The organism is Mesorhizobium opportunistum WSM2075 (assembly GCF_000176035.2).
In the GTDB taxonomy this organism is placed as follows: domain Bacteria; phylum Pseudomonadota; class Alphaproteobacteria; order Rhizobiales; family Rhizobiaceae; genus Mesorhizobium; species Mesorhizobium opportunistum.
Genome location: NC_015675.1, coordinates 1963869 through 2877104, shown reverse-complemented (window position 1 = coordinate 2877104; position 913236 = coordinate 1963869). Strand labels below are relative to the sequence as shown.

General features: G+C 62.6%; 862 protein-coding genes, 6 tRNA genes and 16 pseudogenes (2 of these 884 running past the window's edge). 461 read left to right on the top strand and 423 right to left on the bottom strand.

Annotated elements, in window-relative coordinates; translation table 11 throughout:
* From MESOP_RS13760 to MESOP_RS13740, 5 genes are all read right to left on the bottom strand, one after another.
* On the bottom strand, positions 1-744 hold the 5' portion of the coding sequence (locus MESOP_RS13760) for an IS110 family RNA-guided transposase (RefSeq protein ID WP_013891550.1). It extends 288 nt beyond the left edge of the window; the window shows 744 of its 1032 coding nt (coding positions 1-744); the start codon lies at positions 742-744; the stop codon falls past the left edge of the window.
* 247 nt (positions 745-991) lie between these two features.
* Positions 992-3601 (bottom strand): TRAP transporter permease, encoded by a 2610-nt coding sequence (locus tag MESOP_RS13755; RefSeq protein WP_013893922.1) that lies wholly within the window; start codon positions 3599-3601, stop codon positions 992-994.
* A gap of 72 nt (positions 3602-3673) precedes the next feature.
* Entirely contained in the window at positions 3674-4627 is a 954-nt protein-coding gene (locus tag MESOP_RS13750; protein WP_049802361.1) for a TAXI family TRAP transporter solute-binding subunit, read from the bottom strand.
* 94 nt (positions 4628-4721) lie between these two features.
* The gene (locus tag MESOP_RS13745; RefSeq protein WP_013893920.1) at positions 4722-6053 is read right to left on the bottom strand and encodes an aspartate aminotransferase family protein; all 1332 of its coding nucleotides are present in this window, start codon (positions 6051-6053) and stop codon (positions 4722-4724) included.
* Positions 6050-6955 (bottom strand): MurR/RpiR family transcriptional regulator, encoded by a 906-nt coding sequence (locus MESOP_RS13740; RefSeq protein WP_013893919.1) that lies wholly within the window; start codon positions 6953-6955, stop codon positions 6050-6052. Before MESOP_RS13740 ends, MESOP_RS13745 begins: the two co-directional genes overlap by 4 nt.
* A 101-nt stretch (positions 6956-7056) precedes the next feature.
* Here MESOP_RS13740 and MESOP_RS13735 point away from each other — a divergent pair, with 101 nt between their 5' ends.
* Positions 7057-7899: a beta-keto acid cleavage family enzyme gene (locus MESOP_RS13735; protein WP_041164660.1), complete on the top strand. Its 843-nt coding sequence runs from the start codon at positions 7057-7059 to the stop codon at positions 7897-7899.
* 7 nt (positions 7900-7906) lie between these two features.
* Here the strand turns inward: MESOP_RS13735 and MESOP_RS13730 are convergent, their stop codons facing one another.
* The 6 genes from MESOP_RS13730 to MESOP_RS13705 all read right to left on the bottom strand — a co-directional run bounded on the left by MESOP_RS13730 (position 7907) and on the right by MESOP_RS13705 (position 13378).
* On the bottom strand, positions 7907-8839 hold the full coding sequence (locus tag MESOP_RS13730) for a dihydrodipicolinate synthase family protein (protein ID WP_013893917.1): 933 nt from the start codon (positions 8837-8839) through the stop codon (positions 7907-7909).
* Between the two features lie 14 nt (positions 8840-8853).
* Positions 8854-9729 (bottom strand): shikimate dehydrogenase family protein, encoded by an 876-nt coding sequence (locus MESOP_RS13725; protein ID WP_049802360.1) that lies wholly within the window; start codon positions 9727-9729, stop codon positions 8854-8856.
* A 2-nt stretch (positions 9730-9731) separates the two neighbouring features.
* Positions 9732-11027 (bottom strand): TRAP transporter large permease, encoded by a 1296-nt coding sequence (locus MESOP_RS13720; protein WP_013893915.1) that lies wholly within the window; start codon positions 11025-11027, stop codon positions 9732-9734.
* Complete coding sequence (locus MESOP_RS13715; protein WP_013893914.1) at positions 11024-11521, bottom strand: TRAP transporter small permease; 498 nt, start codon at positions 11519-11521, stop codon at positions 11024-11026. The genes MESOP_RS13720 and MESOP_RS13715 overlap by 4 nt, the downstream gene beginning before the upstream one ends.
* 14 nt (positions 11522-11535) lie before the next feature.
* Positions 11536-12534, bottom strand: a complete 999-nt coding sequence (locus tag MESOP_RS13710; RefSeq protein WP_013893913.1) for a sialic acid TRAP transporter substrate-binding protein SiaP — start codon at positions 12532-12534, stop codon at positions 11536-11538.
* Positions 12535-12676: 142 nt separating this feature from the next.
* Positions 12677-13378, bottom strand: a complete 702-nt coding sequence (locus tag MESOP_RS13705; RefSeq protein ID WP_013893912.1) for a GntR family transcriptional regulator — start codon at positions 13376-13378, stop codon at positions 12677-12679.
* Positions 13379-13737: 359 nt separating this feature from the next.
* Here MESOP_RS13705 and MESOP_RS36170 point away from each other — a divergent pair.
* Positions 13738-14247 (top strand): annotated as a pseudogene (locus tag MESOP_RS36170) (OB-fold nucleic acid binding domain-containing protein); the annotation flags it as partial.
* A 395-nt stretch (positions 14248-14642) separates the two neighbouring features.
* On the opposite strand, the gene MESOP_RS35595 reads toward MESOP_RS36170, so the two are convergent.
* The gene (locus MESOP_RS35595) at positions 14643-14915 is read right to left on the bottom strand and encodes a hypothetical protein (protein ID WP_167313554.1); all 273 of its coding nucleotides are present in this window, start codon (positions 14913-14915) and stop codon (positions 14643-14645) included.
* An 826-nt stretch (positions 14916-15741) separates the two neighbouring features.
* Here MESOP_RS35595 and MESOP_RS13685 point away from each other — a divergent pair.
* From MESOP_RS13685 to MESOP_RS13665, 6 genes and pseudogenes are all read left to right on the top strand, one after another.
* Positions 15742-15990 carry a hypothetical protein gene (locus tag MESOP_RS13685; protein WP_013893909.1) on the top strand — a complete coding sequence of 83 codons (249 nt, stop codon included), beginning with the start codon at positions 15742-15744 and terminating at the stop codon, positions 15988-15990.
* 12 nt (positions 15991-16002) lie between these two features.
* A complete protein-coding gene (locus MESOP_RS13680; RefSeq protein WP_013893908.1) occupies positions 16003-17301 on the top strand; it encodes a tyrosine-type recombinase/integrase in 1299 nt (432 codons plus the stop codon).
* Positions 17302-17485: 184 nt separating this feature from the next.
* Positions 17486-18440 (top strand): annotated as a pseudogene (locus tag MESOP_RS13675) (tyrosine-type recombinase/integrase).
* Positions 18362-19555, top strand: a complete 1194-nt coding sequence (locus tag MESOP_RS13670) for an IS91 family transposase (RefSeq protein WP_013893907.1) — start codon at positions 18362-18364, stop codon at positions 19553-19555. Before MESOP_RS13675 ends, MESOP_RS13670 begins: the two are co-directional and overlap by 79 nt.
* Positions 19552-19779: a hypothetical protein gene (locus tag MESOP_RS33620; protein ID WP_013530388.1), complete on the top strand. Its 228-nt coding sequence runs from the start codon at positions 19552-19554 to the stop codon at positions 19777-19779. Before MESOP_RS13670 ends, MESOP_RS33620 begins: the two co-directional genes overlap by 4 nt.
* 229 nt (positions 19780-20008) lie before the next feature.
* Positions 20009-22333, top strand: coding sequence for an alpha/beta hydrolase (locus tag MESOP_RS13665; protein WP_013530387.1), 2325 nt, complete (start codon positions 20009-20011; stop codon positions 22331-22333).
* A gap of 64 nt (positions 22334-22397) precedes the next feature.
* On the opposite strand, the pseudogene MESOP_RS13660 reads toward MESOP_RS13665, so the two are convergent.
* From MESOP_RS13660 to MESOP_RS13650, 3 genes and pseudogenes are all read right to left on the bottom strand, one after another.
* Positions 22398-23283 (bottom strand): annotated as a pseudogene (locus MESOP_RS13660) (IS91 family transposase); the annotation flags it as partial.
* Positions 23284-23287: 4 nt separating this feature from the next.
* Positions 23288-24090, bottom strand: a pseudogene (locus MESOP_RS13655) (tyrosine-type recombinase/integrase).
* Positions 24091-24348: 258 nt separating this feature from the next.
* Positions 24349-24774, bottom strand: a complete 426-nt coding sequence (locus MESOP_RS13650; protein WP_013530386.1) for a hypothetical protein — start codon at positions 24772-24774, stop codon at positions 24349-24351.
* A 154-nt stretch (positions 24775-24928) separates the two neighbouring features.
* On the opposite strand from MESOP_RS13650, the gene MESOP_RS13645 reads away from it, so the two are divergent.
* Positions 24929-26146: a hypothetical protein gene (locus tag MESOP_RS13645; RefSeq protein WP_013530385.1), complete on the top strand. Its 1218-nt coding sequence runs from the start codon at positions 24929-24931 to the stop codon at positions 26144-26146.
* Positions 26147-26607: 461 nt separating this feature from the next.
* Here MESOP_RS13645 and MESOP_RS13640 read toward each other — a convergent pair whose 3' ends face one another.
* The 9 genes and pseudogenes from MESOP_RS13640 to MESOP_RS13600 form a co-directional block, all read right to left on the bottom strand.
* Positions 26608-26982, bottom strand: a complete 375-nt coding sequence (locus MESOP_RS13640; protein WP_013530384.1) for a cupredoxin domain-containing protein — start codon at positions 26980-26982, stop codon at positions 26608-26610.
* Between the two features lie 29 nt (positions 26983-27011).
* On the bottom strand, positions 27012-29117 hold the full coding sequence (locus MESOP_RS13635) for a multicopper oxidase family protein (protein WP_013530383.1): 2106 nt from the start codon (positions 29115-29117) through the stop codon (positions 27012-27014).
* A 501-nt stretch (positions 29118-29618) separates the two neighbouring features.
* The gene (locus MESOP_RS13630) at positions 29619-30290 is read right to left on the bottom strand and encodes an acyl-homoserine-lactone synthase (RefSeq protein ID WP_013530381.1); all 672 of its coding nucleotides are present in this window, start codon (positions 30288-30290) and stop codon (positions 29619-29621) included.
* A 209-nt stretch (positions 30291-30499) separates the two neighbouring features.
* Positions 30500-30862, bottom strand: a complete 363-nt coding sequence (locus MESOP_RS13625; protein ID WP_013530380.1) for a hypothetical protein — start codon at positions 30860-30862, stop codon at positions 30500-30502.
* Between the two features lie 252 nt (positions 30863-31114).
* The gene (locus MESOP_RS13620; protein ID WP_245262964.1) at positions 31115-31621 is read right to left on the bottom strand and encodes a hypothetical protein; all 507 of its coding nucleotides are present in this window, start codon (positions 31619-31621) and stop codon (positions 31115-31117) included.
* 95 nt (positions 31622-31716) lie between these two features.
* Positions 31717-33069 (bottom strand): tyrosinase family protein, encoded by a 1353-nt coding sequence (locus MESOP_RS13615; RefSeq protein ID WP_245262963.1) that lies wholly within the window; start codon positions 33067-33069, stop codon positions 31717-31719.
* A gap of 175 nt (positions 33070-33244) precedes the next feature.
* Positions 33245-33796, bottom strand: coding sequence for a hypothetical protein (locus MESOP_RS13610; RefSeq protein ID WP_013530377.1), 552 nt, complete (start codon positions 33794-33796; stop codon positions 33245-33247).
* A 95-nt stretch (positions 33797-33891) separates the two neighbouring features.
* The gene (locus tag MESOP_RS13605; protein ID WP_013530376.1) at positions 33892-34614 is read right to left on the bottom strand and encodes a helix-turn-helix transcriptional regulator; all 723 of its coding nucleotides are present in this window, start codon (positions 34612-34614) and stop codon (positions 33892-33894) included.
* 465 nt (positions 34615-35079) lie between these two features.
* A pseudogene (locus tag MESOP_RS13600) lies at positions 35080-35295 on the bottom strand (transposase); the annotation flags it as partial.
* A 242-nt stretch (positions 35296-35537) separates the two neighbouring features.
* Here MESOP_RS13600 and MESOP_RS13595 point away from each other — a divergent pair.
* Positions 35538-36773, top strand: a pseudogene (locus tag MESOP_RS13595) (IS110 family RNA-guided transposase).
* A 303-nt stretch (positions 36774-37076) separates the two neighbouring features.
* On the opposite strand, the pseudogene MESOP_RS35960 reads toward MESOP_RS13595, so the two are convergent.
* Both MESOP_RS35960 and MESOP_RS34660 read right to left on the bottom strand, forming a co-directional pair.
* Positions 37077-37190 (bottom strand): annotated as a pseudogene (locus MESOP_RS35960) (transposase); the annotation flags it as partial.
* 1 nt (position 37191) lies between these two features.
* Positions 37192-37398, bottom strand: a pseudogene (locus MESOP_RS34660) (substrate-binding domain-containing protein); the annotation flags it as partial.
* Between MESOP_RS34660 and MESOP_RS36750 the strand changes: the two are divergent.
* Together MESOP_RS36750 and MESOP_RS33610 are read left to right on the top strand one after the other, a co-directional pair.
* Positions 37382-37732: pseudogene (locus tag MESOP_RS36750) on the top strand (alanine racemase); the annotation flags it as partial. The pseudogenes MESOP_RS34660 and MESOP_RS36750 overlap by 17 nt on opposite strands.
* A gap of 507 nt (positions 37733-38239) precedes the next feature.
* Complete coding sequence (locus MESOP_RS33610; protein WP_263496090.1) at positions 38240-38602, top strand: helix-turn-helix transcriptional regulator; 363 nt, start codon at positions 38240-38242, stop codon at positions 38600-38602.
* On the opposite strand, the gene MESOP_RS13585 is transcribed toward MESOP_RS33610, so the two are convergent.
* The 6 genes from MESOP_RS13585 to MESOP_RS13565 all read right to left on the bottom strand — a co-directional run bounded on the left by MESOP_RS13585 (position 38583) and on the right by MESOP_RS13565 (position 44325).
* Complete coding sequence (locus MESOP_RS13585) at positions 38583-39836, bottom strand: tyrosine-type recombinase/integrase (RefSeq protein ID WP_013530374.1); 1254 nt, start codon at positions 39834-39836, stop codon at positions 38583-38585. The two genes, MESOP_RS33610 and MESOP_RS13585, sit on opposite strands and share 20 nt — an antisense overlap.
* Positions 39837-40153: 317 nt before the next feature.
* Positions 40154-41716 carry a glutamine-hydrolyzing GMP synthase gene (guaA, locus tag MESOP_RS13580; RefSeq protein WP_013893905.1) on the bottom strand — a complete coding sequence of 521 codons (1563 nt, stop codon included), beginning with the start codon at positions 41714-41716 and terminating at the stop codon, positions 40154-40156.
* Between the two features lie 55 nt (positions 41717-41771).
* Positions 41772-42437 carry a 5'-methylthioadenosine/S-adenosylhomocysteine nucleosidase gene (locus MESOP_RS13575; protein ID WP_013893904.1) on the bottom strand — a complete coding sequence of 222 codons (666 nt, stop codon included), beginning with the start codon at positions 42435-42437 and terminating at the stop codon, positions 41772-41774.
* On the bottom strand, positions 42437-42895 hold the full coding sequence (locus tag MESOP_RS13570; RefSeq protein ID WP_013893903.1) for a PaaI family thioesterase: 459 nt from the start codon (positions 42893-42895) through the stop codon (positions 42437-42439). Before MESOP_RS13570 ends, MESOP_RS13575 begins: the two co-directional genes overlap by 1 nt.
* Entirely contained in the window at positions 42861-43016 is a 156-nt protein-coding gene (locus MESOP_RS35590) for a hypothetical protein (RefSeq protein ID WP_167313553.1), read from the bottom strand. Before MESOP_RS35590 ends, MESOP_RS13570 begins: the two co-directional genes overlap by 35 nt.
* 19 nt (positions 43017-43035) lie before the next feature.
* A complete protein-coding gene (locus MESOP_RS13565; protein ID WP_013893902.1) occupies positions 43036-44325 on the bottom strand; it encodes an RsmB/NOP family class I SAM-dependent RNA methyltransferase in 1290 nt (429 codons plus the stop codon).
* Positions 44326-44644: 319 nt separating this feature from the next.
* Here MESOP_RS13565 and MESOP_RS13560 point away from each other — a divergent pair, with 319 nt between their 5' ends.
* Complete coding sequence (locus tag MESOP_RS13560) at positions 44645-45322, top strand: MIP family channel protein (RefSeq protein WP_013893901.1); 678 nt, start codon at positions 44645-44647, stop codon at positions 45320-45322.
* Between the two features lie 70 nt (positions 45323-45392).
* On the opposite strand, the gene katG is transcribed toward MESOP_RS13560, so the two are convergent.
* The gene (gene katG, locus MESOP_RS13555; RefSeq protein ID WP_013893900.1) at positions 45393-47603 is read right to left on the bottom strand and encodes a catalase/peroxidase HPI; all 2211 of its coding nucleotides are present in this window, start codon (positions 47601-47603) and stop codon (positions 45393-45395) included.
* Positions 47604-47766: 163 nt separating this feature from the next.
* Here katG and MESOP_RS13550 point away from each other — a divergent pair, with 163 nt between their 5' ends.
* On the top strand, positions 47767-48675 hold the full coding sequence (locus MESOP_RS13550) for a hydrogen peroxide-inducible genes activator (RefSeq protein ID WP_041164118.1): 909 nt from the start codon (positions 47767-47769) through the stop codon (positions 48673-48675).
* Between the two features lie 37 nt (positions 48676-48712).
* Here MESOP_RS13550 and MESOP_RS13545 read toward each other — a convergent pair whose 3' ends face one another.
* The 4 genes from MESOP_RS13545 to MESOP_RS13530 form a co-directional block, all read right to left on the bottom strand.
* On the bottom strand, positions 48713-49465 hold the full coding sequence (locus MESOP_RS13545; protein ID WP_167313596.1) for an amino acid ABC transporter ATP-binding protein: 753 nt from the start codon (positions 49463-49465) through the stop codon (positions 48713-48715).
* A 50-nt stretch (positions 49466-49515) separates the two neighbouring features.
* A complete protein-coding gene (locus MESOP_RS13540) occupies positions 49516-50460 on the bottom strand; it encodes an amino acid ABC transporter permease (RefSeq protein WP_013893897.1) in 945 nt (314 codons plus the stop codon).
* Positions 50461-50516: 56 nt separating this feature from the next.
* Positions 50517-51374, bottom strand: coding sequence for an ABC transporter substrate-binding protein (locus MESOP_RS13535; RefSeq protein WP_013893896.1), 858 nt, complete (start codon positions 51372-51374; stop codon positions 50517-50519).
* 121 nt (positions 51375-51495) lie between these two features.
* Complete coding sequence (locus MESOP_RS13530) at positions 51496-52509, bottom strand: isopenicillin N synthase family dioxygenase (RefSeq protein ID WP_013893895.1); 1014 nt, start codon at positions 52507-52509, stop codon at positions 51496-51498.
* Between the two features lie 103 nt (positions 52510-52612).
* Here MESOP_RS13530 and MESOP_RS13525 point away from each other — a divergent pair, with 103 nt between their 5' ends.
* Both MESOP_RS13525 and MESOP_RS13520 read left to right on the top strand, forming a co-directional pair.
* The gene (locus MESOP_RS13525) at positions 52613-53557 is read left to right on the top strand and encodes a nucleoside hydrolase (protein WP_013893894.1); all 945 of its coding nucleotides are present in this window, start codon (positions 52613-52615) and stop codon (positions 53555-53557) included.
* A gap of 125 nt (positions 53558-53682) precedes the next feature.
* Positions 53683-54357 carry a TetR/AcrR family transcriptional regulator gene (locus tag MESOP_RS13520; protein ID WP_013893893.1) on the top strand — a complete coding sequence of 225 codons (675 nt, stop codon included), beginning with the start codon at positions 53683-53685 and terminating at the stop codon, positions 54355-54357.
* Between the two features lie 58 nt (positions 54358-54415).
* On the opposite strand, the gene MESOP_RS13515 is transcribed toward MESOP_RS13520, so the two are convergent.
* On the bottom strand, positions 54416-54940 hold the full coding sequence (locus MESOP_RS13515; protein ID WP_013893892.1) for a hypothetical protein: 525 nt from the start codon (positions 54938-54940) through the stop codon (positions 54416-54418).
* A 12-nt stretch (positions 54941-54952) separates the two neighbouring features.
* Entirely contained in the window at positions 54953-55762 is an 810-nt protein-coding gene (locus MESOP_RS13510; protein ID WP_245265088.1) for a class I SAM-dependent methyltransferase, read from the bottom strand.
* A 100-nt stretch (positions 55763-55862) separates the two neighbouring features.
* Here MESOP_RS13510 and MESOP_RS13505 point away from each other — a divergent pair, with 100 nt between their 5' ends.
* A complete protein-coding gene (locus tag MESOP_RS13505) occupies positions 55863-56771 on the top strand; it encodes a LysR family transcriptional regulator (protein ID WP_013893890.1) in 909 nt (302 codons plus the stop codon).
* A gap of 47 nt (positions 56772-56818) precedes the next feature.
* On the opposite strand, the gene MESOP_RS13500 is transcribed toward MESOP_RS13505, so the two are convergent.
* The 5 genes from MESOP_RS13500 to hisS form a co-directional block, all read right to left on the bottom strand.
* Complete coding sequence (locus MESOP_RS13500; RefSeq protein WP_013893889.1) at positions 56819-57922, bottom strand: calcium:cation antiporter; 1104 nt, start codon at positions 57920-57922, stop codon at positions 56819-56821.
* A gap of 96 nt (positions 57923-58018) precedes the next feature.
* The gene (locus MESOP_RS13495; RefSeq protein WP_013893888.1) at positions 58019-59791 is read right to left on the bottom strand and encodes an AMP-binding protein; all 1773 of its coding nucleotides are present in this window, start codon (positions 59789-59791) and stop codon (positions 58019-58021) included.
* Positions 59792-59942: 151 nt separating this feature from the next.
* The gene (gene hisG, locus MESOP_RS13490; RefSeq protein WP_013893887.1) at positions 59943-60647 is read right to left on the bottom strand and encodes an ATP phosphoribosyltransferase; all 705 of its coding nucleotides are present in this window, start codon (positions 60645-60647) and stop codon (positions 59943-59945) included.
* Entirely contained in the window at positions 60644-61765 is a 1122-nt protein-coding gene (locus MESOP_RS13485) for an ATP phosphoribosyltransferase regulatory subunit (protein WP_013893886.1), read from the bottom strand. The genes hisG and MESOP_RS13485 overlap by 4 nt, the downstream gene beginning before the upstream one ends.
* A 178-nt stretch (positions 61766-61943) precedes the next feature.
* Positions 61944-63446: a histidine--tRNA ligase gene (hisS, locus tag MESOP_RS13480; RefSeq protein ID WP_013893885.1), complete on the bottom strand. Its 1503-nt coding sequence runs from the start codon at positions 63444-63446 to the stop codon at positions 61944-61946.
* Between the two features lie 229 nt (positions 63447-63675).
* On the opposite strand from hisS, the gene MESOP_RS13475 reads away from it, so the two are divergent.
* Entirely contained in the window at positions 63676-63927 is a 252-nt protein-coding gene (locus tag MESOP_RS13475) for a hypothetical protein (protein WP_013893884.1), read from the top strand.
* Between the two features lie 3 nt (positions 63928-63930).
* Here MESOP_RS13475 and MESOP_RS13470 read toward each other — a convergent pair whose 3' ends face one another.
* A complete protein-coding gene (locus MESOP_RS13470) occupies positions 63931-64569 on the bottom strand; it encodes a DNA-3-methyladenine glycosylase I (RefSeq protein WP_013893883.1) in 639 nt (212 codons plus the stop codon).
* Positions 64570-64783: 214 nt separating this feature from the next.
* Here MESOP_RS13470 and MESOP_RS13465 point away from each other — a divergent pair, with 214 nt between their 5' ends.
* Positions 64784-65527 (top strand): L,D-transpeptidase, encoded by a 744-nt coding sequence (locus tag MESOP_RS13465; RefSeq protein ID WP_013893882.1) that lies wholly within the window; start codon positions 64784-64786, stop codon positions 65525-65527.
* A 271-nt stretch (positions 65528-65798) separates the two neighbouring features.
* Positions 65799-66719 carry a bifunctional 5,10-methylenetetrahydrofolate dehydrogenase/5,10-methenyltetrahydrofolate cyclohydrolase gene (locus tag MESOP_RS13460; protein WP_013893880.1) on the top strand — a complete coding sequence of 307 codons (921 nt, stop codon included), beginning with the start codon at positions 65799-65801 and terminating at the stop codon, positions 66717-66719.
* A 15-nt stretch (positions 66720-66734) separates the two neighbouring features.
* On the opposite strand, the gene glcF is transcribed toward MESOP_RS13460, so the two are convergent.
* From glcF to MESOP_RS13440, 4 genes are all read right to left on the bottom strand, one after another.
* Positions 66735-68060 carry a glycolate oxidase subunit GlcF gene (glcF, locus tag MESOP_RS13455; protein WP_013893879.1) on the bottom strand — a complete coding sequence of 442 codons (1326 nt, stop codon included), beginning with the start codon at positions 68058-68060 and terminating at the stop codon, positions 66735-66737.
* A 4-nt stretch (positions 68061-68064) separates the two neighbouring features.
* A complete protein-coding gene (locus MESOP_RS13450; RefSeq protein WP_013893878.1) occupies positions 68065-69276 on the bottom strand; it encodes an FAD-binding protein in 1212 nt (403 codons plus the stop codon).
* A 221-nt stretch (positions 69277-69497) separates the two neighbouring features.
* A complete protein-coding gene (locus MESOP_RS13445) occupies positions 69498-70994 on the bottom strand; it encodes an FAD-linked oxidase C-terminal domain-containing protein (protein WP_013893877.1) in 1497 nt (498 codons plus the stop codon).
* 278 nt (positions 70995-71272) lie between these two features.
* Positions 71273-72595, bottom strand: coding sequence for a DUF3422 family protein (locus tag MESOP_RS13440; protein WP_013893876.1), 1323 nt, complete (start codon positions 72593-72595; stop codon positions 71273-71275).
* Positions 72596-72818: 223 nt separating this feature from the next.
* On the opposite strand from MESOP_RS13440, the gene MESOP_RS13435 reads away from it, so the two are divergent.
* From MESOP_RS13435 to MESOP_RS13425, 3 genes are read left to right on the top strand one after another with little or no spacing between them, the layout of a single operon-like run.
* Positions 72819-73601 (top strand): FadR/GntR family transcriptional regulator, encoded by a 783-nt coding sequence (locus MESOP_RS13435; protein ID WP_013893875.1) that lies wholly within the window; start codon positions 72819-72821, stop codon positions 73599-73601.
* Between the two features lie 51 nt (positions 73602-73652).
* Entirely contained in the window at positions 73653-74789 is a 1137-nt protein-coding gene (locus MESOP_RS13430) for an alpha-hydroxy acid oxidase (protein WP_013893874.1), read from the top strand.
* Between the two features lie 37 nt (positions 74790-74826).
* Positions 74827-75594 carry a metallophosphoesterase gene (locus MESOP_RS13425; RefSeq protein ID WP_013893873.1) on the top strand — a complete coding sequence of 256 codons (768 nt, stop codon included), beginning with the start codon at positions 74827-74829 and terminating at the stop codon, positions 75592-75594.
* 161 nt (positions 75595-75755) lie between these two features.
* Here MESOP_RS13425 and MESOP_RS36545 read toward each other — a convergent pair whose 3' ends face one another.
* Both MESOP_RS36545 and MESOP_RS13420 read right to left on the bottom strand, forming a co-directional pair.
* Positions 75756-75887 (bottom strand): hypothetical protein, encoded by a 132-nt coding sequence (locus MESOP_RS36545; RefSeq protein ID WP_013893872.1) that lies wholly within the window; start codon positions 75885-75887, stop codon positions 75756-75758.
* A gap of 294 nt (positions 75888-76181) precedes the next feature.
* Complete coding sequence (locus tag MESOP_RS13420) at positions 76182-76880, bottom strand: type 1 glutamine amidotransferase (protein ID WP_013893871.1); 699 nt, start codon at positions 76878-76880, stop codon at positions 76182-76184.
* Between the two features lie 88 nt (positions 76881-76968).
* Between MESOP_RS13420 and MESOP_RS13415 the strand changes: the two genes are divergently transcribed.
* From MESOP_RS13415 to MESOP_RS13395, 5 genes are all read left to right on the top strand, one after another.
* Positions 76969-77631, top strand: coding sequence for a hypothetical protein (locus tag MESOP_RS13415; RefSeq protein WP_013893870.1), 663 nt, complete (start codon positions 76969-76971; stop codon positions 77629-77631).
* A gap of 31 nt (positions 77632-77662) precedes the next feature.
* On the top strand, positions 77663-78397 hold the full coding sequence (locus MESOP_RS13410) for a 16S rRNA (uracil(1498)-N(3))-methyltransferase (protein WP_041164117.1): 735 nt from the start codon (positions 77663-77665) through the stop codon (positions 78395-78397).
* 248 nt (positions 78398-78645) lie between these two features.
* Entirely contained in the window at positions 78646-80019 is a 1374-nt protein-coding gene (locus MESOP_RS13405; protein WP_013893868.1) for a glutamate--cysteine ligase, read from the top strand.
* A 90-nt stretch (positions 80020-80109) separates the two neighbouring features.
* The gene (locus MESOP_RS13400; protein ID WP_013893867.1) at positions 80110-81147 is read left to right on the top strand and encodes a DUF937 domain-containing protein; all 1038 of its coding nucleotides are present in this window, start codon (positions 80110-80112) and stop codon (positions 81145-81147) included.
* Between the two features lie 29 nt (positions 81148-81176).
* The gene (locus tag MESOP_RS13395; RefSeq protein WP_140780420.1) at positions 81177-81434 is read left to right on the top strand and encodes a hypothetical protein; all 258 of its coding nucleotides are present in this window, start codon (positions 81177-81179) and stop codon (positions 81432-81434) included.
* 141 nt (positions 81435-81575) lie between these two features.
* Here the strand turns inward: MESOP_RS13395 and MESOP_RS13390 are convergent, their stop codons facing one another.
* Positions 81576-81866, bottom strand: a complete 291-nt coding sequence (locus tag MESOP_RS13390) for a DUF1127 domain-containing protein (RefSeq protein ID WP_013893865.1) — start codon at positions 81864-81866, stop codon at positions 81576-81578.
* Positions 81867-82043: 177 nt separating this feature from the next.
* Between MESOP_RS13390 and MESOP_RS13385 the strand changes: the two genes are divergently transcribed.
* The 3 genes from MESOP_RS13385 (at position 82044) to MESOP_RS13375 (ending at position 85855) form a co-directional block, all read left to right on the top strand.
* Positions 82044-83000, top strand: a complete 957-nt coding sequence (locus MESOP_RS13385; RefSeq protein ID WP_013893864.1) for a LysR substrate-binding domain-containing protein — start codon at positions 82044-82046, stop codon at positions 82998-83000.
* Between the two features lie 85 nt (positions 83001-83085).
* Positions 83086-84732 (top strand): exodeoxyribonuclease VII large subunit, encoded by a 1647-nt coding sequence (gene xseA, locus MESOP_RS13380; protein ID WP_013893863.1) that lies wholly within the window; start codon positions 83086-83088, stop codon positions 84730-84732.
* A gap of 4 nt (positions 84733-84736) precedes the next feature.
* On the top strand, positions 84737-85855 hold the full coding sequence (locus tag MESOP_RS13375; RefSeq protein ID WP_013893862.1) for a DmpA family aminopeptidase: 1119 nt from the start codon (positions 84737-84739) through the stop codon (positions 85853-85855).
* Between the two features lie 55 nt (positions 85856-85910).
* Here the strand turns inward: MESOP_RS13375 and MESOP_RS13370 are convergent, their stop codons facing one another.
* The 9 genes from MESOP_RS13370 to MESOP_RS13325 all read right to left on the bottom strand — a co-directional run bounded on the left by MESOP_RS13370 (position 85911) and on the right by MESOP_RS13325 (position 95350).
* On the bottom strand, positions 85911-86162 hold the full coding sequence (locus MESOP_RS13370; RefSeq protein WP_013893861.1) for a DUF768 domain-containing protein: 252 nt from the start codon (positions 86160-86162) through the stop codon (positions 85911-85913).
* A gap of 431 nt (positions 86163-86593) precedes the next feature.
* Complete coding sequence (locus tag MESOP_RS13360) at positions 86594-87283, bottom strand: SDR family NAD(P)-dependent oxidoreductase (RefSeq protein ID WP_013893860.1); 690 nt, start codon at positions 87281-87283, stop codon at positions 86594-86596.
* A gap of 294 nt (positions 87284-87577) precedes the next feature.
* Positions 87578-88597, bottom strand: a complete 1020-nt coding sequence (locus MESOP_RS13355) for an isopenicillin N synthase family dioxygenase (protein WP_013893859.1) — start codon at positions 88595-88597, stop codon at positions 87578-87580.
* A gap of 279 nt (positions 88598-88876) precedes the next feature.
* On the bottom strand, positions 88877-89506 hold the full coding sequence (locus MESOP_RS13350) for an FMN-binding negative transcriptional regulator (protein ID WP_013893858.1): 630 nt from the start codon (positions 89504-89506) through the stop codon (positions 88877-88879).
* A gap of 4 nt (positions 89507-89510) precedes the next feature.
* Positions 89511-90392 carry a branched-chain amino acid ABC transporter permease gene (locus tag MESOP_RS13345; RefSeq protein ID WP_013893857.1) on the bottom strand — a complete coding sequence of 294 codons (882 nt, stop codon included), beginning with the start codon at positions 90390-90392 and terminating at the stop codon, positions 89511-89513.
* Positions 90393-90397: 5 nt separating this feature from the next.
* The gene (locus tag MESOP_RS13340; RefSeq protein WP_013893856.1) at positions 90398-91102 is read right to left on the bottom strand and encodes an ABC transporter ATP-binding protein; all 705 of its coding nucleotides are present in this window, start codon (positions 91100-91102) and stop codon (positions 90398-90400) included.
* A gap of 4 nt (positions 91103-91106) precedes the next feature.
* Positions 91107-92273: an ABC transporter substrate-binding protein gene (locus tag MESOP_RS13335; protein WP_013893855.1), complete on the bottom strand. Its 1167-nt coding sequence runs from the start codon at positions 92271-92273 to the stop codon at positions 91107-91109.
* A gap of 48 nt (positions 92274-92321) precedes the next feature.
* Positions 92322-94184, bottom strand: a complete 1863-nt coding sequence (locus MESOP_RS13330) for a branched-chain amino acid ABC transporter ATP-binding protein/permease (protein WP_013893854.1) — start codon at positions 94182-94184, stop codon at positions 92322-92324.
* Positions 94184-95350 (bottom strand): NAD(P)/FAD-dependent oxidoreductase, encoded by a 1167-nt coding sequence (locus MESOP_RS13325; protein ID WP_013893853.1) that lies wholly within the window; start codon positions 95348-95350, stop codon positions 94184-94186. The genes MESOP_RS13330 and MESOP_RS13325 overlap by 1 nt, the downstream gene beginning before the upstream one ends.
* 145 nt (positions 95351-95495) lie before the next feature.
* Here MESOP_RS13325 and MESOP_RS13320 point away from each other — a divergent pair, with 145 nt between their 5' ends.
* Genes MESOP_RS13320 through MESOP_RS13300 form a run of 5 tightly spaced genes read left to right on the top strand, consistent with a single transcriptional unit; the run spans position 95496 to position 100489 of the window.
* Entirely contained in the window at positions 95496-96431 is a 936-nt protein-coding gene (locus MESOP_RS13320) for a MurR/RpiR family transcriptional regulator (protein WP_013893852.1), read from the top strand.
* Positions 96428-97075 (top strand): cysteine hydrolase family protein, encoded by a 648-nt coding sequence (locus MESOP_RS13315; protein WP_013893851.1) that lies wholly within the window; start codon positions 96428-96430, stop codon positions 97073-97075. Before MESOP_RS13320 ends, MESOP_RS13315 begins: the two co-directional genes overlap by 4 nt.
* The gene (locus MESOP_RS13310) at positions 97072-98394 is read left to right on the top strand and encodes a type I glutamate--ammonia ligase (protein ID WP_013893850.1); all 1323 of its coding nucleotides are present in this window, start codon (positions 97072-97074) and stop codon (positions 98392-98394) included. Before MESOP_RS13315 ends, MESOP_RS13310 begins: the two co-directional genes overlap by 4 nt.
* Positions 98394-99176, top strand: a complete 783-nt coding sequence (locus MESOP_RS13305) for an N-formylglutamate amidohydrolase (RefSeq protein WP_013893849.1) — start codon at positions 98394-98396, stop codon at positions 99174-99176. Before MESOP_RS13310 ends, MESOP_RS13305 begins: the two co-directional genes overlap by 1 nt.
* Positions 99173-100489 carry an aspartate aminotransferase family protein gene (locus MESOP_RS13300; RefSeq protein ID WP_013893848.1) on the top strand — a complete coding sequence of 439 codons (1317 nt, stop codon included), beginning with the start codon at positions 99173-99175 and terminating at the stop codon, positions 100487-100489. The genes MESOP_RS13305 and MESOP_RS13300 overlap by 4 nt, the downstream gene beginning before the upstream one ends.
* 121 nt (positions 100490-100610) lie before the next feature.
* On the opposite strand, the gene MESOP_RS13295 is transcribed toward MESOP_RS13300, so the two are convergent.
* The 13 genes from MESOP_RS13295 to uxuA form a co-directional block, all read right to left on the bottom strand.
* Positions 100611-101465: an SMP-30/gluconolactonase/LRE family protein gene (locus MESOP_RS13295; RefSeq protein ID WP_013893847.1), complete on the bottom strand. Its 855-nt coding sequence runs from the start codon at positions 101463-101465 to the stop codon at positions 100611-100613.
* A gap of 7 nt (positions 101466-101472) precedes the next feature.
* Complete coding sequence (locus tag MESOP_RS13290) at positions 101473-103260, bottom strand: CoA-transferase (protein ID WP_013893846.1); 1788 nt, start codon at positions 103258-103260, stop codon at positions 101473-101475.
* Positions 103257-104273, bottom strand: coding sequence for an aldose epimerase family protein (locus MESOP_RS13285; protein WP_013893845.1), 1017 nt, complete (start codon positions 104271-104273; stop codon positions 103257-103259). Before MESOP_RS13285 ends, MESOP_RS13290 begins: the two co-directional genes overlap by 4 nt.
* On the bottom strand, positions 104260-105057 hold the full coding sequence (locus MESOP_RS13280; protein WP_013893844.1) for an enoyl-CoA hydratase/isomerase family protein: 798 nt from the start codon (positions 105055-105057) through the stop codon (positions 104260-104262). The genes MESOP_RS13285 and MESOP_RS13280 overlap by 14 nt, the downstream gene beginning before the upstream one ends.
* Before the next feature lie 2 nt (positions 105058-105059).
* Entirely contained in the window at positions 105060-106265 is a 1206-nt protein-coding gene (locus MESOP_RS13275; RefSeq protein WP_013893843.1) for a CaiB/BaiF CoA transferase family protein, read from the bottom strand.
* 22 nt (positions 106266-106287) lie between these two features.
* Complete coding sequence (locus tag MESOP_RS13270; protein WP_013893842.1) at positions 106288-107073, bottom strand: SDR family NAD(P)-dependent oxidoreductase; 786 nt, start codon at positions 107071-107073, stop codon at positions 106288-106290.
* A 1-nt stretch (position 107074) separates the two neighbouring features.
* On the bottom strand, positions 107075-108070 hold the full coding sequence (locus tag MESOP_RS13265; RefSeq protein ID WP_013893841.1) for an ABC transporter permease: 996 nt from the start codon (positions 108068-108070) through the stop codon (positions 107075-107077).
* Between the two features lie 54 nt (positions 108071-108124).
* Positions 108125-109657 (bottom strand): sugar ABC transporter ATP-binding protein, encoded by a 1533-nt coding sequence (locus tag MESOP_RS13260; RefSeq protein ID WP_013893840.1) that lies wholly within the window; start codon positions 109655-109657, stop codon positions 108125-108127.
* Positions 109647-110630 (bottom strand): ABC transporter permease, encoded by a 984-nt coding sequence (locus MESOP_RS13255; RefSeq protein WP_013893839.1) that lies wholly within the window; start codon positions 110628-110630, stop codon positions 109647-109649. The genes MESOP_RS13260 and MESOP_RS13255 overlap by 11 nt, the downstream gene beginning before the upstream one ends.
* A 169-nt stretch (positions 110631-110799) precedes the next feature.
* Positions 110800-111831, bottom strand: coding sequence for a sugar ABC transporter substrate-binding protein (locus MESOP_RS13250; RefSeq protein ID WP_013893838.1), 1032 nt, complete (start codon positions 111829-111831; stop codon positions 110800-110802).
* 28 nt (positions 111832-111859) lie between these two features.
* Entirely contained in the window at positions 111860-112708 is an 849-nt protein-coding gene (locus MESOP_RS13245; protein ID WP_013893837.1) for an IclR family transcriptional regulator, read from the bottom strand.
* A complete protein-coding gene (locus MESOP_RS13240) occupies positions 112708-113856 on the bottom strand; it encodes an ABC transporter substrate-binding protein (RefSeq protein WP_013893836.1) in 1149 nt (382 codons plus the stop codon). The genes MESOP_RS13245 and MESOP_RS13240 overlap by 1 nt, the downstream gene beginning before the upstream one ends.
* Positions 113857-113978: 122 nt before the next feature.
* A complete protein-coding gene (gene uxuA, locus MESOP_RS13235; RefSeq protein WP_013893835.1) occupies positions 113979-115163 on the bottom strand; it encodes a mannonate dehydratase in 1185 nt (394 codons plus the stop codon).
* Positions 115164-115329: 166 nt separating this feature from the next.
* On the opposite strand from uxuA, the gene MESOP_RS13230 reads away from it, so the two are divergent.
* The 4 genes from MESOP_RS13230 to MESOP_RS36165 all read left to right on the top strand — a co-directional run bounded on the left by MESOP_RS13230 (position 115330) and on the right by MESOP_RS36165 (position 118486).
* Entirely contained in the window at positions 115330-116112 is a 783-nt protein-coding gene (locus MESOP_RS13230; protein ID WP_013893834.1) for a FadR/GntR family transcriptional regulator, read from the top strand.
* Positions 116105-116890, top strand: a complete 786-nt coding sequence (locus MESOP_RS13225; protein WP_013893833.1) for an SDR family NAD(P)-dependent oxidoreductase — start codon at positions 116105-116107, stop codon at positions 116888-116890. The genes MESOP_RS13230 and MESOP_RS13225 overlap by 8 nt, the downstream gene beginning before the upstream one ends.
* A gap of 3 nt (positions 116891-116893) precedes the next feature.
* Complete coding sequence (locus MESOP_RS13220) at positions 116894-118006, top strand: mannonate dehydratase (protein ID WP_013893832.1); 1113 nt, start codon at positions 116894-116896, stop codon at positions 118004-118006.
* A gap of 99 nt (positions 118007-118105) precedes the next feature.
* Positions 118106-118486: a KTSC domain-containing protein gene (locus tag MESOP_RS36165; protein WP_013893831.1), complete on the top strand. Its 381-nt coding sequence runs from the start codon at positions 118106-118108 to the stop codon at positions 118484-118486.
* A gap of 460 nt (positions 118487-118946) precedes the next feature.
* On the opposite strand, the gene MESOP_RS13210 is transcribed toward MESOP_RS36165, so the two are convergent.
* The 8 genes from MESOP_RS13210 to MESOP_RS13175 all read right to left on the bottom strand — a co-directional run bounded on the left by MESOP_RS13210 (position 118947) and on the right by MESOP_RS13175 (position 126254).
* The gene (locus MESOP_RS13210; protein ID WP_041164114.1) at positions 118947-119822 is read right to left on the bottom strand and encodes an acyltransferase family protein; all 876 of its coding nucleotides are present in this window, start codon (positions 119820-119822) and stop codon (positions 118947-118949) included.
* Positions 119823-119956: 134 nt separating this feature from the next.
* Positions 119957-120625, bottom strand: a complete 669-nt coding sequence (locus tag MESOP_RS13205) for a methyltransferase family protein (protein WP_013893829.1) — start codon at positions 120623-120625, stop codon at positions 119957-119959.
* A gap of 155 nt (positions 120626-120780) precedes the next feature.
* Positions 120781-121305: a prepilin peptidase gene (locus MESOP_RS13200; RefSeq protein WP_013893828.1), complete on the bottom strand. Its 525-nt coding sequence runs from the start codon at positions 121303-121305 to the stop codon at positions 120781-120783.
* 1 nt (position 121306) lies between these two features.
* Positions 121307-121855 (bottom strand): tetratricopeptide repeat protein, encoded by a 549-nt coding sequence (locus tag MESOP_RS13195; RefSeq protein WP_013893827.1) that lies wholly within the window; start codon positions 121853-121855, stop codon positions 121307-121309.
* A gap of 53 nt (positions 121856-121908) precedes the next feature.
* Complete coding sequence (locus MESOP_RS13190; RefSeq protein WP_013893826.1) at positions 121909-122874, bottom strand: type II secretion system F family protein; 966 nt, start codon at positions 122872-122874, stop codon at positions 121909-121911.
* 1 nt (position 122875) lies between these two features.
* The gene (locus MESOP_RS13185; RefSeq protein ID WP_013893825.1) at positions 122876-123850 is read right to left on the bottom strand and encodes a type II secretion system F family protein; all 975 of its coding nucleotides are present in this window, start codon (positions 123848-123850) and stop codon (positions 122876-122878) included.
* A complete protein-coding gene (locus MESOP_RS13180) occupies positions 123847-125220 on the bottom strand; it encodes a TadA family conjugal transfer-associated ATPase (RefSeq protein ID WP_013893824.1) in 1374 nt (457 codons plus the stop codon). Before MESOP_RS13180 ends, MESOP_RS13185 begins: the two co-directional genes overlap by 4 nt.
* Complete coding sequence (locus tag MESOP_RS13175) at positions 125214-126254, bottom strand: phosphatase PAP2 family protein (protein WP_083833244.1); 1041 nt, start codon at positions 126252-126254, stop codon at positions 125214-125216. The genes MESOP_RS13180 and MESOP_RS13175 overlap by 7 nt, the downstream gene beginning before the upstream one ends.
* Positions 126255-126849: 595 nt before the next feature.
* On the opposite strand from MESOP_RS13175, the gene MESOP_RS13170 reads away from it, so the two are divergent.
* The 10 genes from MESOP_RS13170 to MESOP_RS13125 all read left to right on the top strand — a co-directional run bounded on the left by MESOP_RS13170 (position 126850) and on the right by MESOP_RS13125 (position 135014).
* On the top strand, positions 126850-127044 hold the full coding sequence (locus MESOP_RS13170; protein WP_013893822.1) for a Flp family type IVb pilin: 195 nt from the start codon (positions 126850-126852) through the stop codon (positions 127042-127044).
* 100 nt (positions 127045-127144) lie between these two features.
* A complete protein-coding gene (gene cpaB / locus MESOP_RS13165) occupies positions 127145-128200 on the top strand; it encodes a Flp pilus assembly protein CpaB (protein WP_013893821.1) in 1056 nt (351 codons plus the stop codon).
* 55 nt (positions 128201-128255) lie between these two features.
* Positions 128256-129692, top strand: coding sequence for a type II and III secretion system protein family protein (locus tag MESOP_RS13160; RefSeq protein ID WP_013893820.1), 1437 nt, complete (start codon positions 128256-128258; stop codon positions 129690-129692).
* 4 nt (positions 129693-129696) lie between these two features.
* A complete protein-coding gene (locus tag MESOP_RS13155) occupies positions 129697-129969 on the top strand; it encodes a hypothetical protein (RefSeq protein ID WP_245265087.1) in 273 nt (90 codons plus the stop codon).
* Positions 129970-130040: 71 nt separating this feature from the next.
* Complete coding sequence (locus MESOP_RS13150) at positions 130041-131528, top strand: TadE/TadG family type IV pilus assembly protein (protein ID WP_013893818.1); 1488 nt, start codon at positions 130041-130043, stop codon at positions 131526-131528.
* A 5-nt stretch (positions 131529-131533) separates the two neighbouring features.
* Complete coding sequence (locus MESOP_RS13145) at positions 131534-132073, top strand: TadE/TadG family type IV pilus assembly protein (protein ID WP_150111269.1); 540 nt, start codon at positions 131534-131536, stop codon at positions 132071-132073.
* A 2-nt stretch (positions 132074-132075) separates the two neighbouring features.
* The gene (locus tag MESOP_RS13140) at positions 132076-132714 is read left to right on the top strand and encodes a TadE/TadG family type IV pilus assembly protein (protein WP_013893816.1); all 639 of its coding nucleotides are present in this window, start codon (positions 132076-132078) and stop codon (positions 132712-132714) included.
* A complete protein-coding gene (locus MESOP_RS13135) occupies positions 132711-133874 on the top strand; it encodes a CpaE/TadZ family protein (protein WP_013893815.1) in 1164 nt (387 codons plus the stop codon). Before MESOP_RS13140 ends, MESOP_RS13135 begins: the two co-directional genes overlap by 4 nt.
* Entirely contained in the window at positions 133858-134436 is a 579-nt protein-coding gene (locus MESOP_RS13130) for a L,D-transpeptidase (RefSeq protein WP_013893814.1), read from the top strand. The genes MESOP_RS13135 and MESOP_RS13130 overlap by 17 nt, the downstream gene beginning before the upstream one ends.
* Complete coding sequence (locus MESOP_RS13125; RefSeq protein ID WP_013893813.1) at positions 134433-135014, top strand: hypothetical protein; 582 nt, start codon at positions 134433-134435, stop codon at positions 135012-135014. Before MESOP_RS13130 ends, MESOP_RS13125 begins: the two co-directional genes overlap by 4 nt.
* Before the next feature lie 24 nt (positions 135015-135038).
* Here the strand turns inward: MESOP_RS13125 and MESOP_RS13120 are convergent, their stop codons facing one another.
* Positions 135039-135575: a hypothetical protein gene (locus MESOP_RS13120; RefSeq protein WP_013893812.1), complete on the bottom strand. Its 537-nt coding sequence runs from the start codon at positions 135573-135575 to the stop codon at positions 135039-135041.
* Positions 135576-135908: 333 nt separating this feature from the next.
* Between MESOP_RS13120 and MESOP_RS13115 the strand changes: the two genes are divergently transcribed.
* The 4 genes from MESOP_RS13115 to MESOP_RS13100 are packed head-to-tail and all read left to right on the top strand — an operon-like array spanning position 135909 to position 141490.
* Positions 135909-137357 (top strand): TolC family protein, encoded by a 1449-nt coding sequence (locus tag MESOP_RS13115; protein ID WP_013893811.1) that lies wholly within the window; start codon positions 135909-135911, stop codon positions 137355-137357.
* A gap of 42 nt (positions 137358-137399) precedes the next feature.
* Complete coding sequence (locus MESOP_RS13110) at positions 137400-139532, top strand: type I secretion system permease/ATPase (RefSeq protein WP_013893810.1); 2133 nt, start codon at positions 137400-137402, stop codon at positions 139530-139532.
* A gap of 43 nt (positions 139533-139575) precedes the next feature.
* Entirely contained in the window at positions 139576-140865 is a 1290-nt protein-coding gene (locus tag MESOP_RS13105) for an HlyD family type I secretion periplasmic adaptor subunit (protein WP_013893809.1), read from the top strand.
* Positions 140855-141490 carry a ribbon-helix-helix domain-containing protein gene (locus MESOP_RS13100; RefSeq protein ID WP_013893808.1) on the top strand — a complete coding sequence of 212 codons (636 nt, stop codon included), beginning with the start codon at positions 140855-140857 and terminating at the stop codon, positions 141488-141490. Before MESOP_RS13105 ends, MESOP_RS13100 begins: the two co-directional genes overlap by 11 nt.
* Positions 141491-141569: 79 nt before the next feature.
* Here MESOP_RS13100 and MESOP_RS13095 read toward each other — a convergent pair whose 3' ends face one another.
* Positions 141570-142553 carry a transglutaminase-like cysteine peptidase gene (locus MESOP_RS13095; RefSeq protein WP_013893807.1) on the bottom strand — a complete coding sequence of 328 codons (984 nt, stop codon included), beginning with the start codon at positions 142551-142553 and terminating at the stop codon, positions 141570-141572.
* 276 nt (positions 142554-142829) lie between these two features.
* On the opposite strand from MESOP_RS13095, the gene MESOP_RS13090 reads away from it, so the two are divergent.
* The 3 genes from MESOP_RS13090 (at position 142830) to MESOP_RS13080 (ending at position 148048) form a co-directional block, all read left to right on the top strand.
* Positions 142830-146816, top strand: coding sequence for a beta strand repeat-containing protein (locus MESOP_RS13090; protein WP_167313552.1), 3987 nt, complete (start codon positions 142830-142832; stop codon positions 146814-146816).
* Positions 146817-146888: 72 nt separating this feature from the next.
* Positions 146889-147257, top strand: coding sequence for a hypothetical protein (locus MESOP_RS13085; RefSeq protein ID WP_013893805.1), 369 nt, complete (start codon positions 146889-146891; stop codon positions 147255-147257).
* Between the two features lie 53 nt (positions 147258-147310).
* Positions 147311-148048, top strand: a complete 738-nt coding sequence (locus MESOP_RS13080; protein WP_245265086.1) for a lytic transglycosylase domain-containing protein — start codon at positions 147311-147313, stop codon at positions 148046-148048.
* A gap of 110 nt (positions 148049-148158) precedes the next feature.
* Here the strand turns inward: MESOP_RS13080 and MESOP_RS36160 are convergent, their stop codons facing one another.
* On the bottom strand, positions 148159-148359 hold the full coding sequence (locus tag MESOP_RS36160) for a hypothetical protein (RefSeq protein WP_245265085.1): 201 nt from the start codon (positions 148357-148359) through the stop codon (positions 148159-148161).
* A 52-nt stretch (positions 148360-148411) separates the two neighbouring features.
* Between MESOP_RS36160 and MESOP_RS13075 the strand changes: the two genes are divergently transcribed.
* From MESOP_RS13075 to MESOP_RS13065, 3 genes are all read left to right on the top strand, one after another.
* Complete coding sequence (locus MESOP_RS13075; RefSeq protein WP_245265084.1) at positions 148412-149347, top strand: ABC transporter substrate-binding protein; 936 nt, start codon at positions 148412-148414, stop codon at positions 149345-149347.
* A gap of 18 nt (positions 149348-149365) precedes the next feature.
* Complete coding sequence (locus MESOP_RS13070) at positions 149366-150091, top strand: thermonuclease family protein (RefSeq protein ID WP_245265083.1); 726 nt, start codon at positions 149366-149368, stop codon at positions 150089-150091.
* A 106-nt stretch (positions 150092-150197) separates the two neighbouring features.
* Positions 150198-150929 carry a GGDEF domain-containing protein gene (locus MESOP_RS13065; protein ID WP_013893801.1) on the top strand — a complete coding sequence of 244 codons (732 nt, stop codon included), beginning with the start codon at positions 150198-150200 and terminating at the stop codon, positions 150927-150929.
* Positions 150930-151220: 291 nt separating this feature from the next.
* Here MESOP_RS13065 and MESOP_RS13060 read toward each other — a convergent pair whose 3' ends face one another.
* Positions 151221-152003 (bottom strand): Crp/Fnr family transcriptional regulator, encoded by a 783-nt coding sequence (locus tag MESOP_RS13060; RefSeq protein WP_013893800.1) that lies wholly within the window; start codon positions 152001-152003, stop codon positions 151221-151223.
* 134 nt (positions 152004-152137) lie between these two features.
* Positions 152138-152302 carry a hypothetical protein gene (locus tag MESOP_RS35585; protein ID WP_013893799.1) on the bottom strand — a complete coding sequence of 55 codons (165 nt, stop codon included), beginning with the start codon at positions 152300-152302 and terminating at the stop codon, positions 152138-152140.
* Positions 152303-152519: 217 nt separating this feature from the next.
* Here MESOP_RS35585 and MESOP_RS13055 point away from each other — a divergent pair, with 217 nt between their 5' ends.
* The 10 genes from MESOP_RS13055 (at position 152520) to MESOP_RS13010 (ending at position 165238) form a co-directional block, all read left to right on the top strand.
* On the top strand, positions 152520-152819 hold the full coding sequence (locus MESOP_RS13055) for a PRC-barrel domain-containing protein (RefSeq protein ID WP_013893798.1): 300 nt from the start codon (positions 152520-152522) through the stop codon (positions 152817-152819).
* Positions 152820-152910: 91 nt separating this feature from the next.
* Positions 152911-153348 (top strand): GFA family protein, encoded by a 438-nt coding sequence (locus tag MESOP_RS13050; RefSeq protein ID WP_013893797.1) that lies wholly within the window; start codon positions 152911-152913, stop codon positions 153346-153348.
* A gap of 385 nt (positions 153349-153733) precedes the next feature.
* The gene (gmd, locus tag MESOP_RS13045) at positions 153734-154723 is read left to right on the top strand and encodes a GDP-mannose 4,6-dehydratase (protein ID WP_013893796.1); all 990 of its coding nucleotides are present in this window, start codon (positions 153734-153736) and stop codon (positions 154721-154723) included.
* Between the two features lie 33 nt (positions 154724-154756).
* Positions 154757-155701, top strand: a complete 945-nt coding sequence (locus tag MESOP_RS13040; protein WP_245265082.1) for a GDP-mannose 4,6-dehydratase — start codon at positions 154757-154759, stop codon at positions 155699-155701.
* Between the two features lie 33 nt (positions 155702-155734).
* Positions 155735-156520, top strand: coding sequence for an ABC transporter permease (locus MESOP_RS13035; RefSeq protein WP_013893794.1), 786 nt, complete (start codon positions 155735-155737; stop codon positions 156518-156520).
* 2 nt (positions 156521-156522) lie between these two features.
* Positions 156523-157749 carry an ABC transporter ATP-binding protein gene (locus tag MESOP_RS13030; protein ID WP_013893793.1) on the top strand — a complete coding sequence of 409 codons (1227 nt, stop codon included), beginning with the start codon at positions 156523-156525 and terminating at the stop codon, positions 157747-157749.
* Positions 157746-159167, top strand: coding sequence for a methyltransferase domain-containing protein (locus MESOP_RS32965; protein ID WP_013893792.1), 1422 nt, complete (start codon positions 157746-157748; stop codon positions 159165-159167). Before MESOP_RS13030 ends, MESOP_RS32965 begins: the two co-directional genes overlap by 4 nt.
* Positions 159164-162034, top strand: coding sequence for a glycosyltransferase family 4 protein (locus MESOP_RS13020; protein ID WP_013893791.1), 2871 nt, complete (start codon positions 159164-159166; stop codon positions 162032-162034). The genes MESOP_RS32965 and MESOP_RS13020 overlap by 4 nt, the downstream gene beginning before the upstream one ends.
* 66 nt (positions 162035-162100) lie before the next feature.
* Positions 162101-163174 carry a class I SAM-dependent methyltransferase gene (locus MESOP_RS13015; RefSeq protein WP_013893790.1) on the top strand — a complete coding sequence of 358 codons (1074 nt, stop codon included), beginning with the start codon at positions 162101-162103 and terminating at the stop codon, positions 163172-163174.
* A gap of 327 nt (positions 163175-163501) precedes the next feature.
* Positions 163502-165238: a hypothetical protein gene (locus MESOP_RS13010; protein ID WP_150111193.1), complete on the top strand. Its 1737-nt coding sequence runs from the start codon at positions 163502-163504 to the stop codon at positions 165236-165238.
* Positions 165239-165504: 266 nt separating this feature from the next.
* On the opposite strand, the gene MESOP_RS13005 is transcribed toward MESOP_RS13010, so the two are convergent.
* From MESOP_RS13005 to MESOP_RS12995, 3 genes are all read right to left on the bottom strand, one after another.
* On the bottom strand, positions 165505-166395 hold the full coding sequence (locus MESOP_RS13005) for a hypothetical protein (RefSeq protein ID WP_245265081.1): 891 nt from the start codon (positions 166393-166395) through the stop codon (positions 165505-165507).
* Positions 166371-166922, bottom strand: a complete 552-nt coding sequence (locus MESOP_RS13000) for a class I SAM-dependent methyltransferase (protein ID WP_245265080.1) — start codon at positions 166920-166922, stop codon at positions 166371-166373. Before MESOP_RS13000 ends, MESOP_RS13005 begins: the two co-directional genes overlap by 25 nt.
* A gap of 86 nt (positions 166923-167008) precedes the next feature.
* Complete coding sequence (locus MESOP_RS12995) at positions 167009-167926, bottom strand: glycosyltransferase family 2 protein (RefSeq protein ID WP_245265079.1); 918 nt, start codon at positions 167924-167926, stop codon at positions 167009-167011.
* An 804-nt stretch (positions 167927-168730) separates the two neighbouring features.
* Here MESOP_RS12995 and MESOP_RS12990 point away from each other — a divergent pair.
* Positions 168731-170407 (top strand): DUF7024 domain-containing protein, encoded by a 1677-nt coding sequence (locus MESOP_RS12990; protein ID WP_041164110.1) that lies wholly within the window; start codon positions 168731-168733, stop codon positions 170405-170407.
* Between the two features lie 63 nt (positions 170408-170470).
* Here MESOP_RS12990 and MESOP_RS12985 read toward each other — a convergent pair whose 3' ends face one another.
* From MESOP_RS12985 to MESOP_RS12975, 3 genes are read right to left on the bottom strand one after another with little or no spacing between them, the layout of a single operon-like run.
* Positions 170471-170839, bottom strand: coding sequence for an EamA family transporter (locus MESOP_RS12985; RefSeq protein WP_013893784.1), 369 nt, complete (start codon positions 170837-170839; stop codon positions 170471-170473).
* Complete coding sequence (locus tag MESOP_RS12980; protein WP_013893783.1) at positions 170832-171518, bottom strand: class I SAM-dependent methyltransferase; 687 nt, start codon at positions 171516-171518, stop codon at positions 170832-170834. The genes MESOP_RS12985 and MESOP_RS12980 overlap by 8 nt, the downstream gene beginning before the upstream one ends.
* On the bottom strand, positions 171515-172585 hold the full coding sequence (locus MESOP_RS12975) for a glycosyltransferase family 2 protein (RefSeq protein WP_013893782.1): 1071 nt from the start codon (positions 172583-172585) through the stop codon (positions 171515-171517). The genes MESOP_RS12980 and MESOP_RS12975 overlap by 4 nt, the downstream gene beginning before the upstream one ends.
* A gap of 337 nt (positions 172586-172922) precedes the next feature.
* On the opposite strand from MESOP_RS12975, the gene MESOP_RS12970 reads away from it, so the two are divergent.
* The 7 genes from MESOP_RS12970 (at position 172923) to MESOP_RS12940 (ending at position 181762) form a co-directional block, all read left to right on the top strand.
* Positions 172923-174047, top strand: a complete 1125-nt coding sequence (locus MESOP_RS12970) for a glycosyltransferase family 4 protein (protein ID WP_013893781.1) — start codon at positions 172923-172925, stop codon at positions 174045-174047.
* Positions 174044-175162, top strand: a complete 1119-nt coding sequence (locus MESOP_RS12965) for a glycosyltransferase (RefSeq protein WP_013893780.1) — start codon at positions 174044-174046, stop codon at positions 175160-175162. The genes MESOP_RS12970 and MESOP_RS12965 overlap by 4 nt, the downstream gene beginning before the upstream one ends.
* A gap of 206 nt (positions 175163-175368) precedes the next feature.
* Positions 175369-177081, top strand: coding sequence for an HAD family hydrolase (locus MESOP_RS12960; RefSeq protein ID WP_013893779.1), 1713 nt, complete (start codon positions 175369-175371; stop codon positions 177079-177081).
* 104 nt (positions 177082-177185) lie between these two features.
* Positions 177186-178379, top strand: a complete 1194-nt coding sequence (locus tag MESOP_RS12955; protein ID WP_041164109.1) for an HlyD family secretion protein — start codon at positions 177186-177188, stop codon at positions 178377-178379.
* An 8-nt stretch (positions 178380-178387) separates the two neighbouring features.
* A complete protein-coding gene (locus tag MESOP_RS12950) occupies positions 178388-179974 on the top strand; it encodes a DHA2 family efflux MFS transporter permease subunit (protein WP_013893777.1) in 1587 nt (528 codons plus the stop codon).
* A gap of 124 nt (positions 179975-180098) precedes the next feature.
* Positions 180099-180497 carry a hypothetical protein gene (locus MESOP_RS12945; protein ID WP_013893776.1) on the top strand — a complete coding sequence of 133 codons (399 nt, stop codon included), beginning with the start codon at positions 180099-180101 and terminating at the stop codon, positions 180495-180497.
* 74 nt (positions 180498-180571) lie between these two features.
* Complete coding sequence (locus MESOP_RS12940; protein WP_013893775.1) at positions 180572-181762, top strand: NADH-quinone oxidoreductase subunit D; 1191 nt, start codon at positions 180572-180574, stop codon at positions 181760-181762.
* A 26-nt stretch (positions 181763-181788) separates the two neighbouring features.
* On the opposite strand, the gene MESOP_RS12935 is transcribed toward MESOP_RS12940, so the two are convergent.
* Genes MESOP_RS12935 through ehuB form a run of 5 tightly spaced genes read right to left on the bottom strand, consistent with a single transcriptional unit; the run spans position 181789 to position 185590 of the window.
* Positions 181789-182511, bottom strand: coding sequence for a GntR family transcriptional regulator (locus MESOP_RS12935; protein WP_013893774.1), 723 nt, complete (start codon positions 182509-182511; stop codon positions 181789-181791).
* Positions 182508-183287, bottom strand: coding sequence for an ectoine/hydroxyectoine ABC transporter ATP-binding protein EhuA (gene ehuA / locus MESOP_RS12930; protein ID WP_013893773.1), 780 nt, complete (start codon positions 183285-183287; stop codon positions 182508-182510). Before ehuA ends, MESOP_RS12935 begins: the two co-directional genes overlap by 4 nt.
* The gene (gene ehuD, locus MESOP_RS12925; RefSeq protein WP_013893772.1) at positions 183284-183943 is read right to left on the bottom strand and encodes an ectoine/hydroxyectoine ABC transporter permease subunit EhuD; all 660 of its coding nucleotides are present in this window, start codon (positions 183941-183943) and stop codon (positions 183284-183286) included. The genes ehuA and ehuD overlap by 4 nt, the downstream gene beginning before the upstream one ends.
* Positions 183940-184668: an ectoine/hydroxyectoine ABC transporter permease subunit EhuC gene (gene ehuC / locus MESOP_RS12920; protein ID WP_013893771.1), complete on the bottom strand. Its 729-nt coding sequence runs from the start codon at positions 184666-184668 to the stop codon at positions 183940-183942. Before ehuC ends, ehuD begins: the two co-directional genes overlap by 4 nt.
* A 52-nt stretch (positions 184669-184720) precedes the next feature.
* On the bottom strand, positions 184721-185590 hold the full coding sequence (gene ehuB, locus MESOP_RS12915) for an ectoine/hydroxyectoine ABC transporter substrate-binding protein EhuB (protein ID WP_013893770.1): 870 nt from the start codon (positions 185588-185590) through the stop codon (positions 184721-184723).
* A gap of 345 nt (positions 185591-185935) precedes the next feature.
* Here ehuB and MESOP_RS12910 point away from each other — a divergent pair, with 345 nt between their 5' ends.
* The 5 genes from MESOP_RS12910 to MESOP_RS12890 are packed head-to-tail and all read left to right on the top strand — an operon-like array spanning position 185936 to position 192108.
* Entirely contained in the window at positions 185936-187084 is a 1149-nt protein-coding gene (locus MESOP_RS12910; RefSeq protein ID WP_013893769.1) for a M24 family metallopeptidase, read from the top strand.
* Between the two features lie 11 nt (positions 187085-187095).
* Positions 187096-188352 (top strand): sarcosine oxidase subunit beta family protein, encoded by a 1257-nt coding sequence (locus MESOP_RS12905; protein WP_013893768.1) that lies wholly within the window; start codon positions 187096-187098, stop codon positions 188350-188352.
* Between the two features lie 15 nt (positions 188353-188367).
* Positions 188368-188634, top strand: coding sequence for a sarcosine oxidase subunit delta (locus MESOP_RS12900; RefSeq protein ID WP_013893767.1), 267 nt, complete (start codon positions 188368-188370; stop codon positions 188632-188634).
* A complete protein-coding gene (locus tag MESOP_RS12895) occupies positions 188631-191579 on the top strand; it encodes a sarcosine oxidase subunit alpha family protein (protein ID WP_013893766.1) in 2949 nt (982 codons plus the stop codon). Before MESOP_RS12900 ends, MESOP_RS12895 begins: the two co-directional genes overlap by 4 nt.
* The gene (locus MESOP_RS12890; RefSeq protein WP_013893765.1) at positions 191572-192108 is read left to right on the top strand and encodes a sarcosine oxidase subunit gamma; all 537 of its coding nucleotides are present in this window, start codon (positions 191572-191574) and stop codon (positions 192106-192108) included. The genes MESOP_RS12895 and MESOP_RS12890 overlap by 8 nt, the downstream gene beginning before the upstream one ends.
* Here the strand turns inward: MESOP_RS12890 and MESOP_RS12885 are convergent.
* From MESOP_RS12885 to MESOP_RS12840, 11 genes are all read right to left on the bottom strand, one after another.
* Positions 192074-192538 carry a cupin domain-containing protein gene (locus MESOP_RS12885; protein WP_013893764.1) on the bottom strand — a complete coding sequence of 155 codons (465 nt, stop codon included), beginning with the start codon at positions 192536-192538 and terminating at the stop codon, positions 192074-192076. The two genes, MESOP_RS12890 and MESOP_RS12885, sit on opposite strands and share 35 nt — an antisense overlap.
* Before the next feature lie 103 nt (positions 192539-192641).
* Positions 192642-194882, bottom strand: a complete 2241-nt coding sequence (locus MESOP_RS12880; RefSeq protein ID WP_013893763.1) for a xanthine dehydrogenase family protein molybdopterin-binding subunit — start codon at positions 194880-194882, stop codon at positions 192642-192644.
* Entirely contained in the window at positions 194879-195376 is a 498-nt protein-coding gene (locus MESOP_RS12875; RefSeq protein WP_013893762.1) for a (2Fe-2S)-binding protein, read from the bottom strand. The genes MESOP_RS12880 and MESOP_RS12875 overlap by 4 nt, the downstream gene beginning before the upstream one ends.
* On the bottom strand, positions 195373-195744 hold the full coding sequence (locus MESOP_RS36665; protein ID WP_342447460.1) for a c-type cytochrome: 372 nt from the start codon (positions 195742-195744) through the stop codon (positions 195373-195375). The genes MESOP_RS12875 and MESOP_RS36665 overlap by 4 nt, the downstream gene beginning before the upstream one ends.
* Complete coding sequence (locus tag MESOP_RS12870) at positions 195710-196738, bottom strand: c-type cytochrome (protein ID WP_342447459.1); 1029 nt, start codon at positions 196736-196738, stop codon at positions 195710-195712. The genes MESOP_RS36665 and MESOP_RS12870 overlap by 35 nt, the downstream gene beginning before the upstream one ends.
* Before the next feature lie 184 nt (positions 196739-196922).
* Positions 196923-197666, bottom strand: a complete 744-nt coding sequence (locus MESOP_RS12865) for a ribonuclease activity regulator RraA (protein ID WP_013893761.1) — start codon at positions 197664-197666, stop codon at positions 196923-196925.
* Positions 197667-197689: 23 nt separating this feature from the next.
* Complete coding sequence (locus tag MESOP_RS12860) at positions 197690-198853, bottom strand: mandelate racemase/muconate lactonizing enzyme family protein (RefSeq protein WP_013893760.1); 1164 nt, start codon at positions 198851-198853, stop codon at positions 197690-197692.
* A gap of 44 nt (positions 198854-198897) precedes the next feature.
* Positions 198898-199995 carry an ABC transporter ATP-binding protein gene (locus tag MESOP_RS12855; protein ID WP_013893759.1) on the bottom strand — a complete coding sequence of 366 codons (1098 nt, stop codon included), beginning with the start codon at positions 199993-199995 and terminating at the stop codon, positions 198898-198900.
* A gap of 10 nt (positions 199996-200005) precedes the next feature.
* Positions 200006-200896: a carbohydrate ABC transporter permease gene (locus MESOP_RS12850; protein ID WP_013893758.1), complete on the bottom strand. Its 891-nt coding sequence runs from the start codon at positions 200894-200896 to the stop codon at positions 200006-200008.
* On the bottom strand, positions 200893-201840 hold the full coding sequence (locus tag MESOP_RS12845; protein WP_013893757.1) for a carbohydrate ABC transporter permease: 948 nt from the start codon (positions 201838-201840) through the stop codon (positions 200893-200895). Before MESOP_RS12845 ends, MESOP_RS12850 begins: the two co-directional genes overlap by 4 nt.
* Positions 201841-201916: 76 nt before the next feature.
* Positions 201917-203398, bottom strand: a complete 1482-nt coding sequence (locus MESOP_RS12840; RefSeq protein ID WP_013893756.1) for an ABC transporter substrate-binding protein — start codon at positions 203396-203398, stop codon at positions 201917-201919.
* Between the two features lie 185 nt (positions 203399-203583).
* On the opposite strand from MESOP_RS12840, the gene MESOP_RS12835 reads away from it, so the two are divergent.
* From MESOP_RS12835 to MESOP_RS33585, 7 genes and pseudogenes are all read left to right on the top strand, one after another.
* Positions 203584-204294 (top strand): GntR family transcriptional regulator, encoded by a 711-nt coding sequence (locus tag MESOP_RS12835; RefSeq protein WP_013893755.1) that lies wholly within the window; start codon positions 203584-203586, stop codon positions 204292-204294.
* Positions 204295-204351: 57 nt separating this feature from the next.
* Positions 204352-205518 (top strand): mandelate racemase/muconate lactonizing enzyme family protein, encoded by a 1167-nt coding sequence (locus MESOP_RS12830; protein ID WP_013893754.1) that lies wholly within the window; start codon positions 204352-204354, stop codon positions 205516-205518.
* Between the two features lie 60 nt (positions 205519-205578).
* A complete protein-coding gene (locus tag MESOP_RS12825; RefSeq protein WP_013893753.1) occupies positions 205579-206937 on the top strand; it encodes a mandelate racemase/muconate lactonizing enzyme family protein in 1359 nt (452 codons plus the stop codon).
* A gap of 45 nt (positions 206938-206982) precedes the next feature.
* Positions 206983-207309 (top strand): NIPSNAP family protein, encoded by a 327-nt coding sequence (locus tag MESOP_RS12820; protein WP_013893752.1) that lies wholly within the window; start codon positions 206983-206985, stop codon positions 207307-207309.
* A gap of 8 nt (positions 207310-207317) precedes the next feature.
* Positions 207318-208514: a mandelate racemase/muconate lactonizing enzyme family protein gene (locus MESOP_RS12815; RefSeq protein WP_013893751.1), complete on the top strand. Its 1197-nt coding sequence runs from the start codon at positions 207318-207320 to the stop codon at positions 208512-208514.
* A 335-nt stretch (positions 208515-208849) separates the two neighbouring features.
* Positions 208850-209524, top strand: a complete 675-nt coding sequence (locus tag MESOP_RS12810; protein WP_013893750.1) for a GntR family transcriptional regulator — start codon at positions 208850-208852, stop codon at positions 209522-209524.
* A gap of 46 nt (positions 209525-209570) precedes the next feature.
* Positions 209571-209831, top strand: a pseudogene (locus MESOP_RS33585) (SDR family NAD(P)-dependent oxidoreductase); the annotation flags it as partial.
* Between the two features lie 311 nt (positions 209832-210142).
* On the opposite strand, the gene MESOP_RS33580 reads toward MESOP_RS33585, so the two are convergent.
* Positions 210143-210754, bottom strand: coding sequence for a hypothetical protein (locus MESOP_RS33580; RefSeq protein WP_013893749.1), 612 nt, complete (start codon positions 210752-210754; stop codon positions 210143-210145).
* Positions 210755-210908: 154 nt separating this feature from the next.
* Between MESOP_RS33580 and MESOP_RS36155 the strand changes: the two genes are divergently transcribed.
* Entirely contained in the window at positions 210909-211139 is a 231-nt protein-coding gene (locus MESOP_RS36155; protein ID WP_245265078.1) for a helix-turn-helix domain-containing protein, read from the top strand.
* Here MESOP_RS36155 and MESOP_RS12795 read toward each other — a convergent pair.
* Both MESOP_RS12795 and MESOP_RS36745 read right to left on the bottom strand, forming a co-directional pair.
* Entirely contained in the window at positions 211136-211333 is a 198-nt protein-coding gene (locus MESOP_RS12795) for a helix-turn-helix transcriptional regulator (RefSeq protein WP_013893747.1), read from the bottom strand. The genes MESOP_RS36155 and MESOP_RS12795 overlap by 4 nt on opposite strands.
* A gap of 126 nt (positions 211334-211459) precedes the next feature.
* Positions 211460-211726: pseudogene (locus MESOP_RS36745) on the bottom strand (hypothetical protein); the annotation flags it as partial.
* A 133-nt stretch (positions 211727-211859) separates the two neighbouring features.
* On the opposite strand from MESOP_RS36745, the gene MESOP_RS12790 reads away from it, so the two are divergent.
* On the top strand, positions 211860-212252 hold the full coding sequence (locus tag MESOP_RS12790; RefSeq protein WP_013893746.1) for a hypothetical protein: 393 nt from the start codon (positions 211860-211862) through the stop codon (positions 212250-212252).
* A 35-nt stretch (positions 212253-212287) separates the two neighbouring features.
* The gene (locus MESOP_RS12785) at positions 212288-212590 is read left to right on the top strand and encodes a hypothetical protein (protein WP_167313551.1); all 303 of its coding nucleotides are present in this window, start codon (positions 212288-212290) and stop codon (positions 212588-212590) included.
* Positions 212591-212646: 56 nt separating this feature from the next.
* Here the strand turns inward: MESOP_RS12785 and MESOP_RS35580 are convergent, their stop codons facing one another.
* The 3 genes from MESOP_RS35580 to MESOP_RS12770 all read right to left on the bottom strand — a co-directional run bounded on the left by MESOP_RS35580 (position 212647) and on the right by MESOP_RS12770 (position 213907).
* Positions 212647-212871, bottom strand: a complete 225-nt coding sequence (locus MESOP_RS35580; RefSeq protein WP_167313550.1) for a hypothetical protein — start codon at positions 212869-212871, stop codon at positions 212647-212649.
* 149 nt (positions 212872-213020) lie between these two features.
* Positions 213021-213097 (bottom strand) — tRNA-His (locus tag MESOP_RS12775).
* 351 nt (positions 213098-213448) lie between these two features.
* Positions 213449-213907 (bottom strand): phasin, encoded by a 459-nt coding sequence (locus tag MESOP_RS12770; RefSeq protein ID WP_013893743.1) that lies wholly within the window; start codon positions 213905-213907, stop codon positions 213449-213451.
* 250 nt (positions 213908-214157) lie between these two features.
* Here MESOP_RS12770 and MESOP_RS12765 point away from each other — a divergent pair, with 250 nt between their 5' ends.
* On the top strand, positions 214158-218081 hold the full coding sequence (locus tag MESOP_RS12765; protein WP_013893742.1) for a PAS domain S-box protein: 3924 nt from the start codon (positions 214158-214160) through the stop codon (positions 218079-218081).
* Between the two features lie 290 nt (positions 218082-218371).
* On the opposite strand, the gene MESOP_RS35030 is transcribed toward MESOP_RS12765, so the two are convergent.
* Together MESOP_RS35030 and MESOP_RS12760 are read right to left on the bottom strand one after the other, a co-directional pair.
* Complete coding sequence (locus MESOP_RS35030; RefSeq protein WP_013893741.1) at positions 218372-219724, bottom strand: hypothetical protein; 1353 nt, start codon at positions 219722-219724, stop codon at positions 218372-218374.
* A gap of 346 nt (positions 219725-220070) precedes the next feature.
* A complete protein-coding gene (locus MESOP_RS12760) occupies positions 220071-222029 on the bottom strand; it encodes an acetoacetate--CoA ligase (protein WP_013893740.1) in 1959 nt (652 codons plus the stop codon).
* A 186-nt stretch (positions 222030-222215) separates the two neighbouring features.
* Between MESOP_RS12760 and MESOP_RS12755 the strand changes: the two genes are divergently transcribed.
* Complete coding sequence (locus MESOP_RS12755; RefSeq protein WP_013893739.1) at positions 222216-224069, top strand: AsmA family protein; 1854 nt, start codon at positions 222216-222218, stop codon at positions 224067-224069.
* A gap of 27 nt (positions 224070-224096) precedes the next feature.
* On the opposite strand, the gene MESOP_RS12750 is transcribed toward MESOP_RS12755, so the two are convergent.
* From MESOP_RS12750 to MESOP_RS12725, 6 genes are all read right to left on the bottom strand, one after another.
* On the bottom strand, positions 224097-224915 hold the full coding sequence (locus tag MESOP_RS12750; RefSeq protein ID WP_013893738.1) for an ABC transporter permease: 819 nt from the start codon (positions 224913-224915) through the stop codon (positions 224097-224099).
* Positions 224912-225880, bottom strand: a complete 969-nt coding sequence (locus MESOP_RS12745; protein ID WP_013893737.1) for an ABC transporter permease subunit — start codon at positions 225878-225880, stop codon at positions 224912-224914. The genes MESOP_RS12750 and MESOP_RS12745 overlap by 4 nt, the downstream gene beginning before the upstream one ends.
* Positions 225881-225889: 9 nt before the next feature.
* Positions 225890-227032 (bottom strand): ABC transporter ATP-binding protein, encoded by a 1143-nt coding sequence (locus tag MESOP_RS12740; RefSeq protein ID WP_013893736.1) that lies wholly within the window; start codon positions 227030-227032, stop codon positions 225890-225892.
* A gap of 76 nt (positions 227033-227108) precedes the next feature.
* Positions 227109-228206, bottom strand: coding sequence for a polyamine ABC transporter substrate-binding protein (locus tag MESOP_RS12735; protein WP_013893735.1), 1098 nt, complete (start codon positions 228204-228206; stop codon positions 227109-227111).
* Positions 228207-228530: 324 nt separating this feature from the next.
* Positions 228531-229484 (bottom strand): DMT family transporter, encoded by a 954-nt coding sequence (locus MESOP_RS12730; RefSeq protein WP_013893734.1) that lies wholly within the window; start codon positions 229482-229484, stop codon positions 228531-228533.
* 136 nt (positions 229485-229620) lie between these two features.
* Complete coding sequence (locus MESOP_RS12725) at positions 229621-231069, bottom strand: helix-turn-helix domain-containing protein (protein WP_013893733.1); 1449 nt, start codon at positions 231067-231069, stop codon at positions 229621-229623.
* A gap of 236 nt (positions 231070-231305) precedes the next feature.
* Between MESOP_RS12725 and aceA the strand changes: the two genes are divergently transcribed.
* The 3 genes from aceA (at position 231306) to MESOP_RS12710 (ending at position 233616) form a co-directional block, all read left to right on the top strand.
* Entirely contained in the window at positions 231306-232595 is a 1290-nt protein-coding gene (gene aceA / locus MESOP_RS12720; protein ID WP_013893732.1) for an isocitrate lyase, read from the top strand.
* A 63-nt stretch (positions 232596-232658) separates the two neighbouring features.
* Entirely contained in the window at positions 232659-232901 is a 243-nt protein-coding gene (locus MESOP_RS12715) for an SMc00767 family acetate metabolism repressor (protein ID WP_006202762.1), read from the top strand.
* 271 nt (positions 232902-233172) lie between these two features.
* A complete protein-coding gene (locus MESOP_RS12710) occupies positions 233173-233616 on the top strand; it encodes a response regulator (RefSeq protein WP_041164106.1) in 444 nt (147 codons plus the stop codon).
* Positions 233617-233679: 63 nt separating this feature from the next.
* Here the strand turns inward: MESOP_RS12710 and MESOP_RS12705 are convergent, their stop codons facing one another.
* Entirely contained in the window at positions 233680-234396 is a 717-nt protein-coding gene (locus MESOP_RS12705) for an HAD family hydrolase (protein WP_013893730.1), read from the bottom strand.
* Between the two features lie 146 nt (positions 234397-234542).
* Here MESOP_RS12705 and MESOP_RS12700 point away from each other — a divergent pair, with 146 nt between their 5' ends.
* The 3 genes from MESOP_RS12700 (at position 234543) to MESOP_RS12690 (ending at position 238626) form a co-directional block, all read left to right on the top strand.
* Positions 234543-235979 carry a glutamine synthetase family protein gene (locus MESOP_RS12700; RefSeq protein ID WP_041164105.1) on the top strand — a complete coding sequence of 479 codons (1437 nt, stop codon included), beginning with the start codon at positions 234543-234545 and terminating at the stop codon, positions 235977-235979.
* 134 nt (positions 235980-236113) lie between these two features.
* Positions 236114-237400, top strand: coding sequence for an NAD(P)/FAD-dependent oxidoreductase (locus MESOP_RS12695; RefSeq protein ID WP_013893728.1), 1287 nt, complete (start codon positions 236114-236116; stop codon positions 237398-237400).
* 368 nt (positions 237401-237768) lie between these two features.
* On the top strand, positions 237769-238626 hold the full coding sequence (locus MESOP_RS12690; protein ID WP_013893727.1) for an SH3 domain-containing protein: 858 nt from the start codon (positions 237769-237771) through the stop codon (positions 238624-238626).
* Positions 238627-238665: 39 nt separating this feature from the next.
* Here MESOP_RS12690 and MESOP_RS12685 read toward each other — a convergent pair whose 3' ends face one another.
* Entirely contained in the window at positions 238666-239970 is a 1305-nt protein-coding gene (locus MESOP_RS12685) for a Mur ligase family protein (RefSeq protein WP_013893726.1), read from the bottom strand.
* Positions 239971-240079: 109 nt separating this feature from the next.
* On the bottom strand, positions 240080-240826 hold the full coding sequence (locus MESOP_RS12680) for an SDR family oxidoreductase (protein WP_013893725.1): 747 nt from the start codon (positions 240824-240826) through the stop codon (positions 240080-240082).
* A 279-nt stretch (positions 240827-241105) separates the two neighbouring features.
* Here MESOP_RS12680 and zwf point away from each other — a divergent pair, with 279 nt between their 5' ends.
* From zwf to edd, 3 genes are all read left to right on the top strand, one after another.
* Positions 241106-242575 carry a glucose-6-phosphate dehydrogenase gene (zwf, locus tag MESOP_RS12675; RefSeq protein WP_013893724.1) on the top strand — a complete coding sequence of 490 codons (1470 nt, stop codon included), beginning with the start codon at positions 241106-241108 and terminating at the stop codon, positions 242573-242575.
* A complete protein-coding gene (gene pgl / locus MESOP_RS12670; protein ID WP_013893723.1) occupies positions 242557-243273 on the top strand; it encodes a 6-phosphogluconolactonase in 717 nt (238 codons plus the stop codon). The genes zwf and pgl overlap by 19 nt, the downstream gene beginning before the upstream one ends.
* A 64-nt stretch (positions 243274-243337) precedes the next feature.
* Positions 243338-245161 carry a phosphogluconate dehydratase gene (gene edd / locus MESOP_RS12665; protein WP_013893722.1) on the top strand — a complete coding sequence of 608 codons (1824 nt, stop codon included), beginning with the start codon at positions 243338-243340 and terminating at the stop codon, positions 245159-245161.
* Between the two features lie 67 nt (positions 245162-245228).
* Here the strand turns inward: edd and MESOP_RS12660 are convergent, their stop codons facing one another.
* From MESOP_RS12660 to MESOP_RS12645, 4 genes are all read right to left on the bottom strand, one after another.
* The gene (locus tag MESOP_RS12660) at positions 245229-246887 is read right to left on the bottom strand and encodes a vWA domain-containing protein (RefSeq protein WP_013893721.1); all 1659 of its coding nucleotides are present in this window, start codon (positions 246885-246887) and stop codon (positions 245229-245231) included.
* A 170-nt stretch (positions 246888-247057) separates the two neighbouring features.
* Positions 247058-248056: a GlxA family transcriptional regulator gene (locus MESOP_RS12655; RefSeq protein ID WP_041164104.1), complete on the bottom strand. Its 999-nt coding sequence runs from the start codon at positions 248054-248056 to the stop codon at positions 247058-247060.
* 28 nt (positions 248057-248084) lie between these two features.
* Complete coding sequence (gene folD, locus MESOP_RS12650; RefSeq protein ID WP_013893719.1) at positions 248085-248984, bottom strand: bifunctional methylenetetrahydrofolate dehydrogenase/methenyltetrahydrofolate cyclohydrolase FolD; 900 nt, start codon at positions 248982-248984, stop codon at positions 248085-248087.
* 185 nt (positions 248985-249169) lie between these two features.
* Entirely contained in the window at positions 249170-251746 is a 2577-nt protein-coding gene (locus MESOP_RS12645; protein ID WP_013893718.1) for a GumC family protein, read from the bottom strand.
* A 200-nt stretch (positions 251747-251946) separates the two neighbouring features.
* Between MESOP_RS12645 and MESOP_RS12640 the strand changes: the two genes are divergently transcribed.
* The gene (locus MESOP_RS12640; RefSeq protein WP_013893717.1) at positions 251947-253242 is read left to right on the top strand and encodes a lipopolysaccharide biosynthesis protein; all 1296 of its coding nucleotides are present in this window, start codon (positions 251947-251949) and stop codon (positions 253240-253242) included.
* A gap of 55 nt (positions 253243-253297) precedes the next feature.
* On the opposite strand, the gene MESOP_RS12635 is transcribed toward MESOP_RS12640, so the two are convergent.
* From MESOP_RS12635 to MESOP_RS12625, 3 genes are read right to left on the bottom strand one after another with little or no spacing between them, the layout of a single operon-like run.
* Positions 253298-254242 (bottom strand): DUF6492 family protein, encoded by a 945-nt coding sequence (locus MESOP_RS12635; protein WP_013893716.1) that lies wholly within the window; start codon positions 254240-254242, stop codon positions 253298-253300.
* Positions 254239-255042, bottom strand: a complete 804-nt coding sequence (locus tag MESOP_RS12630) for a WecB/TagA/CpsF family glycosyltransferase (RefSeq protein WP_013893715.1) — start codon at positions 255040-255042, stop codon at positions 254239-254241. Before MESOP_RS12630 ends, MESOP_RS12635 begins: the two co-directional genes overlap by 4 nt.
* On the bottom strand, positions 255039-256205 hold the full coding sequence (locus MESOP_RS12625) for a glycosyltransferase family 4 protein (RefSeq protein WP_013893714.1): 1167 nt from the start codon (positions 256203-256205) through the stop codon (positions 255039-255041). Before MESOP_RS12625 ends, MESOP_RS12630 begins: the two co-directional genes overlap by 4 nt.
* 171 nt (positions 256206-256376) lie before the next feature.
* Between MESOP_RS12625 and MESOP_RS12620 the strand changes: the two genes are divergently transcribed.
* From MESOP_RS12620 to proC, 3 genes are all read left to right on the top strand, one after another.
* Positions 256377-257375, top strand: coding sequence for a glycosyltransferase family 2 protein (locus MESOP_RS12620; RefSeq protein ID WP_013893713.1), 999 nt, complete (start codon positions 256377-256379; stop codon positions 257373-257375).
* Complete coding sequence (locus MESOP_RS12615; protein WP_013893712.1) at positions 257344-258672, top strand: O-antigen ligase family protein; 1329 nt, start codon at positions 257344-257346, stop codon at positions 258670-258672. Before MESOP_RS12620 ends, MESOP_RS12615 begins: the two co-directional genes overlap by 32 nt.
* A 61-nt stretch (positions 258673-258733) precedes the next feature.
* Positions 258734-259549: a pyrroline-5-carboxylate reductase gene (gene proC, locus MESOP_RS12610; protein WP_013893711.1), complete on the top strand. Its 816-nt coding sequence runs from the start codon at positions 258734-258736 to the stop codon at positions 259547-259549.
* Between the two features lie 69 nt (positions 259550-259618).
* Here the strand turns inward: proC and MESOP_RS12605 are convergent, their stop codons facing one another.
* The 3 genes from MESOP_RS12605 to MESOP_RS12595 form a co-directional block, all read right to left on the bottom strand.
* Entirely contained in the window at positions 259619-261031 is a 1413-nt protein-coding gene (locus MESOP_RS12605) for an NAD(P)H-dependent oxidoreductase (protein WP_013893710.1), read from the bottom strand.
* Between the two features lie 84 nt (positions 261032-261115).
* Positions 261116-262510 (bottom strand): multicopper oxidase family protein, encoded by a 1395-nt coding sequence (locus tag MESOP_RS12600; protein ID WP_013893709.1) that lies wholly within the window; start codon positions 262508-262510, stop codon positions 261116-261118.
* Between the two features lie 200 nt (positions 262511-262710).
* The gene (locus MESOP_RS12595; RefSeq protein ID WP_013893708.1) at positions 262711-263529 is read right to left on the bottom strand and encodes an alpha/beta fold hydrolase; all 819 of its coding nucleotides are present in this window, start codon (positions 263527-263529) and stop codon (positions 262711-262713) included.
* Between the two features lie 179 nt (positions 263530-263708).
* Between MESOP_RS12595 and MESOP_RS12590 the strand changes: the two genes are divergently transcribed.
* Genes MESOP_RS12590 through MESOP_RS12570 form a run of 6 tightly spaced genes read left to right on the top strand, consistent with a single transcriptional unit; the run spans position 263709 to position 268328 of the window.
* Entirely contained in the window at positions 263709-264962 is a 1254-nt protein-coding gene (locus MESOP_RS12590; protein ID WP_013893707.1) for an ABC transporter substrate-binding protein, read from the top strand.
* Between the two features lie 3 nt (positions 264963-264965).
* Positions 264966-265703 (top strand): ABC transporter ATP-binding protein, encoded by a 738-nt coding sequence (locus MESOP_RS12585; RefSeq protein WP_013893706.1) that lies wholly within the window; start codon positions 264966-264968, stop codon positions 265701-265703.
* The gene (locus MESOP_RS12580; RefSeq protein ID WP_013893705.1) at positions 265700-266413 is read left to right on the top strand and encodes an ABC transporter ATP-binding protein; all 714 of its coding nucleotides are present in this window, start codon (positions 265700-265702) and stop codon (positions 266411-266413) included. Before MESOP_RS12585 ends, MESOP_RS12580 begins: the two co-directional genes overlap by 4 nt.
* A 9-nt stretch (positions 266414-266422) precedes the next feature.
* Positions 266423-267298 carry a branched-chain amino acid ABC transporter permease gene (locus tag MESOP_RS12575; RefSeq protein WP_013893704.1) on the top strand — a complete coding sequence of 292 codons (876 nt, stop codon included), beginning with the start codon at positions 266423-266425 and terminating at the stop codon, positions 267296-267298.
* Positions 267295-267663, top strand: a complete 369-nt coding sequence (locus tag MESOP_RS36145; RefSeq protein WP_245265077.1) for an ABC transporter permease subunit — start codon at positions 267295-267297, stop codon at positions 267661-267663. The genes MESOP_RS12575 and MESOP_RS36145 overlap by 4 nt, the downstream gene beginning before the upstream one ends.
* Positions 267609-268328: a branched-chain amino acid ABC transporter permease gene (locus MESOP_RS12570; RefSeq protein ID WP_245265076.1), complete on the top strand. Its 720-nt coding sequence runs from the start codon at positions 267609-267611 to the stop codon at positions 268326-268328. Before MESOP_RS36145 ends, MESOP_RS12570 begins: the two co-directional genes overlap by 55 nt.
* A gap of 24 nt (positions 268329-268352) precedes the next feature.
* Here MESOP_RS12570 and MESOP_RS12565 read toward each other — a convergent pair whose 3' ends face one another.
* From MESOP_RS12565 to MESOP_RS12545, 5 genes are all read right to left on the bottom strand, one after another.
* On the bottom strand, positions 268353-269669 hold the full coding sequence (locus tag MESOP_RS12565; RefSeq protein ID WP_013893703.1) for a M20 family metallopeptidase: 1317 nt from the start codon (positions 269667-269669) through the stop codon (positions 268353-268355).
* A 54-nt stretch (positions 269670-269723) separates the two neighbouring features.
* The gene (locus MESOP_RS12560; protein WP_013893702.1) at positions 269724-270647 is read right to left on the bottom strand and encodes a MurR/RpiR family transcriptional regulator; all 924 of its coding nucleotides are present in this window, start codon (positions 270645-270647) and stop codon (positions 269724-269726) included.
* 152 nt (positions 270648-270799) lie between these two features.
* Complete coding sequence (locus tag MESOP_RS12555) at positions 270800-272356, bottom strand: peptidoglycan L,D-endopeptidase MepK (protein ID WP_013893701.1); 1557 nt, start codon at positions 272354-272356, stop codon at positions 270800-270802.
* Between the two features lie 213 nt (positions 272357-272569).
* Complete coding sequence (locus MESOP_RS12550; RefSeq protein ID WP_013893700.1) at positions 272570-273712, bottom strand: hypothetical protein; 1143 nt, start codon at positions 273710-273712, stop codon at positions 272570-272572.
* A gap of 134 nt (positions 273713-273846) precedes the next feature.
* A tRNA-Thr gene (locus MESOP_RS12545) sits at positions 273847-273921 on the bottom strand.
* A gap of 164 nt (positions 273922-274085) precedes the next feature.
* On the opposite strand from MESOP_RS12545, the gene MESOP_RS12540 reads away from it, so the two are divergent.
* From MESOP_RS12540 to yacG, 9 genes are all read left to right on the top strand, one after another.
* Positions 274086-274262, top strand: a complete 177-nt coding sequence (locus tag MESOP_RS12540) for a hypothetical protein (protein WP_083833364.1) — start codon at positions 274086-274088, stop codon at positions 274260-274262.
* Between the two features lie 128 nt (positions 274263-274390).
* The gene (gene murA, locus MESOP_RS12535; RefSeq protein ID WP_013893698.1) at positions 274391-275683 is read left to right on the top strand and encodes a UDP-N-acetylglucosamine 1-carboxyvinyltransferase; all 1293 of its coding nucleotides are present in this window, start codon (positions 274391-274393) and stop codon (positions 275681-275683) included.
* A gap of 175 nt (positions 275684-275858) precedes the next feature.
* A complete protein-coding gene (locus tag MESOP_RS12530) occupies positions 275859-276293 on the top strand; it encodes a DUF2948 family protein (RefSeq protein WP_013893697.1) in 435 nt (144 codons plus the stop codon).
* Positions 276294-276300: 7 nt separating this feature from the next.
* Positions 276301-277593 carry a histidinol dehydrogenase gene (gene hisD / locus MESOP_RS12525; protein WP_013893696.1) on the top strand — a complete coding sequence of 431 codons (1293 nt, stop codon included), beginning with the start codon at positions 276301-276303 and terminating at the stop codon, positions 277591-277593.
* A gap of 6 nt (positions 277594-277599) precedes the next feature.
* Entirely contained in the window at positions 277600-278085 is a 486-nt protein-coding gene (locus MESOP_RS12520; protein ID WP_013893695.1) for a UPF0262 family protein, read from the top strand.
* Positions 278073-278528: an arsenate-mycothiol transferase ArsC gene (locus MESOP_RS12515; RefSeq protein WP_083833242.1), complete on the top strand. Its 456-nt coding sequence runs from the start codon at positions 278073-278075 to the stop codon at positions 278526-278528. The genes MESOP_RS12520 and MESOP_RS12515 overlap by 13 nt, the downstream gene beginning before the upstream one ends.
* An 87-nt stretch (positions 278529-278615) precedes the next feature.
* Positions 278616-278834 (top strand): translation initiation factor IF-1, encoded by a 219-nt coding sequence (gene infA, locus MESOP_RS12510; protein WP_006200926.1) that lies wholly within the window; start codon positions 278616-278618, stop codon positions 278832-278834.
* Positions 278835-278857: 23 nt separating this feature from the next.
* Positions 278858-279484 (top strand): Maf-like protein, encoded by a 627-nt coding sequence (locus MESOP_RS12505; protein WP_013893693.1) that lies wholly within the window; start codon positions 278858-278860, stop codon positions 279482-279484.
* Positions 279481-279678: a DNA gyrase inhibitor YacG gene (yacG, locus tag MESOP_RS12500; RefSeq protein ID WP_013893692.1), complete on the top strand. Its 198-nt coding sequence runs from the start codon at positions 279481-279483 to the stop codon at positions 279676-279678. The genes MESOP_RS12505 and yacG overlap by 4 nt, the downstream gene beginning before the upstream one ends.
* A gap of 26 nt (positions 279679-279704) precedes the next feature.
* On the opposite strand, the gene melA (MESOP_RS12495) is transcribed toward yacG, so the two are convergent.
* The 6 genes from melA (MESOP_RS12495) to melA (MESOP_RS12470) all read right to left on the bottom strand — a co-directional run bounded on the left by melA (MESOP_RS12495) (position 279705) and on the right by melA (MESOP_RS12470) (position 288683).
* Complete coding sequence (gene melA, locus MESOP_RS12495; RefSeq protein ID WP_013893691.1) at positions 279705-281075, bottom strand: alpha-glucosidase/alpha-galactosidase; 1371 nt, start codon at positions 281073-281075, stop codon at positions 279705-279707.
* Between the two features lie 18 nt (positions 281076-281093).
* Entirely contained in the window at positions 281094-282761 is a 1668-nt protein-coding gene (locus MESOP_RS12490) for an ABC transporter ATP-binding protein (protein ID WP_013893690.1), read from the bottom strand.
* Positions 282762-282771: 10 nt separating this feature from the next.
* The gene (locus MESOP_RS12485; RefSeq protein WP_013893689.1) at positions 282772-283911 is read right to left on the bottom strand and encodes an ABC transporter permease; all 1140 of its coding nucleotides are present in this window, start codon (positions 283909-283911) and stop codon (positions 282772-282774) included.
* Positions 283912-284919 (bottom strand): ABC transporter permease, encoded by a 1008-nt coding sequence (locus MESOP_RS12480; RefSeq protein WP_013893688.1) that lies wholly within the window; start codon positions 284917-284919, stop codon positions 283912-283914.
* A gap of 113 nt (positions 284920-285032) precedes the next feature.
* Positions 285033-287114 carry an ABC transporter substrate-binding protein gene (locus MESOP_RS12475; RefSeq protein ID WP_013893687.1) on the bottom strand — a complete coding sequence of 694 codons (2082 nt, stop codon included), beginning with the start codon at positions 287112-287114 and terminating at the stop codon, positions 285033-285035.
* Between the two features lie 102 nt (positions 287115-287216).
* Entirely contained in the window at positions 287217-288683 is a 1467-nt protein-coding gene (gene melA, locus MESOP_RS12470) for an alpha-glucosidase/alpha-galactosidase (RefSeq protein ID WP_013893686.1), read from the bottom strand.
* Between the two features lie 244 nt (positions 288684-288927).
* On the opposite strand from melA (MESOP_RS12470), the gene MESOP_RS12465 reads away from it, so the two are divergent.
* On the top strand, positions 288928-289803 hold the full coding sequence (locus MESOP_RS12465) for an AraC family transcriptional regulator (RefSeq protein ID WP_083833363.1): 876 nt from the start codon (positions 288928-288930) through the stop codon (positions 289801-289803).
* Between the two features lie 29 nt (positions 289804-289832).
* Here the strand turns inward: MESOP_RS12465 and MESOP_RS12460 are convergent, their stop codons facing one another.
* The 5 genes from MESOP_RS12460 to MESOP_RS12440 form a co-directional block, all read right to left on the bottom strand.
* Positions 289833-291860 carry an aldo/keto reductase gene (locus MESOP_RS12460; RefSeq protein WP_013893684.1) on the bottom strand — a complete coding sequence of 676 codons (2028 nt, stop codon included), beginning with the start codon at positions 291858-291860 and terminating at the stop codon, positions 289833-289835.
* A gap of 35 nt (positions 291861-291895) precedes the next feature.
* Entirely contained in the window at positions 291896-292975 is a 1080-nt protein-coding gene (locus MESOP_RS12455; protein ID WP_013893683.1) for an ABC transporter ATP-binding protein, read from the bottom strand.
* Between the two features lie 8 nt (positions 292976-292983).
* A complete protein-coding gene (locus MESOP_RS12450; protein WP_013893682.1) occupies positions 292984-293820 on the bottom strand; it encodes a carbohydrate ABC transporter permease in 837 nt (278 codons plus the stop codon).
* Positions 293817-294677 carry a carbohydrate ABC transporter permease gene (locus MESOP_RS12445; RefSeq protein WP_013893681.1) on the bottom strand — a complete coding sequence of 287 codons (861 nt, stop codon included), beginning with the start codon at positions 294675-294677 and terminating at the stop codon, positions 293817-293819. The genes MESOP_RS12450 and MESOP_RS12445 overlap by 4 nt, the downstream gene beginning before the upstream one ends.
* Before the next feature lie 206 nt (positions 294678-294883).
* Positions 294884-296155, bottom strand: coding sequence for an extracellular solute-binding protein (locus MESOP_RS12440; protein ID WP_013893680.1), 1272 nt, complete (start codon positions 296153-296155; stop codon positions 294884-294886).
* 104 nt (positions 296156-296259) lie between these two features.
* Between MESOP_RS12440 and MESOP_RS12435 the strand changes: the two genes are divergently transcribed.
* From MESOP_RS12435 to MESOP_RS12400, 9 genes are all read left to right on the top strand, one after another.
* On the top strand, positions 296260-297132 hold the full coding sequence (locus MESOP_RS12435; RefSeq protein WP_013893679.1) for a helix-turn-helix domain-containing protein: 873 nt from the start codon (positions 296260-296262) through the stop codon (positions 297130-297132).
* A 346-nt stretch (positions 297133-297478) separates the two neighbouring features.
* Positions 297479-297554, top strand: a tRNA-Phe gene (locus tag MESOP_RS12430).
* Positions 297555-297765: 211 nt separating this feature from the next.
* On the top strand, positions 297766-299031 hold the full coding sequence (locus MESOP_RS12425) for a tyrosine-type recombinase/integrase (RefSeq protein WP_013530181.1): 1266 nt from the start codon (positions 297766-297768) through the stop codon (positions 299029-299031).
* Between the two features lie 460 nt (positions 299032-299491).
* Positions 299492-300706 (top strand): hypothetical protein, encoded by a 1215-nt coding sequence (locus tag MESOP_RS12420; RefSeq protein WP_013530180.1) that lies wholly within the window; start codon positions 299492-299494, stop codon positions 300704-300706.
* Entirely contained in the window at positions 300703-301149 is a 447-nt protein-coding gene (locus MESOP_RS12415; RefSeq protein ID WP_013530179.1) for a three component ABC system middle component, read from the top strand. Before MESOP_RS12420 ends, MESOP_RS12415 begins: the two co-directional genes overlap by 4 nt.
* Entirely contained in the window at positions 301146-303005 is a 1860-nt protein-coding gene (locus MESOP_RS12410; RefSeq protein WP_013530178.1) for a DUF3732 domain-containing protein, read from the top strand. Before MESOP_RS12415 ends, MESOP_RS12410 begins: the two co-directional genes overlap by 4 nt.
* Positions 303006-303452: 447 nt before the next feature.
* On the top strand, positions 303453-303704 hold the full coding sequence (locus MESOP_RS12405) for a helix-turn-helix transcriptional regulator (protein ID WP_013530177.1): 252 nt from the start codon (positions 303453-303455) through the stop codon (positions 303702-303704).
* Between the two features lie 61 nt (positions 303705-303765).
* Positions 303766-304023, top strand: a complete 258-nt coding sequence (locus MESOP_RS33565) for a helix-turn-helix domain-containing protein (RefSeq protein WP_081285649.1) — start codon at positions 303766-303768, stop codon at positions 304021-304023.
* Positions 304016-305206 carry a site-specific integrase gene (locus tag MESOP_RS12400; protein ID WP_013530176.1) on the top strand — a complete coding sequence of 397 codons (1191 nt, stop codon included), beginning with the start codon at positions 304016-304018 and terminating at the stop codon, positions 305204-305206. Before MESOP_RS33565 ends, MESOP_RS12400 begins: the two co-directional genes overlap by 8 nt.
* A gap of 107 nt (positions 305207-305313) precedes the next feature.
* Here MESOP_RS12400 and MESOP_RS12395 read toward each other — a convergent pair.
* A tRNA-Ile gene (locus MESOP_RS12395) sits at positions 305314-305389 on the bottom strand.
* Positions 305390-305523: 134 nt separating this feature from the next.
* Here MESOP_RS12395 and MESOP_RS12390 point away from each other — a divergent pair.
* Complete coding sequence (locus tag MESOP_RS12390) at positions 305524-306234, top strand: SIMPL domain-containing protein (RefSeq protein ID WP_013893678.1); 711 nt, start codon at positions 305524-305526, stop codon at positions 306232-306234.
* Between the two features lie 215 nt (positions 306235-306449).
* Here the strand turns inward: MESOP_RS12390 and MESOP_RS12385 are convergent, their stop codons facing one another.
* The gene (locus MESOP_RS12385; protein WP_013893677.1) at positions 306450-306821 is read right to left on the bottom strand and encodes a hypothetical protein; all 372 of its coding nucleotides are present in this window, start codon (positions 306819-306821) and stop codon (positions 306450-306452) included.
* Between the two features lie 209 nt (positions 306822-307030).
* Positions 307031-307477, bottom strand: coding sequence for a YcgN family cysteine cluster protein (locus MESOP_RS12380; protein WP_041164638.1), 447 nt, complete (start codon positions 307475-307477; stop codon positions 307031-307033).
* 197 nt (positions 307478-307674) lie between these two features.
* Between MESOP_RS12380 and MESOP_RS12375 the strand changes: the two genes are divergently transcribed.
* The 3 genes from MESOP_RS12375 (at position 307675) to MESOP_RS12365 (ending at position 310908) form a co-directional block, all read left to right on the top strand.
* On the top strand, positions 307675-309921 hold the full coding sequence (locus MESOP_RS12375) for an OmpA family protein (protein ID WP_013893675.1): 2247 nt from the start codon (positions 307675-307677) through the stop codon (positions 309919-309921).
* Between the two features lie 460 nt (positions 309922-310381).
* Positions 310382-310618 (top strand): type II toxin-antitoxin system ParD family antitoxin, encoded by a 237-nt coding sequence (locus MESOP_RS12370; RefSeq protein ID WP_013893674.1) that lies wholly within the window; start codon positions 310382-310384, stop codon positions 310616-310618.
* On the top strand, positions 310615-310908 hold the full coding sequence (locus tag MESOP_RS12365; protein WP_013893673.1) for a type II toxin-antitoxin system RelE/ParE family toxin: 294 nt from the start codon (positions 310615-310617) through the stop codon (positions 310906-310908). The genes MESOP_RS12370 and MESOP_RS12365 overlap by 4 nt, the downstream gene beginning before the upstream one ends.
* Here the strand turns inward: MESOP_RS12365 and MESOP_RS12360 are convergent.
* Positions 310905-311771, bottom strand: coding sequence for an SDR family oxidoreductase (locus tag MESOP_RS12360; protein WP_013893672.1), 867 nt, complete (start codon positions 311769-311771; stop codon positions 310905-310907). The two genes, MESOP_RS12365 and MESOP_RS12360, sit on opposite strands and share 4 nt — an antisense overlap.
* Positions 311772-311937: 166 nt before the next feature.
* Here MESOP_RS12360 and MESOP_RS12355 point away from each other — a divergent pair, with 166 nt between their 5' ends.
* The gene (locus tag MESOP_RS12355) at positions 311938-312204 is read left to right on the top strand and encodes a type II toxin-antitoxin system VapB family antitoxin (protein WP_013893671.1); all 267 of its coding nucleotides are present in this window, start codon (positions 311938-311940) and stop codon (positions 312202-312204) included.
* Complete coding sequence (locus MESOP_RS12350) at positions 312201-312590, top strand: type II toxin-antitoxin system VapC family toxin (protein ID WP_013893670.1); 390 nt, start codon at positions 312201-312203, stop codon at positions 312588-312590. Before MESOP_RS12355 ends, MESOP_RS12350 begins: the two co-directional genes overlap by 4 nt.
* A 6-nt stretch (positions 312591-312596) precedes the next feature.
* Here MESOP_RS12350 and MESOP_RS32960 read toward each other — a convergent pair whose 3' ends face one another.
* Positions 312597-313229: a helix-turn-helix transcriptional regulator gene (locus MESOP_RS32960; RefSeq protein WP_013893669.1), complete on the bottom strand. Its 633-nt coding sequence runs from the start codon at positions 313227-313229 to the stop codon at positions 312597-312599.
* A gap of 8 nt (positions 313230-313237) precedes the next feature.
* On the bottom strand, positions 313238-314110 hold the full coding sequence (locus MESOP_RS12340) for a S1C family serine protease (RefSeq protein WP_013893668.1): 873 nt from the start codon (positions 314108-314110) through the stop codon (positions 313238-313240).
* A 225-nt stretch (positions 314111-314335) separates the two neighbouring features.
* Here MESOP_RS12340 and MESOP_RS12335 point away from each other — a divergent pair, with 225 nt between their 5' ends.
* Positions 314336-315286: a S1C family serine protease gene (locus tag MESOP_RS12335; protein WP_013893667.1), complete on the top strand. Its 951-nt coding sequence runs from the start codon at positions 314336-314338 to the stop codon at positions 315284-315286.
* Between the two features lie 5 nt (positions 315287-315291).
* Here the strand turns inward: MESOP_RS12335 and MESOP_RS12330 are convergent, their stop codons facing one another.
* Positions 315292-315717, bottom strand: a complete 426-nt coding sequence (locus tag MESOP_RS12330) for a VOC family protein (RefSeq protein WP_013893666.1) — start codon at positions 315715-315717, stop codon at positions 315292-315294.
* Between the two features lie 65 nt (positions 315718-315782).
* Here MESOP_RS12330 and MESOP_RS12325 point away from each other — a divergent pair, with 65 nt between their 5' ends.
* Positions 315783-316376 carry a TetR/AcrR family transcriptional regulator gene (locus MESOP_RS12325; RefSeq protein WP_013893665.1) on the top strand — a complete coding sequence of 198 codons (594 nt, stop codon included), beginning with the start codon at positions 315783-315785 and terminating at the stop codon, positions 316374-316376.
* 46 nt (positions 316377-316422) lie between these two features.
* Here MESOP_RS12325 and MESOP_RS12320 read toward each other — a convergent pair whose 3' ends face one another.
* From MESOP_RS12320 to MESOP_RS12305, 4 genes are all read right to left on the bottom strand, one after another.
* Positions 316423-317238: an oxidoreductase gene (locus MESOP_RS12320; RefSeq protein WP_013893664.1), complete on the bottom strand. Its 816-nt coding sequence runs from the start codon at positions 317236-317238 to the stop codon at positions 316423-316425.
* Between the two features lie 74 nt (positions 317239-317312).
* Positions 317313-318617, bottom strand: coding sequence for a beta-ketoacyl-ACP synthase II (fabF, locus tag MESOP_RS12315; protein WP_013893663.1), 1305 nt, complete (start codon positions 318615-318617; stop codon positions 317313-317315).
* Between the two features lie 139 nt (positions 318618-318756).
* Positions 318757-319338, bottom strand: coding sequence for a TetR/AcrR family transcriptional regulator (locus MESOP_RS12310; protein ID WP_013893662.1), 582 nt, complete (start codon positions 319336-319338; stop codon positions 318757-318759).
* Between the two features lie 152 nt (positions 319339-319490).
* Positions 319491-320444: a LysR family transcriptional regulator gene (locus tag MESOP_RS12305; RefSeq protein ID WP_013893661.1), complete on the bottom strand. Its 954-nt coding sequence runs from the start codon at positions 320442-320444 to the stop codon at positions 319491-319493.
* Positions 320445-320552: 108 nt separating this feature from the next.
* Between MESOP_RS12305 and MESOP_RS12300 the strand changes: the two genes are divergently transcribed.
* Positions 320553-321188 (top strand): FMN-dependent NADH-azoreductase, encoded by a 636-nt coding sequence (locus tag MESOP_RS12300; protein ID WP_013893660.1) that lies wholly within the window; start codon positions 320553-320555, stop codon positions 321186-321188.
* A gap of 77 nt (positions 321189-321265) precedes the next feature.
* Here MESOP_RS12300 and MESOP_RS12295 read toward each other — a convergent pair whose 3' ends face one another.
* Both MESOP_RS12295 and MESOP_RS12290 read right to left on the bottom strand, forming a co-directional pair.
* Positions 321266-321565: an AzlD family protein gene (locus tag MESOP_RS12295; protein ID WP_013893659.1), complete on the bottom strand. Its 300-nt coding sequence runs from the start codon at positions 321563-321565 to the stop codon at positions 321266-321268.
* Positions 321562-322296 carry an AzlC family ABC transporter permease gene (locus MESOP_RS12290; protein ID WP_013893658.1) on the bottom strand — a complete coding sequence of 245 codons (735 nt, stop codon included), beginning with the start codon at positions 322294-322296 and terminating at the stop codon, positions 321562-321564. Before MESOP_RS12290 ends, MESOP_RS12295 begins: the two co-directional genes overlap by 4 nt.
* Positions 322297-322483: 187 nt before the next feature.
* On the opposite strand from MESOP_RS12290, the gene MESOP_RS12285 reads away from it, so the two are divergent.
* The gene (locus MESOP_RS12285) at positions 322484-322942 is read left to right on the top strand and encodes an Lrp/AsnC family transcriptional regulator (RefSeq protein ID WP_013893657.1); all 459 of its coding nucleotides are present in this window, start codon (positions 322484-322486) and stop codon (positions 322940-322942) included.
* A gap of 30 nt (positions 322943-322972) precedes the next feature.
* Here MESOP_RS12285 and MESOP_RS12280 read toward each other — a convergent pair whose 3' ends face one another.
* A complete protein-coding gene (locus MESOP_RS12280) occupies positions 322973-323896 on the bottom strand; it encodes a LysR family transcriptional regulator (protein ID WP_013893656.1) in 924 nt (307 codons plus the stop codon).
* Positions 323897-324023: 127 nt separating this feature from the next.
* Between MESOP_RS12280 and MESOP_RS12275 the strand changes: the two genes are divergently transcribed.
* The 3 genes from MESOP_RS12275 (at position 324024) to MESOP_RS12265 (ending at position 326824) form a co-directional block, all read left to right on the top strand.
* Positions 324024-324542: a cupin domain-containing protein gene (locus MESOP_RS12275; RefSeq protein ID WP_013893655.1), complete on the top strand. Its 519-nt coding sequence runs from the start codon at positions 324024-324026 to the stop codon at positions 324540-324542.
* Positions 324543-324558: 16 nt separating this feature from the next.
* On the top strand, positions 324559-325476 hold the full coding sequence (locus tag MESOP_RS12270) for an alpha/beta hydrolase (protein WP_013893654.1): 918 nt from the start codon (positions 324559-324561) through the stop codon (positions 325474-325476).
* 145 nt (positions 325477-325621) lie between these two features.
* Positions 325622-326824: an MFS transporter gene (locus MESOP_RS12265; RefSeq protein ID WP_013893653.1), complete on the top strand. Its 1203-nt coding sequence runs from the start codon at positions 325622-325624 to the stop codon at positions 326822-326824.
* A 67-nt stretch (positions 326825-326891) separates the two neighbouring features.
* Here the strand turns inward: MESOP_RS12265 and MESOP_RS12260 are convergent, their stop codons facing one another.
* On the bottom strand, positions 326892-328958 hold the full coding sequence (locus tag MESOP_RS12260) for a putative bifunctional diguanylate cyclase/phosphodiesterase (RefSeq protein WP_013893652.1): 2067 nt from the start codon (positions 328956-328958) through the stop codon (positions 326892-326894).
* 228 nt (positions 328959-329186) lie between these two features.
* On the opposite strand from MESOP_RS12260, the gene MESOP_RS12255 reads away from it, so the two are divergent.
* Entirely contained in the window at positions 329187-330221 is a 1035-nt protein-coding gene (locus MESOP_RS12255; RefSeq protein WP_013893651.1) for a class I SAM-dependent methyltransferase, read from the top strand.
* Positions 330222-330374: 153 nt separating this feature from the next.
* On the opposite strand, the gene MESOP_RS12250 is transcribed toward MESOP_RS12255, so the two are convergent.
* The 3 genes from MESOP_RS12250 to MESOP_RS12240 all read right to left on the bottom strand — a co-directional run bounded on the left by MESOP_RS12250 (position 330375) and on the right by MESOP_RS12240 (position 331727).
* Entirely contained in the window at positions 330375-330605 is a 231-nt protein-coding gene (locus tag MESOP_RS12250) for a hypothetical protein (protein ID WP_013893650.1), read from the bottom strand.
* 142 nt (positions 330606-330747) lie between these two features.
* Complete coding sequence (locus MESOP_RS12245; RefSeq protein ID WP_013893649.1) at positions 330748-331038, bottom strand: HlyU family transcriptional regulator; 291 nt, start codon at positions 331036-331038, stop codon at positions 330748-330750.
* Between the two features lie 47 nt (positions 331039-331085).
* Complete coding sequence (locus MESOP_RS12240; RefSeq protein WP_013893648.1) at positions 331086-331727, bottom strand: TetR/AcrR family transcriptional regulator; 642 nt, start codon at positions 331725-331727, stop codon at positions 331086-331088.
* 177 nt (positions 331728-331904) lie between these two features.
* On the opposite strand from MESOP_RS12240, the gene MESOP_RS12235 reads away from it, so the two are divergent.
* Together MESOP_RS12235 and MESOP_RS12230 are read left to right on the top strand one after the other, a co-directional pair.
* On the top strand, positions 331905-332582 hold the full coding sequence (locus tag MESOP_RS12235; protein ID WP_013893647.1) for a PspA/IM30 family protein: 678 nt from the start codon (positions 331905-331907) through the stop codon (positions 332580-332582).
* A gap of 55 nt (positions 332583-332637) precedes the next feature.
* A complete protein-coding gene (locus MESOP_RS12230; RefSeq protein ID WP_013893646.1) occupies positions 332638-332898 on the top strand; it encodes a YiaA/YiaB family inner membrane protein in 261 nt (86 codons plus the stop codon).
* Positions 332899-333167: 269 nt separating this feature from the next.
* On the opposite strand, the gene MESOP_RS12225 is transcribed toward MESOP_RS12230, so the two are convergent.
* From MESOP_RS12225 to MESOP_RS12195, 7 genes are all read right to left on the bottom strand, one after another.
* Entirely contained in the window at positions 333168-333857 is a 690-nt protein-coding gene (locus tag MESOP_RS12225) for a PadR family transcriptional regulator (RefSeq protein ID WP_013893645.1), read from the bottom strand.
* A 152-nt stretch (positions 333858-334009) separates the two neighbouring features.
* Positions 334010-334378, bottom strand: a complete 369-nt coding sequence (locus MESOP_RS12220) for a thiol-disulfide oxidoreductase DCC family protein (RefSeq protein ID WP_013893644.1) — start codon at positions 334376-334378, stop codon at positions 334010-334012.
* A 19-nt stretch (positions 334379-334397) separates the two neighbouring features.
* Complete coding sequence (locus MESOP_RS12215) at positions 334398-334667, bottom strand: putative hemolysin (RefSeq protein ID WP_013893643.1); 270 nt, start codon at positions 334665-334667, stop codon at positions 334398-334400.
* A gap of 107 nt (positions 334668-334774) precedes the next feature.
* Positions 334775-335068, bottom strand: coding sequence for a GYD domain-containing protein (locus tag MESOP_RS12210; protein WP_013893642.1), 294 nt, complete (start codon positions 335066-335068; stop codon positions 334775-334777).
* Between the two features lie 352 nt (positions 335069-335420).
* Positions 335421-337445: an RNA polymerase sigma factor RpoD gene (gene rpoD, locus MESOP_RS12205; protein WP_013893641.1), complete on the bottom strand. Its 2025-nt coding sequence runs from the start codon at positions 337443-337445 to the stop codon at positions 335421-335423.
* Positions 337446-337884: 439 nt separating this feature from the next.
* A complete protein-coding gene (gene dnaG, locus MESOP_RS12200) occupies positions 337885-339831 on the bottom strand; it encodes a DNA primase (RefSeq protein ID WP_013893640.1) in 1947 nt (648 codons plus the stop codon).
* A gap of 140 nt (positions 339832-339971) precedes the next feature.
* The gene (locus tag MESOP_RS12195) at positions 339972-340352 is read right to left on the bottom strand and encodes an RcnB family protein (protein WP_013893639.1); all 381 of its coding nucleotides are present in this window, start codon (positions 340350-340352) and stop codon (positions 339972-339974) included.
* Positions 340353-340756: 404 nt separating this feature from the next.
* Between MESOP_RS12195 and MESOP_RS12190 the strand changes: the two genes are divergently transcribed.
* Positions 340757-342421 (top strand): Na/Pi cotransporter family protein, encoded by a 1665-nt coding sequence (locus MESOP_RS12190; RefSeq protein ID WP_013893638.1) that lies wholly within the window; start codon positions 340757-340759, stop codon positions 342419-342421.
* A 92-nt stretch (positions 342422-342513) separates the two neighbouring features.
* Here MESOP_RS12190 and MESOP_RS12185 read toward each other — a convergent pair whose 3' ends face one another.
* Positions 342514-342822, bottom strand: coding sequence for a hypothetical protein (locus MESOP_RS12185; RefSeq protein WP_140780172.1), 309 nt, complete (start codon positions 342820-342822; stop codon positions 342514-342516).
* Between the two features lie 294 nt (positions 342823-343116).
* Between MESOP_RS12185 and MESOP_RS12180 the strand changes: the two genes are divergently transcribed.
* Positions 343117-344301 (top strand): MFS transporter, encoded by a 1185-nt coding sequence (locus MESOP_RS12180; protein ID WP_013893637.1) that lies wholly within the window; start codon positions 343117-343119, stop codon positions 344299-344301.
* Between the two features lie 81 nt (positions 344302-344382).
* Here the strand turns inward: MESOP_RS12180 and MESOP_RS12175 are convergent, their stop codons facing one another.
* Together MESOP_RS12175 and MESOP_RS12170 are read right to left on the bottom strand one after the other, a co-directional pair.
* Positions 344383-344940, bottom strand: coding sequence for a GNAT family N-acetyltransferase (locus tag MESOP_RS12175; protein ID WP_013893636.1), 558 nt, complete (start codon positions 344938-344940; stop codon positions 344383-344385).
* Positions 344941-344974: 34 nt separating this feature from the next.
* Positions 344975-345679, bottom strand: coding sequence for a DNA helicase (locus MESOP_RS12170; protein WP_013893635.1), 705 nt, complete (start codon positions 345677-345679; stop codon positions 344975-344977).
* A gap of 367 nt (positions 345680-346046) precedes the next feature.
* Between MESOP_RS12170 and MESOP_RS12165 the strand changes: the two genes are divergently transcribed.
* Positions 346047-347039, top strand: a complete 993-nt coding sequence (locus MESOP_RS12165) for a hypothetical protein (protein WP_013893634.1) — start codon at positions 346047-346049, stop codon at positions 347037-347039.
* A gap of 46 nt (positions 347040-347085) precedes the next feature.
* Here the strand turns inward: MESOP_RS12165 and MESOP_RS12160 are convergent, their stop codons facing one another.
* Complete coding sequence (locus MESOP_RS12160) at positions 347086-347877, bottom strand: alpha/beta fold hydrolase (protein ID WP_013893633.1); 792 nt, start codon at positions 347875-347877, stop codon at positions 347086-347088.
* 100 nt (positions 347878-347977) lie between these two features.
* Between MESOP_RS12160 and MESOP_RS12155 the strand changes: the two genes are divergently transcribed.
* From MESOP_RS12155 to MESOP_RS12130, 6 genes are all read left to right on the top strand, one after another.
* The gene (locus tag MESOP_RS12155) at positions 347978-348952 is read left to right on the top strand and encodes a LysR family transcriptional regulator (protein ID WP_013893632.1); all 975 of its coding nucleotides are present in this window, start codon (positions 347978-347980) and stop codon (positions 348950-348952) included.
* 47 nt (positions 348953-348999) lie between these two features.
* The gene (locus MESOP_RS12150; RefSeq protein WP_013893631.1) at positions 349000-349371 is read left to right on the top strand and encodes a hypothetical protein; all 372 of its coding nucleotides are present in this window, start codon (positions 349000-349002) and stop codon (positions 349369-349371) included.
* 192 nt (positions 349372-349563) lie between these two features.
* Positions 349564-350109 carry a DUF6496 domain-containing protein gene (locus tag MESOP_RS12145; RefSeq protein WP_013893630.1) on the top strand — a complete coding sequence of 182 codons (546 nt, stop codon included), beginning with the start codon at positions 349564-349566 and terminating at the stop codon, positions 350107-350109.
* Between the two features lie 244 nt (positions 350110-350353).
* The gene (locus tag MESOP_RS12140; protein ID WP_013893629.1) at positions 350354-350710 is read left to right on the top strand and encodes an SPW repeat protein; all 357 of its coding nucleotides are present in this window, start codon (positions 350354-350356) and stop codon (positions 350708-350710) included.
* Between the two features lie 132 nt (positions 350711-350842).
* Positions 350843-351784, top strand: coding sequence for an NADP-dependent oxidoreductase (locus MESOP_RS12135; RefSeq protein WP_245265075.1), 942 nt, complete (start codon positions 350843-350845; stop codon positions 351782-351784).
* A 102-nt stretch (positions 351785-351886) separates the two neighbouring features.
* Positions 351887-352327: a DUF2267 domain-containing protein gene (locus tag MESOP_RS12130; protein ID WP_013893627.1), complete on the top strand. Its 441-nt coding sequence runs from the start codon at positions 351887-351889 to the stop codon at positions 352325-352327.
* 62 nt (positions 352328-352389) lie between these two features.
* On the opposite strand, the gene MESOP_RS12125 is transcribed toward MESOP_RS12130, so the two are convergent.
* The 3 genes from MESOP_RS12125 to MESOP_RS12110 all read right to left on the bottom strand — a co-directional run bounded on the left by MESOP_RS12125 (position 352390) and on the right by MESOP_RS12110 (position 353594).
* Positions 352390-352605, bottom strand: a complete 216-nt coding sequence (locus MESOP_RS12125; protein ID WP_013893626.1) for a hypothetical protein — start codon at positions 352603-352605, stop codon at positions 352390-352392.
* Between the two features lie 42 nt (positions 352606-352647).
* Complete coding sequence (locus tag MESOP_RS12120; protein ID WP_013893625.1) at positions 352648-352887, bottom strand: hypothetical protein; 240 nt, start codon at positions 352885-352887, stop codon at positions 352648-352650.
* Positions 352888-353141: 254 nt separating this feature from the next.
* The gene (locus MESOP_RS12110) at positions 353142-353594 is read right to left on the bottom strand and encodes a GatB/YqeY domain-containing protein (RefSeq protein ID WP_013893624.1); all 453 of its coding nucleotides are present in this window, start codon (positions 353592-353594) and stop codon (positions 353142-353144) included.
* Between the two features lie 275 nt (positions 353595-353869).
* Between MESOP_RS12110 and carA the strand changes: the two genes are divergently transcribed.
* A complete protein-coding gene (gene carA / locus MESOP_RS12105; RefSeq protein WP_013893623.1) occupies positions 353870-355075 on the top strand; it encodes a glutamine-hydrolyzing carbamoyl-phosphate synthase small subunit in 1206 nt (401 codons plus the stop codon).
* 226 nt (positions 355076-355301) lie between these two features.
* On the opposite strand, the gene MESOP_RS12100 is transcribed toward carA, so the two are convergent.
* The 3 genes from MESOP_RS12100 to ypfJ form a co-directional block, all read right to left on the bottom strand.
* On the bottom strand, positions 355302-356219 hold the full coding sequence (locus MESOP_RS12100; protein WP_013893622.1) for an aldo/keto reductase: 918 nt from the start codon (positions 356217-356219) through the stop codon (positions 355302-355304).
* On the bottom strand, positions 356216-357481 hold the full coding sequence (locus tag MESOP_RS12095; protein WP_013893621.1) for a TCR/Tet family MFS transporter: 1266 nt from the start codon (positions 357479-357481) through the stop codon (positions 356216-356218). The genes MESOP_RS12100 and MESOP_RS12095 overlap by 4 nt, the downstream gene beginning before the upstream one ends.
* Before the next feature lie 156 nt (positions 357482-357637).
* Positions 357638-358561 (bottom strand): KPN_02809 family neutral zinc metallopeptidase, encoded by a 924-nt coding sequence (gene ypfJ / locus MESOP_RS12090; protein WP_013893620.1) that lies wholly within the window; start codon positions 358559-358561, stop codon positions 357638-357640.
* 187 nt (positions 358562-358748) lie between these two features.
* Between ypfJ and MESOP_RS12085 the strand changes: the two genes are divergently transcribed.
* Positions 358749-360839 carry a hypothetical protein gene (locus MESOP_RS12085; RefSeq protein ID WP_013893619.1) on the top strand — a complete coding sequence of 697 codons (2091 nt, stop codon included), beginning with the start codon at positions 358749-358751 and terminating at the stop codon, positions 360837-360839.
* Positions 360840-360864: 25 nt separating this feature from the next.
* Here MESOP_RS12085 and MESOP_RS12080 read toward each other — a convergent pair whose 3' ends face one another.
* Positions 360865-361053, bottom strand: coding sequence for a hypothetical protein (locus MESOP_RS12080; RefSeq protein WP_013893618.1), 189 nt, complete (start codon positions 361051-361053; stop codon positions 360865-360867).
* 94 nt (positions 361054-361147) lie between these two features.
* On the bottom strand, positions 361148-361597 hold the full coding sequence (mntR, locus tag MESOP_RS12075) for a manganese-binding transcriptional regulator MntR (protein ID WP_013893617.1): 450 nt from the start codon (positions 361595-361597) through the stop codon (positions 361148-361150).
* Between the two features lie 232 nt (positions 361598-361829).
* On the opposite strand from mntR, the gene MESOP_RS12070 reads away from it, so the two are divergent.
* From MESOP_RS12070 to MESOP_RS12060, 3 genes are all read left to right on the top strand, one after another.
* Complete coding sequence (locus tag MESOP_RS12070; RefSeq protein WP_013893616.1) at positions 361830-363194, top strand: Nramp family divalent metal transporter; 1365 nt, start codon at positions 361830-361832, stop codon at positions 363192-363194.
* Between the two features lie 77 nt (positions 363195-363271).
* Complete coding sequence (locus MESOP_RS12065) at positions 363272-364126, top strand: protein-L-isoaspartate O-methyltransferase family protein (protein WP_013893615.1); 855 nt, start codon at positions 363272-363274, stop codon at positions 364124-364126.
* A 111-nt stretch (positions 364127-364237) separates the two neighbouring features.
* Entirely contained in the window at positions 364238-364888 is a 651-nt protein-coding gene (locus tag MESOP_RS12060; RefSeq protein WP_013893614.1) for a dihydrofolate reductase family protein, read from the top strand.
* 243 nt (positions 364889-365131) lie between these two features.
* On the opposite strand, the gene MESOP_RS12055 is transcribed toward MESOP_RS12060, so the two are convergent.
* Positions 365132-366040: a LysR family transcriptional regulator gene (locus MESOP_RS12055; protein ID WP_013893613.1), complete on the bottom strand. Its 909-nt coding sequence runs from the start codon at positions 366038-366040 to the stop codon at positions 365132-365134.
* Between the two features lie 56 nt (positions 366041-366096).
* Between MESOP_RS12055 and MESOP_RS12050 the strand changes: the two genes are divergently transcribed.
* A complete protein-coding gene (locus MESOP_RS12050) occupies positions 366097-366696 on the top strand; it encodes a LysE family translocator (protein ID WP_013893612.1) in 600 nt (199 codons plus the stop codon).
* 290 nt (positions 366697-366986) lie between these two features.
* On the opposite strand, the gene MESOP_RS12045 is transcribed toward MESOP_RS12050, so the two are convergent.
* Positions 366987-367781: an SDR family NAD(P)-dependent oxidoreductase gene (locus tag MESOP_RS12045; RefSeq protein ID WP_013893611.1), complete on the bottom strand. Its 795-nt coding sequence runs from the start codon at positions 367779-367781 to the stop codon at positions 366987-366989.
* Positions 367782-367996: 215 nt separating this feature from the next.
* On the opposite strand from MESOP_RS12045, the gene MESOP_RS12040 reads away from it, so the two are divergent.
* Positions 367997-368452, top strand: a complete 456-nt coding sequence (locus MESOP_RS12040) for a MarR family winged helix-turn-helix transcriptional regulator (RefSeq protein ID WP_013893610.1) — start codon at positions 367997-367999, stop codon at positions 368450-368452.
* 25 nt (positions 368453-368477) lie between these two features.
* Here the strand turns inward: MESOP_RS12040 and MESOP_RS12035 are convergent, their stop codons facing one another.
* A complete protein-coding gene (locus tag MESOP_RS12035) occupies positions 368478-369656 on the bottom strand; it encodes an MFS transporter (protein WP_013893609.1) in 1179 nt (392 codons plus the stop codon).
* Positions 369657-369864: 208 nt separating this feature from the next.
* Between MESOP_RS12035 and MESOP_RS12030 the strand changes: the two genes are divergently transcribed.
* Positions 369865-370218, top strand: a complete 354-nt coding sequence (locus tag MESOP_RS12030) for an ArsR/SmtB family transcription factor (protein WP_013893608.1) — start codon at positions 369865-369867, stop codon at positions 370216-370218.
* 467 nt (positions 370219-370685) lie between these two features.
* Here the strand turns inward: MESOP_RS12030 and MESOP_RS12025 are convergent, their stop codons facing one another.
* Positions 370686-371156 carry a nucleoside deaminase gene (locus tag MESOP_RS12025; protein WP_013893606.1) on the bottom strand — a complete coding sequence of 157 codons (471 nt, stop codon included), beginning with the start codon at positions 371154-371156 and terminating at the stop codon, positions 370686-370688.
* A 236-nt stretch (positions 371157-371392) separates the two neighbouring features.
* Between MESOP_RS12025 and MESOP_RS12020 the strand changes: the two genes are divergently transcribed.
* The 3 genes from MESOP_RS12020 (at position 371393) to carB (ending at position 376917) form a co-directional block, all read left to right on the top strand.
* On the top strand, positions 371393-372148 hold the full coding sequence (locus tag MESOP_RS12020; RefSeq protein ID WP_041164632.1) for a metallophosphoesterase family protein: 756 nt from the start codon (positions 371393-371395) through the stop codon (positions 372146-372148).
* A 149-nt stretch (positions 372149-372297) separates the two neighbouring features.
* A complete protein-coding gene (locus MESOP_RS12015) occupies positions 372298-373191 on the top strand; it encodes an SH3 domain-containing protein (protein WP_013893604.1) in 894 nt (297 codons plus the stop codon).
* Positions 373192-373413: 222 nt separating this feature from the next.
* Positions 373414-376917: a carbamoyl-phosphate synthase large subunit gene (carB, locus tag MESOP_RS12010; protein ID WP_013893603.1), complete on the top strand. Its 3504-nt coding sequence runs from the start codon at positions 373414-373416 to the stop codon at positions 376915-376917.
* Between the two features lie 3 nt (positions 376918-376920).
* Here the strand turns inward: carB and MESOP_RS35015 are convergent, their stop codons facing one another.
* From MESOP_RS35015 to MESOP_RS11980, 5 genes are all read right to left on the bottom strand, one after another.
* The gene (locus tag MESOP_RS35015) at positions 376921-378927 is read right to left on the bottom strand and encodes an SIR2 family protein (protein ID WP_013893602.1); all 2007 of its coding nucleotides are present in this window, start codon (positions 378925-378927) and stop codon (positions 376921-376923) included.
* Positions 378928-379144: 217 nt separating this feature from the next.
* A complete protein-coding gene (locus MESOP_RS11995) occupies positions 379145-379537 on the bottom strand; it encodes a RidA family protein (RefSeq protein ID WP_013893601.1) in 393 nt (130 codons plus the stop codon).
* A gap of 273 nt (positions 379538-379810) precedes the next feature.
* Complete coding sequence (locus MESOP_RS11990; protein ID WP_013893600.1) at positions 379811-380275, bottom strand: cupin domain-containing protein; 465 nt, start codon at positions 380273-380275, stop codon at positions 379811-379813.
* 301 nt (positions 380276-380576) lie between these two features.
* On the bottom strand, positions 380577-381125 hold the full coding sequence (locus MESOP_RS11985; protein WP_013893599.1) for a DUF4142 domain-containing protein: 549 nt from the start codon (positions 381123-381125) through the stop codon (positions 380577-380579).
* A 73-nt stretch (positions 381126-381198) separates the two neighbouring features.
* Positions 381199-381942 carry a DUF899 family protein gene (locus MESOP_RS11980; RefSeq protein WP_013893598.1) on the bottom strand — a complete coding sequence of 248 codons (744 nt, stop codon included), beginning with the start codon at positions 381940-381942 and terminating at the stop codon, positions 381199-381201.
* Between the two features lie 139 nt (positions 381943-382081).
* Between MESOP_RS11980 and MESOP_RS11975 the strand changes: the two genes are divergently transcribed.
* Positions 382082-382420 (top strand): hypothetical protein, encoded by a 339-nt coding sequence (locus MESOP_RS11975; protein ID WP_013893597.1) that lies wholly within the window; start codon positions 382082-382084, stop codon positions 382418-382420.
* 12 nt (positions 382421-382432) lie between these two features.
* Here MESOP_RS11975 and MESOP_RS11970 read toward each other — a convergent pair whose 3' ends face one another.
* The 6 genes from MESOP_RS11970 to MESOP_RS11945 form a co-directional block, all read right to left on the bottom strand.
* On the bottom strand, positions 382433-382996 hold the full coding sequence (locus tag MESOP_RS11970; RefSeq protein WP_013893596.1) for a DUF4142 domain-containing protein: 564 nt from the start codon (positions 382994-382996) through the stop codon (positions 382433-382435).
* A 105-nt stretch (positions 382997-383101) separates the two neighbouring features.
* Positions 383102-383926 (bottom strand): carbohydrate ABC transporter permease, encoded by an 825-nt coding sequence (locus MESOP_RS11965; RefSeq protein WP_013893595.1) that lies wholly within the window; start codon positions 383924-383926, stop codon positions 383102-383104.
* A gap of 1 nt (position 383927) precedes the next feature.
* Entirely contained in the window at positions 383928-384842 is a 915-nt protein-coding gene (locus MESOP_RS11960) for a carbohydrate ABC transporter permease (RefSeq protein ID WP_049802450.1), read from the bottom strand.
* A gap of 50 nt (positions 384843-384892) precedes the next feature.
* The gene (locus MESOP_RS11955; protein WP_013893593.1) at positions 384893-386161 is read right to left on the bottom strand and encodes an ABC transporter substrate-binding protein; all 1269 of its coding nucleotides are present in this window, start codon (positions 386159-386161) and stop codon (positions 384893-384895) included.
* 158 nt (positions 386162-386319) lie between these two features.
* A complete protein-coding gene (locus MESOP_RS11950) occupies positions 386320-386808 on the bottom strand; it encodes a GNAT family N-acetyltransferase (RefSeq protein ID WP_013893592.1) in 489 nt (162 codons plus the stop codon).
* Positions 386809-386813: 5 nt separating this feature from the next.
* On the bottom strand, positions 386814-387761 hold the full coding sequence (locus tag MESOP_RS11945) for a lytic transglycosylase domain-containing protein (RefSeq protein WP_013893591.1): 948 nt from the start codon (positions 387759-387761) through the stop codon (positions 386814-386816).
* A gap of 180 nt (positions 387762-387941) precedes the next feature.
* Between MESOP_RS11945 and MESOP_RS11940 the strand changes: the two genes are divergently transcribed.
* Positions 387942-388511 (top strand): methylated-DNA--[protein]-cysteine S-methyltransferase, encoded by a 570-nt coding sequence (locus tag MESOP_RS11940; RefSeq protein WP_013893590.1) that lies wholly within the window; start codon positions 387942-387944, stop codon positions 388509-388511.
* A gap of 33 nt (positions 388512-388544) precedes the next feature.
* Here MESOP_RS11940 and MESOP_RS11935 read toward each other — a convergent pair whose 3' ends face one another.
* Both MESOP_RS11935 and MESOP_RS11930 read right to left on the bottom strand, forming a co-directional pair.
* The gene (locus MESOP_RS11935) at positions 388545-389279 is read right to left on the bottom strand and encodes a nuclear transport factor 2 family protein (RefSeq protein WP_224728908.1); all 735 of its coding nucleotides are present in this window, start codon (positions 389277-389279) and stop codon (positions 388545-388547) included.
* Between the two features lies 1 nt (position 389280).
* A complete protein-coding gene (locus tag MESOP_RS11930) occupies positions 389281-390183 on the bottom strand; it encodes an MBL fold metallo-hydrolase (protein ID WP_013893588.1) in 903 nt (300 codons plus the stop codon).
* Between the two features lie 164 nt (positions 390184-390347).
* Here MESOP_RS11930 and MESOP_RS11925 point away from each other — a divergent pair, with 164 nt between their 5' ends.
* Positions 390348-391238, top strand: coding sequence for a LysR family transcriptional regulator (locus MESOP_RS11925; protein ID WP_013893587.1), 891 nt, complete (start codon positions 390348-390350; stop codon positions 391236-391238).
* Positions 391239-391305: 67 nt separating this feature from the next.
* On the opposite strand, the gene MESOP_RS11920 is transcribed toward MESOP_RS11925, so the two are convergent.
* Positions 391306-391635 carry a hypothetical protein gene (locus tag MESOP_RS11920; protein ID WP_041164629.1) on the bottom strand — a complete coding sequence of 110 codons (330 nt, stop codon included), beginning with the start codon at positions 391633-391635 and terminating at the stop codon, positions 391306-391308.
* 274 nt (positions 391636-391909) lie between these two features.
* Here MESOP_RS11920 and MESOP_RS11915 point away from each other — a divergent pair, with 274 nt between their 5' ends.
* From MESOP_RS11915 to MESOP_RS11905, 3 genes are all read left to right on the top strand, one after another.
* Positions 391910-392122: a cold-shock protein gene (locus MESOP_RS11915; protein ID WP_010910991.1), complete on the top strand. Its 213-nt coding sequence runs from the start codon at positions 391910-391912 to the stop codon at positions 392120-392122.
* Between the two features lie 270 nt (positions 392123-392392).
* Positions 392393-392593: a hypothetical protein gene (locus MESOP_RS11910; protein WP_013530089.1), complete on the top strand. Its 201-nt coding sequence runs from the start codon at positions 392393-392395 to the stop codon at positions 392591-392593.
* Positions 392590-392844 carry a type II toxin-antitoxin system RelE family toxin gene (locus MESOP_RS11905; protein WP_013893585.1) on the top strand — a complete coding sequence of 85 codons (255 nt, stop codon included), beginning with the start codon at positions 392590-392592 and terminating at the stop codon, positions 392842-392844. The genes MESOP_RS11910 and MESOP_RS11905 overlap by 4 nt, the downstream gene beginning before the upstream one ends.
* A 22-nt stretch (positions 392845-392866) precedes the next feature.
* Here MESOP_RS11905 and MESOP_RS11900 read toward each other — a convergent pair whose 3' ends face one another.
* The 3 genes from MESOP_RS11900 to MESOP_RS11890 form a co-directional block, all read right to left on the bottom strand.
* On the bottom strand, positions 392867-393475 hold the full coding sequence (locus MESOP_RS11900) for a glutathione S-transferase family protein (RefSeq protein WP_013893584.1): 609 nt from the start codon (positions 393473-393475) through the stop codon (positions 392867-392869).
* An 82-nt stretch (positions 393476-393557) separates the two neighbouring features.
* On the bottom strand, positions 393558-394427 hold the full coding sequence (locus MESOP_RS11895; protein WP_013893583.1) for an EAL domain-containing protein: 870 nt from the start codon (positions 394425-394427) through the stop codon (positions 393558-393560).
* The gene (locus MESOP_RS11890) at positions 394424-395317 is read right to left on the bottom strand and encodes an EAL domain-containing protein (RefSeq protein WP_013893582.1); all 894 of its coding nucleotides are present in this window, start codon (positions 395315-395317) and stop codon (positions 394424-394426) included. The genes MESOP_RS11895 and MESOP_RS11890 overlap by 4 nt, the downstream gene beginning before the upstream one ends.
* A 232-nt stretch (positions 395318-395549) precedes the next feature.
* On the opposite strand from MESOP_RS11890, the gene MESOP_RS11885 reads away from it, so the two are divergent.
* Positions 395550-396752 carry a pyridoxal phosphate-dependent aminotransferase gene (locus tag MESOP_RS11885; protein ID WP_013893581.1) on the top strand — a complete coding sequence of 401 codons (1203 nt, stop codon included), beginning with the start codon at positions 395550-395552 and terminating at the stop codon, positions 396750-396752.
* A gap of 69 nt (positions 396753-396821) precedes the next feature.
* On the opposite strand, the gene MESOP_RS11880 is transcribed toward MESOP_RS11885, so the two are convergent.
* The gene (locus tag MESOP_RS11880) at positions 396822-397217 is read right to left on the bottom strand and encodes a (R)-mandelonitrile lyase (protein WP_013893580.1); all 396 of its coding nucleotides are present in this window, start codon (positions 397215-397217) and stop codon (positions 396822-396824) included.
* Positions 397218-397540: 323 nt separating this feature from the next.
* Between MESOP_RS11880 and MESOP_RS11875 the strand changes: the two genes are divergently transcribed.
* Positions 397541-399592, top strand: a complete 2052-nt coding sequence (locus tag MESOP_RS11875) for an elongation factor G (RefSeq protein ID WP_013893579.1) — start codon at positions 397541-397543, stop codon at positions 399590-399592.
* 724 nt (positions 399593-400316) lie between these two features.
* Positions 400317-400777: pseudogene (locus MESOP_RS36740) on the top strand (methyltransferase family protein).
* Between the two features lie 168 nt (positions 400778-400945).
* On the opposite strand, the gene MESOP_RS11865 reads toward MESOP_RS36740, so the two are convergent.
* Positions 400946-401842, bottom strand: a complete 897-nt coding sequence (locus tag MESOP_RS11865; RefSeq protein ID WP_013893578.1) for a LysR family transcriptional regulator — start codon at positions 401840-401842, stop codon at positions 400946-400948.
* 91 nt (positions 401843-401933) lie between these two features.
* Positions 401934-402908: a thioredoxin-disulfide reductase gene (trxB, locus tag MESOP_RS11860; RefSeq protein WP_013893577.1), complete on the bottom strand. Its 975-nt coding sequence runs from the start codon at positions 402906-402908 to the stop codon at positions 401934-401936.
* Positions 402909-403173: 265 nt separating this feature from the next.
* Between trxB and MESOP_RS11855 the strand changes: the two genes are divergently transcribed.
* Both MESOP_RS11855 and MESOP_RS11850 read left to right on the top strand, forming a co-directional pair.
* The gene (locus tag MESOP_RS11855; protein ID WP_013893576.1) at positions 403174-403653 is read left to right on the top strand and encodes an Lrp/AsnC family transcriptional regulator; all 480 of its coding nucleotides are present in this window, start codon (positions 403174-403176) and stop codon (positions 403651-403653) included.
* Between the two features lie 181 nt (positions 403654-403834).
* The gene (locus MESOP_RS11850; protein WP_013893575.1) at positions 403835-404629 is read left to right on the top strand and encodes a glycosyltransferase family 2 protein; all 795 of its coding nucleotides are present in this window, start codon (positions 403835-403837) and stop codon (positions 404627-404629) included.
* Positions 404630-404644: 15 nt separating this feature from the next.
* On the opposite strand, the gene gmhB is transcribed toward MESOP_RS11850, so the two are convergent.
* The 4 genes from gmhB to MESOP_RS11830 form a co-directional block, all read right to left on the bottom strand.
* The gene (gene gmhB, locus MESOP_RS11845; protein WP_013893574.1) at positions 404645-405292 is read right to left on the bottom strand and encodes a D-glycero-beta-D-manno-heptose 1,7-bisphosphate 7-phosphatase; all 648 of its coding nucleotides are present in this window, start codon (positions 405290-405292) and stop codon (positions 404645-404647) included.
* The gene (locus tag MESOP_RS11840; RefSeq protein WP_013893573.1) at positions 405285-405857 is read right to left on the bottom strand and encodes a D-sedoheptulose-7-phosphate isomerase; all 573 of its coding nucleotides are present in this window, start codon (positions 405855-405857) and stop codon (positions 405285-405287) included. Before MESOP_RS11840 ends, gmhB begins: the two co-directional genes overlap by 8 nt.
* Before the next feature lie 7 nt (positions 405858-405864).
* Complete coding sequence (gene rfaE1, locus MESOP_RS11835) at positions 405865-407358, bottom strand: D-glycero-beta-D-manno-heptose-7-phosphate kinase (RefSeq protein WP_013893572.1); 1494 nt, start codon at positions 407356-407358, stop codon at positions 405865-405867.
* Between the two features lie 129 nt (positions 407359-407487).
* Complete coding sequence (locus tag MESOP_RS11830; protein WP_013893571.1) at positions 407488-408120, bottom strand: LysE family translocator; 633 nt, start codon at positions 408118-408120, stop codon at positions 407488-407490.
* Between the two features lie 171 nt (positions 408121-408291).
* Here MESOP_RS11830 and rfaD point away from each other — a divergent pair, with 171 nt between their 5' ends.
* Genes rfaD through waaC form a run of 3 tightly spaced genes read left to right on the top strand, consistent with a single transcriptional unit; the run spans position 408292 to position 411202 of the window.
* A complete protein-coding gene (gene rfaD / locus MESOP_RS11825; RefSeq protein ID WP_013893570.1) occupies positions 408292-409242 on the top strand; it encodes an ADP-glyceromanno-heptose 6-epimerase in 951 nt (316 codons plus the stop codon).
* Positions 409215-410222 (top strand): lipopolysaccharide heptosyltransferase II, encoded by a 1008-nt coding sequence (gene waaF, locus MESOP_RS11820; RefSeq protein WP_013893569.1) that lies wholly within the window; start codon positions 409215-409217, stop codon positions 410220-410222. Before rfaD ends, waaF begins: the two co-directional genes overlap by 28 nt.
* On the top strand, positions 410219-411202 hold the full coding sequence (waaC, locus tag MESOP_RS11815) for a lipopolysaccharide heptosyltransferase I (protein ID WP_013893568.1): 984 nt from the start codon (positions 410219-410221) through the stop codon (positions 411200-411202). The genes waaF and waaC overlap by 4 nt, the downstream gene beginning before the upstream one ends.
* 245 nt (positions 411203-411447) lie before the next feature.
* Here waaC and greA read toward each other — a convergent pair whose 3' ends face one another.
* Complete coding sequence (greA, locus tag MESOP_RS11810) at positions 411448-411921, bottom strand: transcription elongation factor GreA (protein WP_023767588.1); 474 nt, start codon at positions 411919-411921, stop codon at positions 411448-411450.
* 296 nt (positions 411922-412217) lie between these two features.
* Entirely contained in the window at positions 412218-412754 is a 537-nt protein-coding gene (locus MESOP_RS11805) for a tetratricopeptide repeat protein (protein ID WP_013893566.1), read from the bottom strand.
* 143 nt (positions 412755-412897) lie between these two features.
* Between MESOP_RS11805 and MESOP_RS11800 the strand changes: the two genes are divergently transcribed.
* The 3 genes from MESOP_RS11800 (at position 412898) to MESOP_RS11790 (ending at position 415500) form a co-directional block, all read left to right on the top strand.
* Positions 412898-413323 carry a DUF3775 domain-containing protein gene (locus MESOP_RS11800; protein WP_013893565.1) on the top strand — a complete coding sequence of 142 codons (426 nt, stop codon included), beginning with the start codon at positions 412898-412900 and terminating at the stop codon, positions 413321-413323.
* A 198-nt stretch (positions 413324-413521) separates the two neighbouring features.
* Positions 413522-414577 carry an extensin-like domain-containing protein gene (locus MESOP_RS11795; protein WP_013893564.1) on the top strand — a complete coding sequence of 352 codons (1056 nt, stop codon included), beginning with the start codon at positions 413522-413524 and terminating at the stop codon, positions 414575-414577.
* A 116-nt stretch (positions 414578-414693) separates the two neighbouring features.
* Entirely contained in the window at positions 414694-415500 is an 807-nt protein-coding gene (locus tag MESOP_RS11790) for an extensin-like domain-containing protein (protein WP_013893563.1), read from the top strand.
* 7 nt (positions 415501-415507) lie between these two features.
* On the opposite strand, the gene MESOP_RS11785 is transcribed toward MESOP_RS11790, so the two are convergent.
* Positions 415508-416218 carry a gamma-glutamylcyclotransferase gene (locus tag MESOP_RS11785; protein WP_013893562.1) on the bottom strand — a complete coding sequence of 237 codons (711 nt, stop codon included), beginning with the start codon at positions 416216-416218 and terminating at the stop codon, positions 415508-415510.
* Between the two features lie 110 nt (positions 416219-416328).
* Here MESOP_RS11785 and MESOP_RS11780 point away from each other — a divergent pair, with 110 nt between their 5' ends.
* Positions 416329-417036: an LssY C-terminal domain-containing protein gene (locus MESOP_RS11780; RefSeq protein ID WP_013893561.1), complete on the top strand. Its 708-nt coding sequence runs from the start codon at positions 416329-416331 to the stop codon at positions 417034-417036.
* Between the two features lie 160 nt (positions 417037-417196).
* Positions 417197-418507, top strand: coding sequence for a hemolysin family protein (locus tag MESOP_RS11775; protein ID WP_013893560.1), 1311 nt, complete (start codon positions 417197-417199; stop codon positions 418505-418507).
* Between the two features lie 3 nt (positions 418508-418510).
* Here the strand turns inward: MESOP_RS11775 and MESOP_RS11770 are convergent, their stop codons facing one another.
* From MESOP_RS11770 to eglC, 3 genes are read right to left on the bottom strand one after another with little or no spacing between them, the layout of a single operon-like run.
* Positions 418511-419830: an HlyD family type I secretion periplasmic adaptor subunit gene (locus MESOP_RS11770; protein WP_013893559.1), complete on the bottom strand. Its 1320-nt coding sequence runs from the start codon at positions 419828-419830 to the stop codon at positions 418511-418513.
* A 3-nt stretch (positions 419831-419833) separates the two neighbouring features.
* The gene (locus tag MESOP_RS11765) at positions 419834-421588 is read right to left on the bottom strand and encodes a type I secretion system permease/ATPase (RefSeq protein WP_013893558.1); all 1755 of its coding nucleotides are present in this window, start codon (positions 421586-421588) and stop codon (positions 419834-419836) included.
* A 35-nt stretch (positions 421589-421623) separates the two neighbouring features.
* Positions 421624-423099 carry an endo-1,3-1,4-beta-glycanase EglC gene (eglC, locus tag MESOP_RS11760; RefSeq protein ID WP_013893557.1) on the bottom strand — a complete coding sequence of 492 codons (1476 nt, stop codon included), beginning with the start codon at positions 423097-423099 and terminating at the stop codon, positions 421624-421626.
* A gap of 460 nt (positions 423100-423559) precedes the next feature.
* On the opposite strand from eglC, the gene MESOP_RS11755 reads away from it, so the two are divergent.
* The 3 genes from MESOP_RS11755 (at position 423560) to MESOP_RS11745 (ending at position 425982) form a co-directional block, all read left to right on the top strand.
* On the top strand, positions 423560-424462 hold the full coding sequence (locus MESOP_RS11755) for a helix-turn-helix domain-containing protein (RefSeq protein ID WP_013893556.1): 903 nt from the start codon (positions 423560-423562) through the stop codon (positions 424460-424462).
* Positions 424463-424831: 369 nt separating this feature from the next.
* Positions 424832-425611 carry an alpha/beta hydrolase gene (locus MESOP_RS11750; protein ID WP_013893555.1) on the top strand — a complete coding sequence of 260 codons (780 nt, stop codon included), beginning with the start codon at positions 424832-424834 and terminating at the stop codon, positions 425609-425611.
* Positions 425612-425709: 98 nt separating this feature from the next.
* Positions 425710-425982 (top strand): hypothetical protein, encoded by a 273-nt coding sequence (locus MESOP_RS11745; RefSeq protein WP_013893554.1) that lies wholly within the window; start codon positions 425710-425712, stop codon positions 425980-425982.
* A gap of 520 nt (positions 425983-426502) precedes the next feature.
* Here MESOP_RS11745 and MESOP_RS11740 read toward each other — a convergent pair.
* From MESOP_RS11740 to MESOP_RS11735, 3 genes are all read right to left on the bottom strand, one after another.
* Complete coding sequence (locus MESOP_RS11740) at positions 426503-427429, bottom strand: DMT family transporter (protein WP_013893553.1); 927 nt, start codon at positions 427427-427429, stop codon at positions 426503-426505.
* Between the two features lie 97 nt (positions 427430-427526).
* On the bottom strand, positions 427527-427682 hold the full coding sequence (locus MESOP_RS35005) for a hypothetical protein (RefSeq protein WP_245265071.1): 156 nt from the start codon (positions 427680-427682) through the stop codon (positions 427527-427529).
* Between the two features lie 144 nt (positions 427683-427826).
* The gene (locus MESOP_RS11735) at positions 427827-428303 is read right to left on the bottom strand and encodes a RidA family protein (protein ID WP_041164098.1); all 477 of its coding nucleotides are present in this window, start codon (positions 428301-428303) and stop codon (positions 427827-427829) included.
* A gap of 193 nt (positions 428304-428496) precedes the next feature.
* Here MESOP_RS11735 and MESOP_RS11730 point away from each other — a divergent pair, with 193 nt between their 5' ends.
* Positions 428497-429195, top strand: coding sequence for a TetR/AcrR family transcriptional regulator C-terminal domain-containing protein (locus MESOP_RS11730; protein WP_013893551.1), 699 nt, complete (start codon positions 428497-428499; stop codon positions 429193-429195).
* A 40-nt stretch (positions 429196-429235) separates the two neighbouring features.
* Here the strand turns inward: MESOP_RS11730 and MESOP_RS11725 are convergent, their stop codons facing one another.
* Entirely contained in the window at positions 429236-430216 is a 981-nt protein-coding gene (locus MESOP_RS11725; RefSeq protein ID WP_013893550.1) for a quinone oxidoreductase family protein, read from the bottom strand.
* 97 nt (positions 430217-430313) lie between these two features.
* On the opposite strand from MESOP_RS11725, the gene MESOP_RS11720 reads away from it, so the two are divergent.
* Together MESOP_RS11720 and MESOP_RS11715 are read left to right on the top strand one after the other, a co-directional pair.
* Positions 430314-430721 (top strand): winged helix-turn-helix transcriptional regulator, encoded by a 408-nt coding sequence (locus MESOP_RS11720; protein ID WP_013893549.1) that lies wholly within the window; start codon positions 430314-430316, stop codon positions 430719-430721.
* 79 nt (positions 430722-430800) lie between these two features.
* Entirely contained in the window at positions 430801-431610 is an 810-nt protein-coding gene (locus MESOP_RS11715) for an MBL fold metallo-hydrolase (protein ID WP_013893548.1), read from the top strand.
* A 58-nt stretch (positions 431611-431668) separates the two neighbouring features.
* Here the strand turns inward: MESOP_RS11715 and MESOP_RS11710 are convergent, their stop codons facing one another.
* Positions 431669-432274 carry an NADPH-dependent FMN reductase gene (locus MESOP_RS11710; RefSeq protein ID WP_013893547.1) on the bottom strand — a complete coding sequence of 202 codons (606 nt, stop codon included), beginning with the start codon at positions 432272-432274 and terminating at the stop codon, positions 431669-431671.
* A gap of 90 nt (positions 432275-432364) precedes the next feature.
* Between MESOP_RS11710 and MESOP_RS11705 the strand changes: the two genes are divergently transcribed.
* A complete protein-coding gene (locus MESOP_RS11705; RefSeq protein ID WP_013893546.1) occupies positions 432365-432733 on the top strand; it encodes a winged helix-turn-helix transcriptional regulator in 369 nt (122 codons plus the stop codon).
* Positions 432734-432901: 168 nt separating this feature from the next.
* Here the strand turns inward: MESOP_RS11705 and MESOP_RS35000 are convergent, their stop codons facing one another.
* Positions 432902-433105, bottom strand: coding sequence for a hypothetical protein (locus tag MESOP_RS35000; protein ID WP_013893545.1), 204 nt, complete (start codon positions 433103-433105; stop codon positions 432902-432904).
* 115 nt (positions 433106-433220) lie between these two features.
* Positions 433221-433616, bottom strand: coding sequence for an acyl-CoA thioesterase (locus MESOP_RS11695; RefSeq protein WP_013893544.1), 396 nt, complete (start codon positions 433614-433616; stop codon positions 433221-433223).
* Between the two features lie 532 nt (positions 433617-434148).
* Here MESOP_RS11695 and MESOP_RS11690 point away from each other — a divergent pair.
* Complete coding sequence (locus tag MESOP_RS11690) at positions 434149-435087, top strand: IS110 family RNA-guided transposase (RefSeq protein WP_013892107.1); 939 nt, start codon at positions 434149-434151, stop codon at positions 435085-435087.
* 356 nt (positions 435088-435443) lie between these two features.
* On the opposite strand, the gene MESOP_RS11685 is transcribed toward MESOP_RS11690, so the two are convergent.
* Positions 435444-436385 (bottom strand): phosphoribosylaminoimidazolesuccinocarboxamide synthase, encoded by a 942-nt coding sequence (locus MESOP_RS11685; RefSeq protein WP_013893543.1) that lies wholly within the window; start codon positions 436383-436385, stop codon positions 435444-435446.
* A gap of 204 nt (positions 436386-436589) precedes the next feature.
* Between MESOP_RS11685 and MESOP_RS11680 the strand changes: the two genes are divergently transcribed.
* From MESOP_RS11680 to MESOP_RS11670, 3 genes are read left to right on the top strand one after another with little or no spacing between them, the layout of a single operon-like run.
* The gene (locus tag MESOP_RS11680) at positions 436590-438206 is read left to right on the top strand and encodes a GMC family oxidoreductase (protein ID WP_013893542.1); all 1617 of its coding nucleotides are present in this window, start codon (positions 436590-436592) and stop codon (positions 438204-438206) included.
* Positions 438203-439417, top strand: coding sequence for a mandelate racemase/muconate lactonizing enzyme family protein (locus MESOP_RS11675; protein WP_013893541.1), 1215 nt, complete (start codon positions 438203-438205; stop codon positions 439415-439417). Before MESOP_RS11680 ends, MESOP_RS11675 begins: the two co-directional genes overlap by 4 nt.
* Positions 439414-440331 (top strand): NAD(P)-dependent oxidoreductase, encoded by a 918-nt coding sequence (locus MESOP_RS11670; RefSeq protein WP_013893540.1) that lies wholly within the window; start codon positions 439414-439416, stop codon positions 440329-440331. The genes MESOP_RS11675 and MESOP_RS11670 overlap by 4 nt, the downstream gene beginning before the upstream one ends.
* A gap of 93 nt (positions 440332-440424) precedes the next feature.
* Here MESOP_RS11670 and MESOP_RS11665 read toward each other — a convergent pair whose 3' ends face one another.
* Positions 440425-441363: a diacylglycerol/lipid kinase family protein gene (locus MESOP_RS11665; protein WP_013893539.1), complete on the bottom strand. Its 939-nt coding sequence runs from the start codon at positions 441361-441363 to the stop codon at positions 440425-440427.
* A gap of 740 nt (positions 441364-442103) precedes the next feature.
* Between MESOP_RS11665 and MESOP_RS11660 the strand changes: the two genes are divergently transcribed.
* The 3 genes from MESOP_RS11660 (at position 442104) to MESOP_RS11650 (ending at position 444419) form a co-directional block, all read left to right on the top strand.
* Complete coding sequence (locus MESOP_RS11660; protein ID WP_041164627.1) at positions 442104-442538, top strand: DUF4383 domain-containing protein; 435 nt, start codon at positions 442104-442106, stop codon at positions 442536-442538.
* 6 nt (positions 442539-442544) lie between these two features.
* Entirely contained in the window at positions 442545-443675 is a 1131-nt protein-coding gene (locus MESOP_RS11655) for a hypothetical protein (protein WP_013893537.1), read from the top strand.
* 222 nt (positions 443676-443897) lie between these two features.
* Positions 443898-444419 (top strand): hypothetical protein, encoded by a 522-nt coding sequence (locus tag MESOP_RS11650; RefSeq protein WP_013893536.1) that lies wholly within the window; start codon positions 443898-443900, stop codon positions 444417-444419.
* A gap of 37 nt (positions 444420-444456) precedes the next feature.
* Here MESOP_RS11650 and MESOP_RS11645 read toward each other — a convergent pair whose 3' ends face one another.
* Positions 444457-446079, bottom strand: a complete 1623-nt coding sequence (locus MESOP_RS11645) for an FAD-binding oxidoreductase (protein ID WP_013893535.1) — start codon at positions 446077-446079, stop codon at positions 444457-444459.
* Positions 446080-446215: 136 nt separating this feature from the next.
* Here MESOP_RS11645 and MESOP_RS11640 point away from each other — a divergent pair, with 136 nt between their 5' ends.
* Positions 446216-446710, top strand: a complete 495-nt coding sequence (locus MESOP_RS11640) for a YegJ family protein (RefSeq protein ID WP_013893534.1) — start codon at positions 446216-446218, stop codon at positions 446708-446710.
* 13 nt (positions 446711-446723) lie between these two features.
* On the opposite strand, the gene MESOP_RS11635 is transcribed toward MESOP_RS11640, so the two are convergent.
* Positions 446724-447692, bottom strand: a complete 969-nt coding sequence (locus MESOP_RS11635; RefSeq protein ID WP_013893533.1) for a DUF3137 domain-containing protein — start codon at positions 447690-447692, stop codon at positions 446724-446726.
* A 172-nt stretch (positions 447693-447864) separates the two neighbouring features.
* A complete protein-coding gene (locus MESOP_RS11630; RefSeq protein WP_041164096.1) occupies positions 447865-448932 on the bottom strand; it encodes a CapA family protein in 1068 nt (355 codons plus the stop codon).
* A 106-nt stretch (positions 448933-449038) separates the two neighbouring features.
* On the opposite strand from MESOP_RS11630, the gene MESOP_RS11625 reads away from it, so the two are divergent.
* Positions 449039-450310 (top strand): hypothetical protein, encoded by a 1272-nt coding sequence (locus tag MESOP_RS11625; RefSeq protein WP_013893531.1) that lies wholly within the window; start codon positions 449039-449041, stop codon positions 450308-450310.
* Here the strand turns inward: MESOP_RS11625 and MESOP_RS11620 are convergent.
* The 3 genes from MESOP_RS11620 to MESOP_RS11610 are packed head-to-tail and all read right to left on the bottom strand — an operon-like array spanning position 450307 to position 454880.
* A complete protein-coding gene (locus tag MESOP_RS11620; RefSeq protein ID WP_013893530.1) occupies positions 450307-451239 on the bottom strand; it encodes a hypothetical protein in 933 nt (310 codons plus the stop codon). The two genes, MESOP_RS11625 and MESOP_RS11620, sit on opposite strands and share 4 nt — an antisense overlap.
* Entirely contained in the window at positions 451239-453962 is a 2724-nt protein-coding gene (locus MESOP_RS11615) for a spermidine synthase family protein (protein ID WP_013893529.1), read from the bottom strand. The genes MESOP_RS11620 and MESOP_RS11615 overlap by 1 nt, the downstream gene beginning before the upstream one ends.
* A gap of 24 nt (positions 453963-453986) precedes the next feature.
* Positions 453987-454880 carry a protein-L-isoaspartate O-methyltransferase family protein gene (locus MESOP_RS11610; RefSeq protein ID WP_013893528.1) on the bottom strand — a complete coding sequence of 298 codons (894 nt, stop codon included), beginning with the start codon at positions 454878-454880 and terminating at the stop codon, positions 453987-453989.
* 514 nt (positions 454881-455394) lie between these two features.
* Between MESOP_RS11610 and MESOP_RS11605 the strand changes: the two genes are divergently transcribed.
* From MESOP_RS11605 to MESOP_RS11565, 9 genes are all read left to right on the top strand, one after another.
* The gene (locus MESOP_RS11605) at positions 455395-456996 is read left to right on the top strand and encodes a DUF2778 domain-containing protein (RefSeq protein WP_041164626.1); all 1602 of its coding nucleotides are present in this window, start codon (positions 455395-455397) and stop codon (positions 456994-456996) included.
* A 128-nt stretch (positions 456997-457124) separates the two neighbouring features.
* Positions 457125-460295, top strand: a complete 3171-nt coding sequence (gene uvrB, locus MESOP_RS11600; RefSeq protein ID WP_013893526.1) for an excinuclease ABC subunit UvrB — start codon at positions 457125-457127, stop codon at positions 460293-460295.
* 173 nt (positions 460296-460468) lie between these two features.
* A complete protein-coding gene (locus tag MESOP_RS11595) occupies positions 460469-461374 on the top strand; it encodes a DMT family transporter (RefSeq protein WP_013893525.1) in 906 nt (301 codons plus the stop codon).
* 321 nt (positions 461375-461695) lie between these two features.
* Positions 461696-463222: an ABC-F family ATP-binding cassette domain-containing protein gene (locus tag MESOP_RS11590; protein ID WP_013893524.1), complete on the top strand. Its 1527-nt coding sequence runs from the start codon at positions 461696-461698 to the stop codon at positions 463220-463222.
* A gap of 73 nt (positions 463223-463295) precedes the next feature.
* Complete coding sequence (locus MESOP_RS11585) at positions 463296-463574, top strand: type II toxin-antitoxin system RelE/ParE family toxin (protein ID WP_013893523.1); 279 nt, start codon at positions 463296-463298, stop codon at positions 463572-463574.
* Positions 463575-463601: 27 nt separating this feature from the next.
* Positions 463602-463910: a HigA family addiction module antitoxin gene (locus MESOP_RS11580; RefSeq protein ID WP_013893522.1), complete on the top strand. Its 309-nt coding sequence runs from the start codon at positions 463602-463604 to the stop codon at positions 463908-463910.
* Positions 463911-464035: 125 nt separating this feature from the next.
* A complete protein-coding gene (locus MESOP_RS11575) occupies positions 464036-464218 on the top strand; it encodes a hypothetical protein (protein WP_013893521.1) in 183 nt (60 codons plus the stop codon).
* Between the two features lie 160 nt (positions 464219-464378).
* Positions 464379-464801, top strand: a complete 423-nt coding sequence (locus tag MESOP_RS11570; protein WP_013893520.1) for a VOC family protein — start codon at positions 464379-464381, stop codon at positions 464799-464801.
* A 198-nt stretch (positions 464802-464999) separates the two neighbouring features.
* Positions 465000-465353: a DUF1428 domain-containing protein gene (locus MESOP_RS11565; RefSeq protein ID WP_013893519.1), complete on the top strand. Its 354-nt coding sequence runs from the start codon at positions 465000-465002 to the stop codon at positions 465351-465353.
* 35 nt (positions 465354-465388) lie between these two features.
* Here the strand turns inward: MESOP_RS11565 and MESOP_RS11560 are convergent, their stop codons facing one another.
* Positions 465389-467026: a tetratricopeptide repeat-containing sulfotransferase family protein gene (locus MESOP_RS11560; RefSeq protein ID WP_041164095.1), complete on the bottom strand. Its 1638-nt coding sequence runs from the start codon at positions 467024-467026 to the stop codon at positions 465389-465391.
* A gap of 184 nt (positions 467027-467210) precedes the next feature.
* Positions 467211-467435, bottom strand: coding sequence for a hypothetical protein (locus MESOP_RS11555; protein WP_013893517.1), 225 nt, complete (start codon positions 467433-467435; stop codon positions 467211-467213).
* A gap of 325 nt (positions 467436-467760) precedes the next feature.
* Here MESOP_RS11555 and MESOP_RS11550 point away from each other — a divergent pair, with 325 nt between their 5' ends.
* From MESOP_RS11550 to MESOP_RS11530, 6 genes are all read left to right on the top strand, one after another.
* Complete coding sequence (locus MESOP_RS11550; RefSeq protein WP_013893516.1) at positions 467761-467967, top strand: cold-shock protein; 207 nt, start codon at positions 467761-467763, stop codon at positions 467965-467967.
* 182 nt (positions 467968-468149) lie between these two features.
* Positions 468150-468419, top strand: a complete 270-nt coding sequence (locus MESOP_RS11545; protein ID WP_013893515.1) for a hypothetical protein — start codon at positions 468150-468152, stop codon at positions 468417-468419.
* Positions 468416-468682 carry a hypothetical protein gene (locus MESOP_RS11540; protein ID WP_013893514.1) on the top strand — a complete coding sequence of 89 codons (267 nt, stop codon included), beginning with the start codon at positions 468416-468418 and terminating at the stop codon, positions 468680-468682. Before MESOP_RS11545 ends, MESOP_RS11540 begins: the two co-directional genes overlap by 4 nt.
* Positions 468683-468726: 44 nt before the next feature.
* Entirely contained in the window at positions 468727-468864 is a 138-nt protein-coding gene (locus MESOP_RS35575; RefSeq protein WP_013893513.1) for a hypothetical protein, read from the top strand.
* 96 nt (positions 468865-468960) lie between these two features.
* Positions 468961-469179, top strand: coding sequence for a hypothetical protein (locus MESOP_RS11535; RefSeq protein ID WP_013893512.1), 219 nt, complete (start codon positions 468961-468963; stop codon positions 469177-469179).
* Between the two features lie 139 nt (positions 469180-469318).
* Positions 469319-470884 (top strand): EAL domain-containing protein, encoded by a 1566-nt coding sequence (locus tag MESOP_RS11530; protein ID WP_013893511.1) that lies wholly within the window; start codon positions 469319-469321, stop codon positions 470882-470884.
* Between the two features lie 49 nt (positions 470885-470933).
* Here the strand turns inward: MESOP_RS11530 and MESOP_RS11525 are convergent, their stop codons facing one another.
* A complete protein-coding gene (locus MESOP_RS11525; RefSeq protein ID WP_013893510.1) occupies positions 470934-471437 on the bottom strand; it encodes a Kazal-type serine protease inhibitor family protein in 504 nt (167 codons plus the stop codon).
* Between the two features lie 457 nt (positions 471438-471894).
* Here MESOP_RS11525 and MESOP_RS11520 point away from each other — a divergent pair, with 457 nt between their 5' ends.
* The 3 genes from MESOP_RS11520 to MESOP_RS11510 all read left to right on the top strand — a co-directional run bounded on the left by MESOP_RS11520 (position 471895) and on the right by MESOP_RS11510 (position 473226).
* Positions 471895-472107, top strand: a complete 213-nt coding sequence (locus tag MESOP_RS11520) for a cold-shock protein (RefSeq protein WP_006202520.1) — start codon at positions 471895-471897, stop codon at positions 472105-472107.
* 299 nt (positions 472108-472406) lie between these two features.
* Positions 472407-472619 (top strand): cold-shock protein, encoded by a 213-nt coding sequence (locus tag MESOP_RS11515; protein WP_008877668.1) that lies wholly within the window; start codon positions 472407-472409, stop codon positions 472617-472619.
* A gap of 178 nt (positions 472620-472797) precedes the next feature.
* The gene (locus MESOP_RS11510; RefSeq protein WP_013893509.1) at positions 472798-473226 is read left to right on the top strand and encodes a BA14K family protein; all 429 of its coding nucleotides are present in this window, start codon (positions 472798-472800) and stop codon (positions 473224-473226) included.
* Between the two features lie 188 nt (positions 473227-473414).
* Here the strand turns inward: MESOP_RS11510 and MESOP_RS11505 are convergent, their stop codons facing one another.
* The 3 genes from MESOP_RS11505 to MESOP_RS11495 form a co-directional block, all read right to left on the bottom strand.
* Positions 473415-474053 carry an MBL fold metallo-hydrolase gene (locus tag MESOP_RS11505; protein WP_013893508.1) on the bottom strand — a complete coding sequence of 213 codons (639 nt, stop codon included), beginning with the start codon at positions 474051-474053 and terminating at the stop codon, positions 473415-473417.
* 180 nt (positions 474054-474233) lie between these two features.
* Complete coding sequence (locus MESOP_RS11500; protein ID WP_013893507.1) at positions 474234-474548, bottom strand: hypothetical protein; 315 nt, start codon at positions 474546-474548, stop codon at positions 474234-474236.
* A gap of 145 nt (positions 474549-474693) precedes the next feature.
* Positions 474694-475587 carry a branched-chain amino acid aminotransferase gene (locus MESOP_RS11495; RefSeq protein WP_013893506.1) on the bottom strand — a complete coding sequence of 298 codons (894 nt, stop codon included), beginning with the start codon at positions 475585-475587 and terminating at the stop codon, positions 474694-474696.
* A 261-nt stretch (positions 475588-475848) separates the two neighbouring features.
* Here MESOP_RS11495 and MESOP_RS11490 point away from each other — a divergent pair, with 261 nt between their 5' ends.
* The 5 genes from MESOP_RS11490 (at position 475849) to MESOP_RS11470 (ending at position 480861) form a co-directional block, all read left to right on the top strand.
* Positions 475849-476379 carry a MarR family winged helix-turn-helix transcriptional regulator gene (locus tag MESOP_RS11490; protein WP_013893505.1) on the top strand — a complete coding sequence of 177 codons (531 nt, stop codon included), beginning with the start codon at positions 475849-475851 and terminating at the stop codon, positions 476377-476379.
* Positions 476366-477085 (top strand): response regulator, encoded by a 720-nt coding sequence (locus tag MESOP_RS11485; protein ID WP_013893504.1) that lies wholly within the window; start codon positions 476366-476368, stop codon positions 477083-477085. Before MESOP_RS11490 ends, MESOP_RS11485 begins: the two co-directional genes overlap by 14 nt.
* A gap of 27 nt (positions 477086-477112) precedes the next feature.
* A complete protein-coding gene (locus tag MESOP_RS11480; protein ID WP_013893503.1) occupies positions 477113-478528 on the top strand; it encodes an ATP-binding protein in 1416 nt (471 codons plus the stop codon).
* Positions 478529-478794: 266 nt separating this feature from the next.
* A complete protein-coding gene (locus MESOP_RS11475; protein WP_013893502.1) occupies positions 478795-479817 on the top strand; it encodes a glycosyltransferase family 4 protein in 1023 nt (340 codons plus the stop codon).
* Positions 479818-479940: 123 nt separating this feature from the next.
* Entirely contained in the window at positions 479941-480861 is a 921-nt protein-coding gene (locus MESOP_RS11470) for a hypothetical protein (RefSeq protein WP_013893501.1), read from the top strand.
* A 1-nt stretch (position 480862) separates the two neighbouring features.
* On the opposite strand, the gene MESOP_RS11465 is transcribed toward MESOP_RS11470, so the two are convergent.
* The 3 genes from MESOP_RS11465 to MESOP_RS11455 all read right to left on the bottom strand — a co-directional run bounded on the left by MESOP_RS11465 (position 480863) and on the right by MESOP_RS11455 (position 482395).
* Complete coding sequence (locus tag MESOP_RS11465; protein WP_013893500.1) at positions 480863-481222, bottom strand: tRNA-binding protein; 360 nt, start codon at positions 481220-481222, stop codon at positions 480863-480865.
* Between the two features lie 25 nt (positions 481223-481247).
* The gene (locus MESOP_RS11460; protein WP_013893499.1) at positions 481248-481748 is read right to left on the bottom strand and encodes a type III secretion system chaperone family protein; all 501 of its coding nucleotides are present in this window, start codon (positions 481746-481748) and stop codon (positions 481248-481250) included.
* A gap of 344 nt (positions 481749-482092) precedes the next feature.
* Complete coding sequence (locus MESOP_RS11455) at positions 482093-482395, bottom strand: accessory factor UbiK family protein (protein ID WP_013893498.1); 303 nt, start codon at positions 482393-482395, stop codon at positions 482093-482095.
* A gap of 216 nt (positions 482396-482611) precedes the next feature.
* On the opposite strand from MESOP_RS11455, the gene MESOP_RS11450 reads away from it, so the two are divergent.
* From MESOP_RS11450 to MESOP_RS11420, 7 genes are all read left to right on the top strand, one after another.
* A complete protein-coding gene (locus MESOP_RS11450) occupies positions 482612-482851 on the top strand; it encodes a BrnA antitoxin family protein (protein WP_013893497.1) in 240 nt (79 codons plus the stop codon).
* A gap of 137 nt (positions 482852-482988) precedes the next feature.
* Positions 482989-483849 carry a prolipoprotein diacylglyceryl transferase gene (lgt, locus tag MESOP_RS11445; protein WP_013893496.1) on the top strand — a complete coding sequence of 287 codons (861 nt, stop codon included), beginning with the start codon at positions 482989-482991 and terminating at the stop codon, positions 483847-483849.
* The gene (locus tag MESOP_RS11440; protein ID WP_013893495.1) at positions 483846-484934 is read left to right on the top strand and encodes a class I SAM-dependent methyltransferase; all 1089 of its coding nucleotides are present in this window, start codon (positions 483846-483848) and stop codon (positions 484932-484934) included. Before lgt ends, MESOP_RS11440 begins: the two co-directional genes overlap by 4 nt.
* Before the next feature lie 103 nt (positions 484935-485037).
* A complete protein-coding gene (gene pgeF, locus MESOP_RS11435) occupies positions 485038-485832 on the top strand; it encodes a peptidoglycan editing factor PgeF (RefSeq protein ID WP_013893494.1) in 795 nt (264 codons plus the stop codon).
* Positions 485832-486983 (top strand): M24 family metallopeptidase, encoded by a 1152-nt coding sequence (locus MESOP_RS11430; RefSeq protein ID WP_013893493.1) that lies wholly within the window; start codon positions 485832-485834, stop codon positions 486981-486983. The genes pgeF and MESOP_RS11430 overlap by 1 nt, the downstream gene beginning before the upstream one ends.
* A 43-nt stretch (positions 486984-487026) precedes the next feature.
* Entirely contained in the window at positions 487027-487641 is a 615-nt protein-coding gene (locus MESOP_RS11425; RefSeq protein WP_013893492.1) for a hypothetical protein, read from the top strand.
* 156 nt (positions 487642-487797) lie between these two features.
* Complete coding sequence (locus tag MESOP_RS11420) at positions 487798-488733, top strand: ribose-phosphate pyrophosphokinase (protein WP_013893491.1); 936 nt, start codon at positions 487798-487800, stop codon at positions 488731-488733.
* A gap of 112 nt (positions 488734-488845) precedes the next feature.
* On the opposite strand, the gene MESOP_RS11415 is transcribed toward MESOP_RS11420, so the two are convergent.
* Positions 488846-489730, bottom strand: coding sequence for an AraC family transcriptional regulator (locus MESOP_RS11415; RefSeq protein ID WP_013893490.1), 885 nt, complete (start codon positions 489728-489730; stop codon positions 488846-488848).
* A gap of 151 nt (positions 489731-489881) precedes the next feature.
* Here MESOP_RS11415 and MESOP_RS11410 point away from each other — a divergent pair, with 151 nt between their 5' ends.
* Positions 489882-491117, top strand: a complete 1236-nt coding sequence (locus MESOP_RS11410) for an MFS transporter (protein ID WP_031250357.1) — start codon at positions 489882-489884, stop codon at positions 491115-491117.
* Between the two features lie 70 nt (positions 491118-491187).
* Here MESOP_RS11410 and MESOP_RS11405 read toward each other — a convergent pair whose 3' ends face one another.
* Positions 491188-492045, bottom strand: coding sequence for an alpha/beta fold hydrolase (locus MESOP_RS11405; protein ID WP_013893488.1), 858 nt, complete (start codon positions 492043-492045; stop codon positions 491188-491190).
* Positions 492046-492193: 148 nt separating this feature from the next.
* On the opposite strand from MESOP_RS11405, the gene MESOP_RS11400 reads away from it, so the two are divergent.
* From MESOP_RS11400 to MESOP_RS11365, 8 genes are all read left to right on the top strand, one after another.
* Positions 492194-492619, top strand: a complete 426-nt coding sequence (locus tag MESOP_RS11400) for a MarR family winged helix-turn-helix transcriptional regulator (protein WP_013893487.1) — start codon at positions 492194-492196, stop codon at positions 492617-492619.
* Positions 492620-492829: 210 nt separating this feature from the next.
* On the top strand, positions 492830-493858 hold the full coding sequence (locus MESOP_RS11395) for a hypothetical protein (RefSeq protein WP_245265069.1): 1029 nt from the start codon (positions 492830-492832) through the stop codon (positions 493856-493858).
* A 354-nt stretch (positions 493859-494212) separates the two neighbouring features.
* A complete protein-coding gene (locus MESOP_RS11390; RefSeq protein WP_013893485.1) occupies positions 494213-494851 on the top strand; it encodes a 50S ribosomal protein L25/general stress protein Ctc in 639 nt (212 codons plus the stop codon).
* A gap of 38 nt (positions 494852-494889) precedes the next feature.
* Positions 494890-495633: an aminoacyl-tRNA hydrolase gene (pth, locus tag MESOP_RS11385; RefSeq protein ID WP_041164623.1), complete on the top strand. Its 744-nt coding sequence runs from the start codon at positions 494890-494892 to the stop codon at positions 495631-495633.
* Positions 495634-496047: 414 nt separating this feature from the next.
* Positions 496048-497829: a DUF8189 domain-containing protein gene (locus tag MESOP_RS33545; protein WP_167313547.1), complete on the top strand. Its 1782-nt coding sequence runs from the start codon at positions 496048-496050 to the stop codon at positions 497827-497829.
* Positions 497830-497852: 23 nt separating this feature from the next.
* Positions 497853-498194 carry a protease inhibitor I42 family protein gene (locus MESOP_RS11375; protein WP_041164092.1) on the top strand — a complete coding sequence of 114 codons (342 nt, stop codon included), beginning with the start codon at positions 497853-497855 and terminating at the stop codon, positions 498192-498194.
* A 156-nt stretch (positions 498195-498350) separates the two neighbouring features.
* A complete protein-coding gene (gene ychF / locus MESOP_RS11370; protein ID WP_013893481.1) occupies positions 498351-499454 on the top strand; it encodes a redox-regulated ATPase YchF in 1104 nt (367 codons plus the stop codon).
* Positions 499455-499584: 130 nt separating this feature from the next.
* Positions 499585-500337 carry a DUF5131 family protein gene (locus MESOP_RS11365; protein WP_013893480.1) on the top strand — a complete coding sequence of 251 codons (753 nt, stop codon included), beginning with the start codon at positions 499585-499587 and terminating at the stop codon, positions 500335-500337.
* Here the strand turns inward: MESOP_RS11365 and MESOP_RS33540 are convergent.
* A complete protein-coding gene (locus MESOP_RS33540) occupies positions 500292-501218 on the bottom strand; it encodes a three-Cys-motif partner protein TcmP (protein WP_013893479.1) in 927 nt (308 codons plus the stop codon). The two genes, MESOP_RS11365 and MESOP_RS33540, sit on opposite strands and share 46 nt — an antisense overlap.
* A 164-nt stretch (positions 501219-501382) precedes the next feature.
* Between MESOP_RS33540 and MESOP_RS33535 the strand changes: the two are divergent.
* The 4 genes and pseudogenes from MESOP_RS33535 to MESOP_RS11340 all read left to right on the top strand — a co-directional run.
* Positions 501383-501508: pseudogene (locus tag MESOP_RS33535) on the top strand (DUF933 domain-containing protein); the annotation flags it as partial.
* A gap of 218 nt (positions 501509-501726) precedes the next feature.
* Entirely contained in the window at positions 501727-502701 is a 975-nt protein-coding gene (gene corA / locus MESOP_RS11350; protein ID WP_013893477.1) for a magnesium/cobalt transporter CorA, read from the top strand.
* Between the two features lie 126 nt (positions 502702-502827).
* A complete protein-coding gene (locus tag MESOP_RS11345) occupies positions 502828-503298 on the top strand; it encodes a MaoC family dehydratase (RefSeq protein ID WP_013893476.1) in 471 nt (156 codons plus the stop codon).
* Entirely contained in the window at positions 503295-503765 is a 471-nt protein-coding gene (locus MESOP_RS11340; RefSeq protein ID WP_013893475.1) for a MaoC family dehydratase, read from the top strand. The genes MESOP_RS11345 and MESOP_RS11340 overlap by 4 nt, the downstream gene beginning before the upstream one ends.
* A 54-nt stretch (positions 503766-503819) precedes the next feature.
* Here MESOP_RS11340 and MESOP_RS11335 read toward each other — a convergent pair whose 3' ends face one another.
* The 6 genes from MESOP_RS11335 to petA all read right to left on the bottom strand — a co-directional run bounded on the left by MESOP_RS11335 (position 503820) and on the right by petA (position 509548).
* Positions 503820-504365, bottom strand: a complete 546-nt coding sequence (locus MESOP_RS11335; RefSeq protein ID WP_013893474.1) for an adenine phosphoribosyltransferase — start codon at positions 504363-504365, stop codon at positions 503820-503822.
* A 187-nt stretch (positions 504366-504552) separates the two neighbouring features.
* A complete protein-coding gene (locus MESOP_RS11330) occupies positions 504553-505698 on the bottom strand; it encodes an alpha-hydroxy acid oxidase (RefSeq protein WP_041164621.1) in 1146 nt (381 codons plus the stop codon).
* Positions 505699-505863: 165 nt separating this feature from the next.
* Positions 505864-506559 carry an acid phosphatase gene (locus tag MESOP_RS11325; protein ID WP_013893472.1) on the bottom strand — a complete coding sequence of 232 codons (696 nt, stop codon included), beginning with the start codon at positions 506557-506559 and terminating at the stop codon, positions 505864-505866.
* 126 nt (positions 506560-506685) lie between these two features.
* The gene (locus MESOP_RS11320) at positions 506686-507558 is read right to left on the bottom strand and encodes a cytochrome c1 (RefSeq protein WP_041164091.1); all 873 of its coding nucleotides are present in this window, start codon (positions 507556-507558) and stop codon (positions 506686-506688) included.
* A 111-nt stretch (positions 507559-507669) separates the two neighbouring features.
* A complete protein-coding gene (locus MESOP_RS11315; protein ID WP_013893470.1) occupies positions 507670-508971 on the bottom strand; it encodes a cytochrome b in 1302 nt (433 codons plus the stop codon).
* A 16-nt stretch (positions 508972-508987) separates the two neighbouring features.
* On the bottom strand, positions 508988-509548 hold the full coding sequence (gene petA / locus MESOP_RS11310) for a ubiquinol-cytochrome c reductase iron-sulfur subunit (RefSeq protein WP_013893469.1): 561 nt from the start codon (positions 509546-509548) through the stop codon (positions 508988-508990).
* A gap of 313 nt (positions 509549-509861) precedes the next feature.
* Between petA and MESOP_RS11305 the strand changes: the two genes are divergently transcribed.
* Together MESOP_RS11305 and MESOP_RS11300 are read left to right on the top strand one after the other, a co-directional pair.
* Positions 509862-510206 (top strand): cupin domain-containing protein, encoded by a 345-nt coding sequence (locus MESOP_RS11305; protein ID WP_013893468.1) that lies wholly within the window; start codon positions 509862-509864, stop codon positions 510204-510206.
* Between the two features lie 75 nt (positions 510207-510281).
* Complete coding sequence (locus MESOP_RS11300) at positions 510282-511166, top strand: alpha/beta fold hydrolase (protein WP_013893467.1); 885 nt, start codon at positions 510282-510284, stop codon at positions 511164-511166.
* Here the strand turns inward: MESOP_RS11300 and MESOP_RS11295 are convergent.
* The 5 genes from MESOP_RS11295 to MESOP_RS11275 are packed head-to-tail and all read right to left on the bottom strand — an operon-like array spanning position 511147 to position 516025.
* Positions 511147-511458, bottom strand: a complete 312-nt coding sequence (locus tag MESOP_RS11295; RefSeq protein WP_013893466.1) for a DUF6665 family protein — start codon at positions 511456-511458, stop codon at positions 511147-511149. The genes MESOP_RS11300 and MESOP_RS11295 overlap by 20 nt on opposite strands.
* Positions 511458-511799 carry a DUF6984 family protein gene (locus tag MESOP_RS11290; RefSeq protein ID WP_013893465.1) on the bottom strand — a complete coding sequence of 114 codons (342 nt, stop codon included), beginning with the start codon at positions 511797-511799 and terminating at the stop codon, positions 511458-511460. The genes MESOP_RS11295 and MESOP_RS11290 overlap by 1 nt, the downstream gene beginning before the upstream one ends.
* Positions 511800-511804: 5 nt before the next feature.
* Positions 511805-513688: an ABC transporter ATP-binding protein gene (locus tag MESOP_RS11285; RefSeq protein WP_013893464.1), complete on the bottom strand. Its 1884-nt coding sequence runs from the start codon at positions 513686-513688 to the stop codon at positions 511805-511807.
* 10 nt (positions 513689-513698) lie between these two features.
* Entirely contained in the window at positions 513699-515600 is a 1902-nt protein-coding gene (locus MESOP_RS11280; RefSeq protein ID WP_013893463.1) for an ABC transporter ATP-binding protein, read from the bottom strand.
* A gap of 29 nt (positions 515601-515629) precedes the next feature.
* Positions 515630-516025, bottom strand: coding sequence for a hypothetical protein (locus MESOP_RS11275; protein WP_013893462.1), 396 nt, complete (start codon positions 516023-516025; stop codon positions 515630-515632).
* Positions 516026-516492: 467 nt separating this feature from the next.
* On the opposite strand from MESOP_RS11275, the gene MESOP_RS11270 reads away from it, so the two are divergent.
* From MESOP_RS11270 to MESOP_RS11260, 3 genes are all read left to right on the top strand, one after another.
* Positions 516493-516951, top strand: a complete 459-nt coding sequence (locus MESOP_RS11270) for a tRNA (cytidine(34)-2'-O)-methyltransferase (protein ID WP_013893461.1) — start codon at positions 516493-516495, stop codon at positions 516949-516951.
* A gap of 128 nt (positions 516952-517079) precedes the next feature.
* Positions 517080-517529 carry a redox-sensitive transcriptional activator SoxR gene (gene soxR / locus MESOP_RS11265; protein ID WP_013893460.1) on the top strand — a complete coding sequence of 150 codons (450 nt, stop codon included), beginning with the start codon at positions 517080-517082 and terminating at the stop codon, positions 517527-517529.
* Positions 517530-517691: 162 nt separating this feature from the next.
* On the top strand, positions 517692-518798 hold the full coding sequence (locus MESOP_RS11260; protein WP_041164088.1) for a hypothetical protein: 1107 nt from the start codon (positions 517692-517694) through the stop codon (positions 518796-518798).
* 2 nt (positions 518799-518800) lie between these two features.
* Here MESOP_RS11260 and MESOP_RS11255 read toward each other — a convergent pair whose 3' ends face one another.
* The gene (locus MESOP_RS11255; protein WP_013893458.1) at positions 518801-519058 is read right to left on the bottom strand and encodes a hypothetical protein; all 258 of its coding nucleotides are present in this window, start codon (positions 519056-519058) and stop codon (positions 518801-518803) included.
* Positions 519059-519220: 162 nt separating this feature from the next.
* On the opposite strand from MESOP_RS11255, the gene hemF reads away from it, so the two are divergent.
* From hemF to MESOP_RS35955, 5 genes are all read left to right on the top strand, one after another.
* Positions 519221-520135 (top strand): oxygen-dependent coproporphyrinogen oxidase, encoded by a 915-nt coding sequence (gene hemF, locus MESOP_RS11250; RefSeq protein WP_041164087.1) that lies wholly within the window; start codon positions 519221-519223, stop codon positions 520133-520135.
* A 310-nt stretch (positions 520136-520445) separates the two neighbouring features.
* Positions 520446-520706 carry a DUF1344 domain-containing protein gene (locus MESOP_RS11245; RefSeq protein ID WP_013893456.1) on the top strand — a complete coding sequence of 87 codons (261 nt, stop codon included), beginning with the start codon at positions 520446-520448 and terminating at the stop codon, positions 520704-520706.
* Positions 520707-520942: 236 nt separating this feature from the next.
* Positions 520943-521128, top strand: coding sequence for a DUF1059 domain-containing protein (locus MESOP_RS11240; protein ID WP_013893455.1), 186 nt, complete (start codon positions 520943-520945; stop codon positions 521126-521128).
* A 291-nt stretch (positions 521129-521419) separates the two neighbouring features.
* Positions 521420-521998: a hypothetical protein gene (locus MESOP_RS11235; protein WP_013893454.1), complete on the top strand. Its 579-nt coding sequence runs from the start codon at positions 521420-521422 to the stop codon at positions 521996-521998.
* Between the two features lie 109 nt (positions 521999-522107).
* Positions 522108-523058 (top strand): S8 family serine peptidase, encoded by a 951-nt coding sequence (locus tag MESOP_RS35955; RefSeq protein WP_224731126.1) that lies wholly within the window; start codon positions 522108-522110, stop codon positions 523056-523058.
* Positions 523059-523095: 37 nt separating this feature from the next.
* Here the strand turns inward: MESOP_RS35955 and MESOP_RS11225 are convergent, their stop codons facing one another.
* From MESOP_RS11225 to MESOP_RS11215, 3 genes are read right to left on the bottom strand one after another with little or no spacing between them, the layout of a single operon-like run.
* Positions 523096-524358 (bottom strand): CCA tRNA nucleotidyltransferase, encoded by a 1263-nt coding sequence (locus MESOP_RS11225; RefSeq protein WP_013893452.1) that lies wholly within the window; start codon positions 524356-524358, stop codon positions 523096-523098.
* Complete coding sequence (locus MESOP_RS11220; protein WP_013893451.1) at positions 524355-524987, bottom strand: CoA pyrophosphatase; 633 nt, start codon at positions 524985-524987, stop codon at positions 524355-524357. Before MESOP_RS11220 ends, MESOP_RS11225 begins: the two co-directional genes overlap by 4 nt.
* The gene (locus MESOP_RS11215; RefSeq protein ID WP_013893450.1) at positions 524987-525616 is read right to left on the bottom strand and encodes a DUF1285 domain-containing protein; all 630 of its coding nucleotides are present in this window, start codon (positions 525614-525616) and stop codon (positions 524987-524989) included. Before MESOP_RS11215 ends, MESOP_RS11220 begins: the two co-directional genes overlap by 1 nt.
* A gap of 156 nt (positions 525617-525772) precedes the next feature.
* On the opposite strand from MESOP_RS11215, the gene MESOP_RS11210 reads away from it, so the two are divergent.
* From MESOP_RS11210 to MESOP_RS11195, 4 genes are all read left to right on the top strand, one after another.
* Positions 525773-526777, top strand: a complete 1005-nt coding sequence (locus tag MESOP_RS11210) for an AAA family ATPase (RefSeq protein ID WP_013893449.1) — start codon at positions 525773-525775, stop codon at positions 526775-526777.
* Positions 526777-527706, top strand: coding sequence for a DUF58 domain-containing protein (locus MESOP_RS11205; protein WP_013893448.1), 930 nt, complete (start codon positions 526777-526779; stop codon positions 527704-527706). The genes MESOP_RS11210 and MESOP_RS11205 overlap by 1 nt, the downstream gene beginning before the upstream one ends.
* Positions 527703-530525: a DUF4159 domain-containing protein gene (locus MESOP_RS11200; RefSeq protein ID WP_013893447.1), complete on the top strand. Its 2823-nt coding sequence runs from the start codon at positions 527703-527705 to the stop codon at positions 530523-530525. The genes MESOP_RS11205 and MESOP_RS11200 overlap by 4 nt, the downstream gene beginning before the upstream one ends.
* Positions 530526-530588: 63 nt before the next feature.
* A complete protein-coding gene (locus tag MESOP_RS11195) occupies positions 530589-532670 on the top strand; it encodes a membrane protein (RefSeq protein WP_013893446.1) in 2082 nt (693 codons plus the stop codon).
* A gap of 47 nt (positions 532671-532717) precedes the next feature.
* Here the strand turns inward: MESOP_RS11195 and clpS are convergent, their stop codons facing one another.
* From clpS to MESOP_RS11175, 4 genes are all read right to left on the bottom strand, one after another.
* Positions 532718-533023 (bottom strand): ATP-dependent Clp protease adapter ClpS, encoded by a 306-nt coding sequence (gene clpS / locus MESOP_RS11190; RefSeq protein ID WP_013893445.1) that lies wholly within the window; start codon positions 533021-533023, stop codon positions 532718-532720.
* 238 nt (positions 533024-533261) lie between these two features.
* Positions 533262-533591, bottom strand: a complete 330-nt coding sequence (locus tag MESOP_RS11185) for a hypothetical protein (RefSeq protein ID WP_013893444.1) — start codon at positions 533589-533591, stop codon at positions 533262-533264.
* A gap of 158 nt (positions 533592-533749) precedes the next feature.
* Positions 533750-534052: a hypothetical protein gene (locus MESOP_RS11180; protein ID WP_013893443.1), complete on the bottom strand. Its 303-nt coding sequence runs from the start codon at positions 534050-534052 to the stop codon at positions 533750-533752.
* A gap of 38 nt (positions 534053-534090) precedes the next feature.
* Complete coding sequence (locus MESOP_RS11175) at positions 534091-534390, bottom strand: hypothetical protein (RefSeq protein WP_013893442.1); 300 nt, start codon at positions 534388-534390, stop codon at positions 534091-534093.
* 317 nt (positions 534391-534707) lie between these two features.
* On the opposite strand from MESOP_RS11175, the gene MESOP_RS11170 reads away from it, so the two are divergent.
* Positions 534708-535427, top strand: a complete 720-nt coding sequence (locus tag MESOP_RS11170) for a response regulator (protein ID WP_013893441.1) — start codon at positions 534708-534710, stop codon at positions 535425-535427.
* Positions 535424-536833 (top strand): ATP-binding protein, encoded by a 1410-nt coding sequence (locus tag MESOP_RS11165; protein ID WP_013893440.1) that lies wholly within the window; start codon positions 535424-535426, stop codon positions 536831-536833. Before MESOP_RS11170 ends, MESOP_RS11165 begins: the two co-directional genes overlap by 4 nt.
* Positions 536834-536902: 69 nt before the next feature.
* Here the strand turns inward: MESOP_RS11165 and MESOP_RS11160 are convergent, their stop codons facing one another.
* The 4 genes from MESOP_RS11160 to MESOP_RS11145 all read right to left on the bottom strand — a co-directional run bounded on the left by MESOP_RS11160 (position 536903) and on the right by MESOP_RS11145 (position 540422).
* A complete protein-coding gene (locus tag MESOP_RS11160) occupies positions 536903-537136 on the bottom strand; it encodes a hypothetical protein (RefSeq protein ID WP_013893439.1) in 234 nt (77 codons plus the stop codon).
* An 87-nt stretch (positions 537137-537223) separates the two neighbouring features.
* Complete coding sequence (choV, locus tag MESOP_RS11155) at positions 537224-538405, bottom strand: choline ABC transporter ATP-binding protein (RefSeq protein ID WP_013893438.1); 1182 nt, start codon at positions 538403-538405, stop codon at positions 537224-537226.
* Positions 538402-539256: a choline ABC transporter permease subunit gene (gene choW / locus MESOP_RS11150; protein WP_013893437.1), complete on the bottom strand. Its 855-nt coding sequence runs from the start codon at positions 539254-539256 to the stop codon at positions 538402-538404. Before choW ends, choV begins: the two co-directional genes overlap by 4 nt.
* Positions 539257-539486: 230 nt before the next feature.
* Positions 539487-540422: a choline ABC transporter substrate-binding protein gene (locus tag MESOP_RS11145; RefSeq protein ID WP_013893436.1), complete on the bottom strand. Its 936-nt coding sequence runs from the start codon at positions 540420-540422 to the stop codon at positions 539487-539489.
* Positions 540423-540827: 405 nt separating this feature from the next.
* Here MESOP_RS11145 and MESOP_RS11140 point away from each other — a divergent pair, with 405 nt between their 5' ends.
* The 8 genes from MESOP_RS11140 (at position 540828) to MESOP_RS11105 (ending at position 551214) form a co-directional block, all read left to right on the top strand.
* Positions 540828-541439 (top strand): thymidine kinase, encoded by a 612-nt coding sequence (locus MESOP_RS11140; protein ID WP_013893435.1) that lies wholly within the window; start codon positions 540828-540830, stop codon positions 541437-541439.
* 127 nt (positions 541440-541566) lie between these two features.
* Positions 541567-541956, top strand: coding sequence for a c-type cytochrome (locus MESOP_RS11135; RefSeq protein ID WP_013893434.1), 390 nt, complete (start codon positions 541567-541569; stop codon positions 541954-541956).
* Between the two features lie 312 nt (positions 541957-542268).
* Positions 542269-543357: a hypothetical protein gene (locus tag MESOP_RS11130; RefSeq protein ID WP_013893433.1), complete on the top strand. Its 1089-nt coding sequence runs from the start codon at positions 542269-542271 to the stop codon at positions 543355-543357.
* Between the two features lie 44 nt (positions 543358-543401).
* Positions 543402-544547, top strand: a complete 1146-nt coding sequence (locus MESOP_RS11125; protein WP_013893432.1) for a hypothetical protein — start codon at positions 543402-543404, stop codon at positions 544545-544547.
* A 24-nt stretch (positions 544548-544571) separates the two neighbouring features.
* The gene (locus MESOP_RS11120) at positions 544572-546482 is read left to right on the top strand and encodes an AAA family ATPase (RefSeq protein WP_013893431.1); all 1911 of its coding nucleotides are present in this window, start codon (positions 544572-544574) and stop codon (positions 546480-546482) included.
* Positions 546483-546695: 213 nt separating this feature from the next.
* Entirely contained in the window at positions 546696-547997 is a 1302-nt protein-coding gene (locus tag MESOP_RS11115) for a DUF6638 family protein (RefSeq protein WP_013893430.1), read from the top strand.
* A gap of 104 nt (positions 547998-548101) precedes the next feature.
* On the top strand, positions 548102-549220 hold the full coding sequence (locus MESOP_RS11110; RefSeq protein WP_013893429.1) for a DUF2333 family protein: 1119 nt from the start codon (positions 548102-548104) through the stop codon (positions 549218-549220).
* Positions 549221-549534: 314 nt separating this feature from the next.
* Positions 549535-551214: a formate--tetrahydrofolate ligase gene (locus MESOP_RS11105; RefSeq protein ID WP_013893428.1), complete on the top strand. Its 1680-nt coding sequence runs from the start codon at positions 549535-549537 to the stop codon at positions 551212-551214.
* A gap of 67 nt (positions 551215-551281) precedes the next feature.
* On the opposite strand, the gene MESOP_RS11100 is transcribed toward MESOP_RS11105, so the two are convergent.
* Positions 551282-551926, bottom strand: coding sequence for a cysteine hydrolase family protein (locus MESOP_RS11100; protein ID WP_013893427.1), 645 nt, complete (start codon positions 551924-551926; stop codon positions 551282-551284).
* A gap of 129 nt (positions 551927-552055) precedes the next feature.
* Here MESOP_RS11100 and MESOP_RS11095 point away from each other — a divergent pair, with 129 nt between their 5' ends.
* The gene (locus tag MESOP_RS11095; protein ID WP_013893426.1) at positions 552056-553048 is read left to right on the top strand and encodes a GlxA family transcriptional regulator; all 993 of its coding nucleotides are present in this window, start codon (positions 552056-552058) and stop codon (positions 553046-553048) included.
* Positions 553049-553120: 72 nt separating this feature from the next.
* On the opposite strand, the gene MESOP_RS11090 is transcribed toward MESOP_RS11095, so the two are convergent.
* Together MESOP_RS11090 and MESOP_RS11085 are read right to left on the bottom strand one after the other, a co-directional pair.
* Positions 553121-553681: a cytochrome b/b6 domain-containing protein gene (locus tag MESOP_RS11090; RefSeq protein WP_013893425.1), complete on the bottom strand. Its 561-nt coding sequence runs from the start codon at positions 553679-553681 to the stop codon at positions 553121-553123.
* A gap of 5 nt (positions 553682-553686) precedes the next feature.
* A complete protein-coding gene (locus tag MESOP_RS11085; protein WP_013893424.1) occupies positions 553687-553953 on the bottom strand; it encodes a PepSY domain-containing protein in 267 nt (88 codons plus the stop codon).
* Positions 553954-554152: 199 nt separating this feature from the next.
* Between MESOP_RS11085 and MESOP_RS11080 the strand changes: the two genes are divergently transcribed.
* Both MESOP_RS11080 and MESOP_RS11075 read left to right on the top strand, forming a co-directional pair.
* Positions 554153-554812 carry a response regulator gene (locus MESOP_RS11080; protein WP_013893423.1) on the top strand — a complete coding sequence of 220 codons (660 nt, stop codon included), beginning with the start codon at positions 554153-554155 and terminating at the stop codon, positions 554810-554812.
* On the top strand, positions 554809-556158 hold the full coding sequence (locus MESOP_RS11075; RefSeq protein WP_013893422.1) for an ATP-binding protein: 1350 nt from the start codon (positions 554809-554811) through the stop codon (positions 556156-556158). The genes MESOP_RS11080 and MESOP_RS11075 overlap by 4 nt, the downstream gene beginning before the upstream one ends.
* Here MESOP_RS11075 and MESOP_RS11070 read toward each other — a convergent pair.
* Positions 556145-556702 (bottom strand): sugar O-acetyltransferase, encoded by a 558-nt coding sequence (locus MESOP_RS11070; protein ID WP_013893421.1) that lies wholly within the window; start codon positions 556700-556702, stop codon positions 556145-556147. The two genes, MESOP_RS11075 and MESOP_RS11070, sit on opposite strands and share 14 nt — an antisense overlap.
* Before the next feature lie 140 nt (positions 556703-556842).
* On the opposite strand from MESOP_RS11070, the gene MESOP_RS11065 reads away from it, so the two are divergent.
* From MESOP_RS11065 to MESOP_RS11050, 4 genes are all read left to right on the top strand, one after another.
* A complete protein-coding gene (locus tag MESOP_RS11065; protein ID WP_013893420.1) occupies positions 556843-557304 on the top strand; it encodes a membrane protein in 462 nt (153 codons plus the stop codon).
* The gene (locus MESOP_RS11060) at positions 557301-558677 is read left to right on the top strand and encodes an FAD-containing oxidoreductase (protein ID WP_013893419.1); all 1377 of its coding nucleotides are present in this window, start codon (positions 557301-557303) and stop codon (positions 558675-558677) included. The genes MESOP_RS11065 and MESOP_RS11060 overlap by 4 nt, the downstream gene beginning before the upstream one ends.
* 148 nt (positions 558678-558825) lie before the next feature.
* Entirely contained in the window at positions 558826-559995 is a 1170-nt protein-coding gene (locus MESOP_RS11055) for an MFS transporter (RefSeq protein ID WP_013893418.1), read from the top strand.
* Positions 559996-560078: 83 nt separating this feature from the next.
* Positions 560079-561134, top strand: a complete 1056-nt coding sequence (locus MESOP_RS11050) for a M14 family metallopeptidase (RefSeq protein ID WP_041164619.1) — start codon at positions 560079-560081, stop codon at positions 561132-561134.
* A 1-nt stretch (position 561135) separates the two neighbouring features.
* Here MESOP_RS11050 and MESOP_RS11045 read toward each other — a convergent pair whose 3' ends face one another.
* On the bottom strand, positions 561136-561906 hold the full coding sequence (locus MESOP_RS11045; protein WP_013893416.1) for an isocitrate lyase/PEP mutase family protein: 771 nt from the start codon (positions 561904-561906) through the stop codon (positions 561136-561138).
* 320 nt (positions 561907-562226) lie between these two features.
* Between MESOP_RS11045 and MESOP_RS11035 the strand changes: the two genes are divergently transcribed.
* Positions 562227-564416, top strand: coding sequence for an anthranilate synthase (locus MESOP_RS11035; RefSeq protein WP_013893415.1), 2190 nt, complete (start codon positions 562227-562229; stop codon positions 564414-564416).
* 5 nt (positions 564417-564421) lie between these two features.
* Positions 564422-565369 carry a cation diffusion facilitator family transporter gene (locus MESOP_RS11030; RefSeq protein WP_013893414.1) on the top strand — a complete coding sequence of 316 codons (948 nt, stop codon included), beginning with the start codon at positions 564422-564424 and terminating at the stop codon, positions 565367-565369.
* A 153-nt stretch (positions 565370-565522) separates the two neighbouring features.
* Here the strand turns inward: MESOP_RS11030 and MESOP_RS11025 are convergent, their stop codons facing one another.
* Entirely contained in the window at positions 565523-566626 is a 1104-nt protein-coding gene (locus MESOP_RS11025) for a hypothetical protein (protein WP_013893413.1), read from the bottom strand.
* Between the two features lie 96 nt (positions 566627-566722).
* On the opposite strand from MESOP_RS11025, the gene MESOP_RS11020 reads away from it, so the two are divergent.
* The 6 genes from MESOP_RS11020 (at position 566723) to MESOP_RS10995 (ending at position 572106) form a co-directional block, all read left to right on the top strand.
* Positions 566723-567160, top strand: coding sequence for a DsrE family protein (locus MESOP_RS11020; protein WP_013893412.1), 438 nt, complete (start codon positions 566723-566725; stop codon positions 567158-567160).
* A gap of 64 nt (positions 567161-567224) precedes the next feature.
* Positions 567225-568007 carry an SDR family NAD(P)-dependent oxidoreductase gene (locus MESOP_RS11015; RefSeq protein ID WP_013893411.1) on the top strand — a complete coding sequence of 261 codons (783 nt, stop codon included), beginning with the start codon at positions 567225-567227 and terminating at the stop codon, positions 568005-568007.
* A 64-nt stretch (positions 568008-568071) separates the two neighbouring features.
* Positions 568072-568380, top strand: a complete 309-nt coding sequence (locus tag MESOP_RS11010; protein WP_013893410.1) for a putative quinol monooxygenase — start codon at positions 568072-568074, stop codon at positions 568378-568380.
* A gap of 38 nt (positions 568381-568418) precedes the next feature.
* A complete protein-coding gene (locus MESOP_RS11005) occupies positions 568419-568664 on the top strand; it encodes a type II toxin-antitoxin system Phd/YefM family antitoxin (protein WP_013893409.1) in 246 nt (81 codons plus the stop codon).
* Between the two features lie 57 nt (positions 568665-568721).
* Positions 568722-569822 carry an AbrB family transcriptional regulator gene (locus MESOP_RS11000; protein WP_013893408.1) on the top strand — a complete coding sequence of 367 codons (1101 nt, stop codon included), beginning with the start codon at positions 568722-568724 and terminating at the stop codon, positions 569820-569822.
* A gap of 172 nt (positions 569823-569994) precedes the next feature.
* Complete coding sequence (locus tag MESOP_RS10995; protein WP_013893407.1) at positions 569995-572106, top strand: TonB-dependent siderophore receptor; 2112 nt, start codon at positions 569995-569997, stop codon at positions 572104-572106.
* Between the two features lie 26 nt (positions 572107-572132).
* Here the strand turns inward: MESOP_RS10995 and MESOP_RS10990 are convergent, their stop codons facing one another.
* Both MESOP_RS10990 and MESOP_RS10985 read right to left on the bottom strand, forming a co-directional pair.
* Positions 572133-573209 (bottom strand): siderophore-interacting protein, encoded by a 1077-nt coding sequence (locus tag MESOP_RS10990; RefSeq protein ID WP_013893406.1) that lies wholly within the window; start codon positions 573207-573209, stop codon positions 572133-572135.
* Between the two features lie 159 nt (positions 573210-573368).
* Positions 573369-574256 (bottom strand): LysR family transcriptional regulator, encoded by an 888-nt coding sequence (locus MESOP_RS10985; RefSeq protein ID WP_041164616.1) that lies wholly within the window; start codon positions 574254-574256, stop codon positions 573369-573371.
* 147 nt (positions 574257-574403) lie between these two features.
* Here MESOP_RS10985 and MESOP_RS10980 point away from each other — a divergent pair, with 147 nt between their 5' ends.
* Positions 574404-575933 (top strand): MFS transporter, encoded by a 1530-nt coding sequence (locus tag MESOP_RS10980; RefSeq protein ID WP_013893404.1) that lies wholly within the window; start codon positions 574404-574406, stop codon positions 575931-575933.
* A gap of 10 nt (positions 575934-575943) precedes the next feature.
* On the opposite strand, the gene MESOP_RS10975 is transcribed toward MESOP_RS10980, so the two are convergent.
* Genes MESOP_RS10975 through MESOP_RS10965 form a run of 3 tightly spaced genes read right to left on the bottom strand, consistent with a single transcriptional unit; the run spans position 575944 to position 578234 of the window.
* On the bottom strand, positions 575944-576261 hold the full coding sequence (locus MESOP_RS10975; protein WP_013893403.1) for a nuclear transport factor 2 family protein: 318 nt from the start codon (positions 576259-576261) through the stop codon (positions 575944-575946).
* A 26-nt stretch (positions 576262-576287) separates the two neighbouring features.
* Positions 576288-577064: an esterase family protein gene (locus MESOP_RS10970; RefSeq protein WP_013893402.1), complete on the bottom strand. Its 777-nt coding sequence runs from the start codon at positions 577062-577064 to the stop codon at positions 576288-576290.
* A gap of 3 nt (positions 577065-577067) precedes the next feature.
* On the bottom strand, positions 577068-578234 hold the full coding sequence (locus MESOP_RS10965; protein WP_013893401.1) for an ATP-grasp domain-containing protein: 1167 nt from the start codon (positions 578232-578234) through the stop codon (positions 577068-577070).
* Positions 578235-578758: 524 nt separating this feature from the next.
* Here MESOP_RS10965 and leuA point away from each other — a divergent pair.
* The 4 genes from leuA (at position 578759) to MESOP_RS10945 (ending at position 584202) form a co-directional block, all read left to right on the top strand.
* A complete protein-coding gene (leuA, locus tag MESOP_RS10960) occupies positions 578759-580435 on the top strand; it encodes a 2-isopropylmalate synthase (RefSeq protein ID WP_041164083.1) in 1677 nt (558 codons plus the stop codon).
* Between the two features lie 259 nt (positions 580436-580694).
* Entirely contained in the window at positions 580695-582464 is a 1770-nt protein-coding gene (locus tag MESOP_RS10955) for a tetratricopeptide repeat protein (RefSeq protein WP_013893398.1), read from the top strand.
* Positions 582465-582662: 198 nt separating this feature from the next.
* The gene (locus MESOP_RS10950; protein ID WP_013893397.1) at positions 582663-583466 is read left to right on the top strand and encodes an alpha/beta fold hydrolase; all 804 of its coding nucleotides are present in this window, start codon (positions 582663-582665) and stop codon (positions 583464-583466) included.
* Between the two features lie 121 nt (positions 583467-583587).
* Positions 583588-584202, top strand: a complete 615-nt coding sequence (locus MESOP_RS10945) for a hypothetical protein (RefSeq protein ID WP_013893396.1) — start codon at positions 583588-583590, stop codon at positions 584200-584202.
* Here the strand turns inward: MESOP_RS10945 and MESOP_RS10940 are convergent.
* A complete protein-coding gene (locus tag MESOP_RS10940) occupies positions 584186-585115 on the bottom strand; it encodes a metallophosphoesterase family protein (RefSeq protein WP_013893395.1) in 930 nt (309 codons plus the stop codon). The two genes, MESOP_RS10945 and MESOP_RS10940, sit on opposite strands and share 17 nt — an antisense overlap.
* Before the next feature lie 53 nt (positions 585116-585168).
* On the opposite strand from MESOP_RS10940, the gene MESOP_RS10935 reads away from it, so the two are divergent.
* From MESOP_RS10935 to MESOP_RS36125, 3 genes are all read left to right on the top strand, one after another.
* Positions 585169-585663, top strand: a complete 495-nt coding sequence (locus MESOP_RS10935; protein ID WP_013893394.1) for an NUDIX domain-containing protein — start codon at positions 585169-585171, stop codon at positions 585661-585663.
* 75 nt (positions 585664-585738) lie between these two features.
* A complete protein-coding gene (locus tag MESOP_RS36130) occupies positions 585739-585891 on the top strand; it encodes a hypothetical protein (protein ID WP_013893393.1) in 153 nt (50 codons plus the stop codon).
* On the top strand, positions 585888-586220 hold the full coding sequence (locus MESOP_RS36125; RefSeq protein WP_041164081.1) for an ABZJ_00895 family protein: 333 nt from the start codon (positions 585888-585890) through the stop codon (positions 586218-586220). Before MESOP_RS36130 ends, MESOP_RS36125 begins: the two co-directional genes overlap by 4 nt.
* Before the next feature lie 15 nt (positions 586221-586235).
* Here MESOP_RS36125 and MESOP_RS10925 read toward each other — a convergent pair whose 3' ends face one another.
* Positions 586236-587225, bottom strand: a complete 990-nt coding sequence (locus tag MESOP_RS10925; protein WP_013893391.1) for a glutathione S-transferase family protein — start codon at positions 587223-587225, stop codon at positions 586236-586238.
* 267 nt (positions 587226-587492) lie between these two features.
* Between MESOP_RS10925 and MESOP_RS10920 the strand changes: the two genes are divergently transcribed.
* The 5 genes from MESOP_RS10920 to MESOP_RS10900 all read left to right on the top strand — a co-directional run bounded on the left by MESOP_RS10920 (position 587493) and on the right by MESOP_RS10900 (position 591156).
* The gene (locus MESOP_RS10920; RefSeq protein ID WP_041164080.1) at positions 587493-588029 is read left to right on the top strand and encodes a GNAT family N-acetyltransferase; all 537 of its coding nucleotides are present in this window, start codon (positions 587493-587495) and stop codon (positions 588027-588029) included.
* A 58-nt stretch (positions 588030-588087) separates the two neighbouring features.
* Positions 588088-588849, top strand: coding sequence for a 3-hydroxyacyl-CoA dehydrogenase (locus tag MESOP_RS10915; protein WP_013893389.1), 762 nt, complete (start codon positions 588088-588090; stop codon positions 588847-588849).
* A gap of 126 nt (positions 588850-588975) precedes the next feature.
* Positions 588976-589755, top strand: a complete 780-nt coding sequence (locus tag MESOP_RS10910; protein ID WP_013893388.1) for a HugZ family pyridoxamine 5'-phosphate oxidase — start codon at positions 588976-588978, stop codon at positions 589753-589755.
* Positions 589756-589910: 155 nt separating this feature from the next.
* Positions 589911-590255, top strand: a complete 345-nt coding sequence (locus MESOP_RS10905) for an ArsR/SmtB family transcription factor (protein WP_013893387.1) — start codon at positions 589911-589913, stop codon at positions 590253-590255.
* Positions 590256-590358: 103 nt separating this feature from the next.
* A complete protein-coding gene (locus MESOP_RS10900) occupies positions 590359-591156 on the top strand; it encodes a TrmH family RNA methyltransferase (RefSeq protein WP_013893386.1) in 798 nt (265 codons plus the stop codon).
* A 51-nt stretch (positions 591157-591207) separates the two neighbouring features.
* Here MESOP_RS10900 and MESOP_RS10895 read toward each other — a convergent pair whose 3' ends face one another.
* Both MESOP_RS10895 and MESOP_RS10890 read right to left on the bottom strand, forming a co-directional pair.
* On the bottom strand, positions 591208-592407 hold the full coding sequence (locus MESOP_RS10895) for a coiled-coil domain-containing protein (protein ID WP_013893385.1): 1200 nt from the start codon (positions 592405-592407) through the stop codon (positions 591208-591210).
* Between the two features lie 157 nt (positions 592408-592564).
* The gene (locus tag MESOP_RS10890) at positions 592565-593101 is read right to left on the bottom strand and encodes a DUF1134 domain-containing protein (protein WP_083833235.1); all 537 of its coding nucleotides are present in this window, start codon (positions 593099-593101) and stop codon (positions 592565-592567) included.
* 439 nt (positions 593102-593540) lie between these two features.
* On the opposite strand from MESOP_RS10890, the gene chpT reads away from it, so the two are divergent.
* Together chpT and MESOP_RS10880 are read left to right on the top strand one after the other, a co-directional pair.
* A complete protein-coding gene (chpT, locus tag MESOP_RS10885) occupies positions 593541-594170 on the top strand; it encodes a histidine phosphotransferase ChpT (protein ID WP_013893383.1) in 630 nt (209 codons plus the stop codon).
* 248 nt (positions 594171-594418) lie between these two features.
* The gene (locus tag MESOP_RS10880) at positions 594419-594787 is read left to right on the top strand and encodes a response regulator (protein ID WP_013893382.1); all 369 of its coding nucleotides are present in this window, start codon (positions 594419-594421) and stop codon (positions 594785-594787) included.
* A 149-nt stretch (positions 594788-594936) separates the two neighbouring features.
* On the opposite strand, the gene ctrA is transcribed toward MESOP_RS10880, so the two are convergent.
* Positions 594937-595632 (bottom strand): response regulator transcription factor CtrA, encoded by a 696-nt coding sequence (gene ctrA, locus MESOP_RS10875; RefSeq protein WP_006203583.1) that lies wholly within the window; start codon positions 595630-595632, stop codon positions 594937-594939.
* Between the two features lie 451 nt (positions 595633-596083).
* Between ctrA and MESOP_RS10870 the strand changes: the two genes are divergently transcribed.
* Positions 596084-596461, top strand: a complete 378-nt coding sequence (locus tag MESOP_RS10870; protein WP_013893381.1) for a flagellar export protein FliJ — start codon at positions 596084-596086, stop codon at positions 596459-596461.
* A 73-nt stretch (positions 596462-596534) separates the two neighbouring features.
* Here MESOP_RS10870 and MESOP_RS10865 read toward each other — a convergent pair whose 3' ends face one another.
* The gene (locus MESOP_RS10865) at positions 596535-596933 is read right to left on the bottom strand and encodes a winged helix-turn-helix transcriptional regulator (protein WP_013893380.1); all 399 of its coding nucleotides are present in this window, start codon (positions 596931-596933) and stop codon (positions 596535-596537) included.
* 89 nt (positions 596934-597022) lie between these two features.
* Here MESOP_RS10865 and MESOP_RS10860 point away from each other — a divergent pair, with 89 nt between their 5' ends.
* Complete coding sequence (locus MESOP_RS10860; RefSeq protein WP_013893379.1) at positions 597023-597949, top strand: NADP-dependent oxidoreductase; 927 nt, start codon at positions 597023-597025, stop codon at positions 597947-597949.
* Positions 597950-598018: 69 nt separating this feature from the next.
* On the opposite strand, the gene sciP is transcribed toward MESOP_RS10860, so the two are convergent.
* Entirely contained in the window at positions 598019-598294 is a 276-nt protein-coding gene (gene sciP, locus MESOP_RS10855; RefSeq protein ID WP_006203587.1) for a CtrA inhibitor SciP, read from the bottom strand.
* Positions 598295-598592: 298 nt separating this feature from the next.
* On the opposite strand from sciP, the gene mnmA reads away from it, so the two are divergent.
* The gene (gene mnmA, locus MESOP_RS10850) at positions 598593-599783 is read left to right on the top strand and encodes a tRNA 2-thiouridine(34) synthase MnmA (protein ID WP_013893378.1); all 1191 of its coding nucleotides are present in this window, start codon (positions 598593-598595) and stop codon (positions 599781-599783) included.
* Between the two features lie 155 nt (positions 599784-599938).
* Here mnmA and MESOP_RS10845 read toward each other — a convergent pair whose 3' ends face one another.
* On the bottom strand, positions 599939-600898 hold the full coding sequence (locus MESOP_RS10845; protein ID WP_013893377.1) for a Gfo/Idh/MocA family protein: 960 nt from the start codon (positions 600896-600898) through the stop codon (positions 599939-599941).
* A gap of 240 nt (positions 600899-601138) precedes the next feature.
* On the opposite strand from MESOP_RS10845, the gene MESOP_RS10840 reads away from it, so the two are divergent.
* Positions 601139-601215 (top strand) — tRNA-Met (locus MESOP_RS10840).
* Here MESOP_RS10840 and MESOP_RS33520 read toward each other — a convergent pair.
* The 3 genes from MESOP_RS33520 to MESOP_RS10820 all read right to left on the bottom strand — a co-directional run bounded on the left by MESOP_RS33520 (position 601172) and on the right by MESOP_RS10820 (position 603884).
* Positions 601172-602797, bottom strand: coding sequence for a recombinase family protein (locus MESOP_RS33520; RefSeq protein WP_013893376.1), 1626 nt, complete (start codon positions 602795-602797; stop codon positions 601172-601174). The genes MESOP_RS10840 and MESOP_RS33520 overlap by 44 nt on opposite strands.
* Positions 602794-603066, bottom strand: a complete 273-nt coding sequence (locus MESOP_RS34650; RefSeq protein WP_013893375.1) for a hypothetical protein — start codon at positions 603064-603066, stop codon at positions 602794-602796. Before MESOP_RS34650 ends, MESOP_RS33520 begins: the two co-directional genes overlap by 4 nt.
* 227 nt (positions 603067-603293) lie before the next feature.
* Positions 603294-603884, bottom strand: a complete 591-nt coding sequence (locus MESOP_RS10820; protein ID WP_245265068.1) for a hypothetical protein — start codon at positions 603882-603884, stop codon at positions 603294-603296.
* Between the two features lie 312 nt (positions 603885-604196).
* Between MESOP_RS10820 and MESOP_RS34645 the strand changes: the two genes are divergently transcribed.
* Entirely contained in the window at positions 604197-604361 is a 165-nt protein-coding gene (locus MESOP_RS34645; RefSeq protein WP_013893373.1) for a helix-turn-helix domain-containing protein, read from the top strand.
* 180 nt (positions 604362-604541) lie between these two features.
* Here the strand turns inward: MESOP_RS34645 and MESOP_RS10815 are convergent, their stop codons facing one another.
* From MESOP_RS10815 to MESOP_RS10795, 5 genes are all read right to left on the bottom strand, one after another.
* On the bottom strand, positions 604542-605774 hold the full coding sequence (locus MESOP_RS10815; protein ID WP_013893372.1) for an arabinose transporter: 1233 nt from the start codon (positions 605772-605774) through the stop codon (positions 604542-604544).
* Positions 605775-605820: 46 nt separating this feature from the next.
* Positions 605821-606564: an SDR family oxidoreductase gene (locus MESOP_RS10810; protein ID WP_013893371.1), complete on the bottom strand. Its 744-nt coding sequence runs from the start codon at positions 606562-606564 to the stop codon at positions 605821-605823.
* A 31-nt stretch (positions 606565-606595) separates the two neighbouring features.
* A complete protein-coding gene (locus tag MESOP_RS10805; protein WP_013893370.1) occupies positions 606596-606991 on the bottom strand; it encodes a (R)-mandelonitrile lyase in 396 nt (131 codons plus the stop codon).
* Between the two features lie 16 nt (positions 606992-607007).
* The gene (locus tag MESOP_RS10800; RefSeq protein WP_041164076.1) at positions 607008-607475 is read right to left on the bottom strand and encodes a cyclophilin-like fold protein; all 468 of its coding nucleotides are present in this window, start codon (positions 607473-607475) and stop codon (positions 607008-607010) included.
* A gap of 73 nt (positions 607476-607548) precedes the next feature.
* The gene (locus tag MESOP_RS10795; RefSeq protein WP_013893368.1) at positions 607549-608643 is read right to left on the bottom strand and encodes an alpha/beta hydrolase; all 1095 of its coding nucleotides are present in this window, start codon (positions 608641-608643) and stop codon (positions 607549-607551) included.
* Between the two features lie 246 nt (positions 608644-608889).
* Here MESOP_RS10795 and MESOP_RS10790 point away from each other — a divergent pair, with 246 nt between their 5' ends.
* Complete coding sequence (locus MESOP_RS10790; protein WP_013893367.1) at positions 608890-609783, top strand: LysR family transcriptional regulator; 894 nt, start codon at positions 608890-608892, stop codon at positions 609781-609783.
* An 853-nt stretch (positions 609784-610636) separates the two neighbouring features.
* Here MESOP_RS10790 and MESOP_RS10785 read toward each other — a convergent pair.
* Both MESOP_RS10785 and MESOP_RS10775 read right to left on the bottom strand, forming a co-directional pair.
* Positions 610637-611597, bottom strand: a pseudogene (locus MESOP_RS10785) (IS110 family RNA-guided transposase); the annotation flags it as partial.
* Between the two features lie 537 nt (positions 611598-612134).
* Positions 612135-612650 (bottom strand): hypothetical protein, encoded by a 516-nt coding sequence (locus MESOP_RS10775; protein ID WP_150111189.1) that lies wholly within the window; start codon positions 612648-612650, stop codon positions 612135-612137.
* 348 nt (positions 612651-612998) lie between these two features.
* Here MESOP_RS10775 and MESOP_RS10770 point away from each other — a divergent pair, with 348 nt between their 5' ends.
* Positions 612999-613838, top strand: coding sequence for a hypothetical protein (locus MESOP_RS10770; RefSeq protein WP_150111188.1), 840 nt, complete (start codon positions 612999-613001; stop codon positions 613836-613838).
* 115 nt (positions 613839-613953) lie between these two features.
* Here MESOP_RS10770 and MESOP_RS10765 read toward each other — a convergent pair whose 3' ends face one another.
* The 5 genes from MESOP_RS10765 to MESOP_RS10745 all read right to left on the bottom strand — a co-directional run bounded on the left by MESOP_RS10765 (position 613954) and on the right by MESOP_RS10745 (position 618267).
* Entirely contained in the window at positions 613954-614892 is a 939-nt protein-coding gene (locus MESOP_RS10765; protein WP_210160830.1) for a DUF2971 domain-containing protein, read from the bottom strand.
* A gap of 127 nt (positions 614893-615019) precedes the next feature.
* Complete coding sequence (locus MESOP_RS10760) at positions 615020-615445, bottom strand: hypothetical protein (protein WP_013893362.1); 426 nt, start codon at positions 615443-615445, stop codon at positions 615020-615022.
* Positions 615446-615490: 45 nt separating this feature from the next.
* Positions 615491-616114, bottom strand: a complete 624-nt coding sequence (locus tag MESOP_RS10755; protein WP_013893361.1) for a hypothetical protein — start codon at positions 616112-616114, stop codon at positions 615491-615493.
* A 140-nt stretch (positions 616115-616254) separates the two neighbouring features.
* Entirely contained in the window at positions 616255-617418 is a 1164-nt protein-coding gene (locus MESOP_RS10750) for a hypothetical protein (protein ID WP_013893360.1), read from the bottom strand.
* 318 nt (positions 617419-617736) lie between these two features.
* Positions 617737-618267, bottom strand: a complete 531-nt coding sequence (locus tag MESOP_RS10745; RefSeq protein ID WP_013893359.1) for a hypothetical protein — start codon at positions 618265-618267, stop codon at positions 617737-617739.
* A gap of 51 nt (positions 618268-618318) precedes the next feature.
* On the opposite strand from MESOP_RS10745, the gene MESOP_RS10740 reads away from it, so the two are divergent.
* Positions 618319-619032 (top strand): SOS response-associated peptidase, encoded by a 714-nt coding sequence (locus tag MESOP_RS10740; RefSeq protein ID WP_013893358.1) that lies wholly within the window; start codon positions 618319-618321, stop codon positions 619030-619032.
* Between the two features lie 40 nt (positions 619033-619072).
* Here MESOP_RS10740 and MESOP_RS10735 read toward each other — a convergent pair whose 3' ends face one another.
* Together MESOP_RS10735 and MESOP_RS10730 are read right to left on the bottom strand one after the other, a co-directional pair.
* Positions 619073-620032, bottom strand: coding sequence for a trypsin-like peptidase domain-containing protein (locus tag MESOP_RS10735; RefSeq protein WP_013893357.1), 960 nt, complete (start codon positions 620030-620032; stop codon positions 619073-619075).
* Between the two features lie 188 nt (positions 620033-620220).
* Positions 620221-620538, bottom strand: coding sequence for a hypothetical protein (locus tag MESOP_RS10730; protein ID WP_013893356.1), 318 nt, complete (start codon positions 620536-620538; stop codon positions 620221-620223).
* A gap of 292 nt (positions 620539-620830) precedes the next feature.
* Between MESOP_RS10730 and MESOP_RS10720 the strand changes: the two genes are divergently transcribed.
* From MESOP_RS10720 to MESOP_RS10700, 5 genes are all read left to right on the top strand, one after another.
* Positions 620831-621040, top strand: a complete 210-nt coding sequence (locus MESOP_RS10720) for a hypothetical protein (RefSeq protein ID WP_013893355.1) — start codon at positions 620831-620833, stop codon at positions 621038-621040.
* Positions 621041-621045: 5 nt separating this feature from the next.
* Positions 621046-621348 (top strand): hypothetical protein, encoded by a 303-nt coding sequence (locus MESOP_RS10715; RefSeq protein WP_150111187.1) that lies wholly within the window; start codon positions 621046-621048, stop codon positions 621346-621348.
* A gap of 249 nt (positions 621349-621597) precedes the next feature.
* Positions 621598-621861, top strand: a complete 264-nt coding sequence (locus MESOP_RS10710; protein WP_013893352.1) for a hypothetical protein — start codon at positions 621598-621600, stop codon at positions 621859-621861.
* 123 nt (positions 621862-621984) lie between these two features.
* Complete coding sequence (locus MESOP_RS10705) at positions 621985-623172, top strand: hypothetical protein (RefSeq protein WP_013893351.1); 1188 nt, start codon at positions 621985-621987, stop codon at positions 623170-623172.
* A 39-nt stretch (positions 623173-623211) separates the two neighbouring features.
* Entirely contained in the window at positions 623212-623826 is a 615-nt protein-coding gene (locus MESOP_RS10700; protein ID WP_041164073.1) for a hypothetical protein, read from the top strand.
* 347 nt (positions 623827-624173) lie between these two features.
* Here the strand turns inward: MESOP_RS10700 and MESOP_RS34985 are convergent.
* The 10 genes and pseudogenes from MESOP_RS34985 to MESOP_RS10655 form a co-directional block, all read right to left on the bottom strand.
* Positions 624174-624336 (bottom strand): annotated as a pseudogene (locus MESOP_RS34985) (IS5/IS1182 family transposase); the annotation flags it as partial.
* Complete coding sequence (locus MESOP_RS10695; RefSeq protein ID WP_013893349.1) at positions 624333-625685, bottom strand: RWP-RK domain-containing protein; 1353 nt, start codon at positions 625683-625685, stop codon at positions 624333-624335. The gene MESOP_RS10695 and the pseudogene MESOP_RS34985, both read right to left, overlap by 4 nt.
* A gap of 607 nt (positions 625686-626292) precedes the next feature.
* Complete coding sequence (atzF, locus tag MESOP_RS10690; protein ID WP_013893348.1) at positions 626293-628137, bottom strand: allophanate hydrolase; 1845 nt, start codon at positions 628135-628137, stop codon at positions 626293-626295.
* Positions 628134-628484, bottom strand: a complete 351-nt coding sequence (locus MESOP_RS10685) for a cupin domain-containing protein (protein WP_013893347.1) — start codon at positions 628482-628484, stop codon at positions 628134-628136. The genes atzF and MESOP_RS10685 overlap by 4 nt, the downstream gene beginning before the upstream one ends.
* Complete coding sequence (locus MESOP_RS10680; RefSeq protein ID WP_013893346.1) at positions 628477-629145, bottom strand: cysteine hydrolase family protein; 669 nt, start codon at positions 629143-629145, stop codon at positions 628477-628479. The genes MESOP_RS10685 and MESOP_RS10680 overlap by 8 nt, the downstream gene beginning before the upstream one ends.
* Positions 629145-630671, bottom strand: a complete 1527-nt coding sequence (locus tag MESOP_RS10675) for an ABC transporter ATP-binding protein (RefSeq protein ID WP_013893345.1) — start codon at positions 630669-630671, stop codon at positions 629145-629147. Before MESOP_RS10675 ends, MESOP_RS10680 begins: the two co-directional genes overlap by 1 nt.
* A gap of 10 nt (positions 630672-630681) precedes the next feature.
* Complete coding sequence (biuH, locus tag MESOP_RS10670; protein WP_013893344.1) at positions 630682-631377, bottom strand: biuret amidohydrolase; 696 nt, start codon at positions 631375-631377, stop codon at positions 630682-630684.
* Positions 631378-631393: 16 nt separating this feature from the next.
* Positions 631394-632320 (bottom strand): ABC transporter permease, encoded by a 927-nt coding sequence (locus MESOP_RS10665; protein WP_013893343.1) that lies wholly within the window; start codon positions 632318-632320, stop codon positions 631394-631396.
* Positions 632320-633438 carry an ABC transporter permease gene (locus MESOP_RS10660; protein ID WP_013893342.1) on the bottom strand — a complete coding sequence of 373 codons (1119 nt, stop codon included), beginning with the start codon at positions 633436-633438 and terminating at the stop codon, positions 632320-632322. The genes MESOP_RS10665 and MESOP_RS10660 overlap by 1 nt, the downstream gene beginning before the upstream one ends.
* A 19-nt stretch (positions 633439-633457) precedes the next feature.
* Positions 633458-634585, bottom strand: a complete 1128-nt coding sequence (locus MESOP_RS10655) for a BMP family ABC transporter substrate-binding protein (protein ID WP_013893341.1) — start codon at positions 634583-634585, stop codon at positions 633458-633460.
* A gap of 292 nt (positions 634586-634877) precedes the next feature.
* On the opposite strand from MESOP_RS10655, the gene MESOP_RS10650 reads away from it, so the two are divergent.
* Positions 634878-635552 (top strand): GntR family transcriptional regulator, encoded by a 675-nt coding sequence (locus MESOP_RS10650; protein WP_041164072.1) that lies wholly within the window; start codon positions 634878-634880, stop codon positions 635550-635552.
* A gap of 84 nt (positions 635553-635636) precedes the next feature.
* Here the strand turns inward: MESOP_RS10650 and MESOP_RS10645 are convergent, their stop codons facing one another.
* Both MESOP_RS10645 and MESOP_RS10640 read right to left on the bottom strand, forming a co-directional pair.
* Complete coding sequence (locus MESOP_RS10645) at positions 635637-635849, bottom strand: alkylphosphonate utilization protein (RefSeq protein WP_013893339.1); 213 nt, start codon at positions 635847-635849, stop codon at positions 635637-635639.
* Positions 635846-636058, bottom strand: a complete 213-nt coding sequence (locus MESOP_RS10640; RefSeq protein WP_013893338.1) for a hypothetical protein — start codon at positions 636056-636058, stop codon at positions 635846-635848. Before MESOP_RS10640 ends, MESOP_RS10645 begins: the two co-directional genes overlap by 4 nt.
* Before the next feature lie 126 nt (positions 636059-636184).
* Between MESOP_RS10640 and MESOP_RS10635 the strand changes: the two are divergent.
* From MESOP_RS10635 to MESOP_RS10595, 10 genes and pseudogenes are all read left to right on the top strand, one after another.
* Positions 636185-636931, top strand: a pseudogene (locus MESOP_RS10635) (YoaK family protein); the annotation flags it as partial.
* A 201-nt stretch (positions 636932-637132) separates the two neighbouring features.
* Positions 637133-637447, top strand: coding sequence for a helix-turn-helix domain-containing protein (locus MESOP_RS10630; protein WP_013893336.1), 315 nt, complete (start codon positions 637133-637135; stop codon positions 637445-637447).
* Positions 637444-639465, top strand: a complete 2022-nt coding sequence (gene hyfB / locus MESOP_RS10625; protein ID WP_013893335.1) for a hydrogenase 4 subunit B — start codon at positions 637444-637446, stop codon at positions 639463-639465. Before MESOP_RS10630 ends, hyfB begins: the two co-directional genes overlap by 4 nt.
* Complete coding sequence (locus MESOP_RS10620; RefSeq protein WP_041164071.1) at positions 639456-640412, top strand: respiratory chain complex I subunit 1 family protein; 957 nt, start codon at positions 639456-639458, stop codon at positions 640410-640412. The genes hyfB and MESOP_RS10620 overlap by 10 nt, the downstream gene beginning before the upstream one ends.
* Positions 640412-641074 (top strand): hydrogenase-4 component E, encoded by a 663-nt coding sequence (locus MESOP_RS10615; RefSeq protein ID WP_013893333.1) that lies wholly within the window; start codon positions 640412-640414, stop codon positions 641072-641074. The genes MESOP_RS10620 and MESOP_RS10615 overlap by 1 nt, the downstream gene beginning before the upstream one ends.
* Positions 641071-642522: a hydrogenase 4 subunit F gene (locus MESOP_RS10610; RefSeq protein ID WP_013893332.1), complete on the top strand. Its 1452-nt coding sequence runs from the start codon at positions 641071-641073 to the stop codon at positions 642520-642522. Before MESOP_RS10615 ends, MESOP_RS10610 begins: the two co-directional genes overlap by 4 nt.
* A gap of 18 nt (positions 642523-642540) precedes the next feature.
* The gene (locus tag MESOP_RS10605) at positions 642541-644058 is read left to right on the top strand and encodes a hydrogenase large subunit (RefSeq protein ID WP_013893331.1); all 1518 of its coding nucleotides are present in this window, start codon (positions 642541-642543) and stop codon (positions 644056-644058) included.
* Positions 644059-644070: 12 nt separating this feature from the next.
* Entirely contained in the window at positions 644071-644610 is a 540-nt protein-coding gene (locus MESOP_RS10600; RefSeq protein ID WP_013893330.1) for an NADH-quinone oxidoreductase subunit B family protein, read from the top strand.
* 111 nt (positions 644611-644721) lie between these two features.
* Positions 644722-645138, top strand: a complete 417-nt coding sequence (locus MESOP_RS34980; protein ID WP_150111186.1) for a hypothetical protein — start codon at positions 644722-644724, stop codon at positions 645136-645138.
* A 300-nt stretch (positions 645139-645438) separates the two neighbouring features.
* Entirely contained in the window at positions 645439-646125 is a 687-nt protein-coding gene (locus MESOP_RS10595) for a Crp/Fnr family transcriptional regulator (RefSeq protein ID WP_013893329.1), read from the top strand.
* Positions 646126-646153: 28 nt separating this feature from the next.
* Here MESOP_RS10595 and MESOP_RS10590 read toward each other — a convergent pair whose 3' ends face one another.
* The 4 genes from MESOP_RS10590 to MESOP_RS35560 form a co-directional block, all read right to left on the bottom strand.
* On the bottom strand, positions 646154-650389 hold the full coding sequence (locus tag MESOP_RS10590; RefSeq protein ID WP_013893328.1) for a cytochrome P450: 4236 nt from the start codon (positions 650387-650389) through the stop codon (positions 646154-646156).
* A gap of 117 nt (positions 650390-650506) precedes the next feature.
* Positions 650507-652288 (bottom strand): adenylate/guanylate cyclase domain-containing protein, encoded by a 1782-nt coding sequence (locus MESOP_RS10585; protein WP_013893327.1) that lies wholly within the window; start codon positions 652286-652288, stop codon positions 650507-650509.
* Between the two features lie 339 nt (positions 652289-652627).
* On the bottom strand, positions 652628-652960 hold the full coding sequence (locus tag MESOP_RS36120; RefSeq protein ID WP_425339705.1) for an ArsR/SmtB family transcription factor: 333 nt from the start codon (positions 652958-652960) through the stop codon (positions 652628-652630).
* Positions 652961-653205: 245 nt separating this feature from the next.
* Positions 653206-653823, bottom strand: a complete 618-nt coding sequence (locus MESOP_RS35560) for a hypothetical protein (RefSeq protein ID WP_167313546.1) — start codon at positions 653821-653823, stop codon at positions 653206-653208.
* 148 nt (positions 653824-653971) lie between these two features.
* Here MESOP_RS35560 and MESOP_RS10570 point away from each other — a divergent pair, with 148 nt between their 5' ends.
* The 3 genes from MESOP_RS10570 (at position 653972) to MESOP_RS10560 (ending at position 656513) form a co-directional block, all read left to right on the top strand.
* The gene (locus MESOP_RS10570) at positions 653972-654526 is read left to right on the top strand and encodes a transglutaminase-like cysteine peptidase (protein WP_013893324.1); all 555 of its coding nucleotides are present in this window, start codon (positions 653972-653974) and stop codon (positions 654524-654526) included.
* Positions 654527-655071: 545 nt separating this feature from the next.
* Positions 655072-656097, top strand: coding sequence for a sulfate ABC transporter substrate-binding protein (locus tag MESOP_RS10565; RefSeq protein ID WP_013893323.1), 1026 nt, complete (start codon positions 655072-655074; stop codon positions 656095-656097).
* A 179-nt stretch (positions 656098-656276) separates the two neighbouring features.
* A complete protein-coding gene (locus MESOP_RS10560) occupies positions 656277-656513 on the top strand; it encodes a hypothetical protein (RefSeq protein ID WP_013893322.1) in 237 nt (78 codons plus the stop codon).
* Positions 656514-656537: 24 nt separating this feature from the next.
* Here MESOP_RS10560 and MESOP_RS10555 read toward each other — a convergent pair whose 3' ends face one another.
* The 3 genes from MESOP_RS10555 to cysT all read right to left on the bottom strand — a co-directional run bounded on the left by MESOP_RS10555 (position 656538) and on the right by cysT (position 659601).
* The gene (locus tag MESOP_RS10555) at positions 656538-657671 is read right to left on the bottom strand and encodes a sulfate/molybdate ABC transporter ATP-binding protein (RefSeq protein ID WP_013893321.1); all 1134 of its coding nucleotides are present in this window, start codon (positions 657669-657671) and stop codon (positions 656538-656540) included.
* A 186-nt stretch (positions 657672-657857) separates the two neighbouring features.
* Positions 657858-658742 carry a sulfate ABC transporter permease subunit CysW gene (cysW, locus tag MESOP_RS10550; protein ID WP_013893320.1) on the bottom strand — a complete coding sequence of 295 codons (885 nt, stop codon included), beginning with the start codon at positions 658740-658742 and terminating at the stop codon, positions 657858-657860.
* Entirely contained in the window at positions 658735-659601 is an 867-nt protein-coding gene (gene cysT, locus MESOP_RS10545) for a sulfate ABC transporter permease subunit CysT (protein ID WP_013893319.1), read from the bottom strand. The genes cysW and cysT overlap by 8 nt, the downstream gene beginning before the upstream one ends.
* Positions 659602-660119: 518 nt before the next feature.
* Between cysT and MESOP_RS10540 the strand changes: the two genes are divergently transcribed.
* The 4 genes from MESOP_RS10540 (at position 660120) to MESOP_RS10525 (ending at position 664154) form a co-directional block, all read left to right on the top strand.
* A complete protein-coding gene (locus MESOP_RS10540) occupies positions 660120-660797 on the top strand; it encodes a hypothetical protein (protein ID WP_013893318.1) in 678 nt (225 codons plus the stop codon).
* 94 nt (positions 660798-660891) lie between these two features.
* Positions 660892-661521 (top strand): peptidoglycan-binding domain-containing protein, encoded by a 630-nt coding sequence (locus MESOP_RS10535; protein WP_013893317.1) that lies wholly within the window; start codon positions 660892-660894, stop codon positions 661519-661521.
* Between the two features lie 258 nt (positions 661522-661779).
* Positions 661780-663129, top strand: a complete 1350-nt coding sequence (locus MESOP_RS10530) for a UDP-glucose dehydrogenase family protein (protein ID WP_013893316.1) — start codon at positions 661780-661782, stop codon at positions 663127-663129.
* Positions 663126-664154: an NAD-dependent epimerase/dehydratase family protein gene (locus tag MESOP_RS10525; RefSeq protein ID WP_013893315.1), complete on the top strand. Its 1029-nt coding sequence runs from the start codon at positions 663126-663128 to the stop codon at positions 664152-664154. The genes MESOP_RS10530 and MESOP_RS10525 overlap by 4 nt, the downstream gene beginning before the upstream one ends.
* Positions 664155-664193: 39 nt before the next feature.
* Here MESOP_RS10525 and MESOP_RS10520 read toward each other — a convergent pair whose 3' ends face one another.
* Positions 664194-665093 carry a formyltransferase family protein gene (locus MESOP_RS10520; protein WP_013893314.1) on the bottom strand — a complete coding sequence of 300 codons (900 nt, stop codon included), beginning with the start codon at positions 665091-665093 and terminating at the stop codon, positions 664194-664196.
* Positions 665094-665282: 189 nt separating this feature from the next.
* Between MESOP_RS10520 and MESOP_RS10515 the strand changes: the two genes are divergently transcribed.
* The 9 genes from MESOP_RS10515 (at position 665283) to MESOP_RS10475 (ending at position 678023) form a co-directional block, all read left to right on the top strand.
* Positions 665283-666476: a glycosyltransferase family 4 protein gene (locus MESOP_RS10515; RefSeq protein ID WP_013893313.1), complete on the top strand. Its 1194-nt coding sequence runs from the start codon at positions 665283-665285 to the stop codon at positions 666474-666476.
* On the top strand, positions 666470-667318 hold the full coding sequence (locus MESOP_RS10510; RefSeq protein WP_013893312.1) for a sulfotransferase domain-containing protein: 849 nt from the start codon (positions 666470-666472) through the stop codon (positions 667316-667318). The genes MESOP_RS10515 and MESOP_RS10510 overlap by 7 nt, the downstream gene beginning before the upstream one ends.
* 487 nt (positions 667319-667805) lie before the next feature.
* Entirely contained in the window at positions 667806-669179 is a 1374-nt protein-coding gene (locus MESOP_RS10505; RefSeq protein ID WP_150111262.1) for a lipopolysaccharide biosynthesis protein, read from the top strand.
* Positions 669180-670145 carry a sulfate adenylyltransferase subunit CysD gene (cysD, locus tag MESOP_RS10500; RefSeq protein WP_013893310.1) on the top strand — a complete coding sequence of 322 codons (966 nt, stop codon included), beginning with the start codon at positions 669180-669182 and terminating at the stop codon, positions 670143-670145.
* Positions 670145-672076 carry a sulfate adenylyltransferase subunit CysN gene (gene cysN, locus MESOP_RS10495; protein WP_013893309.1) on the top strand — a complete coding sequence of 644 codons (1932 nt, stop codon included), beginning with the start codon at positions 670145-670147 and terminating at the stop codon, positions 672074-672076. The genes cysD and cysN overlap by 1 nt, the downstream gene beginning before the upstream one ends.
* Before the next feature lie 6 nt (positions 672077-672082).
* A complete protein-coding gene (locus tag MESOP_RS10490; RefSeq protein ID WP_013893308.1) occupies positions 672083-673291 on the top strand; it encodes a glycosyltransferase family 4 protein in 1209 nt (402 codons plus the stop codon).
* Between the two features lie 17 nt (positions 673292-673308).
* Positions 673309-674157 (top strand): sulfotransferase family protein, encoded by an 849-nt coding sequence (locus tag MESOP_RS10485; RefSeq protein ID WP_013893307.1) that lies wholly within the window; start codon positions 673309-673311, stop codon positions 674155-674157.
* Between the two features lie 378 nt (positions 674158-674535).
* Positions 674536-676557, top strand: a complete 2022-nt coding sequence (locus MESOP_RS10480; protein ID WP_245265066.1) for a nucleoside-diphosphate sugar epimerase/dehydratase — start codon at positions 674536-674538, stop codon at positions 676555-676557.
* A gap of 17 nt (positions 676558-676574) precedes the next feature.
* Positions 676575-678023 (top strand): hypothetical protein, encoded by a 1449-nt coding sequence (locus tag MESOP_RS10475; RefSeq protein ID WP_167313545.1) that lies wholly within the window; start codon positions 676575-676577, stop codon positions 678021-678023.
* A 99-nt stretch (positions 678024-678122) separates the two neighbouring features.
* Here MESOP_RS10475 and MESOP_RS10470 read toward each other — a convergent pair whose 3' ends face one another.
* Complete coding sequence (locus MESOP_RS10470) at positions 678123-679463, bottom strand: O-antigen ligase family protein (RefSeq protein ID WP_013893304.1); 1341 nt, start codon at positions 679461-679463, stop codon at positions 678123-678125.
* A 241-nt stretch (positions 679464-679704) separates the two neighbouring features.
* Here MESOP_RS10470 and MESOP_RS10465 point away from each other — a divergent pair, with 241 nt between their 5' ends.
* Complete coding sequence (locus MESOP_RS10465; RefSeq protein ID WP_167313544.1) at positions 679705-682014, top strand: GumC family protein; 2310 nt, start codon at positions 679705-679707, stop codon at positions 682012-682014.
* A 26-nt stretch (positions 682015-682040) separates the two neighbouring features.
* Here the strand turns inward: MESOP_RS10465 and MESOP_RS10460 are convergent, their stop codons facing one another.
* Both MESOP_RS10460 and MESOP_RS10455 read right to left on the bottom strand, forming a co-directional pair.
* Entirely contained in the window at positions 682041-683171 is a 1131-nt protein-coding gene (locus tag MESOP_RS10460) for a glycosyltransferase family 4 protein (protein ID WP_013893302.1), read from the bottom strand.
* Positions 683172-683240: 69 nt separating this feature from the next.
* Positions 683241-684389, bottom strand: coding sequence for a glycosyltransferase (locus MESOP_RS10455; protein WP_013893301.1), 1149 nt, complete (start codon positions 684387-684389; stop codon positions 683241-683243).
* Positions 684390-684607: 218 nt separating this feature from the next.
* Here MESOP_RS10455 and MESOP_RS10450 point away from each other — a divergent pair, with 218 nt between their 5' ends.
* Genes MESOP_RS10450 through MESOP_RS10420 form a run of 7 tightly spaced genes read left to right on the top strand, consistent with a single transcriptional unit; the run spans position 684608 to position 691547 of the window.
* Positions 684608-685966, top strand: a complete 1359-nt coding sequence (locus MESOP_RS10450; RefSeq protein WP_013893300.1) for a polysaccharide biosynthesis/export family protein — start codon at positions 684608-684610, stop codon at positions 685964-685966.
* Positions 685963-686625: a sugar transferase gene (locus tag MESOP_RS10445; RefSeq protein WP_013893299.1), complete on the top strand. Its 663-nt coding sequence runs from the start codon at positions 685963-685965 to the stop codon at positions 686623-686625. The genes MESOP_RS10450 and MESOP_RS10445 overlap by 4 nt, the downstream gene beginning before the upstream one ends.
* Positions 686622-687299 (top strand): PIG-L deacetylase family protein, encoded by a 678-nt coding sequence (locus MESOP_RS10440; RefSeq protein ID WP_013893298.1) that lies wholly within the window; start codon positions 686622-686624, stop codon positions 687297-687299. Before MESOP_RS10445 ends, MESOP_RS10440 begins: the two co-directional genes overlap by 4 nt.
* A 22-nt stretch (positions 687300-687321) precedes the next feature.
* On the top strand, positions 687322-688497 hold the full coding sequence (locus MESOP_RS10435) for a DegT/DnrJ/EryC1/StrS family aminotransferase (RefSeq protein WP_013893297.1): 1176 nt from the start codon (positions 687322-687324) through the stop codon (positions 688495-688497).
* Positions 688497-689504: a thiamine pyrophosphate-dependent dehydrogenase E1 component subunit alpha gene (locus tag MESOP_RS10430; protein WP_013893296.1), complete on the top strand. Its 1008-nt coding sequence runs from the start codon at positions 688497-688499 to the stop codon at positions 689502-689504. Before MESOP_RS10435 ends, MESOP_RS10430 begins: the two co-directional genes overlap by 1 nt.
* Before the next feature lie 3 nt (positions 689505-689507).
* A complete protein-coding gene (locus tag MESOP_RS10425; RefSeq protein ID WP_013893295.1) occupies positions 689508-690440 on the top strand; it encodes an alpha-ketoacid dehydrogenase subunit beta in 933 nt (310 codons plus the stop codon).
* Between the two features lie 6 nt (positions 690441-690446).
* The gene (locus tag MESOP_RS10420) at positions 690447-691547 is read left to right on the top strand and encodes a NeuD/PglB/VioB family sugar acetyltransferase (protein WP_013893294.1); all 1101 of its coding nucleotides are present in this window, start codon (positions 690447-690449) and stop codon (positions 691545-691547) included.
* A gap of 75 nt (positions 691548-691622) precedes the next feature.
* Here MESOP_RS10420 and MESOP_RS10415 read toward each other — a convergent pair whose 3' ends face one another.
* Complete coding sequence (locus tag MESOP_RS10415; protein WP_083833228.1) at positions 691623-693698, bottom strand: acyltransferase family protein; 2076 nt, start codon at positions 693696-693698, stop codon at positions 691623-691625.
* Between the two features lie 450 nt (positions 693699-694148).
* Between MESOP_RS10415 and MESOP_RS10410 the strand changes: the two genes are divergently transcribed.
* Positions 694149-695333 carry an acyltransferase family protein gene (locus MESOP_RS10410; RefSeq protein ID WP_013893292.1) on the top strand — a complete coding sequence of 395 codons (1185 nt, stop codon included), beginning with the start codon at positions 694149-694151 and terminating at the stop codon, positions 695331-695333.
* Positions 695334-695391: 58 nt separating this feature from the next.
* On the opposite strand, the gene MESOP_RS10405 is transcribed toward MESOP_RS10410, so the two are convergent.
* The 4 genes from MESOP_RS10405 to MESOP_RS10390 form a co-directional block, all read right to left on the bottom strand.
* On the bottom strand, positions 695392-696066 hold the full coding sequence (locus MESOP_RS10405) for a Crp/Fnr family transcriptional regulator (RefSeq protein ID WP_041164064.1): 675 nt from the start codon (positions 696064-696066) through the stop codon (positions 695392-695394).
* A gap of 220 nt (positions 696067-696286) precedes the next feature.
* Positions 696287-697060: a LuxR C-terminal-related transcriptional regulator gene (locus tag MESOP_RS10400; protein WP_013893290.1), complete on the bottom strand. Its 774-nt coding sequence runs from the start codon at positions 697058-697060 to the stop codon at positions 696287-696289.
* Positions 697061-697545: 485 nt separating this feature from the next.
* Positions 697546-699060, bottom strand: a complete 1515-nt coding sequence (locus MESOP_RS10395; protein WP_167313543.1) for a GMC oxidoreductase — start codon at positions 699058-699060, stop codon at positions 697546-697548.
* Between the two features lie 137 nt (positions 699061-699197).
* Entirely contained in the window at positions 699198-699614 is a 417-nt protein-coding gene (locus tag MESOP_RS10390; protein WP_013893288.1) for a Ros/MucR family transcriptional regulator, read from the bottom strand.
* Positions 699615-700181: 567 nt separating this feature from the next.
* On the opposite strand from MESOP_RS10390, the gene MESOP_RS35555 reads away from it, so the two are divergent.
* Complete coding sequence (locus tag MESOP_RS35555; protein WP_013893287.1) at positions 700182-700802, top strand: protein-serine/threonine phosphatase; 621 nt, start codon at positions 700182-700184, stop codon at positions 700800-700802.
* An 890-nt stretch (positions 700803-701692) separates the two neighbouring features.
* On the top strand, positions 701693-703651 hold the full coding sequence (locus MESOP_RS32950) for a DUF4838 domain-containing protein (protein WP_049802350.1): 1959 nt from the start codon (positions 701693-701695) through the stop codon (positions 703649-703651).
* Positions 703652-703770: 119 nt separating this feature from the next.
* On the opposite strand, the gene MESOP_RS10370 is transcribed toward MESOP_RS32950, so the two are convergent.
* Both MESOP_RS10370 and MESOP_RS10365 read right to left on the bottom strand, forming a co-directional pair.
* Entirely contained in the window at positions 703771-704067 is a 297-nt protein-coding gene (locus MESOP_RS10370; protein WP_013893285.1) for a hypothetical protein, read from the bottom strand.
* Positions 704068-705495: 1428 nt separating this feature from the next.
* Positions 705496-705777, bottom strand: a complete 282-nt coding sequence (locus MESOP_RS10365; protein WP_013893284.1) for a hypothetical protein — start codon at positions 705775-705777, stop codon at positions 705496-705498.
* Between the two features lie 1050 nt (positions 705778-706827).
* Here MESOP_RS10365 and MESOP_RS10360 point away from each other — a divergent pair.
* Entirely contained in the window at positions 706828-707187 is a 360-nt protein-coding gene (locus tag MESOP_RS10360) for a hypothetical protein (RefSeq protein ID WP_013893283.1), read from the top strand.
* A gap of 69 nt (positions 707188-707256) precedes the next feature.
* Here the strand turns inward: MESOP_RS10360 and MESOP_RS10355 are convergent, their stop codons facing one another.
* The 7 genes from MESOP_RS10355 to MESOP_RS10320 form a co-directional block, all read right to left on the bottom strand.
* Positions 707257-707688: a hypothetical protein gene (locus MESOP_RS10355; RefSeq protein WP_013893282.1), complete on the bottom strand. Its 432-nt coding sequence runs from the start codon at positions 707686-707688 to the stop codon at positions 707257-707259.
* Between the two features lie 229 nt (positions 707689-707917).
* Positions 707918-708118: a hypothetical protein gene (locus MESOP_RS10345; RefSeq protein WP_041164058.1), complete on the bottom strand. Its 201-nt coding sequence runs from the start codon at positions 708116-708118 to the stop codon at positions 707918-707920.
* A 101-nt stretch (positions 708119-708219) separates the two neighbouring features.
* The gene (locus MESOP_RS10340; RefSeq protein WP_013893280.1) at positions 708220-708447 is read right to left on the bottom strand and encodes a hypothetical protein; all 228 of its coding nucleotides are present in this window, start codon (positions 708445-708447) and stop codon (positions 708220-708222) included.
* A 280-nt stretch (positions 708448-708727) separates the two neighbouring features.
* Positions 708728-709555 (bottom strand): SDR family NAD(P)-dependent oxidoreductase, encoded by an 828-nt coding sequence (locus MESOP_RS10335; protein ID WP_013893279.1) that lies wholly within the window; start codon positions 709553-709555, stop codon positions 708728-708730.
* 96 nt (positions 709556-709651) lie between these two features.
* Positions 709652-710143 carry an acetone carboxylase subunit gamma gene (locus tag MESOP_RS10330; RefSeq protein WP_013893278.1) on the bottom strand — a complete coding sequence of 164 codons (492 nt, stop codon included), beginning with the start codon at positions 710141-710143 and terminating at the stop codon, positions 709652-709654.
* The gene (locus MESOP_RS10325; RefSeq protein WP_013893277.1) at positions 710140-712344 is read right to left on the bottom strand and encodes a hydantoinase B/oxoprolinase family protein; all 2205 of its coding nucleotides are present in this window, start codon (positions 712342-712344) and stop codon (positions 710140-710142) included. Before MESOP_RS10325 ends, MESOP_RS10330 begins: the two co-directional genes overlap by 4 nt.
* Positions 712345-712358: 14 nt before the next feature.
* Complete coding sequence (locus MESOP_RS10320; RefSeq protein ID WP_041164591.1) at positions 712359-714488, bottom strand: hydantoinase/oxoprolinase family protein; 2130 nt, start codon at positions 714486-714488, stop codon at positions 712359-712361.
* Positions 714489-714648: 160 nt separating this feature from the next.
* Here MESOP_RS10320 and MESOP_RS10315 point away from each other — a divergent pair, with 160 nt between their 5' ends.
* Positions 714649-715440, top strand: coding sequence for a helix-turn-helix transcriptional regulator (locus MESOP_RS10315; RefSeq protein WP_013893275.1), 792 nt, complete (start codon positions 714649-714651; stop codon positions 715438-715440).
* A gap of 42 nt (positions 715441-715482) precedes the next feature.
* Here MESOP_RS10315 and MESOP_RS10310 read toward each other — a convergent pair whose 3' ends face one another.
* The 10 genes from MESOP_RS10310 to MESOP_RS10265 all read right to left on the bottom strand — a co-directional run bounded on the left by MESOP_RS10310 (position 715483) and on the right by MESOP_RS10265 (position 726160).
* A complete protein-coding gene (locus MESOP_RS10310) occupies positions 715483-716523 on the bottom strand; it encodes a proline racemase family protein (protein ID WP_013893274.1) in 1041 nt (346 codons plus the stop codon).
* Between the two features lie 15 nt (positions 716524-716538).
* Positions 716539-717243, bottom strand: coding sequence for an SDR family oxidoreductase (locus tag MESOP_RS10305; protein ID WP_013893273.1), 705 nt, complete (start codon positions 717241-717243; stop codon positions 716539-716541).
* 397 nt (positions 717244-717640) lie between these two features.
* Complete coding sequence (locus tag MESOP_RS10300) at positions 717641-718189, bottom strand: invasion associated locus B family protein (RefSeq protein WP_041164057.1); 549 nt, start codon at positions 718187-718189, stop codon at positions 717641-717643.
* Positions 718174-718635 carry a DUF4189 domain-containing protein gene (locus tag MESOP_RS10295; RefSeq protein ID WP_013893270.1) on the bottom strand — a complete coding sequence of 154 codons (462 nt, stop codon included), beginning with the start codon at positions 718633-718635 and terminating at the stop codon, positions 718174-718176. The genes MESOP_RS10300 and MESOP_RS10295 overlap by 16 nt, the downstream gene beginning before the upstream one ends.
* Positions 718636-718670: 35 nt before the next feature.
* Positions 718671-719339: a hypothetical protein gene (locus tag MESOP_RS10290; RefSeq protein ID WP_013893269.1), complete on the bottom strand. Its 669-nt coding sequence runs from the start codon at positions 719337-719339 to the stop codon at positions 718671-718673.
* 11 nt (positions 719340-719350) lie between these two features.
* The gene (locus MESOP_RS10285) at positions 719351-719908 is read right to left on the bottom strand and encodes an invasion associated locus B family protein (RefSeq protein ID WP_013893268.1); all 558 of its coding nucleotides are present in this window, start codon (positions 719906-719908) and stop codon (positions 719351-719353) included.
* 7 nt (positions 719909-719915) lie between these two features.
* Entirely contained in the window at positions 719916-724598 is a 4683-nt protein-coding gene (locus MESOP_RS10280; RefSeq protein ID WP_013893267.1) for a beta strand repeat-containing protein, read from the bottom strand.
* 196 nt (positions 724599-724794) lie between these two features.
* Positions 724795-725217, bottom strand: a complete 423-nt coding sequence (locus MESOP_RS10275) for an AraC family transcriptional regulator (protein WP_013893266.1) — start codon at positions 725215-725217, stop codon at positions 724795-724797.
* The gene (locus MESOP_RS10270; RefSeq protein ID WP_013893265.1) at positions 725204-725767 is read right to left on the bottom strand and encodes a hypothetical protein; all 564 of its coding nucleotides are present in this window, start codon (positions 725765-725767) and stop codon (positions 725204-725206) included. Before MESOP_RS10270 ends, MESOP_RS10275 begins: the two co-directional genes overlap by 14 nt.
* 198 nt (positions 725768-725965) lie before the next feature.
* Positions 725966-726160 (bottom strand): hypothetical protein, encoded by a 195-nt coding sequence (locus tag MESOP_RS10265; RefSeq protein WP_013893264.1) that lies wholly within the window; start codon positions 726158-726160, stop codon positions 725966-725968.
* Positions 726161-726676: 516 nt separating this feature from the next.
* Here MESOP_RS10265 and MESOP_RS10260 point away from each other — a divergent pair.
* The 13 genes from MESOP_RS10260 to MESOP_RS10200 all read left to right on the top strand — a co-directional run bounded on the left by MESOP_RS10260 (position 726677) and on the right by MESOP_RS10200 (position 742440).
* On the top strand, positions 726677-728140 hold the full coding sequence (locus tag MESOP_RS10260) for a phospholipase D-like domain-containing protein (protein WP_013893263.1): 1464 nt from the start codon (positions 726677-726679) through the stop codon (positions 728138-728140).
* 125 nt (positions 728141-728265) lie between these two features.
* A complete protein-coding gene (locus MESOP_RS10255; RefSeq protein WP_013893262.1) occupies positions 728266-729120 on the top strand; it encodes an endonuclease/exonuclease/phosphatase family protein in 855 nt (284 codons plus the stop codon).
* A gap of 62 nt (positions 729121-729182) precedes the next feature.
* The gene (locus tag MESOP_RS10250; protein WP_013893261.1) at positions 729183-729518 is read left to right on the top strand and encodes a hypothetical protein; all 336 of its coding nucleotides are present in this window, start codon (positions 729183-729185) and stop codon (positions 729516-729518) included.
* A gap of 100 nt (positions 729519-729618) precedes the next feature.
* Positions 729619-730221, top strand: coding sequence for an ANTAR domain-containing response regulator (locus tag MESOP_RS10245; RefSeq protein ID WP_013893260.1), 603 nt, complete (start codon positions 729619-729621; stop codon positions 730219-730221).
* 2 nt (positions 730222-730223) lie between these two features.
* Entirely contained in the window at positions 730224-731462 is a 1239-nt protein-coding gene (locus MESOP_RS10240) for a CmpA/NrtA family ABC transporter substrate-binding protein (protein WP_041164053.1), read from the top strand.
* A gap of 355 nt (positions 731463-731817) precedes the next feature.
* On the top strand, positions 731818-733134 hold the full coding sequence (locus tag MESOP_RS10235; RefSeq protein ID WP_041164589.1) for a CmpA/NrtA family ABC transporter substrate-binding protein: 1317 nt from the start codon (positions 731818-731820) through the stop codon (positions 733132-733134).
* Between the two features lie 103 nt (positions 733135-733237).
* Entirely contained in the window at positions 733238-734128 is an 891-nt protein-coding gene (gene ntrB / locus MESOP_RS10230; protein ID WP_013893257.1) for a nitrate ABC transporter permease, read from the top strand.
* A gap of 10 nt (positions 734129-734138) precedes the next feature.
* A complete protein-coding gene (locus MESOP_RS10225) occupies positions 734139-734936 on the top strand; it encodes an ABC transporter ATP-binding protein (protein ID WP_013893256.1) in 798 nt (265 codons plus the stop codon).
* Between the two features lie 4 nt (positions 734937-734940).
* Positions 734941-737391, top strand: a complete 2451-nt coding sequence (nirB, locus tag MESOP_RS10220) for a nitrite reductase large subunit NirB (RefSeq protein WP_013893255.1) — start codon at positions 734941-734943, stop codon at positions 737389-737391.
* Between the two features lie 217 nt (positions 737392-737608).
* On the top strand, positions 737609-737938 hold the full coding sequence (gene nirD, locus MESOP_RS10215; RefSeq protein WP_013893254.1) for a nitrite reductase small subunit NirD: 330 nt from the start codon (positions 737609-737611) through the stop codon (positions 737936-737938).
* 2 nt (positions 737939-737940) lie between these two features.
* Positions 737941-740781, top strand: a complete 2841-nt coding sequence (locus MESOP_RS10210; RefSeq protein WP_013893253.1) for a nitrate reductase — start codon at positions 737941-737943, stop codon at positions 740779-740781.
* A gap of 208 nt (positions 740782-740989) precedes the next feature.
* Complete coding sequence (locus tag MESOP_RS10205; protein ID WP_013893252.1) at positions 740990-741232, top strand: hypothetical protein; 243 nt, start codon at positions 740990-740992, stop codon at positions 741230-741232.
* A 296-nt stretch (positions 741233-741528) separates the two neighbouring features.
* A complete protein-coding gene (locus MESOP_RS10200) occupies positions 741529-742440 on the top strand; it encodes a hypothetical protein (protein WP_013893251.1) in 912 nt (303 codons plus the stop codon).
* A gap of 374 nt (positions 742441-742814) precedes the next feature.
* On the opposite strand, the gene amaB is transcribed toward MESOP_RS10200, so the two are convergent.
* The 9 genes from amaB to MESOP_RS10155 form a co-directional block, all read right to left on the bottom strand.
* Complete coding sequence (amaB, locus tag MESOP_RS10195; protein WP_013893250.1) at positions 742815-744329, bottom strand: L-piperidine-6-carboxylate dehydrogenase; 1515 nt, start codon at positions 744327-744329, stop codon at positions 742815-742817.
* 180 nt (positions 744330-744509) lie between these two features.
* Positions 744510-745784, bottom strand: a complete 1275-nt coding sequence (locus tag MESOP_RS10190) for an RNA polymerase sigma factor (RefSeq protein WP_013893249.1) — start codon at positions 745782-745784, stop codon at positions 744510-744512.
* On the bottom strand, positions 745781-746155 hold the full coding sequence (locus MESOP_RS10185) for a YciI family protein (RefSeq protein WP_013893248.1): 375 nt from the start codon (positions 746153-746155) through the stop codon (positions 745781-745783). Before MESOP_RS10185 ends, MESOP_RS10190 begins: the two co-directional genes overlap by 4 nt.
* 106 nt (positions 746156-746261) lie before the next feature.
* On the bottom strand, positions 746262-747353 hold the full coding sequence (locus MESOP_RS10180; protein WP_013893247.1) for a DNA topoisomerase IB: 1092 nt from the start codon (positions 747351-747353) through the stop codon (positions 746262-746264).
* A gap of 196 nt (positions 747354-747549) precedes the next feature.
* Entirely contained in the window at positions 747550-748488 is a 939-nt protein-coding gene (locus MESOP_RS10175; RefSeq protein ID WP_013893246.1) for a glycosyltransferase family 2 protein, read from the bottom strand.
* A gap of 146 nt (positions 748489-748634) precedes the next feature.
* On the bottom strand, positions 748635-749519 hold the full coding sequence (locus MESOP_RS10170) for a transglutaminase family protein (protein WP_013893245.1): 885 nt from the start codon (positions 749517-749519) through the stop codon (positions 748635-748637).
* Positions 749520-749580: 61 nt separating this feature from the next.
* Positions 749581-751992: a circularly permuted type 2 ATP-grasp protein gene (locus MESOP_RS10165; RefSeq protein ID WP_013893244.1), complete on the bottom strand. Its 2412-nt coding sequence runs from the start codon at positions 751990-751992 to the stop codon at positions 749581-749583.
* A gap of 6 nt (positions 751993-751998) precedes the next feature.
* Entirely contained in the window at positions 751999-755361 is a 3363-nt protein-coding gene (locus MESOP_RS10160) for a transglutaminase family protein (RefSeq protein WP_013893243.1), read from the bottom strand.
* 327 nt (positions 755362-755688) lie between these two features.
* Complete coding sequence (locus MESOP_RS10155) at positions 755689-756885, bottom strand: acyl-CoA dehydrogenase (protein ID WP_013893242.1); 1197 nt, start codon at positions 756883-756885, stop codon at positions 755689-755691.
* Between the two features lie 103 nt (positions 756886-756988).
* On the opposite strand from MESOP_RS10155, the gene MESOP_RS10150 reads away from it, so the two are divergent.
* Positions 756989-757900, top strand: coding sequence for a LysR family transcriptional regulator (locus MESOP_RS10150; protein ID WP_013893241.1), 912 nt, complete (start codon positions 756989-756991; stop codon positions 757898-757900).
* Here MESOP_RS10150 and MESOP_RS10145 read toward each other — a convergent pair whose 3' ends face one another.
* The 8 genes from MESOP_RS10145 to MESOP_RS10110 all read right to left on the bottom strand — a co-directional run bounded on the left by MESOP_RS10145 (position 757901) and on the right by MESOP_RS10110 (position 768507).
* Entirely contained in the window at positions 757901-760222 is a 2322-nt protein-coding gene (locus MESOP_RS10145) for a Tex family protein (protein WP_013893240.1), read from the bottom strand. It abuts the gene before it with no gap.
* 127 nt (positions 760223-760349) lie between these two features.
* The gene (locus MESOP_RS10140; RefSeq protein WP_013893239.1) at positions 760350-761528 is read right to left on the bottom strand and encodes a serine hydrolase domain-containing protein; all 1179 of its coding nucleotides are present in this window, start codon (positions 761526-761528) and stop codon (positions 760350-760352) included.
* 28 nt (positions 761529-761556) lie between these two features.
* Positions 761557-762753 (bottom strand): serine hydrolase domain-containing protein, encoded by a 1197-nt coding sequence (locus MESOP_RS10135; RefSeq protein ID WP_013893238.1) that lies wholly within the window; start codon positions 762751-762753, stop codon positions 761557-761559.
* 66 nt (positions 762754-762819) lie between these two features.
* A complete protein-coding gene (locus MESOP_RS10130) occupies positions 762820-763854 on the bottom strand; it encodes an ABC transporter substrate-binding protein (protein ID WP_013893237.1) in 1035 nt (344 codons plus the stop codon).
* A 23-nt stretch (positions 763855-763877) separates the two neighbouring features.
* Positions 763878-764678: an ABC transporter permease gene (locus MESOP_RS10125; RefSeq protein WP_013893236.1), complete on the bottom strand. Its 801-nt coding sequence runs from the start codon at positions 764676-764678 to the stop codon at positions 763878-763880.
* Positions 764671-765591: an ABC transporter permease gene (locus MESOP_RS10120; protein WP_013893235.1), complete on the bottom strand. Its 921-nt coding sequence runs from the start codon at positions 765589-765591 to the stop codon at positions 764671-764673. Before MESOP_RS10120 ends, MESOP_RS10125 begins: the two co-directional genes overlap by 8 nt.
* Positions 765591-766685, bottom strand: coding sequence for an ABC transporter ATP-binding protein (locus MESOP_RS10115; protein ID WP_013893234.1), 1095 nt, complete (start codon positions 766683-766685; stop codon positions 765591-765593). Before MESOP_RS10115 ends, MESOP_RS10120 begins: the two co-directional genes overlap by 1 nt.
* A 142-nt stretch (positions 766686-766827) precedes the next feature.
* Positions 766828-768507, bottom strand: coding sequence for an amidohydrolase (locus MESOP_RS10110; RefSeq protein WP_013893233.1), 1680 nt, complete (start codon positions 768505-768507; stop codon positions 766828-766830).
* A gap of 258 nt (positions 768508-768765) precedes the next feature.
* Here MESOP_RS10110 and MESOP_RS10105 point away from each other — a divergent pair, with 258 nt between their 5' ends.
* Positions 768766-769419 carry a TetR/AcrR family transcriptional regulator gene (locus tag MESOP_RS10105; protein WP_013893232.1) on the top strand — a complete coding sequence of 218 codons (654 nt, stop codon included), beginning with the start codon at positions 768766-768768 and terminating at the stop codon, positions 769417-769419.
* Between the two features lie 23 nt (positions 769420-769442).
* The gene (locus MESOP_RS10100; RefSeq protein WP_013893231.1) at positions 769443-770474 is read left to right on the top strand and encodes a histone deacetylase family protein; all 1032 of its coding nucleotides are present in this window, start codon (positions 769443-769445) and stop codon (positions 770472-770474) included.
* 64 nt (positions 770475-770538) lie between these two features.
* Here the strand turns inward: MESOP_RS10100 and MESOP_RS10095 are convergent, their stop codons facing one another.
* Positions 770539-771732, bottom strand: a complete 1194-nt coding sequence (locus MESOP_RS10095) for a TMEM43 family protein (RefSeq protein WP_013893230.1) — start codon at positions 771730-771732, stop codon at positions 770539-770541.
* Positions 771733-772229: 497 nt separating this feature from the next.
* Between MESOP_RS10095 and MESOP_RS10090 the strand changes: the two genes are divergently transcribed.
* Both MESOP_RS10090 and MESOP_RS10085 read left to right on the top strand, forming a co-directional pair.
* Positions 772230-772940 (top strand): helix-turn-helix transcriptional regulator, encoded by a 711-nt coding sequence (locus MESOP_RS10090; protein WP_013893229.1) that lies wholly within the window; start codon positions 772230-772232, stop codon positions 772938-772940.
* Positions 772937-773707 carry a helix-turn-helix transcriptional regulator gene (locus MESOP_RS10085; RefSeq protein ID WP_013893228.1) on the top strand — a complete coding sequence of 257 codons (771 nt, stop codon included), beginning with the start codon at positions 772937-772939 and terminating at the stop codon, positions 773705-773707. Before MESOP_RS10090 ends, MESOP_RS10085 begins: the two co-directional genes overlap by 4 nt.
* A 45-nt stretch (positions 773708-773752) precedes the next feature.
* On the opposite strand, the gene MESOP_RS10080 is transcribed toward MESOP_RS10085, so the two are convergent.
* From MESOP_RS10080 to motA, 6 genes are read right to left on the bottom strand one after another with little or no spacing between them, the layout of a single operon-like run.
* The gene (locus MESOP_RS10080) at positions 773753-774187 is read right to left on the bottom strand and encodes a hypothetical protein (RefSeq protein ID WP_013893227.1); all 435 of its coding nucleotides are present in this window, start codon (positions 774185-774187) and stop codon (positions 773753-773755) included.
* Positions 774184-775266 carry a flagellar biosynthesis protein FlhB gene (flhB, locus tag MESOP_RS10075; protein ID WP_013893226.1) on the bottom strand — a complete coding sequence of 361 codons (1083 nt, stop codon included), beginning with the start codon at positions 775264-775266 and terminating at the stop codon, positions 774184-774186. The genes MESOP_RS10080 and flhB overlap by 4 nt, the downstream gene beginning before the upstream one ends.
* 3 nt (positions 775267-775269) lie before the next feature.
* Positions 775270-776280, bottom strand: coding sequence for a flagellar motor switch protein FliG (locus MESOP_RS10070; protein WP_013893225.1), 1011 nt, complete (start codon positions 776278-776280; stop codon positions 775270-775272).
* A gap of 46 nt (positions 776281-776326) precedes the next feature.
* Entirely contained in the window at positions 776327-776713 is a 387-nt protein-coding gene (gene fliN, locus MESOP_RS10065; protein ID WP_013893224.1) for a flagellar motor switch protein FliN, read from the bottom strand.
* Positions 776714-776730: 17 nt separating this feature from the next.
* Positions 776731-777678 (bottom strand): FliM/FliN family flagellar motor switch protein, encoded by a 948-nt coding sequence (locus MESOP_RS10060; RefSeq protein WP_013893223.1) that lies wholly within the window; start codon positions 777676-777678, stop codon positions 776731-776733.
* 32 nt (positions 777679-777710) lie between these two features.
* Positions 777711-778586, bottom strand: coding sequence for a flagellar motor stator protein MotA (motA, locus tag MESOP_RS10055; protein WP_013893222.1), 876 nt, complete (start codon positions 778584-778586; stop codon positions 777711-777713).
* Between the two features lie 159 nt (positions 778587-778745).
* Here motA and MESOP_RS10050 point away from each other — a divergent pair, with 159 nt between their 5' ends.
* The 31 genes from MESOP_RS10050 to MESOP_RS09900 all read left to right on the top strand — a co-directional run bounded on the left by MESOP_RS10050 (position 778746) and on the right by MESOP_RS09900 (position 807242).
* Positions 778746-779867: a DUF1217 domain-containing protein gene (locus tag MESOP_RS10050; RefSeq protein ID WP_013893221.1), complete on the top strand. Its 1122-nt coding sequence runs from the start codon at positions 778746-778748 to the stop codon at positions 779865-779867.
* 2 nt (positions 779868-779869) lie between these two features.
* Positions 779870-780592, top strand: a complete 723-nt coding sequence (flgF, locus tag MESOP_RS10045) for a flagellar basal-body rod protein FlgF (protein WP_013893220.1) — start codon at positions 779870-779872, stop codon at positions 780590-780592.
* 1 nt (position 780593) lies between these two features.
* Positions 780594-781994: a flagellar protein export ATPase FliI gene (fliI, locus tag MESOP_RS10040; RefSeq protein ID WP_013893219.1), complete on the top strand. Its 1401-nt coding sequence runs from the start codon at positions 780594-780596 to the stop codon at positions 781992-781994.
* Positions 781975-782820: a hypothetical protein gene (locus MESOP_RS10035; protein ID WP_013893218.1), complete on the top strand. Its 846-nt coding sequence runs from the start codon at positions 781975-781977 to the stop codon at positions 782818-782820. The genes fliI and MESOP_RS10035 overlap by 20 nt, the downstream gene beginning before the upstream one ends.
* Positions 782821-782990: 170 nt before the next feature.
* Entirely contained in the window at positions 782991-783371 is a 381-nt protein-coding gene (gene flgB, locus MESOP_RS10030) for a flagellar basal body rod protein FlgB (protein WP_013893217.1), read from the top strand.
* A gap of 2 nt (positions 783372-783373) precedes the next feature.
* Positions 783374-783790, top strand: a complete 417-nt coding sequence (flgC, locus tag MESOP_RS10025) for a flagellar basal body rod protein FlgC (RefSeq protein WP_013893216.1) — start codon at positions 783374-783376, stop codon at positions 783788-783790.
* Positions 783787-784110 carry a flagellar hook-basal body complex protein FliE gene (fliE, locus tag MESOP_RS10020; protein ID WP_013893215.1) on the top strand — a complete coding sequence of 108 codons (324 nt, stop codon included), beginning with the start codon at positions 783787-783789 and terminating at the stop codon, positions 784108-784110. The genes flgC and fliE overlap by 4 nt, the downstream gene beginning before the upstream one ends.
* A 10-nt stretch (positions 784111-784120) precedes the next feature.
* A complete protein-coding gene (flgG, locus tag MESOP_RS10015; protein ID WP_013893214.1) occupies positions 784121-784909 on the top strand; it encodes a flagellar basal-body rod protein FlgG in 789 nt (262 codons plus the stop codon).
* A gap of 2 nt (positions 784910-784911) precedes the next feature.
* Positions 784912-785460 (top strand): flagellar basal body P-ring formation chaperone FlgA, encoded by a 549-nt coding sequence (flgA, locus tag MESOP_RS10010; RefSeq protein ID WP_013893213.1) that lies wholly within the window; start codon positions 784912-784914, stop codon positions 785458-785460.
* A complete protein-coding gene (locus MESOP_RS10005) occupies positions 785457-786698 on the top strand; it encodes a flagellar basal body P-ring protein FlgI (protein ID WP_013893212.1) in 1242 nt (413 codons plus the stop codon). Before flgA ends, MESOP_RS10005 begins: the two co-directional genes overlap by 4 nt.
* Before the next feature lie 3 nt (positions 786699-786701).
* Positions 786702-787286 carry a MotE family protein gene (locus tag MESOP_RS10000; RefSeq protein ID WP_041164050.1) on the top strand — a complete coding sequence of 195 codons (585 nt, stop codon included), beginning with the start codon at positions 786702-786704 and terminating at the stop codon, positions 787284-787286.
* Positions 787283-787993: a flagellar basal body L-ring protein FlgH gene (flgH, locus tag MESOP_RS09995; protein WP_013893210.1), complete on the top strand. Its 711-nt coding sequence runs from the start codon at positions 787283-787285 to the stop codon at positions 787991-787993. The genes MESOP_RS10000 and flgH overlap by 4 nt, the downstream gene beginning before the upstream one ends.
* A 16-nt stretch (positions 787994-788009) precedes the next feature.
* Entirely contained in the window at positions 788010-788504 is a 495-nt protein-coding gene (locus MESOP_RS09990; protein ID WP_041164049.1) for a flagellar basal body-associated FliL family protein, read from the top strand.
* Positions 788501-789232, top strand: a complete 732-nt coding sequence (gene fliP / locus MESOP_RS09985) for a flagellar type III secretion system pore protein FliP (RefSeq protein WP_013893208.1) — start codon at positions 788501-788503, stop codon at positions 789230-789232. The genes MESOP_RS09990 and fliP overlap by 4 nt, the downstream gene beginning before the upstream one ends.
* 353 nt (positions 789233-789585) lie before the next feature.
* On the top strand, positions 789586-790572 hold the full coding sequence (locus tag MESOP_RS09980) for a flagellin N-terminal helical domain-containing protein (protein WP_013893207.1): 987 nt from the start codon (positions 789586-789588) through the stop codon (positions 790570-790572).
* 282 nt (positions 790573-790854) lie between these two features.
* On the top strand, positions 790855-791928 hold the full coding sequence (locus MESOP_RS09975; RefSeq protein ID WP_013893206.1) for a flagellin N-terminal helical domain-containing protein: 1074 nt from the start codon (positions 790855-790857) through the stop codon (positions 791926-791928).
* 131 nt (positions 791929-792059) lie between these two features.
* Complete coding sequence (gene fliF / locus MESOP_RS09970; protein WP_013893205.1) at positions 792060-793709, top strand: flagellar basal-body MS-ring/collar protein FliF; 1650 nt, start codon at positions 792060-792062, stop codon at positions 793707-793709.
* A 3-nt stretch (positions 793710-793712) separates the two neighbouring features.
* Positions 793713-794339: a hypothetical protein gene (locus tag MESOP_RS09965; RefSeq protein WP_013893204.1), complete on the top strand. Its 627-nt coding sequence runs from the start codon at positions 793713-793715 to the stop codon at positions 794337-794339.
* Complete coding sequence (locus MESOP_RS09960) at positions 794336-795736, top strand: MotB family protein (RefSeq protein WP_013893203.1); 1401 nt, start codon at positions 794336-794338, stop codon at positions 795734-795736. The genes MESOP_RS09965 and MESOP_RS09960 overlap by 4 nt, the downstream gene beginning before the upstream one ends.
* Complete coding sequence (locus MESOP_RS09955) at positions 795733-797100, top strand: hypothetical protein (RefSeq protein ID WP_013893202.1); 1368 nt, start codon at positions 795733-795735, stop codon at positions 797098-797100. The genes MESOP_RS09960 and MESOP_RS09955 overlap by 4 nt, the downstream gene beginning before the upstream one ends.
* The gene (gene fliK / locus MESOP_RS09950; protein ID WP_013893201.1) at positions 797097-798488 is read left to right on the top strand and encodes a flagellar hook-length control protein FliK; all 1392 of its coding nucleotides are present in this window, start codon (positions 797097-797099) and stop codon (positions 798486-798488) included. The genes MESOP_RS09955 and fliK overlap by 4 nt, the downstream gene beginning before the upstream one ends.
* Positions 798418-799005, top strand: a complete 588-nt coding sequence (locus MESOP_RS09945) for a lytic transglycosylase domain-containing protein (RefSeq protein ID WP_049802348.1) — start codon at positions 798418-798420, stop codon at positions 799003-799005. The genes fliK and MESOP_RS09945 overlap by 71 nt, the downstream gene beginning before the upstream one ends.
* 221 nt (positions 799006-799226) lie before the next feature.
* A complete protein-coding gene (locus MESOP_RS09940) occupies positions 799227-799895 on the top strand; it encodes a response regulator transcription factor (protein ID WP_013893200.1) in 669 nt (222 codons plus the stop codon).
* A gap of 79 nt (positions 799896-799974) precedes the next feature.
* Positions 799975-801231, top strand: a complete 1257-nt coding sequence (locus MESOP_RS09935; RefSeq protein WP_013893199.1) for a flagellar hook protein FlgE — start codon at positions 799975-799977, stop codon at positions 801229-801231.
* A gap of 27 nt (positions 801232-801258) precedes the next feature.
* Positions 801259-802713, top strand: coding sequence for a flagellar hook-associated protein FlgK (flgK, locus tag MESOP_RS09930; protein WP_013893198.1), 1455 nt, complete (start codon positions 801259-801261; stop codon positions 802711-802713).
* Between the two features lie 4 nt (positions 802714-802717).
* The gene (locus MESOP_RS09925) at positions 802718-803761 is read left to right on the top strand and encodes a flagellar hook-associated family protein (protein ID WP_013893197.1); all 1044 of its coding nucleotides are present in this window, start codon (positions 802718-802720) and stop codon (positions 803759-803761) included.
* Positions 803762-803789: 28 nt separating this feature from the next.
* Complete coding sequence (gene flaF / locus MESOP_RS09920) at positions 803790-804137, top strand: flagellar biosynthesis regulator FlaF (protein ID WP_013893196.1); 348 nt, start codon at positions 803790-803792, stop codon at positions 804135-804137.
* Complete coding sequence (flbT, locus tag MESOP_RS09915; RefSeq protein WP_013893195.1) at positions 804134-804577, top strand: flagellar biosynthesis repressor FlbT; 444 nt, start codon at positions 804134-804136, stop codon at positions 804575-804577. The genes flaF and flbT overlap by 4 nt, the downstream gene beginning before the upstream one ends.
* Before the next feature lie 11 nt (positions 804578-804588).
* Positions 804589-804984, top strand: a complete 396-nt coding sequence (flgD, locus tag MESOP_RS09910; RefSeq protein ID WP_031250183.1) for a flagellar hook assembly protein FlgD — start codon at positions 804589-804591, stop codon at positions 804982-804984.
* A 12-nt stretch (positions 804985-804996) separates the two neighbouring features.
* On the top strand, positions 804997-805263 hold the full coding sequence (fliQ, locus tag MESOP_RS09905; RefSeq protein WP_013893193.1) for a flagellar biosynthesis protein FliQ: 267 nt from the start codon (positions 804997-804999) through the stop codon (positions 805261-805263).
* A gap of 335 nt (positions 805264-805598) precedes the next feature.
* A complete protein-coding gene (locus MESOP_RS09900) occupies positions 805599-807242 on the top strand; it encodes an MFS transporter (RefSeq protein ID WP_013893192.1) in 1644 nt (547 codons plus the stop codon).
* A 21-nt stretch (positions 807243-807263) separates the two neighbouring features.
* Here MESOP_RS09900 and MESOP_RS09895 read toward each other — a convergent pair whose 3' ends face one another.
* Both MESOP_RS09895 and MESOP_RS09890 read right to left on the bottom strand, forming a co-directional pair.
* Entirely contained in the window at positions 807264-809045 is a 1782-nt protein-coding gene (locus MESOP_RS09895) for a chloride channel protein (protein WP_013893191.1), read from the bottom strand.
* A gap of 130 nt (positions 809046-809175) precedes the next feature.
* Positions 809176-809475, bottom strand: a complete 300-nt coding sequence (locus tag MESOP_RS09890) for a putative quinol monooxygenase (protein ID WP_013893190.1) — start codon at positions 809473-809475, stop codon at positions 809176-809178.
* Between the two features lie 116 nt (positions 809476-809591).
* Between MESOP_RS09890 and flhA the strand changes: the two genes are divergently transcribed.
* The 3 genes from flhA to MESOP_RS09875 are packed head-to-tail and all read left to right on the top strand — an operon-like array spanning position 809592 to position 812813.
* The gene (gene flhA / locus MESOP_RS09885) at positions 809592-811679 is read left to right on the top strand and encodes a flagellar biosynthesis protein FlhA (protein WP_013893189.1); all 2088 of its coding nucleotides are present in this window, start codon (positions 809592-809594) and stop codon (positions 811677-811679) included.
* Complete coding sequence (gene fliR / locus MESOP_RS09880) at positions 811676-812428, top strand: flagellar biosynthetic protein FliR (RefSeq protein WP_013893188.1); 753 nt, start codon at positions 811676-811678, stop codon at positions 812426-812428. Before flhA ends, fliR begins: the two co-directional genes overlap by 4 nt.
* A gap of 1 nt (position 812429) precedes the next feature.
* Entirely contained in the window at positions 812430-812813 is a 384-nt protein-coding gene (locus MESOP_RS09875) for a hypothetical protein (protein WP_041164048.1), read from the top strand.
* 93 nt (positions 812814-812906) lie between these two features.
* On the opposite strand, the gene MESOP_RS09870 is transcribed toward MESOP_RS09875, so the two are convergent.
* From MESOP_RS09870 to MESOP_RS09860, 4 genes are read right to left on the bottom strand one after another with little or no spacing between them, the layout of a single operon-like run.
* On the bottom strand, positions 812907-813752 hold the full coding sequence (locus tag MESOP_RS09870) for a DUF1194 domain-containing protein (protein WP_013893186.1): 846 nt from the start codon (positions 813750-813752) through the stop codon (positions 812907-812909).
* 39 nt (positions 813753-813791) lie between these two features.
* Complete coding sequence (locus MESOP_RS09865; RefSeq protein ID WP_245265065.1) at positions 813792-814487, bottom strand: hypothetical protein; 696 nt, start codon at positions 814485-814487, stop codon at positions 813792-813794.
* On the bottom strand, positions 814484-814615 hold the full coding sequence (locus MESOP_RS36540) for a hypothetical protein (RefSeq protein WP_013893184.1): 132 nt from the start codon (positions 814613-814615) through the stop codon (positions 814484-814486). The genes MESOP_RS09865 and MESOP_RS36540 overlap by 4 nt, the downstream gene beginning before the upstream one ends.
* Complete coding sequence (locus MESOP_RS09860; protein ID WP_245265064.1) at positions 814599-815576, bottom strand: DMT family transporter; 978 nt, start codon at positions 815574-815576, stop codon at positions 814599-814601. The genes MESOP_RS36540 and MESOP_RS09860 overlap by 17 nt, the downstream gene beginning before the upstream one ends.
* 171 nt (positions 815577-815747) lie before the next feature.
* Here MESOP_RS09860 and MESOP_RS09855 point away from each other — a divergent pair, with 171 nt between their 5' ends.
* The 3 genes from MESOP_RS09855 (at position 815748) to MESOP_RS09840 (ending at position 819063) form a co-directional block, all read left to right on the top strand.
* Positions 815748-817733, top strand: coding sequence for a BTAD domain-containing putative transcriptional regulator (locus MESOP_RS09855; protein ID WP_013893182.1), 1986 nt, complete (start codon positions 815748-815750; stop codon positions 817731-817733).
* Positions 817734-817948: 215 nt separating this feature from the next.
* Positions 817949-818236 (top strand): hypothetical protein, encoded by a 288-nt coding sequence (locus tag MESOP_RS09850; RefSeq protein ID WP_013893181.1) that lies wholly within the window; start codon positions 817949-817951, stop codon positions 818234-818236.
* A 305-nt stretch (positions 818237-818541) separates the two neighbouring features.
* On the top strand, positions 818542-819063 hold the full coding sequence (locus tag MESOP_RS09840) for a hypothetical protein (RefSeq protein WP_013893180.1): 522 nt from the start codon (positions 818542-818544) through the stop codon (positions 819061-819063).
* Positions 819064-819152: 89 nt separating this feature from the next.
* Here MESOP_RS09840 and MESOP_RS09835 read toward each other — a convergent pair whose 3' ends face one another.
* The 4 genes from MESOP_RS09835 to MESOP_RS09820 form a co-directional block, all read right to left on the bottom strand.
* Positions 819153-819563, bottom strand: coding sequence for a hypothetical protein (locus MESOP_RS09835; protein ID WP_013893179.1), 411 nt, complete (start codon positions 819561-819563; stop codon positions 819153-819155).
* 337 nt (positions 819564-819900) lie between these two features.
* On the bottom strand, positions 819901-821034 hold the full coding sequence (locus tag MESOP_RS09830; protein ID WP_013893177.1) for a substrate-binding protein: 1134 nt from the start codon (positions 821032-821034) through the stop codon (positions 819901-819903).
* A gap of 74 nt (positions 821035-821108) precedes the next feature.
* Positions 821109-821381, bottom strand: coding sequence for a hypothetical protein (locus MESOP_RS09825; RefSeq protein ID WP_013893176.1), 273 nt, complete (start codon positions 821379-821381; stop codon positions 821109-821111).
* A gap of 90 nt (positions 821382-821471) precedes the next feature.
* Positions 821472-823049, bottom strand: a complete 1578-nt coding sequence (locus MESOP_RS09820; protein WP_013893175.1) for an HD domain-containing phosphohydrolase — start codon at positions 823047-823049, stop codon at positions 821472-821474.
* A 138-nt stretch (positions 823050-823187) separates the two neighbouring features.
* Here MESOP_RS09820 and MESOP_RS09815 point away from each other — a divergent pair, with 138 nt between their 5' ends.
* From MESOP_RS09815 to MESOP_RS09800, 4 genes are all read left to right on the top strand, one after another.
* Positions 823188-823799: a rod-binding protein gene (locus MESOP_RS09815; protein WP_041164045.1), complete on the top strand. Its 612-nt coding sequence runs from the start codon at positions 823188-823190 to the stop codon at positions 823797-823799.
* Positions 823800-823812: 13 nt separating this feature from the next.
* Positions 823813-824235 (top strand): hypothetical protein, encoded by a 423-nt coding sequence (locus MESOP_RS09810; protein ID WP_013893173.1) that lies wholly within the window; start codon positions 823813-823815, stop codon positions 824233-824235.
* A 29-nt stretch (positions 824236-824264) separates the two neighbouring features.
* Complete coding sequence (locus MESOP_RS09805) at positions 824265-824780, top strand: hypothetical protein (RefSeq protein WP_013893172.1); 516 nt, start codon at positions 824265-824267, stop codon at positions 824778-824780.
* 208 nt (positions 824781-824988) lie between these two features.
* Entirely contained in the window at positions 824989-825273 is a 285-nt protein-coding gene (locus MESOP_RS09800) for an SCP2 sterol-binding domain-containing protein (protein ID WP_013529756.1), read from the top strand.
* Positions 825274-825353: 80 nt separating this feature from the next.
* Here the strand turns inward: MESOP_RS09800 and MESOP_RS09795 are convergent, their stop codons facing one another.
* Both MESOP_RS09795 and odc2 read right to left on the bottom strand, forming a co-directional pair.
* Complete coding sequence (locus tag MESOP_RS09795; protein ID WP_013893171.1) at positions 825354-825923, bottom strand: GNAT family N-acetyltransferase; 570 nt, start codon at positions 825921-825923, stop codon at positions 825354-825356.
* A 153-nt stretch (positions 825924-826076) separates the two neighbouring features.
* A complete protein-coding gene (gene odc2, locus MESOP_RS09790; RefSeq protein WP_013893170.1) occupies positions 826077-827210 on the bottom strand; it encodes an ornithine/lysine decarboxylase in 1134 nt (377 codons plus the stop codon).
* Positions 827211-827749: 539 nt separating this feature from the next.
* Between odc2 and MESOP_RS09785 the strand changes: the two genes are divergently transcribed.
* The 4 genes from MESOP_RS09785 (at position 827750) to MESOP_RS09770 (ending at position 831810) form a co-directional block, all read left to right on the top strand.
* Positions 827750-828946 (top strand): amidase, encoded by a 1197-nt coding sequence (locus MESOP_RS09785; RefSeq protein ID WP_013893169.1) that lies wholly within the window; start codon positions 827750-827752, stop codon positions 828944-828946.
* A gap of 2 nt (positions 828947-828948) precedes the next feature.
* Complete coding sequence (locus MESOP_RS09780) at positions 828949-829848, top strand: LysR family transcriptional regulator (RefSeq protein WP_013893168.1); 900 nt, start codon at positions 828949-828951, stop codon at positions 829846-829848.
* A gap of 88 nt (positions 829849-829936) precedes the next feature.
* On the top strand, positions 829937-830605 hold the full coding sequence (locus MESOP_RS09775; RefSeq protein WP_013893167.1) for a DUF1007 family protein: 669 nt from the start codon (positions 829937-829939) through the stop codon (positions 830603-830605).
* A complete protein-coding gene (locus MESOP_RS09770) occupies positions 830602-831810 on the top strand; it encodes a nickel/cobalt transporter (RefSeq protein ID WP_013893166.1) in 1209 nt (402 codons plus the stop codon). The genes MESOP_RS09775 and MESOP_RS09770 overlap by 4 nt, the downstream gene beginning before the upstream one ends.
* A 31-nt stretch (positions 831811-831841) precedes the next feature.
* On the opposite strand, the gene denD is transcribed toward MESOP_RS09770, so the two are convergent.
* The 4 genes from denD to MESOP_RS09750 form a co-directional block, all read right to left on the bottom strand.
* Positions 831842-832819 (bottom strand): D-erythronate dehydrogenase, encoded by a 978-nt coding sequence (gene denD, locus MESOP_RS09765; RefSeq protein ID WP_013893165.1) that lies wholly within the window; start codon positions 832817-832819, stop codon positions 831842-831844.
* 11 nt (positions 832820-832830) lie between these two features.
* A complete protein-coding gene (locus MESOP_RS09760) occupies positions 832831-833043 on the bottom strand; it encodes a hypothetical protein (RefSeq protein ID WP_013893164.1) in 213 nt (70 codons plus the stop codon).
* 86 nt (positions 833044-833129) lie between these two features.
* Positions 833130-834101, bottom strand: a complete 972-nt coding sequence (locus MESOP_RS09755; protein WP_013893163.1) for a cation diffusion facilitator family transporter — start codon at positions 834099-834101, stop codon at positions 833130-833132.
* An 11-nt stretch (positions 834102-834112) separates the two neighbouring features.
* Positions 834113-834799 (bottom strand): GNAT family N-acetyltransferase, encoded by a 687-nt coding sequence (locus tag MESOP_RS09750; protein WP_013893162.1) that lies wholly within the window; start codon positions 834797-834799, stop codon positions 834113-834115.
* Positions 834800-834882: 83 nt separating this feature from the next.
* Between MESOP_RS09750 and MESOP_RS09745 the strand changes: the two genes are divergently transcribed.
* Positions 834883-836067, top strand: a complete 1185-nt coding sequence (locus MESOP_RS09745; protein WP_013893161.1) for a pyridoxal phosphate-dependent aminotransferase — start codon at positions 834883-834885, stop codon at positions 836065-836067.
* Between the two features lie 131 nt (positions 836068-836198).
* Complete coding sequence (locus MESOP_RS09740) at positions 836199-836573, top strand: YciI family protein (RefSeq protein ID WP_041164043.1); 375 nt, start codon at positions 836199-836201, stop codon at positions 836571-836573.
* 39 nt (positions 836574-836612) lie between these two features.
* Here MESOP_RS09740 and MESOP_RS09735 read toward each other — a convergent pair whose 3' ends face one another.
* The 4 genes from MESOP_RS09735 to trhO all read right to left on the bottom strand — a co-directional run bounded on the left by MESOP_RS09735 (position 836613) and on the right by trhO (position 839454).
* Complete coding sequence (locus tag MESOP_RS09735) at positions 836613-837365, bottom strand: SDR family oxidoreductase (protein ID WP_013893159.1); 753 nt, start codon at positions 837363-837365, stop codon at positions 836613-836615.
* On the bottom strand, positions 837362-837544 hold the full coding sequence (locus tag MESOP_RS34960; RefSeq protein ID WP_140570864.1) for a hypothetical protein: 183 nt from the start codon (positions 837542-837544) through the stop codon (positions 837362-837364). Before MESOP_RS34960 ends, MESOP_RS09735 begins: the two co-directional genes overlap by 4 nt.
* A 123-nt stretch (positions 837545-837667) precedes the next feature.
* On the bottom strand, positions 837668-838408 hold the full coding sequence (locus tag MESOP_RS09730) for a tellurite resistance TerB family protein (protein WP_013893158.1): 741 nt from the start codon (positions 838406-838408) through the stop codon (positions 837668-837670).
* A 116-nt stretch (positions 838409-838524) separates the two neighbouring features.
* Entirely contained in the window at positions 838525-839454 is a 930-nt protein-coding gene (trhO, locus tag MESOP_RS09725; protein ID WP_013893157.1) for an oxygen-dependent tRNA uridine(34) hydroxylase TrhO, read from the bottom strand.
* A gap of 202 nt (positions 839455-839656) precedes the next feature.
* Between trhO and MESOP_RS09720 the strand changes: the two genes are divergently transcribed.
* Entirely contained in the window at positions 839657-840295 is a 639-nt protein-coding gene (locus MESOP_RS09720) for a 2-dehydro-3-deoxy-phosphogluconate aldolase (protein ID WP_013893156.1), read from the top strand.
* 7 nt (positions 840296-840302) lie between these two features.
* On the opposite strand, the gene MESOP_RS09715 is transcribed toward MESOP_RS09720, so the two are convergent.
* Positions 840303-841052, bottom strand: coding sequence for an SDR family oxidoreductase (locus MESOP_RS09715; protein WP_013893155.1), 750 nt, complete (start codon positions 841050-841052; stop codon positions 840303-840305).
* 130 nt (positions 841053-841182) lie between these two features.
* On the opposite strand from MESOP_RS09715, the gene MESOP_RS09710 reads away from it, so the two are divergent.
* Complete coding sequence (locus tag MESOP_RS09710; protein ID WP_013893154.1) at positions 841183-842076, top strand: AraC family transcriptional regulator; 894 nt, start codon at positions 841183-841185, stop codon at positions 842074-842076.
* A gap of 162 nt (positions 842077-842238) precedes the next feature.
* Here MESOP_RS09710 and MESOP_RS33490 read toward each other — a convergent pair whose 3' ends face one another.
* From MESOP_RS33490 to MESOP_RS09700, 3 genes are all read right to left on the bottom strand, one after another.
* Positions 842239-842415, bottom strand: a complete 177-nt coding sequence (locus MESOP_RS33490) for a hypothetical protein (RefSeq protein ID WP_013893153.1) — start codon at positions 842413-842415, stop codon at positions 842239-842241.
* A gap of 196 nt (positions 842416-842611) precedes the next feature.
* Positions 842612-844513 carry a peptidoglycan L,D-endopeptidase MepK gene (gene mepK, locus MESOP_RS09705; protein ID WP_041164042.1) on the bottom strand — a complete coding sequence of 634 codons (1902 nt, stop codon included), beginning with the start codon at positions 844511-844513 and terminating at the stop codon, positions 842612-842614.
* A 381-nt stretch (positions 844514-844894) separates the two neighbouring features.
* Complete coding sequence (locus MESOP_RS09700) at positions 844895-846439, bottom strand: sigma-54-dependent transcriptional regulator (RefSeq protein ID WP_041164587.1); 1545 nt, start codon at positions 846437-846439, stop codon at positions 844895-844897.
* Between the two features lie 172 nt (positions 846440-846611).
* Here MESOP_RS09700 and MESOP_RS09695 point away from each other — a divergent pair, with 172 nt between their 5' ends.
* From MESOP_RS09695 to MESOP_RS34625, 5 genes are all read left to right on the top strand, one after another.
* Positions 846612-848450 (top strand): M3 family oligoendopeptidase, encoded by a 1839-nt coding sequence (locus MESOP_RS09695; protein WP_013893150.1) that lies wholly within the window; start codon positions 846612-846614, stop codon positions 848448-848450.
* A gap of 358 nt (positions 848451-848808) precedes the next feature.
* Positions 848809-849555: an NADH dehydrogenase gene (locus MESOP_RS09690; protein WP_013893149.1), complete on the top strand. Its 747-nt coding sequence runs from the start codon at positions 848809-848811 to the stop codon at positions 849553-849555.
* A gap of 196 nt (positions 849556-849751) precedes the next feature.
* Complete coding sequence (locus MESOP_RS09685) at positions 849752-850894, top strand: aminodeoxychorismate synthase component I (protein WP_013893148.1); 1143 nt, start codon at positions 849752-849754, stop codon at positions 850892-850894.
* Positions 850843-851505, top strand: a complete 663-nt coding sequence (locus MESOP_RS34630; RefSeq protein WP_013893147.1) for an aminotransferase class IV family protein — start codon at positions 850843-850845, stop codon at positions 851503-851505. Before MESOP_RS09685 ends, MESOP_RS34630 begins: the two co-directional genes overlap by 52 nt.
* 3 nt (positions 851506-851508) lie before the next feature.
* A complete protein-coding gene (locus MESOP_RS34625) occupies positions 851509-852432 on the top strand; it encodes a heme-dependent oxidative N-demethylase family protein (RefSeq protein WP_013893146.1) in 924 nt (307 codons plus the stop codon).
* A gap of 6 nt (positions 852433-852438) precedes the next feature.
* Here the strand turns inward: MESOP_RS34625 and MESOP_RS09670 are convergent, their stop codons facing one another.
* The gene (locus tag MESOP_RS09670) at positions 852439-853317 is read right to left on the bottom strand and encodes a LysR family transcriptional regulator (protein ID WP_013893145.1); all 879 of its coding nucleotides are present in this window, start codon (positions 853315-853317) and stop codon (positions 852439-852441) included.
* A 108-nt stretch (positions 853318-853425) separates the two neighbouring features.
* Here MESOP_RS09670 and MESOP_RS09665 point away from each other — a divergent pair, with 108 nt between their 5' ends.
* The 8 genes from MESOP_RS09665 to MESOP_RS09630 all read left to right on the top strand — a co-directional run bounded on the left by MESOP_RS09665 (position 853426) and on the right by MESOP_RS09630 (position 862683).
* Positions 853426-854172 carry an SDR family NAD(P)-dependent oxidoreductase gene (locus tag MESOP_RS09665; RefSeq protein ID WP_013893144.1) on the top strand — a complete coding sequence of 249 codons (747 nt, stop codon included), beginning with the start codon at positions 853426-853428 and terminating at the stop codon, positions 854170-854172.
* Between the two features lie 184 nt (positions 854173-854356).
* Complete coding sequence (locus MESOP_RS09660; protein ID WP_013893143.1) at positions 854357-855802, top strand: homospermidine synthase; 1446 nt, start codon at positions 854357-854359, stop codon at positions 855800-855802.
* Positions 855803-855977: 175 nt separating this feature from the next.
* Positions 855978-856355 (top strand): outer membrane lipoprotein Omp10, encoded by a 378-nt coding sequence (omp10, locus tag MESOP_RS09655; RefSeq protein WP_013893142.1) that lies wholly within the window; start codon positions 855978-855980, stop codon positions 856353-856355.
* Positions 856356-856604: 249 nt separating this feature from the next.
* Positions 856605-858668: a 5'-nucleotidase C-terminal domain-containing protein gene (locus MESOP_RS09650; protein ID WP_013893141.1), complete on the top strand. Its 2064-nt coding sequence runs from the start codon at positions 856605-856607 to the stop codon at positions 858666-858668.
* A gap of 135 nt (positions 858669-858803) precedes the next feature.
* Positions 858804-859859, top strand: coding sequence for a ferrochelatase (hemH, locus tag MESOP_RS09645; protein WP_013893140.1), 1056 nt, complete (start codon positions 858804-858806; stop codon positions 859857-859859).
* 53 nt (positions 859860-859912) lie between these two features.
* Positions 859913-861124, top strand: a complete 1212-nt coding sequence (locus tag MESOP_RS09640; protein WP_013893139.1) for an NAD(P)/FAD-dependent oxidoreductase — start codon at positions 859913-859915, stop codon at positions 861122-861124.
* A gap of 121 nt (positions 861125-861245) precedes the next feature.
* Entirely contained in the window at positions 861246-862196 is a 951-nt protein-coding gene (locus MESOP_RS09635; RefSeq protein ID WP_013893138.1) for an SPFH domain-containing protein, read from the top strand.
* Positions 862197-862218: 22 nt separating this feature from the next.
* Positions 862219-862683 (top strand): NfeD family protein, encoded by a 465-nt coding sequence (locus MESOP_RS09630; RefSeq protein ID WP_013893137.1) that lies wholly within the window; start codon positions 862219-862221, stop codon positions 862681-862683.
* A 62-nt stretch (positions 862684-862745) separates the two neighbouring features.
* Here MESOP_RS09630 and MESOP_RS09625 read toward each other — a convergent pair whose 3' ends face one another.
* Positions 862746-863747: a KpsF/GutQ family sugar-phosphate isomerase gene (locus MESOP_RS09625; protein WP_013893136.1), complete on the bottom strand. Its 1002-nt coding sequence runs from the start codon at positions 863745-863747 to the stop codon at positions 862746-862748.
* Positions 863748-863996: 249 nt separating this feature from the next.
* Between MESOP_RS09625 and MESOP_RS09620 the strand changes: the two genes are divergently transcribed.
* Positions 863997-865799, top strand: a complete 1803-nt coding sequence (locus tag MESOP_RS09620; protein ID WP_041164041.1) for an outer membrane beta-barrel protein — start codon at positions 863997-863999, stop codon at positions 865797-865799.
* A 160-nt stretch (positions 865800-865959) separates the two neighbouring features.
* On the opposite strand, the gene galU is transcribed toward MESOP_RS09620, so the two are convergent.
* Positions 865960-866865, bottom strand: coding sequence for a UTP--glucose-1-phosphate uridylyltransferase GalU (galU, locus tag MESOP_RS09615; RefSeq protein WP_013893134.1), 906 nt, complete (start codon positions 866863-866865; stop codon positions 865960-865962).
* A 210-nt stretch (positions 866866-867075) separates the two neighbouring features.
* Here galU and MESOP_RS09610 point away from each other — a divergent pair, with 210 nt between their 5' ends.
* Complete coding sequence (locus MESOP_RS09610; RefSeq protein ID WP_013893133.1) at positions 867076-868299, top strand: lytic murein transglycosylase; 1224 nt, start codon at positions 867076-867078, stop codon at positions 868297-868299.
* 121 nt (positions 868300-868420) lie between these two features.
* The gene (locus MESOP_RS09605; protein WP_013893132.1) at positions 868421-869647 is read left to right on the top strand and encodes an SGNH/GDSL hydrolase family protein; all 1227 of its coding nucleotides are present in this window, start codon (positions 868421-868423) and stop codon (positions 869645-869647) included.
* Here MESOP_RS09605 and MESOP_RS09600 read toward each other — a convergent pair.
* Together MESOP_RS09600 and gltB are read right to left on the bottom strand one after the other, a co-directional pair.
* On the bottom strand, positions 869644-871098 hold the full coding sequence (locus MESOP_RS09600) for a glutamate synthase subunit beta (protein WP_013893131.1): 1455 nt from the start codon (positions 871096-871098) through the stop codon (positions 869644-869646). The two genes, MESOP_RS09605 and MESOP_RS09600, sit on opposite strands and share 4 nt — an antisense overlap.
* Before the next feature lie 141 nt (positions 871099-871239).
* The gene (gene gltB, locus MESOP_RS09595) at positions 871240-875976 is read right to left on the bottom strand and encodes a glutamate synthase large subunit (RefSeq protein WP_013893130.1); all 4737 of its coding nucleotides are present in this window, start codon (positions 875974-875976) and stop codon (positions 871240-871242) included.
* 495 nt (positions 875977-876471) lie between these two features.
* On the opposite strand from gltB, the gene MESOP_RS09590 reads away from it, so the two are divergent.
* Positions 876472-877524, top strand: a complete 1053-nt coding sequence (locus MESOP_RS09590; protein WP_013893129.1) for a threonine aldolase family protein — start codon at positions 876472-876474, stop codon at positions 877522-877524.
* A gap of 9 nt (positions 877525-877533) precedes the next feature.
* The gene (locus MESOP_RS09585) at positions 877534-878604 is read left to right on the top strand and encodes a spore coat protein U domain-containing protein (RefSeq protein ID WP_083833227.1); all 1071 of its coding nucleotides are present in this window, start codon (positions 877534-877536) and stop codon (positions 878602-878604) included.
* A gap of 25 nt (positions 878605-878629) precedes the next feature.
* Here the strand turns inward: MESOP_RS09585 and MESOP_RS09580 are convergent, their stop codons facing one another.
* From MESOP_RS09580 to MESOP_RS09565, 4 genes are all read right to left on the bottom strand, one after another.
* Complete coding sequence (locus MESOP_RS09580) at positions 878630-880996, bottom strand: fimbria/pilus outer membrane usher protein (RefSeq protein ID WP_150111183.1); 2367 nt, start codon at positions 880994-880996, stop codon at positions 878630-878632.
* Positions 880997-881016: 20 nt separating this feature from the next.
* The gene (locus MESOP_RS09575; RefSeq protein WP_013893126.1) at positions 881017-881748 is read right to left on the bottom strand and encodes a fimbrial biogenesis chaperone; all 732 of its coding nucleotides are present in this window, start codon (positions 881746-881748) and stop codon (positions 881017-881019) included.
* A gap of 38 nt (positions 881749-881786) precedes the next feature.
* Positions 881787-882272, bottom strand: coding sequence for a Csu type fimbrial protein (locus MESOP_RS09570; protein ID WP_013893125.1), 486 nt, complete (start codon positions 882270-882272; stop codon positions 881787-881789).
* Positions 882273-882583: 311 nt separating this feature from the next.
* A complete protein-coding gene (locus MESOP_RS09565; protein ID WP_013893124.1) occupies positions 882584-883051 on the bottom strand; it encodes an Hsp20 family protein in 468 nt (155 codons plus the stop codon).
* 481 nt (positions 883052-883532) lie between these two features.
* Between MESOP_RS09565 and MESOP_RS09560 the strand changes: the two genes are divergently transcribed.
* The 4 genes from MESOP_RS09560 to MESOP_RS09550 all read left to right on the top strand — a co-directional run bounded on the left by MESOP_RS09560 (position 883533) and on the right by MESOP_RS09550 (position 886026).
* A complete protein-coding gene (locus MESOP_RS09560) occupies positions 883533-884510 on the top strand; it encodes an alpha/beta fold hydrolase (RefSeq protein ID WP_041164585.1) in 978 nt (325 codons plus the stop codon).
* A 169-nt stretch (positions 884511-884679) separates the two neighbouring features.
* A complete protein-coding gene (locus tag MESOP_RS35550) occupies positions 884680-884835 on the top strand; it encodes a hypothetical protein (protein WP_013893122.1) in 156 nt (51 codons plus the stop codon).
* 3 nt (positions 884836-884838) lie between these two features.
* Positions 884839-885090, top strand: coding sequence for a DUF1127 domain-containing protein (locus MESOP_RS09555; protein ID WP_013893121.1), 252 nt, complete (start codon positions 884839-884841; stop codon positions 885088-885090).
* Positions 885091-885195: 105 nt separating this feature from the next.
* Entirely contained in the window at positions 885196-886026 is an 831-nt protein-coding gene (locus tag MESOP_RS09550) for a helix-turn-helix transcriptional regulator (RefSeq protein ID WP_013893120.1), read from the top strand.
* A 30-nt stretch (positions 886027-886056) separates the two neighbouring features.
* Here MESOP_RS09550 and hisN read toward each other — a convergent pair whose 3' ends face one another.
* Together hisN and MESOP_RS09540 are read right to left on the bottom strand one after the other, a co-directional pair.
* Positions 886057-886830, bottom strand: a complete 774-nt coding sequence (gene hisN, locus MESOP_RS09545) for a histidinol-phosphatase (protein ID WP_013893119.1) — start codon at positions 886828-886830, stop codon at positions 886057-886059.
* A 327-nt stretch (positions 886831-887157) separates the two neighbouring features.
* A complete protein-coding gene (locus tag MESOP_RS09540; RefSeq protein WP_013893118.1) occupies positions 887158-888099 on the bottom strand; it encodes an N-formylglutamate amidohydrolase in 942 nt (313 codons plus the stop codon).
* 162 nt (positions 888100-888261) lie between these two features.
* Here MESOP_RS09540 and cpdR point away from each other — a divergent pair, with 162 nt between their 5' ends.
* Positions 888262-888624 (top strand): cell cycle two-component system response regulator CpdR, encoded by a 363-nt coding sequence (cpdR, locus tag MESOP_RS09535; protein WP_006199474.1) that lies wholly within the window; start codon positions 888262-888264, stop codon positions 888622-888624.
* A gap of 105 nt (positions 888625-888729) precedes the next feature.
* Positions 888730-888804 (top strand) — tRNA-Val (locus tag MESOP_RS09530).
* An 876-nt stretch (positions 888805-889680) separates the two neighbouring features.
* Here MESOP_RS09530 and MESOP_RS09520 read toward each other — a convergent pair.
* Together MESOP_RS09520 and MESOP_RS09515 are read right to left on the bottom strand one after the other, a co-directional pair.
* On the bottom strand, positions 889681-889881 hold the full coding sequence (locus MESOP_RS09520; RefSeq protein ID WP_013893117.1) for a hypothetical protein: 201 nt from the start codon (positions 889879-889881) through the stop codon (positions 889681-889683).
* A 79-nt stretch (positions 889882-889960) separates the two neighbouring features.
* Positions 889961-890260: a DUF1236 domain-containing protein gene (locus MESOP_RS09515; protein WP_013893116.1), complete on the bottom strand. Its 300-nt coding sequence runs from the start codon at positions 890258-890260 to the stop codon at positions 889961-889963.
* 407 nt (positions 890261-890667) lie between these two features.
* Here MESOP_RS09515 and MESOP_RS09510 point away from each other — a divergent pair, with 407 nt between their 5' ends.
* Both MESOP_RS09510 and MESOP_RS09505 read left to right on the top strand, forming a co-directional pair.
* Positions 890668-890889 (top strand): hypothetical protein, encoded by a 222-nt coding sequence (locus MESOP_RS09510; RefSeq protein WP_013893115.1) that lies wholly within the window; start codon positions 890668-890670, stop codon positions 890887-890889.
* 217 nt (positions 890890-891106) lie between these two features.
* The gene (locus tag MESOP_RS09505) at positions 891107-891316 is read left to right on the top strand and encodes a hypothetical protein (protein WP_013893114.1); all 210 of its coding nucleotides are present in this window, start codon (positions 891107-891109) and stop codon (positions 891314-891316) included.
* 383 nt (positions 891317-891699) lie between these two features.
* Here the strand turns inward: MESOP_RS09505 and MESOP_RS09500 are convergent, their stop codons facing one another.
* Both MESOP_RS09500 and MESOP_RS09495 read right to left on the bottom strand, forming a co-directional pair.
* Positions 891700-891921 (bottom strand): hypothetical protein, encoded by a 222-nt coding sequence (locus MESOP_RS09500; protein ID WP_013893113.1) that lies wholly within the window; start codon positions 891919-891921, stop codon positions 891700-891702.
* Between the two features lie 199 nt (positions 891922-892120).
* Complete coding sequence (locus MESOP_RS09495; RefSeq protein ID WP_013893112.1) at positions 892121-893275, bottom strand: dihydrodipicolinate synthase family protein; 1155 nt, start codon at positions 893273-893275, stop codon at positions 892121-892123.
* Between the two features lie 240 nt (positions 893276-893515).
* Between MESOP_RS09495 and MESOP_RS09490 the strand changes: the two genes are divergently transcribed.
* From MESOP_RS09490 to MESOP_RS09425, 14 genes are all read left to right on the top strand, one after another.
* Positions 893516-894574: a LacI family DNA-binding transcriptional regulator gene (locus tag MESOP_RS09490; protein WP_013893111.1), complete on the top strand. Its 1059-nt coding sequence runs from the start codon at positions 893516-893518 to the stop codon at positions 894572-894574.
* On the top strand, positions 894571-895587 hold the full coding sequence (locus MESOP_RS09485) for a Gfo/Idh/MocA family protein (protein ID WP_013893110.1): 1017 nt from the start codon (positions 894571-894573) through the stop codon (positions 895585-895587). Before MESOP_RS09490 ends, MESOP_RS09485 begins: the two co-directional genes overlap by 4 nt.
* Complete coding sequence (locus tag MESOP_RS09480) at positions 895584-897185, top strand: acyl CoA:acetate/3-ketoacid CoA transferase (protein WP_013893109.1); 1602 nt, start codon at positions 895584-895586, stop codon at positions 897183-897185. Before MESOP_RS09485 ends, MESOP_RS09480 begins: the two co-directional genes overlap by 4 nt.
* Entirely contained in the window at positions 897178-897954 is a 777-nt protein-coding gene (locus tag MESOP_RS09475; RefSeq protein ID WP_013893108.1) for an enoyl-CoA hydratase/isomerase family protein, read from the top strand. The genes MESOP_RS09480 and MESOP_RS09475 overlap by 8 nt, the downstream gene beginning before the upstream one ends.
* A 16-nt stretch (positions 897955-897970) precedes the next feature.
* The gene (locus tag MESOP_RS09470) at positions 897971-899482 is read left to right on the top strand and encodes an aldehyde dehydrogenase family protein (RefSeq protein WP_013893107.1); all 1512 of its coding nucleotides are present in this window, start codon (positions 897971-897973) and stop codon (positions 899480-899482) included.
* 58 nt (positions 899483-899540) lie between these two features.
* Positions 899541-900794 (top strand): ABC transporter substrate-binding protein, encoded by a 1254-nt coding sequence (locus MESOP_RS09465; RefSeq protein WP_013893106.1) that lies wholly within the window; start codon positions 899541-899543, stop codon positions 900792-900794.
* Between the two features lie 153 nt (positions 900795-900947).
* Positions 900948-901904 (top strand): carbohydrate ABC transporter permease, encoded by a 957-nt coding sequence (locus MESOP_RS09460; RefSeq protein ID WP_013893105.1) that lies wholly within the window; start codon positions 900948-900950, stop codon positions 901902-901904.
* Positions 901901-902845: a carbohydrate ABC transporter permease gene (locus MESOP_RS09455; protein WP_013893104.1), complete on the top strand. Its 945-nt coding sequence runs from the start codon at positions 901901-901903 to the stop codon at positions 902843-902845. Before MESOP_RS09460 ends, MESOP_RS09455 begins: the two co-directional genes overlap by 4 nt.
* 4 nt (positions 902846-902849) lie before the next feature.
* Positions 902850-903965 carry an ABC transporter ATP-binding protein gene (locus tag MESOP_RS09450; protein ID WP_013893103.1) on the top strand — a complete coding sequence of 372 codons (1116 nt, stop codon included), beginning with the start codon at positions 902850-902852 and terminating at the stop codon, positions 903963-903965.
* Between the two features lie 5 nt (positions 903966-903970).
* Positions 903971-905470 carry a GMC oxidoreductase gene (locus MESOP_RS09445; RefSeq protein WP_013893102.1) on the top strand — a complete coding sequence of 500 codons (1500 nt, stop codon included), beginning with the start codon at positions 903971-903973 and terminating at the stop codon, positions 905468-905470.
* Positions 905467-906228 (top strand): 3-ketoacyl-ACP reductase, encoded by a 762-nt coding sequence (locus tag MESOP_RS09440; protein ID WP_013893101.1) that lies wholly within the window; start codon positions 905467-905469, stop codon positions 906226-906228. Before MESOP_RS09445 ends, MESOP_RS09440 begins: the two co-directional genes overlap by 4 nt.
* A gap of 12 nt (positions 906229-906240) precedes the next feature.
* Positions 906241-907869: a GMC family oxidoreductase gene (locus MESOP_RS09435; RefSeq protein ID WP_013893100.1), complete on the top strand. Its 1629-nt coding sequence runs from the start codon at positions 906241-906243 to the stop codon at positions 907867-907869.
* 9 nt (positions 907870-907878) lie between these two features.
* Entirely contained in the window at positions 907879-908196 is a 318-nt protein-coding gene (locus MESOP_RS09430; protein WP_013893099.1) for a Dabb family protein, read from the top strand.
* A 91-nt stretch (positions 908197-908287) separates the two neighbouring features.
* Positions 908288-909523: an MFS transporter gene (locus MESOP_RS09425; RefSeq protein ID WP_013893098.1), complete on the top strand. Its 1236-nt coding sequence runs from the start codon at positions 908288-908290 to the stop codon at positions 909521-909523.
* Here the strand turns inward: MESOP_RS09425 and MESOP_RS09420 are convergent.
* The 4 genes from MESOP_RS09420 to MESOP_RS09405 all read right to left on the bottom strand — a co-directional run.
* Positions 909510-910355 carry an EamA family transporter gene (locus MESOP_RS09420; RefSeq protein WP_013893097.1) on the bottom strand — a complete coding sequence of 282 codons (846 nt, stop codon included), beginning with the start codon at positions 910353-910355 and terminating at the stop codon, positions 909510-909512. The genes MESOP_RS09425 and MESOP_RS09420 overlap by 14 nt on opposite strands.
* 7 nt (positions 910356-910362) lie before the next feature.
* A complete protein-coding gene (locus MESOP_RS09415) occupies positions 910363-911280 on the bottom strand; it encodes an endonuclease/exonuclease/phosphatase family protein (RefSeq protein ID WP_013893096.1) in 918 nt (305 codons plus the stop codon).
* A gap of 120 nt (positions 911281-911400) precedes the next feature.
* Positions 911401-912954 (bottom strand): cation:proton antiporter, encoded by a 1554-nt coding sequence (locus tag MESOP_RS09410; RefSeq protein WP_013893095.1) that lies wholly within the window; start codon positions 912952-912954, stop codon positions 911401-911403.
* An 85-nt stretch (positions 912955-913039) separates the two neighbouring features.
* Positions 913040-913236, bottom strand: partial view of an ABC transporter ATP-binding protein gene (locus tag MESOP_RS09405; RefSeq protein WP_013893094.1) — the end only. 868 nt of this gene lie beyond the right edge of the window; the window shows 197 of its 1065 coding nt (coding positions 869-1065); the start codon falls outside the window, past its right edge; it ends in the stop codon at positions 913040-913042.

Here is a 913236-nt window from a genome sequence, read left to right as displayed (position 1 = left end):
TACCCATGCGCCCACGGCGCGCGAGTTCCTGAAGTTGGCCGGATCCTCCACCGCTGCGGCAAAGGCAGTGGCTGTGACGGTGCCTACACCGGGCACTGACATGAGCAGACGGCAGTGCTGGTCCTCACGCGCCGTCGCGGCCAGCTGCTTGCTCAGCTCTGCGATTTGGTATCGGATACCACTCCATGCCTGAAGCATTGGCACAACAATGCGCGCCAGCTTTTCTTCACCCTGCAGAAGGTCGCGAACGTTGCGTTCGAACACGCTTCCGGCGCCCTTGGGCACGACAAGGCCGAACGTCTTCATCAACCCACGGATTTGATTGGATATCTGCAAACGCATCTTAAGAAGTTGGCGCCGTGCGGTGATCAGCGTGCGGATCAGCATGCTGTCGAAACCTTTGACCCGGACCTCTCGGTAGAAGCCGACCTCGGCCAGATGTGCCAGGCCATCGGCATCGTTCGCATCGGTCTTGTTCGCGGCCATGTCGAGCGCGGCTTTGGCATGCCGCGCGTCGATGCAGATCACCGGCAGGCCCTCTGCCGTCAACGCATGGTAGAACCACACCGACAGCGGCCCCGTTTCGAACACGACCCGCCGGACATGCGGTGCGCGCTTGCGGATCACCGCCGCAAGCAGTTGCGGATCGGACGCGCACTTGCCCCGCCAAATCCTCTTACCGTTCTGCCGGATCGATATTGCCGTCTCTTTCATGGATACGTCGAGACCGATATAGTGTTCCATGGCTGTCCTCCGTTCGGTGGCTGGGCCCGGTGTCGATCGAGAGCCCGTTCTTCATCCTATCGGAGGACAGCCAGCCGGCCAGATGTTCGAACATCGCCGCCACATCTCAGGTGGCCACCGCTTCCGCGATTACTTCATGTTCGTGCATGAGGCGCAAAGCCGCCATTCGCGAAAGCTTGGATTAGACTAGCATACAAAAGCAGTTTCTACCGCCATGAAGTGGAAAGACCTGCCGCGCGAAAAATTCTCACACGGCTTGCGGGCCAAGCGAGCGGCTACGTCGTCTTTGTATCCAGAAGATCAACCCGAACAGCAGAATGGCGGGAAGCGCGAACCAGTAACGCGACGGTCGCTCAGCGGGCACCAGAACCTGGTTGATCTCGTCACCGGGCTGCAGGCCGAATTTGGCCGCCTGGCTGCCCAGTCGCACGACGCCCACCGTCACGCTGTCGCCGAGCGCACTGACATCCAAGCCCGCAGCCTTCAGGCGTTCCGCGGATGAATTTCCAGGCCCGAGTTGTAGCCTCACTAGCTTCGATATCTCGTCGCCATTGATGTTCAACGTCGTCAGGCGCAGGCGAATAGCACCTCCGTCCGCTGTTTCGTCGACCACATGGCTAAGTTCAGAGGCTGGCATTGCCTTGTACGGCTCGCTCACCTGATCGAGGACGAAACCCGGCCTGAACAGTACGAAGCAGACCACAAGCAGCGCGACCGTCTCGTACCAACGATTGCGGGTCAGCATCCAGTTCTGCGTCGCCGCTACGAAGGAAACCATGGCCAATGTGGACGTCACCACCATGGCGATGACGTCGAACGGCCCTTCCAGGTCGATCATCAGCAGGCCGGTGTTGAAGATGAAGATGAACGGCAACAGGCCGGTACGGATTTCATACTTGAAGCCTTGCCAGCCGGTCTTGACCGGATCCGCCCCGGAAATCGCCGCCGCGGCATAGGCTGCCAAGCCCACCGGCGGCGTGACGTCCGCCATGAGCCCGAAATAGAACACGAACATGTGGACCGCGACCAGCGGCACGGCGAGGTCGTTCTGCGCCGCGAGACTGACGAGCACCGGTGCCATCAAAGTGGCGACGACGACATAGCTCGCGGTCGTCGGCATGCCCATGCCGAGAATGATGCAGATCACGGCGGTGAAGAGCAGCATGATGATGAAGCTGCCGCCCGAGATGAACTCGACGAGTTCCGTCATCACCAGCCCGATGCCGGTCAGCAGCACGGTGCCGACGATGATGCCGGCGGTTGCCGTCGCGATACCGACCGTCGTCATGTTGCGCGCGGCAGCGCTCAGCCCGCCGAAAAGGTCGTCAAAACCTTGAAACCAGTGCGGCCCAAGCGCCCTCTCCTTACGGAAAAATGCCGTCAGCGGCCGCTGCGTGACGATCAGCGCCATCAGGGCGACCGAGCCCCAGAATGCGGAAAGGCCGGGCGACAACTCCTCCACCATCAGACACCAGATCAGCAAGATCACCGGCAGCAGGAAATGCAGGCCGGTGCGCGCCGTCTCGCCGAAATGGGGAATCCGGACGATCTCGCCTTCCAGGTCTTCGAGCGGCAGATCGGGATGACGCGCGCGGTAGGCAACCAAGCCGATATACACGGCGACGAGCGCGGCTCCGATCATCCAGGTCGCGGCCGCGCCGAACACGATTTTCGTCCAGCCAATGCCGTAATAGACAAGACCTGCGAGGACGATGAAGCCACACACGCCCATCAGGCCGCGCAGCACGCCCTGAAATGCCGAATGCGTGCTTCTCGACGGCAGGCCCTTCAGCCCCATCTTCATCGCCTCGATATCGACGATGTAGAACAGCGAGCCATAGGTCAGCAGCGCGGGATAGAAGGCATGCTTGACCACCTCGGCATAGGAAATGCCGACATATTCCGCGATCAGGAACGCGGCCGCGCCCATCACCGGAGGCATCAACTGACCGTTGACGCCGGCCGCGCATTCGATGGCGCCGGCTTTCACCGCCGTATATCCGACCCTCCGCATCAGCGGGATGGTGAAGGTCCCGGTCGTCACTACGTTGGCAATCGATGATCCCGAGATCATCCCGGTCAGGCCGGATGCCACCACACCGGCCTTGGCCGGACCACCGCGATATTTGCCGAGTAGCGAGAAGGCGAGTTGGATGAAGAAGCCGCCGGCGCCGGCGCGCTCGAGCAAGGTGCCAAACAGCACGAACATGAAGACGACATTGGTCGAAACGCCAAGCGCGACGCCGAACACGCCTTCGGAGGTCAGCCACATCTGCGAGGCCGCTCTTGGCAAGGTGGCTCCCTTGTGGGCCAGCAATCCGGGAAGATAGGGACCGGCGAAGATATAGCCGAGCATGATCGCCGCGATGACGGTGATGGCCGGCCCGACGGCACGGCGCGCGGCTTCGAGAAGGATGAGCACGCCGACGATCGAGACGACAAGATCGGCCGTGGTCGGAAGACCCGGCCGTTGGGCGATATCCTTGTAGAAGACCACCAGATAGAGGGCGGCCGCCGCACCCGCTATGCCGAGCACCCAATCGGGCAGCGGCACACGGCTGCGTGACGAGGCCTTGAACGCCGGAAACGTCAGCATCGCCAGGAACAGCGCGAAGGCAAGATGGATTGAACGGGCAATGCCGTCGCTGACGACGCCGAAATTGAGCATGAAAGGAATGGGCGACGCATACCAGAGCTGGAACAGCGACCAGGCCAGTGAAACGCCGAGGATCAGCTTGGCGGTAAGGCCGGTCGGCTTGCGTCCGCCGGTGTCGGCCTCGGCGACGATCTCGTTGAGCTTGTCGATGTCGACGACGGGTTGGTCAGGCGTTTCCACCTGCTGGCTTTGATTGGTCATCGCTCCCCACGCTCATTTTTTCTCTTATGATAGCAATGCGAGGCGCCTGTCAGGCGCCTCGCATTGGTTGGCTTACATCCAGCCCTTTTCCTTGTAGTAGCGCTCGGCGCCCGGATGCAGCGGCGCGGACAGGCCGGCCTTGACCATCTCCTTCGGGTCGAGATTGGCGAAGGCCGGATGCAGCTTCTTGAAGTCGTCGAAGTTCTCGAACACCGCCTTGACCATTTCATAGACGACGTCATCGGGCGTGCTGGCGTTTGTCACCACCGTGGCGCGTACGCCAAACGTGGTCGTCGGATCGGGATTGTTGGCATACATGCCGCCGGGAATCGTGGCCACCGAGTAATAGGGATGCGCCGCGACCAGCGCGTCGACCGCTGGACCCGTCAGCGGAATGAGTTTGGCGCCGCATGCCGTGGTCGGGTCCTGGATCGCGGCGGACGGATGCCCGACGCCATAGAAGAAGCCGTCGATCTTGTTGTCGCAGAGCGCGCTGCCCTGCTCGTCGGCCTTCAGCTCGGCGGCCAGCGAAAAGTCGCCGAGCGCCCAGCCCATCTGTTTCAGCAGTTCCTCCATCGAGGAACGCGTGCCTGAACCAGGATTGCCGACATTGAAGCGCTTGCCCTTGAAATCCTCGAATTTCTTGACCCCGGCATCCGGTCGCGCCAGCACGGTGAAGGGTTCGGGGTGGACCGAGAATACGGCGCGTAGATCCTTGAACGGCTTGCCGTCGAAATTCCCGGTGCCGTTGTAGGCCTGATACTGGACGTCCGACTGGGTCAGGCCGAAGTCGAGATCGCCGGTCTGGATGGAGTTCACGTTGAAGACCGAACCGCCAGTCGATTCGGTCGAGCATCGGATACCGGTTTTCTGGCGATCTTTGTTCATCAGTCGGCAAATGGCACCACCGACGGCGTAGTAGACACCAGTGACTCCGCCGGTGCCGATGGTGACGAAGCGCTGCTCGGCCGCGTTCGACGGCAGCGCCAGAAGCGCGCAGGCCGCCGCTCCGATCAGTGTTTTCATAGTCCTGTACATGTTTGCTTTCCTCTCTGGTGGATGTCCCGGCCTTTTGCCGGTGACGGTCTTGGAGCTTGTCTGCCGCCTTCCGGCGGCGCCTTCAAAAGGCGCTGGCCACGGCGGCGTCCACAGCTTCGCCGAGCCGTTCGACGATGCGGTCCGTATCCCCGGCATCGACAATGAAGGGCGGCGCGAGCAGCACATGGTCGCCGCGCACGCCATCGATCGTTCCCCCCATCGGATAGACCATTAGGCCACGCGCCATCGCCTCGCGCTTGACGCGGGCGTTGAGTTTGAGGTTGGGATCGAATGGCTCCCTGGTCGCACGGTCGAGAACCAGTTCGACGCCACGAAACAGGCCACGGCCGCGAATGTCGCCGACATGATGATGATTGCCGAAGCGTTGGCGCAGACGTTGATCGAGAACCGCCCCCATCGCCCGGACATTCTCGAGCAGATTGTCGCCACGGATCACCTCTTGCACGGCCAGTCCGGCGGCCGCTGCCATCGGATGGCCCATATAGGTATGACCGTGTTGGAAGAAGCCGGAACCAATGGCGAAAGCGTCGAAGATTTGCCGACTGAGCAGCACGGCGCCGATTGGCTGGTAACCACCGCCAAGTCCCTTGGCGATCGTCAACAGGTCGGGAGCGATGCCATCCTGCTCGCAGGCGTGCAGCGTGCCGGTGCGGCCCATGCCGCACATCACTTCGTCGAGGATGAGGAGCACGCCATATCTGTCGCAAATGGCGCGGACATGCTTGAAATAGTCCGCTACCGGCGGCACGGCGCCGAGCGTCGCGCCGACCACCGGCTCGGCGACGAAGGCGATGACCTCGTCGGCGCCGAGTTCCAGGATTTTGTCCTCGAGCTGACGGGCAGCGCGCGCGGCGTAGGCTTCGTCCCCTTCGCCAGCGTCCTGGAAGCGGTAGGCGTAGCAAGGGTCGATGTGGTGGGTCTCGATCAGCAGCGGCTGGAACTGCGCGCGCCGCCATTCGTTGCCGCCGGTCGCAAGCGCGCCGAGCGTATTGCCATGGTAACTCTGCCGGCGCGCTATGATATGGCGCCGTCGCGGTTCGCCCTTCTCGACAAAATATTGTCTGGCCATTTTGAGCGCGGCCTCGATCGCTTCCGAGCCGCCGCTGACCAGATAGACGTGATCGAGCCCCAAGGGTGCATCCTCGACCAATCGATCCGCCAATTGCTCCGCCACGTCGGTGGTGAAGAAGCCGGTATGCGCATAGGCCATCCTGTCGAGTTGCGCATGAAGGGCCGCTATTACGTGGGGATGGCCATGGCCGAGACACGAGACGGCCGCGCCGCCCGATGCATCGATGTATGATTTGCCGGAGGCGTCGAACAATTCGATGCCTTGACCACGCACCGCTACCGGCGGCGTCCAATGAATGGCGCGGTGAAGTATATGTGTCATTGAATGTCTCGTTGGGGCCTTTTCCTTGGCGGCCGCTGGGTCAGGTGGGTCTTGAGGGCGATGCCCTGTTCGTCGAAGCGTCGAAGCGCCTCGATCGCCCCTTCCCCGGCCTGGCCGGCGACCAGGGCGCCGAGCACCTCCGAAACGATGAAGGCCTGCGTCATGGTGTGAAAGAAGGACGGGCTGGCCGTCGGAACGATGATGAGATGGTCGGCCAGTTGCGCCAGGGGCGCCACTTCGCTGTCGGTGACGGCAACGATCGGCACGCCGCGACCGGCCGCGTATTCGGCCAGTTCGATGGTGAGGCGCGTGTAGGGCAGCACGCTGGCGGCGATCAGCAGATCCTCGCCGGTCGCGCGCCCGAGCACGTCGCCATCGGTTCCGCCGGCGCCGTGCAGCATTACCGATTTCTCGCCTATCAAGGACAGGATGTAGTGGAGATGCCAGGCAACCGCATGGCTTGAACGCATGCCGAGACAATAGACGCGGCGCGCCGCGGTTAGCGCCTTTGCCGTCGTCACAAGTCGCTCGATCGTCGACGGTTCGGCAAGATGGGCGATCTGCCCGGCGAGCGACCGCAGCATATCGGCAACCAGCGCGTGATCGCCCTTGAGCCGTTGGCTGGCCACCTGGACGCCGGCCTTGCCGGCGAAGCCAACCCCTCTGCTGCGGACCGCGGCGGCATGGATGTCCCGCACCGCTTCATACCCGTCAAGGCCGAGATACTGGGCGAGCCGGGTCATCGTCGCCGGCTGCACGCCGGCTTGCCGGGCTTGTTCGCGCATCGACAAAAGCGCAACATCCTCCGGCCTGTCCAGGACATAACGAGCCGCCGATTGAAGTTGCGCCGACATGCCGTCGAAGGCGCTGACGATCTGTCCGGCAAGCTCTCCCTGGTCCATTGAACATGGCTAGCGCGCCGGGCGGGCGATTGCAACAAACGTTTCACTATGATCATGTTGGAAACAGATGAATCTCCAGCATCCCGTGAAAAATGCCGATGATGCAGCTAGGCCCGAGAACCGATCCCGTCACCATTGCGGTCGCGCCCAATGGCGGCCGCCGCACCAAGGCCGATCATCCGGCAATACCGCTGACGGCCGCGGAACTTGCCGTGACCGCGAGCGAATGCGCTGCGGCGGGAGCGGCGATGATCCACGTCCATGTCCGCGACAGACAGGGTCGCCACCTTCTCGATCCCGAGGCCTACCGCGAGGTCATCACGGCCATCCACGGCGCGGTCGGCGACCGGATGGTCGTGCAGATCACCAGCGAAGCGCTCGGCATCTATGCTCCGGAAGCGCAGATGCGGGTGGTCCGCGAGGTGAGACCGCAGGTGGTTTCGCTGGCGTTGCGCGAACTCGCCCCCGATGCGGGCTCGGAAGCCGCATTCGCGCATTTCCTCGAATGGCTGCGCACCGAGCGCGTGGCGCCGCAAATCATCCTCTATACACCGCAAGAGGCCGTCAGACTGGCGGATATGTCGCGTCGAGGCCTGATCCCCTGGACCAGCGTGCCGGTTCTCTACGTGCTCGGGCGCTACTCCGTCGGACAGACCTCCGTGCCGACCGATCTGCTGCCTTTTCTTGCGGCTGATATGCCGAGGTTCGACCATTGGAGCGTTTGCGCTTTTGGCCGCCACGAGGCGGCTTGTGTCGTCACGGCCGCCCTGCTCGGCGGTCACGTACGCATCGGTTTCGAAAACAATCTCTTTCTGCCGGATGGCGGCATTGCGACATCCAACGCCGACCTCGTCGCCGTCGTTGCGCACACGCTTGGCGACTGCGGCACGAGGATCGCGACTGCCTCCGATCTGGCGAAGCAATGGAACGTGCGATCCTGTTGATCTGTTTTCAGCCGGCGCGTTGCGTGGTCCGGCCGCTCGCCGACGCCAACCAATCTTGAACCAGCAAGGAAATCTCTTCGCACGGCCTCAGACCATCCGTGTCTTGGACCGGCACAAGCGGCGCGCGCACGCGTGACCAGGCAGGGTCGCCGGTCGTTGCGGCCAGAACGGCCTTGACCGCCGGCACGACCGGCAGCTTGAGTAATCTGTCGAGAATATTGTCGATCAGCAGCTCGTCCTCGCCGCGCACCAGCTTGGCGATCAGTTCGGGAGCGAAATTCGCCAGGCCGCTGATCGAACCGCTGGCGCCGGCCCGCGCCGCGCGCGCCAGATCGCCTTCGTGGCCGACGAGGATGGCAAGATCCCGGTGTTCCGCCAGCAAGGCGGCCGTCTGCTGCCAGTCCCCACTGGAGTCCTTGACGCCGGCGATGGCTTGCGGAAACGCAAGCCGCAGCCGGGTGACGAGGCCCGGGCCGATGCGCACGCCGGTCAAACCTGGAATGTTGTAGAGGATGACATCGCGGCTAGCCGATCCGGCGCGCTCCAATACTTCGGCGAACCAGCGGTAGACGCCTTCCTCCGTCGGCTGCTTGAAATAGAAGGGAGGTGTCAGAAGAATACCAGCGCAACCCGCATCGAGCGATCGCCGGGCATGGTCGCCCGCATCTTGCGACGACGGCCCGTAGACGCATTCGACCAGACTCCCAGCCTCGATTCCGGCACCGGCCGCGTGCTCGAACAGTGAAGCGCGGGCCGACGCCGATATGGAGACCCCCTCGCCGGTTGTCCCGAAAGCGGTCACGACCCTTATGTCGGTTTGAAGAAGCCGCTTGGCATGGGCAGTGAACCGCGGCCAGTCGATTGCGCCAGTGTCGTCGAACGGTGTCGTAAGCGCGGCACTGACGCCTATCTTTTCGCGCATGGGATGATCGTCGGACATTGGCGGCACCTCGTTCAATGGGTTGGGGTCTCGGCCAGAAGCCTGCGCAATTCGGAAAGGTCGGTTGGCGCCTGGCCGGTGAAAATACGGAAAGCATCCACGCCTTGATGGAAAAACAATTCGTAGCCGCTCAGAACTTTCAGCCCGGCGGCTTCCGCGGTCTTTTTGAACAGCGTGTCGACGGGCGTGTAGACGGCCTCGAACGCCCAGCGTTGCGGCCCAAGCAGGTCGGCCGGAACGGCGGAACCGGGTTGGCCAATCATGCCGAGTGGGGTGCAATTGACGATCCCGTCCGCGCCGGGCACGGTCGCGCGGACATCGTCGGAAATCATCGTGGCGATCGCATCCCCGTGAACTGCCGCGATCGAGCGCGCGAGCGCGCCGGCCTTCGCCTTGTCGACATCGACGATGGTCAGCGTTTCGGCACCGAGTGCGGCAAGCCCGAATGCCACGGCCTTGCCGACGCCGCCAGCGCCGATCAGGGCGACCTTGCCGGGCTGCATGGCGCCGAACAGATCCCGGTAGGCGGCAATGAAGCCGCTGTGGTCGGTGTTGTGGCCCAGAGGCCCCGCCGCTTCGAAGACGACGGTGTTGATCGCGCCGATGCGGCGCGTCGCGTCATCCCCGACAACCGCTTTCGCGACCGCTATTTCCTTATAAGGGTAGGTCACGTTGACGCCGTGCACGCCGCTATCGCGGCAGGCCTCGAACGCCGCGTCGAAACTCTTTCCCATGTCGCGCGGGACGAACAGGTCGTAGCTGACATCGAGGCCGCAGAGCCGGCCGGCCAGCCGATGCAGGTCCGGGGACCGCGACCGTTTGATGTTGTCGCCGATTAACCCGAGGCGAATGCGGCTGCCCGCGGTGGCGCGTCGATCTGTCGGGGCCATGCTCATCCCCGATATCCGAACTGTCTCGGCAGCCACAGCACGATTTCGGGAAATAGGATCATCAGCAGCAGCGCGGCTACCAAAACGGCGATGAACAGCCAGATCTCGGCGATGATCTCGCGCAAAGGGATGCGGGTGGTGGCGTTTATGACGAAAAGCACCACTCCATAGGGCGGCGTGATCAGTCCGATCATGGTGTTGACAACGATGACGACACCAAAATGCACCAAGTCGATTCCAAGAATCCTGCAGCTTGGAATGAAGAGAGGCACGATGACGAGAATGATTGTCGATGCGTCCAGCAAACATCCCAGCAGCAAGAGCAGGATGTTGACCATGAACATGAAGCTGAGCGGAGAGATGTTCAGCCCCTGCAGCGAGGCGGCCATCTGTGCCGGAATGTTTTCACTGGCGACGATGTAGTTGAAGATCAGCGCGCCACCGATCACCAGTCCGACCGCGGCCGAAGAACGCGCACTTTCCGAAAGGACGGCGTAGAGCCCTCGCCAGCTAAGGGCACGGTAAAAGATGCCAGCCAGGATGAGCGCGTAGGCTGCCGCTACCGCCGCCGCTTCGGTCGGCGTCGTCGCGCCGCCATAGATGCCATAGAGCAGGATGACCGGCATCAGCAGTGCCGGGAACGCGTTCAACGTCACCCTCGGCAGCTCGCGCAGCGGCACGGCGTCCTCGACGGCGAAGTTGCGCTTGCGGGCGAGCCAGGCGTTCAGGGCCATCAGCACGGCTCCCATCAAAAGGCCCGGCAGGATGCCACCTAGGAACAGGAATCCGATCGAGGCGTCCGAAACCAGCGCATACATCACCATCGGGATCGAGGGCGGTATGATCGGACCGATGGTCGAGGCGGCGGCGGTGATGGCGGCAGCGTAGCCGCGTGGATAGCGACCATTTTTCGTCATCATTTCGATGATGATCTTACCGAGGCCCGCCGCATCGGCTACCGCCGAACCCGACATGCCGGAAAAGATCAGATTGGCGACGACATTGACATGGCCGAGCCCGCCGCGCAGGCGTCCCACGATCGCCATGCAGAAGGCCAGCAGCCGCTCGCTGATGGTGCCGGCGTTCATGATATTGGCGGCGACGATGAACAGCGGCACCGCCAAGATGATGAATCCGTCGTAGAGGCCTTGGATAATCTGCTCGGCGGCAAGCCCGAGATCCTGCCCCTTGACAGCCAGATAGACGATCGCCGCCACGATCATCGAATAGGCGACAGGCGTTCCGATTCCGGCCAACAGGAACAGTGCCAGCAGGCAAAGCGCGAAGGCCGCGGTCACAACGGCGTCGCCTCGTCATGGGGCTCTGGCTCGGCGCCACGGAGAAGCTGCCATATGCGCAGCCCGTAGCGGATGATGACCGCCACCGCGAAGAGGCCGTAGACGCTGAAGACGATATCGAGCCTGATCCTCAGCGTGGCGCTCTTCTTGATCTTGTAGAAGGTGATGTAGTCGAAAGTCGCCGGCAACGCCGCCAGGAATCCGGCAACGATGGCCGCCGCCGAGATCAGGGCAAGAACGCGTTGCACGCGGCGACTGGCGATCAGATAGAACAGGTCGAATGTGACATGGTCGCGCTCGGTCAACACGAAGGCCGAACTCCAGAAAACCAGCCAGAGCCACGTCGTAAGGCATACCTCCAGCGTCCAGCCGAGCGGCTCGTTGATGACGTAGCGCGTGACTATCTGCAGGATAAAGGCGACGAACATGGCGGTGAGAAGTGCTACCGCCACATTGTCGGCCCTGGCCTGCAACCATCGAAAGGTTGCCGACATCGGTCAGACCCTGTTCAGAGTGCGTTGATCTTGTCGACCATGCCTTCGGGCCAGTCCTTGGCGAAATCGGAGCCCAGATAGGCCTTTTGAACGTGGCTGCGGAAGGCATCCAGATCCGGCGTGTAGACCTTCAGCCCCTTGTCCTTGAAGAACTGCTCGAGTTCGCTTTCCAGCGCCAGCTGTTTCTGGCGCCCGGACTCGGCGGCGTCGTCGGACGCCTTTTGAACCACGCCCTGCTGCTGCGGCGACAGCCCATCCCAGACCTTCTTGGAAAAGGCGAGATAGTTCAGGTCGACAAGATGGCTGGTCAGGCAAATCTGCTTGGTGACTTCGTAGAATTTGGAATCCTTGTCGGACGGCAATGGATTGTCCTGACCATCGATCGCACCGGTCTGCAGCGCCGTATAGATTTCGGTAAAGGCGACAGGCACCGGATTGGCGCCGAGCGCCTTGCCAAGGAACTGCCATGCGTCGGTTCCGGGCATTCTGAGCTTGACGCCGGACAGATCGTCGGGGGTCTTGATCTCCTTGTCGATGCGAAGGTTCAACTGGCGTCGACCGAGATACATCACCGATAGCAGCTTGACGCCGAGTTCGTCCTCGACCTTCTTCTTCATCGGCTCCATGAACTCGGCGGCGAAGACCCTTTTCTGATGCTCGGCGTCACGATGGAGGTAGCCGGCCGTGAAGATCGACCATTCGGGATAAAGCGAAGCCAGTTCCTGCGCCGAGGTGATCGACATTTCCAGGTTGCCGCGCGAGATCGCCTCGAGTTCCGTGCCCTGCTTGAAAAGTTCCGCATTCCAGTGCGGCTCGAAGGTGGCAAAATCCTTCACTGCGGGCGCGAAGACATCGGTCAGTGCCACGGCGCGCTGGTCGCCAGGCGTCGCCGGCGACGAAAGCCGGAGTGTGATCTTGTCCGCTGCCGCCGCGCCGGACGGCGTCATGGACAGGACGGCAATCGCCATTGCGGAGCCGCCGAGAAACCGGCGTCGATCGAGGGTAATGGTCATGCTTTCCTCCCTGAATTGCATGAGCGGCATGAAGCCGTCGCGGCAAACCATGCCATGTTCACAATGGGGCTTCAACCCATGAACAGCACCATCATCATAGATTTGCTGTTTTATCGGATATATACCTGCAACTAAATCGCCGCTAAGCCGAACCGGCCTCTTTCTTCAGCTTCTGGAATTCGGGGCCGCTGGCCAGCAACCCGCGCTCAACGCCTGCCTCGACATGCTTGCGCAGAACCGTCTGAGCTGTGGAGGCATCGCGCGCCAGGGCCGCGTCGAGCATCTGCCTATGCTCGTCCGCGGCGATCTGGCCGCGAAACGTCAATGAAACCATTTGATAGCGCAGATACTTATCGAAGACGGCGGCATGCGTATCCATCAGCACCTTGGAACCACAGGCCGAGATCAATGCCTGATGGAATTCCCAGTCGTAGCGCTTCCATTCCTTAGCGATCGAGTGGTCGCCAGAAATCATGCGGCGTTCCATCTGCTGAAGCTTGTGGTGGGCCGCGACCACGCGACCCTCCCAATCCATGTCACCGGCGGCGAATGACGACTCCATCGCGTAGCATTCGAGCAATTGCCTCAGGGCGGCAATTTCTTTCAAATCCTGCGGCGATACGGGCGCGACCTCGAATCCACGTTGTCCTTCTGCCTTCACCAGCCCGTCGGATGACAGACGATTGAGGATTTCGCGCAACGTCGAGACGCTCGCGCCATACAGATTTTTTAACCTGTCAAGCTTGAGCTTTTCGCCAGGCTCGAGCCGGCCGAAAATAATATCGGCGCGAATCTGCCGGTACGTCGTTTCGGAGATCGTTGTATTCTGAGCGCTTTCATGCATGTCGAAAAAATATCAGAAATTTTTCGAAATACCATAGATCACTGCGCTGGCTAGCCGATCACATCGCAAACCACACTTGGCCGGACCGCGCGTAACTGCACCTGCCACGACCTGTGTTCGGGCAAGGACCGTAGCGTGTTTCACGCCTGCATGTCGGGACGTTCTACCTTTCAGAAAATTGCCATTGGCCTGGAATAGTTTTCCCCGTCGACCTCGGTATATGGAGCATCACGGCGGATTTCGTCCGCACTCCTCATCTTGGAGAATTCTGGGTGCCAAGCACGGACGGGCTGGAACAGTTTCCGGCCGAGCCCGGTAATACGGGGTGACTGTAAAACTTCTACGCGGCAGGCCACCGCCATCCGATCGCCTTCCTGCGCGAAGACCTTCGACGCCGACGCATCGTCTCTTGCGCCGAGGCGATGGAGACGCGCGAGGGCCGATGGCTGGAAGCGGCCGGCATAGTGCTCGTCCGGCAGCGCCCTGGCTCGGCCAAGGGCGTGATGTTCATCACGCTTGAGGACGAGACCGGCATCGCGAACCTTGTTGTCTGGGCGAAGGTTCTTCGAGCAGCACCGGCGCACCCTTCTGTGGGCCGGCATGGCCGCAGTGCGGGGCCGCATTCAGCGTGAGGGCGAAGTGGTCCACCTCGTGGCTCGGAAGATCAGCGATCTATCAGCAGAGCTCGCCAGCGTCGGCGAACGTGAGGGGAGCTTTCACGTGCCGCATGGTCGCGGCGACCAGGTGCGCAATGGCGGCTCGGGGCCTGATCCGCGCGAGCTGCCGCCCAAGGAGCTGCGCAGCCGCGAATCTATATCCCGGACCTTCACATCGACAACATCAAGGTGAAGGCGCGGGATTTCAGATGACACGTTCTCTTGCCCGGATCAGGCGTCACCACGGCCTGAAGCGCTATGCTGCGACCAAGCCGAGCATCATTTTTTCAGGTAGCTCTTGCGGCCGCTGTCAGTGATGCAGTAGTGGCCGCCACGGGGTCCGGTGCAGAAGTGACCTCCCGGCAAACTGCACTCGTCCTCGCTTGCAGGCGCCATCTCGGCAGATCCGCCGCCGATAAGTCCAAGGGGTTGACCGGACGCCCCGCCAATCTCAGCCGAACAGTTCTTTTTGCTGGCGCTGACCGACCCGTCGTTGCAAATAAACGTGCAGTGTGAGATCCCACCCTTATGACCGCTGCATGGGGTGTTCGCAGCAAAAGCCGGCTGGGCGCCAATCATGGCCAACAGCGCGACAGAAACACACAGCCTCAACACCTCTCGGAAAGCCCTTTTATCCACCATGCAAAGCTGTAACATTGCCAGGCAACAGAATAGTGTGCGCCGGAGCAATCGTGCTGGCCATGGTTCTTATCGCTCAAGATGCGACGGCTCAGCCGCTTGTTGGCGTGCCGTTCGTTATCGACGGCGACACAATCGAAATCCACGGCACGCGTATCCGCCTCTATGGCATCGACGCGCCCGAAGGCGCCCAGAGTGCTTCGATGAGACCGGCAAGAAATATCGCTGCGGGCAGCGGTCATCCCTGGCCCTCGCTGACTTCCTCGACGCACACCGCCCCACGTCATGCATTGGGGTGGGGAGAGACCAGTTTCGACGCATGGCTGTCTGCACAGCCGGCGGCGTTGACATCGCAGAGTGGTTGGTCAGGTGCGGCTACGCCCTCGACTGGCCGAAATACAGCGATGGCTACTACGCGCGGGCCCAAGCTGACGCTCGAGCGGCGAAGTCTGGACTATGGATCGGATCGTTTGAGCAGCCTTGCCAGTGATCTCGTCGTAGAGGTTCGACCGGTCGGCGACGGGATGGGCTCGATTGGCTCGGACAGACATCGCGGTTCTCCGCGACGGGCGCCGAAGCCCTCTCCTTCCGCTTTCAACCCGTCGCGAAAAACCCGCCCCATCCTCTAACTCTCCGTCGGGAGAGCCCCTGCTATCCCGACCAAATGAAAAACGGCGTACAAAGCGGAAGCACCGAAATGTCCGTCAGCGGGAATAAGTCAGTTCGGTGCTGGAGCAGGTTCGTGGCCCAGAGACCGGTTCAACAGGGCGGCCGAAGGAGCATCAGCATAGCGCCGCCGTGAGGCGGGATGCGGGACCGACCGCCCCCGGCGAAGGGCGCCGGATCGAAAACGATCGGTGTCGGTGCCGGGCGTCGCTGCGCTTCCGACGCTCAATTTCCATTACGTCCACTCGGCGATCAATCAGCAAACCATCCCATTTATACGCCCTGACCGCAATTCACCGCACAGTTTGATCGGATCCCTTCCGGCTGTGGCAGATACGATCCAGATCTTGATCCATGAATGGAAGCCAGCGCACAAGGACGGGCGCATGCGGCGGCGAGATCATGAAAAGCGACACCCTTGCCTATCCTCCTCGAGGTCTCTCACGCGAAGAAGCGGCCCGATATGTTGGCGTGGGCATAACCAAATTCGACCAGATGGTTGCTGACCGCCGCATGCCGAAGCCCAAGAAAGTCGACGGCCGCGTGATTTGGGATCGCCTGAAACTCGAAGCGGCGTTTGCCGAACTACCTGGAGACGATGACGAGAATATCGTCGACTTCCTGTTGCAAGGGAATCACCGCAGGAAATAGATTCATTCCGCCATGACCGACAAATATCCCGGCCTGTCCTCCTACACCGATCGCCACGGAAAACTACGGTGGCGCTATCGGACGAAAGAGCGCGTTGTTAGTCTGCCCGCCCCCACCCAGCCGGGATTCAAGGACGCCTACCAGGCAGCGGTCGAGGGCCGGAAGGTTCCCAAGGCTCCCGTCGTCCGGATGCCTGGATCCGCCCTGCCCGGCACATTCGGAGCGGCCTTTCAACGGTTGAAGATCTCGGTCAAGTGGTTGGCGCTTGACGAAGCCAGCAAGCGCAAGAACAAGCGGCTGATCGAAGAATTTTTGGTACTGCGGGTGGTCCCAGATCACCCACTGATTTGGCGCGACGTCCCGGTTAAGAACCTTAGACGTATCCATATTGAAGAGCTTCTTGGTCGCTTCATCGCCACACCCCACAAGGCCAAGCACCTGCTGGTGGGCATACGCAAGCTGGTCTATGTCGCACTGCGGCAAGATTGGATTGAGATCGACCCCACTGCGGCAGTCGAGTGGCGGCCCGCCTATGCCGGCTGGAAAGCATGGTCGCGCGAGGCGATGGCGCAATTTGAAAACCGCTGGCAGCTCGGCACCGCGGCACGCACTTGTTACGGATTGGCGCTTTGGCTGGGCAACCGCCGCGGCGATGTCGCGGGCCTGCGCTGGGACCAGAGGGTCACCCGCCGTGTCTTCATCGATGGCGTCGAGCGTCACTTCGACGGGTTTGATATCGTTCAGGGCAAGAACAAGGGACGAACCGGCGGCAAACGGCTTTTCGTGCCGATCACCCCTATGCTGTCCGAGATCCTGGATGCGGCTGACAGGCGCGGCGAGACCGTTTTGGTCAACGCCTATGGTGAGCCCTTCTCTGCCAAGTCACTGACTGGAATGATGGCGCATTGGTGCAAGCTTGCCGGTCTTCCGAAGGGCCTTACCCTGCATGGTTTGAGGAAGTCGCTCGGTGTTTATCTGGCGGAGGCCGAGGCCTCCACCAGGCAGATGATGGACGTTCTCGGTCACGACGATATCGATCATGCGGAGCTCTATTCGCGCGAGGCATCGCAGGTACGGCTGGCGGTCCAGGGGATGGATCGAGTCGTGCGGCTGGTCACGCGTAAGCCGATGCTTGGCGAACCTGTTGGCGAACCTCGTGGCGAACCACCATCTAAAGCATTGATAAATAACGATAATGGTGGGCCCGGAGGGCCAACGAAAATCGTTGATTTTGTTGAATTTTTCCTGGGCCAACATCTGAGAGCTTTCCGTATCGTTCCGCATGCTCCCTTGGCAGTGAACTGTGGCTAACTTCGTTTTGCGGACGTTCGGAGACATGCTCCGGAATGACCGCATTTGGGCCGGAGAACGAACCCACTGCGCGGGAGGGGTGCCTGCGGTTGAGGTAGAGATCAAGACCCGGTCGTCGCGCTCGCGTTGAGCCTCGTTCGGCTGGAGCAGAGCATGGCGGGCTTCTTCAACAAGGAGCCTGACCATGCACCATCCAGTTCTCGAAGCTTCGATCAGCCCGCTGCGCCAGCGACTGATCGACGACATGAACATGCGGCGCTTCTCACGCGAGACGCAGCGCAACTATCTCCGCGACATTGGACGCCAGGCCACATTCCTCGGGGGATTCACCAGACACCGCGACCGCCGACGACCTGCGCAGGTTCCAGATCGAGCAGCAGGAGGACGGCGTTCCCGTGCCAACGATGAACAGCATCGTGTCGGCGCTGCGCTTCTTCTTCACCCAAACGCTCGACCGCCCGGACCTGGCGCGCAGGCTTGTCCGGCTGGCGCATCCGCGCAACCTGCCCGTGGTGCTCAGTCGCGACGAGGTCGCCCGGCTGCTCAACGCCACCACCTGCCTCAAGCACCAGGCCGCACTGTCGGTCGCCTATGGCGCGGGCCTGCGCGTCGCCGAGGTGTCGATGCTGAAGGTCACCGACCTCGACAGCGAGCGCATGCTGCTGCGCGTCGAACGCGGCAAAGGCGGGCGCTATCGCAACGCCATGCTCTCGGAGGACCTCCTCAGGCTTCTGCGTGAGTGGTGGAAGGTCGGACGTCAGCAGGGCGTGATGCACCGCGATGGCTGGCTGTTCCCCGGACAGCACGCGATGAAGCCGATCAGCACTCGGCAGCTCTATCGCATAGTCGTCGAGGCGGCGCAGGCCGCCGACATCGCCAAGCGGGTCGGGCCGCACACGCTGCGCCACAGCTTCGCCACCCACTTGCTGGAGGACGGCACCGACATCCGGATCATCCAGGTCCTGCTCGGGCATGCCAAGCTCAACAACACCGCACTCTACGCGAAGGTGGCGACCCGAACGGTGCGCACGGTTACGAGCCCGCTCGACAAGCTTGGCCTATTCAAGCCGGGAGAGATCTCGCCCGACAGTTCCTTGCTGCCGGCCCCGCTTACCGGGCTGCCCATGCAGGTCACCTGAGCCTCGCCCAGCTCAAGGTCATGTCGGCGATCGAGTATTGCCGAACCGCAGCCCTTGGCGGTCACGTGGAGGCTTGCGAGGACTGCGGCCAATGGCGGATCGCCTACAACTCCTGCCGCAACCGGCACTGCCCGAAGTGCCAGGGCGCGGCCGCACGGACGTGGTTGGCCGAGCGAGAGGCCGACCTGCTGCCGGTCGGCTACTTCCATGTCGTGTTCACGCTGCCCGCCGAGGTCGCCGACATCGCGTTCCAGAACAAGGCGCTCGTCTACGACCTGCTGTTCAAGGCGGCAGCGGAGACGATGCTGACGATCGCTACGGATCCGAAGCATCTCGGCGCGCGCATCGGCATCACCGCCGTCTTACACACATGGGGATCGGCGATGACGCACCATCCGCATGTCCACATGATCGTGCCGGGCGGCGGCATCGCGCCGGACGGAAGCCGGTGGGTCTCGTCGCGCCCGGCCTTCCTGCTCCCGGTGAGGGTTCTCGGCAAGCTGTTCCGTCGCCTGTTTCTCACCCGGCTGGTCGCGCTGCACGAGGCGGGCCGGCTCAGCTTCTTCGGATCGATCGCGCACCTGATCGAGCGGCGGGCATTCCTCCGCCGCCTTACTGCCGTGCGGAAGAAGCGCTGGGTGGTCTACGCCAAGGCCCCGTTCGCGGGGCCGGAGGCGGTGCTCGCCTACCTGTCGCGCTACACGCACCGGATCGCGATTTCGAATAGCCGGCTGATCGCCTTCGACAAGAGCGGCGTCACGTTCCGCTACAAGGATTACCGCCGTGACGGCCCCGATCGGCAGCAGGTCATGACACTCGCTACCGACGAGTTCATCCGCCGATTCCTGCTCCACATCCTGCCACGCGGCTTCCATCGCATCCGGCACTACGGCCTGTTCGCCGGTTCCGCGCGCAAGGCCAGCCTCGCGCTGGCGCGCGAACTGCTGAACGTTGCTCCACCGTCGGAGGAAGACAACTCGGTAGAACCGACTGACTTCCGTCCGCCATGCCGATGCTGCGGCGGACGCATGATCATCATCGAGACGTTCGAACGGTGGCGACAGCCGCGTGGACCGCCGGACTCCACGGCGACGAACCGGGAGAACTCTCCATGACCCGGCATGGCATGCTCCAGCGTTCAGCCGCAGGCGCCCAGCGTCTGGCAACGGACCCACGCGTGTCCGTGGTGATCATCGACGCCGAACGGGTCGCGTCCGGCCGCGCGACGAGCCGACAATACCACGTGGCTGAAAGGCGAAACCGTCCGTCCGCATCAAACCCGCTTGCCGGCGGCGGTCGCGCCATCGCCGACACCAGCCGCAAATCGAAATCCACATAGCCATCGACTGTGGCCCACGGGTTCCTTCCTCGGGGACTTTCGTACGCCTGCCGGCGCCCGAAACTCTGAGCGGACCGTCTAGTTTCGGGCGGGACAGCGCCAAAGCTGCCTTTGGCTCCTGACCTCAGCTTGCACCTTGCCACCTTTCAAGATCAATTTGGCGTGCACTCCCCTAGAACTCTCGGTATTGTGACAGCGTAAATGAGCTTAGCTTATATGGGAGGCGTCGATGCACGTCTTGAGGCTTGCGATCGTACTGACTTCGACCTTCATCTCTCTTGGCGCTTCAGCGCAAGTCAACACGACGGGAGCGTCTTCAGGAGCCCTAGCAAATTTCAACGGGCAGCCAACTGCACTTCCGCCGTCCGTCCTTGAGCAGCTTTCGACGGTCGATACAGCCGACACCACCGCTAATAAAAATCTCTACCCGCTGCCCGACGCCAACGACCGAAGCCCGCAAAGCATCGACGGTTTAATATTTGGAAACACGCCTTCAGATGTAAAGCAAAACGGTTTCACGATACTCAGGGCGGAGGCTGCGGGAGGAGATCCCGATGCCAAGCTGCGCCTAGGCGCGGCATTGGAATTCGGCCTCGGAACAGACAAAGATCCGTCTGCTGCGTTCATCAACTACCTTGAGGCAGCCAACAAAAACAATGCCGCATCACAATACGCCGTCGGGAGAGCCTATCTCTCAGGCGTTGGAACTGATCCGAACTTCGACCAGTCATTCAAGTGGCTCAACTCCGCATACAAAAATGGGCAGACTGGGGCGGCCTTTGACTTGGCAAAAGCATACCAGTTCGGCCTTGGAACCCCAGAGAATGTTGGCCAAAGCGAAGTATTCTGGGACCAAGCTATTAAGCTCGGCACGGCCGAATCCTACCTTGGATATGCAGATTTTCTGATCGACAAAAAAGCCAAGCCGCCTACGGATAGCACCGTTAAGGACCTCATTTGGAAGGCCGCTGACTTAGGCAACCCGCAGGCGCTATCCGCAGCATTTGGAATTGCGGTGAATGCCGGCGATGCCGAGCAGCAAGACAAATGGATTGGTCTATTGAAGCAGCAAGCCGGCGTTGGCAATCAAGTCGCGTCTCTCAGGCTGGCGGACGCCTATTTGACCCCGCAGAGTGCGAATTTCAGTCCATCTGCGGCTTTCGACCTCTATAAGGCTGCCGCAGCAAACGGGAATGCCTATGCGCAAGCCAAGTATGGCACCTTGCTGCTGCATCAGCCCGCGTTGGATAGTTCGGTTTCACGCAAAGATGCCATTGCTATTTTGAATGAGGCAGCAGCACGAGGCCAGCCGGACGCGCTGCTTGCGCTTGCCGACGTCGCGAAAGAAGCGCGTGACCTGAAATCCGCCTATGCATACGCGACAGCAGCCTCGGAACTGGGTGGGGAAAAATATGCGGAAAAGGCAAATAAATTACAATTGAGTGTATGCGCTGAAATGGTCGACGAAGTATGCCAGCCGGTTCCCGTGTTCTACATTACTAATCGGGCCATACGTACACCGATGCCATTAACCTTCGACAATCGGTTGGCACCAGAGCAATCCATTACCATGGGCCATTCGCTTGTTTCTATCCCGACACAGCGCTCCGTCGACACGGAGCAGCGCCCGATTTGGAAGGTCGTTGCCAGCTATCTTGGCTTTGGTTCTGGAGTAATCGGCAACGCGCAATCGGCGTCTCCAAGCGAGGTCTCCAACTTTCTTTTCGATGGATCGTTGGATAGCTTTCTCGATGCGGTTCAGCAGGCTGGCGTCGACAACGGTCGCAAGAAAGTGATTGTTTTCGTTCATGGCTTTGCGAACACATTTGATGATGCCACCCGAAGGATGGCAATCTTATCCGAGAACGAAAAATACCCTGGAATTCCGATCGTTCTGGATTGGGCGTCAGCGGGCGACGCTACTGTAAGGCTTTCAAGTGCGGACGGCTACAGCGGGTCGGGATATCTCAATGATCTCCAGACGGTTGGATCGAGTTGTCCAGATTTTAAAAGCGTGCTCGAGAAATTGATCGGGAGATTTGGATCCGAAAACGTAACTGTCTTTGCGCACAGCATGGGTGCACAGATGGTCGACTATATATTGGCGGGCTGCCCGAGCTCTTCCGGACGCTGGCCGATGAGCGCAAAGATAGGAAACTTGGTGTTCGCGGCACCCGATGTTGACCTGAACAATTTCGCCAGGCATGTCGATTCATTGCGGTCGGTTGCGGATAGCTTCACGATCTACGTGTCTGCGAACGACATGGCCTTGCGCGCTTCACAGGAGGCCGTCGGTGGAAGGCAGCGCTTGGGCCAAGGTGGTTCCGACCGCTTTGTCGCCGAGAAGATCAACACTATAGATGCCACGAGTGTTGAGACCCCGGGCGCTCAAAATCACTCCTTCGTTTTTGACGTGGCCCAAGTAAAACGAGATCTCTCGGATCTATTCCGAGGGGACACTGATCCAAACAGCCGTGTCTGTCCGAAAGAGATCACCGACGAGCGGCTTCCTTCGCTAAAATACTGGATCATTCAACCGAATTGCACACAGTAGAAGATGAGGCGGGAATTCATTCACACTGTCAGATAGCCTGATCACCCTGTGATGTTGGCTGCAAACGGCGGACGAACTCATCAATCGCGAGCACCATGACCTGCTGGCGGTTGGCGCCGTCACGGCGGTAATCCTTGTAGCGGAAGGTGACGCTGTTCTTGTCGAAGGCGATCAGGCGGCTGTTCGAGATGGCGACCCGGTGCGTGTAGCGCGACAGGTAGGCGAGCACGGCTTCTGGCTCGGCGAAGGGCGCCTTGGCATAGACCACCCAGCGCTTCTTCCGGACCGGCGATAGGTGCCGCAGGAATGCCCGGCGGTCGCCCAGGTGCGCCATCGAACCGAAGAAGCTGAGCCGTCCGGCGTCGTGCAGCGCGTCCAGCCGGGTCAGGAACAGGCGGCGGAACAGCTTGCCCAATACTCTGACGGGGAGAAGGAAGGCCGGCCGCGACGATATCCAGCGTGACCCGTCGGGCGCGATGCCGCCGCCCGGCACGATCATGTGGACATGGGGATGGTGGGTCATTGCCGAGCCCCATGTGTGGAGCACGGCGGTGATGCCGATGCGCGCGCCGAGGTGCTTGGGATCCGCCGCGATCGTCAGCATCGTCTCCGATGCCGCCTTGAACAGCAGTTCATAGACCAGCGTCTTGTTGTGGAACGCGATGACGGCGACCTCGGCGGGCAGCGTGAACACGACGTGGAAGTAGCCGACTGGCAGCAGGTCGGCTTCGCGCTCGGCGAGCCATGTACGCGCGGCCGCGCCCTGGCACTTCGGACAGTGCCGGTTGCGGCAGCTGTTATAGGCGATCCGCCGTTGGCCGCAGTCCGCACAGGCTTCGACATGACCACCCAATGCAGCGGTGCGGCAGTGTTCGATCGCTGACATGACCTTGAGCTGCTGCAGGCTCAGAAGCACGGAAGATATGGGCGACCTCCAGGTCCGCGCGCACCGGTTCAGCCGGGAGGCGTCTTGCCTTCCATCAGCGCCATCAGCCGGTCGAGCGGCCCTGCGACCGCGTGGATCGTCCGGGTCGAGACCTTGGTGTAAAGCGCGGTCGTATCGAGCTTGCTGTGGCCTAGCAGCACTTGGATGACGCGGATGTCGACATCCTGCTCGAGCAGATGGGTGGCAAAGCTGTGCCGCAGCGTATGCGGGCTGACGCGCTTGCGGATGCCTGCGACTTCAGCAGCCTCCTGGACGGCGCGGTGCAGTTGCCGCGACGAGATCGGATCGGTGCAACTGCGCCCCGGGAACAGCCAGCCATGCGGAAGCATCACCCCGCGCCGCTTGCCTTCGCGCCACCACAGCCGCAGCAGTTCCAGAAGTTGCGGCGAGAGCATGGCGTTGCGGTCCCTGCGTCCCTGCCCTGTTCGACGCGGATCAGCATGCGTGTGGCGTCGATATCATCGACCTTCAGGTGCGCGACCTCGGAGACCCGCAGGCCCGCACCATAGGCGACGCCGAGCGCAGCCTTGTACTTGATGCCTGGTGCTGCCTCGAGCAGCCGCGCCGCTTCCTCCACGCTCAGCACATTGGGCAGCTTGCGCGGATAGCGCATGACCACCAGCGCACGCGCCAGTTCCCGCCCCATCAGTGTCACCATGAACAGGAAGCGCAACGCCGAGACCGCACCGTTGATCGTCGCGGGGCCGACACCGTTCTCATGCTGGTGCAACTGGAAGCGCCGGATATCCTGGGGCGTCGCAGTGTCGGGAGCGCGCCCAAGGAATGCAGTAAAGCGCCGGACGTGACGCACGTAATCCTGCTGTGTATGCGGTCCCAGACTCGCATCAGCATGTCTTGCTGCTGTGCAACCCGAGCCGCAGCCGTGCAGTCTTTCCCACTTGGGGGTTACCGCAGCATGGCTTGATCGAGAAAGGGCAGTAGGTCAACCGGCTTGGATGTCTGGCCGGCGGTATAGCGTCCGGGCACGTAACGGACCGACAACCTGTCAAGAACCAAGCCGGGTGTCTGCAGATACGGCGCCAGTTGAACAGCTGGCCGCCGATCAGGTTCAACGTCTAGGGCATGGCGTGTTATCACTGATCTTCCGCCACATGTGGGATTTGCGGTCATAGTAGCAGTCTGTTTCGGGACCGGTATCGCCGCTTGGTATTGCGTCTAGCGCCCGCGTTGAAAAGGCGGCTGTCTGAGCCTGCGCTCGGGCGTAGACCTTGGCCTCTGGATTATTCGGGTGCACAAGATGCAAGCTTACGATTGGGTGACGGTGGTCGCCACAGGTCGCCAGCCCATGGTTCTCAAAGCGGGAAATCAGTTTCTCATCGATTTCGGTCCAGTGTTGGCAGTCACCGACCTCTGAGAACAGCAAGCGAGTACTGTCGGTTGCGTGAAGTTTGACCATACCGGTCAAGACATATTGTGGGCCTTTATCAAGCTCTTCAAACATCGACTTGGCGGAAAACTTCGCCTGCGCAACCATAGACACCATCCCCGATGTTGCCGAAAAGTGATCAATCGCCAGATTCGGTTGCCTGACCCAAAATAAACATAGGTTATGCATCTGCAGTCAGCTTGAACCCCGACCGACTTCACTTGATACTCGCGGCAGTCAAGTGTCAACTAGGGAGGGGACGATGACCAAGGGTATTCCGGATTCCAACTTCTCGTTTTCTGCAGTAGCGCCAACTGTGGCACTATTCGGTCTATTATTGGCCTCTGGATGTGCGGTGGTCGACACGGTCAGCTCGCGGGCGAACACTTTCAACCAGCAGGCCTCTGAGGCCAAGAGCAACAGCATACTGACCAATGTTGTGCGGGCTGCTTACGCTGAACCCTTGCAGTTTACTGAGCTGCAGTCGACGCAGGGTACCGCCCAGGTAAATGGTTCAATCACGACCGGTGTGCCGTTTCCGTTTCGGGGCGGGACAGGCACTCTTCCACTTCAAACCATCACGGGCTCATTCCTGGCTGGAACATCCGCGGCGAACACGTTTGCTGTCGCAAATCTGAGCAGCCAGGAATTCTATCAAGGCATTCAAAAACCAATTCCGCAGCAACTCATACTGGCATATCTCAGCGAGGGCTACGATGCGCGGATATTGCTCAACATCTTCACCTCGGGCATCGAAATCACGCAGAACGGTAAGACGACTTTGGTTGCTAATGACCCCAACTCCAGCGACGATTGGCAGGAGTACTATTCCGTCATCAACATTCTGGCGAAATACAAGCTGGAGGGCGAGAAAGTCAGCGACACGACGCCCGTCGGCATCGACACCTCCCGATCGGTCGCGGGCAGCGCCCAAGTGCAAGCTGCACAGATTGCGCAGCCGGGAGGCGCACCTGGATACGAGGCAGACGGAAGCCGTGTTCGGCTGGTCAAACATGACGCCGGCTATCGGTTCTGCTTCCGCAAACATGCACCCGAAATTCCGTTGCGAGGCCTTGGAATAACGGTCAAGCTGAGCCCGGGTGACTATTGCGGAGCTTCCTCGAAGGAAATAGCCATGAAAAAATCAGGAGACAAGGTTCGGCTACGAACCAGATCGCTGGAGGGAGCCATTCTGTATCTGGGCGCCCTCGTCAGGAATGAGTGGGGGATCGGGAACGCATATGACATCCCCCATACCAGCGGACCTTCGTACACGGTCTTCAAGCTGGGAAAAGGTTATAGCGTCGCCAATCTGGTCAACGTTTGGTACAAAGGGCAGGGCTATGGCATTGCCCGCGACCCCGCAGGCAACATAGACGGTTCAAGTCGGGTGCTCCAACTGCTGACAGATATCCAAAATTTGCAGAGTTCGTCGAAAGACCTTCCGACCCAGAATGTTTACACCTTGCTTGGAGGGTAGAGCTGGTCGACGGGTCACGGAAAGCCAAGGGGCCTAACTGGCTTCGCTGTCAGCCAGGGAGCGAACGTGGTCTGCGCTTGGCGCACACAGGGAGGCGATGATCACTCAGTCGCGTTTGATAGAGTCGCCTCCCCAACTACCGGCATCGCTTCGAAATCGCACCTGTGTGTATTGCGGGCGCCCACTCTCTCCCGACAACAGAACGCGCATCGCGGCTGATTTTTGGAGACACGAACCTGTGCGCTGCAGCGGTTTGGATAATGCAATCTCGACGGCCGTCTTGGCCGGCGCAGGCAGAGCCGCGGAAGAGAAGTCGGGGGATCGACCATCAGCAAAACCCAGACCGCTCGGCGCGATCAGCTCGAAACAGGCTGGTCAGTCCATCGCCAAGGCATCGGCGCTCGGGTACGCCCCCCCGCGGCACGATCGTTTGTGCGGCTGCGGCTCAGAGCCCTGCGCCTTCATTTGACTATTATCGTCCCCTTCATCGTCGGATGAAAATCACAGTGGTAGTGAATAGGGTCGGCTGACGCCTTAATGGTCGTCGAATACTTTTGTTTTGGTTTTAGAGAGTCTGTCCCCTCGAACTTTCCGGTAGAATCCGCGTCCGGCGTCACCGTGTGCTCAAAGGTCGTTTCGTTTGACCACTCCACGGTGTCTCCTGCGGTGATTGTCACCTCTTTGGGGTCAAAACCCATTGAGCCGTCGGCACTCTTTCCGACTTTGATTTGAGTAACTTTTCCGTCGGCAAAAGCTCGTTTTTCGCCAAATGCAGCGGCACTCAATGCCAAAGCACCAATTTGCAAAGCCAAGCGGCGATCGATTTTAGCTGACATGGTAGCGCTTCCTTCCTGGATGTTGATCGTTAGGGGACCACCTCGAATGGCGCCATGAGGCCCGCGTCCTCATGTTTAAGGATGTGGCAGTGATAAACGAATTTACCGATTTGTTCCTGGGCGTCGAAATTCATGACGACAAATACACTTCCGTTTGCAGGAATAGGCAGGGTATCATGCCAAGTAATTGCGCCCTGTCTGTCTTCGTTGCGAATGGAAGCCAATTGTGCGTTGACCGGGGCAACATAGGTCTCGGCGTCAATCCCGTTGGCAGTCAAATCGGCGTTGTTTGCCAGCCGGAACTTCATCTGATGAATATGGAAGTTGTGCAGTTCGGTTGTTGGATTCTTGAGTTCCCAAAGTTGTCCGTGACCGTTGGACAGCTGCACACAGGCATGTTTGGGTCGCCCGTCCGCGCCGCTCCAGTCAACCTCTCCGGCAGAATCTAAATAGGCGTCGAAGCCAACCGGACCAATTCGCGCCGTCTTGTCTGCTGCGAACTGCTGAAGCGGGTAGGTTCCCGCCGGCTGGGGCGGATGCATAAGGTCAGTCTGCACGCGCCAGGTGCCCGGGGTTAGACCTCCCGCAAACATCACACGCCGGTGCTCACGCATGCTCCGGTCGATATCGCGGACGCATCCTGTTGGAAATGCCGGAGCCGGCGCGGTCTCTAAAGCCACAAATAGGTGACGATTGTCCGGGTCGGCGTAAGGCAAGTTCCGGTCGACCGCAACGCGTTCTCCGACGATCTTCGGAGAGGCTTCCAGGATCACTTTGGCCAGCTGGATCTCGGGCCAATTGTCACCGTCACTCTGTGGATCTGATCCGGTGCTGACTGGACCCGTCCTCAGGAAATAGGTTCGTGAGCCGGCCGATTGGCCATCGTTGCGAACGTAAATCTCTGCGCGAGCGGCCGGCATAAGGGTGAGGGTCGACAACTGGACCGCTTTGTTTTCCGAAACCGGTGCGTTTCGCAACAAAGGTTTCCCCGGAACCACGCCGTCCACGCTCAGCAAATCAAACGGCAATAGACTTCCATCTACCGCTGAGACGATCCGAAGGTCGTAGGTTACGTCGGCGCTCAGATTCGCGATGCGCCATAGGCCATTATGGCCAGCACCAATATCAATTGTTGGATACCGCTGTCCGTTTACAGTGAACAGCCAAATATCGTTTGCATCCTTCGGGCTCCGACAAAAACCTTTGCGATCAGTTGTCGCAGGAAGGGGTTGATCGCTCCGCGATGGAGCGCAGTGATTATGGTCTTCGGTGCGAACCCATTGTGCCGGGGCGTCGTCTGAGGCATCGCTTGGATCCACCGAAGTGTTCAGCCGGATGTCCCGGAGCATCAGGTACGAAGTATCCGTCACCGCTCGAAGGTCACTGGTTAGTTTTCCCTCCCTTATCGGGTCTGCGTCACGCACCACCACGTTGGCGTCGCTTGGGCCAATCGACATGACGCCCGACATTCCCCCCGCGACCTGCATCGCCGAGAGGCCATGGATATGAGAATGGTACCAATAAAGTCCGCCGGGGTGCGGTATGGTTCCGGCAGTGCCGTCAAGAATACTCGCGGGCAGAGCAGTTGGTATCTTAATACTGTAGTCGAGCCACTCGCCTCGTCTCAATGAGACGAACACGTTGTCGCCATTCCCATGCGTGGGGTCGGCGGCATTGTTGGGGGACACTATCAGCCCGTGCGTGTGAAGATTGGTAGCTTGCTCCATCTGCATGTCATGCATCATCCCGCCAGCCTGGGATGCCGCTTCAAGAGCGTCCAGGAGGCGAACTCTTAAAGTATCGCCGGCATTGAGCTCCAGGATCGGCGGGAGATAGGTCCCGTTGTAGTTCTCGGTTTCCACTCTATACCCGCCGACCTGAACCGGCGATGTCGTCGCCGTTAAGGCCACAGTCAAGTCGGAATGAACGCTGCCCGGTTCCGAGGGTGCTATCCGGCAGAATGGCAAATTGAGTTGGGATCCGCGGGTGGTGATCGCCGAGCAAATTTGCGGCTGCATCAGCGGACCGGCTTCCGCCCCATCAGCTGTCTTCGCGGCGGTGATAAGGCCGGCCGTCCCGACGAAAGCGGTAAATGCGTAGGCCGTCAAAAAACGGATACCAACCGGGCGCGCCATCTTACCTCACGAACAAGGACATTGGGCCGCAACTGGACAAATGTTTCGGTAAGCCCCGGCGTCCTAGCGGCGCACACTTTTGGGCGCCCACCAAGGGAATGGCCAAGGAAGGGGCATACCTTCGCCAGCGATTGCCTCTTTACTCGGCGCCGCGGCACCGCCGATTTTATCCTCAACCGAGTTTGTGGAGCTGTGAACGCGAACGCCAACCACCCAAGCCGGAACAGGAAACGCCTTCGTGACACCAATCCGCGTGAATACTTGGAGGGCGAGCCCGGTCGGCGGACTGGCAACAAAGTCGAGATCGAGAATACCGTCTGTCGGGGGGACGATGTACATCCAAGGGGCAAGGTCAGGATGCGACCATCCACTTGTCGGCACCCACCCCCTGGCAGATACGGAGATGGCCGGTGGGTTGTCGGGGATTATCATGAGGCCTTCAACGTGCACCTCATCGACAGAATAGACACGCGACATAGCTTCTTCTCCATCTGCTCGTGGTCATTCGCACATTTGCCGATGCTTGGGCTTCGAGAATGCCGTATCGCTTATGAAGGGCATCTGGATCCCTCGTCGAACGATCAGCGAGTGGTCACAACCCAGGATTTTGCGGACACTCGCCAGCGCAGCTTCGTTCACGTCGATATACGCGACGATGTACCACTCACCGTTCTCCTCCTTTGCCATGCCCATGGGGTCTGCCCGCCATTTGAGGGCCCCGTGATGAGGCATGAAGTATGTTTCCTGGACACCGCCGACGGCACTCAAACCCTCGTCAAGTGCGTATTCCATCACCGCGCAGCACAGCTGCGTTAGCGTGCCGCGCAGCCCTGTAGAGCGTTTGTCGGGGACAACGAAAGTCCGAGTCCATTCGGCCCAGTCCGGTCGCCGGGGGACGCCGAACTTCTCGCACATATGAGGAAAAACCTCCGAGACCATGTGCGGCTCGCTCGTTGGGATCAATCGAGCCGATGTCACCACGCGACCGTCTTCGAGACCAAGCAGATAGGTCGCTGCGTCGGTATCAAATTGGTCTCGTTCACGTCCGTCAGGGCTGGGAGGGCGCCAGCACTTCTGATGCACGAAAAAATCGTGCCGCCGGCGTAAAAACTCGTCGAACTCGTGCTCGTAGAGATGCTTGTTTTGGGCGTTTACGACATGAGCCGCTATCATGGCGCCCTCCCTTGGTCGATCTTGCGGAGATAGTTGCAGTCCCTCTAAGATACGTCACCTGTCCGATCGGACAGTTGACGGCGCGCCGGTGACCTCACCGACCTCCTCAAAACTCCCCTTCCAGGGCGACCAACACGTCAATTATAGCCTTAGCGCCGGCGCCCGCACCGACGCCCTCGGACAATCGAAAGCGATAAGGTTTTGCCTGCTCAGATGGCGAATTCCAACTCGGGCGTGCCCTGGCAGATCCTAAAAAGCGTGTGGACATCTACGCTATTGCGTATTCCCACCTTGCTCGCGTCGGGCTTCCACTGCGCCGCCGTGAGCAGGGTTCCCTGTTGACACAAATCGATACCGTCACTGGCAGTGCCCGTTACCGTGCCGTATGTGTTGGCCGTTGGTTTTGGTGTTGCACGTGTGATGTTGTAGAGTTTGTCGCCGTCCTTCATCACAATGCATCCGTTTTCAACGCCCGCTTCCGCGCATCCTGTGACGGTCACTTGCTGCGCTGCGGCCGCGAATGCGATACCCATTGACACTGCGGTACAAGAAGTGAAGAGGCCCCGTTTCATCTCGCCCTCCTGATACGATTGTCATTTATTCTAGCAGCGCTTGCCGCGGGCGGGCAATTCGGCCCATCGCCCGTTAGATACTTGCAGCCCAGCTAATATGAGTCACCTGCCCGATCGGACAGTTGACTCAACCTGCGCCCTTGGCCCTTGGGCCCTTGGTGGCCAAGCGCCCTGACAACTGCGAGGACAAAATTGGGACCTCAGCCAGCATCCTAGCCGGCGTGCCGATGCCATCGTCGTGGCACCAGAAGCTCAGCTTAGAATGTCGACGGCAAGAATCTCGATTGCCGAATTGATTGGGGCGGATTTATCAGTCGACAAAACAATTCCAACAATGGCAGCTTTCGGCGGATTCGGAGATTCCCAAGCTGGCAATGAGAGAAACACCTCTTTTTTTTCGCCCACGCTCAGGGGTTTGAAGAATGCCGACCCAGCTGCGTCCGGCAAAACCGCATCCGTTGCAATAGGAGCATTGTCAAGCGTCTTGTCGGTCAGTTGCACCTGGAGCAGCAATTGCTCTTCTGGATCGACCCTAAGTGGCCGCAGGCTCACCTTTATCGTGATTACTCCCGACGTCAGGACTTTTGCCCCGACCTCTCTTAGCGGAACTACAACGGCGTGGCGGGCGCTTGCGATGTTCGGTCCCAAAAGATCAACGCCATCCACAGTAGTCTCAGAAACCACCTGACCCTTAAGCGGGCAAGCCAGGTCTGAACGAACGCCCGCGACCAAGGCTGCAGATGATATCAGCACCATCATTCCCAAGGCGCGACAACTAACCCAAGGATGCAAGACATCTGGGCATTTCGACCGCAGTAGCATGACCTTCATACGCGCCACGATTCGGGCTGAAATCAGGCCGACAGGATCGTAACGCCCTTAAAGGGGATACGAGTGTCCGCGGGAACGCCCTCGGCGACAGGAACAGCCATTAACTGGACTTTGAACCCGTTCCCCGCCAGACGACCTTGCGACGCGACACTCCGCAAGGCGTCAGTCAAGTCGATGTAGACATTCCTTGGGCCGCCGTGATGCCCATGCGGTCCCCCGGGCCCAAAGAAGCTAAACACTCCCGCACAGAGTTTGTCGTCGGAAGGCGTCTCGGGCGTGAGATAAGGGCAATTCACGAATACGCCAACTGCAATATCGGTGTTTTGAGGAGTCTCAACGCCCTCTAAACGCGCAACGATGCGGCTCGGCTCGATTGCCTTTAAAGATGTTTCCGGCGCATGAAACACGCGTACTTCTGAAAGGGCCTGCACCAAATCGGTCACCTTCACATCGACTGCCCTTTCGATGTTTGGTAGCGCAGGACCTGGCGAGGCACCTGATCCTATGGAGGCAGGGGTGGTCAAATTTAGCTTCGCCATCATCGAGTTGCCGCCAGCGTCGAATTTTTGCAGATCGAGCTTCTCGGAAATTTGTCCGATGACCGTCGGCTCGATTGTATCGTAGATGTAGTCGAACGATCCTAGCGATAGCGCGCCTGTCGATGTTTTACTGCCGACAGGCTTGCCATCCGCGTCATAGAAGCTGTCAGGATATGTGTTCTTAGGATCGTCAGATGTGTTTCCGGTAACCTGCCACTCGGCCCAAATGCGATCGATATTGCAATGGTGGAGCCAAAATATGGGGTCAAGCGAAGACATCCCGCTGCCCATATGGCCCCTCGCCCCGTGCAGAGATCCCACGGCGACATGGGCGTTGCCGTGCGGTTGCCCCTCGAGCAGGCCTGTGAATATTTCGAAATCGGATTGGCCGCGAATACTGTCCAGAGTCGTTTTCAGAAACGAGTTGGCGAATTGCGGGATCGACGTCATGGTTTGAGCTCGGGCGATTCCCCGCGCACCGATAGTCGTAACCCTACCCGGCCCCCAATTGTCAGACTGCTCGTTCGATTGGTCGTTCCATTGGACCACATTGAGTTTCGGAAGGTCGAAGAAGGGATCTGGAACTTTGCTCTTGCTCTCCTCCCAGTCCCAGTAGGCCAAGGCAAAATCAGGCTTGCCGATCAGCTTTGAACAAATCTGCTCAAAGTACGAAACATACCATCGATGCCAGTGCGTGAAGTCGGAAACGCCATGCGTGCAGTGGCGTATGTGGATCAGCGCCTGATTTCGCCAGTTGCGTTGGTCGCTCACCGGCAGCTGATGCATAGCCTCGACAGCTTGCGCATAATCGGAAAAAAATGGGTCGGTCGGGGCCATGGTGGATGCATTTCGGCGGACGCGCGCCGCCGCTGACCAAGCTGGTCGATAACGGAGAATTGCCGGCGCCGCCAAACCAACTGTCGTGACCGCTAGAAAACTGCGACGAGTGAGCATCGTGTGACCCCCTATGATTTGATTGCAATGGATCTCATGAATTCGTACCGATCAGCCTTCACTGTTGGACCGCTATGAACGATGCTACATAACCGGCAGGTGCTCCGTTGTGCGGCTTGGCCCTTATGACGCTCCCGACCAATGCAGGCACCTGTCCGACGCCTTGCGGCCACGAGTGCGCCAAATATCCGAAGTAGTCGTACTCCCAGTCCTGAGTGCCGGTACCAGGCCGCCCTATTCCTACGATTTGAACCGTCAAGGGAGCGCCGGATGCAGCTGGTTGGACGCTTCCATGGAGATCCAAGCCACCGCCATTCCAGTCGATCGTTCCGTTGAGTGTGTTGTCGGCAGAAACATCAAACGTAAAAATAGCTTCCGCAAAGAACAGACCGAGAGCGGTCTGGTCGTTGTCGGTTACGAGATTCTTGTTGTTATGGAAGCTTCGGTACGTCCACTTGCCCGTGATTTCCTGAGGCGTATTCGGCGCTGCAGCTAGCGTGCCAATTCCAATACCCACGCTCATGCAAATCGCCAACATCAAGCGCCAAAATGCAATGCGCGGTGAACTGCCGCGCCAGGCACTAGGGTCGACAAGGTAAGCGGCGATCATTGCGTGTCCCTCATTGCGTGTCCCCCGGCTGGTCTCACGATTATTTGCAGCTGACCGGGACTGCGTCACCTGTCCGATGGGACAGTTGACGCAAATTAGGGATGGATCATGCGCCTGCGCACTGCCTCAACGATAGCTTGGGTGGTCGTTGCGACGCCGAAAGCTTCGCGTGCACGTGTCGCGTGCCACTTAACGGTGCGCTCCGCCAGACCCAGAATTTGCGATGTTTCGGATGATGTCTTACCAGCAGCGGCCCACAAGAGCACTTCCTTCTCGCGCTCGGTGAGCAGCCCTTCCTCGACCTCATCGCCGTGCGACAATGCCTGGATCGCCATACCCGCGTAGACCGCCATTGTGACCAGTTGCACCTCCTCGCGCGGAGAGAGAGCGCAGACCTTTGCTGAGGACGCAAACGACAGGACTGATTGCCAGTGGTGCACGCTTAGCATGGGCACCGCAAAACCACTCGATATGCCAAACTCAGTGGCCTCACCTGCAACACGTCGTGAGCCTTTCGTGTCGGACCACTTTGCCGGCACGTCGGCCCACAGAAATGGCTTCAGTGTCTTTGCCGAATAGATGCAAACTCCATCAACTGCCGCGTGTTCAGCTTCTACGTAGCGTTTGAACCAGCCTTCGGGCCACCCATTGAGTTCGACCATCGGCGCGAGCTTCTGTCCGCCAAGCGGAACACCACTGAGAATGAGGTGCTCGAATCCGAGATTTCGCACTGTTAGGAGCACGTCATCCAGGAGGGGGCCAGGTGCCGTGTGCGCTCTGCAACGCTCGACGAATTCGAATACATCCGAATCGATCATCGCTCCCACCCCGCGTTATCCACGCATCCAACTAATTTAGTTGACGCGAAGATACTATCATTCACGCGCGTTTTCCTCGCAACACTTAAATCGTTTAATAGTAGCGCGTTGATCGTTTCTCCTAATCAAGTGCTCGGCGATCTGGTCGTTCGGCGGCACTCTTGGCCGAGTCTTCCGCCAACTTCGGACCTTCGGAAGGCGTTGGGTCATTTTGGACTTCCGAGCAGATGCTTGTTATGCGCGACTTGAACGATAGCGCATCTACGTCGGCGTAAGCGGAATAACTGCTTCGCGCCACATGTCAGTGTTGTCTCGCACGTCGCAGGCCAACAAAAGCATTCGTCAATCAATCCGCTTGCCCGTCCCCGGCCAGGGATCAGCTGGAAGATGTTGACGGATCGTGTCCCAGGGAGTGGTGTAGCTGACGGCTTGGTCGCCGCGCTCTCCGGCATGGGGCCGGGCTGATCAGCGTGCCACGGCTGGCAAGCTGATGAGGGGATCATCGCTCATTTGGCTGATGGTTTCCAGCGTCATGTATCTGGCCCGCTGCACGGCCCATTCATCGTTCTGTTCGAGCAGGATTGCGCCGACGAAACGGACGATGGCGTCGTCGTTTGTGAAGATGCCAACGACCTCCGTCCTGCGCTTGATCTCGCCGTTGAGGTGCTCGATGGAATTTGTAACCGGTAGGATCATGACGGTGCCATCCGATCCCCGCTGGAGATGATCGATTTTCGGCGTATGGTGCGACCATCCGGGACAGGGGCACCGGGAGCGCGCCAAGTGCGGGCAGGCCGGTGTATTCGATGAGCGAGCTTGCGTTAGAAGCTGGCCGCCCATGCGACCTGCCCGGTTGCGCCGAGAGCGCGGATCCGTAAGGTGTCGCGTCGCCCGTCGGCTCCCGACTGTTTGAGGAGGAGTCGATGAGGCGCGTGATTGGAATGGACATCCACCGCACCTTTTGCGGAGGTGGTGGTTTGGGAAGATGGCCAACTGCGCCATCACGGACGGGTCGACATGGCCCGGTCGGGACTGGAAGGGTTCGGCCGCAGTTTGCGAAGGACGGATGAGATTGTCGTCGAGGCTACGGGCAACGCCATGGCGGTGGTGCGGGTTCTGTCGCCCTATGTCGGGCGGGTGATTGTCGCCAACCCGATGCAGGTGAAGGCGATCGCCCATGCCAGGATCAAGACCGACAAGATCGATGCCGGGGTTCTGGCGCAGCTCCATGCCAGCGGCTTTCTGCCGGAGGTCTGGGTTCCCGATGAGCGCACTGAGCGGCTTCGCCGCCTCGTCGCGCGGCGCAACCAGGTCGTGCGGCATCGCACGCGCGTGAAGAACGAGGTGCATGGCATCCTGCAGGCGCACCTCGTGCCGAAGTGCCCGCATGCCGATCTGTTCAACCGTCGGGGTCGCGCCTGGCTCGAGCGGCAGGTGCTTCCCGACGACGAGCGGGCCGCTATCGCTCGCCACATCCGCGAGATCGACCGCCTGGCCGAGGATCTGGCTGACCTTGATCGGGAGATCGCCCAGGAAGCGGTTGATGATGTGCAAGTCCGGCGGCTTCAGACGATCACCGGCGTGAACGCCATCGTCGCGAGTGGTATCATCGCCGCCGTCGGCGACATCTGGCGGTTCCGCGAACCGCAGAAGCTTGTGAGCTATTTCGCCATCAATCCTTGTGTGCGTCAATCCGGTCTTGGCTTGGCGCAATATGGCCGGATCAGCAAACATGGGCGTTCCCATGCCCGCGCCATGCTGGTCGAGGCCGCCTGGGCGGCGGCGAAGGCGCCCGGACCGCTCAGAGCTTTCTTCCTGCGCATACGCAACAAGCGCGGCCATCAGGTCACAGCCGTGGCGCTCGCCCGCAAGCTCGCCGTGTTGATCTGGCATCTGCTGACAAAGGAGCAGGACTACTTCTGGGCTCATCCGGCGCTGGTGGCGGCAAAGCAGAGGCAGCTCGCTCTCAAGGCTGCGCGCCAGGCGAGCGCGGTGTCGGTCGCCGCGTTTCGGCTTACGCCTACAACGTGAAGGAGTTGCGAAACAGCGAGAAAGCCTCGGCCGAGAACGCCGAACGTGCCTACGAGCTGATGGTTCGGCATTGGCGGTCACGAGGGCCGAAGCGGCGCACGGACGCCACAAACGAGGAACGACTATAACGGCTGCGTGGCGGCACTCTCATCCTCTCGCACCACTCTTTGCCACGTGGTCGTCCGTGCCGGACAAATATAGCACAAGGAAATGTGGCGGCACGACCGACGCCTCGGTCCGCTCCAGAATGGCGCCCTGCTCGACGCCGTCAAGGCGTGGCCTGGAAACCTCGCAGCCGGCCGTGGCGCCAATCGCACCGGCCAGCCTTGACTGCGTCTCGACACGCTCGCACGGGAAATCCTGTAGGCGGGGGCGAAAAAACAGCTCACCTGAAGCCGAACAAAGAAACGCACAGGAGAGCCGAAATCACGCTTGTCGATGTCATCCGTCGAGTGCAGCTTGGCGCGATGTTCCTTCGGGAAGGTCATGTAGGCCAGCACGTCGGGCTCGGCGTCGTCCATGATTGTCGCCAGCTTCGGCACCTTCGGCCATCGCCTGGCCGGCGGCGGTGCGGCCACCGATGGAGCCAGCGCCGTCGATCACCTTGACCTCCCAACCGATCGCCTTTGCCGCTTCCTCCACGCCGGTGGTGACACCCAGAATGCCTCCGTTCTTGAGATCGCCGGCGAGCACGACGATCGTCTTGCCCGGCTGGGCCTTCGGACCGCTGGTCGGGTCTGGCGAGGACAGCAAGTTCGGCCTGCATCCGAACGCACTGCTGCCCTTCGTGGAGACTCTCGATCAGCTTCCACGTCTCCGGCCATGCGGGTTGATGACACTTGCGCTGTTTTCCTCCGACACGGCCAAGGTGCGGCCTTGCTTCATTCTGCTGCGCCGGCTGCGGGACAAGCCGTGAAGTACAACGCCGCGCTGACCGGGCTCTCCATGGGCATGACCGGAGACTTCGACCATCGAGGAAGGCGCCACTGTCGTGCGCGTCGGTCAGGCTATCTTCGGCAAGCGGCCGACGCCTGACGGCCTCTACTGGCCCAGTTTCGCCCCCACGGATCGAGGAATTGAACCATGATTTTTCGCAAACCGCCTGTCTGCTTTTCCGATCACCCCCGCCGATCGTTCCGGCCGGGTCGAGATTTACGCGGCAGGGAAACTGGTCAGCCGCCTGGTCGCGGCTGAGGTCGCCTCGTCGGGCCTGCCAGCCCACGCAATCACGCGACGCAAGCGGCCTTTCTGATCGTACTGCGTAAGCTTATGGCCAGTTGGGCGGATTTCGACATCGCCGCCGCGCATTACTCCTATGGCTACAACCTGCTTTGCATTGCGCATCAGGGCAAGCTGGTCTCAAATTCGATCTTCGGGGCATAGCACTCCGCCGATGTCCAGGGTGTGTTCGCCGTCCGCTCAATCGCGTGATGGATGTCGCCGCACTCGGTGTGCTCGTGAGCAAGACCTAGGCTTGCCGACCATCGCAAAGCTCGCCGGTTGGTAAAGGAGACGATATGATCGTAGTTTAGAGCTATGCTCAGATTGGAGCAGATGCGCGATCATTGGCCCGAAGGAGCCCTTCGGTAGGCAAATGGTCAAACGCCAGAAGCAACCTCAACGCGAAAGTTGCCAGGGCATAGAGGCCGCGCCAGCGGACCGCCCCCTTCCGGTTCTATCGCACATTGAGGCGCGACGGATTGTGCGAACTGTTCGCCGCTCGCAATTGCGAGAGATCGTTCCATTGTCGGACACGACCATTTATGAAATGGAACAACGAGGCGAGTTCCCCCGACGGTTCAATCTTACCCCCCGCTGCGTCGTTTGGGACCTGGGAGAAGTCGAAGCGTGGATTCAGGAACGGCGGAACGCGTCCTCTGCTGGTTCGCTCGAACTGGCCCCGGGACCAGACGTGCGGTCGCGGAAGACGAGACCCGTCAAATGGGATCGAGGATGACGGCCGCCCCGGAAATCGGCTGCAGTGTGGGTGCGTGTTTATTGCCAGCCGCCCACGCTTCAATCATGTCGGCCCATTCCTGCAGCATGTGGCGCCGCTGCGGTTCGTATTCCGCCTTGTTATAGACGCCGCGGGAGGAGCGACTGTCTTCGTGGGCAAGGCATTTTTCGATCCAGTCGCGATTGAATCCGATCTCGTTTAGGAGCGTGGAGCCGGTCCGACGTAAATCGTGCACCGTAAAGGGAGCAAGCGGCAGGTCTTGTTTTTTTGCGCAGTCCACAATCGCCATGGTAATCCGATTGAAAGTCGCGCGCGACATAGGCTCATCGGCGTCATAGCGAGATGGAAGCACGTATCGAGAGTTCGCAGCGCAAGTCTTGAGCGCAATCATAATGTCGAGGGACTGGCGGGACAGGTAGACGTTGTGGGGCTTCTTCCGCTTCATTCGCTCTTTGGGAATGCTCCATACCGCGTTCTCGAAGTCTACCTCATCCCACGTCGCGCCCAGAAGCTCACTTTTCCGAACCATCGTGAGCAGGATCAGCTTTAGGCCCAGCCGAATGGTTGGCAAAGTCGGCACACTTTCCAACTCCTTCAGCATGATTCGAATTTCTGCGGGTGACAACGCCCGGTCTTTCGCCTCGAACGTGGCTATCGACGCCGGTCCTACCTCGTCCGCCGGATTGGCGATCCTCTCGCCGTGCAGAATGGCATAACCATAGACCTGTTTAACAATATCCCGGACATGAATGGCCGTTGCTGGTGCGCCACGGTCCCTGACTTTTGCGCAGAGCGCCCGCAAGTCGTCCGACGTGATTTCTGTCAGGAGTCTTTTATCCCAAATCGGCAAGATGTCTCGATCGAAGACGGCTTTGCGCATCGAGCGCGTGCTGTCCGCCATCTTCGCCTCTTTAAACCATACTCTGCCGGCATCGCCGAACGTAGCCGTCGCAGACAGGCGCCGCTTGTCACGCTGCTTTTCCTGGGCAGGCGATTTTCCGGTTGCCACCATTTTTCGTGCGGCAAGACAGCGGTCACGCGCCTCTGCTAGCGAAATGCCTCCCTCACCATAGCGGCCCAGCGTCACCGTCTCTCGCCGACCATTCACTCGGTAGTCGTATCGGAACGATATTCGCCCTGTGGGAGCCACGGTCGCGTACATACCGTCACGATCAGCAACCTTGTATATTTTATCTTTTGATTTCAGCTTCTTAAGTGCGATGTCTGTGAGCATAGGAGGAGACGAACTGGCGTAACTAGGATTGTGAAATGCCTAACTTTACCGTCACTGGTTTTACCGTCAAGGCTATGTGAGAGCCCATTGGATTCAATGCCTTGCCTCGAGAGATGCCAACAGGCTTGAGTCCGGCCGCAGTGACGGTATCAGTCTGCAGCAACGATGACGCGAAAAGGAATGCCGTCAGATCTACCGCCAAATAATTCCGCTTAGGGGCGATAGTCAGCGATAGACATAGAGACGAAAGCAGATCAAACTCATAGGCTTAATGAAGCTTCCTCGATAGTCGCCGAATGCTGGCGAACGACCGAGCTTTATTCCCACTCGATTGTTCCGGGCGGCTTCGAGGTGACGTCGTAGACGACGCGGTTGATGCCGCGGACCTCGTTGATGATGCGGGTGGCGGCGGCGCCGAGGAAGGCCATGTCGTAGTGGTAGAAATCGGCTGTCATGCCGTCGACCGACGTGACGGCGCGCAGCGCGCAGACGAACTCGTAGGTGCGGCCGTCGCCCATCACGCCGACGGTCTGCACCGGCAGCAGCACGGCGAAGGCCTGCCAGATGGCGTCGTAGAGGCCGGCCTTGCGGATCTCGTCGAGGTAGATCGCGTCGGCCTCGCGCAGGATCTCCAGCTTTTCCCGCGTGATGCCGCCGGGGCAGCGGATGGCGAGGCCCGGGCCCGGGAACGGGTGGCGGCCGATGAAGCTTTCGGGCAGGCCAAGCTCCTTGCCGAGCGCCCTCACCTCGTCCTTGAACAGCTCGCGCAGCGGCTCGACCAACTGCATGTTCATCCGCTCGGGCAGGCCGCCGACATTGTGGTGCGACTTGATGGTCACCGACGGGCCGCCGGTGAAGGAGACGCTCTCGATGACGTCGGGGTAGAGCGTGCCTTGCGCCAGGAAATCGGCGCCGCCGAGCTTCTTCGCTTCTTCCTCGAAGACTTCGATGAACAGCCGGCCGATGGTCTTGCGCTTCTTTTCCGGATCCACCTCCCCTTCCAGCGCCGAGATGAATTTTTCCGAGGCATCGACCAGGATCAGCGGCAGATTGTAGTGCTGGCGGAACATCGCCACCACGCCCGCTGCCTCGTCCTTGCGCATTAGGCCGTGGTCGACGAGGATGCAGGTGAGCTGGTCGCCGACCGCTTCGTGGATCAAAAGTGCGGCGACGGAGGAGTCCACGCCACCCGACAGCGCGCAGATCACCTTGCCCTTGCCGACCTGCTTGCGGATCGTCTCGACGGCATGTTCGCGATAGGCGCGCATCGTCCAGTCGCCCTCGATGCCGGCGATGTTGTGGACGAAGTTCCTGAGCAGCCTGGCCCCGTCAGGCGTGTGGACCACCTCGGGATGGAACATGATGCCGTACATACGGCGCTCGACATTGCCGAAAATGGCAAAGGGCGAGCTCTCGGACTTGCCGAACACCTCGAAGCCCGGCGGCAGGGCGATGACGCGGTCGCCATGGCTCATCCAGACCTGGTGCCGCTGCCCAGTCGCCCACAGGCCCTCGAACAGCGGGCTGTCCTTCTCGATCTCGACGAAGGCGCGGCCGAATTCGCGATGGTTGGAGCTTTCAGCGACACCGCCCATCTGTACGCACATGGCCATCTGGCCGTAGCAGATGCCGAGCACCGGCACGCCGGCGTCAAAGACGATCTGCGGCGCACGCGGGCTGCCGATGTCCGACGTCGAGGCCGGCCCGCCCGACAGGATCACGGCTTTCGGATTGATGCGCTTGAACGCCGCTTCGGCCGACTGGAACGGCACGATCTCGGAAAACACACCCGCCTCGCGGATGCGGCGGGCGATGAGCTGGGTAAACTGGCTGCCGAAATCGACAATCAGGACGGTGTCGGGATGATTGGCTGTTTTCATGGCGAGCGTTTAGAGAAAGAAACGAGTCGGCGCAATGGGTTGCGGTGCCTGACTTTCAGACTGGCCTCGGGTCTTCAGGGGTCGGCTGGACGCGAAGCAAGCCAGAGCCGATCGCCTGTTCGAGGCGAATGACGGCGTCCGCCAGCTTTTCGTCGATGATGTGCAGATATTCTGTCCAGTCCCCGACGTGCCTGAGATCGGCTGCTCCATCTGAAATACCGCGCAGGCCGATCAGCGGAATATCGAACAGCTGGCAGGCGCGCAGGCAAGCGAAGGTCTCCATGTCGACCATGTCAGCCATGATCGTGTCGTAGGCCGCGCCGGTGATGATCGCGCCGCCGGTCGATAGCGTGGCTTCCTTGATCTGCGGAATCCTGAACGGCAGCGGCACGGTCACCGGCAGGTCGAGGAACGGCGTCGCGCCTTTCTCGAAGCCGAGCGGCGAGGCATCGATGTCGCGATAGCCGACGGAGACGGCCTGGTAGATTTCGGCCTGTTCCAAGGTCCGGCTGCCCGCTGAGCCGAGCGATACGACGAGATCCGGCAAGGTCTTCTCGGATTTCAGCCAGGAGAGTTCGGCGCCGAGGCGCACACCTGCCTCGACCGGGCCGACACCGGTCATCAGCGGCGTGAACAGTTTTTGCAGATGCGGACCGTATTCGGCTTGCACCGCCATGACGAACAGGACGTCCTTGCCGCCAATTCGCGCAACATTGCCCATCAGCCTGCAATCCCGTCACGGCCGACCACCGTCATCATGGTCCCGGTCATGGTGGCGATCAGCTTGGCCTCGCCGTCGACGGCGAAGGCATAGGCCTGGCCATCGGCGACGATGATGGTGCGGCCGGGTTTGGTCACCGAACCGCGGAACAGGAACCGTTCGCCCCGACCCGGCGCCAGCAGGTTGACCTTGAACTCGATGGTCAGCACGCCGGAATTCTCCGGCATCAGCGAGAAGGCGGCATAACCACAGGCCGAGTCCAGCGCGGTCGAAATGACGCCGGCGTGCAGAAAGCCATGCTGCTGGGTCAATGCAGCCGAATAGGGCATCTCGATCTCGATGATCCCCGGTGTCACCAGCGTCAGTTCGGCGCCGATCGTCGCCATCGCCTGCTGGCGCGCAAAGGACGCCCTGACGCGATCCTCATAGTCTGGAGCCGGTACGATCTTTGCCGCCATCGCCATTGCCTTCACTTTTGCCGGAAAAGCTTATTGCAGAGGCACAGGCGGCAGGCAAACGCTTTTGCTGCAGTGCAGCAATCGGCTTGACCTGCGACAGCGAAACGAACCCGGCACGCATCGGCGCCATCCGATACGGTTCAGCCGGGCCTGCGCATGGCACAGACATAAAAACCATCGGTGCCGCTCAGCGCGGGCGACAGCGAAATATCGCCACCGGCGCCGATCCGCGCGGCCGCCTCGTGCCCCGGGAAATGGCTGTCCCACAGCGCGCGGTGATCGACCGGGACGAAGCCGCTGTTGCGCCCGCGAAACGCGGCGACCTGTTCGCCATTTTCCTCAGGGAATACCGAGCAGGTGATGTAGACCAGCAGGCCGCCGGGTTTGACATAGATGCTGGCGGCATCGAGGATCGCCGACTGCTCGCCCTTGCGGGCATCGAGCTGTCTTTGCGTCAGGCGCCATTTGGCGTCGGGACGGCGGCGCCAGGTGCCGCTGCCGGTGCACGGTGCGTCGACCAGCACGACGTCCATATGACCCGAGAGCGGCGCAAGCTCGGCCGGCTTGGTGACCACCTGCACATTGCGGTTTTCCGACCGGCGGATGCGGTCGAAGATCGGCGCCAGCCGCGCCTTTTCGGCATCATGGGCAAAGATCTGGCCCGTATTGCCCATCTGAGCCGACAGCGCCAGCGTCTTGCCGCCGGCGCCGGCGCAGAAGTCGAGCACCTGCATGCTGGCCCCGGCACCGGCCAGCGTGGCCGCGATTTGCGAGCCCTCGTCCTGGACCTCGAACCAGCCTTTCTGGAAGGCCGGCTCGGCCTGCACGTTCGGATGCCTGCCGTCGCCATCGATGGGCGCAATGCGGATGCCGTTTGGCGCAATGCGGGCAGGCTTGGCGCCGGTATCGGCCAGTTCCGCCAGCACCTTGTTGCGATCGGCCTGCAGAGTGTTGACCCTGATGTCGAGCGGAGGACGTGTCGCCAGCGCGGCGCCCTCCTCGACCCAGCTCGCTCCAAAGGCACGTTCGAAAAGCGGTTCGCACCAATCGGGTATGTCGGCCCGCACCGCGGACGGCGCGTGGGCAAGCCGACGTTCGGCGATTGCCTGGAGCTCGGTGGCGCCGAGCAGCGGCGGCGCGAACTTGTCACCGTCGAGCGCACCGTTGAGCGACTGCGCCGTCTGGCCCCATTCGAGTAGCAACGCCCCGAAGCCGATGGCGCGCGGCGTATCCTCGCCGAGCAGCCAGCCGGCCGAGCGCTTGTGGCGCAGCGCGTCATAGACGATGTTGCCGATCGCCGCGCGATCGCCGCCGCCGGCGAAACGGTGCGAGAGGCCCCAATCCTTCAGCGCATCGGCCACCGGCCGGTGACGCCGGCCAATGTCTTCCAGCACTTCGATAGCCGCAGCCAGCCTTCCGCCCAGTCGCATTCGTCATTCCATCAAATCGAGCACAGCATCTCGGCCTGCTCTTAGAACCTTTCACGTCCGGATTGAACCCCGCTCCGCCTGGCGGCGTGGAGTCATCCCGACTGTTGCCAGCGAAATTGGCCAACCAATAACTCTCCCTGGCAGCCAACAGCAGATCGATCAATAGATGAAAGGTCTCTAATGTTCATATCTGGCAAGTTCAAGCACGGCGCGTGGCGCAACAGCTCTGCTTTCCAAGTTTTTCGGTTGAGAATACTCTTGCCGCCATGATTCGCGGCGCAGAAAACGTTGACCGGCGGATCGTCACGAGGAGAGGGCAATGAAGACTTATCTGGCGGAAGTTCTAGGCACATTTCTGTTGGTGTTCATCGGCACGGCGTCGGTGGTGACGGGCGGCTTCGGCGGCGCGCTGCCGCTCGGCCAGGAAGGCATCGGTCTGGCATTCGGCATCGGCCTCATCGCCGCGGCCTATGCGATCGGTCCCATTTCGGGCGCACATCTCAATCCGGCGGTGACACTCGGTGTCTTCCTTGCCGGACGGCTGCCAGCCAAGGATGTCATCCCCTACTGGATCGCGCAGATCATTGGGGCCATCCTGGCTTCGCTGGCGCTGTGGATCATCGTTTCCGGCCAGACCGGCGGCCACACCGGCGGCTTTGGCGCCAATGGTTGGGACGAGACGAAATGGGGCATGAGCTCGGCGTTCCTGTGGGAACTGATCGGCACCTTTACCTTCGTCACCGTGATCCTCGGCGTTACCGCTGAAAAGCACTCGACGGCGTTTGCAGGCCTGGTCATCGGCCTGACGCTCGCAGGCATTCACTTCGCCATGATCCCGGTCACCGGCACCTCGGTCAATCCGGCCCGCTCGATCGGTCCGGCGCTGTTCACGGGCGGTGCGGCACTCAGCCAACTCTGGCTGTTCATCGTCGCGCCGCTGATCGGCGGCGCCATCGCCGGCGTCGTCGCCAAGGCGCGTGTCTTCGAGAAGGATTGACCTCGAAAGCTGAAATACAAAAGGCGCGGGCCGTGGCCCGCGCCTTTTTTGTCGGGTCCTTACGCCGGGATCAGGCGGCGATGTCGAAGCGGTCGGCGTTCATCACCTTGGTCCAGGCGGCGACGAAATCCCTGACGAATTTCTGTCCGGCGTCGCCGGATCCATAGACTTCGGCAAGCGCACGCAGTTGCGCATGCGAGCCGAAGATCAGGTCGGCGCGGGTGCCGGTCCATTTGACCGCCTTGGTCTTGCGGTCACGGGCCTCGTAGACTTCTTCCGCACCCGGAACAGAGCCCGCTGCCGGATCCCAGACCGTGCTCATCGAGAGCAGGTTGACGAAGAAGTCGTTGGTCAAAGTGCCAGGCCTGTCGGTGAACACGCCGTGCTTCGACCCGCCGGTGTTGGCGCCGAGAACGCGCAACCCGCCGACCAGCACCGTCATCTCGGGAGCGGTCAGCGACAGCAATTGCGCGCGGTCGACCAGCATGGCTTCGACCGACATCGGCTGCTTGCCCCTGACATAGTTGCGGAAGCCATCGACTTTCGGCTCGAGCGCGGCAAAGGAGTGGACATCCGTCTGCTCCTGCGAAGCGTCCATGCGACCGGGCGTAAACGGCACCTTGGTCTCATGGCCACCGTCCTTCGCCGCCTTCTCGACCGCGGCGACGCCGCCGAGGACGATCAGGTCGGCGAGCGAGATCTTCTTCTCGCCCGTCTGCGCCGCGTTGAACTCCTTCTGGATGCCTTCGAGCTTGGCAAGCACCTTCGACAGTTCAGCCGGCTGGTTGACGTCCCAGTCCTTCTGCGGTGCCAGCCGGATACGGGCGCCGTTGGCGCCGCCACGCTTGTCGGAATTGCGGAACGTCGAGGCGGATGCCCAGGCGGTCGAGACGAGCTCGGAAACCGACAGGCCCGAGGCCAGAATCTTCCCCTTCAGCGAGGCGATATCCTGCTCGCTGACCAGTTCGTGATCGATCGCGGGGATCGGATCCTGCCAGATCAGTTCTTCCTTCGGCACCAACGGGCCGAGATAGCGCACGACCGGACCCATGTCGCGATGCGTCAGCTTGAACCATGCGCGGGCGAAGGCATCGGCGAACTGGTCTGGATGCTGATGGAAACGCCGCGAGATCTTCTCGTAGGCCGGATCGACCCGCAGCGCGAGGTCGGTGGTCAGCATGGCCGGCGCACGGCGCTTCGAGGGGTCGTGCGCATCCGGCACGGAGCCGGCACCGGCGCCGCCCTTGGGCGTCCACTGATGGGCGCCCGCCGGGCTCTTCGTCAGCTCCCATTCGTAGTTGAACAGATTGTCGAAGAAGTTGTTGCTCCACTTGGTCGGCGTCGTCGTCCAGGTCACCTCGAGGCCCGAAGTGATGGCGTCGCCGGCAATCCCGCTGGCATACTTGCTCGACCAGCCGAGGCCCTGCGCCTCGATGCCGGCGCCTTCCGGCTCGGCACCAACCAGCGATGCATCGCCGGCGCCATGGGTCTTGCCGAAAGTGTGGCCGCCGGCGATCAGCGCCACGGTTTCCTCGTCATTCATGGCCATGCGGCCGAAAGTTTCACGGATGTCGCGGGCCGAAGCCAGCGGATCGGGCTTGCCGTTCGGGCCTTCCGGATTGACATAGATCAGGCCCATCTGCACGGCGCCGAGATGGCCCTGGAGTTCGCGATCACCGGAGTAGCGCTGGTCGTCGAGCCACTTGGTTTCAGAACCCCAGTCCACGTCCTGCTCAGGTTCCCAGACGTCGGCGCGGCCGCCGGCGAAGCCGAAGGTCTTGAAGCCCATCGATTCCAGCGCGACGTTGCCGGTGAGGATCAGCAGGTCGGCCCAGGAGATCTTGCGGCCGTATTTCTGCTTGACCGGCCAAAGCAGCCGGCGCGCCTTGTCGAGGTTGGCATTATCCGGCCAGCTGTTGAGCGGTGCGAAACGCTGCTGGCCGGCACCGGCGCCGCCGCGGCCATCACCGATGCGGTAGGTGCCGGCGCTGTGCCAGGCCATGCGGATGAAAAGCGGGCCATAGTGGCCAAAGTCCGCCGGCCACCAATCCTGCGAATCCGTCATGACCTTGTGCAGGTCCTGGATGACCGCATCGAGATCGAGGCTCGCGAATTCCTTGGCGTAGTCGAAATCCTCGCCCATCGGGTCCGACAGGTTCGACTGCTGGTGGAGAACGCCGAGGTCGAGCTGGTTCGGCCACCAGTCACGGTTGGTCCGGCCGGCGGATCCATGCGCAACAGGGCATTTGCCCGCGCTGTTGTCGTCGGTTTTCGCGTCCATGTTCGTCTCCGATTTGCCGAGGTTTGATCTTTGCCAGGATTCTGGGGGGCAGCCAGTGGCCGCACCAATCTGGAATGGTTCCAGACTAGGCTGCCTTGCCGATAAAGACAAATTGCCTTTCCTGTTTGTTTTGATAGGATTTCCTTATGATAAGATTGCCCGCATGATCGGATTGACGGTTCGCCAGATGCATTATTTCGAAGTGCTGGCCCAGACGCTGCATTTCGGGCGTGCCGCGAAACTTGCCGGTGTCAGCCAGCCGGCCCTGTCCGCGCAGATCGCGGAGATGGAGCAGCGCCTGAATTGCCGGCTGTTCGAACGTGGCGGCAAGTCGGTCCGGATGACCGACGAAGCGGCAGCGCTTTTGCCGCGCATCGAACGTATCCTGGCCGACATACGCGACGTCGAAACGACGGCCCGGCGCGGCCGCATGGCCATGGAGGGACGCTTCCGCCTTGGCATCATCCCGACCGTCGCGCCCTATCTCTTGCCGCGCGCCCTGCCCGAGCTGAAAAAGCACTTTCCGGCCTTGCTGCTCGAACTGCGCGAGGCCGTCACCACGTCCCTGGTCGAGGACACCGCATCGCGGAAGCTCGACGCCTTCATTGCCGCGCTTCCGCTCGATCATCCCGGCCTGACCACCGAGGCATTGTTTCCCGACAGGTTCTTCCTCGCCGTGCCATCAGGCGATCCCGCCTTCGCCTCGCCGCCGGTTCCGCCCGAGAGCCCGGCACTGGAGAGGCTGATGCTGCTGGAGGAAGGTCATTGCCTGCGCGAACAGGCGCTGGCCGTCTGCGGCAATGTGCGCCCGGTGGCGATGGCAAGCTACGGCGCCACCAGCCTGACCACGCTCTTGCAGATGGTGGCGCATGGGCTCGGCGTCACGCTCGTCCCCGAAATGGCGGCCGGGCCAGCGGGCACCATCCCGGACCTGAAGATCGTGCCGTTCCAGGAGCCGATGCCGCAACGCATGATTTGCCTTGCCTGGCGGCGCAACAATACCCGCCACGGCGAATGCGTCGAACTCGCCAAGATCATCCGCAGCCTGGGTCCAGCGGCGTTGGCGGCGTGATTCCGAGAAGTGGCAACCGCGCCCCGACAAGGAGACCTCACAGAACCCGGGACAGGAACTCGCGGGTTCGCGGCGATTTCGGGTTGGCGATCATCTCGCGCGGCGCGCCACGTTCGACGATCACGCCGCCATCCATGAAGACGAGCTGATCGCCGATCTCGCGAGCAAAGCCGATCTCGTGGGTGACGACGACCATCGTCATGCCGCTCTCGGCCAGGTCGCGCATCACCTGCAGCACCTCGCCGACCAGTTCCGGATCGAGCGCCGATGTCGGCTCGTCGAACAGCAGAACCTTCGGCTTCATTGCCATGGCGCGCGCAATCGCAACGCGCTGCTGCTGGCCGCCGGACAGTTCGCGCGGATAGCGGTCGATCTTGTCGGCGAGGCCGACACGCCGCAGTAGCACCTCAGCCTCGGCCTTGGCCTGATCGGCGGGAATGCGCCGCACCTGCGTCGGCGCTTCGATCAGGTTTTCCATCACCGTCATATGCGAGAACAGGTTGAACGACTGGAACAGCATGCCGATTTCTGCCCGGCGCCGGCACAGGAGATCGTCCTTGACCTCGTAAAGCTTGTCGCCCTGGAGGTCGTAGCCGACGAACTGGCTGTCCACCAGCAGGATGCCGGCGCTGAGTTTCTCCAGATGGTTGATGCAGCGCAGGAACGTGCTCTTGCCGGATCCCGACGGGCCGATGATGCAAGCCACCGATCCCTCGGGCACGTCGAAGTCGACCCCCTTGAGGACTTCGAGCGGGCCATAGGATTTGCGTACGCCGCGCGCGAACACCATGGAGTTGGCCGGCACGCCGAAGCGGGCGCGATTTTCTGACTTCACATCGCTCATCGGGCGACGCCGCGCAGGCTGATGGCGTTGCGCAGGGCGCGCATCGTCAGGGGCTCGCGGCGCGTGTCGCTGCGGCCGAAATGGCGCTCCAGGAAATGCTGTCCCACAGACATGATGCTGACCACCGCAAGGTACCAGAAGGCGACCACGATCAAGAGCGGGATCGTCTCGAAGGTGCGCGCATAGATGCTTTGCGCCGTATAGAACAGGTCATCGACGGCAATGAACGTCACCAGCGACGTCATCTTCAGGAGGTTGATCGCCTCATTGCCGGTCGGCGGCAGTACGAAGCGCATGGCCTGCGGCAGGGTGATGCGCTTCAGGATCATGCGGTAGGGCATGCCGAGCGCGCTCGCCGCTTCCGACTGGCCAGATGGCACCGACTTGATGCCGGCGCGGACGATTTCGGCCATGTAGCCGGCCTCGCACAGCGAAAGCGCAACGACAGCCGAGAAGAACGGCGTCATGAAATCATTGGTGCGCACGGCAAACAGCGTGCCCAGGAAGGGCAAAGTGAGCGAGATTTCGCGCACCAGCAGCGACAGGTTGAACCAGAAAATCAGCTGGATCAGGGCCGGGACACCGCGGAAGAACCAGACATAGACACCCGCGAAGGCGCGCAGCACCGGGCTTGGCGACACCCGCATGATGGCAATGACGGTGCCGACCACGATCGCCAGCACCATGATGATGACGGTGAGCATCAGCGTGTTGCCCAGGCCGCGCATGATCGAGGGATGGAACAGGTAGCCGGCGGCCGTGCCCCAGGCGAAGGCCGGATTGCTGGCGAAGGCGCGAATGATCACAAACGCCAGCAGCAGCGCAAGCGCCGTGCCGACCCAGATGCCGTAGCGGCGCTGCGGCACGACGGTCAATCGCGACACGGCGGCGGCGACACCTGCTGGCTCGACGCCGATCTCGGTCGGGTGGGCCACGCCCATCGCTGGTCTCCTGATCGCTGGCCGGCGCCTGACGGACCATCAGGCGCCGGTAATTTCTATTCGGCGCGAAGCGCGTCCATGGTGCCGACGAAGTAGGGTTCCTTGATGGCATAGACGCCCATGCCGTACTTCTCCAGGATAGCCTTGTAAGTGCCGTTCTTGAACAGCTCGGAAAGCGCGCCCACCATCATGTCGGCGGTTTCCTTGTCGTCCTTGGCGATCGCCATGCCGAGCGGCGCGACCTCGTAAAGCGTCGGCAGGACCACCAGCTGACCCTTGCTCGTCACCTCGAAATAGCTCGATGCGGTCGCATCGTCCATGCGGGCATCGACACGATCGGACAGCACGGCCTGGACGATATCCGTCGATGAGTTGAAGACCGATTTTTCGATGGCCGACTGACCCTTGTCGATGCACTCCTTGCCGAGCTTGTCGACCAGGAAATCCGAGGCGCTGCCGGCCGAGACGCCGACACGCTTGCCGCAGAGCGGCGTGTCGCCGCTGAAGTTGGCCTTCTTGTCCGGCGATGTAGAGACGGCGAGGCCGGCCTTCAGGAACATGACGAAATCGACCTGCTTCAACCGCTCGGGCGTTGCCGAAAACGTCTCCCAGGCGATCTTGAAACGGCCCGCCGCCAGACCCGGTATCATCGAGGGAAATGGCGTGCGCTGCACGTCGAGCTTGGCGTCGACGAGCTTGGCCACCTCGCCGGCCAGTTCGATGATGATGCCGGTCTGCTTGCCATCGGCATCGAGATATTCGAACGGCGCGTAGTCCAGCGTGTTGGCGACGGCGAGCGTTCCACTCTGCTTGACGTCGGTGGATTTCGGGACCTCGGCGGCCCGGGAGACCCCACCCCAGGCGATAGTGGAGATCGCCAGCGTGAGACTGGCCATTCGCAGATATGCATTCATTGCTGTTCCCCTTTCTTTTCCTTGTTGGCAGTGTTGGCAGTCTTTGTCAGGCAAGGCCTGACTTTGTCAGGGAAGGCTCGAGCTGGCCGCTGTTCGGGGCCGGCTCGGGCTTGGCATCTGCTCAGGCGCCGGTCGCTTCCGCCGCCTTCTTCTTGCGATAGTGATAGTTCTTGTCGATGCGCTCCATCAGATAGTCGCCGTAGAGCACCGGCCCGTATTTCGGGTGCGTGCCGGCCGGCACGCAGACCGGCAGCGCTTCGATCGTCTCGTCCATGGATGGATCGAAGAAGAAGGGCTGCGAATAGCGCTCGCGTCCCGACCGGTTGATGACACGGTGCGGCGTCGAGACGAACTGGTCGTTCGACCAGCGCGCCAGGATGTCGCCGACATTCATCACGAAGGAGTCCGGGACCGGAGGTGCCGGAACCCAGTCGCCAGCCTTGTTCTTGACCTCCAGGCCGCCGACATTGTCCTGCGCCAGCAAGGTGATGAAGCCGTAGTCGGTGTGCGGCGCCGAGCCGAAGAGGCCTTCTTCCTGGGGCTGCGTCGGATAATGCAGGAGGCGCAGAAAGGTCGTCGGCTGCTCGAAATAGCGGTCGAGGCTGTCGGAGGGCAGCCCGAGCGAGAGCGCGATGGCGCGGACCATCTTGCGCGCCAGCGTACCCATCTCCTCGACATAGCGATCGATCGTCTGCCGGAAGCCCGCCAGCGCTGTCTCGTCCGGCCACTGGTTGGGGCCTTGCAAGGGCTTTTCGGCCAGAGCCCTGGGATCGTCGGCGCCGACCTCGTGCATGAAGAAGATCGATTCGCTCTGGTTCGGCTTGCTGACCGTCGCCACGGAGGAGGTTACGATGGTCGAGCCGGCGAAGGGCAGATAGCCGCGGAAATTCCGGTCGATCTTCAGCTTGAGCTTTTCCTCCTCCGGCAAGGCAAAGAAGCGCTTGCTGGCTTCGCGGACGGCTTCGACATCGGCGCGCGGAATGGGATGACCGGTGACATAGAGGAACCCGATCGTCTCGAGATAGCGGCGCAGCGTCGCCGCCGTCTCGCGGATCGCGCCTTCGTCGCCACCGTAGAGCGCCGACACGTCGAGGATCGGGATTTCGGAAAAATCGCCGCGCGCTTGTGCATCCATTTTCGAACACCCTGTCTTGAACATAAGATACAGTACTGTATTTCTACACATCCGAACGGCCTCATCAATAGGCTTTCGACCGCAAAAGGAAGAGCGCTGAAACATGGCACCACGCAAGATCATCATCGACACCGATCCGGGCCAGGACGACGCGTTCGCCATCCTCTTCGCACTGGGATCTCCGGCCGAACTCGACGTGGTCGGCATCACCACGGTCGGCGGCAACGTGCCGCTCGCCCTGACGTCGAAGAACGCATTAAAGGTCGTGGAGCTTGCCGGGCGGCCTGACGTGCCGGTCCATGCCGGATGCCCGGCGCCGATGGTGCGCAAGCTGATCACGGCCGAGTATGTCCATGGCGAAACCGGGCTAGACGGCGCCGATCTTCCCGAACCCGTGACGCCGCTGCAGAGCGAACACGCGGTGAATTACCTGGTGCGCACGATCATGGAGGCGCCGGAAGGCGAACTGACCGTCTGCACGCTCGGGCCGATGACCAACCTCGCCATGGCCATGACCATGGAGCCGAGAATCGTGCCCCGGCTGCGCGAAGTCGTGCTGATGGGCGGCGGCTTTTTCCAGGGCGGCAACGCCACGCCGGCGGCGGAATTCAACATCTTCGTCGACCCGCATGCGGCCCACAAGGTGTTCGACAGCGGCGTGCCGGTGACCATGGCCGGCATCGACTGCACCTACACCGCACTGATGACGCCCGAGTGGCTCGACCGCCTGCGCGCAACCGGCAGCCGTGCCGCGGTCGAAGCCGCCAATCTGGCGGACTTCTATCGCCAGTACGGCACCCACAAATTCGAAACGCCGGCCCGCCCCATCCACGATGCCTGCGTCACCGGTTACCTGCTGGCGCCACAGATCTATGAGCAGCGGCAGTGCGCGGTGACGGTCGACATCGTCTCGCCGGAGACGATCGGCATGACGGTGGTCGACTGGTGGCACGTGACCGGCCGCACCAAGAATTGCAACGTTCTGCGACGCATCGATCCGGCGCCGTTCTTCGAACTCATGCTGGAGCGGATCAGCGCATTGCCATAGAGCGGTTCCTGGAATTGCTCTGGTCGCGCGTTCCGCGATAGATGGACCCTCGAAGAGTCGCGAAGCGCATCGAAGCCGGCGAACGGATTGGAGGCGTCGCGCATGGCGATGAAGGTCTTGATCACATGAAAGCCGACAGCGCCCCGGCCAGAGGCAAGAGACCGTCCAAGGCAGCCCCGCGTTCGAAGACCGCGCGGCAGACGCTCAGCCGCGACGCCTGGATCGCCGCCGCGCGCAAGGTGCTGGAGAAGCGTGGCATCGCCGAGGTGAAGATCGACCGCCTCTCCAAGCAGTTGAAGGTCACGCGCGGCAGCTTCTATTTCCACTTTGCCAGCCTGGACGATCTTCGTGGCGGCCTGCTGCAGGAATGGCGCAACATCAACTGCGCGCCGTTCTGGGCGATGCGCGAGATGCACGACATTGACGGGCTGCAATTCTTCACCGACATCGTGCATGTGTGGGTCGACGAAGCACCGTTCAGCCCGCTGCTCGACCTGGCCATCCGCGACTGGTCGCGAACCTCCCGAAAACTGGCGCAGGAGGTGAAGGACATCGACGATCTGCGTATCGCGCTGCTGATCCGCTCGTTCCGCGCCATGGGCTATCCCCCGGACGAAAGCCTGGTCAGGGCTCGCATCACCTATTTCCACCAGATCGGCCAGTATGCGCTGTCCTTCAAGGAGGATCCGGCGGTGCGCCGGAGCTACCAGCCGCTGTTCGGAGAGGTGCTGCTCGGACCGCTCGTGCAGGAGCGCGGCACGGCGCCACGGCCGACCGAGATGGGGAGCGGACGGCGGTAGCATCCGCTTCCGCCTCGCCGCTATTGCCTTCGAAAGTGCAGCCGAGCTCCAAGATGATCTAGGAAGCCCTCGCATTCTCCGTGATGGCGCGAGATGCGCTCCGGTGGGGACGCAGCAGAAAATAGAACGCGGTGATATGCGTGATCATCAGCAGCGGCACGTAGAGGATCGGCATCGCGTAGGCGGCGCCCAGCAGCCCCGCATGGGCAGGAAGATCGGCCTGGATGGCCTGATAATAGTCGACGATGAGGTCGACCATGCCAACGATGTTGAAGGCGACGACGAACGCCCAGAACAGCTGGCGTACCTTGACGGTAAGCAGCGCCAGCATGGCCAGCATCCCGGTTGCGAAGTCGCCATAGGCGGCAAAGGTGGCGAAGCTGGCCGGCAGATCGGGGCCGACGACGCCCGGAAGGATGAAGACCAGGCCAAAGAAGCGGAAGCTGTGCAGCGTGGCGATAGCGCGTTGCGCCGCGATCCGATCCATCGATCCGAGCCACGGCAGACCGTATGCGCCAAAGCAAAGCAGCCACACGACATAGCCAAGGACGAGATGTGTCTGAAAAAGGGCTTCCGTCGACATTCCGGTCTCCTGTCAGCTGTTGGTCGACGCGGCCTCGAACACCGCGGTCAGGATGCCGAGCCGGCCTTGCATGAGATTTCGCCCCAAATTGGCCGCAACCTCGGCAAAGTCCGATCCCATCACCACGCCGAGATTTGGCGAAGGCGGCGGACCCGACGCACGCAACTGCGCGAACCAGGTCTTGGCGATTTCGGTGTCGTCCTGCCATGCCAGCATGCGGAAGCCGGCCGGTTCGATCGCCTTGCGCGTCGCGTCGATTGTCAGCAGAAAGCTCGTCGCCGGTGTTCGCGCCCAGGGAAGCGGATAATGCGGCTCGCCGCCGGCCAGCACGACGTCGAAGGTGGCAAACCGGCCGCCTGACTTCAGCACGCGCCGAATCTCCCGGTAGAGCCGCGTCCGGTCGGAGATGTTCATCGCCACGTGCTGCAGCAGCACGATGTCGAAACGGCCATCATCGAATGGAAGCTCCAAGGCGCTGGCGGTCTGGAACGACAGCTGCCCGCTCTGCCCCGTGCGCTCGGTCAGATAGCGCGCGGCATCCACGAAAGGCTCGCTGAGATCGACGCCAGTAACCCGACAGCCATAGGTCGCGGCCAGAAAGCGCGCCGGCCCGCCGATGCCCGAGCCGACGTCCAGTACCGACATGTCCGCCTCGATTCCGGCCAGTTGAGCAAGCTCGGCGGTCGCCGCAAGCCCACGGGTGTGAAATTGGTCGAGGGTGCCCAATTGCTGGGGCGTGAGAAGCTGATCCTCCGGGCCAAGGGCGGCCAGGACCGTCCTCAACCGCTCGGTCAGGCCAGTCGCGCGATAGTGCTCGCGCACACCATCAAATTCATCGGTCATCGCAAGATGTCTCCTGGCTTCGTCTCCCTAGTTAGGCCCGCTTGCATCGTTCGACTATCCGTTGTAATCACAACGACCCATGAAGCAGAACTACACAGTGAGGCATGGTGCGCTGGAGGGCGTCGAGGTGTTCCTGGCCGTCGCCAGGCGCCGCAACTTCCGCCGCGCCGCCGCCGATCTCGGCGTGACGCCATCCGCCGTGAGCCAGGCGGTGCGCGCGCTGGAAGCCCGCATCGGCGCCGCGCTATTCGTCCGCACAACACGCAGCGTCGGTTTGACCGAGGCTGGTCAGCGGTTCCTCGACCGTGCCGGCCCTGCCTTCGAAGAGATCGTCGCCGCGGGCGAGGCCGCCCGTGACGTCGGCCAACGGCCGACCGGTCTGCTGCGCCTGTCGGTGCCCCGCGCCGTGGTGCCGTTGATCCTGGAGCCGGTGATCGCGTCCTTCTGTCGGGCCTATCCCGAGGTCGAACTGGAGATCGCCGCCAGCGACGAGATGGTCGATCTCGCGACCGGCGGTTTCGATGCCGGCATTCGCCTCGGCCAGTTCATCGCCCCCGACATGGTCGCCGTGCGACTGACGCCGTCGTTCTCGTTCGTGGTCGTCGGCAGTCCTGACTATTTCGAGCGCCACGGGCGCCCCGAGCGGGTGGAGGATTTGCGCCACCACGCCTGCCTGCGCTTGCGCCGTTCGAACGGCGCCATCGCGCCGTGGTCCTTCGTCGACGGCAACGAGGCGATCGAGGCGATGGTCTCGGGTCCACTGATCGCCCACGACTATCCGACATTACTCGGGGCCGCGATGCGGGGGATCGGGCTGGCGCAGATCCCTCGGCCTGTCGCCGAAGCTCCGATAGCGCAGGGAAAACTCGAGCCGGTGCTGGACAGCATCGCCGCCACGACGCCGGGCGTCTTCCTCTATCATCCCGGCAAGCGCCAGATCCTGCCGAAGCTGCGCGCTTTCATCGATCACCTCAAATCCGCGGTCTGAGATAATGAAGGATGCCTACCGCTGGCGCTTCGCTCGCACCAAAGCCTTCATGGTATAAATATCAGAAATACATAGGTGAAAAAAACTACGAGATGGACCATTCCGGTCAAGAACGTCGTTCTTTCGGTGCTGAAGCTTACATTGCATATGAAAAGCGCCAAGACCAAAAGGACCGCATCGGCAGCCGGCAGCCCCAAGGTCAGTCCTCTCCCCGTCAGCAGGCTGGCGGCAGCAACTCCCGGTATGGTGAGGCCGATCGTGGCGCAAGCCGAACCCATCGCGACATTCAAGCCGCGCTGCAGCTCATTGTTGAGTGAAGCGCGCACCGCCGAAATGGCCTCCGGCATCAACACCAGCCCCGCGATCATTGCCCCCACAATGCTGTCAGCCTGGGTCACCTGGTAGGCTACGAGCGTATCTTCGACGCTTGCCGCGACCTGCTCGGCGAGCATGACAATTCCGATCAGCCCGGCCATCAGCAGCAGAGCACTGGCAGAGATGTTCTCCTGAGGGGCAGCGCGCACCGAAACGTCGTGTGGTTGTCCCTGAATAAAGTCTTCCCGGTGCCGGACGGTCTGCGCGAACACGAAGCTTGCATAGAGCAGCACTGAAAGGACGCTGACGAAACCAAGTTGGGCTGCCGAAAACGTGCCGGGATCCGTAGTCTGGGTGTAGGTCGGCAGAATAAGCGTCATGACGGTCAGCGCGATCAGAACCGCCAGATAGGCACTGGTCCCTTGCCGAACGATGGCCTGCTTGCGATGACGCCAGCCGCCAAGCGCGAGACACATGCCGACAACGCCGGTGGACGTGATCATTACCGTCGAGAAGACGGATTCCCGTGCCAGCGTCGGGTTGTTCTCTCCATGCAGCATCATGGAAACAATGATCGACACTTCGATCGCCGTGACGGCAAACGTCAGCACCAGCGTGCCGTACGGCTCCCCTACCCGCCGAGCTACCGCCTCGGCGTGGTCGAGCACCACGAAAATGGTGACGAACATGATCGCACTCGACAGCGCACCGACAAGGATCCTGGCATTCAACGAACCCTGGTCCACCGACAGCCCGCTGGCTCTGACCGCGACAGCCATCGCCAGCGCAGCGAGGGGCATCGCGTAGGAAACCGCCGATCGTCGGAAACCAGTCATGCAAGCCCCCCATGTGTCCGCGGCTCCTGAAGATGTCGCAAGGTCGCGCGACCTTGGCATTATCGAGCGCAACGACAAAATCGAGGCGCCCGCCCCTCACGCCGTCTTCTGCGTCACCAGTCCCAGTTCCTCCACCATCGCTTCGCGCATCAGGAATTTTTGCGGCTTGCCGGTCACCGTCATCGGCAATTCGGTGCGGAAGCGGATGTGGCGGGGGATCTTATAGTGGGCGATCTGGCCGGAGCAGAAGTTCTTGATCTCCTGCTCGGTGGCGATCTGGCCGGGCTTGAGCACGATCCAGGCGCACAGCTCCTCGCCATATTTGGTGTCGGGAATGCCGAACACCTGCACTTCCCTGACCTTGGGATGGCGGTAGAGGAATTCCTCCACCTCTCTCGGGTAGACGTTCTCGCCGCCGCGGATGACCATGTCCTTGACCCGGCCGACGATGTTGCAATAGCCCTCGGCATCGATGGTGGCGAGGTCGCCGGTGTGCATCCAGCCGTCGCTATCGATCGCCTCGCGGGTCTTGTCGTCGTCGTCCCAGTAGCCCTTCATCACCGAATAACCGCGTGTGCACAACTCGCCCGGCGCGCCCACCGCAACCGTGGCGCCGTCGGCATCGACCGCTTTGACCTCGACATGAGGATGAATGCGCCCGACGGTCGAGACGCGCTTTTCCAGGGGATCGTCGACACCGCTCTGGAACGACACCGGGCTGGTTTCGGTCATGCCGTAGGCGATGGTCACCTGCGACATATGCATCAGCGACACCACCTTCTTCATCACCTCGATCGGGCATGGCGAGCCGGCCATGATGCCGGTGCGCAGGCTGGAGAGATCGAAGGATTGGAAATCCGGATGATCGAGCAGGCCGACAAACATGGTCGGCACGCCATAGAGCCCGGTGCAACGCTCCTGCGCCACGGCTTTCAGCGTGGCGCCGGCATCGAAGCCCTCGCCCGGGAAAACCATGGTCGCGCCCTTCGAGACGCAACCCATCGTGCCCATCGACATGCCGAAGCAGTGATAGAGCGGCACCGGGATGCACAGCCGATCGTCGACGGACAATTTGATCGCCGAAGTGACGAAATTGCCGTTGTTGACGATGTTCGAATGGGTCAGCGTCGCGCCCTTGGGCGCACCCGTAGTGCCCGAGGTAAACTGGATGTTGATGGCGTCGCCAGGCTTCAGCCCCTCGGAAATGCGGTCGAGACTGTCATGCTCGTCGCGGCCGGCCATGGCCAGCACGTCGCCGAAATTGAACATGCCGGGCGAGTTCTCCTCGCCCATGCGGATGACGATCTTCAGCGCCGGCAGCTTTTGCGCCTTGAGCTTGCCGGGCGTGGCCTTGGCTATCTCCGGCGCCAGCGTCTCGATCATGCCGAGGTAATCGGAGGTCTTGAAGCTAGCCGCCGTCACCAGCGCCTTGCAGGCGACCTTGTTCAGCGCGTAGTCCAGTTCGGTCAGCCGGTAGGCGGGGTTGATGTTGACCAGGATCAGGCCGATGCGGGCGGTGGCGAACTGGGTCACCAGCCACTCCCAGCGATTGGGCGACCAGATGCCGACGCGGTCGCCCTTTTCCAGGCCCAGCGCCAGGAAGCCGGCGGCCAGCGCATCGACCGTGTCCGACAGTTCGCTCCAGGTGAAGCGCTTGTCCTGGCCAACGAAGACGGCGGCATCTTGCGTGGCATATTTGCTGGCGGTGTCGGAGAACAGCGCGGGGATCGTCTCCTTGAGCAGCGGCGGCGCGCGCTCGCCGGAGACATGCGCCTTGCCATCGACAGGGGCCACGAAGACATTGCCATTGCGAGCGGCGCGGCCACGCAGATTGGTGGCGTTCTTCAGCTCGTCGAGATTGACCGGCATCGCTGTATCCTCCCAGGACGAACCAAACCTATCAGCCTGCCGGGACGGTGGAAATCCCGCCGATGGTAGTGGAGGTGCTGCCGTTGGGGAGGTGCACTGCCGCAGCGACCCCTGTCCGCCTTCAGCGACTGCCTTTCAAGTCACCTGCCCTTCAAGGAGGAGGGAGGAGGGCGCTCATCTTCGATGCGATGTCGCGCAGCAGGGCTTCATCGGCCGCCGCACGCGGTTTCTTCGACGCCACCAGGCAGGCTTGCGACTTCAGGACAACGCCATCGCCCAGCACCTTGAGGTGATTGGCGCGCAGCGTCGAGCCTGACGTGGTGATGTCGACGATGACATCGGCGAGGCCAGCCGCCGGCGCGCCCTCGGTGGCACCCAAGCTTTCGACGATGCGATAGACCTGGATGCCGTGCTTCTGCGAAAAGAACTGCTGGGTCAGCCGCCAGTATTTGGTGGCGATGCGCAGCCGCCGGCCGTGACGCTGGCGAAAATCGGCGGCGACGTCATCGAGATCGGCCATGGTGTCGACGTCGAGCCAGATCTCGGGCACCGCAACCACGACATCGGCATGGCCGAAGCCGAGACGGGCGACGATTTCCACGCGCGCCTCCCAATCGGCGAGGTTCTCGCGCACCAGGTCTTCTCCGGTGATGCCGAGATCGACCGCGCCCTGGCCGATCTCGCCAGCTATCTCGGAAGCCGACAGGAGCGCGACCTCGATGCCTTCGGCGCGTTCAATACGGGCGCGATAGGAGCGCTCGTCGCCGGGCAGGCTGACGGTAAGGCCAGCCCTGGCCAGAACCTCCAGTGCCTGCTCCTTCAGCCGGCCCTTCGAGGGAATGGCCAAGGTGATCATGGTGCCGTCTCCCGCAACGCCTCGATGCGGTCGAGCCAGACCGAAAAACCGACGCCGGGGATCGCGGTCTTGGCGCCGAGCAGCGTCAGCAATCGGTCGTAGCGGCCGCCGCCGGCCAGGGGGCGCTCGCCATCCTGCGCCGCGATTTCGAAGACCACACCGGTGTAATAGTCGAGCGGGCGGCCGAAAGCGGCATCGTAGCGGATTGTTCCCACCGGCAAGCCATGCGCCTCGATCGCCCTGGCGCGTGCCGCGAACTTTTCCAGCGCCGCACCCAGGGAAAGACCGGCACCGGCGGCGAAGCTCTCCAGCGCCTGGGCCGCGCCATCGAGCGGCACATCGATGGCCAGAAAACTCTTGAGCGCCGCGAAGGCCTCGTTCGACAGCCGTACGCTGCGCAACTCGGCCTTTTCGATCAGCCGCCGTGCAATGTCCGTGGGCGAGCGCCCGGCCGACGCCGACAGGCCGGCCTCCTCCATGCCGCCGGCGATGTGCGCCGAAAGACCATCGAGATCACCGTCGAGAACAAGCGCCGCGACATCGCCGGAGAGTTGGCTGTTGCGTTGCGGATTGGCGAGATCGGCGAGCGCGGCCTCAAGCATCGGCGCCGAGCCGAAGGCGCGGGCAAGCCGCATGCGCCAGCCACGCGGCAGCCCAAGGGCGGCGAGCACGGCTTCGAAAATGGCCTGGTCACCGAGCGTGACCGTCAAAGCCTGGCCCGGCAACACCAGCGCAAGCAGCGCGTGCGCGTCGGCCACGGAGCGCGCATCGGCCTCGGCCGTGTCGCGGTCGCCGAGATCCTCGATGCCGGCCTGGAAAAACTCGTTGCCGCCTTCGCGGCGCTGGCGAAACACCTCGCCCAGATAGGAATAACGGCGCGGCGTGCCGGCTTGCGAACTTATATGGTCGAGACAGACCGGAATGGTGAATTCCGGCCGCAGGCACAGCGTCTGCCCGGTCTCGCTCTCGGTGAGGAAGATACGGCGGCGCAGATCCTCGCCGGCCATGTCGAGGAAGGGATCGGCCGGCTGCAGGATGGCAACCTCGACCGCATGCGTGTTGCGGGTGGCGAAGAGGCTGGTGATGTCGGCTGAGATGGCGGGGTAGCGGGAGGTCATGGAGAGGATGGGCGCGAGGCACCCCCCTCTGGCCTGCCGGCCATCTCCCCCGCAAGGAGGGAGATCGGCAGCTTGAGACACGGCGCCTCTTCTTCGACGGTGGAGATTGGCGAAGGCCTACGGAACATCCAATCTCCCCCCTTGCGGGGGAGATGGCCGGCAGGCCAGAGGGGGGTGTTCAAGCGCCACCCTCTGCGCGATCGGCAGCCTGCGCCGCCAATATCCGCCTCACCTCGGTGACCAACTCGCTTTCGGCCACCGTCACCTGCGCGGGGCGCGCGGCGCGCCATTCGGCGTTGTCGGTGATCTCGGCCGACATGCGCGCGCCTTCGATCAGATCCTTGATCTGCAGTTCACCCTTGGCGCGCTCGTCGCCGCCCTGGATGATTGCGACCGGGCAGCCGCGCCGGTCGGCATATTTGAGCTGCGCCTTCATGCCGGCGCCGCCGAGATACATTTCGGAACGGATGCCGGCAGCGCGCAGTTCGCTCACCATCTTCTGGTAGCGGCCGAGGCTGTCGGTGTCCTTGTCCATCACCAGCACGACGACCGGCGCGATCACGTCGGCGCTGTCGAGCTTGCCGAGGTTCTTCAGTGCCGTCATCAGCCTGGAGACGCCGATGGAGAAACCGGTCGCCGGCACCGGCTCGCCACGGAAGCGCGAGACCAGGCCATCATAACGGCCGCCACCGCCGACCGAGCCGAAGCGCACGATCTGGCCGTCTTCATTGGGGATCTCGGCCAGAAGCTCGGCTTCGAAAACCGGACCGGTGTAGTATTCGAGGCCACGCACGACGGAGCGGTCCATGGCAATACGGTCTTCGCCATATCCCGCAGCCCGGACCAAAGCTTCGATTATCGAGAGTTCCCCGACACCTTCCTGGTAGACTGAGTTCGCGCTGACGCTGGCATCCTGGCCCTGCGCATTTCTCGCCGTCGCAAGAAGAACCGCTTCGGATTGCGCGTTGTCCAGCCCGGCACCCTTGGCGAAATCTCCCTCGCCTTCCTTGCCGCCGTCCCAGCGCCCGGGGCCAAGCAGGAGCCTCACGCCTTCCGGACCGAGCTTGTCGAGCTTGTCGATGGCGCGCAGCACGGTCAGCCGGCGTCCGGCATTGTCGTCGCCGCCAAGGCCGATCGCCTCCAGCACACCATCCAGCACCTTGCGGTTGTTGACGCGGATGACGTAGTCGCCGCGCTTGATGCCGAGCGCTTCCATGACATCGGCCATCATCATCGCCATCTCGGCGTCCGCCGCGACACCCGGCGTGCCGATCGTGTCGGCGTCGAACTGCATGAACTGGCGGAAGCGGCCGGGGCCCGGCTTCTCGTTGCGGAACACCCAGCCGGAGCGGTAGCTGCGGTAGGGTTTTGGCAGGCGCTCATAATTCTCGGCAACGAAGCGCGCCGTCGGCGCGGTCAGGTCATAGCGCAGCGACAGCCACTGCTCGTCATCGTCCTGGAACGAGAACACGCCCTCGTTCGGCCGGTCCTGGTCGGGCAGAAATTTGCCCAGCGCGTCGGTGTATTCGATCAGCGGCTGGTCGGCCGGTTCGAAACCATAGAGCTCATAAACCGAGCGGATCGTCGCCATCATCTTCTCGACGGCGCGGATATCCTCGGCGCTGCGGTCGGCAAAACCGCGCGGCAGCCGCGCTTTCGTCTTTTCCGATTTGTCGGCCATGAGATGGGGTCTTTTTGCTAGGTAAATGACGACTTATTTTGAGTGCGCGTGTCCTAACCGATGCAGCCGGGACCGGCAAGGGTCAGCGCCTCTGCCTTCTCCCACAAGGGGGAGAAGGAAAACGATTGAAACAAAAACGAACCAAAAATGAAACAGTCCAGCCATGAGCACGGCATCGTGCCGACACAATCGCGGCCGATATAGCGCACCACACGAAGGGGTTCGGGACATGACCAGCGCAACAAAATTCCATGCCAACAGCGATGCCGGCGAACTGCCGGCGCGCTTGCGTCCGGCCGACATCCGCGCTCCGAAGATGGTTGGCCAGCCTGCCGGGCCATTCGAGATACCGGCCGATATCGGAAAGGGGCCTTCGATGCGCGATGCATTCGTGACCGGCCTGCTCGTGATCTACCCGACGGTGGCCACCGTGGTTGCGATCGTCGCCGGCCTGTTCCTGGCCAGCATCAACGGCACCTGAGCCCTATTTCGGCCGCTTGAAAGCCTTCCTTTCCTTCTCGACCTCCTTACGGCAAACGCAACCCTCGAGGTGGTCGTTGACCAAGCCCATGGCCTGCATGAAGGCATAGACCGTGGTCGGGCCGACAAAACTCCAGCCGCGTTTCTTCAGTTCCTTCGAAATCCGCACCGACACCGCCGTGGTCGGGTTGGCGCGCAGATGGGCGAGGTCGACGATCCTGGGCCGTTCGTCCTTGCCGGGTTCGAACTTCCAGAACCAGGCGGCCAGCGAGCCGAACTCGTCCACCATTTCGCGGGCGTGCTTGGCGTTGTTGATGGTCGAGACGATCTTGCCGCGATGGCGGATGATGCCGGCATTGCCGAGCAGGCGCTCGACATCCTTGTCGGTGAAGGCGGCGACCTTGTCGAAGTCGAAGCCAGCGAAGGCCTCGCGAAAATTCTCGCGCTTGCGCAGGATGGTCAGCCACGACAGGCCCGACTGGAAACCTTCGAGGCAGATCTTTTCGAACAGCCTGCGGTCGTCCGACACCGGCCGGCCCCATTCATGGTCATGATAGTGCAGATAGTCGGGCAAATTGCCGTGCCAGAAGCAACGCGCGACACCGTCGGGACCGGCGAGCAGGCCGGTATTGTCTTTTTCCATTGGCCAAAATCCGTTCGTTAACGCGCTTGCGCTGCATTTACTGCGGCTTTACCAGATTCCTGAACCCGGCGGTAACCACACCAAAAGGTTTACTGACAGAACCGCATTTTACGCATTCCGATTCATGTTTCGGTTGCTGCTTGCACGCCAATGATCGCTGAACCGGGAGGTCGTTTCCACCCGGTTTTATCAGACGATCAAGGGTGCGTTCCCGATGAAGAGAGTTTTGTTTCCCGTGCTTGGCGCCATGGCTGTGTTTGCCTCCGGCGTCACGCCCTCAGCCGCTGACGACCGCTATGCCGACAGGCCGCCGGTGATGGTCAGCCCCGACCTTTCCGCCCCCTGGGTGCTCCAGCTTGGCAATGCGCCCGGCATCGTGCGGCAGAACCGCCAGGTCGTGCAGCAGCCGCGCCTGCGCACCGTGCAACCGGCGCAGCCCGACCGTGTGCGGACGGCAGCCGTGCAGGCTCCGGCCAAGCGTGTGGCCATGCGCCCGCAGATCAACCCGATCTACCTGCCGCAGGAAGTCGCCTATGACGGGCCGCAGAAGCCAGGCACGATCGTCATCGATACGACGCAGAATTTCCTCTTCCTGATCGAGAAGAACGGCAAGGCACGGCGCTACGGCGTCGGCACCGGCAAGCCGGGCTTCGAATGGTCGGGCACGCACAAGATCACCAACAAGCGCGAGTGGCCGGACTGGCGCCCGCCAGCGCAGATGATCAAGCGCGAAGCCGCCAAGGGCCGCTATCTGCCGACCTATCTGGCCGGCGGCATGGAGAACCCGCTCGGCGCGCGCGCGCTCTATCTCGGCACGACCGAGTACCGCATCCATGGCACCAACCAGCCGTGGACGATCGGCGGCGCAGTGTCGTCTGGCTGCATCCGCATGCGCAACGAGGACGTGGTCGACCTCTATGAGCGGGTCAATGTCGGAACCACGGTCGAGGTGATATAATAGTTCTCGCGAATCACTTGGCCGGCAAAGCATTGAGCTTTTAGGGGCCAGTCTAGGAGATAACGGGGGACGGGCCGTATGGGGATGCGGCCGGTCAGGAAGGGCAGCACGGGAAACCGCGCTGCCCTTTCCGTTTTCCTGTGAAAACCGAGCCGACACCCAGGCAAGGCTGCGCCCGAACGTCGCGCCGAAGGCATGGTGGTTCGCTTTCGTGCTGCCATTTTCGATGTTCCTTTGCTATGGGAGCGCCACCAGACAAAAGAGTTCATCCATGTCCCTGTCCGACGACAACCGCTATCTCAAGGGCGGCCCGGTTGCCCAGCGCATCATCGCCGCCGTGCGCGAGGATGCCGCGATTGCCAAAGCCGAGGGTTTTCCGCCCAAACTGATCTCGATCACCGTCGGCGATACCGACGCGGTCGATGTCTATGTGCGCAACCAGCGCGCCAAGGCCGAGCTCGCCGGCATCGATTTCGAGGAAAGGCGTTTTCCCGCCACCATCACGTCGGGCGAACTGGAGGCCGCCATCCACGGCCTGAACGCCGATCCGCGCGTCACCGGCATCATCATCCAACGACCTGTGCCCGCCCATATCCCGATCAAGACGCTGCAGGCGGCGGTGCATCCGCTCAAGGATGTCGAGGGCATGCACCCGGCCTCGATCGGCAACATCGTCTACAACCAGCTCGATCTCGCGCCCTGCACGGCGGCCGCCTCGGTCGAGCTGCTCAAGGAAACCGGGCTCGATCTCAAGGGACTGGAGGTCGTGGTCGTCGGTCATTCCGAAATCGTCGGCAAGCCGATCGCGTTTCTGCTGATGAGCGAAGGCGCGACGGTGACCGTCTGCCACCACATGACGCGGTCGGTCGCAGCGCACGCGCGGCGCGCCGACGCACTGTTCGTTGCGGTCGGCAAGCCACGGCTGATCAAGGCCGACATGGTCAAGCCCGGCGCTGCCGTCATCGACATCGGCATCAATTCCGAGATCGGGCCGGATGGGACGAGCCGCATCGTCGGCGATGTCGACACCGAAAGCGTGCGCGAGGTCGCCTCCTGGATCACGCCGGTTCCGGGCGGCGTCGGTCCGATCACCGTGGCGATCCTGCTGCGCAACACGATGGTGGCGCTCAGCCGCCAGCGCGCGCTCTACGAGGCGACTTATGGCACGGCGGACCGGCTGGCTGCGGAGTAACCGCCGAGCGCGGCCCTACTCCGCGGCGACCAGGCTCTCGTCAAGAACGCCTTCCGGCTTCGGTCCGCCGTAGGCCCAGTCGAGCAGTTTTACCGTGTGCACCACGGGCATCTTGGCGGCGGAAGCGATCTGGGTGATGCAGCCGATGTTGCCGGTGGCGACGATCGAGGCGCCCGTTGCCTCGATGTTTTTCACCTTGCGGTCCCGCAGTTTTGCCGAAATCTCGGGCTGCAGGATGTTGTAGGTGCCGGCCGAACCGCAGCACAGATGGCCCTCACGTGGCTCGCGTACGACGAAGCCGGCCTTGGCCAGCAGCTCTTTAGGCTGGCGGGTGATCTTCTGGCCGTGCTGCATCGAGCAGGCGGAGTGATAGGCAACGACCGTGCCCGGCTTGCGGACCGGCTCGGGCATGTCAAAGACGGCCAGATATTCGGTGATGTCCTTGGCCAGCGCCGACACGCGCGCAGCCTTGTCGGCATAGGCCGGATCGAGACGCAGCATGAAGCCATAGTCCTTGATCGTCGTGCCGCAACCCGACGCGGTGATGATGATGGCGTCGAGACCGCCCTGGTCGATGGCGCGCGTCCAGGCATCGACGTTCTGCCGGGCCGAGGCAAGCGCTGCCTGTTCGCGCCCCATATGGTGGACCAGCGCGCCGCAGCAGCCCTCGCCCGGTGGCACCACGACCTCGACGCCGAGCCGCGTCAGCAGTGAAATGGTCGTGTCGTTGATGGCGGGATCGAGCACCGACTGCGCACAACCGGTGAGGATGGCGACACGGCCCTTTTTCACCCCCTGCCCGGCATGGATGCCTGGCGAGGCCATCGGCGAAGCTGCCGGGATCGACGCCGGCGCGAGCTTGAGCATGGCGCCAATCGGCTTCAGCGCCGGGACCTTCTCGAACAGGCCGATGAACGGCTTGCCCAGCTTGGCAAGCTTGAGCGCCGCGCGGAAGCGCTGGGGATAGGGCAGCACGAAGGCCAGCATGGCGCGGGTCAGGCGATCGAGCAGCGGCCGCTTGTAGGTCTCCTCGATATGGGCGCGGGCATGGTCGACCAAGTGCATGTAGTTGACGCCCGACGGGCAAGTGGTCATGCAGGCCAGGCAGGACAGGCAGCGGTCGATGTGGGTGACGATCGCCTTGTCGGCGGGTCGGCCGTTTTCCAGCATGTCCTTGATCAGGTAGATGCGCCCGCGCGGTGAATCGAGTTCGTTGCCAAGCGTCACATAGGTCGGGCAGGTGGCGGTGCAGAAGCCGCAATGCACGCATTTGCGCAGGATCTTCTCCGATTCCGCGACATCGGGATCGGCCAGCTGGGCAAGCGAGAAATTGGTCTGCATCGCGTTAGTCCTGGGCCATGCGGCCGGGATTGAGGATGTTCTTCGGATCGAATTCCTGCTTCAGCCGCCTGCTCAGTGCGGCAAGCGCCGGCGACTGCGGCTCGAACACCGGCAGCGCGGCACGATGGGCAGGTGCCGCGCGCACCATAGTCGCATGGCCGCCGCCATGTTTGCGCAACAAACCACGCAGCAGGGCGGCCTCCGGATCGCCCTCTTCCATACGCAGCCACACCAACCCGCCCTGCCAGTCATAGAAGGCGCTGACGGCGGCCTGCATGCGCAAGGTCAGGACCATTTGATGCCCTTGGGAAGGCGTCATCGAGACGCGCCAGACCGGTTTCTCGCTGCCGTCGGCGAACGGCCTGCAGTCGCGCACATCGCGCCAGATCTGCCGCGAAACGTCCCCGGAAATTTCCTCCAGCGGTCCGGCCTTGCCGAGCAGCGTCTTCAGCGCGGCGATACGATAGGCGACGGACGGACCAAAACCCTCGACCCGCAGCAGCGTGGCGGCATCGCTGCCGAGAGCGCCGCCGGCGACACGCGCGGCAATGCGCTCGGGCAAATGGGCAGCGCTCGACACTTCCGCGCTGGAGCCGAGCGCCAGGGCCATGGCGCTTGCTGCCGCCTCGTCGAGCAAGCCACGCAGCGCGAGCGTGACCTCGGTCTCGGCCGCGGGCAGCACCTTGAAGGTGACATCGGTGAACACGGCCAATGTGCCCCAGCTGTTGGCCATCAGCTTCGACAGATCGTAACCGGTGACATTCTTGACCACGCGGCCGCCCGACTTGAATTCCTCGCCCCGCCCGGACACCACATTGATGCCAAGGATATGGTCGCGCGCGGCACCGGCCTTCAGCCGGCGCGGACCGGCCAGGTTCGCGCCGAGCACACCACCTATGGTGCCCCTGCCCGGTTCGCCACCGAGCAGCGGGCCGTAATCCATCGGTTCGAAAGCGAGCTGCTGGCCGTTTTCCGCCAGCAGCTTCTCGATGTCGACCAGCGCCGTGCCGGCCTTTGCCGACAGCACCAGTTCGGCGGGTTCATAGAGGGTGACGCCGGTGAGTTCCGAGAGGTCGAGCGTGTGTTCCGTCTGCAGCGGACGGCCGATGCCGCGCTTGGAGCCGTGGCCGAGGATTTCGAGCCGCGCCTCTTCCGCCACGGCCCAGGCTATGGTGGAGAGGACTTCGGATGAGGTGGTCGGGGTGAAGGTGGTCATGAAGAGAACGCGCCCTCGAATGCGGAAACGCCGCGTTCCTTCGCACCCCCCTCTGTCCTGCCGGACATCTCCCCCGCAAGGGGGGAGATTGGCAGCTTCAGCCACTCGCCTGGCTGGCAGCGCTGGAGATTAGCGAAACCCCACGCGACATCCGATCTCCCCCCTTGCGGGGGAGATGTCCGGCAGGACAGAGGGGGGTGTTCAAGCGCTGGCATACCCACTCAAAACCTCGGAATGTCCGGAAACGGCAGCTTGCCGCCCGAAATATGCATGCGTCCAAGCTCAGCGCAGCGGCGAAGCTGCGGGAACATTTTTCCCGGATTGAGCAGGTGGTTGGGATCGAAGGCGCATTTGACGCGCATCTGCTGGTCGAGGTCGACCTGGTTGAACATCTCAGGCATCAGGTCTCGCTTCTCGACCCCCACACCGTGTTCGCCTGTCAGCACGCCGCCGACCTTGACGCAGAGCCGCAATATGTCGGCGCCGAAGCTTTCGGCCTTGTCGAGTTCGCCCGGCACGTTGGCATCGTAGAGGATCAGCGGGTGCAGATTGCCATCGCCAGCGTGAAAGACGTTGGCGACGCCGAGCCCGTATTTTTCCGACAGTTCGCGCATGCCGGCCAGCACGCGTGGCAATTCCTTGCGAGGGATGGTGCCATCCATGCAGTAATAGTCGGGCGAAATGCGGCCCACCGCCGGAAATGCCGCCTTGCGGCCAGCCCAGAAGCTGAGCCGCTCCTGCTCGGACTGCGAGATGCGGCAGGTGGTCGAACCGTTGCGGATGGCGATTGCCTCGACCGCGGTGATGAGATGATCGACCTCGACGCCCGGCCCGTCGAGCTCGACGATCAGCAGTGCCTCGACATCGAGGGGATAGCCGGCATGGACGAAATCCTCGGCTGCGTGGATCGCCGGCCGGTCCATCATCTCCATGCCGCCCGGAATGATGCCGGCGCCGATGATGTCGGCGACGCACTGGCCGCCCTGCTCGCTGGTCGGGAAGCCGATCAGCAGCGCGCGCGCCGTCTCCGGCTTCTTCAGGATGCGCACGGTGACCTCGGTGACGACGCCGAGCAAGCCTTCCGAACCGGTCATGACGCCTAGCAGGTCGTAGCCTTCCGAGTCGAGATGATTGCCGCCGAGCCGGACCACTTCGCCGCTCATCAGCACCATCTCGATGCCGAGCACATTGTTGGCGGTGAGGCCGTATTTCAGGCAATGCACGCCGCCGGAATTCTCCGCGACGTTGCCGCCGATCGAGCAGGCGATCTGGGAGGATGGATCGGGGGCATAGTAGAAGCCCTCCTGCTCGACGGCGGTGGTGATGCCAAGATTGGTGACGCCCGGCTGGGCGACGACGATGCGATTGGGGTAGTCGATCGCAAGGATGCGGTTGAAGCGGCTCATAACCAGCAGCACCGCGTCCTCGAGCGGCAGCGCGCCGCCCGACAGCGAGGTGCCGGAGCCGCGCGGCACGACGCGGATGTTGCGATCGTTGCAGTATTTCAGCACCCGGGAAACCTGCGCCACCGTTTCGGGCAGCACCACTACCAGCGGCAGTTGGCGATAGGCGGTCAGGCCGTCGCTCTCGAACGCCCGCATGGCATTGGCCGCATCGACAACGCCTTCGCCCGGCACGATGATGCGCATGTCGGCGACGATCTCGTCGCGCCGGCGGATCGTGGCGTCGTCTGGTTTCGGCATGGCCAAGCCGGACATCAGCAGCCTCATTTCGCTTGACTGGTCAAAATCTTTTACCAGTGAAGCGCGATGGTTGCAAATATCTCGGCAGCGAAGATCCAAGTCCAGGGACGAGCGAACCTTCCGCAGCGGCAATCTGCCGCTGTCTCACCCTCCCCTTGTGGGGAGGGTCGCGAACGAAGTGAGCGGGTGGGGTCGGCGCGGCGCTTTATGATGCCCCCCACCCCGTCTCACGATCTTCGCTTCGCTGCGATCATGAGCCAACCTCCCCACAAGGGGGAGGGTAAGGGCTGCCGCTATTCGCCCGGGTGCTTGCCGGGCTCGGAATGCATCTGGCGCACGCGGCGCACGCCCCACCAGACCAGCAGGATGGCGATAGGCACCGATGCGGCGGTGACGATTTCGGGCGCGAAGGCATGGCCGAAAATCGAGGCGCCCTTGGCGACATAGCCGATGAGGCCGACCACATAGTAGGAGACGGCGGCGACCGAGAGGCCTTCGACGGTCTGCTGCAGGCGCAGTTGCAGGCGGGCGCGGTTGTTCATCGAGGCGAGCAGGTCGCGGTTCTGCTTTTCGACCTCGACATCGACCCAGGTGCGCAGCAGCGTCGTGGCGCGGGTCAGCTTGCGCGACAGATTGGCTTGCCGCTCCTCGACCGACCGGCAGGTGCGCATGGCCGGTGCCACGCGCCGCTGCAGGAACCCGCCCCAGGTGTCGTAGCCGGGCACGGCTTCTTCCTCGAGCGCCTCCAGCCGCTCGACGACGATGCCGTCATAGGCGCGGCTGGCGCCGAAGCGGTAGAGGCTCGATGCCGCGTCCGCCTCCAGTTCCGCGGCCAATTCGGTCAGGTCGGCGAGCAGCGTCTGGCTGTCGCGGGTCTCGGCGACCTTCATTTCCAGCGTGGTCTGGGCAAGCCTGTCCTCGATGCGGCGGGCGCGGCCGGACAGGGTCAGCGCCAGCGGCAGGCCGAGCATGGCGAGCGTGCGGTAGGTCTCGATGTCGATCAGCCGCTGCGACAACGCTCCGGTGCGCGCCGGAGTCAGGCCACGATCGAGCACCAGCATGCGCGTCATGCCGTCGCCGTCCTGGCGGAAATCGGTGACTATGGCCGCATTGCCGCGTTCGACCAGCGAGTAGCACAGGCTGGTCGGGTCGAAAGCGGCGATCAGCCGCTCGCTCGCCTGCGTCCACTTGCGAATTTCCAGGCGGATGCCCGAGATGACGGTTCCCGGCGGCGAAAAGCCATTGCCGAAGGGCGAGTCCTCCTGCGTTCTGCCGTTTTCGGAAAGCGGCCCCTCCCACAGATAGGTCGAGAATTCCGTGTGCCGCTCCCAACGCAGCGAGCCCTTGCCCGACTTCATGGCATGATGGCGGGCCTGGCGATCCGGCGCGGCGATGCCGAGCCGCCGCGACAGTTCGGAAAGGACGGCATGATCGACACTGGAGCCGCCCTCGGTCATGAAGGCAAGCTGGATCAGGACGCGCGGCTTTTGGATCAGCGGATGCGGCCGGGCATGCACCTCACCCAGCGCGCCGGGCCGGCCTTCATGCGCCGGAAAGCCCATGACGCTGCCTTGGGCGCGCGGCTGGAACTCGAGATTGGACGGGTCGTCTGACACGGCTAGTTCCCCGGTTTCTCTGAACCGTCTTTCTTTGACCTTTTGGCAATTGCGTCCCTCTAGGACCAATAGGCTGGTGACGCAAACAGCAAATTTTAGCCGAAGACGATATGACGCCGCGCGGCAAAACCGACCCGCCTCGACCAATTGGATAAATAATTTGACCAGTTGGCGACGCAGGCTTTATCCTGCGCGACACCGTTTTCACCTTCCAGGCATTCTGTTGAGCGATATTTTTTCCAGGATCGAGCATTCGCGCACCGCCGACGAGGTCGTGCAGCAGATCGAAAGCCTCATCCTCGAAGGCGTGCTGCGCACCGGCGACCGGCTGCCGGGCGAGCGCGAACTGGCACGCCAGTTCGACGTATCGCGGCCGATCCTGCGCGATGCCCTGAAGGCGCTCGAAGGGCGCGGGCTTTTGACGACCAAGGCCGGCGGCGGCACGCATGTCGCAGACATCATCGGCCAGCTGTTCACCAAACCGGTGGCGGACCTGATTTCGATGCATCGCAAGGCGGTCACCGACTATCTGGAATACCGCCGCGAGATCGAAGGCATAGCCGCCGAATATGCGGCGCGACGCGCCACGCCGGAGGATCTCGCGCTGCTCGACCGCATCATGGCACGCATGGACCAGGCGGATCGCACCGGCGATTTCGACGACGAGGCCGAAATCGACGTCGAATTCCATCAGGCGATCTGCGAATGCGCGCACAACATCCTGCTGCTGCACACGCTGCGCTCCTGCTATAGGCTGCTGTCGGAAGGCGTGTTCCAGAACCGGTTGCTGGTCTTCACCGTACCCGGCGCACGCGAGGCCTTGCTTGCACAACACCGGGCGATCCACGCCGCGGTAAAGGCCGGCGACCCGGCCGGCGCCCGCCAGGCGGCGATGGATCACATCACCTATGTCGAGCGGTCGATGGCCGAGGCGGAGCGCAGCGGCGACTGGCAACGCGTGTCGCGGCTGCGGCTGCGGCAGCGCTCGGAAGCCGGCGACACCTAACCAGCACGCGGACGCACCTAATCTAATCAATTCGATCAAGCGGGGACTATCATGAGCGACATTCTCACCATCGCGGACCTCAAGGATCTCGCGCGCCGGCGCGTGCCCAAGATGTTCTTCGACTATGCCGATTCGGGCGCCTGGACCGAGAGCACCTATCGGGCAAACGAGGAAGACTTCCAGAAGATCAAGTTCCGCCAGCGCGTGCTGGTCGACATGAGCAACCGCTCGCTGGAATCGACCATGATCGGCCAGAAGGTGGCGATGCCGGTGGCCTTGGCGCCGACCGGCCTGACCGGCATGCAGCACGCCGATGGCGAGATGCTGGCGGCGCAGGCGGCCGAGGAATTCGGCGTGCCGTTCACGCTCTCGACGATGAGCATCTGTTCGATCGAGGATGTCGCCTCGGTGACGAAAAAGCCTTTCTGGTTCCAGCTCTATGTCCTGCGCGACAAGGATTTCGTGCTCAATTTGATCGACCGGGCGAAGGCGGCGAAATGCTCGGCGCTGGTGCTGACGCTCGACCTGCAGATCCTCGGTCAGCGCCACAAGGATGTCCGCAACGGGTTGACCGCGCCACCCCGCATGACGCTTACCAACATCATCGACATGGCCATCCGGCCGCGCTGGTGCCTGGGCATGGCCGGCACCAAGCGCCGCACTTTCCGCAACATCGTCGGCCACGCCAAGGGCGTCGGCGACGTGGCCTCGCTGTCGTCATGGACGACGGAGCAGTTCGATCCGCAGCTGTCGTGGAAGGATGTCGCCTGGATCAAGGAACGCTGGGGTGGCAAGCTGATCCTGAAAGGCATTCTCGACAAGGAAGACGCGCTGATGGCGGCCAAGACCGGCGCCGACGCGATCATCGTTTCCAACCATGGCGGACGCCAGCTCGACGGCGCGTCGTCCTCGATCATGGCGCTGGAGGAGATTGCGGACGCGGTCGGTGACAGAATAGAGGTGCATATGGATGGCGGCATCCGCTCCGGCCAGGACGTGTTGAAAGCGCTCTGCCTCGGCGCCAAGGGCACCTATATCGGCCGGCCATTTCTTTACGGGCTGGGCGCGCTCGGCAAGGAAGGGGTTACCAAAGCCTTGGAAATCATCCGCAAGGAGATGGACATCACGCTGGCGCTGTGCGGAAAGCGTCTGGTCACCGACATGGGCAAGGACCAGCTCCGGCGCTAGCATCGGGTGACGACCTGACCACGGAGAACAGCGAGAGTTGGCGGAACCCGGGATCCATTTTCTCGACGCGCATGGGCCTGACGGCATGCGGCTCTACGCGATCGGCGATGTGCATGGCCGGCTCGACCTGCTGGCCGCCATGCACCGGCGGATCGAGAGCGAGCTGCAGTGGGAACCGGTTCGCGACTGGCGGGTGATCCACCTCGGCGACTATGTCGACCGCGGGCCGGACTCCAAGGGCGTCATCGACTTTCTCATCGAGGCGCGCGAACGCGATCCGCGAAATCTGATGCTCGCCGGCAACCACGATATCGGCTTTCTCGATTTTCTGGGAACCCCTGACCCGGAAGGGCTTTTCATGCGCTATGGCGGCGTGCAGACGGCGCTGTCCTATGGTGTGTCACTCGCCGCCGATGCCAGCTGGTTCGGCAAGACGGAAACGCTGAGACGAAGACACGCGGCGCTGCTGGAGGCAATGCCACCCGGCCATGTCGATTTCCTGCGATCGCTGCCTTTTTCGGTAACGTTCGACGACTTCTTCTTCTGCCATGCCGGCATCAGGCCGGGCATCCCCCTGGAGAAGCAGAACCCGCAGGACCTGATCTGGATCCGCGACGTTTTCCACGATTACACCGGCCTCTTCCCGAAGATCGTGGTGCACGGCCACACTCCGGTGCCGGAAGCGGAAGTGATGGCCAACCGCGTCAATGTCGACACGCTTGCCTGGCAATCAGGCATGCTGACCGCGCTCGTCGTGGACGGCGCGGACAAACGCATCCTGGAAATCACGATAAAGGAAGCTTGAGCGCCCGCGTCCGAGGACGCGAAGACGTTGCGGCTTTAGAGCAATTCCAGGAAAAGTGTGACACGGTTTTCCCGGGAAAAGCGCGTAGCGCTTTCCCTTGGGAATTGCGTAAAAACAAAGAGATAGAGCGGTTCGCCGTTTCCGTGAAACGGTGAAATGCTTTAGCGCAAGGAAGCGGTGACGCCGTAGCCGTCGACCGCATTGTGGTTGTTTGCCGCGTCGGCGGCATAGATACCCAGACCGCAAAGCACGATGGCGGAGAGCATGGCAAAGGACAGAAGCGCTGCTTTCACGGAAGTCATCTCTTGTTGAGCTTTCTGCATCTGTGCACGAGGCGGTTACCAATGCGTTGAAACGGAAAAATCGCTTCAAAATTTCGACGATTTCGCGCTTCTAGGCATGTTCTGTATCGGCGGTGTGTCGCACGGGTCACACAAAAGGTTCATCGCGGTTGCACAGCCGATGCAAAGCGCGCGCCTTCTAGGATGGCGGGCGGACACAAGCCAAGGAAGAAAGGGTTTTCCCGGAAGGATTCACGGCTGCGTGCCAATTATGTCACGCAGCAGAGCGCCCCAAAGGGCGGAGGCTCAGATAGTCGCCACCCAGGCGCGGGCAATGGCGAGGCCGGCGGCGTCGGCGTCGGGGCCGTTGCGCGCCATTTCGCCATCGAGCTCGCCGGCCCAGTCTGGATGGCGCGCGGCAATGATCGGCGCGAAGGAGGAACTCCAGTCCTTGACCATCGGCCGGTTGGCCTCGAAGTGGAACTGGAAGCCATAGACGGCGCGGCCGACGCGAAACGCCTGATTTTGAGCGACATCGTTGCCGGCGAGCCGTACGGCGTTTCGCGGCAGCTCGAAGGTGTCGTCGTGCCACTGGAAGATCGGGAACTTTTCCGGCAAAGCGCCAAGCACCGGATCGGCCTTGGCGTCCGGCGTCAGCGACACGCCGCGCCAGCCGAATTCGTTGGCGCCGCCGATGCGGTTCTCGCCACCGAAGGCGCGTGCGACCAGCTGGCTGCCAAGGCAGATGCCGAGCACGGCGCGATCCTTGCCGGCGAAATCGCGGGTCAGTTCGAGCAGCGCCGGAAAATAGGGATACTCATCGTCGGCCAGCGCATTCTGGCCGCCGCCGAGCACCACCATGGCGTCGTGCCCGGCCGCATCTTCCGGCAGGGACTCGCCCTTGTAGGGCAGGCGCACATCGAGATCGGCACCCGCTTCCGCAAGTGCGGCTCCGACCTGGCCGAGGCCGGTATTGTCGTAGTTCTGGACCACCAGCACCCGCATCGCAAAACCCTGCTGACATGAAAAAGATGCGACGAGCGATATCATGCCGCCAGCGTTGCAGCCAAGATGCGTATCCCAGGAGAGAACTATGCCACTGCAGAACCGGGTCGATCCGTTCGGCGCCATCCACGCCGTGCCCGAGCGCGGGCTGTTCACGGGCAATCGCGGTATCATCCACGACCCCGAGACCAGGACGCTGCTCAGGAAACGCTGGGCGCTTCAAGCCTGGATCATCTGCGTCTGCCAATTCCGCAATGTGCGGCGCCAACCGATGGGCCGAAACCGCAGGAGCGACGACCATCTAGGCGGCAAGGCGGGCTGGACGGAATTGTTCTTCCTCGACGAGGTGACGGCACTGGCGGCGGGGCATCGTCCCTGCTTCTTCTGCCAGCGCGAACGGGCCAAGGATTTCGTCGGCCATTTCGGTGAAGCCTTCGGTATTGCCGAGCCGCGGGCGCCGCAGGTCGACAAGCGACTGCACAAGGAGCGGCTGGCCTCGGGCGGCAAAAGGCCGGATGTCGCAACGGCCGAGCTTGCCTCCCTGCCCGACGGTGCGGTGATCGCGGCCAACGGCTGCGCATATGCGTTGCGCAACGGCAAGGCGTTGCCGTGGTCCTTTGCCGGATATGGCCCGCCCATCGGCCTTGACCAGTTCGAAGGCAAGGCGCTTGTCCTGCTGACCCCGGAGACGACGCTTGCGGTCCTGCGTCATGGCTTTCGGCCGGTGTGGCATCCGTCGGCCGAGGCTTGACGCCAGCGGCCGGCTCGCCCATTCCTCGGCCATGCGCGCCAACTACAAGATGCAACGGCTGTTCGTGCCCGACGATCTCGCAGGGGATGCCGAGTTCGATGCCGGCCAGCAGCAAAGCCACTATCTCATGCATGTGCTGCGGCTCGGCGAAGGGGCCGAGATCCTTGTCTTCAATGGCCGCGACGGCGAGTGGTCGGCGGCCATCGCCGCGAAGACAAAAAGGGCGGTGCGGCTGAAGGTGCTGGCGCTGCAGCGGCCGCAGCCGCCGCTGCCCGACCTGATCTATTGTTTCGCGCCCCTGAAACAGGGACGGCTCGACTATCTCGTGCAGAAGGCGGTCGAGATGGGCGCCGGCATCCTGCAGCCCGTCATCACCCAGCATACGCAAGTGGCAAAGCCTTCCATCGACCGACTGCGCGCCAATGTCGTCGAAGCCGCCGAGCAATGCGGCATTCTGGCAGTGCCGGAGGTTCGCGAGGCGGAAAAATTCGAGCGCGTGCTGACTGGCTGGGACAAGGGACGGCGGCTGATTTTCTGTGACGAGGACGCCTCGACCAACAATCCGCTGCCTGCCTTGCAGGCGATAAGGGAAAAGAAGCTCGGGCTGCTAGTCGGGCCGGAGGGCGGCTTTTCCGATGAGGAGCGCAAGATGCTGCGCGCCCTGCCCTTCGTGAGCGCTATTCCGCTCGGGCCGCGCATCCTGCGCGCCGACACGGCGGCCGTGGCCGCGCTTGCGGTGATCCAGGCAAGTGTCGGAGACTGGTAGGACTTGATTTCTTGCAAGGGGCGGCCTGGGGCCGTAGCCTTCAATTCCTCTTGACCTGTGGCTCAGGATTTTTCGCTTGATCGGCTACTGACATTTCGTCCATCTAGCGCCGGCGGTCGTCCGGCCGCTCTACAGCGCCGCGCGTCCTTTCGGACGCGCAAAGGACGCTGTAGCATTCGATTGGGGCACATGATCCTTTCCGAAAATCGAAAGTCGATTTTCGGGGTCATCTGCCGAGGGCTAAGATCATGGCGCGCGACACAACCGATTTCCGGCCGATCGAAGGCGTCGACGAACTCGTCGAGCACCTGGCCGAAGGCAACAAGCCGCGCGACAAGTGGCGCATCGGCACCGAGCACGAGAAATTCCCCTTCTATGTCGATGGCAATGCGCCGGTGCCCTATGGCGGAGAGCGCGGCATCCGCGCCATCCTCGAAGGCATGCAGTCGAAGCTCGGCTGGGATCCGATCATGGATGACGGCCGCATCATCGGCCTGGTCGAGCCGACCGGCCAAGGTGCGATTTCGCTCGAGCCTGGCGGCCAGTTCGAACTCTCCGGCGCGCCGCTGGAAACCATCCATCAGACCTGCCGCGAGGGCAATGCGCATCTGGCCCAGGTGCGCGAGATCGCCGAGCCGATGGGAATCCGCTTCCTTGGCCTTGGCGGCAGCCCGAAATGGTCGCTGGCCGAGACGCCGAAAATGCCCAAGTCGCGTTATGAGATCATGACGCGCTACATGCCCAAGGTCGGCACCAAGGGCCTCGACATGATGTACCGCACCTGCACGATCCAGGTTAACCTCGACTTCGAGAGCGAGGCCGACATGCGCCGCAAGATGCAGGTGTCGCTGAAGCTGCAGCCGCTGTCGACGGCGCTGTTCGCCAATTCGCCCTTCACCGAGAGCCGGCCGAACGGCCTGCAGAGCTGGCGCGGCGACATCTGGCGCGATACCGACAACCAGCGCTCGGGCCTGCTCGAATTCTGCTTCTCACCGGATTTCGGGTTCGCCGACTATGTCGAATGGGCGCTCGACGTGCCGATGTATTTCGTCATTCGCGACGGCCGCTATCATGACATGACCCATATCACCTTCCGCCAGTTCATGGCCGGTGCGGCGCGCAATGAAGTGCCCGACGGGCTGCCGACGATGGGCGACTGGGCCAACCATCTGTCGACGCTATTCCCGGACGTGCGCCTGAAGCGGTTCCTCGAGATGCGCGGCGCCGATGGCGGGCCGTGGCGGCGTATCTGCGCGCTGCCGGCCTTCTGGGTCGGACTGCTCTACGACGAGGCGGCGCTCGACGCGGCGGAGGCATTGACCTCGAGCTGGACATATGAAGAAACACTGGCCATGCGCAATGCGGTGCCTGAACTCGGCATTTCCGCGCCTTTCCGCAACACCTCGCTGCGCGAGATCGCGCGCGACGTGCTGGCCATTTCGCGCACGGGGCTGAAGAACCGGGGCAAGAAGAACCGTGACGGCTACGACGAGACCTCGTTCCTCAACACACTGGACGAAGTGGTTGCGCGCGGCACCACCAGCGCCGAGGAGATGCTTTCCGCCTATCACACGCGCTGGGGCGGTTCGATCGAACCGGTGTTCATGGAATATGCCTATTAACCGCGAGCCGTAGCGAGCGACAAAAGCTGCTTCAATCGGGCGTTGAAACGAATTAGGCTCTCCGCCCAGGATTTCCCGGAGGAGAAGCCGATGCCTACCTTGTTCGACATGCTGACCCAGGCCCAGAACGGCAATGGCATGCAGGCGCTTGCCCAACAATATGGGCTTTCGATGCAACAGACGCAGGCGGCGGTCGCAGCACTGCTGCCAGCCTTTTCGCAGGGGCTGCAACGCAACACCGCCGACCCTTATGGGCTCGGCGCCTTCATGACGGCGATGGCAAGCGGCCAGCACGCCAAATATTTCGAGGATGCGACCCGAGCCTTCTCGCCGCAAGGGGTCGATGAGGGCAACGGCATTCTGGGGCATCTGTTCGGCTCCAAGGACCTGTCGCGCGCGGTCGCCAGCCAGGCGGCGCAAGCCAGCGGTGTCAGCCAGCAGATCCTGCAGCAGATGCTGCCCACGATCGCCTCGATGGTGATGGGCGGGCTGTTCAAGCAGACGACCAACCAGATGCAGGCCGCCGGCGGTTTCGGCGGTGGCGGCAACAATCCGCTCGGCGAGATCATCGAGCAGATGATGCGGCAAGGCGGGGGCATGCAGGCTCCGGCTCCACAGCCACGCCAGGCGCCGCCACCTCAAAACCCGATGGACAACCCGCTTGGCAAGGTCTTGCAGGACATGTTCGGCGGCGGTACGCCGCAACCGCAAAGCCAGCCGCAACCGGCCCCCAATCCCTATGGCGACAACCCGCTCGGCAAGGTGCTGCAGGACATGTTCGGAGGTGGCACGCCGCAGCCGCAAGGCCGGCCCCAGCCGCAGCCGCAGCAGACCCAGAGTCCCTATGGCGACAATCCGCTCGGGAAAATCTTCGAGGAGATGCTACGGCAAGGAGGTGGTGGTGGCGGCTTGCCTGGCGGACAGCCGGCGCCACAACCTCAGGCCTCGCAACGGCCGCAGCAACGACAGGCGCCGCTGCCAGAGACCAATCCGAGCGGTAGGGCGAGGAACCCGTTCGACGATTTGTTCGGCAAAATGTTCGAGACCGGCGCCCAGCAGCGCGACGAGTACCAGAAGGGCGTGGAAACGATCTTCGACCAATTCAAGCGGGACATGGACCGGCGGTAGTTCGAGCAATGACTTTAGGTGAAATAGTCGTGAACGGCTTGATGGCTGCAGCACTAATTGGGGGTGTCTACTCAATTTATCGGTATGACTTCCTTAGTCCGGGCGATGCTCCCGGTTACAGAGACATTCGCGACGCCTTGAGATACGGAAAACCGCTTCCGTCGCAATGGAAGCCCTTGGACGAGAGCAATCGCGCCGGCTATGGGATCTTTGCCGTCAGCCTTTTGGCCTTCGGGATTCTCATTTTTACAGACAGATGGCTGATTGAACTGATCGATCAGTTCTGAGCCACAAAAGAAAAGCCCGGTCCTGGGAGGACCGGGCAACGTGCAGGCAGGGCCGGCGGGGGACCGGCAGGGAGTGGGGAGCCTGCAGAACCTTTGGTCCCGCTGAACCGTGAATGGGTTCACCGGACCGAAACTCGGCGATCAAGCCACCTTGCGGGCGATGTCCTCGATCGTTTCCACACGATCGCTGGCAATTTCCCGCAACATCGCCGTCGGATCGCGGCCAAACGGCACGTCGATGGCGACATGCAGGTCGGCGCGCGTCAGGCCGATGTCGGCGAGCTCGGCGTCCGACATCTCACCAAGGCGATAGAAGGCGCGGCGGTTTTTCCAGGCGCGATAGGCGTTGGAGACGGTGTTTGCCACGCGCGCCGCAACAGCCGGACGCGAGGTGATGCGCGAGGTCTCGGTGGCGAAATCAAACGTGGTCATGTCGGTCTCCTTCAGACTCGAACGGACAAAACCGAACGATCGGCGCTGGCGACAGCGGCCGTTTCGGCTTCGATTCACATGCCTTCATGTGGACAATACCAATTTGCCACCAGCCAATTGATTAATCCAACGAATGTTTCTAATCATAGACATCAACAACAATGATGGATTGGACCGATGAAAGCGCCGCTCGATCTCGATCAGTTGCAGACCTTCATCTCGATTGCCGATACCGGCAGTTTTACCCGCGCGGCGGAGGAGGTTCACCGCACCCAGTCGGCGGTGTCCATGCAGATGCGCCGGCTGGAGGAGCGGATCGGTAAGCCGCTGTTCGAGAAGGAGGGGCGTACCAACAGGCTGAGCGAGGAAGGCGACAAGCTGCTCTCCTACGCAAGACGGCTGCTCTATCTCAACCGCGAAACGCTCGCCGCCTTCGACGACCAGCGGCTCGAAGGCACGATCCGCATCGGCACGCCGGACGACTATGCCGACCGTTTCCTGCCTGAGATCATGGCCCGCTTCACGCGCTCCAACCCGCGTGTCGAGCTGACCGTCATCTGCGAGCCGACGCCGGGGCTGGTCGAGCATATCAAGCGCGGCAATCTCGATCTGGCGCTGGTGACGCACAACGATGTCCGCGGCCAGTCGGAGGTCGTGCGGCGCGAGCCGCTGCTGTGGGTCACCTCGGCCAACCATGCCACGCATGAACAGGTAACGCTGCCTATGGCCTTTGGCCGGCCGAACTGCATCTGGCGGCGCGCCGCCGTCGATGTGCTCGACCAGCAGAACCGCGACTACCGCATCCTGTTCACCAGTTTCTCGGCGACCGTCATCACCGCCGCGGTGCTCTCGGGCCTGGCGATCTCGGTGCTGCCGGAATGCGCGCTCAGGCCCGGCATGCGGGTGCTGGGTGAAGCCGACGGCTTTGGCGCCCTGCCCGATTGCCGCATCGGCATCATGCGCGGCCAGACGTCGCGGCCGGAGATCGTCGACGCGCTCGCCCGCCATATTTCGGAAAGCCTGGACAATATTTCCGTGCCGCTTGGCGAGGAGACGGGAACATTCGACTTCGCGGCACTTGCCTTCGCCAAGATGAAGCGGAGCAAGCCGAACCAGATCCTGCCGGGTTGGTAGGCGGGGATCAGACACATGCGGACCATGAGCGGCTGGATCGACACTGCGCCTTGACGCGGAACGCCAACCAGCCCCCAATCGAGCGATGAGCGACGCAGCATCCGAATCACGCACCAACGCCACCGAATACACGGTGAGCGAGATTTCCGGCGCGCTGAAGCGCACGGTCGAGGACGTCTTCGGCAATGTGCGGGTGCGCGGGGAAATCTCCGGCTATCGCGGGCCGCACTCCTCCGGCCATGCCTATTTCGCGCTGAAGGACGACCGCGCCCGGCTCGACGCCGTGGTGTGGAAGGGCACGATGAGCCGGCTGAAATTCCGTCCCGAGGAAGGGATGGAGGTGATCGCCACCGGCAAGCTCACCACCTATCCCGGCAAGTCCAACTACCAGATCGTCATCGACAATCTGGAGCCGGCCGGCGCCGGAGCGCTGATGGCGCTGCTGGAAGAGCGCAAGCGCCGGCTGCAGGGAGAAGGGCTTTTCGATGCCGGCCGCAAGCGCCGGCTGCCGTTCATGCCGCGCGTCATCGGTGTCGTCACCTCGCCGACCGGATCCGTCATCCGTGACATCATCCACCGCATCAAGGACCGCTTTCCGTTGCACGTGCTGGTCTGGCCGGTCCGCGTGCAGGGCGAGACGTCAGGCGTGGAAGTGACCAATGCCGTCGCTGGGTTCAACGCCTTGGCATGGGACGGCGCCATCCAGCGCCCCGATCTCTTGATCGTGGCGCGCGGCGGCGGCAGCCTCGAGGATCTGTGGGGTTTTAACGACGAGGCGCTGGCGCGCGCCGTTGCCGCCTCCGGCATTCCGGTGATCTCGGCCGTCGGCCATGAAACGGACTGGACGCTGATCGACCTCGTCGCCGATGTGCGGGCGCCGACACCGACGGGCGCCGCCGAAATCGCCGTGCCGGTGAAGGCCGACCTCGAAGCGACGCTTGCCAGCCTGGGCGCGCGGCTCAAAGCGGCGGTCCTGCGCAACTTCGAACGCAAGCGGCAGGCCGCCCGTGCGGCGGCCCGTGCCCTGCCCTCGCCCGACCAATTGCTCGCGCTGCCGCGTCGTCGCCTCGACGAGGCGACAAGCCGGCTCGGCCGCGGCCTGATGGTTTCCACCGAACGAAAGCGGGCACGATATGTTGCCGTGAAGCTGACGCCGACGATGCTGTCGCAGCGAATTGCCGAGGCGCGGCGCACCAACGAACGCAATCTCTTGCGAGCGCAAGGAGCGCTGCGCGCGCTGGCGAGAGCCCGGCGTGCGGAGCTAAATCGGGCAGCGGACCAGTTGCCGAAATGCGCGAGGGCATCGCTGCAACGACACAGGCAGCAGCTGGCCTTGCTGCAAGGCCGCATCACGATCGAGCCGACAGCGCGGCGCCAACGCGTGCAAAGGGATTTGCTGACAGCCTTGACGAGACGCGGCGGCCAGGCGATGCTGATCCGGCTGGAGCGGTTGCGCGGGCGCGTCGTCCAGGCAGACCGGCTGTTGGCGACGCTTTCGCACAAGGCCGTGCTGGCGCGTGGCTTCGCGCTGGTGAAGGATGCCGACGGCGCCGTCATCAAGCAGGCCGCCGACGTGGCGTCGGGAATGGCGCTTTCCTTGGAGTTCGCCGACGGCATTGCTGATGCGGTGGCGACCAGCGGTGCGGCCCGGCCGAAGCCGGCTGCCAAGCCATCCGCCAAGACCCCGGTTGCCAAGACCAGGGAACCCGGCAATCAGGGATCGCTGTTCTGAGACCATGACCGACAATCCGCACCATCTGGCAACGCCATCCGGCAAGCCGCGCGCGCGAAGCTTCGGCATCGGCTTCGACGGAACGCCAGGGCCATTCAACGCAATCACCGACGTGCCGGGCATCGCGGTCGGCTATGCGACGCTGATATCGGGCGACGGCGCGCTTGTCGTCGGCAAGGGGCCGGTGCGCACCGGCGTCACCGCGATCCTGCCCAGGCCGCGCGCCAAGCTGGCCACGCCGGTCTTTGCCGGCATTTTCAGCCAGAACGGCAATGGCGAACTGACCGGCTCGCACATCATCGAGGAAACCGGCGCCTTCAACTTCCCGATCACCATCACCAACACGCATTCCTGCGGTGTTTCACGCGATGGCACGCTGCGCTGGATGCATCATGTGCTGCCGGCAGCACTCGACAGCGGCTGGGGCCTGCCGGTGGCGGCGGAGACCTATGACGGGTTTCTCAACGACATCAACGGCCACCATCTGACATCGGATCATGTTGGCGAGGCCCTCGACGGTGCCGCCGGCGGCCCGATCGAGGAAGGCAGCGTCGGCGGCGGCACCGGCATGATCGCCTTCGGCTTCAAAGCCGGTTCCGGTACTGCGTCGCGCATGGTCGAATGGCAGGGCGGCGCCTACACGGTCGGCGCCTTCGTGCAGTCGAATTTCGGCAAGCGGCGCAATTTTACCCTTCGCGGCCTGCGTGCCGGGCCGGAGCTCGTGGAACCGGCGATCCGCGAAGGGACGCCGCGCGCCGAAAAAGGCTCGATCATCGCCGTCATCGCCACCGATGCGCCATTCCTGCCGCACCAGATGAAACGACTGGCCCGCCGCGTGCCGCTCGGCGTCGCCATGACCGGCGGCTTCGGCTATCACAGCTCGGGCGACATCTTTCTCGCCTTCTCGACAGCCAATCCCGCCGCGGCGCTGGCGCCGTCGGGCCGGATCGCCAATGCCGATTTCATCCCGGATAGCGACATCGACCCGTTCTTCGACGCGGTGATCCAGGCCGTGGAGGAGGCGATCCTCAACGCGCTGACCGCCAATGATGACATGACCGGGCGCGACGGCAATTTCGTGCCGGCGCTGCCGAAGGCTTGGCTAAGAGAAACGTTCGGCTGAGACGAAAACGCGGGCCGAAGGGCCCGCGCATTCAGACAGGGTCGCCCCTAAAATTCTATTCGGCGGCTTTGCTGGACGCCTGCTGGTTCCCGTCCGCCTCGGCTGCTTCCTCGAGCCGGGATGCGATGAGTTCCTTGATGTCGCCGACTTCTTCCTGGATGTCTTCCAACGGAATGCCGACCTCCGCTGCCTTGGCAGCGCATTCCTTGGCCAGAGTCTCGGCCTGCTTCTCGATCCTGGCGTGGGACTGGCAATGGACCTTTTCGCCAATCCATCCCTGCAAGAACTCGATCGCGTGTTCACTCATACTGCTGTTCCCTGGCGGCAAAGCCGGTTGGTAATCATAAACGCCGGCATCCCGCAAAGGATGCCTGTCCCCATTCCAACCGAGTCGTAACGCCCCGGCAAGCCGATGCCGTCCAAGGTCCACAGAGCCGTAGGAAATCGAGGTTTGAAGAACATTTTCTGATTCTGGAGGGGCTGGTACCGTTTAGCCGGATCGACCCGGCTGTGCGCCACTGTTTCTATTTGCTTTTTTCCGGTTTTCGAGCCGATTTTCGTCACAAAAGATGGCGCAATACGTAGCACATTTACAGTCGCTTCCGTGGCGCAGCCCTTAGGCATGCGTTACGAAGCCGCCGCTATATAGTGATATCCCCGTTCAATGTCGACTCCTCTCGATTTTGCCCGCAAGACGCGGAAAGTCGCACCTTTTGCCAGCCCCGTCAGCCAGCCCCGTCAGAATGTCTCCACCCAAGGCCTGAGCTCCATTTCCCAGGTCCAGGCGCTGCGCTGCTGGCGATGGATGGAGAGATAGGCCTCGGCAATCGCATCCGGTGACAGCCGGCGATCCTGCGGCTCCGACTCCTGGCCGGACATGGCCGAAGCGATGGCGCCATCGATGAGGAAGTGCGCGACGTGGATGTTCTTCGGGGCCAGTTCGCGGGCCATGGATTGCGCCAGTCCGCGCAAGCCGAATTTCGGCATGGCAAAACCGGCGGAGCCGGCGAACCCTTTCACGCTTGCCGTCGCGCCGGTGAAGAAGATCGAGCCCGCCCCTCGAGCGAGGAGCCGCCGGGCCGCTTGCTGACCGACCAGGAACCCGCCATAGGCGCCGACCAGCAATGCCTGCCGGACCGCCTCGGGATCGAGCTCGGTTATCGGGCCGCGGGCGCGTCCGCTGGCATTGAAAATCACGATCGAAAGCGGACCGGCCTTGTCGGCGACATCGAACAAACGCTCGACCGATGCGGGATCGGAGACATCCGTTGCCACGGCCTGCGCGCCGATTTGTGCCTGCAAGGCGCCGAGTTTCTCGATATTGCGGGCGGCCAGGACCACGCGAAAGCCCTCGCCGGCGAGCAGGCGCGCCAGCGAGGCGCTCAATCCGGAGCCCGCGCCGGCGATGACGGCGACATTGGAGGTCATGAGACCCTCCTTCTTTCCACTGATTGCGGCCGATCACCGAATGACCCAGACGAAACCTGCCGGATCGGCGCGGCCCTGGCAACGCGCGTGTCAGGAAGAAAAATGGCCGGGCGCGAAAGCGGCCCGGCCAAAAAGAAGGTCAAAACCTTCAGAGGGGAACACCGTTCAACGAAATGGGAGGAAAACGCTGAGCGGATTTTTCCCTTTTGAGCCGATTTCCGGCCAGATACGACGAATAATTTTCTAAAGATCGGCATGAGTTGCGAAAATCCTGTCCTTTCGAGCCTGTGAAGCTCAGCCGGCTCGGACTTCCGGTTCCAGCAGGTCCGCATAGTGGCGCCGCGCGACGTCGGGATGCGAACGCAGCCGGCTTTTCAGCAGATTGGTTCCGACATCGCGAAACAGCGGATTGTCCGGATCGCTGGCCGGCCCGCGTGCCTGCGCCGCCAGTTCCTCGGAAAGACCAAGCAGTGGTATCGTCGCATCGAGCCTGGCGCTGAAGAAGAACGGCACCGAAATGCGCTCGACACCGGCGGGCGGCGTTACCACGCGGTGCACCGTTGCGCGCAAATAGCCGTTCGAGGCCAGTTCAAGCAGTTCGCCGATGTTGACGACGAGCGTTCCGGGAATGGGGTCCACATCCACCCAGCTTCCATCATAATCGACCTGCAGCCCTTTGCTGTCGTCCTGGAGCAGCAGCGTCAGGAAGCCGCCATCCTTATGCGCGCCGACACCCTGGTCGCCGCCGGTTGCATCGCGGCCGGGGTAGCGCACGATCTTCATGCGGTGATTGGGCTCCCCTTCATAGATAGGGTCGAAAGCATCCTCGGGTTGATCGAGCGACAGTGCGAAGGCTTTCAACAGCCGGATCGCCACCGCCGTCGCCTTGCTCTGCCAGGCAAGCAGTGCCGGCTTGAGCTCCGGCAGTGCGGCGGGCCACTGGTTTGGTCCTTGCAGCCGCGTCCAGGCGGGAATTCCCGGTCCTTGCGCAATGGGCTGGCGTTCGACACCGATGTCGAGTTGTTCGCGCCAGTCCTCCTTGCCCCTGGTCAGTTCGCCACCGGCGCGCGTGTAACCGCGGAACTGCGCGGATCTGACCATCTCGATCGCAAGCTTGTCGGCCTCCGGCAAGGCGAAGAAATGGCGCAATGCGGTGAGCACCTCGCTGATCTCGGCCCAGGAGATGCCATGTCCGGCCAGATAGAAGAAGCCGATATCGCGCGACGCGGAACGCAAGTCCGCCAGAAATGTCCGGCGCTCCGACGCGCCTTGCTCCAGACGGCTCAGATCGAGCACAGGCACTATTCTTGGCATATCAGGTTCCTTCCCCTGGTCTTTCGGGACGTGGCATGAACTTCCACTTGGAAAACCCAGCCAATTGAATGTGCAGGCACTTTTCCGCGACCGGAGTCGCCATCAGTGCTTGCAAGTCTCATCGACTTCCTATTGCCGGGAAAGGAACGATCGGCCCTTCGAGGCCGCCAGGGCGAACGATTTTTCCACGCATGGATGCGAGCAGAAGATCGCGGGCGAGCAGAAGTCGCGGGCGGAGTGGCCTATTGAAGGTCAACTGGCAGGCAAGTTTCTCGTCGGTCAGTCGCAGCGATGGGCATTGTGCGTCTTCATCATGGCCGCCAGCGCCGGATCGGTTTCCTCCAGCGCGCCGATGGCTCCGTCCGTGTCGTAGAGGCGCTCATCCTGGCCCATCTTGAACTTGGCTTCGAGGCGCTTGATCGGCATGTCGAAGCCGATGATGCTGGGCATGCGCCTCTCCATGCCGCCGGGACCGAGTTCGCGCATGCGCCAGCGGTCGTCGCGATCTCTTTCCAACATGTCGACAAGTTGCAGGAGATGCCGGGCGGTGCCGTAGTCGTCGAGCGGCACCGGCCGGCCATGGCAGTGCACCACGGCAAAGTTCCAGGTCGGCGCACTGTCGCGCACCGGATTGCGCGGATACCAGGACGGCGAAATGTAGCCGTGCGGACCCTGGAAGACGGCGACCGTCTCCCTGCCCTCGGCAATCAGCGCGCTGTGCGGATTGGCCCTGGCGAGGTGTGAGACCAGCGTGCCGTTTGCGCCGCGCGTGCGGTCGAGCACGTAGGGCAGGTGCGAGACGACGAGCCCTTGCGGTCCCGATGTCACCACAGTGGCAAAGACGGCCGCCTCGATCAGGCCGAAGACATCGTCGCGCGACAGCGGCGCGAATTCTGGCTTGCTGTACATGACATCAACTGCGCTGGACGCGGACCGCCGGGATCAGGCCTTGCGGGCGCAGCAGCAGCACGGCGATGACCCCCGACAGCACGATGGCGTCGCGATAGGGCGCGATCGCCCCCGGCAGCGTCGCCTGCAGCAGCACCTCGATGATGCCGAGCAGAAAGCCGCCGGCGACCGCGCCCGGCAAGCTGCCGAGACCACCGACGACAGCGGCGATGAAGGCTTTGAGCACCGGCGTGAAACCCATCAGCGGATCGACGGAAGCGCGCTGCGCCACCCACAGCATTGCCGCGAGCCCGGCCAGCAGGCCGGAGAGCAGGAAGGCGGTGGCGATGATGCGGCTGGCAGGAATGCCCATCAGGCGCACGACATCGAAATCCTCGGCCGCGGCGCGCATCGCCGTACCGGTCACCGAACGGCGCAGGAAGACTTCCAGCGCGACCAGCGCCAACGCCGAGACGACGATGGAGATGCTGGGGCCAACGCCGATGGTGAAGTCGCCGAAGGAGAAGGCGCCGGTCATCCAGCCGGGCATGGCGACAGCTTGCGGCCGGGCCGAGATGCCATTCTGGAAAACCACTTTCAGCAGGCTGGAAACGGCGAAGCTGGTCAGCAAAAGGCTGGTGACGCTGGCGCCGCGCATCGGCCGGAAGGCAACGCGCTCCATGGCGACGGCGGCGAGTGCGCCGCAGGACACGGCGACAAGCACGGCCACGGGGAAAGGAAGGCCGAAGACCAGCGAGGCCAGGAGCGCATAGCCTGACAATGTCATCAGTTCGCCATGAGCAAAGTTGATCAGCCCGACGATGGAAAAGACGATCGCCAGCCCGAGCGCCAGCAGCGCATAGACGCCGCCGAGGCTGACCGCATTGATGATCTGCTGCGCGATCATGCTTCTCAAGCTCCCAGATAGGCCTGGCGGACGAGGTCCGAGGAGGCGAGTTCCTTCGCGGTGCCCGACAACACCACCTTGCCATTGGCGAGCACGATGGCGCGGTCGGCGATTTCGAGCGCCAGAGCCACATTCTGTTCGACCAGAAGGATGGTCAGGCCCTTGCGGCGCAGCTCGGCGATCAGGTCGAAGACGGTGTCGATCAATTGCGGGGCGAGGCCGAGCGAAGGCTCGTCGAGCAGCACCATGCGCGGCTTGCCCATCAGGGCGCGGGCGATGGCCAGCATCTGCTGTTCGCCGCCCGACAGATTGCCGCCCTTGACGCGATGGTAGCGGCGCAGGATCGGGAACAGTTCCAGCATTTCCTCCTCGCGCACCCGTGCCTCGGCCGCGGGCTGATGCACCGCGCCGCCCAGACGCAGATTGTCGGCCACGGTCAGGCTGGCAAAGATGCGGCGGCCTTCGGGAACCAGCGCGACGCCCTTGCGGGCGATCGCCTCCGGCGCAAGGCCGGTAATGTCGACACCGTCGAACACCACCTTGCCGGACGCTGCCGGTACCAGCCCGGCGACGGCGCCGAGCGTCGAGCTCTTGCCGGCGCCATTGGCGCCGACCAGCGCGATGATCTCGCCGCTGTCGACGGTGAGGTCGACGCGGCGCACCGCCTCGACTTCGCCGTAGCGTATCTTGAGGGCTTCGACGCTCAGCATGATATCACGGCGCGGGAACGTCGGCGGCGTCGGGGATCAGCGTCTGCACGTGCTTGCCCTCGCCGCCCTCATAGCGCATCAGCGCCACCGGCCGCAGCGGCATGCGGTCGGTGCCGGCATAGGTGATCTTGCCGGTGATGCCGTCGAAATCCCTGAGGTTGGCGATGGCGTCGCGGATTGCCTTCGGATCGTCGGAGCCGGCGGTCTTCACCGCCTGGTCGAGGATCAGGCCGATCTCATAGCCATTGACCTCATAGGTCGATTCCGGTGCATGGCCGGCATATTTGCTGAAGGCGGCATTGAAGGCCTCGAGCTTGCTGCCCGGCTCGGCATAGCCGGCCGCAGTGTAGACGACGCCTTCGACCAGCTTGCCCAGGGCCTTGATGGTCGGCGTGCCGATGGCGTCGGCGCCATAGACCGGGATGGTGACGCCGGCGCCGCGCAATTGCTGGATGAAGGCCGGGAAGTCCGGCTCGTAGGCCGCCGTCATGATCAGGTCCGGCTTGTCGGCCAGCCCCTTGATGTTGGTTATCTCGGCGGAGAAGTCCGGCTGGCCCATGGTGAAGGTGCCGCGGCCGACGACGGCGCCGCCCTTCTTCTCGAATACCTTGCCGAAATATTCCGGCAGGTTGGCGGTGTAGGTGGAATCCGGCGAGGTCAGCAGGAACACCTTCTTCTTGCCTTCTGAGACGGCGAAATCGGCGACCGCCGTCGCCTGGACGTTGTCGGCCGGATAGGTGCCGAACATGACGTCGCCGACCGCGCCGGTGAGCACGGGTGCCGAGCCGCACAGCGTCAATGTCGGGATGCCGAGCGGCTGCGTGAGCTGTCCTGCCGAAATCGACGGATCGGCATCGCACGGCGTGATCATGATCTTGGCGCCGGCGTCGATCAGTTCCTGGGCAACGGTGGCGGTCTGCGCGGTGTCGGAGCGTGTGTCCTTGATCATCAGCTTGACGGTGTATTTGCCGCCGAGCCCGCCTTTGGCGTTGAGCTCGTCGAGCGACATGCGCAGGCCGGCAAGGGCCGGCTGGTCGTATGGGGCAAGGCCGCCGGTCTGCGCGGTCGCCGCACCGATGATGATCTCCTCGGCGCTGGCCGTGGACATGGCGGCGATGCCGAACGCAGCCGCGCACAAAGCTGCGCGGTGGAGGCGATAGAGGCTTGGCATGTCGGTTCTCCTTCTGGATTTGTTATCGTTGGCTGTTGTCGTTGCGGTCTATGCGGTCTGGCCCTCGGCTGTTGCCTGCGCTGTCTTGGCGCGGGCGGTGCGGCTGCCGAGATAGGCGGCGATGACGGCCGGATTCTTCTGCACCTCGCCGGGCGTGCCGTCGGCGATGACGCGACCATGATCGATGACGACGATGCGCTCGCAGAGGTTCATCACCAGCCGCATGTCGTGCTCGATAAGCACGACGCCGATGCGGCGCTCGGCGCGAACCGCCGACAGGATGGAGACAAGCTCGGCGGTCTCGACCGCATTCATGCCGGCGGCCGGCTCATCGAGCAGCAGGAAGCGCGGCTTCAGTGCCAGCGCGCGGGCCACTTCCAGCCGGCGACGCTGGCCATAGGCAAGCCTGGCGGCGGGCTGATCGGCAAATTTCTCCAGGCCCATGCGAGACAGCTCGCGCATGGCGGCCGCCTCGGCGTGGCCGAGACCGGGTTCGACCTGGCGTGCGGCGACGACGACATTTTCCAGCACGCTCATGTGCGGGAAGACGCGGATGTTCTGGAAGGTGCGGGCGATGCCCGATCGGGCAAAGCGGAAGGCCGAGGCCTGCCGCGCCACGCCACCGACGGATACGCTGCCGGCACTTGGCTCGACATCGCCAGCCAGCATGTTGAGCAGCGTCGTCTTGCCGGCGCCATTGGGACCGATGATGCCGGTGATGCTGTCGGTCTCGAAGCTCAGGCTGACGTCGTCCACCGCCACGACACCGGCGTAGCGGCGCGACAGATGGTCGGCCACCAGCCGGTCCGCGCCGACCTTAAGCGACGGCGCGTCCGAAGCCGTCTCCGCCGGGCGTCCGGGCCGCCGCAGAAGGTTGAGCTCGCGCTCGCCGAAAAGGCCGGTCGGCCGCTGCCAGATGACGAGGATCATGGCGATGGCGAGCACACCCTGGGTGAGGCCGAACAGGACCGGCAGATGCAGGCCGAGCACCTCACCGCCGCCTTCGAAGCGGCGCACCACCTCGATCACCACGATGGTGACGATGACGCCGGCAAAAGCACCGAGCGACGAGGTCATGCCACCGACGATCAGCATGGCGAGCATGGTGAAGCCGAGGTCGAAATAGAAATCGCGCGGCGAAAACGCACCGAGGAACTGCGCCATCATGGCGCCGGCGGCCATCGCCGCGACCACGCCCGCCACCCAGGCGGCAAGCCGCGCCGTGCGCTGGTCGACGCCGACGGCGGCGGCGCCGCGCTCGTCATTGGCGGCGGCGCGGCTGGCGAGACCGAAAGAGGTTTCGCGAAACAGCCTTGCCGCCACCAGCGCCACGGAAGCGACCGCCGCGGCGGTCCACAGCCCTACCTCGCGCGGTACGCCGTAGAAGGGCTGGCTGCCGCGGGTGATCTCGCGCCCGGCGACCAACAGCGTGTAGACGATGATCAGCATGGCGAGCGTGGCGATCGAGGCACTCGACCCGGTCAGCCGGAGCAGTGGCGTGCCGGTCAACAGGCCGATGACGACAGCCAGCACCAGCACCACGGCCAGCGCCGCGAAGAAGGAGAGCTGATAGCCGGCGAGGAATTCCGGCAGGTCGCGCAGCGCCGTTCGCTGCAGCGCCGTCGGCATGGTGAGAATGCCAGTGGCGTAGGCGCCGAGGCCGACAAAGGCGGCCTGGCCGAAAGAGACGATGCCGCTGTTGCCGGAGAATATCTGCAGGCCGAGCACCGCGGTCAGCATGATCGCGGCATAGGTAACGACGCGCTGCATGGCGGCGCCACCGAAGACAAAGGCGGCAAGCGCCATAAGCAGCAGCACCACCACCATGCACAAGGCATCGGCCGTGGCGTTGCGGAACGCTGCCGGCATGAAACCGCGGGGCTTGCTCTCGCTGATTGTCGCCGACGCCATCACGCGGCCTTGAAGCGGCTGGGCGAGAACGGCGCAAGGATCGGTTGCGCCCCCTCGGTGACCAGCCTTGCCACCGCCTCGCCGACGGCTGGTCCAGTCTTGAACCCATGGCCGGACGACCCCGCCGAGACGACCAGCCCTTCGACACCCGGCATGGGTCCGATGACAGGCAGATCGTCGGGGCTCATGTCGTAGAGCCCGGCATAACCGGGCCGTATGCCGAGCTCGGCCATGGCGGGCACGCGAGAGGCGAAGGTCTCCAGGATCTCGACCGATTCGGACTCCTCGACACCTTCCATGTAGGTGTCGGGATTCTCGACGAAACGCGGGCGGCCGGCATGTTCGTGGCGCAGGCCGGTGCCGCCGCCGGCCCAAGTGCCGGCCAGGATGACGCCGTCATTGTCCGGCCGCGCGTAGTTGCAGGAAATGTCATCGCACCAGGCGAAGGGCATCACATGCCTAGCCTTGCCGGCGGCATCGAGAACGGCCATCGGATGGCGTTCGACATGCAACGGCAGGTCCAGCCCCACCGTCTCCAACAGGCGGCGCGTCCATGGCCCGGCGGCGAGCACGACCGTCTCGGCTTCCAGCACCGTCCCATCGATCAAGGTGACGCCGGTGATGCGGTCGCCCTCCCGCCGAAGGCTTTCGACAAGCGTGTTCTGCAGGATTTTCGCACCGTTGGTACGGGCGGCGCGAGCGATCGCGTTGGTGGCGCCGAAGGCATCGGCATAGCCGTATTCCGGCTCCCACAGCGCCAGCGCGACATCGTCGAGCGCAAAGCCGGGCGCGGCATCGGCGAAGGCTTGCGGTGACAAGGTCTCGATGCGAGCGCCCTCGCCACGGATGCGTTCGGCCGCCGCTTTCCAGCTCGCCTCATTGTCGGCGCCGCAGACCCACATCATGCCGACTTCGGTCACAAAGGACCCTTCGCCGGCGATCTCAGGCAGCGACACCAATATCTCGCGACCACGGATGGAGAGCTGCGACAGTTCCGGCATCAGGTAGAAGGCGTGCAGCAGCGCCGACGATTTGCCGGACGGGCCACCAGCCGGATGCGTCTGCTCGACCAGCGTGACGTTCACACCCGCCTTGGCCAGATGATAGGCGGTGCTCGAGCCGACAATACCCGCACCGACGACGATGACGTCGCTTCCATTTCGCATGGCTGTTCCCCACAGTCTCTTGGCTGCTTTCCGACAAGGTAAGGCCAGCGATCGAGCAATGTCAACATCTCTTCATTCTTGACCGAGATTTAAATGTCTGTAATAAACTCGACAAAACAAGAGAACACGGATTTCGGGGAGGCCAATGGCGATACGCGATGTTCTGATGCGCGGGGATCTGGCGCTGACGCCGTCGGAAGAGAAGATCGTCCGGCTGCTGTTGACGGACTATCCGACCTCCGGCCTCGGCACTGCTTCCTCGCTCGCCCGGCGCGCCGGCGTCAGCGATCCGACCGTGGTCAGGCTGGTCGTCAAGCTCGGCTATGACGGGTTTCCGGATTTCCAGGCAAAGCTGTTGGCCGAGGTCGAGGCGAGACTGCATTCGCCGCTGTTGATGATGGAGGCAAAGCGGCAAAGCGGCTCCAGTGACAGCGCCGTGCTCGCCTATCTCGATTCCGTCACCACGGCCCTGCAGAAAGCCACCGCCGCGACACCGGTGCAGACCTACGAGCGGGCCGCGCGCCTTTTGATGGAGGCCAAGGGCGAGATCGTGCTGCTCGGTGGCCGCTTCAGCCGGCACATCGCCGGCATGCTCGCAGGATATCTCGTGCAGTTCCGGTCCGGGGTCCGCGATCTGGGCGTGCTCTCTCCGCAGACATTCGACACGCTGGCCGATCTCGGACGCCGCGACGTGCTTGTCGTCTTCGACTATCGCCGCTACCAGCTCGACGTGATGGCCTATGCAAGCCAGGCGGCGGCGCTCGATGTGCGCATCCTGCTTTTCACCGACCAATGGCTGTCGCCGATCGCCGATCTCGCCGAAGTCACGATCGTCAGCCCGCTCGAAGTCGCCTCGCCCTATGACACGCTGGCACCGGCGATCGCACAGATGGAGGCGCTTACCGCCCACATCGTTTCGACGCTGGGCGATGATGCCCGGGCTCGCATCGAGAGGATCGAGAAAGTACGGCACGCCAATGCGGTGACGCTCGACAGCAACCCAAACGAGAATGGCGCAGGCCAACCCGGGCCACGCAGGACACCTGGACCCAAATCAGTAAAGCGGGACGACAAAGCATGACCGAAACCTTACCCAAGCGAGACGAAGCCTTCCGTGCCGGCGAGACGGCGCTGCTGCTCGTCGACATGCAGCGTATCTGGCTGGAACCGGGTGCCGATCCATCGCATCCGGAGCGCGGCCCCGACCACTATTTTTACCGGCAGACATCCTCGCTGACGATCCCCAACCAGGAGCGACTGCTGGCGGCGGCGCGGGCCAACGGCGTCGAGGTGCTGCACACCATCATCCAAAGCCTGACCGAAGACGGCCGCGACCGCTCGCTCGACCACAAGCTGACGCCGATCCATGTCGCGCCCAGCCTTCCCGAAGGCCTGCCGGTCGCCTCGCTGGCGCCGGTCGGCGACGAGATCATGTTGCCGAAGACATCGTCCGGCATCTTCAACTCGACCAATGTCGACTATCTCCTGAAGAACCTCGGCATCCGTTATCTCGTCGTGGTCGGCGTGCTCACCGACCAGTGCGTCGACATGGCGGTGCGCGACGGAGCCGACCGCGGTTACCTCGTCACCTGCGTGGCGGATGCTTGCGCCACCATTACCCAGGAGCGACACGACATCGCGCTCAAGGCCTTTGGCGGGTATTGCTGGGTCACCGATACCGACAGTGTCGTCGCTCGTTTCAATGCCTTGGGAAAAGCAGCATGACATCGATCGTCGAGCCGCTCGTTGCCGTCGTCACCACCGATCTCTCCGCCGTCACGCGGGGCCGCTTCGTCGTCGAAAGCAAGTTGCAGAAGACCGCGACGACCGGCGTCGGCTGGCTGCAGGCCAACCTGTCGCTAACGCCGTTCAACTCGATCGTCGATCCCAATCCTTGGGGATCGTCAGGCGACCTGCGGCTGATCCCCGATCTCAAGGCGCGCTTTCGCACCGCACGGACCGGATCGGCGACACCGTTCGACATGGTGGCCGGCGACATTGTCGAGCTCGACGGCAGCCCATGGCTCGGCTGCACGCGAACCATGCTCAGGGATGCGCTGGCGGAGCTGAAGGCGGCGACCGGGCTCTCCGTCATCGCCGCTTTCGAGCATGAATTCCACATCGCCGACGCCGGCTTCGCGCCGGCGCATTCGATGTCCTTCGCCGCGCTCAGGCGGACGGACCCCTTCGCCCCCAATCTGATGGCGGCACTGGAGGAAGCGGGCGTCGGACCCGAAGTGGTCATCGCCGAATTCGGCGCGGAGCAGTTCGAAGTGACGCACGAGCCCGCCGATGCGCTGACCGCGGCAGACCGCGCCGTCGCCATCCGCGAGATCACGCGCGAAGTGGCGCGCAATGCCGGCTGGCGCGCCAGTTTCGCGCCCAAGACCGCCCCGGATGCCGTCGGCAATGGCGTGCACATCCATTTCAGCTTCGTCGACGAGGCCGGCAAGCCGGCAACCTACGATGCGGCACAGCCCGGCGGCCTCTCCGGCAAAGCCGGTGCGTTCTGTGCCGGCGTGCTGCGTCATCTGCCTGGGATGACCGCCATGACGGCATCGAGCGTCTCATCCTTCTACCGGCTGAAGCCGCACAGCTGGAGTTCGTCCTACACCTGGCTCGCCGACCGCGACCGCGAAGCGTCGCTGCGCATCTGTCCGACGGTGACGATCGGCGGACGCGATCCGGCGCGGCAGTACAATATCGAGTATCGGGCAGCCGACGCCACCGGCAATCCCTATTTGTCGCTGGCCGCGATCATCCGCGCCGGGCTGGAAGGCTTGAAGGCGGATCTGCCGTCGCCGCCGCTGGTCACCGGCGACCCGACGCTGATGAGCGATGCGGAACGGGCAAAGCTTGGCCTGGTGCGGCTGCCTGAAACGCTGCCGGCGGCGCTGGACGCGCTTCTCGCCGACAGCACTGTCACGGGATGGTTCGCTCCGGTCTTCATCGAGACCTTCGTCGGACTCAAGCGGCACGAGGCCGAGCGCCTGGCCGGCCTCGATCCGGTTGCCGTCTGCGATCTCTATCGGACGCTTTATTGATGACTGCGCGGACTGAAAAAGACCTGCTTCCTCGAAAAGACTGGCCCGACGCCGTCGAGGTTCTCAACGAGCACGGCCTCTCGGACATCGTCCTGTTGTGCGAGCACGCCTCCAATCACATGCCGGCGGAATATCGCCAGCTCGGGCTCGATGCCAGCCATCTGCGGCGCCACATCGCCTGGGATATCGGCGCCGCGGAGGTGACGCGCCTGTTGTCGGCACGGCTCGATGCGCCGGCCTTCCTCAGCGGCTATTCGCGGCTGCTGATCGACCTCAACCGGCCGCTGGGCACGCCGGGCAGCATTCCGATGGTGTCTGAGGACACCGGCATTCCCGGCAATGTCGGCCTCGACAAGGCGGAACGGGACCGGCGCGCCAAAATCATGTTTTCGCCGTTCCATGAGCGTGTGGCCGCGCATCTCGATCGCCGGGTAGCTGAAGGCCGGCCGACGCGGATCGTGACGATCCACTCCTTCACGCCCGTCTTCCTCGGTGTCGCCAGGCCTTGGCATGCGGGCGTACTGCATGCGAATGGAATCGATCTCGCCGAAACAATTCTTTCAGCCCTGCGCACCGATGCGACACTAAACGTCGCGGCCAACGTGCCTTATGTGATCAGCCGCGACGCCGATTACGCCGTGCCCATCCATGGTGACGACCGCGGCATCCCCGCCGTCCTCGTCGAGATCCGGCAGGACCTTTTGTCGACAAGGCACGGCATCGAAGAATGGGCTGATCGGCTGGCTGCGGCGCTGCCCGCCCAGACGGAGGCGATCCCTTGAGCAATCTCAGCCTGCGCGAGCGCGACGCCGCGACCATCGCGCAGATCGGCAAGCTGCGGTTCTCGCCGCTGAGCGTGATTGGTGGCCAAGGCAACCGGCTGATCGAGGAAGGCGGCCGGTCGCTGCTCGACCTGTCGGGATCGGCCGGCCCAGCGGTGCTCGGCTACGGCCATCCGGCTGTTGTCGAGGCGGTCGAGTCCTCGATCCGCAACATGGCGGGCGCCAGCCTGCTGCTCTACCCGAACGAACCAGCGGTCTCGCTGGCCGAACGCTTGCTCGCGGTTACGCCTGGAGAAGGCGAACGGCGCGTCTGGTTCGGCCATTCCGGGTCGGACGCCAATGACTGCGCGGTGCGCGTGCTGCAGGCGGCCACCGGCCGCTCGCGCTTCATCTCCTTCATCGGCTCCTATCACGGCAACCTGTCGGGCTCGATGGGCATCAGCGGCCACACCGCCATGACGCACACATTGCCACGGCCAGGCGTGGTCCTGCTGCCCTATCCCGATCCTTACAGGCCGATCTTCAGCGCCGAGGATGTGCTTGCCCTGCTCGATTACCAGTTCGAGACGACCTGTCCGCCGCATCAGGTCGCGGCTGTGTTCATCGAGCCGCTGATGTCGGATGGTGGGCTGATCTTGCCGCCGCCGGGCTTCCTGAAAGCGCTGCAGGAGCGCTGCCGCAAGCACGGCATCAAGATCGTGCTCGACGAGGTCAAGGTCGGGCTGGCGCGTAGCGGCATGATGCACTGCTTCCAGCATGAAGGGCTGACGCCGGACCTCGTCGTGTTCGGCAAGGGCATCGGCGGCGGGCTGCCTCTGTCGGCCGTGGTCGGGCCGAAGGAGATCATGGATCATGCACCGGCCTTCGCCTTGCAGACGACCGCCGGCAATCCGGTGGCGACATCGGCCGGCAACGCGGTGCTGAAGACGATCGAGAGCGAAGGCCTGGTCGAACGCTCGGCGCGGATCGGCAAACTCTTCGCCGATGCACTGCGGGCGCTCGGTGCAAAACACGAGATCATCGGCGATGTGCGCGGGCGTGGCCTCGCCATCGGCGTCGACCTGGTCAGGGACCGCGCGACGCGCGAGCCGGTGCCTGCCACGACCACGGCCAAAATCATCTATCGCGGCTACGAACTGGGCGCGGCCTTCACCTATGTCGGGCTGAAGGCAAATGTGCTCGAATTCATGCCGCCGCTGACGCTGACCGAAGACGAAGTGGCCGAGGGCTTGGCGATCGTCGACCAGGCGATCGCCGACGTGAATGCCGGCAAGGTGTCAGATGCGGATGTCGCGTCCTTCATGATGTGGTGACGGGCGGGCGCGCCTGCGGGGAAACACAGTCGCCGTCCAACCTAGAGCAATTCACCGTTTCACGGAAACGGCGAACCGCTCTATCTTTTTGTTTTTACGCAATTCCGGACAGAAAACCGTGTCACACTTTTCCTGGAATTGCTTTAGGTAGCGCCGCCAGATCGATCTCGGTGATGTGCCAGCGGCCAAGATTTGCGGTGTAGAGTTTGTCGCCCTTGAAGGCGATGTTGGTGGGATGCGCCAGCGTGGTCGCGGCCGGATCCTCGATCAGCACTTCGAGGCCTCTATCCTTGCACCAGCGATAGATGCGGCTTGGCTCGTAGCAGGAGATGAACAGCGAGCCGTCGGGCGCGAAGGCAACGCCATCGGGTACATTGTGCACGCCTTCGACAACCACTTCTCGCGACCCTGCCGTGCCGTCGGCGAGGATCGGCACATGGCTGATGCAGGGCGCATCGCTTTCGACAACGTAGAGCCCATTGCCACCAGGCGCCATGGCCATGCCGTTGGCGAAGGACATCGCCTCCCGGCACCACAGGCCGCCCTCGCCTGTCTCGAGGTCATAGCGGAAGATGCCGGAGCGATTGTCCTCGCCGACGCTGTCCGATACGTAGAGGCAGTTCCTCGCCTCGTCGACGATTGGATAATTCGGCACCCGGATGCCCGACGAGGCGAAGCGCTCCATGCGCCCGGTCGCGGCATCCCAGCGAAAGATCGCAGCATGCTTGAGATCGCAGGCAAAGCAGTTGCCCGCGCTGTCGAAGGCAATGCCGAGCAGAAAGCCGTCCGTGGCGCCCATGCGCTCGGCCGAACCGCCGTCGGCGGCCAGGCGCAGCAGGTCACCGGTCTCGGTGCCGCACCAGATCGACCCATCGCTGTGGACGGCCACGCCTTCCGGATGCGCGACGCGCGGATTGGTGAAGATGCCGTCGAAGAAGACGCGCGCGGCGGACATATCGAGCAGCGGCTTTGCCATGGGTTCCTCAGCTTGCGATGTACGATCCCTGTGCGGCGATGCAGCGCTCGACCATGCGGCGATCGGCGGCAAGGATCTCGGCGATCAGCGCGCCGCGTTCCTTGGCGCTGACGAATTCCAAGCGACGCAGACCGAGCGGGTCGATGCGGTTTCGCAGAACGGCGAGCATATCGCTGGAAGGCAGCGGGACCTCCAGGCAATCGGCGTCGAAGGTCACCGCAAAGCCGGTGGCTTCGCGGATCTGCTGCCGCGTGACGCCAGGTATGATTTCGATGACGGTCAACTCCCTGGATGTCGGGTCGAGCCTGAAGACGCAGAGATCGGTGAAGACCAGAGCCTTGCCGGTGCGATAGCTCATCGGTTCGCGCTCGGCCGGCGTCAGCAGTCCACGGGCGGAGCTGACGATCTCGACCTCATCCACCAGCGACTGGGCCGAATGACGGGGGATGTAGAGCAGATAGTCGCGATGCATGTTGGCGACATCGGCCATCCCGCCTTGCCCGGGCAGCCGGATCAGGCCGCCGCTTGGTTTGCGCAGCGCGATGGTGTTGACACGGCCGTGCCGGTCGACTTGTGCCGCGCCGACGATCTCATGCGTCACGGCACCGGCCTGATAGTAGGTCGAATAGGTGTCGTCGCCGCCGGCATGCGCCACCGCCGTCTCGCAATCCAGGCTTTCGATCAGCGACAGGATCATCGGGCTCGGCGCGATGTCGAGATGGCCGCAGCTCATCGTCGCGATGATCATGTCGGGCGCGTGTGTTGCCTTGGCCAGCCGGTAAGCGACATTGGCCAGCGGCGAGACGGCGCCGGCGCTGGCAAAACTCTCATTGTCGAGTTCGGCGGCGATGCGGACGGCAATGATCTCGTCGACGGTTGCTTTCTCTTCGCTCCGCGCGAGCGCTGGCATGGCAAGGGCCGTCTCAGGCCGGACCTTCGCAGCCTCTCGAAGCCATGCCGGCACGCCTTCGGACGGCGGGCGCAGATTGTCCGCCAAGGGCGTTTGCCTGGCCGCGAATGCCTCCGACAATGCCTGATAATCGGTGACGTAGAATGGCAGGCAAGACGCCGGCCAGGCGCCGCCCGGCGCCAGGGCTATGGCCGACACCTGGTTGCGGGTCAGGATGCTCTGGCGCCCGTCCTGCCGGAGCGCCCCGATCGGCACGATTTCCTCGACGGTGACCAGCACCTTGCGCGCCGCCCCCGCCATGGCGAAGTCGAGCGCGCGTGGGCCGGTGATCTGCACATTGCCGCTTTCATCGGCGCGCTGCGCGTGGACGATGAAGGTATCGAGCCGCAATGGCGGGATGAATCCCGTAGATATCCCTGCAATCGGATCTGGCCTGGCGCTTGCCCCCGGTATCCGCGCGAGCATGTCCGATCCCTCGGGAAGCTGGAATGGCATCGATGGCAGATTCTGCTGTGCCGCCCGCAGCGCCTGGATCATGGCCAGCGCCGTCCAATCACGAACCAGGATCGCGCCGGTTTCGGTCGCGGCGCGGAACCTTGGCGGCAGGCCGAAAATGTCGAGGCTGGAAAAACAGAGGTCGATTTCAGCCACCGCGCCCGCTTCGAGCAGCAGCTCGAGCGGCAAGCCGCCTGCCCAGCAGATGTAACGCAACTCCTTGACGCCTGAGCTGGCTATCGCACGCAGCAAGGCGATCGGCAGCCGGGCGAAATGGTGGCCGCCGACGCCGAGTGCATCGCCTTGGCCGACCATCGCGGCTAGCCCCTCGATATCGGTGAAGCGCGGCCGGTTCGGCTTGACCAGCGACATTGCGGCACGGTTGGTCACAGCGCGGATGCCTCGATGCGGTAGCGGGTCACGAAAGGCTTTTCGGGCGAGAATTCCAGCGCTGTCGCGATACCAGATTGCGCGATCGGATTGTCGGCCAGCGCAGTTGCCGGACCGAGCCCGAAGGGCGAGCAGATCGGCTCGATGCCGATGGCGACATGACGCCCATTCCATGGTGCCGCCTTGCGGCCGCGATTGGAGTACCAGAGCAGAAGGCTTGGGAAATGCTCTTTCTGCCAGGAGAGTTTTACCCGGTAGCCGCTTTCATGGTTGGCAAGCGCCACCGTGCCGTCGAGACCGTCGATCTGCAGCAGTTCTTCGGTATCGGCGGCCAGCGGGAGCCGCGAGGCATCCGTCGTGCCGCCGGCTCGCGCCGGTACGCTGGTCAGCTCCGTGAAGGATCTGTTTCGGGCGAACAGCGCGGCGCCGGGTTCGACATCGTGTGGATAGGTGCGGCCTTCATCGAAGCCGCCGAATTCCAGCGTGGCGGCACCCGTCTCTAACGGCAGTCGGAACACTGGATGAAGACCGATCGGCAGGCGGCAGGCACGGCGAACGACGATCCTGAATTCAATGTCGATGGCCGGCGCCGACGGATCAGGTGTGATCGTCCGCTCAACGCGCTCGACCGGACTTCCCTCGGGATAGGCGAGCCCCAGCGACAAGGATGCGCCGTCGCTGTCGCGCCATGTCCAGTCATGGTTGGAGCTGTGGCCATGGACTTCTTCGTCGCGCTCCGGCGGCCCCATCACGCCTGCCCAGTCGTCCGGCCAACCGTCGGCGGGCACCGAATAGCCGAAGGGGACGCAAGGCCATTCGCCGCGCAATTTGCGCAGAATACCCGGCAGCGTTTCCGCCTCCGGCTCGTCCGACCAGGGTGCGATGTGCATCGGCGAGACCTGCCGGCCATTGTCCAGGACGAAGGTCACCGGCGCCAGCATCGCGCCGAGCCGCTGGACGGTCAGGGCGCCGTGCGCCCAGCCCAACCCGCGATAGGCGTCATTGGTCTTCACGGTCCGGCCTTTTCGCCTTTGTCGTGCTCCGCTCGGCGAACTCCCTGACACGCCGCTGGCCGATCTCGCTGCGATAGAGGTCACCCAATATGTCGCGTTCCCTCGCGAGGCCTTCAGCCAGATCGCCCGACATCGCATGTGCCGTCAGCGCCTTCAGGCCTTCGATCGCCGCGGCCGGTTCGGCGGCGATCATCTCGGCCAGTTCCAGTGCGCGCGGCATCAGCCGGTCGACATCGACGATCTCGTTGACCAGGCCGGCGGCAACGAATTCGGAGGCCGGCACGATGGCGCCGGTCATCAGCAGAAGATTGGCGCGGTTGCGGCCGAGCCTGGCGACGCTGCGTTGCGTACCACCACCACCGGGGATCAGCCCGAGCTTGATCTCCGGTAGGCCGAGTTTGGCGAACTGGTTGGCGACGACGATGTCGCAGCACAGCACCAGCTCCATGCCGCCGCCCAAGGCGAAACCGTTGACCGCCGCGATCACCGGCTTGCGGTTGTTTTCGATGGCCGCGTACATGCGCGTGCCGGCGGCCTGGAACAGGTCGAATTCAGGGCCGGTCTGCGCGGCATATTCCTTGATGTCGGCGCCGGCCATGAAGCCGCGTCCCTCGCCGGTCACCACGATCGCGCCGACACTCGCATCTTCAGACAGCGCCTCGAACACCTCGGTGATCTCACCTTGCATCAGCCTGTTCATGGCGTTGAGCTGATCGGCGCGGCGGAAGGTGACGATCGCGACGCGACCCGACGTTTCGACCGTGAGTGTCTGGTAGACGCGCATCGTCAGGCCGCGTCCACGGTCATGTCGCCGGATGCCTCGAGAGCGGCGATCTCGTCCTTCGACAGGCCGAACTCGGCCAGGATCTCACGGCCGTGCTGGCCGACCAGCGGCGCCGGCCGGTCGATGGTCGCCGGCGTCTCGCTCATCTTGACCGCGGGCGCCACCACCCGCACCTTGCCGCCGCGTGGATGATCGTAGCTGGTGATCATGCCCATATGCGTGACCTGCGGGTCCTCGGCCGCGCGGCGGATGTCCTTCACCTCGGCGCACCAGATGTCGACCGAGAGCAGGCGTTCCAGCAGATCCTGCGTGCCGAACTTCTTGGTCTCGGCATTGACCTTGTCGAACACTTCGTCGCGCTTGTCGAACAAGGTTTTCAGGTCGTCGTAGACGGCAAGCTGCGGCGCCTCCAGCACCTCGTACAGTGTCTTGAACGGGCTCATGGCGATCGACACATAGCCGCCGTCCCTCGTCTCGTAGATGCCGAACGGCGCCTGCATGCCGGGATGGCCGATGCCGGAATTCGGCCGCACGAAATCCTCGCCGAGATTGAGCACGGCGACATATTCCTGGTTGAGATGCGCCAGCAGGCCAGCCAGCAGGTTGACCTCGATCTTCTGGCCCTTGCCGGTCTTCTCGCGATAGTAGAGCGCCGACAGGATGCCGTAGACCATGTTCATGGCGCCGATCTGGTCGGCAAGACCGGCGCCGGCGGGAACCGGCGCCTGGTCGCCGCGGCCGGTGTTGGCAATCAGCCCGGCCAGCCCCTGGATCAGCATGTCCTGGCCGGGGCGCTCGACATAGGGACCCTCCTCGCCATAGCCCGAACCCGAGCAGTAGATGATACGCGGATTGACGGCCTTGAAGTCCTCGTAGCCATAGCCGAGCTTGGCCAGCACGCCGGGGCGGAAATTCTGCACCACGACGTCGGCGCTCCTGGCCATCTCCATGAGGATGGCATGCACCTTGCGGCTCTTCAGATTGAGCGCGATCGAACGCTTGTTGCGGTTCCAGGCGAGGAAATTCGGGCTCTCGGAGCCGCCCACCCATTTGGCGAAAAAGGTCATGCCACGGAACATGTCGCCGGCGCCGGCACGCTCGATCTTGATGACGTCGGCGCCCATGTCACCGAGCAACTGGGTGGCGAACGGTCCTTGCAGCAGATGGCTGAAATCGAGGATGCGGACGCCTTCGAGGGCCTTGTTCATTTCAGATCTCGTTTCAAAGTTTTCAAAGCAGTTCGGGAACGTAGCGCGGAGCCGCGGTCAGCCCGCCGTCGACACGCAGGTCAGTGCCGGTGGTGAAGCCGGCGGCGTCCGACGCCAGATAGACGGCGGCCTCCGCCACTTCGGAAGGCTCGCCGATGCGGCCAAGCGGATGCATCTTGACCCAGGCTTTCGCCAGATTGCCGCCGATCTCCTTGATCAGCCTGTCGTTCATCGGCGTGTTGATGGTGCCCGGCGAGATCGAATTGATACGGACGTTCATCGGCCCGAACTCGACCGCCATCTGCCGCGTCATCGCCATCACCGCGCCCTTGGCGCCGGCATAGGCGGTCCAGCCGTCGAGGCCGATATGGCCCTGCGCCGAGGCCATGTTGATGATCGAGCCCGACTTTTGCGCGATCATGTGCGGCAGCGCGTATTTGCAGCCGCGAAATACGCTGGTCAGGTTGACCGATATCAGCCGGTGCCACTGCTCGTCGGTCATCTCGTGCACCGGCATGCCGCCAATGGCGATGGCGGCATTGTTGACCAGGATGTCGAGGTGCCCGGTCTTGTCGATGGCACTATCGATGAGGCCGGCGATGTCAGCTTCCTTCGAGACGTCGCAATGGACATAGTCGGCACGGTGGCCCGCCGCGCGAAGTGCGGCCGCGAAATCCTCGCCCGCACTGTCGGCGATATCGCCCAGGAAGACATGCGCGCCTTCGCGCGCCATCGCCTGCGCGATCGCATGGCCGATGCCGTCGGCGGCACCGGTGATGACAGCGGTTTTCCCTTCAAGACGAGCCATGTCAGCCTCCGTTCGCGCGCCGGCGTTTCGCCTCGTCGAAGGCAACGGCGGCAATGATGATCATGCCGGTGATGACCAGCTGCCATTCGGTCGGCAGGCCGAGCCCGCGCAGGCCGTTGGACAGGAACTGCAGGATCAGCACGCCGAGCGCCATGCCGGTCAGGCTGCCGATGCCGCCAGCAAGGCTGACGCCGCCGAGCACCGTCGCGGCAACGACCTGGAATTCGAAATTCAGCCCTGCCGTATGCTGCGCCGAACCGACGCGCGCGGCCAGGATGATGCCGGCGACCGTCGCCAGCAGCGCGCTGATGATGAAGCAGATGAACTTGACGCGCCGCACGTCATAGCCCGCCAGCCTCGCCACTTCCTGGTTGCCGCCGACGGCATAGATCTGCCGTCCGAACGGCCGGTGCTGCATCATGTAGGCGAAGGCGGCGAGCAGGACGATGGCGATGACCGCCGAATAGGGGATGATGTTGAACAGGCGGCCGTCCGACAGCGCAATGAAGCTGTCGAGACTGGCGTCGTCCGGGATCGCGCGCTGGCCGGTGTAGAGATAGACGCCGCCGCGCATGATGAACATCGTGCCCAACGTCACGATCAGCGAGTTGATGCCGGCATAGGCGGTGAGATAGCCGTTCACCACGCCGATGATCAGCCCGAACAGCAGCGCGCCACCGATGCCGAGCAGCAGCGAGTTGGTGTCGTTCATGATGATGATCAGCGGCAGCGCGATGGTCGCGAGCAGCGAGCCGATCGAAATGTCGACCTCGCCGGAAATGAAGACGACGGCGCAGCCGATGCCGGCGATCAGCGGCAACGACGCCTGGCCGAGCACGTTGGTCAGGTTGCGCACGGAAAAGAAATTCTCGACTGTGAAGGAAAAGAACGCCAACACCAGGATGAAGCAGACCAGCAGCGCCAGTTCCTGCCGGGCAAAAAGCCGCGCCAGCATCGAAGGCTGGGTTTTTGCGGAAGCCGTGCTTGCAAGGCTCATCGCTTGCTCCTTTTCAAGAACGGACCACGGGATAGGCCGCGAGCCATCATGGTCTCACCCGATCGCCGCATTGAGGATCTTTTCCTGCGTAGCCTCTTCGCGCGACATGATCACGGTGAGGCGGCCTTCGCACATCACCGCGATCCGGTCGGCAAGACCGAGCAGTTCCGGCATCTCGGACGTCATCATGACCACCGCCAAACCTTCGCCGGCGAGCCGGTCGATGAGCGCGAAGATTTCCGACTTGGCACCGACATCGATGCCGCGTGTCGGCTCGTCGACGACGATCACCTTCAAGCCTCGCATCAGCCAGCGCGAGATCAGCACCTTCTGCTGATTGCCGCCCGACAGGTTCTTCACCTGCTGGAACAGGCTGGGGGTCTTGATACGGAAGCGGTCGACATAATCCTGCACCGCCTGGTGCTCCCTGGCCTTGTCGACGAACCCCAGGCGGGCGAAGGCGCCAAGCGAGGCCAGGCTGGCATTCTGGTAGACAGGCAGTTCGGCCATCAGCCCTTCGCTCTTGCGATCCTCGGTGAGCAGGCCGATGCCGAGCCTGACGCCGGTGCGCGTATCGTGCGGCGCGAGGCGACCGCCATCAACCATGATCGTCCCCGATGTGATCGGGTCGTAACCGACGATCGCCTTGGCGAGTTCGGTGCGGCCAGCGCCCATCAATCCGAAGAAGCCGAGAACCTCGCCGGCGCGGGCCTCGAAGGATACGTCATGCAGCTTCTTCGCCGTGCTCAGTCCTTCCACGGACAGAGCAATCTTGCTGCCTGCCGCGCCGCGCTGGCGGGGAAACAGATTGTCGATGCGCCGGCCGATCATGTCCTGGATCAGCGTGTCATTGGTGTGCTCGCCGATCGGCCTGGTCGAGATGTGTTTGCCATCGCGCAGCACTGTCACCGTGTCGGCGATCTCGAACACCTCGTCGAGCTTGTGGCTGACATAGACCACCGCGATGCCTAGGGCGGCCAGCCGGCGGATGACGGTGAACAGCAGCGAGACTTCATTTGGCGTCAGCGAGGAGGTCGGCTCGTCCATAACCACGACGCGGGCTTCATGAGCGAGCGCGCGGGCAATCTCGACCATCTGCTGCTGGCTGACCGGCAGCGATCCGGTGCGCGCCGCCGGGTCGACATTGAAGCCGATGCGGTTGAAGAGCGCTGCCGAATCGGCGCGGATCTTTTTCCAGTCGATCGAGCCCATCTTGCCGGTCGGATAGCCTTCGAGGAAGATGTTCTCGGCGACGGTGAATTCCGAGATCAGAGCGATCTCCTGGAACACGACCTTGATGCCTTCCTTCAGGCTGTCGCGCGGCGACTTGATGTCGACCTCGCGTCCGCGCATGCGGATGGTCCCGGCATCCTTGCCGTAGACGCCGGCCATGATCTTGATCAGCGTCGACTTGCCGGCGCCGTTCTCGCCCATCAAGGCATGGATCCTGCCGGGCTCCAGCGTGAAGTCGACATTGTCCAGCGCCACGACGCCCGGGAAGCGCTTGTCGATGCCGCGCAATTCCAGCGCCGGCACGTTGGTGTCGATGGCCGCGGCTTCGCCGGGGTGCAGGAAATCAACGGACATTGGCTCTGTTCCGGATGATGTCGAGATAGGTCGCGAGGATGATGACGACGCCCGGTACCACCATCTGCAGGTCCTGGTTCCAGCCGAGGATGATGATGCCGTTGTCGATCACTTTCAGCACCAGCACGCCGAGCAAGGTGCCGAACAGCGATCCACGGCCGCCGAGCAGGCTGGTGCCACCGAGAATGACGGCGGCGATGACGGTCAGTTCGAAGCCACGGCCGGCGGTCGGCTGGCCGGCATTCATCAGCGACGACAGGATCATGCCGGCAATGCCGACGCAGAGCCCGGTGACGACGAAGGCGAACAGCTTGAGGCGCTCCGAGCGCAGGCCGGACAGGCGCACCGCCTTTTCATTGGCGCCGACCGCATAGAGGTAGCGGCCGAGCGTGGTGAAGCGCAGCGTCACATAGGCGACGACGAAGATCAGCGCCGCCAGGATGACGGGAACCGGCGCCGCGCCGACATAGCCGGCGCCAAGATCGGTGAAGCTTGCGAGCTGATTGTGGTTCTGCACCGCCTCGCGGGTGAACAGATAAACGCCACCCTGCAGCATCATCATCGTGCCGATGGTGGCGATCAGCGAATTGACCCTCAGCCGGGTAACGACCAGGCCGTTGAACAGTCCGACGCCGCCGGCAAACGCGAGCGCTGCCAACATGCCGAGTGTGAGGCTGTGGGTTGAATTCAGCACCGCCATGCCGATGCAGCCGACGAAGGCGAGCGAAGCACCGACCGAGAGGTCGACCTCGGCAGTGATGATGAGCATGGTCATGCCCGAGGCGACGATCAGCACCAGCGCGCATTGGCGCAGGATGGCTATGATGTTGGCCTCCGAATAGAATTGCGGCGCCGCGATCGAGATGGCGATGCACAGCACCGCCAGGATGACGCCCAGCACAAGCTGGCTGCTGCCCAGCAGCTGGCCGCCCATAAGGCGCTTCGGCGCGGAGGCGTGTGTAAGCTCGCTCATGTCAGTCCATTCCGGGCCGTTTGCTAGAGCGGCTCATCGTTTCATGGAAACGCAGAGCCGCTCCAGCTCTTTCTTTGATGCAATTCCTGTGGGAAAACCGCTTCACACTTTTCCTGGAATTGCTCTGAGGCGCCTTTCCCGCGATGCGGGAAGGGCAATGTCGGCGGCTTTACTTTTTCAGGTCAGCCGAGGTCTTCATGCATTTTGCCGGTGGCTGCAGTGCGTTGACGGCATCCCATTTGATGGTGCGGGTGGTGCCGTCATAGTCGTAGTATTTCTTCCAGTCCTCGCCGTTCATCGGCGCGGTGGGGCTGACGATGTGCTCCGGCACTTCCTCGTTGTTGAAGAGCTTGACCGCGGCGTCAATGGCGGTGAAGCCTTCCTTTTCAGGGAACATCGCTGCCTCGATGCGGTACGACGGCTCGTTCTGCATGGCGTTGATGAAGGCAAGGCCCTCGCCACCGGTGCCGACGGTCAGCAAGCCATCCTGCGACTTGCCGGCCGCCTTCCAGGCCTGCAGGCCACCCAGCGAGGACGAGTCGTTGATGCCATAGATGATGTTGATGTCGGCATTCTTGGCGAGCGCGGCCGAAGACACTTCGAGCGCGCGGTCCGGATTGCCGCCGCCATCAAGGTCGTGGACCATGACCGCGTCGGGGATGATGGTCTTCAGCCCGTCCATGAAGCCGTGCGAGCGCAGCACCGTGGCGGAAAGCAGGGGAAGGCCGACATTCATCACCTTGGCGACACCGCCGAGCTTGTCCTTGGCGTATTTGCCGGCTTCCACGCCGGACATGTAGCCGGTGTCGTAGTCGCAGATGGCGACCATCGTGGTCATGCCCTTGACGGGGTTGCCTTCGAGCACCACGGGAATGTTGGCGGCCTTGGCCTGACGCAGCAGCGGCACCACGCCTTCTTCATTCACCGGGGTGATGATCAGCACGTCGACGCCTTTGGCGATGAAATCCTCGGCCGCGGCGACCTGCTTGGATATGTCGAGATTGGCGTCCTGGACCTCGACCTCGATTCCGAGTTCCTTGCCGTGAGCCTTCATGCCCTTGATGACGTTCTGGTACCACTCATGGGTGGCGTAGTTGGTGACATAGCCGATGCGCTTGGGCATGTTCTCGGCATGCGCCGCCGCGGCGCCCAGGGCCAGCAGGGCCGCGGATGCGAACAGGATTGATTTGGACCGGTGCATTTTCTTCTCCCAGGTTTTATCGCTTTTGTTAGTCGCTGAACGGGTAATCCCGCCGTTCCGGGTCGGCACGTAACGAAGAGTTGGATTCGCCCCAGCCAAGTGCCGCCGATATCTTCTCGGCGGCGGCCCGGGTACGCTCGAAGACGGTTTGCTGGTCAAACCGCGCCGCCTTCTGCGGCAGCAGCGGGACGGTGAGCGCGGCGATGACGGCGCCGGTATGATCGCGCACCGGCATGGAGATGTTGGTGCAGGCTTCGACCGCGAGCGAAGCGCGCATTTCGTAGCCGAGCCTTGCCGCCTCGTTCAGCCGAGCCTCGATCTCGGCCCGTGTGCCCTGCCCTTCACCGGCGGCCACGATGCGCTCGATGATGCGCTCGCGCTCGGCGCGGTTCGAATGGGCAAGCAGCACAGCACCCGAACTGGTTTCGAGGATCGGGAAATGCGACCCGAGTGCAACCGAATAACGCATCGGCAGCGGCGAATCGATCTGCAGCACCACCAGCGCGCTCCGGCCCTCTCGCACCACGAGATGGCAGCTCTGATCGGCATTGGCGGTCAATTCGCGCATCACAGGCAGCGCGCATTCGACCAGCCGGTTTACCGGCGGATGCATGTGCGCTAGTTCGAACAGTTTCAGCGACAGCCGGAAGCGGTCGGACTGCGTGCGGAAGATGTAGCCGCGCTTCTCCAGCAGAAGCAGGATGCGGTAGATTTCGTGGATGGAGCGGCCGAGGGCGGCCGCGATCTCGGTCTGGGTCAGCGTCTCGGCGCTGGAGGCCATGAACTCCAGGACGTCGAGCGCCTTCTCCACAGCCGGCACGCGGTAACCGTTGCGGCTGCCTTCGGCTTCGTCTGGTGTCTCGGCGACACTGGCCATCACGCAACGCTCCGTTGCGGCTGGCCCTGCCGGGTTTCGCGGTAGAGGCGGTTCAGATGGTCGGCGAGTTCGGCCGCCGGCATGTCTCCGGCGATGGCGGCAGCCGCATGCGGCGCGCACTCGCGGAAGAAGGCGATGAAGCCCGGATGCGTCGGGCGCAGATAGGACGAGGCGATCGTCGCAAGCGTCGAACTGAAGAAATTGCCGGAGAGATGGTTGACCTCGACATCTTTCCAGGCCGCCAGCGATCCCGGCTGGCCGCCCGACCTGACATAATCGCCCCGCTGATATTCGGGCGAGCACAGGAACAGCGCATAGTCGATCGCTTCCTGCTTGTGCTTCGACTGGGCGCTGACGCCGATGCCGGCGCCGCCGAGCAAGGCGCCTGCGGAGCGCGGCGTCGGCACGTCGGCAAAGCGCAGATACGGCCTGTCGGTCTTCGCGGCGTAATTCACATAACCGAAGGCGAACGGCACATAGACCACGTCGTCATGCGCGATCATGTGGTCGTAGCAGCGGATCGGGTTCCATTTCGCTGAGTTCGGATGCGACAGTGCCGCAAGCTCGCGTAACTGCCCGATGGCCTGTTCGATCGTGTCCCGGGCAATGAAGTGCTCGCCGTTCTCCTGTGGATGGCCAAGCGTCAGGAGCATGCACATGGCATCCGTCGGCACCGAGGGCAGGCCCAGCCACTTGCCATCCTTGCGCGCCTGCCGGCCGAGTTCGACCACATCGTCATGCGTGCGCGGCACCGGCCCGTAGCGTTCCAGGAGATCCGGGCGATAGGAAGCGACCTGGCAGGCGGCATCGATGGGCAGCGCCCACTGGCGTCCGTTCTTTTCGTAGGATTGCCAGGACGCACCGACGGAATCGCGTTCGAAGAACTGGATTTGCTCCGCCGACAGATAGGCGTCGAACGGCACCATCAGCTCCTCCTGCGCGATGTCGCCGATGAAGGGATGGTCGAATACGACCAGATCGTAAGCGGCAAGCACCGGGCCGAGCGCACCCTCGCCGAATTCATACAGGCTGCGGCGGTCCCATTCGATTTCCTGGCCCGGATTGCCAGCGCAATACGGCCCGACACTGGCGTCGAGCGGACCCCAGCAACGTCGATGATCCCACGCAAGACCGCGCAGTCTTGTCATTTCAGGCAATTCCTCCCTGGAACCGGGCATGCGTGCCCGGCCCGCTGTAGTAGCAGGTATTTTCACCTAGACAAATAGTTTTTACATATGCAAACGGCGAAGCTATCGCCCGCCGACCATCCTCATGCCAGCCCGAACCGCTCCACGGCGCGCATGATGCCGCGCAGTTCGGCGAGGCCTTTCAGCCGACCGATCAGTGAGTAGCCGGGGTTGATCTTCTTCTTGCCGATGTCGTCGGCAAGCAGGTGACCGTGATCGGGACGCATCGGGATCCGCCAGTCGGCACGGCCTTCCCCGCGGCGACGCGTCTCTTCTTGCATCAGAGCTAGAATGACATGCGCCATGTCGGTGCCGCCCTCGAGATGCTCGGCCTCATAGAAGGAGCCATCTTCCTCGATGGTGATGTTGCGCAGATGAACGAAGTGGATGCGGTCGGCGAATTCCTTGACCATGGCGACGATGTCGTTGTCGGCGCGCGTGCCGTAGGAGCCGGTGCAGAACGTCAGGCCATTGGCCGGGCTGTCGACGGTTTTGAGGATGAAACGCGCATCCTCGGCGGTCGAGACGATGCGCGGCAGGCCGTAGAGCGAGAAGGGCGGGTCGTCGGGATGGATGCACATGCGCACCCCTTCCTCTTCAGCCACCGGAATGATCTCGTGCAGGAACCAGGCAAGGTTTTCGCGCAGTTCCTTCGGGCCGATCGCATCGTATTCCGCCAGCGCCTCGCGAAAGCTGTCGCGGTTGTAGCTGCGCTCGGTCGCCGGCAGGCCGGCGATGAGGTTGCGCTCGATCTGGTCGATCTTCTCAGGCGCCAATTCCTTCAGCCGCGTCTCGGCCTCCGCGATACGAGCCGGCGTATAGCTTGCCTCGGCATTCCTGCGCTTCAGCACGAACAGGTCATAGGCTGCGAAATCGATCGCATCGAAACGCAGGGCGTAGCCCGTCGTCGGCAGCCGATAGGCCAGGTCCGTGCGGGTCCAGTCGACCACGGGCATGAAATTGTAGCAGATCGTCGCGATGCCGGCCTTGGCAAGCGATCGGATCGAGTCGCGATAGTAGCCGGCATAGCGCTCACGTTCTGGCGCGCCGATCTTGAAGGAATTGTGGACCGGGATGCTTTCGACGACCGACCATGTCAGGCCGGCGGCCTCGATGATCCGCTTGCGCTCGAGCACTTCGGGCTCAGACCAGGCCCTGCCGTCATAGATGTGATGAAGCGCCGAAACCACGCCGGTCGCTCCAGCCTGCTTGACATGCTCAAGCGTCACCGGATCATCCGGACCATACCAGCGCCAACACTGTTCCATGAAGCCTCCTCGACATTTTCGGCAACCATATTGTTGGACCACAAGGCTGTCAACAAGCCAGACTATGACTCCCAAGAGCTACCTCTGGCCATTTCATCCCGCTTCCAGTTGATTTCCCATCGTGTTCGCCGTAGCCTTGGTCCAACAAATGACAAGAGGTATTCGCGTGGAACAAGATGATTCCGACCTGACTCGAGCGACAGACGACGCCGGGGTCAGCAGTTCGGCCGTCGACCAGACCGTACGGCAGATCCTTGACCTCATCCGCAATCGCTCGATGTCCGTCGGCGACGTGCTGCCCACCGAACGGGAACTTTGCGAACTGTTCGGCGCCAGCCGCAACACGATACGCGAGGCGCTGCGCACGATCCGGACCTATGGTCTGATCGATCCCAAGCCGCGTGTCGGCGCCGTGCTGGCCGATCGCCAGAATGTCGCGATCCAGAATTTCTTCGCCGCCCAGATGGACATTTCGAAGACCTCCTTTCACGACATCCAGGGCTTTCGCCGTATCATCGAAGTGAGCATCGGTGACCACGTCATCCTCAATGCCAGCGCCACCGAAATCGACGCCCTTGACGAGGTCAACGGCCGGATAGAGGCCAGCAAGGATGTGCAGGAGGCCGCGCAGCGCGATTTCGATTTCCACCTCGCGCTGGTGAAGCTCGCCGGCAATCGCATGCTGGTGCAGACCTATCAGTTCCTGTCGCCGGTCATCCTGCACATCATGACCGTCGGCAAATCCATCCGGCCGATCCTCAGCGAAACACGCCGTGCCCATGGCGAGATCATCGCGGCGCTGCGCGCGCGAGACCGTATCGCCTACAGCTATCTGATGAGCCGGCATCTCGATTTCGGCTTGCGCTTCGTTCCCGACGACCTCGAAAACGTACGGACCCCGATTTCTTCCAGGGATTTGCCTTCTTCCAAGGATTTGCACCATGTCTGATTTTGAGAACAAGGTCGCGCTGATCACCGGCACGACTGGAATAGCACTCGCCACCGCAAGGCGGCTGGCGCAGGGCGGTGCCGCCATCATAGCCTGCGGCATCGACCGGGCGGCCAATGCCGCCATGCAGGAAGGCCTCCTCAAGGCCGGAGCCAAGGCGCTGGTGCAGACAGTGGATGTCTCGGTTTCCGACCAGGTTCGCGACGCGGTCGCGGCCGGCGTCGAACGGTTTGGCGGCATCGACATCATCGTCAATTCCGCGGCGGTCCATCCTTATGGAACCGCGACGACGACCGACTGGGAGACGTGGAACAGGGCAATGACCGTCAATGTCGGTTCGATCTACCTGACCGCGCATTTCGGCATTCCGGAGATGGTCAAGCGCGGCGGCGGCGCCATCGTCAACGTCGCTTCGGTGCAGGGCTTCGCCTGCCAGCAGAATGTGGCCGCCTATGCCACGACCAAGGGCGCCATCCATACGCTGACGCGCTCGCTGGCGCTCGATTACGCGGCATCCGGCATCCGGGTCAATTCCGTCAGCCCGGGCTCGATCCGCACGCCGATCCTCGAGAAGGCCGCGCGTGGCGAAGGCGGCAGCGACGCCGATGTCGAAGAGGCCTACAGGCGCTTCGGGGCGGCGCATCCGCTTGGCCGTATCGGCGAACCGGAGGAGGTGGCGGAGCTCATCGCCTTCCTGTGTTCGGCGAAAGCCGGCTTCTGCACCGGCGCCGACTACAAAATAGATGGCGGCCTGACCGCCGGGATCGGCGTGAAGTAGACCATGAAGATCGGTCTTGGCCTTTACCGGGAGTCGCTCACCCCCGACAATTTCCGCTTCGCCCGTCAGGCGGGCGCCACTCATGTCGTCGCCCACCTCACCAACTATTTTCGCGGCCGCGATCCTTCGCTGTCCGCCGGCAGCGAGAAGGAAGGCTGGGGCGACTGCTCCACCGACGAATTCTGGGACTACGAGGATTTCGCCGGCCTGGTGAAGACCGTGCGCGACAATGGTCTGGAGATCGCCGCGATCGAAAATTTCTCGCCGCGATTCTGGTCGGACGTGCTGCTCGGCGGTCCCGACAGGGCCAGGCAGATCGAAGGCTTGAAGCGGCTTGTCCGCGATGCCGGGCGTGCCGGCATTCCCTGCATCGGCTACAATTTTTCGATCGCCGGGGTCTGGGGCTGGTCGCGCGGGCCGTTCGCGCGCGGCGAGGCGATGTCGGTGGGGCTCGATCTCGCCGCCATCGACCCCGACCTGCCGCTGCCCGACGGCGTCGTCTGGAACATGCGCTACCGTGCCGGCCGGCCGAATGCCGAACCGGTGTCGGTCAGCAGCGAGGAACTCTGGCAGCGGCTCGGCGGCTTCCTGCAGGAACTCGTTCCTGTGGCCGAGGAGGCCGGCGTGATGCTGGCGGCGCATCCCGACGATCCGCCGGCGGAGGCGCTGCGTGGTGCCGCGCGGCTGGTCAACCGGCCGCAGAAATACGACCGGCTGATGGGCATCGTCGATTCGCCATCGAACGGACTGGAACTCTGTCTCGGCTCGCTGCAGGAAATGCCGGGCTCGGACGAGATCTACGGACATGTCCGGCGCTTCGCCCGGACCAAACGCATCGGCTATATCCACTTCCGCAACGTGCGCGGCAAGGTGCCCAGATATCACGAGACCTTCGTCGACGATGGCGATATCGACATGGCCGAGATCGTGCGCATCCTGCGCGATGAAAACTATGACGGCGTGATGATCCCCGATCATACGCCGGAAATGTCCTGCGACGCGCCATGGCACGCCGGAAAGGCATTTGCGTTGGGCTACATGCGCGCGCTGGTCCAGAATGCCGCCGCACTCGGGCCTTCGCGCACCCAATCCACCAGCATCCGGATGCCAGCCTGATGACCATTGGCGACGGCATGAGCGCCGTGGGGGCCACGGCGCGGCACGGAACCGGACCAGGCCTGGCGGGTTAATCCGGCTGGGCAGTCAGGTGCCGATATGCCGTCGACCGCGATCCGGAACACACAATACGATCCCGCCACCAGGATCCTCTCCGTCTGGTTCGTGCCGAGCGGCAATCGCTACGACTATCTGGACGTTGCCCCGGCGACCTATGCCGCTTTCAGGAAGGCTTCCTCGAAAGGCCGCTTCTTCAACGAATTCATCGTCGCGTGGCATGACAGGCGCTACGCGCTTTTCCTGACGAGGTTCCAACTCTTTGTTTTGACGCAATTCCCAAGGGAAAGCGCTACGCGCTTTTCCCGGGAAAACCGCTTCACACTTTTCCTGGAATTGCTTCTAGAAGCAATGCGCCATCTGCCCGAAGCCGCTCGGGCTGCATGTGCGGCCGGCGTGGCTGACGTGGGGCTTCGGACCTGACCGATAGCGGTGACCGCTCTGGCAGCCGCTTATCGCCAGCAACAGACCCAACACCAGGAGTTTTCTTCCAACCTTGATCACCACGGCAACTCCTGGCGCGGGTACGTCTGACGGGAGCCTGAAGGCCCTCGGATCGCATTTCATCGCGTCTCGCGACAGGCACCTCAGGGTTTTGCGGCAATGCGACCGCGGACGCGATCGATTGCCGTTGGAGTGGCAAACATCCTTGCCGTCGAAGCCCGAATGAGCGTCGGCAAACCGGGGTTGGAGGGCTTGGTTCGCCGACGCTCGACGATCGCGGTGTTTGGGGGTACTGGGGGGTCGTCGGTACCGCGAACCATCATTTATTAGCATTTGCGAATATAAAGATACAGGGCCATTCGCGAATAAACACAGCTGATTTTGTCGAGGATTGCTGCCGGGAGCCTGGGATTGCCTGCGGGCAGTAGCCATCGATCCTTTATGCAGGACGGAAGCCAGTTTCCAGGTGGGGATCATGCCGGCGCAGGAATTTGCGCAGCGGCAGCTCGAACCGGATGTACATCCGCCAAGCGAAAAGAACTGATGTGGCTGTGCCGATCACGATGACAAGGTCCGGAGGAATCGGAAAAGCGGTCCACACCATCAGAAGCAGCGTTATCGGCAGAGTGTGGATCAGGTAGAGCATATAGGAGGCATCGCCGAGGGACGTCCAGACGCTCGGTTTCGCGTCGATCTGCATCGTGCCGAAAACGATCATCGCCGCCGGGAGACCGTAGACCAGCACGCGCTGGAAGCCGTTATCGCCGGCGAGAAACTCCATCGTCCCCCCTCCCGGCGCTATCCCGATGAAGCCGGTGCCTATCATCGCCACGGCGCCGATCGGCAAGCACCAAACCGCCGGTTTCCACTTGGGCATGTAGGCGAGACCGACGCCGAAGCCGAACTCGATGATCAGCGGGTTACCAAGAAACTGCGGGACCGGACCCGCCGAGCGAAACATCATCGCGACGCCGAAAATACCGACGAGTCCGACCAGCAGCCGCCGGTCAATGAGAACGATGGTCGCGGCGGCGTAGAAAAGCATTTCGAAGCACAGCGTCCAGGCCGCCGGCAGTGCTGGCGCGGTCATTTGATCGGTAGCCGGCCATAGCAAGAGCGTCGCCAACGCGTCCCGCCAGCCGAAGCCGGTTCTGTAGGCGACGATCGCATAGGGGATGCTGATCAGCAGGTAGAGCGGAACAATGCGCCGGAACCGTCTCCAGGCGAAAGATCGCCAGGTCAGACCAGGTGCCGTCCTGGCAATGATCACTCCCGATATGACAAAGAAGATGTCTACGCCCGCGAAGCCGGCCACCTGAAAATCATGAGGTAACAGGCCATTGGATCCGGTGGCCGTAACGGCAGTCTGGCTGCGTGGACATAGACGACCATCAGCGCGGCGACGAAGCGAAGTACTTGCAAGGACCAGATCAACCGGGCGGGCCCTGACTATTGGCCGCCGGGGTTTGGTATGGCCCCACCAAGGAACCGCGGCAAGAGCATGGGGACGTGCCGAGCGTAATCGGCGTATTCCGGGAAGGTTTGCCGCAGGACAGCCTCCTCATTCCTGGCGCGTCGATACTGCAAAAGAAACTGGAGCATACCCAGCGCCACCATCAGCGCCGAAAAATGCGAAATGATGATGCCGAAAACGAATACCGCCTCACAGACATAGAGGGGATGGCGGACAACTGAATATGGGCCTGAGGTAACAAGCTTCCGGGCGGTGGCCATGATGGAGAAAGAGCGGCCGAGCCAGTAAAGACAAAAAATCGAACTGACCGTGCCAATGAATATCAGGCAAAGAGCCGCCACCTGTACCGTTTCACTGTCCAGCGCCGGGGTCAGAAACGCCGCAACCAATATCAGGAACGTTCCGGTAATGGAGGTTACCCTCGACTCGAGTCCTCGGGCAGTTCCCTTCGGTGGAAGGCGGCTGATCGTCATGATGAGCTGCAGCAGCATAAACACAACCGTTGCCGTTCGGGTGACGACAGCCAACGAACTTGCCGAGGTATCCTGTTGAAAATGAATGAGCAGAGGAATCGCACTGAAGGTCGCCAGAACCGCCACGACAACGACGATGGCAACGCGTCCGGCAAAATCTTCGGTCAACATTCCGCTCTCCACTCCATTCAATTCCATTCCATAGAAGCATTCAAGCATTTCATTTACGTCAGAATTAAATAGCGTTATGATAGTTAATATAGACGGTTCCATTTGATAAACCTGACGGAATATCGAAATCTAATGTCGAATGACTTGCCCTTCGTTCATCCTTGAGCAAAACCATAGACCAACGAATAGCTGTATATCTGGAACGCGACCGTGCAGATTGCCGCCACGGAGATCGGGACTCCAAACGGCACGACGCCCTTGCGGTCCATATGCTGGATGTAGAGCCGAAACGCGCCCTCGGGCAGCATGAACGGTGCTTTCACCACTGTTACTGTGATCAAGGCAAAGACCAGCAACAACATGGAAAACAGGACAAGGCCGCTGCCACTGGTCAAAAACGGCATGACCGCCATCAGCTTGACATCACCTGCACCGACCTTGCGCAGCACCCAGAACGGGAAGAATGCTACAAGCAACAGAAGCGCGGCAATGGCACTCAGCCCCATGTCCCACCAGGATCCGGACTGGAGCGAAAGCAGCAGCAGCCGCCCCGCTCCCAGGCAAAGCAGCAGCAGCACGTCGCGATTGGTAATCTTCTGTGTCTTGAAGTCGAGCCACGCAATCCTTGCCAGCAGAGGGATGGCAAGCACGTTCAGCAGCAGCGCTTCGACGAGCAACATGCTAGCGCTCGATATTCTGCACGCTTGACGACAGCAGCTTCAGATTGTTGGCTACGGTCGGATCGTTGGGCGCCAGTTCGTAGGCCTTGAGGAAATTGCTGCGTGCGTCCTGCAACTTGCCGCGCAGCAGGTAGGAATAGCCGACATTGTTGTAATATTCGGGCGACGCACCCATCAGCTTGAAGGCTCGGCCATAGGCCCTATCGGAAAGATCGAAGCGGTGAATTCGGTCGGTACAGGCGGCCAGTCCCATCCAGGCGCCGCCGTCATTGGGGGCGAGCTGCGTCGCCTTGAAGAACAGGGCGCCGGCATTGCCGTAATTCTCTGCCCGAAACTGGTTCTTGGCTTCCGCGACGGCCTGGTCCGAGGCGTAATATTCAACGTCGCTGACCGTCTTCACCCCATCGAAGGCATCGCCGAACGACGTTACGTCGCCTTTCGACGGTTCGTTGGTGCGGACGACACCACCTGTGGTGTCCGCGCCGTTCGTCTGGCAGCCGGCAAGCGCCGTCACCAACAGACAGACCGCGGCTACAATAACCCTCTTCATATTCTATCCCCAAAGGGTCCCCGACTCATATTAGGACCAAAGCATATAAGCAGCTAGAAGAAAACGCCTTTCATCCGGATGATCAGCGGCAACATGATAACCATCATCACGACGGGAAAGATACAAAGCCCGAGCGGAATCATCATCTTGACCGGAAGCGCGTTGGCGCGTTCTTCAGCATGCAAAATTCTCTGGCCGCGCATCTCGTCGCTATAAATGCGCAAAGCGTCCGTCAGGCTTGTGCCAAGTTCCTCGGATTGGCGGAACAGCACAGCCAAGGCTCGCGCTTCCTCAAGCCCGATTCGGTCAGCCAACTCGCGTAACGCTTCGCGCAGCGGCTTACCCGCGCGCAACTGCAGTGTCATGATCGACAACTGGATGCCGAGCCATTTGTGGGTGCCGGCCAGTTCGGCGCCGACGCGCTCGACGGCCGCCTCGAGGCTCATACCGGCATCCGCACAGGTGATCATCATATCCATGAAATCGGGAAAGCCACGGCGATAGATCCGCTTTTGGCCGTTCTCGAACCGGTCAAGTGCAATGCTGGGGATGACGAGGCAACCAAGCCCGATCAGTGCCGCACCGGCAAAAGCTGCGAAGCCGGGCACCTGCGGCGGCAATACTGCCGTCAGAACAGCGTAAGTACCAAGAAACCCGACGCAGACCGCTCCGAGGCGCGTCAGCGTGTAAATTGTCGGCGCGCTTGCCTGATAAAACCCGGCTCGAAACAATTTTGCTTCCAGCGCATTCGGCTCGCCGCGTTCCTTCTCAAGAGTGCGGAAATAGGCATCGACAGGCCGCTTGGCCGATATCCTGTTGAGTTCCTGTTGCGCATAGAGCGATCGACGATTGGTGATCCCCTCGGAAAGAAGACTTTGCTCGACCAGCCGTCTCGTCTGGATAGCCGGCATGATCACCAGGGCGCCCAGCACAAAAAGCGCCGCCGCTGCAAGAAAAACGGCAACGGAGAGCAGAACGGTCGGGTCTTCGATAAAGGTTAGAATGGAGATGCCTCCCAACTTAGAAATCAAAATTCACCATGCGGTACATGATGAAATCACCGAGCAGCGCCCACAATCCGAAGATCACGAATACTGGCAGGATGAGCGGACTATCCCACACTTCTCCGTAGAATTTTGGCGCCACGAGCAGCAGGATGCCGAACATGACAACCGGAAACAACGAGATGATCCAGGCCGACATTCGGCCCTCGGCGGAAAGCGCTTTGATCTTCATGCGCAGCTTGCGACGCTCGCGCAGCACGGAGGACAGATTGGCCAGGATTTCGGTCAGGTTGCCGCCGGTCTTGGCCTGAATGGAGAGGGAAACCGAAAGCAGATGGAGCCCTTCGAAGCCTACACGTTGCGAGAGCTTCCGCACGGCCTGTTCCAAGCTGAGGCCGAACGTGATTTCGTCGGACACGATGCCGAATTCGGTACCGAGCGGGTCCGGCATCTCACGCGCGACAAGTCCGATCGCCACGGTGGTTGGGTGACCGGCCCGTAACGAGCGCACGATCATGTCGAGCGCATCCGGGAGTTGCGCGGCGAATTTCTGGATTCTTTTGTTTCGCGCGCGCCGCAATACCATGAGTGGCAGGACGAGGCCGACGAGTAGAAAGACAATGACCGCGACGATGGCAGAGAAACCCAACAGCAATGGCAGCATCAGCGCCAGCACCAGACCGGCAAGCAGGAATACCGCGGCAAATGCCAACGGGTTACCGGTTATGCCGGATTGCGTATAAAGCCGGTTCAAAGCTACCGCGCCGAAAATAAAATCGCCCGAGGCCGTCAGGCCGCGCTCTTGCAGTAGGCCTTGCAGGCTTTGTTCGGCGGGCGAGTCCTCACCCAGTCGTCGCAAGCGCCGGTTGATGATTCCTGCCCTCGTCCGTCGCCCAGCGAAGGACAGAAAAAATGACTCGGCGGCGAGAATCACCGAGGCGGCCGCCAAGACATAAATGAAGTAGAGCAGGGTCTGGCCGGTCGGGATCATAACGGAACCTGAGGATTGAAGGCATCCTTGGCGAACTGATGGCCAAGCGTCGCCGCCTCCTGGGCAAAGCGCGGTCGAACACCAGTGGCGCGAAACTCGCCGATAATCGTTCCATCCGTGCCAACGTCGCGGCGAACGAAGTGATAGATTTCCTGAAGCTGGACGACATTGCCTTCCATGCCGGTCAGCTCCGATATGGATGTTACGCGCCTGCCTCCATCCGAAAGACGCTGTGTCTGGACGATGATGTCGATGGCGGACGCAATCTGCGCCCGGATGGAATCGTTGCTCATCGGCATGCCGGCCATGCCGACCATCTGCTCAAGCCGCGATATCGCATCGCGCGGCGTGTTGGCATGGATGGTGGTCATCGAGCCCTCATGGCCGGTGTTCATCGCCTGCAGCATGTCGAAGGCTTCCTCGCCGCGCACCTCGCCCACAATGATGCGATCCGGCCGCATGCGCAGCGCGTTCTTCAGCAATTCGCGCTGACGCACCTCGCCCTTGCCCTCGACGTTGGGCGGGCGCGTCTCCAGCCGGCCGACATGCGGCTGCTGCAATTGCAGTTCCGCAGCGTCCTCAATGGTGATCAGGCGCTCCTTGGACGGAATGTAGCTCGACAGCGCGTTGAGCAGGGTCGTCTTGCCGCTGCCGGTGCCGCCCGAAACCAGGATCGACTTGCGCGCTTGCACGGCGATCCGCAGCAGATCGACCATTGGCTGCCGGATCGAATTGAGTACCATCAGGCGTTCAAGCGAGTAAGGGTTCTTGGAGAATTTGCGGATCGAAACTAGCGGGCCGTCCACGGAGATCGGGCGCACCGCGATGTTGACGCGCGAGCCATCTTCCAGACGGGCATCGACCATGGGCGCTGATTCATCGACGCGCCGGCCAATGGCCGAGACGATCTTGTTGATGACACGCAGTAAATGCGCCTCGTCACGGAAGCGGATCGACGTTTCCTCGATCACGCCGCGCCGTTCAATGAACACGCGCTTGTGCGTGTTGATCAATATGTCGGCGATGGAATCGTCCTTGAGCAATGGTTCGATCGGCCCCAATCCGAGCATCTCGTCGGCGGTGTCGCTTGTAAGCTGGTCGAGCTCGCGGGCGTTCAGCGGCACGTTTCGACCACGAACGAATTCGCGAACGATCGGCAGGATCTCGTTCAGGATCTCGTCCTTCGACGCCGTTTCAAGCGCCGTGAGGTTGAACCGGTCAATTAGATGCCGATGGAGATCGACTTTCAAAGCAAGGAACTCATCGCCGTGCGGCGCAAGGTCCGGGATCGCCGGCGTTGGCGCCGCAGGCAGCGACACACGTTGCTGTGCCGGCTGTTCTGCCGGTCCCTTGAGGAAACGGCCTAGCATTTTGTGCTGCCCTCGAATTCGCCTGCCCTGAAACTGTTTGCCGATCGCAAGGCGCCGGCGCCGCCAATCAAGCGGACAGATTGAATCGCCGCAGCCGCGATCAAGACACCGGCGAGAATGTCCACCAGATGGTGACCGCCTTCGGCCGGCGTGGCCAATAACAGCATGGCGTCAAGCAGGAACACAGGCAGCGCCACGAAGCGTATGCCGCGCACCGAGTAGACGAATATCACGGCCAGGGCGGAGTGGAAGGATGGGAATGTGATAAGGCCTTCCGGATGCTCGATCAGGAACGGCTGCTGCGTGCGGAGCGCGTAAAGCTGTTCCAGATGCCGCGATCCGGCGCCGGGAGCAAAGGCACTCAGAAGATCCGGCGAAGGGTGGTAGAAATAAAGAGTGCCGGCCGCCGGCACGGCCATTGCGATCAGGCACGTCAGACAACCGGCAAGCCCAAAATGAGCGGCGTATTCCAACAGGCGGCCCGATCGACCGGTAAAGGCCAGGATTGCCGTCGGCAGCAACAGCTGAATCTTCAGACTGAAATAGGCTTGCGAAAGCGCGGCCGCAATCCAGGGGTGATTGTTCAGCCCACCGACATAGGCAACCCAATCGAAGTGCAAGGCAGCATCCCCCGCAGCCAGATATTTATCCATCAAAGGCCGGCTTGTCGCGCTCGCCAGATAGGAGAACAGCAGGAGCCCTACCGAGAACAAGGTGACAACACTGAAGTTCCCTACCAGCGCCTCGGTCCTGCCCGCCAACTCCCTCACGATGCCGCGATAGCGAAAAGGTGTCTTGCGCAACTGGTAGCGCATCGCCCCAAGAGACGCCCACAGCACGCCCAAAGGCACCACTATGGAGGCGGTATCGATCCAGAAACTTGGGGCGACAGCCACATTCGAGAACGGAAGCCAGATCAAGTCTACGGCCCCAAGCCCCATGAGCAAGGCCACAATCAGGACGAGAACCCGGCTCTTGTGAAAAATCCGTCTGGAATCGAACCGCGAATATGCATTGGCGCCTAGCTGGGTCACGTCGCGTGCGCGATCCGGCAGTGGTCTTGCGAACCGCTCCCCACCTCCCGCCTGCCCGGCTTCCGATCGACTCAACACGAAAAATTAGCCCCCGCTACATTCGAATTGTCTAAACTAATCATTAACCACGGGAGCGGGCAAGCGCCTGGGAACGAACCGCGAGCCATTACTTACAACATAGTTAAGCAAGCGGCGCCAAAAATATCGTTTTTATTTACCCGAGGCTCCTCCTCGTCCAGCCTGACGGAACCTTGCGGAGCGCAACATATGGCGTTGTGCCGGAAACTCCCCGTAACCCCCTAGATATAAAGGGATATGCGGTATTGCTAATATTTCATGCCGCTATATAAGCTAGCGCTAAATTGTGAACGAATGGTTAAGATCACTTGAAAAATTAATCGAATCAAGGTCTTGTCAAAATTAAAACCGACTGAAACCCCGCCCGATCAGGTATTCAAACGTAAACAAACACTTAATCGCATTTGACTCTGCTTTTTCGTGGGACCTAGGATTGAGGTGACGGGGGATGCTTGGGTATGGGGTTCATTCCTAGCTCTGTCTCGTCGGGTTCAAACCTCCAAAGGGAGAAATTGACATGAAGAAGCTCATGACGATGACCCGGCAGTTCCGCGACGACGAGAACGGCGCTGCAATGGTCGAATATACAGTGCTGCTCGGCATCATCACGGTCGCGGTCATCGCCACTGTTGCACTGGTCGGCACCTGGGTCAGCGGCAAGTGGGTTACGCTCAACAGCACGTTGACGACCTCATCGCCGAATCCGGCGTAACAACTTGGAGTCGGCCCGGGCAGTTGCCTGGGCCGACTCTTTCGGACGAAAGGCGATTGTCTCTTGAGGGGCGATCGTAAGCCAATGGGCGGGTTGGGCTATGCGCGCGAACACCATCATCATGATTGTCCTTGCCGGCGTCTTCGGCGTTTTGGCCGTTGTGCTGGCCAATATCTGGCTGGCCAACCAGCGTGGCGCGATTGCGCAGACGAATGAAGTCCAGCGCGACACGGTCGTGGTGGCTGCGGTGGCGCTGAAGTTCGGCGATATACTGTCCGCCGACAAATTGCGCGAAGTCGCCTGGCCTGCGGGCGCGGTTCCGGCCGGCGCCTTCAAGACGACGGAAGAACTCCTGACCAAGGATCTCCCGGTTGGCGGAGGCACCAAGCAGGCGTTGCAGTCGATCGGCGTCAATGAGCCGGTCCTCGCAACCAAGATCACAGGGCCCGGCCAGCGCGCCACTCTTTCGGCGGTGCTTGGCGAAGGCATGAAAGCCGTTTCCATCAGGGTCAACGACGTGCTTGGCGTCGCCGGCTTTGTCTTCCCAGGCGACCGGGTCGACATACTCCTGACACGCACCGTGCGCGACGACGACGGCACGGACAAAAGTTTTGTCGATGTCTTGCTGCAGAGCATGAAGGTGCTCGCCGTCGACCAGGTGGCCGATGAGAGCAAGGACAGCCCGACAGTGGTGAAATCCGTGACACTGGAGGCCAGCACCAAGGATGCGCAGAAGCTGACTTTGGCGGCGGGCGCCGGCCAATTGTCGCTGGCGCTGCGCCAGGCCGCCGCCAGCAAAGGCGAGACGACCGAACGGATTACACTTTCCGACCTGACCGGCGAAACGCCGGCGGACGTCGCCAAAAGGCAAGCCGAGCTCGACAAGAAGGCCGCCGCAGAAGCGGAAGCCGCTGCCGAGCGCAAGCATGCCGAGGACAAGATTGCCGGACTGACCCAGGCGGTGGAGCGGGTGGGAAGCCGCCTCGACGAGTTGGGCAAGGTGAAGCCTGCCCCGGCCGTGGTGTCGGCTCCGGAAACCGGGGAAGTCGTCAAGGAAGTGGTCAAATACGTGCAGCCGGAACCGCCTAAACAGGTGACTGTGGGCGTATTTCGGGGTGTGAAGCTCGAGACATATGACGTGCCGCGACAACCATAACAGCAGCGCGGTGATGAGTTTGGCGCTGCCGCGGGCAGCGAGTGGGGAGACGGGGATGCAGGGGTCTTGGTTGAGGATGGGGGCGGCGGCGTTGTCCTGTCTGGGCGCGTTGTTGCTGACGAGCCTCGCGGCCGATGCGGCTGACAGATTTATCGACGTGTCGAACCCTAGCGTCCATCGTGTGTTCCTGCCGATGTCGCAATCGGTGACGATCCAGGTGAATGCCAATCTGGGTGACATCGTCGTCGGCGACGAGAAGATCGCCGATGCGCAGCCGATGACCGACCGGACGCTCTATGTGATCGGCAAGGGCGCCGGCACCACCACGGTCAATCTGTTCTCCACCGACAAGCGCTCGCTCGGCGTCATTCAGATCGAGGTCGGCGTCGACGTCAGTGACATGGCCCAGGCCATCCGCCAGGTATCGCCACGGTCGCGCATCGAAATCGGTTCGATCAACGGCAAGGTCAGGCTTGGCGGCCATGTCAAGGACGGCGCCACGCTGGAGGCCATCATGCAGGTGGCGCAGCAATATGGTCCCGACGCCATCATCAATTCGGTCACCGTGGATGACAGCCAGCAGGTCAATCTGGAAGTGCGCGTTCTGGAAGCCAAGCGCAACGCCGGTCGCGACCTCGGCGTGTCGTTCCGTAGTAGAGGCAGCAGTGCAACCATTTTTGGAACCGGCATCGCAGCTACTACTCCACCCGGAGCGGATCCAGGAACCCTGGTGACGGGTCTGCTGTCGAAAACCAATCCTTTCGCGTCACTAATCACCCAGATTATCGACAGCAACATCAAAGTCGATCTGATTATCGAGGCGCTCGAGGCCAAGGGCGTGGTGCGCACGTTGGCGAACCCCAATCTCACCACGCTTTCCGGCGAGCCGGCCAGCTTCAACGCAGGCGGCCAGGTGCCGATCCGCAGTGTCACCAAGGATGGCTTGATCCAGATCGAGTACAAGCAATTCGGCGTCAATCTTCAGTTCACGCCGATCGTGCTCGCCGACGACAAGATCCATATCAGTTTGGCGCCAGAGGTGAGCGACCTGACCGGCTTCACCAGCGCCGGCGACCCGATCTTCACCAACCGCAAATTGGATACGGTCGTCGAACTGCGCGATGGCCAGAGCTTCGCGGTCGGCGGCCTGCTGTCCAGCAAGACCACCAAGCTCCAGAACCAGGTGCCGTGGCTCGGCCAGGTGCCGGTGATCGGCACGCTGTTCCGCAATTCGAGCAACCAGAAGGAAGAAACCGAGCTGGTGGTCATCGTCACGCCGCACATTGTGCGGCCGGTGAAGCCCGGCGAACAGTTGGCGACGCCGTTCGACAAGACCAGACCGGCCAACGATCCCGAGTTCTTCGTGCTCGGTCAGCTCGAGGTGAACAAGGACATGATCCGCAAATATGAAACGGGCGACGGCGTCACCGGCCCCTATGGCCACATGCTCGACTTCAAATCGAAGGACAAGATGCTCTATGTCAAGAAATAGCGCCTTGATCCTCATATTGTGCGCCGGCGCGCTGACAGGCTGCGCCGCCGACTATCTGAACCACTACGATTCGGTGACCCTGGCGGCCGGCGACACGCAGAAGTTCAATTCGATGCTGCAGACCGTCGACCCGCTCAATCCAAACTCCAGGAACACACATATCGAGGGCGACGGCACGCGTGCCGCGCTTGTCGCGCATAGCTACAAATTTCCGCCGCCACCGCCACCACCGCCGGCGATCACGGTCAATGTCGGCGGCTCGGGCGTGACGCCGTGAGCTGAACAGAGGGATGCGGAGGGCGCTGGGCAAGCGAGGGGCCCTGACGCAAGAAAGCAGAGAGTAACGTCATGTTACGGACCGTTCGCGCGTTCTGGCACGACCAGAGGGGAATAGCGCTGATCCTCGTCAGCGTCACGCTGCCGGCGCTCATCGGCTTTTCGCTGCTGGCGATCGACATGAGCCGGGTCAACAACCTCCACAACGATTTGCAGAAGGGGGCGGATGCATTTGCCTTGGCTGGCGCTGCCGAGCTGGATGGTACCACTGGCGCCTGGGCGCGAGCCGAGCGCGCCATGGCGAAGCTGGTCAAAAATGAGAGCAATTTCTCGACGTCCGGCCGGTTCTTTCTTGCCTCGGATCAACCGGGCGGCACAGTGCGATGCAACAGTGCCGGCAACATTTCATGGTGTTTCCTGAAGACTATTCCAAATGACAATCTGCCCATCACGACAACTAATTACGCCAATACCGACCCGATAGCAGGCGAACCGGAAACGCGTTTCATTCAAGTGACGGTTGCCCCCCTCGGCTTCAGCGCCATTTTCCCGGCTTCGTACCTGACAGGAAATTCTGCCAACAACAGCTTCAACATCGGCGCTGTCGCAGTCGCCGGGTTCAAGTCGAGCGTCTGCGATTACACCCCGGTCTTCATGTGCAACCCTTACGAGGATACGAGCCTCACCGGCGGAGTGACTCTGGAACAGGCGGCAAATTCACAGGCATATCGACGTCGCCAGATCCTTCTGCGCGACAATGGTTCCTACCAGCCAGGCAACTTCGCCTTTCTTTCGTCCCCTGACGGCAATGGATCACCTGCCCTGGAAGCATCCCTGGCCCGTGTGAAACCAGTCGGTTGCTATGCTCAGGATGGCGTCGACACGGATCCTGGACAGAGCACCGGACCAGTGCAAGACGGCCTGAATGCCCGCTTCGGCATCAGCAAGAACTATATCGGAACGGCCAATGGCCCGGCCGCCAACGTCCGCATGGGGCTCAAAAGCATCAGTTGCAACAACGCAAAGACCGACTTCGAGACCGACCCTACAAAGGGTGTAGGGCTTGAACGGGACTCCTGCCAGATCACCGGAACTTGCACGCTTATGGGCGGTCGCATGGGGACGGGCGATTGGAATTCAAGCCGCTATTGGACCGTCAATCATCCGACACGCGGTGCCTTGCCTGCGTCGCTTGTAGGCGCCACCCGCTACGAAATGTATCGTTACGAGCTTGACCCAGACGGAAATCCTCTCACCAATGACAGTATCGTTAGTGATGCTTCGGTCGGCGGTGAAACAGGCACGCCGTCCTGCAGCCAGACGCCGGTCACAACGGTGGACCGGCGCATCCTCTATGGCGCCATCATCGACTGCAATGCGATCGGAGGGTTCAACGGTCGCGCCGACAATATTCCGGTGCGTGCTTTCGGCAGCTTCTTCATCACCGAGCCGATCAAGGACAGCAAGGACATCTATGTCGAGCTGGTCGACATCACCGGCAAAGGCGGGCGCGGCACGCTCGACAACTTCCTGCGTGATGAAGCGCAGCTCTATCGGTGATGGCGATGATCAGAACATTGTTCCGTCACCTCGATCGATTTCGACGCGACCACCGCGGCTCGGTGCTTGTCGAAATGACGCTGATCACGCCGCTGATGTTGATCTTGTCGGCCGGCGTGTTCGAATTCGGCAACCTGATCCATGACAAGCTGTTGATGGAGGCCGGGCTTACGGATGGCGCTCGTTATGCTGCGCGCTGTAACAGTCAGTTGTATACCGACGCCGGGCTGGCGGGGATCGACTGTACCGGCTACGCCGCGAATATCGCGGTGTTCGGCAAGCCCATAGTGACGCAGGCTGACGTCCCGCGCGTCAGCGGCTGGCAAACATCGGGAGCGACATCGTTTGCGACGGTAACCATGGCCAATTCCTGCCAGGACGCCGTGTCGGCCGGCGTTACCTTATATCGGTCAACCACGGCACAAGTGTGCGTCGTCCGCGCGGTCGGCTCCTACCCGTACACCGGTGTTGGAATGCTGTCGTTCATCGGCATCGGACCGATCACGCTTCATGGCGTCCACGAGGAGCGGTTGATCCGGTTCTGACCATGATCCAGCGTTTTGCAAAATCGGAAGACGGTGCGGCGATGGTGGAAATGACCCTCGTGTCGGTTCTGCTGTTTTCGCTTGTTTTCGGCTTCGTGGATTTCGGCTACGCCTTCTATCAATGGAACGCGGCCACCAAGGCGGTCCAGGTCGGGGCGCGGCTGGCCTCGATCTCCGATCCGGTTTCGACAGCGCTCGCGACCGCGGCGCCAACCACGACACCGGGCGCGCCGGTCAAAACCACCGATTACGCGCCCTTTGTCTGCTACTACACCGGCAACACCGGGGCCTGTAACGGTGACACCAGCAAATTCAACGCGGCCGGTTTCAGTACCATCTTCAGAGGCGACACGACGTATACCAACGATGATACGTGTCCCACGCTGGCGGCAAACCAGCGACCGGGCATGTGCCACTTCTTCCCGGGACTACACCGCGACAAGATCGTCATCACCTATATGGCCAGCGGTTTGGGCTACCAGACCCGCTTGGGCGGACCCGTGCCGACGATCGCCGTCAGCCTGCAAAACGTAACCTTCCAGTTCTTCTTCCTGAAGGGACTGATGGGTTTCAACGACATCACTATGCCCTCCATGCTGAGCACGGTCACGGGCGAAGACATGAAGAGCGCCGGATCATGAATGCCATCAACACCAAGGTTACGCCGACCAAGCGAAAGCAGGTGGCGCTGTTTTCGTCGGATGCGAATTTCAAGCGCGAGGTGGCGACGCGGCTCGATGCGCTGGCGATCTATGACGTCAGGGTTTCCGAGACGGACGATTTTCTCAAGGGTCCGCCCGCCGATGCGCGTCCGGGCATCGTCATCCTCGATCTCGGCAGCGGCGGGCTGCTCGGCAGGCCCGGCATCGTCGAGGCGCGCGGGCTGTGGGCGTCCGTGCCGCTGATCGCGGTCTCCGACGAGCTGACCTCGGAGCAGACGCGCGTGCTGGTGCGCATGAACGCCTCGGACTGGCTGCACAAGCCGCTCGACGGCAAGGAACTGCTCAACGCGGTGACCTTCCACGACACCGGCAACCAGGGAACGAAAAGCCGCATCATCACCTTCATCAGCGCCAGCGGCGGCGCCGGCGCCACGACGCTCGCGCTGTCGGCGGCCGAATTCCTGGCCTCCAAATCGGCCGAGCGCGCGGCTTCGACCTGCCTGGTCGATCTTGATTTCCAGAGCGCCAATTGCGGCGCCTATATCAACCAGTTCAACCAGTTCGACCTGACGGGCATCATCGGCCAGCCCGAACGGCTCGACGTCGAGCTGATGGACGTCATCAAGCTTTCGCGCCCGTCCGGCCTCACCCTCTATGCGTTCGAGCGGCCGCAACTGCCCTTCGAGCCGCGTGGCAGCGATTTCGTGTTCCGGCTTCTGGACCTGGTCGCCTACCGCTTCGACGACATCGTCATCGACCTGCCCAATCTCGATACGCCCTGGCACAATTCCGTGCTTTCGACGAGCGACGAGATCTTCATCGTGTTCGAGCTTAACGTCGCGTCGCTGCGGCAAGGCAAGCGGCTCTACAGCAAGATCCGCGAACTGCGCGGCAACGCGGTCAACATCACGCTCGTCGCCAACAAGCACAAGCGCAAATGGTTCGGGAACCACTTCTCGCGCAGCGAGCTGGAGAAGATATTCAAGGCGCCGCACATCAAGTCGCTGGCGCTGGACAACGCGCTTCTCGCCGATGCCCTGAACCGGGCGATCCTGCCTTCGGAAGTGGACGGGCGGGCGCGCTTCAACAAGGATCTGAAGACGATGTTCAAAGAGCGGCTCGATGACGCTGCCCGATAGGCATCGGATCGCCTCGGGGCTGGCCGCCGCCTGCATCGCGGGCCTGGCGCTTGTGATGCCGGGCGGCGCCCATGCCGGGTCCGCGGGCGCTCCGCCGCTGCCGGCCATGGGTCCAAGCCTGCGCAAGACAGTCGCCTTCGAAACCGCCGAACAGCCCGGAACGATCATCATCCGCAAGGACGAGAAGGCGCTCTACCTGGTGACGCGCCAGGGCCAGGCGCTTCGCTATAAGATCAGCGTCGGGCGCGATGGTTTCGGCTGGACCGGGGTCGTCAAGGTCGGAGCCAAGACGGAATGGCCGCAATGGCGCCCGCCAAAGGAAATGCGTGCCCGCCAACCGGAGCTGCCGGAAATGGTGCCGGCCGGTCCCTACAATCCGCTTGGCGCCAGGGCGCTCTATCTGTCTCGGGACGGGCATGACACGCTCTACCGAATCCACGGCACTAATGACCCGTCAGGGGTCGGCTTCGACGGAACATCGGGCTGCTTCCGCCTCACCAACACCGATGTGATCGACCTTTTCAAGCGCGTCCCGATCGGCGCCAAGGTGGTGGTTCAATGACGACGATCAGCGAGCCGGGCATGCCGGCGATCGATGTTGGCAAACGCGAACAGGTCGCCGTCGACAGACCCGGCAACGCAAAAGCGATCGGCGTCGTCGCCGCCGGCGCCTTGCTCATCACCCTGATCAACATGGCGGCTGCCATCTATCTCTATCGGGGCATCAACGACCTGCGCTCCGTCGAGGCGCGGCTGGAGCAGCTCGGAGCATTCGAGCAACGGATCGCGGCGCGGCTCGATACGGTCAACAACGGCTTCCAGAGCCGGTTCGAAAAACTGGACAGCCAGTTGCAGGGCAACTTCAACCAAATCAATGGCAGCCTTGCCAGGCTGGAGCAGACCCCGCCCGCCGTCGCCGGCAACAGTACGCCGAATATGGCGGAACAATCCGAGGTTACCACCAGCGCGGTGGCGGAAGCGCCCGAGGCGCTCGATAGCGAAACCGCCAGCGAGGCCAGCGTCATCGAAGCGCCGCGACAGCCCAAAAGGAGGATCGCTTCGGCGCCGCCTCCCCCAAACTCCAACTACCAGCGCATAGAGCAGCCGGACGGCAAGGTCTATTACCGCAAGATCAATTGAAGCCGCCGGCGTTGACGGCGTCTTCTAGAGATCCCGCTGCAGGGTGACGAGCTGCATTGCCCGCAGCTCCGCGCGTTGCCTCGCTTCGGTGAGGAAGGCAACGTGACAGTAAACACACGCGGCCGTGCCCAGAAGCAGGACCAGGCTGTTCTGCCAGGAGAAATCGACCATCAGCGAAAATTGGAGGCCGCTGGGCGCCGTAAAGGCGGCAATGGTGCTCGCCGTCTGAGATTGGCTGCTGGCGGCTATCATCAGTCCCACGAAAAGCAGCGCCAGATGGTTGGCCAGAAAGAATGGAGCCCGCTTACGGGCGTGGCAGGCAAGCCAGCTAACGATCAAGGCGGCGGCCAGGATCGTGAAATCGAGGATCATCGAGCTGTCCAGATAGAAGTCGACCTGTTGCCAGAACATCGTCGACAACGGCCGCAGTTCAAGCCAGATCCACCACATTGTGGGGCTCGCCGGATAGGCGCCCAGCAAGAATGTCGCGATACGCGCTCCCGCCAGGATAGCAAGGACAAGAGCGGGAAAGAGAAAGAGCAGAATCGGCTTGCGTTTCATGTCGCCCTCCACATTAGCAATCGATGATAGATGGCAGAACTTGCGCAAGCCTTAACGGCCGGGATTACTCATTGCGAAGATATCTATCGGCCCACGCCATCGACAGAGGCCGGCACGTCTCCACAACCAACCGTACATGTCGGTTTATGTGCCATTTTTGCTACATCACGCGGGTCTTCTGGCTGGAAAAAGCCTTTTAGCATTTCCTAAATTAATAATTACTCACATATTTCGTGAATCTGGTAGATGATCCACCGACGGCCGGCCTGGCTTGGGCCCAGGCTTGGTTGTGGCGCCCGAAAAAGGGCGTTGGGGAAAGTTGGGGCGGGCTAAATGAAAACAACGGGCATTTCGGCCATGGGCAAGCGCCTTGGTCTTTTGATGGCAGCCACGATGCTGTCCTGCGGGGGTGCAAATGCCCTCACGCTCAAGGAGGCCGTGGCGGTAGCCGTCGAGTCCAATCCCGAGATCGGCCAGGCCATAGAAAATCGCGAGGCGATCGAATTCGAATTGCGCCAGGCAAAAGGGCTCTATCTTCCCAGCGTCGACGTGGAAGCATCCGGAGGGGCTCGCCGTCTCGACAACTCGTCGCGTCGCGCGCTTTCCCTCGATGATGACAACCTCTACCCGGCAGAAGCCGATCTGACGGTTTCACAGACCGTCTATGACAGCGGCGCAAGACGCGCCGAGCTCAATCGTCAGGCCTCGCGCGTCGATGGTGCGTCGTTCCGCGTGCTGGAGCGGTCCGAATTTATCGGGCTCTCGGTGGTCCAGGACTACCTCGAATACATGCTGCAGGCTTCCATCGTTTCAGAGGCGAAGAAGAACCTGGGCTTCCATCAGGCTATCCTCCACGACATCCAGGAAGGCATCGCGGGCGGCGGACTGAACGAAGCCGACCGGCAACAGGCCGAGGAGCGGCTGTTCGCGGCCAAGGCCCGCATGCAGGAAGCCTCGGAGGAACTGGAGGCTTCGAAGATACGGTTTTTCAAGACCGTCGGGAAACCGCTCACCAATGCGTCGAGGCCGGGCGACGTTTCGGCCGCGCTGCCGAGGTCGCTGGACGATGCGCTGGGCCTGGCACGAGCAAACAACCCGCGCGTCCATATGGCCAACAGCGATATCGCCGCGGCGGCCTCGCTGGTGGACGCGGCCCGAGCGAAGTACGGTCCCTCGATCGTCGCCGAGGGCACGGCCCGGGCGGGATACGATATCGACGGCGACAATGGCGACACATCCGACCTGCAGGCGCGCCTGGTGTTGCGCTGGAACCTCTATCGGGGCGGCATAGACAAGGCCAATGAACAGGAGCAGATCCGCCGCACCAGCGAACAGCGGCTCGCCATGCATCAGGTTCTGCGCGAGATCGAAGAAGCCGTTCGCACCTCATGGGATCGCCGCTTCCGGCAGGCCGACCTGGCAAAGACGCTGAAGCTGCAAGCCGCCTCCAACGAAAAGCTGGTTGCGTCCTATCGCGAACAGTTCAAGGTCGGGCAGCGCTCGCTGCTAGACGTGCTTGATGCGCAGAATACGCGATTCAACACCGCGACGCTCGCGGACACCGCATCCTATGCGTCACTCTTTGCCCAGTACCGGCTTCTGGCTGCGACCGGGGAGCTGCTGAAGACGATGGATATCCAGCCGGCAAAGCAAGCCAACGCCTACGCACGGACCGAGTTCGCCGCACCGGAAACGGCTGACACCGAAACCTATGCGCGCACGCCCTCGGAACAGAAAAATGACCTGCCCTTCGACATTCTGGCGCCGGTCAGGAAGAAGTAAGCAGGGATGTAAGGCGCGACCGACAGTCCTCGCGGGCAGATCGTGAATCAGCAACCCCATATCGTTTCACCGAAGGAGGCGTTCAAAGCCTGCTTTTCGGCGGTTGCCGCGTATCTCGGCCGACCGAGCGCAGAGACGGTGCTGTTTGCCGGCGTGCCGCTGTCGGATACCCGCGTCGAGGTCGACGACATCCGCAACCTTGCCGAACGCATAGGTCTGGAAGCGCGGGCGTTTGGCCATCGCGATTTCCTGCGCGGGCGGATCGATCTTCCCGCGATTGTCTTTCGCGTCAGCCAGTTGCCTGTTGCCCTGCTCTCCGAGGAGGAAGGCGGCGACTATTTCACCGCCCCCCAGGAGGACGGGCGCACCGCGATCAGCCGATCGGAACTCGCCGCCAGCTATATCAGCGGCGGTGTGTCCTTCTCGATCACCTACGCCAACGCCACGGAGGCGATGAGCGTCGGCTCGGCGCCGAAGATCGAGCGGCGACATTGGCTGACCGGGACGATGGGCGGCTTCTGGCGCACATATTCGAAAGTCGTGCTGTCGGCGATGTTCATCAATCTGCTCGCCATCGCCTCGCCGATCTTCACCATGAACGTGTACGACAGGATCCTCCCGAACAAGGCGATATCGACGCTCTGGGTCCTGGCCATCGGCATCGGCGCCGTCATCGTTTTCGACCTGCTTCTGAAGACCGCCAGGGCGTCGCTCATCGACTATGCCGGGCGCAAGGCCGATCTTCGGATTTCCTATATGCTGTTCGAGAAAGTGCTCAACTCGTCCTTGTCGGCGCGACCCGGTTCGACCGGCGAGTACGCAAACCGGATAACGCAATATGAGTTCGTGAGGGAGTTCTTCACCTCGAACACCATCAGCGTCTTCATCGACACCGCTTTCGTGTTTGTCTTCCTGCTGGTCATCTATGCGATCGGCGGCTGGCTGGTCATCATTCCGGCCGTGGCCTTCCTGGCGTCGGTCGCCGTTGGCCTGGTCACGCAGCGGCGCATCGGCAAGCGGGTCGCGGCCTCGATGAACGAGGCTTCGCAGCGCCAGTCCCTGCTGGTGGAATCCATCTCCACGCTGGAAACGATCAAATCCCTGCGCGCCGAAGCCTATCTGCTGCGCAAATGGGGCGAGCATTCGAAGAACGCCGCCAACACGTCCGAGAAGATCAAGCAGCTTTCGGCGGCAGCCGGCAACATCACCCAGGCGATACAGCAATTGGTCACCGTCGCCCTGGTGGTGGCTGGCGCCTATGCCTTTTCGGAGGGGCATGTCTCGACGGGGGCGATCATCGGGACGGTGATGCTGGCGGGCCGGGCCGTGGCCCCCCTCGGCCAGATCGCCATAACACTGTCGCGGTTTCGCCAGGCCATGCTCTCCTTGCGGATGGTCAACTCGATCATGGCGCAACCGGAAGACCGGCCGGATACGGTGGGCTTCGTAAACCGCCCGATCCGCAATGGCGCGATGGCATTCAAGAACGTCGGATTCGTCTATCCCGGTTCCGAAAACGAGGTTCTGTCCGGCCTGAATTTCACCGTCAGGCCCGGCGAGCGGATCGGCATAATCGGCCGGATAGGATCCGGCAAGACGACCATGGGCCGGCTGATCGGCAGGCTCTTCCTGCCGACTTCCGGCGAGTTGCTGCTGGACGGGATCGACATCCGCCAATACCACCCGTCGGAGGTTCGCGCCGCGGTCGGCATCGTTGCGCAGGCTGGCGATCTGTTCTCGGGCACCATCAAGGAAAATCTGCTGATGGCCTGCCCGGAAGCGACCGATGAGCAGATCATCGACGCGGCCAGGGCTGCCGGTGTCGACGAGTTCGTCTCCCGCCATCCGCGTGGCTACGACATGAACGTCGGCGAGCGCGGCACCAACCTTTCCGGCGGACAGAGGCAGACGGTGGCGATTGCCCGGCTGCTGCTGACCAAGCCGAAAATCGTCTTCCTGGATGAGCCATCCGGCTCGATGGACCTGGCCTCGGAACGTCAGCTGATAAAGCAGCTCAAGGTGGCCTTTGACCGCGGCACCACGCTGATCGTCTCCACCCACCGCTTCAGCATGCTCGAGCTGGCCGACAGGCTGATCGTGATCGAGCAGGGCAAGATCGTCGCCGACGGACCGAAAGAACAAGTCATACAGGCGCTGCAGAAAACAAATGTTTGAGACAAATTATATTGATCCAGGTCAATATAATGGGGTTTGGTAAATGCTTGCTAGGGAAGATCGGCCGCCATTCTTCGCATCGGCGTCCATATTTATCATAGGAGCGCTGTTCGTCGCTTTTGTCGCCTGGGCGTCTTTCGCCGAAGTCGATGAAATCGCGCGTGGCGACGGCAAGGTCATACCCGCCTCCAAGACCCAGATCATTCAAGCCAGTGAGCCCGGCGTCGTTCAGGAAATTGCGGTCAAGATCGGCCAGGTCGTCAAGAAGAACGATCTGATCATTCGCCTCGACAACACGCTGAATACGTCCAGCCTGGGCGAACAACAGGCCAAGGCGCGCGCGCTGGAAGTGCGTATCGCCAGGCTCAAATACGAGCAGAGCGGCAACCTGACGGGATCCTTCCCTTGCCCGGACGACATTCAGGCCGCGGCACCGCAGATTTGCGACAATGAACAAAAGCTCCTGATCGCACGACGCGAAAACTTCGACAACAAACTGTCCGTGCTGAAGTCCCGGCTCGATCAGCGCGAGAAGGAACTCGACCAGGCAATGGCCGATTCCGATCGCCTTACCAAAAACCTGGCCATCAGCGACCAGGAAACAAAGCTGGTCGAGGCCATGGTCAAAAAGGGGCTGATGGCCAGGACCGAGCAGATCCGGGTCGAGCGCGAACAGACCGAACTCCATGGGCAGCTGAACCTTGCCGGCGAGACGATAAAGAAGGCCAAATCGGCCATCACCGAAGCCCAACTCCAGGTCGAGGAGCTGGGCCTCCAGCTGCAGCAGGAGGCGCTGATCGACCTGACCCAGGCGCTGGCCGATCTCTCGGTCGTCGACGAAACCATTCGGGGCGCAACCGACAAAGTGGCCCGAACCGACATTCGCTCTCCGGTGGACGGTATCGTCAACACGCTGGAGTTCAACACGGTCGGCGCCTTTGTCCAGCCTGGCGTGATCGTGGCCGGGATCGTGCCGACCTCCGAGACCTTGCTGGTGGAGGCACGGGTCTCGCCCCGGGATGTCGCGTTCATCCGCCCCGACCAGGAGGCGCTCATTAAAGTCACCGCCTACGATTTCTCGATCTTCGGCGGCATCGAAGGCAAGGTCTCCAACATCACGGCCGACAGCCTGGTCGACCAGAAGACCGGGGAACCCTACTACCAGGTGCGCGTGGCGACGGAGACGTCGACCCTGGAAAGAGACGGCAAGGCCTATTCGATCATCCCCGGCATGATCTGTTCCGTCGATATCAAGACCGGACGCAAGACGATCCTGACCTACCTCCTGAAGCCGATCAACAAGGCACGAGAGGAGGCAATGAGTGAACGATAGCGCCACTCCTCCCGCCGTTCTCGACCGGTTGCTCGTGCCGACGAAGGCAGAAGACCTCGGCATGGAGTTCCGGGTCGTCGCGCGCCTCGGCGTGCGACGCGGAATCCGCCTGGAGCGGGCTTTCTGGACTTCGCTGAGGCATATGGCGGAAAGCCGGAAGTGCACGATCGGCATGCTTGTCGATGAGATCGCCGAAGGTCAGCCTGCTTCTGGCAACCTGACATCGGCGATCAGAGTTGCCTGCATACGTGACATGGCGGAGGAAAACCTGACGTTGAAAAGGCTAGCATCGATACGGACGATCAGCGCGATACTGGTCGCCTGTCCCTCGCCCGCCTTTGCCCTTTCATCGTCGAAAAAAATCCTGACCTTCAACGCTCCGTTCCAACAGTTGGTAAAGCGCCAATTGCCGACGGCGCCGAACGATGACGGGCGTCAGGATCTCAGGCTGGCACTCGATCTCAATGTCGCGGACATATTTGCGCGGCTGGATGCCAATGGCGAAACCCCGGTCGCCAGCGGGTTCGTCATCGGCGCCGGCGACCGCCGCTATCGCGGCCAGTTGAACGCGGTGCGGGCGCCGCTGATCGAACAGGACCTGCTGATGGCGTTCGTCAGCGGCTAAAGCGCATCGCATCGGAACGGATAGAGTCCGTATCTCCCGCGCATGCACCAAACCGTAGCTTCGATCCTGCAGCCGCTGCTTACTTTCGCGCAAGCTTCCCCGAAGCCGTATCCGGCTGCAATCCTTCGCCGGGCGCGACGCCGGCAAAGCCGCCCTTGATCTCGGCAACCTGCGCATTGCCCGATCTCGAGCCATGGATCCAGGCGCGATCCGTGCTGAAGGAATAGAGCGGAACATAGTCGGGGAGATCACTGTCACGCAGGACGGTGTTGTGGAGGCTGTCGAGGATGAACGCGCCATCCGCCGTGCTCACCGACAGGACGGCGTGGAAGAACCCGCGCTTGCGATCCTGGAGGACGACGAGCGCCATGCTTTGCGCGGGAATGCCGGCCCTGAGCAGGGCGGTCATCTTCAGTATGACAAAATCCTCGCAGTCGCCGGCGCGCTTGTCGAGCACCTCCGAAGGCTTCGCCCAATAGTCGAGCTTGCCATAGACGACACTGTCCTTCCGGTAGGCGATCAGGCGATTAATGCCGCTGTTGACGAGGGACAGTTTCTCGGTGAACCCCTTGCCCTGTGCCGTCGAGATCAGCGTGGCAAAAGCCGCGCTCTTATGCTCGCAGGCACTGCCTGCCGTGCAGCCGACGATTGCCTGGTAGACAGGCGCCCACCGCGCCGCGACAGGAAAGTTGTGCATGGACAGCGCGACCGAGCCGAAAACGCCGGGAATGATCGCCGCCGTCTGGATGGGATCAATTCCGACATCGGCGGGTCCGACATCGGCGTGCGTTGGCGCAACGCCGGCATTGGCGTTGTCGATTGTGTAGCTCATGGAGACAATGCCGGGCTGGTATCCCGCGACCGGCTGCCAGGGCCCGGACCTTTCCAGGGAAACGCCACCCAGGCTACGCGGCGCCTCTACCTTTTCGCCGAGCCCGCCGACCGACGCGACACCCTCGAAACGAGGGCTCGCGAGCGATGGCTGCGGCAGGCCCGCAAGGCCGATCGTCAGCAAGAGCAGTTTGAGACCGGTTGTCCCCGGCGCGATTTTTTCTTTTTTCATAACGCCCACCTTTGACTGTGGACGGTACCAATCTTGTCTCAAATTATTGGCAACGAAGGTAGATAACGACGACAGAACTTACTTCGTCTGTTTTGCATAAAACTTTATTATAATTTATACTTTCATTTACCATCCAGACGGACGCGGGCCGCCGTCAATCGCCACCGATATCGGCAATATATAACGGAATATATGTTATCGGTTTACCACGCGCAAAAAATACGATTTTGTGCATATTGCAGTATATCAAATAGATTGATGAACCGTTGCAAAGCAATGGTGAGCGCTGTCTCTTTCCGGGAAATTCCGGAGGGGTACAAGCAAATGACCACCAATATCGAATTGGACACCGCTGCAAGGTCCTGGGACGAGCATTCCGCCGCCAGTGACCATCACGGTCAGACATCGCCGGCGGAGATCCAGGTCGCCCAGGCGGCTTCGACGCAGCCGGCAGCGGCCGAACCTGTGCCGGTCGATGTCGGCAGCGGCGCACCCGTCACGCCGGAGGCACCCGCGGAGGCGAAGGCAGCAGCTGCACCCACCCCCCACGAATACGTGGCCGACGCCAGCAACGTCGTGAAGCTTCCAGCCAACGTCTCGATCGACAACATCAAGGTCGACGGCCACAATCTGGTGCTCGAACAGGCCGATGGCTCGGTCATCGTGATCAAGGATGGCGCCCTTCACGTGCCGGCCTTCCTCATTGGCGATGTCGAGGTGCCGCGCGTTGCCCTGATCGCCGCGCTCGAGGCCAGCCATGTCGATGTTGCCTTCGGCGCCGACGGTTCGATGTCGGCCGGCCCGGGAGGCTCGACCTCCAGCGCAGGCGGAGACTTCTCGGTTCCCGCCGGCGGCATCGGCGACGGGTTCGACCTGTCGGCGCTGTTGCCCCCGACAGACCTTGCGTTCGGCCAACCGGAGCACCACGAACTGTTTCCGAGCCTGCTGCCGGATTCCACACCGTCGATCATCGACCTGGCGCCTGAGAACACTGGCGGCGACACCACCGTCTACGAAAAGGGCCTGACCTCGGCTCCCGACACCAGCGAGATCAATACCGGCACGTTCACCATCTCCTCCCCCGACGGTGTCGGCTCGCTGACGATCGCCGGCCAGGCGATCTCGGGTGCTGCGCTTGCCAACAGCGCATCGACGCCGGTCAGCATCACCACGCCGCTCGGCAGCACGCTGACCATCACCGGCTACGATGCCAGCACCGGCCAGGTGAGCTACAGCTACACGCTTGTCCACAGTGAGCCCCATCCCGGCGCCGGCACAGATTCCATCTACGACAACATGACCGTGACGGTGACCGACACCGACGGCGACACCTCCGCTCCCGCCACGCTGTCAGTCCAGATCGTCGACGATGTGCCTGTTGCGGTGAACGACAGCGCCACGCAGGCGACGGAGAACGCGGCGGTCGCGGTCGACGTCAAGGCCAACGACACGGCGGGCGCCGACGGCGTCGACTGGAGCGGCGTGACGCACACGATTGCGCAGAACGGCGCCAACCCGGCGACGGGGAGCCTGGCCTACAACAATGACGGCACCTTCACCTACACGCCCGGCGCGGGCGAACAGGGAACGGTGAAGTTCGACTACACCATCAAGGACGGCGACGGCGACACCTCGACCGCCACCGTGACCATCACGCTGCTGACCGACTCCACGCCGACGATCACGGTGACGCCGGATGGCGGGACGCCGTTGGTCAATGCGACCGCGGTTGTCGATGAGAAGGGCCTGCCGACCGGCACCGGCGAACTGGCCGACCACAATGCCGGCAACAACAGCGACGCGTCCGAGACGACGGCGGGCACCTTCAACATCACCACCAGCGGCGACACGCTGCAGGCGCTGGTGATCATCGACAAGAACGGCAATCCGATCAACGTGACCGCCGCGACGGTTGCGGTTCCGATCGTCGTGCACGGCACCAATGGCGACCTGACGGTGACCTCGACCGGCGGCGTCTACAGCTACAGCTACACGCTGGCGCACAATGTGGCGAACGCCGACCCCAACCAGATCGGGGCCGCCGACCAGGCGACCGGCGAGCACTTCGCGGTGACGGTCACCGACAGCGACGGCGACACCGCCAACGGCTCGCTGACCGTCAAGGTCAACGACGATGGGCCGCACGCCAACAACGACAGTGCCACGCAGACGACGGAGAATATGCCGGTCACGATCGACGCGCTCGCCAACGACGTGTTCGGCGCCGATGGCGTTGCGATTGGCGATGCCTCGAAGGTGACGTTCACGCAAGCCACGCAGGGCGTGGTGAGCTACGACACGACGACCCATCTGTTCACCTACACCCCCAATGCCGGGGCGGGTGGTTCCTCGACGGCCGACAGCTTCACCTACACGGTCATCGACGGAGATGGAGACAAATCGACGGCGACGGTGTCGCTGACGCTGAAGGCGGACTCGACGCCGACGATCACGGTGACGCCGGATGGCGGGACGCCGTTGGTCAATGCGACCGCGGTTGTCGATGAGAAGGGCCTGCCGACCGGCACCGGCGAACTGGCCGACCACAATGCCGGCAACAACAGCGACGCGTCCGAGACGACGGCAGGCACCTTCAACATCACCACCAGCGGCGACACGCTGCAGGCGCTGGTGATCATCGACAAGAACGGCAATCCGATCAACGTGACCGCCGCGACGGTTGCGGTTCCGATCGTCGTGCACGGCACCAATGGCGACCTGACGGTGACCTCGACCGGCGGCGTCTACAGCTACAGCTACACGCTGGCGCACAATGTGGCGAACGCCGACCCCAACCAGATCGGGGCCGCCGACCAGGCGACCGGCGAGCACTTCACGGTGACGGTCACCGACAGCGACGGCGACACCGCCAACGGCTCGCTGACCGTCAAGGTCAACGACGATGGGCCTACGATCGCCTCCATTGAAAGCCAGATCGTCGCCAACTCTGTCGATACGCATGACGGCACGTGGTCGTTTACGCCCGGTGCCGACGGACTCTCGACAATTGCAATTTCACTAACAAACGAGCCAAGCATATCACTAATCCATCATTCAACGTCGATCTACGACTCAGCCACCGGCGTCGCCCAATACACGGCGTTCTTCGATGCCGGTGGTACGCAGCCTTATTTTACGGTCGATATGAAAGCGGATGGCACCTATACTTTTGAGGTCATCAATCCCGCGCCCACTATAGTGGTAACAGATACAACCGCACTCGGCGCTGCTGGCCTTGGCGGCAACAGTAATAGCGTCTACCTTGAGCAAATAACCGTAAAGAATCACTTCCCCGTTCCCCACACGGACATACTGTTTACCGGTAATTCCGGTTGGACAGGTACAAATCTTGGCAGTACCGCCACGGTAAATTCGAATAACAATGGTTTGGGTATAGGTTCTGGTCAAACCATGGATCACAATGAATCGATAACCTTAAAGTTCCTTCAGGGAGATGGCGACAACAATTCCTCAACCCATTCGACGACTGCGGCTGGCATGGATCATGTCCAAATTGACTTCTTGCAAGGATCTAATGGTGGCCAAATGACGGGGAACTATTCTGTTCATGTGATCACTTACGACCAACTCGGAATTGCCCATAATCAGGGCAACATGAACATCGTCAACGGCGTTCTGGATTTCACCTCGACCGACCTTGTCTATGGCATGTCAGTTGTCAATATCGGAAATACAGGACTAATTGTTGCGGGTACCACCACCAGCGTGACAACGGCTATTGAGACACCTCCGGACGTCGGGTTGCATTTCAACGTCGATGTTGTGGATGGTGACGGCGATAAAGCCAGTCATGGCTTCGACATCATTGTCGACGCCAATGATGGGCACCAGGCCACCCTCACCGGCGACGCCACCTATGATCCCAATATCCTGTCGGGCGGACCGGGCGATGACATTCTCGTCGCTGCCGCGGGCTACAACATACTGACTGGCGGCGCAGGCGCCGATACGTTCAAGCTCGACCATCTCGATATCAAGGATCTGATAAGCGACTACAGTGGTGCCGGCGGCCAGGGTGACAAGATCGATTTGACCGCACTGTTCGACATGGCACCGGGTGGCACCATTACCGACTACGTGCAATATAACGCCGGCACGAAGACGTTGAGCGTCGACGTCAACGGCGCGACAGGCGGCCACAGTTTCGTGGACCTGGCACAACTAACGAACACCCCTGCGGCCGGAACCATCAACATTCTATACGACGACTCAACACACACACAGCAGCATGTCACGATTTAACACTTATGCGTGGCCGTGCTCCCGTGCTACACATTAGCGAAACGTAAAATGGCGATTTGAAAGAGGGCTTAAATGAAGCGTTTTGCAAGATTGCTGGCTTCGGCCACGGCGCTATTACTGGCCGGATCGACGGGCTTCGCCGCCGACATCATCGAAGGCCCGACGGGCGACTATTGCCGGACCGTCGGCACTTCCAACCTGGTGCTGACCGACAACATCGTCGATCTCAAGGCCCAGGTGGTGAAGCTGATGGACGAGTCGGTCGCCGCGGCCAACAGCTCGGAGTGGATCAACTCGTCGCGGCCGGTCTTCGTCTGGGCGTCGGAGGCCAAGGTCGCCTGCGGCATGGCCTATGGCTATCTGAAGACGAACTACAAGGACGAGGACACGCTCAACAAATGCGAGTGTTTTCACGATCGCATGGTCGAGTACATGCACTGACCGGATAGGCAAATTTGTGCCTGTTGGCCATCATGCCAGCCGACGGATCCTTGTTGAGGGCGATCGCCGCAACGATCGCGTTGGCTGGCTTTGCCCAAAGTGCCACGCCGGCTCGCGCCAACTGGCTCGAACGGCCTTCCCTGGCGCAACATCGGTCGTCGGGTTCGACGCGGCCGCCGCATTGCGACGCGGCCGCGGCGTGGACCCGACAGACGTTCAAGGCGTTTGCGAGTTGTCAGGCCTCCATCTACGGCCTCGAGCCGGCGCTGGCGCACGCCGTCATGGAGATCGAAAGCGGCTTCGATCCCGACGTGCGGGGCGCCGATGGCGAAGTCGGCCTGATGCAGGTGATGCCGGCGACAGCGCGAATGCTCGGCTTTCGAGGCTCCCTCGACGATCTGGGCACGCCGGCGACGAACATCGCGCTGGGGGTCAGGTATCTTGCCCAGGCAAACAGGCTCTCCGCCGGTGACCTCTGCACCACGGTCATGAAGTATCGCGCCGGGCATCATGAAAGCCGGTTCTCGGCGCTCTCGGTCCGTTACTGCCAACGCGCGCGGGCAATCCCTGCCAGGGACGGGTTCGAAGTGACCGGGCCGTTGCCGGTCGCGACATTCGGCTTTTCCACATTTTCGACAGATGGGCAGGATGGAGCCGCCGCCCAGGAAAACCGTGTCTGCGTGCGCCGGGTGTTCGTGCCCGGACCGCGATACATGAAATGCGCCGACTACAGGACCGCGGGGCAAGCAAGACAGATCAGGGCCCTGAGGGCTCGGCTCTTCGGCGGCTAAAGAACAACAGGACGGCGCGACAAGTCCGCCGTAACATGCGTGGCAGACCAGACCGGGAAGAATAAGCCGGCGGCAGAGGGCGGGACAATCATGGAAGCTGGCCGAAAGGTCTACTGTGCGCGGACGTCGGCAATCGCCTTCGCGCTCGCCCTGACATTGTCGGGCTGCCAGTCGAAAGGCAACGTCACCGAGGTGCTCGATCCGGCGGCAATTGCCGCGCCCGCCGAGCAGGCCACGCCGGCGGGGCAGAATGGCGGTGCCGGTCCAGCCCAGGCGACCCAATCGCTAGGCACCGGTTCGGCAAAAGTCACGATGCTGCTGCCGTTGTCGGCACCCGGAACGGCAGGCGAAAACGGCCGCAAGATGCGCGATGCGGCCAAGCTGGCGATGGCGGATATCGGCAATGGATTGCTCACTCTGACGATAGAAGACACGAAGGGCGACAGCACTCAGGCCGGCAAACTGGCGGTACATGCCATCACCACCGGGGTGAAAGTCGTCATCGGCCCAACCGAGCTGCCGGCGGCTCAGCACATCGCCACGCTGTCGGGATCGAAACGGCCACCGGTTCTGGCACTTGCCGACAATTTCGCCGGCAGTGCCGGGGTTTATGCCGTGCCGCTCAGCGAAGCGGACAGCGCGGCGGCAGGTGCGGCGGGGCTTGCCGCCAAAGGCAGCAAGAAGTTCGTATTGCTTGTCGCGGGTGGCCAAAACGCCGCCGCCGTCGAGAAACGGGTCGCCAACGGCCTCAGCATCTATGGCGCCACGCTGGCGGTCACTGTCCCCTATTCGGGCGACGGTGCCGCGAAGGCGGTCGACGAGATGGGCTCGCTCGTGGACACCCCCGACGCGGTCATCGTTGCCAGCGGTGACGGCAGCCCCTCCCCCGTGCTTGCCGCCCTCAAATCGAAGGGCATTCCGGGAAAAGCGATCTCTGTCGTGGGAACGAACCGCTGGCTGGAGCACCCCATCGATCCCTTGTTTGAGGGCGCGTATATCGCCACGCTCGATTCGAGCGAAACCGGGCCGATCGCCGACCGCTTCAGGACGACGTACAATTATCCCGCCGACGTCAATGTAGCCTACGCTTATGATATGGTTGCCCTGACAGCGGGAATTGCCAGCGCGGTCGGACCCGACGGTTTCAGCAAACAGGTTCTCGAAAACCCGAGGGGATTTCGCGGATCGACCGGCCTGTTCCGCTTTCGCGCCGACGGATCCAGCCAAAGATCGATGCCGTTCTATCAGGTTCAGAAAGGTGCGCTCAAACTGGTTGCCAAATCGACCTCTGGTTTCTGAACGGCCGGTGACGGGGCCTTGCTCGAACGCCGCGCCGGCGTGATGGGCATGCCCGGGCGCATCCGCTGGGTTATCGCGGTCGGAGGCTTCGAGCTCGTGCTCGGGATTGTCCTGATCATGCACGCCGGAGCCTTGCTTGCGATCGACCGGCCTGCCCCCGCGCCCCAAATGGAGCGTGCCGGCAACCATCCAACCCCTGTGGTCGCGGCCGTTCCCGACGGTCCATGGCGAGACGCGCGCAGGGTTGCCGAGAGCCTTGTCGCGCCGCCGCCGGTTGACTTGTCCGAAATCGAGCGGACCGAAGCCCGGCCGCCGCTCGGCGATCTGGGCCTCGCCATACCTCCCCAAAGGCCAAGGCCCCGTGACTGGCGCGAAACCCTGCTCTTCCGTCCGGTCGCCACGTCGTCGGCGACTTTCGAATCCATGGGACGCAAAGTGATCATCGGTGGCGTCGCGAGCATCGAGCCGGAGAGGACCTGCTCGTTTCACGATGTCGCCTGGCCTTGCGGCCAGCGCGCACGTGCCGCCTTCAACTCCTGGCTGCGGGGACGCGCGCTGAAATGTTTCGTACCGCCGGACATCGAGCGTTTCGCCATCGCCGCGCCGTGCAGTCTGGGCAAGCAGGACGCCGGCGCCTGGCTTGTGTCCAACGGCTGGGCGATGGCGCTGCCGACCGGCATCTATGGCAAGGCGCAGGCGGTCGCCGAGGAGACGCAGATGGGGATCTTCGGCCCTCCGCAATAGGCTGCCAGGATCGAGGAGGCTCCCACATCGATCAAATTGTATGGTTTGCCGAAACTGAAATTGCGCGGTGCCCGGCTATATTGGCTGATCTGACAGGAGATTGCCAATGGCACAAACCGCAGCGACCGCCACCGTCCCAGCGTGGAAGAGCGTCGCCTGGCTCACCCTTCTGGGGACAGTCGGGAGCCTTGGCCTCTCCGTCGGCCTCAACTACCTGCTGTTGTTCAGCGAGGCCCTGACGCCGTTCGGGCGCAGCATGGTCACCGCGGTGCTGTTGCCGCTGATCATTGGGCTGCCGCTTTTCGTGCTGATCGGCTGGAAGCAGACCCAGATCCGCGGCTACCGGCGGGAACTCAACAGGTCTGGAACCTATGACAGGGTGACAGGCTGCCTGAACGGTCCGGTTTTCACCTCGATGATCGAGCGGCGCACAGCCAGGCCATCGGCGTCGGGGCCGCGCTCGGGCGCCTTCCTGGCGATCCACGCCGAACATCTTCGATCCATCAATCTTCGCTTCGGCCCCGGCTGGGGCGATGAGGCCTTGCGGCTCGTTGCCTCGGCCATACAGTCGGCTGTCCGCAAGGAGGATATGGTGGGGCGCATAGGAACATCGATGTTCGGCGTCTTCCTCCCCGGAGCGACCGAAGCCGAGGCCAAGGACATTGGTGAGCGGATCCGGGCAGGCGTCGCGCGGGTCTATTTCGCGCCCAAGGGCAGCGAGGACGTCCTGGCGATCAGTGTCGGAAGCACCGTGTTTGAAACCGAGCTGGCATTCGAGGACATGTTCCGCTCGGCGGAACAGCAACTGTCAGGTGCAGAACCCGTCGCGAGTCTCTGAGCGTGATCGCGGGAGAGGCCGCGATCTCCACGGCATCGAACAGGCCGTGTGACCCATTTGCCCAGCATGCAACGCGTTACCAGGCTATGTACAGTTCGTACCAAACCTCGAGCGTTCGTTGCAGGCTTTTTGCGGAGCGCTAGATTGGCGGCGCGGCATCCCCAATTCATGCCGCAGTGGCCGACGCGGGCTTAGGCAATGGTGTCTCACCGGCATCGTCGCGTCGGCCACTCGCAAAGCGACCTGATCCGATCCCGGCCGGAGACGCGTCCGTCCCGTCTCCTCCAACCCTCAGGTGGGAGGCCGTTCCTGCCTTGCGGGGTTCTTTGAGCCCAGGTCTCCGACCAGCCGGCGGTATTGGGCTTCGGGTGGCCCATAAGCCTCTCGCGCCAACGTCAATAGGCCATCACGACTACGGATCGTGATTTCTCCGCGACGCGCACGAATATACCCGTAGCTCTCGATCATCTGCAGCCCGACAGTCACTCCAGGGCGCCTGACGCCGAGCATGATGGACAGAAATTCATGGGTTATCACGAGCCTGTCGCCGACGGTGCGGTCGCCGCACATCAAAAGCCACCTGGCCAGGCGGACTTCCAGGCTCTGCCGCGCGTTGATCGCTGCCGTGTAACTCGTCTGGACGTGAAGATATTGGACATAGCGCAACAGAAACGGCCGCAGCGTCGGACTGTCCTCCAAAGCTTCCACGAATGGAGCAGCCGGCATGCGCACCGCTTCGCACGTCGACTGCACGTAACAGTCGAAGTTCGCCTCGTCGTCCCCCATCACCAAGGCCGAGCCGGTCATTCCTTCAAAGCCGATTATGCCCACTTCTGCTTCGGTCTTCGCCGATGTCTTCGCCACCACCGATGCCAGCCCGCTTTCAAGAAAGTATACGGCTTCAATCTTTTGACCCGCGGTTTCCAGCGGCGCGCGCAGCTCCAGGAAGACGCTCTGGAGATGCGGCCTCAGCCGCGCGAAATCGTCCCCGCTCATCCGGCGCAACAATTCGCTCTTGGCTTGCAGGATCTGGTGATCCACGAGACTCTCTCCCTTGGGCAAGAGCACTCGCATCTCTTAGCCGGCCGCGCCCGTCGAACGAGCGGACGGTGACGAACCATAGACTGCGCTTCACGCAGCACTAGGAGGGCTAGCGCGTTGGTATAAAACCGACATTTACTGCTGTGGAAAAATCGCGGCTTCGCGGGCTATCCATCCTTGGCCACAAGACGAGCCTCGCGCAGGATGGAGGCGCGATCGAAGCCGACCAGCGATATTATTTCACGTATCTGCTGTTCCGTAGCGCCCGAATCCCGGGCAAGTGCGCGCACCGTCTCTGCCGTCAGACCCGGGCGCTCAGGTTCTTTCGCCATGACATCCTCGTGCCGGCCAAAGCGCGATCGCCTCTCTCAAGCGTCGCGCGAACCATTTTCTCTTTGTACGATTTCGTACAGACCTTGGCGAGTCAAATCGGGCCATGGCTCAATTCGGGCGGCTCTGCAGTCCATCCATCCGAGACCACCAAAATCGTTCGGAACGATTGCCTCGCTGGGTGGTTCAACTATCCCGTCCCAACAGGAGACTTGACCGATGGATCACACCAATCACGTCCGCCTCACGAGCGCAGAATTGACGCCTGACATTTTGGAAGACGCCACGATATACGACGCTGACGACAACAAGGTCGGCACCGTTTCCCATGTTCATGGTTCCGGCGCCGGCAGTCAGGTGGTGATCGACGTTGGCGGATTTCTCGGCATCGGCGCCAAGCCGGTGGCCGTCTCCGCGAGCCAGTTGGACTTCATGCGCGATGAAGATGGCGATGTCCACGCGGTGACCAACTGGACCAAGGATCAGCTCAAGAACATGCCCGAGCATCACGACGCCTGATCAGGGATTTACCCCCTGTCCCGGGAGCGGCCGCATGACCAATCCCGGGAGATCGGAACGCGGCAGATGCTTCGGCACCACGGAGTGACGGATGACGCGGCGCGAGACCGGGACTTGCTTCTGCGGGGCGATAGCCGCCGCCATGGACGGCGAGCCTTTCTGGATTTGCTACGACCACGACGACGATTGCCGTAGGGCCATTGGCGGTCCGCTCACGGTCTGGGTCGGGTATCGGCCCGACCAATTCCGGCTTTTGAAGGGAACTCCGAAAAGCTTTTCGAGGACACCCGGCGTGGTCCGCACCTTCTGCCCTGACTGCGGGAGTTCCATCGGCTACAGCGACGAAGGCCTGCCGGACGAACTCTATCTGACGATCGGCTTCTTCGACAGACCTGAAGGGTTGCGCCCACAGGCTCATGCCTATTGGGAACTCAGGCTGCCTTGGGTCGCATTTGACGACAAGCTGCCGCGCATCGATCGTTATTCGAGGAAGCGCGACGCAAAATTCGGCAATCCACGTGACAGGTAGACTGACCGCGCTCCGCTGGGACGATGCTCCAGCGGCCGCGCGCTTGACGGCGTCGCGGCGGCACTCGTGGGCGGGTGGATGTCCTTGCACCCGGCGCACCCGGCAATGTCGCGACCGGCGCCATGGTCGACTTTCTCGAGGCCAGAGGCTGGCATACGGGGATCGACCGCGATGCCCAGGCGTTGCCCAGTATGCCGGCCGATTCGTGGATGGCTGTGAAGTGATCAGCGGCCCTGGTCAATTGCGACCGGGAGCTGTTCCTGGCGACATATGAATCGACCCACATTCCGCAGCCATAAACCGACGCGGAATTGACTTGGCCACCATGACGTGCCAAGCGGCGGCCTGGGGCTGGGAGCACCACCGGATATGATCGAGAGCATTGATGACAAGGAAAGCTTTGATTACCGGCATCACCGGGCAGGACGGCGCCTATTTGGCGCAGCTCCTGCTGTCCAAGGGATATGAGGTCCATGGACTTGCACGGCGATCGAGCACGGCCGATGTGAACACCACGCGGCTGAAGTGGCTCGGCATCGAAAAAGACGTCCGGATTGTTGATGGAAACCTGACGGATCTGTCCGGCCTGGCTCGAACCATGCGCGATGTGAGACCCGATGAAGTCTACAATCTTGCCGCCCAATCCTTCGTCAAATCATCATGGCAGCAGCCCATCCTGACGGGCAACGTCACCGGCATAGGCGTGACCAACGTCCTCGAGGCACTCCGTCTCGAATCGCCCGAAGCCCGTTTCTACCAAGCGTCGTCCTCGGAAATGTACGGCCTTATCCAGGAACCCATGCAATCGGAAACAACGCCCTTCCATCCGCGCTCCCCCTACGCGGTTGCGAAGCTCTATGGCCATTGGATCACGATCAACTATCGCGAAAGCTTCGGGCTGCATGCCTCAAGCGGCATTCTGTTCAATCATGAATCTCCGCTTCGCGGCATTGAGTTCGTCACCCGCAAGGTGACCGACGCGGTCGCGCGCATCAAGAAAGGCATGGCAAAGGAATTACGGCTCGGGAATATCGATGCCAAGCGAGATTGGGGTCACTCGAAGGACTACGTCCGCGCGATGTGGCTGATGGTGCAGCAGGACCAGCCGGACGATTACGTCGTCGCCACAGGAAGGACGACGACCGTGCGCGACATGTGCCGAATCGCGTTCGATCACGTTGGGCTCAAGATCGACGATCACCTTGTCATAGATCCGGAACTGTTCAGGCCGGCGGAAGTCGAAATTCTGCTCGGAAATCCTGCCAAGGCAAAGCAGAAGCTGGGATGGGAGGCGACGATCCCGCTGGAAGAGATGATCCGTGAAATGGTGGACGCCGACCTCGAACGTCATACCAATCCGTCGAGACGAGGGTGATCGGAAAGCCCTTTGCCAAACATGGTCGGTAGATTGACCCATCGCATCCTGATAACCGGGGCTAACGGATTTGTTGGCACGGCACTGTCGCAGTTGCTGGAGCGGGAATACGTTGACTGCAAGGTGTTCGCGTTAGGCCATGGCGAAGGGCAGCGAAACGCGATCGACCTCTTGGACCGGGAGGCGATCGACAGCGCTGTCGGCGAGATAAAGCCCACCGCGCTCATCCATTTGGCGGCGGTCGCAGCGCCTTCCGACGCACGCAACGCGCCACGACATGCCTGGAACGTCAATGTTACGGGAACGATGAATCTTGCCGAATCCGTGCTGCGCCACGCGCCGAATGCCCGGTTCGTTTATGTTGGGAGTTCGGAGGCCTACGGCGCTTCTTTCCTCGACATGTCCGGCCCGGTGACGGAAAGCGTGCCGCTTCGACCTATGAACGTCTACGCCGCCACCAAGGCGGCCGCGGACCTGATGATCGGCCAGATGGCTTATGACGGCCTGCGCGCCGTCCGCTTTCGCCCGTTCAATCACACCGGCCCTGGTCAGTCCGACACCTACGTTGTCTCGGCCTTTGCGCGCCAGGTCGCCGAAATCGTCTCTGGCAAGAGGAATCCGATCATTCATGTCGGCAATCTTCAAGCCGAGCGCGATTTCCTGGATGTTCGCGATGTGGTGCGCGCCTACGCGAGGTCCGCGACCATGGATCTGGCTGACGGACCGCACCATGTCTATAACATCGCCTCCGGACAACCGCGGAAAATCCGGGACATATTGGATATGCTCGTCGCGCAGTCGGGCATCGATATCGAGGTGCGTGCCGATCCGGAAAAACTGCGTCCGAACGATATCCCTGTCGCCTCGGGTGATGCGACAAAGGCACGCGAAAGGCTGAATTGGGCGCCTCTGGTGCCGTTCGAACAGACAATTGCCGATGTTTTCGGATATTGGCAGCGGCTATGCAACGCTCGCTGACTGCATCCCCGTAGCGTGCCAAAGGTTGAGCACATGTTCCGAAGCCTGTGGCAGTACCGCAACTTCATCATTTCCTCCGTCAGAGGCGACCTGAAAGGGCGTTTCGTGCGGTCGCGGCTGGGCGGCCTTTGGTTCATCCTTCATCCGCTTGCACAGGCGGTTATCTTCTCGATCGTACTTTCAGACGTTCTCAAGGCGCGGCTTCCAGACACGGACAGCCCTGCAGCCTATCCGATCTATCTCCTATCCGGCATGGCCGCGTGGACCTTGTTCAGCGAGATTCTGACGCGCAGCATGTCCGTCTTTATCGAGCAGGCACCGGTGATGAAGAAGATTGCTTTTCCACGTCTGTGCCTGCCCATCATCGTGGGAGGCACTGCACTCATCAATCATCTGTTGCTGCTGGTCGCCCTGTTCATTATCTTCATCTTCCTCGGGCATATTCCAGGCCGCGCTTTGGTCTTGCTGCCGATCGGAGTCGTGCTGATCGCGGCGATCGGTTTCGGGCTCGGCGTCATCCTTGGCGTGATGAACGTCTTCATCCGCGATGTCGCGCAGGTGATGACAATCGTGCTGCAACTCTGGTACTGGCTGACGCCAATCGTCTATCCGGCCAACGTGCTGCCGGAAAAATACAGTCTACTGATCAAACTCAACCCGATCACGCCATTGGTAGGGTTGTATCAGGACGCGCTGTTGTTCAATCGCTGGCCCGATCCGGCAAGCCTCGTCATGCCAGCGCTCTTGGGCGTCGTGAGCATGACGCTTGCAATGGTGTTCTTTCGTCGCGCCAGCCCTGAACTCATCGACGTGTTGTAGCCATGACCGTGCTTTCCGTCAGCCACCTGTCGAAACGCTATGCAAATTATGCAAGCAACCTCGAAAGATTTGCGGGTTGGTTCGGCGCGCCGGTCAAACCGACCGAGGAATTCTGGCCGGTCAAAGACATTTCATTTTCCCTTTCGGCCGGAGAAGCACTCGGGCTCATAGGGCAGAACGGCGCCGGCAAGAGTACCCTTCTGAAGCTGATCACCGGCACGGTGCGACCAACCGAAGGCACGGCGCATGTTGGTGGCCGCGTCAGCGCTATCCTGGAGCTCGGACTTGGCTTCAACCCAGAGTTCACCGGGCGGCAGAACGCTTTTCACGCCGGCGGGCTGATGGGTCTCTCCCAGGCACGTTTGGCCGAACTCATGCCTCACATCGAAGACTTTGCCGAGATCGGCGAGTTTTTCGACCAGCCGCTACGAACCTATTCGAGCGGCATGCAGGCGCGCTTGGCTTTCGCCCTTGCCACCGCCGAACGGCCGGAGGTGCTGATCGTCGACGAAGTGCTTTCGGTTGGCGACAGCTATTTCCAGCACAAGAGCTTCGACCGGATACGCAGTTTCAGAGCCGCCGGCACCTCGATCATTCTGGTCACACACGGCATGAGCGACGTCAGATCCTTGTGTGACCGGGCGATTCTGCTGGACAAGGGACGTGTACTGAAGGATGGGCCGCCCGACGAAGTGGTCGACTACTACAACGCCCTGATCGCGACCAAGGAGAACGCCAAGCTGACCATCGAGCAACGGCGCGAAAAGGACAATTGGCTTTACAGCAGAAGCGGAACCAAGGCGGCCGCGGTTGAATCCGTCGCGCTGATCGACGGCGAAAACGAGAAGCCGATCAAGACCGCCATCTCAGGACAGAGCGTGACAATTCGAGCCCGGATAGCCGCGAAGGAGGATATTCCGGAACTCGTCATCGGGTTCATGCTGAAAGACCGCGCCGGCCATACAGTTTGGGGGACAAACACCTGGCATACAGGCCAGGTGCTTTCAGGCATCAAAGCCGGGGACAAGGTGGAATGTAACCTGCGCCTCGCCTGTGCACTTGGCCAAGGTTCGTACGGGCTTTCCATTTCGCTCCACACGGGAGACGTTCACATCGACAACAATTTCGACTGGATTGAAAACGTGGAAGTTTTCGACGTCATCAATTCAGACCGCCCTTTTTTTGTCGGGACGAGCCGCCTTGAACACGTGTTCGAAATCGTCAGATGAAGAAAACTTTCGATGATCTCTACAAGGCCTTCGAGGATCGCTTTCGCGGATCGAGGGAACTCGTCAAGGATCGGCTGAAGATCTACCAACCCTTGTTGGCACAGATACCGCGACAGGCCGAGGGACCGACTCTGGCGATCGATCTTGGCTGCGGACGCGGCGAATGGCTCGAAATACTCGCCGAGGCTGGGTTCGATGCCACGGGTGTGGATACCAATGCCCTTATGGCGCAGGAGGCCACAGACAATGGCCTCAAAATCGAATTACAGGACGCGATCGACTATCTCAGCGGCAGGCCGAACAGCAGCGTGGCCGTCATTTCGGCTTTCCATATGGTCGAGCACGTACCAACGGACTACCTGATCAGACTTTTGGATGAGTGCAACAGGGTGCTGACCAATGACGGCCTGCTGATCCTGGAAACGCCCAATCCGGAAAATATCTCGGTCGGTACGCATACTTTCCATCTCGACCCAACCCATAAGAGCCCCCTGCCGCCGGATTTGCTGGAATTTTTGGTGGGACAGGCCGAATTCGCGGAGACCGCGATCCTGAGGCTGAATGGCGCCCCGATGATCGAAGCCGGACCGATGGAACGCAGCATTCACCTGATGTTCGAGGTGGCGCGCGACTATGCCTGCCTAGCGAGAAAACACCTCGTGGAAGGACCCAATGTCCTTGCGGCGTTTGTCGAGAGCGCATCGCAAATGGTGCCCACGGACACAAGGCAGATAAAGCAATGGCTGCGTTCCGCCGATGACGAAGTCGTCGACATATCGGGAGGCGTCAAGGCGATGATGACTTCGACCGCGCTTCAGCTTCAGCAACTGACCGACAATCTGGCTGCCCAGTCCGACATGATGCGAACGGGCAATATCGCGCTGACAAACACCGTGGCTTCTCTCGGCAAGCAGCTTACGGACATCATCAAGGACAGAGCCGTGGCGGCGCGCGATACCGAGATCGAGCGCCTTCGCCGCCATCTCGCCGAGGAGGAAATCACGGCGAGAGAACAGTCTCTCCTCAAGGATGCCGTCATCGAGGACCGTGACGCCGAGATTGCCCGCCTGAACCAAAGCATGGCGGCGCTGGCAGACACCTTTCAGAATTCGACCTCATGGAAAATTACAGCCCCCCTCCGAGGCATAAAGTACATCAGCCGTGCCATCGTATGGTGGCCAAATACCAAGCTTGTGATGCAGCATGGGTTACTGTGGTTGCGTCGAAGACCTCGCGCCGCCGCATTTGCACATCGTGTGGTGCGTTTCGCTCCGCCACTCGAACGCCGTCTTCTGGGTTTTGCAAGAGCAAGCAGCGGTTTGGTGGCCACCATCGACACGGGCTGGACGCTCGAGCCGACCCCTGTGGCACTTGGTGCGTGGCGTGAACGTCTGCAGGTCGATGGGGAGTCGGCATGACCAGCGTAAAGCCATTGAGACTTTGGGTCGACGGACAATGCCTGCAAACGGAGAGCCGGAAGCGAGGAATTGGACGCTACGTACTCGATCTGCTGCGCGCCCTTTCGTCTCACGAAAGCGGTATCGAACTCCTGGTTTCACTTAATGCCGCAATGCCCGACGCCACAATTGCGGCGCGATCGCTGCTTTCCGGCATCGTGCCATCGGACCGCATTCACGTTTGGCATGGGAAAGTCGAAGGCGGTGAAGCAGACTATGGGTATACGACATGGCGCAGCCGCAGCGAATTGGCCCTCGTCCATCACGTCAATCAGCTCGGTCCCGACGTCGCTCTGTCCGCGAGTCCGTTCGAAGGCGCCGTCGACTCCGCGGTTCCATATCTCGGTGGCTCATTGAGCGGGGTCAGAACGGCAGCCATATTCTATGATGCGATTCCATTCAGGTTTCCCGACAGATACATGCGCGACCTTCGTCAAAGAGAATATTACCATCGGCGGCTTTCTGGCTACAAGAATTTTGACGTTGTTTTCACCATTTCGGATTTCTCTTCTCAAGAATTTCAACATTTTGTCGGATCGAAAGAATATACTTTAATAGGAACAGGCATATCTGACGCATTCGTCCAATTTATCGATGATATATCGGAGCGAATTCCGACGTATGAGAATTACATTCTTTATGTTGGAGGAGCGGATTGGCGAAAAAATCTTGGGATAATACCTCCTGCAATCAAGAAGATTTCTGGACCACTGAGAGAAACCCTGAAATTCGTCATTGTTGGGGAGATTGCCCCCCGAGAGGAGATTGAATACCGTAGAATTTGGGAATCTCATGGCCTGCCTTTCGACCGACTCGTATTGGCAGGCGCGGTCGACGACAAAACGCTGGTTCGTCTCTACAAAGGGGCGCTAGCGCTGGTACAGCCATCGTTCATGGAGGGCTTCGGACTGACTGCGCTGGAGGCAATAGCCTGTGGAACACCTGCAATCGCGGGCAGAGCGGGAGCGCTTCCTGAAGTTGTCGGAGATAGTGCGCTACTCTTCGATCCCGCCTCATCTTTGGACCTTGCACAGAAAATCGAAACGGTGGCGGCAGGCAAGCTCGATGCGCAAAAACTAGAAGAGTTAGCTCGGGACAGAATTGACACGTTCAGTTGGAGAAAGGTCTCAGACCGTGTCGTTCAGGGCTTACGCGAGTTCGACCGCCACACGGTTCTGCCTCAGGTCGGACTGGTCGAGGCGCTTGGCGTCAAGAAAGGCGACGAACAGGACGTGCCGACCTTGATGGCCCTCGCAGAGCCCGAGACCGCGAGCCCGCGGCTGCTGGTGGACGCAAGCGCAACGCTGATAGATGACCACAAGACCGGCATCCAACGTGTGGTCCGACGTATCTGCGAAAATATGTTCCCGCACGGGTCAAGCAACGAGGGTAAATATATCTCGTTCTGCGACGACCAATCCGGCTGGTACTTTGCAAAGGAATGGACGGGGCATCCGCCTTCGAAGCAATCGCCCAACCGACTCCGCCCACAGGCTGGCGATACGGTTTTGATGCTCGACAGTTCCTGGCCTTTTCACACTCTTCATCCGGCATTTCTTCGTCCGGTCTTGATCAAGGGCGGCGACGTCATATCCTGCCTCTACGACACGGTTCCTCTGCGTTCGGCTGCCTTTTGCCATGAAGGCATGCCGCCCGTTTTCAGTGCATGGTTTCAAACCGCACTCGCCTATTCGACTGGATTTGTGTGCATCTCGCGCGCGGTCGCGGACGAATTGCTGAATTTGCTCGAGGGCATCCGATTTCCGCGCCGAATGAAGGTCGGCTACTGGCAACTTGGCGCGGATTTCGCCGCAGGGCTGGCGTCGTCCAAGCCGATTCGGCAAAGCAAGGGCGCGGCGCGGCCTTACTTCCTGATGGTCGGAACGCTGGAGCCCCGTAAGGGCCACCGAGTTGCGCTGGATGCCTTCGAGGCATTGTGGGCCGACGGCGTCGACGTTGAGCTGGTTATCGTGGGGAAGGTTGGATGGGGCATCTTGCATCTTGCCGACCGCATTCGGCACCATGCGGAATTTGGCAAGCGCCTGCATTTGCACGAGAAAGTTGACGACAGTGAGCTGGGCGCCCTTTACAAGAACTGCGACGCCTTGATTGCAGCCTCTTTTGCCGAGGGTTTTGGCTTGCCTATCGTGGAGGCAGGCCATTTCGGCAAGCCGGTGCTTGCCAGCGACATTCCGGTGTTCCGCGAGGTGGGCAAGGGCGCGGCCGAGGCGCATTTCTTCGAGGTCGGTTCCCCAGCCGCGCTGGCGGCTGCGGTCAAGAGTTTTCTCATGCGCATACATGCTGAACTCCCCAATACGTCGTGGCCGACATGGTCCGAAAGCGCGGCACAGCTTGAAAACGTCGTCACTCGGCAGAACTGGTACAAGGTCTACGAACCACAATTCCCAAGACCTTTCGCACCACTGACCGACCTTGGAGATACGCGGATGATGGCCGTTATGGAGGAGGAGCAGCGCGCCCATCGCCTTGAGCTTGTGGAGGGTCCCTACAGGACCGACGACGGCACGGCACTGAAGATCGTTGCCAGTGTGACCAACCTATCCAAGACAGTCTGGTCGAGTCTCGGTCCGACGGGCGGTCACATGGGAATTGCGCTCAGCTATCATGCGTTCGACTCTACGGATGGACTCCTGCAATATGACAACGCGCGCACTTACATTCCGTTTGTACTGGCCCCAGGCGACACCAACTATCTTGCCGTCAATGTCCCTGCATCATTGAAGGAGCGCGGGGCCGCATTTGTCGATATCGAGCTCGTCCAAGAGGGAGTCAGATGGTTCGGCACCCCTTTACGCGTACCTATCTAGCGCGAATACAACGTTCATATACTTGGTCGATGGTGTCGTTGATTGGCTGAACGAAAGGTAAGACACATGATCAGTCGCAGCGATGTCATTGGCGGCTACAAGGAACTACTCAATCGCGAGCCCGAATCGGACAGCGTCATTTCCGCACACCAGGCGGCTCACGAGAATGTCGAGGCGTTTTACGCGAGCCTCAGGCAGTCGCCTGAATACTTGGTCGAAAACGGCGTCTCGACGCGGAATCCGGGCTTGTCTGCCGCGAGATCATTGAGTTGGGGAGACTCGAAGACAATTACGCCCGGCAACCTCAATTCCTTCATCACCTGCTCGGACAGTCTCGGACCGCCAGGCTCTCCGCAGGTCGAGCAGTTTTGGCGTGGCATGAAATACATTCCCGAGACCAAAGTGAACCAAAGGCTGGATCCATTTGGGGAGGAATACACCGCACAGCAGATTGCAGTGTATCGGGAGATCGCGGCGCGCGATCTCGATCAGCAGATGAACGAGTTGACCGACTTCGCGATGGCGGACCACATCGCGGGAGCAAACCCCTATACCCATCAGCCTCCGACGGCGGTAGCGCTGCATGTCGGGCGTGTTGCGCGCGCCATCCAGTATTCGGGTCTGCAGATCGGCAATCATGTGCTGGACATGGGCTGCGGCTGGGGCACGAGCTGCGAGTTGATGGCCTTCTGCGGACTTGAGGTGACCGGCCTCGATATCAATGCGCGCTTCGTCGAACTGGTCGATGCCAGGGCAAAGCGGATCGGCCACAAGGTCGGGACGATGCGAGGCAGCTTCGAAAGCATCCCCGGCGACACGCTGTACGACGCCGCTCTCTACTATGAGAGCCTGCACCATGCAGTAAAGCCGTGGGAGACGCTGTCGCTCGTCCACAGCAGGCTGAAGCCCGGCGGAAAGCTCATGCTGGCGGGCGAACCGGTCAACGATATCTGGAAGCACTGGGGTATTCGAACCGACCCGCTTTCGATCTACTGCATCCGCAAGTTCGGCTGGTTCGAAAGCGGGTGGAGCGCCGATTTTATCGCAAGGTGCGTGAAACGATGCGGCTTCGAGATCGAGCATTTCATGGACGAAGCGGGCTCGATCGGTTGGATCATGATCGCTCGCAAACCTGGTTGAGCACGCAAACTTCCTCCGACTGGGACCGCAGTTGGGTGCGCAGGGTTCACGTTTGTGTCTCGATATTGAGTGTTAGAGTGCTCGTAAATCGCCGTTGCGTTCTCGCCGCTGTTTTTGTAGACGAGGGCATGAGTACTAAGCTCCGCCGTGATGAGCGCTGGCTCGATCGTTCTTGTTTTTCTAGCAGTCTAGGTCGTTTCCAATGACGAGGCAGCAAGGCCAGTTGCTGGCTTCAGCCTTTGCTGCACCGATGCAGAGTTCGCGAAACTGCCGAGGGATCACATGGCGCAGCAACGATGCGCTACACCGCACCTGTTCTGATCGAAAATGAGCGTTCGCCTTTTAACCGCAATCGTGGCGCTTCCGTTCGTTGCCTTGGTACTGATCCTACACGGAGCCATTCCAGGCTATTCTATGCCAGCATTCGGGCAAGCGTTGTGGGTAATCGGTTTTGCCCAGTCCTTTGCGAATTCGCTTTCGATCTTCGCGAGCGATATCGGCAATCCGGCATCGGCCGCGATAGCCTTCGGATTGCCGGCGGCTTTGGCAACGGCGGCCTTTCTTAAGCTTGGGTTCGATGCCGCAGACGCATATTCGCTGGCTTTTGCCTCCTGGTTGCTCTTGGCTTTCTGGGGCTGTTACCGGCTCGGTCGGTTGCTCAATGTGGGGAGGCTGCTGTCGCTGTCCGGCGCCGCCATGTGGCTTTCGACGCCAATGCTATGGATGCATGAAAGCTACTCGGCCACGGCGCTGGGAATGTCCTTGCTGCCGTTCTATGCAATGTGCGCCTGGCCAATCGTTTGGGCGGATGGCCCCGTGCTGCGGGCCTTTCCGCTGTTCGTCGTAGCGGCGGTAATCGCGGTCTTCATGGACGGCTATACCTTCATGATGTTCGCCGTCGCCGTCGGATGCACTTGGATCGTCGGAGCGCTTCGGCGAAGTGGGCCTTGGACACGTTCCGCTCTTCGCATAGGCCTGGCGGGCGCGGCGTTCCTGATCGCCTACGTCCTTTATGTGCTCTATATTGGGCGGACAAGTTTTGATCTGGTTTCGTTGGACATCTTTCGAGGCTGGGGCGCAAACATAGAATTCCTGCTTCGTCCGGTTCTCGGACTTCTGTGGCTTTCGGACTGGACGGGTTTCGCCGAAAGTAGATCAGCCACCGACTATTTTGGAGACCCTTCGGTTTTCACCACGTCGCATGCGGTATTTCTGATGCTGGCTGCGGCTGTTGGATTGATCATCAATCGCGGCGATAGACGAGCCGTCTATGCGTTCATCGCCATTGCCCTGATCGGTTTTTATTTCTCTCTCGGCCCGTCGTTCAAGTTCTACGCGATGAAACCTGGTGGTGTCGTTGGTGGCGCGATGCCGGAAACATATGCTCCGATCCCGACCGGCACGGCCTGGATTTCCTCGAACCTGCCGGGCTTCGATGCCATGCGCGCCGCCTATCGCTGGTCGGCCCTCGGGATGTTCGGATTGTGGGCTGCGTTCATGGCAAGCACCGCCGCGCGCAGGAGCCTTGCGGGGGTTCCTATCTTGGTAGCGTGTGCGGTCATGCTGCTCAACCTACCGCACATGACTTGGTTGGACACATATATAGATCACCGTCAAAACATGCTGGCGGTCGAGGCTGTCGCATCGAACATCGACCAGAATTTCACCGATGGTGAACGAGTCTTCTTCGCGCCATGGGGGAACGACTTCTTCGTCACCTTCCTTGCGCCGACAATAGGCATCAGCGCCTTCAACATCGGCGGCGACAAGAACATGGCGATAGCTGTCAAGCAGTGGCCGGATGTGCTGCAAGCATTCCCGCAGCGTGAGGCGGATCGGACCATCGGCCCAAATTACGCCGATCTGGTAACGACCGTGCTGACAACAAAGACCGCCGATGCGGTCGCTTTGTCGTTCATCGACAATTTCGCCCCAACACAAGGTTGGCCGGTAGATCAGGAGTTCAAGGGCGATCTCCTGCGTCTCGCCGATACGCTGGAGGCAAACCCCGCCCTGTCGGTGACGCGCACGGACGACTACGCGATCATAAGGCTGCGTCACTAGCCCACACCCGACCACCAACTGGCCGCCAATGATGGATGCGGTTGAAGATCGTTCTGCGCATGGCTGTTCGTAGTGCCGATAGCATCGAAACTGCAGTTATCGTGGAAGAATACCAGCCCTGCCCCGCGGACGCCCACAATTCCTGATTTCTCTGAGCAGGGCGTCGCGCTGTGCCAAAAGTTCGAGGCGATCCCCCCATAACCTCCTGATCTGGGATATCTTGAGCGCAGCGGCTTGAGCATTATTGCTCATAGAGCCACGTTATATCACACTTGATTGTATCGACCGGCAATCTGCCCGCCAGCAAAGAAGAAAAGATCGCCCAGGACGGTGATCATCCGCCCGATCACTACCGCCAGCAGAATGACCGGGCCGGAGCTGAGCCCTCCAAGGAGAAAGAGCAGGACTGCCTCCCTGATACCGATTCCCGCCGGCGCACCGGGGGTCACAAAGCCTGCGAGCCACGCCAGCACATAGGCGCTGGCTATTGCCGGATAGAGAGAGAGTTCGCCCGAACCGCCGGCGAGATCATAGGCCACCGCAAAGACCAGACCGGAAAACGCCAGAAACGCTATGTAGAAAATGGCAGCCACGCCAAAATCCGTGCCCCAGGCCGTGGCTAGCCACAGCGCGACAGCCACCACGGCTGCGAATGAAATCCAGCCGAGCCAGTCGGAAGTACCGGCCGCGACCAACGGCAGCAGGAGGGGCGAAAAGAGAGCTCCGCCGACGGCGAGGAAGGCCAGCTCGTAGGCAGTCGATTTGGCTAGCGGCCGATTGCCGATACCCGCCGCCACACCAATGGCTTGCCGCCCAGCGAACTGGAAAATGTTGCCGGGAACATATTTGGCAAGCTGCGAGATGGCATAGGCGCGGATTGCCCAGGAATGGGAGACCGAAACGCGAAGATGGGCCAGGAGACGCCGCCAGCCAACAGCGAGCAGCAGGTTCGAGGCCCCATACAAGCCTGCCAGGGCGGCGATCGCTATGTATCCGCCAAGCCCAATTCGCCGAAAATCGATCTCACTGGCGTAGCCATGAAGCCGTATCCCCACGAATACCAGGCCGGCCAAACCAAGGAACGCTCCGGTGCGGTTGAGCCAGATCCTCGCGCCCGGGCCGAGCGCCATCGTCAGCGCCTTTTCTTCGGCTTGCAATGCAGCATGGTCCAAGGCAATGGTGACAGGACTTCAACCACCTCGAAAAACTGCGACACGAGCGAGACGAACCCACGCTGCGACCAGTGCTGCAGATGACCGGGCGTATTTCCCAAGGCCGAAACGTATTTGCCACGGGCAAGATTGAGCATCCGCCACAGTGGTTCGCGCGGAACACTGAGGATCAGGTCCGATCTTGCGATCCGCTGCAGCGCCTGCAGGGCCTTTTGCGGTTCCTCGAGATGCTCCATCACCTCGCAACACACGACAAGGTCGGCGCTATCTCGTTCAGGCATCACTTCATAGATGCTACGCACCTCGAAACGGTCAGGATCCATGCCACGCCCGTCGGCGTCCTCCTTTGCCATGCCTATGACTTGCGTGGAGAAATCGGTGCCACGCGCATCGATGGCCTGGCCAAGCCAACGCATGACCCAATAGCCTTCCCCGCATCCGACCTCGTGGATGGTGGCGGGGCTCACCTTCGTCACAAGGTTGGACAATGCCCCGTCGAAGCCCGCGACCACCCGGCGGGCGATAGGATTTCGCGTGCCGTATTTGTCATAGGTGTTGCCTATTACGACACCGTCCTCTGCCTGCCCTCCAGCTACCTTCATTCGCCCAGCCTGCTTTCCTGCCGCTTCGGGTGTGATCGCTTGATCTCCCCCTGCGCCGCGCGCTGTGTATATCTGATGTCTTCGAGAAGCTTGCGGTTGGCCGCGATCACATCGGCCAGGAAGGCAACCAGAAGTGCCTGGAAGCCCATTGACATCAGCACCCCCGCCAGAACCACCGACTGGACGTGACCGCTGCTTGCATCAACCAGGTAGAAATAGAGGAAGCGCAGGCCGATCAGAAAACCAAGGCCGAAAAGAGCGGCTGCGACCGCGCCGAAGAACCGGGCTGGCTGATAGATGACGAAGATGCGCACGATGGTGAAGATCGAGCGCTTGAGATAGGAAGGAATGCTCTTGACCAGCCTCGACGGCCGCAAATCGCCGTTGACGCGGATCGGCACCGAGACCACGCGCATATTCTTGCGGCCGGCCTGGATGATGGTTTCCAGCGTATAGGTGTAGTTGTTGAACACGATCAAACGCTGGGCCGCATTTCGCGAGATCGCGCGAAATCCGCTCGGTGCATCCTGCACGTCGGTGCCGCTGCTGACGCGAACCACCCAACTGCCAATCCTCTGCAGAAGTTTCTTCAATGGCGAGAAGTGCTCTATCTCCGATATCGGCCGGGCGCCGATGACCATGTCTGCGCGTCCCTCAAGCACCGGCCTTGTAAGGGCAGGCAGATCGGTCGCGTTGTACTGGTTGTCGGCATCGGTGTTGACGATGACATCCGCGCCCCGCGCGAGGCAGGCTTCGATGCCGGTCATGAAGGCATAGGCAAGACCACGATTGCTGGTATGACGTATGACGTGGTCGACGCCGCTTTCCTCCGCGACCCTGACTGTGTCGTCGCTGCTGCCATCGTCGATGATCAACCATTCGACGCTGTCGAAACCGGCAACGGTCCGCGGCAAATCATTCAGCGCTATCGCCAGCGTCTCGGCTTCATTGTAGCAAGGAATCTGTATAATCAGTTTTGGCAGGGGTTTGCTCTCGAATCCGGAACCTGACACTCTGTGCATCTACCATCATCAGGCGAAGGCGCAAGCGGTTTGCCTGAGCAAAAGGGCCCTTCCATACGGATCGCGAATCTCAAGGCTCCTATTCGCACACTCTCAGGCTTGGGTTGTTCTACCTTGCTCTGTAGGCAGCCGATGCCGAGCCGAGACTATCGGGATTCGGCACCGTCCCTGTGGGATAACGCGCACGTGATGGTTGAACATCTGATAAAACTAGTCGACAAGCAGACGCGGTAAGTGTTTGGCTAGGCGCTGGGAGAGCTGACTGTGATTTGGACACGCGAGGAGATCGCGCGCGTTTTTTCCGCCACGTGGGCTCGCCTGATTGCTTCATATGGCAAGAACACAACGGTATTTCTATCAATCCTCCTGGTCGCTATCGGCATTGCGATAAACTTTAGAAATCAGGGGCTTTACGTCGTAGTGTTAGCCGACGAATATACATACAGTAGATTTTCTCGACTTAGCGCACCCTCTGGCGCTCCTGTTCCATCGTATCTTTTTTTCTTTATATATAAATATACAGGATACTGCGGAGATGGCTTTCTCGCATGCGCCAGGTACCTAAACACTATCTTCTTCCTATTAGCTGCACCATTTATTTTTTTAATATCCTCTCGCATCGCATCAAGAATCTCCTCATCTTTGATTACTATCTTGTCAGTTATTGGGGCTACTAACACATATACGGCATATTACATGCCAGAGTCTCTCTATTTTCTGATGTTCTGGATCTTTTCATGGGCGATATTGGCGCTAGAAGCGAGCTCTGAACTTCTCGAATTTATTTTTGTTTCACTTATATTTTCTGCTATGGCGTTAGTTAAACCACACTCGTTATTTTTTCTACCCGGGATCGTTCTATACTTTGCTTATCTGATCCGGCAGAGACCCGAGCAGGCCTGGGTCGCGAAGTGGCTCCGGATGTCCACTGCGTTTGTCGCCGTTGCTATCGCCGCCAAACTGGCGCTTGGCTTTGCCTTTGCAGGGAGAGCGGGGGCCACGCTCTTTGGCCCCACCTACGGGTCCTACGCCCGCGGCGCAGCTCTGAACCTGGACCACTACGCCGAACTGGCCAAACTGGCCGGCATCAATCTCGCCGGTCATCTTCTTGCACTATCAATCTTGTACGGCACTCCGTTAGCCGCCGTCCTGCTCAGCCTGCGGAAGCTCCGGTCCCGCCATGAAGCCGAGGACGCCTCCGCTAGAATTGCCTTTTACACGCTCGCCGTCTTTTCAACTTTGGTCCTGGTAGTGGCGCTATTTTCGGCTTCTGTCGCCAATATGGGCCCCTATGAAACGCCATTCAGACTACACATGCGTTACTATAATTTTGCCTTCCCTCTCTTTCTAATTATTGCGTCATCTCAACTAAATAAAAATGAAAGTAACTTTATTCTTTACAAAACTGTAGCAGCGACCCCTGTTTCCACATTGATTATCTACGCCATTTTCACGGCGATGCACCCTTACACACCTGCTTTTGTAGACAGCCCAGAACTGCGTGGCATTTTTTACCAGCGAAACATATTCTTTTTTATTGCCACCCTCGGAATGTTTTCGGTAATTACCTGGGTTTTTAGTTTGAAATTTGGCGCTCGGGTTTTTCTCCTGGTCTTCGCACCGTTGTCGGCCGTTACAGGTACTTATTTTTCTAGCATCGATCTTCGAACTTACTTACATCCAAATGTATTTGATGAAGCTGGCATTTTCGCGCATCAATATTTGAAAGATCACGACACATCCCGCCTTGTAATCATGAGCTCAGATCCGTCAGGATTATTTAGGTCCTTGTTTTATGTCGATGACCCGCAAGCTTCGATTGTTCTAATTCCAGCAGGTTCTCCAGCGGATCTTTCGAAGGTCCCTGACGATAAGGAATGGCTCCTTCTCATCGGCGATCACGCCCCCCCGCCTAACTCTCGTTTCAAATTGGATCTGAATGGCTTTTCACTTTTTCGGCTCGCAGGATCGGACAGGATAGACTTCACAAGAAGATCCTGGCCCGGAACCCTGGCCCGGGTCCGAGGCCTGTCAGTTGCCGAGGGTTGGGGCACGTGGTCGGATGGCCCTGCTGTCACGTTGGAATTCGTAAAGCCGCTTCCAAAAAAAGGCGTCCTGCACCTCACCGCAAGTGCATTCGGCCCGAATGTCGGGCAACTTATTTCCGTGCACATAGGCTCTCAATCGGCGACGTTCGTGCTGTCCAAGTCAGTGCAGGAAATCGCTATCCCATTTGGAAACTCGGGGGCATCGACTTCGATCTCCATTTCGATTCCCAACCCAATCTCACCCAAGGAGCTTGGTCTAAACGAAGACCGTCGGAAGCTTGGAATTGGATTCCGCCAACTCAGTGTGCAGGACGTGACACAGTAGCTGATGGTTGCAAACGCTTGGCGCAGGCTCTGTTGCCTCCCATGGCGAGATGCGCCAAAGACATCAGGTCCGCGAAATAAAAAAAATCCCCAAGAGAATGAGCGGCATACCCAAATAGAAATATTTCGGGATGCTTTCCCCAAACAGAAAGAATCCTGCACAAGGAACGATTATAAAGGCGAGTGCATTAAACATAAACGCGACGGAAAGCGGTATCGTCCTGAGCGCCTGCACCCACGCGACAGTGGACAGAAGGTATAAAAACAGTGCTAGAAATATGAGTGCTATCGGCGTGACATTCTGCTGAACGATACCCCACCAATCACCGTCCCCACCCGTTTTAAAATTTCTGGCGGCAAACTTGAATATTATCTGCCCGAGCGCTATGACAAGAACAGACGATGAAATTAGAACATAGTTCACATTAAACATAAAAATTGCCGGCGTAAATCAGATTTATATCTGGGATAGGCATTCTAAAAGGCCACCAGACTATCTTTCTTTCTGGAAAATGAAACTTCAATATTTCGCTTAGGTTGAATATGCTGTTTATGTGCTCACGAGCCATGTAATAGTCATATGGCAAGCCCGCACGTTCTGCCTGCTTTCTCGGTCCGAACAGGCGACCCATTCTCCATGCCCACCCCGGATCGCATGGCAGCAAAACCGAAAGGACCCCCCCTGGCTTCAATACCCTCACCCACTCCTCGATCGCAATGTGCGGGAAGGGTACATGTTCCAAGACGTGGGTCGCTATAACCCGATCGAAACTGTCGCTTTCGAATGGCAGAGCGGCGCCGTCGAGTTTCATGAGCTCGACACCATTCGGCAGTTTTCGCTCAGAAACGGATTTCAGTACAGCATCGTCGAAATCTGACGCAATGTATCGATCAAAGCTGTGACGCACGAAGGGTAGATGGGCGAGAGTCCCTGCCCCAATCTCCAAAACCTGAGAGAGGTGGACATCGCCGTCAAATGGTTTCTCAATCAATGAATGCGTTTCTCGCAGCACAAATGCCGATAACCCACCTTGATAGTTGGACGCATCGTAGTTCGACAGCCAGCGCTTAACCAGGTCCTCGTAGTCAGGGAGGGGAACATACCGCTTCATATCTGCTTGGAACCTTTATGGTGTTGCCTACTTGGTTTTTTCTTTGTCGCTTTAGCGCTTTGATGCATTAGCGACTTCATCGGCAACAGCGAATTCTCCAGCCGCAGATGCAGCGTCGAACGCGGAACGGACTGAATGTCGTAGTTGATGAAAGCAAGCAGGAGTTGGGTTGCAACGATGATCGGCAGTGCCGCCATCATCACGGTACCGGCCGTGGCCGGCACGGCAGTGCCCCATTTCGAAAGGCCGTAGACGACGCCGAACAGCAGAAGCGCCAATCCCAACACCAGCTCCAACGACGCGATGCTGAAATTGCGGATGAAGTAATTGTAAAAAATACGCTTGCCGAAATTCCTCAGATGAGCGAGCGCAAATCGCGGAATTTCGCGATGCGGTTTCATATTGCTTACCTCGTCGGCGTAGTGCGAGTGCATAGGCACGTCGACCACGCGCGCGGTAAGGACGTTCAGGCGGAAAAGAAGATCCGATTCAAAGAAAAAACGCCTCGATATCTTTTCCAGTGGCAGGAGACCGACAAGGCTGGCGTGGATGGCGAAGAACCCGTTTGTCGGATCGAAACTGTGCCAATATCCGGTCGATATCTTGGCGAGGAAGGAGAGGCCCGCATTGCCAATCAGCCTACCCAGCGGCATCGAAGCCACTCCTTCCGGATCGAAGAAGCGGTTGCCTTTGGCGTAGTCGGCTTCACCGGTAAGAATGACGTTGACGAAGCTCGGAATGAGCGCCGGATCCATCTGGCCATCGCCATCGATCTTCACGATCACATCGGCCCCGTCGGCGGCGGCCTGTTTCATACCGGCGAGCGTCGCGCCTCCGACGCCAAGATTTTCGCTGTTCCACAGCACCTTTACACGGCGGTCAGCTACATGCTCCTCGACGAAACGGCCTGTGTCCTCGGGACAAGCATCGTCGACGACATAGATGGCAGTGACTTCCGAGCCGATCTGGCTGAGTACAGCGAGAATATGATTTCGCACCCGATAGCTCGGGATGACGACAGCAATGTCAGGCTTTTGTTTTGAGCGCAAAACCTCACCCGCAGCCATTCTGGTGGGCCATGTGACATAGTCTTCAAGTTTAGCCGAGCGCTTTAGCTTAGCTCGATCTACAGAGCAACCGATGTCTATCGGCCCACCCGACGGCGCTTAGTCCCGCCGACGCCGTGACGAGCGACCAACCAAACCGGCCTGAGCGAATTTGTGGCTCCAGGCCGTCGATCGATTTGTTCAAGACGGCCTTTCCGGCTTGGCGTTACCGACTTGGCTGGATGTATGCTAGGAGGTGGTTCGCAATGCGAGGTTAAATGCCCGCGCTTCCCGATGGCTGCCTGTCACACCGTAGAATGTCCGGAACCCATTGCCTTATTCACACCCGGAGCTTCCCTTGAGAATCGGCATCGACGGCAGGAACCTCGGCTCACCCACCGATGGCATCGGCCGGTTCGTTCACAATGCCGTCAAGGCGTTGGCGGCTTTCGGCGCCGATGTGGTTGTCTATGCGCCTGGCAAGATCAATGCGGATTACGACATTCCGCATGGCGTTTGCGTGCGGATCGCCAACTTCAGGGGGCCTGTCGCCCGAACCTTCTGGGGCCAGGTCGTGCTGCCCACCTTGGCCCGGCGCGACCGTGTCGACGTGTTCTGGGGGCCTTCGCATCGTTTGCCCTTCGCCCTCGCCAGCGGCATCGGGCGTGTGGTCACCATCCACGACCTCGTCTGGCTACATGCCGCGCAGACGATGCGGACCCGGACCTGGGTGGGCGACAGGTTGCTGATGAAACCCGCGCTGAAGGCAGCTGATGTCGTGATTGCGGATTCGGCAGCCACGGCCGCTGCACTGAAAAGCGAATTCCGTTGGTTGAAATCGCCGGTCAGGACAGTTTATCCCGGCACGGTCGCGCTGCCGGCTCCCGGTGATGTTTCGAGCCTGGAGCCGCTCGGCATCACCAGGCCCTATGCGCTCTTTGTCGGCACGGTCGAGCCCCGGAAGAACCTCGGCAATCTGATAAAGGCCTATGGCCTGTTGCCGGCGGACACCCGGTCCGGCTGCGATCTGGTCATCGTCGGCGGCTCGGGGTGGAAACAGACGGGCCTTGCCGATATGGTGCGCGCCGGCGGGCTCGAGGCGAATGTCAGGTTTACCGGGTTCGTCGATGACAGGACGCTCGCGACGCTTTATGCAAATTGCCTGTTTCTGGCGATGCCATCTCTCTACGAAGGGTTCGGTTTTCCGATCGTCGAGGCACAGTCTTTCGGCAAGCCGGTGCTGACGTCGAACACGTCGTCCATGCCGGAAGTCGCCGCAGACAATGCCGTCCTTGTCGACCCGAATAATCCCGTGGCAATCGCCGCTGCATTCAACCGGTTCTGTGTCGATGTGGAATTCCGACAGGGCATCGCTGCGGACGCCAAGGAGAATGCCGGGCGCTTCACCTGGGAGAATCACGCCAAGGGCATGCTTCAGATTTTTGGACAGGCCATCGCGCAAAGACGGAAGAGCAACGCTTGAAAGTCCTGCACTTCTTCAAGACATACTGGCCGGACTCCTTTGGCGGGGTGGAGCGAACGATACACGCCATTGCGCAAAGCACCGCGCGCCACGGCGTCGAAACGGAGGTGCTCTCATTGAGCCGCGCTCCGGACGAGAATACCCAGCGCCTTGATGGGCACATGGCCCGGAAAGCCCGGCTGGATTTCGAGCTCGCGTCAACGGGGTTTTCGCGCGGGGTCTTTCGGAAGTTCGCAAAGCTCGCCGGAAGCGCCGACCTCATCCATTATCATTTTCCATGGCCGTTCATGGACCTGGTGCATTTTCATGCCCGTCACGGCAAACCGACAGTCGTCACCTATCATTCCGACATCGTCAAACAGAGGCTGCTGCTGCCTTTTTATCGACCACTGATGCTGCGCTTCCTGAAGGACGTCGGCGCGGTCGTTGCGACATCCCCCGACTATTTGAGATCGAGCCCTGTTCTCAAAGCCTTCGAGGCCAAATCGACGGTCATTCCCATTGGCATCGATGAACAAGCTTACCCGACGCCAAACGAGGCCGATAACAGTTGGTGCCGGTCGGCAGTGGGAGGGCCTTTCGTGCTGTTCGTCGGCGTCCTGCGCTACTACAAAGGGCTGGATGTACTCATCCAGGCAGCCGACAAGGTTCGATGCAAGATTGTGATCGCTGGTTCGGGGCCGATCGAGCAGGAACTCCGACTCCAGGCCAAGACGCTGCGGCGTGACAATGTGATTTTCCTTGGCGAGGTTTCGGAGCCGCAGAAAATGGCGCTCCTCCACAACTGCCTCGGGTTCGTTTTTCCTTCAAACCAGAGGTCGGAAGCCTATGGGATTTCGTTGGTCGAAGCAGCAATGTGCGGCAAGCCGATGATTTCGTGCGAGATTGGAACTGGAACGAGCTATGTCAACGCGGCCGGCGAGACCGGGCTTGTTGTTCCGCCTTCCAATCCGGAACGACTTGCCAAAGCGATCAACCAGTTCGTCCACTCGCCTGACGAGGCGGCGGGCTTGGGGCGAGCTGCCCGAGATCGCTTCGTTCGCCTCTTTACGGCTGACAGAATGGGAAAAGCATACGCCGAGCTCTATCATCGACTCGACAACCATGAACGCTGAATGAGGTGGCGAGCGCCGCCGCTTGCGCTGGCTCTCTGTCACCGCGAATGCCAGCTCGAGTTCCAGACGGGCCAATCGGCTATGCCTCTACGCCACCGCCCCTACCCTGCTTCCGGGGGGCTTGCCGCGACCCAGGGAGCCTTTATCCCGATCATTCGTTCTAGCCTGAGTTCAACGCAACCTGGCAACGATGAAAGGGGGGCAGAATGTACTTCATCGCCCTGGCGACTGACTACGATGGCACGCTGGCGCATGACGGCATCGTCTCCAAGAAAACGCTCGCTGCCCTGGAGCGCTTCAAGAAGAGCGGCCGCAAGCTGGTTCTGGTCACCGGGCGCGAACTGCCCGATCTCAAACGCGTCTTTCCCGAAGTCAGCCTGTTCGACAAGGTGGTCGCTGAAAATGGCGCCTTGATCTACACGCCGGCAAGCGAGGAAGAGCGGGCGATCTCGCCCGCGCCGGATCCCAAATTCGTCGCCAGGCTGAAGAAGCTCGGCGTCAAGCCGCTTTCGGTGGGGCGCTCGATCGTGGCGACATGGGAGCCGCATCAGGCGACAGTGCTCGACGTCATCAAGGAGGCCGGTCTGGAGCTCGAAATCATCTTCAACAAGGGCGCGGTGATGGTTCTGCCGAGCGGCATCAACAAGGCCACCGGACTGATCGCCGCGCTTCAGGATCTTCGTCTCTCGCCACACAATGTCGTCGGCATCGGCGACGCCGAAAACGACCATGCCTTCCTGCAAGCTTGCGGCTGCAGCGTCGCCGTGGACAACGCGATTCCCGCCGTCAAGAACACCGCCGATCTGGTCATGCCTGGCGCACGCGGCAAAGGCGTCGAGCAACTGGTCGACAAACTGATCAAACACGATCGCGAGATCGTTTCGAGACGGCATGACGGCATTGTTCTGGGATCGGCCGCCGGCGACGATATCTATTTGTCGCCGACCGATACGGTGCTGATCGCCGGCAGTTCGGGCATCGGCAAATCCACCTTGGCCACGGCGCTGACGGAACGCCTCGTCGAGAGCGGATTTCAGTTCTGTGTGTTCGATCCCGAGGGCGACTATGACGGCCTCGAGGGCGCCGTGCGGATGGGCGACGGATCAAGCGCACCGACAAAAGCGCAAGTGCTGGACTTGATCGCCAAGGCCGACAGCAATGTCGTCGTCAACGGGCTGGCGCTGCGCGTCAACGAGCGGCCGGACTTCTTCGCCGACCTTTTGCCCGACCTCGGCAGTTTCCGCCGCCGGACGGCCAGACCGCACTGGCTGATCATCGACGAAGCGCACCATCTTCTTCCCAAGCGGCGCGAGGATACGCGTGCGGTCCTGTCACTGGAATTGCCGGGCACGGTCCTGATCACGGTCCATCCCGAAGCGATCTCGACCGATGCGCTGCGCCTGGTAACAGCCATTGTTGCCCTTGGCCCCAAGGCGAAGAACGTCGTGAAGGTCTTCTGCCGCGAGATCGGCATCGACCCGCCAAAGGACATGTCCTCGCCCAAGGGCGAGCGCGTGTTGTTCTGGCGGCCCCAGAAACGCAAGAAAATCGCCACGGTCAAGGTCGTCGAGCCGCGCCAATCCCTGAAGCGGCACAGCCGCAAATATGCCGAAGGCCAGCTCGATGAGGCGGGCAGCTTCTATTTCCACGGCCCAGACGATGCAATGAACCTCAGGGCTCACAATCTGATGATTTTCGCCCAGATCGCCGAAGGCATAGACGACAAGACCTGGGAGTTTCACTTGCGTGCCGGCGACTATTCCAAATGGTTCCGCAACCAGATCAGGGACAAGGACCTGGCGCGCGAAACCGCCGAAGCGGAGAAGGACAAAACGCTGTCGGCCGAGGAGAGCCGCAAGCAGGTGCTCGATGCCGTGCGCCGCCGCTACACCGCCCCAGCCACCGCACCTGAAGAATAGACCTGCAATGCGCCCGTCGCACCCTTCGTCAGGAACTTTTATGGCCAGCTGCCGTTGACTCGGCTCCACAAAGCGGGCGGCACCCTTTGCTCGAGAGTTTTCCCGTGGACGCGAAAACCCAGACAAAAGAACCGGATGAAACGTACAAAAAGCGCGAAGCTTCGAGCCGGACGAAGCCAGGCCCATCGCCCAAACGCAAAGGGGCTGCGGCGCGAACCGACGCCCCGGAGAATGAGACGGGCGACAAGAGCGCAGGGCAGGCGAAGCCTGGCCTGCTGAGCCTCCCGCGGCGGCGTCCCTACCTGTCCATCGCCATCCTGATTGTCCTGCTGCTGGTCGCGGCGGGGCTCGTCCTATGGTGGCTGAACGCCCGCCAGTATGAATCGACCGATGACGCCTTCATCGACGCCCGCACGGTGACCATCGGCGCCGAGATATCAGGCCGCGTCACCGACGTCGCCGTAACGGACAACCAGCCGGTCAAGGCGGGCGATATCCTGTTGCGCATCGACGACGCCGACTATCAGGCTAACCTCAAGCAGGCCGACGCAGGCGTGGCCGCGGCACAGGCCGAGATTGCCGACGTCAAAGCCCAGATCGAAGCTCAGAACGCAAAGATCGACGCCGCGCAGAAACAGGTGGCCCAGGCCCAGGCGGCGCTCGATTTCGCCAAGGCCGAGGATCAGCGCAACCGCGAGCTCCTGGCCAAGGGTACGGCCACGCAGCAGCAGGCCCAGCAGGCCGCTTCAACGCTGCGCCAGGATCAGGCTGCTCTCGACAGCGCCCAAGCCAACGCGGCTGCCGCCAAGAGCCAGATCGTGGTCCTGCAGGCGCAGGGCAAGAGCGCCGAAGCCAAGCTCAACCAAGCCAAGGCGAGCCAGGACCAGGCGCACACCACGCTGTCGCGCACCGCAATCACCGCGCCGGTTGCCGGGCATGCAACCAGCATCTCGGTTGGCCAGGGCACCTATGCCCAGCCCGGCCAGGTGCTGATGATGTTCGTTCCCGACGAGGTCTGGGTGAAGGCCAATTTCAAGGAAACGCAGCTCGATCTGATGCGGCCTGGACAGCCGGTCGACATCGACATCGACGCCTATCCTGAAAAATCCTTCCATGGCCGCGTCGACAGTATCCAGGCGGGCAGCGGCACCGCCTTCAGCCTGCTGCCGGCCGAGAACGCCACCGGCAACTTCGTCAAGGTCGTGCAGCGCGTGCCGGTCAAGATCGTCTTCGACAAACCGCCGGGCGTGCTGTTGGGACCGGGCCTGTCGGTGGTGCCGACCGTCAAGGTGCGGTGAGTGGCGAGATGGCCGGCGCGCAAAGCGAAAGCAGATCCGCCGCCGGTGGGCGCAATCCCTGGCTGATTGCAATCGTCGTCTCGATCGCCACCTTCATGCTGGTGCTCGACACCTCCATCGCCAACGTCGCGCTGCGCAACATCGCCGGCAGCCTGGCGGCCGGTATGGATGAAAGCACCTGGGTGATCACCACCTATCTGGTGGCGAATTCGGTGATCATCCCGGTCAGCGGCTGGCTGGCCAGCGTCATCGGCCGCAAGCGCTACTACATGCTTTGCGTGGCGACCTTCACCATCGCATCGCTGCTGTGCGGGCTGGCGCCCAACCTGGAACTGCTGATCGTCTTCAGGATCCTGCAGGGCCTCGGCGGCGGTGGCATGGCGCCCAGCGAACAGTCGATCCTCGCCGACACCTTCCCGCCCGAAAAACGCTCTCAGGCGTTCGCGCTCTACGGCATCGCCGTCATCGTCGCGCCGACGGTGGGGCCGACCATCGGCGGCTGGCTGACCGATCATTTCTCCTGGCATTGGATCTTCTTCATCAACGTCCCGTTCGGCATCATGTCATTGGCCTTGGTGCAGTGGCTGGTCGTGGAACCGGATGTGCTTGAACGCGAACGCCTGGAGCGGCTAAAGGGCGGCCTCAGAATAGACTGGGTTGGGTTCGTTCTGGTCGCCACCGCGCTTGGCTGCCTGGAAATCTTTCTCGACGAGGGCCAACGCAACGATTGGTTCGCGTCGGCCTTCATCACGACCTTCGCGGTGATTTCGGCGATCTCGTTCCTGCTGCTGATCCCCTGGGAGTTCAACCACCGCGATCCGGTCGTCGACATCCGCTTGCTGTTCAGCCGCCAGTTCGGTACGTCGTTCCTGGTGATGATGGCCGTGGGCGCGGTGCTGTTCAGCACCACGCAGCTGATGCCGCAGCTGCAGCAGACCGCCTTCGACTATACGGCGACACTATCGGGCCTCTCGATGATGCCGGGCGGCATCGCCATGCTGATACTCATGCCGATTTCCGGATTTGCCGGCAGCATCGTCCAACCCAAATACCTGATCATGGCGGGGATGTCCGCTGTCGCCATCGCCCTGTGGCATATGACGGCGCTGACCCCGGACGCCAGCTTCCGCTTCTTTGCCTTTGCGCGCGTTTTCCTGATGATCGGCCTGCCGTTCCTGTTCATCCCCATTTCGACCGCGGCCTATGTCGGGCTGGCGCCGCAGCAGACCAACCAGGCATCGGCGCTGATCAATGTCGCCCGCAATATCGGCGGCAGCATCGGCGTATCCTTGTCCAACACGGTGATCGCCCAAAACGCGCAACTCCACCAGGCACACCTCGTCGGCCACACGGCACAGTCGTCGCCGGCCTACCAGCAGGTGCTGCGTCAGGCGACCGAGCACTTCGTGGCTCAAGGCTCGCCTATGGTCGAGGCAAAACAGCAGGCGATCGGCTGGATCGGGCAGCTGATAGCGCGCCAGGCCTCATTGCTCGCCTATGTCGACGTCTTTCGGTATTGCGCGGTAGCAACGGCGATCCTCGTGCCGCTCGCTCTGCTGCTGCGGTCTCCAACACCGAAGGCCGAAAAGCGCTAGCATTCCTCCCAAACCCCATCAGACGTTGGCCGGGCAAATTCGTCCCGATGTGGTCAGAGTTGCGGAACCATCCCCCCGCATAGGGGTTTCTTTCGATGTCTCTCGAGAGGATGAAGGAGCGGCCATGCGGATTTTGACGATAGCCATCGCACTTTCCGGGGCGGTCATCACTCAGCCCATCCATGGGCAAACCATCGCCCCGCAGCTCCCCCAGACGACGCCGTCACCGCAGGGGGAGGTCCAACCGGAGCAGACGCTGCCCGATCAAGGCTCGCCTGATATGAATTTCACCGGCGTCGCCGTTGTCGCGGTCGAGGATTTGCCTGCAGAAATCAAGGCGCAGGCGGATGCCGTGATCAATCAGACCAGCGCGAAGGACTTGCTTCGGCTGCAAAACTCCATCGATGCTTCGCCTCAGGCAAGCTCGGTATTGAGGGCGAACGGGCTCAACTCCTCGCAGGTCGTCGCGGCAAACATCGATGGTGATGGCACTTTGACGCTGATCATCCAGACGACGACTTGAGCAGCGCGCCGGCCGGATCACGCTGCGAAGCCAATAAACGCACTTGCCAATAAACGCACTTGCAGAGAGCCGTCATGGCCGAAGCCGCCGTTCGCAACTTCACCATCAATTTCGGACCGCAGCATCCTTCCGCGCACGGCGTTCTTCGGCTGGTGCTCGAACTGGATGGCGAGATCGTCGACCGCGCCGATCCGCATATCGGGCTGCTTCACCGCGGCACCGAGAAACTGATCGAGTATAAGAACTATCTGCAGGCTCTGCCCTATTTCGACCGGCTCGACTATGTCGCGCCGATGAACCAGGAGCATGCCTTCTGCCTTGCCGCCGAGAAATTGCTCGAAATATCGGTGCCCAGGCGCGGACAGCTCATCCGCGTCCTGTTTTGCGAAATCGGCCGGCTTCTGTCGCATCTCCTCAATGTCACGACACAGGCCATGGATATTGGCGCGCTGACACCGCCGCTCTGGGGATTTGCGGAGCGCGAGAAGCTGATGGTCTTCTACGAGCGTGCCTCCGGCGCCCGCATGCATGCGAACTATTTCAGGATCGGCGGCGTGCATCAGGACCTGCCTCCGAAGCTTCTCGACGACATCTGGGCCTTCTGCGACCCGTTCCTCAAGGTCTGCGAAAATCTCGACGATCTGCTCACCGGCAGTCGTATTTTCAAGCAACGCAATGTCGATGTCGGCGCCATCTCGCTGGATGATGCCTGGGCCTGGGGTTTTTCCGGCGTCATGGTGCGTGGATCGGGGGCGTCATGGGACCTGCGCAAGGCACAGCCGTACGAATGTTACCCCGAAATGGATTTCGACATTCCGGTCGGCAAGAATGGAGACTGCTATGATCGCTACCTCGTTCGCATGGAGGAAATGCGCCAATCGGTCCGGATCATGAAGCAATGCCTGGACAAGCTGCGGTTGCCGGAAGGCCAGGGGCCCGTGGCCATCCCGAACCAGAAGATCACGCCGCCGCCGCGCGCCCGGATGAAACGATCGATGGAAGCGACCATCCAGCATTTCAAACTTTACACCGAAGGGCATCGCGTGCCGGCCGGAGAGGTCTATGCCGCGGTCGAGGCTCCGAAAGGCGAGTTCGGCGTCTATCTGGTTTCGAACGGCAGCAATGTTCCCTATCGGTGCAAGATCCGCGCGCCGTCCTTTGCGCATCTGCAGGCGATGGATTTCCTGTCCCGCGGACACATGATCGCCGATGTTGCAGCGATCATCGGATCGCTGGATATCGTGTTTGGGGAGATCGATCGCTGACCGGTGCGCCGATCACGAACCGCCGATCACGCATTTTTGTCGAAATCGGTGATCTCGCCCGCGTGGCGCATCATGCGGCGAAAGCTCATCGAGATATGGGCGCGCCTTATATGGCCGATCGACTCCCAATCTCCGATTTCCGCAGCGGCCAGGACCTCCTCCATTTCCCGGCGAAAGGCAGTGAATTCTTCGACAAGGCCGAGCTGCGGCATCATCTTCAGGACGACCCGCGCGACCTGAAAATACAGGCGCTCGCTGATCTCGCGCAGCGGCTGGTTGCCGGTCATCGCGGTGAGTTCGTAGAAGAAATCCATGTTGAGGCGAAGAAAGGCGCGCTGATCGGGGTTGAGGATATCGGAGTCGCAGCGCGCGATAAGCGCCCTAATCCGATCAAGATCCTCCGCTGTGCGCGGGATCGGCGAAAGCTTGCCGACGAGCAGCGCCAATTCCAGCCTCAGATGGTAGACCTGCTGCAATTCCTCGATATCGACATCGGTGACGATCGTGCCGACGCCATGGACGGATTGAACGAGACCCTCGGATTCCAGCCGCGCCAGCACACGTCGAACCGGTGTCCGGCTGATCTCGAATTCCTGGGCCAATTCTTCCTCGGAGAGATGGCTTCCCGGAGCATAGTCCAGCAGGCAGATGCGGTCGCGCAAGATCCGGTAGATGCGCTCGAACCGCTCGCGCGCCGAGAGCGGGCGCAGGGGCACGGCTAGGGGCGTGGCATCTGTCTCAAGCGTCATCCAGCCTCCAGGACAGCATGCAGGAATTGCCGTGTCCGCTCGTTCTTGGGTGCCCCGAACAGTTCGCTAGGCGGCCCCTGTTCGCAAATCTTGCCTTGGTAGAAGAAGCAGACGCGATCGGAAAACTCCTTGGCGAAACCCATCTGGTGGGTGACCATCAGCATCGTCAGATCGTGCTCGCGACCGATCTGCCTTATCACCTGCAGCACTTCGCCGACAAGCTCCGGGTCGAGGGCCGACGTGACCTCGTCGAACAGCATGATCTTGGGCCGCATGGCCAGCGCCCTGGCGATGGCGACGCGCTGCTGCTGGCCACCGGACAACTGGGACGGGTAGTGATCCTTCTTCTGGGCCAGCCCCACCAGTTCCAGCAGCTCGGCCGCGCGCGCCTCGGCATCCGACCGCTTCATGCCAAGCACCGTCATCGGCGCCTCGATGCAGTTGGCCATCGCCGTCATATGCGGGAACAGATTGAAGGACTGGAACACCATGCCGATCTTCGCCCTGATACGGCGAATATGGGCAAGGTCGGCAGGCACGAGCTTGCCGTTCTTCTTCATGTGGGTCAGCGGTTCGCCCTCGACCCAGATGACGCCGTCATTGATCGTCTCCAGCGTCATCAGCATGCGCAGCACCGTCGTCTTGCCGGAGCCGGACGGGCCGATGACCGAGACTTTTTCGCCACGCGCGATTTCAAGATTGAGCCCGTCGAGAACGGTGAGCGAGCCGTAGCGTTTCGAAACATTTTCGAAACGGACCATCGGTTGTTCCGTCATCGCGTGGACCTCCGGTTGAGCAGGCGTTCGAGAGCGCGGATGAGCGCGGCCGAGACCAGGCTCATGGCAAGGAAGAACAGGCCGACCAGCGTGATCGGCTCGGTGTAGCGGAACGTGTCGGAACCGATGATCTTGGCGGTCTGCATCAGCTCCATCACGGCGATCGCGGAAAGCAGCGGCGTCTCCTTGAACAGGGCGACGAGGTAGTTGCCGAGCGCCGGAACGATCGGAGGGATCGCCTGCGGGATGATGATGTCGCGGAACGTCGTCCAGGCCGACAGATTGAGCGCGATCGAGGCTTCCCACTGGCCGCGATGGATGTTGTCGAAACCGGCGCGATAGACCTCGGAGCAATAGGCGGCGTAGTGGATGCCGATGGCAAGCACCCCGGCGGTGAAGGCATCGAGCACCAGGCCGAATTTCGGGAAGACGAAGTAGATGAAGAATATCTGGATGAGCAGCGGTGTCGAACGGATCAGCTCGACCAGCACCGAAATCGTCCAGCCGGTCCATGGCACCGCAATGCGCACGACGGCCAGCACCAGGCCGAGGGTGGCTGCGAGCACGAAGCCGATCAGCGTCGCCTCCACCGAAACGATGGCTGCCTGCGCCAGCACCGGCAGGATTTCGAGGGTGAAGCTCCAGTCCCAGATCATGCTGCTTTCCCCCGCGCCAGACCGGCCGATGCGCGCCGTTCGAGCAGCCGCATGCCGATGGTGAGGACCAGCGACATCACGAGATACATCAGCAGGACGAGCGTGAAGATCGGGATGGTCTTGAACGTGTTCTGGTTCATCTGCTGCGCCTTGAAGGCAAGGTCGGAGAGCGTGATCAGCGAGACCAACGAAGTCGATTTGAGAAGCTCGATGAACAGGTTGCCCCAAGGCGGGATCATGGCGACGAAGGCCTGCGGGAGGATAACCCGCCGCAGCATCTGGGCACGGCTCATGTTCAATGCCGTGCATCCCTCCCACTGGCCGCGACCGACCGACAGGATCGCGCCGCGCACCACCTCCGATCCGTAGGCGCCGACGTTCAGGCCAAGCGCCACCACCGCCACCAGAAACGCGTCGAGGGTGACGCCGAATTGCGGCAGTACGAAAAACAGCCAGAACAGTTGCACCAGCGCCGAGGTGCCGCGAAAGATCTCGACATAGACCGTTGCCAACCATCTGAGCGGCGCCGGACCGTAGAGCCGGGCGAGCGCGGCAAGCACGCCCATGATGACGGCGAGCAGGCTGCCGAGGATGGCGATCTCGATCGTCAAGACCGCGCCCTGCAGCAGACCAGGCAGAAACAGGCTGTAGGCCTGCTGTGTCGCCAGGACACCGATGACGGCGAATGCAACCGCCAGCATCGCTACAAGCGTGCGGATTCCCATCTGCGTCTCCGAAAAAGGGGCGGCGCCTTGGCGCCGCCCAGCAGTTGGGACCCTATTTGCCGGCGCAGAGCTCGGCGGTGGTCTTGTTCGGCAGGTAGTCCTTGCCGAAGCCAAGCGGCTCGACCAGGGCGATATGCTCAGGCGAGCCGAGGAATTTCTTCAGCTCGGCGTTGAAGGCCTCTTGCAGATCGGTGTCTTCCTTGCGGAAGCCGAAGCCGCCATGGCCCTTCACCGACTTCCCGTTAACCTCGCCAAATGGTTTCGTCGATTCCACGCCGTCGGCCTTCTTGGCCATGTCGGCGATCGAAAGCGCGGTCAGTGCGGCGGCGTCGGCGCGGCCGGCCTGGACAGCCGCGACCAGACTGGACTGGTCGGGCAACGAGACGATCTGCCCCGCGGCAACACCCGCGTCCTTGGCGTAGCCGCCTTCGACAGCGCCGGCCATGACAGCGAGCTTGAGGTCCGGATTGTCCTTGATGCTGGAGTAGTCCTTCACGCCCTTGGGATTGCCCTTGACCACCAGCATGGCCTGGCCGATGCCGTAGGACGGTTCGGAGAAATTGATCTCGGCGCAACGCTTCGGATTGATGAACATGCCGGCTGCGATGATGTCGAAGCGGCCGGCCTTGAGACCCGGGATGAGCGAGCCGAATTCGGTCAGCACGCCGTCGACCTGCGGAATGCCCATCTTGGCGAGCACCGCCTTGGCGACTTCCGGCGCCTCGCCGGTCAGCTTGCCGTCGGGCGTGGCGAAGCCGAACGGTGCCTCATTGGCGAAGCCGACTCGGATGTAGCCGTCCTTCTTGGCCCGTTCGAGTGTGGTCTCCGCATGAGCGGGCAGCGACGCGAGCGACGTGGCGGCAAGCGCAAGACAGGCGGCCGCCTTCATGACGATGCGGCGCGAGATCGATGATTTCAGCATACTTTTCTCCCGTTGAACAACCGATGATGGTTCCCAGCGCAACGACCTTCTTCGAGGCTCAAACGCGCTTGACCAGACGTATACAACTGCCCTAGAGATTGTGCAAGCCAAGACACAGAAACCTTTGAAAGTTCGACATTGACGTGATGATTCATTGCCAAGTTGTGCACAATTTAGGCAATTTGGCCGCTGCGAGGGGTGGACAGCGTAGGTGACGGGCGCGAACCATCCGGGGGCACTCACGAACGCCCCGGCGACGTGGCGCGCGAACTCATCGTTGTCGATTGGCCTGTCGAGGGACCATGCCGGCGACGAAGCCGGCAACAGCAAGCACGAGGACGCCTGATGGACCGCAATCCCTTTTCCGAAGCCGAAATCGCCGGCCGTCTCGCCAGGATCCGCAAGGCTCTGGCAGAACGCGAACTCGATGCCGCGGTCTTCGCTTCGCCGGAGAACGTCTTCTATCTCACCGGGCTCGATCATTGGGGGTATTTTGCCCCTCACCTGCTGATCGTCCCGATCGAGGGCAAGCCCGTGCTGGTCACCCGTTCGATGGAAAGGGTAACCATCGAGAAACAGGTGACGGCGGCGGAATTCCGCGGCCATTCCGATAGCGAAACGGCAGCGGATCTTGCCGCGCGGGTGCTGGCGGAACTCAGCCTTCCCGGCAAGCGGATCGGCCTCGAATACTGGACGGCAGGCTTGAGCCATGGGCTTGCCGTATCCCTGGAGGCGCAGGTCGATGCCAAATGGAGCGACGTCTCCGGGCTGGTCGACAGGATGCGGCGGGTAAAGAGCACCGAGGAACAGGTTTTGATGCGGCGGGCCGCCGCGGTGACCGACGCAGCCGCCCAAGCCGCTATCGCGGCGATCGCGGATGGCGCCGCCGAACAGGAAGTCGCCGCCCAGTGTGTCGCGGCGATGATCCGTGCCGGCGGCCATGCGCCGGGCTTCGGCCCGTTCATCCGCCCGGCCGCACGGCTTGGCGAAGAGCATACGACGTGGGGCGACGGCATCTATCGCAAGGGCGAGCCGGTTTTCGTCGAACTGTCCGGCTGCATCTCGCGCTACCACGCCCCGCTCGGCCGGCTCGTTCGCATCGGCCACATCAGCGACGAGGACGCCGCGATGGCAGAAGTGACCGCCAGGGCGTTCGACGCGGTCGTCAAGGCCCTGCGTCCGGGGGCCAAGGCGCGCGATGTCTACGCCGCCTGGCAGGCCGTCGCTGACGAGGCGGGGCTTTCCCACTATCGCCGCCATCACTGCGGCTATCTTGTCGGCGCCGGCCAGCCGCCATCGTGGACCGGCGGCAATTCGGTGACCGGGCTGCGGCACGATTCCGATCTCGAGATCGAGACGGGGATGAGCTTCCACATCCTGTCCTGGCTGATGGGCACCGGCCGTGGCGACGACTTCGTCTCCAACACCGTGCTTTTGACCGATGCGGGCGCCGAAGTGCTGACCCGCACGCCGGCCGGCCCGATCGTTCGATAGGCCTGCACGTCATGGCGCGCTATTCGGCATTCTCAATTTTCCGCAATGCGCTGTCGGGCCAGAAGAACTGGCAGTGCGCCTGGCGGCCGGCGGAGCCCAAACCGTCCTACGACGTGATCGTCATCGGCGGCGGCGGACACGGTCTCGCCACCGCTTTCTACCTCGCCGAGAACCATGGCATCCGCAATGTCGCCGTGCTCGAAAAAGGCTATATCGGCGGCGGCAATGTCGGCCGCAACACCACCGTCATCCGCTCCAACTACCTGCTCGACGGCAACACCCAGTTCTACGAATTCTCGATGAAGCTCTGGGAGGGCATGTCGCGGGCGCTGAACTTCAACGTCATGTTCTCGCAGCGCGGCCAGCTCGTCACTGCCCATTCGGCCGACCAGCTCGACGGCTTAAGCCACCGCGCCAACGTCATGCGGCTGAACGGCATCGACGCCGATATCCTCGACCGCGACGAGGTGCGCCGGCTGGTGCCCTATCTAGACTTCTCCGACACCGCACGCTTTCCGATCCATGGCGCCATCTTCCAAGGCCGCGCAGGCACGGCGCGGCATGATGCCGTCGCCTGGGGCTATGCGCGCGCGGCCGATGGCCATGGCATCGACATCATCCAGAACTGCGAGGTGACGGGCTTTGTCCGCGACGGCGAGCGGATCGTCGGCGTCGAGACAACGAAAGGCCGGATCGGCGCCGGCAAGATCGGCCTCGCGGTCGCCGGCCACACATCCATCCTCGGCGCCAAGGCCGGCCTTGAACTGCCGATCGAAAGCCATGTCCTGCAGGCCTTCGTCACCGAACCGCTGAAGCCGCTGGTGGACCATGTCGTCGCCTATGGGGCCGATCATTTCTATGTCAGCCAGTCGGACAAGGGCGGGCTGGTCTTCGGCGGCAATCTCGATGGCTACAATTCGTATGCCCAGCGCGGCAATCTCGGCGTCGTGCGCGAGGTGGCCGAGGCGGCGATCGCCTTGATGCCGTGCATCTCGCGCATTCGTCTGCTGCGGCATTGGGGCGGCGTCATGGACATGACCCCGGATGCCAGCCCGATCATCTGCCCGACGCCGATCGACGGTCTCTATCTCAATGGCGGCTGGTGCTATGGCGGCTTCAAGGCAACGCCGGCTTCCGGCTGGTGCTTTGCCCACACAATCGCCACCGGCAAACCGCATCCGTTGATCGCCGCCTACGGGCTCGACCGTTTCCGGACCGGCCGCACCCTGGATGAGGCCGGCGCTGGCCCTTCCGCCTGGCTGCAATAGGAGGCGATGAGGAAAATGCTGCGCATCGAATGCCCCTGCTGCGGTCCGCGCGACCATGACGAGTTCCGCTATGGCGGCGACGCCTCCGTCAGGCGCCCGGCCCATGACGATCCCGATCCGGAGGCGTGGTACGCCTATGTCTATGTCCGGAAAAACCCGACCGGGCTCCACCGTGAGTTCTGGCAGCATGTGATCGGCTGCCGGCAGTGGCTGGTGGTCGAGCGCGACACGCACAACCACGTCGTTTCCTCGGTCGCCTTCGCCAGGATACCACAAGCATGAACGCCCAAAACAAGCGACTGCCCGCCGGCGGCCGCATCGACCGCTCCCGCCCCATCGAATTCAGCTTCGACGGCCGAAAGCTGGCCGGATATCGCGGCGACACGCTGGCCTCCGCGCTGCTTGCCAACGGCGTCATGCTGGTTGGGCGCAGCTTCAAATACCATCGGCCGCGCGGCATTTTTTCCGCCGGGCCGGAGGAGCCGAACGCACTGGTCACGCTCGGGACTGGCGGGAGGCGCGAGCCGAACCTGCCGGCCACGATGCTGGAGCTTGGCGACGGCATGGCCGCGGAAAGCCAGAACCGCTGGCCGTCACTCGCCTTCGACGTGCAAAGCATCAATGGCCTGTTCGCGCCATTCCTTTCGGCTGGCTTCTATTACAAGACCTTCATGGGTCCGACACGGCGCGCCTGGATGGTCTACGAGCATTTCATCCGCAGAGCCGCCGGCTTGGGCCGGGCCGGCACCGAGCCGGACCCGGACCGCTACGAGGTTCGCCATGCCTTTGCCGATGTCGCGGTCATCGGCGGCGGTCCGGCCGGCTTGTCGGCGGCGCGCGCCGCCGCCGCGGCCGGCGCGCGGGTCGCACTCATCGAGCAGGATTTCCTGCTCGGCGGCCAACTGCTGGCGGAACGGACCGACGGCAAGGCGGCTGCATGGCTGAGCCAGGTCCAGGCCGAACTGGAGAGCTTCGAGACCGTCACCTTGATGAAGCGGACCAGCGCTTTCGGCCTCTATGACGGCAATGTCATTGGCCTGGTCGAGCAACGCGACCAGGCCAGCCCGGCCGGCGGAGCCCGGCAGACCGTCACCATGCTGCGTGCCCGCTCGATCGTTTTCGCCACCGGTGCCATCGAGCGCCCAATGGTGTTCCCGAACAACGACCGGCCCGGCGTCATGCTTGCCTCGGCCGCCCGGGCCTATCTCAACCGCTTCGCCGTTCTGCCGGGCAGGAAGATCATCGTCGCCGCCGCCAATGACGGTGCCTGGCGCACCGCCTTCGACCTTGCAGGTGCCGGTGCCGGGGTGACGGTGGTGGACATGCGCGCCACTGTGTCCGCGGCGCTTGCCTCGGAGGCGACCCGCCTCGGTGTCGTCGTGCGGACCGGGAGCCGCATTGCCGGTTTGCATGGCGGCCATGCTGTCAAGCGTGCAACGCTCAGCGGACCGGATGGCCGGTTCGAGACCGCTTGTGATCTGGTCTGCATGTCCGGCGGCTGGTCGCCGACCGTGCATCTCACCTCGCATCTCGGCATCAAGCCCCGATATCGCGATGACATCGACGGCTTCGTGCCGGGCAGCTTTCCAGCCGACCGGTTCGGCGCCGGCGCTATGATGGGAATCTACGCTACCGCCGATGCCATCGAGGACGGCCATCGCGCCGGCATCGAATCGGCATCCTTCTGCGGCAAGTCGACGCCGGTGCCGGGTCCCAGGGGGCTCGATCTGGGCGAGACCATCACGGCCGTGCCTCGCGACGTCTCTCCGGCCCACCGCGTAAAAGCCTTCGTCGATTTCCAGATGGATGTCACCACGAAGGACATCGAGCTCGCCCATCGCGAAGGCTATGAAGCGGTCGAGCACCTGAAGCGCTATACGACGCTCGGCATGGGCACCGACCAGGGCAAGACCAGCAATTTCGCCGCACTGTCCGCGATGGCCGCGCTGCGCGCCGCAACGGTTCCCGAGACCGGCACCACGACCTTTCGTCCGCCCTTCACGCCGGTTGCCATCGGTGCGCTTGCCGGACGCGCCACCGGCCATCATTTCAAGCCGTTTCGCCGCACGCCGATGCACGATTGGCATCAGGCCAACGGCGCCGACATGCTGGAGGTCGGTCTGTGGATGCGGCCCTGGTTCTACCGGCAATCCGGGGCCGATGTGAACGAAGCCTATGTCGCCGAAATGCGGCAGGTGCGCCAGGCGGCAGGCCTGATGGACATCTCCACCCTGGGCAAGATCGACGTCCAGGGTCCCGATGCGGCGATTTTCCTCGACCGCGTCTATGCCAACGGCTTTGCCAAACTGCCGGTCGGACGCGCCCGGTATGGCGTCATGCTGCGCGATGACGGCATCGTCCTCGATGACGGCACAACGACGCGGCTGGCCGAAAACCGGTTCTTCATGACCACCTCGACGGCCAAGGCCGCCGATGTTCTGTCGCGGCTCGAATTCCTGCTCGATGCGGCCTGGCCGGACCTGCGCGTCGCCGTTACCTCGGTGAGCGACGAATGGGCGGCGATGTCGGTCGCTGGACCGAACAGCCGTGCCATCCTGGCGGCTGCGTTTCCGGCGCTCGACGTTTCCAACGCAGCGCTGCCGCATATGGGGTTGCTCGAAAGCGAATGGGAAGGCCGCGCGCTGCGCATCCTGCGCCTCAGCTACTCCGGCGAGCGCGCCTATGAAATCTATGTTGGCGCGACTGCCGGCGCGCAACTCTGGAGCCATTTGCTCGAAACGGGCGGGGCGTTCGACCTGAAGCCTTACGGCGTCGAGGCCCTCGGTGCGTTGCGCGTCGAGAAAGGCCATGTCGCCGGACCTGAAATCGACGGGCGCACCACACCCGACGATCTCGGCCTCGGCCGCATGGTCGGCAAGCGCAACGGCTTCGTCGGCGATGTGCTGCGGCGACGCCCTGCCTTCACGGCGCCTGACCGGCAACGCCTGGTCGGCCTTGAATGCATCGAGGATGGAAAGCGGCTGCGCGGCGGCGCCATCCTGTTCCTGCCGGGCGAGAAGGCTCAAGGCCATGGTCGCGGGCGTGTCACCTCCGTCACCTACAGTCCCGAACGCGGCCACTATGTCGGGCTGGCCCTGCTTGCCGGCGATGTCGCGGCGGAAGGGAGCGAGGTCGTGGCCGTCTATCCGATGAAGGCTGAAACGGTGCGTGCCCGCATCGTCTCGCCAGTGTTCCTCGATCCGCAGGGAGAACGGCTGCATGGCTAGCCCGGATTTCAGCCTGTCCGTTGCCGACTGCCGGCTCAACCAGATCGAGGGCTGGGACGGGACGCTCAGGCAATTCGAAACGAGCCTGTCCGCGTCACTCGGCGTGGACCTTCCCGCCTCGGTCGGCGAGACGGTGCGTCACAACGGGCTTCTCATCATCCGCATCGCACCCCGCCGTCTCTGGCTTGCTCTCGACGACAGCGCGCCGGAGCCGTCCCTTGCGATCGATCCGGATCTCGGCTGTTCGGTTGCCCTTGGCGAAGGCCGCGTGCGTTTCAGCCTGGCCGGGGTCGACATCGCGAGCGTGCTCTCGACCTGCATCGCCGTCGACTGGCACGCGCCGACGACCGCTCCGGGCCGCGCTGTGCAGACGTCCTTCCATCATGTGCCGGTGCTCTTGCTGCGCACCGGCGAGACTGCATGCGAACTCGTCGTGCCGCGAAGCTTTGCCCGCAGCCTCCATGACTGGCTTGTCGACAGCCAATCCGAGGCCGCTAATTTCTCGCCGGCCAGTCGCGCAGAAGCGTGATCCCAAACCTCGGCGCGGCCGCTTTGAGCCGCTCGATATCGGCGGGAGTCGGCGGCCTGGCCGCCTCTCCCTTCCGGAGCTCACGGCCGCCTTCGGCGAGAAACCGGTCGAATCCACTGGGCGTGCCTATCAGGATGTAACGGACGGGCTGACTGCCAGGATTCATGAGCTGGTGCGGGATGCCTCGTTTTAGAAACATGCCCTCGCCCGGCGAGAGCGTTTGGACCTCGCCATCCACAATCGCAGTCAATTGCCCCTCGATGACGTAGACCGTCTCGTCGTCGTTTGCATGGACATGGATCGGCGTCTTCGTCTGCCCGTCACTTCTGTTTTCGAGGAGACAAAGCACGCCTTCCGTCTGTTCGCCGCCAACCAGCCGCTTCATGACGACGCCTGCGAGCGAAAACGCCTTCGGTTCGAGATCCGTCATCGATCCAGTTCTTCCTGACCCAGTCCTTCTTGACCCAGTCCTTCTTGACATTGAAGCGTCCTGCCTCAGCGCACGAGCCCATCGGTTGCCTTCGTTCGGCCTCCTAAACCCCCAACACAGCCTTCACCCGCTCACGCGTATAGGGAAGGTCGTGGATGCGCTTTCCCGTGGCGTGCCGGAACGCATTGGCGATTGCGCCTGCCGTTGGCCCCTGCGCTGCTTCCGCGACGCCGAGATAGGGCGAGCCCGGATTGTCGACGACGTGCACCTCGACGCTGTCGGGCACGGCGCTGAAGCGCAGGATCGGATAGGCCGACCAGTCGGCGCTGAGGATGCGGGTGTCGTTGAAATGGACGGCCTCGTAAAGCGTCCAGCTCAACGATTGCAATATGCCGCCTTCGGTCTGGTTGACGATGGAATCCGGGGCCACCGCCTCGCCGCAATCGACCGCGCACACGACATGCGAGATGGCGATGGCGCCACTGTCGCGGTCCACGTCCGCTTCCAGCGCGATGGCGAGATAGGCGGCATGGTTCTTGTACTTGGCGAAGGCAAATCCCCTGCCCCGGCCTTCCGGCATCGGGTCGTCGCTCCAGCCGAATTTCTCGGCCGCCACCTCGATCACCTTCCTGGCGCGCGGATCCTTCAGGTGCCGCAGCCGGTACTCGACCCGGTCCGCCTTGGCTACCAGCGCCAGTTCGTCCATGAAGCTTTCGATGGAGAAGACGTTGCAATAGGCGCCGAGGCCGCGCAACGCAGAGACGCGCACCGGCATGTCGGCCACGAAATGCCAGTTCACGCGCTGGTTCGGCACATCGTAGAGCGGGATGGCGTTGCGGTCGCCATTGCCGAGCGGCGATATCTGCAGCTTGGCGGGATCGGGCGGAAAATGCTTTGCCATCAGCCGCCCGGCAATCAGCGAACCGGCCGAACCCGGCCTTGTGCCGTGGTTGTTGCTCCACAGGTCATAGTGCCAGCTGACGATGCTGCCCTTCTCGTCGAGCGTGGCGCTGGCCTTGGTCAGCATGGCCGGACCATAGGGCTCCCACAGATGTTCCTGGTCGCGCATCCATTGCACGCGCACCGGCGTGCGGGGCAGCGCCTGTGCGATCAGCGCGGCATCGGCGGCCGCGTCGTCGGCGCCATTGTGGCCGTAGCAGCCTGAGCCCTCGGTGTGGATGCAGCGTACCTTTTCCGGCGGCACCCCAAGCATCTGCGCAATCGACTTGCGATCGGGATAGACGCCTTGCGTATGCGTCCACACCGTCGTCAGACCGTTGTCGACCATGGCGACGGCACTGGAGGGGCCAATCGAACCGTGCATCTGGTAGGCACGGGTAAACTGCGCTTCAACAGTCCTTGCACCCGGCGCCGCCTCAGCGCCGACCGAGGTTACGGTGCCGACTTCGGCAACCGATTTATCGAGGAAAGCCGCAAGCTGATCCTGGTCCGGCAGCGCGGCCCCTTCCTGCCAGGTCGCCGTGGCCGCCATGGCGCGCATGGCCTTCATCGCCTGGAACTCTTCCTTGGCGACCACCGCCAGGAAATCGCCGTCATGCACCACCGCGACCACGCCCGGCATCGCCTTGACGGCCGCCTCCTTGAAACCGGTGAGCTTTGCCGAGTAGCTCGGCGGCCGCACGACACGGGCATGCACCATGCCGGGCAGCCGCATGTCCTGGACGAACGCCTCGCCGCCGGTCACCTTGGTCGGAATGTCGACCCGGGCGAAGGGCTTGCCGATCGCATGATAGGTCTCCGGCGCCTTCAGCCTGGTGTCGGCGGCGGCATCGACATGCAGGAAATCGGTCACGACAAGTTCGCCATAACCGAGCGCGGCGCCATTCGGCCCGACCACCTTGCCGGCTTGCGCCTTCAACTGATCGACCGGCACGCCGAGCTTCTCGCTGGCCTTGGCCACAAGGATCTGGCGCACCTGCGCCGAAGCATGGCGGATAGCCGTGCCGCTGTTCTGGATCGTCTGGCTGCCGGCGGTGTAGCCCTCATCGGGCGTCAGCGCGGTGTCGGCGGTGATCAGCCTGATCGCCACCGGCTCGACCTCCAGCTCCTCTGCCGCGATCTGGCGCAGCGAGGTCTTGGTGCCCTGGCCAAGCTCGGCCTTGCCGGTGAAGACGGTGATCGAACCGTCGGCATCGATGCGGATCCAGGCATCCAGCGACGGCGTGTCGGCAAGGCTGCCCGGCAGGGTCGACGGCTTTGCGGGCGCGGGCGCCGGGGTCGCGGCCTCCTGTGCATGGACCGGAATGGCAAAGGATACGACCAGCGCGCCGGCGCCTGTCAGGAAGCCTCGCCGCGTCAGATCGGGAAAATGCGGAGCGTTCATGATGCCCTCCCCGTAGTAGCCGCCGAGGCTGCCGATCCTGGCTTCATCTTTTCGCGGGCGCGGGCGACTGCGCGCAGGATGCGCATGTGAGTGCCGCAACGGCAAAGGTTCGGCTCCAGCGCCTGCCTTATCTCGGCATCGCCGGCATCCGGCTTGGCCTCGAGCAGGGCTTGCGCCCGCATCATCATGCCCGCGATGCAGTAGCCGCACTGCGCCGCCTGCTCCTCGATGAAGGCGGCCTGCATCGGCCCCGGCTCGTCTATCGTGCCCAGCCCCTCCACCGTCTTGACCTGGCGCCCCTCCACCAGCATCGCCGGCGTCAGGCACGAAAAGACCGCCTTGCCGTCGACCATCACGGTGCAAGCACCGCACTGGCCGAGCCCGCAGCCGAACTTGGCGCCATTGAGCTTGAGCTCGTTGCGCAGCACGTAGAGCAGTGGCGTCGCGGGGTCGGCTTCGACGTCGTGCGGGACGCCGTTAACATTGAGCTTCATCTGTCTTGTGCTCCTACATTGTCCGGGCCGCGCTCGATGCCGTCGGAGGGGCGCACGCTGACCTGGTATTTGCCGTTCCTGGTGGCGGCCAGTCGCTCAGAGGCATCGGGCCATGCCGGCTGGCCGGCGAAGGCCTCGCGCAGATAGGCGAGCAGGTCCGTCACCTGGTCGTCGCTCAGCGTGGCCGCGAAACCCGGCATGATGGCGCTCTGGCGCCCGCTTGCCGCCGGCAGGCCGAACAGCACGGTATTGATGACGTTCTGCGGGCCGGGCGCATTGACCGCGCTCGACAGATGGAAATCCATGCCGCCGAACGGCTGCGGGCGGCTGCCGTCATGGCAGGTCGCGCAGGCCGCCTGGTAGATCACCGCGCCGCGTTGCCGCCGTTGCCGACACCGGGATCGGTATCGCGCCGGCATCCGTGGAGAGCTTTTTGCGGATCTCCTGTGCTTTCGTGACGCGCCGCGGCGACGGTTCGCCCATCTGCGACGCGATATAGGTGGCCATGGCGCTGATGTCGGCGTCCGGAAGCCTGCCGAGATTGCCGGTCACCTCGCCCATCGGGCCGTTGGCGACGCCATGCTCGGTATGCCAGCCCCGGCGCAGGTAAGCGAACAGGCTGTCATGTGTCCACGGCACCGGCGCCGTCGTGCTGGCATCGAGCGCAAAGGCCGTCCAGCCCTCGGCCTCGCCACCGGCGAGATGCGATCCCGCCTTCTCGGCGCCGAGCATGTTGCGCGGCGTGTGGCAGGCACCGCAATGCCCAAGCCCGTTGACGAGATAGGCGCCACGATTCCACTCCGCACTTTGCGAGGCGACAGTTTGATAGGACCCCTTGTCGAAGAACAGCAGTTTCCAGCCGGCCAGCACCAGGCGCACATTGAGCGGGAACGGCAATTCATTGGCGGGCGGGCGCTTGTTCACCGGCCGGCGTGTCATCAGATAGGCATAGAGCGCGCTGTTGTCCTCGTCCGAGACCAGCGTGAAATGGTCGTAGGGGAAAGCCGGATACAGGTGGTTGCCGGCACGGTCGACCCCTTCGCGCATGGCGCGTGTGAAGGCGGCCTGTGACCAGCGGCCGATGCCTGTCTCGGGGTCGGGCGTGATGTTGGTGGAATAGATCGTGCCGAACGGCGTCGGCACGGCAAGCCCGCCGGCAAAGGACTTGTCGCCCGGCTTGGTGTGGCAGGATGTGCAATTGCCGACGGAGGCCAGCACCGCGCCCTTCTCGATCAGTGCCTGGTCGAAGGCGGATCGTTGCGGCGGTTCGACCGGATCGATCGCCGGCTTCCAGGCGTAAGCGAACAGTCCGGCGGCGCCAGCAATGACGACGACGAAAACGCCTATCCAGAAGCGTTTCAAGACTGCGCCTCCTTTTTGGCAGGCCAGCCAGCCAGCGAGACGCGACTATGCCCGCGTTGCTATTGCAGCCGACGCAGGAAAAGCTAGGCGCGATATGAGTGTCGTCAATTGTCCGATTGCTTCAACTTGCGATCACCCGCGTGGCACGGCCGATAGCTGCCGCCCATGTCGGGTAATTCCAAGGTCAATCCGCCGGGCGATTGGTTTTGCGCCACTCCTCATATTCGCCTCGGGCATCGTCATGCAGTGGGTAGTAGCGCTGCAGCGGAGCACCCTGCATCAGCTTCATTCGTGAGAACTCCTCCCAGTCGTGATGCTTCTGTGATTCTTCGATCACTTTTGCGGCCATTGCGACAGGAAGCACCACCGCCCCGTCATCGTCGGCGATGATGATGTCGCCGGGGAGCACCGTGACGCCGCCGCAGGCAATCGGAACATTGACGGCATTAGGATAGATGCTGGTCTGCACATGATAGTTGGGCGTCCAGCCGCGCAGCCATAGGGGCAGATCGAGCTTCTCGACATTGGGGCGGTCGCGCATGCATCCGTCGATGACGATACCCGCGCCGCCCCTGCCCTTGAAATAGGTCGACATCATATCGCCGAAGACGCCCGAGCTCATGTCGCCGCGCGCATCGACCACCACCACGTCGCCTTCCTGCGCGTGGTAAAGCACGTGCCGGTGCAATTGCGTCTCCGGATCGGCATATTCTCCCTCGTTGAAAAGGTCCGGCCGCTGCGGCAGGAATTGCAGCGTCAGCGCCGGCCCGACGATCGACTTCCCGTGGTTCTGCGCCACCGGACCGACCATGTGCGGATTGCGGAAGCCCATGTGGCCAAGCGTGCCGGCAACCGTCGCGGCGCCGATCTCCCTTAGCGCGTCGATCAGATCCTTGGGCGGCCGCGTGATATCGGGGATATGCGTCATTGTCGAACTCCGTTTGCAGGGAATTACCAGTTCGTAACAGAACCGTCGCGGCGCTTGAGGTGAGGCGCTTCCCAGAAGCGCAGGCTCTGCGCCTGGACGACCGCTTCGTTGACTTCGATGCCGAGCCCCGGCAGATCGCCGACCGGATAATCCGGGCCGTCGAGCCGCGGTTGCACGGGGAAGAAGTCGGAATTGTCGAAACCCAGCTTTCTTTCGGGTGCCCTGGTCTCGAGCCACGCGAAGTTCGGTACCGCGGCGGCGAGATGCACGGTCGCGGCGGTGCACACCGGACCAAGCGGATTGTGCGGCATCAGGTCCACATAATGCGCCTCGCTCCAGCCAGCTACTTTCATCGCCTCGGTGAGCCCGCCGACATTGCAGACATCGATCCGGTTGAACTGGTGGATGCCGCGCTCGATGTAGGGCAGGAAATCCCATTTGCTGGCAAATTCCTCGCCGATGGCAAAGGGGATATCGGTCATGGTGCGCAGGGATTCGTAGGCCTCCGGCGTCTCGGCCCGTATCGGCTCCTCGAGGAAATCAAGCACGCCGCGGCCGAGCTTGTTGCAGAAGCTCGCCGCCTCGGCCACCGACAGCCGATGGTGATAGTCGATGCCGAGGACGACATCGCCGCCGAGCGCCTCGCGCGCTCTGTTCAGCATATACGCGGTAGCCCCGATCGACTCGCGCGGCTCGAAGATATCCTTGCTGCTTTGCCCTACGGGGAAGAAGCGGATCGCCTGCCAACCCTGTGCGCAAAGTTCGTGGGCTCGCTCGATGGCAGCATCGCCCTCGGCCTCGTCACCGGTCGAGGCGAAGGTGGGGACACGGTCGCGCTGCTTGCCGCCCAGCAGCTCGTAGACCGGCACCCCCAGCGCCTTGCCCTTGATGTCGTGAAGGGCGATGTCGATAGCGGAAATCGCTGCCTGCAGAACGCGGCCGCCTTCGAAGTACTGGCTGCGATAAACCTCCTGCCAGATCCGCCCGACCTGCATCGGGTCGCGGCCGACAAGAAACTCGCGATAATGCTCGATCGCGCCGGCCACTGCCTTCTCGCGACCGCTCAAGCCGCTCTCACCCCAGCCGAAGATGCCTTGGTCGGTCTCGACCTTGACCAGCATCTGGTTGCGGGTCCCCACCCACACTGGATAGGGCTTGATCGCGGTGATCTTAAACTTCTCGGTCATCCAGCCCACCCCCAATGCAGCCCAGCCAATGAACCCGCCCTCTCTCAGTTGCCCTCGAGGGCCATCTCCGTTTCGCCATCGAACAGGTGAATGCGCTCCTGATCGAACTCGAGCCAGATCTGCTCGTCGGGTGTGACGGCGATGTTGGGCGACACGCTGATGTTGACGATGGCACCGGAGAGAAACGCCTGCACGAAGGTGATGTCTCCGGTTGGTTCCACCGTATAGGCCTTGGCCGGGATGGCTCCGTGGACCGCGCTCTTGTGCAGCTTGATGGTCGAGTGTCGCGCACCGAGAACGACCTTCCTGCTAGTCGCTCCCTGGACCTTGCGCGCGTTGGGTTGCGACAGCTCAAGGCTCCAGCCCTCAGGGCTCGAAAGGACGGTGTCGCCGTTGGCCGTCGATGCCTGTAGTGGAATAAGGCTCATCGCAGGGCTGCCAACGAAGCTCGCGACGAACATATTGGCTGGATGTGCGAAAACCTGCGCCGGTGAATCGTATTGTTGCAGGTATCCGCCGTTCATCACCGCCATCCTGTCTGCCATGGTCACGGCCTCGAGCTGGTCGTGCGTCACATAGACGATCGTCGCCTTGAGGTCCTGGTGGAAGCGCTTGATTTCCGACCGCATCTGCACGCGCAGCTTGGCGTCGAGGTTGGAGAGCGGTTCGTCCATCAGGAACACCGCCGGATCTCGAACGAGGGCGCGGCCCAAGGCCACGCGCTGCTGCTGCCCGCCCGAAAGTTCGCGCGGCTTGCGCTCGAGCAACTGCGTCATGTCGAGCACGCGCGCCGCTTCCTTGACCTTCTTGTCGATCTCGTCCTTGGGCAGCCTGCGCATCTGCAGCGGGAACGCCAGGTTCTTGTAGACCGATTTCTGCGGGTAGAGCGCGTAGTTCTGGAACACCATCGCGATGTCCCGGTCCTTGGGGTCGAGATCGTTGACCACCCGGTCCCCGATGGTGATGTCGCCGGATGTGATCGGGATCAGCCCGGCGACGAGATTGAGCGTGGTCGTCTTGCCGCAGCCTGAGGGGCCGACGAGTGCAACGAACTCGCCGTCATTGACCGTCAACGAAACATCGTTGACGGCTTTGAAGCTGCCATAGGTCTTGACGAGATCTTTGAGGACCACATGGGCCATCGGCAACTCCCTAGTGCTTGACGGCGCCTTCTGTGAGGGCGCGTACGAAGTATCGTTGCAGGACGAGGAACAGCACCACGACGGGCACACTCATCATGAAGCTGGCCGCCATCAGACCCGGAAAGTCGGTCGTGTTCTCCGAGAAGAAGCGCTGGATGCCGACCGGCAGGGTCAACTGCTCGTTCTTGGAGAGGAAGGTGTAGGCGTAGATGTACTCGTTCCACGCGCCGATGAAGGAATAGATCGCCGTGGCGATGATTCCGGGTGCCGAGAGTGGCATCACGATCAGGATGAAGGCCTGGAACCGCGTCGCTCCGTCGATACGCGCCGCCTGCTCGAGCTGCACCGGGATGTTGTCGTAGAAGCCCTTGAGCAGCCAGATCGCCAGCGGCAGTCCGAATGTGAGGTAGGTGAGAATGAGCGAGCCATGCGTGTTCACCAGCCCGATCGCGCGCATCAGGATGAAGAGCGGCACCAGAAAGATCACCGCCGGAAACATGTTGCGAAGCAAGACGGCGAAGAACAGGAAGTTCCGGCCCGGGAAGGTGAAGCGCGAAAAGGCGTAGGCCGCGGGAACCGCCACGATCACCGAAAGGACGGTCGTGGCAGTGGAGACGTAAAGGCTGTTCCAGAAGAAGCGGAGGAAGTCCTGGCCGACACTGTTCTGCGGATCTAGCAATTTCTGGTAGCTGGCGAGGGTAGGCTCGTCCGGCCACCATTGCGGCGGGAATTGCATCGCGGCAAAGCCGGATTTGATCGAGGTGATCAGCATCCAGATCATGGGCAATGCGGTGTAGAGCAGCATGAACACGAGGAAGATGCGCCCGCTCCACCGCCATCCGTCAACGCGTATGCGGCGACGGGTATGGCCTCGAGCGGCTGTCTCGGCAATCGTGCTCATGCGCTCTCATCCTTCCGGTCGTTTCCGCTTAGCGCGCGAACGTAAAAGTAGCCGAGCGTCATCAGAATGAAGAACAGAAGCACCGAGTAGGCCGATGCGACGCCCCAGCGCTGCCGGCCGAAGGCAAGCTCATAAATGTGCGTGATCCAGATGTGCGACGCGTTCGACGGCCCGCCGCCGGTCATGATCCAGGGGATGATGAAGGAATTGAAGTTGGCTACTGCCAGCAGAAGGATCGTCACCGTCGAGACGTTTCTAAGGTGCGGGAAGGTGACGTGCCAGAAGCGCTGCCATGCGCTGGCTCCGTCGACCTTTGCAGCGCGCAGCAACTGGTCCGGGACGGTCTGCAGACCGGCCATCATCATGATCATGGCGAACGGGAACTCCCGCCAGATATTGACGACGATCAGGGAGGGCAGCACCGTGCTGACGCTGTCGATGAAATTCGGCGGCCGGTCGGCCCATCCGAGGCCGACCAGCACCGCGCCGATGATCCCGAAGTCCGAATGGTAGATCCACTTCCAGATGTAGGATGCGGCGACGGCGCTGATAACCCAGGGAATGATCAGGATGGCGCGCAGCACACCCCGACCGATGAAGTCGCGATGGAGGGCCAGCGCGCAGCCAAATCCCAGGACAAAGGAGAGGAAGGTGGATGCCAGTGTCCAGATAAGGGTGTTCGAGGTGACCTTCCAGAACACCGGGCTGGTGAGGATGGCGGTGTAGTTGTCGACGCCGATGAAGATCTTGTCGCGGAGCTGCAGGCCAGGCGGCGTGTTGAAGAACGACAGCTCGATCGTGTAGTAGATCGGATAGGCTATGACGATCAGCATGACGGCAATCGCGGGAAGCACGTACGCGTAGTCGGCGCGATGCTCCCAAATCTTGCGCAGCAGGGGTCGCAATCTCCCGCGAGCCCCGGTCTTGCCGGTCACGATCGTCACTTTGGCGGGCCCTTGTTTTCGGAAAGAACCGGTTGCGCTCTAAGCGCAACCGGTAAGATCGCAGGTCAGGCTTCGGCTAGAGTCCGCCGCCCATCAGGTCTTTCACCTTCTTGGCCGCGTCGTCCGCAGCCTGGTCGACGGTCATTGCTCCGGTGAGGGCATTTTGGAGCATGTCCGGGACGATGATGTTCATGATCTCGGGAGATTGCGGCAGCGCCGGGAACGGGATGCCGTATGGCAGCATGGAGGTCGTGACGTCGAGGAACTTGATGCTGTCCAGACGCTCCTTCATCCATTTGGTCTTGAAGCCGTTAAGGTTGCCCGGGTTCGAACCCGCATAGGCCATTTTCAGCGACCATTCGGGACTGGTCCACATGCAGATGATGGCCTTCGCGGCCGGTTCGTCGACCTTGCCGCCCTCGACATATTCGGGCTTCAGGATGTGGATGTTCGAGCCGCCGAACACGACGGCGCGCTTGCCGTCGGGGCCGGTCGGGATCAGCCCGTAGCGCATGTTGTCGATGACGGTCTGCGCCTTGTCCTTGTCGGCGCCTGTCGCCTTCGCCTGCAGATCGAGCATGACATTGTAATCGGACGGGTGCGAGATCATCATGCCAAGCTGGCCAGCGAGGAACAGCGGCTGGTTGTCGGCCTGCTGGTTGGTGAGCGCCGAAACCGGAACCGACTTGTCGCGGACATACATGTCGTAAGAGGCTTGCAGCGCGGCCTTGCTCTGCGGGCTGTCGAGTTCGATCTGCTTATAGGTCGGGTTCGGCGAGGTTTCGTCGAAGACGCCGCCGCCATAGGCCCACAACTGAGGCATGAAGCGGTACGGGGTATTGCCGGCATTCTTGCGAGCCACGAGGCCGTAACCGGCGATGCCGAGCTTGTCGTGGATCTGCTTGGAATACTTCACGACGTCGTCCCAGGTTGCCGGAGCCTTGTCCGGATCGAGACCCGCGCGCTTGAAAATGTCGGCATTCCAAATGAACGCCATGGTTTCATTGTTGGTTGGGATGCCGTAGGTCACGCCGTCCCAGGTCACGGCTTTCATGGCGCCGGGCCAGAAATCCTCGGTCGAATATCCGACATCCTCGGGCTTGAGCGGCTGCAGATAGCCCTTCGAGGCGAACTCGGTGCCACCCAGGATCTGCAAGCGAACCGCCATTGGCGCTGCATTGCCAAGCAGCGCCGTGCGGAACTTGTCCAGGAGATCATTATAGGTGAGCGCCTGATCCTCAAGCTGGATGTTCGGATAGGTCTTGCGGAAGGTCGCGAAGAAATCCTTGTAGTACTGGCGCAGGAGATCGGGGTCGCCCTCGAAGACGCCCTGATACCAGAACGTCAGTCGTCCCTTGTAGTCGAGCGGAGTGACCTTGCCGCAATCGGCGGCGGTGTCGAACTCCTGTGTGCCTGCAATCGAGCGCACATACTCCGGCGACCACTTGCTCAGGTCGACCGGCGGCGCACCAAGCGCCGATGTAGACATCAGCGATGCCGTCAAAACACCGACGACAGTGCCGCGCAGAACCGCACTGCCGAGCGTAATCCTCGTCATAGGTATCCTCCCTGGTTCTCCGCCCTGCGATCGCGAGGATGCCCTTTTTCGGCACGGGTGTACCCTCTCGACCATTTAGTACGTTTTCAGATCGTTGATTGTCTGTCAACGCACAGGATCGTACATTGTTTGTGAAAGCCGTGTGTGATATCGGGCAAAGTGTGTATTGACCTGAGGAGCCGGCCTTGGCCGAAATAGATGATTTCAAAGCCATGCCACCCGATGGGATCGATCCCATCGGGGCTTCCAGCGAGGGCGCCTCGCTTTATGAGCGGATCAGGGAAGACATCATCGAGGGACGGCTCGCCGCCAACGAGCGGCTAGTGGTGACCGATCTCGCCCGGCGCCACGGGACCTCGACCAATCCCGTGCGCGAGGCGTTGCAGCTGTTGCGTGGGGAGGGCTTTGTCACCTTTGTCGCCAACCGCGGGGCGCGTGTGCGACCCATAGATCAGGATTTCGTCCGCGATATCTACGAGATCGGTGTCTTGATCGAGCCTGCCCTGACGCGATGGTTCGTGAATATGGCCACCGGTGAGGACATCGCCGAACTCGAACGTCTCCAGGGCTTGATCGAAGAGAACAACTTCGCCGACACGTTCAGGCACAGCGAGTTGGATACCGCCTTCCACACCGTGATGTACCAGCGGCATTACAACCGCCATGCCGCCGAGCTTTGGTGGAAGCATCGCGAAGTGCTGCGAGCCGTGAGCAGGCGTTTCAATTTCACGCTTGCGCGGCGGGCCGCAATCATGCGCGAGCACCGCGAACTCATTGCGCTGGTGAAAGCGGGAGAAGCCGACAAGGCGGCCGAACTCGTCTCCCGCCATGTCGAGGGTTCCGGCCGGCATGTTCTCGAACAGATGCGTGCGCGCAACGCAGCCCGGGCCGGATAGGACAAGAGGTCAAGTCCAGAACGTCGCGCCCCGACATTTCAGACAAAGGGAGTTGAGATGAAAATCACCAGCGTTCGGCCGTGGCTGATCAAGTCCGATGCTTCCTATTGGGGAGAGTACCTGTTCGTCGAGGTGACGACCGACGAAGGGGTAAGCGGCTGGGGAGAAATCACCACCACGACTAGGCTCGCCAACCGCGCTCTTTGCACGATCCTGCGGCAGATCGGTGTCGCCATGACAGGTGAGGATCCAGCGCGTATCGAGTATCTCTGGCACAAGATTTTCCGCAGCTTCACTTATATGGGCAGCCGCGGCGCCGCCGTCGAATGCGTGAGCGCCATCGACATAGCCTTGTGGGACATCCGGGGCAAAGTCTTGGGCAAACCGATCTATGAGTTGCTGGGCGGGCCGGTGCGTGATGAAATCGCTCTCTACACTCATCCCAACCAGGCCAAGTTCACCAGCAAGGACGCGGTAGTCCGCGAAATCTTGGACATCGTCGAATCCGGACATACCGGGCTAAAGTTCGATCCTTTCCCCCACCAAGGTCGCACCGCCGATGGCTTGGCGCGTGAACAGCGGGACGGCTATCTCGACGGCAGCATGACTCGCAAGGACGAGCGCGAAGCGGCCGAACTTACGGCGCTGATCCGCGAAACGGCAGGCCCTGACGTCGACATCCTCATCGATGCGCATGGCCGCTTCGATGTCCCCACCGCCATTCGCCTCTGCCGGAGCCTCGAGGAAGCCGGCCAGATCGACTGGTTCGAGGAGCCTTGTCCGCCCGAGAGCCTGAACGCCCTCAAGCAGGTGCGTGAGAAGGTCAGTGCCGCTATCTCGTGGGGCGAGCGCGGCCACACGAAATGGGATTTCGTGCCGGTTCTCGAGAACAGGCTCGCCGACTACATCATGCCGGACGTCACCTGGACCGGCGGTATTACCGAGCTCAAGAAGATTTCAGCCCTCTGCGAGGCCTACTACATCCCGGTCTCGCCACATGACGCCGCGGGCCCGATCAACGTGGTCGCGGGAGCGCAGGTGATGATGACCGTTCCCAATTTCTACAAGCTCGAAACGTCGGAGTGGAACCTGGGCAAATACGATCATCTCATCGACAGACCGCTCGACGTTTCGAACGGCAGCCTCAAGCTGACGGCGAAGCCTGGTCTCGGTGTCGAGATGAACCGCGACTATCTGCAGGCCCATGAGATTGAGCTGAGCTAGCAAGGCTCCATGCCTGCCAGCGTTTGGGGCGACAAGCCCCGACCAGAACGAGGACAAGTCATGCCAAAGACGGACGGAGCCGGCGAGGCTCTCAATCGGGTCAACACGAACTCCAAACCCTCCGACCTGCGCATCACCGACCTGCGCGTCGCCGAGATCGTCGGCGCGCCGTTCACTTCCGCGCTCATCAAGATCTACACCAATCAGGGCATTGTCGGCCTGGGCGAAGTGCGCGACGGCGCCAGCGCGACCTATGCGCTGATGCTCAAGAGCAGGTTGCTGGGCGAGAACCCCTGCGACGTCGACCGGCTGTTCCGCCGCATCAAGCAATTTGGCGGCCACGGGCGGCAGGGTGGCGGTGTCTCGGCGGTCGAGATCGCGCTTTGGGACCTTGCCGGCAAGGCCTATGGCGTGCCGATCTACCAGATGCTCGGGGGACGGTTCCGCGACAAGGTGCGTGTCTATTGCGATACAGACGCGGAGAAGCCCAGTGGCACCGAGACCGGCAAGCGGCTCAAGGCGCGGATGGATCTCGGTTTCACCTTCCTCAAGATGGACCTCGGGCTGACGCAGATCTCCCACATCCCAGGCGCGGTGGTCGCGCCGGCCGGCGTGCTCGAGGGTTTCCGCGGGCATGCCGCTCGCGGCCGGGCACGCACGCTCGACGAGCGCCGGGCGCGCAACGCAGCCTATGACGCGCAGAACGTGCCGCATCCCTTCACCGGCCTCCATTTCACCGAAAAGGGCATCGACCTGCTCGACCGATATATTCACGAGGTCCGCGAGGTGATCGGCTACGAAATCCCGCTCGCCATCGACCATGTCGGCCACATTTCGCTGCAGGACGGCATCCGTCTCGCCCGGCGGATCGAGAAATACGCCCCAGCCTGGCTCGAGGACGTGATCCCCTGGCAGTACACCGAGCAGTATAGCCAGTTGCAGCAGGCGACGTCCGTGCCGATCTGCACGGGCGAGGACATCTACCTCAAGGAAGGCTTCGTGCCGCTGCTCAAGGCCGGCATCTCGGTCATCCATCCGGACCTGCTGACCTCGGGCGGCATCCTCGAGACCAAGAAGATCGGCGACGCTGCCCAGGACCATGGCGTCGCCATGGCCATCCACATGGCGGAAAGCCCGATCGCCGCGATGGCCGCCGCGCATGTCGCGGTGGCGACGGAAAGCTTCATGGCGCTCGAATATCATAGCGTCGAAGTGGACTGGTGGGACGATATCGTCACGGGCCTGCCCAAGCCGCTGGTCAAGGACGGGTTCATCGCCGTGCCGGACAAACCGGGGCTGGGCATCGACGACGTGGTCGACGAAGTCATCAGCCAGCACCTGCAGGAAGGCGTCAAAGGCATCTGGCAACCGACCGATCACTGGGATGACGAATATTCCTGGGATCGGACCTGGAGCTGACTCTACACCTCTTCCAGGAGGGAGAGGTGAACACAAGGATCGACCATGATCTACGAACTTCGCATTTACGACTGCCTGCCGGGCCAGCTGCCGGCGCTGCTCAAGCGTTTCAACGACCATACCTTGGCGCTGTGGGATAAGCATGGCATCCGCCAGGCCGGCTTCTTCACCACGGTGGTCGGCGAAAGCAGCAATCGACTGACGTATTTCGTCGCCTGGGAATCCCTTGCCGAGCGCGAAGTGAAATGGAAGGCCTTCACCACCGATCCGGCATGGCTCGAGGTCCGCGACGAGTCCGAGCGCGATGGCCCGATCCTGGTCAATATTTCCAGCCAGTTTCTCGCGCCAACCGCCTTCTCGTCGGTGAAATAGAGGACGTCATGAAGATCACCGATCTCCGGTGCGCCGTCATCGGCAAACATCCCATCGTCCGCATCGTGACCGATGAAGGCCTCTATGGCCTGGGCGAGGCAGAGTACACCAAGCCCTATCTCAAACCCTGGGTCCTGCATTTTCGCGAGGCGCTGATCGGTGAAGACCCGACCGATGTCGAACGCTGCATGCTGAAGATCCGCCAGCGCGGTTCGTTCAAGCCCTACGGTGCCGCCGTCAGTGCCATCGAGCACGCGCTCTGGGACATCGCCGGCAAGGCGGCAGGCGTTCCGGTCTACAAGCTGCTCGGCGGCAAGGTGCGCGACAAGGTGCGGGTCTATAACGGCTCGATCCGCAAGAAGCGCACCGGCGACCAGCCCGAAGACTACGCGGCCGACGTCAAATGGATGATGGAGCGGCCGGAAAACTTCTTCATGGTCAAGCAAGGCATCTCCTTCCACTCCAACATGAAGACCAGCGTGCCCGACTTCCACTATGGCGTGCGCCAACCGCCGACCTATCACGGCGCGATGGACCAGGGCCAGATCAGCGAGCGCGGCATGGCGCACATGGTCGAATGCGTCATCGCCATGAAGGAGGTGCTCGGCGACAAGGTCTCCCTTGCCCTGGATTGCGGCCCCGGCTGGTTCCTGCCGGACGCAATCCGCTTCGCGCAGGCGGTGGAAAAATACAATCTGATGTGGCTCGAGGACATGCTGACGGGCGACTACGTGCCATGGGTCAATCCGCAGGCTTACCGCGAACTCACGACATCCACCTCCACCCCCATCCACACGGGAGAGCAGATCTACCTGCGCCATAATTTCAAGGAACTGATCGAAACACAGGCGATCCGCGTCATCGGCCCGGACCCCGCCGATATCGGCGGCATCGCCGAGCTCAAATGGGTGGCCGAGCATGCCTACATGCATTCGATCATGATGGCACCGCATGGCACGGCAAACGGTCTGCTGGGCCTCGGCGCGCTGATCAACGTCTGCGCCACACTGCCCGCCAACTATATCGCCTTCGAATATCCCAGCGCCTCCGACCCCTGGTGGGAGGATATCGTTGTTGGCCTGCCGACGCAGATCGTGAAGGACTCGATGATCGACCTGCTCGAGGCCCCCGGATTGGGCCTCGACATCGATGCCGCGGGCGCGAAGAGACGTCTCAAGGACGAGGACGCCGGCTTCTTCGATTGAATGCCCGCAGCGCGGACCTCGCGGATGCGATCCTCGTCGGCAGCATCTTGGATCCGCCAGACCCGGCTAAGCAGCTAAATCACGCAAGTCGCCGCGGAAGACGGAGAAGGCCGGCCCGGCTGAGCGCGATCCGCCTTCGGCCGGAGTGCTCGCCTATCGGCATGCGGCTCGGTGCAAGCCTTCCCTTGCGGGTCGAATTCCTCACTGCGGATAGCGACTATTGCGACTGCGCAACCCCTTCCATCGTCGACGAACCACGGCTCGCATTGGATGCATCGCGATTTACATTCTAGTATAATCTGATCATTTCTGGTGAACGAAGCCACGGATTTGCCATGGACCTGGATCCTTCGACCCTCAATCGGGCTCTCCCGCTCCGCGATCAGATCTATCAGAAGATCCGCAACCTGATCGTCGTCGGTCAGATGAAACCGGGGGAAGTGATCAACGAGGTGGCGATCGCCGAAGCCCTCGGCGTCTCGCGCACACCGGTGCGGGAAGCCGTCAAGCGCATCAGCGACGAGGGTCTCGTCAAGATCCTGGCGCAGACCGGCACCTATGTCGCGCCGATCAGCCGCGCCGACCTGGAAGAAGCCTATGTCATCCGTCGGGCGCTGGAGATGGAGAGCGCGCGGCGCGCGGCCGTCAAGCTGACACCGGCATCGGCCGAACTGCTTGAAGACAATATGGCGGCGCATCGGCTTGCCATATCGCGCGGCCGATATGCCACCGCGATACAACTCGACGATGTCTTCCACCGCACCATCGCCGAGATCTGCGGCCTGCCGATGATCTGGCGCGCCGTCGACATCTCCAAGGCGCAGATGGATCGCGGCCGTTACCTCGCCATTCCCAAGCCCGGCTATGGCGAACAGACGATCGAGCAGCACGAGGCCATCCTCGACGCGCTCAAGCGCCATGACGCCGAGGGGGCAGCGCAAGCGATGGAACACCATATCGAGACGTCGTTCCGCAACACGCTCGAAGTCGCGGCCGACCTACTCGGTTGAGGCGGCCCGCCCGGCAGGTGCACCAAGTCGGAAGCGCTCGGTCATGGCCGCCGTCATCGGCATGACCAAGTCGCTCGGCAAGGAACTGGCCCAGTACGACATCGCGGTCAACTGCATCTCGCCGGCCACCGCGCAGACGCGCATCCTCGAACAACTGCCGGCCGAGCACATCGAATACATGCGCTCGCGCATCCCGCGCGGACGCCTGCTGGAGGTCGACGAGGCCGCCGCCATGGTCGTCTGGCTCGTCTCCAAGGAGAACAGCTTCACCACGGCCTCGACCTTCGATCTGTCGGGTGGACGAACCGGCAGCTATTTTCCTCGGTCAATCCTGTCCCAGGTAAAGAGGATACGGAAGAAGCCGCCGAGATTTTCGACGATTTGCCGAGCATCCTCCGTTGACAGCGACCGCCCCATGCGTGCCTCTAGCAAGCGAACAAGCGGGCTGATCGTTCCAAGAATTCTTCATCAATGGCGCGCTGACGCGAAAACAGATCGCTCACGGCCTTGCGCTCAGCGCGCGTCCCGCAACGTACCGCGCTGCTTTCACCATTCCCGCTCAGTCCTATCTGCATTGGAACAGGGTCTCCGAAATCGCTCAGCGCCAAATCCCGTATCCTATCGCTGAGTTTCTTTCTCTATTCCGCGTCTATGCAAAAACTGGGAGCCACGGCCCAAATGAAGGAAGGCGGTCCGCTTTTCCAGACCGATCAGGTCGGCCGCCATCGCTTGATATCGCCTGCAGTCCGCCTGAACGACGGTTCGCTCAGGCCGCTCAAGTGGCAGGCTCCCGGCGATTTCCTTCAAGTCGGCAAGGACCGAAGCAATATGCGGCCAGGGAAAGTCCGTTGGATCGTCGATGTCGCGGTCTGCGCCGGCGATGACTTCGAGCTTGGCGACGACGCCAAGAAGCGATTGCGCATGTATGTGGGGAAGTTTGTCTTGGAGCTTCAAGGCAGCGGTCGTGGCCTCGACCTCCGCTTGGCAAGCGATCGAATAGCCGGCCTTCGTACCTTTTGCTTCCGGGTCTACAGCGTCGAGAATGCGCCTCTCCAGGCGCTGCTGAAGTCGGCATAGAACCCGCGAAACATGCTGTGCCCGCAACCAGCCTCGTAGCAGTAGAATCGCGGGGTCTTTATCGTCGAAACTCTCAGACGCATTTGCCGTCTGCCGATCGCGCCGGCTATAGGTGACGAAAGGCAAACTCGTGCTACTGTCGGAATCAGTCATGATCCGAGCTCCTAACAGCTTGGGGCGTGGCAAGGCTGCTGAGGGTGGTCGTAACACCATCAGCAGCCGCAGTAAGCGACTCCCATAATCGTATCAGGGTTACGATATCTCAAGTGGCGAAGCAGATCAACATAAATCGTAACGCTGTTACGAAATGAACATCATCCAGTGCAAGATGGCGCGGGTTGCCCTCGGTTGGGGGACGAGAGACTTGGCTCGGAATGCTGGAGTTTCGCCTGATACGGTCGCCCGGTTTGAGCGGGGAGAGCAACTCAAGGGCACTACCGTCACAGCACTCCGGACCACATTTGAAGCCGCTGGGATAGAGTTCATTCCAGAGAATGGCGGCGGCCCTGGCGTTCGTTTGTCTCGCAATCAAAGCTAACGCTCTTTTCGCCATGCAACGGGATCAGCGATCCATCGGTTCACATCGGATTCCCGCCAGCCCGCCCCAGTGATGCTTATCTTGATCTGGGCCGGGAACGAGCCTTCGGCGATCTTGCGATAGATGGTTGAACGGGACAGGCCGGTCCGGGCAAGGACGGTTTTGAGGCGCATGATATGATCCGGCTCGGGCATAGCTTGCCTGCACTTCAGTGGTTTTTGCTGAATTCTGCTGGACAGACAGGACGAACCCATGCCGGAGACAATCAGGTTGTCGCCTCAGCCGCCTAAGGCGTTGAAACGGCGGCAAATCGGCATGCCTTAGATCCCAATGCCCCGCCCCTTAACGATGCCATGGCTGAATGCGAGTTCCTCGCCGAGGCGCCGGCCAGAATCGCTGTGGATCCCGAGCTCGCGCTTGCGGTTTGCCAGTAGGGATTCAAGCTGCGGACCGCGTTCGATGCTCTTGGCCATATCGGACATGGCCGAACGCGTCGACTAGTGGCCGGACATGTTACCGGCCTGATATTGCTCCTGGCTTATCCGATCGAGCTTTTGCCAGCGTTCCACGAAACGGTCGCCTCCACGTGTGCATCGCAGATGTCAGGCGGCTTGCTGCTGGAGCGAAGGCAGGCAGGTCAATTGCCTCGTCTACCGATGAGGCTCAGGACGAACGGGCCGTTCGCCTCACTTATGAATTGTCGGCCGCGATGACGGCTTCATGACGCCACCGGACGACAAGTCTCATTGGATTGCTCACGTCAAACCATCGACGTACCCGGGTCCGATCTCGTTCACGCAGGATGCAACGGCGGTCTCGGTGGTCGCTCCCGATCCGCTTGCGGATGCGATCGCCGACTACCGTGCGGGGATGGCTGCTTTTGCCGCGATCCCTAGCGAGCTGATCGATGTAGAAAACGAGGAAAGTCATGTCATGGCCACCTATGGGCCGGCGCACGATAGGCTTTGGCATGATTGCCCGCCGGCGACAAGCCTTCGCGGCGTGGCAGAGGCGATCCGCTACACACTTCAAGAGGATTGCATTGTCTGCTCTAGCGCTGAGAACACGCTGGAAGCGGCCCTGGCCTTCCTTGTGAAGGAGCACGGCCCATGAACGTGGTAGGCAAGCGAAAGCGGGACGCAAATCTCTTGCGGCTGGAGGCCGAGTTCAACGCCGCCGACGCGCGGCGCCAGAGGGCGACGACAAGGACTGCGGAGCTCGAGGCGGATGCTGATCGCCTACAAGCCCGCATAGGCAAGGCCGAAAAGAAGGAGGCCAAGAAAGCCGCGGCGACGGCTCACGCGTTTCAGCGTGTCATGCGGACTCGCGCACAGAGCCTGGAGGGCTTGCTGGCGAAGGTGCGAGTTCGGCGTCTCTGGAATACAGACGATGAGGTCAGCGAGATCATGATCCTCAAGAGCCTTGTCGACGACATCGTCGCTCAGGCCTGATCAAACCTGCAAATTTGCATCTTTGGCCCGCTGCCTCACGGTGGCGGGCTTATCTCTCATTTCGGTTGCTTCTTACTGCCGTAAGGGCTCTGATTAACAGGCTTCAGCGAAATGTCTTCATCCGAAGCTTTGCCCTGGATCGCGGCCGGTGTGCGCTCCATCTTGAGAGCGATCACTCTCGTCGGCGTATTCTCCTTTGCGAGCTGCTTCAGTATTTTCACCTCATCAGAAGTCCATGGCTTCCGGTGCTGTTTAGGTTCTTTTGGTGCTTGCCCTCCCATGTCGCAATTCATGTCGCATGGACTCGCCGAGTCTGACAGGAAACCCTCGGAAATCAATGGTAGCCCGTTGCAACACGATGCAACATGAAAAACCGCAATGGCGGCCCATACGTCATGCGGCAAGATGCTGAATTTATTGATAAAATCTATGGTACCGTTGGCTGGGATCGAACCAGCGACCTCCGGATCCACAATCCGGCGCTCTAACCATCTGAGCTACAACGGCACGTTTGCCTGAGCAGATCGGGGTGGGAAGTCCCGACGATCTGCTCTGTCGTTCGGCGATGCGTCCTTACGGGCTTATGGATTCTAATTCAAGGCTTTTGGAAAGCAAAGGGCAGTTCCCCACATCTCGCCGCAACGACGCTGGTTTCGCCGGGCAAAGAAAAAGGCCGGCGGGAGGAGGTGCCGGCCTTTTCCTGTTACGAGCCAGCGGGAGGAGGTGCTGGCCGGTCACCCCGGGAAGCAGAGGGAGGAGGTTCCACTCGCCGGGTATTCGTTGATGGCTGTCATCATACGCTTTGTTGGCTTGAAGAAAACGCGACCTTTTGTTGCATCTTCCAACCAAGCGCAAATATTAGGCAGCCTTAATGTCCTTCACGGCCTTCTCGAAGGCGGTCTTGATCGGCTTGGAGACGTCTTCGGCCGCCTTGGAGGCAACAGCCTGGAAGTCCTTGGCCTGCTCGACGGTCATCTCGACGCGCTTGCGCAGGAAAGCGGTCTGCAGCTCGACGACTTCCGACAGCGACTTGGCGCCGATCAGGGCTTCAAGGTGCGAGAAGCCGGCTTCGGCATTGGCGCGCAGCGCCGCGATGGTCTTGAGCGACAGGTCGCCGGAAACAGTCTTGGCGGTCTCGTAGGTCGACTCCAGAGCCTTCTGGGTCTCCTCGGCGCCGGTCTTCAGCTTGGCATAGGCCTCTTTCGACTGCTCAACGCCCTTTTCGGCGAAAGCGCGGATCTGGTCGGTGGCCTTGGAAGCGTCGAAGCTCGGGAATTCAACGTTTTCGATCGTCTCGGCGGTCTTGGTCCTGGACATTTTCCATCCTTTTCAGCGGCAGCGGCTTTGACAGAAAGCCGTCTCGTTCATGTATGATGGCAATATAAAGGCAATTTTTGTGCATTGCAATATCTTTGTTGCACTGCACAAAAAAATTGTTTTCCGCCGTTAACCAAAAGCCCAAATTCCAGCCTTTGCACGTTCTGGCTTGTGGACCTTCGCGCCTCCGGCTTTTATTAACAAAGTGTTAACTGCAAATTTCGCCGCTCCGTGAGGGTTCGCCAAGCGCATGCCGTCCGAATACTCCTTCCTCGATGTCGCCGTGCTCGACGCGGTCCGCCAGCGGTTTGCCGCCGGCGACGCGATCGCGATCCTGTCGGTGGATCTGGAACAGGTGATCTGGGCCAATGGGCCGGGTGCCGCCGCGTTCGGCTATCCCGACATCGAAGCCATCATCGGCGCGTCGGCGCGGCTGCCGCTGATCGCCCGCCGCCAGATCATGGCGACCAGCGGCTTTCCCGAGATCGGCAGCGACCGTGCCATCACGGTCCGGCTGGCAACCGGAATGACCAGCCGCGCCGCCGGCTTCCTTGCCAGCGCCGTGACGCTGCCCGATGACGAGAAGGCGATCATGCTGGCGGTGCCGGCGGCCCAGACGGGTTCGCGCAGTGCCGCCGAAATCGCCAACCGGGCGATCAGTGGGTTTACCGAAGACGGTCATTTCATTGCCTTCATCGATGCCGAAGGCAAGGTCGAGGCAGCGTCCGAGGGCTTTGCGGCGCTCGGCATCCAGCCCGAGACGCTCGCGGCCCTGGTGGCCGACGTGGCTGCCGAGAGCGAGCGCATCGTCAAGCGCCTCGTTCCGGGCGGCAAGACATCCTACCCGGCCGGCCTCGCCCGGCTGACGCCGGAGCGTCATCTCCTGGTGGTGATCGACGAGAATCAGCTCGAGGAGAGCGGCGCCACCGAAGGAGCGCCGGCGGACGACCGCTCCGACGGAGTGGCCGCTGGCGCCGCCGTGCAATCCCAACCCGAGCTGGACAACGAGCCGCAGGCAGAGACGGTGGGCCAAGAACCCGGCCGTGCCGGAGCCGCCGCTGAAGACATAGTGGAACCGGCAGCGCGGGAGAGCGCGGAAACGGCCGGGCAGACACCGGTCGCGGCAAACAGCGACCAGCCGCCGACAGGTGGAACGCCGTCGCAGCACGACCACTGGTACTTCAATGCCGACGAGGACGATGGGCGGCCCGCGCCTGCGGCGCCCGACCCGGAAACCGTGCCGGGACAGACCGCCGCTGACGCTGCCGTCGAAAAAAGCGGAGCGGATGGCATCCAGGCAACCTCCCCGACTGTCCCGACCGCAACCCCGGCTGCCAGGACGATAGACCGCTCGGCGGCGCCGATGCGTTTCGTCTGGCGCACCGACGCCGAAGGTAAATTCAGCACGCTGTCACCGGAGTTCGCCGATATCGTCGGCCAGCCGGCCGCCGATGTGATCGGCCGGCGCTTCAGGGATGTCGCGGCGGCCTTCGGTCTCGATGCGTCCGGCGAGATCGCCGGCCTTTTGGAGCGGCGCGACACCTGGTCCGGCCGCACCGCGCTGTGGCCGGTCGTCGGCACCGACCTGAAGATCCCCGTCGACCTCGCGGCTTTGCCTGTGTATGGCCGCAGCCGCGCTTTCGAAGGCTTTCGCGGCTTCGGCGTTGCCCGCCCCAGCGACGCCGTCGTCGACCCCGAAGCGATCGGCATGGCACTTATGCCCAACGGCAAGGCTCCGGCGGCGCCGGAAGCTGTCGAACCTGCCGCTGAAGAGCCGAAAGCCGGCGAACCGAAGGCGGATCCGTTCAAGGGCGAGGTACCGGCGCTGACCATCGTGCCGAAACCGGAGCGGCGCTTTGCCGACAAGGTAATCCGGCTGGCTGAACACCGGCAGCCGGTCAATGACAAGGGGCTGTCGACCCTGGAACGCAGTGCGTTTCGCGAGATCGGCGAACGGCTGAAGAAGGACAGTTCGACGGCCGAGCCGCCGGAGGCTGAAAAGCCCGGCGTCGAAAGCCACCCCGCGGAGCCGGCGGCGGCGGCACCCGCTGAACCCGTGGCGGAAGCACAGGCGCCGACCGCGAGGACGGACGCTCCAGTCGATGCGGCCGGCGGGGTTTCGGAGGCAGATACCGCAACGCCACCCGAAGAGCCGAAGGATGCCGGCGAACACCCGGCGACAGAGCCCCAAGGCGACCCGGCCCTGGCCGAGCCCTCCGAGACCGAGGTGGACGCCGAGGACGAAGCGGATCTTGCGCGGCTCGACGGCGTGGACGAAGCAGTTCGTGCGGAAGACGACACCTCGCCCGGCGCAACCGGCTCGCTGCTCGACTATGCCGACCAGAGCGAACCCGGCCCCGTCGCGGACAATGACGAGCCTGCCGTCTCCGAACCGGCAGCGGCGGAACCGGAGAGCACCGAGCCTGTCGCGACGGACGCCGAACCGGTTGGCGCGGACATGACGCATGAGCCTGTCGACGACGACAGCATGACGTCAGCCGATTTTCGCGACGCCGAGGACAATGAGGATTGGGCCGGCAGCGAGGAAGGCGCCGCGCCCGACGTGCAGGCGGCCAGTGACGGGGCAGAGGCCCACGCCGAGCGGCCGCGCCTGCAGGTGCCACCGCTCAAGACCGAAGGGTTCACGCCGTCTGCATTTTCCGTCGGCGACGAAAGCAAGGCTCCGGACACCTTGCTGCTCGGCAAGCTGCCGGTGCCACTGCTCATTCATTCGGGCGACCAGTTGCACTACGCGAATGAGGAATTCCTGAACCTGACCGGCTACGCCGCGCTGGACGATCTCGAGGATGCCGGCGGCCTGGGCGCGCTGTTTGCCGACCCCTACGCCGAGGACGGCGTCTCCGACGGCAGCGACCGGGCGCTGCGGCTGAAGACGCGCGATGGGCAGGAATTTCCGATCGACGCCATCCTGCGCTCCGTTCCCTGGCGCGACGGAAAGGCACTGATGCTGGTCGTGCGCCGTTCCGGCGAGGATGAGACGCCTGTAGCTCTGCATGTGGTCGGTGATGAGCCTACACAGCCCGACATTTCCGAACTCAAGGCGCGCATCGCCGAAATGCGCACCATCATCGATACCGCCACCGACGGTGTCGTGCTGATCGGCACTGACGGCACCATCCGCTCGATCAGCCGCCCGGCCGAAGCGCTGTTCGGTTTCGACAGCGACGAGGTGACCGGCAAACCGTTCGCATCGCTGTTTGCCATCGAAAGCCAGCGGGCGGCGCGCGACTATCTCACCGGACTGTCCGAACCGGGCGTGGCGAGCGTCCTGAATGACGGCCGCGAGGTCATCGGGCGCGAGGCGCAGGGTCGCTTCATCCCGCTGTTCATGACCATCGGCCGGCTGCCCAACGACAGCGGCTTCTGCGCCGTGGTGCGCGACATCACCCAGTGGAAGCGGGCGGAGGAGGATCTCACCCAGGCGCGTGCGGTGGCCGAACGCGCCTCCTCGCAGAAGACCGATTTCCTCGCCCGCATCAGCCACGAGATCCGCACGCCGCTCAACGCCATCATCGGCTTTTCCGAACTGATGGTCGACGAGAAGTTCGGGCCTGTCGCCAATGACCGCTACCGCGACTATTTGCGCGACATCAACCGCTCGGGCAACCATGTGCTGGATCTGGTCAACGACCTGCTCGACATCTCCAAGATCGAGGCCGGCCAGCAGGAGATGGCCTATGAGGCGGTGTCGCTTAACGACACGCTGGCCGAGACGGTGGCGATGATGCAGCCGCAGGCCAACCGCGAGCGCGTCATCATCCGCTCCAGCTTCGCCTCGCGGCTGCCGGAAGTGGTGGCCGATTTGCGCAGCGTGCGCCAGATCGCGCTCAACATCCTGTCCAACGCCATCCGCTATACCCAGGCCGGCGGCCAGGTGATCGTCTCGACCGCCTATGAGACCTCGGGCGACGTCGTCATGCGGGTGCGCGACACAGGCATCGGCATGAGCCAGGCCGAGATCGAGCAGGCATTGAAGCCGTTCAAGCAGATCAACGCCCTGAAGCGCGGGCGTGGCGACGGCACCGGACTGGGCCTGCCGCTGACCAAGGCCATGGTGGAGGCAAACCGCGCCCGGTTCACCATCAATTCGACGCCGGGAGAAGGAACGCTTGTCGAGGTCGCTTTCCCGTCGACCAGGGTGCTCGCTGAATAACAGGTCGGGCAGCCAGAAGGTCGGGCAGCCAGCAGCCAATTCCGGCAAAAAGAAAAGGCGCCCAAAGGACGCCTTAGAGATGGAATTGCTGTCACAACGGGGCTTGAGCGAATTCAGATCCTCCGGGGGCTGAGGAACGGGATTTCTCCCTCAAGTTACATGCGACTATCGACGCCGGGCCTTAACAAGTCCTTACCGGCGCCGCGGAAAATTTACGAATGTGTACCACTCATGAAATCTAGGTAAATTCGCACGACATATTTGGTTAACCATGCCGGGCGGGGAGGCGGCTAAGCGATCTCCACACGCGGACCTTGCCAGTCTAGAGGCTCAATGCGGATCGCGCGACTTTTTAGAAAATTGCGTACAGGCTCCACGAGGTGAGATTTCAGATCTTCGCTTATTTCGCTCTCCGTCAGCTCAATCCGGACGGTTGTTGTTACTGACACTTCGGCAGCACGACGGAGCATCCGCTCAGCATCGACGGCCAGGATGAGAGATATTGCAGCTGCGATGTCCGGCAATGTGGTGAGTTCAACCCATTTACGACTCCGATGGAGTTCGAGATCGCCAAAGCTTGCATTGAGAGTCCAAGCTGTTCGATTGGTATCAATTTTACGTCGAAGAACTACACTGGTCCCCCACCATTGCGTTGCGTTGATCACACAGACAGCGCTACGTCCATCAAGGCCTCCAATCTTTAGCCGTTTAGGTTTCCAGAAATCGTCGTTCAGACGAAAATTGTCACCTACAATGCGCAAACCCTCGGGATAGTGCGGAAACAGCTTATGCGCGTCATCAGTCCAACCCCTAAAGATATGGTATGGCGAAACCATCCCCCACGTCGAAAACCCGGCAACCCATCGGGCATCCATTGGCCGAATTGTACGTGGCGTTAAATCTGGCATTTCTGCAGGCAAATTGTGCTCTCCATCGCGTCCGGTTGACTGAGGATGGCGAGGCAGAATGGGGTCATTGACCTGCCCACCTCTCTCCCGGTCAAAGATCAGACGGCAGGGAACACCCAAGGAGGCAAGATTTTCAATACCATCTTGTACACCGGCAAGAAGAGGGTGCCTACGGGAGCCGTATAGAGCACGATTCGTAACCCAACTTTCCTTCGCCCAACGCCTATCCCAATATTTTGGAGCCTCGGGATAGGTGGATAAGATTTTGTTGAGATGACGCTGCATTTCCTCATAGTTGCCAACAAACTCCGGTCGTCGGACCGTCTCAAGCGCTAGGTCAATGTCGCCAACACTTTCTTGCTCCCTCATGACACTGCCGAAAAGCCAGACCTTGTTGACAAATCTAACGCTTCGCTGGCCTTGATTAAGTTCACTCACGCGGCGGAGGAAGTCGTTTAGCAATGTTAGAGCCTTCGCGAGAGGCGTTCGCTGTTGTGCCTTCGCGCGAGCAATCGCTTCTCCTATCTCGGTGGCTTTGAGGGTCTCTGGGTCAATGAGTCCTCTATCAAAGCATTCTTCAAACACAATCGCCCCATCGCGGCGCATCGGAAAAACCGATTTTAGATCAATCAAATTGGTCGGCGATTCTGTTCTTCCGAACCCCCGCAGCGCCTCTTTGAAGACAACGGGCCGGTATCCCGCGATCCAGAAGTTGCTATCTAGACTTATCCCCACTCAATGTTTCCCGTTAGAACGCGGCGTAGCTTACCTTGTCTTCAACTGATGCTTAAGGCAATAAAATCTAGCAATATCTCTATCTTCGACCATCAAATTTCAACTAAGAAAGCGTGACCATTGCGGCGCCAAACAGCTCAAACCCGCCATATTCTGGCCCGTCCAACCCGCTTAGGCACAGAGACACAAATTTTGAAAGAACTCAAAGCCTTCTCTCCCTCAAGCTCAGGAAAGTGAACTAGAGGGGAATTTCCAACATGGAAGCGAATTGGCGTTACTTGACCGTCGAAACAGTGACGTTTATTCCCGCCGACGATGCCCGCTAGCGGGTGCTGCCGCGCCGTCTCTAGTCTGCCAGCTGCGGCAGGTCGCGGAACAACTCCAGTGCCTCTGGATTGGCGAGCGCTTCCTTGTTCTTGATGACGCGGCCGTGGACCACGTCGCGTACTGCGAGCTCGGTGATCTTGCCAGACTTGGTGCGGGGAATGTCTGACACCGCGACGATCCTGGCCGGCACGTGGCGCGGGCTGGCGCCGCTGCGGATTTTCGCACGGATGCGTTTTTCGAGTTCCTCGTCGAGCTGCACGCCGGCTGCAAGGCGCACGAACAGCACGACCCGCACGTCATTGTCGAAATCCTGGCCGATGCACAGTGCCTCCAGGATCTCCGGCATCTGCTGAACCTGGTTGTAGATCTCCGCCGTTCCGATCCGCACGCCGCCCGGGTTGAGCGTGGCGTCCGAGCGGCCGTGGATGATCATGCCGCCATGGCCGGTCCATTCGGCGAAATCGCCATGGCACCAGACATTGTCGAAACGCTCGAAATAGGCGGCCCGGTATTTCTTGCCCTCGGGATCGTTCCAGAAGCCGATCGGCATCGCCGGAAAAGCCTTGGTGCAGACCAGCTCGCCCTTCTCCTGGCGGACCGGCCTGCCGTCATCGTCCCAGACGTCGACGGCCAGGCCAAGGCCAGGCCCCTGGATCTCGCCGCTCCAGACGGGTTCGATGGGCACGCCGAGCACGAAACAGGAGACAATGTCGGTACCGCCGGAAACCGAGGCGAGATGGACGTCCTTCTTGATGCCGTCATAGACGAAGCGGAAATCCTCGGGCGACAGCGGCGAACCGGTGGAGGAGATCGCCCGCACCGTCGACAGATCATGGCTGCGGATCGGCTTGAGACCAGCCTTGCGCACCGAATCGATGAACTTGGCCGAAGTGCCGAAGAAGGTCATCTTCTCGGCATCGGCGAAATCGAACAGCGTGTTGCCGTCGGGGTAGAAGGGTGAGCCGTCATAGAGCAGCAGCGTCGCGCCCGAAGCGAGGCCCGACACCAGCCAGTTCCACATCATCCAGCCGCAGGTGGTGAAATAGAAGAAGCGATCGCCGTCGATGAGGCCGGCATGCAGCCGGTGTTCCTTGACATGCTGGATCAGCGTACCGCCGGCCGAATGGACGATGCATTTGGGAACGCCGGTGGTTCCGGACGAAAACAGGATGTAGAGCGGATGCGAAAACGGCAGCGGCTCGAAGGTGACGGGCTTGACGGCGAAGGGCGAGAGCGCCTCTTCCATCGCCACGGCCTTGTCGATGGTCGCGGCCACATCGGCAGAGGTGCCGAGGTAGTCGACGACCAGGACCTTGCGGACGGTGCCGAGCCTGGCCGCGACCGCCGCGATCTTGTCGGCGACCTCGATCGCCTTGCCATTGTACCAATAGCCGTCGGGCGCGATGAAGACGACAGGTTCGATCTGGCCGAAGCGGTCGAGCACGCCCTGCTCGCCGAAATCGGGGGAGCAGGAAGACCAGACGGCACCGATCGAGGCCGCGGCCAGCATTGCGGCAATGGTCTCCGGCATGTTGGGCATCATCGCGGCAATGCGGTCGCCCTTCTTCACCTTGAGCGACAGGAAAAGCTGCTGCAGGCGCGAGACCAGGCCATGCAGTTCGCTCCAGGACAGCCGCCGTTCGACCTTGTCCTCGCCGCGAAACACGATTGCCTCGCCCGCGCCGGCCTTCTTCAACAGGTTCTCGGCGAAGTTCAGCGTGGCATCGGGGAAGAACGATGCGCCGGGCATCTTGTCGCCGTCGACCAAGGTGCGCTCGCCCATTTCGCCGACAATGCCGGAAAAATCCCACACCAGGCTCCAGAATGCCTCGCGGTCCTCGACCGACCAGCGGTGAAGCTCGGAATAGGAAGGAAACGCTGCGCCGGCTTTCGCCTCCGCGGCCTTCATGAAAGCGGTCAAGGGCGCGGCATCAATCTGGTCTTGTGTCGGGGTCCAGAGCGGTACTTCGGCGGCCATGATCGATCCTCCCAAGGTCGTCACCGCTTATGCATATCGCAGCGCAGCAGAGCAAGATTTTGTTCGGCCGATGCGGGCAAGTGTGCGCAAATGCCATCGCCGGGCCATAAAGACTTGAAATGCCTCAGCCCTAAGTCGTAGTGACGACTGGACGATTTTTGTCGGAACGGAAGCATACAGGGCGATATGCCGTCATCCTTCATCCGCCGCGGAGTATGGGCGATCGGCGCTGCCGTGATCGTCATCGCTCTCGTGGTCGCCGCCCTGCCGCTGATCGCCTCGACCCGCATCGTGCGCGACCGCATCGCTTGGGAAATGAGCGCGTGGAGCGGCTTTCGCGTCGCCATCGATGGCTCGCCGCGCATCGAGGTCTGGCCGAATTTCCGTGCGATCCTGACCGATGTGACGCTGTCGAAGTGGACGGACACCGATGCGCCGCCGGTCGTCGAGGCCGAACGGGTCGAGGTCGACCTCTCGGCCATGGCGGCATTGCGCGGCGATGTAGAGTTTTCCACGGCACGGCTGGTGCGGCCGACGATCCGGGTGCAGCGGTCGGCGGACGGCCTGTTCCTGCCGACGGCGCCGACCGGCGGCCGCATCGCGCGCTCCATCGACGCGGCGCGCGGCGTGGTCAGTGCCAATCCCGCCAAGCCCGATCTCGACAAGCTGCCGACCGACACGTTCGGCACGGTGGAGTTCAGGGACGGCCGCATGGTGGCTTCCGTCAACGGCAAGGACGTGGAGATCCTGAGCAGCCTCAGCGGCCAGGCGACCTGGGCGGCGATGAACAGCAATGCGACGCTGTCGGCAACCGGAATCTGGCGCGGCGAAAGCGTGACCGTGGACGCCGCCTCGGCAAAGCCGCTGGTGCTGTTTGCCGGCGGCATGGCACCGCTTGCCCTGTCATTGAAGGCCGCGCCCGCCACTTTTTCCTTCGACGGCACGGCCAGCATGTCCGAGAATGCCTATTTCGACGGCCAGGTGAAGTTCGCGGCTCCCTCGCTGCGTCGCGTGCTGGAATGGACGCAGGCTGGCATCGCGCCGAGCGCGGCGATCGGCTCGGTCAGCATTTCGAGCAAGGTCACCGCGTCGGCCGGGCGCATCAAGTTCGAGAACACCGCACTGGCGCTGGACAACAATCCAGGTATGGGCGCGCTGGACCTGTCGCTTGGCGACGCGCAGCCGGTGATTTCGGGCACGCTTGCCTTCGACACACTCGACCTCAGGTCGTTTCTGTCCGCCTTCACGCCGCTGGGACCGGCAAGCGGCGCCGGACCGGGTGACGTCGAGACAAGTTTTGCCGATCGGATCAACCTCGATCTCAGGCTGTCGGCGGCGCATGCCACGGCGGGTGCCATCCAGCTTGCCGATGTCGCCGCCACCGCCCAGGTCAAGGATGGCCTTTCCGTCTTCGACATCTCCGACGCCTCGGCCTTTGGCGGCAACATCCAGACCAGCCTTCGTTTCGACCGCAAGCCCGAGGGCACCCAGGTCGAAATCCGGCTGCTCGCATCCGATGTCGACGGCGGCGCGTTCGCTACGGCTGCCGGGATGACCCGGCTGGTGCCGGTCGGCACGGGTACGGTTTCGGTCATCCTCAAGGGACCGGGCAGGACCTGGGATTCGATCTTTGAAAATGCCGATGGCTCGGTCTCGGCGACCTTCGGCCCCGGCGCGCTCAGCAAGTTCAACCTGCCGGCCTTTCTCAAGCATACCGAACAAGGCGGCTTCTTTGCACTCGATGACGTTTCGGACGGGACATTGCCGATCGACGGCGCCGAAGTGAAGGCAACCATTTCGAGAGGCGTGGCAAGGCTGGACAAGGCCGAGGCCAATTCGGCGAAATACAAGATCTGGCTTTCCGGGATCGCCTCCTACGCCGGGCGCGGGCTGGCACTGTCCGGCGGCGTCATCCAGCCGGACCAGGCCGCCACGCAGGCGAATGGCCAGCAAGGCCCCAACCAGTCGTCCTTCTTCGTCGGCGGGACATGGAGCACGCCGTTCATTTCGCCGATAAGCCGCGGCGTTTCGGGCGAGTAGGCCCCACCCGAAACATCCACCGCGCAGCTAACCGCGCTGGGCGGCCTGTTCATCCAGCTGGCGCTGCACCTCACGCCGTTTGTTGGCGATCGAGGCGATGATGACGCCGACCGCGACCACAGCGATCAGGATGGTGCAGGCGGCGTTGATTTCCGGCGTCACGCCGAGACGGACCTGGCTGTAGATCTTCATCGGCAGCGTGGTGGCGCCCGGCCCGGAGGTGAAGCTGGCGATGACCAGATCGTCGAGCGACAGCGTAAAGGCCAGCATCCAGCCGGACACGATCGCCGGCATGATGACCGGCAGCGTGATCTGGAAAAAGGTCTTCGTCGGCGTTGCACCAAGGTCCATCGCCGCTTCCTCCAGCGAACGGTCGAAGGAAACCAGACGCGACTGAACGACGACCGCCACGAAGCACATGGTCAGCGTGATATGGGCGAGCGTCACGGTCAGGAAGCCGCGATCGAGACCGACGGCAACGAAGAGCAGCAGCAGCGACAGGCCGGTGATGACTTCCGGCATGACGAGCGGCGCGAAGACCATGCCGGAAAACAGCACCCTGCCCCTGAACCGGGTGTAACGCGTCAGGGTGAGCGCCGCCAACGTGCCGAGCACGGTCGCCACCGTGGCCGAAATGACGCCGACGCGCGCCGTGACCCAGGTGGCGTCCATCAGGCCCTGATTGTGGAACAGCGACACATACCATCTGGTCGAGAAGCCGCCCCAGACGGTGACGAGCTTGGACTCGTTGAAGGAGAAGACGATGAGCAGCACGATCGGCAGGTACAGGAAGGCAAAGCCCAGCACGATCGAGGTGACGTTGAAGCGGCTCCAGGTGGTGTTCATTTGTCCTGCTCCTGCGCCTTCGCCTGTGCCTGCTGGAAGAGCATGATCGGAACGGTCAGCAGAAGCAGGAGGATGACGGCCACGGCCGAAGACACCGGCCAGTCACGATTGGCGAAGAACTCGTTCCACAAGGTCTTGCCGATCATCAGCGTCTGCGAACCGCCGAGCAGGTCGGGGATGACGAACTCGCCGACGGCCGGGATGAATACCAAAAGGCAACCGGCAATGACGCCCGGCAGGGATAGCGGGAAGGTGATCTTCCAGAAAGCGGCGGTCGGCGGGCAGCCGAGATCCTTGGCCGCCTCGATCAGCGAATAATCCATCTTTTCCAAAGACGAATAGAGCGGCAGCACCATGAACGGCAGGTAGGAATAGACGATGCCGATGAAGATCGCCGTGTAGGTGTTGAGGATGACCAGCGGCTGGTTGATGACGTGCAGCGACAAAAGCAGCTGGTTGAGCAGTCCCTCGGGTTTCAGGATGCCGATCCAGGCGTAGACCCGGATCAGGAACGACGTCCAGAACGGCAGGATCACCAGCATCAGCAAGGTCGGGCGGATGGTGGCCGGCGCGCGCGCCATGCCGTAGGCGATGGGGTAGCCGACCAGCAGCGTGAGCACGGTCGAAATGGCGGCGATGATCAGGCTGGTGACGTAGGCTTTGAAATAGAGCGCATCCTGCGTCAGCCAGACATAGTTGTCGAAGTTGAGATCGCGAAACCCGGCGAAAAAGCCTGACACGCCGTCCTTGAAGCCCAGCACCGGCATGTAGGGCGGCATGGCGATCGCCGTCTGCGACAGTGAAATCTTGAAGACGATGACGAACGGGACGAGGAAGAAGAACAGCAGCCAGAGATAGGGGACGATGATGACGAGGCGGTTGACGAAGCCGGCGCCCAGCCGCGCCAGGAACGGCTTGTCGGCGACCGATGGCACGGCGGCGTCGGTGACAGCGATGTTGGACATATCAGCCCCCTACCGCGCCAGCACGACGCCGGCGTCGGGCCGGAAAGACACCCAGGCGCGGTCGTTCCAGGTCAGCGGATCCTCGGTCACGCGCACCGCGTTCAAGGCGCTTGCCCTGATGATCTGCCCGTCGTCCAGCCTGACGTGATAGACGGTCATGTCGCCGAGATAGGCGATGTCGTAGACTTCGCCCTCCAGAGCGTTGACGGCATCTGCCGGCTTCTTCGACGAGACCCTGATCTTCTCCGGCCTGATGGCGAAGACGATGTCGGCATTGGCCTTTGCAGCCGCGCCACCATTCTCGACGACGATCTGGGCTCCGCTTGGGCCGGTGATGCGCGTCGTGTTGGCTGACTGTTCGGCAACCTTGCCCTCGAACATGTTCACGTTGCCGACGAAATGGGCGACGAAGCGCGATGCCGGAGCCTCATAGACTTCCGCCGGTGTCGCAACCTGCATGACTTCGCCCTTGTCCATGATGGCGATGCGATCGGCCATTGTCATCGCCTCTTCCTGGTCGTGGGTGACGACGACGAAGGTGAGGCCGAGTTCCTGCTGCAGGTCCATCAGTTCGAACTGGGTTTCCTCGCGCAGCTTCTTGTCGAGCGCGCCGAGCGGCTCGTCCAGCAGCAGCACCTTCGGGCGTTTGGCGACAGAGCGGGCAAGGGCGACGCGCTGGCGCTGGCCACCGGAGAGCTGGTGCGGCTTGCGCTTGGCGAACTGCTCGAGCTTGACCAGCTTCAGCATGTCGGCGACGCGCTTTTCGATATCGGGCTTGGCCATGCCTTCCTGCTTGAGGCCGAAGGCGATGTTGTTTTCCACCGTCATATGCGGGAACAGGGCATAGGATTGGAACATCATGTTGACCGGCCGGCGATAGGGCGGAATGCCGCGCAAATCCTGGCCGTCGAGCAGGATGCGGCCAGCCGTCGGTTCCTCGAAGCCGGCAAGCATCCTGAGCAGCGTCGACTTTCCACAGCCGGAGGCGCCCAGCAGCGCGAAGAATTCGCGCTCGAATATGGTCAGCGACAGATTGTTGACGGCGGTGAAGTCACCGAACTTCTTGGTGACGTTCTCGAATTGGATGTATGGCTTGGCGTTCGGGTCGTTCCATGGCGCGAAATCCCTGCGGATGCTGCCAAGCGATTTCATATCCCCACTCCGTCTGTCCTGAGTCCCCAAAGAAAATCGACCCCGGCAGTTGGCTGCCGGGGTCGTGTCGGATTGCTTACTGGCCGGTGACGATCTTGGTCCAGCTGCGCGTGATGATGCGCTGGGTCTTGGGATCGTACGGCTGGACAGTGTAGAGCTTCTGCAACGTCGCCGCGTCAGGATAGACCGACGGGTCGTCCAGAAGAGACTTGTCGACGAATTGCTGCGACGCCTTGTTGCCGTTTGCGTAGAGCACATAGTTCGACGATTTGGCGATCACTTCCGGCGTCATCATGTAGTTGATGAATTCGAGTGCCTCGGCGGTATGCGGCGCATCGGCCGGAATCGCCATCTGATCGAACCACATCTGGGCACCTTCCTTCGGCACCGAATAGCCGATTTCCACGCCCTGCTTGGCCTCGACCGCGCGGTTGCGTGCCTGGAATACGTCACCCGACCAGCCGACCGCCAGGCAAATGTCGCCATTGGCGAGTGCGTTGATGTATTCGGAAGAATGGAACTTCCTGATGAAGGGCCGCACTTTCATCAGCGCGTCCTCGGCCTTGGCGATGTCGTCGGGCGAGGTGCTGTTCGGGTCCAGACCGAGATATTTCAGCGCCGCTGGAATGATGTCGGCTGGTGAATCCAGCACATAGACGCCGCAGTCCTTCAACTTGGCGAGGCTGTCCGGATTGAAGAACGTATCCCAGCTGTCGATCTTGTCGGTGCCGAGTGCCGCCTGCACTTTCTTGATGTTGTAGCCGATGCCGACGGTGCCCCACATGTAATTGACCGAGTATTCGTTGCCGGGGTCGTATTTGGCGGTGCGCTCCGAAACCGTGTCCCACATGTTGGAGATGTTCGGCAGCTTCGACTTGTCGAGCTTCTGGAACACACCGGCCTGGATCTGGCGGGCCAGGAAATTGCCGCTCGGCACGACGACGTCGTAGCCGCTGCCGCCAGCGAGCAGCTTGGTTTCCAGGATCTCGTTGGAATCGAAGGTGTCGTAAACCACCTTGATGCCGGTCTTCTTGGTGAAGTCGTCGATGATCGAACTGTCGATGTAGTCCGACCAGTTGAAGACGTTGACTACGCGGTCCGCGGCGTGACCGCCGGCGGTGAAGAGGGTCAGAAATACCGAGGTCGCCGAAAGCCAGAGCGCTTTGCGGATCATGCTATTCTCCTTTGGTGAGTGTTCCGTCGCCGGCTGGTCGCGGCATGCGCGCGGCCGGGCATTTTCGTCAGGGTATTGAGCTTTCCAGGGGACAACAAGCACCAATCGGCGCGCCGCCTGCGGCCGTCCGGCTGTCCTGGACTGGAAGGAATTACGGCGCCGTCAGAAGCTTTCGCCGCCGCGCGGACAGAAATACAGGAATGTGGTCCGGTCTCGATCGGGCCGCCGGGGAGACTTGGCAAGATACGCCTGTCTTGTTGTTGCCGTATTCCCAGCCTGCCCGGGCGGCAGCGACGTTGTCAATGGCAAAGCTTCGGGCCGGCATCAATTAGGCGACGGCACCCCGGTGACGCCTGCCCGCTGCGGCCGTGCCTGGCGCTTGAACTCTAACCCGATATGGACAAGCAGCGCCGTGACCACCACCGCGCCGCCGATGATGGTGCGCCCGGACGGCACCTCGGAATGGATGAGCCAGACCCATATCGGTCCGAGAATCGGCTCGAACGTGCCGAGCAGCGCCGCGATGGCCGCCGGGACCAGGCGCGCGCCGGTGGCGAAGAAAGCGAGGCCAATGCCGAGATTGACGACGCCGAAGGCGAAGAGGAAGCCCATGTCGCTGGCCGACACCGCGAAGGTCGACGCCTGCGACGCCGCCAAGCCCGCAGCTAGGATCGTGCCGAGACAGGTCGCAGGCGTCATGCGCACGCTGGAGAACCGCCTTGTGATGACGGTTGCGATCGAGAACATGAATGCGATCAGCAGCGCCAGCCCGTCCCCCATGGGCGAAACGGCGCCATCGAGCGATTCCGACACCATTATGGCAACGCCGGTGATGACGGCGGCGATCGCCACCCAGGTCACCACAGTCACCCGTTCGCGAAACAGCACCCAGGCAAACAGCGCCGCCAGAAGCGGAACGCCGGCCTGCATCAAGAGGATGTTGGCAACAGTCGTGTAGGCGAGTGCCACGACGAAGGATGTCGACGCGATGGCGAAGCAGAACCCCACGGCGAGACCGGGCAGGCCCATGTCGCGAAACGATCTCAGCATGCCGCGCCAGCCGTCACGCCAGGCCATGAAGGAGAGCAGGAAGGCGGCGGCCCAGACGGAGCGCCAGAAGATGACTGTCCAGCTGTCGCCGACGGTGATGAAGCGGGCGATGGTGCCGCCGAAGCTCCACATCAGCGCCGACAGGAAGACCAAAAGCATGCCGACGCGTTCCTCGCGTGGCGAGGCTGTCGGGTTAACAAGGCCGGGCGATGATGCTGCGTCTGTCATGGGCGCGACTGTCGAGCTTTTGTGGACGGGACGATGCGCAAGGGACGACAAAAAACTGCTCTGTTCGCGTAGCGCAAAGACTTGAGCCGCGGGTGATCCAGACACCGGCGACGATTGTGGCACCTTTGCTGCAGCGTTACTGGAAATCGAAGGCGCTCAGGCCGGTTACCATCTCGTCGAGGCCGAGCGGACGCGTCACCGGCGGCTCGGCACGCGCCAGGCAGCCGACGCGTTCGCAAAGCCGGCAGGCGGGCCCGACCGGCGTCGCCGCAATGGCACCTGGTCCGGACTTTCCGGCGGACGCCGCGCCGGGCAGTGCCGCGCCATAGACGATGTCGTCGCGAAAGCCGATGTCGCAGCCGAGCAGAATCGCGGTGCGGCGCGGTCGTTCGGAGAACGCGCCCTGCGGCCCTTCCAGCGTGCGGGCGATGCACAGGAACTCGGCGCCGTCGGGCATTTCCACCGCTTCGACGAAGACCTGGCCGGGCTGGGAGAAGGCAACATGCACGGGCAGCTTGGGGCAGCCGCCGCCGAAGCGGCTGTGCGGAAAACCCTGGCTGCCGGCCTTGCGGAAGCGGTTGCCGGCATTGTCGACCTCCAGCATGAAGAAGGGCACCCCCGGGGCGCCCGACCGCTGCAGCATGGTCAGCCGGTTCGCCGCCTGCTCGAAGGAGACGCCGAAGCGCGAACGCAGGACATCGATGTCGTAGCGGGCGCGAACGGCGGCGGCGTAGAAGGCCTGATAGGGCATCATCAGCGCATGCGCCGCATAGCGGCCGAGTTCGAAGCGGGCGAGACGACGGGCTTCGTCCGTGCTCAGCTTGAGCGCCTGGATCTCGCCGGCGACCGCGACCGTCATGCGGATCAGGCAGGCTTCCATCGCCACTTCGCGCAGCTGGTCGAACGGCGACAGCCGCTCCGACAGGAACAGCCGCTGCGAGTGGCGATCGTAACGGCGGCGCCAGTTCGGCATGGTGGCAACCGGCAGCACCTTGACGACGATGCCGTATTCGCGCTTCAGCCAGGCTTTCAGCGCGCCGAACAGGTCGTCGCCGGGATCGAGCACTGACGTAAAAGCCTCGGCTTCCTCCTCGAGTGCCGAAAAATGGTTCGGCCGTCGCTCGAAGGTCTCGTGCACCTCGTCGATCGGCAGGCGGGCGCCGGAAAGCGCCGTCGCCCGCCCCTCGTGGGCGAGAAGCTCGTTGAGATCGGACAGCCGCTCGGCCTGCTCGCGATAGGCGCGAAACAGCTTTATCACCGCGGCGGACGCATTGGGCGCCGCCTCCGCAAGCTCGATCAGTTCCTGATCTCCAGGCAACTCGCCGACCAGCAGCGGATCGGTGAACACTTCCTTCAAGGCAGCGACAGACCCCCTTGCCTCGCCCTGCAGCTCATGCGGATCGACCTTATAGACGGACGCCAGTTTCAGGATCAGCTGCACCGTCAGCGGCCGCTGGTTGCGCTCGATCAGGTTGAGATAGGACGGCGAGATGCCGAGCCCCTCGGCCATCGCCGTCTGGGTCAGGCCCTTGGCGTTGCGGATGCGGCGGATGCGCGGCCCGGCGAATATCTTCTGGTCAGCCATCGGCTATCCTTGACAGGAATTTACACAATTTCCACGGCAATCACGCTGCCGATTTCTTTACAATAATGACAGATTTACAGCGGCCCTCTGTCAAACACAACACAAGTTTTCCCTTATATCCCGGCATATGTGTGGATTTATCTGGCTCATTCCGCGCCGCAATGTAAATTCAGTCACATTCCAGATGGCCAATGACTGGCCACCGGCCATAGCGCAGCAATCCTTCGGAGTATCCCATGACTGATTTTTACAACCTCGTTCCATCGGCGCCGGAAGGCCGTTTCGACGGGATCGAACGTCCCTATTCGCCGGGGGATGTGAAGCGGCTGCGCGGTTCGGTGCAGATCCGCCAGAGTCTCGCCGAAATGGGTGCCAACCGGCTGTGGAAGCTCATCCATGAGGAGGATTTCGTCAACGCGCTCGGCGCCATGTCCGGCAACCAGGCGATGCAGCAGGTGCGCGCCGGGCTGAAGGCGATCTACCTGTCAGGCTGGCAGGTTGCCGCCGACGCCAACACGGCGTCCGCCATGTATCCGGACCAGTCGCTCTATCCGGCCAATGCGGCGCCCGAGCTGGTCAAGCGCATCAACCGCACACTGCAGCGCGCCGACCAGATCGAGACCTCAGAGGGCAACGGGCTTTCGGTCGAGACCTGGTTCGCGCCTATTGTCGCCGATGCGGAAGCCGGCTTCGGCGGACCGCTCAACGCGTTCGAGATCATGAAGGCATTCATCGAGGCGGGCGCGGCCGGCGTGCACTACGAGGACCAGCTGGCGTCGGAAAAGAAGTGCGGCCATCTCGGCGGCAAGGTGCTGATCCCGACCGCCGCGCACATCCGAAACCTCAACGCCGCGCGCCTGGCGGCGGACGTGATGGGCACGCCGACGCTGGTTGTCGCTCGCACCGATGCGGAAGCGGCCAAGCTGCTCACCTCCGACATCGACGAACGCGACCAGCCTTTTGTCGACTATGGCGCCGGGCGCACGGTCGAGGGCTTCTATAACGTCAGAAACGGCATCGAGCCCTGCATCGCCCGCGCCGTTGCCTATGCGCCTCACGCCGACCTGATCTGGTGCGAGACGTCCAAGCCGGATCTGGCGCAGGCCAGGAAATTCGCCGAGGGCGTGCGCAAGCATCACCCTGACAAGCTGCTCGCCTACAATTGCTCGCCGTCGTTCAACTGGAAGAAGAACCTCGACGACGCAACCATCGCCAGGTTCCAGAAGGAGCTCGGCGCCATGGGCTACAAGTTCCAGTTCATCACGCTCGCCGGCTTCCACCAGCTCAACTACGGCATGTTCGAACTGGCACGCGGCTACAAGGCGCGGCAGATGGCTGCCTATTCCGAGTTGCAGGAAGCCGAGTTCGCCGCGGAAGCCAACGGCTACACCGCGACCAAGCACCAGCGCGAGGTCGGCACCGGCTATTTCGACGCCGTGTCGATGGCGATCACCGGCGGCCAGTCGTCGACCACCGCCATGCATGAATCGACCGAGCACGCGCAGTTCAAGCCGGCTGCGGAATAAGTCCACGAAAAGACGACCAACAGAGGAAACGCCCGACAGGGCTTCGGACACAGGAGAAGACCAATGGCATCGATAAGCCGCGTCAAGGAACGGGCGGAAGAGCAGTCCACCACGATGAGCGTCGACCAGCAGGCGACGATCCGCATGCTGGCCAACGACCTGCACAGGCTGAACCAGTCGGTGATGAAGGCGGTCGAGGCGGGGGTCTCGGTGGAACTCGTGCGTTCGGCCAGACACCATGGCGGCGACGGCAATTGGGGCGATCTGCTGATCCCGGTGATCGTCACGCAGCAGAGCCATGGCTGACCGAACCGGGGCTGATCGAACTGGGGCTGACCGGAAATCGTTGCAACCGGCCCTTCACCTGCGCAGCATATGCGCAGGTGAATTTTATTTTCATGCGGCCAAGCAGTGGACAGGGCAGTACAGTACTGTTGCTTGACTCCACTGTCGTACGAGGTGCTCTCGGGAGCCTTTTATTTCAACTTGACACGGGGGCGATCTCACGCCAATTGTCGCTCGGATTTCAACTCTGCATTGAAACGGGAGCGAGCTTCTTGGCCGACTTGGGTGCCCTGTGAATCGTGAGGGCGAGACCGGAAGACATCTGAATCCGGGGACCCGAGGTTCAAACAGCGAGACGATCCACGATCCCTCGAAGGTACTGGTCGTCGGAAAATCGCCGATCAATCGCGTGGTGGTGTCGAAGATTGTCGAGCGCTCCGGGCTCCGACCAATCTCGGAATCACCCGACATGGCGGCGCGGACCTTGCGCTTGCTGGTCCCCGGCGCGATCGTGCTGGACGGCGGCCCCGACAACAAGGACTGCGACAATCTGATGTCCGGCATCGAAACGTTGCGGCGCGCGTCGGGGAAATCGTTCCCTCCCGTGATCCTGCTTTCGACCAATAATGGCACCGCGGAGAGCCTGGGCTTTTCGAGTATCATCGATGCGATTGTGACCAAGCCGATCACACCTGAACGGCTGCAACCGGTGATCGATCGCCTGGTAAGCCGCTAAAGCAAGTCGGGGAAGCGGTTTTCAGTCCGGAACCGCGCGGGACCTAGCGGGTGGAAGCAGCGATCAACCTCGTTTCGTGATGCCCTGAACAAGTTCGGGCAATTGCCCGAGATCGGATATCTGCAGGAACCGCGGCTCGGCGACCGGCGCCTCGACATGGTCGAGCACCCAGGTCAGTTCGTGCGGCACATGCACGCCCCAACCGCCGGCTTCGATGGCCGGCACAACATCCGACTTCAATGAATTGCCGACCATCATGCTCTTTGCGGGACCGTCACCATGGCGGCTGAAGAGGCGCGCATAGGTCGCGGCATTCTTGTCGCTGACGATCTCGACCGCGTCGAACAGGTCGCCGAGGCCCGATCCGGCCAGCTTGCGCTCCTGGTCGAAGAGATCGCCCTTGGTGATCAGCACCAAGCGGTAGGCGCCGGCGAGTTTCTCCACCGTCTCACGCGCGTGCGGCAAGGGCTCGATCGGGTGGCTCAGCATCTCGCGGCCGGCATCGAGAATCTCCGCTATGACCGAAGCCGGCACCCGCCCGTCGGTGACCTCGATCGCCGTTTCGATCATCGACAGCGTAAATCCCTTGATGCCGAAACCGTAAACGGCAAGGTTGCGCCGTTCGGCCTCCAGCAGTCGCGCCGAGATCTGTTTTTCCTCGGCATGATCGGCAAGCATGGCGGCGAAGCGTTTTTCGGTCATGCGGAAGAACTGCTCGTTCTGCCAAAGCGTATCGTCGGCGTCGAAGCCTATCGTCGTCACTTCGCTACTGGTTCGCATCGCCGATTTCTTCTGTGCAGAACGCCCCTAACGTAAGCCGACCCGCGGGCGATTTTCAACCGCGAAGCCAAATGCCGGCAGTGGCTCCCCTTCCCTTCGGTAGCCGGGCACGGCTATACTCCGAAATCCGCAACTCCATCTGGTGAATGATGCCGCCTGCAAAAAAGGAAGTCCGTCCGTCGAGCCGCGGAGGACGGGCGCGCACGCCTGCTTTCGTGAAAAACCTGCGCGGCGTGAAGAACTGGAAGGAAGTCAGCGAATGGCTGGAATGGCGCGGCATCGAGGATATCGAATGCATCACGCCTGACCAGGCCGGCGTCGCGCGCGGCAAGATGATGCCGTCGAAGAAATTCACCTCCAACACCTCGCTGGCGCTGCCTTCGGCCGTCTTCATGACGACGATTTCCGGTGGCTATCCCGAGGACGGCAACGGCTTCCACTATCCCGAGGACGACGGCGACCTCAAGCTGATGCCGGACCTGTCAACGCTGACTGTGGTGCCCTGGGAGGAAGACCCGACGGCCGCCGTGATCTGCGACCTCGTCCACCAGGATGGCCGTTCGGTCGAATTCACGCCGCGCAATGTCTTGAAGCGCGTGCTTGCAGCCTATGACCGACTGGGGCTGAAGCCGGTGGTGGCGCCCGAGATCGAATTCTACCTGGTGCGCAAGAATCCGGATCCGGACTATCCGCTGACCCCGCCGGTCGGCCGCTCGGGCCGCGCGATCGGCGGCGGCGCCGGCTATTCGATCGCCGGCGTCAACGAGTTCGATGAACTGATCGACGACATCTACCATTTCTCCGAAAGCCAGGGCCTGGAGATCGACACGCTCATCCATGAAGAGGGCGCCGGCCAGCTCGAGATCAATCTGCGCCACGGCGACCCGATCGAGCTTGCCGACCAGGTGTTCATGTTCAAGCGCACGATCCGCGAGGCGGCGCTGAAACACGAGATCTATGCCACCTTCATGGCCAAGCCTATCCAGGGCCAGCCGGGTTCGGCCATGCATATCCACCAGTCGATCATCGACAAGAAGACGGGCAAGAACATCTTTTCGGCCGAGGACGGCTCGGAAACCGAGGACTTCTTCCACTTTATCGGCGGCATGCAGAAGCATGTGCCGAACGCGCTGGTGATGTTCGCGCCCTATGTCAATTCCTACCGCCGGCTGACACAGGCGGCCTCGGCCCCGGTCAACAACAAATGGGGCTATGACAACCGCACCACGGCGTTCCGCGTGCCGCGTTCCGATCCGGCGGCGCGGCGTGTCGAAAACCGCATCCCGTCCTCCGACGCCAACCCCTATCTGGCGCTGGCGGCCTCGCTTGCCTGCGGGCTGATCGGCATCACCAGGAAGATCAAGGCCGAGCCTCCGGTGCTGACGACCGCCAATGCGCACGAGATCGACCTGCCGCGCAGCCTGCTTGAAGCCGTCGACCTGTTTGAGGGCGACGAAGAACTCTGCGCGCTGCTGGGCAAATCCTTCGCCGCGACCTATGCGGCGATCAAGCGGGCCGAATTCGAGACCTTCATGGAAGTGATCAGCCCGTGGGAGCGGGAGTATCTGTTGCTGAATGTGTGAGGAAGCAAATAGCGAGTAGCGAGTAGCGAATAGGGAGGAACCGGTATTATTTCTATTCGCTATTCGCTATTCGCTATTCGCTATTCGCTATTCGCTCTTCTGCCCCTTCCATATCCCTGAGTCTTCGCCGTACCATGCCTTACCAATCCCCCATTTCCCCCGGCCGCTCCTGGTATGAAGACACGGCCGGCCCTCGGCCTGAGTATCCTGTGCTCGATGGCGACCGGAGCTGCGATGTTGTCATCGTCGGCGGCGGGTTCACCGGCCTGTCGGCGGCAACGCATCTCGCCAAGGCGGGAACCAATGTCGTCTTGATCGATGCCTGCCGTTTCGGCGATGGCGCGTCCGGGCGCAATGGCGGCCAGCTCGGTACCGGCCAGCGTGCCTGGGCCGAGGATATGGAGGCGGAATACGGATTGTCGCGAGCCAAGGCGCTGTTCGATTTCGCCGAGGAGGCGAAGGCACATCTCATCGAATTCGCCGCCACCAACCAGATCGATATCGACTACATGCCAGGCCAGCTCTCGGTGGCGCACAAGCAGCGTTATGTCGACGACTACAAGGCGCATGCCGAGATCATGGCCAGCCGTTTCTCCTACCCGCATATTTCCTTCATGGATAAGACGGAAACAGCGCAGCGGCTGGGCTCGACCGCCTATTTCGGCGGCACCCGCGACACCGGTACCGGCCACATCCATCCGATGAAGCTGGTGATCGGCACGGCGCGGGTGGCGGCACAGGCCGGCGCGCAGCTGTTCGAGGGGACGCCATCGACCGGCATTATTTCCGCCGGCGGCAAGGTCAAGGTTTCCACGCCAAGTGGCACCGTGACGGCCCAAAAGTGCCTGATCGCGGTCAACGCCTATGGCGGAACGCTCGAACCAGTGAGTGCGGCGCACATCATGCCGATCGGTTCGTTCATCGGCGCCACCGTGCCGCTCGGCGCGGGATCTACGGTGCTGCCGGGCGGCGAGTCGGTCGATGATTCCCGCTTCGTCGTGCGCTATTTCCGCAAGTCGAGGGATGGCCGGCTGCTGTTCGGCGGACGCGAGGTCTATGGCGTCAACGATCCCAAGGACATCCACATTCATATCCGCCGCCAGATCGCGGAACTCTATCCGGCGCTCGGCGACGTCGAGATCACGCATGGCTGGGGCGGTTATGTCGGCATTACGGTGCCGAGAAAGCCATTCGTGCGCGAAGTGATGCCGAATGTGATCTCGGCCGGCGGCTATTCCGGCCATGGCGTCATGCTGTCGAACTTCTTCGGCAAGCTCTATGCCGAAACCATCGCCGGCAATCGCGACCGGTTGAAGCTGATCGAGGACCTGAAAATTCCGCCATTTCCCGGCGGTCGCCGCTTCCGTACACCGCTGCTATTCCTGGCGCTCAACTGGTTCGCGTTGCGGGACAGGATCTGAAGCGCGACGCGCTTCAGATCCTTTATTCATGTCGTTATCCCAAAACCGGGGGCACTTGTGGGCGACATGCATTGGGCCGGATCAGGCCAGCCGCGATGCCATCGCCATCACGGTCTCATGTAATATTGTAATATTCATTGCAACATTTGTTGCCCGGGCGACACATTGCGCTATTGCCGGCAAAGGCGCAGAATCTTTTATAAAGGCGCACTGATGCCACAATCGCGGGCGAAAGGTGCCTCTTCTGGGTGATTGTTCGGGGGTTGCTGCGGGCGCCTGCCCGTGTTGATTTTGGGACCGATGCCGATCAAATGCCGAACTTGCGGCACGATCGAAAGAACCTCGGCCCGCTTATGGAGGTGGCGAGATTGAGAGAGCCCTTCAGTTTCGGTGCTCCGGAACGTCGGCGCTTTGCCATGCAGTTCGGCTATGACATGCGCCCGTCCTTCTGGCAGGAAGTCCGTTCGAATTCACATTTGGTGATTGCCGCGGTCGGCACTGCCGCGTTGCTTGGCGTGGCCGCGGTGGCGCTCTGGCTGGCATTGCCGGCCAGCGAGAGGCAAGCCGCCGCCAGCCAGGAGCAGAGCATTCCAAGCATTCCGGTGAAGACGACCAAGATCGTCCCGGCCGGGACCACGGTAGCCGCGGCGACAACAGTGCCGCAGGCGGAGCGCAAGGCCAATGAGGCCTCTTCGGCCAAGGCTGTCGCCCAGGCCGCCATTCCCGCACTCGCTGCCAACGATCCTCGCTGGACCGGCTCGCAGACAAAAGCCGCATCGGCTCCCGCTTCAGCCGACCAAGGGACAAGCAAGGCCGAGAAGGCGCCGGACAAGCCGGCCACCACGGCGGCGTTCGCGCAACCGGCGGCCGATAGCGATGCCGCCGCCGAACTTGCCAAAGTTGCCGCGCCGCCCGCGGGGGCAAGTGGCAGCAATCCCGATGGCGCGCAAACCGCGGCTATCCCGACGGTAAAACCGCTGGCACCGGACCAACAGGACGACAATGGTCAAGCCACGGCAAAGCCACGGAAAGTCGCGGCCGCTGGCACTGGACGCGTCCTGAGAGCCGTGACCATGCGCAGCGGTCCGAAGAAGCATGCCGCCGCTATCGTCACGGTGCCAGCCAAGACGTCGGTGCAGGTGATGAGCTGCAAGCAATGGTGCCAGATCGTCTACAACGGCAAGACCGGCTGGGTGTATAAAAGCTATATCAAGCCCGGCGCGTAACTTGCCTGCGCGTCTGGCACCGGCCTCGCTTTCGAGACCCTACGACGACCCGCCACCCAACAGGCCGCGGAATTGCCGCCACACCTTGGCGCGCCGGCGTCGCATGACATGGGCACGATGCTGCTCGTAAGGCAGTTCATATAGACCGCAGGTGTGGCAGCCCTCCGACTTGCCGCAGACCGGAACCCAACATTTGACATCATGCGTCCAGGCGAGCGCGATGCGCTCCAGGTGAAGGCTGGATGAGCTTTTGACGAGTATCAGTTCGCCGGGCACAGCCGTCCGCTTGATATGGTCGGAGACTTCCTTCGCCGTCCGAAGCTCGACAAAGCGGCCGCTGTCGCGATCGGTCTGACTGGCACGCGAGCGATGTGCGTTGTCTCCCGTATAGATCACCTGATCGACGATTCCCCGCGCGGTTTGATAGGCAAAGGCATATTTCTTGGTCGAGCCGGCGTAATCCGAAATCTGGCCGAGCACGATGCGCTTGCGACTGGAAGTGGCCTTGGCCATCATGTCCAGGGCAAGATTGATCGAGTGCCAGGGTGCCTTAGCGGCATCGAGGATGAATTGCGGGCCGCCTTCGGTTACCAGCACGGCACAGCGATTTACGACCGGCTGGAACGTTGCCACCTGGGCGGCAACCTTGTCCGGGGGGACACCGAGTTCAAGCGCTGTCGCAACGGCGGCAACGGTCGGCAGCCAGAAATGTTCGGCTGGAAAAGGCGTCTCGGGCTGCAGCAGCCCTCCCCGCCAATGGATTGAAAACGTCAGCCGATCTGGATAGGCGGCGCGGATGTCGGTCACACGATAGTCGGCCGTCTCAGCCATGCCGAAGGTGACGACGCGGCATCCGGCGCCGGCAGCCATGTCGGCAACATAAGGATCGTCGGCATTGAGGACAGCAAGGCCGTCTGGCCGTAACGCCGAGACCATCGCACGTTTTTCGACGGCGACGTTTTCGAGCGTCCTGAACCTGGCAACGTGCTCCAGACGAACCATGGTGACGACGGCCACATGCGGCTGCAGCATTTCCGCCATTGGCCTGATCGTGTCGATGCCGGACGCGCCTGCTTCGAAAACAACATAGTCGACCTCGCCCGCTTGCGTCATGCGTTTGTAGAGCGTGCTGACCAGCGAGTTGAAGGTGTTGGCCAGCACGCGCGCATAGGTCGGCCGATGGGCCGCCAATATGTGCCCAAGCAGCGCCGTCACGGTCGATTTTCCCGAACTGCCGGTGACGCCGATGAAGGTCGCCTTGCTTTTCGCCCGGGCACGTCTGGCCCTGGAGGCGCTTACGCGCCACCGCAGGTCTTCGAGAATTTTCCGCAATTTCGACTTCATCGCACCAGCGGCCCCCGGGCGCCCCTGGAAGAACTCCAGGCCCCGCAACCTCAAGTCAAGTCGAAGCCCGAGGCACGGTCAAGCCGGCGATTGCGCCTGACATGGTGCTTCAGATGCAGCGCCCGCCATCGACCTCCAGCGCCACTCCGGTGATGAAGGCGGCTTCATCCGAAGCCAGCCATAGCGCCGCATTGGCAATATCGAGCGGCGTCGACAGCCGGCCGAGCGGGATCGAGGCGCGGAATTTCTCGCGGATCTCGGGCGTATCGGCGCCCATGAATTTCTCCAGCATGCCGGTCTCGCCGGCGACCGGGCACAGGCAATTGACGCGAATGTTCTTGGGCGCCAGTTCCACCGCCATCGACTTGGTGGCGGTGATCGCCCAGCCTTTCGATGCATTGTACCAGGTGAGACCTGGCCGTGGCCGCAGGCCCGCGGTGGAGGCCGTGGTCAGGATCACCCCGCCGCCTTGCCTCTCCATGATCGGCACGACAGCAAGGGCCGCATGGTAGATGGCTTTCATGTTGACTGCCGTGATCAGGTCGAAGGTCGCCTCGTCGACCTTGAGCAAATCGCCATTGCGGTGCGTGAAGCCGGCATTGTTGACCATGATGTCGATGCGGCCGAAAGCGCTTTTGGCGGCATAGATCATCTCGTCGAATTCGGAACGCAGGGAAACGTCGGTCTGCGTCCAGATCGCCATCTCGCCGATTTCGCCGGCGACACGTTCCGCGCCCTTGGCGTTGAGGTCGGCAACGACGACCCTGGCGCCCTCTTCGGCGAAGCGCCTGGCAATGCCTTCGCCAAAGCCCGATGCCGCACCGGTGATGACGGCGACCTTGTTCTCCAAACGCATGCTTTTCCCGCTCCCTGAGCTCATGTCCACACAGCGACGGATATCGCGCAGATTTCTCCCTTAGCTTTCGTCACATTCACACTCTATGCTGCAACTGCGAAGCGTCCGGAGTCTTCGATCACCGACAAGCCTCCGGGTGGCGCCAAGTGTCAAGCGCACACGTGGACCCAATCAATATCCAGCGATTGGTCCTTGATGTGACACCGTGGCACTGGAAAATTTAAATCGATTAGAATATATCAGCCGCGTACTCGCTAGCGGCGTCAGAGCGGACAGACCATGACCAGCCAGATCATCCCCGTCGACCCTTTCGACTTCATCATTTTCGGCGGCACCGGCGACCTGTCGGAACGCAAGCTTCTGCCGTCGCTCTACTACCGCCAGCGCGACCATCAGTTCTCCGAGCCGACACGCATCATCGGCACGTCGCGCTCGAAAATGAGCGACGACGAATTCCAGGCCTTCGCCAAGCAGGCTATCTCCGACCACGTCAAGCCGGCCGACATCGACCCCAAGGAATTGAAGACCTTCCTGGCGCGGCTTTCCTACGTCTCGGCGGATGCGACGAGCGGAGCCGGCTTCGACAAGCTGAAGAAGGCGATCGGCGAAAGCGACCGCATCCGTGCCTTCTACCTGGCCGTGGCGCCGGCACTGTTCGGCGATATCTCGCACAAGCTCAAAGAGCATGATCTGATCACGCCGAACTCGCGCATCGTGCTGGAGAAGCCGATCGGCCGCGACCTGGCCTCGGCGCAGGCGCTCAACGACCTGGTCGGCGACGACTTCCACGAAAGCCAGATCTTCCGCATCGACCACTATCTCGGCAAGGAAACAGTGCAGAACCTGATGGCGCTGCGCTTTGCCAACGCGCTCTACGAGCCGCTGTGGAACTCCGCCCATATCGACCACGTCCAGATCACCGTGGCCGAGACTGTCGGCCTGGAAGACCGCGTCACTTACTACGACAAGGCCGGCGCGCTGCGCGACATGGTGCAGAACCACATGCTGCAGCTCTTGTGCCTCGTCGCCATGGAGGCACCGTCGTCGATGGACGCCGACGCCGTACGCGACGAGAAGCTGAAGGTGCTCAGGGCGCTGAAACGCATCAACGGCAACGAGGCACCGAAGCACACCGTGCGCGGCCAGTACCGTGCCGGTGCCTCGGCCAGCGGAGCCGTCAAGGGCTATGTCGAGGAGCTCGCCCATGACAGCAACACCGAGACCTTCGTCGCCATCAAGGCCGAGATCGGCACCTGGCGCTGGGCGGGCGTTCCGTTCTACCTTCGGACCGGCAAGCGGCTGGCGACCCGGGTTTCGGAAATCGTCATCGAATTCAAGCCGATCCCGCATTCGATCTTCGGCGACACCGCCGGGCCGATCTTCGCCAACCAGCTGGTCATCCGGCTGCAGCCCGACGAAGGCGTCAAGCAGTTCATCATGATCAAGGATCCTGGTCCCGGCGGCATGCGGCTGCGCCAGATCTCGCTCGACATGAGTTTCGCGCAATCCTTCGACGGCCGCGCGCCGGACGCCTATGAGCGGCTGATCATGGACGTCATCCGTGGCAATCAGACGCTGTTCATGCGCCGCGACGAGGTCGAGGCGGCATGGAAATGGATCGACCCGATCCAGAATGCCTGGGAAGGCGCCAGGCAGGAAGCGCAGGGCTATACGGCAGGCACATGGGGGCCGTCGGCCTCGATAGCGCTGATCGAACGCGACGGACGGACATGGCACGAGAGCAATTGAACGGCGCCAGCTACAACTGGAACGGCTTTGCCGGGCGCCAGGACCTGGCGGCGGCCCTTGCCGGCCATGTCACGGCGCGCCTGACCAAGGCCATCGACGAGCGCGGCACCGCCCTGCTTGCCGTTTCCGGCGGCACCACGCCAGCGAAGCTCTTCGCCGCGCTGTCGGCAATTCCCATTGCCTGGAACAAGGTGACGGTTACGCTGGTCGACGAAAGGTTCGTGCCGGCCTCCTCACCGCGCTCGAATGCCGGGCTGGTCGCCGCCAACCTGCTCCAGAATGCAGCGGCCGCGGCGCGCTTCGTGCCGCTGTATCACGAGGCGACAAGCATCGAGACGGCGGCAGGATCCGACGATACGGCACTCAAGGCACTGGCCTGGCCGCTCGACGTCGTGGTGCTCGGCATGGGCAGCGACGGCCACACCGCTTCGTTCTTTCCCGATGCCGACAATCTCCCTACCTTGCTCGATCCCGCCTCGCAGAGGATCGTGCTGCCGGTGCACGCGCCAAGCGGCGGCGAGCCGCGGCTGACGCTATCGATGGCGCGCATAATTGCCGCCGGCTTCATTGCGCTGCATATCGAGGGCGAGGACAAGCGCACCGCCTTCGAGGATGCGATGGGACCGGGTGCGAAAAAGCCCATTCGCAAAGTGCTCGAAGCAGCACCCATACCAGTAGAGGTGTTCTGGGCACCTTGATTTCACGAAAAGCAGCCCCGGCAAACAGTGGGAGGACGTTCTCCGGGGCTCGAAAGGACCGACCATGACCGCAAGACGCGATATCGAAGCCATCACCGAGCGCATCCGCCAACGCTCGAAGCCAGGACGCGAGCGCTATCTCGGCCGCATCGCCGAAGCGTCGAACCAGACCGCCAACCGGTCGGTGCTGTCCTGCGGCAACCTTGCCCATGGCTTCGCCGTCTGCAGCCCTTCGGAGAAGCTGGTGCTCGGCGCCGACAAGGTGCCGAACCTCGGCATCATCACCTCCTACAACGACATGCTGTCGGCGCATCAGCCTTTCGAAACCTTCCCCGCCCTGATCAAGGAGGCCGCGCGTGAAGCAGGCGGCATCGCCCAGGTGGCCGGCGGCGTGCCGGCGATGTGCGATGGCGTCACGCAGGGCCAGCCGGGCATGGAGCTGTCGCTGTTTTCGCGCGACGTCATCGCCATGGCCGCCGCGATCGGCCTGTCGCACAACATGTTCGACGCCGCCGTCTATCTCGGCGTCTGCGACAAGATCGTGCCGGGACTGGTGATCGCGGCGTTGACCTTCGGCCACCTGCCGGCGGTGTTCATTCCGGCCGGTCCGATGACGACAGGCCTGCCCAACGATGAGAAGGCCAAAGTCCGCCAACTCTATGCCGAGGGCAAGGCGGGTCGCGCCGAACTTTTGGAAGCCGAGTCCAAATCATACCACGGGCCAGGCACCTGCACCTTCTACGGCACGGCCAACTCCAACCAGATGCTGATGGAGATCATGGGCCTGCACACGCCGGGTGCTTCCTTCGTCAATCCCGGGACGCCGCTGCGCGAGGCGTTGACCCGCGAGGCGACGAAGCGGGCGCTGGCGATCACCGCGCTCGGCAATGCCTATACGCCCGTCGGGCGCATGATCGACGAGCGCTCTATCGTCAACGGCGTCGTCGGCCTGCATGCCACCGGTGGCTCGACCAACCACACCATCCACCTGATCGCCATGGCGGCGGCGGCCGGCATCGCCATTACCTGGCAGGACATTTCCGACCTCTCGGAAGCCGTACCGCTCCTGGCTCGCGTCTATCCGAACGGGCTTGCCGACGTGAACCATTTCCACGCCGCCGGAGGGCTCGGCTTCCTGATCCGCGAACTGCTCGACGAAGGCATCCTGCACGAAGATGTGCAGACGGTCTGGGGCGAAGGCCTGCGGCCCTATGCGGTCGAGGCAAAGCTCGGCGCTGATGGTTCCGTGGTGCGCGAGGCAGTCCCGCTCCAGAGTGGCGACGAGAAGGTGCTGGCGCCGTTCAGCAAGGCCTTCCAGCCGACCGGCGGCCTGAAGGTGCTGGCGGGCAATCTCGGCCATGCCGTCATCAAGACGTCCGCCGTCAAGCCGGAGCGGCGCCTCATCGAGGCGCCGGCCAAGGTGTTCGACAGCCAGCAGGGGCTGAACGACGCGTTCAAGGCCGGCACGCTGACAGGCGACTTCATCGCCGTCATCCGCTTCCAGGGGCCGAAGGCCAACGGCATGCCGGAACTGCACAAGCTGACCACCGTGCTCGGCATCCTGCAGGATCGCGGCCAGCGCGTCGCACTGGTCACCGACGGGCGCATGTCGGGCGCTTCCGGCAAGGTGCCGGCGGCGATCCATGTGACGCCGGAAGCCGTCGAGGACGGTCCTATCGCCAGGATCCACGACGGCGACGTCATCCGCCTCGACGCCGATGCAGGCACGCTGGAGGTGCTGGTGCCGGGGACGGAGTTCGCGCTGCGCCGCACCGCCGAAGCCGATCTCATCGGCAACGAGTTCGGCTTCGGCCGCGAACTTTTCGCCGGTTTCCGGCAACTGGTCGGACGCGCCGACCACGGCGCCAGCGCATTTGGAACTGCCTGACGTGATCCCGTCTCATCCATGAAAAAGGGCGGCTTGTGGCCGCCCTTTTTAGGTTATCCATGCGACCCTATTGCACCGTCAACTCAGCGCGCTCGCCGGCCTTGACCGTCACAGTGCCTTCCTTCGAGCTGTTGTCCGATTTCTCCGAGACGACGGCATAGTCCCCCGCCGGTATCGCCGCCTGATACTTCTGGTCGTATGCGTAGCCAAGCGACTTGCGGTTGCCGTTGATGTCCTTCTTGGTTTCGAAAATCTCAATCTTCGAGGCCCCGGGCGCGGTGATCGCCAGCACGCCGGCATTCATGGTGACCTTCACATCCTGAAATTCGCCGACCTTGACGTTGAACGGCTGCTCGACGACTGCAAGATCGACCGTCGCAATCAACACATAGTCATCAGGCGGCAGATCGAACTTGCTGTCGGGACCATAGGCATAGGTCACCTCGTCCCGGGTTCCGTCGATCTTCTTTTTCGCCTTCACGATCTTGAAGCCGATGCCCGAACCGTCGGCCTTGTCGCCGCCGGCTGTATAATAGGCGTTGGCAACGACATGTCCGACGCCGACGATGATGTCCTTTTCAACTGTCTTGCCGGCAGCGAGCGGTATCGTCTCGGAAACCACGCCCTGGCCGATCGTGACCGTCACTTTCTCGTCGCCGGCCGGCAACACGGTCTTGGTGGTCCCATAGTAGGTCGCGGGATTATCGGCACTTGGGTAGTCGATCACGACAGCCGCGCCATCGACAACATCCGCCCCCGCGCTTGGTCGCGGATGAATGACGAGCGTGCCAGCATTCAAGGTGAAGAGCGGCTTGGCGACCTGGCCTGCCTCGATCTTGACCTTCTGCTCCACCTTGGCCTCGCCGTCGCGCGCGACGATGACGTAATCGCCCGGTTCCAGATTGGCTTTGTAGGCGCCATATTCGGTGGTGACGCTGTCGCCACGCGTGCCGTCGGACTTTGCCTTGTAGACTTCCCAGGCATTGCCGTCGGTGACCGGATCACCGCCCTCGGCAAGCACCGCCGTCGGCATGAAATTGAATTCCGGCTTGGCAGGCTCGGGTGCCGGCGTGGGCGCAGGTTCCGGTACAGGCGCCGGCGCCGGGGCGGCGACGGTTTCGGCCAAAGCTTCCTGCAGCGCCTTCTCGTCGGAGGCCTGGATGTATTTGCCGCCGGTGTTGTCGGCGAGGCAGGCGATCTGCTTGCCTTCATCGGCGGTCAGGCCGAAGCCGACGACGTCGGCCGTGAAATCGACACCGGACGCTTCGAGTTCCTTACCAAGCGCACAGGGGTCGCCGCCGCAGGTCTCGAGCCCATCGGTGATGAGGACGACCGTCGCCTTGTCCTCGGTGTATTTCAGTGCTTCAGCCGCCTGCTTGACGGCCGCCGTCAGCGGCGTCTTGCCGAGGAATTTCAGACTGTCCGCGGCATCCGTGATGGCGCTCGCCGAGCCGGCCTGGGGCGGCACGATCAGCTGGATGTCGTCGCAGCTGCCTTTCTCGCGATGACCATAGGCCATGAAGCCGATCTCATCGTCGGCGGGAACCGATTGCAGCACGGTCCTGAGCGATTCGCGGGCGATTTCGAGCTTCGGCTTGCCATCGATCTGGGCCCACATCGACCCGGAAGCGTCGAGAATGATGAGGACCTTGTTGGCGGCAAAGCCGAACGTCGTCATCGACAAAAGGAGGATCGCCGCAGCGACGCTCCGCGCAAGTCCCGCCATCGAAATCTCCTGATTGATCCACCCCGTCCGCCGCCCGAAGCTATTTGAGCCCGCGTCCAGACACAAGCCCGGACGCGCCCATGCCGCTCGGCTGCTTGAGCGGGGGACGGAGTGTCCGTGCAGGTGGATCACGCAGCAACGGACGTCTTCGAGCCCAGGTCGGAGCCGGCTCAGTAGGTGGTGCGGCGCTCTTCAGAGGGCGGACGGCCGAACTGCAGCCGGTAGCTCTGGGCAAAATAGGAATGCGAGGTAAAGCCGGTCGCGATCGCCACGTCGAGGATCGGCATGTTGGTCTGGCGCAGCAATTCGCGCGCCCGTTCCAGCCGCAGCCGCATGTAGTAGCGGCCGGGCGTGACGCTGAGATGGCGCAGGAACAGGCGCTCCACCTGGCGCACCGACAGGCCGGCCGACTTGGCGAGCTGTACCGCCGAGAGCGGCTCGTCGAGATGGTCGGCCATCAGCTCGACGATGCGCCTGAGCTTCTCCGACTTGCCGGTCAGATCGCGCTCCGGGCCGACGCGCTGGCGGTCGCCGGCCGAGCGGATGCGCTCATGCTGGAACTGGTTGGCGACGCCATTGGCGAGGTTCGAGCCGAAATCGCCGCGCACGATCTCCAGCATCAGGTCGATCGAGGTGGTGCCGCCGGCGCAGGTGTAGCGCTTGCGGTCGATCTCGAAGACGTTGCCGGTGCAGTTGATGTCGGGAAAACGCTCGACGAAGCCGGCGCGGTTTTCCCAATGGATGGTGCAGCGATAGCCGTCGAGCTGGCCGGCCTCGGCCAGCAAATAGGATCCGACCGAGAGCGCGCCAAGCGCGTTGCCGCGCCGACCCCAGCTGCGCAGAGCCGCCAGAACCTTGCTCTTGCCGGGAAATTCCGTGGTCAGGCCGACCGAGACGAAGAGGATGTCGACCGGCGGCAGGTCGGCGACGCTGTAGTCGATCTTGAGCGGCAGACCGTTGGAAGCCATCACCGGATCGCCGTCGGCCGATACCGTGGTCCAGCCGTAGAAATCGCGGCCAAGCAGACGGTTCGCCGACCGGAACGTGTCGATCGCGGCGGCCAGCGAGAACATGGAAAACTTGTCGACCAGCAGGAAGGCGAACTGCCGGCCGCCTTGAACGGGATCATTCGTGACCGGCCGTTCCTGGGAAACAGAGGGGTTAGGCAAAGCTGTGGCTTTCAGGGACAACCCGGGCTCAGAAGGAGGGCCGTTTCAGTCCGGCCGCAAGGTAGGCCGAAGCTAACGTATTGGCCATCAGCATGGCAATGGTCATCGGCCCGACACCGCCGGGTACCGGGGTGATGGCGCCTGCTTCCTTGGCCGCCTCGGCATAGGCGACATCGCCGACGAGGCGAGACTTGCCCTCGCCCTTCTCGGGCGCGGGAATCCGGTTGATGCCGACATCGATGACGGTGGCGCCGGGTTTCACCCAATCACCCCTGATCATTTCGGGCCGGCCGACGGCGGCGACAAGAATGTCCGCCGTGCGGGCAAGCGCCGGCAAGTCCTTGGTGCGGCTATGGGCGATGGTGACGGTGCAGTTGGCGGCAAGCAGGAGATTGGCCATCGGCTTGCCGACGATGTTGGAACGGCCGACGACAACCGCGTTGAGGCCCGACAGGTCCTTGCCGCGAACGCGCTCGATCAGGAGCATCGAACCGGCGGGCGTGCAGGGAACGAAGGCGGTGTCGAGTTCACCGGTGCCGAGCTTGCCGACATTGATGAAATGGAAGCCGTCGACGTCCTTCTCCGGCGCGATGGCCTGGATGACCTTGCCGGCGTCGATATGGCCGGGCAGCGGAAGCTGCACCAGGATGCCGTTGATCGCCGGATCGGCGTTGAGCTCGCCGATGATCTTCAGCAGCGCGTCCTGGGACGTGTCCGCCGGCAGCGTGTGCTGGAGCGAATGAAAGCCGCATTCCTTGGCGGTGCGGGATTTGGAAGCGACATAGACCTGGCTGGCCGGATCCTCGCCGACGATGACCACGGCAAGGCCGGGCTTGGCCTTGCCCTTGGCGACCAGCTCGGCGGTCAGCGCCTTGACTGTCCGCACCACGTCTTCGGCAACGCTCTTTCCGTCAATCACTTCGGCCATGGACTATTACCCTCAACACCGTTTCGCTCAAATCCTGGATCAAGTTCCAAAGGCATGCCTTGGCGACTTGCGCAAGCGCGGCATTCTCACGAAAATTCAAGCACGCAATCCCGTCAAAGCGCCGTCTCATGCCGTTTACTCGAAACCGGCACGGTTTTGTTCGGCACCAGCGATTTTCGTATGGCTCAGAAGTAGCGGCGGCGGGCGCGGCTCTCGGTGAGTTCGCGCACCGCTTCGCGGAACTCGCGCAGGCTGGCGCGAATTTCCTCGATCGGCGCCTGTTCGGCGCTTTCCTCGACCTGCGAACGAGGCTCCGCCGGCGGCTGAGCCGGATAGGTCTGCGGCTGCGGTTGCGGATACGGCCCGGCATAGGGCGCCATGGCCTGGGCGTAGGGAGAGCCCGCCGGCGGCTGCCATGGCTGCATCTGGGGATGGCCCACCGGTGCCGGGGGATAGGACGGCAAGGGGGGCGCCGGATAGTTCGCCTGCGGCGGCATCACGGGCGACCGCGACGGCGGGCCCATCGGCCCTGAATAGGCGGCGTTGAAGCCTGGCTGAAAAGGCGGCCGCGGATAGGCCGTCGCGCCCGGCGGCGGCATGAAGGCGGGATTCGGTTTCGGATAGCGCGAAGGCATGGCGGCATTCGCCCGCCACGCATCTTCGCCAAAGGCAGCGAACTCGCTGGAGTTGTCATCATCCACCTCGGCGGATGGCTTGCTGGACATGGCGTTGCGCAGCTTCGCCATCAGCGCGCCGATCCGCCCGGGCCGTTCTTCGGCCACGGCTTCGGCCTGCGCGATAGGTGCGGGCGGCGGCGAGGCAGGCGGAGGGGGAGGAGGCGGTGCCGGGGGCATGGGCACTGCCGGCATTGGCGGCGCAGGCGGAGGGGGTGCGCGGAACGCCTGGTCTTCGAGAGGCGCCTTGCGGTCACGGCGCGAGCGCGATGTCGCGGTCTCGCGCAAGCTTTCATAGGCGCCACGCATGGCGCCGAGACCAATGCCTGAGGCAAAGCCCAGCAGCAAGCCGGCGAGCGCCGTCACGGCCCGCGACGGGCCTTTCGCCTCGAGCGGCGCAAAGGCCTTGGAGATGACGTTCATGTTGGCGGTGTTGATGTCCTTCTGCTCGCCGGTCTCCTTGGCGCGCAGCAGGAACTGTTCGTAGACGGAGCGCTTGGCGGTGGCTTCGCGCTCCAGTTCGCGCATCGACACCAGGTCGTTGTTGACGTCGCCGCTGCGGACCTTGAGCTGGGCAAGGCGAGAAGAGAGATCCTGTTCGAGTTGGACGGCGCGTTTCAGGTCGACCTGCAGCGAAGACGCGATGCGGCGCAATTCGCCGGCGATGCGGTCGCGGGCGCCGGCGATCTGTGCGTCGAGGGCCTGGAGTTCGGGATGGCGCGGCCCGAGCCGGATGGCGGCGCGGTCGGCTTCCTGCTTGAGCGTTGCATATTGCGAGCGCAGGTCGCTCATCGTGTTGGAGTTGATCTCTTCCGGTAGGGTGCCGGAGAGCACGGAATTGACGTCGACCGAGCGCGCCGAAGCCGCCCTTGCATTGAGCTCCAGCGTGCGGGCGCGGGCGACCGAGAGCTGTTCGTTGAGCTTCAGCATTTCGTCGTCGCTGATCAGGTGGCCCTGCGCGTCGACAAGATCGTGCGAGGCCCTGAAATCCTCGACCTTGCGCTCGGCCGCCTCGACGCCCTTGCGCAGTTCATCGAGCCTTGCTGTCAGTTCGTCCGTCGCGCGGCCGGCGGTATCGGACTGGATCTGACCGAAGGTCTGGAGAAAGACGTCCGTCATCGTGTTGGCGATGAGGGCGGATTTCTCGCCATTCTGCGTGGTCGCGCTGACGGTGATGACGAAGGTCTTGCCGCCGCGCTCGACCGAAAGGCTTTCGGCCAGATTGCCGACGGCGAGCGCACGGCGACGGACCTCGTCGACACTGCCCGGGCCATCCTCGCGCGACAGAATCGAATGGACAAGCGACCTGATGCCGAGGCCGCCGGACCCTTCTCCATTGAACTCCGGATCGTTCACCAGGTTGAGCTTGTCGACGACCTTGTTCAGCACCGTGCCCGAAGTCAGCACCCGGACCTGGTTTTCGACGATGGCAAGCGTGGCGTCGGAGGCGACCACATTCTGGGTGAGATCCCGGTCGGTGAGCTTGAGGTCGCGCGGATCGACGATGAGTTCGGCGGTGGCTTCATATTTCTTCGGTGTCGACAGCGCGATGGCGATGCCGAGCCCGGCACCTATCAGGGTGGTCGTGATGATCAGCAGCTTCGACCTGGCGACGCCGCGCACCACCTGCATCGGATCGATCAGCGGCTTCCATTGCTGATCGTCGCCGCGATCGCCAAAGGATGCATCCGCTTCGCCACGACGGGATCCGGACCTGTCATGAGAGCGGGCGCTGGCGGAAACCTCCTCGGCAGCCATCCTTGCGTGCGGCATGCGTGCCGGCTGATTGCCGGCGCCATAGTCGTCCTGCGCACGCCAAGCGTCTTCCCGTGCAGCCGCTTCCGGCTGTTCGTCCGGCAGAAACCGCCCGGCTCCGACGTCGGCAGACGAGGTTGGATCCGTGCGGGCCTGACGCCGTGAACGGGCAAGACGATGGCGCGTGGCGGCATCCTCGCGCCATGACGGATCGGCCCGGTCCCCTATCGAGACGAGGGATGCGTCGGGATCGTCCTCACCGCGCACGGCCTGGCCGAGCGCCAGCAGCGAACGCTCACGCTTCCAGTCCTCGCGGTTTTCCCTGTCAGCCATTGTCCTGGAGCTTTACCCTTGGAGGCTTGCAGAACGGCGTTGGCCATTCGTTAAGCCACGCTAAACAGGCATGGAAAACAAAACGTTAATTTTGCCCGCCCGGCATGCCGTTTCTCCGCCCGGCGGCACAATTTTCCCAACGCACCCAAAAGCCTCAGAACGGCACGTTAAGCTTTCCCACCTATGCATTTCCTTGACGCATGACTGAGGCCAGCGACATACCGCAAAGGCGGACCCTCGCCCGGATCGGCACTTTCGTGGCCGAACGACGGGGGCTGGTCCGCGACTATTTTTCGGCGATCAGCGGCGCCGGCGGTCGGCTGGTATTTTCGCTGGCCTATTTCATCGCGCTTGCCAACACGCTGTCCATCTCCGAATTCGGCATGTTCGCCACAGCGTCCGCCGCCGGGGTGATGCTGTCGCGGCTCCTGGCCTTCGGCTTCATTTCGGCGCTCTACCGCACCGCCACCATCCGGCCTAACCTGATCGGCACCTTCACCGCCGGCTTCCTGCTGCTCGGCATCGTCTCGCTGCCGCTGCTGGCAGCGGCCTCGTTCGGCGTCTACCTGATCTTCTTCGCCAACACCGTGCCGCTGCCGGTGTTTTCGGCAATCGTGTTCGCCGAAGCGCTGCTCTGGCGGCCGGTCGAGGTGGCGCTGATCGTCAACAACGGGCTGGGGAAGTTCGGCCGCGCCGCCCTGCTGGCGATCCTGACCACGGCGCTGCGGGCGCTTGGCGCGGTGCTGTTCATGATCTCGGCGCAGCACAGCGTCTGGGTATGGTCGTGGTTTTATATCGGCGCCAATGCCGCCTCTCTGCTTCTGGCTTTCGGCTGGTTCTATCCGCGCCAGCGGCTGCGGCTGCGCATCGAGCTTTATCTCAGGCGGCTCGCCGATTCCGTCTACGTGGCCGGCGCCGAGGTGCTGTTCTATCTGCAGATGGAGTTCGACAAGCTTCTGGTGCTGGCGATCGGCGGGCCGCATCTGGCCGGTATCTATGCCATCATCATGCGGCTGGTCGACCTGACTGCGATCCCGATCCGCACCTTCTCGATGATGCTGGTGCAGCGCATGATGCGCGCGCCCGAACTGTTGTCACGGCTGGCGGTCAAGAGCGGCATCGAGGGCGGTGTGTTCGCGGTCTCGACGCTTGCGCTGCTGACGCTCGGCATCGTGCTGCACTTCTTCCCCAACGCGCTCGGCAGGAACGTCTCCGAAGCCGCCCCGCTGGTGGCGCTGGCGATCTGCGTTCCGGGACTGCGCAATCTGGTCGAATACCAGGCCGAGCTTCTGTTCGCGCGCGGCCAGACGCTGGTGCGGGCGCTCAATCTCGGCCTGCTCGCCGCTCTGAAGGCGCTGCTGCTGACCTATGTGCTGACCACCATCGCCGACACGCCGAAGCTGGTGCTGTCGCTTAACATCGTCTTCCTGCTGCTCTATCTGGCGTCGATGCTGCTGACCTATTCGGCGCTGCGCAGGCCGGCAAAGCCGGTTTAGGGCATGCTCGTTCCGAGCATGATCTTTTCCGAAAACCGCTTCCCACTTTTCGGGATCATGCCTCAGCCAGCCCGATCAGACGGCGGATGCGGCCGATATCGGTGCCGATGAAGGATTGCATACCGATCGCCACCTGCTCCGGCGCCATGCCGGCAACGAAGCGGCGGAACTCGTCGTCCGACAGCGCCTCGCCCGTCCAGTGGACGCGGCAGAACTCTTGCGAACCGTGAAAGTGGCCGGCGCCGTCGAGTAGATCGTCGACGTAGCGGCCATAGATCATGCATTCGGAGAATTGGCGCGCCGAGCCGATGACCTCGACCCAATCGCGGCCATGGACCCTCTCGATCCGACCGCACATGGCCAGCACAGTGTCGCGGCGCCAAGCGATCAGTGTCGAAATATAATCGTGGGCCGATGTTCTGGACGGGTCGATGCCGAGCGCCGAGCCGGCATTGCGCGACCAGATGCGGTGCTCGTCATGCCCGTCATCGGCAAGCACATCATCGGCAAGCACGCCGTCGCGGCGGAACAGCCGCGCCTTGCCGTCGCGCCAGAAGGCGCTGCAGTCGAAAGGCCTGAGGAACGCAACGTCGGAATCGCAGAAGATCAAGACGTCTTCCCTGGCGTGGGCCGATATCGCGATGCGGCGCAGTTGCTGCACGTGCCAGCCGCGCAGCGGCTGCGTTTTCAGGCTGAGCCAGACGCGCCGACGAAACAGGCTGAGCGGATCGTCGAAAGCGCGCAGCCAGCGCGGCAGCAGGTCCCGTTCATCGACGACCGTGCGCCGGCTGGTCTGCAACTGACGGAAAAGCGCGACGTCGCGATGTTCGACCAGGATGTAGTGGTGCGCGGCGCCCGAGACATGCCGGTCAAGCGTTTCGCACAACAGGCGGCAACGCTCGAAATCCGGCGCGTAGCTTGCCGTTACCACCGCCGCCGCCGGCGTCTTCGGCAACAGGCCCGAGCCGGCAAGGGGATCTGGGACGAACCGCTTGTTCAACGGAGCTCTCCTGGTGCATCCGCGACAGCCTGGCCGCCCGACCATTTCTGCTTGACGACCCGCCACAAGAACAAGGGATTGCCGACCACGTAGCGGCGCCAGAGCCGGCCCGGTTCGACCGCCAGCCGGAACAGCCATTCCAGCCTCAGGCGGCGCATCCACATTGGTGCTCGCGGCACCGAGCCGCTCAGGAAATCGAGCAGCGCGCCGACCGCGATCGGCAGCGTGCAATGGCGTTCGTCGATGTGGCGTTCGATCCACAATTCCTGGCGCGGCACCCCCATGGCGACCAGCAGCATATCAGGCCGCAGCCTTGCGATCCGGCCGATGATCTCCGGTTCCTGCGCGGCGGAGAAATAGCCGTCGTGAATGACCACGAAGCGGTGCTGCGTGGCGAGGGCCGCCAGCTTGACCGACGCCGCCTCGGCGTTGACACGCGTGGCGCCAAGCAGCCCAACGGTCAGCGGCTTCGTCGATGCCCGCAGGAAGGCCGGCACGAAATCGGTGCCGTTGAGATTGTCCGGAAATGGCGCGCCGTAGAGCAGCTTTGCGGCGAGATCGACGCCGATGCCATCCGGCAGAATGAGGAAATCGTCGAGCGCCTCGGCAAAGACAGGGTCGGTATAAGCGATGTTGGCATTGTGGGCGTTGAGAAAACTGACCTTGGTGAAGCGCCGCTCGGAGATCAGCCGGTTCAGCAGGGCGATCGCATCATCCCAGCGGATGGCGAGCACCGAGATTCCGAGGATCGTCTTCAGCGTGTCGAGCCCGGACGCGGCGCGGGAGGTGTGCATGTTCATGCAAACGCCTCCTGCCTGACCACTCCGATTTTTTCGAGGCCGAGCCGGATGGCGGCATCGAGCGCCCTGATCTGCTCGCGATGGAACGCGCTGCCGTCGACGTCGCGGATGTCGGCTGCGGCAGCTTCCAGCGCCCTGGCGAAGCCGGCTGGATCGTCGGTGACGACACAATTGGCGGGACGATAATCGATACCGCGCAGCGAGCGGCTGGTGGCGACCGAAGGCAGGCCGAGCTCGAAGGTCTCGATGGTCTTCAGCTGCACGCCGCTGCCGGCGGTGCTGATCAGCGGGACGACGGCGGCGGCGCGCACGAAGGCCTGGGCATCGGGCACGCGGCCGACGAATTCGACACCCGGATGCGCCGAGGTGACGCCCGACGGCATGCTGCCGGCGATCCTTATGCGGAAATCGGGCCGCAGATGCGGCACCACCTTATCCAGGAACCAGTCGAGGCCGATGCGGTTCGGCTGCCAGGTCCAGGTGCCGATCAGCGCCGCGTCACACTCGATGCGGCGCGGGCCTTTCCGGGCCTTGGCGCCGGTTACCAGCGGAAGCACCGCCGAGCGGTCATCGGAGGCAACGCCAAGGGCTGCACGATCTTCCTCGGCCAGCGTGAAGACGAAGCGCGCTTGGCGGCAGAGACGCTCTTCCACGACCTCGAGCAGGCTTGCCTCGCGGCGAAACAACAGGCGCTGCAAGATGCCGGTGACGGCAGCGGCATTTTCCCGTGCCGAAAGATGCTCGACATTGTGGGCGACGAAGATCGAAGGCCGGTCTTCGAAGAGCTTTTCGAAAGCGCCGGCGAACTGCACGGAGTTCAGTACATAGCCGTCGAAGGGGCCGGCGCGTTCGATGGCGGCAAGAACATCGCTGTCGGACACCGCCCGCAATTTGACCGACGCGAAGGTAAGACCCGAAAGCATCGCCTTGCCGACCCAGGCCAGCTTTTGCAGTGCGGAGGCATTTTCGGTGCGCACGTCGACGGCACCCAGCACGACGGTGTTTTGCGGATCGGCCGCGGCCCTCCCCGGCCAAATGAAGCCGATGACCGTGACGCGCGCGCCAGCGCGCCGCAAGGCGGCGATGATTGCAGCGTTGGCGATCTCGTAACCGGAGGCGGGAGCGCCATCGGGCACGATCGATGTGGCGAACAGCAGATGCATCTCACCTATCCTGTGGTGTAGCCGGTAGCAAAGCGCGGTGAACCCTTGATTAAGCGAGCACGATCAACGGCCGAAAGCCCATAGCCGGCGGGCTTCTCCGTGCAAGGTGATTAACGAAACCTTATCACCGTGATGCTACCAGAACCCAACTCACTAGGCGGCTGGACACGGATGATCCCTTTGCCATCGGACGGTTCGGTATCGATCGCAGGACGGTCTCCCCGGCTTGACGCGGAGGCTGTCGAAGCGGTCGTCACCTTGCCGACCTTCAAACGGCCCGAACAGGTGCTGGAAACGCTGGCATCGCTGCGGGCGCAGCGGACCGGCAGGCGCTTTGCCGTCATCGTGATGGAAAACGAGGCCGAGGCGCGTGAAGGCGCCAAGGCAGTGCTGCCACTGTTCGAGCGCGGCGAGATACCGGGCATGGTCATCATTGCGCATGAGCGCGGCAATTGCAGCGCCTACAATGCGGGATGGCAGACGGCGATCCTGCACTTTCCGAACTTCAGGCATTTGCTGGTCATCGACGATGACGAGATCGCCGAGCCGCAATGGCTGGAACGGATGTGCCGAGCAGCCGAAACGCTCCGCGCCGATATCGTCGGCGGCCCGCAGGTGCCTGTCTTTGCCGATCCTTCCCATGCGCGATGGGCCGAACATCCGGTCTTTGCACCTCCCTACCGGGAGACCGGCCGGGTGCCGGCGCTCTATTCGTCCGGCAATCTTCTGGTCGGGCGCGACGTGCTTACCGCCATGGCGCCGCCCTTCCTCGATCTCAAATTCAATTTCATGGGTGGCGGCGATTCCGATTTCCTCAGCCGGTCGGCGCAGAGAGGCTTCGTGCTGGGGTGGTGCGCCGAAGCGGAAGTGCGGGAGATCGTCCCGGCGCGGCGTGTCGAAGTCGACTGGATCCGTGCGCGCAGCCTGCGCAACGGCGTCATCTCGACGCTGGTCGAGAAGAAGAAACGTGCAGGCACGCCGATGGCCGGAGCCAAGGTGTTTGCGAAGAGCCTGGCGCTGCTTGCCGCCTCGCCGTTTCGCGGCCTGATCCGGCTGGCGCGGACAGGATCGCCGGCGATCGCCATCTATCCCATTCATGTGGCGCTCGGCCGCGTGCTGGCCGAATTTGGATATGCCAATGAGCAGTATCGCCAGCCCGAGAAAAACTGAGCGCGCGCCGCTCAGCGCCGCGTTCACGCGTGACGGCGTGGCGACCGCGATCGCGGCGCTTCTGTTCACCGTCATCATGGTGTCGTTTCGCCCGTTCCAGCCAGCCGGCGCCGAACTCACCGGTGACGGCGGCGACATCGTCAACCAGCTCGGCTTCGGAGCGCTCGGCGGAATTTCGATCTTCTCGCTGATGGCTTTCGCCGATCCGCGCATCGTTCGCTCGCTGCTCAGCCCGTCCTGGATGCTGATGCTGGGCTTCTTTTTCCTCTCGGTGGTGCTGGCGACGGACCCGCCTTCGGCCATGCGCGCCGCGTCCTTCACCATGATCGGCATCCTGACCATGGCGACGATCCTGGTGCTGCCGCGCGATGCCGAAGCCATCTCCAAGGTCATCATCTTCACCGCTGTCGTGGTCATGGGCCTTTCCTATCTCGGCCTCATCGTTTTTCCGCACGAGGCGATGCACACCGCCGATTCACAAGAGCCCGAGCACGCGGGCCTGTGGCGCGGCGTGTTCACTCACAAGAACATCGCTGGCCCGATCATGGCCTGCTTCAGCTTCGCGGGCCTCTATCTCTACCGGCGCGGGCAGCGCTGGTGGGGTGCGGCAATCTTTTGCGCGGCGATGATCTTCATGCTGCACACCGGGTCCAAGACCACCGCCGGCCTGGTGCCGTTCTCGATCCTGATCGTGATGTTCCCGAGCCTGATAGGCATGCGGCTCGGGACGCCGATCCTGTTCGCGTTGGCGATCGTCGCCACGGCGGTTGGCACGCTGGGCATCGTCTTCCTGCCGCCGGTCAAACATTTGGCGGCGATCTATTTTCCCGATCTCACCTATACGGGGCGCACGACGCTGTGGGAGTTCGCCGGCTCGATGCTGGCGAAGAAGCCATGGACCGGCTACGGCTATGAAAGCTTCTGGGGCACACCGCTGCTGCTCAACCAGGACCAGCCCTTCGACCGTCCCTGGGACATCCGAACCATCGTACACGGCCATGACGGCTATCTCGACATCGCCGTGCTGATGGGCATTCCAGCGCTTTGCGTGGCGGTCTACACCTTCCTCATCGCGCCATTGCGCGACTACATGCGCATCCCGCTGCGCAAGGAAAACATCTTCCTCGGCGACTTCTTCATGATGGTAGTCCTGTTCACGGCGCTCAACGCTTTCCTCGAAAGCTTCTTCTTCCATCGCGGCGACCCGGTCTGGCTGTTCTTCGTGTTCGGCGTGCTTGGCCTGAGGCAGGTGTCGTTGCGGCCGATCGCGGTGCGCAACGCCTCCCGCCCGGCCTGACAGGGGCTTCCCCAGAGAACCGCGAGCGTCTATGTCAGGGCCTTGCTTCGGAGGGCTTTCGATGACGATCAGGCTTGTTCTCGCCGGCTGCGGCAATATGGGTTACGCCATGCTCTCGGGCTGGCTGAAATCCGGCAAGCTTGCACCTTCGGCGGTTTTCGTGGTCGAGCCCAATGCCGACCTGCGCAACCGCGCCGCCGCACTGGGCTGCGGCACCGCGGCGGATGCCGGAGCTGTTCCCGCCGATGCCGTGCCTGATCTCGTCGTCATCGCGGTGAAGCCCCAGGTGATCCGCGACGTCACCGCCGCCTACAAGCGTTTCGGCGATGGCCGCACGACCTTCGTCAGCATCGCCGCCGGGACGCCCGTGGCCACGTTCGAAGAAGTCCTGGGCAACCGCGCGCCGATCGTGCGCTGCATGCCGAATACGCCCGCGGCGATCGGCAAGGGCATGATGGTGGTGTTCTCCAACCCGCTCGTCTCTGATGGTGCCAAGCGTTTCGTTGCCGACCTGTTGTCGGCCAGCGGCGAAGTGGCCACCATCGAAGACGAGGGGCTGATGGATGCGGTGACCGCCGTCTCGGGATCGGGACCGGCCTACATCTTCCACTTCATCGAAGCGCTGACCGTCGCCGCCGAGAAGGCCGGCCTGCCGACGGCGACCGCCAAGCTGCTCGCCATGCAGACCGTCTATGGCGCCGCCTCGCTCGCGGCCGAGAGCGGCGAGGAACCCGGCCTGCTGCGCCAACAGGTGACCAGCCCGAACGGCACGACAGCCGCGGCGCTTGCCGTGCTGATGGGCGAGGACCGGCTGACCAATTTGCTGACGCAGGCGGTGGAGGCAGCGCGGCTGCGGTCGATCGAGTTGGGGAAGTAAGCCGCCCGTCGAACGTCGCCGATGCTCGACATCAGGGATTGCCCCACATGTCGTCGATCTCATCCTTGTTCACAGCCGGCCACCCTCGCTACCTTTGGTCCTGAGATTGCCAGCGATTGCAGCCAATCGTTCTGACAGGAGCGTGCGGCCTGTTTCTTGATTCAGTTCAGCGCCACCGTACAGCATCTCGTCCTGCAGCCGGCGCAAGGCGAACAGCCTCGTCGTGTGGTCGGGCGCGGCGTTGTCGGCGGTCAGCAATTCGCCTTTCCTGACCGGCTTCAGCACCTTGCCGCCCTCGAGCAGGCCGACCGGGACGGCGCGCTGGGCACGGGCTTCGCCGACGGTCATGGTCCAGGAGCGGTAGCAGGTCTCGCCGATCGCATCGAAGGCTTCTCCGGCCGCGAGATCGCGCTTGGCGACCGCGCACACTTCGGCGACCGGCCGGGGCAGCGGCACCATGTCGGGCTTGCCGAAGAGCACGATGCGGGCGGCGGTCAGCGGCACTTCCAGCGAGGTCAAATGGTACGGCCGGAACAGGCTGTAATAGGGGCCGTGGCCGATATGAAGATCGTCCATGCGCTCGAGGATGCGCGGATGCGTCGCTTCGACGATGACGAAGACACCGGGCGCGACGCCCTTGCCGATCGTGTAGTCGACGACGCCTTTCTTCAACAGCAACCCGCCATCCTCGCGTGGTATGAGTACCTTGACGAGGTCGTCGCGGTCGGCTTTCGGGCCGTGCATGCCGGGCACGTCCGGGACCAGACCGGTGGCGTTGGCGATGGCGCACATCTCGACCATGGTCTTGGAGCCATCGACGAACTCGACCAGCATGCGCGGGTTCATGTTGCGGCGGATCGCTTCATCGCGATAGTCGTCAGGCACCGCATCGTGGTTGAGCGGGTTGTTCTTGCCCTTGCCGGCCGAGATGATGGTCAGGCCCAGCGCGGAGGCGAACTCGATCAGCTCCATGCAGCTCGACGGCTCGTCGCCGGCGCCGACCGAATAGACGACGCCAAGCCTGTCGGCCTGCTGTTTGAGGTAGCAGCCGATGGTGACGTCGGCCTCGACATTCATCATCACCAGATGCTTGCCGTGCTCCATCGCTGACAGGCAGAAATCGGCAGCGACACCGGGCTTGCCGGTGGCGTCGATGACGATTTCGATCAGCGGATTGGTCACCAGCATCTCGTTGGAGGTGATGGCGATTTTTCCCGCTTCGATCGCGGCGGTCACCTTGGACGCGGTGTTTGCTTCAACCGCCATGGCTTCATCGCCATAGGCTATGCGGATGGCCTCGCGCGCCGTGTGCGGGCGCCGGGTCGAGATCGCGCAAACCGAAATGCCAGGCATCAGCATGCCTTGGGTGACCAGATCGGTGCCCATTTCGCCCGAGCCGATGACACCGATGCGCACCGGCCGACCCTCGGCGGCACGCCTGGCGAGATCGCGGGCAAGCCCGGTCAGGGCGACATTGGTCATGCTGGCGCGTCCATGGTTCGTGATCTAGAGGCGGCAATAGCAGGGAACCGCCCTCCCTTGCCAACGAAACCGCCTGATGTGGCTTCACACCACCCTGACATAGCTCGTCATTCCCGATTTCTGGTGCTCGATGATGTGGCAGTGCAGCAGCCAGTCGCCGGGATTGTCGGCGACGAAGCCAAGCTGAACCTTCTCGTTCGGCTGGATGAGATAGGTGTCCGAAATCAGCGGCTGAACCTGGCGCGTCGAGGACGACAGCACCTTGAAGCTCATGCCGTGCAAATGCATGGGATGCGATTGCGGCGTCAGGTTCTCCATGTCGATGACATAGCTCTTGCCCAGCTTCAATTCAGCGAGCGGTGCCGTCGGATCCGGCGTATCACCCGGCCACGGCACCTTGTTGATGGCCCAGAAACTGTAGCCGAGCGAACCGCAGATGCTGTCGCTCGGGACGTTTTCGGCCGTGGCGCTGAGGGCCAGGGAAATATGCTGGGCAGCGGTGAGATCCACTTCCTTCACCGGATTGACCTCGAGCGGAGCAATGTCACGAACGTCCCGTTTGAGCGAGCCGCCGGTCGCGCGCAGGTTGGCGAGGATCTTGGGCTTGGTGCCCCTGACATCCCGCAGGCTGACGATCGCGCCCTCGTCGTCGGGCATGCGGATGGCGAGTTCCATGCGCTGTCCCGGTCCAAGCAGCAAGGCATCGGGCGAAAAACGCTCAGGCACCGGATTGCCGTCGAGCGCCATGACGGTCGCCTCGGCCCCGTCGACGCGGAAGGCATAGATGCGGGTGACGTCGGTGATGGCGACGCGCAGCCGCACCAGCCCACCCGCCGGTGCATCATATTGCGGCTGGTCGAGCCAGTTCGCGGTCCGCACCGTGCCGTAGGTGCCGGTTCTCGCGGCATCACGCGGCCGAAACTGGTCGATGAACTGGGCGTCGTCGCCAAGGCGCCAGTCGCGCAGATTGAGGACGAACTCTGCGTCGAATTTCGGATCGCCGGGGTTTTCGACCACGATCACACCGGTCAGGCCGTGGCCCATTTGCTCCAGCGTGTTGCAATGCGGGTGATACCAGAAAGTGCCGGCGTCGGGCGGCGTGAAGGCGTAGTCGAAATGGTCGCCGGTGTAGACGTAGGGTTGGACCAGGAAGGGCACGCCATCCATCTTGTTCGGCACGCGAATGCCGTGCCAGTGGATGGTCGTCGGGTCGTCGATGGCGTTGACAAGGCGTGCGGCGAAAGGCTCGCCCTTTTTCATCCTGAGCACCGGCGGCATCCCGGCATTGCCATAGGTCAGTACATCCCTGGTCAGGCCGCCGTCCATCAGCTTCGTCTGGATTTTGGCCGTCTGCAGCACCACCGGTTCGGGCGCGGCGGCTGCCCAGCTACCGAGCCGGCCGATGGCGGAAAGCCCGACGCCGCTGACGCCGGCGACGGCGGCGGTTTTCAAAAGCCGGCGGCGTGTGAGTACGGTCATTCGGCGCTCCAACTGCAAGGCGACGGCCCTGGACTCTATCGCCGCCCTGGATCATGAGCGAGCCGCCCGTGCAAATGGCGATATCGGCACATCCATCTCAGTGCAAGTCGGCCAGCAAGGCTTGCGCCTCTGCGAGGTTTTTCTCGGAGCCCAATCCTGGTTGATGGCGACCGGTCGGTGGCGTCGGCCTTCCGGCTGATCTATGCCTGATCCACGCTTGCCAGGAAGCGGGCGAAGATCGGGTCAAAACGATCCGGTGAATCCCAGAACGGCGCATGGCCTGACCTGTCGAGCAGATGAGCCTTGCCTTCCCAGAGGTTGGAAAACTTCACCGCGGCAACGAAATCGGTGTTGACGAAAGGCTCGTCCATGCCGTTGAGAACGGCGATCGGCGGCGTCTTGCCGGCGACGATCTCGCGCTGGTTGCGGCCGGTGCCAGCCGCGAATTTCTCGAACATCAGCCGCCGCGCCCGTCCGTCGGTGCGCGCGACCGTGTCGAGGAGGAAGGGCTCGAACGGCTCGCCGCAGGTGCTGCGCGCATAGGCCTCGACATCGGCGGCAGTGAAGGCTTCCTGCCCGGCAAGGTGCATATGCGGGCTCGACTTGAAGCCGTTGCCGACCTCCTCGGCCGAAACAGGCGGGGTGCCTGATACCATCAAGCCGAGCAGGCCCGGAAATCGGTCGATCATTTCCAACCCGATATGGCCGCCGAGCGACCAGCCGAAGACGATCGCCTTGTCCACGCCGAGCAGCCCGAGCACTTCGGTCATGGCATCGGCATAACCTTCCATGCTGTAGGAGCGCTCCGGATCGATCGCGTCGCCTGATGCCCCGTGCCCCGGCAGATCGGGTGCGATTAAATGGTAGCGCTCGCCCAGCGGGCTCTCGAGCTGGTTGCGGAAGACCGCGCTGGAGGACGAGTTGCCGTGGATCAGCATCACGGCGGTGCCTTTGCCGCCGGTCTCGCGAAGGGCGATCTTGCCGTGGGTCGTTTCAAGGGTCTTCTGCGAGATCGTCATGGTTTGCTCCGTCGGGAATGCCTTGTTTTAATGCAGATGCGCAGCAAAGCGCCACCTTGGGCGGGAACCGACTTCCCAGTCAGGTTGCGTTGAAAATTCCTTTTCAAATAAGAACAATTATGCGTAGATTGTCAATTATCCAACTCCCGATGAACGGGAGGAAAACAGGGAACGGCACGATGAAATCCAAATCCGCAGCCAACAGAATCCGCCATATGCTGATCAGCACCGCGCTGATCGGCGCCTTTGCCACGGCGAGCGCGCCCGCCTTCGCCGAGGTCGTCAAAATCGGCCTGCTCGCGCCGATCACCGGACCCGCCGCGGCGGACGGCCAGGAATTCCAGCGCGGCGTGCAGATGGCGATCGACGAGGCGAATGCGGCCGGCGGCGTTGCCGGTAACACGTTCGAACTGGTGGTCGGCGACGTCAAGGATCAGTCCGCCGGCAACGTCACCAGCGCGGTCGAGCGCCTGCTCGGCGATCCCGGCGTGCAATTCATGCTGACCGGCTACGCCAGCCTGACCAATTTCGAGATCGACAACATGGCCGAGGCCGAGATGCCCTACATGCTGGCCGCCACCTCGCAGCAGACCAAGGACATCATCGCGCCGGACCCCGACAAGTACATGTGCTGCTGGTCGCTGACGCCGTCCTTCGACGCCTACAACACCGACGTCACCCTGTTCGTCGAAAAACTCGCGGCCGACGGCAAGATCACCTTGCCGACCAAGAAGGTCGCCATCATCTCCTCCGACAACGCCTATTCGAAAACCATCTCGGAAGGCATGAAGAAGACCTTCAAGGAGAAGGGCTGGACCATCACCGTCGACGAAATCGTGCCGTTCGGCGAAGTGACCGACTGGCGTTCGATCCTGGCCAAGGTGCGCCAGAATGTTCCCGATGTCGTCATCAACACCGATTACCTGCCGGGCAACTCGGCATCCTTCCTGAACCAGTTCCTCGAACAGCCGACCAAGAGCCTGGTCTTCCTGCAATACGCGCCGAGTGTTCCCGAATTCGTCGAGCTGACCGGCAAGAAGTCGGACGGCGTCATCTACAATCTTCTGGGCGGGGCGCTGACGACGCCGAAGAACCCGCGCGCCGACGAGGTGGCGGCCAAATTCAAGGCGAAATACGGTGTCGAGAGCGGCACCTACGGCGTCGGCCTCTACGAGATGACCAATGTCTATTTCGACGCGGTCAAGAAGGTCGGCGGCGCGTCCGATCACGCGGCGATCATGAAGGCGCTGTCGGAGACCGACAAGCAGGTCGCTGAAGGCCGGCTGAAATTCGATCCGGCCACCCACCTCGCCACGCAGGGCGACGACTATATCCCGATCACCTTCTTCCAGATCTGGGACGGCAAGCGCGCGCTGATCTCCCCGGAGAAATACGCAACCGGCGCCTTCAAGCCGCAGCCCTGGATGCAGTAAGGGATGGCCCTGCTTGAACTGGACGACGTGTCGAAGGCCTTTGGTTCGCTGAAGGCCGTCGATGGCGTGTCGTTCAAGGTCGAGGCCGGCGAGATCTTTGGCATCGCCGGCCCGAACGGCAGCGGCAAGAGCACGCTGTTCAACATCATCACCGGCATTCCGTTCGGCCCCGACCGGGGGCACATTCGTTTCGATGGCACCGCGATCAACGGCAGACCGGGACATGCCATCGCGCGCCTCGGCCTTGCCCGCACTTTCCAGCGCGAGACCAGTTTCGACGGGCTGACCGTGTTCGAGAACGCGCTGATCGGCGCCAGCTATGGCAAGCAGGAAAAAACGGCCGTGGCAGCTCGCGATGCCGCCGCCGAGGCGCTGGAATTCGTCGGGCTCGGGTCCGCGTCCTTCGGGCGGCCGGCCGGCGAGCTTTCCGTCTTCGAGCGCAAATGCCTGATGCTGGCCACCGCGATCGCCATGAAGCCACGCATGCTGTTGCTGGACGAACCGGCGTCGAGCCTGACCAAGCCCGAGATCGAGACGTCGATCGGGCTGATCCGCCGCACCGCCGAACGCGGCATCACCATCCTCCTGATCGAGCACGTGCTGACATTCCTGATGAGCCTGTCGCGGCATCTGCTGGTGCTCAACAACGGCCGGGTGCTGGCCGCCGGCGAACCGGCCGATGTGATCGCCGACCAGCGCGTCATCGAGGCCTATCTCGGAACCAGGAGGGCTGTGGCGTGAACCCCATCCTCACCGTCGAAGGCGTCACCGCCGGCTACGGCCGTGTCACCGTGCTGCACGACATTTCGCTGGAGGCGGGGCGGTTTGGCAATGTCGGCCTGTTCGGACCCAACGGCCACGGCAAGTCGACGCTGCTGCGGACGATCTCCGGACTGCTGCAGCCGAAGAGCGGCCGCATCCTGTTCGACGGACAGGACGTTGCCGGCCGCAGCGCGCGTGCCATCGTCGGCGCCGGCCTGATCCATGTGCCGCAAGGCAACCGGCTCTTTCCCGACCTCTCCATCGCCGACTGCATGGCACTGGGCGCCTATTCGCCGCGTGCCCGTCCGCATGAGGCGGAGAACCGCGAGAAGGTGACCAAGCTGTTCCCGAAACTGGCGGAACGCTGGCGCCAGCGCGTGCGCACGCTTTCGGGCGGCGAACGACAGATGGTGTCGATCGGCACGGCGCTGATGAGCCATCCGCGCCTGCTGATCCTGGACGAGCCGACGCTGGGGCTCGCGCCCAAGATCAAGGACGAGCTCTGCGCCTCCGTCATGGACATTTCGCGCGGCGGCGTGCCGCTCATCGTCGTCGAGCAGGACATCGAGTTCCTGCTGGAACTGACGCAGCAACTCTACCTCGTCAATCACGGCGCGGTGGCGACCGAGATCAAGCCGGGCGAAAGCCTCGACCACGGCGAGATCATGTCCATGTATTTTGGCCATTAGGACAGCAGCATGAGCGCACTGGCGGAAATCCTGTTCGGCGGCCTGTTCCAGGGCTCGCTCTACGCCATGATGGCGGTCGGTCTGGCTCTCGTCTGGACGACGATCGGCGTGTTCAACTTCAGCCATGGCGTGTTCATGATGCTGGGCGCCTACATTGCCTGGCAGCTGGTCGAGCTTGGCCTGCCGGCAGCCGTGGCCTTTCCAATTGCCGTCGTCGTCATGGCCGGCGTCGGCTGGATCCTGCAGGCGAGCGTCGTGCGGCCGCTGATCGGCCGGCCCAACATCGTGCTCGTCGTCGTCATCACCACGCTGGCCGCCGGATCGCTGATCGAGAACGGTGCCTTGACGATCTGGGGGCCGCGCTCGAAGCAGATCCCGGCGCTGATCGACGGCAATGCCACAATCGGTGGCGTCGGCGTTTCCCTGCACCAGATCGCCATCATCGTCATCACGCCGCTGATCCTGGCTGCGCTGTGGATGTTCCTCAACCGCATGCGGCTGGGGCTGGCGCTGCGCGCCGTGGCGCAGAACGAGGACGCCAGCCATCTGGTCGGGCTGAACGTCACCGCGCTCTACGGGCTCGCCTTCGCCATCGCCGCTTCGCTGGCGGGGCTGGCCGGCATCTTCATGGGCGGCTATCGCTTCATGTCGCCGGTCATGGGCAGCGATCCGCTGCTCAAGGCGCTGATCGTCGTCGTCTTCGGCGGCATATCGAGCATATCGGGGCCGATCTTCGCCGCCTATCTGATCGGCTTCTTCGAGGCCGCCTGCAGCTATTATTTCGGCCTCTACTGGACGCCTGCGCTGCTGTTCGGCGTGCTGATCCTGACCCTGATGGTGCGCCCCGAGGGCATCTTCGCCAGCCGCTCGCGAGGCCTCGCATGACCGACACGACATCGCCGATCGCCTCGATCCGTACGGAAGCGGCAAGCCCGGTCGCTCCCGGCCGCACGCCGTGGAAGCACGAGGCCGTCGGCTTCGTGCTTGGCTTCGTGCTGCTGGCACTGCTGCCGCTGGTCTTCGGCGACACCTATGCCCGCCACATCCTGATCATGGCCTTCATCTATGCGATCGTCGCGTCGAACTGGGATCTCAGCCTAGGCTATGGCGGCGTCTTCAATTTCGGCCATCTCGCGCTGTTCGGCATCGGCGTCTATGCCTACAGCCTGCTGACCAAGCTCAGTGCATTCGACCCGTGGATCGCGTTGTTGCCAGCGGCATCATCGCCACGCTGGCGGCGATCTTGGTGACCATCCCGATCCTGCGGCTGAAAGGCATCTACATCATCCTGGTGACCTTCGGCTTCGCGCAGCTGGTGATGCAGGTGATCCTCAGCCAGTCCGACATCACCGGTGGCACGCAAGGGATCGTGCGCATTCCGGGGCTCTATGTGTTCGACCACAACATGATCCGCGACGGCAAGTTCGCCTATTTCTACATCGCGCTGGCGCTGCTGGTCGCAAGCACGCTGTTCCTGCGCGTGTTCGTGCGCTCGCGCGCCGGGGCCAGCATCGTGGCATTACGCGACAATGAGGAATACGCCATCAGCCGCGGCGTCTCGATCGTGCGCCAGCGCATGCTGACCTTGGCAGCCAGCGCCTTCTTCACCGGCATCGCCGGCGCCTTCTACGCCGCCTACCAGCGCAACGCCTCGATCGACGTCTTCGGCATGAGCCTGGCTACCATCATCCTGTCGATGGTGCTGCTCGGCGGTACCAGCACAATCTACGGGGCGATCGTCGCTTCCTTCGTGCTGACGATCTTCGCCGAGTGGATGGCCGACTTCGGGGCATGGCGCCCGATGATCACGGCGGTGCTGATCATCGGCGTGATGCTCGCCTATCCCAGCGGGCTGGCCGGCATGATCAAATCGGCATGGGGTGCCGTCGCCGGGCGGATCAACCGCCCGGCCTGACCACGTTGAAACAGCGGCGCCGCCTCAACGGACGCCGCACCAGTCGATAACGGATGCGGCGATAACCTTGGCGGTCTCGACCACCGATTCCACCTCGACATATTCGTTGGCGCCGTGGAAACCGTCGCCCGACGGGCCGAAGATGACGCCGTCGACCCCGGCACCGGCGTAATGCGCGGCATCGCACACGGCGACGAAGCCGCGCACCTGCGGCGCCTTGCCGACCACCGCCTTGCGCTTCATCAGCGATGTCACCAGCGGATGATCGACCGGCGTGTTCATCGGCGGAAAATGCAGGCCGCCGAGCTCCCACTGGATCGCAGGCGGGTTGTCGCGCAGCCAGGCGTCGGTCTGGGCGAAATGATGGACGAACGTCTCGAAATCGCGGCGGTAGTCGGCCGAATTCTCGTCGGGCAGGAATTTCATGTCGAGATCGAGCACCGCGACATCGGGAATGATGGCCGGGTTGGTCATGACCGTCGGCAAGCCGTGCTCGCCAAGGCCGGTGCCGGCATGCATGACACCGATGTTGATCGTGTTCATGCCGAGCGGCAGCAATGGATGCGATTTCGCCCGCGTCCGGTCCAGCTCATACTGGCGGACGGCGGCAATGAAGCGGGCGGCGATCTCGATTGCGTTGACGCCCGGCTCGAGCCGGTCCTTGTCGTGGCGCTGCGGGTAGATTTCATTGTAGCGCAGCGCCGAATGCGCGTTGCGGCCACGGATCGTCACCCGCGCCCATTCGAGCCCGCCCTCGACCGGCAGGACATCGCCCCAGGTCGGTTCGGCCACCAGCACCGCCTTGGCGAGCTTGCCCTTCTTGACCGCATCCATGGCGCCGAAGCCGCCGGCCTCCTCGTCGACGACGGAGTGGATGGCCAGTCGGCCTTGCAGCGTGATGCCCGCCTTGCGGATCGCGTGCGCGGCGGCGATGCAAGCGGCGACGCCGCCCTTCATGTCGACGGCACCGCGGCCATAGAGCCGGCCATTGGTGATCTCGCCACCGAACGGATCGACGGACCAGTCCTTGATGGCGCCGACCGGCACGACGTCGATGTGTCCGCACAGGATCAGGCTGCGGTCCTCGTCTCCGGCCCATTCACCGACCAGGTTGGGACGGCCGGGCAAGGCGTCCCATTGTTCGGTGCGGAAGCCGTCCCGTTTGAGGATCGGCTCGAGCAGCGCCTGGACATCCGCCTCGCGGTTGATCGTCGCATTGGCTTCGAACTTGGGATTGACCGAGGGAATGCGAACCATGTCGCGGGTCAGTCCGATCAGCCAGTCACGGTCGGTCTCGATCTCAGCCTGCACAGCATCGATGATTGTTTGGTTGTCAGGCATCTTCTCGGTCCCTTGGTTATGCTACGATAGCGGGAAGCGCCAAGCGCATCGGGGTCACTTTTTCTCGGCCTTGGATTTGTGGGCTGGCTTCGACGGCCCCGCGTCATCGGACGAGGCCGGTTCGGCGGCATCGAGCGTGACCGCGTTGGCACTGCGGATCTTCTCGATGTCCTCGATCCGCTTGCGGACCCCCGCGCCATGACCTTCCAGCGCATGGGCGAAGACGGTTTCCATCTGCGCGACGGCGGTCGCCAGCGTGTCGAACGGCGAATTGGCGTCGATCGCCGCGACCATGGTCAGGTCGGCGATATCGGCGATCGGCGACAGCCAGACATCGGTGAACAGCAGGACGGAGACGCCGCGCTCGTGGGCCTGTTGCGCAAAGCTCACCACGTCCGACTGGTAGCGGCGGTAGTCGAAGACGACGAGAAGGTCGCGCTTGCCAAGGTCGATCAAGAGGTCGAAATCGGCCGGACTGAGCGAACCGATGTCGCGCACCCCGGAGCGGAATTGGAGGAGGTAGCCGGCAAGCATGGAGGCGATATGCCGACTGAAACGGCCGCCCAGCAGCACCACCTGCCCCTTGGTTTCGAGCAGCAGGTTGACGGCGCGCGTATAGGCTTGCAGGGGCACCGCCGTGCGCGTGCGCTCCAGACTGTCGGAAACCGAATGGAAATAGGCGAGTGCCGTGCCTTCGCTGGAGCCGCCCGGGCGCTTGGCCTCCATCATCAGAAGCGGCGAATGCAGCCTAGATTCGACCTCGGTGAGCAGGCGCGCCTGGAAATCGGCAAAACCGACATAGCCAAGCTTGGTCATCAGGCGCGTCACGCTCGGGTCGCTGACCCCGGCGCGCCGTGCCAGCCGGGTCGCCGTGCCTAGCCCGGACATGGGATAGTCGGCAAGCAGGACCTGAACGATCTTTTCTTCCGCCGACGTGAACGCCAAGGTGGTATTGGCCAGTTCTTCGCGGATCGACATGGTCATCGCCTCTCGCTGACGGAAAGACGATTAACTTACAATTTCATTTAGGATTGTCAAATTTGGAAAATATCTTACAGAGCCGAACGGGCGTCTCTATGGAGGCGGCTGATATCCCGCGACGGGTCTGGGCCGTCGCGGCCGTCGCCTACCTATTTGAAGCTGGCGATGGGCAGGAACTTCACCGCGGAGCCGGTGAAGCGGCGGTGATCGGACATCTGTCTTCGCGGCTGGAACCCGTCGAGATAGATCTGCTCCGGTGCCGTGCGGATGAAATTAGCGGCGATGACCGGCGCCGCCGTCGGTTCGGCTCCCCTGGCGATGACGCGACCTGCCGCAAGCGGCCGGCCGGGCGATGCGGCCGGCACGATAACAGCGGTGGCTTCGGGATCGAGACGTGGCTGGACACGGTCGGCCTTCAGGCTGGTCCTGACGCGCTCTTCGGGTTTCGACGGAGCGACCGCGATCCGCTGCCCGGCCAGCTTGTCGAGGCCGTCATCAGGATGATGCATGGCCAGCAGGGCACCGACAGCATCGCCGGATTTGGCCGCTTCCGGCTGATGCGCCGGGCTCGTCTGGCTTTCCGGTCGCCATGTCGGCAACGGGATGTTGAGCGCCACCATGTCCGGCGCGACGCTTGCCGGAGCGGGATCCGTCTTGCCCAGGGCATTGGCTGATGCCGGCTTGTCGTCCGGCGGTTCGGCGCGCGGCGCGAAGGCCGGCAGCGGCACTGAGCCCGGCGCCATGGCCATGACAGTCGCTTCAGGCCCGGCGAGCGGTTCTTCCGCGGGATCGGCGGTGGCCGTCCGGATGTCCGCGCGCTTGGCATCCTGCGGCGGCACGATAGCTATGCCCTGCCCGGCCGACCCGGGTTCAACGGACTTTGCCGGTTTGCGTGGCGCCGGCGCCGCTTCCGCGACATCATCGGACTCATCCCCGCCGCGCCCCAAAAGCGTCGCCAGCAGGCCGCGCGACTTGCGTTGGCCGCCATCGACGCTTGCCAGTTCGATGTTGGGTGTGCCGGCGGCCTTGCGCGATTTGTAGGCGGCAAACGCCTGCTCGTAGCCTGGCAACGGTTTGCCGTCGCTCGGCACATGCAATGTATTGCCGTTGGGGAAAACCCTGGCGAGTTCCTGGCGGCTGATGCCCGGCCAGTGCCGCACATTGCCGACATCCATGTGAATGAAGGGCGACCCGGAGGTCGGGTAATAGCCGACACCGCCGCCCTGCATCTTGAGACCGATGTCGCGCAGCTTCTTCAGCGGCACGTCCGGCAGGAAGAAGTCCATCGCGCGGCCAACCATGTGCTGGCTCTCGCGAGCCACGCCCTTCGAGCGGCCGCGCAGCATGGCATTGGTCGCAGGCGAACGATAGGCGCTGACGATGTGGATGTAGGCTGTCGAGCCGCTGGCCCGGTAGGCCTGCCAGACAAGGTCGAGCAGGCGCGGATCCATCCTGGTCGGCTCGTTGCGGCGCCAGTCGCGCAGCATCACATTGATCTTCTTCAATCCCGCCTGATCGTAGCGCCCGTTGCGCTTGAAGACGATCTCGGCCTTTTCGCCGGTATGCAGATGCTGGATCTTCAGGCTGCGCGTCTCGGCGAACGCGCTGGTGACGCACATGCAGAGGAACGCTGCCACGACGGCCGGCAACCGTGTCCAGCAACGGGAAGCGCCGGGCGTGTCTTGTTCGCTTTCAATCACGGTCATGCCTTGCACATCGTTTTTGTTTCGGGCGATTTGACGTCCCCGCCGGGATGAGGAACTTTCTCTTCGAGCCCTCGACCTGGCGAGCAGGCTTGATCACGCAGACGGGCACCCGTCATGTCGATGAACAGCATCTTGGTTAACGAATCGTGTCGGCGCTGGGAACGGGACGCTCCACCTCGACGGCCGCCCCGGACTGAATTTCAGCCAACCACTTCAGCGGAACAGATATTTCGACACTTCCGGGTTGCCGCGCCGCCACATCACATTGTCCAGGAAGTAATGGTGCACGTTGATGAATATCCACGCGATAAAGAGGAAAAGCGACGAGCCGAACACCGCCTTGTCGTAGGGAACCAGGTCCGCCAGTGCCATCGGCACCAGCCAGAAACCGAGCGCCCCGAGAATTGCGCCGACGACGATGAACGCCAGCACGCGCAGCCTGTACACCGGTCCAAGAATGGACAGGATTTGCCATCGCGGCCTCTCGACGGCATCCGCGCGGTCGCGCTCGACATTGGTCTGGTAGCGCCAGACCACCGCCAGATATTGCAAGGAATGGAGCGCCGGCACCACCAGCAGCCAGAGCGGGTTCAACGTCACGAAGAGGATCCAGGCATAAAGGGACACGAGGTAAGCGACGACGCCATTATACGGCAGCGCCCCACCATGCCTGCGCCAACGATTGATGAACATCACCGCGGTAGCCGCCGAGGAGGCGGCGGCGATCGACATGGCGATGGTGATGAGCCATGGCGGGACGGCGAAGGTGTAGTATTCCAGACCCCAGAACTGCCTCTCGGTGATCACCACGTTCGTCTGAAGCCAGGCGAACAGCCACACGGCGTAGCCGTTGAACAGCAACACCTTCTTGTCCTGATCGCTGAAGAATTTGCGCTTCAGCACGGCGTCCACCATCAGCATGCCGTAGCCTTGCTTGACGTAGTGCCAGCCGACGAAAAAGCCCATCGCGTTGGTCGCATTGCCGAGCAGCCGGGCGTTCCCCGTCAGCGAGCCATAGGCAAAGAAGGCGGCCATGGCCAACGGGACGACGATGCCCGCGAGGATATAGCGGATCTGGAGACTGCGGCCGTAGCCCTCGCCGCGCACCTTGCGCGAAAAATTGCGATAGAAGATCTGGTATGAATGACCGAAGTGCGGCTGGTTTATAAGATGGGAGAGCAAGAACATCGTCAGCGTCAGGGCCGCTTCGTATCTGAGCGGCACGAAATACAGCACCGGCAGGATGACAAGCGCGCTCCCGCCAAGCATGAAAAAGTCGATGAACGGGCCAAAGAGATATTTTTGCGGGGCAGCCGCGACCGAGGCCGGGGCATCCGCCGAAAGGTGAAGTGCCATGGTGCCTTCTCCCTGTGATCGTTTATTTAGCCATCGACCCGGGCGCCCGGCAAGCCGCTGGTGCGCGAAAACGACCTGATCGGGCGCACGCCGAGGTTCCAAAGCAGACCAAATTGAGGAAAGCGGAGAGAATCTGGTGCTGCGAGAGAGGATTGAACTCTCGACCTCTCCCTTACCAAGGGAGTGCTCTACCACTGAGCTACCGCAGCCGCTGATGGCGGGCTTCTGCCATATCGAACCGGCAAGCGCAAGGCCAAGTGCAATGCTTCTGTGAAAGCCTTTGCCGGATAGCTTTTAATGACATGGCGGCGCCACAATGTTGGCTATCCCTGAATGGGTGTCGGCCGACGGGCAGGCGGGACGGGACGGGACGATGAACGACAAGACAAATGAAGCAAAAAAGGGCGGCACGGACCGCAAGGACCGGCTCGCCGAGCAATTGCGGGCCAATCTGCAGAAGCGCAAGGCGCAGTCGCGCTCGCGCCGCACCGGCGGCGCCGACCAGCGGCCGGAGGGGCTCGGCGGAGCCGAGGAAATACAAAAAGATTAACTCAAATCGGCCACTCTTGGACCGGGGTGGGCGAAATCCTATTTCTTGAACCACGCCGGCCAATGGTCTAGACGGACCGATACTCAAACGATTGAACCGGCCTTTTCTGGCCGAGAGGGACGTTTTCCATGGATCGCATCAGAATTGTCGGCGGCAACAAGCTTGCCGGAAGTATTCCGATCTCGGGCGCGAAAAACGCGGCCCTGCCGCTGATGATCGCCTCGCTGTTGACCGACGACACGCTGACGCTGGAAAACGTTCCGCATCTGGCCGATGTCGAGCAGCTGATCCGGATCCTCGGCAATCACGGCGTCGACTATTCGGTCAATGGCCGCCGCGAGAAGCAGAATGAAGGCTATTCGCGCACCATCAACTTCTCCGCCCGCAACATCGTCGACACGACCGCCCCTTACGAGCTGGTGTCGAAGATGCGCGCGTCGTTCTGGGTGATCGGGCCGCTGCTGGCCCGCATGGGCGAGGCGAAAGTGTCGCTGCCGGGCGGCTGCGCCATCGGCACGCGTCCGGTCGACCTGTTCCTCGAAGGCCTGCAGGCGCTGGGCGCCGACATCGATGTCGACACCGGCTATGTGCTTGCCAAGACCCGGAACGGCCGCCTTGTCGGCAACCGCTACGTGTTCCCGAAAGTCTCGGTCGGCGCCACCCATGTGCTGATGATGGCTGCGTCGCTGGCCAAGGGCGAGACGGTGCTGGAGAACGCCGCCTGCGAGCCCGAGATCGTCAACCTCGCCGAATGCCTCAATGCCATGGGCGCCAGGATCTCCGGCGCCGGCACGCCAACCATCACCATTGACGGCGTCGAAGCGCTTTCGGGCGCCCGCGTACGCGTCATTCCCGACCGCATCGAGACCGGCACCTATGCCATGGCCGTCGCCATGACCGGCGGCGACGTCGTGCTCGAAGGGGCGCGTCCCGAATTGCTGCAGACCGCGCTGGACGTGATCGCCCAGACCGGCGCCGAGATCACGCAGACCAATTCCGGCATCCGCGTGAAGCGCAACGGCGCCGGCATTTCGCCGGTCGACGTGACGACTGCGCCGTTCCCGGCCTTCCCGACCGATCTGCAGGCGCAGTTCATGGGCCTGATGACAATGGCCAAGGGCAAGTCGCGCATCACCGAAACGATCTTCGAGAACCGCTTCATGCACGTCCAGGAACTGGCCCGGCTCGGCGCCCACATCACGCTTTCAGGCCAGACGGCGATCGTCGACGGCGTGGCGAAGCTGAAAGGCGCGCCGGTTATGGCCACCGATCTTCGCGCTTCCGTCTCGCTGGTCATCGCCGGCCTGGCCGCCGAAGGCGAGACCACGGTCAACCGTGTCTACCATCTCGACCGCGGCTTCGAGCGGCTGGAAGAGAAGCTCTCCAACTGCGGCGCGGTGATCGAGCGTATCTCGGCGTAACGACTGCTACCTCTGCTTCTGCGCAGGCGATTGGCGAAAGCCGAGGCAGCTCTAATCTCCCCTCTTCCGGGGGAGATCGGCAGCTTTGCCGAGGCGCTAGCCCGTGCTGCGGTTGCACCGACCGGAAAGACCGCCTAACAGAGGGCTTAAACCAACTTTCAGGTGCACCTTCAGCATGGCAGCCCTCAAACTCATCGCGCTCGACGATCAGGATCTGAGCATTGTCTCGGCCCATGTCCAGGACGCCGTGATGAAGGTTTCGGACCTCGAATTCCTGCCTTCGGCCAAGCGCTTCGTGCTGACCATGAACCGCTTCGTCTGGGAGGCAAAGTCGGGCCTGTTTCGCCAGCATAATGAGCGGCGGCAGGCCGTGCTGCATTTCGACCGGGTGCTCGGCGCCAAGACCAACGGCATCGCCCGCGACAAGCCGGCCGAGATCCTGTCCCTGCTGGCGATCAGTTTTATCGAGATCAGCAAGCCGTCCGGTATCGTCGAGCTGATCTTTTCCGGTGGCGGCACCATCATGCTCGATGTCGAGTGCATCGAGGCCCGCCTTGCCGATGTCGGCGGCGCGTGGGAAGCCACGTCGCGGCCCGTCCACAAGGCTTGAATATCCGATGGCCATCACGCTTCGTCAGTCCGACGCCGATTTCGAGCAGCGTTTCGCCGCTTTCCTGTTGACCAAGCGGGAAGTCTCCGGGGATGTCGACGCCGCCGTGCGGCAGATCATCGCGCGCGTGCGTGCCGAGGGCGACGCGGCGCTGATCGACTACACACAAAGATTCGACCGCGCCGATTTGAACAGCCTCGGCATTGCCGTGTCGAAGGAAGACATTGCGGCCGCCTACGAAACGGCCGACCCGAAGGCGGTCGAAGCGCTTGAATTCGCGCGCGACCGTATCCGCTCCCACCATGAGCGGCAGCGGCCCAAGGATGATCGCTACACGGATGCCGCCGGGGTCCAACTCGGCTGGCGCTGGACGGCAATCGAGGCGGTCGGGCTCTACGTGCCGGGCGGCACCGCAAGTTACCCAAGCTCGGTGCTGATGAACGCCGTGCCCGCCCGGGTGGCCGGCGTCGAGCGCATCGTCATGGTCGTGCCGGCGCCGGGCGGCATCATCAATCCGCTGGTGCTGGTGGCGGCCCATATGGCAGGCGTGTCCGAGATCTACCGCGTCGGCGGCGCCCAGGCGATCGCAGCCCTTGCCTATGGCACCGAGACCATAAAGCCGGTCGCCAAGATCGTCGGGCCCGGCAATGCCTATGTCGCGGCGGCCAAGCGCCAGGTGTTCGGCACGGTCGGCATCGACATGATCGCCGGTCCTTCGGAAGTGCTCGTCGTTGCCGACGGCGACAATGATCCGGACTGGATCGCCGCCGATCTGCTCGCCCAGGCCGAGCACGATGCGTCGGCGCAATCGATCCTGATCACCGACGATCCGGCTTTTGGCAAGGCGGTCGAACAGGCGGTCGAGCGCCAGTTGCAGAGCCTGCCGCGAGCCGAGACGGCGTCGGCGAGCTGGCGCGATTTCGGCGCGGTGATCCTGGTGCCAACGATCGACGCGGCATTGCCGCTGGCCGACCGCATCGCGGCCGAGCATGTCGAGCTGGCCATCGACGATGCCGAGGGCTTTCTGTCGCGGATGCGCAATGCCGGCGCGGTTTTTCTCGGCCGTCATACGCCGGAAGCCATCGGCGACTATGTCGGCGGCTCCAACCATGTGCTGCCGACGGCCCGCTCGGCGCGCTTCTCGTCGGGCCTGTCGGTCCTCGACTTCGTCAAGCGTACCTCGATCCTCAAGCTCGGACCGGAACAGTTGCGCCTGCTGGCGCCGGCGGCGGTCGCGCTGGCAAAGGCGGAAGGGCTCGACGCGCATGGCCGCTCCGTCACCATCCGGCTGAATATGTAGGCGGACATGACGGGCTCCGATCAAAGCCGCGCAAAACTGATCGATGTCGAACTCGATGAATCGATCGGCCGTTCGACGCCCGATGTCGAGCACGAGCGGGCGGTGGCGATCTTCGACCTGATCGAGGAGAACAGTTTTCAGCCCGTCAACGACAGCGGCGCCGGTCCCTACCGGCTGAAACTGTCGCTGGCCGAGCAGCGCCTGGTGTTCGCCGTGGCGCGCGAGGACGGCACCGCTGTGGTCACCCACATCCTATCGCTGACGCCTCTGCGGCGCATCGTCAAGGATTACTACATGATCTGCGAAAGCTATTACGACGCCATCCGCTCCTCGACGCCGAGCCATATCGAGGCGATCGACATGGGCCGCCGGGGTTTGCACAATGAAGGCTCGCAGACGCTGATGGACCGGCTTTCGGGCAAGATCGACATCGATTTCGATACGGCGCGCCGGCTGTTCACGCTGGTCTGCGTGCTGCACTGGCGGGGCTAATCCTGGCTACCCTGCCCCGCTCGATCCTGTTCCTGTGCGGCATGAATGCCGTGCGCTCACCGATGGCAGAGCAGCTGGCACGCCGGATGCTGCCCGCCACCACCTTCGTCGCTTCGGCCGGTGTACGCGCCGGCGAGCGGGATCCATTCGTCGATGCCGTGCTGGCCGAAGACGGTCTTACGCTGGGCGAGCGCCATCCACGGACGCTGGACGAGCTCGAGGACGACTATTTCGACCTCATTGTGACGCTGGCGCCGGAGGCGCACCATGCCGCGCTGGAGCTCACCCGCTCGCTTGCCGTCGAGGTCGAATATTGGCCGACACCGGACCCGACCGGTGCCGGCGGCATGCGCGAGCAGATCATGGCCAGCTATCGCGACGTGCGCGAGCGGCTGAAAGCCCGGATCGGCCGCAGGTTCGTCGCTCCAGACCATCCGGATTAAGCGTGTTCACAAGCGAACGATTATCATATAGGTTCCGCCGAAATTCCAGCCGGGGCGCTGGAATTGCCATCCAAGCAAAGGTATCGAATGCCGAAGGAAGAAGTCCTCGAGTTTCCGGGTGTCGTGACGGAATTGTTGCCCAACGCGATGTTCCGGGTGAAACTCGAAAACGAACACGAGATCATCGCCCATACGGCCGGCCGCATGCGCAAGAACCGCATCCGCGTGCTGACCGGCGACAAGGTTCTGGTCGAGATGACGCCATACGACCTGACCAAGGGCCGCATCACCTACCGCTTCAAGTAAGATCAGGGCTTGGCCGGAACGCGATGAGCATTTTGCAGAAGCTGGTGCTTGCCTCGGGTTCGCCGCGCCGTATCGAACTCCTGCAGCAGGCCGGCATCGAGCCGGACCGTATCCTGCCAGCCGATATCGACGAGACGCCGCTGCGTGCCGAGCATCCGCGCTCGCTGGCCAAGCGGCTGTCGAAGGAAAAGGCCGAGAAAGCGTTCGCGTCGCTGAAGACCGAGACGGACCATGCGCCAAGCTTCGTGCTGGCCGCCGACACGGTGGTCGCGGTCGGGCGGCGCATCCTGCCCAAGGCCGAGACGCTCGATGATGCCGCCAACTGCCTCGGCCTGCTGTCGGGCCGCTCGCACCGGGTTTATTCGGGCATCTGCCTGATCACGCCGGGCGGCAAGTTGCGCCAGCGGCTGGTCGAGACGCGGGTGCGCTTCAAGCGGCTGCCACGCGAGGAAATCGACGCCTATGTCGCGTCCGGCGAGTGGCGGGGCAAGGCCGGCGGCTACGCCGTCCAGGGTCTCGCCGGAGCTTTCGTCGTCAAGCTGGTCGGCTCGTACACCAACATCGTCGGCTTGCCGCTCTACGAGACGGTGGCGCTGCTGTCGGGCGAAGGCTTCAAAATCCATCAAAACTGGCTGTCCCCACGGCTATGAGCCCCGACGACAAAGTGACCCCGCTGCGCCCCAAGCGCCCCTGCCCCGAATGCGGCAAGCCCTCGGCGCGCGAGACCTACCCATTCTGCTCGACGCGCTGCAAGGACATCGACCTCAACCGCTGGCTGAAGGGTGCCTATGTCATCAAGGCCCGCGACGACGAGGAAGAGACCGACCCCGACGAGCCGAAATGAAAGCGGCCTTTGGCGACATGCTCTGATCAGGCGGCTTCGTTCTTGCGCCTCACACGCGCCCAGGCTGGCAGCCAGTCACCGTGAGCGGCCAGGAGATCATCGACCAGCGACCAGATCTGGTCGAGATCGAGTTCGGCCGATGTGTGCGGGTCCATCATCGCCGCATGGTAGATGTGCTCGCGGTTCTCGCTCATCAGCGCCCGCACCGTCAGTTCCTGGACGTTGATGTTGGTGCGGATCAGTGCCGTCAGTTGCGGCGGCAGGTCGCCGATGTAGGTCGGCTGAATGCCGGAGGCATCGACAAGGCACGGTACTTCGGCGGCGCAATCGCGGGGCAGCGAGGTGATGCAGCCATTGTTGCGGACATTGCCGTAGATCACCGAGGGTTCGCCGGTCCAGACCGAATTCATGATCGAGGAGGCATATTCCCGGGACGGCTCGACCTCGATACGGTCGGCCGAGCGATAGGCCTGCGCCTGGTCCTTCCAGTGCTCGATCTGTTCGATGCAGCGCTTGGGGTATTCATCGAGCGGAATGCCGTATTTCTCGATCAAATCGGGGCGGCCCTCCTTGATGAAATAGGGCGTGTATTCGGCGAAATGCTCCGAGCTCTCGGTGACGAAGAAGCCCAGCCTGGTCAGCATCTCGTAGCGCACCTTGTTGGGGCAGCGCGGGTTCCAGCCGGGCTTTGGCGCGCGGCCTTCGCGATAGGCGCGCACGAGATCGGGATAGAGGTCGCGGTAGGAGCCGTCCGCCTGGCGATGCTCGAATTTCAGGTAGAAGGCCATGTGGTTTATGCCGGCCGAGCGATAGCGGATTTCCTCGTAGGGAAGGTCGAGATCATGTGCCAATTCCATCGCCGTGCCCTGCACCGAATGGCAGAGGCCGACCTGTTTGATATCAGGGTATTTTTCCGATATCGCCCAGGTGTTGATCGCCATCGGGTTGACGTATTGCAGCATGATCGCTTTGGGGCAGACGGCGAGCATGTCCTCGCAGATCTTCCACAGATGCGGAACGGTCCGCAGGCCGCGCATGATGCCGCCGACGCCGAGCGTGTCGGCAATCGTCTGGCGCAGGCCGTATTTCTTCGGCACTTCGAAGTCGGTGACCGTGCAGGGTTCGTAGCCGCCGATCTGAAAGGCGACGACGACGAAGTCGGCCCCGGAAAGTGCCTTGCGCTGGTCGGAGTAAGTCTCGGCCTTCGCCTTGACGCCGAGCGTCGCGATCAGCTTGTTGACGACGACGGCGCTCTCCTCCAGCCGCTGCGGATTGATGTCCATGAGAGCGATCGTCGCGCCCGACAGCGACGGACGCTGCAGCACATCGCCGACGATGTTCTTCATGAACACCGTCGAGCCGGCGCCGATGAAAGTGATCCTGGGATTTTTTGCCACGCTAACCTCCGGCTATGTTCAGGCCACGTCGAAAGCGGCCCTGACGAGCCGTTCGGTGTAGGCGGTCTTGGGATTGGAGAGGACCTCGTCGACAGGTCCCTGCTCGACGATCTTCCCATGCTGCATGACGATGACGCGATGGCAGAGCGCCCGCACCACCTTGAGGTCGTGCGAAATGAAGAGGTAGCTCAGGCCGCGCTCGTCCTGCAGCTTGCGTAAGAGGTCGACGATCTGGGCCTGGACGGAGAGGTCGAGCGCCGAGGTCGGCTCGTCGAGCAGGATGAATTCGGGTTCGAGCGCGATGGCACGGGCAATGGCGATACGCTGGCGCTGGCCGCCGGAAAATTCGTGGGGAAAGCGCGACAGGATATCGCCGGGCATGCCGGCGCTGACCAGTGCCTCGCGCACCCGCTCGACCCGCTCGCGCCGCGTCGCGCCGATGCTGTTGACGATCAGCCCTTCCTCGATGATCTGGCCGATCGTCATGCGCGGATTGAGCGAGGAGAAGGGATCCTGGAAGACGATCTGCATGCGCGAACGCAGCGGCCGCATCTCGTTGCGGGACAGGCCCTGGATCGGCTGGCCGTCGAAACGGATTTCGCCGCGCTTGGCGTCGATCAACCTCAGCAAGGCCTGGCCGAAGGTGGTCTTGCCGGAACCGGATTCGCCAACCAGCCCCAGCGTCTCATGACGGCAAAGTTTAAGGCCGAGATCGTCGACGGCGACCAGTTCGCGCCAGTCCGGTTTCAGGAAGGTGCCGTGGCGCAGCATGAAGCAGACGCGCACGCCATTCGCCTCGAGGATGGTGCCACTGCCCTCCGGCAGCGGTTGTGGCCGTCCGCGCGGCTCGGAAGCCAGCAGCCGCCTGGTGTAGGGGTGCTGCGGATCGGCGAACAGCCGTTCCGTGACGTTGTGCTCGCACATTTCGCCATGCTGCATGACATAGACGTAGTCGGAGAATTTGCGCACCACGGTGAGATCATGGGTGATCAGGATCACCGCCATCCGCAGCTCTTTCTGCAGATTGCGGATCAGGTTGAGGATCTGCGCCTGGACGGTGACGTCGAGCGCGGTCGTCGGCTCGTCGGCGACCAGCACGTCGGGATTGTTGGCGAGCGCCATGGCGATCATTACGCGCTGGCGCTGGCCGCCTGAAAGCTGGTGCGGGTATTGCTTGAGCCGCGCTTCCGGCTCGGGAATCTGCACATGCCGCAGCAGCTCGAGCGCCCGCGCCCAGGCTTGCCTGCGGCCCACCTTGCGGTGCACCCTGATCGCCTCGACGATCTGGCTGCCGACCGTGTAGATCGGATTGAGCGAACTCATCGGCTCCTGGAAGATCATCGAGATGCGGTTGCCGCGCAGCTTGCGGCGGTCGCGCTCGGCGAATTTCAGGATGTTCTGGCCGTCGTAACAGACGCTCGATCTTGGCGACACGGTGGCCCGCCGCGACAGCAGCCCCATGACGGTGCGCGCCGTCACCGACTTGCCGGAGCCGGATTCGCCGACGATGGCGATCGTCTCCCCGCGATAGAGCTGGAACGAGACGTCCTTGACCGCCTCGACGACGCCGTGCTCGACCTTGAAGGCGACCTCGATGTTGCGGGCGTCGATGATGGGCTCGCCCTGGCGCCCGTCATGGTCGTGGCGGACGGCAGGTGCGAAGGATTCGGCGAGCGCGACGGTCATTCCTGCCACCTCAATAGGGGTCGACGGCGTCGCGCAGGCCGTCGCCCAGCGCGTTGAAGGCAAAGACGGTGACGAGCACGAAACCGACCGGCGACAGGATCCAGGGATAGGTGCCTATGACGGAATAGGTCGCGGTATCCTGCAGCATCAGGCCCCAGGAGATCAGCGGTGGCTTGACCGCGAAGCCGAGGAACCCGAGGAAAGATTCCAAGAGCACCACTGTCGGGATCGCCAGCGTAACGGCGACGATCACGTGGCTCATCACATTGGGGAAGATGTGCTGCATGATGATGCGCCGGTCGGTGGCGCCAACCGCCATGGCGGCGCGCACATATTCGATCCGCGCCAGCGCCAGCGTCTTGCCGCGCACCTCGCGCGACATCTGCGCCCAACCCAATGCCGACATGACGATGATGACGAAGGCGAGGAAGACATTGGTGGGCGCGGTGACCGGGATCAACGTCGTCAGCGCCAGATAGAGCGGCAATTGCGGAAAGGCGAGCACCAGTTCGACGAAGCGCTGCATCCAGACATCGAACCGGCCGCCGAAGTAGCCGGAGACCATGCCGACGGTGGTGCCGATAACGGTGATGATGAAGACCACCGTCAGCGCGATCATCAGCGAGACGCGCGAGCCGTGGATGGCGCGCGACAGGACATCGCGGCCGAACTTGTCGGTCCCGAGGAAATGCACCGGCAGGCCGTCCATCGAGGCGAAGAAATGCCGGTTGGCCGGAATGAGCCCGAAGAGCCTGTAGGGCGCGCCCTCGACGAAGAAACCGAGCAGCCTCGGGTGGTCGTAGTCGGGGCCGACGATGGGCTGGAAGGTGACCGGATCGAGATCCGCCGAATCGGCCAGCGCATAGACCCTCGGCCGCATGACGACATTGCCGTCCTTGTCGTGGAAGGAAGGCACTTGCGGCGGCGCGAAGCCGACATCGGTCGCCTTCGGATCCATCGGCGCCAGGAACTCGGCGAACACCGCCATCACCAGCAGCAGCACGACGAGCCAGAGCCCGGCCATGCCGGTCCAGGAGCGCTTCAGCCGGCGCCAGACAAGCGCCATGTAGCTCTCGTTGCCGCGCGCCGGTATGGCTACGATGGGCGCTTCGGCCGGCAGCGGTGGGGGTGACGGATCGCGCGCCAGCATCTAGCTCTCCCCGAACTGGCGCACACGCGGATCGAGCAGGACGAGCAGCATGTCGGCGATGATGTTGCCGACGATCAGCGTCGCCGACAGCACCATCATGAAGGTGGCGGTGACGTAGACGTCGCCGACCGCCATCGAGCCGACGATCGCCGGGCCGACCGTCGGCAGCGCGAAGATGATCGCCGTCTCGATCTCGCCGGTGAGCATGTAGGGCAGCACCACGCCTTGATACATGACGAGCGGATGCAGCGCATTGGGTACGGCATGGCGCATGACGACGGCGCTGCCGGTCAATCCCTTGGCTCTCGCCGTCTCGACATATTGGGCGTTCAGCGTATCCAGCAGATTGCCGCGCATGACGCGCATGTTGTAGGCGAGGCCGCCGAAGGTGGCGATCGCGACCACGGGCCAGACATGCTTGACGAGGTCGGCGAACTTGCCCCACGACCACGGCGCGCCGCCATATTGCGGTGAGAAGAACGAGCCGATCTCCGACACGTTGAACTGGAAGACCAGCAGATAGACGATGATCAGCGCCATCAGGAAGCGCGGCACCGTCATGCCGAGGAAGGAGATAGCCGACAGCGTCGAGTCGATCCAGGTGTATTGCCGGGTCGCCGCCCATATGCCGAAGGTGATGCCCAGCACCGAGGCGAGGAGATGACAGACCAGCGCCAGCAGCAGTGTGCGCGGCAGGCGCTCGCCGACGACGTCAGCAACCGGCTTGTTGTAATAGAGGCTGTAGCCGAAATCACCGCGGGTGACGATGCCGCCGATCCAGTTGAGATACTGGACGGGCAACGGCTTATCGAGGCCATGTTCGATGCGATAGGCGTTGGCCTGTGCGTCGGCTTGGGCGAAGGAGGCTCCGCCCTGGTTGATCAGCTGCGAGCGGATGTAGTCGGCATAATCGCCCGGCGGCGCCTGGATGATGGCAAAGGTGACGAGACTCAAGATGGCGAGGACCGGTATCGCCGACGCTATGCGCATGGCCAGGAATCGCAGCATGGACGGTCCGCTTCCTCATCTTGCCGGACGCGCCGCTTGGGGCGTTCGGAGGTTGGTTTTTCCCGGCCGCGCCATCAGCGCGGCCGGGTCTCTCTCAGTCAGGGGAGGTAAACCTACATCGGGCCCTTGTCTCCGGGTTTGCCGGGGAGCTCCTCAGGGAACAGTTCGTATTTCGCCTGCTTGTCAGCCGCGACAAAGACACGTTCGCGGACGATCGAATCCTCGGCCCAGTTGAACATGAAGATCGGCGTACCCTGCGGAATGTTGGAGAAGCGCTTGTTGACGATCAGCGCCCCGGGATACTCCGTCAGGCCGATATTGTAGACGTGTTCCGTCGATATCTTCTGGAACTCCTTCATCAGGCTGGCGCGCTCATCATTGTCCGACGAGGAGACGAACTTGTTGACGATGTCGACGAGGTCCTTTTCGAAAGGCATCAGGTCGACCTGGCCGCTTTCCGGCGCGCGGTGATCCCAGCTGGTCTTCGGGCCGACCGGAGCGAGCTGCACTGTATTCTGTACGACGGAGGTCAGCTCCTGCTCGTTGCGCCGGATCAGCCAGTCGAAGCGCCCGGAATATTGCGAGGCGTCGCGCTGGGTGCCGTTGAGACCGTTGAGCACAACCCGAAGCCCGAGCTTCTCCATCTGAGCGACGACGCCTTCGGCGAGGCTCTTGTCGGTGCCGTAGTCGTTGTTGACCAGCATCACGATCTCGACATTCTTGCCGCCGGCGGTGCCCGCCGGGAAGTTCACGAAACCGTCGCCATCCGTGTCCTTGAGGCCGGCCTTGGCGAGCTCGGCCTTGGCGCCCTCAAGGTCGAAGGGATAATAGACGGTCGACTTGCGGTCATAGAAGCTGGTGCCAGACGAGAAGCCGCCGGGATAGATGGCGGTGAACGGCCCCTTGACCAGCGAGTCGCCAAGCGCCTTGCGGTCGAGCGCCATGGTGACGGCCTTGCGGAAATCCTCGTTGCGGTTCAGTTCGCGGATGGCCTGGCCGCGCTCGTCCGGGTTGCCCCAGCCATTGGCGGAAAAGTTCAGGCGCAGATTGTAGCCGATGAGCCGCGGGCCGAAGGCCAGACGTGCCGGCGCGTTCGCCTCGGCCGCACGCTTCAGCGAGGCGACGAAATTTTCCGGCTGCTCCAGATTGGAGAAATCGCCCGAGCCGGCGACCGCCTGGACGTCGCGGTCGGCCCAGGTCGACAGCTTGTACTGCAGTTCGTCGAGGTAGGGCAGCTGGTTACCCTTTTCGTCGACCTTCCAATAGTAGGGGTTGCGGCGCATGACGATGATGTCGTCCGGCCGGTAATCGACCGGCACCCAGGCGCCCATCACCGGCATGTTCATATATTCCGGTGGGAAGGCGTTCTTGAACTGGTCGTAGGTGTTCTTCGAATATTTGGGATGCTGCGGCTTCAATATGTGCGCGGGACCGGGACAGAAAGTGCCGTAGGCCATGGCGTAGAGGTACTGTTTCGGGAAGGCGTCCTTGAAGGTCCACTCGACGGTGTAATCGTCGATCTTTTTCAGCGTCGTGCCGACGCCGAAGGTTTCCTGTGTCGCACCATTCAACGGAGAGACGTTCGGGTCGATGACCTCGTCGTCCCAGTAGAACATGACGTCGTCGGCGTTGAAGGCAACGCCATCGGACCATTTTGCGCCCTCGACCAGATGCATGGTCAGCTTGTGGCCGTCCTTCGACCAGTCCCAGCTTTTGGCCAGATTCGGCAGCGGTTCGGTATCCTTGGCCTCGACCTGGAACAGCGGCGCGGTGCGCGTCAGGCACTCGGAGAGGCCTATGTCGATGCCGCCCCAGCCTTGCGTCTGGCCAGCGCCGTAGTTCCAGCCTTCCGGCCGCCCGCCGATGACATGGCGCATCGTATCGCCATAGACGCCGACGCCATCGGGCATGTTGGCGGTCTTGAAGACCAGCGGCTCCTTCGGCAGCCTGTCCTTCACCGGCGGCAGCTTGCCGGCCTTGACGTATTTTTCCGTCACCCAGTCCGGCTCGTGATATTCCGGCAGCGTCTTGAACTCCAGGATGGAGTCGCGCGCCACATACTTGATCTTGCCTTCGGCCGGAAACGTCGCCGGCGTCGGCGGGACCGTCGGTTCGGAAGCGAAGGCGTTGAGCGCCGGAACGGAGACGCTCAGCGCCAGTCCAGCGACAATGCCAATGCTGCGTAGGTTCCTCATTATCTCCTCCCTCGTGTTCAGACTTTTTCTGCTGCTTGTCTTCTGCCTTGGCGGCTGACTGCGGCGGACCTGCCTCCCGTGGATCCGCGGCCGCTCCCGGGTTCAGCCGGTCTGCTTCAGAGCGGCCTTTTCGGCGCGCAACTCCTCGATCGAGCGGACGTTGCGCCGCGCGGCACCGGCCCATTCGCGGGTCTTGACCACGGATTTCGACAACCGCTCCTTGGCGGCCGGAACGGCATGCGCGTATTGCGGCAACCAGGCGGCCTGGGCGACGACCATTTCGTCGACCATCTGCCAGACCTCCTCCGGGGTCGACACCGCGCCAACCAGCGGATCATGCAGCACGGCGAGCTTCAGGAGATCGATATCGCCCGATATCGCGGCATGGACCGACATGCGCTGGACGTTGATCGAAGACATGCAGGTCGCCGCACAGGCCTCCGGCAGCGTGATGCCGGCGGCCATGTTGATGCCGAAACGATCGACGAAGCCGGGCGACTCGATGATGGCGTCCTGCGGCAAATTGGTGATCACACCATTGTTCTTGACGTTGAAGTGGCCGCGATAGACGCGGTTGGTCTCCAGCGCCTCCAATATGTGGCTGGCATGCTCGTTGGAGCGCTTGGCCACGTCGATCGGCTTCGACGCCGCTTCAAGGAACTGCGGATACTCCGTCTCGAACCAGTTGCGGGTCTCGGTCGAGTAGCGGAGGTAGCCGCCGGTCTCGCCATGGATCCAGTCCGACATGTCGATCCAGCGCATGATCTCGTCCGGACGCTTCCGATACCAGGGCAGGTATTCGGACAGATGGCCGTTGCTTTCGGTCGAATAGACGCCAAAGCGCTTCAGCACGTCGATGCGCAGCTTCTCCTGCTGCGAGTAGACCGGATGCGCTTCGAAGGCGGCAACCAGTTCGTCCTTGCCGATCTTGCGGCCATTCAGGCGCAGATCGGTGAACCAGGTCTGATGGTTGATGCCGGAGCAGATATAGTCGAGCTCCCCAGGCGACTTCGCGCCCAGCACCTTGGCGATCTGCTCGGCACCATGCTGGACGCCGTGGCAGAGCCCGACCGTGTCGACCTTGCCGTACTCGATCGCCGCCCAGGTGTTCATGGCCATCGGGTTGGCGTAGTTGAGGAACTTGGCGTTGGTGTCGGCGACCTCGCGGATGTCCTTGCAGAAGTCGAGGATCACCGGAATGTTGCGTTGGCCGTAGAGAATGCCGCCGGCGCAGATCGTGTCGCCGACGCACTGGTCGATGCCGTATTTCAGGGGAATGCGGATGTCGTCGGCATAGGCTTCCAGGCCGCCGACCCGAACGCAGCTGATGATATAGCGCGCACCTTCGAGCGCCTTGCGGCGGTCGGTGGTCGCCGTCACCCTGGTCGGCAATCCGTTCGCTTCGACGATCCTGTCCAAGATCGCCTTGATCATCTGCAGATTGTGCTCGCTGAGATCGGTCAGCGCGAATTCGATGTCCTTGAATTCGGGCACGCAGAGAATGTCGGTGAACAGTTTCTTGGTGAATCCAACGCTGCCGGCGCCGATAATAGCGATTTTGAAACTCATCACCTTCACCTCGATCCGATCGAATGCTAGGCAAGGAGCAACAAGGGAGGATATGGCCACACGCCAAGGCGCGCCTGCCATTCAAGCCGGAATCCGGCTTTTCTCCTCCCGCCCGCTCCTCGACCGCGGGTCTTTCGCGTTCTTCGAGGCCGGATTATGCGCTTATTCGCGAGCGCGACCAGAGAAGGATTATGCTTTCAGGGGTAATTTTGTGCTGCAGGATTTGATCGCCAACGGACAGTCGATGCGTACGATCTCGCTGCCGCGCGGCCGCCAGCGCCTGCATGCCATGCCGACAAGCACGGGCTATGAAGTGCGCGAAGACGAAATCTACGACTGGGATGGGCGCAAACGCGGCCAGACGCCATTCACCGTGCTCCAGCACACGATCAGCGGAACCGGCCGGCTGCGCTACGAGAACCGCAACTATCGCCTGCAGCGGAACGACACATTGCTCGTGCTGGTGCCACACAACCACCGCTACTGGCTGGCCAGGGACGAGCGCTGGGAATATTTCTGGATCTCGATGAACGGCGAGGAGGCGCTGCGCATCCACAAGTCGATCCTCAGCGTTTCGGGTCCGGTGTTCCGGCTGCAGCCGGCGACGATAGATCATCTTGCCGATTGCAGCTTGCGGCTCGTCAAGGGCGCCGCTTCACCGGGCGCTGCTTCGGCGATCGCCTACGAGGCTGCGATGGCGCTCTATGACGATGTCTTCGGCTCACACGCCTTTGCCGAGAAACAGAGCGCCATGCAGCCGGTCATCGATCACATCAACGCTAACCTCGACAAATCGCTGCCAGTGGCGGAGCTGGTCCAGATCAGCGGCCTCAGCCGGGCCCATTTCTCGCGCTGCTTTGCCGAGAGCGAAGGCCTGCCGCCAGCCGAATTCGTGCTGCAACAACGCCTGCAGCGCGCGGCGAAGCTTTTGACCAAGGCCGACTTCCTGCCGGTGAAGGAAGTCGCCATCCTGTGCGGCTTCGAGGATGCGAACTATTTTTCGAAGGTGTTTCGCCGCCTTTATGGCACCACGCCCAGCCAATTCCGCACCACCGGCATGTATGCCAGCTTGCGGACACCGCCCCGGGTTGGCGTCAGGGTGTCTGACGACGAGACCTGACGCCGCTTTTTGTCCTTGTTTCATGCGTGTCAGGCGGCGTGCAGCCTGCCACTATCCAGCCATTCGAGATCGGCCGGCGAAAGCTTGATGTCGAGGGCGCGCAGGCTGTCGTCCAGCTCGCCCAGCGTGCGCGGCCCGATCAACGGAATGGACGGGAAGGGCTGATTGAGCACATAGGCCAGCGCGATGTGGATCGGGCTCTTGCCCAGTCGTGCGGCAAGTTCGATCGCCCGGTCGCGGCGGCCAAAATTCCGCTCCGAATACCAGACCCGCACCAGTTCCTCATTGTCGCGCAGGTCGCGGCCGGCGCGGTCGGTGAAGAAGCCGCGGCCTTGGCTCGACCAGGCGAAGTTCGGCATCTGCCTGGATGTCAGCCAGGCCTTCCAGTCATCGGTGGAGGAGGTGATGCATCCTGCCCAGATCGGCTCCAGCATCTCGGCCAACGAGAAATTGTTGGAGAGTGCGCCCGGCTTCTGCTTGCCGGTCCGCTGCGCATAGGCAATCGCCTCGTCCATGCGCTGCATCGTCCAGTTCGAGCCGCCGAACGGACCGCGGATGCGGCCGGCCTTGACCTCGCGGTCCATCGCATCGACGAACTCGCCGACCGGCACGTCAGGGTTGTCGCGGTGCATGAAATAGATGTCGACATGATCGGTCTGCAGCCGATCGAGCGACTGGGCGAGCTGCTTGCCGATCACGTCGGGATAGCAGAGCGGCGAATGCGCGCCCTTGGCGATGATCACCGACTGCTCGCGCACGCCACGGTTCTTCAACCATTGGCCGAGCAGCGTCTCGGTGTAGCCGCCGCCATAGACGTAGCCGGTGTCGAACAGATTGCCGCCGGCTTCGAAGAAAGCGTCGAGCAGGATCGAACCCGAGGAGAAGGTGCGGAAATCCTCGAAGCCGAGCGCCACTATGGATGCCTGTTTCGCCAAGCCTGGGATGGCGCGCTTGGCGATCGCGGTGCCGCCGGGGCGCAAGGGCCGGCCGGCAATGGTGCTGGTGCGCAGCGGGGCTTTTTCGATCTCATACTCTAGCCCGACGGCGGCGCGCCATCTGTCGAGCACACGCAAGGTGCCTAGGCTGTCGGCCCAGCCCATCCCCGGCCAGGCGAATTCCTGCTGCCCGGCGCGGATCGCCTCGCCGGCGCCGTCGACCTCGAAGGAATAGACATGGCGTTTTTCGTTGACGCTGATCGTCTCTCGCGACCCGTCGGCGCCGATCACGTCGATGTGGCCGAGGCCGACATCGCGGTTGCCGCCGGCGAACCAGAAGTCCGGCACTTCGATGCGCCCCTTGGTGCCGAGGATGCGAAGGACATTGTCCTGGTTGAGTGAGATGCTGCAGGAGACCTCCGCGACGATGCCATCAGGGAAATGCAGCAGCGCCGAAGCCCACTCATCGACGCCGGACTGGCCGAGATGGGCGGTGCCCACCACCCTGTCGGGTTCGGCAAAGGGTTTTCCCGATGCCGCGCCGGCAATCAGCCGGACCATCGAGACGGGATAGCCGCCGACGTCCAGGATGCCGCCGCCGGCGAGCTCATTGGCATAAAGCCGGTGCTGCGGCATGAAGCCCGGCATGGCGAAGCCGAAGCTCGACTTGATCATCCTGATCTCGCCGATGACGCCGGACTTGATGAGTTCCACCAGCTTCAGCGTCTGCGGATGCAGCCGGTACATGAAGGCTTCGCCGAGAAAGGTGCCGGCCTTGCGCGCGGCGTGGATCATGGCGTCGGCCTCGAAGGCGGTCAGCGCCAACGGCTTTTCGCACAGCACGTGCTTGCCCGCTTCCGCCGCCCGGATCGCCCATTGCGCATGGCCGGGATGCGGAACCGCGATGTAGACGGCATCGATGTCCGGGTCGGCAAGCAATGCTTCATAGCCGTCGAGGATGCGGGCACCGGGGAAATTCTCCGCAAGGCCCGGCTTGGCGGGATTGCGCGCGCCGATGGCGACCAGTTTTCCGGTGTGCGAAGCGGCCACGCCGCCGGTAAAAGCCCGGGCGATGCCGCCCGGACCAAGAATGCCCCAGCGAATGGGCGTGGTTGCAGTCATTGTCATTCTCCTTGAAGGCTGGAAGGGGCGGCCAGTCAGCGCAGCCGCAGCCCTTTTTCGTCGAACAGGTAGGATTTGCGGATGGAAACGGTGACTTCGGACGTGTCGGGAACCTTGGCCGCGTCGCGCTGGATCACCACGTCTTCGCCGTGCGCCGTGCGGGCATAGAGAAAGCTCGTGCCGCCAAGGTGTTCGATCACGTCGATGGCGACGACGAGATCGGTGTCACCTTCTCCGGCGACGCCGAAATGTTCGGGCCGCACGCCGACAATGACCTTCGTCCCGGCCTCCGGCGCTGTGCCGGTCAGCGGCTGGGTGATGCGGGTTTTCTCCTGGCCCGCCAGCTCGACCACGACACCGCGCGCATCGCGCCCGACGATGTGGCCCTTGATGAAGTTCATCTTAGGCGAGCCGACAAACCCCGCCACGAACAAATTGTCGGGATCGTCGTAGAGTTCGAGCGGCCGGCCGATCTGCTCGATATGGCCTGCGCGCAGCACGACGATCCTATCGGCGAGCGTCATCGCCTCGGTCTGGTCGTGGGTGACATAAACCATGGTGGCGCCGAGTTCCTTGTGCAGGCGCGATATCTCGACCCGCATCTGCACGCGCAGTTCGGCGTCGAGATTGGAGAGCGGCTCGTCGAACAGGAACACCTGCGGCTCGCGCACGATGGCGCGGCCGATGGCGACGCGCTGGCGCTGGCCGCCGGAGAGCTTTTTCGGGCGCCGGTCCATCAGTTCGCTGATGCGCAGGATCTCGGCCGCGCGCTTCACCCGCCGCTCCGTGTCGGCCTTCGGATTGCCGGTCATGCGCAATCCGAAGGAGAGGTTCTGCTCGACGCTCATATGCGGATAGAGCGCATAGGACTGGAAGACCATGGCGATGCCGCGGTCGGCCGGCTCGACGTCGTTGACAACCTTGCCGCCGATGGCGATCTCGCCATCACTGATGTCCTCGAGCCCGGCGATCATCCTGAGCAGCGTGGACTTGCCGCAGCCGGAAGGGCCGACGAAGACGACGAACTCGCCGTGCTTGATGTCGATGTTGGCGCCGTGGACGACCTCGAAGGTGCCGAAGCGCTTGACGACATTGTTGAGCGTAACGGTTGCCATGCTGGCCCTTACTTGATCGCGCCGGCGGCGATGCCGGCGATGAAATGGCGCTGCAGCAGCACGAAGACGATAAGCATCGGCACGGTCAGCATCACGGCCCCCGCCATGATGCCGCCCCACGATACCTTGGTGAGGCCGATCAGCGTGCCTAGCGCCACGGGTGCGGTCATCGAGCCCGGCTGGCTGTTGATCAAAAGCGGCCAGAGATAATTGTTCCATGACGCGAGGAACAGGATGATGGCGAGTGCGGCCAACATCGGCCGCGCCAGCGGCAGTGCGACGAACAGGAAGATGCGCCATTCCTTCACGCCTTCGACCCGCGCGGCGTCGAACAGGTCGTCCGGCATCATCGAGAAGCTCTGGCGCATGAACAAGACGCCCAGCGAATTGAACAGCGGCGGCACGATCAGCGCCACCCAGGTGTTGGCGAGTTGGAAGTCGCGCGCCACCATGATGAATTGCGGGATCAGCACCACCGCGTATGGCAGCGTGATGGTGCCGAGGATGATGGCGACGACCACGCCCTTGCCGAAGAACTGGTAGCGCGCCAGCGCCCAGCCGGCCATCGAGGTCAAGAGCACCGACAGGAAGGTGTAGGTCACCGCCACCGAGACTGAGATGCCGATCGCGCCGACGAAGTTGGTGTCGCGTTGCAGATTGTTGAAATTGTCGACGAAATTGCCGTGCGGCAGCAACTCGATGCCCGGGCTGAAGATGCCGTTGTCGGGCATGGTCGAGAACACCACCATCATCCACAACGGAAACAGCCAGATCAGCGCCAGCGGCGTCAGGAAGAGATGCAGCAAGAGGCTGCGTCTCAGGCGGGCCGAGGAGAGCGAGCTCATTGCTTTTCCCTCGTCAGCCACAGTTGCACCAGCGTGATGGCGATCGCCAGCCCCGCCATCGTGTAGGCGACGGCCGAGGCGTAGCCGAAATTGAGCGAGCGGAAGCCTTGGCGGTAGAGCAGCAGGCCGAGCGTCTCGGTGCCGCCGCCCGGTCCGCCGCGCTCGGTGATCAGGAATGGCTCGGTGAACAACTGCATGGTGCCGATGATCGACAACACCGTGCAAAAGACGATGACCGGCTTCAAGAGCGGCAAGGTTATGTAGAAGAATTGCTTGAGCTTGCTGACGCGGTCGAGCGTCGCCGCCTCGTAGACATCCTCGGGAATGGACTGCATGCCGGCCAGAAGGATGATCGCGTTGTAGCCGGCCCAACGCCAGGTGACCGCGATCATTATCAAAGCCATCGCCGGCGTAACGTTGGAGAACCAGTCGATCTTGGGCAAGCCGACGCTGTTCAGGAGCTTGTTGACGATGCCGAAATCGAGGCTGAACATCAGCCGGAAAACCGCCGAATAGGCGACCTCGCCGACCACGACCGGAGCGAAGAAGGCGAAGCGGTAAAGCCCCCTCGCCTTCAACAGCGGCGAATTCAAAAGCACCGCCATTACCATGGCCAGCGCGATCATCACCGGCACCTGGATGACGAGGATGAGCAGCGTGTTCTTCAGCGCGTTGAAGAAGGCCGGATCGCCGATCAGCCGGCCCCAGTTGAAGCCGGGGGCAAAGCGCCAGGGCACCGTGCGCGTCGCCTGGAACGAGATCATGAACGAGGAGATGATCGGCCACAGCCAGAAGACGGAGAAGATCAGGAGATAGGGGGCGAGGAAACGATAGGCCGTGGCGTTACGGTTGCGCATCTTCGTCCTCCTTCTCCCGATTGTTGTTTTAGGCCATCGTTTGGGTCTTCCCTTCTCCCCTTGTGGGAGAAGGTGTCGTCGAAGGCGACGGATGAGGGGTGTTCCAGGAAACGCCAACGTCTCACTCCGCTGGGGTACCCCTCATCCGTCTCGGCGCTATCGCGCCGATCCACCTTCTCCCACAAGGGGAGAAGGAAAAGCGGCGCTCACTCCTTGACCGGCAGTCCGGTCGCCGCGGCGATCTGGCTGGCGGCATCGTCGAGCGCTGCCTTGGCGCCGGCATAGCCGCCGGCGAGATACTTGGTCTGCACCGCGCGCATGATGATTTCGGCGTCGCTCTGGAACTGCGTGCCACGGCTGGGGACGACCTTGGGCAACGTGCCGAGGATATCCTTCCACACAGCCTGGCCCCCCCAATAGGGCAGGCCTTCCGAGACGTAGGGATCATTCAGCGCCGACACCAACGAGGGGACGAGACCGAATTCCTTCAGCATCGTGATCTGGCCCTCATTGGTTCCGAGCGTGTATTTCAGGTACTCGTAGGCCGCCTCCTTGTTCTTCGACCCCGAGGTGATGGCCAGCGATGAGCCACCGAGATTGGCGGCGCGCGGGCCGTCGGAGGTTAGGCTCGGCATCAGATAGACGCCCCATTTGCCGTTTTCACCGGCCGATTCGGTACGGATGGTGCCTTCATACCAGCCGCCATAGACTTGGGTGGCGACTGTACCGGCGGTGTTGTTGGTGATCTTGGTGCTCCAGTCGGCCGAGGACATGATGCCGGCGTCCTTCATGTCCTTGATCTTGGCCAGCGTATCGACACATTTCGGCTGGTTGACCGTGATCGACTGGCCGTCCTCGGCGAAATAGGAGCAGCCCTGCTCGTTGGAGATCATACGGAAGAATTCGGTGTCGCCGTTGAAATCGGCATTGGTCATCGAGACGCCCGGATTGGCGGCCTGGATCTTCTTGCCGGCGGCGATGAAATCGTCCCAGGTCTTGATCGACGCCGGATCGACACCGGCCTTTTCGTAGAAGTCGCGGCGATAGAAGGCGGCGACCGGGCCGGAATCCCATGGCATCGCATAAGCCTTGTCGCCGACTTCGAGCTCGGTGCGCTTGAAATCGGGGAATTTCTTCTGGTCCTCGGCGCTGTAGCCCAGCGTGTGCAGGTCGACGAAGCAGTCGGGGAACTGGCTCCAGTAATTCTCGGCCTCGCCGTTCTCGATGGTGACGATGTCGGGCAGGCCGACACCGCCTGCGGCACAGCCGGCGATAGACTTGTCGTAGGTCGGCTGGTTGCCGAGATCCTGGACCGTGACCTTGATGTCGGGATGCAGCTTGTTGAAGCCGGCGACCGTCGCCTTCAGTGACGAAGCGGCGACGTTCCAACTCCAGATGGTGATTTCGCCAGATTGCGCGAATGCCGGGGCTGAGCCCAGGGCAAGCGCAAGCGCGGCGCAGGACAGTGTGATGCGCATTGAAATCCTCCCATTTCATTTGCTCTCTCTGCGAGCCGGGCTAGACTATGCAGCACGGAAGGCTTGTCCCCGACAAAGGGAATAAGGAATTGGCGGAAAGTAAGATGCCGGAACGGCCGTTTTACCAGCCTGGCGCCAGCAGCGTCGAAGGCCTGCCGCTGCTGTTGCAGATGTTTCACACCGCTCCCCTGGTTATGCTCAAGCCGCACTGGCATGCCCAGGTCGAGGTGAATTTCATCGTGCGCGGCAGCGTGCATTACCGCATGAACGAGCACGAAATCTCGCTTTCGGCCGGTGAGATGTGCCTGTTCTGGGGCGGCCTGCCGCACCAGATGGACGATCTCTCAGACGATGCCGTCTATGCCGGTGCCCATTTGCCGCTGGTGCATTTCTTCCGGCTGCACCTGCCGGCGGACGTGCGCCATCGGCTGATGACGGGCGCCACGCTGGTGACCGGCGCCACCGATCAATCCGATAACGACAATTTCGCCCGCTGGAACCGCTATGCCCGCTCGGGCGACCCGGCCAAGGCCGAGCATGCCGTCAACGAACTTCTGCTGCGGCTGGAGCGGGTGCGGTTCGAGCCTTACCGGCTGGTGCCCGAAACGGCCGCCGGGCACGAGATGGGCAGTCCCTTCGACCAGCAGTCGTCGCGCAATGTCGGGCGCATGTGCGACTTCATCGCCGAAAACTTCCTCTACGACATCGATTGCGTGAACATTGCCGGGGCGGCCGACATCCATCCCAAATACGCCATGAGCCTGTTCAAGAAATCGACGGGCATGACGTTGAACGAATATGTCAACCTTCTGCGGTTGAGCTACGCACAGGCGCTGTTGATGCACCAGGACGCCAATGTGCTGCGCGTCGCCATGGATTCGGGCTTCGGTTCGCTCAGCGCCTTCAACAAATCGTTCCGCAAGCTGGCCGGCATGACGCCCTCCGATTTTCGCAAGGGTCTGGCCAGCGCCAGATAGCCCCGCCGGCCGGTCGAGGCCTGGCCAGGGATGCGAGCACATTTCGGGATCTCGCGCCCATCGCCGCATCTCGATTATCGACTGGAATGCAGGCCGGGCTGCCGGCAAAGGGCTATCGCGGGCTCGGGCAAGGATGCCTATGCCTGAAACAGTACAGGCCGCGCGCCATTCCGGGATGAAAGCAGCATGAAAAGGCACCCATCACACGGCCTGTCTTTTCCTGTCTGAAATCGCAACCTAGGCGCTGGACAGGCCGAATTCCCGTGCTATAACCCACGCGCTTTCAAGGGGCGCCCCACGGCGCCTTCGTGAAATCCGGTCAACGCAATTTCAGTTACCGGAACAGGCCCAGATAGCTCAGTTGGTAGAGCAGCGGACTGAAAATCCGCGTGTCGGTGGTTCGAATCCGCCTCTGGGCACCATCCCCTCTTTTCCCGACACTCCCTTTCGCCGAAGCTTCTACGCTTCTGTTTCGGCAATTGCATGAAATTGTTGAGGATTTTGGAGCGCAAGGCGCGGTTGGTCGGGTTTTGTGGAATTTCGGCGTAGTTGGTCCAACGAGGCAGAGGGCTGGTATTTTCGCTGGTATTGGAGATCCTGATGGTATCGATGAGCCAAATGGAGGTCCCGAAAATGGCCCTTTCCGACGTAAAATGCCGAAATGCCCGACCCGTTTCCAAGCTCGTGAAATTGACCGATGGTGGCGGGCTCCAGCTTTGGGTGCAGCCTACCGGATCTCGCCTATGGCGCCTCGCCTATCGTTTTGGCGGCAAGCAGAAGCTTCTGGCGTTGGGCAGCTATCCCCTCATCTCCCTCGCTGAGGCACGCGAGGCGCGCGATACCGCCAAACGTCTCCTCCTACGTGGCATCGACCCCGCACTGGAGCGTAAGTTGCAAAAGGCTTCGGCAGAGGACACCTTTCGATCAATCGCGGAGGATTATGTCGACAAGCTGAAGAAGGAGGGACGTGCCGACCGGACCATCACCAAGGTCAAATGGTTGCTCGACTTTGCCTATCCAGCGTTTGGGGACAAATGCGTTCGGGAGATCGATCCGGTTACAATTCTTGCCGCTCTCCGCAGCGTGGAGGATCGCGGTCGATACGAGTCGGCCAGGCGACTGCGCTCCACGATTGGCAGCGTGTTTCGATATGCAATCGCAACCGCACGCGCCGATCTAGATCCGACGGTCGCCCTCAGGGGCGCACTCGTCGGTCCGACGGTCACGCCGCGTGCCGCGGTTACCGATCCTATGGCCTTGGGAGGCTTGCTGAGGGCGATCAATGCCTTTGACGGACAGCCTACAACCCGAGCCGCCCTGAAGCTGATGGCCCTGCTGTTTCCCCGCCCCGGCGAGTTGCGTGCGGCCGGATGGGACGAGTTCGATTTCGAAAGCTCGGTGTGGAGCATCCCTGAAGGGCGCATGAAGATGAGACGGCCGCACCGCGTACCACTTTCCAGGCAGGCCGTCGGGGTCCTAACCTCACTTAGACGAATCTCTGGTGGTGGATCGCTGTTGTTTCCTAGTGTTCGATCGGGCTTGCGTCCGATTTCCGACAACACGCTTAACGCGGCCCTTCGCCGTATGGGGTACGGCAAGGAAGAAGCTACCGCGCACGGTTTTCGAGCAACCGCATCAACTCTGCTGAACGAATGCGGAAAGTGGCATCCGGACGCCATAGAGCGGCAGTTGGCCCATGTTGAGAACAACGACGTTCGTCGCGCCTACGCCCGGGCAGAGCACTGGGAAGAGCGCGTAAAGATGATGCAATGGTGGGCCGATTATCTGGAAGAACTTGCGAGCAAAAACGCGCGGGTGCAAATTGCCGGCGATCGGAGACCGCTAAAACTGGCCGACCTATGGTCTGGCGACCCATTGACCAGGGCGAAGAGTGATTGAAGCGCCATACCACTGCACTGAACCCTTGAGAGGGTGATTCCTCCCACCTTCGGGCGCATCAACACTGCCCAATTTCCAGTGGCGCCCAAGCATTCTGACCCGAATTCAGCCCGCATGGCGGGAGGTAAAAGTGAGCTTTGCGCCCTCTTACCGGTCATTTCGGACGGTCGGAACCTTCACCTGAAAGCGGACATACTCGCCACCTCCGCACAGGCTGAGTTGGAAAGAAAGTACCAGATTCCTGCCGGTTCCGGACGGGACGAGATTTATTCAACCGAGCAAGAATCTCCAGATCTTCCTTCTCAATACCCGAGAAGGCGAAATCAGCGATTGAATCGTTTAAATTGATATCGATCTTAGCTCCAAATCCTATCGTTAGTACATTGAAATAGCGATTGGCAGCTGCTAGGTGTCGGCGTAATTACTTGGAGCGTGTTTTCTCGAATCCTGTTGGTAGGCCATGAGCGGAAGGTCGCGCGTCGATACGACTAGTGCGGAAGATAAATCAATTGGTTTCGACTACCAGTACTATTATTTTCTAAATGAGCTGCTGAACCTAAAAATCGGCCAAGTTGTGGGCTTGGAGGTTTTAGATGACGTTCATATCGAGCGTCCAGACGGCACTAATCTACTTGTCCAGCTGAAGCACACAGTTCAGACGAGTGCACATGGCGCTCCTATCAACCTTACGACGTTGGACAGCGATCTTTGGAAATCGATTTCGAACTGGTGCAAATTGATCATCGACCCGGCGGATGGACGGGCGTCGGTGGATTCTCAGCTTGCATTTCTTAAAAAGACTAGCTTCCTGCTCGCATCCAACAAGTCAGAAAATGACAAAAATGCCTTTCTGATATCCATTGAAACCTTCAAGGCTAGCACCAAAAGTCATGCTGAGCTTGTCGCTGAGATCACGTTGCTCAAGGCGAAAAGCAAAGACCAGGTGATTCAAGGTTACATCGATGACGTGCTCTCACTCGACGCCGCCGTGTCAGAGAGCTTTTTTGAGCACCTGTCGTTCGCTTTGGGGAAGGACGAAATCATCAACCTATGCAGAGCGTCCATCGCCGAGAAGCAGATACACCAATCACGTATTGACGACGTTTTTCACGCCATCGACTCAGAGGTACGGCAAAATTCCTATGCCACCGTCAAGGCAGGGCAGAAAATCACGATCAGCTTTGACGAATTCACCCAGAAATACCGACGATATTTCGATAAAGCTCGGAGCGGCGGTCTGCTTTTCAGAAGATTTCCGCCTGTTTTGCCGGACAGTCTACTCGACCAGACGTTCATCAAGCAATTGGTGGATATCAATGACATCTCAGAGGATAACGTTGAGTTCCATACGAAGTTCACCACCAGGCGGTTGCACTTTCGCGATAATATGGAACGACTGATCCAAGACGGGGATATCACCCAATCCGATATTGACGATTTGGAGGAAGAGGCTTCCGTCATTTGGGAAGGCAAGTTCCTTCAGGCCTACTCAGCCCAACAGTCAACTGGTGATGAGGGCGCATCTGCCCGTGCGATTGTCGGAGATTTGCGGCAGAGAAAACTGACGCTTGCTTCGCAGGAGCTTCCGATACCCATGAGTCATGGCGGGTTCTACGATCTCTCTGATCGACCGGTGATTGGCTGGTTGAGCGACTGGAAAGACCGCTACAAGTGAAGTTCAGTTCATATTACAATAATCTCGGGATCAATGCGTTCGCGATCTCCTCTGTGCTGAAAGAGGCGGGATTTCTAACGATCCCCCAAATTGCGTTGATCTTGCCAGTTGTGGCGCATCGTCAGATGGTAACAAAGCTTGCCAACGGCCGATTCAGATTTGCAAGTTTTGAGCAGTATCTGATCGATAACATCGAATTCTTCTACAATTTTAATGAGCGATACCTTGCGTCGCTTACTCCGACCGTCAATGCCCTGCAATTTTTGTATGAGATGGGCGTGCTTCAATTGAAGGACGACGGTGCGGTGGTAGCGTCTGACTTACCCTTCGACGCATCAATGGGCAAACGCGCCGAGCGCGTTAAGCGCGCGTCATCAAACATAGCTGCCCTGATTTCTGGCAATGCTGAAATTTTCTACCTCAATGCGAGGATCGAGCTATGAAATTCTACATCGAAAGCCTGTACCTGTGGCTCAATACCGAACAAAGAAGGTCCGTTACGTTCTTGCCGAACAAGGTGAATGTGATCACCGGAGACAGCCACACTGGTAAAACCGCCATCCTGGATATCGTAGATTATTGCATGTTCGCGAGCAAGCATCGTATTTCTGAGAGCATTATCAACGAAAATGTCGCCTGGTACGGACTGCGTATTCATGTGAACGATAAGGTCTATACGCTGGCGAGACGCGCACCGGCAGGAAAGACCACATCGTCTGATTACTACTTCTCGTCAATAGGGGAGGTGCCGGACTCCGTGCCCATACCGAATATCAGCGAAAGCGTCTTGAAGAAGCAATTGAGCGCTGACTTCGGCATCGACCAAGACGTCAAAATTCCTTTTGGCGGGAGAACGTTGCAAACCGGCTCTAGGGTGTCGCTGCGATACTTCCTGCTCTTCAACACGATCTCTCAAGATATAATCACGCATAGCGATCAGTTTTTCGACAAGCAGAACGAGCCTCGTTACCAAGAGGCCTTACCGCGCATATTCGACATTGCTGTGGGGATCGACACGGTCGAGAACATACTGAAGCGAGAGAAGCGGACGGAGTTGGAGCGAAGCCTCGCCCGCCTTGAAAAACTGACCGCGAAAACGCAGGAAAAGCGCGATCAGTTTAACGCCCAATTGGCTGAAACCGTCGCGCGGGCGAAGGGGTATGGACTAGTCGCCGACAATACAGACGCGGATGCTTCAGTCACCGCGCTGAAGCGAATGGTGACGGAGCGGGAGAGTGGCCCCGATCTGTATGTGTCCGCGCAGTATGAGGAGATTTCTTCGCAGCTATACCGAGTTTCTCGAAAGATCAGGGGGCTTCGCAAATTCGCTTCGGAGTATGGAAATCATAAGGTGACCCTCAAGGAGACAGCGGATAGCCTCCAGCCCGTTGAATATCTGATGAGGAACTACGAGGAGACGGTTCGGACATCCGTATTCGACGACATCCTCAGGAACCTTTCCGAGGGTCTACAGCAGATTAAAGACGCTACTGCGAGAAAGACGCCGTTGGACAGCAACATCTCCGAAATTATCAAGGCATTGGAATCTCAGCGCGAGAAGCTCGAAAAAGACCTTCAAGCCCTTCCCGCCGAGATGGAGAGCTTCGAGACCGATAAAGATAAGTATATCTTCATCGGCGAAACGAAGGCCAAGCTTGAGTTGTACGGCGATCTAGAGTCAGAAAAGGTTACAGACAACAGCGAGTTGATCGCAAACCTGACAGCTGAAATCGAAGACCTCGCTGTGTCACCTGTCAACGATCGGCAAGAGCTGTTCACCAGCGCCCTTGATGAAGCAATCCAGGATTATATTTCTCTAACGAAGGCAGCGCTGGGGAACTATGGCGAATATCGTTCCGCCTTCAATTATTCGGAAAAGAAGCTTCATCTGCGCAAGCCCAGAACAGCATCGACCGAGAACGTGGGCAGCAGTTCCAACCACATGTTCCTTCACCTGTTTCTGTTCCTTGGCCTGCATGAACTAGTTATGCGGAACGACGGCATTCACGTGGCACCGTTCCTGATTATTGATCAGTTCTCGAGGCCTTACTGGGGCGAGGATGATCGGAAGGATGGGGAGGGCGAGAAGGACGTCGACCAAAGCGATGTCGCAAAGGTCAAGTTGGCACTGGAGCTTTTGGACCAGTTCATCTCCACCGCAAATGAAATGGGAAAAGAGTTCCAGATGATCGTCTTCGAGCACATAAATCCGCGATATTGGGACGGGCTCAAGAACGTGCACCTAGTTGAAATTTTCCGAGATGGAAACGCCCTGATCCCGGTTTCCAGGGCGGACTAGGGCGTATCGGGCGCGAACGCCTGCAAATGTCCGCAATTGATCTGAAATATCAGCAAGCCTATTCTGGTGGCCGTTTTTGGTGAGACCAGCGCTGCCGTCGACCGTAGGGAGGTCGGGAGCGGTATGGCTGCTAGCCCATGATCGCTCGCCAGAACCAATCAGTCCGCTCCCGGCCCCGAACGCGACGTCCCGAGTAGTGGGTCGTTGATCGCCAGCTCAGCGAAAACCCTCCGCCGACTTGCCTATGGATTGCGCTCCTGCCGGAATGCACCCCGTTCACACGTTGCTGCCAATTTACGCCGAACGAACTAGTCAGGCCGGTTCCGCTTGACGAGGGTTTTCTTATTTTAGCCCAACACGATCTCCTCGCTACGAATTGGCAACTAGGATGTGGCTTTTGCGCTTCGATACCAACTCGCCTGGATTGCCAGGACCGAGGCAGCGTCCATGAAGAGTGACGCAATCTCGTATGCCCCACGAGGGCTATCTCGTGAGGAAGCGGCTCGTTACATCGGTGTCGGATCGACGCTTTTTGACGAGATGGTCGCCGATGGTCGGATGCCCCAGCCCAAGCGCATCAACAGCCGCGCTGTCTGGGATCGTGTCGCACTGGATATTGCTTTCACCTCGTTGCCGGACAAAGATACCGGCCTTCAAGAGCTGTTGGAACGAAGCAAACGGGACGTTGAAAAACGATAATACGCTTGTTGCGTATACGCTGTAGACGTAGTACGCTGATAGCTCGTGCGGAAGGGATGACGTGAACGAGAATGAGAAACTTGCGCAAGAAGTCAAAGCCTGGCGGGCAAAGGGGGGGGTCACTGCCGAAGCCGCGGCCAAGGCGCTGGGAATACCAAAGCGCACCTTTGAAGGCATAGAGCAAGGCAGAGGGTTCCCCTACCCTCTGCTCCTGCGCGTTGCAATCGAAAGCAAAACCCTTTCGCTGCAAGCGATGCTGGAGAACTCCCCGCGAGCTGATCACCGGCGGAGAAAGTCTGGAAGGAACGTTGATGGCTAGGCCCTTTAAGGATGCGCGCTATCCTGGGATCTCTTCGCGTATCAAGAATGGCAAGCTAACTTACCGCTACCGTGCAAAAGGCATGCCTGAAATCCAACTTCCCGGTAAGCCAGGAGATCCCGAGTTCGAGGTGGCTTACGAGAATGCCACGCAGGGCCAACATAAGAATGCTGTTATTATCGATTTGCCCGGTCGGGCACTGCCAAAAACATTTGGCCATGCCGCGCGTCGACTTGAGACCACGATGGAGTGGCTGGATTTTGATGAAGCAACGCAGCGGAAGAATGCGCGACTGATCGAGCGCTTTCTCAGCCTGAAGGTCGATCCTGCCTATCCGCTGACGTGGCGCGAAACGCCAGTCGAACACCTCGACGCGGATCGGCTTCGCGCCATAATTGAAGGCATCTTCAGAACAAACCGTACGGTCGCCAAACACATGTTGGTGGCCATAAAGAAGCTTGTATGGGTCGCGACCGACATCGAAAAATGGATAAAGCCGCAGGACGATCCCTCGTTGTCCATCCGCGTGCGAGTGCCCAAATCGACCAAGAACCCGGCCTGGCCGATCGCGATGCGCGAAACGTTCGAGGAGCGACACCCCGTCGGGACAGCCGCACGCACCTGCTACGCACTCGGCTTCTGGCTTGGAAATCGTCGCGGCGATATCGCTGCGCTTGCGTGGGATGATCTTCTAACCGAAGAGATTGAACTGTTCGATGGCTCGCTGGTGCTAATCGAGGCCTTTGATTTCCGACAGAAGAAGAACCGCAACCGCCACGGCGGGCGCGAGATGTTCATCCCAGTCGTAGACAAGCTGGCGGCAGCGCTGGATCCGCTTGACCGCTCGAAGGGGGGAACCGTCTTGAAGAACGGCTATGGCAACCCGTTTTCAGAAAAGAGCCTGTCGGGCATGATGCAGCACTGGACGCGGCAGGCGGGAATTCCTAGCGGCTACACGCTCCATGGCCTGCGCCGCACCTTCGGCACTTACCTCGCTGAATGCAACATCCAAGCGCGGGCCATAATGGAGGCTATGGGCCATTCCTCCATGGCGGTAACGGATGACTACGTGCGCGAGGCCAACAAGAAGCGGATCGCAGTTGATATTGCCCGTGCCATCAACGAGCGCGAGGCCAAACGCGACGCGATGAAGCGGCGAGCAAACCTGCGCATCGTCAGATAATCAAATTGAGTCGGAACAAACCGGGACCGTGGTCTTTGCTTTGGGCCCATAATGGGCCCAAAACGTTTTGGGCCCAGGGCGATTTTTGTCAACAAAATCAACGGTTATGGTGGGCCCGGAGGGACTCGAACCCCCAACCAAGCGGTTATGAGCCGCCGGCTCTAACCATTGAGCTACAGGCCCCACGTGCGCTGGATTAATGTTTTTCGCATCGCGGCACAAGGCTTTCCCGACGGGCTTCCGCAGATCGCCCAAATCAACCCATAATCGCGCTCTACGCGACGCTTGCGACCTGATCGCAGACCAAGGAGATTTTCATGACCAAACACCTTTTGCCCCTCGCGCTCGCCGCTGCAGTCGCTTTTCCGGCGATGGCTGGAGCCACCGATTTGCCGACGCCGCCCCGTATCATCGTGTCGGGTGAAGGCGAAGCAACCGTTGCCCCCGACCTCGCCCTTTTGACGCTAAGCGTCATGCGCGAGGCCAAGACCGCGCGCGCGGCGCTCGACGCCAACAACGACGCCATGGCCGCCGTGATCGCTGCGATGAAGGCGGCCGGCATCAAGGACCGCGATCTGCAGACCGCGGGCATCCAGATCAATCCGCGCTACAACTACACCAACAAGCCGGACGGCAGCCAGGAGGCCGAACTCGTCGCCTACCAGGTGACGAACACGCTGTCGGTGCGCGTACGCGACGTCGACAAGACCGGCGAGATTCTCGACAAGGCGGTGTCGCTCGGCGTCAACCAGGGCGGCGGCATCGCCTTCACCAACGACAATCCGGCGGCCACCGTCACCGAAGCACGCAAGAAGGCGGTCGCCGACGCCATGGCGAAGGCCAAGACGCTCGCCGAGGCGGCCGGCGTCAGCCTCGGCCGGGTACTCGAGATCACGGATCAGAACATCAGGCCGGCACCAATGCCGATCAACGCCAAAGCCTTCGATGCCGCGGCCGGCGCGGCTCCGGTACAAGCTGGCGAAAACGCCTACAACGTCCAGGTCACCGTTACGTTCGAACTGAAGTAGCCGGTTCCGGTGATTCCATTGGCCGAGCCCATGCCCGGCCGTGGGATTATCCGCCAGCGCATGAAAAACCCCGCGGGATCGCTCCCGCGGGGTTTTGTCGAGCCGCACCCGTCCGATTGGGAAAGGGGCCCGCTACTCCAGACCGACCTCCCGGAGGTCGTGTCTCCCTGCATAACCCTCGCAGAGGATCATGCCGCTACGACCAGACCTCCCGCTCAGCGGTTGATGATCGGGCAACCGCGCTCGTTGGCGAACACGATCACGACCCGGTCCCCATACTGGCGTCCCATGACCTTGACGACACGGCGGTTGGTGTCGACGATGCGGGCGCGGTGCAGCCCCATGCGCTCGGCCTTGTCGAGGGCCCGGTCCGGCGAGCAGCCACGGCGCCAGCCGTCGCCGCGCCAGTCGTCGCGGCGCTCGTCACGGCGATGGCGGTAGCCGTCGTCGCCGGCGTAGACGCCAAAGCGCGGGTCGTTGTTGTTGCCGAAGCCGAGATAGAGGCTGTCGGCATGGGCGGGAATGGCCGCCAGCGTGCCGAGGCCGATCAGGGCCGAAAGGGCTGCCGTCTTGATCGTGGTGTACATGGTTCTCTCTCCTTGTTGCGGGCTTGCGCCCGTCCTCGTGAAACCGATGGTGGGAGAATGCACTGGCCTGTCTGAACTATTTACGAACTCGCCGTTCATCTGCGGTTCATGTGACGGGAAAGGGAAAGCTTCGCCGGTTCTCCACCAATATGCCCCCCCAAACGCCCTGCCTCGGTTCATGCTTCCGGCGCGCCTTGCGGTTATGAGCCTCAAGGCTCCTCGTCGAGCATATAGTCAAAATAATCCTCGGGCTCGACGAGCTCGGTCTCGCTCGCCTTGACGCGGCCGCGCATCGAGATACCGGCCTCGTGCACGGTCTCGGCACTGCCCGACACCAGCCGGTGCCACCAATAGAGGTCGCGGCCCTCTGCCACCAGCCGGTAGGCGCAGGTGCTGGGCAGCCAGCTGATGGTGCGCACGTTCTGTGGCGTCAGGCCGACGCAATCGGGAACGCGCGCCAGCCGGTTGGCATAGTCGGCGCAGCGGCAAGTCTGCGCGTCGAACAGCCGGCAGCCGACGCTGGTCCAGTAAATCTCACCGGTATCCTCGTCCTCGAGCTTCGACAGGCAGCATTTGCCGCAGCCGTCGCAGAGCGACTCCCACTCGGCCGGACTCATCTCTTCCAGCGTCTTTGTTTTCCAGAACGGCGTTTCCATTTTCGGGATGTGGCCCCAGCGGACGCCGAGGTCAAGCACCGCGATCGCCGCCAAAGCCGCCCCACCATAGGAAAAACATGAAGTTGCCTTCAAAACGCCGGTCAATCGTCCTTCGTTGCCGGTAATGCCCGCAAACCGGAACCAATATGGATGATGAAGGTTTGGGCAGGGATGGGACCCCACAAGGAGAAATTTCGATGAAACGCCAACCACGGATTCTGGCAGGCACAGCACTTGGCCTGTTGATGGCATCCGCGCCGTTGGGCGCATCCCCGCTTCAGGGAAGTGCCGCGTTCGGCTCCATGCAGCGCGGCACCGTACCGTTGGTCCTGGCCCAGGCGGCTTGCGCCGAGGGCGAATCGGCCGAAGCCTGCGCACAGCAAGGGGAACAGAAGTCTGAGCGCAAGAAGCGCGAGCAGCAGCAGACCGAACAGGCACCCGCCGGCGAGGCTGCTCCGGCCACCGACGAACAGCAGCCGCGCAGGAAAAAGCGCGACCAGCAGCAGCAGGCCGAACAGGCACCCGCCGGCGAAGCCGCTCCCGCCACCGACGAACAGCAGCCGCGCAGGAAAAAGCGCGACCAGCAGCAGCAGGTCGAACAGGCACCCGCCGGCGAAGCCGCCCCCGCCACCGACGAGCAGCAGCCGCGCAGGAAAAAGCGCGACCAGCAGCAGCAGGTCGAACAGGCGCCAGCCGGTGAGGCAGCCCCCGCCACGGACGAGCAGCAGCCGCGCAGGAAAAAGCGCGACCAGCAGCAACAGCAGACCGAGCAGGCGCCAGCCGGTGAGGCAGCCCCCGCCACGGACGAGCAGCAGCCACGCAGGAAAAAGCGCGATCAGCAGCAACAGCAGACCGAGCAGGCGCCGGCCGGCGAGGCAGCCCCTGCCAACGACAACCAGCCAGGCGAGAACCCGCGCAAGAAGCACAAGCAGGGCCAGCAAGAGGCCGCGCCCGTACCCACCCCGAAGGAAGCTCCGGCCGAACAACCGACACCCAAGGCGGAGCAGGCCCCTGCCGGCGAACCGGCTCCCGCCCAGGGCGAACAGGCTCCGGCCCAGGGCGAACAACCCCAGGACAAGACGAAGAAGCACGGCAGGAAGCCGGCCGCGGAGCAGCCTGCAAACGGCGAGCAGCCCGCAAATGGGCAACAGCAGCAGACTGGCGAGCAGCCGGCGACGGGTGAACAGCCTGCCACCGGCGGCAAGGCCGCGCCTGTCCAGGGCGAAACCTCCGTGCAGGGCGAGGCACCCGCTGACAAGAACGCCGCCCCTATTCTCGACAGCCAGAAGGATGCCCGACGCAAGGGTCGCGGCGAGAACGGCCAGGGCGGCAGGAAACCGGCCAACCAGAATGGCGAGCAGCAGAATAGCGAGCAGCAGAATGGTGGCCAAAACGCTCAGCAAGGTGCCGATCAGGGCCGCAAGCCCCTGGTCGCTCCTGTCGACCAAGGTCCGCCGCCCACCGACGACAAGTCGGCCCAACAGGCAATCCAGCCTGAAAAAATCGCCCCGGTGACGGAGGAAAAGGGCAAGCGCGTAGAGCGTGCACCCGATGAGAACGTCCGCGACCGCCAGCGTCCGAAAGGCGTCAATGTCGTCAGGGAACTCGGCGACCGCGTCATCCTGCAGTTCAACAACCAGACATTCGTCCAAAGCAATGATGCCCCGCGCATGACCCGCGGCGCCAGGAATGTGTACTATGAGGATCTGTCGGGCGATCGCACCCGGGAAGTCGTCGAACGTGACAACGGTGTCCGGATCGTCACCATCCGCAACCGCTATGGCGACGTCATCCAGCGTTCGCGCATTGCGCCGGACGGACGCGAATATGTGCTGAGCTATGTCGACGAGCGGCACTATGAGGATGAAAACGACTGGCGCGATCCCGGCGATGACCTGCCGCCGATGCGGCTGACCATCCCGCGCCGGGACTACATCCTGGATTCAGAGGATGTCGAAAGCGACGACGACTATTACACCTTCCTCGAACAGCCGCCGGTCGAGCGGGTCCAGCGTCTCTATTCGATCAACGAGGTCAAGCGTTCGGCGCGCGTGCGCGACATTGCGCGGCGCATCGACCTTGACACGCTGAACTTCGAATTCGGCTCGTCCTCGATCTCCGATACCGAGGTGCAGAAGCTGCAAGGCGTCGCCGACGCCATGGAGAAGCTTTTGAAGAAGAACCCGGCCGAAACCTTCCTGATCGAAGGCCATACCGACGCCGTCGGCACGCCGGAGGCAAACCTGGCCTTGTCGGATCGCCGCGCCGAAGCGGTTGCCGAAGCACTGACCAACGCCTTCGGCATCCCGGCGGAGAACCTGACGACGCAGGGCTATGGCGAGGAGTATCTGAAAGTCGACACCTCGGCGCCCAACCGAGAGAACCGGCGTGTTGCGATCCGCCGCATCACCCCGCTGGTGGCGCCGGTGGCCAGCAACAACTGATCCTGATCCGGAAAGATCATGGTCCATTAAATCTGTATTTCCAGGAGCTTGAGCCGGCTTCTGGAATCAGATCGGCAACAAGGCCCCATCCCGGAGGACCGGGATGGGCGGGAATGCGGACGACAGCCCGGGGTCAACAAGAATTGTCCGGGCATCAGGTCCGGCTCATTGAAACGTGAGGCAGCCTACCCCAGATTCATGACTGGGCGTTCCCTGCCCCGTCCCGACTCCAGCGGGACGCACTGAGCCCCGCCGGCCCTCTCCGGCGGGGTTTTTTGCTGCCGCGATTTGCCTCGCAGACCGCGGCGAGCTGACCGAAATACGGGTCCAGCACCGACGAGAGAACCACCGGAACCAGCCCATGAAGCGGCAAGAAGGACGTGGCGTGAAGCCTCGCTCATCCGAGTGCTTGCTGGCATTCGGGTAAGTTGATACCATCTATTGGTATTGGAGACCCGCCATGCCCAAGAACACCTCCATCACCCTAGGCGATCAGTACGACGCCTTTATCCAGCGGCAGATAGCGAATGGCCGTTTTGGGTCGGCAAGCGAAACCGTTCGAGCCGGCCTTCGTCTTTTGGAAGAGCAAGAGCTAAAGCTGGAGCAACTCCGCTTTGCCATAGATGAAGGGGATATGTCAGGCGATCCAGAGCCGTTCGACTTCGACGCTTTTCTAGAGTCGAAGAAGCGTGGATGAAGCGAACCGTCAGGTTCTCGCCGAAAGCGAAAGCAGATCTCGACCAGATTTGGGATCACTCCCTGAAAGAATGGGGAGCCGAGCGGGCGGAGGCCTATATCCGCACCATTCGCTCAATCATAAATTTGATAGACCAATTTCCGGCGATGGCAAAAAACGCGGAGAATATTCGCCCTGGTCTGTTGAAGTATGCCGTTGGCTCTCATGTACTTTTTTTGCGAATTGCCGATCGATCAATCGACGTTGTACGCATTTTGCATCAGCGAATGGACTACCCAAGGCATCTTTAGAAGGTCGTCCTGATCTTCGTATTGGAATTCGCAAACACCTCGTCCGGCACAAAAAAGTCGCCGGCCAGCGGCCCGGTCGCGCCGGGCGCGTAGACCGAAAAGTCGCTGACGCCCTCGGCGCGCAGCACCTCCTCGTCGATGTAGAAATTGCCTGACGTCTCGCGTGACGGCCGCATGAAGATGGCATGCGCGGCATCGGCTATGATGTCGGGCGAACGGCTTATTGCCGCCACCGTCGCGCCACCCAGAAGATTGCGCACCGCCGCCGTGTCGATGGTCGAGATCGGCCACAGCGAATTGACCGCGATGCCGTCTTTGGCGAACTCGGCGCTCATGCCCAGCGTGCACATCGACATGCCGAACTTGGCCATGGTGTAGGCGACGTGGCTCTTGAACCATTTGGCCTTCATGTCGAGCGGCGGCGCCAGATTCAGGATGTGAGGATTGCTGGCTAACTTCAGGTGCGGAATGCACATTTTAGACACCAGGAAGGTGCCCCGCGTGTTGATCTGATGCATCAGGTCGTAGCGCTTCATGTCGGTCTCCAGCGTGCCGGTAAGCTGGATGGCGCTGGCATTGTTGACGCAGATATCGATGCCACCGAATTTCTCCACGGTCTTTGCTACGGCCTCGGCCACCTGCGCCTCCTCGCGGATGTCGCACAGCATTGGCAGCGCCTTGCCGCCGGTCTGCTCGATCTCTTCAGCCGCGGTGTAGATCGTGCCCGGCAGCTTCGGATGCGGCTCGGCGGTCTTGGCGGCGATCGTCACATTGGCGCCGTCGCGCGCGGCGCGCAGCGCGATCGCCAGGCCGATGCCGCGCGACCCGCCGGAGATGAACAGCGTCTTTCCCTTGAGCGACATTTTTCCTCCGCCTGAACTGGTTCTTTTCACGATCCTTGCCTGTGGCGCGGCGGGATACAAGTGCTTGCCACGGAAGGCGATGGTGACGCTGCGGAGGCTAGTCGGATCATCTGTTGGATTTGGCGGAAGTCCGGTATATATTCTATACAAACAGGTAGGATATAGAATGGCGCTTTCGATCAAGAACATGGAAGTCGAGCAACTGGCGCGCGAACTCGCCCGCCGCCGTCGCGTGTCTGTGACAGAGGCTATTCGTCAGAGCCTCGAGCGTGAAGTGGCGCGCGAACGGCTGGTGCCGCGTGAAGAAACCAGCGACCTGTATCAGAGATTGCTTGCGATTTCCGAAAGCGCCGGAAAAATCCCAAAACGCGAAAATGCGATGACTGACGACGAAATCCTCGGTTACGACGAGTTTGGAATCCCGACGAAATGATCATCGACTCCTCGGTCCTGGTCGCCATTCTGCGTCTCGAGCCAGCGTATGAACGTTTCGTGCTCGCGATCACGCAGGCCAACAGACGGCTGTTGCCGGCCCCAACTTTTCTCGAAACGACCATGGTACTTGCGGGCGGCCGGCAAGATGAAATCCTGGATCGGCTCGACAGCTTCCTGCACACCGCCTCGATCGAAACAGTCCCGTTCACAGCTGACCATGCGGCTGTCGCCCGCCAGGCATTCCTCCGCTATGGCAAGGGCCGGCATCCGGCTGCGCTGAACTTCGGCGACTGCATCGCCTACGCCACAGCGCGGCTCGAAGCCATGCCGTTGCTTTTCAAGGGTGATGACTTCCGGCTGACCGACATCGAACCGGCGGTCTGAGCAATATCAAACCAGCACCAGCCCCTGCCGCATCGCAATGGCGATGGCATCAGTGCGGTTGGCCGCCCCTAGTTTGATCAGGATCGCGGCGACATGGAACTTCGCCGTGTGCACGGAAATGTTGAGCCGGCGTGCGATCACCTTGTTGGGCGCGCCTTCGGCAAGCAGCGCCAGCACTTCCGCCTCGCGGGGCGACAGCGCGGGCCGGGTGGCCTGCTCGTCCGCTTCATCCTCGAACGGCTCGCTCTCGCCGGCATGGAAATCCTCATGCCGTCCGCCCCTGCCATCGCCCGAAACGCGATAGCCGGCCGCCGCCAGCCGTGCCGCCGCGGCGATCAGCAAATCGTCCGCGTCCGTTGGCATGACGGCAAACACCTCGCCGGCAGGCCGTTCGCCGCCGGCACGTCCCGACAGCAGCACGCGCGGCATGGACGTTGGCACGGCATCTCCGCTCCTCTCGTCGACGATGGCGACATCGGCCCTGCCGCCGCCAGCCACCACCGGCAGCAGGTCATCGGAGGCGGCAAGCGAGGCGGCCAGATGCTCGGCGCGCGCGGCATCGGCAAGCGCGACCAGCACCACCAGCCGCCGCGAGGCGGCGCCGTCCGCCATGATCCGATCGCCGGCGAGCGTTTCCATCGATCCTCTCAGCTCAGCGGTTTTTCGCCGATGGTCAATGTCACATCGCGCTGTTCGCCGCCACGCACCACGCCTAGGGTTACAGAAACCCCGGCGCTGTCGGGCCCGAGCCTGCGGATCAGGTCGCGCGGGCCGTGCACGGTCTCGCCGTTCCACGCCACGATGATGTCGCCCAGGGACAGGCCGGCGGCCTTGGCGGGGCCACTGTCGTCGAGGCTCATCACCATCGCGCCCTTGGCGTCGCGGTCACGCACCGGATGCAGGCCGGCGCCGAGATAGCCGCGCGCGACATGCCCCTTTTCGCGCAAGGTGGCAACGGCTCGCTCGATCGTCTCGTAAGGCATGACCAGCGCGCGGCCGCGCGGCCCGAACAACAGCATGCCGATCAGCGCGCCCTTGGCGTCCAGCACCGGGCCGCCCTCGAAACGGCCGCCGGCGCCGATAGCCAGATTGATGCGCCGGTCGATGGTGCCGCCGCGCATAGAGCGCCAGGCCGGACCGACTTCGCCGACCGAGCCCGATACGGCGAGCGCCGAGCCCTGGCTGCTGCCGATGGCTATGGCGATGTTCCCAGGCCGAACGGCATCGGCCCTGGCAAGTACAGGCGTCGTGGCGGTATCTGCGGGCTTCAGCAACGCAACGCCCGTCGAAGGATCGCGGCCGACCAGCTCGGCCTTCACCGTCCCGCCTGAGGCCAGCGTCAGTTCGATCTCCTCGCCCGCCTCGACGGCCTCCTCGGCGGTGACGAAATAGCCGTCGCCCCAATGGAACGCGCTTGCCGTGCGGTGATGGTGCGTGGCGAAGCTCGCCATTGCCGGCGCCGCCTTGGCGGCGAGATCGGCAATGGCTTGGGAAAACGCACTCAGATTGAAATCGCTCATAATGGCCTCCTGGGTTCTTGCATGTCCCAGATATCGCGCGGCAGCACGCTGGAAGGTACTCGCCTGACGGCTAGTTGCCGGTTTGACTGGCCATCTGGTCAGGTCGCGGCGCTTCCGGCCGCTCCGCACATATAGTGCGTGTCGCCCAAAAGTGCTCAGCGGTTTCGGGAGAACGGCACCTAAAGGAAAAAGGCATCGCCACGCCTGAAAACACGGAGCCCTTCCATGGCCCTCGCCGCCGCCAAATTCGAACCCGACGATACATTGCTCGACGCCTATTCGATGACCGTCGCGGACGCGGTCGACCGCATCGGTCCGGCCGTCTGCCGCATCGAGCGGCTCGGCGGCCAAGGCGGCCACGGCTCCGGCTTCGTCATTGCGCCGGACGGGCTGGTCGCCACCAACTTCCACGTCGTCGGCGACGCCAGAACGGTGCGCGTCTCGATGCCCGACGGCGCCTCCAGCGAAGGCCACGTGCTTGGCCGCGACCCCGACACCGACATCGCGCTGGTGCGCGCCGACGGCAGCTTCGTCGATGTCGCGCCGCTTGGCGATTCCAAGCGGCTGCGGCGCGGCCAGATCGCCATTGCCATCGGCAACCCGCTCGGCTTCGAATGGACCGTCACCTCGGGCGTCGTCTCCGCGCTCGGCCGCTCGATGAGGGCCTCGACCGGCCGGCTGATCGACGATGTCATCCAGACCGACGCGGCACTCAATCCGGGCAATTCCGGCGGGCCGCTGGTGTCGTCGGCCGGTGAGGTCATCGGCGTCAACACCGCCATGATCCACGGTGCGCAAGGCATCGCCTTCGCGGTCGCCTCCAACACCGCCAGGTTCGTCATTTCGGAAATCATCCGCTTCGGCCGCGTGCGCCGCGCCTTCATCGGCATCTCGGCCGACACCGTCAACCTGCCGCGCCGCGCGGCGCTGCTGTCGCAAGTGTCGAGCAAGACGGCGGTGCGCCTGCGCAGCATCGAGAAGGACGGCCCGGCGGCCAGGGCAGGCCTCAAGGAGGGCGACATCATCGCCGCCATCGATGGGCGTCCGGTCACTGGTGTCGATGACCTCGTGCGCATGCTCGACGCCGAACGCATCGGCCGCGAGACGCTATGCACCGTGGTGCGTCGCACCGGCATCAGCCAGGTGACGGTGACGCCGGTGGCGCGGGCTGGCTAGCGGCCTCACCTCCCCGCCGCGCCCTGCGCGTACTTTGCCAGGAATTCGTCGCTGGGCGGGATCGGCTTGATCACGTCGATCAGCACACCATTGGGGTCTTTGGTGATGAAATGGCGCTGGCCGAAAGGTTCGTCGCGGAGCGTTCGCAGGATCGGCAGCCCGGCGGCAAGAATCCGCTCGTAGACCGCATCGGGATCGCGCACCTCGAAATTGATCAGCAGGCCTGATATGCGCCCCCGCCCCTCCTGCGGGATCGTCTCGTGGTCGCCCTGGACAATGCCGAGATTGACCCTGCTGCTCTCCACCGATTGGAGGTGCACGTACCAGTCGCTTTCAAACAGCGGCTTGAAGCTGAAATGCTCGACATAGAAGCCCGCCGTGCCGGCGACGTCGCCGGTCATCAGCACCGGATAATAGCTCGTGGTCTTCATCTTTCCTTCTCCCGTCAACTAACATACAGTCTGCATGTAAATTGAATTACATACAGGCTGTATGTATGCAACAAGAATCCGCGCGTCGCTCCAACCGCGACCGCACCGAGGCGACGCGCGCCTACCTGATCGCGGCGTCGCGAAAACTGTTCACGGAAAAATCCTATGCCGAGACGGGCACGCCGGAGATCGCCGCCGCCGCCGGCGTGACGCGTGGCGCGCTTTACCACCACTTTGCCGACAAGCAGGCGCTGTTTGCCGCCGTGGTCGAGCAGGAGGCGCAGGCAGTGGCCGACGAGATCGATCGCGCCTCCCCTTCCTCGCTGGAAGCCCGCGATGCATTGATCGCCGGCTCGGACGCCTATCTCGCCGCCATGCGCGTGCCCGGCCGCACGCGGTTGTTGCTGCTTGATGGCCCTGCCGTGCTCGGCCGCGCCGCCATGGACGCGATCGACAACCGCCACGGCAACCGCGCGCTGCGCGAGGGCCTGGTCACGGCCATGCGCGCCAACACGATGACACGACTGCCGGCGGAAGCACTGACCGCGCTGCTTGCTGCTGCGTTCGACCGCGCGGCACTTGCCATCGAGGCCGGCGCCTCGACCGAGGACTATCGCGCCGTTCTCATGGCGCTGATCGACGGACTGTCCCGCGCCTGACGCGATTCATCGTTTCCTTCGAAACAGCGGTAAACCAACGCCCGTCTCAGACCGGCAGCCCGAGTTGCCTTCTCAGGCTTTTGTCGAATGCGGATGCGGGGACGAAGCGGCGCAGCAAACTGACCTGGCGCGCCATCTTTCCCGCCGCATAGCGCTTTTTCGGAGCGGGATCGACCGCAGCGGCCAAGATCGTCGCCGCTACCACTTCGGGCGCATCGCCTTTTTCCATCGATTTCCGCACGGCCATGGTCATGCCGGAGCGCGCGGAGTCATAGATATCGAGCAACTGATCGGGGGCGGCGAGATTGTCCTCGAATGAAGTACGGGTGTAGGCCGGCTCCACCAGCGAAACGCGAATGCCGAACGGGCGCAATTCGTGATCGAGCGATTCGGAATAGCCCTCGATGGCATGTTTGGTCGACGCGTAGAGCGCGAAATAGGGGGCTGGGATGAACCCCTGTACCGAACTCAGATTGACGATTCTGCCCTTCCCTTGGCGCCGCATTGCCGGCAACACCGCGTTGGTCACGCGGAAGACGCCGAAGACGTTCACGTCGAACAGCGCCTGGGCCTGGGCGGTCGAGGACTCCTCCGCACCGCCAAACAGACCCATGCCGGCATTGTTGACGAGCAGGTCGATGCGTCCGGCCTTGGCCAGGACGTCATCGACGAGTTTCGCGACAGACGCATCATCGGTCACGTCGCAGGTCAGCATGGTAACGCCGTCGGATTGCTTGGAGGCCGTGCGACGGCTGGTTCCGAATACGCGATAGCCCGCGCTTAGCAAGGCATCAGCCGTAGCGCGGCCGATGCCGGAAGATGCCCCTGTCACCAAGGCGACGCCGGGATTGATCTTGTTCATGGAATTCGCTTCTTTCTTTGAGCTGGATTTGTGTTCTTGAAATGCGGCATGCGCGGGCGCGGTCAGGGGCAATCTCAGCCGGAGGATCCTTCGGCGCTCGCGCTGGATGACTTGTCCGTCCAGCGCCGGAACAACGCACTGGCATTGACCCCTCCAAAGCCGAAGCCATTGCAGATCGCGTAGTCCATCTCCGTTGGCCGGGCTTGGTTTGCGACGAAATCGATCCCGTCGCCGGTCGGATCGGGGGCAGTCAGGTTGAGCGTCGGCGGCGCGACCTGATCCCTGAGCGCAAGGATCGTGAAGATGGCGCCAAGCCCGCCGGCCGCTCCCAGCAGATGTCCGGTCGCCGCCTTTGTCCCGCTGACAGCTATGCTGAAATCCGCGCCAAAGACCCTTTTGATCGCCTCGATCTCCCCGGCATCGCCGACCGGCGTGGAGGTCGCGTGCGCATTGAGATGGCGGACGTCCCGTGCCGAAATGCCCGCTTGGCTGATCGCGATCTCCATGGCTCGGCGCGCACCGTCGCCATCCTCGGGACCCGATGTGATGTGATAAGCGTCCGCCGTCGTGCCGTAGCCGACGAGCTCGGCGAGCGGCTTGGCGCCACGCGCGAGCGCGTGGCTCAATGCCTCGACGACCAGGACACCGGCCCCCTCACCCATGACGAAGCCGTCACGCAACATGTCGAACGGACGGGAGGCCTGATCGGGACGGTGATTGAAGGATGTCGAGAGGGAGCGTGCCGCCGCGAAACCGCCGAGACTGACCGCGTTCATGCAGGCTTCGGTTCCGCCGCACACCGCGATGTCGGCTTCATTGGCGCGGATAAGACGCGCCGCGTCGCCGATCGCCTGAATGCCGGCCGCGCACGCCGTCACCGGAGCGCCAAGCGGTCCCTTGAAGCCGTATCGGATGGAAATCTGTCCCGCGGCCATGTTCACCAGGAACGATGGCACGGTGAATGGCGACAGACGCCGAACACCGCGCTGATCGACGGTTCTCACAGCTTCGGTTATCGCCGGAAATCCTCCGACACCCGAAGCGATGATCGTCGCGGTACGGGCCTTGTCATCGTTCGAGACTGGTTTCCACTTCGCCTGGGACAGCGCCTCTTCCGCCGCCGCCAGTGCGAAGAGGATGAAGCGGTCTGCCCTGCGCTGTTCCTTCGGGGCCAGGACGGTGTCTGGGTCGAAGCCGGCTTCGGGGTCTTCCTGCAGGGAGGGAACCGTTGCGCCGATCTTTGCCGGCAGGTCTCCCACGACATCGTCCGCAAGCCTCCGGATGCCCGAGCGACCAGCCAAGAGGCGGGACCAGGAAGTCGCCACGTTGGCTCCGAGCGGGCTAACTGCTCCCATGCCTGTAATAACGATACGACGCATGTTTACTCCGGTTGTCATTCTGTTGGATCCCCTTCGCGCGACAGCGTCGTGGCGACCACATCGCGATCACCGCTTGTTCATTTCGGCGAATGGCGCGCCGCGAGGTCGTCAAACGTGCGCAGTGCGTACCGGAGCGGAGCTATTCCCGCGAAGCCGCAATTTGCCTGACCTCGCCAGCGGCAGCGCTGAGAAAACGCCGCGACATCTCCTCATCTTTCAGTATGCGGGAGATCGTTACAGCACCCACCATGAGCGACAGCACCGCCATGGCTTTGCGATGGTCTCCCGGTCCCTCGGCCCCAGGTATCAATTGGTCGAGAATCTCGAGGTGAGCCGCGATGCCATCCTGGAATGGCTCTCTCACCTCCTCGCTTTGACGCGCCGCGTCCGAGCCAAGCGCCACCAATGGACAACCCTCGCCCTTCGTTTCGCGATGTCCGGGTGAAAGGTAGAAACCGATCACGGCCTCGAGCGGGTCAGGGCTTGCGGCGGCAGCGGCCGACCATCTCCGGGTCGCGTGCTCCATCGCCCGCCTCGATGCTTGTGCGGCCAGATCGTCCTTGGATTCGAACTGCTTGTAGAACCCACCCTGAGTGAGGCCGGCGCCCTTCATCAGGTCCTTCAGCCCGATGCCATCGAAGCCATGCTCTCGAAAAAGCCGGCTCGCGGCGTCGATCACCGCTTCGCGATTTGCTTCCGCCTGCGCACGGCTCACTCTCATGTCGACCTCTAATTTAGATTTCGTTCGACATTTATATCAGAGATAGAGTTCGATCGCAATCTATTTGAGGCGCCGGGTGCCAAGCCGGCTGCCAACAAGGGAACGGCAATGCCTTGTTGCGGCCTGACGTCCTCGTTCGGCCATCGCCGAGCTCACCCTTGCGCGTTGGACGTTTCCGGCTCTTCCGCGGGCACCTCACCCGGCTCGAACTCGTTGAAGCAGCCAAGCCCGCGCTTGAACCGCTCGATCAGCCAGGCGGCCGCCGGCTTCGGGCTGGTGTCGTTGCGATGCATGGCAAACAGCGGCGAGCGCACCTCGCTGAAGGGTTCAAGGTCGATTTCCACCAGCCGGCCGCTTGCCAGATCGTCTGATATCAGCCAGCGCGGCAGGCCGCCCCAGCCGAGGCCCTCGCGCATCAGCATGTGTTTGGTGCGCATATCCGTGAGACGCCAGGTCCGGTAGGCGAAGACCCCGAAATCGCGTCCCTTGGTGCGTTCGGACTGATCGGTCACGACAAGCTGGGTGTGTTCACGCACATCCTCGAGCGCCAGCGGTTTCGGCAGCAGCGCCAGCGGGTGGCTGGGGGCTGCGGCCAGCACGATCGACATGAAGCCGATACGCACCAGATGCACGTCGACATCGCCCAGCAAGCCGCCAATGCCGAGATCGGCCTGTCCGCTGACCACATGATCGGGGATCAGGCCGAGCGTGCCGATATGCAGGCGCAGCATCACGGTCGGAAACTGCATCTCGAACGCCTTCAGCACCCGCACCAGTACCGATGAGGGCAACGACGCATCGACCGAGAGCGCCACCTCGGCTTCCAGCCCGTGATGATGGCCGTCGGCGCGCGAACGCATACGCTGCAGCACGCCAATCATGCGCCTTGCATCCTCCAGCATCGCCCGGCCGATCTCGGTCAGTTGCGGCTCGCGCGTGCCCTCGCGCTCGAACAGCTTGAGCCCAAGCTGCGCCTCGAGATTGGCGATGCCATAGCTGATGACGGATTGAGCCCGGTTGAGCTTGCGGCCGGCGGCCGAGAAACTCCCGGTGTCGGCTACGGCGACAAGGATCTGCAGCTGGTCGAGTGTCGGATTGGGTTGCATGACGATATCTATTTTATTGATGGATCGTATAGAAAATATACCAGTTTATCCGATGGATCGATAGCCCCATATGTGGCGGGACAATTCATTCCACTGGAGAGACCCGCTATGTCCATTCTTCTCGTCACTTCGAGCCCGCGCGGCGCTGCCTCGCACTCGACCCGCATCGCCACCGAATTCGCTGAGAAGCTCGTCGCCGCCGATCCCTCGAACACGCTTGTCGTGCGCGACCTCGTCGCCAACCCGCTGCCGCATATCGATGCGGACTATGCAACCGGCATCTACACGCCCGTTGAAGCCCGCACCCAGCGCCAGGCCGAGGTCGTCGGCGTCTCCGACGTCGTGCTCGACGAATTGTTCGCCGCCGACACGGTCATCCTGGCCACCGGCTTCATCAACTTCAACATCTCCTCTACGCTGAAGTCCTGGGTCGACCATATTTCCCGCTCCGGCAGGAGCTTCGCCTATGGTGAAAACGGGCCCAAGGGCCTCGTCACCGGCAAGAAGGTCTATGTCGTATTGGCTTCGGGCGGCGTCTATTCCGAAGGTGCGGCCGTGCAGTTCGATCACGCGATTCCCTATCTGCGCGGCGTGCTCGGCTTCCTCGGCATGACCGATGTCGATGTCATCCGCATCGAAGGCGTCAGCATGGGCCCCGACGCGGTCGCGGCCGCTTTGGCCAAGGCGACCGCCAAGGTAGATGCCGTGGTGGCGGCAAGCCGGGATGTCGCGACAGCCGCCTAGAGGACGGATCTGCATCGTATCAAAGGCAGGCGCCCGCGCCTGCCTTTTTCGTTTCTAACCGCCTGCCTTTTTCGTTTCTAGCCAATGAAATGCCTGAGCAGACCCGCCGCGGTGACCCCGATCAGCACGGTCGGCAGCATGGACAGGCGCGTCGCGGCGACAAAGGTGATGGCCAGCGCCAGGAGATCAGCCGGATTTCGGGACACGAAGGCCGGCGCGATGACCGAGATCAGCACGCAACCGGGTGCCGCCTCCATCACCGTCGTGGCACGGGCACTGAGCACGCGGTTGCGCAGCACGACATAGCCGCCGATCCGCGTCAGATAGGTGACGCTGGCCATCAGCACGATGGTGAAAACGGTCGCCCCATCGATCATGCGTCACCTGCCATCAGCCAGGCCGCGACCAGCCCCGACACCGCACCCGCCGCGACGTACCAGGCGCCGGGAACGAAGAGATAGATGAGTGCGGCGACAACCAGGCTGACCAGCCAGGGCCGTGCCGCCGCCACTCCCTTCCACATGCCGCGCATCAGCACCAGGAAGACCGCCGGAAACGCCATATCGAAACCGTAGGTCTCGACATGGCCAAGCATCGGGCCAAGCAAGGCGCCCAGCGTGGTGAAGGCCACCCAGGTCAGATACATCGCCAGTGCGGCACCCATGTAGTAGCGCGGGCTGAAGGCCGGCGTGATGCCGGCAGCAGTGCGCTGTCTGGCATCGGTCAAGCCCAGCGCCCAGCTTTCGTCACACATGAAGAACAGTGCCGGAAACACCTTGCGCCGCGGCAGGTCGCGCAGGAACGGCGCCAGCGCCGCTCCCATCAGCAGATGACGGCTGTTGACCAGGAAGGTGATGGCGACGATGAGCAGGATATGCGGCGGCGACGTCCACAACTGAATCGCCGCGAATTCCGAGCCGCCGGCGAAGTTCAGCCCCGTCATCATGGACAACTCGACCGTGCTCAGCCCTTTCTGCGTGGCCTGCGCGCCGAGCACCAGCGCATAGGGAATGGTACCGAGCAGCACCGGCGCGCAGGATGTCACGCCCCGGCGGAACTCCGATCCCGAACCGTCGCCCGCCGCTTCGACTGTCTGTGAAATGCTCATGTCCCGGAAATGCTCATGCCTTGCCGTCGGCCGGCCTCGCGGCCGCCGCTTCCCTGCCTTTGAACTCTCGTGATGCCAAGGGCAAAGATACCCACATCCCTCCGCAATTTGGTTGCGAACATCGTCGCATTCCATCTATTTTTGGCACTGAATGTCACGGATGCCAAAAAAGATGGAATTCGACACCATGAAGTTTGACGAGATCGATAAGCGCATCCTGCGCGCACTGCAGCGCGACGGCCGCATGGCCAACAACGATCTGGCCAATGAAGTCGGCCTGTCGCCCTCGCCTTGCCTGCGCCGCGTGAAGCTCCTGGAGGAGGCCGGCGTCATCGACCGCTATGTCGCCGTGCTCAATCCGGCCAGCATCGGCAAGGGCCTCACCTTCTTCACCCGCATCTGGCTGAAGGCGCAGGACGAGGACACGATCGAGCATTTCGCCACCCAAGTGGCCAAGCTGCCCCAGGTCATGGAATGCTACCTGATGCTCGGCGACTGCGACGCCATGGTGCGCATCGTGGCGGACAGCATCGACGACTATCGCCGCTTCCAGTCGGAGCATCTGAGCCGCATCAAGGGCGTCCAGAACGTCAAGACCGACGTTCCCAGCCAGACCATCAAATACACGCTGGAACTGCCGATCTGAGGTGCCCCGCAAGGCGGGAGAATACCGGCATCAGCCCGTCGCGACGATGCCGCCTTGCCAGTGCTCGTTGGGGACTGAAACCTTGCGCATGAAATCCACGAAGCTGCGCACGGTTTGCGACAACTCGCGCTTGCTCGGGAAGAGGAGATTGACCTCGACCGGTGCGATGTCCCAATCGGCGAGCAGCGGGACGAGACGGCCTTCGGCGAAATCGTCGACGCAGAGATAGGTGGAAAGCACGCCCAGACCCGCGCCGTTGCGGACGAGCTGATGAATGGTCAACGCATCGTTGACGCTGACCCGGTTGTGGACATCGACCGCGGCCATCTCGCCGCCCCGGTAAAAATGCCAGGTCCGCATCCGGCCATCGCCGCGGGGCATCTCGATGCATTCATGCTTTGACAAATCGGCCGGCGTCAGCGGTTTGCCGTGCCGGCTGAGATAGTCCGGCGCAGCGGCGAGGCAGCGGCGCACGCTGCCAAGGCGTGTCGCCACCAGTGCGGAATCCGGCAGCGGCCCCATCCGGATCGCCACGTCGACCCGCTCGGCGACAAGATCGAGGTCGCGGCTTGTCAGGTCGAGCGACACGTCGACATGGGGAAAGCGGGCAAGGAATTCGGGCAGGTGCCGCGACAGGACGTTAATGCCGAAGCCGATCCCGGCGCTGACCCGCAGCAGGCCGCGCGGCTCGCCGCTCAGGCCCTCGACATAGGCAACCGTCTCGTCAATCCGCGCCATCAGGTCGGCGCAACGTGCCTGCAACGCCTCCCCGGCGGAGGTCAGGATCACCGCGCGGGTGGTACGCTGGAACAGCCGCGCACCCAGTTGCTGCTCGAGCCTTGCGATGTTGCGGCTGACCGTCGACTTCGGCAGGCCGAGCGCGCGGCCGGCCGCCGAGAAACTGCTGGTCGCCGCCACTCTTTCGAAGACGCGCAAATCGTTGAGATCGATCATGCCGGCGACTGTTCCATCCGTGGGACAGTGAGTCCAGCCGGTCGAACGAGCTTTTTGGTGCTTTGGCACCAGCCAGCAGCTACCACTGACAGAAGGCTGGGAGCCTCGCCGACCCTGGAGATCAGACATGCCTGAATTTACAATCCCTGCCGACGATCCCAACCGCCAGTTGTCGATTGTCGATCCCGACGATCCGTCGCTCCAGCATCTGGCGGTGGTGGGCGACACCTACACCATCCTGCTTTCCGGCGCGCAGACGGCTGGGCGCTTCTGCCTCATCGACATGAAGGTTCCCGACGGCGGCGGTCCCGGTCCCCACCGGCACGATTTCGAGGAGACGTTTCACCTGTTGGAAGGCGAGATCGAATTCACCTTCCGTGGCCAAAAATGCGTGGCCAAGGCAGGCATGACGGTGAACATCCCTGCCAACGCGCCGCATTCCTTCCGCAATGTCTCGGGCACGGACGTGCGCATGCTGTGTCTGTGCGCGCCGGCGGGACAGGAGAAGTTTTTCGCCCAAGTCGGCACACCGGTGGAGAGTCGCACTGCCGCCGCCCCGGAACTCAGCCCGGCGGAATTCGGCGCCTTCCTCGCCAAAGCCGCGGCGCTCGCGCCGCAATTCCGCACCGAACTTCTCAAGCCGTAATCCGGGCAGGCCCGTTATGAGCGTTGAAATCCACCCCGAGGACGAGCGCGACCGCGCGGTCATGCAGGCGATGCGCACGATGCTGTCCACGCTGCCCGCGCTTGAGTTTTCGCCGGTGTCGCGCCCGGCTTTCGAAGACCTGATGCAACACACGCCTGCCGCCGACGGCGTCAGCTTCGAGAGGGCGACGGTCGGAGTGGTATCGGGCTGGTGGTGCCGGCCAGAGACCGAGGCAACCCGCGCCGCGATCCTTTACCTGCACGGCGGCGCCTATGTTCTGGGCTCCGCCATCGGTCATCGCAACTTCGTCAGCCAGATCGTGCAACGCGCCGGCGCGCCGGCCTTCATTCCCGACTACCGGCTGGCGCCGGAGCATGCTTTCCCTGCCGCCATCGAGGATGCCCAAGCCGCGTTCACCGGCCTTTGCGACATGGACTACGAGGCGATCGCGATGGCCGGCGATTCGGCCGGCGGTGGCCTTGCCCTGTCTTTGCTGGCGCTGGCGGCCGCCAAAGCCAGGCAAGGCACCGGCGTCATGCCCCGTTGCGCAGCGCTGATGTCGCCATGGACCGACCTTGCGCTGGCCGGCGGCTCGATGCTGACGAGAGCAGAATCCGATCCGCTGGTGAGACGCGACGAGCTGAAAAAGGCGGCCGACCTTTGTCTCAAGGGCGCCGACCCTACCGATCCGCGCGCCTCGCCGCTCTATCAGCCTCTGGGCGGCCTGCCGCCGCTGCTGGTCCATGTCGGCTATGACGAGATCCTGCTCGACGATTCACGCCGCGTTGTCGAGGCAGCGTCGAACGCGGGTGGCGAGGCGGCGCTGCATATCTGGGAAGGCATGACGCATGTCTTTCCCTCCAACCTTGCCCAGTTGCAGGCAGCGCGCGAAGCCGTCGACATGGTGGGAGCCTTCATCCGCCAGCATCTCTAGGCGCCCCAGCCTGCCCATCACCTGATCCCAGAAAAAATTCCATTTGGAATGTCGATTTGATCGCGGCTCGGACGTCCTTCGGACGCAACCGGAATTGCCGGGCGGCATCGAAAGATCGATCCTGCTCCCGGCTGGGAGAAGAAACATGAGCCTTTCCTATCGTTGGGTCATCGTCGCGGCTGGCGCGCTGATGTCCTGTGTCGCCATCGGCACGATGTTTTCGCTGGCGATCTTCCTCGAGCCGATGGCGATCGACACCGGTTGGTCGCGCGCCGGCATTTCGAGCGCCATGACGCTCAACTTCCTGGTCATGGGCCTTGGTGGCTTCGCCTGGGGCGCCATGTCGGACCGCTTCGGCGCCCGTCTCGTGGTGGCGATCGGTGCGGTGCTGCTCGGACTGGCGCTGGTGCTGGCCAGCCGCGCCGGCTCCCTGCTGGCCTTTCAGATCACCTATGGCGTGCTCGTCGGTCTCGCGGCGAGCGCCTTCTTCGCGCCGATGATCGCGCTGACCACAGGCTGGTTCGAGACCAATCGCGGCCTTGCGGTTTCGCTGGTCTCGGCCGGCATGGGTGTCGCACCGATGACGATCTCGCCCTTCGCCCGCTGGCTCATCTCGGCCTATGAATGGCGCACCGCCATGTTCGACATCGGCATCATGGCCTGGGTGCTGCTGTTGCCGGCGGTGCTTTTGGTGCGCCAGCCGCCAAAACCCGCCCCGGCCGCCGCCGGCCCCACGCCGGTTGCCGAAGGCGCCGGCCTGACGGTCGGCCAGGCGCTGCGCTCACCGCAATTCATCGTGCTGGGGCTGACCTTCTTCGCTTGCTGTGCCGCGCACTCCGGCCCGATCTTCCACATGGTGAGCTATGCCATGCTGTGCGGCGTCGCTCCGATGGCGGCGGTCTCGATCTACAGCGTCGAGGGCCTCGCGGGGCTTGGCGGCCGGCTTCTCTACGGCGTGCTGGCCGACAGGCTCGGCGTCAAGCCGGTGTTGATCGCGGGCCTCGTGATCCAGGCGATCGTCATTGCCGCCTATCTCTCGATCAGCCAGCTCGACCAGTTCTATATGCTGGCGGTCATCTTCGGCGCCACTTATGGCGGGGTCATGCCGCTCTACGCCGTGCTGGCGCGCGAATATTTCGGCCAGCGCATCCTCGGCACCGTGTTCGGCGCCGCTACCATGCTGTCCAGCCTCGGCATGGCGCTGGGACCGCTCGCCGGCGGCATGGTGTTCGACGCCTATGCCAACTACCACTGGCTGTTCATCGGCTCGGCCCTTATCGGCCTCGGTGCCGCGGGCATAGCGATCGCCTTCCCGCCGCTGCCGCAAAGACAGCTCCGGACAGCATAGAAGGGCGGACAGGAACCGTTGCGGGGCGCTTGGCGAAGCCAGTCTTCGCCAAGGGTCTATGGCATTGTTATGCCGACTTGAGGACCGTGAATGGCCGTCTTTGGACGGCCCGGTTTGCCTGGACGTTTGCGGCGGGGACGGGGCGGCCGACATGGAAGCCCTGGACCTTGTCGATGCCGAACTCACGCATGAGGGCCATCTGCTCTTCGGTTTCCACGCCCTCGACCAGGATCTTGTGGCCGCGATTTCGCACCAGGGCAATAATGTCCTGCAGCATCGCCTTGCCGTTCGGCGTGGCGCAGTCGTGAAGGAACGAGCGGTCGATCTTCACAGTGTCGAAATCGATCAGGCGAAGCCACGAAAGGCCAGCGAAGCCGGTACCGAAGTCATCGAGCCAGATCTTGATCCCCAGCAGCTTCAGGTCGCTGATGCAGCGGAGGATATCCGAGTGCATCTCCATCTCCAGCCCTTCGGTGATTTCGAAGGCCAGCCTGTTGCCGGTCACGCCGGTCTCGCCCAGAATGGTCGCGACGGACGCGGCGAAGCCAGGTGTCTTGAGCTGGATCGGAGAGACGTTGACACTGACGAGACGGACGTGATCGTCCGCCAGGAGTTCGGCGCATACCGTCCTTATGGCCCAGCGTCCGAGTTCCAGGATCGACCCGGTCCGTTCCGCGACGGGAATGAACAGGCTCGGCGGAACCAATGTGCCGTCGAGCATCTTGAGGCGCATCAGCGCCTCCACGGCTTCAACCCGGCCTGAGGCGACGTCCTTGATCGGTTGATAGACGAGTGAAACGAGATCCTGCCCGATCGCGATCTTCAGCAAGGCCGCAAGGTTCTCGCTCTCGTCGCTGCTCTGGGGGTCCGTTGGATCGAACAGCCGGGCACAATTTCGACCGCCGGCCTTTGCCAGATAGAGCGCGCGATCGGCCTCGTGGATGATCTTCTCCAGCTTGGCGCCAGTCTGCTTCCTGGTGAAGGCGGCGCCAACGCTCGCCGTCACGATCGAGATGCCGTCTCGCCGCAGCTCGTGGGCAATCGCCAGGTTCTCCACCGTGCGGCAGATGGCTTCCGCAAGATCCGCGACCTGGTCTTTCTTCTCCATGCGGGCAAGCACGATGAATTCTTCGCCGCCATAGCGGCCGATCGAACCATTATAGTGCTTGATCATGTCGCTGAGGGCGTTGGCGACTTGGATCAGGCAGCGGTCCCCCTCCTGATGGCCATAGCAGTCATTGAATTTCTTGAAGAAGTCCACATCGATCAGGATCGCCACAAAACCGGTGCCAAGCTTTTGCCAGTCGTTCCAGTAGTCGCGCAGCTTCTCGTCGATCGCCCGCCGGTTCTCCAGACCTGTAAGCGGATCGGTCCGCGACAGTCTCAGCAGGGCCTTGCCGCGTTCGGTGGCTTCCTTGTGCTGAATTCTGGCTTCCAACGCGTTCAGGAAGACGTTGTAGCGCTCCTCATTCAGTTTCCAGTTCACATATGACGTGAATGCGAAACACGATATGTAGAAAGTCGCAAATACCATTTTGTACACAGGTGTAGAGGGCATGTAATAATTTACGACGTACAATATACACAAAATTATAGTGGAGGTTATGATGGAGATCTTGAACCTGAATGTAAAAAATAGATTGGCGCTCATCATGAATATGGTGCCGAAGACCATATAGTAAGAGACGCTCTCCTTGTCTGCGCTCATGACTGCCGGGCATAACCAGCCAACATAACCAAAGATGATGGCCGCGGCGCAAGTCACGTCAAGCCATCCCGTCGCGGCTCGCCGGCGAAGCTGTCCTTCCAGGATCAGAAGCGCGGTCAAGCCAACCGCGAAGCGCGCCGCGATCGTACGGGCAGCCACATCCGGGATCAGCAGCAGATCCGTTAGGGAGAACAGGACGTAGATGGCAACAGCGATCCAAAGCCCTGGTCTGGCTTCCTTTCTTCGCTTCGCCTGGGCTTCGGTGCGGTAGAGGGTTCGGAGTTCGTAGGGGCCCAGTTCGTAGCGCGGTTCGAACGGCTCCGCATGCGCTATGTCGGCCAGTCCAGGCGACACGCGTTCGCTCGCGATCCCCCCCAGGGAAGGGGGGTCAAGCGTTCCGGCCTCTCTTCTCGTTTCTGCCCCCACGCGGGCCGGCTCCTTAGGACGCGACAGCGATTGCGATGCACAAAATCATGCAATCGTGCAGCACAAGTTTCGGTTAACTCAAACCCGGAATTCGACTTGGACGGCACCCAACGACCCAAGATGGTTAGCGGGAAATTAATCATAACCATAAAATGCCCGCGAGCCGACATTGGCAAACCAAGCATTCTACGTAATAAGTTAACTGACTGTTAACTATGGAGTCTTGGTGTGCAAACTGTGTTTGACGGCAAAAGCCTGATTACTGCCGAAATGATCGCCGGGAGCCTGCGCCGCGGAAGGCCCGAGCAGCATGGCGAAGCGTCCGAAACCGCTCGCGTCGAGCTGGCGCTCGTTCTCCACACGGCGCATCAGCAGATCGAACAGGGAAAAAATCCTGCCGAGATCATTCGCCGTCTGATGTCGCTTCTCGAAGCGATGCGTTCCAGGCTCCATCCCGACGTCTGGCAAGCCTTGATACCGGTGGCGCAGAACCATCCGATCCTGGAATATTTTCTCGAGGACCCGCTGACGCGGTGGTCCTTCAACAAGCCCAGGGGCTATGCCGGCGACGCGCAGTTGCTCGACTACATCTATTGTGATCCGCACGTGGCCGAGAGCGTGGCCAACGCCTCGGAGATCGGCAAGGCGCTATACACCCATACCCAGGACGTGCCGTCATGCGTCGCGGCACGGGAACGGCGCGATCTCTTGACCCGCTATGTCGACGAGATTGCAGCCAAGAGCGGACCGCAGACCGAGGTCCTGGCAATCGCGGCCGGTCATTTGCGTGAAGCCAATCGCTCCGTCGCCCTGGCCGAGGGCCGCCTCAAGCGCTGGGTTGCGCTCGATCAGGATCCTCAGAGCGTCGGGTTGATCGCGCGCGACTTCCAGGGCACCGCGATCGAAGCCGTCGACGGCTCGGTGCGGACCGTGCTCACCAGGGGCCACAAGATGGGCAAGTTCGACTTCATCTACGCCTCCGGCCTTTACGACTACCTCCAGCACAACGTCGCCGTGAAACTCACCAAGACCTGCCTTCAGATGTTGAAGCCGAACGGAACGTTCCTGTTCGCCAACTACGCGGAAGGCAACCCCGATGCCGGGTACCGGGAAATGTTCATGGACTGGGTGCTGCTGCTGCGCTCCGAGGTCGACATGTGGAACGTCGTCAACGCGAGCGTCGATCGCAACACGGTCGAGGCGCGGGTCTTCTTCGGCGAGAACCGCAACGTGCTCTACGCGGTCATCGAAAAGCGCGGATAGCAACCGTCTGGATTGCGCACCGGCCGGGATGAGACCTCGGCCGGTGTGTGTTTTGGCTGGGCGTGATGATGTTCGACGCTCACGCGAACGCGAACTGCCACTGGCCGTTCATCGGCCTCATCGTCCGTGGCGATCGCCCCGCCCGCGGTTCGGCTACTCCGAAAACCTCACGCTCACGCCGCGCTGCCTGAAATAAGCTTGCATCAGCTTGCGGCCCGATCGGTTGCTTTGCGCCAACTTGGTCGGATCGAACACCGCCTCTTTTATCCCCTCTCGTGTCAGCGCTGCCTTGAGCGTCGCGATATGCGCGTCGATTTCGGCATTGTCCGCCCGCAGCGAGGCATAGATATTTTCGGTCGCCTCGGCCACGGTCAGTTCGCTCACGGGTGTCGTCCTCTGGTTTGTTTGGCGGCGGCTTAGCACAGATTCGCGGCTCCGCCGACCCCGATGGAACCATCAGTGCACAGCGCCTAGATTTTGGTAGGTCCGTCCTGATTGGCCCGACGGCAACGCCGCGGTCTGCACCCTATCCGAAAATCCGCTCGCCCTGTTCATCGACCAGTTGGATGCCCTTCTTGATCGAGATGTCGACGGCGTCGTCGAGCCCGGCAAAGCGGTCGGCGCGGATGAACTTGTGTTCTTTGACCACGCCGTCAACCTCCTTGGAGACGACGCCGCAGGTCTGGTACTGGCCATCGGCCTTGTAGGGCGTGGCGCTGATCAGGAAACCCTTGTGCTCGACCTGCTTGGCCGGTGCCGCACTCGTGGGCTCGGTCGCCTCGCCCCCGCCGCCGAAAAGACGTTTCAGAAAAGACATCGATCAAATCTCCTTGTTCGTCCTGCAAACCGCGGCTTGTTCGCGATTCACGACGCTGTTGTCCCAGCATGCGCGAATGTGCCGCCGCGTTCCAGCCCCCTGATGAAGACGGAGACCAGAAGCTCGATCTGCCTGTCGATCTCGTCGGCCTGCCCGCGCACGGATCTCGCCGCATAGCCGCTGGTGACGATGCCATGCACGCTTGACCATAGTGTGCGCGCGGCAATGCGGCGCGTATCGTCGTCGAGGTCGAAGTCGCCGCCGGCGAGCACGCCGGCGATGATCTCGAACAGCTGGTCGAGCCGCGCTTCATAGGCATCCGGCTCGGTCATCGTCGGGCGACGCCTATTGAAGGCGAGCAGTGCCGGCCAACTGCCAGGATGCGCCTCGACAAAGCGCACATAGGCGCCGGCCAGCGCCAGCAGGCGTTGCCGCACATCGGTGATGCCTCGCTTGCCGAGATCGGCCATCGCCGCCGACCCCGCGGCGCCCAGTCGGTCGAGCAGCCGCATGTTGACGGCACGGTGCACCCCCTCGAGATCGGAAAACAGATTGTAGACCGAGCCGACCGAGATGCCCGCCTGCTCGGCCACGGTCCTCGCCTTCAGATTGTCCATGCCGCCTTCGTTGAGCAGCGCCTCGGCAATGGCCAGCACCCGCTCGCCCGTCTCTTCCTTGTCCAGTGCCATTTCAGTCCTTGTGAGTGTCCTGCGGAAGCAGCATGTTGTTTCGAACCAGACCTTCCCTCCGTTTACCATATTCGGGATTTTGTGAACAGCGTTCAAAAGCATCTTGAACAATGTTCATTTGCTGTTATGTTGGTTTCGTGAACGATGTTCACGCAACGCTTCGAAGGGAGAAGAACCATGCTTAGCCTGATCAGGACATTGCTCGACGGCGCCAGCGCACGGGCGGAGGACGGCCTCAAGGATCGCTTCGCCATCGACCTTCTGGCGCAGCGCATCCGCGACGCCGAGGCGGGACTTGCCGCCGCCAAGCAGACACTGGCCACGCTGATCGTGCGCCAGCGTGCCGAACAGGCCAGTCTCGGCCAGCTCGACCGCCGCCACGCCGATCTCGAAACACGCACGATCAGCGCGCTCGCCGCCGGCAACAACGGGCTGGCCGAAAGCGGTGCCGCGGCCGTCGCCGAGCTGGAGAATGAACGCGATGTCCGCCGCGCCACCGTGCAGAGCCTTGGCGAAAAGACGTTGCGGATGCGCGTTTCGGTGGAGCGGGCGCATCGCCGCATCATCGACCTCAACCAGGGCATGATCTCGGCCCGGGCCATCGATGCCGAGCGCAAGGCGCAGTCGCGCCTCGTCAGGTCGATCGGTCAGTCGGCGAGCCTCAACGACGCCGAGGAGCTTCTGGCCCGCATCAAGGCCGGCAGCCATCCGTTCGAGGAGGCCGGCATCCTCGACGAGATCGACGGCGAGCTGCGTCACGAAGCGATCCGCGACCGCCTTGCCGATGCCGGCCACGGCCCGGCGGTGAAGGTGCGCGCCAAGGACGTGCTCGAGCGCCTGAAGACCATCAACTGAAAAACAGCCTTCCAGACCTTGTTCCATCGACGTCACCAACCAATGGAGAACACCAATGAACGCCAATCAGACCTACATCATGTTCAACACCGCTTCGGTCGGTGCCGCCTATTTCATGCTCGGCCTGTCGCTCTGGCTGGCGCCGGTCGACCTGGCGACCAAGGGCTACTGGGCCATGGGCATCCTGCTGCTCACCGGCAGCCTGGTGAACCTGGTCAAGTACCGCACCGACGAACGCCTGTCGGCCGAGATGACCGCCAAGATCGAGAAGGCGCGCAACGAAAAGCTGATCAGCGAATATGTCAGCAAGGAATGATGCCGGCACATCTGACGAAAGAAGCCCGGTCACCCGGGCTTTTTTGAGACTTTGCAGAACTTGGTTTCCTCGCCCCCAGGTAATGGGGGAGAGATGGCCGCGAAGCGGTCGGAGAGGGGGCTGCGGCGTGGGCGAGTTTCCTCAGAATTCATTTGAGGTCGAGCCACTCCCCCTCTCCGTCTCGGCTTCGCCGAGTCACCTCTCCCCCGCTTTGCGGGGGCGAGGAACCCAATCCTCGCCCAGTCGGCGCCCGATGCCGCCCGATTACGTCACTTGTGCGACAGCGCCTCCAGCGCTTCCGCGGCGGCTTCGAGAATGGCGATCGCCTCAGCCTGCTTTTCAGCCGGGGCATCGACGATGTCGCCGAGCGCCGCCCGCAGCCGGTGGCGGATGGCGCGGAATTCGTCACGCGTTTCCGAGCGCTCACCACGCCCGCCGCGGCCACCGCGCCGATCCTCGCCATCGTCGTTCCAGCCGAACCAGTCGCGCGCCTTGGCCATCTTGCGGCCGAAGCGCTCGAGATGGTCGAGCACGCCGTCGATCATCTCGCGGTTGTCGGCAAGATGCGCCTGCCCGGCCTCGGTGATGGAAAACACCTTCTTGTTGCCTTCGCTCGACGAGACGGCATAGCCGGCCTCTTCCAGGAAGGTCAGGGTCGGATAGACCACGCCCGGGCTCGGGCTGTAGATGCCGCTGGTGCGCTCTTCCAGCGCCTTGATGATGTCGTAGCCGTGGCGCGGCGCCTCGGCCAGCAGCGACAGTGTGATCAGCTTGAGGTCGCCGTCGGCCAGCATGCGCCCGGCGCGGAACATGTCGCCCGGGCCACCGCGCCCACCACCGCGACCGCCATGGCCGAACGGGCCAAAGCCGCCGCCCCCTCTGCCACCAAATTTGCCGGCCATGTGCATGAACATGCGTTCGCCGAAATGACCGCGCCCGAAATGATTGTCTTTGTGCATTGATTGCTCCTTGAGTTCTATCTTACGATATATCTCAATTAGGCTCGCGCCCTTGCGGAGTCAAGATATATCTTACGATGTATCTAAATGCGCCGCCAGCCCAATCTCTTCGGGTCAGGGCTGCGGCGTTCCGGGCGGCGACGGGAAATCCGCTACCAGCGGCCGTTACGCCGGTTCCAGGCATAGAGCAGGTCGGCGAAGCGATCGTAGGCAAACCGCGTCAGCGGCAAGGTCAACCGGTTGCCGAATAGGCCCGCCAGCCAGCCCTCGCCCGGCGTCACCTGCCACACGGCAATCGCCACATCGGCGCCGACCAGCAAGCGGCCATCCGCGTCGGTGGCGTGCAGCCGGCGGCGGATGTCCTCCAGCGAGGCCCCAAATCCGGTGAGCGCCGCCGGTTCCAGGTTGATGTCGCGAAATTCGATCCGGCCGGCCTTGACCGCTTCGATCAGCCGGCGCTTCTGCCTGACGATGCCCGCATCGCAGACCGGGCAGCGCGTGTTGTACCAGACGGTCAGCAAGGGTGTGGTTCTATCATGGTCATTTGCCGCGCATGGCCGCCTTCGGCCCGACGCATTTGTCGTCGCGAAACAGCGCCCACTCCTCGCACAGGCGCCCGTTGGGCAAGCGGCAGAATCCATATTCGTTGCCGGCCTTGTCCTTCCTGATTGTCAGGCGCCCGCCAACCTCCCCGCAATGGACGGATGCTGGATTGGCCATGCCGACCGGTTTTTGCGCGGCGGCGCTGGCATGGATCGGCATCAAGGACAACGCGGCAAGGCCGATGGCCAACATCGAAGAATTGCTCATCGCGATCTCCCTCGCCGCATTCTATCACGGCGAGGCGTCCCGTCCTGCGGCAAAGCGCCGTCAAGCCGGCACCCGGTTGTCGACTTCCGGAAACCCTGCCGGTCGCTTCATCCAAGCGAAGTGATGATCTCGCGATAAGCGAATTCAGGGAAGGCCTTCAGCGTTCGCGTCCGGATGTTGCCGCTCGCCGCCAACATCAGCGCGAAACGCGCCAGCACCGCATCGTCGGGCGCTTCGACCACCGCCACCATGTCGTATTCGCCCATGGTCAGGTAGAACGATTTGAACGATCCGCCCATCTCGCCAAGCTGCTTCCTGGCCGCGTCGAGCCGCTTGGGCGAGTCGCGAACGTTTTTCGCGCCCTGCTCGGTCCAGGTCATCAGCATGATGTAGGTCGTCATGGCACACCTCCCTCCGGGGCCACGGAGCACGGCGGCTTCGCCGGGGCGGGCATCCGGGTTGTCGCCCAGAAAATGCATCCGACGCGAAATTATCCTCCCGCAACGAACGTCCCGCAAGCACCTATTCTTGCCATCATTTGCAGGCTTGAGGCGACAGTCGGCGGCGACCACGGAAAGCCGGTTCAAAAACCCGCCCGATCACGGCAATCTCCTTCACGGCCATGGCGGAAATCCCAGGCTGACATCCGAGACCGATCCACCGCCGGAGGGCTTCATGCGCAACCGCCTGAAACGAAAAAGGGCGCCAGTCGGCGCCCTCAATTCTTCGCGGAGATAAATCCCGACTCCCAGCTCAGCTGTCGAGGAAGCTGCGCAGCTTGCGCGACCGGCTCGGATGCTTGAGCTTGCGCAGTGCCTTGGCTTCGATCTGGCGGATACGCTCGCGGGTCACCGAGAACTGCTGGCCGACTTCTTCCAGCGTATGGTCGGTGTTCATGCCGATGCCGAAGCGCATTCTGAGCACACGCTCCTCGCGCGGCGTCAGCGAGGCGAGCACCCGCGTGGTGGTCTCGCGCAGGTTGGCCTGGATCGCCGCGTCGATCGGCAGGATCGCCATCTTGTCCTCGATGAAATCGCCCAGATGCGAATCCTCCTCGTCACCGACCGGCGTTTCGAGCGAGATCGGCTCCTTGGCGATCTTCAGCACCTTGCGCACTTTTTCGAGCGGCATGGCGAGCTTTTCGGCCAGTTCCTCCGGCGTCGGCTCGCGGCCGATCTCGTGCAGCATCTGGCGCGAGGTGCGCACGATCTTGTTGATCGTCTCGATCATGTGCACCGGGATGCGGATGGTGCGCGCCTGGTCGGCGATCGAACGGGTGATCGCCTGCCGGATCCACCATGTCGCGTAGGTCGAGAACTTGTAACCGCGGCGGTATTCGAATTTGTCGACCGCCTTCATCAGGCCGATATTGCCTTCCTGGATAAGGTCGAGGAACTGCAGGCCGCGATTGGTGTATTTCTTGGCGATGGAGATGACGAGACGCAGATTGGCCTCGACCATTTCCTTCTTGGCGATCGCGGCCTCGCGCTCACCCTTCTGCACCTGGTTGACGATCTTGCGGAATTCCAGGATCGAGATCGCCGTTTCGGTGGCCAGATGCTGGATCTCGGCGCGCAGCTCCTTGATCGCATCCTTCTCGTTCTTGGTGAATTCCTTCCAGCCGCGCGAGGTCAGATTGCCGATCGCGCGCGTCCAGTTCGGGTCGAGCTCGGACCCCTGATATTCCTTCAGGAACTCCTCGCGCCGCACGCCGTAGCTTTCGGCGAGCCGCAAAAGCTTGCCTTCGTTCTGCACCAGCCGCTTGTTGATGTCGTAGAGCTGCTCGACCAGCGCCTCGATGCGCGCGGTGTTGAGCGACAGCGACTTCACCGCCTTGATCAGCTGGTCCTTCAGCTCCTTCAGCCGGCGGTCCTGGCTGGGCGATAGCGTGCCGGCCGCGGCCAGACGGTTCTCGACCTGCTGGTCCTGCAGCTTGCGCAGCTTCTTGTAGGTGTCGGCGATGACGTCGAGCGTCTCCATCACCTGCGGGCGCAATTCGGCTTCCATCGCCGCCAGCGACAGGCTCGCCTCGTCCTCGTCTTCCTCGTCGTCATCCGTCAGGCCGCGCGTATCGGCGCCGACATTGGTGATGTCTTCTTCCTCGTCGCGGCCGCGGCGCGGCTTTTCCTCGGCCTTGGGGGCCTCCTCGATGCGTTCGACCACCGGCGCCTGCTTGGCTTCGGGCCCAGCATAGGTGGCTTCCAGGTCGATGATCTCGCGCAGCAGGATCTTGGATTCGTTGAGCTCGTCACGCCAGATGATGATGGCCTGGAAGGTCAGCGGGCTTTCGCACAGGCCGGCGATCATCGTCTCGCGGCCGGCCTCGATGCGCTTTGCGATGGCGATTTCGCCTTCGCGCGACAGAAGCTCGACCGAGCCCATCTCGCGCAGGTACATGCGCACCGGATCGTCGGTGCGGTCGGTCGGCTCTTTCTTGGTCGTGGTGGCGGCGACCGCCGTGCCGGTCTGCTCGGCCAGCTCGTTGGCGTCTTCCTCGGCATCGGCCGCGGTATCGCCGGCCTCGGCTTCTTCGCCCTGCTCGTCATCCTCGACGACGTTGATGCCCATGTCGGACAGCATCGCCATCGTGTCCTCGATCTGCTCGGAGGTCACTTCCTCGGAAGGCAGCACCGAATTCAGCTCGTCCATGGTGACATAGCCGCGCTTCTTGGCGGCCTTGATCATCTTCTTGACAGCATCATCGGAAAGGTCGAGCAGAGGGCCATCGGTGGCGCCTTCGCGTTCGGTCTCGACCTCTTCCTTTTCCTTAGTCGCCATAGTTTTTATCTTCTCCTAGCGGCCGGACATCGGGGCCGCGTAAGCTGTCGGACCAGTCAAATCGGATACGCTCGTTTTTCTAAACGTGCTTCACCGGGCCACGAACCGCATCAACTCTATTGTTTGGTGCATGCCGTTGTCCCAAAACCGGTTTCCTCTCTTGGGCGACCACTCTTGGGCGACATGCATTAAGTCCAGATTAACCCTGATATCTGTGGCAGGCGGCCTGCCTGTCCAGTGACCAGTACCCCACATCGCTGCATTCCCGTCGATGCGGGTGCGGGTTAACGTTTCGAATCGTCCTGATTCCGCCATTCTGTCCGAAGGTCAAGCGCCTGTCGCATGATTCGCATGAAAAAAGCGAATCAATTACCCGACTTAGCGCGCCCCGCCCCCTAAGGAGGCATGGCCGCGCTCTCATTCCTGCACTCAGCTGCACTTAGGCTCGCCCGGCCCTGCCCGACGAGACGCCGAATCCTTCGATCAGCGCTTCCGTCGCTTGTACATCCCTGAATTGCGCCTGAATTTCGATCAGATGGCGGAAGTTTTCGTCCGAGGGATCCGCTTCGAGCGCCGCCTCCGCCTGTTTCAACTCCTTATGTAAGGTGCGCGCGCTGCGCTGCAAGTGCAACGCCTGGTTCAGAGCGTCGCGGGCATCATCGAGTGCGGCTGTCTCCAGCGCCGGCCATTGCCGCGCCCGCCGGATCAGGCCGACGGCACGCTCCCATATCTCGGCGCAGCCGGCACGCTCGATCGTCGCCACCACGGCATGGCGGTCATTGGCCATGTCGTGCGCCATGGCGTCGAGGATGGCACCATGCAGCCGCTGCAGATCGGCATTGGCAAGGTCGAGGAACTCGACATGGGCGAAATTCTCGTCGATCAGCGGCGGATGGTTGACCAGCGCGACGATGATCGTCGCCTCGCGCACCGACATCCCCTCGCCGCGCTTGACCAGCGCCGACTGGCCGAGGCTTTCGGTGATTGCCATGCGGCCGCTGCCAGCCTTGGCGAACTGCCCGCCGGGTGCGGCCGCCTTGCCCTGCCCGGGTTTCCAGTCCTGACGGCTTTGTCGGGCACCGCGCTGGGAGCCGAAGAAACTCAGCACCCGCTCGCGCATCTCTTGGCTGTAGTGATAGCGCAGGCTTTCGTCGCGGATGCGGCTGGTCAGTTCGCGCAGCGTCTTCTCGAGTTCGGCCCGCCGCTCCGGCGTGTCGAAGACGCCGCCCGCCGTCTCGCGCATCCACAACAGGTCGACCAGCGGCCGCGCGTCGGCCAGTATCGCGCGGAATGCATCCGGCCCTTCGGCCTTGACCAGGTCGTCGGGATCCTTGCCCTCCGGCAGCAGAGCGAAGCGCGCCGAGCGACCGGCCTGCACCGATGGCAGCGCGAGATCGGCGGCCCGCCATGCGGCCTTCAGCCCGGCCTTGTCGCCGTCGAAGCACAGCATCGGTTCCGGCGCCATGCGCCACAGAAGTTCGAGCTGGTTTTCGGTGAGCGCGGTGCCGAGCGGCGCCACGACATTCTCGAAGCCGGCCTGCGCCAGCGCGATCACGTCCATATAGCCTTCGACGGCGATGACCGTGCCGCCTTTGGCGAGCGCCCCCTTTGCCATCGCTTGGCGGGCGCGGGCGAAATTGTAGAGCACATTGCCCTTGTGGAAGAGCTCGGTGTCTGGCGAGTTCATGTATTTGGCCACCGCGTCGGCGGCGAGCGCGCGGCCGCCGAAGGCGATGATCTTGCCGCGCGAATCCGGGATCGGGAACATGATGCGGTCGCGGAACCAGTCATAGGAGACCGGGATATCGTCGCCGTGGCGGACCAGCCCGCAGGCCTCGATGTCCGCCTTCGGCACGCCTTTTGCGGCGAGATGCTCCTTCAGCGCATTGCGGCTGTCAGGGGCGAAGCCGAGCCGGAACGAATGTTGCGTCGCCGGCGTCAGCCCACGGTCGCGCAGATAGGCGCGGGCTTTTGCGCCTTCCGGTCCCTGCAGCCGCTCCTGGAAGAAAGCTGTCGCCATCTCCATGACGTCGGTCAGGCTGGCGCGTTCCTTCTCACGCTGTTCTTCCCGTTCGTCGCGGACCGGCATCGGCACGCCGGCCATGTCGGCGATCTTCTCGACCGCTTCGGGAAAGCTCAGTCCCTCGAGTTCGGTGAGGAACTTGAAATGGTCGCCCGAGACCGAGCAGCCGAAACAGTGGTAGCGCCCCTTCTTGTCCTCGCAGTGGAAGGATGGGCTCTTCTCGCCATGGAACGGGCAGCAGGCCCAATAGTCGCCGCGCGACGTATTGGTTTTCTTGCGGTCCCACGCGACGCGCTGGCCGATGACCTGTGAAATCGGCACGCGGTCGCGGATCTCGTCGAGAAAGGCGGGCGGAAAGCGCATTTAGGGAACTCGTTTCGCCACCATATAATCATGCCGGCGAAATCCGACGACCCCCAATACGGGCCATACCCGGTTTCCACAGGGCAAAAAGAAAGGCGGCCGTTGCGGGCCGCCTTCCTTCAAGTCCAGCGCTGGGTGCTTTAGTGTGCGGCGAGCGCGCCGAAGATGACGCCGGAGAGGATGCCGACCAGCACATAGTCGTTGCCGGCGCGGATCCATTCCTGGCCGGGACCCGGGCGGCGCAGGCCGTAGCGGCCGTAGTCGCGAACCGGCTGGTGCTGCCTCCAGCCGGAATATCGCTGGCCATTGCGCCAGTTGTTCCGCTTCACGATGACTTTCTTCTGAAAGACGCGCTTCTGGATGACGCGCTTCTTGACATCCCGGTGAGTCGGCTTCTGCCAGTCGACCTTGGTGTAATTCGACTGCGGCGCGACCGGTGCGTTGATCGGCGCGGCTTGGCCGGTGAGCGAGGTGGCGGCCAACATCGAGAAAGCAAGCGCGGAAAGGACAATGCGTTTCATGGGAAGTCTCCTTGGGTTGTCGATGTCCCGAGGAGTAGCGGTCAATGGATGAACTGAAACTGAACACCAGCATTACAATTATGTAATGAATTCGCTAGTTTAGAACGATGAGTTGAACAGCCCCGCAAAGACAGGCACCGAAAGCGCGGCGGAGCTGGCCGAACTGCCGTCCCGCCCGTGGGCCCGGAAATGCAACCAATTTCACCTCCGTCCATTTTCCGACACGGCCCGTCGCGCCCCCGTAGGCCCTTGAAATCGACAAAATTTTATTATCCGGCTAAAATATTCCAGCTATTATCCCTGCTATCATCAGTGACTGCCATGACCATGATTCGTACCCCAGCTTTCCGCCCTGCCCATCGTGCTGTCCGCATCGCGGCCCGTTCCTGCGTGCAGGTGCCACGATGAGCGGTTCCGTCGTCCTTCTGCATCTGGCCGGCGCCGTGGCGCTGATGCTGTTTGCCACCCGCATGGTCAAGACCGGCGTCGAACGCGCCTATGGCGATGTGCTGCGCCACAAATTGCGCGCCACCATGCGCAATCCGATCATGGCGGTGCTGGCCGGCACTGGCCTTGCGATCGCCTTGCAAAGCTCGACCGCGGTCACCCTGCTGGTCGGTTCCTTTGCTGGTTCCGGCATCGTCTCGGGTGCCGCGGGCCAATTGGCGGTGCGCGGCGCCGAGATCGGCTCTGCGCTCGTGGTCAAGCTCTTGACCTTCGATCTGACGCTGCTGGTGCCACTCTGCCTGATCACCGGCACGGTGATGTTCATGGCCACCGAGCGGCGCGACTGGCGCCAGACCGGCCGCATCCTGGTCGGCATCGGCCTTCTGATCCTGTCGCTGGAAATGATCGGCCAGGCGTCGGAGCCGTTGCGCAACAGCCAGCTCATGCCGGTCATCATCAACTACTTCTCCAGCGATTCCATCACCGCCTATCTGCTGGCGGCGCTGATCACCTGGCTGTTCCAGTCCAGCATCGCGGCGGTCCTGCTGATGGCGACGCTTGCCGGGCGTGGCCTGATCAGCCCCGAACTCGGCGTCGTCCTCATCCTTGGCGTCAATCTCGGTTCCTCGATCATCGCGCCGATGCTGACCCGTTCGGCCGGGCCCGCCGTGCGCGTCGTGCCGATCGGCAATCTCCTGATGCGCGGGCTGGGCTCCCTGGTCATGCTGGTCCTGTTCATGATCTTCAGGCCGCATGTCGGCTTCCTCGGCGCGACGGCGTCGGACCAGATCGTCAACGCCCACATCCTGTTCAACGTGATCATCCTGCTGGCCGGCCTGCCGCTGGCCGGTTTCGTCTATCGCGCTTCCGAGAAGATCGTGGCGCTCGGCACCAAAGCCGCGCCCGCCGCCTCGCTCGACGTCGTCGAGCTTTCCGCGCTCAACGAAAGCGCGCTCGATGTGCCAAGCCAGGCGCTGGCCAACGCCACGCGCGAGGTGGTGCGGGTGTGCGAGACGGTCGAGATCATGCTCAAACGCATCATCGAGCTCTACGAGAGCGCCGACGCCGACAAGATCAAGGCGCTGGCCGCGCTCGACGACCGCGTCGACCGTAAGCACGCGGCCATAAAGCTCTATCTTGCCAAGGTCACCAAGAATCCGCTGACCGAGGACGAGGCGCTGCGCTGCCAGGAACTGATCGGCGCCTGCGTCAAGCTGGAGCAGGTCGGCGACATCATCGTGCGCAACATGCTGGTGCATGTGAAGAAGAAATTCGACCGCGGCCTGGAATTCACCGACGAAGGCTGGAGCGAATTGTGCGCCTTCCACGGCTCGGTGCTGGCCAATGCCCGGCTTGCCTTCAACGTGCTGGTGTCGCGCGATCCCGAAACCGCCCGTCAGCTGGTGCTGGAAAAGGACCAGTTGCGTGACCGCGAGAAGGAAACGAGCGCCAGCCATTTCCTGCGGCTGCGCGAGGGTACCGCCAAGAGCGTCGAAACCAGCTCGATCCACCTCGACACCATCCGCGACCTGAAGCAGATCAACTCGCTGCTGGCGTCGATGGCCTATCCCGTCCTGGAAGAGCGCGGCCTGCTGACAGGATCGAGGTTGAAGGCGGGGTGATTGTGTTCGCGGTAAACGCTAGCGCATCCTCAAAACCATTCGCCGCTGACGCATCAATATTCAGCAACCGATGATCGCTAGCGGGTCCTGGTTTAATCGGAGGTGGATGACGGTTTCGGATCGCCAGCCAGACGAAGACCGACTTCGATGGCAAAGCGCACACCCGCCAACTGAAGCAGCAGTGTCATCGCAGCCGATATCTGGCTTATAGAGGCGCTGAACGCCGTCCATTTATGGGTATCCATTACGGGCTCTTGCGCAGCGTAGACCAATAAAAATGCACCGATCAAACTGGCTAAAAATCTCAAAACCAATACTACAACGGCCATCTTCCAAACAAAATTAGCAACGCGCTCGATATCAACGCGTCGCAAATTCCAAATATTTTTTATCTTTAACACATCCCCCTCCTTATAGAATGAATTTCAGCAACGACGAACATCGACAGATAAACATATACCAGCACTATTGCGAGACCTAGAGGGTGCACCAGCAATTATTCGTGCCAAGCAAGTGCGGAATGATTCCACGCCATTGTGGTGGCGCTGACCAGAATTACGGCGCCTTCACGCCGGCATTGCGAGCACGTGTCGCGCGGGAACTCGATGAAGAAAACCTAAACCCACGCCCACAATTTCTGGATTGCCCGCAAGGCCCATCCGTGGTTTGAGGCCGTTCCAGCCAAGGCTTGTCCCATGTCGCTTCCACTCATCGCCCTGTTCATCGCCGCTTTCGCCTTCGGCACCACCGAATTCGTCATTGCCGGCGTGCTGCCGCAGGTGGCGCAGGGGCTCGGCGTTTCGGTTCCCACATCGGGTTATCTCGTCTCGGGCTACGCCTGCGGCATCGCCATTGGCGGACCGCTGCTGGCGCTCGCCACCAAATCGATCTCGCGCAAGACCTTGCTGCTCGGCCTCGCCATCGTCTTCACCATCGGCCAGGCGGCCTGCGCGCTGGCGCCGGACTTCACCTCGATGCTCTTGTTGCGCATTGCCGTCGCGGTCGCGCATGGCGCCTATTTCGGCGTCGCCATGGTGGTGGCGGTCGGCCTTGTGCGCGAGGACCAGCGTGGCATGGCGGTCGCCGTCATCCTGTCCGGACTGACCGTCTCCAACGTCATCGGCGTGCCGGCGGGCACCGCGATCGGCAACATCTGGGGCTGGCGCGCGACCTTCTGGGTGATGTGCGCGCTGGGCGTCGCGGCAACTTTTGCCATGGCCGCCCTTCTGCCGCGCACCACGGGATATCAAGCGAAGCATGCCGGCCTTGCCCGCGAGGTCCGCGTGCTGGCGCGCCAGCAGGTCTGGACCTCGCTGATCCTGATGCTGATGCTGATGATCGGCCAGTTCGGCCTGTTCACCTACATCACCCCGACCCTGCTTGAGATCACCGGGCTGGACGAGGATCTGGTGCCCTGGGTGCTGCTGCTCAACGGCGTCGGCGCCACGCTCGGCGTCTTCCTAGGCGGCAAGCTCTCCGACTGGAAACTGATGCCCTCGCTGATCACCATGCTTGCCTTGCAGGCGGTGACGCTGGCGGTGATCTATGCCGTCAGCCCCTATCCCCTGCCGATGATCGTTGCGATCGTCATCTGGGGCGGCCTCAACTTCGCCATCGGCACGCCGATCCAGACCCGCATCCTGGCCTGGACCGCGGACGCGTCGAACCTTGCCTCCTCGCTGATCCCGTCCGGCTTCAATGTCGGCATCGCGCTGGCGGCGTCGCTGGGTGCCGCCATGCTGAACAGCGGCTTCGGCTATCGCAGCCTGCCGCTGCTTGGCACTTTCGCGATGCTGGTCGCCGTGCTCGTGGCACTCGCCTCGTATCTTTGGGAAGCGCGCAGCAATGCCACGCCGCCGCTGACGGCCGCCGCCGAGTAGCGCCTCAACCACCCCCACCCCATCCGTGCCCTGTCCGACCACGCGCCGTGTGCTGACGAGCACGGGTGAGGATGGCGCCGGCTACAGCTTGATCCGGAACCGCAAACTCTCCGCCCCGCCATAGGCGGCATCCTCGAAGAAGCGCTCGACCAGCCTGCCGCCATTGGCCAGGATCACCTTGTGCGACGCCGGGTTGCCCGGCTTGGCGGTGATCTCGACGTGAGCCAGGCCAACCGCCCTCGCCTCGTCCAGCATCAGCCGCAGCGCCTCGGTCGCGTAGCCGCGCCGCCGCTTCCACGGCACCACCGCATAGCCGATATGGCCAAGCACATGCGGCGGCAGGTCCGCCGTGCCTTTCTGCCAGCGCAAGCCGATCGAGCCCGAGGCCTCGCCGTCCCAGATCCAGCGGCGGAAACCCGGCAGGCGTGGCACTTTCGTCCCGTCGGGCAAGGTGACCGGGCCACCTTTCGCCTCAGGATCGTCGAGGCTGGCCAGGAACGCCACCGGATCCTCTTCTATCGCCGCAAGTTGCTCGCGCGTCGCCTGCAAGAGCCGCACATTGTCCGGCGACCAGCCGCGCTCGAGCGCCGCCTTGTAGGACGGCAGATGTTCAAGCGCGGGTTTGACGATCTCGACCATGATCCATGCTCTCTAACCGTGGCCGGGAGAACGCTCAAGCCGCCTGGAAGCGGATCTCGCCCTTGTTGAGGAAACACGCCTTGCTGAACAGCGACAGGTCCAGCGGGTTCGGCAACCGGACATCGCCGATATCGGGAAACGGCTTCGCCGATGGATCGTATGAGCGGTCGATCTGCGAGATGAAGACCAGGATCACGCCGCTGTCGCGTGCGAAGGCCTTCAGCATGCGAACCTGGTCCATCAGCTCGGGATTCTCCCGCTTCTGGTCGAGCAGCTGCAGATAGTCAATGACCGCCAGCGTGCCGCGCGGCGCCGATCCCAGCACTTTGACGATATAGCCGGCGCTGATGGCATCGGAATTGTCGAACTCGAATAGTCCGCCGAACTGCTGCGGCTCGATGCCGATGGCGCGAAACCGGTCGAGCACATCGCTTTGTGTATATTCCAGAGTGAAGAACACGCTGCGATGGCCTGACTTCATGGCTTCGGCCGCGAGTTCGAGGCTCATCAGGGTCTTGCCGTGGCCCGGCCGCGCGCCAACCAGGACCAGGTCGCCGGGCGCCAGCCGCGCAAACAGCCTGGCGGCGGGCGAGATTTCGGCCGCTTTTGCCGCGAGCAGGCTCCAGCCGGCAAAACCTTCGCGAGCGGCAATACGGTCAAGTGCCTGGTGGAGCGGGATTTTTGCCTCGCGCGACAACAGCCTGGCTTGACGCTTCAGATGGTAGATGGGCGCGATCATCGCAAAACCTCCTGGTGCGAGCAGTTTTCGCAACCCCTCCTCATGCCTTGTGCTCGAACAGTCGGTTCGGTGATCGGAGTGCCCCGCATGAATGATGCTTTCCCGGCGGAGGGAGGAGGCGCGGGCCGTGCCAGAATCAGATGATAGCGCAATCCCAAGCGATCGAAAATCGCGCACATCCCTGGATCCGCAGTCGAGCGGCGCAAGCCTTGAGCCAGCATCCCGGCCTACGGACGTTTTGCGCGCCGCCTTCGTGCCTATTTGACGGAGCGCTAAACAAGATGTGTTTCGCCGATTGGCGCGAGGCATTTTATGATCGGCTGCTTGCGGCGAGGATTCGCAAGGCTTCGACAGGAGAATTGAACCGGTGCGGTTGAGATCTGTCCCTTTGGGTATCGTCGCCGGCTTGTTGCTTGTCGTCATCGCTTTGACGGCCGTCCGGTCGTTCGCCGCACCATCCGATATTCCGGCCTGGCTGCAGGCTCATGTCGGCGACGGCGATGGCCAGATCTCGCAAGTGGTCCTGGAGCGGGCGCGCGCGCTTTACCGCAAGAAGGTCGCGCAGGGCGCCGTCAGGAACCCCTGCTACTTTGCCATGGACGCCACGCGTCCCGGCGATCTGGGCAACGGCGTGCTGGGGCGCCGGTATTATGTCGTGTGCGAAGCCAGCCAGTCGTTTCACGCCATCTCGTCGGGACATGGTGGCGGCCGCAACCTGAAAGGCACGGTAGATTTTTCAAATGGCAGGCGCTGCGCGAAGAACTTCGGCAATGCCATGGATTCGGAACTGACCGCCGGCGGAGCCTACATGACCCGCGAGGCGAAAACCTCGTTCAAGGGCTACTACCGCACCGGCGCGAAGCAGGACGTGGCCTTCCAGCGCACCTTCATCCAGTTCGATGGCGAAGGCGAAGCCGCCAACGCCAGGCAGCGCGTGATCGGCGGCCATGCCGCGCAAGTGTTGCGCGGCATGTGCATGCGCAAAAGCCCGAACAGCTCCTATGCCGACCACGATGGCCTGGTGCCGTTCGGCAAACTGGTGGACTATGCCGGCGGCCGCAGCAATGGCTGCACCAGCTGGTCGCCTTCGGATGCGCGGCAGATCATCTCGATGGTCAAGGACAACCCGACGACGCTATACATCTATCCGGAATCGCGCGACATCGCCGCCGTCGCGCAAGCATCGGCCAAAAGCCATTCGCTGTCCGGCACAGATCTCTACTGGAACGCCTCCTGCCTGAAAGAAATCGGCGCGCCGAAATTCTGGCCGCGCAAAACCCTCGAGCCGATCATCGTGCAATACAAGAAAGACCATCCGGCGGCACCGTCGCAACCAGTGCCGATCTGCAAGGAGCCGTGAGGACCACTACGTCGCCAGACAGCAGACCACGGGAGTAGACTCTCGGTCAGCGCAGGAAATCGAGCACGGTTTTTATGAACTCCGCCGGATACTCCACATTCGACAGGTGAACCGCGGGCAGGACAACCAGCTTCGCGCCGGGTACCGCCGCGGCGATCAGTTCGCCGTGGCTGGCCGCCGTCACTGTGTCGTGCTCGCCGGCGATCACCAGCGTCGGCCGGTTGATCAGCGCCACGCTGCGGCGAAGGTCGGCATCGCGAACGGCGGCGAACAGACCCGCCAGGCCTTGCCGGTCGATCGTCAGCAGCATGGTGCGGAATTCCGCGATGATGGGCTCGTTGGCCGCCACCATCTTGGCGGGGAACCAGTTGTTGAGGAACATTTCGGCGGTTTCCGACATGTCGGGCGCCTGCTGTACCGAGACAATCCGCTCGTCGAAATAGCTTGCCGGCCCGAGATGCGACGAGGTGTTGCTCAGGATCAGCCGGTCGATGCGCTCGGGCGCGTGGACGCCGAGCCATTGCCCGACGAAGCCACCCAGCGACAGGCCGAGGAAATGCACGCGTCCAAGGCCGAGCGCATCGAGCAGCTCGATCACGTCGCGGCCGAGCCGGTCGAGCGAATAGGCCCCGATCGGAACACTCGACCCGCCATGGCCGCGAAAATCGTAACGCAGAACACGGAAATGCCGGGACAGCTCGCCGACCTGCCCGTCCCACATATGCAGCGTCGTGCCGATTGAGTTCGACAGCATCAGCACCGGCTTTCCGGCGTCGCCGTCGAAGCGGTAGGCGATGCGCGTGCCATCGCCGACAGTCACGAAGTTCAGCTCACTCATGATGAAATTCCTTCTGGAACGTTGAATGAGGCTAAGCGTAGCTGCGGCCGGCTTTTGGTGATATTACAAAGATAGGACAATCTCTGTAGTCAAAGCTGACATGGCCGAATTCACCTTGCACGACTTGCAATGTTTCGATGCCGTGATCCGCACCGGCGGCTTTCAGCCGGCGGCCGCCCTGCTGCACCGCTCGCATCCGGCGGTGTTCGCCGCCGTCGCCAAGCTCGAACGGCAGCTTGATCTCGTTCTCCTGGACCGCAGCGGCTATCGCGTGCGCCCGACCGAGGCAGGGCTGTCGTTCCACCGCCGCGCGCAAGCGCTGCTGCGCGAACTGGAAGGTCTGCGTGTCCACGCCGCCCAGCTCTCGATGGGCGAGGAAAGCGAGATCCATGTCGTGATCGGCGACCTCTGCCCGCGCCCGCAGGTGCTTGGCATGCTCGGACGGTTCTTCGCCCAGTGCCCCGGCACGCGCCTGCACCTGCACTTCGAAGCCGTCGGCGGTCCGTGGGAGCGGCTTTTCGATGACGAAGCCGATCTGATCCTGCACTGGGTCGATAAGGGCGATGCACGGGTGGAATGGGTCGATTTGTGCAAGGTGCCCTTCATTCCCGTGGTGGCGCCTGGCTTTCTGCCGCAGCGCATCCAGGAGCCGATCACTCCCGATCAGATGCAGGCACTCACCCAATGCGTGATGCGCGACAGCGCCCGCCATTCGCCACAACAAAACTATTCGCTGATCGAAGGCGCGCCGCAATGCCTCGTCGCCGACCAGGGCATGAAGAAAGAGATCATCCTGCAAGGCCTCGGCTGGGGCCACCTGCCCCGCTTCCTGATCGAGGACGAGTTGCATGACGGGCGCCTGTGCTCCATTGCCGGCCGGCATATGCCGGGCCGCACCGATGAGCTGGTGGTGGCGCGCCGCCGCGACCGGCCGCACGGCCCGGTCGCGAACCGGCTCTGGGACCATATCCAGCAGGAAGCGCCGGCATTGCGCCGCGCTTTGGAGCCTCGGAGACCCGCCGGAGAGATGCCGACCAACCAGTCACGAAAGGTGCAAGTGGAAACCGGTCGTTAATGGCGGCCGTGCAGTATCAAAGCCCAGGCTGAACTGGATTATCGGCCATGATGAAAAATATCATTCTGACGGCATCACTGTTTGCGAATGCCTCAGTACTTTACGTCCTCTTCAATCCCGCGGGCTCTCCAGCTCCCAAGATGACCTGCGATCAATCAAGAAGCGAAACATTGTCCAAAGAGGCCACATCGACCTTCGCCCACGACCATGGTGGAGCGTTCTTCAAAGTGCACGGCTATCTCAAATCAAGCGATTTCGAGCTTCGCAACATCTTGAACGAAGGTAATTCGACCACATTCATTTATACAGCGAGCCTATATCCCAGCACATGTGGATCGCTGTTGCCGGGCGTAGATGGGACCATCGTACGCGTCAAAACCGACCTCGCCAACGAGCCAAATGTCGTGGCGGTATATTGATCGAAGGACCACCGAGTTGGTTCTGCGCGGTGTCGGCGATCGCCTCGCACCGCGCCTGACCGCTCTTCGTTGACTTCGACAACCCAAGGACTATCGGCATAGGCCGCGATTGGGATCATTTGCATCCTCGCCGCGTTGACCACCTGAGACGAGCGCACCATAGCGCGAACGGCAACGCCACAGTTGGGAGAGATGACCAAGAAAATCATGGAGAAGGCCCGAGAGGACAAGCGCGAGGGCAAGTCGCCGAGCACGCAAGCCGGCGAGTTTGTGCGGGACGAAATCGAAAAGGTCCGCCAGGGGAAGCATGGCGCACGCTCGACGCAGCAGGCTATCGCCATCGGACTTTCCGAGGCGAGACGGGCAGGCGTGGACCTGCCCCCGCCCGAAAAGGGCAAGGTGAAGGAGAGCACGCGCAAGAGCGCCGAATATGCGTATGAGGCTGGCCAGGGCGAACGCAAGCCGAAACGCCGGCCGCGAGTCTCGAAAGCGGTCTCCAAGGTGCTTGAGCGCGAGCCGAAGAACACGGCATCGCACGAGGCGCTGTCGCAGCAGGCCAAGCGCGCGGCCTCGCGCCGGACGGCCGAGGAACGCTCGGCTGCCGCGGAGAAGGCGGCCGACACGAAAGGTGCATCCGGTCGTTCCGCCGCCGCACGCAAGGCAGTGCGCACCAAGGGCACCCGCGGCAGGAAGCAGGCGGCGCGGAAGTCGGCCAGAACGCGTACACACCACGCGTAGGTCAAGATGGCATTTGTGCCTCGCGGACGGATCCAGCGGGCCGAAACGCGCCTGGCTGCGCTCCAGATTTGTCGATTGGAACCGACGGACTGCAATCCAGTTAGTAAGCCAGCCCAGTTAGTGAGCCGGCCCAGTTAGTAGGCCGGCAAGTCTGGTTGCAGCCTTGCCGCGATTTGACCGGCGGTCTCAAGGCCGACCAGCTGAGCTTCGGAAGCGTGGAAAGCACGCTTGATGGAGAAAAATCATGAACCAGTGGTCAAACGCCAAGCTTTGTGACGTTGCAAATCTGATCCTAAGAGCAATTCTGTTCGTGTCTCCCTGGCTATTCGCCTTCGCGTCGGGAACGCAGTCCCAGAATGCCATGGGCAGCGGAATCGTGATCGTCGTACTTTCGATCGCCGCCCTCGCCGCCTTTGCTGTCTGGGAGGAGTGGCTGAACCTCGTTGTGGGCCTTTGGGTACTCGTGTCTCCCTGGGTGCTTGGATTCCAGGCAACCACGGCTATGAGCGTGCATGTTGTAATCGGCGTTCTGGTCGCGGTCCTGGCTGCGATCGAGCTCTGGATGATGCATCAGAACCCTCCGACGCAGTCCGCGGCCTAGCAGGACCGCCCTGCTTATCGGCGATGACACCTGCTCATCGCCGATGACGTTGGAAACGCCGGCTGGCGGATGATGGGTAAATGAGCGCGGAGCGCCCGCAACCGGCCGCTAACGGCAACCCGCAGCCGAGCCATGCGTGACAGAGAAGGTGTCGATATGAAAGCAGTTCGTATCCATACTTTTGGCGGGCCGGAGGTTCTTTCCATCGAACAAGTCCCCTTGCCTCAGCCGCTTGACGACGAGGTTTTGCTCAGGGTCCGCGCAGCGAGCGTCAATCCGGTCGACTACAAGATCCGCGAAGGTTCGAGGAACCAGGCTCTGCCAATCACGCTCGGGCGCGATGTGTCCGGCGCGGTGGAAATATGCGGCACGCGGGCGCACACGCTGAAGAAGGGCGACGAGCTATTTGCCATGCTTGGTCAGGACCGAGGCGGCAATGCCGAATACGTCGTGGTCAAGGCGACGGAGGCGGCCGCCAAACCGGATCGTCTAAGCCACGTCGAAGCCGCGGCGGTGCCGCTTGCGGGCATCACCGCGTGGCAGGGCCTGTTCGACCATGGAGGCCTCAAATCCGGCCAAAGGGTACTCATCCATGGCGGCGCCGGCGGCGTCGGTCATATGGCGATCCAGCTGGCCAAGGCCGCGGGTGCGTTCGTCGCGACAACCGTTTCGGCCGAGGATGTCGTCTTCGTCCGTGAGCTTGGCGCCGATCAGACGGTCGACTACAGGAACCAGCGTTTCGAAGAGGTCGTCGATGAGGTCGACCTTGTGTTCGACCTCATCGCGGGCGACACGCAGGACCGCTCCTGGGAGGTGCTCAAGCCAGGCGGGACACTTGTTTCCACGCTTTCCCAACCTTCGCAGGAAAAGGCAAACTTGCATCGGGCGCGTGGCGTCTCCTATGTGGCCGAGCCGAATGCGGCGCAGCTCGCGGAGATTGGCCGCCTTATCGACGCCGGCAAGGTCACCCCCTTCGTGCAGGCTGTCTATCCTCTTGGAGAGGTCGCCACGGCCGAGGAGCGGCTGGAGAACGAGCATGTCCGCGGCAAGATCGTGCTCGAGGTGTCCGCGTAGCAGCCTGGCCGGGCCGCCGAGGCAATTTTATCGACGGACAACGAAACGATTGTCCCCAAGCATCGTTTCGGGACCGGACATGAATTTGACGAGGAGGCGACGATGAGCGCTACCGGTTTGGATGTTTTCGACAGGACGCTGCAGACAACGAACATCTGGCTCGACGAGATCATGGAAGATCATGGGCCGGATCGGCGGATTGCCTGGCACATATTGGGTGCGGTCTTGCGGACCATAAGGGACAGGCTGCAGATCGGACTTGCGGCCAAGCTTGGGGCGGAACTGCCGCTCTTGGTGCGCGGTGCTTATTACGACCACTACCGGCCCGCAGCCGAGCCGGACAAGACGCGCTCCCTGGAAGATTTCTCGCAGCATATCGACGAGGAATTGAAATCGATCCGCCCTGTCGATCCCCAAGATGCCGCGCGCTCGGTGTTCCGGGTTCTTACCCGGCATATCGACCTTGGTCAGTCGGCCAAGGTGCGGGACGCGCTGCCGAAGGAAATCCAGGCGCTCTGGCCGGAGAGCGTCGGCGCCAAGTAGCGGCGTCACCGAATCCGGCGGCTCGCCAACCAGCCGACCCGGGACTGGCGCGCTGCCGGGCGTCAGTCCCGCAAACGGTTTGCGGCATGGTCCTGGCGCTGCTCGGTCGCGACCTGTTTGGAGTCCAGACCGCGTTCCCGGGAATGCTGTGCCTTGTCGCGATTGGAAAGGACCTGGTTTTCTTCCAGCTTGTCCTTTGGCGTTACAGTCATGGCACCTGTGCCAGACCCCTTTCCCTGTGAACCTGCTCCGATGTGCTTCTTGCTACCGCGTGCCATGGGCTGCCTCCAATTTATGCCAAGATGTTGCAGGGTTGGTGCCTAGTTGCGGTTCTTGTGATGGACGCTTTCCTGATTTTTGCCGCGAAGGATGTTGCGATCGTCGGGATCGACGAGATCAGGTGTGTCGGTCCTCATGTCCGATCCCTTGCGCAGCGCTTCACGTTCCGCTGGCGACCGTTTCAGGTCCGCCTTCGCATCGAAATCCTTGCTGGCGTTCTTGGTATTTTCCCGCTCTTCAATGATGCGCATCTGCTGATCGTGGGTTCTGCGTCCGGTCATCGCTTCCTCCGGCATGTTCGTGTTGGCGTCGCAGGCTGAGGAGATGACGCAGGGTCATCTGAGTGGTCCGTTGCGGCATCCCCAATCCGAGCCTGTCCTCATGGTGATAATGGCAAGGCGACGGGATCGTTCCGAAAGCTGCTCGCCATTTGGTGACTCGGCGGTATCCGAGTTTCAACTCCAAGACATGGGTTCGGAGGCGACCAAGTCGGGTCGGCTGAAATCGCTCCGGAGGTGGATGATGGACAGCGCCCCTACTGCAGCAGCCCCTTGACGATGCCGCTTGCCTTGCCGAAATCCATCTGGCCGGCATATTTCTGCTTCAGCGCGGCGATCACCTTGCCCATGTCCTTCTGGCTGGCGGCACCCGTGGCCGCGATCGCCTCGCGCGCCGCGGCCGCGATCGCCGCATCGTCGAGCTGCGTCGGCAGGAAGCCGCGGATAATCTCCATCTCGCCGCGCTCCTGCGCCGCCAGTTCCGGCCGCTTGCCGTCCTCGAACGCCTTGGCCGATTCCTCGCGCTGCTTCACCATCTTGGCCAGTATCTGCAGGATCTCCTCGTCGCTGGCCGGTTCCTTGCCGGCGCCGCGATTGGCGATGTCGCGATCGTGTATGGCGGCCTGGATCAGCCGCAATGTCGGCAGCCGGTGCTTGTCCTGGGCCTTCATCGCGCTCTTCAGGGATTCGGCGATTTTTCCGCGCATCATGCTTTCTCCTTCGGCCGGCGCGGACAATAACGCCGGGGACAAGCCAAGGCAAACCCTCATATCACGCGGCAAGCCTCTGATATTGCTAGATGAAATAAATCGCCGTCGCATTTCGCATGATCATTGACCGCCCTGCTCCCTTCCCCTATGTACTCAGCCTTGCATGAACTGAAGCCTGACTGCGTGGGAGCCGCGAATTCGCCGCTTCGCGCCGTTTGCCGCGCGGATGGCCCAACGGGCCGGTTGCAAGCGCGCGGCCTGATAGGAGTGCCGACATGGCCGAGATGACGCCCGCCTGGGCAATCGAAAAGCCGACCGCCTTGCTGGTGCTGGCCGACGGCACCGTCATCGAGGGTCGCGGCCTTGGCGCCACCGGCTCGGCTGTCGCCGAAGTCTGCTTCAACACGGCACTCACCGGCTACCAGGAAATCCTCACCGACCCGTCCTATGCCGGCCAGATCGTCACCTTCACCTTCCCGCATATCGGCAACATCGGCACCAACGGCGAAGACATCGAGGACCTCAACCCGGTCGCACGCGCCGGCGCCGTGGGCGCGGTGTTCAAGGCCGACGTCACCAATCCGTCCAACTACCGCGCCGCCGGTCACCTCGACCAGTGGCTGAAGAAGCGCGGCATCGTCGCGCTTTCGGGCATCGACACCCGCGCGCTGACCGCGCTGATCCGCGAAAAGGGCATGCCCAACGCCGTCATCGCGCACGCGCCCGACGGCGTCTTCGACCTCGAAGACCTGAAGCGTCGCGCCGCCGCCTGGTCGGGCCTGATCGGGCTCGACCTTGCCAAGGAAGTCACCTCTGGCCAGTCCTCGGTCTGGCGCGAGACGCCCTGGGTGTGGAACGAAGGCTTTGGCGAACAGGCCGAGCCCTCCATGCACGTCGTCGCCATCGACTACGGCGTCAAGCGCAACATATTGCGCCTGCTTTCCGGCCTCGGTGCCAAGGTCACCGTGGTTCCGGCCAGCACCGGCTCGGAAGAGATCCTGGCCATGCAGCCCGACGGCATCTTTCTCTCCAACGGCCCCGGCGATCCGGAAGCCACCGGCGGCTATGCCGTACCGGTCATCCAGGATCTGCTCAAGACCGACATTCCGGTGTTCGGCATCTGCCTCGGCCACCAGATGCTGGCGCTGGCGCTGGGCGGCAGGACCGCCAAGATGCACCAGGGCCACCACGGCGCCAATCATCCGGTCAAGGACCACACCACCGGCAAGGTCGAGATCGTCTCGATGAACCACGGCTTTGCCGTCGACGCCGACTCGCTGCCCGCCGGCGTCGAGGAGACCCATGTCTCGCTGTTCGACGGTTCGAACTGCGGCATAGCGCTGACCGGCCGCCCGGTATTCTCGGTCCAGCATCACCCCGAGGCCTCGCCCGGCCCGCAGGACTCGCACTATCTCTTCCGCCGCTTCGTCAATCTGATCCGCGAAAAGCGCGGCGAGGAATTGCTGGCCGAGCGGGCTTAAGAGGCGCCACGGCGCCCGTCATTGCCCTGCCGGGCATTTCTCCCCGTATAGTGACGGGGAGAAAGACGCCCTCGCCAAGATTTCGCCAATTATCGACGTTGCAAAAGAGGGCGGCGAGGTCACGGCGGATCTCCCTTCTCCCCGTCACTATACGGGGAGAAGGTGCCGGCAGGCGGATGAGGGGCAGCGCAAACATCTCGCAGCCTCGCTCCCCAAACACCCGATCCTAAGCCACCGGCCGGCCTTCGCTGGCTTCCAGTATGGCGAACCATTGCTGGCGGTCGAGCACGATATCGAGCGCCTTGACCATCGCGGCCAAACGTTCTGGGTTCATCGAACCGAGCACCGGCACTGGCCGGGCGGGATGGCGCAGCAGCCAGGCGATGGCGACAGCGGCGAGATCGCCGGCGCCGATCTCGGCTGCCACCGCCGCCAGCGCCGCCCGCACTCGCGCCTCGCGCGCTTCCTTGCCGGTGAACAGCGAGCCGCCACCGAGCGGCGACCAGACCATCGGCGCGTAGCCGAGACGCTGCGCGTGGTCGAGGCTGCCGTCGGTCAGCGCGGACGTCTTCAGCACCGACATCTCGATCTGGTTGGTGGCCAAGGGAAACGGCAGCCGCGATGCCAGCAGGTCGAACTGCGACGGCGTGAAATTGGACACGCCGACCGCCCTCGCCTTGCCTGATTTAACCAGCGCGGCAAGTGCCGCCGCCGTCTCGTCCGCATCCATTAGCGGATCCGGCCGGTGCAGCAGCAACAGGTCGAGATAGTCGGTGCCGAGATTGGTGAGCGAACGGTCGACCGAGGCTGTGATATGCGCGGCGCTGGTGTCGTAGTGCTTCAACCGGTTTTGCGGCCTGTTGGCGGACGCCAGCATGATGTCGCATTTCGAGATCAACTCGATCTGCTCGCGCTTGCCTTTCCAGCGCGCCAGCCCGGCGCCGAACGCTGCCTCGACCTCGTAGTGCCCATAGATGTCGGCATGGTCGAAACTGGTCAGGCCGAGATCGACGGCGCTGCCGATCAGTCTTGCGACTTGATCGGCATCCGGGCGCACGGCTCCGCCGAGAAGGCGCCAGGCACCGAAGGCCAGTCGCGACAGCGACACGTCCTTTGTCAGCGCAATGCGGTTGTCATGGCTCATACCTGTGCTCCGTCTTCGGCGACGCCGGTGGTGACATTTATACGCGTCGCCGGCCGCGCCACCTTGGTGACAAAGACGATGACCGCCAGCGTCAGGAAGCACGCACCGACCAGATAGGGCGCACCACCGAAAGTCACCGGCGCGCTTGGCCCGGTGAACCAGGAAAAGATCGCCGTATAGAGCAGCGGCGTGATGATCGAGGTGATCGAGAAGATCGAGGTCATCGCGCCCTGCAGTTCGCCCTGTGCCGACGGCGGCACCTTGGCGGCGGCGAGGCTCCGGAGCGGCGGGTCGGCGAGCGCTTCCAGGCAGCCGACGACGATCACCGCATAGACCATCCACCCCTGCGAGGCGAAGGCGTAGCCGAAGGCGCTCGCCGCCGTGAATGTCAGGCCGATGACCGCCGTCCTCCATTCGCCGAGCCTGGGGATGACGCGTGGCAGAACCGTGCCCATGATGATCGCGCCGCACAGGCCGAAGGCGCCGAGCGAGAAGCCGATCTGCTGCTCGCTCCAGCCATAGCGGTAATTGGAGACGAACGACCAGACCGCCGGGTACATCATGTGGCCGAGCGTCATCAGGAAGAAGACCAGCCCGATCCAGCCGATGCCATGATACTGGCGCATCTGCAGCAGCGTGCCGACCGGGTTGGCGCGTTTCCATTCGAAGCGGCGGCGATGCTTTTCATCCAGCGTTTCGGGCAGGAAGAACATCGCGATCAGGAAGTTCACGAAGGCAAGCCCGGCGGCGAAATAGAACGGCACCCGCGGTCCGAACGTGCCGAGCAATCCGCCCAGCACCGGCCCGATGACGAAACCGACGCCGAAGGCGATGCCCAACAGGCCGAAATTCTTCGCCCGGTTCTCATCGTTCGATATGTCGGCGATGAAAGCCGATGTCGTTGAATAGCTGGCGCCCGAAATGCCGGCCAGCACACGCCCGATGAACAGCATCGGGTAGGACCACGCGACCGCGCAGATCAGGTTGTCGATCGAGAAGGTCAGCACCGAGGCGAGCAGGATCGGCCGCCGTCCGAATCGATCGCTCAAGCCACCCATGATCGGCGCGAAGAAGAACTGCATCGCCGCATAGACGAAGAACAGCCAGCCGCCCTCGATCGCCGCGCCGCTGATGCTGACGCCGGTCAATTCCCTGAGATAGGCCGGCAGCACCGGCATGATCATGCCGAAGCCGATGATGTCGAGCAGCAGCGTGGTGAAAACGAGCGCCAGGCCCCGCCTGGCGGTTTTGGGATCGATCATGACGGGTCAAGCTCCTCTGTCCGCCCCGGGGCCTGGGCGGACGCACCTTATAGGCGAGACCGTAAAAAGGAACAATGCGGGAACAGGCAGGAATGTTTGATCCTGACATCCCCTGACGGCGTGTTCGCCGTCAGGCTACCGGCGTGAATCGAGTGCTCAGATTGCACCGCTCATCGTGTTGCAATCCGAAAGCTTGCCGCTCTTGTAGCCGCGCGCCAGCCAAGTCTGCCGCTGCTGCGAGGTGCCGTGGTTGAAGCTTTCCGGCACGACGTAGCCCTGCATCTTCTTCTGCAGCGTGTCGTCGCCGATCTGCTTGGCGGCGTTGAGCGCGCTTTCGAAATCGCCCTGCTCCAATATGCCCTTCTGCCCGGTGTAGTGCGCCCAGACACCGGCGAAGCAGTCGGCCTGCAACTCGATGCGCACCGACAGCTGGTTGGAATCGGCTTCGCTCATGCCTTGCCGCATCTGGTTGAACTTGCCCATGATGCCGGTGAGATTCTGCACATGGTGACCGACCTCATGCGCGATCACATAGGCACGAGCAAACTCGCCGGAAGCGCCGAACTGCTGGTCGAGCTGCTGGAAGAAGGTCATGTCGAGATAGACCTTGTGGTCTCCAGGACAATAGAACGGTCCGGCAGCCGCCGAGGCAAAGCCGCAGGCCGAACGCACCTGGCCGGAAAACAGCACCAGCTTCGGGTCTTCATAGGTCAACCCTTGCGACTTGAAGATGCCGGTCCAGGTATCCTCGGTCTCGGCGAGCACAGTCGCCACGAACTGCTTCATCTCGTCATTGGCAGGGGCGGTCCCGCTGTCCTGGCCGCCGCTGTTGTCGGTGATCTGGCCACCGCCGCCGGGCAGCAGCCCACCGTCGCCACCGCCCAGTATCGCTGAGGGATCGAAGCCGAAATACCATCCGGCCAGCACCACCAGGATGACGAGGAAGATGCTGCCGCCGCCGCCGGTGCGGCCGCCGATCGGCAGGCGGAACTGCCCGCCACCGCCGCCGAGCCCACCGCCGCCACCCCCGCTGCGGTCGTCCTCGATATTGTCACTCTGACGACGGCCTTTCCAGAGCATGGCAACTCCCCGTGATGTAAACGTCCTCGTTGCTCCGGTGCGGCCGGCTCAACCCACCAGACAAATATCCCAATGGTTGCGCCAAGTCACAGCATTTCTCAGCGGCCGAGGCAGCGCCCGCGTGATGGCTTCAGTGCACTGGCCGGGAACGGCGAAGGCCTGTAGCATCGCCGCAACGGAGGGGTGCGTGAGAGTGAAGACGATCGGTCGATTCCTGTCGCTGCTCGCGACCCTGCTCTGTCTTGGCATTATGGACGCCGGCGCGGTGACGCTCGATTCCAGTGTTGCCGTCACCGATCCCGCCACCTTGCAGGCGCTGGAGCGCGACGGTCTTTCGATCAGCCGCCTGCTCGGACCGGCACTCGGCCTCACCCGCGAGGTCGACAATCGCGGCCTGTTTTCGGTGCCGGCGCTGGCCACGGTGCGCGACACGGTCAAGCTTGAGATCGCCGAGGAGCCGAAGACCAGCCCCGACCCCTATGTCGCCGCCATGGCGAAATCGAAGGACACCAGCCAGAAATTCAATCCGAAATACATCGACGACGACGGCTCTACGCTCGACCTGACCGGCATCGTCAACCGCATGGACCGCGGCTATCTCGGCCACACCGAATGCGGCGAGATCAGGCTGATCTACCGCTTCCACTATTCGGTTGCGGAAAAGCCGGCCAAGGGCAAGCCAATCGGGGGGAAGACTGCGCAGCGCATTTCCTCGCGCCTGCCGTTGACCATGAGCCTGGTTTTCAACGCCAAGCCGAAGCAGGCCCAGGCGCGCGCCTCGAAGGATCTGCCCGATACCACCGATGTGTCCTGCGCCGACGTCGCCCGGCGCTGGCTGACGGCCGGGCAAAAGGACCTGCCGCCCGAACAGCTTGCCGCCTGGCTGCGCTCCGACGAAGGCCCGCTGTCGGGCGCCATGCTCAATTCCTCGCAGATCATGCGGCTCGAACTCAACATGCAGGTGCTCAGGCTGTCGGCCTCGACGCGGCGCGATTTCGGCGGTCACGCCGAGTATCTGCTGAAGATCTTCAAATGGAATCCGGCGACCTCGAGCTTCTACGAATCGAGGATGGAGAACCAGATCGACCGGACGACGGTGCTGGCCGACAAGCCGGCCTTCGCCAAATGGCTGCTCACCGACCGCAACATCTACGACCTCGACCATGGCCGGCTGGTCATCGACGAAAAATTCCTGGCCAAAAGCGCCGTTTCGGTCGCGCCTGGAGGCCTCAGCCGGTCGCAGAACAACATCGCCTATGGGCTGGTCGACGATGCCGATATCGACCAGGCACTGAAGGACTATGTGGCCAAGGGCAATACGCTCGCCACCATCAAGTCCGTGGCCGGCTTCGACTTGCGGCTGAACGAGATGAGCTGCACCGGCTGCCACCAGACGCACGGTATAGCCGGCTTCCACTACACCGGCGCCGACCCGGCCAGCGAGCCGCGCCGCAATGCCGTCTTCGTGCCTGGCTCGGCCGTCTTCTTCGCCGACCTGCCGCGCCGCCGCGCCATTGTCGAGCAGTTCGCCGCCGGCGGTCATCCGGATTTCACCAGGGGTTTCGCCGCCCGTCCCGACCAGAAATATGCCGAGGCGCTGAAAGGCACCGACCTCTACAATGGCTGGGGCTCGATCTGCTATAGCGGTAAGGACGCAAGCTTCAAGGACTGGACCTGCGGCGCCGGCCTGCGCTGCGCGGGCGTCCACGAAGGCGCCATCCACCCGGGTTTCGGCACCTGTGTCAGCGAGAAGGGCACCGCGGTCGGCGACCCGGTCGAGTTCGGCGAGATCAGGATGTCGACATGGGGCAGCGACCAGTATTGCCGTCTGTCGCCGGCCACCGCCAAGGCATGCGCCATCGACCCCGCGAAGGACAAGAAGCCGGTGGTCAAGCTCGCCGGATACGGTGCTGCGCGTCAGCGCTACGACAACCCGCAGCAGAAGACCGGCGGCTTTCCCGGCGGCATGCTGCGCAAGGCGACCTGCGACAAGCTTCCCGACGAGGCCACCTGCGGCCGGTTGGCCAAGACCGGCTTCAACGACTGCATCGCCTCGGGCAAGGATCACAAATTCTGCACCAGGGAATTCACCAAGACCGCCGGCCTGCGCGCCTGCGACAAGGCGCGTCCCTGCCGCGAGGACTATATCTGCACCGCCGGCTATGACGATCTGGCCGAAGCCAAGCCTGGCGAAGGCACCTGCATTCCGCCCTATTTCATCTTCCAGTTCCGCGTCGACGGCCATCCCAGGAGCTGGGTGCAGGATGTTCGCGAGTGAACCAACCCTGCATCGCGCAACGGACTTACCCCTTCTGCTTGGCGCCGGCGCTCTTGCCGTCCGAGCTTTTCGAACGCTCTTCGAAACGCGCCGCTCCCTTCTTCAGGGGGTGACCGATCTCGGCCTCGGTCTTGCGCTCGTCCTTCGCAGCCGCCTGCTTCAATCCGCTGGCCGCCTGCTTGCCCTTCGCCGTCGGTGCCTGTTCAATGCCCATCGCTTCCTCCCTTGGCGCGCGACATCGCGCGCTCCCAGGAGCAACGTGCATGACATCGGACGGTTCCGGCGGCTCGGGGAGCGGCTGGCGCGGCTCAGCGCGCCGTCATCGCCTTGCGGAACGCTTCCAGTGTCTCGGCGCTGACATGGTGCTCGATGCCCTCGGCATCGATGCGCGCCGTCTCCGCGCTGACGCCGAGCGAGCGCAGGAAAGCTTCCACAGTCTGGTGGCGGATGCGGCTTTCCTCGGCGACCTTGCGGCCGGCCTCTGTCAGGAACACGCCGCGATAGGGTTTTCTCGACACCAGCCCGTCGGCGCACAGCCGCGTCAGCATCTTGGCCACCGTCGGCTGGGCGACGCCGAGCCGTGCGGCGATATCGACCTGGCGCGCCTCGTTGCCGTCCTCGATCAGATCGGCGATCAGCTCGACATAATCCTCGACCAGCGCGCTGCGGCGCGCTTGGCGCTGCTGCCGGAATCCTTCCGAATGGACGTCGGCGTCAGGCAGTGGCTCGCGCGGGACCGGTCTGTTCTTCAGCGCCAATGCGCGCTCCTCCTCGGGAGTTTAGCCGTTGCTGCTTTATAGCACGGGCTCTGATTCTTCAGGGCGTTTATTTGCATTCCCGCACAGGCGCAACCGGCGTTCCCAATTGCGTCTGTCACCAGCGCTTCGGGGCATCGGATAAAAAGCACATACAATGAAATATAGCCTATTGCATAATGTTGAGCCATGGCATAGGTTATGGATATTCCCGGACGTGTCGGAAAGCCTTTCCATGTCAGAAGCAGAAGCCACAGCCTCCCGTTCCGCATGGCGGTTCGCCAGGCGCGACGAGGACGACCAGCCCAGCCTGCGCGAGGTCAATTCCTCGATCGCCGTGCCGAGTTCGGGCGTCTGGTTCCGCCGCCTGTTCGCCTTCATGGGCCCCGGCTACATGGTTTCGGTCGGCTATATGGACCCCGGCAACTGGGCCACCGACCTCGCCGGCGGCGCGCAGTTCGGCTACACGCTTCTGTTCATCATCATGCTGTCCAACCTGATGGCGATCCTGCTTCAGGCGCTGGCCGCTAGGCTCGGCATCGCCACCGGCCGCGACCTCGCCCAGGCCTGCCGCGCCTACTACCCGCGCCCGGTCAATTTCGTGCTGTGGATCGCCTGCGAGCTCGCCATTATCGCCTGCGACCTCGCCGAAGTCATCGGCACCGCGATCGCGCTGCAGCTACTGTTTGGCATTCCGCTGATCGGCGGCGCTATGCTGACGGCGCTCGACGCCTTCCTGGTGCTGCTCTTGATGAACAAGGGGTTCCGGTATCTCGAAGCCTTCGTCATTGCGCTGCTGATCATCATCTTCAGCTGCTTCGCCATCCAGATCTTCGTCGCCGCGCCTCCGGCCGGCACGATCCTGCATGCGATGTTCGTGCCGTCCTCCGAAATCGTCACCAATCCCGCGATGCTCTACATCGCCATCGGCATCATCGGCGCCACGGTGATGCCGCACAACCTCTATCTGCACTCCTCGATCGTGCAGACGCGTGCCTATGAGCGTACCGAAAAGGGCAAGCGCGACGCCATCAAATGGGCGACGACGGACTCAACCATCGCCCTGATGCTGGCGCTGTTCGTCAATGCCGCGATCCTGATCGTCTCGGCGGTCGCCTTCCACGACACCGGCCACCACGATGTCGCCGAGATCGGCCAGGCCTTCGAGTTGCTGTCGCCGCTGCTCGGCCTCGGCATCGCCTCCATCCTGTTTGCCGTGGCGCTGCTGGCGTCGGGCCTGAACTCGACGGTGACGGCGACGCTCGCCGGCCAGATCGTCATGGAAGGGTTCCTGCGCCTGCGCATCCCCAACTGGGCGCGCCGGCTTTTGACCCGCGGCCTCGCCATCATCCCGGTGGTGGTCGTCACCGCGCTCTACGGCGAAAAGGGCACCGGCCAGTTGCTGGTGTTCAGCCAGGTGATCCTGTCGATGCAGCTGCCCTTTGCGGTGGTGCCGCTGGTGCAGTTCGTTTCCGACAAGAAGAAGATGGGCAACCTTGCCATTCCGCGCGCTGTCGCGGCCCTTGCCTGGGTGGTCGCGGCGATCATCCTGGTGCTGAACTTCAAGCTGCTCTACGACACGATGTTCGGGGTCGGCTGAGGTTTCACCGGCAGTTCGAACGTTCCTGAACATGTAATCCGCGACAGATCGCCGGCCCGCGCTATCTCTGCATTGCCATGAGCAATATCGAGGATATCAGGAAATTCTACGCGCGGCTGATGGCGGCCAATGCCGCCTCGCCCGACCCGCGCCTGGAAGAGGTGTTCGCCGAGGTGCCGCGCGAAGCCTTCCTCGGCCCAGGGCCGTGGACGATCATCGCCGGCAACGGCAAGGTCACGACGCCGAGCGCCGACCCGGCGCACCTCTACCAGAACGTGCTGGTGGTGCTCGATGCCGACAAGGGCATCAACAATGGCGAGCCGTTCCTGCACGCCATGTGGATCGGGAAGCTGGCGCCGAAGCCCGGCGAGGCCGTTTCTCACATCGGCGCTGGTACCGGCTACTACACCGCCTTGCTGGCCAGGCTGGTTTCACCTGACGGCACCGTCACCGCCTTCGAACTCGACGGCAGGCTGGCCGACCTGGCACGCAAGAATCTCGAAGCCTATGGCAACGCGACCGCCGTCCATGGCGATGCCGTGACCGCGCCCTTGCCGCCATCCGATATCATCTATGTCAACGCCGGCGTCGTCGCCCCTCCGGCCGGATGGCTGGAGGCGTTGCGCCCAGGCGGCCGCATGATCTTTCCCTGGCGCCCGGCCGAGCGCGTGCCGCTGGCGGTGATGGTGACCCGTACCGAAAAGGGCCTCGCCTGCGATCCCTTCATGCGCTCCTGGTTCATCCCATGCTTCGGTGCCTCGGTTGCGGAGCTTGCCGCAAAAATTCCGACCCGCGACGAGGCGACGCGCAGCCGCTCGATCTGGCTGACCAAGGACAAGCCACCGGACCGCACGGCCACCGCGATCTTCAGCGACGTCTGGTTCTCGTCGAAAGGTCTCGATGCGGCACCGCGCGCCAGATCCCGGAAATGATGGAGGGCCGCCAGGAATTTCGCGTGCCCTGTCGGATTGGCCGCCGATCGCCCGTCCTTGGGGCTGGAGTCCGGCCACGACGGCATGGATTGGAGAAACGGGAGCATTCGAATGAGAAAGATCATCGCAGCCACCTTCGTCAGCCTCGACGGTGTCATGCAAGCGCCTGGCGGTCCGGAAGAAGATCCGGTCGGCGGCTTCAAGTTCGGCGGCTGGACCTTCCATTACTTTGACGAGGTGGGAGGCGCGGCAATGGATGAACTCTTCTCCAAGCCCTTCGCCCTGCTCCTCGGCCGCAGAACCTACGACATCTTCGCCGCGTACTGGCCGTATCAGAAGGATCCGATCGCGGACGCCTTCAACCCCGCGACCAAATATGTGGCCACGCACCGGCCTGACACCCTCACCTGGCAGAACACGCAATCGCTTGGGGAAGACATCATCGCGACGGTGCGCCGCCTCAGCCAGGAGGATGGACCTGACCTGCTCATCCAGGGATCGGCCGATCTGATCCAGACCCTGCTCGCCAACGGGCTGATCGACGAGATTCGGCTGATGATCTTCCCGCTGTTGCTGGGCAAGGGCAAGCGCCTGTTCGGCGGTGACGCGATGCCGGCCGCCTTCAAGCTTGCCAAGTCGCAGGCCACCAGCACCGGCGTCATCATCGCCACCTACGAGCGCGCGGGCGAAATTAAGGTCGGCTCGTTTGTCACGGGGGAGCCATCCGAAGCCGAGATTGAGCGGCGCAGGAATTGGAAGTAGCGGGACGGCCTTGGCACCTTTCCTCTCCCTCCGGAGGGGGGAGAGGTGGCGCCGCGAAGCGGCGACGGAGTGGGGGAAGCCCTCCGCGAAACGCACCACCGCAAGACAGGCACAATCAGGCGGGCAAGAAGACTGAGGCCAGCGGCAGTCAGGCGAAAAAAGATCGACCCCCACTCCGTCGAGCTTCGCTCGACACCTCTCCCCCGATCGACGGGGGAGAGGAACCCAAGCTCCTGCCTGGTTTCAAGCCGCAACCGGCCGCCGCGCCAGCCCATCGCGTATGTGCCGCGCGAACTCCTGCGCCGCCGGGCCGACGCCGTGCCTTGGCAGATGCAGGTTGATGGCAAAATTCGGCAGCGGCGGCAGCCCCGACTCGAACGGCAGGATGTCGAGGTCCGGAGGCACGGTCGAGGCGAGCCAGGTGGTGACGGCAAGGTCGGAGCGCACCGTCGCCGTCGTCGCGTCTATGTTGCCGTTCTCGAACACGGTGCGCCATTCCAGCCCATATTCGTTGAGAGCCGAAAGCACCGCCGGGCGGAAGGCGCAGGTGTCGGCGACGATCGAGACCGGCAGCGGCCGCTTGGCGCGGGCGACGCCGCCCTTCGCGCCGACCCAGACCAGCCGATCGACGGCAAGGCATTCGCCGGCCGTCGGCCCAACCCGCTCCTCGATCACCGCAAGGTCGATGGTACCTCCCGCAAGGGCCGTGGCCAGTTCCGGCGACGAGGCGCAGACCAGCGAGATCTCGACCTGCGGATAGGTCTCGGCATAGGCCTTCAGCACCGGCGCCAGCAAGGTGCCGACGAGATCGTAGGGCACGCCGAGCCGCACCTGGCCGGCGACAGCACTTCCCGCCATCTCGGCCCAGATCTCGTCGTTGAGGCTGAGCAGGCGCTTGGCCTTGTCGAACAGCCGCTCGCCGGAGCGCGTCAGGCGCAGGCCGCGTCGGTCGCGCTCGAAGAGGCTGCAGCCGAGCGTCTCCTCCAGCCGCTTGACCTGCTGGCTGACGGCGCCCTGCGTCAGATGCAGCGCGTTGGCGGCCGCCGTCATGCTCGCCTTGTCGGCCACGGTGACGAAAGTGCGCACCAGCGCAGTATCGAGATTGCGGATCATCCGTTCATTATAGGTGCTAATGCCAAGCATCGCAAACATTGCATTTACTGATATTAGCTCAAGTTTACCATGGAGCCTCCGACGAAGGACGCCCCATGCTCCAGCCCATCCTGCCGCTCATCCTGTTTGCCTTCGTGGCCACCGCCACGCCGGGCATCGCCACCACCTTGTCGACCGCCTCGGGCGCGCAGTTCGGCTTTCGCCGGTCGGTTCCCCTGATGATCGGCAGCGCCGCCGGCCTCGCCACCGTGACTGCGGCTGCGGCCGCCGGCCTTGCCGGCCTGCTGCTTGCCGTGCCCTCGCTGCAATTGGCGATGAAGGTGATCGGCTCGCTCTATCTCCTGTGGCTGGCGCTCAAGATCGGCCGAGCCGGGCCACCCAATCTCGATGTGACGATGGCCAGGCCGAACAGCTTCCTTGGCGGCGCCGGCATCCAGTGGATGAACCCCAAGGGCTGGGCGATGGGACTGGGCGCGGCGGCCTCCTTCGCAGCCCTTGCCGACGGGCCGGGACAACTCGCCTTGCTGCTCGGCTCGACCTTCGGCCTCGCCGCCGCCATCTCGCTGTCCGTCTGGTGCGTCGCCGGCATGGTGTTGGCCCGGCTGCTCAAGACGGAATGGCAATGGCGCGCGCTCAACATCGTGCTGGCGCTAGTGCTGGCCGCCTCGATCATTCCGATGTGGCGGCCGGCTTGAGGGCGCGGCGGCCTTGCAGAACCTGGGGCTTGTCCCCTACAAAGCGCTTATGCTGAGCTGGTCGACCCCCACTCCGTCTCGGCTTCGCCGAGCCACCTCTCCCCCGATCCACGGGGTAGAGGAAAGGCGCCAGGCTTTTTGCCGTCAACGCTCGTCCAGCAAAGCTCCCTTCCTTTCCCTCCGGAGGGGGAAGGTGGCGCTGCGAAGCAGCGACGGATTGGGGGAACCACGTGGCAGTCAAGCCTCGGGCCGATCGGTCACGCCAGTCACAGAAGGTATGTGCATTGGCTTCAAACCCCGTAACGCGCCGCCGGCTTGTCTGCATGCAGGCTGCCGTAGAAGGCTTGCCGGGCGCCGAGGAACGTGTCGAGCTTGGCGGTATCGGCAAGTGCGGGAACGGTGACGGCTTCGCCCCTGGCCAGGCCGACAAGGGCGGCATCGACCATGTCGTCGGCGGTCATGATGATCTCCTTCGGAACGTTGGCGATATCGGTGCCGGCAAGTTCCCAGAAATCGGTCCGGGTCGCGCCCGGCAGCACCACCTGCACCTTCACATTGGTGCCCGCGACCTCACGGTGCAGGGCTTCGGTGAAGTTGACCACATAGGCTTTGGTGCCGCTGTAGATGCCGCCGAAGGAGGTGTCGAAGGCGAGCACCGAGGCGATGTTGACGATGCCGCCGCGGTTGCGTGCCAAAAGCCCCGGCAGCACGGCGCGGGTTAGGCGCGTCAAGGCGATGGTGTTGACCTTGATCATGCGCTCGGCCGCGTCGACGTCGGCGGTGGCCACGACGGCCTGACCGCCGATGCCGGCATTGTTGACCAGCAGTGTGATGCTCTCGTCCGCTGTTACAGCTTGCTCGACGCGACGCACATCATCATCGTTTGCAAGATCGGCGCTGATCACGCTGACCTTGCGATCGTAGGCATGGCGCAGCTTTTCAGCCAGTTCTGCCAGCCGGTCGGCGCGTCGCGCCACCAGCACAAGATCGTAACCCTGGCCGGCGAGCCGGTCGGCATAGACGGCGCCGATGCCTGACGAGGCGCCGGTGACGACCGCCGTGCCCTTGTTGTTTTCTGCACTCATTATCCTGCTCCTTGTTTCGACCAATTGGTTCGTTTCGACCCTTGTTGCCGGGCTCCGTGGGCAATCGCCCTCGCCTTCACCAAAGTCGCTCAACTCAATAGTGGCATATGCCACTATAAACGAAGTAGGCATATGCCACTATCTTGTCAATGATCTCAACGGGGATTATTTGTCAGGCTGCGACGGACATCATGTCTCTGCCGCGAGGACCTATCATGCCGAAAGACGCCCTGCCCGGCCTTAACCTTTGCAACAACGCCATGCTGCGGCGTGCAACGCGCAAGCTCGGCCAATTCTATGATGATGTGCTGGCCCCTTCGGGGCTCAAGGCAACACAGCAGGGTCTGCTCTACCAGATCCATGTCGGCAACGAGCCGGCAATGGGCGCCCTTGCCGCTGCCCTTGTGATGGATCTGTCGGCGCTCGGTCATACGCTGAAGCCGCTGATCCGCGACGGCTTCCTCGAAACCTTCGCCGACAAGGATGACCGCCGCATCAAGCGCGTCCGGCTGACGCCGTTGGGCCGTGTCAAGCTCGATGAGGCCGTGAAGCTTTGGGAAGTCGCCCAGCGGCGATTCGAGGATCTGGTCGGCAAGGAACAGGCGGCGAAGCTGCGCGCGGTGCTGGATGACATCGCCGCGCTGGATTTCGATCTGCCGTCGGCCACCTGAAGCAGCCGACGGCTTTTCGCAGACCTTATTCCGCCGGCATCGCCACTGGCCTGGCCAGCATCCGGCCGGCCAGCACGATGCCGAGCCCGACAATCGGGAATGCAGCCGCGACCAGGCCGAGGTCGGCCGGCGCGCCATAGCGCAGCACGGCGCCGCCGACCACGGCGCCCAGCGCCACGCCGAGATAGAGCGCCGAGGCATTGAGCGACAGCACGATCGGGGCGGCATCTGGCGCCAGCTTGATGATGCGGCTGGCCTGCGCCGGCGGGAACGCCCAGCCGACAATGCCCCACGGCACCATCATGCCCATCAGCGCCGGTCCGGCAATGTTGTGCGGCAGGAAGGTCGGGACCAGCGAGAAGGTGACCAGCATCGCCGCGCTCAGTGCCAGCGACCAGGCAACGGTGCGCGTCGCGCCGAAGCGGTCGGCGGCCTGGCCGCCGGCGACATTGCCGATGACGGCGCCGACGCCGAAGGCGAGCAGCATGCCGGGCAGCGCCAGCGGGCTGAGCCCGCCGCCTTCGATAGCCAGAGGCGCGATGAAGGCGAAGACGGTGAAGGCGCCGATCAGGGCGAAGACCGTGGTCAGCAGGATCGGCATGACGCCGGGACGCAGTGCCGCCGCCAGCCGCCGCCTGAGCGGCAGTTTGGTGCCGACGATGCCGCGCGGCAGCCGATACCACAGGATCGCGCCGGCCAGCGCGCCGAGCCCGGCGATGGCAAAGAAGGTGCCGCGCCAGCCCGCGACCGTGGCAACGAGCGCACCGAGCGGCGCGCCGAGCGCAACGGCCACCGTGGTGCCGCCGACGACGACGGCAATGGCGCGAGCGCGGTGGTGGTCATCGACCAGTGCCACCGCCGTACCTTGCGCGGTCGCCGCGAACAGGCCCGACGACAGCGCCATGATGATGCGCGCGATGAGCAGCACTTCGAAGGACGAGCTCAAGGCGGCGGTGATGTTGCCGACGACGAAGAACACCAGCGTCCACAGGATGACGCGGCGCCGGTCCCATTCGCCGGTGAGCGTCGCCAGGATCGGCGTGCCGATCGCATAGGCGAGCGCGAAGGCAGTGATCAGTGTGCCCGCCAGCGGGATGGAAATGCCTGCATCCCCAGCGATGTCAGGCAGAAGGCTGGAAATGACGAAGCCCTCGGTCGAGATCGTGAACGATCCGAGCGCGAGCCAGAAGAGACGCTTGTCCATGGGGAAGTGTCCTTAGTTCAAAAGTTATTGAACAATTGTACATAACAGGGCATGATGTCAATGAAGCCAGGGGAAAATAGCTGAACCATCCTGACAGCCCTGTGTCAGCACAAAGGTCAGCACGGGTCGAAACGGGAGAAACAGTGTGTACGGGCAGGCGAGGACGGATGCGTTGAAATCGGCCCGAACTGCGCTTAGGTTTCCAGCCATGACGCTGCCTCACCCCAATACGGACCAGATCAGCCTGCCCATCGTGCTCGGCGTGCTCGGCGACCCGACGCGGCTTGCCATCGTGCGCTATCTCGCCAGCAAGGAAGGCGTACCGCTGAACTGCAGCCGGTTCCTCGATCTCGGTTCGAAGACGAATTTGAGCTATCACCTCGCCAAATTGCGCGAGGCCGGCGTCACCCGCACCGAAGTGGTCGGCACGAACCGGATGATCACGCTGCGCCGCGTCGACCTCGACGCCCGCTTCCCCGGCCTGCTCGACAGTGTCATCGCCGCGGCCGGCAACTCTGCCCTTCCAGCGGTCGGCGGCCCCGACATCGAAGTGCCGGCATAGCCTCAAAACTCGATCGGATGGCTGACCAATGGCCAAGTTGGGTGGAAAGTCCATGTCGCTCGACGAGCACATTCTCGGGAATCAGACTTTCGAGCCAGGAGTGATCGATGCGTAGCTCTCAAATGGAAAAATACGTCTGGGCGTCGATCCTATATTACGCTGTGGCCGTGGTGGCGTCTGTGCTTCTTGTAGCCGCTTGTCTGAGCGGCCTTGGCGTCGCGTGGACCCTGATTGCAATATTCGGATATTTTGCGCTGATTGCATCTCTTAATATCTGGCGACGCAGAAGGCACCCACGAAGCCTGTACCAGGTAGAATTGACCAAATGGCGATTGGACAGCTAGTCGCCAGTGCAACCTGCCACGCAGCCAGATACTTTTTGAAGGGCCGACCGCGTCTTTCGGCCCGACGCTCTACTTCTATTTCGCGAAATAGCCCGCCACTCGTAGTCTAAGGTTCTGGCGCCCCTAGCGCTGCCAAAAGCCGATATGCGGCGCGAGAAGCTCCTCCTCCATCTCTGGGAAAGGGCCGTGGACCTCGACCGGTTTCTGCCCGGAGGCAAGGACCGTGCGCGACGCGAGGTTCATCGTCGGGTTGTCGGCATGGTCGCCAGTCAGCTCCAGAAGCTTGGTCTCCTCGAAGCCGTAGACCAGCCGGCCGATATTCGCCCAGTAAAGCGTTCCGGTGCACATCGCGCAGGGCTCGCCGGTCGAGACCAGTGTGCAGGACCAGAGGAATTCCGGCGGATAGGCGTCCGCGGCACGCCGGGCGAGTTTGGTTTCGGCGTGGCGCACGGTGCTGATGTTGCCTTGCCCCATGAGGATGCGATCGTCGGGGCCGACGAGCACACAGCCGAAAGGATGGTGCCCGTGCGCGGCGGCGTCGCGCGCGACGTCATTGGCAGCGCGCAGGTGGGCGAACATCCGGTCGCGGGTCATCGCCTGGTGCCTTTCGAGGCTGTCTAAGCGGATATTCCCATATGAATTTCGGGACGGCGTGGACGCTAGCAAATGCAGTGCTTCCGCGATAGCCACGGCTGGGCTGCCCAGTGGTCCCGTCCCGAACGATCTCAAGAGCCTGATGACAACGACGGGGGCTTGATAACGAAGGCGGGGGCTTGATAACGAAGAAGGGCCGGAAAGCCTCCAACGGCCGCGCCAAGGGAGCCCACCGCATGCGCATAGCCGTCCTCGCCGATATCCACGGCAACATACTGGCGCTGGATGCCGTGCTGGAGGATTTGGCGCGGCGTGGCGGCGCCGATCTCACCGTCAATCTTGGCGACAGCGTTTCCGGCCCGCTCTGGCCGCGCGAGACGTTTGCAAGGCTGCAGGCGCTGAACCTGCCGACGGTGCGCGGCAACCATGATCGCCGCGTCGCGGCCGACCCCGCCAATGACGAGATGTGGCCCTCGGACGTCTACGCGCAGGAGCGGCTGACGCAGGCGCAGCGCGCGGTGCTTCTCGCGCAACCCCTCACCCTGGAGATCGCACCCGGCGTCATCGCCTTCCACGCCCGTCCCGACCATGACGAGAAATATCTCACCGACGCGATCGTCGATGGCCAGTTGGTGCGCGCGCCGCTGGCGGCGATCCGGCGCCGGCTGAAGGCGCTCGCCCCGGCCTGCCGCATTGCGCTGTGCGGCCACAGCCACCGCGCCGAGTTGGTCCGTGTTCCCGATGGCCCGGTCATCTTCAACCCCGGCAGCATCGGCTGCCCTGCCTATGACGATTCAACGCCGCCGGCACATGTCTCCGAGCAGGGCTCGCCGCACGCCCGCTACGGCATCGTCACCTTGGGCGGCGCCGGCCTGCCCGACCGTTTCGAGGCCATTGCCGTCGGCTACGACCACGAGGCGGCCGCACGGCAGGCCGAGCAGGCGGGACGGCCGGAATGGGCCCACGGCTTGCGCACCGGCTTCATGCCGTAAACCGCGCGGCCGGCTTCCCAGCGATCGACCGGCACCAGCTTTGCCACAATTTTCGGACTTACATGGCGGCCCGTCGTCCCCTATAAAACCGGCCGAGCATGCGGCGGGACCGCCGCGGCATGGTGTTTTGAATATCGGCGCACGGCCAAATGATGAGGCGCACAGTTACGCTCCGAACAAGTTTGCAGGCGCTGATCGCCGTTCCGCTGCTGATGGCGGCGTGGCCGGCCATTGTCCCCGCCCATGCCGAAGACTTCATTTCGGTCGTCACCGGGCTTGCCCCCGACGACCTGCTCAATATCCGCGCCAAGCCATCGCCGATCGGCAAGACCGAGGCCCGCCTGGCCGGCGGCGCAAGCGTACGCAACCTTGGCTGCAACGACATTGACGGGCACCCCTGGTGCAAGGTCGAGTCCGACAATCCCAAGGCCACCGGCTGGGCCCCCGCGCGCTACCTCGTGCCTCTCAATCCGGCGACCGTTTCCGATCTGGACCAGGCGGCGGACGCGCCTGCCGGCGATGCCGCCGCCCCTCCGCCGGCGCCTGATCTGACGGCACGGCTGGGCGAGGAGGCCCACGCCGCCGAACCGCCGATGAAATCCGTTGCCGAGACCGCCATGCGGGACGCCTATGGCCTGGCTCTGGCGGCTGAAACTCCGCCGACCGGAGAGCTTCCTGACCCCGCGGCTGCACCTGTCGACAAGCAGACCGTCGCGGAACTCCCGCCCCAGCCCGACGCTCTTGCCTCTGGCGGCGGCATCGAGATTCCCTGCGCCCGCAAGGTCGGCCAGCCGATGACGCGCTGCGCGGCAATCGTCGTGCACAAGGGCACCGACAAGGCCGAAGTGACCGTGACCTGGCCCGATGGCGGCACGCGCGTCATCGCCTTCGACGCCGGCCGGCCGGCTGGCTCGGACGCGGACGGCAATTTCCGCTTCACCCGCGAGGGCACCCTCAACATGATCCGCATCGGCGAGGCCGAGCGTTTCGAGATCACGGATGCGGTGGCGTTTGGGGATCAGGGGTTAGGCGGTAGGCAGTAGGGACTAGATGGGAAGAAAAGCGTTCAGCAGCGCTTCTTATGGCCTACTGCCCAATCCCCACTCCCTACTGCCTAATCCCTCCCCTCATTTTCGGGGTTACATCCGACAAAACTCTTCCCTATAAGGCCCTCCTAGCCTGATACCAGAATCGCAAGCACAACCGGCCGGGTCTTCCCGTCCCGGTTTTTCGTGTAAGCCGCTCGCCGAACGGAATCCGAACCCATGCCAAGACGCACCGACATCAAGTCGATCCTGATCATCGGGGCCGGCCCCATCGTCATCGGCCAGGCCTGCGAGTTCGATTATTCCGGCACCCAGGCCTGTAAGGCGCTCAAGGAAGAGGGCTTTCGCGTCATCCTGGTCAATTCCAATCCGGCCACCATCATGACCGATCCGGAACTGGCCGACGCCACCTATATCGAGCCGATCACGCCGGAAGTGGTCGCCAAGATCATCGCCAAGGAGCGGCCCGACGCGCTGCTGCCGACCATGGGTGGCCAGACCGCGCTCAACACCGCTCTGTCGCTGCGCCGCATGGGCGTGCTCGAGCGTTACAATGTCGAAATGATCGGCGCCGACGCCACGGCAATTGACAAGGCAGAGGACCGCGCGCTGTTTCGCGAGGCGATGAGCAAGATCGGCCTGGAAACGCCGAAGTCGATGCTGGCCAACGCCACCGACGTCAAGAACGCCGACCGCAAGACCCATGAGGCCGAGCGCGCCGCGCTCAAGGCTGAGAAGCCGGCCGATCTCGACACCGCGCTCGATGCGCTGGAAACACGCTGGAACCTCGGCGAAGGCGACCGCAAGCAGCGCTATATCAGCCACGCCATGGCGATCGCCGCCCAGGCGCTCGACCATGTCGGCCTGCCGGCCATCATCCGCCCCTCCTTCACCATGGGCGGCACCGGCGGCGGCATCGCCTACAACCGCGCCGAATTCTACGACATCGTCCAGTCCGGCCTCGACGCCTCGCCGACCACCGAAGTGCTGATCGAGGAAAGCGTGCTCGGCTGGAAGGAGTATGAGATGGAGGTTGTCCGCGACAAAGCGGACAATTGCATCATCGTCTGCTCGATCGAGAACATCGACCCGATGGGCGTGCACACGGGCGATTCGATCACCGTCGCCCCGGCGCTGACCTTGACCGACAAGGAATACCAGATGATGCGCAACGCCTCGCTCGCGGTGCTGCGCGAGATCGGCGTCGAGACCGGCGGCTCCAACGTGCAGTTCGCCGTCAACCCGGCCGACGGCCGCCTTGTGGTGATCGAGATGAACCCGCGCGTCTCGCGCTCCTCGGCGCTCGCCTCCAAGGCGACTGGTTTCCCGATCGCCAAGATCGCCGCGAAACTCGCCGTCGGCTACACGCTGGACGAGCTGGAGAACGACATCACCGGCGGCGCCACGCCCGCCTCTTTCGAGCCGTCGATCGACTACGTGGTGACCAAGATCCCGCGCTTTGCCTTCGAGAAATTCCCCGGCGCCGAGCCGGTGCTGACGACCGCCATGAAGTCGGTCGGCGAAGTGATGGCCATCGGCCGCACCTTCCAGGAATCGCTGCAGAAGGCGCTGCGGGGACTGGAGACCGGCCTCACCGGCCTGGACGAGATCGAGATCCCCGGTCTCGGCCACGGGGCGGCAGTTGCCAGCCATGTCGACGACCGCAACGCCATCCGCGCCGCCTTGGGCACCCCGACCCCCGACCGGCTGCGCATGGTGGCGCAGGCGATCCGCATGGGCACCTCGCTGGAAGACGTCCACGCCATGTGCAAGATCGACCCGTGGTTCCTCGAGCAGATCGCCGGCATCCTGGCCATGGAAGCCCGCATCCGCGAGCACGGCATCCCGCAGGACGCCGTCAATCTGCGCATGCTGAAGGCGATGGGCTTCTCCGACGCCCGCCTCGCGTCGCTGACGAAGACCGACGCCGAAGTGATTCAGAAGATTCGCGAAAAGCTCGACGTTCATCCAGTTTATAAACGCATCGACACCTGCGCCGCCGAGTTCGCCTCGCCGACCGCCTACATGTACTCCACTTATGAAGTGCCGTTCGCAGGCAGCCTCGCCAACGAGGCGCAGGTCTCGTCGCGAAAGAAAGTCGTCATCCTCGGCGGCGGGCCGAACCGCATCGGCCAGGGCATCGAGTTCGACTATTGCTGCTGCCACGCGGCGTTCGCGCTGCGCGATGCCGGCTATGAAGCGATCATGATCAACTGCAACCCGGAGACCGTCTCGACCGACTACGACACCTCGGACCGGCTCTATTTCGATCCGCTGACGGCGGAGGACGTGCTGGAGATCCTGCGCGCCGAACAGGCGTCGGGCGAGCTGGTCGGCGTCATCGTCCAGTTCGGCGGCCAGACGCCGCTGAAGCTCGCCGACGCGCTGGAGAAGGCCGGCATCCCGATCCTCGGCACCTCGCCAGACATGATCGATCTGGCGGAGGACCGCGACCGCTTCCAGAAACTCCTGCACAAGCTCAACCTCAGCCAGCCGAAGAACGGCATCGCCTATTCGGTCGAGCAGGCCCGCCTCTTCGCCGGCGAGCTCGGCTTCCCGCTGGTGGTGCGCCCGTCCTATGTGCTAGGCGGCCGCGCCATGCAGATCATCCATGACGAGAGCATGCTGCAATCCTACCTGCTCGACACCGTGCCCGGCCTGGTGCCGGAGGACATCAAGCAGAAATACCCCAACGACAAGACCGGCCAGATCAACACGCTGCTGGGCAAGAACCCGCTGCTGTTCGACACCTATCTCAGTGGCGCCATCGAGGTCGATGTCGACTGCCTCTGCGACGGCAAGGCGACCTTCGTCTCCGGCATTCTCGAGCACATCGAGGAGGCCGGCATCCATTCGGGCGACAGTGCCTGCTCGCTCCCCGTCCACTCGCTGCCTTCCGAACTCGTCGACGAGCTGGAGCGCCAGACGGCAGCCCTTGCCCGTGCGCTCAATGTCGGCGGGTTGATGAACGTGCAGTATGCGATCAAGGACGGCACGGTCTATGTGCTGGAGGTCAACCCGCGGGCGTCGCGCACCGTGCCCTTCGTCGCCAAGACGATCGGCAGACCAATCGCGAAAATCGCCGCCCGCATCATGGCCGGCGAGAGCCTGGAAGACGCCTTCGCCCATTACGGCGCCATGCCCGACCCCAGGAACCCCGGGCACATCGCGGTCAAGGAAGCCGTCTTCCCCTTCGCCCGCTTCCCCGGCGTCGACATATTGCTCGGGCCGGAAATGCGCTCCACCGGCGAGGTCATGGGCCTCGACCGCGATTTCGCGCTGGCCTTCGCCAAGAGCCAATTAGGGGCCGGCGTCGACCTGCCCCGCTCCGGCACGCTGTTCGTTTCGGTGCGCGACGAGGACAAGAAAGGCATCCTGCCGGCGGTCAAGCGCCTCGCCGGCCTCGGCTTCAAGGTGCTGGCCACCTCGGGCACCCAACGCTTCCTCGCCGAAAACGGCGTCGTCGCCGAGAAGATCAACAAGGTGCTGGAAGGCCGCCCCCACATCGAAGACGCCATCCGCAACCGCCAGGTCCAGATCGTGTTCAACACCACGGATGGCCAGAAGGCGGTGTCGGACTCCAAGTCGCTGCGCCGCGCCACGCTGATGCAGAAGGTGCCGTATTACACGACGCTGTCGGGTGCCGCCGCGGTGGCGGAGGCAATTGCGGCGCTGAAGGCGGGGAGTTTGGAAGTCAGGCCGCTGCAGGAGTATTTTGCATAGAGCTTAGGCCTTCTCGTCAGAAAATGTGTCTGCTGCAAGAAGCTGCTCGCGCATAAGTTTATATCTTGCCTCAGATCTGTCAGCCTGTGTCAGCAAATTTGCACGCTGATAGGCAAGGTAACTCAGCTCAGCGGCAGCGAGTGCTGATACCTTGTTTGCCTCAAGGCCGTTTGCATCATACAAATTCTTATAGACACTACAGAGATTTCCTTGCACTAAGGCATACAGAGCTGGCTGCTGATCCATACTAAGTCGGTCTATAGCGAGCAAATAGGCGTCAGCAGCCATCTGCAATAGATCACTATTGTGAGTCCTTCTTGCAATATAAGATAACGCATTTCCGATTCCATTCTGCGTGGCAGCCCAGCGCTCAATATCGCGGTCGGGTCGTCGAATTTCTTGCGATTTTTTAAACACCTCTATCGCTTGATCTGCATATTTCTGCGACTGAGTTCGCTCAGCGAGGGCAACCAGTGCATTACCGATGCCATGCTGAACGTCCGCCCATAACTCTGGCTGTGAAAGTCTTGAAATCTCCAGTAGAACCTTTCTTTGAAGGCTCAGCGACTTTCGTACATATTTCGCTTCTGCCCGAGCGTTAACCCCCGCAGTAGAAAGCTCGCTCGCCAAACTTGCTAGCCGTTGCCTATCGATCTCTTTCGTCGGCGTCGACCACAACACTTCCAGAGACAAAAGGCCCAGAGAAAAAGCCTCGGGCTCTCGATGCAGAGCACAATACTCCTTACAAGAAACCACACCTTCCTCAACTACATCAAAGGATACTAACTTTACGTCCTTTTTATCCGAAATTTCCATGTTGTATAAATTATAAGAACCGTCAATATCTCCAGAAAGCCGCTTCGCCCTGATGGCTTTCGCTATTGTTTTATTTGGATCAGTTTCAGAAGTCGCATCGTATTTTCTCAAAAGGTCTAATCTATTTGACGCCGTAGATATCTCCGCTAAGATATCTGGGTCAACTATTATTGATGATTTTGTTTGTTTTATCCATAAGTCAATAAGTTTCAAAGGATCACCGATAGCGCTTGGCGTGCCTACCCGGAGTTCTTTAGCAAGCTCAAGAAAGAACCTATCTGAATCTTGACCAAGTATAACTCCGCTATTTCGAGACGTTCCAAGAAAATTCCTAGCTTTTTCCGATAGTGAATCAGCGTTATCTGCATGCTGAACCCAAAAAATATTCTTGTCTGGATAAATTTCCCCCGCTTTTACCAAAAGATTCATGAGTCCGTCCTCACGGCCACCGTAGCCAACAACCACGATAGCATGCGCATGGTGCAAGAGAGATTGAATAGCAGCGATCGCAGATGCATCATTTTGAACAGCGCTAACGTCAGCGCTATCATTGCGAAGCAAGTACGTGTGCCTGGAGCCATGAATCTCGATTAACTGAGGATGTCGCGGCGCTCCATCAATTCTATTCAAAGATTCCAGACCATCGCAGACGACAGGGATCACTCCAGCTCGAACCGTTCCACTTAAGACTAACTGATCAAAATTGGTTGTCAGAACGGTATTGAAGTACCCCTTTGCCACCAACTCCCCTAATACCAAATGCGACCAATTTATAGATCCGTCCGATTTATCCACCAATTCCGAGAATATGTGCCGAACGTCATCTGGCTGAGTGAAATATCTACGAAAGCAATGATCATAGACAAGCCACCAATCAATTTGACTTTCTGCTGTTTTACCAGATTTTACTTTATCAATCGACGGAATCGCGCAGCTTACAAACCGCCCGTCAGATTCAAGCTTTTTATATATTTCTTCTGGAGTTTCAGCGGCATTTGGATCAAAACCAAGACGCTCTGAAACAGACCGTATCAATATCTTGGCGATCTCGGATGCGCCGGGAATCCCTGCGGAAATCGAGGCGCCTGCGCCCATGATTATTACATTGTTTCGCCTGCCACGGCGATCTTTACTTGCAAATAGTATTCTCTCGGCCAGGAACCCAACAGTGATATCCGTTCTGGGTTCACGCATTCGATACGTTCCTGAGGGTTGAGGCTTTGATCAACGATTCCTTTTGAACTTATCATTTTTTCCGTGAAGCGATACTAGCTAACGAAATGCAAGACGATGCCGGTCTGCTCAGCATCTGGTGCGGGTGGGCGCCAGACAACACGAAGCTTCGACAAGCCGCACTCTGGTGTTGGAGTTAACATAGCGCCTTCCCCCGTTTGCGAGAAGGGTAGGAGAGTCACGCCACCGCCACGCACTCAATCTCAATATCAAACTCCATCGGCCAAGACGCCACCGGCACAAAACTCCGCGCCGGCGGGTTCACGCTGAAGTATCGCGCGTAGACCCGATTAATCGCGTTGTAGAAGCCGGAATTGACGGCGTAGATGCGCACCATCACCACATTGTCCAGCGAGGTGCCCGCCGCTTCCAGGCAGTGTTTCAGCGCTTTCAGCGACGCCTCGGTCTGGGTTTCGATGTCGCCGCGCACCATCTCGCCGGTCACCATGTCCACCGGCGGCGTCGCCGAGATGAACACGAAGCCGTTGGCTTTCACCGCGGTGGAACAAGGCAGGCCGAGTGAGCGCACCTTGTCCGACATGACGGGTACTTCGATGATTTCTTTTTTCATAATGGTGCTCCCCTGGGTTGGCAGGAGCTTATCGCGCTGCCGGCCGAACACCAGTGCAGTTCTTTCCTTCTCCCCCTGTGGGAGAAGGTGGCACGGCGCGTCAGCGCCGGGTCGGATGAGGGGTGTTCCAGCTTGGCGATACCGTCAAACAATTACGAGATCGAACCAGAAAACACCAACGCCTCACTCCGCTGGAGCACCCCTCATCCGTCTTGCCGCTTCGCGGCAATCCACCTTCTCCCACAGGGGGAGAAGGAAAGGCCGGCACCTCGCTCACCCCTGCCCCGGATACGGCGTTCCATCCTTATGCAGGAACCGCCCATCCGAACTCGGGCTCATCATGTCGATGTCGGAGCAGGTGATGACGTCGTCCGGGTTGCGCGAGCCGACCTCCAGATAGCGGGCCGTCGTCGCCGAGCGGTTGATCATATGGTGGCCGTTGCCGCTGTTCTTGGCGAAGGCAGCACTATCGCCCGCCCTGAGCAGCGTCTCGCCGCCATCCTCGACCAGCGTCAACTCGCCTTCCAGCACATAGACGAGCTCGTCCTCATGGCTGTGCCAGTGGCGCTGGCTCGACCAGCCGCCGGGCGGGAGTGTCATCAAATTGACGCCGAAATCGGTGAGGCCGCCGGCGTCACCCAGGCGGCGGCGCGTGCGGGTGGCGCAGGGGGCATTGAAGGGCGCGGGGTAGCCGGAGCCTTGGCGGACGGGCACGGTGGCGAGGTCGATCTTGGGCATGGGTGCTTCCTCGGGTGATGGCCGCAGTTTAGTTCGTGACGGGCGCGGAGCCAACTTGCGGCACGAGTTCGCCACTGGCGAAGCATCCGCCGTCGCGCCCTACGGCGCCCCCCTCTGTCCTGCCGGACATCTCCCCCTCTAGGGGGGAGATTGGCCGTCACGTCGGCTTTCGCCAATTTTCAATGTTGCGAGAAGAGAGCCGGCGCCAAAGCTGTCAATCTCCCCCTAGAGGGGGAGATGTCCGGCAGGACAGAGGGGGGCGCCGTAGAGCGCCGACTTTGACCGCCTCGCTCTCGAACCCCTAATGCGCCGCCGCCAGGTTCTTCACGTGCTTCTCGTGCATCTGCAGTGTCGGCAGCGTCTTCTTGGCGAACTCCTTCAGGGCCGGGTCGTCGCCGGACTGGACGTAGGTCGAAAACATCGCCACCGCCTGCTTGTGCGCCTCCGCCTGCAAGGCGATGTACCTGGCCTGGAAGGCGTCGCCGTCCAGCGCCTTGAGCTGGTCGAGCATCGCCTGGTCCTTGGGCAGCAGTGGCGGGCCTTCCGGCGTGACCGATGCCGTGGTCTGGCTGTTTTCCCGGGCTGCCTTGAAATCCTCGCCAGCCTTGGTGTGGTCCTTGATCATCAGTTCTGCAAAATCCTTCACATCGGCCGCGACACCCTTGGTCTCGGCCAGCTTGCTGCTCTCGATCTCGAAGCGGTTGGCGCTGACCAGCGTTTTGGAGAATGTGTCGGTGTCGATCTTGTTTTCCGACACCGGCGGTACGTCGGCAGGCGCCGCCTGCTGCGCGAAAGCCGCGGACGCGCCGGCCAGAAGGGCAAGTGTCGCAAGAGTGAGATGCGGTCTCATCTGGTTTCTCCCGTGTTCGAATCCTCGAAGGTCCAACGCGGCAGATGCGGTGAAGTTGCGCTTGGCGTCGCGCTCAGTGGCAGCACGCCTCGCCATATTGCAGCTGCTCGTGCCAGTTCGGCCGGCCCTCGGGCGTGAAATCCATCAGGTTCCACAGGATCTCGCAGGTGCCGATGGCACGCGGGTCCTGGCCGGGTTCGGGCGGCGCGAAGCCGAGCTCCGACGACCAGAAATGGCGGATGCCCTGGGCATCGCGATGGAACACCGAGAGCAGCGGGATCTGCGCGCCGTCGGCATCCTCGGCGTTGTAGTCGCGCTTGAAGCTGTTGGACGCCGACGACACCAGCCGCATGTTCCTCCAGCCACGGTCGCGGCCGAGCGTAATGAAATTTTCGAGCCCGGTCTTGGCCACCACGGCGAAATTGAAGCCGGCGGCCTGGAGATGCCCGACCGCGCCGTCGAACTGGTCGAGCAGCGCCGTGCAGGACGGGCATGGCTGGTCCGGCCGGGCGAGCTTCGCCGTGCCGCCGCTGGTGGCGACATCGCGCGTTTCCTGCGGATGGCGGGGAAACATCATCTGGTAGAGGATGAGGGTATCCTTCCCAGGCGCGAACAGCTCCGACAGCCTGACCTTGGCCGCCTTGCCATCGGCGTCCAGCGCATCGAAGACATAGTCCTGGCGGATCGGCCCGCCCGGCGGCAGCGCGCGGCGCGCCTCGGCCACCGCTTCCATGGCGCGGCGCAGCTCGATTTCCTTCGTCAGCAGCTTTTCGCGGGCGGTGCGGTATCTGGCGGATTCATTGGGAAAGGTGATCATGATCGGCTCCTTGCGTCGTCGCGCCGGCATCCCGGCGCGGTTGCTCTGCGACCCAAGGACGTTTTGCGACGACCGGTCCCGACAATTTGTACGGGGCGGCATACCATTGTATCTGTTCGCCACCGCTCCGGGGACATCCATGCAAGAAGACGACGAGATCGACCTGCGCTGCCCGCAAGTGGTGGCCGACAATGCCGCCAAGGGCCTCCGGCTGCGCCAGCAGTTCGGCCGTGGCGGCACCGAGATCGGTGTCGCGCGGGCGACAGAACTGAAGAACCGCGAGAAGCTCGCCCCTTCCACCATCCGGCGCATGGTCAGCTACTTCGCCCGCCACGAGGTCGACAAGCGCGGCAAGAACTACGGCAACGAGCAAAACCCCTCGGCAGGCCACATCGCCTGGCTGCTGTGGGGCGGCGACGAGGGTCGCGCCTGGGCGCTGGAGCTCAAGAAGAAGATCGGCAACGCGCCCGATATCTGACAGGCAAGGCCATCATCCCTGATGCGCGGCGGCCAGTTCCTTCACATGCTTTTCGTGCATCTTCAGCACCGGCAGCGTCTTCTTGGCAAACTCCTTCATCGTCGGGTCGTCGCCCGACTTGGCGTAGGTGCTGAACAGCGCGACCGCCTGCTTGTGCGCTTCGGTCTGCATCATGATGTATTTTGTGTCGAAATCCTTCCCGCTCGCGCCCTTCAGTTCGTCGAGCATCCGCTGCTCCTTGGGCTGCAGCGCCGGTCCGGCCGGTTTGATCGAAGCCGTGGTCTGGCCCTGGCTCAGCGCCGTTTTGAAATCCTCGCCGGCCTTGGTGTGGTCCTTGATCATCTGGCGTGCGAAGGCCTTGACGCCGGCCGATGCGGATTTCTGTTCGGCCAGCTTGCTCGACTGGATTTCGAACGCGTTGGCGTTGGGCACGGTGGTGACGAAGGTCTGGGTGTCGACCTTGCTGTCGGCCACCAGCGGCGCGACTTCGGTGGATTTGGTGCCGTTCGTTTGCGCAAGGGCTGCCGGCGCGCAGGCCAGCAAGGCTGCGGCGGTCGCGGTCAGAAGCGTTTTCATCTGAAATCTCCGATCCGGAATGGTCCCTCTGCCAACTCAACGCCGCACGAGCCGTGCGGTTCGCCTCGATCGACAAATCGTTGTCGATCGATCGGCCTCACCCCCTCACCCCTTGACCCCGCCGGCAGTCAGGCCGGAGACGATCTTGCGCTGGAAGATCAGCACCAGCACCAGCAGCGGCACGGTGACGATCACCGACGCGGCCATGATGTTGCCCCAGGGGATCTCGAACTGCGAATTGCCCGACAGCAGCGCGATCGCCACCGGCACGGTGCGCTGTGCGTTGTTGGAGGTGAAGGTCAGGGCAAACAGGAACTCGTTCCACGCGCCGATGAAGGCGAGCAGTCCTGTGGTCGCCAGCGCCGGCCACATCAGCGGCAGGAATATCCGCGTGATGATGATCCACGGCGTCGCGCCGTCGAGGATCGCCGCCTCCTCGACCTCGACCGGCAGGTCGCGCACGAAGGCGGTCAGCACCCACACGGTGAACGGCAGCGTGAAGATCATGTAGGAAAAGATCAGCGCGAACAGCGAATTGTAGAGGCCGAACAGGCGCACCAGTTCGAACAGCCCGGCCAGCACCGCCACCTGCGGAAACATCGAGACCGAGAGGATAGCGAACAGCAGCGCCGAGCGGCCCCGGAAGCGGATGCGCGCCAGCGCGTAGGCCGCGGTGACGCCCAGGAACAGGGAGAGTGCCACGACTGCGCCCGAAACGACCAGCGAATTCAGAAGGTTGCGCACGAAGCTGCCCTCGGTCAGCACGTTGCGGTAGTTGGCCAGGCTGAACGTCTTTGGCCAGAGGTCGGTCTGGAACAGCTCGGTGCCTGATTTCAGGCTGGTGACGATGGCGTAGTAGAACGGGAACACCGCGACGAAGACGATTACCCCAACCAGCAGGTAAAAAGCCGCGCGCTTCAGGAGCCACATCTCAGCGGCCTCCATCCAGGCTGACGCGGCCGATCCGGATGGTGGCGATGGTGAGCAGAGCCAGGATCAGGAAGAGCAGCGTCGAGGCGGCCGAGCCATAGGCGAACTTGTCGAACTCGAACAGGTTCTCGCGGGCGAACACCGACATCGACTTGGTGTGCACATTGTTGGGCGTCAGCACATAGATCAGGTCGAAGATGCGCAGCGCATCGAGGGCGCGGAAAATGACGGCCACCATCACCGCCGGGCGGATCAGCGGCAAGGTTACCCGCCAGAAGATCTGCCAGGGATTGGCGCCGTCGAGCTTCGCCACCTCGATGATCTCGCGCGGCAGCATCTGCAATGCGGCCAGGATCAGCAGTGTCATGAACGGCGTCGACTTCCAGATGTCGACGATCAATACCGCCGCCATTGCGGTTTCAGCAGTGGCCGTCCAGGCGATTTTGCCGTCGATCAGGCCGAAATTGATGAGCACGACATTGATGATGCCGAACTGGTCGTTCAGCATCCACTGCCACATCTTGGCCGAGACGATGGTCGGGATCGCCCAGGGGATCAGGATCGCCGCCCTGACGACGCCGCGGCCCGGAAATTCGGCATTGAGCACCAGCGCCACGATCATGCCGAGGATCGTCTCGCAGCTCACCGAAATAGCCGCGAAGCGCACCGTGTTCCAGACGGCGCGCCACCACACCGGATCGACCAGCAGGCCGTCATAGAGGACGCGGCCGCTCGGCATGCTGAACACCGAGAAATAGTTGGCGAAGCCGACCCACTGGCGCGCGTCGAGATCGGCCAGCGAGGCGTCGGTGAAGCTGAAATAGACCGTGCGGGCAAGCGGCCAGCCGGCCGCGGCGGCCAGCACCAGAAGCATCGGCGCCAGGAACAGCCACGCCGAGCGAACGCGCTGTGCCATCAGCCGCGAGCGCGGACGCCCCGCCTGGCTGGCGCCTGCCGGCTCCGCGCTCACCAGCCGCGGCCCTTCAGCCTGGTCAGCGTCGCTTCGAGATCGGCCAGATTGTCAGCGGCGGCGCCGTCGCCCGACAGCGTGTTGTGAACGGCATTCCAGAACTGGCTCGATGCCTCGTTGTACTTGATCCCTGTCGCGGACGAGGGACGCGGCACGGCATTGAGAAATATCTGCTTCCAGTGCGGAACGATCGGCTGTTGCCTGGCAATGTCGGCATCGTCATAGAGCGCCTGGATGGTCGGCAGGTTGGATGTCTTCAGCGTGCGGTATTTCTGCATCGCCGGCGAGGCGATGAACTTGACCAGCTCGATCGCCGCGTCCGGATGCTTTGAATATTTGGACACCGCGAGGTTCCAGCCGCCGAGCGTCGCGACCGGCCGTGCGCCTTCGCCCGTGCCGGCTGGCAGTGGCGCCACGTCGAACTTGCCCTTGATCGGCGACCCCTCGCCGTTGCCAAGCGCATAGGCATAGGGCCAGTTGCGCATGAAGACGGCGTTGCCTGTCTGCCAGACGCCGCGCGATTCCTCTTCCTGGTAGGCAAGCACGCCGGGCGGCGAGATGGTCCCGATCCAGCCCTTGGCCATGTCGAGCGCCGCTGCCGCTTGTCGGTTGTTGATGGAGACAGTGCCGTCCGGCTCGATGATCTGGCCGCCGCCATTCGACATCACCCATTCGAGCGCGTTGCAGGTCAGCCCCTCATAGGCATTGCCCTGGAAGACGAAGCCCCAGATATCCCGATTGCCGGAGGCACGTTCCTTGTCCATCACCAGCTTCGCGGTATCGCCCAGCTCCTTCCAGGTGGCCGGCACCTTGGCGCCGTACTTGTCGAGGAGATCCCTGCGGTAGTAGAGCGCCGGGGCATCGGTGAAGATCGGCAGGGCGACGAGCTTGCCGTTGACGGTCTGCGACTGGATGATCGAGGGGAAATGCGCACCCACGACATCCCGCGTCGCCGCGGTCAAATCCACGAGCTGGCTGGCGAGCTGCGGCGCCCAGATGACATCGGTCTGGTAGATGTCGATGTCGCTGTTTCCGGCGGCAAGCCACAGCCGGTACTGGCCGAACTGGTCGGTCCCGGACGACGGCATGACGACGATGGAGACCTTGTTGCCGCTTTCTTTCTCGTAGCGGTCGAGGATCTCGCGCAGCACCTTGATGCCGTTGCCGGTGTCGCCCGACACGATCGACAATTCGACGGCACGCACAGGGACCGTTCCCAGCATGACGGTGACCGCCAACGCCAGAAATGCATGGAAAAGCTTCACGATGGGGTTCTCCATGCGATCTGACGACGCGGATACGCCGGCAGTTCGTCAGGCCCCACCGTTCAATGAATGCAAAGCGACGCTTTGGGTTCCCGAGTCATCGCGGATGACCAGCGATCGGACCAACCAGCGATCGGGCTGATCGGCACGCTCGGAAGCTACCCCTCCCAGGCGACAGGCATCATCCCCAGCCGCTCATAGAGCCGAACGGCGGCGGCGTTCTCGACCGTGTTGGTCTTGAGGTCGACATGGTCGGCGCCGCGATCGCGAAAGGCGGAGAAGACGTGCCACATCAGTGCTTCCGCTATGCCCCGGCCGCGCGCCTCGGAATGGACGGCGAGATCCTTGACGAAAGCACGCGTCCAGCAAAGCGCCGCCGCCGCCAGCCGGCCCTTGGCGTCGATGACGAGGAAACAAAGCGCGGGGTCGAATTCGGGATCACCGGATATGCGCGGCCACCATTCGTCGAACGGGCCGTCGGCGCCGTCGTCGAACACGTCGCCGAGCAGCGCATGCAGGGGCAGCGCGTCACCGGGCTCAAACGAGCGCATGGTGAAACCCTCCGGCCAGTGCGGTACAACGAGCATCTCGTCGAGGATCTTGCGCAGCCGGATGTCGTTCAGGGCCGGCGGGCGCGGTTCAGGCATCGCGCTCAGGCGTCGGGCTGCAGGCGCTGCCGCTTGCGGTCGGTGCCGAGGCCCGTCGCCTCGAGCAGGCCCTTGCGCTTGGCGTCGAAATAATAGCCGGTCTGGTAGAGCCAGTCGGCCTTCTTGGCGTTGCCGTCCGACACCAGCCAGGCGCCACGCAGATATTTGACCGCGTATTTGAGATTGGTCTCGGCATCGAACAGGCCCTTGGCCGGTCCGTCATAGCCCATGCCGCGGGCCGTCGCGTGCTTGATCTGCATCAGGCCCCAATGGCCGTTGTTGTAGGCCTTGGGATTGAAGGTGCTTTCGCGGTTGACGACGTGGCGCACCAGATCCACCGGCACCTGGTAAAGGGCGGCGTATTTGACGATCAGCCGGTCGACGTCACCGCGCATGCCTGTGTGCTCTTCCTGCGCCGGAGCGGCCGGATCGACCGGCGCGGACGGGAACTGCACCAGGGCAGCCGGATTCTGCGGCACGACATAGGCCACCTGCTGCACGCCGGGCATGGTTTTCAGGCCACCCTTGGCGACTGCGGGCACGATGAGCCCTGCGGTCGTGTATGTCTCCGCCGCCTTGGCCGCTTGACCGGCCTTGGTGGGCGGCGGCGCCTGCCAGGCATTGGCGGTCATCACTGCGGGTATGGCCGGCGCGGTTGGCGTCGCTCCGGCAAAGGCAGCGGTCGCCGCAGCCGGCTGGGCAGCGGGATCGAGACCCGGCGCGGCCGGGTCAGGCGTCAGTTCGGCTGCCTGAACGGGCGCGATGCCAGAGGATTGCGGCAGCACCGAAACCTTATCCGGCAACGGTACCGTGAAGCCTGCATCGCTGCCGGCAACTTCAGCGGTTTCGGTCAGGGATGGCGCCGCCTTCATCTGCGAGGTCGACGTGCAGCCGCTAAGGCCGGCAGCGGCGACGATCACGCCGATCGCGATAAGGTTCAGTTTTGCTGGCAAGCCGCGCTCGGGTCCGGTTCGTCGGGTGTTAAGAAATCCCTTACACCAGCGATTCAGCACCGGCAATCAGGGCGATCAGGTGGTTTTCGGGTGGCGAGGCGCAGGCGGTGATGCCATATTGTTCCTGATATGTACTGGCAGGAATCCCGGATTTCGCCGCTTTGCGGAAAGGAGCGCATCATGGAAACGCCATCTTCGATCACAGCCGGCCACGCAGTGTTAGAAACAGTGATCGGTTTCATGGGCATCGCCTGGAGCGAAAAGGGCCTGATCCGGCTCTGCCTGCCCGAACGCAGCCGCGAAGCGGTGGAGCGGCGGCTGATGCGCCATCCCGGCGTTTCCGCCTCCACGGCCCAGCCACCATGGGTGGTCGACCTGATCGCTTCGATCAAGGCATATACCACAGGCGAGGACGTCGATTTCACCGGCGTACCCGTCGATCTCGACGGCGTCGACGATTTCCGCCTCGCCATCTACGACGCGGCGCGAAAGCTCAGCTATGGGCAAACCACCACCTATGGCGAACTCGCCAAGCGCGCCGGCCATGCCGGCCTGCCGCGCGAAACGGGTGCCGCCCTTGGCGCCAATCCGGTGCCGCTGGTCATCCCCTGCCACCGCATCCTGGCCGCCGGCGGCAAGATCGGCGGCTTCTCGGCACCCGGCGGCTCGATCACCAAGGAAAGGATGCTGGCCATGGAAGGCGTGCGCGTCGGCCCGCCGCCACCGGCGCAGGTCTCGTTCGGGTTCTGAACCGGCGGCCAAGGCAGCACGCAAGGGGCTGGATCAGTACATTGGTCGCTTGTTCGTCGGATTGGCCGGCACCGGCTGCATCACGTCCCAATGCTCGGCGATCTTGCCATCCTCGACGCGGAAAATATCCACGATGACAGTCTCCGCCATGTCGCCCGTCTTCGGCTGGACGACCTCCGTCATGACAAGGTCGCCTTCGGCGATCACCCGCTTGAAGTCCACCTTTTGTTTTGGCCAATTCGCAACACCCATGCTTTCGAGAAGCTTTTTGACTGAGTCTCGGCCGTCGGTCATCGTCGGGTTGTGCTGGATATACTTGTCCGCCCAATAGCGATCGAGCGCGCTGAGGTCATGGTCGCCGAACAGCGCTTGATAGGCCTTCAGGACAAGCGCCCTGTTTTCCTGGATCAGTTGATGTTGCCGAACCGCCTCCTTGGCCGGCTTGGCGTTTCCCGCATGTGCGGCGACGGTGAGGACCACGACGGCGAAAGCGGCCGCCGCGAAGGATCTAAGGCGCAACATGTATGGCTCCTTGGATTGTGTGGATTTCAGATGAGGCGGAGCATTGGGCATTCCAATGATCCCGCCGTCCCGCAATTTGTAGGTGAGCGAAGGGCACCTCGACGACGGCACGGGCCAGCATAGGGGGATGCCTCCCCTCCGCTTCGGTTCATTCGATGTCGGGGAAAGAACGGCCGCAAGATCGCCGCCGTTCTCCTCGGAAGTTCCCTCGATAGTCCGGCGGATCAGATCGAGGGTCGGTGCCATGTCAGCCCCACTTCATCTCGCCCTTGGCGACCTTGGATCCGATATCGAGGGCAACGCCCATGCCGAGACCTGGAAAGCGGGCCTCCATGGCTGCCTTTAGCGCTGCGCTGTCGGCCGCCTTGTTCAGCTCGCCCTCGAAGGCGAGGAGATAAGATTTGGTGAATTCCACCGCCGAAGGACCGGTCGCGGCATCGGGGGTCATATGGCCCGGCACCACGACGGCGGGGTAGCGCGCTGCAACCGCATCCAGCGTCTTGACCCAGGCGGCACGGCTTTCCTTGGTCTGCGTGTCGGCGGTCCAGACATGAACACCCGCGAAGATCATCACGCCGCCGAACACGGCATTGAGCGACGGCACGAACAGGTACCGGCGATTGGCTAGTCCTTCTTCGGCATTGACGATCTCGATCGTCTCGCCGTCGATCGTGAGCGTTGGGCCGTCGAAAGCCTCGGGCAAGACGATGTCGGTCAGCGCCTGAGGGCCATTTTCCTTCAATTGCGGGCCCCAGACCGCGAGCTTCTTCTCCACGCTGTCCTTGATGGCTTCGAGCGTGGCTGAAGCAGCGATCACCTTTGCCTCCGGGAAGGCTTCCCGCACCGGCTTCAGGCCGAAGTAATAATCGGGATCGGACTGGCTGACATAGATGGTGGTCAGCTTCTTGCCTGTGGCCTTGATGGCCTCGGCGAGCGCTTTGCCGTCCGGATAGGTGAAGCCGCCATCGATCAACAGGGCCTCGCTCGGTCCAGACAGCAGCACCGGCGCGCGGAAGAAGCCGTTCGGACCCGCCGGGAAATGTTTCCAGTCGAGTTTGCTGCCGGCGGCCTGGCCGCGCTCCGCGGATGCGAAGACGGCGGTTGCGCCGAGGGCCAACGACGTCTTCATGATCTGTCTCCTCGTAAACATCGAATAGCTCCTTTGAATGGAATGGGATCGGGTGGCGGTGGCATCCGCGGGTCCGCCGCTGATGAAAGGACAGATCGGAAGGTAGCCCCGTTGGATTAATTGATAAATTATCTATAATAATACAGACTGTATGCCATCAGCTTACAATAAATCGAAGGCGTCCCATGGAACCGATCAACCTCAACCGCCTCGCCTATTTTGCCACCGTCATCGACGCGGGCTCGTTTACCCGGGCAGCCGAGCGGCTTGGCATCACGAAGGCCGTCGTCAGCCAACAGGTCGCCCGCCTTGAAGCCGAACTGCAGACCACGCTTCTCGTGCGCACGACGCGAAGGCTCGAGCCGACCGAAGCAGGCCGCCTTCTGCATGCACGTTGCGTCATGATCCTGCGGGACGTTGAAGAGGCAGTCGCCGAGGTCGCAGAGGGCAACACCGAAGTGGCGGGTGTGCTGCGCGTTTCGGCGTCCAATGACTATGGCGCGATCGTGCTGGCCCCGATCGCCGCCCGCTTTCGACAGGAATTTCCAGCCTGCGGCGTCGAACTGTTCATTTCCGATGCCATAATTGATTTGATCGGCAGCAAGATGGACCTGTCCATCCGGGTCGGTTGGCTGGAAGATTCCAGCCTGCAGGCGCGCCGCATCGGCACCTTCCGGCAGATCCTCGTCGCTTCACGGGATTTTGCCGCCAAGGTCACGGTGGACGAACCGGAAGATCTTGCTTCCTTGCCGCTCGTCGCCAATTCCGTCCTTCGCAAGCCGTTCACCTGGAGCTTCACCCGAGGCGATGTCGAGCCGCGGACGGTCACCATGCGCGAGACGTTCTCCATCAACTCGACACCGGCCGTCCTGGAAGCGACGCTCGCCGGCGGCGGGCTGGCGGTTCTGCCGGACTATCTGATCGCCGACTATCTATCGCAGGGTCGTCTCGTCCATATGCTGTCTGACTGGGCGCTGCCCTCCGGCGGCATTCACGTGGTCTACCCGGCCGCACGCTTTCGCCCGCAAAAGGTGACGCGGTTCGTGTCCATGCTCATGGAACAGATTCGCGAATGAAAGCGCATGCCGCCGAGCGGCGCAGGTTGAACAACTGAGAAAGCCTCCGCTGCAGTCGATGAGCGGCCTAGTCGTTGTGGAAGAATCGCCGCCGGAAACGCCTTTCATTGTCCGGCCGCTTGCAGTTGTAGACCGGACAGGACTTGGTGTCGGCGCTCGGCACATAGGCACGCGTCCTCACCTCGCCCATGGTGCAGAACTGCTGGCTTTGCACATAGCGGTCGTAGAGCGGCAGCCCCGGCACGCGTGCCGACTGATAGCGCAGGATGACGGCGCCCTGCCGCGCGATCGTCGACTGGACCTTGCCGCAGCTCATATGCGTCGGGTCGTAGCGCGAGATCGCCTGCGCCTCGGCGGCCACCAGCGTCAGGCAGGCGGCAAGCAGAATGGTTTTCATGGTCCTCTCCCCCGATCCGCCATCCTCCGACAGCGCGATCTGCCGCAACGGTTTCACCAGATTGGGGCGGCCGTTGGGCGGCCCCTCGATCACGGCTTTTTCACGCAGTCTTGTTTTTCGTCGGAAAGCAGCCTATATCAGGCCCATTGATATTTCGGCCGATCGATCCGGGCCTCGCGATCTTCGCGTTTGCTGACGTCTATCTCCAAAATCTCGATGCACACCGGCTGGACCTCGGTCTGGTCAAACCAAAGCAAATGCAAGGACTATTTTTATGGCAACTGGAACGGTCAAGTGGTTCAACGCCACCAAGGGCTTCGGCTTCATCCAGCCTGACGCGGGCGGCGCGGACGTTTTCGTCCACATCTCCGCAGTCGAGCGTGCTGGCCTGTCGACCCTGGTCGAAGGCCAGAAGATCAACTTCGAGATCGAGCAGGACCGCCGCACTGGCAAGTCGTCCGCTGGATCTCTGAGCAAGGCAGCCTGATTTTGCGAATGGCGCGCGCCGGGCGAGAGCTCGGGGCGCGCGGCAAGTCACGGATGTACTGACGGTCGCGCGAGAAGCGCGCCGGAGCGGAAAGACCCGACAGACTGGATCAGCAGATAGCTGCCAGCCCGGACTGGACGCTCCCAATCAGGCTACCAAGCACGGAAGGCGGGATTTATCCCGCCTTTTTGCTGTCTGGGGTTGGGTGCCGCAGCCGGCGCAATAGTCCCACCGGTGGTACTTTTGGCCCACTAGTGGTATCATTCGGCCATGACCAAACTTGAGCAGATCGAAAAATCCGTCGCCGAACTGAGCCCCGAGGAACTGAAGGCGTTTGCCGCCTGGTTCGAGGCGCTCCAGGCGGATATGTGGGACCGGCAGATGGAAGCCGACGCGAAGGCGGGCCGTTTGGACAGGCTTGCCGAACAGGCGCTGGCTGACCATCGCGCTGGTCGGACGCGGCCTCTGTGAACCACGTCGCCTCTCCATCGTTCTGGGAGGCTTATGAAAAACTGCCATCGTCAATCAGAGCAAAGGCGGACAGGCGTTTTGCCCGACTGCGTTGCGATCCTTTTCATCCCTCACTGCATTTCAAACAGGTCGGTCGCTATTGGTCGGCGCGAGTTGACGAAAACTACCGGGCTGTTGCCATACGCAACAATGAAGATGTGATCTGGTTCTGGATCGGCACCCACGCCGATTACGACCATCTGTTGAAATAGCCCCTCCTTCAAGAGGAGAAGGCTACCCCACCCACCCGACCGGCACATGCCCCGGATCTGCTTCCACCCGCCTCAGCCAGGCCGCCACCGCCGGATAGACGTCGAGCTGGAAGCCGCCCTGCTCCGCCGTGTGCGTGTAGGCATAGAGCGCGATGTCGGCGACGCTGAAGGCGCTGCCGGCGAAGAAGGCGTTGTTTTCCAGATATCTGTTCATCACGCCAAGCGCCTTGTTGCCGCGCTCCAATGTCACCGCCAGCCGTTCGGGCGTAGCATCCGCGGCCCTTTCGGGAAAGGTCAACAGCGCCTTGCGCACGGCGATGTAGGGCTCGTGGCTGTATTGCTCGAAGAACAGCCACTGATAGGCGAGCCCGCGCTCATACTTGTCCGCCGGAAGGAAGCGCGTGCCTTCGGCGAGGTAGAGCAGGATGGCGTTGGACTCGGCCAGCCGCCGGCCATCGTCGAGTTCGAGCAGCGGCACCATGGCGTTCGGATTCTTGGCGACGAAATCGGCTTTTCGCGTGTCGCCCGTATGCGAACTCACCTCGACCGTGGTGAAGCCGAGGCCGAGCTTGGCCATCAGCAGGCGCGGCTTGTAGCAGTTGCCGCTGTCGATCATGCTGTAAAGTATCATTGCCGTTCCCCGAGCGCTGCCTTGCAGAGGCGATTATCGCAGCGGCGGCGTCCTCAACCAATGATTTGTTTTGGCGCGACCATCAGCGCCGCTGATGCAACGTCCTGGCAAAGAGCGGCACGATCTTGTTGTCGAGGCCCAGCAGCGCGTCGATCACGAGCGGCGCTTCCTCGAAGACGGTGCCGGCCAGCGCCGGCCGGGCCAGAAGAAAGCCCTGCAGCAGATCGACGCCGGCTTCGAGCGCGACGCGCAGATGGATGGATTGCTCGATGCCTTCGACCAGGACCTTGGCGCCGCGGTCGTGCAGGCTGGATACCAGCGGGCGGAAGAAGCGTTCGGCTGCGGCATGGCGGCAGAACTGCGCGAACCAACCGCCGTCGATCTTGACGATGTCGGGCTTGAGCAGACTCACCCGCCCCTCGGTCGAGTGGCCGGTGCCGAAATCGTCGATGGCGATGCGAATGCCGTCGCGCCGCATCTCGCGCGCCAGCCGGGCAAGCAGCGCATCGTCCGCCGCCTGTTCGGTGATTTCGCAGACCAGCATGCGAGGAGCGAGGCCGAGTTCGCCCAGATGCCTGCTCATCAGCCGGATCTCGGCCAGCGCCCGCCCGGCATGATCGTTGACCAGCGGATTGTAGTTGAAGAACAGATCGAGCCGGTCGACGCCGATATTGTGAAAATTCCGAAGATGCAGCACCCGGCACATGGTCTCGACAAACAGCCGGTCCGGTGCGGCAACGCCTTCAAAGAACACCCGTGGCGACCCTGGCCGGCCGGCGCGGTGCGGCTCGATCAGGCCTTCGACCGCCACCGGGTGCAGGGTGTCGCCGCGCGGGGCGAAAATCGGCTGATAGGCGCTGCGCAGACGAAAGTCGCCATAAACGCCGAATTCGATGCCGACCTCGTCGACGAAGATCGCATCGCCGACATTGCGGCGCCGTTCGGGCCTCATGGCGCGACCCTGCGCCCGAAGGCTTTGACCGGTCGCGCCGTTTGCCGAACGGGCGACGCGACAGGCACGGTCTCGGCGGCGGAGACGGGTTCCGGCGGGACTTTGCCGAAGACGCGAAAGCTGGTCGGTGCCAGCTCGGGCCGTGCCAGCACATAGCCCTGGATCATCGACGCTCCCGACTTCTCGGCAAGCTCCAGCTGCCATCTTTCCTCGATGCCCTCGAACACGGTGCGGATGCCTTGCTCCTCGAAGCTTTTCACCATCGTGGTCAGCAGCGCGAAGCCGGCACCGGACTCCATCAGCTGCGTGATCCACTGCGCATCGAACTTGACGATGTCGGGCTTCAATTCCTTGATCCGGCCGATGTCGGACTCATCAGCGCCATAATCGTCCACCGCAATGCGAAAGCCGTTGCCCTTGAGCGCCGCCACGAAGCTGTGCAGGGTCTCCTGCGACGCCGACCTCTGTTCCGTCACCTCGCAAACGACGCGGCCCGGGTCGATGCCGGCCTCGTGCAGCACCAGCCGCATTTCGCGCAAGGCATTGTCGGCGATCGCCCGCTCGGTGAACACCGACGGGTCGAAATTGATGAAGATCGATGCCTCCTGCGGCAGGCAGGCGCCGGCGTTCAGGAGATGCAGCGTCCTGGTAAGCGCTTCGACATGCAGGCGGTCGGCGGCCGGACAAGTCGAAAAGAAGCTCATCGGCGATTGCGGCTCGCCATCGCGAAACGGCCGGATCAGCCCCTCGAAGGCGGTGACCGACAGCTTGCCCTCCTTGAAGGCGAAGATCGGCTGGAAGGCACTTTGCAGCGTATAAATGCCCCAGACACCGGTAGAGGTGCCGTCATCATGACGGATGATATGGGCAAGCCCGACGCTGCGCGACACGGTTCCTCGCTCCGCAATTGGATTGCGATCCTGTCACGCAAGCCTCTACCGCCCGTTAATAAATTTATTGTTGCCGATCACGGCGCCCGATCATGGCTCCCAATCACAGCTCATTGACCGCGCGACCCACCTGGCACAGCCAAGAAAGCTTGCACTGCGCGGAATGATGCGACATGAGAAGCGCCGCGGCCGCTCCTGGCCGCGCCGATCCTCTCAGGAGAGACAAAAGGTCATGGCCTTTCTTGCCGACACCCTTTCCCGCGTGAAGCCTTCCGCCACCATCGCAGTGACGCAGAAAGCCCGCGAGCTGAAAAATGCCGGCCGTGACATCATCGGCCTCGGCGCCGGCGAACCGGATTTCGACACGCCCGACAACATCAAGAATGCGGCGATCGAGGCGATCCGGCGTGGCGAGACCAAGTATCCGCCGGTTTCGGGCATCGTGCCGCTGCGCGAGGCGATCGCGAAAAAGTTCAAGCGCGAGAACAATCTCGACTACAAGCCCGAGCAGACCATCGTCGGCACCGGCGGCAAGCAAATCCTGTTCAACGCTTTCATGGCGACGCTGAACCCCGGCGACGAAGTCATCATCCCGCGCCCCTACTGGGTCAGCTACCCGGAAATGGTGGCGATCTGCGGCGGCACGTCGGTGTTTGCCGACACCTCGATCGAAAACGGCTTCAAGCTGACCCCGCAAGTGCTGGAGAAGGCGATCACGCCGAAGACCAAATGGCTGTTGATGAACTCGCCGTCGAACCCGTCGGGCGCGGCCTACACCGAAGCTGAACTGCGCGCGCTGGCCGACGTGCTGCTCGAGCACCCGCATGTCTGGACGCTGACCGACGACATGTACGAGCACCTGACCTATGGCGACTTCGTCTTCAAGACCCTCGCCGAGGTCGAGCCGAAGCTCTATGAGCGCACGCTGACCATGAACGGCGTATCGAAAGCCTATGCCATGACCGGCTGGCGCATCGGCTACGCGGCCGGCCCAATCCAGCTGATAAAGGCGATGGACATGATCCAGGGCCAGCAGACATCGGGCGCCTGCACCATCGCGCAATGGGCCTCGGTCGAAGCGCTCAACGGCCCGCAGGACTTCATCGCCAAAAACAAGGCGATCTTCCAGGGCAGGCGCGATCTTGTCGTCTCGATGCTCAACCAGGCACGCGGCATTTCTTGCCCATCCCCGGAAGGCGCTTTCTACGTCTATCCGTCCTGCGCGCAGCTGATCGGCAAGAAGACCAAGGCCGGCAAGGTGATCGACACCGACGAAGCCTTCTGCTCGGAACTGCTCGAGGCCGAGGGCGTGGCGGTGGTGTTCGGCTCGGCCTTCGGCCTCGGCCCGAACTTCCGCATCTCCTACGCCACCTCGGATGCCCTCCTGGAGGAAGCCTGCACGCGCATTCAGCGCTTCACCGCATCGCTGACCTGATCAGGCGCATCGTCGCAGCCAACGGAAACCCGGCTCCACGCCGGGTTTTTTGTGAGCCCGGCTCGGCACTCAGCCGCCATACTGCTCGGCGGTCACCGCTTCCAGCCAGTCGGCGTGGACGCCATCGAGCGCTTCCTGCATGGCGATATGCGTCATTGCCGATTTCGGCGCCGCGCCATGCCAGTGCTTCTCGCCGGGCGCGAACGAGATGACGTCGCCTGCCCTGAACTCCTGGACCGGTCCGCCCCAAGTCTGGGCAAGGCCGGCACCCGAGGTGACGTAGAGCGTCTGGCCGAGCGGATGTGTGTGCCAGTATGTGCGAGCACCCGGCTCGAAACTGACCAGTGTCGCCCTCAGCCGCGCCGGTTCCTCCTTCTCGATGATCGGCGTCTGCAGAACCCGGCCGGTGAAGTACTTTTCGGGTGCAATGATGGTGGGTACGCTGCCGCAAGCAATGATCTTCATCGTCTAATCCCAGGACCGGTGGTGAAGCGACCGACGGCAAACGCCGTCTCTCATTCGAGGCGGGTGCATTCTCGGCCGATATCTTCCGAGGCGCAACCGGCCGTTTGCCGCGCCGGCGCAAGAGCACCTGACGCAGCGGCTGATTCCTATTTTTCTTGCCCTGCCGGCAAACAAGTGGGACGATGCTTTCGGGCAGGTGGTGAAACCAAAAGAACCCCGCCCGCGACGGTCGAACAGGCCGGCCGCCGCTCAGGACCGATTGACCACGCCTGAACCATGCATGCCAGTCGGTCCTACGGGAAACGCCTGAGTGGAGGTCAGTCATGGGTACTCGCGCCGGAGGACGACGCACGGGACCGAAATGCATTGCCATAGTCGGTCCCTTCGCAAGCGGTAAGACGACACTTCTCGAAGCCATATTGGCCCGTACGGGCGCCATTCCCCGACAAAATCCCGTTTCTTCCGGCAACACCGTTTCCGACCATTCGCCGGAGGCGCGTGCCCACGCCATGAGCGTCGAGGCGACGATCGCCACCACCGAATTCATGGGCGAGCAGATCACCTTTGTCGACTGCCCCGGCTCGATCGAATTCTCCTTCGAGGCCGAACCGGTGCTGGCCGCCTGCGACCTCGCCGTGGTCGTGGCCGAGGCCGATGAAAAGAAGATCCCCGCCCTGCAATTGATCATGCGCAAGCTCGACGATCTCGGCGTGCCGCGCCTCCTGTTCCTCAACAAGGTCGACAAGGCGATATCGGGCGTGCGCGACACGCTGAAGATGTTGCAGCCGGCCAGTTCGGTACCGCTCCTGCTGCGCCAGATTCCGCTGCGCAAGGACGGCGTCGTCATCGGCTCGATCGACCTGGCGCTGGAGCGCGCCTACATCTACCGCGAATATGCCGAGAGCGAGGTGGCCGAGATACCGGGTGACGACAAGGCGCGCGAGCTGGAAGCGCGCTTCTCCATGCTGGAGACGCTCGCCGACCATGACGACCAGTTGATGGAACAGCTGCTCGAGGAGATCGAGCCGCCGAAGGACGCGATCTTCGACGACCTCTCGGCCGATCTGCGCGACGGCGCGGTGACGCCGGTGCTGATCGGTACCGCCGAGAAGGGCAATGGCGTGCTGCGCCTGCTGAAGACGATCCGCCACGACGCGCCCGACATCGAGGCGACCCGCAAGCGGCTCGGCGCACCGGATGGCAGCGCCACCGTGGCCCAGGTGATGAAGACCATTCACACGCCGCATGGCGGCAAGCTGTCGGTGTCGCGCATCCTGTCAGGCCAGGTTGCCGACGGCTCCGAACTCTGGCTCCCCGGCGGCGGCACCGCCAAGGTCTCCGGCATCTATCGGATGCTCGGCAAGGATCAGTTCAAGCTCACCGCCGCCAGGGCCGGCGACACGGTCGCGCTCGGCAAGCTGGACGAGGTCAAGACCGGCCAGACGCTGACCTCGGCCAAGGGCGGCATCAAGCAGCTGTTCAATGTCGAACCGCCGCAACCGGTCTTCGCCTTCGCGCTGCGCCCCAAAGAGCGCAAGGACGAGGTGAAGATGTCGGCGGCCATCCAGCGCCTGGCCGAGGAGGATCCCTCGCTCAACCTGCGCCACAACCAGGACTCGGCCGAGACCGTACTGTCCGGCCATGGCGAGATGCATCTGCGCGTCGTGCGCGAGCGGCTCGAGGGCAAGAACCAGATTCCGGTCGAAGGCCATGCGCCGGCGGTGCCCTACCGCGAGACGATCCGCAAATCGGTGCAGCAGCGCGGCCGCCACAAGAAGCAGTCGGGCGGCCATGGCCAATTCGGCGATGTGGTGATCGAGATCAAGCCGCTGCCGCGCGGCTCGGGCTTCCAGTTCACTGACACCATCACTGGCGGCGTGGTGCCGAAGACCTACATCCAGTCGGTGGAGACCGGTGTGCGCGACTACCTGAAGTCCGGCCCGCTTGGCTTCCCCGTCGTCGATGTCGCCGTCAACCTCTCTGACGGCTCCTACCATGCGGTCGATTCCTCCGACATGGCCTTCCAGATGGCGGCGAAGCTGGCGATGAAGGAAGGCATGGCCGCCTGCTCGCCGGTGCTTCTGGAACCGGTGATGAAGGTCGAGATCGTCACCCCGTCCGACGCGACGTCGAAGATCATCGCGCTGATCCCGCAACGCCGCGGCCAGATCCTCGGTTATGACGCGCGGCCCGACTGGCCGGGATGGGATGTCGTCGAGGCGACCATGCCGCAGGCCGAGATCGGCGACCTGATCATCGAGTTGCGCTCGGCAACCGCGGGCGTTGCCAGCTATCGCGCCGTCTTCGACCACATGGCCGACCTCACCGGCCGCCTCGCGGACGAGGCGATGAATGCCAACGGCAAGGCCGCGTGATTTCCATCCTGATATAACGCCCCCTCGAAATTCGAGGGGGCGGAAATAAAAAACGACGCCCGGGGAGCCGGACGCCGTTTTGTTTTGCGGACCGTTTTCTTGGGAGGAGAAACGGCAGGTCCGCCGCATATGCAGTCGCCGAGCTTCGGCAAAAAGGTTCGGACGCGGTAGCCGCCTGAGCCCGGGTCGTTCGAGTGATGCCCCCATCTCCCGTCCGAACCACACCGCGTCCTATGGTCTACATAGCAGATGGAGGATGCCCTTGTCATGTTACCAGAGGTTACATGACACTGTTACGCGGCAATTCAGGTGAAATTCTCAGCCGCCCTGGGGGGCATCTGGGCAACAAAAAAGCCGGATCAATGAAGATCCGGCTGAGTTTGATGGAAGTGCCTGTTAAGGCTAACCTCCAGAGGGGAACACTCGAGGGCGCTAATGGGAGGAGAACGCGCCCAGGAGATGATCTATATATGTGCTCATCATGCCCAAGAAACAAGCATCTATTTTGCAACACACGCATGCAAAAAGACGCAGGCTGTGGTCTAACCCGCTCCCGACGCCAATAGGACCAGTGGAATCGTCGAATTGCAGCGCGCGATCGGGCCATTGTCACACCGGAATCGCGAATAGCGATCGGTTTTCGCCGCGAAATGCCAAAACCGCGCAATGACGTGGAAGTGAGCAGCAGGCGTTCATTTCTAAGGCAATCGGGAGGAGCCAGCCAATGCGTACGTTCACGGCGATTGCCGGCAGCGCTATTTTCCTGATTGCGGCACCTGGCGTGGTCGCCGGTCTGATCCCGTGGCTGCTCAGCGATCGCTGGGGCCTGCCTTGGTCAGCGATGCCGGGCTTTGTGCTTGCCGGCTGGGGTCCTGATCCTCGCCGCGCTGGAGGCTGGGGACACCAGCACCGGTCGCGCCGACCGAAAAGCTGGTGATCGGCGGCATCTACCGCCACGTCCGCAACCCGATGTATGTCGCGGTGCTGTCGATCATCCTCGGCCAGGCGCTGCTGTTCTCGAGCTGGACGCTTGTCGCCTATGCCGCCGTCGGCGCGGTCATCATGGGCGCCTTCGTCAGGCTCTACGAGGAGCCGACGCTCAGCCGTCGTTATGGCGCAGAATACGAGACCTACCGCCGCAACGTGCCCGGCTGGCTGCCGCGCCTCACACCCTGGCGGGGGTGAGCCGGCTTGCGGACGCAGCGCCGCAGAGGATATGTCGAGATTCAGGTCAGGCCGAGCCGAGAACGGCAGCTTCCGAGAACCGGAACGGAGCGGACTTTCCGTCCGTGAGTACCGGAAGCGCAGGAAGCTCTCGTTCGCAGGCCGGCCTCACCTGAATATCGGCATATCCTAAAAAGACCAGCTTCTGGCCTTGGCGATGATGAAATCCCGGAACACGTGCAGCTTGGCCTGGTTCTTCATCGCGTCTGGATAGGCGAAATAGGTGTCGAAGGACGGCACCTCGGTCTCCGGCAGCAATTGCACCAAGCCGGAGTCCTTGCTGATCACATAGTCCGGCAGCATGGCGATGCCAGCACCGCCCTGCACGGCCCGCTTGATCGACAGGATGTCGTTGATCTGCAGCGAGGGTACACGCTGGCCGCCCTCGAAATCGCCCACCGTCTCCAGCCAGTTCAGCTCCGACAGATGCGAAGGCACCGGCAGGCCGAAGGTGACGATGCGATGGGTCCTGAGCTCCGCGACCGAGGCTGGCTTGCCATGCTTGGCGACATAGGAAGGGGCGGCGTAGAGGTGGAAATGCACGGTGAACAGGCGGCGCTGGATCAGATCCGGCTGCTGCGGCTGACGCAGCCGGATGGCGCAGTCGGCCTGGCGCATGGTGAGATCGAGCTCCTCGTTGGCGAGGATCAGCTGCAGGCTGATTTCGGGATAGAGCTCGATGAATTCCTGCACCCGCTCGGTCAGCCAGCCGGCGCCGAGGCCAACGGTCGTTGTCACCCTGAGCACGCCGGAAGGACGGTCCTTGGTCTCGGTCAGCCGCGACTTGATGGTCTCGAGCTTCATCAGCACGTCATGCGCCGTGCGGAACAGCATCTCGCCTTGCTCGGTCAGCACCAGGCCGCGTGCATGGCGGTTGAACAGCGGCACGCCGACATCATGCTCGAGCGCGCTGACCTGCCGCGAGATCGCCGATTGCGACAGGTGCAATGTCTCGGCCGCGTGCGTAAACGACCCCGCTTCCGCCGCTGCGTGAAACACGCGTAGCTTGTCCCAGTCCAACGCCATGATACCCCTCGTTCTGTTTGGCGTCTGAATGAAAAATCAGGCTTTTGCACGGCGTTTCCAAGCCGCTTTTTTAACAGTTTTACAGCGACCCCTATTCCGCTGCTTCGCGATGCACCTCGATACCGGCCAGATACTTTTCCGCCTCGAGCGCCGCCATGCAGCCGAGGCCCGCCGCCGTCACCGCCTGGCGATAGATATCGTCGGTCACGTCGCCGGCCGCGAACACGCCGGGCACGTCGGTGCGGGTCGAATCCGGCGCGGTCCACAGATAACCGTTCGGCTTCTGCTTCAGCTTGCCGGCGAACAGTTCGACCGCCGGTGCGTGGCCGATCGCCACGAACACGCCATCGACCTTGAGGTGCGTTTCGGCACCGGTCACCGCATGCTTGAGCTTCAGCCCTTCGACCGACGGCGGCAGCGGCGTCTTGCCCGGGCGGCCGGTGACCTCGTCGACGATCGTGTCCCAGATGACGCGGACATTGTCCTTCTTCAGCAGCCGCTCGCGCAGGATGCGCTCGGCGCGGAAGTCGCTGCGCCTGTGGATGACCGTCACGCTCTTGGCGAGGTTCGACAGATAGAGCGCCTCCTCCACCGCCGAATTGCCGCCGCCGACCACGGCGACATCCTTGCCGCGATAGAAGAAGCCGTCGCAGGTGGCACAGGCCGAGACGCCGAAGCCCATGAAATCCTGCTCGCTCGGAATGCCCAGCCACTTGGCTTGCGCACCGGTGGCGATGATCAGCGCGTCGGCCGTGTAGGTCGTGCCGGAATCGCCCTTGGCGCGGAACGGCCGCACGTTGAGGTCGACCTCGGTGATGATATCGTTGATGATGTCGGTGCCGACATGCTCGGCCTGCTTGAGCATCTGCTCCATCAGCCACGGCCCCTGGATAGGGTCGGCGAAGCCCGGATAATTCTCGACATCGGTGGTGATCATCAGCTGGCCGCCCTGCTGCAGGCCGGCGACAAGCATCGGCTTCAGCATGGCGCGTGCGGCATAGACCGCCGCCGTATAGCCGGCCGGGCCGGAACCGATGATGAGAACGGGCGCATGCTTGGTGGTCATTTGAAGCCTCTGCGGGGCAGACAATGGAGTGTTGCCTTGGAAAAAGACGTGGAATGTCGCGCTTAATGTAAGGGTTGCCAACCACGCCAGCAAGGCGAACGGGCCGTCGTCCCCGGAAAGCTTCGGCCTATGTGGATATTCGCGCGATGACCGCTTTTCGTTGCCGTTCCAAAATCGCGTTGATGAGGGCTGGCGTCGACACAAAAGTCGTTTAATTACAAAATCGCGAAAGATTCTTGCGCCACTCTGATCATCGAGACCTCCAATGCCGCTCAAGGCCGACCTCGACGCCATCGACTGGAAGATCCTGCGCGAATTGCAGGACGACGGCCGCATGACCAACGTCGAACTGTCGAACCGCGTCGGCATTTCGGCGCCGCCTTGCCTGCGCCGGGTCAAGCGGTTGGAGGAAGCCGGCATCATCCGAGGCTACCGCGCTCTGCTCAACGCCCCGGCGCTCGGCCTCGACGTGGTCGCCTTCTGCCTGGTCGGGCTGCATCACCAGGCCGATGCTGAACTGCGCATCTTTGCCGAGCGCACGCGCGGCTGGCCGATCGTGCGCGACGCCTGGATGGTCTCGGGCGAATCCGACTTCCTGCTGCATTGCGTGGCAAGCGACCTCGGCGCCTTCCAGACTTTCGTCATCGAGGAACTGACCTCGACGCCGAATGTCGACACGGTGCGCACCGCCCTCACCATCCGCCGGGTCAAGGATGAGGGCTTGGTCTCGTTCGAGCGCCCCTGAGGCCGGGCGAAGGCCTGTCCGCCGGCAAATTCCTTACCTTCGCCACACCGGCGCCCCGTTGGTATCAGACAGACGCTGATGTACAAGGCTGGACGGCTTGCCGGACTTCGCCGCTCGACTGACGCTCGAACAGAGCGCAAGCAGTGTTGTTCCGGGGACGGCCCGCCATGGGAAGGGGACCATGACTCGATTTGCAAGCCCGGTCTCGGCGCTTATCATCTGCGTGAACGAGGCCGATATGATCGGCCCGTGCCTGGAAAGCATCGATTTCTGCGCCGAGATCATCATCGTCGATTCCGGCTCGACCGATGGCACCGTCGAATGCGTGGAAAGCTATATCGTCAAGGGTTACCCGATAACGCTGCTGCACAATGACTGGCCGGGCTTTCCCCGACAGCGGCAATTCGCGCTCGACCATGCCAACCAGCCCTGGTGTCTTTCGATCGACCCGGACGAGCGCGTCGACGACCGGCTGCGGCAGTCGATCGTGGCCGCCACGCAGGCTGCCGACACCAAGATCGGCGGCTGGTACATCCGCCGCCGCGATTGGCTGAAGGGCTACGGCTATGCGCATCGCTGGGTGCTGCACAACAGGCTGCTGCGGCTCTTCCGGCGCGAGGGCGCCACCATGGACCTCTCCGCGCGAGTGCATGAATCCTTCCGTGTGCCCGGCGAAACCGGCACCATCGAAAACGGCGTGCTGCTGCATCGCCGCGAGATCTCGGTCGAGGAAGATCTTGCCCGGGCCAACAGCTACTCCGGCCTCAAGGCCAAAACGCTGGTCGAGAAGGGCAAGAAGCCCGGCCTGGTGCGGCTGGTGCTGTCGCCGTTCGGCAACTTCCTGAAGTTCTATCTCGCCAAGCGCTACTTCCTGTGCGGCCGGCACGGCTTCGTCTACTCGATGTCGGTGATGATCTATTCCTTCGCCACCGAGGCCAAGCTTTACGAAGCCTCGGAGCGCGACGATCAGACGTGAGCGGTCAGGCCTGGATCAGGACCCCTTGTCCCGGCCGAGCGTTTCAATGGCAGCGAGCAGACCGCCGAGGTCATCGCCGCCATGCAGGCGCCTGATGGCGAAGCCGGGCAAAGCCGCCGCCTCTCCGTCCACCAGCCATCCCTGCGCCAGGCCGGCGCGCCATCCGGCCTGCATGTCGCCCAGCCTGTCGCCGACGATAAGGGAGCGCTGGAGATCGAGATCGAGACGTTTACCCGCCTCGGCCAGCATGCCCGGATTGGGCTTGCGCATCGGATGATCCGATACGGCGAGCGGCCCGACGCCCGCCTCGTGGTAGGCGCAGGCAAGCACCATGTCGACGAATACGCCCCGCTCGCCCAACAGGTCGAGCACGCGACCGTTCACCGCCGCAAAGACGCTCCAGTCGAAATAGCCGCGCGCGATGCCCGACTGGTTGGTGACCACGACGACCGGAATCCCGTTGCGGTTGGCGGCCGCGATCGCCGGCACGATATCGTCGCGCAGCACGATCTCCGCCGGATCGCTGGGGTAATCGGTATCGACGTTGATGGTGCCGTCGCGGTCCAGGAACAGCGCCGGCGGGCGTCCCGGGAAAACCCGGTCGCCGATGCGCTCGACCCACAAGCCCGGTTCGGTCAGCGGATACGCTACCGCGTCAGCCATTGTGCAGGCGTGCTTCCACCACCTCGCACAGATGGTGGTAGAGGCACAGGTGTCCCTGCTGGATGATCGGCGTCGAGGTCGAGGGCACGTTGAGCAGGATGTCGCACAGCGGCTTCAACTTGCCGCCGGTGTCGCCGGTCAGGCCGATCACCGTCATGTCCATCATCCGCGCCTGTTCTGCGGCGGCGAGGATGCTCGGCGAATTGCCGCTGGTCGAGATCGCGAGCAGCACGCCGCCCGCCGCGCCATGCGCCTCGACCTGGCGCGAAAACACCGTGTCGAAACCGTAGTCATTGCCCCAGGCGGTCAGCACCGCGGCGTTGGCCGGCAATGCGATGACATTGTAGGCCTTGCGCTCCTTGAGGAAGCGGCCGACCAGTTCGCCGGCGATGTGGATGGCATCGCTGGCCGAGCCGCCATTGCCGGCGATCAGGAAGGCCTTGCCTGCTGAAAGCGCGGTCACCACGGCGCTCGCCGCGCGCTCCATCTCGCCGGTCAGGTCGCGCTCGACCATCGCCGTGATCGCAGCCGCCGAGCGGACCAGGTAGTCGTTCAGTTCAGACATGGAACCCTCAGTTCGTGGTGGCGCCAGCACGCAGCTTGCCGATGGTGCCGGTGGTGCTCTTGCCGGCGACGAGATCGACCAGCACCACGCGTCCGCCGGCCTTCTGCACCACATCGGCGCCGACCACGGTGTCGATCGTATAATCCGCGCCCTTGACCAGGATGTCGGGCAGAAGCGCCTCGATCAGCGCCAGCGGCGTGTCCTCCTCGAACACCACGACGGCATCGACCGAGGCAAGGGCCGCGAGCACGCAGGCGCGGTCATGCTGGTCGTTGACCGGGCGCCCCGGCCCTTTTAGCCGCCGCACCGAGGCATCGCTGTTGAGGCCGAGCACCAACCGGTCGCACTGGCTGCGCGCGGCATGCAAGAGGCTGACGTGGCCGGCATGCAGGATGTCGAAGCAGCCATTGGTGAAGCCGACGCTCAGTCCCTCCGCCTTCCAGGCCGCGACCATGCGCGCCGCCGATGCGGCATCGAGGATGGCGTCCTTGTGGGCGGTCGGTCCATGCGAGCGGAACAGCGCGCCGGCGAGTTCCTCGACCGTCAGCCGCGCGGTGCCGCGCTTGCCCACCACGACGCCGCCGGCGGCATTGGCGATCGAGGCCGCCGCGACCGGATCGGCACCGGCGGCCAGCGCCAGCGCGAAGGTCGCGATCACGGTATCGCCGGCGCCCGAGACGTCGAACACTTCGCGCGCCTGGGTGGCGATGTGGTGCGCCTCGTCGGGGCCGACCACGCTCATGCCCTTTTCGCTGCGGGTGGCGACGACGAAATCGAAGCCGTGCGCGGAAATCAGTTCACGTGCGGCCGCGACGATCTCGTCATCGGCGAACACCGCATGGCCGACGGCCTCGCCAAGCTCCTTGCGGTTAGGGGTGATGGCGGTCGCGCCGGCATAGCGGGCATAGTCGCGGCCCTTCGGGTCGACCAGCACCGGCTTTCCCGCCTCGCGGCAGATGGCGATCAGTTCTCCGGCGACGCCGTCGAGCAGGATGCCCTTGCCGTAGTCGGACAGGATAACGATATCGGCCTGCTTGAGTGCATCCCGGAAATGACCGACCAGACCAGCCCGCTCGTCGTCGTCGAGCGGCTTGATTTCTTCTTCGTCGAAACGCAGCACCTGCTGGTTGAGCGCGCTGAAGCGGCTCTTCGACGAGGTCATGCGGCCGCGCTGCTGCGAAAGCCCCATTGTTTCGGCGCCAAGCTCGCTGAGCATCCGCACCAGGCTGTCGCCGGCCGCATCGGTGCCGATCACCGAAACCGGGATGGCCCGCGCGCCAAGCGAGACTATGTTGGCCACGACATTGCCGGCGCCGCCCATGGCCGAGGCCTCGCCGCGCCCATGCAGCACCGGGATGGGCGCTTCCGGCGAGATCCGCTCGATGACGCCGTTGACGAAGCGGTCGAGGATGAGGTCGCCGACCACCAGAACGGTCACGTCGCCGAAACGCGCGATCGCGCGGTGCAAAGGTTCGGGAGAAGGCGGGTTGTGCTTGATCATGTCACTGGCAACGCGCGGGAAAGGCCGATCTCTGTCGTGCTGAAAATTGTCAATTTACGGGCCGGATCGTTCATGCCTGCCGATATACCGCAAATCCATGCAGCGCAACGGCAGGACATAGTCCGGCGGTCAGCTCTTCTGCAGGGCAACGTGGACGCCCAGTCCGACCAGCACGGCCCCGCCTGCGCGCTGCATGAGGCGCTGTGCACGGCTCGAACGCCGCAGCCGGCCGATGACGAGACCGGCCAGGAAGACGCAGACGATGTCGGCCGAGGAGAACATCAAATTGACGATGGTGCCGAGCACGACGAATTGCAGCCAGACCGGGAACGCCGCCGAGGCATCGATGAACTGCGGCAGGAAGGCCATGAAGAAGATCGCGGTCTTCGGGTTGAGCACCTCGACGGTGATGCTTTCGAAAAAGGCACGCCGCGCCGATTTCCGCTCGATGACGGGCAGCGTCGTGTCACCGTCCGCGCGCTTGCGGAACAGCGAAATGCCGAGCCAAATCAGATAGAGCGCGCCGACAAGCTTGACCGCCATGTAGAGCGGCGGCACGGCGTGGAACAGCACCGACAGGCCGGCGGCAGCGGCAAACACATGCACATAGCCGCCAAGATGAATGCCGAGTGCCGCCGTCAGCCCAGACCAGCGCCCACGCGCCATCGTCTGCGCCGCGGCATAAAGCATGGCCGGACCAGGGATGTAGGCGAAAATCGCCGTGGTGGCGAAAAACGCAATGAGCAGTTCCGTCGACGGCATTCGTTTGTTCCTTCGTGATCCAGTCCGGCAGGCGAACCAACAGAAGCGGCAGCTTTGCGGCCCCACCGTGACGTCAACCCGCCTCGCCTGCCGTCGCCCTGCACCTGCTTTGTCGACAGCCCGGCTGGCCTCCCTTATAAGGACCGGAATCGCAAGCAACCAGAGGCCTTCATGATCATCGTCACGGGCGGCGCCGGCATGATCGGCTCCAACATCGTCGCCGCGCTCAATGCCGAGGGCCATGACGACATCCTTGTCGTCGACGACCTCACCGACGGCCACAAGATCTCCAACCTCGCCGATCTTGGCATTGCCGACTATCTCGACAAGGACGATTTCCTGCCCCGCATCGAGGCCGGCTCGCTCGGCCGTATCGAGGCCGTGTTCCACCAGGGCGCCTGCTCGACCACCACAGAGTGGAACGGCAAGTTCATGATGGAGGTGAATTTTGCTTATTCGAAGCGGCTGCTGCATGCCTGCCAGGCCCTGCGCGTGCCCTTCCTCTATGCCTCCTCTGCGTCCGTATATGGCGGCGGCGCCGAGTTCCGCGAGGATCCGACGCTCGAACGGCCGCTCAATGTCTACGCCTATTCCAAGAAACTCTTCGACGACTATGTCAGGCGCAGCGTCTTTGACAGTGACCACTCGCAGGTCGCGGGCCTGCGCTACTTCAACGTCTACGGGCCGCGCGAGGCGCACAAGGGCGCCATGGCCTCGGTCGCCTTCCATCTCTTCAACCAGGTCGAGCGTGGCGAAAACCCGAAACTGTTCGGCGCCTACGATAGTTTCGGCCCTGGCGAACAGAGCCGCGACTTCATCCATGTCGGCGATGTCGCCGACGTCAATCTGTGGCTGTGGAAGCGCGGCGCGAGCGGCATCTTCAATTGCGGCACCGGCCGCGCCCAGCCGTTCCGCGCCGTCGCCGAAACCGTCATCGACACGCTCGGCAAAGGCGAGATCGAGTTCATCGAATTTCCCGACCATCTCAAGGGCAGCTACCAGAGCTTCACGCAAGCTGATATGTCCCGTTTGCGCGCGGCCGGTTACAATGGCCAGTTCCGGAGCGTCGAAACTGGCGTCAGAGACTATGTCGAATGGCTGAAAGCCCAACGATCCTCGTGATCGGCCCACGCTGGGTGGGCGATATGGTGATGGCGCAGTGCCTGTTCTCGGCGCTGAAGGAGCTGCACCCCAACGCCGCGATCGACGTGCTGGCGCCGGCCTGGGCCGCCCCGCTGGTCAAGCGCATGCCCGAAATCCGCCAGCAGATCGACTTTCCGCTGAAGCCCGGCGCGCTCGAATTCACCCATCGCCGCCGCTTCGGCCGCCTGCTGCGCGGCCGCTATGATATGGCCTATATCCTGCCGGGCAGCTGGAAGTCGGCGCTGATCCCCTTCTTTGCCCGCATCCCGCGCCGGTTCGGCCATCTCAGGGAGATGCGCTATGGCCTTTTGACCGACATCGTGCCGCTGCCCGAGGCCGCGAAACGGCGCACCGCGCAGGCCTATTTCGGCCTCGCCCAGGGTGGCACCTTCCGCGCCCCTCACCTGACCGTCGACGCCAACAACCAGGCCGCCCTGCTCGATCGTTTCGGGCTCGCGCCACAGCAATTCGTGGCCCTGATGCCCGGTGCCGAGTTCGGACCGGCCAAGCGCTGGCCGAGCGAAAGCTATGCCGGCCTGGCCCGTGACTTGATGGGCAAGGGTCTCAAGGTCGCCCTGTTCGGCTCGAAGAACGACCGCGACGTGACGGCGGAGATCGCAAGCCTCGCCCCCGGCGTCGTCGACCTCGCCGGCCAGACGCGGCTGGAAGACGCCATCGACCTGATAGCGGCGGCAAGGCTGGCGGTGTCCAACGACAGCGGGCTGATGCATGTCGCGGCGGGGGTCGGCACGCCGATCGTCGCAGTCTATGGCTCGACCTCGCCGCAAAATACACCGCCGCTGGCGGAGCGCCGCGAACTGGTCTGGCTCGGCCTGTCCTGCTCGCCCTGCCACCAGAAGATCTGCCCCCTCAGCCATCTCAACTGCCTGAAGACATTGGAAGTCGGGCAAGTCGCGGCAGCGGCGGAACGCCTGCTGGAACTTCCGGCGGCGGCATGAAGGTACTGATCGTCAAGACATCGTCGATGGGCGATGTCATTCACACCTTCCCGGCCGTCGAGGACACCAGCCTCGCCAGGCCGGACGTGTCCTTCGACTGGTGCGTCGAAGAGGCGTTCGCCGGCATCGTGGCGCTGCACCCGGCGATCGGCAGGATCCACACGGTCGGCATCCGGCGCTGGCGCAAGGCGCTGCTCGGTGGCGCCACCTGGCGCGAGGCGGCCGCGCTGCGCCGCACCTTGCGCGATTGCCGCTACGACCTTGTCATCGATGCGCAGGGCCTGTTGAAGTCGGCCCTGGTGGCACGGCAGGCGGGAGCACCGATTGCCGGCTTCGACCGGTCGAGCGCGCGCGAACCCTCGGCAACGCTGTTCTATGACGTGACCTACGGCGTGCCGCGCAACCTGCACGCCATAGAGCGCACGCGGCGGCTGTTCGGGCAGGCGCTCGGCTATCAGCCCGATCTGTCGACACTCAACTCCGGCATCGTTCCGCCGCCGGTCACTTCAACCAACATCGGCGCAAACACCGCCTTCCTGCTGCACGGCACCAGCCGTGAGGACAAGAAATGGCCGGCCGAAGACTGGATCGGGACGGCCCGCCTGCTCGTCGAGCGGGGTATGGCGCCGGTCACCACCTGGTCGAACGAGCGTGAGAAGGCCGTGGCCGAAGCGATCGCCAGGGCGGTGCCCTCCACGGCCGTGGTGCCGAAATCGCCGCTCGCCGACATCGCCGCCGTCCTCGGCCGCTCGACGCTGGTTATCGGCGCCGACACCGGCCTGACCCATCTCGCCAGCGCCTTCGGCCTGCCGACGGTCGCGGTTTTTTTGGCCACCGAGCCGGGGCTGACAGGTCCACGCGGGCCCTATGCGTCGACGCCATTGGCGCCGCCAGGTGGGCGTTTGACGCCGAGCGAGGTGGTGGCTGAGGCGGAGAGGCTGCTGGCGCGTAGAGGCGCTGCTCTGGCTGGTAAGAATTGATTTTTTCAAATGAATTCAATTGAAAAGGCTGGCGCCGCCCCTCATCTGCCTGCCGGCATCTTCTCCCCGTATAGGACGGGGAGAAGGGGCTGGCCGCAATGCTGGCGCCTATTTCTACAACCCGAAAATTAGCGAAATCACACGTGACAGCGTTTTTCTCCCCGTCCCTATACGGGGAGAAATGCCCGGTAGGGCAAGGGGCAGCGCAACCTCAACTTGAATAGGTCAGCGGCGCCCCTAATCCGCTAGATGAACTGCACCTGGACGATCTCGTAACCCCTTGCACCACCGGGGGCATTGACCTCGATGGCGTCGCCGACTTCCTTGCCGATCAGCGCGCGCGCGATCGGCGAGGAGATCGAGATGCGGCCGGACTTCACGTCGGCTTCCTGGTCGCCGACGATCTGATAAGTCTTCTTTTCCTCGGTGTCCTCGTCGACCAACACGACGGTAGCGCCGAACTTGACCTTTTCGCCGCTGAGCTTGGTGACGTCGATCACCTCGGCCCGCGCGATATAATCCTCGAGCTCGTTGACGCGGCCCTCATTGAGGCTCTGTGCCTCTTTTGCGGCATGATATTCGGCATTTTCGGACAGGTCGCCATGCGAGCGCGCTTCGGAGATCGCCTCGATGATGCGCGGCCGCTCTTCCTGCTGGCGCCAGCGCAGTTCTTCCTTCAATGACGCGAACCCCTCGCCTGTCATCGGGACCTTGTTCATCATGCCTCACCTTTCCTGCCGCCACCCCCGCGTTTCGGGGGAAGCCTTGTCGTTGGGTACAAAAAGAAAACGGTCCGGCAGCCTCGGGCTAACGGAACCGTCTCACCGCAATTTGCCCTAATATAGCAATGTCAGCGGGTTTTTCACGCCCAAAAAATGGGTTTTTCAAAAATCGTCGAGGCTGCCATCCAACCGAGGCTGCGGAGCCAATTCCAGGAACTGCTCTAACGAGACAGGTGAACAAAAAAGCGGCCGCGAACGATCGCGGCCGCTTCGAGGAATGGCCTGGAGCGTGGTCAGCTCCGCATGAAATGGTCGATCTGCTCGGCCAGCATGCCGTATTCGCGCGAGCCCTTGCCGGTGCGTTTCTCGATCTCCGCCAGCTGCTGCTGAGCGCCGGCTAGGTCGCCAATCTGCAAATGTGCCTCGCCGAGATATTCGCGCACCAGTGTGTAGTTCGGGTCGATGCGCAGCGCTTCCTCGTAGTAGCCGAGGCCGACAGTGACGCGTCCGGAATGGCGGTGCGAATAGCCGAGATAGTTGAGGATGCGCGGATCCTGCTTGTTGGCGGCGAGGCTGAGCACGGCGATCGCCTCGTCATAACGCCCGGCCATCGCCAGCGCATGTCCGGCATCATAGATGCTGTCGTCGTCCAGCATGCCTTCCTGGGGTGCCACGCATTTATGCTTCTTCTTGTCCCAGACCATGCCCTTCTTGCATTGGGTGACGGTTTCGTCGCTGCCGCCACCACTTCCGGCGGCGAACACCGGAACGACCATGAACTGCAGGGCGAGAAGCGCGCCCGCCGCCTGGATCAGCACTCTTTTATGCATCGAAGCCTCCTGGAGGGGTGAGAATAGAATACTAACGCAGGGCGGTCCGCGTTTCATCCCGGAAAAAATCAGCGTGGAGAACATCAGGTGACGGATGCCGCAAATCCGCTATCATCCGGGCAAACGACTGACGGAGACGGCCCGTGCAGCGGCGGCTTGAAAAGGACTGGGACCTTACGATCGGCCCCGACACTGTGCGCCTGTTCATCCTCAAGGCCAAGGCGCTAAGCGCGGCCGTCAACGAGGATTATACTGACGGCGCCGAGCACGAGATCGAGTTCGACGGCGGCACCCACGACAATCATCATCATGATGGCCTCGCCGAGGAAAGTTCGGAGAACCTGACCGAAGAGGAATTTCGCGAGCTGATCAACGACCTCAATGTCGACGAGGCGGCCGAACTGATCGCACTGGCCTGGGTCGGCCGCGGCGACTATGACGCGGCGGAATGGTCCGATGCCGTGACGGCGGCGCGCGAACGCGCCAACAGGCGCACGGCGAAATACCTGCTCGGCATGCCGCTGCTCGCCGATTGGCTGGAGGAAGGCCTCGAAGCAATTGGCGCGTAACGGCGCGGTTACCGATTGTGATCGGGGGAAAGCGCCTTCCAGGCAACTTCGGCATGCCGGCGCCGTTTCGAAGCGATGGCAACGCTGAGCTTTTCCCTGTTTCGCAGACTGGCGTTGTCGTTGATGGCCGCCACCTTGCTGGTGACCCCGGCCGACGCCAGGCATCGTCACAGGCATGACGGACGACCGGCGCCACGGATGGAGCAGCCGCTGACACCGCGTGCCGACCAACCGCTGGCACCCCGGGCAAGGCAGCGCCTGAAATCACGGGGCAAGCGGCACATCACCCCGGACCATATCACTCCGGACAAGGCACAACGGAAGACGCAGGACCGGCAGGCCTCGCCTGCCGATGTTCCAGTGCCTGAACCGCGTCCCGCGGACGCGCCGAAGACCGATGCCGCGACGACGGAGGAACAAAAGGCGGACGTGCCAAAGACCGCCGGGGCGGCCGGTCGGTTCAATGAAGATAAGTCCCGTCAGGAAAAGCAGGCGCACCCCGGACCGCCAGCCTCGGAGCCATCCGCCGATACGGAAAACGAGCCGGAGCCGCCGGCCGAAGTCCCGGTCCCGACACAAAGGCCCGACACCGCCGAACCAGGGGCTCAGCCGCCTGATGTCGCGCCGACGCCGCCTGAAAAACCAGCGGATGCCGGCGACGAGAAGATGCTCCCCGACCCGCGCTCTGCCGATCTGCCCGACGCGAAAATGCCGGCGGAGGAAGTCGCTTGCCGCGAGCGGTTGAAGGCGCTCGGCGTCGAATTCGAGGAGCACAAGGCTGAAAGCAATCCCGAAATCGGCTGCTCGATCCCCTATCCGCTGGTGCTGAAGAGCCTGGGCAAGTCGATTGCGATTGCCCCCAGCACCGAGCTCAACTGCCCGATGGCCGAGGCAGCCGCCCGGTTTGCCGCGGAGGTCGTGCAGCCGGCTGCAAAGGCCGAATTCGGCGCCGACCTGAAATCGATCAGCCAGGCGTCGGCCTTTGTCTGCCGTCCCCGCAACGGCACCAGGAAACTCTCGGAGCACGCTTTCGGCAACGCCCTCGACATCGCCAGCTTCACCTTATCGGACGGCAAGAAGATCGAGGTCGGGCCGGCGCCGCCGGAAAAGGACGCAAAATTCCTCGACGCCGTGCGCAAGGCCGCCTGCGGTCCGTTCAAGACCGTGCTCGGACCTGGCGCCGATGCCGACCACGCCTTGCATTTCCATCTCGATCTCGAACCGCGCCGCCATGGCGGCACGTTCTGCCAGTAAACGCGGCTGTTGCAGGATCGCCGCCGCAATTCGGCCGCATGAGTGAACGCGGTCGCTGAGTTTTCCTTTACCCTTGATCGTTAAAATGCCGGATATCCAGAAGTGGGATCCTGCAAATGGCCGGCAAATTTCGCGCCGTGTTTTTCGCCACCGCGCGCCGATCGAAACCCGTGATGCTGCTGGCCACCGGCCTCACCCTTGCGGCCGTTTCGGCCTGCAACACCGGCAGCGTGCTGTCGCTGCAGCCGGCCGTCGATGTCGGCTCGCAGACGGCGGCCGTGCCGCAATACACAGGCATGCAGAAGCTTGTCCCGTCCAATCCCTACATGACGCAGGCCGCCTATCCGCGCATGGACGAGCCGATGTCGCCGGTCGAGCAGGTTCCGGCCAGCGAGATCGATTGCCGCCGAGAGCTGAAGCGCCTCGATGTCGCCTACACCGACCTGGCACCGATCCACGAAGGCCAGTGCGGCATCGATTACCCGGTCAAGGTTACGGCCATCGGCAGCATCCAGATGAAACCCGCCGCAACGCTGACCTGCGACATGGCCGCCACCTTTGCCGCCTGGACGAAGAACGAACTCGTTCCTTCCGCGCGCTGGCGCTACTTCTCCGGCGTCAGGACCATCCACCAGGGCTCCAGCTATTCCTGCCGCAACATCGCCGGCGAAGGCGTGCTGTCCGAGCACGGCAAGGGCAACGCGCTCGACGTCATGAGCATCGAGCTCAACAATGGCGACGACATCGACGTGCGCAAGCCCGGCCTGTTCGCCTTCCGCACCCGCGGCTTCCTCAACAACGTGCGCGCCGACGGCTGCCAGTATTTCACCACCGTGCTCGGCCCCGGCTACAATTACGACCACCGCAACCATTTCCATTTCGACATCAAGAACCGCAAGAACGGTTATCGCGCCTGCCGCTAGGAAAAGCTCAAGCGTCACCGGTGGATGCGATAATTTGCCGTGCCACCAGATCCTGGATGCGCCAGAGATTCCTGTCGCGAATACCGCTTTCCTCCAGCTTGCTGACAGTCCGGAACAGATACTGCGCCGACGAGCCCCAATGTCCGGCGGCTCGCGCCAGGGTGTCCGCGACCTGCTCCAACGGCAACCGTCCGGCATAGGCCTTGCCATCCGGGGCGGCGACGAAAGCCAGAGCACGCAGCGGACCCTCCTTGGTCTTGACCTTGATCCAGCAAGGCACGTTGGTTGGCGGATTGGCATCGATCTCGCGGCGCATAAGCTGGCCGAGTTGCCCGAAATGATCTTCCGCGGGCAGTCTATAGACAATGCCATTGCAGCTGCCGCCGCGATCGAGCGCCAACATCAGGGCTGGCAATTGGCGTGTTCCGCGCCAGCGGGTTAACTTCAGGCAGAACGAGCGGTGCCATCCAGGCGCTGTCGCCGGGCGCTGCTCGACAGGAACGAATTCGGGATTCCAGATCAACGAACCATAGGCAAAGACCCACAGCGTTTCGGGTCGATATTCGGCAAGCAGTCGCTCGACCAACTCATCGAACTCCGCATCGGTGTGCTCGGTTGTTCCAGGCTCAGGGCCGGGATCCGGTTCGATGCGCTCGACCCTGACGACAAGATCGGCGGTCAACGCCATCGATCTCCGGCGCGTCGGCTTCAGCTTCATTCCAGCCCCCTGAAAAATGATGGCTGACGATAGACCGGCTGCTCATCTGTGGCCATTGATTTCCAAAGGACCGTCAGGCAACAGATACCCCCACGGATCGAGCCTCCTTCATGAGCCAACGAAGCCTCCAGCGACGCATTGCTATCTGGGTAGCGGCCCTGCTGGCCGCCTGGCTGGCGCTCGCTTATGTCGCCGCACCGGAATTCTGGACATTTCGGGAGCGCGGTTTTCGCGACCAGCGCTTCGAAATGGTGACCCATACGCCGCAAGGCATTCCCGGCGACCCGATCAATATCGGTCTCGTCGGTACTGAAAAAGAGGTGGTCCACGCCTTCGCGGTCGCCGGCTGGGACACCGCCGATGCCGTCACTTTGAGGACCGCCATCGACATCGGCGAAAGTGTCCTGTTTTCCCGCCCCTATCCCGATGCGCCGATGAGCCGGTTGCTGTTCGAAGGCCGCGCCCAGGATCTTGCCTTCGAAAAGCCCGTCGGAGACAGCGCCGACCGGCGCCACCATGTCCGCTTCTGGCAGACGGATACGGTCGGCGACGATGGCCGTCCGCTTTGGCTGGGCTCCGCGAGCTTCGATCGCGGCGTGGGGCTGAGCCACGACACCGGCGCCATCACCCACCATATCGGCCCCGACATCGACGCCGAGCGCGATTTTCTCATCGGCGACCTGCGCGCCGCCGGCGAGTTGATCTCGACCAGCGAGCTAGCCGGCATCGGCGCCACCAAAACCGGCCGCAATGGCGGCGGCGACCCCTATTTCACCGACGGCAAGGCGATCGTCGGCGTGCTGAAGCAGCCGCAGTGAAATCATGCGCACGTAGACCGGTCGGCCCGGGATCGGATTGAAAATCGCGGCGTGTTCTTCGATGTTGCCGCCGGATGTCGCCCAAGAGCCGCGACCGTCATCTTCCAAAAATCATGAAGGACTATTTTCGAGCGGCCCGCCGCAATGCTATTGAGCCCTCATGCTATACGTTGAAATTGCTATCGTGGTCGTCCTCATCTGCGTGAACGGCCTTTTGTCGATGTCCGAACTCGCCATCGTTTCATCCCGCCCCGCCCGGCTGAAGACGATGATCGACCGTGAGGTCAAAGGCGCCGGCCGCGCCCTGGCGCTCGGCTCCAATCCCGGCAAGTTCCTGTCTTCGGTGCAGATCGGCATCACCTTGGTCGGCGTGCTGTCGGGCGCGTTTTCCGGCGCCACGCTGGGCGAACGGCTGGCGCAGTTCCTGGCCTCGACCGGCATGAGGGAGACCGTCGCCGATCCGCTCGGCGTCGGCATCGTGGTTGCAATCATCACCTATTTCTCGCTGATCGTCGGCGAACTGGTGCCCAAGCAGATCGCGCTGCGCGACCCCGAGCGGGTTGCGGCCAGGGTGGCGCCGGCGATGACCATCCTTGCCACCGTCTCGGCGCCGTTGGTCTTCCTGCTCGACATTTCCGGCCGCGCCATCCTGTGGCTGCTCGGCCAGCGTGGCGAAAGCGAGGAGAAGGTCACCGACGAGGAGATCAAGATGCTGGTCGCCGAGGCCGAGCACCACGGCACCATCGAATCCGACGAGCGGCGCATGATCGCCGGCGTCATGCGGCTTGGCGACCGCGCCGTGCGCGCGGTGATGACGCCGCGCACCGAGGTCGACTGGATCAATCTGCAATCCGATGAGGCGGCCATCCGCAGGCTGTTGGTCGAGACCCAGCATTCGCGCCTGCCGGCGGGCGACGGCGGCGTCGATGTCATGGTCGGCGTCGTCCAGACGCGTGACGTGCTCGCCGCGATCCTGGCCGGCCGCACGCTCGACCCGCGCAAGCATGTGCGCGCGGCGCCAATCGTCTACGATCAGGCCGATGCGCTTGATGTGCTGCAGAAGCTGAAGGAATCCGACGTGCCGATGGCGCTGGTGCATGACGAATACGGCCATTTCGAAGGCATCGTCACCCCTGCCGATATCCTGGAGGCCATCACCGGCGTGTTCCGCGCGGACCTTGATGCCGGCGACGAGGAAAACGCCGTCAAGCGCGAGGACGGCTCATGGCTGCTTGCCGGCTATATGCAGGCCGACGAGATGGCCGAGGTTCTCGGCATCGACCTGCCCGAAAACCGCGACTACGAGACCGTCGCCGGCTATGTCCTGTCGCACATGCATCATTTGCCGGCGACCGGCGAATGCGTCGACGCTCAGGGGTGGCGCTTCGAAGTGGTCGACCTCGACGGCCGCCGCATCGACAAGCTGATCGCCACCCGCCTGCCCGGCGTCCACCGCGAAGCGGTGCGCTGACAGTCAGCGCTCCGCGAAGGCGCGAGCAAAGGAATCGAGCATCGGCCGCGCCAGATACTGGAAAAATGTCCGGTCGCCCGTGTTGATGAACGCCTCGACCGGCGTCCCGGGATAAAGCTGCTCGGGCTTCACGCCGGATGGCAATGCGGCGGCAATCTTCAGCCTGGCGCGGAAATAGGGCTCGTGCGTAGCCTGATCGATGAGCCGGTCCGCGGAAATTTGTGTCACGGTGGCTGAAACCTCCGGGGTAAGCCGCGTGTTCAAGGCGGACAATCGCAGCTTCGCCGGCTGGCCGACACGGACCTGATCGATGTCGTTGGGCCGCAGCCTTGCATCGACGACCAGGCCCGGTGCCGTGGGCAGAATCTCCATGATCTTTTCGCCGGGGGCAACCACGCTGCCCTTGGAGTTGTAGGTTGACGAGACCACGATGCCCGCCGCCGGTGCCTTGATCGTCGTTCGCCGCAGCACCGCCTCGGCCGCCCTGATCTGTTCCTCGATGTCGGCCAGGTTGGAGCGAACGTCGTCCAGCTTCGTCAGCGCCTCCTCCACGCGCTGCGTGGCGAGGTGCTCGGTCTGTTCCTGGGCCTCGACGATCTGGGTGTTGGCCGTCGCAAGATAGGCCTCCAGCGCCCCGGCTTGCCCGACAAGGTCGGCTTCGCTGCGCAAAAGCTGGGAGTATTCGCTACGATTGGTGAGGCCTCTGTCCAGCAGGCCGGTCTTGATGCCGAGTTCCTTCTTCACAACGTCGGCCTGTTGCTGAATAGCCTGTTTCTGGGCCTGCAATCCCACGACCGACTGTCGATGCATGGCCACCCGTTGGACGAGGATCGATTGTTCCGATCGAAACCGGGCGAGCCTGGCGTCGAATTCCTTCTGCTGTTCTTCAACCAGCGTCTCGAAATCGCGCTGGAACGGTGCTGGCGCCGTTTCGGTGATTGGCGCCAGCCGGTCCAACCCGTCGCGTTCCGCCTCCAGCCGCGCCGCGCTCGCCCTGAGCGCGATCGACTGTCGCGTCAACCGGTTGAGCTCGGCCCGCGCGGCTGTTGGATCCAGCACGATCAAATCCTGGGCCTGTTGCACGCGATCGCCTTCATGGACCAGCAATTCCTGGATGATGCCGCCCTCGGGATGCTGGATCAGGATGTTTCCGCCTGTCGCCGAGATCGTTCCTTGCGTGATCACCGCTCCAGACAACGGCGCCGTGACGGCCCAATAGCCAAAGCAACCCACCAATAGCGCTATTGCCGCGTATCCGGCGGATGCCACACGCCTTATGTCGGTGCGCGGACTGCCTTCCCGGGCGAGGCTCTGCACCGCCATGGTCTATGATCCAAAGCGGGTGTTATGCATGCGGACCGTCGTGGCGAACGAGCCCGTCACCACGGGATTCTGCCGGGGAATGCCCTTGCCGGCGCCCGTGCTGGCCCCAGACTGCCGCAACACCTCGCCGCTTGGGCCGAAGGCTTCGATCACGCCGCCGCGCAAAAGCATCACGCGGTCGCAGGACGCGGCGATCGAAGGACGGTGCGTGATCACGATTGTCGTGACGCCGGCCGCTTTCACAGCGGCAAGCACCGCTTCGAGCGCGGCTTCGCCCGCGCCGTCGAGATGGGCGCTGGGCTCGTCCAACACGAGGATCTTGGGCTTGCCGTAAAAGGCGCGCGCAAGCCCGATCCGCTGGCGCTCGCCACCCGACAGCGTCCTGTCCGACGGGCCTATCAATGTCTGGTAGCCGTCCCGCTGCGCCAGGATCAGTTCATGCGCCTCGGCCCGCCTTGCTGCCTCGATGATCGAGGCGTCATCCGCATCGGGGTCGAAGCGGGCGACGTTTTGCGCGATCGACCCTGGAAAGAGCTCCACCTCCTGGGCCAGGTAGCCGAGATGCTTTCCGAGCAGGCTTTCGTCCCAGGTCCTGAGGTCGGCGCCGTCGATCCTGACCGCGCCGCCGGTCGGCTGGGCGGCGCCCACAAGCAACCGCGCCAGCGTCGATTTGCCGGCGCCGCTCGGGCCGACGATGGCCAACGCTTCGCCGGCGCCGATCTGGAAGTTCAGGCGCTTGAGGATGGGTTCGGTGCCAGGCTGGGCATTCGGCGCCATGAAGAAAACGTCCTGCACGGAAATCGCGCCGGTAGGATTGGGCAGGATCAGCTTGCGCGCTTCAGCCGGACGCGCCGCAAGCGCCGTCTCCAGCCGTTTCCACGCTCGCCGGGCATCGGCGATCTGCCGCCAGGCGCCGATCAACTGGTCGAGCGGCTGCAGTGCCCGCGACGATACCAGCGAGGACGCGAAGATCATGCCTGCCGTCATCTGCCCCCTGAGCACCAGCCATGCGCCGGTGCCGAGGATCGCCAGCTGCAGCATCATGCGCAGCGCCCGCGAGGCGCCGCTGAAGATTGCATTGGCACTCGAGGAACGGTCATGGAAGGTGAGTGCAGCCGCGACGTACCCTCCCCAGACCCGCGCGGCGTTCTCCACCATGCCCATGGCGCGCAGCGTCTCGGCATTGCGGGCAAAAGCCTGTTCCGCCTGGCTGGCCAAAGCCGAACGCTCGGCCGAGAAAGCATCGTTCCTGCCGATGGCAAGCTGATTGGCCACGACCAGGAAAAGCAGAAGCGCCGCGCCGGCGACCGTCACCCAGAACAGCACCGGATGGATGAGATAGAGCAGTGCGAAGAAGACAGGAGCGAAGGGCAGGTCGAACACCACCGCCACGCCGCGCGACCTGATGAAGGCGCAGACCGAGGCAAGGTCGCGCAGCGGCGACAGGCCGCCGGCATATCTTGCGCCAAGCGAAACCGCGAATGTGCCAGCGCCCAGCTTCCGGTCGACGGTCGCCGAGACGCGCTGCGTGTAAACGGCACGGATCGCGTCCAGCAGCCCGAGGAAAGCGAGCGCAAGAACCGCAATGGCCGAGAGATAGACAAGCGTCTCGACGCTGGAGGATGGCAGCACGCGGTCATAGACCTGCAGCAGGTAGAGCGGGATCACCAACAGCAGGATGTTGATCAACAAAGAGAAGACGCCGACATCGGCGATGGCGCGCATGAAAACCGGACGCAGGCCGGACGGTCGAGTCATTTCGGCATTCCCCGCGGCTGCATGATCCCGAGACCTCAGGCGTGGCCTCCAAACTCGGAACCGCCATGCAGTGTGCTGCTGGCGATGCTGTGCGTGGCGGTGCTGCTGTTCAGGGCGTTCGCCGGCGCATTGTCCAGCGTATAGGCGCGGATGTAGTCGATCTTCATCTCGGCCGGCGTGGCCAGGTGATCCGGAGGGGTGCCGGCAAAGCCGCCGACCGCGAGATCGGCCAGCATGTACATCGGCTTGTTCATGTCGGACGGTGTCGCGGCTTCGGCGACCTGCACACCGTCATAGGTCCAGACGAGCTTGTCCGGCGTCCACAGCAGGCCATAGGTGTGGAAGCCGGCGGTATCCGAGACACTCACCGTCGAGGAGACCTTGACGTGCGTACCGGTTTCATTCGTGTGCGCCGTCATGATCAACGAGTTCGGGGCTTGGCCGGCAGTCTCCACGACATCGAGTTCCGGCGGCCACGAACCGTCTTCCGGCAGCAGCCAGAAGGCCGGCCAGGCGCCGGCGTGCTCGGGCAGGTCGGCCCGCATTTCGAAATAGCCATAGGTCTGCGAGAAGGTGTCGTGGGTCGTCAGGATGCCGGAGGTGTATTCGTAATTGTTGATCAGCGGCTTGATATCCGCCGGCGCCTGCGCCGCGGTGATGGTAAGCACGCCGTTTTCCACGCTGAACGGGTGGACGGAACTCGTCGGTGCGTAATTGGCGTCGATATACCACTGCAGTTCGCCATTGCCGCTCAAGGTGCTGCCGTTCGGCGCTCCCCACGAGAAGTTGGTGTCCCAGGTGCCGCCCTGGCTATTGTGAAGGTTCAGCGTGTTGAAATCATCGCTGAAGGACAGGCTCATTCCGGACTTGTCGATCGGCAATTCGAACTGGCTGGGCTGCAGCTTGTCGATGGTCGTGTCCTTGAACTCGAGGATCTCGCCGGATCCGAGGTTCAACAGCACGTTCGATCCCGCCTGGATCATGCTCGAGTGGATGGCGTCGAACGACGTGAACCCGTAGCCGTTGAGGCGCACGGTGTCGGTGGCGGCAAAATTCGCTATCAGGTCGCTTCCATTGCCTTTCGAGATGATGAAAGTGTCGTAACCGCCGCCGCCGTCGATCAGCACATCGTTTCCCGCGCCGCCGTCCAGCGTCTGGTGTCCGGCCGTGGCGGTGATGATGTTGTCCAGCCCATTCCCGAAAGCATAGTTATTGGCGTGTGTGACGATGAGGTTCTCGACATTATCGGGGAGCTTGTAGCTCATCCATGTGCTGATCGTGTCGATGCCGGCCCCAGCGCCCTCGGCCACCTTGTTGCCCGCCGCATAGAGGTAATAGATGTCGTCGCCCGTGCCGCCGTGCATGGTGACGTTGACACCGGATGCTCCGTAGATGGAGTCATTTCCGGAGCTGCCGTACAAGTCCGGTCCGGACCCTGCCGCCGAGAACCAGTGGTTGGAAGCGCCGCTGTAGGGAAGAGGAACGCCCAACGCGTTGACGAAGAAGCTCATCGGACAAATCCTCCTCGTGATGCCAGGCCTGCTTGAACCGCTCGACACGGGTTCGAGGCGGGTGCATCCGGACCAACGTTGCCACGCACGATATCGTTCCGGGAACTTGCCACATAGATCAACATTACATCGAGCATTCAGTGAGGTTTTCTGGACTGAAAGCACAACGATCCGGGAAATGGTCTACGGACAGTAATTCGTCCGGCGAAATATTTAATAAAATTTGCGGCGACGACAGGCTAGGGATGGCCTGTGTCCCAGTCCTGCGCAGGCTCGCACCTCCTGCACTGCAAGATCGTTCAATCGTTCGATGATCAAGCCTTCTACCGATGGAGGTGAAAATTCGAGCGGACGTCACAACCCGGCCCGCCAATTTTTGGCGGTGTCCAGCCTGGATCACCTTCTGTATGATCTTCTATGAAGACCGCCGTGAACGTGCATGGGCAGCAAGGAGGTTTCGATGGTCCTCAACGTTCCGCGCGTCGATATCGCGACCGTACCGATCGGCCTGCCCCCCAATGCCGGCAAGCTGGCGGTCAAGGCCGTCGCGTGCTCACGGCTGATCGCGGCCGACATCCGCTATGGCCTGACGCCGACAAGCCACCAGCCGCAATTCCCCAGTTGGGACGACGCCTTCAGCATCGGCGTGCGGCTCAAGGACGAGACCAGCGACATCCATGTCGACGGCCGCAACTACGCGCATCCGCGACGGAACGGCGAAACTCATGTGCTGTATTTGTCGGGGGTCGAGCACATCGATTTCAGCACCCCGCGCCACACGATCGAGACCCTGCTGCCGCGAAGTTTCATGCGCGAGATCGCCGATGACCTGGAAGTACCGCATGTCACCTATCTCGGGCGAAGCGCCTTCCACGTAACGGCCGATCCGGTGCTGCGGCATCTGACCCTGCGAACCCAACCTTTCTTCGCCGCGCCCGAAACGCTCGATCCGTTGCTGGCCGATCATTTCATGTGGAGCCTCGGCATCTATGTCTGCGCGCATTACGGCGATCTCGGAATACGGCGACGCATCACCGGCGGCTTGAACACGTGGCAGGAGCGGCTCGCCAAGGAGGTGATCGAGACCAGCCTGGTGGGCGGCATCGGCCTTGCCGAACTCGCTGGATTGTGCGGGCTCGGAACCAGCCAGTTCGCGCACGCCTTCAGGAAATCGACCGGCATGGCGCCGTATCAGTGGTTGGTGAAGCGCCGCGTCGAGCGCGCCAGGGAGATGCTTGCCGGAACGGCCTCCCTTGCCGACGTCGCGCTTATGAGCGGCTTTGCCGACCAGAGCCATCTGACCCGCGTCTTCTCCCGGCATATGGGGCTGACGCCGGGCAAATTGCGGGCCTGCCTTCAATAAAGCTCGAGACCTCGAGGTCTTCGTCGAACCTGTCGAAGGGATTCCACCGTCGTCGAGGTCCGGCCAGCCATGCGATCCAGGCGTCGGAGCCCGGCGCGGTCGCCGAACTCGTCGAGGAAGCCGCCCAGACGGCGAAGTGATCGTAAATCAGCCGACTTCGACGACGCCGATCATCAGATCCCGGTGGACCCTGACGAAGGCCGATCCACCCGCGCTGCGCCACCGCAGGATCGTTCAATCAGACAGCTGATCCAGTCGCTAGCCTGGTTTTCGGATGGTCCGGGCAGTTGCACAGCCGTGTGTCCCTCCCGCGACCAGCCGACCAATTTTCCTGAAACAAGCAATTTTTCCTGAAAGAGGAGTCTTCGAATGTCGACCGCACTGACATTGATTGCCGCCGCCGTGGGGCTCACCCTGGGCGTCAACGCGACCGCGGCCTTTGCCGCGAATACCAAGCCGACGAAGTCCATCGTTCTCGTGCATGGCGGCTTCGTCGACGGGTCCGGCTGGGAGGGTGTCTACGAGATCCTCAAGAAGGACGGCTACGATGTGACGATCGTCCAGAACCCGACCATCTCGCTTGCCGATGATGTCGCGGTCACCAGGCGCGCCATCGCCGCCGCTCCCAACCCGGTCATCCTGGTCGGCCACTCCTACGGCGGCGCCGTGGTGTCGGAGGCCGGCACCGATCCGAAGGTGGCGGGCGTGGTCTACATCACGGCCTTCGCCCTCGATGCGGGTGAGTCCGTTTCAAGCCTGATCGCCAACCCGCCGCCGGGAGCTCCGGTGCCGCCGATCCTACCGCCGGTCGATGGCTTCCTGTTCCTCGACAAGGCGAAATTTCCGGCCTCGTTCGCCGCCGACGTGCGGCCCGATCTTGCCTCGTTCATGGCGGATTCGCAGGTTCCGTGGGCGCTCGCGGCCTTGGATGGCAAGGTCACCGCACCCGCCTGGAAGGTCAAGCCCAGCTGGTACCTGATTGCGACCGAAGACAAGATGATCCCGCCCGATGCCCAGCGCTTCATGTCGAAGCGCGCCGGCTCCACGGTCGTCGAGGTTCCAGGCAGCCACGCGATCTACGTGTCCAAGCCCGGTCCGGTCGCGGAGTTGATCGAAACGGCCGCTGAGACGGCACCGGCCGCAAACTGATCGGCTCCAGCGGCCCGATCCGGCTGCTGCCCGTCATCCCATTACCAAGGCGGTCATGAATTGGCATGACCGCTCAACACAAGAGAGAGGAGCATACGATGAACTTCAGAGATACCTGCCTTGCGGCAATCGCCGTTTTCGCCATCGGCGGCGGCGCCGTCGCGGGCGCACTCGACGAGCCGTCCAACATGGCACCCTTCTACGCGGATTCGGCCCTGAAACAGTTGAAGCCGATGCCCGAGTTCAAGAAGGTGTTCATGGCAATGCCGAAGGAAAAGCAGGAAGAAGTGCACAGGCTCTGTCAGGACGCAGCAATGAGCAAGCCGCATGCCGAGTTCTGTGCCGACGTGAACGCGCTTGCCGGATCCTGATACCCCCTATCGAGGTTCAAGCCCTGCTAAGGGTTTGATAAAGAGCGCCGGCGGCAACGCCGGCGTTCTTTTGCCGTAAGAGTTACAAGATCATGCCCTGGCAGACCGGCATATGCCCGGCGCCGGACGGACCGCAGACCCAGTACGGGACGGGGTGAAGGGTGATCATGATGACTGCGAGGATCAGGTTCACGCAATGCCCTCCAAGGTATCATCGCTTCAGTATCGCGACCACGGACGCCAAGTGCAGCGCCTTGCGAAACTTGATCCAGAAGTTGAACCAAGAGATTTGGAAATTCTCAACCTTGCAATGACTGTCATCACAGCGGATACACTCTTGTCAATTTAAAAATTCGCTGCGCAGCCATGTTCACTTTTTGGTTGAAGCGACATTGCTGCATCCAAATGCAATATTAGAAATATCTAATACTTTTGCAGGTCGAACCGATCGCTGTGACGGGTCCCGCTGCCCGCCCGCATGGGCGACAAGAGCAACAGCGCCCGAAGCCGAGGGAGATCCTCAAACCGCGGCTTCGATCGGCTCGGCAAGTCTGGGATTGGAGCGAGAGGCGATCAGGCAGCTGGCCACGATAAGGCCGGCTCCCGTCAGCGTGGTCCAGGTCGCCGCCTCGTTGAAGAAGAACCAGCCGATCGCGACCGCCCAGATGAAGGCTGAATATTCCGTCGGGATCAGATATTGCGCTTCGGCGCGCGCATAGGCCCAGCTCATCAGGAACTGGCCGGCGAGCGACAGCGCCGTCACCCCGGCCAGCGGAAGCCAGAGATTGCCCGGCAGGGCGACGGCGAGCCAGGGCGCGGCAAAGCCAAGCGTGATCGCGACGCAAAGGTTCTGGAACAGCATGATCTCGATCGGCTTGGCCACCTGGGCCTGCCGTCGCGCAAGGATCAGATTGTAGGCGTAGAACACCGTCGATGCGAGCACCGCCGCCGTGCCGAGCAGCGCATCCTTGGGGTAGCTCGCCTGCCCGAACTGCCCGGCCATGATGATTATGACTCCGGCGATACCTGCCAGCGAAGCCCAGATCGCCTGGCGCTGTATGCGTTCGCCCAAAAGCAGCGCCGCCAGCAGGAGCGCAAACAGGGGCGCGACGAAGCTGAGCCCGATCGCTTCGGCCAGCGGCAGCCTGGCCAGACCCCAGAAGAAGGACAACAAGACGATGCCGACGACCACGGCGCGCAGCGCATGCAGCCTCAGCACGGAAAGCGTGGGCCACGAGCGCGTCCCTGCCGACCATGCCGCGCCGGCGACCACCGTCGCCAGCATGCTGCGCCACAGCACCGTGTTGTAGACGCCCACGGCGATGACCAGGACCTTCATCGCCGCATCCATCGCCGACAGGAGGAAGATACCGAGCGCGCAGACGAGCACCGGGATCATGGGGGAAACGACGCCTGCCAGGCTGGATGACTTCACTGGGTTGCTCATGTGATGGATCGCAACCTGACATATCAGGGCGCAAAGGCGGGACCAGATGGCAGCCCCGCTGATGTGAGGGTCCAACCCGCAATCGATGATGTATCCCTCAGTGTGCGTCCGGGGGCGGCGGCTTTGGCGCGACGTTGCGCAGGAACGGACCCAGCGTGGTCGCGATGACGAACGCGACCATGATCACCAGGAACGCATCGGCGTAGGCCGTGGTGGAGGCCTCGCGATAGGCGAGCGCCCAGGTCCAGCTCATCGAAGACCTCGGTTTTGGCACGCTCGTTCAATCGCGAAAGGTCGCGGCAGCGGCCCAATGAATGATGCAGGCCGGCACCAATGCCGGCCTGCATTGGATTCAGCCGCAAGCAGCCTTCCATCGCAGAACCCGCCAGGCGCCGCGCTAATCAAGCACGACCACGGCCTCCACCTCGAACAGCATGGGGTCGATGGCAAGCTTGGGAACAGGCACGAGGGTCTGCGCCGGCAGCGCCTCGCCGAACATGGCCTTGACGTTCTTCGTCAGCACCTCGAGCTTGGACATATGATGATCGACCACGAAGATCGTGAGCTTGGCGACGTGATCCGGCCTGGCTCCGATCCCCTCGAGCGCGCTGCGAAGGTTCGCATAGGCCTGCTTCACCTGGACAGCGAAATCGGGCGACAGGGCGCCCATGCTGTCCTGGCCGCCCTGGCCGGAGATGTAGGCCAACCGGGCCCCGCGGGGCGTGATCACCGCCGTACTGTAGCCGTTTGGCGACGGGTCGTAGAGGGTCTGCGGATTGACGATGGTCGGCTTGAGATCGCTCTCATTCGCTGTTGCCGCTGTGGTCATGATGATTAGCCCTCCGATAAGCAGATGCTTGATTGCACGTGACATGATTTTCTCTCGGCTCCACGGACCGCGATCAATGTCCTCGCGGCCGGAATAAATGAACTCGCTGATAGCTCTAGTACAATGTACCATATTGTGTACGAGGCATCGTATAGTACGCGGCACGAGTCAATCGCTCGACATCGACATTCCTGACGTTGCCTGCCAAAATCGAGGTTCCGACCAGTGAGGAAGACGGATGGCAGCCAAGCGTAGCGGCGCGCGGAGCAAACGATCTCAACGGGCACGGGAGCCGCTTCAGCCCGTGCAGGAGCCGAGCAGTGAGCCGCCGCTCTCGCGGGAGCGCATCGTGGCGACCGCAGTAGAATTGTTGGACGCTCAAGGGCTCGACGGATTGACGATGCGTCGGCTGGCCGATCGCCTCGGCTCGGGCGTGATGAGCCTGTATTGGCATGTGGACAACAAAGACGACGTCTTCGATCTGGCGCTCGACTCGGTGCTCGAATATCACGGACCGCTGGCAACGATTGTGTCTCAAGACTGGCGCGCAGAAGTCGTTCATATGCTCGAGGACTGGCGCATCGGCATGCTGCGCCATCCCTGGTCGGCATCGCTGTTGCCGCGCCGGGCGCTTGGCCCGAACATCCTCGGCCGCCTGGAACTGCTGAGCAGAACCTTGTCTGGAGCCGGTGTCACGGATGCCAATGTGAATGCCGCGATATGGTCGCTTTGGAACTATGTGATGGGCGCCACCATTACACGGGCGAGCTTCGACTTCTCGGACAACGACAGGGCCGCGGCACAGCAGCGCCTTACACATCTCGGCGAACGCTACCCGGCAATCGAACGCTCTCGCCTGCTGTTGGACAATGATTGGGATGGCGCTTTCCGCAAAGGCCTCGACTTCCTGCTCGATGGCCTCTCCCGGAGAAAATGAGCGCTTCTTTCGTCTCTCACGCCGTTGGGTGGCAACGCCGCTAGGGCACCAGCACCACCTTGCCCGTCGAGCGCCGCTCGTCCAGCAGCCGGTGCGCCTCGCCGGCCTGATCGAGCGGGAAACGGCCGCCGATCGCGACCCGTAGCCGACCGCTCGCCGCCAACTGGAACAGCTCGGACAGGCCGGCTCTCAGCACGTCCGGAGACAGCAACGGCAGCAGCGCGAACCCTCTGAGCGACTGGTTACGGCCGATCATCGCCTCGACCTCCGAAGCGCCAAGCGCGAACCGGCCGAGCGCCGCGAACACCAGTTCACCGTTGAGCGCCAGGGCCAGCAGGGAAGCTGTCGTCAGCGCACCGCCGACAATATCATAGATGATGTCGGCGCCCTCCCCGTCGGTGACGTCGCGGATGCGCACGGGCCAATCCGGATTGGTGTAATCCACGGCGACATCGGCGCCGAGCGATAAAGCGAAATCGAGCTTGGCCTTGCCGCCGCCGGCGGCGATCACCTGGCGAGCACCCTTCAGCCTGGCAAGCTGGACCAGCAACGATCCCACACCGCCCGACGCCGCAGGCACCAGCACGGACTTGCCTTCGGGCGGGCTTTGCCGCGGCAGGTGAAGCGCCGTCAGCCCTTGCACCATAAGGGCTGTCGCCTCGTCGAACGAAATTGCATCCGGCAGCGGAACGACGAGACCCGCGTCGATCGTCACCAGCTCCGCATAGCCGCCATAAGGACGTTGCGAGGCAAATAGCGGCGCCGCCACGCGCGTCCTGAGCAGCGCCGGATCCACCCCTTGGCCAATGGCCTCCACCACACCCGCCACTTCCACGCCGGGAAACATCGGCAGTTGCGGCGTCACCGCGTATCGGTCGGCGCGCATCAGCACCTCGAAGAAGTTTATTCCCGCCGCCCGAACCCGAACCAGCACCTCGCCTGCCTGCGGCACAGGCGCCGGCAAGTCGACCAGTTCCAGCACGTCGGGACCACCGAAACGGCTGAGTTGAATGGCTTTCATGGCAACCTCCGATCGCACTGGCATCGGCTGCGGTTTGCCACTATCTGCGGGGCCGCGACTACACACTCTTTTGTCCCCTGCTGACCAGGAGGTGACCATGGCCAGCCCAGCCAGGAAAATGCCAATCAAGAGACTCCCGATACTGCCGGCGGAGCGGGCGCTCAAGGTGATCGCCGGGCGCTGGAAGGCGGTCATCCTCTATCACCTGTTCGATGGGCCACGACGACTCACCGCGCTGAAGGCAATGATGCCCGGCATCACCCAGAAAGTGTTGATCCAGCAGCTGCGCGAAATGGAGGAGCACGGCCTCGTCAGCCGCGAGATCTTCGCCGAGGTCCCCGCACGCGTCGAATATTCGGCGACCAGCCTCGGCCTCAGCCTCGAACCCATCCTGCTGGCGCTCTGCCAATGGGGCCAGCATCACGCCGACGAGCTGAACGAAACGCACCGCCTCGCCGACTGCATCATCCGGCCACGGCAGGCGCGGCACGCATACATGGCATAGATCGAATCGACAGGGCGGGTTGCCGACGCTGGCTGCCCATCGCAGACTGACTGACATCTTCAGAACGGATCGGCAAAAAATGCACCGCATGGCTTCGGGCGAACTTCATTCGACCTACACTCTGGGTGACCTGCGCATCACCGCCCTGCGCGATGGCTATGTCGACATGCCGATCAGGCGGCTTCGGCAAAACGGCGACGAGCCATTTGGCGACGAATTGCCGGAACAAGTCACGCTGGTCGGTGGTCAACTCAGGCTTTCCGTCAATGCCTTCGCGATCGACGATGGACATGAGATCATGTTGATCGACACTGGCGCTTCGAACGCATGGTACCCCACCATGGGCCGGCTTCCCCAGGCGCTGGACGAGGCCGGCATCGATGTCGGACGAATCCGCGCCGTCTGCTTCACCCACACGCATCTCGACCACATCCATGGCCTTGTGCTTGCGGACGGCCGGGATGCTTTCCCACACTTGGCGCGCCTGCTCGTTCCGAGGCAGGAACTCGGCCTGTTTCGCGCCGAAGCGAGGCTCGAACGGTTTCATGGCATGGCGGAACCATTCGAAGCCGGAGACCGCCTCGATACCCATGTTGAAATTATCGGCGCGCATGGCCACGAGCTCGGTCACAGCTGCTTTCGCGTTTCGAGCGGCGGCGAGCGCATTTTGATCTGGGGCGATACCGTTCACGTCCCATCGCTTCAGTTCGGTCGGCCTGAGGTGACGTGGGAGTTCGACGACGATCAGGACCAGGCGCGCGAGAGCCGGTTGCGGCTGCTGGCGCTTGCGGCGGACGATCATTGTTTCGTTGCGGGCGCGCATCTGGACTCGCCCGGCATAGGCCGTGTCACCCGATCTGGCGGCAGCTTTCGATTTGAGCCGCTATAATTGAAAAGGGCGGCGCAAGCGCCGCCCCGTATCCCTGGGAGGATAATTCGACCGGCGATCAGGCCGCCTTGATTTCCTCGTCGACCACGTCGGCATCGCGTGCCTTCTTCAGCGCCTTCGCCCACCAGGCGACATCATTGACCAGGGCGGTGGCCGCTTGGTTCAGGTGCTCAAGCTCCTCGAGCTTCTTCTCGCCCTGGCGAACGGCGAGGAAATCGGCCCAGACGATGTGGACGGCGGACTTGACCGGCGCCATCTGCAATTCGACGGCGTGCATGCGCAGCTGCTCGACGGCGCGGGCGCCGCCAACGCCACCGTAGCCGACGAAGCCAGCCGGCTTCTTGTTCCATTCGTTGGCAGCGTAGTCGATGGCGTTCTTCAGCACGGCCGTCGGGCCGTGATTGTATTCGGCCGCGGTGAAGATGAAGCCGTCATATTCGGCGACCTTCTTCTGCCAGCGCTGCGCCACCTCGTTGGTCGACGGCACCCAGGCGGACGAAGCGACCTCGTCGAAGAAGGGCAGCGGGAAGTCGCGCAGGTCGACGATTTCGACATCGATGTCGGCATGCGATTTGGCGATCTTGGCGATCCATTGAGTGGGCACATCGGCGAAGCGCGCGGCGCGCGTCGAACCGATGACGATGGCGATTTTCGGCTTTGACATGAGGGGCTCTCCATTCCAGTAAAGCTGGTATCATTTAGATACCGGCGCTATATGAGATACTGTCAGCTGGTGACGCAAGGAGGCACCGTTTTGTTACTAAGGCACCCACACAACACCGAGGACTGCCGCGCCGTTTCGGAAATCCTGCAACGCGTCGGCGACAAATGGACGGTGCTCGTGGTCGGCAAGCTTGGCGGCGGACCGCTGCGTTTCAACGAGTTGCGCGCCGCCGTCGGCGGCATCTCGCAGAAGATGCTGACCACCACCTTGCGCGGCCTGGAACGCGACGGCTTCGTCACCCGCACCGTGTTCCCGACCATTCCACCGCGGGTCGATTACGAACTGACCGAACTCGGTCACGAATTGTTGATCCCGGTCAGCGCGCTTGGCGAATGGGCACGCAGGAACACGCAGCGCGTCAGGGCCGCGCGCGAAAAATTCGACGGTATGGATGGCTGAGACCCTTGCATGGCAAGGAGTGCGGAGTTTCGTCGTAAGCGCCCTCGCCTGACGACAAGCGAACTGGCGCTTCCTTAAACCAGGTCTCGCAACTTTGGCTTATGGCGCCTCAGACCACCCAAGCTGGCGCGGCCTTGCCGACGGCAACCGCAATGACAAAGTAATCATTCAGGATCTTGGCGCCATGCCTTCGCAATGCGCCGGCCCGCAGATCGCGCATGTCGTGGCCGACGCCCTGACGTCGACATTGCCTTGCAGGCAGGCGATGCGCGGAGGGGCTTGCTTGACTTCGGCATAGGCCGTTGCGCCGAGCAGGCAGGTCAGCGCGAGAAGGGCTGCCGCGAGCCAGCCGTTCAGCATGTGTTGACGCATTGTCTCTCCTCCAACGCCTGCAGTATCGGGCGTGAAGGCAACCATCGGATGTCGCGCGGCGCATCGCCTGCACGAGCGATGTTACAATTGCCCGGAGTGGGCAAACGGGTTTTCGTCAGCTCTCGGCCGGAACGGCCTTCGGCTTGCCCTCGCCGTCCAGCGCCACCATCACGAAATCGGCGTGCGTCACCTTCTCCATCAGGTCAGAGAGATAGCGCTGTGCCCAGGCCTCGACCTTGAGCGTCATCGAGGTGCGGCCGACGCGCTCGACATGGGTGTAGATGCACAGCGTGTCGCCGATCTTCATCGGCTTGGCGAAGGACATCTCCTTGACCGCCGCCGTCACCACGCGGCCCCTGGCGCGCTCGGCGGCGCGGATGCCGCAGGCAAGGTCCATCTGCGCCATCACCCAGCCGCCAAAAATATCGCCGGCGGCATTGGCGTCCGAAGGCATGGCCAGCGTGCGCAGCGTCAGGTCTCCGATCGGCCGTCCGTCCGCGTACTGCACCATGGGCAGAATCCTTGTGAGGTGATGGCCATCGATCCGTATCGCCGCTGCAGGACCAGGTCAACGCGCCGCAGCTGCTGTTCCCTCGCCTTCATGGGGCCATAGGCTAGCCCCGGCATTCGCGCGGTTGTGCCTGATTTTCAGCGGCTTCGGGTTTTGGAGCGGGCTTCCCCCACTCCGTCGCTGCTTCGCCGAGCCATCTCTCGCCCCTCCGGAGGCTACGGCATGCACGCATTTCCAGGCGGCTGGTCTTTGACCATAGCGTGCATGGCAGCTTGGCCATGCTTTGTTTAATCCTGCGCTGGTCGACCCCCACTCCGTCTCGGCTTCGCCGAGCCACCTTGTATCTACACGAGAGCGATTTCGTGGGATTGAAGCGATTGAGCCAAGGTCCGGGCGGCCGCCCGGACCTTGGCTTGGCGAAGTCGCCCGTACCACCTGAGGTTACAGCCGCGGGAGAGCTTGGGATCTTCGCCTTCGTCACGCACGACCGAACAGTCGCTTGGTTCCAACCGTACGCACAAGGCAGGTTACCGTGAACAAGATCATTTGTGGAGTTGATGTTTCGAAGGATTGGCTGGACGCGCATGTCTGGCCAGGCGGTGCGGCAGAGCGTTTCGCCAATGACGCGACGGGCATCGCAGCTCTTTGGCTGTTCTGCCGTGGCCACGGCGCAGCAATGGCGGTGATGGAGGCGTCGGGCGGCTATGAGAGGCTGGGGTTCATGCTTTTGTGGGCGCATGGCATGCCGTGCGGCGTGGTCAATGCCAAGAGCGTGCGTCGCTTCGCCGAGGCGATGGGTTATCTGGAAAAGACCGACCGGATCGACGCTGCTGTCATCGCCCATTACAGCGAAGTCAAGAAGACGGTCCCCACGCCACCGCCGAGCGCTGCCCAGCAGCGGCTCGCCGCACTGGTTGCGCGGCTTTGCCAGGTTGTCGGCGATGCGACCATCAACAAGCAGCGCAGAAGTGCCGCACGCGACGCCGAGACATGCGCCAGCATCGAGGCCATGCTGGCCTTCCTCAAGCGCGAGCAACGACGGCTGGAAGGCGAGATTGCCTCGATGATCGACGACGATCCGCTGTGGGCCAGGCTGGAGCGGGCCTTCCGTTCGCTCAAGGGGGTGGCCGGGCGCACCGTCGCCCGCCTGATGGCCGAACTGCCTGAGATCGGCCTCATCTCCAACAAAGCCATCGCTAAGCTGGCAGGCCTCGCCCCCATCGCAGATGACAGCGGCAGGCGGGCCGGCAACAGGCATGTGCGCGGCGGACGCGCCGGGCCGCGAGGCATCCTCTTCATCGTCGCGGCCATCGTGGCCAAGTTCGATCCCCATCTCAAAGCGTTCGCTCAGCGGTTGCAACAGGCCGGAAAGTCCAAAATGCTCATCCGCATCGCACTCGCCCGAAAACTCCTCGTCATCCTCAATGCAAAAGCACGCGATGCGCGAGCCGAGTTCGCAAATGCAACTTGACACCCCAGACAGTCGCTCTCCCCCGATCGACGGGGGAGAGGAAGGGCGCCAAGCTTTTTGCTGTCAACGCTCGTCCAGCGAAGCTCCCTTCCTTCCCTCCGGAGGGGGGAAAGGTGGCGCTGCGAAGCAGCGACGGATTGGGGGAACCACATGGCAATCAAGCCTCGGCCCGATCAGTCACGCCAATTACAGAAGATGTGTGCATAGCGTAGCCCTCCGGAGGGAGAGGAAGGCACCAGCCCGGCCAAGCTCGCGCCTTCCTCTACCCCGTCGATCGGGAGAGGTGGCGAGCGAAGCTCGACGGAGTGGGGGTCGACTGCGCTGCGTAAGACCATTCGCTAGCTGAGAGGCGCCTCTTAAAAATAACGTGCCAGGTTCGAGCGGATACGATCAAGCACCGTTTCCCCGGACACATCGGGCAAGAACTCCTTGCCGGTGATCGCCTGGTAAGCCTGCGCATAGACCTTGGAGGCCTGCTCGACGATCTCGTCCGGTATTTTGGGAACAGTATCCTTGTAGGGATCGCAGCGCGCCGCCACCCATGAGCGGATGAAATCCTTGTCGAAACTCTCCGGCCGCGTGCCATTGGCCAGGGCCTGTTCGTAACTCCTGGCGATCCAATACCGGCTGCTGTCGGGCGTATGGATTTCGTCGGCCAGGATGATCGTCCCGTCCTTGTCGGTGCCGAATTCGTATTTGGTGTCGGCGAGGATGAGGCCACGTTCGGCAGCGCGCGCCTGGCCGCGGGCAAACAGCTTCAAGGCGTAGCCCGAAACGGTGTCCCACTGCGGCTCGGTGAGAAGGCCATGGTCGAGGATCTCGGTCTTCGACAGCGGCTCGTCATGGCCGCCATCCGCCGCCTTGCTGGTCGGCGTGATGACCGGCTCGGCCAGCTTCTCATTGTCGCGCAGGCCGTCCGGCAGCCGCATGCCGTACATGTCCCGTTCGCCACGCTTGTAGCGGGTCAGGATCGAGGTGCTGGTGGTCCCCGCCAGATAGCCGCGCACGACGATCTCGACCGGCAGGATGTCGAGCCTTGTGCCCACGACGACGTTGGGATCGGGATATTCAAGCACATGGTTCGGACAGATGTCGGCGGTTTCCTCGAACCAGTAGCGGGCCGTCTGCGTCAGGATCTCGCCCTTGAACGGGATCGAGGTCAGGATGATGTCGAAGGCACTGAGACGGTCGGTGGCGATGATGATGCGCCGCCCGTCGGCGAGGTCGTAATTCTCGCGCACCTTGCCCTTGTAGTGACCAGGCAGTTCGGGAATGAAGGCATCCGATAGAATACGCATATGATTTCCCGACTTCCTCGGATTGGCTGATGCCCTCGCATAAGCTGCCGACCCCATGCATATCAAGCGCGATTGTCGGTATTCCCCGCAACTCCGACCCGGCATTCCAGTCGCTTTTTTCACAACGCATGCCGGAAGGCGCTGCGACGCGGCGAAGCCGGTCCGTCTAGGCTGCGCCAGTTTTCAGGAGCCGCCCCACCCATCATGCAGACCTATGATTTCATCATCGTCGGCTCCGGCTCGGCCGGCTCGGTGCTTGCCGACAAACTGTCGGCTTCGGGCCGCTTCTCGGTGCTGGTGCTCGAAGCGGGCGGCACCGACCGCCGCTTCTACGTGCAGATGCCGCTCGGCTACGGCAAGACCTTCTTCGATCCGGCGGTCAACTGGAACTACAAGGCAGAGCCGGATCCCGGCCTCGCCGGCAATGCCGACCACTGGCCGCGCGGCAAGCTGCTTGGCGGGTCGAGCTCGATCAATGCCATGGTCTGGATCCGGGGCGCGCGCGAGGATTTCGACGACTGGCGCGCCGCCGGCAATCCCGGCTGGGGCTACGACGATCTGCTGCCGGCCTTCAAGGCGCTCGAGGACAATGAGGCCGGCGCCGACAAATGGCGTGGCGCCGGCGGGCCGCTGCATATCACCGACTGTTCAAACACCGTCCATCCGCTGACCAAGCGCTATCTCGCGGCCGGCCAGCAGGCCGGCCTGCCGCTCAATCCCGATTTCAACGGCGCTGCCCAGGAAGGCGTCGGCATCTACCAGATCTCGACCAGGAACGGCCGCCGCATGTCTGCGGCGCGCGCTTTCCTGCGCCCGGCGATGAAACGCGCAAATGTCCGCGTCGAGACCAACGCGCTGGCAAGCCGCATCCTGTTCGAAGGCAAGCGCGCGGTCGGCGTCGAGTATCTCCAGAACGGCCGCACGAATACCGCCCGTGCCGGTCGCGAGGTGATCCTGTCCGCGGGCTCGATCAATTCGCCGCAACTCCTGCAGCTCTCCGGTATCGGTCCATCGGCGCTGCTCAAGGGGTTGGGCATCCCGCTCGTCCGCGCCAACGAGAATGTCGGTGCGCATCTGCAGGACCATGTCGGCATCAACTACACGTTCAAGGGCAAGGTGCCGACGCTCAACCAGATCCTGCGCCCCTGGTGGGGCAAGCTCCTGGTCGGCATGCAATATATCCTGACGCGGTCGGGCCCGCTGTCGCTGTCGATGAACCATGCCGGCGGTTTCTTCCGCACCGACCCGGTGTTTTCGCGCCCCAACATGCAGCTCTATTTCCAGGCTTTCTCGACCGTCATCCCGAAAGGCGGCGAGCGTCCGATCCTGACGCCCGATCCCTGGCCGGGCTTCTCCATCGGCCTGTCCAACTGCCGCCCGTCGAGCCGGGGCGAGATCATGATCCGGTCCAGCAACCCGCTGGATTATCCAAAGATCGTCGCCAACGCCTATTCGACCAACGCCGACGTCGACGAAACGCTGGCGGCGGTGAAGTTCGTGCGCAAGATCGCCGCGATGCCGGCCATGGCCGAGATCATCGCCGAGGAGGTTCTGCCAGGCCCGTCGATCCAGTCGGACGCCGACCTGATCACGGATTTCAGGAAGCGTTCGGGCACCGTCTATCACCCGGTTTCGACCTGCCGCATGGGGTCCGATCCCGCGCGCGCCGTCGTCGATCCGCGCCTGAGGGTGCACGGCATCGAAGGCTTGCGCGTCATCGACGCCTCGATCTTTCCCGATAACATCACCGGCAACACCAATGCAGCCTCCATCGTGACCGGATGGAAGGGCGCAGAACTGGTTCTGGAGGACCACAAATGAAGATCACCGACGTCAAGACCTGGGTTGTCGGCAATCCGCCGCCCGGCATCGGCGGCAAGTACTTCATCTTCGTCAAGCTCACCACCGATGGCGGCGTGGTCGGTTATGGCGAGGCCTACAACGCCACCTTCTCCGCCCATGTCACGGCGAGGATGGTCGAAGACATGGCCGAACGCTACCTCGTTGGCCGCGATCCGCATGATATCGAGAATTTCTTCCGCCGCGCCTATTCCTCCGGCTTCACCCAGCGCCCCGACGTGTCCGGCATGGGCTGCTTCTCGGCGCTGGAAATGGCCTGCTGGGACATTATCGGCAAGGAGGCCAACAAGCCGGTCTACAAATTGCTCGGCGGCCAGGTGCACGAGACGCTGCGCTCCTACACCTATCTCTACCCGCACACCGGCAGTGTCCATTCCGAGGACGCGCCGGACGGCAAGAACGTCTATAACGACCCCGACCTGGCCGCGGCCTGCGCGCTCGAATATGTCGAGCAGGGCTTCAATGCGGTCAAGCTTGACCCGGCCGGCCCCTACACCGCCTTCGACGGCCACCAGCCGCGCCTCATCGACATCGATGTCTCCACCCGCATGATCAAGGCGATCCGCGAGGCGGTCGGCAACCGCGCCGACATCTTGTTCGGCACGCATGGCCAGTTCACCGCCTCCGGTGCGCTGCGCATGGCCCGCGCCATCGAACCCTATGATCCCCTATGGTTCGAGGAGCCGGTGCCGCCCGACATGCCCGAGGTGATGGCGCAGGTGGCCCGCGCGACCTCGATCCCGATCGCCACCGGCGAACGGCTGACGACCAAGTTCGAGTTCGCCCGTGTTATCGAAAACCGCGCCGCGACCATCCTGCAGCCGGACCTCGGCCGCTCCGGCGGTATTTTGGAGACAAAGAAGATCGCCGCCATGGCCGAGGCCTATCACATCCAGATCGCGCCGCATTGCTATTGCGGCCCGATCGTCGGTGCCGCCAACATCCAGCTGGCCGTGACGCTGCCCAACTTCCTGATCCTGGAATCGCTGAAGCAATGGGACGGTTTTCATGCCACGCTGCTCAAGAAGAAGATCGAGTGGCAGGACGGCAATGTCATCCCCTCGAAGGAGCCCGGCCTCGGCGTCGAGCTCGACGAGGCGGTCTGCGACGCGCACCCCTACACCGGCAAGGACCTGCATCTGCAGATGATGCAGACGCCGCTGATGCCGTGAGCGAACGCTACGCCTTCATCGGCCTCGGTCATCTCGGTGGCAATCTTGCTGCCAGCCTGATCCGCAACGGTTTTGCCGTCATCGTGTTCGACCGCGATCCCGTCGCCGTCGAGCGTCTTGTCGCGCTCGGTGCCACCGCCGCCAGCAGCCCGGCCGAAGCAGCGGCACGGGCCGGCAATGCCATAACCTGCCTGCCCTCGCCCAAGGTCAGCGAAGCGGTGCTGGCCGGGCCCGGTGGGTTATTGGAAGGTCTGCCCAGGGGTGGCACCTGGATCGAGATGTCGACCAATGGCCGCGACGAGATTCTGCGCCTTGCCGCCCTCGCCTCGGCCAAGGGCATCGAGACATTGGAGTGCCCGGTCACCGGCGGCGTTCATCTGGCGGCGGCCGGCAAGATCACCGCGCTGGTCGGTGGCGACGCCGCACTCTATGAGCGCCATCGACCGGCGATCGAGGCAATGTGCGCGAAATCGTTCCTGATGGGGCCGATCGGCTCGGCGGCGGTAATCAAGGTGATCACCAACATGCTGGCGTTCATCCATCTCGTCGCCGCCGGCGAGGCACTGATGCTGGCCAAACAAGGCGGCCTCGACCTCGCCCAGAGCTACCATGCCATCGTTGCATCCTCCGGCAACAGCTTCGTCCATGAGACCGAAAGCCAGCTCATCCTGAACGGCTCCTACGACATCGGCTTCACCATGGACCTGGCGCTGAAGGATCTCGGCTTCGCGCTGGGCATGGGCAGGGATTTCGGCGTCCCGCTCGACCTCGCCACGCGCGTCAACGCGATTTTTGAGCAAGGTAAGGGCGCCTATGGCGGCGGCGCCTGGTCGACCCAGATCGTCAAACTGCTCGAGGATGCCGTCGGCACCGACCTGCGCGCGCCCGGTTTTCCGGCCAGACTGGAGCTTTGACCTGGAGGCCAAAACCAAAGCAATTTCATGAGCTTGAGTTGATCGCCGGATTCATTCTCGAAAGGAGTTGAATCAAACCCGCAGCGCCTTGATTCAATATCTGAGCGTCAGCGCGCCCGGCAGCATCTCGAAAGTCGCCGGTATGCGCCCGGGCGACTCGCCGTCTATGTCGACCAGCGCGTTGTTTTCTGTCCCATCGCCGAGCGGTTCGACAACCACTTTCTTGCCGCGCAGGATGGTGATGGCCGGATGGTTGCGGTGCCTGCCGCCATAGAGCAGGCGGATGTCCCAGATCAGCTTTAGCTTGCCCGCCGCGCGCAGGATGACGATGTCGAACTGGCCATCGGTCAGTTCGGCATCCGGCGCGATCATCATGCCGCCGCCGAAGAATCTGCCGTTGGCCACCGCCACCAGCGCCATGTGCGCCTCGACCGGCGCGGCGTCGTCGACGGTGATCCTGACATCCTGGAAGCGGTAGCGGATGAACTCGACCACGGTGCGCCACAGGAACAGCGCCTTGGCCGACATCTTGCCCTTGCGCTTGTCGGCATTGACGGCGCGATCGGTGACGCCGGACAGGCCAAGACTGGCGATGTTGATGAAATGGCGGCTGGCCAGCGCGCCATGGTCGTCGACATAGCCGATACGCCCTGCATCGACCTTGCGCCCCTTCACTTCGGCGATCCGCTTCAGCGCCGCATCCACTTGCTTCGGCAGGCCGAGCCCGCGCGCGAAATCGATGCCGGTGCCGCATGGCAGCAGACCAAGCTCGGTTGTGCGGCCGCCTTCCTCGGCCGCCTGCAGCAGGCCATCGGCCACCTCGCTCGCCGTACCGTCGCCACCGGCTGCGATCACCAGGTCGAAACCGCTGGCGGCAAGGTCGATTGCCAAGCGTTCGGCGTCGCCCTCGGCCTGCGTCTCGCGCAGTTCGAAATCGCCGAAGTGCTTCTTCAGCGAGGCGGCGACTTGAGGCCAATGCCGTTTCAGCCGGCCGCCGCCGGCAATCGGATTGAGCACCACCCCGACTTTCAAATACTCGCCCTCCCCGTCGCCGGGCCTGTGTCCCCGATCCTTTGCCGACATTGAAGCCCGCGCGCGCCGGCAGAGCAAGGGGCGCTCGGCTACGGCTTCCGAAAAGCGCGGGGCAGGCTGTCTAAGGCGTTGGAGCTTGAAACTCCTGGGCTTTTGGCGTCGGTCCCCGATAATCCCGCTATCCACAGGTCCATGGCCATTCCCCAAAACCCTTACCCGGCGTAAGTTTAACCCATCTCAGGCGGCTACCGATCATCAAGCCGAAAGGCGAAAGTGAAAGGCGGATTTCCTGAGGCCCGTACGGCCCGGACCGAGAACAGGCTTGCCTGTGCGAGGGACGGAAGCCGAGACCTACGGGGCCGCGGAAAGCGTGCCAACGCCGACGGCGGACCGATGCTGCCATGAAGGACGGCAAAAACCTTCGATGGCACGCAGGGCAAAGCTCGCAAGGGTGGAGACCGGCGTGGTCTGGAACGGATGCTGCCTCTGGGTGGCTTCTGGCAGGACCGTCAAAATCAAGGCCGGCATGGCGCGACGACTTTACGGAAGTTGCTGCCGCGACCGTGTTCTGATCTGACAGGGAGGCGCTGGGAGAAATCCCGGCGCCGACTGTCTTTTCGCCTCTTCGACATCCTTTGCCGATGATCTTGCGGGCGCCGCTTCACCGCGCGCTAAAATCGGTTAGTATCCCAGCGTCGGAGTCCATCTGCAAAATGGACTCGCAGAAGTGGGGATACTTCATGACGCTGATCCAGAAGCTTGCCGTTGCCTATGCTTTCCTGTTCTTCGGCGTCGTCGCCATCGGCTACATACCGGCCTTCAACGATGCAAACGGCAATCTGTTCGGCCTGTTCTCGCTGCAATGGTACGACGACCTGCTGCACGCCTTCTCCGGCGTCTGGGCGCTGGCCGCCGCCTTCATCTCGCACCGCCAGGCGGTGTTCTATTTCAGGCTGTTCGGCTCGGTCTATCTGTTCGACGGTGTGCTCGGGCTGATCACCGGCTCCGGCTGCCTCGATGCCGGCATCTTCATCAACGGTTTCCGCTCCCTCAACGACATCGAATTCCCCGCCCGCTTCTTCGCCAACCTGCCACACCTCGTCATTGGCGGCTTCGCCGTCTATGTCGGCTTCTGGCTGTCGAAGCGCATTTACGACCACTTCGCCACGGCCTGACCAGCCATGTTCCTGTTCCGCTGGCTGAAGCGCATCGTCAAGACGATCCTCTGGCTGGTCGTCATCGTCATCCTGATCCCGATCGTCGGGCTGGCCTATGGCTTCCTGACGACGCCATCACTCGACAAGACGCCATTGCCCGGTATCGCCGACGGTGCACCGCCCAAGGCGCTGGCCGACAAGGTCCGCACTGAGATCCCAGGCTACCAGCGGCCGGAGGAATCGACCTTCCTCACCTACCCGGAATGGGCGATCGTCTATGCCGCGCGCGAATATGCCGGCTTCGTCGCCAAGGACCAGCCGAGCGGCTTCCCCTACTGGTCTTATGTCGGCCGCTTCTGGCAGGACTACGCCATGGTGATCCGCGCCGGTTCTGCCTACAAGTTCAACTATGCCAACCACCAGATGCTGGTCATCATCGGCACCAGCCACTCGATCGAGCACATTTTGCAATGGGCCTATGAGAACACGGTCGGCCGCATCACAGAGGCGACGACGGCCAAGCGCACCGCCGCCGACATCTACCAGGCCAAGGTGGCGGCCGAGTACGCCGCTTTCCTCGACCAGGTGCCGTGGTACCGGTTCCCCTATGCGCAGAAGCGCGCCGGCCTGTTTGCCGTGCAGCCGGCACCGGGCGACAGTTCTATCCGCACCAGCGAACGCAAGCTCGCCTTCGGTCTCGCCGACACCATCAAGCAGGGCTATGCCGACCTGATCACCAAGGCGCTTGCCGCGACCTCCGATCCGGCCTTGCTCGACATCCACGTCTGGGCCAAGGGGCCGGTCGGCGAAGCGACACGCAATGAGCCAGACACCTTGCTGGAACGTGACTACGGCATTGACGGCACCGTCTTCGTCACCAAGCGCTATCAGGTGTTCACCGATATGATCCCGCGCCTGATCGACAAGGGCGTCTCCTTCGTCGAGATCGGCGGCAATGACGAGATCATGGTCACCACGCTGTCGACGGATGCGATCGCCGTTCCCGAAGGCATGCGCATCCTGTTCAGCTACCCGCTGCCGGCCGATCCCTCGACGCGCCGCACCGGCATGGTCGTCGCCGTGCGCAAGCTGCACCTTGTGCTGCCGTCACTGATCAAGGCCGGCGCGAAACTCGAACACGTCTACGACTACTGACAGGGGACGGCGGCCGGGGCGACGGGAACCGCATCGATGTTGCAGAATCGACACCCGGTTGATCTTTCGGACACCACGCCACGCTCAATCCACAATCGCGGCCAAATCCCGCCTTGTTCGCGCGCGATGGAACGCTTCCATGTTGCCCAAAGCGGAAACCGGTTTGGGACCGTGACATGCACCTGAACCGGCTGCCGGGGGGCATCTCGAAGGGACAAGACCGTGATCAAGACCGCCCTTGTCGCCATGACCATCGTCGGCTGCGACTGCGACGCCAAGCTGTGCGAATATATCGGCGAGACGCCGGCCAAGTGGTCGACCATCGCCGAGTGCGAATCCGCGATGAAGAGCCAGATCCTGCATGAGCGCAATTTCAACTATCCGCTCGTCTCCGGCATCTGCCGCACGAAGGGTTCGTCGTCCTCCTCGCAACTGGCGGCCACCGCCTCCCGCCCGGAACTGAAGCCCGCCAGCAGGATCGTCAAAACCCAAAGCCCGCTGCCGCCCGAGCTCAGCCATCGGCCGAGCGTTCCGGTCGGCTCGCCGACCACGGCCCTGGAAGCGGCCGCCGCCCGGCCTGTCGCCTATGAGCAGGTGGTCGATGGCGGCACCGGCGTGCTCTACCGCACCAAGAACGGCTACGCCGTGGTCAAGACCGATCTCGGCCGCGCCGCATCAGTGACCGCGGACGCGGCCAAACGCTCGGTGAACTGGCTGACCGGCCTGATGCCGACGGGGTTGTAGGCTCGAACGCCGCGCTCTACGGCGCCTTCTACCTGGCCTACGCCACCCCGCTCAGCGCCTTGATGGCGCGGTAGAAGGTCGAGGAAAACAGTTCCGCCGGGTCATATTGCCGCTTTGCCGCCAGGAAGGCCGGCAGCTCGGGGTAGGACGCCAGCAACTCCCTGGCCGTGTAGTGCAGCTGGTAGGGCAGGAAGAACCGCCCGCCATGCCGGATCGTCACGTCGATAAGCGCCCGCGTCAGCGCCCGCATTCTCGCGTTGCCGTCCGCATCGGTCGGCTGGTTGATGTAGAGCACCAGCGAATAGGCCGGCCCCGGCGCATAGGTCAGCGCCAAATCCTCCTTGTGGACGATGCGCACCGAGGCGTTGAGCACCGGCAGGTCCTGGTTGCGCAGGATCTCGCGGGTCTCGGTGATGAATGGATTATACGCCGCGCGCGGAATGAAATATTCGTGCAGGATGTCGGTCTCATCCATCAAATCGTTGAAGAGATAGGGCACCGAATCGTGCATCGGGTTGTTGCGGGTGACGAGGCAGGCCTCGCCCTGCGCCATTGCAGCCGTGCGCGCCACCGTGCAGCTCTCGAATTTCGGCTCCAGCGTCTTTTCCGTGAACCATTTCAGCTCCTGGAACAGGCTGCCCTTCTTGGCCAGGTTCATGATCACCCGCTTCAGCCCGACACCCTCCGGCTCGCCGATCTCGGGCTGATCGGCCGGCGGCTGCTCGGCCACCTTGTCGTAGCGATAGACGATCATGTCCTCGAGGAAATTGCCCGGCGCCGTCGACAGATGGCCGTAAAACAGGCCGATCCCCCTGTTCGGCTCCAGCACCTCGGCAAAGAATTTCGGAAAGTCGTCGGATTTGATGATTTCGCGCGAGGTCCGGTAGACGGCGTTGTCGACGATATCGAGCGTCGCCTCCAGCACCACGCCGAACAGGCCGTAGCCGCCGACGACATGGCGGAACAGCTCGCTGTTCTCGCTCGGAGAGCAGGTGGTCACCGACCCGTCGGCCAGCATCACCCGCATCGAGCGGATCGAACCGGCAACCGAGCCCGCCTGGTGGTCCATGCCATGCGCGTTGACGGACAGCGAACCGCCGACGGAGAAGATGTCGGTCGACTGCATAGACTTCACCGCGAAGCGCGGATGCAGCATGTTCTGGATATCGTGCCAGCGCGCGCCCGGCTGCACCGTCATGGTCTTGGCCGCCGCGTCGACGGTCACCTTGTTGAATTTACTGAGGTCGAGCACCAGCGCGTTGTCGTCGAAGGCGTGACCGCCCATCGAGTGACGGATTGCGGCTAGCGAGACTTTCAGGCCGTTGGCGCGGGCGAAGGCCAACGCCCTTGCGATATGATCCTCCTCGCCGACCTCGACCACGCCATAAACGGGCGTCCTCGACAGGCCGCTGGCATCGTTGATGTCGCCGCCCTTGGCCGACCAGGGCAGCGCGGGATCGAAGACCGGTGCGTTCCCGAGCGGCTTCAGCGGCAGGGCAATGCCGTCGACATCTGCGATGCGGCCGGCATTCTTCGGCCCGGAGGGCCCGCGCGCAAGCCGCGCCATGGTGGTTCCGCCCCACAGCACCGCGCCGCCGAGCACCGCCGCACCCAGCAGCAGTCGCCGCGACAGGCGAAACCCTTTTTGGTGCTCGGCCATGAATATCCCCCGTTGGCCAAGGGATAGCGCGGCTGTTCGGCAAAAACCATAGCGGCGACACCGGGGATACGCGCTATGGTTGCAAATTCGAAACGAATGCAGGAGAGTATAGGCAGCCAGAGGGGGACGTCATTCCATGAAGTTTGTATTCCGGACCATAATATCGCTGATGCTGGCGCTTGGGCCTGGATCCGCCTGTGCGCAGGACGTGGACCGGGGTGACGACAAGACGATTATCTTTACCAAGGACGACCCCGAAATGGCCGCCGCGACCGCGCAGGCGCTCACCAGCCTCGATGAATTCCTGGCCTTGGCCGAGGCTCCTCCCTCCGGCACGGAGAGGTTCAAATTGAAGGTCAAGGTGCGCGACGGCAACGTCACCGAGCACTTCTGGGTCATCCCGTTCCGGCGCACCGAAACCGGCTTTGTCGGCATATTGGCGAACCAGCCGGAACAAGTGCGCAACGTCGTCCTCGGCCAGAACATCGAATTCACCCGGGACGATATTTCAGATTGGGGCTATACCCGCGATGGACGGCAGGTCGGCAGCTTCACCGTCTGCGTGATGTTCAAGAAAATGTCGAAGGAAGAGGTGGACACCATGCGCGACAAACACGGCTTCGATTGCTGACGGCCAAGCTCGGCTAACCCGCCGCGTCCTTTGCGCCGATCTTGCGCACCAGCGCTGCCGTGGCCAGCATGGCGCCCATATCCGATATCATCGGCGCGACGTGCCTGGTGTAATCGAGCGGCACCGAAATGTCCGGCAGCTCGAAGAAGTTCTTCGCTTGCGGCAACAGCAGGAAACCGTCGCCGCCATTGAGCGCGACGCGGGCCGGATCGTCCGGCCAGGTTTCGCCGAGCCATTTCAGCGCCTGCGCCAGCCGGCCGGTCACCAGCGGCCGCGCCGCCTCGACATTGTCGGTGCGGAATTCGTAAGCCGCGTCGAGCAGGGGCTCACCCGACGACAGCTCCTGCATCCTGGCCGTGAACATGCCGCGGAAAAAGCCGATGACCGCGTTGGTGCGCCGCGTCGCCACCAGGATTCCCGGGAACGGCTCGATGGCCTCGAAGGCGACGATGACGCCTTTGAAGGCCGTCGATGAGCCCTTGCCCGTCCCTTCCCGCAATTCCGCTTCGTAGAGCTCGAACGGAAACTCCTCGTAGCGGCCCGAAACGACATCGTCGAACGCTTGCCGGTTGAACGGCCCGACCGCCTCGCGCGGCAGCCGGTCGAAGGAATTCGGCCTGCCGCCATGCTGGTAGCGCACATCGCGGATGAAGCCGAAGATGATGGGCAGCAGCGTTTGGCGGAACGATTGCTGCAGCCGGGCGGCGGGCTTCATGGCCTGGAAGTAGAGCAGGATCGAAGCCGCCAAGCCGACGGCATAGAGGAACACATGCGGCGGCGAGAACCACTGCTCGTTTGGGTCGGCGACCTTGTTGAACAGCCAGGTGAGCACCACCACGGCGACCACCACCAGGCCGACGAACATCGGCACCCGCCAGCGCACCTGCCGCGCCACCGAGGCCCGCGCCGCCTCATAGCTCTCGATGTCTTTCCGGATGGCGGCGGTGGCCGCCTCACCAGGCATGAAATCCGCTGTTTCCATCGCCAACCCCGCAAGCTATGCTGGCATGATAGCTGGTTTTGTTGGAGCGACGCCAGACGGATGGCACTTCTCCTTCTCCCCTTGTGGGAGAAGGTGGATCGGCGCGTCAGCGCCGAGACGGATGAAGGGGTGTTCCAGCGGAGTGAGACGTTGGTGTTCCCTGGAGCACCCCTCATCCGGCCGCTTCGCGGCCACCTTCTCCCACAAGGGGAGAAGGGAAGATCACGCCCAGCCGCCGTTCGACCCTTTCCCTCATCGCCCCCTCCAACCCCTCCACCGGCACCAGCCGCTCATGATCTCCGCTCCGCAGCCGCGCAAAGGGATGCAGCCTATACGATGCAACCATCCCACGCGTCCCGGCATCGGCGCTGACATCGACGACGAAAATCCCGCCAATGCGCCCCGGCCATGGCTGGTGGGCAAGGGCGGTGCCGAGGAAATCGCCAAGTCCATAGGCGACGACCGTCTCACCGATCCGCTCCACCGGCTGCACGACATGGGCGTGATGACCGGCGATCAGGCCGACGCCCTGCCCGGTCAGGCGCATGGCAAGCGCTCGCGTTTCGGCGCGTGGAAAGTGGCGGAACTCCCAGTCCCAATGCGGCACGGCGCAGAGGAGATCGCAGCCGTCACGCGGCCAGCCTGTCGGGTCGCTGCCCATTGACACGCGGCCGGCGGACAGGTCTTCGCCCGCATTGCGCCACAGCGTGAAGGCGGCAAGGCCGACGGTCAGCGATCCGGCTTTGACGGACTGCACCGGGCCATTGGCCGCCAGGCCGATGGTGCGGATACCGAGCCGCTTCAGCGCCGCCACCGTATCGTCGAAGCCGGCGACGCCCTGGTCGAGCACATGATTGTTGGCCAGCGACAGCACCAGTTTTTCGCGCGCGATCCCGACCGAAGACAGCGCCTCGGCCAGAAATCGCTCGCTCATCGCATGATGCGTGCCGAGCTTGGTGCCCAGAACGGCACTTGGCCTGTCCACGACAGGGCTTTCGCAATTGCCGATCACCAGATCGGCGGCACCTAGCAGCGCCTTGATCGCGGGGTCGCAGTCCGGCGCGCTGCGATTGGCCACCGCCGAGATGTCGCCGATGAAGGCGAGCCGCACCGTCCGCTTCGGCGGGGGGTCCATCAACGTTGCAGCCGCAGGCGCAAACCCGTTTGCATCGCCGCCGAGCGACGGCTTCAGGAAACGCGGCAGCCAGGACAGCTTGTAGGAGAGCGGATAGTTCGACACGCAAAGCCCAATCGTTTGCCCTGTGTAGACCGTCCGCCGGACAGGTTGAAGCGCGGAGGCCGACATTCGTGTATGGTCGCCCGCAACGCTACCTGGGAGGGAAAGAATGACACGAACAGCAGGCCTGCTGGCATCCGCCTTCATGGTGCTTCTCCCCTTATCCTTCGCCAGCTTGTCTTCCGCCAGCGCCGCCGTGCCCGAAGCGGCAACCGCGCTGTTCGAGGCCAAGACCGTGGCCGCGCGCGACAGCGCCCTGTCGACGCTGGAGGCCGCCGCTCCGAAAGACCCGGCATCGGCCTATGCCGCCGGCGCCGGCGAATTCTTCACAGCACTTGAGTTGCTCGCCGCCGGTCTGCACCGCCATGGCTTCGAGAGCCCGCAATCCTTCATGCTGCCGCTGATGCAGCTGCCGGTGCCGACCAATCCCAATCCCGAGCCGCTGACCTACGAACAATTCCGCGCCATCCTGCTCGCCTTCCGCGACCGCCTGGCAAAATCCGCCGCTACATTGGGCTCGGTCCCCGCCGAGGCCGATATCGGCATGGTCATCGACCTTACCCATGTCGGCATCGACCTCAACGAGGACGGCACGATCGCGCCTGATGAAAGCATGGCGGCCATCATGGCCGCGCTGTCGCACGGCGGCGTTTCACAGGGCGACGCCGCACCCACGCTGACCTTCCGCTTCGACCGCGCCGACGGTTACTGGCTCCAGGGCTATGCCGAGTTCCTGATGGCGCAGGCCGATTTCTGGCTGGCGCATGATTTCAAGGGCACCTTCGACGGCTCCTTCCACATGCTGTTCCCGCGCGCCAAGCTGCCGCTGCAGGATATTCTCGTGCCCCCGCCCAGCGAGATGGGCTCGAGCATCTTCTCCTCGGAATGGCGCATCGCCGATTTCATCTCGATGGTGCATATGATCAACTGGCCAGTGGTCGAGCCGGAGCGCCGCAAGGCCGCACGCCAAGAGCTGCTCGAAATGATCCGCCTGTCGCGCGAGGACTGGAGGGCGATCCGCGCCGAGAAAGACAATGACCGCGAATGGCTGCCCGGCCCGCAGCAGAAGGGCGAGAACCCGCTCACCGGTCTCGAAGTCGGCGAGGAGCAGGTGCAGGCATGGCTCGCCACCTTGACCATGGCCGAGGACCTGCTCGAAGGCCGGGCGCTGCTGCCGCATTTCCGCATCGCCGGCAAAGGCATCAACATGAAGCGCTTCTTCGACGAGCCGAAGCCCTTCGACCTCGTGCTGTCGATCACCGGCCCGGGCATCGCGCCCTATCTCGAAAGCGGCAAGATCCTGACCAGCGAGGATTTCGACCAGATCCAGCGCGAGTTCGGCGGCGGCGGGTTTTTGACGTTCGCGCTGTGGTTCAACTAACGTGGAAATCCGTGCAGCCTGGCAAGGAGCCACTGCAGCGGGTTGTTGACGAAGGCGCGGGTGACGAACGTATCGTGGGCGGCATCCGAGGCGAGGAAGGCGATGGCGCCAGCTTCGAGCCGGCGCGGCGGATCGGAACTGGCGTTGATGCCCTGGCTGGCCAGCAACTGCCGGATCTCCGCATTGCCGGCGGCCGAGGACCGGCCATAGGCGCTGACGAAAAAACTCTTGCGGTGATGCGTGATCCAGTTGGCGAAAATGTCGGCCTCGTCGAACACCGCGTCGAGCAGGATGACGCCGAGCAAGCGACCGCCGATGTCACCATTCCCAAGCACGAAGGCGGCCGGGTTGTAGCCGCCGCTATAGGCGACCAGCACCACCGGCATGGCCTCGAATGTCGTCGCCTTGGCGCCGGTCAGCTTGGCCAGCTCCTGCGCCGCCTCGGCCATGAACCCAGCAAAATAGCCCGGCGTCCAGAAATTGCCGGCGCTGGAATCCAGCGCATTGCTGGCGAACTGCGGCGCCACCAGCACGGCGTTGAGGCCGGACGCCTCAACCTGTGCGACGACCCGCTGGCGGCCGACCACGTCGCGCTGCAAGGTGGCGCCATTGCCGTGGAAGAACACCACGATCACCGCCGGCCTAGCCGGGTCGAACCTCCGCGGTATCGCCAGCAGCGTCGAGCGGTCGGAATAGGTCTCGTCTTCCCAATAGATGCCGCCGCGCGGCGAGGTGTGGCCATGCCGGCCGTTGGCGGTCACGTCCAGAAACGGCCCCGAGCCGTCGGGCAATTTTCCGCGATAGGGAAAGGGTGACGCCTTGAACGGCACGATGGTGGATATCGCCTTGTGCAAGCGCGCGCCCTGGCTTGCCATCGGAAACGCTGCCGTGGCCAGCAATGCGGCGACGACGGCGCGCCGGCCGACCATCAGGCCGTCACCAACCGGACAGCCGGCGCCTTCGAGGGCAACAGCACGGCAAAGAACGCCGGGATGGCGACGAGATATGCGATCGCGGCCCATTGCAGCACGGCGCTGAGACCGAAACTGGTGGCGACGATCGGCACCGCGGCCGAGCCGATCACCGAGAAGCAGCCATTGATGCCCCACGCCCACACGAACAGATGCTCCTTGCCGAGCCGCGCCAGCCAGGTCATGGCGGTGGCCATCGGCATGCCCATCAGGAAGGCCGGCGGCGACACCAAAAGGAAGCAGAGCAGCAGCCGCGCCGCATAGGGATAGGCGCCGATCCGGTCGAGCACCGGTGACAAATAGAAACCGTAAGCGAGCAGCAGCACGCAGACGGCCAGCAGCACCACCGGCAGCAGCGTCCTGGCGCGGTCGAAGATGCGCTCCGCAAACAAGCTGCCCAGGCCGGAAAACACCAGCATCGACGAGATCAGCACCGAAGCCGACACCGTCGGATTGGCGAGCGCGACGGTGAAGCGGCTGATCAGCCCGACCTCGACCATGATATAGCCGAGGCCGAGGCAAGCGAAATAGAGGATAGTGCCGAGCTTGCCGCGCGAGCGCGAGAACACGATGCGCCAGCCGAAGATGACCGGCAAAAGCACCAGCGACGCCGCCGTGAGGCAGGCGATGCCGAGCGTCGCCCAGATCAAGAGATAACCCCAATCGTCCTGGAACAGGTCGAGCCGGTCCAGCGTGCGCGGCAGGTCGGCGACCTTCACATAGGCGGCGAAATATGGCTGGTCGTTGCTGAGCGCACGCGCGTCGAAGACATAATCGCCGGCGAGCTTTTCCCAGCCGCCGGTCAAAAGCGCATGCCATGTCATGCGCTGCAGTTCCGTCGCCGGCAGCACCTGCGGACCGGCATCGCCGCCGGCGCCCGCACAGGCGTCGAGCGTCGGATCGGCAGGCGCCGTCGGGTCGCAATCCGGGTTTGCCGGTGCGGTTGGGTCGGCGGGTGCGGTCGCATCGGCGGCGGGCTGCGTCAGCGTCGCGTCCTGTCCGCTGCCGAAGATCGAGGCGCGGTAATCATCGAGCACCTTTTGCGCACCGGCCCCATCATAGACCATGCCCGGATAATAGACTTCCTCCCAGGACATCGACTTGGTGTAGTCGCGCAGCGTCTTGATTTCGGTCTCGGTGAAGCCGCCGCGCTTGAACAGCACCGTCGTCGTCGAGAGATAGCTCGACACCGCGAAGACGTCATTGGCCGCGCCCTGCGGATCGAATGTCCTGGCCGCTTCGGCGATGGTCGCATAGAGCTTCAGCACCGATTTCGGCGGCTCTTCCTTGTTCCACAAGGTCACCGACAGCACGCCGCCATCGGCCAGCGCGTGCATGTAGCTCAGCATCGCCTCGTGCGTGTAGGCGTACTTCTCCGAGATGGCGAAACCGCCTGGATTGGACAGGCCGACACTGTCGGCGAGGCTGAGGTCGATGACGTCGTAGCGCTCGGCGGTGTTGGCGAGGAACAGGCGGCCGTCATAGTCGATCACCTTGAGCCGCGGCTCGGCCAGGATATCGCCGGTGACATCCCTGAGCACCGGATCGCGGAACGCCCGCAACGTCATCGGGTTGCTCTCGGCGACGGTCACCGAGGTCGATCCGGCATTGAGCGCGGCCTGCGTGGAGATGCCGCCGCCGAACTGCACGACGAAGGTTTTCGGCTTGTCCTTGATGACATAGGGATAGTGCATCGGCAGGTAGCGGAAATAAACCTGCTCCGCCGGCGCCAGGTTGCGCATGATGCCTTCCGGCCCGTCGCCGTCGCGATACATGCCGACATAGGTGTTGGCCGGCACCTCGGGCATGCCGAAGGCTGCGTTGTCGCTCAGGCCCGGCGCGAAATGCATGTAGGAGCTGGCATAGACCTGCAGGTCGCCGAACGGCGAGACGCTGCGGTAGATGCGCTTGCCGTCCGGGAAGTTGCGGGCGTAGGCGACGCCCTTGTATTGCGACACCGCGATGTCTTGTATGCCGAGCAGGCCGGGCAGCATCAGGTAGCCCGATATCGACAGCACTGCCACGACCACGCCGGCAACGACGCTCTTCCAGGCGCCGAAAGCGGCGAACCACAGCAGCGAACCGGCGGCCCACAACAGCAGCGGCACGACGATGATGATTTCCGGCGAAAACAGATACATCGACACCAGCACGACGAGGCCGGCGAGACCCGAACCGGTGAGATCGGCGAAATAGACGCGGCCGAAGGCGGTGCGGCTCTTCAGGAAGACGATGCCGAGAAAGAACGCACCGGCCAGGAAGGGCAGGAGATAGAGCAGGAAATTGGCCAGCAGCCGCCATTTCTGTTCGGGGTCGGAGACCAGGAAGATGGCGTTGAACGGCACCGTCTGGGCGACGAGGTTGGAGCCGACGGCAAGCGGGCCGATCAGCAGCAAGGCGGCGGTGGCCGCACCTTGCCAGTGGCGGTCGAACCAGCCCTTGCCGGCGAAGATGACGACGCTGGACAGCGAGAAGCCGAGCATGGCGAGGCTGACCACCAGCGAGCCGAAATGCGACCAGCTGCCGACGGCGAACACCCGCATCACCGCTATCTGCAATGCGATGATGGCTCCGGCGATCAGCCCGACCGCGAGATAGTGCGCGAGCCGAGGCGCCTCGAGCGGAGGAACGGCCTTCAGGGAAGGAAGAGCCGGGCGGGAATTCGATATGACGGCTGCCATTCAGGTCCCTTGATGCGGCAATGCTCAGGCGTTGTGCGTGCCGACGATCTGGTCGCCTTCGAGCTTCGTGAACGGCACGAACGGTACCACCTTGCCATTGTAGATGTCCGAGCGGACGATGTTGAAGGTGCCGTCGGCAAGCTGCTGCTTGATCACCTTGAGCACGTGCTGGGCGCCCGGCGGACCGACCGGAATGACCATCACGCCATTCGGCTTGAGCTGCTGCAGCAGCGATGGCGGGATGTGGTCGATGCCGCAGGTGACGATGATCTTGTCGAACGGGCCGACGCTTTCCCAGCCATAATAACCGTCGGCGTTGCGGCTGGTGACCGAGCCGAACTCGCTGTAGCCGCGCTCGATCAGCGCGTCGTAGGTGCGGCGGGTGCGCTGCGCCAGCGGGTTGATGATCTCTATCGTGTGCACCTTGTCGGTGAGGTTGGCGAGATACGCCGACTGGTAGCCCGAGCCGGTGCCGACCTCGAGCACGGCTTCGCCGAACTGCACGTCTATGGATGTCGTCATGCGCCCGACCAGGTGCGGACCCGAAATGGTCACGCCATAGCCGATGTCGAGGAAGGCATGGTCGTAGGCGCGGCCCAGATTCTGGGGCAGCACGAATTCTTCGCGAGGCGTCAGGAGGAAGGCGCGCTTGTTGCGGTCGTCCAGCACGTCCTTGTTGTAGACCATGATCTGGAAGCGATCGAACCGCTCGGCCAGGAACTTCGGATCCTCGCCGCGATTGGCCACCATCCAGTCGATGAACGACTTTTTGTCCTTGAACGGCACTTCGGCGTTGCGGTCGTAGGGCACCGGTACGTTGCGGTCGTAGGGCACCGGTACATTGGCCCTGACGGTGGCCGGAAGAATGGAAAACGCCGCAGCACCCGCCGACAGCGCCAAGAAGTCCCGACGCTTCATGGAAAAGCCTCCAAAGTGGCCTTTGCCACTCCAAACCAAGCACTTGAACGGAGTGCACCGGCTCCCAAAACGAGTCAATGGCCGTCGCGAGACAGCCGTCCGGGCCAAGAATTTGTGGCAGGCGGGCAACAGTTTTTGACGGTGCCCAAGGCCTTCCCGACGCCACGCAACGAGCGCCCGCCATCGTGGCATGACCGGCCGAACAGCCACCCGCACAAATTAGCGAGGGCTGTTTTGCTTGACTTGCCGGACAAAAACGGGCAGCAAAACAGGATTGGAAGGGCTGCAATACCGCGTGCATGGTCGTGGACAAGCCTTTTTCGGCACAAAGTCCACGTCTCTCTGTTGGTTTTGAGAGGGATTGGTTAACCAACTTTGTCCATATTTTGAAGCAATCGGCAACTAACGACAGGCGCGGAAAACGCGTCGGGGACCACCTGGGATCACTCACAGAATGGTCGTCGCGGCTATCACAGCCGCGGACGTGGGAGCCGATTGGAGCAAGATTGGTGGCATGGCGTTCTTGAGTAGAAACATTGTCGGGGACACGCGTTGGGAGGGCGAGAATGCCTGCGACGCTCCACGTTCCTCATCCTTCACCCCTGAACGGATCGTCCGCTGGGTCGCCGTGCCCGGCGTCAGCGCTGCCGTGGGCCTTTGGCTGATCGGCACCATGGCCGGCCTCAGTTCGGTCGGCGCCTCGCTGTCGGCGACGTCGGGCGGCCTGCCGCAGACGCTGTCCATGCCGGGCTCGCTGGCGCTGGCCGATCCGCTGAAACAACATTTCCTGACATCCTCGGCGCCGTTCGTGTTGGCCAATGCCCATGGCGGCGCAGAAGCCCTGCATGATCATGCCGTGCAATGCGGCGCCAGCTGTTTCAAGCTGGCCAGGGTGAGCCCCCACGCGGAGAAATCCGCACGCCTCGTGGCATCGGCAAAGCCGGCGGTCTTGAAGTCGAAGGCGCAGGAGCGCTTCGAACGCATGGAAGCATCGCTGTCGCCGACCAAGCTCGCGGCTGCCTTTGCCGGCGCCGGCAAACCTGTCGCCACGGCCGACGCCCGCCCGGTGATTTCCAGCATCGGGGCCCAGATTACCCAGGCGTCGCTGGTGCCGTCCGTCCAGGTCGTGGCCAGCCTGTCGGACGACATTCCACCGCCCGCGGCGGAACGCTTCGCCCGAGCCGGCACCGGCTCCGTTGTCGTGCAGACCGCGCCTGCGCCGACGGGTTTTGCCCAGCCGGAGACACCTGACAACGCGCAGCTGGCGCTCGCTCTCGTCCAGTCGATGCCGGTCGAGGACGAAGCCTTCGCCTCGCCGCTGCCGATGACCGGCGCCTCGGCCGATGTCGCGGTCGCGCCTGTCGAGACCCAAAAGGCGCAGCCCGGCGACGCCGCCTCGCTGCCGGACGCGCTCACCGACGACGTGCCGCTGCCGACCCGCCGGCCGCAATATGACGGGCCGCAGCAGCCCAAGGTGGTGGAACAGGACAAGGCCGTGGAGCAGGACAAGCCGGCTCCACAGCCCAAGATCGCGCAGCAGAAGCCGGCTCCCCAGGCAAAGCCGGCCCAACAGGCCAGGCAAGGCCGCCAAGGCGGCGACGTGCTGGCCTATGCCAAGCCGGACACGCCTTCGGGCGGCCTTGGCCAGGCGTTCAGAAACCTGTTCAACGGGCCGAGCGCCGGAAGCGGTGCCGGACACGGCGTTGCAGTCTATGACATCAGCGCCGGCATGGTTTACATGCCGGACGGCGAGAGGCTCGAAGCGCATTCGGGCGTCGGCGCCATGACGGACCAGCCGCGCTATGTCAACCAGAAGAACCGTGGACCGACGCCGCCCAACACCTACAATCTGTCGCTGCGCGAGGCGCGCTTTCACGGTGTCGAGGCGTTGCGCCTCACCCCGGTCGATGGCCGCAACAAATACAATCGCGACGGCTTCCTGGCCCATAGCTACCTGCTTCGCGGCCGCTACGGACAGTCCAGCGGCTGCGTTGCCTTCAAGGACTATGCGCGCTTCCTCGCCGCCTACAAGAAGGGCAAGATCAAGCGCCTGGTCGTCGTGCCGCGCCTGAACGGATCGGCGACGCGGGTAGCATCCAACGGAAGCGGCGCCTGATCGGCGTCGGACAGGCACGGGCCGTGGCTTTCTCCTCCTGACAGCCTTCTGTCAGGAGCCGCGTCTGGCGGCGTGCCCCGCCCCATCCCACTCTTTCCATTTTGGCCAAGACCTCCCATATTCGGGACATGGCCAGATCCCCCGACAAGAAAACGCCGCCGACGGCGAATGACGACCGCGCCGCGCCCAAGCGGCGCAGTCCGCTGACCGATTTCCTCGACGCCTCCGAACCGCTGCACAAAGGCGGCTTCGCCGAGATGCCGCAACCCGAGCTGTCGGGCACGCCGCTGACCGGTTCGATCGCCGACTGGGCCGAGCAGATAGAGCAGGAGGCGGAGAAAGAAGGGCGCCAGACCGGCAAGGGCGACGGCGGCAAATCGCCGAAACCGTCGAAGAAGATACCCGAGCGCTCCGCCGCCCCGGGACGCACGGCGCGCGGCACCTCGATGGGCGGCGCGGCCACCGCCCGCGAGCGCACCGCCGCCGGCCTCAATCCCGTCGCCGGCCTCGACGTCTCGCTGGAAGAGGCCGAGACGATGACCTCGAGCGGCGTCACCGCGACGGTGGCCGCCCTCTCCGCATTGATCGAATCCGGCAATCCGCTGCACAAGGACGGCGTGCTGTGGACACCGCACCGCCCTGCCCGACCGGAAAAATCCGAAGGTGGCATCGCCATCAAGATGGTGTCCGATTTCGAGCCGGCCGGCGACCAGCCGACCGCCATCAAGGACCTTGTCGAAGGCGTCGAGAACAACGACCGCACCCAGGTGCTGCTCGGCGTCACCGGCTCCGGCAAGACCTTCACCATGGCCAAGGTGATCGAGGAGACGCAGCGCCCGGCTTTGATCCTGGCGCCGAACAAGACGCTTGCCGCGCAGCTCTATTCCGAGTTCAAGAAATTCTTTCCCGACAACGCGGTGGAGTATTTCGTCTCCTACTACGACTATTACCAGCCGGAAGCCTACGTCCCGCGCACCGACACCTTCATCGAGAAGGAGTCCTCGATCAACGAGCAGATCGACCGCATGCGCCATTCGGCGACGCGCTCGCTGCTCGAGCGCGACGACGTCATCATCGTCGCCTCGGTGTCCTGCATCTACGGTATCGGCTCGGTCGAGACCTATACGGCAATGACCTTCCAGATGCAGATCGGCGACCGGCTCGACCAGCGCGCGCTGCTCGCCGACCTCGTCGCCCAGCAATACAAGCGCCAGGACATCAACTTCGTCCGCGGCTCGTTCCGTGTGCGTGGCGACACGATCGAGATCTTCCCGGCCCACCTGGAAGACCGCGCCTGGCGCATCTCGATGTTCGGCGACGAGATCGAGCAGATCACCGAGTTCGACCCGTTGACCGGCCAGAAGACCGGCGAGCTGAAAAGCGTCAAGATCTACGCCAATTCGCACTATGTGACGCCGCGCCCAACGCTGAACCAGGCGATCAAGTCGATCAAGGAAGAACTCAAGCAGCGCCTGGTGGAACTGGAACGCGCCGGCCGCCTGCTGGAAGCGCAGCGGCTGGAACAGCGCTGCCGCTTCGACCTCGAAATGCTGGAAGCCACAGGCTCCTGCGCCGGCATCGAGAACTATTCGCGCTATCTCACCGGCCGCCAGCCCGGCGATCCGCCGCCGACCTTGTTCGAATACATTCCCGACAATGCGCTGGTCTTCATCGACGAAAGCCACGTCACCGTTCCGCAGATCGGCGGCATGTATCGAGGCGACTTCAGGCGCAAGGCGACGCTGGCCGAATACGGCTTCCGCCTGCCGTCCTGCATGGACAACCGGCCGCTGCGCTTCGAGGAATGGGACGCCATGCGCCCGCTGTCCGTCGCGGTCTCGGCAACGCCGGGCGGCTGGGAGATGGAGCAGGCCGGCGGCGTCTTCGCCGAGCAGGTCATCCGCCCGACCGGCCTCATCGACCCGCCGGTCGAAGTGCGTCCGGCCAAAAGCCAGGTCGACGATGTCGTCGGCGAGATCCGCGAGACCACCAACGCCGGCTACCGCACGCTGGTCACCGTGCTGACCAAGCGCATGGCCGAGGACCTGACCGAATACCTGCATGAGCAGGGCGTCCGCGTGCGCTACATGCATTCCGACATCGATACGCTGGAACGCATCGAGATCCTACGCGATTTGCGCCTCGGCGCCTTCGACGTGCTGGTCGGCATCAACCTTCTGCGCGAGGGCCTCGACATTCCCGAATGCGGCTTCGTCGCCATCCTCGATGCCGACAAGGAAGGGTTCCTGCGTTCGGAAACCTCTCTCATCCAGACCATCGGCCGCGCTGCCCGCAATGTCGACGGCAAGGTCATTCTCTACGCCGACCAGGTCACCGGCTCGATGGAAAGGGCGATGGCCGAAACCAACCGCCGCCGCGAAAAGCAGATGGAATGGAACGCGGCCAACGGCATCACGCCCGAATCGGTCAAGTCGCGCATCTCCGACATTCTGGATTCGGTCTACGAGAAGGACCACGTCCGCGCCGACATCTCGCAGTTCACCGACAGCGCCGGCGCCATGATGGGCAACAATCTCAAGGCCCATCTCGACGCCATGGACAAGCAGATGCGCGACGCCGCCGCCAACCTCGATTTCGAGAAGGCAGCCCGCATCCGCGACGAAATCAAGCGGCTGCGCGAGATGGAACTGTCGATTTCCGACGATCCGCTGGCGCGCGAGGTGGAAGGCCAAAGTCCCGCCTCGGGCCGCGAAAAGGGCAAGCACAACAAGGGCGTGGCCAAACATCGTACGGCGGAGGAACAGGAGCGTTTCCGCAAATTCGAGGAAGCGCGTGCCGCCGAAGAGGCGGCCAAGGCTGCCCGGCCCAACCTCTTCCGCAAGCCTGATCTCGACGAGATGGGCGCCGACGGCGCTGTCCCGGTGAAGAAGCCGCTGTTTGCCAAACCCTCGATCGACGACATGGGCCCCGGCACCGATATGCCGACGCCGGCGGGTGCTGTATCGCGCTCGCTGTTCAAGAAACAATCGGCGTCCGAGGCACACGGCTCCGACTTCGGCATTCCGGGCGAAGCCACCAAGCCGCTGTTCAAGAAGAACTCGCTCGACGAGATGACCGTGCGGCGCACGGAAAAGCCGGTCGAAGGAAAGCTGCCCGCCAAGCCGCAGCCAATCTCCCCCCAACCGGGGGAGATGCCCGGCAGGGCAGAAGGGGGCGCGAAGGATCGCGACGACAAACCAATCATTCGCCAGCGCGCCGGCATCGGTTCGTATGAGGATCCAGGCGACGCCCGCCGAGAGAAGCGCCGGCCGGGCAAGACAGGTCGGCCGGGACGGTAGCTGCCTCTTCCTTCTCCCCCTGTGGGAGAAGGGAAAGCGCTCCGCTCCTAACGTCCCGCTTCGCCCAGCCGCAACCACCTCTGGACCATGAGCCATTCCTTGCCGCCGAGCGGCGGAAACGATACGCACGGCTGCAATTCCGCCTCTCCACGCAACATTCCGCCGGCCCACCCATGAAACCCAGGGATATCGCCGCCTACATCTTCCTGGCCATCACCTGGGGCCTGTCCTTCCTTGTCCTGCTCAAGGTTGTGCATGCCTTCGGTTGGGTCGGGGCGGTCACCTTGCGCGCGCTGATCGCCGGCATCACGCTTTTCCTACTCGCGGCGGCGACGCGGCGACGGCTCGATTTCAGCGCCGGCTGGCGGCACTTCGCCGTGGTCGGCGCGACGACCGTCGCGACGCAATTGATCGGCCTGTCCTACGCCACCCCGCGCATCGGCACCGCGATGGCGGCGATCCTCGTTGCCGCGATCCCGCTGTTCTCGATGATCCTCGGCCAATTGTGGGGGCTTGAACGCATCACTGTTCGCGGACTGGCCGGCCTGCTGCTCGGCGCCGCCGGCATCACCGTGCTGGTCGGCTTTCCCGCCGTCCCGATCACGGCACCCTTCGCGTTCGGCTGCGCCGCCTCGCTGTTCAGCTCCTTCTCCGCCGCCTTCGGCAGCAACTACGCCAACCGCCACCTGCGCGCGGCGGGCTCGTTCGAGCTCACCGGCGCCGCTTTTCTGTTCGGCGGCCTGATGACGCTGCCGCTGCTGCTGGCAGTACCGGTGCCAGCCATGCCACGCCCCGTCGACTTCCTCTACCTCGCCCTTCTCGCCTGCGTGATGAGCGCGCTGACCTACATCGTCTATTTCCGGCTGGTTGCCAGCATCGGCGCCACCAGGACGATCAGCGTCGAATTCGCGGTTACGACGATAGCGGTGCTGGCCGGAACGCTTCTGCTCGGCGAGCATCTGACCGTCGTCCAGGGCTTCGGCGCGACGGCGATCATCGGCGGCTGCATGCTGGTGCTGGACCCGTTCCCGCGCCGGACGGAAGCGGCCGTCTTGCCATCGGCCCAACCTTTGGTGTAATCGCCTCTAGCATGATCCCGAAAAGTGGAATCCGGTTTTCGGGCAAGATCATGCTTTAACAAGAGAACAGCGCCTCGGGCTCTGCACTCGAACGTCTCGAAAGGAGGGCTCACGTGTTCACGTTTCATCGTCACCATCGTCAGCGTGGCCCGATTTCTGCCCTGCGAGCTTGCTTGCAGGGCTGACCAGGGACGGTCCGGGTTTTTCCCGCTTCGATTTTTTGGTCTGCCCTTCGTGGTGCTGCAATGCCGAGCCTGATGGCCAGCAAGCGCACCGTCAAAGTGCACTGAGCCGGACACCGGCAAGACCAGAGAAATCATAATGGCCCTGATCAGCCTCAAATCCCTCGGCGTCGCCATGAGTGCGCCGCTGTTTTCCAATCTCGACCTCACCATCGGCACTGGCGACCGGCTCGGCATCGTCGCCGCCAACGGTCGCGGCAAGTCGACCTTGCTCAAATGCCTGACCGGCGAGATCGAGCCGACGTCGGGCGACATCACCCGCACGCGCGGCCTGCGCGTCGGCCATGTCGAACAGTCCGTTGCCCCTGCCTTGCTCGGCCGCACCTTCCATCAGGTGGTGGCCGACGCCCTGCCGCCCGAGCAGGCCGACAGCGAGATGTGGCGCGTCGATGTGGTGCTGGATTCGCTTGATGTGCCGGAGGCAATGCGCGAGCGAGAAATGCGCGCGCTGAGCGGCGGCTGGCAGAGGCTGGCGCTGATCGCCCGCGTCTGGGTCACCGATCCGGATATGCTCTTGCTCGACGAGCCGACCAACCATCTCGACCTCGCCCGCATCAGCCAGTTGGAGAGCTGGATGAACGCGCTGCCGCGCGAGGTGCCTGTCGTCATCGCCAGCCATGACCGCGCCTTTCTCGACGCCACCACCAACCGCACCCTGTTCCTGCGCCCGGAACAGTCGCCGGTGTTTGCGCTGCCCTACTCCCGCGCCCGGCAGGCGCTCGACGAGGTCGACGCCTCGACCGAGCGCAAGTTCCAGCGCGACATGAAGGTGGCGCAGCAACTGCGCCGCCAGGCCGCCAAGCTCAACAACATCGGCATCAATTCGGGCAGCGATCTTTTGACGGTCAAGACCAAGCAGCTCAACCAGCGGGCGGAAAGACTGGAAGAGGCGGCGAATCCGGCGCATCGCGAGAAGTCGGCCGGGGCAATAAGACTGGCCAATCGCGGCACCCACGCCAAAGTGCTGATCACGCTCGACGACGCGGCGGTTGAAACGCCCGACGGCACGCTGCTGTTCAAAACCGGCAAGCGCCACATCTGCCAGGGGGACCGCATCGTGCTGCTCGGCCGCAATGGCGTCGGCAAGTCGCGCTTCGTCACCCTGATCCGCAACGCCATCCTCGAGCCGGACGCCGTTCAGAATGTGAAGGTGACGCCGTCGACGGTGCTCGGCTACAGCGATCAGGCGCTGTCGGGCATCAGCGGCGACGACACGCCGCTGGCCATGGTCTCTCGCCGCCACGATGTCGGCGAGCAACGCGCCCGCTCGCTGCTTGCCGGCGCCGGCGTGGTCATCGAGATGCAGGAGAAGAAGATCGGCGTGTTGTCCGGCGGCCAGAAGGCACGGCTGATGATGCTGGCGCTCAGGCTCGCCAATCCCAACTTCTATTTGCTCGACGAGCCGACCAACCATCTCGACATCGACGGCCAGGAAGCGCTGGAGGAGGAATTGCTCAAGCACCAGGCAAGCTGCGTGCTCGCCTCGCACGACCGCTCCTTCATCCGCGCCATCGGCAACCGCTTCTGGCTGATCGAGAAGCGGAAGCTGACCGAGATGGAGGATCCCGAGGACTTTTTCCGCGAGGTGGCGGATATGGCGGGTTGAGAGCGATCGATTGGCCGTAGGCTATTTGCTTACAGACTCTTGATTTGTGTAAGCGATCTGTTTACATACATCCATGATCAAGTCCTTCAAGAACAAGGCGCTGTCGGACCTCTTTCAAACCGGAAAGTCAGGCAAGATCGACGCCAAGATGCACAAGCGCGTTCTTGTTCGACTTGACCGCCTGGAAGCTTCGGAGAAACCGGAGGAGATGAACCTCCCCGGCTTCGATTTTCACCAGCTCAAAGGCTTCGATCCCATCCGCTACACGGTCCACGTCAACGGCCCGTGGTGCATCACATTCGAGTTCGACGGCAAGGACGCCGCCCGCGTCGATTTCGAGCAATACCACTGAGGCGGCCAGATTGGAGAAGTTCGACTTATGACCGAGAACAAGCCGATGCGTCCTCTTGAGCGTTGTCCCTCCCACCCGGGAGCGCTGCTTGAGGACATTATCCCGGCAACCGGAAAGACCAAGGTGGAAATTGCAAATCTGCTCGGGATCTCCCGGCAGCAGCTCTATGACATCATTCGCGAAAAGAAGCCGGTTTCGCCGGCCGTGGCCGCCCGCCTTGGGAAGCTGTTCGGCGACGGAGCCGCGATCTGGCTTCGGATGCAGGCGGCTTTCGATGCCTGGCACGCCGAGCGTGAGGTTGATGTCTCAGCGATCCCGACGCTTAAGATTGCGTAGGTCTTACTCTGGGTCGAATCCCGGATCGTAACAAAAATTGCGACGCTGTGTCGGATCGTCTGAACCTGCCTCGTCCTTGGGATGCCGACACGATGATGCCGGCGTCAACCCAGGGAGAATGCATCATGTCCGTCCTTTCATCCATCGGTCGCATCGCAACCCAATATGCGGCGGCGCGTGCCCGCCATCGCAGCGAACGCATCCTGCTCTCGCTGCCGGCCGAACTGCGCAAGGATATCGGCTTTCCGGAAATCCTGGATGCGCAAGACAGCCGTCGCGCGGCTACCTTCTCGGCCAAAATCATATGACCGCGGCGAACCGGCCCATGTGCCTGTCGTTCAAACCCTCCGGTTGCCCGGCCTGTCCGGGCCCCGCCTGCGAAAAAAATTTCGCCGCCATGTAGGATCGCCGTCGTCCCGTGCGTCCTGGGATTGGCAAAGCCAAGCCAAGCGCAAAGAGGAGCAAGAGATGACCGACCAGACCCCCGTTCAGCCCAGGGCAGAAGTGCTCGGCGGATTGACCCCCTATCTGCAGGTGGACGGCGCCTTCAAGGCTGCCGAATTCTACAAAACGGCCTTTGGCGCCGAGCAGGTCTTTGCCTATCCGGCCGACGAGCAGGGCCGCACCATGCACATCCATCTCCACATCAACGGCTCGACGCTGATGCTTTGCGACGCCTATCCCGAACACGGCCATCCGCATCAGAAGGCGCAGGGCTACACGCTGCAGCTCCATCTCGGCGATGGCGATATCGATACCTGGTGGCAGCGCGCCGTCGATGCCGGCTGCGAGGTGGTCACGCCACTGCAAGTGATGTTCTGGGGCGACCGCTGGGGTCAGCTCAACGATCCGTTCGGCGTCGCCTGGGCCATGAATGCGCCGGTGAAATAAGGCGGAAGCTTTTCACCTCTCCCCTTGTGGGAGAGGTCGGATTGCCCCGAATTGCCTTTCGCAATTCGGTTGGCAATCCGGGTGAGGGGTAACTTGGCGCCAAGCTGGAACGCCCCTCATCCGTCTCGGCGCTGCGCGCCGATCCACCTTCTCCCACAAGGGGGAGAAGGAAGCACCCCACCAATGAGGAGTTCCACCATGTCCTATGTCGATGGTTTCGTGCTTGCCGTGCCTAAGGCCAAACTTGACGACTACAAGAAGCTCGCCAACCTCGCAGGCCCGATATGGATGGAACACGGCGCGCTGGCCTATGTCGAATGTATCGGCGACGACGTGCCCTATGGCGAGCTGACCTCGTTCCCGCGTGCCGTCCAGGCCAAGGACGACGAGGTCGTCATCTTCTCCTGGGCCGTTTACGAATCCAGGCAGAGCCGCGATGCGGTCATGGCCAAGGTGATGGCCGATCCGCGCCTGCAATCCGACTGGTCGACCATGCCGTTCGACGGCAAGCGCATGATCTTCGGCGGCTTCCAGCCGTTCATGGAGCTTTGAGCAGCTGGCGCAGCTGAGCGCCTGTTGCCAATCTGTTACCCGCCGAACTTGTCCAGCAGCGGCTTCAGCCTGTCGCCATAGCGCTTCCATAGGTCGACGGACCCCTGGTACATCGGCTGGCGCACTTGCGCGGCCGATGCGGTGCGCACAGGCCGGTCCGTCTGGTGGAACGACAGCACGGCATCGTCCCATGGCAGGCCGAGATGGTCGATGAGCGCCCGGCTCTGCCCTTCCTGGTCGGCGACGAAATCCTCGTAGCGCACGTCGTGCACGACACCCGGCAGCACACTGTGCCAATGCGCCATGATGTCGGTGTAGAGATTGTAGAAGTCGGCGAGTTCGCCGAGATCATAGCCGTAGCGATGGCTGTCGCCGCGGAAATGCACCTTGTAGATCGACAGGCAGGTCGCCGCCGCATCGCGGGCGCAATGGATGATCCTGGCCTTCGGCATCATCATGTGGATGAAGCCGACGAGCAGGAAGTTGCCCGGCATCTTGTCGGTGACATGGCGCATATGCGGGAAGCGGGCGTGCAGCATGTCGAGATAGGCCCGGCCTGCCTCGGCGAAATCCGAATCGTCCGTTTCCGATACGCCCCAGGGGAAGCCGCCCGGCATCGTCGCCGGGAATTGCTTGCCGACCGCCTTCTTCAGGATGCTGAGCTCGCCCGCGCCATAGACCTGCGGATGGCTGGCGATGATCTGCTCGACCAGCGTCGTACCCGAACGCGGCATGCCGACGATGAAGATCGGCGCGTCATCGGTGATCGGGCTCGGCTTGTGCCTTTCGAAGAAGCCGGCATCGAACACCGTCTTCATCGCCTCGAATTCCGCGCGCGTCCTGACGGGATCATAGTCGATCCCCTTGCGGCGAATGGCATTGCCTTCGGCGAAATAGTCGAAGGCTCTGTCGTAGTCCTTGAGATCGTCATTGGCCTTGCCGAGTCCGAAGGACAGCTGCATGCGTGCCAGGCTGCCCTGCGGCGCCTTGGCATGCTGGGCTTCCATGCCGGCCAATTCGGCGTCGCGCTCCTTCTGGCGCTTGACCTGCGCCAGCATCAGCCAGGCCGTGGCCATGCCGGGATTGACCGCCAACGCCTGCCGGAACAGATCGGCCGCTTCGTCGAGCTTGCCCTTTTCCATCAACCCGACGCCGAGCCCGTGCAACAGATCGGCATCCTTGGGGCGAATGGTCAGCGCCTCGCTGAAAACCGCCAGCGCCTCGTCCAGCCGCCCGGCCTCCTGCAGCGTTTCGGCAAGCCCGATGCGGGCGCGCACATGAAACGGGTTGCGTGCGACCGTGCCACGATAGATCTCTTCGGCCTCCTCGAACTGGCCGACCTGCTTCAGCGACGAACCGAGATTGTCGCGCGCAGCGAGCTGGTCCGGCCGCAGATCCACCGCGCCACGGAAGAAATCGATGGCCGCGGCAGGGCGGCCGAGATCGCGCATCACCGTGCCGAAATTGTTGAGGAAATCGGGATTCGTCGGCTGCAACTGCACCGATTGTTCGATGAGATCCAGCCCTTCGTCGCTGCGCCCGGTCTGGTGCAGCAGCAACCCCAGGAAATGCGCCGCGGCCGCGTGCTTGGGCTGACGCGCCAGCACCTGCCGGTAGATCGCCTCGGCTTCCTGACGGCGCCCGGCCTGATGCAGTTGCAGCGCCTGCTGCACATACTGGTCGAGCCCCAGCGGCGGCTGTCCCCCAGCGCCAGACCTCGCTCCCGCACCCGCCGCTCTTCTCTGATCTCTGTTGATGGGAAACCTGCCGTGTTTGTCCGCCTGCCGCGATCTAAGCCATTGGCGCGGCCGGTTCAAGGCTTTGCGTGGTTCCCAGCCCTATCCGTCGTGAGGGCGATCAGATCAGACGATTGGTCTCGGCAACCTGCCTGGCCCGCCTCACGGTGCCATCGGTGTCGGCGATCGTTCGCCGTGCCGCCTCATCGCTTCTGATGGTCAGCCGTGCCGACTTGACGATCATCGGCTGGCCGATGGGGCCGACAGCAATGGCATGTATGGCGGTCGGCTTGATGATCGGATTGACCGCCGCGGTCTTTCCCCTTGAGCTTCTTGTGTAAACCATGGATTTGTCCTCGTTCAGGAGTAAATAAAAATACCTTCGCCCGGGAAATCCCGGTGCACCGTCAACAATTTTTTGAAATATCCTGCAACTGTATCAGAATTATTTGGGTATTTATAGCGATCTATTTTTCATCCAAGGCGGGTGATTTTTATGAATCATCTTGAAGACGCCGCCCAATCGATCTATATAACAGGCATCGTTTGGGCCAGAATTGGCATCTCGCGGCGTCAGAGGTTCTCGACCCGCCAATCTCATACCAAATCATCGATACCGGGCGCGCGGCACATTGGCCGTGCGACGATTTCTCAATCCGCGAAAGACATCCATGAACACCGGAACCGTGAAATTCTACAATGGCCAGAAGGGCTTTGGCTTCATTCAGCCGGCCGACGGCGGCAAGGACGTTTTCGTCCATGTCAGCGCATTGGAGCGCGCCGGTTTCCCGGGTCTCGCCGAAGGCCAGAAGCTGCAATTCGAGTTGGAGCGTGACGCCAAGGGCCGCGAATCGGCCGCCAATTTGCAACTAATCTGATCCGGCCGAATTCGATGAACGCTGACCACGGATGTACTGGCAGCTCTCGAAAGCGGCTTATTTCCAGCGATTGCCGGAAATAGGAAAGCGGGGCTCGTCCCCGCTTTTTTGCTTCCGGATCGCCGTTTCGCATGCGCCGCCCCCCAAGGCGTAAAATATGTAAAAATATCAAGGCCAGGACAATGCCGGACCGCACCACCCGTTCCATCGCCCATTTCACCGCACCGTTCGTGCTCGGCGGGCTGGAGGGCCAATTGCCGGCTGGCGAGTACGACATCGATCACGACGAAGAGCTGGTCGAGGGTATGTCGCGGCTTGCCTGGCGCCGAGTCGCCACCTTCATCCATTTGCCGGCAAGGGCGGTGAAGAACCCGCCCACCAGCCAGCTCGTCGCCATCGATTACCTGGACCTCGAAACAGCGCTGAAGCGCGACCGGGAGAATGCAGCATGATCCGTTTCCAGCCGAATGCGCGGCCGCGCAACGACACCCCCTCGCATCTCTTTGCCGTCGGCCAGACCGTGCGCATGAAAGGCCGTGGCGGCCTCCTCCTCAAGACCGCGGACCTGTTCGAAATCAAGAGCAGGCTGCCGGTCAAGGACGGTTCCCCGCAATACCGCATCCGCAGCGAACACGAGACCCATGAGCGGGTCACCACGGAAGACAATCTCGAACCGGCCGACAATCCGATAGTCGCCAGCAATCCGATTGTCTGAGACCGCGCCAAACGCCAAACCAATACGCATGAGGAGCAGCCAAGATGGCCAAGGGTCAGCAGCGAAGCAATCGCGAAACGCGCAAGCCGAAGAAGGACAAGGTGGTGGCCAAGCCCGCCTCCCCGTTCGGCTCGTCGGTCAAGCAGGCGGAGAACGGCCTGAAGCCGAAGTCCAAGGGTTGACATCCCTGGGGCCCTTCGCATGGCCCCATCGCCCTGCTGTGAGCAGGCGATGAACTGACGCAACAGGCCCATGCAACGCTTGCCACGGAGGCTTGCTTGAACTTCGTCATCGAGTTCTACCGGTCGCGTGACACGGAGGAAGCGACGCTCGACAGGGTGTCGTTGGAGGCAACGACCTTGCGTGCCGCCCTGCAGGGCGCCACCGCGCTGTTCCACAGCCTGGCCATGCCGCAAATTCCCGACCGGCTGCGCATTTCCGATGAAAACGGCAGCGAGCTTTATGCCGGGCCGGCCGATGGAGCCTATCGGGCCTAGACGAGAAGCATTTGCTGCATGACGCCATTAAAGTTGATGTAAGGACGGGGCCATAAGATCCGCCTGAACGGCGGCCGCCAATCGGCGGCCGAGGCATTGTGGGCGGCCCGGCGCGATCGTGGGCCAAGGCAGGAGGCACATGGACAGGTCTCGCATCATCGTGACGGCGGTGGTGCTGGCCTTGCTCGGCGCCATCGTGCCCATCGCGGCGATGTTTCACCTTTCATGGACCCAGGCAGTCGAAAACGAATACGAACGGCTGCACCAGTTCGCCAGCCGCGCCATCGCCAGGGCTGACATGTCGCTCGATGAGGCGAACGATGCGTTGCGGCAGGTCGACCGGTTCAGCGGCATCCCCTGTTCGGCCGAGCACATAGCCCGCATGCGGCAACTTACCATCAACACGCGCACCGTCGAGGAAATGGGCTATTTTGAAAATGGCCTGCTCAAATGCTCGTCGTGGGGACCGACCGAGGGTCGCGTCGCGCAATCCAGGCCGGACTTCGTCACCAGTGACGGCATCGCCGTAACCGCGCGCATGCAGCCGGTGATGAGCGTGGGCCATACGCTGATGGCGCTGCAGTTCAAGCACCACAACGCCCTGGTCGATCCGGTGCGTTTTGCCGACGTCGTCGTCGATCCCGGTGTCCAGATCGCTCTGACGACGAAAACCGGCATCCTGCTCGGCACGCTGAACAGCCCCGACCCGGCGCGGGTTGAAAAAATCGTCGCCGGTCCTGAGGAAGGCATCGACGACGGCCTTTTGTTTGCCACCGCGCGCGGCACCGGCTGGATCGCCGTCGCCACCGAACCGGAAAGCCAGATCCTGGACAGCGTGCGCCGGCAGCAGCTTTTGCTGCTCCCGCTCGGCGCCTTCATTGCCGCCTTCATCATCGGCATGGTTGTCTGGTTGTCGCGACGGCGGCTTTCACCCCTGGGAGAGCTGCAGATCGCCGTGCGCAAGCGCGAGTTCATCGTGCACTATCAGCCGATCGTCGACCTCAAGACCGGCAGATGCGTCGGCGCCGAAGCGCTGGTGCGCTGGAAGCGGCCGGACGGCTCCCTGGTGCGGCCCGATCTTTTCATTCCGCTTGCCGAGGAGAGCGGGCTGATCACCGCCATTACAGACCAGGTGATCGCGCTCGTCGTGTTCGACCTGAACAGCCTGCTGGTTGCCGACCGCTCCATTCACATCGCCATCAATCTCAGCGCGTCGGATGTCGGCACCGAGCGGGTTCTGCCGATTATCGCCGAGGCGCTGCAGCACACCGGGATCCAGCCGCAGCAAATCTGGCTCGAGGCGACCGAGCGCGGCTTTGTGGATATCGAGGCGGCTCGATCGGCGCTCGCGCGTGCCCGCGAACTTGGCCATGCGGTGGCGATCGACGACTTCGGCACCGGCTACTCCAGCCTCTCCCATCTCGAAGGCCTGCCGCTCGATGCGCTCAAGATCGACAAGGCGTTCATCGACACGATCAGCACGAATTCCGCCACCAGTTCGGTGACGCCGCACATCATCGACATGGCCAAGACGCTGAAGCTGACGATCGTCGCCGAAGGCGTCGAAACCCAGGCGCAGGCCGACTACCTCGTCGAACGCGGCGTCGAATATGGCCAAGGCTGGCTGTTTGCGAAGCCCATGCCGGCGGCCGAGTTCATCGCCTATTGCCGGCAGGCGGAGATACGGCCACCTGGCGGACGCTGAGCAGCCGCGTCCTCTCCCGATTCATGGGAGAAGGCGCAAGCCTACGCTTTCAGCACGGCCCGTCACCAACCACACGATAGTCCGCGGCGCGGGCTTCGCAGGCATTGGGGAAGCTGCGCATCTCGCCATGCCGGCGGGCGCAGACGGGGGCGTATTCGCGGGTGCAAAATGTCTGCTCTTCGCCGCCGCCGCCACCGCCGCCACCACCATCGCGGCAGGGACCGTCACGCACGATGCGGTAACCGGCACGGTCGGCAAGGCAGGCATTGGCGAAGGTCTGGCGGTCGCCACCGCGCCGGGCGCAGACCGGCTCGTATTGTTTGGTGCAGAATTGCGGTTCGGGCCGCGGTGGGCGCGGACGCGGCCCCGGCCCGTCATCGACGACGACGGTGCAGGCGGCCAGAAGCCCTGACAGGAACAGGACGGCAAACCCTTGCCTGGAGTAGTCGAACCCCAGTCTGGAGAAGCCAAACCCTAGTCTGGAGAAAAATGACGCCAGAATTTTCATGCTGATCTCTCCCTCGATCCCATCCCTGATGATGATCCTCGCCATTCGTCCTCCAAATGCAACCCCCGTTTGCAGCCCGCACGGAAAACCGCGACGGGAGCCATGGCGGTGATCGGTCGGCGCCGCCGATGTCGCTGGCCTATGCTTGACCGTGGCCGTGGGCCGATGACCCGCCCGGCAACGAGGCCTATTTGCGGCCGATCGACGTTCAGATCGGTCGATTCTTGCGTCGGGATGCGCCCAATGTGGCGGCCCGCGACGCTATCTTGCAACCTTCACGTTTCCGTGCGATAAATTCCGTGTTCGGGCATTTGCGACCCGGAGAGCGGAACGTTTTGGACGACCTTTCCCCGATACTGTGAATCTCTGACGGCCCCGTTTTTCGGCGGGGGGTTTGACCATGCGCCAATGCATGACTGCCGAAAGCAACCACCGGGAACTGCCCTCGACGCCAGTGGCGGGCAGGACCACCAAAGACTGAACGGGTGAAGGAGTTTCCCCAATGGCCCAGACCGGCACCGTTAAATTCTTCAACGCGACCAAAGGCTTCGGTTTCATCACGCCCGACGGCGGCGCCAAGGACGTGTTCGTCCATATTTCCGCGATCGAGGCCTCGGGCCTGCGCACGCTGGTCGATGGCCAGAAGGTCACTTTCGACGTCGAGCCGGATCGCATGGGCAAGGGCCCGAAGGCCGTCAACCTGCGCGCGGCCTGAACCGTCGACGCGTCGCACGTCCCTGCGGATGTGCGAACGAGGCACCAGGGCTTGGCCCTGGGCGTGCAAACAGTTTTTGGAAGGCGCGATGATTTTCGTCGCGCCTTTTTCATGTCGGCGACGCAGCTTGAATGCATGTTGCCCAAAACCGGATCCGGTTTTGGGTCAACGACATGCATCACAACGCTTTAAGTGCCTGTAAAACTTTCTCTTGCCGATGACGCTAAAATAAAGGACAAATTTCCTCTCGGGCATTTGCCGGCCCGAGACTGGAGTTTATGGGATCAAAGGAGCTTCCCATGCCGCAGACCGGCACCGTCAAATTCTTCAACCATGCCAAGGGCTTCGGCTTCATCACGCCGGACGATGGCGCGAAGGATGTCTTCGTCCATATTTCGGCCGTGCAGGCGTCGGGTCTTCCCGGTCTCGAAGATGGGCAGAAAGTGACATTCGACACCGAGCCGGACAAGCGCGGCAAGGGGCCCAAGGCCGTCAACCTGTCGGTCGGCTGAGCCGGCTTCGGATACAGGTCGGATCCCGACAGGGCGGTTCTGCTCGATTCCGAGCGTTTTTCGGATCGATCCGTCGAAATCCGTTCAGCCTCCGTTCAGCCACGGTCGCATATTAGTCTTTGGTAAAGCCGGACCGCATCCCCTGCAAACTGCACGGCCCGGTACGAAGGAGACCAAGATGAACCGAATTTTCAAGACAGCCGTGCTGTCCACCGCCGTTGCCGCCACCATGCTCGCGGCCCTGCCCGCTGCCAACGCGCGTGACTGGCGCCATCACGGCCATCACGGCAATGGCGATGCCATTGCCGCCGGCGTCCTCGGCCTCGCCGCCGGCGCCCTGATCGGTGGCGCGTTGGCCAATGACCGGCCGCCGCCCGACGCTGACCGCTACTACGATGACGGTTACTACGATCGTGACGTCGTGGTGCGCCCGGCCCCGGTCCGCCGCTACTACGCGGAGCCGCGGGTGGTCTACGCCGACCGTTATGCCGAACCGTGGACGCGTGACTGGTACGAGTACTGCTCCGACCGCTACCGCAGCTTCAACTCGCGTACCGGCACCTTCACCGGCAATGACGGCGAGCAGCATTTCTGCACCGCCAACTGAGTGCATGTCGCCCAAAAGTGCGCAGCGGTTTTGGGATAACGACTTGCACAAGATAGAATTTCAAAGCGCGAAAGCGCTTTAGGGCTTCCCTGCCCCACAAAAAAGCGCTGGCTGCATGGCCGGCGCTTTTTTGTTGTGTTGCCGCTTCGGAACTTTCTGAGGTCGGCTCGGATCCAGTCCGAAGGATTTCAAGTCAGGAACGGATTGGTCCTGCGCTCTTCGCCAAAACGGCCGCCGGGGCCATGGCCGCAGATGAAGCCGATATCGTCGCCGAGCGGCAGCAGCTTGTCCTTGATCGACGCGATCAGCGTCGCGTGGTCGCCGCCCGGCAGGTCGGTGCGGCCGACCGAGCCGCGGAACAGCACGTCGCCGACATGGGCGAACTTGGCCGCGCGGTTGTAGTAGACGACATGGCCAGGCGCATGACCCGGGCAGTGCAGCACCTCGAACACATGGCCGCCGAACGACACGGTCTCGCCCTCGGTGAGGAACCGGTCGGGAACGCAATCGCGCGAACCATCGATGCCGTAGCGCCTGCCCTGGTTCGCCAGATTGTCGAGCAACGGCTTGTCGGCCGCATGCGGACCGATGATCTCGATACCGAGCGCCTCCTTCAAGTCCATCGCGCCGCCGGCGTGGTCGATGTGGCCATGGGTGATCCAGATCGCCCCGGCCGTGATCGCATTGTCCTTCAGCACCGCCAGCACCTTGTCGATGTCGCCGCCCGGATCGACGACGACGCCACGCTTGTCGTCCATGTCGAACAGGATGGTGCAGTTCTGCTGGAACGGTGTGACCGGCACGATGCCGGCATTGAGCTGACCCATGATCGTCCTTTCGCTATCTCGGCCGTCATGTAGAGGCAGCGGCGAAGGGCGTCCACCCTCGAGGGGACGAACAGCCAGTCACTTCAACGACAGAAATGGCACTTCAACGACAGAAATGGCGCTTCAAAAACAGAAATGGGCGGCCGAAGCCGCCCACTTGGCCAGTCCGAGATGACAGGCTTATTTCTTCATGGCGCCCATGACCGCGCCAAGTATGCCGGTCAGGATCGCGCCGCCGCCGGCGCCGCCGACGATGTTCTGCAGGTTGAGCGCGCTGCCGAGACCGCTCGTTGCCGCCGCTGCCGCTGCCGGATCGACCGTGCCGCCGAGCAGGCTGCCGAGGATCGCCGCACCGCCGACACCGCCAATGGCGCCGCCCAGGATTTTGGGAAGCTGACCCATCGCTGCCGTCTTGAGCGCCGCACCGACCGCCTGACCACCGATGATGCCTGTAATCACCTGTATGATGATCGGAAGAAGCGTGTTCATGTCCATATGATTAGTCCCTCCATAGCTGCCAGCCTCCCGGGCCGACAGCATCATGAGACGCCGAATTGGACGAAAGTCAAATGCAGAAACGCTGAAATAAAAGGGGCGGCCCGAAAACCGCCCCTACTTGCGCGAAAAGCTGTGAGTTTCGTTATTCTGCGGCTATCGCGTGCTTCGGCTGAACCGCAACAGAATAGTCGTTCATGAGATTCTTGGCGATTTCACCGACCTCGAATCGGTAAGGTCCGATCTCCGAAACCGGCGTTACTTCCGCCGCCGTCCCGGTCAGGAAACATTGCTCGAAGCCCTCGAGCTCTTCCGGCATGATGGCGCGTTCTATGACCTCAAGGCCGCGATCCTTGGCCAGGCCAATGACCGTGCGGCGGGTGATGCCATCGAGAAAGCAGTCGGGCTTGGGTGTATGGATCTTGCCGTCCTTGACGAAGAAGATGTTGGCGCCGGTTGCTTCCGCGACTTGCCCGCGCCAGTCGAGCATCATGGCGTCGGCATAACCCTTGGCCTCGGCGGCGTGCTTGGACATGGTGCAGATCATGTAGAGGCCGGCGGCTTTCGACTTGGACGGCGCCGTGCGCGGGTCGGGCCGGCGCCATTCCGCGACGTCGAGACGAATGCCCTTCAGCTTCTGCGCCGGATCGAAATAGCTCGGCCACTGCCAGATGGCGATGGCGCAGTTGATGCGGTTGTTCTGCGCCGAAACACCCATCTGTTCGCTGCCGCGCCAGGCGATCGGCCTGACATAGGCGTCCTGGAAACCCTGCTTCTTCAAGAGTGTGGTCGAGGCGTCGTTGAGCTCGGCGACCGAATAGGGAATCTTGAAGCCGAGCAGGCGCGCCGATTCATGCAGGCGCTCGGTATGCTCGTTGAGCTTGAAGATCTCGCCGCCATAGGCGCGCTCGCCCTCGAAGACGGCGCTGGCATAGTGCAGGCCGTGCGTCAGCACGTGGATCTTGGCGTCGCCCCACTGGACGAACTCGCCGTTCATCCAGATGAAGCCGTCCAGTTGGTCGAAGGGAACGGATGCCATGGTAACCTCCCGCGGACCGTGGCCCGCATATCGTTAGTGTCGTTGCGTGTTCTTTTTGGCCGTGCCATGTGTTTGGAGACGCCGGCCGGTGTCTCGAAGCGTAAGCGGATATTCACGCTCTGGCAAACTCAGGAAGTTCCGGAAAAACCGGCTTGCCTTGCCTTTTCGTTCGCAATCCGCCCAAAAGCTTGTCAAAAATTACCATTGCAGGGAAATTACGTCAATAGTACTGACATAATATCCCTTTCCCATGGAGAAATGATGACGGATCGAAGCCACGCAGGGAAACCGATCAGGACCGCGATCTCCGACGAGGACGGCATCGACTTCGCCATCATCGAGCTGTTCTTCTTCGCCTATCGCGACTTCACCTCCGATCCCGATCAGATCCTGGCAGATTACGGCTTCGGCCGTGCCCACCACCGGGTGCTGCATTTCGTCAACCGCAGGCCGGGGCTGACGGTCGCCGAACTGCTCGATGTGCTCAAGATCACCAAGCAGAGCCTGGCGCGCGTGCTCAAGCAACTGATCGACACCGACCATGTCGTGCAATTGCAAGGTCCGCGCGACCGCCGCCAGCGCGAACTCTATCCGACGGCCAAGGGCCGGGCGCTGGCTCTGGCCCTGGCGCGGCCACAGTCGCGCCGCATCCGTGCTGCATTGGAAGATTCCGGAGCCACCGAACGGACCTTGGTGGAACGCTTCCTCGAAGCGATGGTCAATCCGGAACTGAGAGCCCAGATCGACGTTGGGTCCGCAAAAATGTCAGGGAAAAGCCATGGAGAGCACTGAGAGGGTCGATCAGGCGGCCGCACCGGACGACGACGCGCCGCATCTGCTTGTGGTCGACGACGACACCCGCATCCGCAATCTTCTGAAGCAATATCTCACCGAGAACGGCTTTCGCGTCACCGTTGCCGGCAATGCCGACGAAGCCCGGCGCAAGCTCGCCGGCCTCGATTTCGACCTGCTCGTGCTGGACGTGATGATGCCCGGCGAAAGCGGCGTCGATCTCACCAAATCGCTACGCGCCGAAAAGAACGTGCCGATCCTGATGCTAACGGCGCTGTCGGAGACAGACAGCCGCATCTCCGGACTGGAGGCCGGCGCCGACGACTATCTGCCAAAACCCTTCGATCCGCGCGAGCTGATCCTGCGCATCAACAACATCCTGCGCCGCGGCGGCCCGGCGACGACGCCCAAGGTCGAACAGCTGGTCTTCGGCCCCTACACCTTCCAGATCGCCCGTCGCGAACTGAAGCGCGGCGGCGAGGCACTGAAGCTGACCGACCGCGAGCAGGAGATCCTGGCGATCTTTGCCGCGCGCGCCGGCGAGACCATTCCACGCCACGAACTGGTCGGCGACGATTCGGAGGTCGGCGAGCGCACCATCGACGTCCAGATCAACCGGCTGCGCCGCAAGATCGAGCGCGACCCATCCAACCCGGTCTGGCTGCAGACCGTGCGCGGTATTGGGTATCGGCTCAGCGTGGAATAGAGTACCGGCGGCGGATGAAAAGAGCCAATGGCGACCACGGAACTGGAACAGCCGGAAAATGACGGCTTGAGCGCACGCGCCACGCGAACTCTCAAGACGGTGCCGCGCATCTGGAACCGGTTCTGGCGGCTCGTTTCGCTTTACATGCCCAAGCGCCTCTATGCGCGCTCGCTGATCATCGTCATTGCGCCGATGATCCTTCTGCAATCGGTCGTCGCCTTCGTCTTCATGGAGCGTCATTGGGCGACCGTGACGCAGCGCCTGTCGCAGGCCACGGTGCGCGACATCGCAGCCATCATCGATCTGATCGAGACCTATCCGCACGATGCCGACTACGCCAACATCATCCGCATCGCGCAGGACCGCATGCAGTTGAAGGTCGACCTCTTGCCGCCCGACCCCCTGCCGCCGCCTGGGCCGAAGCCCTTCTTCTCGATCCTCGACGACGTCCTCTCGGCCGAGATCACCCGCCAGATCAACCGCCCGTTCTGGATCGACACGGTCGGCAATTCCAACATCGTCGAGGTGCGCGTCCAGCTCGAGGGCAAGGTGCTGCGCGTCTTCGTGCGCCGCAGCCAGGCCTATGCCTCGAACACCCACATCTTCCTGATCTGGATGGTCGGCACCTCGCTGGTGCTGCTGATGATCGCCATCCCCTTCCTGCGCAACCAGATCCGGCCGATCCTGACGCTTGCCGAAGCCGCCGAGAGCTTCGGCAAGGGCCGGCCGATGCCGCGCGATTTTCGCCCGCGCGGAGCCGAAGAGGTTCGCCGCGCCGGCTTTGCCTTCATCCAGATGCGCGAGCGCATCGAGCGCCAGATCGAACAGCGAACCGCCATGCTGACCGGCGTCAGCCATGACCTGAGAACCATCCTCACCCGCTTCAAGCTGCAGCTGGCACTGGCCGGCGGCAAGGCCGAGACCAAGGCAGCCCTCAACCAGGACATCGACGACATGCAGTCGATGCTCGAAGGCTATCTCTCCTTTGCCCGAGGCGAGGCCTCGGAAGACCCGGGACGCTTCGACCTCGAAGCCTATTTCCAGAAGCTCGGCGAAGAAGCGGCCCTGCGCAAATGCAAACTGTCGACGACGCTCGTCGGCGATCCGACCGTGCATGTGCGGCCGAATGCCTTCGCCCGACTGTTGTCCAACGTCATCGGCAATGCCTTCCGCTATGCCAAGACGGTGGAGGTCAACGCCAACCACGGCCGTGGCTCGCTTGTCGTCACCATCGACGACAACGGCCCGGGCATTCCCGACGGCAGGCGCGAAGAGGTGTTCAAGCCCTTCGTGCGGCTCGACGAGGCCCGCAACCTCGACGCCAGCGGCACCGGCCTCGGCCTGTCGATCGCCCGCGACATCGCCCGCAGCCATGGCGGCGACATCACCCTCGACGACAGTCCGCTCGGCGGATTGCGGGCCGTGATCAAGGTTCCGGCCTGACCGCGGCACGATCCCGGAAAGTAGAACCGGGTTTTTCTCGGACAAACGGAAATCGTTTGCCCAGTCGGAAGGCTGCTTCATCCGCCCGTCATGAAATCATGATTAAGAGCGCGCATGAAACGCGCGACTACACTTGATTCGTCCTTGCCGCCTCACTTCGATCCCGTACCCGCCAAGGTGCGCTGGAGCCAAGCGCGGGCAGCAGGCGGGTCGCCGTTCCGGCATCGTCTCAAAGCAACCGTCGACCTTTCCAGCAAAGGGCCGCCATGCGCATCTTGATGGTCACCGACGCCTGGCGCCCGCAAGTCAACGGCGTCGTCCATACGCTGGAGCGGCTCACCGAAACCCTGAAATCCTTCGACGTCGCGGTCGATTTCCTGACACCCAACATCTTCCGCACGCTGCCCTTGCCGACCTATCCCGACATCAGGCTGGCGCTGACCACGCCCGGCCACGTCGCGCGACTGATCGATGCCTACAAGGCCGACCACATCCACATCGTCACCGAAGGGCCGCTCGGCATCATGGCGCGGCGCTATTGCCGCAATGCCGGCCGGCCGTTCACCACCAGCTACCACACGCGCTTTCCTGAATATCTCAGCGCCCGCCTGCCGGTGCCGGAGAGCTGGGCCTATCGCTGGCTGCGTGATTTCCACAATTCCGGCCAGGGCACGCTGGTCGCCACCCAGTCGCTCGCCGACGATCTTTCGGCCCGCGGCTTCAACAAGCTGCGGCCGTGGACGCGCGGCGTCGACACCGACCACTTCCGCCCGGACAAGCGCAAGGACCTCGGCTTTCCCGGCCCCGTCTTCCTCTGCGTCGGCCGCGTCGCCATCGAAAAGAACCTTTCCGCCCTTCTCGACCTCGACCTGCCAGGCAGCAAGGTGATCGTCGGCGAGGGGCCGGAACTCACCAAGCTCAAGGCAAGGTACCCGCAGGCGCATTTCCTGGGCCACCGCCCCAATGACGAACTGGCCGAGATCTATGCCTCGGCCGACGTCTTCGTCTTCCCCAGCCGCACCGACACCTTCGGCAACGTCATCATCGAGGCGCTGGCCAGCGGCACGCCGGTCGCCGCCTATCCGGTGACCGGACCGATCGACATCGTCGGCGACGGCTTTGGCGGCGCGGTCTCGAACGATTTGCGCGAGGCAGCGCTTGCCGCCCTCAACGTCGACCGGGCTCAGGCTCGAGAACGCGCAATGCGCTACAGCTGGAAGGCTTGCGCCGAAATGTTCCTCGACGCGGTCGAGGAGGCACTGGGCAGGACGCGTAAGCTGGCGGCCTGATGGAGCTGGCGCGCTGCGATGCATCGCGATCGTGCGCGGCGGGCTTCGATCTCCGCGAGCGCGCTTCTTGCGAGAGCTTGTGCAACCGTTCCGTGCGGTTCATTATTGTGCGCGTGTGGGGGATTGGCGCCGATTTCAACGCTGGACGAGTTGCCTGCCGTAACGCCGAAGCGCCGCCTGTTGCGCATCGGCAAGACCGTCGCGAGAGTGTTCGGCTATTGCCGTGCGAACGCCTGGCCACTTTTCGTGGCCGCCTGGTTTCCCTGCTTCCTGACGACGCTCTGTCTGATTGTGCTTGCTTTTGTTCTCTTTGCCGATCCGAGACAGGCGCCCACCTGGCTTCTATCGCGAGGCTTTGACCCCAGGACTTGGCTTTCCGCCATTGTTGCCGCGCCGTTCTCGGCAATGGTCTTTGCGTTCGTTCTGGATCGCATGGCGAACGCGCCCGAGCCCGGCCGTGTCGTTGTTCGGCGCGGCATTGAGAGCGTCAAACACGTTGCGATCCCGGGCATGCGCCTTGAGTTCGGTCAGCGGATTCTTGTGGCTGCGTTGCTGCTCGCTGTCGTCCAGCTCCTTTGCGGCTTTGCCGTCGCCAGTGAGCACGGACTGCTCGTTGCCGGCCTGATGGCCACACGTGACCTACCGCTCAGCCCCGAGGATGTCGCGCCTTGGGCATCGGCGATAGGAGTCTTCAACGTGTTCGCTGGCGGTATCGTACTAGCCTGGACATATCTGTTCGTCGGCGACTTTCTCTGGACGGGATCGTTTGATCCAATCGGGTGCTGGCGTGCACTCAATGGCAATCATCTGCGTTTCGTCGCCATTATGTTCTTCGTTCTCGCGACAGTCGCCATACTCAAATATGGGCTGGTCTTGGCCGCAGGCTTGATCCTGATTCCCGCGGATGCCACGGCGCCCTCCTTCTTGAACCTCATGCTGATGCATTTCGGCCTGGCATGGCCGTTCGACCTCCTGCATCTCGTGCTCTCAGCCGCAACGGTCGGAACCATTCTCGGCGCGTTCCGGCCCCAGACTGCTCGCTAATCTAGAACAGCCGCCCGCCGTCCGGCACCTTGCGCTCGATGGCGCCGAGCACCACGGCGCCCTCCTCGTCGGGAAAACCCAGCGTCAGCACTTCCGACATGAACGGCCCGATCTGGCGCGGCGGGAAATTGACCACCGCGAACACCTGCCGGCCTACAAGCGTTTCCGGCGTATAGTATTTGGTGATCTGCGCCGACGACTTCTTGATGCCGATGTCGGGCCCGAAGTCGATCTTCAGCTTGAAGGCCGGCTTGCGCGCTTCCGGAAACGGTTCGGCCTCGACGATCGTGCCGGCGCGGATGTCGACACGATCGAAGTCGGCAAAACTGATCTGCGGCTTGCGCTCGCTGCTCGAACTCATCTCGGTCTTGTCTGCCTACAGGGGTTCAGGCGTTGCCATAGGTCTCGAACAGCACGCCGGCCAGCGCGTCCTTGGCCGAAGTTCCCGACCAGACGACGAACTGGAACGCCTGGAAATAGCATTCGCAGGCTTCCAGCGCCGAGGACAAGAGCACCTCGACCTGCTGGCTCGACGGTTCGACCCCGCCGGCCAAAAGCAGCGACTGGCGGAACATGATCGCGCCTTCCTGCTCCCAGAGATCGAAATGGCCGAACAGCATCTGTTCGTTGATCAGCGACAACAGCCGCATCACTTCCAGCGCGCGGGTCTCCGGCACCTTGATGTCGAAGGCGCAGGCCAGATGCAGCGCCTCGAAATCCTCCATCCAGGAGAAGGACACGTGATAGTCGGTCCAGCTGCCGGCAACCGAGATCGAAATCTCGTCGTCGCCGGCCCGTTCGAAGGACCAGTCGTTGTTGTGGGCCACCTGCTCGATAACATCCACCGGGTGGATTTCGCGGGAGAATTCGAGTTCGAGAAGTTCCATGGAATGCTTCCTGTCGTTCTGAGGAGCGCCGCCACACGCTCCGCGGGAGGGCACACACAACGAACAATCTGATCTAGAACTCGGACGGCCAGGACTTTCTTCGCGCAAAAGACTGCTTCTCGACGCAAAGACCCCAGACCGGACCCCACCGCCCGGCCGCATGACCCTGCTCCGAATCATGCAACAAATTCAGTCTATTGATCGGGAGTCGCGTGAACAGCCCAATTTTTCGCACTGCGGCATTCGCATGTGGAAAGGCGCTGTCACAAAGATTCATGCAATGCCGTTAAGCGATTCACGGCAAAGCGCTTTTCAGACTCGCACTATGTGGAAAAGTTTAACGATTATTTTTTTGCGCGAGGCTTTGCCGCCGCCGCCGGTGCGGCATCACCGGCCAGTTCGGCGAGCCTGGCTTCGAGCGATTCAATACGGGCGGCAAGCCGGGCATTCTCGTCCCGGGCCTTGGCGGCCATCTCGCGCGCGGCCTCGAATTCCTCGCGCTGCACCACATCCATCGTGTTGAGGATACGCTCGGCCTGGCCCTTGAAGGCGGTCTCGACCTCGCGCCGAACGCCTTGCGCGGCACCCGCGGCATCGGTCATCAGCTTGGCGAATTCATCGAGAATGCGGTTCGGTCCGGTCGACATGGCAAATCCTCGGTTGCTGAAATTGACGTAGTGGCGCGGCGCGCCGAATGCAAGAAGGTTGAGGGCTGGTGCGGCCTCTGCGTTGCTATGGCGCATGGCAATGCCCTGCCTGTAAGAAGCTCTCAGGCAGCGCAAAAGCTGTACTTGAGGGCTCCAGATCGCCTATTGTGTTCTCATCTCCTATCACGTCAAGCACATCTCAGTCAGGGTCAATCAATGGCAACGCCCCCGCGCCGACCGACAAATCCGATGGCAGCCGCCGAAGCCGCCTTCAAACCGGTGAAGAAGCCGGCACCGCCAATTCGCGAAGCTTCCTCCGCGCCGAATGTCCGCGAGCTGGTTTCGATCCGGATCGACCGGGCCGTGCTCGATCATTTCCAGGAAGATGGCCCCGGCTGGCAGGACAGGATCAACGACGCGTTGCGGCAGTTGGTGGCCGCCAAGCCTCGGGATTGAGCGCACCGCCTGCACGGCGCGATGGGCCTGCAAGGGTGATCCGATCCGACTTTTGACGCCGACCACCTTGCCTTGACCCTGCCAAAACCCTGCCGCATGGTCCGCGCCCAAACGCGTTCGCAACCGAGAGTTCCCCGTTGAACGAATATTTCCTGCTGCCGCTGGCCTCGCTGCCGTTTCCCAACATCAACCCGATCCTCATCCAGATCGGGCCGCTGGCGGTGCACTGGTACGGCGTCGGCTACATCGTCGGCATCCTGTTCGCCTGGTGGTACGCCAAACGGCTCGCCGCCAACCCGAAGCTGTGGCCCGACGGCATCCTGCCGATGAAGCCGGACGACCTCGACGACTTCATCGTCTGGGCGGCCATCGGCGTCGTGCTCGGCGGCCGCACCGGCTACGTCCTGTTCTACGACCTGCCGCGCTACATTGCGCATCCACTCGACATCTTCGCCGTCTGGCAAGGCGGTATGTCGTTCCATGGCGGCCTGCTCGGCGTCATCCTCGCCATGACGCTGTTTTCCATCAAGCGCGGCATCCGCACCTGGTCGCTGTTCGATGTCGTGGCCGCCGGCGTGCCGGTCGGCCTTGGCCTGGTGCGCGTCGCCAACTTCATCAATTCGGAACTCTGGGGCCGGCCGACGGACGTGCCCTGGGCAATCGAATTCCCCAATGGCGGGCCGTTTGCCCGCCATCCCAGCCAACTCTACGAGGCCCTGCTCGAAGGCGTCGTGCTGTTCCTCGTGCTGCGCATCCTCACCCATTCGCGCCTCAAGCTGAAGACGCCGCGCTTCGTCGGCGGTGCCTTCATCTGCGGCTATGGCCTGTCGCGCATCTTCGTCGAGTTCTTCCGTGAGCCCGACCAGCAACTCGGCTACCTCCTCGGCACCAATTGGCTGACCATGGGCATGATCCTGTCGACGCCTATGGTGCTGGCCGGCATCTGGGCAATGGCAACCGCCAAGCCGGTGACGCAAGCAGAGCCGCAGGCGACATGACGCGGCTGAAGACCCGCATCGTCGACCTGATCGAGGCGACGGGCCCGATCCCCGTCAACGAATATATGGCGCTGTGCCTGTTCGACCCCGCGGACGGCTACTACACGACGCGCGAGCCCTTCGGCGCCGCCGGCGACTTCATCACCGCGCCCGAGATCAGCCAGATGTTCGGCGAACTCGTCGCCGTCTGGCTCTACCAGGCCTGGGCTGCGATCGGCCGGCCGATGCCGGTAACCATCGCCGAGATCGGTCCCGGCCGTGGCACGCTGATGAAGGACATGCTGCGCACCTTGTCACGGCTCGAACCTGACCTGGCCAACGGCGCAGCCTTCGCAATGGTCGAGACCAGCCCGCGCCTCGCCGAGATCCAGAAACAGACGCTTAGCGCGACGCCCTTCGCGGTTGGCTGGCACGAAACAATCGACACGCTGCCACGGCAGCCGCTGCTGATCGTCGGCAACGAATTGTTCGACGCCGTGCCCATCCGCCAGTTCGTCCGTGCCGGCTCCGGCTGGCGCGAGCGCATGGTCGGCCTCGACGACAAGGACGAACTTTGCTTCTTCGCCGGCGCCGGCTCGGTCGACCCGACGCTGCTCCCCGCCGACGCCGGCGAGGCACCACAAGGTGCGATCGCCGAAGTGGCACCGGCCCGCTCCGCCCTGATGGCAGCCATTGCCGCGCGCATATCCAGTCATGGCGGCGCCGGACTGTTCCCTGACTATGGCCATTTGCGGCCGGGTGTCGGCGACACGCTGCAGGCCCTGCGCAAGCACAATCACGAAGATGTGCTGGCCAATCCCGGCGAAGCCGACCTCACCTCCCACGTCGATTTCGCCGCCCTTGCCGCAATCGTGCGTGCGCATGGCCTCGACGCCCATCTGTCGAGGCAGGGCGATTTCCTGCTCGGCATGGGCATTCTCGAGCGTGCCGGCCGGCTTGGCGCCGATGCCGGCCAGGCGGCGCGTGACAAGATCGCCAGCGATGTCGAACGCCTCGCCGGCCCGCAGGCGATGGGCGATCTGTTCAAGGTGCTTGCCATCGTCCCGCGTGGCGTCACCATTCGCCCCTTCGCCACGGCGGATTGACTTTTCACCGTTACCCCTCCCAATCTCCCGTCCGGCAAAAGAGCGGTGGAACCGCCGGTCGCTTTTTCTTGACGAAACCGCCCACACGGACAACAACGCCCACATGCTGAATCAGACCAAACCGGATCCCATTCGGTCGCCGCTGCTGGACAAGGCGCAGGCACAGGGCATCCGCCATGGCTATTTCACCCGCATAGGCGGCGTTTCGACCGGCATCTACCAGGGCCTCAACATTGGCACCGGGTCGGATGACGACCAGGCGCTGGTGGCCGAGAACCGCTGCCGTGTCGCCGCCTGGATGGGTGTGCCGCCGAACCATCTGTTGACCGCCTGGCAGGTCCATTCGCCCGACGTCATTGTCGCCAGGGAACCCTTTTCCGGCGAGCGGCCCAAGGCCGACGCCATCGTCACCGACCAGCCGGGCATCGCCATCGGCGCCTCGACCGCCGATTGCGGCCCGGTACTCTTCGCCGATATGGACGCGCGCGTCATCGGCGCGGCGCATGCCGGCTGGAAAGGCGCCTTCACGGGCGTGCTCGAAAACACCATCACCGCCATGGAAGGCCTCGGCGCCCGGCGTGAAAACATCATTGCGGTGCTCGGCCCCTCGATCGGCCCCGAAAACTACGAGGTCGGGCCGGAATTCGTCGCCCGCTTCGTCGAGGCCGATGCGGAAAACACCGGCTATTTCGCGCCTTCGGCACATGCCGGCCACGCCATGTTCGACCTCAACCGCTACACGGTCGACCGGCTGGCCAGGGCCGGCGTAAAGGCTGAGGGCCTCGGCCGCTGCACCTATGCCGAGGAAGATCTGTTCTATTCCTACCGGCGCACCACGCACCGTGGGGAATCCGATTACGGCCGGCAGGTTTCGGCCATCGTTTTGGAGAAAGAATAATGGCGCTGCATTTTGAACGATCGGAATTCGACGCGCGGCGCGACCGGCTGATGATCGAGATGGCCGAAAAGAAGCTCGACGCCATCCTGCTGTTCGCGCAGGAAAGCATGTACTGGCTGACCGGCTACGACACGTTCGGCTTCTGCTTCTTCCAGTGCCTGGTGGTGAAGGCCGACGGCTCGATGGTGCTTTTGACCCGCTCGGCCGACCTGCGCCAGGCACGCCACACCTCCATCATCGACAACATCGTGCTGTGGACCGACCGCGACGGCGCCAATCCGGCGGTCGACCTGCGCAATCTGCTCAACGATCTCGACCTGCTCGGCGCCCGCATCGGCGTCGAATACGACACCCACGGCCTGACCGCCTTCAATGGCCGGCGGCTCGATGAGCAATTGCAGACCTTCGGCCAGATCGCCGATGCATCCGGCATCGTCGGCCGGCTGCGCCTGTTCAAGAGCCCGGCCGAGGTCGCCAAGGCCGAGAAGGCCGCCAATCTTTCCGACGACGCGCTGGACGCGGCCTTGCCGCTGATCAAGCAGGGCGGCGACGAAGCCCTGATCCTGGCCGCCATGCAGGGTGCGATCTTTGCCGGCGGCGGCGATTATCCGGCCAACGAGTTCATCATCGGCTCCGGTATCGACGCGCTGCTCTGCCGCTACAAGGCCGGCCGCCGCAAGCTCACCAAGAACGACCAGCTGACGCTGGAATGGGCCGGCGTCTTTCATCATTACCATGCGCCGATGATGCGCACGGTGCTGACCGGCAAGGTCTCGAAGCGCCATCAGGAACTGTTCGACGCGGCCCGCGCGGCCCTTCTTGCCGTCGAAAAGGCAATGACGCCGGGCAACAGCTTCGGTGATGTGTTCGACGCCCACGCCCGCACCATGGAAGCGCATGGCCTGACCAAGCATCGGCTGAACGCCTGCGGCTACTCGGTCGGCGCCCGCTTCACCCCGTCCTGGATGGACATGCCGATGTTCTACCAGGGCAACCCCGAGCCGATCGCGCCGAACATGACGCTGTTCGCCCACATGATCATCATGGATTCCGAGGCGGAGACGGCAATGACGCTTGGCCGCACCTATCTGACCACCGAATCCCAGCCGAAGCCGCTGTCCCGCCATGATCTCGACTTGATCGTACAGTGAATCCATAATGGGAGGCGTTCTTCGCCAAGGAGTTAGAAGGCAAATGAGACGATCGCATGTGACGACCGTGTCATTGCTTGTGGCATTGGCTCTTGCCGCCTGCACCAACGCAAAGGACGTTCTCGAACCTTCCGCCATCACCCCGCCGGCGGGCTCGGCGCCGGGAGCGCAAGGCGCGGCCACTGTTCCAGCGCCGTCATCGACGGCCACCGCCGCCGCCGGTGCTCCTGCAACCACTGCCGCGCCGCTCACGTCGACCCAAAGCGCTGCCATCCTGTCGAAGACACGCCTGCAGATCGCGCCGATCGTCGGCGCTTCGGTGGAAGCCGCCACGCCGCTGACGGCCGAACTGCAGACGCGGGCCAAGCAGCGTGGCATCACGCTGGCCGGCAGCCAGGATCAGACCGCAACCCATGTGCTCAAGGGCTATTTCTCGGCGATCTCCGAAGGCAAGGACACCACTGTCATCTATGTCTGGGATGTCTACGACCCGGCCGGCAACCGGCTGCACCGCATCAATGGGCAGATGAAAGCGCCTTCGGTCAATTCCGGCGGCAGCGCCGACGCCTGGAAAGCGGTGGCGCCGGCCACCATGCAGGCGATCGCCGACCAGACGATCGACCAGTTCACGGCGTTTCTCGGCGGCAAGGCCGGCTGAGGTGTTGCCCGCCAGTGAGGAGCGTGAAGTTTTCCTAGGCTTAGCCGGCGGATTCCCCATCTCGGCGCTTGCAATACCGGCGCGGGCCGCTAAAAGCCCGGTTAAAAGGTGCAGGAGAGTCTGTCCGGGTTCTCCATCCTCCACCAGGAACGGTGCATGAAACTCTTCGCGGGCAATTCCAACAGGGTGCTGGCCGAAGCGGTCGCCCGCTATCTCAACATCCCGCTGGGCAAGGCCACGGTCAGGCGCTTCGCCGACCAGGAAATCTTCGTCGAAATCCAGGAAAACGTACGCGGCGAGGATGTCTTCATCCTGCAGTCGACTTCGTTTCCGACCAACGATCACCTGATGGAACTGCTCATCATGATCGATGCCTTCATGCGTTCGTCGGCAAAACGCATCACGGCGGTCATCCCCTATTTCGGCTACGCCAGGCAAGACCGCCGCGCCTCCGGCCGCACCCCGATCTCGGCCAAGCTGGTCGCCAACATGATCACCCGTGCCGGCGTCAACCGGGTTTTGACGCTGGACCTGCATGCCGGCCAGATCCAGGGCTTCTTCGACATTCCGACCGACAACCTGTTTTCGGTGCCGGTGATGGCCCGCGACGTGAAGGCGAAATACAAGCAGCTCGGCAATGTCGTGGTGGTGTCGCCCGACATCGGCGGCGTGGTGCGGGCCCGCGCGCTGGCCAAGCGTTTCGACGCCCAGCTCGCCATCGTCGACAAGCGCCGTGAGCGCCCGGGCGAATCGGAAGTCATGAACATCATCGGCGCGGTCGCCGGCAAGGACTGCCTGCTGATCGACGACATCGTCGATTCCGGCGGCACGCTGTGCAATGCCGCCGACGCGCTGCTGGCCAACGGCGCCACCAGCGTCACCGCCTACATCACCCATGGCGTGCTGTCGGGCGGAGCGGTTGCCCGCATTAGCGGCTCGAAGCTGCAGGAACTGGTGATCACCGATTCCATCCAGCCGACGCAGGCCGTGCTCGACGCGCCCAACATCCGCGTCATCTCGATCGCCGACCTGATGGGCGAAGCTATCTCGCGTACCGCGACCGAGGAATCGGTGTCGAGCCTTTTCGATTAAAGTAATTCCAGGAAAAGTGTGAAACGGTTTTCCGTCCGGAATTACGTCAAAACAAAGAGTTAGAGCAGTTCACCGTTTCCGTTGAACAGTAAACTGCTCTAGACCGCTGCCGCTACGGCGCCGGGCTTCCCAGCCGAACCGGGCCCGGAAGGCGACGAGCGACCTCCACGTTTTCGCGCGCGCCGCGCATATAGCCGCGCGGCGAGGTGCCGAGCATCCGCTTGAACATGGTGATGAAGGCCGGCACGCTGTCATAGCCCAGGTCGAGCGCCACCCTGGTGATCGGCTCGCCATCGGCGAGCCTCGGCAGCGCGGCGAACAGGCAGGCCTGCTGGCGCCATGTCGACAGCGACAGGCCGGTCTGGCGCTGGAAGGCGCGGGTGAAGGAGCGGCGGCTCATGCCGGCGGCATCGGCCCACTCGTCGATCGTCGCGTGCGGCGAGGGCGCGGCGACGAAGCGCCGGCAGAGCGCCGCCAGCCTCGAATCGGACGGGAACGGCAGCCCGAGCGGCCGCTCCGGCAAGGTCGGGATTTCGTGCAGCAGCAGGTTCATGATCAGCCCGCCGCGCCCTTCCAGCTCACCGCCCTGCGGCAGCTTTTCCGATTCCACGATCAGGCTGTGCATCAAATCGGTGACGCCGACGACGCGCAACCCTTCCGGCAGTCCGGCGATCGCGCCTGGCATGACATAGACCGAGCGCATCGAGACATCGCCCAGCATTTCGACGGAATGCTCGGTGCCGGCCGGAATCCACATCGCATGGTCGGGCGGCACCATCCAGCGCCCGTGCCGCGTCGTCACCAGCACGACGCCGACCAGCGCATGCAGCAACTGGCTGCGGCTGTGGCGGTGCTGGGGCACGTGGTAACCGTCGGGATATTCGGTCGGCAAGGCCACCGCCGGCCCGGCCACCTGCTCCAGCCACTGCCAGCGGCTTTCGTGCAATTTGCCGAGGTCGGTATTGCCGGCGCGAAAGATTTCCCTGCCATGCGGCATCTTGTATGGCCCACTCGCGAAACTATTGGACCAAACCACGAAAGAAGTCGCGCGGCAAGCAGCTTATAAGGCAACCGTCCCTAAGGCGGCCGCAGGAGCGTCCGCCAGATTGCCCGCGGGCGTGCCCGCCAAAAAGACCACGGAGCCTATCTTGACCGATACGACAGCCACCAGCGTCGCTTCCCCCGCGACCGCCGCTTCAGCCCAGGCGACGGCCTTCACCGTCATCCTGGCGGTGAGCCTGTGCCACTGCATCAACGACATCATGCAGTCGCTGCTATCGGCCATCTATCCGCTTCTGAAAGAGAATTACGGTCTCGATTTCTGGCAGATCGGCCTGTTGACCTTCACCTTCCAGGTGACGGCATCCCTGCTGCAGCCGATCATCGGCATGGTCACCGACAAGCGACCGATGCCCTATTCCTTGCCCTACGGCATGGCCTCGTCGCTGATCGGCCTGGTCGTGCTGGCCTATGCCGGGCACTACTACCTGCTCCTGATCGGCGCCTCGCTGATCGGCATCGGTTCGGCGATCTTCCACCCGGAATCCTCGCGCATCGCCCGCTTCGCTTCCGGCGGCCGGTTCGGCCTGGCGCAATCGCTGTTCCAGGTCGGCGGCAATTTCGGCCAGTCGATGGGCCCCTTGCTGGCCGCCTTCATCGTCGTGCCCTTCGGCCAGACCAGCATCTCCTGGTTCGCCGTCGGCTCGCTGATCGGCATCGTCATCCTGTGGCAGGTCGGCGGCTGGTATAGCCGCCTGCGCGCCGCGCAAGGCAATCGCAAGGCGGCAAGCTTCGTCTCGCCCTTCCCGCGCCGCAAGGTGATGAACGCGTTGATCGTGCTGACGCTGCTGGTGTTGAGCAAGAACGCCTACATCGCCAGCCTCGCCAGCTACTACACCTTCTATTCCATCCATAAGTTCGGCGTTTCGGTGCAGATGTCGCAGGTCATGCTGTTCCTGTTCCTCGGCGCCTCGGCGCTCGGCATCCTGCTCGGCGGCCCGTTCGGCGACCGCTATGGGCAAAAGGCGATGATCTGGTTCTCGATCGTCGGCGTGCTGCCGTTCACGCTGGCGCTCCCCTACGCCAATTTGGAATGGACGATGGTGCTGACGGTGCTGATCGGGCTGATCCTGTCCTCGGCCTTCTCCAACATCGTTGTCTTCGCGCAGGAACTTGTGCCCGGTCGCGTCGGCATGATCGCCGGTATCTTCTTCGGCTTCGCCTTCGGCATGGGCGGCATCGCGGCCGCCGTGCTCGGCGTCGTCGCCGACATGAAGGGCATCGATTTCGTCTTCCAGATCTGCTCCTATCTGCCGTTTCTTGGATTGCTGACCGTGTTCCTGCCCAACATGAAGGAAGCCAGGAAGGCACAGGCGGCCGCCTAGATCAGACCTGAAACCCACGCAAGGAAGAGCACCCGCCGGACGGCGGGTGCTTCTTTCGTTCCGAACGGCCCTATGCCTTGAAGAAGGCCAGCAGGTCGGCGTTGATGACGTCCGCATGGGTTGTCGCCATGCCGTGCGGAAAACCCTTGTAGACCTTGAGCTCGCCCTTCTTGAGCAGCTTGATCGACAGCAGCGCCGAGTCGGCTATGGGCACGATCTGGTCGTCGTCGCCATGCATGACCAGCACCGGCACGTCGATTGCTTTCAGATCCTCGGTGAAGTCGGTTTCCGAAAAGGCCTTGATGCAATCGTAATGCGCCTTGGTGCCGCCCATCATGCCCTGGCGCCACCAATTGTCGATGATGCCTTGCGACACCTCTGCACCGGGACGGTTGAAGCCATAGAACGGGCCGGCCGGAACATCGCGGAAGAACTGGGCGCGGTTGGCGGCCTGGGCGGCACGGAAACCATCGAACACCTCGATCGGCAGGCCGCCGGGATTGGCTGATGTCTTGAGCATGATCGGCGGCACCGCGCCGATCAGCACCGCCTTGGCGACGCGCCCGCCGGCACCGTACTGCGCCACATAACGCGCCACCTCGCCGCCCCCGGTCGAATGGCCGACATGAATGGCGTCCTTGAGGTCGAGATGCGCGACAAGTGCCGCGACGTCGGCGGCGTAAGTGTCCATCTCGTTGCCGACATCGGTCTGCGTGGAACGGCCGTGACCACGCCGGTCATGGGCGATGACGCGGTAGCCCTGCGCCAGGAAGAACAGCATCTGGGCGTCCCAATCGTCGCTGCTCAGCGGCCAGCCGTGATGGAAGACGATGGGCTGACCGGTTCCCCAGTCCTTGTAGTAGATCTGCGTGCCATCCTGGGTGGTGATCGTGCCGCTGCCCGAGCCAGACTTTGTCTGCGATGCCATCTCAAATCTCCTTGATTATTACTGCGATAAACAATATCGCGACATCAATATCGCTAACGCAATTCGAAGGCCTTGTCTATAAAAATATGTATCACGATATCATTTTTCGTGGTATGCATCTCGTGATTAATCGGCAAAGGAATGCGTCGTGCCTCTCCCCTTGGATAACCAGCTCTGCTTCACGCTCTATGCCACCTCGATGGCGATCAATCGCACCTACAAGCCGATGCTGGACGAGATGGGGATCACCTATCCGCAATATCTGGTGCTCAACGCGCTTGGAGAGGCCGACGGCATGTCGGTCGGCTCCATCGCCCACCGCCTTGCTCTGGAATCGAGCACCATCACACCGTTGGTGAAGCGCATGGAGCAGGCGGGGCTGGTCACCCGCCAGCGCAGCCAGACCGACGAGCGCCAGGTGCAGGTCGACCTGACATCGGCCGGACGCTCGCTGCTCGTCCAGTGCAACTGCCTGAACGAGACCCTGGTCGAGCGCTCGGGCATGACGCTGGCCGAGCTGGACGCCCTGAACCGGCAGATCCAGGCGCTGCGTGACGCGTTGATCAGTGATTAGGACGGCAGGTTCGTCTTCTTGTGTTCAGGCTTGCACGAAACGAACTGGAGCAGTCGATTCGTGCGGAATGACCTACAGGCTTTCTATTCTACTACAGGGTATAGGGTATTGCGCGAGCAATGCTGGGGAAAAAGGTGGGTAAATGGGTATCAACAATCCCAAAATAAGTGGCTTCGTCATAACCTAAAACAGCGGGGAAATTCTCAAAACTTGCTTGCGTTCATCCCGCCTCGAGAAGACATTGAAAAAGATCCGTTCGCGCTTGACCGGAAGAAGGCTTTGACGCTGGAAAACGGTGCGCCTGGATTCGACATGCACGCTCCCCCGCTTCGTGTTTTGACCCTTCTGGTTCGTCACGGGACCCAGAAGTATCCGACCGCATGGCAGGACTTGCGAGCTATGTTCGCCCACCAGTTGCCGGACGTTGCGCATCGCATGCTCGTGATCGACAATTCGCTGCCGGTCGGTCATGGCTCCGATCTCGACCGCGAGGTCGAACTGATCGGCGCGTCGAACGTCGATTGGGAGTTCTCGGCGTGGGACTGTGGCATCAATCATATCGGTGCCAAACTTCATGACTACGATCTGGTTCACTTGGCCACTTCGGCCTTCGCGGCATCCACACCTGACCATCTCAAGTTGATTGATGGCGGCTCGTTACGGTCGCTGCTTGGCTTGCAAGGAGCGCTGGGCCGCGTTGATTTTCACGACGAGGCCATCTCGATTTTCGGAATCGCTTCGCAGGCATGGCTCCGCAGTTCGTTCATCTTGATGCGCCCACGGCAACTCAGCAGCCTGGGATCTTTGGTAAGCGTCGGCAGGAACACGCCGATTTTCAGCGGGAACCCCCAGCAGCCCTTCCGTGAAGACGCGCCGATCTCGCAAGGATGTCAGCGGTTTTTGCTGCGTTGGCTCACCGGCGACGGAGGCAGCAAATGGACAGTCTGGCATTCCAGGTTCGATCTTACGCCTGAAACGCTGCCGTTTTTCGAGAGCAAGGCCCGCGCCATTCTCAATGAGCAGATGCTCACCAACCGGTTGCTGGCCAATGGATGCGCGCCTGTCGACATGACATGGCTGGCGCTGAAGGTTCGAGCAGCAAGCACGGAACCCGGCAATTATGTTCCGGACCGGGATATTCCGGACTGGCGCGTGCAGATCACTTCCCGAGCACGACCCAAACGCACTTTGACCCAGAAGCTCCGCCGCCAGTGGCTTAAGCTCATGTCGCGGCAGTAGTGCCTACCATCGGCTGTTGCCCACGCGCTCGGGCACGACGCTGGCTGAACTTGGCGCGCTAATCCGGCAGATCCAGGCGCTGCGTGACGCGTTGATCCGCGATCAGAACCAGGCGGGCTGGCGACTGCCCCACCACCGCTTGCACGCCTGCCCGCCTTCCGCTATAGAGCCGCCACCCGCGTAGACACCCTTGGAGGCAACGCGGCGGAAGGCTGCCTTCCCCTTGTGATCCCGAACAAAGGTCCGCGTGAGCGGCTGCCGGCATTCGGACATCCAGGACTGGCGGCTTTCGACGTTTACGGCTTGGGAACATTGCCCGCCGCAAACGCTCCATAACACGCGAAAGGAAAAGCCATGAGCCACGACACTTACGAGCTCAAGGCCGAAGCGCGCGAACAGGTCGGTAAGGGGTCCGCCCGTGCAGTTCGCCGCAACGGTAAAGTGCCTGCAGTAATCTATGGTGACAAGCAGCCTCCCCTGGCGATCGCTCTCACCTACAAAGACATCTACTACAAGATTCATGGCGGCGGGTTCCTGACCACGATCGCCACGATCGATGTCGACGGCAAGAAGATCCAGGTCCTGCCGAAGGACTTCCAGCTCGACCCGGTCAAGGATTTCCCTGTCCATGTCGACTTCCTGCGTATCGGCAAGGACACCGAGGTCAATGTCGACGTGCCTGTCCACTTCATCAATGAGGACAAGTCGCCCGGCATCAAGCGCGGCGGCGTGCTCAACATCGTGCGTCACGAAGTCGAGTTCCACTGCCCGGCCAATGCGATCCCGGAGTTCATCACCATCGATCTCACCGGCACCAACATCGGCGATTCGATCCACATCTCGGCGGTCAAGCTGCCGGCCGGCGTCAAGCCGGTGATCTCCGACCGCGACTTCACCGTCGCAACCATTGCCGGTTCGTCGGCGATGAAGCCGGAGACGGAAGAGACGGCCGAGGTTGCACCGGAAGCGGCTCCGGCCGCCGAAGAGAAGTAACTCTTTCACGCCTGGAGCTGACGATGCCAGAGAAGACAGTGCTTGTCTTTGCAGGCCTCGGCAATCCGGGCGCGAAATACGCTGATAACCGGCACAATGTCGGGTTCATGGCGGCGGACGCAATCGCCCGCCGCCATTCCTTCTCGCCCTGGTCGAAGAAATTCCAGGGCCTGATCGCCGAGGGCACGCTCGGCGGCGAAAAGATCATCCTGATCAAACCGCAGACCTTCATGAACCTGTCCGGCCAGTCGGTCGGCGAATTGCTGCGCTTCTACAAGCTTGGCCCCGAGGCGCTCACCGTCTTCTACGACGAGATCGACCTTGCAGCGGGCAAGGTTCGGGTCAAGGTCGGTGGTGGCTCCGGTGGCCACAACGGCATCCGCTCGCTCGACCAGCATATCGGCAAGGACTTCCGCCGTGTTCGCATCGGCGTCGGCCATCCCGGCGTCAAGGAGATGGTGCATGGCCATGTCCTCGGCGACTTCGCCAAGGCCGACCGCGAATGGCTGGACGTTCTGCTCGACACCATAGCCGACGATGCCGGCTTGCTGGCCAAGGGCGACGACAATTCCTTCATGAACCGGGTGACACTCGCCTTGCGCGACAAGCTCGTGCCGACCGGCGACGACGACCGCCCGCCGCCCAAGGCCCCCAAGGCGCAAGGCCCGAAAGCCCAGAGCCACATCCGCCAGGCGCGCCCGCAGCAGGCGCCGGCCAAGCTGCCGGAAAGTGGCCCGATGGCCGCCATGCTGAAAAAGCTGTTCGGGAAAAACGACGGCTGAAACGGCTGCCGCCGGGCGACCATCCCGGAGCGAACGAACGCCGGCTGACAATTTCAGACCGCCACGGCTGATGCATCCCTGACCATGCGATCGCCTGGATAGAGCTGCCGGAATTGTCTGCCCGCGCGAAAGCAGCGAGCACGGCCTGAAGCTTGCCGACCGATGCGGCTTGGGCCGCCGATGCGCCGTCAGCATATCCAATAGTGAAATCCCTCACAGACCACCACCTCGCGGAAGGCCATGGATGCAAGGTGTGGTTGTCGCATGCCTTTCGGCTTTGCCGAGCAGTCGCACGTTTCAACCGACACGAGGGGACTGTTTATGGCCCGAAATCCTTTGACGTTCTCTGCGCTCAGCAGAGCCCTGACAACCAACAATGCCAGATGGCGGGCCGCCGAAACCCCGATCTCGCTGATGGACCCCCAAAAACGCCTGCAGATGCTGGGCGCCATTCCCAGCAATGAAGCCATCGCCCTGGTCGCGGCGGCACGCAACCAGCCGCCGTCGCTTGCCGCGGCGCCGGGTTTTGCGCCCGCCGTCGACTGGCGCAACAAGAACGGCAATCATATTACCCCGGTCAAGAACCAGGGCGGATGTGGCTCCTGCGTCTCGTTTGGCTCCGTCGGCCTTATCGAGGCGATGTCGCATATCGAGACCGGCCGCTGGTTCGACCTGTCGGAAGCCGATTCGCATTTCTGCTCATCGCACGGCGCCAATTGCGGCGGCTGGTGGCCCGACCAGTGCCTCGACCAGATCAAGGGACGCGGCGTCTGCGACGAAGCCGGCTTCCCCTACCCGTCGGCATTCCCCAACAACGATATCTGGAGCGGCCCGCCTGCCTGCCACGCCGCGCCGAACCGTCCGGCGCGCATCAGCAAGTTGACGGCCGTGCACAAGCTGGTGGATGCGAACGCGATCAAGAACCATCTCAGCAGTGTCGGTCCGGTCGCCGGCTGCTTCACCGTCTACAATGACTTCTTCAATTATTCGGGCGGCATCTACCACCACGTCACCGGCGATGTCGCCGGCGGCCACTGCGTTCTCGTCATCGGCTATTCCGAGGCGGAGCAGTGCTGGATCGTCAAGAACTCGTGGGACACGACCTGGGGCATCGGCGGCTTTGGCAAGATCAGCTATGACGACTTCAAGTATGACGGCCAGCTGTATCCGATGTACGGTGCAACCGGCATCATCCTGCCATCGTCCGGCTGGCAGCCGTTGGGCGGCAAGCTCACCACCGAAGCCGTCGCCGGCAACAACAAGGATGGCCGCATCGAGGTCTTCGCGCGCGGCACCGACAACGCGCTCTGGCACATCTGGCAGACCGTGCCCAACAATGGCTGGGGCGGCTGGGCATCGCTGGGCGGCATCATCACCAGCACCCCGGCGGTCATCAGCAATGCCGACGGCCGGCTTGAGGCGTTCGCCAGGGGAGCCGACGGCGCCCTGTGGCACATCTGGCAGACCGCACCCAGCAGCGGCTGGAGCGGCTGGGCTTCGCTCGGCGGCGGCATCACCAGCGACCCGAGTGCGGTGCGCAATGTCGACGGACGGGTAGAAGTCTTCGCCAGGGGCAATGATGGTGGCCTCTGGCACATCTGGCAAGGCGGCCCGCAACGGGGCTGGAGCGGCTGGGCTTCGCTTGGCGTCCAGATATCGGGCAATCCGGTAGCGTCCAACAACAAGGACGGCCGCATCGAGGTCTTCGCCCGTACCAACAACGGGGCAGTGGTGCATCTCTGGCAGACAGCCCCCAACAATGGCTGGAGTTCATGGGCCTCGCTGGGTGGCATTTTGACCAGCGACCTTGCGGTTGGCCAGAACAAGGACGGCCGCCTCGAAGTGTTCGGGCGCGGCACCGACAATGCGCTCTGGCACATCTGGCAGACCGCACCCAACAATGGCTGGAGCGGCTGGGCATCGCTGGGCGGCATCATCACCAGCGCGCCGGCGCTCGGCCACAATGCCGACGGGCGCATGGAAATCTTCGCCCGTGGCACCGACGGGGCCTGCTGGCATATCTGGCAGACCGCGCCGAGCAATGGCTGGAGCGGCTGGGCATCGCTGGGCGGCGGCATCGTCGGCGACACGGCGGTCGTCAACAACAAGGACGGCCGTATGGAAGTCTTCGTGCGCGGCACGGATCTCGCCCTATATCATCGTTGGCAGACGGCTCCCAGCAACGGCTGGAACTGAGGCGACGTTGATGGGATCGGAAGGTGGCGCGCATCGGCGCGCCGCCCGTCGCCACAAAGGAAGATGCGATGGCGAACGAACGAGCGACCATGAATTTCCAACCCGCAATCGGCGAGCAGATTGTCGTGGAATTGCCGGCGACGCCTGGCGCGGGCGTCGTCTGGTCGGTTCCGCCGGCGCCGGCGGGCTGCACCATCACCCAGATTGAGAGCAAGCCCGATGACACAGGGATAGGCGGCACAACCTTGCAGCGTTTCACGGTTTCCTGCGGCAAGCCTGGACAGATCCAGCTTCGCTTTGAACTGAAGCGGCCGTGGGAAGACATTGTCCGGGCCGTTCAGCCGGTCACCATCGACGTGAAGTAGCGTCCTAAAAGCGCGGTTCGAACTGCTCAAAACCGCCGATCGCCCTCCGATGCGGCCTTTCGCGGCCCTGCCCGTGCGACCGCGGGGCTTGACGTTCCTCCCCCCTATCGCCCATAGCCCTCATCAAATTTCGAATTCCCGATAGGACTGGACAAAATGGGTTTCAAATGCGGCATCGTTGGCTTGCCCAACGTCGGCAAGTCCACGCTCTTTAACGCGTTGACCAGAACGGCGGCGGCGCAGGCCGCCAACTATCCCTTCTGCACCATCGAACCGAACACCGGCGAGGTGGCGGTGCCCGATCCGCGGCTAGGCAAGATCGCCGCGATCGGCAAGTCGAAGGAGATCATCCCGACCCGCATCTCCTTCGTCGACATCGCTGGCCTGGTGCGCGGTGCCTCGAAGGGCGAAGGGCTGGGCAACCAGTTCCTCGCCAACATCCGCGAGGTCGACGCCATCGTGCACGTGCTGCGCTGCTTCGAGGATGACGACATCACCCATGTCGAGGGCCGCATCGACCCCGTCGCCGATGCCGAGACGGTCGAGACCGAGCTGATGCTCGCCGACCTCGACAGCCTCGAGCGCCGCATCGTGCAGATCCGCAAGCGCGCTTCGACCAAGGACAAGGAAGCGACGACCGTGCTGCCGATGATGGAGGCAGCGCTCGAACTGCTGCAGGCCGGCAAGCCGACCCGCATCCTGCTCAAGGGCATTTCGGCCGAGGATTTGCGCATCCTGCAGGGACTGAACCTCTTGACCTCGCATCCCGTGCTCTATGTCTGCAACGTCGCCGAGGCCGACGCCGCTACCGGCAACGAACACACCAGGGCCGTGGAAAAGATGGCGACCGCCCAGGGCGCCGGCACCGTGGTGATCTCGGCCGCGATCGAGGCCGAAGTCGCCCAGCTCTCGGACGAAGAGGAGATGGAGTTCCTGTCCTCGCTCGGGCTCGACGAGCCCGGCCTGAACAAGGTGATCCGCGCCGGCTACGAGCTGCTACACCTCATCACCTATTTCACCGTCGGGCCCAAGGAGACGCGCGCCTGGACCATCCACAAGGGCGACAAGGCCCCGCAGGCCGCCGGCGTCATCCACACCGATTTCGAACGCGGCTTCATCCGCGCCCAGACCATCGCCTACAACGACTTCGTCGCGCTGGGCGGCGAAGTAGCGGCCAAGGAAGCCGGCAAGGCACGCGACGAAGGCAAGGAATATGTCGTCCAGGACGGCGACATCATGCTGTTCAAGTTCAATACGTGATGCTTCGGGAAAGAGCGTCTCGGACTGCTGTCTGCCAACATTCTTGATATGAAGAAATTCCTACAATAGACTTATCGGGGTATTTACGATCTTCGGGCAGTTTTAAAGCAGACGAAGAGAAGAGCGGAAAATGGCCGAGACATCAATCGAATGGACTGACGCGACGTGGAACCCTGTTGCCGGATGCACGATCCTTACGGCAGGATGCACCAACTGCTACGCCATGCGGATGGCTGCCCGCCTCGAAGCGATGGGAGTCGAGAAGTACGTGGGATTGACACGGGAAAGCGGTGGAAGGGCAAAGTGGACAGGCAAAATAAGGCTCGATAGCGGTTCTCTCGACATTCCTGCGTCTTGGAAGAAACCGCGCCGTGTTTTCGTCAACTCGATGTCCGATCTTTTCCACGCGGATGTACCGGTGGACTTCATCCGCGACGTTTGGCGCGTTATGGGCGCCACCCCGCGCCACACTTATCAAATCCTCACCAAGCGGCCAGATAGGATGGCAGAAATTCTATCAACGAAAGCATTTGAAGTTCTGTCGAACGTATGGCTTGGAACAAGCGTTGAGGATAGCCGGGTGCTTCACAGATTGGATGAGCTTCGAGCTGTTCCAGCGGCCATAAGGTTTGTCTCCTATGAACCGCTGATAGGCTCAGTGGCGGGCGCAAGCCTAGCAGGCATCCACTGGGCTATAGTCGGTGGAGAAAGCGGCCCCAACGCACGTCCAATGGACCCGAAGTGGATCGACGAAATCTTCGACCAATGCACCGACGCCGATGCCGCATTCTTTTTCAAACAGTGGGGCGGGAAGAACAAGAAGGCAACAGGTCGAACCTATCGTGAGCGCTTGTGGGATGACCTACCAGAATTGAGAATGTGAGATGCCATCTTGGTCGCCAGCTTCACGGCTGCCGAGCTAGTATTCGAAACCGCAAAGAAAAGCGATGCAAGCGGCGCACCGTTCCTGTGGTGAAGCCGAACCGGATCAAGCACGGCACCTTTGAAGGCGGTTTCAAGGCGTTCTTTCACATAGGCTTCAATCGCGTTTACATCAGCTCGGCGCGCCGCCAGCCCCTGCGTTTCGAAAATGTCTTCACGCGCAATTTCATGATTATACCAACGAGACCGCCAGTCGCTGGCGCCTAGAACCCTATCTAGACTTGCTTGCTTGCCAAGATCGAGCTTTGCCGGATCGTGCGGAGCATTCCTGTAGAGGCCGGACAGCGGAAAGAAGTACCAACAATCCAGTGCCTCGGTTTTGGCAATTGCCTCCACCGTCTCCCAAGACACCTCCATGCCGTACGGATCGAGAAAAATAACCCCACGTATTCCACGGCCGACAATTTCGGAACCTCGCCAGGGGGTATTCGTGCATAGACGCTGCACGAGTTTATTGGCGTCCCCATTGCGCACGATGATTTTGCGATCTGGATACTCCTCAACCAGAGTTTGAAGTTCTGAGAACCGGAACGTGTCTTGTTCAATGAGAACAATCGAGTGCATTGGTGGATCGATTTCGATCGCGATTCGGGCCGACCCTGGTGTCGTGATTTCCTCTGGCTCAGCAAAATCCGGCCCGAATAGCGGCAAACCGGGGCGCACTTCGGTGCGAGTGCCAGAACCAGCAAATGCGTCGATGTAGATGCAAGCAAAATCCTGATTTCGAAGCGCAATCGAAAACGCCTGCAAATACTCTTGCAGACATTTCAATTTTCTCGACGTGTCAGGTCCCCCAAAGACATGTTTTGCCAAATTTAACATCCCCGCCCAAGCGCACTATCCAACCTCGAAAATGGGCAAGTGTCTAGCCAATTTGGCGTTCGAGGAACGAGCAATGTAGCCCCGAAAAGTACCCCTTATCTCTTCAACAAAGTATCTAAAGCAAATGCAACAAGCTGAAACGCGCGCATGAACCATCTATAAGGGCCTGTAACGACTTCGTCGCGCTGGGCGGCGAAGTAGCGGCCAAGGAAGCCGGCAAGGCACGCGACGAAGGCAAGGAATATGTCGTCCAGGACGGCGACATCATGCTGTTCAAGTTCAACACGTGATGCTCGCACGCTGGGCATCCAAAGCATCGTCGCCATCCTGCGGCGATGCACCATCGGCGTATCTCCGAGCCCTGTGCCATCCCGTCCAATGGCCACTTGTCTTGATTTTGTCATGGCACGGGTCTAAGCGGCAGGCACACGCTCGGCGCATGCGACGAAGAGCCGTGCAATCCGACATCAATCCAAACGCCCTTTAATCCAGCAGGGGAGATCCGGCGATGATCAAGGCCTTCGTCGTCGACAATGATCGCCTGCGCCTCACCGACGACCTCCAGGCCAATGGCGACAAGGTGGTCTGGGCCGATCTCGTCAATCCGACCAAGGAGGAAGAGGCCACCATCGAAAGCTGGCTCGGCATCGCCATCCCGACCCGCGAGGAGATGGAGGAGATCGAGATTTCCAGCCGCCTCTACATCGAGGACGGCGCCTACTTCATGACCGCCACTCTGCCCGCCCAGACCGAGGTCGACGATCCCCTGATGTCGCCGGTCACGTTCGCGCTTGCCGGCAACAGGCTGATCACCGTTCGCTACCACGAACCGAAGGCGTTCAAGACCTTTCCGCTGCGCGCGGAGAAGGCGGCGACCGGATGCACCAGCGGCGACACCATCCTGATCGGCCTGCTGGAAGCGATCGTCGATCGCCTTGCCGACATTCTCGAGCGCGCCGGCCGTGACGTGGAAGTGATCTCGCGTGACATCTTCCAGGCGACCTCGACCAAGGCGTCGAAGCGCAACCGCGACTTCCAGGAGCTGCTGAAAGCCATCGGCCGCAAGGAGGACATCGCCTCCTCCGTGCGCGACAGCCTGATCTCGCTGCAGCGCCTCGCCGGTTTCCTCGCCCATGTCGCCACCCAGACCAGGATGAGCAAGGATATTCGCGCCCGCATCAAGACCTTGTCGCGCGACGTGCTGTCGCTTGCCGACCACGCCACCTTCCTGTCGCAGAAGATCTCCTTCCTGCTCGACGCCACGCTCGGCATGATCTCGATCGAGCAGAACGCCATCATCAAGATCTTCTCGGTTGCCGCCGTCATCTTCCTGCCACCAACGCTGGTCGCCTCCATCTACGGCATGAATTTCGATGTCATTCCCGAGCTGAAATGGCAGCTTGGCTATCCCTTCGCCATCGGCCTGATGATCCTGTCGGCGATCCTGCCCTTCTGGTATTTCCGCCGCCGCGGCTGGCTTTGATCGGTTCGCCACGGGCGGACTGCCTGTTGCTGGCGCACCAGAAATAACTTGACCAAACCGCGCCCGGCCTGCATCCGGGATGCCCGATCCCTGGGGATCGCGGATTCCTGAGCCGGATTTCAGACCATGACTGCAAAAACCTGGGCCTATGAGGACTTCGTCGAGGGCATCTCGCTCGACCTCGGCACCAAGCTGGTAAGTGCCGCCGAGATCGTCGAATTCGCGCGGGAATTCGACGCCCAGCCGATGCATCTCGACGAGGAGGCCGGCAAGGCCAGCATCCTTGGCGGGCTGGCGGCCTCGGGCTGGCATACCTGCGCCATGTTCATGCGCATGCTGTGCGATGCCTTCCTGCTGGACTCCACCTGCCAGGGCGCGCCCGGCGTCGACCAGGTCAAATGGAAGAAGCCGGTCCTGGCCGGCGACCAGCTCACCGGCAGCCTCGTGGTCATCGCCAGGCGCCTGTCGAAATCGAAACCGCAACTGGGCTTCGTCACCATGCGCAGCGAACTGTTCAACCAGCGCGGCGAAAGCGTTTTCGAGCTTGAGAATTCCGTCATGTTCCTCACGCGTGAGGCCGCGGGGAGCTTGGCATGACCCTGGACGAATTCTTCCGCATCGGCACCACCGTGACGCTGGGCTCGCACACATTCGAGCCCGAGGCGATCAAGGCCTTCGCCCGCAAATACGACCCGCAGATCTTCCATGTCGACGAGGAAGCCGCCAGGAAGAGCGTGCTCGGCGGCCTCTGCGCGTCCGGCTGGCATACCGCCGCCACCTGGATGAAACTCAATCTCGAAGCCGGCATGGACACCGGGGGCGCTGCCTGGAACGGCCCCGGCATGGTCCCCGAATTCGGCCCCTCGCCCGGCTTCAAGAACCTGAAATGGCTGAAGCCAGTCTACGCCGGCGAGACCGTCACCTTCACGCGCACCGCCCTTTCCCACCGCCCGATCGCCTCGCGCCCCGGCTGGCGCCTGCTGGCACTGCGCTGCGAGGCCTTCGCCTCGGCCGGCGACAAGGTGCTGGAGTTCGAGAGCGCCGTGCTGGTGAGGACGGAGTAGCGGCGCTGGGCGCTCTTCCTTCTCCCCTTGCGGGAGAAGGGAAGAACTGCTCCCTCAATGCCCCTCGAACCCGATCAGCGTCCGCACCGGCACGCCAAGCGCTTCCAGCTTGGCGCGCCCGCCGAGGTCTGGCAGGTCGATGACGAAGCAGGCGGCGAGGATATCGGCGCCGATCTGGCGCAAGAGCTTGACCGCCGCCTCCGCCGTGCCGCCAGTGGCGATCAGGTCGTCGACGAGGATCACCTTCTCTCCAGGGGCAACGCCGTCCTTGTGCATCTCCATCTCGTCGAGCCCGTATTCCAGGCTGTAGGCGACGCGCACGGTCTCGTAGGGCAGCTTGCCCTTCTTGCGGATCGGCACGAAGCCAGCCGAGAGCTGGTGGGCGACGGCGCCGCCAAGGATGAAGCCGCGCGCCTCGATACCGGCGATCTTGTCGATCTTCTGGCCGGCATAGGGATGCACCAGCTCGTCGATGGCGCGGCGGAAGGCGCGCGCATTGCCAAGCAGCGTGGTGATGTCGCGAAACAGGATGCCGGGCTTGGGATAGTCCGGAATGGTGCGGATCGACGCCAGCAGCGTGTCTTCGAGCGAGGGTTTCATGAGACGGCTCTCCGGATGATCCAACTGACACGCGTGAAAGGCGGCAGGGTCCAATCGTAACCCGGCGCGACCGACAACGGCTAGCGCGATGTGGCGGCTGAGACAAGCCGCATCGGCGAGGGATCGATCTCGCCGACCCAGCCATATTCCGCATCCGCATGATCCGCGATGGTCCGCCCGACCCCGACTATCTGAAACGGAGATTGGAGCGCGACAATTGTCCGATCGAACTGCAGCCCATCAGCTTCATGCCGCGTTCGACCTCGACCCGCATCTGCTCGAGCGCCCTTTCGACACCCGGTTGGCCGGCCGCCGCCAGAGGAAACATATAGTAACGGCCAATGCCGACGGCCTTGGCCCCGAGCGACAGTGCCTTCAGCACATGGGTGCCGCGCTGCACACCACCATCCATGATGACGTCGATCTTGTCGCCGACGGCATCGACGACCTCGGCAAGCTGGTCGAATGCCGCCCGCGAGCCATCCAACTGCCGCCCGCCATGGTTGGACAGTACGATGCCGCTGCAGCCGATATCGACGGCGCGTCTGGCATCCTCCACCGACATGATACCCTTGAGGCAGAACGCACCCGACCACTGCCTGACCATCTCGGCGACATCGTCCCAGGTCATCGACGGATCGAGCATCTCGGTGAAATAGCGGCTGATCGACATCGTGCCGCCGCCCATGTCGACATGTTCGTCGAGCTGCGGCAACTTGAAGCCCTCATGGGTGAAATAGTTGACTGCCCAAGCCGGCTTCAGCGCGAACTGCGCCATGCCGGCAAGGTTGAGTTTGAAGGGAATGGCAAAGCCAGTGCGCTTGTCGCGTTCGCGATTGCCCCCGGTGATGCTGTCGACGGTCAGCATCATCACTTCTACGCCAACCTGCTTTGCCCGCTGTATCATCGCCCGGTTGAGGCCGCGATCTCGGTGGAAGTAGAACTGGTAGATCTGCGGGCTGCCGCTGATCCTGCGCACCTCCTCGAGGCTGACGGTGCCGAGCGTGGAAACACCGAACATCGTGCCGTATTTGGCCGCGGCTTTGGCGACCGCCCTTTCGCCCTGATGGTGGAAAAGCCGCTGCAGGGCAGTCGGCGAGCAATAGAACGGCATAGCCAATTTCTGGCCCATGACGGTCACCGACATGTCGATCTCGCTCACCCCGCGCAGGACGTTGGGGACCAGGTCACAGCTTTCGAAACTTGCGGTGTTGCGGCGATAAGTGACCTCGTCATCGGCCGCGCCATCGATGTAATTGAAGATCGGGCCCGGCAGCTTTCGCTGTGCCATCCGCCGGAAATCGGAAAAATTGTGACAGTCGCTGAGCCGCATCATCGATTTCCAAGGCCATGGCGGACGAAGCCTTTGCCACTGTTGAAATATCAACCAGATGCGGCCATGCCAACGGACTAATTGCTGAACTCCCCATAGAGCACGGCCGTGAACACGAAAAGGGGCGCCTGAAGCGCCCCTCTCTGCCGAGATTGCCGACGAACGCTACATGCCGAGGTCGGAACGCAGCTCGGCCCTGGCCACCTCATATTCGGCCTTGAAATCGTCCCGGTTGAGCAGGACCGCGGCAATGACGCTGCCGGAAATCTTGCCCATCTCGACATCGGACGGATAATGGATGCCGCCGACAATGCGGTTGTGGGCGTATTCGGCTGCGCGCGCCATGATCTCGGCGCGCCTCTCCGGAACCATGTCGGCAAGGATGATGCCCATCATGGTGCCGACAGTGGCGTGGCCGGACGGCCAGGAGCCGGAGCTCGACAGCTTGACCGCCGGCTTGACGAGCTCGCTGAGCTGGTGCGGGCGCGGACGCTTCCAGATATCCTTGGCCGGGTCGACGACAGCACCTTCGGTGGCCACGACGCGATCGAAGAAGGCGCTGAATTTCGGCAGCTTTTCCGCACTGAAATTCGGCCCCATCACATCGGCGAAGCGCCAGACATTCTCCTCGGCATCGGCGACGGCACGGACCTCCATTTCGGGCGTGCGCGTCACCTGCAGCGTCAGCACCTCGCCGAGTTCGGCCTTGGTCTCGGCCGAATCGTTCGCCGGTGGAGGCGGCAGGATCATCGTCAGGTCGACATCCTTGTTGGTGACGAAGGGTTTTGCGTCTTCGGCCTGGGCGGCCGAGCCGATGACCAGCAGCAGCAGACCAGCCGCGAGCGATGCGTATTTCTTCATGGAGCGATCCTTTGTTCGAGAATGCCGCAGGATCGCCAGATGCGGTGACGGCCATGTGACATGACCGTAACCGGACGCAAAAAGGGCGCCTCTCGGCGCCCCCTGCATTTCGCTATGTCCGCCCGCTCAGTGGGCGATGCCTTCCCACACCTTGCGCTTGGTCAGATAGACCAGCGCGCCGAACAGCAGCAGGAACACCAGCACGCGGAAACCCATTTTCTTGCGGTCTTCCATGTGCGGCTCGGCGGCCCATGTCAGGAAGGCGGCCACGTCGCGGGAATACTGGTCGACGGTCTGCGGCGAGCCGTCATCATAGGTCACCTGGCCGTCGGAGAGCGGCTTGGGCATCTTCAGCGACACGCCCGACATGAAATACGGATTGTAGTGCGTACCCTCCGGGATGACCATTCCAGCCGGCGGCGTCTGGTCGTAGCCGGTCAGCAGCGAATGGATATAGTCGGGGCCGCCCGCGTCATACTGGGTGAAGATGTCGAAGACGAACTGCGGAAAGCCGCGCTCGACGCCGCGCGCCTTGGCCAGCAGCGACATGTCCGGCGGCGCAGCGCCACCGTTGGAGGCAGCGGCAGCTTCTTCGTTGGCGAACGGCGCCGGGAAATGGTCTGACGGCTTGCCGGGACGGTCGAACATGTCGCCGGCATCGTTGGGGCCGTCATGAATGGTGTATTCGGCGGCCAGCGTCTTGATCTGGGCGTCACTGTAGCCGAGGTCCGACAGCGTGCGGAACGCTACCAAATTCATCGAATGGCAGGCCGAGCAGACTTCCTTGTAGACCTTCAGGCCGCGTTGCAGCTGCGCCTTGTCATAGGTGCCGAACGGGCCGGTGAAGCTCCAGCTCATCTCCTTCGGCTCGTCGATCGGGAAATGCGTCGGTGCGGCTGCATTGTGCGCCTCTTCGGCGGCGAATGCCCAAGTGCCTCCAGTTCCAACGCCGGCGGCCACAAGGCCGATCAGCGCCAGCGAGGTGAGAATCTTTTTCATGCCAAATCCCCTTAGATTCTCTACCGCTCTGTCTTCCTGTTTGAGCATGATCTCTGGACAAACGGTTCCGTTTGTCCGGGAAAACCGGTTCCCACTTTTCGGGATCATGCTCTAGCCCTTGGTCTCTGGTGCGGCCGTGGCGCCCGCCGGATGCCCGCTGCCGCCCTTGTTCTTCTCGAGCACCGCCTCGGTGATCGAATTCGGCACCCTGCGTGGCGTCTCGATCAGGCCCAGCACCGGCAGCGCGATCAGGAAGAAGGCGAAGTAGAACAGCGTCGCCATCTGCGCCATGAACACATAGCTGCCTTCCGCCGGCTGCGAGCCCAGCCAGCCGAGCAGGATGGCATCGGCCACGAACAGCCAGAAGAACAGCTTGTACCAGGGCCGGTAGACCGCCGAGCGCACCTTGGAGGTGTCGAGCCACGGCACCAGGAACAACATGACGATGGCGCCGAACATGCACAGCACGCCGCCGAGCTTGGAGTTGATCGGCCCGATGTTGAAGGTGATGGCGCGCAGGATCGCGTAGAACGGCAGGAAGTACCATTCCGGCACGATATGGGCCGGGGTCTTCAGCGGGTTGGCGACCGTATAATTGTCCGGATGGCCGAGATAGTTCGGCAGGTAGAAGACGAAATAGGCGAAGAAGAACAGGAACACGATCATGCCGAACGCGTCCTTGATGGTCGCGTAAGGGGTGAAGGCGACGGTGTCGGTCTTCGATTTGACCTCGATGCCGGTCGGGTTTGACTGGCCCACGACATGCAGCGCCCAGACGTGCAGCACGACGACACCGGCGATCATGAAGGGCAGCAGGTAATGCAGCGCGAAGAAGCGGTTGAGCGTCGGGTTGTCGACGGCGAAGCCGCCCAGCAGCAGCTGCTGGATCCAGTCGCCGACCAGCGGAATGGCGCTGAAGAAGCCGGTGATGACGGTCGCGCCCCAGAAGCTCATCTGTCCCCATGGCAGCACGTAGCCCATGAAGCCGGTCGCCATCATCAGGAGGTAGATGATGCAGCCGAGGATCCAGAGCAGTTCGCGCGGAGCCTTGTAGGAGCCGTAATAGAGGCCACGGAAGATGTGGATATAGACGGCGACGAAGAAGAACGAGGCGCCGTTGGCATGCATGTAGCGCAGCAGCCAGCCGGAATTGACATCGCGCATGATCTTCTCGACCGAGCCGAAGGCGAGATTGGTGTCGGCCGTGTAGTGCATGGCCAGCACGATGCCGGTCAGGATCTGCGCCACCAGCATGATCGACAGGATGCCGCCGAAGGTCCACGCATAGTTGAGGTTGCGCGGCACCGGATAGGCGACGAAGCTGTCATAAACCAGCCGCGGCAGCGGCATGCGGGCGTCGAACCAGCGTTCGATACCGGTCTTGGGCGTGTAGGTCGAGTGTCCCTCGCTCATCGAAATATCCCCTGCCTCAACCGATAAGGATCTTGGTATCGGAAATGAACTTGAATACCGGCACAGCCATGTTCTCGGGCGCCGGGCCTTTGCGGATGCGGCCGGCGGTATCGTATTGCGAGCCGTGGCACGGGCAGAACCAGCCGCCGAAATCGCCTTCCTGGCCGAGCGGAATGCAGCCTAGATGGGTGCAGACCTGAACCATCACCATCCAGGCTTCCTTGCCGGGCGTGGTGCGGTTGGCGTCGGTCGCCGGCGCGTCGGCCGGAAGGTTGGCATTGCGGGCGATCGGATCCTTGAGATCGGAGAGCTTGACGGCCTCGCCGTCCTTCATTTCCTGTTCGGTGCGGTTGCGCACCACGACCGGCTTGCCGCGCCACTTGACGATCAAGGACATGCCCGGTGTCAGCGAGGCAACATCGACCTCGACCGAGGCAAGCGCCAGCGTCGAGGCATCGGGGCGCATCTGGTCGATGAAGGGCCAGGCAACGGCGCCGGCGCCGACCACGGCTGCCATGCCGGTGGCGACGTAGAGAAAATCTCGACGGTTGGGATCGTGGGTATCGGTTGCGCTCACGGGTGCCTGATCCTTTCGCCTCTTCCGCGCCGGTGGCCGAGCCTGTTCCCCGCTCAATCACGCCAACCCGACAGCGCATGGCGAACAGGCTAGCGAATTCCTCCGGCATTTGGACTTCGGTTTATGCGTGAAGCCCGTTTTTGTCCAGACGGGTGAAGGCACAAGGGCAGATTGTCGCGGGGACAAAATCCGCCACTGCGCGGCAAGGCGGCGAATGGTCGCAAAAGGCGGCTAAACAACCGGGAAACAACCGCAAATCCAATGCCCCGGCTCGCCTCGACACGGGACGCCGGTGTGATCTATCCTTGCTTGCATGGCACACGTCATCGATCGCGAGGAATGGGCCGTTCGCCCCGACCGCTGGAAGGGTGAACTGCAGTGCGGCGCCTATGGCTCCAACTCCTGCCTGATCTTCAATCACCTGCCCGATGTCGGCGGCGGCCCCCGGTTGCACTCCCATCCCTACGCGGAGATCTTCATCATCCGCCAGGGCACCGGCCTGTTCACGGTCGGCGACCAGGAAATCGAGGCCACCGCCGGCCAGGTCCTGATCGTGCCGCCCCACACGCCGCACAAATTCACCAATCTCGGGCCGGGGCCGCTGGAAACGACGGACATCCACGAGAACGGCACGTTCATCACCGAATGGCTGGAGTGAATCCGGCATAGCCCTGTCGAGTTCCCGATTGCCGCCTAGATCTATGGCGTGGCATCGGGCCAGGACGTGCAGGACATGCGAACCTCAAACATCGAAATCGAAGGGCTGAGCATCGCCATCCGCGAGGCAGGCCCGGCCGATGCGCCTGCCTTCCTCCTGCTGCATGGGTGGCCGCAAAGCTCCTACGCGTTCGAACGCGTGATCGGCCGGCTGGCCGCCGACTACCGGGTCGTCGCACCCGACCTGCCCTGCATCGGCGGCTCGCAAGGCATGCCCAAGGCCGGCGACAAGAAAACCCTGGCGAGGCTGATGAGGGGCGTTGCCGAGGCTTGCGGGCTGCGCCAACTCGTGGCCGCCGGCCATGATGTCGGCGGCCAGATCGTGTTCGCTCTGTTGCGTGACCATCCCGACAGTCTTTCTGGCGCGGCGATCATGGATGTCGTCGTTCCGGGTGTCGCGCCGTGGGAGGAGGTCATTCGCAATCCAATGATCTGGCATTTTGCATTCCATGCCGTCCCGGCATTGCCGGAAACGCTGGTGAGCGGCCATCAGAGCGCCTATTTCGACTTCTTCTTCAATGCGCTTTCGAAGGACCGGGCATCGATCCCCGCCGAGGCCAGGGAAATCTACGCAAGAGCCTATTCCCGGCCGGAAAGCCTTCAGGCCGGCTTCGACTGGTACCGCGCCTTCCCCGAAGACGCCAAAGCCAACGCCCTTGCGCCCAAGCAGCCGATCGCGATCCCGGTGCTGTATCTGAGGGGGGCGGCCGAGGCCGGCGACATCGGCGACTATGTCGACGGGCTGCGGGCGGCCGGGCTGTCGAACGTAGAGGGCGACATCATCGCGGGCAGCGGACACTTCGTTGCCGATGAGAACCCCGAAGCGCTCGCAACGCGCCTGGCGAGATTCCACAGGGAAATCAGCGCTGCAGGCTTCGGCCCTACATGGCGCCAAGCCTGACCAGCACGGCTTTCGGGATGTTGTATTCGCGGATCACCGCCTCATGTCGGCGAAGGCCGCACAGTTCGCGCTGGATGAAGTAGGCATGCACCGCCTTGGCGGCCTCTTTCAGGAGTGTCGAGCGTATCTGTTCGTCGGCATTGTCGCGCAACCGTGCCAGCGTTTCCTCGACCTTCTGCCCGGCGCGGCCGAGCGCAGCCGCCTTCTCGGCCAGGATCTCGTGGCCAAGCGCATCGAAGGCCGCTTCGGCAGCGGCAGCGCTCGTCGAACCAGAAGGGGGGCGTAGAGACATCAGCGGGCCTCCAAGTCCTTAGCTTCGGGAAAAGATAAAATAGGGCCGAAATCATATCTCCAAAAATCGACCGCGGAAATAACGTGTCCATCCGAGAACGCGGACACTAAGACGCCCATACCGTCGACATCCGTGTAGGCAAAATCGGAGATCAGTCGCGCCTTAGTTGTCAAGGAATGGCCAACAGCTACAGCTTCGAAGCTTCCCATGTCCCCATCGTCCATTTTTGTAAAGGAGACTGCTGCCGGCACGGAAAGTCCAGAATGGTCGGAGAGGAACTTAAGCAATTCCAACCGGAGCTCATTGAGCACTTCAGTCTCTAGCGGCAAGACAATAGCCATCAAACCTACTCCGCCGGCCGTGTCTCTTCCAGCACGCTTTCCTCGTGATAGAGGAAGCCGCCGGACTGCCGTTTCCACAGCCGCGCATAAAGACCGTCGAGCGCCACCAGTTCGTCATGCGTGCCTTGCTCGACGATGCGGCCGCCATCGAGCACCACCAGGCGATCGAGGGCGGCGATCGTCGACAGCCGGTGGGCGATGGCGATCACGGTCTTGTCCTGCATCAGCCGCGTCAAATTTTCCTGGATCGCCGCCTCGATGTCGGAATCGAGCGCCGAGGTCGCCTCGTCGAGGATCAGGATTGGCGCATCCTTGAGGAAGACACGTGCGATTGCGACGCGCTGGCGCTGGCCTCCCGAAAGCTTGACGCCGCGCTCGCCGACAAAGGCCTCGTAGCCGGCCCGGTCCCTGTTGTCGCGCAGGCCAAGGATGAACTCGTGCGCCTCGGCCTTCTTCGCCGCCGCGATCACCTCCGCATCGGTCGCATCGGGCATGCCGAGCTTGATGTTGTCGCGCAACGAGCGATGGAACAGCGCCGTGTCCTGGCTGACGACGCCGATATTGGCGCGCAGTGAATTCTGCGTAACGTCCGAAACGTCCTGGCCGTCGATGGTGATCGAGCCGCTCTCCAAATCGTAGAGCCGCAGGATCAGATTGGCGAGCGTCGTCTTGCCGGCACCCGACGGTCCGACCAGCCCGACTTTCTCGCCCGGCTTGACGACAAGGTCGATGCCGTTCAGCACCCCGAACCCCTTGCCGTAATGGAACTCGACGTTTTTCACGTCGATGCGGCCGCCAGCCACGACAAGTTCTTTCGCATCGGGCGCGTCGATGAGCCCGAGCGGCTGCGAGATCAGCGCTTTGGAGTTCTCCAGCACGCCGAGATTTCGCAAGATGCTGTTGAGCTGCATCATCAGCCGGCCGAGCAGCATGTTGAGCCGAAGCACCAGCGACAGCGTGAAGGCGACCGCGCCGACGGTGATCGAGCCCTCGACCCAGAGATAGACGGCAAAACAGCCGATCGCCGTGATCATGATGCCCGACAGCGTCGTCAGCGCCATGCGCACCCCGGTCAGCCGGCGGGTGAAGGGGCGCAGCGCGTCGAGATAGATGTCGAAGCCGTTCCTGATGTAGCGGTCGTCGCCGTCGGCCGAGAACAGCTTCAGCGTCTGCACGTTGGAATAGGAATCGACGATGCGCCCGGTGATCATCGAGCCGGCCTCGGCCGTCGCCTCGGCATGCTTGCGGATCGCCGGCAGGTAGAGCTTGGCCAGCCAGCCGAAGGCGGTGATCCAGATCACCACCAGCACAGCGAGCCTGAGATCGAGCCCGGCGACCAGCGCCAGCGTCGTCACCGTGTAGACGACCATGAACCAGACCACCTCGATGAAGCTTTCCATCAAATCGCCGGTCGCCTGGCCCGCCTGCCACACCTTGGTGGCGATGCGGCCGGCGAAATCATTCTGGAAGAAGGCATAGGACTGGCGCGAGACGTGCCGGTGCGCCTGCCAGCGCACCAGATTGTAGAAGCCCGGCGTGATCGTCTGTTCGTCGACCAGCGCCGACAGGCCGACGACGATGGTGCGGACGACCAGCACCACCACGATCATGAACACCAGCTCCGGGCCGGCAGCGGTCCACAACGCATGCCAGCTGCGCTCGCCGGGAAGCTGGTCGAGAATATCGACCAGCCGCCCGACGAAGTAGAACAGGCCCGCCTCGACCAGCGGCGCGATGCCGCCGATCACCAGCATGGCGAAGAAGGCGAATTTCGCCTGGCCGACATAATGCCAGAGAAAGCCGGTGACGCTTGAAGGTGGCCGAAGGCTCGACGGCTCCCTGAACGGATAGACCCAGTTCTCGAACCAGCGATAGACGGCTGTCATCATGCGGCGGTCATCATTCTGCGGCTTGCCCCTTGGCACCGATGTCGTTGGCAACGAGGTCGTTGGCGGCGTCGACGGAGCTTTCCTCGAGCAGGAAGCCGCCCGACTGGCGTTGCCAGAGCTGCGCATAGAGCCCGCCCTTGGCGACGAGTTCGTCGTGCGAACCCTCCTCGATGACGCGGCCCTGGTCCATCACGACCAGCCTGTCCATCGCCGCGATGGTCGACAGCCGGTGCGCGATGGCGATGACGGTCTTGCCTTGCATGAGCTTGTAGAGATTCTCCTGGATGGCCGCTTCCGCCTCGGAATCCAGCGCCGATGTCGCCTCGTCAAGGATAAGTATAGGCGCATCCTTCAACATAACGCGAGCAATGGCGATGCGTTGCCGCTGGCCTCCGGACAATTTGACCCCGCGGTCGCCGACATGGGCGTCGAACCCTTTGCGGCCATTGTGGTCCGAAAGCCCGCCGATGAAATCCAGCGCCTCGGCTCGCCGCGCCGCCTCGACAAGCATCTCGTCCGACGCGTCGGGCCGGCCATAGAGGATGTTATCGCGCACCGAACGATGCAGCAGCGAAGTGTCCTGCGTGACCATGCCAATCTGGGCACGCAGCGAATCCTGCTTCACACCGGCGATCTCCTGGCCGTCGATCAGGATCCGGCCGCTCTCCAGGTCGTAGAAGCGCAGGAGCAGATTGACCAGCGTCGACTTGCCGGCGCCCGAGCGGCCGACGATGCCGACCTTCTCGCCCGGCTTCACCGCCAGCGACAGGCTCTCAATGACGCCCTTCTGCTTGCCGTAATGGAAACGGATGTCCTCGAAGCGGATTTCACCACGGGAAACGGCGATCTCCTTCGCACCGGGCTTGTCCTCGACCAGGCGCGGCAGCGAGATCGAGGCAATGCCGTCCTGCACCGTGCCGATGTTCTCGAACAGGCCCGACATTTCCCACATAATCCACTGCGACATGCCCCACATCCTGAGCACCAGGCCGATGACCACGGCCACCGCGCCGATCGTCACCGCTTGCCCCATCCACAGCCACAGCGAGATGGCGGTGACCGAGAACAGCAGCAAGGCGTTCAGGATGTAGAGCGAACCGAAAAGCACCGTCACCAGCCGCATCGACCGGTAGACCGTGTCGAGGAAGCCCATCATGCCTTCCCTGGCGAAGGAGGCCTCGCGGCGCGAATGGCTGAACAGCTTGACCGTCTGGATGTTGGTGTAGCTGTCGACGACGCGGCCCGTCATGGTCGAGCGCGCATTGGCCTGCTCCTCGCCGACCTTGCCGAGGCGCGGGATGAAAAAGCGCAGCAACAGGATGTAACCGACCAGCCAGACGCCCAGCGGCGCCGCCAGCCGCCAGTCGGCCGAGCCGACGATGAACAGCATGCCGAGGAAATAGACGACGACGTAGTTCAGCACGTCGATCAACTTGATGACACATTCGCGCACGGCGAGCGCCGTCTGCATCAGCTTGGTGGCGATGCGGCCGGCGAACTCGTCCTGATAGAAGCTCATCGATTGCTTGAGCAGGTAACGGTGCACCTGCCAGCGGATGCGCATGGGATAATTGCCCATCAGCGTCTGCTGGTTGAGCAGCGAATGCAGCCAGACGGTGCCCGGCAGCGCGAACAGCACGATGAAGGCCATGCCGGCGAGCTTCCAGCCTTCCGTCTGCAGGAAGGTTTCGCGGTTCTGCCCCGACAGCCAGTCGACGATGCGGCCGAGGAAACCGAACATCCACACTTCCGCGATGGCGATGGCCGTCACCAGCACCGCATCGGTCAGGATATAGGGCCATGCCCCGCGCGTATAATGCAGGCAGAAGGCCACCAGCGTCTTGGGCGGCTCGACCGGTTCCGCTGCGGGGAATGGATCGAGCCTTCTTTCAAACCAGCTAAACAACAACATAGGTCATGCTCGTGAAATCTGTTTCCCGCTTACGCGGCGTGGCGACGTACGAAGTCCCCGGGCCGTGTGGCGCCGAGGGCCGACGGTCCGGAATCATCCGGACCGCCGGCCCTGCTTCGCGCTATATAGGGGCTCGCGGGCTTTTCGCCGACAGGCTCGTTTGTCGATCCTGACGGTGCGGTGTCGACGAGCCGGATTTTCGCGCCCGGCCGGATCAGCCGGATAATCCGGCGCACCAGCGAGGGCCGGCCCGGGTCGGGAACCGCACGCGAAAAATCGACATCCGGCAGCATGCCGCGATGCGGCCGGCGGCGGACTTCGGCGTGGACTGCCGACGAATAGGTTTCCCCGATCAGCAGAGCCCAGGTCGCCATCTTGCGCTCGTGCAGGCTTCTTGAACCGGGTATTCTGTAGGGATCGAACATTGGTCCGTCCTCCATGTGAAGATGTGATAAAAAAGGCGAAGCAAGTTCGACCACCGGCATTCGGCCGGAGGTGCGCATTGCCTCGGTCAGGGCATGACTGAACGAATCGGTCTGGACACGACAAGTGTCGGTCCGGACATGCTCAGCTTGGGCGTTCAGCCCTTTTGACTTTTTGAAAAACATCGCAGGATTCCTTCGAGTGCCGAAAAATCGTTTCGGCGGGAATCGGTGCGATCAAGTCTTAGAGAGTCAGGAGAATCGTCGTACCGAAACCGCCGTGGGGCGTACTGGCCCACAGGAGAGGCGCTGGATGTGCATGGTCATCATGAGTTACCCCTCCATCGGTTCGGGTTGACAATGCCGGCCGTATACCCGACTTCGCAGAAAATGGCCACCCGCAGGTCCAGGAATTTCCAAAACCGCGAGGTCGCTGTGGCCGATCTGCCACTTATTAGAAAGACGCGGAAATGAACTGTCGTCTCCGCATCGCGCTCTACCAGCCTGACATCGCCGGCAATACCGGGACAATCCTGCGCTTCGCCGCTTGCCTCGGCCTTGGCGTCGACATCATCGAACCGGCCGGCTTCCCGCTCTCCGACAAAGCGCTCAGACGCGCCGGCATGGACTACCTCGAAATGGCTGCCCTGACCCGGCATGTCGACTGGGACGCCTTCGAGGACTGGCGCAAGGTGCATGCGAAACGGCTGGTGCTTCTGTCGACCAAGGCCACGGCCCCTTACACCGAATTCGCCTTCGCCCGTGGCGACATCCTCCTGTTCGGCCGCGAATCCGCAGGCGTGCCGGATCCGATCCATCAGGCCGCGGACGCGCGGCTGACCATCCCCATGCAGGGTGGCGCGCGCAGCATCAACGTCGCGCTTTCCGTCGCCATGGTGGCTGGCGAAGCCGTCCGGCAGCTCGGATAGCGGTTCGCCGGCAACGCCGTTTCCAGTCATTTTCACCCAGGCGCACATCGCCTTCTCCTGTCATTTGCTCCATCGGCATTTCTTCGCTACAAGCTCAACTCAACTTGAGGTCAAGCGGAAAATGGGAAATGGCTCCAGCAGCGGAACTGACGGTCGGCCAGGTGGCCATGCGCAGCGGCGTGGCTGTATCGGCATTGCACTTCTACGAGGCGCGCGGGCTGATCCGCAGCCACCGCACGTCTGGCAACCAGCGCCGCTACGGCCGCGACGTGCTGCGGCGGGTGGCAATCATCAAGGTCGCGCAGGAGGTCGGCATCTCGCTGGCCGAGATCGGCGCGGCACTTGAATCGTTACCTGAAGGCCGTACGCCGACGCGAGAGGATTGGAATCTGCTTTCAACGGCTTGGCGCGATAGCCTCGACCAGAAGATCAGCCAGCTAAAGAAGCTGCGCGACGGCCTGACCGACTGCATCGGCTGCGGCTGCATGTCGATCGACAAATGTCCGCTCAGGAACAAGGGCGACAGGCTGGCAAGGGAAGGAACGGGGGCGAGAAGGCTGGTGCCTCAGACACCTTAACTTAATAGGCAGATTTCGATATCAACGCGAACATCCATTTGACATCAATTCGCTTCGAATCCGTCAAAAGCTACTTTACGTCAAACGCATAGACAGTGACACCATCCGATATTACTAATCTAGTAGATTTTCATTTGTCATGGAAATCGGGGGCGAATTCGGATGAGCGGATTTTTTAAAAAATACTGGGCGATAATTTCTGCCGTATTTTCAAGCTCGTTTTTCCTATTTATTTTGATTTTCTGCACATTTTATGCGTTTAACGGGAATAAGTATTTTATAGATATAAATATCTCCTTTGACGGATCGGGTAATAATTGCCATTTTATATCACCCGAGAAAATTTCCGACATCGTCTCAATACGGTCAAATAGATACATCAGAGATGCAGTATCCGAGAAAAAAGACATATCTGGCTTTGGATCCTTAAAAAATCCAGACAAGTCGACAGAGTTACTCCACGAGTATTACAATTCAAACAGCTACGCAAAATTAATTGGATATATATCGTCCGTTGACGTAAAAACTATCGAGATTATATTGCACATAGACGAGAAGTGTAATCCGACACGGTACGAAGTATTTACAACGGACTTTCAGGCCACCTCAGGCTTATCTGGTCTAAACTATGTGGATGAGATATCGAAAGGAGTCATCTCAGCCTCCGATGAGTATTATAGCCTATACAATACCTCAAAGTTTGATACGGATTTTGTGCGGCAAAGAGCTTTGGCCAATATCGCTGAGAATAGAGACTTGAAGTGGTATACGAATCTGATTGGCATCACATACGCGGCCGATCGTAAAAAATTAACCGATGAAAAAAATAGCCGTAAGCTTCTGGAGAAGGCGTTATTTTGGTTCACCGAATCACTAAAGTACGACAAAACATTCTTTCCTGCGATGGCAAATAAAATAGACGCTGAGATCATTTTAGATAACTATTCCGATAATTCATTTGATGCCGGCGCAAAAGAGCTATTGAACACGTATTACATGTATCCGGGAAAGGGATATATAGGATATGCAGGCATTCTGTACTACGAGGAAGTGTTCGGCATAAATGGCGGCAATGTCACGATTAATAAACAAAAACTGAATAAAATTCAATTATCTAGAGATTTCATTGAAAGAGAGATCTCTCTCTATGGGGGAAATTCCGATCTCTACGGGACTCTTTCTAGAATTTACGGTTTTTTCGGAAAAGCGGATACGAAGGAAAAATACGACTATTTGATAAAATCACAGAGTTCAAGTCGACGTCTGTAGCCTCAATCCGCCGCCGGCAACCGCCTGATGGTGAATTCGATCAAATCCCCCGGTCGTTCGAACCAGCTTTCGATCTCGGTCCAGTAGGCCTGCTTGGGGAAACGCTCGAACCATTCCTTGGCCTTGAGCCGCGCATCGGAGCGCGGCAGCACGAAGGTCTCGCGCAGGAAACCGTCGCGCGGCATGCGCTCGCGTTCGGCTCGGCTTTGGTCGAGCCTTTTCTTCAGGCCATCCAGCGGCGGTCTTGCCGGGGTGCGCACGAAACCACTCCTTGCACCTGGCGCATGACCCCGAAAGCGGGTTCGGAAAGGATCATGCGCAAAACCAAAGTGACTTGACCCTGTCCCTTAAGAGATTAGGGATCGCGCCCGGAAAAGACGAGTCTTTTGTCGACTCGGCCGACCCGCAACCGGAGACAGCACTTGGAACGACCTGAAATGCCACTTGGCCTGCCCGCCGACATCGAAGAGAAGAAGATGAAGGCACGCCTGTGGTTCGAGGCCTTGCGCGAACGCATCTGCGGCGCCTTCGAGCAGATCGAACAGGATCTCCAGGGCCCGCTGGCCTCATGGGCGCCGGGCCGCTTCGAAAAGACGCCCTGGGAGCGTGACCAGGGCAAGGGCGGCGGCGGCACCATGTCGATGATGCATGGCCGCGTCTTCGAGAAGGTCGGCGTCCACACTTCGACTGTTTATGGCGAGTTCTCACCCGAATTCAGGAAGCAGATACCCGGCGCCGAGGAAGACCCGCGTTTCTGGGCCTCCGGCATTTCGCTGATCGCGCATCCCTGGAACCCCAACGTCCCGGCGGTGCACATGAACACGCGCATGGTGGTCACTTCCAGCCATTGGTTCGGCGGCGGCGCCGATCTGACCCCGGTGCTCGACCGCCGCCGCACCCAGGACGACCCCGATAGCATCGCTTTCCACCGCGCCATGCAGTTCGCTTGCGAAAAGAACGCTGGCGTCGCCGACTACCCGAAATTCAAGACCTGGTGCGACGAGTACTTCTATCTGCCGCACCGCAACGAGCCTCGCGGCACCGGCGGCATCTTCTTCGACTACCTGCATTCAGGCGAAGCCGCGGGCGGCTGGAATGCCGATTTCAACTTCGTCCAGGATGTCGGGCGATCTTTCCTGGTCGTCTACGGCCATCTCGTGCGCGCCAACTTCAACGAGAACTGGACCGACGGCGACCGCGACGAACAGCTCATCCGCCGTGGCCGCTATGTCGAATTCAACCTGCTTCACGATCGCGGCACCATCTTCGGCCTGAAAACCGGCGGCAATGTCGCGTCGATCCTGTCCAGCCTGCCGCCAGAGGTCCGCTGGCCGTAACAAGATGGTGAGCGTGATGTGAGCCGTATTGATGTCCCATTCCCGGCGAAATGGGCATGGAATGTGGCACGGGGTCCTGCGAAAATTTCTTTTTCGTCTAATAGGCACTTGAAAAGATTGGTCTAATTCTTGTGCCGGGTCGGGAAGCGCCGGTGGTTTGCTGAGCGCAATTCCGAGAAAGTGGGAAACGGGTTTTCCGTTCGGAATTGCGTCGAAACAAGCGGGCCGCGACTCGACGCAACCGGACGGCCCAAGACGATGCGGGACACCTCGTCAAAAGGATGCCCGCTCTTTCCAGGAGTACTTTGCGATGCGCAAGATCATTGTTTCGGCCGCCGCGGCGGCCTTGCTCGCTTCCGGTTCGGTAGCATTCGCCGCCGTCAAGCACACCACCGGCACGGTCAAGACCTTCGACGCGACAGCCATGAGCCTGGTTCTTGACAACGGATCATCTTTTACGCTTCCCAGCACCTTCAAGGATCCTGGCCTGAAGGTCGGTGAAAAAGTCAGAATCTCATGGGACACGAGCGGCAAGAACAAGATTGCCGAGTCGGTCAAGATCATGAAGTGACGACCAACCCGCCCGGGCTGGACGAGACGATGTCCGGCCCTGCCCTGGGCCAAGCGTAAGAGGGCGGAGCGGAACCGCTCCGCCTTTTTGTGGTTGACCGCAACCAATATCACCCCATCTGTGTTATGCTTTCCACCCGCTCAGGCTGCGAAAGTCCAAGCCCGGAATTCGGAACCTGGGCCAAGAAAGCACCGGAGCCTCGCCCAGGCTCCACGGAGGAAAAAGGGAGAAATCCGATGAAGGAATTCCACTGCGGGTCGCTCGTTCCCGGCTGTGACTGGCACACCCGTGCCGGCGAGGAAGCCGAGGTGATGCGCCGTGCCGTCGAGCATATGCGCGAGACACATGGCGAGACGATCATCCGCGAGACGATGATCGAGGCGATTCGTTCACGCATCGAGAAAGTCCGCGACGCCGCGTAAGCTGTGCGCCGACCTTGACGCCCGCCATTCGCTTTGGCGTTGTGGGCGCTTTGATACATGGCACCGCACCTGCTCCGTATTGCGACGACGAGATGTTGCAGGAAATCGCTTCGACGCGGTGCACGTCACCTTGTGAGTAAAAAAATATATTCCCTCCAGCTAAAATAAACCCCGCGGTAACCCAACCGGTGCCACTGTCGGCCGGACAATCCGGGTACTGTGGGCTGCCAGAGAAGCCCGTCGCCACCAGGCACTGATCCGGATCGGTGGGGTGGTGAGGTGGGTTCGCGCATGGGCGAAAAGTCCGGCAGTCGACTGAGCTCCTGCACAATGGCGCTCGTTTCGTGCGCGCTCATTGGCGCATCGCCGGTTGTTGCCCAGGAATTGACGACATCGTTGGTCGACGTCCATCAGGGCTCGCCGCTCAGCGATCGCGCGCGAGGCTTGGGCAATGGCGGTTACGAATTGCAGAGCGGAAACCGGGTATCGTTCAACCAATGGTACCGCGCAAGCTGGGTCGATATGCACGTGGACCTCATCACCCAGATCACCCAGGACACCGGCATCCTTTGGGGATTTGGGACCGGGGAACAGGGCGAGAAATACAGGATCGAGCCCAGCCTCAAGCTTGGTTTCCTCACCCAGGTGCATCCGAGCCCGAACAGCACCCTTTCCCTGTCGCTTACCACCGTGATCGGCGGCAAACTCACCGAAAAATCCTGCCAGGCCGACTATGGCGACCTCGGTACCTACAGCGTCAATTGCCGGCTTGCGGCCAGCCAGATGGCTCCTGAGGAAACGTTGAAATATCTGGTTAACGCTAAACCGGAGAGCCAGCATCTGTGGCTGAACTACCGTGTTACTTTCTGATCGCCGAAGGCCATGGATTGAAAAACCGCGGTTCGCGATCGCCCGTACCAGTTTCTTGTTTGATCGGAGTAGGAACATGCCAGCTAGACATTTGAAATTCGGTATCGCCATGGCCTTCGCCATGCTGTCGGCGCCGATCGCGTCGGCCCAGCAGGCCCCCGATGCCGACGAGATGGCCGCGCTGTGCCATGGCGGCCTGTCCATATGCGTAAGCGCAAAGATCCCGGCCGCGCGCACGCAAGCAGCAACAACACCAGGGTGGATGAGCCCCGACGTCGGTGCCGCGTGGGCCGCGGGTTACAAGGGCAAGGGCGTCACGATTACGATCGTTGACGATTTTTCCAGTACATCGCGGTTCTCCGGCAACTTTGGCATTGGGGTGCAGACCCAGCGGCACGGCGAATGGACACGCGAAGAAGCCTCCATGATTGCCCCCTTGGCAACCATAAGGTCGAAAGACTTCACAACCAGCTCGGCGGTGACGCTGGCGCCTGGCCTGAACGTGCTCAATCTGAGTTATGGCATGTACGCTACAGCGGGCTACAGCCCGAACCAGATTGGATGGAGCGCCGAGGAGGCTTCGATCATCTCTTATGCCACCAGAGGGTCAGCCGTTGTCTCCAAGGCAGCCGGCAACGACTCCGTTGCCGTGGGCGGTGTCACCAATGGCCAGCAGGACTATCTCGACCTCGCCCTGGTCGGCAAAGCGTCAGCGATCTTCGTCGGTGCGCTGTCAACGAACGGCACGACGTCAAACCCGGCCCAGCTCGCCTGGTACTCCAACTACGCCGGATCCAATCCGCTTGTGCAAAGCCATTTCCTTGTAGTCGGTGTCGACGGGAGCAAGACGGGCCTTTATGGCACGTCCTTCGCCGCGCCGATCATTTCAGGCTATGCGGCGATCATCGGCAGTAAATTCACCAAGGCCACGCCGACCCAGATCACCAACGATCTGCTCAACACGGCTCGTACCGACACGCTGGTCAACTATAGCGCCTCCACCTACGGCAAGGGCGAAGCAAGCCTTTCGCGTGCCTTGGCTCCCGTGGCCATCAGGTAGATGGGCCGCGCTTCGTGTACGATATTCGAGCCAGGCTCTAGGGTTCAAGGGCCTTCGCGGCGCGTTCGAGCAATGCGCCGCGATCAGGCGCAAATCCCGCTTCGACCCATTCCGCCTCGAGGTTCTTGAGGATTTCGCCGAGCTTCGGCCCAGGCTTGGCGCCAAGTGCGGTCAGATCGGCGCCTTTCAGCGGAAACGACGGCTTCTCCCATTTGAGCGCAAAGGCGAGCAGGCGCGAGAAACCGCCGGCTTCGAGCAGTGCGTCATTGTCGTCGACGGCACGCACCCGCGCCGAGGCGAGCGACAGCCGCAGCCGATCGACAAAGCCTTGCCGATCGCCACGATAGAGCCGCTTGGCCAGTTCGCCCTCGGTCGTCTTCGGCTCGACGGCAGCCGTCAGCCCCCAGTGGCGCAGGCGGTCAGCTTCCGCAGTCGACAGTTTCAGCCGCTCTGCCAGTATTTTCATGCGCGCCGCATCCGGCGGCACGATCGCCTCCAGCCGCAGCATCGCGTCGGCCGGCCAGCCCAGATCCTTCTCGGCCTTGGCCAGCCCGTGAATGGCATCGATGCCCCACCTCTCGCTTTCCGGCAGCGCCGCGGTCAGGACACCGGCCTGCCGCATCCACAGCAGCGCCCGCGATGGGTCCGGCGCCGACAGAAGCCTCTTCAATTCTGACCAGACGCGCTCGGCGGACAGCTGTGCGAGTCCGTCCTTCAACCGCGCGCAGGCCTTCAGCCCTTCGGCGTCCGGCCGGCCTTCGCCATACCAGGCGAAAAAGCGGAAAAAGCGCAGGATACGCAGGTAATCCTCGCGGATACGTGCTTCCGGATCGCCGATGAAGCGCAGCCGCCGTGCCTCGATGTCGGCGATGCCGCCGACCAGGTCGACAACCTTGCCATCGGCCTCGGCATAGAGCGCGTTGATGGTGAAATCGCGCCGCTCGGCGTCGAGCTTCCAGTCGCGGCCGAACGAGACCTTGGCGCGGCGGCCATCGGTCTCGATATCGGCGCGCAAGGTGGTGATTTCATAGGGCTTGCCGCCTGCGACCACAGTAATGGTACCGTGCTCGATACCGGTCGGCACCGGCTTGAAACCTTGCGCCTGGGCGCGGCGGATGGTTTCCTCAGGCAAACAGGTTGTGGCGATGTCGGTGTCGGCGACCGGCTGGCCCATCAGCGTGTTGCGCACCGCCCCACCGGCAATACGCGCCTCTTCACCGCCCTCGGTGAGAGCGGCGAGCAGGCGCTGCAGATGCTTGTCGGCGAGCCAGTCGGCCCTGCCCGCGATCGAAACACTCACGCATAGAGCCTTTCATAGAGCGTACGGATGATCCCGGCGGTGACGCCCCAGATGCGCCGGTCGCCGTAAGGCATGTCGTAGAAGAACCATTCGAGATCGTTCCACATGCGGCTGTCGCGCTTATGGTTGGCGGGGTCCATCAGGAAGCGCAACGGCACCTCGAAGGCCGCGTCGACTTCATCGGCGTTCAAGGCGAGCTGGAAACCGGGCCGCACGATGCCGAGCACCGGCGCGATCCGGTAGCCGCTGCCGGCGACATAGTCGGGCATGCGTCCGAGGATCTCGATGCGATCCTGGCCAAGGCCGATCTCCTCGAAGGTCTCGCGCAGTGCCGCGGCTTCCGGGCTCGCATCGGTGGCATCGATGGTGCCGCCGGGAAAAGCCACCTGCCCCGAATGGTTGCGCAGCTTTTCGGCCCGCTTGGTCAGGAGAACCGTCGCCTCGCCTTCGTGATCGACAACCGGGATCAGCACCGCCGCGTTGCGCAGCGCCTTGCCCTGGTTGAGGCGCGGATGGCCCGGATTGAAGCGGTGATCGCCATAGTCGTCGCTGGCATGGGCCTGCGGCTGCGCGGCGAAGCGCGCGCGAAAATCCGCCGATGAAAACGGCATCGGTGACACCTGGTCCATCACGCGCTCAGCCGCTTCAGTTGATCCGCCGGCATGATCGCAAACACCGCTCCCCTGGAGCGCACGGCAAACATCGTCCTGCCGTCGATCTCGATCTCCTCGGCATGCTCGACCAGTTCGTACATGACCGGCCGCGCCACCAGCGCCTCCAGCCTGCCTCGCACCAGCACATAGGGCTTCAATCCGCCGGTCTCATTCTCGTCGACGAAGCGCAGCGGCCGCTCCGGCCCGGCCTCGACGACATCTCCGACATTGGTGCGGAAAGTGATGACTTGCTGGTCGCCGCTGCCCGAAACGTCCATTTCGACGGCGATGAAGGGCGCATCGGCGACCCGGATGCCGACCTTTTCCACCGGCGTCACCAGATAGGTCCTGCCGTCGGCATCCTTGCGCAGCACGGAAGAGAAAAGCTGCACCAGCGGCATGCGCCCGATCGGCGTACCCAGATAGAACCAGGTGCCGTCGGCCTTGATCTCCATGTCGAGATCGCCGCAAAAGTCGGGATTCCAGCGCTCGACCGGCGCCGCGCCCTTGCCGGCACGTGCCGCACGCGAGATCAGCGCCTCCAGGCCGCGCGCCTCGGTGGCATCGGTAAGGCTCTGTTCGCGATGTTCGAAGTGTTCCGACATGGTCACGAAATAGTCACTGTTGTTCCGCTTGTCAGCCTAAGTCTGTGATTTAAGTTCCAACGTAGGCGCCACGCGAGGCCGAATCGCGGCAAACTTATGCTATGCTGCAACCGTTATTTCCAACCATCTATCTCCAATTTTAAGGGATTGAGCTGAATGAGCGTAATGGTCAAGGAAAGCCCAATCAGCGAAAAGGACATGATCGCCGAGGCCGAGAAGGCGCTTGCCGACATCTCCAGAATTCGCGACGGGGTCGGCCGGGTCATCTTCGGCCAGGAGAATGTCGTCGAGCGCACGCTGGTGGCGCTGCTGGCCGGCGGCCACGCGCTGCTGGTCGGCGTGCCCGGCCTCGCCAAGACCAAGCTGGTGGAGACACTGGGTGTCGTGCTCGGCCTCGATTCGCGCCGCATCCAGTTCACGCCCGATCTGATGCCCTCCGACATCCTCGGCTCCGAAGTGATGGAGCAGGACGAATTCGGCAAGCGCTCCTTCCGCTTCATTTCCGGACCGATCTTCGCCCAGCTTTTGATGGCCGACGAGATCAACCGCGCCTCGCCGCGCACCCAGTCGGCGCTGCTGCAGGCGATGCAGGAGTACCACGTCACCATTGCCGGCGCCCGCCACGACCTGCCGGCGCCCTTCCATGTGCTGGCGACGCAGAATCCGCTGGAGCAGGAAGGCACCTATCCGCTGCCGGAAGCCCAGCTCGACCGCTTCCTGATGCAGGTCGACATCCTCTATCCCGAAATCGAGGCCGAGCGCCGCATTCTTCTGGAAACCACCGGTGTCGAGGACGCCAAGGCGCAGAACGTGCTGCAGCCGGCGCGGCTGAAGGAGATCCAGACGCTGATCCGCCGCATGCCGGTGCCCGAAAGCGTCGTCGAGGCGATCCTGACCCTGGTGCGCTCGGCGCGCCCGGGCCAGGACAACGCCGAGACCGACAAGCTTGTCGCCTGGGGTCCAGGCCCGCGCGCCAGCCAGGCGCTGATGCTGTGCACGCGTGCGCGGGCGCTCTACGATGGGCGGCTGGCACCCTCGGTCGACGATGTGCGGGCGCTGGCCGAGCCGGTGCTGCAGCATCGCATGGCGCTGACTTTCGCCGCCCGCGCCGAAGGCACCAGCGTGCGCGATGTCGTGGCGAAGCTTGTGAAAGGGATTTGATGGCGCGCATCGGCGAGGTCCAGGCTCCGGCGGCGACGCGCGACGCGCTCGCCCGTGGCCGGTTGCGGGCTTCGCTTGTGCCCGACCTGCTGGTCGAGGCGCGGCGCATCGTCAACACCGTGATCGCCGGCTGGCACGGCCGCCGCAAACGTGGCATTGGCGAGAATTTCTGGCAGTTCCGGCCCTATGTCGAAGGCGATTCCTCACGCATCGACTGGCGCCGCTCGGCACGCGACGACCATACCTATGTGCGCGACCGCGAATGGGAAGCCGCTCATACGGTGTGGCTTTGGGCCGACCCTTCGCCATCCATGCTCTACAAGTCGACCGGCGCCAGCGTTTCCAAGCAATCGCGCGCCCTGGTGCTCACGCTCGCCATGGCCGAACTTTTGTCGCGCAGCGGCGAACGCATCGCCTGGCCGGGGCTGACCGATCCGTTCACCGCCCGCAACGGCGCCGAGCGCATCGCCGCCCAGCTCATGCATGCCGGCGAGCTGCCGGCAAAACCCGACCTCACGGATATCAGGCGCTTCTGCGACATCGTCATCGCCAGCGATTTCCTCGATCCCGTGGAGGAAACGATGGCCTGGCTCGGCGTGCTGGCCCGCCATGGCGTGCGCGCCCACCTAATCGAGGTCGCCGACCCGGCCGAGGAGACCTTCCCCTATGCTGGTCGCACCGAGTTCACCGATCCCGAGACCGGCGAGAAACTGACAGCCGGGCGCGCCGAAATGCTCGCCGATGAATACCGCCTGCTCTACACTGCCCGCCGCCAGGAACTGGCCGGCTGGTGCAAGCGGCTCGGTTGGAGCTTCACCGTCAATCACACCGATCGGCTGGCGTCCGACGCGCTGGTGCGCCTGCACATGGCGATGACCGCCGAGGGCGGTCATGCGGTTAGCGGTCGTGCCGGAAAGGCGGTCGCATGAGCTGGCTGCCGCTCTCCTTCGGCGCTCCCATGGTGCTGTGGGGCCTGCTGGCGCTGCCGGTGATCTGGTGGCTGCTCAGGCTGACGCCGCCCAAGCCGCAGACCGAAGTGTTCCCGCCGCTGAAGATCCTGGCCCGTGTGCTGAAACGCGAGGAGACCCCGCAGCAGAGCCCATGGTGGCTGACGCTGCTCAGGCTCTTGATGGCGGCCCTCATCGTGGCCGCGTTGGCCGAACCGGTCTTCAACCCGCGCGAAAAACTGACGGCCGAGGGAGCAGCACTTGCACTGGTCATCGACAATGACTGGGCCAGCGCCGCCGACTGGAACAAACGTGTCGCCACCGCCGAGCGGCTGATCAACGATGCCGGTTCGAACGGCGTGCCGGTCATCATCGCCTTCACCGCCGAAAAGCCCAATGCCGAGATCGGCCCTTTCGATGCCGCTTCGGCGCTCAACCGGCTGCGCGCGGCCAAGCCGCGGCCGATCCCGACTGACCGGCCGGCCGTCTATGCCCGTGTCGCCGGCGTGTTGCAGACCGTGCGCGGTGCCAGCGTCGCCGTGCTTGCCGATGGCCTGGCGGCCAAAGACGATGAAGCCGCCTTCAACACGCTGTTGTCGAAAAATGCCGCCCGCGTCGTTTGGGCAACCGCCGACCGGCTTTCGCTGACCGGCCTCACCGCCGCCGACAATCAGGTCGACGGCTTCGCACTGACCGCCATTCGCGCGCCGGGCGACCCTGCACCGGGCCGGGTCACCGCAGGTGCTTTCGACGACAAGGGCCGCCGCATCGCCGATGCGACGCTGACCTTCGCGCCGGGCGAGGCCACCGCCACCGGCACCATGACGGTGCCGTTCGAGCTGCGCAACGACTTCGCCTCGATCGCGCTCGACGGCGAGCGCCACGCCGGCGCCGTGCGCGTGCTCGACGAAAACTCCAAGCGTCGCCGTGTCGGGCTGTTGTCACAGGCCGAGGCCGACCAGGCGCAGCCGCTGCTGTCGCCGCTCTACTACATCAGGCGCGCACTGCAGCCCTTCGCCGATCTGGTCGAACCCTCAAGCGCCGATCTTGCCGACGCCATCCCGCAGATCCTCGACCAGAAGCCGGCGATGATCATCATGGCCGATATCGGCACCATTCCCGAGCAGGTCCGGCCAAGGCTGGTCGATTGGGTCGAAAAAGGCGGCACGCTGGTACGTTTCGCCGGCTCGCGGCTGGCCGCCGCCGGCAACGACGACGACCTGCTGCCCGTGCGCCTGCGCACCGGCGAACGTTCGCTCGGCGGCGCCTTGTCATGGACGTCGCCGCAGCCGGTCACCGAATTCCCCAAGGCCGGACCGTTCGCCGATCTGGCGCCACCCACCGAAGTCACCGTGAGCCGGCAGGTGCTGGCGGAGCCAACGCCCGATATCGTCGAGCGCACCTGGGCCGCACTTGCCGACGGCACGCCGCTGGTCACCGGGCTGAAGAAGGGCAAGGGCACGCTGGTCCTGTTCCATATCACGCCGGAGGCGACATGGTCGAACCTGCCGATCTCCGGCAGCTTCGTCGAGATGCTGCGCCGCATCGTCCAGCTGTCGCGCAACCAAGGCGCTGCGATCGCCAACGCCGAAGCCGCCGCCACCTCGCTCGCGCCCTATCGCATGATAGCGGCCGACGGCTCGCTGGTGCCGCCGACGCCGGATGCACGGCCGCTGGTGCCGGGGGCCGGTACACTGCCGGTGACCTTCGAGAACCCGCCCGGCCTCTACGGTTCCGAGACTGGCGTCTTCGCTCACAACCTGCTCGATGCCGCAAGCACGCTGACCCCGCTGGCGCGCCCGCAAATCACCGTGCCGGTCACCTCGATCCAGTATGCCTTCGACGAATCGCGCAACCTGAAGGGCGGGCTGGTTGCCGCCGCTTTGATACTGATGCTGCTCGACACGCTGGCGGTGTTGTGGATGGGCGGCCTGTTTTCGCGCCGGCCGCGCCGCGCCGGCGCGGTGGCAACCACCGCCGCGATCCTGATCGCGCTCGGCGCTTTGTTCGGTCATGCCGACCTTGCCCGCGCCGACGATGCCAAGCCCGGCGACGAGGTGGCCATCGAGGCGATTTCCAAGACCCGCATCGCCTATGTGCTGACCGGCGTGCCGGGTGTCGATTCGATCAGCCGCGCCGGGCTCGAGGGCCTGACCCGCTTCCTGATCGAAAAGACCGCGCTCGAACCGGGCGAGCCGGCCGGCGTCGACATTTCGAAGGACGAGCTGTCGTTCTATCCCCTGATCTACTGGCCGATCGATCCATCGGCGCCGATGCCGAGCCAGGCGGCGATCGCCCGCATCGACGCCTATATGCAGCAGGGCGGCACGGTGCTGTTCGACACGCGCGACCAGTTCGCCAACGGCATCGGCGCCGATTCCACCAGCCCGGCGACAGAACGGCTGCGCGACATCCTCGGCAGCCTCAACGTGCCGCCATTGGAGCCGGTGCCGTCGGACCATGTGCTGACCAAATCCTTCTTCATCCTGCCCGAATTCCCGGGCCGCTTCGCCGGCAGCCCGCTCTGGGTCGAGACATCGCTCGATGCCAGCAACGCCGACAACCGGCCGGTGCGCACCGGCGACGGCGTCTCGCCGATCATGATCACCGCCAATGATTTCGCCGGCGCCTGGGCGGTCGACGAGAATGGCGACCCGCTGCTGCCGACCGTGCCGGCCGACCCGATGCAGCGGATCTACGCGCTGCGTGCCGGCGTCAACATCATGATGTACATGCTGACCGGAAACTACAAATCCGACCAGGTGCATGTCCCGATACTGCTCGAACGGCTGGGGCAGTAAGATGATGCTCCTTGTTGCACGACTCGAGTGGATCGACCCTCCCCGCAAAGCGGAGGGTAAGGCATGAACTGGTCGATCTCCTTCGAGCCGCTGATCTCGTCCTGGCCCTTGCTGGCCTTGGTGCTGGTGCCATTGGCGCTGCTTGCGCTGGTCGGCCTGTGGTTTCGCCAGCGCGGCGGTGTCCTGCGCTTCGTCGCCCTGCTGGCGCTCGCCGCCGCCCTCTTCAACCCGGTGTTCCTCAACGAGGAGCGCGAGCCGCTGAAGAGCGTCGTCGCCCTGATCGTCGACCGCAGCCAGAGTCAGGACATCGGCGACCGCACCAGGCAGACCGACGAGGCGTTGGCCGGCCTGCAGCAGCGGCTTGGCAGCTTCAAGCAGTTCGACGTCCGCGTCGTCGAAGCCGGCAAGTCCGAAGCCGCCGACGAGCGCACCGAGACACGCCTGTTCGGTGCGCTGGAAGGCGCCTTCCGCGACGTGCCGCCATCGCGCATCGGCGGCGCCATCATGGTCACCGACGGCGAAGTGCATGACGCACCGCCCGGCGCGCCCGATTTCAACGCCCCGCTGCATGCCCTGATCACCGGCAACGATCACGAAAAGGACCGCCGTATCCGCTTCGAGAACGCGCCGCGTTTCGGCCTCGTCGGCAAGCCGCTCGATATGACCTATCGCGTCATCTCGACGGAAAACGAGACCGGTCCGGTCGATGTGCGCGTCTCGGTCAATGGCGAGCAGGTCGCGGTCGAGCATGCGACCGTCGGCCAGGCGATGCCGCTGCAGGTGACCATCCCGGGCGCCGGGCGCAACATCATCGAACTCGCCATCGACCGCGAACCGGGCGAACTGACCGACACCAACAACCGCGCCATCGCGCTGGTCGACGGCATCCGCGAGAACCTGCGCGTACTGCTGGTTTCGGGCGAGCCGCACGCGGGCGAGCGTACCTGGCGCAACCTGTTGAAATCGGACGCCTCCGTCGATCTCGTCCATTTCACCATCCTGCGGCCGCCGGAAAAGCAGGACGGCACGCCGATCAACGAATTGTCGCTGATCGCCTTCCCGACGCGTGAGCTGTTCGTCGAGAAGATCAAGGATTTCGATCTCATCATCTTCGACCGCTACCAGCACCGCGACGTGCTGCCGATCCTCTATTACGACTACATCTCCGAATATGTCGAAAAGGGCGGCGCGCTGCTGATCGCCGCCGGCCCCGAATATGCCGGCGAAAGTTCGATCGCGCGTACGCCGCTGATGTCGGCCCTGCCGGCCATGCCGACCGGCGAAGTGGTCGACAAGGCCTTTTATCCGCGCCTCACCGATCTCGGCCAGCGCCATCCGGTGACCCGCGGCCTGGACGGTTCGGCCACCGAGCCGCCGCACTGGAGCCGCTGGTTCCGGACCATCGGTGTGCAGAACCCGCAGGGCGAAGTGGTGATGAAGGGCGCCGACAACCGGCCGCTGCTGCTGCTCGACCGCAAGGGCGAAGGCCGTGTCGGCATGCTTCTGTCGGACCAGGGCTGGCTGTGGGCGCGCGGCTTCGAGGGCGGCGGTCCGCATGTCCAGCTCTACCGGCGCATCGCCCACTGGCTGATGAAGGAGCCCGAGCTGGAGGAAGAGCGGCTGACCGCCGATGGACGCGGCATGGTGCTGGAGATCCGCCGCCAGACGATGGCCGACGACCCCGGCCCCGCGCAGATCATCACGCCCTCCGGCAAGACCTTGACCGTCAAGCTCGAGAAATCCGAACCCGGCGTCTTCCTCGGCAGCGTCGAGACCAACGAGATCGGCCTCTTCCAGGTCGCCAATGGCGACCTCACCGCGCTCGCCCATGTCGGACCGGTCAACGCACCGGAATTCTCGGATGTCATCTCCACCGAAAACCGGTTGAAGGCGCCGGCGGAAGCAACCGGCGGCAGCGTGCGCCGGTTGGCATCGTCCTCCGCCCTTGGCGGTGATGTGACGCTGCCCTCCATCGTGCCGGTGCGCTCGGCCGGCGAAGCCTCCGGCAGCGACTGGATCGGACTGCGCACCACCGACGACAGCGTGCTCAAGGCCGTCTCGCGCGTGCCGCTTTTCGGCGGCTTCCTCGGCCTCGGCCTGCTGCTCCTGGCAATGGGCTCGATGTGGTACCGCGAGGGACGGTGAGCTTCCTTCTCCCCGTATAGTGACGGGGAGAAAAAGGCTGTCGTGCCCTACTCCTCCGGCTCAGTCGTGAACAGCAGCGGGTAGCCCTTGGCCTTGCCGGCGTCGGTGGCCCGCGTCGCCTTGGTTTCGGCGACATCCCTGGTGAAGACGGCGACCACGCAGACGCCGCGCTGGTGGGCGGTGATCATGATCCGGTGCGCCTGGTCTTCGCTGAGCTTGAACTCGCCCTTCAGCACCGTCACCACGAATTCGCGCGGCGTGAAATCGTCGTTGATGAGGATGACCTTGTAAAGCTTCGGCCGCTCGGTTTGCGGCTTGACCTTGGTGCGCGGCTTTGTGGTGATTTCAGGCATTGGAACCGACAGTTTCGCGATCGGTCTGCATTTTGCCACGGGCGACAGCGATCGTCCATTTTGATCGGCGCGCAACCCGATAGAGCAATTCCAGGAAAAGTGTGAAACGCTTTTCCGTCCGGAATTGCGTCAAAACAAAGGGTTAGAGAGCAGTTCACCCTTTCCATGAAACGGTGAACTGCTGCTAACCGGCATGACGCGACCGTTCACAATCATGTGGGCAGTTGCCGGCCGCGCTTCAACGGTCCTGGCGGCCGAAGATGTGGCGGCCTGAAGCTGGCCGCAAGCTGCCGGCATCCGCCCGGCGTTCCATCCAGGCAGCGATCGGCCACGCCACGACGCAGATCAGTGTCACGCCGGTGAGCATGATCAGCAGCCACGTCTGCGCCGGCGTGATGTAGTCCCAGTTGCTGGAGATTGCCGGTGCAAACAGCGAAGGCTCGGTGCGTCCGCTCGCCGGATCCGGCACCGGGCTGGCGGAAAACAGAATCAGCACCCTGGCGACACCGGTGGCAACGAGGCCGCCAATTGCCATCGAACGAAAAATGGACGAAAGCCGCTTGTTCATGCGGATTGTCCTACACGGCCGGCGTTGAAAACGGGTTAAATGCGATCAGGATATCTGGCTGGAAACCGGTGTTCAGCCGTCGACCGTTTTCCTGGCAGAAGGCCGCCCCAGCCGGTCTGCGGCTGGAACGGCCTCGCCAGAACTGACCTCGAAACGGATCAGGGCTTCTTCGCAGCAGGCTTCGCAGCAGCAGGCGCAGCGGCAGCGGCAGCAGCCTTGGCCGGGGCCTTCTTGACCGGGCACTTGTGCTTCTTGGTCACCTTGCAGACGGCCTTCTTGGCGACCTTCTTCGGCGCAGCCTTCATCGGAGCAGTGGCAGCCGGAGCGGTGGTCGTGGTAGCCGGAGCGGTGGTCGTGGCAGCCGGAGCAGCGGTCGTGGCGGTTGCGGCATTGCCGAGAGCGGGCATCGCGAAAGCGAGAGCGACGGCGAGACCGGCGGCGGAAAGGATGGACTTTTTCATGGCTTCATTTTCCTTTTTTTGCGGGTCAAGTTCGAGTTTCACTGAACCGGGTCGTTCGGTGTCACTCCAAGCAGCTTCAAAGCGTTGGCGAGCATCCGGATGCCCTGCGCCTGTTTCTTGGCTGCGCAGTACCGGTTGCCCTTTCTCTGAAGTGCCTTTGCCGCGGTGACCTGCGTTGCCGTGGCATGTGTTTCGAGGGCTTCGTCAAATTGGTGGCTGAGATTGGCGCACCGTTCGCTCCGGGTGAGCGGCGCCTTTGCGTCCGATTGTCCGACAGCGGCAGTGACCAGGCCAAGGCCCAGCAACGCACCCAACAAACTGATCGACAACCTTGGCATTGGTTTTTCCGCGAACCCGGAGATTAGCGTCGCAGCCGATAACCTGACCGCCACGTCACCGTTATGCCGCCCTACCTTTTCAGGAGTTTTTCCCGATTGTAGAATTTTGTTTCTGGATTGTGTCTGGCTGGCCCGGCTGGTGCATATCGCCCAAAAGTGGTTCCGGTTTCGGGCTTTGACGCCCCATTGCATTCGGTGTGGAGAAGGCGGAATTCGTTCTTCCTTGAAATGCAAGGCACTGGCCAACATATGGCCCGAATTCTATCGTGTGGCTCACCGGCCAAGAATGACTTGGCCGGCAACCGGGACAGGCACCTGTGAAATCCGATGCGCACATACTGATCGTCGACGACGACAAGGGCATCCGTGACCTGCTTCAGGAATTCTTCCAGAAGCGGGGCCTGCACACCTCGGTCGCGGCCGACGGAATCGAGATGGAAACGATCCTGCGCCGCGCGCAGGTGGACCTCATCGTGCTTGACGTGATGCTGCCCGGCAAGAGCGGGCTTGAACTGTGCCGCGACCTTCGCGCCCAGTATTCGACGCCGATCATCATGCTGACCGCCGTCACCGAGACGACCGACCGCGTGGTCGGCCTGGAGATGGGCGCCGACGACTATGTTCCCAAACCCTTCGACCCGCGCGAACTCCTGGCCCGCATCCGCGCGGTGCTGCGGCGCAACGGTGCCGCCGCCGAACCCAAGCGCGCCACCTCCAAGCAGATCTACCGCTTCGCCGGCTGGACGATGGACTGTTCGCGGCGCCGGCTGACCGCGCCCGACGATGTCAGGGTCGAACTGACGATGGCCGAGTTCAACCTGCTGCAGACCTTCGTCAAGAGCGCCCAGCGCGTGCTGACCCGCGACCAGCTCATCGAGCTTTCCGGCGGCGACAGCGACTATTCCTTCGACCGCAGCATCGACATCCTGGTCAGCCGGCTGCGGCGCAAGATGGAAGACGACCCAAAGACGCCGAAACTGATCCTCACGGTGCGCAGCGGCGGCTATCAGTTCCTGCCCGAGACGATCTCCGAATGAGACGTTTCCTGCCGCAGACCTTGCCTGTCTGGGTGCTGCTGATCGTCATTGCCGGCCTGCTGATCAGCCAGGTCGCGACCCTCTACATCGTGTCGCGCGACCGTGCCGCCGCCAACGACGTGGTCGATCTCTACCGCCTCAACGACCGCGCCTTCTCGCTGGTCCAGCTGATGCATGACGCCACGCCGGAGGAGCGCAAGGCAACCGCGGCCGGCCTGTTCAATTCGACTTATGCGCTGACCGTCTCGGACACGCCCGCGGTCACCTCCTCGATCGCCGGCGACGACGAACTGGCCGAGCTCGAGGACATCCTCGTCGGCCGGCTGTCGAAGTTCGGCATCACCGACGCGCGCGTGCGGCGCGACCCGGCGACGCGCGAGGCCGACGACGCCGGCGGCACCGAGCCGGGGGCCGATATCGGCCAGGTCGAGCGCGACCTCTTGGTGCTGGCCGCCGATTTCGCCCAGAGCGACAAGCTGACGGCATCGCTGCGCTTCGCCGACGGCCAGTGGCTGAACTTCACCGAGCCGATCACGCCCGTCGGCCCGATCCTCAGCGTCGACAGCCTGCCGCTCTATTCGCTGATCGCCGGACTGGTGGTCATCATGTCGATCTGGTCGCTGCGCCGGCTGACGGCGCCCTACCGCATGATGGAAACCGCCGTGAACAGGATCGGCAAGGACCTGAAGAGCCCGCCCATCGCCGAATCGGGCAGCCGCGAGGTCCAGGCCGCCGCCAGGGCGATCAACGCCATGCAGGCCAGGCTGCGCGAATATGTCGAGGACCGCGAACATCTGGCCGCCGCACTCGCGCATGACCTGCGCACGCCGATGACGCGGATGCGGCTGCGCCTGGAGCTGTTGCGCAAATCGGCGGTGCGCGAGGCGCTGGCGCACGATCTCGCCGACGTCGAGAGCATCGCCAGTTCAGTGATCGACTTCGCCACCTTCGAGGTGACCGAGGAGAAGAGCGAACGCATCGACTTCTGGTCGCTCGTGGAATCGATCGCCGATGCCTACCCGGACGTCTCCTTCGACAATGACGATACTCGCTCACGCGGCTTGATCTGCATGGCGCGGCCGGTTGCGCTGAAGCGCTGCGTCACCAATCTGGTGCAGAACGCCGTCACCTACGGCAAGAAGGCGCATCTGAGCCTGCACCGCTCCGACCGCACGATCACGCTTGCCATCCGCGACGAAGGACCGGGCATACCGCAGGCCCAGATCGATGCCGTGTTCGGTTCTTTCGTTCGCCTCGAACAATCCCGCAACCGCCAGACCGGCGGCCTCGGTCTCGGCCTCACCATCGCCCGCAACATTGCCCGCGCCGCCGGCGGCGAGGTCCGCCTGTCCAACCATCCTGCCGGCGGCCTGCTAACGGAGCTACGCTTGCCGCTGGCGGCCTGACGCGGGTCGTCCAAAATGCCGGCCTCGCAAGAGGCGCGGCGATCAGGGATGGTCCCCGTTTGCCGATTTTCAACGGATGACGGCGATTTTCCATGCCAGCAGGGCAATTATTGCCATCACGCTGGACAACGTTGCCCAACCGTGCCGCCCGAATGCATGCAGGACAAGAACCGCCAGCGCGGCACTGACTGCCGCGAACGCCCCTTCGATATAAAAGAGCTGGTTTGCACTCAGCGGCGTACCGGTCGCCCCGCCGATCCTGAAGAATTCCAGGATCGATCGCATCGCGATCACAAGCAGCATGCCGAGCGCCGTTTGAGCGACCCGCGGTTTAGAAAGCCAATTCCGAATCCGCTTCAACGCGCCCTGTCCCTGCAAGACCGCGCTCGACTACCGCCGCAGCACTGCGCTCAGCACATCCCTGATGCCGATGGCGCCGACGAAGCGGGACTGGTCGTCGAACAGCGCCACCGGTGCGGTCTGCGAGCGGTGCATGGCCAGCATCACCGTTTTCAGCGATGTGCCGGGATTCGCCCAGAACACTTGCGCTGCTTCCTCCGACTGGGCTTCGACATCGGCGCAGGACATCCAGACCGCCGGCTTGCCGTCGCGTTCGGCTGCCGCCACCAGCCCGTGGTCGTCGATCTTGAAGCGCGTCGTCTTGCGCCGATCGAGCCATACCCAGCCATTGTCGCCATGCTCCAGGTCGCGGCGGTCGCGCATGACGTTCCAGGCGGTCAGCACCGACAGCGGGTTCACATTGGCGATGAAGTCGCGGACATAGTCGTTGGCGGGACGCAGCACGATGTCTTCGGGCGCGCCGGTCTGGACGATGCGGCCGCCCTCCATGATGGTGATATGGCTGCCGATCTTCAGCGCCTCCTCCAAATCGTGGCTGACGAAGATGATGGTCTTCTTCAGCTCGGCCTGCAGCTGCAGCAATTCGTCCTGCAGCTTGGTGCGGATCAGCGGGTCGAGCGCCGAGAACGGCTCGTCCATCAACAGGATCGGCGCTTCGGTGGCGAAGGCGCGCGCCAGGCCGACGCGTTGCTGCATGCCACCCGACAGTTCATGGGCGTATTTGTTCGACCACTGGTCGAGATTGACCAGCTTGAGCTGCCTGTGCACGCGCTCCTTGCGTTCGGCGTCCGGCACGCCGGCGAGTTCGAGGCCGAGCCCGACATTTTCTTCCACCGTACGCCACGGCAACAGGCCGAACTGCTGGAACACCATCGCCACCTGCTTCTGGCGTAGGCGCCGCAATGTGGCCTGGTCGCAAGTCACGACATCGACGATCTTGTCGCCGTCCTTGACCAGGACCTGGCCACGCGACACCACGTTAAGCCGGTTGACGGCCCGAAGCAGCGTCGACTTGCCGGAGCCCGACAGGCCCATCAGCACCGAAATCTCGCCTTCGTGCACGGTGAGGCTGGCGTCGGCGCAGCCCAGCACATTGCCGGTCTTCTCGAGGATTTCGGCGCGTGTCGCGCCCTTGTCGATCATCGCCAGCGAGCCCGCCTGGTCGGCGCCGAAGACGATGTCGACGTTCTTGAAATCGACGGCGACGGTCATTTCTTGCCTCCAACGCCAATGCGGGTCATCCGGTCGAGCACGATGGCAAGCACGACGATGGCGAGACCGGCCTCAAGCCCGAGATCGATGCGGCGCGAGCCGAGTGCGCGGTTGATTTCGGTGCCGAGGCCGCCGGCGCCGATTAGTGCGGCGAACACCACCATCGACAGCGACAGCATGATCGACTGGGTCAGCCCCGCCATGATGGTGGGCAATGCCGAGGGCAGTTCCACCTTCCACAAAAGCTGGCTCTTGGTGGCGCCGAACGCCTCGCCGGCTTCGATGATCGACTTCGGCACCGAGACAACGCCGAGGTGGGTGAGCCTGACCGCGGTCGGGATGACGAAGATGATGGTGACGATGAGGCCGGGCGCATTGCCGAGGCCAAACAGCGTCAGCACCGGGATCAGGTACACGAAGGTCGGCAGCGTCTGCATCAGGTCGAGCACCGGCAGCATGATGCGGTAGACCTTAGGCTTGTGCGCCGCCCAGATGCCGAGCGGCACGCCGATGGCCATCGCCATGGCGGCGGCCGCCACGACCAGCACCAGCGTCTGCACCGTCTGCTTCCACAGGTTCTGGTTGATGATGAAGATCAGGCCGAGGAATACGCCGATGGCGAGCGGTCGAGACCGCTGCAGCAGCCAGGCAATGACAGCGATGACGAGCGCCAGCAGCACCGGCGGCACCATCAGCAGGATGTTGACCAGCCCGTCGAGCAGGAAATTCAGCCCATTCGAAAAAGCCCTGAACACCGTGTCGAAATTGTCTGTGAGGAAACCGAAGAACGCCTTTCCCCAGGCGCCGATCGGAATCTTGTGATCGACCATGAATTTCGAAATCGGATCCATATCGCCCCTCTCATGCGCGAAGCCGCCGGCCCCAACTCTCGCAACGTCATCTTGTCACAGCATATGAAAAAGGGCAGCCTTTTCCAGTGGCTGCCCTCTTCTTCCCACAGCGCCGCGCGTCTTTTCAGACGCGCAAAGGACGCTGTGGCACTTTTCTTTGCGCATGAACCCTTTCCGAAAATCAAAGCCGATTTTCGGGGTCATGCGTCTAGGCCGAAACAAAAGCCGGCTCAGCCTCCGAGCGCGGTCTTGATCGCGGCCGCGGCGTCGCCGCCGTCGAAGGTGGTCACGCCGGCGATCCATGGCTTGACGGCATCCGGATTTTTCTTCAGCCAGTCGGTCGCAACCGTGTTGGCGTCGCCGCCTTTCAGGATGGCGTCCATCATCTGGCCTTCCATATCCAGGTTGAACTTCAGATTGGCGATGAACTTGCCGGCATTCGGGCATTCGGTGGTGTAGCCCTTGCGCGCGACGGTGTAGACGGTGGCGGCGCCGAAACCGCTGTCGCCCATGCCGTCGAGATAGGTGATCTTCATGGCGCCCATCACCGGGTGCGGCGTCCAGCCGAGGAAGGCGATCCACTCATTGTTCTTCATCGACTGCTCGGCCTGCGTCAGCATGCCGGCCTCCGACGACTCAACCAGTTCGAAGCCCTCAAGATTGTCCTTCGGGTTCTTGATCATGTCGAGGATGATACGGTTGCCGTCATTGCCGGCCTCGATGCCATAGATCTTGCCGTTGAACTTGTCCTTGAACTTGCCGATGTCGGTCAGCGACTTCACGCCGGCGTCCGCGACATAGGTCGGCACGACGATGCCGTAGCCTGCGCCGGTCAGGTTGGTGCTGATGGTCTCGACCGAACCATCGGCGGTGTAATCCTTGATGTCGTTGGTCATCGACGGCATCCAATTGCCGAGGAAGACATCGAGATCCTTGTTCTTCAGCGATGCCATGGTCACCGGCACCGACAGCTGGATCGTTTGCGGCTCGTAGCCGAGCGCGGTGAGCAGTACCGAGGCGACGCCGGTCGTCGCCTGGATGTCGGTCCAGCCGACATCGGAGAGACGCACGGCCTTGCAGCTTGCCGGATCGCCGGCAAAGGCAGCACTCGTGGACAGGAAAGCCGCCAGGCCGAGGCCGGCGACGAAGGAATTCATACGCGACATAGACAAGTCTCCCATTGTGATTCTTTGGCGAAGCGTAGTTACGGTTTCTCTGCCCGCCTTGTTTCGTCAGCCAAACACCATTCTGGTGTGGATTCAAGCGGTAAGGCAATCACGATCAACGGCGCGCAATGGCCCATCAGCGACACGGTTGGCGCTTTGCGGGTACGATCAGCCTGATCTGGCTGCCGTGATGGCGGCTTTTTCAGGGGAATGCGGCGGCGGCCCCTCCCCGCGCCTCGCCAACTCGGCTTAAGGTCTGTTTAGATTCAGGTCAGGCCGCGCCGAAAATGGTGGGTTCCGAGAACCGAAGCGGAGCGTACTTTTCGTACGTGAGCATCGGAAGCGCAGGGAGCCGCCATTTGCAGGCCGGCCTCATCTGAATATCAACAGACCTTACAGGGCGGCATGGCCAAGCTTTACTTCCACTACGCGACGATGAATGCCGGCAAGACGACGATGCTGCTGCAGGCGTCATATAACTATCGCGAGCGCGGCATGACGACGATGCTGTTCGTCGCCGGCCACTACCGCAAGGGCGACAGCGGCCTGATCTCGTCGCGCATCGGGCTGGAGACCGAGGCCGAGATGTTCCGCGACGGCGACGATCTGTTCGCCCGTGTCGCCGAGCATCATCAGCGCAGCGCCGTGCATTGCGTCTTCGTCGACGAGGCGCAGTTCCTGGAGGAGGAGCAGGTCTGGCAGCTTGCCCGCATCGCCGACCGGTTGAACATCCCCGTCATGTGCTATGGCCTGCGCACCGATTTCCAGGGCAAGCTGTTTTCCGGCTCGCGCGCGCTGCTGGCCATCGCCGACGATCTGCGCGAAGTCCGCACCATCTGCCGCTGCGGCCGCAAGGCGACGATGGTCGTGCGCCTCGGCCCCGACGGCAAGGTCGCCCGGCAAGGCGAACAGGTGGCGATCGGCAAGGACGTCTACGTTTCGCTCTGCCGCCGCCACTGGGAGGAAGAGATGGGCCGCGCCGCGCCTGACGATTTCATCGGCTTCGTCAGGAACTGACGGCGTGGCAACCCCGCCCAGGCTTGAACAGCCGGATCGGCCATCCATCCCCAATCCGCCGCGATGCAGCGTTTGTTAAGGCGTCGGCCCTATAAGGCCGTCAGCCGGAACTCCCTGGGGGTCAGCCATGCTTCGAGCCGTTTCGTCAGCCAGCATCCTTCTGCTGGCCACCTCCATTGCCGCTCACGCCGGCGGCGACCCCGTGCAGGGCAAGCACGTCTTCAACCGCTGCATCGCCTGCCATGAAGCGGCCACCGACCGCGACAAGGTCGGCCCGCATTTGATGGGTGTCGTCGGTCGCACCGCGGGCAGCGCCGAAAGCTTCCTTGGCCACTATTCGGAAGCCATGAAAAACGCCGGCGCCGCCGGTCTCGTCTGGGACGAGGCAAACCTTGCCGAATACCTCAAGGCGCCCAGGCTGAAGGTGCCCGGCAACAAGATGGCTTTCGGCGGCCTCGGCAGCGACGACGACATCGCCAACGTCATCGCCTATCTGAAGGCCGATCCCAAGCCCTGAGCGGCATGATGGCGCCGGCTGACGGCCGGCATGGAGCGGCTGCTGCAACTGGTCAGTTGTTGTCCGGCTTCAGGACCATCATAATCGATGGAGACTGACTGCTTTGCCGGCGTGGAAGTTCAAAATCAGCTGAACTATGCTCGGCTGACCAGCTAATCACGCCATGACCACCGCTCCACTGCCTTTCAAGGGCACAGCGTGATATTTTGTTTTCGCACCGTCCCTGTCTTCACGTCTTTCAATCCCCTGATACCCCACATATATTCGCCGCTGTTCGCAACCAGCGACCTGATGCCGAAGCGGGAGGCCCCTATGGCGACATTGCAGAATTTCGATGCCGAAATTGCCAAGACCAAGCAGGTCGTCCAGGATATGCGCACCAAGATCGAGCAGTCCGGCACCGTGCTCGACACGCTTGCCACCGCCGACAAGAAGATCGGCGACGCCAATTTCGACATCGAGAACGCCCGCATCGAGGATGTGCTGAAGCAGCAGAAGGTGATGGAAGGCAACATCGCCGACCTGATCATCGGGCTGGAGGACGCCACCAACGTCTTCGGCGCCGAGTTCGAGAGCATGAAGAACTACACCGGCTGGGAAAACTTCATCGGCATCTTTTCCAGCCAGAGCAAGCAACGCATGCGCACCGACCGTGTCCGCAACATGTCGCTGGCCGGCAATCTGCAGGAACTGCTGGCCAAGTCCGACACCATCGTCGGCATCCTGAAGGCGCAGAAGGAGGTGCTCGACCAGCGCTACAAGACCTCCGAGACAAGCCTGTCGCAGGTGATCGAGCGCCGCAAGACAACCATGTCCAACCTCGAAGCCGTGCAGAAGCGCATCGAGGAGCTCAACCCGATGCTGCTCGACATCGAGAACAAGATCGCCGCCTCGACCAGCCAGAAGGACCGCACGCAGCTCGAAGGCGAGCGCTCCAAGCTCGCCACCGAGTACAACGAGAAGCAGGCCAAGGAACAGGAACTGCTGGCCGAGAGCCAGACGCTGGAGCGCTACACCTCGATGTTCCAGACCTTCGTGGATTCGCTCAACAACCAGATCGCGGCACAGTCGACGCTGATCAACAAGCTGACCATCGATACCGAGCAGCGCATCGTGCTCTACAAGGCGCTGGAAGATTCGCTGAAGACCGCCGCCCAGCAGGACGTCGCCCACAAGATCAACACGCTGGGCAGCCAGGTCGACAACACCGCCGAGGAAACCATGGCCGGCATCGGCGCCGCCTCGCAAAAGCACATCGGCGACCTGCTCGAAATGCACGAGAAGAACATGGTCGCCAGCGCCGACATCCAACGCCGCAAGAAGCTTGCCGACGACGCCTTCGCCCGCCGCTTCGACGAGGTGCTGAAGAAGCACAATTCGGCCAACTACGTACAGTCTTAATTGCTGCACTCGCCAGTGTCGCGTTCCGACTTGAGGCCAGTAGCATGACCCCCGAAAACGACGCGGCGGCGCGGTATTTCTCGGCGATCACGGCCGCGCTGAGCGGCCTGGAAGTGTTCATGCGCGACGACCGCTCGCCGCTCTACCGGCACGGCATCGTCGCCAAGATCGTCGCCGAATACATCGCCCGGCTCGACAAATCCTTCTCCTGCTGGCGCAACCGGCTGGGCTTCGTGGACACGTTCCGCATTTCGCGCGCCGAAAGCGGCTTTCCAGTGTTCCAGAACCTGCTCGAACTGGAGAACGACCGCCGCCAGGCGGACAGCCGGCTCGCCAACATCCCGCTGGCCGGCGAATTGCGCGAGGAGATGGCCGATTTCATCCTGCGCCACAAGGAATTCCCCGAGGCGCTGCAGAAGTCGATGGCCGAGCGGCTCTATCTCGAGGACGTCAAGAGCGAGCAGACCTTCGGGCCTTTCACCCTGGCGCAGACCGCCAAGGTCTCGGTCAACCCGAAGACGGCGCGGCCCTACTATCTCGTCCATTGGGCGACATTCGACGGCAGCGCCAACCTGCCCCTGGTTTACATGGTGACGGTGGAAGATTCCTCGGAAACCATGGTCAGCCAGCTCGTCGACAGGAACGGCAAGCTCAACGACAAGGTCGACATTCCGCTGCCGGTCGACGGCCTGCTCAATCCGGAGCTCGCCCACCGCTTCGATGATTTCACCGAGAAGAATTCCGCCTACACCCTGTCGCCGGCGACGATCGCCGTCAACCTCGACAAGGATTTCGAGCCGCTGCACCCCAAGCAATTGCGCCGCGTCGTGCTCGGTCCCTTCTATTCGGCTGGTATCACCGACAACAATTCGACGGTGACCGAGGTGCTGGCCAAGGTGCGCAAGCCCGAGAATGCCTGGCTTTTGACCTGGACCATCCAGGAAGTCTATTCCAAGGCCGAGAAACCTGGCCGCAGGGGGCTGTTTTCAAGCGAGAAGACGACCCAGGAATTCTTCATCAACACTGACGATCTGGAGGCCGCGCGCCAGGGCGTGTCGAGCTACGAGAACCACGCACTGATCCCGCACGAGGCCTACCAGGCGCTCTACGCCGCCGGCGAGGCGCAGAAGATCTTTTCCGGCTACAAGGTCCACATCCTGTCCAACGGACAGGTCATCTCGGACGTCTGACCGTCACACCACGGAGCAACCTTCATGGATACCGGCCTGACCACCATCCCGGAAGCGGCAATCGAGAAGCACCGCGCCACCGCGCAGAGCTTCATCACCCGCATCGTCGTGCTGGAGGATCCCTCGCGAGAATCCGGCACGGCGCTGGCCGGCACCAACCGCCGCTTCGTCTCCACTGTATCGGTGGGTTCGGTGCGCCGCACGCGCGAGGTCGAGCTGTCGAAGACAGTCGGCGCCGTCCATCCCGACGACCAGTTGCTCACCATCCCGCAGCACACGCTTCTGTTTCGCGCCCGGCGCGGCACGGCCATTGCCCTGGCCATATCGGATGTTTTCGCCGAAGGCTCCGACCTCGAAAGCCTGCAGGCGAAGAACACCCGCGCCCCGCTCGAAGGCGACGAGGCATCGGCCTTCAAGAAGCTGCTGTCGGCCTCCGCCTATATCTCCGCCTTCAGCCTGGCATCCTATCTGTTCCAGCTGATCGACAGCGACGGCGAGGCGCCCAACGACATCCCGGAGCCGGATTTCCTGTTCGATACGCCGCAGGACGCGGTGAAGTCGATCCTGGCCGGCCTCGACAAGGCGATATCGGGCGCATCCGACGACGCCGACCTGATGACGCGCGCGCGCGCCTTTGCCCGTGTCGCCATCGATGGGCTGTTGGCGCGAAAAGGTCGCTTCGACGGCATAGGGCCATTCGAGAACGCCCATATCCGCATCGACGCCGACGATTTCACTCTCGACGGCTTCGACGTCGCCCCCGGCAAGCGCTCCAAGCCGCTGGTGATGACCTTCAAGACGCCCGAAGAGGTCGTCGGCAACCACATCGCCAAATACCAATCGGTCAAGCTCGCCAAGATGCTGATGGCCTACGATTTCGAGCGCGAGCTGAACCCGTTCGTCGAACTCGGCGGCTTCCTGTTCACCTTCATCGGCGACGGCGCGCCCGGCACCGGCAAGACGACGCTGATCCAGATGATCGCCGGTCTGGTCAACGGCTACTGCCAGGTCGCGGGCTATCCCTTCGCCTACGAGAATTTCGGCGTCGACCAGATCTCGTCCTATCAGGGCAAGTCGGGCCAGAACTGCCGCCAGTTCATCAACAATGTGCTGAACCCGCGCGTCATTGGCTTCGGCACCATCGACGACATCGACCAGGTGGCCGCCAAACGCTCCGACGACCGCGCCTCCGCCGGCCAGCAGGAGATCACCGGCGTCTTGATGGACGCGTTCGCCGGTGCCGCCACCGTGGTGCGCGGCAACTGCTCGTTCGGCATGTTTTCCAACTATCCCGAAAATGTCGACGATGCGCTGCGCCAGCGCGCCGGCGCCCGCTGGCTGGTCGACGGGCCGCAGAGCCGCGACGACTACATCGACATCTTCGTGCTGCTCGCCGGCAAGAACCACAAGATCCCGCTCGGTGACCACGAACTCTACGCCGCGCAGGAAATCCAGCGCGCCGTGACCGAGGCCTACGAGGAGCACGAGAAGCCGCAGGAGGACGGCCTGATGAAGGTCTACGAGCGCTACATGAAGGAGAATGGCGCGCCCAAGACCATGGCCGACATCGGCACCTACCTGCACCTGATCAAGGATGCCGAGCCGCGCTTCACCGGCCGCGCGATCAAGAACGTCACCGACGCCATCAAGATGCGCGCCATGGACATCGAGCTTCCCGACGACTGGTTCGAGAAGCCGGAAGCGTTCATGCACAAGGCCTACGACGACAAGAAAGCCATGATCGAGGAACTGCGCGGGCCGTTCTCGATGAACATGGTCATGCAGGAGATCAACCGCTACGCCGACTCGGAATTCCGCTATTCCGACAAGTCCGATGATGCCGCCGTGGAGAAGCTGCTGCGCGACGCAAGGCTGCGCGAGAGGGCGGGGCGTGAGATGGAGGAGATGAAGAAGAAGGGACTGTGGAATGCGTGACGTGCGCCGGCATTTCCTTCTCCCCTTGTGGGAGAAGGTGTCGCCGAAGGCGACGGGGTGTTCCAGCTTGGCAAGGACGGCGATCCGTCACCCACCCCTCAACCGTCTCGGCGCTGCGCGCCGATCCACCTTCTCCCACAAGGGGAGAAGGAAGGCTCGCGCCCCTCATCCGCCCTTCGGGCACCTTCTCCCCGTGAACGGGGAGAAGGCAAAATGAGCGCCAAAAAACCCGACCTTCTGCGCGACAACGAACTCATCTATGGCCGACTGCTCACCGTCGACGAGCCGCATCTCGTCCAGCGCTACAACAAGGCGCTGGCGGCCTTCGGCCTCAAGCCGACCAAGCTTGCGAGCTTCCAGATCGACCGCACCGGCTTCTCGCCCGAGATCGCCGATGAATGCGGCGACCCTGATTATCTCGATCCCAACGAGGTCAACCGCCGCTTCATCATCCTGACGCCGTCGCAGATCGACTTGCCGGTGGTGCACACCGCCTTCTCCAACACCTCGCAGCTGATGTTCGAGTTCATGTCCAAGAACCAGCGCGCCATCGACGCGCTGACCATCAAGGATGTCATCTACGGCGAGATCGAGGATACCGTTCCCAAGGTCAACGACATCGAGGACCTGCTGTCGATCAGCCAGGTCGAGTTCAAGGTGCTTTCCGCCGAGGACGTGCTGGGCAAGGCGGCCGAACTCGGCAAGCTCGTCGATAGGCTGAAGCAGGAGCCGGACGCCTGGCGCGACAATGCCATGCTGACCCGCATGGTGGAGCTGGCGAAAATCTGCGGCGACATCCGCGAGAACGCGCTGGTGCCCGACCAGGTGATCTTCCGCCACAACGCCTACTGGACCAGCCATTTCGGCGGGCTCTACGTGTTCGTCGACCCCGACATGACGACGGTGATCAGCGATCCGGCCGCCCCCGGCTTCCGCCGCTCGCGGCCCTGGCAGGTCAGCTATCTCTCGATCAACGACGCCGACAAGGTGTTCAAGTTCCTGGCCAGCACCGGCCGCATCGAACTGCCGCGCGCCTCATGGATCGAGTCGTCCGGCTATCTCGAGCACCGGGCCGAGATGGTGGTGCGTGCGCTGATCCGCGACGCCGAACCCGACCGCAACCTGACCGATGTCGACAAGGTCTGGTTGCAGACCTGGATCCAGAGCCATGCCGACCTGATCGCCAAGGACGGCAATTTCCCCTTCCTCAATGCCGCCAAGCGCGAGATCGCCCAGCTTGGCCACCTCAAGATCGAAGATGTGTTTCCACAGCAGCGCTTCCTGGTGACCCGTGCCAAGCCGGACCATCCGGACGCATGGCTGACCAACCGTCTGATCTCGGATTTCGTGCCGTCGGACTTCGTCTCGCGCTACATCTTCAACAAGCAGGGCTTCTACAAGGACTATGACGGCTTCAGCGACGGGTGGCGATCGCATGTTGTGGACGTTCTGAAAACCACATATTTGAAGGACAAGGTGGCGTTTCGCACGCGCCTCTACGGTCTGACCGACTAGAATGAAATGACCCGTTATTTCGTTCTAACTTGTTGTTTTGGTGCATGTTATTCAAAAAGTCCGCAACTTTTTTGACATCATGCTTTGAGGGGGTGACGTGAGCCATGCTTGATCCGATCGTGAATTTCTTCACCCGCATCTTCCAGTGGATCGGCCGCGGCATCGGCCTCGTCATCGGTGTGATCCTGTGGCCTTTCCTGTGGGCCGGGCGCTGGTATACGCAGCGCGGCTGGATCCTCAAGGCGGTGGTCGGCCTGGCTTTGCTGGTGCTGGTCGGCCTCTACGCCAATTTCTTCTACGCCACCCAATGGTGGAGCAATTTCAACCCGACCTATCCCGACACTTACACTTTCGAGAAGCGCAATGTCTCCGCCGGCGAGCAGGTCGCCGCCGGCAGCGGCACCGACACGGCCAAGACTTGCGGCAACTCCGCCATCGCCCAGGTGGCGGCCGATCTGATCGACTTCAACGTCAATCAGAATGCCTGGGTCTCGTCGATGGTCCTCTACAAGCTCGGCTTGTTCGGCATCGACTGGGACGACACGCCCTGGATGGACAACAAGGCTTCGTTCCAGCGTGGCATCAACCAGGCGGTGCGGCGCACCGCCACCGAGCTTGCCGACAATCTTGGCCGCGTGCGCACCACCTCGCAGATCGATACCAATCTCCAGGATGCCCGCGGTCAGCTGCAGTATGACGAGTCCATCTGGTACATCAGCCGCAACGGCATGACCGCGACCACGCCCAGCATGTATCGCCGTGCGATGGGCAATCTGCGCTCTTTCAACGCTCGCCTCGCCACCTGCCAGGCGACCTTCGATGCCCGCGCCGACAATCTGAAGCAGTATATCGACCGCATTGCTTCGGACATCGGTTCAACCTCGGCCATCCTCAAGGAGCGTGCCGAAAATCACAACAATGGCTGGTTCGACACCCGCGCCGACGACCGCTACTGGTTCGCCTATGGCCAGCTCTACGCCTATTACGGGCTGATGAAAGGCGCTCAGGCCGATTTCGAGGACGTCCTCAAGGAAAAGCATCTGCAGAGCCTGTGGGACACGATGGATGCCCAGTTCGTCTCGGCTCTCAGGATCCAGCCCTTCATCATCGCCAATGGCCGCGAGGATGGTTGGCTTTTGCCGACACACCTGACGACGATGGGCTTCTACATCCTGCGTGTGCGCTCCAACATGGTCGAGATCAGCAATGTTCTGACCCAGTAGCGCCGGATACTGCTGCACCGGCGATGGCGGATTTGCGTCGTCGCCTCTGTCGCATTCGGTGCATTGTGCGGCTGTTTTGAGACGGCGGAAGCCTCCCTGCTCTGGCTTCTATACGGCGCGGCAAGCGGAGCCAGGAAGAACCGAGGACAGGTCGGCCGGCCGCAGAGGAATTTTCTCTAGAGGAAACATAGTTGCATGCAAGTTGACGTCACGGCAGCGAGAGGGTTAGAACATGCCCGCGCGCCCGGTTTCAACCTGTTTGCGATAGAGATCAACCCCGTCCCCTCCACCGTCCAATCCAGAGGAAAGCCGTTATGGCCGAAGTGAAGTCCGACATCGAGATCGCGCGCGGCGCCAGGAAAAAGCAGATCCAGGAGATCGGCCAGAAGATCGGCATCCCGACCGAACACCTGCTGCCCTATGGCCACGACAAGGCCAAGATATCAGCCGAATTCATCAAGTCGGTGAAAGGCAACAAGGACGGCAAGCTGATCCTGGTCACCGCCATCAACCCGACCCCGGCCGGCGAAGGCAAGACCACCACCACGGTCGGCCTCGGCGACGGCCTGAACCGCATCGGCAAGAAGGCGATCGTCTGCATCCGCGAGGCCTCGCTCGGCCCGAATTTCGGCGTCAAGGGCGGTGCCGCCGGCGGCGGTTACGCACAGGTCGTGCCGATGGAGGACATGAACCTCCACTTCACCGGCGACTTCCACGCCATCACCACCGCGCACAACCTTTTGTCGGCGCTGATCGACAACCATATCTACTGGGGCAATGAGCTCGGCATCGACACCCGCCGCGTGGTGTGGCGCCGCGTCATGGACATGAACGACCGGGCGCTGCGTGAGATCATCTGCTCGCTCGGCGGCGTCGCCAACGGTTTCCCGCGCGAGGCCGGCTTCGATATCACCGTCGCCTCGGAAGTCATGGCGATCCTGTGCCTGTCGACCGACCTGAAGGATCTGGAAAAGCGCCTTGGCGACATCATCGTCGCCTATCGCCGCGACAAGTCGCCGGTCTATGCCCGCGACCTCAAGGCCGACGGCGCCATGGCCGTGCTCCTGAAGGACGCCATGCAGCCCAACCTCGTGCAGACGCTGGAGAACAACCCGGCTTTCGTGCATGGCGGCCCGTTCGCCAACATCGCGCATGGCTGCAACTCGGTCGTCGCCACCACCACGGCGCTGAAGCTCGCCGACTACGTCGTCACCGAGGCCGGCTTCGGCGCCGATCTCGGCGCCGAGAAATTCTTCGACATCAAGTGCCGCAAGGCTGGCCTCAAGCCGGCAGCCGCCGTCATCGTCGCCACTGTGCGCGCCATGAAGATGAATGGCGGCGTCAAGAAGGAAGACCTCGGCAAGGAAAACGTCGAGGCGGTGAAGAAGGGCTGCGCCAACCTTGGCCGCCATATCGAGAACATCCGCCAGTTCGGCGTGCCGGCGGTGGTTGCCATCAACCATTTCTATTCCGACACCGACGCCGAAATCCAGGCGATGAAGGACTATGTCGCCTCGATGGGCGAAGAGGCGATCCTGTGCAAGCACTGGGCCAACGGCTCGGCCGGCATCGAGGATCTTGCCAACAAGGTGGTGGCGCTGGCCGAATCCGGCGCCTCGCAATTCGCGCCGCTCTATCCCGATGCCATGCCGCTGTTCGAGAAGATCAACACCATCGTCCAGCGCATCTATCGCGGCTCGGAGGCGATCGCCGACAAGTCGGTGCGCGACCAGCTCAAGGCCTGGGAAGACGCCGGCTACGGCAACCTGCCGGTCTGCATGGCCAAGACCCAGTACTCGTTCTCGACCGACCCGAACCTGCGCGGCGCGCCGACCGGCCACACCGTGCCGGTGCGCGAAGTCAGGCTTTCGGCCGGTGCTGGCTTCGTCGTCATCATCTGCGGCGAAGTCATGACCATGCCCGGCCTGCCCAAGGCACCGTCCTCGGAAAAGATCTTCCTCAACGAGATGGGCCAGATCGAAGGCCTGTTCTAGACATTATGAACACTAGACACGAAAGGGCGCCGCAGCGATGCGGCGCCCTTTCTGTTTGCGGACATTGCTAGGCCGCGTTGCGCGCCAGCGCCCGCTGGTTGGAGGCGTAGATCGTATCGCGCTCCGGCAAGGCGCCGGTCTTCAGGCATTCCACCCACTCGGCGGTCTTGAGCACCGCCGCGAAGCGCGACTGCAGGATGATCGTGACCACGCGGTGAATCTCCTCCGCCGAGGCATAGCCGGCGCTGTTGGCATAAGGTAGCGAGCCGGTGGCGTCGGACAGGAATTCGACCGCAAAGCCCATATGCACGGCGTGGATGATGGTCGACAGATCGCAATTATGCGTCATGTAGCCGACCACCGTGAGCGTATCGATGGCGTTGGCGCGCAGCCAATCCTCGAGGTCGGTGCCGGTGAAGGCGGAAGGCAGGTTCTTTTCGATATAGTGGTCGCGGCCGCGCCTGGCGATCTCCGGATGCAATTCGGCGCCATGGCTGCCCTTGGCGAAAACTGGCGATGTCTCGGGTGCCATCTGCTTGACCACCACTACCTTGACGCCGGCAGCAGTGGCCGCATCCATGGCCCGCGCCACGTTGACGACGCTGTCGCGGAACGGCGGATGCTGGATGGCGAGATTGCCGCCATCATAGTCGTTCTGGACGTCGATGACGATGAGAGCGCGGCGCGGTGCGGTTTTGACTGGGTCAGACATGGTGTTTTCCTTTCCGGCTTGAATGCGATGGGGCCGAAAATAGGGATATCGCCAAGCGACCAAAAGTGTCCCGATTGACATCATTCGAAAGAATTGGGACAATCCGCGATCACCTGCTGGAAGCCCCCCATGACCGACCCGATCATTGCCGTCCTAGCCTTCGACGGCATCAGCCCATTCCATCTCTCCGTGCCATGCCTGGTGTTCGGCGAGGACAGGACGGCGCTTGGGCTGCCGCGCTTCGAGTTCCGCATCTGCGCGGTCAAGGCCGGCCCGGTCCACACCGAAGCCGGACTGACGGTTGCCGCACCGCATGGGCTCGAAGGACTCGACGGCGCCGATATCGTCATCATCCCAAGCTGGCATCATCTCGGCGAGCCGCCGGCGCCAGTGTTGATGGAGGCGATACGCAGAGCGCACGAGCATGGTGCATTGATTGTCGGACTGTGTCTCGGAACCTTTGCCATTGCCGCGGCTGGACTGCTTTCAGGACGCCGCGCCGCGACGCACTGGGCCTACTCCGAGCGGCTGCAGGAACTCCATCCAGACATCGCGGTCGATGCCACGGTGCTCTATGTCGACAATGGCGACGTCGTGACCTCGGCCGGGGTCGCGGCCGGCCTCGACTGCTGTCTCCACATCGTGCGCGCCCGCTACGGCGCGGAAGCAGCACTGCGGCTCGCCCGCCAGATCGTCCTTTCCCCGCACCGCCAGGGCGGGCAGGCGCAATTCATCGAGCGCCCCGTGGCAAAAAGCGCTGACGCCGACCGCTTCACCAGGGCGCTCGACGCGGTGCGCGCCACGCTCGGCGAGGCGCACAGCCTCGACAGCGTCGCCGAAGCCGCCGGCCTGACCCGGCGCACCTTCACCCGCCGCTTCCAGAAATCGATCGGCACCAGTTTTGGCGATTGGCTGACCAGCCAGCGGATCGAGCTGGCGCAGCGCTTGCTGGAGGCGACGGAGAAATCGATGGACATCGTCGCCTTCGAAGCCGGCTTCGGCAGCGCCACCTCGTTGCGCCAGCATTTTGCCGCGAGACTGAGGACATCGCCGGCGCAATACCGGCGGGAGTTTTCCAGGCGAGGCGATCGGCGGGAGGACATGGTGCACGCAGCGTCCTGAGGCATAACGGCAAAGGGCGCGCGTCGCCGCAGCGCCCTTTGCATTCCGGTCCCCGTGATCAGGGCGATGTGGTCAGGCGACGTCCTCCGGCGATGGCGCACGTTTACGGCCGGTGACCATGGCACGAACAAGGTTTTCGCCATGGCGCAGGCTGGCCAGCAACACGCCACCAACATGCAGCCCGATCAGCACCAGGATGCCATTGCCCAGGATCTTGTGCGTGTCCTCGACCCAACCCACCCCCCACCAAGTGTCGGTGGTCTGCATCCAGCCGGTAAGTGCAATTCCTGCCACGCAGGCCAGAAGTGCCAGCACCATGGCGCCGCCGGCAGGGTTATGGCCGAGATAGCGCTTTTCATCGCCCTTCGCCACATCGGAGAGATACAAGCCGACCGCGCGCGGTCCGTGCACGAACTGATGGAAGCGCGTGTATCCGGATCCGGCCAAGCCGGCGATCAGCCGAGATGTGATCAGCACGCCCGCGCTGTAGCCGGCCAGCTCATGCACCTTCATGGTTTCGCCAGAAGACAGCCACGCCACCGCAACGCACAGGACCAGCGACCAGTGAAAGAGGCGGACGTAGGGGCTCCAGACCTGGACCAAAGTCCCTCGTGTCGAAGCGGTGACGTTCATGGCGATCAACCGTCGTCGGAATCGGCGCCAACCGACTCGAGCGTCTTGGGATTAAAGACGGCTTCCAGCTTCTTGCCGTTGGCATCGAGCGCCTTGGCTTCATAGCAGCCGTTTTCCGTCTTGATGCTGCGGACCTTCCAGCCCTCGCTTTCAAGCTTCTTTTGCAGCGCTTCACGCGGCTGCCACTGGTCGGTGGGCACATCGCATCTGTCGGCAGCGAAGGCCGGCCCGGCAAAAACCATCACCAGCGCGGTCAGGATCAGGGGTTTCATCTTGTTTTCTCCATCGGCCAATTCCGATGTCGCGGACCCTGCCCCTGAAACCTGACAGCAGCCTGAACGCACCTCGCCGTGAAAGCACCTTGCCCTGAACGCACTCGCATTGTCCAAAAGCCGCGATTGGCTTTCGTTCAGCTTGCTGTCAGCCTTGTGCCGCATGAAGGCGGCGTGTTGCCGTGGACACGGAGGCAAGGTGCGCGTTCTGCTGATCGAAGACGACCCCGTGCTGGGCGAGGCGGTGCGCGATCACATCGCCGCCGACGGCCATGCCGTGGACTGGAGCACGACGCTTGGCGGTGCCGGCGATCACCTGCGGGTCGTCTCCTATGAACTCGTCCTGCTCGACCTGCATCTGCCTGATGGCAAGGGCCTCGAATTCCTGAAAACGCTGCGTCGTAAGGGCGCTGATACGCCAGTCATCATCCTGACCGCGCGCGACCAGCTCTCGGACCGCATAGCGGGCCTGAATTCCGGCGCCGACGACTATCTGGTCAAGCCCTTCCATCTCGGCGAGTTGTCCGCACGCCTTGCCGCGGTCGCGCGCCGCTATGCCGGAAACCCGAACCCTTTGGTCCGGCTCGGACTCCTCGAGATCGATCAAGCGGCCCGCCGCGTCGTGGTTAACGGCGCTGAGGCCATGCTGACGTCCCGCGAATGGGCAGTGCTGGAGCAGTTCTTGCGCCGACCCGGCATGACGATAGGCAAGAACCAGATCGAGGATGCGCTCTATGCCTTTGGCGCAGAGATCGAAAGCAACACCGTCGAAGTCTATGTTAGCCGCCTGCGCAAGAAGATCGGGCGCGGAGCGTTGACGACCGTAAGGGGGCTAGGCTACCGGCTGGCATCTCCATGAGGGTCCTCGACAGCCTTGCGGGTCGCGTCGTTGTCTCGCTGATCCTGCTGACGGTCGCCTTCGGCCTCGTCGCCGCGGGCACTGGAAGTATCACGCTGCATCGTGAAATCAACGAAGCCATGGACAGTTCCATGCAGGAATCAGCGCGTCGGCTGCTGCCGCTGGTCATCGACGATCTTTTCGGACGCGAGCCGTCGCAATCGCCGCGCCGGCTTGCGGAGGCTGTTTCGGACGACGACGGTGGCCGCCTGATTTTCCAAGTGCGGGACGCCGGCGGTCGCGTTCTCATACACTCCTATGATGCTCCCGCGGAGCCGCTCACGGCTGAACTCGTGCAGGGATTTTCCGAGGCTTCTGGATGGCGCATCTACACCGAGCCGGCGGTCAGCGGCACGGTCTTCATTCAGGTCGCCGAGCTCGATGCACGGCGCAATGAGGAAACGCTGGAAGCCGCCACCGGCTTTCTGATACCGATGGTCATCCTCATTCCGTTGAGCGCGCTGGTCGCGTGGCTGACCCTGGCGCGCTTCCTGAGGCCGATCGCGACGCTGCGCGGCGAGATTAGCGCCCGTCACGGTGACAATCTCGCTCCGATCCGCACCGACGACCTGCCCTCCGAACTCGCGGCCATCGCCAAGTCTGTCAACAGCCTGATGCGGCGTCTCAACATGGCACTCGACGCCGAAAAGGAATTCACGGCGAATGCCGCGCATGAACTGCGCACACCGATCGCCGGCGCGCTGGCCCAGACGGAGCGACTGATCGCGGAAGCTTCGGACGAGGCAGAAAAAAAGCGCCCACGCCAGATAAGGGCGGCCCTGTCCGATCTCGCCGACCTGTCCGAAAAGCTGATGCAGCTAGCGCGTGCCGATGCTGGAGTAGCAGTTGCCGGCAAACCAGCCGATCTTGCCGCGGTCGCAGCATTGGTGGTCGAAGACTTCGAGCAGCGCGGCCAGAACAAGGGCCGCCTTCGCCTTAAGACGCCTGACAATGGCAAGGCGCTGGTCGCGATCGACACAGATGCACTGGCAATAATCCTGCGCAACCTGATCGAGAACGCATTGCGGCATGGCACCGAAGGCGGCGAAGTTGTCATTCGCATCACTGATGATGCCCGGCTCAGCGTGGTCAACCAAGGTCCGGTGGTTCCGGCCCCGGATGGCCTTGTCAAACGGTTCGAACGCGGTGAAACACGTGCCGAAGGATCAGGCCTCGGACTGGCGATCGTCAATAGAATACTACAACAGATCGGTGCGACCCTGACCCTGGATTCACCGGCTTCCGGCCAGCAGGACGGCTTTGAAGCAACGATCCGCTTCCCGCCGCATAACGTCAATCGAGTTTAACCGCCCGCGCCGGATTGCCGACCACCGTGGTGTCGGCGGGCACGTCGCGCGTCACCACCGCACCGGCGCCGACGATGGCGCCCTCGCCGATGCTGACGCCGCCAAGGATGACCGCGCTACCGCCGATCCAGGCATTTGCGCCGATCTCGACCGGCCTGGCGATCTCCAGTCCCGCCTGCCGTCCCGCCGCTTGCCTGTGGTGCTCGGCGCAATAGATCTGGACATTGGGGCCGAGCAGCGTCCCCTTGCCGATGCGCACCGGCGCCGTGTCCAGGATGGTGCAGCCGGCGTTGAGAAAAACATTGTCGCCGAGAAAGATGTTGAAGCCATAGGCGCAATGGAACGGCGCTTCGATGCGGGCGCCCTCGCCCACGCCGCCCAGCAATGTCTTAAGGGCAGGCCCGAGATTGCCGCGCTGCCTCGGCGGCAACGTGTTGTGCTCGAACACCGCATCGCGCGCCTTGGCTCGCAAGGCTTCCAATTCGTCATCGAGGCAGGTGTACCATTGGCCGGCGGCCATCCTTGTGCGCTCGCTCTCAGCCATGACGGGTCTCCAATCGACGTCATTGCAAAGCACAATCGCGGCCGGCAGAAAAGTGCGGACGCAAGCACTGGCCAAATATCGGACCTATGGTAGCCTGCCTGCTCAGGGCTGTCCTGGCCCGGGGATCGAGGGGATCTACCATGCTTTATGTTCTCGCACTGTTGATCGGCGTCATTGCCGGCCTGCGCGCCATGACCGCGCCGGCCGCCGTCGCCTGGGGCGCCTGGCTCGGCTGGCTGCCGGTTGCCGGCACCTGGGCAAGCTTCATGAGCCACTGGGCCGCCGTCGGCATCTTCACCATCCTGGCCATCATCGAACTGGTCACCGACCAGCTGCCGTCGACGCCCAGCCGCAAGGTGCCGCAGCAATTCGGCGCCCGCATCCTGCTTGGCGCCTTCAGCGGTGCGGTAATCGGCGCCACGGGTGGCTCCACCATCGGCGGCCTGATCGCCGGCGCCATCGGCGCGGTCATCGGCACGCTGGGTGGCGCCGAGGCGCGCGGCCGGCTGGCAGCCGCCTTCGGCAAGGATCCGCCCGCCGCCTTCATCGAGGACGCGGTGGCGATCATCGGCGGCCTGCTGATCGTGGCGGCGGTGGCATGACAGCCAAGACTTTCGACGCCATCATCATCGGCGCTGGCCAGGCGGGGTCGCCATTGGCCGGCCGGCTGACGGCCGCTGGCATGAGCGTGGCGCTGATCGAGCGCAAGCTGGTCGGCGGCACCTGCGTCAACACCGGCTGCATGCCGACCAAGACCATGGTCGCCAGCGCCTATGCCGCGCATCTCGCCAGGCGCGCCGCCGATTATGGCGTGACGCTCTCAGGCCCCGTCGGGGTCGACTACAAAGTGATCAAGGCGCGCAAGGACAAGGTGACGATCAACGCCCGCACCAATCTGGAGACATGGATCGCCGGCATGAAGGGCTGCACCCTCTATCGCGGCCACGCACGCTTCGAGACCGCCAACACGGTGCGCGTCGGCGACGAACTTCTGACCGCCGAAAAGGTCTTCCTCAACACCGGCGGCCGCGCTTCTGTGCCCGACCTGCCCGGCGTCCACGACATCGACTACCTGACCAATTCCACGATGATGGATTTAGACGTGCTGCCGCGCCACCTGATCGTTGTCGGCGGCAGCTACATCTCGCTCGAATTCGCGCAGATGTTCCGCCGCTTCGGCTCGGAAGTCACCGTCATCGAAAAGAGCCCGCGCCTGACCGGCCGCGAGGACGAGGACGTCTCCGCCGCCATCCTGTCGATTCTCGAAAACGAAGACATCGCCGTCCATCTCGGCGCCGACGACATCGGCTTTGCCAGACAGGGCGGGGATATCGCCGTGACCTTCTCCGTCGGCAAGCCGCCGGCTGTCGGCTCGCACGTGCTGCTGGCGCTCGGCCGCACCCCCAACACCGACGATCTCGGGCTCGACAAGGCCGGCGTGGAAGTCGACAAACGCGGCTTCGTCACCATCGACGACCAGTTGCGCACCAACGTGCCAGGCATCTGGGCGATGGGCGACTGCAACGGCAGGGGCGCCTTCACCCACACCTCCTACAACGACTATGAGATCGTCGCCGCCAACTTGCTCGACAACGATCCGCGCAAGGTCAGCGACCGCATCGAGGCCTACGCGCTCTACATCGACCCGCCGCTCGGCCGCTGCGGCATGACAGAGGCCGCGGTCAGGAAATCCGGCCGCCGGGCGCTGGTCGGCCAACGGCCGATGACGCGCGTCGGCCGCGCCGTCGAAAAGGGCGAGACGCAAGGCTTCATGAAGATCCTTGTCGATGCCGACACCAGGGAAATCCTCGGCTGCTCGGTGCTCGGCCCCGGCGGCGACGAGGCGGTGCATTGCGTGCTCGACCTGATGTACGCCAAGGCGCCCGTCGACACGCTGGCGCGCGCCGTGCACATCCATCCGACCGTCTCGGAACTGCTGCCCACCATCGCGCAGGAGCTGAAGCCGCTGGCCTGAAACCTGTTCGGCTTCCGGTCCGATGCCTCGGCAGCCCGTTGCGGATCTGCTCTATCCTTTCTGCATTGCTGCATTGCAGCGATGTATGTTGCGCCCGGCATGGATCGTCGCGCAGTCTAAAATTGAACCGATTCAGTCTGGACGCCCCATGCCGTTGCCGATCCTTGCGCTTGCCATTGCGTCCTTCTGCATCGGCACCACCGAATTCGTCATCATGGGGCTGCTGCCGGAGGTCGCCGCCGATCTCGGCGTGACGATCCCCGCCGCCGGCCTGCTGGTCACCGGCTATGCGCTGGGCGTCGTCTTCGGCGCGCCGATCGTCGCCATGGCCACGGCGCATCTGCCACGCAAGCCGGTGCTGGTCGGGTTGGCCGCCCTGTTTGTTGTCGGCAATCTGTTCTGCGCCATCGCCCCCAACTACTGGCTGCTGATGGCCGCGCGCGTCTTCACCGCCTTCGGCCACGGCGCCTTCTTCGGCATCGGCTCGGTCGTCGCGGCAAGCCTGGTGCCCCGCAACAAGCGCGCCAGCGCCATCGCGCTGATGTTCGCCGGCCTGACGCTGTCCAACATTCTGGGCGTTCCGGCCGGCACGGCGCTTGGCGAAGCTTTCGGCTGGCGCTCCACCTTCCTGGCCGTGGTCGGCATCGGCCTGATCTCGGTCGCGGCCATCGCCTGGCTGGTGCCGTCCGATGTCGCCGAGCCGAGCGGCGGCGGCCTGCGCGGCGAACTGCGCGTGCTGGGCAAGTTGCAGGTCTGGCTGGCGATGCTGATCGCCTCGCTGGCCTCGGCCAGCCTGTTCGCCGTCTTCACCTACATCAAGCCCTATCTCAGCGACGTGTCCGGCCTGTCGACCTCGGCGGTCACCTGGGTGCTCTTGCTGTTCGGCGCCGGCATGACCATCGGCAACGTCATCGGCGGCCGGCTGGCCGACTGGAAGCTGATGCCGACAGTCATCGGCACGCTGCTTTTGATGGCGGTCCTGTTCGTCGGCTTCATGCAGTTCGGCGCGATCCCAAGCGTCGCCATCGGCGTGGTCTTCCTGTGGGGGCTGCTGGTCTTCGTCGTCGTGCCGCCGCTGCAAATCCGCGTCGTCGAGGCGGCTTCCGAAGGACCGAACCTTGCCGCCACGCTCAACCAGGGCGCCTTCAATGTCGGCAACGCCAGCGGGGCATGGATCGGCGGCGTGGCCCTTTCGGCTGGCGTTTCCTATGCCCATCTGCCCCTGGTCGGCGCGGTGCTCGCTTTGCTCGCGGTCACCGTGGCGGTGCTGTCACAGGCCCTGGACCGGCGGATCCCCGTCGCACAACCCGCCGAGTAGTGCGCCCATAGCGCGACAAATTGGACCAATCGACAATGGCCTCGCCGCGGGGCATGTCTCTCCGCCTGCCGAAGGAGGAAGTCATGCAGAAATCGATCGAACGCATCGCCGGCGACAGCGATGGCGTTTCCTACGAATTCCCGGTGTTCCGCTTCACCGGCGCCGACAAGGCGGCGCCCTCGGCCTATCTACAGGCGGCACTCCATGCCGGCGAACTTCCGGGCGTGGTCGCCATCGATGCCTTGATGCCGATGCTCGCCAAGGCCGAAGCCGAAGGCCGCATCAAGGGCAACATCACCATCGTGCCATGGGCCAACCCGATCGGCCGCGCCCAGTATCATTTCGGCGAGCATCAGGGCCGCTTCCATCTGGGCACCCGCACCAACTTCAACAGAGGCTTTCCGTTGCTTGCGGCACCCGATGCCAAGCTTTTGCCCGACACCACGTTCGGTGGCGCCGACCAACGGTTGAAGTCGCGCCTGATGCAGCTGTCGCTCGGCAACGACATCGTGCTCGACCTGCATTGCGACGATGAAGGCCTGGCCTATCTCTACATCCACACCAGCCTATGGCCGGCCATGGCCGATTGCGCCGCCGCCATGGGCATCGACGCGGTGGTGCTGTGGAGCGAGGACACCGACGGTACTTTCGAGGGCGCCTCGATCATGCCCTACCAGAACGTTCCCGCCGAGGTGGCGAAGCTCGACCGCCGCGTCGCCACAACGGTCGAATATCGCGGCATCCTCGACGTCGATGGCCCGCTGGCCAGCGCTGATGCCGCAGGCCTCTACCGACTGCTGGTGGCACGCGGCGTGGTCACCGATGCCACGCTTCCCGCACCCGATCCGTTCAAGGGTGTCGTCGCCCCGTTGGAAAACATCGACATGATGCCGGCGCCCCGGGCTGGCGCTGTCCTCTATGAGGTGAAACCCGGCGACCGCGTCGCGCGGGGCGCGCGGCTGGCCACCATCGTCCATGCCCCGGGCGAAGCCGATGGCCGCACGGAAGTGTTCGCGCCGCAGGACGGCCTCATCCTGACCCGCCGCTCGCGCCGCATCATCCGCGCCGGCGAGGATTTGCTGAAACTGGTCGGCGACAGGAAGAGCGCCGACGCGAGGTCAGGCACGCTCGAGGACTGAACTACCCCGAGATCGCCTGTCGCGCCTTCGCCTCCAGCCACTCAGCCATCTGCCGGTAAGGCACGGGACCATGGCTGATGCGGGCGACGCCGAGTTCGGCCAGCCGCTGCCGCGGCGGCACATGCGCCAGCGCGATGATGTTGACCGGCAGCGTCGTGGCCTTGCACAGCGCCTCGATTAGCCCTTCGTCACCAAGGCCCGGCGCAAAGAAGCCGCTTGCCCCGGCCTGTTCATAGGCATGCGCGCGCTCGATCGCCTGGTCGAGCAGGGCCCTGTCATGCGCATCGGGCTTCGCCTTGAGGAAGACGTCGGTGCGGGCGTTGAGGAAGGCCGGGATGCCGGAGGCCTTGACGGCTGCTGCAGCCGCCTCGACCCGCTTTACCTGCACGGCAATGTCGTGCAGGTCGGTGCCGCCGACAATCTGGTCCTCGAAATTGAAGCCGATGGCGCCGGCCCGCAAGGCACGCGTCACCGTTTGGGCGACGACCTCCGGCTCGACGCCATAGCCGCCCTCGAGGTCCATGGTCACCGGCAGATCGACCGCCGCCACGATGCGCTTGATGTTGTCGAGCGCCAGTTCCAGCGGGATCTTCTCGCCATCGGCGTAGCCAAAGGCGGCCGCGACCGGCCAGCTTCCGGTGGCGATGGCCTTGGCGCCCGCTTTCTCGACGATCTTGGCCGAACCCGGATCCCAGGCATTGTAGAGAACCACCGGATTTCCCTTGACGTGAAGGGAATGGAACGTTCGCGCGCGCTCGATCTGGTCGGTCATGATGTCTATCCCGTCTTCTCGATGTTGGACACGCAGTCTAGGCAGGGCTACCGGCTGTGGCGATGTGCCATGGGCCTGAGAAGCGGCGGCCACCGAACAGACTTTTCAAATCAGTTGCGTATCCGGTTTTTCGCCGCTATGGATTTCGCCATGAACATGCGTTCGACCAAGACCATTTGGTGGTGGGCCTGCTGACAGCGGCCTGTTCGAACGCGCGTGCGTGAAAGAGAGGGTGGCCGCAACGGAATGTCCGGGCGGCCATTTGTTTTTTCAAAAGCCAGTCCCGGGTCCGTTGCCCCAACAAGCTGATGGAGACGGCAATGACGATGAAGGTTCTGGAAAACGGCGCTGAAAGCTTCGTGACCGCGGGTGGCATCACCATCACCCGCGAACGCCACGACCGGCCCTATGCCGGTGCGATCGACAGCTATGTCGACGGCTTGAATTCGCGCCGGGGCGCGGTGTTCTCCTCGAATTACGAATATCCAGGCCGCTACACGCGCTGGGACACCGCCATCATCGATCCGCCGCTGGTGATCTCGGCGCGCGGCCGCGCCATGCGCATCGAGGCGCTGAACGGCCGCGGCGAGGCGCTGTTGCCGGTCATCGGCAAGACGCTCGGCGACCTTTCCGAGGTGACGATCGCCGAAACTTCAAAGAAACTCATCCGCCTCGAAATCGCCAAGCCCGGCCGCGTCTTCACCGAGGAAGAGCGCAGCCGCGTTCCCTCGGTCTTCACTGTCCTGCGCGCCATCACCGCTTTGTTCAAGACCGCCGAAGACGCCAATCTCGGCCTCTACGGCGCCTTCGGCTACGACCTCGCCTTCCAGTTCGACCCGGTCGACTACAAGCTCGAGCGCAAGCCCAGCCAGCGCGACCTCGTGCTGTTCCTGCCCGACGAAATCCTGGTCGTCGACCATTATTCGGCCAAGGCCTGGACCGACCGCTACGACTATTCGGGCGAGGGTTTTTCCACCGAGGGCCTGCCACGCGACGAAATCGCCGAGCCGTTCAAGACCGCCGACCGCATCCCGCCGCGCGGCGACCACGAGCCCGGCGAATACGCCAATCTGGTGCGCCGCGCGATGGACTCGTTCAAACGCGGCGACCTGTTCGAAGTCGTACCCGGCCAGATGTTCTACGAGCGCTGCGAGACGGAACCCTCGGAGATTTCGCGCAAGCTGAAGTCGATCAACCCCTCGCCCTATTCCTTCTTCATCAATCTGGGCGAAGGCGAATACCTGATCGGCGCCTCGCCCGAAATGTTCGTGCGCGTCAACGGCCGCCGCGTCGAAACCTGCCCGATCTCCGGCACCATCAAGCGCGGTGACGACGCCATTTCAGACAGCGAGCAGATCCTGAAACTGCTCAACTCGAAGAAGGACGAATCCGAGCTCACAATGTGCTCGGACGTCGACCGCAACGACAAGTCGCGGGTCTGCGAGCCAGGCTCGGTGCGCGTCATCGGTCGCCGCCAGATCGAGATGTATTCGCGGCTGATCCACACCGTCGATCACATCGAGGGCCGCCTGCGCGAAGGCATGGACGCCTTCGACGCGTTTCTCTCGCACGCCTGGGCGGTCACCGTCACCGGCGCGCCCAAACTGTGGGCCATGCGCTTCATCGAGCAGAATGAGAAGAGCCCGCGCGCCTGGTATGGCGGTGCGATCGGCATGGTCAATTTCAACGGCGACATGAACACCGGCCTGACGCTGCGCACCATCCGCATCAAGGACGGCATCGCAGAGGTGCGCGCCGGCGCCACGCTGCTTTTCGACAGCATTCCCGAGGAAGAAGAAGCCGAAACCGAACTGAAGGCATCCGCCATGCTCTCCGCCATCCGCGACGCCAAGGCAGGCAATTCCGCCAGCACCGAGCGCACCACCGCGCGCGTCGGTGACGGTGTCAACATCCTGCTCGTCGACCACGAAGACTCCTTCGTCCACACGCTCGCCAACTACTTCCGGCAGACCGGCGCCAATGTCTCGACGGTGCGCACGCCGGTGCCGGAGGAAGTCTTCGACCGGCTGAAGCCCGACCTCGTCGTGCTGTCGCCCGGCCCTGGCACGCCGAAGGATTTCGACTGCGCCGCCACCATCGGACGGGCTCGTGCCCGCGAGCTGCCGATCTTCGGCGTCTGCCTCGGCTTGCAGGCGCTGGCGGAGGCCTATGGCGGGGAACTCAGGCAGTTGCATATTCCCATGCACGGCAAGCCGTCGCGCATCCGCGTCTCCAAGCCGGGCATCATCTTTTCCGGCCTGCCCAAGGAAGTCACCGTCGGCCGCTACCACTCGATCTTCGCCGATCCGGTGCGGCTGCCCGATGACTTCATCGTCACGGCCGAGACCGAGGATGGCATCATCATGGCCTTCGAGCACCGCAAGGAGCCCATCGCCGCTGTCCAGTTCCACCCGGAATCGATCATGACGCTCGGCCACAATGCCGGCATGCGCATCATCGAGAACATCGTTGCCCATTTGCCGCGCAAGGCCAAGGAAAAGGCAGCCTGAACTCAATGGCCGAAGCCGAGAACACGGTGGCGATCGCGGCCAAGGCCGCGGCGAAGCGCAAGGTCGCCAACCTTGCCTTCTGGTCGATCATCATTGCCGCGATCGTGCTCGGCCTGAAAATCGTCGCCTGGTACGTGACCGGCTCCGTCGCGCTCTATTCCGACGCGCTGGAATCGATCGTCAACGTCATCGCCTCGGCCGCCGCCTTCTGGGCGATCCAGGTCAGCTACAAGCCCGCCGACCAGGATCACCCGTTCGGTCATCACAAGGCGGAATATTTCTCGGCAGTGCTCGAAGGCGTGCTGATCGTGCTCGCCGCCCTTCTGATCCTGAACGAAGTCTGGCGCTCCTGGCAGACACCGGCGCCACTCGAGCAGCCCTGGGAAGGTCTTGCCGTCAACGGCGTCGCCACCGTCATCAACGCCTTCTGGGCCTGGACGCTGATCCGCGCCGGCCGGGCCGAGAAGTCGCCGGCGCTGGTCGCCGACGGCAACCACATCATGACCGACGTGGTCACCTCGATCGGCGTCTTCGGCGGCCTGGTCGGGGCCATCCTGACCGGCTGGCAGATCCTCGATCCGGCTCTCGCCGTCCTCGTCGCGCTCAACATCCTGTGGCAGGGCTGGCACGTCATCGGCTCGTCGATGAACGGACTGATGGATCGTGCCGTCGACACGAAGGAAAACATGCGCATCCGCGACGTCATCTCGGCCAACTGCAAGGGCGCGCTGGAGGTGCATGACCTCAAGACCCGCATCGCAGGCCGCGCCACCTTCATCGAGTTCCACCTGGTCGTCGACGCCGACATGTCCGTCGGCGCCAGCCACGTCATCTGCGACCGCATCGAGGACGCGCTAAAGGCCGAAATCCCCTCGGTGCGCGTCACCATCCACGTCGAGCCCGACGACGAAGCCAAGCTGCCGAAAGGCACGACGGCCGTGCCGTTCGCATAGCCTGCAGTTTGCGAGGCCTGTCGAGATTCAGGTCAGGCCGAGCCGAGAATGGTGGCTTCCGAGAACCGGAGCGGAGCGTACTTAAGTACGTGAGCACCGGAAGCGCAGGAAGCTGCCGTTCGCAGGCCGGCATCACCTGAATATCGGCAGGCCTCACGGGGCGCAGGCTGATTGCGGCATTGGCTGCAGCCTGTAGACCTTGTCGTCGGATTGCGTCTTGCCGTCGGCGGCCTTCGAGCAGAGATCGACGATCGCCAGGCTGCTGTTGGGATTGGCCAGCATCATCATGCCGTTGGCACCGCGCTTGAGGAAAATCTCCTTCTGCGCGATGTCGCAGGAGAAATCGCTCATCTTCGAACTCGCGGCACAACGCCACTGGTCGGCCTCGCCCTGGCATGAATAGGTCTGCGTGACCTTGCCCGACTTCTGCCGCGTCGTGACCGAGACGGCAATGTCGGCGCCGTCGGGCCAATTGGCGGCGTCACCGCCGGAGGCATAGGATGCCAGTTCCACCGGGCCGCGGAAAACGCGGATCGATTGCGTCAGCTGGCCGGGATGCGAGGCCAAATGCGACGCGTCATAGTCGCGGCCGTAGCAAAAGGCCTGGTCGGGCTTCAGCCGCTCGCGCAACGGCGCCCCGAGCGCTGGATCGATCGGATCGATGCGCGCGAACTCCGCCTTGCAGGTCGCGGCCGGCATCGGGTCGAGGCGGAAATCGTCGTCCTCCTTGCCGAGCGCCTGCCTGTCGTATTCGGCCGCGCCCAGTTCTTCTTCCGAATCCGCATCAAGATAGATATCGGACGACAGATCGGACAGGAGCAGCCGGCCCTTGTCGTCGATCTTCAGCGACGCCAGCGTGCGGTCGCAATCCATGCCGCAACGGATCTGGCCCGATGCGTCGTCCTCGGACGCGTGATTGCACCAGCCGCCTGCCCATTGCGGCGCCTTGGCGCCGCGCACGGTGGTGGTGAGGAAACCATTGTAGGATGTGTCCGAATTCGCCGACGGCTCCTCGTTCGGCCTGCTGACCGGATCGTGGCCATAGTAGAAGAAGATCCGCGCCACCTTCTGCTTCGGATACGCCTGCATATGCGCCGCGTCATAGACCCGGCCGAAACAGGCGTCCGCCCCGTTCGGGCTGAGTTCGGTCAGTTTGAGCGCATTGTCGGCAGCGGCCGTGCCTGCCAGCAAACCGAGCAACGCGACACCAAATCCGGCGCCGGCGACTGTCTTCCATTCCCCTGCCCTGAACGTCATGTGACCCCTCCTCGCATCGACAGGACGTAACGTCAATTTATGCTAGTATTGCGGCTGGAGCCACGCAAATCGCTGAGAAATCCGAGGAGGGGTGCCATGCGCCGACGCGACATGTTCCGCGCGGTTCTTGCCGGAACCGGAACGCTTCTCGGCCTGCGGGCGGTGCAGGCCGCGGCTACCGAGCCCGCCAGGCTGAAGGTCGCCTATCACCTGAGCGATGTGGACAAGGTCAACTTTGTGCTCGGCAACATCAAGAACCATTACGAGGGCACTGGCGGCAATGTCGACATCGTGCTCGTCGTGCATGGCCCGGCCCTTGCCGGCTTCAAGTCGAAGGGCATATCGGCGGCGGTCTCCGGCCGCTTCGCCGGCCTGGTGCAGCAGGGGCTGGAGCCGCATGCCTGCGCCAACACCATGCACGGCATGGACATTTCGCTGGCCGACCTGCTGGCCGGCTTCCATGCCGCCGACAAGGGTGGTGTCGTCAAGCTCGCCGAACTGCAAAGCCAGGGCTATGCCTATCTCAGGCCATAGTGCACAGTCTTGGCTGGACGGTCGCGAACGGCTGGTCTCATGAAAATCCCCGGAGGAAACGGCCGTGCCAGGTACAACCGCGCTTACCATCCCCGATCTCGCGGGCAAGACGGTGCTGGTCACCGGTGCCTCGACCGGCATCGGCGCCGCACTGGCGCTGGCCTATGCCGCGCAGAAGTCCAAAGTGGCACTGCACTATAATTCAAGCCGCGACGCCGCCGAGAAACTTGGCAAGACCATTGCCGACAATGGCGGCGAGGTGTTCCTCGTCCAGGGTGACTTCTCCGTCGCCGCCGATGTCGAACGCGTCGTCGAGGACAGCGCGCAACATTTCGGCCGTCTCGACGGGCTGGTCAACAATGCCGGCGGCATGCTCGGCCGCGTGCCCTACGCCGAGCAGACCGAGGCCCATTACGATGCGGTGATGGACCTCAACGCGCGTTCGGTGCTGACCGCCTCGCGCAAGGCGATGCCGTGGCTGAAGAAGCAGGGTGGCTTCATCGTCAACACCTCGTCGATCGCCGCGCGCAACGGGGCGGGCGGCGGCGCCGGTCTCTACGGTTCGGCCAAGGCCTTCGTCTCCAACGTGACGCGCGGCATGGCCAAGGAACTGATCGGCTTCGGCATCCGCGTCAACGCGGTGGCGCCCGGCACCATTCTCACGCCCTTCCACGAGCGCTATTCGACCGAGGAACAGATGAAAGGCATGGTCGCCACCATTCCGCAAGGGCGCGCCGGCACCGCCGAAGACTGCGTCGGCGCCTATCTGTTCCTCTCATCGGACCTGTTGAGCGGCTACATCACCGGCCAGGTGATCGAGGTGAATGGCGGCCAGTTGATGCCGTGACCAGCTATCTGCATACTGGCGGCCCGCATACTCTTGTCGGAGACTTTGAAGGGGAGACAACGGAATGTACGGACTGATCGGCAAGATGCGGGCAGCGCGCGGCCAGCGCGACGCGGTGGTGGACCTCCTGCGCGCCAGCACCGGCGCCCTGCCGGGTTGCCTGAGCTATATCATCGCCCGCGACCCCGCGGATGCCGATGCGATCTGGGTCACCGAAGTGTGGACCGACGCCGAAAGGCACAAGGCCTCGCTGCAGCTTCCCGAAGTCCAGGCGGCCATCGCCAAGGCGCGGCCCTTCATCGCCGGCTTCGAGTTCCAGGTCGAGACCCACCCGGTCGGCGGCTTTGGGTTGGCCGAGGTCAAGACTGACTGACTAGAACAGACAGTGCGATGCCAACGGGGCAACCTGCAATGCAGATCGTGAACACCCAAGATGCGAAGGCCAATCTTTCACGTCTCGTTGACCAGGCCGCCAAAGGTGAGCCATTCATCATAGCCAAGGCGGGCAAACCATTGGTCAAGGTCGTGTCGATCAACCAGCAGCCGTCGGCTCACGCGCGACGGGTCGGTTTTATGGCTGGCCAGTTTTCCGTCCCCGACGACTTCGATCGCATGGGCGGCGGACAGATCGAGCAACAGTTCGACGCCAACGCGTAGGCTCCTTTTTTGGCGCAACGGCTTCGCATCGCCCCGCTTCGCGTCTAAGACCGAAAAATGGATTCCTCGGCCGAGCCACCTCTGGACCAGCCCGCCATCGAGCGCATGGCGCGCATGGGCAGGCCTTGGCAGTGGCTGGTCCTGCTCACCATCTCGGCCCTTTTTGCCGGCGCGCTCGAACTCGCTGCTTTGCCGGCGGCGCTGCTGATCGGGCCGATGCTGGCGGCCATCGCCGCCGGCACCAATGGCGCCACGGTGCGCGTGCCGCGCCTTCTGTTCGGCTCCGCCCAGGCGATCGTCGGCTGCCTCGTCGCCGCTTCGATCTCGGCCGACATCTTTCCCGTCTTCTATCGCGAATGGCCGCTGTTCCTGGGCGCCGTGGTGGCGACCGTCGCGGCCTCCAGCCTGCTCGGCTGGCTGATCAGCCGCTGGCGCATCCTGCCCGGCACCACCGCCGTCTGGGGCTCCTCGCCGGGCGCCGCCACCGCCATGGTGCTGATGGCTGGTGCCTTCGGCGCCGACCAGCGCCTCGTCGCCTTCATGCAGTATCTGCGCGTCATCTTCGTTTCGGTGACGGCGGCTCTGGTCGCCAAGATGTGGGTAGACACATCGGGCATCGAGATCCCGCCCATCGTCTGGTTTCCGCCGATCGATGCCCAGGCCTTCGCCGCCACCATCGGCATCGCGATCGTCGGCGGCCTGGCGGGCAAATTGTGCCGGCTGCCCTCGCCGTTTTTCCTCGGTACCTTCATCTTCGGCACCGTCATCCATCTCGGCCTTGGCGTGGAGATGCAATTGCCGCCCTGGCTGCTGGCCGTCAGCTACGCCATGGTCGGCTGGTCGATCGGATTGAACTTCACCCGGCCGATCCTGCGCCATGCAACGCGCGCCCTGCCGCAGATCATCGCCTCGATCGTGGCGTTGATCGCCTTTTGCGGCGGGCTCGCCTTCCTGATCAGCCATCTCCTCGGCATCGATCCGCTGACCGCCTATCTGGCGACCAGCCCCGGCGGCATGGACAGCGTCGCCATCATCGCGGCCGCCGCGCGGAACGTCGACATCTCCTTCGTCATGGCGCTGCAATCGGCACGTTTCCTCGTCGTGCTGCTGGTCGGCCCGAGCGTCGCGCGGCTGGTGGCCAGAAGCATCCGGGAATAGGCAAAACCGCTCGCTTCGGCCTCATGATTTGACCGGTCGAATCCCGACCCGCGTGGCCGCTGCGCGAAAACCCTCGACAGCTTGGGCGTAAGTCGCAAAAAATACTTGACTCACATACTCATATTTGAGAGCGCGAGGACGCAATCTGACATGAGACAGTGGAGACGAGTGGATGCGAGCACGGCCGACGACATGGCGCCTGGGGATATCGTTGCTGGGCAGCGCGGCGATACTTGGTCAACCCTTGGCTGCTCATGCGCAGGACAGTGGCGAGGCCACGGTGCTCGGCCAGATCGAGGTCACCGCGCAGAGCAACGAGATCCTGGTGCAGGATGGCTATGTCGCCAAGAAGGATCGCATCGGCACCAAGGCCGACACGCCGATCGCGGAGATCCCGCAGGCCATTTCGGTGGTGACGCAAAAGCAGATCGAGGATCAGAAGCCGCGCACGCTGAACGAGGCGCTCGGCTACACGGCCAGCGCCAATCCCAACAGCTTCGGCTTCGACACCCGCTATGACGCCTTCTTCCTGCGCGGTTTCCCGGCCTTCTACAACGGCATGTTCCGCGACGGGCTGCGCCAGTACAACGGCCCCTCCGCCTGGTTCAAGACCGAGCCCTACGGCATCGAGGGGGTCACCATCCTGAAGGGCCCGGCGCCCTCGCTCTATGGCGTCAGCGGCCCCGGCGGCATCGTCAACGTCGTCACCAAGCGTCCCAAGGATGAGCCGTTCCACGAGATCGAACTGCTGGCCGGCGAGCACGACCGGTTCCAGGCAGCCCTTGACGCTTCCGGACCGGTGAACGAGGACGGCAGCATCCTCTATCGCTTCACCAGCCTTGGCCGCCTGGGCGAAACCGATCTGCCGGCCTATCCCGACGACAAGCTTTATTTGGCGCCGGCGATCACCTTCAAGCCAGACGAGGACACCAAGCTCACCATCCTCGGCGAATATTCGAAATCGGTCACCGGCGGCACCGCTGCCTTCTACAATCCGGGCTATGGCGTGCTCTCCAACATCTACGAGGGCGATCCCGCCTGGAACGATTTCACCCAGAACCAGGGGCGTATCGGCTATGAGTTCGAGCACCGCTTCAACGATGTGCTGACGGTGCGCCAGAACCTGCGCTACAACGCCGTCGACAGCGATATCGAATACAGCGGCCACTATTTGCCCGGCGCCAACCAGCCGCTGGAGCGCTATTGGGGCCACTATACCGAGACGATGAAGAACTTCGTCGTCGACAACATGGCGCAGTTCGAGTTCGACACCGGGCCGGTCAGGCACACCGCCGTCGCCGGCATCGACTATGCCTGGTCGGACTACGATGCCGCCAGCGGCCTGTCCTATGTCTCGGTCGACGACATCAAGGCGATGCCCGTTCCCCATTCCGGCGGGCAGGAGATGAACCAGCTCGGCGTCTACCTGCACGACCAGATGGAGTGGAACGACTTCACCCTGTTCACCAGCGGCCGCTACGACTGGGTCGATACCACCTCCACATCAGCCGATTTCAGCCAGTCGAAGCAGAAGGACAATGCCTTCTCCGGCCGGCTCGGCCTGTCCTACCGGACCGAGTGGGGCATCATCCCATACGTCAACTATTCGACCTCCTTCTCGCCCAACATCGGCTTCGTCTATGACGACGTCTCCAGTACGGTCGGCCGCGTCGCCCGCCCGACCATCGCCACGCAGAAGGAGATCGGCGTCAAATATGAGATCCCCGACCACAACGCGACCGTAAGCGCCGCCTTGTTCGACATCGACCAGAAGGATGGCGTCGTCTTCGACGCCTCGACCAACGTCAACAAGCAGCGCCAGCTCGACCTCAATTCGCGCGGTGTCGAGCTGGAAGCCAATGCCTCGCTCGGCAACGGCTTCAGCTTCATCGCCTCCTACACCTATCAGCGTGTCAGGATCGAGCGCGGCGCCACGGACACCGATGGCAAGGAACTGTCGGCGACACCCAATCACATCCTGTCGCTCTGGGGTCACTACCAGTTCGAGAACGGCACGCTGGAAGGGCTGGGGCTGGGCACCGGCGTGCGCGTTGCCGGCTCGAGCTATGGCGACGACGCCAACACTTTCAAGAACAGCGCGCGCGCCTTTGTCGACGCCTCGCTGTCCTATGATTTCGGCATCCGCAATCCCAGGCTCGAAGGCGTCAGGCTGCAGGTTAACGCCAAGAACCTGTTCGACAGCCAAAAGACCATCTGCTCGGCCGGCTATTGCTACCGTGACGAAGGCCGCTCGCTGTTCGCCAGCCTGCGCTATCGTTTCTGAGATCAGCTCGTCGCAGGGGGCAGCGGCTATTCCTCGCCGCCCCCATTTTCGCCCAGCGCGCCGCGGCGCCAATAGGCGGTGACCAGATGCCTGTCGCGCGCAAGGCCCCACTCCTTGCGTACGATCTTGCGGATCTCGCGGAAGTCGGCGAATTCGCATCCGGCCCAGACATGGAGCCCGTCGGCAAGCGCGGCGTGGCTGCGCTCCCGCAAAGCGCCTGGCAGCAGGCTGGCCGTGCCGGCCTCGCGGCCGTGCCGGTAGAGCCAGGTGACGTCGATGTTCTCGCCTTGCGGCAACGCGATCCGGTCATCCGGACCATCGACCTCGATGAGCGCCTCGGCGCGGGTCGACGGCGGCAGGTGCTCCAGGATTCTGCCAATAGCGGGCAGCGCCGTGTCGTCGCCGGCCAGAAGCAAAGTCTGCGCCTCCGGCGCCTCGCCGCCGCCGGGCCCGATCATGCCGATGACATCTCCAACCCGTGCGTTCTGCGCGAAGGCGGCGGGCGTATCCTGGCCGGGATGCAGTACGAAATCGACATCGAGCCAGCCGCTTGCGGCGTCGATCGTCCGGATCGTGTAGACCCGCACGGTCAGCGCATCCTTCCCGGAGGGCCAGACAAGCAGGCCGTCAGCGCCAAGCGTGGGCCAGACCGGCCGCCGGCCACGCGGCGGCAAAAGCAGCCGCATGTGCAGTCCGCCATGGGCAAAACGGCCGAGATCCTTGCCGGCGAAACGCAGGCGCTGCATGTGCGGCGAGATCCGCGTCGACGACATCACCGTGATCTTGCGGAAGAAGACCGGCGTGCCGGCATCGCTGCCATCGCCTTCCCAACGCAATCCGCTGGTGGTGCCGAGATGCTGGGCAACATGGCCGGCGACCGTCATCTTCATGTAGGAGAGGCAGGTCTCGTCCGTCGCCGCGACGCGGATCAGCATGGCGTTGCCGTCGAGCGTGGCGCTCAACGACCCGTAATAGAGGCGAAGCTCCCATCGATCGGCGGCACCGGTCTCGATCTCGAATTCGCCGTGCTCGGTGCGCAGATGCTCGATCGCCGACCTCACCGCTTCATCGCTGATACGGGTCTGTGCGCTCAACTGGTCCATCGCTGAAATCCTTCGATAGCGGTTCAAGCGAAGCCGCCGAAAGATCTTGGCCTCGTCGCCATCGCCGGCATGCCACAGCGCCGCCGTCGTTTCCACAAGAAACTTGACTTAAGTAATCATATTTTTGGATGGGCCGTCGGAGATCTGATTTATGCCGGCCTATCGCGGTGCTGCAAGGCGTTCGGGAAGGAAATCGACGAAAACGCGCACCTTCGGCGACAGATGGCGATTGGAGGGCCATAGCATCCGGAACTGGCCACGGCCGTCGACATGATCGTCCAGCACGATGCGCAGCTTGCTGTCGTGGAGCGCCTCGCGGACCAGGAAATCGGGCATGCAGGCGATACCGAGGCCGGCGAGCGTAGCGCCCTTCAAGGCTTCCATATTGTTGCAGGTTAGCATCGAGCGGATCTGCGGTTCGGCACTACCAGTGGTGAACGGCCAGTCCAGCAGCCTGCCGCTGTTGAGAAAGCGGAAGTTTATGCCGAAATGCCTGATGAGATCCGCCGGCACGCTCGGAGTGCCATGGCGGTCGAGGTAGGAGGGCGCCGCGCACAAGAGCATACGAAACGGCGCAACGGGTCTCGACACCAACCGTGAATCGGGCAGCTCGCCACTTCTGATCGCGACATCGATGCCCTCCTCGATGACGTCGACGACGCGATCGTTGAAATCGATATCGAGCTCGATCTCGGGATAGCGGGCCATGAACTCCGACAGCACCGGCAGCAGCAGATGGTAGGTGACGATCGGGGTCGAGATACGCAGCCGCCCGCGTGGCGTCTCGCGTGTCCGCGACAGCATTGCCTCGGCATCGTCGATGTCGTCCAGGATGCGCCGCACCCGCTCGTCGAACAGTCTGCCCTCCTCGGTCAGGCCGACACGTCGCGTGCTGCGCTGCAGGAGCCGCACGCCGAGCTCCTGTTCGAGCCGTGCGACGCTCTTGCCGACGGCGGAAGCCGAGATGCCGAGCGCACGGCCGGCGGCGATGAAACTGCCGAGTTCGGCGGTGCGGGCGAAGGCCAAGAGGCCATTGAGGCGGTCCATCGCATTCTTCCATTTGAGCGTTTCAGTCCAGTATGTCAGGAAATACAATACCATTTTTCTGGAAAGGCGGCAGGCCTATCTTGTCGTTGCGACGGGTGCGCGACCCACGCGGCAAGCCGGCGGATGCTTTTTCAGATAGGAAAATCCATGACCCTGAAGACCACAACCGGCTCGGCCGAGAGATGGCTGGTGCTCTTGTCGGTATGTCTTGCCGCGATGACGATGCCCTTGACCTTCACCGGCCCGGCGGTCGCGCTCTCGCGTATAGCGGCCGATCTCGGCGGCAGCCCGATCGCGCTCAACTGGGTGACGAACGCCTTCATGCTGACTTTCGGCGCCAGCCTGATGGCGGCCGGAGCGCTGGCCGACAACCATGGCCGCAAGCGGATTTTCCTCGCCGGCCTCTGCCTCTATGTCCTGGCGTCGCTGGGCGCGATGCTGGCGCCCGACACCGTCTGGTTCGACATGTTCAGGGCCGCGCAAGGGATCGGCAGTTCCCTGGCCTTCGCCGGCGGCGCCTCGGCGCTTGCCCAGGAATTCGAGGGATCGCTGCGGCTGCGCGCCTTCTCCTTCCTCGGCACCAGCTTCGGCATCGGTCTCGCCTTCGGCCCGATCGCTTCGGGCCTGCTCATCTCGGCATTCGGTTGGCGATCGATCTTTGTTCTGGTCGCGGTACTCGCGATCGCCTCGGCGGTCCTCGGCCTGCGCACCATCAGGGACTCGCGCGATCCGGATGCGACCGGGCTCGACTGGGCGGGAGCCGGCACCTTCACCATCGCGCTGGCCTCGCTGACCTATGGCGTGTTGCAGGCGCCGCAAAGCGGCTGGGCCAATCCCCTCGTCATCGCGCTTCTGGCAGCGGCGGCCCTCTTCTTCGCCGCGTTCGTCATCGTCGAGCGGCGCGTGCGGCGACCGATGCTCGATCTCACCCTGTTTCGCTTTCCTCGCTTCGTCGGCGTCCAGTTCCTGGCCGCGGCACCCGCCTATGGCTTTGTCGTCCTGCTGGTGCTTCTGCCGATCCGCTTCATCGGCATCGAAGGGATGAGCGAGATGAAGGCCGGGCAATTGATGATCTGCCTCTCGGGACCGCTGCTGATCCTGCCTTTGCTTGCCGGCCAGCTGGCGCGCTGGATCGCGCCGGCCACGATCTGCGGCGTCGGCCTGCTCGTCACCGCCGCCGGCCTCGTCTGGCTGAGCCTGACACCACCGGTCGATATCGCGCTGGTGGCGCCGCTGGTGCTCATCGGCGTCGGCATCGCTTTGCCCTGGGGACTGATGGACGGGCTTGCCGTCAGCGTCGTGCCGAGGGAGCGCGCCGGCATGGCGGTCGGCATCTTCAACACCACGCGCGTCGCCTGCGAGGGCGTGGCAGTGGCGATCGTCATGGCGACACTGTCCGGCTTCACCGCGGCGCAGTTGGCCGCTCAGGGAGCGTCCACGGATACGGCCGCCGCGGCGCAGCTGCTGGTGACCGGCAATGTCGGTGCAAGTGCGCAACATCTGCCTACGGCCAGCGCCGCCGTCCTGGTCGAGGCTTACGAAGCGGCGTTCGACAGGCTGCTGATCGTGCTGGCGGCAATCACCATCGTCACCGCCCTTGTCGTGTTCCTCGGCCTGCGTCGCGGATCAGCAGCGGAACATGAGGCCGTGCCTGTGCCGGCATGCCAGGAAGGGTAGGCTGCGGATCTCAGGCGATGACCAGGCTCGCGATGCGATCGCCGTCCAGCGTGAAGGTCATGTCGCCCTCGCCGTTGAAGCCCTTGCCTTTGACGGCGATGCGAACACGATAAGTCCCTTCCGCCGCGGCGATGCGGACAATCCGGAGATTGGACTTCACGCCGATATTGTCCGACTGGTTCCAGCGCGCGATCTGCCCGCGGCCGTGAAAGTCCCGTCCCCAGTCGCTCAGGAACGCATCGTCGGCAAAGGTGTCGAGAAAGGCATCCGTATCACCTGCATTGGTGGCCTCGACGAAGCGGCGGATGGGTTCGGGTATCGTCATCATCTCTGCCCAAGGTGCATCAATGTAGCTTAGTCGAGCCTGTGCATCAGATCCTCATCCAGCCAGCGGCCGAAGAAATAGACCAGCTGCTTGTGCCACCATGGCCAGTCATGGCTGACATCGCCGCCCCAATAATCGACCCATGCGGGAATCGACTTGTCGCGCAGGATCTGTTCCAGCTGGCGCGTCTCGACCAGCATGCGCTCTTCCCAGGCGCCCTGCCCGCAGCAGAAGATCAGCCTGAGCAACTTGAGCCTGGCCAGCAGTTTCGGATCGACGATGCCGGGCAGATAGTCGAGCGGCGAGTTGTAGAAGATGTCGCCATCCAGCGCCTTGCCGAAGAAGTCGCGGGCCGAATAGACGCCCGACAGGGCGATGACGCCGCTCGCCAGTTCCGGAAAACGGAAGACGAAATTGGACGAGTGGTAGCCGCCCATCGAACAGCCCGAGAACAGCGGCTTCAGCTTGCGTCCGCCATTGGCTGCCGAGGCGGTCTCAAGGAATTCCGGCAGCGCCTCCTCGCGCACATAGCGGAAATAAGCCTCGTGCCGGGCGATGCGGTGCGCGGCATCGTGATGCTTGTCGAAGAAGGATTCCGAATCGATCCCGTCGACCGCGAACAGCTGGATGCGGCCGGTGTCGATGAACTCGGCCAGCGCGCCCACCCCGCCGGAATCCTCGAACTGGTAGAACCGCCCCTGCGAGGTCGGGAACACCACCACCGGCCGGCCGGCATGGCCGTAGCGCTTGTACTCCATGTCGCGGCCAAGATTGCGGGCGAAGGCCTTGTGATAGGAGATGTCCATCCCTCACGCCTTTTCCGCGTGGATATAGGCGACCGCTTCGCGCAGCGCCGCCTGATCCTTCGACCGCATCTGATAGGCGTAGTTTCCCATGGCGCGGCTGAAAACCTCTTCGATGGCCTGATGGTGGACGATCTTGTCGCCATGCGCGGCTAGCACGTCCTCATGGCTGTGCAAATAGCGGAGGCGGCGCTTGCGGCTGGCATAGGCAGTGAAATACTTGCCCTCATAGGGGCCGCCGGCGGCGTCCTTGACCACCATGTCGGCCCATGCCGCATAGACGTCGATATCGAACGTATAGTTGATCGCGTCGGTCATCCAGGCGCCGGGCGGCCGCATGTTGACCTCCAGCGCGATGATCCGGTCGTCCCTGGTCTCGAACAGCTCGATATGGAAGAAGCGCTCGCGCACGTCGAACGCCTTCAGGATCTTGCGGCCCGCTTCCTCGACAACGGGCCGGATCCGGGGGAAACAGATGTAGCTCATGTGGCGGTCCTTGTTGACCACCTCCATGACGCTCTGGTCGTAGCGGTGACTGGCGGCCAGCACCACCTCGCCGTCGCGGTTGACCAGCCCGTCATAGGTCACCACCAGCCCCTCGATGAACTGCTCCATGACGAAGGTCACGCCCTCGGGCTTGTCCCTGAAGAACTGGTCGAGCTCTCCCGTGTTGGAGATCTTGAAGGTGTTCGAGGCGCCGGAGCCCGAATCTGGCTTCACCACGACGGGATAGCCGACCCGGCGGATGAAGGTCATGGCGCCGGCGCGGTCGGAGCATTTGCGCTGCGCGATCGTCTCGACGCCGCTCTTGCGGAAGAAGGCGCGCATGCGGCTCTTGCGCTTCAGGTTCTTCACGAAATCGAGCTTGGTGCCGTAGATGTTGAAGTCGGTTCGGATGTTGGCTTCGAGTTCCAGCCAGTGCTCGTTGAGCGACTCGAAACGGTCGATGCGGCCCCATTTGTGGATGAAATGTCCCATCGCCCGGAACACCGGATCATAGTCCTCCATGTCGGCGACCCGGTAATATTCGGAGAGCGAAGCCTTCAGCTTGCCGTCCAACGCTTCATAGGGTGCGTCGCCGATGCCGAGCACCGTGGCGCCGGCCTTTTTCAGCCGGTCGCAGAAATCGGCGCCGTTGGCTGGAAAATGCGGCGAGAAGAACACGAAATTCATGGCCAGTCCCCTCCCGGCGAAAGGGCACCGCAGCCCCGCCAGCGCTCAAGTCTGGCGCATTTGCGGCGCGCGGGGAAGAGCGACCGCATTGGGATGGCATTCAACCGGGTCCCACCCCGCTTGCCTCTCACAAGCCGCTCCTGTAAGAGAACCGCCATGAACACGCGCGCCACCATCGCTTCCCGTCAGACCGGCTTTGCCGGCGAGACCGTGCGCGCGCTTGCCTCGACCCTGCTTCTTCTCGGCCTTATCGGCGATCGCCGGGTTCGCTGAAGGAGCGCCCGGCGGTCGAACCGCCGCGCAAGCGCATGCTCCTTGGCCAGTCTCAAAATTGGCAATCACATCAAGCGAACGAAAATCTGGTAAAGGCGCCACTCGCCATCAATCCGTCCAGGACGGATCCGAGGCCGCCGGGAGAAACGACGATGAACGCACGAGAACAAATCCGCCCTGATGCCGCCGCAGCCGGCAAGGATGCGGCAAGGGGCACGCCTGGGGCAGCCCGGGAAGGGTCGGCCCGAAGCATGCCGGACGCAGCCCGCAAGTACCAGCCCTACCCCACGGTCGGCCTCACCGACCGCACCTGGCCGTCCAAGGTGATCGACAAGGCGCCGATCTGGTGCTCGGTCGACCTGCGCGACGGCAACCAGGCGCTGATCGATCCGATGGGCCATGAGCGCAAGGCGCGCATGTTCGGCCTGCTGCTCGACATGGGCTTCAAGGAGATCGAGATCGGCTTCCCCTCGGCCTCGCAGACCGATTTCGACTTCGCCCGCTGGTGCATCGAGGAAGGCAATGTCCCCGCCGACGTGTCGCTGCAGGTGCTGGTGCAATGCCGGCCCGAGCTGATCACCCGCACCTTCGAAGCGCTGAAGGGTGCCACCAACCCGATCGTGCATTTCTACAATTCGACCAGTGAATTGCAGCGCCGCGTCGTCTTCGAGAAGGATGTCGGCGGCATCAAGCGCATCGCCACCGACGCGGCCAAGATGATCACCGACATGGCCGCCAAGGCGGGTGGCGGTTTCCGTTTCGAATATTCGCCGGAGAGCTTCACCGGCACCGAGCTCGACGTGGCATTGGAGATCTGCAATGCCGTCACCGAGATCGTCAGGCCGACAGCCGACAACAAGCTGATCATCAATCTGCCGTCGACGGTCGAGATGTCGACGCCCAACGTCTATGCCGATCGCATCGAATGGATGTGCCGCAATCTCGACAACAGGGAGAACCTGATCATATCGCTGCATCCGCACAATGACCGCGGCACCGGCATCGCCACCACCGAGCTCGGCCTGATGGCCGGCGCCGACCGCGTCGAAGGCACGCTGTTCGGCAATGGCGAGCGCACCGGCAATGTCGACATCGTCACGCTGGCGCTCAACATGTACACGCAAGGCGTCGATCCCGGCATCGACTGCTCCGACATCAACCGGATGAAGGACGTCTACGAATATTCGAACCAGTTGAAGATTCCCGAGCGCCACCCCTATGTCGGCGAACTCGTCTACACGGCCTTCTCCGGTTCGCATCAGGACGCCATCAACAAGGGCATGAAGGCCTTGAAGAAGGCCAACACGCCGCTGTGGGAAGTGCCCTATTTGCCGATCGATCCGGCCGATGTCGGCCGCAGCTACGAGGCGATCATCCGCATCAACTCGCAGTCGGGCAAGGGCGGCATCGCCTATGTGCTGCAGGCCGATTACGGCCTCAACCTGCCACGCAACTTGCAGATCGAGTTCAGCCAGGCGATCCAGGCGATCACCGACGCGGAAGGCAAGGAAGTGCCGGCCAAGCGCATCTATGAGCGGTTCCTCGAGGCCTATGTCGATCAGCCGGGCGCACGCTTGAAATTCCTCGATCACCACACCTACCCCGACACCGAGGTCAAGGGGCGGCGCGTGGTCGAGGCTGTCATCCTCGACAACGGCAAGGAAACGACGATATCAGGCACTGGGACCGGCCCGATCGACGGCTTCGTCGATGCGCTGTCGCGGCATGTCGGCGTCGAGATGTCGGTGCTCGACTATTCCGAGCACTCGATGCAGCGCGGCTCAAACGCCTCCGCCATTTCCTATGTCGAGATGGAATATCCAGGCGGAAAGCTGTTCGGCGCCGGCATCAACACCAACATCGTCGCCGCCTCGCTGGAAGCCGTGACTTCCGCCGCCAACCGTATCGTGGGCCGCAAGGCGCGGTAATCCCCACAGATCGGGTCGTCGGCGCGAGAGCAGCAGCGCTCTCGCGCGACGTTTTCGAACCCGAACCGGGCTTGGCCCAAAATGGCCGATGATGTCGGCGGCGCGCTTCGGCGTCCGCCGACGTCCTGCAGCGGGGCCATTAACCACTGGAAAATTATCCAGTTAGGTACGTGATCGCATAATGGGTGTATACTTGTGTGGAGATGCGGGCACTATATGATCGTGCCTCAACCTGTGCCGACTTCGAGAGGATCGACACTTGCAGCATGCCACGCCTGCCGCCCCCGCAGTGCGCGAGACACTGGAGCGACTGCTTGCCAGCGAAACGTTTGGACGGTCCGAACGCGCGCGCAAACTGATCCGCTATCTCGTCGAACGCGAACAGGCAGGCGAAGCCGACAGGCTCAAGGGCTTTTCCATCGCCATGGACGTCTTCGGCAAGGACGGTGATTTCGATCCGTCGACCGATGCGGTGGTGCGGGTCCAGGCTGGCCGGCTGCGCGATTTGCTGCAGCAGTATTTCGCCAACGAAGGCGTCGCCGAACCCGTCCGCATCGCCATTCCGCGCGGCGGCTATGTCCCGGCCTATGAGCTCAACGCGATCCGCTTGCCGGAAACGGCCAGCCTTGCCGGGCAGACGGAAGCGCTGGCATCGCCATCCGAGCAGCCGAGCGCCGCCGACATTCCGTCCGCCGTACTGCTGGCATCGACTGCCGTTCCGGAGCCCTCGGTGGCACGCCATCTTAGGTTCTTCTGGATGGCGATCGCCGTGGTCATCGCCATGCTCGGTGTTCTGATCCTGCGTCAGGGCAGCGGCGTCCTGCTGGCAGGCGGCGACATACCGGCTACGTTAGAGCCCGCCGGCTTGACCGGCAGCATCGCCCGGTCCCCGGCAAGTGAGGCCCTGCCGCTCGTCTACCTCGCCGTCAAGGCCAATGGCCAAGATGCCAGCCGTGTCGCCGCGTCCTTGCGCGCCGGTCTGAGCGGTTTCGATACGGTCGACTTCATCGGCCGCGAGGCCGCCGACGAGACCGATCCGGTCACCAATGCCACGAGCTTCATCTTCGATATCCTGCCTGGACCGGACGCGGGCGACATCACCATCGAGCTGCAGAGCATGGCGACCGGCCGGGTGCTTTTGTCGCGCAACCTGACCGCCGCCGACAGCGCGCCGAACGCCGTCGAGGACCGCATCGCCGGCATCCTGAGTTCGGCTCTTCCCGCTTCCGGCACGATCTACAACTATATCGAGCAGAGCGGCATGCAGACCGGCCTGACGCAATGCCTGCTGCTCAACGGCAAATACTATCTCGACCAAAACGTCAGAACCCACGGGGCCGCGTACCGCTGCCTAGAGGCCTTGGCCGACGACGGCGCAAAATCGTCGCTGGTTTATTCGGAACTCGCTTCGTTGCACCTCGAGGCGGTGAACGACCACTACGCCTATCCGCCGGATGCGACGATCGAGAAGGCGCTGACATTCGCCCACCGCGCCATACAGATGGGGCCGACCAGCCCTAACGCGCATCGCGCCTATGGCTACATCTATTCGCGCCTTGGCAATCCCGACGAGGCGCTGCGCTGGATGCGCAAGGCCTATGACCTCAACCCCTACGACGTCTCCATGGCCGCCGCCTATGGTTACGGGCTGATTTTCGCCGGCCGCTACACCGAGGGAACACCGCTTCTGGCCCATGCCGTGGATGCCTCCAGCGGGCATCCGACATGGTGGGATTTCGGACTCTTCGCCGGCGAATTCATGCTCGGCGACATGAACAAGGCAACCATCGCCAGCAACGCCTTGAGAACGACTGCAACAAAATCACACTATCTCGCCGCGCGACTGATCGGCGCCCAAATTGCCGGCCAGGACGGTCAGGCGCGCAAGCTGCTCGATGAGCTGAGCGCCAAATTTCCGAAATTCGCCGCCAATCCGCGTGCGACTTTCGTCGATCGGAAATATCCGGCCGATTTGACCGAGCGACTGATCGGCGCCTTGCGCGCCTCCGGGCTTGAGAGCGCCAGTTAACGCCATCGACAGCCGCGGCCCAGCGTGGCGTTATGGTCGGTTTCGTACGCTCCGGTCGTCAAATGCCCTGTTGACCGCCGAGTTCTGTCTTCAACCGTACAAATCGCGAAAATTTTACTGGTCATCGCGCCAGCCAAGGAGCAATTCAGCCACAATTGGCGTCGCGCACCCTGCAACAACAAAAAAATTTCAGCATCCATGATTTCATCGCTTCATGCCGCCGAACAAGGTGTTGGTTCGAAGACCATCGTTCTGCTGCATGGCTTCGGTGGTTGCCATGACGTCTGGGGTGAGGTGATCTCTCCCCTGTCGGCTTCGGCGCGCACGCTGGCGTATGATCTGCCGGGACACGGCTTGTCGCTTGATTTCCCGGGTGCCGGTCCGGCCAAGGTGGCGGCAAAGGCCATTCTCGCCGATCTCTCCGCGCGGGCGCTCAAGCGGGTCCATTTGGTCGGCCACTCGATGGGCGGCGCTGTCGCGGTACTGATGGCGCTGGCCGACCCGGAAAAAGTCGCCTCGCTGACGCTGTTGGCGCCCGGTGGCTTCGGCCCCGAGATCAACGGGGCGCTGTTGCGCCGCTTTGCCGCCGCGAGCGAGTCGTCCGAGATCCTTGCCTGCCTTGCCGCCATGTCGGGTCCACGCGCGCTGCCTGTTGATCACGCCGCCGATACGCTTTCCGAAATGCGCAGGCGGCCCGGGCAACTGGAAAAACTTGTCGAGATCGCAGCTGCCATGACCAGGGACGACCGGCAAGGCGTCATCCCGCGCGACCTGCTCGACACGCTGGCCATGCCCGTGATGGTGGTGTGGGGAACTGAAGACGCGGTGCTGCCCTTCACCCATGCGGATGGCCTGCCGGCGCGCTTTCATGTGCATCACGTTCTGGAGGCCGGCCATATGCTGATCGAGGAAGCGCCCGATCTGATCGCCAGGATCATCCAGCGCAACATGAACCGTCGCGCGAGACCCGTTCGCCCGAAACTCGCCACCACCGCCGATTGAGTTGCCGCTGAGCGCCATATCCCCGGCGCTTCGCCCCCTGACCTCGCCCCCCCATCTCGCCAGTGCATTTTGCCGGCGGCTGTGTTAACTGCGTGTTAACCAAACCCGCGAGGCCACGCCGATGAAGGACGCAGGCGAAAAGATCGATCCGTCAAGCAAACTGTCCGATGCCATCCGTGATGTGAAGAACGCCTTTGCCGACCGCGACGATGTCGTCGTCGACATGCGCGAGGCGCATCGCATGCGCCTCGATCTCCTGGCCGCCGAACTCGCGCCCGTCTTTGCCGACGTTCCAGCCGACATGGACAATTTCGATTTCGTCGTTTCCTCGGGGCTGCAGCCGCGTCTGTGGATCGACGCCGTCAGCCATGTCGCGATGGGCCGTGATCGCCGCACCTACCGCTTCCTCAAGGACACTCGCATCGGCCGTGTGGTGCTCGCCGAATCGACCGAGATGAAGCCGGTTGCCAACGCCGTGACACGCTATGTCGCCGAGCGTATCGTCGAGCGCCAGAGGATGATGGAAGGCGGGGTCGAACCGGCAATCGCCGGCATGAAGCGCGCCGAGGTGAGCGAGGCGGAGCCGCCGCTGCGGTCGCCACAACGCAGCAAGGGCTGGTCTGCCTTCCTGTCCGGCCTTGGCCTGATCGCCGCCGGCGCGTTGGTCGGCCTGGCGGTGTCGATCGCCCTGTTCTGGGACCGTCTCGTGGCAATGGGGCTCAGCTTGCGGCCGTAGCGGCTAGGGCCTGGGCGCCCAGTTCCAGCGTCTGCAGGTCGACAGGCGGTATCGCCGGCCCGGTCAGGCCGCGCCGGGTCAGGCGGATCCGCCAATTGTCCTTTTCGCCGTCGATATCGAACAGATTGTACTGTGCCGCCGGGTGCTTGCCGCCCGGCGCCTGGCCGGCGGCGGCGACGCCGACAACCGGGACCTTGGCGCCGCGGACCCCGATCTGGAACAGCGACGGCAGATGCGAATGACCGTGCAGGACAAGCTCGGCGCCATGCCGGCGAATGATCTTGTGGAAGCGGGCGATGCCGAAAAGCCGCTTGTGCTGCGGGACGGCGCCACGCACCGGCGGATGATGGATCATGATGGCGCGGAACAGGCCTTGCCCGCCGGTGTCGCGCAGGATCTTGCCGAGCCGGTCCGCCTGCCCCTCCATGAAGAAGCCATTGGCCATGAAGGGCGCCGTGGCGCGCGCCGTCGAGACGCCGATCAGCGCGACATTGCCGCGCACGCGCAGAAAGGGAAAGGCATTGCGGTCGACCGGCGTGTTGATGCCGTCACCGCTCATCCACGCCGCCCATGAGCGACAGACCTTGTCGAAGGCGCCGGGCACATAGGCATCGTGGTTTCCCGGAACGACGGAAACGTCTTGCGGCGGTCCCAACGTCTCCAGCCAGTGCCTGGCCATCTCGATCTCGCCGTCGAGCGCCAGATTGACCAGGTCGCCGGTGACGGCGAGATGGTCGGGACTTTGCGCCTTGACGTCGGCGACGATGGTGTCGATGACGGCGTCATGCATGTGGCGGCGGCGGTTGCGCTGCCAGTTGACGTAGCCGAGCACGCGCTTGGAGGCGAGATCGCGATAGGATACATCCGGGAGCGGCCCCAGATGGACATCGGAAATATGCGCGAGCCTGAACATGCATCCTTCATAGGCGACCAGCGCCCTCCTTTCCACCCACGGTTTCGCTACCGATGACGAGCCCGCAAGATCCCTTCCGCCAGACCGGCTGGGCTGGCCTCAGGGCCCGGCTGTTCCATCTCTATTTCGTGCTGCGGCGGCCGATGACGCTCGGCGTGCGCGGCCTGATCCACGATACCGCCACGAATTCCGTTTTCCTCATCCGCCACACCTATGTGCCGGGCTGGCAGCTTCCCGGCGGCGGCGTCGAGGTCGGCGAGACCATGGACGAAGCGCTGGCGCGCGAATTGGCAGAGGAAGGCAACATCGCGCTTACCGCCCCGCCGGCGCTGAAATCGATGCATTTCAACCGCCGCTCCAGCCGCCGCGATCATGTCGGCTTCTATCTCATCGAGCAGTTCGCCCAGACGGCGCCCAAGCTGCCTGACCACGAGATCGCCGAAGCCGGCTTCTTCCCGCTGGACCATTTGCCGAAAGCAACGACGCCGGCGACACTGCGGCGGATCGCCGAGGTTTTCCAGGGAGAGCCGACTTCTAGTTACTGGTGATTTACGAAATACAGTTATCCTGAACCTCGATTTCAATGATTTTAATTTCATTAAAATCTTATCGAGGGGCGACAAATGGCTTACGAGAAAACAGATACGGTCAGTATATGGCCTTATGTCGGCATTTACATGCTTGTAACGTTTTTAGTCAGCCTGGCTCTGATCGCTCTGGCAATAATTTTTCCGTCATTCATCGCGCTTACCGGAAAAATACCTATTTCGGGGTGAATTTCGCCTCTACTTTGACGGCGTATTCCCTGTTCATACGAAAACATGGGAGAACCTTCCATAGAGGGGAGTATTGGAAAACGGTGGTGTTTTCCACGATAGCCATCATTTTATTCTCGATGTTTTTCCTTCTGCTTTCACTCGCGGACGACGCCACGGCGGCAAAATTGAGAGGAATCCCATTTGGTGGCTGGGTTGCGATCATGGCATTGGCGACGCTGTTTGCCTTCTGCCTTAACGCCTTCGGTTACTCGAGTTGGTTCGGAAATCGCATGTTGAAAGCCAATCGCAAAAGACAAACGCAACTCGACACCAAACCTTTCCGCTGATCAGCCTGCCGGCTATCAGGCCGCCCTCCTGAACCGTCCCCGGTCATGCGGCGCGGTATAGTCCAGCTCCGGCCCCACGGGCACGATCCGCGTCGGGTTGATCGTTTCGTGGCTGCCGTAGTAATGCGCCTTGATGTGATGCAGGTTCACCGTGCCGGCGACGCCGGGCACCTGATAGAGGTCGCGCAGATAGTTCGACAGGTTGGGATAGTCGGCGATACGGCGCAGATTGCACTTGAAATGACCGACATAGACCGGGTCGAAGCGCACAAGCGTGGTGAACAGCCGCCAGTCGGCTTCGGTGATGCGATCGCCAACGAGATAACGCTGCTTGGAAAGCCGATCCTCGAGCGTGTCGAGCGCTGAGAACAATGCGTCGAAGGCCTCCTGATAGGCGGCTTGCGTGGTGGCGAAGCCGGCACGATAGACGCCGTTGTTGATAGCGGGATAGACCAGAGCGTTGATCGCATCGATCTCGCCGCGCAAGGGCTGTGGATAGAAATCGAGACCGGCATCGCCCCATTCGTCGAAGGCTGAATTGAGCATCCGGATGATCTCGGAGGATTCGTTGGAGACGATGGTCTGCTCCTTTTTGTCCCACAGCACCGGCACCGTGACCCGGCCGGAATAGGCCGGATCGGCCCTGGTGTAGATCTGGTGCAGGAAGTCGAGGCCGTAGAGCGTGTCGCCGGTGGCGCCGTCCTCGGCGAGAAACGTCCAGCCGTTCGCGCCCATGAAATGGTGCACGACCGAGACGGAGATGATGCCTTCGAGCCTCTTCAGCGCGCGAAAGATCAACGTCCGGTGCGCCCACGGACATGCAAGCGAGACATAGAGGTGGTAGCGGCCGGGCTCTGCCTTGAAGCCTCGATGGCGGCCTTCGGCCGGTTTGCCGTCACGCGTGATCCAGTCGCGCCACAGCGACTGCGCCCGCACGAACTTGCCGCCGCTGTCCTTGGTGTCGTACCAGCGGTCCTGCCACTTGCCGTCGACCAGCAATCCCATGGGATGTCCTTTCGCCTTTCCACCTGATGTAGAGCGCGACGCGGCAAGGCTGAAATCATCAGGGCTGAACAGACTGTCAATCGTTAGGGCCAGCGAACGGGGTCGATTGCAGCGGCCGAAAATTGATGCTAGCGGACACTCCGCATGTTCGATTTTGCTTTGATCCGGTTTGACCGACGACGAAAGGGCGCCCGCGCTTGATGAAGCGCTGACTGGCGAATGCTGCCGTTTGCAGCAACCTTTCCTCTCTACCGGAACGCAAAGACCATGAGCCTTGCCGACGTGAAATACCTGCCGGAAATCCCGGCGCATGATGCTGAGATCGAAGCCATCAACGACGAGGCCTTCGGCCCCGGCCGCTTTGTCCTGGCCGCCTACAAGATTCGCGAGGCTGGAGGGCACGAACGCGCTCTGTCCTTTGTCGCCGTCGACGGCGACATCGTCGTCGCTTCGGTGCGCATGACCCGCATTGCCGCCGGCCCCGGCCGCGCGCTGATGCTCGGGCCGCTCGCGGTACGGCCCGCCTTCAAGAATCTCGGCATTGGCCGCCGGCTGGTGGCGATTGCGCTTGAAGCTGCCGCCAAGGCCGGTGCGCCGGCCGTCATACTGGTCGGCGACGAGCCCTATTACGGGCCGCTCGGCTTCAAGCGGATCCCGCGCGGCCAGATTTCGATGCCGCGCCCTGTCGATCTCGACCGCTTGCTGTCGCACGAGATCGTGCCGGGTTCCGTCGCCAAGCTCTTGGGCGAGGTCGGTCACGCCAGTCAGGCCAGGGTCGCCGAGCACATCGCCGCCATGGCTTGACCTTCCCGTTCGATCTGGCACTGATCCTTTCCTGCTTTCACTGGAAGGAAATGACGCCATGATCCCGAACGGCCAGATCGCAATCGTGACCGGCGGCGGCTCCGGCCTTGGCGAGGCGACGGCGCGGGCGCTTGCCGCCAAGGGTGCCCGCGTCGCCATATTCGATGTCGGCATCGACCGCGCCGCCAAGGTCGCGGCCGAGATCAGCGGCATTGCCGTCCAATGCGACGTCAGCAGCGCCGACAGCGGCGCTGCCGCCCTCGCCGAGGTCGCGGCCAAGCTCGGCGAGCCGCGCATCCTGGTCAACTGCGCCGGCATTGCCATCGGCGTGAAGACGATCGGCAAGGATGGTCCGCATCCGCTCGACCAGTACCGCAAGGTGATCGAGGTCAATCTGATCGGCACCTTCAACATGATCCGCCTCGTCGCCGATCGCGCCGCGAAGCTCGAGCCGCTGCAGGGCGGCGAACGCGGCGTCATCGTCAACACGGCCTCGGTCGCCGCCTATGACGGCCAGATCGGCCAGGCGGCCTATTCGGCCTCCAAGGGTGGCGTGGTCGGCATGACGCTGCCGGTGGCGCGCGACCTTGCCCGTTCCGGGATCCGCGTCTGCACCATCGCGCCCGGCATCTTCAAGACACCGATGATGGCCGGCATGCCGCAGGAGGTGCAGGATTCGCTGGGCGCCGCCGTGCCCTTCCCTTCTCGCCTCGGCGAACCATCCGAATATGCCGCCCTTGCCCTGCACATCATCGAGAACCAGATGCTGAACGGCGAGACCATCCGCCTCGACGGCGCCATCCGCATGGCACCGAAGTGATGCATGCCGTCCAACTTGAGAAGCGATTTTTGAGATAACGAAATGCATAAAGAGCTAGCCCTTGCCAAACCCGGCATCTTCGTCCGATAAGTGGAATATGAAGATCAACTTAGAAGAGCCGGACCCTTGGGCGAGAGAAAGAAGGATGTGATCCGCGAGACCGATGCCGAGGCGATCCGGCTGGCGAAGACGCTTCTGCGCAGCGCCCGCTCCGGCGCACTAGCGGTGCTGGAGCCGCGGACCGGGTCGCCGCTGGCGAGCCGGGTCGGCGTGGCCACGGACATCGACGGCGCGCCGCTGATCCTGGTGTCGATGCTTTCCGCGCACACACCTGCCTTGCTTGCCGATCCGCGCTGCTCCCTGCTGCTCGGCGAGCCAGGCAAGGGCGACCCGCTGGCGCATCCTCGCCTGACGCTGATCTGCTGGGCATCGCGGCTGGAGCGTGGCTCGGACATCCACGCGCGCGCCGAGCGCCGTTATCTCAACCGCAATCCCAAGGCCAGCCTCTATGCCGGGCTCGGCGACTTTTCGATCTTTCGCCTCGAACCGCAACGCGCCAGCCTCAATGGCGGCTTCGGCAAGGCCTATCTGCTCGATCGGTCCGATCTCACCAGCAGCGGACCCATCGTCGAAGAGCTTGCGGCCAGCGAACAATCCGCCATCGAGCACATGAACGCGGAACATCTCGACGCGGTCGCCGTTTATGCACATCAGTTTGCCAGGGCATCCGGCGAGGGCTGGACCATCGCCGGATTGGATGCCGATGGCATGGATTTGATGTCGGGGGACAGTGTTTGCCGGGTTTTCTTCCCGCAACCCCTGGTGGCGGCGCGCGAACTTCGGCCCGTTCTGGTCGAAATGGCCAGGGGCGGCCGCGAAATGATGCAGACAAGTGACAGAACTTAATTGCATTTGATCAAAAGCAATGCTTGAGATTTGGAAGAAATGTTCTACGCTCAAGGGGTGGCACTGACTCGTCAGTGTCCTTTCGCAAGTGAATTTATGGATTCAGGCGCCATTGCCCCCATGGCACCTCGATGAGCAAACAGCATGGGGCATTCATGGTCTCGACAAAGCTAATCGCCAACGCTGAACCGGCGGCTGAATTTTTGATGCTTATGGGCAACGAAAAACGGCTGTTGATCATGAGCTATCTGATCGACGGTGAAATGTCGGTCGGCGCTATCGCCGAAAAGGTGATGCTCAGCCAATCCGCCCTCTCGCAGCATCTGGCCAAGCTGCGGGCGCTCGATTTGGTGGACACCCGCCGCGACCGTCAGATGATCTACTACTCCTGCAAATCCGATGCGGTGCGCGAACTGCTTGTCATGCTGGATGGTATTTTCGGCAGCGGCAAGGAGGACCTGTCCCAGATGGCACAGAGATTGCGCCGCGCCGGGACTTGACCGGACGCTTCTGCGGCCGTTTACCTCGCTGACGATTTCCGGAGCGTGGCTTGTGCGTCCTTTTCGACGCACGAACCGCGCTCTCGATCTTTGAGCAAGGGACATGAACCCAATTCGCATCGACGACCCGCAGGATCCGCGCGTCGCCGCCTATCTCGATATCCGCGAACGCGACCTTGCGGGCCGGCAAGGCCGCTTCGTCGCCGAAGGCAAGGTGGTGCTCGACCTGCTTTTGTCGTCGAGACGCTTCAGCGCCGAATCCGTCTTGGTCCTGGAAAGCCGGCTGGGCGGCCTGAAGGACACGCTGGACAAGGCGCCCGTGGATCTGCCGGTCTATATCGTCACCGGTGCGGTGATGGACGCGATCGCCGGCTTTCACCTGCATCGCGGCATCCTGGCCATCGGCCGCAAGGAGACGCCGCAGCCAGCCGGTCCATTGCTGGATGCCTTGCCCGCCCTCGCCCTGGTCGTGGTGCTCGTCGGCATTTCCAACCACGACAATATGGGTTCGATCTTCCGCAACGCCGCCGCCTTCGGCGCCGATGCGGTGCTGATCGACGCGACATGCTGCGATCCGCTGTACCGCAAGGCGATCCGTGTTTCGGTCGGCGCCGCGCTGAAGATCCCTTTCGCGTCCTTCACCGACACCGCCGGCTTCACGGCGATGCTGGCCGAACGAGGCTTTGAGCAGTTCGCGCTGTCTCCACGCGGACGGACCGACATACGCGATGCAAAGTCGGCCGGGCGCCTGGCGCTCTATCTCGGCACCGAGGGCGAAGGCCTGCCCGAAAGCCTGCTCGCGCGCCTGCAGACCGTGCGGATAACCATGGCGGAAGGCTTCGACAGCCTGAACGTCGCGGCCGCCTCAGCCATTGCCCTGCATCATTTCTCGCACCGCTAAGGCAGGTCGCCCGAAAGTGACCTCGGTTTTAGGAGAACGACAGCTGCCGGCTCAGGTCGCATCCGCATTCTGCAAGGCTCGCACACGGTCGGCGAGGCTGCGGTCGCCGCTGGGTCGGCTGTCCTGCGGTACCGCCAACGCCTTGGCGATCGGCGAATCGGGCCCCTCGAGCTTGGCCGTCAGGTGGACGACTTCCGCCGCCAGCTCGTTCATCTGCTCGCGCAGCGCGGCACCGCCATTCGTGGTGCCCGATGATGCCATGGCGCCGAGATCCGCCTTCAGCCGCTTGTTCTCGCGCGCCAGCGCCGTCAGCCTGGCCTCCAGCCGTTCGCGATCGCTGTCGAGCTTGGCGATCGCCCTATCCAGCTCATCGCGCCTTTCAGCCTCGTCACGCTTGGCAGCCTCATCGCGCCTTTCAGCCTCGTCACGCCTGTCAGTCCCAAGCTTGTCGGCCTGATCAGGCTTGCCGACCAGCCGCAGAGCCGGTCCGCCATCCTCGGTTTTCGCTTTTTCGCGCAGCCGCGCCAGATCCTTTTCGCGGCGCTCGAGCTTGTCCTCGCGATCGGCGAGCGTGGCGAGCAGCCGCTCGACCTTCTTGTCGAGTTCAGCCGTCCTTTTCTTCTCGGCCTTCAGGGCCTCGCGCGCTGCCTTGCTTTCGGCCGCGATCTCCTGCTGGCGGCGGTCCGCCTCCTTGCGCTGGCCGCGCAGCAGCGAGATGTCACTGGCAAGCTTCTGCAATTCGGACTCGCGCGCCACCAACTCGATCTGCCGGCTGCTGGAAGAAAAACTGGCGTCGTCGTACATGTGCTCCAGCTTTTCGAGCTCGAGCGCCCGCTTTTCCAGCTTTCGTTCGGTTTCCTTGAGCCGCTCCGAAAGCTGATGCAGTTCCTCTTCGCGCTGCCGCAGCGCTTCGTTCTTGGCGCCGAGTTCGGCGAGCGCGTGGTTCTTGTCCGTGCGCTCGACCGCCAGCCCCTTCAACGCCTCGCGGCCGCGATTGATCTCGACGAGTTGTTCGGCCGCCTTCTCGCGCAGCGCCTTGACGTTCATCTCGAGGCGACGCGCCGACATGGCGTACTCGGCCCGGATCCGGTCCTTGTCGGCCTGGATCTCGGCCCGGGTCAACGGGATCGAAGCTTCGATGCGCCTGCGGGTCAGGGCGACGGCACGCCGCCAGACCGCCGGAGCGATCATCAGCGCAAGAAAGCCGGCACACAGAAAGCCAAGGGCAAAGAACAGGACCGACTGAACCAAAGGACTACCCGCTATCGGCGGCAACCGCCTGAACTGGACCGTACCATCTTGGCATGGCGGAATTCCGGCGCCGCGGCAAGGGCTTGCCGCAGCGCATTGGGGATCACGGCCCTACAACCCCGTCGAAAGCCGGCTTTGCGGTCACGACGGGCTGCGATCAAAAGGGATTCCACGTCGCCCGCTCGGTCAGTTTCAGATAGCCGAGATTGACGCCGAGCCGGGCGCCGACACCGGTTCGGATCGGTACCAAAAGCACATTGTTGTTCTTCAGCACATTGAAGCCGACACCCGCCACGACATAGGCCGACCCCGCCACGCCGCCGTAGCGGTTGTAGAGGTTACCGACATCGTCGAGGTTGTAGACCAGCATCATCACCCGGGATCCCTCGCCACCGAAATCCCAACCCAGCGACGGGCCCTGCCAGAACACTTTGTGGTCGCCGGCATTTTTGGTGTAGAGCGTGCCTTCGCCATAGGTCAGGCCGCCGATGAGCGCGCCCGAACCCTCCTCGCCAAGCAGGTAACCGTTCGGCAGGCCGTAGGAAGCGAAGATCTTCTCGATGACAGTGGCCAGCCCGCCCGATGTCGCGCCGAAGAACTTGTGACCGGAATCGACAATCTCCTGAGCGGTATATTCCTGGGCCCGCAGGGCTGAAGTCGAGAAGACGAGAGCACCCATGAGCGCGATCGCCATTGATACGACACGGACAAATGTCCGGTCTGGTATGACACGGAACAGGTTCCGGCCAGAGGTGACACGGAAAAAGGTCCGGTCATAGAATCGGGAAAACATGCTTCCAATCTCCGTCAGGGAGCACCTTCGCCGACGCCTCGCACCCCGTACGGCTCTTTAGGCGGCCGTTAAGGGTAACTGTTAGGGGCAAACTATGCCGTAATCCTTTTTCAACCATTAAGCTCGCACATGAACATGGCGGTTCGAAGGCTGTTTGGGGTCGCTCACATGGGCGGCGGCCTGCGTGAACGCGCCATTTGCCATGACCACAATTTTGGATTTGTTGCTGCACGCACGGGCGCTGTGTATTCAAAAGCTCGGGGAGCGAGCGTGATTCGTGTTGGCAGGCGGCGATCGATCGCTCGGCCGTGAGTTGTGAAATTTGCAGGGATTTTCGCCGATGGCCGATCTGTTCACCCTTTCCGCACCTGATCTGGCTGCACTTTTGTGCAGCCGCGTCTGTCACGACATCATCTCGCCGGTCGGCGCGATCAACAACGGGCTCGAGCTGCTCGACGAGGGCGGCGCCGATGAAGACGCCATGCGGCTCATCCGCCAGAGCGCCAGAAACGCCTCGGCCCGATTGCAGTTCGCCCGTATCGCCTTTGGCGCGGCCGGCTCGGCGGGCATGATGATCGACACCGGAGACGCCGAAGCCGTCGCCATCGCTTTCCTCAAGAACGAAAAGCCGGAACTGGTCTGGAACGGGATCCGGGCGCTGCTGCCCAAGAACAAGGTCAAGCTGCTGCTCAACCTGCTCCTGGTTGCCAACGCCGCCATCCCGCGCGGCGGCAAGCTGGTCGTAACGCTGGAGAATCTCGAAACCGAGCCGCGTTTTTCACTCTCGGCAAGCGGGCCGATGCTGCGCGTGCCGCCGAAATTTCTCGAACTGCATTCCGGCCACAAGCCGGAAGAGCCGATCGATGCGCATTCGGTCCAGCCTTATTACACGCTGCTTCTGGCCCGTGAGGCCGCCATGACGATATCGATCCACGCCACGGCGGAAGAAATCGTACTTTCAGCGGCCTGAGTACCGGGTCGATCTGCACGGAGAATAAGTATTTTTAACAGCGTAATATTAGCGCGATCGCTGAATTGGAAGCGTTGAGCTTTCTCCCAAACGACCATATCGAAGCATCTGCAAGGAAAAGTCAGTCAAATGGCATCTTTGCAAAAATTTTACCCAATGCCTTTTCGGCTTCTTTACCAGATTGGCTTATGGTGCTCCTCGATGCCCCCGACGCTACCGGATTGCCAAAAGGCAAAGAGGACTCGGAAATGAAACGCTGCATGTTCGTCGACGATTCGAGCGTCATCAGGAAGGTTGCAAAACGCATCCTGGGCGGTTCCGACATGATGATCATCGAAGCAGCGAGCGGACTTGACGCACTGGAGATGTGTGCCGCCGACATGCCTGACATCATCGTCGTCGACGGCGCCCTGCCGGACGTGCAGGCGGTTGACCTCATCCGCCGCGTACGCGCCATGGAAAGCCCGATCAGGCCGCAGATCCTGATCTCGCTGGTCGAGCTCGATATTGCGTCGATCATGCGGGCCAAGCGCGCCGGCGCCCAGGGCTATCTCCTGAAGCCCTTCAACCGCCCGCAGCTGCTCGAGCGCTTTCGCGCCTTGAAGATCGCCGCCTGATTCGGGCCTGGAACCGTTCCGGGAAAAATCCGGAACGCTTTTCCGCAAGCATTCGCCCCGCAAGTATCCGCCCATCACGAAGTATCCGCTCATCACGCAAAAAACCCGGCCTGAGCCGGGTTTTTATCGATGGTGACGGCGTTTGCAGCTCAGGCGCTGACGCGGATGTCTTCCGGTTCGCGCAGCACATAGCCGCGGCCCCAGACCGTCTCGATGTAATTCTGGCCACCGGACGCGGCATCGAGCTTCTTGCGCAGCTTGCAGATGAAGACGTCGATGATCTTCAGCTCCGGCTCGTCCATGCCGCCATAGAGGTGGTTGAGGAACATTTCCTTGGTGAGCGTGGTGCCCTTGCGCAGCGAGAGCAGCTCCAGCATCTGATATTCCTTGCCGGTGAGGTGCACGCGCTGGCCGCCGACCTCAACGGTCTTGGCGTCGAGATTGACCACCAGGTCGCCAGTGGTGATGACCGACTGGGCGTGGCCCTTGGAACGCCGCACGATGGCATGGATGCGCGCCACCAGCTCGTCCTTGTGGAAAGGCTTGGTCATGTAGTCGTCGGCGCCGAAGCCGAGGCCGCGTACCTTGTCCTCGATGCCGGCCATGCCGGAGAGGATGAGGATGGGCGTCTTTACCTTGGAGAGGCGAAGCGTTCTCAAGACCTCGTAGCCGGACATGTCGGGCAGGTTGAGATCGAGAAGGATGATGTCGTAGTCGTAGAGTTTGCCGAGATCGACACCCTCTTCGCCGAGGTCCGTCGTATAGACGTTGAAACTTTCCGATTTCAGCATCAGTTCGATGCTTTGTGCGGTTGCACTGTCATCTTCTATCAGCAGAACACGCATTTCATTCCCCTTTTCTGCCGCCGGACCATTTCACGACCCGTCCTGCCCCGGAGCAGTGGTTGCCTTGTGCAGAGGCTGCCATTGAATGGTTAACAAAACCTAATTTCCCGTCCATGACGGTATCAGATTTTTTAACCCCTTTCTACACCCTCTTGAATCTAATAACGAATCACAGACCAAAATTCCTAATGCAACACATTAATAACCTGGACTAAGTGACTCCAGGGACTCATCGAGGCGGCTTCGCTTCGGCGGCCGGAATTTTTACCCGGCCTTAAGCCCTGACCCGTATGATTAACAATGCCCGTAAACGAATGGTTACCGTCGGCAAAAAACTTTAGGATTTTGTTTCCCATAGTTCGGGGAATGCCGGTGGACACGGGCAGAGCTTGGGCCTTTCCAAGCGGTTTGGACGATATGTGCGGGTGTGCGTTTCCGGGAGTACCGAATCATGAAGTCACGTGAAAACCTCGTTCGGCTGAAACAGTTTCAGGTGAATGAGAAGCGGCGTCAGCTGCTGCAGCTCGACATGATGATCGCCGAGTTCGAACGCATGGCGGTCGAACTGGAGCTTCAGATCACCGCCGAGGAAAAGAAAGCCGGCATCACCGACATCAACCATTTCGCCTATCCGACCTTCGCCAAGGCGGCGCGTTTGCGCCGCGACAACCTTAGAAATTCGCAAAGCGACCTCGCCCAGCAGCGAAGCGCTGCCGAATCATTACTCGGCGAAGCTGAAGCGGAGCTTTCCAAGGCTGAAATGCTGGAATCGCGCGACACGAAGATCCGCGAGACCGAAACCGGCGGCCGCAGCGCCATGATCGGCTGACATCCGCGTCCCGAGCGCGTCCGCCCGGCGCGCGCAACCTACCGGGCGACGGCCTCGAGAGGGTGAACCGGCTCTAGGCGGCCCAATCCCCTTCATTTGCGGCAATCGCCCTTGCGCGGGCATCCTTGATGTCCGGTGCATGCTGCTCGGCCCATGACCTGATCTGGGTGAGCAATCCCGCCAGGTTCTGGCCAAGCTCGGTCAGCTCATATTCGACGCGTGGCGGAATAACCGGATAGACCTCCCGCCGCACCAGGCCGTCGCGCTCCAGCACGCGCAATGTCTGCGTCAGCATCTTGGGCGTGATGCCTTCGAGCTTGCGGGCAAGCTCGCCATTGCGCTGCCGACCTTTGCGCAGCGCGCAAACCACCAGATAGACCCATTTGCTGGCCAGCATCTCGAGCACGGTGTGCGACGGACATGTCCGTCGGAACGCGTCATAGCCGAAGGAGCAACTATCTTCACTATCCATAGGGTACCTATATATCAAAAAGGTATATACTAGACAAGAGATCATTACTATCCAAATGATAGTGGCGCCAACCAAGCAGGAGACACCCCATGCGTGCCGTTATCCAGAACACCGTCGGCGGACCCGACGTCCTCGTCATTGCCAACCAGCCCGATCCCTCGCCCGAAGCCGGCGAGGTGCTGGTTCGAGTCAAGGCCGCCGGCATCAATCCCGTCGATGGCGCCGTACGCGCCGGCTATTATCCCTTGCTTGGCGAGCCGCCCTTCATCCTCGGCTGGGACATTTCGGGGACGGTCGAAGCGTTGGGCGCCGGCGTCACCGCCCTCAAGATCGGCGACGAGGTGTTCGGCATGCCGCGCTTCCCCAAGCAGGCGGCGGCCTACGCGGAACTGGTGACTGTCCCCGCGGATGAAATCGCACTCAAGCCTAAGAGAGCCGACCACATCCAGGCCGGCGCATTGCCATTGGCCGGCCTTACCGCCTGGCAAGGCCTTGTCCGCCATGGTGGACTGAAATCGGGCCAGCGCGTGCTGGTGCATGCGGGTGCCGGCGGTGTCGGCCATCTGGCGGTGCAGATCGCCAAGGCGCGCGGCGCTTACGTCATCGCCACCGCCAGCCCAAACAAGCTCGATTTCGTCCGCAAGCTCGGCGCCGACGAGGTCATCGACTACACCAAGCGCGATTTCACAAGCCAGATCAGCGACATCGATCTGGTGTTGGAGCCCGTGGGCGGCGATCATGCCGATCGCTCGCTGAAGGTCATCAAGCATGGCGGCGTGCTGGTGTCATTGCTTAATGTCAACGACGCCACGCGAGCCGATGCCGGCGCGCGCGACATCCGGGTCGAGCGCATGTCCGTCGTGCCCGATCGCGAAGGCCTGGTGGAACTTGGCCGCTTGATCGATGCGAACAAGCTCGCCGTCCATGTGGCGAAGAGCTTCCCGCTCGAAGAGGCCGGCGCTGCCCACGCCTTTCTCGCCACCAAGCCGATCGGCAAGGTGGCGCTGACGGTGTGACCGCCGGAAATTGCTCGAAAAACAAAAAGGGCGCGGAGTGCCGCGCCCTTTGATTGTTTTCGAACTGCTCTAATGCCGGTATTGCTGGATGCGCGTGGTGCGCAGTCCGGCGAGACCGTACTCGTCGATCGACGCCTGCCAGGACAGGAATTCCTCTGTGGTCAGCTTGTAGCGTTGGCAGGCCTCTTCGAGGCTCAAAAGTCCGCCACGCACCGCCGCGACCACTTCCGCCTTACGCCGAATGACCCAGCGACGCGTGTTCGTCGGCGGCAGATCGGCAATCGTAAGGGGGCTGCCGTCAGGCCCGATAACATACTTGACTCTAGGTCTAACCAGATCGGTCATCGTACTCTCTACAAAAAACTCAAAGACCCAATCCCCGCCACGTTACCGCCACAGCTTTAAAAATTGCCTAAGCAGACCCTAATGACTAGGTAAGGATCGTGAACGCCGCGTTAGTCTTTTCGCCGGCATTTGAAATATCTGGCTGGAAGCCTTGAATTGGCCGGGAAAATCCGTCCGGTCGCGGATCGGCCACAAGCCGTGAATTGGCCCGTGAATTGGCTTGCAAGCTGGCGTCGCCGGAAAGCTTGACCTATATTCTCGACATTGGCATTCAGGTGCCGCGCAGAATGAAAGCACCATGAACAGTCTCGATCTTCCCGGACGTCCCGAAAACACCCGCATCGTCGTCGCCATGTCGGGCGGCGTGGATTCGTCCGTGGTCGCCGGCCTGCTGAAGCGCGAGGGCTATGACGTCGTCGGCGTCACCTTGCAGCTCTATGATCATGGCGCGGCGACGCACCGGGCCGGTTCATGCTGCGCCGGACAGGATATCGACGATGCCCGCCGCGTCTCCGAGACGCTCGGCATTCCCCACTACGTGCTCGATTATGAGGAACGGTTCCGCAAGGCGGTCATCGACCCGTTCGCCGAGAGCTACGTCGCCGGCGAAACGCCCATCCCTTGCGTCTCCTGCAACCAGACAGTGAAGTTCGCCGATCTTCTGGCCACCGCCAAGGAGCTGGGCGCCGATGCGCTGGCCACCGGTCACTACATCCGCTCCGGCGCCAACGGCGCCCATCGCGCGCTCTACCGGCCGGTCGATGCCGACCGCGACCAGAGCTATTTCCTGTTCGCCACCACCCAGGCGCAGATCGACTATCTCAGATTTCCGCTCGGCGGCCTGTCGAAGCCGCAGGTTCGCGCCATTGCCGAGGAGATGGGGCTGACGGTCGCCGCCAAGCAGGACAGCCAGGACATCTGCTTCGTGCCGCAGGGAAAGTATTCCGACATCATCGCCAAGCTGAAGCCTTCAGCCGCCAATCCGGGCGACATCGTGCACATCGACGGCCGCGTGCTCGGCCGCCATGAAGGCATCCTGCGCTACACGATCGGCCAGCGCCGCGGCATCGGCATCGCGTCCGGCGAGCCGCTCTATGTCGTCCATCTCGACGCCGAACGGGCCCGCGTCGTGGTCGGTCCCCGCGAGGCGCTGGAGACGCGCAAGATCTACCTGCGCAATATGAACTGGCTTGGCGACGGTCAGCTCACCGATATTCCCGCAGGCGGCATCGAGCTGTTCGCCAAGGTCCGCTCGACCAGGCCGCCGCGCCCGGCGGTGCTGCGTCACGAGGCCGGCGTGACTTCGGTCGAACTGGCCGATGGCGAGTCCGGCATCGCGCCCGGACAGGCCTGCGTGCTTTATTCCGACGACGGCAACGAGGCCCGCGTCTTCGGCGGCGGCTTCATCGAGCGCTCCGAGCGTGGCGCCGAGGCCGAGGCGATGCTCAGCCGGCTTGCCGCAAAGCCGGCCCAGATTCCGGCCGAGTAAACTCTACCCTCCGAGACCGTTTCGAAATTCGCTCTGGCGAGTCATATGGTGGTGATTTCGAGAACCGGAGCGCAGCGGACATTTGGGTCCGTGAGCACCGGAAGCGCAGAAAACGCCGTCAGATGGCCGCCAGAGTAGAATTTCCAAACGGTCTCTCAGGACTTGGTGTGGGTGACCGTTCCCGCCGTCAGGATGCGCAGCACCCTGATCGCTTCCTCGCCGCTGGTGCGTGGCTCGGCCCGCGTCTCGATGCACTGGATGAAATGCTCCAGCTCGCGCGTCAGCGGCATGCCTTGCGCGACCGCGACATAGGACGGCTCGTTGGTGGTGAACGCCCATTGGCCGCTGTCCTGCCACACCGCGTGACGGTAGACGGCAAGCTTGCGCTCCCAGGGCTCGACATCGTCGAACACCGCCATCGCCTTGGTGCCGACCACCGTCAGCCGCCGCTCGCGATAGGGATTGAGCCGTGACGCGAAGAGGTGGCTGCGCAGGCCGTTGGGAAAGCGCATGTGCAGATGCGCGAAGTCGCTGAGCCTGTCGAGCAGGGCCGCCCCCTCGCCGCGCACCTCGATCGGCTCGGTGCCGGTGATGGCCAGGATCATCGACAGATCGTGCGGCGCCAGGTCCCACAACGCATCGTTCTCGGTGTGGAACTTGCCGAGGCCGAGCCGATGCGAGTGGATATAGCGGACCTCGCCGAGTTCGCCTTTGTCGATCAGCCCCTTCAGCGTCTCGAAGGCGGGGTGGAAACGCAGCACATGTCCGACCATGAAGACGCGGCCATTGTCCTTGGCCGCCTGCACCGAGCGCTCGGCATCCGCGACCGTCAGCGCGATCGGCTTTTCCACCAGCAAATCCTTGCCACTTTCGGCGGCGCGCACGGAAAGGTCGGCATGGAACTGCGGCGGCAAGGCCATGACGATGGCGTCGATGTCATCGCGGACGAACAGCTGGTCGGGCTCGATCGCCAGGCAATCCTGTTCGCTGGCAAAACCTTCGGCACGGGCACGGTTGGCGTCCGAGACCGCGTGCAGCGCGCCGAGCGCCTTGAGGGTGCGGATGTGGTTGCTGCCCCAGTATCCGCAACCGAGGACTGCAATGCGCGGCTTCATCTGTTTCAACTCTAAAAACTCGTGGCCGAGACATAGCGACGTGCCCCTTCGAACTCAACCCCGGCGGCTGCAACCAAATGTCGACGCGGCAAAGCTTTTTTCGGCAATGAGAATATGCGGCGATATGGAATGCTTCGAAGCTTGACAGGCTCGCCCTCCCAACCTTATATCCGCGCGACCTTGGCGAACGCCTCGAAATGCCTTTCGATTTAAGGCGGTTTTCGGGCCTTTCGCCGCCCTGGCGGGGTAGCTCAGTTGGTTAGAGCACGGGAATCATAATCCTGGGGTCGGGGGTTCAAGTCCCTCTCCCGCTACCATCAATACAGCGTTAGGCGCCTCTCCTGGTTTACGGTGTGCCAGGTTGAGGAGCTCCGCCAGCGCACCGTGGACCTTGAGCTCAATCTGCCCCCTGCCCTGGGTTGGAATGATCTCGATCTTCGCAACTAACGAGCGGACAATCCTCGCTGCCTCGTGACGCTCACTTTTGTCGGATTGCAGCGCCCGCTGAAGTTCCGACACCTTCCGGCGATAAGCCTCGACCGCCGCCGGGTGAAACTCCACGATGCTTTCAGCGGCTGCCATCGCTTGAAGCTCTCGCCCTAGACTTTCCTTCTCGCTCTCGAGGTCCAGCAACTTCGATTTCATGCTGGCCGTCGAGACACCGTCGGCAATGGCATCAATGATATTGGCGATCTGCGTGTCGATGCCTAGGAGTCTCTTCTCAGCTTCCTTGTTCCGTTGGCGGTTCATTGCATTCAGCCGCTTTTGTTCAGCGTGATATTCGGCAAGGAAGCCCGCTATGGCATCTGGCGCGAGCAATCGACGCTGGACGCCAGCAAGCACACGCTTTTCGAGGTCGCCAACACGTATCGTCCTGTTGTTGGTGCAGGTCCCTTTCTCACGATGCGCAGCACAGGCCAGTTGGTCCTGATTTTTCACGGTATAGGAAGCGCCACAGCAGCCGCACCGCACGAGCCCCGAGAACATATGTTTCGGCCGTCGGCGATGATGGAGCTTCGCACCTCCATACAGCTTCTTGCGAGCTTGGGCTGCTTCCCATAGCGCATCATCCACGATGCGCAGATGCGAGACCTCCATGACCTGCCACTTTTCGGGCGGGTTCGGCCGCGAGATGCGCTTGCCGGTTTCTGGATCCTTCACCATCTTGATACGGTTGAAAACGAGCAACCCAATATAGATTTCGTTGTAAAGGAAGCCGCTTCTTCGCTTGAGATTGCCGTTAATCGTCGAGGCGCCCCAAGCACCACCAAAGGGCGATGGGATACCTTCTTTATTGAGGTCAGCAGCTATCGCACGCGCTGATCGACCAACCGAGAACTCCTGAAAGATCCTGCGCACGACTTGGGCTTGATGCTCATCGATCTCGCGCAGACCGCGGATCGGTTCGCCACTTTCATCAAGCTTTTTGACCACGCGATAGCCATAGGAAAGGCCACCAGCGGCATATCCATTCAATATTCGTCCACTTTGTCCGCGCCTGATCTTAACCGCAAGGTCACGCAGGAAGAGCGCGTTCATCGTTCCCTTGAGGCCGACATGAAGTTCGTCGACTGCACCCTCGGAGAGGGTGACGAGGGTGACGCCGGCGAAGCGCAACCGTTTGAAGAGACCAGCCACATCTTCCTGGTCGCGTGAGAGGCGATCAAGCGCCTCGGCAAGAACGATCTCGAACAGCCCGCTTTGAGCATCACTTAGGAGCCGCTGAATGTCTGGTCGACGGACGATGCTTGCACCAGAGATGGCAGCATCGACATAGGTCCTAACGACAGTCCATCTCTCTTTAAATGAGTGTTCTCGGCAAAGTCGCAGTTGGTCCTCGATGGAGGCTTCGCGTTGGTTGTCGGACGAATAGCGGGCATAGAGTGCAACACGCGTCATGGCGGCGGATCCTCTCTCCTGTTCCCAGGGGTTTTGCCATCCGGCTCCCTGCCCTCTCCCTCTCGGCGGCCCGGCCGATTGTCGTTGGCCGCCAGCCCCGCCTCGAATGCCTCCCGCGCCAGCTGCCGGCCGATCAGCCGGGCGATATCCAGCACGACCCGATCCAGCCTGGCCGCCATGTTTTCTGGGCGCCCCTCGTGGTTGGTGAGGTCGCCGTTGTCGTTCGCCGGAACTAAAGCCTGTGGGCCGGTCTTGGTTTCTTCAGCCATCGCGGTCGCTCTCCCAGTGGTGGATCGACCGTCTATCGGGGGCCGCCGGACGGCTAGGGAAAGCACGAAGTTCATGAGTAGGGCCACAGCGTGCAATGACTTGCGTCGTGCGGTTTCGTCTCGATCCTTAAGGTCGGGCTGCAGGCGACAAGTGGGAACGTCCTGATGCTCACATCCAAGATCACCATCACTTAGGAGGCGTGTCGGAAGTCGGTTACACCGCTACACTACTCCGCCTCGCCTTCCGCTTTCAGCGCCGCGACCAGCTTGACTGCGCGCTCCCAATGCTTGGCGACATCGCTCCGCGTCCTTTCCCGGCTCCGGCGACCAACCGGCAAATCTCCCGCGATCGCCTTCAGGTCACGCAGTACGGAAGCTATGTGCGGCCAGGGGAAGTCGGTAGGGTCTCCAATATCTCGATCTGCGCCGAGGATCATTTCTAACTTGGCGATGACGCCGATGAGCGACGTAGCCGCGACCTCAGGGATCGAATCTTGAAATTTTAGGGCTTCGGTCATCGCAAAGACCTCGGCTTCGCAAGCTATGAGATGCTCAGAGTCGAGACGCGTAGTAGGCACTGAAGGTTGCCACGGAATCGGCTCGCCCGCAGTCAATACCTGAATTCCGGTATTGGCGATCATTCGCGCCTCCACCCGCTGCTGAATTCGACACAACAGCAATGAGGCATATCGAGCTCGTTGCCACTCGCTCCATAGTCTCAAAGCGGAATCTGTGCCTTGGGGCTCCGGCCTCTCGAGCTCATCGCGTTGGCGGCCGATGACGAAAGGCAAAGTCGTGGTATTGTCGGAATCAACCATGATCCGAGCTCCAAACAGCTTGGGTTGTGGTCAGGCCGAGCGACGTGTTCGAGCACGTTGTTCGGCCGCAAAGCGCAACCACAATTTACGTACATACCGTACATTACGGACATAGTCATTGTCAAACACGCCCGATGCTATTGATAACAAAACTGAGCGCTTCGAACTGCGGCTTACGAGTGACTTGCTTGCCCGCGTTGACGAATGGCGCCGAAATCAGCCCGATCTTCCCACCAGATCGGAGGCTTTCCGCCGACTTGTCGAGGCTGGTCTAGGCTTTAAGACAGCCGGTAAGCCAGAACCAGGCGGCACATGACGCAAGAGGAATTGCCAGAGCGCTCCGGCCTGATCGCCCGCTATGTAGGTGCCATTGAACGCGCTGATGTTTCAGCAAGTGTGCTTGGGCGCATCGCCGACGCGGCAGGAATGGAGCCGGAAGCACTCATTCGCAAAGCGAACGGCAGTCATTCAGAATAGGTCCGCGCGTAGGCGCTCGCGAGCGCGCCGTAAACAGCGCCGTAGCGAGCGAGCGGCGGGTTTGCGCCTCACTTCGGACCTAGAGACCAGCTTTGCCTGTTCTGAAAGCCGACGTTCAGGCAACCGCTCCGGAGGTCGCGGTCACGCGCAAGCAGTCATATGATCCTTGCGATTGAATGGCTACTTTGGCCGGACGAACGTCCGCGGTAGTCCGCCTGTCGGCCTCAAACGCGGATTGTACGCTAACTGCAAAGCAATGGCGGTTGCGCAAAAGGTGACACCGGCGCTGATAATGAACACAATGCTCAAACCTGCTCGATCGGCAGCCCATCCCAATGCCGGGCTTCCTAGAGCCATCGCGACATCCAGAAAGGCGGTGTAGATGCCCATCGCCAAGCCGCGGTTTTCCGGCGATGTGCCACCAACCGCCTCCACGCCAAGCCCGGGGTAGACCAGGGAGTAGCCCAGGCCCGCCAGCGCGGCTCCGGAGGAAGCAAGCATACTGCTTCGTGCCAACCCCATGAGCAGAAGCCCGGCTGACTGCACGAGCACGAACAGCAGGGCGATCTTTGCACCGCCATATCTGTCAGGCAGATGACCAAAGATCATACGCGCTGCGATCAGCGCAGCTCCAAAGGCCGTAAATCCAACCCAGATGGGTCGCCAATAATTGTCGGCGTAGAGAAGGGAGCTGAAGGCGAGGATTGAGCAGTAGCCGACACTGGCGAGTGCCGCACCGACGCCTGGCAGCCATACCGCGCCAAAAACCGCTCTCAAATCGGATTTTCTCTGCCGCAACTGTATCCGAGGGTTTGGCGCTCGCATGAGCGATCCCAAGACAAGCAACGGCAATATTGTGGTCAGCAGCCCTATCGCCGCAAAGCCGTAGGCTGTAAACAATATGGTTCCGAAAGGTCCGCTGAAGGCCAATGCCGCGAACATCGCAGTGCCGACCCATGCAATGACTTTCCCGGAATGCCCGGCATTCACGAGCCCCAGGCCCCAGGCCACGCCACCTGTGATGATGAAGCTCTCGGCACCGCCGAGCACCGCGCGTCCGACGACAAGGATCGAGACGGAGAGAACGGGCGAACGCGCGACGGCAACGGACAGAAGATAGAGCAGCCCGGCAGCCGCTGCCGTAACCAGGCCCACGAGAACGGCTCGTTTTCCTCCGTTCGCGTCGGCAAAGGAACCAGACCATACGCGTGAGACCAGGGATGCCGCGAACTGCGTTCCCGCAACTATGCCGACAACGACGCTACCGAATCCCAGATTGTGGCTGACGTGCAGTGGAAGCACTGGTAATGCTGCGCCGATGACAACAAACCCGGCCAACACCGCTGCCATGGGGGCCAGCAGGCTAACCGCGACCGAACGCAATGGTGTTGACGATGTCGGCAGGTGTGTCATTTTCGGAAGCAATCTGATGACGTTGTTTGCGGGGCTTCGGTTCGGATCACCAAGGTTGGTTGGCGGGCCCGACCGTGAACTCGTTGATCGTGGTGTCTTCCGGTGCGTCGATGGCGAACGCAACCACGTCAGCGATCCGATCGGGCGAGATTCCGTATTTGTCATAGGTATTCTGCATCGCGGTGGCCGTGCCTTGGTCGCTGATCGTTTCAAGCAGTTCTGTGTTGATCGCGGCCGGATAGATGGTCGCGGTGCGAATGTTAGTCCCTTCCATGGCGGACTCCATGCGCAGCACTTCCATGAAGTCGCGTACGAACCATTTCGTGCCTCCGTAGACCGCGCCGTTCGGGTAGGCCTTGAGCCCGGCGACTGAAGAGGTGGCGATGATGTGTCCGGATTTGCGTGCTAGGAACTCCGGCAGCACCGCGGCGACGCCGTTCAGGACGCCCTTGACGTTCACGTCGACCATCTGGTGCCAGTCGTCGGTCTTCAGTGCCGATAGTGGCGAGATCGGCATGAGGCCGGCGTTCAGGAACATGACATCGACGCCGCCGAACGCGTTCCTGGCCAACTCGACGATAGCGTCATTGTCGGACTGCTTCGTCACGTCCAGTTCCTTGTAGGCCGCCTGACCGCCGTTGTTCGCGATCTCGTCGACGATTCGCTTCAGCTTGTCAGCGCGCCGCGCGCCAAGCACGACCTTGGCGCCTTTGTTCGCGAGCAGCTTCGCGGTTGCCTCACCGATGCCCGATGAAGCTCCGGTGATGATTACGACCTTGTCCTTGATCATGGCAGTTCTCCAAAGTTGATGGTTTGATTTCTCAGGCGCCGTATTGTGCGTCCGTCACATGCTCCATCCAGTCGACGACCTTGCCGTCCTTAACCTCCTGGAGCGCGATATGGCTCATCGCTGTCTCGGGCGACGCCCCATGCCAGTGCTTCTCTCCCGGCGCGAACCAGACGACGTCACCGGGGCTAATCTCCTCGACCGGGCCTCCCTCGCGCTGCACGCGGCCTCGGCCGGAGGCAACGATCAGCGTCTGGCCAAGCGGATGAGTATGCCAGGCCGTGCGCGCGCTCGGCTCGAAAGTGACGAGCGCTCCCTGCACGCGATCGGGAGCCGCCGGGTTGAATAGCGCGTCGATGCGCACGCGGCCGCTAAACCAGTCGGCGGGGCCGGGACGGGAAGGTGTTTTTCCGGCACGATAGATCTGCATGATGACCTCCTTTGGATCACAGTGTTTCGACGCGCAGCGGATGTTCTCCGCGCAGCAGAAGCGGCGCCGGTCCGTGGTCCAGTCGCCCGAGCCGGATCAGGCCGCGCGACCAGCGATAGGGACCATGAAACATCGCCAGATTGCCCCAGGGGGCGTAGTAGCAGAGATCGCCAGTCGCCTCGTTCCCGAAGCGGCCGCCGCCTTCCTCGGTGAGCTTGCGCGGCAGGTGGGCGATCTTCTCGTTGGTCGAATAGTCGTCGATCGTCAGATCCAGCGGCAGAATCGAGACCAGATCGTGCGCGGAAGGATTGTCCTCCAGCGTCGCCGTGAAATCCTGATCCGCGAAGATGAATCTAAGTCGCATAGTGTCTCCTTTCCTATCCGTGGCTACGTCGGTCTGAGAACGCACCGAGGAGGGAAGCGCGAAACTGGCAGTGCCTGCCAGCAAGGTGCGCCGTGAAAGCCATGCGGCGTCGCGTGTCATTTGTGATTCCCCAATAGGTGCGGCCATGTCCATTGTTCCGGCACACGGCCGCACCCTTCGACGATACGCCTGGTCAGGCAGCGAGGTGCTGATTGAAGAACGACTGGATTTTGTCGAACGGGATCACGTCCACCTTGTCGTAGAGATCGGTGTGGCTCGCGCCCGGAATGATCATGAGTTCCTTCGGCTCCGCCGCCGCTGCGAAGGCGGTTTCGCTGAAATAGCGCGAATGGGCCTTTTCGCCATGGATGAACAGGACGGGGCGCGGCGAGATTTCCGCGATGTAGGTCAGGATAGGCATGTTCATGAACGACAGCGGCGTGGTCTGCGTCCAGGAATTGCCCGAGTTGACCGCGCGCGCATGATAGCCGCGCGGCGTCATGTAATAATCGTGATAGTCGACCAGGAACTGCGCCTCGCCACCCTTAAGTTCATTGAAGGGCGGCTGATAGGCCGGCGCGCCGTTTTCCGCGTCCGCCCAGCGCTGCCGGCTCATCTGTTCCAGAGCCTGCGTGCGCTGCTCTAGGGTTACGCTGTCGTTGTAGCCCTTCGACATAACACGGGTCATGTCGTACATGGTGCTCGCCACCACGGCCTTGACGCGCTTGTCTGCGGCGACGGCATTCAAAGCCATGCCGCCCCAGCCGCAGATGCCGATGACGCCTATGCGCTCACGGTCGACGGAGCCGTGCAGGCCGAGATAGTCGACGGCCGCGCTGAAATCCTCAGTGTTGATGTCCGGCGAAGCGAGATTGCGCGGCTCGCCGCCGCTTTCGCCGGTGTAGGACGGATCGAAAGCCAGCGCGACGAAGCCGCGCTCGGCCATCGTCTGCGCGTAGAGACCAGAGGATTGTTCTTTAACAGCGCCGAACGGACCGCCGACGGCAAGCGCCGGCAGACGTCCGCCGGCCCGGTCCTTCGGCAGGTAGAGATCACCCGACAGTGTGATGCCGTAGCGGTTCTTGAACGTTATCTTCTCGTGATCGATCTTGTGGCTGAGCGGAAAGACCTTATCCCATTCCTTTGACATATTCTGAGCCTTTGCTTTGAAGGGGTTGGATATTGAAACTGCACCGAATGCGGCGACGCCTGCACCGGTCAGCTTCAACAGCTCGCGCCGGTGGATTGTGCGTGCTGATGTTTTCGTGTCAGGGGTGTTCACAGGCATTTCCGATCTCCTGTTGGAGCGCTTTCGCTGAATGACGGGACGTCCGTTTCAGCAGCCGCGAGGTTCGATTGCGGTTTAGGTTCCGGCGGCGCCGCGCGCAGCCCGCCCAGCGAACGGTTATTTTGCCGTACTGAATTGCTGCAATGCACATCTAGCGGCTTTGCCATAGAACGATTAGTCATCGAAATTTGCATGAACTAATCGACTGCGTCGATTAATGTGCTGCGCGGCAACCGAAGGAACCTCATGCCCAAACCCGACCTCAACCAACTGACGTGGTTTCAGGCCGTCGCCGAAGAGCGGAGCTTCACCAGGGCCGCGGCAAAGCTCGGCGTGGCGCAATCGACGCTCAGCCACACGATCAAGCAGCTCGAAGCGCGGATGGGCATTCGCCTCCTGACCCGCACCACGCGCAATGTCGCGACGACAGCCGCAGGCGAGCGGCTCCTACGAACGATCGCCCCGCGCATCGGCGAAATCGAGGACGAGATCGCGGCATTGATGGCCTTCCGCGAAAAGCCGTCAGGCTCGGTCCGGCTGACCTTGTCCGACCACGCGCTGGAAAGCGTGGTTTGGCCCAAGCTGAAGCAGGTTCTCAGCGCCTATCCGGATATCGGTGTCGAACTGATCCTGGACAGCACATTCCGCAACATCGTCGAGGAAGGCTTCGACGCAGGCGTCCGGCTGGGCGAAAGCGTTGAAAAGGACATGATCGCAGTGCGGATCGGCCCAGACTGGCGCTTGGTGGCCGTCGGTTCTCCCGACTATTTTGCCGCGCACGGTGTGCCTGTGCATCCGCAGGATCTGGTCCGGCATGTCTGTATCAACATGCGTCAAGAGACCGCCGGCGGGCTCTACGCCTGGGAGTTCGAGAAGGATGGACAGGCGCTGCGTGTCCGTGTGGACGGTCAACTTACCTTCAACAACACCTACGCCATGATCGACGCCGCAGTGTGTGGCTACGGCATCGCCTATGTGCCTGAGAACATCGTGGAGCGGCAGATCGCGTCGGGCCTGCTAGTTCAGGTTCTCGATGAGTGGTCGCCCCTATTCGACGGCTATTTTCTCTACTATCCGAGCCGCCGGCAGAACCTCCCCGCATTCAAGGTCATTATCGACGCGCTACGCCATCGGGATTGAAGCGAGGGAGCTTAGACCTGCGGTTGGCTGATGGTTGGAGGCTCTAGACGGCAATATAGAGTAGACATGGTTCTCATAGTTACCCGGTGTGGCGCGCGCGTAGAATTGGACCTTAGACTCGACGGCTCTATCGGCGAGGAGCGGGCCTATTCTTCTCAATTTCGCTGCCGCGTTAGGATCAGTTCAGGCCGAGGCACACAGAGCTCCTGTTAAGTCCGCTTCTGACGATCTGAGCCTAGAGCCGGCAGTCCGGTTCCGGCCCAGCGCGGACGTTTTAAGGACGGGGGGCGAACCCGGTATTAGCCAGCGGATGCGCTTCGCACCTTGCAGATTCTCGCACCAGATCAACAACTTATTATAAAATCGCACATTGCAGCAAAAGCTCGCAATGTGCGAGAAATGGCGAAAACGCCAGCAATAACAACAACCCGACCGCCGCGCAATGTGCGCCCTTTTATCCTGCCATCCCAATCTGTTGTGCTCTACGAGACTTGGAATCCATCGTCGTTTCTCCTCAATTCCACGACAATATACGAATCTCTTCTCTAGGCTACGATCCCGCGTTTTGGCGTCGAGTTCCGATGCGACGAGCAGTCCTCCGCGCTCTGCGACGGGATGTTTAGGCTGCAGCGTTGCAGGGATCGAGCCGTCGCGGCGCACTTTTCCATCGCACTGACGGAGCAGCGTCACAGGCAATCGAGCGCGGTCCGGCCGTCTTCCGATCGGCGCGGCCGCAGGCAAGATACGTGCGTTCCGTCGTTGTTGGTCTGCATCGGTCCTTATCCGCCGGCGCGGTTTCCTATGTGTCAGGTCATCGCGTCGCCGCCAAGCGTTTCAAGTTCCGTCGCGCCGCTCATCGATGCGCTCCCAGCAGACGTCGGTCCTTGGTTTGGGCTCGTTGCGCGGCCTCGGTGTCGGTCGCCGTCACATCACCGACATAGAACGTGCCGTCGCTCCAGATGGCGTGCATGATCACCGCCAGCTTGCGCGCGACCGCGACGCAGGCCTTGCGATGACAAGAGCGCTTGGCGAGTTGCTGGCCCCAACTCTTGACCTTGTCCCTGCCGCGGAAACGCGCCATCAGAGCCGACGCTGCCTCGTACAGCGCGCGCCGCACATCGGCGTCGCCAGCGTTGGAGATGCGTCCCTGAACGTTGATCGACGTGCCCGACTGCCAGCGCCGCGAGGTCAGCCCGAAGTAGGCCGCGACGTCGCGGGAGCGGCGGAAGCGCAACGGATCACCGATGGCCGCCATGAACGAGAGTGCCGACACCTGGCCGATGCCGGGGATTGCCATGAGGCGTCCGCACAGCTCGCTCTTCGCGACGATTTTCACGACCAGGTCGTGCAGCCGATAGTACTCTCGCCACAGCGCTGCGCCCGCCGACAGCATGGCGTCCATCAGTTCGGCCGACAGCGGATCGTCCGCCACGGCTGCGCGCACCGCCTGGTCAAAGGACCCTCGCCCCACCTTGCCGACCCGTATGCCGAACGGCTTCAGCGAATGGCGGTGGCGTTCTCCTGGTCGAGGAACCTGGCCTTCAGATTGCGCGGGTGCGTCACCAGAAGCTTCGTCCGGTAGCAGCTTTCCGACTTGATATGGGCCTGCCGGAATCAGCCGGTGCGCATGATATGGGCGATGCCGAGCGCATCGGCCTTGTCGGCTTGTTGCGCTGCGCCGACAGGGCGGCGCGCACGTGTTGCGTCTCCAGGCAGACGGCTGGAAGTCCGAGTTTCTTGAGTTCCGGATGCAGCCAGGGCGACAGTGATTTTGCCTCGTGACCGACGAACCGAAGCAGCCCTAGAACGGGCTGAGCGTCTTGAGGATCGTTTTTGGATCGCCGCGAAGCGGTCCAATAGCATTACAAACGTTGTGCTACGAGGCATATCAAAAGTCAAAGGGACCCTATTTGAACGCTTATCCATTCCGATAGGGGCGTTCCGATAGGGCAAGGTCTAGGTGGACTATCGCTTCCCTCTGGTGCGTAGGACGTACCCCACAGCGGTGGCGCATAGCCACACAGCCGCACCAAACAGCAAGAGGCCGAAGACTTCGCGGACTTGCCCCGGCTTGAAACCCGAGCCTCCACCTTTGAAAGCGTATGCGATTAGATTTGATGCAAGCCAGAACCCCATAGGAATGACGAACGCGAACGCCGCAAGGATGGACGCTGTGATGCCGACTCTCCTGCTGTCGCCGCCAAGGCCGAAGCTATAACCGCCGAAGGCCGCTGCTGCCGCGATTATCAGGGCGTAAGCCTCCACCGCGTCCTCCTATCTTCCCGCCACCCACCGGGGGTGTCGCGGTTCCACACGTGTCGAGGTCAGGGTCACAGATTTTTCGGTGATTTTTAAACGGCGGGCTGCTGGACGGCTGCCATCTGTGGAAGCGAACAGAACAGGCTAGTTACGACTGATGCCAAGATGACATATTTCTCTTTATTGCTACATTGTTCGAATTCTTTATCAAAAGCTCTGCTCCCATTGATTTTCAAACGAAAACTCTGGCTAAATTTTGGGTATATGAGCCGCAGTTGATGGTACAAATCCAAAATTTGCTGGTCCTCAATCAAAAGCTGGCCTTTGTGGGCGAAATCATTACGTTGGCTATTTATCGTCTGAATTGGCGCCGTCCAAATATCCCGAACTCCGAGCATACGACACACTTCGAGCCGGTTTGCGAACGTCCACCCCTTCGTGCGTTTTGAGCGCCCATCGGTTAGCTTTTCCAAAACGAAGTCTAATGCTTTTTCAGTTTCATAGTGGCACCGAATGATGGCCCCTACATCATCCGCTTCGAACAACGCCCCGACAAACCGGGAGGTGTCAATATCGTGTTCCATGGTGATCGCACCGACATCTAACATAGTGCTTGCTGCTCCCTTCGCAGAAACTTGAAGATACTGCGGCTGCTCAGCGGGATATCTGGTCGTGGTCCTTGCGGCAATCATATTCTCGGCGGCGGCAGCTTCACGGCCTTAACGCAAACCCGCATGTGATCATTTGAACAGCCTCCGCGAGTAACCGTCTGTAGACAGCGCCATCATCAAACTCTGCGCCGCAGAGAGGCAGGCATTATGGGATGAGGAATGCAGCTCCGCGCTGGGTTGGAGGCCCCGGGCGAAACCGCCCACTGTCGCATCACTACTGGCAACAGATGCGCACGTGTTGCACATTGGTCGACATGGCTGGGTCGCTTCTGAGTGGACAGGGCAGTGAGTGAATATCCTTCGCTTGAGAAAACGAATTGGGCCGCAACAGCGGATCGGATCACCTCAGAGATGAGGGACTATCTAGCGGCTTACCGAACGCCCGTATTCGAGGATTTGGGCACCCACTGCGCGGGTTGGGGAAGCGGGGCGTACCTGAGGCTTGGAAATAGCGTTTTTGTTTTGACGAACGAGCATGTCGCTGTCGCACGCGAGCAAGGCAGAAGACTGCTCCACCAACTTGCCGGCCAAGAGGACTGGACACGCATCGGCGGCGATGACGCAAAGTTGGACTTCCCATTTGATCTAGCGTTGATGCCTGTAGACACACAGGCGTGGAATGACAGTTCGAACCTTTCACGTGCAATTGAGATCGATCAAATCGCTCTGGCGCATGCCCCTGTATCCAACGAACTTTTTGCTTTCACAGGTTTTGCAGGGGAAAACGCACGTTTCTATTTTGATACGATGAGATACGGGGGAACATGTTCAGTGGCGAGGGAAGTTGCGCTTCCTTCTGACGATGAACGGTTTGATGGGCGCTACCACTTCGGGCTGGATTACAAACCCAACCTTGCTACGAATGTGACGCCGAGTGGTGGATTGCCAATGCCGCCGGGACTTAGCGGCTCTACGGTCTGGAACACGGGGTATGTCGAGGCCACGATGAACGGATGGCAATGGACCCCCGAGTTGGCCCGCGTAACCGGCGTCCTTTGGGGTTGGCCGTCTAATTTTGGCTGCATCGTCGCGACTCGGGCCGAGTATCTACGCAGCTTTTTGCTCGACGTTGCGGCAACGTTCAACACCGGCACGCTAACCGTGCCGACTAACAGCCCTAAGTGAACGGACCGCGAGAGGTATTCAACCGTCGGTCATTGGCAGCAGTATGTTGGCGTTGCGATCCGCTGCGCAGTGCCCGTGACGCGCGGTGATCTCCGGCCCAGTCTTCTGGCTCCACTTAGTCCGCCCCGACAATAAGGCGCAGTTGTCGGTCGAAGTAACGCCTGTGAAAGACCTCGCGACCACTCCTGAGCTTGTAGGTCGTACAGAAGTAGATGGCGTGCTTGTCGCTGCCGGCGAGGTCAATCCCGGCCAATCCCTCCATGTTCGGCCTCGAAACGGTTCGGTGGCATTCCTCAAGAAGCGCCTCGAATGGCACCGTCAGAAACTGTTTCAACTCCGCTTCCGCGAACAAGTCCTCTACGGGATCGAATTTGCCAATGCCAACCCGCTCACATTCGCCCGGTGGCCGAGCCGGCTTGATGCTGCGGAATACTAACTCAAAACCTCTGATCTCCCCTTGCAGCACCTCAACCGGCCGTCGGTCCATTACCTCGCATACCAACGCAGCGTGTTCAGGCTTGACTCGTGGACCCAGGAACACGCGACGAAGCGCGTCGTCGAGGAAGTGCTTAGGCCCGACTTGGCCAGTAACGAAGCGCCACTCCTTCTCATGGGCCCATTCGCTACGCTTCCGAGTAATGCAGGCGATCACCGCCTCTTCGAGTTGCTGCGCCCCCATGTCAGCGATCGTGAGCGATGGCAACGCGTTATGCGCATAGGTCACTGGGCACAGCTTCTCTCCCTGGAAATCACCTATCGTGAGGTCAGCGGTATCGAACTCTAGGCACATGCCCGCGAAGTTGCTGCTGTAGTAAGCCCACATCGGCAGATTTTCATACGTTTCCGAGAATGAAACCAGCGCGAAGCGGTTGATCGTCTCCGAGAGCAACTCGTACATGCTGTCGATATTCAGACCCGCTGTCGCAAACATCGCGTTGACGATCCGGTCACCCGGACTACCAGTCTCATAGAATGCCTCCATCGGGTCGTTCATTGCCGCGAAAGGAGGTGAGAACAAGTAACTGTCCCGAAGCGCCCCCATCTCGCGATCCAACAGAGCGTCATCCAAAGGGCGGTATCGGTAGAGCTTGGCTGGCGGTCTCACAGTCAATCCTCATCGTTCCAGACGATGCCGTCCCATCGTGAACTCGGAAAGTCGCCTAACTCGAATGCCCTAGATACTACTGAGCTGCCAATGTAACTGGGGCGATATGGAGATAGTCATAGAGCTTGGTGCCATCCTCTTGCACCGCGTTTTCTACCTCGTCTCGGCTTCGCCCTGCCATACACCCCCACCGGTCGCGCCACATAAACTGCTCTCCTGAATAAGACGCGTCTTTTGGGAAGTAGGTGCATTTGATAGCGCCCACATGGACGCCATCAATGTCGTCTCCGACAGCAATAACTGTCAGCCCAGAGAGCGGCGTAACTGTTGTTGAGCCGAGGATGACCGAGCTTTTCCCAACGTGCTTTACCTTGCTGTCGCTTTGCAAGGCGAGAGAGTTCACCCATTTGTCGGGCTTATCGGAAAGATCGGAGCTTTTGCTTTGGTCATCGCAAGCGGACACGACAATCGTTATGGCGAGTGGGATAATACGTCTCAACATTTCATTTTCGTCCGGTGCAAAGAGGCCTTGAGGCTATCACGACTGCTACCAAGCGCCCCTTTGCCTCCTAGCTTGCTGGCGAGCATCCACAATGACGGCAAAAACCGAGAACAAGAACATGAGTGCCATTGGCACAATCACAAACCAGATCGCGGTCATGAAGTCGGGGCGACGTGAAAGCAGAACATAGCCCATGAATAATGCGCTACCGATACACGCGCCCGAAGTTGTGAGTCGTGCAGCCTCGCCGCCACCGCTCTGCGCATCCTTTTGGGCCACTACCGCCCACGGTCCAGTCGCAACCGCGTAGGAGAACAATAAGAACGGAAATATAGGCTCGCCTCGGTGCCAATGCTGGGGGACATACCAAAACGCGGCAAGGCACCACACTGTCACAACGCCGTAACTCCACAGACCTGTCAACGACGCCAACAGGGTCCCGATGACGCCGTCCCCCCTCTCAAGAGCCGCAGCAGCCGGAACAGCGAACAACAAGCCGGGCAAAATCAGAAGACTTGCCCAAAACGGCGCGGCCACCGCCACCAAAAAACCGGCGACCACAAGTTTCCACTCGCCTAGATAGATCAGCCATATGCCACCGACGATTCCCGCTAGACTGTTTAGAATAAACATCGGTATCGCCACCATGGCAGTCAGAGTCCCGACCATTTCCCCCTCCAAGATCTTTTTGCAAAAAAAGAGAACGGACCTACTTCCATAGTAAAATTAAAGTCAAAGCCCAAGGTTGGACTAGAAAACTCTCACCCCTTCGGGGGCTTCGGTTTGCTTCGGTTCAACAATTGTCGCGTTCAGCCTCTCGGATTTTTTGGAGATTTTGGAGCCCCCAGCAGCGGCGGAGGGGAATCTTGTTTCGAGTTTTTTATCCCCTCCTTTGCAAGAAGGTCTTCCAAAATCCTCAACTGCTCCACGGACAACACACTCGGTCCCTTTGATGCCAACTTGCCATTCGCTTTAGTGATATATTTTTTGATTGAATCCATATTGTCGTGAATGGGCGGAACGCTGGGTTTAGCTAGATCAGCTTTTTTTTCGTCGGAACTCGCTTCATCCGAGCACAAGTCTGACAATCTCTTTAGAATATCCTGGGGCGACGCCAACAGACCGGGATTCCTCTCCAACTGGATCATCTCTGTTGCAGATAGCGTCCGCACTTGCATGGACGGTACACCGCGCACCGTCACTTTTACGAATAGAATGGAGCCGACCTGCATCGCCGCGTGTGGAACGCTCTCCGTAGACTTTGAAAGCCGCTCGACCGCGCTTGCAAGTTTGTCATCGGCCTCGGCTTGGGGCAAAGCTAAGCCTTTGATTTCCAGAGCATGCTCGACCTTCGCCAACCGCTGGGTCACGGCATCGCTCGTGGCGACCTCTTTTGTCTTAGCGAACCATTTCTGAAACCATGAGCCTCTGATCCCAGGAAATTCGTCCGCAATCTCAAAGTCGACAGCTTCAACTAGATCCGATAGTGCAGCCGCCACTTCGTCAACTTTGGTATCGGTCGTGTCAGAGAGATAAACCTTCAACGGTATGAATCTGGTTAGTGGGACCGCTTTCGTGTCTAGGCCCATCGACTGAATTGTAAGCCAAGAATGTATCTCTATGTCCGCTTGTCTTTGCGCTCGCTGTAGCTGGGTTATCTGAACCTCCAGCCTCTTAGATTGACGCTCAATGTAGCTCATCTGTCCATAGAAACGATACGTGTTGAAGGGGCCATCTCCTTCGTAGCCGATGTCTTCCGTAACCCTGGACTTCCCGTTCACAATGGCTCTGGCCAGTTCGTACATGTTCTGATCATCGAGCGGGTGTGACCGATCCCAGCGCAAGGCCTTTTTCAATCTCTTAAGCGCGGAGCGGTCGGGCTCGAAACCGGGGTTTAAGGCTAGAATTGCCGTAATCAGTTCCAGGCGCTCCAGCCTTCGGTTGAACCGATAGTCTTCTTCTGTTTCTGCCATGCACTCCCCCCTGCGTTTTATTGAATGATGTTATCATTGTGAACATCCGATTTGTTATTCAGGAAATAAAAATTTCATGAGAATTCTCTCATGCGGTCTTGCGGCGCTATCGCTTCTCCTACCCATGGGCTCTGCTTTTGCGAAACCGTTGACGTGAAGTATCGCGGCCCTGTGGACCTCGCCAAATTCGAATGCACAGGGGAATTGGGTGTCGGCACTGTTGGCCGCAGGCTCTAAGGGCAGATTCTACAACGCGATCATCAACGACTCGGGGACCGGCGGCAAGTTTAGCTGTCGAGACAAGCCAGTGCCGGCACTCTAAGCTGGGCCAACGTGCTCAAGACAGAACGAAAATAGTCTAGTTAGGCTGCCGTGGTTCTCGGCACTCGGGGTTTCAGCCCAACGCGCAATAGTCTTTCCGATGCCGAGGATGGGAGACGATTCAGCGCCGCTCATTGAATTGTAGGCATTAACGACAGGTTCGTGGAGCCTGTCAAAATCGGGTCTAGAATAGCCCACTAGCGCCGCTATCGCCAATGTGGCTGACTGCTCGAACGACTCCGCTATTTTAAACGAGAAATGATTGGCGGCCACGAAAGTGAACAAGCCCGCAGTGAAAAGTACATCGTCGTCTTCAAGACCTTTACCCGTGCTCCGCAACAGGCTGTGAGCCAGCCCCGCCGCAGCCTCCGCAACAAGCTCCGGCCCCGGAGCCGTTGGAAGTTTTACGCCAACAGTCGAGAGGGCGCTTCGCAACGACGCTAGATTGCTGCCGGCAGCGGTGGCCCTTACCATTTCGGCGATGAAAGCTTGATCCCGCTTGCGTCGGCCAGTGAGCCAGTCAAACATGCACGCACCTCCCCAAGTGCCCCACGGTCTCCGATTTGGATGATAGGTCTAATGTGTAACCTCTACAACATCACTACTAGCCAAGATGCGATCCGCGAGTGGACACGAGCTTTGCGCGATATCATGGGCAACCTTGAGCCCTCCCTTGACGTTTACCCCAACATGCCCGGCGCAGTGGTCCGCAATGCCGCTGACGGTCAACGCGAGCTCATCAAGCTTCTATGGGGCATGCCTACCCCACTAGAACGGGTGAAGGGCAAAGCCGACTACGGCACCACCAACATACGCAATCCCCAGTACGGCCATTGGCAACAGTATGTCGGCATCGAGAACCGCTGTGTGGTGCCCGTTACGAGCTTCGCAGAGCCCAGCCCCACGCCGAGCGATAAGGACCCCGAGACCGGTATCCAGCGGAACTACTGGTTTGCCCGGAGCAAGGACCGACCGCTGTTCTTCTTTGCTGGCCTTTGGACGCGCTGGCAGGGTGTCCGCAGAGTGAAGGACGGGCCGGGGGACTTCGAATTGTACGGGTTCATGACAACCAAACCTAACGCCCTCATTGCGCCGATCCATGAGAAGGCGATGCCAGTGATTTTGACCACGCAAGAGGAAACGGAGACTTGGCTTACCGCGCCGTGGTCAGAGGCGAAGCGGCTACAGCGGACAGCGCCGGACGACGCGCTTGTCATTGTTGAGAAGCCGGCAACGCAAATCAAGTTTCCGCAGGGGGCCGGAGACGCCAACGGGCAGCTGCCGTTGCTTTAGGACTAGTCAAAATGCAGCGGTGCGCAGGAGCAACGTGCGATTAGAGACCGGCGCCCTGCACTCTGGCCATACCCTCGTTCCCCGTTTCGACCAGGGTCCTCAGTGTCCTGCCCGTAATTTGAGGTTCATCGAGAGGTAGATGCATTGCCGGCCCCAGCATCGCACCAAAAGCGTGACGCTCGCCTGAGAAACTCCGGCTGACCGCACCACGGATGACCGCCCCTTGGCCGCCAAATATCGGCGCTCCGCTCATTTTGCCGGGGATTTTTGCGTTGAAGTCAAAACTCGGGCCGGGGGTGGGCACGTCTTTCTGCAAATGGTTCTCGGGAAATACCCGCATCACCTCACCCACAGAGACAAAAAGGTCCATTTGGAAGTCTTTGATGATCATTCCATCCTTTCCGTAGTCCAAGGGAATATCGCCCATCTCGGCATAACCCAGCGCGTATGCTGCTTCGCCCGGCACAAAGGGGTTCAATGATAAATTGAGGGGTTGATGGGCAGCACCGTATGGCATCTCCCCGATCTTGCAGATCGCAATGTCTGTCAAATACTCGAATCTGTCCCTCTCGTAGATTAGGGGGCTTTCCTTCCACTGTCCCCAAAGCCAGAATTTATGAAAACCAAAGTACCTAAATCCTCGTGAGCCGTAGGCGGGGTTGTAGGGGACAAAAACGCCGAAATTCAATTTGTCGGCGAGGACCATTTGATTACCCTGCCGAGTCGCACCATAGCCGCTATCAAAGGGGTCCATGAGGATATGGGCTGCGGTCATCACATAGCCGGTACAACTAATAATGGAAGCCGTCCCGATACAGCGAATGAAATCATCACCCTCGCCCCAGGCAACGACAGGGACTACACTCTGCTTCATGAGAAAGTCGGTACGTCCGAATGAAGCGAATGCCTCATGTATGTTCTGGCTTGGGGTGGACGTCATAAGTTCAATGTCGCCTTCCAATATGAAGTAATTGGCATCGAAACCCGGTTTGGGGGTCAATTTGAGGCCCTTGAGATCAGTGATGCCCCACCGGCCATCCGGTAGCCGAGACCAAAGCGATTTCAGTATTGATATTGGTCTTGTGATCAACGCTCCGCACCGCTCTTATTTGTCGATCCAAAATTGGATCTTTGATAGTCATTCCGCGAAAGGGTCTGCGTGTCGATAACGCCCATTCGGAAATGACTTCAATCCTCTCGCCAGATCACGCGACGCAGCGTCCTGATTTCGACAAGCCGCGTCACCCGAATGCCCTGCCGCTCCCTGGCCGATGGGTTTTGTGTCTCGGCGTGCATGCAATCGTTCTTGCCACACCGTTTGCAGGTCATTTTGTTCCCCACTAACTCGGCTTCGATATCCCCGAAGATTTCCCTCAGGTCACTCGGCTGATACCAGCGCTTGACGTTGCACAGCCCGCAACGGACGAGCACGAGTTGCCCAGTCTCATGGGCATTGCTGAGCTTCCATTCGCCGCCGCGCTTTCGTCTTCCACCAGTGTCAGGCATGGCTCAAAATAGGAACTCATTCCTCGACCGGTCAATCCGCCCTTGACATTTATGTTCTCTTTTTGTTCACTGCGGACATCTAAGCGTTTGGAGTGATTGCTGTGGACCACATTGTGACACTGGACAGCCGCCAAGAGGCCGCTCTTCAAGCCGTTGCCGACAAATTCGTAGCCGCCCACAGGGGCAACGTAATGAAAGCGCTCAAGGAAATGATCGTCCTCAACGGACGCCTCCAAGAGCAGCTTGACGGGCTCACTGCACCGCGCCGCGCGACACGATAGGAGAAGCCGCCATGGGCATCATGCATTTGGACGCCGAAGGCAAAGCCGAACTGCACTCGGAAGCGGTGAAGCTGATAGCACGATATGAGAGCCCGCTAGAGACCGTGAAAGCACTCATGGCCTACAACTGCGAGCTTGAGACCCAGATACTTGCTATAGCCCACCGGCATCCGGGGATCGTCTCTATCGGATACGACGATACACCGCCTGTGGTGGGATGATAGCGGTGAACACGCGACTGGACCCTGTGCCTCCCTACGGTTTCGATACCGCAGATGAGTGGAGCGAGACCTTTGAGGAGGCTTGCCCTGAGGTCCCCGAGGACGATGCTGCACACAGGCTGGCCGGATGCTACCTGGAGGAGCTGTCCGCCGACGAGATGGACCTCTACGAAGAACGCATCCTTCCATTGTTGCGTGTCGCATATTTCGAGCCATACAGGTTGGCCGAGGAGTACGCCGAACGACGATCGCCGGGCTACTATGAGCGGCCCCATGACGACCGGCAGCTTGAGCTGTTTGCAGCGTAAGCAGATGACCCCCAAACGAGACAACCCTGCCCCGCCCTCCAGTGAATGGGAGCTTGCCGCCGACGAGGCCATTGCTGCAAACGGAGGAGACGCCAGAGAGGCAGTGAAGGCCCTTCTTGCCGCCAACGCCACATTGGAGCGTGAGGTTGCCCTATGGGCTCCCGCAGTGAGCTACGGCTTCAGCCGGGGGTGGCACCGTGGCCGACGCGGCGGAACCGATTGACGAACCCCCAACAAAGGTCACCCAGCATGTCAGATAACCTACTTCCGCAGCAGAAGGCCCCAAAACTGATTGTGGTCACCGCATTCGACCGCGATGAGACGGGAGACCTTCAGCCGGTCTTCGGGCCAGCCGAGCAACAGACCGAGGACCGCGCCATAAGGACCGCAAGAGGCTTAGCTGGGAAACATGCCGGCGTCATTGCATGGTCGCGTGAAGCCAACCCGTCGCTGGGCGAATACGGGGAGCCGACGACGCTCTTTGTTGGCGGTGAAGTCCCCGCCATGGAATAGTGCTAGCTGGTTGAGGTTTTGGCTTGTGGCCTCGTGGAAAGAGGCCTCGAAAATCACTGCATCGGCGCACCGCCTCGGGTTTTGCTATAAGGAATCATAGCAGCGTCTTACGGGTGGCTAACGATGGCTCTTGTTTCATATGTGCTTGGCCGCTGCCCCGGCTGCGGTGCAGAAGACAAGTTCGGCAACGTCGATGTCTATGGAGACCACGTCTACCTTGGATGCGGTCGCTGTCGATACAATGAGCGGCGCTATTTGCCCCCCGTGAAGAAGAAGGTCCTCTACCTCGACCAGTTCTTCTTCAGCCATGCCGTGCGCGGAAATGAGGCGCAGTTTGTTGAAGCGGCCAAGCGCATAGTCGAGCTTGCCTCGCTACAGTTGTTGGTGGTGCCCTATTCCAGCGTCCATGAGGAGGAAACGCATCAGTGGGCAGGGCATAAGGAACTGTTAGAGTTCATCAAGAGCACGGCCCGTGGCTACGAATTTGCGCCGGCCTACGAGGTAGAGCAGACGCAGTTAAACCGCGCTTTCGACGCGTGGCGCTCGGGCGAACCGGCTGCATACACCCCCCATCGCCAAGACGCATTCCATGACAATCTAGACGTATGGGACGGGTATTTCCGTATCGAAGTTGGCGAATACCATGGGGACATCGACCTTATTCGCCGACTGAAAGCAGAAGCTATTGAGGGGCTTGTGGACCTCTTTCCGGGGTGGCGCGAAAGCACCGCCACGTTTGAGCAAAACGTACGGCTTGAACACGATGCCGCTGCAAAGGGCTACCTTGACGCATTCGGCACATACATGACCCGCATGGCAAAAGGGGATTTCGACGCACTGTCGGACTCACCAATTATGGCGACCGTGGTGCGCAGCCTTAGCTACCGGTTTCCCCGCGAGGAGCCCCCCGAGGGTCGAATCAAAAAAGTAATTGAATTCCTCGCCTCGGATCACTTCACCAATACACCCTATCACGACATTCAGGCGCGGATGTACGGGACCCTCAAGGACATGGTGAAAGCCGGGGCTTACACCAATCGGGCTAGAAGCATCCAGCGGCTATCAGGGTTCTACTATGACGTAAAGCATATCTCGACTTACGCGCCATATTGCGATGCCTTCGTAATGGACAATCCGATGGCGGAAATCGTCAACCGCGATACGGTGGACCTGACCGGTCGTTACGGGACAGCAGTGTTCTCCAGAAATAACTGGGACGAGTTTCTGGCTTGGCTTGACCAACTAAAGAACGGTGTAACGGACGAACACCGTTCTGGTCTTGCGACTGCCTATCCGAGGCTAAAAGTCTGACGAGAACCATCCCCGAGGGGGCGTCTCGAAGCGGAAGGTGTGAAAGCGGTGGTCCAACTCAACTTCAATTTCCACGGTTACCGTTTTCAAGAGAGCACCAAGATCCTCTACGCGAGTTTCCGATTGGCCGTGCAGGCGCTTCGTGCCGATGTCGAGCGGGCGCAGAACGAGGCGGTGGCGTATCAGAAATATCTCGATGCGGGCGGCGAATGGATCGGTGAGCGGGAAGATGGCCATGTCATTTGGGACCAAGAGCAAGTCTTGGATATGCAGATTGAGGCCAGCGATGAGGCTCTAATGGCGTTGCGAAAGGCATTCGTCATCGCCCTCTATCATTACTGGGAACGGGCAATTCGTGTCTCGACCGGTGATGACAAGGCAAAGCACGATGTTTTGGTTGCCCTAGCATCCGCCAAAGGCATCACGATCAAGCCGGGGCTTAGCCCCGTACGCGACCTAGTCAACCTGTTGAAACATGACAACGCGAGATGGGGGATCGCCCTTAGGCAAAGCTGGAGCAATCTCTTCCACCCCGGTTTCCAACCCGGTGCCGCGCGAGTGGACTGGTATAACGCGGTCACGCTCACCGATGATGACGTTGCACTGGTCTTCGAGACTGTCGCGGGCTCAGGCCCAAACTTGCACACCCCTTGACCGCGCCTGTGAGGCGGCATGCCGACTAGAGTGATGCACCCCTCTTGGCAATCCCAGCACGTCCGGGTAACTTTCCCAGCGCGGTACACAAATGCGCCGCATGAGTACACAACCACGGAATGCGGTAGGTGGACGATAGTTTCCCAAGCTACTGAAATTATTTAGGTAATTCGGCTTTTTGCTCCGGTTCGATTTTGTTCGGTTTGCCCGGCCCGGGGAGCCATTTTTCGACGCTAACTAAGAACGTAGGAGGCAGCCTGATGCACCCCAAATCTCGTCGCTGCTCCGACAAGGTGTCACAAAGCCAATTGCCGGTCTAATTCGGATTTAGGTTCGGTCCAACCAACCGCGAACGGCATGCGTGTCGAGGCATGCGTCTCATTCGAACGCTTCTCGCCGTGGAAGTCCGCCTCCGTATAGCGCCCGCCGCCTCGGTCGGCGGCTCGCCCGAGCCGTCCTTCGGCTTCACGCTCTTCATTGATCCCAGGCCTCGATCAGCGTGCAGTCTACATGTTTGCAAAGTACAGCCTGATCGCGTCCTGCTGCTTGCCGAGCGTGCCGTCCTTCCGGAACCGAGTTCCGTCGACCACAAAGATGATGCCTTTCTCGCTAGAGTAGACGGCCGTGCTCGTTACAGAGATGCGGACGCTGCGACCTTGACCCTGCCCAGTAACGATATCACCGATATCGATCCCGAGGATTGATTTTGCCACCGCCGAGCGTTCGACCTCGAGCTCCGTTTCCCATTGCTCCAGTTCTTCTTCGATCCGCGACAAGGCATCTCGGGCCGACTGAAACGGGCGGTCGGCGCCGAACCAGATTCTGTCGGCCAACGCGAGGGTATCGTTCGGCACGTTTCGCTCCATCGCGCGTGCGGCTCCAGACAGCATTTCGCATACCTGCTCCGCGTCTATTAGTGCTCGAAGCCGATTGCGGTAGGGCGTCACAGTCGCTCTGGTGATGGAAGGAGGCAGGGGTATTTCACGAGTGGGCATGTAGTCGATCGGCATAATTTCACGCAGCGCCAACCTTGCGGTGCCGATGCACACAGGGGGCTCTTCCTCGCGCCAGGCACGTCGCGTGCTTTGCACCCAAATCTCTGAGGCGGAGATGCAAAGGGTGCTGTCCAGAAACATCCGCGAATCCGGAGAGTGGATGTAGCGGGCAGACCAGGAATGGTCAGCCGACGTCAGCGGCATCACTACATGGTGGAGTTGGTGTTCGCGAACCATGCGCACCAGAGAGGCAATCCGCTCCTGTAAGGGAACGGTCAGGCGGACAAGAACGGCGGGACCGTTCCCACTCGACCACCGGTTTCCTTGCTCGCTCTCAAACATGAGAAGTTGGGTTTGCGCGACCGGAAGCAGCTTTCCGACGAGACTGGCAGCGCTTCCCTGCAGCGAGTGGCTCCAGCGGGCATCGATCTTTCCTTGCTTGATCCACTCGTGAGCGCGGTTCTGGATCAGCAGCAAGAGTTGCGCCGCGAGGTTCGGGTCGAGGTTCGGGAGTCTATTTCCGGCAACCGGAGCAGCGTCGACGCCTTGGGCCTTTAGGTCAGCTACTGCGGCGCCGTAGAATTGCTGTTGAAGATTGGAGAGAGTTCCGGCCGATTGGATCCGCACGGTTTCGCGCCGGCGCCGATCGATCTCTTCGCGGAAGGCACCCAACGCTGGGCGCCGGGGACCTCCTCCTGCCTGAACCTTGGCCCAATAGCCTCGAGGTGGCTTGGGGACCTGCAGGCGCCTGCAAAGCTTGGCAAGTGCCACATCAGAAATGCCGAGTTCCTTTGCGATCTCGCTGGTCGGCCTTTCCCAGACCAACGCGAAGAGTTCCTCGCGGGAGAATTCTCGTCGTGTCATGCATGTGCCTCTTACCGGTCCTCCCATATCTCATTCATTGGGATCGCTCACTAAATGCAATGGCCTCATTCAGGGGCGACGGTGCTATTGAGCGTGGGGGAGGATTGATCGGGAGAGGCGAAGAGTTCGTCGACCAGCGACAGAAGGCTTGTGGCTTTTGTCGCGGCCGATTCTCCCCTCGAAAGCTTGCCCCCACCACTGCGGTGCTCAGATGCGCTCATCGCCGCCGGAAACGCACATCTGCGGCCTTCACCGGGTAATGCCGCGATCCGCAGGCGGCGGGTTGAAATTCGGCGTTCCTCTCAAACGCAAAAAAACCGCCCCGGTTAGACCGGGACGATTATTGATCTATGATAGAATTGGTTGCGGGGACAGGATTTGAATCTGCGGACCGCGCTTGCGAAGTCCCTTCAACAGACGAACTCGGTTGCAGCGCTGTATTGGCGGTAGCGCTCTCCCGCTACCAAAACTCCTTAAACCCTCAACGCCCGCGCAATCTGACCACAGGGCTTCATGAGATAGGGAAGCGTTGTGGGACTGGTGGTCGAGAGGACACCTCCACCGGCGTGCCAATAGGCAAGTCCGGCAAAGCAAGTCTGCACGACGGTCAGATCGGGACGCCAGCGGGCCAGTCCTGTCGCTTTTCACTTTGGTCGGCCGTGCCGCGTGCGACAAAGCGGCGCCAGCCGCCGTAGGCCGAAATGTCGGTAGCCGCCGACAGGCCTGCTGTTTCGGCGAGAAACCCCTTCGCCAACGTTCCATCATCGAGCTCGATCGTGCCGATGCCGAGCGGCGGCGGGATGGCGGCGACGAAGCGGCCGAATGCAGCCGCATCAAGTCGCCAGACCTCGACGTCGATCCGCATGCCGCCATCGGCAACGCGGATCAGCCCCGGCTTCGGCACCAACTGGCCGGCCAGAGCATAGAGCTTGTAGGCGGCGGCGGTCCTGGTCGCGCGCCCGAACTGCGCGCCAAGCTGGTTGAGCTGGCCGTTGAGCGGCATGCCCGACAGATGCGCGCCGACCACCACTAGGTCGATCAGGCCGTCGCCAGGCGGCAGGGCGGCTGGCTGCAGGCCGGGCTGTGGCCAGTCTGTGGCGCCGAGCGAAAGGCCGCTCGCCGCATGCAGGTCGCGGGCGAGCATCGCCGTCAGTGCATCGCAGCCGGCCGGCGCCAGCAAGGTGACGCTCATCGGCAGGCCGTCGCCGCGCTTGCCGGTCGGCACGGCGATGCCGCACATATCGAGCAGGTTGACGAAATTGGTATAGGTGCCGAGGCGGCTGTTGGTCTCGACGGGATCGGCGAGCACGGTAGCAGTGGTATAGTGCGTTGGGGCGGTCGGCACGCAGAACAGGTCGACCGAGGCGATGACCGGGGCGAGCTTCGCCTTGTAGGCCTGCAACGCGTAGAGGCCGCGGAAGGCGTCTGCCGCCGACAGGTTCCTGGCGCCGCCGATGATCTTGCGCGTCACCGGATGCAAGGCGGCTTCGTTGGCCTCCATGAAATCGCGGATCGCCGCATAGCGCTCGGCCACCCAGGCGCCCTCATAGAGCAGGTTGGCGGTGGCGTAGAAATCGCCGAAGGGGATTTCTACCAGCCGGCAGCCAAGCCGCGACAGCATGGCAAGCGAAGCTTCAAATCCAGCCTGCATGGCCGTATCGCCGAAGAATTCGAGGTCCGCTTTTGCAGGCACGCCGACGGTCAGCACCGGCTGGCGCCTGGCGAGCGGCTGGACGGCGATGTCACGCGAATAAGGATCGGCAGCGTCGCGCGCGGAGGCAACGGAGAACACCCTATACGCATCATCGACGGTCAGCGCGAACACCGAGACGCAGTCGAGCGTGCGGCAGGCCGGCACGACGCCGGCGGCCGACAGCGCGCCGACCGTCGGCTTCAGCCCGACGATGTTGTTGAGGCCGGCCGGAATGCGGCCGGAGCCGGCGGTGTCGGTGCCAAGCGCGAAGGCGACGATGCCGCGCGCCGTCGCCACCGCCGACCCCGAGGAGGAGCCGCCTGGCACAAGCGCCTCGTCGATGGCGTTGCGCGGGATCGGCCAGGGCGTGCGCACGCCGACGAGGCCGGTGGCGAACTGGTCGAGATTGGTCTTGCCGACGACCAGCGCACCGGCCGCTTTCAGCCGCGCCACGACGGTGGCGTCTTTCTCGGGCCAATAGGTGTATTCGGGGCAGGCGGCCGTCGTGGGCATGCCGGCGACGTCGATGTTGTCCTTGACGGCGAAGGGAATGCCCCAGAGCGGCTTTGTCGCCGGGTCGAACGGACCGAGTGCCGCAGCCTGGGCGAGGAGATCCGCCTTGGCGGCGAGATGGATGAAGATGCCGGGGTCATCGGCCGCTTCGATGCGGGTGAAGATCGTCGCGATCACATCGCCGACGGCGAGGCCTCCCCGATAGGCTGCGTGCAGGCTCGCTATGTCGAAGTGGATATCGCTCATTTCGTCTCCCCCAGAATGATCACCGGCAGGTCCCACTGGATCAGCACCACGCAACCGTCCTTCGTCCACACCGAATGCTCGGTGCCGACCGGGTTCAGGATGACGCTGCCGGCGGGATAGTCGCCGTTCTCGTCGCTCTGGGTGCCTTCCAGCACGACGATGGTTTCCAGCCCGACATGCCGGTGTCGCGGCACGCTGGCGCCGGACCGGTATTTCAGGATCGCGACCGACGGCTCGACCGGCCCGCCCTTCAGCAGCCAGTGCACGCTGATGCCGTCGCGGAAATGTTCGAACGCGAGATCGCGCCAGCCGCCGTCGAGCAGGCCGGCAAAGGCAAGATTAGGCATTGGCAATTCCCTCGAGCACCTGGTCGGTCGTTGCCGTCCAGCCGACGATGGCGCCCTGCGCCCGGATCATGGCCAGTGCCGCCGCCTTGAATTCGGGAAAGTAGCTTTCCGTCGCGTCCTCGGCGAGCAGACACTCATAGCCGCGGTCGTTGGCTTCGCGCATCGTCGTCTGCACGCAGACTTCGGTCGTCACACCGGCAAAGACGAGGTGCTGGGCGCCGAGCCGCTTGAGGTCGTCACCGAAGCTGGTCGCATAGAACGCGCCCTTGCCGGGCTTCTCGATCACGATCTCGCCGGGCAGCGGCGCAAGCGCGTCGAGGATCGCCGTACCCGGCTCGCCGGCGATCAGCACGCGGCCCATCGGGCCGGCATCGCCGATGCGGATCGACGGATTGCCGCGGTTGCGCTTGGCCGGCGGCAGGTCTGAAAGGTCGGGCCTGTGGCACTCCATGGTGTGGATCACCGGCAGGCCGGCGGCGCGAAAGCCCTCGATCAGCCGCTTCACCGTCGGAACGATCGCCACGACCCGGCTGACGTCGTTGCCGAGGCTGGCGCCGAAGCCACCGGGCTCGGCAAAATCGCGCTGCATGTCGATGACGACCAGCGCCATGGTGCGCGGCTTGAAGGCAAATGGAAATGGCCGCGCTGCGATTTCAGCCATCAATGATGTCCCGCCATGTGCTCGCCGATCGTCTGCACGCTCGCCTGCGTGATCGATGTTTCGTAGACCAGCGCGCCGTCGGACATGACGAGGATGCGATCGGAGAGTTCGAGCAGTTCGTCGAGATCCTCCGACATCAAAAGCACGGCGGCACCGGCATTGCGCGCCTTCATGATGCGGGCGCGGATCTCGGCCACGGCCGAGAAGTCGAGACCGAAGCACGGGTTGGAGACGATTAGCAGATCGACCTCGCCGGTGAGCTCACGAGCGAGCACGGCGCGCTGCACATTGCCACCAGACAGCGAGGCGATCGGCGAGGACAGCGATGCGGTCTTGACCTTGAACTGCTCGACCAGGCGGGCGCTGAATGTCCTGATGGCACCGGCACTGATCCAGCTCACCGGCTTGCCGTTGCCGTCGATATCGAAGGTGCGGAAGGAGATGTTCTCGGCCACGGTCATCTTCGGCGCGCAGGCGTTCTTCAGCGGCTCCTCCGGGATGAGGCGGACATTGAGCGCGCGCGCCTCGGCGCGCGTCGCCGCATAGGCGGTGCCGCGCACCATGACTTCGCCGGCATCGCGCGGGCGCTGCCCGGCCAGCACTTCGAGGAATTCCTTCTGGCCGTTGCCGGAAATGCCGGCGATGCCGACGATCTCGCCCGAGCGCACGCCGAGATCCTCGATGCGGATCGACTTCAGCCCGGTGCGGTCCGGCGCCTTCAATGCCCTGACTTTCAGCACGATCTCGGCGTTCGGCTTCGTCTCAGCACGGCTGTCGAGAGCAGCGATCGGCTGGTCGCCGATCATCATCGCCGCCATCTGCCTGTGGTCGAGGTCGGCGACGCGGCCGGTGCCAGTCAGCCTGCCCTTGCGCAGCACGCTGACGTCGTCGGCGAAGGCCGTCACCTCATGGAACTTGTGCGATATCATCAGCACGGTGAGGTCGCCCGCTTTGGTCATGGCGCGCACCAGACCCAGCACTTCCTGCGCCTCGGCGGGCGTGAGTACGGAAGTCGGCTCGTCCAGCACCAGGAAGGAGCGGCCAAGATAGAGCTGCTTGACGATCTCCAGCTTCTGCTTCTCGCCGGCGGCAAGCTCGGCCACCTTCACGTCGAGCGGCAGTTTGAACGGCATCCGCTCCATGAACCGGGCAAGGCCGGCGCGCTCCTTGCGCCAGTCGATGACCCCAGGCACTTTTTCGCGCGAAATGACCAGGTTCTCGGCGCCGGTCAGCGACGGCACCAGCGTAAAATGTTGATAGACCATGCCGAGGCCGAGCGCGGAGGCATCCCTGGGGCTGGCGATCGCTACCTCGCGACCATCGACCAGTATGTCGCCTGATGTCGGATGGTAGAAACCCATCATGCATTTGACCAGCGTCGACTTGCCGGCGCCGTTCTCGCCGAGCAGCGCGTGGAAGGAGCCGGCGGGAACCTTGACCGAAACATTGTCGAGTGCGGTGAAGGCGCCGAAGCGCATGGTCATTCCGATGGTTTCGACGCCGACCGCCTTTCTGGTTCCGCTCATGGCAATTTCCTCACGGTAGCTGGGCGACGAGCGAGGCTGCGCTCGACACCACGCCGAAGACGCCGCCCTGCATCTTGATCATCTTGATGGCGGCCAGATGATTGCCGTAGTCGGTGGCGCCGCAGCAATCCTCCAGCATGACGCATTCGAAGCCGCGGTCGTTGGCCTCGCGCATGGTGGTGTGGACGCAGACATCGGTGGTGATGCCGGTGAGTACGATGTTGTCGATGCCGCGCTGGTTGAGGATGAGTTCCAGGTCGGTGGCGCAGAACGAGCCCTTGCCCGGCTTGTCGATGATCGGCTCGCCCTCGGCCGGATAGAGGTCGGGGATGATGTCCCAGCCCGGCTCGCCGCGCACCAGGATGCGCCCGCAGGGGCCGGGATCGCCGATGCCGGCATTGATGCGGCGCGAGCGCCAGCGCTTGTTGGCCGGCAGGTCGGCGAGGTCGGGCCGGTGGCCCTCGCGAGTGTGGATGATGGTGTAGCCCTTCTCGCGCATCGCCGACAGCACCGACCTGATCGGCTCGATCGGGGCGCGGACCAGCGACAGGTCGTAACCCATGTGGTCGACATAGCCACCCGGCCCGCAGAAATCGGTCTGCATGTCGATGATGATCAGCGCCGTGTTGTCGGGCCTGAGATCGCCATTGTAGGGCCATGGATAGGGATCGGCCTCGATGTAGCGCTGCCCGGTTCTGGCGTTCATGGCAAAACCTCCGGTCTCATTTGGTGATCGACAGTTCGCCCGGCGCGCCGGCGAGCGACCGGCTCGGCGACGAGGTGGCGATCATGATGACGAGGGTGAGGATGTAAGGGGCGGCGTAGAAGAGATAGTAGCCTTGCGTGACGCCGACCGACTGCAGCGCCGGCCCGAGCGCGCCGGCGCCACCGAACAGAAGCGCTGCGGCAAAGCAGCCGAGCGGGTTCCAGCGCGCGAAGATGACCAGCGCCACCGCCATCAGCCCTTGCCCCGAGGAGATGCCTTCGGTCCAGCTGCCGGGATAGTAGAGCGACAGATAGGCGCCGCCGATCCCTGCCAGCGCGCCGCCGACGCCGGTGGCGGCGAGCCGCACCGTATTCGGATTGAGGCCCATGGCGCGCGCGGCGTCGGAACTGTCGCCGACGACGCGCAGGATCAGGCCGGCGCGGGTGTTGCGGAAGGCCCACCACAGGAACACCGCCAGTGCGGCGCCGGTCAGGAACAGCACGTTGACGTCAAGCGCCGCCTGCACCTGCGGAATGTCGGACCAGGCGCCCAAGGGAATGGCCGGCAGGTCGGGCGCCGAAGGCTGGATGAAGGGCTTGCCGAAGAAGAAGGCCAGACCCGAACCGAACAGCATCAGGGCGATGCCGATGGCGATGTCGTTGACCTTCGGGAATTTGCAGATCCAGCCGTGGAACAGGCCGAAGCAGAGGCCGGCGAAGGCGGCGGCGACGAGGCCGAGCCAGGGCGAGCCTGTCTTCACCGCCACCGCGTAGGCGCTCATGGCGCCGAACACCAGCGTGCCTTCGAGACCAAGGTTGATGCGGCCGGAGCGTTCGGTGATGGCTTCGCCGAGCGAGACGAAGATGAAGGGGGTAGAAACGCGGATGGCGCCGCCGAGTATGGCGAGCGGAACGCCCCAGAGGCCGATCCCGGAGTCGTCCATCAGCTGCTCCTTTGCCAGAGATCGGGGTTGAAGGCCTTGAAGCGGCCGTAGAGGGTCTCGCTGAACAGGATGACGATGAACAGCATGCCCTGGAGCACCAGAACGGTGGCGTCGGGAAGGTCCATGCGGCGCTGGATCAGTCCGCCGGACGCATCGATGCCGCCGAGCAGGAAAGCGACCGGTATGATGGCCAGCGGATTATGGCGGGCAAGGAAGGCGACGAGAATGCCGGTATAGCCATAGCCGGCGGCGAGCGAGGCGTTGGCGCTGCCCTGCACAGCCGCGACCTCCAGCATGCCGGCGAGACCTGCGAAGGCGCCGGCCAGCCCGGTGAAGCCGACGATCAGCGAGCCGACGGCAAGCCCCTGCACCTGGGCCGCCCGCACATTGCCGCCGGCGATGCGTGCGGCAAAGCCCCAGCGGGTCTTTTCGATTAACATCCAGGACAGCACGCAGGCGACGACGCCGACGGCAAGGCCCCAATGCACCTCCATGCCGGGCATGTTGCCGATGCGGTAGATGTCGGCCAGCGGCTGGGTCGAGGGCTTGTTGAGCGAGGCTGGATCGCGCAGCGGCCCTTCAACCAGCTGGTTCATCAGGGCAATCGCGATATAGGCCATCAGCAGGCTGGAAATGGTCTCGTTGACGGCGCGGTAATGGCGGAGCGCGCCGACGGCACCTATCCAGATGCCGCCGGCGGCCATGCCCGCCACGCCCATGACGAGAATGACAATGAGGGAGGGAGCGCCGCTGAGCATGGTGCCAGCTGCCGCGGCGGCGACGCCGCCGAGCACGATGGCGCCCTCGCCACCGATGACGACCAGCCCGAGCCGGGCCGGCAGCGCCACGCAGAGCGCCGCCAGCAATAGCGGTGCGGCGCGCGACAGGGAGTTCTGGACCGAGAACCACGAGCCGAAGCCGCCGCGCCACATCGTTTCATAGAGCTGGACCGGCGACTTGCCGACAGCCAGGATGAACAGGCTGAACAGCACCATGCCGACGACCAGTGCCGCGAGCGGAATGACGAAGGCTTCCGCCCGCCTGGCGGTCCATTCGAGCGCCGCCGGATAACCCCTGGCCCCGAACGTCGCCGGCGCGCCTGCCACCGTGTCTGTCATGTTGCCGTCTCCATGCGATTCAGGCGGTCGAGCCGACGACACCATCGACGAGATAGTCCATGCTTTCGAGCTCGATGGCGGTCTCGGCGAAGGCCTGGCCTTCGGTCGCCACGACGACGCCCTTGTTGCTCTTCAGCGGGCCCTTGATGACGGAGAAGCCGCCCTTCATCATTTCGGCCAGCGTGGCGTCGAACTGCTTGCGCGCCGGCTCGGAGACGGCGGGACCGAGCGGGCTCATCTTGACGAACCCGTCGGCCAGTCCGCCGCGGGTGAAATTGGGCAGCGGCTTGCCGGCGATGAGGTCGTCGACGAACATCTTGTAGACCTTGGCCCAGTTCCATTCGGCGCCGGTGAGGTACTTCTCGGGTGCCAGCGGGCTCTGGTTCGCGTGGTAGCCGCAGACGAAGGCGCCGCGGCCGGCGGCCGTCTCGACCACGACCTTGGGGCTGTCGACATGGCAGGTGATGACGTCAATGCCCTGGTCGACCAGTGCGTTGGTGGCCTCGGCCTCCTTGACCGCCAGCGACCACTCGCCGGTGAAGATCACCTGGCAGGTGATCGTCGGGTCGACCGAGCGCGCGCCGAGCAGGAAGGAGTTGATGTTGAGAAGCACCTGCGGGATCGGCTTGGCGGCGACGAACCCAAGCTTCTTCGACTTTGAGGTGTGGCCGGCGACGACGCCGTTAAGGTACTGGCCCATGCCGATATAGCCGAAATAGGAACCGGCGTTCATCGGATGCTTGTCCTTGTTCCACATGCCGCCGCAGTGGCGGAACTGCACGTCAGGGAATTTCGTGCACATGGCCAGCATGTGGGGGTCGAAATAGCCGAAGGAGGTCGGGAAAATCAGCGAGGCGCCGTCGAGATTGATCATCGATTCCATCGTCTTCTGGACGTCGACCGTCTCGGGGACGTTCTCCTCCTCGACGACGGTGATGCCTTCGATGCCCTTCAGCGCCGCCGCACCCTCGGCATGCGCCTGGTTGTAGCCGTAGTCGTCCTTCGGCCCCACATAGATGAAGCCGACAGTGGCGGCGGCGGCAAAGGCCCTGCTGATCGGAAAGGATGCCGAGGCCAGGCCGAGCGCGGCTCCGGCGGCGGAGGTCTTGAGCAGTTCGCGGCGGTTAAGCGTGAATCTCGCGGTCATATTGAATGCTCCCCTGTAGGACCCCTTTTTCGGGTCGGTTAACATGCCATCAAGAAAGTGCATGCAATCACTGTGCCAGTTTGTTTGGCGAAATTTATTGAACAAAATCAACTACCGCTTCAAAAGCGACTGCTCATGTAGCAGGCAATTGCATGCACTTTTTGCCTTGAAAACAGCCAATTTGACAGGCAGATTAAAATAAAGGCATAGAGAGGTATATTGAGTCGAAGGCGCCGCTTCGACCGACGCCACGAGAAGACGGGACGGAGGAGATTTGTCGGGGAAGCGCAGCTTGATCAGGTCGGGCACGACCGTGGATCAGATGGTGAGGGCGATCGGCGATCGGATCGTCACCGGCTTCCTGCGCCCGGGCGAAAAGCTCGATGAAACCTCGCTCGCCGCCCGCTTCGACGTGTCACGCACTCCGGTTCGGGAGGCGCTCGGGCAGCTCAGCGCCATGGGCTTGGTCGAAAGGCGCCCCAACCGCGGCGCCATCGTCGCCGTGGTGACGCAGGAGCATCTGGCCTCGATGTTCGAGAGCATGGCCGAACTGGAAGCGATCTGCGCGCGCTTCTCGGCCGAGCGCATGACCAGCAGCGAGCGCCGGACGCTCGAGGTCGAGCACCAGGCTTCGGCGCGGATGGTACGACTAGGCGCCGAGGAGGACTACGAGTATTTCAACACCGAGTTCCACAGCCGGCTCTATCGCGGCGCCCACAACGCCCATATCTGCGAAATGACGGTGATGACGCGGAGCCGGCTGGCGCCGTTCCGCCGTGCCCAGTTCATGCTGCCGGGGCGCCTCGCCAAGTCCTGGCAGGAGCACGACGCCATCGTCACCGCGATCATGCGCGGCGATGGCAATGCGGCAGGCCAGGCTGCCAGGGATCACGTTTCCATCGTCAGCGAAGCGAGCGCCGTGTTTGCGGTTGGCGACCAAACAAGGACCGCGCCACAACACCAGTGATGTTTTTCCGAGAAGGGTGCCTGATTGCGGTTTCGGTGCTCTGGATTGCACTCCAGGCAACATCCCATCGAAGCTGTCGCTCTCCTACGCCTTCTTTAGGAATTCCGTTCGCAGAACCAGATTTTTGACCTTTTCGGCTCGACATTCAACCTCATCTTCGTTGCCCGTGAGGTGGATGTTCTTGATCAATGTTCCGCGTTTCAGAGTGACGGACGTGCCCTTGACTTTGAGATCCTTGATGAGCGTGACGGAATCTCCGTCACTCAAAGGGGTGCCATTGCTGTCTTTGACTTTCATGATTTCGCTTCCTGCCGTTGTGCATTCAGCCCGTTGAGGAGATCGGCGAGTTCCTCGGCATCGTGCTGGTTCATTCCGACAATGGTTCGGCTGCCCATCTCGGCAGGCCGCCCGGTAAGGGCATCGTCGACGGTCCAGGTGCCGGCCGGCTCCCGGCAAAGTTTGTAGCGTTGAATCATGCCGGCATGATAATCGCGCCAGTTTGCCATGCCAAGGGCGGGTCAATATTTTTCGGTTTGTATTGATGTTTTGAACATCAATGATACCATCCAGATTATCATTTTTCATACTCAGACACTGACGCCTCGATTCCGCATGGGAGGCAAGGTTCGCTCATGATCGTGTATCTGCGCCGGTTGACCGGAAAGGAGCGAAGCGAAAGAACCGACCGGCACCTCGCTCGCTTTCTGACGTTCATCGCAGGAGCCGCCAATACCGGCGGCTTTCTGGCAGTTCAGCAGTATACGTCCCACATGTCAGGCATCGTTTCCTCGATGGCTGATCATCTGGCACTCGGCAATGTCGAACTGGTGCTTTCGGGATTGGGAGCCTTCCTGTCGTTTGTTGCCGGGGCCGCCTGTTCGGCCGTCTTGGTCAACTGGGGAAGGCGGCAGGGCCTGCAGAGCGAATACGCGTTCCCGCTTGTCCTGGAAGCGATCCTGCTGATCTGTTTCGGTCTGCTCGGCAGCCATCTTGCACGTCACGAAGCGCTGTTCGTGCCGATGACCGTGATGCTGCTTTGCTTCATCATGGGGTTGCAGAACGCCATCATCACCAAGCTGTCGGAAGCCAGAATCCGGACGACGCATGTCACCGGCCTGGTGACCGACATGGGCATCGAAATCGGCAAGCTGCTTTATTGGAACATCTCGGGAAATGACTCCGACGGACTGTTCGTCAAGGCGGATCGAAGGAAGCTGAGACTGCTCGCGTCGCTTGTAGCATTGTTCTTTATCGGCGGCGTCATCGGCGCAGTGGGTTTCAAGCACGTCGGCTTTGCCGCAACGCTGTTTCTCGCAGCCATTCTCCTCGTTCTGGCCACCATGCCAGTCCTGGAGGATGTCTCCGTTCGCGTGAGACGGCTCCTGCAGTAGCTCGGCAGTCCTGCCTCAGGACCACGGCAAGACTAAGCCTTGTGCCGCCCGTCGTGAGCGCAGGGATACCTCCACCATTGCAGCTCGCCTCGCAGATGCGTCACGCATCATTATTTGAATGCTCCCCATTTTAATATATGCTCCAACGCCCAGAGATAATACCTCAAAGCTGACAAAGGGGGTGCGACCGTGATAACTGCTCCACAGTTGCGTGCCGCGAGGGCGCTCCTTGGTATCGACCAGCGCAGGCTTGCCGAATTGTCTGGCCTTTCCGTGCCGACAATTCAACGCATGGAGGCCAGCGAGTCGATTATCCGGGGCAACGTCGATTCCCTCATGAAGTTGATCGGAGCACTTGACCTCGCCGGCGTCGAATTGATCGCCGATGGCGCCTCAAGCCAGATCGGCGGGCGCGGCGTGCGGCTGAAGGCAGACTTTGATCCTGCCAAGGTTCTTGGCCGGGCAGATGCGGATGCCAAATTCCCTGTGAGGAGCGTGGCGTGATTCCGGGGGCCGCGGTCCTTCTGTGGAGCGTTGCCGCGCTCCTGGGGACCGCGGTGCTTGCGGTTTCGGAAAGCCGCAGGGCGGGACCGGCAACACGCCTGATCTACAGCTTGACGCTGGGCATATCGGCGGCCGTGCTCCTGGTTCTCGCGAGCCGCATCGCCGATGATCCCGTCACCCCGTCGACCGCCGTTTTGCCGCTTGGATTGCCATGGATCGGCGCGCATTTCCGTCTGGATGCGCTCTCGACTTTCTTCCTCGTCATCGTCAACTTCGGCGGTGCCATGGCCAGTCTTTACGGCCTCGGCTACGGCAGGCACGAGTCTGCGCCCCATCGGGTGCTGCCGTTCTTCCCGGCCTTCCTCGCCGGAATGAATCTTGTCGTGCTCGCGGACGATGCCTTCACTTTCCTGCTTTCCTGGGAATTCATGTCGCTCGCTTCCTGGGCGCTCGTCATGGCGCATCATCGCGACCAGGACAATGCGCGGGCGGGCTACATCTATCTCGTGATGGCGAGCTTCGGCACGCTCGCGCTGCTGCTTGCGTTCGGCCTGTTGGCTGGCCCGGACGGAAACTACACGTTCGAGGCGATGCGTGCCGCCTCATCCACCCCGCTGGTCACTGCTTTCGTTCTGGCTCTCATGCTGTTGGGCGCCGGCTCCAAGGCTGGACTTGTTCCGCTCCACGTTTGGCTGCCGCTCGCTCACCCGGCCGCGCCAAGCCACGTCTCGGCTCTCATGAGCGGCGTCATGACCAAAGTCGCCGTCTATGGCTTCATTCGCGTTATTTTCGATCTTCTCGGTGAGCCACCCTGGTGGTCGGGCGTCGTCGTCCTTTTCTTCGGCGGCCTGACGGCGGTTCTCGGCATCCTCTACGCGCTGATGGAAAAGGACCTGAAGCGGCTTCTTGCCTACAGCACCATCGAAAACGTCGGCGTCATCTTCGTGAGCCTTGGCCTCGCGCTGGCCTTCAAAGCGAACGCCATGCCATCGGCTGCCGCGCTGGCGCTCACCGCCGCGCTGTTCCACGTCCTCAACCATTCCTTTTTCAAGAGCCTGCTGTTTTTCGGTGCGGGCGCGGTGCTGACGGCAACTGGCGAGCGGGACATGGAGAAGCTGGGCGGCCTCATCTCTCGCATGCCCCTCACAAGTTTTGCCTTTCTGGTCGGCTGCGTGGCGATCTCGGCCCTTCCACCCTTCAACGGGTTCGTCTCGGAATGGCTGGCCTTTCAGGCGATATTGCAAAGCCCCGATCTGCCGCAATGGGGCTTGAAGGTCATGGTGCCCGCCGTTGGCGGTCTGCTGGCGCTGTCAGCGGCACTGGCCTCAGCCTGCTTCGTAAAGGCATTCGGGATCACATTCCTCGGCCGGCCACGCTCGGCCGCGGTGGAACTGGCGCACGAGGTCGACCGCTACTCGCTGGCGGCAATGTTCATTCTCGCCGCACTTTGTCTGTTTGCCGGCATTCTGCCGGGTCTTGTCATAGACGGCCTATCCTCGGTGACACTACCGCTGATCGGCAGCCGGATGCCTGTGCAGATGGCGCAACCTTGGCTGTCGATCGTGCCGATTGCAGCGAGCCGCAGTTCCTACAACGGCCTGCTGGTATTCCTGTTCATCGTCTTTTCCGCATCCGCGGCGGTATATGCAATCCACCGTTTCGCGTCGCATGCACTGCGTCGAGGTCCAGCCTGGGGTTGTGGCTTCCCGGACGTCATCCCCAGCTCGCAGTACACGGCCGTCAGCTTCGCGCAGCCTATCCGTCGCGTGTTCGGCACGTTCGTATTCCGTGCAAGGGAATCGGTCGAAATGGTTGCGCCTGGCGAAACCGGGCCGGCGCGTTTGCATGTCGAAATGCATGATGTGATCTGGGAGACGCTCTATCAGCCGATCGCCAGGGCCGTCGATTTTGCGACCGACCGCCTCAACCATCTGCAGTTCCTGACGATCCGGCGCTACCTGACCCTGGTTTTCCTCTTTCTCATTGTCCTGCTGCTGGTGCTCGCACTATGGCCATGATCCTTGAGTTGGCCGTTCAAGGCGCGCAGATGGCGCTGGTGCTTTTGCTGGCGCCGCTCCTGACTGGCTTCGTGCGCAAGGTGAAGGCACGACTCCTGCGCCGCCAGGGCCCTTCCCTGGTCCAACCCTACCGCGACCTGCTGCGGCTGATGCGCAAGGAAGTCGTTCTGGCGGACAACGCGTCCTGGCTGTTTCGCGTGACACCCTATTTGATCTTTGCCGCCACCTGGGTCGCCGCCGCACTCATCCCGACATTCGCTACCGGCCTCACCTTCAGTTGGGCCGCCGATCTGATAGCCATCGTCGCACTGCTTGGAAGCGCTCGGTTCTTCCTGGCGCTGGCGGGGATGGACGTCGGCACGAGCTTTGGCGGCATAGGTTCGAGCCGCGAGGTCATGATCGCTTCGCTGGCCGAACCAGCCATGCTGCTGATCGTATTCAGCCTGGCGCTCGTTGCCGGAGCGACGCAGTTGTCCACGGTCGCCGCCTTCATGGGCTCGCCGCAGGTTGGGCTGCGGGTATCGCTCGGCATGTCGCTCATTGCTCTCGTGATGGTGGCGGTCGCCGAAAACGCGCGCATTCCGGTGGACAATCCAGCGACCCATCTGGAACTCACCATGGTCCACGAGGCGATGGTGCTGGAATATTCCGGTCGCCATCTGGCGATGATCGAGTTTGCCGCGTTCCTCAAGCTCCTGCTCTATATGTCGCTGATTTCCTGCGTCTTCCTGCCTTGGGGAGCGGCGACAACCGGCGCAGGACTGCAATCCCTTGCCGCGGGTGTCGTCGCCTATATCGGCAAACTTGCCGTCTGCGGCGTGCTGCTCGCCGTGTTCGAGACGGCCATCGCAAAGATGCGCGTCTTCCGTGTCCCGGATTTCCTAGGCGCGGCGCTGATGCTTGCCTTGCTCGCCACGCTCCTCCGGTTTGTCTCCCGGAGCCTGTGATGAACGGTCTCACCTTCGATATCGCTCACCTGCTCGCCGGCAGCCTGGTGCTGGTCAGCTTCATGATGCTCTACCAGGACCGTCTCTTTGCGCTGATCAATGTTTTTGCGCTTCATGCAATCGTGCTCGCAATGTCCGTGGCTTGGCAGGCCTACATCCAGGACGCCCATCATCTCTACGTCACAGCGGCAATCGCGCTTATCTTCAAGGCGATCGTCATTCCCATCGGGCTTCATCGCATCATTCAGCGGCTCGGCATCCATCGCGATATCGAGACGGCCGTCGGGATCGGTCCGACCATGCTTGCCGGAATAGGTCTGGTGGCCCTGTCCATGGTCCTGATGCTGCGGGTAACACCCGAAGCCGACCCCCTCGCCCGTGAGGATCTGGCCTTCGCGCTGTCCATCATTTTGCTGGGACTGCTGGTGATGGTCACCCGCCGGAATGCCGTCAGCCAGGTTGTCGGATTCATGTCGCTCGAGAACGGCCTGGTCCTTGCCGCCACCGGGGCAAAGGGCATGCCGCTGGTCGTCGAGATCAGCGTCGCCTTCTCGATCCTTATCGCCTTCATCGTCATCGGGGTCTTCCTGTTCCGCATCCGCGAGCGGTTCGACTCGGTGGATATCGGTGCCCTCGACGATTACAGGGGAGAACACCGTTGATCGCGTTTTCCCTCGATGCGGTCGCCGCCATTTTGCTGATACCGGTCATCTCGGCCGCGCTTCTGGCGGTGCTGCCGAACTACCGGATATCGGCAGGCCTCAATGTCGCCGCCAGCTTGCTGACCTTGCTCGCTGCGGTCTCGCTGTTCGTCACGGATCGGCTGCAGCCAGATCAATACCTGCTCGTAGACGATCTCAATGTCGTTTTCATCGTGCTCAACACATTCGTCGGTTTCACGACCAGCGTCTTCAGCGCCTCCTATATAGCGCATGAGCTGGATACCGGGCGACTGACCGCGGCCAATCTGCGATTCTACCACGCGATGTACCAGATCATGATGTTCGGCATGAACCTGGCGTTCGTGTCGAACAACATCGGCTTGATGTGGGTAGCGGTGGAGCTTGCCACGCTGACCACCGTGCTCATGGTCGGCATCTATCGCACGCACGAAGCGCTGGAGGCTGCCTGGAAATATTTCATTCTGGGCAGCGTCGGCATCGCGCTCGCGCTGTTTGGCACCATCCTCGTCTACATGGCCGCACAGCCGGTCGTTGGCGAGGGCACGAATGCCATGGTCTGGACGGTGCTCATCGCTCACGCCGCGCGCTTCGATCCGGCTCTGCTCAATGTCGCCTTCGTCTTCCTGCTGCTCGGCTACGGGACGAAGGTCGGCCTTGCGCCCTTGCATGCCTGGCTGCCAGACGCGCATGCCGAGGGTCCTACGCCGATCTCCGCGGTGCTGTCGGGCTTGCTGTTAAACGTCGCCCTCTATGCCGTGCTGCGCTTCAAGCTGTTGCTCGCGGCAAGCCCTGAAGCGATCGCGCCTGGGCCACTGATGATCACGATGGGGCTGACGTCGCTTGTTTTCGCGGCCTTCATGCTCTATCGCCGCCGCGACATAAAACGCCTGTTCGCGTACTCCTCGATCGAGCACATGGGCATCATCGTGTTCGCCTTCGGCATGGGCGGCCCGCTCGCCAATTTTGCCGGACTGCTGCATATGGTCATGCATAGCCTGACCAAGTCGGCGATCTTTTTCACGGTCGGCCACATTGCCCAAGTCAAGGGGACACAGAACATCGCCGAGATCCGGGGGCTGACGGAGACACATCCGGCGCTTGGCTGGGCGCTCGTCATCGGCGTCGTTGCCATTGCCGGCCTCCCTCCGCTCGGCATCTTCATGAGCGAATTCCTGGTCGTGAGTTCGACATTTGCAAGACACCCCCTGCTGGCGATGCCGTTGGTGTTCGGGATCCTGCTCGCTTTCGGAGCCCTGCTGCTTCGACTAACCGGCGTCGCTTTCGGCGAACCGCGCGGCAGCACCGCACCCGCCGAGGCGTCCTACATTCCGATGTATTCCCATTTGGCGTTGGTGTTTGCCGCCGGCATCTACCTGCCGCCACCGCTGGTCACCTGGTTCCAGCATGTCGCAAGCCTCCTGGGGTGAGCGGAGGAGAGAAAGAGCATGCCCGCGCTGATCGACCTCATCCTTGCTGGCCAACGTGTCGAAAATCATTTCCCATGGTCGCGCGCCGTGGTGACTCCGAAAAAATGGGACTTTGCGATCGAGCAATTGGCCGAGGGCCACTGGAGCCTGCTCGGCCTATGGGGTGAGCCAGGCGCCGTCCACATGGCACTTCATGACGAAAATGCCGGGGACATCGGCGTTGTCAGCCTGGAATGCCCGAATGGCCGCTACCCATCCGTCGGTCGGCTGCATCCGCCCGCGTTGCGGCTCGAACGCGCGGCCGCTGACCTGTTCGGGCTCCTGCCGCAAGGCGCGCCTGATACGCGACGGTGGCTCGATCATGGCTATTGGGGTGTCAGCCATCCGTTGAGTACCCGCGCCCGGACGCCGGCTGCGACAGCCTCCCCCTACCCTTTCCTGTCGGCCGAGGGAGAGAGCCTGCACCAGATACCGGTCGGGCCTGTGCATGCCGGCATCATCGAGCCGGGGCATTTTCGATTTACAGCGAGTGGCGAAACCGTCGTCCGGCTGGAGGAGCGCCTCGGATACGCACACAAAGGCATAGAAGGCTTGATGGCGGGGTCCGATATCGATCACGCAGCCAAACTGGCGGGCAGAACCTCTGGCGACAGTACCGTGGCATACTCCCTCGCCTTCGCGCGCGCGGTCGAAGCGGCGCTGGGTGTCGAGGTTCCCCCACGCGCGATCTGGCTGCGAGCGCTCATGGCCGAGCTGGAGCGTCTGGCCAACCATCTGGGCGACATCGGCGCTATCTGCAATGATGCCGCCTTCGCGCTCATGCATGCCCACTGTGGGGTGCTGCGTGAGCGCGTATTGCGGGCAAGCGATGCTGCCTTCGGCCATCGTCTGATGCGCGACCGCATCGTGCCGGGAGGCGTGGCAACCAACCTGAGCGATGACGGGACAACAGCGGTTTGGTCCCTGATCGCAGAGATCCGGCAGCGGTTTCCCGCACTGGTCGATCTCTACGACAACACCGCGTCGCTGCAGGATCGGACAGTCGCAACCGGCCGGCTGAAGGTGGAACTTGCTCGACAATATCGGGCCGGAGGGTATGTCGGCCGGGCCTCCGGTCGGGATTTCGATGCGCGGCGAAGTCTCGCCTACCCTCCCTATGACACGCTCAACTTCGATGTCCCTCTCCTCCAGGAAGGCGACGTGAACGCCCGTGTCTGGATTCGCATCCGCGAGGTCGAACAGAGCTTGTCCCTGGTCGAGCAGATCCTGCGACAACTGCCGGATGGACCGATCCGCGTCGACGTCTCACGGACAGGCGGGCCGCATGAAGGCATGGCGCTGGTCGAAGGTTTCCGGGGCGACATTCTGGCCTGGCTGCGCATCGGCAAAACTGGCCTCATCGAGCGTTGTCACCTGCGCGATCCGTCTTGGTTTCAATGGCCGCTGCTTGAAGCCGCTATCGAAGGAAACATCGTTGCCGACTTTCCGCTGTGCAACAAATCGTTCAACTGCTCTTATTCGGGCCATGATCTCTGAAGGCACGCTGTCATGCGCAAGCTTCTTTTTGAAAGCCTGATACGCCGCCCTCTTACCGAGCGTCCGCCGTTGGCAAGCGGCACGGCGGTCGACGAACTCGCACGCGCGCTCGATGGGGCCGCTCGCAAACGATTGGGGCGAAGCCTGTCTATCCGGGCGGTCGATGCCGGTTCCTGCAACGGCTGCGAACTCGAAATGCACGCGCTGAACAACGCCTTCCATGACATCGAGCGTTTTGGAATCCGGTTCGTCGCCTCGCCGCGCCATGCCGATGTGCTGCTCGTTACCGGACCGGTCACAAAAAACATGCGAGAGGCATTGAAGCGGACCTACGACGCAACACCCAACCCAAAGTGGGTGGTCGCACTTGGAGATTGCGCAGGCAATGGCGGCTGTTTTGCCGGCAGCTATGCCGTGATGCGCGGAGTGTCGGAGGCCTTGCCTGTCGATCTGCACATTCCAGGTTGTCCGCCACCGCCAATTGAAATTTTGAAAGGCCTGCTCACTTTGCTTGAGGGGGTGAATTCGAAGACTGGTGCCGTCCGAAGCTGACACCGCGCCAGCAGTGCCGTTGGCCGCCCGGCGATTTCAACTTCGATCCCGCCGATCCACGATGGATCTCGAAACACGGCAACGGTTTCGATCGAGCGTTTTCGAGCTTCTGTGACCACCTTCACAGACCGCCAGGAGATTTCCGGACAGAAGTGTGACCCAGCGGAACTGGCCACCTTCGATCGGCCTTCCGCCAATTTAGAATTTGTTTCCAACCTGGGGCGAACAGATGCGGATCTCGTTTGCGTGCGGCTCGTTTCTCGCCGCGGCTTTTACGTCCGCCGATGGCAACGACGGATACCTACGTCCTTGCCACGACCATCTTCGACGCTGCCGTCGACACCGAATTGGAGCTTTGCCCAATGCAAGGCACTGGCCCACGGCCGTGCCGAGATCGTCGTTCGGATCGCACGCGACGATCTCGGCGGTTTGAACAAGGCGGTCGGCACGGATATGCCGGGCGCACTGCCGTCTGCACGTTTATCGGTGTACCTCCAGCCGTGCGTGCAGACGGCCCTCTACAAATAGTGCTGGTCGGGAGATCAATCTGTCGAGCGGCAAAACATGCGCTTTGGAGATCGTGACTGCCGCATCCTTCGTGTCAGTCAAAGAGTCGAGAAAGAGATCATTCGCGGGCTGGGTTTCTCGTACAGCCACTGGTTGAGCTGTTCGGCCGCGATTCAGAAAGGGCGCTGGGGCGAGAGGGGATCGGGCTTTCCGGTCCCCTTTCTGCTGCCAGAAGGGGCAAGCACCAAAATGACATTTGCTTTGATCGATCACCCGGTTGTCATACAATCAGTCCGGTCAAGACAACACCGGGAAGCCTTCATGCCAGCCGCCAGTGCGAACGCCAGACAGGATCTGCCGCACCTGGCGCGCATCGACCCGAGCCAGTTCGACCTCCTTTTCAGCGGCTGCAAGCTCGAACGCTATGCCGCCGGCCAGCATCTGTTCCTCCAGGAAGACGCTGCCGACCGCATCTTCGGAGTGATGAGCGGCACAGTGGAGATCTCGATCTATTCACCGGATGGCCAGAAGCTGGTCGCCAATATCGAGTTGTCGCGCAGCTTGGTCGGAGAAATCGGCGCGCTCGATGGGCGCCCGCGCACGGCCACGGCGATATGCCTCACAGCATGCGAGCTGGTTTCGCTCAGCCGGACACATCTGTTTGATCGAATTGAGAAAAACCCATCCCTGGCGCGTGCCATGATCGAATTGTTATGTGCAAGGCTGCGCTGGGTCAGCGGCGAGCTCGGTGACCAGGCCTTTTTCGGTATCGAGGCGAGGCTGGCAAAACGACTGGTCTTTCTGGAGGGTGTCATGGCCGACGGCGCGGGCTGGATATCGATCTCACAATCCGAACTGGGTGAATTCCTTGGCGTCACCAGAGAGTCGATCAACAAGACACTCAACGATTGGCGCAACCGGCGGGTCATCGCCATCAGGCGCGGCGGCCTGCGCATATCGGACGCTGGCGCGCTTCGTCGCATTGCCGAGTCGCAAGACGACTACTGACGGCGCCCACAATTGAAGTGCCGGGAGATCAGAGCCGCGAAATCAGAAACCGCAATGCCGACCTGCTCGGCATGAAGAAATAGCCGCCTCCACGGGTGGTCACGAATTGCGGGATACCTTTCAGCACTGTGACCTTTTCCCAGGATGGTATGGTGAACCTGCCATTGCCGTCGCGCGAGCCGATCGTCGGATCCTTTTCGGCCACAAGCCCCTGGAATGAGGTCGATGATACCCAGGTCTGCTGGATGAATTCGTACTGCCGCTCGATATCCGCGTTGAGGCACATGAAGAGCAGTCCTTTTTCGACCTTGCCCCCCTTCTTGTCCTGTTTTTCGTAGCTGCGACCGACCCGGATGATCCGATGGCGCTTGCCGATCCTGATTTGCGTTTCACGGTCCTCACCCAGCGAATCGCGGGGATTCGACCGCCGGACGTGAGCACCCAGCGGGCAGCGGTGCCCTTGGGGATCCTCGGTGCCGAAAGCAAAGTCATTATCGGCACCGCGCCCCGGCCGGCCGTCGGGATTGCGCACCAGCGAGCTGCCATCGGGCCAGCGGCCAAGCATCTTTGCGGCAACCCAACGCGGGGTAATGGCCGGGTCGTCGGTCTCGCTGGCCGCTTGTACCGCCGCCGCCTTGCAGTACGCGTTGAAAGTGTCGACGTGCTGCTCGAACTGGCGCATGACGAGGAAGGTGCCGTTGCGGCCGAAGTCGCGGCGCGGCGGCGGCAGGCCTGGTATCTGCCGGTTGCGGCGCACCGCCGAGAGGATACCGGTCCGGTCGAGCGACGCCTCGACAGAGGGCGATGACGGATAGAAACCGTGCTCGTCGCGATAGCCGAACAGAAACTCGCCGGGCGCGACAAGGTGCATGGGTGCCGCGCCAACGTTGGCGCGGGCGGTTCCCCTGACGATCGGCTGTGAGACGCCGTCGACGAAGCCAAAGTGCTCGACGGCGCGCTTGCCGTCGCGCTTGGTCGCGAGCGGCAGCTCCGAGACGAGGTCCATCCCCGCTGCCGTCAGCTTTGCCTTTGCGGTGCCGACCTCGACCTTCAATCGCTCCGGACTTTCCGCATAGCAGACGACCACCGCGTCAACCGGCTTTTGCGGCGAACCCCATTGCCACTTCTGAGGCACGCTTTCGCCGAGATCGTCGAGGATGCGGCTGCGCTCGGGATTGCCCATGCCATGGCGAAAGGCGACGGGGAATGTGTCGAGCGGATTGTCATCGACGCTGCCGTCCAGCCCGAGACGACGAAGGCCGTCGGGACCGAACGCAACGCTCATCGCCCGCCCCGCCGGCACGCCGTCGCCGAAGCTGGTCTGCTCGACAATGAATTCCAGCCAGGCCCTGCGCCTGCCCCTGGAAAGGTTTTCTGGTATGGCGATCGCCAGCATATGGGCATGCCCCAACGATCCGAACGGACCGAAGAACAAGGACTGGATCTCACCGGTCTCCAATTGTTCGACCGGCAGCGGGTCGGGCGCTGCTGGTCCGGCGTCCGCCTTCCTGGCCTGCGGGCGCGGCAGGGAGCCGAACAGGCTCAGCCAGTCGCGCGCCTCACTGCCCGTCGCGGTGGCGATGCCGTGCCTGATCCTGGAATTGGCGCGAATGCGCAACGTGTTGAGAGCAGGATAGGCCGAATACCAGAACAGGGTGGGCACCTGCTGGCGGCGCGCCCAGCGTTTGAAACGGTCGCCGTCGCGGGCGCCATCGAGGAAAAGCCAGCGTGTGCGAGGATAACCCTCGGTGTTGCTCCATACGCCCGTCAGGCCGGCGGCGGCCTTGGCGATGAAATCCTCGAGATAGCTTTCCCAGCTGCCGCCATAATTGGAGAAGAACATCAGCCTGTTGGTGCCGGGCAACAGCACCCATCGGGCAAAATGGATGGTGTTGATGGTGGCAAGGAACCCCGGCCTGAAGACCTTCTGCGCCGAGATCGAGATCAGGTAGAACGACAATCTGAGCGCCAGCCTCCGCAATATGCCGACCTTCATCGTCGAGATCGCCGTCAGATGGTTCTGGGCTTGCCCGGGCTGGTCTTCGCGGACCAGAATCTTGTCGAGATCGCCGAGGTCGACCGGCGTGCTGTGCGGGACATCGATGTCTTCGAGGCGCCGTAGGGCGAGAAAGCACAGGCCAAGGATCACCGCTGCCAGCGCCAGGATTCCAAGCACGGCCAATAGAAGCGCAGTGCCGGCGATGGCAATGGTGCCTAATGTGAGGCCGGGCGGATCGCCGAACACCAGCACATAGGTCATCCACCAGAAGGCGAGCACCAGCAGGGCGACAGCGGCCAGCACGGCCGGCGCCAGCAGCGTGGTTGTTATGGCCTGCCACCATTTTCCGGGGGGCCGTTCGAGCAAGCTTTCGGCAGGCCCGAATGCCCAGTCGAATTTTTCTAGGGACCGAACATGCCGACGGGCTTCGTCAAGCGCGGCCGCCGCTCCGCCCTTGGTGGCGCACGGCTGTTCGACCAGCAGGCGAACTGCATCGGCAAGTTCGGCTTCCGCCAGGATGCGCTGCACCGAATGGCCCGGTGTACCGGAAAAAACCAGTCCGGCGTTGCTGCCGAAAGATGGTGAAATCTCGACATTGTGCTTGCGCAGGAATGCGTCCAAGACGAGGCCGTCAGGCAGGTCGCAGACGTCCTTCAGGATTGGCCGCAGCCTGTCCCCGATGGCATGCGCAACAGCATTGATGACATCCTCAGTGCTGCCGTCGCCAGATACCTCCAGGACAAGCGCTCCTTTCTCATCGGCGGGGGCATTGCCCACCTCGCCGGTTGGAACAACAGCCAGGCTGGCGAAATGGATGATGCCGGTGGCATTGAGCGCGGCACGGATCTCGTCGCTGGCAGGGTTGCCGAACCCGGCGACCTCTTCGCGGATGGCGTCCAGCGACGCAGGCCGGGTGATCGGGCATACCACCGTCGCCATCGAATGGATGACCGTGCGGCAAAGAGCGGGCCGCTCGAAATCGACCTTCAGGCTGTCTGGATAGGCGCCGATATGCGTCATCCTGCCAGCCTTGCCGCGCGCGCGGCGGACATTGTTCTTCTGGAACAGGGCGCGAAGGCTTTCGCCAATCTGGATCCTGGCGATTTCGGCGCCGATGCATTGATGAATGCCGTAGCCGAAGACCAGGTAATCGCGATGCGGGCGCGACGTGTCAAAGTGATTGGGGCTTTGCACGGCCTCGGGATCGAACATCGCCGACAGCGTTGCGGGCATGACCACAGTTCCGGCCTTCACAAGGCGCTCGCGGCGCGTGCCCATGGCGATGGTTGCGTCGCGCGCGGTGTAACGCCAGGGACCAATCCAGATAGGCTTGAAGCGCATGGCTTCCAAAATGGCCCTGTCCAGGCTGCCTGTGTCGTTCTTGGCCAAGGCTGCATCGATAGCCTGCCGCGCATCGGCGCGGGACAGGATCACGTCGAGGCAGTTGCCGCCGGCGAGCACATTGGTCGGGACAAAGCCGGCGATCATGCCAAGCATGATCGAATGAATGTCGGGAAGCGAAAGGCGATCCTGATCCAGCAGATCGACCAGCCTTGCCAGGGGCAGCCGATCCTTGGCCCCCTTCCTCTCACGGATCGCATCGATGGAGCGGTCGATCACCCTGATCAGCCGGTCGCCGGCCACCACCGCGAGCTGGCGCGTGGTGGGGCTTGCCGTCGGGTCCGAAAAAAACAGCGCACTCAACGCAATGGCCCAATCGGCAAACTCGGATTCATCATCGATCTCGAGGCCGAAGTAATCGCGGCAGATGCGCACCGGAACGATCTTTATCAGATCCGTTATCGCGTCGAAGCCGGGACTTGCCCGCATCATTATTTCTTGTGAATGCCTCGCGGCGATCGGCCTGACTAGGGCCTCGACTTCTCCCGGTGGGAAAGCGCCCAGCACCGACGATTTCATGCGCCGGTAATCGGCGCCGTCCTGCATGCCGAGAATGAAGTTCGATCCGCGTGCCAGTTCGGCCATTTCCGGCCCGTAAGGCGTCTCGAATTCGTCGCCGCGCTCCAATATCTCACGGACGTCCGCATTCCTGGTTACGAGCAGGAAGTTGCCGATGGCGAGATTGGGCCAGAACCTGCGTAGCAGCGCCAGCATCCAGCGCGGATCATTGAAGAGAACGCCGATGATGCGCGACACGATGCCCTTGGAGCGGAGTCGCTCCAGATCGAATGGCGGCATTTCGGCTAGTGGGCGCTGGTTTTCTTGTCCGGCCCGGACGGCGTCGAAATACTTTAAACGGATCATGCGCGTTCAAGCCCCCCGGCTGTCCACGTCATTGCGATGCCGGCTAACCCATGGCTAGGTTTGCAGCCTTCTCGCGTATGTGAATACTTTCACAGTTGTCGGCATTCGGCACCTCAATTAATCATCGCTCGCGGCGGATTTGAAATTGGCGATGAGAAATTCGTTTGCCGCTTTGTCCACGAACGGTATCCAGCGCACCCTTTGCTCCGAAAAATCCGGATGTCGCGTCATAAGTATAGCCAGCTCCCGCATGGCCTCTTGCTTGCGCCCGCTCCTCGCCAGGGCGCCGATCTTCAGAAACCGGGAATAGAAATAGCCGGGTGACAGATCGAGCGAGCGGTCCGCGGTGGAGATCGCCGATGGCCAGTCCTCTAGGAAACTGTAAGCTGCCGCCAATTCCCCCAGATTGTGGAACCGGTAGAGGTCAAACGGGCTCAGCCGCTCCGTCTCGACGAAGAACGGTATTGCACCGGCGGCATCGCCCAGCAGCAGGCGCGCACTGCCCATAGCCGAGTGCGCAAAAGCGAAGCTTGGATTGATGTGAAGCGCTTCCTCGAGATGATCGACCGCCGATGCGGGCCGCCCTCTCATGATGTCCATGACGCCGAGATGAGCGTGCGGGCGGGCATCCAGGCTGTCCATGAGCAAGGCTTTGCGTGAATATTGCTTGACCTTGTCCAGATCGTCGCTGTCGCCGAACCGCAGCCAGGCTCGCCAGAAATACCACCATGCCAGTTCGTTCAGCACCGCACTCGAATTCGGATCTTCCCGGTAAGCCTTTTCGAAAAACTCCAGCGCGATTTCCGTGTCGCCGCGTGTGCGCCGATTCATATGCCAGCGTCCACGCCGCACCAATTGCCACGTTTCCAGACTTTCCCACGGCACCTGGAAGGTCCGCGCCTGTTCGGCCCTGTCGACCTCCTTGTCGAGGATCGAGACGATCTCCGCGCCGATCTCGTCGCGCAGATTGAAGATGTCGGCCAGCGCGCGATCGAAGCGTTGCGACCATACCAATCGGCCGTTTGACACGTCGGCAAGCGAGGTTGTCAGACGAATCCGCTCATCGTTGCGCATCAGCGTGCCGCTGACGATGTAGCGTGCACCAAGGGCATTGCCGATAACGCGCGTTCCCAAGGTGTCGTCGCGAAACTGGAAGCTCGAGTTCTTGGCAATCACCGAGAGCCATCTTCTGTTGGAAAGCCCGTAAATGATGTCTTCGGCTATGCCGTCGGCCATATAGCCGACGTCGCGCTCGCCTCCATCGCTTTGGAACGGCAGCACGGCGATCGCGGGTGGACCTTTGAGCGACACGTTCTGCCGACCATTGACGGATGGGATTGCCGCCATCAGCGCTGGTGGCGGTGAAAGGTTGCCGCCGCGCCTCGCAATCAAAACGCGCACCGGCAGCGCGATATTCTTCAGCATGAGTTCGCCGAGGTCGGTGAATTCAGCCGCTGTCTTGTCCTTCACGTGGTGCCAGGTGGTTTCCGACACGGCGAGACCATCGTGGGGCGCGAATTCCTGGATTCTGGCTGCGATGTTGACGTCGTCGCCGTAAAGCCGGCCTTCACGGACGATGACATCGCCCGTGTTGATGCCGGCGCGAAACGGCATGCGCATGGGTTCGTCCAGCGATGAATTGAGCGTGACAATTCGATCCTGAAAATCGAACGCCGCGCGCAGCGCCTCGATCGGATTGCCGAATTCGGCCATGACGCTGTCGCCAGCATCGCCGAAGGTGCGGCCGCCGAAGGTGCTGCAGCTCTCGGCGATGATGTCGCGTCGTTCCTCGAAGGCAGCGACAGCCGATTCATCGTCAAGACCCATCAACCGTGAAAATCCAACGGCATCGATGGAGACGATCGTCGCCAGCTGACGGGTGTAATTCCGTTCAGCCATGTTTGAGTCCCGATTCCTTCTGGTCCTGCTGCAGCACAGGCGACCACCCGCTCCTGAACCTTCGTCGCGTTGCTGTGAGAATCGTCCTGGCAGGTGCGCCCGCGCCGATATCGCCCCGTCCTGTCAGGAACTCTAACAGTGCCGCTGCAAAAGCTCTACCACGATCAACTAATAGATCGTGGGCTTAAGCATCGTTTCCACGCTTGACAGCCGGCAATGACGCGCCAGACGCCATGCCGGGAAGGCCACGCGGCGTTTGAAGACTGGAGACGAAGCGGAACCTGCTGCCTGCGCGAGCTGCCAGGATCTGCAGGATGTCATGGATCCGGACGTCTGGATTTATGTGGCGGGGGGCCTGCGAGGCTTCTCGGCCCGCGAAACTGCAGCCAGGTTCACGGCTAAATCGATTATCTGGGTGATTTTCCGACCGATCCCAAAACTACAGGAATAGTAGACGGTCTGTCGGTGACGCCTGGTGGAAACCAGTTGGTGTTTGCGCAGCTTGCTCAGATGTTGAGAAAGAGCGCTTTTGCTAAGTCCGACCAGCACAGCCAATTCGCCAACCGAAATCTCGCCTTCCGTCAGATGGCCCAGAATCACAAGTCTTCTCTCATTGCCCAAAACCGCCAGAAGTTCGGCCGCTGGCGCCGCATGGTCAGACAAGCTGTCCAGGTTCGGAGAGTTTGCCTGCAGGGTGTTGATAGGCTGCAGTCGCCTGACAGAAAATTCTTTGCGATTGTGTTGCATTAGCCTTGACCCATTGTCCGGCCAAGCGGCAACGCTCGGTGTCAAGGCGCGTCGCTTGGACTCGCTGGAGCGCGACGCGCCTTCCTGAATTTGGAGCGGATCAGTCAGGGGCGAAGCCGGATATCACATGCGCTCCAGCAACATCCGACACCGAGTTGCCGAAGCCTCTGCTAATGGCCGGAGCCGCGCCCGGAATCGCCACCCTTGCCGCCGTTGTCGCCACTCTTGCCGCCGTCGTCACCACTCTTGCCGCCGTTGTCGCCGCTTTTGCCACCGTCGTCGCCGCTCTTGCCGCCGTCGTCACCACTCTTGCCGCCGTTGTCGCCGCTTTTGCCACCGTCGTCGCCGCTCTTGCCGCCGTTGTCGCCGCCCTTGCCGCCGTTGTCGCCGCCCTTGCCGCCGTCATCGCCGCCCTTGCCGCCGTCGTCTCCGCCCTTGCCGCCCGTACCACCGCCACTGGAACCACCTCCATTGCCAGGCCCGTTGCTGTCGCCGATGCGTGAAAGCGTGGTTGCTATGAGCGAGGTGGTGATGGGTGGGCATTGATCGAGTTGATCTGACGAAAGGATGCTTCCGCGATTGATCGCGATACAACACATCGCATAGTTCGCGTCGGTAAGAGGTTGGCATTGGGCTGCCGTCATCCGCGGCCGTATACTATCCTGTGCTGCCGTAGAACTCGTCATACTCGCAGCCAGAACAGCAGATGAGACGAGCAAGGTCGAATAAACCTTTCTCATCAAAGTCATGGATAGCAGCATTTCTTCCTCCAACGCAAAGGTGCGCATGGTCCCAAACCAAGACGCTATCAATTAATTTCTACAATCCGGTAACATATTGTTATGTATGTTTGCCGAGAATACCTTTTTAAGGATTGATTTACCATTTTCTGCGAGGCTTGTTGGCAGCTTGACAGCCAAAAGGAGATGGTACGTGATGCGTTTTGCTACGCTTGTTGCCGTAGCCATGGTGGCAACTGGTTGCAGCGCGACAGCCGGCTCCCATGCGATGATGGTCACAAAGGGGTATGCGTTCCCTCCGCCGGCCGCTCGTGTGTTCTGCGCCAACCAGCCACGACTCTGCAGCACCAGCGGGCGGGTCAAGCTGGTGACGCTGACACCGGCACGCAGAGCCGAACTCGAAGCGGTGAACACCTCCGTCAATCGCCGGATCGAGGAGCGCAGCGATCTCGTCACGGCAGGCAGTGCCGACGATTGGCGTCTACCGACCAAACAGGGTGATTGCGAGGATATTGCGATCCTGAAAAAAAGCGAGCTTTTGAAGCGTGGATGGCCGGCTTCCGCTTTGCTTCTGACGGTCGCTTCGCTTGGCGGCGAGGGTCACACGGTGCTCACGGTTCGAACCGACAAGGGCGACTTGATCCTGGATAACCGTGGCAGTGTCATCCGCGATTGGTCAAACACTTCGTACCGTTATTTTGCCAGACAGTCGCAATCGGCCAACGGGAAGTGGGTACGGATCGGTTCTTGAGCTCCGGTGCAAACCCCCGAGGCATACCGGCGAGAATGCGCGGCTGTTTGGGATAGCGGCCTGCGCAAAAATGGCTTGAAGCGTGTCGACCGGACACCCTTTTCCAACGCAATGCGCCTCCAAAGCACGGAGCGGCCTATATGCCCGAGCCTCTGTATCGGGCGGCTTCCACCCAGAATGCGAGCGCAATTGCTGGAGAACGTCCCTTCACTTCAAAATCTTGCCCGCGATGGCTTCCCGCCGCGATCCATACAGTCTTTGAACGCTGATAGATCGTGATGCCTCGTGCTTGCGCCCGAGCACACAGGTTCGCGTCATTGTGAGACATTTTTTCTAGCCCCGTTGCCCATCCACCTTGCAAAACGATTGTGGTGGCGAAGTTCTTCCCGACAAAAGCCCGCACCGGCGCGCCGGCCTTTTGCCGCGGTCTTCGTACCAAGGCCCGCCTTTTGGATTAGCTGATGCGGCATGTCTGCCCTTTCGGATGAATGCATCTTTTTTCTATAAATTTGGTAGAGTTTGATCCGTCATCAACGGAGGCAGAAATGACCAAACCTCATTTCAAGAAACTGCTCGGCGTACTGGTCGCCGCATCTGTCCAGTTCGGCACGCTCGGTTTCGCGTTTGCCGACACCACCATTCTCAACGTGTCCTACGATCCGACGCGCGAGCTCTACAAGGCCTATGACGAGGCCTTCGTCGCGCACTGGAAGGCCGAGACCGGCGAGACGGTCACCATCCAGCAGTCACATGGCGGATCGGGCGCCCAGGCGCGCGCCGTGATCGACGGCCTCGAGGCCGATGTGGTGACGCTGGCGCTCGAAGGCGACATCAACGCCATCGTCTCGAAGTCGAAGAAGATCGATCCCGACTGGCGCAAGAAATTCGAAAACAATTCGGCGCCCTACACCTCGACCATCATCTTCCTGGTCCGCAAGGGCAATCCCAAGGGCATCCATGACTGGAACGACCTCGTCAAGGACGGCACCCAGGTGATCACGCCCAACCCCAAGACCTCCGGCGGCGCCCGCTGGAACTATCTGGCGGCCTGGGCCTACGCCAACGCCAACGATGGCGGCGACGAAGCCAAGACCAAGGCATTCGTCGGCAAGCTCTATGCCAATGCCCCGGTGCTCGACACCGGTGCGCGCGGCTCGACCGTGACCTTCGCGCAAAAGGGCATCGGCGACGTGCTGATCGGCTGGGAAAACGACGCCTATCTGGCGCTCGATGAATTCGGCGCCGACAATTTCGAGATCGTCTATCCGCCGACATCGATCCTGGCCGAGCCGCCGGTGGCGATCGTCGACGCCAATGTCGATGCCAAGGGCACGCGCAAGGTCGCCGAAGCCTATCTGGGCTGGCTCTATTCCAAGGAAGGCCAGACCATCATCGCCAAGAACCACTATCGCCCGGCCAAGCCCGAACTGGTGGCGCCGGCGGATCTGCCCAAGACCCCCGATATCAAGCTGATCTCCATCGACGATCCGCTTTTCGGCGGCTGGAAGAAGGCACAGCCTTATCATTTCGGCGACGGTGGTATATTCGACCAGATCTACAAGCCCGAGTAAGCCCGCTGCTGGAAACGGGAGAAGCTTCCAAACGGCTTCTCCACCCCTGATGCCCGTGCCGTCGGTTGAACAACCATAATGGTGACCCGATTATAACGTCGGATTGGCCTCGAACCGAGAACGAGGGAGTGGCAGCGTCTGCACACCCTCCAAATTCTCGGTCTCGCGGGAGGAACCTTATGGCTGCTGGAGAACTGCAACCGGACGACAAGCTTAGTCGTCTTCTTGCCTCAGGCTGGTCCGTTGTCGGGTACTCGACGACAATGATGGCGGCCGGGAGAATGACCCATTCGGTCCTGCTGCAAAAAGAACATGTACTGATCTCGGCGACCATCGTGGCTGAGGGCGATCACGAGATCGGGCGCGCTTTCACGATGCTGGCGCCGGCTCCAGACACGAAGAAGCGTCGATCCTGAAGCCGACGCTGTGATCGGCTCAATTCAGGCGGCGCGCGTAGTGGGCTTTAGCCGCTCGGGCTTTTCCAAAACCCGTTTCTTGCCGCTCGCAAACGCGAACGTGCGATTCTGGATCGCGGTCGACGCCGCAAACAGCTTCCAACGTCCCGGGCGGAAAGCCACCCGGCTCTTCTGCGCCGCTGGGTGATCGACCGGCAGCTCGATCTCGACCCGCCGGCGTTCGCCGCCGATTTCGAGCTCGACGCGCCGCGTGCCGGCGACGCGGCGGCTGGCGGTCACCGTACCGGCGATGCAGCCGCTGCAGCCGTCCAGCAGGTCGATATCGTGCGGGCGGAAATACAGCGTCGCGTCGCCAGAGGGCTCACCGGGCGCGGCAAGCCCGATCGGACGGTCGGCGAGCCAGATCTCGCCGTTCTCGACCTTGACGGGGAGCGAGCTCGATTCGCCGATGAAGCCGTAGACGAAGGGCGAGTTCGGCGTGTCGTAGATGTCGTCGGCGGTGCCGACCTGCTCGATGCGGCCCTGGCTCATCACCACGACGCGGTCGGCAAGCTCCAGCGCCTCTTCCTGGTCGTGGGTGACGAAGACGGTGGTGTGGCCGGTGGCATCATGGATTTCGCGCAGCCAGCGGCGCAATTCACGCCGCACCTGCGCATCGAGCGCGCCGAACGGCTCGTCGAGCAAGAGCACCTTGGGCTCGATCGCCATGGCGCGTGCCAACGCCACGCGCTGGCGCTGGCCGCCGGAGAGTTGTGCCGGATAGCGCTTTTCCAGGCCCGAGAGCTGGACGAGGTCGAGAAGCTCGGAGGCGCGGCGGCGGATTTCCTGCGCCGGCGGCCGTGATGGCCCGTGCCGGACCTTGAGGCCGAAGCCGATATTGTCGGCCACCGTCATGTGCCGGAACAGCGCATAGTGCTGGAAGACGAAGCCGACATTGCGCTCCTGGATCGATCTCTGCGAGGCGTCCTCGTCGCCGAAGAAGATTTTTCCCCGCGTCGGCCGCTCCAGCCCGGCGATCAGCCTGAGCAGCGTCGTCTTGCCGGAGCCGGACGGCCCCAGCAACGCGATCAACTCGCCCGACTTGATGTCGAGCGACACGTCGTGGAGCGCGGGAAACCGCTCGAATTCCTTGCGCACATTGGCAACGCGAACTTCCATCAACAGCCCCTTTGTAATGGATGCATGTCCTCATCCCAAAACCGGTTCCCACTTTTGGGCGACATATCTTCTGGTTCATGCATGTCGTTGCCCCAAAACCGGTTCCCACTTTTGGGCGACATATCTTTTGATTCATGCATGTCGTTGCTCCAAAACCGGTTCCCACTTTTGGGCGACATGCATCTGTCAGTGCCCGCGCGTCGCGGCGAGTTCGGCGCCGTAGCGCATCTCGAGCAGTGTTTTCAAGACCAGCGTGACCAGCGCCAGCCCGGCCAGCAACGAGGCGACGGCGAAAGCGCCGACGGCGTTGTACTCGTTGTAGAGGATTTCGACATGCAGCGGCATGGTGTTGGTCAGGCCGCGTATATGGCCCGACACCACCGACACCGCGCCGAATTCGCCCATGGCGCGCGCATTGCACAACAGCACGCCGTAGAGCAGCCCCCATTTGACGTTGGGCAAGGTGACGAACCAGAAGGTCTGCCAGCCATTGGCGCCGAGCGAAAGCGCCGCCTCCTCATCGCCATTGCCCTGTTCCTGCATCAGCGGGATCAGCTCGCGGGCGACGAACGGGAAGGTGACGAAGACGGTGGCCAGCACGATGCCCGGCACGGCGAACAGGATCTGGATGCCATGTCCCTTCAGCCAATCGCCGAGCAATCCTTGCGCGCCGAACAAAAGCACATAGACCAGGCCCGAGATCACCGGCGAGACCGAGAAGGGCAGGTCGATCAGCGTGGTCAAAAACGCCTTGCCCTTGAATTCGAACTTGGCGATCGCCCAGGCGGCGGAGATGCCGAAGACGACATTGAGCGGCACCGAGATCGCGGCGACGAGCAATGTCAGGTGGATGGCCGAGCGCGCGTCCGCTTCGCCCAGGGCCTGCGTATAGGCACCGACGCCTTTCGCCAGCGCCTCATGGAAGACGATGATCAGCGGCAAGAGCAGGAAGACGCCGAGGAAGGCAAAGGCGATCGCCATCAGCACGGCCTGCGCCGGACGGCTTTCGGTCACCGCCGCCGAGCGGCTCTCATGGTAGGGTTCCCAGGATTTGATTTCGGGATCAGCCATAGCGCTTGCGGCTCCATGTCTGCACCAGATTGACGACCAGAAGCATGACGAACGACAGAGCGAGCATGATCGCCGCGATCGCGGTCGCCGCCGGATAATTGTATTCCTCGAGCCGGATGACGATCAAAAGCGGCGCGATCTCGGATTTGTAGGGCAAATTGCCGGCGATGAAGATGACCGAGCCGTATTCGCCGACGCCGCGGGCAAAGGCCAGCGAAAAGCCGGTGATGATGGCCGGCGCCAGGCCCGGGAACAGCACGCGGGTGATGATCTGGAAGCGGCTGGCGCCGAGCGTGGCGGCGGCTTCCTCGACCTCCTTGTCGATCTCTTCCATGATCGGCTGCACGGTGCGCACGACGAAGGGCAGGCCGATGAAGACCAGGGCGATGACGATGCCGAGCGGCGTGTAGGCGACCTTGATGCCGAGCGGCATCAGGAGTTTGCCGATCCAGCCGTTCGGCGCATAGAGCGTGGTCAGCGCGATGCCGGCGACCGCGGTCGGCAGGGCGAAGGGCAGGTCGACCATGGCATCGACGATGCGGCGACCGGGAAAACGGTAGCGCACCAGCACCCAGGCGACCAGCGTGCCGAACACGACATTGACGATCGCCGCGAGGAAGGCGGTGCCGAAGCTGATCTCCAGCGCATTGATGGTGCGGCGGTCGGTGGCGATCGCCCAGAAATCGGTCCAGCCAAGCGCGGCCGAGCGCCAGATCAGCCCGGACAGCGGGATGAGGATGATGAGGGTGAGGTAGGCAAGCGACAAGCCGAGCGTCAATCCGAAACCCGGAATGACACTCGGCTGCCTGAACCGCCACCCCGCCTGCGCGGGTGCTGTGGTCGCGAATGTTGCGGTCATCGAGTTCAGGGGAGTCCCTCCCGCTCAACCAGGATTGCTCCCGCTAAAGGCTCCAAGAGGTTGGCGTGCGCAAGTTGTTTGAACGATCCCTGCCACTACGTCTATTCGCTCAGTGGAATTTCGCCTCCGCCGCCATTCGGAATCTTTGCGGTCGTGCAGCTACCACTTAGTGAGCGGATAATCGGATCAGGCCGGGTAGGCCCCCTCCCCGAAATGATAAGGTCGGCCCCATTTTCAATCGGCTCATACTCCACCGCTGGAACACGCGCCGGCATCCGGCGCGATATTTCGAGAGTGTCCTGCCGTGGACCACCATGCCCGATGTGCAGCGCTCCGCTGTCGAACGTCGGCGTGAAAGCCAACATGCAGGTGAAGCCGAAAGTATAGCCATCCCCAACAGAATAGGCGGGGTGAGCCTTAATAGCATCTCTGGCAATACCCTTGGAGGAGTTCTGTGTAAGGCCAAGCCAACGTAATAATAAGGGGCTGGCTGGATATCGATCGGGGAGGAGAAGGAAATGGAGAGCATTTCAAAAGAACTGACGAAACTGGCAGAGCACATCCGCCCGGCGCGGGAAGCGTTCGCTGAAGCGGATAAAAGGAGGATCGAATCCGCCTTGGAGGCGGGGCGGCTTCTCTGCCAGGCCAAGCACGACTGCCCACACCAGCAATGGCTGGCTTTCCTGACATTGGCCGATATCTATGAGCGACAGGCGCAAGAGTTGATGCACCTGGCCCGGGCGGGATTGACGGCACACGTCGTTTCCGAAATCGGCGGCATCGATGCGGCGCTGGCCTATCTGGTGAAGGCAAGATTGCCCGAGCCAGGCGAATGCCTGACTGTGGGACGGATAGGCTGGCCTGAAAAGAACACGCCCTTCGCCATCATCAAGCCCAACGCCACCCATCCTGGTTACTATGACGTGGCAATCGCCGACATGTGGGCCAATCCCGCAACGGTCTTCTCCTCCACCAAGCCGTTGAAGGGGGGAAGTGTACGGCTTGCCGACGGGTCGTTCTTCGACAACCTCTGGCGTATTGTCGATAGGGAATTGGACGTACCGCACTCGCAGCGCGAATTCCAAATGATGCCGGTGGATCTGTTTTCCCAGGATGGAGCTTTCCTCTTCGCAAAACCGGCCACCGTTGCAACTGCTGGTTCGAAGACAAACCGGGCTCCCAACTACGCGCATTGACTTCGTCGCCTGAGCCGGGCCTGACGGCAGGTCTCCATTGCGGCCACGGAAATGAGGGGGCCCTCCAACCAATACCGCCAGAGTGGAGAGATCGATGAAAAGTCACCGTGCCAGGGCCGGCGCACTGTGCTTGGCGCTGATGATGATGTCGGAACACTCCATCGCGCAGTCCCAACTGAGCCAGGCAGAAATCTATCGGGCCCAGGCGCGGCTGTTCGAGAGCAATTTCCTGACTCGTATTCCCGACGGCAGGATTGGTCAGCGGACGTTGGACGCTCTGAGAGCCTGGCAGCGACAGGCGAAGCGGCCGCAGACCGCGGAATTGACGAAGAAAGAGTTCGATCAGCTGATGCGTTTCGATCCCGGCAAACACGCTTGGGAAGCGATATCCGGATCAACGGACGGGACCTGGATCGCGGTTTGGGGACATCGCTCGGGGGTAGAAGCAGCCAAAAAGGCTTTGGCGGGGTGCCAGAAGAAATCGTCTCGGCCCGACGATTGTTCGTACGTCTCCAATTCCGTAGATCGGAGCGGCCCAGGGTGGTCTGCTGCCGTTTTTTGTGAGCAGCAAGGTCTCTTTCGAAAGAAAGGGCAGATGTTCCTGCACAATGGCTTGAGCCGGAAATCAGCCATGGACCAAGCGTTCGCTGCTGCATCGACCGCGAAATTCCGCCAGTCTCAATGCACTCTCGTGAAGGCATTGAACGGAAACGGACAACAGTGAACCATTTCAACTGCGTTTGCGAACGGGCGCCGAAGGCGACTGGACACCTGTCCTTCGTTGACGTTCTGGCGGGGAGGTATCGCTCGGGTCCAGTCCAGCGACAAGACCATCCACATTAAGCGTAGTCAGACGGTGCCGGCCGCCGTTTTCAGATCGCGGCGGTCTCGGAAGAGGTAATGCCATACCCGATTTCGCGCTCCATTTTCTTGATCGCTGCAGGCTTAATCGAACGGTATCATCATCAGGGGTGGCGAGTTCATGCGCATTGCGGTTGTCGGCTCAGGGTATGTCGGTCTCGTGTCTGGAGCATGCTTGGCTGACTTTGGTCACAAAGTCGTCTGCATCGACAAGGCAGAAGCAAAAATTGTCGATCTTCAGGCTGGAAGAATGCCGATCTATGAGCCCGGTCTCGAAGACCTCGTCAGCAAGAATTCCGCGACCGGGCAGCTCGCCTTCACCAGCGAACTTGCGCCAGCGGTCGCAGACGCGGATGTGGTGTTCATTGCCGTCGGGACGCCTTCGCGGCGAGGCGACGGTCACGCCGATCTTTCCTATATCTACGAGGCGGCGCGGGAAATCGCAGCCGCGGTTCGCGGCTTCACGGTGGTCTGTGTCAAATCCACAGTGCCGGTGGGGACCGGAGATGAAGTCGAACGGATCATCCGCAACTGCAATCCGGCGGCGGATGTGGCAATTGTGTCGAACCCGGAATTCCTCCGCGAAGGGGCTGCCATCGACGACTTCAAACGGCCCGACAGGATCGTTATCGGCCTGCCGTCGGACGAACGCAGCCGCGAGGTGATGGCGGAAGTCTACCGGCCGCTCTATCTCAACCAGGCGCCGATCATGTTCACCGGACGTCGCACGTCAGAACTGATAAAATATGCGGCCAACGCCTTCCTGGCGCTCAAGATTACATTCATCAACGAAATCGCGGATCTTTGCGAGAACGTGGGCGCGAACGTGCAGGAGGTGGCCCGAGGTATCGGGCTCGACAATCGCATTGGCTCGAAATTCCTGCATGCAGGACCAGGGTACGGGGGATCCTGTTTTCCCAAGGACACGCTGGCTCTCGTCAAGACGGCGCAAGATAGCGGTGCGCCGCTGCGGCTGATCGAAACAACCGTCGCCGTGAACGACCAGCGAAAGCGCACAATGGCCCGCAGGATCGTCCTCGCCTGCGGCGGCAACGTGCGCGCAAAGACGATAGCCGTGCTCGGCCTCACATTCAAACCCAACACGGATGACGTCCGTGACGCACCCTCCCTCTCGATCATCCAGGCTTTGATCGATTTTGGGGCGCATGTCCGCGTGTATGACCCGGAAGGCATGGAACAGGCCAAGCTCATGCTCGGTGCGACCGTCGATTACGCGAAGGGAGTATACGAATGTGCCAAGGGCGCCGATGCCTTGGTGATCGTCACCGAGTGGAACCAGTTCCGCGCCCTGGATTTTGAACGCCTGTCACGCTCCATGTCGAAGCAGGTCGTGGTCGACCTTCGCAACATCTACAGGCGCGAAGAGGTCTGCAAGCATGGCTTCGAGTACGTGAACATAGGCGAGGGTGTGGCAGAGGACATATCTGTTTTTGCCGCGGCCGCCGAATGAGGTATTTCGTCACCGGAACCGCCGGATTTATCGGATTTCATCTGGCGCGCCGTCTGTTGGACGAAGGTCACTCCGTGACCGGCTTCGACGGGATGACGCCTTATTACGACGTCACGTTGAAGCAATCCCGACATGCCCTATTGCAGCGATACGGCGCCTTTCGCTTCCACATCGGACAGTTGGAAGACATGGACGCCCTGCGGCGGGCGGCAGACTTGGCGAACCCCGATGTGATTGTCCATCTGGCCGCGCAGGCCGGTGTGCGATACTCGATCGACAATCCGCGAAGCTACACCGACAGCAATCTGGTCGGTTCCTTCAACGTGCTTGAGCTTGCCCGCGATCTAAAGCCACGGCATCTGCTGATTGCCTCCACCAGCTCGGTCTACGGCGCGAATGAAACGACCCCGTTCGTCGAGACCGACCAGACCGACTGGCCGCTGACGTTCTACGCCGCCACCAAGAAGGCGGTGGAGGCGATGTCCCATTCGTATTCGCATCTTTTCCAGGTTCCAACGACGTCCTTCCGCTTCTTCACCGTGTATGGCCCCTGGGGCCGACCCGACATGGCGCTCTTCAAATTCGTTGACGCCATCGAGAACGGTCGCCCGATTGAAATCTATGGCGAAGGCGCGATGAGACGCGACTTCACCTATGTCGGCGATCTTGTTGAAGCCATCGTTCGGCTCATCGGATGCGCGCCCGTTTGCGGCCAGCCGGTGTCGGGCCCTGATGTCGTCGATACGCTGTCACCCGTGGCGCCATGGCGTGTGGTCAATATAGGCGGCGGCCAGCCGGTGGAGCTGTTGTCTTTCATCGAGACAATCGAGAACTGCCTCGCCAAACGCGCCATCCGGAAAAGCCTGCCGATGCAATCAGGAGATATGTCGGTGACATATGCCGACCCGCGCCTCCTGCAGACCCTGACAGGCTTTCGCCCCGAGACCAGCGTCGAGGATGGGGTGGCTGCCTTCGTGCGCTGGTATCTGCAAGAACGGCCATCGCGCCCGACAATCGCAGCCTAGGCATCTTTTCGCTCCAAGCAGCCAGCGAACATAGCCCTCTCAGGCAGACACCAGCTTGGCATGTAGCTTGGGCTTGGTACCGCGCCAGGATGTGACTTCGATGGTTTCTCCGTCGCCGCAAAGCACGGCAAAACCGCTGCCGGTGTGAGCCTGGACCTGGCCGCTCAGCCCTATGTAGCGCCCTCGCCCCGCAAACATGCGTGCCTGGTCGACGAAGATCTTGCTCCCCCCGTCGAGAGTGAAGGCGCCTGGATAGGGGTCGCCGACAGCGCGGACAAGGCGAAGAATGCTTTCCGCCGTTTGCGTCCAATCTATCGATCCGTCGTCCGCCGAGCGCTTGGCGCAGTAGCTGGCGAGCGAGTCGTCCTGCAAAATGCCCACGTTGTTGTCGCGAGCGATCGCCGAGACCACGAGAGGTGTCATTTCCCGCAGGGCCTGCTTGTGCTTTTCGTAGAGTGAACGCGCGGTCTCGTCCTCGGCCACGGGAAAAAGCTTCTGCATTACAATGGGACCGCTATCGACGCCTTCGTCGAGCCGAAAAAATGTGGACCCGGTCTCCTTCTCGTTGGCGATGATCGTCCACGGGATTACCGCCCTGCCCCGAAAGCGCGGCAGTGGGGCCGGATGGAAGCCTATCGATCCAAGGCGGGCGATCGCACGAAATTCGGCCCGGCAGATCTGCGACCAGCCGACGACCAGCGTCAAATCGGGGCGCCCTTCCGTGAGCCAGGCGATTGTGTCGGGCGCGTTGATATTCTTGGTCAGATGGGCCGAGGCTCCCGCTGCGCGCGCCGGACCTGACAGATCGACGAAATCGGAATGGCGTGCGGAAGCGTCGTCCGCCAAGGTGACAAGCAGCGAGGGCGTCATGCCCGCTTCGACGAGGGCGTCAAACGCAACACGGGACCCCTCCACCGCACCGACAAAGGCTATGCGCATGAATTCGGACTCCAATACAGTGCCGCGGCGACAGTGAGACACTGACCCTTTCTATTGTGCGCTTCGATCCTACGCCCAAGTCCAACTTTAGAGGTAACCGATCGTCTCCGATGCATCCCAATGTGCAACTCTTCGCAGCGGCAAAAAGCTGGATAGTTGGGCGGATCGGAGTTGAGATTGGAACGTTTGATGGACTGGGGCGCGGGCCTGACACTTCTGGATCGCGATGCCGTCGCGGGTGAATCCTTGCGCGTCGGCTCCAACCGGCCGCATGTGGTGATCGTCCTGCCTGGACTGGGCGCCGGCGGCACCGAACATGTCGTCAATGTTCTCGCCAATCAGTGGGCGGCAAGGGGCTGGCATGTGACGCTGGTTACATTCGAGGCCCCCGGTCCCCCGCCTTACTATCATTTCGATGCCGCGGTCAGGATAGAGCGGTTGGGATTGCCGCAGATGAAGCGGTCCAGGCTGGGGGCAATTGGCGCCGGCGCACGCCGGATATTTCTCCTGCGTCGAACGCTCAGGAAACTGGCTCCGGATGTGATCCTGAGCTTTCTCACGCGCACGAACGTGATGTCGCTGGCGGCAAGCCGGGGCCTCGGCCTCGACGTCGTGGTTTCGGAGCGCAACAATCCCGCGCTGCAGGATGTTGGCCCGGTCTGGCGGTTCCTGCGGGCAAAGCTTTATCCATCCGCCTTCGGATTGGTCACCATGACCACTGGCGCACTGAACTACTTCAGCCCTGCCATGCGAAGGCGCAGCTGGGTTATTCCCAATCCTGTCGATCTTCCCGCAACAGGCAAACCGCGCCGGAACGGCGCCGTGCTCGTCGCTGTCGGCCGCCTGGTCCCGCAGAAAGGCTTCGACCTGCTGCTGAAGGCATTCGCCAACATCCGCCGCGATTTTCCCGAATGGAAGCTGGTCATCTGGGGCGAAGGTCCCGACCGTGCCGAATTGGAAGCCGAGCGGGATCGCCTGGGCCTGCAGGGTTGCGTTGAAATGCCCGGGGTAACCAGCCGGCCTGGCATCTGGGTGGAGACCGCCGACGCCTTTGTCCTTTCGTCCCGCTACGAAGGTTGGGGGATTGTGCTGCTGGAGGCAATGGCGGCCGGCCTGCCCGTCATATCCTTCGACTGCCAGTGGGGTCCTCGCGAGATGGTCGATAATGAGAAGGACGGACTTCTCGTCGAGAACGGAAGTGTCGACGCGCTCGCGCAGGGCCTGCGGCGGCTGCTTGGCGATGAAACACTCCGCAAAAAACTCGGCGCGGCCGCAGCGGCAAGTGCTGCAAGGTTCACGCCTGAATATGTGATGCAGAACTGGGACCAGGTCATTCACGCCGTCCTGGCGGCGCGCGGCAATAAAGAGCTCTCGCCATGCTAACCACCCAGCGCGCCCTGCGCAAAATGGAAACGCGCATCAAGATGACCTGGGCCGCCTCCGGAGCGGACGCGTTCCTCGTCTCCTATCCGAAATCCGGGCGAACCTGGTTCAGGCATATCCTGTCGGACTACTTCAGTCGGACGGCTCACGACGGAAATGTCGACCTCTTCCGCATGTTCGAAGTCCTTCCGAACTTCGACCTCGATCCGGAGCGTGGGATTCCGGCTTTCCGTTACACTGAACAGCGCTCCCGGGTGCCGCTTATCCTCGTTTCGCACCTCAACTACAGGCATATGCTATTCCTGCACCGGCCGGTCATTTTCATGGTTCGCGATCCTCGCGACGTTGTGGTGTCGGCCTATTTCCACGCGACGCGCCACAAGCATCGATTCGAAGGCGATATGGATGCTTTCATCTGCGACTATCAGCAGGGCCTGCCGGCTCTTATCGTGTATCTGAACAGCTGGGCGAAGGGCCTGAAACATCACAGGCATGCCGTCTTGAGCTATGAAGAACTGACCGGTGACCCTGTCGGCACGTCCTCGCGCATTCTGAGATTCCTACGGCACGATCCGTCCGCAGCTGACCTCGAGGAGGCCATCGAGGCTTCCCGCTTTGAAGCGATGCGTGAACATGAGGTGGCGGGGGGCCTGCCGGCGCATGTGTATGACAGAGGCGACGCCGAAAGCCGGCGCATGCGCCGCGGAAAGGTCGGAGGTTTCGCCGACTACCTCACCGACGCGCAAGCCGAACTGATTGAACGGACCTGCTCCGAGTGGTTGACCTCGGCCGCCAAGGAGTTGCTTTGCCGCGGTGGAATCCACTTCTCGCGGTACAATTGAAGACTTTGTCCTAAGTTCGTCAGTTCGAGCCTGCCTCGCCCCCGGGATCGTCCGGGTCGCGGTTGCCGCAGCCTGCGGCGAAGACGGCAGTCTTCAGCGCTCTGCATTGGTTCAGCGTCTCAACTTCGTGTTCGTCATTCACCCCCACGATCGTTCGATCTGCAAGGCTGGCGGGCACGCCGCGCATCGTGCCGGCGTATCTGCGGTGAGACACGCCACGCGGGTCCGATACATGACCACACCCGGCGCGCTCGGGATTCCTTACCGCTAATGGGCTAGGCCATCAGTCGTAGCAGCGATCAGATGCTGACTGATTGAGGTTGCTCCAGAGCCAAACTTGGTTGTGGCGGGCTCTTCTTTTCCGCCGATGATGGGTGACGCCAGCAGCGATCTGGCGCGAATCCTGGATCTGCATTGCTCCGCAAGGACGGAGTGTGGGGTGAGTTTGGCAACCATTGCGATGACCACAGGCCTGATCGGACGTGCGATGGAGGCCCTCAAACGCAGGAGCGCCGGCCGCACGCGCCTGGCCAATATCGCACACCTTCTGACGGGCAATTTTCTCGGTTCATTGCTCGGGCTCGTGGCATTTGCGCTTTCGGCGCGCGCCCTTGGCGTGGCGAACTATGGCCAGCTTGCGTTGATTATCGCGTTCACCCGCGTGGTCGAGCGCGTTGTCAGTTTCCAGTCCTGGCAGCCGATCATCAAATATGCGGCGGGCCTGGACGCGTCCTCGGATCGCGATGCACTGCGCATTCTCATGAAATTTGGCCTGCTTATCGATGTTGGCGCCGCCGTTTGCGCCTGGGTCATCGCCATGGGCGCCGCACTTCTCGTCGCGCCGTTCTTCGGTTGGTCCGCGGAAGTCGTGCAACTTCTTGTCCTGTATTCCAGCGTCCTGCTGTTCCAGATATCGGGCGTTCCGGTCGCGGTGCAGCGCATGGCCGGCAACTTCCGCCTCCTGGCCTACGGGCAGCTGCTCAATGCGGTTTTGCGGGTGTTGCTGTGCTTGCTCGGGGTGCTGCTCAAGGCTGATCTCGCCTATTTCACCGCGGTTTGGGCTGGAACACAGATCCTCGGGTCCCTGACACTCTTGACCCTGACGATGCGCGCCCTGCACAGGCAGGGCGTTCGCAAGATCCTGCGCGCGCCTCTGGCCGGAATCACAAGCCGCTTTCCCGGCATCTGGAATTTCGCCTGGTCTTCGAACATTTCGCTCACATTGCGCGTGAGCGCTCAGGAGCTCGATACGCTGCTGGTCGGGTTCCTGGCCGACCCGGCTTCAGCGGGCTTGTATCAAATCGCCAAGCGCATAGGGCGCGTCGGCCAGCAGGTCGGTCCACAGGTCCAGAACGTTCTTTATCCCGACGTGGCCCGCTTCTGGGCGCAGGGAAGCATCGGAAAATTCAAACGCGCGGTCTTTCAAGCCGAAGCCATGCTGTTCGGCTTTGGCATCCTCTGCATATTGATCGTCGCGGCGTTCGTCCGGCCGCTGCTCATGTGGACCGCGGGTCCTGCTTTTCTCGGCGCGGCCAACCTCGTCATCGTGCAGATGGTGGCGGTCGCGTTCGTGCTCTCGGGCTCCGCCGCCCGCTCCGCACTGCTGGCCATGGGCAAACAGCGCGAGGTGTTGCGGATTGTCATTGTTGCGACGGCCGCCTTCCACATCACGGCACTTCTGCTGATCCCGCGCATCGGTGCGATGGGCGGCAACATCGCCCACATCGTGCTGGGCATATTGTGGACCTCGGGTTTGGCGTTTTCATTGAAACAAGCGTTGAAGACCACCCACTCCGACAGGCCGACACGGCCGGTGGACAGCCTCAATCAGGCAGATCTTTCTCCTTCAAAGGCAATCTAGATGACCCTTGCGACCCAAGCTTCAACCACCGTGCCCATAGCGTCGCGACGCCTTGGTCCGTCATCGCCGACCCTCACGCATCTGCAGCGGCTCGAGGCTGAATCGATCCACATCATTCGCGAGGTGGCGGCCGAATTGCGCAACCCTGTGATGTTGTATTCCGTGGGCAAGGACTCGGCGGTGATGCTGCATCTGGCGATGAAGGCCTTCTACCCTTCGCAACTGCCGTTCCCCTTGCTCCACATCGACACCACCTGGAAATTCAAGGAAATGATCCGCTTCCGCGACGAAACCGTCGCGCGGCTTGGCCTGGACCTGCTGGTGCGTCGCAACGAAGCCGGTCTTGCCGAGGGCATCACACCGTTTACCCACAACTCATCGATCTACACGCAGATCATGAAGACGGAAGCGTTGAAATCGGCGCTGTCCTCGTTCGGTTTCGATGCCGCCTTTGGCGGGGCGCGGCGAGATGAAGAGAAAAGCCGTGCGAAAGAGCGGGTGTTTTCGCTTCGAAGCGAGAACCATGGCTGGGATCCGAAGAACCAGCGTCCGGAGTTGTGGAACCTCTACAACGGCCGTCTGAGGCCCGGCGAATCCGTTCGCGTCTTCCCCCTCTCGAATTGGACCGAAACCGACATCTGGCAATACATCATGAGGGAGAAAATCCCCATCGTGTCGCTCTACTTTGCCGCAAAGCGTCCGGTGGTGGAGCGCAACGGACAATGGATCATGGTGGACGACGATCGTCTGCCGCTACGCCCGGGCGAGGTGCCCGAAATGCGTTCGGTGCGCTTCCGCACCCTTGGTTGCTATCCGCTGACCGCGGCCACCGAAAGCACGGCCGCTACTCTTCCCGAAGTGCTCCAGGAAACGCTTGCCACCCGGACGTCCGAGCGGTCGGGCCGTTTGATCGATCATGACGAGGCGGCATCGATGGAAAAGAAAAAGCGTGAGGGGTACTTCTGATGCTTGGTGTTGCTCAAATCGCAGATCTCGAAGCTTCCCTGGAGAGCCAGGCCGCTTTCCAGCATCTTCATGCCCATGAGCGGAAAAGCCTGTTGCGGTTTCTCACCTGCGGCAGCGTGGACGACGGCAAGTCGACGCTGATCGGCAGGCTGCTCTACGACACCCAGCTGCTGATGGAAGATCAACTTTCGGCCCTTGCGGCCGATTCCCGGCGGCACGGCACGACCGGCGACGATCTCGACTTCGCACTTCTGGTTGACGGCCTCGCCAGTGAGCGCGAACAAGGCATTACGATCGATGTGGCCTATCGCTTTTTCGCCACCGAGCAGCGCAAGTTCATCGTCGCCGACACACCCGGCCATGAGCAATACACCCGCAACATGGCCACCGGCGCATCCAATGCCGACCTAGCGGTCATTCTCGTCGATGCGCGGCAGGGGATCCTCACCCAGACCCGCCGGCATTCTTTCATCGTCTCCCTGCTCGGAATCCGGCACGTCGTTCTGGCGATCAACAAGATCGACCTGATCGGCTATTCGCAAGCCGTGTTCGATGAGATCGAGGCGGCCTATCGAAGTTTTGCGGAACCGCTCGGCTTCGTCTCGTTACAGGCCATCCCTCTGTCTGCCCGTTATGGCGACAATGTTCGTACCAGAAGCGCGAAACTGCCCTGGTATCAGGGCCCGACACTCGTCGAGTATCTGGAGTCCGTCGAGGTCGACAGCGACCGCCGTGCGGCCCCGTTCCGGATGCCGGTGCAATGGGTCAATCGCCCCAACCTCGACTTTCGTGGGTTTGCCGGCACGATCGCGGCCGGGGTGGTGAGGCCTGGAGACCGCGTGGCGGTGGCGCGCTCAGGCGTTACGAGCCTGGTGAAGCGAATTGTCACTTTCGATGGCGACCTCTCCGAAGCCGGCGCCGGCGAGGCGGTCACGCTGATGCTCGAGGACGAGATCGATGTCTCCCGCGGTGACGTTCTGGCAGCCGCGGCCGAGCGACCCGAAGTCTCCGACCAGTTTGCGGCGCATTTGCTCTGGATGCATGACGAGCCATTGATCCCCGGCCGTCCCTATCTCATCAAGCTTGCCACCAGCGTCGTGGGGGCAAGCGTCACGCACATCAAACACAGGCTGGACATCAACAATTTCGCAAAGCTCGCCACGAAGACGCTCGAGAAGAACGAAGTTGGCGTCATCAATTTGATGACACAGGCGCCGCTTGCTTTCGATCCTTTCAGCCGGGTGCATGAGACTGGTGCTTTCATCGTCATCGACCGGATGACCAATCACACGGTTGGCGCCGGGATGATCGACTTCAGCCTGCGCAGGGCAAGCAACATTCATTGGCAGGCGCTGGACGTGGACATGAACGCGCGCGCGATCGCCAAGGGCCAAAAGCCGGCGGCGCTGTGGTTCACCGGCCTCTCCGGCGCCGGCAAGTCGACGATCGCAAATCTCGTTGAGAAGCGCCTTCACGCGATCGGCAAGCACACCTACCTTCTGGATGGCGACAATGTCCGCCACGGCCTGAACCGGGATCTCGGCTTTACCGACGCTGACCGCGTCGAGAACATTCGTCGTGTCGCTGAAACCGCAAGGCTGATGGTCGATGCGGGGTTGATAGCGCTGGCTTCCTTCATTTCACCATTCCGGGCGGAACGCCGGATGGCGCGCGACCTTTTCGGCGAAGGGCAGTTTATCGAGATCTTTGTCGATACACCGCTGGAAGTGGCGGAGCGACGTGACCCGAAGGGTCTGTACCAACGCGCCCGAAACGGATTGATACAGAATTTCACCGGCATCGGCAGTCCCTATGAGCGCCCCGAGGCTCCTCATATCACGATCACCCCAGATTTGAGCGCCGAGGAGGCTGCCGAACTGATCGTCAGCTACCTTGATCGTGGCAGCTATCTTGGAAGCGCAACCGGGTAGCAGGCGATGAGTGCTGAGACCGGTCGAATTCGGGTTTGCTTTCCATTTGTCGGTGACGATGTCGGCGGAAGTCACATCTCGGCACTGAAGCTTGTCCAGAATCTCGACACCTCAAGGGTCGCACCGGTCCTGGTGCTTCAGGACATCACGGGGCCGCTCGCAGACTTTCTGAAGATGGAGGGCCAGCCCTTCATGGGTTTGCCTCCTTTGACGACATTGCCCGCGAAAGGAACGACCTGGGGAGGTGTCGCCACCTATTTGACCAGCACGCTGCCGCATTTGAGCCGCTTCATCCGGGAGCAGAGGTTCGACATCATTCATACCAATGATGGAAGAACGCATATCAATTGGGGCATTGCCGCACGGTTTGCGGGCGCCCGGCTGGTCTGGCATCATCGCGGCGATCCCGATGCAAAAGGCGCCAATATTCTCGGGCCGTTCATTGCGGATCGCATGGTGACGGTGTCGCGATTCTCACGGCCGAAGCATCCGATCCGATCCCTCAACGGACGCCTCAGCGTTATCCATAGCCCCTTCGACCACCCGTTGGACATCCCTGACAGGGCCGCGGCCAAGGCAAAGCTTCTGGAAGAGCTCGGCCTCGCGCCAGGCACGCACATTCTCAGTTTCATTGGCGGCCTGATCGAGCGAAAGCGTCCGCTTCTCTTCATCAACATCATTGAACGTTTCCGACGCGAGCATCCGCACATCCCGATCGTCGGCTGCGTGTTCGGCAACTCGCCGGCAGGCTCGCATAATCTTGAATTTGCCGCGCGCGCGCTTTGCGTCGAGCGCGGGCTGGATCGGATTATACGTTTCATGGGCTTTCGCAGCCCTATCGAGCCATTCCTGGCGGCGACGGATGTTCTGGTCGTTCCCGCGATAGGGGAGCCTTTTGGAAGGACCCTGATCGAAGCGATGTTTCTCGGCACGCCGGTGGTTGCGACCGATCACGGCGGCAACCCGGAAGCCATCGAGAATGGACGGACGGGATTTCTGGTCGCTCCGGAAGACACCAAAGCTTTCATGGAGCCGCTGCGACGGTTGCTTTCGGATCCTTCGCTGTGGGCACGCATCAGCCAGGCGGCCCGCAAGCAAGCCTGCTTTTCCTATAGCACGCAGCAGCACGTCGAAAAGGTCATGGAAGTTTATGGGCAAGCGCTCCGCGCTCCGGCGGCGGCCAGGTTGGCTTGCAGTACGACAGGTGACAAATGATCCAAGAGGGTTCTAAAATGCAGGCAGAGGATATCGACTTCCTCATCATCGGCGCTGCGAAATGCGCCACGACCTGGCTGCAGCAGTCGCTGCAGGCCGATCCGGACGTCAGCATGCCGGATCCCGAGCTGCACTACTTCAGTCGCCACTACGATCGCGGCGACGACTGGTACTTCCGCCAATTTCATAAAACTCGTCCTGGACAGCTCGTCGGTGAAAAGTCGAACTCCTACCTGGACACTCCGTCGGCACCGCAACGGGTTCACCGGCTGCTCCCCCATGTCAGGCTGATCGTGCAGCTTCGCAACCCGGTCGAGCGTGCGTACTCGGACTATTGCATGCTCTTTCGCCGCGGCGAGGTCGACCGCGACATAGAATCCTACCTTGACGTGGGCAGGGATTCGCCTGGGCGTTTTCTCGCCGGCGGCCTCTATAGCGCACAGTTGCAGGCCTATCTGGATCTCTATCCGAAGGATCGGCTGCTGGTTCTGTTTTTCGAGGAAACAGTCGCAAGGCCTGTCGAACAGTTGAGCAAGGTCAGGACGTTTTTGAACCTCCCTGAGAGCGACGTGGCTTTGCCGGTGGCGAAAAAAGTGAAGGACCGCAGCGAAGCTATGGTCGGACCGCAGCTGCGCAACATGATGAAGCCGTTGAAACCTCTGGTTCGTCCGTTCCGGAACACCTCTCTCTTCGAGGCGGCACGGGGTGCCCTGGCGGGAAAGATTGCTTATCCGCCTTTCCCCCCAAGACTTCGATCCCAGCTCGTCGACTTTTACGCCGCCGATGTCGAGCAGTTGGGCACGCTGGTGCAGCGGGACCTGTCTGGCTGGCTTGTCCAGACTGGCGGAAGTACCTCTTTGGATTAACTCGGGAAAGTTCCTCTCGCGGTTCCGATAGCTACTCCCTGCACAAAAGCAGGTGTTGCGCCAAAAGCAGGCAAGGCGCTCCATAGCAACGATAAATCGTAGCCTCGAATCCGAACGATAGCAGGCCAACCTGTTCTTGATTGAACAAGGTCTTGGCAAGCCCGGATTTGTGTCTGCGGGGTGCAAACAGCCGATAATCTTGACGTGCTCTCCCAGAGCGCGGCGGCTAAGCTTTGTCGAGGTCCTAGGATGAGCCAGTTAGATCAGCCGTTTGAAGCAATCGGTCCGCTCGGAGGCCAATCGCTTCTGATAGCCACCGCAATCGCTGTCGGCCGTCTTGTCAGCAAACCGCGTACCATCGTTCATGTTCTGTCGTACTTGCGTCGCAGGGTGGTCGGGCGCGCCAAGGCCGTCGGCAAGAATCTTCATCTCTACATCATCGATCTGGCCATGGCGCTCGCGGCGCTGTCCTTTGCTTCATTCATGCGATTGGGCCTTGATGGAGAGGTCACCAGTCCGGAGAGCTACCATTCGCTGCTTTTCGCACTTCCCTGCTTCCTGTTTACATGCGCCGTGGTCTTCCCGGTGACCTGCCTCTACACCCGCAATTGGCGATATGCTTCCGTCGGCGACATGCTCGGTATCCTGCGCGCGGTAATCGTCGCATCGCTCGCCTTCGTGTTCATGATGTTCGTGGCGACACGCCTCGATTCGATCCCTCGCTCGGTGATGGTGATCGAGGTCCTCTTGCTCGTGCCGTTGCTCATTTCGGTCCGCATCCGCTCCAAGCTCGTCGAGACAGGCCGTTTTGGCCCGGCCGCAAACAGGGCGAGAAACGGACGCGACATGGTTCCCGTGCTGCTGATCGGTGCGGGTGATGCAGCCGATCACTATATCCGGGCACTGCAGCGGGATCCGGATGCACCCCATTGGCCGGTCGGTCTGCTCGACAATGCCGCGACGACGGAGGGGTATTTCCTGCGCGGCGTGCCGGTCCTTGGCAGCATCGAAGACTTCGACACGGTGATCAGCGACCTGGAAGTCCGCGGCATCAAGCCCCGGCACGTGATCTTTACCGAAAGGATGCCTGGTCTCGTCGACCCGGCGCTCGAAGCGCTGATCGACCGGGCCGAACGCCTGGGCATCGCGGTCTCGCGGCCGGCGCCCGTCCTGGAGCTGCGCAATCCCAAGCACGAGAGCCGCTTCGAGTTGCGCCCGATCGAGCTTACCGACCTGCTGGAAAGGCCCCAGACAGTGCTCGATAAAGCTGCGTTGTCCCGCATGATCGAAAACAGCCGCATCGTCGTCACCGGCGCCGGAGGCTCGATCGGCGGCGAGCTCACACAGCAGATTGCCGCGCTTGGTCCGGCGGAACTGATCCTGATCGATAACAGCGAATACAATCTATACGCCATCGATCTGGAACTGGCGGAGAAGTTCCCGAATGTGCACCGCAAGCCATACATCTGCGATGTACGCGACCCGGTTCGCCTGGGCGAGATCTTCCAACGGCATTGCGTCGACCTGGTCTTCCATGCAGCGGCACTCAAACACGTGCCGATGGTCGAATTGAATCCCTGTGAGGGCATTCTCACCAACGTCATCGGTACGATGAACGTGGCAGAGGCGACCCGCCTTTGCGGTGCCAAGGCGATGGTCCAGATCTCCACGGACAAGGTCGTGAACACGACCAGCGTGATGGGCGCCACCAAGCGCCTGGCCGAACTCTATTGCCAGTCCCTGGACCTGGCCTTCGTCGCCGGCGAAACCCCAGCCCGCTTCATGACCGTTCGTTTCGGCAATGTCCTGGGTTCGAGTGGATCGCTGATCCCGCTGTTCAAGCGCCAACTCGCCCATGGCGGCCCGCTGACCGTAACCGACATGGAGATGAAGCGCTTCTTCATGACGATAAGGGAGGCGGTTGAGCTCACCTTGCAGGCATCGGCCCATGGCCTGGAGAAAAGCCTGGGACAGGGCGAGATCTTCGTTCTGGACATGGGGGCGCCAATCAAGATCATCGACATGGCGCGTCGCATGATCAAGCTCGCCGGTTTTCGGCCGGATGAAGACATCAAGATCAAGATTGTCGGTTGCCGGCCCGGAGAAAAGTTGTTTGAGGAACTCTTCGACGAAAGAGAAAGACGTGTCGACGTTCCGATCTCCGGAGTCTTGGGCGCGGTGCCCAATCCGGTGCCGCTCGAGATCCTTCGCAAGGAATTCTCGCAGCTGCGCCGCCTGGCGAAAGCTGGCGACACCGGGGGCGTGCTGGACCTCGTTGCCCGGTTGCTTCCCAGCTACCACAGAGAGGAAACAAAACCTGCGGCGGCGACGCCATTCGTGCCTCACGTGATCCGCGGCTCGGCCAAGGCGGCCACGCCTCAACGCGAAGCCGCTGCCTGATGCCGGCGGGAGCGGCCGTGCGAAGACGTATCGCCTCAGCTCTGGTTGTCGCGCTGTCCTGCGGCACCGCCTTGGCCGGCGAGCCTCAACCGACCGTCGCCGAGGCACGGGGCGCGATCGAGCGCGCGGGCGCCTACTTCCGCGATCACCTCGGTGTGGCCGGAACCTATGTATGGAAATATTCGCTCGATGGCCAAAGGAGAGTGGGCGAAGGCGGTGCCGTGCCGACAAGCGTTGGCTGGGTGCAACCGCCTGGGACGCCGGCGGTCGGAGCTGCCTTCCTGCGCATTTTCGAGGTTACCGGCGACAAGCAATGGCTTCAGTCGGCCCAGCTCGTGGCAACGGCTCTGGTCAAGACGCAGCTGGAATCCGGCGGGTGGTTTTACAGGATCGAGACCGACCCGAAAAAGGCGGCCACGTGGTGTTACCGCGCACTGAAGACAGATGGAAACGCCTGTCACGACATCAAGGACAATCCGCATCGCAACGAGACCGTCCTCGACGACAACAACACACAGAGCGTGCTGAATTTCCTGATGTGGTTCGACCGGGCGAGCGGCGGTTCGGATCCGGATGTCCGGTCCTGCATCGATAAGGCGCTTCATCGATTGATGCGGGTGCAGTACCCGAACGGGGCCTTTCCGGTCTTCTTCAAGGGAGCCGCGCCGGGTGCGGATGTGGAGACGGCCGCCAAGGCGAGTATTCCGGCCAGTTGGTCGCACGAGTGGCAGAAGCCCGACAGTCCGCCCTACTTCATCGTCAATGACAATCTCCCTCGCGATATGGGCCGTCTCTTTCTCAACGCTTACCGTACATACGGTGATCCCAAATATCTCCAGGCAGCCGAAAAGGTCGGCGATTTTCTCCTCGCGGCCCAGCTCCCTGCGCCGCAACAGGGCTGGGCCCAGGGATACGATCGTTCCATGCAGCCAGTGTGGGGTCGCAAGTTCGAGCCGCCAGGTGTCGTCTCGCGCGAAACCGCCGGCAATATTGATTACCTGATCGAGTTGAACGAGCAGAACAAGGATGCGCGGCTGCTGGACGCGGCCGAGGCCGCGGCCAAATGGTTGCAAGCGGCGCGCCTGCCCGACGGCAAGTGGGCACGTTTCTATGAACTCAACACCAACCGCCCGGTCTACGTCGACGATGATGACCAGGTGACGTTCGACGACAAGAACCTCCTGCACCACTACGGGATGAAAACGGGGGCCGAGATCGAGCCGGTGTTCGCCCGGCTGGAGCTTGCCAGGCGCGGCTTGCCGGTTTCCCGCCAACAGCTGTGGATCAGTGGCATGGATGAGTTGAGCGCCGGCGACCTAAGTTCGAAGGTGCGTCAGCTCATCGACAGCCAGGATGCCCAGGGGCGCTGGGTTGAGGGCCGGTTTGTAATGGGACAGGATTTTATCGACGGCGTGTTTGCCCTCGGTCGTTTTATCTCGCCGCAGGCGTCCGCGCCGGGGAAGTAGCTGCACGTCATCGGCCCTATCCATATGGAGATTCCGACCGGGCCTTCGCGAGCGCCGATCGGCCTTGTCAGGCTGGCAAAACTCAGCCGCTGTGCACCCCTAATTTGGTCCGCGTTGAAGAAGCTGTAGCCGGCCACGGGTGGAGCGGGCGCTACGCAGGAAGCCTGCGACCGCTCCTGGCACTGGCCCTCCGCGCAAAATCGCAACACTGGGCGCTATCCCAAGCAGCAGGGGCACGACAAAAAACCGGCTGTAGAGGTGCGGCAGCGCGTTGGCCAACGCGGCGAAGAGAAGGACCGTCGTCAGGGTGCAAATGGCGGATATTCGTCCCTGGCGAAGCCGGGCAGCGAGCATGCCGATGATTATTCCGGCTACCAGCATGAGCAGGAAACCGATCAACCCAGCCAGCCCCGCCTCAACCCATATCAAGAGATAGACGTTGTGGACTGGAGCATGCAGCTCGCTGAAATGTCGATACTGGTCGGCGCCGATGCCAAGCAGCGAACTGCTGTCCGCCTTGGTGATGGCCTCGCGGATAAGCCGCATGCGGTCCGCGAACGTTCCAGCCTCGTCAATGTCGCCACTCTGCAGCGCATTCAGCACGCGGCGCTGGAAGATCGGGGGCAGGAAGTCGCGGCCCCACGTGACGACGACAAAGAACGCGCCGAGCGACGACACCGCCAACAGAATGATGCGGCGCCAGGAGCCCGTCATGGCAACGAAGACGGTGAGCGCGACGACAAGGCCGATCAGCCCGGTATTGGAACCAGTCAGGACAATGCCATACGCAAAGAGCGGCACTCCGATCCAGGCCCAGCGGGGCCGGGCACCCCCTGAAGCGACCAGCCACAACAACAGGGGGACCGCGAGCGCAATCAGCGTCGCGCATTCATTCTCGCGTTCGACCCAGCCGATAAAGCGGCCATTGCCGCTGGTCAGGTAGGTGCCTTGTTGCCTGAGAATGTCGATGACCACAATACCGTGAATGCACATCAAGCCGATCGAGCAGATAAGCGCCTTCGTAAGAAGGACCGTTTCGCTCCAGGGCCTCGACGCCAGCATGAAGGCCAGGAGAAAATAGGCATACAGATACTGCGCCGAGATGATGAAGCCTCGCTGCGGATCACCATTGATCAGGCTGCTGAGCAGCAGCATGCCGCACAGGAGCGCCACCCCGGTGTTCCAGAGAAGCGTCCCGGCTGCCAGTGGGGCGGGCGAAAGGGATTTCCCCAGGACCATGGCAAAGACGGCGGCCAGGGCGAAGGCATCGCTGGCGGTGAAGTAGAACGTGTCGACCCGCAGGATGTTGCAGGGGGTGAGAAAGACGGAGGCCATTGCCAGCCAGAGGCCGATCTTGCCGGTCCCATTTGACAACGACGCCGCAGCCGGCCTGCGGTCGGGCTTTGCCCAGTACCCGCGAGGGACCCCGGCATGATTCATCGTCACTCCTGAAAACTATGTGAGCGTTCTTTTCACCAGCCTCCATGGACGTGCAGTTCGGTACATATGCCAAGATATGCCCGCGGCCACCTACGCTATCCTTTCGGATAATCCCATGGCCGCGACTAAGCCTCTTGAACGCGCTGGCGTCCGTGTATCCGTGCTAAAAACTTGTCGCTTGGTTGGGTCTCGAACTCGGCTTGAAGACCCGGTGAGATCGATAAGAACAGGGGCGCGATCAGTGAGCTTGGTAGACGAAAACAGCGTGTGGAACCGACTGGGGCCATTCCTTCAGGAGTCACCCGAACCCTTGGAGGAGCGGACGTTCGGCGCGCGCGAACTTTACAGTCTTTTCCGCAGACGCCTGCTTCTGATCGTTGCGATCGTCATTGCAGGCACCGCACTCGCGCTCATCGCCGCGGTGGAACTTCCCAAGACTTATACGGCTCGTTCCATGATCGTTGTCGAAACCGACGATCCCAATCCTCTCGACACCACGCAGGCGCAGCCGAACCAGCAGCCTGACAAGTCGCGGATGGACACCGAGGCGGATCTGATCGCCTCTCGCGTATTCGCCAGCCTGGTGGTCGACCGGCTCGACCTCATCCAGGATCCGGACTTCAACACCTATCTGCCGCCAGCCGCCGCCGGAGGAACTTCGGATTCGAGCGGCGGTGTGCTGTCACAGGCAGTCGGCCTGATTGTCTGGATACCGCAAAGACTATTCTCGCTGGTCGCCGGCTCGGGCCCGCAGGATGCCGCATCTCTGCCGCCCAAGGATGTTCAGCAAGACCGGGCAATTTCGGCTTATCTGGCGAACCTGTCAGTCGATCGCTCCGGTGAAAGCGCGGCGATGACGATCTCGTTCTTCAACGACGACGCAGCGACCGCGGCCAAGATCGCCAATGCAACTGCCAGACTGTTCGTGGAATGGTCTCGTGACAACAAGCGGCAGGACATCAAGGATGCCGTCGGCTTTTTGAGGCAGCAATCGACCGAGCTCGCATCACGGATTGCCGCGATCGAGGGTCAGATCGCCAAATACGCGACCGAGCATGGCGTCTCCAGTGATCCACGCGATGATCTGCTGCGCGCCTCGATCCAGCAGGCCAATGAACAGCTCAGCATCGCCAGGGGTGAATACACGCAAGCACAGGCGCGCCTTGCCCAGGTCAGGCTAGCGGCCAAGAACGGTGACACCGGAGCCGGCGTCGACCCGTTGCTCTCATCGGACTTCCTGACGTCGCTGCGCAACGATGAAGCGACAGCGATGAGGGATCGCGCGCAGCTGGCCAGCAATTACGGCCGCAATCATCCCCTGGTCCAGGAGGCCGATGCGAAAGTAGCGGCCGTCCGTGCGATGATTTCTCAAGAGATGCTGCGAACGATCGCAGTCCTGGAAAATGACGTGCGCGTCGACGAAGGCCGGGTGAACCAACTTGTCAAAAGCCTGGAGGCCTCCAACGAGGAGCTGCGTCAAAGGAGCCTGGCGGAGGCCAAGCTGCGTGAACTGAACAACAATCTGGCGACCGAGCAAAAGCTCTACGACCTCGTGTCCGGTAAACTTGGCAGTCTCGATCCGTTTTCGGAAGCGGTCGAACCCGGCGTGCGAACCGTCTCCATGGCCGAGATCCCGACGAGCCCTTCCTTTCCCAAGCTTCGTCTGATGCTTGCGGGCGGTTTGGCCGCGTCGCTTGTCCTGGCGCTGATTCTGGTGCTGACACTTGAAAGCATGGAAGTCCGGATACGGGACTTGCGGCGGGCATCGAAGCTGATACGCGCTCCCCTGCTGGCGTCAATTCCGCGGTTGCCTCAGAAGTTCCTGCGCCCCGCCCTGCCCCCTCTCGAAACCTTGTTGTCACGGCCGCGGTCTGCTTTCTCCGATGCTTTCCGATCGCTTTACAATGCCTGCGCCCGGATGAACGGTGGGCGGAGCAAACATGTCGTTCTGGTCAGTTCCGGCTTGCCGCAGGAAGGCAAGACGACGACAGCCATGGGCCTTGCCATGGCAGCGGGCATGGATGGCGCGCTGACCGCCCTGATCGATCTGGATTTACGAACCCGCAGCCTTCACACCGCCATGGAGCTGGGCTCCGCCAGCAGGACACTCGGCGACTATCTGCAAGGCGATTGCGCTCTGGCGGAAATCGTCCAGACGCTGCCTGATATCCCGCAGCTCGATATTCTGGCGCCGTCCGCCGACGACCAGACGCTGCCGGAATTCCTCAACTCCGGCCAGCTCACCAAATTGCTGGAGGCGTTCCGGCTTGAATACGATGTGGTGATCATCGATGCACCGCCCGTGCTCGTTGTTGAGGACGCAATCAGGATTGCCGCCTCGGTCGACACAATCGTCGTCGTGGCCGCGTTCGACAGCACCACTCAAGAAGCCCTTTCCCAGGTTGTCGAGCGCCTGCGCTTCGCCGGCGGCCCATCGATTGGCTGGGTGTTCAACCGCGTCGACCCTTTCCAACAGGCTCGCGGCGCCCTGCGGAAGGCCTACATGAGGCGGCAGCAGATCCGGCGTTATTTCTTCGCCGATAGCCCGTGACCGCACAGACGATCACGGGCGCCCTGTTACAGCCCCATCGCCTCGAGCAAGGTATGGTTCACCTTGTGCACATCGAAGCGTTCTTCCGCGAGCTTTCTTGAGTTGGCGCCCATTTTGGCGGCGAGTTCCTCATCTTCGAGAAAAGCCCGCTGCGCCGCGGCAAGCGCATTCACGTCGCGTGGCTCGACCCGAAACCCGTTCTCGCCGTCGACAACCGTTTCCTGACAGCCGGGCGCGTTGGTCGTGATGATCGGCCGGCCCGTCGACAAGGCCTCCAGCGCGCTGCGGGGAATGCCCTCGCGATAGTAGGACGGCAGCACAAACACCGTGGATGCGGTCAGGTACGGGCTGACGTCGTGTGTTTCGCCGAGATACTCCACGGCTCCTTCCCTGGTCCACTGGTCCATTTCGGCTTTCGAGATGGAGAGGGGACTGGGATCGAACGGACCGAGAATCTGGAAACGCGCGGTACGGTGCTTGGCCTTCAGGATGCGCGCGGCGGCTGCAAACTCGGCAATCCCTTTCTCGCGCAGCAAGCGAGCAATCAGGAGGAAGATGGGTGGCCCGGGTGGGGGGCGGCTGGCTGCAAACAGTGTCAGGTCCACCCCGGAACCCGCAACCTTGATCACCGGCGTGGTCGCGGAAACCATCCTGTGGCGCCGGATGTCGAGAGCATCGGCTTCATTGTAGGCGAAAACGGCTTCGCAACCCTTCAGGGCCGAGCGGTAGAGACCAATGCTCAACCGGCGCAGGACAGTTGCACGCAGGCCCGTGACGCTGCCGCTGAATATGAAGCCGAACCCGGTGAAGAGGGCAAACCGCCGAGGCACTCCGGCAAGCCGCGCCGCCAGCCCGCCATAGATGATCGGCTTCATCGTGTAGGGCAGGACGATGTCGGGAGCCAGGCGGCGCATCAGCCGGTAGAGTGTCTTGAGCGTTCGCAGATCGGCCAGCGGATTGGTACCCGTCCTGGCCATCGGAATCTGTTGGAAGCTGACGCCGATCGCACCCAGCCTGGCGATGGCCTGCCCGTCATTGTCGGGGGCGAGCGCGATGACCTCGTGCCCGGCGGCGACCATGGCTTTCAACAATTCGAGGCGAAAATTGACGAGCGAACGCGTCAGGCTTGCGATGACGACGATCCGCTTGCGGCGCATCGCATCGTCCCCGCCGGCGGGAAAATGATCTCGACCATTCGCGTGCATGACAACCACCAGTCACTCCTGTCAGCTCGAGATAAGGCGACGACGCCCCAGAGCTGTTGCGTAGAGTTCCAGGTGCCGATCGACGTAAAGCGATAGTGAGAAGTTCTCCATGACGCGGCGACGCGCCTGTTGGCCCAGAGCGCGCCGCTGGGCCGGCTCAAGGCCGACAAGCCTGATCAAGCCGGCGGCCAGTGCTTCACTGTCCCGGGGCGGAACGACCACTCCACTGTCGCCGACGAGCCAGCCGGAGTCGCCGACCGCCGTCACCACCGCCGGCACGCCACTTGCCATCGCCTCGCCGGCGGCAAGGGAAAAAGCCTCGCCCCAAGCTGAACAAAGCGCGTAGACATCGAAGCCGGGCATGAGATCGGCAACGTCACCGCGGATGCCCGGCGTCGTAATACGGTCGTCTATGCCGAGGTCGCGGGCGGCGCGCCGCACCGGCCCATCGGCATGTCCCTCCCCGATAAACACGCCCTGAACGTCGTATCCCTGCGCCAGCACACGGCTGATGGCCCGAACCAGGCTGATCTGGTCTTTCATGGGATGAAACCGCGCCACATGGCCGATGATCAGCCGTTCGGGCGGCAAGCCGAACAGATGGCGCAATTTCTCACCGGCGTCGGCCGCGGGAGAAAACTGATCGCAATCCGTTCCGTTCGGAATGACCACCCTGCGGCGCGGATCAAAGCCCAGACGCTCGTGATCGTCGGCGGCCACGCGCGAGCAATATGAGATTGCGCTGGCGCGGCTCGACAGCCGGGCCGAGAGCCGGATCAGCTGGCGCGTCAACGGTTTCTCGTCGGCGAGGTCGCGAACCGTGTGATGGATACTCCAGATTACCGGCGAGAAGTTGAAGCCCAGCACCGAGCCGAGCGTTGCCGCGACGTTGCCATGATACATCCATCCGTGAAGAAGGTCGGGCGCCGCCCTGCTTATCGACCGGGTCAGCCGAAAGACATCGCGCGGCCGCGGCCGCTCCGTCATGCTGATCGACACGAGCCCGGAATTCGCATGCTTCACCTGCGCGGCCAATGGCCCAGGTGAAAGCAGCGATAAAACCGAAGATGAGAAGTGGTTTTGGTCGATCCGGCCAAGAAAACGGGCAAGCATGACCTGGGCGCCGCCAACGTCGAGACTGGTGATCGTGTGAAGAACACTTGTGTGCACGCAAGCTTCCCAGCTGTCTGCGGCGCTCCGCCACGAGGAAGCGTTCAATCGGCCGACAGTATCCAGCCGCACCATACGTTGGTTACGATCGACATCCAGTTAGCCAAATTGGGTGGGCACGAGACCGAAGGTTGTCACCGCTCCACCAAATGTATGACTCATTGTCCGCGCACAGGTGTCGCTAGGGTCTTCACAGGAAATTTCTGTGGTGGGCTTCCATGGCATCTTTTTGCAATCCGGCACGGAGCGGGCGATCGATAGGCTCGTGGACCAGTATCCTCGCGAAAGCGTTGAAACATGCCCGGATCACGGTTCCCGCTGTTGTTGCGATCCTGGCTTGCCCGATCGCGGCCAGGGCCGCGGCTGACGACGGCTACAAGCTTTCGGTCGGCGATGTGGTTTCGTTCGACTTCATTGACGATGCGCTTCCTGCCGAACAGCTGACGGTGGCCAGCGATGGCGCGGTCAACATTCCGCTGATCGGCAGCTTTGAAGTTGGCGGCCTGACGGTGCCTGACGCTTTGAAGCATATCCGCAAGGCGTTCATCGACCGAGAGTTCTTCAACGACCCGCATATAGCCCTGGCGGTGGTCAGCTTCCGTCCGATCTTTGTCCTTGGGGATGTCAAGGCTCCGGGCTCGTTTCCGTACCAGCCAGCACTGACCGTGGAGCAGGCGGTGGCGCTTGCCGGTGGTCAATCGACGGGCGGAGCCACTGCCGAGGATCGCGTGGTGACGCGCGCCCGGCTGCGCGGAACCCTTGATGAAAGCGTGGTGCAGATCGCCAAGGAAGCCGTTGCCGCCGCGCGCATCAAGGCCCAGTTGGCAAACAACGACAAGATCTCGGAGCTGGATCTGCCTCCCAAGATCAGAGGCCTCATGAATGCCAATCTGCTCGCAACGTTGCTTCCGACGGAGCAGCGGATCCTTGAAACGGATCAACACGCACTGACCACACGTCGCAAGCAGCTGTTGGCGGGAATCGACGAAGTGAACATCGCCCTCGCCAATATTGAACAGCTATCGGACATACAGAAGACTGTGATCGCTTCGTCGCAAGCCGATCTCGAGCGTGTCAGGGCCCTCAACAAGAAAGGCATCGTCACGCTTACCGATCTCTCGAACGCCGAGCGCGAGGCGACCACGCAGCAGTCGCATCTGCTTGAAATCTACAATCAGGCGTCGACGGTTCGCCGGGAATTGAGCCAGTTGCAGCGTGACCTGGACGACGCCACCCAGACCTGGACGCACACAGCGCTGACGGAGCTTCAGGCCCACAACTCTGAAATCGAGCGCCTGGTCTCGGTTCGCGAGTCGACCGAGGAGCAGATCCTGCTGCTGAGCACACTGGCGGCGGAACAGACACGCACCAACAACACCATCGCGTTCACCTACCAAATCCGCCGCAAGCAGAACGGCCAGATAGCCACCAAGGTGGCGACCCTCGACGATCCGATTGTAGCCGGAGACACGATCCTGGTGTCGATAAACCGTCTGGACAATGCCCTGGACCTGGCCAGCCGTCTTGACGCTCCAGTCGCGGCGCCGCCTCCCGTCCAGGTGGGGCCGTCACAATGATCGGTCTCAGCAATCCGATGGCCCGGTCTCCCGAACTGACCGCTCGCGTGCCGATAGGCCGGGCGATGCCCAGCCGGATCGCTGCGGTGGTGCTTTTGATCCTCAGCCTGCCGCTATGGATGGTGGCCGCCGCAATTGTCTGGGCGAGTGTCGGTCGTCCACTGTTCTTTCGCCAGACCCGCAGCGGCTTGGCAGGCCGCCCCTTTGTCATCTGCAAGTTTCGTACGATGCGTGAAGGGCGCGATGCGGATGGCGTGCTGCTGCCCGACGCCTTGCGCGAGACGCCCGCCACCCGGCTGATGCGCGCCATCCGCATCGATGAGCTGCCTCAACTTGTCTCCATAGCCAAGGGCGACATGGCGTTCATAGGGCCGCGCCCGTTGCTTCCAGCCACCATCGCCGACTTCGGCGACCTGGGACGTGTTCGCTGCACGGTCCGTCCGGGCCTGTCTGGCTGGGCGCAGGTGAACGGCAATACCCGCCTCACCAACGGTGAAAAGCTGGCGCTAGATCTCTGGTATGTGCGCAATCGCAATCTCTGGCTCGATCTGCAGATACTGATCCTGACCGTCCTGGTCGCCCTGTTGGGCGAACGCATCGACCGCCGCCATGTCGATCACGCTTTGAAGGCGATGCCCGCCGGGACGGTTCGGTCATGAGCCCGGCCCTTGGTCGGCTCCTGGTGATCGCGCCGCATCCCGACGATGAGGTTCTGGGGTGTGGCGGCACGATAGCCCGGGTCGCCGCGGAAGGCGGGGAAGTCCATGTCGCGGTGGTTACGCGAGGCTGTCCGCCTGCCTTCACCGAGGAGATGACGCAGCAGGTCCGAAGTGAGGCGAAGGCGGCCCATGCCGGCCTGGGCGTGCGACACACGCATTGGCTTGATCTGCCCGCCGCGCAGCTCGGCCAGACACCGCACTCGACCGTCAATGCGGCGTTGCAAGCTCTGCTGCAGGCGGTCAAGCCGGACACCTTGCTCATCCCCTTCGTCGGCGATGTTCATATGGACCACCAGCTGATCTTCCTGTCGTCGCTGGTTGCCGCCCGTCCCACCCAGTCACACTACCCGCGGACGATCATGGCCTACGAGACGGTGTCTGAAACGAACTGGAATGCACCCTATGTCACGCCGAGCTTCGTGCCGAATGTCTTCATAGACATCCAGGCGACACTCGACCGCAAACTCGAAGCTGCGTCGATGTTCGCTTCGCAGATCAAGAATTTCCCGCACGAGCGTTCGATCGAAACATTACGGGCGCTGGCGATCGTTAGGGGCACCGCCGTCCATTTGAGGGCGGCCGAGGCCTTTGTCCTTCTTAGAAATGTCATCTGAATTCTAGCTGGAGTGTTCCGAGATGAAACGCTGGCCGATTTACGACGAAGAACAGATAGCCGATGTCGTGGACGTTCTGCGGTCTGGCCGGGTGAACGCCTGGACCGGCGACCATGTGAAGAGCTTCGAACGCGCTTACGCGCGCAGCCTCGGCCGACGTCATGCCGTGGCGCTGGCCAATGGCTCCCTCGCGCTGGATCTTGCAATGAAGATCCTCCACATCGGCTCCGGCGATGAGGTGATCGTAACGCCCCGCAGTTTCGTCGCGTCGGCCGCTTGCGTCATGTTTGCCGGTGCGACACCTGTCTTCGCCGATGTCGACCCGACCTCGGGCAATCTTTCCGCCGAAACGATCGCGCCGAAGATAACGGCGCGGACAAAGGCGGTCATTGTCGTGCATATCGCCGGATGGCCGTGCGACATGGCGCCGATCATGGAACTGGCAAAGCGCAGCGGCATCAAGGTGATCGAGGATTGCGCCCAGGCGCATGGCGCCGAATACAACGGGCGACCGATAGGCTCCTTCGGTGACATAGCGGCATTTTCGTTCTGCCAGGACAAGATCATCACGACGGGCGGCGAAGGCGGGCTTGTCGCGATGGACGACAGGAAATTGTGGCTTGCCGCCTGGAGCCTCAAGGACCACGGCAAGAACTATAATGTGGTCTTTGCCCCTCATCGGCCGACCGGATTCCGCTGGTTGCATGACAGCATCGGCACCAACTGGCGCATGACATCCATCCAGGCCGTGCTTGGCTTGCGGCAGCTCGAACGCCTGCCCGACTGGATTCACCAACGCGAGCGCAATGCTGCCATCTGGATAAACACGCTTGCCGATTTGCCGATGCTGTACACGCCCCGGCTCGATCCGGCACACAGGCATGCCTGGTATCGATGCTATTTCTATATCAAGCCGGAGATGTTGTCTTCGGGATGGTCGCGGGACGAGCTGATCGCGGCCGTCAACGCGGCAGGCGTTCCGTGCTTCTCGGGCAGCTGTTCCGAAATCTATCTCGAGCATGCATTCGCGGATGCCGGCGTGGCGCCGTCCGAGCGACTGCCCGTCGCGCGGCAGCTTGGTGAAACGAGCATCGCGTTCCTGGTCGACCCGTCCTGGACGACCGAGGAAACGGCGGCGGCAGCGTCGACGACGCGGTCCATCCTTGTCGCGGCTTCGCGCCAGCTCGAGGCGGCCTGATGAACGAGCACGCCATCAGGAAAGATGGAGCCATTCCGGCGTCTTCCTTTGGAGAGCTGAAATTGGTGCCGTCTTCAGCATTGCAGAACCTTACCCTTCCTCAGGAAAAAAGGACGCTGCTTGGGTTCGAATTGCCGACCGTGGCCCGGCTTTATCAGCAGATGATCCTCATCCGGCTTGTCGAGGAGCGCTTGCTGGAGCTGTTTTCCCAAGGGCTGCTGTTCGGCACCACGCACACATCCATCGGACAGGAAGCCAATGCGGTGGGGGTGGTGAACGCTCTTGACCGGGATCGCGACATTGTCTGGAGCAATCACCGCTGCCACGGTCATTTCATTGCCTACTCGGGTGAAGTCGAGGGCCTGATTGCCGAGATCATGGGGCGCGTAACCGGCATTTGCGGGGGGCGCGGCGGCAGTCAGCACCTGTGTTTCCGCAACTTCCACTCCAATGGAATCCAAGGCGGCATAGCGCCCGTGGCGGTCGGCAGTGCACTGGCACGAAAAGACGAGGGCGCCGTCGCGGTGGTGTTCCTGGGCGATGGAACGATGGGTGAAGGAGCTGTTTACGAGAGCCTGAACCTCGCTTCGGTTTTCGGTGCCCCCGTGCTTTTTGTGGTCGAGGATAACGACATCGCCCAAACCACCCCAAAACATCTCACCGTTTCCGGTTCGATCATCGCCAGGGCCGAACCTTTCGGCATCCGCACGTTCGCCTACGATGGCAACGATCCGGTCGAGATATGTGAGCTTGCCCAGGAGGCTGTAGCCTATATTCGCGCCGAGGGCCGTCCGTGCTGGCTCTATTTGCGGACCGAACGGATCGGTCCCCACAGCAAGGGAGATGATACCCGGCCGCCCTTGCGGCTTGAACAGGCTCGAGCCCGGGATCCGATCCCCCCGATGCGCCAGCGTGTTGCGCAGTTCGAGGAGATCGACGCCTTTTGTCGATCTGCCGTGGATCGCGCCGTCGAATCCGCGGCTGCCGCAACCCTGGCGCGAGGCTGACCCATGCGCGTCGTCGAATCGATCAATCGCGCGCTCCACGATCTCATGCAAGCCGATCTACGGCTGGTGGTGATGGGCGAGGACGTCCTCGACCCCTATGGCGGCGCCTTCAAAGTGACCAAGGGCCTGTCCACGGCGTATCAGGATCGTGTCTGGACCACGCCGATCAGCGAAGGTGGCATCGTCGGCATGGCGGCGGGCATGGCCCTCAAGGGCAGGCCTGTGATCGTCGAGCTCATGTTCGGAGATTTCATCGCCCTTGCCGCCGACCAGATCATCAACCACGCAGCCAAGTTTCGCTGGATGTACAACGATCAGGTCGAGGTGCCGATCATCATCCGCGCGCCCATGGGTGGACGGCGCGGCTATGGACCGACGCACTCGCAAAGCCTGGAAAAGCATTTTTGCGGCGTGCCGGGCCTTACCGTGTTTGCAACGCATGAGTATGCGGATCCAGGCGCGCTCCTGCACCGGGCCCTCGCTTCTCGGTCCCCTCACCTGATAATCGAAAACAAGGTCATGTATTCGAGGCCCGTGCTCGGCACGGCCGCCCTTCCACGTCCGGCGGATTCGGACATCGTGATCCTGACCTATGGGGGTTGCGTCGAGCACGCGGTTGCTGCCGCAAACAAGCTCGCCGAAGAGGAGGAAATCGCAACCACCGTGGTGGCCGTTGAACAGCTGTCGCCTTTTCCCGGCGAGGAGGTCCTGAGCCAGGTCGGCCAGTGCAGCCGCGTTCTCGTCGTGGAGGAGGGCTCTCCTGGCTGGGGCTTCGCGTCCGAGTGTGCGCGCGCCTTGATCGGTAGGGTCAAGCACTTCAGCGCATTGGCCGGGCCAAACCATCCTATTCCCTCAAGCCGCGAATGGGAGGACGATCTGCTGCCAGGTGTGAACGCCATCCAGGCGGCCTGCATCGATCTGTTCAAGAAAGGCTAAGCTTTCATGACTGTGCTTGTCGAGGCCCCGCGGGTTAACGCCAACGAGGACAATCTTCAGTTGATCGAGATCAAGGTCGTGCAGGGTGAAGGCGTAGAGCAAGGGGCTCTTCTCTTTGTCCTTGAGACCACGAAGGCTGCCGTTGAGGTCAATGCCCCCGAGGCAGGGGTAATCGGCCGGCTCGACGTCAAGATCGGCGACTTCGTCGCCGTCGGCTCAACGCTGTGCGAGATCGCCGACGAAAATGCGAGCGCATCCGCAGCGGCCAGCCCAACCGATAGCGCTGTCAAAGAGGTCGCGATAACGGCCAAGGCCCGCAAGGCCGCGTCCGAGCTCGGGATCGATCTGGCGGATGTCAGGCCCTCCAACGGCCGCATCGGCGAAGCCGAGGTGCGCGCGGCGGCCAGCTGCCGATCCGAGGCGATAGTTGCAGGTTCGCACGGGGCGCAGTCTGCCGTTCCTTCCGCGTCCACGCGACGGGCGGTCATCATCGGCGGCGGCGGCCACGCCGCCTGCTTGATCGATGCTCTCGATGGCTCCGGATACGAGATCCTCGGTTGCACCGACCAGGCCCTGCCCGTTGGCCACTACGTCTGCGCCGGCATTTCGGTGATCGGTACGCAAGAGAGCCTGGAGCGTCTGCTCGCCGAGGGTACCCGCTACGCCTTCATCGGCATCGGCGGAGCCCAGTCAAGCGAGGCGCGGCGGGCCATGTTCGAACGCGCTGCGGCCATGGGTTTCATCCTGCCGCCTGTGATCCACCCATCCGCGATCGTCTCCAAGGCGACCAGGATCGGAGATGGCTGCCATATTCTGGCCGGCGCGAGCATCGGCCCGCGCTGTACGATCGGCAACAACGTCATCGTCAACCAGGGGAGTATCGTCTGCCACGACAGCATCGTGCAGGACAATGCCCACCTGACCCCGGGCGCCATCGTCGCCGGCGGGGTGAGCGTCGGGGCCATGTCTGTCGTGGGCATGGGCGCAACGGTGCTGCTGGGTGTCCAGATCGGTGCCGGTTGCCTGATCCACAACGGCGCGCATATCAGTGCAAACGTCGCGGACAACACCATCGTCGACGCTCAGGGCCGCCGGCACCTCCGCTAAAAGCGATTTCCAGCAAAGTGCAAGACGGCTTTCTGCGTTTCCGTTCAAACGCTACGCGCTTTGAGCCTCGGAACCTCAGGCGCCTTGTCGCAGAGCTCTTGCAAGCAATGGCTCGAGTGCCTCGGACCCTGGGATGCTGAGGTGGTGGCTGTCAAAATACAGCAGTTTTCCGCCCATCATGACAACACACCGTTCCTGCGGACAAAGCGCCTGCGTTGGATACACGCGAACGAGGCCGCGATGTTGGCCCAGCCTGTCCAGAACGCCAAACGCAATCTGCTGCCGCTCCCGGTAGAGGCGCTCCGACACGTTGAAGCCAGACAGATCATGTCCGTGCGCTACGAGTCGGGCCGCCGTGGAGGGGACGTCATAACCCACTTCTGGGACGGGATAGACGATGATCACGTTCTTGCCGGCTTCGAGGAGCCGACGCACAGTTTTTCTCAGGGATATCTCGAATGCCTCGCGCGCCTCGTTTGAGAAGCGGTCGAATTGAACGCCGTTGCGGTCCTGCAACTGGGGAAGGTCGCCGTTGCGTTCTGCCGGTCCAAGTTCGACGGCACGGCCCTCCAGGTAGAGAGACCACCTGGCGGCGATTATAACGGTCTTCAGCTCTGGGCGGCCGAGGACGTATTTGAGCCGAAGATCGTTTCCCTGGATGCACGCTCCGTCGCTTCCGACACCAAGCAGAGGGGGGCAGCGGGGAGTGGCGCCGTAGACCGTACTTGCGCCATTCGCAGCCAACTCGGACATCGCGCCGAACAGCGCTCCGGCGTGAGAATCCCCCCACAGGAAGATGCGGGCATTTTCAGAGGTGCCTATTGTACAGGGAGACTTTGCCGCAAGCTGAAGCAACACGTTTGCGCATTTATCCGCTTCAGGGTTGGCGGAGAAAGCATAGCTGGACAACACATTCACGTCCTTGGAGAAGCGCGTCGGCCAGCCATTGTCATGGTAGATCACGGCACCGGTTAGCACCACGGCGACGATGGCCAAAGTACCTCCAGCCAAGACGGACACGGGGCGGCTTACGCGCGACGGCACCCTGAGCGGTCGCTCGATGTATCGCCAGGACAGGAGCGCCAGAGTGAACGAGGCAGTCACCAGGCCAACAGACTGAAGCGAACTCAGCTCGTCGATTGCCAGGTAACTGCCCAGGACAATCAGCGGCCAATGCCAAAGATACAGGGAGTAGCTTATCAGGCCCACGCCGACGAACGGCCTTGTCGAAATCAGCCGCGTGACCCAGCAGCTCGCTTCACGTCCTCCGTGAATGACAAGGGCAGCTCCGATGCACGGAAGTAGCGCCGCGATACCAGGAAATGAAGTCGTCTCGGAATAACCCAGCACGGCGGCGGCGATCAGGAGCAGTCCAGCCCAGGTCGCCACCTCACTTTGCCAGCGCTTGGTGACGCGTGGGAAGGCTTCGAGCGCCATGAGGCTGCCCAACAAAAGCTCCCACGCCCTGAATGGGGTCAGGTAAAAAGCGGCAGCATCGTCGTACTGCATCACCACGATGGTTGCGATGAACGAAATTCCAGCGAGGCTCGCAATGAGACAGCGAACATTGCCGGTTCCCAGGCGCCAGATCGAGACAAGGAATATCGGAAACAGGATGTAGAACTGCTCTTCCACCGCCAGTGACCAGGTGTGGATGAGTGGCTGGTCGTACGTTTCTCCATCAAAATAGCCCGTCTTCAGCCAAAACCCGATATTGGACGAGAAGAGAGCCGTGGCGACGGAATTGCGGCCGAAACGTCTGAAGTCATCGGGTAAGAAGATGAAGGCGCATGCCAGCGTACAGACCGCCAGCATGGCGAACAACGCGGGAAAAATGCGGCGTATGCGCCGCTCGTAGAAATGCCAGACCGAGAACTCGCCTGCCTGCAGATCCCTGGCGATCAATTGCGTTATCAGGTAGCCGGAGATGACAAAGAAAATGTCGACACCGACATAGCCGCCGCCGACCTTGGTGAAACCGGCGTGAAACAGCACAACCGACACGACAGCAATGGCACGTAAACCATCAATGTCGGCTCGATAGGTTGGAGCCGCCTGTGCTGAATGGAGCGATGCCGGACGAGAGGGTTTTCGACCGTCCAACATCACGCCGGCAGCGAGGCTGAGCCGATGAGCCTGAAAGCGTGACATACCGATGCTGTATAACGGCACTCTCGAACCGCTGTCCGCCCGCAATAGGAGGTAACCTGCGGCTAAATCGGACTACGCCGTGGCCCCGCGAACATGATCGAAATGGCCTCTGGAACAAGAGGGAAGCGCGAAGGTCCGGGGCTTTTCCCGAATGGAGCGGTTCGACGTGGCGACTTGCGGCCGTTTTGGCGTCCTGGCTGCCGAAAAGCCCGCCAATTCCGATCCGGTGTAGGTCACGCCCCGCCCCGGCTGCGGTTCAGCCCTCGCCTGCGGCGAAGACGGGTCCCGTTAATGTCCGCGATCCCGCAACGCGGCTGCTCGATCATCGGGTGGAGTTTCCCACGCCAGCCCACTACTTTTGGGCAGGGGTGTCCTTCGAATTCCTGAGCATTGCAAAATCTGGATCGGTGTAGGTTGGAATGGTCTGCGGGGTCCAATTTGAAGGCTCAAATGGCTGTTGCGCATCCCCCTTCCCTGAAACCATCGGACGCACCGCATGTCCTGCGCGACGCATCCGCGAAACCAGTTTCCGACAAGTCATTCAATGTGGCTGCGCACGGGCTTCGTGGTGTCGCTTCGCTTATGGTGTTCTTCGCGCATCTCCTGGGCGGCACGGCGGAGCATATCTACGCCTCGAACTCCGCCTATGTAGCGGCCATTGGGCCTTTCTGGAATTTCGGCACCTTCGGTGTGTGCCTTTTCTTCGCCATCAGTGGCTTCGTGATCCTTCCGAGTGCGCTGCACTACAGTCCCCGTGAGTTTGCCGCCCGACGGTTCCTGCGCGTCTACCCGCTGTTCTTCGTTCTCAGCGTGCTCTACGTCGCGCTGAACGCCGCGACAAACCTTTATCCCGAGACCAACAATCTCACCGCAATTCTCGCCGGACTGACGTTCCTGAATCTTTTCGCCCACACAGAGCAGCTGACGCCGAATGCCTGGAGCCTGACGTTCGAAGTCTGGTTCTATGTGTTCACCGGTACCTTCGTGTTCTTCGCCATCCGTCGCCCCAACAAGCTTGGGTTGGCCGCTCTGGGTCTCCTCGCGGCGCTCTTTATGGCCAGATATCCGATTGCGCTGTATTTCGTTGCCGGCGGCCTGATCCGTCTCGCCTACGATCGATATGATTGGATGCGTGTCGGTCGCCATCGGCTGGCCGAGAGCGCGGCGCTGGCAACGTGCGTCTTCATATCCACTCGCGGCCACTACGACTATCACTGGTCCGATTTCCAGAATGCCGAAGTGCCATTGCTGGTCGCTGCGACGGCGCTTTATTTCGGCCTGGCGGTATCGCGAAGCAGCTTGACTTCGCTGCTTCTCGGCAATCGGCTTCTTCGCTACTTCGGGACGGTCAGCTATAGCCTTTATCTGGTGCACCCCTATACGTATTTTCTGACCCGCTCCCTCTTTTCGCACGCTCACCTCTTCACCGCCAACGTCGTCGTCTCGATGGGCGCCTTCATTGTCGCTGCAAGCGCTATCACCTGGATACTCACGCATCTCGCGAACCGCAGCCTCGAACTGTGGCCCTATGAGCTGGTCTATCATCAGAAGATCTACCGCTCGACATCGCAGCAGAATGCCGTTCGGACGTGGCTTGGCTTAGGCACCAAACGCTTCGCATGGCTGCGGGGATAATGCAGGGCTGCGCCGGTCCATGGCCTGAGACCATGGCCGATCATGAGACCATGGCTGATTAATCGTCGGACTTGGAGAGCAGGTCCGTCAAGCGAGACACGTCGGGCACAAAGAGTTCCTTTGCGCGGCGCAGCACAATCCCGACACTCTGCAGATAACTGAGTTCGCGGGCCACCGCTTCCCGATGCGTGCCGATGCGATTGGCTAGATCCGTATGGGTGGGAATGGGAGAAATCATCGCCGAACCGTCCGTGTCGATACTTTCAACACACAAGCGCAGCAGTTCGCTATGCACGCGCGATCGAACGCTGAGTGTCGAGAGTTCAACGATATGCTCGACAAACGAGTGCTGGCGCTCGACCAGCATTTGGATAATGGCCTGAAGCGCCTCGGGATCGTCCTTGATTATATCCAGGAAGGCCCGATTGCCGATGGAGGCAATGGTGCACGGTCCCGCGGCTTCGATCGAATAAGGCACCGCAAGAAGGTCCCCGCTTAGAGCCACTTCATTGACGAGCGATCCCTCGTGCGCCGATGGGAGCCATACAATTTTGCCTGTGCGGGTATAGACAGGGAAGCGAAGCTCGCCCTCCAGAAGAAAAAATACTCGATCGACCCTTTCACCGGCCGGAATCAAGACATCGCCGTCTTCGAGATGGAACCAATGACAGCGTCGGTTCATCTCGGCCAGCGTGGAAGGGCGAACGGCGTGGAAATGCTCGATATCGCTCAAGTCCGGGCTTTGCGATGTGTTCCTTTCGGCTGCGGGAGTGGTCTCCCTCTCCGTCTGTGGAACAGCATATCGATCTGGCGGCTGTTTCAACTTTCCTCGCACCCTGCAAAATGTCGAGGCTTTGTCAGGCCCTCCAATTCGAGGGCCTGACAAAGCCAACCGGCACGGTTGCCGCGGGCAAAAGAAATCATCATTTTTTGACCGAGGCGGCAGCCATGCCTCAATTCCGTATGCTCACACCATCATAAGGCGTTGTGTTGAGGATGTAGGCTACCTCGGTACGATTTCTCGCGCGAAGCTTTTTCATGACATTGCGAATATGCACCTTGACCGTGCTTTCGCACATGTTGAGCTCATACGCGATCACCTTGTTTGCCTTGCCCCGCCGCAACGCCTCGATCACCGCCATCTGGCGCGACGTGAAAACATTGTCGCCCTGCGGCTGCTTGGCGGGTTGGCTGTCCTTGACCGCCTGGCCCGAACTAAAGAGGACACTCGGCGGTACGAAAGTCCCTCCTGCCGCGACAAGCTGAATAGCCTTTGCAGCAACCTGCAAGCTGACGCTTGTTGGGATGTAACCGCGTGTCCCGCTTTCCACTGCTTTGACAATATCATCAAAGCTTTCGATATCCGAGAGCATTACGATTCCCAGAGAGGGTCTGGTTGCCTTGAGATGGGCAATCCGCGACAGATGATAGTCCGCCTGAGAATTCGACCACATGACGCATAGCAAGACGGTCGAAACGCGTTCGGTCTCCTCCGGGCTGGCAGCGTCGAACGCTTCGACCGTAGGATAGCGTTGGATACGAAATGATGGCTCGATGAGTTCGAGGCTTCTGGCGAAACAGTCGCACATCAGCGGTCTGTCATCGATGATCGCTATCTCCATCTCCTCCCGTGAGGGAGCAGGTCCGATATGATTGGCATTTGCGACAGATGAATAGGGAGCCAAGTCGGTTTTGACCGGCTGATCGTTAATGGACAGAATTGTCATAGCTTTTCCCCAACCCAAAGGTTCAACTCTAACACCCGCGAAAATCACCCCAACGGAGAAATTCGCTTCGAAGACCCACCTCCTTAATGCATTAGTAATAACTTGTGGGTTGGCGAGGCGGTGTGACAAAACGCACACCGTGAATATAATCGCATTTTTTTGGCAGGATTAGACCCCAGGTCGCTAAATGCGTAGTGTCAAGGCTGCCTCCACCAAAAGGTGTATCCTCAACGAAAAGGGTGCCGGGGGCTGAGCCGCGTGCAATCTATAACGAATTGCAAAAGAGGATTTAACGTGACGTCGTTTTTAAAACTGTAATTTCTCGCGTCCGTATCCAAAGCACGTAAAGTAAATCTGAAATTATGCCATTGTGAAGTAAAGGTGTATCTTGGGAGACACTTCGTGCCGGACTCCGAGCAACGAGCCGCCAGGCTGGTCAAGCCTCCGAGCGGCCTCCGTGAGCTCCTCCAATATGGAATTGACCTCTACTCGAGCCATTGCCGCAGGTGTCGGCCCAATTTAATGGCAAGCGCGACGATCGTCAGGGTGGGCATATCGTTTCCCCCGGTTGGAAAAACGGAGCTCCCGGCGACAAAAAGGTTCCCGAGGCCGTGAACCTGGCACGTGGCATCGACCACGCCAGTCCTCGGATCGGCGCTCATCCTCGTTGTGCCCATGTGGTGCCTCACCCATCGGTATGGGATATCGTCTCCGCAAGTCGGGGTCTCGTGGGCGCTTAATTGAACGTCGCTTCTATGGCCCAGCAGCCGCATCTCCTCGGTGATGATTGTCTGCATGCGCTCGAGTGTACGCCGAACGAGAGGCCCCACCCTCCATTCCAGCTTCACGCGCGGAAGATTGAATTCGTCAAGTCTTGTATCGAGCGTAACCCGGCTTTCCGGGTCCGGCTCTTGTTCGAGGATCGTGTCAAAATGAAAATGTCTTACGCGCCCGCGTGAGTGCCCAAGGCGCTCGATGGCCGACGCGACCGACGCTGCGGGATGTCTGAGGATGGTGCGGCCACTCTTGATAAGGTCGCGATGGAGGCGTCCCTTCCGCAGCCAGAAAGCAAGATAATGCAACGCCTCGGAGCCACCCAGATCATTGGCGCAAGGTCCCGGCTTGATCCACGTCCGGGAGCCGAGAAGGCGTTCACTTTCACGAATCTCCGGGCGCAGCGCCAGCCCGAATGCACCGCTCACGCCGCAGTGCTCTTGCTCCGACAAATAAGGCCTTCGCGCCACAATGGATGGCACGTGAAGGGCCAGCGCGGTGTCGGGATGGCCGACCTGCAGGCTCCCCCATTTTACGCGCGGATGCTCCATGAAATAGCGGCCGACCAGGTCGTGCTGGTTGCCTATGCCATTCGGCGTCTGCCGGTTTGAAACCAGGAGCAGGCGCGCGTTTTCGATCCCGCCGCAGGCCAACACAAAGGACCGTGCCTGGATCCGGAAGCGCCGGTTTGGCGTGCTGGCCACCTCGATGGAGCGAACCCATCTTCCCGAGGAGTCGGTGTCTAGCCGCAAGGCCGTGGCGTGCAGGAAAACCTGCACGTTTTTTGCCCTTTGCAGCCTGGCGCGCAATGTCGCCCCTAAATCCGGGATGGGACTGAGAAAGCATCGTTCGGAAAACAGCGGCCCGGTCATAGGCAGAGCCGCGGAGGCAGGCCATTCGGCTTGCAAGTCGTCGATGCCCAGCAAACCGGCTGCCGTCTCATAGTGGGGGAGGAGCGAGTCGCGATCGACAGGCCATCCGCTCATCGGAATCCAGGACCGAGGCTCGAAATCAGCGTGGTCCAGCATCTTGCACCACCCACCCCAACCGGCCCTGCCGGTACTTCCGCCGAACTGGCGGATCCTGCAAAGGTCCAGCGCCTCATAGGGTCTGCCTACAGAGCGGCCGCGCGACAGTCTTTGGCGCCAGTGTTCGTATGTCAGCCCGCCGCTTTCGATGATGCATATGCGATGCGGTGTTCCTTCGAACTGCGAGGCGAGCGCCAAGCCCGCCGCACCTGCGCCCACGATGCACAGATCTGCCTCCAGACAAGCGCCTTGGGGAACGCCATCGCAATCCTCAATCATGGCGACATTGATCGGGCAGCAGGCGCGGCAAAATCGTCATCGATAGGACCATACGGTCAGGTTCGTGAGGTCTGATCACTGGCGGTCCGTTGTCCAAGCCTGATCCTCTTTGCCGCTTGCGAACGCAGTGCGGTGAAATTCGGCGCCACCAACGGGTAGTCAGGCGGCAAACCCCATTTCCTGCGATAGTCGGCCGGTGTCATTCCAAGCGACGCCAGATACCGCTTCAGCGATTTCATCCTGCGTCCATCCTCCAGGCTGATAATGAAATCCGGAGTCACCGATTTGCTGATTGGTACGGCGGGAACGATCTTTGGTTTGCTTTTTTCCGTGCCTCCCGCGAGGGCCTGCAAAGCGCGGCCGACATTCTCCACCAGATCCACCAGATCAGAAGGCGAGGCCCGATTCCTGCTGACAAAGGCCGAAACAATCTTGGCAGTTGATTCCAGGTGATGGACGGGGTCAGTGGCCATGGATCCGCTCTCGACTGACGATGGTTATCGTCCGTGGCCAAATGCGGGGCCCGTTTGGATCACTCGTTTGCCGAACTTTCCAACATCAAATCGGGAGCAGATGCTCCTGATCCTCCCCGCCTTTGGAACCCTTCAATGGCATCCGCAGGGGCCGTTTCTGTCAATTGCCCTTGGCGGCGCTGAATCCACCCAAAAGTGGTAACCGGCAGTGACAGCCAATGCGACCCATCCGTTGGCATCGCGGCCCATCGTGCTGCGTTTGCTTGATGTTTTCTTGAAGATCGCCAACACCGATGCGCCTTCTACACGGCGGAGATTGAAATATCGGATGCATATTTCCACCATCCTAGGTGTCGCCCATTTTAACAACGGCCGACTGCTACACAATTACGATAGAGGCATGATGGCATTTGGCTTTTTACTACTTCATAGAAATCGAGATTTTACAGGTATAATCTCGTGTCAAACTGTCATTAAATGTGTCTGACTCGATCATGATTGTGAATAAACTTTCTTCGAGAATCTGATTATTAAGTACGCGGGGGAGCTTTGATATCAGGAGACGATATGACCATTAAAGTTACAACTACGGCGAAGTTGCTGGTGGGGGCGTTCTTTGCTCTGGGAACCATAGGGATTTCCAATGCCGGCGCAGCCGGGGAGTCTGGCGTCCAGGTAAGCTCGCCTAGCGAGACCGGCGCCAAAGCTGGCGGTGCCGGCGAGACTGGCGGCAAAGCTGGCGGTGCCGGCGAGACTGGCGGCAAGGCCGGCGGTGCTGGCGAGACTGGTGGCAAGGCTGGCGGTGCTGGTGAGACTGGCGGCAAGGCTGGCGGCGCCGGCGAGACCGGCGGCAAGGTTGGCGAGACCGGCGGTACGGCCACTACCCTTAGCGCTGCGTCGAGCGAGACCGGCGGCACTGGCGAAACCGGCGGCAAGACTGGCGGCGCTGGCGAAACCGGCGGCAAGGCTGGCGGCACTGGCGAGACCGGTGGCAAGGCTGGCGGCGCTGGCGAAACCGGCGGCAAGGCTGGCGGCGCTGGCGAAACCGGCGGCAAGGCTGGCGGCGCTGGCGAAACCGGTGGCAAGGCTGGCGGCGCTGGCGAGACCGGCGGCAAGGCTGGCGGCGAGAGCGGCAAGGGCAGCGGGGGCGCCGGCGAGAGCGGCAAGGGCAGCGGTGGCGCTGGCTAGGCCGATAAAACCTTGAGACTATCGGGTGCCGGTAATGGTTGTTCCCTTATCGGCATCCGTGTCCAACAACTGGCGCAATTCATCCGCGCGAGCAGCAAGTCCCATCATTGCTCACCAGTCCGAACCGGCATAGCGCGCGGCCTCCTTCCACAGGGCAAGCGCAACCTGTGGGGAACGGGCTTTCACCTCGAAATCTTGACCTCTGTATTTCCCGGCCGCGACCCAAACTGTTTTTGAGCGCTGATAAACAGTGACGCCTAGAGCGCCGGCGAGCGTTCGCCATTGTGGATCATTTGCATTCATACATTCCAGCCCCCGCGCCATGTAAGAAGCAACGAGGGATGCCAGATTGGAGTTCCAAGGAATGTGACCATTTTAACACTTGCCGATCCGAACCTCCCATTCGGCAATCGAAACAACCCCGCCGCTGGCGCGAGCGGCGGCATCGATCCGGTCCCCGACGATCATTGCAAGCCACCAAGGGGCCAGGCACTCCCCCGACCAAAAGTCTAGCAAGAACACCCAAAAGCCTGTCTGGGATCGTTGGGTCTAGCGGCGATACCATGCACCTCATGATCTGCGCGTAACAGCAGCCGCTTCGCTTGGTGCGCAACGCTTGATCGCCCGCCGCACCAAACATGCTGCGAGCAATTCTCATCGGATGGTGCGCATGCCTGGATCGCCAAAAGTCCCTTCTCCTTCGGGCAGAATTCAGCGCGGTTTGGCCCTCTTCATCTCCGGAGGGACCGACAGCGTCCCCCGCGATTCATGGAAGCCTGCACCGTCCTTGTCCAGAAGAAGGTCCACCTTGTTGGATGATCGGCCGTAGGTAAGGTCTTGCTATGCGGGCACTGTCGCGAAGGACGTTTGGGCAGGGAGCCATATTCGGCTTGCTGCACTGGCTGGGCGCTGGCAAGGCAGCCGGCGCGTACGCTCAGCCAGGCGATGGTGTGACGTTGGTGGCGGGAGGCAGACCCGCCGTCACGCTGGTTATCCCGGACAGCCCGAAGGACTCCGTCCACTATGCTGCCGTGGAGCTCGGCTGGCATATCGAGAAAGCGACCGGCTTCCAGCCTGCCATGGCGACTGAAAGCGAAGTGACGTCGGCAAGCCTGGGCAAAGCCCATATCTTTCTGGGCGATACCCGGTTTGCCCGAAAGGCCGGCATCGATTCCGGCGCATTGGAGCCGGAGTCGTGTGCAATCCGCACCGTCGGCCGCCATCTCTGTATCGCGGGGCATGACACGAGCGGCAGCCCTCTTGATGAGGACACCTCCGCCGGAACGCTCTTCGGCGCATACGAACTTCTCGATCGCTACTTCGCGGTTCGGTGGCTATGGCCAGGCGAACTGGGAACGTTTGTTCCAAGAGCGGAGTCCGTGGTCGTTCCTCTTCAAGACCATGTCGTAACGCCTCGATTCATGCAGCGCCACGTGCGCTCGGCTGCGGGCTTGAAGGCCAAGGATCATCCCGAGCTGGGCTTCACTGCCGCGGCGGCCGAAGAATACATGAACGCGCAGGCAACATTTCTGCGTCGCAACCGCATGGGCCGCCGAATCCCAGCGAAGTACGGCCATGCCTTCGTGGACTGGTGGCGGCAGTATGGCGCCGAGCATCCTGAATGGTTTCAACTGGTCAACGGCAGACGAGGCCCCTCAAGGCTGGGTGCGCGCTTTTCCATGTGCATTTCCAATCCGGGTCTGCGCGAAGAGATTGTCGCGCAGTGGCGCGAGCATGGAGGGGATACTCCTGGACACCTTCCAACCTTCGTCAATGCTGTCGAGAATGACGTGCCTGGCCAATGCGAATGCGATGCATGCAAGGCGCTCGATGGCCCGGAACCACCGGATTATCGAAAATTCATTCCGCCGAAATCAAAGATCGCCAGCAAGCCTTTCGTATCCGACAGATATGCGCGTTCATGGCAAGCCATCCAGCAGATCGCCGCGAAATACAATTCGAACTCGGTTGTCGTCGGCTACGCCTACATGAACTACTTCGCCGCTCCGACCTCGGGCATAAAACTGGGGCCGAACGTCATGATCGGATTTTGCCCGTCATCCTGGTTCTATCCCCGAAGCGGCGACGAGCAGGATTGGATGAAAGCCCAGTGGCGAGGATGGGCGGAAACCGAGGCCAGGCTTTTCATGCGGACGAACTATTTTCTGGACGGATATTGCATGCCGCACATATTTTCCAGCCAGTTCGCCGACGAGTTTCAGAGCGCCGCGAACAACGGAATGATCGGGACCGATTTCGATTCGCTGACAGGTCATTGGGCGACACAAGGCCCAAACCTTTACCTGTTGCTCCGCTTGCAGATCCACCCCGACATGCCTGCCGGCTCCCTGCTGTCAGAATATTACTCCGCCTTCGGACCCGCGGCGGCTGACGTGAGGAAATATTTCGATTTCTGGGAGGCGTATACGTCCGGTGGGCGTGCGCGGCTGCGTGACACCTTCGAGGCTCTTGGGGCTTCGCGTTGGCGAAGCTGGGCGAAAGCGGCGCATGCGATCTATCCAGAGGAGAGCTTCGCGCCGGCCGAAGCATTGCTCGACAAGGCAGCCTCCTCCGCGGCGGCAGACCAGCAAGCGTCAAGGCGGGTGCAATTCCTTCAATTGGGATTGCAGCACGCGAAATTGTGCTCTTTGGTTGCCGCCAAGCTTACGCTCGGCGATCCGGAATCCAGCTACGAGAGAGGCAAGGTGGAATTGCAAGCGCTGTTGGAATTTCGACGAGCGCACGAGCGCACGTGGGTATCCAACATGAATCACTGCGCGTGGGTCGAGAGCACCAGCTGGGCCCTTCCCGGCGCTGCAGTCCAATTGCAGGCGCCCGATCCGGAGTGATCTTCTTCAAGCAGCGAAACTTCCAGCCTGGTCTTCGGTCACCAACAGCGAAGGCACCCCGCCAGCATGCACGCTGGCAAGGGTGCGCTCTTTACGACCTGGCAGGATCGGCAGGGCGGTCAGCCGCCCTTGCTGCCGCCACCGTCTCCAGCGCCGCCGGATTTTCCCCCGGACTCACCAGCGCCGCCAGCCTTGCCGCCGGACTCACCGGCGCCGCCGGCCTTGCCACCGGTTTCGCCAGCACCGCCGGCTTTGCCAGGTTCTGCAGCGCGCCCTGCCTTTCCGGGTTCTGCGGCGCGACCTGCCTTGCCTGCTTCCACAGACTTAATTTTGGTCGTCGATTCGGCAAAGCTAGTCGTCGAGACGGATGCGACAGATACAGCAAGAGAAATTGCGGTAAGAATGCGAATGATCATGATAAGCCTCCTTAACAGGGTGACATTCAGCCCCTGAGGATCTTGTCGTGTATTTTTTTGGGAAGATCGAGTCTTGTTCCAGGGTGAGCCCGTCGGCATGTTTTATAATTAGTGAAAAAATTTTCAGACGCAATTTTACTCATTTCTCTTTCAAAATAGGCGTATTAGCGATTTCTTGGATATCTGCCTAAAACTTGCAACTCAATGTGATCGGTCGCAACAGTCACCTACATCGATCGCGATGACCAGCGCTCCGGTGTGGCGTCGCCAAGTAGAAAATGACGCATCTATTTAAAACTCCGGGGAGTTGGATCGTCAGCTCGGTTTGACTGTTCGTCGCATTCTTGACGTCCGGACCGACAAACCTCAAAGTTCAGAGGCAACCATTTGTTAACTATCTGACAATGTTGTGGCGAGGTTGCGTGCAGTGCTGCACTTTGGGCAGGCACATAGCAATTCCGTCTATCCGTCCCGGTCTTAAGGCTTGTGCCCGATGATCGACAGGTCAATCGGGCCGACCACGCATGAGCCGGGATGGCCGGCGCCTGGGCTGCGAATGGATGCTTAGGCGTCGGAGATCCAGTCACTAAATCCGCTGACCAGCATACCGAGCGGCTTCCATCCACAACGTGAGTGCAATCGCGGGCGAGCGGGCTTTCACCTCGAAAAGTCGGCCTCGGTAGCTTCCCGTGGCCACCCACACTGTTTTTGAACGTTGAAGGATCGTAACCCCAAGAGCATCCGCCCGATGGAAAATCTCGTCGTGATCGCGATGCATTTGCTCTGGCCTTTGGCTCCTAAAAATTACGGGCGAAGATGCTCCCTCATTGGCAAACCATAGCTTGGTCTACGTTCATATTGGGGCGCTGTCATTTGCATTTGACATAGATGCCCGCTTCGTACGCATCCGTCATAGCATCCCAACAGTCGCTATGACCGTGCAACGCCATGATCCTGGTAGGTAGCGGCCTGCCGCACCCTCATCGCCCATGGGACTTCAGTCTTATTTGCGTTATTGCTAATATGTCTATAATTTGAGCAGTGCGGGGGACACCCAAACCAACCCGCAGTGGCCGGTGTGGCGCAAATCAAGCTGCCCAACGCAGCGCAGCCGCACCGGCCATTGGTTCCAAAGCGCGCGTTTGTCGTCAAACGGTTACAATGACATCTCGACTGCGACGCCTTACGATACCGCGTGGCCTAATCGATCTGCTTGCCACCCAAAGACCTGAGTTGTCGATAGGCCGCAAAGAGATCGGATTGGATCAGATTGCACTTTGAAGGCGCGAGCGGCGCGGACCCGTGAGGCACGAGCAAGGTCCGGAGCCGATCCAAGCAGCCGACACGCAAGCCAAGCCGATCATATCGACGATGGGACGCTCAATCGGCCGAAGACTAAACGGAGCCAAGACTTGCCGTCTCGTTTCATCACATAATCTTCAGCCTTGGCCATTTTCTTACACCAGCGGCCAATCGTCGACGGAGCTCCAGGGAAATAGCGCGAGCAGTACGCGCTGCCTCTTCATTGTCGTCGATATCGTCTTCAATCAGCATTGCCAACGTTTCGACATCGTCGAATGGAAATTCATCGGCGATGTCATCGGCAGCACCCCGTATCACCTCGGCATAGGCACATGTGATTTCGGCGGGCTCTTCCAACATCCGCAATTGCCGCAACAGCGATGCAATATTTTCGGATTGTTGGGACATCGCTCCAATGCCTCCGTGTGGGGCAGGAGTAAGTCTATGGCTCCCAAGCGCTAGCGCCCATAATATTTGCTAACGACAGCACTCCTTTTAGGGTTTCGTGCAAAACCCGTAAAGTCAACCGGCGAAGAAAACTGTTCACAACCCAGGCCAGGTCCGCGCGTCCCGGCAACAGGGACAGACCTTTCGCGCTTCTGGTCCCTGCGGCGAGCCGCCGAGCTTGAGCTGTCTCGCGGCTGTGGATGCTCGAGCTTAAAACGCCGAACCTCTATAACGTGTCGCTTCCTTCCACAAAGCGATCGTTGGCTTTGGAGCACGCCCCTTCACCTCGAAAGTACGGCCACGATAGCTTCCCCTGGCCACCCAAACTGTTTTTGAGCGTTGATAGATGTTGATGCCCAACGCGCATGCTCTTGCAAGCAATTCTCCATCATTTCGCATTTGATCGACCTCGTCACGGCTCCTTGAAAGTTGAGACAACAATGATGCCCAGAGTTTGTTGCAGTATCGTGTCGGCCCCCATTCTGCCGGGTAACCTGTCGTCACGGAGGCCCGTTGCCTTCCGCGTTCGCCAGGCGACCAGTCCAAGAAAACCCGCCGCCCCATTCACGGCAGCGACGGGCCGCCCCTGGGATTTTTGGGACTTGCCGGGCGTTGGGTCCCTGCCGCACCAAAACTATTAGATGACCCTAATGTTCCATGGCCATCGCGATGGTACGTTTTTGACGATTCATCATCGCACGAGCGAAGCGGCGTCATGTGGCGCAGCCAGCGCGCGGTGAGTTTTGAGACCGCATTCTGCAGGTGTAGAGCCTCGCGCGTGGCCGCCGCCATCATGGCTTTTCAGTTCTTGGGCCCAAGCGGGTGGCTGCACGTGCTTGCGGTCGCCAAGCTCCCGTCATGTCCTGAATGACGTGGCGAGAATGACGTAGCGAGTTCCTCAGTCCTTCGGTCGCTGAGCTTCACCCCATGGCGGAAGCCCACTGTCCGAATGGAGAGGCGGAACAAAACGCATCTCGTTTAAATTGGGCCTAGCTGACCATGGAGGCCCGCTTGAGGTTCATCGCGTTGCAAGATCCGGCCGACAACTGGATGGTGTATGATCTACATTCCGAGGTTCCGGCGGAATTCACTTGCAAAGTGCTCTACGGCCTCTCGCGCGAAGAAGCAGAGCATCTGACCGTTCTGGCCAATGCGAAATTTCGATCCAGAACAGCTATCGCGGAGCCCATGCTTGGCCGCCCGGCCCTGCGGTTGAAGGATCTCACGCCCCTCACAACGCTGGATATCGGACCGGCAACCCCTGCCCGGATTTGTGACTGGGGATGCGCCGCGTGGCAACCGCGGCAGCGAAACCGGCAGCTTGAGGAGCATGGGGAAAAGCGGCGGCGCTCTCCCGCGACCAAACCCTGATTAGAGTTGACTCGGGCGTCGAGCAAGGCAGGGGATCGTGCTGTGGCAGGCTGCGATCCCCTCTTGCATTCAGTGCATTATCCTTTGCCTTAGCCAGGCAATAAACCTGTTCCCGCCAATCGTTGCGCGGACCCGGTTGGCAGCCCAGCCCGCCTTCATCGTAGCGCCGACGTGACAATCGCAGACGATGTCGTGCAGTTGCCAGTCGCTCAGCCCGAAGAAGCGTTTTGCCTCACCATAGGTGTCGTCTTTCAGGCCCGATGCGCGCAGCACCGGATCTTCGAGGGCGACAGCAATTGCCGATCCTTCCCCACGCACGCTGTCACGCTCCTCCAGGCGCAGATATTCGGTGCCTGTAAACGCTGCAAGACGTCGCTCGGGATGTTGTTCGAGAAGTTCGGCCCAACGTTCGATACGCTGGTTCCGCGTCATCTCCGAATATGCCGCCGAGGATTCGACCTTGGCGACGGCGTACAGTTGGTCGAGTGTCTGATGTTTCATGGCAGGCTCCTGTCGAGAGTGAGAAGCACCCACGCCTTCAGGGAAATTATCGCGCGGTGATGCCCCGACAAGAGCGGGAGATTGAGGCGGTCAGGATTGTAAATGTCCACAAGGCATTCGTGGAGCGGGTCGGTGGCATCGGCCAGCAATCCAGAACCAGGCTGCCCAGAACCAGACTGCCCAGAACCGAGCTGCCCAGAACCGAGCTGCATGAATCCAGCGACTGCCGCTACTTCTTGATAATGTTTCCGTTGCGCAGGTCGAAGGCTTCGGAACCGCGGGCCTGGCGATGGAAATCATCCTGCAGTTCGCCCCATTCGCCAAGAAAGGCACCGCACTTGCTGCAGTGAATTGGCGTCGACTCCTCGGCGTCGTCGGGAATGTCCATCTGGATAGTCCCGCATGCCTTGCAATCGAGCTTGTCGTCCAATCGGCGTTCCATTTTCCAAGGATTGCGCATTTTCAGCCATGAGCCAATTGTTGGTTTCGTACCAAGGAGCATCGACCAGCGCCAAGCCCTTCGGCCATCGATCACTCGCGAGAGTCAAAAAGGACGGCTAGCCCCAGTTCCCGTGCCAGATCGACGATCTTCTCCGTCAACTCGTCATCCGTATCTTGCAAATAGGGCGCATTCCTGCGAGCGGCCTCTATTGCCGCTTTGACCGAGACGATATCGCCATATCGCGCACTTCGAAGCTCTGATGCCAGAAACTCCCTAGCGGTACCGACGGGTCTTATTGCCCATCTGGCGATGCTCATGCGGTTCCTCCCATCACCCTCCGCTTCATCTTGATCTTGTCCAAGACGCCGATCAATCAATGGTACGATTTCGTACAAAATCGCTCAGCTATAAGAAGGCAAACGCGGCACGACATCGGCCGGGCGTTGGTTTGGGTGTCGCGAAAGTTGCCCGCGCGAAATTGTCCGGCGAGGCTACGGGCTGGTGATAGTCATCGCTCTTTTCGGGGCGGTCGTCATGCTGCCTATCTACAGGCAAACCGCCAACCCAAGATTATTCGATTGGATCCTCGCGTCGGCGTTACCACAAAGCGCCGCCAGTCACCTGGATGTTCTCCATGGTAATGCCCCTGGCGGCGTCCGAGCACAGGAACACCGTGAGCGCCGCGATTTCCTCCGGCTGCAGCATGCGCTGCTGCGGGTTGCCGCGAACGATTTCGGCCATGGCTTCCTCCGGCGTGCGGCCCTTGCCCTCACGCTCGACCACTTGCGCCACGTTGCGGCGCATCAGTTCCGTCTCCACCCAGGTCGGGCTGATCATGACGCAGGTGACGCCGTGTGCGGCCCCTTCCAGCGCCACGCAGCGTGTCAGCCCGAGCAGGCCGGCCTTCGAGGCGCAATAGGCAGGATTGTCCTTCCAGCCAACCGAGGCCGCGGTGGAGCCAATGTTGACAATGCGGCCCCAGCCGCGTCCGATCATGCCCGGCAGGACGGCGCGTGTGACACGGAAGGCACCGGTAAGATTGGTGTCGACGATCTTGTCCCAGAGTTCGTCCGAATGCCCCACGACCGGCTGCTCGGCGGTGGTGCCGGCGGCATTTACGAGAATGTCGACCGGCCCGATCGCAGCCTCCGCCTCGGACACGAAACGATTGCTGAGATCGCTGTCGCGCACGTCGAGATGCGCGGCGTGGACACTTGAGCCATGCGCCGCCAAAGCCGAGCGTACCCGTTCGATCTCGCCGGCGCCCGGATAGTAGGCGGCATCGGTCCTTCCCGGGCCCGGCGCGGCCACGTAGGAGCCGACGGCGACATTGGCCCCGGCCTTGGCAAGCGCGGTGGCGATGGCGAAGCCCATGCCGGAAAAACCGCCGGTGACGATGGCCCCGCGGCCCGAGAGATTGGTCATCGAACTGGATCTCCGCAATCGAATCACAAGGCGTCGCCACCGACCGTCATTTCGGAAGCCGCGACGAACCTATCCAAGGCTTGGCAACCGGCTTGGTCAAGGCTGCAGCGGCTTGCCCAGCCATTCGCGATAGAAGCCTTCGAGGTCCGGCTCGAAATCATGCACGATTGGGTAGCCGGGCGCGGCCGCTTCCACTTCGTGCATGGTCCCGCATTGCGGGCAGATGAATTCGCGGATCTCCATCCACTGCGGATCGGGAATATCGCTGTTGGGATAGATTTCGCGCAGCGTCTCCTCGGTGTTGCGCACGATGATCGCCGCCTCCAGCTTCCAGTTCTTGCGATAGTCGCCGAAGGAGTGGCCGCACTCACAACGGGTCACCCGCTCATCACCGCTCTGGCAGATGAACAGGTGATCCGAGACCGGCAGCAGGATCGGATCCTTCCAGCCGACGCGATCCTGCAGCACCGCGACGTACTTGAAGAAGCGATCGTCGTCCTTGTAGGCGCTCATCACGCGGCGCATCTGCGGCCAGGGCAGCGTGCCCGCGACCAGATCGGCGATGACTTCCTTGCTGTACGAGGTCATGGCTTTGCTCCCGGCATGAAGATCGATTTAGCGTCGACGTTCCAGAAATCGCTGAATTCCCTGGTGAAGCGCGAGGAAAGCCCGATCGCGCTGGCGTACATCTTCTTCACCTCGGGCGCGAAGTCGGCCTTCTCGACACGGTCGCGTTCGGTGGCGATCCACTCCGACACCGGCTTTGCCTGCGCGATCCGCCTGGCGCGCATCTCGGCGCGGTGACGCTTGGTGGCCTCGATGTTGGCAACGGGATAGCCATCCCCATCCTCGTCGAGGATGATGCCGAAAATGCCCTCGGCCGCTTCCTTGGTGAGATAGCCGTTCTCGACATCCAACGCTGTTTTGAGCGGATCGCGCTCCAGCACGTCGCCAAAGCCGCCACCGCCATTGTAGGAATGGGTGAAGACGTCACCGGTCTTGTGCGGGGCGGTGATGTAGGGGCCCTCCATCGTCACATGCTCGCCCTGCAGCCGCAGCTCAAGTTCCGAGCGATGCGGATTGGTGCCGGTGTGGTGCGCCAGCGGTGCCCTTTGTTCGGCAAGCTCGAAGATGTTGGAGTTGCGCACCGCGCGATGCTTCTGGCAGGTCGGCGCCGGATAGCCGCCGCACATGCCGCCATTGTCGAACACGCGGGACGAATGCTCGGATGTAACCAGCCTGAGATGATCGGTCTTGCTGACCAGCCAGGTCGACAGGAAGGAACAGCCGCCGCGATACTTGCCGGCGCCGCCGGAATTGGGAACGATCGAGCGGCCGATATAGACCATCGGCATGTTCTGTTCCCAGATCTCGATATTGCCCATGTCGGATTCCGGGTTCCAGCCGACGTAGGCGGTGTCGAGCCCATCCTTGATCGCCAGCGCGCCGGAACCGGCGGCCGCGCATTCGAAATGCGCCATGCCGAACAGCTTGCCGTACTGGCTGGTGCCGCCCATCTCGATCATCGGGCTGTTGACCTGGCCGACGAAGGCTTCCTCGACAAAGCCGCGTCCGATGAAGGAGCGCGACAACAGCCGCTGGAACACGCCATAGGCCGGAAGCAGCAGGGCCCATGAGGTGGCGGTCGCCACCATTTCGTTGTCCGGGTTGGTCCATGTGCCGTGCGGCAGTTTCAGTTCGGTCGCCATCCAGGCCCCGTCATTGACCAGCCCCTCGAAATTCATGTGCTGGGTGAGCGTCACGAACATGCCGCCATCCATGCCGGCCGGAGTGCAGTTCATCGAATGGTAGCCCCAGGGCTGCGTGCCCTCGAAGTCCATGATGATCTTGCCGTCGGTGGTGATCTCCATCTCGATCGGTATGTTGTATAGCCAGTCGGGGTCGCCGAGCGGCTGGTAGCCGGGCTTGCCCGCTGTGACATAGCCGTAGAAGGTGTGGCCGCGGTAGATGCCGGGCACGGTGAGCTGGCGCGTGCGGGCGAGCTGGGCGCGGCGGCCTTCCTCGATGAACTCCTTCGACACCTTCATCCAGTAGTCCAAGCCGATCTCGTCGATCAGCGCCTTGACGCTTTCGCGCATGTCGATGCAGGAGGCGACCTTGGCCTTCTCGTCGAGCACCCAATAGATCGGCATGCGCAGGTTGCGCTCGCAGCGGATGACATAGTCGCGGCGGATCTCGTCGTTCTCGCCGATTTTTTCGGCACAGACGAACAGCCCTTCCGTGAAGCGCTCCTGCGCCAGCGCCACGTCACCACCGGGCGTGATACCGCCGACCTCGAGCTCGTGGCAGACCGCGCCCGCCCAGCCGACCAGTTTGCCCGAGTGGAAGATCGGCACCACGTCCATCACATCGGGCACCTGCACGGTGCCGATGAAGGCGTCGTTGTTGGCGAAGATGTCGCCGTCGCGGATGCAGGGGTTTTCCTCATAGCCCTGTCTGATCATCCACTTGATGAAGCGGCTCATCGTGTGCACATGCACCATGATGCCGTTGGAGAGTGCGATCGCATCGCCTTCCGGCGTGTAGATGGCGACCACCATCTCGCCGACCTCACGTACGCCGGGCGAGGCGGAGATACGGCGGGCCATCTCGCGGGCCGAGACACAATAGGCGCGCAGCTTGGTGTGCAGCGTCTCGAATTTGAGCGGATCCTGGTTGCGCAGCGAAAGTTCCGTGATGCCGTCGTAGCAGCCGGTCTCTTCCATGAGCCGTTCGGATTCGATCAGCCTTTCGCGGATGCGGAGCGCGGAGGCGGGTTTGTCCAGCATGGCGTTCGCCCTTCTCAAGCGTGGGTGTAGTGCAGCAGCGTCCATTCATCGACATGGACACGGTCCTGCGGGTGAACGACGAGCGTTGTGGCGGGATGCTCGATGATAGCCGGGCCGGTGACCTCGTGGCCGGGCTGCAACAGATCCATCTCGTAGAGATTGGCCTTGTGCCAGCGGCCGCCGATATAGGCCTCGCGCACACCCTTGTGGGCGGCTGCCGGATCCGACTTGCCGAGCGGACGCTTCAAGAGCACCGGCTTGACCTTGTCGGCGGTGGCGATGAGCCCGAGTTCGGTGATCGAGAAGCCGGCTTCGCCATAGCGCGAGACACGGTGGTTGACCTTGGCATAGACGGCCTCGAATTCGTCGATGACACCGCGCATGTCGTCGGCCGAACGGATGGCCGAGAGCGGCGCCATCACCTCGACATCCTCGAGCTGGCCGGTATAGCGCATCATCAGGAACGGCACGGTCTTGATCTTGTCGCGCCCATGGCCGTCCTCGATCATCTCGTCGACGGCTGCCTTGGTGAGTTCGTCCCAGACATTGGTGACCTTTTTGCCGAAGGCCATCAGTTCTTCATCGCTGGCGCGCGCGCCGATGTCATGCTGCGTCGACACCGAATGGCGGCGCATGAAATCGGCCGTCGTGCAGCCGAAGGCCGAGAAGGCGGCGGCGAACTGGAAGGTGATGATGTCCTTGAAGCCGATTCCCCTGGAGCAGCCGGCCAGATGCAGCGGGCCTGAACCGCCATAGGAGAGCAGCGTGAATTCGGAGGGGTGGATGCCCTGGCCGGAGATGACGCGCCGCAATGCATTGTTGGCGTCGGCCTCCAGCATGTCGATCATGCCCTCGGCGGCCTCCTCGACGCCCACACCGAGCAGGCGCGCGCACTTTTCCTCGAAGGCTGCCCTCGCCTTCCCGACCTGCAGAACGACCTTGCCGCCAAGGAAGTAATGCGGGTTGAGGCGGCCCAGGATGGCGTCGCAATCGGCGATGGTGGGTTCGGTGCCGCCCTTGGCGAAGCAGATCGGGCCGGGATCCGAGCCCGCACTTTCCGGCCCGAGCGAGACCTTCTTGGTCAGGGGATCGACCTTGAGGATCATGCCGGCGCCGGCGCCGATCGTGTCCAGATGCAGCGTCGGCACGTTGAGCTTGAAACGGTCCATCAAAGGCTCGTTCTCGATCCGCGTCTGGCCGCGCGTGATGACGCCCATGTCGAAGGAGGTGCCGCCCATGTCCGAGCAGATCAGCGAGTCGTTGCCGATCAGCTTGCCGACATAGGCCGCGCCGAGAATGCCGCCGATCGGGCCGGAGATCATGGTTTCGTGCAGGCGCGGATGGTTGATCGAGGTCAGGCCGCCGAAGGACAGCAGCGTCTGCACGCCATATTTGAAGCCGTATTTCTTCGAGACGTCCTCGATACCCTTGAGCTGCTTGCGGCCGCGCGACGTCGCGTAGGCCTCGATCAGCACCGAGTTCAGCCGTGACTGTTCACGGATGACCGGGCGGACTTCGTGGCTGGTGTAGACGGTGATCTCGGCGCCGGCCTTTTCGATCTCCTCGCGGCAGATCTCGGCGATGCGCTTCTCGTGCACGGGATTGACGTGCGAGAAGATCGTCATGACGCAGATGCCCTCGACCTTGTCGGCGATCAGCTTTCTGGCGGCGGCAGCCACCTCATGTTCATAGAGCGGCAGGATGATGTCGCCGAACTGGTCGATGCGCTCGGTGACGCCATGGGTGCGGCGGCGCGGCACCAGCGGATCGGGATGATGATGGGTCACCGCATGCAGCCGGTCGGCATAGGAATAGTCGGCCCAGGCCTGCAAGCCGCGGCCCATCAGGATCATGTCCTCCAGGCCCTTTGTGGTGATCAGGCCGAGGCGGCGGCCAGTGCGCGACAACAGCGTGTTGAGCATACCGGTGCCGGAATAGAGCACGACGTTGACGCCGGAGAAGAGCTGCTCCAGCGAGATGCCCCAGGCATCGGCCGCGTCTTCGGCGGAGGCCAGGAAACCTTCGGCTTCGTTCTTCGGCGTGGTCGCCGACTTGCCGATCTTGAAGTGGCCGTCCTGATCGACAAGGATGGTGTCGGTCATGGTGCCGCCGGCGTCGATACCGATGACGATTGGATTGCCAATGATCGGAGGGTTGCCGACGATCGGGCCGACGGGATTGGGTTGGGTCACGGGCGCCTCGGAATGTGGTCTAGGTTGAGGCAAGGCTAGAATCCTTGGGCGGCCTCGCGCCATATGCCAAAAGACACAATGACGGTCGGGCCGGGATCGCCGAGAAAAGGGCATGCGCATGGGCAATATCTGGGCGCCGCTCGCCAAGGCGATCGCCGCCACCGGCACGGGCAGGCATGTCGACTGCCTGATCGACCTGATCGGCGCCGACATCGAGCATGACCTCGTCACGGTGACGCGCTATTCGGCGACGCAGACACCGGAATTCGTCAAGCACCGGCGCTTCTCGGACGAGATGGTGCAGCGCTATCTCGCGAGTTACTACGTGTTCGACCCGTTCTATGCCTCGTGGCGGCGCGAGCGGCGGCTTGGCATCATGCCGCTGAAACGGCTTGCCGACGACGAGGCCAAGCGCGGCCAGTACATAGCTGGCTTCCTGGCGCAGTCCGAAATCTGCGACGAAGTCGGCATCATGCTGGCGGATGGCGGCGACTGGTGCCTCGGCATCTTCCTCGACCGTTCGAGCGCCGCTTTCAAGGACAGCGAGATCGCGCGGCTGGAGGAGCGGCTGCCCGTGTTCGCAGCCCTGCACGCACTCGACATAACCGCGCGCGGAAACGAATTCTCCCGCACATCGATGCCGACAGGACCCGGCGCTTCGCCGCAGCAAAAGCCCAGCATTCCGGCCAGCCTCTGGCCAGAGCTTTCACAGCGGGAACGCGAACTCGTCCAGCTCGTCCTGGCCGGACATCCGACCGCCAGCATCGCCGAGCGGCTGGGGATCGCAGTCGGCACGGTCAAAAATCACCGCCGCCGCATCTATGAAAAACTCGACATCACCACGGAGCGCGAATTGTTCCTGCAGTTCTTTCAATCGCGGGCATCCCGGTTGAATGGTCCCTGAGGTTTCGGGCTAGACCGAACCTGTTTCGACGCCGCTGCACGCCTATTGCTTGACCGAGGTGGAAGTCCCCCACGTGTCCGACAGCACGTAGCCTTGCGGGTATGGGTCCGTCGGATCGAGGTAGTAGGCATGCTCACCGGTGATCCAGGCTCGGCCGGTGATTTCCGGAACGATCGCCTTGCGGCGGCCGATCTCCGTCAGCTCCACAATCTTGCCGGTGAAGCGCGAGCCGATGATCGATTCGTGGATCAATACGTCGCCAACTCCCATCAGGCCTCGGGCCTGCAGCACGGCCATGCGGGCCGACGTGCCGGTTCCCGTCGGGCTGCGGTCGGAGCGTCCCGGCGAGACGATGCAGGTGTTGCGGGTGACATTGCCGGGCCCCTGGAACGGCATGGCGAACTGCACGATCGACACGCCGCGCACATGTTCGAATTCCGGATGCACGACATCCAGCTGTTCGCGCGCGGCCCGTCGAACCTTCTCGCCCATCACCGCCAGCTCGCGAGCCTCGTCGGGGGCGACCGAGAAGCCGAGCGCCCTAGCATCGACGATAGCATAGAACATGCCGCCATAGGCTACATCGACCGTGAGCGTTCCCACTCCCTCGACCTCGATGTTGGCATCGAGACGTTCGGCGAAGGCAGGCGCATTGCGCAAGGTGATCGACACGCATTTGCCGTCACGGCATTCGGCGCGCACGTCGATGACGCCACCCGGCATGTCGAGCCTGAAGCGCGTCTCGGGCTCCTGCATCGGCACCATGCCGGTCTCCAGCAGGACCGTGGCGACGCAGATCGTATTGGAACCGGACATCGGAGGATATTCCGTCGGCTCCATGATGATGGCGCCGGCGACGCAATCGTCACGCGTCGATGGTACGAGCAGGTTGACATGGCGCGCGACGCTGCCGCGCGGCTCGCAGATCAGCATGCGCCTGATATGGTCGTGATCACGTTCCATCGTGATCATCTTCTCCATCATCGTGCGGCCCGCCGGCGGCAGCACGCCACCCACGATGACGTCGCCGACCTCGCCTTCGGCGTGACAGCCGACGACACGAATGCTGGCTTTGGTGCGCATTGTTGAATGCCTGTTCTAGACGGCGCGCGTTATGCCGCCATCGACGCGGATGTTCTGGCCGGTGATGTAGGCCGCGCCATCCGACGCAAGGAAAGCGATCGTGGCGGCGATTTCCTGGCTGGTGCCATAGCGCCCCAACGGCACGCTGTCGCGACGTTCCTCGGTTGCGGGCAGGCTGTCGATCCAACCTGGAAGAACGTTGTTCATGCGAATGTTGTCACCGGCATAGGTATCCGCGAAGATCTTCGTGAAGGAGGCCAGCCCGGCACGGAAGACGGCAGAGGTGGGGAACATCGGGCTCGGTTCGAACGCCCAGGCGGTGGAGATGTTGACGATGACGCCCGATTTCTGCTTCTGCATGATTGGTGTGACCAACCGCGTCGGACGAACGGCGCACAGGTAATAAACGTTCATTGCGTCATGCCAATCCTCGTCGGTAATCTCGAGGATGGGCTTTCGTGGGCCGTGGCCAGCGCTGTTTACAAGCACGTCGACGCGGCCCCACCGCTCGACAGCGCCATCGACCAGCCGCTTGAGATCGTCATTGGTTTGGTTCGAGCCGGTGACACCGAAGCCGTCGAGCTCCTTTGCCAACGCTTCCCCTTTACCTGAGGACGAGAGAATCCCGACCTTGTAGCCGTCCGCGGCAAGTCGACGGGCAGTCTCCGCGCCCATGCCGCTTCCGCCAGCGCTAACCAACGCAACTTTTTGTCCTGTCATCGTACTTCCTTCGGCTACCAACTCTCGTGCATTTTGCGAAATGCGGCAAAGTCTGACACATCGCCGTGGGTATGGCTAAACAGAAAATCGGCCATCGCCCAATAGGAAAATTATCGAATGACTCAAATGGCTGAAGGGATCGCCTCGGGGCTCCGCGCCAACTTCCGTCGAGCAATGCGGGAAAAATAGCCGTAGGCGGTCACTCGCCCAGTATGACCCCGGATGCCATGATCTGCGCCGTGCGCTCCGTCAGTTTTCCGCATTTTACAAGCGTGGGTTTGACGTAGGTTTTCTTCTTCATGATCGCGATCCGATGGCAGTGGCACCGGACTAAACGACCTTCGGCACAGCAACGTTCCATGAGATCCGGCCGGCATCGAAGGCAGCCGCCTTCTCCTCACTTTGCGCTCAACGCGACCATGCGGTCGAGCGCAGCGCTCAGGCCGTGCAGCGACACCGGAAATGTCAGCGGGGTCTCGGCATCCGTCGTGACATTGAGCTTCAGCACCGTGCCTCCCCGCATCTTTCCAACCAAGGACCGATCGATGGCAAAGACGGCGAGGCAGCCCGTCGGCAAGCAGGTCCTGAAACGCTGTTGGGACGATGGCGGCTGATCGTCGATCTGCAGCGTCACACCGGAATCGAGCAGGATGCCGAAAGGCAGAAGCAAGGTAGCCGTCGTCGAACCGTCCGCGCGTCTCTGTATCTCCACGGCAAGCAGCCTTTGGCCGTTCTTCTGGACCTGGTCCTGCGAAAGCGAGCAGACCCTCACATTCTCCTGGACAGAGCAAGCCACGCTCCAGTCCTGGTAGACTTCGCGCAGCGATGAGGGGCCAGCCGCAACTGCCGCCACCTGTTGCTGTGCCGATGCGGGCGACATCAACGAAAACAGAATTGCCCCGCATGCCGAGACTGCCTTGAAGCCAGGCTTCATGTGCAGACCCATTCGCGGATCTTGCATTTCTCGCCCGCCGCTTCGCAGGCCTGCAAGGCGAGGTCCTCGGCTTCCCTGCGGGTCTCTGCCGAGTTCACGCCCCAAGGCGTGAACCGGTTCTCGACTTTGTCGGCCACGGCGAGCGCACCGCAGTGCTTGTAGGGAAAACCGGTTTTGTCGTCATCGTTCCAATGCCGATGGTTGCGGAAGACGGTCACGACATTGCAGGCTTTTCCGCCCGCGTTCTCGCAATATTTCTGCGCGATGTCCTTCGCCTCCTGCCGCTTGTCGGCGCCCCAGAAGAAACCGTATTTGCTATCGGCCTGCGAATAGGCGATGGCCGCCCAGATGCCTTTTTCCTCCTGCTGCGGCTCCGGCGGCGCCACCAGGTCGGCCGAGACGACTTGTCCGCTCCACAACAAGGTCAAACCCAAAACCGCCAAAGCTTGCAATCTCATGGTCGGCACCCCTTTCCTCGATCCCACTCGCTCGCCTACTTCGCCGCCGAAGCGACCGAGATCACCACGCAGCTTTTGCCAGTCGGCAGGAGAAGCGCTTCCCCGGAGTTGCCGCCGAGCTCGTAGACCTCGACCTGCCCGAGATGGTCGGTGATCTTGCTGCCTTGCGGCAAGATGGCGGGGATGTCGGCGCACGGGCTGGCGAATGGCGCCACCCGCACCATCGCCCCCTCGCAGCCCGAAGCGGTGGGCGATGCGAAGACCACGCCGGCGGCCGGCCCGTTGTAGCGTTCCGACGCATAGTCCATGCCGACAAAGGCCTGGACGGCATGCTTGTCAGCGGCCTGGTCGTTCCACAACGATTTGACGCTGTATTTCGTGCCTGTCGTCAGGATCTGTCCGAGCACCGGATAGACGGTCGAGCAGGCCTGCACGCCGGCTTGCTTGACGTGCTCGAGGAAAGGCGTGTCCGGAAGCGCGGGCGACGGCGTCGAAGCCTGTGCGGCGGTCGCGCCGCCGACCAGATTGGCGATCGCGGCATAATTCCCGGCGGCGAAGCCTACGCCCGCCACCACCAGCCCCAACAGGGAAAATCCGACGACGCGCGGCCACCGCCGCCGCGATGGCTCGACGAGCCTTTGCCGATCCGCCTCGACGGCCGGGTTGCTGCGTTTCGCGGACATGAACTGGTCCTGCTGGCTCATGGTGCTGCCCCTTATTTGACTGGCGAAAGGGCTTCCGTCAGCCCCTTGAGCGTTGCGGTCACGGTGATCGTCTGGCCGTCGACGGTCGGGTAGGAGATCGCCGGCGTCGCCTTGCGCGCTATCTGCTGGCGCATCACCGGTCCCACCGGCAGCATGCCGACACAGACCATTTCGTTGCAGCCGTTCAGGTGCACGTCGATCGGCTGTGCCTGTCCATCGAACTTCAGCGACACCAGACCGTCGCTCCTGGCATTCGGCGCGGTGCGCAGGATCATGTAGGGCTTGCCGTCCTGCGTGGCGGCAAGCGACCAGCTGAAGGCCATTTTGCCGGCAGTGTCCTCGATGATCTGCGAGACGTTGCAGACCTTCTTGCGGGCCTTGAGGTTCTCGTCGCAGATCAGCGTCCAGTTCTCGAACGGACGGATGGTGCGCTGGTACTCCCCCAGTTTTGCCTCGGGAGGCACCACCACGTCCGAGGGCTTGATCCTGTAGGGCGATGTAACCTGCCCGGCGGCCGGCACGAGGCCGCCGCAGAGCGCCAGGCAGGTCAGGGCAACAAGTCCTTTCATTCCTGCCTCAGTTCAAGGTGAAGCTGATGCCGGCGCCGACGCCGACATGGCCACCGGCGGCAGTACCGGACAGGTTGCCGCGGATGCGGCCGTCCTCGCTGGTGTAGCCGGCGCCGAAGGCCAAGGCGCTCGAATCCCGCCAGAAGCCGCCACCCGCCGCGACGCTCAGCTTGCCGGGACGATCATCGTAGCGCAGCGAGGCGGCGGCGAGCCCGATCGCGGCCGCTTGCCGTGCTTCGTCGCGTATGCCGCCCAGGTCCGTGTTGAGCTGGCTGAGCTTCTGATCGGTATAGTCGTTGGCCTGTTGCAAGGTCGTGCCGGCCACCTTGTCGGTATAGGAGTTGGAGGTGTTGATGGCGTAATCCACGCGGTTGTTCATCTGGTCGACATTGACCGCATCGTTGCCCTTGACGCCAGGGCCGACATTGGAAATGACGACCGGCGCGTTGACGTCGCCGCCCTGCAGCGTGATGGTGTTCGTCTTGGCGCCGCCCTGGGTATCATAGGTCACCGCATTCTGGGTGAGACCCCCGACGCCGGCTTTCAGATCCTCGATCGCCGTGTTCGTGGCGTAGAGCTGCGAGCCGTTTATCGCGTCGGTGCTGTCTGAGGAAACGCGGCCTGCGGCGACATTGGTGATCGTCCTCTCGGCGCCGGCATCGCCGACGCTGACGGTCCCGGTTGGAGTCGTCCCGGCATAGGCATAGGTCTTGCCGTTGATGACGGTGCTGGCGGTGCCGACGGCGGTCTGCGTCACCGATCCGGAACCGAGCGCCACATCATTGGCATTGTTGGCCTTGGCGCCCTGCCCGAGCGCGACGGCACCCTGCCCGGTGGCCGTCGAGCCATTGCCGGCGGCGAGGCTGTTGGTGCCGCTCGCCACGCTGGCCGGACCGATCGCGACGCTGTCGGTGCCGCTGGCGATGGAGTCGGCCAGCGTCGAATTGGCGTGGAAATACTTGATGCCGCCGCCACTGGTGATGTTGGTCAGCGCGTTGTCGACCGCCGTGAGCCCGTCATAGACGGTCGTGTAGGTGTTGCCCTGGACGGTGTAAGTCGGTCCGGTGATCGACCCGTCGGGATTGACCGTGGTGCCGCCGCCGAACAGGTTGCTGATATTTTGCGACACGCCGCGCAGCTGCGAGACGTTGACGCCATCGGTATCGGCCGAGCCCGCCGCGACATTGGTGAGCTTGCGTTCGGCCCCGGCGGCGCCGATCGACACCTCGCCGACCGAGGTCTGCGGGGCGGTAAGGCCAAAACCCGTGTAGCCGGTCTCGGCACCGACCGAGGTGATGGACTGCGCGCCGAGCGCGACGCTGTTGATGAAGGTGCTCTGGGCACCGGCGCCGAGCGCCACCGACTGGATGCCGGACGCCAGCGAATTGGTGCCGAGCGCCAGGCCGTCGGCCAGCATCACATGCGCGTTCTGGCCGATGGCGGTGCCGCCGGGTGCTGTCTGGTCGACGATGGCACCATTGCCGATGCCGATGCCATTGTCGCCGTTGACGACCGTCGTCGGACCGACCGCGACCGACTCGGCCCCGACGGCGAGCGAGTCTCCCGCCGTCGAATTGGCATGGAAATACTTGGTCGACGTCGCCGATACGGAAGCGATGGCGCCAGCGAGCTGGCGCACCGTCACCGCATCCTGATCCAGCGTGCCGTCGGCAACGTTGGTGATCTGCCGGTAGGACGTGGCGGTGCCGACCGAAACGGCGCCGAGCAGCGTCTTGTCGGTAGTGTTGTACTGGATGAAATTGGACGGGCCGGCGGGCAGTTGTCCGGAAGCGGGAGCGATCGCGCGATCGGAGACCGAGCCGGAACCGAGCGCCACGCTGCCGTCGATGCTGGCCTGTGTGGCGCGGCCGAGCGCCAGCGCGCTGTCGCCGGTCGCCGTCGCCTGGTAGCCGACGGCGGTGGAGCCGACGCCTTGCGCGAAGGAATCGGTCTGCGCCAGCCCGGCCTCGTTGGTGCGGGCGTAGCGGATGCCGATGCCGTTGGCGTCGGTATAGGCGGTCGAGGTGTCGCCGGCGATGGTGTTGAACGTGTTTCCGAGATTGGTCACGCCACTGCCGATGTTGGCAATGTCGGTTGTGTTCTGCGTCACCTGCTGGTTGGTGGCGAAGAGCTGCGAGCCGTTGACCGCATCGGTCGAGCCGCCATTCAACTGTCCAGCCGCGACGTTCTGGATCTGGCGTTCGGCGCCCGCCGAACCGACCGAGAAGGCGCCCGCCGGCGTGCCGCCGGCGAAGGTATAGGCGGTGCCGCCGATCGTGGCGCCGCCGACATTGGTCGTTGCGCCCGACGTCGAATTCAGGCCGATCGCGACATCGCCGGCATTGTTGGCCACCGCGTTCGGTCCGACCGCGACGGAATCGGTGCCCAGCGCCTGGGAGTCCGCCGCCGTCGAGTTGGCGTGGAAATATTTGATGCCGCCGCCGACGTTGAGATTGTTGACGACGGCGCCGATGGCGTCGACGGCCTGGTTGGTGGCGGCGAGCTGCGAGCCGTTGATCGCGTCGGTCGACGTCGAACTGATCCGTCCGGCGGCGACGTTGGTAATGGTGCGTTCGGCGCCGACCGCGCCGACGCTGACCGTCGAGGTCGGGTTGGTGCCCTGGAAGGCGTAGGTCGTTCCGTTGACCACACCGCTGGCCGTGCCGACCGCGGTAGTGGTCAGCGAGCCGGAGCCGAGTGCGACGTCGCCGGAGCTTGCCGCCGCCGTCGCGCCATCGCCCAGTGCGACATTGCCTGCCAGGCCGGCGGCACCGGCGGTCGAGCCGTTGCCCAGCGCCACGGAGCCCTGCCCGATGGCCTTGTTGTTGTTGCCGATGGCGACGGCACCGTTGGCCATATTGGCGGCTGTGGCGGTCGCCGTGCCATCGCTGTTGGCGATGTTGTTGGCGCCACCGGTGAAGGCGCCGGTGCCGCTGGCGTAGCTCGGATCGCCGATGGCGACCGCGCCGTTGCCAAAGGCGGTGTTGCCGGACCCGATCGAGACCGCTTTGCCGCCGGCCGCCACCGCATTGGTGCCCATCGCGACCGCTTCGGCCGAACTGGCCTTGGCGCTCGTACCCATGGCGATGGCGTCCTGCGCGCTCGCATTGGCCGACTTGCCGACCGCAGTGCTGTTTATGCCGCTTGCCGTGGCGCCCAGGCCCAGAGCGCTCGCGCTTGCGGCGGTCGCCGCGGCGTTGTTGCCGAGCGCCGTGGCGGAAACGTCCGTGGCCTGAGCTCCCGAGCCCGCCGCGACCGAGCCTACGCCACTCGACGTGGCCGAATTGCCCAGGGCCAGCGCGAAATTGCCCGAGGCCACGGCGACGTTGCCGAGCGCTGCCGAGTTTTGCGCTGATGCATTTGCCTGAGGACCAACGGCGATGGCATTGGCGCCGGCAGCCTGGGCCTGGAAGCCGACGGCGGCCGAACTGGCGCCGGCCGCCGATGTGCCGATGCCGAGTGCGGTGCTGCCGACACCCCCGGCATTGGCATTGACACCAGCAGCGAGAGAATTGTCTCCTGCCGCATTCGCCCCGGATCCCAGCGAGGAGGCGTTCGCGCCGCTGGCAACGGCCGTATTGCCAACCGCCGTGCTGGCGTCGCCACTCGCAACCGTGGTAGCGCCCATGGCAGTGGCGAAAGCGCCGGAAGAGAGCGAATTGGTGCCGATGGCGATGCTGTTGGGCAGGGCCGTATTGGCTTGCACGCCCGCCTGCGCACCCAGGCCGAATGCGATGGACTGATTGCCCCAGGCGCTGGCGTTCCGACCCATCGCCGTGGCGCCCGTCCCCGTTGCCTTACTTTGGCGTCCGATCGCAGTGGCATCAACCTGAGAAGCTGTAACATCGGTGCCGATGCCGATGGCGCTCTGTGCCAACGCTCCCGTTCCGGCGGCGGTGCGCGAGCCGAGATAGACGGCGTTTATCGCGGTTGCGGTCGCCTGGAAGCCGACGGCGACGGCGTTCTGCTGGCTAGCAACAGTGCTGGTGCCTTGTGCGACAGTATCCAGCCCCGACGCCCCTGCGAACTGTCCAATCGCAGTGCTGCGCAGCCCGCTGGCTACGGATCCGTAGCCGGCGGCAAACGCATAGTTGTTGTTGGCTGTAGCCGAGACGCCGACTGCGGTGGAATTCCCGCCCGAAGCGTTGGCGTTGGTGCCCAGCGCGCTAGCCCCGGCTCCAGTGGCACTGGCGGCGACGCCGATCGCTACCGTATTGATGTTGTTCGAGATCGTGCCGGACCCGATCGCCACCGCGCCGCCCGTGCCCGTGGCCGACGCGGTCCGGCCGATGGCGACCGAGTATTGAGCCGTTGATTGGGCTTGAAAGCCGAGCGCTACGGCCCAGTTAAGACTGGCGGTTGAACCATTTCCGATCGCTACGGCCTCAGGCGCTGTCGCCGATCCGCCACCGGCTTGATATTGTGCCAGAGCCGGCGTCGTCGCGAAGGCGCTCAGCACCGCGGCCGCCGCCGACGCTCCGCCCACGCCCAGCGTTCCCAGCCCAAGGCGCTTGCGCCCCATACCAAGTGTGCGGTGCGCCATGCGCAGCACGGCCATCAGGCGGCGGCGAACCGAGCGCGAACCATGATCGGCCCCTGCGATCCACTGCCCGGCGAAATGCGCCGCGCGACGCTGAACAAGAAGTGAGCCGCTCGCAATCTGGCCGCTCGAAATCTGGTTGTCGGTCATGGTTCCCTCTCCGCTGGCCGGCACGAAATGTCTGACAATTCCGTTCGCCACCAGAAAGGCATGATTCCTGCTCGCAGTATTTCACGAAATTGCTGTCTTGTGAGAAAAGATCGGAGCAAACCGACAGAGGTTAACGGTGAGTTACTTTAGGAGACGCTTATAAGCTAAGTAGTCAAACAATTTCGTAAGCGCCGTTTCATCTAACCTTCGAGTTAAGCTTGCCCACCCGCGCCTGCAATGGCGTCGTCTGCCGGTATTTCTTCATAAGGGTGGTAAAATGGCTCTGGCTGGAAAAGCCGGCCAGATGGGCGATGTCGGCGATCGTCATCCGGCTCTCGGCAAGCAGCCTTTCGGCGAAATCAAGCCGCAGATCGATAACATATTGGTGCGGCGGCATTCCGAACGTCCTCGAGAAGGCTCGCATGAAGTGATAGGGTGAAAGCCCGCAAACCGCGGCCATGTCGGCAAGCGCCAGCTTGCGCGTGAAGTTCTCATCCAGGAACTCCTGCACCTTGCGTGCGCCGCGGACGGAAAGCCCGCCTTTTGGTTGCAGCGCCGGCTCTTGCGCGGAACCCGCCCCCGAAGCAGACCCTGCCGGGTCATCCTCACGCCGCCGCATGTTCTCGCCTCCTGATACGTCCCAATTGGAACACAACCCGAGGCTGATCTCCCCGTTCCCCTGAAAAACAATTCGTGATGGATCCGACGGTAATGCTGGCCGGCCTCATCTCGACGATCTGCAGCTCACCCATTCCGAACGGGGGCGGCTCAAACGATGTAACGGGGAAATCGCCCTCGTGTGTCCAGGACAGGAACTTCTGCGACCCGGGATTGCGGACGCAATAGATGACGCTCCCGCGCGCTGGGGTATGCCTGGGACCGGCACTTTCCGAAATGATGTTCAAGATGCATCGGGCTGTCCGATCGACGCCCCGGGAAACGCCGCTTTCCCGAGCTTCGTCCGCTTTGTTCATGCATGCCGCCTCAGCCGTCTTGCTGTAGCTTGAAATCCCCCTTGCCCGACCCGCACCAGCGTAACGCACAGTCCTCGGACAGGAAAGAACTTCCACGCGCAAAGAAAAATTTTTATTCGAGAAAACAAAGAAAAAACGACCGATTGAGGAAGTTGGCGAGCATTCCATTTTCGCCGCATGGCGGGTCTTCGCCATGCGCGAGTTCCGCGTATCAGCCTGGCGAGAGCGATTCCGCGATTTTCATTGATTGTCAAACGGTAAAACAGGGCCTGCTGCGCCTAAGCTGGCGTCGTGACGTCCAGTGTCAGGCTGACCGGCAATAGCGGCCTGTGGCAAGAACACGGGTAACAACACGCCCCCTGGCCGCTGCGAACTTCAAACTGAGGCGTAATTTTACAGATCACCGCGACGTTTCTCGTAGAGATCCCAGGAGAGTTCCACAAAAGCCAGAAGAACATCGTCCCGGCTCCACCCCGCCGCGACCGCTGCCTGGACGATTTCATGGATGAAAGGCAGCAGCTGGCCCTGGCATTCGGCCGACACGTCGCCGTCCCCCACGGGAGGCCCCTTGAAGTTGAATGTCATCATTCGGCGCTCCCCCTCGCCTCCGATCAAAGTGTTATACCGCTAATTTCATTCCTCTTGATATACAATAGATGTGGCACCAAAGTACAGGAAGCCCTGGAGTATCAAAACAGCTCAGGACGATGCCGGATCGCGCCAGTTCTATGCTTTACCCAAGGTCAGGGAGGGCTTTGCACGACGACATTCTATCGGAGCTTGGTCGGCTCACTCTCTGACGTGAAGGATGGTATTCTTCAGTCAACCGCATACCGTTTGGCAGCCCTGCAAGCCCCGTCAACATCACGCGTGCCATCGCAATGGCGCCAGGGAAGGCATCCCTTCTATCGCGCTGCCCGGTTTGCCTCCGTCGAGTTGCTGCAGCAGGATTCGTTCGGCCAGGCGTACCATCTCGTGCGGGCTCTGGCGTCGCCGCCTGGCCGACCTCGGTTCAAATCCTTGGCCAGCGATACCACGCCATCGGGCTGCGAGGCATGAGCTGATGCATTGCCTTCTGCAATCGCTCGCTGGATAGTCCCGGCAATGTTCGAGACTATTGCGACTCACGGGACCACAATCCTGGCGATCATCTCGGTGGCGATGGCAACCGTCGGCATCGCCCACGCCGTCATGACCAAGGAAGATGTCCGCGCTGCCACCGGCTGGGTCGGCGTGATGGTGCTGTCGCCAATCCTCGGCGTGCTGATCTATGCCGTCGCCGGCATAAACCGCATCCGTCGTGCCACGATCAGCGCACAGCGCCCGCTTGCCGGCGATGCGGTGTCGGCCAAGCATGAGCGCGACCTCGTCGCCGAGGAGGCACTGATCGTCGAGCGCTACGGACAGCGCTTCACGGGTCTTAGAACGCTCGGCGACCGGGTGGCGAGACGCACGCTCAACCCAGGAAATGCAATTGACGTGCTGGAGACGGGCGACGAGGCCTACGCCGCCATGTGCGCGGCCATCGATGGCGCCGAGCGCAGCGTCCTGCTCGAGACCTATATTTTCGACAATGACGCCGTCGGCCTGCTCTTCGTCGAATCGCTGGCCAATGCCGTCCGGCGCGGCGTTACCGTTCGCGTGCTGATCGATGCCGTCGGCGCCCGCTACTCGGTCCCCAGCATTTTGGGGCACCTGCGCGACGCGAAGATTCCCGTCGATCTCTTCAACGGCAACATCGTCATGGGCCTGCGGCTGCCCTACGCCAACCTCAGGACCCACCGGAAGATCCTGGTGGTCGACGGCACGGTTGCCTTTACCGGCGGCATGAACATCCGCAAGGGTTTTTCCGCGGAGTTCGCGGGCTCGAACAGCGCCAGGGACACGCATTTCCGGGTAACCGGCCCAGTCGTCGCCGATCTCTTCTCGGTCGCCGCCGAGGACTGGCGTTTTGTCACCAAAGAGGCGTTGAAGGGCGATGCATGGCGCATAGCGTCACTGTCGCCGGCGCCCGGCGTCCCGATGCTGGTGCGAGCGGTCGCTTCCGGCCCGGACGCCAGCAACGAGACCAACCACAAGCTGCTGATCGGCGCGTTTTCCGTCGCGCGCAAGTCGATCCGCCTGATGTCGCCCTATTTCCTGCCCGACCGCGAATTGGTCAGCGCGCTGATCACCGCCGCCCGGCGCGGCGTCGAAATCGACATCGTCGTGCCGGCGGTGAACAACCTTTTCCTCGTCGATCGAGCCATGACCGCGCAATTTGATCAGGTGCTGAAACACTATTGCCGCGTCTGGCGCACCGAAGGGCCGTTCGACCATTCGAAGCTGCTGTCGATCGACGGCGTATGGGCCTATATCGGATCGTCCAACCTCGATGCCCGGTCGCTTCGGCTCAACTTCGAAATCGATCTGGAGGTCCTCGACGCAGGCTTTGCCCGCGAGATCGAAGCGCGGATCGGATCGGCAATGACCTCCGCCGTGCCGGTGACGCTCGACGCCTTGCGCGCCCGGCCATTCCTCATCAGGCTGTTCGACCGGGTCCTTTGGCTCGGTTCACCCTATCTCTAGATGGGTTTGCCCTATCTTTAACAAAACGACGTGTTTGCCAGATAGTTTGACGCCGATCATGGAACACAGACCGAAAGACTCTATTTGATGTGCATGATGAAAGCGGCTGAAATGGCGGACACGCGATGCGGATGAACGGACGCAGCCTGCCAGCAAGCATGCTTTTGTCCATCCGCGACCGTCGGATGCAGAAGGCAAACGCCGCCGCGCACAAGACGACCGGCACCACCGGCACGCTGGTCGCCTCCTACAACGTCCACAAATGCATCGGCGTCGACCGCAAATTCGATCCCGAGCGCACCAGCCGCGTCATCCGCGAAATCGATCCCGATGTCATCGCTTTGCAGGAAGCCGATAATCGTTTCGGCGACCGTGACGGGCTTCTCGACCTGCCCCGGCTCGAACGGGAAACCGGCCTTGTCCCCGTGCCGATTTCGGCTACCGGCAAGGGCCATGGCTGGCATGGCAATGTCCTGCTGTTCAAGAGGGGAGTGGTTCGCGACGTGCATCAGATCAAGCTTCCGGGGCTGGAGCCGCGCGGTGCCGTCGTGGCGGAGATCGAGATGGATGGAAGCCAGACTTTGCGCGTCATCGCCGCTCATCTCGGCCTGTTGCGCCACTCGCGTTCCCAGCAGGCACGTGTCGTGCTCGATCTCATGAACAGCCCGGACGAAAAGCCGACCTTACTGCTTGGCGACCTGAACGAATGGCGGCTCGGCAACCGCTCGGCGCTCAACACGCTGCATGCGACGTTCGGTCCGCAGCCGCCGGCGGTTCCCACCTTCCCGTCAAACCTGCCGCTGCTGGCTCTCGACCGGATCATGACCAATCGGCACGGAATGATCGCGGCGGTGGAGGCGCACGATACGCCGCTTTCGCGCGTTGCCTCCGACCATCTGCCGCTCACGGCGCTTGTTCGCCTCGATCGTATGGCCGATCCTGATAACGCCATGATGTCCCCAGCGTCGCAAAGCGTGTAGATGCAACGGGAACGCCCAGTTCTTCCATGAGTTTATACCTCTTGGACAGGCAGGAGGATGAAATGAAAAAACTGATTTTGGCTTCCATGTTGGCATTTGCCGCGACAGCGGCAGTGACTGCACCAACGCGAGCCGCAAGCGTGACTATCCAGTCCGACGACGGCAACCGATATTCATCGGACGATGATTCCGACAGCGGAATTGTTATTCGCCGTCACCACAATCGGTATTATGACACCCAGTATGATGACGACCAGAGCGTCCAGTACGACAGTGATAGCGACTACCGGGATCGCGCATACCGGCGCCACCACCGGCACCATCGCTGCCACGTCGAAACGGTCGTGCATTGGCGCCACCACCACAAGGTGGTTGAAGACATTCGCGTCTGCGGCTGATCTCGTGCGGCGAATGCCATGACGCGCATGGCTGCGGTCTAATTGATGGACATGGCTATGCCGCATTGCACAATTTGACGGCCATGCCCACAATGCAGGCATGATCCGCCCCGCTCTAGCCGTCCTGGTGATCGATGAAAATCGCATCCGCGCCTCGATAATCGAGGCCGGCCTGCGCGAGGCCGGCCATCAGCAGGTCACCGTCATCCACGATGTCACCGGCATTGCGCGGCGGATCGCCGAGATCGAGCCTGACGTCATCGTCATCGACCTCGAAAACCCCAACCGCGACATGCTGGAAAACATGTTCCAGCTGTCGCGCGCCGTAAAGCGCCCGATCGCCATGTTCGTCGACCGCTCCGACCAGGCCTCGATCGAGGCCGCGGTCGATGCCGGCGTTTCGGCCTATGTCGTCGACGGCCTGCGGCAAGAACGCGTCAAGCCAATCCTCGACATGGCCGTCAGCCGCTTCAACGCCTTCTCGCGCATGGCGCGCGAACTGGAAGAGGCGCGTAGCGAGCTGGAGAGCCGCAAGGTGATCGACCGTGCCAAGGGCATCCTGATGAAGTCGCGCGGGCTGACGGAAGAAGCCGCCTACACGCTGCTGCGCAAGACCGCGATGAACCAGAACCGCAAGATCGGCGACATCGCCCAGAGCCTGGTGACTGCCGCCGGGCTGCTGGGACCGGCGGAGGACGAATGACGATGGGCGCCGAGCACCAGATAACCGCCGGCTTCATGCCGCTTTTCGATAGCGCCGTGCTGGTCGCCGCCGGCGAGCTTGGCTTCGCCAGGCGCGAAGGCATCGACCTGACGCTGCATCGCGAGACCTCCTGGGCCAACATCCGGGACCGCATCGCTATCGGCCACTTCCATCTCGCGCATATGCTGGGACCGATGCCGCTCGCCTGCAATCTCGGGCTGACGCCGCTCGCTTCCGAGACCATCGTGCCGTTCTCGCTTGGTCTCGGCGGCAATTGCGTCACCATCTCCAATGCAGTGTGGGAAGGCATGGCGGCGCACGGCGCGGCGCCCGATCTCGATCCGGCGCGCGCGGGTGCGGCACTTGGCGCGCTTATCCGCGAACGCGCGGCCGCTGGCCACGATCCGCTGCGCTTTGCAGTCGTGCACCCGCATTCAGGGCATAATTACGAACTGCGCTACTGGCTGGCCACTTGCGGCATCGATCCCCAGCGCGAGATCGAGATCGTCATCGTGCCGCCGCCCTTCATGGCCGACGCGCTGGCCGCGGGCCGCATCGACGGCTATTGCGTCGGCGAGCCCTGGAACAGTGCCGCGGTGGCGGCCGGCACCGGCCATATCGTCACCGTCAAGGCGCTGTTGTGGCGCAACAGCCCGGAGAAGGTGGTCGGCGTGCGCAAAGCCTGGGCCGAGCAGTCCCCCGAAGCCCTGGCGGCGCTCTTGCGCGCACTGCATCATTCGGCGCGCTGGTGCCAGGATCCGGCGAACCGCACCGAATTGGCCGATGTGATGGCCAAAGCTGCTTTCCTCGGCCTGCCGCCGGCTGTCCAGATGCCGATCCTCACCGGCCATCTCCAGTTGGGTGGCGGGGCGGACCTGGATATCGAAGACTTCTTCGTGCCCTTCGACAAGGCGGCGAACTTCCCGTGGAAGAGCCATGCCTTGTGGTTCTACACGCAGATGGTGCGCTGGGGGCATGTCGCGCACACGCCCGACAATCTCGCCATTGCCCGCGACTGCTACCGTCCCGACCTCTACCGTTCGGCGCTGAAGCCGCTGGGCGTGGCGCTGCCGGGCGCTAATTCGAAGGTCGAGGGCGCGCTCAAGGCCGCAACCGCGGTCGGCGCGACCGGGGCGGGCCTGGTGCTTGGCCCCGACGGTTTCTTTGACGGCCAGATCTTCGATCCGGACCAGATCGAAGCGTATGTCGAGAAGCAGAAATCGGCCCGCGCGAAAGCTTGATCGTTTCCGCGCCATTCTTGTGCATTGCACAAAAATTGTGCGCGCGATTGCTCTACTGAACAATCTTTGGTCTGCTCGCCATAGCGCCTGACCCGTTGACGACCGGCGTTTATCAATGATTTCATTGATATTTTTCCCTCACCGTCAAACTGGCATGGTTCCTGCTTTGAAATAATCAGGCCCTTCGCGGGTCACGGAACAGGCGTCCAATGGCGGGCGCTACAGGCAAAGCTGCCGCTCAGGTCAAGACGCGATCCGGATTCCCGGACGCGACGACCTGGCCGGCGGCTTTTTTGTTTTTGGGTCAATCGACGGCGCGGATCGCGTTCAACCGGAGACGACGATGAAGAAGACAATGAAGAAATTAATCGGCACCGGCACATCGCTCGGGGATGTGACGCGTCGTGATTTTCTGGTCAGCAGCGCGATGACGGCCGGCCTGTTCATGGCCGCCCGCAAGCTCTTTCCGTCCGGCGCCCATGCCGCTACCTCCGCCCCTGAAGTCACTGGCGCCAAGCTCGGCTTCATCGCGCTGACCGATGCCGCACCGCTGATGGTCGCCAAGGAGAAAGGGCTGTTCGCGAAATTCGGCATGCCCGATGTCGAGGTGCTGAAACAGGCCTCGTGGGGCGCGACGCGCGACAATCTGATGCTCGGCGGCGCCGCCAACGGCATCGACGGCGCCCATATACTGACGCCGCTGCCCTATCTCATGCACACCGGCAAGGTAACCCAGAACAACCAGCCGATGCCGATGGCGATCGTGGCGCGGCTCAACTACGACTGCCAGGGCATTTCGGTGGCGCAAGAATATGCCGCCACCGGCGTCGGCCTCGATGCCTCGAAGCTGAAGGACGTCTTCGCGGCCAAGAAGGCGGCCGGCAAGGACATCAAGGCCGCCATGACCTTCCCGGGCGGCACCCATGATTTGTGGCTGCGCTACTGGCTCGCCGCCGGCGGCATCGATCCCGACAAGGACGTCTCGACCATCGTGGTGCCGCCACCGCAGATGGTGGCCAATATGAAGGTCGGCAACATGGACGTGTTCTGCGTCGGCGAGCCGTGGAACGAGCAGCTCGTCCACCAGGGCGTGGGCTTCACCGCCGCCACGACGGGCGAGTTGTGGAAGGGCCATCCGGAAAAGGCGCTCGGCCTGCGCGCCGAGTTCATCGACAAGTACCCGAACGCCACCAAGGCGATCCTGATGGCCGTCATGGAAGCCCAGCAATGGTGCGAGGCCACGGAGAACAAGGACGAGATGGCCGCCATCATCGGCAAACGGCAATGGATGAACGTGCCGGTCGCCGACATCATCGGCCGCCTCAAGGGCGACATCAACTACGGCAATGGCCGCGTCGCCACCGGCACCGATCTCTACATGAAGTTCTGGAAGGGCGGCGTCTCCTATCCCTTCAAGAGCCATGATTCCTGGTTCCTCGCCGAGAACATACGCTGGGGCAAATTCGCGCCGACCACCGACATCAAGGCGCTGGTCGACCAGGTCAACCGCGAGGATCTGTGGCGCGAGGCGGCCAAGGATCTCGGCATTGCCACCGCCGACATCCCGGCGTCCTCCTCGCGCGGTGTCGAGACCTTCTTCGACGGCAAAGTCTTCGATCCGGCCAACCCGTCAGCCTATCTCGACAGCCTCAAGATCAAGGCTTCGGCCTGACCAGCGCAAACGGCGCGTTGCGCCGTTGTCGTCCCCAGCGCAACGGCACCGTTCGTGCCGTCGCACTGGCCCTCACCACCTGCCCACGGAGTTTTTCCCAGACATGTCTATCCAGACGATCGAGGACACCAAGGTGAAGGCCTTTCCCGCCAAGCCGGCCGAAGTCATCGCCTTCACGGTCAAGGCACGACGCCACTTCGATCCGGTCGCGATCGCCGGAAAGCTGGCGAGCACGCTGGTGCCGCCGGTCGTCGTCATCGCTTTGATGCTCGTCGTCTGGCAAATCGCCTGCTCGTCGCCGACATCGAGCCTGCCGCCGCCCAGCCAAGTGTGGAACGAGGCCTACGACCTCATCGCCCATCCGTTCTTCAACAATGGCCCGCAGGATATCGGGCTGGCCTGGCGGGTGCTGATCTCGCTGCAGCGTGTTGCCATCGGCTTCGGCATGGCGGCGGTCGTCGGCGTAGCGCTTGGCGCGCTGGTCGGCCAGTCTATCTGGGCGATGCGCGGCCTCGATCCGGTGTTCCAGATCCTGCGCACCGTGCCGCCGCTCGCCTGGCTGCCGCTGTCGCTGGCCGCGTTCCGCGATTCCAGCCCGTCGGCGCTGTTCGTCATCTTCATCACCTCGATCTGGCCGATCATCATCAACACCGCCGTCGGCGTGCGCAACATCCCGCAGGATTACCGCAACGTCGCCCGCATCCTGCGGCTCAACCCGCTCGAATTCTTCATCAAGATCATGGTGCCGGCCGCGGCACCCTACATCTTCACCGGCCTCAGGATCGGCATCGGCCTGTCGTGGCTCGCCATCGTGGCCGCCGAAATGCTGACAGGCGGCGTCGGCATCGGCTTCTTCATCTGGGACGCGTGGAACTCGTCGCGGCTGCCCGACATCATCGTCGCGCTCGCCTATATCGGCGTCACCGGCTTCTGCCTCGACCGCCTGGTCGCCGCGGTCGGCGTCTTCGTCACGCGCGGCACGACGGCAAAGTGAGGAGAGCGTGATGACCGCCTACCTGAAACTCGACCATATCGACAAATCCTTCGCCCGCGGCGGCCAGGTCAGCGAGGTCCTGAAGGACATCCGGCTGACCATCGACAAGGGCGAATTCGTCTCCATCATCGGTCACTCAGGCTGTGGCAAGTCGACCTTGCTCAACCTGATCGCCGGGCTGACCACGGTGTCCGCTGGCGCCGTGCTGCTCGAGAACAAGGAGGTCGACAGCCCCGGACCCGAGCGCGCCGTGGTGTTCCAGAACCACAGCCTTTTGCCGTGGCTGACGGTCTACGAGAACATCAACCTGGCGGTGTCGAAAGTCTTTGGCCGTTCCAAGAGCAAGGCCGAGCGGCATGACTGGATCATGCGCAATCTCGACCTCGTGCAGATGGCGCATGCCAGGGACAAGCGCCCGGCGGAGATCTCGGGCGGCATGAAGCAGCGCGTCGGCATCGCGCGCGCGCTGGCCATGGAGCCGAAGATCCTGCTGCTCGACGAGCCGTTCGGCGCGCTCGACGCGTTGACGCGCGCGCATCTGCAGGACGCGGTGATGGACATCCATTCCAGGCTCGGCTCGACGACGATCATGATCACCCATGATGTCGATGAGGCGGTGCTGCTCTCCGACCGCATCGTCATGATGACCAACGGCCCGGCCGCGACCATCGGCGAGGTTCTTCCCGTGCCGCTGGCCCGCCCCCGCCGGCGCATCGAACTCGCCTCGGATCGCACCTTCCTGCGCTGCCGCGAGGCGGTGCTGAAATTCCTCTACGAACGCCACCGCTTCGTCGAAGCCGCGGAGTAGGCCAATGACCGAAAAACTCGTCATCATCGGAAACGGCATGGCCCCTGGGCGCATGCTGGAGCACCTGTTGGAGCGAGCGCCGGGCCGCTACCAGGTCACCATCTTCAACGCCGAGCCCAGGGTGAACTACGATCGCATCATGCTGTCGCCGGTGCTGTCCGGTGAAAAGGCGTATGAGGAAATCATCATCCATGGCGATGGCTGGTACATCGCCAACGACATCACGCTGTACAAGGGCCACAAGATCGTCGCTATTGATCGGGCAGCGAAGACCGTCACCTCGGACCACGGCGTCACCGAACCCTACGACAAACTGGTCATCGCCACCGGCTCGGTGCCGTTCATCATCCCGGTGCCGGGCCACAATCTGCCCGGCGTGCTGACCTATCGCGACCTCGACGACGTCCAGGCGATGATGCTTGCCGCCCAGTCCAGGTCCAAGGCCGTGGTTATCGGCGGCGGCCTGCTTGGGCTCGAGGCCGCGGCCGGCCTGAGCGCGCAGGGCATGGACGTCACCGTGCTGCACGTCATGCCGACGCTGATGGAGCGCCAGCTCGATCCGGCCGCCGGCTATCTCCTGCAGCGCGCGGTCGAAGAACGCGGCATCAAGGTCATCACCAAGGCCAACACACAGGCGATCACGGGCAACGGCAAGGTGGAGCAGGTCGAACTTGCCGACGGCACAGTCATCCCGGCGACTTTGGTGGTGATGGCGGTCGGCATCCGGCCCAATGCGGCGCTGGCCAAAGAGGCGGGCATTGCCGTCAATCGCGGCATCGTCGTCGACGCCGGCATGCGCAGCAACGACCCCGACATCTTCGCGCTCGGTGAATGCGCCGAGGTCAACGGCATGGTCTATGGGCTGGTGGCGCCGCTCTATGAGATGGCGCGCGTTGCCGCGAGCCAACTCGCCGGCGACGAGGCTGCCGCCTTCGTCCACATGGACACGCCAACCAAGCTCAAGGTTACCGGCATTGACCTGTTCTCGCTCGGCGATTTCGCCGAAGGCGAGGATCGCCAGGAGATCGTGCTGCGCGATGCGGCGGCCGGCGTCTACAAGCGGCTCGTGCTCAAGGACGACCGCATCATCGGCACCGTGCTCTATGGCGAGACGGCGGACGGCGCCTGGTTCAACGACCTCAAGAAGAAACAGACCGACATATCGCAAATGCGCGATACGTTGATCTTCGGCCAGTCCTACCAGGGGGGTGCCCCGCTGGACCCTATGGCGGCCGTTGCAGCCTTGCCGGATGATGCGGAAATCTGCGGCTGCAACGGCGTCTGCAAGGGCAAGATCACCAGTACGATCACAGCCAAGGGCCTGACCTCGCTCGACGACGTCAGGGCTCACACCAAAGCGTCGGCCTCCTGCGGCTCCTGCACCGGGCTGGTCGAGAAGCTGATGGTGCTGACCATTGGCGACAACTACAACCCGGCCGCCGTACAGCCGATGTGCGGCTGCACCACGCTCGGCCATGACGAGGTGCGCCGGCTGATCAAGGCCAAGGGGCTGAAGACCATTCCCGCCGTCATGCAGGAACTGGAGTGGAAGACCTCCTGCGGCTGCGCCAAATGCAGGCCGGCGCTCAACTACTACCTCGTCTGCGATTGGCCGGACGAGTACGCCGACGACTATCAATCGCGTTTCATCAACGAGCGCGTCCACGCCAACATCCAGAAGGACGGCACCTATTCGGTGGTGCCGCGCATGTGGGGCGGCGTGACCAATGCGGCCGAGCTGCGCGCCATCGCCGATGTCGTCGACAAGTTCGAGATCCCGATGGTCAAGGTCACGGGCGGCCAGCGTATCGACATGCTGGGCATCCGCAAGGAGGACCTGCCGGCGGTGTGGGCCGATCTCGGCCAGGCCGGCTTCGTCTCGGGCCACGCCTATGCCAAGGGCCTGCGTACGGTGAAGACCTGCGTCGGTTCCGACTGGTGTCGCTTCGGCACGCAGGATTCGACCGGGCTCGGCATCCGCATCGAGAAATTCATGTGGGGCTCGTGGACCCCGGCCAAGGTCAAGATGGCGGTGTCGGGCTGCCCGAGGAACTGCGCCGAGGCGACCTGCAAGGATGTCGGCGTCATCTGCGTCGACAGTGGCTACGAGATCCATTTCGCCGGTGCCGCCGGCCTCGACATCAAGGGCACCGAAGTGCTCGGCCTCGTGAAGACGGAAGACGAGGCGCTGCAGCATATCGTGGCGCTGACACAGATGTACCGCGAGCAGGGCCGCTATCTCGAACGCATCTACAAATGGGCCAAGCGCATCGGCATCCCCGAGATCAAGCGCCAGATCATGGACGATGCGGACAAGCGCAAGGCCTATTACGAGCGCTTCGTCTTCTCGCAGAAGTTCGCCCAGGTCGATCCGTGGTCGGAGCGCGTCTCCGGCAAGGACAAGCACGAATTCCGTCCGATGGCTTCGGTCGGGTTTGCCGAGGCGGCGGAGTGATGGAGATGTTTGCGCGAGGCGCCCCCCTCTGGCCTGCCGGCCATCTCCCCCTCAAGTGGGGAGATCGGATGTCGTTTCGGTTTTCGCCAATCTCCAAAGCCGGCAGCTGGATGCCACCGTCGAAGCTGCCAATCTCCCCCCTTGCGGGGGAGATGTCCGGCAGGACAGAGGGGGGCGCCTGGGCATTTACACATCAAGCAGAGCCGGGAGCGCCCACATGAACTGGATCGCCATCGGCACCCTCTCCGACATCCCGCGCCGTGGCGCACGCTGCGTCGCCACGCCTGAAGGCAAGGTCGCTGTCTTCCGCACCGCCGACGACCAGGTCTATGCCATCGATGACCATTGCCCGCACAAAGGCGGGCCGCTTAGCCAGGGCATCGTCCATGGCGCCGCGGTGACCTGCCCTCTGCACAATTGGGTGATCTCGCTGGAGACGGGCAAGGCGCTCGGCGCCGACGAGGGCGCGGTCCGCACCATCCCGGTGAAACGGGAAGGCGAACATCTGTTCATCGCGCTGGAAGCGCTGGCCAGCCGCGCGGCCTGAACATGGACATTGAAGCAGCGCGCGAGGTGAGGACCACCTGCCCCTATTGCGGGGTAGGCTGCGGCGTGCTGGCGAAGGTTGCCGCGGACGGGCAAGTGTCCGTCCGCGGCGACCCCGACCATCCCGCGAATTTCGGCAGGCTCTGTTCGAAAGGTTCGGCTTTGGCCGAAACCATCGACCTCGAAGGCAGGCTGCTTCATCCTGAAATCCACGGCAGCCGCGCCGGCTGGGACGAGGCGCTCGACCTTGTCGCGTCGACCTTCTCGCAAACCATCGCCGAGCACGGACCGGATGCGGTCGCCTTCTACGTCTCCGGCCAGTTGCTGACCGAGGACTATTACCTCGCCAACAAGCTGATGAAGGGTTTTGTCGGCTCGGCCAACATCGACACCAATTCGCGGCTCTGCATGGCCTCGTCGGTCGCCGGCCACCGCCGCGCCTTCGGCTCCGACACCGTGCCGGGGAACTACGACGATCTCGAGCTTGCCGACCTGATCGTGCTGGTCGGCTCCAACCTCGCCTGGTGCCATCCCGTCCTCTACCAGCGCATCGCCGCGGCCCGCGAAAAGCGGCCGGACATGAAGATCGTGCTGGTCGACCCGCGCCGCACCATGACATCGGACATTGCCGACATGCACCTGGCGATCGCGGCGGACGGCGACGTCGCCTTGTTCACCGGTCTGCTCGCCTGGCTCGGCCAGCACAATGCGCTGGACCGCGCCTATATCACCGCGCACACCACCGGCTTCGGACAAGCGCTTTTCGCCGCCTCGGCGCTCGATCTGGCGGGCGTTGCCGCAGCGACGGGCCTCGGCGAAGACGAGCTTGTCCGTTTCTACAGCCTGTTTGCCGCGACCGCCAAGACGGTGACCGTCTACAGCCAGGGCGTGAACCAGTCGTCCTCCGGCACCGACAAAGTCAACGCCATCATCAACTGTCATCTCGCCACCGGCCGCATCGGCAGGCCGGGCGCCGGACCATTTTCGGTGACCGGCCAGCCCAACGCCATGGGCGGCCGCGAGGTCGGCGGCATGGCCAACATGCTCGCCGCCCATATGGAGATCGAGAACCCCGAACACCGTGACCGCGTGCGGCGCTTCTGGAATGCACCTGCTGTCGCGCAAAAGCCTGGCCTGAAGGCGGTCGAGATGTTTCAAGGCGTGGCCGACGGGCGCATCAAGGCGCTGTGGATCATAGCCACCAACCCGGTCGATTCGATGCCGGACGCCGATGCCGTCGAGGCCGCGATCAAGGCTTGCCCGTTCGTCGTGGTCTCCGACGTGCTGGTGAGCACCGACACCGTCCGCCACGCCCATGTCCGGCTGCCGGCCGCCGCCTGGGGCGAGAAGGACGGCACTGTCACCAATTCCGAGCGCCGCATCTCGCGCCAGCGCGCGTTTCTCAGCCTGCCCGGCGAAGCGCGGCCCGACTGGTGGATCATTGCCGAGGTGGCGCGTCGGATGGGATTTGGCGAAGCGTTTGCGCATGAGACGCCGGCGGCGGTTTTTGGCGAGCATGCCGCGCTGTCGGGCTTCGAGAACGATGGCGCGCGGGATTTCGATATTGGTGCTTATGAGGGTGTCGATGCGGATGAATACGACGCGCTGGCGCCTTTCCAATGGCCAGCGCCGAGCCCAGGCACCCCCCTCTGGCCTGCCGGCCATCTCCCCCGCAAGGGGGGAGATCAGCTATTGTCGCGGCCTTCGCCAATCACCAGCGACGCAGGAAACCTGCCGGCGTCGAAGCTGCCAATCTCCCCCCTTGCGGGGGAGATGTCCGGCAGGACAGAGGGGGGTGTTCAAGCTGGACCTGGCCCCTCCACCACCCGCTTCTTCGCCAACGGCAATTTCTATACCCCCGACCGCAAGGCGCGCTTCATCGCCATCCGCGCCACCACGGAAATCCGCACCACACCTGACTTCCCACTCGTCCTCAACACCGGCCGGATCCGCGACCATTGGCACACGATGACGCGCACCGGCAAAAGCCCGCGTCTGTCCCAGCACATCGCCGAGCCCTTCGTCGAAATCCATCCGGCGGATGCAGAACACCGTGGCATTGGCGATGCCGACATCGTGCGCATCTCCAGCCCGCGTGGCGAAGTGTTCGCACGTGCGCTGATCACGGCCCGCCAGCGCCGTGGCAGCCTCTTCGCGCCGATGCACTGGACCGATCAGTTCGCCGCCAAAGGGCGGCTCGACACGCTTACCGCGCCGCTCACCGATCCAATCTCAGGCCAGCCGGCGCTGAAGCACGTCGCGGCCCATATCGAGAAATTTGCCGCCAGGGCCTTTGGTTTCGCCGTGATGCGGCAACGTCCCCAAGCAATTGCCGCTCCCTATTGGGCGGCAACTCGCTGCAAGGGTGGCTGGCGAGTCGAGCTTGCTTTCGCCGAGCCGGAGGTCGATTGGACGGGCTTTGCCCGGTCAATGTTCGGTGTGGAGCCGCGAGCAGAAATGCTTGCCTATCACGACCGCGATGCCGGACAGCATCGCATTGCCGCTTTCGATGGCGAGCACCTCGCCGGCGCCTTGTTCGTCGCGCCCGGTCCGGTCGCTGTGTCGCGCGGCTGGGCGGCTGAACAGTTGGAAATATCCCACGCCGGCCAACGCGAACGCTTCCGCATCGTCGCCGGTCGTGCCGGCGCCGAACGGCCCGATGCCGGCGCGACCGTCTGCTCCTGCTTCACCGTCGGCGTCAACCAGATCGTGACCGCCGTGGCGGCCGGCTGCACGACCGTCGAAGCCATCGGCGATGCCCTGAAGGCCGGCACCAATTGCGGCTCCTGCCGGTCCGAGATCCGCGCCATCATCCTGGCCAACCGCGTCCAGGCCGCCGAATGAGCTGCGTCCAAGGCGTTTGACCGGCCGCCGATCACAAGCTGTCCACTTTGCGTTCCTTGCCCTCTAACGAGTTGGAACGCCCTCTATATGGATTACAGGGCCACGAACCGCCGGCGATGAGAGGATCATCGCGACGCGACGGGAGTGGATGGCCCGCGATTGGAAAGCGATACCTTTACCGCTTTTTCCGCTGAAGGGAGGCGCGACCATGCGCAGTTTCACACCGAAGATCATAGCAATCGCATCGCTTCTGGCGGCGATGCCTTTATCGAGTGCCTACGCGGTGCATCGCCACCGGGTCGAACCGAGCGGCATGTCTGTCGAGGCAAAAGTGGTCGTGGATCAGTTGCAGGGCGTCAAGCAGGGGATTGTCGAGGCAAGAGTTGCCGGCATTTTTGCCAATCACGATCTTCTTTCGATAGTCCTCTCAGTCACTCGCATTTCGGAGTAGAACGCGGCAAAGCTTCGCCGCCGGGCGATGTCTTATCGCTCGTCAAAACCACGGCTGGTCTGCACCCATGTCCGAAAGGCGTGCCCCGCCGCTCGGAATGACGCGGAAACTATGCCTGGCCCTGATGAAGGTCAATTCAACGGGGGGCCGTTCGGCTGACTATCATTGGGAGGGGTTTTCCAAGTCATAGCAATCAGTTAGCGGACTGGACTATGCCCCATCGCCGTAGCTCCATGCCTTGGCTGGCCTGTTCTCCACAATTGGTACGTCTGGACAGAAGTGTTGAAGACTGAAAAATGGGAAACGTAACTTCGCCATGCGAGTTTGATTCAAGCATCAGGAGACCAGCGCTGAATCTGGAAGACATAGCCCGACATCCGGCCCTGCACCGCTACGTTCAAGAACAGTCGAAGGCGCTGATCCGAATCTATGAGGAGAGCCCGCGGCTGGCGTCCATTTTTGCCACGCAGCAGCGCTGGCTGATGGGTCATGCCGGCCTGGCCATGCACTTCAGGCGCGACCCTAACGACCGCCGCAAGGAACTGACCGTATCGCGCTTCATCGAGGTTGTGCACAAGAACGAGGTAGCCAGCCGCAACACGGCAGACGCTTTCATCAAGGAGATGCTGCACTACAACATCGCCGAGTATGTGGCGGGTGGAGACGGTCGCACCCATCCCCTGCAACCGACGGCGGCCACCATCGAGAGATTCACCGGCTGGGTGATCGCCCATCTGCGCACGCTTGACCATATCGACGGCGGCGACCGGCTGGCCAGATACCTGGACCGGCCCGACATGCTTGCCACGTTGCAGCCCCTGGTGGCTGACGGCCTGCTTGCCTCAAAGCCAGTGCGCGAACCCAACCAGACCTTTTCCCTGTTCATCTGGCTCAACAATGGCGGCATCGTCATGGACTGGTTGATGTCAGGCATCGATCCCGACCATGCCGACCTGGAGCGGATTCCGACCAGCGTGGTTTCGATCGGCGACTTCGCCAAATGGCTCAAGCTGTCGCGGACCCATCTCGGCCGCAAACTGCGCACCGCCGAGGAACTCGGCAGCATCGGCTGGCTCGGCCAGCGAGGCCATTCGGTGATGTGGGTATCACACGGATTCTACGAGGAATACATGACCGTCCAGGCCGCCAAGCTGGCCGTCGTCGACGGTGCCTTCAAAGCTTGCTTCCCGCCATCGCAAGGCAATTGAGCAATATCGGGCATCGAAGCAATTCCAGGAAAAGTGTGAGACGGCTTCCCTCCCACAAACCAACGAGATCATGCGGTTCGGCGTTTTCGTGGAACGCCGGACCGCTTGCGTCACCTCTCCGGCAGGCGGATGATCCGGGCGGCATCCCCCATACGGGAGATGCACAAATCCGGCATGGCAGGTAGACACTTTGATTGCCGCCGCCTGTGCGGCGTTGCGGTCGGTGAGAAATCCGCATGAAAAGACGCTACGAAAGGCCAACGCCGGACAAGCGCGAAAGACTGTCCAGCGTTACGGCGTTGTGTACGCCCTCCACCTGTGTCGATTCATGCTCGCCGAGCACCGACACTGATCTAGGGTAAGCCCCGACTGTCTCAATCGATGTCGAACGAGACACCCTGGGCAAGCGGCAGCGCCTTGGAATAGTTCACCGTATTGGTGGCGCGCCGCATATAGGCCTTCCACGCATCGGAGCCGCTCTCGCGGCCGCCGCCGGTTTCCTTTTCGCCGCCGAAAGCACCGCCGATCTCGGCCCCCGACGTGCCGATATTGACGTTGGCGATGCCGCAGTCCGAACCGTCAACCCCGAGGAAGCGCTCGGATTCCTGCAGGTCACGGGTGAAGATCGACGACGAAAGGCCGGCGCCAACCGCGTTGTGCTCGTCGAGCACGGTATCGAAATCCGAATATTTCATCACATAAAGGATCGGCGCGAAGGTCTCTTCCGTCACCGGCGAGACCTGTTTCGGCATCTCGACCAGCGCCGGGTGCACGTAGTAGGCGTCCGGATGACCGTTCTCGAGCCGCGCCCCGCCAGTCACCTTGCCGCCATGCGACACCGCTTCCTTCAAGGCCTTCTGCATGTTGTCGAAGGCAGCCTTGTCGATCAGCGGCCCGACCAGCGAAGAGGTCTCCAGCGGGTTGCCGACCGAAACACTTTCGTATGCTTTCTTCAGACGTGGAACCAGGGCGTCATAGACGCTGTCATGCACGAACAGGCGCCGCAGCGTCGTGCAACGCTGGCCGGCGGTGCCCATCGCTCCAAAGGCAATCGCGCGCAGCGCCATGTCGAGGTCCGCCGTCGGGCAGACGATGCCGGCATTGTTGCCGCCGAGCTCCAGCACGGCGCGCGCGAAGCGCTTGGCCAGGCGCGGCCCGACGTCCCTGCCCATCCGGGTCGAGCCGGTGGCCGAAACCAGCGGCACCTTGGGATGGTCGACCAGGATCTCGCCGACCGCACGATCGCCGATCAGCACCGGCGCCAGGCCCTGAGGCGCGTCCGCGCCGAAGCGCTTGACGGCGCGCTTGAAGATCGCCTCGCAGGCAAGTGCGGTCAGCGGCGTCTTCTCCGACGGCTTCCACACCACCGCGTCGCCGCAGACCAGCGCCAGCGCTGCGTTCCACGACCATACCGCGACCGGGAAGTTGAAGGCCGAAATGACGCCGACGACGCCAAGCGGATGCCAGGTTTCCATCATCCGGTGGCCCGGACGCTCGGTGGCGATGGTCAGGCCGTACAATTGCCGGGACAGACCAACGGCGAAATCGCATATGTCGATCATCTCCTGCACTTCGCCGAGGCCCTCGGACGGGATCTTGCCGACCTCGATCGACACCAACCGGCCGAGCTCGGCCTTGTGCGCGCGCAGTTCCTCGCCAAGCAGGCGCACCAGTTCGCCGCGCTTCGGGCCCGGAACCAGCCGCCAGGACTGGAACGCCTTGTGCGCGGCATCGATGGTCTTGGCCGCCTCAGTCGGCGAGATGGTCTTCAGCGCCGCGATCTCCTCGCCCGTCACCGGGCTGCGCACGATCAGGTCGCCGCCAACAAGCGCGTCCTTGGCGACACCCAGTTTCGCCAGAAGTTCGGCCGTTTCCTTCGCTATCGTCATTTTTGTCCCTTTCAGATCCCGTCGCTCAAATGGCTTCGGTCAGAGCTTCGCGCCACGTTACCCGCGTGCCGGCTGGCATATCGGGCACGGTCATGGCGTGGCATTACGCGTTTCGGGGGAAAATCGCCACCCCGGCATGGTCCAAGCCCGACCTGCACGATTGAGCCAGGCAGACGGAGCTCAGTTGGCCTTTTTTGCCGGCGCGCGCACGGCGCCGTCCTTCATCAGGCGGTCGATATGCATGCGGATATGGGCCGCTTCGGCCGCCGTATTGGCAAGCGCGATGGCGCGGTCGAAGGCGATGCGCGCCTCGTCGCCCCGGTCGAGCTGCATCAACAGCCCGCCCTTGAGGCCGAAGAAGTGGAAATAGCCGGAAAGCCTCGGCTCCAGCGGTTCGATGATGGCAAGGGCTGCTTCCGGGCCGCTCACCTTGGAGACCGCAACCGCGCGGTTGAGCGTCACCACCGGCGATGGCTGCATCTGTTCGAGCAGGCCGTAAAGCAGGTCGATCTCCACCCAGTCGGTATCCTCGGCCTTCGTAGCCCGGGCGTGCAGCGCCGCGATCGCCGCTTGCACCTGATAGGGACCGGGCTTGCGATGGCGCAACGCCTTGTCGACCAGCGCCAGCCCTTCGTCGATCATCTTGCGGCTCCACAGGCCGCGATCCTGGTCCTCGAGCAGCACGATCTCGCCGTCTTCGTCGAAACGGGCCGGCGCGCGCGCATGCTGCAGCAAAAGCAGCGCCGTCAGCCCCATGATCTCCGGTTCGGCCTGGAACAGCCTGAGCAGCAGCCGAGCCAGCCGGATTGCCTCCTCGCAGAGCGGTGCACGGGCTGGCGCCTCGCCGCTGTTGGTCGAATAGCCTTCGTTGAAGATCAGGTAGACCATGGCCGCCACCGCGGCCAGCCGTTCCGAGCGCTCGACCGCGCCCGGTGTCTCGAACGGCACGCCGGCGTCCGCGATGCGTGCCTTGGCGCGGGTGATGCGTTGTTCCATGGCGCTTTCACCGACCAGGAAGGCGCGCGCGATCTGCTTGACGGTGAGACCGGAGACGATGCGCAGCGCGACGGCGATCTGCTGTGTCGCGGGCAAGTCAGGGTGGCAGCAGATGAACAGGAGCCGCAGGATGTCGTCGCGGTAATGCGCGCCGTCCAGCCGCTCGGCGATATCGCTTTCGGCATCCTCCAGATCGGAGATCTGGTCCTCTTCCGGCATCGGCGCCTGTTTGGCGCGCTTGCGCACCGCGTCGATGCCGCTGTTGCGGCCGACGAAGATAAGCCAGGCCGCCGGGTCGCGCGGCGGCCCGTTCTGCGGCCAGTTCTTCAACGCCCTGAGGCAGGCATCCTGGAAAGCTTCCTCCGCGGTATCGAGATCGCGGAAATAGCGCAGCAGCGCTCCCATCGCCTGCGGGCGGGCGGCGCTGATCGCGGAGCTGATCCAGGCAAGTTCGGTCATACGGCAACCCTGGTGGGATTGAAGATGGAGACCGGCCGGATCTCGTAGGAACCGCCGCTCGGGTTGACCTCGGAGAGTTCGCGCGCGAATTCGACCGCCTCGTCGAGATCGGCGCAATCAAGCGTGTAGAAGCCGAGGAACTGTTCCTTGGTCTCGGCGAACGGCCCGTCGATGACGACCGATTCGCCCTTGACCTTCCGCAGCGTCGTCGCCGCCGTCGTCGGCAAAAGCCGTGCCACCGGGCCGAGCCGGCCGGCATTGGCGTATTTCTGCTGAACGTCGAGGAGATCGGTCATGACCTTGTCGTCCTGCTCCTTGCTCCAGGAGCAGACGACGTCTTCGGAGGCATAGCAGAGGATGGCATAAAGCATGGGCGGTCCTTTTCTGTATCAAAGGACGAAACAGTAAGGCCGATCCCGACATGACGTCGATAAAAAAATCCGACGGCTTTGGATTTGGCGCCGCTGGCAACCGCAATCAACCTTCATGTGCCCTCAACCATCTCAGCACGAGCGCTTCCTCCTCGTCGAGACCGTCGATGGAACGCTTGCGCCTGTTGGCTTCGGCTATTTCGGCAAGTAGGCGCCCCTGTGACCAGGCTTCGAGGACCCGCGGGTGGATATAGCATTTTCGGCAGACGGCGCGAGTGTTGCCCAACCGCTCGGCCACCTTGTCGATGACGCTGTTCATCACACGCTTTTGCTGCGCCTGGCTTTCGGGCAATTCCGTCTGCGCAAACAGCGAAGCGGCACGGATGGTGCCGCCCCATGTGCGGAAATGCTTCGAAGTGAATGCGTCGCCCGCGGCCTGCCGGATATAGAGGTTGATGTCCTCCGAACGGACCGGCCGTCTGTTGTCGTCCTCGTCCAGGTATTGGAACAGTTTCTGGCCAGGCAGGTCCTGCGCGCCCCGTACGATCCCGGCGATGCGGCGATCGACCAGTTTCAATTTCCATTCCTTCCCGGACTTGCCCTTGAAGGCGAACCGCAGGCTCGATCCCTTGATGTCGACATGCCGATCCCGCAATGTCGTCAGTCCGAAGCTCTTGTTGTCGCGGGCGTAGGCGGCATTGCCGACGCGTATCATCGTGTTGTCGAGCAGCCAGACGACCGCGGCGACGACGCGTTCCAGCGGCAGACCGTGGCGGCGCAGGTCGCTGTCTATCCTGCGCCTCAATTCCGGCAGGCTTTCGGCGAAGGCGACGAGGCTCGAATATTTGGCGCTGTCGCGTTCTTCGGCCCATTGCGGATGATAGCGATACTGCTTGCGCCCCCGCTGATCCCTTCCGGTCGCCTGGATATGCCCATTGGCGTCGGGCGAGATCCAGACATCCGTCCACGCCGGCGGGATGACGATAGCCTCGATACGTGCCCTGGTGGCATCCGAGACCGGTCGCCCGTCCGGTCGCTCGTAGGAAAATCCCTTACCTGCCTTCAGCCGGCGAATACCGGGCTCGGCATCGCTGACATAGGTCAGCGCAGCGTGCTCGGCCGAGGTTTGCGCCCCGTTCTTCGGCGCAGCGCAGCTGCCGGCCGACATGCCGCGCGATAATCCAGATCTCCGCAGCATGACGGCTCCACGCAAATACCCGTACATAAGCCGTTGGCTGACCGCTGGTTCCACCGCCGGCCGCAAAGTCGATGGTAACCGACATCCGTCGGCCGGCGAGATGCAGGGAATCCAGAGCAATTCCAGGAAAAATATGAAACGGTTTCCCGGGAAAAGCGCAGCGCTTTCCCTTTGGGAGTTGCGTCAAAAGAAAGAGTTAGAGGGCGCCTTGCAGCTCTATCCGTGGTGCCGACAGACGGCACCGTACGGCGAGCTTCAGCCTGTAGCGCAGGCAGCGCCAGGCTTCCGACCGCCGCTTCGGCGCGGCTGCGGCCACCGCCAGGAAGCGCGCGGCGGTGTCGAGATCGCCGCGTGCATAGTGGACGCGCGCGATCTTGAGGGCGACAAGCCCCTCCCTCGTCTTCAGTGCCGAGACCGGGATGTTGCAATCGGTGAGCGTGCGCAATTCCCGGCGCCACTCCAGGAAGCGCCGCACCGGGTTGATCGCGAAACGATCGTCGGAACGGGCCGGCGAAACCTCATAGACCATGACGGGCTGCGGGATCATGGCCAGCGACGCCTTGCTCATCAGCCGCGCCCAGAACAGCGTGTCCTCGTCATAGGCAAGGCTGACCGGAAACCGTGTTTCGCCGATCAGGCGCCGAGATGCCAGCACGCTGCCAACGGCCACCGAACGTATATCGCCTTTGACATAGGCCGAAGCGTTTGCGAGGCAGGCGTCCTGATAGCCGTTCGGCACCTTAATCTGCCGGTCCTGGCCATTCACGCGTCGGCGGTAGGCGCCAACGATCATGTCGGCTTTCGGCTGGCTCTGGGCCTGCCGCAGCAGCGCGCGCAATCCACCTTGAAGATGCAGGTCGTCGGCGTCGATCAGATATACCCAGGGATGAAGCGCCTGCGCCAGCGCCCCGTTGCGGGCGCCACCGGCATCGCGGCAGTCGGCCGGCAACACGCGTAGCGGCAGCGACAGTTGCGCCGCCGCCCGCCTTGCGACCGCCGCCGTGTCGTCCGTCGATGCGTCGTCGACCAGCAGGATCTCGCCGATGACCTCGGCCTCGCCTCGCAGCGACGCCAACGTTGTCCCAATGGTAGCCGACGCGTTGTGGGCAGGAATGACGACGCTGACCGCTTTCAATTACAAAATCCCGCGCCTGCGCGCTCTAGCAGTATAATGGCTGTGCCCTCGAAACGAACATAGAATAGCGGCCCCTTCGATGTTTGAGAAGCCGCTTCATCCACCGCATTTGCAGCGACAGGGTGCGCCTCCTGTTTCGGTCCGCCTCACGCCTTTTCAAGGGCGACCGGAATGACGTCGACAGCCTGCTCGCCGACCTGCCCGCCGGTGGTCTTCAACACACCGACGATCGGTGCCACGTCCGAATAATCGCGGCCGAAGCCGACCGTGATATGGTCGTTGCTGGCCCGCATGCCGTTGGTCGGGTCGAACTCCTGCCAGCCGGCGTCGCGCCCGCACCACACCTTGACCCAGGCGTGCATGGCATCGGCGCCTTCCAGCCGCGGCTTCCCCTTCGGTGGAATGGTGCGCAGGAAGCCGCTGACATAGCCGGCCGGAATGCCGAGCCCGCGCAATCCGGCGATCATGATGTGCGAAAAATCCTGGCAAACGCCGCGCTTCAACCGGAAAGCATCGCTGGCCCGGGTCCGCACCGTGGTCGCCTCGCCATCATAGGTGAAATCGCGATGGATGCGGTTGCACAGGGTCATCGCAGTACCGGCGGCCGAATTGCTGACGCTGTCCTGCGCATAGGCGGTGATCGCGGCATCGATGCCCGCATGGCTGCTGGCAGTCAGAAAGTGATGCGGCGAGGCAGACGCCAACGACCGCACCACGGCGAGTTCCTGCCTGAGCCGGCCGATATCGGGCGACACATCGAGCCCCGGCTCGGGCCGCGACACCGAGACGCGTGCGCTCATCCTGATGTCGAGCGCGTCATGCGCGTCGCGAAAGGCGATCGAGGTAACGCTGTTGCCGAAGAAGTCAGAGAAATCCGACCGTTCGTTGGGCGCCGGCGCAAAGGACAGGGATGCCGCAATGACGCGCTGCACGCCGGAAATCGTCGACGGCAGAACACGGATCTGATGACGGCCGCCGCCGGCCGCGGCTGCGTAGTCGTAATGGAGATGAAGCCTGATGTCGTAAAGCATGCGCCACTTTTCTTGTCTTGTCTTGGCTCGGGTTCCGGTCGCAAAACCGTGCGATCCGGGCCTAGCCGAAATAGGCCTTCGAAAGGCTGCTGTAGAGGCCGCCTATCTCGCTGGCGAGATCATCCAGAGCCTTTGCCGTCATGTCCGACGGCTCCTTGATGGCGATGGCCGTGTTGAGCTGCAGGATCTCCTTCGCCGCCGGCGACATATGCCCCTCGCCGCCAACCGAGGGCAACAGGCCGATCTCGGCCTTCAGCCTTTCGAGCTGGAACAGGATCGAGCGCGGATTGAGCGGATCGAGCGCCAGAAGATCGATCACCGTGCGCCGGCCGGCCTGCACCGGATATTGCCGGCGATGGGTCATCACGCTGTCGCCGATCTCCAACATCATGTCGAGCGCGCCGTCCGGCGCCTTGGTGCTGGTCAGCCGGGCGAGCGTGCGGGCGATCTGGATGCCGCGCTCCAGCCGCCGGCCGATCTCGAGGAAGCGCCAGCCGGCGAAGCGGTACATGTTCTCGTGCAGCAGGCCGGAGAAGCCGGCAAGCTTGCGCAGGATGACGGTCATTGCCCGCGTCGCGTCGTCGCCCGGCGACACCGTCGTTGCGAACTGATGGATGGTCTTCGACAGGTCCTTGAGCGCCAGCCAGCCATCCGGTGAGAAGCGGTCGCGGATCTGCCCGGCGCTGTAGACGGCGCTGTCCAGCGTGCCGATCAGTCCCGACGGTATCGCCGTTTCGACGTCGATGCCGAACGGTTCGAGATAATCCCTGATGTCGGCCAGCAGCGGCATGTCCGGATCGGATGTTTCGGCAAGCCGCACATGATAGGCGCGCAGGATGCGCACCGTGTCTTCCGAGCGTTCGATGTAGCGGCCGAGCCAGGTCAGGTTTTCCGCAGCGCGGCTGGGCAGGCTGCCTGGCCGGGTGCGGTTGAAGCTGTCGCCCTCCTGCGGCAGCAGCGTTTCGCGCTCCACCGGCCGGTCGCTGACCACCCAGACGTCGGCCGCCTGGCCGCCGCGCTGCATGGCTATCGCCGTCGGGTCGAGCGACAGGCCGACGCGGGCAAAACCGCCCGGCATGACCGTCCAGCCCTCGGGCGTGCGCGCCAGATAGACGCGCAGGCTCGCCGGCCGCGGCTCCAGCCAGCCGCCGACATAGACTGGTGTCGTCGAAAGCGTCACCGCTTCCTGGCCGACGAAGGCACCGCCCTCGCGTTCGATGTGCGCCACCAACTCCGCCCGCTCTCCGGCCGACAACGCCGAGCCAAGCCTGGTCTGGTCGTCATCCTCGAAGGCAAGCCTTGTCGACAGTGCCGGGCCGATCACCATGCGGTCGATATTGGCAAGCACGTGGGCCCGTTCCGATTGTTGCCCGCACCACCATGTCGCCACGCTGGGCAACTTGAGTTCCTCCCCGCGCAGCTCGCGCGCGATCTTGGGCAGGAAGCCGAGCAGCGCCCGCGTTTCCATCAGCCCCGAGCCCAGCGCATTGACCGTCGCAACCGCACCCTGGCGGATCGCCTCGACCAGCCCCGGCGTCCCGATTTGCGAATCCGATCTCAGTTCCAGCGGATCGGCGAAAGCGGCATCGAGCCGTCGCCACAACACGCTGATCGACATCAGGCCCGACACGGTGCGGACCATCAGCCGGCCGCCGGAAACGGTCAGATCCTCGCCTTCGAGCAGCATGATGCCGAGGTAGCGGGCGATATAGGCGTGTTCGTAATAGGTTTCATTGAGCGGCCCCGGCGTCAGGATGGCGACGCGGCCGTCGGTTTCCTTGGCCATGCCGATCAGCGCATCGCGGAAGCGGCGGAAGAAGCCCGCGAGCCGGTGCACATGCATCTCGCCATAGATGTCGGACAGCGCGCGCGTGGTGGCGACGCGGTTCTCCAGCGCGAAACCGGCGCCGGACGGCGCCTGCGTGCGGTCGCCCAGCACCCACCAGCTTCCGTCTGGTCCACGGCCAAGCTCGAAGGCGCAGAAATGCAGGAAATGGCCGCCGGCCGGATTGGTGCCGACCACCGGCCGCAAATATTCCGGGCTGGCGGCAATCAGTCCCGCCGGCAGGATGCCCTTTTCGACGAGCCGGTTCGGCCCATAGATATCGGCGATGGTTTCCTCGAACAGCTCGGCGCGCTGGACAAGGCCGGCGCTGATGTCGGCCCATTCGGCGTCTTCGATGAGCAGCGGCACATGCGCCAGCGGCCATTCGCGTTCATTGGCGCCGGCCTTGTCATAGACGCGGTAGTAGACGCCGGCATCGCGCAGATACTGGTCGGCGCGGGCGAACCGCTGGCCGAGCTTTTCGGCGCCGAGCTCGTCGAGCGCCTCGATGAAATGCTTCCAGACCGGGCGGGGATTGCCCGACGCATCGACCATCTCATCGACGACGCCGTCAATCGGCTGGTAGTGCTCCAGCAAGCTGTGGGTCTGCGGCTTGCCGCGTACCCTTCTGTGATTCCCCTTTGCCATCGCTGATCAGAGTCTTGCCGGCCGCCGAAGGTCAAGGGTCATCGGGAAATCTTCCGCCGGTTGTTCCTCGCGCAGCACATAGCCCGATGGCGTGTGGCCGCGCGGTTCGAAGCGGGCGAGCCGCCGTGCCTCGGCCTCATTGCCGTTGACCGGGAAGGTGTCGTAATTGCGCCCGCCGGGATGGGCGACGTGGTAGACGCAACCGCCGACCGCCCGGCCGGACCAGCGGTCATAGATGTCGAACACCAGCGGCGTGTTGACCGGCAGCGCCGGATGCAGGCCGGAGGCCGGCTGCCAGGCCTTGAAGCGGACGCCCGCCACCGCGATCTCGCGGTTGTCGGTAACCTTCATCGGCACGATGCGGCCATTGCAGACGATCGCATGACGCTCGGGGTTGAGACCCTCGGTCTTGACCTGCAGCCGCTCGACCGAGGAATCGACGAAGCGCACGGTGCCGCCGATGGCGCCCTGCTCGCCCATCACATGCCACGGCTCCAGCGCCTGCCGCAGCTCCAGCTTGATGCCAGCATGCTGGACCTCGCCGCAGAAGGGAAAGCGGAATTCAAGCTGGGCGTCGAACCATTCGGGACGGAATTCGAAGCCATTGAGGTTGAGGTCGTCCAGCACGTCGAGAAAATCCGCCCAGACATGATGCGGCAGCATGAAACGGTCATGCAGCGAGGTGCCCCAGCGCACGAAGCGCCCGTCGAGCGGGTTTTTCCACGCGCGAGCAATGATCGCCCTGACCAGCAATTGCTGTGCCAGCGACATACGCGCGTTGGGCGGCATCTCGAAGCCGCGGAATTCGACCAGCCCAAGACGCCCTGTCGGACCGTCCGGCGAAAACAGCTTGTCGATGCAGATTTCCGAGCGGTGCGTGTTGCCGGTGACGTCGGTCAACAAATTGCGGAACAGCCGGTCGACCAGCCACGGCAGAGGTGCGGAGCCGGTGTCCGGATGCGGCACCTGCGCCATGGCGATCTCGAGCTCGTAGAGCGAATCGTGACGCGCTTCATCGAAGCGCGGCGCCTGGCTGGTCGGACCGATGAAGAGGCCGGAGAACAGATAGGACAGCGAGGGATGCCGCTGCCATTGCAACACCAGGCTCTTCAGCAAATCGGGCCGGCGCAGGAACGGACTGTCATTGGGCGTCGCGCCGCCGACCACCACATGGTTGCCGCCGCCGGTGCCGGTATGGCGGCCGTCGATCATGAACTTGTCGGCGCCAAGCCGCGTCAGCCGCGCTTCGTCATAGATCGCCGTAGTTGTCGCCACGCAGTCCTGCCAATTGGCAGCTGGATGGATGTTGACCTCGATGACGCCCGGATCGGGTGCCACGCGGATGACGTTGAGGCGAGGATCATGCGGCGGGCCATAGCCCTCTATATGCACGGGAAGACCAATCGCCTTTGCTGCATTCTCGGCTGCGGCGACCAGTTCGAGATAGTCCTCCAGCGCCTCGACCGGCGGCATGAAGACGCACAACCGTCCATCGCGCGGCTCGACCGAGAGCGCCGTGCGCACCGCGCCGCCGATCTCGGTGATCTCCTGCTCGACCCGGTCCTGCTGTCCGGTCGCGGCGGTAAATGAGGCAGCCTGCTGGCGCCGCGCCATCTCGTCGGCGCCTTCAAGCTCGGCTGGCGCGGGCCCTGGCAACATGGCTTCACGCGTCGGCAACGGTCCACGCGGCAGCGACGGATCGACCGGCACGATGTAGGGGAACTGCGCCGGCGGCACGTGAGGAAGCGTGCCGAGCGGCAGCCGATAGCCGACCGGTGAATCGCCTGGCACCAGGAACAGCCGGCCGCGCCGCGTCGTCCATTTTTCGGATCGCCAGCGAGGGTCCGAGGCCTGGCTGTTCCACCGCTGCACCGGCAGCACGTAGCCAGACGGCTTGGTCAGCCCGCGCTCGAACACCTTTGCCATGCGGCTGCGTTCTTCCGGGTCTTCCAGCTTGGAGTTCGACGGATCGACATTCTCGGGCAGCTTGCCTTCCTTGAGCAGCCATTCGGCCGGGTCCTCATAGGCTTCGCTGACCATGGACGTGTCGATGCCAAGCTCATCGGCGATCGCCGTCAGCAGGTTTTCCGCCTGCTGCGGGCCGACATTATCGGCCGCGCTCTTTTCGTGCGCGATCAGCGATGGGTCGCTCCATACCGGCTGACCGTCGGTGCGCCAGTAGAGCGAAAAGGTCCAGCGCGGCAGGCTTTCGCCGGGATACCATTTGCCCTGGCCATAATGCAGGAAGCCGCCGGGCGCAAAGCGTTCGCGCAGCCTTCGGATCAGCGCATCGGCCTTTTCGCGCTTGGTCGGCCCGACGGCGGCGGTGTTCCACTCGGCGGATTCAAAATCGTCGATCGACACGAAGGTCGGCTCGCCGCCCATGGTCAGCCGTACGTCCCCCGTCGCCAGTGCGGCATCGACCTTGTTGCCGAGAGCGTCGAGCGCCTGCCAGCTTTCATCGGAGAACGGCTTGGTGATGCGCGGATGCTCGGCGATGCGGTCGACCCGCATGTCAAAGCCGAACTCGACATTGGCGAAACTCGCCATGCCGGAAATCGGTGCTGCATTGCGGAAATGTGGCGTTGCCGCCAACGGCACATGGCTCTCGCCGGTGAGCAGGCCCGAGGTAGGATCGAAGCCGATCCAGCCGGCGCCGGGAAGATAGACTTCGCACCAGGCGTGCAGGTCTGTGAAATCGACAGCGGTGCCGGCCGGCCCATCGAGCGCCACCAGATCCGGCTTCAGTTGGATCAGATAGCCCGAAACGAAGCGCGCGGCGATGCCCAGATTGCGCAGGATCTGCACCAGCAGCCAGCTCGAATCGCGGCACGATCCCTTGGCCGCGGCCAGCGTCTCCTCCGGCGAGAACACGCCGGTCTCCATGCGCACGATATAGGCGATCTCGCGCTGCAGCCTGGCATTGAGATCGACGAGGAAATTGACCGTATTTTCCGCGCTGCGGTCGATGGTGTTGAGGAAGGCCGAGAGCAGCGGTCCCGCTGGCTCCGGCGTGCGGTAAATGGCGAGGTCGTCGCGGATCTCTTCCGGATATTCGAACGGAAATGCCTCGGCGGACGGCTCGACGAAGAAATCGAACGGATTGTAGATCGTCATGTCGGCGACGAGATCGACCTCGATCTTCAGTTCGCTCACCGGTTCCGGAAACACGAAGCGAGCGAGGAAGTTGCCGTAGGGATCCTGCTGCAGGTTGACGAAGTGGTTCGCCGGCTCGATCTTCAGCGAATGGCTCAGCACCTTGGTGCGGGAATGCGGCGCCGGTTGCAGCCTGATGATCTGAGGACCGAGCACCACCGGCCGGTCGTATTTGTAATGGGTCAGGTGATAGACGGCTGCCAGAATTGCCATAGGGCCCCGGAATTCAGCGTTTCAAACGAACGCTAGACCCTGACACAGATAGTAGCCGATCTCCAAGCGGATGTTGCGGTGCACCCAATCGAACACCTTGTTTCGTCGCCCCAAGCCTTCCCGACCCCGAGCAGTTCGACCCCCACTCCGTCTCGGCTTCGCCGAGCCACCTCTCCCCCGATCGGGTAGAGGAAAGGCGCGAACCTATTCCGGCTGGCTCCCTTCCTCTCCCTCCGGAGGGGGGAGAGGTGGCTCGGCGAAGCCGAGACGGAGTGGGGGAAGGCGGCCCTCAATCGCGCGGCCTTTGGTAACATGGTGCTGACCGGCTCAGAAAAACGCCTGTATCCCGGTCTGTGCCCGTCCCAGGATGAGCGCATGCACGTCATGTGTGCCCTCATAGGTGTTGACCGTCTCCAAATTCTGCGCGTGGCGCATGACGTGGTAGCCGATCTGGATGCCGTTGCCGCCGTGCATGTCGCGGGCCTGGCGAGCGATGTCGAGCGCCTTGCCGCAATTGTTGCGCTTTACGATCGAGATCATCTCCGGCGCCATCTTGCCTTCATCCATTAGCCGCCCAACCCTGAGCGAGCCCTGCAGGCCAAGCGCGATCTCGGTCTGCATGTCGGCGAGCTTCTTCTGGAACAACTGCGTGCCGGCGAGCGGCTTGCCGAACTGCTTGCGGTCGAGGCCATATTGGCGCGCCCGGTGCCAGCAATCCTCGGCGGCGCCCATGGCGCCCCAGGAAATGCCGTAGCGCGCCCGGTTGAGGCAGCCGAACGGGCCACCAAGGCCCTTGGCGTTGGGCAGCAATGCGTCCTCGCCGACCTCGACGCCTTCCATCACCACCTCGCCGGTGATCGACGCGCGCAGCGACAGCTTGCCGCCGATCTTCGGCGCCGACAGCCCCTTCATGCCCTTTTCCAGCACGAAGCCGCGGATCTCGTCCTTGCCGTTGTCACCCTTCAACTTCGCCCAGACGACGAACACGTCTGCGATCGGCGCGTTGGAAATCCACATTTTGGAGCCGGTGAGCTTGTAACCGTCGGCGGTCTTCTCGGCGCGCGTCTTCATGCCGCCCGGGTCCGAGCCGGCATCCGGCTCGGTAAGGCCAAAGCAGCCGATCCATTCACCCGACGCCAGCTTCGGCAGGTATTTCTTGCGCTGCGCCTCCGAGCCATAGGCGTGTATCGGATACATAACCAGCGACGACTGCACAGACATCATCGAACGATAACCGGAATCGACACGCTCGACTTCCCGCGCGACCAGCCCGTAGGTGACATAGTTGGCACCGAGCCCGCCATATTCCTCGGGGATGGTGATGCCGAGCAGACCCGCCTCGCCCATCTCGCGAAAGATGCCGGCATCGGTCTTTTCCTCGAGATACGCTTCCTCGATGCGTGGCGCGAGCTTGTCGGCGGCAAAGGCCGCCGCGCCGTCCCGCACCATGCGCTCGTCTTCCGAAAGCTGGCCCTCGATCAGGAACGGGTCTTCCCAGACGAATGCATTCTTGTCGGCGGCCATGGCTTCTTGATCCTCAAAACGGGTGAAGTCCGGCTTATCGGCCCGTGGTCCCAAAAAATCAAACGAAATTGCTTCACCGATCAATGAGCGTTAGGAATGGATCATGAGTGCCCAGCGCCGCCTTTTGCCCAACACCAGCGCCCTTGCTGCCTTCGAGGCGGTGGCCCGGCTTGGCAGTTTCACCGCCGCCGCGCAGGAACTGGATCTGACCCAGGGCGCGGTCAGTCGGCAGATCAGGGTACTCGAGGACCAGTTCGGCCGCCGGCTGTTCGAGCGCGACAGCCGCAATGTCCGGCTGTCGACAGCCGGCGAAATCTATGCCGACGCCGTGCGTTCGGCCCTCGGCCAGTTGCGCGACGCAGCCCTTGGATTGATGAGCAATCGACATAGCGGCATCCTGAACCTGGCCATCTTGCCGACGTTCGGCACGCGCTGGCTGATGCCCATGATCCCCGATTTCGTCGAGAACAATCCCGATATCACCATCAACTTCGTCACCCGCGTCGGCCGCTTCGACTTCGCCCGGGAGAGGCTGGACGCCGCCATCCACTACGGCCTGCCGGATTGGCCGGAGGCGGACTCGACGCTCCTGGTGCGCGAGACGGTGGCGCCGGTGGTGTCGCCGGAATTCCTCGCCGGCCGAGCCATTGCCACGCCGGCCGATATTGGCCGCTTGCCGCTGCTGCACATGGCGACGCGACCCGGCGCCTGGACCGAATGGTTCGAGCACCAGGGCCTGAGCGCCCCGACCGGACCGGGCATGCAGTTCGAGCAGTTCGGCACGGCCGCCCAAGCGTGCATGGCAGGGCTCGGCGTCGCGTTGTTGCCGCTGATCCTCATCGCCGGCGAATTGCAGCGCGGTCAGCTCGTGCCCGCACCCGGCCAGCCCATGCAAAGCCGCAGCGCCTATTATCTCGTCGTCCCGCACGGCAAGCGCGGCCACATGCCCGTCGCCAGTTTCCGCGACTGGCTGCTGGGCCAGCTCGAAAAGGAGCCGGCTGTTCTGGCGTGGTAGCTACTTCCGCTTCAGCGCATCCGCCAGCGCGGCGCCAAACGCGCCTTGCTGGGCCGGCCGTTCCGGCTGGCGCTGCGGCAGCGGCGAACGTGGCGCCGGCTTGCCGCCACCATTGTCGCGTGGCCCTCTCGATGCGCCGCCCTCGCCGCCATCCTTGCGCATGGAGAGCGCGATGCGCTTGCGCTTGATGTCGACATCGACGACGCGCACCTTGACCACGTCGCCGGCCTTGACCACCTCATGCGCGTCCTTGATGAAGCGGTCGGCCAGTTGCGAGACATGCACCAGCCCGTCCTGGTGGACACCGATATCGATGAAGGCGCCGAAGGCGGCGACATTGGTGACGGTGCCTTCCAGCAGCATGCCGGGCTTCAGATCCTTGATGTCGTCGACGCCCTCGGCGAAGGTCGCCGTCTTGAAGCCGGGACGCGGATCGCGGCCGGGCTTTTCCAGCTCGGCCAGGATGTCGCGCACCGTCGGCAGGCCGAAACGCTCGTCGACGAAGACGCGTGGGTCGAGCGCCTTGAGCGCCGCGCTGTCGCCCATCAGCGCGCGGACATCCCGCCCACAGGCGGCGACGATCTTCTTGGCCACGCCATAGGCTTCCGGATGCACCGAGGAGGCATCGAGCGGCTCGCTGCCATTGGCAATACGCAGGAAGCCGGCGGACTGTTCGAACGCGCGAGGTCCGAGCCGCGGCACTTTCAGCAGATCCTTGCGGCTGGCAAAGGGGCCGGTCGCGTCGCGATGCGCGACGATGGCATCGGCCAGCGATGCGCCAAGGCCCGAAACCCGCGCCAGCAATGGCGCCGAAGCCGTGTTGAGATCGACGCCGACCGCGTTGACCGCGTCCTCAACCACCGCTTCCAGCGACCGGCCAAGCCGGTACTGGTCGACATCGTGCTGGTACTGGCCGACGCCGATCGACTTCGGCTCGATCTTGACCAGTTCGGCGAGCGGATCCTGCAGCCGCCGTGCGATCGACACCGCGCCGCGCAGCGACACGTCGAGGCCGGGGAATTCAGCCGCCGCCGTCGCCGATGCAGAATAGACCGAGGCGCCCGCCTCGCTGACGATCACCTTGAGCGGCTTTGGCCCGCCATCCGACGGCATGTCGGACAGCATATCCGCCACCAGCTTCTCCGTCTCGCGGCTGCCGGTGCCGTTACCGATGGAAATCAGCTCGACCTTGTGCAGGCGAACGAGCCTGGCGAGTTCCGCCTGCGTGCCCCTCACATCGTTCTTCGGCGGGAACGGGTAGACGGTCATCGTCGTCAGCACCTTGCCGGTGCCGTCGACCACCGCCACCTTGACGCCGGTGCGGATGCCGGGGTCGAGCCCCATCGTCGGCCGTGAGCCAGCCGGCGCGGCGAGCAGCAAATCCTTCAGATTGCGGGCAAAGACATGGATCGCCTCTTCCTCGGCCCGTTCGCGCAGGTCGCGCATCAGATCGAGCGTCAGGTGCAGCGAAAGCTTGATCCGCCACGTCCAGCCCGCGACCTCCATCAGCCAGCGGTCGCCCGGCAGGCTGCCGCCGATGGCATAGGCATTGGCGACCATTCGCTCGACCGGCTTCACCGGCGAGGTGTCATCGGCATCGACCTCGATATCGAGCGACAGCACCTCCTCATTGCGCCCACGCAGCATGGCCAGCGCGCGGTGGCTCGGCACATTAGCCCAGCGTTCGACATGGTCGAAATAGTCGGAGAATTTCGCGCCGGCCTCCTGCTTGCCGTCGACCACCCTGGCGCGCATAAAGGCGCGTTCCTTCATGTAGGTCCGCAATTTGCCGACCAGATCGGCATTTTCGGCGAACTGTTCCGACAGGATGTCGCGCGCGCCTTCCAATGCGGTCTTGGCATCGGCCACCTCTTGGCTGACATAGGCCAGCGCCAGTTCGGCAGGCACGAGCGAACGATCGGCGAGGATGGCCTCCGCCAGCGGCCCCAGCCCGCGCTCCCGGGCGATCTCGGCCTTGGTGCGGCGCTTGGGCTTGTAGGGCAGGTAGATGTCTTCCAGCTCCGCCTTGGTGGCGGCGGCGATGATCTTGCCCTCGAGTTCGTCGGTCAGCTTGCCCTGCTCTCGGATGGAGCCCAGGATCGTGTCACGCCGTGCATCGAGTTCGCGCAGATAGGCGAGCCGCTCGGCAAGGTCGCGTAGCTGCGTATCGTCCAACCCGCCGGTCACTTCCTTGCGGTAGCGCGCAACGAACGGCACAGTAGCGCCCTCATCGAGCAGTTCGATCGCCGCTGCCGCCTGCTCGGGCCGCGCGGCGATCTCGGTCGCGATGATGGCTGCGATGCGCTTGATGTCGGATGCCATGTCATTCCCACTCGCTTCGAAAAGAGCGGCGACCATAGGCGCTGACATCCGGTCCGCCAACCGCCGCGCTTTCGTCAGCCCGGCGGGTCCACAGGAAAGCGCACGCTAATTTGGTGGCAGGAGGCGCTTAGACCATCCGGCTCAGCGCTTCGAAAAACGCCACAAGCTCGAGATCGAGCGCATCGTCGACCGGCTCCGGCTGCGACGACATCTTGGCGATCACCACTTCGGTCCTGGGGTCGATATAGAGCCACTGGCCATGGATGCCGATGCCGCAATAGGCGCCGTTCTCGTGTCCGGTCTGGTACCATTTGTTGCGATAGCGCCCCCTAGGGAACAGTGGCAGCATGGCGCCGCGCTGCCAGGCTTCCGCACTGCCGCCGGTGCTGGTCGTGTCGCGCACCCAGGCCTCCGGCACGATGCGCCGGCCATTGGCCACCCCGCCCTGACGCATCAATTCGCCGATGCGCGCCAGATCGCGCGGCGTCACCGAAATGCCGCCGGCGGTGCGTGCCGTGCCTTCCATGTCGACGCCGATAGAAGCCTCGCTGACGGCGCCGAGCGGCAGCCAGAGCTTCTCACGCATCAGATCGTTGAAGCGCTGGCCCGAGGCGCGCTCCAGCAGCAGGCCGAGCAGGTCGGAATTGGGCGAACGGTAGCGGAAGGTCTGGCCATGCGGCTCGGCCAGCCGCTGCAAGGTCAGGATGAATTCGCGCAGGCTTTCGGTGCCGCCGCCCGGGTTCCACAGCGTCGCCCGGCGATAGCGGGCAAAGGCGCTTTCCGGATCGAGATAGGCTTCCTCGAAATCGAGACTGACGCTCATATCGAGCACATGCCGTGCGCTGGCATCGCCATAGGCCGAACCGGCGGCTTCCGGAATGTAGTGCGTCACCGGCGCTTCCGGATCGAACACCCCCTCGGCTTCCAGTATGCCGGCAACGATGGCGGTCACCGACTTGCTGATCGAGAAGATGATGTGGCGGGCGCCGAAATCCATGTGCGGCGCGAACCAGTCGCCAATGGTCCTGCCGCCTTTCATCACCGTCAGCGCATCGGTGCTGGAGCGGACGAGAAATTCGGCCACCGTTTCCGGCGCGCTGGCGACCGAGACCTTTTCGCCAAGCAGGCCACCGAGATCCTGCATCGGGGCCTCGATGCCCCCGGCCGCCGTGACGCGCGCCGTCGGCACCAGTTCGCCGAGGTTCTGGAACGACCATCGGTTGAACGGGCTCTCGCGCCAGTTGGCGAGCAGCACCTCGTTGCGACGGAAGCCGTAGCGGGTCTCGAACACGGTCGTACCGGTCATGGCGTTTCCTCTTGGAGTCTAGGGGGGCTCAGCTCAACGCGGCGGCGATGGCATGCACGGCCTTCAATGTCGCCATGGAGTAGGCGAGGTTGTTGAAGTCCGGATAGCTCGACAGCTTCACCACGACCATTCCCGTGTTCCAGTCGATATGGATCATCTGCCCGAACACGCCCCGGCACATCAGCGCGCGCGAGCTGGGATCCTCGATCCAGAACTGGTTGCGGTAGCTGCCTTCCGGCAGGCTGGCGGAAAAATCGGGGCCATGCCTGCCATTGCGTGTCGTCTCGATCCATTCGGCCGGCACGATGCCGCTGCCATTGCCGAGGATCATCTGGCCGAAGCGGCCATAGTCGCGCAACGTTGCATTGAAACCACCATCGGCGAGCGCATAGCCGGCGCTGTCGACGGTGAAGCAGGCGCTTTCGTCGGCGCCGAGCTTTTGCCAAAGTTCTTCCGAGACCAGCTGCGCCAGCCGCTTGCCCGTCACCCGTTCCATGATGAAGGCGAGCACGTCGGTCTCGATCGAGCGGTACTCGAATTTCGCTCCGTGCGGACGGATTGTGTCCTTCAAGCCCAGGATCAGTTCGAACATGTGCGAAGGCCAGCGAAAATCCGGATCGCTGCCTGGCGGCACCGGCTTCCAGCCGGTCGCGACATCGACCTGGCCGATGTCGGAATAGCGGTCGGTGTATTCCTCGGAGAAGCGCACGCCCGTGGTCATGTCCAGCACATGCTGGACGCTGGCCCCGGCCCATCCCGTTGCCCTCAGCTCTGGCAGGTAGTCGGTCACCGCCTTGGCTGGATCGATCAGGCCACGGTCGGCCAATATGCCGAACACCGATCCGGTGACGGACTTCGCCATCGACTGCGACAGATGCAGCGTGCGCTCGTCCATGCCGTTGAAATAGCGCTCATAGGCGACCTTGCCGTTTTTGAGCACCAGGATGCCATCCGTGTAGGTCTCGTCGAGCAGCCCGGCGAGCGTCGAAGGCAGACCCTCGCTGCCCTCGACCGGCAGCCCGTCGAGATCGACCTCGGCGCGTTCGAGGCGGTGGCGATGCCCATTGCCGCGCCAGACTTCGGCGGTCGGCAGAATTTCCCTGATGTGCTGGAACGCCCAGCGGTTCCATGGCGGCCTGTCCCAGTCGAGCTTCGGCGGCACCATGGCCGGCGGCGAGCCTTGCATGATCGGCGGCCGCGGATCGCTGTTGCGATAGGAGTCCATGAAAGCCATTCCCGGAACAAAAAAAAAGACCCGGAGGCGTGTACCGCCGGGTCCGTCGCGTCGCGATTACTTCTGCAGCTCGGTCCAGATTTTGGTGTAGAGTTCCTGCGTTTCAGGCGGGCACATCTTCTGGAATTCGCCTTTCGGCTTGGCGTCGGCCGGAATGACGACTTCCGGTGCGTCCTTCATGTCGGCCGGCATGTACTTGTCCGAGCCGGTGATGGCGTTGGCATAGCGGTGGAAGGCCGAGAGGCCAGCCGCGTTTTCCGGATCCATGATGAAGTTCTGGAACAGCTTGGCGTTTTCGACGTTCTTGGCTTCCTTGAGGACGACGACGTTGTCGCTCCACAGGCCAAAGCCTTCCTTCGGATAATTGTAGTGGATGGCCGGGTTGGCCAGCCGCTGGCGCAGCGCCGAGCCGTTCCAGTCGCTGGTTGCCTTGAAGTCGCCGGCGCCCATCTTTTCGATGGTGTTGTATTCCATGGCGATCCAGTTCGGCTTGGCCGCCACCAAGAGGTCACGCACCTTCTTCAGCACCGCCTTGTCATCGGTGCACTGCTGGCCGCCGACATATTTGATCGCCGCGAAGATGACGTCGCCCATTTCCGGGACGACATTGACCTTGCCCTTCAGTTCGTCCGGCGTGTTGAAGACAATACCCCACGTGTCGGCCGGGCCCTTGTAGGCATCGGTGTTGACGACGACGCCGATCGTGCCCCAGGCCCATGGCACGGAATATTTGCGGCCAGGGTCGAATTCAGGATTGGCCCATTCCGGCGCCACGTTCTTGAAGTTCTCCATCTTGCCTGGATCGGTCTCCAGCACGAGACCTTCCTTGATCCAGATCGGCACATAGGTCTGCGACGGAACCGCGATGTCGAAACCGGTGCCGCCCTGGCGAATCTTGGCAAGCGCGGTGTCGTTGGAATCGTAGTCGGTGATGGTCACCTTGACCTTGTATTTGTCCTCGAACTTCTTGATCACGTCGGGGCTGGTGTAGTTGCCCCAATTGTAGATGTTGAGCACGCCCTCGGCGCGGGCAAGCCCCGTCGATGCGAGCAACGCCAACCCCATGGCGGTCGCTGTTGTCTTCCAGTTCATCGTTCTAACTCCCATTTCAGGTTTCAGTCTCGTTTCCTGCTGACGAAGAAAAACAACGTGACGATCGCGACCGAAAGCAGCAGGAAAGCGGTCGATATCGCGTTGATCTCGGGTGTGATGCCGCGGCGGATCTGGCCGAGCATGTAGGTGGGCAGCGTGTCCTGGCCGCCCGATTTGACGAACTCGGTGATGACCACGTCATCGAGCGAGATGACGAAGGCCAGCATCAGTCCGGCCAGGATGCCGGGCCACAAAAGCGGCAGCGTGATGCGGCGGAAGGTCTTCCACGGCGTCGCGTAGAGGTCGGCTGCGGCACGTTCCAGCGTCAGGTCCATATTCTCCAGCCGCGCCCGGATCGGCAGGTAGGCGAAGGGAATGCAGAACGCCGTATGCGCGGCGACCAGGTAGCCTATCCCCGAATAGCCGGTGAAGATCTTGATGCGCGAGAAGAAGATCAGCAGCGCCACGCCGGTGACGATCTCGGGCACCATCAGCGGCTGGTTGATTGCCGCGTATTTGAAGGTGAGGCCGGGATAGGATGCCGTGCGCGTGGTGGCGAGCGCGGCCATGGTGGCGAAGATGGTCGAAAGCACCGCCGCGATGGAACCGATCTGGAAGGATCGCAGCGTCGCATCGATGACCTGCGTGTTCTGGTACGCCGACTGGAACCATTTGAACGAAAACCCGCCCCATTCCGATGTCGAGCTGGCCGCGTTGAAGGCGTAGATGACCAGCACCATGATGGGCAGATAGAGCACGACGAAGCAGGTCGCGGCGATCGCCGTGAACCCCGGCTGGTGCTTGATGGAGAAGTTGTCAGCCATGACGCACCCCCGACTTGCCGGCATTGCGCACATACGCCAGCAGCGCCACCATGACGATGATCATCACCGTGATCGACAGCGCCGAGCCGAGCGGCCAGTTGCGGCCCTGGCCGAACTGCAGTTCGATCAGGTTGGACAGCATCATGTTCTTGCCGCCGCCAAGCACGCTCGGCGTCACATAGGCGCCAAGTGCGGGGATGAAAACCAGGATCGAGCCGGCGATGACGCCGGGTTTGACCAGCGGGAAAATGATCTTGCGCAGCACCTTGAAGCGTGTCGCGTAGAGATCATAGCCCGCCTCGACCAAACGAAAATCGAGCTTCTCCATGCTGGCATAGATCGGCAGCACCATCAGCGGCAGGTAGACATAGGCCATGCCGACCAGGATCGCCGTGTCGGTGTAGAGGATCTGGACCGGCGCCGAGACGATGCCGAGCTTCAAGAGGATCGTGTTGATGATGCCTTCGTTGCGAATGATCTGCAGCACGGCGAAGGTCCGGATCAGGAGGTTGGTCCAGAACGGGATAGTGATCAGGAACAGCCAGAGATCCCTGGTCTTTTCGCTGCGCGTTGCCATGAAATAGGCGGTCGGGAAACCGAGCGCCAAGGTCGCGAGCGTCGTCACCACCGCAAGCTTTATCGAACGCCAAAAGATGGTGACATGCGCCGCCGCGAGCGAAAGCGTATCGTCGAAAATGTCGCGCTCCAGCAGCACCGATGTCCAGGCGTCGGACGAGAACTGCCATTTCACGTCGCCATAGGCGCCTGGCGTCAGGAACGAATAGACAAGCACGATCAGCAACGGGCCGGTCGCGGCAAACAGAATGACCAGCAGCGCCGGTGCTGACAACAGCCAGCGGTCACGCACATCGCGCCGCTCCGCTGCCTTGGCGACTTCTTCCGCGGTGGCCATCAGTCCCTCAGCACTTGCGCGGCGTCGTTGCCGATCATGATGCCGACCTTGTCGCCACGTTCGAAACCGCAGCCGGCGCTGCGCGTGTTCTGCTGGCGCACGGTGAAGGCCTCGCCGCTGTCGAGCTGGACATGGATATGCGTGTCAGTGCCGAAATAGACGATGTTTTCGACCGTGCCCGCGAGGTCGCCCTTGTCCCTCGTCAGCTTGGCATGCTCGGGCCTCACCACCACGGTGGCGTTGTCCTTTGGCTGGAAGCCTTCGGCAATGGTCGCCTCGATGGCCGTGCCGGATTTGAGCGTCGCGCGAGCCCTTCCGTTGCCGATGCCCGTTATCGCCGCGGTGAGAAAGTTGGTTTCGCCGATGAAGTCGGCGACGAAGCGTTCCGCCGGCTTGTCGTAAATGTCCCAGGGCGAGCCGACCTGCAGGATCTTGCCCGACGACATCACCGCGATGCGGTCCGACATCGTCAGCGCTTCTTCCTGGTCGTGGGTGACGAAGATGAAGGTGATGCCGGTCTCGTGCTGCAGCCGCTTCAGTTCGATCTGCATCTCCTTGCGCAGCTTGTAGTCGAGTGCGGATAGTGGTTCGTCGAGCAACAGCACTTTGGGCTGCGGCGCCAGCGCCCGGGCCAGTGCCACGCGCTGCTGCTGGCCGCCGGAGATCTGGCTGGTGCGCCGGCCCGCCAGCGCTTCCATCTTGACCAGCTTCAGCATCTCGGCGACGCGTGCCTTGATCTCGGCCTTGGGCTTGCCCAGCATTTCAAGGCCGAAGCCGATATTGTCGGCCACCGTCATGTGCGGAAACAGCGCGTAGGACTGGAAGACGGTGTTGACCGGCCGCTTGAAGGGCGGCAACGGTGCGATGTCCTGGCCGTAAAGCAGGATCTCGCCGGCGGTTGGAAAATCGAAGCCGGCGATCAGCCGCAGCAGCGTGGTCTTGCCGCAGCCGGATGGTCCCAGCAGCGTGAAGAACTCGTTTTCGCGGATGGTTACCGAGACCGTGTCGAGGGCAGCGACCTGCCCTTCCCCTGATCCGAAAATTTTACTGACGTTTACGACTTCAATTGCATTCCGATCCGGTTTTTCCGGCACGATACGCCTCACTGTTGACCCCGCTCTTGCTGGCGAGGTTTTTCCCCTGTTGGATGTGACCACACGGCCGGTAGGTTGGCAAGTCCGGCATTGAATCACAGTTCAGTAGTCATTCATTCGGCTAGCAAGCCGCATGCCATTGTCAGGCCTGATAGGTGACCTTGCCGCCGCAGATCGTCGTCACCGGCCGCAGTCTGTGCAGATTGGCCGGCGCCGTCTTCTCGATATCGGCAGATAAAACCACCAGATCGGCCAAATAGCCTGGTTTCAGCATACCCTTGCGGTGCTCGGCGAACTCCGCATAGGCACCCTCCACCGTGTAGGCGGCAAGCGATTCATGCAGCGAGAAGCTCTGGTCCGGGTCGCTTTCTGCCCATGGTTTGCGCATCACTGCCGCTTGAATGCCCAGGATCGGATCGATCGGCGATACCGGCCAGTCCGATGCGAACACGACATGCGCGCCGGCATTCTTCAAGGTCCGCCAGGCATAGCTCAGCGGCCAACGGGCCGGCCCGATGCGCGACACGGTCGGCTCCAGCGGAAAATCCATGGCGCCGGGCGGATGCGGCGGCTGCATGGAGGCGATGACACCGAGTTCGGCGAAGCGCGGCACGTCCGATGCGGTTGTGACCTCGATATGTTCGACGCGATGCCGGCTGTCGCGCTTGCCATTGGCTTTTTGCGCCGCCTCGTAGCCGTCGAGCACGGCGCGGACCGCGCCGTCGCCGATCGAGTGCACGGCAATCTGCAGTCCACGTTTGTCGACGGCAACCGCCAGATCGATGAACTGCTGCGGCGTGAACAGCGGCTCGCCGACCCAGTCGGTGCGATCGGCATAAGGCTCGACCATCACCGCCGTCCAGGAATCGAGCACGCCGTCGTAGAACACCTTGACCATGCCCGAAGACAGCCACTCGCTGTTGTAGCGCTCGTTCATCACGAACGCCTTGTCGAGCATGTCGAGCGTCATGAAATTCTTGTAGTGGAACGGGATCTGGACGCGGCAGGGCAAGCCTTCCGCGGCGTCGATTTCGGCCAGCAGCTCGAGCTGGTAGAGATTGCCGTCCATGTTCTGGATCGAGGTGATGCCGTGGCGCGTGCACCAGGCAAGCCCACGCCGCATGATGTCGCGGTCGGCGGCGCGTTCTTCCGCCGACGGCATCGGGTCCGGCTCGCCGCCTGTCGCCAGCCCCAGCCGCACCCGGCTCTCGCCGGCAAGGTCGAGCACCGGACCGAAGGCCTCGCCCTCGCGCAATTCACCCGTTGCCAGCCCATCGTCACCCATGACGATCTCGTTGCCCGGACCAAGCGTGCGTCCGTGCAGGATGCCGGCCATCTCCAGCGCCCTGGTGTTGGCCCACATCGTGTGATGGTCGGGCGCAGCCATGCAGAAGGGCCGGTCCGGCAGGATTTGGTCGAGATGGTGGCGCGTCACCCGCTCGCTGCCAAGCACGGTGTAGTCGACGCCCTGCCCGACCAGCATCGTGGCATGTGGCCGTGTCGGCGCATAGTCGCGGATCGCCTTTTGCAACGCCTCGAAGCCATGGACACCGCCAAGCTGAAGATGCGCGAGCTCGGCCCCGCCGGAGAACAGATGCATGTGGGCTTCGATGAAGCCCGGGATCACCGAACCGCCCTTGGCGTCGATCACCTTTGTGACCGGACCTTTGAGCTCTTCGATGGAGGCACGGCCGCCGATGGCGATGATGGTGCCGTCCTTGACGGCAACGGCCTCGGCGGTGGGATTGTCATCGTCCATGGTCAGCACATGACCATTGATGACGATCAGATCCGCATTGTGACCCGCACCTGTGACAGACATCGCGACTCCGCGCTTTGACGACTGACTGAGACCGGCAATCCTCTTGTCCGACAACCTGCCACGTCACCGCAGCGGCGCTATCGGACGAAAAATGATGCCAGTGCGCTGTCTCTGGAAATTCCCCTTGTGATCCCTGAAAACAGCGTGGATAAAAGAATGCGACTAATTATTCGCGTTTGTCAACGTACCGAATTTCGAATGTATTGGACAGCACCTGCACCCGTATTGAGACCCGGCAGGGAACGAGGACATCGAGCAGTGAAGCGCAGTCTCAGCCGCGAAACCAGGATGGCGCTCGAACCGCGCAAGCAGCCGCGGCAACAGCGGTCGAGCAAGGTGGTCGACCGGATTCTCGACGCGGCGCTGGTCTTGACGCGGGAGCAGGGAACCAAGGCGCCGACGACGCTCGCCATTGCCCGGCGCGCCGGCCTGTCGGTCGGTTCGGTCTACCAATACTTTCCCAACAAGGAAGCCATTCTCCTGGACCTCGCCCGGCGCTGGCTGTCCTCCTTTCCCGAGGTGATCGCGAGGCGCATCGAGGTCGTGCCGCCCACCAACCGCGACGAGTTTCGCCAGGAAGTGCGCAAGCTCTTCATCGACACGTCCACGCTCTATCGCGACAACGCCACCCTGATGCCGGTGATCGAGGCCATTTCCGGCAACGCCGACCTCAGGCCGATCCAGGACGAATATGACGAGCAGATCATCGCGCTGTACGCCGCATGGCTGCAGCATGTGAATCCAGCCCTTGAAGACGAGATCGCCAGCCGGCTCGGCGTGCTGATGATGGACGTCGGGCACGCCTGCCGGCTCGTGGGGCTGAAAAGAGATCGCAAGACATATGACCTCATCGAGGACGATGTGGAAAGAATGTGGCTCGCTTTGGTGACCCCCTACCTCAACCTTGACTGATTTCGCATTTCGAGAGGAATTTTATGAAGACTGTCTATTCGCCGCTTCATGCCGGCCATGCCGGCCAGATGGAACTGGTCACATCAGCGATCGTGCCGGGTTTTGAAAAGCCCTCGCGCGCCGAATTCATCAAGGCGCGGGTCGAAAGCGAGAAGCTCGGTCCGATCGTCCTGCCGCTCGAGCACGATCTTGCGGCCGCCAAACGCATTCACAAATCGGACTATATCGACTTCCTGCCGACAGTCTGGCCGCAGTGGGTGGCTTCCGGTCACGAGGGCACGGCGATGCCCTTCACCTGGCCGACGCGCGGCCTGCGCGGCGACGTGCCGCCGAAGCGTGTCGATGCGCTGCTCGGCTACTATTCCTTCGATGCCGGCGCCACCTTCGTCGAAGGCACATGGACGGCGATCAAGTCGTCCTATGACGTGGCGCTCACCGCCGCCGGCCTGGTCAAGGCCGGCGAAAGGTCCGCCTTCGCGCTCTGCCGTCCGCCCGGCCATCATGCCGGCGCCGGCTTCATGGGCGGCTATTGCTACATCAACAACGCCGCCGTCGCGGCGCAATGGTTCCGCGACCAGGGCGCAAGCCGTGTCTCCATCCTCGACGTCGACTACCACCACGGCAACGGTACGCAGGAGATCTTCTATGATCGCGCCGACGTACAGGTTCTCAATCTGCATGGCGACCCGATGGTCGAGTATCCGTTCTTCCTCGGCCACGCCGACGAGCGTGGCGCCGGCGCGGGCGAAGGCTTCAACATCAACTATCCGATGCCCTTCGGCACCGGCTGGGACGCCTGGAACGCCTCGCTGGAGGACGCCTGCGCGAAGCTCGCCGCCTACGCGCCCGACATCGTCATCGTCTCGCTCGGCGTCGACACCTTCGAGAAGGACCCGATCAGCCAGTTCAAGCTGACCAGCCCCGACTATCCCAAGATCGGGCGCCGCATCGCCAAACTCGGCCTGCCGACGCTGTTCGTCATGGAAGGCGGCTATGCCGTCGAGGAGATCGGCATCAACGCCGTCGGCGTGCTGACCGGTTTCGAGGATCGGTAGACCTTCTCGCAAGCACAGCGACAGGCACGAAAGAAAAGGGCGCGTGGCCGCCCTTGTTCGCAGGCTACGCCGCGGTGCCAGTGCCTGGCGCGGCCATCGGCGCCACTGGCTTGCGTGACCGCCCGAGATAATAGACCGCCGCCGCAGCGATGACGCCGGCGGCCAGGATGCCAACCGCCAGAACCGGCCGATACCAGAACCAGGCAATCGCGATCGTCGTCGTGCCGACCAGGATCGCCAGGAAGAAGGCGATGATGCCGGTTCCCATCCGCGCCATGCTGCCGAGGAACGGGATGACGTCGAGGATCACGCCGATCGGGCTGAGGAACAGCGCAAAGCCGATCGTCAAAAGCAGCAGGCCGGCGGCACGCAGCAGCCAGGTGATCAGCGTGTTGGCGCTGACCGCCTCGGCGAACATCTTGTCGGCTGGCACCTGGCCCGTATCGACCATCAGCAGCGCATCGCCTGCTTCCGTCTGGTAAGGCTCGAACCGGCTGCCGGCCTGGCGCGCGACGATGCTGATCACGCCGAGCGGCGCAAGGTCGTAGCCGATGCGGTAGTCGCCGAGCGCCGGCGTTGTGTTGTCGGTACCGAGATAGATCCTGCCGTCGACGATGCTGAGCGGCTTCGTCCCGGAATAGGCGGCCTTTATCGCGGCCGACTGGCTTGGCGATAGCGAAAGATCCTTGTCGCCCTCGATGCGATCCAGCACTGGCGCATCGAGATCGAAGGCGACGAGCTTGCCTTCCGGAATCTGGAAGGTCCGGCTGTGGATCGCCATCGGCGGATTCTGATGGCCATCCGGCTTCTTGAAATCCGACGAGTCGATCTGGCTGTCGTCCCACACCTTCGAATAGCTGTAGGTCGTCTCCGTCTCCTCGCCGCCGCCGAGCTTCTTGGTGGTCTCGGATTTGGAGTCTTCCTTCCACTGATACATCTCGACGCTGCGCGACAGGCGCAGGCCTTGCGCCGCGATCCCGAAATCCGGATCCGACAGCCCGCTATCGGCTGTCACCGGCCCGCTGACATGCACCAGTTTGCCGTCATTGGCGGCGTCGACACTGGCGGCGCCCGTGGAGACGACGGCGCCGGCGCCCTCGGCCAGCGAGCGCGCCGTCTGCACCGCGCGGCCTTCGTTCCAGAACAGCCCGATCACCATCAGCACGACTAGAAGCAGGCCGAATATGACCCCGCCGACCGCGCGTTTGATCCGCCCGAACCACGAGACGGACGTAACTTCCCGAAATGAATCGCTCATAGTTTCCCCCCGAAACCCAAATATGCCATCAGCCTGTGTAACGACTTCGTGAGTCATGCCGTCTACAGGCTCGATTGCCGGAGATGCCCATCCCTTCGGCATTTTCGAATCTATCGCAACGGGCCGGCCGCCGATATGGCCGGCTTGCACAGTCCCGACATTTTCACGCCTCGAAGGCTACGAAAATCGCCTCCTGAATCGCACCTCGAGTCCATCAGATTCGATTTTGTCAAATCGCGTTTGATGTCGGATTCATCTGCGGGTAGATTAGAACCGAATCAGCCGGTCCTCGGGGGGCGCGGCGACCACCCAAAGTCTCACGTTCCGGAAATTTTCCGGCGCCAGACGCGGACGGCTTCGCGTTCCCTGAATGGATTCCGTCTGATTGGCGCGGCCCCGCGCCTCGTGTGTGTCTCGTAAAAGTAACGCGTTTTCGGGTTCGGCGGCTGGCTCTCCAGCATCCGGACATCAGAATCGATTCCGGCCAAAAGCATCAGATGAGCAGTCCCGCCGCGCTTCTTCAATCCGACACACTAGGCTCGCGCCTGACGTCGCGCGGTGATCTCACCAGCTTTTTCATGGAATTGACCGCCGAGATCGGCGCCGACAGCTACATGCTGGTCGCCATGGTCCATGACCAGGACCGCAACGACGCGCGCATCGTCTCCTCGAACTGGATCTTCGACGCCATCGAATTGATCGGCAAGCGGCTGATCGCCGGCCTTGCCCAGGGCACGCTCACCGTTGCGCCCGGTACCCGTCCAAGACCGCTGGTGGCGGCGCAGGCGCCGGATGCGGATGGACTGGTCTCCGGCGAAGAGGCCCGCCTGCTCGACGTGCTCGGCCATGCCGAGATCTATTCGCTGCGGCTGAATGTCGGTCGTCAGCGCCTGTTCGCCCTGTTCTCGGCGGCAAGTGCCGGCAAGATCGACCAGCCGGCACTGATGAAGGCGCAACTGAAGTGCTGCTATGCGCTCTCGCACATTCCGCAGCTGATCGCCGCCGCCGCCATGCAGGATCCGCTGTCTGACCGCGAGCGCGAATGCCTGTTCTGGGTCTCGGAGGGCAAGACCACCGATGAGGTCGCCGTCATCCTTGGCGTCTCGTCCAACACCGTCAACAGCTACATCACCCACGCCATCCAGAAGTTTGCCGCCAGCAACCGCGCGATGGCCATCGCCACGGCGATCAGGAGTGGCATCATTTGAAAAACGCCGACATCAAGGAAGCAGCCGAAGCCCTTTTCAACGAGCAGCGCAACCCGTTCGGCGCCTTCTCGCTCGGCTCCGAAACGCATCACGCGGTCACCATTCCCGATGCCGTGCGCCGCTGCCGCTGGATATCGGTCGACATCAACGCCTCGGCCTTCGGCCTGTTCTTCGTCAGCCCGTCACCGGAGCGGGCACGGCTGGTCCCGTGTTTCGATTCCGACTATCCCGGCGTCGCGGTGGCGACGAAGTTCATCTCGGCCGCCAATGGCGAGGAGATCGTGCGTCACACCCGAAACTCGACGGAGCCGCGCTGGTGGGCGGATGACGGCGTCGCGGCTATGGCTGAGATGTTCGGCAAACTCGCCTGGACCGAGCAGATGGCGCCGCTGGCGCCCGGCACCAGCGGTATCGCCTTGCCCGTCCATGCCGATCGCGGCCAGTGCGGTCTTGTCGTCTTCCTCGGATCGGAGATCGCCCTCCCCCAGGATACGCTCTACGAAATCCATGCCCGCTGTTTTTCGCTGTTCGCCGCTGTCGCCCGGATCCTTCCGAGCGATGCCGGCAGGACGCGCGCCATCTCCAAGCGCGAACTCGAATGCCTGAAGCTGACCGCCAACGGCAACACCAGCGAAGAGATCGCGCGGCTGCTGAAACTGTCGGTGCACACCGCCAACCAGTACCTGACCCAGTCGACGCAGAAGCTCAACGCCGTCAACCGCAACCAGGCGGTGGCCAAGGCGCTGCGGCTCGGTTTGATCGAATAGTGAAACGATCCGAGCGGTCGAGGTCTGTTGAGGTTCAAGTAGATATCAGAAGGCCAGCGGCTCGACCCTGCGGATACGAGCCTCTTCGATCACAGTCTCGAGCAAGGCCGTATTGTGCTCGGGATCTTCGCCCGGCTTCTCGAACGAGACGTAGTTGACCACGACCGAGTTGCCGTTCTCGCTCAGCGTCAGCTGGAAATAGACCGTCGCCCCAGGCGGCCGCAGCTCAAGGTCGAGCACGATGCGCGGGCTGCCGCTCCAGTCGACATGCGCCTCGCCGCCATGACCGAGCCTGAGCGTGCCGGGCATGAAGAACAGCTCCGCCGCTGAATCGACCAGGTCCGACAGGCAGGCGAAATGCTCCAGCCGGATGAAGGCGATATAGTCGGCGACATCGATCAGCCTCAGTTCGCCCACCACTTGCTCGATGGCGCTGGCGACGATGATCTCGCGGGATTTTGCGTGCGGTTGGCGGTTCATGAAATCTGTCTGCGCTCAGCCTTTTTCGAGTAGACGATCCGCACCAGTTCGGCGACGGCCTGGTAGAATTGCGACGGGATCACATTATCGACCGAAACTTGCTTGTACATGGAGCGGGCGAGCGCCACGTCCTCGAAGATCGGGATGTTGTGTTCCCTGGCGATCTCGCGGATTTTCAGCGCCACCAGGTCCTGCCCCTTGGCCACCACAAGCGGCGCCGAATCCTCGTCGCGCACATATTTCAGCGCAATCGAGAAGTGGGTCGGGTTGGCGATGATCAGCGTCGCGCGCGGCACCGCCGTCATCATCCGCTTGCGCGCGCGGTCGCGTGCCAGCGAGCGCAGCCGAGACTTGACGATCGGGTCGCCCTCGGACTGCTTGAACTCATCCTTGACCTCCTGCTTGCTCATGCGCAGGTCCTGCTTCCAGTGGAAGCGCGACCAGACGATGTCGATCGCCGCGATCAGCCCCATGACGAAGACGATCGCCACCAATATGTCGACCGCGATGCCGCGGATGACGAGGCCGAAGGCAACGGGATTGGTGATCATCCCGGCGAGCAGCTTGCGGTGATCTTCCGACAGCGTGAAGGAGAGCACGGCAATGGCGAAGCCGACCTTTCCCAAGGACTTCAGGAACTCGACCCAGCCCTGAACGCCGAACATGCGGTTCCAGCCCTTGACGATCGAGATGCGCGAAAACTGCGGCCTGATGCGCTCGCCGACGATCTGCGGCATGTTCTGCAGCACCGAGGCGCCGATGCCGGCGACACTCAGCAGCACCAGCAGGCTGACGAGGGCGCGGCCCACTTCCAGCATGACGAGTTTGTAGAGCGCGATGACATCGGTCTCGGTGTCCATCGGCCAGGCTTCCGGCTTCTCGAGAAATGTCGCCAGGAACATGCCGAGGTCGATGATGGCATCCTTGGCATAGAAGACGGTGAACACCAGTATGGCGACGAAGGAGGCGAGAAGCGCGGTTTCCCTCGAATGGGGCAGCTTGCCCTGTTCAATGGTGTCGCGGATCTTCTTTTCCGTCGCCTCCTCGGTTTTCGAATCCTTGTCGACGGCGTCGGACATGCCTTAGGCGGCGTCCTGCGTCGAAGGAAGTTCGAACGCCCCTTCGCGCGACAGACGGATCGTCGTCGTCACGATGGTCTTGCGTGCCGCCGTGATGTCGGCGGCGGGGATGCCTTCCGACCCCTCCCCGAGTTCGGCTTCGATCATGCGTCGTGACCGTGCGCCGATCGCCGACAGCACCGCCTCGGCGAGCGCCGCAGACGTGCCGCGCAACGCCAGCGTGACAAGTTCGGTCGACAGTCCGTCGAACAGCAGCACGCGTGCCTTCTGCGTAAGCAGCGGCAGGTCGTCGAAAGCGAACAGTCGCGCGCGCACGCCGTCGAGATCGGGCGTACCGGCGGCTTCCAGATCCTGCATGACCTCCTCGAGCAGCGGCTTGTCCAGTTCATTGAGCACGCTGGCGACGCGCGCCTGCCCCACCGACGTGTCCTTGGTCGAGGTTTCGGCCAGCACGCTGGTGCGCAGCCGGTTCTCGACAATCCTGGCCGCGGCATCCGGAACATTGGCCATGGTCACCATGCGCTTGATGATTTCGCCACGCATCGGCTTGGTCAGGGTCAAAAGCACCCCCGCCGCCGTCTGCGGCGCCAGCTTCGACAGCACCATGGCCGCCGTCTGCGGATGTTCGCCGGCCAGGAACGTGCCCAGCCGCGCCGGCTCGAGCTTCTCGAGCTCGGGCCAGATCGGTGGTGGGCCTTCCGGAGCGACCTCGAATTTCTTGTCGCCCATGATCGCGCTCATCTCTTCGGGCGAGAGCGATTCATTGAGGATCGTGTCCATCCTGTCGGCGGAATCGAGCAAGCCCGCGCCCTCGGTGAACTCGGCTTCGAATTCGGCGACGATGCGCTCGAGATCGCTCTGTGGAATTGTCCTGAGCAGCCGCGCACCCTCGATCAGCGCCTTCAGCTCCTCCTGCTTGAAGAATTTCAGGAGACGGCTGGCCGACGGCTTGCCCATAGCCACCAGGATGGCGGCCGCCTTCTGCGCGCGCGTCAGGGTCGCCGGCGTCGTCATATTGCCTCTCGCCTCCGCTGCCACCGGCAAGCCCCGCAAACCATGTCTAGGCGCCCTTCGTACCGGCGATGATTTCGGTCAGCCTGATGCCGAAGCGCGAGGGATCGCTTTCCAGCACCGTGATCTCGCCACGCGCGATCTTGCGGCCGTTGACGACGACGTCGACCGGTTCGCCGATGCGGCGGTTGAGCGCGACCGTCGACCCTTTCTGCAACGCCATCAGGTCGGACACAGCCATCTCGGTGCTGCCGAGGATGATCTGGACATCGACGGGGATGTTCATGATGACGCTGGAATTGGCCCCTGCCGCGGCCCGGAAGGCTGCATCGGGGCGCTGTTCCTCTTCATGCAGGACCCCGCGCAATTCCTCGATGGCGCGGTCGAGCTGCTCGTCCGGCTGGTCGAGGTCTGGTTCTGCCTTGGTCTTGGCCATCAATCGTCTCCAAATGCTCAGGCGCGCCCGGCGCCAGCCGGCATCAACCCGTCGATAAAGTCCTGCCCGGCATCGAAGGGATGCCTGATCCGGACGGTGTAATTCTGCCCCAGCTTGCCGAACTCGCATACGAACAGCGTCTGGCCGCGCGCGCCGAGGCGAGCCCGCGATTGCGCCGTTTCCTCGAAATCGATGACCTGGCCCACTTCCAGCTTCGCAAGGTCGCCCAGCGTCAGCCGCGCCAGCGGCATGGTGGCTTCGAGCGCCACCGTCGAGCGCATCACCTCTTCAGAAAAGCGTGCGCGCCAACTGGTGCCGGGATCGGCCTCGCTGGCGCTGGCGATGCCGTCGCGGCCGGCCAGCACGATACGCTGCGGCATCATCACCGTGATGCTGCCGCTGTCGACCGGCGTCGAGATGCCAAGGACGATGCGAATTGCCGCGCCGTCACGCAAAACATGCCGCCTGGCCTCGATGCCGGACATGGCACGCGGGGCCGGCAGTCGCAGTTCGAGCGAGCGCTGCCCCGATCCGTTCAGCGCCTGCGCTACCTCCTGGAACACCATGGTCGAGACATCGGCCTCGAGCGGCGACAGGTCGCGCTCGATTGGCGACACCGGCATGTCCGGGTCGCCGCCGAACAACGTGGAGACCATGATCGCGATCGCGGCTGCGTCGATGACGAGTGTCATCGCGTCCGACGACGCCGGCGAGCCGACCACGGTCATGGCGAAATTGTCGCCGGCGCGCGAGCGCGCCTCGGTAACGCGGCTGACCTCGACCGCCTTGAGATCGACGATGACGGGGACGCCAAGTCCGCTCGACAGCCCCTTCTGCAGCAGCGGCACGGCGCGTTCGGCCATGGCACGGCCGGCGTCGATGACCTGATCGGCCTCGCCGCTGTCACCGACCAGACGCTCTATGATCAGCGAGCGCGCTTGCGCGGGGCTGCCTGGACTGGTCATGACCGTGTGGGCACCGATCTGTCGTGCATCGCTCAGGCGGCCTTCTTCTCGGCGGCGCCGGTGTTCATCGTGCTCTGCTCGACGGCGTCGATGGTCGGCCGCTCATAGGACGAGATGGTCTTGCGGCCGAACTCGATCGCCACCTGCGGCAGGGCGCCGTTCATGTAGGCGAGCAGCGTCTGCTTGACGATGATATAGAGGCGGTTCTTCTTCTCGCGCACCGTCTTGATCTTGGTGGCGACCGGCCCGACCACCGCGTAGGACAGGAAGATGCCAAGGAACGTGCCGACCAGGGCGGCGCCGATCAGGCCACCGAGGATTTCCGGCGACTGGTCGAGCGCGCCCATCGCCTTGACCACGCCAAGCACAGCAGCAACGATGCCCAGCGCCGGCAGGCCGTCGCCGACCGCGACCAGCGCGTGATAGGCCTTCATCTTGTCGGACTTGATGGTCTGGATTTCCTCGTCCATCAGCGCCTCGATCTCATGCGAGCGGGCATTGCCGATGATGATGATGCGGCAGTAGTCGCAGATGAAGGCCATCAAATCGTGGTTCTTGAGCACGGTCGGAAAGGCCTGGAAGATCGCTGATTCTTCCGGATTGTCGATATGCGCCTCGACCTCGCTGCGCGATTTCGAGCGCAGCTCGCGCATCAGGCTGTGCAGCACGCCGAGCGTCTCCAGGTAATCCTGTTCCTTCGGCACCGCCTGCTTGAAGGCCTCGAGGATGCCCTTGCCGGTATCCTTGACCGTCTTCATCGGGTTCGCGACCAGGAAGGTGCCCAGTGCGGCGCCGCAGATGACCACGGCTTCCCACGGCTGGACCAGCACGTGCAGATGCCCGCCCATGGCCATGAAGCCGCCGAGGACGCAGCCGAGCGTTACCACCAGTCCAATCAGAATGCCCACGACAGGTCCTTCCGCATTTCACATCAGGTGCAAGGGATAGTCCCCGTGCCTTGTGTGAGGCTTGAATCGGAGCCGTCATGGAACCGAATTGAGGCGATTCAGTTTCGCGCAAGGAAGTGGCGCTATTGTGCTGGCATTGCTTCGGCCGGAGGCGCTTCCTTGCTCAATACCTTTACCAGCTACCAGTTGATCACCAGAGACATCTCGAAGTCGATCGACCGGATCGAGAAACAGCCGACGGTCGATCGCGACACGCAATATTATCTCGCCAACATCACCAAGGTGAAATCGATAGACGATTTCGTCAAAAACGATCGGTTGTTCAAATATGCCATGAAGGCCTACGGGCTTGAAGACATGGACTACGCCAAGGCGTTCATGGTCAAGGCGCTCAAGGAAGGCGTCACCGATCCCGACAGCTTCGCCAACAAGCTGACCGACAAGCGCTACGCCCAGTTCGTCAGCGCATTTAATTTTGCCGCCAACGGCGCCGATGCGACGATCTACAACAAGGCGCAGCAGCTGGTGATGAAGAACTACGCCACGCAGGCGCAGATCGCCGGTCTCGATCCGAATTCCGACTATGTGAAGGGCGAGACGACCTATTATCTCGCCAACATCACCAAGGTGAAGTCCGTCGACGATCTGATGTCGAACAGCCGGCTCTACACCTACGCGCTGGCTGCATATGGTCTAGACTCCGCGACCGAGGACAAGGACCTGATCAAGCAGGTTCTGCAAAGCAAGGTGAGCGATCCTGACAGTGTCGCCAACAAGCAGACGAACCCAGCTTACGCGGGACTGGCTTTGGCCTTCAATTTCGAAGCCAATGGCGAGAACGCCACCACCATCAGTCCGGCGCAGCAGCCAACTGTCGACAAGTATCTGCGCCAGACGCTCGAAGAGGATGCCGGCCAGACCAATCAGGGCGTGCGGCTGGCGCTTTATTTCCAACGCAAGGCGCCTGACATAACCAGCTGGTACGACGTGCTGGCCGACACGGCTCTTGCCAGCGTCGTGCGCACCGCGCTCGGCCTGCCCGATTCCTTCGCCACCGCCAATATCGACAAGCAGGCGCAGTTGTTCGAGCAGAAGCTCGACCTCACGGATTTCACCGATCCCGCGAAGCTCACCAAGTTCCTGACCCGCTTCACCAGCATGTACGAGATCAACAACCCGACCTCGACCGCGGTGTCGTCGATCAGCGTGCTCTTCGCCAAGCCGGTCACGTCGGGCATCTCCACCGACCTGATGATGGCCATGCAGAAGTTGAAGTTCTGACCATGCGGGACAGTCTCTACGTCGCCCTTTCCGCGCAAATGGCGCTCGAGCGCCGGCTCGACACGATCGCCGACAATGTCGCCAACGCCAATACCGTCGGGTTTCGCGCCACTGGCGTGAAATTCGAGGACGTGGTGTCCGGCACCGGGCAGAAATCGGTCTCCTTCGCTTCGTCCGGCAAGACCTATCTTTCCGGCGCCCACGGCCCCCTGAACGAGACCGGCAACCCATTCGATTTCGCCATCCAGGGCGACGCCTGGTTCGCCATCGACACGCCCGCCGGCCCCGTCATGACCCGCGACGGCCGGTTTTCCATGAACGAGAATGGTGAGCTGATGTCGATCGAGGGCCATCCGGTGCTCGATGCCGGCGGGGCGCCGATCCAGCTCGACCCGCGCAACGGCCCGCCCAAGGCAGGCGCCGACGGCTCGCTGCGCCAGAACGATCAGCTTGTCGGCTCGATCGGCCTCTACAATTTCGATCCGGGCGTAAACTTCGTGCGCTACGGCAATTCGGGCATCGTGCCGGCACGCACGCCCGAACCGGTCACCGATCGCTCCGATGTCGGCATCGCCCAGGGCTTCGTCGAGGAGTCCAACGTCAATCCGGTGCTGGAGATGACGCGGCTGATCATGGTCCAGCGTGCCTTCGAAAACACCGCGGCCCTGATGCGGCAGACGGATTCCTCCACAGACGAGGCGATCAAGACGCTCGGCTCGAAGTAGCATGTCGCTCCAACAGCCATCCATCCGCGCACCCGAGAGACAGCCGCAGCCGGCGCCGGAAGACCGCCTGGCCGCGCTCGAGCGTGTATGGCGCCGCTTCAGCGGCGCCGACGCGCTGGTCAAGCGTGGCGGCCTCGTCACCGAAGTTACGCCCACGCACTACAAGGTGCGCGGCCTTTCCGATTTCGCTCGGTTGGGCGACATCGTCGAGCAGCGCGGCCTGGCCGGCGCGCGCCGCGGCGAAATCGTCAAGATCAGCCGCGACGAGGTTGTCGTAGCCCCCTTCGAACGCAGTGCCGATGCCGGTATCGGCGATGCCGTCTTCCGCCGCGGCCCGCTCGCCGTGGCTCCGCACGGCTCGTGGCGCGGCCGCACCATAGATGCGCTGACCCGGGCGATCGACGGAGGCCCGCCGCTCGTCAGGGGTGACGACATGGCGGCCAGCGCCACCACGCCCGGTGCCATGGCCCGGCAGCGTGTCGGCACGGCGTTCATGACCGGCGTCAAGGTCATCGACATCTTCACGCCGCTGTGCCTAGGCCAGCGCCTCGGCGTCTTTGCCGGCTCCGGCGTCGGCAAGTCGACGCTGCTTGCCATGCTCGCCGGTGCCGACGCTTTCGACACTGTCGTCGTGGCGCTGATCGGCGAACGCGGCCGCGAGGTCCGCGAATTCCTCGAGGATACGATCGGCGACAGCATGGCCAAGACCGTGGCCGTTGTCGCCACCAGCGATGAGAGCGCCATGATGCGCCGGCGCGCACCCGACACCGCCATGCGGGTCGCGGAGCATTTTCGCGACCAGGGCCACCGCGTGCTCCTGGTGCTGGATTCGATCACCCGCTTCGCCCATGCGTTGCGCGAAGTGGCGACGGGAACCGGCGAGCCGCCGGTCGCCCGCGGATACCCTGCCTCGGTTTTCACAGAACTGCCGAAGCTGCTTGAGCGAGCCGGGCCAGGAGCTGAGGGAAAAGGCTCGATTACCGCCATCATTTCCGTGCTGGTCGATGGCGACGATCACAACGATCCGGTCGCCGATTCCGTGCGCGGCATCCTCGACGGCCATGTCGTGCTCGACCGCGCGATCGCCGAACAGGGCCGCTATCCGCCGGTCAATCCGCTGTCGTCCATATCGCGTCTGGCTGGCAAGGCGTGGAGCCTCGAGCAGCGCGCCCTGGTGACCCGGCTGAAGTCGATGATCTCGCGCTTCGAGGACACACGCGACATTCGCCTGCTCGGCGCCTATCAGGGTGGCGTCGATGCCGAGCTCGACATTGCCGTGCGCCAGGTGCCGCTGATCTACGAGGCGCTGACGCAGTCGCCCAGGGACCGTCCTTCGACCGATCCGTTCTCCGACCTTGCCCGTCATCTCAAGGGAAAGCAGAATGCCGAACCAGGAGAGTGAACGACAGTACACCGAGCGCGTCCTGCGCGAGATGATCGCCGACGCGAACGCCGCGGAGGAAGCCAGGACACGGGAAGCGAATGCGGCCAAGACAAAAGCCGCTCGCGCCATAGCCGCCAAGGCCGAGGCTGTTCTGGCCAGGGCTGTCAAGCCGATCCTGCCCCGGGCTGGCAGAGCCGAGCCTATTGCGCCCAGGGTTGTCGAGCCCACCCTTCACGAGGTTCCTCATGTAGAGGCTGCCGAGATGGCGCAGGCCAGCCGCAACTTGCTGATCGACGACCTGTTCCGCGTCACCGAGTGGCCGCAGCCGCCAAAGGCGCAATTTCCCAGGGTGGGCAAGAAGCCCGACCGGCGAAGCGATGTCGTCATTGCCGCGCTCGGCATTGCGCTCGGTCTCACCTGCGCCCTGTTTCCCTGGTACATCTTCTTCAACCAGGACCAGTTCGGCGTCCAGGCGATCAAGTTCGGCGGCACCGGCACCAATTCGGGGCGCGAGGGTGGCGGCGTGGTCGCCGAACGCAGTGCGCCGCTGACGGCGAAGGACGTTCCCAACGCCAATCTCGACCTGTTTGCCACGGCAACGGTGCAGGACGATTCAAGGCCGGCATCGCCGCCCGGCGATCAGCCCTTTCCTGCCGACGTCGCGAAATTCCGTATGGTCCACGTCGCCAACGGCCGCGCCATGATCGAGGACGACACCGGCCTGTGGCTCGTCCAGCGCGGCTCGAAATTGCCCGATTCCAGCAAGGTGTCGGCGATCGAACAGCGCAACGGCAAATGGGTCATGCTCACCAGCACCAATCAGGTGATCGAGCTTTCCAGGTAGTCGACGCGGTTTGCCCTAAATCAAAGGGGTAAAGCCTGATGCCTGGACAAACGGTGCCCGTTTGTCCGAGAAAACCGGGTCACGCTTTTGAGCATCCGCTTTAGCGGTCGTCCGCAAGGTCCGCGCAAGACTGGCGGCCTAGTCTCTGGGGCATCTGCCCGGAGATTCCCATGGAGCCCGTTTCCCTTTTCGATCTCGCCGCCAAGCAAGCGCAGTGGCTGGCCGTGCGCCAGTCGGCGATCGCCGGCAACATCGCCAATGCCAACACGCCGGGCTACACGGCAAACGATGTCGAGCCGTTCGAAAAGGTGCTCGACCGTGCCGCGGTGTCGCTGCAGGCCACCCAGGCCGGCCATCTCGGCAGCGCCGCGACCAATGCCGGCTTCGCCATCAAGCCACAGGAAGACGACGGTGTCGTCATGCCGTCCAAGAATTCGGTGGTGCTCGAGGACCAGCTTCTCAAGGCCGGCGAGGTGCGCCGTTCCTTCGAGCTCAACACGGCCATCGTCAAGGCGTTCCACTCGATGATGATGATGGCGGTTAAGAGCTGACCATGGACGCGCTGACCGCAGCCCTGAAAGTCGCAGCATCCGGCCTTGGCGCCCAGTCCGAGCGCCTGCGTGTTGTTTCTGAAAACCTCGCCAATGCCCAGTCGACCGGTACCACGCCCGGCTCCGACCCGTATCGCCGCAAGACCATCAGCTTCGTTTCCGAACTCGACAGGGCCTCGGGCAGCTCGACCGTCGAAGTGAACTCGATCGACCGCGACCCGAGTGACTTTCCCGTCGAATTCCAGCCCGGCAACGAAGCCGCCGATGAGAAGGGCTACGTCAAGATGCCCAATGTCAACGTGCTGATCGAAATGGCCGACATGACCGAGGCCAACCGCTCCTACGAGGCCAACCTGCAAGTCGTGAAGCAGGCGCGCGACCTCATTTCCATGACCATCGACCTGATGAGGAACCAATGATCGTGAACGGCATCGGCGCGCTTAACCTGAAGCCTGGGCTGGGCGACACGGCGACGGACCTGCTTCAAGGCGGCGTTGCGCCCGCGGCGCCCGGTAACCTTGGCACGTCCTTCGCCGAGGCGCTGAGCCAGGCCGCCTCCAAGACCGTCAGCACGATGCAGAATGCCGAGCAGGTGTCGATGCAGGCGCTCAAGGGCGACGCCGATACCCGCCAGGTCGTCGATGCCGTGATGAGCGCGCAGCAGGCGCTTCAGACCGCCGTCGCCATCCGCGACAAGGTCGTTTCGGCCTATCTCGAAGTCAGTCGTATGGGCATCTGAGGAGTAGGTCATGAAAGCACTCGCCATCGCCGCCACCGGCATGAATGCCCAGCAGACAAATCTGGAAGTCATCGCCAACAACATCGCCAACATCAACACCACCGGCTACAAGCGGGCACGCGCCGAATTCTCCGACCTGCTCTATCAGGTCGACCGCACGCAAGGCGTACCCAACCGCTCCAACGCCTCGCTGGTGCCGGAAGGCGTCTCGATCGGCCTCGGCGTCAAGACGACCGCCGTGCGCAACGTCCACACCCAGGGCGAACTGACCAGCACCGGCAACAGTTTCGACATGGCGCTCACCGGCCGGGGCTGGTTCCAGATCGAGGGCGCCGATGGCGGCACGCTCTACAGCCGCGCCGGTGCCTTCAACACCAACGCCACCGGCCAGTTGGTGACCGTGGACGGCGCCAGTGTCATTCCGGCCATCAACGTGCCTGTCGATGCCGTCGAGGTCATCGTCAACAAGACCGGCCAGGTCTTCGCCCGCATCGACGGCCAGACCGACCTGCAGAACCTCGGCCAGCTTCAGATCGCGAACTTCGCCAACGAGGCGGGCCTCGCCCCGCTCGGCGACAATCTGTTCCAGGAAACAACCGCCTCCGGCCCGGCCAATGTCGGCGTCCCCGGCGACCCCGGCTTCGCCACCATCCAGCAGGGTTACCTCGAGGCCTCCAACGTCGATCCGGTCAAGGAAATCACCGAGTTGATCTCGGCGCAGCGCGCCTATGAGATGAACTCCAAGGTCATTCAGGCCGCCGACGACATGGCCTCCGTCGTCTCCAAGAACATCAGGTAACGATGGCCATGCCGATCTCCTGCTCCGCATTCCGCCGCACCGCGCTCGTCCTTGCGCTGGTGACCGGTGGCATGCCGGCTTTCGCCCAGGAATCGACAAACCAATCGGCAGGTCAATCGGCAAATCAATCAGCCACTCAGATCGCCAGCAATCAAGCCGTCGGCGAGGTCGTGCTGATCCCCAACCGGGTCATCTATCCCGGCGAGACCATCGAGCTCACCGCCTTGAAACAGGTGACCCTGATCCCGGGCAAGCACAAGCCCGAGGCGATGGCGACGGTGGCCGAGGAACTCCAGGGCAAGGTCGCCAAGCGCACGCTGCTGCCCGGCCGCTATATTCCTTCGACAGCCATTCGCGATGCCTGGCTGGTTGAACAGGGTGCTGCCGTTCAGGTATTCTTCATCTCGGGCGGCCTGACGATATCGGCCACAGCCGTGACGTTGCAGCCAGGTTCCGCCGGCGACCTCATCAAGGTTCGCAACAGCGACAGCGGCAAGATCCTCTCCGGCACGGTGATGGCCGACGGAACCATCCAGGTCAGCGCTTCATGATGCGTCCGCTTGCCCTTCTGCTGGCGGCCTTGCTCGGCCTGCAGCCGGCGCTGGCTGACGGCCTGACGCCCAAGGCCAAGCGCGAACTCGCGGCCAGGAATGGCGGCGTCTACGACGATCCCGAATATGATCCGGCCACCACCACCCGCATGTTCCGCGTTTCGCCCGGGCCGAGCTCGCTGCCGCCTGGCCAGGTCGCCTCGCGCATCAAGGACATCGCCCAGCTGCAGAGTTCGCGCGACAACCAGCTCGTCGGCTACGGCCTGGTCATCGGGCTTGCCGGATCGGGTGACAGCCTGCGCAATTCGCCGTTCACCGAACAATCGATCCGCGCCATGCTCGAAAACCTCGGCATCGCCACCGAAGGCGGCAGCGCACGCGCCAAGAACGTCGCCGCCGTTATCGTCACCGCCAACATGCCGCCCTATGTGCAGTCGGGCGCGCGCATCGACATCGACGTCTCCTCGATGGGCGACGCGACCTCGCTTGCCGGCGGCACGCTGATCATGACGCCGCTGAAAGCGGCGGACGGCGAGATCTACGCCGTCGGCCAGGGCGCGGTCATCGTTTCGGGCTTCACCGCCCAGGGGCAGGCCGAGCAATTGACGCAAGGCGTGCCGACCGCCGGCCGGGTGCCGAACGGCGCCATCGTCGAGCGTTCGGTGAAAGCCGAGTTCGACGACCAGGCGATCCTCACGCTGCAATTGCGCAATCCCGATTTTTCGACGGCCATCCGCATCGCCGACGCAATCAACGACTACACCAGCCAGCGCTTCGGCATGCGCGTGGCGGGCGAGCGCGATTCCCGAACCGTGCAGATCAGGCGGCCGAAGAATGTTTCGGCGGCGCGCTTCTACGCCGAGATCGAGAATCTGGTGGTCGAGTCCGACACGCCGGCCCGTGTCGTCATCGACGAGCGCACCGGCACCATCGTCATCGGCAACGACGTCAAGATCTCGCGCGTCGCCATCAGCCACGGCACGCTGACCGTGCGCATTACCGAAGCGCCGCGCGTCGTGCAGCCCGAACCCTTCTCCAAGGGCGAAACCGCCGTCGAGCCATTCACCGCCATCGATGCCAGCCGGCCGGACGCGCGTGTCGCCGTGCTGGACGGGCCGGACCTGCAGACTCTCGTCTCCGGCCTCAACCGGCTCGGCGTCAAGCCGGACGGCATCATTGCCATCCTGCAAGGCATCAAGTCGGCTGGCGCCCTGCAAGCCGATCTGGTTCTCCAATAGGCGATGCCGATGATCCTTTCCCTCTCACCCCATGAAAGACGCCGCTCCGGCGCGATCCTGCTCGCCACAGCTGCCCTTGCGGCCATGTCCTTTTCCGGCAGCGCGCGCGGCGAGGACACCGTTCGCCAGGTTCTGCCCGGAGCGCAGCCCGCCGTGGCGCCACAGCAATTGACACGGCAGAAGGCACCGGACCAAAGCGAGATCGAGCGCTTTTGCTCAAACATAGCCGATGCCGCCCGTGACCGCCGCTATGCCTTGCAGGCCGAGGAGCTGAAGCAGCTCCAGGCCGGCATCGACGAGCGCATGAAGGCTCTGGACGCAAAGAAGGCCGAATACGAGACCTGGCTGAAGCGGCGCGAGGTCTTCCTGGCCCGGGCAGAGGACGGCGTCGTCAAGATCTATGCCGGCATGAAGCCCGATGCGGCGGCCGAGCGCCTGGCAATCGTCAACGCCGACCTCGCCGCGGCCATCCTGATGAAGCTCGATTCACGCAAGGCCAGCGTCATCCTCAATGAAATGGACCAGAAGGCGGCGGCGGCGCTCACCGGCATCATGGCCAGCGCAGCTCGAAGGGTAGACCCGTCATGATCCGCAGAATGCTTGTCCTGTGCGCGGTCGCGGCGCTGTCCGGCTGCGGCACCAACCTCAAGGAAGTCGGCAAGGAACCGGCGCTCTCTCCGGTCGGCTCGGGCATAGACGGCGGCGATACCGGCTCCCTTTACAAATATCCCGAGACGCCACGCGCGCCGGTCAAGAAATTCTCGCTGTGGGACGATCGCCAGAGCCGGCTCTTCACCGACCCACGGGCACTGTCGCAGGGCGACATCCTGACCGTCAGGATCAAGATCAACGACCGCGCCAACTTCAAGAACCAGAATGACAGGAGCCGTACCGCCAACCGCAAGCTCGGCTTCGATATCAGCGCGCAATGGGACAAGATCGGCAGCACTGCCGGCAAAGGCGCTGGAGCACTGAATTCCCAAACCGACACGACCGCCGATGGCGAGATAAAGCGATCCGAGACGTTGGAACTCAACGTGGCGGCCATCGTCACCGACGTCCTGCCCAATGGCAATCTGATGATCACAGGCTCGCAGGAAGTGCGTGTCAACGCCGAACTCAGGGTGCTGACCATCGCCGGCATCGTGCGGCCGGCCGATATCGGCGCCGAGAACACGATCCCCTACGAACGCATCGCCGAAGCGCGCATTTCCTACGGCGGACGCGGCCGTATCACCGAGGTCCAGCAACCCGCCTACGGCCAGCAGGTTCTCGACCAGGTTCTTCCGTTCTAGGATTGGGAAGCAAAACGTGGCCAATGTCGAACAGCTTCAGCCTCGCAAGGGTCCTTCCCTTGCCGTCCAGGGCGCCATGCTGCTGGTGGTGACGGCCGCCGCCATCGGCATGGGCTGGATGTCGGGCGGCTATCTCAAGGGTGTCGGCGCACCGTCATCGGTGCCGGCTGCGCCTGAGAATGAGGGCAAGACGGCCGAGCCCGCCGCCACGCATGAACCTGGCACGGGATCGACGCTCGTTGTACTGGCGCCGATCACCACCAACATCGCCTCGCCTGCGGAAACCTGGCTCAGGATGGAAGTGTCGGTGGTCTATGACGCGCCGCAGCCGCCGGCCATGTCGGAAGACATCCATCAGGATCTTCTAGCCTTCGTTCGCACCTTGAAGATGCACCAGATCGAGGGCGCCAGCGGCTACCAGCACCTGAAGGCAGATCTCGACGAACGCGCGTCGATCCGCAGTCAGGGACATGCCAAGCAAGTACTCATCAGGACATTGCTGCTCGAATGAGAAAGTTCCTTCTCGCCGCGGCGCTGATCGGCGCCACCACATCGATTGCCGCGGCCCAGCAATTGGACCTTGGCGGCATCGGCAAGGCCGACGGCACCACCGTCGGCTACATCATCCAGATGTTCGGCCTGCTGACCGTGCTGTCGGTGGCGCCGGGCCTGCTGATCATGGTGACCAGCTTCACCCGTTTCGTCATCGCCTTCTCGATCCTGCGCGCCGGCATCGGCCTGCAATCGACACCCGCAAACCTTATCCTAATCTCGTTATCGCTGTTCATGACCTTCTACGTCATGGCGCCGACCTTCGACCAGGCCTGGAACACCGGCGTCAAGCCGCTGATGGACAACCAGATCAGCCAGACCGAGGCCTTCGACAAGATCTCGGATCCGTTCCGCACCTTCATGCTGCACAATGTGCGCGATAAGGATTTCGACCTTTTCGCCGACCTCGCCCGCGAGCGTGGGCAGACCGTTTCGCGCGACACCGTCGACCTGCGCATCCTGGTGCCTGCCTTCATGATTTCCGAGATCCGGCGCGGCTTCGAGATCGGCTTCCTGATCGTGCTGCCGTTCCTGGTCATCGACCTGATCGTCGCCACCATCACCATGGCGATGGGCATGATGATGCTGCCGCCCACCGTGGTGTCTCTGCCATTCAAGATCCTGTTCTTCGTGCTGATCGACGGCTGGAACCTGCTCGTCGGCAGCCTGGTGCGCTCGTTCAACTGATCGTCCGCACCGTAACGCCTCGCTAGAGCAATTCCAGAAAAAGTGTGACACGGTTTCCGTCCGGAATTGCGTAAAAACAAAGAGATAGAGCGGTTCGCCGTTTCCGTGAAACGGTGAAATGCTCTAGAAGCACCGTCCGCCGAAGAGGCTGGACGGGGTGCGCGGCATCGTCGAAATTTCCCAAATTATTTTCGGTTAACCCTCAGGTTTAGTCCTTTGGTAGGGACTTGCCGCCATATTCGCTCGCAGATGGCGGGTGATCGAAACAACGGTCATTGGCATGATGCCGCTCCGTCATACCGGGAAAGCCGGTATGTCAAAAAAACACCTGTAAAAACAAGGTACGAGTAGCCATGTCCAGTATCATGACGAACGCCGCTGCGTTGACCGCGCTGCAGAGCTTGAACGCCACCCAGAAGAACCTCGACACCACCCAGTCCCGCATCTCGACGGGTTATCGCGTCTCCCAGGCTTCGGACAACGCCGCTTACTGGTCGATCGCTACCACGATGCGCTCCGACAACCAGGCCATGTCCACCGTTTCGGACGCGCTCGGCCTCGGCGCTTCGAAGGTCGACACCGCCTACACCGGCATGGACAGCGCGATCACGACCATCAACCAGATCCAGCAGAAGCTGACTGCATCTTACGGCCAGACGGATGCGTCGAAGGAAAAGACCCAGGTCGAAATCGCCGCTCTTCAGAAGCAGCTGAAGGCCTACGCCGACGGCGCCACCTTCTCGGGTACCAACATGCTGTCGGTAAACAGCGGCACGGCCACCACGGCCGCCGACGTCAAGGTCGTTTCGGCCTTCAATCGCAGCTCCGCCGGCGCGGTTTCGATCTCCACGATCGACGTGAACGTGGAAAGCATCAAGCTGTATGAAGCCGGTGCTTCGGCGACCGCCAAGGGTATCCTCGACACCGACCGCCTCGGCATCAGCGGTGTTGCCGCAGCGGCCTCGGCCCCGACCCTCGGCGCTGCCGCGGCGGCCACCGATACCTATTCGGTCGCCTCGCTGAAAATCTTCTCGGGCACCACGGCCGCCAGCGACACCCAGATCGCGCAGATGATGACCGTCGTCGATGCCGCGCTCAAGGACATGACGAACGCCGCCACCAAGCTCGGCGCCGCCAAGAGCTCCATCGATCTGCAGAAGACCTTCACCTCGAGCCTGATGGACTCTATCGACCGCGGTGTCGGCCAGCTCGTCGACGCCGACATGAACAAGGAATCGACCCGCCTCCAGGCCCTGCAGGTCCAGCAGCAGCTCGGCGTCCAGGCGCTGTCGATCGCCAACGGTTCGTCGCAGTCGATCCTGTCGCTCTTCCGCGGCTGATCGCTCTCACCAACCACGAACAGCACTAGAATATCGGGCCGCGCCAAAAAGCGCGGCCCGATTTGCGTTTGCTCCAGCCCCGCGCAACGCTCGTTCCTTAACCCTCGAAAGCGAGCCATTAACAGGCCGTTAACCATAACGCGCTAGTCATGGTTAACCATTAGCTTACAACGGATTGGCGAATCGGCCTGGTCGGCACGATGGCAATCCATGGGCGGGCCAGCGGCTCGCGAGGGCAATGCCGGTTTTGAGAGACCGGCTCGGGAAAAAGGAGCGAGTTTCTTGGCGAGCATCATGACAAACGCTGCGGCGTTGACAGCACTTCAAAGCCTTAACGCCACCAACAAGTCGCTCGAGCAGACGCAGTCGCGGATTTCGACGGGCTACAGGGTCTCCGAGGCCTCCGACAACGCCGCCTACTGGTCGATCGCCACGACGATGCGCTCCGACAACCAGGCGCTGTCGACCGTTCAGGATGCGCTCGGTCTCGGCGCCTCGAAGGTCGACACCGCCTACACGGGCATGAACAATGCGCTGGATGCGATCGGCAAGATCAAGACCAAGCTGCTTTCGACCGTTGGCCAGACGGATGCCGCCAAGGCAAAGACGCAGACCGAAATCACGGCGCTCCAGGCGCAGATGAAATCCTTTGCCGATTCCGCAACCTTCTCGGGCTCGAATTTCCTTTCGGTGACGTCGAAGCAGGTCGCCGGGAATAATGACGGCGTCCAGCCCGACGCCCATATCGTGTCCTCGTTCAATCGCTCCTCGTCGGGCGCCATCTCGCTCGGAACGATCGACATCAATGTCGAGAGCACCAAGCTGTTCGATTCCGGCCTCGCCGCCGACGTCAAGAACCAGGGCACGCTCGACCGCCAGACCTCCGTCTACTCCACCGCCGCCGACCAAGCCCAGTACGACTCCGCCTATGCGGCCGCGCTCGCCACCGGCGGCACCGACATCGCCGCCAACGCCGCCGGCCAGGCCGCCGTGACGAACACGACGCCCACCAAGATCGACAATGTTTCCGCCTTCAATCTCGACATTACGGCTTCCGGCGTGACCGATGACATCATCACCCAGATGATCGGCAAGATCGACAATGTCATGAGCCAGCTGACCGACCAGGCCACCATCCTCGGCGCCGCCAAGAGCTCAATCGATCTGCAGAAGACCTTCACGCAAAGCCTGATGGACTCCATCGACCGCGGCGTCGGCCAGCTCGTCGATGCCGACATGAACAAGGAATCGACGCGCCTCCAGGCGCTGCAGGTCCAGCAGCAGCTCGGCATCCAGTCGCTGTCGATCGCCAACAGCTCCTCGCAGTCGATCCTGTCGCTCTTCAAGAACGGCTAATCCAGCCGTAGCTGACGGATACCCCACCTCCAATTCACGGGCCGCGCCGCAAGCGCGGCCCGATTTCATTTTCGCACAAGCTTCGGAGATTAGTGTTCCGGCGGAACAGTCATGCTGGGAGTCGCTCTATCGTGCCGGAACAGATCCAGAGCATCATCTCGAATCTCCGCGGTTTTGGTGTGAAGCGCCTCGCCATGCTTGCGGGCATCGCCGTGCTGGTGATGGGCGTCATCGGCATCGCCTCGGTCTATCTCAACCGCCCTGCCTACGACACGCTCTATGTCGGGCTCGATCGCTCCGACGTGAACCAGATCGGGCTGGTGCTGGGCGAGGCCGGCATCGGCTTCGACGTCGGTGCCGACGGAACCTCCGTGCTGGTGCCGGCCGGCACCACGGCGCAGGCACGCATGCTGCTCGCCGAAAAGGGCCTGCCCACCAGCGCCAATGCTGGCTACGAACTGTTCGACAATGTCGGCGCGATGGGCCTCACCTCCTTCATGCAGCAGATCACTCGCGTGCGTGCGCTCGAAGGCGAGATCGCCCGCACCATCCAGTCCATCGCAGGCATCAAGGCGGCGCGCGTCCACATCGTCATGTCCGAACGCGCCAACTTCCGCCGCGACGAGCAACAGCCCTCGGCATCGGTCGTCATCCGCTATGCCGGCATCGACGCCGAGAAAAGCGCCATGTCGATCCGCCATCTCGTCGCCGCCGCCGTGCCGGGCCTGTCGGCCGACAAGGTGACGGTGCTTGATTCCAACGGCAATTTGCTGGCCGCGGGCGATGATCCGTCCAACACCAGTGCTGCCCGCACGCTCGGCGTCGAGCAGACGGTGGAGGCACAGATCGGCGACAACATCCGCCGCGCGCTCACCCCCTATCTCGGCCCGGACAATTTCCGCGCCAGCGTCAAGGCCGAGGTCAACACCGACACCCGCCAGACCGAAGAAACCATTTTCGACCCGAATTCCCGCGTCGAACGCTCCGTGCAGTCGGTGCGGGCCAACGAAAACAGCAACCAGAAGCAGGCTTCGACCCCGGCCAGCGTCGAGCAGAACCTGCCGGAGACCCAGGCGGCCAGCACCGAGGGTCCGCAGACCTCTTCGGCGAACGACCGCAAGGAGGAGATCACCAATTACGAGATCAACTCCAAGAAGATCGCCACTGTCTCAAATGGCTACACCGTCACCAAGATGTCGATCGCCGTCGTCGTCAACCAGGACCGGCTGAAAACGATCCTGGGCAAGGACGCAACGCCGGAGCAGATCGCCAAGCGCGTCGCCGAGATCCAGAAGATGGTGAGTTCGGCCACCGGTTTCGACGACAAGCGCGGCGACGTCATCGACGTCTCGGCGGTCGAGTTCATCGATGGGCTGGACGGCGAGGCGGTTCCGCAAGCTGGAATGCTCGATTCCATCGGCCAGCATGCCGGCACGCTGATCAATGCCGGTGCCTTTATCGTCGTGGTATTCCTGGTCGCCTTCTTCGGCCTGCGGCCGATGGCGGCCGCGCTGACGGCAAAGGCGACGCCGACGCCCGCCATATCCGGCCCCAACTTCGATGAGGTCCAGCGCTCGTTGCCGACACCGGAGGCAGCCGCTTCAGCCAATGCCGCCGTCGGCGCCTTGCCCAGTGCAAGGCCCGGCGCCACCCCGCTCGACGATCTTCGCCAGAAAATCAGGCCCGCGCCGCAGGAGCGGCTTGCCCGCATGGTCGACATCAACGAGGAACGCACCGCGCAGATCCTGCGCAAATGGGCGGCCCAGGAAGTCGCGGCCTAGACCATGCCCTCCGCAACCCTTTTCGATCTCCTCCCTGATTTCGGTACGCGCGCGCAGCGCGTCAGCCCGCCTCAGGCCACGGTCGACCCTCGGCGGGCCCCTGAACCGGCGGCATCCCAGGCCGATATCGGCACCCTGATCGCCGAGGCGGTTGCCCAGGCGGAGGCCACACTCACGGAACGCTTCTCGGCCGCCCATGAAGCCGCGCTGGAAGCGGAGCGCCAGGCCAATGCCGAGGAAGCGAGAATCTTTCTGGAGAGCTTCGGCGGCGATGTCGGCAACGCCGTGTCGTCGCGCATCGACGCCATGGAGGCGCGTGTCACCGATCTCGTCGCCGCCACGGTCGCCCGCATCCTTGGCGGCGTCGTCAGCGACGACGTGCAGAAGCGTTCGCTTGAAGCGCTGGCCGGCGCGGTTCGTGAAGCTGTCGGCGACAGCGAAGCGGTGCGTATCGCCGTGCGCGGGCCGCTCTCGCTATTCGAAACACTGAAGGCATCGCTCGGGCCGCGCACTGCCAATCTCGACTTCACCGAGGCGCCCGGCTTCGACCTGACCGTCAACATCGACGAAGCGGTGTTCGAGACCCGCATGGCCGAGTGGTCGGAAACTCTGTCCGAGGTTCTGTCGTGAGCGTCGCTGAAGCCGATCACGGCAGGCACGAGATCATCATCGTGCGGCATGCGCATGGCGACCACGACGAAGGTCACCACGGCGGCGTCTGGAAGATCGCCTTCGCCGACTTCATGACGGCGATGATGTGTTTCTTCCTGGTCATGTGGCTGATCAACGCCGCCAACGAACAGACCAAGGCGGCTGTCGCCAGCTATTTCAACCCCGTCAAGCTGGTCGACCGCAACTCGAGCCGCAAGGGCCTGGAAGACCTTGGTGACGGTCCGAATGCAATCGGCGCGACCGCCGAAAGCCCGCAACAGGCGACAGGCAAGAGCGGGCAGGACGGCACCGGTGGCGCGGGCACATCCGAACGCAAACAGGACAAGCAGGAACAACAGCAGTCGGAGAGGTCCGACGAGCATCTCTTCGCCGACCCTTACGCGGTGCTCTCGGAGATCGCCACCGACACCGGCGTCATGCAGAACGTCAGCCAGAAGGGCGACGGCGGCGCGCAAAGTGCCGGCCCGGCGACCGGCGCCTCCGGTGGCGCGTCCTATCGCGATCCCTTCGAGCCGGATTTCTGGTCGCAGCAGGTCGCGGCACCGGGCGCCGAGGCGAGTGCCCAGCGCCCCAGGATCGAAGGCGACCCGGTCAAGCCGGGCGACAAGGCCGCCGAGACACAGGTCGCCAAGGTCAAGGCCGTGCCGCCGGCACCGCCTCTCAAGGACGCGCCCCTCGAGCCCTTGGCCAAGGATGCGGCCGCGACGATGGCCAAGGCCAGCGATATCAAGGCCGGCGATACCAAGGCCAGCGATACCAAGGCCAGCAATGCAAAGGCTGGAGAAGGCAACGCCGCGGAAGCGGCCAAGGCGGACGCCACCCTTGCCAGCCGAGAAGCCGCGAAGCCCGAAGCCGCGAAGCCCGAAGCCGCGGAAAAAGCTCCGACCGCCGCCGCGCTGAAGGCGGCGGCCGATGTCAAGCGGCAGCTGGCCGATGCCTTCAAGCCCGGCGACAAGCTGCACGATGGCGTCTCGGTCGAGGCCACGGACAAGGGCGTCGTCATCTCCATCACCGATCGGCTCGACTTCGGCATGTTCGAAGTCGGCTCGGCCTTGCCGAGCCGCGAACTGGTGCTGGCGATGGAAAAGATCGGCCGCATCGTCAACAGCCAGAAGGGCACCATCAGCATCAACGGCCACACCGATGCACGCCCCTTCCGCAGTGACAGCTACGACAACTGGCGGCTGTCGACGGCGCGCGCCCATTCCGCTTACTACATGCTCGTGCGCGGCGGCGTCGACGAACGCCGCATCACCGAAGTCGCAGGCTTCGCCGACCGCCAACCAAAGGATCCGGCCGATCCCATGGCGGCGGTCAACCGTCGCATCGAGATATTGATGGCGGCCGGCGGATGAGGCGGGTGGCCGTCACCAGCCGCTTGATGGGCCTGTTGCTGCTGGCCGCCGGACATCCATCGTCCGGCTTCGCCCAGGATGCGCTGCAGCCCTATCAGCTGGTGCGCTCGCTGCAGCTCATCCAGGACCGCATCGCCGCCGGCGATCACGCCGCCATGCCGATGCAGGCCAAGCTGCTCGAGATGACCGATGCGCGTCTGCGCGAGGCGGATGCGCAGGATTTCGAGGACCCAAAGAACTTTCGCGCGCTCCTGGTCTACGGCATGAGCGGCGGCAATCCGGTGACTGTCGAGGCAGCCGTGTCACGTGCCGCCGCCGATCCGGGTGACCTGGCCATCGCCAAGGGCGTGATCGACTATCTGAATGGCCGGCCCGGCGACGCGATCACAGCCCTCGGGCCGATCGATCCGATGGCGCTGCCCGGCGATCTCGGCGCATTCCTGGCCTTGGTCAAGGGATCGCTTCTAGCCGGCGACGATCCAGCGGCGGCACTCAAATTGCTCGATGAGGCCAAGCTGCTCAGCCCCGGCACGCTGGTCGAGGAAGCGGCCTTGCGGCGCTCGGTCGGCATTGCCGTGGCGCAAGGCGACGCGGCGCGTTTCGCGCTTGCTTCCACGCAGTATGTCGAGCGCTACCTCTATTCGCCCTATGCCAGCCAGTTCGCGGATTCTTTCGTCTCCGGGGTCATCGCACTGCACATGTCGATCAGCCAGGACAAGCTGGCCGACATCACCTCGATGATGGATCCCGAGCGCGAGAAGGTGATCTATCTGCGCATCGCCCGCCGTGCCGCGATCGACGGCCTGAACGAATTGTCGGCCTTCGCCTCGACGCGAGCCGAACAGGGCCGCGACGGCAACACCAATCAGGACGATCCGCGCGCCCTGCTTTATTCCAGCCTATCCACCGTGACCTCGGACACCATCGAGGATGTGCGCACCAAGCTCGGCAAGATCGATCGCAGCAAGCTGTCGGATGGTGACCGCGACCTGCTCGACGCCGCACAGGCCATCGCCGGTGAAGTGGTGGCGCCACCCGCTTCTCTTCCAGCTACAAGTCCGGCGCCCGCGGCAGCTGCGCCGACGCAACCCGAAGTTACCGCCGCGCAGGCCGCCGACGCCGCCGGGTTGCCACCCGTCGAAGGCGCGGCCTCCGAACAGCCCGCAGTTGCGCCAGCCAGCGGCGTCGCGACCGTTGCGCCAAGCGCGCCGGTTCCTTCGGCCGAAACCGCAACCGTCCTCCCGGCCTCGGCGCCCGCGGCCTCGGCCAGCCCTGACAAGACCGACCCAACCGACGCCGCCATGATGAAAACCCGTCGACAGCTCGACCTGATCGACCAGATGCTTGGAGCCGCCCCGAAATGACACCCAGCCTCGGCCCAGGCCTGCCAGGATTTACCGCCGCGCGCACCACGGCGGACCAGCCGGCCGCGCCGGGAAAGAAGGATGATGACGGTTTCGGCAAGATGGTGCACGCCGACGCGAACCCGGCCCGCCCGGAAAAGCAGCCGCCGACAGAGGCCGGGTCGCGCGATCCGCGCTGGAGCAAGCTCGCCGCTGGCCTTGCGGCGCAGGCGGGCGAGGACAAGCCGATGCCGGACGGCAAAGCTCGGGCCGCACGGGCCGCACCGACCGGATTGACGGCGGCGAAATCCACGAAGGACGGCAAGGATGCCCGGGCTGCCAAGGACACCGACGCTGAAACACCAGTGTCCGATGCCGGTTCAACGCCGCTTGACGATCATCTGCCGCTTCTGATGGCATTTCATGACCTGCGCCATTTCTCGACATCGACCAAGTCGGCCGACGTCGGCGAAACCGGCCAGGACGCCGCTGTCGAGGGGCAGGTTCTGCCGAAGGGCTACCGGCCGAAGTCGGCCGCCAGCAATGGCAACGTCGAACCTATGTCGAAGCCTGAGCGGGCGTCGCTCGTCGACGGGCCGTTGACGAAACTTGACGAGCCTTCCGCGCGCGACGCCGCTGCTGGCGCGCCGCGGCGCGACAATGCGATCGCCGCCGGCCCATTGCCGGAGACGACCCCGGCCGACGTGCCGGGCGTGGATCCGAAACAGGCGACGCCACGGCTGAAGTCTATCGCCGACGTTCAGTCTTCGTTGCGTTCCGAACCGGGAAAACGGCTCTCGACGGCGGGGCGCATCGATGTGGTTTCCGAGCGCAGCTTCCCTGCCCCGCCGCAGGCGCCGATGAGCCAGGCAGCGCTCAGCGTGATCGGCGCCATAACCGCCGATGGCGGCCCGCGGCAGGTGCATTCGACGGCTTCCGCGGCTACCCAACTGGCCAGCCCTGTTGCCGTTCCGACACATGTGTTGAAGATCGAACTCCACCCGGCCGAACTGGGCATGGTCGCGGCACACCTTCGCCTCTCCGGAGAACAACTCACGATTGAACTGAAGCCCGAAACACACGACGCTTACCGTCGGCTTTCCAGCGATAGCGAGGCTATCGTCAAGTCGCTGCGCGGCCTGGGCTTCGAGGTTGATAAGGTCACCATCATGCAACCGTCGGTGGCCGTTGCGGCTGCAACCCGGACGGATGCAACCGCGTCGATGACCGCGGTGCCTGGCCGCGACCAGTCGTCCTTTCAGCCCGGAAATTCCAGCGGCGGCAATGGCGGAGCCGGCGGCCAGCAACCGGGCCAGCAATCCGCAAGGGGTAACCACGATGACGCGCAAGCACACGGCCGCGCCGTTTCGCCTTCTCGCGAGCGCGCTGGCGGCGATATCTTTATCTAGCTTTGCGGGCGGCGCCGCTGCCGCCACCAATCCCTGCGAGCCGGAGATCCTGCGTGCCGCCGACCGCTACGGCATACCTGCCGGCATCCTCTACGCGGTTGGCCTGACAGAGACCGGCAAGAAAGGCAGCCTTCAGCCTAACGCATTGAATATAGAAGGAAAAGCAGTCTTCCCGAAAAGCCGTACCGAGGCACTTGCCACTTTCGCCAACGCCCAGCGCGAGGGCAAGACGCTGATCGATCTCGGCTGCATGCAGATCAATCATCACTACCACGCCTCGCATTTCCGCAGCGTCGAGGACATGCTCGACCCCCGCCAGAATGTCGACTACGCGGCACGTTTCCTGGCCGATCTCCATGCCCGCCACGAGACCTGGTCGATGGCCGTCGCGCGCTATCATGCCGGTCCCGACAACGATCCGGCGCAGAAGGTCTATGTCTGCCGGGTCATCGCCAACATGGTTGCCACCGGTTTTGGCAAATGGACAACCAACGCCCGCTCCTTCTGCAACCCATAGGCGTATTTTCAACCTCCAATATGCCCGCCGCGCCGCACCGGGGCGTCATTTTGACTTCGACAAGACTTGGCCTCCCAAGCACATCTGGCTGCACGCTAATGCAACCGGCACGATTCCAGACTCCCAAGAAACTAGTTACAAGAAATGACCGTGTTCAGGATTCCCGCCACCGGTTACGCCTCTTTCCACGGGGCAAATGTGCTGATTCGGAGGCGGGGCCGATGATCGTTATCGTTGACGAGCGAGAGCTCGTAACAGAGGGATACAACTCACTTTTTGACCGCGAGGGGGTCGCCTGCGCAGGTTTCGCGCCCGGCGAGTTCGGCGAGTGGGTGAACTCGGCCGCCGACGCCGATCTGCGCTCGGTCCGCGCCTTCCTTATCGGCGACTGCCGCGAAGGCTCGATCTCTCCACGCCAGATCCGCGACCGCACCGGAGCTCCCGTCATAGCTCTCAGCGAACAGCATTCGCTGGAAAACACGCTGCGGTTGTTCGAGAGCGGCGTTGACGACGTCGTCCGCAAGCCCGTCCACATCAGAGAGATCCTAGCCCGCATCACCGCAATCCGCCGCCGCGCCCAGGAGGATGTCGCCTACACCGAGATCGGCGCCATGCGCATCTTCATGGACGGCCGCGATCCGGAGATCGACGGCCAGCCGCTGCCCTTGCCGCGCCGTGAACGCCGCATTCTCGAATATCTGGCGAGCAACCGCGGCCGCCGCGTCACCAAGACCCAGGTGTTCAACGCCATCTATGGCATCTTCGACGAAGAGGTCGAAGAGAACGTGGTCGAAAGCCACATCAGCAAACTGCGCAAGAAGCTGCGCGAGAAGCTGGGCACCGACCCGATCGATTCCAAACGTTTCCTCGGCTACCGGCTGGTGTTCTGATGCCGTATCGCGCCAGCTTCGCGCAAGACAAGGCGCGTAGCCTCGCCGCCAGTGGCATGGATATTGCGGAGACATCTCGATGAGCCTCTACGGAATGATGCGGACCGGCGTTTCCGGCATGAACGCACAGGCCAACCGCCTGTCGACGACAGCCGACAACATCGCCAATTCCGATACCACCGGTTACAAGCGATCCTCCGCCGAATTTTCGACGCTGATCATGCCGTCGACGGGTGGCGCCTACAATTCCGGCGGCGTCACCACGACGATCCGGCAGGCGGTCAGCGATCCGGGCGTGCTCCAATACACCACCTCTGTCTCCGACCTTGCCGTCAGCGGCGATGGCTTCTTTGTCGTCCAGGACCCGAGCGGTACGCCCTATCTGACCCGTGCCGGCGCCTTCGTTCCCGACGCGCAGGGCCGACTGGTCAATGCGGCCGGCTTCCAGCTGATGGCCTACAGCTACGCCAACGGCACGCCGGCTGCGACGGTGAACGGCTTCGAAGGTCTGGAGCCGGTTGTCATCGCCGACCAGGGATTGACCGCGACTCCGAGCACCGCGGGTAGTTTCAGCGGCAATTTGCCTGCAGGTGCGACAGCGGTCGCCACCGCCAACCTGCCCGGCGCCAACGCTGCCACAGCACAGTACACCTCGAAATCGTCGATGGTCGCCTATGACAATCTCGGCAACAAGAAGCTGCTCGACGTCTATTTCACCAACACGGGTACCGGCACTTGGCAGGTGGCGGTTTTCGACCAGTCGAAGGCGACGGCCGGAACATCGTTCCCCTACACCGGCGGCGCACTCGGCACGGCCAACCTGACCTTCGACACCACCACCGGCAAACTCACAGGCACGCCCACCAGCGTTTCATTCACCGTGCCGGGCGGCGCCAGCCTCAATCTCGACCTGTCGACGCTGACCCAGCTCGGGACCGGCTTCACCGTTTCCGACGCCCAGGTCAACGGCAACGCGCCGAGCGCCATCGACAAGGTCCAGATCAGCAAGGACGGCACCATCTACGCCCAGTACAAGGACGGCACCTCCAAGCCGCTCTACAAGATACCGCTGGCCGACGTGCAGAGCCCGGACCAGCTCAAGGCCCTTCCCGGCAACGTCTATGCCCAGGGCACTGATTCCGGTGCGGTCCGTGTCGGCTTCGCCAATGAAGGCAAGGCCGGTTCCATCATCTCCGGCGCGCTCGAAAACTCCAATGTCGATATCGCCGAGGAACTCACCGACATGATCGCGGCGCAGCGCAGCTACACCGCCAATTCGAAAGTCTTCCAGACCGGTTCCGACCTGATGGACGTCCTTGTCAACCTGAAGAGATAAACCGGGCGTCGCCCGTGAAAGACCAGCATGTCGCTATCCTCCGCATTGAGTATCGCCCAATCGGCGCTTATGAATACCGCGCGGCAGACCAGCGTTGTCTCGCGCAACATCGCCGACGCTTCCAATCCGGATTACACGCGCCGCATCTCCGTCATCACCAGCACGGCGCCCGGCGCTCGTTTCGTTGATGTCCAGCGTGCGGCCAACGACCTGCTGTTCCGCCAGAACCTCGGTGCCCTGTCGGCGTACAGCGGTCAGAACGCGCTCTACAGCGGCATGGATCAGCTGGACGTTTCGGTCAACGGTGTCGACAACGCGTCCTCGCCCTCGGCGGCGATCGCCAATCTGCAGCAGGCGCTGCAGCTCTACGCCACATCGCCGTCCAATCAGAATCTCGGCTCGAGCGTCATCGACGCGGCCAAGCAGGTCGTGCGCTCCCTGAATGAAGGCTCCAAGGCCATTCAGGATTTTCGAACCCAGACGGACGGCCAGATCGACACGGCGGTCAAGGACCTTAACTCGCTGCTTGGCCAGTTCCAGGACGCCAACCAGGCAGTCATGTCCGGGACCCGTTCCGGCACCGATGTTTCCGACGCTCTCGACCAGCGCGACGCGCTGCTGAAGAAGATCTCGAACTATGTTCCGATCTCGACTTTCACGCGCGGCGACAACGATATGGTCATCACCACGGGCGACGGCACGACGCTGTTCGAGACGATACCGCGCACGGTGAGCTTCACGCCGGCGGCCGGCTATGCCGCCGGAGCCGCCGGCAACACCGTCTATATCGACAACGTGCCGATTTCGGCGGGAACCGGTGGCAACACAACCGCCAGCGGCACGCTTGCCGGTCTGCTGCAATTGCGCGACGGCGTCGCCTCGACCATGCAGAGCCAGCTCGACGAAACCGCACGCGGCTTGATCACCGCCTTTGCCGAGACCGCACCGTCGATGCCCAACGCCGCCGGCCTGTTCACCTGGTCTGGCGCGCCGGCCGTACCGGCGGCAGGCACGCTCGTCAACGGCCTTGCCGGCACGATCAGCATCAATGCCGCGATGGATCCAAGCGTCGGCGGCAATCCGACATTGCTGCGCGATGGCGGCGCCAACGGTTTGGCCTATGTCGCGAACACCACGGGCGGCGCCTCCTATTCCAACCTCCTGATCGCTTATGGCGACCAGCTCGACAAGCCGATGACGTTCGATTCCGCGGCAGGTATTTCGGCAACGTCCAGTGTTTCCGACTACGCCGCCAATTCGATCGGCTGGCTCCAAAGCGTGCGCCAGCAGGCTTCGACCGCCGCCGACGCCAAGGAGGCATTGGCCCAGCGCAGCGCCGACGCGCTGTCCAACGCGACCGGGGTCAATATCGACCAGGAAATGTCGCTGATGCTCGATCTCGAACACACCTATCAGGCATCGGCCCGGATGATGAAGACTGTCGACGACATGATGACGGCGCTGTTGAGCGCGGTGGGATAAAGCCATGACTTCCGTCTCTTCTGCTGCCCTTTCGAACGCCGCGCGCTATCAGCAGATGCGCATGCAGGCCGATCTTGTCAAAGCCACGAAAGAATCCTCGACCGGCAGGATCGCCGATGTTGGACTTGCGCTGGGTGGCCGCACCGCCCAGTCCGTAACCTTCTCGCGCGATCTCGACCGGCTCAACGTCATTGTCGATTCGAACGGACTGGTCGCGGCCCGGCTTTCATCGACCCAGACCTCGCTCGGCCAGCTCTCAAGCGTCGCGCAGACCTTCCTGTCCAGCCTGACCACGGCATCGTCGGGCGACAACTCCGACAGCCTGACCCAGTCGACCGGCCAGACGACGATCCAGCAGCTTGCCTCGATCCTCAACACCAGCGTCAACGGCGAATACCTGTTTGCCGGCACCAACACCGACGTCAAGCCGATCAACGATTTCACCGCGCCCGGCTCACCCGCCAAGGCCGCCTTCGACGCCTCTTTCGTCGCCAATTTCGGCTTCCCGCCCAATGACCCGCTCGCGGCCAACATCACCGCCGCCCAGATGGACGACTTCATCACCAACGACGTCGAGCCGCAGTTCCTCGGCTCTGGCTGGCAGACCAACATGTCGAATGCCACCGACCAGCAGATCGTCAGCCGCATCGCGCTCAACGAAACCACCGAGACCTCGACCGGCGCCAACAGCGACGGCATCAAGAAGCTTGCCATGGCCGCTGCCATGGTCAGCAGCCTGATGTCCACCAACATCAGCCAGGCTGCGAAAGATACGATCGTTAGCCGCTCGCAGATCTTGGTCGGCGAGGCGCTGAGCGGCATCGCCCAGGTCCAGTCGGAAACCGGCATCGTCCAGAAGCGCGTCTCGGACGCCAGCGACCGCATGAAGACGCAGGTCGACCTGTTCGAACGGCACATTCTCGATCTCGAAGCCGTCGACCCGGCGGAAGCCGCGACCCGCGTCGCCGATCTGACGCAGCATATCGAGACGTCCTTTGCTCTGACGGCGCGCCTGCAGCAGCTCAGCCTGTTGAATTACCTGACCTGACAACTCCAGCGGAACGGTAGAGCCAACGATGTACCAATTCTCCTACGCCGACGTCCAAAGCACCTCCGTCTCGGACGCCAAGGACCGTGAGCGTGAGCTTTTGACCCGCTCGATCGACATGCTGTCGGCGGCCGCCGCCGCCGGCCAGGATTCGATGGAGGCGGTGGAGGCGCTGCATTTCACCAACCGTGTCTGGACGACCTTCGTCGAGGATCTCGGCTCCAGCGACAACGCGCTTCCCAAGGAATTGCGCGCCAACCTGATTTCCATCGGCCTGTGGCTGCTGCGCGAGGCGGAGGATATCCGCCAGGGCCGCACCGACAATTTCGAAGGGCTGATCGAAGTGTCCCAGATCATCCGCGACGGCATTCAATGACCAACACGCTGAAGATCTCGTTGAAGCCGAACGAGAAGATCTACATCAACGGCGCCGTCATCCGAGTCGACCGCAAGGTTACCGTCGAACTGATGAACGATGTGCAATTCCTGCTCGAGAGCCATGTGATCCAGGCCGAAGAGGCCTCGACACCGCTCAGGCAGCTGTACTTCATCCTGCAGGTCATGCTGATGAACCCGGCCGGCGCGGACGAAGCGCGCGAGATGTTCCGCCGCTCCCTGCCGCTATTCCTGGCCAGCTTCGAGGACGCCGATATCTGTCGCACGCTGAAGCAGATCGACCGCATGGTCGGCGAGGACCATATCTACGAGGCATTGAAGGCGATCCGTTCGCTTTATCCTCTCGAACGCCGCGCGCTTGGCGGCAATGACGATGTTCCGGGCGCGTCGCGCCCGCTTGCCGTGGGAGCACGCTGCTAATGACCGTGGACATGACGACGACGATACCGGTTGGCTCCAATTCGACCACCACGTCGACCTCGAAGACAGCGGTCGACTATCAGTCCTTCCTGAAGCTTCTGATCGCCGAGATGAAGAACCAGGATCCGACCAAGCCGATGGATTCGACGCAATACGTCGCCCAGCTCGCCACCTTCTCGCAGGTCGAGCAGTCGGTTCAGACAAACACCAAGCTCGAGCAGATCATGCAGTCCTCGGCACTGTCGCAGGCCGACGCGATCATCGGCCGCACGATCACCTCGGCCGACGGCAAGACCACCGGAACGGTGGCTTCGGTGACGCTCGCCAGCAACGGACTTATCGCTGTGCTGCAGGACGGCACCCAGGTTCCCGTCGGCGCAGGCGTGTCCATCAAGCCGGCAAGCTAGGCCAACCGCCACATGAACGAGGCCGACGCACTCGACATCGTCCAGTATGCGGTGTGGACGGTGCTGACCGCGTCTGCTCCGGTCGTGCTGGTCGCCATGGCGGTCGGCATCGGCATCGCCCTCATCCAGGCGCTGACGCAGGTCCAGGAAATCACCTTGACCTTCGTCCCGAAGATCGTCGCCATCATGCTTGTGGTGGCGCTGACCGGCCCGTTCATCGGGGGCCAGATATCGGCCTTCACCAACGTCATCTTCGAGCGCATCCAGAACGGGTTCTGAGCCTAGAAGTATCCGTTTTGATCAAGGGGTTTTAGGGACCCATTCTTGCTGCGCTTTGAGGAGGGCGTTTGCGAGGGTCGGCATGGAGCTTTTCCTTCGCTTGCATGCCGGCGGCCAGACCGCGGGCCACCTCCCGAGATGCTGCATGCCGCGAGGCGCGTTGAGATAAGGCATCCGGCAAGCCAGCGGAAACGTGGCCCTTTGCTATCCCCTTGTTGGACCATGATCTTCCGCGCAAGACATTCGCCCTTTGCGGCGCGATGCCATAGTTTCGGCAAACCATCCGGGGAAACGGATCAGCGCAAGGATCAGCACGCCGTGGCAGGAACCCATCCATGATTGACGAAAAACCGGAAAGCGAAGGCGTCTCGGCGCTGGCACCCTTCCGGCATGGCATCTTCCGCGCCGTATGGGCCGCGAGTCTCGTCTCGAATTTCGGAGGCCTGATCCAGGGCGTCGGCGCTGCCTGGATGATGACCACGATCGCCACCTCGCCCTATCAGGTCGCGCTGGTCCAGGCCTCGACCACCTTGCCGATCATGCTGTTCGCGCTCGTCGCCGGCGCCATTGCCGACAGCTTCGACCGGCGCAAGGTGATGCTGGTCGCACAGAGCTTCATGCTGGTCGTCTCGGTGCTTCTGACCGTATTCACCTACTGCAATTTGCTCACGCCCTGGACGCTCCTGGCCTTCACCTTCCTGATCGACAGCGGCACGGCGCTCAACAGCCCCTCCTGGCAGGCTTCCGTCGGCGACATGGTTCCTCGCAACAAGGTGCCCGCCGCCGTGGCGCTGAACTCCATGGGCTTCAATCTGACGCGCAGCGTCGGCCCGGCGATCGGCGGCATCATCGTCGCCGCCGCTGGTGCCGCGGCTGCATTCGCGGCGAATGCGGTGAGCTATATCGGCCTCATCGTCGTGATGGCGCGCTGGAAGCCCGATGTCCCGGCATCGACCTTGCCGCGCGAGTCGTTGGGCGCGGCCATGGGCGCGGGCCTGCGCTATGTCGCCATGTCGCCTAACATCGGCAAGGTGCTGGTCAGGGGCGCGGCCTTCGGCTTCAGCGCCGGCGCCGTGCTGGCGCTCCTGCCGCTGGTGGCGCGCGACGTCGTCAAGGGCGACGCCTTGACCTACGGCATCATGCTCGGCGCCTTCGGCATCGGCGCCGTCGGCGGCGCGCTGATCAGCGTACGGCTGCGGCAATTGCTCTCCAGCGAGACGATGGTGCGCTGCGCCTTCGCCGGTTTCGCCGTCTGTGCCTTCAATGCGGCGATCAGCCAGCATGCCTGGCAGACATCGCTTGGCCTGCTGGTCGGCGGTGCCTGCTGGGTGATCGCGCTCTCGCATTTCAACGTCACCGTGCAGATGGCGACGCCGCGCTGGGTGGTCGGCAGGGTGCTGTCGGTCTATCAGACCGCGACCTTCGGCGGCATCGCGCTCGGCAGCTGGATCTGGGGCGTCGTCGCCGATGCGCATGGCGCCGAGACGGCGCTGATCGCGGCCGCCATCGCCATGCTGGCCGGCGACGCCATCGGCCTTGTGCTGCCGCTGCCGCAGCAGCAGGTGCTGAACCTCGACCCGCTCAACCGCTTCAAGGAGCCGCATCTGGCACTCGACTTGAAGCCGCGCAGCGGCCCCATCGCCATCATGATCGAATATGTGATCCGGCACGAGGACGAGGCGGAATTCCTCGCCACCATGGCCGAACGCGGACGCATCCGCCGCCGCGACGGCGCCCGCAACTGGACGCTGGCGCGCGATCTCGAAAATCCCACGATATGGATCGAGCACTATCACACGCCGACCTGGCTCGAATATGTCAGGCACAATAGCCGCATCACCCATGCCGACGCCATGGTCGGCGAACGCCTGCGGGCGCTGCACAGCGGCGACGAGCCGCCGCGCGTGCGTCGTGTGATCGAGCGTCCGACGACCGCCGGCACGGCGCTCGTGATGGCCAAGGGACCGATCGAGCATTGACGACGATCGCGGACCGCAGCTTTATCCTTCGCCCGACAGATCCCGGCGGGCCTTTTCGAGTTCCTCGGCGTAGCGCCGCATCAAATGGCCCTCGGTCAGAAGCCCGAGCACGATGTGATCGGTGAAATCCTCGACCACGGCCAGTTCTTCGGCGCCGGCACGCTGGAACGTCTCGGCGGCGGCCTGCACGTTCATGCTGGGCACCAGGACAGCATCCTTGTACTGGGCAAGATCGCGCACCGGCACCTCGCCGCCGGCTTGATCGCTGTGCAGTTCGGCCACGATCAGCACGCCGACATACTCGTCACCCGGATCGACGGCGATAACGCGCTGGGCCGAGCCGAGCGGGATTTCCTTGCGGAAGACGTCCAGCGTCGTCGAGGCATCGATCGTCCTGATGTCCTTGCGCATCATCGAGCCGACGGTGAGGCTTCGCATCCAGCCGACGTCGTGGGCGCTGCGGATCGTCTCGCCACGCAGATGGAAGCGCCATGTCGAGAACGAGTAGCCGAAGGTCTCGCGCACCAGGATGGCCGACATGATCGAAGCAGCCAGCACGACACCGGTGAGCGTCAGGTCGCGGGTCGATTCCAGCGCCAGGAAGGTCATCGTCAGCGGACCGCCGACGACACCGACGGCAAGCGACGTCATGCCGACGACCGCCGCCACGGAAGGGTCGATACCGGTCGCCGGCGAGACCAGCGCCATCACGCCGCCGAACGCCTTGCCGAGCAGCGCGCCGAGAAACAGCGAAGCGAAAAACAAGCCGCCGCGAAAACCGGAGCCGAGCGAGACGGCTGATGCCGCGAGCTTCAGCACGAAGACGCTGGCGACAACGGCCAGACCGTAATTCATGGCGAATTCGCGATGCAGCGCGCCATGGCCGCTGGACAGGACCTGCGGCGTGATCAGTCCCAGCAGGCCGACAATGACGCCGCCGATGACAGGGCGCAGCGAGGCATCGATGGACAGCCTGTTGAACCCGCGTTCGATCAGCGTCACCAGTTGCATGATGGCGATCGAGGCCGCACCCCCGAGCAGCCCAAGCATCAGGAACGGCACATACTGGCTGGGGGTGAGCGCCGGCAAGCCGGCAAGTTCCAGCGGAAACGGCACGCCGCCGAACATTTCCGCCGTCAGCGAAGCCGAGATCGCGGCGGTCATGACCGGCGCGACGTTGGCGACCGAATAGATGCCGATGACCAGTTCGAAGCCGTAGAACGCCCCCGTCAGCGGCGCGTCGAAGGCGGCGGCGATGGCGCCGGCGGCACCGCAGCCGACCAGGATGCGGACATCGTTGCGGCGCAGCCTGAACATCCGCGCCAGCCGCGACGCCACGCCGGAGCCGACCTGCGTATAGCCCGCCTCCAGGCCGACCGAAGCGCCGAAGCCGCTGGAGATCATCGTCTGGCCGACGATGATGAAGGTGTCGGTCAGCGACATGCGCCCGCCATAGAGCGCGTTGGCCTCGATCGGATCGACCGGCGTGCGGAATTTCCGCTTTCTCAGCCAGATCACGCTCAGTCCGAGCAGGATGCCGCCGATTGGCGGGATCAGCGCCTGCATCGGATTGGCGAGCGAGAACATGCCGGAAAGCCGGCCACCCGGTTGGACGCCAAACAACAGCCCGTGCATATCCTGCACGATCTGGCTCATCGCGGTGACCAATATGCCCGCCATGACGCCGATGATGCCGGCCAGGATGACCACCGCGATGCCGCGCGCCTCGAGCAGCGGGATCGACCTCAAAAGCACCGCGCGCAGCCGGCGGGCGTAGACTTGCGGTTGGTTTCTGGAAAGCACCGGGGCGGCTCGCCGATATCGGAAAAGGCAACGGAAAGCCGCTGATACGCCCGCCGACACCGCATGGCAACCACAATGGCGACATGGAAGGCGCCGTTGTGGCCAAGAGGCCGCTCATTGCGTGAAGCGCTCAGGTCGGCATCGGCTCGCCTGCCTCATAGAGCACGAGATTGCGCTCGCCGATGCCCAGCGCCGGCCAGCTCGAGCGCCACTCGGCGATGTGCGGCGAACGGAAATGCGCATCGAGGGCAAGCCTGTCTCGCCACACTTCGGTGACGCGGATCAGCCCGGCATCGAGCACGTCGCGTGCATAGGAATATTCGAGGCAGCCATCCTCGGCGCGGCTGCCCGAGATCATGCGCTCCATCGCGGACTTAGCCTCCTCGAACTTGTCGGGCGGCAGGCGGATGGTGCCGATGATCAGGAGCATGGGTCTTCCTTTTTGCGAGACGTCGGAGCGAGCCACTTTCCCACCCTCGCGCAAGCTTGGCCAGTTACCCTCGCCCGGTTGTCGCATGCGCGGCAGCACATGGTTCGAGGACTTCAATGGCGATCACCGAAAGCATCCAGCCAGGCGCGGTGGCCAAGAATGGCCGCGACATCTTCTTCGCGCTCGGCATCGTCGTCATCCTGGCCGTGCTGTTCCTGCCGATCCCGGCCTTTCTCATCGACATCGGCCTCGCCTTCTCGATCGCGCTTTCGGTGCTGATCCTGATGGTGGCGCTGTGGATCCAGCGGCCGCTCGATTTCTCCTCGTTTCCGACCGTGCTGCTCATCGCCACCATGCTGCGGCTATCACTCAACATCGCCACCACGCGCATGATCCTGTCGCACGGCAATGAGGGCACGCACGCCGCCGGCTACGTCATCGCCGGCTTCTCCAAGCTGGTGATGGCGAGCGACTTCGTCATCGGCCTGATCGTCTTCATGATCCTGATCGTGGTGAACTTCATCGTCATCACCAAGGGCGCCACCCGTATCGCCGAAGTCGGCGCCCGCTTCACGCTGGACGCCATCCCCGGCAAGCAGATGTCGATCGACGCCGACCTTTCCGCCGGCATGATCGACGACAAGACCGCGCAGTTGCGGCGACGCGAACTGGAGGAGGAGTCCTCCTTCTTCGGCTCGATGGACGGCGCTTCGAAATTCGTCCGCGGCGACGCCATCGCCGGCCTCATCATCACCGCCATCAACATCGTCGGCGGCATTGCCATCGGCTACATCAGGCACGGCATGGGCATGGGCCAGGCCGCCGACGTGTTCATCAAGCTGTCGGTCGGCGACGGCCTCGTCACCCAGATCCCGGCGCTCATCGTCTCGCTCGCCGCCGGCCTGCTCGTTTCCAAGGGGGGCACCCGCGGCTCGACCAACCAGGCCGTGTTCGGCCAGCTCGGCGCCCATCCGCGAGCCCTTTATGTCGCGGCGGCGCTGCTGGTGCTGCTCGGCCTGATGCCCGGCCTGCCGCTCTTCCCGTTCTTCGCGCTGGCCAGCGGCATGGCCGGCCTCGGCTACATCATCCCAATGCGCGCCAACCGCGTCCTCGCCGAGGCCGAGGCGCTGAAGGACAAGGAAAAGGCAAGCAAGGTCGAGGAGGAGAAGAACTCGGTCAAGGCCTCGCTCGCCACCGCCGAGATCGAGCTTCTCATCGGCAAGCAGCTTTCGACCCGTCTCCTGGTATCGCACCAGGAGCTGGTCTTCCGCATGTCCAAGATGCGCAAGAAATTCGCGCAGCAATACGGCTTCGTCGTGCCGGAAGTGCGCGTCGCCGACGATTTCGCCATCCCGCCGAAGAGCTACCAGATCAAGGTGCACGGCACCGTGGTCGCCGAATACCAGATGCGCGTCGGCGAGATCATGGTGCTGCTCGGCAATCGCGACGTGCCCGAGATACCGGGCGAGGAGATCCGCGAGCCTGCCTTCGGCATGCGCGCCTATTCCGTCATGGAAACCTTCGCCGAGGATTTGAAGCGCGAGAACTACACCTTCGCCGACAACATGTCGGTGCTGCTCACCCATCTCTCGGAAGTCATCCGCAACAACCTGCCGCAGCTTCTGTCTTACAAGGACATGAAGGCGCTGCTGGAGCGCCAGGACCAGGAATATCGCAAGCTCGCCGATGAGATCTGCACCACGCACATCTCCTATCCCGGCCTGCAGGCGGTGCTGAAGCTGCTGCTCGCCGAGCGTGTCTCGATCCGCAACCTGCATCTGATCATCGAGGCCATCGCCGAGATCGCGCCGCATGTGCGCCGCACCGAGCAGATCGTCGAACATGTCCGCATCCGCATGGCCCAGCAGATCTGCGGCGACCTCTCCGAGGGCGGCGTGCTCAAGGTGCTGCGCCTCGGCAACCGCTGGGACCTCGCCTTCCACCAGAGCCTCAAGCGCGACGCCAAGGGTGAGGTGCGCGAGTTCGACATCGATCCGCGCCAGCTCGAGGAATTCGGCCAGGACGCCACCAAGGCGATCAAGAAATTCCTCGAAGCCGGCGAGCGTTTCGTCCTTGTCACCGCGCCCGACGCCCGCCCCTATGTGCGCATGATCATCGAGCGCCTGTTCACCACGCTGCCGGTGCTCTCCCACGTCGAAATCGCCAAGGGCGTCGAGATCAGGGTGCTCGGGACCATATCGTGAGCGTTCTCTCGCAGAGCGTCGTCATCGCGGCGTTCCTCGCCTTCTGCCGCATCGGCGCCTGCTTCATGCTGATGCCGGGCCTGTCCAGCGCCCGCGTGCCGGTCCAGGTCAGGCTGTTCGTGGCGGTCGCCGCCACCGGTGGCCTGCTCGCCTTCCTGTGGGACAAGATCTTTCCCTTCGTCGATGCGCGCCCGCAGATCCTGGTGCCGATGATCATCTCGGAACTTCTGGTCGGCGGGCTGATCGGCGCCATGACCAGGCTCTACATGGAAGCGCTACGCTTCATGGGCTCGGCCATCGCCATGCTGATCGGCTATGGCGGCTCCGGCGGACCGGCGATCGAGGAGCCCGAGCCGCAGGCAGCCCTTGCCGCCATCATCTCGTTCTCGGCGCTGCTGATGCTGTTCGTCTTCGATTTCGACCACGAAATCATACGCGCCCTGGTGACGTCCTACACGGTCGCGCCAGTCAACATCTTCTTCAACCCGCAGGCGGCCCTCGTCGATGTCGCCGACACGGTGTCGGACACGTTCTTCCTGGTCATCCGCCTCGGCAGTCCCTTTGTCGCCTACGCCCTTCTCGTCAACCTGACGATCGGCTTCGTCAACAAGCTGACCCCTCAGATCCCGATCTACTTCATCTCGCAGCCCTTCGTCATCGTCGGCGGCATGATCATCTTCTATTTCGCCATCGGCACCATGCTGTCGCTGTTTGTCGACGGCTTCGTCGACCTGACGCTGGCGAGGTGACATGAGTATGCGCAAGGACCGCCTGCGGAAACTGGTCAAGGTGCAGGAACAGCTAAAGGCGCTGCACGAGACCCGCCACGCCACCTTCCTGGCCGCGGCAAACGCCGCCGAGGCCGAGGCCAAGGAGCTGATCGGCCATTTCGACCAGGACAATTCCCTCTCCAGCCTGTTCCCCGATCTCTACCACCGCCGCATCGCCCAGGCCGTCGTGCGCCAGGAAGAAAACCTGGAAAGCGCCAGGCAAGAGGCCGGCCTGATTGCCACGGCAAACGCGCGCACCAACATGGTCGAACGCGCCTACAAGGACGTGCGCAACCGCGACGAGCGCGAACGCTCCGACCGTGAACGGCTGGATTTGATCGCGCAGAAGCGAAGCCAGGAGTAGCCGAGGGAATTCTGTCTATGATCCTGCAAGCTGACGCTGGCAGCGACCATGCTGGAGATTGCTGCTGCGCCATCTCCCGGCGCCGCCTAGCCTTCACAGCGGGTGGTCGACGTTCATACTTACTTCAGTGACCAGCTTGCGACGAAGGGCCATGACATAGTCGTCCGGCCCCTTCGGCGTTATGACGAAGGCCTGGGAACCGCCAATGACCGATTTGGCAAAATAGGATGCCAACGTATTGTCGGGGTTCTCATCTTCCATCGGGATGGCGATCGCGTTGATCGTGTATCCCTTGGCAATGGCGTTCAACCTGCTCGGCTGAACAGGAAGCCCATCGTTGTTCTCGCCATTGGAAGAGATGTCGATTACTTTCCTGGCCGCCTTTCCAGGAAACTGGTCGAGCAGAAGACTGCCGATGTCGATGGCTGAGGAAACGGATGTTCCTCTGCGTCCTCTGCGGGTGATCCCGGTATCGCCTTTCTTGCTGATCACCGATGCTGCCGCTCTGGCGTCTTCCAGCCCGCAGATGTTTGTCCACGGAAGCACAGTGCGTGCGTGTCCGGGACTCGACCATTCAAAGTAAGCCACGCTGATGCAGCCAACATAGTTCCGCGCGATGGCCGCGATGATCTCTGGCGACGTGAGCGCGGCGGCATGACCCTCGCGCTGCAGGTCGGCAATCTTCGGATCGATCGAGGATGAGAAATCGACCGCGAATACGATGGCGACATCGACATCGGCGGCATGTGCTTGCGGCCCCCAAAACATCGAAGCGGCAAGTGCCCCCGCCAGTCCAAAGTACGAGCTAACCCGCTTTGCCGGCCACCTGACCGATCGCTTCGCCGGCTCCGGAATGCCCTTCCCTCTCATCCGCGGCTGCTCGTGAAAGGAGCCTGTCACAGACAAGCCAGTTACGTCCTGATGCACAGTTGCGCACATGTCATTCTCCATCGAGCAGCCGTTTCAAAGCGGCCATTTTCAGCATGTGGAAATTTGGCGAGGGATCCCCACGCCGAACAGCAGCAGATCGGCCCTGGTCCACAGAGCGTAACAACCAAGCAAGGTCAGCGGCATGGCGAGTACCGCGAAGGATCCGCCCAACCAGACCTCCTGCAAGGCCCAGCCCAGGGCGACGGCCGCCGCCAAGATCGCGGGCAACCGGCTGGCAAGCACCGCGCTGCGGAATGGATCGGGCCAGGCGGCCGGCCACACCGGAACCTGAGTGCCCGGTGTGTGGAAGGTGCTGCCGAATTTGCCCAGGGCGTGCAGCAGGCCGGACGTCGCCGCAAGCAGAGGATCGCCGAGCAGCAACAGAGCGATGCCGAGCCCGATCGCGCCCAGGCCTGACAGGAAGTCGCCGAGACGGTTGAGGGCGAGATCGGGAGGATCCTGCCTTGCCCAAGCTCGGTGATAGGCTTCGCCGCCGCAGAAGAAGACCAGAGTAGCCAAGGTCAGCGCAACCGTGCCACGGCTGCCAGCGAAATGGTCCATCATCGCCGTGATGACAGCGCTTCCCTCCTGCAAGCCGACAGGCGCGTCGGCGATCTGGATTGCAAAACCGACGACGAGGCCGAGCGCGTTGCCGCTGTTGTAATAGCCGCCGGGTCCCCTCATGCGGGAGCGAAGCGCCGAAGCAAATTGTGCGAGCGGAACAAGGTTTGCTGGTGCGGTCACCACGGCACCCTCGCGACAAATCCGGCCGCCATCGACAAGGCGAACGCCGCCTGGCCGATCAAGATCATCGGCGCCGTGCCGGGCGGCAGCCGGATCTGGAACAAGTTGGCATCAACGGCAAGGGACATTGCGTTCCTCCACTGGACCTAAACTGTTGGGGGGACGATCGCCTGCCCAGGTTGCAGGCACGGCTGCAAAGGCAGAAGCCGTGTCCAAGGGATCATTCGAAGCGACCCGCAAGGGCCCGCCTGCCTGCGGCGTTCGGTTCGACATTGCGACAGACAGGATCGCACCCAGGATGATGCCGGCACCCAATACGCTCGCCGATGAGTTACGCTCGCCGAGAAAGATCGCCGCGCCCAGTGCCCCGAAAACGCATTCGGCACTGACGATCACGGCGGCGTGGCTCGCCGGCGTGAAGCGGAGGGCAGCCGTCTGTATGCCGAAGGCAATTGCGGTGGAGAACAGGCCGAGGACCGCCAGCTCCGGGGCGGCTGCGAATGCAGCGGCCAGCGACAGGTTGCCTTGCGTTGCCCCGAGCGGCAGGGCGAAGGCCGCGGCGCCAAGAAACTGTGTCGCGGCGGCGGTGAACGGTCGCGCGTGGGTCTGCATGTGCCGGCCCAATTCGATGGTCCAGAGCGCATAGCAGGCAGCCGAAAGGATGGCGGTTAGATCGCCGCCGCTGAGGCCGGTGATCCCATCCGACAAAAGCAGGGCTCCAACCACGGTCAGCCCGGCAGCGACTGTGAGGCTCGCTGTCGGGCGTTCGCCGATGAGCAACCAGGCGGCTAGTGGCGTCATTACCGTTGCCGTGCTCACAAGGAAGCTTGCATTGGTGACGGAGGCGCCGACATAGCAAAACTGCTGAAGCGTGATGGAGATTGCAAACAACGCCCCCACCCTGGCCAAGCTGGAATAATAGCCCAGCCCAACCGGCAGCCGCCTTTCGGTCATGATGAAGGGCAGCACAAGAAGCCCACCGATCAGACAGCGCAGGCCTACCGCACTCAGCGCGTCGAGATGAACAAGCACCGTCTTTTGCGCGACATTGCCGAAGCCCCACAAAGCGGCTGCAAATAGCAGCAGCAAATTGGCTTTTGTCCTGGACACTCGCCCCCCCAAACCAAGTCTTCCGTTGACTTGGCTCACCTAATTTAGGAAAGCCTACGTTACTTGCCGTTACGGCAGCATTTGAGCGCGGGGGCCAACGGCGGCGAAACGTTAGTTTCGAGTTAGGATTTCGTCAGGCTGGGATAGCGAATGCGAAGTGAGGACAGCGGCGCTGCAAACAGAATCTCACTCTTCGGCGGGTTCCGGATTGATAATGAAACGGCCGGTCCGCTTCGGCTGACCGGGAAAAGGGGGCCAGCAATCATTGCTTATCTGGCCCTGAGTCCGGGTATGGCGGCGACACGGGAGAGGCTGGCGGACCTGTTATGGGGCGACAGCGATAGCGAACATTCGCGCAATAGTCTTCGGCAAACCCTCAGCGTCTTGCGCCGGGATCTATCGCTTGCAGGAGTGGATCTTATCCACTCGAGCGGAGAGTCCATCAACCTCGGGCCTGAGCTGGTTCGGGTCGACGTGCAGGAGTTCGAAGCGGGTCTCGCGGCCCGGTCCGCGCACGAACTCGAAACGGCTTTGGCGAGCTACACCGGCCCATTTCTCGACGGACTTTATTTGGGAAGCAGTGGGTTCGATGACTGGGTCTCATCGGAACGCGACAGGCTGCTCGGCCGCGCTCTTGTGTCTTTCGAAAAACTGGCTCGCCTTGTCGACTCTGAAACCGGGCTGGTCCTTGCCGATCGCCTTCTGGCCATGGAACCGACGCGGGAAGAATCTTACCGGCTCAAGATGGAATTATTCCTCGCACGTGGCCAACGCGACAGGGCGATCAAGACATACGAGACCTGCAGAAGCATGCTGAAGAAGGAGTTCGGTGTCGAACCTGGCCCTGAGACGCGGGCGCTTTGGCAATCCCTGCTCCTTGCTGCCGAGACGGCGTCAAATGTTCCGTCGGCAAATGGTATTCCGACCGGCCAGCGCCTCGGGCGCCCGTCTATCAGCGTTGCCGATTTCACCAATCTGACCGGAAAACAAGGCGATGATTTTTTCGCCAGGGGGCTCGTCCAGGACATCACCACGGCCCTCTCCGAGGTAGCCGACTACGTCGTGCTATCCGCGCCTCCGTCCATGGAGAAGAAAGGCCCCGGCGAAGAAGACAAAACGCCGGGAATGCTCCGGGCGCAATATTTGCTCAGCGGCAGTGTCCAGAGATCCGGCAATGGGCTGAGGGTGAACATTCAGCTTGTCGATACTGCGGGCGGCCAGCATGTCTGGGCCCAGAAATTCGACGGCAACTCAGAGAACGCGCTCGAATTCCAGGACAGGATCGCGCAGTCCGTTGTTCTGGCCGTGATCCTCGAACTTCAACTGACCAACTGGAAAGTCCGTGACAAAAGCCCGCCTGGCCCCCCTGAAGTGCGCAGGTTGGTGAACGAGGCTCTCATGAAGTATTTTGAGATGACCCAGGATTCGCTGTTGGTCGGGATTGAGCTTGCCGAGAAGGCCCTCTTGATAGGTCCCGACAACGCCCGTGCAAAGCGGACGCTCTCGATCGTGACCTCCATGGGCGTGGCGTTTGGCGCACTGCCTCGGGAGGAAGGGCTGATCGAGCGTGCGCTTCAGCTTGCGGAAGCCGCGGTGAGGGCCGTGCCGGACGATGAAATTGCCCGGTGTATCCTGTCATTCGCACTCGAAAGTTCTGGCCGTATCGACGAGGCGGTCGTCGAGTCCCGCCATGCAATCAGCCTCAACCCGAACTATCCAAGCGGTCACGGCGATATTGCGATGCTGTTTGCCCTCCGCGGACAGATCAGCGAAGCAGTCCGCGAGGCCAACGAGGCAATTCGGCTCGGGGCGCATGACGTCATCGACTTCTGGCGTCACCACGGCTTGGTTGTGGCGCTGTTTGCCGGCGGAGACGATCAGCGGGCGCTCGAAGTCGCCCGCAGGGTGGTCAGGACAAAGCCGGGCTTCGTTCGAGGCGCCCTATATTGGGCTGCGGCCGCGTCGGCAACCGGAAACAACGAAGAGGCGTCCCGGGCCATCCACCATTGCCTCTCACAACTTCCACATCTCAACCTGGGCAATGTCTGCCCTGGTTTTGTGCCACGTTATGTGAAGGATCATCAGCACTCGAGATTCCTTGAAATGTTGTCGAGAGCCGGCCTTCCCAGTTCCTAGAGCAAGGTGAGAAATCGCGGCCGGTCTGTGATCGGTTGGTCTCAAGGCAATTTCCTCCTGCCGCTCTCCAGTTTCTTCCAAGACGTTCAAATTTGAGCTTCCGTACTCACGCTTTGTCGAGAGTATCTCCTGTAATCACTTGAACCTCCTGCGCCGAAAGTTTTAGCCGTTCTGAATCGCCGGCGGCGACGATGACGATGAAATAGGAGAACGCAATGACTCGCAATCACGTTGAACGTCTTGAAGAGTTCAGGGAAATCCTGATCGCGACTCGACGCGAAGGAGTCCGCAACGTGCACCATACTCGCGACGCGATGCGGGCAAGCGGCTTTCAGATCGGAGACAGCGACGGCTCTAGCTACGGAGCCGAACTGAAGGCGCTCCAAGAGGAAATCGAGGCCGTCGATCGCGCCATCGAAGACGAGAAGCGGTTGGTTTTGGCCCTCGAGAGCGCGGCTCAATCCCGTCGACCGGCTAAACCGAGAATCGTGAAGGGAACATAGCTTCAGGTACGGCCGTTGGCGCTGGTCGCGCCGATCGCCCGCGGTCTGGTGTCGGGCTCGCCGCCGTGGCGTGCACCCCTGGCGTCATCCGTTGCCATCAAACGTCGGGACAGCCGAAGCTGCCTTCTGCCGAGGTTGTCAATGCTTCGGGCATTGCGCTTGGCATTGTTGCCTTTGCGTCTGCTGAAATTCACGCGGGTGGGGTCAGTTCTCCGCTTGGCCGCTGTTCGCGATGGGCCAGTAGGCCCAACTCTACGCCCCTAGCACCAGCATATCTGGGACCCTAAACATCTCGGTAGAGACTAATGTTCGCGCCAAGTGAGCTTTTGTTGAGTTTCGAGGGAGCGTTGCGAAACAGCTTCCGGTCCTTCTGCATATTGAAACGAGCCGCAGTTGTAGCCGTAAGCGTCAGCATGCAGTTTTGCCCGGCGGTGGCCCACTCCTCAGAAGAGCAGGACGTGCGCTGCCCCCCTGGTCGCAACCAGGATCCGTATCTAGTTTGGAAAGGTGTTGCCGATCCGGCGCAAGCAAAGCTGTTCCTGAGAAAACAGTTAGCGGACATCGGGAACTTAAATGACTTTTCCGTTTGGCTTAAATGCCAAGGTTTTGAAGTAAAGGTTGACAAATCTGGCTTTCACAACCCCTCACCCGAAGCGGTGGTGATCGCATCGTTCGTGATCAAAGGCAAGAACAGACATCCTTTGTGGAACGAGCGGGTAGCTTTTTTGTTTGGCATTTGGCCAAAACTCTATGCCCACAATCTGAGAATCTATGTTCGCAACGGGCATGACGTATCGCGAATCACAATTGAGCACACGGTTGAATAGGCTGCGACTAAACGACAAGTGAGATCACCAAAGCCAGCAAGCCGATGCTGGTGAGAACGGCCCGCGCTACATGGGCATATTCCCAACGATCACGAAGTTCGGTCCAATCCGGCTGCGGACCGTCGCGCTTCCCGCCAACCCCGAAGAAGGCTGCGCCAGGCGCGCCCACCGGCGCGCCTTCCATCCAGTATTTGTTTACCGGGTGGATCGCGAGCCAGTAGATCGCGACCGTTGCCAGCAAGGCAAAAAAAAGCGAGCAGGACAGCCCAGAAGGCAGTGGTTCCAGCCGGGACCAGGAATAGCAGGAGACCGGTCACGACGACACTCAGCGGTTCGGCCGCGCCGCCGATCGTGAAGCCGGGATAATAGATGTGCTGCACGGCGCGATATGTGCGCTCGTCGAGGCGCATCTTGCCTGGAAGCTCCAGGGCGTGTGCGACCGATAGCGCCATGGGCAGCGCGGCGATCACGACAGCCACGACTTGCAGCAGGCTGTACATTCCTCGCCTCCGGGTTCGCCATCGACAATACTCGACTCTGTGGGGCGAACGCCGATGGGCACGCGATGTTCCATTGTAGCATCTGGATTTGAGGCCTTTTGGCGCCAGGCAACAGGCAGGCCTGATTGCCATGGCAAACGCGCGCACAAACATGGTCGAGCGCGCCTGCAAGGACATGCGCAACCGAGACGAACGCGAACGCTCAGACCGCGAACGGCTGGATTTGACCGCGCAGAAGCGAAGTCAGGAGTAGCCGTGGAATTCTGTGCCGTTTGGGTGGCGAGGGCAACCATCTACCCGTCCGCCACCCTCCAGGAACACTGATCGGCGCCGTGGCTCAGCCGGCTTTGCTAAGGTGGAGTTCATCGGCAAGTACACGTTCGTTGGGATCGATCGGACCCAGGTTCTTGACGACCCGGAAGCGACCGCCCTGCGCCTGCGCGATGTACATGTTCATGCGAACATGGTGCTGGCCGGGGACCATTTCGGCCGGGCCGCCTGGGCCCTCGCTGATGCGGGCGTGATCGAGTGCCCGGATGACCGCGCCCTGATCGAGCGTGCCGGCTTCGTTCACTGCTGCTTCCCACATCTTGATTGCCCGGTAGTGGCCAGTGCAGCCGCTGCCTGCGGTCAACATGGCGCTGCCGGAGAATCGGTCCTGGTAGCGACGCAGGAGTGCTCGGCCAAACGGATCCTCGAGCTCCTGATAGTAGTCGAGGCAGCTGTAGAGGCCTTCGATCTGTTCGGACGGCACGAGATTGAAGAAGTTCTCGTCGAAGTAGGTGCAGACGATCTTGCCGCCGCGTTTGCCGAAACCGGCCTTGTACAGCTCTTCGAAGAACGGTGTCAGGCCCGGCGGAACGATGGTATTGAAAATCACGTCGGTGCCGCTCGCCATGATCTGATGCACAGTCCGCCTGAAATCGATGGTGTCCAGCGGAAAATACTCCTCGCCGACGATCTCGCCGCCATTGGCACGCACCACCCGGCTCGCCGCCTTGTTCAGCAGATGGGGCCAGATGTAATCAGCCGACGGCAAATAAAACCGCTTCGCGCCGGTGCTGCTCATGAGCCACGGTATCAATGGCTCAACCTGCTGCGCGGGGACGGGTCCCGTGCAGAAGATCAGGGGATGGTTTTCCTGTCCCTCATACTGCTCGGTATAGATGTAGAGCGTCTTGCCCCGCGTAACCGCCTCGCTCTTGATGGCCTGTCGGGTTGAGCTGTAGATGCCGCCTACGACCAGGTCGACCTTGTCGACGTCGATCAGTTTCGCGGTCCTTGCCTTGGCGGCGCCGTCGATGGTTTCGCCATCCTCGACGACAAGCTTCAGCGGCCGGCCGAGCAAGCCGCCCCTGGCGTTGATATCGTCGACGAGCATGGTGGTGAGGTTCGCATTGGCGATGCCCATGAAAGACAACGGGCCGGTGAGTTCGGCGATAAGGCCGATCTTGATGGGTTTCGGATTCATTTGATCTCTCCAAATCTGGGGGGTTCGTCGGGCGCGCCGCCGCCGGGTGGCAGGCGGCACTCAGCGAGGGGACCTCAGGCCTCGTAGTGGCCGAGCAGGAGTGCTGCCTGCGGCTTGCCGACATGGCCGGCTTCCTGCAGGATCGCGGGCACCTCCGGATCCGACACGAAATTCTTCCAGCCCTCGGCATCCCAGTCGAAGATCGCCCAGATGCGGTCTGGCTCGCTTGGGTCGCGGAAGACGGTCGCACCATTCGAGCCGTGCAGCCGGCGCTTATCGGCGCCCTTGGTCGAAAAGATACGGATGAAGTGGTCGATATCAGCCACTTTGGTCGTTGCGAGAAGCATTTGATTTCCTCCTGTCGGTCGCGGCCACCATTGGTCCGTCGACAGGATCACGATGCGCGCCCCGGAGCGGGCGCACATGGGGTGGATTCCCTATGTCTGCGTCTCGCCTGGCCGGACAAGGCCATGCTCGACCGCATAGAGCGCTGCTGCCGCGCGGGTGGTCACACCGATCTTGGCATAGACGCTCTGGATATGGTGGTCGGCGGTCTTGGGCGAGATATCCAGCTTGCGCGCCGCTTCCTTCGCCGTAAGGCCGGCGGCAATCAGGCGCAGCACCTCGATTTCGCGCGGCGTCATTCCAGCCAGCGGCCGGGGCGGCGTCCGGCGCGACGGCTGCCCGGCGAAGGACAGCACGGCCTCGGCAGCGTCAGGGCAGATGCAGCCCTCGCGAACGGCGGCACGTAACTGGCTTGCCGCCGCATCACTGGACAGTGCCCGGCGGTGAGGGCGTTCCTCTCGCGACGTCTGGAATGCTTCGGCAGCGGCCAGGATCCTCGCCGCCGGGGACAGGTCGGAGGCGTGGACCTTGCGGTGATAGCCCGAGCCGTCCAGGCGTTCGTGATGGCGAAGCACGAGAGCGGCCATCGCTTCGCCCTCGCGACCGAACGAGGCCAGCGCCCGCTCGCCGTAATAGGCATGCAGCTGCGCCGCGTCGCGCTCACGGACAGACAGCGGGCCGTTACGCATCCAAGTCGCCACCGGCACCACGAGTTCGCCAATGTCGTGGATACAACCCGACCAGCGCAGCGCACGCAGGTCGGCGGCGGGAAGCTTCATTTGTCCCCCGGCTCCCTCGGCCAGTTGCGCCACCATCCGTGAATGGCCGTAGGTAAGCGGCATGCGCATGTCGATCATGTCCGCGATAGCAAGGAACGCCTCGTCGCAGCCTGCCTCGTCCAGCGTCACCGGCGGATCGGGCTCGAGCGCCAGTATCGTCTCGCGGTCGACCGTCGCGCCGATCCCCTCCATCAGCGCCGGCGCGTTGGCTGAGACGAGCCGGGCCAGATCCGCTTCGTATGGGCCATCCGCGCGACTGGCTATGGTTTCGGCCATTTCCTCGATGCCGACGGCTTCGCTGAGCGCGATGGCATCCTGCGCCAGCGTAATCAGGCGCACGGCTGGCAGGACATCCTCGCCGCTCAATCCACGCGGCAGGCCCTTGCCGTCCCAGCGTTCGTAGATCTGCCCGAGATTGTGCCGAATCTCCTCGGAAAGGCCGAGCCGTTGGCCGATCCGCTGCGCGACCTCGCAATGCGCTGTAAGCACCGGGCGCGCGACCGCGAGCGCCTGCGACATCGCGGCCTCGATCGCCCTGGCCTGCGTGTCAGGCTCGAGATCGTAGTAGACCCGCTTGAAGGCCTGCACGAAGACCCTGCCCAGCTCCGCCCGATTGCCCATGTCAAGACCGACAAGATCCTGACGGAGCGCGATTTCGTCGCCGAAGGTGGCCGACAGAAGGTCCGTGTCGGCATTGCAGCCGACATAGCGCAGCATCGACTGGTGGTAAGCATTGCGCCGAATCTCATCGGAAACACCCCCAAGCGTGGCGATCCGCATTGCAAGCACGCAAGATTTCAGCGCGAAGTCGCGAGAATGGCCAGTGGCGAGATCGGAAGCATAAGCCAGGACCATCATGAAGTCCGCGCGGCGTATCGAGACGTCTGTCATCGCACACCCCCCCAGTGAGCTCTATGCTAGCCCCGTGGGCCGTCAATACCTAGGGAAAATCGCAAGCTTGACGTATCGACGCGCGCCTGCATTCCGCCTCCCCTCTCCCTCGCAAGCCTGCCACAAGCTTGTTGAGGCATGGTCTGGCCAAGGAAACCCGGCAAAAGGCGGACTTTCTTGGCCATTTCTCCACCCAGCGACATCGTTATGGATGTCGCCCGAGCCGCGGAGCCGGCGGACATCGAGGCTGCCCGCGCCGCGCTGACCAAGCGCGCCGGCGGTGCTGCCGGCACGTTCTCGGTCGACGCCGCCGCGTCGGTCGATGCCGGCTCGATCCTGTCGCGCGCCACGGCCGACAAGGCTGCCGCGACAGCCGACCCGGCCAAGAAATTCAAGAAGTTCGAAGCGATGGTCTTGCAGACCTTCATCCAGAACATGCTGCCCAAGGACACCGAAGGCGTCTACGGCACGGGTCTCGCCGGCGACATGTGGAAATCGCAGCTTGCCGAGCGTGTCGCCGACGTCATGGCCGATCGCGGCGGCATCGGCATCGCCAAGTCGCTGCTCGCCGACCACTACATGGACGGCAAGCGCAAGGTGCCGATCGGCCCGGTTTCAAATGGACCGGAGAAGACCGAGATCGACCAGCAAACCCGTCTGTCCACTTCGCTCGTCCAGGAATGGCAGCGCAAGGCCGCAAGGTCGATGACCGGCGATGAGATAACCACAAAAACAGACATCAAGATCTAAACTGGGAAACGCCATGGCCGACATTACGGAATTCACCCCAAACCTGCCGGCGCGCACGACAGAATCGGAAACACCGATCCAGTTCGCACGGCCTGGAAACCTGGCCGCCATCATCGGCCGCATCGAGGAAGTGGTCGAGGAAGAGACCGCCGGCATCCGTAGCGACACCAGCTACGACCTCAAGGCGTCGAACGCCCGCAAGAGCCGCTATCTCTATGAACTGACCCGCGCCATGAAGGGCGGCAGCGAGGTCGAATTCCTCGAGCAGCACCGCGAGGGCCTGACCCGGCTGCGCCAGAAGCTGGCGAGGAACGAGGCGGCGATCCTGGCGCATCTCTCCGCCGTCAACGAGGTTGCCGGCCTGTTGCGGACGGCCATTCAGCGCGCCGAGACCGACGGCACCTACTCCGCCGTTGAATTCGGCAGGAAAGGTTAGGGCGCGATGATTTCGGGCTCGGGCTCTCGATGATCAAGGTCATTGCCATCGCGGTCTGGATCTGCGCCGCCACGCTCGGCGCGGTGTTCTATTCGTTCCAGGCAGCGGGTGAAAAAGGTGTCGGCGAAACCCCGAAGCCGATGCTGGGCGGGTTGGACTACGTCAAGACCGACATCATTTCGGTGCCGCTGATCCACAACGCCTCGATCGACGGCTACTTCCTGACCAAGCTCGTCTACACTGTCGAGCCGGAGCAGATAAAGAAGCTGTCGATCCCGGCCGACGCGCTGATCACCGATCAGGTCTACACCTACCTCTATTCCAATCCCCAGATCGACTTCACCAACAAGCAAACGATCGACCTCGATGCCTTTCGCGCCGCGATCCGCGACACCATCAACACCCGTGTCGGCGCGAACCTGGTGCATGAGGTCCTGATCGATCAGGTCAACTTCCTGTCGAAGGACGAAATCCGCGACAACTGGCTGCGCCGCAAGAAAAGCGAGACCGCAAGCGAGATGACCAAGGCGTTCAAGGACCATTGAGCCTCGCAAGGTGCTGCTCGTGTCGACGCCGGCATGTGCGGCGATAGGAACCAGCCCCTGCAAACCGCGTTGACGTAAACGTCAATCCAAAGCTATATGCGGCAGCGATCATGATCGCCAAAGATGCGGCACGGGCTTCCGCCGGACCGAAATGCCCTGCGCTACAGATACAACCAGACAAGCAGATGCAACCAGACAGGAGAACAGCGTGAGCGTTCAGGAGATTGCCGAGAAGATCAAGTCACGCGTGGCCAGCAGCGGGTTCGATCGTTCCGTGAAGTTCGACACCGGCAGCGACGGCGTCATCGTCATCGACGGTGCCACCGTATCGAACACCGATGCCCCGACCGACTGCACCATCAAGCTCTCGCTCGACGACCTGGACTCGCTGATCGCGGGCGATCTGAACCCGACCATGGCGTTCATGACCGGCAAGATCAAAGTCGAAGGCGACATGACGGTCGCCATGGCGCTGAGCCAGTTGATCGGCTGAGTGCGCGGCCGCTTGAACGCGGCTCTTTGAGATCAAACGAACGCCGCCGAAAGGCGGCGTCCGTTTGAGGGGTTGGTGCCTCAGGCCGCCAGTGTCGGCGCCTGCGCCTTCAGCTTGCGGCCGGCAGCCTTCAGCGTGCCCGCGGCACCATCCAGCGCCCCGTCCACCAGTTCCAGCGCCAGCAGGCGATGCCGCTCATAAGGTCCGGGCATGGCGAGCGAACCGGTCCTGGCGGCCGAGAACCCGAAGCGTCCGTAGTAGGGCGCATCGCCGACCAGAAGGATCGCCGCGTGGCCGAGGCGCGCCGCCTCGGCGATGGCGTGACGCATCAGCGCCGAACCGATGCCGGCATTCTTGAGCGACGGGTCGACCGCAAGCGGGCCAAGCAGCAGTGCGGCCGCACCGCCCTCGCCCAGCCTGACATCCCACAGCCGCACCGTGCCGGCAACGCCGCCCGAGGCATCGCGCGCGACGAAAGCCAGGCCTTCCGAAGGCCGGCGGCCGCGCCGCAGCTTCTCCGATGATTTGGTCTTGCGCTTCGGCCCCATGGCACGATCGAGCAAGGCTTCGCGCGCCGCGACGTCGGCAACGGTTTCCGCGACCATCACGAAGGCCGGCGCATGAGCTACGAGTTCAACTGACATTTCCATTTCCGCAATCCCTGGCGAGCGGAGATCTGTTCCACAGGCGAGCCCGGGTGGGCGACAGCCGCCCACCTGGGATGATCCGATCGGCTCTCTCAGCGCATTTTCAGGCGAAATCGTGTCCGGTTCGCCGTCCGAAAATGCGCCGAGGAAGCGCCGTCAGATCACGTAGGATCGGAGAGGCTCGAAGCCGTTGAACGCGACCGCCGAGTAGGTCGTCGTGTAGGCGCCGGTGCCTTCGATCAGCACCTCGTCGCCGATGGTCAGCGACAAGGGCAGCGGATAGGGTGTCTTCTCGTACATCACGTCGGCCGAATCGCAGGTCGGGCCGGCGAGCACGCAAGGCGCGGTCTCTGTGCCGTCATGACGGGTGACGATCGGGTAACGGATCGCCTCGTCCATCGTCTCGGCCAGGCCGCCGAACTTGCCGATGTCGAGGAACACCCAGCGCACATTGTCGTTATCGGCTTTCTTCGAGATCAGCACGACTTCCGACTTTATGACGCCGGCATTGCCCACCATGCCGCGGCCCGGCTCGATGATGGTCTCCGGGATCGCGTTGCCGAAATGCTTGCGCAGCGCCGAGAAGATCGCCTGGCCATAGGCTTGGGCCGCCGGCACGTCGCGCAGGTAGCGCGTCGGGAAACCGCCGCCCATGTTGACCATCTTCAAGACGATGCCTTCCTCGGCGAGCGTCGCGAAAACCGTCTTGGCGTCGCGCAACGCACGGTCCCAGGCGGTCAGGTCGGTCTGCTGCGAGCCGACGTGGAACGACACGCCATAGGCGTCGAGGCCGAGGCCCTTGGCATGGCGAAGCACGTCGACTGCCATCGCCGGCACGCAGCCGAACTTGCGCGACAGCGGCCATTCGGCGCCCTCGCCGTCGGTCAGCACGCGGCAGAACACGCGCGAGCCTGGAGCGACACGGGCGACCTTCTCGACCTCCTCGACGCAATCGACCGCGAACAGGCGGATGCCGAGCTGGTAGGCGCGTGCGATGTCACGCTCCTTCTTGATGGTGTTGCCGAAGGAGATGCGGTCCGCCGGCGCACCGGCGTCCATCGCCATCTCGACTTCGGCAACGGAAGCCGTGTCGAAGGACGAGCCCATCGCAGCAAGGAGACGCAGGATTTCCGGCGCCGGGTTTGCTTTCACCGCATAGTAGATCCTGGAATCGGGCAGCGCCTTCTCGAAGGCGCGGAAATTGTCGCGAACGACATCGAGGTCGACGACGAGGCAAGGGCCGGTCGGACGTCGGGTGGCGAGGAAGTCGAGGATGCGCTGAGTGGCCATCGGTATCTCCATCACGCCTTTCGGCGCGCACAAGGGTGCGGACGCGGGCTTTCGGCCTCGCGAACACGCGGTGGACAAAGGCGGGACGTCAAATCATGGAACCAGCCGGTGGAGACCCCGGAACCATGAAACGCCGTCTCGCGGCGATGAACCTTAGCCTTGCCCGGCTTCGGTTCGCTTTGTCTGCCTTGGCTTGGATTGGGAGAACCCCGTTCCGCACTGCCGGCAATGATGGTGTGCCTCTTCAGTAACCCCGGTCTTTGGACAACCGGCAGAGAACCAGAAAGGCCCGCACCGTCGTTGCTTCAAGGTGTCCTCGGTCTGGCGGTTGGCCGCTAAACCGACTGGAGGGGTTAGCTCCAGTTACCTTACCGATTTCCCTCACCATTCGAGGATCGGCGGACACCCACAGGCACGTGCGACTTTGGGCAAGCGCGATATAAGAGCGAAGAGTTTCACAATCAATAAAAATCGTATCCAAGGTTGTAAAATTTCTGGCATCGAACAATGTTGGTTCAACCGTATCCGGATAGCGAACGATGACAGGCACGCATGGCCCTCTCAATGCCTTTCTCGATCTTCGCCAGATGCCGGTGGCGCATGCCGAGCTTGGCCCGCTGGCCGGCCTGCGGCTGGCCGTAAAGGACATCTACGACGTTGCCGGCTATCGCAGCGGCTGTGGCAATCCCAGGAAATTCGCCGATAGCCCTGCCGCCTCGCGCACGGCGCCGGCCGTACAGGTGATTCTCGATGCCGGCGCGCGCTTCGTCGGCAAGACTCAGACCGACGAGCTTGCCTTCGCGCTGTTCGGCCAGAATGCGCATTTTTCTTTTCCGGTGAACCCGGCCGCGCCCGACCGCGTCACCGGCGGCTCGTCGTCGGGATCGGCGGCAGCGGTGGCGGGCAAGCTCGCCGACATCGCCACGGGATCCGACACCGGCGGCTCGATCCGCGCGCCGGCGAGCTTTTGCGGGCTCATCGGGCTGCGCACCACGCATGGCCGCATTTCGCTCGACGGCACCATGAAGCTGGCGCCGAGCTTCGACACTTTCGGCTGGTTCGCCGACGACATCGAGACTTACGAGACCGTCGGCAAGCTGCTGCTCGGCCGCGACCAACACCATCACCATCTGGACCGCCAGCTGGCGCTCGGCTGGCTGGACGAGCTGGTCGCCCGCCCGGCACTTGCCGAATATGCCGGAATGAAGAGGTTGGCGAGCGCGGTTTTCGGCGCGCCGGCGACGCCGACGATGCCCTTCAGTTCGTCGCCGGATGAACTCTACTGGTGCTTTCGCCGCCTCCAGGCCAAGGAAGCCTGGGGCGTGCATGGCGAATGGATCACCAGCGGCGAGCGCGACCTAGGCCCCGGCGTCGAGGAGCGATTCGGCTTCGGCCGTGCCGTCGACGAGCGGACGGCGCAGGCTGAGGAGGTGCGAAGGCTGACCTTTCGCGGCGAACTCGGTGCCCTGCTCGGCAAGGACGGCTTCCTTGTCCTGCCGACGGTGCCGGGCCCGGCGCCCTATGTCGACTCGACGCCGGAGCAATTCCAGGCCTATCGCGAGCGGGCGCTGCACCTTTTGTGCCTCGCCGGGCTCTCCGGCTTTCCACAGATCACCTTGCCGATCGGCTCGGTCGCCGGCGCTCCGTTCGGCCTGTCGCTACTTGGCCCTTCCGGCAGCGACATTGCCCTGATACGGCTCGGCCGAAAACTTCTCGACGCAGCACAAAAGGCCTGACAATGGACACACTGACCCGCATGCGCGCCTTCATCGACGTCGTCGAGGCCGAAGGCTTTTCGGCGGCGGCGCGCAAGATCGGCCGCTCCAAGGCGCTGCTGTCGAAATATGTGCGAGAGCTGGAGGACGAGCTCGGCGCGTTGCTCCTCAACCGCACCACGCGCCAGTTCTCGATGACCGAGGCCGGCCACACATATTACCGGCGCGCCTCCGAGATCGTGCGCGAGGTCGACAGCCTCGCCGACGCCGTGCGCGAATCATCCGGCGACGTGCGTGGCCGCATCAAGGTGTCGGCGCCGCGCACCTTCGCCGACGCGCCGATCGGTCAATCGCTGATCGACTTCGCCAAGCAGCACCCCGACATCGTGCTCGACATCCAGCTCGACGACCGCTTCGTCGATCTGGTCGAGGAAGGCTTCGACCTCGCGGTGCGCATCTCGCGCCTGGAGAATTCGTCGCTGATCGCCAGGCGGCTGGCGCCGTTTTCGGTAAAACTCTGCGCCTCTCCCGAACTGATCGCCAAGCATGGCATGCCGACGCGGCCGCAGGATCTCGGCCACATGCCTTGCATCGTCGACACCAATGGCCGCGGGTTGAACAACTGGCCGTTCAAGGGTGACAACAACGACCAGCTGAGCGTCGCGGTGTCGGGCCCGATCGAGGTCAACAGCCCGATGGCGGCGCGCGCCGCCGCCATATCGGGGCTCGGATTCTGCATCCTGCCGGATTTCATCGCCGCGCCCGATTTGAAGAGCGGCCTGCTGGTGACGGCGCTCGATGACCGCATCCTGTCCGGCGGCGGTATCTTCGCCGTCTACCCGCACCGCCGCTATCTGCCGGCCAAGGTCCGCGTCTTCGTCGACTTCCTGGTGCAGTGGTTCAGGACACGCGAGATCGCCTAGCCGGTTTTAACCGTCTCACGGTCCCAATTTCGCCCCCTTTCTAGTCACTCTCGACATCTCTCCGAGGCCAATGGAATCGCGACCGGTAATGCACCTGAAACGGCACGCAATCATGCTGGCTTCGGCCTTGACGGCGACCTTTGCCGCGACTGGTCCAGCTTACGTGCACCCGCACGTCTTCGCCGAGGCGCGCCTCGACGTGATCCTCGGCCCGGATCACCAAACCGTGAAGGCGCTGCGTCATCTCTGGCGCTTCGACGACCTGTTTTCGAGTACGGTGATGATGGAGTTCGACAAGAACTCCGACCTGAAGCTTGACGACAAGGAGCTGAAGGAGGTTGCCGACACGGTTCACGCCTCGCTGGCCGAGTTCAACTATTTCCAGCTCGTCACCCAGAACGGCAAGGACGTAACGATGGTGCCGCCGCCGCATCTGATGGCCAATTTCGACAACGACCAGTTGATCATCCTGTTCGAGTCCGAACCCAAGGTCCCGATCAAGCTGACCGGCACGATCGACATCGGCGTCTACGACCCGACCTTCTACACCGCGATTGACTTCACCGAGGATTCCAACATCACGGTTGAAGGCCTGCCGTCGAACTGCACCAGCAAGGTGATCCGTCCAGACCCGGATGAGGCGATCAAGGAAAACCAGAAGACCCTTACGGATGCCTTCTTCAACGACCCGACAGGCACCGACATGAGCAAGATCTTTGCCACCAAGCTCGAACTGACCTGTCAGCCAGAAGGATGAAGCCGGTGACGAAACCGTCCCTGCGTTTGGCACTCGGCCTATTGGCCCTCACCTTTGCCGCGATGCATTTCGCCAACGCCGCGCATGCCCAGTCCTCGCTCGGCATCGGCGTCAATGACGGCATGGCACCGAGTACCGGTCCGTTCGCCCACATCCTGATGTGGATCAATCTGCGCCAGCAGGAATTCTATCGCGCGCTGGCGACAGCCATGAAGGCGATGCGCCAGGACAACAGCAAGATCTGGATCCTTATCGGCCTGTCCTTCGCCTATGGCATCTTCCATGCCGCCGGCCCTGGCCACGGCAAGGCCGTCATCTCGTCCTACATGGTGGCCAATGAAGTGGCGCTGCGGCGCGGCATCCTGCTGTCCTTCGTCTCGGCCCTGCTCCAGGGCCTGACGGCGATCGTGGTCATGCTGGTCGCCTATTTCGTCCTGCGCGGCACCACCATCTCGATGACCGACGCGGCCTGGTTCATGGAGATCATGAGCTTTGCGCTGGTCACCCTGTTCGGCGCCTGGCTGCTGTGGCGCAAGCTCGGCCCTTCCGTCCTGCGCCTGTTTGGCAAAGGTCCCGCCTACAGCCTGTCGGCGGCTCACGCCGGCCATTCTCATGGTGGCCATTCTCATGCGGGTCACTCCCACGCCGGCCATTCGCATGCCGCCCACAGCCATTCGGCGCATGCCCATTCGCACGCGGTCCATGTGCATGACGATCACGGCCATGCGCATGACCATTCGCACGATCACCACGAGCATAGCGCGCATGACCACCATCATGACCATGGCGCGCATGCCCATCACGATCACGCTGCGGGTGAGGTCTGCGAAACCTGCGGCCACTCGCACGCACCCGATCCGGCGCTGCTCTCTGGCGACCGCTTCGACTGGCGCACGGCGTGGTCGGCGGTGGCCGCCGTCGGCATCCGCCCCTGCTCCGGCGCGTTGATCGTGCTCAGCTTCGCCCTGCTCAACGGGCTGTGGCTCGGCGGCCTGCTGTCGGTGCTGGCAATGTCGATCGGCACCGCCATCACCGTCTCGGCACTGGCGACGCTGGCGGTGACCGCCAAGAACTGGGCGGTGTATTTCGCCGGCGACGGCCGCATGGGCAACCGCATCCATTCGATCGTCGAGATCGGCGGCGCCGCCTTCGTCTTCCTGTTCGGACTTTTGCTGCTGTCGGCAAGCCTGACCGGCAGCGTCTAGGCCTGCTCGAACGGATGGGCTGCACGAACTCCTAGTCGGGAAGCTTGCCGCCTAGCTCATCCTCGATATGGGCGCGAATAATCTCATCAAAGCTCTTTTCGGCGCTGAAGCCGAGCTCCCGTGACCGCTTCGCCTCGAACCGAGTCGGCCAGCCCTTCACGATCGCCCAGATCGTTTCGTCCGGCACCTCGCGGATCAGGCTTGTCACTTTTGGCCCTGCAATGCGCTCCAGCGCCTCGATCTGCTCGCCGACGGTGACGGCGACGCCAGGCATCGTCAGGTTGCGGCGCGGCCCGACGGCGGCGCCGTCGATCCCCGCCGCATGGATCAGGAAGTTGACGGCCGAGCGCGGGCTGGCATGGGTGTGCACGACCGAGCGCGGCACCGGCAGGATCGCCTCCTGGCCGTTCAGCGGCTCGCGGATGATGCCGGAGAAGAAGCCGGAGGCCGCCTTGTTCGGCTTGCCGGGCCGCACGCAGATGGTCGGCAGCCGGATGCCGATGCCGTCGAAGAAGCCGCGCCTCGTGTAATCGGCCAGCAGCGCTTCGCTCATCTGCTTCTGGGTCCCGTAGGAGGTCAGCGGCGTCGGATGGAAGTCGTCGGGAATGACATCGGGGAACGGCGCGCCGAACACCGCGATCGACGAGGTGAAGACGACGCGCGGCGCAAAACCGGCCAGCCGGATGGCGTCGAACACGGCGCGCGTGCCATCGAGATTGACGCGGTAGCCGAGATCGAAATTGGCTTCCGCCTCGCCCGACACGATACCTGCAAGATGGAACACAACGTCGGGTCGCGACTTGACCAGGCCCTCGGCGGCGCCCGCCTCGGCGAGATCGCCGGTGTGGGTGTTGATGCTGACACCGTCCATCGCCGGCGCCTGCGGCGGCACGATGTCGTGCAGATCGAGCGCGGTGATCTTCTCGGCCCGCAGCGTGCCGTCCTTTGCCAGCCGGGCGATCAGCTTGCGGCCGACCATGCCCGCGGCGCCCGTGATCAGAATGCGCATGTCAAAATCCCTTACTTGCCCTGATTTTTGCGCTGGCTGCGCGCGCGCAGCCAGAACACTAGGAAAAACGCCAGCACGAAGAGGGTGCCGAAGATACCGGCCAGCACGGTCGAAAAGCTGCCGAGTGCCAGCATCATGGTCGGCAGGTAGAAGGCGGCAATGCCGAACAGAAGCATGATCCAGACCGCTGCGATGGCCGCATTGCGCGTGTCGCGATCCATCATGCCGCACCGGGGCGGCGGTCGTCGGGCTGGGTTTTCAAAGCTGGAGAACTCCTGAGGCAGGTTCGATCGATGGTCATCGACAGGACCTAGTGATAGTGGCCGTGATGCGGGACAGCATCGTGCTCGTGCTCGTGACCATGGTCGTCGCCCTCGTCGGCGCACTTTCCGAATTCCGGCTCCACGGTGGCATGGCTGATGCCGTGCTCGCTGGCAAGCCGCTTCTTGACGGCGCTGACCGCCTGATACGCATCGACGCCGTCATTGAGGCAGGCATGCAGCGTCGCCATGTTGCTGGCGCCATCGAGCGACCAGATATGCATATGGTGCACCTCCCGCACGCCCCTGACCGTTGCCTCGATATCCCGGGCGATCAGGTCCCGGTCGAGGCTGGGCGGCACGCCTTCGAGCAGCACATGGGCCGCGGCGCGCATCAGCGACCAGGCCGTCGACAGGATAAGCAGCGAGACCAGCACCGACAGGATCGGATCGATCGGCGTCCAGCCGGTCGCCAGGATAACCAGTGCGGCCACGATCGCCGCGGCCGAGCCGAGCAGGTCGCCAAGCACATGCAGGATGGCGCCACGCATGTTCAGGCTTTCGCGGTCGCCGCCATGCAGCACGAAGAAGGAGCCGAGATTGACCAGCAGGCCGAGGATCGCCACAACCAGCATCGGTCCGCCCAGCACTGGCGCCGGCGTCTGCAGTCGCTCCCACGCCTCGTAGATGATCCACAGCGCGATGACGAAGATGGCGATGCCGTTGGTGTAGGCGACCAGCGTCTTGACCCGGCCGAAGCCGTAGGTGAGCTGGCCGGTCGCGGGCCGTCCCGCAAGATGGAAGGCATACCAGGCAAGGCCCAGCGCGATCGCGTCGGCGAGCATGTGCCCGGCGTCGGCCAGCAGCGCCAGCGAGCCGGTGAAGAGGCCGCCGAGTGCCTCCGCCACCATGAACCCCGCCGTCAGGCCGGCCGCGATCAGCACGCGCTTCTTGTCGGTCGAGCCATGCACATGGCCGGCCCCACCGTGATCATGGCCGCTATGGTCGTGGGAATGGGCCAAAATAAGAACTCCTAGGCGCCGAATTCAGCGCGACAATCCTCGAGCCGTCGCTTCTGCTGGCCGTCGCCATCGAAATTGGCCGGGTCGAGCCACGCTTCGTAAGCCTTGCGCAACGCCGGCCATTCCTTGTCGATGATCGAATACCATGCGGTGTCGCGGTTTTCACCCTTGACGATGAGATGCTGGCGGAAAATGCCCTCGAATTTGAAGCCGAACCGTTCCGCCGCCCGCTTCGACGGCTCGTTGCGGTTGTTGCACTTCCATTCATAACGGCGATAGCCGAGCCCGTCGAAGATGTATTTCATGAACAGGAACTGCGCTTCCGTGGCTGCCGGCTTGCGCGAAATGAGCGGTCCCCAATAGATGTTGCCGATCTCGATGACGCCGTAGGCCGGATCGATGCGCATCAGCGTCTGGCGTCCGGCGACCTTGCCGCTGGCCTTGTCGATGATAACGAAGAACAGCGGATCTTCGCTGGCCTCGACCTTGTCCAGCCATGGCTGGAAGGCCGCACGGGTTTGCGGCGGATAATCGGGCAGCCAGGCAAAGCGGCCGTCGACATCGGACACCGAGGACGCTTCGTAGAGCCCATCACCGTGCTTTGCGGCGCTCAGCGGTTCAAGCCGGACGTATCGACCGTCGATGGGCTTGCGCTCGGGTCGCGGACGCGGTTGCCAGTCTTTGAGATTTTCCGACACCAAAAACTCCAATCCGTTTGACTTTTGCGGGCCAAGGCTCACAAAAACGCGACCCAACAGTAAGAACCACACGGACGGGAAAAATGCTCCACACGATTTCGGCCTTCGACCGTCTCGGCGAGGAAAATGCGTTCGCGGTGCTCGCGCGTGCGACGGCACTGGCTCAACAGGGCCGCGACATCGTCAATCTCGGCATCGGCCAGCCCGACTTCAAGACGCCGCAGCACATCGTCGAGGCCGCCATCAAGGCGCTGCGCGACGGCCACCACGGCTACACGCCGGCCAACGGGCTTCTGGCGACGCGCGAGGCTGTGGTGCGCCGCACGCTGACCACCACCGGCGTCGAAGTGTCGCCAGAGACGGTGATGGTCCTGCCCGGCGGCAAGCCGACCATGTTCGCCGCCATCCTGATGTTCGGCGAGCCTGGCGCCGAGATCCTCTACCCGGACCCCGGCTTTCCCATCTACCGCTCGATGATCGAGTTCACCGGTGCAGCACCCATTCCCGTGCCGATGCGCGAGGAGAACGGCTTTGCCTTCTCCGCCGAGGAAACGCTGGCGCTGATCACCTCCAGGACCAGGCTCTTGATCCTCAACTCGCCGGCCAACCCGACCGGCGGTGTCACGCCGCGTGCCGAGATCGAGAAGCTGGTCAAGGGCCTGGAGAAGCACCCAGACGTCGCCATCCTTTCCGACGAGATCTACGACGTCATGACCTATGACGGCGAGACACATTGCTCGCTGCTCGGCTTCCCCGAGATCCGCGACCGGCTGATCGTGCTCAACGGCTGGTCCAAGACCTGGGCGATGACCGGCTGGCGCATGGGCTGGTCGATCTGGCCGAATGGCGACAAGGGCGCTCATCTCTACGACAAGGTGCGCAAACTGGCGGTCAATTGCTGGTCGTGCGTCAATGCGCCGAGCCAGTTCGCCGGCATCGCCGCCATCGACGGCCCGCAGGACGACGTCGACAAGATGATGCGCGCCTTCGACCGCCGCAGGAAGATCGTGGTCGAAGGCCTGAACGCCTTGCCCAACATTTCCTGCATCACCCCCAAGGGCGCCTTCTACGCCTTCCCCAACGTGTCGAAGACCGGCTGGAAGGCAAAGAAGCTCGCTTCCGCCCTGCTCGACGACGCCGGCGTGGCGCTGATCGGCGGCCCCGATTTCGGCATTCTCGGGGAAGGCTATGTCAGGCTCTCCTACGCCAACTCCGAGGAGAATATTTTGCGGGCGCTGGAGCGGATTGGAGCCTTCCTGGCGAAGTGAGCTTCAAAGCGGCCTAATGCCCTCTCCCGGACGGTGTCATGAGCCGTCCGGAGGCGCACGGCCAAGACTGGGCGTGCATGTCGGGAACGGCTACGGTCCTCGGATCAGGATCGAAGTGGGGTGACATCCGAATGTTCTATGCAATCCTTGCCTATCATGTGGAAGACGCGATCAAGGCGCTGACGCCACAGGAAGACGCGGCGCTGATGACTGATTTGCTCAAGATTCATGAAAGGCTCTATGCCGACGGCAGCCTTGGCCCGTCGGCGCGGCTTGGCGCGACACAATCGGCCTGCACCTTGCGCGACGGCCTGATCGTCGATGGCCCCTTCGCCGAAACCAAGGAACAGCTTCTCGGCCTCTATGTCGTCGACTGCCCGACGCGGGATGACGCCATCGCCATCGCGCGCGAGTTCAGACGCGTCAACCCGACCGCCGTCTACGAGATCCGCCCCGTTCCGCTCTATCTGCCCGGCGTTCCGTTGGAGACACCGCCTCAGGGGTAGGGAGCATGATCCCTTAAAAGGGGAACTTGGTTTCTCAGACTAGCCACGCCCCACGAACGGCATCTTGGTCGCCATCACCGTCATGAACAGCACGTTGGCGTCGAGCGGCAGGCTGGCCATGTGGACGACCGCGTCGGCAACATGCTGGACATCCATCACGGCCTCGGCGGCGATGGAGCCGTTGGCCTGCGGCACGCCGACGGTCATCGGCTGCGCCATGTCGGTCAGCGCATTGCCGATGTCGATCTGGCCGCAGGCGATGTCATAGGGGCGGCCGTCGAGCGCCAGCGTCTTGGTCAGTCCGGTGATGGCGTGCTTGGTCGCCGTGTAGGGCACCGAGCCCGGGCGCGGCGCATAGGCCGACACCGAACCGTTGTTGATGATGCGGCCACCCATCGGCCGCTGCTTGCGCATGGCGCCAAAGGCGGCACGCGCGCACAGGAACGAACCGGTGAGGTTGACGCCGACGATATCATTCCACACCTCGACCGGGATCTCGTCGATCGGCGTCGACTTGTAGCCCATGCCGGCATTGTTGAAGAGCAGGTCGACGCGGCCAAAGGCCTCCGCCACCGTCTCGAAAAGATCATCGACCTCGCCGGCCTTGCTGATGTCGCAGGCAACCGCCAGCGCCTTGGCATCCGAGGGTCCGGCCTCGGCGACCGCCGCGTCCAGCACCGCCTTGCGGCGCCCGCAGAACACCGTGTTCCAGCCGGCCTTGAGCAATGCCGTGGCGACGCTCTTGCCGATGCCGGTGCCGGCGCCGGTGACGATGGCGGTTTTCTCGGTCATGGCAGTTGTCCTCCGGCAGCGCCGCGCGTGCCCGCTTGATTTTCAGGATCTGGCTTCAGAACAGAAGGCATCGCAAATGACGGCAGCGATGGCAAGCGGAGCGGCCAGATCACGTTCCCGAAAAGTGGAATCCGGTGCGCGGAAGCGGCCTCGTCCGGGCCGACAAAAAGGGCGGTCATTGGCGACCGCCCTGATCTGAACCGGACTTGGGAGGAGGAAAGCCGATCCGACTGTGTAGAATCATGCGCTTCCTGAGTTAACGAAGGGTAAACGCAGGTTAAGCACGCCTGTGCCGATATGGGCTACCAGCGCGGATTGGGCGAGGTGCCCGCCTTGGCGGCCGGCACCTTGGCCGCCGAAACCGTCGCCTCGACATGGTCGACCAGTGCATCCGGCAGGCCAAGCCGGCCGGCGAGCAGATCGAGATAGCCGCGCTCGGCGCGCGTGTCCGGGTCTATGGTCAGGCGCGACGCCGTGTAGAGCTCGAGCTTCTGCGCGTCGGTCTTGGCACCCGCCACCAACGTGTCGAGATCGAGCGGGCTTTCCAGCTCCGCCATCAGGAATTTCTCGGCGTCGGAGCCGATCCCCGAAAGGCTGAGCTTGCCGGCGATCTTCTTGCGTTCCTCCTCGTCGACATGGCCGTCGGCCTTGGCCGCCGAGATCATCGCGCGAACGAGCGTCAGCGTGAACTCATCCTCGCCCTGTGGCGCCTGCGACGGGTGGAAGGCGGTGTCCTTGGGCGGCGGCAGCAATTCCGGTTCACCGGCGGCGGGCGCCTGCTCCGGTGCGTTGCCGGCCTTGTAGTTCTGGTAGGCCTTGTAGGCGAGACCGCCGATGGCAGCCAATCCACCGAGCTTCACCGCGGTGCCTGTCACCTGGCGCCCGGCGCCGGTTCCAAGCAGCACCGCCGCCAGCGCGCCGGCTGCCAGCGGATTGTCCTTGGCCATCTGCACGGCCTGGCCCGCCTTGTCGCGGACGGTGCCGCTGGTGCCGGGAATTTGCGAGCCGAGCAGATCGTCGAGAAGCTTCTTGGGATCGAACATCAATGCCTCCAGGATTTGCCCGGCTGAACGGGCAGGTTTCGAACGTCGAAGACGTAAGTCCCGAAGCCCAGCATTGCAATGACAGGTAGCCGCTTGGCAGCGGCCAGATGCCGGGATCAGGAGCCGATATGCGGGCCCTTGCCCCGCGCTTGCGCGAGTTCGACCTGGCGCTGGCGCTCGGCGTAGCGCTTGCGGTCTTCCTCCGAGCGGGCATCGAAGCAATGCGGGCAAGAGATACCGGCGGCAAATTTCGGCGACGACCGCTCGCTTTCCGTCAGCGGATGGCGGCAGGCGCGGCAGAGTTCGGCGTCCCCCTCGGCCAGGCCATGCGACACCGAAACGCGCTCGTCGAAGACGAAGCACTCGCCCTGCCACAGACTTTGTTCGGCCGGAACCTCCTCGAGATATCTGAGGATGCCGCCCTTGAGGTGGAACACATCCTCGAAGCCGAGCGACCTGACATAGGCGGTCGCTTTCTCGCAGCGGATGCCGCCGGTGCAGAACATCGCCACCTTGCGGCCTTCGAGCTCCGCCCGGTGCGCTTCCACCCAGGCCGGAAACTCCCGAAAGCTCGCGGTCGCCGGGTCGATCGCCCCCTTGAAGGTGCCGATCGACACCTCATAGGCGTTGCGCGTGTCGATGACGATCGTGTCGGGCTGCGAAATCAGGGCGTTCCAGTCGGTCGGCGCGACATAGGTGCCCGCACTTGTCGCCGGGTCGATGTCCCCGACGCCCATGGTGACGATCTCGCGCTTCAGCCGCACCTTCATGCGGTGGAACGGCATTTCCGCAGCTTCGCTGTACTTGACCTCCAGGCCCGCCAAGCCCTCGACGGCCTCGATATGGTCGATGAGTTCGGCGATCGCTGCTTCGCTGCCCGCGACGGTACCGTTGATACCTTCATGCGCCAGGAGCAGTGTGCCCTTGATGCCGCGTCCGCAACAGAAGGCGGCAAGCGGCGCACGCAATGCCTCGAAGGCGTCGAGCCGGGCAAACCGGTAGAGCGCGGCGACGCGGACGGGTTGGGATGGCGCGGACGGTGTCATTGCCAGAGCAACTAGACGCTCGTAAAAGGCGATTCAAGGCAAAACGGGCTCGGCGGCCTGTTTCGGTTGCCTGTCATGGCCTTGTCGGGAAAGAGACCGTAAGCTGTCCGATGGCGCGTGATATCGCGACGCGACCCGGTTCGTGGACAGGCAAACACCCGTCTGCTAATCGGTTGAAATAGCCCTTTACATGGAGAGACAGATGCCCAGCAAGACCGAGAAACTCCTGTCGCTTCTGAACGGCCAGCCGGTCATTCCGGTGCTGAAGATCACCGATGTCGCCAGCGCGGTGCCGCTGGCCCGTGCGCTGGCGCGTGGCGGCCTGCCGGCGATCGAGATCACGCTCAGAACCGCCGATGCGCTCGAAGCGATCCGGCGAGTCGCCGCCGAGGTCGAGGAAGCCATTGTCGGCGCCGGCACCATTCTGGACAGCAGGCAGTTCGACGAGGCAGCCAGCGCCGGTTCGCGCTTCATCGTCAGCCCCGGCATCACCCGCGAGCTTCTGGCGGCGGCCGCCGACAGCGACGTTCCGCTGCTGCCCGGCGCCATCACGCCCGGCGAGATCATGGCCGCGCGCGAGGCCGGGCTGCGCTTCCTGAAGTTCTTCCCTGCCGAGCAGTCGGGCGGCATCGCCTCCTTGAAGGCCTTCGCCTCGCCACTGGCCGATGTCAAATTCTGCCCGACTGGCGGCATCACCGGCAAGAACGCGGCCGACTACCTCAGCCTGCCGAACGTGATCTGCGTCGGCGGTTCCTGGGTCGCGCCCGACGAGATGGTCAAGGCCGGCAAGTGGGACGAGATCGAAGCCCTCGCAAGCGCCGCCAGCCAGCTTCGGAAATAGCCATCGCTCACCAGGGCAACGGACCATTCTCATCGAAATAGCCGCCGGTGGGGCTGCCGGCCTTCAGCGTCGCCAGCTGCACGATGATCCCGGCAGCCTGCTGCACCGTACGGCCGCCCTTGTGCGCATTGAGGTCCGTCGCGGTGTAGCCGGGAGCGGCAGCGTTCACCATGATGCCGAGCGTCGAAAGCTCCCGGGCGAAGGCCACGGTGATGGCATTGAGCGCTGTTTTCGAGCTGCCATAGCCCATGACATTGGGCGATTGGCTGTTGGCTGCGGCGCGCGCGATCGAGCCGAGATAGCTGCTGACCATGACGATGCGGGCGGCGGGCGATGCCAGGAGGAGCGGCAGGAATGCCTGAGTGACGCGAACCGGACCGAAGACGTTGACGTCATAGGTGGCCTTCATGTCGGCGACACTCTCGCGGCTCGGCGGCCGTTCGTAGCGGCCGTCCGGCCCCAGCGCGTCGACATAGCCGGGGGCAATGCCGGCATTGTTGACCAGCACGTCAAGGCTGGATATCCGCGCCGTCAAGGTTTTGGCCGCGGCCGTTACGCTGTCGTCGCTGGCGACGTCGAGTTCGAACCATTCGACGTCGAGCCCTTCGTTGCGCAACGTCTTTGCCGCAGCCTCGCCGCGCTCGGTATCGCGGGCGCCGAGCCAGACCTTGAACCCCATGGCCGCCAGCCGGCGAGCGGTCTCGAGGCCGATGCCCTTGTTGGCGCCGGTGACCAGCGCATTCACGTTCGTCGTCATGTCCGTGTCTCCTTCTTGGTGACCTAGAAATGACCTGCGTTGGCCGGTTTCGCGCGCCGGATACTCGCGTCTTTTTGCCTAATCCTCTCAACTGGTTGCGCGGCCAGCATGGATCGGCAATGCTGAAGACATGGAAGAAGCCCTGCAGGAATTGATCGTGATCGCCGGCCGCTATGCGCATGGGCGGCGCACAAAGACAGCTATCCCGCGTGTTTCCATCGGCCGCAGCGAGATTGCGACCTCGCCGTTGCCCGAGCTTTGCCAACCGACGGCGCTGTTCGTGCTGCAGGGAACGAAAACGGTGCTGATCGGCGACCGCACGCTTTTCTACGGCGCCGGCAGCTATTTCGTCTATGCGGTAGAGACGCCCGCCACCAGCCAGCTCATCGAGGCGAGCAGCGCCCGTCCCTACGTAGCCGTCGCCTTCGCCCTCGACATCGAGTTGATCGCCACGTTGATCGTCGACCACAAGCCGGCGCTCGACGGCGACAGCTTCGTGACCAACCGGGCCGATGACGAACTGCTCGATGCATGGCGCCGTATGCTGCGGCTACTCGACCGGCCAGCCGAGATTCCTGTGCTCGCGCCCATGCTCGAACGCGAGATCGCATTCCGCCTGTTGCAGGGTCCGCAAGGCGCGAAGCTTCGCCAGCTCGCGCGCGCTGACGGCCGCTTGTCACAGATCCGCCGCGCCACCGCCTGGATACGATCGCACTACAACGAGCCTATCGACGTGACGGAATTGGCCGAGCTCGCGCATATGAGCAACGCTTCGTTTCACCGCCACTTCAAGGCGGCAACCGCCATGAGCCCGATCCAGTATCAGAAGCAGGTCCGTCTGCTGGAGGCGCGTCATCTGCTGATCGCCGAGTCGGGCAACGCCACGCGCGTCGCCTTTGCCGTCGGCTATGAAAGCGCATCCCAGTTCAGCCGGGAATATGCGCGCCATTTCGGACTGCCGCCGGCGCGTGACGCCGCGCGGCTTCTGGCCGAGGGCGAAGCTGCTACGCTGGAAATCGATTGATGCCGCCGCCCAGAAGTGACCACGGTTTGGGGGGACGAAAGCTCGCGGTGACTTCCCGACAGGTCGGCTCCGACCAGTGTAAGAGCCTCGTCAGCCGGCATATGAAAAGCCCGGTCGACTCTCGCCGATCGGGCCAATTCACCGGATCCTACCGGTCCTGGATCAATTGCAGACCCTGACCTTGTCGACCACCCTATGGTGGTGAACCCAATGCGTGACCACCTTGGTCCTGCAGTGATGCTTGCCGTTCTTGATGATCACGGTTTCGGCTTGCGAAGGAGCAATCGCAGCGGATGCTGCCGCCAGTGCCAGAACTGATGCCAGTAGAATCTTCTTCATGAATATCCCCAGGTTGGAACGCGCCGATAGTAATCTGGAAATGGGTCCATCGTTCCGATCTCACGAGAAGTTCAGTCTCGCGTGATCTGGCTCCCGACGGTGATGACCGGCGAGCCTTTCAGGCATCGAATGGGTAATATTGAACAGCAAGAAGCCGCGCAGGCTGCCCGGCGCGGCTTTGCGATTGGCTGGTCGGCTACTTCGTCTGGAAGCGGGCGACCGACATGAACTTGACGGCGTTGCCGGTGAAGCGATTGGGGTCGGCCACCACGTCGCCCGACTGGAAGCCGGCCGTATAGACCTCGATCGGCGGGGTATGCACGATATTGTAGGCGTAGCCCGGTGCCGTCGTCGCGCTCGAAACGGCGGCGACAGTCTCGCCGCTGGTCAGCGCCCAGCGGGCGGCCTGAGGCGCGGCTGCAACCACAACGGCCCTGGGGCCGGGCTTCTGGTCGCGTGCGGTGGCCCTGGCTTCCTTGCGGGTCGTCTTCACGCCGGCGCCGATCGCGGCTGCCGGATCGGAACCGGCCGGACGGGCGGCAACGGCCTGGCGAGGCGATGCCGCATCGACGGCGGACGGATCGTTGAAGGCCGAGCGCGGTTCCTGGGACAGCGAGGCAAGCTGGTATTCGTCACCGCCGCCGACCTGTGCATTGGCGACCGAGGCATTAGCGGCCGGGGCGTTGACAACCTGGGCATTGGCGATCTGGGCATTGGCTTCGTCGAGCACGGCCTTGACGGCATCCGGCTTGACCGGTGCCGGCCGCGCCGTCGGCAGCACCGAGAACGCATCCGTGGCGGACTTGTCCTGATCAGCCGTCTCGGCCAGCGCCATCAGCACATCCTTGCTGGGTGGCGGTGCAAGATCGGCCGGCAACGAGTGTTCGGGACGCCAGGTCGGCAATGGGATGTTGTTGACGGCAACCTGCGCCGGATCGGCCGCGGCAGCCGCCGCCATCGCCGCGGCGTCGGCCTTGCCGAAAGGCATGTTCGCCGGCGCCTGCGCGGTCGCCACGGCCTGTTCGGTGGTGGCCGTCGCATCCGCCGTGGCGAACGGAACATTCTCAGGCTGCTGCACGCCGACATCAGCCTTCGGCCGCGGCGCGAAGTCGGGCAGCGGAATCTCCTTGGCAGGCAGCGCCGCGATGATCGTCTCCGGCGTGTCCGTCTGCGGCTCCGGAGCCTGCTCGTCGGCGACCTGCGGAATTTCGGCGCGCTGCGCATTCTCGGGCGCGACGATGGCGATACCCGGCAGGTTGCTGCTCTTGGCAGTGGCCAGCGGCTTCACGTTTCTCGGCTTGGGCGCGGGTGCGGCCGAAGCGGTTTCGACATCGGCGCTGTCGTCGGCTTCATCGTCACCGCCGCCAAAGAACGCCGAGAGGAACCCGCCGGACTTCTTGCTGCTGCCACCGGCGCTGGCCAGTTCGATGTTGGGTGTGCCTGAGCCCCTGCGCGCCTTGTAGGAGGCGAGCGCCTGCTCATAGCCTGGCAGCGGCCGGCCGTCGCTCGGCACATGCAGCGTCTTGCCATTGGGGAACAGGCCGACCAGTTCCTGGCGGCTGATGCCGGGCCAATGGCGTACATTGCCGACGTCCATGTGGACGAACGGCGAACCGGAGGACGGGTAGTAGCCGACGCCACCGCCCTGCATCTTGAGGCCGATGTTGCGCAGCTTCTTCAGTGGCACGCCGGGAATGTAGAAATCCATCGCCTTGCCAAGCATGTGCTGGCTCTTCTCGGCGACGCCCCGGCTGCGGCTGCGCAGCATCGAGTTGGTCGCCGGCGAGCGGTAGCCGCAGACGACCTGGATGTAGTCGGTGGCGCCGCTTTCCCGATACGCCTCCCAGACCAGGTCCAGCAGGCGCGGATCCATCTTGGTCGGCTCGTTGCGCCGCCAGTCGCGCAGGATGATGTTGATCTTCCTCAGACCCTCGGGAATGTAGCGGCCATTGCGCTTGTAGACGATCTCGGCCTTCTCGTGGGTATGGAGGTGGTAGAGCTTCAGCGAACGAACTTCGGCCTGGGCGCCCGTGGCGGCCGCGGCAACAAAACCAAATGCGACAATCACCGCTGCCAGCCATCTCGGCCAGACGCGCAAATGATGATGACGCCCGTTTGTGAGTCGTTCGATTCTGTTCAAATCAAAAGGCCTTGCAGGCTGCCGTTTGTCCCCGGATTTGCCCAAACGGATGTGTCGTTTTCACATCCGAATATCGATCCTAATGGTTAATCATCGCTTATTGAAGCCGAAATGCGGTAACACCATGGCGATATCCCGTCAAAAATTGTTCGCAGGGGTTCTTGGTAAACCGCTGGTTTAGATCACGTTTCCGCCCTTGGCTGAAACACGATCTGTTACCATTAGCCTTAATGCGTGATCGCCACCTGTCGAGCACCGCCGTCAGCCCGCCATAATCCGGCCGGGGCAGGTGCAAGGATCGCCCCATGACAGGGCAAGCTGGTCCCGGCCTTGCGCCGCTCAGGAGGCGAGGCGGTCGATACGCCCGGTTTCCGGATCGATGCCGTATTCCTTGAGCTTGCGGTAAAGCGTCGAGCGGCCGATGCCGAGGCGGCGGGCGACTTCGCTCATCTGGCCGTTGTAGTGATCGATGGCGAGCTTGATCATCTCGAGTTCGACATCGGCCAGCGCCCGCACATTGCCGCGTTCGTCGAGCGCCCTCACCGTGCCGAAGCGAGGCTGCGTCCTGACAGCCTGGTCGTGGACGCTAGCCGCGACAGCATCGCCGGGCACGACATCCTCATCGCGGGGCTCCAGCGGTGGCGGCGCAAGACCGTCTGCTTCCTGATCGCCATCGGTTCCGAGATTGACGGTGCCTTCCACCTGCGCCCGGATTTGCGGGAAGTCGTCGACCGTCAGCACATCGCCTTCGCACAACACCGAGGCGCGGAAGACCGCGTTCTCCAATTGCCTGATGTTGCCTGGCCAATCATAGGCCTGCAGCACGGCAAGCGCCGCCGCCGAAATGCCCGTAAGACGATGGCGCGGGTCGGCGGGCGCCACCTTCTCCATGAAATGTCTGACTAGGTGCGGGATGTCGTCGCGGCGGTCGCGCAGCGGCGGCACGAAGATCGGATAGACGTTCAGCCGATAGAACAGATCCTCGCGGAACTTGCCGTCCTTGACCTGCTGCAGGAGGTTGCGGTGCGTCGCCGAGATCAGCCTGATGTCGACCCTGACGGTGGCGCGGCCGCCGACCGGATCGACCTCGCCGTCCTGCACGGCGCGCAGCAGCTTGACCTGCACATCGAGCGGCAGGTCGCCGATCTCGTCGAGGAACAGCGTGCCCGAATGCGCTTCGACGAACTTGCCGGTGTGCTTGTCGGTGGCGCCGGTGAACGAGCCCTTCTCGTGGCCGAACAGGATGGATTCGACCAGATTGTCGGGAATGGCGCCGCAATTGACGGTGACGAAGGGTTTCGAACGGCGGTCGCCGCTGCCCTGGATGGCGCGCGCCACCAGTTCCTTGCCGACGCCGGATTCGCCTTCGATCAGGATCGGGATATTGGAAGCCGCCGCTTTCTGGCCAAGGCGTATCACCCTGTCCATGGCCGGACTGTGCGTGATCATGTCCTTGAAGGTCAGCAGTCCGCCGCGCTTGCGCGACGTGCGCTTGACCTCGCCCTCGACCGCCTCGACCTTGAGCGCATTGGCGATCGCGGCCTGCAGCCTGTCGGGCGAAGCCGGCTTGACGACGAAATCGAACGCGCCATGGCGCATCGCCGAAACCACGGTTTCGATGCCGCCCTGGGCGGTCTGCACGATGACCGGCACGCTGATGTCGCGCTCGCGCATCGCCTTCAGCACACCGATGCCGTCGAGGCCGGGCATGACCAGGTCGAGGATGACGACGGAGACGTCGCGAGTGCCAGGCCCGTCGAGCACTTCGAGACCCGCGGCACCGCCGTCGGCGACGATTGCCGTATGGCCGAACCGCGTCACCGCCGCCTCGAGCAGCCGGCGCTGCACGGGATCGTCATCGACTATGAGTATGGAACCTGTCATGACTGTCTTGAGTTGCCCGCGCCCGAAATCCCCATGGATCATCTTGGCACAGGGTTCTAAATAAGGTTTCAAAAAACCCGGTGAACGAATTCCTTAGGATTTGACCGGCTTCTCCATTCCCTTTGATTCTGACCCCAGATTCTGACCCGTTGATTCACAGAAGGTATTGTCGATGCGCATGATGTTTGGTCGGCGGCTTGCGGCGCCAGCGTCCGGTCAGGGCGCGGCCGGGCTTGGCGATCTGCCGGAATGGAACCTTGCCGACCTTTACACCGGCATGGACGCGCCGGAGCTGAAGCGTGACATCGCCAGGGCCGCCGCCGATGCGATCGCCTTCGAGGCCCGTTGGAAGGGCACGCTGGCCGCCGAAGCCGAGCGCGGCAGCGCCGGCCGGCTGGGCGAGGCGCTGGTCGCCTACGAGGCGCTGGAGGAACTGATCGGCCGCATCGTCTCCTATGCCGGCCTGGTCTATGCCGGCAACACGGCCGACCCGCAGCGCGCCAAGCTCTATGGCGACATCCAGGAGAAGATGACCGACGCCAGTGCGCATCTTCTGTTCTTCGCGCTCGAACTGAACCTGATCGACGACGCGGCGATCGAGGGCGCGCTGGCCGGCGACCCCGCTTTCGGCCACTACCGGCCCTGGGTGCTCGACCTCAGGATGGACAAGCCCTATCAGCTCGAGGACCGCGTCGAGCAGCTTTTCCATGAGAAGTCGATCACCGGACGCGGTGCCTGGAACCGCTTGTTCGACGAAACGATGACCGACCTTCGCTTCGATGTCGATGGCGAGGAACTGACGCTGGAGCCGGCACTCAACCGCCTGCAGGATGCTGATGGTGAAGTCCGGCGTCGGGCCTCCGAGGCGCTGGCCGCGACTTTCCGCAAGAATTTGCGCACCTTCACCCTGATCACCAACACGCTGGCCAAGGACAAGGAAATCTCGGACCGCTGGCGCGGCTTCGAGGACATCGCCGATTCACGCCACCTCGCCAACCGGGTCGAGCGCAGCGTGGTCGATGCGCTCGCCACCGCAGTACGCGAGGCCTATCCGCGCCTGTCGCACCGCTATTACCAGATGAAGGCGCGGTGGCTTGGCATGGAGGTGATGAACCACTGGGATCGCAACGCACCGCTGCCGGAGACGCCGCAAGCGGTGATCGGCTGGGACGAGGCCAGGAACACCGTGTTGTCGGCCTATCAGCGTTTCTCACCCGATATGGCCGAGATCGCACGCACCTTCTTCGACCGCAACTGGATCGATGCGCCGGTGCGCCCGGGCAAGTCGCCCGGCGCCTTCGCCCACCCGACCGTGCCGTCGGCTCACCCCTATGTGCTGCTCAACTACATGGGCAAGCCGCGCGACGTGATGACGCTGGCGCATGAACTTGGTCACGGCGTGCACCAGGTGCTGGCCGCTGGCCAGGGCGCGCTGATGGCCTCGACACCGCTGACGCTGGCCGAGACGGCCTCCGTCTTCGGCGAGATGCTGACCTTCCGCTCGTTGCTCGAGCAGACCACCGACAGGCGCGAGCGCAAGGCCATGCTCGCCCAGAAGGTCGAGGACATGATCAACACGGTGGTGCGCCAGATCGCCTTCTACGAATTCGAGCGCAAGGTGCATGCCGAGCGCCGCAACGGCGAACTGACATCCGACCGGCTCGGCCAGTTCTGGCTCGAGGTGCAGGCGGAAAGCCTGGGACCCGCGATCAAATTGCGCGAGGGTTATGAAGTGTTCTGGACTTACATCCCGCACTTCATCCATTCGCCCTTCTACGTCTACGCCTATGCTTTCGGCGACTGCCTGGTGAACTCGCTCTATGCCGTCTACCAGAACGCCGAGCGCGGCTTCCAAGACAAATATTTCGAGATGCTGCGCGCCGGCGGCACCAAGCATCACTCCGAACTTCTGGCGCCGTTCGGTCTCGACGCCACCGATCCGGCCTTCTGGCAGATCGGGCTCGGCGTGATCGGCGGCCTCATCGACGAGCTGGAAGCGCTCGACGGTTGACGTCTCGCGCCGGCACGGAACAGTTTAGCCGGAATGCATGTTGGGACAGCACCATTCCTGCGCTAAATATCTGTTCTTCAACAACTCTCGACGTCAAGTTTTCCGATAGCTTTCCGCAAGCCCTATGGTAGCCTTCGCTCCAAGCTCAGCCGGAGCGCACGCGGATCGGCGAGGAAAAATCTCGGCCGACCGTGGCGCTCTGGCGAACGCGACAACGGCCGTTGGCCATGGCAGCAAGCCGATCGCCGACAGCTCGACCGAAGCCGGCTGTTCCGCGCCGCGGAATCACCATCGAGTAGTCCTTCGCCGAAGGTCATGAATCCATACCGCGGCAGACGGATCTGACTGGAGAGAGACAATGGGCACTTTTTTCTACATGCTCCTGGCGTTCCTTGTGGGTGTGTTGGTTGGCTGGTTCATCTGGGGACGTCTGCGTGGTGAGCTCGACAGCTTGCGCGGCGATCTCGACCGCACCCGCAGCGAGCGCGACAGGCTGCGTGCCGACAGCGACCGCCTGACGGGTGAACTGAATGCCTGCGGCAAGACCCGCTCGGATCTCGAGCGCCAGCTGCGTGACGCGCAGGCTTCCGCCGGAGCCGGCGCGGCAAAGGCCGCAAGTCAACCGTCGGCCGCCCTGATGTCGACGCCGGCCACGGCCAAATCTGCTCCGGCAGCGGCCAGGGCCGCACCAGCCAAACCGGCCGCGGCAAAGCCGGCAGCGGCCAAGGCACCAGCCAAACCCGCTGCGAGCAAATCCGCGGCCGCTGGCGCGGCGACCAAGAGCGCGGCCGCTCCCAAGGCCGCAGCAGCGAAGAAGGCCACGCCGGCCGCGGCCAAGCCCGCATCCGGCAAACCCGACAATCTGCGCCGCCTGATCGGTATCGGCCCGGTCAACGAGAAACTTCTCAAGGCGCAAGGCGTGACCTCCTTCGCCCAGATCGCCGCCTGGACCGCCGCCGACATCAAGCGCATCGAGGACGTGATGAACTTCGACGGCCGCATCGAGCGCGAACGCTGGATCGAGCAGGCCAAGCTGCTCGCCGCCGGCAACGAAAAGGAATTCGCCAAGCAGTTCCCGACAGCCGGAACCGCCAGCAACACTTGAGCGAGAGAAACAGCGATTAGCCGGCGGCGCCAAGGCGCCGCCGGCTTGTTTTGAGCGGACAGAGCCAGCAGAGGTCGGCCCAAGGGTCAGCCCGGAGGTCGGCTTTGAGTGGCAGCGTGCCGTTCCCTCGATTGCGCGCGAACGGCCCCCCATATAGAGCGGTCAACGGCTTCATTGACCGCAGCACCAGAGTCCCATGTCCCTGCCCGCCGTCATTTTCCGCAACGACGAAAGCGCGCGTCAGCTCGTTTTCGACCGGCCGGCCGATATCATCGTGGCGCATGCGGCAAAGGACTTCCTGCCGGCGCTGGAGGCCGCGCAGGCCGCGCATGATGCCGGTAAGTGGCTGGCCGGCTATTTCTCCTACGAGGCGGGCTACCTGCTCGAGCCGAAGCTGGTTCCCTTGCTGCCAAGCGGACGCCGCGCGCCGCTGGTCTGCCTCGGCATCTTCGATGCCCCGGTCGAAGAAGCGGTGCCTCAGCGCGCCGCGCCGACCAACGGCCCGATCTTCGATGCAAGGGCGGCATGGTCGTTCGAGGACTACGAGAAGCGCTTCGCACGGCTGCACCAGCACATCAGGCAAGGCGATTGCTACCAGGGCAACCTGACCTTTCCGGTGCAGGCGCAATGGTCGGGCGACCCGCTTGCCGCCTTCGATGCGCTGACCGAACGCCAGCCGGTGAAGTATGGCGCGCTGGTCGCGCTCGGTGACCCCGTCGTGCTGTCGCGCTCGCCCGAACTGTTCTTCGAGATCGACGCCGGCGGCATGATCGAGACGCATCCGATGAAGGGCACCGCACCGCGCGGCGCGACCAAAGCCGAGGACGAATGGCAGAAGAACTTCCTGCGCAACGACGAGAAGAACCAGGCCGAGAACCGGATGATCGTCGACCTTCTGCGCAACGACATCTCGCTGATCAGCGAGGTCGGCACGCTGGACGTGCCGGCGCTATTCCGCATCGAGAGCTATCCGACCGTCCACCAGATGGTGAGCGACGTCAGGGCGAAACTGCTGCCCGGGCTCTCGATCCGCCAGATCTTCGCGGCGCTGTTTCCCTGCGGCTCGATCACCGGCGCGCCGAAGATCCGCGCCATGGAAATCCTGCACGATCTGGAAAGCACGCCCCGCGACGTCTATTGCGGCGCCATCGGCTGGATCGCACCCGGTGGCACGATGCGCTTTTCGGTGGCGATCCGCACCATATCGCTCTTTTCCAGCGGCGAGGCCGTCTACAATGTCGGTGGCGGCATCGTCTTCGATTCGACGGCGCAAGAGGAGTATCAGGAGTGTCTGCTCAAGGCCCGCTTCGCGACGGGGACGCCACCGATTTCGAGCTGATCGAGACCATGCGCTGGGAGCCGGACAGCGGTTTCCTGCGCTTCGATCGCCACCTTGCGCGCCTCTATGGCTCGGCGGCGGAACTGGGCTTCAGCCATGATCCGGACAGGATCGGCGAGGCCCTGAGCAGCGCGGTCGGCGGCTCCCCCATCGCCATGCGCACGCGGCTCGCTTTGTCGCGCCGTGGCGAGGCGAGCGCCTCCGCGCAACCTTATGAACCGCTCGCCGCCGACAAGGTCTGGGTGCTGCGGCTGGCGCGGACAAGGCTCGACTCGGGCAATACGCTGCTGCGCCACAAGACCAGCCGGCGACAGCTCTACACGCATGCCCGCTCCGAATATCTCGTCACCCAGGCCGACGAAGTGCTCCTGGCCAATGAGCGTGGCGAAATCTGCGAAGGCACGATCACCAATGTCTTCGCCGATTTCGGCGACGGCGTGCTGGCAACGCCCCGACTCGACTGCGGCTTGCTGCCTGGCGTATTGCGCGCCGAGCTTCTGGACGAAGGCCGCGCCCGGGAAGCGATCTACAGCTTGGACGAGTTGAAATCCGCCAAGGCGTTGTTCGTCGGCAATTCGCTGCGCGGACTGATCCAGGCAAAATTGATCTGAACCATGACCCCCTTGCCCACCCATACGCCCTATGACGGCTCGTCGAAACTCTTCACCATCGGGCTGAAGCCGCTCGATCCGGCGGATTGGATCGAGGTCGACGGCCATCTCCTGCCCTACCTCGCCGAGAAGCGCCGGCTCTATGCCGAAATCCCAGAGCGGGTTTTCGTCGAGGAGGACGGCACGCGGGACGCACAGCAGGAAGTGCTCGACTTGCTCGGCGCCTATCTGCCGGAGCGATTTCCAAACAGCCATGGCCGCACCGATGCGGGTATCGAGGTGATGGGCGCTGTGAACCGCCCTGCCTTGCCTCCGGATCTTGCCGACGCGCCGCTCGTCGCGGCATCGCTGCTGGTCCAGGAAGACCTGATCCTGATGCGCCGCGACGACAGTGGCTGGCGGCTCGCCGCCGGTTCGCTGTGCTTTCCCTCGTCCTGGTCGCTCCTGGAGAAGTTCGGCAAGCCGCTGCAGCAGATCCACGCCCCGGTGCCGGGCTTTGGTCCGGGCACACGTCCGGCCGACTTGATCAACCGCATGTTCGACGGCCTGCAGGGCCAAGCGGTCGTGCGCTTCAACTGGTCGATCCAGGCCGACAATGCACTCTACCATCCGCTGTCCAATGTCGAGCGCATCGACCGCGCCACGAACCGGCCGACACGCTTCCCAGACGGTGACGTCAACGCGCACGCCTTCATCCGTGTCGAGCGGCAGACGCTGCGCAAGCTTCCCGTGTCGGGCGATATCCTGTTCACCGTCCGCATCCACCTCGACCCGCTCGCCGTACTGGCGCGGCACCCGGACTGGGCGACGCTGGCGCTGTCTTTCGCCGCCCAACTCGAAGCGCTCGACCTCGCCCAGCTCGACTACAAGGGCCTGACATCGGATCGCGACCGGCTGATCGAACGATTGAAGACAATGGCCGGCTGAAGCCGCCTACAGGCTGCCCGCCAGGAAATCGACGAAGGTCCTTGCCCTGACGCTGGCCTTGCGTCCGGCCGGAAACAGCGCCCACAATTCAACAGGCGGCAGCGCCCAGTCGACCAGGATCGGCCGCACCGCACCGCTGCGCAGTTCTGCATCGAACATCCATTCGGAGCCGACCGTGAAGCCGATGCCGGCAAGTACTGCCTCACGTATCCCTTCGGCGGAAGTCACGCGCAGCCGCCCTTGGCCGGCAAGCGAAATCTCTTCGGCGCCTCGCCGGAACGTCCAGCGATTGGAAGTGCCTGCTCGGACGAAAAGGATCGCCTCGTGCCGCGACAGCTCATCCGGCGCGATGGGTTCGCCCTCGCGTGCCAGGTACGAGGGTGCCGCCACCACGAGACGACGACAGGTGGCGATCTTGCGCCCGATATGAGCAGGGGCGAAGCTTTCACCCAGACGCAGCATGACATCTACCCCTTCCTCGACGAGGTCGACGTTCCTGTCGTCCATCGCCACCTCGACGTCGAGCCTCGGATGAGCGTCCAGGAAGGCTTTCAGCCTCGGCACGACATGCAGGCGGCCGAAGGTTACCGACGTACCGATGCGCAGCAACCCGGTAAGCGCCGCCGCAGTGCCACGCGCCGCGTTCTCCGCTTCGTCGGCCTCATCGACCGCGCGCTTCGCGCCTTCATAGAAGCTGAGGCCGGCATCGGTCGGCGAGAGACCTCGGGTGGTGCGCGACAGCAGGCGAACGCCGAGCCGTTCCTCGAGCTGCGCGATGGCCTTCGAGACGGCTGGCTGCCCGACGCGCAAATGCCGCGCAGCCGCCGAGAACGAGCCGGTTTCGATGACTCTTATAAAGGTGTTCATCACCATGAGCCTGTCCATCTATTCCACCTTGGAATTAGTAATATGTTTTTGTTCACTCTACCTGACCCACTCAGGAATGGCCAATTGGGCGGTTGTCAAATCCATCCATCCATTCGGAGAACCAAAATGGGCAAGCTCAACAACAAGGTCGCCATCGTCACCGGTGCCGCGCGAGGCATCGGTGCGGGCATCGCCAAACGACTGGCGGCGGAAGGCGCCGCCGTCATCGTCAACTACGCCTCCAGCCGTGAGGCTGCGGAACGCACGGTCAAGGAGATCGTCGCCGCCGGTGGCAAGGCTACTGCGGTCCGGGGCGACGTGGCCGATGCCGCCGAAGTCGAGAAGATGTTCGAGGCCGCCGAGATCGCATTTGGCAAGCCAAGCATTCTGATCAACAATGCCGCGACCGCCAGCTTCGGCACTTTCGAGGAAGCCAGTGAGGCGGATTATCGGCGGCTCTTCGACACCAACGTACTGGGCACGATCCTGACCACGAAGGCGGCCATGCGCCACTTCCCCGAGACCGGCGGCAGCATCGTCAACATCGGCACGATCTCGAGCTGGAACCCAGTGCCAAACACCAGCCTCTATTCCGCCAGCAAAGCGGCGATCGATACGCTGACGCTTAGCCTGTCGAGAGAACTCGGAGCCCGCAACATCCGTGTCAACATCGTGGCGCCCGGCTATACCCATACAGAAATGACCGAAGGCATGGTTGGCACCGATTTCGGCAATATGCTGATCGCTGGCGTCCCCCTTGGCCAGCGCTTCGGCAAGCCGGACGACATCGCCCCGACCGTGGCCTTCCTCGCCTCGGACGAGGCGGCGTGGCTGACCGGCGAACGCATCAACGCGTCCGGCGGCGCTCGCTGATACGACGCCGGCTCAACATCCGCCATCGGCAGGCCATGGCCTCCCGGTGGCATCGCCGAGCACCTCCACGGCGGCGCTCCCAAGCGTTTCGCTGCTTTTCCCTTTATTGTGACAATGATCTATGGTTTGTCGCGCCGCGGCCAAGCGGCTGTTCTGGAGTGTTTTTTGAGGAGTGCTCGATAAAATGGCGACTGAAAACTGGCCCGTTTACGGTGAGATCACCGGCCCTGTGGTGATGATCGGCTTTGGCTCGATCGGACGGGGAACGCTGCCGCTGATCGAGCGCCATTTCAAGTTCGACAAGTCGCGCATGACGGTCCTCGACCCGCGCGACACCGACCGCAAGCTGCTCGACGAGCGCGGCATCGCTTTCGTCCAGGAAGCGGTGACCGAGAAGAATTACAAGAAGCTCCTGACCCCGCTGCTGACCAATGGCGGCGGCCAGGGCTTTTGCGTCAACCTGTCGGTCGATACCGGCTCGGTCGACCTGATGCGGCTCTGCCGCAAGCTCGGCGTGCTCTACATCGACACCGTCGTCGAGCCCTGGCTCGGCTTCTATTTCGACGCCAAGGCCGACAATGCCAGCCGCACCAACTATGCGCTGCGCGAAGCCCTGATCAAGGAAAAGCACGACAAGCCCGGCGGCGCCACCGCGGTCTCCACATGCGGTGCCAATCCCGGCATGGTCTCGTGGTTCGTCAAGCAGGCGCTGGTCAATCTCGCCACCGATCTTGGCCTGGAATTCTCGGAGCCAGCGCAGGAAGACCGCGAAGGCTGGGCCAAGCTTATGAAGAAGGCCGGCGTCAAGGGCATCCACATCGCCGAGCGCGACACGCAGCGCACCAAGAAGCCGAAGCCGATGGATGTGTTCTGGAATACCTGGTCGGTCGAGGGCTTCATCTCCGAAGGCTTGCAGCCGGCCGAGCTTGGCTGGGGCACACACGAAAAATGGATGCCGAAGAACGGCAAGAAGCACAAGCATGGCTCCAAGGCCGCGATCTATCTGGAGCAGCCGGGCGCCAACACGCGCGTGCGCTCATGGTGCCCGACGCCGGGCGCCCAGTACGGCCTGCTGGTGACGCACAACGAGGCCATCTCGATCGCCGATTTCTTCACCGTGCGTTCCAAGAAGGGCAAGGTCCAGTACCGCCCGACCTGCCACTATGCCTACCATCCCTGCAACGACGCGATGCTGTCGCTGGACGAGATGTTCGGCGCTGCCGGCAAGCCTCAGCCGGTGCACCACGTGCTCGACGAGAACGAACTGGTCGACGGCGTCGACGAGCTCGGCGTCCTGCTCTACGGCCATGACAAGAATGCCTACTGGTACGGCTCCCAGCTTTCGCTGGCCGAGGCGCGCAAGCTGGCGCCCTATCAGAACGCCACCGGCATGCAGGTCACCTCGGCGGTTCTCGCCGGCATGGTCTGGGCTCTGGAAAATCCGGACGCCGGCATCGTCGAGGCCGACGAAATGGACTACAGGCGCTGCCTCGACGTGCAGTCGCCCTATCTCGGACCGGTCAAGGGTTACTACACCGACTGGACCCCGCTCGACAGGCGTCCGGGCCTGTTCCCGGAGGACCTCGACCGCAGTGACCCGTGGCAATTCCGCAACATCCTCGTCCGATAGCATGCCCCATTACCTTGCAATCGCCCGGAAATCGGGCGATTGAAGGGATGCGGCCTAGACAGCTTTGTGCCTCCCGTTGGGCGCACAAGGCACACTCTAGCATTTTGGGCGTTCGCATCGCGCTTTCCAAAATCGAACCCGATTTTTGGGCCGATGCGTTTGGAGAGGATTTCATATGACTATTGCGCGCAAAATTCTTTCGATGGGCGTGGCGGGTGCCATGGCCTCGATGCTTGCTGCCTGTGCCACCAGCGGTCCCGGCGAGCCGCCGATGGCAACCTCGCCGAAAGGCGTCGAAGGCTCCTGGATCGACGCCAAGGGCACCGGCCTGTCGACCTTCACCGCCGGGAAATTCGCGACGGTGGCCACCGACACCGGCCAGAAGCTGGCGGATGGCAGCTACACGATGACCGGCGCCACGTCGGTGCAGATCAACGGCACATCGCTGATCCGCCAGACCGGTGTCAGCTTCAACTGCCTGCTGGTGTCGACCAGCCAGCTGAACTGCACCAGTTCGTCCGGCCAGAACTTCGTGCTGACGCGACGCACCTGAACGAGCAGGGTTCGCCTCATAGCGCCTCACGAGGGACGGCGGTCAACAGGCCGCGGTCCCTTTTTTTGCGCCAGAAAACACCCCGGGTTTTTCGCCAGAAAATACCCCGGGGTTTTCGCCGGAAAATACAGCCGGCATTTCCGCTTGCGTCTGCCGAAACGCGATGGGAACATGGTCAAAATGCTGGCTGTTATGTCCCAGTCAAGCAAGGGTGTTAAACGCCTCTGATCAGCCTGCCGGGAGACGAAGATGAAGAAGCTTGCCGCCATTGCCGCCCTTTCCGTATCGACGCTCGGCCTGTCGGCCGGCGCATCCTTTGCCGACTACACACTGAACATTTTGCATTTCAACGATTGGCACAGCCGCATCGAAGGCAACAACAAATACGAATCGACCTGTTCGGCCGATGAGGAGACCAAGGGCGAATGCATTGGCGGCGCCGGCCGGCTGGTCACCGCGATCGCCCAGGAACGCAAGAAGCTCGAAGGCCAGAACGTACTGCTGCTCAATGCAGGTGACAGCTTCCAAGGATCGCTGTTCTACACCACCTACAAGGGCGCCGTGGAAGAGGAATTCCTCAATCAGATAAAACCCGACGCTGTGACGCTCGGGAACCACGAATTCGACGACGGCGAGAGCGCGCTGGTGCCTTACCTCGACAAGGCGAAGTTTCCGGTCGTCAGTGCCAATGTCGTGCCCAACGACAAGTCCGGCGCGGCGGGCAAGATCAAGCCGTCGATCGTCGTGGAGGTCGGCGGCCAGAAGATCGGCATTGTCGGCGCCGTCACCAACGACACGCCCGAACTCGCCTCCCCCGGGCCCAACATCGCCATCGCGGACGACGTCAAGTCGATCACCGCGGAGGTCGAGAAGCTGAAGGCACAAGGCGTCAACAAGATCATCGCCGTGACCCATATCGGCTACAACCGGGAGCGCGACGTCATCGCCAAGATCCCGGGCATCGACGTGGTCGTCGGCGGCCACAGCCATACGCTTTTGTCGAATACCGATCCGAAGGCGGCAGGCCCCTATCCGACGATGGCGGACAATCCCGACGGCTACAAGGTGCCGGTCGTGCAGGCGGCGTCCTATTCGAAATATCTCGGCGAGTTCAAGGTCGTGTTCGACGACAATGGCGTCGTCAAATCGGCGAGCGGCGATCCGATCTACCTCGACAAGTCGATCACGCCGGATCCTGCCGTGCTCGCCCGCATCAAGGAGCTTGGAGCGCCGATCGAGGCCTTGAAGAACAAGGAAGTCGCCGAGACCACCGACGTGATCGACGGCAGCCGCGAGAGCTGCCGCGTCCATGAATGCGCGATGGGCAACCTCGTCTCCGACGCCATCCTCGACCGCGTCAAGGGACAGGGCGTCGAGATCGTGATCTCCAATGGCGGCGGCCTGCGCGCCTCGATCGACAAGGGCACCGTCACCATGGGTGAGGTGCTGACCGTGCTGCCGTTCCAGAACACGCTGGCGACCTTCCAGATCTCCGGCAAGGACCTGGTCGCCGGCCTCGAAAGCGGCCTCAGCCAGATCGAGGACGGCGCCGGCCGCTTCCCGCAGGTCGCCGGCCTGAAATATTCCTTCGACAAGTCGGTCGCGCCCAATGCCGGCCGCGTCAAGTCGGTCGAAGTGATGGAGAACGGCGCCTGGGCGCCGATCAATCCCGACAAGGACTATCTGGTCGCCACCAACAATTACGTCCGCCAGGGTGGCGACGGCTACAAGGTCTTCGCCGAAAAGGCCAAGAAGGCCTACGACTACGGCCCCGGCCTCGAACAGGTGGTTGCCGACTATCTCGGCGCGCATCGGCCCTACACGCCCAAGCTCGACGGCCGCATCACCGAGATTGCCGCGACCGTCGCGGCGGCACCGGCGGCAGAACCGGCAAAGCCCGCCGAACCGGCGAAGCCAGCGCCGGCCGAAGCCGCCAAGCCGGCTGAACCGGCAAAGCCCGCGGACGCGGCACCGGCAATGCCTGAACTGCCCGCCAACTCCGGCGATATCGCCAACAAGCCGCCGGCCATATCGACAGAGGCGGCACCCGCTGAACCGGCAAAGCCGGCCGAGACGGCTCCTGCACCGGCAGCACCCGCCCCGGCAGCACCCGCGCCCGCCGAGCCGGCAAAACCCGCAGCGGCCGCGCCGGCCACGGGCAACCATGTCATCGTTGCCGGCGATACCTACTGGGACCTGGCAAAGAAGGCCTATGGCGACGCGACCAAGTGGAAGCTCATCTTTGAGGCCAACAAGGGACAAAGGCCGCACCGGCTTATGCCCGGCGCGACGCTGACCATCCCGGCGAAATAGCCTCACTTCGCCTCTTCCAACACCAAGCCTGCCTGGGAAACCGGGCGGGTTTTGTGTTTTAGGCTAAGGTGCGGCCAGACGCTGCATTGAAAGCGCGCGCAAGATGGTTAGGTTCGCGTCTCCTGGAGAACCCTTATGACGCTTTCCACCCCTGTCGATGCCAAGGCCGCAAAGGCTGTCAGTCCGCAGCCCGGTCCGGCCCAGGCCGGCAAGGTCGGCGTCATGCTGGTCAATCTCGGCACGCCCGACGGCACCGATTTCAAGCCGATGTGGCGCTATCTCAGGGAATTCCTGTCCGATCCGCGTGTCATCGAGCTCAACAAGGCGATCTGGTATCCGATCCTCTATGGCCTCGTGCTCACCATGCGGCCGAAGAAGTCGGGCGCCAACTATGCCCGCATATGGAACCGGGAGAGGAACGAGTCGCCGTTGCGCACCTACACCCGTGCTCAAAGCGAAAAGCTGGGCGCCGCACTGGCCGACCTGCCCGATGTCGTCGTCGATTGGGCGATGCGCTACGGCAACCCTTCGACGGCTAGCATCGCCGAAAAGCTGGTTGCGCAAGGCTGCGACCGCATTCTTTCGTTCCCGCTCTATCCGCAATATTCGGCGACGACGACGGCGACGGCCAACGACCAGCTGTTTCGGGCGCTGATGAAGATGCGCGCGGCACCGGCTATCCGCAGCGTGCCGCCCTACTATGCCGAACCGGTCTATATCGAAGCGCTTGCCCGTTCGATCGAGCGGCACCTGGTAACGCTCGATTTCGAACCGGAGGTGGTCATCACCTCCTATCACGGCATCCCGAAACCCTATTCCGACAAAGGCGATCCCTACCAGACGCACTGTCTCGAGACGACGCGGCTGCTGCGCCAAAAGCTTGGCTGGGACGAGAAGAAGCTGATCACTACCTTCCAGTCGCGCTTCGGCGCGCAGGAATGGCTGCAGCCCTACACGGACAAGACGGTGGAGAAACTGGGCAAGGACGGCGTGAAATCGATCGCCATCGTCAATCCCGGCTTTTCCGTCGACTGCATCGAGACGCTGGACGAGATTGGCCGCGAGGCCGCCGAAACCTTCCATCATGCCGGCGGCAAGAACTTCGCCCACATCCCTTGTCTCAACGACAGCGCCGAGGGCATGGCGGTGATCGAGGCGCTGGTGCGGCGCGAACTCTCCGGCTGGGCCTGACGCCGGAACAACGGCCACTCCGGGGCGTTGAGGCGCACCTTCCGGAGCGTTCGATGCCCCGCCAACTCGACCTCAGAACTGGCCGGCCCGTCTGGTCCGCCTATCGGGCGCCCGCGGTGCCGACGACCGCGCTGAGCCGTGACGCCAAGGCCGATGTACTGATCGTCGGCATGGGGGTCAGCGGCGCCATGATGGCCGAAGTACTGACGGCGGACGGCCATTCCGTGATCTGCATCGACCGGCGCGGACCGGTGAAAGGCTCGACCGCCGCGACCACGGCACTGGTCGAATTCGAACTCGACCAGCCGCTTTCAGTGTTGATCAAGATGATCGGCAAGTCCAAAGCGCAGCAGGCCTGGAGACGCTCGCGGCTCGCCATTTCCAATCTGGCCGGTCGTATCGAGGACCTGGCCATCGGCTGCCGCCTGTGCCGTACCCAATCGCTCTATCTGGCCGGCACCATGCTCAGCGCTTCGGAACTGCGGGACGAAACCGAAGCGCGCCGGCAAGCGGGTATCGCCGCAACCTATCTCGCTCCGCAGCCGCTGGCCGAGCGCTACGGCGTCGAGCGCGGCGGCGCCATCCTCAGCCACGGCAATATCGCGCTCGACCCGCGCAAGCTGACCGCCGGGCTGCTGTTGAAGGCGTTGGAGCGCAAGGCATGTTTCCACGCCCCCGTCGAGGCAACAAGGATCGAGGACAGTGACGACGCGGTGGTCGTGGCGACCAAGGGTGGCCCGACGATCACGGCGCGGCATGTTGTTCTGGCCACCGGCTATGAACTGGTCGACATCGTGCCGGCGGCCGCTCACCGGATCATCTCGACCTGGGCTATAGCGACACGCCCGCAGCCGCGAAAGCTCTGGCCGCAGGCAGCTTTCATCTGGGAAGCATCAGAGCCCTATCTCTACGCCAGGGCGACAGCCGACGGCAGGGTCATCTGCGGCGGCGAGGACGAGGACTTCATCGACGAGGCACGCCGCGACGAACTGATCGCCGACAAGAGCGCGCGCATCGCGGCAAAACTTAGCCGGCTGTTTCCACGTCTCGACGTCAGGCCTGAATTTGCCTGGACCGGTTCCTTCGGCACCACGACCACCGGCCTGCCCTATATCGGCGCCATTCCGAGACACCCGCGCATCCATGCCGTGATGGGTTACGGCGGCAACGGCATCACCTTCTCGCGGATTGCCTCGGAGATCGTCTCAGCCTCCATCGGCGGCTTCGATGACACGGATGCAGGCCTGTTTGCCTTCAACCGCTAGCTGCAGACCCACAAACAATCCCTCATCACCAGATTGTAACGTTGCTGAAACACACTTAAGTCTTTGCTGAAGCTGGCTGCGCGGGAATGGCTCGCGCGACTTGCTTCTGAGGGAGAGCCAAATGGATTTCAGTGGTTTCGATATTGCGGTCGTAGTGCTGGTCGCGCTTGTCGTGCTGGTGCTGTTCAAAGGCATTAAGACAATTCCGCAAGGCTACAACTATACCGTCGAACGTTTCGGCCGTTATACAAGGACACTGAGCCCAGGCCTCAACATCATCACGCCGTTCGTCGACCGTATCGGCGCCAAGATGAACATGATGGAGCAGGTGCTCGACGTTCCGAGCCAGGAGATCATCACCCGCGACAACGCGATTGTCGGTGTCGACGGCATCGCCTTCTTCCAGATCCTCAATGCAGCACAGGCGGCCTATCAGGTTGCCGGCCTGCAGAACGCCATCCTCAACCTGACGATGACCAACATCCGCACCGTCATGGGTTCGATGGATCTCGACGAGTTGTTGTCCAACCGCGACGCCATCAACGAGCGCTTGCTGCGCGTGGTCGACGAGGCCGCGCATCCGTGGGGCATCAAGATCACCCGCGTCGAGATCAAGGACATCAACCCGCCGGCCAACCTGATCGAATCGATGGGCCGCCAGATGACCGCCGAGCGCAACAAGCGGGCGCAGATTCTCGCCGCCGAAGGCCTCAAGCAGTCGCAGATCCTCGAAGCCGAGGGCCGCAAGGAAGCCGCCTTCCGCGACGCCGAGGCGCGAGAACGCTCGGCCGAAGCGGAAGCCCGCGCCACCCAGGTGGTGTCGGAGGCGATTTCCAAGGGCGACGTGCAGGCGCTGAACTACTTCGTCGCCCAGAAATACACCGAGGCACTGGGCAAGATCGGCTCGGCCACCAACAGCAAGATCGTGCTGATGCCTTTCGAGGCGTCGTCGCTGATCGGTTCGCTCGGCGGCATCGGCGAGATCGCCAGGGAAGTGTTCAAGGGCGACGGCCCGGCCGGCACGCAGCGGCAGGTTTCACGCCCGCCCGTCGTCAAGCCAAGCGACAATTGATGTCTGCGGTTGGGAGTAGACCATGATCGACCGTGTCATTTCCGAACTCGGCCCGTGGAGCTGGATGGTCCTGGGCTTCGTCCTGCTGGTGATGGAAATCATCGCGCCGGGCATCTTCATGCTGTGGATCGGCATCGCGGCGCTCATCATCGGCGCGGTGTCGCTGCTGATCTGGGACGCGGCCATCTGGACCTGGCAGGTCCAGGTACTCGCTTTCCTCGCGCTTTCGCTGGTCTCTGCCTATGTCGGCAAGAAACTGGTCGGCGGGCGCCATGATCCGACGGACCAGCCGCTGCTCAACCGTCGCGGCGCCCAGATGATCGGCAAGATGGCGACGCTCGCCGAGCCGATCAAGGACGGCCGTGGCCGCATCAAGCTCGGCGATACGCTGTGGCGTGTCTCCGGCCCGGATCTGCCCGCCGGCACGCAGGTCCGTGTCACGAGTGCGGCGGATACCGACCTGGAACTCACGGTGGAGCGGGTCTGAATTTTCAGCCCGGCACCGACACGCAAGATGAGTTGAGATTCAGGTCAGGACCAGTCGATATCTTAGGCTGCGCCGATGCGAAGCAGGTCGTGGAAGTGAACCACGCCCAGCGGCATGTTGTTCTTGGTCACCACCAGGGCGCCGATATTGTGCTCGTTGAGCAGCGCGATCGCCGTACCGGCAAGCGTCTGCGGGTCGACTGTCTTGGGCGTGCGGGTCATCACCTCGTCGACGATGACGTCGGCCAGGTTGCGGTGCAGGTTTCGCGCCACGTCGCCGTCGGTGATGATCCCGGCCAGTTCGCCGTTGGCGTCGACGATCAGGACGCAGCCGACCTTCTTCTGCGACAGCGTCATCACCGCTTCCGGCATCTTGGTGCCGAGCGAAGCCAGCGGGATCTGGTCGCCGATCCGCATGATCTCCGAGACCAGGGTCAGGTTGGCGCCAAGCTGGCCGCCGGGATGGAAAGTGCGGAAATGGTCCGGCGTGAAGCCGCGCGCCTCGAGCAGCGCGATCGCCAGCGCGTCGCCAATGACCAGTTGCAGCAGGGTCGACGTCGTCGGCGCCAGGCCGTGCGGGCAGGCTTCCGGGGTGCGTGGCAAAAGCAGCACGACGTCGGCGGCCCGCGCCAGCGCCGATGTCTCTCCGGAGGTGATGGCGATGAGCGGAATGGAGAAGCGCCTGGAATAGGCGACGATGCCCAGCATCTCCTTGCTCTCGCCAGACCATGAGATGGCGATGATGGCGTCGTCCCTGGCGATCATGCCGAGATCGCCGTGGTTGGCCTCGACGGGATGGACGAAGAAAGCCGGCGTGCCGGTCGAGGCAAGCGTGGCCGCGATCTTCGCACCGATATGGCCGCTTTTGCCGACACCGGTGACGATGAGCCGGCCTTCGATCTTCGAGATCATGTCGACGGCCTGGGCGAAAGGTGCGGCCAGGCCGTTCTCGAGCGCTTCGGCCAAGGCTGCGATCCCGGCCTGTTCGGTCGCCACCGTTCTCAGCGCCGAAGCGATCGACGCCTGCCTGTCCAGGGGCTTCTTATCGAGGGATTTCACATGCATGGGTGATGCGATTAGCGCTTTGCCGCCCGCCTGTCCAACAGAAATGGCCCCACGGATATCGGCCGAGCTGTGAGACGGAATGGGCCAGCGACAGGCATGAAAACAGGAAGCTTAACGAAGGCGGTATGATTCCCTTTCGAAATCGGCATCCGGAACCCGGTAAGGGGCCCGTCTCAACCCTCCGTTAACCATCCCCATTTACGGTTCGGTAAGTATGGCGCTCAAGGCGCCGCGCAAGCAGTGGTGGCGATGTCCGAGGTCCAGCCAGAAAAATCGACAGGACGACAGGGCAAGGCGGTCTGCGCCTTGCTGCTGGCGACCAGCATGTTTGCCTTGCTGCGCCCGGCACCGCTGCATGCCCAGGAGACGGAACTGCGCGGCGAGGTGTCCGAATCGGCGATCCTGTCCGACCAGCAGCGCAAGGCGCGGCAGCTTGCCTTGGCAAGACCGGGCCAGCAGGCACCGGCCAACGCCGTGCAGGACGCACAGGCCGACACCTATCTGCCGGCCAGCGCCGGCGCCGTGCCTGACGATACGGACAGCAACGACGCAAGCCCGTCCGGCAGCATTTTCGACCCGCCGCAGGCGAGCGACGACACCTCCGCCGACACTTCGACACCGCCCAAGCCTCGCCGCCGTCCATCGACTGCCGGACAGGCGGATCGGGACAAGACCAAGGCGGGCTCCAAGACTTCCGACAAGTCGACAGACAAGTCGAAAAAGAAGAAGAAAACGACGTCCACCGATACCACCGCTTCAACGACGGTTTCCACGACGGATACAGCCGATACGACGGACACGGGCGAGGAGACGGCCAACCGCCGTGCCCGCACCATCGACAGCGCCGACAAGCAAAAGCTCGACCCCGGTGCCGAGCGCACCGACGCCATCGAAGGCCAGAAGAAGAAGCCAGAGGACGACCCGTTCGCCGCCCCCGGCGTCAAATGGGGTTCCTTCGTCATCCGGCCGACGATCGAACAGGGCCTGACCGCCACGTCGAACGGCGATTCGAGCAGCGCCGGCAACTCGGCGCTGCTGTCGGAGACGGCGCTGCGCTTTTCCGCCACTTCCGACTGGCGCGAGAACTCCGCTGTCATCGACGGCTACGGCTTGTTCCGCGAGACGGTGTCGGGCTACCCGGTTCACAATGCGCAGGGCCGCATCGAAGGCCAGTACAATGTCGATCTCGACAACGAACTGCGCGCCATCGCCAAGCTCGGCTACGAGGCCGTGCCGGAATCGGCGTCATCGCCGGACGCCATTGCCGGCGTCAGCACCCAGCCGCTGCGGCAGACCGTCGATGGCAGCCTTGCCGTCGAAAAGGCGGTCGGCAAGATGCAGTACACGCTGACCGGCGCGGTTGCGCACGACTTCTACGGCGACGCCAAGCTTTCGGACGGCACCTCGCTCTCGCAGAAGGACCAGGACAACACGCTCTATACGGCGACTTTGCGCACCGGTTACGAAATCTCCCCCGCCCTCACCCCGTTCAGCGAAATCGAGGTCGGCCGCCGCATCTACGATCAGCGCATCGACAACGAAGGCTTTGAGCGTTCCTCGACGCGGCTCGGCGCCCGTGCCGGCCTGCAGCTCGACATGGGCGAGAAGCTCTCGGGCGAATTCTCGGCGGGGTGGCTGCGCGAAGCGATCGATGACAAGAGCCTGGAGCCGATTTCAGGCGCCACCGTCAACGCCGCCCTCAAATGGTCGCCCGAGCGCGGCACCATGATCGGCCTGACCGGCAGCACCACTGTCGAGACCACGACCACCGCAGGTGAAAGCGGCGACATCCTCTATTCCGGCCGCTTGACCGGCGAACGCCAGATCCGTGCCAACCTCACCGGCAACGCGGCCCTGGGCCTCGACTGGCGCAACTATGTCGGCATCGACGGCCACGACAGGATTTTGAGCGCCGAGGCCGGGCTGACCTGGTGGCTGAACCGCTATGCCGGGCTCACCAGCAAGGTGAGGACCGAAAAGCTGACCAGCAATTTGCCAGGCCGCGACTACACCGCCAACAGCATCTATCTCGGCGTGAAGGTGCAGCAGTGAAGGCGCCTGCAACGCCAAGGATGTGTTGAGATTCAGGTCAGGCGGCGCCGAGAATGGTGGGTTCCGAGAACCGGAACGGAGCGTACGTTTGGGTACGTGAGTACCGGAAGCGCAGGAAGCCGCCATTCGCAGGCCGGCCTCACCTGAATATCAGCACATCCTAGAATGCTGCCCCGCGCCGCTCTGATGGCTTCATCTCGTCGAGAAGCGTGCGGATGACGGTGGCCATGCTGTGGTTCATGTCGCTTCGCCACAGCGCGAAGGCGACATTGGCCTCGACGAAGCCTTCCGGGGAGCCGCAGTCGAAGGTGCGGCCCTGATAGTGGTAGCCGTAGAAGGCCTGCTGCTTCTCCAGCTTCAGCATCGCGTCGGTGAGCTGGATCTCGTTGCCGGCGCCCTTCTCCTGCCCTTCGAGGATCTTGAAGATCTCGGGCTGCAGGATGTAGCGGCCGTTGATGTACAGGTTCGACGGCGCGGTGCCCGTCTTTGGCTTCTCGACCATTTCGGTGATGCGGAAGCCGTGATGGGTCGGTTCGCCCCGGCCGACAATGCCGTATTTATGGGCTTCGGCCGGATCGCACTCCTGCACGGCGATGATGTTGTTGCCGGTCTCGGCGTAAAGATCGACCATCTCCTTCATGCAGCTCTTTTCCGACTGCATGATCATGTCGGGCAACAGCAGCGCGAACGGCTCGTCGCCGACCAGTTCGCGCGCGCACCAGACGGCATGGCCAAGCCCCATCGGCACCTGCTGGCGCGTGAAGCTGGTCTGTCCCGGCGCCGGCTGCAGCCGCTGCAACCGGGCAAGCTGCTCGTCCTTGCCGCGCTGGGCGAGGGTGTCATAGAGCTCGAACTGGATATCGAAATGATCCTCGATGACCGCCTTGTTGCGGCCGGTGACGAAGATGAAATGTTCGATGCCCGCCTCGCGCGCCTCATCCACCACATACTGGATGACCGGCCGGTCGACGACGGTCAGCATTTCCTTGGGAACAGCCTTGGTGGCGGGGAGAAACCGCGTGCCGAGACCAGCGACTGGAAAAACTGCCTTGCGAACTCTCTTCATACGCCAATTATCCATTTGATGGCTGGCTCCGCAATCCCCGTCCGGCGACATTTTCACGCCGGATTTAAGGATTACTGGCAAGACCGAGGGGAAACTCCCATCCGTAAAGCATCGAGACGTCTTTTCGTTCCAGGCATTGCCTATGGTAAACTAATTCATAACCCGGTTCGGCGATGAATGGTCTTTCCTGAGACAGAGAAGGAGGAAGAGATGTCCGTTCGCAATGCCGCAAAACGTTTCACCAGCGTCATGACGGCGGCCAGCCTCTCGCTCGCTATGCTGATGCCTGCCGGGCCGGCCTTCGCCGACGCCGGTTTCCGGCAATGGGTCGCCGGCTTCCGCGCCACGGCCGTGGCGGGCGGCGTTTCCGGCTCTGTCTACGATCAGGCGTTCAGGAGTATCAACGAACCCGATCCGGTGGTGCTGGAAAAAGCCCGCACCCAGCCCGAATTCACCGCGCCCGCCTGGGACTATTTCGACAACCGCGTCCATGACCAGTCCGTCGCCGTCGGGCAGCAGATGGCCAAGAAATGGAAGCCGTGGCTGGACAGGATCGAGGCGAAGTTCGGCGTCGACCGCTACATTCTGCTGGCCATCTGGTCGATGGAATCGAACTATGGCGAAATCCTCAAGCGCGACGACATCATGCGCAATGTCGTGCGTTCGCTGGCGACGCTTGCCTATGGCGATCCGAAGCGGTCCAAATATGCCCGCACCCAGCTGGTCGCGGCGCTGAAGATCCTGCAGACCGGCGACATCGACGAAGGCCACCTGATGGGCTCCTGGGCCGGCGCCATGGGCCAGACCCAGTTCATTCCCACCAGCTACCAGCATTATGCCGTCGACATGGACGGCAACGGCAGGCGCGATATCTGGAATTCCATTCCCGACGCGCTGGCGACATCGGCCAATCTGCTGAAGAAGAATGGCTGGCAGGCCGGCAAGACCTGGGGCTATGAAGTCGCCTTGCCGGCGGGAAAACTGCCGGCTGGCTCGAAAACGCTGGCGCAATGGCAAGCGCTCGGCGTCGTCAGGGCCAGCGGCAAGCCGTTCAAGAACCTCACCGACAAGGCGACGCTCAAAGTGCCGGATGGCCGCGGCGGGCCGGCGTTCCTGATGATCAGGAATTTCTCGGTGATCAAGGCCTACAACAACGCCGACAAATATGCCCTTGCCGTCGGCCTTCTCGCCGACGAGATCGCCGGCTCCAGCGGTCTTGTGCAGGATTGGAAGCGGCCTTTCACCAAGCTCAGTTTCGAGGAACGGCAGGAGCTGCAGAAGCGGCTTTCGCAACATGGACTTTACGACGGCAAGTTCGACGGCAAGATCGGCGACGGATCGAAGACCGCCATCATGGCCTATCAGGCGAAGGTCGGCTTGACCCAGGACGGGTATCCGAGCATGGAAGTGCTCAAATGGCTCCGGCAAAAATAGAGCCGGCCATGGCGCCGTGCGCGTTTTTGGCGGAGCCACCGGGCGCAACGGTACTTTGAACTTGCGCCCGGTCCCAAAACCGGCTCGTTTTGTGGGGTGGGCGCAAGGGGAGGAGGAGTGATTGGTTTCGGCCGCGCGTATCGCGATCCTTGTTCGCCGCATGCCGATCCTGATTCTAGCAATCGTTCTGCTTGTGATCGGCGCTGCCAGTGCCTTCCATGCGCCGGCCATGGCGCAGGAGCAGCAGCAAAATCGTGGCTGGTCGCTGCGCGACCTTCTGTTTCCGCGCCGCAGCGAGCGGTTTGAGCCGCCGCCGACCATCCAGAAGGCAAGACCCAAGGCGAAAAAGCCGCGCGCCCCCCGTCCGCCCGCGGAACCGGAAACCCCGGTGGTCGACAAGGCACCGGATGCCCGTACCGTCCTGGTGGTCGGCGACTTCATGGCGACCGGCCTCTCCGAAGGCCTGGACACCGCCTTCGCGGAGAATCCCGGCGTCAGGATCGTCGTCCGCTCTAATGGTTCGTCCGGTTTCGTGCGCGACGATGTCTACAATTGGCCCGAACAGATCAAGTCGCTGATCGAGACCGAGAAACCGGCCGCCGTGGTCGTCATGCTGGGGTCCAACGACCGTCAGCAGATGATGGTGGGGGACGTTCGCGAGCAACCCCGGTCCGAGAACTGGACCAAGGAATACGAGCGCCGCACCGACGAACTCGGCAAAGCCATCGCCAGCACCAAGGTGCCGTTCCTTTGGGTCGGCATGCCGGCCTTCCGGGTGTCGAAGATGACCTCCGACATGCTGGCCTTCAACGACATCTACCACTCGGCGGCCGAGAAGAACGGCGGCGAGTTCGTCGATGTCTGGGATGGCTTCGTCGACGAGAACGGCGCCTTCATCACCAGCGGCCCCGACATGAACGGTCAGCCGGTGCGACTGCGCGCCGATGACGGCATCAACGTCTCGAAAGCCGGCAAGCGCAAGCTCGCCTTCTACACCGAAAAGCCGCTGATGAAGATCCTCGGTCTCGCCGCGCCCGGAAGCGTGGCCCCGGCCGCCGCACCGGCAGGCGCCCCTGTCGAGGCCCCGGCGCCGGCCGCCGCACCCATCGTCATCGACCGCACCGTGCCCATGCTGCTCAGCGATCCGGCGCTCGACGGCGGCACCGAACTGCTCGGCGCCGCGCCGCCGGCAAAGGCCAATCCGGCTCTTCCCGGCGAAAGACTGGTGATCGAGGGCAAGGCGCCGGCGGCTTCACCCGGCCGCGCCGACGATTTTTCCTGGCCGCCCAAGACAAGCTCCGCCGCTGCGGCCGCCTCGGCTGACACGACGACGGCGATCGCGCCTTAACGAGGCAGTACGCTCGTTCCCATCAACGCCTCGTCGATCGAGCGCGCCGCCTGGCGGCCTTCGCGGATCGCCCAGACCACCAGCGACTGGCCGCGGCGTACATCGCCCGCCGCGTAGAGCCTGTCGACGCTGGTCTTGTAGTCGCGGTCATTGGCCTCGACATTCCGGGAGCGGCGGCTGTCGGTGGTGACCTTCATCTCCCCCTCCAGTTCCGTCACCACGCCGGCCGTCGCCGGCCCGGCAAAGCCGATGGCGATGAAGGCAAGGTCGGCGCGGATGACGAAGTCGGTGCCGGGGATCGGCTTGCGCTTCTCGTCGACCTCGCAGCATTTGACGCCGGTCAGCTGGCCCTCCTCGCCGATGAACTCGAGCGTCGCCACCTGGAACTCGCGCTCGGCGCCTTCGGCCTGCGAGGACGACGTGCGCATCTTGGTCGCCCAGTAGGGCCAGACCGCGAGCTTGTCTTCCTTCTCCGGCGGCTGCGGGCGGATGTCGAGTTGGGTGACGCGCACCGCGCCCTGGCGGAAAGCCGTGCCGACACAGTCGGAGGCCGTATCGCCGCCACCGACGACGACGACATGCTGTCCGCCGGCGATGATCGGATGCGAGGGCCAGGCCACCGACTGTATCGGCTCGCCGCCGACGCGGCGGTTCTGCTGCACCAGATAGGGCATAGCGTCATGCACGCCGCCGAGATCGTCGCCGGGAATGCCGGCCGCGCGCGGCGTTTCCGAACCGCCGCAATAGAGCACGGCATCGTGTTCGGCGAGCAGTTCGGCGACAGGCTTGTCGACACCGACATTGACGCCGCAATGGAAAGTCACGCCCTCGCCCTGCATCTGCTCGATGCGGCGGTCGATATAGTGCTTCTCGATCTTGAAGTCGGGGATGCCGTAGCGCATCAGCCCGCCTGGACGGCTTTCGCGCTCGTAGACGTGAACGTCGTGGCCGGCGCGCCCAAGCTGCTGGGCTGCTGCCATGCCCGCGGGGCCGGAACCGATGATGGCGACCCGCTTGCCGGTCTTCTTCTCCGGCGGATAGGGCCTGATATGGCCGGTCTCATAGGCCTTGTCGGCTATCGCCTGCTCCACCGTCTTGATGGCGACCGGAATGTCCTCGAGGTTCAGCGTGCAGGCTTCCTCGCAAGGCGCCGGGCAGATGCGGCCGGTGAATTCCGGGAAATTGTTGGTCGAATGCAGGTTGCGGATCGCATTGTCCCAGTCCCGGTTGTAAACGAGATCGTTCCAGTCGGGGATCTGGTTATGGATCGGGCAGCCCGTCGGCCCGTGGCAGAACGGAATGCCGCAATCCATGCAGCGCGCGGCCTGTTTCTCGACCTCCTTGTCCGACATCGGCAGCGTGAATTCGCGGAAATGCCGGATGCGGTCGGACGCCGGCTGGTACTTGTGGACCTGCCGGTCGATTTCGAGAAAGCCTGTTACCTTGCCCATAGTCCAGTTCCTGCTGTCCAGATGGTGCGGTTTTCGCCGCACCCGTTAACCTCTTGAGGCAGCCATGGCAACCTTCGGCAAGAGGTCAAATTGTCGGTGACATGAAGCCGGGAAGCCTGGGCCTCCCGGCCGTTGCAAAATCTATTCGGCGGCAACGCCCATGCGCATGCGTTCCATCTCGATCAGCGCACGGCGGTACTCGACTGGCATGATCTTGCGGAATTTCGGCCGGAACGTCGTCCAGTCGTCGAGGATCTCGCGGCCGCGCACCGAACCCGTATAGTGCACATGGTTCGAGATCAGCTGGTAGAGCCGTTCCTCGTCGTGGCTGGTCATGTCGCCGGACACGTCGACGCGGCCCTTGTGATCGAGGTCGCCGCCATGGTGCAGCAGCTTTTCCATCAGATCGTCTTCTTCCGGAACCGGTTCCAGCTCGACCATGGCCATGTTGCAGCGTTCGGCGAAATCGCCCGCCTCGTCCAGCACATAGGCGACGCCGCCCGACATGCCGGCGGCGAAGTTGCGGCCGGTCTTGCCGATGACGACGACGATGCCGCCGGTCATGTACTCGCAGCCATGGTCACCGACGCCTTCGACGACGGCGGCAACACCGGAATTGCGCACGGCGAAGCGCTCACCGGCAACACCGGCGAAATAAGCCTCGCCCTCTGTCGCGCCATAGAGCACCGTGTTGCCGACGATGATGGATTCGGCCGCGACGATCTTGGCTTCTGCCGGTGGCCGGATGACGATGCGGCCGCCCGACAGCCCCTTGCCGACATAGTCGTTGCCGGCGCCGACAAGCTCGAACGAGATGCCGCGCGCCAGGAAGGCGCCGAACGACTGGCCGGCCGTGCCGGTCAGCTTCACCTGGATGGTGTCCTCGCGCAGCCCCTTGTGCTTGAAGCGCTTGGCGACTTCGCCCGACAGCATGGCGCCCGTCGAACGGTCGACATTGCGGATGTCGACCTCGATCTGGACCGGCTGCTTGGCCTCCAGCGCGGGCTTGGCCAATTCGATCAGCTTGCGGTCCAGCACATCGTCGATGGGATGCTTCTGCCGCTCGGTCCAATGCACCGCCTCATGTGGGGCATCGGGCTTGTAGAACATCTTCGAAAAATCGAGCCCCCGCGCCTTCCAGTGCACGATCAGGTCGCGCTTTTCCAGAAGATCGGTGTCGCCGATGATCTGGTCGAGATGGGTGAAGCCCATTTCGGCGAGCAGCGCCCTCACCTCTTCCGCGACGTAGAAGAAGAAGTTGATGACGTGCTCGGGCGTGCCCTTGAAGCGCTTGCGCAGCACCGGATCCTGCGTCGCGACGCCGACCGGGCAGGTGTTCAGGTGGCACTTGCGCATCATGATGCAGCCGGCCGCGATCAAGGGCGCGGTCGAGAAGCCGAACTCGTCGGCGCCGAGCAGCGCGCCGATGATGACGTCGCGCCCGGTGCGCAGGCCGCCATCGACCTGCAGCGCCACCCGCGAACGCAAGCCGTTCAGCACCAGCGTCTGATGCGTCTCGGCCAGGCCCATTTCCCACGGGGAACCGGCGTGCTTCAGCGAGGTCAGCGGCGAGGCGCCGGTGCCGCCATCGTAGCCCGAGATGGTGATATGGTCGGCGCGTGCCTTGGCGACACCCGCCGCGACCGTGCCGACACCGACTTCCGACACCAGCTTGACCGACACGTCGGCCGCCGGATTGACGTTCTTCAAATCGTAGATCAGCTGCGCCAGATCCTCGATCGAATAGATGTCGTGATGCGGCGGCGGCGAGATCAGGCCGACGCCGGGCGTCGAGTGCCGGACCTTGGCGATGGTCGCGTCGACCTTGTGGCCGGGTAACTGGCCGCCCTCGCCAGGCTTGGCACCCTGCGCGACCTTGATCTGCATGACATCGGAATTGACCAGATATTCCGCCGTAACGCCGAACCGGCCGGAAGCGACCTGCTTGATCGCCGAGCGTTCCGGGTTCTTGCCACCACCGGGCAGCGGCAGATAGCGGTCGGCTTCTTCGCCGCCTTCGCCGGTGTTCGACTTGCCGCCGATCTGGTTCATGGCGCGTGCCAGCGTGGTGTGGGCTTCGCGCGAAATCGAACCGAACGACATCGCCCCGGTCGAGAAGCGCTTGACGATATCGGCTGCCGACATGACGTCGTCGAGCGCGACCTTCTTGCGTCCGGTCTCCTCGGCCAGCTTGATCTTGAACAGGCCGCGAATGGCCTGGGCGCGCGCCGTCTCGCTGTCGATCTGCGCGGAATAGTCCTTGAACGTCTCCCACGAACCCTGGCGCACGGCATGCTGCAAGGTGGCGACCGCGTCGGGCGACCACATATGCGCCTCGCCGCGCATGCGGAACAGATATTCGCCGCCGACATCCAGGCTGTTGCGCAGCACCGGGTCGCTGCCGAAGCCGTCCGTGTGACGGCTGACCGTCTCGCCGGCGACCTCCTCCAGCCCAACGCCTTCGATCAGCGTGGCGGTGCCGGTGAAATATTGCTGCACGAAGTCGGACTTCAGCCCGATCGCGTCGAAAATCTGCGCGCCGCAATAGGACTGGTAAGTCGAGATGCCCATCTTGGACATCACCTTGAGGATGCCCTTGCCGATCGACTTGATGTAGCGCGACACCACCTCGTAGGCGTCGACCTCCTCCGGCAGCTCGCCGCGCTTGTGCATGTCGAGCAGCGTGTCGAAGGCGAGATAGGGATTGATCGCCTCGGCGCCATAGCCGGCAAGGCAGCAGAAATGATGCACTTCGCGCGGCTCGCCGGATTCCACGACGAGACCGACAGAGGTGCGCAGCCCCTTGCGGATCAGGTGGTGATGCACGGCTGCCGTCGCCAGCAGTGCCGGGATGGCGATCCGGTCCGGGCCAAGCTGGCGGTCGGACAGGATGATGATGTTGTAGCCGCCGGCGACCGCTGCCTCCGCGCGCTCACAGAGCCTGTCGATGGCGCCTTGCATGCCGGCAGCGCCCTCGCTCGACCCGTAGGTGATGTCGATCGTCTTGGTGTCGAAGCGGTCTTCGGTATGGCCGATCGAGCGGATCTTTTCCAGATCGCCATTGGTCAGGATCGGCTGGCGCACTTCGAGCCGCTTGCGGCGCGAATTGCCGACCAGGTCGAAAATGTTCGGCCGAGGCCCGATGAAGGACACCAGGCTCATCACCAGTTCCTCGCGGATCGGGTCGATCGGCGGATTGGTGACCTGGGCGAAGTTCTGCTTGAAATAGGTGTAGAGCAGCTTCGACTTGTCCGACATGGCCGAGATCGGCGTGTCGGTGCCCATCGAACCCACGGCTTCCTGGCCGGTGGTGGCCATCGGCGACATCAACAGCTTGGTGTCTTCCTGGGTGTAGCCGAACGCCTGCTGGCGATCGAGCAGGCTGACATCCTTGCGCAGCGCGCGCGGTTCGACCGGCTTCAGATCTTCGAGGATGAGTTGGGTATTCGCAAGCCAGGTCTTGTACGGATGCTTCGTCGCGATCTCCGACTTGATCTCCTCGTCGGGAACGATGCGGCCCTTGGCAAGGTCGATCAGAAGCATGCGGCCGGGCTGCAGCCGCCACTTCTTGACGATCTTCTCCTCCGGCACCGGCAGCACGCCGGCTTCCGAGGCCATGATGACGCGGTCGTCGTCGGTGACGATATAGCGTGCCGGGCGCAGTCCGTTGCGGTCGAGCGTGGCGCCGATCTGGCGGCCGTCGGTGAAGGCGACTGCCGCCGGGCCGTCCCATGGCTCCATAAGGGCTGCATGGTACTCGTAGAAAGCCTTGCGATCGGCGCCCATGAGCTTGTTGCCGGCCCAGGCTTCCGGGATCAGCATCATCATGGCGTGGCTGAGGCTGTAGCCGCCCTGGAACAGGAATTCGAGCGCATTGTCGAAGCAGGCGGTGTCGGACTGGCCGTCATAGGAGATCGGCCACAGCTTCGAGATGTTGTTGCCGAACAGTTCGGAATCGACGGAAGCCTGTCTGGCCGCCATCCAGTTGTTGTTGCCGCGCACCGTGTTGATCTCGCCATTGTGGGCGACCATGCGGTACGGATGCGCCAGCTTCCACGATGGGAAGGTGTTGGTCGAGAAGCGCTGGTGGACCAGGATCAGCGCGGTCTCGAAGCGCGGGTCCTTGAGGTCCTTGTAATAGGCGCCGACCTGATAGGCCAGGAACATGCCCTTGTAGACGATGGTGCGCGCCGACAGCGACACGCAATAGGCGCCGATGTCCTTGTTGTCGTTTTCGGCGTAGATGCGGCCCGATATCACCTTGCGCAGCAGGTAAAGCCTGGCCTCGTACTCCTCGTCGTCGGGAATATCCGCGGTGCGACCAATGAAGACCTGCCGATGGAACGGCTCGGACGCCACGATGTCGGCCGCCTTCGACAGGGATGAATTGTCGACGGGCACGTCGCGGAAACCGATGAGCGGCAGTCCCTCGGACTGCGCCGATTCGGCGATGATCTCTTCGATATGGGCGCGAAGGGCGGCGTCCTGCGGCATGAACCAGTGCCCGACGCCATATTGGCCAGAAGGCGGCAGTTCGATGCCCTGGGCCGCCATCTCCTCACGGAAGAATTGGTCCGGAAGCTGCACCAGCACGCCGGCGCCGTCGCCGACCAGCGGATCGGCGCCGACGGCGCCGCGATGCGTTAGGTTCTCGAGCACGGCAAGGCCGTCCTTGACGATCTGGTGCGACTTCACGCCCTTCATGTTGACGATGAAGCCGACGCCGCAGGCGTCATGCTCGTTGCGCGGATCGTAGAGGCCCTGGGCGGCAAAACCGTTGGCGGTTCGGCCGATGTTGGATCGAGGCGCAGTTTTGACGGCAGCCGCTTTCGTCTGCGCGGCCTGGCCGTTCGTCGCAGCAAGCGTCATGTCCGTCATTGTCCTGTCCTCCGTTCCCAGCCTTCGGGCGCTGGCCATTTCTTCGGTCGCTAATTTGCCTCGGCAAGCGTCTTGCTCACCCTGATCCTTGCGGCACGTCTTGCGAAATCCTTGCCGGATCATGCGGCTTTTCGCATGGTCCGCATCTGGTATCGTACAGGCCAGAGTCTGGCCGTCCACCTGTCGCTCGCGGCAACAGCCGGAGAGGCCCATATGTTACGCCAATCCAGCCTGTTTTGTGCGACAAAATAAGACAGCACTACTGTCCTAAATTTTTATGGCAGAATTCCCCGGCGCACACAAGACCGATTCACAAAAAACTTGGGCTCCACACGACAGAAAATGTCGCGAAGTCGACCGAAAACGTAAGCTTCGGTCGCCAGCCGCCGCACTGACAAGTTGATCGGGGCCGGTGGTTTTTTCGGCGTCTGGCCCTTGCGGTCGGCTTGCGAAACCGGTCAACTTCGCGCTGATTTCCCCAGCACAGGCAGATACATGTTCTTCGCTTCCGACAATTGGGCAGGCGCCCATCCCAATATCGTCGCCGGCCTGTCGGCCGCGGCCGGCGGCTTTTCCACCGCCTATGGTGACGGCGCGCTCGACCAGACGGTCTACGCCAGCTTCAGCGAGATTTTCGAACGCGAAGTCGCGGTGTTCTTCGTCGCAACCGGCACCGCCGCCAACTCGCTGTCGCTGACCACCTACAACAAGCCCGGCGGCATTTCCTTCGCCCACCGCGAATCGCATGTCATCGAAGACGAATGCGGCGCGCCGGAATATTTTTCCGGCGGCTCGCGGCTTCATGCCGTCGACGGCCCCCTCGGCAAGATCGACCCGCACAATCTGGAACGGACCATCGGCCGCTTCGCGCCAGAGATCGTCCATTGGGGCCGGCCGATGGCCGTTTCGATCACCCAGTCGACCGAGGTCGGCACCATTTACGGCCTGCAAGAGATCGAGACGATCGCGGCCATCGCCAAGCAACATTCCGTGCCGTTGCACATGGATGGCGCCCGCTTTGCCAACGCGCTGGCCGCGCTCGACACGACGCCGGCCGAAATGACCTGGAAACGCGGCGTCGACATCCTGTCCTTCGGTGGCACCAAGAACGGCTGCTGGTGCGCGGAGGCGATCGTGCTGTTCGACCTCGACCGCGCCAGGGAATTGGCCTTTCTGCGCAAGCGCGCGGCTCAACTGTTTTCGAAATCGCGCTTCGTGGCGGCGCAATTCGAGGCCTATTTCAAGGACGGGCTGTGGCTCGACACGGCCCGGCACGCCAACGCCATGGCCGCGCGCCTCGCGGCGGCGATCGAGGATTCGGAAACGGCGAAGCTCGCCTGGCTGCCGCAGGCCAACGAGGTGTTCGCAGTAATCAAGAAGACAGAAGCCGACAGGCTGCAGACGGCGGGCGCCGCCTTCTACGACTGGCACAAGCCGCATGGTTTCGACGGCCATATCGGCGAGGACGAGTTGCTCTACCGCTTCGTCACCAGCTTTGCCACGACGACCGAGGAAGTCGATCGCTTTGGCCAGTTCTTGGCCGGATAAGCGGGCAAAATGGCTGCGACACGCCCCGTTTTTGAATTGGCCTCGGACCTTGATAAGCGGACCAAGGTGGAAGGCAGCGGATCAAGGTTCATACGTCGTTCGCGATACCATTGGCTTCGCTGGACAATTCAGTTGCGAGCAGCGCTAGTCACAATGATCCTCGCTTGCAGCCTGCAAGGGGCTTGGTCCCAGAGCTGCTCCGTCACGGCCGCCAACGGATCGTACGGCGTGTTGGACATTCTGAGCGGAGCCGTTGACGACACGACGGCAACCTTCTCGATCAACTGCACCGGGACAGCCAACCAGACCGTGCGCCTTTGCGTCGAACTTTCACCTGGCCAGACCAACGCGGCCGGCAACCGCCGGCTGGCTTCCGGGTCCGAGCGATTGGTCCACGAGCTCTACAGCGACGCGTCGCGAACGACGATCTGGGGGTCCTGGGGTCTGGCCACGACCAGTTACGGGCTCTATCCCATTGGGGCGACCTACGATCTTGCTTTGGGTTCCTCGGGCAGCGCCGGCACTGCGTTGACCGTTTACGGCAGAGTATTCTCCAACCAGACCGCCGCTGGACCCGGATCGTATGTCTGGACCATGACCACCGCACCGGCTGCCAGCTATGATTACAAGACCGCCTCGGCGTGTCCGACAGGCAGCCGGCAAGCCACGTCCAGCGGCTCGACCTGGACCGCGACAATCAACGCGAACTGCAACGTCTCGGCCACCAACGTGAACTTTGGCTCCGTCGGAGTGCTGGCATCCAATGTCGATTCGACCGGTTCGGTCACCGTTCGCTGTACCGACACGACGCCGTACAATATCGGACTGAGCGCCGGGGCCGGCTCCGGTGCCACGGTTGCCAGCCGCAAGATGACGAGCGGCGCAAAGACCGTGACCTATTCGCTCTACAGCGACAGCGGCAGGGCCAGTGTCTGGGGAAACACGATCGGCATTAACACCGCTAGCAGCACCGGCACCGGGCTCGATCAACCATACACCGTATACGCCCGCGCGCCCGCGCAGACGACGCCCGCGCCCGGAGCCTACACCGACACGATCGTCGTGACGGTTACGTACTGATGACCCACAGACAGCCGATCCGGGATCAGCGGCAGACAACCGGGATGACCACTTGCTCGTTTGCTTTTGTCATGTAGCCGAATGATGCGCGGCACGAACCCTTGGCGGTCTGGGAAACGACAGTGTTGCTTCGCGCCAGTGCTTTCACATAAGCGCGTCCGTCGTAGCCGATGACGAAGTCCTGCGTGCCGTTGATCGTGCCGTGCGACCCGACCTCGAGCGGCTGTCCGTCCGGCCCTGACAAGACGAGGACCGCGGCGCTGACGTCGGTGCGAACTCGGAAATCGACCCGCACGCCAGCCCGGTCGGCTGGCGCGATGATATCCTGCGTGGTCGTGACGTCGGCGTCGACGGGCAGATTGGTCGTGTCGATGGCGATCTTGTTGCGCTGATAGGAGCGCAGGCTCGGCACCAGAAGCCTTCCTTTCGCGTCGGTGACGCCGGCCGGCCGGTTCTCGAAAAGCACGCCGACACCCGGCAAACCCGTCTCGACAACGGCGAAACTGTCGTCGATTCGGTCTGTCAGGAAAATGCCGGAACCCATCGTTGCGATTGCCCCCTCGAACTGGGCTGTCGCCGCTGTGCCCGAGATTGAACGGCCGACGCCGGCCTCGGCATGCCCATGGGAGGAGCGATAGGAGACTGCCGCGGAGCCCTCGGCGGACCCGTCCTGACTGAAGCTCGTCCGCCAGCCAAGGCTGCCCGGGTCCTCGCCGAGCGGTTTGCTCACATCGGCAATCACATCGACACCGTGCTTGTCGGCTGAGATGGCCGTCGAAGCCATTACATTGCCGCCGATCGGGATCGACAGGCCGGCGAAGAGGCCGGCATTCCGTCGCCCGCCAAGGGCGGCGAAGGCGGTCGCGTTGAGATAGCCGAATGGCAGCGCCCGCGAATAGGAAGCGGTGAGTATCCTGGAACCTTCACCGCAGGCCGGCGTCAGATCGATGTAGCTTGCGCTAATGCTGCCACTGTCGAAGGGCAGCGGCGTTCCGAAGGAAATGCTGTTGACCATCTTCGGCGGCCTGGATCGGGTCGACGCACCCACGGCCATGGGGTCGAAGGACAGCAGCCTGAAGAAGGCGTGGCCGGACGTTCCGCCGTCTTGAAGACGGTCGCTCACCGAGGCGAGATCGTCATAGGACCCGAACGTCATTTGCGAACTGGCGTTTACACTGAGGGTCCCTATTCTGATCTCATAGGAGGCATAGGACTGCAGCCCGCCGCCCGCCGCGCCATGGCTGCCGGCCACCGCGAAGGAAGCAACGCCGAGCGAACCGGTGCGCGTCACCATGCCGAGACCGCCATTGAGCAGGCCGCTGCTGGCCTCCGCGTGGGCTTCGAGCGTCAGCCAGTCGAAGATGCCCTTTCTCAGGCTTGCCGACAGGACTGGCTGGTTGACGGCATAGGCGTCGGATGTCGTCGCGTATCCCAACCTCGGCAGGCCTGCCTCCAGCGAGAAGTCGAAGAGCCCCGGCCTCAGTAGGTTAGGCGAGGCGTAGAATGGCACGCTCGTGCGCGTTTCACGGCCGGCCGCATCGCGCAAGACGATAACCGCCTGCCCACCTCCGGTGGTGACGGGGATGTCGGTGATCTGGAACGGTCCGGTGTCGACGGGGTGCGAATAGGTCTTCAACTCGTTGACATAGACGTCGACCGTCGACGGCACCGCCGCGCTGCCGCTCGCTGATACAAGCGGCTGGGTGATCAGATCGGTGCGAAGGCCGAAGTCGCGGCGCGCCTGAAGCCCGCCGATGCGGATCGGCCTGGTCCAGGCGAACCCGCCGGAAATCGCATCGCCAGCTTGGTACGTGGTTAGCGTTGCCGGGTCGGAATAAGTGTAGGCGGTATCGAGCCTCAATGCATCGGCGCGGCCATTGTCCTCCAGCCGCAGGATCGCCGATTGGCCGAAGGTGCCGACCGGCGAAAAGGCCCGTGCATCGAGGGTGGTGGAAGCGCCGCTGAAGGCGAAGCCACTGGCGTCGGGCTCCTGCCGCGATGCCGCGAACAAATTGTAGTTGAGAACCCCGCCGAACCCCGCTCGAACGTCAGGGGAAGCCTCCCGGCCGGGCGCGGCGTCATAGGATATCATGCCGCGCAGGCCATCATTGATCGTCAGAAAAATGCGTTGCTCCCGCTCTTCGTAGCGGTAGCCCAGCCCCCGCACGGTGTCGAGCATGACGATGGCCTCCCGAGGTCGGGCTTGCTTCCCGAGATCCAGTCCCAAAGCGTGCAGTTCGTCGGGAGCGGCGCCGAGATGCCGGCCGTCGAAAGACTCGAATGCCGCGATCTGGTTGGTGGCGGCGCCGTTGATGAAGACTTCGAGCTGAAGCTGCTGCGCTGCTCCGTCCGCTCGATTGGACTGTATCAGCGTCGCAACCAATATCGACAATGTCAGGAGCCAAGCCGCATTCACGGCGCGGCGACAACCGGCGCCACGGCATTGATCGGGCCATCATTGCCTTGGCCCGAGATCGAGACCGATCCCTTGGTGGCGAATTTGCGCCCGCTGGCCGGTGCCGCCCACCGCATGGTCGACTGACCGAGCGCATAGCCGACCAAACCCCGGCCGAATGAAATCTTGTGCCCGCTGACGTCGCGTAGCGAGAGTGCGGAGATGCGCAAGCGGGTACCGCCCCTGTTATGGGCTGAAACGATCAAACGGCCGTCCTGTCTCGATATCGTCCAGTCCAAGCTGGGTGGCGTTCTTGCCTGCGAACCGAAGAAGACTGGGATCGAGTGGCGAACCAGCAGCCTCACCGTGCCTGTCTTGGCCCGACTGGCGTCTGGAAGCTCGTCGACGAGCAGGCGATAGGCCTCCTCGGTCGCAACCGGTCGCTTGACCACTCGCACGATGCGGGCAACATAGTCGGTACCCGGCAGGAGCGTGACGGCAGGAGGCGAGGCAACCACATCATCCGTGGGCTGAAGGGATTCTTCGCCATTGACCTGCGACCAGCGAAAAACACGAATCTGCACGTTGGTCGGCGTTGTCCCCTCATTGCGCAGCGTAATGGTCGACGCCGCGCTCGGCGCGACGACATCGACCAGAGCGGGCTGCACTTGAAGCGACTCCGCGCGGACCTGCACAGCGCCGAACAGCAATGCCCCCGCCAGGGCCGAAGCCAGCCTTGCCCAATTCATTGCCACCCCCATGGCGTCGACCGTCAATGAGGCCGACTTCAGTAGGTTACCGTGACGGTCACGGTGTCTGTATAGACAGCTGGCGCAGGCGTTGATTGCGCCGGCACGCGTCCATAGACGGTAAAGTTTTGCGCGGCGCCGGAACCGGTCGCCGAAACCGCATTTGTCCCGATGGTGTTGCCCCAGACGGTCGTTCTGCCGCTGTCGCTATAGAGAGAATAGGTAATCGTGGCGGCACCATTGGTCATCTTGCGGGCGGCGACGGTCGCGCCCGATCCGGTGCCCGCGTCCAGGCCAACATTGTATGGAGTCGTGTTCGTGCACTGAACCTGGACCGTGGACGTCTGGTCGACATTGGCCGCAATGACGCCGGACGAGCCGAAGTTCAGGGTTGACGCGCTGTTGATGGTGCAGGACGCGGTGATCGTCATCTGCACGGCCATGGAAGCGGTTGTTGTCGTGGCGCGCGCCTCGCCGCCGGTAATTGCCAGGATCGCCAGGCACGCTGCTGTTTTCCGCCACATCCGGCGAGGTCCTTTTTCGATGGTCCCAGGAGAAGACGAGGCGGGATTGGGAGCATGTGCCCGTGATTGAGCCTCGCCAAAATATGTTCGATGTTGCTTAACAAGATATTACTTATTTAGAGAAAGCTAAACCAATTCATGCTCGGCCCCTCCCGAGGGCAAAAAGAGGTATCCCGCTGCCGGATTCGAGCAGCGTCAGGGCAAAGCCCCCTTTTCACACCCCCCAGCAAACGCACAAAAAAGCGACGCCTTTCGGCGCCGCTTCCGTCTCGGGAGGAGACTTTAACTTTACGCGTTAGCAAGCCGTCTGGTTAGGCGGCGGTTTTGGCCTCGATCTGCTTGGCCTTGGCCGGAGCCGAGGTGATCGCGATCTTGCGCGGCTTCAGTTCCTCGGGGATGTTGCGCTTGAGGTCGACGAAGAGCAGGCCGTTCTTCAGCGCGGCGCCGACGACTTCAACGTGATCGGCAAGCTGGAAGCGGCGCTCGAAAGCCCTCGAGGCAATACCACGATAGAGCAGTTCGGAACCTTCGCCGGTGCCCTCGTCCTTGCGCTCACCCTTCACGGTCAGCACGTTGCGATGGGCTTCGATCGAGATTTCCTCATCCGAGAAACCGGCGACCGCCATCGAAATCCGGTAGGAATCCTCGCCGGTGCGCTCGATATTATAAGGCGGATAGGTCTGCGCGCCATCAGGCTGCGCAAGCGAATCGAGCATGGTGAAGAGACGGTCGAAGCCGACGGTCGAACGATAAAGCGGGGAAAAATCAACGTGACGCATGAGGTGTTCTCCTGTTGAGCAACATGGTTTGCGTATGGTCGGTGCGAAACCCGCGAGCGGCGTTTCGGCTAGACCAGCGGCCCCGACATTGGCGACCGCAAACCACATTTGGGGAGCGTTCGAAGGCATTTCAAGATTTGGCCGGACGGCAAAAAAAGCAGCGCGGCCTGCCGTGATGAACGGCAGATGAACCGGCGCTTCGGCGCGCGTTCAGACAGCTGCCGCTAAAGTGGCTCTCAAGATCAAGGATTGGCGGCGCCGAATTTGCAGAGGGGCCGCAACGAGGCCGAACCGGGTGTTAACGTCCCTTCCTCCCGGATCGACAGAAGGCCGGAAACGCGCTCAATGCCGCTTCCGGCCTTCCCTGTGCTGCGTCCCCCGTTACCTGGAATTCCTTTGCTTTTGATGTATTGACGTCTATCACCTTGAGAGGCCGGTCCCGACAGGCTGGCACGTGAAGACGCCGAGCACAAAGCGCCGTATGACGGACATCCTCCAAGACACCTCCCTTTTCCATGAGACTGAGGGCAATCCGCGGCCGGAGAACGCCGCCGGCGGCTTTTTCACCGCGCGCGATCGCAAGAAGATCCGCTATGGCCTGTTCGGAGCGGTCGCGCGCCCGATGAGAGGCACCGTGGTGCTGCTGCCAGGCCGCAACGAGTGCATCGAGAAATATTTCGAAACCATCCGCGATCTTGCCGCCCGGGGACTTGGCGTCGCCACGCTCGACTGGCGCGGCCAGGGCGGTTCCGACCGGCTGATCGGCGATCGCCAGCGCGGTTATGTCAGGTCCTTCCGCGATTATACGGCCGACCTCGAGCAGTTCTTCGAGGAGATCGTGCTGCCCGACTGCCGTGGACCCTACTACATCCTGGCTCATTCCGCCGGCGCGGTGATCACGCTGCTTGCGGCGCCGTCGATGGTCAACCGCGTGCGGCGCATGGTGCTGATCGCGCCGTTCCTGACGCTGCCCGACCTGCCGGTCTCGATAAGCACCGTTCGCCGCGTCTGTTCGTTTTTCTGCGCTTTGGGCCTTGGCAGGCTCTATGCCGCCTGGGGCCCACTGCCGAGAGACACGCTGCCTTTCGAAGCCAACAAGGTGACGTCGGATCCACAGCGCTATCGTCGCAACACCCGCATCTATGAAGGGTATCCGCAACTGGCCCTCGGCGGCCCGACGATCCGTTGGCTGCAGGCGGCGGCAAAGGCTTCGGAAGCGATCAGCGATCCCGACTTCATGGCCAGGATCCAGGTTCCCCTGCTGATCATCGCCGCCGGCGCCGACCAGGTCGTCTCGACCAGGGCGGTGGAAGCATACGCCAGAAGTCTGAGGCTCGGCTCGATGCTGATGATCGACGGCGCCAAGCACGAAATCCTGCAGGAGGCCGACCTCTACCGCGAACAATTCCTCGCCGCCTTCGATGCCTTCGTTCCCGGCTCCGACGACCCGACGGCCTGACTGGCGCCAAAGCCCTTCACGGATCGGCCGGCATAGCTGACACCCCGTTGTCAGGAAGATGGGGCGTGGGCGCCCGCAGCACTCAAAAATGCTAAAGATTCTGACAGTCCGCGCCCGTACCGGAATGCTCATCTGCTCGCGTCGAATTGAATGCCGAGGAGATGAGATCATGACCGACAAAACCTGCGCCGCCTGCGATTGCCAGCTGGACGCCAATCCGATCCGCGTCAAAGTCGGCGGCAAGACCGTCGAGGTCTGCTGCGAGGAATGCGCCCAGGCACTCAACGAAGCCGGCGCTTCGGCGGCCGGCGCCGGTGAGGATTGAGCCATGCGCCCCGATCATTCAATAGCGCAGCGCTTGGCCGGCCATGTCCCGGCACGTGCAACGACCCTCCGCACCACGACCATGCTGCAGTCCTTGCACGCCCGATGCCATGTGGCAGCCCGATGGGTCGGTCGCCAGATGGAGAAACGCCGAAGCCGCCTTGCCTTGCTCGAAATGACCGACGAACAGCTCAAGGACATCGGCCTGTCGCGCGGCGATGCCTATTGCGAATTCAGCCGCCGCTTGTGGGATTGACGCACCGTCCGGGAAGTCTCCTGACAGGATCGGACTGGCCGATTGCGTAGAGTGCCTTCGTAATTCCGGAATCATTTTCGGGTACGAGGAATGAAAGCAACGGCCATGTCGCAATTCACGGTACAGCCGCTCCTGGACACCGGCACAGTCAGGGTGCGCGACATCGTCTGCAGCGGCGAATGCCGGCACCGGAGCGACGAAGAGTGCAGCGCGGCCACGCATCTGGTGTTTCCCTATCGCGGAGTCTTCGTGCGCCATGTCGGGCGCAACGACGTCGTCGCTGAGGCCAATCAGCTGCTGTTCTTCAACGCGGCTGAGGCCTATCAGGTCAGCCATCCCGTCGAAGGTGGCGATGCCTGTCTCGACCTTGTGGTGGAGGAAGGCCAATTGCGGGAACTGGCGCCGAAGGGGCAGTTGCGCGCCGGCGACCGCCTAGCGTTCCGCCGCCAGCGCCGGCGCATCGACCCGCGCGCGCAGGCTCTGGTGGCGTTGCTGCGCCATAGCCTCAGCCGCAATGTCGCCGAGCCCTTGGAAGCCGAGACGCTCGCCTTGACGCTGGTGCGGCGCTCGCTCGGCGAACACACCTCGCATGTCGCGGGCGCCAGCCCTGGACGGCAGAAATTGGTCGACCGCGCCAAGCTCGTCCTGTCCTCGGACCTGTCGCGGCGCTGGAGGCTGGCCGAGATTGCCGCCGACGTCGGCGTCTCGCCGGTCTACCTGACGCAAGTCTTCCAGCAGGTCGAGGCGATGCCGCTCTATCGCTATCACCTGCGCCTGCGGCTGGCGCGCGCGCTCGACCTGCTCGGCCGCTACGACAATCTGACCACGCTGGGCATGGATCTTGGCTTCTCCAGCCACAGCCATTTCAGCTCGACGTTCAGACAGGTCTACGGGCGCACCCCAGCGGAATTCCAGCGCTCGATCGGGTCGCGCTGATTGAATCGCGTCAAAGAAGGCGCCGAAATATCAGCCGCGCAGGGCAGCCATGGCGGCCGCGTGAAGCTCCGGCGTTGCCGCCGCCAGCACATCGCCGCCCTTTTCCGCCGGTCCGCCGTCGAAGGTGGTGACGACACCGCCCGCCTTCTCGATGATCGGGATCAGCGCCACGATGTCGTAGGGCTGCAATCCGGGATCGGCGACAATGTCGACGCTTCCGGAGGCGATCATGGCGAAGGCGTAGCAATCGGCGCCGTACCGGGCGAGCTGGATCTGCCTCTCGAAGGCGTCATAGCGATTGCGCGCCTCGCCTTTGAACAGCGCCGGTGTGGTGGTGAACAGGGTTGCCTCGGAAAGCTTCGTCGTCTTGCGGGTCGAAAGCTTGCGCGGCCCTCCCGGCCCCTCATAGTGCGAGCCGGATGCATTGGCATAGAACAGCTCGCCGGTGAAGGGTTGCGCCATCATGCCGGCGACCGCGTCCCCGTCGACCGTCAGCCCGACCAGCGTCCCCCATACCGGCAGGCCTGAGATGAAGGCGCGCGTGCCGTCGATCGGATCGATCACCCAGACATGCCTGCTGGAGATATTTTCGCTGCCATGCTCCTCGCCAAGGATGCCATGGTCGGGATACTCGGCCGAGATCAGCGCCCGGATGGCGCGCTCGGTCTCGCGATCGGCTTCGGTGACCGGATCGAAACTGCCCTTTTCCTTGTTGGCGACAGCCCCTTGGGCACGGAAGCGCGGCAAGGTCTCCGCCGCTGCCGCCTGCGCGATGCGGCGCATGAAATCGATGCTGATGTCCAACTGATTCTCCCGCATACGGCATGCCCGAATAGGGCTCTGCCGCCACTTTCCTGCTAAAACAAGCCCGTCCATCGATTTATCCGCTGCCGCGACTGTTGCCGGAATGTCACGCCAGCGTCATCGAAAGGCAGTTTCCACATCACTCTGAATTAAAAAAGCCTGAACGTCGCTTGACATTTGTGCAGCGCACAATACCCTCAATCTCGGACAGGTTCTCCTGTCCATGCCCTCCTTGGGCGTTTCCTCCCTAGACTTCGACCGTATCGTGAAAACGATGCGGTCTTTTTTTACGCCGCAAATCCTGAGCTGCCCATCCGGTGCGCGATCTCACTCCGCGGCCAGCGGCAGGTCGATGAAATGATGGTCGGGCATCGCCATCAGATCGGCCGAAAATCGCGTCAAATCATCCGCCAGCGCATCAAAGCCGGCCGCCTTCTCGAATGTCCGCTCGTTCATGTAGAGCCCGCGATTGACCTCGATCTGCAGTGCATGCAGATGACGCGCCGGGCGGCCATAGTGCTCGGTGATGAAGCCGCCTGCATAAGGCTTGTTGTGGGCGACGGTGTAGCCCATGGCGCAGAGCAGGCCGATCGCGGTTTCGGTCAGGGCAGCGGTGGCCGAGATGCCGAAACGGTCGCCGATGATGAAGTCCGGCCTCAGGCCGTTGTCGCCGACACGGATGCTCGCCGGCATCGAATGGCAATCGATCAGCACCGCAAAGCCGAAACGGGCATGGGTTCTCGTCAAAAGCCGCTTCAGTGTTTCGTGATAGGGCTTGTAGACGGCCTCGATGCGGGCGACCGCTTCTGCGAGCGGCAAGCGGCCGGAATAGATGTCGAGCCCCTCGCCAACCAGCTTGGGTACCGTGCCGAGCCCGCCCGCCACCCGCGCCGAGCGGATGTTGCAGAAGGACGGCACCGGCTCGGCGAACATGCGCGGGTCGAGTTCCCAGGGCTCGCGATTGACGTCGAGATAGGCGCGCGGGAAATTTGCCGCCAGCATCGGCGCGCCCAGCGCCACCGCGCCCCCGAACAGCTCATCGACGTAGCAATCCTCCGAACGGCGGATGGCGTTGCGGTCGAGCCTTGCCATGGCAAGGAAGCGTTCGGGATAGTAGCGGCCGCTGTGTGGTGAGTTGAAGAGGAAGGGAACGCGCTGTTCGGCGCCCGATCGGATTTCGAAGGGTGAAACGACCGAAAAATCCTCGGCTGCCGTCTTCAATTTGAACGAACCCGAAAGCACCAGTGCATCATGATATGAAACTGCCACCTTGCCGGCCGCATGTCCAGCATTTCGGCGGCCTCACCGCTTACCAAATGTGGGTCTTCCTCGTCCTCGTTCACTTGATGTTTACCCTCACCTCCTCATATACAGGATGGTTAACGGGCCTGCCCCACGGCAGTCTCGGGCGGGTGATTCGGACGGGACATCATGGCACGCATTCTTCTGGCGGAAGACGACGACGATATGCGTCGGTTCCTCGTCAAGGCGCTGGAGCGCGCTGGTTATCAGGTCAGCGATTTCGACAATGGCGCCAGCGCCTATGAGCGCCTGCGCGAGGAACCGTTCTCGCTGCTGTTGACGGACATCGTCATGCCGGAGATGGACGGCATCGAACTGGCACGGCGCGCCACCGAGATCGATCCCGACCTCAAGGTCATGTTCATCACCGGTTTCGCCGCCGTTGCGCTGAACCCGGATTCCAAGGCGCCGAAAGACGCCAAGGTGCTGTCGAAGCCCTTCCACCTGCGCGATCTCGTCAATGAGGTCGAGAAGATGCTGCAGGCGGCCTGAGCCGCCTTCGGCCAAGGCATCGCCGCTGCGGCGAGACGACGCCTTCTTTCCTTTTTCCTGCTATTGACGCGCTGGATCAAAAATGGTGTATGCGCGGCTTCGGATGGGCGTGTAGCTCAGCGGGAGAGCACTGCATTGACATTGCAGGGGTCACAGGTTCAATCCCTGTCACGCCCACCATCCTTTCAAAGACTTAGCCAACTCCCTGACGACGTGGCTTATCGACCGTGTTGGCCGACACGCCGAGCGCGCCGGCCGCTTCCCAAATCGATGCCTGCGAGCAAGGCTGGTTGCATGGCCAGCAGCGCGATGTGCGCTGGCCGAGAAAGGCAACCTTCGGCCGGATCCGCACCGTGCCGCCCGTGGTGCGGACCCACACACTGGGAGGTTGTAAATGGGACAAGGATCTCTTTTTCCTTAAGTGGAACCTAATATACAGGCGCTCAGTTTCAGTAGTGCAGCAACCCCCTCCGCTGCGGCCAGGAGAATTCACTCTTGGTCGGCCCGCATCGTCCCAACCCGGCGGTGCGGGCTCATTTTGTTTGAAACCGTACTTCCTCGGTAAAGTTCAACGGAGCTCCAGATGCGGAGCGGATCACTGCAACGGCAATTTTTGGCCGATCAAGGAACTTGTTTTCGAGATTGGAGTTTGGAAGCCGCTTGGGTTCCCTCACCAAGCAGAACACGGGAAAGGCCCGTCACTGCTTCCTCAGTGGCGGGCTTTTTTCGGGGCTTGGACGCGTGCCTACGGCGCCTGAACTCGGCAAGCCCCACCCGTATCCGCTGGCCTTCGGCAAAGGCCGGTGGCGAACGATTCCAAATCGAATGAACGGCTAAGTTCATGGTCGTCGGCCACTATGCGCATGAATCATTCCGGCAGGCCTCGACCACTTCAACGCGCGCCGGCGTCCCATTTGAATTTGCGCTTTCCATTGCAGGCTCCTTGGAAAGCAATGGCAAAGGGAATTGTTGGGTCGAAGCCGGGCGTCGCAAGGCTATGTATAACAGCTGCCCGCTTGCTGAAGGACAGGGCGCCGCCGCTAGTGCGCTACCTATTCAGGTCTCCGGTTCGACAACGAACGATGCTGCGATCAGATCGTCGCCAGCAATCTGCCCGCGCCCGTCATCCATGATCGCTGCGACCTTTTGGAAGGTTCTTATTTCGGTCTCGGTTATGCGAGCTGCCCGCACTCTCGCCTGGAGATCAACCAAGCGCGCCTCGAGGGCTTGAGATGTTTCGACTTCAAGGTTCATCATCTTCACTTGTCCGGTTGAGTGGCGACCGACATGCACTGCCCGCCGCCATGGGGTGGCGGCGGGAGTGGTAGTTCGAAGTTCAGTCGTAGACTTTGACAATCTTGCGGGTGCCTGGGTCCACCAGAACCGTGTGGTTGTCGACCATCACGTAGCGGTATTTGACGTTGGGGATCTCATGAAGTTCAACCGTGTCCGGCAGAGCCGTTCCGACGTTCAGTTCCACACCAGGAACCTTCACGGAAGCAAGTGGCTGCTTCTTCACGTATTCGCGCACGACGGTGTCCTGCTCCGGCGTGATGACAACGTCCTGTGCCGCAACTGCGCCGACGCCGGCTAAAAGCAGTAGCGCCGCAGCGCTGCTGGTAAGGTGCATTCTCATGGTTTTCTCCTCTTATAGTCCGGGCGACAGCACGACCGGCTGCGCGCCAGCCGTCCGAACACCTCGTCCGGCCAAACGTTCCGCTGCCGGGCTTCAGGCTGAAACAGGATAGGACCAAAGTCCGGCCGCAAAACGCAATGGTCTTGCCTCTCGGGACTGGTCGGAACGGCATACGTCCGGCGTAGTTGCCTCTCCAAATCGGAGAAAGCAGATGGATAGGAGTGTTGGCCAAGCGCGGTGGTTGCTCGCACCGGTTTTCGCGACGGCCGTCACCTTTCTGGTGATCGGCATAGCTCTTGGCTGACATGTCGTGGATCGGCACAGCTACGTCCCTTCCTGTGCTGACAGGACCCGCGAGCCGCTTAGGGCAGCTGGCGGGTCCTCTATTATCTGGTGAGCAAAGGACAATGACATTGATCCAGAAATCGAATGAAGGTGGCAACGCGAACGACCCTGCGAATGACAATGATCAGCCTGTATTGCTGGACGCTGTCTCCTTGACCGACGAGGAAAATATTGCCGATCTTGTCAGACGAACCGAGCGCACTGCTCTTTGGGTGGTTCTAGGAATGGGCGGCTGGTTGATGTTAGTCCCCGCTATCTACGTTGTACTGACCCACGGAATATGAAGGCAACAACTGCGCCCGCCGTAGGGGCATTGCTCAACGAGCGGCGCCATCCGAGACCGACTGTGGAAGCGGATCCAAGCACGTGGGGCCGGCGCCGAAGGTCATGAAGCGGCCGGCAACACAATGGGTCAGCCCGGCATCGTCGACCGCATTAAGCACTTGCGCGGAAAGGAAGATTTGCGGCACGCTTCACTGCAGGAATTTCGGGAGGAAGATCATGCCGATTCGACGGAAGGCGACTGAGGTAGGTATTTTTGACGCTTCAGAGATAGCTCTCCTCGGGCGGGTCTTTGATAGGCTCAAGCTTGATGGCCAGTTGGCCGATGCACGCGACGCAATCGCATCCCGCATTATAGCAAACTACATGGCGGGTGTGGTCGACGAGGACGAACTCGCCTCGCTTTCGAAACAGCCGTTGGGGCGCTAACAATGGCAGTCGCCAAGAAGGATCAAGAGTGCGCCAACTACGCCTGAATGTACTGCGTTACAAGCGCGGGAACATGGCAAAGAACGCGTCCTGCCTGATATCTGCCGACGTCTTGCTAGAAGCCTTTGACGACGTTCTTGTAGGAGTGCGATCGGCTCGATCATCCCAGCGTGGTCATTGAAAACGGCGCATGGCTGGAGAAGTGCCCAGGATCTCACTTCTTGTCGGCGAGCGATACCGTCCGCTCGTAGTAGCCGTTGGCCGGGATGAGACAGCGCTTTGAAGGATCGTTGGACATCCCAAAAACCTGTCCAGACAGCCCCGCCTGACTCCCGGTCGGCGGGGCTTTTCCATGCGTTTCAACTCACCATGCGTTCAACTCGCTAGAACGAGTGGCCGTAACCACGCGGCCTGGCTTTCGGCCCCGGCGAACTTTCCGCTGGATTTGCGGCCAATTTGGCGAAGCGCCGGTCTCTTAGCTGCAGGAACTTCTCCTTTGCCATGGGCTCGTCGCGCTCATCATCATCCGCGGCCATTCGGCCATACGTCGCGGCAATTACATAGTCGGCTTTGTTGGTTCGATAGTCTTCTTTTCGCACAGACATCGTTTCCTCCCGATCCGCGGCCTTTTCCCTCCTTTTGGCCTGACGGAGGAATTAACTGCCGGTGCGCCGCGCGAGTCTACCAATTGGGGATTGTATTAAAACGGTACACGCCACGTCGGGGCGGCCCCACGCAGCGGCTCCGATCGCCGAGATCACAAATCACCCCATGCGGGGATACTTCTGGTCGATCCCGCTGGGCTCAGAAACCCGCGACCGCGCACAGGCTCTTCATCCTGGATACGGCCAGGTCGGGATCGGCCAGCAGGCCTGCCTGGTCGGCAAGGCGAAAGATATCGGCATAGTGGCGGATGCCACGCGCCGACTGCATGCCGCCGACCATCGTGAAATGGTCTTGATGGCCGTTCAGCCAGGCCATGAAGACGATGCCGGCCTTGTAGTACTCGGTCGGTGCCTCGAAGATCTTTCGCGACAGCGGCACCGTCGGCGCCATCAGCGCGTCATACCCGGCGCGGTCGCCCTCGGCGAGTTTCGCCAGGGCGGCATTGGCGACCGGTGCGATGGCGTCGAAAATGCCGAGCAGCGCGTGCGAATGACCATGGCCGTCTCCGGCGATCAGTTCGGGGTAATTGAAGTCGTCGCCGGTGAACATCACGACCCCATCAGGCAGCCGGTTGCGCAGCGCGACTTCCTTGCCGGCATCGAGCAGCGAGATTTTTATGCCTTCGACCTTGCCGGCATGACGCTCGATGATGGCGACCACAGTATCGAGCGCTGTCTCGAAATCGCTGCTGCCCCAATAGCCTTTCAAGGCCGGGTCGAACATGTCGCCCAGCCAGTGCAGGATCACCTTGCCGGACGTCTGGCTCAAAAGGCGGTCGTAGACGCGCGCATAATCTTCCGGGCCCTCTGCGACAGCCGCCAGTGCCCGGCTCGCCATCATGATCACCTTGCCGCCTTGGCCTTCGATGAAAGCGAACTGCTCTTCATAGGCGGCGATCACATCGTCTGGTGTCCGGGCCGCCGCCGGCGCCAGATGATCGGTGCCGGCGCCCGAAGCGAGGTCGGCGCCTTCGACGGTCCGCGCTTCGGCGATCGAGCGGCGGATCAATTCCTGCGCATTTGCCCAGTCGAAACCCATCCCGCGCTGCGAGGTGTCCATCGCCTCGGCGATACGGAAGCCGAGCCGCCACAGATGATGGCGGAACGCCATCGTCCGCTCCCAGTCGACCGCCGGCCGCGACCATGGATCGGTCATCCCGAGTGGATCGGCAACGACATGCGCCGCCGCATAGGCAATGCGCGAAAACCGCGCGCCGATCATCGGCCGCACCGGCTGGCCGACAAGCGCATAGGGGCTGCTGCGGCCACCCTCACCAGGCAAGGCTATGTCCATCGATCTCTCCCTGTAATCGCGCCTATTAAATGGAACGTTCCAATAAATCAAGAACCTTTAAGATTCGAGATTCACCTCCCTCGGATTGCTGCAACGCAGCACGATAGCTCTGCAATTACAGGGCCTACGGCGTCGGATTATCGATATTCGGGAATCCAAAAATTCCCGATTGACTCCCGATTGGAGCAGTGATTAGAACGTTCCAATAGAATTGACAGAAATTGGGGAGGAGGCATCAGGATGGCCAGCCGGGCCAAGGCGACGATCTTCGACATCGCCCGCGAGGCGGGCGTGTCCAAATCGACGGTGTCGCTCGTACTCCAGGGCAGCGGGCTGATCCGCCCCGAGACCGCGGTCAAGGTGCGCAAGGCGATCGAGGACGTCGGCTATGTCTACAACCGCGGCGCCGCCAATCTGCGCAAGGCCCACTCCAACGTCATCGGCATGGTCATCAACGACCTCACCAATCCGTTCTTCGCCGAACTGGCGGTCGGCATGGAGCGCGTCTTCCAGTCCGCCGGCATCGTGCCTTTCATCGCCAATACGGCGGAAAACCCGGTGCGTCAGGAAGAAGTGCTGAAATCGCTGATGGAACAGGGCGTCGCCGGGCTCATCGTGTCGCCGGCGCGCGGCACGACCCCGGGGGCATTCCGGCGGCTGGAAATGGCCGGCGTTCCGATTGCCTTCGCCATGCGCCGGCTGCCTGAGAGCCGCATTCCGGTGATTGCTCCCGACAATCATCGCGGTGCCTATCTCGCCGCCGCCCATCTCATCGGCAAGGGACATCGCCGGTTGGCCTTCTTCGGCGGCTCGTCAGACCTCGTGGTCTATCATGACCGGCTGGGCGGCTTTCGCGAGGCCTGCGAGACGCTCGGGATAGATACGCGTGACATGCTCGTCATCGAAGGTGAGACAAGCCGTCGGGGTGGCATCGCTTGCCTGGAAACCGCGCTTGCAATGGCTGAACCGCCGAGTGCGGCCCTGTGTTTTAACGATGCGGTCGCCTTTGGCGCCATGCTGGCGCTGCGCAAGCGTGGACTTGAGCCGGGACCGGATTTCGCCGTCGTCGGCTTTGACGATGTGACGGAAGCCGAACACTACATGCCTGCGCTGACCAGCGTCGCAGTGGACAGCGCCGGCCTCGGCGAACGCGCCGCCCATGTCATGATCAAGATGATCCAGTCGCGCACCACACGTGCCGAGGATCATATCGGGGCGGTCAATCTCGTGGTCAGGGAAAGCTGCGGTCCAGACCGCCGCGCCAGAAACAGGTGGTCGGGAACGGGAGGCGCCGCATGAGCCTCAAATGGGGACTGATCGGCGCCAGCACGATCGCCAGGCAATTCATGGTCAACGCCATCCGCGTGCAGGCCGATGGCAAGATCGCGGCGGTGATGAGTTCCAGCCCGGAGCGGGCCCAAGCCTATGCCGTGGAAAACAACATTGCGCTTGCGGTCTCGACGCTTGACGAGCTGCTCGCCGAGGATATCGACGCCGTCTACATCTCGACCACCAACGAATTGCACCTGGAACAGGCGCTCGCCGCGATCAGGGCGGGCAAGCACGTGCTGTGCGAAAAGCCGCTGGCACTGACGAGTGCCGATGCGCGCACGATGGTCGCTGCCGCCAGGGCGGCCGGCGTCGTGCTCGGCACCAACCACCACCTGCGCAACGCCGGCGCGCATCGTGCCATGCGCGAGGCCGTCGCCGCCGGCCGCATCGGCAGGCCGATCGCGGCGCGTGTCTTCCACGCCGTCTACCTGCCCGAAAACCTGCAGGGCTGGCGCATCGCCAGGCCCGAGGCGGGCGGCGGCGTGGTGCTCGACATCACAGTGCACGATGCCGACACGCTGCGCTTCGTGCTCGGCGACGATCCCGTCGAGGTTTCGGCTTTCACACAGTCCGCCGGCATGGCCGGCAGCGGGCTGGAGGATGGCGCCATGTGCATCTGGCGCTTCAAGTCCGGCCTCATCGCGCAGTCGCATGAAGGTTTCACCACCAGCTATGCCGGCACCGGCTTCGAGGTGCATGGCTCGGAAGGTTCGCTGATCGCCAGCAATGTGATGACGCAGAAGCCGGTCGGCACCGTGATGCTGCGCACGGCAGGCGGCGAGGAGGAGTTGAGCTTCGACCACGAGGATCTCTACGTCAGGTCCGTGCGGCGGTTCCATGCCGCGATCCACGGCGACGGCCAGCCTGCCGCCACCGGCGAGGACGGCATCTGGTCGCTCGCCTCGGCCGAGGCGGCATTGCAATCGGCCAGCTCCGGCAAGGCCGTCGAGATCGACCCGAAACTCGGGAGCACGAAGTGAGCAAGGTCGTTTCAGCGGCGCAGGCAGCCGGTCTGATCAAGGATGGGATGACGGTGTCCGTGTCCTCGTCGAGTGGCCTCGGTTGCCCGGACGCCGTGCTCGCCGCCATCGGTGAGCGCTTCGACGGGGAAGGCCACCCGAAAGATATCACCACGCTGCACCCGATCGCCGCGGGCGACATGTATGGCATCAAGGGCATCGACCATCTGGCAAAGCCTGGCCTTTTGAAGCGCACCTTGTGCGGCTCCTATCCATCCGGTCCCTCCTCTTCCGAACCGCCGCGGATCTGGAAGATGATCGGTGACAATTCGGTCGCCGCCTACAACGTGCCGTCCGGCATCCTGTTCGACATGCACCGCGAAGCCGCCGCCAAGCGGCCGGGCGTGCTGACCAAGGTCGGGCTCGACACCTTCGCCGACCCGCGCCATCAGGGCTGTGCCATGAACGCGGCGGCCAGCGAACCGATCGTCTCGGTGCAGCAGTTCGATGGCGAGGAATGGCTGTATTTCCGCTCGATCGTGCCCCACGTCTCGATCATCCGCGCCACCACGGCGGATGAGCGCGGCAACCTCACCTATGAACACGAGGGCGCCTATCTCGGCGGCCTCGAACAGGCACTCGCCGCCCGCAACAATGGCGGTGTCGTCATCGCGCAGGTCAAGCGCGTCGTCGAAAACGGCACGCTCAAGCCGCATGACGTGCGCGTGCCGGGCGTGCTGGTCGATCACATCGTCGTCGCGCCCGACCAGTTGCAGACGACGCTGACGCATTACGACCCGGCCATATCAGGCGAGATCTTCCGGCCGTTGTCGACCTTCCGCAACGCCGAGATGAACGTCCAGAAGGTGATCGCCCGCCGCGTCGCCATGGAGTTGCGCGACGGCATGGCCGTCAACATCGGTTTCGGCATCTCCGCCAACGTTCCGCGCATCCTTCTGGAAGAAGGCCAGCACGGCAAGGTCACCTGGGTGATCGAGCAGGGCGCGGTCGGCGGCGTGCCGCTGCTCGACTTCAAATTCGGCTGCTCATCGAATGCCGACGCCTTCATGCCCTCGCCGCACCAGTTCATCTATTTCCAGGCCGGCGGCTTCGACGCTTCGCTGCTCTCCTTCCTGCAGATCGACCGCCATGGCTCGGTCAACGTCTCGAAACTGTCGGCGCGGCCGCACGTCACCGCCGGCGCCGGCGGTTTCGTCGACATCACCGCACGCGCAAAAAAGATTGTTTTCTCGGGCTTCTTCAATGCCGGGGCAAAACTGTCATTGGCCGAGGGCGGCATCCGCATCGACGCTGAGGGCAAGGTCAAGAAGGTGGTCAACGAAGTCGAGCACATCTCCTTCTCCGGCAAGCGCGCGGTCGCGCAAGGACAGGACATCACCTATGTCACCGAGCGCTGCGTGATGAAGCTGACGCCTGACGGGTTGATGGTGACGGAACTGGCGCCGGGCATCGATCTCGAGCGCGACGTGCTGGGGCAGTCGGAGATCGCGCTCGGTGTCGCCAACGACCTGAAGGTGACGCCGTCAGCACTCTATCACAACCAGCCGATCGGCCTGTCGCTCAATGGCGGCGCCTCGCTCGGAGGCGCGCATGGCTGAACGCCTCGTCACCTTCGAGCAGGACGGCGCCATCGGCATCGTCACCTTGCGCCGCCCGGAGAAATTCAACGCGCTGGATATTCCGATGCTTCGCGCGCTCGAAACAGTGCTCGATGAAGCGGAGGCGGCCGACGACGTTCGCGTCGTGCTCATCCGCGGCGAAGGCAAGGGCTTCTGTGCCGGTGGCGATGTCGAGGCGTGGGCCCAGATGGGCGCCGCCGATTTCCAGGTGCAATGGGTGCGCTACGGCCACCGCGTCTTCGACCGGCTGGCGCGGCTGCGGCAACCGACCATCGCCGTGCTGTCGGGCCACGCGCTGGGCGGCGGGCTGGAACTGGCGGCGGCCTGCGATTTCCGGGTCGCGGAAACACAGGTGAAATTGGGCTTCCCCGAAACCTCCATCGGCGTCGTGCCCGGCTGGTCCGGTACGCAGCGCGCCGTGCGGCGCTTCGGCGCGCAGACGGTGCGTCGCATGGCGTTGGGCGGCGAGGTTCTCCTTGCTCCTGAAGCGTTGGCCCTGGGCGTGGTCGACCGGGTGGTCGAAACCGGCAAGGCACTCGCCGAGGCCAAGGCCTGGGCCGAGAAGATCGCCGAGCGCGGTCCGCTGGCGACGGAAGCGGCCAAGCTGATGATCGCGATTGCCGAAGGTGAGGAAAGTGCCGCCGCGACCGAAGCGCTGGCCAGCGGCTTCATTGCGCTGACCGGCGACCTCAAAGCCGGCGTCGGCGGCTTCAAGGCCAGGCAGAAACCGGCATTTTCAAGATCCTGAGGATTCACGACCCACGATGAACGCGCCTCTCAACATCGCCATGCCCACCGAGGCTTCCGCAGCGCCGAAGACCTATCGGCTGCTGATCGATGGCAAACATGTCGATGCCCGCGACGGCAGGACGCTGGAACGCAACAGCCCCGGCCATGGCTTCACGGTTTCGCGTTACGCGCAGGCCGGCGAGGCCGAGGTGGAAGCGGCGATGCAAGCCGCGCACAGGGCGTTCGAGACCGGTCCCTGGCCGCGCATGAAGGCGGCCGAACGCGCCGCGCTCCTGCACAAGGCGGCCGACCTGATCGAAGCTCGGCTTAAAGACATTGCCCGTCTCGATGCGCTGGAATCCGGCAAGCCGATCGCCCAGGCCCGCGGCGAGATCGGCGGTGCCGTCGACATCTGGCGCTATGCCGCATCGCTGGCCCGCACGCTGCATGGCGAGAGCTACGCCAATCTCGGCGACGCCATGCTGGGCGTCGTGCTGCGCGAACCGATCGGCGTCGTCTCTATCATCACGCCGTGGAATTTCCCGTTCCTGATCGTCAGCCAGAAACTGCCCTTCGCGCTCGCCGCCGGCTGCACGGCCGTGGTCAAGCCGAGCGAGATGACCTCGGCCTCGACCTTCGTGCTCGGCGACATCCTGATCGAGGCCGGCCTGCCTGCCGGCGTCGTCAACATCCTCGCCGGCCTTGGCGGCGATGTCGGCGCACCGATGGTCAGCCATCCCCTGGTCGAGATGGTGTCCTTCACCGGCTCCACCCGCGTCGGCAAGATGACCATGGCTTCCGCCGCGCAGTCGCTGAAGAAGGTCTCGATGGAGCTCGGCGGCAAGAACGGCCAGATCGTCTTCCCCGATGCCGATCTCGAAGCCGCGGCCGACGCGGCGGTGTTTGGCGGCTTCTTCAATGCCGGTGAATGCTGCAATGCCGGCAGCCGGCTGATCGTGCACGAGGCGATCGCCGAGGATTTTCTGGCCGCCGTAAAGGCACTTGCGGCCAAGGTGACAGTCGGCGATCCGCTCGACGACCGAACCAAGGTCGGTGCGATGATCTCGTCGGACCACCTGGCCAAGGTGACCGGTTACGTTACGGCAGCGGCAAGCGACGGCAGCAGCATCTACAGCGGCGGCAAGCAATTGGCCTCCAATGCCGGCCAATACCTCGACCCGACCATCATCCGCGGCGTCACCGATGACATGGCAATTGCGCGTGAGGAAGTGTTCGGTCCGGTGCTTTCCGTGCTGACTTTTGAATCGATTGAAAAGGCGTTGCACATCGCCAACAACACGCCCTATGGTTTGTCGGCCGGCGTGTGGACCGCCAGCATCGACACTTGCATGTCGGTGGCGCGTGGGGTGCGTTCGGGGACGGTTTGGGTGAACACATTCATGGAAGGTTATCCCGAGCTGCCTTTCGGGGGCTACAAGCAGTCCGGTCTCGGACGCGAACTCGGCAAGCGCGCCGTCGAGGATTATACAGAGGAAAAGACAATCCAGTTTCATCGCGGCCGGCGCACCGGATGGTGGGTCGGCTGAGTTGGGAAGGACCCGGTGGGCTTCCACCGGTCGTGTAATGCAACAAGGGAGGAAGTACATGTTGCGCAAACTGCTTATCGGAACGGCTCTCGCATCGGGGCTCGCTTTCGCGGCCCATGCCGAGGACGTCAAGGAAGTGCAGATGCTGCATTGGTGGACGTCGGGTGGCGAAGCGGCTGCCCTCAACGTCCTCAAGGGCGATCTGGCCAAGGAAGGCTATGCCTGGAAGGACGTGCCGGTGGCCGGTGGCGGCGGCGACGCTGCAATGACCGCGCTGAAGGCGATGGTCGCGGCGGGCAATTATCCGACCGCCTCGCAGATGCTCGGCTACACCGTGCTCGACTATGCCGCTGCCGGCGTCATGGGCGACCTGACCGAGACGGCGAAGAAGGAAGGCTGGGACAAGTCGGTTCCGGCGGCCCTGCAGAAGTTCTCTGTCTATGACGGCAAGTGGGTCGCGGCTCCAGTCAACGTCCACTCGGTCAACTGGCTGTGGATCAACAAGGCCGTCATGGACAAGATCGGCGGCGCCGAGCCGAAGACTTTCGACGACTTCGTTGCGCTGCTCGACAAAGCCAAGGCGGCAGGCGTGATCCCGCTCGCTCTCGGCGGCCAGAACTGGCAGGAAGCCACCATGTTCGACTCGGTCGTGCTGTCGACCGGCGGACCTGAGTTCTACAAGAAGGCTTTCAACGACCTCGACGACGCGTCGCTCAAGTCCGACACGATGAAGAAGTCGTTCGACAACCTCGCCAAGCTCGTCACCTATGTCGACCCGAATTTCTCGGGCCGCGACTGGAACCTTGCCACCGCCATGGTCATCAAGGGCGATGCCCTGGTGCAGGTCATGGGCGACTGGGCCAAGGGCGAGTTCCACGCCGCCAAGAAGACCCCGGGCACGGACTTCCTGTGCTATCGCTTCCCGGGCACCGACGGCTCGGTGATCTACAACTCCGACATGTTCGGCATGTTCAACGTTCCGGACGACCGCAAGGCCGCCCAGGTCGCACTGGCCACCGCCACCCTGTCGAAGAGCTTCCAGTCGGCCTTCAACGTCGTCAAGGGTTCCGTTCCGGCCCGTACCGACGTTCCGGACACCGACTTCGACGCTTGCGGCAAGAAGGGCATCGCCGACCTGAAGGCCGCCAATGAAGGTGGCACGCTGTTCGGTTCGCTGGCCCAGGGCTACGGCGCGCCTCCGGCAGTCGCCAATGCCTACAAGGACGTCGTCTCCAAGTTCGTCCATGGTCAGATCAAGACCTCGGACGAAGCCGTGACCGAGCTGGTCAAGGCGATCGACGACGCCAAGTAGGCGCTACGCCAGAAAACACCTTCCCCGCTTCGGCGGGGAAGGTTTTATCTCAACGATTGGCCGGCTCAACAGCATGCCGACCGAAGACCCGTATGCACGGGCCGCCTTGCCGCCTGACGGCAGAGCACGGACGACCCAAAACGGGAGGAGCTCATGAGCACGGTAGCGACAAGCCAAATCAAGCTGACGCCGGAGCACACCAGGCCACGCGCCTCGGTGCGCTCGCGCCTGCAGGACGCCTTGCCGAAGATCGTGCTGGCGCCGAGCTTCGCCATCACCATCGTCTTCGTCTACGGCTTCATCCTGTGGACGATCTATCTGTCCTTCACCAACTCCAAGACCTTCCCGTCCTATGTCATCACCGGCTCGCGCGCCTATCAGCGGCTGTGGGGCTGGACCTTCGACACCGACCCGCCGTCGAGCTGGTACACGTCGATCACCAACATGGGTATTTTCGGCTTTCTCTATATCCTGATCTGCCTGGCGCTCGGCCTGTTCCTGGCCATCCTGCTCGACCAGAAGATCCGCGGCGAAGGCGTGCTGCGCCCCATCTACCTCTATCCCATGGCGCTCTCCTTCATCGTCACCGGTGTCGCCTGGAAATGGTTCCTCGATCCGGGTCTTGGCCTCGAGCAGACGTTGCACCAGTGGGGCTGGACGAGCTTCCATTTCGACTGGATCAAGAACAAGGATTTCGTCATCTACACCGTGGTCATTGCCGGCGTCTGGCAGGCTTCCGGCTTCATCATGGCGATGTTCCTGGCCGGCCTGCGCGGCATCGATGGCGAAATCATGAAGGCGGCGCAGATCGACGGCGCCACCACCTTCCAGCTCTATCGCCGCATCGTCATTCCGCTGCTGCGGCCGATCTTCCTGTCGGCCTTCATCGTGCTCGCCCACCTTGCCATCAAGTCCTATGACCTTGTCGTGGCGCTGACCTCCGGTGGACCCGGCGGCTCGGCCTGGCTGCCATCCAACTTCATGTACGAGTACACTTTCAAGCGTAATGAGATGGCTGTCGGCTCGGCAAGTGCGGTGATCATGCTGATGACCATCGTCGCCATCATCGTGCCCTATCTCTATTCCGAACTGCGGGAGAAGCCGCGATGAGCGCTGTCACCACTCCCGCCCGCCAAGCCTCCGGCGGCGTCAATGTCAAACTCGTCAACCGCATCGTCATCTATGGGCTGCTGGCGCTGTTCGCGCTGTTCTACCTGATGCCGCTGTTCGTCATGCTGGTCACCTCGTTCAAGACCATGGACGAGATCCAGAACGGCAACATGCTGGCGCTGCCCAAGGCGCCGACCTTCGATCCATGGCTGAAGGCCTGGGGCGAGACCTGCGTCGGCCTCACCTGTGCCGGCATCAAGGGCTATTTCTGGAACTCCATCAAGATGGTGGTTCCGGCCGTCATCATCTCGACGATGCTCGGAGCGCTGAACGGCTACGTGCTGACCAAATGGCGGTTTCGCGGCGCCACGCTGGTGTTCGGGCTGATGCTGTTCGCCTGCTTCATCCCGTTCCAGTCGGTGCTGTTGCCGATGGCCACGATCCTCGGCAGCCTCGGCCGCTTCGGCGTGACGCTGCAGAATTCGATCGGAACCAGCTTCGGGCTCGGCAATCCGACCGTAAACCTGGTCTTCGTCCACGTCGTCTACGGTCTCGGCTTCACCACCTTGTTCTTCCGCAACTATTACGAAGCGTTCCCGACGGAATTGGTGAAGGCCGCCCAGGTCGATGGTGCGTCCTTCTTCCAGATCTTCCGCCGCATCATGCTGCCGAACTCGATGCCGATCTTCGTCGTCACCGTGATCTACCAGTTCACCAACATCTGGAACGACTTCCTGTTCGCCTCCGCCTATGCCGGCACCGGCGACTCGATGCCGATGACGGTGGCGCTCAACAACGTCGTCAACACCTCGACCGGCGTCGTCGAATACAACGTCAACATGGCGGCGGCGATGATCGCCGCACTCCCAACCCTTCTCGTCTATGTGCTCGCCGGCCGCTATTTCGTGCGCGGTCTCATGGCCGGCGCCGTCAAAGGATAATCCGATGGCTTTTCTGGAAATTGATGGTCTGAGGAAGCGCTTCGGCCAGGTCGAGATACTCAAGGGGATCGACCTCGAGCTGGAAAAGGGCGGCTTCCTGGTGCTGGTGGGCCCGTCCGGCTGCGGCAAGTCCACGCTGCTCAACACCATTGCCGGGCTGGAGACGATCACCTCGGGCGAGATCCGTGTCGACGGCCGCGCCATCAACGATCTCCACCCTTCGAAGCGCGACATCGCCATGGTGTTCCAGAGCTACGCGCTCTATCCGAACATGACGGTGGCCGGCAACATCTCCTTTGGCATGGAGATGCGCGGCGTGCCGGCGGCGGAGCGCCAGAAGGCGATCGACAAGGTGGCCAAAGTTTTGCAGATCGGGCACCTGCTGCAGCGCAAGCCGAGCCAGCTTTCAGGCGGCCAGCGCCAGCGCGTCGCCATGGGGCGGGCGCTGGTACGCGACCCCAAGCTGTTCCTGTTCGACGAGCCTTTGTCCAACCTCGACGCCAAGCTGCGCGTCGACATGCGCATCGAGATCAAGCGCCTGCATGCCACCACCGGCACCACAATCGTCTACGTCACCCACGACCAGATCGAGGCGATGACGCTGGCGACCAAGATCGCCGTCATGCGCGACGGCGAGGTGCAGCAGTTCGGCACGCCGGCCGAGATCTACAACAACCCCAGCAATTTGTTCGTTGCCGACTTCATGGGCTCGCCGGCGATGAACCTGATCCCGGCGACCATCTCCACCTCAGGCAATGCACTGTCCGTTGTGCTGCAGCGCGAGGCGCGCGAGCCCATCACCTTGCCGATGGCCAGTGCCCCGGCGGGCCTGTCGGCTTTCCAGGGCAAGCCGATCATTTTCGGCGTTCGCCCGGAGGCACTGACCGATCCGGAGGGCGCCGAGCGAAACGCCTCGAACATCGCCACCGCTGACCTGCACATCGAAGTGGTCGAGCCGGCTGGTTCCGACACTTTCGCCGTCACCAATCTCGGCGGCAAGGGCGTGGTGGCGCGGCTGCGTGCCGACGCCAACATCCAGCCGGGCACCAGCACGCCACTCGCCTTCAATCTGACCAAGGCGGTATTCTTCGATCCGGCGACCGAAAACCGCATCCTCTGAGCGAAATGACAAATCCCGATATCGTCATCATCGGCTCCGGCATTGGCGGCTCGACAATTGCTTCCGGCCTGGCCGGCAGCGGCGCCTCGATCCTGATGCTGGAGCGCGGCGACCCCTTGCCGGCAACGCCGCATGCGCGCGATACGCGTTCCATCTTCGTCGACGGCCACTACCGGCCGAAGGAGATGTGGCGCGAGGCCGGTGGAGCGGCCTTCAACCCTGGTAATTACTATTATGTCGGCGGCAATTCGAAATTCTACGGCGCGGTGCTGATCCGCTATCGCAGGCAAGATTTTTCGGCCATGGAACATTTCGGCGGCGTCTCGCCGGCCTGGCCGTTTTCCTATGACGAGTTCGAGCCCTGGTATTCCAAGGCGGAGCAGCTGTTTCGCGTCCGCGGCGCACTGGGCGAAGATCCGACCGAGCCGTTCCACTCGGTCCCCTATGCCTATAAGCCGGTGCCCGACGAGGCGCCGATCGCGCGCGCCCGCGCCGAGCTCAAGGGACTGGGCCTGCATCCCGCCTCGCTGCCGCTCGGCGTCGATATCGACACTTGGTTGAAGGAAGGCAAGACCGGCTGGGACGCGTTTCCCAACACCGGCCAGGGCAAGGTCGACGCGCAGACCGGACCGCTGACGGCGGCACTGACGGACACCAATATCCGGCTCGAAACTGGCTGCTATGTCGAATACCTGGAGACCTCGGCCGACGGCAAAACGATTGCTGCCATCCACTATCGGCAGAATGGCGAGCTGAAAAAGGTCGCGCCGAAGCTGGTGATCCTGTCCGCCGGCGCGGTCAATTCCGCCGTTATCCTGCTGCGCTCGCCGTCTTCCGATGGCAAAGGCCTCGCCAACAGCTCCGACCAGGTCGGCCGCAATTTCATGAACCACAATTCGAGCGCCATGCTGGCGATCGATCCGCGCCGCCGCAACGATGCCGTCTACCAGAAGACGCTGATGCTGAACGATTACTACCTGTCCGACGGCAAGGGCGGCAAACCTCTGGGCAATGTCCAGCTGCTCGGCAAGATCGACGGCAATATGCTGAAGGCCAACGTGAAGTCGATGCCGAAATTCGCGCTCGACTTCATGGCCGGCCACGCCGTCGACTGGTACCTGATGTGCGAGGACCTGCCCGATCCGGAAAGCCGCATCATGGTCGACGGCAAGGACATCGTCATGCAGTGGCGGCGCTCCAACATGCAGTCGCTCGACGGACTGACCAAGGTGATGCGCGAAAACTTCCGCGCCTGCGGTTACCCGATCGTGCTGTCGCGCCCCTTCGACAAGCGCACCCCCTCGCACCAGTGCGGCACGGTCAAGATGGGCGACGATCCGGCGACCGCGCCGCTCGATCCGTTCTGCCGCTCGTTCGACCACCACAACCTGTTCGTCGTCGACGGCAGCTTTTTGCCCAATTCGGCCGCCGTAAACCCGGCGCTGTCGATCGCGGCGCAAGCGCTGCGGGTAGCTGATCACATCCGCAAGGCTGGCCTCCAATGACCCGCCCGGCGGCCCTTGTTACGGGCGGCGCGCGCGGCATTGGGCTTGCCTGTGCGGAGGCACTGGCCGATGCCGGCTTCGACATCCTCGTTGCCGATCTGGCCGAGAAAGCCGCAGACGGGCTGGCCGGGAACATCACCGCACGCGGCGCGAAATTCGCCTACACGCAATGCGACATCGCAGACCTCGACACCCACACAGCACTTGTCGATGGCGCGCTACGCTCCTTCGGCCGCATCGACTGCCTCGTCAACAATGCCGGCGTCGGCGCCGTCGTTCGCGGCGATTTGCTGGATCTGAAACCGGAGAATTTCGACCGCACGCTCGGCATCAACCTGCGCGGCACCGTGTTCCTCAGCCAGGCCGTCGCCAAGGCGATGCTGGCCGCACCAGGCGACGGCCCAAAATCGATCATCACCATCACCTCGGTCAGCGCCGAAATGGCGTCGCCCGAACGCCCGGACTACTGCATCTCCAAGGCCGGGCTTTCGATGTGGGTGAAGAACCTTGCGCTCCGGCTCGCTCCGGAAAACATCGGCGTGTTCGAGGTGAGGCCGGGCATCATCCGCACCGACATGACTGCAGGCGTGACCGCCAAATACGACGCCCTGATCGACGGTGGACTGGTGCCGGCAAAGCGCTGGGGCGAAGCATCAGACATCGGCGCCGTGGTGGCGACGCTTGCCGCCGGCAAGCTCGGCTTTTCGACCGGCTCGATCATCAATGTCGACGGCGCCCTTTCGGTGCCGCGGCTGTAAGTGGACAGTGTCATGACCGACTACATCATCGTGGGCGCCGGCCCGGCCGGCTGCGTTCTGGCCAACCGGCTGAGCGAGGACCCGGCCAATTCCGTGCTGCTGCTGGAGGCCGGTGGCAAGGACTGGCATCCCTATATCCATATGCCGGCGGGCTTCGCCAAGATGACCAAGGGCATCGCGTCCTGGGGCTGGTCGACCGTGCCGCAAAAACACATGAAGGACCGCGTCTTCTGGTACACGCAGGCCAAGGTGATCGGCGGCGGTTCCTCCATCAACGCCCAGATCTACACGCGTGGCAATGCCCGCGACTATGACGCCTGGGAGAAGGAAGAGGGTCTTGCCGGCTGGGGCTATCGCGACGTGCTGCCCTACTTCAAGCGGGCCGAGAACAACCAGCGCTTTGCCAACGACTTCCACGGCGACCAGGGCCCACTCGGCGTGTCGAACCCGATCTCGCCGCTGCCGATCTGCGAGGCCTATTTCCGCGCTGGCCAGGAGATGGGCATTCCCTTCAACCCGGATTTCAATGGCGCTGCCCAGGAAGGCGTCGGCTATTATCAGCTCACCCAGAAGGATGCCCGGCGTTCCTCCGCTTCGGTGGCCTATCTCAAGCCGATCCGCGCCCGCAAGAACCTGACCGTCAGGACCGATGTGCTGGTGATCCGCATCGTCGTCGAGAACAGTCGCGCCATCGGCGTCGAGATCGTCGACAGGCCAGGCGGCGAGAAGAAAATCTTGCGCGCCGAGCGCGAGGTGATCGTCTCGTCCGGCGCCATCGGCTCGCCGAAGCTGCTGATGCAATCGGGCATCGGCCCGGCCGATCATTTGAAGTCTGTCGGCATCACGCCGGTTCACGACCTGCCCGGCGTCGGCTCCAACATGCAGGATCATCTCGATCTGTTCGTCATCGCCGAATGCACCGGCGACCACACCTACGACAATTACGCCAAGCTGCACCGCACCGCCTGGGCCGGCCTGCAATATCTGCTTTTGAAAAAGGGGCCGGTTGCCTCCAGCCTGTTCGAGACCGGCGGCTTCTGGTACGCTGATCCGACCGCCGCCTCGCCCGACATCCAGTTTCATCTCGGTCTGGGCTCGGGCATCGAGGCCGGCGTCGAGAAGCTGAACAATCCCGGCGTAACCTTGAACTCGGCCTTCCTGCGGCCACGCTCGCGCGGCACGGTGCGGCTGAAGAGCGCCGACCCGGCCGACCATCCGCTGATCGATCCGAACTACTGGTCCGATCCCTACGACCGCGCAATGTCGATAAAGGGCTTGAGGCTCGCGCGCGAGATCATGCGGCAGAAGGCGCTTGCTCCCTACGTGCTGCGCGAGGTGCTGCCCGGCCCTTCGCTCGCCAGCGACGACGAGCTGTTCGACTATGCCTGCCGCGCCTCCAAGACCGATCACCATCCTGTCGGCACCTGCCGCATGGGCCATGACGACATGGCCGTGGTGGCGCCGGACCTGCGGCTGCGCGGCATCGAAGCCCTGCGTGTCTGTGACGCTTCGGTGATGCCGCGCGTGCCCTCCTCCAACACCAACGCACCGACCATCATGGTCGGCGAGAAGGGTGCCGACCTGATACTCGGCCGCGAGCCCTTGCCGCCGGCTGTGTTTTCCGGCAACCGGGCTGCTTAGGAGCAAAAGATGATCAGGCACTGTGTCTTCGTCAAATTCCGCAACGATGTCGGTATCGGTGAACACAAGGCGATCCATGCCGACCTCGAGGCGTTGCGCCAGGTGATCGACGGCATGGACACCGTCCATTTCAGTGCCAATGTCAGCCCGGAGCCGTTCGCGCGCGGCTTCAGCCATGGCTTCACCATCGATTTCCGCGATGCCGCCGCGCGCGACGCCTATCTGGTGCATGAAGCGCATCAACGGGCCGGGGCCCGGCTGGTCGCCGCACTGGAAGGCGGCACCGACGGGTTGATGGTCTTCGACCTCGAGCTTACGAAAAAGTGACCGCTTAGCCTTTCGAAGGCCGGCTGAATGCTGTTCTCTTTTGCCAATCGGGCGACATATCGTTCCTTTGGGGGATACAAAGGAGGACGCCTTGAACCTCACTGCCGAGCAGAAGAAAACCGTCCTGGCCTCGTTCCTGGGGTGGACGCTGGACGCTTTTGATTTCTTCCTGCTGACATTCCTGCTCACCGATATCGCGAGTGAATTCCAGACAGACGTCCCGGCGGTCTCAAAGGCACTGTTCCTGACCTTGGCGATGCGCTTCATCGGCGCGTTCTTCTTTGGCATGCTCGCCGACAAATACGGGCGCAAGCCCATCCTCATGCTCAACATCGTCAGCTACTCGGTGATCGGCGCGCTCGCCGCCTTCTCGCCCAGTCTCGGCATCTTCCTGGCGCTGCGTGCACTGTTCGGCATCGCCATGGGCGGCGAATGGGGGCTCGGCAGTTCGCTCGCCATGGAATCCGTCCCGCCGAGTGCACGCGGCTTCGTCTCGGGCATCCTGCAATGCGGCTATCCAGCCGGCTACCTGCTGGCGGCCGTGGTCTATGGCCTGCTCTATCAGCAGACGATCGCCGGTTACACGATCGGCTGGCGCGCCATGTTCCTGCTCTCCTTCATCCCGGCGCTGATCGTGCTCTTCATCCGCTCGCATGTGCCGGAATCGCCGGCCTTCGTCGAGGCGCAGAAGACCGCCAGGCCCGGCATGCTGGAAACGCTGCGCAAGCACTGGGGTATTGCGCTCTATGCCGTCGTGCTGATGATGTTCTTCAATTTCTTCAGCCATGGCACGCAGGATCTCTATCCGACCTTCCTGAAGAAGCAGCATGGCTTCGATCCGCATACGGTGAGTTGGATCACCATCGTCGCCAACATCGGCGCCATCGTCGGCGGCCTGGCGTTCGGCGCGTTGTCCGAGAAGATCGGCCGCGTCAACGCCATCACGCTCGCCTGCCTGATAGCGCTGCCGTCGATTCCGCTATGGGCCTACAGCTCGACACCGTTCATGCTCGCCGTCGGCGCCTTCGTCATGCAGGTCGCCGTCCAGGGCGCATGGGGCGTCATCCCGGTGCATTTGAACGAGCTGTCGCCCGGCGCGGTGCGCGCGACCTTGCCCGGTTTCATCTACCAGGCCGGCAATCTGGCCGCGTCTTATGGCGGCCCGTATCAGGCCGGCATCGCCGAAGCGCCCGGAGGCAGCTATGGCTACGCACTGGCGCTGTTTGCCGGCGTGGTCGCCATCTGCATCATCGTCGTCATCCGCTTCAGTCCCGAACGGCGCGGCCAGGTCATGACGGTGCTGGACCACGAGGTCAGCCGAGTCTGAGCGCCACCACACCGGCGACAATGCTGAGCGCGGCCGCGCCGCGCCAGCCCGTCATCTTCTCGCCGAGCGCGAAGACCGAGATCATCATGGCAAACAGGATCGAGGTCTCGCGCAGCGAGGCCACCGAGGCGATCGGCGCCTTGGTCATCGCCCACATCACGATCCAGTAGGCAGCGCCGCTGAGCACGCCTGTGAACAGTCCGGTCTTCCAGTCGCGCGCCAGAACAGGAAGCGCCTTGGGACCCCGGAAGATCAGGCACAGCACCAGGGCGCCAAAAGCATCGCAAATGAACAGCCAGGCGGCATAGCTCTGCGCGGTGGCCGCCAGCCGCGCGCCGCTGCCGTCCGACAGCGTGTAGCTGGCGATGAAGATCGATGTGCCGAGCGCAAAACCGACCGCGCGCAGGTTCAGCTTCTCCAGATGCGCGCCGCCGCGAAACGACATCACCAGCGTGCCGGCCGACAACAGGAAGATGCCCAGAATGGCAAGCGGCGCCGGCACTTCGGCAACGACGAACATGCCGCCGAGGGCTGCCAGCAAAGGTGCCGTGCCGCGCGCCAGCGGATAGGTCTGGGCGAAATCGCCGGCCTGGTAGGCGCCGATCAGGAAGGTGCGGTAGCCCATGTGAAAGAAGACCGAGGCGACGATGTAGGGCCATACTTCTGCCTTCGGCACCTCGACGAAGGGCAATACCACCAGGCCCGCGACACCCATGCCCAGCGTCATCAGCGTGATCGACAGGAAACGGTCGAGATGGACCTTGACCAGCGCGTTCCAGATCGCGTGCATGGCGGCGGCGGCAAGCACCACGAAGAAGACGAACAGGGTCATGCACAGCTCATGTGGCGATGCCCGGCGTCTCCAGATCGATGTCGATCCGCAGCGGAAAATGATCAGACGCAACCTCGCCGATGTCGGCGCCAACCGAGCGCACGCGGCCCGCGAACATGCCGCCGACAAAGCAATGGTCGAGCCGGCGGTTCGTCAGTTTGCCGTCGATGGTCTTCACATGAGTGTGGAAATCCCGGGTGTGGAAATCCAGGACCGGCTCGCTGGCGACAGCGGCTGCGTCAACGAAGCCGTCCAGATAGGCGGCACCGCGATGATAGGGCGTGCTGCCGACGATGCGGCGGTATTCCGCGCTGCCCGGCTCCATGTTGAAATCGCCCATCCAGATCGCCGCCAGCGGATTTTCCGGCTCGGCCTCGCCGCTGGTCCAGTTGCGCGACGGCTCGTCGTCGGCGCCGCTCCACGGGCCACCCTCGGAAGGCGCCCGGCGGTGTTGGGCGAGCAGATAGTCGATCTGCTCCAGCCGCTCCTCCGCCGCGATGTGGGCGAGGTGCAGCGACAGCACCCGCAGCGGCCCGGCCGGTGTGCGGATCATGCATTCGAGTGCAGCGTTGCGGGTGTTGAGCGGCCGCAGCGTACGCCGCATCGGCAGCGCGTGAAGCCGCGACCAGGCGATCGGCAGCTTCGACAGCACCATGGTGCCGAACTGCCGGCGCCGATTGACCAGGCGGCCGTCGCGCCGCTCGCTGGCGTCCATGTCGAAGGCCGGTCCATAGACCCAATGATAATCCGGCAGCAGGCGTGAAAGCAGTTCGGGCTGGTCGTCGAAATTGCTGCGCTGCCAGTGCCGCTCCACCTCTTGCAGCGCAATGATGTCGGCGCCGGCAACGATCCGCGCCGCGCGCGAAAGATCGTAGCGGCCGTCGCTGCCGAACCCGTACTGGATGTTGTAGCTGACCAGCTTCATTGCTTATCCGGCTCAATTTCGACGTTGGCAGTAGCGGTTCGGCGAATTGGTTGCAATGTGCAGCGAAATGGCATCGGCTTGGGCCAGAAGCCTCCCTGCCGGCCCGGCTGCCTAGTCCGCCTAGTCGGTCGTCAGCGGTTGGAACCGGCCAGCCGGCGACGCCGCCAGTTCCGACCAGTCGATCTCTTCCTCCAGCCGGTGATAGGCTTCATCGCCGATCGTGCCGTTGCTGCGCAATTCCTCGAGCGTGTCGCGCTGGCGGTTGATGGCATAGAGGCGCAACCGGTCATATTCGGTGGCGGCTTGCGCGTCGTCCGGGTTTTCAGCGATCACACGCTGAGCCTCATACTGCTCGCGCACAACGGCGGCCGCCGCCGACGTCTTGCGGCTCAACACGTCGAGCGCGGCCTGCATGACGGCGACGCGTGCCTGAGCCACTTCGCGATCTATTGTCGTATCCCGTTCGAAGTCGAGTATCCGCAGCAGGGGCTTCAGCGTCATGCCTTGCAGCACGAGCGTGCCCAGAACCACCGCGAAGGCCGCAAGCACGATCGGATCACGACCGGGAAAATTGGCCGGCAGTGCAATGGCCACCACCAGCGTCACCAGCCCCCGCATGCCGCACCAGCCGACGAGAATGGCGCCGCCGAACGTCGGCGACTCCCGCCTTGCCTCTTTGCCACCGAAGCGGGCAATCCATCGGATGATCGCGACGTAACTCGCCACCCAGACAAGACGTGCGACGATAACGACGACCAGCACCGTTGCGGCGAAAAGGAAGGCTTCGCCTTGCCCGTCTCCGGCCAGCCGGCCGACGATCGAACGCGCCTGCAGGCCCATCAGCACGAAGGCCAGCACGTTGAGCACGAACACTGCCGATTCCCATACCGAATAGGTGCTGACGCGGCGTCTCGCCGACATGCGGCGCGGCGCTGTGCGCGCAATCGTCATGGCATAGACGACGATGGTGATGATGGCGGACAGGCCCAGCCTGTCAGCCAGTATCCAGACCCCGAAAGTCCCGGCGAATTGCACCACCGTGCTGCTTGCCGCGTCCTCGATACGGGTGAGCGTCAAGAGTGAGATGCGGCCAAACAGATAACCCGCGATCAGGCTGCCGATCGTCCCCAGCAGGATCGTCGGAACGGCGTTGCTCAGCATGATCGAGCCGAGCGCGGCCGAAACCGCCAACCGGTAGATCAGCAGCGCGGTGGCGTCGTTGAGCAGGCTCTCGCCTTGCAGGATGGCGGTGATGCGATGCGGTACCTTGAACTGGCTGAGCACAGCGCTTGCCGCCACCGCATCCGGTGGCGCCACGATGGCGCCGAGCGCGATGGCCGCCGCGATCGGCAGGCCGGCCATCTTCCAGCCGACGAAGGCCACGACGGCAGTGGTGAAAACAACGGCGCCCAGCGCCAGCAGCGCCAGCGACAGCCGGTAGCGCTTGAGGTCGCGCAGCGACGTGTCATAGGCGGCATCGAGAAGCACCGGCGCGATGAACAGGGCAAGCGCCAGTTCCGGATCGATCTCGATCGTTGGCGCACCTGGTACGAAGGCGATCGCAACCCCGGCCAGCGCCAGCAGCGACGGATAGGGAATCTCCAGCCGTCGCGACAGCGCCGTCAGCGCAACGGCGGTCAAAAGCAGGACAAGCGTCAGTTCGAAAAGAGCCATGGCTCATCGTAGCGACGGAACAAGCCGATTGGCAGTGCCAAAGTCATTACAGTAGGCAGTTACGTGCCGTCTGGTAGCGCCGTGGTTAGTGAAGTACCAGCATGTCGCCCGACGAGAACGAAATCTCGGCCTTCTCGCCGACGGCGGGCGGCGGCGTCGCCGGGCTGTTGAACGTGTCGAGCGAAACCGTGTTGCCGCCGATGCCGACGCGAACACGGATGACCGAGCCGAGGAAGTGGACTTCGGAAATCTCGCCGGACAGGCTGGAATCGCGGCCAGGCT

Excerpts from the sequence above, each read along its gene's own strand:
- MESOP_RS12390 (WP_013893678.1), top strand. The coding sequence starts at position 305,524 with ATGACCAAACACCTTTTGCCCCTCGCGCTCGCCGCTGCAGTCGCTTTT.
- MESOP_RS12910 (WP_013893769.1), top strand. The coding sequence starts at position 185,936 with ATGGACCGCAATCCCTTTTCCGAAGCCGAAATCGCCGGCCGTCTCGCC.
- MESOP_RS11995 (WP_013893601.1), bottom strand. The coding sequence starts at position 379,537 with ATGAAAAAAGAAATCATCGAAGTACCCGTCATGTCGGACAAGGTGCGC.
- MESOP_RS11210 (WP_013893449.1), top strand. The coding sequence starts at position 525,773 with ATGAGCGTAATGGTCAAGGAAAGCCCAATCAGCGAAAAGGACATGATC.
- MESOP_RS13120 (WP_013893812.1), bottom strand. The coding sequence starts at position 135,575 with ATGAAACGCAAGCCGATTCTGCTCTTTCTCTTTCCCGCTCTTGTCCTT.
- MESOP_RS12875 (WP_013893762.1), bottom strand. The coding sequence starts at position 195,376 with ATGAAGCTCAATGTTAACGGCGTCCCGCACGACGTCGAAGCCGACCCC.
- MESOP_RS13500 (WP_013893889.1), bottom strand. The coding sequence starts at position 57,922 with ATGACTGGTTTCCGACGATCGGCGGTTTCCTACGCGATGCCCCTCGCT.
- MESOP_RS12520 (WP_013893695.1), top strand. The coding sequence starts at position 277,600 with ATGACGGGCTCCGATCAAAGCCGCGCAAAACTGATCGATGTCGAACTC.
- MESOP_RS10470 (WP_013893304.1), bottom strand. The coding sequence starts at position 679,463 with ATGAATCATGCCGGGGTCCCTCGCGGGTACTGGGCAAAGCCCGACCGC.
- MESOP_RS13055 (WP_013893798.1), top strand. The coding sequence starts at position 152,520 with ATGGATCACACCAATCACGTCCGCCTCACGAGCGCAGAATTGACGCCT.
- MESOP_RS13050 (WP_013893797.1), top strand. The coding sequence starts at position 152,911 with ATGACGCGGCGCGAGACCGGGACTTGCTTCTGCGGGGCGATAGCCGCC.
- cysN (WP_013893309.1), top strand. The coding sequence starts at position 670,145 with ATGCTTGGTGTTGCTCAAATCGCAGATCTCGAAGCTTCCCTGGAGAGC.
- MESOP_RS09585 (WP_083833227.1), top strand. The coding sequence starts at position 877,534 with ATGGCTGCGACACGCCCCGTTTTTGAATTGGCCTCGGACCTTGATAAG.
- MESOP_RS13065 (WP_013893801.1), top strand. The coding sequence starts at position 150,198 with ATGGCACAAACCGCAGCGACCGCCACCGTCCCAGCGTGGAAGAGCGTC.
- MESOP_RS09830 (WP_013893177.1), bottom strand. The coding sequence starts at position 821,034 with ATGAATCCGAAACCCATCAAGATCGGCCTTATCGCCGAACTCACCGGC.
- MESOP_RS13385 (WP_013893864.1), top strand. The coding sequence starts at position 82,044 with ATGAAAGCGCCGCTCGATCTCGATCAGTTGCAGACCTTCATCTCGATT.
- MESOP_RS12385 (WP_013893677.1), bottom strand. The coding sequence starts at position 306,821 with ATGTACACCACGATCAAGACGGCAGCCCTTTCGGCCCTGATCGGCCTC.
- MESOP_RS10860 (WP_013893379.1), top strand. The coding sequence starts at position 597,023 with ATGCGTGCCGTTATCCAGAACACCGTCGGCGGACCCGACGTCCTCGTC.
- MESOP_RS11525 (WP_013893510.1), bottom strand. The coding sequence starts at position 471,437 with ATGGCGAGGATCATCATCAGGGATGGGATCGAGGGAGAGATCAGCATG.
- MESOP_RS11590 (WP_013893524.1), top strand. The coding sequence starts at position 461,696 with ATGGCCCTGATCAGCCTCAAATCCCTCGGCGTCGCCATGAGTGCGCCG.
- MESOP_RS10070 (WP_013893225.1), bottom strand. The coding sequence starts at position 776,280 with ATGACGACGCCGGCGACCCTGACGCGCGCGCAGAAGGCGGCCGCCATC.
- MESOP_RS09520 (WP_013893117.1), bottom strand. The coding sequence starts at position 889,881 with ATGATGAACCTTGAAGTCGAAACATCTCAAGCCCTCGAGGCGCGCTTG.
- MESOP_RS11075 (WP_013893422.1), top strand. The coding sequence starts at position 554,809 with ATGAGGGTCCTCGACAGCCTTGCGGGTCGCGTCGTTGTCTCGCTGATC.
- MESOP_RS11110 (WP_013893429.1), top strand. The coding sequence starts at position 548,102 with ATGCTTGATCCGATCGTGAATTTCTTCACCCGCATCTTCCAGTGGATC.
- corA (WP_013893477.1), top strand. The coding sequence starts at position 501,727 with ATGATCAAGGCCTTCGTCGTCGACAATGATCGCCTGCGCCTCACCGAC.
- MESOP_RS10945 (WP_013893396.1), top strand. The coding sequence starts at position 583,588 with ATGAAGGACGCAGGCGAAAAGATCGATCCGTCAAGCAAACTGTCCGAT.
- MESOP_RS11160 (WP_013893439.1), bottom strand. The coding sequence starts at position 537,136 with ATGCTGCTTGTGATCGCGATGCGATCGATCCTGGAATTCTTCAGGATC.
- MESOP_RS11975 (WP_013893597.1), top strand. The coding sequence starts at position 382,082 with ATGCAAGAAGACGACGAGATCGACCTGCGCTGCCCGCAAGTGGTGGCC.
- MESOP_RS13450 (WP_013893878.1), bottom strand. The coding sequence starts at position 69,276 with ATGACCACCTTCACCCCGACCACCTCATCCGAAGTCCTCTCCACCATA.
- leuA (WP_041164083.1), top strand. The coding sequence starts at position 578,759 with ATGCCGGACGCAGCCCGCAAGTACCAGCCCTACCCCACGGTCGGCCTC.
- MESOP_RS10140 (WP_013893239.1), bottom strand. The coding sequence starts at position 761,528 with ATGACCGGTACGACCGTGTTCGAGACCCGCTACGGCTTCCGTCGCAAC.
- MESOP_RS11635 (WP_013893533.1), bottom strand. The coding sequence starts at position 447,692 with ATGGAAACAGCGGATTTCATGCCTGGTGAGGCGGCCACCGCCGCCATC.
- MESOP_RS10915 (WP_013893389.1), top strand. The coding sequence starts at position 588,088 with ATGATCCCGAACGGCCAGATCGCAATCGTGACCGGCGGCGGCTCCGGC.
- MESOP_RS11710 (WP_013893547.1), bottom strand. The coding sequence starts at position 432,274 with ATGTCAAAGCCGAAAATCGCCATCGTCATCGGTTCGACGCGCGCCGCG.
- MESOP_RS33520 (WP_013893376.1), bottom strand. The coding sequence starts at position 602,797 with ATGACGCGTGTTGCACTCTATGCCCGCTATTCGTCCGACAACCAACGC.
- fabF (WP_013893663.1), bottom strand. The coding sequence starts at position 318,617 with ATGCGTCGTATCGTTATTACAGGCATGGGAGCAGTTAGCCCGCTCGGA.
- choV (WP_013893438.1), bottom strand. The coding sequence starts at position 538,405 with ATGACCGTCGCCGTCGATTTCAAGAACGTCGACATCGTCTTCGGCGCC.
- amaB (WP_013893250.1), bottom strand. The coding sequence starts at position 744,329 with ATGACGATAGCGAAGGAAACGGCCGAACTTCTGGCGAAACTGGGTGTC.
- MESOP_RS12210 (WP_013893642.1), bottom strand. The coding sequence starts at position 335,068 with ATGACGACCTACATCATGCTGATGACCTGGACCGAGCAGGGCGCGAAA.
- MESOP_RS13275 (WP_013893843.1), bottom strand. The coding sequence starts at position 106,265 with ATGAACAAGGCCCTCGAAGGCGTCCGCATCCTCGATTTCAGCCATCTG.
- MESOP_RS12725 (WP_013893733.1), bottom strand. The coding sequence starts at position 231,069 with ATGGCTGACCAGAAGATATTCGCCGGGCCGCGCATCCGCCGCATCCGC.
- MESOP_RS13400 (WP_013893867.1), top strand. The coding sequence starts at position 80,110 with ATGCCTACCTTGTTCGACATGCTGACCCAGGCCCAGAACGGCAATGGC.
- MESOP_RS11490 (WP_013893505.1), top strand. The coding sequence starts at position 475,849 with ATGACGGATCGAAGCCACGCAGGGAAACCGATCAGGACCGCGATCTCC.
- MESOP_RS10800 (WP_041164076.1), bottom strand. The coding sequence starts at position 607,475 with ATGACACGCGACGCCGCATGGCTTTCACGGCGCACCTTGCTGGCAGGC.
- MESOP_RS09690 (WP_013893149.1), top strand. The coding sequence starts at position 848,809 with ATGGGCACTTTTTTCTACATGCTCCTGGCGTTCCTTGTGGGTGTGTTG.
- MESOP_RS11895 (WP_013893583.1), bottom strand. The coding sequence starts at position 394,427 with ATGAGGCCCGAACGGCGCCGCAATGTCGGCGATGCGATCTTCGTCGAC.
- MESOP_RS12880 (WP_013893763.1), bottom strand. The coding sequence starts at position 194,882 with ATGAACGCTCCGCATTTTCCCGATCTGACGCGGCGAGGCTTCCTGACA.
- MESOP_RS10705 (WP_013893351.1), top strand. The coding sequence starts at position 621,985 with ATGGCTCTTGTTTCATATGTGCTTGGCCGCTGCCCCGGCTGCGGTGCA.
- MESOP_RS10655 (WP_013893341.1), bottom strand. The coding sequence starts at position 634,585 with ATGACCGCGAGATTCACGCTTAACCGCCGCGAACTGCTCAAGACCTCC.
- MESOP_RS11180 (WP_013893443.1), bottom strand. The coding sequence starts at position 534,052 with ATGAAAAAGTCCATCCTTTCCGCCGCCGGTCTCGCCGTCGCTCTCGCT.
- MESOP_RS10315 (WP_013893275.1), top strand. The coding sequence starts at position 714,649 with ATGCGCATGGGCAATATCTGGGCGCCGCTCGCCAAGGCGATCGCCGCC.
- MESOP_RS13535 (WP_013893896.1), bottom strand. The coding sequence starts at position 51,374 with ATGAATGCATATCTGCGAATGGCCAGTCTCACGCTGGCGATCTCCACT.
- gmhB (WP_013893574.1), bottom strand. The coding sequence starts at position 405,292 with ATGGCTGACGCGGTAGCGTATCCGCTGACCGAACCGGGCTTGTGGGTC.
- MESOP_RS09650 (WP_013893141.1), top strand. The coding sequence starts at position 856,605 with ATGAAGAAGCTTGCCGCCATTGCCGCCCTTTCCGTATCGACGCTCGGC.
- MESOP_RS10865 (WP_013893380.1), bottom strand. The coding sequence starts at position 596,933 with ATGGATAGTGAAGATAGTTGCTCCTTCGGCTATGACGCGTTCCGACGG.
- MESOP_RS11885 (WP_013893581.1), top strand. The coding sequence starts at position 395,550 with ATGGCCTTTCTTGCCGACACCCTTTCCCGCGTGAAGCCTTCCGCCACC.
- MESOP_RS11305 (WP_013893468.1), top strand. The coding sequence starts at position 509,862 with ATGGCACACGTCATCGATCGCGAGGAATGGGCCGTTCGCCCCGACCGC.
- MESOP_RS10365 (WP_013893284.1), bottom strand. The coding sequence starts at position 705,777 with ATGTCCCAACAATCCGAAAATATTGCATCGCTGTTGCGGCAATTGCGG.
- proC (WP_013893711.1), top strand. The coding sequence starts at position 258,734 with ATGACGATCAGGCTTGTTCTCGCCGGCTGCGGCAATATGGGTTACGCC.
- MESOP_RS32965 (WP_013893792.1), top strand. The coding sequence starts at position 157,746 with ATGAAGAAAACTTTCGATGATCTCTACAAGGCCTTCGAGGATCGCTTT.
- MESOP_RS13195 (WP_013893827.1), bottom strand. The coding sequence starts at position 121,855 with ATGAAGAGGGTTATTGTAGCCGCGGTCTGTCTGTTGGTGACGGCGCTT.
- MESOP_RS13745 (WP_013893920.1), bottom strand. The coding sequence starts at position 6,053 with ATGACACATATACTTCACCGCGCCATTCATTGGACGCCGCCGGTAGCG.
- MESOP_RS10265 (WP_013893264.1), bottom strand. The coding sequence starts at position 726,160 with ATGATGACATTCAACTTCAAGGGGCCTCCCGTGGGGGACGGCGACGTG.
- MESOP_RS13035 (WP_013893794.1), top strand. The coding sequence starts at position 155,735 with ATGTTCCGAAGCCTGTGGCAGTACCGCAACTTCATCATTTCCTCCGTC.
- MESOP_RS09770 (WP_013893166.1), top strand. The coding sequence starts at position 830,602 with ATGAAGCCGGTGACGAAACCGTCCCTGCGTTTGGCACTCGGCCTATTG.
- MESOP_RS12755 (WP_013893739.1), top strand. The coding sequence starts at position 222,216 with ATGCCGTCATCCTTCATCCGCCGCGGAGTATGGGCGATCGGCGCTGCC.
- MESOP_RS10225 (WP_013893256.1), top strand. The coding sequence starts at position 734,139 with ATGACCGCCTACCTGAAACTCGACCATATCGACAAATCCTTCGCCCGC.
- MESOP_RS12195 (WP_013893639.1), bottom strand. The coding sequence starts at position 340,352 with ATGAAACGCATTGTCCTTTCCGCGCTTGCTTTCTCGATGTTGGCCGCC.
- MESOP_RS36165 (WP_013893831.1), top strand. The coding sequence starts at position 118,106 with ATGCCGTCGACCGCGATCCGGAACACACAATACGATCCCGCCACCAGG.
- MESOP_RS11280 (WP_013893463.1), bottom strand. The coding sequence starts at position 515,600 with ATGTTGTTGTTTAGCTGGTTTGAAAGAAGGCTCGATCCATTCCCCGCA.
- MESOP_RS09700 (WP_041164587.1), bottom strand. The coding sequence starts at position 846,439 with ATGACAGGTTCCATACTCATAGTCGATGACGATCCCGTGCAGCGCCGG.
- MESOP_RS12245 (WP_013893649.1), bottom strand. The coding sequence starts at position 331,038 with ATGTCTTTTCTGAAACGTCTTTTCGGCGGCGGGGGCGAGGCGACCGAG.
- flhB (WP_013893226.1), bottom strand. The coding sequence starts at position 775,266 with ATGTCCGACGCCGTCGACAAGGATTCGAAAACCGAGGAGGCGACGGAA.
- MESOP_RS12235 (WP_013893647.1), top strand. The coding sequence starts at position 331,905 with ATGCTTAGCCTGATCAGGACATTGCTCGACGGCGCCAGCGCACGGGCG.
- MESOP_RS11850 (WP_013893575.1), top strand. The coding sequence starts at position 403,835 with ATGACTCGATTTGCAAGCCCGGTCTCGGCGCTTATCATCTGCGTGAAC.
- MESOP_RS10730 (WP_013893356.1), bottom strand. The coding sequence starts at position 620,538 with ATGCCTGACACTGGTGGAAGACGAAAGCGCGGCGGCGAATGGAAGCTC.
- MESOP_RS13750 (WP_049802361.1), bottom strand. The coding sequence starts at position 4,627 with ATGAAAACACTGATCGGAGCGGCGGCCTGCGCGCTTCTGGCGCTGCCG.
- MESOP_RS12285 (WP_013893657.1), top strand. The coding sequence starts at position 322,484 with ATGAAGTTTGACGAGATCGATAAGCGCATCCTGCGCGCACTGCAGCGC.
- odc2 (WP_013893170.1), bottom strand. The coding sequence starts at position 827,210 with ATGGCCACTCAGCGCATCCTCGACTTCCTCGCCACCCGACGTCCGACC.
- MESOP_RS13710 (WP_013893913.1), bottom strand. The coding sequence starts at position 12,534 with ATGACCATTACCCTCGATCGACGCCGGTTTCTCGGCGGCTCCGCAATG.
- MESOP_RS11610 (WP_013893528.1), bottom strand. The coding sequence starts at position 454,880 with ATGAAGCGTCGGGACTTCTTGGCGCTGTCGGCGGGTGCTGCGGCGTTT.
- MESOP_RS09495 (WP_013893112.1), bottom strand. The coding sequence starts at position 893,275 with ATGGACATAGCCTTGCCTGGTGAGGGTGGCCGCAGCAGCCCCTATGCG.
- hisS (WP_013893885.1), bottom strand. The coding sequence starts at position 63,446 with ATGGCCGACAAATCGGAAAAGACGAAAGCGCGGCTGCCGCGCGGTTTT.
- MESOP_RS11405 (WP_013893488.1), bottom strand. The coding sequence starts at position 492,045 with ATGGCATCGCAGACAAAGTCTGGCTCGGGCAGCGGCACGATCACCACC.
- MESOP_RS10330 (WP_013893278.1), bottom strand. The coding sequence starts at position 710,143 with ATGACCTCGTACAGCAAGGAAGTCATCGCCGATCTGGTCGCGGGCACG.
- MESOP_RS11025 (WP_013893413.1), bottom strand. The coding sequence starts at position 566,626 with ATGACGTTCAGGGCAGGGGAATGGAAGACAGTCGCCGGCGCCGGATTT.
- MESOP_RS12270 (WP_013893654.1), top strand. The coding sequence starts at position 324,559 with ATGAGCGTTGAAATCCACCCCGAGGACGAGCGCGACCGCGCGGTCATG.
- MESOP_RS09620 (WP_041164041.1), top strand. The coding sequence starts at position 863,997 with ATGTCCGAGGTCCAGCCAGAAAAATCGACAGGACGACAGGGCAAGGCG.
- MESOP_RS33490 (WP_013893153.1), bottom strand. The coding sequence starts at position 842,415 with ATGAAGAAGATTCTACTGGCATCAGTTCTGGCACTGGCGGCAGCATCC.
- MESOP_RS11070 (WP_013893421.1), bottom strand. The coding sequence starts at position 556,702 with ATGGCTGAGAGCGAGCGCACAAGGATGGCCGCCGGCCAATGGTACACC.
- murA (WP_013893698.1), top strand. The coding sequence starts at position 274,391 with ATGGATCGCATCAGAATTGTCGGCGGCAACAAGCTTGCCGGAAGTATT.
- MESOP_RS13430 (WP_013893874.1), top strand. The coding sequence starts at position 73,653 with ATGAGCGACATTCTCACCATCGCGGACCTCAAGGATCTCGCGCGCCGG.
- MESOP_RS10695 (WP_013893349.1), bottom strand. The coding sequence starts at position 625,685 with ATGACACGACGAGAATTCTCCCGCGAGGAACTCTTCGCGTTGGTCTGG.
- MESOP_RS12355 (WP_013893671.1), top strand. The coding sequence starts at position 311,938 with ATGGCGCTTTCGATCAAGAACATGGAAGTCGAGCAACTGGCGCGCGAA.
- MESOP_RS11495 (WP_013893506.1), bottom strand. The coding sequence starts at position 475,587 with ATGGCATCCGTTCCCTTCGACCAACTGGACGGCTTCATCTGGATGAAC.
- MESOP_RS12980 (WP_013893783.1), bottom strand. The coding sequence starts at position 171,518 with ATGAAGCGGTATGTTCCCCTCCCTGACTACGAGGACCTGGTTAAGCGC.
- MESOP_RS10950 (WP_013893397.1), top strand. The coding sequence starts at position 582,663 with ATGATTTCATCGCTTCATGCCGCCGAACAAGGTGTTGGTTCGAAGACC.
- MESOP_RS11315 (WP_013893470.1), bottom strand. The coding sequence starts at position 508,971 with ATGAGCGAGGGACACTCGACCTACACGCCCAAGACCGGTATCGAACGC.
- MESOP_RS12230 (WP_013893646.1), top strand. The coding sequence starts at position 332,638 with ATGAACGCCAATCAGACCTACATCATGTTCAACACCGCTTCGGTCGGT.
- MESOP_RS12215 (WP_013893643.1), bottom strand. The coding sequence starts at position 334,667 with ATGAGCAATTCTTCGATGTTGGCCATCGGCCTTGCCGCGTTGTCCTTG.
- MESOP_RS12475 (WP_013893687.1), bottom strand. The coding sequence starts at position 287,114 with ATGAGGAACCTACGCAGCATTGGCATTGTCGCTGGACTGGCGCTGAGC.
- MESOP_RS35015 (WP_013893602.1), bottom strand. The coding sequence starts at position 378,927 with ATGCGTGAACCCAGAACGGATATCACTGTTGGGTTCCTGGCCGAGAGA.
- MESOP_RS10110 (WP_013893233.1), bottom strand. The coding sequence starts at position 768,507 with ATGTCTGTCACAGGTGCGGGTCACAATGCGGATCTGATCGTCATCAAT.
- MESOP_RS10400 (WP_013893290.1), bottom strand. The coding sequence starts at position 697,060 with ATGACAATTCTGTCCATTAACGATCAGCCGGTCAAAACCGACTTGGCT.
- MESOP_RS13470 (WP_013893883.1), bottom strand. The coding sequence starts at position 64,569 with ATGGAAAAAGACAATACCGGCCTGCTCGCCGGTCCCGACGGTGTCGCG.
- MESOP_RS12985 (WP_013893784.1), bottom strand. The coding sequence starts at position 170,839 with ATGTTTAATGTGAACTATGTTCTAATTTCATCGTCTGTTCTTGTCATA.
- MESOP_RS13680 (WP_013893908.1), top strand. The coding sequence starts at position 16,003 with ATGACCGACAAATATCCCGGCCTGTCCTCCTACACCGATCGCCACGGA.
- MESOP_RS11745 (WP_013893554.1), top strand. The coding sequence starts at position 425,710 with ATGAACTTCAGAGATACCTGCCTTGCGGCAATCGCCGTTTTCGCCATC.
- MESOP_RS10585 (WP_013893327.1), bottom strand. The coding sequence starts at position 652,288 with ATGGCTGAACGGAATTACACCCGTCAGCTGGCGACGATCGTCTCCATC.
- glcF (WP_013893879.1), bottom strand. The coding sequence starts at position 68,060 with ATGCAGACCAATTTCTCGCTTGCCCAGCTGGCCGATCCCGATGTCGCG.
- MESOP_RS11010 (WP_013893410.1), top strand. The coding sequence starts at position 568,072 with ATGTACGGACTGATCGGCAAGATGCGGGCAGCGCGCGGCCAGCGCGAC.
- MESOP_RS12760 (WP_013893740.1), bottom strand. The coding sequence starts at position 222,029 with ATGGCCGCCGAAGTACCGCTCTGGACCCCGACACAAGACCAGATTGAT.
- MESOP_RS09760 (WP_013893164.1), bottom strand. The coding sequence starts at position 833,043 with ATGATGGATCGCGACACGCGCAATGCGGCCATCGCAGCGGTCTGGATC.
- MESOP_RS09635 (WP_013893138.1), top strand. The coding sequence starts at position 861,246 with ATGGATTTCAGTGGTTTCGATATTGCGGTCGTAGTGCTGGTCGCGCTT.
- MESOP_RS09550 (WP_013893120.1), top strand. The coding sequence starts at position 885,196 with ATGTCGCAATTCACGGTACAGCCGCTCCTGGACACCGGCACAGTCAGG.
- MESOP_RS13620 (WP_245262964.1), bottom strand. The coding sequence starts at position 31,621 with ATGATGGTGCTGATATCATCTGCAGCCTTGGTCGCGGGCGTTCGTTCA.
- MESOP_RS13545 (WP_167313596.1), bottom strand. The coding sequence starts at position 49,465 with ATGGTGTTCGCGCGCGGCGTACGCAAATCCTATGGCCCGCTCGAAGTC.
- MESOP_RS11980 (WP_013893598.1), bottom strand. The coding sequence starts at position 381,942 with ATGATCACCTTTCCCAATGAATCCGCCAGATACCGCACCGCCCGCGAA.
- ypfJ (WP_013893620.1), bottom strand. The coding sequence starts at position 358,561 with ATGCTCTGGAAAGGCCGTCGTCAGAGTGACAATATCGAGGACGACCGC.
- MESOP_RS13145 (WP_150111269.1), top strand. The coding sequence starts at position 131,534 with ATGATCAGAACATTGTTCCGTCACCTCGATCGATTTCGACGCGACCAC.
- MESOP_RS11930 (WP_013893588.1), bottom strand. The coding sequence starts at position 390,183 with ATGTTTACGAGGAGACAGATCATGAAGACGTCGTTGGCCCTCGGCGCA.
- MESOP_RS12745 (WP_013893737.1), bottom strand. The coding sequence starts at position 225,880 with ATGTCCAACATCGCTGTCACCGACGCCGCCGTGCCATCGGTCGCCGAC.
- MESOP_RS13730 (WP_013893917.1), bottom strand. The coding sequence starts at position 8,839 with ATGTCCGACGATCATCCCATGCGCGAAAAGATAGGCGTCAGTGCCGCG.
- MESOP_RS12685 (WP_013893726.1), bottom strand. The coding sequence starts at position 239,970 with ATGAAGTCGAAATTGCGGAAAATTCTCGAAGACCTGCGGTGGCGCGTA.
- MESOP_RS12740 (WP_013893736.1), bottom strand. The coding sequence starts at position 227,032 with ATGAAATCGCTTGGCAGCATCCGCAGGGATTTCGCGCCATGGAACGAC.
- MESOP_RS12135 (WP_245265075.1), top strand. The coding sequence starts at position 350,843 with ATGCGTGACAGAGAAGGTGTCGATATGAAAGCAGTTCGTATCCATACT.
- trhO (WP_013893157.1), bottom strand. The coding sequence starts at position 839,454 with ATGACACCGTCCGCGCCATCCCAACCCGTCCGCGTCGCCGCGCTCTAC.
- ehuB (WP_013893770.1), bottom strand. The coding sequence starts at position 185,590 with ATGCTGAAATCATCGATCTCGCGCCGCATCGTCATGAAGGCGGCCGCC.
- MESOP_RS12060 (WP_013893614.1), top strand. The coding sequence starts at position 364,238 with ATGAGAAAGATCATCGCAGCCACCTTCGTCAGCCTCGACGGTGTCATG.
- MESOP_RS10940 (WP_013893395.1), bottom strand. The coding sequence starts at position 585,115 with ATGTTCAGGCTCGCGCATATTTCCGATGTCCATCTGGGGCCGCTCCCG.
- MESOP_RS11105 (WP_013893428.1), top strand. The coding sequence starts at position 549,535 with ATGGCCGAAGTGAAGTCCGACATCGAGATCGCGCGCGGCGCCAGGAAA.
- MESOP_RS13485 (WP_013893886.1), bottom strand. The coding sequence starts at position 61,765 with ATGACCTCCCGCTACCCCGCCATCTCAGCCGACATCACCAGCCTCTTC.
- MESOP_RS13320 (WP_013893852.1), top strand. The coding sequence starts at position 95,496 with ATGGCGATACGCGATGTTCTGATGCGCGGGGATCTGGCGCTGACGCCG.
- MESOP_RS13505 (WP_013893890.1), top strand. The coding sequence starts at position 55,863 with ATGAAGCAGAACTACACAGTGAGGCATGGTGCGCTGGAGGGCGTCGAG.
- MESOP_RS11645 (WP_013893535.1), bottom strand. The coding sequence starts at position 446,079 with ATGGCCGAGCACCAAAAAGGGTTTCGCCTGTCGCGGCGACTGCTGCTG.
- MESOP_RS11050 (WP_041164619.1), top strand. The coding sequence starts at position 560,079 with ATGCAGAAATCGATCGAACGCATCGCCGGCGACAGCGATGGCGTTTCC.
- MESOP_RS09795 (WP_013893171.1), bottom strand. The coding sequence starts at position 825,923 with ATGGAAATGTCAGTTGAACTCGTAGCTCATGCGCCGGCCTTCGTGATG.
- MESOP_RS09935 (WP_013893199.1), top strand. The coding sequence starts at position 799,975 with ATGAGCCTCTACGGAATGATGCGGACCGGCGTTTCCGGCATGAACGCA.
- MESOP_RS10100 (WP_013893231.1), top strand. The coding sequence starts at position 769,443 with ATGAAGACTGTCTATTCGCCGCTTCATGCCGGCCATGCCGGCCAGATG.
- MESOP_RS09965 (WP_013893204.1), top strand. The coding sequence starts at position 793,713 with ATGCCCTCCGCAACCCTTTTCGATCTCCTCCCTGATTTCGGTACGCGC.
- MESOP_RS10440 (WP_013893298.1), top strand. The coding sequence starts at position 686,622 with ATGAGCCCGGCCCTTGGTCGGCTCCTGGTGATCGCGCCGCATCCCGAC.
- MESOP_RS12480 (WP_013893688.1), bottom strand. The coding sequence starts at position 284,919 with ATGCTGCGATTCCTGGCCATGCGCATAGCGTCGGCGATACCGGTCCTC.
- MESOP_RS11205 (WP_013893448.1), top strand. The coding sequence starts at position 526,777 with ATGGCGCGCATCGGCGAGGTCCAGGCTCCGGCGGCGACGCGCGACGCG.
- MESOP_RS13095 (WP_013893807.1), bottom strand. The coding sequence starts at position 142,553 with ATGAAAAAAGAAAAAATCGCGCCGGGGACAACCGGTCTCAAACTGCTC.
- MESOP_RS10435 (WP_013893297.1), top strand. The coding sequence starts at position 687,322 with ATGAAACGCTGGCCGATTTACGACGAAGAACAGATAGCCGATGTCGTG.
- MESOP_RS13135 (WP_013893815.1), top strand. The coding sequence starts at position 132,711 with ATGAATGCCATCAACACCAAGGTTACGCCGACCAAGCGAAAGCAGGTG.
- flgF (WP_013893220.1), top strand. The coding sequence starts at position 779,870 with ATGCGGGACAGTCTCTACGTCGCCCTTTCCGCGCAAATGGCGCTCGAG.
- MESOP_RS09510 (WP_013893115.1), top strand. The coding sequence starts at position 890,668 with ATGACATTGATCCAGAAATCGAATGAAGGTGGCAACGCGAACGACCCT.
- cysD (WP_013893310.1), top strand. The coding sequence starts at position 669,180 with ATGACCCTTGCGACCCAAGCTTCAACCACCGTGCCCATAGCGTCGCGA.
- MESOP_RS11045 (WP_013893416.1), bottom strand. The coding sequence starts at position 561,906 with ATGACCGACCAGATCGAGCGCGCGCGAACGTTCCATTCCCTTCACGTC.
- MESOP_RS13180 (WP_013893824.1), bottom strand. The coding sequence starts at position 125,220 with ATGCTAGGCCGTTTCCTCAAGGGACCGGCAGAACAGCCGGCACAGCAA.
- MESOP_RS12730 (WP_013893734.1), bottom strand. The coding sequence starts at position 229,484 with ATGACAGACGCAGCATCATCGCCCGGCCTTGTTAACCCGACAGCCTCG.
- MESOP_RS11270 (WP_013893461.1), top strand. The coding sequence starts at position 516,493 with ATGAACTGTCGTCTCCGCATCGCGCTCTACCAGCCTGACATCGCCGGC.
- MESOP_RS13390 (WP_013893865.1), bottom strand. The coding sequence starts at position 81,866 with ATGACCACGTTTGATTTCGCCACCGAGACCTCGCGCATCACCTCGCGT.
- MESOP_RS13265 (WP_013893841.1), bottom strand. The coding sequence starts at position 108,070 with ATGAGCCTTGCAAGCACGGCTTCCGCAAAAACCCAGCCTTCGATGCTG.
- MESOP_RS35595 (WP_167313554.1), bottom strand. The coding sequence starts at position 14,915 with ATGACCGCTGCCCGCAGCGATATTTCTTGCCGGTCTCATCGAAGCACT.
- MESOP_RS11505 (WP_013893508.1), bottom strand. The coding sequence starts at position 474,053 with ATGGGTCAGCTCAATGCCGGCATCGTGCCGGTCACACCGTTCCAGCAG.
- MESOP_RS10425 (WP_013893295.1), top strand. The coding sequence starts at position 689,508 with ATGCGCGTCGTCGAATCGATCAATCGCGCGCTCCACGATCTCATGCAA.
- MESOP_RS10990 (WP_013893406.1), bottom strand. The coding sequence starts at position 573,209 with ATGGACCAGTTGAGCGCACAGACCCGTATCAGCGATGAAGCGGTGAGG.
- MESOP_RS10985 (WP_041164616.1), bottom strand. The coding sequence starts at position 574,256 with ATGGACCGCCTCAATGGCCTCTTGGCCTTCGCCCGCACCGCCGAACTC.
- MESOP_RS09815 (WP_041164045.1), top strand. The coding sequence starts at position 823,188 with ATGGTCTGGCCAAGGAAACCCGGCAAAAGGCGGACTTTCTTGGCCATT.
- MESOP_RS11275 (WP_013893462.1), bottom strand. The coding sequence starts at position 516,025 with ATGTTCGATCCCTACAGAATACCCGGTTCAAGAAGCCTGCACGAGCGC.
- MESOP_RS13530 (WP_013893895.1), bottom strand. The coding sequence starts at position 52,509 with ATGGATGCACAAGCGCGCGGCGATTTTTCCGAAATCCCGATCCTCGAC.
- MESOP_RS11615 (WP_013893529.1), bottom strand. The coding sequence starts at position 453,962 with ATGGCAGCCGTCATATCGAATTCCCGCCCGGCTCTTCCTTCCCTGAAG.
- cpdR (WP_006199474.1), top strand. The coding sequence starts at position 888,262 with ATGGCACGCATTCTTCTGGCGGAAGACGACGACGATATGCGTCGGTTC.
- MESOP_RS09715 (WP_013893155.1), bottom strand. The coding sequence starts at position 841,052 with ATGACGACGAACGTGAATGCGCTGGTCACCGGCGCCAACAAGGGCATC.
- MESOP_RS12290 (WP_013893658.1), bottom strand. The coding sequence starts at position 322,296 with ATGAGCATTTCACAGACAGTCGAAGCGGCGGGCGACGGTTCGGGATCG.
- MESOP_RS13640 (WP_013530384.1), bottom strand. The coding sequence starts at position 26,982 with ATGTCAGCTAAAATCGATCGCCGCTTGGCTTTGCAAATTGGTGCTTTG.
- MESOP_RS09685 (WP_013893148.1), top strand. The coding sequence starts at position 849,752 with ATGTCCCTGCCCGCCGTCATTTTCCGCAACGACGAAAGCGCGCGTCAG.
- MESOP_RS11020 (WP_013893412.1), top strand. The coding sequence starts at position 566,723 with ATGCGCCGACGCGACATGTTCCGCGCGGTTCTTGCCGGAACCGGAACG.
- flgG (WP_013893214.1), top strand. The coding sequence starts at position 784,121 with ATGAAAGCACTCGCCATCGCCGCCACCGGCATGAATGCCCAGCAGACA.
- MESOP_RS10185 (WP_013893248.1), bottom strand. The coding sequence starts at position 746,155 with ATGCTTTATGCCATCCTCTGCTATGCCTCCGAAGACGTCGTCTGCTCC.
- MESOP_RS11685 (WP_013893543.1), bottom strand. The coding sequence starts at position 436,385 with ATGCGTATTCTATCGGATGCCTTCATTCCCGAACTGCCTGGTCACTAC.
- MESOP_RS11030 (WP_013893414.1), top strand. The coding sequence starts at position 564,422 with ATGGCCGAAGCCGAGAACACGGTGGCGATCGCGGCCAAGGCCGCGGCG.
- MESOP_RS10880 (WP_013893382.1), top strand. The coding sequence starts at position 594,419 with ATGAAACGCTGCATGTTCGTCGACGATTCGAGCGTCATCAGGAAGGTT.
- MESOP_RS09455 (WP_013893104.1), top strand. The coding sequence starts at position 901,901 with ATGAGCGCTGTCACCACTCCCGCCCGCCAAGCCTCCGGCGGCGTCAAT.
- MESOP_RS11440 (WP_013893495.1), top strand. The coding sequence starts at position 483,846 with ATGACGCGGCTGAAGACCCGCATCGTCGACCTGATCGAGGCGACGGGC.
- MESOP_RS10660 (WP_013893342.1), bottom strand. The coding sequence starts at position 633,438 with ATGACAGACACGGTGGCAGGCGCGCCGGCGACGTTCGGGGCCAGGGGT.
- MESOP_RS13010 (WP_150111193.1), top strand. The coding sequence starts at position 163,502 with ATGAGCGTTCGCCTTTTAACCGCAATCGTGGCGCTTCCGTTCGTTGCC.
- MESOP_RS10925 (WP_013893391.1), bottom strand. The coding sequence starts at position 587,225 with ATGGGATTGCTGGTCGACGGCAAGTGGCAGGACCGCTGGTACGACACC.
- MESOP_RS12680 (WP_013893725.1), bottom strand. The coding sequence starts at position 240,826 with ATGCGTTTGGAGAACAAGGTCGCCGTCATCACCGGTGCGGCATCGGGC.
- MESOP_RS12975 (WP_013893782.1), bottom strand. The coding sequence starts at position 172,585 with ATGGCTGCGGGTGAGGTTTTGCGCTCAAAACAAAAGCCTGACATTGCT.
- MESOP_RS09420 (WP_013893097.1), bottom strand. The coding sequence starts at position 910,355 with ATGACCCTGTTCGTCTTCTTCGTGGTGCTTGCCGCCGCCGCCATGCAC.
- MESOP_RS10605 (WP_013893331.1), top strand. The coding sequence starts at position 642,541 with ATGCCCGCGCTGATCGACCTCATCCTTGCTGGCCAACGTGTCGAAAAT.
- MESOP_RS10205 (WP_013893252.1), top strand. The coding sequence starts at position 740,990 with ATGCGCAGTTTCACACCGAAGATCATAGCAATCGCATCGCTTCTGGCG.
- MESOP_RS13465 (WP_013893882.1), top strand. The coding sequence starts at position 64,784 with ATGAAGAGAGTTTTGTTTCCCGTGCTTGGCGCCATGGCTGTGTTTGCC.
- MESOP_RS10675 (WP_013893345.1), bottom strand. The coding sequence starts at position 630,671 with ATGAGCGGAACCAGAAAGGCGGTCGGCGTCGAAACCATCGGAATGACC.
- MESOP_RS11145 (WP_013893436.1), bottom strand. The coding sequence starts at position 540,422 with ATGTCGCGTATGAATTCCTTCGTCGCCGGCCTCGGCCTGGCGGCTTTC.
- MESOP_RS10290 (WP_013893269.1), bottom strand. The coding sequence starts at position 719,339 with ATGAGCCAGCAGGACCAGTTCATGTCCGCGAAACGCAGCAACCCGGCC.
- MESOP_RS13610 (WP_013530377.1), bottom strand. The coding sequence starts at position 33,796 with ATGATCGCCGCTTACCTTGTCGACCCTAGTGCCTGGCGCGGCAGTTCA.
- MESOP_RS12590 (WP_013893707.1), top strand. The coding sequence starts at position 263,709 with ATGAAATCCAAATCCGCAGCCAACAGAATCCGCCATATGCTGATCAGC.
- MESOP_RS09745 (WP_013893161.1), top strand. The coding sequence starts at position 834,883 with ATGCTCCACACGATTTCGGCCTTCGACCGTCTCGGCGAGGAAAATGCG.
- MESOP_RS13090 (WP_167313552.1), top strand. The coding sequence starts at position 142,830 with ATGGTGAGCGCTGTCTCTTTCCGGGAAATTCCGGAGGGGTACAAGCAA.
- MESOP_RS09730 (WP_013893158.1), bottom strand. The coding sequence starts at position 838,408 with ATGTTCGATCCCAAGAAGCTTCTCGACGATCTGCTCGGCTCGCAAATT.
- MESOP_RS12320 (WP_013893664.1), bottom strand. The coding sequence starts at position 317,238 with ATGAACAAGATCAATCCCGGCGTCGCCTTGGTGACAGGGGCATCTTCC.
- MESOP_RS12340 (WP_013893668.1), bottom strand. The coding sequence starts at position 314,110 with ATGAGCGATTTCAATCTGAGTGCGTTTTCCCAAGCCATTGCCGATCTC.
- MESOP_RS09810 (WP_013893173.1), top strand. The coding sequence starts at position 823,813 with ATGGCCGACATTACGGAATTCACCCCAAACCTGCCGGCGCGCACGACA.
- MESOP_RS34625 (WP_013893146.1), top strand. The coding sequence starts at position 851,509 with ATGACCCCCTTGCCCACCCATACGCCCTATGACGGCTCGTCGAAACTC.
- MESOP_RS12400 (WP_013530176.1), top strand. The coding sequence starts at position 304,016 with ATGGCTAGGCCCTTTAAGGATGCGCGCTATCCTGGGATCTCTTCGCGT.
- MESOP_RS10615 (WP_013893333.1), top strand. The coding sequence starts at position 640,412 with ATGAACGGTCTCACCTTCGATATCGCTCACCTGCTCGCCGGCAGCCTG.
- fliP (WP_013893208.1), top strand. The coding sequence starts at position 788,501 with ATGAGAAAGTTCCTTCTCGCCGCGGCGCTGATCGGCGCCACCACATCG.
- MESOP_RS12575 (WP_013893704.1), top strand. The coding sequence starts at position 266,423 with ATGAGCGCACTGGCGGAAATCCTGTTCGGCGGCCTGTTCCAGGGCTCG.
- MESOP_RS11900 (WP_013893584.1), bottom strand. The coding sequence starts at position 393,475 with ATGATACTTTACAGCATGATCGACAGCGGCAACTGCTACAAGCCGCGC.
- MESOP_RS11830 (WP_013893571.1), bottom strand. The coding sequence starts at position 408,120 with ATGCCGTCGACGGAACTGCTCATTGCGTTTTTCGCCACCACGGCGATT.
- MESOP_RS11785 (WP_013893562.1), bottom strand. The coding sequence starts at position 416,218 with ATGAAGCTGAAGCCGACGCGCCGGAGATCGATGGCGTTGACCGCCGAT.
- MESOP_RS12620 (WP_013893713.1), top strand. The coding sequence starts at position 256,377 with ATGATCCCTTTGCCATCGGACGGTTCGGTATCGATCGCAGGACGGTCT.
- MESOP_RS11625 (WP_013893531.1), top strand. The coding sequence starts at position 449,039 with ATGACACGAACAGCAGGCCTGCTGGCATCCGCCTTCATGGTGCTTCTC.
- MESOP_RS09565 (WP_013893124.1), bottom strand. The coding sequence starts at position 883,051 with ATGCGTCACGTTGATTTTTCCCCGCTTTATCGTTCGACCGTCGGCTTC.
- fliQ (WP_013893193.1), top strand. The coding sequence starts at position 804,997 with ATGAACGAGGCCGACGCACTCGACATCGTCCAGTATGCGGTGTGGACG.
- MESOP_RS11460 (WP_013893499.1), bottom strand. The coding sequence starts at position 481,748 with ATGGAACTTCTCGAACTCGAATTCTCCCGCGAAATCCACCCGGTGGAT.
- MESOP_RS10295 (WP_013893270.1), bottom strand. The coding sequence starts at position 718,635 with ATGAGATTGCAAGCTTTGGCGGTTTTGGGTTTGACCTTGTTGTGGAGC.
- MESOP_RS13240 (WP_013893836.1), bottom strand. The coding sequence starts at position 113,856 with ATGACAAGACTGCGCGGTCTTGCGTGGGATCATCGACGTTGCTGGGGT.
- MESOP_RS09955 (WP_013893202.1), top strand. The coding sequence starts at position 795,733 with ATGAGGCGGGTGGCCGTCACCAGCCGCTTGATGGGCCTGTTGCTGCTG.
- MESOP_RS34645 (WP_013893373.1), top strand. The coding sequence starts at position 604,197 with ATGACGCAAGAGGAATTGCCAGAGCGCTCCGGCCTGATCGCCCGCTAT.
- MESOP_RS11605 (WP_041164626.1), top strand. The coding sequence starts at position 455,395 with ATGGCGTTCTTGAGTAGAAACATTGTCGGGGACACGCGTTGGGAGGGC.
- MESOP_RS11920 (WP_041164629.1), bottom strand. The coding sequence starts at position 391,635 with ATGAAAACCATTCTGCTTGCCGCCTGCCTGACGCTGGTGGCCGCCGAG.
- MESOP_RS13575 (WP_013893904.1), bottom strand. The coding sequence starts at position 42,437 with ATGGGCAATGTTGCGCGAATTGGCGGCAAGGACGTCCTGTTCGTCATG.
- MESOP_RS09515 (WP_013893116.1), bottom strand. The coding sequence starts at position 890,260 with ATGAGAATGCACCTTACCAGCAGCGCTGCGGCGCTACTGCTTTTAGCC.
- MESOP_RS11290 (WP_013893465.1), bottom strand. The coding sequence starts at position 511,799 with ATGGCTATTGTCTTGCCGCTAGAGACTGAAGTGCTCAATGAGCTCCGG.
- MESOP_RS11325 (WP_013893472.1), bottom strand. The coding sequence starts at position 506,559 with ATGAAGAAATACGCATCGCTCGCGGCTGGTCTGCTGCTGCTGGTCATC.
- MESOP_RS11935 (WP_224728908.1), bottom strand. The coding sequence starts at position 389,279 with ATGGCACCGACCCTCGATCTGATCCGCCGGACTATCGAGGGAACTTCC.
- MESOP_RS13475 (WP_013893884.1), top strand. The coding sequence starts at position 63,676 with ATGACCAGCGCAACAAAATTCCATGCCAACAGCGATGCCGGCGAACTG.
- MESOP_RS09475 (WP_013893108.1), top strand. The coding sequence starts at position 897,178 with ATGGCTGAACGCCTCGTCACCTTCGAGCAGGACGGCGCCATCGGCATC.
- MESOP_RS12190 (WP_013893638.1), top strand. The coding sequence starts at position 340,757 with ATGAGCGGTTCCGTCGTCCTTCTGCATCTGGCCGGCGCCGTGGCGCTG.
- MESOP_RS11175 (WP_013893442.1), bottom strand. The coding sequence starts at position 534,390 with ATGCCAAGGTTGTCGATCAGTTTGTTGGGTGCGTTGCTGGGCCTTGGC.
- MESOP_RS13420 (WP_013893871.1), bottom strand. The coding sequence starts at position 76,880 with ATGCGGGTGCTGGTGGTCCAGAACTACGACAATACCGGCCTCGGCCAG.
- MESOP_RS11185 (WP_013893444.1), bottom strand. The coding sequence starts at position 533,591 with ATGAACAAGCGGCTTTCGTCCATTTTTCGTTCGATGGCAATTGGCGGC.
- MESOP_RS35000 (WP_013893545.1), bottom strand. The coding sequence starts at position 433,105 with ATGCGTCAACACATGCTGAACGGCTGGCTCGCGGCAGCCCTTCTCGCG.
- flgD (WP_031250183.1), top strand. The coding sequence starts at position 804,589 with ATGACGACGACGATACCGGTTGGCTCCAATTCGACCACCACGTCGACC.
- MESOP_RS35560 (WP_167313546.1), bottom strand. The coding sequence starts at position 653,823 with ATGCGCACCTTTGCGTTGGAGGAAGAAATGCTGCTATCCATGACTTTG.
- MESOP_RS13345 (WP_013893857.1), bottom strand. The coding sequence starts at position 90,392 with ATGATCGCGCAGCAGATCATCAATGCGGTCAGCCTCGGCGGCGTCTAT.
- MESOP_RS09450 (WP_013893103.1), top strand. The coding sequence starts at position 902,850 with ATGGCTTTTCTGGAAATTGATGGTCTGAGGAAGCGCTTCGGCCAGGTC.
- denD (WP_013893165.1), bottom strand. The coding sequence starts at position 832,819 with ATGCGCATTCTGATCACGGGCGCCGCGGGCATGGTCGGCCGCAAGCTG.
- MESOP_RS11855 (WP_013893576.1), top strand. The coding sequence starts at position 403,174 with ATGCCGCTCAAGGCCGACCTCGACGCCATCGACTGGAAGATCCTGCGC.
- MESOP_RS10415 (WP_083833228.1), bottom strand. The coding sequence starts at position 693,698 with ATGTCACGCTTTCAGGCTCATCGGCTCAGCCTCGCTGCCGGCGTGATG.
- MESOP_RS12015 (WP_013893604.1), top strand. The coding sequence starts at position 372,298 with ATGATGAGGCGCACAGTTACGCTCCGAACAAGTTTGCAGGCGCTGATC.
- MESOP_RS13185 (WP_013893825.1), bottom strand. The coding sequence starts at position 123,850 with ATGATCCCGACCGGCCAGACCCTGCTCTACTTCATTTATGTCTTGGCG.
- MESOP_RS12900 (WP_013893767.1), top strand. The coding sequence starts at position 188,368 with ATGCTGCGCATCGAATGCCCCTGCTGCGGTCCGCGCGACCATGACGAG.
- MESOP_RS33620 (WP_013530388.1), top strand. The coding sequence starts at position 19,552 with ATGACCCGGCATGGCATGCTCCAGCGTTCAGCCGCAGGCGCCCAGCGT.
- MESOP_RS13360 (WP_013893860.1), bottom strand. The coding sequence starts at position 87,283 with ATGACCTCCAATGTCGCCGTCATCGCCGGCGCGGGCTCCGGATTGAGC.
- MESOP_RS13415 (WP_013893870.1), top strand. The coding sequence starts at position 76,969 with ATGCCACTGCAGAACCGGGTCGATCCGTTCGGCGCCATCCACGCCGTG.
- MESOP_RS11095 (WP_013893426.1), top strand. The coding sequence starts at position 552,056 with ATGACCGACCCGATCATTGCCGTCCTAGCCTTCGACGGCATCAGCCCA.
- MESOP_RS11245 (WP_013893456.1), top strand. The coding sequence starts at position 520,446 with ATGCGCAAGATCATTGTTTCGGCCGCCGCGGCGGCCTTGCTCGCTTCC.
- MESOP_RS13105 (WP_013893809.1), top strand. The coding sequence starts at position 139,576 with ATGCTTGCTAGGGAAGATCGGCCGCCATTCTTCGCATCGGCGTCCATA.
- MESOP_RS09945 (WP_049802348.1), top strand. The coding sequence starts at position 798,418 with ATGACGCGCAAGCACACGGCCGCGCCGTTTCGCCTTCTCGCGAGCGCG.
- MESOP_RS12160 (WP_013893633.1), bottom strand. The coding sequence starts at position 347,877 with ATGAGTGAGCTGAACTTCGTGACTGTCGGCGATGGCACGCGCATCGCC.
- MESOP_RS11420 (WP_013893491.1), top strand. The coding sequence starts at position 487,798 with ATGAAACTCTTCGCGGGCAATTCCAACAGGGTGCTGGCCGAAGCGGTC.
- MESOP_RS09900 (WP_013893192.1), top strand. The coding sequence starts at position 805,599 with ATGATTGACGAAAAACCGGAAAGCGAAGGCGTCTCGGCGCTGGCACCC.
- katG (WP_013893900.1), bottom strand. The coding sequence starts at position 47,603 with ATGGACGCGAAAACCGACGACAACAGCGCGGGCAAATGCCCTGTTGCG.
- MESOP_RS13255 (WP_013893839.1), bottom strand. The coding sequence starts at position 110,630 with ATGAGCGAGCTTACACACGCCTCCGCGCCGAAGCGCCTTATGGGCGGC.
- MESOP_RS11195 (WP_013893446.1), top strand. The coding sequence starts at position 530,589 with ATGAACTGGTCGATCTCCTTCGAGCCGCTGATCTCGTCCTGGCCCTTG.
- MESOP_RS13015 (WP_013893790.1), top strand. The coding sequence starts at position 162,101 with ATGATCAGTCGCAGCGATGTCATTGGCGGCTACAAGGAACTACTCAAT.
- MESOP_RS13085 (WP_013893805.1), top strand. The coding sequence starts at position 146,889 with ATGAAGCGTTTTGCAAGATTGCTGGCTTCGGCCACGGCGCTATTACTG.
- MESOP_RS11620 (WP_013893530.1), bottom strand. The coding sequence starts at position 451,239 with ATGGTCGGCCGGCGCGCCGTCGTCGCCGCATTGCTGGCCACGGCAGCG.
- MESOP_RS11390 (WP_013893485.1), top strand. The coding sequence starts at position 494,213 with ATGAGCCACGACACTTACGAGCTCAAGGCCGAAGCGCGCGAACAGGTC.
- MESOP_RS12645 (WP_013893718.1), bottom strand. The coding sequence starts at position 251,746 with ATGGCTGACAGGGAAAACCGCGAGGACTGGAAGCGTGAGCGTTCGCTG.
- MESOP_RS34960 (WP_140570864.1), bottom strand. The coding sequence starts at position 837,544 with ATGACCGCCCTTTTTGTCGGCCCGGACGAGGCCGCTTCCGCGCACCGG.
- MESOP_RS12455 (WP_013893683.1), bottom strand. The coding sequence starts at position 292,975 with ATGGCAACCGTTACGCTCAACAATGTCGTCAAGCGCTTCGGCACCTTC.
- MESOP_RS12370 (WP_013893674.1), top strand. The coding sequence starts at position 310,382 with ATGCCCAAGAACACCTCCATCACCCTAGGCGATCAGTACGACGCCTTT.
- MESOP_RS13245 (WP_013893837.1), bottom strand. The coding sequence starts at position 112,708 with ATGGCCAGTGTCGCCGAGACACCAGACGAAGCCGAAGGCAGCCGCAAC.
- rfaD (WP_013893570.1), top strand. The coding sequence starts at position 408,292 with ATGATCATCGTCACGGGCGGCGCCGGCATGATCGGCTCCAACATCGTC.
- MESOP_RS11770 (WP_013893559.1), bottom strand. The coding sequence starts at position 419,830 with ATGGCGGTGCAGAGCCTCGCCCGGGAAGGCAGTCCGCGCACCGACATA.
- MESOP_RS13585 (WP_013530374.1), bottom strand. The coding sequence starts at position 39,836 with ATGCTCACAGACATCGCACTTAAGAAGCTGAAATCAAAAGATAAAATA.
- MESOP_RS12325 (WP_013893665.1), top strand. The coding sequence starts at position 315,783 with ATGCAACAAGAATCCGCGCGTCGCTCCAACCGCGACCGCACCGAGGCG.
- MESOP_RS10280 (WP_013893267.1), bottom strand. The coding sequence starts at position 724,598 with ATGACCGACAACCAGATTTCGAGCGGCCAGATTGCGAGCGGCTCACTT.
- hisD (WP_013893696.1), top strand. The coding sequence starts at position 276,301 with ATGGCCATCACGCTTCGTCAGTCCGACGCCGATTTCGAGCAGCGTTTC.
- MESOP_RS13325 (WP_013893853.1), bottom strand. The coding sequence starts at position 95,350 with ATGCGAAATGGAAGCGACGTCATCGTCGTCGGTGCGGGTATTGTCGGC.
- MESOP_RS10000 (WP_041164050.1), top strand. The coding sequence starts at position 786,702 with ATGCCGATGATCCTTTCCCTCTCACCCCATGAAAGACGCCGCTCCGGC.
- MESOP_RS10250 (WP_013893261.1), top strand. The coding sequence starts at position 729,183 with ATGAAAAAACTGATTTTGGCTTCCATGTTGGCATTTGCCGCGACAGCG.
- MESOP_RS13130 (WP_013893814.1), top strand. The coding sequence starts at position 133,858 with ATGACGCTGCCCGATAGGCATCGGATCGCCTCGGGGCTGGCCGCCGCC.
- MESOP_RS10905 (WP_013893387.1), top strand. The coding sequence starts at position 589,911 with ATGGTCTCGACAAAGCTAATCGCCAACGCTGAACCGGCGGCTGAATTT.
- MESOP_RS11090 (WP_013893425.1), bottom strand. The coding sequence starts at position 553,681 with ATGAACGTCACCGCTTCGACACGAGGGACTTTGGTCCAGGTCTGGAGC.
- MESOP_RS10095 (WP_013893230.1), bottom strand. The coding sequence starts at position 771,732 with ATGAGCGATTCATTTCGGGAAGTTACGTCCGTCTCGTGGTTCGGGCGG.
- MESOP_RS10560 (WP_013893322.1), top strand. The coding sequence starts at position 656,277 with ATGGCTGCTGGAGAACTGCAACCGGACGACAAGCTTAGTCGTCTTCTT.
- MESOP_RS11780 (WP_013893561.1), top strand. The coding sequence starts at position 416,329 with ATGAGCCAACGAAGCCTCCAGCGACGCATTGCTATCTGGGTAGCGGCC.
- MESOP_RS11510 (WP_013893509.1), top strand. The coding sequence starts at position 472,798 with ATGAACCGAATTTTCAAGACAGCCGTGCTGTCCACCGCCGTTGCCGCC.
- MESOP_RS09695 (WP_013893150.1), top strand. The coding sequence starts at position 846,612 with ATGCGCATGATGTTTGGTCGGCGGCTTGCGGCGCCAGCGTCCGGTCAG.
- fliI (WP_013893219.1), top strand. The coding sequence starts at position 780,594 with ATGTCGCTCCAACAGCCATCCATCCGCGCACCCGAGAGACAGCCGCAG.
- MESOP_RS11640 (WP_013893534.1), top strand. The coding sequence starts at position 446,216 with ATGAAGTTTGTATTCCGGACCATAATATCGCTGATGCTGGCGCTTGGG.
- MESOP_RS12435 (WP_013893679.1), top strand. The coding sequence starts at position 296,260 with ATGCCGGAACGGCCGTTTTACCAGCCTGGCGCCAGCAGCGTCGAAGGC.
- MESOP_RS12615 (WP_013893712.1), top strand. The coding sequence starts at position 257,344 with ATGAGCAGTATCGCCAGCCCGAGAAAAACTGAGCGCGCGCCGCTCAGC.
- MESOP_RS10355 (WP_013893282.1), bottom strand. The coding sequence starts at position 707,688 with ATGAAACATCAGACACTCGACCAACTGTACGCCGTCGCCAAGGTCGAA.
- MESOP_RS09460 (WP_013893105.1), top strand. The coding sequence starts at position 900,948 with ATGAGCACGGTAGCGACAAGCCAAATCAAGCTGACGCCGGAGCACACC.
- soxR (WP_013893460.1), top strand. The coding sequence starts at position 517,080 with ATGGCTCCAGCAGCGGAACTGACGGTCGGCCAGGTGGCCATGCGCAGC.
- MESOP_RS11735 (WP_041164098.1), bottom strand. The coding sequence starts at position 428,303 with ATGTCACGTGCAATCAAGCATCTGCTTATCGGAGGGCTAATCATCATG.
- MESOP_RS10600 (WP_013893330.1), top strand. The coding sequence starts at position 644,071 with ATGCGCAAGCTTCTTTTTGAAAGCCTGATACGCCGCCCTCTTACCGAG.
- MESOP_RS10340 (WP_013893280.1), bottom strand. The coding sequence starts at position 708,447 with ATGAGCATCGCCAGATGGGCAATAAGACCCGTCGGTACCGCTAGGGAG.
- carB (WP_013893603.1), top strand. The coding sequence starts at position 373,414 with ATGCCAAGACGCACCGACATCAAGTCGATCCTGATCATCGGGGCCGGC.
- MESOP_RS11220 (WP_013893451.1), bottom strand. The coding sequence starts at position 524,987 with ATGGACCAGGTGTCACCGATGCCGTTTTCATCGGCGGATTTTCGCGCG.
- MESOP_RS13115 (WP_013893811.1), top strand. The coding sequence starts at position 135,909 with ATGAAAACAACGGGCATTTCGGCCATGGGCAAGCGCCTTGGTCTTTTG.
- MESOP_RS12465 (WP_083833363.1), top strand. The coding sequence starts at position 288,928 with ATGCGTACGATCTCGCTGCCGCGCGGCCGCCAGCGCCTGCATGCCATG.
- MESOP_RS12705 (WP_013893730.1), bottom strand. The coding sequence starts at position 234,396 with ATGCGAACCAGTAGCGAAGTGACGACGATAGGCTTCGACGCCGACGAT.
- MESOP_RS12885 (WP_013893764.1), bottom strand. The coding sequence starts at position 192,538 with ATGACGGATCTCGAACCGAAGGCGTTTTCGCTCGCAGGCGTCGTCATG.
- MESOP_RS13075 (WP_245265084.1), top strand. The coding sequence starts at position 148,412 with ATGCGCGATGCGGCCAAGCTGGCGATGGCGGATATCGGCAATGGATTG.
- MESOP_RS13605 (WP_013530376.1), bottom strand. The coding sequence starts at position 34,614 with ATGATCGATTCGGATGTATTCGAATTCGTCGAGCGTTGCAGAGCGCAC.
- carA (WP_013893623.1), top strand. The coding sequence starts at position 353,870 with ATGGCCGAGATGACGCCCGCCTGGGCAATCGAAAAGCCGACCGCCTTG.
- MESOP_RS11485 (WP_013893504.1), top strand. The coding sequence starts at position 476,366 with ATGGAGAGCACTGAGAGGGTCGATCAGGCGGCCGCACCGGACGACGAC.
- MESOP_RS12445 (WP_013893681.1), bottom strand. The coding sequence starts at position 294,677 with ATGCGCAACCGTAACGCCACGGCCTATCGTTTCCTCGCCCCCTATCTC.
- MESOP_RS32960 (WP_013893669.1), bottom strand. The coding sequence starts at position 313,229 with ATGGAAACGCTCGCCGGCGATCGGATCATGGCGGACGGCGCCGCCTCG.
- MESOP_RS13370 (WP_013893861.1), bottom strand. The coding sequence starts at position 86,162 with ATGAGTGAACACGCGATCGAGTTCTTGCAGGGATGGATTGGCGAAAAG.
- MESOP_RS12890 (WP_013893765.1), top strand. The coding sequence starts at position 191,572 with ATGGCTAGCCCGGATTTCAGCCTGTCCGTTGCCGACTGCCGGCTCAAC.
- MESOP_RS10510 (WP_013893312.1), top strand. The coding sequence starts at position 666,470 with ATGCTAACCACCCAGCGCGCCCTGCGCAAAATGGAAACGCGCATCAAG.
- MESOP_RS13160 (WP_013893820.1), top strand. The coding sequence starts at position 128,256 with ATGCAGGGGTCTTGGTTGAGGATGGGGGCGGCGGCGTTGTCCTGTCTG.
- waaF (WP_013893569.1), top strand. The coding sequence starts at position 409,215 with ATGGCTGAAAGCCCAACGATCCTCGTGATCGGCCCACGCTGGGTGGGC.
- MESOP_RS12950 (WP_013893777.1), top strand. The coding sequence starts at position 178,388 with ATGGCCGGCGCGCAAAGCGAAAGCAGATCCGCCGCCGGTGGGCGCAAT.
- MESOP_RS11295 (WP_013893466.1), bottom strand. The coding sequence starts at position 511,458 with ATGTCTCTACGCCCCCCTTCTGGTTCGACGAGCGCTGCCGCTGCCGAA.
- MESOP_RS09470 (WP_013893107.1), top strand. The coding sequence starts at position 897,971 with ATGAACGCGCCTCTCAACATCGCCATGCCCACCGAGGCTTCCGCAGCG.
- MESOP_RS11520 (WP_006202520.1), top strand. The coding sequence starts at position 471,895 with ATGGCCCAGACCGGCACCGTTAAATTCTTCAACGCGACCAAAGGCTTC.
- MESOP_RS12450 (WP_013893682.1), bottom strand. The coding sequence starts at position 293,820 with ATGAGCTCGCTCTCCTCGGCCCGCCTGAGACGCAGCCTCTTGCTGCAT.
- MESOP_RS12035 (WP_013893609.1), bottom strand. The coding sequence starts at position 369,656 with ATGGACAAGCGTCTCTTCTGGCTCGCGCTCGGATCGTTCACGATCTCG.
- MESOP_RS12945 (WP_013893776.1), top strand. The coding sequence starts at position 180,099 with ATGCGGATTTTGACGATAGCCATCGCACTTTCCGGGGCGGTCATCACT.
- MESOP_RS13330 (WP_013893854.1), bottom strand. The coding sequence starts at position 94,184 with ATGGCGTCGGCGACAATCAGCGAGAGCAAGCCCCGCGGTTTCATGCCG.
- MESOP_RS10135 (WP_013893238.1), bottom strand. The coding sequence starts at position 762,753 with ATGGACTCCTATCGCAACAGCGATCCGCGGCCGCCGATCATGCAAGGC.
- MESOP_RS12350 (WP_013893670.1), top strand. The coding sequence starts at position 312,201 with ATGATCATCGACTCCTCGGTCCTGGTCGCCATTCTGCGTCTCGAGCCA.
- MESOP_RS11675 (WP_013893541.1), top strand. The coding sequence starts at position 438,203 with ATGAAGATCACCGACGTCAAGACCTGGGTTGTCGGCAATCCGCCGCCC.
- choW (WP_013893437.1), bottom strand. The coding sequence starts at position 539,256 with ATGGATCCGATTTCGAAATTCATGGTCGATCACAAGATTCCGATCGGC.
- MESOP_RS09850 (WP_013893181.1), top strand. The coding sequence starts at position 817,949 with ATGACTCGCAATCACGTTGAACGTCTTGAAGAGTTCAGGGAAATCCTG.
- MESOP_RS10755 (WP_013893361.1), bottom strand. The coding sequence starts at position 616,114 with ATGGTCGGGACTCTGACTGCCATGGTGGCGATACCGATGTTTATTCTA.
- MESOP_RS12850 (WP_013893758.1), bottom strand. The coding sequence starts at position 200,896 with ATGAGCACGATTGCCGAGACAGCCGCTCGAGGCCATACCCGTCGCCGC.
- MESOP_RS12265 (WP_013893653.1), top strand. The coding sequence starts at position 325,622 with ATGAGCCTTTCCTATCGTTGGGTCATCGTCGCGGCTGGCGCGCTGATG.
- MESOP_RS13350 (WP_013893858.1), bottom strand. The coding sequence starts at position 89,506 with ATGTACAGCAAGCCAGAATTCGCGCCGCTGTCGCGCGACGATGTCTTC.
- MESOP_RS11750 (WP_013893555.1), top strand. The coding sequence starts at position 424,832 with ATGTCGACCGCACTGACATTGATTGCCGCCGCCGTGGGGCTCACCCTG.
- MESOP_RS12750 (WP_013893738.1), bottom strand. The coding sequence starts at position 224,915 with ATGAACACCACCTGGAGCCGCTTCAACGTCACCTCGATCGTGCTGGGC.
- MESOP_RS11790 (WP_013893563.1), top strand. The coding sequence starts at position 414,694 with ATGGCCGGCAAATTTCGCGCCGTGTTTTTCGCCACCGCGCGCCGATCG.
- MESOP_RS09710 (WP_013893154.1), top strand. The coding sequence starts at position 841,183 with ATGGAAGAAGCCCTGCAGGAATTGATCGTGATCGCCGGCCGCTATGCG.
- MESOP_RS09820 (WP_013893175.1), bottom strand. The coding sequence starts at position 823,049 with ATGACAGACGTCTCGATACGCCGCGCGGACTTCATGATGGTCCTGGCT.
- MESOP_RS10270 (WP_013893265.1), bottom strand. The coding sequence starts at position 725,767 with ATGGCGAAGACCCGCCATGCGGCGAAAATGGAATGCTCGCCAACTTCC.
- MESOP_RS12770 (WP_013893743.1), bottom strand. The coding sequence starts at position 213,907 with ATGTCCAGGACCAAGACCGCCGAGACGATCGAAAACGTTGAATTCCCG.
- MESOP_RS11345 (WP_013893476.1), top strand. The coding sequence starts at position 502,828 with ATGACTGCAAAAACCTGGGCCTATGAGGACTTCGTCGAGGGCATCTCG.
- MESOP_RS13725 (WP_049802360.1), bottom strand. The coding sequence starts at position 9,729 with ATGGCCCCGACAGATCGACGCGCCACCGCGGGCAGCCGCATTCGCCTC.
- flhA (WP_013893189.1), top strand. The coding sequence starts at position 809,592 with ATGGCGATCACCGAAAGCATCCAGCCAGGCGCGGTGGCCAAGAATGGC.
- MESOP_RS11805 (WP_013893566.1), bottom strand. The coding sequence starts at position 412,754 with ATGCATAAAAGAGTGCTGATCCAGGCGGCGGGCGCGCTTCTCGCCCTG.
- MESOP_RS10310 (WP_013893274.1), bottom strand. The coding sequence starts at position 716,523 with ATGCGCACCAAAGCCAGCATTCGTGTCGTCGGCTGTCACGCCGAAGGC.
- MESOP_RS13735 (WP_041164660.1), top strand. The coding sequence starts at position 7,057 with ATGCAGCTAGGCCCGAGAACCGATCCCGTCACCATTGCGGTCGCGCCC.
- MESOP_RS13020 (WP_013893791.1), top strand. The coding sequence starts at position 159,164 with ATGACCAGCGTAAAGCCATTGAGACTTTGGGTCGACGGACAATGCCTG.
- MESOP_RS11125 (WP_013893432.1), top strand. The coding sequence starts at position 543,402 with ATGACCCCCGAAAACGACGCGGCGGCGCGGTATTTCTCGGCGATCACG.
- MESOP_RS10325 (WP_013893277.1), bottom strand. The coding sequence starts at position 712,344 with ATGCTGGACAAACCCGCCTCCGCGCTCCGCATCCGCGAAAGGCTGATC.
- MESOP_RS11540 (WP_013893514.1), top strand. The coding sequence starts at position 468,416 with ATGATCCGTTTCCAGCCGAATGCGCGGCCGCGCAACGACACCCCCTCG.
- MESOP_RS11725 (WP_013893550.1), bottom strand. The coding sequence starts at position 430,216 with ATGAAAGCCATTCAACTCAGCCGTTTCGGTGGTCCCGACGTGCTGGAA.
- MESOP_RS10995 (WP_013893407.1), top strand. The coding sequence starts at position 569,995 with ATGCGAGCACGGCCGACGACATGGCGCCTGGGGATATCGTTGCTGGGC.
- MESOP_RS10760 (WP_013893362.1), bottom strand. The coding sequence starts at position 615,445 with ATGTTGAGACGTATTATCCCACTCGCCATAACGATTGTCGTGTCCGCT.
- MESOP_RS12810 (WP_013893750.1), top strand. The coding sequence starts at position 208,850 with ATGGACCTGGATCCTTCGACCCTCAATCGGGCTCTCCCGCTCCGCGAT.
- MESOP_RS12485 (WP_013893689.1), bottom strand. The coding sequence starts at position 283,911 with ATGCTGGCGCGCGATCCGTCACCCCCACCGCTGCCGGCCGAAGCGCCC.
- MESOP_RS12555 (WP_013893701.1), bottom strand. The coding sequence starts at position 272,356 with ATGACCGTGATTGAAAGCGAACAAGACACGCCCGGCGCTTCCCGTTGC.
- MESOP_RS09835 (WP_013893179.1), bottom strand. The coding sequence starts at position 819,563 with ATGTACAGCCTGCTGCAAGTCGTGGCTGTCGTGATCGCCGCGCTGCCC.
- MESOP_RS13615 (WP_245262963.1), bottom strand. The coding sequence starts at position 33,069 with ATGGCCCCGACCGACCCATTTTTTTCCGATTATGCGCAAGCTGTCGAG.
- MESOP_RS10130 (WP_013893237.1), bottom strand. The coding sequence starts at position 763,854 with ATGAACTGGAAGACAACAGCGACCGCCATGGGGTTGGCGTTGCTCGCA.
- ehuA (WP_013893773.1), bottom strand. The coding sequence starts at position 183,287 with ATGACGGAACAACCGATGGTCCGTTTCGAAAATGTTTCGAAACGCTAC.
- MESOP_RS10775 (WP_150111189.1), bottom strand. The coding sequence starts at position 612,650 with ATGTTAGATGTCGGTGCGATCACCATGGAACACGATATTGACACCTCC.
- MESOP_RS12380 (WP_041164638.1), bottom strand. The coding sequence starts at position 307,477 with ATGGAAACGCCGTTCTGGAAAACAAAGACGCTGGAAGAGATGAGTCCG.
- MESOP_RS12860 (WP_013893760.1), bottom strand. The coding sequence starts at position 198,853 with ATGACCGAGAAGTTTAAGATCACCGCGATCAAGCCCTATCCAGTGTGG.
- edd (WP_013893722.1), top strand. The coding sequence starts at position 243,338 with ATGACCGCAAGACGCGATATCGAAGCCATCACCGAGCGCATCCGCCAA.
- MESOP_RS11950 (WP_013893592.1), bottom strand. The coding sequence starts at position 386,808 with ATGCCTGAACCGCGCCCGCCGGCCCTGAACGACATCCGGCTGCGCAAG.
- mnmA (WP_013893378.1), top strand. The coding sequence starts at position 598,593 with ATGAACAGTCTCGATCTTCCCGGACGTCCCGAAAACACCCGCATCGTC.
- omp10 (WP_013893142.1), top strand. The coding sequence starts at position 855,978 with ATGACTATTGCGCGCAAAATTCTTTCGATGGGCGTGGCGGGTGCCATG.
- MESOP_RS09435 (WP_013893100.1), top strand. The coding sequence starts at position 906,241 with ATGACCGACTACATCATCGTGGGCGCCGGCCCGGCCGGCTGCGTTCTG.
- MESOP_RS33580 (WP_013893749.1), bottom strand. The coding sequence starts at position 210,754 with ATGACTGATTCCGACAGTAGCACGAGTTTGCCTTTCGTCACCTATAGC.
- MESOP_RS11555 (WP_013893517.1), bottom strand. The coding sequence starts at position 467,435 with ATGGTTTACACAAGAAGCTCAAGGGGAAAGACCGCGGCGGTCAATCCG.
- MESOP_RS09600 (WP_013893131.1), bottom strand. The coding sequence starts at position 871,098 with ATGGGCAAGGTAACAGGCTTTCTCGAAATCGACCGGCAGGTCCACAAG.
- MESOP_RS10090 (WP_013893229.1), top strand. The coding sequence starts at position 772,230 with ATGAGCAGTCCCGCCGCGCTTCTTCAATCCGACACACTAGGCTCGCGC.
- MESOP_RS12765 (WP_013893742.1), top strand. The coding sequence starts at position 214,158 with ATGCCGTCCGAATACTCCTTCCTCGATGTCGCCGTGCTCGACGCGGTC.
- MESOP_RS11880 (WP_013893580.1), bottom strand. The coding sequence starts at position 397,217 with ATGAAGATCATTGCTTGCGGCAGCGTACCCACCATCATTGCACCCGAA.
- MESOP_RS10920 (WP_041164080.1), top strand. The coding sequence starts at position 587,493 with ATGAGCCTTGCCGACGTGAAATACCTGCCGGAAATCCCGGCGCATGAT.
- MESOP_RS09775 (WP_013893167.1), top strand. The coding sequence starts at position 829,937 with ATGCACCTGAAACGGCACGCAATCATGCTGGCTTCGGCCTTGACGGCG.
- gmd (WP_013893796.1), top strand. The coding sequence starts at position 153,734 with ATGACAAGGAAAGCTTTGATTACCGGCATCACCGGGCAGGACGGCGCC.
- MESOP_RS09505 (WP_013893114.1), top strand. The coding sequence starts at position 891,107 with ATGCCGATTCGACGGAAGGCGACTGAGGTAGGTATTTTTGACGCTTCA.
- MESOP_RS11425 (WP_013893492.1), top strand. The coding sequence starts at position 487,027 with ATGAGACGATCGCATGTGACGACCGTGTCATTGCTTGTGGCATTGGCT.
- MESOP_RS11550 (WP_013893516.1), top strand. The coding sequence starts at position 467,761 with ATGAACACCGGAACCGTGAAATTCTACAATGGCCAGAAGGGCTTTGGC.
- MESOP_RS10815 (WP_013893372.1), bottom strand. The coding sequence starts at position 605,774 with ATGACACACCTGCCGACATCGTCAACACCATTGCGTTCGGTCGCGGTT.
- ehuD (WP_013893772.1), bottom strand. The coding sequence starts at position 183,943 with ATGATCTGGGACTGGAGCTTCACCCTCGAAATCCTGCCGGTGCTGGCG.
- MESOP_RS12300 (WP_013893660.1), top strand. The coding sequence starts at position 320,553 with ATGTCCATTCTTCTCGTCACTTCGAGCCCGCGCGGCGCTGCCTCGCAC.
- MESOP_RS11500 (WP_013893507.1), bottom strand. The coding sequence starts at position 474,548 with ATGGACATGAACACGCTTCTTCCGATCATCATACAGGTGATTACAGGC.
- MESOP_RS09940 (WP_013893200.1), top strand. The coding sequence starts at position 799,227 with ATGATCGTTATCGTTGACGAGCGAGAGCTCGTAACAGAGGGATACAAC.
- MESOP_RS10300 (WP_041164057.1), bottom strand. The coding sequence starts at position 718,189 with ATGGGTCTGCACATGAAGCCTGGCTTCAAGGCAGTCTCGGCATGCGGG.
- MESOP_RS10275 (WP_013893266.1), bottom strand. The coding sequence starts at position 725,217 with ATGCGGCGGCGTGAGGATGACCCGGCAGGGTCTGCTTCGGGGGCGGGT.
- fliN (WP_013893224.1), bottom strand. The coding sequence starts at position 776,713 with ATGGCCAAGACCAAGGCAGAACCAGACCTCGACCAGCCGGACGAGCAG.
- MESOP_RS10155 (WP_013893242.1), bottom strand. The coding sequence starts at position 756,885 with ATGGCCGCCGACAAGAATGCATTCGTCTGGGAAGACCCGTTCCTGATC.
- MESOP_RS11970 (WP_013893596.1), bottom strand. The coding sequence starts at position 382,996 with ATGAAAACGCTTCTGACCGCGACCGCCGCAGCCTTGCTGGCCTGCGCG.
- MESOP_RS10390 (WP_013893288.1), bottom strand. The coding sequence starts at position 699,614 with ATGGCCACTGACCCCGTCCATCACCTGGAATCAACTGCCAAGATTGTT.
- MESOP_RS10750 (WP_013893360.1), bottom strand. The coding sequence starts at position 617,418 with ATGGCAGAAACAGAAGAAGACTATCGGTTCAACCGAAGGCTGGAGCGC.
- MESOP_RS12180 (WP_013893637.1), top strand. The coding sequence starts at position 343,117 with ATGTCGCTTCCACTCATCGCCCTGTTCATCGCCGCTTTCGCCTTCGGC.
- MESOP_RS10530 (WP_013893316.1), top strand. The coding sequence starts at position 661,780 with ATGCGCATTGCGGTTGTCGGCTCAGGGTATGTCGGTCTCGTGTCTGGA.
- MESOP_RS13340 (WP_013893856.1), bottom strand. The coding sequence starts at position 91,102 with ATGCTGAGCGTCGAAGCCCTCAAGATACGCTACGGCGAAGTCGAGGCG.
- MESOP_RS12420 (WP_013530180.1), top strand. The coding sequence starts at position 299,492 with ATGAGCGGAAGGTCGCGCGTCGATACGACTAGTGCGGAAGATAAATCA.
- MESOP_RS12140 (WP_013893629.1), top strand. The coding sequence starts at position 350,354 with ATGAACCAGTGGTCAAACGCCAAGCTTTGTGACGTTGCAAATCTGATC.
- MESOP_RS10150 (WP_013893241.1), top strand. The coding sequence starts at position 756,989 with ATGAGTGCCCAGCGCCGCCTTTTGCCCAACACCAGCGCCCTTGCTGCC.
- MESOP_RS09840 (WP_013893180.1), top strand. The coding sequence starts at position 818,542 with ATGTTCGCGCCAAGTGAGCTTTTGTTGAGTTTCGAGGGAGCGTTGCGA.
- MESOP_RS13250 (WP_013893838.1), bottom strand. The coding sequence starts at position 111,831 with ATGCACCGGTCCAAATCAATCCTGTTCGCATCCGCGGCCCTGCTGGCC.
- waaC (WP_013893568.1), top strand. The coding sequence starts at position 410,219 with ATGAAGGTACTGATCGTCAAGACATCGTCGATGGGCGATGTCATTCAC.
- xseA (WP_013893863.1), top strand. The coding sequence starts at position 83,086 with ATGAGCGACGCAGCATCCGAATCACGCACCAACGCCACCGAATACACG.
- MESOP_RS33610 (WP_263496090.1), top strand. The coding sequence starts at position 38,240 with ATGGTCAAACGCCAGAAGCAACCTCAACGCGAAAGTTGCCAGGGCATA.
- MESOP_RS12225 (WP_013893645.1), bottom strand. The coding sequence starts at position 333,857 with ATGCACAAAGACAATCATTTCGGGCGCGGTCATTTCGGCGAACGCATG.
- MESOP_RS09780 (WP_013893168.1), top strand. The coding sequence starts at position 828,949 with ATGGACACACTGACCCGCATGCGCGCCTTCATCGACGTCGTCGAGGCC.
- galU (WP_013893134.1), bottom strand. The coding sequence starts at position 866,865 with ATGAAGAGAGTTCGCAAGGCAGTTTTTCCAGTCGCTGGTCTCGGCACG.
- gltB (WP_013893130.1), bottom strand. The coding sequence starts at position 875,976 with ATGACGGACATGACGCTTGCTGCGACGAACGGCCAGGCCGCGCAGACG.
- MESOP_RS11695 (WP_013893544.1), bottom strand. The coding sequence starts at position 433,616 with ATGGTGCAGTACGCGGACGGACGGCCGATCGGAGACCTGACGCTGCGC.
- MESOP_RS11165 (WP_013893440.1), top strand. The coding sequence starts at position 535,424 with ATGAGACGTTTCCTGCCGCAGACCTTGCCTGTCTGGGTGCTGCTGATC.
- MESOP_RS10410 (WP_013893292.1), top strand. The coding sequence starts at position 694,149 with ATGGCTGTTGCGCATCCCCCTTCCCTGAAACCATCGGACGCACCGCAT.
- MESOP_RS10515 (WP_013893313.1), top strand. The coding sequence starts at position 665,283 with ATGGACTGGGGCGCGGGCCTGACACTTCTGGATCGCGATGCCGTCGCG.
- sciP (WP_006203587.1), bottom strand. The coding sequence starts at position 598,294 with ATGACCGATCTGGTTAGACCTAGAGTCAAGTATGTTATCGGGCCTGAC.
- MESOP_RS13125 (WP_013893813.1), top strand. The coding sequence starts at position 134,433 with ATGACGACGATCAGCGAGCCGGGCATGCCGGCGATCGATGTTGGCAAA.
- MESOP_RS35575 (WP_013893513.1), top strand. The coding sequence starts at position 468,727 with ATGGCCAAGGGTCAGCAGCGAAGCAATCGCGAAACGCGCAAGCCGAAG.
- MESOP_RS11055 (WP_013893418.1), top strand. The coding sequence starts at position 558,826 with ATGCCGTTGCCGATCCTTGCGCTTGCCATTGCGTCCTTCTGCATCGGC.
- MESOP_RS11925 (WP_013893587.1), top strand. The coding sequence starts at position 390,348 with ATGGAACCGATCAACCTCAACCGCCTCGCCTATTTTGCCACCGTCATC.
- MESOP_RS13460 (WP_013893880.1), top strand. The coding sequence starts at position 65,799 with ATGTCCCTGTCCGACGACAACCGCTATCTCAAGGGCGGCCCGGTTGCC.
- MESOP_RS13170 (WP_013893822.1), top strand. The coding sequence starts at position 126,850 with ATGAAGAAGCTCATGACGATGACCCGGCAGTTCCGCGACGACGAGAAC.
- MESOP_RS09485 (WP_013893110.1), top strand. The coding sequence starts at position 894,571 with ATGAGCCTCAAATGGGGACTGATCGGCGCCAGCACGATCGCCAGGCAA.
- MESOP_RS13705 (WP_013893912.1), bottom strand. The coding sequence starts at position 13,378 with ATGCATGAAAGCGCTCAGAATACAACGATCTCCGAAACGACGTACCGG.
- nirB (WP_013893255.1), top strand. The coding sequence starts at position 734,941 with ATGACCGAAAAACTCGTCATCATCGGAAACGGCATGGCCCCTGGGCGC.
- MESOP_RS09670 (WP_013893145.1), bottom strand. The coding sequence starts at position 853,317 with ATGGACAGGCTCATGGTGATGAACACCTTTATAAGAGTCATCGAAACC.
- MESOP_RS12425 (WP_013530181.1), top strand. The coding sequence starts at position 297,766 with ATGGCCCTTTCCGACGTAAAATGCCGAAATGCCCGACCCGTTTCCAAG.
- MESOP_RS36130 (WP_013893393.1), top strand. The coding sequence starts at position 585,739 with ATGGCTTACGAGAAAACAGATACGGTCAGTATATGGCCTTATGTCGGC.
- MESOP_RS09805 (WP_013893172.1), top strand. The coding sequence starts at position 824,265 with ATGATCAAGGTCATTGCCATCGCGGTCTGGATCTGCGCCGCCACGCTC.
- MESOP_RS12790 (WP_013893746.1), top strand. The coding sequence starts at position 211,860 with ATGACGCCACCGGACGACAAGTCTCATTGGATTGCTCACGTCAAACCA.
- flgC (WP_013893216.1), top strand. The coding sequence starts at position 783,374 with ATGGACGCGCTGACCGCAGCCCTGAAAGTCGCAGCATCCGGCCTTGGC.
- MESOP_RS12940 (WP_013893775.1), top strand. The coding sequence starts at position 180,572 with ATGGCCGAAGCCGCCGTTCGCAACTTCACCATCAATTTCGGACCGCAG.
- MESOP_RS12735 (WP_013893735.1), bottom strand. The coding sequence starts at position 228,206 with ATGATCCGCAAAGCGCTCTGGCTTTCGGCGACCTCGGTATTTCTGACC.
- infA (WP_006200926.1), top strand. The coding sequence starts at position 278,616 with ATGCCGAAGGAAGAAGTCCTCGAGTTTCCGGGTGTCGTGACGGAATTG.
- MESOP_RS13560 (WP_013893901.1), top strand. The coding sequence starts at position 44,645 with ATGAAGACTTATCTGGCGGAAGTTCTAGGCACATTTCTGTTGGTGTTC.
- MESOP_RS33540 (WP_013893479.1), bottom strand. The coding sequence starts at position 501,218 with ATGTTAAATTTGGCAAAACATGTCTTTGGGGGACCTGACACGTCGAGA.
- greA (WP_023767588.1), bottom strand. The coding sequence starts at position 411,921 with ATGAACAAGGTCCCGATGACAGGCGAGGGGTTCGCGTCATTGAAGGAA.
- MESOP_RS10200 (WP_013893251.1), top strand. The coding sequence starts at position 741,529 with ATGGGAAACGTAACTTCGCCATGCGAGTTTGATTCAAGCATCAGGAGA.
- eglC (WP_013893557.1), bottom strand. The coding sequence starts at position 423,099 with ATGAGCTTCTTCGTCAACGCGTTGGGCGTTCCTCTTCCCTACAGCGGC.
- MESOP_RS13220 (WP_013893832.1), top strand. The coding sequence starts at position 116,894 with ATGAAGATCGGTCTTGGCCTTTACCGGGAGTCGCTCACCCCCGACAAT.
- MESOP_RS09640 (WP_013893139.1), top strand. The coding sequence starts at position 859,913 with ATGCCCCGCCAACTCGACCTCAGAACTGGCCGGCCCGTCTGGTCCGCC.
- MESOP_RS12585 (WP_013893706.1), top strand. The coding sequence starts at position 264,966 with ATGGCCCTGCTTGAACTGGACGACGTGTCGAAGGCCTTTGGTTCGCTG.
- MESOP_RS13445 (WP_013893877.1), bottom strand. The coding sequence starts at position 70,994 with ATGTCCGGCTTGGCCATGCCGAAACCAGACGACGCCACGATCCGCCGG.
- MESOP_RS09720 (WP_013893156.1), top strand. The coding sequence starts at position 839,657 with ATGCCCAGCAAGACCGAGAAACTCCTGTCGCTTCTGAACGGCCAGCCG.
- MESOP_RS13625 (WP_013530380.1), bottom strand. The coding sequence starts at position 30,862 with ATGAAACGGGGCCTCTTCACTTCTTGTACCGCAGTGTCAATGGGTATC.
- MESOP_RS11940 (WP_013893590.1), top strand. The coding sequence starts at position 387,942 with ATGGAAACGCCATCTTCGATCACAGCCGGCCACGCAGTGTTAGAAACA.
- MESOP_RS13310 (WP_013893850.1), top strand. The coding sequence starts at position 97,072 with ATGACATCGATCGTCGAGCCGCTCGTTGCCGTCGTCACCACCGATCTC.
- MESOP_RS12895 (WP_013893766.1), top strand. The coding sequence starts at position 188,631 with ATGAACGCCCAAAACAAGCGACTGCCCGCCGGCGGCCGCATCGACCGC.
- pgeF (WP_013893494.1), top strand. The coding sequence starts at position 485,038 with ATGCTGAATCAGACCAAACCGGATCCCATTCGGTCGCCGCTGCTGGAC.
- MESOP_RS09875 (WP_041164048.1), top strand. The coding sequence starts at position 812,430 with ATGAGTATGCGCAAGGACCGCCTGCGGAAACTGGTCAAGGTGCAGGAA.
- MESOP_RS11060 (WP_013893419.1), top strand. The coding sequence starts at position 557,301 with ATGACAGCCAAGACTTTCGACGCCATCATCATCGGCGCTGGCCAGGCG.
- MESOP_RS10810 (WP_013893371.1), bottom strand. The coding sequence starts at position 606,564 with ATGATCAAGGACAAGGTCGTAATCATCACCGGAGCTTCATCGGGCATC.
- melA (WP_013893686.1), bottom strand. The coding sequence starts at position 288,683 with ATGAGTTTCAAAATCGCTATTATCGGCGCCGGCAGCGTTGGATTCACC.
- MESOP_RS13525 (WP_013893894.1), top strand. The coding sequence starts at position 52,613 with ATGGCACCACGCAAGATCATCATCGACACCGATCCGGGCCAGGACGAC.
- MESOP_RS10305 (WP_013893273.1), bottom strand. The coding sequence starts at position 717,243 with ATGACAGGACAAAAAGTTGCGTTGGTTAGCGCTGGCGGAAGCGGCATG.
- MESOP_RS13405 (WP_013893868.1), top strand. The coding sequence starts at position 78,646 with ATGGCGCGCGACACAACCGATTTCCGGCCGATCGAAGGCGTCGACGAA.
- MESOP_RS13205 (WP_013893829.1), bottom strand. The coding sequence starts at position 120,625 with ATGTTGACCGAAGATTTTGCCGGACGCGTTGCCATCGTCGTTGTCGTG.
- aceA (WP_013893732.1), top strand. The coding sequence starts at position 231,306 with ATGACTGATTTTTACAACCTCGTTCCATCGGCGCCGGAAGGCCGTTTC.
- MESOP_RS09570 (WP_013893125.1), bottom strand. The coding sequence starts at position 882,272 with ATGTGGCGGAAAACAGCAGCGTGCCTGGCGATCCTGGCAATTACCGGC.
- MESOP_RS09630 (WP_013893137.1), top strand. The coding sequence starts at position 862,219 with ATGATCGACCGTGTCATTTCCGAACTCGGCCCGTGGAGCTGGATGGTC.
- MESOP_RS12715 (WP_006202762.1), top strand. The coding sequence starts at position 232,659 with ATGGCATCGATAAGCCGCGTCAAGGAACGGGCGGAAGAGCAGTCCACC.
- MESOP_RS12505 (WP_013893693.1), top strand. The coding sequence starts at position 278,858 with ATGAGCATTTTGCAGAAGCTGGTGCTTGCCTCGGGTTCGCCGCGCCGT.
- MESOP_RS12240 (WP_013893648.1), bottom strand. The coding sequence starts at position 331,727 with ATGGCACTGGACAAGGAAGAGACGGGCGAGCGGGTGCTGGCCATTGCC.
- MESOP_RS13280 (WP_013893844.1), bottom strand. The coding sequence starts at position 105,057 with ATGCGCGTCTACCAGACACTCACGGTCGAAACGTCGGGTCGCGTCGCG.
- cpaB (WP_013893821.1), top strand. The coding sequence starts at position 127,145 with ATGCGCGCGAACACCATCATCATGATTGTCCTTGCCGGCGTCTTCGGC.
- MESOP_RS12530 (WP_013893697.1), top strand. The coding sequence starts at position 275,859 with ATGGCAGCCCTCAAACTCATCGCGCTCGACGATCAGGATCTGAGCATT.
- MESOP_RS13150 (WP_013893818.1), top strand. The coding sequence starts at position 130,041 with ATGTTACGGACCGTTCGCGCGTTCTGGCACGACCAGAGGGGAATAGCG.
- MESOP_RS10335 (WP_013893279.1), bottom strand. The coding sequence starts at position 709,555 with ATGACCAATCTCTCGGGCCGCGGGGCCATCGTCACCGGCGGTTTTTCC.
- MESOP_RS12030 (WP_013893608.1), top strand. The coding sequence starts at position 369,865 with ATGACGCTGCCTCACCCCAATACGGACCAGATCAGCCTGCCCATCGTG.
- MESOP_RS09735 (WP_013893159.1), bottom strand. The coding sequence starts at position 837,365 with ATGACCGAGAAAACCGCCATCGTCACCGGCGCCGGCACCGGCATCGGC.
- MESOP_RS11775 (WP_013893560.1), top strand. The coding sequence starts at position 417,197 with ATGCTATACGTTGAAATTGCTATCGTGGTCGTCCTCATCTGCGTGAAC.
- MESOP_RS12700 (WP_041164105.1), top strand. The coding sequence starts at position 234,543 with ATGATGCCGCCTGCAAAAAAGGAAGTCCGTCCGTCGAGCCGCGGAGGA.
- MESOP_RS13570 (WP_013893903.1), bottom strand. The coding sequence starts at position 42,895 with ATGGCGGCAAAGATCGTACCGGCTCCAGACTATGAGGATCGCGTCAGG.
- MESOP_RS10540 (WP_013893318.1), top strand. The coding sequence starts at position 660,120 with ATGGAGAGCATTTCAAAAGAACTGACGAAACTGGCAGAGCACATCCGC.
- MESOP_RS36155 (WP_245265078.1), top strand. The coding sequence starts at position 210,909 with ATGAACATCATCCAGTGCAAGATGGCGCGGGTTGCCCTCGGTTGGGGG.
- MESOP_RS09625 (WP_013893136.1), bottom strand. The coding sequence starts at position 863,747 with ATGCATGTGAAATCCCTCGATAAGAAGCCCCTGGACAGGCAGGCGTCG.
- MESOP_RS09870 (WP_013893186.1), bottom strand. The coding sequence starts at position 813,752 with ATGTGCGCAACTGTGCATCAGGACGTAACTGGCTTGTCTGTGACAGGC.
- ychF (WP_013893481.1), top strand. The coding sequence starts at position 498,351 with ATGGGTTTCAAATGCGGCATCGTTGGCTTGCCCAACGTCGGCAAGTCC.
- MESOP_RS12145 (WP_013893630.1), top strand. The coding sequence starts at position 349,564 with ATGACCAAGAAAATCATGGAGAAGGCCCGAGAGGACAAGCGCGAGGGC.
- MESOP_RS10975 (WP_013893403.1), bottom strand. The coding sequence starts at position 576,261 with ATGATGACGATACCCGAACCCATCCGCCGCTTCGTCGAGGCCACCAAT.
- hisG (WP_013893887.1), bottom strand. The coding sequence starts at position 60,647 with ATGATCACCTTGGCCATTCCCTCGAAGGGCCGGCTGAAGGAGCAGGCA.
- MESOP_RS13645 (WP_013530385.1), top strand. The coding sequence starts at position 24,929 with ATGACCAAGGGTATTCCGGATTCCAACTTCTCGTTTTCTGCAGTAGCG.
- MESOP_RS13335 (WP_013893855.1), bottom strand. The coding sequence starts at position 92,273 with ATGCCAAGCCTCTATCGCCTCCACCGCGCAGCTTTGTGCGCGGCTGCG.
- MESOP_RS11575 (WP_013893521.1), top strand. The coding sequence starts at position 464,036 with ATGTCCGTCCTTTCATCCATCGGTCGCATCGCAACCCAATATGCGGCG.
- MESOP_RS10490 (WP_013893308.1), top strand. The coding sequence starts at position 672,083 with ATGAGTGCTGAGACCGGTCGAATTCGGGTTTGCTTTCCATTTGTCGGT.
- MESOP_RS12070 (WP_013893616.1), top strand. The coding sequence starts at position 361,830 with ATGTCAGAAGCAGAAGCCACAGCCTCCCGTTCCGCATGGCGGTTCGCC.
- MESOP_RS12825 (WP_013893753.1), top strand. The coding sequence starts at position 205,579 with ATGCCAAAGACGGACGGAGCCGGCGAGGCTCTCAATCGGGTCAACACG.
- MESOP_RS13260 (WP_013893840.1), bottom strand. The coding sequence starts at position 109,657 with ATGTCCGTTGATTTCCTGCACCCCGGCGAAGCCGCGGCCATCGACACC.
- MESOP_RS12905 (WP_013893768.1), top strand. The coding sequence starts at position 187,096 with ATGGCGCGCTATTCGGCATTCTCAATTTTCCGCAATGCGCTGTCGGGC.
- MESOP_RS10445 (WP_013893299.1), top strand. The coding sequence starts at position 685,963 with ATGATCGGTCTCAGCAATCCGATGGCCCGGTCTCCCGAACTGACCGCT.
- MESOP_RS11680 (WP_013893542.1), top strand. The coding sequence starts at position 436,590 with ATGCAGACCTATGATTTCATCATCGTCGGCTCCGGCTCGGCCGGCTCG.
- MESOP_RS11515 (WP_008877668.1), top strand. The coding sequence starts at position 472,407 with ATGCCGCAGACCGGCACCGTCAAATTCTTCAACCATGCCAAGGGCTTC.
- MESOP_RS12550 (WP_013893700.1), bottom strand. The coding sequence starts at position 273,712 with ATGGCACTTCACCTTTCGGCGGATGCCCCGGCCTCGGTCGCGGCTGCC.
- MESOP_RS11715 (WP_013893548.1), top strand. The coding sequence starts at position 430,801 with ATGCACCGCATGGCTTCGGGCGAACTTCATTCGACCTACACTCTGGGT.
- MESOP_RS34650 (WP_013893375.1), bottom strand. The coding sequence starts at position 603,066 with ATGGCTGAAGAAACCAAGACCGGCCCACAGGCTTTAGTTCCGGCGAAC.
- MESOP_RS12820 (WP_013893752.1), top strand. The coding sequence starts at position 206,983 with ATGATCTACGAACTTCGCATTTACGACTGCCTGCCGGGCCAGCTGCCG.
- MESOP_RS13540 (WP_013893897.1), bottom strand. The coding sequence starts at position 50,460 with ATGGGCGTGGCCCACCCGACCGAGATCGGCGTCGAGCCAGCAGGTGTC.
- MESOP_RS12595 (WP_013893708.1), bottom strand. The coding sequence starts at position 263,529 with ATGACGATCTCGCAGAAGACCCTTGAAACGACCCACGGCAAGATCGCC.
- MESOP_RS11565 (WP_013893519.1), top strand. The coding sequence starts at position 465,000 with ATGTCCTATGTCGATGGTTTCGTGCTTGCCGTGCCTAAGGCCAAACTT.
- MESOP_RS13140 (WP_013893816.1), top strand. The coding sequence starts at position 132,076 with ATGATCCAGCGTTTTGCAAAATCGGAAGACGGTGCGGCGATGGTGGAA.
- nirD (WP_013893254.1), top strand. The coding sequence starts at position 737,609 with ATGAACTGGATCGCCATCGGCACCCTCTCCGACATCCCGCGCCGTGGC.
- MESOP_RS12025 (WP_013893606.1), bottom strand. The coding sequence starts at position 371,156 with ATGACCCGCGACCGGATGTTCGCCCACCTGCGCGCTGCCAATGACGTC.
- MESOP_RS12280 (WP_013893656.1), bottom strand. The coding sequence starts at position 323,896 with ATGATCGATCTCAACGATTTGCGCGTCTTCGAAAGAGTGGCGGCGACC.
- MESOP_RS12120 (WP_013893625.1), bottom strand. The coding sequence starts at position 352,887 with ATGACCGGACGCAGAACCCACGATCAGCAGATGCGCATCATTGAAGAG.
- MESOP_RS13685 (WP_013893909.1), top strand. The coding sequence starts at position 15,742 with ATGAAAAGCGACACCCTTGCCTATCCTCCTCGAGGTCTCTCACGCGAA.
- MESOP_RS11480 (WP_013893503.1), top strand. The coding sequence starts at position 477,113 with ATGGCGACCACGGAACTGGAACAGCCGGAAAATGACGGCTTGAGCGCA.
- MESOP_RS12640 (WP_013893717.1), top strand. The coding sequence starts at position 251,947 with ATGACTGAGGCCAGCGACATACCGCAAAGGCGGACCCTCGCCCGGATC.
- MESOP_RS11570 (WP_013893520.1), top strand. The coding sequence starts at position 464,379 with ATGACCGACCAGACCCCCGTTCAGCCCAGGGCAGAAGTGCTCGGCGGA.
- MESOP_RS11115 (WP_013893430.1), top strand. The coding sequence starts at position 546,696 with ATGAGCGCCAAAAAACCCGACCTTCTGCGCGACAACGAACTCATCTAT.
- fliE (WP_013893215.1), top strand. The coding sequence starts at position 783,787 with ATGATCGTGAACGGCATCGGCGCGCTTAACCTGAAGCCTGGGCTGGGC.
- MESOP_RS11140 (WP_013893435.1), top strand. The coding sequence starts at position 540,828 with ATGGCCAAGCTTTACTTCCACTACGCGACGATGAATGCCGGCAAGACG.
- MESOP_RS10210 (WP_013893253.1), top strand. The coding sequence starts at position 737,941 with ATGGACATTGAAGCAGCGCGCGAGGTGAGGACCACCTGCCCCTATTGC.
- MESOP_RS10180 (WP_013893247.1), bottom strand. The coding sequence starts at position 747,353 with ATGCTGCGGAGATCTGGATTATCGCGCGGCATGTCGGCCGGCAGCTGC.
- MESOP_RS11005 (WP_013893409.1), top strand. The coding sequence starts at position 568,419 with ATGCAGATCGTGAACACCCAAGATGCGAAGGCCAATCTTTCACGTCTC.
- MESOP_RS11085 (WP_013893424.1), bottom strand. The coding sequence starts at position 553,953 with ATGAAACCCCTGATCCTGACCGCGCTGGTGATGGTTTTTGCCGGGCCG.
- MESOP_RS10255 (WP_013893262.1), top strand. The coding sequence starts at position 728,266 with ATGCGGATGAACGGACGCAGCCTGCCAGCAAGCATGCTTTTGTCCATC.
- MESOP_RS10060 (WP_013893223.1), bottom strand. The coding sequence starts at position 777,678 with ATGACCAGTCCAGGCAGCCCCGCGCAAGCGCGCTCGCTGATCATAGAG.
- MESOP_RS11340 (WP_013893475.1), top strand. The coding sequence starts at position 503,295 with ATGACCCTGGACGAATTCTTCCGCATCGGCACCACCGTGACGCTGGGC.
- MESOP_RS09925 (WP_013893197.1), top strand. The coding sequence starts at position 802,718 with ATGACTTCCGTCTCTTCTGCTGCCCTTTCGAACGCCGCGCGCTATCAG.
- MESOP_RS10790 (WP_013893367.1), top strand. The coding sequence starts at position 608,890 with ATGCCCAAACCCGACCTCAACCAACTGACGTGGTTTCAGGCCGTCGCC.
- MESOP_RS10980 (WP_013893404.1), top strand. The coding sequence starts at position 574,404 with ATGACCCTGAAGACCACAACCGGCTCGGCCGAGAGATGGCTGGTGCTC.
- MESOP_RS11475 (WP_013893502.1), top strand. The coding sequence starts at position 478,795 with ATGCGCATCTTGATGGTCACCGACGCCTGGCGCCCGCAAGTCAACGGC.
- MESOP_RS09785 (WP_013893169.1), top strand. The coding sequence starts at position 827,750 with ATGACAGGCACGCATGGCCCTCTCAATGCCTTTCTCGATCTTCGCCAG.
- guaA (WP_013893905.1), bottom strand. The coding sequence starts at position 41,716 with ATGAAAACAGCCAATCATCCCGACACCGTCCTGATTGTCGATTTCGGC.
- MESOP_RS10570 (WP_013893324.1), top strand. The coding sequence starts at position 653,972 with ATGCGTTTTGCTACGCTTGTTGCCGTAGCCATGGTGGCAACTGGTTGC.
- MESOP_RS12155 (WP_013893632.1), top strand. The coding sequence starts at position 347,978 with ATGGCCGAATTCACCTTGCACGACTTGCAATGTTTCGATGCCGTGATC.
- MESOP_RS36145 (WP_245265077.1), top strand. The coding sequence starts at position 267,295 with ATGACCGACACGACATCGCCGATCGCCTCGATCCGTACGGAAGCGGCA.
- MESOP_RS12410 (WP_013530178.1), top strand. The coding sequence starts at position 301,146 with ATGAAATTCTACATCGAAAGCCTGTACCTGTGGCTCAATACCGAACAA.
- dnaG (WP_013893640.1), bottom strand. The coding sequence starts at position 339,831 with ATGCGCTTTCCGCCCGCCTTTCTCGACGAGATCCGCGACCGCGTGCCG.
- MESOP_RS10450 (WP_013893300.1), top strand. The coding sequence starts at position 684,608 with ATGGCATCTTTTTGCAATCCGGCACGGAGCGGGCGATCGATAGGCTCG.
- MESOP_RS10125 (WP_013893236.1), bottom strand. The coding sequence starts at position 764,678 with ATGGCTGACAACTTCTCCATCAAGCACCAGCCGGGGTTCACGGCGATC.
- MESOP_RS12050 (WP_013893612.1), top strand. The coding sequence starts at position 366,097 with ATGCTCCAGCCCATCCTGCCGCTCATCCTGTTTGCCTTCGTGGCCACC.
- MESOP_RS12865 (WP_013893761.1), bottom strand. The coding sequence starts at position 197,666 with ATGACGCATATCCCCGATATCACGCGGCCGCCCAAGGATCTGATCGAC.
- MESOP_RS11755 (WP_013893556.1), top strand. The coding sequence starts at position 423,560 with ATGGTCCTCAACGTTCCGCGCGTCGATATCGCGACCGTACCGATCGGC.
- MESOP_RS10970 (WP_013893402.1), bottom strand. The coding sequence starts at position 577,064 with ATGGACATCTCCTATCACAAGGCCTTCGCCCGCAATCTTGGCCGCGAC.
- MESOP_RS10535 (WP_013893317.1), top strand. The coding sequence starts at position 660,892 with ATGAAAAGTCACCGTGCCAGGGCCGGCGCACTGTGCTTGGCGCTGATG.
- MESOP_RS09490 (WP_013893111.1), top strand. The coding sequence starts at position 893,516 with ATGGCCAGCCGGGCCAAGGCGACGATCTTCGACATCGCCCGCGAGGCG.
- flgH (WP_013893210.1), top strand. The coding sequence starts at position 787,283 with ATGATCCGCAGAATGCTTGTCCTGTGCGCGGTCGCGGCGCTGTCCGGC.
- MESOP_RS11910 (WP_013530089.1), top strand. The coding sequence starts at position 392,393 with ATGACCAAACTTGAGCAGATCGAAAAATCCGTCGCCGAACTGAGCCCC.
- MESOP_RS12360 (WP_013893672.1), bottom strand. The coding sequence starts at position 311,771 with ATGTCGCTCAAGGGAAAGACGCTGTTCATCTCCGGCGGGTCGCGCGGC.
- MESOP_RS35555 (WP_013893287.1), top strand. The coding sequence starts at position 700,182 with ATGACCATTAAAGTTACAACTACGGCGAAGTTGCTGGTGGGGGCGTTC.
- MESOP_RS10460 (WP_013893302.1), bottom strand. The coding sequence starts at position 683,171 with ATGCGCCGCAAGCGGATCGTCGTCATCGCAAGCCTGACGCGTTCGCTC.
- ctrA (WP_006203583.1), bottom strand. The coding sequence starts at position 595,632 with ATGCGTGTTCTGCTGATAGAAGATGACAGTGCAACCGCACAAAGCATC.
- MESOP_RS13515 (WP_013893892.1), bottom strand. The coding sequence starts at position 54,940 with ATGTCGACGGAAGCCCTTTTTCAGACACATCTCGTCCTTGGCTATGTC.
- flgA (WP_013893213.1), top strand. The coding sequence starts at position 784,912 with ATGGCCATGCCGATCTCCTGCTCCGCATTCCGCCGCACCGCGCTCGTC.
- MESOP_RS12405 (WP_013530177.1), top strand. The coding sequence starts at position 303,453 with ATGAAGAGTGACGCAATCTCGTATGCCCCACGAGGGCTATCTCGTGAG.
- MESOP_RS11330 (WP_041164621.1), bottom strand. The coding sequence starts at position 505,698 with ATGCGGCTCAGCGACTGTCACAATTTTTCCGATTTCCGGCGGATGGCA.
- MESOP_RS11960 (WP_049802450.1), bottom strand. The coding sequence starts at position 384,842 with ATGGCACAGCGCGTTCGCTCGGCGTGGCTGTTCCTGGCGCCGATGCTT.
- MESOP_RS13665 (WP_013530387.1), top strand. The coding sequence starts at position 20,009 with ATGCACGTCTTGAGGCTTGCGATCGTACTGACTTCGACCTTCATCTCT.
- MESOP_RS12080 (WP_013893618.1), bottom strand. The coding sequence starts at position 361,053 with ATGGGCATTGAACAGGCACCGACGGCGAAGGGCAAGCAGGCGGCCAGC.
- MESOP_RS12815 (WP_013893751.1), top strand. The coding sequence starts at position 207,318 with ATGAAGATCACCGATCTCCGGTGCGCCGTCATCGGCAAACATCCCATC.
- MESOP_RS12490 (WP_013893690.1), bottom strand. The coding sequence starts at position 282,761 with ATGACCGTCGCGCTCGCCGAATCCTTCGCACCTGCCGTCCGCCACGAC.
- MESOP_RS11660 (WP_041164627.1), top strand. The coding sequence starts at position 442,104 with ATGACGCTGATCCAGAAGCTTGCCGTTGCCTATGCTTTCCTGTTCTTC.
- MESOP_RS13270 (WP_013893842.1), bottom strand. The coding sequence starts at position 107,073 with ATGGCTCGTCTTGAAGGGAAAACCGCTGTCATCACCGGTGCCGCCGAC.
- MESOP_RS09440 (WP_013893101.1), top strand. The coding sequence starts at position 905,467 with ATGACCCGCCCGGCGGCCCTTGTTACGGGCGGCGCGCGCGGCATTGGG.
- MESOP_RS09560 (WP_041164585.1), top strand. The coding sequence starts at position 883,533 with ATGACGGACATCCTCCAAGACACCTCCCTTTTCCATGAGACTGAGGGC.
- MESOP_RS12440 (WP_013893680.1), bottom strand. The coding sequence starts at position 296,155 with ATGCGCATCACACTGTCCTGCGCCGCGCTTGCGCTTGCCCTGGGCTCA.
- MESOP_RS13060 (WP_013893800.1), bottom strand. The coding sequence starts at position 152,003 with ATGCGAGTGCTCTTGCCCAAGGGAGAGAGTCTCGTGGATCACCAGATC.
- MESOP_RS12310 (WP_013893662.1), bottom strand. The coding sequence starts at position 319,338 with ATGAGAGTGAGCCGTGCGCAGGCGGAAGCAAATCGCGAAGCGGTGATC.
- biuH (WP_013893344.1), bottom strand. The coding sequence starts at position 631,377 with ATGAACGCCAGAACCGGGCAGCGCTACATCGAGGCCGATCCCTATCCA.
- MESOP_RS12110 (WP_013893624.1), bottom strand. The coding sequence starts at position 353,594 with ATGATGCGCGGAAAAATCGCCGAATCCCTGAAGAGCGCGATGAAGGCC.
- MESOP_RS10740 (WP_013893358.1), top strand. The coding sequence starts at position 618,319 with ATGTGTAACCTCTACAACATCACTACTAGCCAAGATGCGATCCGCGAG.
- MESOP_RS09890 (WP_013893190.1), bottom strand. The coding sequence starts at position 809,475 with ATGCTCCTGATCATCGGCACCATCCGCCTGCCGCCCGACAAGTTCGAG.
- MESOP_RS10525 (WP_013893315.1), top strand. The coding sequence starts at position 663,126 with ATGAGGTATTTCGTCACCGGAACCGCCGGATTTATCGGATTTCATCTG.
- ehuC (WP_013893771.1), bottom strand. The coding sequence starts at position 184,668 with ATGGGAATCCGCACGCTTGTAGCGATGCTGGCGGTTGCATTCGCCGTC.
- MESOP_RS09660 (WP_013893143.1), top strand. The coding sequence starts at position 854,357 with ATGGCGACTGAAAACTGGCCCGTTTACGGTGAGATCACCGGCCCTGTG.
- MESOP_RS10245 (WP_013893260.1), top strand. The coding sequence starts at position 729,619 with ATGATCCGCCCCGCTCTAGCCGTCCTGGTGATCGATGAAAATCGCATC.
- MESOP_RS12855 (WP_013893759.1), bottom strand. The coding sequence starts at position 199,995 with ATGGCCCATGTGGTCCTCAAAGATCTCGTCAAGACCTATGGCAGCTTC.
- MESOP_RS11365 (WP_013893480.1), top strand. The coding sequence starts at position 499,585 with ATGGCCGAGACATCAATCGAATGGACTGACGCGACGTGGAACCCTGTT.
- rpoD (WP_013893641.1), bottom strand. The coding sequence starts at position 337,445 with ATGGCGACTAAGGAAAAGGAAGAGGTCGAGACCGAACGCGAAGGCGCC.
- MESOP_RS10555 (WP_013893321.1), bottom strand. The coding sequence starts at position 657,671 with ATGGAAGTTCGCGTTGCCAATGTGCGCAAGGAATTCGAGCGGTTTCCC.
- MESOP_RS10160 (WP_013893243.1), bottom strand. The coding sequence starts at position 755,361 with ATGGCAATTCTGGCAGCCGTCTATCACCTGACCCATTACAAATACGAC.
- MESOP_RS35590 (WP_167313553.1), bottom strand. The coding sequence starts at position 43,016 with ATGCGTGCCGGGTTCGTTTCGCTGTCGCAGGTCAAGCCGATTGCTGCA.
- MESOP_RS10485 (WP_013893307.1), top strand. The coding sequence starts at position 673,309 with ATGCAGGCAGAGGATATCGACTTCCTCATCATCGGCGCTGCGAAATGC.
- MESOP_RS12020 (WP_041164632.1), top strand. The coding sequence starts at position 371,393 with ATGCGCATAGCCGTCCTCGCCGATATCCACGGCAACATACTGGCGCTG.
- MESOP_RS09465 (WP_013893106.1), top strand. The coding sequence starts at position 899,541 with ATGTTGCGCAAACTGCTTATCGGAACGGCTCTCGCATCGGGGCTCGCT.
- MESOP_RS12630 (WP_013893715.1), bottom strand. The coding sequence starts at position 255,042 with ATGAACATGCACACCTCCCGCGCCGCGTCCGGGCTCGACACGCTGAAG.
- yacG (WP_013893692.1), top strand. The coding sequence starts at position 279,481 with ATGAGCCCCGACGACAAAGTGACCCCGCTGCGCCCCAAGCGCCCCTGC.
- MESOP_RS09415 (WP_013893096.1), bottom strand. The coding sequence starts at position 911,280 with ATGAAGCTGGTCAGCTACAACATCCAGTACGGGTTCGGCAGCGACGGC.
- flbT (WP_013893195.1), top strand. The coding sequence starts at position 804,134 with ATGACCAACACGCTGAAGATCTCGTTGAAGCCGAACGAGAAGATCTAC.
- MESOP_RS12175 (WP_013893636.1), bottom strand. The coding sequence starts at position 344,940 with ATGGTCGAGATCGTCAAACCCGCGCTTGAACATCTGCCGTCCTACAAG.
- MESOP_RS10565 (WP_013893323.1), top strand. The coding sequence starts at position 655,072 with ATGACCAAACCTCATTTCAAGAAACTGCTCGGCGTACTGGTCGCCGCA.
- chpT (WP_013893383.1), top strand. The coding sequence starts at position 593,541 with ATGGCCGATCTGTTCACCCTTTCCGCACCTGATCTGGCTGCACTTTTG.
- MESOP_RS35585 (WP_013893799.1), bottom strand. The coding sequence starts at position 152,302 with ATGGCGAAAGAACCTGAGCGCCCGGGTCTGACGGCAGAGACGGTGCGC.
- MESOP_RS12375 (WP_013893675.1), top strand. The coding sequence starts at position 307,675 with ATGAAACGCCAACCACGGATTCTGGCAGGCACAGCACTTGGCCTGTTG.
- fliK (WP_013893201.1), top strand. The coding sequence starts at position 797,097 with ATGACACCCAGCCTCGGCCCAGGCCTGCCAGGATTTACCGCCGCGCGC.
- MESOP_RS13375 (WP_013893862.1), top strand. The coding sequence starts at position 84,737 with ATGACCGACAATCCGCACCATCTGGCAACGCCATCCGGCAAGCCGCGC.
- MESOP_RS35005 (WP_245265071.1), bottom strand. The coding sequence starts at position 427,682 with ATGAGCTGGACCTGGGCGCTCGCCTATCGCGAGGCCTCCACCACGGCC.
- hemH (WP_013893140.1), top strand. The coding sequence starts at position 858,804 with ATGACGCTTTCCACCCCTGTCGATGCCAAGGCCGCAAAGGCTGTCAGT.
- MESOP_RS12460 (WP_013893684.1), bottom strand. The coding sequence starts at position 291,860 with ATGACTGCAACCACGCCCATTCGCTGGGGCATTCTTGGTCCGGGCGGC.
- MESOP_RS11130 (WP_013893433.1), top strand. The coding sequence starts at position 542,269 with ATGGCGACATTGCAGAATTTCGATGCCGAAATTGCCAAGACCAAGCAG.
- MESOP_RS11120 (WP_013893431.1), top strand. The coding sequence starts at position 544,572 with ATGGATACCGGCCTGACCACCATCCCGGAAGCGGCAATCGAGAAGCAC.
- MESOP_RS11730 (WP_013893551.1), top strand. The coding sequence starts at position 428,497 with ATGGCAGCCAAGCGTAGCGGCGCGCGGAGCAAACGATCTCAACGGGCA.
- MESOP_RS12365 (WP_013893673.1), top strand. The coding sequence starts at position 310,615 with ATGAAGCGAACCGTCAGGTTCTCGCCGAAAGCGAAAGCAGATCTCGAC.
- MESOP_RS11915 (WP_010910991.1), top strand. The coding sequence starts at position 391,910 with ATGGCAACTGGAACGGTCAAGTGGTTCAACGCCACCAAGGGCTTCGGC.
- MESOP_RS12540 (WP_083833364.1), top strand. The coding sequence starts at position 274,086 with ATGAACGACAAGACAAATGAAGCAAAAAAGGGCGGCACGGACCGCAAG.
- MESOP_RS11285 (WP_013893464.1), bottom strand. The coding sequence starts at position 513,688 with ATGATGACAGCCGTCTATCGCTGGTTCGAGAACTGGGTCTATCCGTTC.
- MESOP_RS11240 (WP_013893455.1), top strand. The coding sequence starts at position 520,943 with ATGAAGGAATTCCACTGCGGGTCGCTCGTTCCCGGCTGTGACTGGCAC.
- rfaE1 (WP_013893572.1), bottom strand. The coding sequence starts at position 407,358 with ATGATCAAGCACAACCCGCCTTCTCCCGAACCTTTGCACCGCGCGATC.
- MESOP_RS11740 (WP_013893553.1), bottom strand. The coding sequence starts at position 427,429 with ATGAGCAACCCAGTGAAGTCATCCAGCCTGGCAGGCGTCGTTTCCCCC.
- MESOP_RS13410 (WP_041164117.1), top strand. The coding sequence starts at position 77,663 with ATGCGCGCCAACTACAAGATGCAACGGCTGTTCGTGCCCGACGATCTC.
- MESOP_RS10935 (WP_013893394.1), top strand. The coding sequence starts at position 585,169 with ATGACGAGCCCGCAAGATCCCTTCCGCCAGACCGGCTGGGCTGGCCTC.
- MESOP_RS09665 (WP_013893144.1), top strand. The coding sequence starts at position 853,426 with ATGGGCAAGCTCAACAACAAGGTCGCCATCGTCACCGGTGCCGCGCGA.
- folD (WP_013893719.1), bottom strand. The coding sequence starts at position 248,984 with ATGGCCGAAGTGATTGACGGAAAGAGCGTTGCCGAAGACGTGGTGCGG.
- MESOP_RS11235 (WP_013893454.1), top strand. The coding sequence starts at position 521,420 with ATGGGCGAAAAGTCCGGCAGTCGACTGAGCTCCTGCACAATGGCGCTC.
- MESOP_RS10080 (WP_013893227.1), bottom strand. The coding sequence starts at position 774,187 with ATGAACCGCCAACCGCACGCAAAATCCCGCGAGATCATCGTCGCCAGC.
- MESOP_RS10720 (WP_013893355.1), top strand. The coding sequence starts at position 620,831 with ATGGGCATCATGCATTTGGACGCCGAAGGCAAAGCCGAACTGCACTCG.
- MESOP_RS11065 (WP_013893420.1), top strand. The coding sequence starts at position 556,843 with ATGCTTTATGTTCTCGCACTGTTGATCGGCGTCATTGCCGGCCTGCGC.
- MESOP_RS11840 (WP_013893573.1), bottom strand. The coding sequence starts at position 405,857 with ATGTCTGAACTGAACGACTACCTGGTCCGCTCGGCGGCTGCGATCACG.
- MESOP_RS12960 (WP_013893779.1), top strand. The coding sequence starts at position 175,369 with ATGTACTTCATCGCCCTGGCGACTGACTACGATGGCACGCTGGCGCAT.
- MESOP_RS12330 (WP_013893666.1), bottom strand. The coding sequence starts at position 315,717 with ATGAAGACCACGAGCTATTATCCGGTGCTGATGACCGGCGACGTCGCC.
- MESOP_RS12840 (WP_013893756.1), bottom strand. The coding sequence starts at position 203,398 with ATGACGAGGATTACGCTCGGCAGTGCGGTTCTGCGCGGCACTGTCGTC.
- MESOP_RS09410 (WP_013893095.1), bottom strand. The coding sequence starts at position 912,954 with ATGGCTCTTTTCGAACTGACGCTTGTCCTGCTTTTGACCGCCGTTGCG.
- MESOP_RS10795 (WP_013893368.1), bottom strand. The coding sequence starts at position 608,643 with ATGCCTGTGAACACCCCTGACACGAAAACATCAGCACGCACAATCCAC.
- MESOP_RS11335 (WP_013893474.1), bottom strand. The coding sequence starts at position 504,365 with ATGAAACCCTCGCTCGAAGACACGCTGCTGGCGTCGATCCGCACCATT.
- MESOP_RS13635 (WP_013530383.1), bottom strand. The coding sequence starts at position 29,117 with ATGGCGCGCCCGGTTGGTATCCGTTTTTTGACGGCCTACGCATTTACC.
- MESOP_RS10235 (WP_041164589.1), top strand. The coding sequence starts at position 731,818 with ATGAAGAAATTAATCGGCACCGGCACATCGCTCGGGGATGTGACGCGT.
- MESOP_RS12335 (WP_013893667.1), top strand. The coding sequence starts at position 314,336 with ATGGCCCTCGCCGCCGCCAAATTCGAACCCGACGATACATTGCTCGAC.
- MESOP_RS10665 (WP_013893343.1), bottom strand. The coding sequence starts at position 632,320 with ATGGACGACTCCGGGATCGGCCTCTGGGGCGTTCCGCTCGCCATACTC.
- MESOP_RS35955 (WP_224731126.1), top strand. The coding sequence starts at position 522,108 with ATGGCCTTCGCCATGCTGTCGGCGCCGATCGCGTCGGCCCAGCAGGCC.
- MESOP_RS11260 (WP_041164088.1), top strand. The coding sequence starts at position 517,692 with ATGAGCGGATTTTTTAAAAAATACTGGGCGATAATTTCTGCCGTATTT.
- MESOP_RS11200 (WP_013893447.1), top strand. The coding sequence starts at position 527,703 with ATGAGCTGGCTGCCGCTCTCCTTCGGCGCTCCCATGGTGCTGTGGGGC.
- MESOP_RS12100 (WP_013893622.1), bottom strand. The coding sequence starts at position 356,219 with ATGAGCCATGACAACCGCATTGCGCTGACAAAGGACGTGTCGCTGTCG.
- MESOP_RS10900 (WP_013893386.1), top strand. The coding sequence starts at position 590,359 with ATGAACCCAATTCGCATCGACGACCCGCAGGATCCGCGCGTCGCCGCC.
- MESOP_RS13315 (WP_013893851.1), top strand. The coding sequence starts at position 96,428 with ATGACCGAAACCTTACCCAAGCGAGACGAAGCCTTCCGTGCCGGCGAG.
- MESOP_RS12935 (WP_013893774.1), bottom strand. The coding sequence starts at position 182,511 with ATGACGCTTGAGACAGATGCCACGCCCCTAGCCGTGCCCCTGCGCCCG.
- MESOP_RS12065 (WP_013893615.1), top strand. The coding sequence starts at position 363,272 with ATGAGCAATATCGAGGATATCAGGAAATTCTACGCGCGGCTGATGGCG.
- MESOP_RS09430 (WP_013893099.1), top strand. The coding sequence starts at position 907,879 with ATGATCAGGCACTGTGTCTTCGTCAAATTCCGCAACGATGTCGGTATC.
- MESOP_RS10370 (WP_013893285.1), bottom strand. The coding sequence starts at position 704,067 with ATGATCATTCGCATTCTTACCGCAATTTCTCTTGCTGTATCTGTCGCA.
- MESOP_RS13225 (WP_013893833.1), top strand. The coding sequence starts at position 116,105 with ATGTCTGATTTTGAGAACAAGGTCGCGCTGATCACCGGCACGACTGGA.
- MESOP_RS12125 (WP_013893626.1), bottom strand. The coding sequence starts at position 352,605 with ATGGCACGCGGTAGCAAGAAGCACATCGGAGCAGGTTCACAGGGAAAG.
- MESOP_RS09610 (WP_013893133.1), top strand. The coding sequence starts at position 867,076 with ATGTCCGTTCGCAATGCCGCAAAACGTTTCACCAGCGTCATGACGGCG.
- MESOP_RS10190 (WP_013893249.1), bottom strand. The coding sequence starts at position 745,784 with ATGACCGAACTTGCCTGGATCAGCTCCGCGATCAGCGCCGCCCGCCCG.
- MESOP_RS10595 (WP_013893329.1), top strand. The coding sequence starts at position 645,439 with ATGCCAGCCGCCAGTGCGAACGCCAGACAGGATCTGCCGCACCTGGCG.
- MESOP_RS10590 (WP_013893328.1), bottom strand. The coding sequence starts at position 650,389 with ATGATCCGTTTAAAGTATTTCGACGCCGTCCGGGCCGGACAAGAAAAC.
- MESOP_RS12170 (WP_013893635.1), bottom strand. The coding sequence starts at position 345,679 with ATGATCGCGCCCATCTACCATCTGAAGCGTCAAGCCAGGCTGTTGTCG.
- clpS (WP_013893445.1), bottom strand. The coding sequence starts at position 533,023 with ATGCCTGAAATCACCACAAAGCCGCGCACCAAGGTCAAGCCGCAAACC.
- flgB (WP_013893217.1), top strand. The coding sequence starts at position 782,991 with ATGGAGCCCGTTTCCCTTTTCGATCTCGCCGCCAAGCAAGCGCAGTGG.
- MESOP_RS10170 (WP_013893245.1), bottom strand. The coding sequence starts at position 749,519 with ATGCTTTACGACATCAGGCTTCATCTCCATTACGACTACGCAGCCGCG.
- MESOP_RS13495 (WP_013893888.1), bottom strand. The coding sequence starts at position 59,791 with ATGCCGGTCAATCTCGACGAGCTGAAGAACGCCACCAATCTGCGTGGC.
- MESOP_RS09445 (WP_013893102.1), top strand. The coding sequence starts at position 903,971 with ATGACAAATCCCGATATCGTCATCATCGGCTCCGGCATTGGCGGCTCG.
- uvrB (WP_013893526.1), top strand. The coding sequence starts at position 457,125 with ATGGCCAGATCCCCCGACAAGAAAACGCCGCCGACGGCGAATGACGAC.
- MESOP_RS09555 (WP_013893121.1), top strand. The coding sequence starts at position 884,839 with ATGCGCCCCGATCATTCAATAGCGCAGCGCTTGGCCGGCCATGTCCCG.
- MESOP_RS12130 (WP_013893627.1), top strand. The coding sequence starts at position 351,887 with ATGAGCGCTACCGGTTTGGATGTTTTCGACAGGACGCTGCAGACAACG.
- MESOP_RS12295 (WP_013893659.1), bottom strand. The coding sequence starts at position 321,565 with ATGATCGATGGGGCGACCGTTTTCACCATCGTGCTGATGGCCAGCGTC.
- MESOP_RS09590 (WP_013893129.1), top strand. The coding sequence starts at position 876,472 with ATGTTCTTCGCTTCCGACAATTGGGCAGGCGCCCATCCCAATATCGTC.
- MESOP_RS11875 (WP_013893579.1), top strand. The coding sequence starts at position 397,541 with ATGGGTACTCGCGCCGGAGGACGACGCACGGGACCGAAATGCATTGCC.
- MESOP_RS11580 (WP_013893522.1), top strand. The coding sequence starts at position 463,602 with ATGACCGAGAACAAGCCGATGCGTCCTCTTGAGCGTTGTCCCTCCCAC.
- MESOP_RS11320 (WP_041164091.1), bottom strand. The coding sequence starts at position 507,558 with ATGAAAAAGATTCTCACCTCGCTGGCGCTGATCGGCCTTGTGGCCGCC.
- flgK (WP_013893198.1), top strand. The coding sequence starts at position 801,259 with ATGTCGCTATCCTCCGCATTGAGTATCGCCCAATCGGCGCTTATGAAT.
- MESOP_RS12095 (WP_013893621.1), bottom strand. The coding sequence starts at position 357,481 with ATGATCGATCCCAAAACCGCCAGGCGGGGCCTGGCGCTCGTTTTCACC.
- MESOP_RS10165 (WP_013893244.1), bottom strand. The coding sequence starts at position 751,992 with ATGGCAAAGGGGAATCACAGAAGGGTACGCGGCAAGCCGCAGACCCAC.
- MESOP_RS12600 (WP_013893709.1), bottom strand. The coding sequence starts at position 262,510 with ATGACCGTACTCACACGCCGCCGGCTTTTGAAAACCGCCGCCGTCGCC.
- MESOP_RS10680 (WP_013893346.1), bottom strand. The coding sequence starts at position 629,145 with ATGGCTGAAATCGCAGCGCGGCCATTTCCATTTGCCTTCAAGCCGCGC.
- MESOP_RS11465 (WP_013893500.1), bottom strand. The coding sequence starts at position 481,222 with ATGAGTTCGAGCAGCGAGCGCAAGCCGCAGATCAGTTTTGCCGACTTC.
- MESOP_RS13550 (WP_041164118.1), top strand. The coding sequence starts at position 47,767 with ATGATCGGATTGACGGTTCGCCAGATGCATTATTTCGAAGTGCTGGCC.
- MESOP_RS11430 (WP_013893493.1), top strand. The coding sequence starts at position 485,832 with ATGGCGCTGCATTTTGAACGATCGGAATTCGACGCGCGGCGCGACCGG.
- MESOP_RS12150 (WP_013893631.1), top strand. The coding sequence starts at position 349,000 with ATGATGAAAAATATCATTCTGACGGCATCACTGTTTGCGAATGCCTCA.
- MESOP_RS35550 (WP_013893122.1), top strand. The coding sequence starts at position 884,680 with ATGACCGACAAAACCTGCGCCGCCTGCGATTGCCAGCTGGACGCCAAT.
- MESOP_RS11215 (WP_013893450.1), bottom strand. The coding sequence starts at position 525,616 with ATGTCGGAACACTTCGAACATCGCGAACAGAGCCTTACCGATGCCACC.
- MESOP_RS10710 (WP_013893352.1), top strand. The coding sequence starts at position 621,598 with ATGTCAGATAACCTACTTCCGCAGCAGAAGGCCCCAAAACTGATTGTG.
- ntrB (WP_013893257.1), top strand. The coding sequence starts at position 733,238 with ATGTCTATCCAGACGATCGAGGACACCAAGGTGAAGGCCTTTCCCGCC.
- MESOP_RS36540 (WP_013893184.1), bottom strand. The coding sequence starts at position 814,615 with ATGTCCCTTGCCGTTGATGCCAACTTGTTCCAGATCCGGCTGCCGCCC.
- MESOP_RS12055 (WP_013893613.1), bottom strand. The coding sequence starts at position 366,040 with ATGTTTGCGATGCTTGGCATTAGCACCTATAATGAACGGATGATCCGC.
- MESOP_RS35580 (WP_167313550.1), bottom strand. The coding sequence starts at position 212,871 with ATGGGAGGGCAAGCACCAAAAGAACCTAAACAGCACCGGAAGCCATGG.
- uxuA (WP_013893835.1), bottom strand. The coding sequence starts at position 115,163 with ATGGAACAGTGTTGGCGCTGGTATGGTCCGGATGATCCGGTGACGCTT.
- MESOP_RS10285 (WP_013893268.1), bottom strand. The coding sequence starts at position 719,908 with ATGAAAGGACTTGTTGCCCTGACCTGCCTGGCGCTCTGCGGCGGCCTC.
- cysT (WP_013893319.1), bottom strand. The coding sequence starts at position 659,601 with ATGACCGCAACATTCGCGACCACAGCACCCGCGCAGGCGGGGTGGCGG.
- MESOP_RS11530 (WP_013893511.1), top strand. The coding sequence starts at position 469,319 with ATGGACAGGTCTCGCATCATCGTGACGGCGGTGGTGCTGGCCTTGCTC.
- MESOP_RS11965 (WP_013893595.1), bottom strand. The coding sequence starts at position 383,926 with ATGTGGCTCCTGAAGCGCGCGGCTTTTTACCTGCTGGTTGGGGTAATC.
- MESOP_RS10640 (WP_013893338.1), bottom strand. The coding sequence starts at position 636,058 with ATGGCAAACTGGCGCGATTATCATGCCGGCATGATTCAACGCTACAAA.
- MESOP_RS09825 (WP_013893176.1), bottom strand. The coding sequence starts at position 821,381 with ATGCTTCTCGCAACGACCAAAGTGGCTGATATCGACCACTTCATCCGT.
- MESOP_RS13305 (WP_013893849.1), top strand. The coding sequence starts at position 98,394 with ATGACTGCGCGGACTGAAAAAGACCTGCTTCCTCGAAAAGACTGGCCC.
- MESOP_RS10820 (WP_245265068.1), bottom strand. The coding sequence starts at position 603,884 with ATGGTTGATTCCGACAATACCACGACTTTGCCTTTCGTCATCGGCCGC.
- MESOP_RS12660 (WP_013893721.1), bottom strand. The coding sequence starts at position 246,887 with ATGGCGGGACTTGCGCGGAGCGTCGCTGCGGCGATCCTCCTTTTGTCG.
- MESOP_RS10145 (WP_013893240.1), bottom strand. The coding sequence starts at position 760,222 with ATGGCATCCGACATCAAGCGCATCGCAGCCATCATCGCGACCGAGATC.
- MESOP_RS10745 (WP_013893359.1), bottom strand. The coding sequence starts at position 618,267 with ATGTTTGACTGGCTCACTGGCCGACGCAAGCGGGATCAAGCTTTCATC.
- MESOP_RS10430 (WP_013893296.1), top strand. The coding sequence starts at position 688,497 with ATGAACGAGCACGCCATCAGGAAAGATGGAGCCATTCCGGCGTCTTCC.
- trxB (WP_013893577.1), bottom strand. The coding sequence starts at position 402,908 with ATGACCACCAAGCATGCGCCCGTTCTCATCATCGGTTCCGGCCCGGCC.
- MESOP_RS10965 (WP_013893401.1), bottom strand. The coding sequence starts at position 578,234 with ATGAATTTCGTGTTCTTCTCGCCGCATTTTCCAGCCAACGGCGCCGAT.
- MESOP_RS12040 (WP_013893610.1), top strand. The coding sequence starts at position 367,997 with ATGCCGAAAGACGCCCTGCCCGGCCTTAACCTTTGCAACAACGCCATG.
- MESOP_RS33545 (WP_167313547.1), top strand. The coding sequence starts at position 496,048 with ATGGACCCCCAAAAACGCCTGCAGATGCTGGGCGCCATTCCCAGCAAT.
- MESOP_RS11135 (WP_013893434.1), top strand. The coding sequence starts at position 541,567 with ATGCTTCGAGCCGTTTCGTCAGCCAGCATCCTTCTGCTGGCCACCTCC.
- MESOP_RS10005 (WP_013893212.1), top strand. The coding sequence starts at position 785,457 with ATGATGCGTCCGCTTGCCCTTCTGCTGGCGGCCTTGCTCGGCCTGCAG.
- MESOP_RS11450 (WP_013893497.1), top strand. The coding sequence starts at position 482,612 with ATGGCAACGCCCCCGCGCCGACCGACAAATCCGATGGCAGCCGCCGAA.
- MESOP_RS13200 (WP_013893828.1), bottom strand. The coding sequence starts at position 121,305 with ATGTTGCTCGTCGAAGCGCTGCTGCTGAACGTGCTTGCCATCCCTCTG.
- MESOP_RS10260 (WP_013893263.1), top strand. The coding sequence starts at position 726,677 with ATGTTCGAGACTATTGCGACTCACGGGACCACAATCCTGGCGATCATC.
- MESOP_RS13565 (WP_013893902.1), bottom strand. The coding sequence starts at position 44,325 with ATGCGACTGGGCGGAAGGCTGGCTGCGGCTATCGAAGTGCTGGAAGAC.
- MESOP_RS11720 (WP_013893549.1), top strand. The coding sequence starts at position 430,314 with ATGGCCAGCCCAGCCAGGAAAATGCCAATCAAGAGACTCCCGATACTG.
- MESOP_RS10240 (WP_041164053.1), top strand. The coding sequence starts at position 730,224 with ATGGGCGCCGAGCACCAGATAACCGCCGGCTTCATGCCGCTTTTCGAT.
- MESOP_RS13715 (WP_013893914.1), bottom strand. The coding sequence starts at position 11,521 with ATGTCGGCAACCTTTCGATGGTTGCAGGCCAGGGCCGACAATGTGGCG.
- MESOP_RS11455 (WP_013893498.1), bottom strand. The coding sequence starts at position 482,395 with ATGTCGACCGGACCGAACCGCATTCTCGATGAATTCGCCAAGCTGATG.
- MESOP_RS11765 (WP_013893558.1), bottom strand. The coding sequence starts at position 421,588 with ATGACTCGACCGTCCGGCCTGCGTCCGGTTTTCATGCGCGCCATCGCC.
- MESOP_RS11585 (WP_013893523.1), top strand. The coding sequence starts at position 463,296 with ATGATCAAGTCCTTCAAGAACAAGGCGCTGTCGGACCTCTTTCAAACC.
- MESOP_RS09855 (WP_013893182.1), top strand. The coding sequence starts at position 815,748 with ATGCGAAGTGAGGACAGCGGCGCTGCAAACAGAATCTCACTCTTCGGC.
- MESOP_RS13740 (WP_013893919.1), bottom strand. The coding sequence starts at position 6,955 with ATGGACCAGGGAGAGCTTGCCGGACAGATCGTCAGCGCCTTCGACGGC.
- MESOP_RS10035 (WP_013893218.1), top strand. The coding sequence starts at position 781,975 with ATGCCGAACCAGGAGAGTGAACGACAGTACACCGAGCGCGTCCTGCGC.
- MESOP_RS13030 (WP_013893793.1), top strand. The coding sequence starts at position 156,523 with ATGACCGTGCTTTCCGTCAGCCACCTGTCGAAACGCTATGCAAATTAT.
- MESOP_RS11985 (WP_013893599.1), bottom strand. The coding sequence starts at position 381,125 with ATGAGACCGCATCTCACTCTTGCGACACTTGCCCTTCTGGCCGGCGCG.
- MESOP_RS09740 (WP_041164043.1), top strand. The coding sequence starts at position 836,199 with ATGTTCTATGCAATCCTTGCCTATCATGTGGAAGACGCGATCAAGGCG.
- MESOP_RS11000 (WP_013893408.1), top strand. The coding sequence starts at position 568,722 with ATGGATTCCTCGGCCGAGCCACCTCTGGACCAGCCCGCCATCGAGCGC.
- MESOP_RS12625 (WP_013893714.1), bottom strand. The coding sequence starts at position 256,205 with ATGCATCTGCTGTTCGCCACATCGATCGTGCCCGATGGCGCTCCCGCC.
- MESOP_RS12565 (WP_013893703.1), bottom strand. The coding sequence starts at position 269,669 with ATGCCTGACAACCAAACAATCATCGATGCTGTGCAGGCTGAGATCGAG.
- MESOP_RS12275 (WP_013893655.1), top strand. The coding sequence starts at position 324,024 with ATGCCTGAATTTACAATCCCTGCCGACGATCCCAACCGCCAGTTGTCG.
- MESOP_RS11545 (WP_013893515.1), top strand. The coding sequence starts at position 468,150 with ATGCCGGACCGCACCACCCGTTCCATCGCCCATTTCACCGCACCGTTC.
- MESOP_RS13520 (WP_013893893.1), top strand. The coding sequence starts at position 53,683 with ATGAAAGCCGACAGCGCCCCGGCCAGAGGCAAGAGACCGTCCAAGGCA.
- MESOP_RS11595 (WP_013893525.1), top strand. The coding sequence starts at position 460,469 with ATGAAACCCAGGGATATCGCCGCCTACATCTTCCTGGCCATCACCTGG.
- MESOP_RS12795 (WP_013893747.1), bottom strand. The coding sequence starts at position 211,333 with ATGCCCGAGCCGGATCATATCATGCGCCTCAAAACCGTCCTTGCCCGG.
- MESOP_RS12605 (WP_013893710.1), bottom strand. The coding sequence starts at position 261,031 with ATGACCAATGTCGCCCTGACCGGGCTTGCCCGCGATCTCGCCAGGCGT.
- cysW (WP_013893320.1), bottom strand. The coding sequence starts at position 658,742 with ATGGCTGATCCCGAAATCAAATCCTGGGAACCCTACCATGAGAGCCGC.
- MESOP_RS10870 (WP_013893381.1), top strand. The coding sequence starts at position 596,084 with ATGAAGTCACGTGAAAACCTCGTTCGGCTGAAACAGTTTCAGGTGAAT.
- MESOP_RS12045 (WP_013893611.1), bottom strand. The coding sequence starts at position 367,781 with ATGAGTGCAGAAAACAACAAGGGCACGGCGGTCGTCACCGGCGCCTCG.
- pgl (WP_013893723.1), top strand. The coding sequence starts at position 242,557 with ATGGCACGAGAGCAATTGAACGGCGCCAGCTACAACTGGAACGGCTTT.
- MESOP_RS12695 (WP_013893728.1), top strand. The coding sequence starts at position 236,114 with ATGCCTTACCAATCCCCCATTTCCCCCGGCCGCTCCTGGTATGAAGAC.
- MESOP_RS13355 (WP_013893859.1), bottom strand. The coding sequence starts at position 88,597 with ATGCCAAGAATAGTGCCTGTGCTCGATCTGAGCCGTCTGGAGCAAGGC.
- MESOP_RS12830 (WP_013893754.1), top strand. The coding sequence starts at position 204,352 with ATGAAAATCACCAGCGTTCGGCCGTGGCTGATCAAGTCCGATGCTTCC.
- MESOP_RS11415 (WP_013893490.1), bottom strand. The coding sequence starts at position 489,730 with ATGCCGCATGGCAGGGAAATCTTTCGCGCCGGCAATACCGACCTCGGC.
- MESOP_RS12560 (WP_013893702.1), bottom strand. The coding sequence starts at position 270,647 with ATGTCGATCCGCGAAGAACTGGCCAATACCACCTTGGCGTTCACGTCG.
- MESOP_RS10505 (WP_150111262.1), top strand. The coding sequence starts at position 667,806 with ATGGAGGCCCTCAAACGCAGGAGCGCCGGCCGCACGCGCCTGGCCAAT.
- MESOP_RS13650 (WP_013530386.1), bottom strand. The coding sequence starts at position 24,774 with ATGGTTGCGCAGGCGAAGTTTTCCGCCAAGTCGATGTTTGAAGAGCTT.
- MESOP_RS11100 (WP_013893427.1), bottom strand. The coding sequence starts at position 551,926 with ATGTCTGACCCAGTCAAAACCGCACCGCGCCGCGCTCTCATCGTCATC.
- MESOP_RS10520 (WP_013893314.1), bottom strand. The coding sequence starts at position 665,093 with ATGCGCATAGCCTTTGTCGGTGCGGTGGAGGGGTCCCGTGTTGCGTTT.
- MESOP_RS11865 (WP_013893578.1), bottom strand. The coding sequence starts at position 401,842 with ATGGCGTTGGACTGGGACAAGCTACGCGTGTTTCACGCAGCGGCGGAA.
- MESOP_RS13755 (WP_013893922.1), bottom strand. The coding sequence starts at position 3,601 with ATGACCAATCAAAGCCAGCAGGTGGAAACGCCTGACCAACCCGTCGTC.
- flaF (WP_013893196.1), top strand. The coding sequence starts at position 803,790 with ATGTACCAATTCTCCTACGCCGACGTCCAAAGCACCTCCGTCTCGGAC.
- MESOP_RS10620 (WP_041164071.1), top strand. The coding sequence starts at position 639,456 with ATGGCCATGATCCTTGAGTTGGCCGTTCAAGGCGCGCAGATGGCGCTG.
- MESOP_RS10420 (WP_013893294.1), top strand. The coding sequence starts at position 690,447 with ATGACTGTGCTTGTCGAGGCCCCGCGGGTTAACGCCAACGAGGACAAT.
- MESOP_RS10845 (WP_013893377.1), bottom strand. The coding sequence starts at position 600,898 with ATGAAGCCGCGCATTGCAGTCCTCGGTTGCGGATACTGGGGCAGCAAC.
- MESOP_RS11990 (WP_013893600.1), bottom strand. The coding sequence starts at position 380,275 with ATGCCCAAGATCGACCTCGCCACCGTGCCCGTCCGCCAAGGCTCCGGC.
- MESOP_RS11035 (WP_013893415.1), top strand. The coding sequence starts at position 562,227 with ATGACGATGAAGGTTCTGGAAAACGGCGCTGAAAGCTTCGTGACCGCG.
- MESOP_RS09980 (WP_013893207.1), top strand. The coding sequence starts at position 789,586 with ATGTCCAGTATCATGACGAACGCCGCTGCGTTGACCGCGCTGCAGAGC.
- MESOP_RS09500 (WP_013893113.1), bottom strand. The coding sequence starts at position 891,921 with ATGTCTGTGCGAAAAGAAGACTATCGAACCAACAAAGCCGACTATGTA.
- MESOP_RS10890 (WP_083833235.1), bottom strand. The coding sequence starts at position 593,101 with ATGGCGATCGCGCTCATGGGTGCTCTCGTCTTCTCGACTTCAGCCCTG.
- MESOP_RS11655 (WP_013893537.1), top strand. The coding sequence starts at position 442,545 with ATGTTCCTGTTCCGCTGGCTGAAGCGCATCGTCAAGACGATCCTCTGG.
- MESOP_RS10120 (WP_013893235.1), bottom strand. The coding sequence starts at position 765,591 with ATGGCCACCGCGGAAGAAGTCGCCAAGGCAGCGGAGCGGCGCGATGTG.
- MESOP_RS13630 (WP_013530381.1), bottom strand. The coding sequence starts at position 30,290 with ATGATAGCGGCTCATGTCGTAAACGCCCAAAACAAGCATCTCTACGAG.
- zwf (WP_013893724.1), top strand. The coding sequence starts at position 241,106 with ATGACCAGCCAGATCATCCCCGTCGACCCTTTCGACTTCATCATTTTC.
- MESOP_RS10645 (WP_013893339.1), bottom strand. The coding sequence starts at position 635,849 with ATGAAAGTCAAAGACAGCAATGGCACCCCTTTGAGTGACGGAGATTCC.
- MESOP_RS11300 (WP_013893467.1), top strand. The coding sequence starts at position 510,282 with ATGCGAACCTCAAACATCGAAATCGAAGGGCTGAGCATCGCCATCCGC.
- MESOP_RS13295 (WP_013893847.1), bottom strand. The coding sequence starts at position 101,465 with ATGGCAAAGCCGCTGCTCGATATGTCCGCCGCGCGCGTCTTCTTCGAC.
- MESOP_RS10805 (WP_013893370.1), bottom strand. The coding sequence starts at position 606,991 with ATGCAGATCTATCGTGCCGGAAAAACACCTTCCCGTCCCGGCCCCGCC.
- MESOP_RS11795 (WP_013893564.1), top strand. The coding sequence starts at position 413,522 with ATGGAGCAGCCGCTGACACCGCGTGCCGACCAACCGCTGGCACCCCGG.
- MESOP_RS10685 (WP_013893347.1), bottom strand. The coding sequence starts at position 628,484 with ATGCCTAATCTTGCCTTTGCCGGCCTGCTCGACGGCGGCTGGCGCGAT.
- MESOP_RS12990 (WP_041164110.1), top strand. The coding sequence starts at position 168,731 with ATGCCAGAGTCTCTCTATTTTCTGATGTTCTGGATCTTTTCATGGGCG.
- MESOP_RS12305 (WP_013893661.1), bottom strand. The coding sequence starts at position 320,444 with ATGCAACCCAATCCGACACTCGACCAGCTGCAGATCCTTGTCGCCGTA.
- atzF (WP_013893348.1), bottom strand. The coding sequence starts at position 628,137 with ATGAGCGATATCCACTTCGACATAGCGAGCCTGCACGCAGCCTATCGG.
- MESOP_RS09575 (WP_013893126.1), bottom strand. The coding sequence starts at position 881,748 with ATGAATTGGGCAAGGCTGGCTTCGGCCCTGGCGGGGGCATTGCTGTTC.